Source organism: Candidatus Pristimantibacillus lignocellulolyticus, from assembly GCA_023639215.1.
GTDB classification, from domain to species: Bacteria; Bacillota; Bacilli; order Paenibacillales; family Paenibacillaceae; genus Pristimantibacillus; species Pristimantibacillus lignocellulolyticus.
Window position 1 is genome coordinate 7501 of sequence record CP097899.1, and the last position, 922746, is coordinate 930246.

Annotated in this window: 738 protein-coding genes, 5 tRNA genes, 7 pseudogenes, 4 riboswitches and 3 other annotated features (2 of these 757 cut by a window edge); of the genes and pseudogenes, 209 read left to right on the top strand and 541 right to left on the bottom strand. The window is 37.5% G+C overall.

The features are described 5' to 3' along the window. From NAG76_00025 to NAG76_00055, 7 genes are all read right to left on the bottom strand, one after another. Positions 1–320: the 5' end (the start) of an MFS transporter gene (locus tag NAG76_00025; GenBank protein URN94682.1), read on the bottom strand. Its footprint begins 925 nt before the window's first position; only the first 320 of its 1245 coding nucleotides appear in the window; the start codon lies at positions 318–320; its stop codon lies beyond the left edge, outside the window. Beyond that, entirely contained in the window at positions 313–2073 is a 1761-nt protein-coding gene (locus NAG76_00030; GenBank protein URN94683.1) for an alpha-galactosidase, read from the bottom strand. Before NAG76_00030 ends, NAG76_00025 begins: the two co-directional genes overlap by 8 nt. Positions 2074–2093: 20 nt before the next feature. Next, a complete protein-coding gene (locus tag NAG76_00035; GenBank protein ID URN94684.1) occupies positions 2094–2930 on the bottom strand; it encodes a carbohydrate ABC transporter permease in 837 nt (278 codons plus the stop codon). A 12-nt stretch (positions 2931–2942) separates the two neighbouring features. Then, positions 2943–3824: a sugar ABC transporter permease gene (locus NAG76_00040; GenBank protein ID URN94685.1), complete on the bottom strand. Its 882-nt coding sequence runs from the start codon at positions 3822–3824 to the stop codon at positions 2943–2945. A 65-nt stretch (positions 3825–3889) separates the two neighbouring features. Continuing rightward, positions 3890–5233: an extracellular solute-binding protein gene (locus NAG76_00045; protein URN94686.1), complete on the bottom strand. Its 1344-nt coding sequence runs from the start codon at positions 5231–5233 to the stop codon at positions 3890–3892. Between the two features lie 99 nt (positions 5234–5332). Next, the gene (locus tag NAG76_00050) at positions 5333–6919 is read right to left on the bottom strand and encodes a response regulator (protein ID URN94687.1); all 1587 of its coding nucleotides are present in this window, start codon (positions 6917–6919) and stop codon (positions 5333–5335) included. Next, positions 6912–8720, bottom strand: a complete 1809-nt coding sequence (locus NAG76_00055) for a sensor histidine kinase (GenBank protein URN94688.1) — start codon at positions 8718–8720, stop codon at positions 6912–6914. The genes NAG76_00050 and NAG76_00055 overlap by 8 nt, the downstream gene beginning before the upstream one ends. Positions 8721–8931: 211 nt before the next feature. Between NAG76_00055 and glsA the strand changes: the two genes are divergently transcribed. Continuing rightward, complete coding sequence (gene glsA / locus NAG76_00060) at positions 8932–9888, top strand: glutaminase A (protein ID URN94689.1); 957 nt, start codon at positions 8932–8934, stop codon at positions 9886–9888. A 49-nt stretch (positions 9889–9937) separates the two neighbouring features. Here the strand turns inward: glsA and NAG76_00065 are convergent, their stop codons facing one another. The 6 genes from NAG76_00065 to NAG76_00090 all read right to left on the bottom strand — a co-directional run bounded on the left by NAG76_00065 (position 9938) and on the right by NAG76_00090 (position 17628). Beyond that, positions 9938–11887 carry an ABC transporter ATP-binding protein/permease gene (locus NAG76_00065; protein ID URN94690.1) on the bottom strand — a complete coding sequence of 650 codons (1950 nt, stop codon included), beginning with the start codon at positions 11885–11887 and terminating at the stop codon, positions 9938–9940. Continuing rightward, a complete protein-coding gene (locus tag NAG76_00070) occupies positions 11845–13626 on the bottom strand; it encodes an ABC transporter ATP-binding protein/permease (protein URN94691.1) in 1782 nt (593 codons plus the stop codon). The genes NAG76_00065 and NAG76_00070 overlap by 43 nt, the downstream gene beginning before the upstream one ends. Before the next feature lie 286 nt (positions 13627–13912). Then, the gene (locus NAG76_00075; GenBank protein ID URN94692.1) at positions 13913–14674 is read right to left on the bottom strand and encodes an ATP-binding cassette domain-containing protein; all 762 of its coding nucleotides are present in this window, start codon (positions 14672–14674) and stop codon (positions 13913–13915) included. Between the two features lie 17 nt (positions 14675–14691). Further along, positions 14692–15474 carry an aliphatic sulfonate ABC transporter permease SsuC gene (gene ssuC / locus NAG76_00080; protein URN94693.1) on the bottom strand — a complete coding sequence of 261 codons (783 nt, stop codon included), beginning with the start codon at positions 15472–15474 and terminating at the stop codon, positions 14692–14694. A 25-nt stretch (positions 15475–15499) separates the two neighbouring features. Then, complete coding sequence (gene ssuD, locus NAG76_00085) at positions 15500–16630, bottom strand: FMNH2-dependent alkanesulfonate monooxygenase (protein ID URN94694.1); 1131 nt, start codon at positions 16628–16630, stop codon at positions 15500–15502. Between the two features lie 23 nt (positions 16631–16653). Further along, positions 16654–17628 (bottom strand): sulfonate ABC transporter substrate-binding protein, encoded by a 975-nt coding sequence (locus NAG76_00090; GenBank protein ID URN94695.1) that lies wholly within the window; start codon positions 17626–17628, stop codon positions 16654–16656. A gap of 246 nt (positions 17629–17874) precedes the next feature. Here NAG76_00090 and NAG76_00095 point away from each other — a divergent pair, with 246 nt between their 5' ends. From NAG76_00095 to NAG76_00120, 6 genes are all read left to right on the top strand, one after another. Next, positions 17875–19077: a helix-turn-helix domain-containing protein gene (locus NAG76_00095; protein ID URN94696.1), complete on the top strand. Its 1203-nt coding sequence runs from the start codon at positions 17875–17877 to the stop codon at positions 19075–19077. Between the two features lie 215 nt (positions 19078–19292). Next, a complete protein-coding gene (gene ssuD, locus NAG76_00100) occupies positions 19293–20417 on the top strand; it encodes an FMNH2-dependent alkanesulfonate monooxygenase (GenBank protein URN94697.1) in 1125 nt (374 codons plus the stop codon). A 17-nt stretch (positions 20418–20434) separates the two neighbouring features. Next, positions 20435–21211 carry an ABC transporter permease subunit gene (locus NAG76_00105; GenBank protein ID URN94698.1) on the top strand — a complete coding sequence of 259 codons (777 nt, stop codon included), beginning with the start codon at positions 20435–20437 and terminating at the stop codon, positions 21209–21211. A gap of 27 nt (positions 21212–21238) precedes the next feature. Next, positions 21239–22270, top strand: a complete 1032-nt coding sequence (locus tag NAG76_00110) for an ABC transporter substrate-binding protein (GenBank protein URN94699.1) — start codon at positions 21239–21241, stop codon at positions 22268–22270. Positions 22271–22292: 22 nt separating this feature from the next. Continuing rightward, positions 22293–23096, top strand: coding sequence for an ABC transporter ATP-binding protein (locus NAG76_00115; protein URN94700.1), 804 nt, complete (start codon positions 22293–22295; stop codon positions 23094–23096). 174 nt (positions 23097–23270) lie between these two features. Further along, positions 23271–23507, top strand: a complete 237-nt coding sequence (locus NAG76_00120; GenBank protein URN94701.1) for a hypothetical protein — start codon at positions 23271–23273, stop codon at positions 23505–23507. 97 nt (positions 23508–23604) lie between these two features. Here the strand turns inward: NAG76_00120 and NAG76_00125 are convergent, their stop codons facing one another. The 4 genes from NAG76_00125 to NAG76_00140 form a co-directional block, all read right to left on the bottom strand. Then, the gene (locus NAG76_00125; GenBank protein ID URN94702.1) at positions 23605–24924 is read right to left on the bottom strand and encodes a stalk domain-containing protein; all 1320 of its coding nucleotides are present in this window, start codon (positions 24922–24924) and stop codon (positions 23605–23607) included. A 192-nt stretch (positions 24925–25116) separates the two neighbouring features. After that, a complete protein-coding gene (locus NAG76_00130) occupies positions 25117–25563 on the bottom strand; it encodes a hypothetical protein (GenBank protein ID URN94703.1) in 447 nt (148 codons plus the stop codon). Next, the gene (locus NAG76_00135; GenBank protein URN94704.1) at positions 25564–26145 is read right to left on the bottom strand and encodes a hypothetical protein; all 582 of its coding nucleotides are present in this window, start codon (positions 26143–26145) and stop codon (positions 25564–25566) included. Positions 26146–26206: 61 nt separating this feature from the next. After that, entirely contained in the window at positions 26207–27688 is a 1482-nt protein-coding gene (locus tag NAG76_00140) for a hypothetical protein (protein URN94705.1), read from the bottom strand. Positions 27689–27979: 291 nt separating this feature from the next. Here NAG76_00140 and NAG76_00145 point away from each other — a divergent pair, with 291 nt between their 5' ends. Both NAG76_00145 and NAG76_00150 read left to right on the top strand, forming a co-directional pair. Next, positions 27980–29437 carry a SpoVR family protein gene (locus NAG76_00145; GenBank protein URN94706.1) on the top strand — a complete coding sequence of 486 codons (1458 nt, stop codon included), beginning with the start codon at positions 27980–27982 and terminating at the stop codon, positions 29435–29437. Positions 29438–29715: 278 nt separating this feature from the next. Continuing rightward, positions 29716–30483 carry a DUF817 domain-containing protein gene (locus tag NAG76_00150; GenBank protein URN94707.1) on the top strand — a complete coding sequence of 256 codons (768 nt, stop codon included), beginning with the start codon at positions 29716–29718 and terminating at the stop codon, positions 30481–30483. Between the two features lie 133 nt (positions 30484–30616). Here NAG76_00150 and NAG76_00155 read toward each other — a convergent pair whose 3' ends face one another. Then, the gene (locus NAG76_00155) at positions 30617–30883 is read right to left on the bottom strand and encodes a YfhJ family protein (protein ID URN94708.1); all 267 of its coding nucleotides are present in this window, start codon (positions 30881–30883) and stop codon (positions 30617–30619) included. Between the two features lie 376 nt (positions 30884–31259). Between NAG76_00155 and NAG76_00160 the strand changes: the two genes are divergently transcribed. After that, complete coding sequence (locus tag NAG76_00160) at positions 31260–31805, top strand: 50S ribosomal protein L25 (protein ID URN94709.1); 546 nt, start codon at positions 31260–31262, stop codon at positions 31803–31805. Between the two features lie 151 nt (positions 31806–31956). Here the strand turns inward: NAG76_00160 and NAG76_00165 are convergent, their stop codons facing one another. Continuing rightward, positions 31957–33729: a glycerophosphodiester phosphodiesterase gene (locus NAG76_00165; GenBank protein URN94710.1), complete on the bottom strand. Its 1773-nt coding sequence runs from the start codon at positions 33727–33729 to the stop codon at positions 31957–31959. A gap of 128 nt (positions 33730–33857) precedes the next feature. Continuing rightward, the gene (leuA, locus tag NAG76_00170; GenBank protein URN94711.1) at positions 33858–35516 is read right to left on the bottom strand and encodes a 2-isopropylmalate synthase; all 1659 of its coding nucleotides are present in this window, start codon (positions 35514–35516) and stop codon (positions 33858–33860) included. A 90-nt stretch (positions 35517–35606) separates the two neighbouring features. Then, positions 35607–35858: a binding site (T-box leader), on the bottom strand. Between the two features lie 238 nt (positions 35859–36096). Here leuA and NAG76_00175 point away from each other — a divergent pair. Next, complete coding sequence (locus tag NAG76_00175; protein URN94712.1) at positions 36097–36984, top strand: AraC family transcriptional regulator; 888 nt, start codon at positions 36097–36099, stop codon at positions 36982–36984. A 132-nt stretch (positions 36985–37116) separates the two neighbouring features. Continuing rightward, positions 37117–38397, top strand: a complete 1281-nt coding sequence (locus tag NAG76_00180) for a glycoside hydrolase family 27 protein (GenBank protein URN94713.1) — start codon at positions 37117–37119, stop codon at positions 38395–38397. A gap of 347 nt (positions 38398–38744) precedes the next feature. Here the strand turns inward: NAG76_00180 and NAG76_00185 are convergent, their stop codons facing one another. After that, positions 38745–40640: a PrkA family serine protein kinase gene (locus tag NAG76_00185; GenBank protein ID URN94714.1), complete on the bottom strand. Its 1896-nt coding sequence runs from the start codon at positions 40638–40640 to the stop codon at positions 38745–38747. A gap of 380 nt (positions 40641–41020) precedes the next feature. On the opposite strand from NAG76_00185, the gene NAG76_00190 reads away from it, so the two are divergent. Next, complete coding sequence (locus NAG76_00190) at positions 41021–41731, top strand: DUF2161 family putative PD-(D/E)XK-type phosphodiesterase (protein URN94715.1); 711 nt, start codon at positions 41021–41023, stop codon at positions 41729–41731. Here the strand turns inward: NAG76_00190 and NAG76_00195 are convergent. From NAG76_00195 to trmL, 3 genes are all read right to left on the bottom strand, one after another. Beyond that, complete coding sequence (locus tag NAG76_00195) at positions 41721–42365, bottom strand: hypothetical protein (GenBank protein ID URN94716.1); 645 nt, start codon at positions 42363–42365, stop codon at positions 41721–41723. The genes NAG76_00190 and NAG76_00195 overlap by 11 nt on opposite strands. A 291-nt stretch (positions 42366–42656) precedes the next feature. Then, the gene (locus NAG76_00200) at positions 42657–42905 is read right to left on the bottom strand and encodes an AbrB/MazE/SpoVT family DNA-binding domain-containing protein (protein ID URN94717.1); all 249 of its coding nucleotides are present in this window, start codon (positions 42903–42905) and stop codon (positions 42657–42659) included. A gap of 123 nt (positions 42906–43028) precedes the next feature. Then, entirely contained in the window at positions 43029–43493 is a 465-nt protein-coding gene (gene trmL / locus NAG76_00205) for a tRNA (uridine(34)/cytosine(34)/5-carboxymethylaminomethyluridine(34)-2'-O)-methyltransferase TrmL (protein ID URN94718.1), read from the bottom strand. Positions 43494–43811: 318 nt separating this feature from the next. Here trmL and NAG76_00210 point away from each other — a divergent pair, with 318 nt between their 5' ends. After that, the gene (locus tag NAG76_00210) at positions 43812–44528 is read left to right on the top strand and encodes a response regulator transcription factor (protein ID URN94719.1); all 717 of its coding nucleotides are present in this window, start codon (positions 43812–43814) and stop codon (positions 44526–44528) included. A gap of 156 nt (positions 44529–44684) precedes the next feature. On the opposite strand, the gene serC is transcribed toward NAG76_00210, so the two are convergent. The 15 genes from serC to NAG76_00285 form a co-directional block, all read right to left on the bottom strand. Next, a complete protein-coding gene (serC, locus tag NAG76_00215) occupies positions 44685–45770 on the bottom strand; it encodes a 3-phosphoserine/phosphohydroxythreonine transaminase (GenBank protein ID URN94720.1) in 1086 nt (361 codons plus the stop codon). Positions 45771–46146: 376 nt separating this feature from the next. Beyond that, positions 46147–47571 (bottom strand): type I glutamate--ammonia ligase, encoded by a 1425-nt coding sequence (gene glnA / locus NAG76_00220; GenBank protein URN94721.1) that lies wholly within the window; start codon positions 47569–47571, stop codon positions 46147–46149. 592 nt (positions 47572–48163) lie between these two features. Continuing rightward, complete coding sequence (gene aroF / locus NAG76_00225) at positions 48164–49228, bottom strand: 3-deoxy-7-phosphoheptulonate synthase (GenBank protein URN94722.1); 1065 nt, start codon at positions 49226–49228, stop codon at positions 48164–48166. Between the two features lie 334 nt (positions 49229–49562). Next, complete coding sequence (locus NAG76_00230) at positions 49563–50513, bottom strand: 4-hydroxy-3-methylbut-2-enyl diphosphate reductase (protein ID URN94723.1); 951 nt, start codon at positions 50511–50513, stop codon at positions 49563–49565. Positions 50514–50861: 348 nt separating this feature from the next. Further along, on the bottom strand, positions 50862–52331 hold the full coding sequence (locus NAG76_00235) for a HAMP domain-containing histidine kinase (GenBank protein URN94724.1): 1470 nt from the start codon (positions 52329–52331) through the stop codon (positions 50862–50864). A 4-nt stretch (positions 52332–52335) separates the two neighbouring features. Beyond that, entirely contained in the window at positions 52336–53028 is a 693-nt protein-coding gene (locus NAG76_00240; GenBank protein URN94725.1) for a response regulator transcription factor, read from the bottom strand. Positions 53029–53099: 71 nt separating this feature from the next. Next, entirely contained in the window at positions 53100–54884 is a 1785-nt protein-coding gene (locus tag NAG76_00245) for a trypsin-like peptidase domain-containing protein (GenBank protein ID URN94726.1), read from the bottom strand. 263 nt (positions 54885–55147) lie between these two features. After that, positions 55148–55570 carry a YugN-like family protein gene (locus tag NAG76_00250; protein ID URN94727.1) on the bottom strand — a complete coding sequence of 141 codons (423 nt, stop codon included), beginning with the start codon at positions 55568–55570 and terminating at the stop codon, positions 55148–55150. Between the two features lie 80 nt (positions 55571–55650). After that, positions 55651–56313, bottom strand: coding sequence for a response regulator transcription factor (locus NAG76_00255; protein URN94728.1), 663 nt, complete (start codon positions 56311–56313; stop codon positions 55651–55653). Continuing rightward, positions 56310–57347: a histidine kinase gene (locus NAG76_00260; protein URN94729.1), complete on the bottom strand. Its 1038-nt coding sequence runs from the start codon at positions 57345–57347 to the stop codon at positions 56310–56312. Before NAG76_00260 ends, NAG76_00255 begins: the two co-directional genes overlap by 4 nt. A 3-nt stretch (positions 57348–57350) precedes the next feature. After that, a complete protein-coding gene (gene liaF, locus NAG76_00265; protein ID URN94730.1) occupies positions 57351–58145 on the bottom strand; it encodes a cell wall-active antibiotics response protein LiaF in 795 nt (264 codons plus the stop codon). Positions 58146–58695: 550 nt separating this feature from the next. Continuing rightward, the gene (locus NAG76_00270) at positions 58696–58995 is read right to left on the bottom strand and encodes a cupin domain-containing protein (protein ID URN94731.1); all 300 of its coding nucleotides are present in this window, start codon (positions 58993–58995) and stop codon (positions 58696–58698) included. A 149-nt stretch (positions 58996–59144) separates the two neighbouring features. Further along, on the bottom strand, positions 59145–59597 hold the full coding sequence (locus NAG76_00275; protein ID URN94732.1) for a DUF2269 domain-containing protein: 453 nt from the start codon (positions 59595–59597) through the stop codon (positions 59145–59147). Between the two features lie 464 nt (positions 59598–60061). Further along, a complete protein-coding gene (locus tag NAG76_00280; protein ID URN94733.1) occupies positions 60062–60892 on the bottom strand; it encodes a hypothetical protein in 831 nt (276 codons plus the stop codon). 188 nt (positions 60893–61080) lie between these two features. Continuing rightward, complete coding sequence (locus NAG76_00285; protein URN94734.1) at positions 61081–61713, bottom strand: hypothetical protein; 633 nt, start codon at positions 61711–61713, stop codon at positions 61081–61083. 671 nt (positions 61714–62384) lie between these two features. Between NAG76_00285 and NAG76_00290 the strand changes: the two genes are divergently transcribed. The 6 genes from NAG76_00290 (at position 62385) to NAG76_00315 (ending at position 69595) form a co-directional block, all read left to right on the top strand. Further along, positions 62385–63833 (top strand): PTS mannitol transporter subunit IICBA, encoded by a 1449-nt coding sequence (locus NAG76_00290; protein ID URN94735.1) that lies wholly within the window; start codon positions 62385–62387, stop codon positions 63831–63833. A gap of 239 nt (positions 63834–64072) precedes the next feature. Then, positions 64073–66007 (top strand): PRD domain-containing protein, encoded by a 1935-nt coding sequence (locus tag NAG76_00295; protein ID URN94736.1) that lies wholly within the window; start codon positions 64073–64075, stop codon positions 66005–66007. Between the two features lies 1 nt (position 66008). Next, entirely contained in the window at positions 66009–66440 is a 432-nt protein-coding gene (locus NAG76_00300) for a PTS sugar transporter subunit IIA (protein URN94737.1), read from the top strand. A 1-nt stretch (position 66441) separates the two neighbouring features. Further along, positions 66442–67590: a mannitol-1-phosphate 5-dehydrogenase gene (locus tag NAG76_00305; GenBank protein URN94738.1), complete on the top strand. Its 1149-nt coding sequence runs from the start codon at positions 66442–66444 to the stop codon at positions 67588–67590. Positions 67591–67592: 2 nt separating this feature from the next. Next, positions 67593–69320, top strand: coding sequence for a phosphoenolpyruvate--protein phosphotransferase (gene ptsP, locus NAG76_00310; protein ID URN94739.1), 1728 nt, complete (start codon positions 67593–67595; stop codon positions 69318–69320). A gap of 14 nt (positions 69321–69334) precedes the next feature. After that, positions 69335–69595, top strand: a complete 261-nt coding sequence (locus NAG76_00315) for an HPr family phosphocarrier protein (GenBank protein ID URN94740.1) — start codon at positions 69335–69337, stop codon at positions 69593–69595. A gap of 121 nt (positions 69596–69716) precedes the next feature. Here the strand turns inward: NAG76_00315 and NAG76_00320 are convergent, their stop codons facing one another. The 6 genes from NAG76_00320 to NAG76_00345 form a co-directional block, all read right to left on the bottom strand. Beyond that, a complete protein-coding gene (locus NAG76_00320; GenBank protein ID URN94741.1) occupies positions 69717–71108 on the bottom strand; it encodes a methyl-accepting chemotaxis protein in 1392 nt (463 codons plus the stop codon). Positions 71109–71221: 113 nt separating this feature from the next. Further along, complete coding sequence (locus NAG76_00325; GenBank protein URN94742.1) at positions 71222–71383, bottom strand: hypothetical protein; 162 nt, start codon at positions 71381–71383, stop codon at positions 71222–71224. A gap of 108 nt (positions 71384–71491) precedes the next feature. After that, the gene (locus NAG76_00330) at positions 71492–72766 is read right to left on the bottom strand and encodes an MBL fold metallo-hydrolase (GenBank protein ID URN94743.1); all 1275 of its coding nucleotides are present in this window, start codon (positions 72764–72766) and stop codon (positions 71492–71494) included. Between the two features lie 8 nt (positions 72767–72774). Continuing rightward, a complete protein-coding gene (locus tag NAG76_00335) occupies positions 72775–74400 on the bottom strand; it encodes an iron ABC transporter permease (GenBank protein ID URN94744.1) in 1626 nt (541 codons plus the stop codon). Between the two features lie 54 nt (positions 74401–74454). Beyond that, positions 74455–75567 (bottom strand): ABC transporter substrate-binding protein, encoded by a 1113-nt coding sequence (locus NAG76_00340; GenBank protein ID URN94745.1) that lies wholly within the window; start codon positions 75565–75567, stop codon positions 74455–74457. After that, positions 75567–76595, bottom strand: a complete 1029-nt coding sequence (locus NAG76_00345; GenBank protein ID URN94746.1) for an ABC transporter ATP-binding protein — start codon at positions 76593–76595, stop codon at positions 75567–75569. Before NAG76_00345 ends, NAG76_00340 begins: the two co-directional genes overlap by 1 nt. A 172-nt stretch (positions 76596–76767) precedes the next feature. On the opposite strand from NAG76_00345, the gene NAG76_00350 reads away from it, so the two are divergent. Next, positions 76768–77757 (top strand): LysR family transcriptional regulator, encoded by a 990-nt coding sequence (locus NAG76_00350; protein ID URN94747.1) that lies wholly within the window; start codon positions 76768–76770, stop codon positions 77755–77757. Positions 77758–77789: 32 nt separating this feature from the next. Here the strand turns inward: NAG76_00350 and thrS are convergent, their stop codons facing one another. The 4 genes from thrS to metA form a co-directional block, all read right to left on the bottom strand. Next, positions 77790–79727 carry a threonine--tRNA ligase gene (gene thrS / locus NAG76_00355; GenBank protein ID URN94748.1) on the bottom strand — a complete coding sequence of 646 codons (1938 nt, stop codon included), beginning with the start codon at positions 79725–79727 and terminating at the stop codon, positions 77790–77792. A gap of 84 nt (positions 79728–79811) precedes the next feature. Continuing rightward, positions 79812–80046, bottom strand: a binding site (T-box leader). Positions 80047–80203: 157 nt separating this feature from the next. Further along, positions 80204–81160, bottom strand: coding sequence for a putative sporulation protein YtxC (locus NAG76_00360; GenBank protein URN94749.1), 957 nt, complete (start codon positions 81158–81160; stop codon positions 80204–80206). 674 nt (positions 81161–81834) lie between these two features. Beyond that, a complete protein-coding gene (locus NAG76_00365; GenBank protein ID URN94750.1) occupies positions 81835–83001 on the bottom strand; it encodes a PLP-dependent transferase in 1167 nt (388 codons plus the stop codon). A 23-nt stretch (positions 83002–83024) separates the two neighbouring features. Further along, positions 83025–83942, bottom strand: coding sequence for a homoserine O-succinyltransferase (metA, locus tag NAG76_00370; GenBank protein URN94751.1), 918 nt, complete (start codon positions 83940–83942; stop codon positions 83025–83027). 313 nt (positions 83943–84255) lie between these two features. Beyond that, positions 84256–84361: riboswitch (SAM riboswitch) on the bottom strand. A 445-nt stretch (positions 84362–84806) separates the two neighbouring features. Here metA and corA point away from each other — a divergent pair. The 5 genes from corA to NAG76_00395 all read left to right on the top strand — a co-directional run bounded on the left by corA (position 84807) and on the right by NAG76_00395 (position 89441). After that, positions 84807–85742 (top strand): magnesium/cobalt transporter CorA, encoded by a 936-nt coding sequence (corA, locus tag NAG76_00375; protein URN94752.1) that lies wholly within the window; start codon positions 84807–84809, stop codon positions 85740–85742. 236 nt (positions 85743–85978) lie between these two features. Next, positions 85979–86881 (top strand): LysR family transcriptional regulator, encoded by a 903-nt coding sequence (locus tag NAG76_00380; GenBank protein ID URN94753.1) that lies wholly within the window; start codon positions 85979–85981, stop codon positions 86879–86881. Positions 86882–87186: 305 nt separating this feature from the next. Further along, positions 87187–88023: a histidinol-phosphatase gene (locus tag NAG76_00385; GenBank protein URN94754.1), complete on the top strand. Its 837-nt coding sequence runs from the start codon at positions 87187–87189 to the stop codon at positions 88021–88023. A gap of 142 nt (positions 88024–88165) precedes the next feature. Further along, complete coding sequence (locus NAG76_00390) at positions 88166–89020, top strand: DMT family transporter (GenBank protein ID URN94755.1); 855 nt, start codon at positions 88166–88168, stop codon at positions 89018–89020. Between the two features lie 109 nt (positions 89021–89129). Further along, the gene (locus NAG76_00395) at positions 89130–89441 is read left to right on the top strand and encodes a helix-turn-helix transcriptional regulator (protein URN94756.1); all 312 of its coding nucleotides are present in this window, start codon (positions 89130–89132) and stop codon (positions 89439–89441) included. Between the two features lie 594 nt (positions 89442–90035). Here the strand turns inward: NAG76_00395 and NAG76_00400 are convergent. The 4 genes from NAG76_00400 to NAG76_00415 all read right to left on the bottom strand — a co-directional run bounded on the left by NAG76_00400 (position 90036) and on the right by NAG76_00415 (position 95569). Then, on the bottom strand, positions 90036–91904 hold the full coding sequence (locus NAG76_00400; GenBank protein URN94757.1) for an SLC13 family permease: 1869 nt from the start codon (positions 91902–91904) through the stop codon (positions 90036–90038). 445 nt (positions 91905–92349) lie between these two features. Further along, a complete protein-coding gene (gene sdhB / locus NAG76_00405) occupies positions 92350–93114 on the bottom strand; it encodes a succinate dehydrogenase iron-sulfur subunit (protein URN94758.1) in 765 nt (254 codons plus the stop codon). A 2-nt stretch (positions 93115–93116) separates the two neighbouring features. Then, entirely contained in the window at positions 93117–94874 is a 1758-nt protein-coding gene (sdhA, locus tag NAG76_00410; GenBank protein URN94759.1) for a succinate dehydrogenase flavoprotein subunit, read from the bottom strand. 23 nt (positions 94875–94897) lie between these two features. Continuing rightward, positions 94898–95569 (bottom strand): succinate dehydrogenase cytochrome b558 subunit, encoded by a 672-nt coding sequence (locus tag NAG76_00415; protein URN94760.1) that lies wholly within the window; start codon positions 95567–95569, stop codon positions 94898–94900. 274 nt (positions 95570–95843) lie between these two features. Here NAG76_00415 and NAG76_00420 point away from each other — a divergent pair, with 274 nt between their 5' ends. Together NAG76_00420 and NAG76_00425 are read left to right on the top strand one after the other, a co-directional pair. Beyond that, positions 95844–96740 (top strand): LysR family transcriptional regulator, encoded by an 897-nt coding sequence (locus NAG76_00420; protein ID URN94761.1) that lies wholly within the window; start codon positions 95844–95846, stop codon positions 96738–96740. Between the two features lie 89 nt (positions 96741–96829). After that, the gene (locus NAG76_00425) at positions 96830–98500 is read left to right on the top strand and encodes a CPBP family intramembrane metalloprotease (GenBank protein URN94762.1); all 1671 of its coding nucleotides are present in this window, start codon (positions 96830–96832) and stop codon (positions 98498–98500) included. A gap of 169 nt (positions 98501–98669) precedes the next feature. Here NAG76_00425 and uvrC read toward each other — a convergent pair whose 3' ends face one another. Continuing rightward, on the bottom strand, positions 98670–100478 hold the full coding sequence (gene uvrC, locus NAG76_00430) for an excinuclease ABC subunit UvrC (GenBank protein URN96726.1): 1809 nt from the start codon (positions 100476–100478) through the stop codon (positions 98670–98672). A gap of 373 nt (positions 100479–100851) precedes the next feature. Between uvrC and NAG76_00435 the strand changes: the two genes are divergently transcribed. Further along, complete coding sequence (locus NAG76_00435; GenBank protein URN94763.1) at positions 100852–100998, top strand: YqzM family protein; 147 nt, start codon at positions 100852–100854, stop codon at positions 100996–100998. Between the two features lie 84 nt (positions 100999–101082). On the opposite strand, the gene NAG76_00440 is transcribed toward NAG76_00435, so the two are convergent. The 9 genes from NAG76_00440 to NAG76_00480 all read right to left on the bottom strand — a co-directional run bounded on the left by NAG76_00440 (position 101083) and on the right by NAG76_00480 (position 111449). Further along, positions 101083–101325 (bottom strand): YezD family protein, encoded by a 243-nt coding sequence (locus NAG76_00440; protein URN94764.1) that lies wholly within the window; start codon positions 101323–101325, stop codon positions 101083–101085. Between the two features lie 154 nt (positions 101326–101479). Continuing rightward, positions 101480–102364 carry a sulfate ABC transporter permease subunit CysW gene (gene cysW, locus NAG76_00445; protein URN94765.1) on the bottom strand — a complete coding sequence of 295 codons (885 nt, stop codon included), beginning with the start codon at positions 102362–102364 and terminating at the stop codon, positions 101480–101482. A 300-nt stretch (positions 102365–102664) separates the two neighbouring features. Then, on the bottom strand, positions 102665–103522 hold the full coding sequence (gene cysT / locus NAG76_00450; protein URN94766.1) for a sulfate ABC transporter permease subunit CysT: 858 nt from the start codon (positions 103520–103522) through the stop codon (positions 102665–102667). Between the two features lie 41 nt (positions 103523–103563). Then, the gene (locus NAG76_00455) at positions 103564–104682 is read right to left on the bottom strand and encodes a sulfate ABC transporter substrate-binding protein (GenBank protein ID URN94767.1); all 1119 of its coding nucleotides are present in this window, start codon (positions 104680–104682) and stop codon (positions 103564–103566) included. 425 nt (positions 104683–105107) lie between these two features. Beyond that, positions 105108–106136, bottom strand: a complete 1029-nt coding sequence (locus NAG76_00460; protein URN94768.1) for an ABC transporter substrate-binding protein — start codon at positions 106134–106136, stop codon at positions 105108–105110. 116 nt (positions 106137–106252) lie between these two features. Next, a complete protein-coding gene (gene yjfF, locus NAG76_00465; protein URN94769.1) occupies positions 106253–107185 on the bottom strand; it encodes a sugar ABC transporter permease YjfF in 933 nt (310 codons plus the stop codon). Between the two features lie 46 nt (positions 107186–107231). Continuing rightward, positions 107232–108266 carry an ABC transporter permease gene (locus NAG76_00470; GenBank protein URN94770.1) on the bottom strand — a complete coding sequence of 345 codons (1035 nt, stop codon included), beginning with the start codon at positions 108264–108266 and terminating at the stop codon, positions 107232–107234. Next, complete coding sequence (locus NAG76_00475) at positions 108263–109774, bottom strand: sugar ABC transporter ATP-binding protein (GenBank protein URN94771.1); 1512 nt, start codon at positions 109772–109774, stop codon at positions 108263–108265. Before NAG76_00475 ends, NAG76_00470 begins: the two co-directional genes overlap by 4 nt. 700 nt (positions 109775–110474) lie before the next feature. Next, positions 110475–111449 carry an ABC transporter substrate-binding protein gene (locus NAG76_00480; protein ID URN94772.1) on the bottom strand — a complete coding sequence of 325 codons (975 nt, stop codon included), beginning with the start codon at positions 111447–111449 and terminating at the stop codon, positions 110475–110477. Between the two features lie 271 nt (positions 111450–111720). Here NAG76_00480 and NAG76_00485 point away from each other — a divergent pair, with 271 nt between their 5' ends. The 3 genes from NAG76_00485 to NAG76_00495 all read left to right on the top strand — a co-directional run bounded on the left by NAG76_00485 (position 111721) and on the right by NAG76_00495 (position 116317). After that, complete coding sequence (locus NAG76_00485; GenBank protein ID URN94773.1) at positions 111721–113517, top strand: sensor histidine kinase; 1797 nt, start codon at positions 111721–111723, stop codon at positions 113515–113517. A 204-nt stretch (positions 113518–113721) separates the two neighbouring features. Next, a complete protein-coding gene (locus NAG76_00490) occupies positions 113722–115317 on the top strand; it encodes a response regulator (GenBank protein URN94774.1) in 1596 nt (531 codons plus the stop codon). Further along, the gene (locus tag NAG76_00495) at positions 115310–116317 is read left to right on the top strand and encodes a substrate-binding domain-containing protein (protein URN94775.1); all 1008 of its coding nucleotides are present in this window, start codon (positions 115310–115312) and stop codon (positions 116315–116317) included. The genes NAG76_00490 and NAG76_00495 overlap by 8 nt, the downstream gene beginning before the upstream one ends. A gap of 71 nt (positions 116318–116388) precedes the next feature. Here the strand turns inward: NAG76_00495 and NAG76_00500 are convergent, their stop codons facing one another. The 3 genes from NAG76_00500 to NAG76_00510 all read right to left on the bottom strand — a co-directional run bounded on the left by NAG76_00500 (position 116389) and on the right by NAG76_00510 (position 119467). Beyond that, entirely contained in the window at positions 116389–117339 is a 951-nt protein-coding gene (locus tag NAG76_00500) for an ATP-binding protein (GenBank protein URN94776.1), read from the bottom strand. A gap of 24 nt (positions 117340–117363) precedes the next feature. Continuing rightward, a complete protein-coding gene (locus NAG76_00505) occupies positions 117364–118932 on the bottom strand; it encodes a DnaD domain protein (protein ID URN94777.1) in 1569 nt (522 codons plus the stop codon). Between the two features lie 244 nt (positions 118933–119176). After that, positions 119177–119467: a YuiB family protein gene (locus NAG76_00510; GenBank protein URN94778.1), complete on the bottom strand. Its 291-nt coding sequence runs from the start codon at positions 119465–119467 to the stop codon at positions 119177–119179. 186 nt (positions 119468–119653) lie between these two features. On the opposite strand from NAG76_00510, the gene NAG76_00515 reads away from it, so the two are divergent. Beyond that, positions 119654–120400: a heme-dependent peroxidase gene (locus NAG76_00515; protein ID URN94779.1), complete on the top strand. Its 747-nt coding sequence runs from the start codon at positions 119654–119656 to the stop codon at positions 120398–120400. Positions 120401–120780: 380 nt separating this feature from the next. Then, positions 120781–121137, top strand: coding sequence for a hypothetical protein (locus tag NAG76_00520; protein ID URN94780.1), 357 nt, complete (start codon positions 120781–120783; stop codon positions 121135–121137). A 34-nt stretch (positions 121138–121171) separates the two neighbouring features. Here NAG76_00520 and NAG76_00525 read toward each other — a convergent pair whose 3' ends face one another. Then, positions 121172–121459 (bottom strand): hypothetical protein, encoded by a 288-nt coding sequence (locus NAG76_00525; GenBank protein URN94781.1) that lies wholly within the window; start codon positions 121457–121459, stop codon positions 121172–121174. After that, positions 121459–122652, bottom strand: coding sequence for an NAD(P)/FAD-dependent oxidoreductase (locus NAG76_00530; protein ID URN94782.1), 1194 nt, complete (start codon positions 122650–122652; stop codon positions 121459–121461). The genes NAG76_00525 and NAG76_00530 overlap by 1 nt, the downstream gene beginning before the upstream one ends. Positions 122653–123095: 443 nt before the next feature. Here NAG76_00530 and NAG76_00535 point away from each other — a divergent pair, with 443 nt between their 5' ends. Next, a complete protein-coding gene (locus tag NAG76_00535) occupies positions 123096–124097 on the top strand; it encodes an NAD(P)/FAD-dependent oxidoreductase (protein ID URN94783.1) in 1002 nt (333 codons plus the stop codon). Between the two features lie 135 nt (positions 124098–124232). Here the strand turns inward: NAG76_00535 and NAG76_00540 are convergent, their stop codons facing one another. The 4 genes from NAG76_00540 to NAG76_00555 all read right to left on the bottom strand — a co-directional run bounded on the left by NAG76_00540 (position 124233) and on the right by NAG76_00555 (position 128353). Continuing rightward, on the bottom strand, positions 124233–124376 hold the full coding sequence (locus NAG76_00540) for a sporulation histidine kinase inhibitor Sda (protein URN94784.1): 144 nt from the start codon (positions 124374–124376) through the stop codon (positions 124233–124235). Between the two features lie 250 nt (positions 124377–124626). Continuing rightward, a complete protein-coding gene (locus tag NAG76_00545) occupies positions 124627–125298 on the bottom strand; it encodes a YheC/YheD family protein (protein ID URN94785.1) in 672 nt (223 codons plus the stop codon). 197 nt (positions 125299–125495) lie between these two features. Beyond that, positions 125496–127613 (bottom strand): DNA topoisomerase III, encoded by a 2118-nt coding sequence (locus NAG76_00550; GenBank protein URN94786.1) that lies wholly within the window; start codon positions 127611–127613, stop codon positions 125496–125498. Between the two features lie 227 nt (positions 127614–127840). Then, positions 127841–128353: a hypothetical protein gene (locus tag NAG76_00555; GenBank protein URN94787.1), complete on the bottom strand. Its 513-nt coding sequence runs from the start codon at positions 128351–128353 to the stop codon at positions 127841–127843. A gap of 334 nt (positions 128354–128687) precedes the next feature. Here NAG76_00555 and NAG76_00560 point away from each other — a divergent pair, with 334 nt between their 5' ends. After that, positions 128688–129395 (top strand): metallophosphoesterase, encoded by a 708-nt coding sequence (locus NAG76_00560; protein ID URN94788.1) that lies wholly within the window; start codon positions 128688–128690, stop codon positions 129393–129395. 149 nt (positions 129396–129544) lie between these two features. Here the strand turns inward: NAG76_00560 and NAG76_00565 are convergent, their stop codons facing one another. From NAG76_00565 to NAG76_00640, 16 genes are all read right to left on the bottom strand, one after another. Further along, complete coding sequence (locus tag NAG76_00565) at positions 129545–130381, bottom strand: sugar ABC transporter permease (GenBank protein ID URN94789.1); 837 nt, start codon at positions 130379–130381, stop codon at positions 129545–129547. Further along, positions 130378–131685 (bottom strand): sugar ABC transporter permease, encoded by a 1308-nt coding sequence (locus NAG76_00570; protein URN94790.1) that lies wholly within the window; start codon positions 131683–131685, stop codon positions 130378–130380. The genes NAG76_00565 and NAG76_00570 overlap by 4 nt, the downstream gene beginning before the upstream one ends. 19 nt (positions 131686–131704) lie before the next feature. Then, the gene (locus NAG76_00575) at positions 131705–133027 is read right to left on the bottom strand and encodes a maltose ABC transporter substrate-binding protein (protein URN94791.1); all 1323 of its coding nucleotides are present in this window, start codon (positions 133025–133027) and stop codon (positions 131705–131707) included. A 655-nt stretch (positions 133028–133682) separates the two neighbouring features. After that, positions 133683–135653 (bottom strand): ABC transporter permease, encoded by a 1971-nt coding sequence (locus NAG76_00580; GenBank protein ID URN94792.1) that lies wholly within the window; start codon positions 135651–135653, stop codon positions 133683–133685. Then, positions 135628–136404, bottom strand: coding sequence for an ABC transporter ATP-binding protein (locus NAG76_00585; protein ID URN94793.1), 777 nt, complete (start codon positions 136402–136404; stop codon positions 135628–135630). Before NAG76_00585 ends, NAG76_00580 begins: the two co-directional genes overlap by 26 nt. 471 nt (positions 136405–136875) lie before the next feature. After that, positions 136876–137961: a sensor histidine kinase gene (locus NAG76_00590; protein ID URN94794.1), complete on the bottom strand. Its 1086-nt coding sequence runs from the start codon at positions 137959–137961 to the stop codon at positions 136876–136878. Positions 137962–138041: 80 nt separating this feature from the next. Beyond that, entirely contained in the window at positions 138042–138776 is a 735-nt protein-coding gene (locus NAG76_00595; protein URN94795.1) for a response regulator transcription factor, read from the bottom strand. Positions 138777–138957: 181 nt separating this feature from the next. Then, positions 138958–139887: a hypothetical protein gene (locus tag NAG76_00600; GenBank protein URN96727.1), complete on the bottom strand. Its 930-nt coding sequence runs from the start codon at positions 139885–139887 to the stop codon at positions 138958–138960. 16 nt (positions 139888–139903) lie between these two features. Continuing rightward, positions 139904–141112, bottom strand: a complete 1209-nt coding sequence (locus NAG76_00605; protein ID URN94796.1) for an FtsX-like permease family protein — start codon at positions 141110–141112, stop codon at positions 139904–139906. 5 nt (positions 141113–141117) lie between these two features. Then, positions 141118–141816, bottom strand: coding sequence for an ABC transporter ATP-binding protein (locus NAG76_00610; GenBank protein URN94797.1), 699 nt, complete (start codon positions 141814–141816; stop codon positions 141118–141120). A gap of 85 nt (positions 141817–141901) precedes the next feature. Next, entirely contained in the window at positions 141902–143614 is a 1713-nt protein-coding gene (locus tag NAG76_00615) for an alkaline phosphatase (GenBank protein URN94798.1), read from the bottom strand. A gap of 200 nt (positions 143615–143814) precedes the next feature. After that, the gene (locus tag NAG76_00620; protein ID URN94799.1) at positions 143815–144123 is read right to left on the bottom strand and encodes a hypothetical protein; all 309 of its coding nucleotides are present in this window, start codon (positions 144121–144123) and stop codon (positions 143815–143817) included. A 38-nt stretch (positions 144124–144161) separates the two neighbouring features. Then, complete coding sequence (locus tag NAG76_00625; protein URN94800.1) at positions 144162–144668, bottom strand: DoxX family membrane protein; 507 nt, start codon at positions 144666–144668, stop codon at positions 144162–144164. Positions 144669–145437: 769 nt separating this feature from the next. Beyond that, positions 145438–146538, bottom strand: a complete 1101-nt coding sequence (locus NAG76_00630; GenBank protein URN96728.1) for a histidine kinase — start codon at positions 146536–146538, stop codon at positions 145438–145440. Then, positions 146528–147196 carry a response regulator transcription factor gene (locus tag NAG76_00635; protein URN94801.1) on the bottom strand — a complete coding sequence of 223 codons (669 nt, stop codon included), beginning with the start codon at positions 147194–147196 and terminating at the stop codon, positions 146528–146530. The genes NAG76_00630 and NAG76_00635 overlap by 11 nt, the downstream gene beginning before the upstream one ends. Positions 147197–147325: 129 nt before the next feature. Next, positions 147326–147766, bottom strand: a complete 441-nt coding sequence (locus tag NAG76_00640) for a GAF domain-containing protein (GenBank protein ID URN94802.1) — start codon at positions 147764–147766, stop codon at positions 147326–147328. 185 nt (positions 147767–147951) lie between these two features. On the opposite strand from NAG76_00640, the gene NAG76_00645 reads away from it, so the two are divergent. The 4 genes from NAG76_00645 to pflA all read left to right on the top strand — a co-directional run bounded on the left by NAG76_00645 (position 147952) and on the right by pflA (position 154664). After that, positions 147952–148710: a Crp/Fnr family transcriptional regulator gene (locus NAG76_00645; protein ID URN94803.1), complete on the top strand. Its 759-nt coding sequence runs from the start codon at positions 147952–147954 to the stop codon at positions 148708–148710. 280 nt (positions 148711–148990) lie between these two features. Then, entirely contained in the window at positions 148991–151585 is a 2595-nt protein-coding gene (gene adhE / locus NAG76_00650; GenBank protein ID URN94804.1) for a bifunctional acetaldehyde-CoA/alcohol dehydrogenase, read from the top strand. A gap of 38 nt (positions 151586–151623) precedes the next feature. Then, positions 151624–153885 carry a formate C-acetyltransferase gene (gene pflB, locus NAG76_00655; GenBank protein URN94805.1) on the top strand — a complete coding sequence of 754 codons (2262 nt, stop codon included), beginning with the start codon at positions 151624–151626 and terminating at the stop codon, positions 153883–153885. 38 nt (positions 153886–153923) lie between these two features. Continuing rightward, complete coding sequence (gene pflA, locus NAG76_00660) at positions 153924–154664, top strand: pyruvate formate-lyase-activating protein (protein URN96729.1); 741 nt, start codon at positions 153924–153926, stop codon at positions 154662–154664. 108 nt (positions 154665–154772) lie between these two features. On the opposite strand, the gene NAG76_00665 is transcribed toward pflA, so the two are convergent. The 9 genes from NAG76_00665 to NAG76_00705 form a co-directional block, all read right to left on the bottom strand. Beyond that, on the bottom strand, positions 154773–155972 hold the full coding sequence (locus tag NAG76_00665) for an ABC transporter permease (protein ID URN94806.1): 1200 nt from the start codon (positions 155970–155972) through the stop codon (positions 154773–154775). Beyond that, positions 155969–156655: an ABC transporter ATP-binding protein gene (locus tag NAG76_00670; GenBank protein ID URN94807.1), complete on the bottom strand. Its 687-nt coding sequence runs from the start codon at positions 156653–156655 to the stop codon at positions 155969–155971. Before NAG76_00670 ends, NAG76_00665 begins: the two co-directional genes overlap by 4 nt. After that, positions 156652–157713: an efflux RND transporter periplasmic adaptor subunit gene (locus NAG76_00675; protein URN94808.1), complete on the bottom strand. Its 1062-nt coding sequence runs from the start codon at positions 157711–157713 to the stop codon at positions 156652–156654. Before NAG76_00675 ends, NAG76_00670 begins: the two co-directional genes overlap by 4 nt. 367 nt (positions 157714–158080) lie before the next feature. Further along, the gene (locus NAG76_00680; protein URN94809.1) at positions 158081–158596 is read right to left on the bottom strand and encodes a hypothetical protein; all 516 of its coding nucleotides are present in this window, start codon (positions 158594–158596) and stop codon (positions 158081–158083) included. 12 nt (positions 158597–158608) lie between these two features. Continuing rightward, positions 158609–160768 carry an ATP-binding cassette domain-containing protein gene (locus NAG76_00685; protein URN94810.1) on the bottom strand — a complete coding sequence of 720 codons (2160 nt, stop codon included), beginning with the start codon at positions 160766–160768 and terminating at the stop codon, positions 158609–158611. Between the two features lie 109 nt (positions 160769–160877). Beyond that, the gene (locus NAG76_00690; protein ID URN94811.1) at positions 160878–161405 is read right to left on the bottom strand and encodes a hypothetical protein; all 528 of its coding nucleotides are present in this window, start codon (positions 161403–161405) and stop codon (positions 160878–160880) included. A 280-nt stretch (positions 161406–161685) separates the two neighbouring features. Next, entirely contained in the window at positions 161686–162459 is a 774-nt protein-coding gene (locus tag NAG76_00695; protein ID URN94812.1) for an ABC transporter permease, read from the bottom strand. 21 nt (positions 162460–162480) lie between these two features. Then, complete coding sequence (locus tag NAG76_00700; protein ID URN94813.1) at positions 162481–163251, bottom strand: ABC transporter ATP-binding protein; 771 nt, start codon at positions 163249–163251, stop codon at positions 162481–162483. A 123-nt stretch (positions 163252–163374) separates the two neighbouring features. Beyond that, positions 163375–164280 (bottom strand): LysR family transcriptional regulator, encoded by a 906-nt coding sequence (locus NAG76_00705; GenBank protein URN94814.1) that lies wholly within the window; start codon positions 164278–164280, stop codon positions 163375–163377. A 116-nt stretch (positions 164281–164396) separates the two neighbouring features. Here NAG76_00705 and NAG76_00710 point away from each other — a divergent pair, with 116 nt between their 5' ends. The 3 genes from NAG76_00710 to NAG76_00720 are packed head-to-tail and all read left to right on the top strand — an operon-like array spanning position 164397 to position 167130. Further along, a complete protein-coding gene (locus NAG76_00710; GenBank protein ID URN94815.1) occupies positions 164397–165392 on the top strand; it encodes an aliphatic sulfonate ABC transporter substrate-binding protein in 996 nt (331 codons plus the stop codon). Between the two features lie 58 nt (positions 165393–165450). Beyond that, a complete protein-coding gene (locus NAG76_00715; GenBank protein URN94816.1) occupies positions 165451–165927 on the top strand; it encodes a DinB family protein in 477 nt (158 codons plus the stop codon). 15 nt (positions 165928–165942) lie between these two features. Further along, positions 165943–167130 (top strand): amidohydrolase, encoded by a 1188-nt coding sequence (locus tag NAG76_00720; protein ID URN94817.1) that lies wholly within the window; start codon positions 165943–165945, stop codon positions 167128–167130. A 118-nt stretch (positions 167131–167248) separates the two neighbouring features. Here the strand turns inward: NAG76_00720 and NAG76_00725 are convergent, their stop codons facing one another. Continuing rightward, positions 167249–167608 (bottom strand): iron-sulfur cluster assembly accessory protein, encoded by a 360-nt coding sequence (locus NAG76_00725; protein URN94818.1) that lies wholly within the window; start codon positions 167606–167608, stop codon positions 167249–167251. Between the two features lie 316 nt (positions 167609–167924). On the opposite strand from NAG76_00725, the gene NAG76_00730 reads away from it, so the two are divergent. Next, on the top strand, positions 167925–168989 hold the full coding sequence (locus NAG76_00730) for an FAD-dependent oxidoreductase (GenBank protein ID URN94819.1): 1065 nt from the start codon (positions 167925–167927) through the stop codon (positions 168987–168989). Here the strand turns inward: NAG76_00730 and NAG76_00735 are convergent. Further along, a complete protein-coding gene (locus NAG76_00735; protein ID URN96730.1) occupies positions 168984–169253 on the bottom strand; it encodes a YuzB family protein in 270 nt (89 codons plus the stop codon). The genes NAG76_00730 and NAG76_00735 overlap by 6 nt on opposite strands. 96 nt (positions 169254–169349) lie before the next feature. Between NAG76_00735 and NAG76_00740 the strand changes: the two genes are divergently transcribed. Beyond that, positions 169350–169595: a NifU family protein gene (locus tag NAG76_00740; GenBank protein URN94820.1), complete on the top strand. Its 246-nt coding sequence runs from the start codon at positions 169350–169352 to the stop codon at positions 169593–169595. 64 nt (positions 169596–169659) lie between these two features. Here the strand turns inward: NAG76_00740 and NAG76_00745 are convergent, their stop codons facing one another. From NAG76_00745 to NAG76_00790, 10 genes are all read right to left on the bottom strand, one after another. Beyond that, on the bottom strand, positions 169660–170439 hold the full coding sequence (locus NAG76_00745) for an SDR family oxidoreductase (protein ID URN94821.1): 780 nt from the start codon (positions 170437–170439) through the stop codon (positions 169660–169662). 23 nt (positions 170440–170462) lie between these two features. Next, positions 170463–171170, bottom strand: coding sequence for a Cthe_2314 family HEPN domain-containing protein (locus NAG76_00750; GenBank protein ID URN94822.1), 708 nt, complete (start codon positions 171168–171170; stop codon positions 170463–170465). 867 nt (positions 171171–172037) lie between these two features. Continuing rightward, complete coding sequence (locus NAG76_00755) at positions 172038–172958, bottom strand: COX15/CtaA family protein (GenBank protein URN94823.1); 921 nt, start codon at positions 172956–172958, stop codon at positions 172038–172040. 94 nt (positions 172959–173052) lie between these two features. Then, positions 173053–173391: a thioredoxin family protein gene (locus NAG76_00760; GenBank protein ID URN94824.1), complete on the bottom strand. Its 339-nt coding sequence runs from the start codon at positions 173389–173391 to the stop codon at positions 173053–173055. A 66-nt stretch (positions 173392–173457) separates the two neighbouring features. Then, complete coding sequence (locus tag NAG76_00765; GenBank protein URN94825.1) at positions 173458–175116, bottom strand: polysaccharide biosynthesis protein; 1659 nt, start codon at positions 175114–175116, stop codon at positions 173458–173460. A gap of 34 nt (positions 175117–175150) precedes the next feature. Continuing rightward, positions 175151–175864 (bottom strand): ThuA domain-containing protein, encoded by a 714-nt coding sequence (locus NAG76_00770; GenBank protein URN94826.1) that lies wholly within the window; start codon positions 175862–175864, stop codon positions 175151–175153. A gap of 163 nt (positions 175865–176027) precedes the next feature. Next, positions 176028–176507 carry a DUF456 family protein gene (locus NAG76_00775; GenBank protein URN94827.1) on the bottom strand — a complete coding sequence of 160 codons (480 nt, stop codon included), beginning with the start codon at positions 176505–176507 and terminating at the stop codon, positions 176028–176030. A gap of 40 nt (positions 176508–176547) precedes the next feature. Further along, positions 176548–177300, bottom strand: a complete 753-nt coding sequence (locus tag NAG76_00780; protein ID URN94828.1) for a Cof-type HAD-IIB family hydrolase — start codon at positions 177298–177300, stop codon at positions 176548–176550. 444 nt (positions 177301–177744) lie between these two features. Next, a complete protein-coding gene (locus tag NAG76_00785; protein ID URN94829.1) occupies positions 177745–179868 on the bottom strand; it encodes a penicillin-binding protein 2 in 2124 nt (707 codons plus the stop codon). Between the two features lie 40 nt (positions 179869–179908). After that, positions 179909–180406, bottom strand: coding sequence for a hypothetical protein (locus NAG76_00790; protein ID URN94830.1), 498 nt, complete (start codon positions 180404–180406; stop codon positions 179909–179911). Between the two features lie 413 nt (positions 180407–180819). Here NAG76_00790 and NAG76_00795 point away from each other — a divergent pair, with 413 nt between their 5' ends. Together NAG76_00795 and NAG76_00800 are read left to right on the top strand one after the other, a co-directional pair. Then, a complete protein-coding gene (locus tag NAG76_00795) occupies positions 180820–182004 on the top strand; it encodes an MFS transporter (protein URN94831.1) in 1185 nt (394 codons plus the stop codon). A 309-nt stretch (positions 182005–182313) separates the two neighbouring features. Then, positions 182314–182682: a toprim domain-containing protein gene (locus NAG76_00800; protein URN94832.1), complete on the top strand. Its 369-nt coding sequence runs from the start codon at positions 182314–182316 to the stop codon at positions 182680–182682. Here NAG76_00800 and NAG76_00805 read toward each other — a convergent pair. Together NAG76_00805 and cyoE are read right to left on the bottom strand one after the other, a co-directional pair. Further along, the gene (locus tag NAG76_00805; GenBank protein URN94833.1) at positions 182679–183308 is read right to left on the bottom strand and encodes an SCO family protein; all 630 of its coding nucleotides are present in this window, start codon (positions 183306–183308) and stop codon (positions 182679–182681) included. The two genes, NAG76_00800 and NAG76_00805, sit on opposite strands and share 4 nt — an antisense overlap. Positions 183309–183330: 22 nt before the next feature. Further along, positions 183331–184188, bottom strand: coding sequence for a heme o synthase (cyoE, locus tag NAG76_00810; protein ID URN94834.1), 858 nt, complete (start codon positions 184186–184188; stop codon positions 183331–183333). Between the two features lie 225 nt (positions 184189–184413). Between cyoE and NAG76_00815 the strand changes: the two genes are divergently transcribed. The 3 genes from NAG76_00815 (at position 184414) to NAG76_00825 (ending at position 186531) form a co-directional block, all read left to right on the top strand. Beyond that, positions 184414–184836: a cell wall hydrolase gene (locus tag NAG76_00815; protein URN94835.1), complete on the top strand. Its 423-nt coding sequence runs from the start codon at positions 184414–184416 to the stop codon at positions 184834–184836. Positions 184837–184862: 26 nt separating this feature from the next. After that, the gene (gene gerQ, locus NAG76_00820; GenBank protein URN94836.1) at positions 184863–185285 is read left to right on the top strand and encodes a spore coat protein GerQ; all 423 of its coding nucleotides are present in this window, start codon (positions 184863–184865) and stop codon (positions 185283–185285) included. Between the two features lie 250 nt (positions 185286–185535). Further along, positions 185536–186531 (top strand): metal-dependent hydrolase, encoded by a 996-nt coding sequence (locus NAG76_00825; GenBank protein ID URN94837.1) that lies wholly within the window; start codon positions 185536–185538, stop codon positions 186529–186531. A gap of 107 nt (positions 186532–186638) precedes the next feature. On the opposite strand, the gene NAG76_00830 is transcribed toward NAG76_00825, so the two are convergent. Then, positions 186639–186851 (bottom strand): alpha/beta-type small acid-soluble spore protein, encoded by a 213-nt coding sequence (locus NAG76_00830; protein URN94838.1) that lies wholly within the window; start codon positions 186849–186851, stop codon positions 186639–186641. 122 nt (positions 186852–186973) lie between these two features. Here NAG76_00830 and NAG76_00835 point away from each other — a divergent pair, with 122 nt between their 5' ends. After that, a complete protein-coding gene (locus tag NAG76_00835) occupies positions 186974–187165 on the top strand; it encodes a DUF5325 family protein (GenBank protein URN94839.1) in 192 nt (63 codons plus the stop codon). Here NAG76_00835 and NAG76_00840 read toward each other — a convergent pair. Next, positions 187153–187554, bottom strand: coding sequence for an O-methyltransferase (locus NAG76_00840; protein URN94840.1), 402 nt, complete (start codon positions 187552–187554; stop codon positions 187153–187155). The two genes, NAG76_00835 and NAG76_00840, sit on opposite strands and share 13 nt — an antisense overlap. 254 nt (positions 187555–187808) lie before the next feature. Here NAG76_00840 and NAG76_00845 point away from each other — a divergent pair, with 254 nt between their 5' ends. Further along, a complete protein-coding gene (locus NAG76_00845) occupies positions 187809–189080 on the top strand; it encodes a methyl-accepting chemotaxis protein (protein URN94841.1) in 1272 nt (423 codons plus the stop codon). A 126-nt stretch (positions 189081–189206) separates the two neighbouring features. On the opposite strand, the gene NAG76_00850 is transcribed toward NAG76_00845, so the two are convergent. The 4 genes from NAG76_00850 to yicI (NAG76_00865) all read right to left on the bottom strand — a co-directional run bounded on the left by NAG76_00850 (position 189207) and on the right by yicI (NAG76_00865) (position 194974). Beyond that, complete coding sequence (locus NAG76_00850) at positions 189207–190094, bottom strand: CAP domain-containing protein (GenBank protein URN94842.1); 888 nt, start codon at positions 190092–190094, stop codon at positions 189207–189209. A gap of 278 nt (positions 190095–190372) precedes the next feature. Then, positions 190373–191395 carry a Gfo/Idh/MocA family oxidoreductase gene (locus NAG76_00855; GenBank protein ID URN94843.1) on the bottom strand — a complete coding sequence of 341 codons (1023 nt, stop codon included), beginning with the start codon at positions 191393–191395 and terminating at the stop codon, positions 190373–190375. A gap of 212 nt (positions 191396–191607) precedes the next feature. Further along, positions 191608–192390, bottom strand: a complete 783-nt coding sequence (locus tag NAG76_00860; GenBank protein URN96731.1) for a sugar phosphate isomerase/epimerase — start codon at positions 192388–192390, stop codon at positions 191608–191610. Positions 192391–192652: 262 nt separating this feature from the next. After that, positions 192653–194974 (bottom strand): alpha-xylosidase, encoded by a 2322-nt coding sequence (gene yicI, locus NAG76_00865; protein ID URN94844.1) that lies wholly within the window; start codon positions 194972–194974, stop codon positions 192653–192655. Between the two features lie 153 nt (positions 194975–195127). On the opposite strand from yicI (NAG76_00865), the gene NAG76_00870 reads away from it, so the two are divergent. Together NAG76_00870 and NAG76_00875 are read left to right on the top strand one after the other, a co-directional pair. Then, positions 195128–196042, top strand: a complete 915-nt coding sequence (locus tag NAG76_00870) for an AraC family transcriptional regulator (protein URN94845.1) — start codon at positions 195128–195130, stop codon at positions 196040–196042. A gap of 126 nt (positions 196043–196168) precedes the next feature. Continuing rightward, positions 196169–196396, top strand: a complete 228-nt coding sequence (locus tag NAG76_00875) for a 3-dehydroquinate dehydratase (protein URN94846.1) — start codon at positions 196169–196171, stop codon at positions 196394–196396. Positions 196397–196459: 63 nt separating this feature from the next. On the opposite strand, the gene NAG76_00880 is transcribed toward NAG76_00875, so the two are convergent. The 10 genes from NAG76_00880 to NAG76_00925 form a co-directional block, all read right to left on the bottom strand. After that, positions 196460–197329, bottom strand: coding sequence for a protease modulator HflC (locus NAG76_00880; GenBank protein ID URN94847.1), 870 nt, complete (start codon positions 197327–197329; stop codon positions 196460–196462). Positions 197330–197340: 11 nt separating this feature from the next. After that, on the bottom strand, positions 197341–198402 hold the full coding sequence (gene hflK, locus NAG76_00885; protein URN94848.1) for an FtsH protease activity modulator HflK: 1062 nt from the start codon (positions 198400–198402) through the stop codon (positions 197341–197343). 254 nt (positions 198403–198656) lie between these two features. Continuing rightward, positions 198657–199319: an HAD family hydrolase gene (locus NAG76_00890; GenBank protein URN94849.1), complete on the bottom strand. Its 663-nt coding sequence runs from the start codon at positions 199317–199319 to the stop codon at positions 198657–198659. Between the two features lie 129 nt (positions 199320–199448). Further along, positions 199449–200870 carry an aldehyde dehydrogenase family protein gene (locus NAG76_00895; protein ID URN94850.1) on the bottom strand — a complete coding sequence of 474 codons (1422 nt, stop codon included), beginning with the start codon at positions 200868–200870 and terminating at the stop codon, positions 199449–199451. 438 nt (positions 200871–201308) lie between these two features. Continuing rightward, the gene (locus NAG76_00900) at positions 201309–203930 is read right to left on the bottom strand and encodes a DUF2339 domain-containing protein (GenBank protein URN94851.1); all 2622 of its coding nucleotides are present in this window, start codon (positions 203928–203930) and stop codon (positions 201309–201311) included. 178 nt (positions 203931–204108) lie between these two features. Continuing rightward, positions 204109–204813, bottom strand: coding sequence for a hypothetical protein (locus tag NAG76_00905; GenBank protein ID URN94852.1), 705 nt, complete (start codon positions 204811–204813; stop codon positions 204109–204111). Next, positions 204810–205694 carry an ABC transporter ATP-binding protein gene (locus tag NAG76_00910; protein ID URN94853.1) on the bottom strand — a complete coding sequence of 295 codons (885 nt, stop codon included), beginning with the start codon at positions 205692–205694 and terminating at the stop codon, positions 204810–204812. Before NAG76_00910 ends, NAG76_00905 begins: the two co-directional genes overlap by 4 nt. A gap of 124 nt (positions 205695–205818) precedes the next feature. Further along, the gene (locus NAG76_00915; protein URN94854.1) at positions 205819–206502 is read right to left on the bottom strand and encodes a class I SAM-dependent methyltransferase; all 684 of its coding nucleotides are present in this window, start codon (positions 206500–206502) and stop codon (positions 205819–205821) included. A gap of 211 nt (positions 206503–206713) precedes the next feature. Next, positions 206714–207193: a hypothetical protein gene (locus NAG76_00920; protein URN94855.1), complete on the bottom strand. Its 480-nt coding sequence runs from the start codon at positions 207191–207193 to the stop codon at positions 206714–206716. A gap of 154 nt (positions 207194–207347) precedes the next feature. Next, complete coding sequence (locus NAG76_00925; GenBank protein URN94856.1) at positions 207348–208307, bottom strand: proline dehydrogenase family protein; 960 nt, start codon at positions 208305–208307, stop codon at positions 207348–207350. A 113-nt stretch (positions 208308–208420) separates the two neighbouring features. On the opposite strand from NAG76_00925, the gene NAG76_00930 reads away from it, so the two are divergent. Beyond that, on the top strand, positions 208421–209812 hold the full coding sequence (locus NAG76_00930) for a PLP-dependent aminotransferase family protein (GenBank protein URN94857.1): 1392 nt from the start codon (positions 208421–208423) through the stop codon (positions 209810–209812). Positions 209813–210586: 774 nt separating this feature from the next. Here NAG76_00930 and NAG76_00935 read toward each other — a convergent pair. The 3 genes from NAG76_00935 to NAG76_00945 are packed head-to-tail and all read right to left on the bottom strand — an operon-like array spanning position 210587 to position 212588. Next, a complete protein-coding gene (locus NAG76_00935; protein URN94858.1) occupies positions 210587–211219 on the bottom strand; it encodes a DsbA family oxidoreductase in 633 nt (210 codons plus the stop codon). Between the two features lie 47 nt (positions 211220–211266). After that, positions 211267–211911: an NAD(P)H-binding protein gene (locus NAG76_00940; protein URN94859.1), complete on the bottom strand. Its 645-nt coding sequence runs from the start codon at positions 211909–211911 to the stop codon at positions 211267–211269. 17 nt (positions 211912–211928) lie between these two features. Continuing rightward, the gene (locus NAG76_00945; GenBank protein ID URN94860.1) at positions 211929–212588 is read right to left on the bottom strand and encodes an SDR family oxidoreductase; all 660 of its coding nucleotides are present in this window, start codon (positions 212586–212588) and stop codon (positions 211929–211931) included. Between the two features lie 197 nt (positions 212589–212785). On the opposite strand from NAG76_00945, the gene NAG76_00950 reads away from it, so the two are divergent. Next, positions 212786–213379, top strand: a complete 594-nt coding sequence (locus NAG76_00950; protein ID URN94861.1) for a TetR/AcrR family transcriptional regulator — start codon at positions 212786–212788, stop codon at positions 213377–213379. A 298-nt stretch (positions 213380–213677) separates the two neighbouring features. Here NAG76_00950 and NAG76_00955 read toward each other — a convergent pair. The 6 genes from NAG76_00955 to NAG76_00980 all read right to left on the bottom strand — a co-directional run bounded on the left by NAG76_00955 (position 213678) and on the right by NAG76_00980 (position 215060). Next, positions 213678–213763 (bottom strand) — tRNA-Leu (locus NAG76_00955). Between the two features lie 266 nt (positions 213764–214029). Then, a tRNA-Lys gene (locus tag NAG76_00960) sits at positions 214030–214105 on the bottom strand. A gap of 46 nt (positions 214106–214151) precedes the next feature. Then, positions 214152–214226 (bottom strand) — tRNA-Glu (locus NAG76_00965). Between the two features lie 148 nt (positions 214227–214374). Next, positions 214375–214465, bottom strand: a tRNA-Ser gene (locus NAG76_00970). 5 nt (positions 214466–214470) lie between these two features. After that, positions 214471–214546 (bottom strand) — tRNA-Asn (locus NAG76_00975). Between the two features lie 43 nt (positions 214547–214589). Then, a complete protein-coding gene (locus tag NAG76_00980; GenBank protein ID URN94862.1) occupies positions 214590–215060 on the bottom strand; it encodes a SprT family protein in 471 nt (156 codons plus the stop codon). 228 nt (positions 215061–215288) lie between these two features. Between NAG76_00980 and NAG76_00985 the strand changes: the two genes are divergently transcribed. Together NAG76_00985 and cmpA are read left to right on the top strand one after the other, a co-directional pair. Next, positions 215289–215645, top strand: coding sequence for a hydrolase/acyltransferase (locus NAG76_00985; GenBank protein ID URN94863.1), 357 nt, complete (start codon positions 215289–215291; stop codon positions 215643–215645). A gap of 106 nt (positions 215646–215751) precedes the next feature. Next, entirely contained in the window at positions 215752–215889 is a 138-nt protein-coding gene (gene cmpA / locus NAG76_00990) for a cortex morphogenetic protein CmpA (GenBank protein URN94864.1), read from the top strand. 96 nt (positions 215890–215985) lie between these two features. Here cmpA and NAG76_00995 read toward each other — a convergent pair whose 3' ends face one another. The 4 genes from NAG76_00995 to NAG76_01010 all read right to left on the bottom strand — a co-directional run bounded on the left by NAG76_00995 (position 215986) and on the right by NAG76_01010 (position 220334). Then, positions 215986–218160, bottom strand: a complete 2175-nt coding sequence (locus tag NAG76_00995) for an RNA-binding transcriptional accessory protein (GenBank protein URN94865.1) — start codon at positions 218158–218160, stop codon at positions 215986–215988. A 290-nt stretch (positions 218161–218450) separates the two neighbouring features. Further along, positions 218451–219101, bottom strand: coding sequence for an MBL fold metallo-hydrolase (locus tag NAG76_01000; GenBank protein URN94866.1), 651 nt, complete (start codon positions 219099–219101; stop codon positions 218451–218453). Between the two features lies 1 nt (position 219102). Next, positions 219103–219669 carry a thioredoxin family protein gene (locus NAG76_01005; GenBank protein ID URN94867.1) on the bottom strand — a complete coding sequence of 189 codons (567 nt, stop codon included), beginning with the start codon at positions 219667–219669 and terminating at the stop codon, positions 219103–219105. A 56-nt stretch (positions 219670–219725) separates the two neighbouring features. Continuing rightward, entirely contained in the window at positions 219726–220334 is a 609-nt protein-coding gene (locus NAG76_01010) for a DedA family protein (protein ID URN94868.1), read from the bottom strand. A 135-nt stretch (positions 220335–220469) separates the two neighbouring features. On the opposite strand from NAG76_01010, the gene NAG76_01015 reads away from it, so the two are divergent. Continuing rightward, positions 220470–220781: a dehydrogenase gene (locus NAG76_01015; GenBank protein URN94869.1), complete on the top strand. Its 312-nt coding sequence runs from the start codon at positions 220470–220472 to the stop codon at positions 220779–220781. Positions 220782–221260: 479 nt separating this feature from the next. Here NAG76_01015 and NAG76_01020 read toward each other — a convergent pair whose 3' ends face one another. Further along, positions 221261–221473 carry a hypothetical protein gene (locus NAG76_01020; GenBank protein ID URN94870.1) on the bottom strand — a complete coding sequence of 71 codons (213 nt, stop codon included), beginning with the start codon at positions 221471–221473 and terminating at the stop codon, positions 221261–221263. A 214-nt stretch (positions 221474–221687) separates the two neighbouring features. Between NAG76_01020 and NAG76_01025 the strand changes: the two genes are divergently transcribed. Together NAG76_01025 and NAG76_01030 are read left to right on the top strand one after the other, a co-directional pair. After that, a complete protein-coding gene (locus NAG76_01025; protein URN94871.1) occupies positions 221688–222698 on the top strand; it encodes a peptidoglycan DD-metalloendopeptidase family protein in 1011 nt (336 codons plus the stop codon). Next, positions 222691–223122, top strand: a complete 432-nt coding sequence (locus tag NAG76_01030) for a polymer-forming cytoskeletal protein (GenBank protein ID URN94872.1) — start codon at positions 222691–222693, stop codon at positions 223120–223122. Before NAG76_01025 ends, NAG76_01030 begins: the two co-directional genes overlap by 8 nt. 292 nt (positions 223123–223414) lie before the next feature. Here the strand turns inward: NAG76_01030 and gltB are convergent, their stop codons facing one another. Beyond that, positions 223415–228016 carry a glutamate synthase large subunit gene (gltB, locus tag NAG76_01035; protein URN94873.1) on the bottom strand — a complete coding sequence of 1534 codons (4602 nt, stop codon included), beginning with the start codon at positions 228014–228016 and terminating at the stop codon, positions 223415–223417. Between the two features lie 297 nt (positions 228017–228313). On the opposite strand from gltB, the gene NAG76_01040 reads away from it, so the two are divergent. After that, the gene (locus NAG76_01040; protein URN94874.1) at positions 228314–229666 is read left to right on the top strand and encodes a stalk domain-containing protein; all 1353 of its coding nucleotides are present in this window, start codon (positions 228314–228316) and stop codon (positions 229664–229666) included. 288 nt (positions 229667–229954) lie between these two features. Here NAG76_01040 and NAG76_01045 read toward each other — a convergent pair whose 3' ends face one another. Then, complete coding sequence (locus tag NAG76_01045; protein ID URN94875.1) at positions 229955–230341, bottom strand: kinase-associated lipoprotein B; 387 nt, start codon at positions 230339–230341, stop codon at positions 229955–229957. Between the two features lie 261 nt (positions 230342–230602). Between NAG76_01045 and NAG76_01050 the strand changes: the two genes are divergently transcribed. Both NAG76_01050 and NAG76_01055 read left to right on the top strand, forming a co-directional pair. After that, complete coding sequence (locus NAG76_01050) at positions 230603–231715, top strand: UDP-N-acetylglucosamine--LPS N-acetylglucosamine transferase (GenBank protein URN94876.1); 1113 nt, start codon at positions 230603–230605, stop codon at positions 231713–231715. 170 nt (positions 231716–231885) lie between these two features. After that, on the top strand, positions 231886–232497 hold the full coding sequence (locus NAG76_01055) for a VTT domain-containing protein (protein URN94877.1): 612 nt from the start codon (positions 231886–231888) through the stop codon (positions 232495–232497). 176 nt (positions 232498–232673) lie between these two features. Here NAG76_01055 and NAG76_01060 read toward each other — a convergent pair whose 3' ends face one another. The 3 genes from NAG76_01060 to NAG76_01070 all read right to left on the bottom strand — a co-directional run bounded on the left by NAG76_01060 (position 232674) and on the right by NAG76_01070 (position 236652). Next, complete coding sequence (locus NAG76_01060; GenBank protein ID URN94878.1) at positions 232674–233507, bottom strand: C40 family peptidase; 834 nt, start codon at positions 233505–233507, stop codon at positions 232674–232676. Positions 233508–233889: 382 nt separating this feature from the next. Beyond that, positions 233890–234786: a cation diffusion facilitator family transporter gene (locus tag NAG76_01065; protein ID URN94879.1), complete on the bottom strand. Its 897-nt coding sequence runs from the start codon at positions 234784–234786 to the stop codon at positions 233890–233892. Positions 234787–235026: 240 nt separating this feature from the next. Then, positions 235027–236652, bottom strand: coding sequence for an ATP-binding cassette domain-containing protein (locus NAG76_01070; GenBank protein URN94880.1), 1626 nt, complete (start codon positions 236650–236652; stop codon positions 235027–235029). A 448-nt stretch (positions 236653–237100) separates the two neighbouring features. Here NAG76_01070 and NAG76_01075 point away from each other — a divergent pair, with 448 nt between their 5' ends. Continuing rightward, complete coding sequence (locus tag NAG76_01075) at positions 237101–238243, top strand: virulence factor (GenBank protein ID URN94881.1); 1143 nt, start codon at positions 237101–237103, stop codon at positions 238241–238243. 129 nt (positions 238244–238372) lie between these two features. On the opposite strand, the gene NAG76_01080 is transcribed toward NAG76_01075, so the two are convergent. The 3 genes from NAG76_01080 to mutY all read right to left on the bottom strand — a co-directional run bounded on the left by NAG76_01080 (position 238373) and on the right by mutY (position 241635). After that, entirely contained in the window at positions 238373–239599 is a 1227-nt protein-coding gene (locus NAG76_01080) for a hypothetical protein (GenBank protein ID URN94882.1), read from the bottom strand. 136 nt (positions 239600–239735) lie between these two features. Continuing rightward, positions 239736–240371 (bottom strand): bifunctional 4-hydroxy-2-oxoglutarate aldolase/2-dehydro-3-deoxy-phosphogluconate aldolase, encoded by a 636-nt coding sequence (locus NAG76_01085; protein URN94883.1) that lies wholly within the window; start codon positions 240369–240371, stop codon positions 239736–239738. Between the two features lie 4 nt (positions 240372–240375). Then, entirely contained in the window at positions 240376–241635 is a 1260-nt protein-coding gene (gene mutY, locus NAG76_01090) for an A/G-specific adenine glycosylase (protein URN94884.1), read from the bottom strand. Between the two features lie 163 nt (positions 241636–241798). Here mutY and NAG76_01095 point away from each other — a divergent pair, with 163 nt between their 5' ends. Next, a complete protein-coding gene (locus NAG76_01095; protein ID URN94885.1) occupies positions 241799–242182 on the top strand; it encodes a cytochrome c in 384 nt (127 codons plus the stop codon). Between the two features lie 60 nt (positions 242183–242242). Here NAG76_01095 and acpS read toward each other — a convergent pair whose 3' ends face one another. The 5 genes from acpS to NAG76_01120 form a co-directional block, all read right to left on the bottom strand. Beyond that, the gene (gene acpS / locus NAG76_01100) at positions 242243–242641 is read right to left on the bottom strand and encodes a holo-ACP synthase (protein ID URN94886.1); all 399 of its coding nucleotides are present in this window, start codon (positions 242639–242641) and stop codon (positions 242243–242245) included. A 1-nt stretch (position 242642) separates the two neighbouring features. After that, positions 242643–245714 (bottom strand): EAL domain-containing protein, encoded by a 3072-nt coding sequence (locus NAG76_01105; protein URN94887.1) that lies wholly within the window; start codon positions 245712–245714, stop codon positions 242643–242645. 174 nt (positions 245715–245888) lie between these two features. Continuing rightward, positions 245889–246701, bottom strand: a complete 813-nt coding sequence (nadE, locus tag NAG76_01110) for an ammonia-dependent NAD(+) synthetase (protein URN94888.1) — start codon at positions 246699–246701, stop codon at positions 245889–245891. A gap of 3 nt (positions 246702–246704) precedes the next feature. Further along, positions 246705–247139, bottom strand: coding sequence for a BrxA/BrxB family bacilliredoxin (locus NAG76_01115; GenBank protein ID URN94889.1), 435 nt, complete (start codon positions 247137–247139; stop codon positions 246705–246707). A gap of 71 nt (positions 247140–247210) precedes the next feature. Continuing rightward, positions 247211–248890: an ATP-binding protein gene (locus NAG76_01120; GenBank protein ID URN94890.1), complete on the bottom strand. Its 1680-nt coding sequence runs from the start codon at positions 248888–248890 to the stop codon at positions 247211–247213. Between the two features lie 359 nt (positions 248891–249249). Here NAG76_01120 and NAG76_01125 point away from each other — a divergent pair, with 359 nt between their 5' ends. Next, positions 249250–250518, top strand: a complete 1269-nt coding sequence (locus tag NAG76_01125; GenBank protein ID URN94891.1) for an NAD(P)/FAD-dependent oxidoreductase — start codon at positions 249250–249252, stop codon at positions 250516–250518. A 261-nt stretch (positions 250519–250779) separates the two neighbouring features. On the opposite strand, the gene NAG76_01130 is transcribed toward NAG76_01125, so the two are convergent. From NAG76_01130 to NAG76_01145, 4 genes are all read right to left on the bottom strand, one after another. Then, entirely contained in the window at positions 250780–251124 is a 345-nt protein-coding gene (locus NAG76_01130; GenBank protein URN94892.1) for a hypothetical protein, read from the bottom strand. 98 nt (positions 251125–251222) lie between these two features. Continuing rightward, positions 251223–252719: a xylulokinase gene (xylB, locus tag NAG76_01135; protein ID URN94893.1), complete on the bottom strand. Its 1497-nt coding sequence runs from the start codon at positions 252717–252719 to the stop codon at positions 251223–251225. Positions 252720–253120: 401 nt separating this feature from the next. Continuing rightward, a complete protein-coding gene (xylA, locus tag NAG76_01140; protein ID URN94894.1) occupies positions 253121–254434 on the bottom strand; it encodes a xylose isomerase in 1314 nt (437 codons plus the stop codon). A 399-nt stretch (positions 254435–254833) separates the two neighbouring features. Continuing rightward, positions 254834–255415, bottom strand: coding sequence for a DUF4352 domain-containing protein (locus NAG76_01145; protein ID URN94895.1), 582 nt, complete (start codon positions 255413–255415; stop codon positions 254834–254836). A gap of 321 nt (positions 255416–255736) precedes the next feature. Between NAG76_01145 and NAG76_01150 the strand changes: the two genes are divergently transcribed. Next, on the top strand, positions 255737–256903 hold the full coding sequence (locus NAG76_01150) for an ROK family protein (protein URN94896.1): 1167 nt from the start codon (positions 255737–255739) through the stop codon (positions 256901–256903). Positions 256904–256981: 78 nt separating this feature from the next. Here NAG76_01150 and NAG76_01155 read toward each other — a convergent pair whose 3' ends face one another. The 8 genes from NAG76_01155 to NAG76_01190 all read right to left on the bottom strand — a co-directional run bounded on the left by NAG76_01155 (position 256982) and on the right by NAG76_01190 (position 271330). Further along, positions 256982–261928, bottom strand: a complete 4947-nt coding sequence (locus tag NAG76_01155) for a fibronectin type III domain-containing protein (protein URN94897.1) — start codon at positions 261926–261928, stop codon at positions 256982–256984. Positions 261929–261939: 11 nt separating this feature from the next. Next, a complete protein-coding gene (locus tag NAG76_01160; protein URN94898.1) occupies positions 261940–264213 on the bottom strand; it encodes a hypothetical protein in 2274 nt (757 codons plus the stop codon). Next, complete coding sequence (locus NAG76_01165) at positions 264214–265161, bottom strand: copper amine oxidase N-terminal domain-containing protein (GenBank protein ID URN94899.1); 948 nt, start codon at positions 265159–265161, stop codon at positions 264214–264216. It lies immediately after the preceding gene. 213 nt (positions 265162–265374) lie between these two features. Further along, positions 265375–266259 (bottom strand): carbohydrate ABC transporter permease, encoded by an 885-nt coding sequence (locus NAG76_01170; GenBank protein ID URN94900.1) that lies wholly within the window; start codon positions 266257–266259, stop codon positions 265375–265377. Between the two features lie 140 nt (positions 266260–266399). Next, a complete protein-coding gene (locus NAG76_01175) occupies positions 266400–267281 on the bottom strand; it encodes a sugar ABC transporter permease (GenBank protein URN94901.1) in 882 nt (293 codons plus the stop codon). A gap of 99 nt (positions 267282–267380) precedes the next feature. After that, positions 267381–268700, bottom strand: a complete 1320-nt coding sequence (locus NAG76_01180) for an extracellular solute-binding protein (GenBank protein ID URN96732.1) — start codon at positions 268698–268700, stop codon at positions 267381–267383. 132 nt (positions 268701–268832) lie between these two features. Continuing rightward, positions 268833–269621, bottom strand: coding sequence for a response regulator (locus NAG76_01185; GenBank protein ID URN94902.1), 789 nt, complete (start codon positions 269619–269621; stop codon positions 268833–268835). A gap of 2 nt (positions 269622–269623) precedes the next feature. Next, the gene (locus tag NAG76_01190) at positions 269624–271330 is read right to left on the bottom strand and encodes a sensor histidine kinase (GenBank protein URN96733.1); all 1707 of its coding nucleotides are present in this window, start codon (positions 271328–271330) and stop codon (positions 269624–269626) included. A 252-nt stretch (positions 271331–271582) separates the two neighbouring features. On the opposite strand from NAG76_01190, the gene NAG76_01195 reads away from it, so the two are divergent. Together NAG76_01195 and NAG76_01200 are read left to right on the top strand one after the other, a co-directional pair. Further along, positions 271583–272251: a response regulator transcription factor gene (locus NAG76_01195; GenBank protein URN94903.1), complete on the top strand. Its 669-nt coding sequence runs from the start codon at positions 271583–271585 to the stop codon at positions 272249–272251. A gap of 29 nt (positions 272252–272280) precedes the next feature. Beyond that, a complete protein-coding gene (locus NAG76_01200; GenBank protein URN94904.1) occupies positions 272281–273096 on the top strand; it encodes a histidine kinase in 816 nt (271 codons plus the stop codon). 135 nt (positions 273097–273231) lie between these two features. Here NAG76_01200 and NAG76_01205 read toward each other — a convergent pair whose 3' ends face one another. The 8 genes from NAG76_01205 to NAG76_01240 form a co-directional block, all read right to left on the bottom strand. Further along, on the bottom strand, positions 273232–273672 hold the full coding sequence (locus tag NAG76_01205; protein URN94905.1) for a disulfide oxidoreductase: 441 nt from the start codon (positions 273670–273672) through the stop codon (positions 273232–273234). 95 nt (positions 273673–273767) lie between these two features. Beyond that, complete coding sequence (locus NAG76_01210) at positions 273768–274292, bottom strand: redoxin family protein (GenBank protein ID URN94906.1); 525 nt, start codon at positions 274290–274292, stop codon at positions 273768–273770. Further along, on the bottom strand, positions 274276–275019 hold the full coding sequence (locus tag NAG76_01215) for an ABC transporter ATP-binding protein (protein ID URN94907.1): 744 nt from the start codon (positions 275017–275019) through the stop codon (positions 274276–274278). Before NAG76_01215 ends, NAG76_01210 begins: the two co-directional genes overlap by 17 nt. Beyond that, a complete protein-coding gene (locus tag NAG76_01220; GenBank protein ID URN94908.1) occupies positions 275012–275833 on the bottom strand; it encodes an ABC transporter permease in 822 nt (273 codons plus the stop codon). The genes NAG76_01215 and NAG76_01220 overlap by 8 nt, the downstream gene beginning before the upstream one ends. Positions 275834–275844: 11 nt before the next feature. Further along, positions 275845–276411 carry a nitrous oxide reductase accessory protein NosL gene (locus tag NAG76_01225; protein URN94909.1) on the bottom strand — a complete coding sequence of 189 codons (567 nt, stop codon included), beginning with the start codon at positions 276409–276411 and terminating at the stop codon, positions 275845–275847. Between the two features lie 2 nt (positions 276412–276413). Beyond that, a complete protein-coding gene (locus tag NAG76_01230) occupies positions 276414–277766 on the bottom strand; it encodes a right-handed parallel beta-helix repeat-containing protein (protein ID URN94910.1) in 1353 nt (450 codons plus the stop codon). After that, entirely contained in the window at positions 277766–278179 is a 414-nt protein-coding gene (locus NAG76_01235; protein URN94911.1) for a hypothetical protein, read from the bottom strand. Before NAG76_01235 ends, NAG76_01230 begins: the two co-directional genes overlap by 1 nt. Positions 278180–278450: 271 nt before the next feature. Further along, positions 278451–279632 (bottom strand): MFS transporter, encoded by a 1182-nt coding sequence (locus NAG76_01240; protein ID URN96734.1) that lies wholly within the window; start codon positions 279630–279632, stop codon positions 278451–278453. Between the two features lie 218 nt (positions 279633–279850). On the opposite strand from NAG76_01240, the gene NAG76_01245 reads away from it, so the two are divergent. Both NAG76_01245 and NAG76_01250 read left to right on the top strand, forming a co-directional pair. Continuing rightward, entirely contained in the window at positions 279851–280183 is a 333-nt protein-coding gene (locus NAG76_01245) for a hypothetical protein (protein URN94912.1), read from the top strand. Between the two features lie 226 nt (positions 280184–280409). Further along, complete coding sequence (locus NAG76_01250) at positions 280410–281411, top strand: aldose 1-epimerase (GenBank protein URN94913.1); 1002 nt, start codon at positions 280410–280412, stop codon at positions 281409–281411. A 320-nt stretch (positions 281412–281731) separates the two neighbouring features. Here the strand turns inward: NAG76_01250 and NAG76_01255 are convergent, their stop codons facing one another. The 11 genes from NAG76_01255 to NAG76_01305 all read right to left on the bottom strand — a co-directional run bounded on the left by NAG76_01255 (position 281732) and on the right by NAG76_01305 (position 297058). Continuing rightward, a complete protein-coding gene (locus NAG76_01255) occupies positions 281732–283453 on the bottom strand; it encodes a methyl-accepting chemotaxis protein (GenBank protein URN94914.1) in 1722 nt (573 codons plus the stop codon). Positions 283454–283570: 117 nt separating this feature from the next. After that, positions 283571–284212: a lysoplasmalogenase gene (locus NAG76_01260; protein ID URN94915.1), complete on the bottom strand. Its 642-nt coding sequence runs from the start codon at positions 284210–284212 to the stop codon at positions 283571–283573. Between the two features lie 292 nt (positions 284213–284504). Then, positions 284505–287234 carry a discoidin domain-containing protein gene (locus NAG76_01265; protein URN94916.1) on the bottom strand — a complete coding sequence of 910 codons (2730 nt, stop codon included), beginning with the start codon at positions 287232–287234 and terminating at the stop codon, positions 284505–284507. A gap of 130 nt (positions 287235–287364) precedes the next feature. After that, positions 287365–288798, bottom strand: coding sequence for an ABC transporter substrate-binding protein (locus tag NAG76_01270; protein URN94917.1), 1434 nt, complete (start codon positions 288796–288798; stop codon positions 287365–287367). Positions 288799–288941: 143 nt separating this feature from the next. After that, positions 288942–289811, bottom strand: a complete 870-nt coding sequence (locus NAG76_01275; protein ID URN94918.1) for a carbohydrate ABC transporter permease — start codon at positions 289809–289811, stop codon at positions 288942–288944. Then, complete coding sequence (locus NAG76_01280; GenBank protein URN96735.1) at positions 289808–290656, bottom strand: sugar ABC transporter permease; 849 nt, start codon at positions 290654–290656, stop codon at positions 289808–289810. The genes NAG76_01275 and NAG76_01280 overlap by 4 nt, the downstream gene beginning before the upstream one ends. Positions 290657–290829: 173 nt before the next feature. After that, complete coding sequence (locus NAG76_01285; protein ID URN94919.1) at positions 290830–292158, bottom strand: response regulator; 1329 nt, start codon at positions 292156–292158, stop codon at positions 290830–290832. Positions 292159–292198: 40 nt separating this feature from the next. Next, positions 292199–294025, bottom strand: coding sequence for a histidine kinase (locus NAG76_01290; protein URN94920.1), 1827 nt, complete (start codon positions 294023–294025; stop codon positions 292199–292201). A gap of 170 nt (positions 294026–294195) precedes the next feature. Next, positions 294196–294819, bottom strand: a complete 624-nt coding sequence (locus tag NAG76_01295) for a hypothetical protein (GenBank protein URN94921.1) — start codon at positions 294817–294819, stop codon at positions 294196–294198. Positions 294820–295047: 228 nt separating this feature from the next. After that, complete coding sequence (locus NAG76_01300) at positions 295048–296718, bottom strand: AarF/ABC1/UbiB kinase family protein (protein ID URN94922.1); 1671 nt, start codon at positions 296716–296718, stop codon at positions 295048–295050. Positions 296719–296761: 43 nt separating this feature from the next. Continuing rightward, complete coding sequence (locus tag NAG76_01305) at positions 296762–297058, bottom strand: hypothetical protein (protein ID URN94923.1); 297 nt, start codon at positions 297056–297058, stop codon at positions 296762–296764. A gap of 335 nt (positions 297059–297393) precedes the next feature. On the opposite strand from NAG76_01305, the gene NAG76_01310 reads away from it, so the two are divergent. After that, positions 297394–298701, top strand: a complete 1308-nt coding sequence (locus NAG76_01310; protein ID URN94924.1) for a stalk domain-containing protein — start codon at positions 297394–297396, stop codon at positions 298699–298701. Between the two features lie 76 nt (positions 298702–298777). On the opposite strand, the gene NAG76_01315 is transcribed toward NAG76_01310, so the two are convergent. From NAG76_01315 to NAG76_01325, 3 genes are all read right to left on the bottom strand, one after another. Further along, on the bottom strand, positions 298778–299710 hold the full coding sequence (locus NAG76_01315; protein ID URN94925.1) for an AEC family transporter: 933 nt from the start codon (positions 299708–299710) through the stop codon (positions 298778–298780). Positions 299711–299723: 13 nt separating this feature from the next. Next, the gene (locus tag NAG76_01320) at positions 299724–300353 is read right to left on the bottom strand and encodes a nitroreductase family protein (GenBank protein ID URN94926.1); all 630 of its coding nucleotides are present in this window, start codon (positions 300351–300353) and stop codon (positions 299724–299726) included. Between the two features lie 176 nt (positions 300354–300529). Continuing rightward, positions 300530–301411, bottom strand: a complete 882-nt coding sequence (locus NAG76_01325) for an EamA family transporter (protein ID URN94927.1) — start codon at positions 301409–301411, stop codon at positions 300530–300532. A gap of 399 nt (positions 301412–301810) precedes the next feature. Here NAG76_01325 and NAG76_01330 point away from each other — a divergent pair, with 399 nt between their 5' ends. Then, positions 301811–301972: a hypothetical protein gene (locus tag NAG76_01330; GenBank protein URN94928.1), complete on the top strand. Its 162-nt coding sequence runs from the start codon at positions 301811–301813 to the stop codon at positions 301970–301972. A gap of 330 nt (positions 301973–302302) precedes the next feature. After that, positions 302303–302953: a metal-dependent hydrolase gene (locus NAG76_01335; protein URN94929.1), complete on the top strand. Its 651-nt coding sequence runs from the start codon at positions 302303–302305 to the stop codon at positions 302951–302953. Between the two features lie 126 nt (positions 302954–303079). Here the strand turns inward: NAG76_01335 and NAG76_01340 are convergent, their stop codons facing one another. Both NAG76_01340 and thrC read right to left on the bottom strand, forming a co-directional pair. After that, positions 303080–304012, bottom strand: a complete 933-nt coding sequence (locus NAG76_01340; GenBank protein URN94930.1) for a manganese-dependent inorganic pyrophosphatase — start codon at positions 304010–304012, stop codon at positions 303080–303082. Between the two features lie 372 nt (positions 304013–304384). Beyond that, entirely contained in the window at positions 304385–305779 is a 1395-nt protein-coding gene (thrC, locus tag NAG76_01345; GenBank protein ID URN94931.1) for a threonine synthase, read from the bottom strand. 414 nt (positions 305780–306193) lie between these two features. Here thrC and NAG76_01350 point away from each other — a divergent pair, with 414 nt between their 5' ends. Both NAG76_01350 and NAG76_01355 read left to right on the top strand, forming a co-directional pair. Further along, positions 306194–307597: an MBOAT family protein gene (locus tag NAG76_01350; protein URN94932.1), complete on the top strand. Its 1404-nt coding sequence runs from the start codon at positions 306194–306196 to the stop codon at positions 307595–307597. A gap of 143 nt (positions 307598–307740) precedes the next feature. After that, complete coding sequence (locus NAG76_01355) at positions 307741–308901, top strand: DHHW family protein (GenBank protein URN94933.1); 1161 nt, start codon at positions 307741–307743, stop codon at positions 308899–308901. 244 nt (positions 308902–309145) lie between these two features. On the opposite strand, the gene NAG76_01360 is transcribed toward NAG76_01355, so the two are convergent. The 3 genes from NAG76_01360 to NAG76_01370 all read right to left on the bottom strand — a co-directional run bounded on the left by NAG76_01360 (position 309146) and on the right by NAG76_01370 (position 311407). Continuing rightward, positions 309146–310024 (bottom strand): DUF72 domain-containing protein, encoded by an 879-nt coding sequence (locus NAG76_01360; GenBank protein ID URN94934.1) that lies wholly within the window; start codon positions 310022–310024, stop codon positions 309146–309148. Beyond that, positions 310024–310482 carry an MEKHLA domain-containing protein gene (locus NAG76_01365; protein URN94935.1) on the bottom strand — a complete coding sequence of 153 codons (459 nt, stop codon included), beginning with the start codon at positions 310480–310482 and terminating at the stop codon, positions 310024–310026. Before NAG76_01365 ends, NAG76_01360 begins: the two co-directional genes overlap by 1 nt. Before the next feature lie 142 nt (positions 310483–310624). Then, positions 310625–311407 (bottom strand): TerC family protein, encoded by a 783-nt coding sequence (locus tag NAG76_01370; GenBank protein ID URN94936.1) that lies wholly within the window; start codon positions 311405–311407, stop codon positions 310625–310627. A 401-nt stretch (positions 311408–311808) separates the two neighbouring features. Between NAG76_01370 and NAG76_01375 the strand changes: the two genes are divergently transcribed. After that, positions 311809–312129: a thioredoxin family protein gene (locus NAG76_01375; protein ID URN94937.1), complete on the top strand. Its 321-nt coding sequence runs from the start codon at positions 311809–311811 to the stop codon at positions 312127–312129. A gap of 15 nt (positions 312130–312144) precedes the next feature. On the opposite strand, the gene NAG76_01380 is transcribed toward NAG76_01375, so the two are convergent. The 6 genes from NAG76_01380 to NAG76_01405 all read right to left on the bottom strand — a co-directional run bounded on the left by NAG76_01380 (position 312145) and on the right by NAG76_01405 (position 318193). Beyond that, positions 312145–313440: a TraB/GumN family protein gene (locus NAG76_01380; protein ID URN94938.1), complete on the bottom strand. Its 1296-nt coding sequence runs from the start codon at positions 313438–313440 to the stop codon at positions 312145–312147. A gap of 172 nt (positions 313441–313612) precedes the next feature. Continuing rightward, positions 313613–314113 carry a VanZ family protein gene (locus tag NAG76_01385; protein ID URN94939.1) on the bottom strand — a complete coding sequence of 167 codons (501 nt, stop codon included), beginning with the start codon at positions 314111–314113 and terminating at the stop codon, positions 313613–313615. Positions 314114–314115: 2 nt separating this feature from the next. Continuing rightward, a complete protein-coding gene (locus tag NAG76_01390; GenBank protein ID URN94940.1) occupies positions 314116–314973 on the bottom strand; it encodes a M15 family metallopeptidase in 858 nt (285 codons plus the stop codon). A gap of 82 nt (positions 314974–315055) precedes the next feature. Further along, on the bottom strand, positions 315056–316156 hold the full coding sequence (locus tag NAG76_01395; protein ID URN94941.1) for a HAMP domain-containing histidine kinase: 1101 nt from the start codon (positions 316154–316156) through the stop codon (positions 315056–315058). Further along, entirely contained in the window at positions 316149–316835 is a 687-nt protein-coding gene (locus NAG76_01400; protein ID URN94942.1) for a response regulator transcription factor, read from the bottom strand. The genes NAG76_01395 and NAG76_01400 overlap by 8 nt, the downstream gene beginning before the upstream one ends. A gap of 365 nt (positions 316836–317200) precedes the next feature. Continuing rightward, the gene (locus NAG76_01405; protein URN94943.1) at positions 317201–318193 is read right to left on the bottom strand and encodes an LLM class flavin-dependent oxidoreductase; all 993 of its coding nucleotides are present in this window, start codon (positions 318191–318193) and stop codon (positions 317201–317203) included. A gap of 435 nt (positions 318194–318628) precedes the next feature. Here NAG76_01405 and NAG76_01410 point away from each other — a divergent pair, with 435 nt between their 5' ends. Further along, a complete protein-coding gene (locus NAG76_01410; GenBank protein URN94944.1) occupies positions 318629–321550 on the top strand; it encodes a DEAD/DEAH box helicase in 2922 nt (973 codons plus the stop codon). A gap of 61 nt (positions 321551–321611) precedes the next feature. Here NAG76_01410 and NAG76_01415 read toward each other — a convergent pair whose 3' ends face one another. The 11 genes from NAG76_01415 to NAG76_01465 form a co-directional block, all read right to left on the bottom strand. Further along, entirely contained in the window at positions 321612–322634 is a 1023-nt protein-coding gene (locus NAG76_01415) for an HD domain-containing protein (GenBank protein ID URN94945.1), read from the bottom strand. Between the two features lie 65 nt (positions 322635–322699). Next, on the bottom strand, positions 322700–323407 hold the full coding sequence (locus tag NAG76_01420; GenBank protein ID URN94946.1) for an HAD family hydrolase: 708 nt from the start codon (positions 323405–323407) through the stop codon (positions 322700–322702). Between the two features lie 183 nt (positions 323408–323590). Continuing rightward, positions 323591–324583, bottom strand: a complete 993-nt coding sequence (locus tag NAG76_01425) for a carbohydrate ABC transporter permease (protein ID URN94947.1) — start codon at positions 324581–324583, stop codon at positions 323591–323593. Between the two features lie 35 nt (positions 324584–324618). Next, complete coding sequence (locus tag NAG76_01430) at positions 324619–325518, bottom strand: sugar ABC transporter permease (protein URN94948.1); 900 nt, start codon at positions 325516–325518, stop codon at positions 324619–324621. Further along, positions 325515–328088, bottom strand: coding sequence for a DUF5696 domain-containing protein (locus NAG76_01435; GenBank protein URN94949.1), 2574 nt, complete (start codon positions 328086–328088; stop codon positions 325515–325517). Before NAG76_01435 ends, NAG76_01430 begins: the two co-directional genes overlap by 4 nt. Positions 328089–328102: 14 nt before the next feature. After that, positions 328103–328723 carry a YIP1 family protein gene (locus tag NAG76_01440; protein ID URN94950.1) on the bottom strand — a complete coding sequence of 207 codons (621 nt, stop codon included), beginning with the start codon at positions 328721–328723 and terminating at the stop codon, positions 328103–328105. After that, positions 328720–330204 carry a gluconolactonase gene (locus NAG76_01445; GenBank protein URN94951.1) on the bottom strand — a complete coding sequence of 495 codons (1485 nt, stop codon included), beginning with the start codon at positions 330202–330204 and terminating at the stop codon, positions 328720–328722. The genes NAG76_01440 and NAG76_01445 overlap by 4 nt, the downstream gene beginning before the upstream one ends. A gap of 10 nt (positions 330205–330214) precedes the next feature. Next, positions 330215–331087, bottom strand: coding sequence for a carbohydrate ABC transporter permease (locus NAG76_01450; GenBank protein URN94952.1), 873 nt, complete (start codon positions 331085–331087; stop codon positions 330215–330217). After that, on the bottom strand, positions 331084–331989 hold the full coding sequence (locus tag NAG76_01455) for a sugar ABC transporter permease (GenBank protein URN94953.1): 906 nt from the start codon (positions 331987–331989) through the stop codon (positions 331084–331086). Before NAG76_01455 ends, NAG76_01450 begins: the two co-directional genes overlap by 4 nt. A gap of 15 nt (positions 331990–332004) precedes the next feature. Next, positions 332005–334932 carry an extracellular solute-binding protein gene (locus NAG76_01460; GenBank protein URN94954.1) on the bottom strand — a complete coding sequence of 976 codons (2928 nt, stop codon included), beginning with the start codon at positions 334930–334932 and terminating at the stop codon, positions 332005–332007. A 96-nt stretch (positions 334933–335028) separates the two neighbouring features. Next, the gene (locus NAG76_01465) at positions 335029–336384 is read right to left on the bottom strand and encodes an extracellular solute-binding protein (protein ID URN94955.1); all 1356 of its coding nucleotides are present in this window, start codon (positions 336382–336384) and stop codon (positions 335029–335031) included. A gap of 437 nt (positions 336385–336821) precedes the next feature. Here NAG76_01465 and NAG76_01470 point away from each other — a divergent pair, with 437 nt between their 5' ends. Next, positions 336822–338534 carry a sensor histidine kinase gene (locus tag NAG76_01470; GenBank protein ID URN94956.1) on the top strand — a complete coding sequence of 571 codons (1713 nt, stop codon included), beginning with the start codon at positions 336822–336824 and terminating at the stop codon, positions 338532–338534. A gap of 61 nt (positions 338535–338595) precedes the next feature. Here NAG76_01470 and NAG76_01475 read toward each other — a convergent pair whose 3' ends face one another. Then, positions 338596–340284 carry an extracellular solute-binding protein gene (locus NAG76_01475; protein ID URN94957.1) on the bottom strand — a complete coding sequence of 563 codons (1689 nt, stop codon included), beginning with the start codon at positions 340282–340284 and terminating at the stop codon, positions 338596–338598. 125 nt (positions 340285–340409) lie between these two features. Continuing rightward, positions 340410–341657, bottom strand: a complete 1248-nt coding sequence (locus NAG76_01480; protein URN94958.1) for a glycoside hydrolase family 5 protein — start codon at positions 341655–341657, stop codon at positions 340410–340412. Positions 341658–341945: 288 nt separating this feature from the next. On the opposite strand from NAG76_01480, the gene NAG76_01485 reads away from it, so the two are divergent. Next, positions 341946–343577 (top strand): response regulator, encoded by a 1632-nt coding sequence (locus tag NAG76_01485; GenBank protein URN94959.1) that lies wholly within the window; start codon positions 341946–341948, stop codon positions 343575–343577. A 129-nt stretch (positions 343578–343706) separates the two neighbouring features. On the opposite strand, the gene NAG76_01490 is transcribed toward NAG76_01485, so the two are convergent. From NAG76_01490 to NAG76_01560, 15 genes are all read right to left on the bottom strand, one after another. Beyond that, positions 343707–348098, bottom strand: a complete 4392-nt coding sequence (locus NAG76_01490) for a carbohydrate binding domain-containing protein (GenBank protein ID URN94960.1) — start codon at positions 348096–348098, stop codon at positions 343707–343709. Between the two features lie 263 nt (positions 348099–348361). After that, positions 348362–350920 (bottom strand): glycoside hydrolase family 2 protein, encoded by a 2559-nt coding sequence (locus NAG76_01495; GenBank protein ID URN94961.1) that lies wholly within the window; start codon positions 350918–350920, stop codon positions 348362–348364. 401 nt (positions 350921–351321) lie between these two features. After that, complete coding sequence (gene htpG / locus NAG76_01500) at positions 351322–353202, bottom strand: molecular chaperone HtpG (protein URN94962.1); 1881 nt, start codon at positions 353200–353202, stop codon at positions 351322–351324. Between the two features lie 465 nt (positions 353203–353667). Continuing rightward, complete coding sequence (locus NAG76_01505; protein ID URN94963.1) at positions 353668–355998, bottom strand: FecR domain-containing protein; 2331 nt, start codon at positions 355996–355998, stop codon at positions 353668–353670. Positions 355999–356021: 23 nt separating this feature from the next. After that, on the bottom strand, positions 356022–357602 hold the full coding sequence (locus NAG76_01510; GenBank protein URN94964.1) for a stalk domain-containing protein: 1581 nt from the start codon (positions 357600–357602) through the stop codon (positions 356022–356024). 95 nt (positions 357603–357697) lie between these two features. After that, the gene (locus NAG76_01515; GenBank protein ID URN94965.1) at positions 357698–359521 is read right to left on the bottom strand and encodes an adenylate/guanylate cyclase domain-containing protein; all 1824 of its coding nucleotides are present in this window, start codon (positions 359519–359521) and stop codon (positions 357698–357700) included. 197 nt (positions 359522–359718) lie between these two features. Continuing rightward, entirely contained in the window at positions 359719–360093 is a 375-nt protein-coding gene (locus NAG76_01520) for a RidA family protein (protein URN94966.1), read from the bottom strand. Between the two features lie 95 nt (positions 360094–360188). Continuing rightward, positions 360189–361004, bottom strand: a complete 816-nt coding sequence (locus tag NAG76_01525) for a VanW family protein (protein ID URN94967.1) — start codon at positions 361002–361004, stop codon at positions 360189–360191. Between the two features lie 211 nt (positions 361005–361215). Then, a complete protein-coding gene (locus tag NAG76_01530) occupies positions 361216–362520 on the bottom strand; it encodes a DUF6080 domain-containing protein (protein URN94968.1) in 1305 nt (434 codons plus the stop codon). A gap of 34 nt (positions 362521–362554) precedes the next feature. Continuing rightward, positions 362555–362872, bottom strand: coding sequence for an EamA family transporter (locus tag NAG76_01535; protein URN94969.1), 318 nt, complete (start codon positions 362870–362872; stop codon positions 362555–362557). Further along, the gene (locus NAG76_01540) at positions 362862–363152 is read right to left on the bottom strand and encodes an EamA family transporter (GenBank protein URN96736.1); all 291 of its coding nucleotides are present in this window, start codon (positions 363150–363152) and stop codon (positions 362862–362864) included. The genes NAG76_01535 and NAG76_01540 overlap by 11 nt, the downstream gene beginning before the upstream one ends. Positions 363153–363178: 26 nt before the next feature. Beyond that, complete coding sequence (locus NAG76_01545) at positions 363179–363808, bottom strand: HAD-IB family hydrolase (GenBank protein URN94970.1); 630 nt, start codon at positions 363806–363808, stop codon at positions 363179–363181. A gap of 28 nt (positions 363809–363836) precedes the next feature. After that, entirely contained in the window at positions 363837–364754 is a 918-nt protein-coding gene (locus tag NAG76_01550) for a decaprenyl-phosphate phosphoribosyltransferase (protein URN94971.1), read from the bottom strand. Between the two features lie 212 nt (positions 364755–364966). Then, positions 364967–366226, bottom strand: a complete 1260-nt coding sequence (locus NAG76_01555; GenBank protein URN94972.1) for an MFS transporter — start codon at positions 366224–366226, stop codon at positions 364967–364969. 25 nt (positions 366227–366251) lie between these two features. Further along, positions 366252–366710 (bottom strand): GNAT family N-acetyltransferase, encoded by a 459-nt coding sequence (locus NAG76_01560; protein URN94973.1) that lies wholly within the window; start codon positions 366708–366710, stop codon positions 366252–366254. Between the two features lie 216 nt (positions 366711–366926). Here NAG76_01560 and NAG76_01565 point away from each other — a divergent pair, with 216 nt between their 5' ends. Beyond that, positions 366927–367424, top strand: coding sequence for a ribonuclease (locus NAG76_01565; protein URN94974.1), 498 nt, complete (start codon positions 366927–366929; stop codon positions 367422–367424). A 2-nt stretch (positions 367425–367426) separates the two neighbouring features. Continuing rightward, on the top strand, positions 367427–367708 hold the full coding sequence (locus tag NAG76_01570) for a barstar family protein (protein ID URN94975.1): 282 nt from the start codon (positions 367427–367429) through the stop codon (positions 367706–367708). 344 nt (positions 367709–368052) lie between these two features. Here NAG76_01570 and NAG76_01575 read toward each other — a convergent pair whose 3' ends face one another. From NAG76_01575 to NAG76_01595, 5 genes are all read right to left on the bottom strand, one after another. Next, on the bottom strand, positions 368053–369147 hold the full coding sequence (locus NAG76_01575) for a carbohydrate ABC transporter permease (GenBank protein ID URN94976.1): 1095 nt from the start codon (positions 369145–369147) through the stop codon (positions 368053–368055). Then, positions 369147–370229: a sugar ABC transporter permease gene (locus NAG76_01580; GenBank protein ID URN94977.1), complete on the bottom strand. Its 1083-nt coding sequence runs from the start codon at positions 370227–370229 to the stop codon at positions 369147–369149. Before NAG76_01580 ends, NAG76_01575 begins: the two co-directional genes overlap by 1 nt. A 216-nt stretch (positions 370230–370445) precedes the next feature. Next, positions 370446–371843, bottom strand: a complete 1398-nt coding sequence (locus NAG76_01585; GenBank protein URN94978.1) for an ABC transporter substrate-binding protein — start codon at positions 371841–371843, stop codon at positions 370446–370448. 129 nt (positions 371844–371972) lie between these two features. Continuing rightward, complete coding sequence (locus tag NAG76_01590) at positions 371973–372983, bottom strand: LacI family transcriptional regulator (GenBank protein URN94979.1); 1011 nt, start codon at positions 372981–372983, stop codon at positions 371973–371975. A 157-nt stretch (positions 372984–373140) separates the two neighbouring features. Beyond that, complete coding sequence (locus tag NAG76_01595) at positions 373141–373545, bottom strand: helix-turn-helix domain-containing protein (GenBank protein URN94980.1); 405 nt, start codon at positions 373543–373545, stop codon at positions 373141–373143. Positions 373546–373707: 162 nt separating this feature from the next. Between NAG76_01595 and NAG76_01600 the strand changes: the two genes are divergently transcribed. From NAG76_01600 to cheB, 5 genes are all read left to right on the top strand, one after another. Next, positions 373708–375786 (top strand): chemotaxis protein CheA, encoded by a 2079-nt coding sequence (locus tag NAG76_01600; GenBank protein ID URN94981.1) that lies wholly within the window; start codon positions 373708–373710, stop codon positions 375784–375786. 108 nt (positions 375787–375894) lie between these two features. Further along, positions 375895–376380: a chemotaxis protein CheW gene (locus NAG76_01605; protein ID URN94982.1), complete on the top strand. Its 486-nt coding sequence runs from the start codon at positions 375895–375897 to the stop codon at positions 376378–376380. A gap of 89 nt (positions 376381–376469) precedes the next feature. Next, positions 376470–378155: a methyl-accepting chemotaxis protein gene (locus NAG76_01610; protein URN94983.1), complete on the top strand. Its 1686-nt coding sequence runs from the start codon at positions 376470–376472 to the stop codon at positions 378153–378155. Next, a complete protein-coding gene (locus NAG76_01615; GenBank protein URN94984.1) occupies positions 378155–378973 on the top strand; it encodes a protein-glutamate O-methyltransferase CheR in 819 nt (272 codons plus the stop codon). The genes NAG76_01610 and NAG76_01615 overlap by 1 nt, the downstream gene beginning before the upstream one ends. Before the next feature lie 19 nt (positions 378974–378992). After that, a complete protein-coding gene (cheB, locus tag NAG76_01620) occupies positions 378993–379997 on the top strand; it encodes a chemotaxis-specific protein-glutamate methyltransferase CheB (protein ID URN94985.1) in 1005 nt (334 codons plus the stop codon). A gap of 90 nt (positions 379998–380087) precedes the next feature. On the opposite strand, the gene NAG76_01625 is transcribed toward cheB, so the two are convergent. Next, complete coding sequence (locus NAG76_01625) at positions 380088–381053, bottom strand: aminoglycoside phosphotransferase family protein (GenBank protein URN94986.1); 966 nt, start codon at positions 381051–381053, stop codon at positions 380088–380090. Between the two features lie 161 nt (positions 381054–381214). On the opposite strand from NAG76_01625, the gene NAG76_01630 reads away from it, so the two are divergent. Both NAG76_01630 and NAG76_01635 read left to right on the top strand, forming a co-directional pair. Further along, positions 381215–382267, top strand: coding sequence for an LLM class flavin-dependent oxidoreductase (locus NAG76_01630; GenBank protein ID URN94987.1), 1053 nt, complete (start codon positions 381215–381217; stop codon positions 382265–382267). Positions 382268–382417: 150 nt separating this feature from the next. Then, positions 382418–383179 (top strand): GNAT family N-acetyltransferase, encoded by a 762-nt coding sequence (locus tag NAG76_01635; protein ID URN94988.1) that lies wholly within the window; start codon positions 382418–382420, stop codon positions 383177–383179. A 103-nt stretch (positions 383180–383282) separates the two neighbouring features. On the opposite strand, the gene NAG76_01640 is transcribed toward NAG76_01635, so the two are convergent. After that, the gene (locus tag NAG76_01640; protein URN94989.1) at positions 383283–384155 is read right to left on the bottom strand and encodes a TetR/AcrR family transcriptional regulator; all 873 of its coding nucleotides are present in this window, start codon (positions 384153–384155) and stop codon (positions 383283–383285) included. Positions 384156–384385: 230 nt separating this feature from the next. Here NAG76_01640 and NAG76_01645 point away from each other — a divergent pair, with 230 nt between their 5' ends. The 8 genes from NAG76_01645 to NAG76_01680 all read left to right on the top strand — a co-directional run bounded on the left by NAG76_01645 (position 384386) and on the right by NAG76_01680 (position 394228). Next, positions 384386–385885 (top strand): DHA2 family efflux MFS transporter permease subunit, encoded by a 1500-nt coding sequence (locus NAG76_01645; GenBank protein URN94990.1) that lies wholly within the window; start codon positions 384386–384388, stop codon positions 385883–385885. A 255-nt stretch (positions 385886–386140) separates the two neighbouring features. Further along, entirely contained in the window at positions 386141–386818 is a 678-nt protein-coding gene (locus tag NAG76_01650; protein ID URN94991.1) for a response regulator transcription factor, read from the top strand. Next, positions 386808–388217 carry a HAMP domain-containing histidine kinase gene (locus NAG76_01655; protein URN94992.1) on the top strand — a complete coding sequence of 470 codons (1410 nt, stop codon included), beginning with the start codon at positions 386808–386810 and terminating at the stop codon, positions 388215–388217. The genes NAG76_01650 and NAG76_01655 overlap by 11 nt, the downstream gene beginning before the upstream one ends. Before the next feature lie 61 nt (positions 388218–388278). Then, on the top strand, positions 388279–389079 hold the full coding sequence (locus tag NAG76_01660) for a DUF3919 family protein (GenBank protein URN94993.1): 801 nt from the start codon (positions 388279–388281) through the stop codon (positions 389077–389079). A gap of 5 nt (positions 389080–389084) precedes the next feature. Then, on the top strand, positions 389085–390119 hold the full coding sequence (locus tag NAG76_01665) for an ABC transporter substrate-binding protein (GenBank protein URN94994.1): 1035 nt from the start codon (positions 389085–389087) through the stop codon (positions 390117–390119). Positions 390120–390193: 74 nt separating this feature from the next. Continuing rightward, positions 390194–391852 carry an iron ABC transporter permease gene (locus tag NAG76_01670; GenBank protein URN94995.1) on the top strand — a complete coding sequence of 553 codons (1659 nt, stop codon included), beginning with the start codon at positions 390194–390196 and terminating at the stop codon, positions 391850–391852. A gap of 154 nt (positions 391853–392006) precedes the next feature. Next, positions 392007–393083, top strand: a complete 1077-nt coding sequence (locus tag NAG76_01675; GenBank protein ID URN94996.1) for an ABC transporter ATP-binding protein — start codon at positions 392007–392009, stop codon at positions 393081–393083. A 107-nt stretch (positions 393084–393190) separates the two neighbouring features. Beyond that, on the top strand, positions 393191–394228 hold the full coding sequence (locus NAG76_01680; GenBank protein ID URN94997.1) for an extracellular solute-binding protein: 1038 nt from the start codon (positions 393191–393193) through the stop codon (positions 394226–394228). 69 nt (positions 394229–394297) lie between these two features. Here NAG76_01680 and NAG76_01685 read toward each other — a convergent pair whose 3' ends face one another. The 5 genes from NAG76_01685 to NAG76_01705 all read right to left on the bottom strand — a co-directional run bounded on the left by NAG76_01685 (position 394298) and on the right by NAG76_01705 (position 400113). Further along, positions 394298–396922, bottom strand: coding sequence for a sortase (locus NAG76_01685; GenBank protein URN94998.1), 2625 nt, complete (start codon positions 396920–396922; stop codon positions 394298–394300). Positions 396923–397196: 274 nt separating this feature from the next. Further along, on the bottom strand, positions 397197–397622 hold the full coding sequence (locus NAG76_01690) for a DUF1801 domain-containing protein (GenBank protein ID URN94999.1): 426 nt from the start codon (positions 397620–397622) through the stop codon (positions 397197–397199). Between the two features lie 171 nt (positions 397623–397793). Further along, a complete protein-coding gene (locus NAG76_01695; GenBank protein URN95000.1) occupies positions 397794–398765 on the bottom strand; it encodes a cation diffusion facilitator family transporter in 972 nt (323 codons plus the stop codon). A 436-nt stretch (positions 398766–399201) separates the two neighbouring features. Beyond that, positions 399202–399600 (bottom strand): DUF1801 domain-containing protein, encoded by a 399-nt coding sequence (locus tag NAG76_01700; GenBank protein URN95001.1) that lies wholly within the window; start codon positions 399598–399600, stop codon positions 399202–399204. A gap of 36 nt (positions 399601–399636) precedes the next feature. Then, entirely contained in the window at positions 399637–400113 is a 477-nt protein-coding gene (locus NAG76_01705; protein ID URN95002.1) for a GCN5 family acetyltransferase, read from the bottom strand. Positions 400114–400411: 298 nt separating this feature from the next. On the opposite strand from NAG76_01705, the gene NAG76_01710 reads away from it, so the two are divergent. Then, positions 400412–400981 carry a TetR/AcrR family transcriptional regulator gene (locus tag NAG76_01710; GenBank protein ID URN95003.1) on the top strand — a complete coding sequence of 190 codons (570 nt, stop codon included), beginning with the start codon at positions 400412–400414 and terminating at the stop codon, positions 400979–400981. A gap of 151 nt (positions 400982–401132) precedes the next feature. Beyond that, a complete protein-coding gene (locus tag NAG76_01715) occupies positions 401133–402563 on the top strand; it encodes a DHA2 family efflux MFS transporter permease subunit (protein URN95004.1) in 1431 nt (476 codons plus the stop codon). Positions 402564–402689: 126 nt separating this feature from the next. Here the strand turns inward: NAG76_01715 and NAG76_01720 are convergent, their stop codons facing one another. The 3 genes from NAG76_01720 to NAG76_01730 all read right to left on the bottom strand — a co-directional run bounded on the left by NAG76_01720 (position 402690) and on the right by NAG76_01730 (position 404484). Then, a complete protein-coding gene (locus NAG76_01720) occupies positions 402690–403166 on the bottom strand; it encodes a DinB family protein (protein URN95005.1) in 477 nt (158 codons plus the stop codon). Positions 403167–403425: 259 nt separating this feature from the next. After that, positions 403426–403590 carry a hypothetical protein gene (locus NAG76_01725; protein URN95006.1) on the bottom strand — a complete coding sequence of 55 codons (165 nt, stop codon included), beginning with the start codon at positions 403588–403590 and terminating at the stop codon, positions 403426–403428. A gap of 42 nt (positions 403591–403632) precedes the next feature. Continuing rightward, a complete protein-coding gene (locus tag NAG76_01730) occupies positions 403633–404484 on the bottom strand; it encodes an alpha/beta hydrolase (protein URN95007.1) in 852 nt (283 codons plus the stop codon). A gap of 221 nt (positions 404485–404705) precedes the next feature. Here NAG76_01730 and NAG76_01735 point away from each other — a divergent pair, with 221 nt between their 5' ends. The 6 genes from NAG76_01735 (at position 404706) to NAG76_01760 (ending at position 408044) form a co-directional block, all read left to right on the top strand. Continuing rightward, on the top strand, positions 404706–404870 hold the full coding sequence (locus tag NAG76_01735) for a DUF1328 domain-containing protein (protein URN95008.1): 165 nt from the start codon (positions 404706–404708) through the stop codon (positions 404868–404870). Positions 404871–404927: 57 nt separating this feature from the next. Then, a complete protein-coding gene (locus NAG76_01740; protein ID URN95009.1) occupies positions 404928–405329 on the top strand; it encodes a general stress protein in 402 nt (133 codons plus the stop codon). Between the two features lie 106 nt (positions 405330–405435). After that, a complete protein-coding gene (locus NAG76_01745) occupies positions 405436–406572 on the top strand; it encodes a fused response regulator/phosphatase (protein ID URN95010.1) in 1137 nt (378 codons plus the stop codon). A 103-nt stretch (positions 406573–406675) separates the two neighbouring features. Further along, complete coding sequence (locus NAG76_01750) at positions 406676–407203, top strand: hypothetical protein (GenBank protein URN95011.1); 528 nt, start codon at positions 406676–406678, stop codon at positions 407201–407203. A gap of 86 nt (positions 407204–407289) precedes the next feature. Further along, the gene (locus tag NAG76_01755) at positions 407290–407616 is read left to right on the top strand and encodes an STAS domain-containing protein (protein ID URN95012.1); all 327 of its coding nucleotides are present in this window, start codon (positions 407290–407292) and stop codon (positions 407614–407616) included. A gap of 2 nt (positions 407617–407618) precedes the next feature. Then, on the top strand, positions 407619–408044 hold the full coding sequence (locus NAG76_01760; GenBank protein ID URN95013.1) for an ATP-binding protein: 426 nt from the start codon (positions 407619–407621) through the stop codon (positions 408042–408044). Between the two features lie 78 nt (positions 408045–408122). Here the strand turns inward: NAG76_01760 and NAG76_01765 are convergent, their stop codons facing one another. The 3 genes from NAG76_01765 to NAG76_01775 form a co-directional block, all read right to left on the bottom strand. Then, positions 408123–408692: a YdeI/OmpD-associated family protein gene (locus NAG76_01765; protein URN95014.1), complete on the bottom strand. Its 570-nt coding sequence runs from the start codon at positions 408690–408692 to the stop codon at positions 408123–408125. Positions 408693–408753: 61 nt separating this feature from the next. After that, on the bottom strand, positions 408754–409605 hold the full coding sequence (locus tag NAG76_01770) for a protein-glutamate O-methyltransferase CheR (protein URN96737.1): 852 nt from the start codon (positions 409603–409605) through the stop codon (positions 408754–408756). Positions 409606–409631: 26 nt separating this feature from the next. Continuing rightward, complete coding sequence (locus NAG76_01775) at positions 409632–412388, bottom strand: ATP-binding protein (GenBank protein ID URN95015.1); 2757 nt, start codon at positions 412386–412388, stop codon at positions 409632–409634. 129 nt (positions 412389–412517) lie between these two features. On the opposite strand from NAG76_01775, the gene NAG76_01780 reads away from it, so the two are divergent. Genes NAG76_01780 through NAG76_01790 form a run of 3 tightly spaced genes read left to right on the top strand, consistent with a single transcriptional unit; the run spans position 412518 to position 414220 of the window. After that, complete coding sequence (locus NAG76_01780) at positions 412518–412970, top strand: DUF948 domain-containing protein (GenBank protein URN95016.1); 453 nt, start codon at positions 412518–412520, stop codon at positions 412968–412970. A gap of 36 nt (positions 412971–413006) precedes the next feature. Further along, complete coding sequence (rsbW, locus tag NAG76_01785; protein URN95017.1) at positions 413007–413450, top strand: anti-sigma B factor RsbW; 444 nt, start codon at positions 413007–413009, stop codon at positions 413448–413450. Then, positions 413447–414220, top strand: a complete 774-nt coding sequence (locus tag NAG76_01790) for a sigma-70 family RNA polymerase sigma factor (GenBank protein URN95018.1) — start codon at positions 413447–413449, stop codon at positions 414218–414220. Before rsbW ends, NAG76_01790 begins: the two co-directional genes overlap by 4 nt. A gap of 194 nt (positions 414221–414414) precedes the next feature. On the opposite strand, the gene NAG76_01795 is transcribed toward NAG76_01790, so the two are convergent. Then, complete coding sequence (locus tag NAG76_01795) at positions 414415–414771, bottom strand: YtxH domain-containing protein (GenBank protein ID URN95019.1); 357 nt, start codon at positions 414769–414771, stop codon at positions 414415–414417. A gap of 209 nt (positions 414772–414980) precedes the next feature. On the opposite strand from NAG76_01795, the gene NAG76_01800 reads away from it, so the two are divergent. Next, positions 414981–415277 carry a hypothetical protein gene (locus NAG76_01800; protein ID URN95020.1) on the top strand — a complete coding sequence of 99 codons (297 nt, stop codon included), beginning with the start codon at positions 414981–414983 and terminating at the stop codon, positions 415275–415277. A gap of 192 nt (positions 415278–415469) precedes the next feature. Here the strand turns inward: NAG76_01800 and NAG76_01805 are convergent, their stop codons facing one another. After that, entirely contained in the window at positions 415470–415622 is a 153-nt protein-coding gene (locus NAG76_01805) for a DUF3934 family protein (protein ID URN96738.1), read from the bottom strand. A 129-nt stretch (positions 415623–415751) separates the two neighbouring features. Next, on the bottom strand, positions 415752–416789 hold the full coding sequence (locus tag NAG76_01810) for a PocR ligand-binding domain-containing protein (GenBank protein ID URN96739.1): 1038 nt from the start codon (positions 416787–416789) through the stop codon (positions 415752–415754). Between the two features lie 212 nt (positions 416790–417001). On the opposite strand from NAG76_01810, the gene NAG76_01815 reads away from it, so the two are divergent. Next, on the top strand, positions 417002–418135 hold the full coding sequence (locus tag NAG76_01815) for a glycerol dehydrogenase (GenBank protein URN95021.1): 1134 nt from the start codon (positions 417002–417004) through the stop codon (positions 418133–418135). 4 nt (positions 418136–418139) lie between these two features. Continuing rightward, the gene (gene dhaK / locus NAG76_01820) at positions 418140–419909 is read left to right on the top strand and encodes a dihydroxyacetone kinase subunit DhaK (GenBank protein URN95022.1); all 1770 of its coding nucleotides are present in this window, start codon (positions 418140–418142) and stop codon (positions 419907–419909) included. An 87-nt stretch (positions 419910–419996) separates the two neighbouring features. Here dhaK and NAG76_01825 read toward each other — a convergent pair whose 3' ends face one another. Beyond that, positions 419997–421445, bottom strand: a complete 1449-nt coding sequence (locus tag NAG76_01825) for an S-layer homology domain-containing protein (protein ID URN95023.1) — start codon at positions 421443–421445, stop codon at positions 419997–419999. A gap of 197 nt (positions 421446–421642) precedes the next feature. Here NAG76_01825 and NAG76_01830 point away from each other — a divergent pair, with 197 nt between their 5' ends. The 4 genes from NAG76_01830 to NAG76_01845 all read left to right on the top strand — a co-directional run bounded on the left by NAG76_01830 (position 421643) and on the right by NAG76_01845 (position 425774). Further along, positions 421643–422566 (top strand): YheC/YheD family protein, encoded by a 924-nt coding sequence (locus NAG76_01830; GenBank protein URN95024.1) that lies wholly within the window; start codon positions 421643–421645, stop codon positions 422564–422566. Positions 422567–422649: 83 nt separating this feature from the next. Continuing rightward, positions 422650–423084: an aspartate 1-decarboxylase gene (locus NAG76_01835; protein URN95025.1), complete on the top strand. Its 435-nt coding sequence runs from the start codon at positions 422650–422652 to the stop codon at positions 423082–423084. A 266-nt stretch (positions 423085–423350) separates the two neighbouring features. Continuing rightward, positions 423351–424736 carry an MATE family efflux transporter gene (locus NAG76_01840; protein ID URN95026.1) on the top strand — a complete coding sequence of 462 codons (1386 nt, stop codon included), beginning with the start codon at positions 423351–423353 and terminating at the stop codon, positions 424734–424736. Between the two features lie 180 nt (positions 424737–424916). Further along, entirely contained in the window at positions 424917–425774 is an 858-nt protein-coding gene (locus NAG76_01845) for a lipoate--protein ligase family protein (protein ID URN95027.1), read from the top strand. A 54-nt stretch (positions 425775–425828) separates the two neighbouring features. Here NAG76_01845 and NAG76_01850 read toward each other — a convergent pair. The 8 genes and pseudogenes from NAG76_01850 to NAG76_01885 form a co-directional block, all read right to left on the bottom strand. Then, positions 425829–426245, bottom strand: a pseudogene (locus NAG76_01850) (M48 family metallopeptidase). Between the two features lie 89 nt (positions 426246–426334). After that, complete coding sequence (locus NAG76_01855) at positions 426335–427939, bottom strand: helix-turn-helix domain-containing protein (protein ID URN95028.1); 1605 nt, start codon at positions 427937–427939, stop codon at positions 426335–426337. Next, on the bottom strand, positions 427932–429710 hold the full coding sequence (locus NAG76_01860) for a histidine kinase (GenBank protein URN95029.1): 1779 nt from the start codon (positions 429708–429710) through the stop codon (positions 427932–427934). The genes NAG76_01855 and NAG76_01860 overlap by 8 nt, the downstream gene beginning before the upstream one ends. Before the next feature lie 224 nt (positions 429711–429934). Then, positions 429935–431293 carry an extracellular solute-binding protein gene (locus NAG76_01865; protein URN95030.1) on the bottom strand — a complete coding sequence of 453 codons (1359 nt, stop codon included), beginning with the start codon at positions 431291–431293 and terminating at the stop codon, positions 429935–429937. Positions 431294–431326: 33 nt separating this feature from the next. Next, a complete protein-coding gene (locus tag NAG76_01870) occupies positions 431327–432157 on the bottom strand; it encodes a carbohydrate ABC transporter permease (protein ID URN95031.1) in 831 nt (276 codons plus the stop codon). An 11-nt stretch (positions 432158–432168) separates the two neighbouring features. Next, positions 432169–433026 (bottom strand): sugar ABC transporter permease, encoded by an 858-nt coding sequence (locus tag NAG76_01875; GenBank protein ID URN96740.1) that lies wholly within the window; start codon positions 433024–433026, stop codon positions 432169–432171. Positions 433027–433313: 287 nt separating this feature from the next. Continuing rightward, positions 433314–433760 (bottom strand): methyl-accepting chemotaxis protein, encoded by a 447-nt coding sequence (locus NAG76_01880; GenBank protein URN96741.1) that lies wholly within the window; start codon positions 433758–433760, stop codon positions 433314–433316. A gap of 141 nt (positions 433761–433901) precedes the next feature. After that, positions 433902–434312: pseudogene (locus NAG76_01885) on the bottom strand (protoglobin domain-containing protein). A gap of 246 nt (positions 434313–434558) precedes the next feature. Between NAG76_01885 and NAG76_01890 the strand changes: the two are divergent. After that, on the top strand, positions 434559–436625 hold the full coding sequence (locus tag NAG76_01890) for a methyl-accepting chemotaxis protein (GenBank protein URN95032.1): 2067 nt from the start codon (positions 434559–434561) through the stop codon (positions 436623–436625). Between the two features lie 112 nt (positions 436626–436737). Here NAG76_01890 and NAG76_01895 read toward each other — a convergent pair whose 3' ends face one another. Further along, the gene (locus tag NAG76_01895; GenBank protein URN95033.1) at positions 436738–437766 is read right to left on the bottom strand and encodes a Gfo/Idh/MocA family oxidoreductase; all 1029 of its coding nucleotides are present in this window, start codon (positions 437764–437766) and stop codon (positions 436738–436740) included. Between the two features lie 152 nt (positions 437767–437918). After that, positions 437919–438761 carry a sugar phosphate isomerase/epimerase gene (locus tag NAG76_01900; protein ID URN95034.1) on the bottom strand — a complete coding sequence of 281 codons (843 nt, stop codon included), beginning with the start codon at positions 438759–438761 and terminating at the stop codon, positions 437919–437921. Positions 438762–439060: 299 nt separating this feature from the next. On the opposite strand from NAG76_01900, the gene NAG76_01905 reads away from it, so the two are divergent. Beyond that, positions 439061–439933: a helix-turn-helix transcriptional regulator gene (locus tag NAG76_01905; protein URN95035.1), complete on the top strand. Its 873-nt coding sequence runs from the start codon at positions 439061–439063 to the stop codon at positions 439931–439933. A 115-nt stretch (positions 439934–440048) separates the two neighbouring features. Here NAG76_01905 and NAG76_01910 read toward each other — a convergent pair whose 3' ends face one another. The 15 genes from NAG76_01910 to NAG76_01980 all read right to left on the bottom strand — a co-directional run bounded on the left by NAG76_01910 (position 440049) and on the right by NAG76_01980 (position 459216). Then, entirely contained in the window at positions 440049–440936 is an 888-nt protein-coding gene (locus NAG76_01910; protein ID URN95036.1) for an ROK family protein, read from the bottom strand. A gap of 38 nt (positions 440937–440974) precedes the next feature. Then, positions 440975–441889 carry a dihydrodipicolinate synthase family protein gene (locus tag NAG76_01915; protein URN95037.1) on the bottom strand — a complete coding sequence of 305 codons (915 nt, stop codon included), beginning with the start codon at positions 441887–441889 and terminating at the stop codon, positions 440975–440977. 60 nt (positions 441890–441949) lie between these two features. Then, complete coding sequence (locus NAG76_01920; protein ID URN95038.1) at positions 441950–442633, bottom strand: N-acetylmannosamine-6-phosphate 2-epimerase; 684 nt, start codon at positions 442631–442633, stop codon at positions 441950–441952. Between the two features lie 48 nt (positions 442634–442681). Continuing rightward, the gene (locus NAG76_01925; GenBank protein URN95039.1) at positions 442682–443578 is read right to left on the bottom strand and encodes a carbohydrate ABC transporter permease; all 897 of its coding nucleotides are present in this window, start codon (positions 443576–443578) and stop codon (positions 442682–442684) included. A gap of 12 nt (positions 443579–443590) precedes the next feature. Then, the gene (locus NAG76_01930) at positions 443591–444493 is read right to left on the bottom strand and encodes a sugar ABC transporter permease (GenBank protein ID URN95040.1); all 903 of its coding nucleotides are present in this window, start codon (positions 444491–444493) and stop codon (positions 443591–443593) included. Positions 444494–444563: 70 nt separating this feature from the next. Beyond that, entirely contained in the window at positions 444564–445970 is a 1407-nt protein-coding gene (locus NAG76_01935; GenBank protein ID URN95041.1) for an extracellular solute-binding protein, read from the bottom strand. 277 nt (positions 445971–446247) lie between these two features. Further along, complete coding sequence (locus NAG76_01940) at positions 446248–447561, bottom strand: 6-phospho-beta-glucosidase (protein ID URN95042.1); 1314 nt, start codon at positions 447559–447561, stop codon at positions 446248–446250. Continuing rightward, a complete protein-coding gene (locus NAG76_01945; GenBank protein ID URN95043.1) occupies positions 447558–448538 on the bottom strand; it encodes an ATPase in 981 nt (326 codons plus the stop codon). The genes NAG76_01940 and NAG76_01945 overlap by 4 nt, the downstream gene beginning before the upstream one ends. Before the next feature lie 49 nt (positions 448539–448587). Next, positions 448588–449775 carry a response regulator gene (locus tag NAG76_01950; protein URN95044.1) on the bottom strand — a complete coding sequence of 396 codons (1188 nt, stop codon included), beginning with the start codon at positions 449773–449775 and terminating at the stop codon, positions 448588–448590. A gap of 11 nt (positions 449776–449786) precedes the next feature. Beyond that, a complete protein-coding gene (locus NAG76_01955; GenBank protein URN95045.1) occupies positions 449787–451580 on the bottom strand; it encodes a histidine kinase in 1794 nt (597 codons plus the stop codon). Between the two features lie 68 nt (positions 451581–451648). Further along, positions 451649–452476 (bottom strand): carbohydrate ABC transporter permease, encoded by an 828-nt coding sequence (locus NAG76_01960; protein ID URN95046.1) that lies wholly within the window; start codon positions 452474–452476, stop codon positions 451649–451651. Between the two features lie 58 nt (positions 452477–452534). Further along, entirely contained in the window at positions 452535–453425 is an 891-nt protein-coding gene (locus NAG76_01965; GenBank protein URN95047.1) for a sugar ABC transporter permease, read from the bottom strand. Positions 453426–453468: 43 nt separating this feature from the next. Then, positions 453469–454821 carry an extracellular solute-binding protein gene (locus tag NAG76_01970; GenBank protein ID URN95048.1) on the bottom strand — a complete coding sequence of 451 codons (1353 nt, stop codon included), beginning with the start codon at positions 454819–454821 and terminating at the stop codon, positions 453469–453471. Positions 454822–455026: 205 nt separating this feature from the next. After that, positions 455027–457597 carry a hypothetical protein gene (locus tag NAG76_01975; GenBank protein ID URN95049.1) on the bottom strand — a complete coding sequence of 857 codons (2571 nt, stop codon included), beginning with the start codon at positions 457595–457597 and terminating at the stop codon, positions 455027–455029. Between the two features lie 17 nt (positions 457598–457614). After that, positions 457615–459216 (bottom strand): S-layer homology domain-containing protein, encoded by a 1602-nt coding sequence (locus tag NAG76_01980; GenBank protein ID URN96742.1) that lies wholly within the window; start codon positions 459214–459216, stop codon positions 457615–457617. 492 nt (positions 459217–459708) lie between these two features. Between NAG76_01980 and NAG76_01985 the strand changes: the two genes are divergently transcribed. After that, a complete protein-coding gene (locus NAG76_01985; GenBank protein ID URN95050.1) occupies positions 459709–461328 on the top strand; it encodes a response regulator in 1620 nt (539 codons plus the stop codon). 1 nt (position 461329) lies between these two features. Beyond that, positions 461330–463144, top strand: a complete 1815-nt coding sequence (locus NAG76_01990) for a histidine kinase (protein URN95051.1) — start codon at positions 461330–461332, stop codon at positions 463142–463144. 145 nt (positions 463145–463289) lie between these two features. On the opposite strand, the gene NAG76_01995 is transcribed toward NAG76_01990, so the two are convergent. After that, positions 463290–464192: an AraC family transcriptional regulator gene (locus tag NAG76_01995; protein URN95052.1), complete on the bottom strand. Its 903-nt coding sequence runs from the start codon at positions 464190–464192 to the stop codon at positions 463290–463292. Positions 464193–464319: 127 nt separating this feature from the next. On the opposite strand from NAG76_01995, the gene NAG76_02000 reads away from it, so the two are divergent. The 3 genes from NAG76_02000 to NAG76_02010 all read left to right on the top strand — a co-directional run bounded on the left by NAG76_02000 (position 464320) and on the right by NAG76_02010 (position 467713). Continuing rightward, entirely contained in the window at positions 464320–465207 is an 888-nt protein-coding gene (locus NAG76_02000) for a sugar phosphate isomerase/epimerase (GenBank protein ID URN95053.1), read from the top strand. A 16-nt stretch (positions 465208–465223) separates the two neighbouring features. Then, positions 465224–466264 carry a Gfo/Idh/MocA family oxidoreductase gene (locus NAG76_02005; GenBank protein URN95054.1) on the top strand — a complete coding sequence of 347 codons (1041 nt, stop codon included), beginning with the start codon at positions 465224–465226 and terminating at the stop codon, positions 466262–466264. 273 nt (positions 466265–466537) lie between these two features. Further along, positions 466538–467713: an acyl-CoA/acyl-ACP dehydrogenase gene (locus NAG76_02010; GenBank protein URN95055.1), complete on the top strand. Its 1176-nt coding sequence runs from the start codon at positions 466538–466540 to the stop codon at positions 467711–467713. A gap of 162 nt (positions 467714–467875) precedes the next feature. On the opposite strand, the gene NAG76_02015 is transcribed toward NAG76_02010, so the two are convergent. Next, a complete protein-coding gene (locus NAG76_02015) occupies positions 467876–468721 on the bottom strand; it encodes an AraC family transcriptional regulator (protein URN95056.1) in 846 nt (281 codons plus the stop codon). A 113-nt stretch (positions 468722–468834) separates the two neighbouring features. Between NAG76_02015 and NAG76_02020 the strand changes: the two genes are divergently transcribed. The 3 genes from NAG76_02020 (at position 468835) to NAG76_02030 (ending at position 472229) form a co-directional block, all read left to right on the top strand. Then, positions 468835–469842: a Gfo/Idh/MocA family oxidoreductase gene (locus tag NAG76_02020; GenBank protein URN95057.1), complete on the top strand. Its 1008-nt coding sequence runs from the start codon at positions 468835–468837 to the stop codon at positions 469840–469842. An 11-nt stretch (positions 469843–469853) separates the two neighbouring features. After that, positions 469854–470795, top strand: a complete 942-nt coding sequence (locus NAG76_02025) for an aldo/keto reductase (protein ID URN95058.1) — start codon at positions 469854–469856, stop codon at positions 470793–470795. Between the two features lie 228 nt (positions 470796–471023). Next, positions 471024–472229: a sugar efflux transporter gene (locus NAG76_02030; protein URN95059.1), complete on the top strand. Its 1206-nt coding sequence runs from the start codon at positions 471024–471026 to the stop codon at positions 472227–472229. Positions 472230–472350: 121 nt separating this feature from the next. Here NAG76_02030 and NAG76_02035 read toward each other — a convergent pair whose 3' ends face one another. The 17 genes from NAG76_02035 to NAG76_02115 form a co-directional block, all read right to left on the bottom strand. Beyond that, entirely contained in the window at positions 472351–472920 is a 570-nt protein-coding gene (locus tag NAG76_02035) for a GNAT family N-acetyltransferase (GenBank protein URN95060.1), read from the bottom strand. An 87-nt stretch (positions 472921–473007) separates the two neighbouring features. Beyond that, positions 473008–473958 carry a metallophosphoesterase family protein gene (locus NAG76_02040; GenBank protein ID URN95061.1) on the bottom strand — a complete coding sequence of 317 codons (951 nt, stop codon included), beginning with the start codon at positions 473956–473958 and terminating at the stop codon, positions 473008–473010. A 224-nt stretch (positions 473959–474182) separates the two neighbouring features. Next, a complete protein-coding gene (locus tag NAG76_02045; GenBank protein ID URN95062.1) occupies positions 474183–476117 on the bottom strand; it encodes a family 20 glycosylhydrolase in 1935 nt (644 codons plus the stop codon). Between the two features lie 161 nt (positions 476118–476278). Further along, positions 476279–478540 carry a glycoside hydrolase family 3 C-terminal domain-containing protein gene (locus tag NAG76_02050; protein URN95063.1) on the bottom strand — a complete coding sequence of 754 codons (2262 nt, stop codon included), beginning with the start codon at positions 478538–478540 and terminating at the stop codon, positions 476279–476281. Between the two features lie 30 nt (positions 478541–478570). Next, positions 478571–481087 carry a glycoside hydrolase family 3 C-terminal domain-containing protein gene (locus NAG76_02055; GenBank protein URN95064.1) on the bottom strand — a complete coding sequence of 839 codons (2517 nt, stop codon included), beginning with the start codon at positions 481085–481087 and terminating at the stop codon, positions 478571–478573. A gap of 25 nt (positions 481088–481112) precedes the next feature. After that, positions 481113–481997 carry a carbohydrate ABC transporter permease gene (locus NAG76_02060; GenBank protein URN95065.1) on the bottom strand — a complete coding sequence of 295 codons (885 nt, stop codon included), beginning with the start codon at positions 481995–481997 and terminating at the stop codon, positions 481113–481115. Positions 481998–482012: 15 nt separating this feature from the next. Further along, the gene (locus NAG76_02065; GenBank protein ID URN95066.1) at positions 482013–482945 is read right to left on the bottom strand and encodes an ABC transporter permease subunit; all 933 of its coding nucleotides are present in this window, start codon (positions 482943–482945) and stop codon (positions 482013–482015) included. Positions 482946–483031: 86 nt separating this feature from the next. Beyond that, a complete protein-coding gene (locus tag NAG76_02070) occupies positions 483032–484567 on the bottom strand; it encodes an ABC transporter substrate-binding protein (protein URN95067.1) in 1536 nt (511 codons plus the stop codon). 123 nt (positions 484568–484690) lie between these two features. Beyond that, positions 484691–486283, bottom strand: coding sequence for a response regulator (locus NAG76_02075; protein ID URN95068.1), 1593 nt, complete (start codon positions 486281–486283; stop codon positions 484691–484693). Further along, positions 486258–488045, bottom strand: a complete 1788-nt coding sequence (locus tag NAG76_02080; protein ID URN95069.1) for a histidine kinase — start codon at positions 488043–488045, stop codon at positions 486258–486260. The genes NAG76_02075 and NAG76_02080 overlap by 26 nt, the downstream gene beginning before the upstream one ends. Before the next feature lie 123 nt (positions 488046–488168). After that, complete coding sequence (locus NAG76_02085) at positions 488169–489068, bottom strand: alpha/beta hydrolase (protein URN95070.1); 900 nt, start codon at positions 489066–489068, stop codon at positions 488169–488171. A 254-nt stretch (positions 489069–489322) separates the two neighbouring features. Then, on the bottom strand, positions 489323–491122 hold the full coding sequence (locus tag NAG76_02090) for a hypothetical protein (protein ID URN95071.1): 1800 nt from the start codon (positions 491120–491122) through the stop codon (positions 489323–489325). An 11-nt stretch (positions 491123–491133) separates the two neighbouring features. Beyond that, the gene (locus tag NAG76_02095) at positions 491134–492027 is read right to left on the bottom strand and encodes a hypothetical protein (protein URN95072.1); all 894 of its coding nucleotides are present in this window, start codon (positions 492025–492027) and stop codon (positions 491134–491136) included. A gap of 1 nt (position 492028) precedes the next feature. Further along, complete coding sequence (locus NAG76_02100) at positions 492029–492316, bottom strand: hypothetical protein (GenBank protein ID URN95073.1); 288 nt, start codon at positions 492314–492316, stop codon at positions 492029–492031. 55 nt (positions 492317–492371) lie between these two features. After that, positions 492372–493379, bottom strand: coding sequence for a beta-lactamase family protein (locus NAG76_02105; GenBank protein URN95074.1), 1008 nt, complete (start codon positions 493377–493379; stop codon positions 492372–492374). A gap of 348 nt (positions 493380–493727) precedes the next feature. Further along, complete coding sequence (gene rarD, locus NAG76_02110) at positions 493728–494624, bottom strand: EamA family transporter RarD (GenBank protein URN95075.1); 897 nt, start codon at positions 494622–494624, stop codon at positions 493728–493730. 221 nt (positions 494625–494845) lie between these two features. Beyond that, the gene (locus NAG76_02115) at positions 494846–495292 is read right to left on the bottom strand and encodes a VOC family protein (GenBank protein ID URN95076.1); all 447 of its coding nucleotides are present in this window, start codon (positions 495290–495292) and stop codon (positions 494846–494848) included. Positions 495293–495414: 122 nt separating this feature from the next. Between NAG76_02115 and NAG76_02120 the strand changes: the two genes are divergently transcribed. Beyond that, on the top strand, positions 495415–496350 hold the full coding sequence (locus tag NAG76_02120; protein URN95077.1) for a YafY family transcriptional regulator: 936 nt from the start codon (positions 495415–495417) through the stop codon (positions 496348–496350). Between the two features lie 424 nt (positions 496351–496774). Here NAG76_02120 and NAG76_02125 read toward each other — a convergent pair whose 3' ends face one another. The 4 genes from NAG76_02125 to NAG76_02140 form a co-directional block, all read right to left on the bottom strand. Next, positions 496775–499480 (bottom strand): hypothetical protein, encoded by a 2706-nt coding sequence (locus NAG76_02125; protein ID URN95078.1) that lies wholly within the window; start codon positions 499478–499480, stop codon positions 496775–496777. Continuing rightward, positions 499480–502344, bottom strand: coding sequence for a hypothetical protein (locus tag NAG76_02130; protein URN95079.1), 2865 nt, complete (start codon positions 502342–502344; stop codon positions 499480–499482). The genes NAG76_02125 and NAG76_02130 overlap by 1 nt, the downstream gene beginning before the upstream one ends. Before the next feature lie 29 nt (positions 502345–502373). Beyond that, positions 502374–503159, bottom strand: a complete 786-nt coding sequence (locus NAG76_02135; GenBank protein URN95080.1) for a hypothetical protein — start codon at positions 503157–503159, stop codon at positions 502374–502376. 464 nt (positions 503160–503623) lie between these two features. Next, the gene (locus NAG76_02140) at positions 503624–505345 is read right to left on the bottom strand and encodes a hypothetical protein (GenBank protein URN95081.1); all 1722 of its coding nucleotides are present in this window, start codon (positions 505343–505345) and stop codon (positions 503624–503626) included. A gap of 452 nt (positions 505346–505797) precedes the next feature. Between NAG76_02140 and NAG76_02145 the strand changes: the two are divergent. Together NAG76_02145 and NAG76_02150 are read left to right on the top strand one after the other, a co-directional pair. Then, positions 505798–506574: pseudogene (locus NAG76_02145) on the top strand (recombinase family protein). 135 nt (positions 506575–506709) lie between these two features. After that, positions 506710–507231 (top strand): zinc ribbon domain-containing protein, encoded by a 522-nt coding sequence (locus tag NAG76_02150; protein ID URN96743.1) that lies wholly within the window; start codon positions 506710–506712, stop codon positions 507229–507231. A gap of 584 nt (positions 507232–507815) precedes the next feature. Here the strand turns inward: NAG76_02150 and NAG76_02155 are convergent. The 4 genes from NAG76_02155 to NAG76_02170 form a co-directional block, all read right to left on the bottom strand. After that, the gene (locus NAG76_02155; GenBank protein ID URN95082.1) at positions 507816–508127 is read right to left on the bottom strand and encodes a hypothetical protein; all 312 of its coding nucleotides are present in this window, start codon (positions 508125–508127) and stop codon (positions 507816–507818) included. Positions 508128–508690: 563 nt separating this feature from the next. Next, positions 508691–509023 (bottom strand): hypothetical protein, encoded by a 333-nt coding sequence (locus NAG76_02160; protein ID URN95083.1) that lies wholly within the window; start codon positions 509021–509023, stop codon positions 508691–508693. A 5-nt stretch (positions 509024–509028) separates the two neighbouring features. Then, complete coding sequence (locus NAG76_02165; protein ID URN95084.1) at positions 509029–515256, bottom strand: hypothetical protein; 6228 nt, start codon at positions 515254–515256, stop codon at positions 509029–509031. 50 nt (positions 515257–515306) lie between these two features. Further along, on the bottom strand, positions 515307–517370 hold the full coding sequence (locus NAG76_02170; protein ID URN95085.1) for an Ig-like domain-containing protein: 2064 nt from the start codon (positions 517368–517370) through the stop codon (positions 515307–515309). Between the two features lie 663 nt (positions 517371–518033). Beyond that, positions 518034–518233: riboswitch (cobalamin riboswitch) on the bottom strand. A gap of 527 nt (positions 518234–518760) precedes the next feature. Between NAG76_02170 and NAG76_02175 the strand changes: the two genes are divergently transcribed. Further along, the gene (locus NAG76_02175) at positions 518761–519210 is read left to right on the top strand and encodes a site-specific integrase (protein URN95086.1); all 450 of its coding nucleotides are present in this window, start codon (positions 518761–518763) and stop codon (positions 519208–519210) included. Between the two features lie 187 nt (positions 519211–519397). On the opposite strand, the gene rlmD is transcribed toward NAG76_02175, so the two are convergent. The 4 genes from rlmD to NAG76_02195 form a co-directional block, all read right to left on the bottom strand. Beyond that, complete coding sequence (gene rlmD / locus NAG76_02180; protein URN96744.1) at positions 519398–520825, bottom strand: 23S rRNA (uracil(1939)-C(5))-methyltransferase RlmD; 1428 nt, start codon at positions 520823–520825, stop codon at positions 519398–519400. 1556 nt (positions 520826–522381) lie between these two features. Next, on the bottom strand, positions 522382–523293 hold the full coding sequence (locus NAG76_02185; GenBank protein URN95087.1) for a diacylglycerol kinase: 912 nt from the start codon (positions 523291–523293) through the stop codon (positions 522382–522384). Positions 523294–523306: 13 nt separating this feature from the next. After that, complete coding sequence (locus tag NAG76_02190; GenBank protein ID URN95088.1) at positions 523307–524143, bottom strand: cobalamin biosynthesis protein CbiX; 837 nt, start codon at positions 524141–524143, stop codon at positions 523307–523309. A gap of 10 nt (positions 524144–524153) precedes the next feature. Continuing rightward, a complete protein-coding gene (locus NAG76_02195) occupies positions 524154–524444 on the bottom strand; it encodes a YerC/YecD family TrpR-related protein (GenBank protein ID URN95089.1) in 291 nt (96 codons plus the stop codon). Between the two features lie 266 nt (positions 524445–524710). Between NAG76_02195 and NAG76_02200 the strand changes: the two genes are divergently transcribed. Further along, positions 524711–525298, top strand: a complete 588-nt coding sequence (locus NAG76_02200; GenBank protein URN95090.1) for a hypothetical protein — start codon at positions 524711–524713, stop codon at positions 525296–525298. Positions 525299–525584: 286 nt separating this feature from the next. Here NAG76_02200 and NAG76_02205 read toward each other — a convergent pair whose 3' ends face one another. From NAG76_02205 to NAG76_02215, 3 genes are all read right to left on the bottom strand, one after another. After that, positions 525585–526580, bottom strand: coding sequence for an inorganic phosphate transporter (locus tag NAG76_02205; GenBank protein ID URN95091.1), 996 nt, complete (start codon positions 526578–526580; stop codon positions 525585–525587). Between the two features lie 23 nt (positions 526581–526603). Continuing rightward, positions 526604–527221 carry a DUF47 family protein gene (locus tag NAG76_02210; protein URN95092.1) on the bottom strand — a complete coding sequence of 206 codons (618 nt, stop codon included), beginning with the start codon at positions 527219–527221 and terminating at the stop codon, positions 526604–526606. A gap of 167 nt (positions 527222–527388) precedes the next feature. Next, positions 527389–528447 (bottom strand): DUF3048 domain-containing protein, encoded by a 1059-nt coding sequence (locus tag NAG76_02215; protein ID URN95093.1) that lies wholly within the window; start codon positions 528445–528447, stop codon positions 527389–527391. A gap of 163 nt (positions 528448–528610) precedes the next feature. On the opposite strand from NAG76_02215, the gene NAG76_02220 reads away from it, so the two are divergent. From NAG76_02220 to NAG76_02230, 3 genes are read left to right on the top strand one after another with little or no spacing between them, the layout of a single operon-like run. Further along, entirely contained in the window at positions 528611–529720 is a 1110-nt protein-coding gene (locus tag NAG76_02220) for an endospore germination permease (GenBank protein URN95094.1), read from the top strand. Further along, entirely contained in the window at positions 529701–531299 is a 1599-nt protein-coding gene (locus NAG76_02225) for a spore germination protein (GenBank protein ID URN95095.1), read from the top strand. The genes NAG76_02220 and NAG76_02225 overlap by 20 nt, the downstream gene beginning before the upstream one ends. Positions 531300–531301: 2 nt before the next feature. Next, a complete protein-coding gene (locus NAG76_02230) occupies positions 531302–532468 on the top strand; it encodes a Ger(x)C family spore germination protein (GenBank protein ID URN95096.1) in 1167 nt (388 codons plus the stop codon). An 86-nt stretch (positions 532469–532554) separates the two neighbouring features. On the opposite strand, the gene NAG76_02235 is transcribed toward NAG76_02230, so the two are convergent. Together NAG76_02235 and NAG76_02240 are read right to left on the bottom strand one after the other, a co-directional pair. Further along, entirely contained in the window at positions 532555–533382 is an 828-nt protein-coding gene (locus NAG76_02235) for an alpha/beta hydrolase (GenBank protein ID URN95097.1), read from the bottom strand. Between the two features lie 284 nt (positions 533383–533666). Continuing rightward, complete coding sequence (locus NAG76_02240; GenBank protein URN95098.1) at positions 533667–534506, bottom strand: polysaccharide deacetylase family protein; 840 nt, start codon at positions 534504–534506, stop codon at positions 533667–533669. A 358-nt stretch (positions 534507–534864) separates the two neighbouring features. Between NAG76_02240 and NAG76_02245 the strand changes: the two genes are divergently transcribed. Further along, complete coding sequence (locus NAG76_02245) at positions 534865–536811, top strand: acetyltransferase (protein URN95099.1); 1947 nt, start codon at positions 534865–534867, stop codon at positions 536809–536811. 156 nt (positions 536812–536967) lie between these two features. On the opposite strand, the gene purD is transcribed toward NAG76_02245, so the two are convergent. The 12 genes from purD to purE all read right to left on the bottom strand — a co-directional run bounded on the left by purD (position 536968) and on the right by purE (position 551387). Next, on the bottom strand, positions 536968–538233 hold the full coding sequence (purD, locus tag NAG76_02250) for a phosphoribosylamine--glycine ligase (protein ID URN95100.1): 1266 nt from the start codon (positions 538231–538233) through the stop codon (positions 536968–536970). A gap of 27 nt (positions 538234–538260) precedes the next feature. Further along, positions 538261–539808, bottom strand: a complete 1548-nt coding sequence (gene purH, locus NAG76_02255; protein ID URN95101.1) for a bifunctional phosphoribosylaminoimidazolecarboxamide formyltransferase/IMP cyclohydrolase — start codon at positions 539806–539808, stop codon at positions 538261–538263. A gap of 285 nt (positions 539809–540093) precedes the next feature. Next, complete coding sequence (gene purN / locus NAG76_02260; protein ID URN95102.1) at positions 540094–540714, bottom strand: phosphoribosylglycinamide formyltransferase; 621 nt, start codon at positions 540712–540714, stop codon at positions 540094–540096. Beyond that, entirely contained in the window at positions 540714–541757 is a 1044-nt protein-coding gene (gene purM, locus NAG76_02265; protein URN95103.1) for a phosphoribosylformylglycinamidine cyclo-ligase, read from the bottom strand. The genes purN and purM overlap by 1 nt, the downstream gene beginning before the upstream one ends. A 605-nt stretch (positions 541758–542362) precedes the next feature. Continuing rightward, positions 542363–543844 (bottom strand): amidophosphoribosyltransferase, encoded by a 1482-nt coding sequence (gene purF / locus NAG76_02270; protein ID URN95104.1) that lies wholly within the window; start codon positions 543842–543844, stop codon positions 542363–542365. Then, the gene (gene purL / locus NAG76_02275; protein ID URN95105.1) at positions 543829–546072 is read right to left on the bottom strand and encodes a phosphoribosylformylglycinamidine synthase subunit PurL; all 2244 of its coding nucleotides are present in this window, start codon (positions 546070–546072) and stop codon (positions 543829–543831) included. The genes purF and purL overlap by 16 nt, the downstream gene beginning before the upstream one ends. Next, positions 546050–546745: a phosphoribosylformylglycinamidine synthase subunit PurQ gene (gene purQ, locus NAG76_02280; protein ID URN95106.1), complete on the bottom strand. Its 696-nt coding sequence runs from the start codon at positions 546743–546745 to the stop codon at positions 546050–546052. Before purQ ends, purL begins: the two co-directional genes overlap by 23 nt. Before the next feature lie 4 nt (positions 546746–546749). Then, on the bottom strand, positions 546750–546992 hold the full coding sequence (purS, locus tag NAG76_02285; protein URN95107.1) for a phosphoribosylformylglycinamidine synthase subunit PurS: 243 nt from the start codon (positions 546990–546992) through the stop codon (positions 546750–546752). 101 nt (positions 546993–547093) lie between these two features. Then, positions 547094–547993 (bottom strand): phosphoribosylaminoimidazolesuccinocarboxamide synthase, encoded by a 900-nt coding sequence (locus NAG76_02290; protein URN95108.1) that lies wholly within the window; start codon positions 547991–547993, stop codon positions 547094–547096. Positions 547994–548385: 392 nt separating this feature from the next. After that, positions 548386–549681 carry an adenylosuccinate lyase gene (gene purB / locus NAG76_02295; protein URN95109.1) on the bottom strand — a complete coding sequence of 432 codons (1296 nt, stop codon included), beginning with the start codon at positions 549679–549681 and terminating at the stop codon, positions 548386–548388. 27 nt (positions 549682–549708) lie between these two features. Next, entirely contained in the window at positions 549709–550905 is a 1197-nt protein-coding gene (gene purK / locus NAG76_02300; protein ID URN95110.1) for a 5-(carboxyamino)imidazole ribonucleotide synthase, read from the bottom strand. Next, positions 550902–551387, bottom strand: coding sequence for a 5-(carboxyamino)imidazole ribonucleotide mutase (gene purE, locus NAG76_02305; GenBank protein URN95111.1), 486 nt, complete (start codon positions 551385–551387; stop codon positions 550902–550904). The genes purK and purE overlap by 4 nt, the downstream gene beginning before the upstream one ends. Before the next feature lie 294 nt (positions 551388–551681). Continuing rightward, a riboswitch (purine riboswitch) is annotated at positions 551682–551782 on the bottom strand. Positions 551783–552809: 1027 nt separating this feature from the next. Here purE and NAG76_02310 point away from each other — a divergent pair. Further along, positions 552810–554099 carry a glycosyl hydrolase family 18 protein gene (locus NAG76_02310; protein ID URN95112.1) on the top strand — a complete coding sequence of 430 codons (1290 nt, stop codon included), beginning with the start codon at positions 552810–552812 and terminating at the stop codon, positions 554097–554099. Between the two features lie 125 nt (positions 554100–554224). Here NAG76_02310 and NAG76_02315 read toward each other — a convergent pair whose 3' ends face one another. Both NAG76_02315 and msrA read right to left on the bottom strand, forming a co-directional pair. Beyond that, entirely contained in the window at positions 554225–554821 is a 597-nt protein-coding gene (locus NAG76_02315) for a nitroreductase (protein ID URN95113.1), read from the bottom strand. Between the two features lie 25 nt (positions 554822–554846). Continuing rightward, entirely contained in the window at positions 554847–555809 is a 963-nt protein-coding gene (gene msrA / locus NAG76_02320; GenBank protein URN95114.1) for a peptide-methionine (S)-S-oxide reductase MsrA, read from the bottom strand. Between the two features lie 118 nt (positions 555810–555927). On the opposite strand from msrA, the gene NAG76_02325 reads away from it, so the two are divergent. Continuing rightward, positions 555928–556359 (top strand): hypothetical protein, encoded by a 432-nt coding sequence (locus NAG76_02325; protein URN95115.1) that lies wholly within the window; start codon positions 555928–555930, stop codon positions 556357–556359. Continuing rightward, entirely contained in the window at positions 556356–557435 is a 1080-nt protein-coding gene (locus NAG76_02330; GenBank protein URN96745.1) for a phosphodiester glycosidase family protein, read from the top strand. Before NAG76_02325 ends, NAG76_02330 begins: the two co-directional genes overlap by 4 nt. 17 nt (positions 557436–557452) lie before the next feature. Here the strand turns inward: NAG76_02330 and NAG76_02335 are convergent, their stop codons facing one another. From NAG76_02335 to NAG76_02345, 3 genes are all read right to left on the bottom strand, one after another. Continuing rightward, positions 557453–558445 (bottom strand): biotin-dependent carboxyltransferase family protein, encoded by a 993-nt coding sequence (locus tag NAG76_02335; protein ID URN95116.1) that lies wholly within the window; start codon positions 558443–558445, stop codon positions 557453–557455. Positions 558446–558463: 18 nt separating this feature from the next. Then, positions 558464–559192, bottom strand: a complete 729-nt coding sequence (gene pxpB, locus NAG76_02340) for a 5-oxoprolinase subunit PxpB (protein URN95117.1) — start codon at positions 559190–559192, stop codon at positions 558464–558466. Positions 559193–559838: 646 nt separating this feature from the next. Next, positions 559839–560597, bottom strand: coding sequence for a LamB/YcsF family protein (locus NAG76_02345; GenBank protein URN95118.1), 759 nt, complete (start codon positions 560595–560597; stop codon positions 559839–559841). Between the two features lie 269 nt (positions 560598–560866). Here NAG76_02345 and NAG76_02350 point away from each other — a divergent pair, with 269 nt between their 5' ends. Then, positions 560867–561280: a VOC family protein gene (locus NAG76_02350; protein URN95119.1), complete on the top strand. Its 414-nt coding sequence runs from the start codon at positions 560867–560869 to the stop codon at positions 561278–561280. A 75-nt stretch (positions 561281–561355) separates the two neighbouring features. On the opposite strand, the gene NAG76_02355 is transcribed toward NAG76_02350, so the two are convergent. The 5 genes from NAG76_02355 to NAG76_02375 form a co-directional block, all read right to left on the bottom strand. Then, positions 561356–562741: an NCS2 family permease gene (locus tag NAG76_02355; protein ID URN95120.1), complete on the bottom strand. Its 1386-nt coding sequence runs from the start codon at positions 562739–562741 to the stop codon at positions 561356–561358. Between the two features lie 116 nt (positions 562742–562857). Beyond that, a riboswitch (purine riboswitch) is annotated at positions 562858–562958 on the bottom strand. A 147-nt stretch (positions 562959–563105) separates the two neighbouring features. After that, entirely contained in the window at positions 563106–564209 is a 1104-nt protein-coding gene (locus NAG76_02360) for a DUF5808 domain-containing protein (GenBank protein ID URN95121.1), read from the bottom strand. A 114-nt stretch (positions 564210–564323) separates the two neighbouring features. Continuing rightward, entirely contained in the window at positions 564324–564713 is a 390-nt protein-coding gene (locus tag NAG76_02365; GenBank protein ID URN95122.1) for a GntR family transcriptional regulator, read from the bottom strand. 279 nt (positions 564714–564992) lie between these two features. Further along, on the bottom strand, positions 564993–565208 hold the full coding sequence (locus NAG76_02370) for an S-layer homology domain-containing protein (protein ID URN95123.1): 216 nt from the start codon (positions 565206–565208) through the stop codon (positions 564993–564995). A gap of 505 nt (positions 565209–565713) precedes the next feature. After that, positions 565714–566052, bottom strand: coding sequence for a DUF4363 family protein (locus NAG76_02375; protein URN95124.1), 339 nt, complete (start codon positions 566050–566052; stop codon positions 565714–565716). 92 nt (positions 566053–566144) lie between these two features. Between NAG76_02375 and NAG76_02380 the strand changes: the two genes are divergently transcribed. After that, positions 566145–566837, top strand: coding sequence for a DUF421 domain-containing protein (locus NAG76_02380; protein ID URN95125.1), 693 nt, complete (start codon positions 566145–566147; stop codon positions 566835–566837). Between the two features lie 93 nt (positions 566838–566930). Here NAG76_02380 and NAG76_02385 read toward each other — a convergent pair whose 3' ends face one another. The 11 genes and pseudogenes from NAG76_02385 to NAG76_02435 form a co-directional block, all read right to left on the bottom strand. Then, positions 566931–571532: a discoidin domain-containing protein gene (locus tag NAG76_02385; GenBank protein URN95126.1), complete on the bottom strand. Its 4602-nt coding sequence runs from the start codon at positions 571530–571532 to the stop codon at positions 566931–566933. Between the two features lie 421 nt (positions 571533–571953). After that, entirely contained in the window at positions 571954–572895 is a 942-nt protein-coding gene (locus tag NAG76_02390) for a hypothetical protein (GenBank protein ID URN95127.1), read from the bottom strand. 111 nt (positions 572896–573006) lie between these two features. Continuing rightward, positions 573007–574059, bottom strand: coding sequence for a hypothetical protein (locus tag NAG76_02395; GenBank protein URN95128.1), 1053 nt, complete (start codon positions 574057–574059; stop codon positions 573007–573009). Between the two features lie 18 nt (positions 574060–574077). Further along, positions 574078–574608: a hypothetical protein gene (locus tag NAG76_02400; protein ID URN95129.1), complete on the bottom strand. Its 531-nt coding sequence runs from the start codon at positions 574606–574608 to the stop codon at positions 574078–574080. 276 nt (positions 574609–574884) lie between these two features. Further along, positions 574885–580896 (bottom strand): putative Ig domain-containing protein, encoded by a 6012-nt coding sequence (locus tag NAG76_02405; GenBank protein URN95130.1) that lies wholly within the window; start codon positions 580894–580896, stop codon positions 574885–574887. Between the two features lie 85 nt (positions 580897–580981). Further along, the gene (locus tag NAG76_02410; protein ID URN95131.1) at positions 580982–581506 is read right to left on the bottom strand and encodes a tail fiber protein; all 525 of its coding nucleotides are present in this window, start codon (positions 581504–581506) and stop codon (positions 580982–580984) included. An 11-nt stretch (positions 581507–581517) separates the two neighbouring features. Then, positions 581518–582021: a tail fiber protein gene (locus NAG76_02415; GenBank protein ID URN95132.1), complete on the bottom strand. Its 504-nt coding sequence runs from the start codon at positions 582019–582021 to the stop codon at positions 581518–581520. A 57-nt stretch (positions 582022–582078) separates the two neighbouring features. Further along, complete coding sequence (locus tag NAG76_02420) at positions 582079–582588, bottom strand: tail fiber protein (GenBank protein ID URN95133.1); 510 nt, start codon at positions 582586–582588, stop codon at positions 582079–582081. Between the two features lie 767 nt (positions 582589–583355). Further along, positions 583356–583478: pseudogene (locus NAG76_02425) on the bottom strand (NAD(P)H-dependent oxidoreductase). Between the two features lie 17 nt (positions 583479–583495). Continuing rightward, the gene (locus tag NAG76_02430) at positions 583496–583771 is read right to left on the bottom strand and encodes a DUF2277 domain-containing protein (protein URN95134.1); all 276 of its coding nucleotides are present in this window, start codon (positions 583769–583771) and stop codon (positions 583496–583498) included. A 145-nt stretch (positions 583772–583916) separates the two neighbouring features. Beyond that, positions 583917–584093, bottom strand: a pseudogene (locus tag NAG76_02435) (GMP synthase (glutamine-hydrolyzing)). Between the two features lie 272 nt (positions 584094–584365). On the opposite strand from NAG76_02435, the gene NAG76_02440 reads away from it, so the two are divergent. Next, positions 584366–584779 (top strand): hypothetical protein, encoded by a 414-nt coding sequence (locus NAG76_02440; GenBank protein ID URN95135.1) that lies wholly within the window; start codon positions 584366–584368, stop codon positions 584777–584779. Between the two features lie 147 nt (positions 584780–584926). On the opposite strand, the gene NAG76_02445 is transcribed toward NAG76_02440, so the two are convergent. Further along, positions 584927–585862, bottom strand: coding sequence for a hypothetical protein (locus NAG76_02445; GenBank protein ID URN95136.1), 936 nt, complete (start codon positions 585860–585862; stop codon positions 584927–584929). Between the two features lie 562 nt (positions 585863–586424). Between NAG76_02445 and NAG76_02450 the strand changes: the two genes are divergently transcribed. After that, positions 586425–586982 carry a recombinase family protein gene (locus NAG76_02450; GenBank protein ID URN95137.1) on the top strand — a complete coding sequence of 186 codons (558 nt, stop codon included), beginning with the start codon at positions 586425–586427 and terminating at the stop codon, positions 586980–586982. A 360-nt stretch (positions 586983–587342) separates the two neighbouring features. Here the strand turns inward: NAG76_02450 and NAG76_02455 are convergent, their stop codons facing one another. The 11 genes from NAG76_02455 to NAG76_02505 all read right to left on the bottom strand — a co-directional run bounded on the left by NAG76_02455 (position 587343) and on the right by NAG76_02505 (position 603567). After that, positions 587343–590372 (bottom strand): hypothetical protein, encoded by a 3030-nt coding sequence (locus NAG76_02455; protein ID URN95138.1) that lies wholly within the window; start codon positions 590370–590372, stop codon positions 587343–587345. Positions 590373–590643: 271 nt separating this feature from the next. Next, the gene (locus NAG76_02460) at positions 590644–591588 is read right to left on the bottom strand and encodes a tyrosine-type recombinase/integrase (GenBank protein ID URN95139.1); all 945 of its coding nucleotides are present in this window, start codon (positions 591586–591588) and stop codon (positions 590644–590646) included. A gap of 157 nt (positions 591589–591745) precedes the next feature. After that, positions 591746–593284, bottom strand: a complete 1539-nt coding sequence (gene guaA, locus NAG76_02465) for a glutamine-hydrolyzing GMP synthase (GenBank protein ID URN95140.1) — start codon at positions 593282–593284, stop codon at positions 591746–591748. A gap of 197 nt (positions 593285–593481) precedes the next feature. Continuing rightward, positions 593482–595959 (bottom strand): transglutaminase-like domain-containing protein, encoded by a 2478-nt coding sequence (locus tag NAG76_02470; protein URN95141.1) that lies wholly within the window; start codon positions 595957–595959, stop codon positions 593482–593484. Beyond that, entirely contained in the window at positions 595946–597382 is a 1437-nt protein-coding gene (locus NAG76_02475; GenBank protein ID URN95142.1) for a DUF58 domain-containing protein, read from the bottom strand. The genes NAG76_02470 and NAG76_02475 overlap by 14 nt, the downstream gene beginning before the upstream one ends. Beyond that, a complete protein-coding gene (locus NAG76_02480) occupies positions 597379–598431 on the bottom strand; it encodes a MoxR family ATPase (GenBank protein ID URN95143.1) in 1053 nt (350 codons plus the stop codon). Before NAG76_02480 ends, NAG76_02475 begins: the two co-directional genes overlap by 4 nt. Before the next feature lie 212 nt (positions 598432–598643). Next, complete coding sequence (locus NAG76_02485) at positions 598644–599669, bottom strand: polysaccharide deacetylase (protein ID URN95144.1); 1026 nt, start codon at positions 599667–599669, stop codon at positions 598644–598646. Between the two features lie 262 nt (positions 599670–599931). Then, entirely contained in the window at positions 599932–600396 is a 465-nt protein-coding gene (gene bcp, locus NAG76_02490) for a thioredoxin-dependent thiol peroxidase (protein ID URN95145.1), read from the bottom strand. Between the two features lie 553 nt (positions 600397–600949). Then, complete coding sequence (locus tag NAG76_02495; protein URN95146.1) at positions 600950–601744, bottom strand: ABC-2 family transporter protein; 795 nt, start codon at positions 601742–601744, stop codon at positions 600950–600952. Between the two features lie 3 nt (positions 601745–601747). After that, a complete protein-coding gene (locus tag NAG76_02500; protein URN95147.1) occupies positions 601748–602542 on the bottom strand; it encodes an ABC-2 family transporter protein in 795 nt (264 codons plus the stop codon). Next, the gene (locus NAG76_02505; protein ID URN95148.1) at positions 602539–603567 is read right to left on the bottom strand and encodes an ATP-binding cassette domain-containing protein; all 1029 of its coding nucleotides are present in this window, start codon (positions 603565–603567) and stop codon (positions 602539–602541) included. The genes NAG76_02500 and NAG76_02505 overlap by 4 nt, the downstream gene beginning before the upstream one ends. A 260-nt stretch (positions 603568–603827) precedes the next feature. Between NAG76_02505 and NAG76_02510 the strand changes: the two genes are divergently transcribed. The 3 genes from NAG76_02510 (at position 603828) to NAG76_02520 (ending at position 608064) form a co-directional block, all read left to right on the top strand. After that, a complete protein-coding gene (locus tag NAG76_02510) occupies positions 603828–604862 on the top strand; it encodes an LCP family protein (GenBank protein ID URN95149.1) in 1035 nt (344 codons plus the stop codon). 391 nt (positions 604863–605253) lie between these two features. Continuing rightward, positions 605254–606564, top strand: a complete 1311-nt coding sequence (locus NAG76_02515) for a glutamate-1-semialdehyde 2,1-aminomutase (protein URN95150.1) — start codon at positions 605254–605256, stop codon at positions 606562–606564. Positions 606565–606783: 219 nt separating this feature from the next. Then, positions 606784–608064 carry a class II aldolase/adducin family protein gene (locus NAG76_02520; protein URN95151.1) on the top strand — a complete coding sequence of 427 codons (1281 nt, stop codon included), beginning with the start codon at positions 606784–606786 and terminating at the stop codon, positions 608062–608064. Positions 608065–608102: 38 nt separating this feature from the next. Here NAG76_02520 and NAG76_02525 read toward each other — a convergent pair whose 3' ends face one another. Both NAG76_02525 and NAG76_02530 read right to left on the bottom strand, forming a co-directional pair. After that, a complete protein-coding gene (locus tag NAG76_02525) occupies positions 608103–608639 on the bottom strand; it encodes a methylated-DNA--[protein]-cysteine S-methyltransferase (GenBank protein ID URN96746.1) in 537 nt (178 codons plus the stop codon). Further along, entirely contained in the window at positions 608629–609219 is a 591-nt protein-coding gene (locus tag NAG76_02530) for an AraC family transcriptional regulator (GenBank protein ID URN95152.1), read from the bottom strand. The genes NAG76_02525 and NAG76_02530 overlap by 11 nt, the downstream gene beginning before the upstream one ends. Positions 609220–609333: 114 nt before the next feature. On the opposite strand from NAG76_02530, the gene NAG76_02535 reads away from it, so the two are divergent. After that, positions 609334–609990 carry a DNA alkylation repair protein gene (locus NAG76_02535; GenBank protein URN95153.1) on the top strand — a complete coding sequence of 219 codons (657 nt, stop codon included), beginning with the start codon at positions 609334–609336 and terminating at the stop codon, positions 609988–609990. Positions 609991–610210: 220 nt separating this feature from the next. Here the strand turns inward: NAG76_02535 and yicI (NAG76_02540) are convergent, their stop codons facing one another. The 7 genes from yicI (NAG76_02540) to NAG76_02570 all read right to left on the bottom strand — a co-directional run bounded on the left by yicI (NAG76_02540) (position 610211) and on the right by NAG76_02570 (position 621804). After that, a complete protein-coding gene (gene yicI, locus NAG76_02540) occupies positions 610211–612532 on the bottom strand; it encodes an alpha-xylosidase (GenBank protein URN95154.1) in 2322 nt (773 codons plus the stop codon). Between the two features lie 75 nt (positions 612533–612607). Continuing rightward, positions 612608–614989: an NdvB protein gene (locus tag NAG76_02545; protein URN95155.1), complete on the bottom strand. Its 2382-nt coding sequence runs from the start codon at positions 614987–614989 to the stop codon at positions 612608–612610. A 5-nt stretch (positions 614990–614994) separates the two neighbouring features. Continuing rightward, complete coding sequence (locus NAG76_02550; protein URN95156.1) at positions 614995–616494, bottom strand: glycoside hydrolase family 43 protein; 1500 nt, start codon at positions 616492–616494, stop codon at positions 614995–614997. 128 nt (positions 616495–616622) lie between these two features. Then, the gene (locus tag NAG76_02555; GenBank protein ID URN95157.1) at positions 616623–618632 is read right to left on the bottom strand and encodes a beta-galactosidase; all 2010 of its coding nucleotides are present in this window, start codon (positions 618630–618632) and stop codon (positions 616623–616625) included. Positions 618633–618752: 120 nt separating this feature from the next. Beyond that, the gene (locus tag NAG76_02560) at positions 618753–620045 is read right to left on the bottom strand and encodes an ABC transporter substrate-binding protein (protein URN95158.1); all 1293 of its coding nucleotides are present in this window, start codon (positions 620043–620045) and stop codon (positions 618753–618755) included. A gap of 50 nt (positions 620046–620095) precedes the next feature. After that, entirely contained in the window at positions 620096–620923 is an 828-nt protein-coding gene (locus NAG76_02565; protein ID URN95159.1) for a carbohydrate ABC transporter permease, read from the bottom strand. Positions 620924–620925: 2 nt separating this feature from the next. Next, a complete protein-coding gene (locus NAG76_02570) occupies positions 620926–621804 on the bottom strand; it encodes a sugar ABC transporter permease (protein ID URN95160.1) in 879 nt (292 codons plus the stop codon). A 102-nt stretch (positions 621805–621906) separates the two neighbouring features. On the opposite strand from NAG76_02570, the gene NAG76_02575 reads away from it, so the two are divergent. Both NAG76_02575 and NAG76_02580 read left to right on the top strand, forming a co-directional pair. Then, entirely contained in the window at positions 621907–623724 is a 1818-nt protein-coding gene (locus tag NAG76_02575) for a histidine kinase (protein ID URN95161.1), read from the top strand. A gap of 2 nt (positions 623725–623726) precedes the next feature. After that, complete coding sequence (locus NAG76_02580; GenBank protein URN95162.1) at positions 623727–625352, top strand: response regulator; 1626 nt, start codon at positions 623727–623729, stop codon at positions 625350–625352. 142 nt (positions 625353–625494) lie between these two features. On the opposite strand, the gene argS is transcribed toward NAG76_02580, so the two are convergent. Beyond that, complete coding sequence (gene argS / locus NAG76_02585) at positions 625495–627174, bottom strand: arginine--tRNA ligase (GenBank protein ID URN95163.1); 1680 nt, start codon at positions 627172–627174, stop codon at positions 625495–625497. Positions 627175–627215: 41 nt separating this feature from the next. Beyond that, positions 627216–627433, bottom strand: a binding site (T-box leader). Between the two features lie 233 nt (positions 627434–627666). Here argS and NAG76_02590 point away from each other — a divergent pair. Next, the gene (locus tag NAG76_02590; protein ID URN95164.1) at positions 627667–628452 is read left to right on the top strand and encodes an SDR family oxidoreductase; all 786 of its coding nucleotides are present in this window, start codon (positions 627667–627669) and stop codon (positions 628450–628452) included. A 535-nt stretch (positions 628453–628987) separates the two neighbouring features. On the opposite strand, the gene NAG76_02595 is transcribed toward NAG76_02590, so the two are convergent. From NAG76_02595 to NAG76_02625, 7 genes are all read right to left on the bottom strand, one after another. Continuing rightward, positions 628988–629134, bottom strand: a complete 147-nt coding sequence (locus NAG76_02595) for a hypothetical protein (GenBank protein ID URN95165.1) — start codon at positions 629132–629134, stop codon at positions 628988–628990. Positions 629135–629330: 196 nt separating this feature from the next. Further along, complete coding sequence (locus NAG76_02600) at positions 629331–630605, bottom strand: methyl-accepting chemotaxis protein (GenBank protein ID URN95166.1); 1275 nt, start codon at positions 630603–630605, stop codon at positions 629331–629333. 183 nt (positions 630606–630788) lie between these two features. Then, positions 630789–631637, bottom strand: coding sequence for an inositol monophosphatase (locus NAG76_02605; protein ID URN95167.1), 849 nt, complete (start codon positions 631635–631637; stop codon positions 630789–630791). A gap of 190 nt (positions 631638–631827) precedes the next feature. After that, positions 631828–632850 carry a UV DNA damage repair endonuclease UvsE gene (gene uvsE / locus NAG76_02610; protein URN95168.1) on the bottom strand — a complete coding sequence of 341 codons (1023 nt, stop codon included), beginning with the start codon at positions 632848–632850 and terminating at the stop codon, positions 631828–631830. 3 nt (positions 632851–632853) lie between these two features. Beyond that, on the bottom strand, positions 632854–633168 hold the full coding sequence (locus tag NAG76_02615) for a hypothetical protein (protein ID URN95169.1): 315 nt from the start codon (positions 633166–633168) through the stop codon (positions 632854–632856). A gap of 187 nt (positions 633169–633355) precedes the next feature. After that, positions 633356–634468: a D-alanine--D-alanine ligase gene (locus tag NAG76_02620; GenBank protein ID URN95170.1), complete on the bottom strand. Its 1113-nt coding sequence runs from the start codon at positions 634466–634468 to the stop codon at positions 633356–633358. Positions 634469–634576: 108 nt separating this feature from the next. Then, positions 634577–635800: an amidase domain-containing protein gene (locus tag NAG76_02625; GenBank protein URN95171.1), complete on the bottom strand. Its 1224-nt coding sequence runs from the start codon at positions 635798–635800 to the stop codon at positions 634577–634579. Positions 635801–636289: 489 nt separating this feature from the next. Here NAG76_02625 and acnA point away from each other — a divergent pair, with 489 nt between their 5' ends. Next, a complete protein-coding gene (gene acnA / locus NAG76_02630) occupies positions 636290–639004 on the top strand; it encodes an aconitate hydratase AcnA (GenBank protein URN95172.1) in 2715 nt (904 codons plus the stop codon). Between the two features lie 85 nt (positions 639005–639089). On the opposite strand, the gene NAG76_02635 is transcribed toward acnA, so the two are convergent. The 4 genes from NAG76_02635 to NAG76_02650 all read right to left on the bottom strand — a co-directional run bounded on the left by NAG76_02635 (position 639090) and on the right by NAG76_02650 (position 643346). Further along, complete coding sequence (locus NAG76_02635; GenBank protein URN95173.1) at positions 639090–639779, bottom strand: SurA N-terminal domain-containing protein; 690 nt, start codon at positions 639777–639779, stop codon at positions 639090–639092. Positions 639780–640024: 245 nt separating this feature from the next. Then, the gene (locus tag NAG76_02640) at positions 640025–641248 is read right to left on the bottom strand and encodes a peptidase (GenBank protein URN95174.1); all 1224 of its coding nucleotides are present in this window, start codon (positions 641246–641248) and stop codon (positions 640025–640027) included. A gap of 181 nt (positions 641249–641429) precedes the next feature. Beyond that, on the bottom strand, positions 641430–642653 hold the full coding sequence (locus NAG76_02645; protein ID URN95175.1) for an amidohydrolase: 1224 nt from the start codon (positions 642651–642653) through the stop codon (positions 641430–641432). A gap of 30 nt (positions 642654–642683) precedes the next feature. Beyond that, complete coding sequence (locus tag NAG76_02650; GenBank protein ID URN95176.1) at positions 642684–643346, bottom strand: ankyrin repeat domain-containing protein; 663 nt, start codon at positions 643344–643346, stop codon at positions 642684–642686. A gap of 301 nt (positions 643347–643647) precedes the next feature. On the opposite strand from NAG76_02650, the gene NAG76_02655 reads away from it, so the two are divergent. From NAG76_02655 to NAG76_02665, 3 genes are all read left to right on the top strand, one after another. Further along, positions 643648–645120, top strand: coding sequence for a HAMP domain-containing histidine kinase (locus tag NAG76_02655; protein URN95177.1), 1473 nt, complete (start codon positions 643648–643650; stop codon positions 645118–645120). Between the two features lie 6 nt (positions 645121–645126). Beyond that, positions 645127–645819: a response regulator transcription factor gene (locus NAG76_02660; protein URN95178.1), complete on the top strand. Its 693-nt coding sequence runs from the start codon at positions 645127–645129 to the stop codon at positions 645817–645819. A gap of 137 nt (positions 645820–645956) precedes the next feature. After that, positions 645957–647450 carry an S-layer homology domain-containing protein gene (locus NAG76_02665; protein URN95179.1) on the top strand — a complete coding sequence of 498 codons (1494 nt, stop codon included), beginning with the start codon at positions 645957–645959 and terminating at the stop codon, positions 647448–647450. Between the two features lie 326 nt (positions 647451–647776). Here NAG76_02665 and NAG76_02670 read toward each other — a convergent pair whose 3' ends face one another. Together NAG76_02670 and NAG76_02675 are read right to left on the bottom strand one after the other, a co-directional pair. Continuing rightward, entirely contained in the window at positions 647777–649528 is a 1752-nt protein-coding gene (locus NAG76_02670; GenBank protein ID URN95180.1) for a methyl-accepting chemotaxis protein, read from the bottom strand. A gap of 418 nt (positions 649529–649946) precedes the next feature. After that, a complete protein-coding gene (locus NAG76_02675; protein ID URN95181.1) occupies positions 649947–650699 on the bottom strand; it encodes an IclR family transcriptional regulator in 753 nt (250 codons plus the stop codon). Between the two features lie 359 nt (positions 650700–651058). Here NAG76_02675 and NAG76_02680 point away from each other — a divergent pair, with 359 nt between their 5' ends. Continuing rightward, on the top strand, positions 651059–652045 hold the full coding sequence (locus NAG76_02680) for a lysophospholipase (protein ID URN95182.1): 987 nt from the start codon (positions 651059–651061) through the stop codon (positions 652043–652045). 135 nt (positions 652046–652180) lie between these two features. Here NAG76_02680 and NAG76_02685 read toward each other — a convergent pair whose 3' ends face one another. Continuing rightward, positions 652181–653290 carry an NAD(P)-dependent alcohol dehydrogenase gene (locus tag NAG76_02685; GenBank protein URN95183.1) on the bottom strand — a complete coding sequence of 370 codons (1110 nt, stop codon included), beginning with the start codon at positions 653288–653290 and terminating at the stop codon, positions 652181–652183. 292 nt (positions 653291–653582) lie between these two features. Here NAG76_02685 and NAG76_02690 point away from each other — a divergent pair, with 292 nt between their 5' ends. Next, on the top strand, positions 653583–654287 hold the full coding sequence (locus NAG76_02690) for a class I SAM-dependent methyltransferase (GenBank protein URN95184.1): 705 nt from the start codon (positions 653583–653585) through the stop codon (positions 654285–654287). 164 nt (positions 654288–654451) lie between these two features. Here NAG76_02690 and NAG76_02695 read toward each other — a convergent pair whose 3' ends face one another. Then, positions 654452–655930: a UDP-N-acetylmuramoyl-L-alanyl-D-glutamate--2,6-diaminopimelate ligase gene (locus NAG76_02695; protein URN95185.1), complete on the bottom strand. Its 1479-nt coding sequence runs from the start codon at positions 655928–655930 to the stop codon at positions 654452–654454. A gap of 332 nt (positions 655931–656262) precedes the next feature. Here NAG76_02695 and NAG76_02700 point away from each other — a divergent pair, with 332 nt between their 5' ends. Next, positions 656263–656499 (top strand): hypothetical protein, encoded by a 237-nt coding sequence (locus NAG76_02700; protein ID URN95186.1) that lies wholly within the window; start codon positions 656263–656265, stop codon positions 656497–656499. Positions 656500–656512: 13 nt separating this feature from the next. Here NAG76_02700 and folE read toward each other — a convergent pair whose 3' ends face one another. The 6 genes from folE to NAG76_02730 form a co-directional block, all read right to left on the bottom strand. Continuing rightward, positions 656513–657106, bottom strand: coding sequence for a GTP cyclohydrolase I FolE (gene folE / locus NAG76_02705; protein ID URN95187.1), 594 nt, complete (start codon positions 657104–657106; stop codon positions 656513–656515). A 34-nt stretch (positions 657107–657140) separates the two neighbouring features. Beyond that, on the bottom strand, positions 657141–657359 hold the full coding sequence (locus tag NAG76_02710) for a YneF family protein (protein ID URN95188.1): 219 nt from the start codon (positions 657357–657359) through the stop codon (positions 657141–657143). Positions 657360–657440: 81 nt separating this feature from the next. After that, positions 657441–658589: a tRNA epoxyqueuosine(34) reductase QueG gene (queG, locus tag NAG76_02715; protein ID URN95189.1), complete on the bottom strand. Its 1149-nt coding sequence runs from the start codon at positions 658587–658589 to the stop codon at positions 657441–657443. A gap of 3 nt (positions 658590–658592) precedes the next feature. Then, the gene (gene rnhA / locus NAG76_02720; protein ID URN95190.1) at positions 658593–659027 is read right to left on the bottom strand and encodes a ribonuclease HI; all 435 of its coding nucleotides are present in this window, start codon (positions 659025–659027) and stop codon (positions 658593–658595) included. Positions 659028–659042: 15 nt separating this feature from the next. After that, positions 659043–659567 carry a signal peptidase I gene (lepB, locus tag NAG76_02725; protein URN95191.1) on the bottom strand — a complete coding sequence of 175 codons (525 nt, stop codon included), beginning with the start codon at positions 659565–659567 and terminating at the stop codon, positions 659043–659045. A gap of 189 nt (positions 659568–659756) precedes the next feature. Beyond that, on the bottom strand, positions 659757–660179 hold the full coding sequence (locus NAG76_02730; protein ID URN95192.1) for a GNAT family N-acetyltransferase: 423 nt from the start codon (positions 660177–660179) through the stop codon (positions 659757–659759). A 296-nt stretch (positions 660180–660475) separates the two neighbouring features. Between NAG76_02730 and NAG76_02735 the strand changes: the two genes are divergently transcribed. Continuing rightward, positions 660476–661087: a superoxide dismutase gene (locus NAG76_02735; protein ID URN95193.1), complete on the top strand. Its 612-nt coding sequence runs from the start codon at positions 660476–660478 to the stop codon at positions 661085–661087. Between the two features lie 226 nt (positions 661088–661313). Beyond that, positions 661314–662285 carry a hypothetical protein gene (locus NAG76_02740; GenBank protein URN95194.1) on the top strand — a complete coding sequence of 324 codons (972 nt, stop codon included), beginning with the start codon at positions 661314–661316 and terminating at the stop codon, positions 662283–662285. A gap of 147 nt (positions 662286–662432) precedes the next feature. On the opposite strand, the gene NAG76_02745 is transcribed toward NAG76_02740, so the two are convergent. Both NAG76_02745 and NAG76_02750 read right to left on the bottom strand, forming a co-directional pair. Then, positions 662433–663542 carry a S1C family serine protease gene (locus tag NAG76_02745; GenBank protein URN95195.1) on the bottom strand — a complete coding sequence of 370 codons (1110 nt, stop codon included), beginning with the start codon at positions 663540–663542 and terminating at the stop codon, positions 662433–662435. 141 nt (positions 663543–663683) lie between these two features. After that, the gene (locus NAG76_02750; protein URN95196.1) at positions 663684–664898 is read right to left on the bottom strand and encodes an FxLYD domain-containing protein; all 1215 of its coding nucleotides are present in this window, start codon (positions 664896–664898) and stop codon (positions 663684–663686) included. A gap of 666 nt (positions 664899–665564) precedes the next feature. Here NAG76_02750 and trxB point away from each other — a divergent pair. After that, positions 665565–666500, top strand: coding sequence for a thioredoxin-disulfide reductase (gene trxB, locus NAG76_02755; protein URN95197.1), 936 nt, complete (start codon positions 665565–665567; stop codon positions 666498–666500). Between the two features lie 155 nt (positions 666501–666655). Here the strand turns inward: trxB and NAG76_02760 are convergent, their stop codons facing one another. Continuing rightward, positions 666656–667657: an aldo/keto reductase gene (locus NAG76_02760; protein URN95198.1), complete on the bottom strand. Its 1002-nt coding sequence runs from the start codon at positions 667655–667657 to the stop codon at positions 666656–666658. Between the two features lie 350 nt (positions 667658–668007). Here NAG76_02760 and NAG76_02765 point away from each other — a divergent pair, with 350 nt between their 5' ends. Further along, on the top strand, positions 668008–668472 hold the full coding sequence (locus NAG76_02765) for a cupin domain-containing protein (GenBank protein URN95199.1): 465 nt from the start codon (positions 668008–668010) through the stop codon (positions 668470–668472). 103 nt (positions 668473–668575) lie between these two features. Here the strand turns inward: NAG76_02765 and NAG76_02770 are convergent, their stop codons facing one another. From NAG76_02770 to NAG76_02795, 6 genes are all read right to left on the bottom strand, one after another. Beyond that, entirely contained in the window at positions 668576–669178 is a 603-nt protein-coding gene (locus NAG76_02770) for a metalloregulator ArsR/SmtB family transcription factor (GenBank protein URN95200.1), read from the bottom strand. A gap of 236 nt (positions 669179–669414) precedes the next feature. Continuing rightward, positions 669415–671175, bottom strand: a complete 1761-nt coding sequence (gene uidA, locus NAG76_02775; GenBank protein URN95201.1) for a beta-glucuronidase — start codon at positions 671173–671175, stop codon at positions 669415–669417. Between the two features lie 224 nt (positions 671176–671399). Continuing rightward, a complete protein-coding gene (locus NAG76_02780; GenBank protein ID URN95202.1) occupies positions 671400–672215 on the bottom strand; it encodes a carbohydrate ABC transporter permease in 816 nt (271 codons plus the stop codon). A 20-nt stretch (positions 672216–672235) separates the two neighbouring features. Continuing rightward, on the bottom strand, positions 672236–673108 hold the full coding sequence (locus NAG76_02785; protein URN95203.1) for a sugar ABC transporter permease: 873 nt from the start codon (positions 673106–673108) through the stop codon (positions 672236–672238). Between the two features lie 4 nt (positions 673109–673112). Further along, positions 673113–674390, bottom strand: coding sequence for an extracellular solute-binding protein (locus tag NAG76_02790; protein URN95204.1), 1278 nt, complete (start codon positions 674388–674390; stop codon positions 673113–673115). Positions 674391–675034: 644 nt separating this feature from the next. Further along, a complete protein-coding gene (locus NAG76_02795) occupies positions 675035–676162 on the bottom strand; it encodes an LLM class flavin-dependent oxidoreductase (protein ID URN95205.1) in 1128 nt (375 codons plus the stop codon). 255 nt (positions 676163–676417) lie between these two features. On the opposite strand from NAG76_02795, the gene NAG76_02800 reads away from it, so the two are divergent. The 6 genes from NAG76_02800 (at position 676418) to NAG76_02825 (ending at position 683011) form a co-directional block, all read left to right on the top strand. Beyond that, a complete protein-coding gene (locus NAG76_02800; protein ID URN95206.1) occupies positions 676418–677263 on the top strand; it encodes an AraC family transcriptional regulator in 846 nt (281 codons plus the stop codon). 80 nt (positions 677264–677343) lie between these two features. Further along, positions 677344–677913, top strand: coding sequence for a CGNR zinc finger domain-containing protein (locus NAG76_02805; GenBank protein ID URN95207.1), 570 nt, complete (start codon positions 677344–677346; stop codon positions 677911–677913). A gap of 202 nt (positions 677914–678115) precedes the next feature. After that, a complete protein-coding gene (locus NAG76_02810) occupies positions 678116–678673 on the top strand; it encodes an HPP family protein (GenBank protein ID URN95208.1) in 558 nt (185 codons plus the stop codon). A gap of 186 nt (positions 678674–678859) precedes the next feature. Continuing rightward, entirely contained in the window at positions 678860–680605 is a 1746-nt protein-coding gene (locus NAG76_02815) for an alpha-glycosidase (protein URN95209.1), read from the top strand. Positions 680606–680688: 83 nt separating this feature from the next. Further along, positions 680689–681582 carry a LacI family transcriptional regulator gene (locus NAG76_02820; protein ID URN95210.1) on the top strand — a complete coding sequence of 298 codons (894 nt, stop codon included), beginning with the start codon at positions 680689–680691 and terminating at the stop codon, positions 681580–681582. Positions 681583–681712: 130 nt separating this feature from the next. Further along, complete coding sequence (locus NAG76_02825) at positions 681713–683011, top strand: MFS transporter (GenBank protein ID URN95211.1); 1299 nt, start codon at positions 681713–681715, stop codon at positions 683009–683011. A 140-nt stretch (positions 683012–683151) separates the two neighbouring features. Here the strand turns inward: NAG76_02825 and NAG76_02830 are convergent, their stop codons facing one another. The 4 genes from NAG76_02830 to NAG76_02845 form a co-directional block, all read right to left on the bottom strand. Then, positions 683152–684837, bottom strand: a complete 1686-nt coding sequence (locus tag NAG76_02830; GenBank protein ID URN95212.1) for an alpha-amylase family glycosyl hydrolase — start codon at positions 684835–684837, stop codon at positions 683152–683154. Positions 684838–684844: 7 nt separating this feature from the next. Further along, complete coding sequence (locus NAG76_02835) at positions 684845–685687, bottom strand: sugar ABC transporter permease (GenBank protein ID URN95213.1); 843 nt, start codon at positions 685685–685687, stop codon at positions 684845–684847. Continuing rightward, entirely contained in the window at positions 685687–687000 is a 1314-nt protein-coding gene (locus NAG76_02840; GenBank protein URN95214.1) for a sugar ABC transporter permease, read from the bottom strand. The genes NAG76_02835 and NAG76_02840 overlap by 1 nt, the downstream gene beginning before the upstream one ends. A 69-nt stretch (positions 687001–687069) precedes the next feature. Next, the gene (locus tag NAG76_02845; GenBank protein URN95215.1) at positions 687070–688389 is read right to left on the bottom strand and encodes a maltose ABC transporter substrate-binding protein; all 1320 of its coding nucleotides are present in this window, start codon (positions 688387–688389) and stop codon (positions 687070–687072) included. A 462-nt stretch (positions 688390–688851) separates the two neighbouring features. Here NAG76_02845 and NAG76_02850 point away from each other — a divergent pair, with 462 nt between their 5' ends. The 3 genes from NAG76_02850 (at position 688852) to NAG76_02860 (ending at position 692764) form a co-directional block, all read left to right on the top strand. Beyond that, positions 688852–689880 carry a LacI family transcriptional regulator gene (locus tag NAG76_02850; protein ID URN95216.1) on the top strand — a complete coding sequence of 343 codons (1029 nt, stop codon included), beginning with the start codon at positions 688852–688854 and terminating at the stop codon, positions 689878–689880. A gap of 5 nt (positions 689881–689885) precedes the next feature. Beyond that, positions 689886–691820, top strand: coding sequence for a glycoside hydrolase family 15 protein (locus NAG76_02855; protein ID URN95217.1), 1935 nt, complete (start codon positions 689886–689888; stop codon positions 691818–691820). 509 nt (positions 691821–692329) lie between these two features. Then, a complete protein-coding gene (locus NAG76_02860; protein ID URN95218.1) occupies positions 692330–692764 on the top strand; it encodes a DNA starvation/stationary phase protection protein in 435 nt (144 codons plus the stop codon). A gap of 137 nt (positions 692765–692901) precedes the next feature. Here NAG76_02860 and NAG76_02865 read toward each other — a convergent pair whose 3' ends face one another. The 5 genes from NAG76_02865 to NAG76_02885 all read right to left on the bottom strand — a co-directional run bounded on the left by NAG76_02865 (position 692902) and on the right by NAG76_02885 (position 699576). Continuing rightward, positions 692902–693528: a fumarylacetoacetate hydrolase family protein gene (locus NAG76_02865; GenBank protein URN95219.1), complete on the bottom strand. Its 627-nt coding sequence runs from the start codon at positions 693526–693528 to the stop codon at positions 692902–692904. Continuing rightward, positions 693525–695450 carry an ABC-F family ATP-binding cassette domain-containing protein gene (locus NAG76_02870; GenBank protein ID URN95220.1) on the bottom strand — a complete coding sequence of 642 codons (1926 nt, stop codon included), beginning with the start codon at positions 695448–695450 and terminating at the stop codon, positions 693525–693527. The genes NAG76_02865 and NAG76_02870 overlap by 4 nt, the downstream gene beginning before the upstream one ends. 177 nt (positions 695451–695627) lie before the next feature. Then, the gene (fumC, locus tag NAG76_02875; GenBank protein URN96747.1) at positions 695628–697013 is read right to left on the bottom strand and encodes a class II fumarate hydratase; all 1386 of its coding nucleotides are present in this window, start codon (positions 697011–697013) and stop codon (positions 695628–695630) included. A gap of 476 nt (positions 697014–697489) precedes the next feature. After that, entirely contained in the window at positions 697490–698695 is a 1206-nt protein-coding gene (locus NAG76_02880) for a multidrug effflux MFS transporter (protein URN95221.1), read from the bottom strand. A 65-nt stretch (positions 698696–698760) separates the two neighbouring features. Continuing rightward, a complete protein-coding gene (locus tag NAG76_02885) occupies positions 698761–699576 on the bottom strand; it encodes an undecaprenyl-diphosphate phosphatase (GenBank protein URN95222.1) in 816 nt (271 codons plus the stop codon). A 266-nt stretch (positions 699577–699842) separates the two neighbouring features. Here NAG76_02885 and NAG76_02890 point away from each other — a divergent pair, with 266 nt between their 5' ends. Next, positions 699843–700718 (top strand): exonuclease domain-containing protein, encoded by an 876-nt coding sequence (locus tag NAG76_02890; GenBank protein ID URN95223.1) that lies wholly within the window; start codon positions 699843–699845, stop codon positions 700716–700718. A gap of 144 nt (positions 700719–700862) precedes the next feature. Here the strand turns inward: NAG76_02890 and NAG76_02895 are convergent, their stop codons facing one another. From NAG76_02895 to NAG76_02935, 9 genes are all read right to left on the bottom strand, one after another. Then, positions 700863–701558, bottom strand: coding sequence for a hypothetical protein (locus tag NAG76_02895; protein ID URN95224.1), 696 nt, complete (start codon positions 701556–701558; stop codon positions 700863–700865). Further along, a complete protein-coding gene (locus tag NAG76_02900; protein URN95225.1) occupies positions 701555–702421 on the bottom strand; it encodes an ABC transporter ATP-binding protein in 867 nt (288 codons plus the stop codon). Before NAG76_02900 ends, NAG76_02895 begins: the two co-directional genes overlap by 4 nt. Beyond that, positions 702421–702783, bottom strand: coding sequence for a GntR family transcriptional regulator (locus NAG76_02905; GenBank protein ID URN95226.1), 363 nt, complete (start codon positions 702781–702783; stop codon positions 702421–702423). Before NAG76_02905 ends, NAG76_02900 begins: the two co-directional genes overlap by 1 nt. 266 nt (positions 702784–703049) lie before the next feature. Continuing rightward, positions 703050–703652 carry a response regulator transcription factor gene (locus NAG76_02910; GenBank protein ID URN95227.1) on the bottom strand — a complete coding sequence of 201 codons (603 nt, stop codon included), beginning with the start codon at positions 703650–703652 and terminating at the stop codon, positions 703050–703052. Then, positions 703649–704791, bottom strand: a complete 1143-nt coding sequence (locus NAG76_02915) for a sensor histidine kinase (protein ID URN95228.1) — start codon at positions 704789–704791, stop codon at positions 703649–703651. Before NAG76_02915 ends, NAG76_02910 begins: the two co-directional genes overlap by 4 nt. A gap of 100 nt (positions 704792–704891) precedes the next feature. Beyond that, entirely contained in the window at positions 704892–705920 is a 1029-nt protein-coding gene (locus NAG76_02920; protein ID URN95229.1) for a fatty acid desaturase, read from the bottom strand. Between the two features lie 452 nt (positions 705921–706372). Beyond that, positions 706373–707611 carry an aminopeptidase gene (locus tag NAG76_02925; protein URN95230.1) on the bottom strand — a complete coding sequence of 413 codons (1239 nt, stop codon included), beginning with the start codon at positions 707609–707611 and terminating at the stop codon, positions 706373–706375. A gap of 104 nt (positions 707612–707715) precedes the next feature. Next, on the bottom strand, positions 707716–709455 hold the full coding sequence (locus tag NAG76_02930; GenBank protein ID URN95231.1) for a methyl-accepting chemotaxis protein: 1740 nt from the start codon (positions 709453–709455) through the stop codon (positions 707716–707718). A 231-nt stretch (positions 709456–709686) separates the two neighbouring features. Next, positions 709687–710676 (bottom strand): lipoate--protein ligase, encoded by a 990-nt coding sequence (locus NAG76_02935; GenBank protein URN95232.1) that lies wholly within the window; start codon positions 710674–710676, stop codon positions 709687–709689. 317 nt (positions 710677–710993) lie between these two features. Here NAG76_02935 and NAG76_02940 point away from each other — a divergent pair, with 317 nt between their 5' ends. Then, positions 710994–711965, top strand: coding sequence for an aldo/keto reductase (locus NAG76_02940; protein ID URN95233.1), 972 nt, complete (start codon positions 710994–710996; stop codon positions 711963–711965). Positions 711966–712082: 117 nt separating this feature from the next. Here the strand turns inward: NAG76_02940 and NAG76_02945 are convergent, their stop codons facing one another. Together NAG76_02945 and NAG76_02950 are read right to left on the bottom strand one after the other, a co-directional pair. Continuing rightward, complete coding sequence (locus tag NAG76_02945; protein ID URN95234.1) at positions 712083–713069, bottom strand: Gfo/Idh/MocA family oxidoreductase; 987 nt, start codon at positions 713067–713069, stop codon at positions 712083–712085. A gap of 26 nt (positions 713070–713095) precedes the next feature. After that, a complete protein-coding gene (locus tag NAG76_02950; GenBank protein ID URN95235.1) occupies positions 713096–713590 on the bottom strand; it encodes a CYTH domain-containing protein in 495 nt (164 codons plus the stop codon). Between the two features lie 263 nt (positions 713591–713853). Between NAG76_02950 and NAG76_02955 the strand changes: the two genes are divergently transcribed. Further along, positions 713854–714999, top strand: coding sequence for a ParB/RepB/Spo0J family partition protein (locus NAG76_02955; GenBank protein URN95236.1), 1146 nt, complete (start codon positions 713854–713856; stop codon positions 714997–714999). 155 nt (positions 715000–715154) lie between these two features. Here the strand turns inward: NAG76_02955 and NAG76_02960 are convergent, their stop codons facing one another. Further along, positions 715155–716768, bottom strand: coding sequence for a Na/Pi cotransporter family protein (locus NAG76_02960; GenBank protein URN95237.1), 1614 nt, complete (start codon positions 716766–716768; stop codon positions 715155–715157). Positions 716769–716948: 180 nt separating this feature from the next. Further along, entirely contained in the window at positions 716949–717761 is an 813-nt protein-coding gene (gene hisJ, locus NAG76_02965) for a histidinol-phosphatase HisJ (GenBank protein ID URN95238.1), read from the bottom strand. 224 nt (positions 717762–717985) lie between these two features. Here hisJ and NAG76_02970 point away from each other — a divergent pair, with 224 nt between their 5' ends. Continuing rightward, positions 717986–718840 carry a DUF4358 domain-containing protein gene (locus NAG76_02970; GenBank protein ID URN95239.1) on the top strand — a complete coding sequence of 285 codons (855 nt, stop codon included), beginning with the start codon at positions 717986–717988 and terminating at the stop codon, positions 718838–718840. A gap of 78 nt (positions 718841–718918) precedes the next feature. On the opposite strand, the gene ade is transcribed toward NAG76_02970, so the two are convergent. After that, entirely contained in the window at positions 718919–720664 is a 1746-nt protein-coding gene (gene ade, locus NAG76_02975) for an adenine deaminase (GenBank protein ID URN95240.1), read from the bottom strand. A 158-nt stretch (positions 720665–720822) separates the two neighbouring features. Next, entirely contained in the window at positions 720823–721677 is an 855-nt protein-coding gene (locus NAG76_02980; GenBank protein URN95241.1) for a VOC family protein, read from the bottom strand. Between the two features lie 621 nt (positions 721678–722298). Here NAG76_02980 and NAG76_02985 point away from each other — a divergent pair. Then, positions 722299–723318: pseudogene (locus NAG76_02985) on the top strand (collagen-like repeat preface domain-containing protein). Positions 723319–723579: 261 nt separating this feature from the next. Beyond that, the gene (locus tag NAG76_02990; protein URN96748.1) at positions 723580–726906 is read left to right on the top strand and encodes a collagen-like protein; all 3327 of its coding nucleotides are present in this window, start codon (positions 723580–723582) and stop codon (positions 726904–726906) included. A 94-nt stretch (positions 726907–727000) separates the two neighbouring features. Here NAG76_02990 and cysI read toward each other — a convergent pair whose 3' ends face one another. The 5 genes from cysI to NAG76_03015 form a co-directional block, all read right to left on the bottom strand. Beyond that, the gene (gene cysI / locus NAG76_02995; protein ID URN95242.1) at positions 727001–728740 is read right to left on the bottom strand and encodes an assimilatory sulfite reductase (NADPH) hemoprotein subunit; all 1740 of its coding nucleotides are present in this window, start codon (positions 728738–728740) and stop codon (positions 727001–727003) included. Positions 728741–728803: 63 nt separating this feature from the next. Next, the gene (locus tag NAG76_03000) at positions 728804–730642 is read right to left on the bottom strand and encodes an assimilatory sulfite reductase (NADPH) flavoprotein subunit (GenBank protein URN95243.1); all 1839 of its coding nucleotides are present in this window, start codon (positions 730640–730642) and stop codon (positions 728804–728806) included. Between the two features lie 258 nt (positions 730643–730900). Continuing rightward, positions 730901–731572, bottom strand: coding sequence for an SOS response-associated peptidase (locus NAG76_03005; GenBank protein URN95244.1), 672 nt, complete (start codon positions 731570–731572; stop codon positions 730901–730903). Positions 731573–731929: 357 nt separating this feature from the next. Next, positions 731930–732634 (bottom strand): AraC family transcriptional regulator, encoded by a 705-nt coding sequence (locus NAG76_03010; protein ID URN95245.1) that lies wholly within the window; start codon positions 732632–732634, stop codon positions 731930–731932. Between the two features lie 290 nt (positions 732635–732924). Next, positions 732925–733467, bottom strand: a complete 543-nt coding sequence (locus tag NAG76_03015) for a hypothetical protein (protein ID URN95246.1) — start codon at positions 733465–733467, stop codon at positions 732925–732927. Between the two features lie 99 nt (positions 733468–733566). Between NAG76_03015 and ilvA the strand changes: the two genes are divergently transcribed. The 6 genes from ilvA (at position 733567) to NAG76_03045 (ending at position 738340) form a co-directional block, all read left to right on the top strand. Next, on the top strand, positions 733567–734835 hold the full coding sequence (ilvA, locus tag NAG76_03020) for a threonine ammonia-lyase IlvA (protein URN95247.1): 1269 nt from the start codon (positions 733567–733569) through the stop codon (positions 734833–734835). A 39-nt stretch (positions 734836–734874) separates the two neighbouring features. Continuing rightward, entirely contained in the window at positions 734875–735444 is a 570-nt protein-coding gene (locus tag NAG76_03025; GenBank protein ID URN95248.1) for a TVP38/TMEM64 family protein, read from the top strand. Between the two features lie 409 nt (positions 735445–735853). Further along, a complete protein-coding gene (mscL, locus tag NAG76_03030; protein URN95249.1) occupies positions 735854–736312 on the top strand; it encodes a large-conductance mechanosensitive channel protein MscL in 459 nt (152 codons plus the stop codon). Next, the gene (locus tag NAG76_03035; GenBank protein ID URN95250.1) at positions 736305–736949 is read left to right on the top strand and encodes an NUDIX domain-containing protein; all 645 of its coding nucleotides are present in this window, start codon (positions 736305–736307) and stop codon (positions 736947–736949) included. The genes mscL and NAG76_03035 overlap by 8 nt, the downstream gene beginning before the upstream one ends. Before the next feature lie 435 nt (positions 736950–737384). After that, complete coding sequence (locus NAG76_03040; GenBank protein ID URN95251.1) at positions 737385–738023, top strand: conjugal transfer protein TraX; 639 nt, start codon at positions 737385–737387, stop codon at positions 738021–738023. A gap of 98 nt (positions 738024–738121) precedes the next feature. Beyond that, entirely contained in the window at positions 738122–738340 is a 219-nt protein-coding gene (locus NAG76_03045) for a hypothetical protein (GenBank protein ID URN95252.1), read from the top strand. A gap of 73 nt (positions 738341–738413) precedes the next feature. On the opposite strand, the gene NAG76_03050 is transcribed toward NAG76_03045, so the two are convergent. The 4 genes from NAG76_03050 to NAG76_03065 form a co-directional block, all read right to left on the bottom strand. Next, positions 738414–739124 carry a response regulator transcription factor gene (locus NAG76_03050; protein ID URN95253.1) on the bottom strand — a complete coding sequence of 237 codons (711 nt, stop codon included), beginning with the start codon at positions 739122–739124 and terminating at the stop codon, positions 738414–738416. A 118-nt stretch (positions 739125–739242) separates the two neighbouring features. After that, positions 739243–743079: a response regulator gene (locus NAG76_03055; GenBank protein ID URN95254.1), complete on the bottom strand. Its 3837-nt coding sequence runs from the start codon at positions 743077–743079 to the stop codon at positions 739243–739245. 106 nt (positions 743080–743185) lie between these two features. After that, on the bottom strand, positions 743186–744622 hold the full coding sequence (locus NAG76_03060) for an HD domain-containing protein (GenBank protein ID URN95255.1): 1437 nt from the start codon (positions 744620–744622) through the stop codon (positions 743186–743188). 41 nt (positions 744623–744663) lie between these two features. Then, positions 744664–746670, bottom strand: a complete 2007-nt coding sequence (locus NAG76_03065) for an EAL domain-containing protein (GenBank protein URN95256.1) — start codon at positions 746668–746670, stop codon at positions 744664–744666. Between the two features lie 271 nt (positions 746671–746941). Between NAG76_03065 and NAG76_03070 the strand changes: the two genes are divergently transcribed. The 6 genes from NAG76_03070 to NAG76_03095 all read left to right on the top strand — a co-directional run bounded on the left by NAG76_03070 (position 746942) and on the right by NAG76_03095 (position 753451). Further along, positions 746942–747979 (top strand): peptidylprolyl isomerase, encoded by a 1038-nt coding sequence (locus NAG76_03070; GenBank protein URN95257.1) that lies wholly within the window; start codon positions 746942–746944, stop codon positions 747977–747979. Positions 747980–748226: 247 nt separating this feature from the next. Continuing rightward, the gene (locus NAG76_03075; protein URN95258.1) at positions 748227–749210 is read left to right on the top strand and encodes a ketoacyl-ACP synthase III; all 984 of its coding nucleotides are present in this window, start codon (positions 748227–748229) and stop codon (positions 749208–749210) included. Between the two features lie 40 nt (positions 749211–749250). Then, positions 749251–750279 (top strand): peptidylprolyl isomerase, encoded by a 1029-nt coding sequence (locus NAG76_03080; GenBank protein ID URN95259.1) that lies wholly within the window; start codon positions 749251–749253, stop codon positions 750277–750279. A 117-nt stretch (positions 750280–750396) separates the two neighbouring features. Next, positions 750397–750717 carry a metalloregulator ArsR/SmtB family transcription factor gene (locus NAG76_03085; GenBank protein URN95260.1) on the top strand — a complete coding sequence of 107 codons (321 nt, stop codon included), beginning with the start codon at positions 750397–750399 and terminating at the stop codon, positions 750715–750717. 85 nt (positions 750718–750802) lie between these two features. Further along, positions 750803–751894, top strand: coding sequence for a saccharopine dehydrogenase (locus tag NAG76_03090; GenBank protein ID URN95261.1), 1092 nt, complete (start codon positions 750803–750805; stop codon positions 751892–751894). 234 nt (positions 751895–752128) lie between these two features. After that, entirely contained in the window at positions 752129–753451 is a 1323-nt protein-coding gene (locus NAG76_03095) for an MATE family efflux transporter (protein ID URN95262.1), read from the top strand. Positions 753452–753558: 107 nt separating this feature from the next. Here the strand turns inward: NAG76_03095 and NAG76_03100 are convergent, their stop codons facing one another. From NAG76_03100 to NAG76_03125, 6 genes are all read right to left on the bottom strand, one after another. Beyond that, positions 753559–755298: an extracellular solute-binding protein gene (locus NAG76_03100; protein URN95263.1), complete on the bottom strand. Its 1740-nt coding sequence runs from the start codon at positions 755296–755298 to the stop codon at positions 753559–753561. 45 nt (positions 755299–755343) lie between these two features. Next, positions 755344–756234 carry a carbohydrate ABC transporter permease gene (locus tag NAG76_03105; protein ID URN95264.1) on the bottom strand — a complete coding sequence of 297 codons (891 nt, stop codon included), beginning with the start codon at positions 756232–756234 and terminating at the stop codon, positions 755344–755346. Positions 756235–756244: 10 nt separating this feature from the next. Next, on the bottom strand, positions 756245–757207 hold the full coding sequence (locus tag NAG76_03110) for an ABC transporter permease subunit (protein ID URN95265.1): 963 nt from the start codon (positions 757205–757207) through the stop codon (positions 756245–756247). Between the two features lie 128 nt (positions 757208–757335). After that, positions 757336–758880, bottom strand: a complete 1545-nt coding sequence (locus NAG76_03115) for a response regulator (protein URN95266.1) — start codon at positions 758878–758880, stop codon at positions 757336–757338. A gap of 14 nt (positions 758881–758894) precedes the next feature. After that, on the bottom strand, positions 758895–760655 hold the full coding sequence (locus tag NAG76_03120) for a histidine kinase (GenBank protein URN95267.1): 1761 nt from the start codon (positions 760653–760655) through the stop codon (positions 758895–758897). A gap of 55 nt (positions 760656–760710) precedes the next feature. Beyond that, the gene (locus NAG76_03125) at positions 760711–761565 is read right to left on the bottom strand and encodes an AraC family transcriptional regulator (GenBank protein URN95268.1); all 855 of its coding nucleotides are present in this window, start codon (positions 761563–761565) and stop codon (positions 760711–760713) included. 249 nt (positions 761566–761814) lie between these two features. Between NAG76_03125 and NAG76_03130 the strand changes: the two genes are divergently transcribed. Then, a complete protein-coding gene (locus tag NAG76_03130; protein ID URN95269.1) occupies positions 761815–764574 on the top strand; it encodes a DUF4982 domain-containing protein in 2760 nt (919 codons plus the stop codon). A gap of 69 nt (positions 764575–764643) precedes the next feature. On the opposite strand, the gene deoC is transcribed toward NAG76_03130, so the two are convergent. The 9 genes from deoC to NAG76_03175 form a co-directional block, all read right to left on the bottom strand. Continuing rightward, positions 764644–765324 carry a deoxyribose-phosphate aldolase gene (gene deoC, locus NAG76_03135; GenBank protein URN95270.1) on the bottom strand — a complete coding sequence of 227 codons (681 nt, stop codon included), beginning with the start codon at positions 765322–765324 and terminating at the stop codon, positions 764644–764646. A gap of 204 nt (positions 765325–765528) precedes the next feature. Next, positions 765529–766506 (bottom strand): diaminopimelate dehydrogenase, encoded by a 978-nt coding sequence (locus tag NAG76_03140; GenBank protein ID URN95271.1) that lies wholly within the window; start codon positions 766504–766506, stop codon positions 765529–765531. A gap of 45 nt (positions 766507–766551) precedes the next feature. Next, a complete protein-coding gene (locus NAG76_03145) occupies positions 766552–767811 on the bottom strand; it encodes a Glu/Leu/Phe/Val dehydrogenase (GenBank protein URN95272.1) in 1260 nt (419 codons plus the stop codon). Between the two features lie 953 nt (positions 767812–768764). After that, entirely contained in the window at positions 768765–769838 is a 1074-nt protein-coding gene (locus NAG76_03150) for an ABC transporter substrate-binding protein (protein ID URN95273.1), read from the bottom strand. Continuing rightward, complete coding sequence (locus NAG76_03155; GenBank protein URN95274.1) at positions 769835–770638, bottom strand: ABC transporter permease; 804 nt, start codon at positions 770636–770638, stop codon at positions 769835–769837. Before NAG76_03155 ends, NAG76_03150 begins: the two co-directional genes overlap by 4 nt. Then, positions 770625–771440 carry an ABC transporter permease gene (locus tag NAG76_03160; protein URN95275.1) on the bottom strand — a complete coding sequence of 272 codons (816 nt, stop codon included), beginning with the start codon at positions 771438–771440 and terminating at the stop codon, positions 770625–770627. The genes NAG76_03155 and NAG76_03160 overlap by 14 nt, the downstream gene beginning before the upstream one ends. After that, the gene (locus NAG76_03165) at positions 771430–772578 is read right to left on the bottom strand and encodes an ABC transporter ATP-binding protein (protein ID URN95276.1); all 1149 of its coding nucleotides are present in this window, start codon (positions 772576–772578) and stop codon (positions 771430–771432) included. Before NAG76_03165 ends, NAG76_03160 begins: the two co-directional genes overlap by 11 nt. 231 nt (positions 772579–772809) lie before the next feature. Further along, a complete protein-coding gene (locus NAG76_03170) occupies positions 772810–774810 on the bottom strand; it encodes a YhgE/Pip domain-containing protein (GenBank protein ID URN95277.1) in 2001 nt (666 codons plus the stop codon). Positions 774811–774889: 79 nt separating this feature from the next. Then, a complete protein-coding gene (locus tag NAG76_03175; GenBank protein ID URN95278.1) occupies positions 774890–775465 on the bottom strand; it encodes a TetR/AcrR family transcriptional regulator in 576 nt (191 codons plus the stop codon). 254 nt (positions 775466–775719) lie between these two features. On the opposite strand from NAG76_03175, the gene ytxJ reads away from it, so the two are divergent. Continuing rightward, positions 775720–776058, top strand: a complete 339-nt coding sequence (gene ytxJ, locus NAG76_03180) for a bacillithiol system redox-active protein YtxJ (protein URN95279.1) — start codon at positions 775720–775722, stop codon at positions 776056–776058. A gap of 379 nt (positions 776059–776437) precedes the next feature. Here ytxJ and NAG76_03185 read toward each other — a convergent pair whose 3' ends face one another. Continuing rightward, on the bottom strand, positions 776438–777232 hold the full coding sequence (locus NAG76_03185; protein ID URN95280.1) for a YheC/YheD family protein: 795 nt from the start codon (positions 777230–777232) through the stop codon (positions 776438–776440). 145 nt (positions 777233–777377) lie between these two features. Between NAG76_03185 and NAG76_03190 the strand changes: the two genes are divergently transcribed. Next, positions 777378–778064, top strand: coding sequence for a peptidylprolyl isomerase (locus NAG76_03190; protein URN95281.1), 687 nt, complete (start codon positions 777378–777380; stop codon positions 778062–778064). Between the two features lie 19 nt (positions 778065–778083). Continuing rightward, entirely contained in the window at positions 778084–778512 is a 429-nt protein-coding gene (locus tag NAG76_03195) for a DUF4395 domain-containing protein (protein URN95282.1), read from the top strand. A gap of 143 nt (positions 778513–778655) precedes the next feature. On the opposite strand, the gene NAG76_03200 is transcribed toward NAG76_03195, so the two are convergent. The 4 genes from NAG76_03200 to modA all read right to left on the bottom strand — a co-directional run bounded on the left by NAG76_03200 (position 778656) and on the right by modA (position 782170). Beyond that, the gene (locus NAG76_03200) at positions 778656–779465 is read right to left on the bottom strand and encodes a protein-glutamine gamma-glutamyltransferase (protein URN95283.1); all 810 of its coding nucleotides are present in this window, start codon (positions 779463–779465) and stop codon (positions 778656–778658) included. Between the two features lie 205 nt (positions 779466–779670). Continuing rightward, a complete protein-coding gene (locus NAG76_03205; protein URN95284.1) occupies positions 779671–780450 on the bottom strand; it encodes a Cof-type HAD-IIB family hydrolase in 780 nt (259 codons plus the stop codon). A gap of 188 nt (positions 780451–780638) precedes the next feature. Further along, complete coding sequence (modB, locus tag NAG76_03210; protein URN95285.1) at positions 780639–781310, bottom strand: molybdate ABC transporter permease subunit; 672 nt, start codon at positions 781308–781310, stop codon at positions 780639–780641. Between the two features lie 2 nt (positions 781311–781312). After that, on the bottom strand, positions 781313–782170 hold the full coding sequence (gene modA / locus NAG76_03215) for a molybdate ABC transporter substrate-binding protein (GenBank protein URN95286.1): 858 nt from the start codon (positions 782168–782170) through the stop codon (positions 781313–781315). A gap of 163 nt (positions 782171–782333) precedes the next feature. On the opposite strand from modA, the gene hflX reads away from it, so the two are divergent. Next, the gene (gene hflX, locus NAG76_03220; GenBank protein ID URN96749.1) at positions 782334–783620 is read left to right on the top strand and encodes a GTPase HflX; all 1287 of its coding nucleotides are present in this window, start codon (positions 782334–782336) and stop codon (positions 783618–783620) included. A 655-nt stretch (positions 783621–784275) separates the two neighbouring features. On the opposite strand, the gene NAG76_03225 is transcribed toward hflX, so the two are convergent. The 18 genes from NAG76_03225 to NAG76_03310 all read right to left on the bottom strand — a co-directional run bounded on the left by NAG76_03225 (position 784276) and on the right by NAG76_03310 (position 813229). Then, the gene (locus tag NAG76_03225; GenBank protein URN95287.1) at positions 784276–785262 is read right to left on the bottom strand and encodes an ABC transporter permease; all 987 of its coding nucleotides are present in this window, start codon (positions 785260–785262) and stop codon (positions 784276–784278) included. 2 nt (positions 785263–785264) lie between these two features. Next, entirely contained in the window at positions 785265–786749 is a 1485-nt protein-coding gene (locus NAG76_03230; protein URN96750.1) for a sugar ABC transporter ATP-binding protein, read from the bottom strand. Between the two features lie 352 nt (positions 786750–787101). Then, a complete protein-coding gene (locus NAG76_03235) occupies positions 787102–788214 on the bottom strand; it encodes a sugar ABC transporter substrate-binding protein (protein URN95288.1) in 1113 nt (370 codons plus the stop codon). Between the two features lie 442 nt (positions 788215–788656). Continuing rightward, positions 788657–789553, bottom strand: coding sequence for an aldo/keto reductase (locus tag NAG76_03240; protein ID URN95289.1), 897 nt, complete (start codon positions 789551–789553; stop codon positions 788657–788659). Positions 789554–790019: 466 nt separating this feature from the next. Next, entirely contained in the window at positions 790020–791642 is a 1623-nt protein-coding gene (locus NAG76_03245; GenBank protein ID URN96751.1) for a glycerol-3-phosphate dehydrogenase/oxidase, read from the bottom strand. A gap of 228 nt (positions 791643–791870) precedes the next feature. Continuing rightward, on the bottom strand, positions 791871–793361 hold the full coding sequence (gene glpK / locus NAG76_03250; protein URN95290.1) for a glycerol kinase GlpK: 1491 nt from the start codon (positions 793359–793361) through the stop codon (positions 791871–791873). Between the two features lie 47 nt (positions 793362–793408). Continuing rightward, the gene (locus NAG76_03255; GenBank protein URN96752.1) at positions 793409–793954 is read right to left on the bottom strand and encodes a glycerol-3-phosphate responsive antiterminator; all 546 of its coding nucleotides are present in this window, start codon (positions 793952–793954) and stop codon (positions 793409–793411) included. Positions 793955–794199: 245 nt separating this feature from the next. After that, on the bottom strand, positions 794200–798333 hold the full coding sequence (locus tag NAG76_03260; protein URN95291.1) for a fibronectin type III domain-containing protein: 4134 nt from the start codon (positions 798331–798333) through the stop codon (positions 794200–794202). A 679-nt stretch (positions 798334–799012) separates the two neighbouring features. Then, positions 799013–800149 carry a glycosyl hydrolase family 8 gene (locus NAG76_03265; GenBank protein ID URN95292.1) on the bottom strand — a complete coding sequence of 379 codons (1137 nt, stop codon included), beginning with the start codon at positions 800147–800149 and terminating at the stop codon, positions 799013–799015. Positions 800150–800269: 120 nt separating this feature from the next. Further along, a complete protein-coding gene (locus NAG76_03270) occupies positions 800270–801166 on the bottom strand; it encodes a carbohydrate ABC transporter permease (protein ID URN95293.1) in 897 nt (298 codons plus the stop codon). 16 nt (positions 801167–801182) lie between these two features. Beyond that, positions 801183–802100 carry an ABC transporter permease subunit gene (locus NAG76_03275; GenBank protein URN96753.1) on the bottom strand — a complete coding sequence of 306 codons (918 nt, stop codon included), beginning with the start codon at positions 802098–802100 and terminating at the stop codon, positions 801183–801185. Positions 802101–802229: 129 nt separating this feature from the next. Next, positions 802230–803948, bottom strand: coding sequence for an ABC transporter substrate-binding protein (locus NAG76_03280; GenBank protein URN95294.1), 1719 nt, complete (start codon positions 803946–803948; stop codon positions 802230–802232). Positions 803949–804051: 103 nt separating this feature from the next. Then, entirely contained in the window at positions 804052–805848 is a 1797-nt protein-coding gene (locus tag NAG76_03285) for a sensor histidine kinase (protein ID URN95295.1), read from the bottom strand. Between the two features lie 2 nt (positions 805849–805850). Beyond that, entirely contained in the window at positions 805851–807425 is a 1575-nt protein-coding gene (locus tag NAG76_03290) for a response regulator (GenBank protein URN95296.1), read from the bottom strand. A gap of 132 nt (positions 807426–807557) precedes the next feature. Beyond that, positions 807558–808643 carry a Gfo/Idh/MocA family oxidoreductase gene (locus tag NAG76_03295; GenBank protein ID URN95297.1) on the bottom strand — a complete coding sequence of 362 codons (1086 nt, stop codon included), beginning with the start codon at positions 808641–808643 and terminating at the stop codon, positions 807558–807560. 72 nt (positions 808644–808715) lie between these two features. Continuing rightward, positions 808716–809936 (bottom strand): peptidase T, encoded by a 1221-nt coding sequence (gene pepT / locus NAG76_03300; GenBank protein URN95298.1) that lies wholly within the window; start codon positions 809934–809936, stop codon positions 808716–808718. A 201-nt stretch (positions 809937–810137) separates the two neighbouring features. Further along, positions 810138–812591 (bottom strand): EAL domain-containing protein, encoded by a 2454-nt coding sequence (locus tag NAG76_03305; GenBank protein ID URN95299.1) that lies wholly within the window; start codon positions 812589–812591, stop codon positions 810138–810140. 290 nt (positions 812592–812881) lie between these two features. After that, a complete protein-coding gene (locus NAG76_03310; GenBank protein ID URN95300.1) occupies positions 812882–813229 on the bottom strand; it encodes a DUF1516 family protein in 348 nt (115 codons plus the stop codon). 215 nt (positions 813230–813444) lie between these two features. Between NAG76_03310 and NAG76_03315 the strand changes: the two genes are divergently transcribed. Next, a complete protein-coding gene (locus NAG76_03315) occupies positions 813445–813747 on the top strand; it encodes a DUF3817 domain-containing protein (GenBank protein URN95301.1) in 303 nt (100 codons plus the stop codon). 18 nt (positions 813748–813765) lie between these two features. Here NAG76_03315 and NAG76_03320 read toward each other — a convergent pair whose 3' ends face one another. From NAG76_03320 to NAG76_03340, 5 genes are all read right to left on the bottom strand, one after another. Then, positions 813766–814548: a Nif3-like dinuclear metal center hexameric protein gene (locus NAG76_03320; GenBank protein URN95302.1), complete on the bottom strand. Its 783-nt coding sequence runs from the start codon at positions 814546–814548 to the stop codon at positions 813766–813768. 48 nt (positions 814549–814596) lie between these two features. Further along, complete coding sequence (locus NAG76_03325; protein URN95303.1) at positions 814597–815922, bottom strand: glycoside-pentoside-hexuronide (GPH):cation symporter; 1326 nt, start codon at positions 815920–815922, stop codon at positions 814597–814599. 292 nt (positions 815923–816214) lie between these two features. After that, on the bottom strand, positions 816215–817390 hold the full coding sequence (locus tag NAG76_03330; protein URN95304.1) for a sugar ABC transporter permease: 1176 nt from the start codon (positions 817388–817390) through the stop codon (positions 816215–816217). A 444-nt stretch (positions 817391–817834) separates the two neighbouring features. After that, complete coding sequence (locus NAG76_03335) at positions 817835–819355, bottom strand: sugar ABC transporter ATP-binding protein (GenBank protein URN95305.1); 1521 nt, start codon at positions 819353–819355, stop codon at positions 817835–817837. Positions 819356–819455: 100 nt separating this feature from the next. Continuing rightward, the gene (locus tag NAG76_03340) at positions 819456–820553 is read right to left on the bottom strand and encodes a sugar-binding protein (protein ID URN95306.1); all 1098 of its coding nucleotides are present in this window, start codon (positions 820551–820553) and stop codon (positions 819456–819458) included. Between the two features lie 278 nt (positions 820554–820831). On the opposite strand from NAG76_03340, the gene NAG76_03345 reads away from it, so the two are divergent. Together NAG76_03345 and NAG76_03350 are read left to right on the top strand one after the other, a co-directional pair. Further along, complete coding sequence (locus NAG76_03345; protein ID URN95307.1) at positions 820832–821311, top strand: glutathione peroxidase; 480 nt, start codon at positions 820832–820834, stop codon at positions 821309–821311. A 19-nt stretch (positions 821312–821330) separates the two neighbouring features. Next, positions 821331–821756, top strand: a complete 426-nt coding sequence (locus NAG76_03350; protein ID URN95308.1) for a MarR family transcriptional regulator — start codon at positions 821331–821333, stop codon at positions 821754–821756. 62 nt (positions 821757–821818) lie between these two features. Here the strand turns inward: NAG76_03350 and NAG76_03355 are convergent, their stop codons facing one another. From NAG76_03355 to NAG76_03395, 9 genes are all read right to left on the bottom strand, one after another. Continuing rightward, positions 821819–824032, bottom strand: coding sequence for a methyl-accepting chemotaxis protein (locus NAG76_03355; GenBank protein ID URN95309.1), 2214 nt, complete (start codon positions 824030–824032; stop codon positions 821819–821821). A gap of 183 nt (positions 824033–824215) precedes the next feature. Further along, positions 824216–824686, bottom strand: coding sequence for a hypothetical protein (locus NAG76_03360; GenBank protein URN95310.1), 471 nt, complete (start codon positions 824684–824686; stop codon positions 824216–824218). Next, positions 824649–825602 carry a site-specific DNA-methyltransferase gene (locus NAG76_03365; protein ID URN95311.1) on the bottom strand — a complete coding sequence of 318 codons (954 nt, stop codon included), beginning with the start codon at positions 825600–825602 and terminating at the stop codon, positions 824649–824651. Before NAG76_03365 ends, NAG76_03360 begins: the two co-directional genes overlap by 38 nt. Positions 825603–825764: 162 nt before the next feature. Then, on the bottom strand, positions 825765–826532 hold the full coding sequence (srtB, locus tag NAG76_03370; protein ID URN95312.1) for a class B sortase: 768 nt from the start codon (positions 826530–826532) through the stop codon (positions 825765–825767). Between the two features lie 156 nt (positions 826533–826688). Beyond that, entirely contained in the window at positions 826689–832349 is a 5661-nt protein-coding gene (locus tag NAG76_03375; GenBank protein URN95313.1) for a SpaA isopeptide-forming pilin-related protein, read from the bottom strand. Positions 832350–832876: 527 nt separating this feature from the next. Continuing rightward, the gene (locus tag NAG76_03380) at positions 832877–833608 is read right to left on the bottom strand and encodes a LytTR family DNA-binding domain-containing protein (GenBank protein URN95314.1); all 732 of its coding nucleotides are present in this window, start codon (positions 833606–833608) and stop codon (positions 832877–832879) included. Beyond that, a complete protein-coding gene (locus NAG76_03385; protein URN95315.1) occupies positions 833609–834910 on the bottom strand; it encodes a GHKL domain-containing protein in 1302 nt (433 codons plus the stop codon). A gap of 18 nt (positions 834911–834928) precedes the next feature. Continuing rightward, complete coding sequence (locus tag NAG76_03390) at positions 834929–835087, bottom strand: hypothetical protein (GenBank protein ID URN95316.1); 159 nt, start codon at positions 835085–835087, stop codon at positions 834929–834931. A gap of 2 nt (positions 835088–835089) precedes the next feature. Next, on the bottom strand, positions 835090–835647 hold the full coding sequence (locus tag NAG76_03395; protein ID URN95317.1) for an accessory gene regulator B family protein: 558 nt from the start codon (positions 835645–835647) through the stop codon (positions 835090–835092). Between the two features lie 294 nt (positions 835648–835941). Between NAG76_03395 and NAG76_03400 the strand changes: the two genes are divergently transcribed. After that, positions 835942–836112: a hypothetical protein gene (locus tag NAG76_03400; protein ID URN95318.1), complete on the top strand. Its 171-nt coding sequence runs from the start codon at positions 835942–835944 to the stop codon at positions 836110–836112. A gap of 81 nt (positions 836113–836193) precedes the next feature. Here NAG76_03400 and NAG76_03405 read toward each other — a convergent pair whose 3' ends face one another. The 20 genes from NAG76_03405 to NAG76_03500 form a co-directional block, all read right to left on the bottom strand. Further along, positions 836194–837753 carry a DHA2 family efflux MFS transporter permease subunit gene (locus NAG76_03405; GenBank protein ID URN95319.1) on the bottom strand — a complete coding sequence of 520 codons (1560 nt, stop codon included), beginning with the start codon at positions 837751–837753 and terminating at the stop codon, positions 836194–836196. Between the two features lie 34 nt (positions 837754–837787). Then, on the bottom strand, positions 837788–838879 hold the full coding sequence (locus NAG76_03410) for a TetR/AcrR family transcriptional regulator (GenBank protein URN95320.1): 1092 nt from the start codon (positions 838877–838879) through the stop codon (positions 837788–837790). Positions 838880–838923: 44 nt separating this feature from the next. Next, complete coding sequence (locus tag NAG76_03415) at positions 838924–839436, bottom strand: NAD(P)H-dependent oxidoreductase (GenBank protein URN95321.1); 513 nt, start codon at positions 839434–839436, stop codon at positions 838924–838926. Next, complete coding sequence (locus NAG76_03420) at positions 839436–839930, bottom strand: flavin reductase family protein (protein ID URN95322.1); 495 nt, start codon at positions 839928–839930, stop codon at positions 839436–839438. The genes NAG76_03415 and NAG76_03420 overlap by 1 nt, the downstream gene beginning before the upstream one ends. Positions 839931–839959: 29 nt before the next feature. After that, the gene (locus NAG76_03425) at positions 839960–841264 is read right to left on the bottom strand and encodes a hypothetical protein (protein ID URN95323.1); all 1305 of its coding nucleotides are present in this window, start codon (positions 841262–841264) and stop codon (positions 839960–839962) included. A gap of 4 nt (positions 841265–841268) precedes the next feature. After that, the gene (locus NAG76_03430; GenBank protein ID URN95324.1) at positions 841269–841886 is read right to left on the bottom strand and encodes a cysteine hydrolase; all 618 of its coding nucleotides are present in this window, start codon (positions 841884–841886) and stop codon (positions 841269–841271) included. A gap of 16 nt (positions 841887–841902) precedes the next feature. Further along, the gene (locus tag NAG76_03435) at positions 841903–842979 is read right to left on the bottom strand and encodes an LLM class flavin-dependent oxidoreductase (GenBank protein URN95325.1); all 1077 of its coding nucleotides are present in this window, start codon (positions 842977–842979) and stop codon (positions 841903–841905) included. A gap of 33 nt (positions 842980–843012) precedes the next feature. Beyond that, positions 843013–844146: an ABC transporter substrate-binding protein gene (locus tag NAG76_03440; protein ID URN95326.1), complete on the bottom strand. Its 1134-nt coding sequence runs from the start codon at positions 844144–844146 to the stop codon at positions 843013–843015. 72 nt (positions 844147–844218) lie between these two features. Beyond that, positions 844219–845076, bottom strand: a complete 858-nt coding sequence (locus NAG76_03445; GenBank protein URN95327.1) for an ABC transporter permease — start codon at positions 845074–845076, stop codon at positions 844219–844221. Between the two features lie 32 nt (positions 845077–845108). After that, positions 845109–845885: an ABC transporter ATP-binding protein gene (locus tag NAG76_03450; protein ID URN95328.1), complete on the bottom strand. Its 777-nt coding sequence runs from the start codon at positions 845883–845885 to the stop codon at positions 845109–845111. Between the two features lie 372 nt (positions 845886–846257). Further along, entirely contained in the window at positions 846258–847598 is a 1341-nt protein-coding gene (locus tag NAG76_03455) for an LLM class flavin-dependent oxidoreductase (GenBank protein ID URN95329.1), read from the bottom strand. Positions 847599–847644: 46 nt separating this feature from the next. Then, positions 847645–848463, bottom strand: coding sequence for an ABC transporter permease (locus tag NAG76_03460; protein URN95330.1), 819 nt, complete (start codon positions 848461–848463; stop codon positions 847645–847647). Then, positions 848460–849311 (bottom strand): ABC transporter permease, encoded by an 852-nt coding sequence (locus NAG76_03465; protein ID URN95331.1) that lies wholly within the window; start codon positions 849309–849311, stop codon positions 848460–848462. Before NAG76_03465 ends, NAG76_03460 begins: the two co-directional genes overlap by 4 nt. Before the next feature lie 41 nt (positions 849312–849352). Further along, positions 849353–850378: an aliphatic sulfonate ABC transporter substrate-binding protein gene (locus tag NAG76_03470; protein ID URN95332.1), complete on the bottom strand. Its 1026-nt coding sequence runs from the start codon at positions 850376–850378 to the stop codon at positions 849353–849355. Positions 850379–850421: 43 nt separating this feature from the next. Continuing rightward, positions 850422–851198 carry an ABC transporter ATP-binding protein gene (locus tag NAG76_03475; protein ID URN95333.1) on the bottom strand — a complete coding sequence of 259 codons (777 nt, stop codon included), beginning with the start codon at positions 851196–851198 and terminating at the stop codon, positions 850422–850424. 230 nt (positions 851199–851428) lie between these two features. Beyond that, on the bottom strand, positions 851429–852106 hold the full coding sequence (locus NAG76_03480) for a TetR/AcrR family transcriptional regulator (protein URN95334.1): 678 nt from the start codon (positions 852104–852106) through the stop codon (positions 851429–851431). 119 nt (positions 852107–852225) lie between these two features. Further along, positions 852226–854565: an ABC transporter permease gene (locus NAG76_03485; protein ID URN95335.1), complete on the bottom strand. Its 2340-nt coding sequence runs from the start codon at positions 854563–854565 to the stop codon at positions 852226–852228. A 1-nt stretch (position 854566) separates the two neighbouring features. Next, positions 854567–855328 (bottom strand): ABC transporter ATP-binding protein, encoded by a 762-nt coding sequence (locus NAG76_03490; protein URN95336.1) that lies wholly within the window; start codon positions 855326–855328, stop codon positions 854567–854569. Between the two features lie 870 nt (positions 855329–856198). Continuing rightward, positions 856199–857464, bottom strand: coding sequence for a HAMP domain-containing histidine kinase (locus tag NAG76_03495; protein ID URN95337.1), 1266 nt, complete (start codon positions 857462–857464; stop codon positions 856199–856201). Then, positions 857464–858147, bottom strand: coding sequence for a response regulator transcription factor (locus NAG76_03500; GenBank protein ID URN95338.1), 684 nt, complete (start codon positions 858145–858147; stop codon positions 857464–857466). The genes NAG76_03495 and NAG76_03500 overlap by 1 nt, the downstream gene beginning before the upstream one ends. A 353-nt stretch (positions 858148–858500) precedes the next feature. Here NAG76_03500 and NAG76_03505 point away from each other — a divergent pair, with 353 nt between their 5' ends. Next, on the top strand, positions 858501–858887 hold the full coding sequence (locus NAG76_03505; protein ID URN95339.1) for a CHRD domain-containing protein: 387 nt from the start codon (positions 858501–858503) through the stop codon (positions 858885–858887). Between the two features lie 84 nt (positions 858888–858971). Here the strand turns inward: NAG76_03505 and NAG76_03510 are convergent, their stop codons facing one another. Together NAG76_03510 and NAG76_03515 are read right to left on the bottom strand one after the other, a co-directional pair. After that, positions 858972–860063: a Gfo/Idh/MocA family oxidoreductase gene (locus NAG76_03510; GenBank protein ID URN95340.1), complete on the bottom strand. Its 1092-nt coding sequence runs from the start codon at positions 860061–860063 to the stop codon at positions 858972–858974. A gap of 115 nt (positions 860064–860178) precedes the next feature. Next, positions 860179–860931: a histidinol-phosphatase gene (locus NAG76_03515; GenBank protein URN95341.1), complete on the bottom strand. Its 753-nt coding sequence runs from the start codon at positions 860929–860931 to the stop codon at positions 860179–860181. A gap of 213 nt (positions 860932–861144) precedes the next feature. Here NAG76_03515 and NAG76_03520 point away from each other — a divergent pair, with 213 nt between their 5' ends. From NAG76_03520 to NAG76_03540, 5 genes are all read left to right on the top strand, one after another. Continuing rightward, positions 861145–862017, top strand: a complete 873-nt coding sequence (locus tag NAG76_03520; GenBank protein ID URN95342.1) for a cell division protein FtsQ — start codon at positions 861145–861147, stop codon at positions 862015–862017. Continuing rightward, positions 862014–863783, top strand: a complete 1770-nt coding sequence (locus NAG76_03525) for an ATP-binding cassette domain-containing protein (GenBank protein URN95343.1) — start codon at positions 862014–862016, stop codon at positions 863781–863783. The genes NAG76_03520 and NAG76_03525 overlap by 4 nt, the downstream gene beginning before the upstream one ends. Next, positions 863770–864609: an energy-coupling factor transporter transmembrane protein EcfT gene (locus NAG76_03530; GenBank protein URN95344.1), complete on the top strand. Its 840-nt coding sequence runs from the start codon at positions 863770–863772 to the stop codon at positions 864607–864609. Before NAG76_03525 ends, NAG76_03530 begins: the two co-directional genes overlap by 14 nt. 16 nt (positions 864610–864625) lie before the next feature. After that, the gene (locus NAG76_03535) at positions 864626–865393 is read left to right on the top strand and encodes a PHP domain-containing protein (GenBank protein URN95345.1); all 768 of its coding nucleotides are present in this window, start codon (positions 864626–864628) and stop codon (positions 865391–865393) included. A 91-nt stretch (positions 865394–865484) separates the two neighbouring features. Continuing rightward, a complete protein-coding gene (locus NAG76_03540; protein URN95346.1) occupies positions 865485–866321 on the top strand; it encodes a MurR/RpiR family transcriptional regulator in 837 nt (278 codons plus the stop codon). Positions 866322–866411: 90 nt separating this feature from the next. Here the strand turns inward: NAG76_03540 and NAG76_03545 are convergent, their stop codons facing one another. Further along, positions 866412–866924 carry a VOC family protein gene (locus NAG76_03545; protein ID URN95347.1) on the bottom strand — a complete coding sequence of 171 codons (513 nt, stop codon included), beginning with the start codon at positions 866922–866924 and terminating at the stop codon, positions 866412–866414. 179 nt (positions 866925–867103) lie between these two features. On the opposite strand from NAG76_03545, the gene NAG76_03550 reads away from it, so the two are divergent. Continuing rightward, on the top strand, positions 867104–867922 hold the full coding sequence (locus NAG76_03550; GenBank protein ID URN95348.1) for an AraC family transcriptional regulator: 819 nt from the start codon (positions 867104–867106) through the stop codon (positions 867920–867922). A 272-nt stretch (positions 867923–868194) separates the two neighbouring features. On the opposite strand, the gene NAG76_03555 is transcribed toward NAG76_03550, so the two are convergent. Together NAG76_03555 and NAG76_03560 are read right to left on the bottom strand one after the other, a co-directional pair. After that, entirely contained in the window at positions 868195–869205 is a 1011-nt protein-coding gene (locus tag NAG76_03555; protein URN95349.1) for an alpha/beta hydrolase, read from the bottom strand. Between the two features lie 457 nt (positions 869206–869662). Then, a pseudogene (locus tag NAG76_03560) lies at positions 869663–869815 on the bottom strand (TetR/AcrR family transcriptional regulator). Positions 869816–870271: 456 nt separating this feature from the next. Here NAG76_03560 and NAG76_03565 point away from each other — a divergent pair. Further along, a complete protein-coding gene (locus NAG76_03565; GenBank protein URN95350.1) occupies positions 870272–871636 on the top strand; it encodes an FAD-dependent oxidoreductase in 1365 nt (454 codons plus the stop codon). Between the two features lie 198 nt (positions 871637–871834). On the opposite strand, the gene NAG76_03570 is transcribed toward NAG76_03565, so the two are convergent. From NAG76_03570 to NAG76_03600, 7 genes are all read right to left on the bottom strand, one after another. Next, positions 871835–873580, bottom strand: a complete 1746-nt coding sequence (locus NAG76_03570; GenBank protein URN95351.1) for a PPC domain-containing protein — start codon at positions 873578–873580, stop codon at positions 871835–871837. Between the two features lie 534 nt (positions 873581–874114). After that, entirely contained in the window at positions 874115–874543 is a 429-nt protein-coding gene (locus NAG76_03575) for a hypothetical protein (GenBank protein URN95352.1), read from the bottom strand. 823 nt (positions 874544–875366) lie between these two features. Further along, complete coding sequence (locus NAG76_03580; protein URN95353.1) at positions 875367–876266, bottom strand: ATP-binding cassette domain-containing protein; 900 nt, start codon at positions 876264–876266, stop codon at positions 875367–875369. 20 nt (positions 876267–876286) lie between these two features. Beyond that, a complete protein-coding gene (locus NAG76_03585) occupies positions 876287–877276 on the bottom strand; it encodes an ABC transporter ATP-binding protein (GenBank protein URN95354.1) in 990 nt (329 codons plus the stop codon). Positions 877277–877355: 79 nt separating this feature from the next. After that, on the bottom strand, positions 877356–878201 hold the full coding sequence (locus NAG76_03590; protein URN95355.1) for an ABC transporter permease: 846 nt from the start codon (positions 878199–878201) through the stop codon (positions 877356–877358). Positions 878202–878207: 6 nt separating this feature from the next. Beyond that, positions 878208–879158: an ABC transporter permease gene (locus tag NAG76_03595; GenBank protein ID URN95356.1), complete on the bottom strand. Its 951-nt coding sequence runs from the start codon at positions 879156–879158 to the stop codon at positions 878208–878210. Positions 879159–879244: 86 nt separating this feature from the next. Next, the gene (locus NAG76_03600) at positions 879245–880849 is read right to left on the bottom strand and encodes an ABC transporter substrate-binding protein (GenBank protein ID URN95357.1); all 1605 of its coding nucleotides are present in this window, start codon (positions 880847–880849) and stop codon (positions 879245–879247) included. A 582-nt stretch (positions 880850–881431) separates the two neighbouring features. Between NAG76_03600 and NAG76_03605 the strand changes: the two genes are divergently transcribed. Further along, positions 881432–881653 (top strand): hypothetical protein, encoded by a 222-nt coding sequence (locus NAG76_03605; protein URN95358.1) that lies wholly within the window; start codon positions 881432–881434, stop codon positions 881651–881653. Between the two features lie 13 nt (positions 881654–881666). Here the strand turns inward: NAG76_03605 and rfbG are convergent, their stop codons facing one another. The 9 genes from rfbG to NAG76_03650 all read right to left on the bottom strand — a co-directional run bounded on the left by rfbG (position 881667) and on the right by NAG76_03650 (position 890302). Continuing rightward, positions 881667–882761 carry a CDP-glucose 4,6-dehydratase gene (rfbG, locus tag NAG76_03610; protein URN95359.1) on the bottom strand — a complete coding sequence of 365 codons (1095 nt, stop codon included), beginning with the start codon at positions 882759–882761 and terminating at the stop codon, positions 881667–881669. 32 nt (positions 882762–882793) lie between these two features. Continuing rightward, complete coding sequence (locus NAG76_03615; GenBank protein URN95360.1) at positions 882794–884617, bottom strand: glycosyltransferase; 1824 nt, start codon at positions 884615–884617, stop codon at positions 882794–882796. Beyond that, a complete protein-coding gene (gene rfbC / locus NAG76_03620) occupies positions 884610–885182 on the bottom strand; it encodes a dTDP-4-dehydrorhamnose 3,5-epimerase (protein URN95361.1) in 573 nt (190 codons plus the stop codon). The genes NAG76_03615 and rfbC overlap by 8 nt, the downstream gene beginning before the upstream one ends. A 26-nt stretch (positions 885183–885208) precedes the next feature. After that, the gene (locus NAG76_03625; GenBank protein URN95362.1) at positions 885209–886300 is read right to left on the bottom strand and encodes a class I SAM-dependent methyltransferase; all 1092 of its coding nucleotides are present in this window, start codon (positions 886298–886300) and stop codon (positions 885209–885211) included. A gap of 18 nt (positions 886301–886318) precedes the next feature. Beyond that, positions 886319–887215, bottom strand: coding sequence for an NAD(P)-dependent oxidoreductase (locus tag NAG76_03630; GenBank protein ID URN95363.1), 897 nt, complete (start codon positions 887213–887215; stop codon positions 886319–886321). After that, complete coding sequence (locus NAG76_03635) at positions 887212–887907, bottom strand: hypothetical protein (protein URN95364.1); 696 nt, start codon at positions 887905–887907, stop codon at positions 887212–887214. Before NAG76_03635 ends, NAG76_03630 begins: the two co-directional genes overlap by 4 nt. Before the next feature lie 79 nt (positions 887908–887986). Continuing rightward, positions 887987–888772 carry a glucose-1-phosphate cytidylyltransferase gene (gene rfbF / locus NAG76_03640; GenBank protein ID URN95365.1) on the bottom strand — a complete coding sequence of 262 codons (786 nt, stop codon included), beginning with the start codon at positions 888770–888772 and terminating at the stop codon, positions 887987–887989. A 248-nt stretch (positions 888773–889020) separates the two neighbouring features. Next, entirely contained in the window at positions 889021–889893 is an 873-nt protein-coding gene (locus NAG76_03645; protein URN95366.1) for a hypothetical protein, read from the bottom strand. Between the two features lie 133 nt (positions 889894–890026). Next, positions 890027–890302, bottom strand: coding sequence for a hypothetical protein (locus tag NAG76_03650; protein ID URN95367.1), 276 nt, complete (start codon positions 890300–890302; stop codon positions 890027–890029). Positions 890303–890601: 299 nt separating this feature from the next. On the opposite strand from NAG76_03650, the gene NAG76_03655 reads away from it, so the two are divergent. Together NAG76_03655 and NAG76_03660 are read left to right on the top strand one after the other, a co-directional pair. After that, on the top strand, positions 890602–891912 hold the full coding sequence (locus tag NAG76_03655; GenBank protein ID URN95368.1) for a uracil/xanthine transporter: 1311 nt from the start codon (positions 890602–890604) through the stop codon (positions 891910–891912). Positions 891913–892072: 160 nt separating this feature from the next. Continuing rightward, complete coding sequence (locus tag NAG76_03660; protein URN95369.1) at positions 892073–892246, top strand: hypothetical protein; 174 nt, start codon at positions 892073–892075, stop codon at positions 892244–892246. 114 nt (positions 892247–892360) lie between these two features. Here the strand turns inward: NAG76_03660 and NAG76_03665 are convergent, their stop codons facing one another. The 5 genes from NAG76_03665 to NAG76_03685 all read right to left on the bottom strand — a co-directional run bounded on the left by NAG76_03665 (position 892361) and on the right by NAG76_03685 (position 898831). Further along, entirely contained in the window at positions 892361–892633 is a 273-nt protein-coding gene (locus NAG76_03665) for a hypothetical protein (protein ID URN95370.1), read from the bottom strand. 149 nt (positions 892634–892782) lie between these two features. After that, positions 892783–893922, bottom strand: coding sequence for a toxic anion resistance protein (locus NAG76_03670; GenBank protein URN95371.1), 1140 nt, complete (start codon positions 893920–893922; stop codon positions 892783–892785). Positions 893923–894456: 534 nt separating this feature from the next. Further along, positions 894457–896145 carry a VWA domain-containing protein gene (locus NAG76_03675; GenBank protein URN95372.1) on the bottom strand — a complete coding sequence of 563 codons (1689 nt, stop codon included), beginning with the start codon at positions 896143–896145 and terminating at the stop codon, positions 894457–894459. Between the two features lie 12 nt (positions 896146–896157). Next, complete coding sequence (locus NAG76_03680; GenBank protein ID URN95373.1) at positions 896158–896901, bottom strand: hypothetical protein; 744 nt, start codon at positions 896899–896901, stop codon at positions 896158–896160. A 487-nt stretch (positions 896902–897388) separates the two neighbouring features. After that, positions 897389–898831 (bottom strand): DEAD/DEAH box helicase, encoded by a 1443-nt coding sequence (locus tag NAG76_03685; GenBank protein URN95374.1) that lies wholly within the window; start codon positions 898829–898831, stop codon positions 897389–897391. Positions 898832–899611: 780 nt separating this feature from the next. Between NAG76_03685 and NAG76_03690 the strand changes: the two genes are divergently transcribed. Then, positions 899612–900550 (top strand): RNA methyltransferase, encoded by a 939-nt coding sequence (locus tag NAG76_03690; protein ID URN95375.1) that lies wholly within the window; start codon positions 899612–899614, stop codon positions 900548–900550. Between the two features lie 107 nt (positions 900551–900657). Here NAG76_03690 and NAG76_03695 read toward each other — a convergent pair whose 3' ends face one another. From NAG76_03695 to NAG76_03730, 8 genes are all read right to left on the bottom strand, one after another. Continuing rightward, on the bottom strand, positions 900658–900870 hold the full coding sequence (locus NAG76_03695; protein URN95376.1) for a cold-shock protein: 213 nt from the start codon (positions 900868–900870) through the stop codon (positions 900658–900660). A gap of 84 nt (positions 900871–900954) precedes the next feature. Continuing rightward, entirely contained in the window at positions 900955–901155 is a 201-nt protein-coding gene (locus NAG76_03700; protein ID URN95377.1) for a cold-shock protein, read from the bottom strand. Between the two features lie 211 nt (positions 901156–901366). After that, positions 901367–902875 (bottom strand): response regulator, encoded by a 1509-nt coding sequence (locus NAG76_03705; GenBank protein ID URN95378.1) that lies wholly within the window; start codon positions 902873–902875, stop codon positions 901367–901369. Beyond that, the gene (locus NAG76_03710) at positions 902872–904689 is read right to left on the bottom strand and encodes a histidine kinase (GenBank protein URN95379.1); all 1818 of its coding nucleotides are present in this window, start codon (positions 904687–904689) and stop codon (positions 902872–902874) included. Before NAG76_03710 ends, NAG76_03705 begins: the two co-directional genes overlap by 4 nt. Positions 904690–904712: 23 nt before the next feature. Beyond that, the gene (locus tag NAG76_03715; GenBank protein URN95380.1) at positions 904713–906638 is read right to left on the bottom strand and encodes a family 20 glycosylhydrolase; all 1926 of its coding nucleotides are present in this window, start codon (positions 906636–906638) and stop codon (positions 904713–904715) included. Position 906639: 1 nt separating this feature from the next. Further along, positions 906640–907470 (bottom strand): carbohydrate ABC transporter permease, encoded by an 831-nt coding sequence (locus NAG76_03720; GenBank protein URN95381.1) that lies wholly within the window; start codon positions 907468–907470, stop codon positions 906640–906642. Continuing rightward, positions 907470–908351, bottom strand: a complete 882-nt coding sequence (locus NAG76_03725) for a sugar ABC transporter permease (GenBank protein URN95382.1) — start codon at positions 908349–908351, stop codon at positions 907470–907472. The genes NAG76_03720 and NAG76_03725 overlap by 1 nt, the downstream gene beginning before the upstream one ends. Before the next feature lie 66 nt (positions 908352–908417). Beyond that, positions 908418–909776: an extracellular solute-binding protein gene (locus NAG76_03730; GenBank protein URN95383.1), complete on the bottom strand. Its 1359-nt coding sequence runs from the start codon at positions 909774–909776 to the stop codon at positions 908418–908420. A 189-nt stretch (positions 909777–909965) separates the two neighbouring features. Here NAG76_03730 and NAG76_03735 point away from each other — a divergent pair, with 189 nt between their 5' ends. Then, entirely contained in the window at positions 909966–910169 is a 204-nt protein-coding gene (locus tag NAG76_03735; GenBank protein ID URN95384.1) for a hypothetical protein, read from the top strand. A 164-nt stretch (positions 910170–910333) separates the two neighbouring features. Here the strand turns inward: NAG76_03735 and NAG76_03740 are convergent, their stop codons facing one another. The 7 genes from NAG76_03740 to NAG76_03770 form a co-directional block, all read right to left on the bottom strand. Further along, on the bottom strand, positions 910334–911167 hold the full coding sequence (locus NAG76_03740) for a carbohydrate ABC transporter permease (protein URN95385.1): 834 nt from the start codon (positions 911165–911167) through the stop codon (positions 910334–910336). Next, positions 911164–912045, bottom strand: a complete 882-nt coding sequence (locus tag NAG76_03745; GenBank protein URN95386.1) for a sugar ABC transporter permease — start codon at positions 912043–912045, stop codon at positions 911164–911166. The genes NAG76_03740 and NAG76_03745 overlap by 4 nt, the downstream gene beginning before the upstream one ends. 88 nt (positions 912046–912133) lie before the next feature. Then, positions 912134–913429, bottom strand: coding sequence for an extracellular solute-binding protein (locus tag NAG76_03750; protein ID URN95387.1), 1296 nt, complete (start codon positions 913427–913429; stop codon positions 912134–912136). A gap of 201 nt (positions 913430–913630) precedes the next feature. After that, complete coding sequence (locus NAG76_03755) at positions 913631–915151, bottom strand: glycoside hydrolase family 31 protein (GenBank protein ID URN95388.1); 1521 nt, start codon at positions 915149–915151, stop codon at positions 913631–913633. 86 nt (positions 915152–915237) lie between these two features. Next, entirely contained in the window at positions 915238–916803 is a 1566-nt protein-coding gene (locus NAG76_03760) for a response regulator (GenBank protein ID URN95389.1), read from the bottom strand. 11 nt (positions 916804–916814) lie between these two features. Then, positions 916815–918566: a histidine kinase gene (locus tag NAG76_03765; protein URN95390.1), complete on the bottom strand. Its 1752-nt coding sequence runs from the start codon at positions 918564–918566 to the stop codon at positions 916815–916817. 410 nt (positions 918567–918976) lie between these two features. Then, a protein-coding gene (locus NAG76_03770) for an S-layer homology domain-containing protein (GenBank protein ID URN95391.1) crosses the window boundary here: on the bottom strand, positions 918977–922746 show its 3' portion. It continues 769 nt past the right edge of the window; only the last 3770 of its 4539 coding nucleotides appear in the window; its start codon lies off the right edge, out of view; it ends in the stop codon at positions 918977–918979.

Here is a 922746-nt window from a genome sequence, read left to right on the forward strand (position 1 = left end):
ATAAATATCATCAGTACTAACGAATGCGTTACAGAAAACCAAATGTTCGATATTCCTGCTATGAATATCCCAACGAATACGAACCACTTTGTAGAAATTTTATCTGCGATAATACCATTAATTAATTTACCAATAGCATACATCCAGAAAAAAGCTGTACTAATAATACCGATTTGAGTTAGTGATACTTGAAGTTCCTCTTGAATATCAGGTAATGCAACTGACAAGTTTACTCTACCAAAATAGACTACCGCATAAACTAGCCAACTAAGCGCAAATATCGTCCATTGCCATCTAAATAATCGCTCGGCATTAGTCATATTCAATACTCAACATACCTGAAATAGGTACATTAAAACATTGAATTCCCGCTTCAAAGTTAATGGGTATATTTGATATAAGTTCACCAAAACAATTGTGTATATAACTTGTTCCTCGTACTGACTTCGTAAAGTCTATTATTATTGTTTCTTGCTTATTAGAATTAATAATTATTTCTCTCTGTGCCATACTTAGAACTTTGAGATATTGACTATTATAGAGTACGGTAATAGATTCGAACTTTGTTGTTGCATTCACAACTGGATAAAGATAATGGGGTGAATAAGCGATTAACTTCCCACTTAACAATGTTTCTTTATGCTTAATCCAGAAATTCAACCAAAACTCTATGACCTCATATTGTTCTTTACTCATTTCATGCAATTTAACTGATACTTGAGGTACCGAGAATAATGCATGAATAAATTGTAATGCAACATTTTCAGGCTTTTCATCCTTATGCCACATCATCATATCGGAATGAACAGCTGTGATACCAGCTAGCAATCTGATGTCGAGTGAACCAATTCTATTTTGACTGTAGTTGTTTGGACAATCTGCTACTCTAAACATATTTCCATACTTCCTCATCATAGGGCCAATATACTGTTGACGAAACTCAATCATGATGTCTGGTTTAATCGCTTGTAGTCTACAAATCGTATCAGATAATAGTTGGTCAACAGCTTCCGGCACCGAATCATAATCTCTACCTTCACCAATAGAGTATTTCAATTCTTCTGACATAACGAATGAATCAACAAAATCTAATTTAAAGCCATCTAGATTCCAATCGAGCAAAGCTTTTTCATAGATTGATATTAAATATTCTCTTACTTCTGGAAAACGCGGATCTAATATTGAAGTATCGACATCGTAGTCATTCAAATATTTGCCTTCGTAAGTAGACCATACTTGACTCTTCTTCCCAACGAATGGGACGGAATACCAAAGTAAAAACTTCATCCCAAGATTTTGTACGTCTTGAACAAATTGTTTCATATTAGGTATGCGCTCAGTTGAAACTTTCCAATCTCCACAGTAAGCATACCCTCGCTCAGAATTAATCGTTTGCCAGCCATCGTCAACAATAATCGCTTCACAGCCAAGTTTCTTCGCATAGTAACATTGTTGTAGTAATTCATTCGGATCTACATTTTGATGAAAACTGTACCAAGTGGAGTACATCGGCATTTTTGCTATCTCAGGAACAGCAGCAGGTTCATAGCCAGGCTGAGTTGCCCACCACTGAGCGACATCATTTATTGCTTCCTCATATCGTATTGAACGTCTATCAATACGAACATCAACAATATACTCATCAATTGGCGGAGAAGCTTCGATAAAGAATTCAGTATAAAATTCGATATTTGCCGATTCTTCTTGCACACCTGCACGTAATGCTATCGTATTCATCGCATCGGACAGAGCAAATGTTACTTTGTTGATGTCACTTTCGTTGTATAGACAGCAGACAGGTGCTAAAGAAGTTGATTTGGTTTGTATCGGTTTCTGAAAATCAATACGTAGTCCTTTGTCTCTTCCAGATCCAGCATCCCAATAACCTGCAATATCAACAGTAGGATAATACCATTTCATAATAACTGGTTTTGGAAATACATATTGCTGTCTTTTCATTGATATCCGATAAATTTGAACGCCTGAATCACTTTGTAGTAGTGTCGTAGTAAATTTGAAATTATTATCTGAATCAATAAATTCAAACTTAATCTCTTGTTGCTGTATAGTCATATGCATCTCCTCTAAATACATTAACCCTTCACTGCTGAACTAACAGTAAGTGCCTTCTCGATTTGTTCTGAAAATAATAAGTAAACTACTATTGTAGGTATCGTTGATATTACCATAACTGCCCCCATAGCTCCCCAATCAGATCCGAACTGAGTTTGGAAGTAAAGCAAGCCTAACGGCAATGTTTTTAGTGTATTATCACTAATCATAATAAGCGCAACTAAAAATTCATTCCAAGCAAATAAAAATACAAAAATACTAACTGATGCAATGGCAGGCTTCACTAATGGAAGCATTATTTTGAAGAAAATAGTATAGACACTAGCACCATCTATCGCTGCGGATTCCTCAATTTCATATGGTAATGACTTGAAGAACGCATAGAAAATAATTGTAGAAAAAGAGAGTTGGAATGCAACATACGGTAGTATAACAGCGAAATAACTGTTGGATAAATGCATATCTCTAACTAGAATCAATAAAGGAATAAGAATGATTTGCATTGGAATAAACATACCTGATGTCATAAAGATTTTAGCTATTTCTGAACCTTTCCAACGCATTCTGGCAGCAGCGTAAGAGAACATCAAAGATAATATTACCGTCAAGATTACTGTACCAATTGAAACAATCATACTATTTTTAAAGAAACCGACGAGATCGAATGTATTGAAAGCATTCGTGTAATTCTCAAATCTCCATTCCGTCGGGATACCAAAAACGTTTGTCGAAAATATTTCTTCATTGTTTTTGAAGGAGTAGAATAACAACCACACAAGCGGATAAATACTTACGATAAAAAACAACCCGAGCGGACCGTAGACTAATGTGTTTTTAGCGAATTGATTAAGCTTCATGTGATCCTCCCATTAATAAACGATTTTCTCGCGTGCAATAAAACGATTAATTAGAATCGTGAATAATAGACATTCAATGACTAATAATGTTGCAGCTGCAGATCCATATCCATATTCACCCGAACGGAAGGCTGCTTTATACATCATAAATGTTAAGGTGTATGAGATATTACCTGGACCACCGTTTGTCATAACAAACATGTTTTGGAACGCGTTTAAACCACCTGTAATTGCAATAATTAAACAGAATTTATAAGTTTCCCCTAACAACGGAATTGTAATTTTCCAATGTGATCTCCAGAATGATGCACCATCTATTGTAGCTGCTTCATATAATTGCTCTGGAATCGACTTAATAGCGGTATATATGAGTACTAAGTGAATACCGATATTTGCCCATGCGTTTGTAAATGCGATTGCCCAAATCGAACCGTTCTTATCACTTAACCATGATTGCTGATAATCAATACCCAATAAATTAAATAAGCTATTTATTAATCCGCCTTCAGCATTGTACATTGCGATCCATAGTTGAGAGACTACAACTCCTGACAGTACAACTGGAACAAAATATGATGTGCGAAGTAATTTTCGTAGTTTTAATTTCTTATTACTTAATGCAATAGCTAACAATGTTCCTAATCCCATTTGGTATACAACTAACACTAAAGCAAAGATTAATCCGTTTTTTAAAGAAACCCAAAAATCATCATCATCTAACAAACGAATATAATTATCTAGTCCACTAAATACTGCCGGCGATAATCCATCCCAAGTGAAAAAACTTTTCTGAAACGTTTGTAAAATTGGAAAGATAACCATAACAGAAAAGAATATTAATGTTGGTACTGTAAAGACAATAACAGCTAAGTTATATTTCTGTTTTGATGTCATAAAGCCTCCCTGATTATAAACAGGTTGCCTTAATCAACAAAGGCAACCTGATTAATACTTGCTAATTATTTTCTTGAGTTCTCAATTGCTTTCACCATTTTTTCAACAACTTTATCTGCCGATTCTCCAGATAATAATACTTGAGCAATATCTTCAGCTTCAGTTTTTAACTTAGCATTTTCAATTCCCCATGCGAAGCTAGTCATTGTCTTAAAGTTTTTAGAATCATCAGCATACTGTTGTTGTAATGGAGTTAATCCATTAACCGGCACAACTTCTTCTACTAGAATAGAGTTAGGGTCAGCCAACAACAATACTCTTTGTTTTGCAAATTCAAGTGCGAATAGTGCAGCATACTTACTAGCTACTTCAGGGTGTTTCGTGTTTTTTGCAACAGAGAATCCTTGATTGAATCCACCACCACTTACGTTCCATTTCACTGCTTCTTCTTGACCAGCATCAGAGAATGGAGTATATAGAATACCAACACTATCACCCATTACTTCAGCTACTGAGCCCATAGACCAAGCACCATTGACATACATTGCAGCTTTTCCAGATGTGAATTGAGCTTTGGCATCATCTGCTGTTGTATTGAAAGCATTTTTAGATAAAAGACCAGCCGCTACTAGCGTTTCTATTTTTTTAGCAGCTTGAACGTAAGCCGCATCAGAGAATGTACCTTCGCCTTTATCGATCTTTCTTAAACCACCAGGCTCATGTCCCGTCGTTGCCATATCTAGCAATAATAGACCAGGCCATTTTTCTTTAGCGAATAATGCTAATGGTGTAATTCCTGCTGCACTGAAAGTTTCTACGGCAGTTAGATACTCATCAAAATTCTCTGGAACTTTTACATTATGTTCAGCGAACAAATCTTTGTTGTAATACATTAACCCTGCCCATTGACCAACGTTAGGAATCGTGTAAGATTTTCCGTCTTCATTCCATAACATTGCTTTAGAGCTTTCATTAAGTTTTGATTCAATGTCTAGCTCAGCAACGATGTCATCAAGTACAAGTAAGTTATCTGAGTTTTTGAATGTTTGAATTAATGCACTTGAAGCAAAGAAGATATCTGGTAGATTTCCTGCTGCTGCATAAGTTTTGATTTTTTGCTCGTCATCTTGACCAGCTACTTCAAATTCAATTTCTACTTCTGGCATTACTTCTTTTAGAGCATCTCTAGCAGCATCATATACGGCAATTTCCGCACCACTATATTGAGCATAAAACTTAAGTTTAATAGTTTCTTGTTTTACAGCCCCATCTGTTGTTTCATTGCCTTTGTCGTTATTTTTCGGCTGATTTACAGTTGTATTACCATTATTCGATCCACACGCTGAAACCAATAACGTCAAAATCATTACGACAATAAGTACACTGCTTTTGTTTAATAACTTTTTCATTGTTATCCCCCTTATGTGTTGTATACGTTTTCATTTTAGTTAATCTTTAATCATTATCACAGGGATAAATCCGCACTAATTTGTACTTTTCGTAATCTATTATTTATTCTTTACTGTAAATTCACTTGGCGTAAACCCCGTATGTTTTTTGAAACTTTTGCTGAAATAAGCCAAATCATTGTAACCGACTTGCTCAGCAATATAAGAAAGTTTGAAATTGTTTTCCTCCAATAGAATCCGCTTAGCTTGATTCATTCTTGTCTCAATTAGAAAATCATTGGCACTTATACCGATTCCCTCTTTGAATATTTTCAATAAATATCGTGGTTGAATAAATAATTGTCGAGAGATATCCTCGATTTTCAACTCACTATTCGCATAATTTTGCTCGATGATTTGCATTGCTTTAGTTAACAATTGCGAGGATTTCGTATTCTTCTGTTTTTTGGTAAGATCCAATGCACTCATATACAAATCTCCAATCCACTCCATCGCTATTTTAATGGAGCGCATCTTCTTTATCTCATCAATCGGTGAATAATTTACAGAAAACAAATTTTCTAATTTGTTATTACTTTCATTCAAATAAATCATAACGACTGATACAAGGCTCAACATCATCATTTGAACATTTTCGATTGAAACATTCATTTTCACGATATCCTGATGTATTTTTTCTAGTTCTCTATTAATCTTTTCTTTATCTTGTTTACGTAAACATTTAAGTAGTTCATCATTTAGATCGCTAGAATAAAAACCATTAGCAAGCTTAGTAGTCTCAAGTTCTGAGTAGTAGATTACATCTTTATCCGAGTATAATAGCTTATATTGAATAGCCAATAATGCTTCTAAGTATGATTTTTTTATATCCACTACACTTTCGTAAATTTCTCCAATACCAATATTAATATTGAAACGAAATCTTTTTTTCACCACATCATATAATTGTTGCATAGCAATCTCACTAACATTGTTGGTAGATGCAATATAATGACCAAAAGCAATTAAGATGACTTGATTCTCAGGGCCATAGAAAAAATACCGATCTCTTTCATTCGGAAATAAATCGGATAATATGTTATGAACGATATACTTTCTTAATTTCATTTCATTATCATCAATATCATTTTCTGTATTAATTTCAATACATAAACTTTGAAATCTACTTACTGGTTGTATATGAAAGAGTTCATTAAATTTATCTTTAAACATCGCTTCTTCTTTGGAAAGGTCATGACTGACCATGTAATATAGCAAACTATCCTTATTAAATTTAAGCTCGTTCTCGCGTTTAATATTTTCAAGTCGTTCTTGATCCAATTTGGATTTTACTTTTTGAATGGTTTGCAACAATTCTTCATCATTAAATGGCTTGAGGATATAATCATCTACGCCAATTTTCATCGCTTGGTGTATATAATCAAATTCATTATGCCCTGTCACCATGACAATAAATATAGATGGGTACAAATGCTTTATATTTTGCGCAACCTCTATTCCATTCATATAGGGCATATTAATATCTAGAAATACAATACTTGGCTCACTTTCTTCTATTAATGCCATCATCTCCATGCCATTTCTTGCTTCCCCACAACATTCGATCTCATACTTGTTCCAATCGATTACATTTCTAAAGTACGTTCTAAAGTGTGTCTCATCATCTGCAAAAACCATTTTAAACATGTTGCTCACCTCTCACATGATTAGGAATAATAATTGTTATTTGTGTACCTTCATTTTGCTTACTCTTAATTTTCAAACCATAGTTTTCACCAAAGTACAATTTAATTCTTTCATTGACACTTCGCATTCCGAAATGTTGCTCATGGGATTCGCTACTCATAATTTTTTGTAATTGAGTTTCTTCCATTCCTACACCATTGTCTGCCACAACAATATGAATAAGTTGTCCATCTATATATCCAGAAATATGAATACTTCCAAAACCTCTACTTTCTTTAAGTCCATGATAAATAGCATTTTCAACTAACGGTTGAAGTGTCAGCTTAGGAATAATATACTCTTTCAACTTTTCATCAACTGATATCGTAAAGTTAAATAAATCTGAATATCTCATTTGTTGAATGTATAGATAGCTATTCAAATTGTTAATCTCTTCACCTAATGTAATCAGTTCACGTCCGTTACTTAACGCAACACGATAAAAATCTCCTAATGCTTTTGTTGCTTTACTTGCTCGTTCACCATCACCTGACTTACAAAAAATGTAGATTAGTTCCAACGTATTGTAGAAGAAATGAGGCTTAATCTGCTCTTGAATAAGTGCTAATTCATATTCACGTTTCTTCGTCTGTTCTTCCTTAATACTTGTTAGCAAATCACTAATGCGAACGAGCATCATATTCAAACCTTTGCTTAGCACGCCAATCTCATCATATGAATCTACTTCTACTAACTTGTTCAAGTTACCATCGCGAATACGACTCATATGTTTGGCAAGAACAATAATCGGACTAGCTATTGATCTAGAAAGAATAATCGCTCCTATAATTGCAAGCACTAGCGCAAAAACAGCAACAATAACGATTAACCTAGATACTTTTAATATTTCACTCGTTAATTCATCGATACGAATTTCATTAATTAATCGCCAATCATGTGTTTCAAATATTAAAGAGGATTGAATGATTTCTTTGCCATCAGTATTGGTAGTATTCATGACATAACTATCTTGATGCTTCATTATTTCCCATCGACCATTGTCAACATAACTTAATATGTCTTCGGAATTGTTAGAGGAAATAATCATACCCTCTCCATCCACGATATAATAACCAGAGGAAGCTTCAATACCAATTGTATCGTAAACATTAGAAAGCGCTTTCTCATTTATGTTAACAAAGAGATAGCCCATTAGTTCCATCGTATTCGTATCTAATATTTTCTTCCCTAAGGTTAGAACAGGCTGGTCATTATCTAACGTCCAATAGTCTCTTGTTTGCATAGAAAACCAAACAATACTACCATTACTTTGCTCTACTTGCTCGAACATTTCACTTTTAATACCTTCAACAGTTCCTTCAACTAAAAGATTATCTGTTTTGTATATATAATAATTACGATCAATATATACAGCAGATTCTACTTCTGGAAAAATCATTTGAGCGTAGGCCAACCGATTTTCAACTTGATTGCGCAGCTCATAATCATCATTAATTAGTATCTCATTAGGTTTCTCAATAACAGGGGGGAGTTCCTTAAGTTTTACCTCCTTGTTAAGATCAAGCATCGCACTGATCGAGAAACTTTCTGCCTGATTAACAATACTATCAATTCTGGTAACAATTAATTTTGATTCATCTGCAACATTTTTTTCAGCTGTTTCAATGGTGGAATTCGAGTTAATAATTAAAGAAATACCACTTACAATAAGTAAAGGAATAATAACTAGTGGGAAATATATCATAATGATTTTGTAATATATTTTTTGCCTTTTAAACCAACTTACTTTTTTATTATTCATTGATTTCTCCTAATAAGAATTTTTTTATGAATGAATACTATTTTGCATATACTATATCAACATTAATTATTAATTAGCAATCGTAATGTATTATGACTTACGATAGTCATGAGTCGCTTACCATATTTTCGTGATAAAATAATTATAGTACTACATATAATAAGATCATATATAGAGACGTTGGATACATCTAAGGAGAGGAAGAACAACCATGGATAAATTAACAAAGCTTCAAGACTTGCTTCCTAATATTAGCGGACTACTTCCAGAGTGGGTGGAGCAAAGTAAATCATTGAGCCAATTCGGCAAGGTTGCTTCCTACATTCCAGAACTAGCAAAAGGAAATAAGGATGCTCTAGCAGTCCATATGCTTGATGCTCACGGTAATGAAGTTAGCGTCGGTGATGTCAATACCGTATTCACTTTGCAAAGTATTTCAAAAGTGTTCACCTTATTGCTCGCTTTAATGGATAACGGTGAAGAGATTGTGTTTAATAAAGTTGGAATGGAGCCGACTGGCGATAGTTTCAACTCTATGTTAAAACTTGAGCTTGTTCAACCAGGCATTCCATTCAATCCATTAATAAACGCTGGAGCTATCGCTATCTCCTCGCTTATTCAAGGCGATTCACAGCAACATAAGCTTGAACGTGTACTTCATTTTTTCCGTAAATTAGCTCATAATGACTCCCTACAATATAATGAAAATGTGTATCAGTCAGAATTACAATCCGCTGATCTAAATCGATCTATGGCTTATTTTTTGAAAGATAATGGTGTGCTAGAACATAGCGTGGACGAGGTATTAGATGTATACTTCCATCATTGCTCGATTGATGTTACTTGCAAGGACCTTTCAAGAATGGCGTTAATTCTTGCTTACAATGGCACCGACCCAATTACCCGTGAAGAAATTGTACCTAAGCGTTATGTGCAAATCGCCAAATCATTTATGGTGACATGTGGAATGTACAATGCTTCAGGTCAATTCGCTATTCAAGTTGGTCTACCTGCTAAAAGTGGGGTGGCCGGTGGAATTCTTACGTTAGTTCAAGGTTCAATTGGAATTGGTGTTATCGGTCCTGCACTGAATAACAAAGGAAACAGTATTGCAGGTGTTGATCTATTAGAGAAGTTATCCTCGCATTATGATCTAAGCATGTTCTAAATAAAAAGCGTCGAGTGAATAGAATTTCTTCTACGAACTCGACGCTTTTTTACTTGGCATCCAAAACGATTTGTCCTTGTACAAGCTTTCGATATAAACCGTCTTCACGAAGTAACTGCTCATGTGAACCTTGTTGCTGCAATTGACCATCTTGTAGCACAATAATTTTGTCCGCTTGACGAATCGTATTCAATCGATGGGCGATAACAAATGAAGTTCGACCGTTCATTAATCGTTCTAGTGCTTCTTGTATTTTGATTTCTGTTACAGTATCAATACTGCTCGTAGCTTCATCAAGCACCAGAATAGAAGGATTTGCGATAAGCGCTCTAGCAATGGCTATCAATTGCTTCTGCCCTTGACTGATTCCCGCTCCACCTAATTTCAATGTAGTAGAATAGCCATCCTTCAGCCTCATAATAAAGGAATGGGCATTTGCAAGCTTAGCGGCTTCAATTACTTGATCTGAAGTGGCATCCAATCGACCATAACGAATATTTTCCATAATCGTTCCTTCGAATAGATACGGATCCTGCAAGACAAACGCCATATTAGAGCGTAAACTTTCACGCTTAATACTCGAAATTGGTCTACCATCAATAAGTATGCTGCCACTACTCGGTTCATAAAACCTTGACAATAGAGAGATCAATGTAGTCTTACCTGCTCCAGTTGGACCAACGAATGCAACGGTCTCGCCTGGTTGCACAGTAAAACTAATATTAGAAATCGTACTTCTACCCTCTTCATACTCGAAACAAACTTTATCGAATTCTACTTTACCGTCTATTGCTTCAACAGATGAAGCAGACTGCTCATCTGTATTTTCCTTCGGCTCATCAAGAATTTGAAATACACGTTCTGCACCCGCAATAGCCGATAATAATGTATTCCACTGATTGGCAAGATCATTAAGTGGTCTTGTAAATTGTCTCGCATACTCCGCGAAAATAATAATTACTCCTACAGTTATCGCATCGGTCCATAATGTCAGTAATGCACCTACACCAACAATTAATGCAAAACTTAACGAATTTAGACCATTCATTAATTTGGGGATAAATCCAGAAATCGCTTGTGCCCAGTATCCCGATAATCTTATTTTTTCATTACGTTCTTGAAATTGCGAGATCACGACATTTTCTTGTGAGAATGACTTAATAATCTTCTGCCCCGATAACGTTTCTTCGACAAATCCATTTAACGCTCCGAGATTACGTTGTTGTACTCTGAACAATCGGCTTGTTCGACCAGATATCCAGCGCATTCCAAAGAACATTAATGGAATAACGCAAAACGTAAGTAATGTAAGAATTGGGCTTAATAACAACATAACGACTATAATACCGACAAGCATTAGTGTACTCGAACAAATTTGAATAAATGAGCTATTCATCGATGAACTTATATTATCGATATCATTCGTAGCACGACTCATAAGATCTCCTTGCTGTCGTTTGGTGAAAAAAGGGATCGGCAACCGATGAAATTGACGGAATAGATCATGGCGCATACGATAAACGGTTTGTTGCGAAATCGTAATCATCCATATATTTTGTAGCCAATTGACTAATGCATGTAATCCATATACGCCCGCCATTAATAAGAGAATACCGAGTATACCTTCCTGATTACCAACAATATAATTATCAATTGTATAACCGACTAGATAAGGTCCTAATAATGAGAACCCTGTAGCCAGCACAATCATAATCAATACAGAAATTAAACCGACTCGATAAGTAGCAAGATACCCCCATATTCGGCGTAATGTCGCTGGCATTTTATCAGGTCGCTTCACCTTCATAGGCGCTCGACCTGGTGCACCACCTAATCCCAATCCTTTCAGTTTTGTATCTTTAACACTGGAATTACTTTCTTCTTCTCTGGCTAGTAAAGAGGAAGGAGACTCATATTGAAATGGAATCATGAATTGTTTCTTCCAATATACAAGCTTCATCTTCCACTTATTAACTGAGCTGAACTGATACTCGGACATGAATCATCCCTCCTATCTACCGATTGCGATTGATAGATCCTCTGGTACAAAGATGAGCGCATTAACAATTCATCATGCTGCCCTTCTGCAATGACTCTTCCATCATCAATAATAAGAATTCGATCTGCCATTGCTGTAGAACTCATTTTTTGAGTGACGAGTAATACTGTACAACTTAATTGTCGAATCGCTGCTAACAATTTATTTTCAGTTTCCACATCAAGTGCACTAGTACAATCATCTAATAGTAAGATTTGTGGCTTACGCACTAATGCTCTTGCAATACTCATCCTCTGTTTCTGGCCTCCAGAAAGATTCACACCCTTTTGTCCAATAAGCGTATCGTACCCTTGAGGTAATTTCATAATCGTCTCATGGATTTGCGCCATTCTAGCCGCATCGATAACTTCATCCATCGTTGCATCTCTTTTTCCCCATCTAATATTTTCTGTAACTGTTCCTGTGAAGAGCAGTACCTCTTGTGGTACATAGCCAATATTAGAACGAAGTTGATGGAAGGAGTAATCGGTAATAAGTTGATGATCAACGGTAATGATTCCTTCATTCACTTCATACATTCGAGGAATTAATTGTAATAAACTAGATTTACCCGACCCTGTAGACCCCATAATAGCAAGCATCTCACCTTCATCAACTTCAAAAGTAATATCCTGTAACGTCTTAAGCTCAGATTGCGGATATGAGAAATTAACGGATGAAAAGTTAATATGTCCTGCAAGTTTTTGAATTGGTTCCTTATGTTCATCATTTTCATCAGAACGAACATTATCATTCTTTGCAACTTGAAATACTTCATCAATTCGATTCATTGACGCCGCAGCACGCGATATATTCGTAACAATCATCGAGATCATCGATAGTGCACCTGATATCCGCAACGCATAATTGACTATAGCAACGATGTCACCAACAGTTACTAGCTTTCCTGCATTAATTTGTTCTCGCGCTACCCATATCACTAGTAGAATACAACCATTAACAAGGATAATTACTATCGGCATCGTAAGTTCGGCAAGTCGTAATGTCGCGATCGTACGATCTCTTAGTTGCGTATTTTGTTGCTCAAAACGATTATTTTCATGATCCATTCTTACGAATACACGAATTAAGCGAATACTCATTAAGCTTTGCTGCATCACACGGTTTACATGATCAAGTTTTTCCTGAACTAATCGGAACAATTTATTATTGCGAAGCATTACCCATGCTAGAAAAACGGCTAATATCGGAAAAGCAATGAGTAAATATATCGCAAGTGAAGGATTAATAATAAATGCCATCAACATACACCCAATAACAAGTAATGGCGCTCTTAACATAATGCGCATTCCCATAAAGACCGCATTTTGCACCTGAGTGACATCATTAGTCATTCTCGTCATTAGTGAAGCTTCTTGAAAGTGACTGAATGTATGAAAGCTCATCTTTTGTACCCGTTCATAAAGCGATTGCCTAATATCATATCCAAAGTTTTGACTGACATGGGCAGAGTAAAAAGAACCAATAATTCCGATAATAAATGCGAGTAACGTCGTACCAAGTAAGATGCCTCCCCACATTATCATAGCGTTCATATTTCCAGCGACGATGCCATCATCAATAACTTTTGACATCATGAAAGGCTGAAAAACTTCAATAAGCAATTCAATTAGCATCATACTAACTGCAATACCAACAAAAAATTTATAGGTTCGAAGAAAGCTTATTAACGTACGCATCGTAGTTACTCCTCTCTGAAGTTATTGCTATTATTGAATTTTAAAATGGATCATGATAGTAATATTATCCATCAGTACCTTTATTATAACGATTTAAACCGTAAACTTGAATAGTATTTTTATATTTCTAAATATCTTAATCTAGAGATATTAACGATTAATTTTCATTATCGCCAGATGCTTCTGGACATAATTCTATTGTAATCTTGCAAGTGTTACATATATAAGGAAGCCATTTGGTATAGGTATTGGCATAAAACACGAAAAAAACCAGTGCTGGCACTGGTTATATCGCGTATACTGCGTCTTTCTGTTCATGCTTTCCACGTAGCAGAATACGATCTAATATTAGTTTTTCAAAATGTATAAAATCATTATTGCGTTCGCGTGGTCTAGCTAACGTAATATTCACATCAAATGCTATTTGTCCTTCTTCAATTAGAATGACACGATCAGCTAATGCTACTGCCTCATCTACATCATGCGTAACAAGAACCGTTGTGAATTGTTGCTCTAACCATAGGTTTTCAATAAGATTTTGCATCTCAATTCTCGTTAATGCATCGAGTGCCCCAAGCGGTTCATCAAGAAGCAACAATCTAGGAGATGACACTAATGCTCTTGCAAGTGATACGCGTTGATTTTGCCCACCAGACAATACACTCGGCCACTCATGTGCATAATCACTCAAACCTACTTGGGCAAGAGAGGCTAATGCTTGCTCGTAATTTCGAGACTTCATACCAATTTGTACATTTTCTACTGTACGTTTCCATGGCAGCAATCTCGCTTCTTGAAATAACATTCTCGTATCCTCACGAATACTATCGATTGAAAACCCATCCAATAATGCTTCACCTTTTGATGGCGTCTCAAGTCCAGCAAGTAACCGCAACAATGTACTTTTGCCGCAACCACTTCTCCCTACAATAGCAAGAAATTTCCCTGGCTCAATCTCAAAATCAATGCCTTTCAGGACTTGCTTATCCCCAAAATTTTTGTAGACGTTATCAACTACGAGTTTTGCCCCAGTTGTTTTTCTACTCATCGTTAGCCTCTCTCCTTTCAAGATTGCTTTGAATAGCTCGGATGCCATTGTAATAGTTTCTTCTCTAATGCTTTAGCGATAGAATCAGATAATTTACCAAGAATAGCATATATAATAATTGCAAGCACAACGATATCTAATCTCATAAATTCGCGTGCGTTCATTGCCATGTACCCAATACCTGAATTCGATGATATCGTCTCTGATACAATTAACGTAAGCCACATAAATCCTAGCGCATAACGAACACCTACTAGAATTGAAGAAACTGCACCTGGAAAGATAACATGTCGATACAGTTCTTTTCCTTGCAAACGATATACTTTGGCCATCTCTATAAGACCTGGATCAATCGACCGAATACCATGTAAAGTATTCATATAGATAGGAAAGAAAACGCCCAAGACGACAAGAGAAATTTTGGCAGTCTCACCGATTCCGAACCATATAATAACAAGTGGAATGAGAGCTAGATGTGGTACATTACGTATCATCTGTATTGAGCTATCTAAGAGTCTATTGGAAGTTTGTGAAAGACCATTAAGCACACCAAGGAAAAATCCAATTGCTCCTCCTATTGCAAATCCGATAAATGCACGTATCGTACTACTCCATACATAGCCAAATAACTCACCTGAAATCGTAAGCTTAACTGCTGCCTGTGCCACCGCTAGCGGAGTCGGTAATATTCTCGTTGAGATCAATCCGAGCTGCCCAAGTAACTGCCAAACCATAACAATTAATATTGGGATAATTGCAGGTGCGATCGAACTATCTATTAATTTACGAAACCATTTCATATGATGTACCTCCACAAGCAACAGACTAGATTTTCAAAAATTTATTATAGGCGACAAATTCACCATCTGCTTTGATCTTGGATACTGCCTCGCCACCACGTTGCGAGTTAACTGGTAATAGTGGGAATAACAACTCCGCAACACGATATGATTCTTCGAGATGAGGATAACCAGACAAGATGAAAGATTCGATACCAAGATCAGCGTATTCCTGAATGCGATCTGCTACTGTTTGCGGATCTCCAACCAGTGCTGTCCCTGCACCGCCACGTACAAGACCGATTCCTGACCATAAATTTGGAGATATTTCTAAAGCTGAACGATCTCCTTTATGAAGCTCACTCATTCTACGTTGACCCACTGAATCATAACGCGCTAATATGCGCTGTGCTTCTTCAATCGTCTCATCATCGAGATATGAAATTAATTTGTTTGCAGCTTTCCAAGCTTCATCATTTGTTTCACGAACAATAATGTGTAGACGGATTCCGAACTTCACTGTTGTGCCACGTTCTTCTGCCAAGGCACGAACTGCTCCTATTTTCTTTGCAACTTCCGCTGGAGGCTCGCCCCATGTTAGATAGTAATCCACATGATCGGCAGCTATTTGTAATGCAGCTGGAGAAGAGCCGCCAAAATATAGTGGAGGATAGGGCTTTTGCAGCGCTGGGAGCAACACTTCACCTTCCGTAATCTTTAGATGCTTGCCTTCAAAATCTACTTCTTTTCCTTGTACTAAATCTCTCCATACGCTTAAAAATTCATCTGTTTGTTCATACCGTTCCGTATGATCTAGAAAGACACCATCACCTGCAAGTTCATGTGGATCACCGCCAGTTACAACATTTACAAGTAATCTTCCGTCAGACAAGCGATCAAATGTTGATGCCATACGTGCAGCAAGGGTTGGACTCATTAGACCTGGACGAATTGCCACAAGAAATTTCAAATTTTTCGTCACAGGAATTAGTGAAGATGCTGTAATCCAAGCATCTTCACATGCTTTTCCAGTAGGAAGCAATACTCCTTGAAATCCTAACGTATCAGCAGCTTGAGCAACTTGACGTACATAGTCATAATCAATCGCTCTTGCTCCTTTTGATGTGCCAAGATATTTACTATCTCCATGTAGTGGAATAAACCATAATATATCCATATTCAAATCCTCCTCCAATTAAATTACTTTTTCAATGTTGCTTCACTTACATTAATGGCTTCTGGTATTAGCTTTAGGTCAAAGAATGTATCTGCGATACTTTGCTGTGCTGCAATCGTATCATCACTAATCGGAATAACACCCCAACTACGATGTGATAATGCCTGCACCAATGATGGCTCATCGATTCCTAATGCAGGTGAAAGTAACTTCGCAACTTCAGCTTGATTATTCTGTGCCCACTGATCTACTTCATCAATTTGATCTAAAATAACTTTAATAACATCATCATGCGCCTTAGCAAAATCTCGTGATGCCAAATATATTTCATAATTCTTTACTAGCCCTTCTCCATCAACCAATACTCTCGCTTCGGTCGCAAGTTGAGCTGCAGAATAGAATGGTTCCCATATTACCCAAGCATCAACATTGCCACTTTCGAATGCAGCTCTTGCATCAGCTGGAGGTAGAAATACAACTTCAATATCCGAATAACTTACGCCTTCACTTTCCAAATACTTCACTAGTAAATAATGAACATTAGAGCCTTTATTAAGTGCAACTTTCTTACCAACTAAATCTTTTGCAGTTTGAATGGTTGACTCTTTGGGAACAAGTATACTTTCTGCTTTCGGACTTTCATTAGAATGAGCTAGATATACTAATGGTGCACCAGCTGCTTGAGCAAAAATCGGTGGAGCTTCTCCCGTATGACCAAAATCAATACTGCCTACATTTAACGCTTCTAACAATTGTGGACCGCCTGGAAACTCTATCCACTCCACTTTGTATTTCAGTTCAGCAAGCTTATCTTCTAAACCACCGCGCTCTTTCAAAATATTAACAGATGCATATTTCTGGTAACCGATACGCACAACTTTATCTCCACTTGACTTTCCTTCACTATTACCACAAGCAGCGATTACCACCATCGCCGTAATCATTAAGACACTCATTAACGCTTTCCAATTAACTATACTCGTACGTTTGCTTCTCATCTCACTCACTACCCCTCATCATTAATTCATTCATTTCCTACCTGTTTACTTGTGTATGTTACACAAAAACTACCATCCAATGAATTACACTGTCAATAGGCTGATGAACATTGAGGATGAATGAGGAGCAATGAGTAAAACGAACAACTCTATATTGATTTCTACTACTTTTTACAGTATTATGAAAGTAATTACAATTCCAACTATTCGGGTATGATTAATATAAATTAGAACGGAGTGATGGCATTGTCCAACGGACCTTTTCAATATATCTCGATTCATGAAGCGATAAATCAATTAGGGGTAAGTCGTGCTACAATCGACCGCTGGCGTAAAGAAAAGTCTTTACCTTATATTAAAATAGGAAAAGAAGTACTATTTGACCCAGAGCAAATTCAGAAGTGGATTGCCAATCATCACTCCGAGCAATCACATACTCAATCATCTAATGACCTATCTGCCCCCACGATCTTAACCATTGGTTATCAAACTACTTCCGCGCAACTATGGAGTCCACTTGTCATGAAACAACGAGCATTATTTGAAGAAGAATTAGAAATTGCATTTCCGAATCGTCACTTTGAGCTCCATTGGGTTAATGCCCCTAACGGCATGGAACTTGTCGAAGAACTAATCGCAGGTCGTGTCCATATTGCCTCTGTAGGTGATTATCCAATCTCAGCAAGCTGGAACTTAAGTCAGGTACTACCTCGTTTTAACCCCATCTTTCTCGCATTTGACGGAAAATCTACTGATAACAATGGAATTTCTCTTGTTGTACCCACTGGTTCGAAGATGAATTATTCCGATCAATTGCAAGATGAAATTTTCTCCGCTGTAAGTGGATCTAGCTCAGCCTATCGGCTTAACCAATGGAAAAACCAACATCGTATTCAATCCGAAACAATTGTACATCGCAATATGGGTGATTGTCTTAATGATATCGTTGGAAGACATATTGGAGCTAGTATGCTTTGGGAGCCTTATCTAAGCTGGGCACAGCATATAGGTGCAGGTCAACGGATTAGAGGTGATTCCAATAATTCGGACTATCTAACTGGATTAATCGCTGATCAGCAATGGGTAAGTCAGAACGAAGATATTGTCATCTGCTATCTAAAGGCTCATATTCGTGCACATCAATATATTCGAGAGCACAGTGAAGATGCTGCATTCCTCATTAAAAATGCGAGCGGATTTCCTGCAGAAGTTGTCTATCAAGCACTGTCACATATTCACTGGGATGCATCCATCTACCAACGAGATGTGCAAATATTATTGGATATGAAGCAAAGTCTCTCACCGTTTACTTCGACGCCTTATCAAGGTGAATTACAACGCATTAGTTTCAGGAGCCAATATTTACAACAAGCTGTTGAATCATTAAAACTTCCTCAATTGCCTGACTTTCCGCTACTTGGTGATTGGTCGAAAGATCTTATGTATTAACACGAATGATCGTAAACATGCCCTTAAAAAAAGTATTGACATTATTTTCATATACAGCATAAAATATGGTCAACGTATACAAGAAGATTCAACCAGTTCACTGGAGAATCACAATAACTCTACCTTTTCGTAAAGGGGATGTTGTTGTGATTTTTTTTATTATAAAATCCGAGTTTTCTCATTGGATAAGTGAATTATAAAGGAGTGGTCATTGGATGAAATTATTTTGGTTTATCCCAACTTATGGAGATGGCAGATATATTGGCTCAACAGTTGGCGCTCGTCACACATCTATTGATTACTATAAGCAAGTCGCTGTCGCAGCAGATCATCTAGGCTATGAAGGAGTACTATTACCTACCGGAAGATCTTGTGAAGATGCGTGGATTACTGCATCTTTTCTAGCAGAAGCAACACGTAACTTGAAGTTTCTTGTGGCTTTACGTCCTGGTATTATTTCTCCAACTTTTGCAGCAAGAATGGCCGCCTCATTCGACCGCCATTCCAAAGGAAGATTATTAATTAATGTGGTTGTTGGTGGTGATTTGGCAGAGTTAGAAGCTGATGGTTTATCTTTGGAACATGATCAACGATATGAATTAGCAAATGAATTCCTTACAGTATGGCGTGGTCTACTAGCTGGTGCGCAGATTAATCACGGAGGTACACATTTACACATTAAAGAAGCCTCAAATTTCTATGCCCCCCTACAATCTCCACATCCTCCACTCTATTTCGGTGGTTCTTCAGCCGCTGGCATAGAAGTAGCCGCTAACCATGCAGATGTATACCTAACTTGGGGCGAACCGATTGAGCAGATCAAAGAAAAAATAGCAACTGTTCGCGGGGCATATGCAAAGGTTGGTCGATCCGTAAGTTTCGGTATCAGGTTACATGTCATTGTGCGTACAACAGAAGAAGAAGCATGGGCGGCGGCCGATGAGTTGATCTCTCATCTTGATCAAGCAGCGATAGACAAAGCTCAAGCGATTTATGCACGAATGGATTCACATGGACAGAAGCGGATGAGTCAGTTACATCATGGCGATCGAAGCAATCTCATTATTGAACCTAATCTATGGGCCGGCATCGGATTGGTTCGTGGTGGAGCGGGAACTGCACTAGTTGGTTCAGCCCAGCAAGTTGCTACCAAGATGAAAGAGTATGAAGCTCTTGGTATTGAGACATTCATCTTGAGTGGTTATCCGCATCTAGAAGAATCATATCGAGTGGCAGAGTTATTGTTCCCTTTGCTTCAAACCAACGAGACTCAACAACCATTACAAGGCAGCGGTGAAATGATCGCCTATCATTACTCACCCTCGCCCTCAACTTCTTAAGCAATGAGGGAATCCAGATGAAACGTACACCTATTTCTACTTGGCTCATATCTACTTTTTCTGTCTTATTCGTGCTTTTGATCTGGTGGATACTATCCGCCAATCACGTATTGAATGAATTATTTATGCCTTCACCACAAAAAGTATGGGCAGCGTTAACTTCCATGTGGAGTAATGGCTATAAAGGAATCTCACTTGGTACACATCTTGTTGATAGTTTAACTCGACTAGCATTAGCCTTTACTATCGCGTTACTTACAGCAATTCCACTAGGTTTATTGAGCGGTAAAATTAGATGGATTCGAGCAATTCTGTACCCTTTCGTAGAATTCTACCGCCCTTTACCTCCATTAGCATACTACACATTACTCGTTCTTTGGTTCGGCATCGACAATACATCGAAAGTTATTCTATTATTTCTAGCATCATTTGCTCCATTATATATTGCCGTTGTTGCAGGAGTTGGACGAATACCAGAAGATCGGATTCTTGGTGCAACTTCGCTCGGAGCTAATAAGGTACAACTATTCCTATACGTCATACTTCCTTCAATCTTGCCAGAACTTTTTATCGGCTTACGTACATCGATAGGTATTATGTACACAACACTCGTTGCAGCCGAGATGGTCGCTGCAATTTCAGGCATTGGCTGGGTCGTACTTGATGCAAGTAAGTTTTTGCGAAGTGATATTGTTATTGCCGGCATTATCGTCATGGGAGTTATTGCAGTAGCGATAGATGCTTTGCTGCGCTTACTAGAAAAGCGGATTGTTCCCTGGTATGGAAAAGAATAAAACTATAAATTATTGGAGTGATATTTGATGAAAAACAAAAGATCAATTTTTAAGAGTATTACAATTACATTAATTGCATTGCTACTATTAAGTGCATGCGGTCAAGGGAAAGACAGCGAAAAAGATAACAAGAGTTATCCTAAAGAAGTAACGATTGGCTATCAAGTGATTCCGAATGCTGAATTACTTGTCAAAACATTAGGTCTAGCTGAAAAGAAATTTCCTGATGTGACGATTAGATGGGTTCAATTCGACTCAGGTCGTGATGTCAATACTGCAATAGCTTCAGGCTCAATTGATTTTGGTCTTGCTGGTTCTGTCCCTGTATCAATCGGGGTATCTAGTAAATTAGAGTATTACGTCTATTTCTTACACGATATTATCGGAGAAAATGAAGCACTTGCGATTCGTAATGACACTGGCATTGCAACAATTCAAGACTTAGTAGGGAAAAAGGTCGCTGTTCCATTTGGCTCTACTGCTCATTTCAGCGTATTATCCGCCCTGGCTAATGCAGGTATCACGCAGGATCAAGTGACGGTACTTGATCTTCAACCGCCTGATATTCTTGCTGCATGGCAACGGAAAGACATCGATGCCGCGTTCGTATGGCAGCCTACTTTAGCCAAATTAGTAGAAGATAACGGTTCGCTTCTCTTATCCGCGAAAGATCTAGCAGCGCAAGGTGCAATTACATCCGATACAGGTATAGTAAGTAAAAAATTCGCAAATAAATATCCAACATTCGTAAAAGATTATGTAGCAGTATTAGATGAAGCGATAGAAATATATCGTACAAAACCAGAGGAAGCTGCTAAAGCTTTAGCTCCATTGCTTAGTACGTCAGAAGAAGAAAGCCTTGCGCAAATGAATGAGCTAGTATGGCTAACTTCTAAAGAACAACAAGATGAACAATATCTTGGTAAAGGTGCAGGTAGTGGATTTGGTAAAGTATTAAAAGCAACTGGCGATTTCCTTGTTGAGCAAGGTACGATTGAAAGTTCACCAGAGTTATCAGATTATGAAAAAGCAATTTATGTCGCTGGCATTGAACAATAAATAAATTACAGGAGGCATATGTATGGGTGTTACCGCACAATTTATAGCTACGCAGCTTGATCAACAGCCTGTCGTTGCCATCGAGTTAGATGAAGTCGCTTTACACTATGGCACAGGAACGAAGTTACGAGAAATCATTAATCCACTAAAACTATCTATCGAAGAGGGTTCCTTCGTATGTGTACTTGGTCCATCGGGTTGTGGAAAGACATCATTATTGCGGATGCTAGCAGGCTACTTGGCACCAACAGATGGAAAGATTGAACTATTTGGTCAGACACATGTTAAGCCAGGACCTGACATTGGCGTAGTGTTCCAACATAGCAATCTATTTCCATGGCTAACCGTTCGAAACAATGTTGCATTTGGTTTGAAGATGGCAGGAATTTCGCGGTCGGAACGTAATCAGCGTACGCAACATGGATTGGAACAAGTAGGGCTAGCCCATGCAGCTGGATTATATCCGCATCAGCTTTCAGGAGGGATGAAGCAACGCGTTGCCCTTGCACGTACGCTTATTACTGAGCCTTCGATTCTGTTGATGGATGAGCCATTTGCTGCTTTAGATGCGATTACTAGAGAAACATTGCAACTTCAATTGAAGGAACTATGGCGTAATGAGAAGAGGACGATTTTCTTCATCACACATGATGTTGACGAAGCTTTGCTTCTCGGCACTCGCATAATTGTGCTTAGTCCTTCTCCAGGTCGAATCAAAGAAGATATTACTAATACTGTGCATAATCCTCTAAGTTCACTAAGCGGCAGACAGTCTACTCAGTATGCAGCATTACGTGAGCGGTTGGTTACTTCATTGAAAGTGTAATTGAAAACTGCCTCACTTCTCGTTATATCACGGGATGTAAGGCAGTTTTTATTGTTACTCAAGCAATAATAACTGCACTAGAGCATAAGTAGATGTTAGGAACTATGAATGCTTCATTCTACTTCACAATCCTGCTATACTGTTGAAGTAGCTAAATAGAATGGGGTAGACATGATGGAATCTAAAGTTCAAGAAATTGCTGAGTGGATGTTACACGAAGTTAAAGAAATAGGTACATTACACCAAGAAGTAGCCGTTGCTTATATTGTACAAAACTACGGTGAACAGTATCTATATGTTAATGATAATGGAAATCAATCAATTGATAAAGAAGTTAAGAAGCTGTTCAAGAAACTGCATGGCGGACGAGCAGCATGGGATAGAGACGGATTTTTCTGGGCTTGGACTTAACTGAATACATGCAAAAAAAGACTGAAGACAATCTAGTGTTTAATCTAGTTGTCTTCAGTCTGTATAATGAATCTAATAACATTCATTCTTATATTATTTACTCATACAAAACGAATACATTATAAGTATAATCGTCATCATCGAAACTTACCATAATTGTAATTGTATAATCTCCTGCATCATACGTACTATATAGAGATAAATCTCCTAGCCACATCGCAGTTTCATATCTTTCATAGGGATCGCTGTACATAGATTCATATAATGATTTATCAGATGCATAGGTATATCCCTCCTTATATTTCAAATCCACTCCATATATGTTTTCAACTCGTGTCATTTGATCGAGAAACTCATTAATAGCGTATACAGAATCTCCGAAATCAAATTGCATTAAGTAAGCAACACTCTTTAATTTCCCATTACTAAAGTTATACAACTGTACACCAATATCTCCACTAAGGAATGCTTTGTTGTACATTATAGAAGTCGAATCTTCAATTAATAATGTCGTACTTACTTTTGATTTTACAGTTGACTTGCTACTTCCTAGCGGTGCAACTAAATAACTATCTTTATATTTCTTTTTCTCATTTAATTTTGTACTACCATTGTTAAAGTAATTTGATAAGCGAGTTTGCGCTAATTTTAAGTCATATGTACTGGAATCAGTCACAAATTTCTCTGACGCACCATATTCTAATAATCTTGTTACCATATCATCATTTAGATGATATGCAGCCCATAATAACGGAGTCCAATTCGATGCTGATTTCACATCAGGATTTGCATCCTTCTTAAGTAATAAATTTACTGAATCCCAAGCATTCCCCATCGTTGCATACAATAATGGAGTCAATCCATTATATTTTTCATCTACAGTATAACCATGTTCTAACCAGTATTTAAGTGTTGAAGTATCATTGTAATACGCTGATTTAAACACTTTTAATTTTTCATTAAAAACAATATCAATATGTTGTTTTTTACTATCCCAATATACTTGACCACCACTTGCTTCCGCAACAAAGCGTAACGGTACCATAGTTGATCCATTTACAACTGCAGGCGCTTGAGCTAATACCACTTTCGCACCATTTACATATGCAATTTTTGAGTTCATAGTAAGCGTAACATCTAGACTTTCTGAGGTTCCTGTTGCTTGTTGTTTTTCTTTATCCCAACCAACTTTTAAATTAAGTGCTTCAAATATCGCTCTGAAAGGTACCAAGGTTGTACCTTCCTTTTGGTACGGAGGATTACTAAATACTATATTTTTATCATCAATGGCTGCAGTGATACTTTTACTTCCGGCTTCAACTAATGAATGTGAGTTATAACCTCCAAAAAGAGTCAAAACCATTGCTATAATTATTATAGCTTTGAAACTGTAACTATACATTTTTTTCTTCTTCATGTAATCTATCCCTTCAATTTTGTCATTATTATACATTACAAGTTATACCAAATATTGTCTAACCAATTTATGGTACTATTGTATCTTATTCTCTTCAACTTCCATTGATAGAAAAAGAGTCCTCAAGCTCGTTAGGCTTGAGAACTCTTTTTGCTGTTTTTCTTATATATCTTTCTATAAGATATTTCCTACTTATTTGTTTGTAATTGTTCTAAGCAAGAAATCTACTCCACCATATAAAAATGCTGCAAAGCTAAATATAACAATTGACGTACTTACATTTAATCCATAACCAGTAACGAAATAGTTATCAAAATCTCCATATAGTAATTGAAAAATCCATAGTCCACTTGCCCCACCTGCAACGGTGTATATAACTATTTTTAAGATATTTGAACGTACTTGCCAATTAAGCAGTAATGTTAACGGGAAAAATGTCATTGGATACATAATAAGAATACCGATGAATTCTAAGAAAATGATAACAAAACCCAAATTCATTAGACCATAGTATTCCGTCGTCGTTATTTTATTGCCTTCAAGCAATTCAATCCCTAAAGCTGCTAATGTGAATATTACACAAAAGACGATCCATAGCAGTATATGATGCTTTAAAAATCTCACAGTAGATTCACTCATTTACTTTACCCCATCAGAACTTACGATAAATGATATTGATGTGCTGAAACCATAAGAAGGTTCTGATTCCTGTCCATGAATATTAAAGCTCGCACTAGCAGTTATCGTATATTCTCCTTGTGGAAGCTGTTCATCTTGCAAGTCTTTAACAAAAGCAATATAGTCCGCATCATCATCTGAAGAATAACCCCCGCTAAAGGAGTACTTATATTGAATTGGCTCGTTAGGCTTTAAAAGAGTTACGATGTAAGGTTCCTCCATTACCCCTCCAATATTAAGGTCTCTTGTATGTTCCATTATACCGAATCCTACAGGGCGCATGGCATGCCCAATCTCTACTTCCTCTAATTCACCAATGTATGTAAGCTCTGCATATACATCGATGAGCTCATTGACTGCATATATTGATTTTTTTGTATAAATGGCTAGTTCAAAATCTCCTTCGATCACTTTCCTATCGAGCACTAGCTCATCCTTATTAAGGACAGACGAGGCACCTTGATGTGTTGTATTGTGCTGACCCGCTTCACCGCAAGCTGATAATAATAGCGCGAAAATAACGATAATCACTAACTTTTTCATATAAATAACCCCCCTCTCTTTTACTTTAGTTATATAGACGAGAGGAGTTCAATATAGGTTGCTACTCTATTACTTTCTTAGGAATTTTCTCAATAGAGTAGCCTAATACATTAAGATTATAATCAAAATAAATAGAGTAATCATAGTTTTTATTCCCATCTGTAAAGTTCTGCTCTGGCATATTTATTTTGAAGTTACCAAAACTTGAGATAATACTTTTCTTTAGTTTCAAGTCTGTATTATCTAGCGGTGCTCTAACATCGATTAAAACATCTGATGAGAATTTTACACGAAAAATGAATTCTCCATATTGTTTTTGATATGCTTCGAAACTTTCAGCTACATAATAGGAACTATAAATTGAAATAAGATTATTTTGTCCATGATCTAAAACAGTTACATGCTCAATTCGATATAAATTTTCAAATTTCGGAAGCTGATTTAATATTATTGGGTACTTAATTTCAGCAAATAAATCATCAACTTTATTAAATGCAATGTAATAATCAGAATAAGCATAGACCCTATTGTTCTCATCATAGTAAATCAAAAATAAATATGTATCAAAAGGGGGTGGTTGACTTATTTGTATTAATTCTTCGTTTAACATGATATCTTTTCTTATTACATTACTATAATCCACACCTGGATGTGAGTTCTTGATTTCATTAACTTTAGCATCAATCTGTGTAGCATTTTTAGGATCTTTCATAAACGATTCAAATTGAGTTGCTTGTACTTTATCGTTAAATTTCACAACTTTAAATTGATGAAATGCCTTCATACTATCACTCAGCTTCGTTTTATCTACATAAGCGGTCGCTACCATATGCGATGATACAATTACCCTTACTTCTGGCAATAGCTTAGTATCTAACTTTGTAGGACCATTAATTAAGCTAGTTTCAATTTGCTCAACAGTAATTACATTTTGTACTTTTAAGTTTTCTAATAAAGTTTGACCGGAATTCATCGTCGATAGTAATGCATAATATGAAAGTAAGACAGCATCATCACGTAGAAATTGCTTTGATTGTAACTCTGTTAATTCTGTTGCATTTATAATTGATTTCTTCATCATTGTTTCTAATGAAGTATTCCATGTAAAGTCACCCTTATTGTCTTCATACCCTAATGCTCTTAAAATAAAGGTTGCGTATTGCTGGGAACTTAGAGCATCATTACTACCAAATTTAACATTACTTACCCCATTCGCTATTCCATTCGTATATACATATCCTATGTATGAAGACGCCCATACTGGCACATCTGTGAATGGATGATGAAAGTCTTTCTCAACAACTTCCTGTTCCTTCCCTAATAAACGAACTAGCATAACCGCCCCCTCGACACGAGTCGGTGCTCTCTCAAGTTCGAATCCTAGCTCAGTTCCTTGAAATAATCCTAATGTATGTAACGTATCTGCTTTTGCAGCATGCTGTGGACTTGTTGATGTTGCAGTTACAGTATTACTAAATAAAATTACACCTATACATATTGCTATGGTTAAGATAAAACCTTTTGCGCAAGATATACTTTTCATTCCATTCCTCCTATTCTATTACAGTAAAATATTAACATACACATCATTGTATTAATAGCGTTGAATGGATCGATTCTTTTGATTTATATAGTCTACACTGTTATGAAATTCATTAATTATATTGTCGCTCTATGCTGATTGCAGTGTGGAAGGATTTTCTATATGGTAACTTCATTATCTACTCGTCCATGTTTCCCATTTCTCATAACCTTTCAATGGTGCTCATATAATAAATCATATACCATAACGACTTTTTTCTTGATTTGTATGCTACTTAAGGGAGATGAGCAAATGACGTCAGATGATATGAAGCAGCTAGAACGTGCCATTGCGGAAATTACAGAGGTAGCCAAAGGATTTGGCTTAGATTTCTATGAGATGAGGTATGAAATATGTCCTGCCGATATCATTTACACATTCGGTGCTTATGGAATGCCTACACGTTTCAATCATTGGAGCTTCGGTAAGTCCTTTCACAAGATGAAAACACAATACGATTTTGGGCTAAGTAAAATTTATGAGCTTGTCATCAATTCTAATCCTTGCTACGCCTTTCTGCTCGAAGGCAATTCATTGATTCAAAATAAATTAATTGTCGCCCATGTTCTAGCTCACTGCGACTTCTTCAAAAACAATATTCGTTTCAGTGTGACGAATCGTGAAATGGTGGAAAGCATGTCTGCAACTGCGGATCGAATTCATGAATACGAGAAGATTCACGGTGTAGACACAGTTGAGAAATTTATCGATTCTATTCTCGCCATCCAAGAGCATGTTGATCCCACCATTATTAAGCCTTATCAGTTAGATAAAAAGCGATATATAGAAATGGCGATGAAGGAGCAAGAAAAGCAAAGCGCTCTACTCACACCTTACTCTTCTCCTTATCAGGAACTATGGGATTTAGATGTAGAAGCTAAAGCAAAGGATTCATCTAAGCGTGAAGCTGCCTTACAAGAAGCAAAGCGTTTCCCACCTCGTCCTGAAAAAGATTTGATCTGGTTCATTGAAGAATATTCTCCCATTCTAGATGACTGGCAGCGGGATATATTAACGATGCTACGTGATGAAATGCTATATTTCTGGCCTCAAATCGAGACTAAGATCATGAACGAAGGCTGGGCTTCGTATTGGCATCAACGTATCATTCGCGAAATGCATCTAACAAGTGAAGAAACGATTGAATTTGCGAAGCTAAATTCATCTGTCGTTGTTCCATCGAAAAACAGTCTTAATCCATATTACTTAGGTTTGAAAATATTCGAGGACATAGAGAAACGCTGGGATAATCCGACAGTAGAAGAACAGCGTCGCTTCGGTCGTGTACCCGGCAAAGGACGCGAGAAGATTTTCGAGGTTCGTGAGCTCGACTCCGATCAATCCTTCTTGCGTAACTACTTAACGAAAAATCTCGTCGATGAACTAGACTTGTACATCTTCGAGAAAAAAGGTCCTGAGTGGAAAATTACAGATAAGTCGTGGGAGCATATTCGAGATCAGCTTGTTTTCTCTAAGGTTAACGGTGGATTCCCAAGCCTACATGTCATCGATGGAGATTATAATAGTAATGGAGAACTTTATATTGAACATCAGTACGAGGGTAATGAGCTTGATCTGAAATATGTAGAGCGTACACTCCCGCATGTACAAAGCTTATGGGGCAGAAACGTTCATCTACAAACAGTCGTCGAAAGTAAGAAGATGGTGTTTAGTTGCGTCAACGGTAAGACGACGAGAAAGTTTTTGTAACGGAATGATAACAAGCGTAACGATTAATCATTACGCTTGTTTGTTAACTACTCTAAAGTGATTGACTATGTATAAAACCTTACTCACGATAAATATTGATAATACCTTAAGAGCAAAAACCGCCATCATAGTGAGAATTTCTCACTGAGCTGGCGGTTTTGTAACATTTCCAGTCTATTTTCCGTTAATACATTTGCAAGGGATGTGAAACTATACATAATTCATTTATAATGAATCAAGCTTAACTATAATAAGAGCACAAGAAGGTGAGTAACGAATTGAGATCAATCATACAACTACTGCATTTTGGCTATCATCAGGCGATGAGCTGTATCTTTCCCGTTGCTATATTTGGAACTTTAGCTCTGTCTAGCATAATACCAATACCTATCCTGCATCGTTATGATGCTATTCTCGTTGTATTGCTACTTGTTCAATACCTAATGTACCGCAGTGGATTAGAGACGCTTGATGAGATCAAAGTAATCTGCGTATTTCACATCATTGGATTAGCACTTGAGTTATATAAAGTATGGATGGGATCTTGGTCGTACCCGGAGCCTGGATTTTCGAAAATATTTGGTGTCCCGCTCTACAGCGGATTTATGTATGCAAGTGTTGCTAGTTTTATGTGTCAAATATGGCGGAGATTGCGAATGGACATGACCGGCTGGCCAGGACTTACGCCTGCAGCGCTACTTGGTGGGGCAATTTATCTTAACTTTTTCACGCATCATTTTATTCCAGATTTTCGTTGGTGGTTAACTGCACTTGTCTTCATCGTTTTCTGGAAAACATGGATTATCTATCGGGTAAGGGAAACAACTTATAGAATGCCTTTAACTGTCGCATTTATCATTGTAGGATTCTTTATTTGGTTAGCAGAAAATATTGCTACGTTTTTAGGAGCTTGGAAATACCCTGATCAGCATCAGACTTGGCAAATCGTAAGTTTCAGTAAGATTAGCTCATGGTTCCTACTTGTAATTATTAGTGTTATTATCGTGGCCCAGCTTAAGCATGTAAAAGCTAGTCGTACCGTGTAATACGTATAGTAGAGCTTGGTATTAAGAATCTACACATAGCTAAAAGAGAGTGCCAAGGTAACCTTTGGCACTCTCTTTTATTTCTTGCCTAAAATCGAGACGAAAATATTGAAATGTACTACTACATTCTAATCTATTTACCTGTTGTTGGGTCACTTAACATATCTGCATACTTCGGATTTTTCGCGATAAATGAATGTAGCTTATCTCCGTAGCTAGTAATTAGCTGGCGAATAAGATTCTCGGTATAATCTGCTCCTTGAAATTTGTAACCAGCTTTGGCGGAGGTTGATTCGTAATCACTCCATAATAGCTCTACCCACAGCATTGCCTTTTCCTCTGATAACTCTGGATTTTTCTCCATTAATAGTTCTGTTAATCGCTTTATATTGTCCAACATAATATAATAATCTCCTTCAAATAATAATCAACTTTATGGCCATTCATGTAAAATATCATCATACTAAACTTTTCGCAAAATTCAAAGTCAAAAATTACAGGCGATAGCAGTCTTTCATTCCTGTAGTAAAGAACCGATAGAATTATATATGACAACTCACAACTCTATCAAAATTGGACATTACCTCCTAATAATGATATGGTATTGGAAACCCAATGGCATTTCACTTTTTTAAAAGTGAGGTGCCTTCGTTTATATATTGGGTTTTTTACATTAACTGGGTGGTGATGCTGTGTTTCTCTTTATAACCCCTCATTGGGGAAAGCAGTCTGTTGTTTTGGAACTGTAATCACATAATGAAGAGGAGCGGTTAGACATGGAAACAAATTGTATTCAAGCAGTGGAGCGATTATATCAGAAGCCATCAGAGCTTCGTCACTTAAGAAATAACGGACGCTTGCCAGGTATATTATTTGGCAAAAACATTTCAAATCAAATGTTTCATATTCCCGTAACTAGTTTTCAAAAATGGATAAGACAGGGAAGTGGTCCACTGCAATTGCAGTTTACAAATCAGGATCCAGTTTCTGTTGTAATTGAAGAGCTTCAGCAAAACCCTATAACTATGGAATTGCTACATGTAGATTTTCAAGTCGTCCAAAGAAACGAAATATTGCGTACCAAGCTTCCTGTGAAATTGAAGGGTGTTCCCGCTGGTACAAAACTAGGCGGAGTTCTTCAAACTCAGAATACGTTCGTTGAAGTCGAAGCACTTCCAAAATATTTACCAAAAAGTATTGAAATCGATATTAGCCACATGGAAATTGGACACTTTTTACTCATGAAGGATATTCCCCTTCCTCCTGAAGTGATAATGATTTCAGGTGAAAATGAGCAGCTTGTTTCTCTTATAAAGCCATAGCAATTATTTAATGAAATTATAAAAGCAAGAGGCTAATTCCTAGTCATTGAACATGACTAGGAATTAGCCTCTTTTAATATTTATAGACCTCATTTTTACTATCTATTCATTCCCTATATTGTAGCAGAGAGGACTAATCGCAGCTTCAACCTTAGAAATCAATCTCAACCATAGACTGAGCGAGTACTGGATAATCGGTTATAATGCCATCGACATCGAACTTCAATACTTCCTTCAAATTATGTCTGCTGTTGACCGTCCACACCCATATTTCACGTCCTGAAGCGTGTGCCTTCTTTACAAGCTGCTCTGTTAGCATCACTTGTTCAACAGTATAGAAATCAACATCAAGCATAGATAAGTCACCGAAAGCGAAAAATAAAATTTGACCGATCTTAATATCCGGTGCTTTTTCTCTAATTTGCTTTAATGTATGACTGTCAAATGATTGAATGTAGACATCTTCCTCCATATCGAAAGCTTGGACTAGCTCCACAACTTCTCTCGCTAGCTCATCACCGAGACCATCTGGCTTCAGATCTAGCAACACTTTGATTCTACCCTTGGTCATAGTTAATACTTCACTTAATTCTGGAATATATACGGGTTGATCATTTGCATCCAAGCCGATAGAGAACTTGCTAATTTCCGCATAAGTGAGATTAGACACCCGCTCCGACACTCCAGCTAATCGCTTCAACGTATAGTCATGATGTACTACGGCTACTCCATCTTTCGTCAATTGAACGTCCAGTTCAACCGATTGAATTCCTTTCTCAATAGCCATCTCAATAGATGGAAGAGAGTTTTCTGGAGCACTTTCTACATCGCCTCGATGTGCCGATATTAGTACACTCCATTTGGCATAAACAAGACTATCGTTCGCTTTGAAGCCAACAAATAAAGCTAACCCTATGTATATAACAGCTATACCCGCATACAATAGCCGTGTTCGTTCACGCTTATTCAAATAATTGGTGATACGGCGCTCCATTCCACCAAATTTACTCGGATAAACCATTAGAGTATTCCGTAAATTCATTCCTTTCATTCGACCGAAATAATAGAACAATCGAGTAAGAAAGATAATATTAATCGGCATTAGCAGCAGAGCAAACATATATGTCAATATAGTGGATAACGTCAAAGAATAATGATTTGAAAATACTTTAAGTACATTAATATCTAGCCAAGAAGGTAAATAAGACAGTGATGAAATCACAACAAAACCTGTCCCGAGCACCAAACTATTTAATAAAAATAGCCAAATGAAAAGTTGCAACCTTCTACCCCGAGTCAAAGCTAAACTATTACGAATTGCTTCAACAATCGTGTTTCCTTCAAGTACGATAAAGTGCAATACAAAAATTCCACGTAGCACCGTATACAATGCAGTAATAAGCAACAGTACATATACTAAAGTCATCGTATAAGAAACATCTAATACTTGATTTTGCAGAAAAATAGGGAAATTGAAAAGTTTATAGAACGATGCAGACAGTGGCGAATCTATAAACGGTATAAGCACAAGTAAGATGATAAACAACTGGAAAATACCATATCCAAATAATCGTGGAGTCTGGCGTAGTGTAGTTAATATTGCATCTGAGATCGCAATCTCTTTGCCAAAGAAGCGTTGCTGAACTAATATAATAAGCACGCATAATTCTATAAACAGTGCAAATGAAGCAACAAGTCCAATCATAATTAGTCCAACAACACCTTCTAAAGTGCGTCCTAGCAGATACACTTCGTCGTTAAGCAATGAGCCAGAACCGACAACCATTAATATCCGATTAAAAATAAACGCATTAACAGGAATGATGATTACACTCGTCAGTAACATAAATAAATATTCAAAAAGGAGTAGCTTGGGGTACGATGCCCGAAAATCTCGAATGCTTCTATTCAACAGCCTAAGCATACTTTTCCCCCTACCTATCAAAAGTTAGTTATAGTCCCATTATACTATTTATTTATATATTAAGACTAGCTAACTCACTAAGCAAAAAAAGGTCCGGCTACTATAGCCGAACCCTCACTTTATTCATATTAACCAATCATTTTATTGATTGCACTCACTAATGCTTTTACTGATGAAGTCATAATGTCTACATCAACTCCACAACCCCAATACATCGTTCCATCAATGGCTGTAATTCCAATATAAGAAACGGCTTGAGATTTTGATCCTACATCCAATGCATGCTCTTTGTAAGTGAGATTAGAGAAATTCACTTCTAGATTCGATTGCAATGCATTACTAATCGCATCAAGTCTGCCCTCGCCAGTACCCGTTAATTCAATTAGCTGATCATTCATCTTCACTGTAACTACCGTTTGGAAATCATCAGATTTCGTGAAATGATAATTTACAAATTCAATTGGTGCTTTTATATTTACATATTCAGTTTTGAAAATATCATAAATCTCTTCTGTCATAATTTCTTTGTTCAAACGATCGGATATATCTTTAACTTTGTAACCAAAGTTTTCACGCATTAGTTGAGGTAGATCCAAACCATAGTTCTGTTGCAATAAGTAGCCGATGCCACCTTTACCAGATTGGCTATTAATACGAATAATATCGCCCTCGTACTGTCTACCAATATCCAGTGGATCAATCGGCAAGTAAGGAACTGACCAATATTGTCGATCTTCTTCTTCACGCCATTTCATCCCTTTAGCAATTGCATCTTGGTGTGAGCCAGAAAATGCTGTAAATACAAGTTCTCCTGCATATGGATGTCTTTCATTAACTGTCATACGCGTCAATCTTTCGTAAATTGCACGAATTTCAGGAAGATTTTCAAAGTTCAATTGAGGATTAACACCATGAGAATACATATTCAAAGCAAGCGTAATGATATCGACATTACCTGTTCTTTCTCCATTACCAAATAGTGTTCCTTCAACTCTTTGGCCACCTGCAAGAATTGCAAGCTCCGTATCCGCAACCCCAGTACCACGATCATTATGTGGATGTAGTGATAGAATGACATTCTCACGATACTTCATATTTTCGCTCATATATTCAATCTGACTTGCATACACGTGAGGCATTGACATAGATACGGTAACAGGCAAGTTCATAATGACTTTATTGTCTGCTGTCGGTTGCCATACATCAAGTACCGCATTACAAATATCTAATGCAAATTCAACCTCTGTACCTGTAAAGCTTTCAGGAGAGTATTGGAACTGGAAGTTACCCTCCGTTTCCTCTGCACATGTTTTCAATAGCTCTGCACCTGCTACAGCAATATTAATGATCTCTTCTTTTGTTTTTCTGAATACTTGCTCACGTTGAGCAACAGAAGTCGAGTTATATAAATGAACAACTGCTCTTGGAGCACCTTTTAATGATTCAAACGTTTTTCTAATGATATGTTCTCTTGCTTGTGTTAATACTTGAATCGTTACATCATCAGGGATCAAGTTTTGCTCAATTAGTGTACGTAAAAATGTAAATTCAGTTTCTGATGCAGCAGGGAAACCTACTTCAATTTCTTTGAATCCGATCTTTACAAGTAATTTGAAGAATTCAAGTTTTTCTTCCAAATTCATAGGAACGATTAGAGCCTGGTTACCATCTCTTAGATCAACGCTACACCATGTAGGTGCTTCAGTAATATATTCTTTTTGCGTCCATTTCAAGCTGGACACAGGTGGCATGAAATAACCTTTAGTATACTTATCGTAATTTTTCATCCTAATAACCATCCTTTTTCTCTAATATTTTCCCTGCATTTCTTTCTTGAATTACATTATGAAAACACAAAAAAGTCTTCCGTCTCCATAAATAGAGACGAAAGACTTGTGATCTTACGCGGTACCACTCCAATTCATACCTGTTGGTATGCTCTTAGCGGATGATGACATTACGTCATGTATCCTCCTATTGATAACGGTTAGGCTCCGACTTCACCTACATAAAACCTGTTCAGTGAGTAACTCCAAGGCTAGTTCAGAAGTTCTTTACAGCTGTTTCGCACCTACCAACAGCTCTCTGAGTGTTCAGAAAATCTTACTATTCCTCTTCAACGTATTTAACTATTATTATTCATTCTAATACATATGCCCCTATATTATCAAGCTTATTCAAAAAAGAATCTTCTATATATTTCATATTAACTTGGAGGCTTGAACTTATGAGCTATTATGAAACAGCTCTTATACTTTTGTCAAATTAAACTTTGTAATATGCTATGATGAACAAGATAAACGAATTCCAACTCATACATATATCTAAAAAAACGTACTCTCAATGCAAGTTGAAAGGAATATTATCATGCCTACTCAATTACCATATGAAACTTATGGCTTTCGTTTCAATAACTATTCCAACCTTCATCTACCGCTTTGTCATCTTTTTGCCGTTGGCCATGATAATATAACGCATGATAATTATCGCTGGCATGGATTAGAGCGTCAGGATGGTCCGCTACTGCTGTTCCAATATACGCTAAATGGCAGCGGTCAACTTGATATAGGACAACAAAGGATGAAAATTCAGAAGCATCAAGCTTTTCTTACAGAAATCCCTAGCGATCATTGTTATTACTATGATCCAGAGCAGGAGGGGTGGCATTTCTATTTCATTCTAATCCGTCCACATACGATTCTTCCATTTTGGAATGAGATTGTACAGTTTCTTGGGCGTATACCTTCTTTACCACCTACTAGTAAACCAATTCAAATCCTTGAAGAGATTATCTCAGCCGCTCAAGCAGGTTTAATTACAGACGAATATATCGCTTCTACTTATGTGTATTCCTTTGTTATTGAATTAAGAAAGTATGCGGAGTCTTCACCTATACCTAAAAAATTACCAGATTCAATTACCTCTGCTGTGCAATATATTGATAAACATTATCAGAATATGATCGGTCAAGAGCAGCTTGCCAATCAACTCGGATTGTCCAAGTATCAATTCATCCGATCATTCACGAAATATATGGGCATCACACCCAACGACTATTTGAATAGAAAAAAGATTGAAAACTCACTAACCTTACTATTATCTACTAACCATTCGCTTGAATATATCGCACAAGAAGTCGGTTATTCTTCTGCAAGTTACTACATTAGAGTTTTTCGTAAATTAATCGGTCAAACTCCAGCTTCATTTCGTTCATCGAAACATCAATTGCAGTATGATAAGCTTTATTTCAATTAAATTGATATGTGCAATATTGTGCTATTCGTTACGCTATTTTATCGTATTAATCCCTTTCCAAACCGATTAAGATAAGATCAATAAAGTATTACTTATCAACTTATATTGAACAACTTATCGGAGGGATATCGAATGGATCATCGTCTTTTCTCCCCTACTCCACCTATGGGATGGAATAGCTGGGATTGTTATGGAGCAGCAGTAACTGAAGCTGAAATTCGCGGGAATGCTGAATATATGGCTGAACATTTATTATCAACTGGTTGGGACACTATTGTTGTCGATATCCAGTGGAGTGAACCTGGTGCGGTTTCATCACAATATAGACAGTTCGTCCCATTAGAAATGGATGAGTTCTCTCGTCTAATTCCAGCAGTTAATCGATTCCCATCGGCAGCTGATGGACAAGGCTTCAAGCCTTTAGCTGATTATGTACATGGACTTGGTTTGAAATTCGGTATTCATATTATGCGGGGTATTCCGCGTCAGGCTGCGCATAATAATACAGCAATTAAAGGTACAACTGCTACAGCTAGACAAATCGCATCTCCAAATTCCATTTGCCCTTGGAATACAGATATGTATGGTGTTGACGCTAACCAAGATGGTGCTCAGCAATATTACAACTCATTGTTTGAACTATATGCAAGTTGGGGCGTTGACTTTATTAAAGTCGATGATATTGCTGCCTCACGCCTGTATGATATTCATCTTCCTGAAATCGAGCTTATTCAAAATGCGATCCAACATTGTGGTAGACAGATCATTCTAAGTCTTTCTCCAGGTCCAGCACCACTAGAACATTCAGGCTTCTTATCTACTCATGCCAATATGTGGCGTATGACAGATGATTTCTGGGATCATTGGTCTTTACTGCTCGATATGTTTGATCGTTGTGAGAAATGGCAGGGTAAGTCAGGAAACGGTAACTGGCCTGACTGTGACATGCTGCCACTAGGACATATTGGCATACGTTCAGTTGATGGTGGTGGAGCAGACAGATGGACTCGCTTCACAAAAGATGAGCAAGTTACAATGATGTCGCTATGGGGTATTTTCCGTTCTCCACTTTTCTTCGGAGGTGAGCTTCGAGATAATGATGAGTGGACGTTGAATCTTATTACGAACCAACATATCATTGACATGAATCAACACTCTGCAAACGCCCGTTTATACTCCCGTACGAGTCATTGTATTGTATGGACTGCGGATGGTGAGAACGATTCTACTTATGTAGCCATTTTCAATATCGGTGAGCAAGTACTTACATCTGAACTTACTACACATGTTAACGATCTGCAAAAATACACTCTAGTCATCGATGCATGGGAGAACACTACTATTGCTTCCAATGAAGCCAATGCGTTCACTATCCCATCACATGGTGCGAAAGTGTTCCAATTGTTAAAATAATTTTTTTCATATCTGCTGATCCGTTACAAAGCAAAAAACGAGCTAGCTATTCGTCATGAGGATGACGAGTAAACTAGCTCGTTTTGCTGATAATCACATGAGGTGTTACCTTGTGAGATAGACATCATTTTTAGTGTCTGTTTCTGTTTTTAAAGCTCATTCGAATGCAGAGACACTATTTTTAGTGTTTATTTCTGATTTGAATACTATTATCTAGAACAGGGGCACTAATTTTAGTGCCTATTTCTACTTTTGTATCCCATCCCACCATATAGACATCATTTTTATTGCCTAATACCCATTTTTCCAAGCATGCAAGACTGCTACCCTGTCAAGGTAGCACTCTACTATCGATTCAGTAAACTTCCTACGTAGCGCAGTAATTCATTAGAGCATACCGGGCAATAACCGTGCTCTTCCATAAGTCGTGCAGATACTTCATTTATTCGTTTCAATTGACTCTCATCAGGTGTTTTCGTTGAAGTCGTAATTTTTACGATATCTTTCAAATCAGTAAATAATTTTTTCTCAACCGCTTCACGCAATCGTTCATGACTAGTAAAATCAAACTTCTTGCCTTTTCGTGAATATGATGAGATACGAATAAGTATTTCTTCTCGGAAAGCTTTCTTCGCATTTTCACTAATGCCTATCTGTTCTTCAATAGATCTCATTAGACGCTCATCAGGATCCATCTCTTCACCAGTAAGCGGATCTTTGATTTTCGCCCAATTGCAATAAGCTTCAATATTATCTAAGTAATTTTCAAATAATGTCCGTGCAGACTCCTCAAATGAGTAGACAAATGCCTTCTGAACTTCTTTCTTAGCAAGATCATCATACTCTTTACGTGCAACAGAAATAAAATTCAAATACCGCTCTCGTTCTTCCTTCGTAATTGATGCATGTTGATCCAATCCATCTTTCAATGCACGCAATACATCGAGTGCGTTAATACACTCCATATCGCCCTTAATAAGCGCGCTTGAAATACGGTTGATAACATAACGTGGATCGATGCCAGACATACCTTCTTCAGCATATTCATTTTGCATTTCTTTCAGATCAGCTTCCTTGAACCCTTCAACTTCTTGACCATCATACATCCGCATTTTTTTCACAAGGTCCATACCCTGTTTCTTCGTTTCTTTTAAACGAGTAAGTATAGAGAAAATGGCAGCAGCGCGAAGTGCATGTGGCGCGATATGCACATGCTTCATATCACTCTCTGAGATGAGCTTGCTATAGATTTTCTCCTCTTCTGTCACATTCAGATTATATGGTATTGGCATAACAATCATCCTAGATTGCAACGCTTCGTTCTTTTTATTACTAATAAAAGCTTTATACTCCGTTTCGTTCGTATGAGCAATAATAAGTTCATCTGCCGAGATCAACGCAAACCGACCTGCTTTAAAGTTTCCTTCTTGCGTTAAACTAAGTAAATTCCAAAGAAATTTCTCATCGCATTTCAACATTTCTTGAAATTCCATAACGCCACGATTCGCCTTATTCAGCTCACCATCAAAACGATATGCCCTTGGGTCTGACTCTGACCCGTACTCTGTAATTGTTGAAAAGTCTATACTACCCGTTAGATCAGCAATATCTTGTGACTTTGGATCAGATGGACTAAATGTACCAATCCCAATGCGATCATCTTCAGAAATAAATACTCGCTCCACCCGAACATCTTCAATATTGCCGTTATATTGATCCTTCAATCTTAATTGGCAACTAGGGCATAGATTGCCTTCAATTCTAACCCCTAAACTTGCTTCCACTTCACTTCTTAATTCCTGTGGAATGAGATGTAGCGGTTCCTCATGCATTGGGCAACCTTCGATCGCGTAAACAGTACCTTTCTCCGTACGAGAAAAGCTCTCTAGTCCTCGCTTAATCATCGTAACTAAAGTTGACTTACCTCCACTTACAGGACCCATTAATAGCAAAATACGCTTTCTTACATCCAATCGTCGTGCAGCAGAATGGAAATATTCTTCTACCAACTTTTCGACTGCTCGATCAAGTCCGAATATTTCCTCCTCAAAAAATTTATACTTTTTCTGTCCATTTTTCACTTCGACCCCATGCGATTCAATCATCTCATATACTCTAGAATGCGCAGTCATCGCAGGAGAGACATCATTTTTCAATATTTCTACATACTCTCTAAATGTACCTGACCAAGCTAATCGTTCACTCTCTGCCTGATACTCTGATATACGTTTGAAAATATCCATCCTTTGCCTCCTCCCAATCACATCTGACACCTACATCATCTATCTTCTCCGCTTTGGGAGATCGCCTAGCACTAACAAACATAACCTTTAACTTAGTTCTATTGTATGCTTGTGATAGTAGGATATTGCCCATTATTTTAACGTTAATCAATTAATACGTTATCAACATTATTATTTTTATTTAGCAATTTCGATGACACTAGTAGCGACGCCATTCCCCGCCCTTAAAGAAGTTGTTTAGAAATTAGACTTTGATAACGATGTGCTGTAAGTAGCCAATCAACAAAACATTTTACTCACTTATTCATATCATTTATATACGATTTAGCTAGCTTTGATATAATAGAAATATCATTGTTGATTTAAGGGAGTAAGATGAAATGGCCATCTCTAAAGAAGAGGAATTGTATGATCCGATTAAGAGTTATTTTGTACATAGAGGTTATGAGGTTAAGGCAGAGGTGAATCATTGCGATCTTGTCGCTATTCATCCTGAAACGGAAGAAACAATAATTGTTGAAATGAAAAAAACGTTCAATCTTGCATTACTTCTGCAAGGAGTTGAACGTCAAAGATTAGGTGCTCAAGTTTATTTGGCTATTGAGCGAAATCGCAAAAAATCAGGTGCAGTGAATCAAAGATATGGTGATCTAACCGAGCTTTGTCGTAGACTCAATATTGGACTTATGACTGTAACCTTCTATCGGACCAAAGCAGCAGTCGTTGACATCTTATGTTTGCCAGAAGATGAACCTATCCGATATAATCGCGTACGTAAAGGTAAACGTCTGCTACAAGAATTTAAAGAGCGTACTGGTGATTATAATGTCGGTGGTAGTCATGCTCGCAAACTGGTAACATCGTATCGTGAGAAAGCACTTCGCTGTGCCCTCTCACTACAACAACTGGAATTATCATCCCCGAAAAACCTAAGCACACATTCTGGCGTTGCTAATGTAGCTGTAATATTGCGCCATAATTACTACGGTTGGTTTCATAAAGTTGAACGTGGCAAATACATGTTAACTGCCGATGGTCATGCCGCATTATTGGAATATGAGAACGTCATAAATGGATGGACTAATTCCTAGCTGTAAATTGCCCTACTAATCCATCCAATTCTTTAACTAACGTTGTAAGTTGGTCTCTATTGACAGATTCAAGATGAACATCAATGGAACTTTCATCTTCTTGATCTAATTGAATAACTTGATCGTGTAAAACAGTTAAAGTTTGTTGCTCTTTTAGAAGAGCTTTCATTAATATTTTGTTAGGTAGACCATCAGGCAATTGAATCGGAATAATTTCATTGGTCGTTGAATTTCTTTTTCCGACCTTCAAAAACTTACTTTTTTCACATTTTTCCAGAAACTTTGCTGCTTTATTGTCCATGCTGCGTAAGTTGTCTTGTTCACTTTTGGATTTGTGAAGATCATTTATTAATCGTTCTGCTTGATGGTCAGACTCGTTTCGCGTGGGAAAATTAGTTGTAATCTCTTCAACTGTCTGTTGTTCCTTACTTTGCTCTAACAATTTTTCTTTATGTTGTGTATTATTAGCTTTGATTGACTTCTCAGATGATTTTGGATTTTTATTGATTTTCTTTATTGCGGTTTGTTCTGTTGCTTTTCTTTTCGCATTGCCGGCAATCGAATTTTTCACTTTAGAATTAATTCGTGCAGACTCTTTATTTTTATGTTGCTCTTTTCTCTTCAAACTATTCACCTTCCTTCCCTACTATACTCATATCCCAAATGCGCTCAATATGTTCTTAATTTTTGAAGTTTTCTTTTTGGTACGTGTTGGTTATAATAGGTATTAGTTACTGGAGGTGCTTATACCATGAATTTTTGGATTGTTATTACAGTTTTTGTTTTATTTCTAACGGCTATTATGACTAGTTCATATAACGAAGATAAAACAAACGGACTTTAGGCCTTCAACACAAAAAAGCAGCTATCTTTCTCACTAGGAGAAGATAGCTGCTTTTTTGATTAAAACTTTGACTAGAAAATACTAATTTTTAAGTAGATTCATTTCAGTCATGCATGCTTCACATACATATCTTTCTTTGAAGTCAACGACTTCGACCATAGAACCACAGAATACGCATTTAGGACGGTATCTTTCCAAGATAATATGATCTCCCTGTACAAAAATTTCAACAGGGTCACCTTCATTCATCAGATAACGCTTGCGAAGTGATTTGGGTAGGACAATACGTCCTAGCTGATCCACTTTTCTTACCACGCCTGCTGGTTTCATTATTTCACCTCTCTTGTGTCGAATAAATTTGCAAGTAATTTCGAGAGAAAACCATGCTTTATTTATTTTCGACAAAGAGTTACATATTCCTGCAAATATATTAAAATATTAATTTCCTATTTTTCACAATAGGTTTGGAAAGTCATTTTGTCTTAATGCTTCATACAAAATACAAGCAGCAGAATTGGATAAATTCAATGATCTTACTGCATCCGTCATCGGCATTTTAATACAATTTTCAATATTACTATAAATTAATTCCTCAGGTAATCCTTTTGTTTCTTTACCAAAAACAATAAAATCTCCATCTTGATATGAAACGTCAGAATACATTTTTTTTGCTTTTGTACTAGCATAATAAAAATTAGCAGCACTATTTTTCTCTTGTAATTCAGCAAAGGAATCATAATACTGTACGTTCACTGCATGCCAATAATCTAAGCCAGCACGCTTTAATTGTTTGTCATCCGTGCTGAACCCAAGAGGACGCACTAGATGTAAATGTGCCCCTGTCGCTGCGCATGTTCGAGCAATATTACCTGTATTTGCTGGGATTTCTGGTTCGACTAAAACGATATGAAAAGCCATTATTATTCTCCATTCTCTTATGAATTCATATTCTGTTAACAAACTCTCAATATTTTACATCAAATTTACAGAACGTTAATTCTGAGGTTATTGTTCTCCTGCATACTTAAAATAATAATCAAAGTGAACCTTCCGATGTACTTTTCATTTCTAAAAGTAAATCGAGAAGCTATGAAAAGTTTAAGCACAACCTTCCGATGTACTTTTCATTTCTAGAAGTAAATCGAGAAGCTATGAAAAGTTTAGCACAACCTTCCGATGTACTTTTCATTTCTAGAAGTAAATCGAGAAGCTATGAAAAGTTTAAGGAGTGTTACTATGCAAAAGAAAATATTAATTGTTGATGACGAGCCTTCAATTTCCAAATTGATTGAATTCAACTTAAAGCTTGCCGGCTTTGAAGTTTTATGCGTTGCTGATGGCGAAGCCGTCTTTCAATCTTTAAGAGTATTTCGTCCTGACTTAATTATACTTGATCTAATGCTTCCGAAAATGAACGGAATTGAAGTTTGCCGTATACTACGAAATCAAAATAATGCTGTTCCTATTATAATGCTTACTGCACTCCATGACATCGCCGACAAAATTAAAGGTCTTGATAATGGTGCCGACGATTATATGACGAAACCATTTAGTCCGCAAGAATTAATCTCACGTATTACAGCTATTTTCCGTAGAATTGATACTTTACCTGGAATAAGTAAAGATATACAATATCAAATTGGTTCATTGAACATTTGGGCTGACCAACGCCAAGTATTTCTCAATGATCAGTTAATCGAGCTTACTCCGAAAGAATTTGAATTGTTACTGTTCCTTTGTAAGCATGAAGGAAAAGTGTTAAGTCGTCAACAATTACTGCATGGAGTTTGGGATTACCACTTCTTGGGCGACACTAGAATCGTAGATGTTCATATTAGTCATCTTCGCGATAAAATTGAACGTAATGCCCGCAATCCTGAGTATATTACAACGATTCGCAATGTTGGATATAAGCTGCAACCACCGAAGATAAACAGTAGTTCATTTGCATAATAATTACTAGCAAGCAAAGACCGCTCTATCTCAGTTACGAGATAAGAGCGGTCTTTGTTATATTATTAGTGCAAGTTCACTTCATATTCGACGCCGATTTAGCTACGCTAGCATAACCGCATGATCACGGGCGAACATTTTGAACTACCTCTTAAATTAGGCGTTATTAGCTTGGAATTCTTTCATAAATGTCACCAAAGCCTCGCAGCTTTCAAGTGGAACTGCATTATATGTTGAAGCACGAAGTCCACCAACATCACGGTGACCTTTTAATCCTACAAATCCAGCAGCCTCAGACTCTTTGATGAATTTCTTCTCAAGATCTTCGTTAGCAATACGGAAAGTAATATTCATTGCGGAACGATTTTCTTTATTCGCACATCCAACATAGAATCCATTGCTCTCATCAATAACATCATAAATAAGTTTTGTTTTATTAAGGTTGAACTGTTCAAGTACTTCAAGTCCACCTTTTTCTTTAATCCATTTCAATACTAGACCAACCATGAAAACGCCAAAAGAAGGTGGTGTATTGTATAGAGAATTTGCATTAGCATGAGTATCATAACGGAACATTGCTGGAATCGTTTTTGGACTAGCAGCAATTAGATCTTCACGTACGATAACTACAGTAACACCTGATGGTCCAAGATTTTTCTGAGCTCCAGCATAGATCATACCGAATTTACTTACATCTACTGGACGACTCAAAATATCACTAGACATATCAGCAATTAGTGGTACTCCATCAATCTCAGGGAAGCTTTGGAATTGAACCCCACCAATTGTTTCGTTAGTAGTAATATGTACATATGCTGCATTTTCCGGGACAACAATCTCAGAAGCTTCAGGCATACGCATATATTTATCCTCTTTAGTAGAAGCAACAATAACCGCTTCACCTACAACAGTAGCTTCTTTGTAAGCTTTACCAGCCCAAGCACCTGTATCTACATATGCTCCAACTTTACCCTCTGAAAGGAAGTTCATCGGAATCATTGCAAATTGTGTACTTGCTCCACCTTGAAGGAATAAAATTTTGTAGTTAGATGGAATGTTCAATAACTCACGAAGTACATCTTGAGCCTCTTGATTCACTTTTTCATAAAGTGCACTACGGTGAGACATTTCCATTATTGCCATGCCTGCACCTTCATAATCAACAAATTGAGCTTGAGCCTGCTCTAATACTTCCAAAGGAATTGCCGCAGGACCAGCATTAAAATTATAAGCACGTGTCATTAAATTTCATCCTTTCTGATTACACCATCAATATCTTAAACTATATCAATTTTAGTACATTCCATCAAGTAAAATCATTTCACTATTACTAAAAAGTCGAACATATTCTAACTTTCGATAACGAACATTCGGATTTTACCTAAATATAGCTTGAAAATAGATAATTATTGAGGTGAACATTCACTCTTCTATATGGTTTAATTAGTATATCAAAATTTATCAGATTATTGTGTTAATATTTTGTGAATACTTTCACATTATTATTTTACTTACGTCACGCAGACAAAAAAAGCTAATTTACTAACGATTACTCGTCAGTAAATTAGCTTTCTAAAATTTCCCCATAAAGAGAATATCATTACTTCGTGCTAACTAATTAGCAACCGAAGTATAGGTTGAATTCATGCGGATGAATACGGATTGCTACTTGTTTCGCTTCAGAACGTTTCAAAGCGATATAGTTAGCAACGAAGTCTTCAGAGAATACGCCGTTCTCAGTCAAGAATGTAGAATCAGACTCAAGAGCATCAAGAGCTTCTTCTAGTGAACCTGGAACGCTACGGATTTCTTTTTTATCTTCTTCAGGAAGATCGTAAATGTTTTTATCGAATGGTCCATAACCAAGAGCAACTGGATCAAGACCTTTTTTGATACCATCAAGACCTGCAAGCAACATAGCTGCAAATGCAAGGTAAGGGTTAGCAGTAGTATCAGGAGTACGGAACTCGATACGACAGCCTTTAGGAGATACTGCTGCAATTGGAATACGAACAGCTGCAGAACGGTTACCTTTAGAGAATACCAAGTTAACTGGTGCTTCATAGCCAGGAACTAGACGTTTGAAGGAGTTTGTACTTGGGTTAGTAATAGCGATTAGAGCAGGAGCGTGGTAAAGAATACCAGCGATATAGCTCATAGCCATTTTGCTTAGGTTACCATAAGCACCTTTTTCATAGAACAAAGGCTCATCTCCGTTGAAGATAGAAGAGTGAACGTGCATACCGCTACCGTTATCACCAAATAGTGGTTTCGGCATGAATGTAGCTACTTTGCCCCATTGTTTTGCAACGTTTTGTACGATGTATTTATATTTAAGTAGGTTGTCACCTGTTTTTGTTAATGTATCGAAACGGAAGTTAATTTCAGCTTGACCAGCAGTTGCAACTTCATGGTGATGACGTTCAACGCGAAGTCCAGTTTCTTGCATAACACGAACCATTTCAGAACGGATATCTTGTTGTGCATCAGTAGGAGCTACTGGTACATAACCACCTTTAACGCCAACTTTGAATCCAAGATTACCGCCTTCTTCTTTACGTCCAGTGTTCCAAGCAGCTTCCTCAGAATCTACAGAATAGTAAGAAGATTTCATGTCATTGCTAAAACGAACATCATCAAAAATGAAGAATTCAGATTCAGGAGCGAAGAACGCTGTAGTTCCAACGCCTGTAGTTTGTAGATATTCTTCAGCCTTTTGAGCAATACTACGTGGGTCACGATCATAACGATCACCATTCGGAGTATGAATGTTACACATGATGTTAAGTGTTGGGTGAATTGTGAACGGATCTATGAATGCAGATTCAGTGTCTGGCACCATGACCATATCTGATTCTTCAATTCCACGGAAACCAGGGATAGATGAACCGTCGAATGCTACACCTTCTACGAAAGTATCTTCACTTACTTCAGTAGTTGGCAACGTGATGTGATGTACCCCACCATTAAGACCGATAAAACGAAAATCTACGAATAAAATGTTGTTTTCTTCAAGAGTTTTGATAATTTGTTGTGCTGACATATAAAACTTCCTCCATTTCCGAACAATCAGATGTAATAGTAGAATAATGTTCAATTTCTCGTTTAACTTTATGTTGTAATTATAATTCTCACTATAAGTATCGTCAATAGTCATGTAAGGTATTTTTTATGCATATGTTAGGTTAACTCACAAACCTAACATGAGTTGAAAAACCCTTATACATCAAGGATTTTCGGTTATTTCTGACGATGAAAGCGTTGTCTTTGCATCATTTTTGCACAAAAATTATGTAGAAAAGTACAAACAAATTACCTCTTAATTTGCAGCATTATACATTTTTATAGAAACATTTTCAATTCACATCTTCTTTCGTTCAATAGTACCATCAGATGTTTCATATATTAGTAAAGTGAATGTTACAACATGATTAGCGCATATTGCATTCATAATATGTTAAAAAAACCACTATCTTCATGTTATGTTTGTGTGTTTGAACAAAGATCCATCTCTCTTTGCATAAGAAAGAAGCCCTTGAAATCAATTCGTAAACACGAATTATTCAAAGACTTCTCAATTTACAACTAGGTATAATAGGAATAGATTCCACTCACGTTAATATTATCGTTCAAATCTATTTCTTCCACTCTTTAAAATCTTCCGCAGGAGCTTTAACTGTATTGAATGATTTACCAACAATAGGTGCTAATTTCTCAAGGTCTTTCAGAAGGTTAGCAAATTGATCTGGGAATAATGATTGTACACCATCACCTGTCATAGAATTATCAGGATCTGTGTGCATTTCAATGATTAAACCATTCGCACCAGCTGCTAAGGAAGCTTTAGACATCGGTTCTACTAGTTCACGTCTACCTGTTCCATGGCTTGGATCAGAAATTACTGGTAGATGACTTAAAGATTGTAATACAGGAATTGCAGTAAGATCTAATGTATTACGAGTATAGGTTTCAAATGTTCTAATTCCACGCTCGCATAACATTACATTAGGATTGCCACCTGCAAGAATGTATTCCGCTGCATTCAGTAGTTCATCATAAGTTGCACTGAAGCCACGTTTCAATAATACCGGAGTTTTGATTGTACCTAGTTTACGAAGTAGATCAAAGTTTTGCATATTCCGTGTACCTACTTGCAAAATATCAGCGTACTCCGCGCACACATCTACATATTCCGGTGTCATAACCTCTGTGATCGTCAGCAAGCCATGTTTCTTGCCTGCTTCTGCCATCATAACTAAACCTTCAACACCAACACCTTGGAAGCTGTAAGGTCCTGTTCTAGGCTTAAATGCGCCACCGCGTAACACTTGACCACCAGCAGCTTTCACAAGTCGGGCTATTTCATCAATTTGCTCTGGGTTTTCTACAGCACACGGGCCACCCATTACAACGACATGCTCCCCACCAATTTTGACGCCATTAATCTCAATAACAGTATCATCCGGGTGGAAGTCTCTGCTCGCTAGCTTATATGATTTTGAAATTTTGATAACGTTCTCTACATCTTTCATCGCTCTTAATTGTTCTCCTAACTGTGAATCTGCTTGACCGATAATTCCGATGACCGTACGATCATCTCCTTTGGATACATGGGCTTGCATGCCATCTTTTCGTTCAATAAATGATACGATCTCTGAAATACGCTCATCTGCTACATTATTTTTTGTTATTACGATCATAACTAATCTCTCCCTTTTCGCTTTTTAAGCTATATGATGTGTTGTTACATTAACATTTACTGTTCAACTGAAACATTTTGACTTTCATGCAAATACGCTTTCTCGCTTTTACGCTTGTTTGCTTTTAAGCTTCGACGCTGTTATGCTTTTATGCTTTTATTCGTTAAAGTAAATATACATCAGTTTTCTTCATTCGTCAACAGTTGAATTAGATTAGCTATTTTGGTTGTTCCAATCTGGAAGGTTGAACACCGCCACTGCGATGTTCCAATCATGAAATAAAAAAGCCCTTCATTACTAAAAACGAATAGTAATAAAGAGCTAAAGATATTTATTATGTGGTTTTAGTCTTAATTCTCGGTAGAATTTTACTCATGTTCACTGAACGTGTAAGTTCCCATGTTGATGGATCATTATGATCATACTTCTCAAGATATTCTATCACTTCTTTAGTTAAAGCCGTCGGTGTAGAAGCACCTGAAGTTACTGCTACACGATCAATACCTTGCAGCCATTCTTGCTTTAACTCGGAAAGATCAGCAATACGGTAAGCTTTCACACCCGCAATCTCTTCAGATACTTGAGCTAATCGATTAGAGTTATTACTACGAGGGTCACCAACTACGATACATAACTGCGCCTCACCTGCTTGACCAGCTACTGCTTCTTGACGAACTTGAGTCGCTAGACATATCTCATTATGAACTTCAGCATGAGGGAACTTCTCCTTCAACTGGTCAATGATATGTCTAATATCCCATTGCGACATCGTCGTTTGATTCGTAATTAGAAGAGGAGTCTTCTCATCAAATTGCAAGTTTGCAATCTCATGATCTTTCTCTATTAAATGCACCATGTCAGGAGCAACACCAATCGCACCTTCTGGCTCAGGATGACCCTTCTTGCCAATATAGATGGTATGGAAACCTAATTCGCTCTTCTCTCGAATAATATCATGAGTTTTCGTAACATCAGGACATGTTGCATCAACGACGGTTAAACCTTTATCACGAGCTCTTTGACGAACTTCAGGCGAAACACCATGAGCTGTGAAAATGACTGTACCCGTTTCAATTTGTTCCAGTATTTCAAGACGATTTTCACCGTCTAATGTGATCACGCCTTCTGTTTCAAATGCATCAGTAACATGTGCATTATGAACAATCATACCTAATATATAAATCGGTTTTGGCAAATTTTCATTTTTTGCAGTTTGCAATGCCAATACCATTGCGTCCACTACTCCGTAGCAATAACCTCGTGGAGATATTTTCACGATTTCCATCTCAGCGCACCTACTCTCATTATCATTACCATCAATAGATAAATTCTTATATACGGACTTCCCAAGTTCGCTTCATATTCGATGTCGAATATACGACGAAGTCAATCATCGTTATCAAATTCCGCTTTTTGAACTACCTCTTAAAATGGAAGATCTAAAAGCGGGATTTCAGAACCAAGAAGATGAAGTGCTACTTGCGGAAGGAGGAAGCGCAAGTGTACATTACTAGTACACGCGTACCGGACTTCCCAAGTTCGCTTCATATTCGATGTCGAATATACGATGAAGTCAATCATCGTTATCAAATTCCGATTTTTGAACTACTTCTATTATAGACCATACTCCTAATTAGGAAAAGTCTATCGGCAACCATACCGTAAATGTCGTTCCTTTACCTTCCAAAGTAGCTACTTCAACGCTACCTTGATGTTCATCGAGAATCCATTTAGCGATTGCTAGACCAAGCCCTGTACCAACCGTTACCCCACGAGACACGTCTGCGCGATAGAAGCGGTCAAATATATGTGGAACTTGATCAGGATTCATTCCAATTCCGTTATCTTCTATTATCCAAGCAATATGATGTTCCGTTCTTCTAACCGTGAAATTCACATCTCCGTCTGGCGTGTATTTAAACGCATTTTCAATAAAGACAAACAATAGTTGTTGAAGATAATCTTCACTACCTCGAATATAGACATCCTTCAATTCAGAGAGGTCGCCAACTTCCCAATTTGCTTCTCTAGGAAGTAACTGAGCTCGGCGAACAACAGCTTCAGTTAAACTATGAATATCTACTTTTTCTTTCTCCATTACATATCCCGCATCAGCACGAGCAAGTGCAAGAAGATCATTTACAAGCGTAGACATTCGTTTAGCTTCTGCCGAAATATCTGTAATTGCTTCATATGATAATTCAAAATGAGTACCGCTTAAATTCACGCTTTCTAATTGATCACTTATCGCTCCACTTTGTTGCTCTGTCTGCTTCCACATTTTATCTAGTAAATCGATATTACCACGAATTGTCGTAAGTGGGGTTCGAAGTTCGTGCGATGCATCAGACACAAAACGTCGCTGAGCCATATATGCTTCATCTAATTCATTGTAAGCCTTCTCCAACCTTGAGAGCATCATATTGAGCGTAGTGACAAGTGTACCAATCTCATCTTTCGCTATCGGCATAGGTATTCGTACACTTAGATCTGCACCATTCTCGATCTGTTTAGTAGCGTTGATCACATTTTCAATTGGACGTAATGCTTTTCTAGCAATAATTAAACCAACTGTAAATGCAATAAGGACAACGATAACAGAAGAAAAAAGTAATGTATTACGTAATCCAATTAAAAATTGATCTTCATTATATGGAATCGCTCCAACTTGTAGCAATCCAACTAACACGCCATTAATCTCAAGTGGTCGTTGATAAGTAATCATACGATATTTCTTATGATCAAGTTCCACCATTACCTCAACAAAACCATTTTGCAACGATGGTGAAGCATCCGGATAAGGAATAACAAAATTTTGTTCGAACAAATTTGTAGATTGTCTATACTTTCCTTCGCGATAATTGATTAACTGAACATAAATATTTTTACCTTCAATTCGTGATTGACGGTCAAGATTGAGATCGAGCTTATCTAACATTAATGTTCCTGTAATTACCAACCCTTCACTTTCTGTCTTAACCATTTCTCTAAGCTCAGCATACGTATTCCAGTTAATGAATAAATAGACGATAACACCGAATATTATTAATGCTCCAGTAAGTAAACCTGAATACCATAGTGTTAATCTTAATCGTAGTGACAAAGCTTTAACCTACCTCTCCTCTAAGCACATAACCAGTTCCACGAACTGTAATAATAATTCGACTATGACCGCCTTCCTCTAGCTTTTGGCGCAACATCGCGATATATACTTCAAGAACGTTCGATTCTCCACTGAAATCATATCCCCATATTTTCTCCATAATCGTATCTCTAGTTAAAACCCGCTTCGGATTTTGCATAAATAATAATAATAAGTCATACTCTTTCGAAGTTAATTCAATTCTTCTTCCCGCACGAATCGCTTCTCTTGCATCGATATCAAGCACAAGATCTTCGTATGTTAATACACTTTCTGATTTGTCTAGCTTGTCTACTTTTCGTCTGAACAATGCTCTAGCTCTTGCAAGTAGCTCTTCTAGTGCAAATGGCTTAACTACATAATCATCAGCACCTAAGTCAAGACCTTTTACTCGATCGTTCACTTCATCTTTGGCAGTAAGCATGAGAATTGGAACTTGACTTCCACTTTCACGAATGCGACGACATACTTCCATTCCATCGATATATGGCATCATGACATCTAGTATAACGAGATCAGGCTCTTTCATCATGAAGCTTTTTAAACCGTCAGCACCATTGTTAGCAATCGTTATTTCATATCCTTCAAAGGCAAGTGAACGCCTCAACATCGACGTAATTTTATCATCGTCATCTATGACTAATATATGTTGTCTCATATGTATAACCTCCACAGTTTATTAATAAAGACGCAGAGATCTATACCCCGCGTCTTTATTTATATTGTATCCTATTTTAATCCAAATTCGTTTTTATCGCCAATTGTAATAGAAAGGGACATCTCTTTATTGTTACGAATAATTTGAAGCTCTATCGTTTCACCGACCTCTTTCGATTGGATATATGTGATAAGCTCAGTCATCGTTTTAATCGTTTCATTATCTACACCAGTAATAACGTCAAATTGTTTTAAGTCTCCGACATAGGCAGGAGAATTATAGTAGACACTTCTTACAATTGCGCCTTCAGTAGTAGACAAACCTAATTCTTTTGCAATATCTTCCGTTAGATTTTGCAAATCAGCCCCGATAAATGGTGAAGCTGGTTTTGGTATTGCTGTATTGTTTTTCAACGATTCTAACACTTCATTAATTGTTGAAGTTGGTATCGCAAATCCTATCCCTTGCGCTGTAGAACTTACTGCGGTGTTAATACCAATAACTTCTCCATCTGTGTTAAGTAACGGACCACCAGAGTTACCTGGATTGATCGAAGCATCTGTTTGCAGAAGATTTTCATAGTTACGAGTACCTTCTGTATCAGAAATATCAATCGGACGCTCTTTGGCACTCAACACACCAACCGTTAACGTATGATCAAAACCATATGGGTTACCAATTGCTATAACCCAGTCACCGATTTTAATATCTTCTGAGCTTCCTAATGGAAGTGTAGGGAATTTCTCATCACCTTTTATTTTCAGGACAGCCAGATCTAGCTCATAGCTTGAACCAAGAAGTTCAGCAACAAATGGTTTTTCGTATCCTTCAACAACGACACGGATTTCATCAGCATCTCCAACAACATGTTGATTCGTTAGAAGATAACCTGTTTCATCGAAGAAGAACCCAGTTCCCATACCTGTTTGTTGCAAATCGCTACTAGAACCTGAACCTCCGCCATTAGATTTCGGAATATTATCACCGAAGAATTGTCTGAAAAATGGATCATCGAGTAAAGAACTTGATCCTCCGCCACCAGATGAGTAGGATGAATAGGTTTCAATCTTTACTACAGCAGGACTCGCTGATGCGAACAAAGATGCAATGTTATTAGGACGATCCGCTAACGGCGTACTTGTAGAAGCTGTACTGCCTTTTTCAGAAGTAGTTGTTTTCGATGAGTCGCTTGATCCATTATTCATAGAAGTTGTTTGCTTCGAAACGGTTACTTCTTGAGAGAACCAATTTTGTACATCTGCAGTGTACATTAATAATCCTACTGCAATGACACCAGCCATAAACGATAAGAAAATCTTACCAAACCCATTCGGATTTTTTTCCTTTTTGGAACCAAAAGGATCATTTCCACCAACTTGTGATGTGGTAAATGGGCGATAATTAGTTCCAACTTGTGCTTGCTCATTATAAACAGGAGTTGTTGTCTGATTTCCGTATGTTGCTTGTTGATATGTTGATGTTGAATTGGTTTGATTTTGCGATATAGCATTTGTTTGATCTTGAGCGGGTGGGCGCCCATTACCATAAGTATAATAGTACATCGTATCATCTTGACTTTGCACTGTAGAAGATCCGTATGAAGTTGATTCACTATTCACCGGAGTATACTCTGCATCTTGTACACTTGCAGATTGATTACGATTGGGTTCATTAGGATTAGAATATGGAGATTGACCGTATACCTCTTGTTGTGATTGTCCTCTTTGTTCATTAATCGCATTATAATCTGACTTTGTACCATTATTCGTCTCGGCTTTATTACCACTTGCTGATGCATTGGAATTTCCTTCATTCTTGAAGAAATCATCATAATTATTTTTATTGTTATTATCCATTTTGCGCTCCTCCTAAAACTATTCATATACTTTTGAAATTAAATCTACCAATCGTGGTTTTTCCAAAGCATATTCTATATCAATTTCATAACCTATTATTTTGATATCTCTATCTTGCACAATTTACCTTAAAACAAACTTAAAATAGCTATAAACGAAAATAAAAATCCTCTCTTGGCATTAGTTTACACTGCCAGAGAGGATTTTTCATTAGATATAATATGTATTTGTGGTCGTATTCGTAAGCGAATGCATTGAATTACTTATTTCAATAAATGCTTTAATGCTTCTTCCAGTCGAACAACCGCCTGCTTCCCTTTCTGTGCCCATTTATCAGATACCGGCGCATCTGGATCAATCGGCGCTTGAAATTGATTGAAAGAAGCAGAAATCACACTTACATTACCGCTAGGATCGTTACCTTCATTGTAGACATGATTCAACACAAATGGTTCACTAAGTTCAATATAGGCATCAGAATGACCTACTTCACTTGAGATCTCACCATTAATAACTTTGAATGGTACGCGTAACCATACTTTATTCTCAGTATCCAACGATTGATCAAAAAATCCCCCATCATAATCCCAATTGCCCCCAAGCATGAACCCAAGTGCGTTACTGGCTTGATTCATCTCATCAAAAGCAAGCTGCTTGCCAGCAATTTGCGAAGAAATAGTAATCATACAGATCCCCCTCATCATATCGACTCATATTGGGAATTAGTATGCATCAAAGGTAATCGTACTATACGAGTAATTAGAAACTAGCGATTAGCCCATCCTTTTCGGTGAGCAAGTACTGCTAATTGCGTCCGATCATCAAGTTCGCATTTCATAAGCAGATTACTAACATGTGTCTTCACCGTCTTAATACTAATATGAAGCTCATCTGCAATTTCTTTGTTAGACATACCGTCAGCAACGAGTAGTAGTACTTCTCTTTCTCTCTCTGTAAAACTTTCATCGCCTTGTTGAGTACGTTGTACACGTAAGCCTCTCGTCAACGACTGTGAAACTTCCGTTGTCATAACAGGCATACCTTTAAGAGCGCCTTTCAAAGCAAAGATTAATTCTTCCGAAGAAACGGTTTTCAGCACATAACTAATTGCTCCCGCTTCAATTGATTGATATACTTTCTCATCTTCAAGAAAGCTTGTTAGCATTACAATTCTCATATTAGGGTAACGCTGGATAATGCTCCTCGTTGCTTCTATACCATTCATTACAGGCATCATTAAGTCCATTAATATTAGATCAGGATGCTGAGAATCATCCATCGAATTCAGCAATGATAGTGCTTCTTGACCATGACTACATTCTGCGATAACAGAGAAACTAGGTTCCAACATCAAATATGTTTTCAAACCTAATCGAACCATATCATGGTCATCGACGATCATAATATTCACCGTCTCATCTATACTCATGACTGCAGCTCCTTTTCCTTTAGCTTAGGTATCGTTACTTTGACAATCGTACCTCTACCTTCTTTACTAATAATTTCAGTTAATCCACTTAGCTTCTGAGCTCGTTCTTGCATCGTTGAAAGACCATATGATTTTCTCGATAACGCTTCATGTTTAAAGCCGATTCCATCATCTTGCAGTGTCATAATCACTTGGCTATCTGTCTCATATAGTGTTAATTGACAGCTTTGAGACTGAGAATGTTTCACAATATTAGCCATCGCCTCTTGGATGATCAGAAAGAGTTGATGCTCTTTTGCTTCTGATAAAGGCGCCTCGATACGATACTCTAATTTACCCTGAATATTGTTTTGCCGACAGTAATCTGGATACCAGTGAGTTAATGCTCCTTGTAAGCTGCGGTTTTCTAACTCCATCGGTCTTAAATGTGCGATAAATTTCCGCATCTGTTGCTGAGCTGTACTCGACATTGTTACAAGTTGTAACGTTACTTGATCCGCTTGATCGGGATTCACTTCACGCAATTTAGTAATAGACGATGCACACATATGAATGGCAAATAATTGCTGACTTACACTATCATGCAAATCACGAGCAAGTCGTTTACGTTCTTCTAGAACAGCAGACTCAATAGAAGCAGATTCCTGAATAACTCGAGCCTCGCCCAACACTTGTAAATAGGAGAGTTTTTGCTCTGTCTGCTCAAGAAACTCATTAAATTGTTCAAACAGCTCATTAAGCGGATCGTCTTGATTATAACTAACCCTTGTTCCATAATCACCGTTTACTGCATTTTTGATCGCATATTCCAATCGTTCTAAACTATTACGTTCTTTTCTAGTAACAAAATGAGCAAGAACGGCACTAAAAAGTACCGTTACTACAACCGTTATAAGCCAAAGTGAAATCGTATGATAGTGAGGTTCTAACAAAATATAAAGTACAAGTCCGAGCAACGTAGAACTAATCGAAAGTAGCAGAACTCGATTAGCGAGCGAAAATGCTTTTACTTTATTAAGTTTAATAGAAGCCATTACCTACCCTACTCTCTTCACTTTTACATCGCCAATGAAAGTTGAAACGACTATTAATATTTTTCGCTCGCATTCATTGAAATGATTGGTTTGTTGATTGACTTGCGACATAATGCCACCTTCACGCTGATCTAGAAACTTACTATCACCGATAAAAGCATTCATTTGAACTTTTACTCCAACCGTAACATCATTCGGTACAAATACTTTTATATCACCGATAAATGCGGAAATAATAATTCGTGTTTCACCATAAGGGATTTGAGCTTTTGTAAGATCTATCGTTGTATCTCCAATAAATGCAGATAAATTCATCGGTTTAAGCTCCCAGTATTGCTTACCGAAATGGAAATCGCCGATAAAAGTAGACTTATTAATTTTATGATCACCATATTCGCCAAATGTGTGATCGTATGAATGATCATGCCCCCAATTTTTCCATTTGGGACGGGATGAAGATGGTGGTGATTCCTCATAAGTTGGTCCGTAACTTTTTTGCTCGGATGAATATTTTTCATCATCATATCCTGGATTCTTCATAGTTGGGTCTTCATGTAAAGGTGGCGGTGGTTGGATATTCGGGTTGTATTTATTCCATGTTGAATCATTGCTATCCTCTTGCTTACGATTATTAGTAATCATTTTAATACCATAATATATAATCATGACACCAATTAAGATCGTAATGATCTTACCTAGTCCAAAATCGATAATCCCAAGCTGCCTTCCTAAGAACCAGCTACCGACTACAATAATAATTAATCCAACACCGTACTTATCAAAAAATGATCGATTCATTGTACATTCATCCTCTCGTCTTTCTTATATATCTAGTATAGCTAAATTTAACAATTCCACACAGCGTCGATAGATTGAAAATGTTCTCGGTCTAGAGACTGAGAGAGTTGGTATAAACTAAGAACGCTACGTGAACAGTACATTGCTCCAATCTGGCCGCTTCGTGAACAGTACATTGCTCCAATCTGGCCGCTTCGTGAACAGTACATTGCTCCAATCGACTTTCGTTCCATGATTTATTGGAAAATAGGGTATGGTATAAATCCTGGAACAAGGCCGGACGCTACCGCTTTTCCACAACGACTGTTCTCTCCGCTATGTTTATGCTTAGAAGAGGGAAAAGTTTGCTTACAAGAAGAGATGCTGTAGATTACTATTTTTTCAAACGAATTAAGACATAAGTAAAGGATAGAGCACGTTAGTATACGAACTCTATCCTTTTGGATAACAGACAAATTCAAGTTGCTAACTTTTTTTATAATACTTAAGATTGTTATACTCGCTTTTAGCTAAAATATTGCGTTAACATCATCATTGACATTTTTCCCAACTATCTTTCGATACGTAATAGTAGTAGCTCCACATCTTCTAAAGCTAGTAAACTATGCTGTTCTTTCGGTTCCATATATAATATGCTGCTAGGAGATAACTCAACTCGTTCCCCTGCAACTTCAAACTCTACTTTACCTTTTTTAACGATAATGAGTACGTCCGCATCTACATGGTGCTCTGGAATACCAATTCCTTTTTTTAGCTGTATTTGAACCATCTTTGTCTTCTCAAAGTTGGTAAGAGGATTAATGAACTTCTCCTGATGCTGTAGACGACTTTCAAGATTAATTATTTTCAAAGTAATTCCCCCACTATTCAAATGAATTAGTTTGTTGATTCAATACTAGTATAGCCTGTGTGTGCTATGTAGCATGTGATTCAAATCACAAGTGGGAATACCAAGTTTATCATCGCTAATGTTGTCCCATAGTAACTTATTTACAACACTTAGAAAGGCTTCGTAAGCATTAATATAATTATCGTTAAAAAGATCAAATTTTCAATATGCTCAAAGACAAACAACTTTTTGGACAAGGTATAATACAGCTTAGGAATTTCTTCACCATTTTGTTCCTTCAATAATTGTTTGATCGGTCGTGACCTTGGCGATAATACAAAGGGACCAAAGGCTAAAGCCACCAAAAACAGCACTAAGCTTATAACATACCATCCCTCTGAAAACATATAAGGTCGTAAAATGCCCAGCCATAACCCGGTAATTAGTAGTAACGTTCCACCAATCATGACAATAATATGGATACGATGCCTAATAGAATACGCGTGCTTCAATTCGCTCATGTTGGTAGACTTCGTTACGATTAAAGTCAATATAAATCCTGGCCCCATACCCAAAATTGCTGAAAATATATGTACAGATACTAGTACATCATATAGTGTCATAAATACACTCCGTTCTATAAGTGAGCCTTTCAACTATTTCATCGTACTTTTTTGTTGTACGTATTAGCTACTACAATGCCTTACTGTAAAGTTTACATTGCTTTCTTTATTGCCAATTCAAGCTTACCATACACTTTGCAAAAATAACTATAGGATCAATCATAGCGCTCCGTGAACATTGCGTTGCTCCAATCGTGACCGCTCTGAGAATAGTCATTGCTCCAATCGATTTTAGTCCCAGGATTTATTGAAAGGTAGGATATGGTATAAATTCTGGAACAAGGCCGAACGCTACCGCTTTTCCACAACGACTATTCTCTCCGCTATGTTTCTTCATATGCAGAGAAAAGCGTAACTTACTCGAAGATGCTATTGATTACTATAGAAATAAACATTTAAAACATAGTTAAAAGGATCGAGTTCGTTAGTATACAAACTCCATCCTAAATAATTTCTTGATGAATTCAATTTTCACGAGAAGATTGTATATCGATCCATGCTATATTCTCAGAGAGAATATTATTTTTAAGATCACTATAACTAATTTCATATTCTACATGGTCACCGAGTACATGAGGTACATTAAAACTTATACCAAGTGATTCTTTTGTATAATACGTGAATACTCCTAATTTATTCGTAACATTTAACTCGTCAGTCTTATTTAAGTAAGAAATCAGCTCAGCATAAGAATATTCACTTAATTTCTCTCTTGCTTCTGTTTCAACATTTAAATCGGAATTATGTTGCACATACTTCGCCTGTCTTAACAAATCAATAAATTTATCATCTATTTTTACTATATCCCGTAATAATATTTTTTTACCATTCTTTATATCAAGATTCGTGGTAAAAAATATACTATTGGGATAGGGTCCACCTTTTACATAGCTTGATCCAGTAAACTGAATACTAAGAGAGGTACTCCCAATCCACTTGGAACTATAATTTACATCTAGTTCAATATCTTGCCCATTTTCCCCAAAGTAGTCTAATACTTGCATAGCTTCACTTTTTAAGATTTCATTTAACATCTTTTCTTGTTCTAAGTCATTCAAATTAATAATTGCAGGAAAAGAAATATTTACATTTTGGTTAGAATAATTTACTTTTTTTAATTCTAGTTTCTTTTCATTTAGGTCAATTGACCCTTCGTTATTATTCGTTTTTGTTTCAGTCAGTTGGTTTATCGCACTGTCTTCTCTTTCAATCTGATTTTTAGTTGAAAGATTTGTATTACTAAGACCACACGAAGATAGTAATAATAATAACACTATAAGTATAGTAGCTTTCATTAAACAAAGTCCCCTTTAATATCCTCGGCTTACATTAAAAACTTCGTAATAACTCTTTTTGATAAAAATTATGTAAGATACATTTAACATAGCTGTCCAATTCATTCGGTACTGTGTAGAGGCTGTAAACATAAAGAAAAACCCAAATGGAACTGTTAAACTCGCATGTGATACTATTGAAAATTCAATTATTCGATCTTGACTGCTATTTCATTTTTCACATCTATTTCATATGTCTCAATTGGCAAAAACAATGAGAGCTTGTCAGTTGTAGTTAAAATATAAACGTCTTCCTTAGGTGATGCAGTTAAACTAATCCAATAATTCACATCCCCCCTCGTTAAAACCGTTACTGTATTTACAGGCGTATCAAAACGTATCCGAGTTTCTTCGTCAGTTGAATTACTTATAATATAGAGACGAGCATAGCTATTTTTTTGAAACAGATTAATCCATTCCATCTGATATTCATACTTACCATCCTCTGTTGTCTGCAATGTATCAGTAATCACCTTCTCTGTTAACCAGCCACTTGTATTCACACTATTGATTAATCCTACTGATAGAGACAACATAATTAATATGCCTATGCAAACAAGAATCTTACTCCCCACCCACGATTGTGGCCAGTCTTTATAAAGCAGAAAAATAGATGCGATAATCAATAACACTGAAGGTATTCCTAAAAAAAATAGAAGAACGGTATATATTAAATCTATCTCTCGCTGAAAGTTTGCTGTTATGCCAAGAACAAACCAAATAACAGAAAATAAACTAATGACAATGGACAATATCCATGCATATTTTAATGTTTTTATCAAAATCATCTCACCTTCCATACCTAGCAGCTACATACGGCATTATTATTGATAAAAGTTTCTCTCTCTAGTCGATCAAACTCACAAACTGGACTATCATAATATCTATAATATCTAAATTTAACATCTCATTTTAGGTTTCTAACAGCATTACTCACCGATCCAAGCTTACCATACATCTAGCAAAATTAACCATAAAATCAATCAAAACCCTCTCCTCAGCGGAGTGAACAATCGTTGCGGAAAAGCGATAGCGTTCGGCCTTGTTCAAGGATTTACACCTTAATCAATCTTCCTGTAAATCCTTGAACTAAAGTCGATTGGAGCAATGTATTGTTCACGGAGCGTTGCTGATTGGAGCAACGTATTATCCATTGAGCGTTTCCAATCGAAACCGTGCCACCTACACATTCTATAAGCCTTCATTAGACTATGCAAAATGATGTCAACAGCCTTGATGACGAAACCCACTTTTCAATTGATTGATAATGTAAACGCTATAATCTAGGATAAAAGTATAACTTGACTAAAATAGCGCATTTTATTAGGAACCCACTTTTTTAGAGTTCAAGAATCAACACTAATCATCGTTAATGAAAAGTGTAGATGTCTGTCTCATAAAGAAGAACTATAAAATGCACTAAGGTCATTAATCTATATTGGAGGTTTATCACATGAGTAAAAGTGCAACCACTAAAAGTAAGTCGGGTGGTATTAAAGTTGGTGTACAGCGCTTTGGAAGATTCTTAAGTGGTATGGTTATGCCCAACATGGGAGCATTTATTGCATGGGGATTAATTACAGCTCTTTTCATTCCTACAGGTTGGTTTCCTAACGAAAAGCTAGCATTACTAGTTGGACCAATGATCACATACTTACTTCCACTTTTAATAGGATATACTGGCGGTACTATGGTACATGGCACACGAGGCGGAGTTATTGGTGCAGTCGTTACAGCTGGTGTTATCGTTGGATCTGATATCCCTATGTTTCTTGGGGCTATGATCGTTGCGCCGTTTTCAGCTTGGGTCTTGAAAAAATTTGATAAATCCATTGAAGGAAAAATCCCTTCTGGATTTGAAATGCTAATTAACAATTTTTCATCTGGTATTATTGGTGCAGTTCTAGCCATTGTTGCTTTTAAGGCAGTTGGGCCAGCCGTAGAGAGTGTAAGTAATATTCTCGCTAAGGGCGTTGACTTCCTTATTAGCACAGGTTTATTACCGTTAGCAAGTATTCTAATCGAACCTGCTAAGGTACTTTTCCTTAACAATGCCATTAACCATGGTATTCTGGGACCATTAGCCATAGAGCAAGCGTCAAAATTAGGTAGCTCCATTATTTATATGTTGGAATCTAATCCAGGCCCTGGTCTTGGTATTCTACTTGCATATTGGTTAGTCGGTAAAGGAGCTGCTAAACAATCCGCTCCGGGTGCAGCGATAATCCACTTCTTCGGTGGTATTCATGAAATTTATTTCCCTTACATTCTAATGAGACCAGCACTAATTATAGCTGCTATTGCTGGTGGTATCTCTGGTGTGTTCACATTCCAATTATTAGGTGTAGGTCTAGTAGCTGCTCCTTCTCCAGGTAGTATTTTCGCCTACTTTACAATGACTCCTAAAGGTAGTCATCTAGGTATGCTTGCTGGTGTCATCATTTCAACCGTTGTATCATTCCTTGTCGCTTCTCTTATCCTTAAAACAAGTAAACAAAAAGAGGATGAAAACTCTCTGGAGGATGCACAAAATAGGATGAGTGCAATGAAAGCTGAATCTAAGGGTACAGCTTCCGCGCAAGCAACGAATGCTACTGTCGATTCAAGTGAAGTTACAAAAAGCAAAGAAGAAGTTAGAAAAATCGTCTTCTCTTGTGATGCAGGTATGGGTTCTAGTGCGATGGGGGCTTCTGTACTTCGAAAAAAAATCAACAACGCTGGTATTCAAGTAACTGTTATTAATACTGCAATTAGTGATATTCCAAGTGATGCAGACATTGTTGTTACTCATCAAACGCTAACTGACCGTGCTAAGCTTAAAGCACCTCAAGCAGAGCATGTTTCGATTGATAATTTCATGAAGAGTCCTGCATATGAAGCGTTAGTAGAAAGACTTAAATAAATGTAAATATACTGTATAACGTTGACGTATTTGCGTCAGCGTTATATTCATTGAAATGTATGTCCTATTTAGAAAGGAGGTAAATAAATATCACTCTTTCTACTCGACAACACAAAATTATTGATCTACTTATTGAGCAAAAGAACGAAATCACCGTTGCTTATATAGCAGATCTATTAGGGACAAGTGGACGTACCATTCACCGAGAACTTATTGGTATTGAACAGTATCTTCATTCCTTGCACATTGAGCTTCTTAAGAAATCTGGTATAGGAATTCGCATTCAAGCTTCTGCTGAGCAAATGGTGCACTTAAAGCAACATTTATCTTATCAGAAACCGATTGAGCTTAACGCGGAAGAACGAAAAATTATTATTCTATGTCACTTGCTTAATGTGCATGAACCTATGAAGCTGTTTACTCTATCGCATGAGCTACATGTTACGATGCCAACAATTAGTTCGGATCTAGATGAAATTGAAAAAACACTTATTAAGCATGATCTCAAGCTCATTAGACGTAGAGGGTATGGCGTACAGATTAAGGGATCGGAATTTAATAAGAGACAATATTTAGGAATTCTTATTACTACACACGTAGATGAATCACTTTTAATTAATGAAGAACATCGTATTAACGCAAACGGAGTTATGGAAGTTCATCTACTTTCTTTTATCGATCGTTCTTTGTTTCAAATACTTGAACGGATACTATGGTCTTTACGAGATAAGTTACCTCAATCATTATCTCAGCAAAAATATACACAACTGATATTGAACATATGTCTTGGTATTTCTCGCTTCAAAAAGAATTTCCCTATTACTACTATTTCTAAAGAAATTCATGCTGAAGCCAATATTCATCAAGAAGTAACTAGACAGCAAGATGAGTATTCGTATAGTCAATTGACCAGTGAGCTACTTCAAACCATTCCGATGGAACTGCCTAGAGATGAAATAATATATTTTCAAGGAATAATTGAATTTGCCTATCAGCAACAGGATGATCCACTAAATCAGTTAGAATTAGCTTCAATTATTATCGAGCTTACTCAGTGGGTAAACAGGCATGTAGAGGAGCCTCTTGCAGAAGATCCTACATTAACAGATGGATTGCTTCGTCATATGATACCAGCTATTGAACGAATTAAGAAAAAAATTCCTATTCGTAATCCCATGCTATATCAAATAAAGAAAGAATTTGGATATCTGTTTCAGATCGTTCAAAACGGAATTGCAAAGCTACTCCCCCAGCTTATCATCCCTGATGAAGAAGTTGGCTACATTACGGTGCATTATGGTGCTGCATTGGAGAGGTTAAAGCAGCTGCCCAAGAAGGCTAGAGCTGTGCTCGTATGCACAAGCGGCATTGGCTCATCTAAGCTATTAAATGTACGGATTGCTCAGGAGTTTCCACAAATTGAGCTTCTAGGTCATTACACATGGTATGAAGCAGCGCGATTACCTCATAGTGATTATGATTTTATTATCTCTACTGTGGACTTACCTATCGACAATAAACAATATATTCGATTAAGTCCCTTGATTACAGATGATGAAATAGTAAAGCTAAATTCTTTTCTAAAGCACTTAGAAAAGAAGCAAATTTCAAGCACTAGCATTACTGAAAAGACGAATAGCATTGAACGACTTCAACAGCTACAACAGCTGACGAATGCCTCGATAGCTATTATTGAACAATTTCAAGTCATTGCTTTTGAAGGTACGTATGATCAACATGTAACCGTACTACAGTTATTACCTCAACTTCTACAAAAGCTGTATGACGAGGGCGTCATTAATGAAATCAATTCCATCGTGGAGAAATTGTATACGCGCGAGGAGCAAGGAAGCATTGTTATTCCTGATAGCCAGCTAGCACTGCTTCATACTCGATCTCGTTCTATTAATGCTCCAATAGTTGTCCTTTATCGATTTCAGCAGCCAGTATTACTTAATGAAGCTGATTCAACTACTGTAGAGCACACCTTACTTATGCTTGCTCCTCTAGAACTGGATAAGAGTAGCTTAGAAATATTAAGCGAAGTGAGTGCTATGTTGCTTATTGATGAGATGATTACTTGCTTACAAAATGGTAATCCTAATGAAATTCAAAGCTTCATCTCCTCACACCTTGAGAAATTCATTAAACAAAAATTTGAATGGAGAGATTAATATGTCAATACTATCTGTGGAGAAAATTAAAGTACACGCCCCTATAAAAACAAAGGAAGAAGCGATTAAGCTTGTAGGTCAAATGCTTGTTGATGCTGGTCATGTACCTGCTAATTATATTGATAAAATGCTTGAGCGTGAACAGCTAGTTTCTACTGATCTTGGTGGAGGTCTTGCTATGCCTCATGGTACGAATGAAGCTAAATCTTTAATTGTTTCAACAGGAATATCTATTTTAACCGTTCCTGAAGGTATAGATTTCGGTGGAGATGAGCCTGCTAGATTAATTATTGGCCTAGCTGCTATCGGAGATGATCATATGGACGTGCTTACGAATGTTGCGATGTTAGTTTCTGATGAAGAGGAATTCGAGAAAATTATTACTTCTGCTGATCCGAATGAATTGCTTGAGATCTTTAACGGAGGTCTGTAATATGCAGGCAATACATTTTGGAGCCGGAAATATTGGCCGTGGGTTTATCGGCTTGCTTCTTCAAGAAGCGCAATATAATATTACCTTTGTCGATGTGAATGAGAATCTCGTTGATCATCTGAAAGAAAAACAACATTACACTGTCCAGTATGCTAATGAAAATCGTGATCAATTCATTGTCAACAATGTTACAGCGTTATCTGGTGATGATATTTCTAAAGTTGCTGAACATATTACTTCTGCAACGATTATTACTACAGCTGTTGGGGTTCATATTCTCCCTTATATTGCTCCAGCAATTGCGGAAGGAATTACACAGCGTGCGAAGTTGAATTTGCCTCCACTAGCTATTGTCGCATGTGAAAATGCTATTCGTGCTAGCTCCATCTTGAAAGAGCATGTTGTATCTTTACTAAGCGAAGAATTAAAACAAACGTATGAGCAATTCGCTACGTTTCCAGATGCTGCAGTAGATCGTATTGTACCGATTCAGCACCATGAGGATCCTCTATTTGTTACTGTAGAACCTTTCTACGAATGGACGATAGAGAAAACCAATTGGCCAACCAATGCACCTCTTATTGGTGGTGTTCATTATGTAGATCAATTGGATGCCTATATTGAACGTAAGCTATTTACCGTAAATACAGGGCATTGTACAGCTGCTTATCATGGATATAGAAAAGGATATACAACTATTCAAGAAGCAATGAAGGATGAAGAATTGGTTCAAGAGGTTAGATCTACTCTTCAAGAATCTGGTGATGCGCTAATTGCTGAATATGGATTAGATCGTACAGCCCATAATCAATATATCGAGCAAATATTAGAACGTTTCAAAAATCCCTATCTAACCGATGAAATTCTGCGAATTGGTCGTTCCCCAATCCGCAAAATTTCATCTAATGATCGCTTGATTCGCCCTGCGTTACTAGCGTATCAATATGGTATTGCTGTCGATCATCTGACAAAGGCTGTTGCTGCTGCATTGGTCTATAAGGATAATGACGATAAGGAAGCAGTGGAGTTACAGCAGTTTCTATTAGGCCATGGCATTGATCAAACAATAACAAAATATACTGGGTTAGCTGATGATCATCCTCTCCATCAACAAATTCATGCTCAATATAACCTACTAGGGGAGGAATAACATTGAATACAACAACTTACAAAGGAATTGGCGCATCTCCTGGTATTGCTATAGCAAATGCAATCGTTATTCATGATGAGGTATTTATTCCAGAGGCTATTCAAGCAAAGGATAAAGAAGCTTCCTGGGAAAGAGTGCAACAAGCCTTTACTGCAGCTGAACAAGATATTCAAACGATCTATGAACATACAAAAGCAAAGCTAGGAGATAAAAAGGCTGAAATCTTCGAAGGACATTTAATGATTCTGGACGATCCAGATTTATTAGAAGGAATTCAAGCTAGCATTGAAGAAGATGGATACGAGGCTGAATATGCTCTTCATGCTACAGCTCAACAATTTATTTCTATTCTATCCGAGATGGATGATGAAATTCTTCGTGAGCGTGCGACAGATGTTAAAGATATTACGAATCGCATTATGAGCCATTTACGCGGAGTTAAGCATATTGATTTATCTAGCTTACAAGAAGAATGCATTATTGTTGCCCGTGATCTTACCCCTTCCGATACAGCTTTGCTTGATGTTAATTATGTTAAAGGCTTTGTAACGGCAATGGGTAGCCGTACTTCACATTCTGCAATAATGGCGCGATCATTAGAGATCCCTGCTATTGTAGGTGCTGGTGAGGCAGTCATGTCCATTGAAACAGGAGTAACGCTTATCATCAATACGGATCAGCAAGAAGTCATCGTTCAACCTGATTCCTCTGTTCTTGAGGAGATGACTTCAAAGCAACAGATGTTTATTCAACATAAAGAACAATTAGCTAAGCTTGTTAATCAACCTACAATTTCTAAGGATGGTTCACAGGTAGAGCTTGCAGCAAATATCGGAAAGCTTGAAGATATTGATCGTGCCATCTCTTTAGGAGCGGAGGGTATTGGTTTATTCCGTTCCGAGTTTCTATATATGGGAAAAACTAGTTTGCCAACTGAGGAGGAGCAATATAGCAGCTATCGCTATGCCTTGCAGAAGATGGGAACTAAGCCTGTCGTTATCCGTACATTGGATATCGGTGGAGATAAGGAGCTCCCGTACTTAAGCCTTCCGAAAGAGGATAATCCATTCCTTGGTTTACGTGCCTTGCGCTTCTGTCTTGTGAATCAAGATCTATTCCGTACACAACTACGTGCATTGCTACGTGCAAGTGTTCATGGTAACTTGAAAATTATGTTCCCGATGATTGCTGTACTTGAGGAGCTATTACAAGCCAAGCAAATTCTTGCTGAAGAGAAGCAAAAGCTTATTGATGAAGACATTGCTGTAAATGATCATATCGAGGTAGGTATGATGGTTGAAATTCCATCTGTCGCTGTCTCCGCTGATTTATTTGCACCGCATGTTGACTTCTTCAGTATTGGAACCAATGATCTTATTCAATATACAATGGCAGCAGATCGTATGAATGAGACGTTAGCTTATCTATATCAACCGCTACACCCTTCCATTCTACGACTAGTTAAGATGGTAATTGATGCAGCTAATAAAGAGGGTAAATGGGTAGGAATGTGTGGAGAAATGGCTGGTGATTCTTTAGCTGCTCCTCTATTACTAGGGATAGGATTACATGAATTCAGTATGAGCGCTAGCTCCATTCTATCGACGAAAGAACAGCTTATGAATTTAAACAAAACAGAATGGACAACACATGCTGAGCATGCCATGACATTGGCACAAAGCGAGCAAATCGTACAATACGTACAACTACATCTTACATCAAATGAATAACGGAGTGATTACTTATGATAAGTCAAACTTTCACAATTATTAACCCAACAGGATTTCATGTTCGCCCAACTAAAACATTCGTTCAACTAGCTAGCTCATTTCCTTGTAAAATTACATTGCACTGTAATGGTAAGAAAGCAAATGGAAAAAGCTCACTTAGCATGTTGACACTCGGCTTAACAACAAATAGCGAGGTCTTACTTGAAACAGATGGTGATCAAGAGCAAGAAGCATTGAAAGCACTTGGGGAAGTACTAACGTCTCTTCACGACTAAGGAACATAAAGAGTTATAACAAAAAACAATACCCATATGAGCTATGAATGACTAATGTAACGTCATTGTCTCATATGGGTATTTTATTATTGAGACTGTTACGCTGTCATTTACATAAATATTAGCTTCGAATTGCCAAATCTACGCCTAGAACGCCCACAATGATATCATTTTCCCCGAAGATCGGAACTGAGATCGTTTGACAAAGTTGCTTAGTAATTGAAGATACATAATAGCTCGAATGAAAACTTTCTCCGTGCATAGCACGCTTCCACCATTCTCTACCTTTTGCATTAAGTAGTCCTGCATCTGGAATCGATACGATAAATGACCCATCCGCATAATTCGACCAGATCGCTTCAATCTCTGGCTTACTCTTCATCAATGCTCGTAAACTTGCATCGTGTATGATTGGATCAACGGATGTTATCGTTGAATCAGTAGCAGCCTGACGAAGCCACTGTACGATTTCCTCAGCGTTCGTATTAGCTACTTTATTCATAAGTTCAAATTCAACAAGATCAATCGCTGATTTCAAATCTTTTGATGATTTACCCATGTTATGGCTTATTCGTTCTAGCTTATGAATTTGCTTGCGTTGCTGTGTATTCATCTGTAATGTATCCTCAACTGCAACTAGCGTACCATTTACAAGTTCAACTGCCTCTTGCAGGCGTTCTATCACATGATTCGTCTGTTCCGTCTGATTGATACTGGACTGTTTCATATCATGTGCTAGTTGATCAACCTCTATGATGCGATTAACAATTGAGTCCATTCGCTCCTTATTGGTACTCATCTCAGCAACTCCACGATCTACTGCAGAACGTTCCTGTTCAACTGCATTAATGACGAGCTGTACACCTTTTTCAATCTCATTTACTAACTCAGTCGATTGTTTTACTGTATCACTACTTTGCTCTGCTAATCGTCGAATTTCACTAGCAACTACCGAGAATCCTCGCCCATATTCACCTGCATGTGCAGCTTCAATCGAAGCATTTAGAGCTAACAATGAAGTTTGAGAAACAATTTCTTGAATAAGAATATTCATCTCATAAATTTTAGAGGTATGTTTAATAAGATCTTCAATGTGATTGGTCATATTAGAGTTATTGTGTTTCAAATGGCCCATAACAGTCTCAGTTTCACCAAGTGAAGTTTGCATATCTAATGCGATCTGTTTGGTACCTTTACTTTGATCGTTAAGATGATAAGAGGCATTATTAATCTGATCAGTTGCAGCAGACACTTCTTGCAACGATGAAAAAGCTTCAATAATTTTACTTGTAGCAAGCTTACTACTATGACGTAATGATTGTTCTTGTATTTGTGTTTTATCAGCAATTACACTTAATTGTTCCATTGCTTGATCGACCTCATCTACTGCTGCTACAAGCTGGTCCGAGATAACAATGGATTCGTTATACAAGCCTTTCATTTGATCCATATAACGATTACTTTCCGTCTTATCTTCACGTTTTTTCGTCGACTTGAAAAACACATTACCCATATGTAATCAATCCTCCCATCAATCTGTAACATAATTACAATTATATCTTGAATGAGGAGTAAAAAAAAGAGGGGCAGACTTGCCCCTCCTTCTTTTATGTTATATTATCTGACCTAATTTTTGTGTTTTTTGTTGGATTGCTTAGATAATGATTGTTTTTCATTGTTTGAGTTAACATTTAGCTCTTGTGAAAACTCCGTATCTGGAGTCATACTCTGTGGATTTCCTTGCGGAATGTTACTTTTTGCGAATTGTTTATTATTATTTTTAGCCATTTGTAATCACCTCCCTAGACTAGTATGAGTAATTGGCATTTTCATATGCATCAATTTTCTCGCCTTTATTTGGGAGGCAAGGCAATAATTTTATATATATTTCATTAATTACGAATTACTTTGCTGTATTAATTGATCATGTACTTTATCATATCCAAGTTTAGCTAAATGCGTAATCAATCGTTCAGTCTTATCGACATCAGCATGAACCAATAATACTTGTAACGGTTGTAGTTCAAGCACCATCTTTTGGACATCAGGTAAACCTTGATGTATTTTATAGCGGATGGAGACGAATTCACATTTCTCTTCAGTGGACATATGAGCATCTTCACTCAGATGTCCTGTAAATACAATGGCATGTTTTGAATTGTCGCTTAACCACTTTCCGTAGCTACGTGCTGGCTCTGTAAGCATCATACCGTCAGTCGATAAAATAATATGTGGTTCACCTTTAAGTATTAACCTACGATCTACTTCTCCAGTAATATGTTTCACTTTGCTAATTGCTTTATCAATTTTGCTTAATGAATCACTACGCAACCACCGGTTTGCAGTCGACCATTGAGATAACCGTTCCCATTCATGAATCAAATTTATTTCCGCTGCAATAGGTAACTTAGGATGTTGTTCATTAATTTCAACAATAAGATCTAATCCTCTTCCAATTAACGGTACAGGCAATAACACATGCCCACCTCTTTTATGTACACTATCAAGTTTGTCCAATAGCTGTGCTAAATGGAATGATTGCTTCTCCGGAGAATCACCATACGCAGCATCCACAATCGCTACATCAATTTGTCGTCCCTTCAATAGCGATAGATCTGGCATCGTTGCCTGTAATAAGGAGGATTCAGAGCTATAGTCACCTGAATAAAAAACTAAAATTCCTTCAAGTTCAATTAGCATCCAAACTGCTCCTGGTAAATGTCCACTTGGTCCAAAGCAAATTCGTAGTCCTGGAAAAATTGATACCCAGCCATCCTCTTGTGTTTCTTCATCAAGAAAACGATAATGTAATTTTTCCCAATCAGTTGCTTCGTAAGGTATTTTCATACCTTGTGACATTACGTATGATCGCCAAGCACGGGCATATGCCGGCAATTGTCGGTGAGTTTCTCTTGTTAACCAAATATCTCCCATATATCCATACTGTAATAGTAAAGGTAGAGCCGCCATATGATCTTCATGAGCATGTGAAAGAAACACCGAATTTAATGAACGAACTTGATCTGCAACGATTTGTGGATATATTCCACCATATTCCTTTTTACCTCCACAATCTAGTAAGATCGAAAGTTCTTCACCCTCTACTCGGTAACAAGATCTTCCATGCTCACCTGCTCCTCCCCATACATCTACTTTCAGATGTCTTAGCATAAATTCCCTCACTTTCTGTCCGCACCGAGATGGTTCATTACAACCAATACTAACGTTGTCAATCCTACGGAGACAACTGCCATAGCCATACCTAATGACACTTCACCCTGCTCAAACTGACTAAAGATATAGGTAGCAGTTACTTGCATAGAAGGTGGCAGTACCATTAATGATGCTACTAGTTCACGAGCTGAAATCGTAAAGGTCATCATCCAACCAGCCAAAATACCAGGAATGAGCAAAGGCAATATTATTCTCCGAAAAATGTAAAATGATTGACCCCCAAAAACTCTTCCCGCCTGTAATAAACTATGATCAATCTGCCCTGCCGATGCTTTCACATATTGTACAGAATATGGTAAAAAGAACACTATATAAGTTAGAACGACCATAGCATATGTGTTATAAATCGGAATTGGCATCCAAGGAGCATTCCATAATAAAATTAATCCAACGACGATAACAATGCCAGGAACGGTATTAGGTAGAAGACTGAACATATCAAGACTACGCTGAGACCAACGCTTTAAGTTCCCCATCTGCAATACTAAGAAAGTACCAATAAGTACAGCTACCGTTGCAGCAATTGAAGCAAGTCCCATACTATTGATTAATGCTTGCCAACCTTTTGAACCAGGACGAAGTAGCTCCACATAATGTTCCAATGATAAATTACTCCAAGCAAGACCATCACCTCTCAACTTTTGCATCGAAGTAACGATAATCGAGAAATAAGGGATCCCAATTGAAAACAGTAACAATAAACCAATATAACCCCAGCCGAATATCGATCGCCAGCCATGCAAAGGTATTAAACGAGTTCGCATACCTTTCCCACCTAGCGTTTTATATTGATACTTTTGACTAATGACATTTTGTATGTACCAAAACAATAAACAAGCCCCAAGCAAAATGGATGCTAATGACGTAGCCTTACCAAAGTCTATTGGCCAACTTGAAGTAAAACGATGAATCTCACTAGTTAATACGTAATAGCCAATTTGTCTCCCAAATGTCGCAGGTGTTCCAAATTCAGCAATTGTTTTAACAAACACAAGTAAAGCACCCATAGCATAACTTCCTAGTAATAGCGGCAATATGACTCGTCTTAATAAATAAAACATATTACCACCATGTACACTGCCTGCTTCCTCCAATGAGCCTCCTATACGCATAAGTGCATTACGCAAAATGAGATATAGAAAAGGAAACAAATGCAAACTCATAATTGCTACCATCCCTAGCAAGCTGAAAAAGTGGGGAGTTATCCATGCAACAGCTGGAAACATCTGTTCTGCGAAGCCACGTCGCTGCATGAAAAGAATCCATCCCATAGATCCAATATAGGGCGGTGTCATGAAAGGGATAATAAGAACTACGTCAAGCCAAGCATGCCGTCCAATCGAAGTTCTAGCGGACAAAAAAGCCATCGGTAGAGCTAATAATGTAGAGCCAAGAACAACCCATCCTCCAAGTGCAATAGAGTTCCAAAAAATAGTGATAAGACCTGGATCAGACAGCACTTTTAGCGGAGCGAGCGCATCAAACGTGTCATCAGGAAACAAGCTGTGCAGCAATACCATGAGTAATGGAACCACTACTAACAATGTAAGTAGTAACAATCCCAATAGCATTCTCCACGAGGAAGCGGGGAGCTTTTGCCCCCCGCGAAATAAGTTTTTCATAACTTATTTGAATAGCTCCAGAAATTGTGCGCTAATTGTCTCACCTTGTTCGCTCATCCAGTTCCAGTCATAATTCAATAGCTTAATATCTTCGGTATTCGTTCTATTCTCAGCTTTAATATCAGCTCTCCCTGGTAATAAATATGCACCAGTAACAAGTGCTTGCGCTTCATCAGATAGAAGATAATCAATAAACAAGCGGGCATTTTCAACATTTGGTGAAGTTTTCATGATCATCGCTGCACGCGGATTAATTACTGTTCCACTTTCAGGATAAACAATATCAACTGGCTCGCCTTTTGCTTTTGCACTATATGCCATGTAGTCAACACCAGCCATTACCGCACTTTTTGCTCCTGTAATTACTGGATCCAATGCTTCCTTATTAGCACCAGCCATCGCTACACCATTTGCCTTCAACTCTTCGAACAAGGTCCAATTATTGTCACCCTTATCATTCAAGTAACCTGAAATAAAATCAAGTGCAGATCCTGATAAAGATGGATCAGGTATATTAACTAGTCCATTCCATTTAGCATCTGTCAAATCAGACCAATCAGTAGGTACCTCTGTAACTAATTTAGTATTATAAGTGATACCTAGTGCTGAAGCACTGTATCCAAACAAATGATAATCTGAATCTACCCAACCAGCCTGCAATTTATCAGCATTTTCTACTTCCGCATAACCTTGTACCCAGCCATCTGCCTTCATTGACATTGCAGTTGGCCATGAAGCTACAATAACAACATCTGCTATAGGATTGCTTTTCTCCGCTTCTAATCTGCCTAATACTTTTCCTGTTGTACCGTCAAATTGTTCAACTGTAATTCCGTATTTAGCTTCAAATCCTTCCTTAATCTTTGCGGCTAACCCTTCAGGACCAGCAGTATAAACAACTACTTTTCCAGAAGGCGCTTTTGCAGATTCTTTATTATCAGATTGTTCATTGGACTGAGTGATAGCTGGCTTCTCCGTAACAATTGGATTTGTACGATTGTTGTTCCCACCATTATTACTACCACAAGCTGTAAGTACACTACTTAAAGTCAATAACATCACAAGCGACCATTGCCAAGATACAAATTTCATTACTTTATTTTTCATTGCGTTCATTAGTTTACCTCCTTTAGTTTGCCTTGCTCTTTTTCCATTGACACTTCACGTATAGCTTCATACTTTTCTCCCAGCGTATGAATATGCTGCTGAGCAACAACTAACTGAACCTTTTCACCAAGCGATATTCGTTCGTTGTGATAAGCTGTCCAAACGGTACCATCTGCCAGCTTCACAGCTACTTCATAGCGATCACCGAAATATGAAACTCTGGTAACAACACCCTCAAATGTACGATCACCAAATCTTGCTATCCAGCGAACATTTTCGGGTCTCACCATTCGAATATTTGGCTCCACCCAATTGGAACGCCCCACGAATTGGGCAACGAATGGATGTGTTGGTGTATGATAGATTTCCTCTGGCTTACCTTGCTGAAGAACCTTACCTTGCTGCATAACGATGATGGTATCTGACATTGACATAGCTTCAGTTTGATCATGAGTAACATAAATAGCAGTCACACCTAATTTACGCACCATCTGAACGAGCTCTTCGCGCATTTCATCACGTAGTAATGCATCAAGTGCACTAAGTGGTTCATCAAACAGAATCAGACCAGCACGTGAAGCAATCGAACGAGCAAAGGCAACTCGTTGTTGTTGACCACCAGATAATTGATGTGGATATCGCTTCTCGAACCCTTGCAAACGGACTGCTTCAATAGCTTCCTTAACTTGCTCCGCAACTTCCTTGCGTTTTCCTCGCGCTTTAGGTCCAAATGCAATATTTTCATATACTGTCATATGTGGCCATAAAGCAAAATCCTGAAATACCATTCCTAGTTCCCTTTGCTGTGGTGGTATATTAACACCGTTACTTGGATCGCAAACTAACTTACCTCCGATTCGAATTGTCCCACTGTCTAGGCCTTCTAACCCAGCAATCAATCGTAGTAGCGTTGTTTTACCACAGCCCGATGGACCGAGCAACGTAGTAAAGGTTCCTGAAGCTATTTTCATATTGAGCGGATGAAGCGCAACTGTGCCGTCAAATGCTTTGGTTACGCCACTTAATTCCACCTCCATGTACTTCACTCCCTTCTCGTCTTCTCTTGCTTGTCTACAGAATAATCTTTATTCATCAGCTAAATATCTTCGTAGTGTTAAGTGTTTATTAAATAAACTATTAGTATCTTTACATTCTCATAGAGATAATCTATACTCCGAGTTGAAAATCTTCTTCTGGGGGCAATCCAATATGAATTTTATTAAGCTAGATATTCTTGTATTACTTGATCAACATAAAAAAATAACCGCCGTCGCAGACGCTCTGGGCGTTAAGCAACCGACGATTACCTTTCATATGAAAAGTCTAGAAGAGCAATATGGTGTACCCCTTTTCGAGACCTATGGTGGGCGCTACAAACTTACACGTGCTGGGACTGCATTACTTCATTATGCGCGAAAAATTAGAGCACTTGGACTTGAAGCGGGACGTATTATGGCTGAGCAACGCTCGCCTGAGAAGGGAATATTTCATATTGGGGCAAGTTACGTTGCCGGAACTTATTTGCTACCTGTGTGGATTCATCAATTTAGAGAAGCGTACCCTGAAGTAGAAGTGAGACTTACTATAAGAACTGCACCTGTAATTCGTCAAATGTTAGCTGAACGACAAATCGACATAGGCTTTATTTCAGCACAAAAAGCTAGCACCGAAGATGAACTGTATTACGAAGCGATCTGTGAAGATAAACTCGTCGTCGCCTATTCTGTAAATCATCCTCTTGCAAAAAAAAATAACATCCATCAAGTTATAACAGATTGTAATGACTTAACAGATGGCTTAACTAATATAACCCCCAACTTCAGTATGCACTCTAATGCGGATAAGTCTACTATATTACCTGAAGAGCTTGCAGCTTACCCTTTTCTACTTCATGGCTCACAATCTACAACTCGTGAGATGACCAATCATTGGGCACAAATCAACAATATTAGTTTTAAAAACGGGATAGAGATGGATTCTATAGAATCCATTAAACGTACACTAGTGTATGGGAACAATATAACATTCATCTCCTATACTGCTATTCAAGAAGAAGTTGCTTTTGGAAAGCTTGCTTGTGAGGATATTCATAAAGATTTACCACAGCGTATGATCTTCGTATGCTATAATCCTGAACGCTGGATATCCCCACAAATGAATGCTTTTCTCGAGATTATTAGAGAGCAAAAGCCGATCTGATTAAATTATCAGATCGGCTCTTTTATACAATACTATTGAGCTTTATTCGCGATTTCTTGTTGTACAAGAGCAATAAACTCAGCAATTGGCATAGAGCCAATATCACCTTCGCCACGTTTACGAATCGCAACAGTACCTGCTTGCATCTCGTTCTCGCCGACTACAAGCATATATGGAGCTTTCTCCAGTTGTGCTTCACGAATCTTGTAACCAAGCTTCTCATTGCGAAGATCTTTCTCTACACGAATTCCCGCTTCAAGCAATAGATCATTCACTTTCATTGCATACTCATCGTATACAATAGATACTGGGATGATTTTCGCTTGAACTGGTGATAACCATAGAGGAAGTGCACCTGCAAAGTTCTCGATCAAGTATGCAGTCATACGTTCCATTGTACTAATAATTCCACGGTGAATAACAACTGGACGATGTTTCTTACCGTCATCACCGATATATTCAAGTTCAAAACGCTCAGGTAGTAAGAAGTCTAATTGTGCAGTAGACAATGTTTCTTCTTTACCAAGTGCAGTTTTGATCTGTACATCTAGCTTAGGACCATAGAAAGCAGCTTCACCTTCCGCTTCAAAGAATGGAAGCTCAAGTTCTTCTACTACTTCACGCAACATACGTTGAGACATTTCCCACATCTCATCGTTTTGGAAGTACTTCTCAGTATCTTTAGGGTCACGATAAGATAGACGGAAGCGATATTCTTTAATTCCGAAATCTTCGTAAACTTTACGGATTAAGTTAACAACGCGAGCAAACTCTTCTTTAATTTGATCAGGACGACAGAAGATATGTGCATCATTCAATGTCATTGCACGTACACGGTGAAGACCAGTTAGAGCGCCTGACATTTCATAACGGTGCATTGTACCCATCTCAGCAATACGAACTGGAAGATCACGATAAGAACGCATATCGCTCTTATAAACCATCATATGATGCGGACAGTTCATCGGACGTAGGACAAGTTCTTCATTATCCATCTGCATTGGAGGGAACATATCTTCACTATAATGCTCCCAGTGACCAGAAATTTTATAAAGTTCAACGTTAGCTAGTACTGGAGTATATACATGCTCATAGCCTAGTCGTTCTTCAAGATCAACGATGTAACGTTCCATTGTTCTACGAACTTTAGAACCATTCGGCAACCATAGAGGAAGACCTTGTCCAACTTCACGAGAGAATGTGAACATTTTCAACTCTTTACCAAGTTTACGGTGGTCACGTTTTTTCGCTTCTTCTAGGAAATGAAGATGCTCATCAAGTTCTGCTTTCTTAGCAAATGCAGTACCGTAAATACGTTGTAGCATTTTGTTTTTAGAATCTCCACGCCAGTAAGCACCTGCTACACTAAGAAGCTTGAATGCTTTAATACGTCCTGTGCTTGGAAGATGCGGACCACGACATAGATCGAAGAATTCGCCTTGATCATAGATTGTAATCACGGAGTCCTCAGGAAGATCGTTAATCAATTCTAATTTCAAATTATCTTTAAGCTCAGTGAAAGTAGCTAGCGCCTCTGCACGAGAAACTTCGCGACGACGAATCGGAAGATTTTCACCAGCAATTCGAGTCATTTCTTTCTCAATTTTCACAAGATCTTCTGGAGTAAGTGATTGCTCCATATCTAGATCATAGTAGAAACCATCCTCAATAACAGGACCAATTCCTAGTTTCACATCTGCGTCTTTGTAAAGGCGTTTAATCGCTTGCGCCATTAAGTGAGCAGTACTATGGCGGTATACTTCAAGACCATCTGCACTATCTACAGTGACAATTTCAACAGTTGCGTCAGCTTCAATCGGTGCATATACATCCACAACTTTACCATTTACTTTACCTGCGATTGCATTTTTTTTCAGTCCAGAGCTAATCGATGCTGCAATATCTTCAGTAGTCGTTCCTACAGGATACTCACGTACAGCGCCGTCTGGGAAAGTTACATTAATACTCATTAAATACTACCTCCTAAAATTATTAAGTTTGTCTTTAACTACTTCTTGTCCATAAAATAAAGCACAAAAAAAGCACACATCCCAAAAAGGGACGAGTGCTTGTCATCTCGTGGTTCCACCCTACTTCAACTACAACAATTGCAGTCCTCGTAAAAATCTGATAACGGAGATATCCGGTATAACTTACTTCGTTCTTAGAACGTTCTGCTATACAGCTAAGAAGTGGTACATCTATGTGCTTCATGGAAGGAAATTTCAGCCTAGTTTCCTATCTCTGAGCCTGAGCGGCATAGTTGCTTGTCTTCGTCATTGCTATTACTTATAAGTAGTAAGAACATCGTGAAATGTTCTTCGTATATTCAATATTATAGATATTACGAACCTTTTCGTCAAGATGCATACAACGATGATTATGTTTCCATTTCTATAAACTATGTCGCTGTAGCATAATAGTAAACTGTTTAGTACTACAGTATTTATTGAAACGGGATAATCTCTTCTTGGTTACTGCGGCACATTGGACATGTCGTACATACTTGGGTACGTTCTCCGAAAATCGATTTAACAGTACGAATAACCTGATATTCATGATGTTTAGCATGAATCATAATTTTTTGTGGCGAAGCTGATATTAATGAGCTGATAACGATATCTTCAATGTTAATTTCCGTTTCCAACATCTCGGCAACAATCCGATCATTTTCATGTTTAATTTCTAGTGGTAACATTGCATCATCACATAGAATAAAACTATTTCCTTCTTGTTGAACGAGATGAACAATATCTATCCGAGTTTCTTGTAATTGCACAAAGTACTTCAACAAAGTCATAAACTCTTCGTACTGCTGATCAAGTATATATTCATCCATGGCATACTCTACAACTTCCTTCAATTCTCGTTTGTAGTTATGCATTCGAAAAGCGATGTACCCATCTAGATGTAACTCCGAATTGGTCTCAAGATGTAGATTAAGTTCTTCCGATATCTTATTGGATCTCCGCTGTCGATCTTCCTCGGTAAATTTCTTACCTAGCGGTTCCCATGGATCATTGTTCAAAATATTAAAGCAATACTGTGCTACACTTGCTGGCTTAATATTGTTTTTCTCACAGCGTTTTTGAATTAATGAAAATATAATACTTTCCTCACAATGTTCAACAATATATCGCCCTAACAATTTGGATACTAATTGATAAAGCATCGGTCCATGTAGTAAGAGTTGAAACATCGGCATCTGAGGCTCAAAGGTCAGCGTTTTACTTGCCATATCAACCTCCAATTCGATCGGTAAAGCAATGACATTCTGTCGATCACGCTTCTTCCGTTTGTCATTACTATGTATATAGGTCAACAGTTGCTCATTAATTAGTTGAACTAGCGGTTGCAAATGTTGCTCTTGGTGACTAGGGAAGTAAATCGTTAGTATACTCAATGTGATCACTCCTTTCTCCCATAAAGTATATGGTCAGTGGACACTGTATATACAGGGAAGAGTTTGGCATACATACAATAAATTATATAAACCTTGTACGAATAAAAATAAAAAAGGCTGTACAGCCCGTAAACTTCACAGTTTACAAGCCATACAACCTATACATTTCATAATATTACTATTAATTTAATTTATTAATACAAGTTCGTTTCATCTTCGATGTCGATTATACGTCGTTAGCGTAGTCATCGTGATCACAAGCATTGTAACAAAACCCAGCAATGTGTACGGTACGAGTACACGAGCGGTCAAGAGCACGAAGCTTACAATAAAGGTTCAAAAAGCGAGCTTTCGCAAGCCGAGAAGATGGAGCGTTACTTGAGAAAGGCGGAAGCGCAAGTGTACATGATTACGTACACGCGAACCGTACTTTCCAATTTCGCTTCATATTCGATGCCGACTACGCTACGACAGCATAATCATCGTTATCAAAGTCCGCTTATTGAACTTCCTCTTACAATGAAGGTTCAAAACATTCACTTGTCAGCACCAAGAAGATGCCATGAAGCTAGGAAACGAGAAGCGGAGTGTACGTTATTGGTACACGAGCACTCGCAGGCTTCCGATGAATGGCAGCTTCGATGCCGACTACGCTACAACGCGTTACATCGTGATCACGAGTGGATGTTTTGAACTTCCTCTACGGCAGCGGCTAGTGCTTGGTCTAGGTCTGCTATTAAGTCATCCACATGCTCAATACCAACAGAGAAACGAAGTAAGCGATCATCGACACCAATAGCTTGGCGAATTTCTAGTGGAATATCTGCATGTGTTTGCACTGCTGGATACGTCATTAATGATTCTACCCCGCCCAGACTTTCTGCAAATGCAATCAACTTCACATTACGAAGTATCGGAGCTACATAACGTGCATCCTTCACTTTGAATGAGAAGATCCCCGTGTTACCAGATGCTTGCTTATTCTGAATATCATGTCCGGGATGCGTTACCAATGCAGGATAGAACACTTCAGCTATCGCTGGGTGAGTCAACAGATGATTGGCAATTGCTGTTGCATTCGATTGATGGCGTTCCATTCGAAGAGCTAATGTTTTCATACCTCTAGTAAGTAAGAATGAATCCTGTGGTCCAAGTACTGCACCAATAGAATTATGAAGAATAGCCATCTCTTGCGACAATGCTTCGCCCTTCGTCACAATTAGACCTGCGAGCACATCATTATGACCACCAAGATACTTCGTCGCACTATGAATGACGATATCTGCTCCTAATTCAATCGGTCGTTGGTAATATGGCGTTAGTAATGTATTGTCTACAATCGTAAGTAGACCATTAGCTTTTGCCCATGTTGTTACTTTCTCAATATCGGTAACCATCATTAACGGATTAGTAGGTGTTTCGATTAAAACTGCTTTCGTATTAGGAAGCAAACTGGATTGCAAATCATCTAAACTATTTGTATCTACATAAGTTGCTGTTACACCAAACCGAGACATAACACGCTCTAATAGACGATATGTTCCACCGTACAGATCAAGAGATACAATTAGATGATCACCTGAACTGAAGTAAGCAAAGATTGTTTGTAGGGCAGCCATGCCCGAGCTACAGGCAAAAGCTGCATCTCCAGATTCCAATTGAGCCACTGCTTCTTCTAAAACAGAACGTGTAGGACTTTTTGTTCTTGCATAATCAAAGCCAGTACTTTCGCCTAATGCTGGATGACGAAATGCTGTTGCCTGATAAATGGGAAAGCTTACAGCTCCCGTTACTGTATCTTTTTGCGAACCAATTTGTGCCAAGCGACTTTCAATTTTCATGAAATTACTCTCTCCCATTCATCCTATATCCCTGCGCCTAATTCATAAGGCGTAAGTTGATAAACATAATAATTTAACCAGTTTGAGTATAACAAATTAGCATGTGCTCTCCATGTAGAAATTGGAGTGCGATCTGGGTTATCTCCAGGGAAATAATTTTTAGGAACTTCAATCTCAAGACCTTTGGCTTTGTCTCGGTCATATTCGAATTTTAATGACGCAGCATCGTATTCAGAATGACCTGTTACGAAAATCTGCTTGCCTCCCTTGGAAGCAATAATATATAAACCTGCATCCTCGGATTCTGACCATATTTCAAGCTCATCGATTTGTTCCACATCTTCACGACGCACCTCAGTATGACGTGACTGTGGTACAAAGAACATTTCATCAAAGCCACGTAGTAGAGGAACATTTCGTGTGCTTAGACTATGTGGATAAACTCCGAACATCTTCTCGTCCAACTGATATTTCGGAACACCGAAATGATGGTAAAGTCCTGCTTGTGCTGCCCAACAAATATGGAAAGTAGAAGTAACATGTAGTTTACTCCAGTCCATAATTTGAGTTAACTCTTCCCAATAGTTTACTTCTTCAAAAGGTAGATTTTCTACAGGTGCACCAGTGATGATCATTCCATCAAAATATTGATGTTCTATCTCATCAAAAGTTTTGTAAAAGCTCGTTAGATGGTCCGATGATGTATTCTTAGATGTATGAGTCTTAGGGTGTAACAACACAGCTTCAACCTGTAGTGGTGTGTTACCAATCAAACGTAACAATTGAGTTTCAGTTGTTTCTTTCGTCGGCATTAAATTAAGAATCACAATTCGCAGTGGTCGAATATCCTGTTTGTAGGCAATGCTTTCATCCATCGTAAAGATGTTCTCACTCATAAGAACTTCCTTAGCCGGTAGAGAATCTGGAATTTTGATTGGCATAACACTCACTCCTTAGACTTTTCATAACTGCTTGAATATACTTCTCGTAAATGAAAAGTACTTCGTAAGCAAAACTAACTTTTCATAACTGCTTGAATATACTTCCTGTAAATGAAAAGCACATCGGAAGCATTACCTAAATTTTCATAACTGCCTGGATATACTTCTCGTAAATGAAAAGTACCTCGGAAACAAAACTAACTTTTACGGTCTTTTGATCCACTTTTTGTAAATAAAAGTAGATCCATACATGGAAATGTATATAAAAAAAGACCTTTCTGGATTGAGAAAAGGTCTATCTATCGTAACCTCTCTCTCATCTCTCAGAAACTTAAATTTCCGCAAGATTTAGCACCGTGCATAAAATGCCGGTTGCCGGGCTTCATAGGGCTTTTCCCTCCGCCTGCTCTTGATAAGAAAGTAGCATATTCAATTGTCACTAATATCACTACTTTATAGCATTATTTGTGCTACGTCAAGAACATGATTATCAATCATTTTTTATTATTTTCTAGAAATTTATATTGAATGATTCGGACACATCAGAGTATACTAGACAAGGATTCATGGGCTTTTTAAGTGTAATCCTATTTCATCACTAGCATATGTATGCTCTCTAAATGTTGAGGTATGCTACAGTTAAGTAGAAAACCATTATTATTAATGAAGCAAAGGAGTGTGTGGCTTAGATGGACGATGATCGACCGAGTACCTGGCAATTTCATATTTGGACGCTACCATTAAAGCTTGCTAACGATGGTTGCTCATCTCTATTCCCACAGCCATTACGCTACTATTATAGATGACAACAACGTAAGCAATATAGTTTTTAAGTAGCTCCTCCAGACGGGAAGGAGAACTATTATGAAAATTAGACATGTTAAAAGCGGAAACTTTAGTTTAATTGAAAATATTGAAGATACTGTAAGACCACCTAGCGAGGGATTTTACTGGATCGATGCTGATGTAGAAGATCTAACTGTTCTACAACCAATATTCGGTATGCATGATCTTGCGGTTGAAGACTGTTTGACTGAAGAAGAGCAACGTCCGAAAATTGAAATTTATGAAAGTCATTATTTTATCGTTGTAAATAGTATACGTTTCGATGATGAAGAATTTTTCTTACGTGCCCTTAATATTTTCTTAGGTAAACATTTTATTATTACGGTGACGAAGCAGAAAATTAACGAGTTGCGTACACTGAAACCTATTCTTTGGGAACAAGAGGTAACACGGCCTGATCAATTCCTCTATCACTTAGTGGATTTAGTTATTGATAATTATGCACTAGTCGGTGACCGGATTGAGCTTCGAATCGAAGTACTTGAAGAAGATATTTTGATGCACACCAAGAAATCTCATTTGAATGAAATTATCGGTCTTCGAAGTGAAATATTGTGGTTGAAAAAGGTGCTCGGTCCTCAACGAGAACTCATTGCAACTTTAATCAAGAAAGAACTCAAATTGATTGATGATCAACTACAGAAATATTTCAGTGACGTATACGAGAACGCATTGAAAACTGCTGAATCTTTTGATACGTATCGAGATCTAATGGGTAACTTACGCGAGGCCTACCAGTCATCACTATCCAGTCGTGCCAATGAAATTATGAGAGTGTTTACAGCTATTACTACGATTTTCATGCCACTAACTTTTATTACAGGTATTTATGGTATGAACTTCGATACGATTCCTGGTATTCACTTCAAGTATGGAGCTTATGTTGTACTTGGGATTATGATTACGCTAGGAATAAGTATGTATATTATTTTCCGCAAAAAAGAATGGCTATAAGTGCATTTTTATAAACGCTAACTTCCTTAGATGTACTGAATGTTTGACTTTCAGTACATCTAAGGAAGTTTTTTCGTTATATTTACTCAAATAATATGCTACTACCTTTGTTGCAGACGAAATTTATGAAGTAAATTGAACTAATATCCAATTATTTTTGCCCATTGTGTTTGAATTCGCTATAATAGAGGATAGCTCCATCGAGTTGAACTATTCGAGAAGGGGGATTGGCAGAATTGAATATTAGTCAGCTAGAAACCTTACTTACAATTTCGAAAACGATGAGCTTTCGAAAGGCAGGTGAGCTTTTGAATTTGACTCAGCCAGCTGTATCGGCACAAATCAAAAGCTTAGAAGAAGAATTCAATACTATTTTGATTGATCGTAATCAACCTGTCACTTTAACTGAACATGGACAAGTTTTTCTTGAACATGCTGAACGAATGCTCTCGATCGTTGATGACTTAAAGCAAAGACTTTCAGATCTTAACGATAATCCACAAGGCCACATTGTTTTAGGAACAACAGCTTCTATCGCGGTCCAAGTACTACCACGAGTCCTTTCCTATTTTCAAAATCAATATCCTTTAATCAAAACAACGATTCATACGATGCCCTCTTCTCAAGTTATGAGTAGTGTGGATAACGGAAGCGTAGATATTGGTATTACTTATTTAACTGAAAAAAATGCTAATATAAGTTCCTCCATCCTATATTATGATACATTCGAATTAATTGTAGCTCCTGAAAACCCATTAAGCTCTTATGATTATATTACAATAGATCAATTGCAACAGACGCCACTCATCATGCTTGCTCCTGATACTTTAGGCAGAAGATTTGTAGATAAAATATGTAAGACGCATAACCTCACTCCTAATATTGTGATGGAATTGTCTAGTAGTGAAGAAGTAAAAAGAATGGTAGAGATCAATCTGGGAGCTGCGATTGTATCTAAATTATCTATTGAGCAAGAGCTTAAGTTAGGCACTTTAAAAATAATTAGAGTAGAAGAGCTTGAAGCTACACATCCTGTAGGTGTTGTGTATAAATCAGGTCGATACATTAATTCAGCTATGCAACAATTTATTAGCGATTTGAAGGGGATGCCTGAGTATAAATTTATGAATGCCGAGTAATAAGTGGAAATTCATAAATCAGACTTTGATAACGAAGATTATGCTTACGTAGCGCACTCGTCGTCGAATATATAGCGAACTTGCGAAGTCCGGGCCGCGTGTACCAATTATGTACACTTGCGCTTCCTCCTTCTACAAGTAGCGCTCTATCTTCTCGGTTCTGAAAGCCTGCTTTATGAATCTTTATTGGAAGAGGTAGTTCATAAATCAGATATCCATAACCCGTTAGTTAAGCTTCCAATGTACTTTTCAATCTCAAGGAAGCTAGTCAACAAAGTAATTGAAAAGTTTTAGGAGGATTGCAAATGAGTACAATTGACAATAACAACCGTGTTAAATTTGATCTTCACACCCATCATAAACGTTGTGGGCATGCTGACGGTGTAATTGAAGATTACATTCAATCTGCAATTGCACAAGGCTTCCAAGCCATTGGTATTTCAGATCATACACCTTACTTTTCACATAACGATGACCATCCTTTCCCGGGGATCGCGATGGCCAGAAGTGAATTTTCAAATTACATCGCAGAAGTACAATCGTTGAAACAGAAATACAATGGAAAAATTGATGTGTTGCTCGGAATAGAATCTGATTTCTTCCCACAACATGTTAGTTTATACGAAACAGCCTTGAATGAAGTACCTTTCGATTATGTTATTGGTTCTGTTCATCAAGTATCAGGTGTTAGTATTTTCAACAAAAACCGCTGGAAAGGTCTAACCGATCAAGAAAAAATCGAAACCAAAGAACTCTACTATGATCTTATAGCTCAATCTGCTCGTAGTGGGCTGTTCCAAATTCTTGGTCATATCGATGCAATGAAAGGTTATTATCCTCCATTTTCTGATATCCCTACTAGCAGTAAAATCGATGAAACATTAAAAATCATTGCTGACTGTAATGTAGCAATCGAAATCAATACATCTGGTAGTACTAAAGATGTTGGTGGATGGTATCCTTCTGATGATATTTTGGCAAGAGCATTTCATTACGGTGTGAAAGTAACTTTTGGGTCTGATGCTCATACTCCAAAACGTATCGGTGATGATTTCAATGAAGTAGCCAATCGACTGAAAGAAATCGGATATACGAGTTGGGTGTATTATAAAAACCGTCAAGCCATTGAAGTTTCATTGTAACTACTGCTTGCCTAAACAGTAAATATTTATATATTATTTGTTTGTTGAATACCTTTCTAACTTAAGAAGTTGTTAAGTAAGAGAGGTTTTTTCATGCGCGTTACTTTAACAGGCTTATGATAACATCGAGGACGTGGTTAATTTGTGGCTATTTCTATCAATTCTAAGTGCAATCGTATTCGGAACTGCAGGTTGGTGGATGAAAGTCTCCCAGATGAAAAGGGGTTCAGTGAACACACTGCTCTTAGCATTGTATATCGTTGGTGCATTAGGATTTGGCGTTAATTCCATAATCGACGGTTCATACATTCAATTACTTGATCTACATATATGGATTGCTGGACTAATCATTGGTCTAGGGTCAGCTTTAGGTAATCTATACTTCATGAGAGCACTAGATACTGGACCAGCTACCCTTACTTCACCATTAACAAATATGAACATCGTTCTAGTCGTATTACTTGGTACTCTGGTATATGGAGAATTGCTTGTTCCAATACAAATTTTCAGTATTATACTATTAATATTTGCTACCATTCTAATCACCCAGAAGAAAGAATCAAAAAGCATCACGTCTTCATGGTGGTATGGGTTTATATTACTAGCTATAATTATGTTCACCATTCGTAACGGTGGTTTGAAAGTAACAGAAGAGCTTGGCTATGAAAGTGCTCCTGTTTTATTTGTCGCTTATTTCATGGCAATCTTCTTCTATTTGAAACCTGTAGTTAATGATCGAAGTTCATCCTCAAATTCTAAAGCAATTGGTTGGAGATATGGTGCTGTAACTGGTCTATTATCTTACGGTGGATTACAGTTATATGCAGTTGCATTGCAATATGGGCAGTCTAATCTAGTTGCACCAATCTTCGCAACAAACGGACTTATTGTTACTATTTTTTCCATTATTATTTACAAAGAAAGATTATCTCGTATACAATGGGTGGCATTTGCATCACTTTTGCTTGGATTAATCTGTATTCGTATTACGTTGTAAATTTATTAATTACTATTCACTCCATATTTGACCATCGACATACTTCGCTAAAGGCACTTACTTTTTTTTAGTTTGTATGCTACAATAAATGTTAAGGATGGTGATATGAATGGACTATACAATGATGTGCCCGAGGTATGAATCAGCTGCTGATTTATTAGGGAAGAAATGGACTGGTAGGATCATTCATGTTTTATTGGGCGGACCTAAACGTTTCAAAGATATAAAAGAACAAATACCAGAAATGAGCGACAAAATGCTTACAGACCGTATGAAGGAATTAGAAGCTGTTGGTGTCGTTGTAAGAAATGTATATCCTGAAATGCCCGTGCGTATAGAATATGAATTGACTGAAAAAGGACGGGATCTTGAACCTGTCATCTGCTCCATTCAAGAGTGGGCTGAGAAATGGATTGGCTAAGCAAATAGAGCTGGATTAGCGGAATGAATCGTTCCCTAATCCAGCTCTATTTGTTTTAATTAGAATCTTAATGATCCTCAAACAAGTCGTAATATTTGTTCTTTAGCATTTCCATCACTTAATCCCCCGTGATAACAAACAATTTTATCTATAAGGGCAGCTTCGACGTCGAATATGCTACGCCAGTGTTACCGCTTAATCACCCGTGGACGTTTTGAACTTCCATTCCAATAAGGTTCAAAACGTTCGAGGGTCAGTTCCAAGAAGATGCCCTTCAGCGTAAACGAGTAGCACAGCGTACGTTGTTGGTACGCGAGCACACGCAGGCTTTCGATGGAGGGCATCTTCGACGCCGAATATGCTACGTCAGTGTTACCGCGTAATCACCCGTGGACGTCTTGAACTTCCATTCCAATAAGGTTCAAAACGTTCGCGGGTCAGTTCTAAGAAGATGCCCTTCAGCGTAAACGAGTAGCACAGCGTACGTTGTTGGTACGCGAGCACACGCAGGCTTTCGATGGAGGGCATCTTCGACGCCGAATATGCTACGTCAGTGTTACCGCGTAATCACCCTCGGACGTTTTGAACTTCATCTCAGAAAGGGTAGACTAGTGGTAAAGTTAGGACCATTACAACCCCCAGTAAAATCTGTGCAGGTAATCCTACTTTGACATAATCCATAAACTTGTATTTCCCAACTCCCATCACCAGTGCGTTAGGTGGTGTTGAGAACGGTACGGCAAAGCACATACTCGCACCAATCGATACAGCTAACATAAATGGAACTGGATTAACATCCAGAGCTATTGCTGCAGATAAAGCAATAGGTGCAAATAGCACTGCACAAGCAGTATTACTTACAAATAACGTCATCAAAGAAGTTGCAAAATACACACCAGCAAGCAATACTAACGGTCCATATCCCCCTAGCCCAATAACTAGCTTCTCAGATAATAGTGCAGCTGCCCCAGTCTTCTCGATTGCTGTAGACATAGGTATCATCGCTCCAATGAGTACAATACTCTCCCAATTTACCGTTTTGTAAGCTGATTCCATATTCGGTAAACATCCTGTAACAACCATCATAATTGCGGCGACCATCACACATACGACTGCGGGTACAACATTAACAATCATCCCTACAATCATTAGTACCATAATTAATGCAGCAATAGGAGCTTTATGAAGCAATGGTATACTCGCAGCTGCCTTTGCAGGTTGTCCAACCACTACAACATCCTCATGTTCTAACGATAATCGAGCAATGTGTTTCCATTCTCCTTGAATGAGAATCGCATCTCCAGACTTAATCTTCTCTTCTTTCAATTCATTCAACACATAAGTTCCTTTACGTTGAATACCAAGAATATTAACATTGTAATTCTCACGAAAACCTGAATGCTTTACTAATTGATTAATATGACGGGAATTAGACGGAATAAGGATCTCGGCAATGCCAATTTCAGGCGTAGTTAACTCTTCAAGTGTAGCAGAATAATCTTTCTCTATAATCTCATCACTAATCATAGAGAGTTTCTGATGTTTAGCAAATTGTTCAATATCTTCATAATTACCTGTAACATATATAATATCTCTAGGATGAAGTCTTGTCTCTGGTCCAGCGATTTCTTGATTAATTGTTTTGAAAAATGGATTTTTATGAGATTGACGTCTTCTAACCTCATTAATATGTACGCGATATAAACTTGCTAAAGATAGTTCTTTCAATGTTTTCTCAAGCATTGGTGAACCTTCATTCACTTGGATCCGATATAAATTTTGCGCTAACCTATATTGCTGCGCTAGTTCATCTAATGACCGCTCTTTTTTCCTTCTAGAATTGCTCTTATTTTTCCCTTTCAGCACAATTTTACTGAAAAAGATTATAAGTACTGTTCCTGCAACTAAACAGATTAGACCTGTAGGCGCAAAGCCAAAGAAGCTAATCCCTTTAAAACCTGCTTTTTCTAACGTTTCACTTACCACCATATTTGGAGGGCTCCCAATTAAAGTTAACATCCCTCCTAGACTACCTGAAAATGCCAATGGCATAAGTAATCTTCTCGTACTCACTTGAGCTTGATTAGCTAGACTTATTACAATTGGGAGCATCACTGCAATTGTCCCTGTATTACTAATAAATGCACCTACAAAGGATGTGGATAGCATCACCGTAACAAGTAATCTCGTTTCATTCGTACCTGCCAAATTCAATAGTTTACTACTTACAATTTTGGCAAGACCCGTTTGAAAGATTGCTCCTCCTACTATAAATAAACCAATCATCATAATAACGACCGAACTTGCAAACCCAGCTAATGCTTCTCCTGTATCGAGAATATTAAGAATGACCAATAAACTTAAAGCACTGACGGCCACAAGATCTGAACGAACTTTACCACTCACGAACATTATTGATGCTAATAATAATATTATTAAAGTTAAGATCATATCTATGTTCAAACTCGTCACCCCCTATCATGCTCTCCAATTATGTTATCACTCAAACTCTCATCTTTCTGTGACTTTCATTACAGCAGTATACTCAGCCCGAAGTTTTCTTCATTCACCATCAACTATAGCGGAGAGAACAATCGCTTGTAGAAAAGCGAAAGCGGTCGTTTTTGTTCTCGAATTTACACCTCAGTCTTATGACTAAATCCGAGGACAACGGCGATTGGAGCAGCGATTAGTTCTCAGAGTGTTTACCGATCGCACCTAAGCATTGACAATGATGATAACATTCAGTAATATAAGAATATCATTATTTGATAATGATTATCAATGATAATATAGGCTGATTAAAGTAAAATCTTAGTCAATGGGCAACTAAAAAACGCCAGGACAGATTTCTATCCTGACGTTTACTATCATTATATTAAAATTGATTGGGCTGTATATATACCAATTACATACCAAGCCATTTTTTGAATAGTAACTTCGTTGTATCACGATTCATTGCTGCAATTGATGTCGTAAGTGGAATTCCTTTCGGACATGAACGAACACAGTTCTGAGAGTTACCACAGCCTTCTATTCCGCCATCTTCCATTAGTGTCTCAAGTCTCTCATCTTTATTCATTGCACCGGTAGGATGTACATTGAAGAGGCGAACTTGTGATATAGCAGATGGTCCGATAAAGCTGTTACGATCATTCACATTCGGGCATGCTTCAAGACATACGCCACAAGTCATGCACTTGGAAAGCTCATATGCCCATTGACGATCAGCTTCTGCCATGCGTGGACCAGGACCAAGATCATAGGTTCCATCGATAGGAATCCATGCCTTAACTTTTTTCAGAGCAGAGAACATTCTTTCACGATTGATAACAAGGTCACGAATAACCGGGAAAGTACGCATTGGCTCAAGCCTTACTGGCTGCTCTAATTGATCGATTAACGCACTACATGCTTGACGAGGCTTTCCGTTAATAACCATAGAACAAGCACCACATACTTCTTCAAGACAGTTAGACTCCCAAATAACTGGTGTAGTGGTTTTACCTTCCGCAGTTACTGGGTTACGTTGAATTTCCATTAACGCACTAATTACATTCATATTAGGACGATAAGGAATCTTGAACGTTTCCGTATATGCAGCTGAGTCTGGTTTATCCTGACGAGAAATAATAAAGGTAACAGTTTTCGTAGCTACTGTAGTTTCAGCCATTGTTATTCTCCTTTCTTCTTCCCTGCAGAATAATCACGAGTACGAGGTTTAATCAAGCTAACGTCAACGTCTTCATATGAAATTTTCGGACCTTCTGGAGTCCAATCTGCAATAGTCGTTTTCAAGAATTCTTCATCATTACGTTCTGTAAATTCAGGCTTGTAATGCGCACCACGAGATTCATTACGTTGCAATGCACCTAATGTCATTGCCTCAGAAAGTTCAAGCATATTCCACAATTGACGAGTAAATGCGACACCTGCATTATTCCAATTGGCTGTATCGTTAATGTTAATATTGTTATAACGTTGTTTCAGTTCTTTAATCTTTTGAATAGTTTCTGCCAACTTGTCGTTGTAACGAACAACGGTCATGTTGTTAGTCATCCATTCGCCAAGCTCTTTGTGGAGTACGTATGCATTTTCAGTACCCTTCATACCAAGAATACGATCATACTTCGCTTTTTGCTCACGAACAGCTTTATCAAACACTGTAGATGAAATATCTTCTGATGATTTCTTAAGACCTTTAATATATTCGACAGCTTTTGGCCCAGCAACCATACCACCGTAAATAGCTGATAATAGTGAATTAGCACCAAGACGATTAGCTCCATGATAATTGTAGTCACATTCGCCAGCTGCAAAAAGACCAGGAATATTCGTCATCTGATTATAATCTACCCACATTCCACCCATTGAATAGTGGACTGCTGGGAAAATTTTCATTGGTATTTTACGAGGATCATCACCCATGAATTTCTCATAGATTTCAATGATACCACCAAGTTTAACATCAAGTTCCTTAGGATCTTTATGAGACAGATCAAGGTAAACCATGTTTTCACCGTTAATACCTAATTTGTCATCAACACATACGCTGAAGATTTCACGAGTTGCGATATCACGAGGAACTAGATTACCATATGCAGGATATTTCTCCTCAAGGAAGTACCAAGGCTTACCGTCTTTGTAGGTCCAGATACGACCACCTTCACCACGAGCAGATTCACTCATTAGACGAAGCTTATCATCACCTGGAATTGCAGTTGGGTGAATTTGAATGAACTCACCATTGGCATATTTCACACCTTGTTGATATACCGCACTTGCAGCAGTACCTGTGTTAATAACGGAGTTCGTAGTTTTACCAAAGATAATACCAGGACCACCTGATGCAAGAATAACTGCATCACCGCGCATCGTATGGATTTCCATCGAACGTAAATCTTGAACAGCTACACCACGACATACGCCGTCATCATCAATAACGGAACCAAGGAATTCCCAATGCTCATATTTCGTAACTAGTCCCGCTGCTTCCCAGCGACGAACTTGCTCATCTAGTGCATATAACAGTTGTTGACCAGTCGTAGCACCTGCAAATGCAGTACGGTGATATTGTGTTCCACCGAAACGACGGAAATCTAACAAACCTTCTGATGTACGACTGAACATTACGCCCATACGGTCCATCAAATGGATAATGCCAGGTGCAGCTTCACACATTGCTTTAACTGGTGGTTGATTTGCTAAGAAGTCACCGCCATATACGGTATCATCAAAATGCTCCCAAGGAGAATCGCCTTCACCTTTTGTATTTACAGCGCCGTTAATACCACCTTGAGCACATACGGAATGTGAACGTTTAACGGGAACGATTGAGAATAGATCGACATGTGTGCCTGCCTCAGCGGCTTTAATTGTGGCCATTAGACCAGCAAGACCGCCACCAACGACAATAATTTTATTTTTAGCCATTACGATTCGCTCCTTGATCTATACTAAAGAATTGAGCGCACTGCCATATAGGCATCTGCCACTTCTTTGAATTCGTCACCTCTGAAAGCAACAAGAGATAAGATGAACAACGCCGAGATAATTACAAAAATACCGATACAGATTTTTGAAGAAATACGTTGAGCTCTTTCACCAACCGTAATTCCCCAGCTAATAAGAAATGCCCAGAAACCATTTGCAAAGTGGAACGATGCTGCAAGCACACCAACTACGTATAGTACGAACATAAGTGGACTTGATGCGATGTGATTCATTGTTGATCCAAGTTCCTCATGTGAAATTTGCCCAAGGTATACCTGGAAACGTGTTTGATACACATGCCAGAATACGAATACGAAAGTAATTACCCCAGTAATACGCTGAGCTGTAAATGCCCAATTTCGTCCGTACTTAAAACGTCCTAGATTAGAGTTTGACTGATAAGCTACGTACAAACCATATATTCCATGGAATAATAGTGGAATATAAATCAATATAAACTCAAGTACAGGTAATAATGGTAAACTGTTAATCAAATTTACCCCTTTTTGAAATCCTTCTGGTCCTCGCTCAAAAGCTTGGTAATTCGTTAAAGCATGCACGACGAAAAATCCGCCTAGTGGAATAATCCCTAGTAGTGAGTGCAGCTTACGAGAGAAATAGCTATTTCCCTTCATCTCTTTGTTTCTCCTCTCAAACTGTAAGTGCTTACTTATCCAATTAAATCAACCCACATTTTACCTTACCCATATGTGCTAGTCAATCAATCACCTATAGGTATAGCAAATTATGACACATTTTAGCCATAGTTTTATCCTACTCTTTTTTCGCTTATAATGGAATTGCATATTTATTATTAATGCTTATAACTAATTTGCATAAGCGTACCAATTCATCTATACTTTCACTATAGGAAGCTTATATTTAAGTCTATCTTTGGAGGACATTATCATGGATGAAGCTTTATATATTTTCAAACGTATCGTAGAGCACTCTAGTATGAACAAAGCTGCTCATTCACTTAATCTATCTCAACCAGCGTTATCACGTAAAATATCAAAGTTAGAGCATGAGATCGGAGCTCCTCTATTTCGTCGTATCGGAAAAAGACTTGAGCTTACACGTATTGGACAGCTTACTTTTGAATATGCTATTGAACAAGAACGGCTCTATCTCAAATATTTGAAAACAGTTGCGGAATTCAAAGAAACTGGTAGAAGCTCCATTACGATTGGTGCAAGTTTGACGACATTACAAACGACTTTACCAGATCTCATTACTTTACTACGTGAATCTCATCCTGAGATTGATATTAAAGCGATTACCGGAAAAACCCATGAAATCGTAAGCTTTGTGAAGGAACATAAAGTTGATATTGCTGTCATTGCTTCACATTTAGATGATTCCTATGTACAATGCACTCCGTTGTTCGATGATCATCTTATTCTTGTCATGCCTCGTTCATTAATGCTCCAAGAAGCAAAGCAATTGGACGTCCATGATCTGAATAATATTCCGATGATCCTATTTTCCAAAGGAACTTGGTATCGATTATTAACTGATGAATTATTCGAAGCTTATCAATTAACGCCCGAAATTAGAATGGAAATCGATTCTTTCGAAGCGATATTACGTTTGCTTCATACCTTTAGAGCAGGAGCACTGCTTCCGAAGTCATATTTGCGCCCTCAATTAATTGATGATAATGATCTTGATATTTATCCCATTCCACAATTAGAAGGAACTAAGCGGACGACATCATTAATTCATGCAGATCCTAATACATTAGATGTAGCGGTGCGAAATTGTATTCAAGACATTGCAACTTTTTATCATCGACAAGCGTAATAAGCATATGACTTTAATGGAATATATTGTATACAATATAACCAACAAACACGGTATAATTAATACACAATAATTTGAAGAGGTGAATTATGATCAACCAGATTACACCAAAAACATGGAAGTTAATGAGTATTTTAGCTACGATTTCACTCATTGTTTTCATTTTATTACAGCTACTTCCTAGTTTAAACGCATCAGCAACATCGACATCAAGTAGCAAACCTATTTCTAATGATAAAGCGATTGAAATAGCATCAGCATTTGCTGAGCAACATACTGGCTTTAATGTTGAGCAGGCAGAAGCATACCATCAAGCTAATAAAGCTTATACAGGCTACATAATGAAAGAACAATTACAAAAGATTCATGAAGAAAAATTCGAAAAGATCGTACCGTTCGATCAATACCAAGTCAATGTTCGCTTTGATTCAGGTGAAGGTAATGGATACGTAATTATGAGCCTATTTACTGGTCAAATTACCGGTTGGAATTTTTCTATTACTGGAACTGAAGCAGATGAGGCAACTACTTTAACAGCACTAAAACAAGAAATTACAGAGCAAAATTTCCCTTTGAATGACGAGACACATTTCGATATGTATGAAGCAGTTAGTCAACCAAGTTGGGCTTCGATTACAGATTCATCAAAGCACTCTATCGGTTGGTATGTATCTAATGATGAACAATTTATCGGGGATGCTATTCTACAAATAGATACTGTTGTATTGGAAACGAGTGAAGGAACTATTGTAAGTAGATACATTCCTGACTTCATTATTCCAGATGAATACACTGCCTATACTAAAAAACAAGATTTCTTTGCTGGCATATGGACTTTCGGAGTATATATGGGCTTTACATTTATCTTCGGAGTTCTGGCAATTATTTATGCAATATTATATCGCCGCCATACTTCTTTCAAATATGGTGCGTGGTTGACAGCAATCAGCACATTAATTTCTCTACTTGTTAACTTCGGATTTTTGAAAAGTCAACTCGGATTAGAGTCTAATACCATTATGGAAAATGGATTAGCTAATATCTTTATGCTTGGAGTTGTCATTGTTTCGGTTATCTTTGGTGCCGTCGGAGTATATTTCTCTTTCATTGCTGGTGATGGTCTCTGGAAAGCTCAAGGCTTCCGACTATGGCCACGATTCCGTGATCAAGGTTACGGGCATTACATTTGGGATATGATGAAAATGTCTTACTTGCTTGCGATAATATTGCTAGGCATTCAAAATGTTATCTACCTATTACTGACTACTTTACTTGGTACATGGTCAGCAAATGATGCCTCACAATCATTCTTAAACTTTGAATATACTTGGTTATATCCTGCAGTAGCATGGATGGCAGCGATAACGGAAGAAGTAATATATCGTTACTTCGGAGTTGGTATTTTCCGTCGTTGGTTCAAAAATACATGGTTAGCAGCAATAATTCCTTCCATTGTATGGGCAGCAGGACATACAATGTATCCACTTTACCCAGCAAGCACTCGAATTTTAGAGCTAATAATTGTCGGAATGCTATTCACATTTATTATGGTGAAATTCGGCTTTATCGCAGCAATGTTCACTCATGCGATATTCAATACGATACTTATGAGTATGCAACTTGTTATGTATGGAGGTACAGTTGATCTTATCTCTTCTATCGTATTCATTATTCTACCGTTCTTTATTGCTTATGTTATTAAGTTACTTCATAACAAATTTAATAAAGGTTCAAATAGCTCGCTTGTCAGTGCCAAATAGATGTCATGAAGCTAGGGAAGTGAGGAACGCAGTGTACGCTATTGGTACATGAGTACCACAACAACCGATGAATGGCAGATATGCCGTCGGATAAGCTACGTCAGCGACACATCGCAATCACAGGCGTGTTATTTAACCTTCCACTAAAAGAAGGACACTACAGGACCACCTAGTCCTGAGTATCCTCCTGTAATGCCGTAAGAATTGTAGTTGCTAACTTTTCACCAATAGATAGAGGCTTAAAGTCTTCGACTTGAGCCTCTTTTATTTTTTTCAGAGATCCAAAATGTTTCAGTAGTTGTTTGCGACGTTTCTCGCCAATGCCTGGAATTGAATCCAGCTTCGATTCTACCATTGATTTCGCTCGTTGCTGACGGTGGAAAGTGATCGCAAAGCGATGCACTTCATCTTGAATCCGTTGAAGCAAATAGAACTCCTGACTATCTCGTCCGAGTGGTATAAGTTGAGGTGGATCACCACTCATTAATTCTGCTGTTCTGTGCTTGTCATCCTTAACTAGTCCACATACTGGTATAAATAGGCTCAATTCATCCTGTAGCACCTCTATAGCAGCTGATATCTGTCCTTTACCACCATCTACTACAATGAGATCTGGAAGCTCTGTACCTTCCTTCAAAGCGCGCTCATAACGGCGACGAATTACTTCTCGCATCGTGCCATAATCATCTGAACCTTCGATCGTCTTCACATTGTATTTACGATATTCGCGTCGATCTGGCTTACCATCACGGAATACAACCATTGCAGATACTGGGTTTGTCCCTTGTATATTCGAGTTATCAAATGCTTCAATGCGATGTAAATGATCCATTCCTAGCGCATGTCCGAGATTACGTGATGCAATGATGCTCCGTTCCTCATCTCTTTCAATAAGTTTGAACTTTTCATTTAGTACATTTTGTGCATTTTGTATTGCCATCGAAACAATTTCACTCTTCTGTCCACGCTGTGGAATTAAAATTTTGACCTTTAGCCATTCATGTAACCAAGACGTTATTTCTTCAGCAACCATGCTACTTCCTTCAAGTGGCTGCGGGAGTAAGATTTGTCTAGGTAATGCAGGATTTTCACTATAATACTGAGTGACAAAACTCATAAAGTCATCGTATTCCTCGCCATAATACGGGAATGAAGTTCCGTGTCGCTCGATTAATTTACCTTTGCGCATATATAGAATCTGTACACTCATCCAACCTTTATCGACAGCGTATCCGAATATATCCCGGTCGAGTGCATCATTCATCGTAATCTTCTGCTTCTCCATAATAGCATCGATCGCTACCATTTGATCGCGATATTCCTTAGCACGTTCGAATTCAAGTTTCTCTGCTGCTTCACCCATTTTACGTTCCAATTCAAGTCTAACTGAATCTTCACCGCCATTAAGGAAGCGGGTAATTTCCGCTGTCATCTCATCATACTTACTTTGATCAATTTCAAATTCGCAAGGCGCAATACATTGCCCCATATGATAATAGAGACATACTTTGTCGGGAAGCTTTTGACATTTGCGCAGTGGATATAAACGATCTAATAATTTTTTCGTTTGTTGTGCAGCATAAGCATTAGGATAAGGTCCAAAGTATTTGGCTTTGTCCTTGTATACTTTACGTGTCACCTCAAGCCTTGGATGAGCCTCATGCGTAATTTTAATATATGGAAAAGTTTTATCGTCTTTTAATAGAACATTATATCTTGGATTATGCAGCTTAATGAGATTACACTCTAGTATTAGAGCTTCCATATTGCTACCTGTTATAATAAATTCAAAGTCAGTAATTTCACTAACCAATTTTTGCGTTTTCCCATTATGACTGCCATTGAAATACGATCGAACGCGATTTTTCAAAATCTTCGCTTTCCCAACATAAATAATGACATCTTCATTATTTTTCATAAGATAACAACCAGGCAAATCAGGAAGTAATGCTAACTTGTTACGTAGATGCTCTTTCACAATAGCTTCATCATAAGGATTCGAAGATTGCGTCACTATATTACCTCCTAAAACTTTTCATAACTTCTTGAATTATATCTGTGCAATGAAAAGTTGCTTCGTAAGCATAAACCAAACTTTTCATAACTTCTTGAAATATCCTTACAATGATAAGTTACTTCGTTTATTATTGTAGCATATTTGTTCGTATTGATCCCTTTCAATTGAATAACTTCGTTCTTAAATTATTTCGTTACTTATACAGTCACTTTCTATCCAAGTAAATTATTACACAGTTAATAAAAAGTATGGACAAACGTTTATTCTCTTTACATTTTAGCGAAATATTGGTTATACTATGTACAGCAATAGGTCTGTCAAGGAGGACTGCATGATGGAAAACGTACGCGATCCACGTCAGCATATTAACGAAGAACCACGTGACGATCTTAAAGATGTTATGGTTGGTTTCGGCGGCATGCTTGGCTTCATGGTCGTTGTGTTCGCTGCTGCAGTAATTGTGAAATTTTTGATTTCATAATACGCAGACAGAATGCAACAAAAAGACCGGTTGACTCTTATCATCGAATAAGAGTCAACCGGTCTTTTCTGTACTATACATATATTATTGCGATTTGGAATTTCTTGATTTTTTATCACTATCTTGTTTGTTAGGAAAAGTAACGGTACGATCTTCAAAGTTACTATCTTTATTAGAAGTAAGTTGATATCTAGTTCTCTCAGTACGATCAATTTGAACGATTTGACCATCATGAACAGTTACCAGTACTTGCCCAAATTGTAATCCATTTATTTGTTCGGCAATACGCGCTTGCCAAACTTCATCAACTTGTAAAGGCTTCGCCATAATAATTCCTCCTAAAACTTTTCATATCTTCTTGAGTTGCATCTTTGCAGTGAAAAGTTACTTCGTAAGCATAATCAAAACTTTTCATATCATCTTAAGTTACATCATTACACTGAAAAGTTACTTCGTAAGCATAATCTAAAACTTTTCATCTCTAGTCTATACTTTCCCGCTTCGACTGAAGTCCTTCTTTCCACTCTACGATTGCCTTCACGATTAAAGTAAATATCGCTAGTAACATTAGCAACGATGCTATGGCAAACGCTGCTGAAAATTGATATTCATTGTACAATATTTCAACATGCAGAGGTAACGTATTGGTTCTGCCGCGAATATGTCCTGATACGACAGATACAGCTCCAAACTCGCCCATCGCCCTAGCATTACATAGAATAATTCCGTATAACAAACCCCATTTAATATTTGGTAATGTTACATACCAAAATACTTTAAAACCCTTTGCACCAAGACTAATCGCAGCCTCTTCTTCACCAATCCCCTGTTGTTGCATAAGTGGAATTATTTCCCTTGCTACAAATGGAACGGTGATGAATAGCGTAGCAATGATAATACCTGGAACTGCGAAAATTATGTTAATGTCACGTTCTGCTAACCATGGTCCAAAATATCCTTGTGCTCCAAACATAAGAACGAACACAAGTCCTGCAATAACAGGCGATACGGCAAATGGTAGATCGATCAACGTTAATAATATTTGCTTACCACGAAATTTAAACTTAGAGATTGCCCAAGCTACGAGTACACCAAACACTGTATTAAGTGGTACAGCTATTAATGCCGTTATTAGCGTTAACTTCAAGGCTGCAAATGCGTCCGAATGGGTTATCGCATCAAGATAGACCGAGAATCCCTTTTGCAGTGCCTCTACGATGACGAGTGCAAGAGGTAATACGATCATAATGACGATGAACAATACTGCTATGCCAATTAAGCTCCAACGTACCCAGGTCGCTTCATTGATATGCTTCTCTCGCACAATTTTGTGGGGGGAGCTGTGGTAGTTTACTACTCCAGCCATATCATTCCCCTCCTTTTTATAGGATAGGATGTTCAATAAGAACTCTTGTGATCACGTAGAGTGTGCTAACGAAGCTTACTCGTCGGCGAATATGACATTCATTGTTCTCTCCAGTGCTCATATACCAATGACGTACATTCCGCGCTTCGCTTCTCTAGCTTCATGTCATCTTCTTGGTGCTGACAAGTGATCTTATTGAACTTTCATTGGATAGGATGCTTCATCAAAAAAATTGTGATCACGTTGTTTGGCTTCAATGACTATTCGACGTCGAATATGGCATTCATCGGAAGCCTCAACCTAAGAGTTCGAAGTCATTCTACGGTTCATTCTCCATTGCAATAGATTGATGGCGAACAATAATATGAACGAGACGACTAGCATCACAGCCGCTATTGCAGTTGCTCCTGCGTAGTCATATTGCTCAAGCTTTGTCATAATTAACAGCGGTGAAATTTCTGTTTTCAAAGGCATATTACCGCTAATAAATACGACGGAGCCATATTCACCTATTCCTCTGGCGAACGCTAATGTGAAGCCAGTTAATAAGGCAGGGAATAATGTCGGTAATATAATTCGGAAGAAGGTACGGAGGCGATATGCACCAAGCATAACCGCTGCCTCCTCCATATCTTTCTCCAAATCTTCAATAACAGGTTGCACCGTTCTAACGACAAATGGGATACCGATAAATGTTAATGCAACGATAATACCAAGAGGAGCATATGCTACCTTTATGCCTAGTGGCTCTAAGAACGAACCAATCCAGCCATTTTTCGCATAAATCGCAGTCAAGGCAATTCCTGCAACTGCAGTAGGTAATGCGAATGGAATATCAACAAGTGCATCTATAATCTTCTTACCTGGAAATTGATACCTCACCAACACCCAAGCTACGATTAATCCAAAAAAAGTATTAATTAATGCTGCGCACAGTGCTGTAACGAAACTAACACGATAAGAGGCAAGCACGCGTGCATTCGTAACAGCAGCCCAAAACTCCTCAAAAGTAAGCTCGAACGACTTTAGGAAAATAATAGCGAGTGGGATAAATACAATAATGCTCAAGTAGAACATTGAAATCCCAAGTGTTAGTCTAAAGCCTGGAATGATCGTTCTGGATGTTGAGCGTTTGCGCTTAAGGTTAGCTAATGACATACGTGCTCATACTCCTTTATAAGTCAGATTCACTTGACGTATTAGCTACCTGGTGTATAGATTTGATCGAACACTCCTCCATCAGCGAAGTGTTTCGTTTGCGCTTCTTTCCAGCCGCCAAAGTCTTTATCAATTTCTAATAATTCTAGCTCAGGGAATTGATCTTTGAACTGTGCTGCTACTTCTGGATCGGTAGGGCGGTAATAGTTATCCCCTGCAATTTTTTGTCCTTCAGGAGTGTACAAGTATTGCAAGTAAGCTTCTGTAACTTCACGTGTACCACGTTTGTCGACTACTTTATCGACAATTGCAACTGGTGGTTCAGCTAATATACTTAGTGATGGATATACAATATCGAATTTATCAGGACCTAATTCGTTGATAGATAAATACGCTTCATTTTCCCATGCTAGTAGCACATCACCAATTTCACGTTCTACAAAAGTTGTCGTTGAACCACGAGCTCCTGTATCTAATACCGGAACATGCTTGAATAGCTCTGTTACATATTGAACTGCTGCTTCCTCACTATTGTTATTCTGTTTAAGTGCATAACCCCAAGCCGCCAAATAGTTCCAACGAGCTCCACCTGAAGTTTTCGGATTCGGTGTAATAACTTCTACATCATCCTTGATTAGATCATTCCAATCCAAAATGTTTTTCGGGTTACCTTTGCGAACTAGAAACACGATTGTTGAAGTATAAGGGGAACTGTTACGTTCAAATTGTGTTTGCCAATCACTTTCAATTAGTCCTGCGTCTACAATTGCATCGATATCGTAACCAAGTGCCAATGTAACGACATCTGCTTCAAGACCATCCACAACTGCACGACCTTGCTTTCCAGAGCCACCATGTGACTGTTCAATTGTTACTTCTTGATTAGCTGTTTCTAACCAATACTTCGCGAATGCTTCATTGAAATCGACATATAGCTCACGAGTAGGGTCATATGATACGTTCAATAATTTAACAGGATCTTTTTTGACTACTGTTTCTGTAGTATCTGGTGTTGCTGTATTGTTAGCAGGTTTCTCTGTCTGTTGACCTTTTCCATTAGCTGGCTGTGAATTGTTAGTTGCTCCGCAAGCTCCTAATACACTAATTAGCAATGCTAATACGATAATTTTTGATAGATGAGTAATTGACTTAATGTTCATAACAAATCCCTCCATAATTTCGGGATAGGTAATGTTCATTCCGGTTGTTCCGGTCATTAATTATTATTCCTATCAGTTTAGTTGGTTATTAATTGAATAGTAACAACGATTACCATCTTCTGTCAACATATTTTTATTAAAGGTATTAGATTACCTTATAAAGCCAAGTTAATCAAAGTAAGCTCCGAATAAGCAACTTGATTATGTAATTATGACCTTATTCAATGCCAAAAAGGAGCAGCCCCATCGTCACGAGCATGACTTTGGAGCTGCTCCTACTTGCTTGGAAACGAGTAGCAAAGCGTACGTTATTGGTACGCGAGCACACGCAGGCTTTAGATGAAGGACATATTCGACGCCGAATTTGCTACGTCAGCGTTACCGCGTAATCACCGGCGGGCGTTTTGAACTACCATATCTTTTCGTTAATATTTCCGCTTTGAGATCTCTTCAAGCGGCATTGTTTCTGTAAACACATTTTCCGGTGGAATAATTCGCTTAGGCAGTGTTCTACCAGCCATAATTTCATTGGCAGCTTGCATAATCATTGGTCCTAGCAATGGATTACATTCCACAATCAAATTAATTTTCCCTTCACTCATGGCCTCAAGTGCCTTTTGTGTTCCGTCAACTGAAATAATGACTATATCTACACCTGGCACTAGACCCGCTTCCTCAATAGCTTGAATTGCACCAAGTGCCATATCATCATTATGTGCATATAACACATCGGGTTGTTGTTCACTTTCCAAAAAAACCTTCATAACTTCTTTACCTTTTTCAGTCGTAAAATCTGCCGTCTCGGTAACGTAAAGTTCTAAGTTCGACTCGTTTTTAATCGTATCTCTAAACCCTTTTCCACGTTCTATGGAAGGAGTAGATCCGGTCGTACCTGCCAATTCAGCAATATATATAGTTTCTTTTCTTTTACTCATTTTATCGATTAAATACTTACCTGCTTTAACACCTTCGTCATAGAAATCAGATCCAATAAACGTAACAATTAACGAAGAATCTTCAACATCTACAGCTCGATCAATTAATATAACTGGTATGCCAGCAGTATGAACTTCTTGAAGTATCGGTTCCCAACCGGTTTCCACAACAGGAGCAAACGCAATAATATCTACTTTTTGCTCGATAAAGGAGCGAATCGCCTCGAATTGTCTCTCTTGTGATTGCTCTGCATTTTCCAAAATAAGCTCAATGCCCATTTCACTTGCAGCCGCCTCAATCGATTCTGTATTTGCTAGTCTCCACTTACTTTCAGAACCTAATTGCGAGAAACCTAATACAATTGGTTTATCTATTTCAACGTCTTCTTCAATCTCATTTATAACTATAGGCATGTTATTGGTAATATTGTTCACCATTGATTGACCTGCTTGGCATCCACTTAACAGAAGTAATAACACCAAACTACATAGTAAATTTCGATGCCGTAATAGCTTCATGCTATAGCACGCCTTCCGTCTATATATTCTAACTATGCGCAACTGGAGTATTAATAGGAAGAATAGAATAGCTAGTACAACAATGATAACATGGTAAAATTAGGTTGCCAATGCCACTATTTTCTCGTTAGTAATGAATATCCCGCTTGCTTCTTCCTCTGAGTTCCAAGTATTCTTTGCAATATAATAAAAACAAATAGTAACAACCCAATAACGATTTTTGTCCACCAAGAACTTAATGTTCCTTCAAAACTAATAATCGTTTGAATGACTCCTTGAATCATTACACCGAAGAATGTACCCGCGATATAGCCAACTCCTCCTGTTAATAGTGTACCTCCTATCACTACTGCTGCAATCGTATCCAATTCTGCCCCCATCCCATGTGATCCGTAACCTGAAAGCATGTAGAATGTAAAGACAACTCCTGCTAAGGAAGAGCATAATCCACTAATGGCATAGATCATTATTTTAGTGCGGGCAACTGGAAGACCCATTAATAATGCAGATTGCTCACTTCCACCTATGGCATAGATATTTCTACCAAGCCTTGTGTAGTGGGCAACAAATATGCCTGCGATAACGATAACTATTGCTATGATCACACTTATAGAGATAAAATTACCACCTGGTAAATAAACTTTTGTTTGTGCTAAGCTCACATACATCGGGTGATCAATCGTTATCGTATTCGTACCAATAACGTAGCATAGACCCCGCGCCAAAAACATGCCCGCTAATGTAACGATAAACGGCTGCAGTTTATAATAATGAATTAATGCTCCCATAACTAGTCCCATTGACGTTCCTATCAATAACACTAGTGGAATAACTAATATTGGTGACCAGCCATGTTGTTGAACCAAAGTAGCAGAAACCATTGTAGTTAGAGCTATAACTGAGCCTACTGACAAATCAATTCCACCTGACACAATGACGAAAGTCATTCCTACTGCAGCAATTAGTAGATAAGCGTTGTCTATTAATAGATTCAATATGATTTGCATCGAGAAAAAGCCAGTATAACGAAACGAACCTGCTGCAAACATGAAGATGAACAAGCAAATCGTTATAATGATAGGAATAAATTTACGATTAAAGATAAGGCATCACCTCTTTATCAACAGAAGCTCGCGTTGTTTTACGTTTAACGAATGATTTCCGGAATGATTCTGACTGAATTAAGCATACGGCAAGTACAACACAAGCTTTCACTACTAGTGTTATCTCTGGTGATACTCCAGTCATATAGATCGTTGTTGTTAATGTTTGTATTATAAGAGCACCAATAATCGTCCCCATTAAAAAGAATCTTCCCCCGTTAAGTGAAGTTCCTCCAATAACTACTGCAAGAATAGCATCCAACTCATACCAAAGCCCTGCGTTGTTACCATCTGCACTTGCAACATTGGAACTAAGTAGTAATCCAGCAATCCCTGCACATAATCCACAGAATATATAGACAACAAAAATCACCATACTAGACTTGATTCCAGAAAGTCTACTTGCCTCAGGATTATTTCCAACAGATTCAATGAATAATCCTAACGCTGTCTTACGCGTTAATAGTGTTGCAACAAGCAATACAATAAGAACTACAAAGATCGAAAACGGTAAAGAAAATAGAGATCCTGAACCTAAAAATTGATAATTAGAACTTACGACTGTAATAATTTGTCCATCTGTTATGAGTTGTGCAATACCTCTTCCTGCAACCATTAATATTAATGTTGCAATAATCGGCTGAATTCCTGCTCCAGTGACGAGAAATCCATTCCACACCCCAAGCACAATAGATAACAATAATGCCGTTCCTATCGCCGTCAACACGAGCGAGAAAGCATTCTGATCCGTCCCCTGACTAATCGTTAGACATGCCATTGCACCAGAAATAGCAACAATTGAGCCCACCGACAAATCAATTCCTTTGGTCGCAATAACTAGCGTCATTCCAATAGAAACTAGTATTAACGGTGCCCCGAAATTCAATATATCGATGAGACTCCCATAAAGTTGACCATTTCTCATTTCAAGTGAAAAGAAATCTGGAGAATATATAAAATTGAAGAGCAATAATACGCCAAGTACAACAAGAGGATAGAATAAGTGATGCTTCATTATTCCTTTCATTTCCCTCCACCTCCTGCAATTGCCTTCATAATACTTTGCTGATTCAATTCTGTATTTGTCATCTCTTGAACAATATGTCGATCACGTAATACAGCGATACGATCACTCACTCGAATGACCTCGTCTAATTCCGAAGATACAAACAATACAGACATACCTTCTTCTGATAATGATAATACGAGCTTTTGAATTTCTGCTTTTGCACCTATATCTATCCCTCTTGTCGGTTCATCTAATATTAGCAATTTAGGCTGCGTCAAGAGCCAGCGCCCTAATAGTACTTTTTGTTGATTACCACCACTTAAATTTTTTATTAATTGCTCCGGAAGTGGCGGGTTAATATTTAACATTTTTATATACTCATCAGCTATTGCATTTTGCCTTTTTCTTGGTATTCTCTTAAACCAGCCTCTATTTGCTTGCAATGCCAAAATGATATTTTCTCTGATCGTAAGATCTTCAATGATTCCTTCAGTTTTTCTATTCTCAGAACAGAATGCTATCGAATTATCTAATGCTTGACGCGGTGAATGGATACTTTTGTTACCTTCAAATTGAAGGGTACCTTGATCAGCACGATCCGCACCAAAAAACAGTCTAGCTACTTCTGTTCTGCCCGAACCTAGTAATCCTGCTAAACCTACAACCTCACCGTATCCAATTTTCAAATTAAATGGTTCAATAACACCAGAACGGCCAAGTTCCTCTGCCACTGCAAACCAGTGATCTTGCTTCTTCTGTTTGTGAGACTTAGGCATCTCTTCAAAAGCTTGTAATGTTTTCCCGATCATTTTGGATACTAACTCTAACTGTGACAAGTCACTAGTCATATATTCGCCTACAAATTGACCATTCCGTAAAATCGTAATGCGATTAGATACCTCATATACTTGATCCAAGAAATGAGTAACAAACAAGATGGCAAGTCCTTCTTCTTTTAATTTCATCATAATGTTGAACAATTGCTTTACTTCATTCTGATCCAGACTAGAAGTAGGCTCATCCAAAATTAGTACTTTTGCTGAAATATTCAAAGCTCTAGCAATCGATACTAGTTGTTGGATAGCAACGGAATACTCATGTAATGGTAGAGTTACATCGATTTCTAGATGTAATCGTTCACTCAACAATTTCCTCGCTTTTTCATTCATCTTTTTCCATAAAATGCGTCCGAATTTACGAGGTTCTCGTCCAATAAATATATTTTCTGCAACAGTTAGATTAGGACATAAATTCACTTCTTGATACACTGTACTAATACCAACTTCTTGCGACTCTAGTGGACTTTGAACTGCAATGGATCGCCCATCTAGCTCAATGTCACCTACATCAATCGTATACACTCCAGTCAATACTTTAATCAAAGTTGATTTTCCAGCGCCGTTCTCCCCCATTAAAGCGTGAATCTCCCCTGAAAATAATCGAAGACTCACATTATCTAACGCTTTGACTCCTGGAAAACCTTTATATATGCCTGTCATTGTTAAAATCGGTTGTTGTTCATGCATGATATCGCCCTCCTTCAAGAAAAAACACTTCAAATCATGCCATCAAAATAAAATCCAAACTGCTCGCTTGTCGTCTTCGCCGTCGATTAAACAACGAAGCATCGCATCGTGATCACAGGCGGGCAGTTTGAACATCGTCTTCCAATCAAAGTTCAAAATGATCGCTTGTCTCCCGTCAAAAAGACGATATGAAGCTAGGAAACGAGGAGCGTAATGTACGTTGTTGGTACATGAGCACCGCAGGCTTCCGATGAATGTCGTCTTCGCCGTCGATTAAACAACGAAGCATCGCATCGTGATCACAGGCGGGCAGTTTGAACATCGTCTTCCAATCGAAGTTCAAACTGCTCGCTTGTCAGCATCAAGAAGACGATATGAAGCTAGGAAATGAGTAGCGTAATGTACGTTGTTGGTACATGAGCACCGCAGGCTTCCGATGAATATCGTCTTCGCCGTCGATTAAACAACGAAGCATCGCATCGTGATTACAGGCGGGCAGTTTGAACATCATCTTCCAATCAAAGTTCAAAATGATCGCTTGTCTCCCGCCAAGAAGATGGCTTGAAGTCTAGGTAGCGAGAAACACAGCGTACGTTGTTGGTACGCGAGTATCACAGTCTCCGACTTCATGCGATATTAGATGCCGAATCTACTCCGAAGTTAAAACATCGTGATCACGGGCGGTTATTTCGAACATCCTCTAGTATTGGCGAGTTGGTAGAGCTTCTTTCGCCTGCTCAGATGTAAATGTTGTTTCTTCCGTTACGATACGTGCAGGGATTTCTTCACCGGCTAAAACTTTATTTACCGCGTCCATAAGTTGTGGTCCAAGTAATGGATTACACTCAACGATATAGTTGATTTTGCCTTCACTTGCAGCTTGCATACCATCTTTTACTGCATCAACAGATATGATAATGATATCTTTACCTGGTACTAAGCCAGCAGCCTCAATCGCTTGAATTGCACCCAATGCCATATCATCATTATGAGCGTACAGTACATCGATATCTTTATGTGCTTTTAGGAAAGCTTGCATTACTTCTTTCCCTTTTGCACGAGTAAACTCTCCTGTTTGAGAAGCGATTACTTTTAATTTTGAGTTAGCGCTAATTACATCTGCAAAACCAGCCATACGATCATTAGCAGGTGCAGAACCTGTTGTCCCTTGTAACTCTACAATGTTAATATCCTCTGAAGAATCTTTGTATTGCTCAAGTAACCATTCGCCAGCCTTACGACCTTCTAGTACAAAATCAGATCCGATAAACGTTTTGTAAAGAGAAGTGTCTTTAGAATCTACTGCACGATCCGTCAAAATAACAGGAATGCCTGCGTCTTTCGCTTCTTTCAATACAGTGTCCCATCCTGATTCAACAACTGGAGAGAAAGCGATAACATCTACTTTTTGTTGAATATACGAGCGAATAGCTTTAATTTGATTTTCTTGTTTTTGTTGAGCGTCTGAGAATTTCAATTCAAATCCTGCTTCAGTAGCTGAATCTTGGATCGACTTTGTATTCGCTGAGCGCCAACCGCTTTCTGCCCCAACTTGAGCAAAGCCAAGTACTACTTTATCACCTGATGATTTTCCACCATTGTTACTACATGCTGTAACAACTAACAGGACTAGTACTAAAAGAAGTGCAAAACTCAACTTACTTGATTTTTTCATTATCTAAAACCCTCCCCTTTGTCACCATTTACTGGTGTACGCTCAGTATATAGGGGGTGCTAGCTGTAGATATACGGAGTAATTTAAGCTTTTCATTCAATTTTTTATGAAATTGAAAGGCTACTACTCAAATTCATAGATTTTTTTATTATTTAATTGTTAATTTTGGTTACGTTTACATTTTTCATCTTCTAGGTTATTTTTTTGATATACTATGAGATATTACTGTTTTTTACCATATCTTATTATAAATGGAGAGGGACTGGTTTTATTGTTCACTTTGCTTAGAATGATTACATCCAGCTTAAAAGCAAAGCTATTAACTCTCTTTGTAATATTAACCGCTGTCCCACTAGTTACAGTTGGCTTAATCTCCTATCAAAAATCTTTCGATACGATATCTGACCATAATAAAGCTTCTTCTATGTTAGTAGCAGAACAACTCGCTCGTGATATCGATGTACTATTTCAAGATACGGGTAAGTTGCTAGAGCTAGAAAATAATCCTCATGTGCTGAAGTTTTTATTTGCACCTAGTGAGACTTATGCAAATGCTAAGGAAATACTAGAAACTTTTGAGTTATATCGTGAAATTTATAAGTACGAAGATGTTAGAAATATTACGATGATTAACCTATATGGTAAAGGTATTAGTGAACGTAAAGGACTTTTTCAGCTAGATTACAACCCATTACGAAATTCTCATTTAAGCCAATTAATGAAAGAGCCTGAGTCTGTATTAATTATTCCACCAATAGATGCCTCACCGCTAGATCGACTGGATGGATTCAAATACCCGACTTCTGACACCGTTTCTATTATGGCAACTGTGAAACAAAAAGTGACGAGAGAAGTTATAGGTTTTATCGTTATCGATATGAATAATTCTGTCATTAAACAATTCACAAGTAGCGTAGCCATCGGGGATTCCGGATTTTTCTATGTTACAGATCAAAAAGGTAATCCGATTTTCTCATCTCCCGAGATGAATAAGTTTTCGAAATCATCTCAACCTGCAGATTGGATTAATAAAATTCTGCCTCTCGAGCAAGGAAGTTTTGTCGACAATACATCAGGTATACCGATTTTTGCTGTCTTTACGACATCACCAACAACCGACTGGAAAATTATCGGCACTGTCCCTCTACAAGAGATTGTTGAAGATGCTAATGAAATTAAACAACTTATTATAATAAGTGTACTTCTAAGTATTATCTTTGCGATTACGCTATATTTCTTCATCACTGCCAGATTAACTCGGCCTATTCAAATTTTGAAGAAAAAAATGCGACAAGCAGCAAATGGAGATTTAGAAGCAAAAGTTAAATCCACAGGGCAAGATGAAATAACAGATCTAGGACACAGCTTTAATCTAATGCTTGAAAAAATCAAAAATTTACTACATCAAAATTTACAAGAAAAAGAAATGATTCAAAAGGCTGAGTTACGAACGCTACAAGCACAAATCAATCCGCATTTCCTATACAACACACTAGATTCAGTCATTTGGATGGCGGAAGCGGGAAAAAATGATCAAGTTATTAAGTTAGTTCAAGCTTTCTCTCAATTTTTCCGAATAAGCTTGAATAAAGGTAGAGATTGGATCTCTATTAAGTCCGAAGTCGATCATATTCATAACTATCTCGTTATTCAACAAATGCGTTACAGTGACATTCTAGAATACGAAATAGACATTGATCCTATACTTCTACCACACGCAACGCTAAAAATGACACTTCAGCCTTTAGTAGAAAATGCAATTTATCATGGTATTAAAAACAAGCGTGGAAAAGGATTAATTCGCATTAATGGTCATATCGTAGATCAAGATATTCTTCTCATTGTTGAGGACAACGGAATAGGCATGGCATCTGAACGTTTGGAAGCAATACTGTTAGAGCTTAGAGAACCTAGATTATCGGAGCAAGAGTCCACTGATCAACCGCGTGGTTTCGGTCTATATAATGTCAATCAACGTATTAGACTGTATTTTGGAGAACGATATGGGATTGAGATTGAGAGTGAGGAGGAGATCGGTACCAAACTAACTGTACGCATTCCCACCTAGCCACTTGTGATCACGATGATTACGCTATCGTAGCGGATTCGACGGCGAAGATGGCATTCATCGTTAGCTCCAGTACTCATGTACCAACAGCGTACATTCCGTGCTTCCCGTCACTAGCTTCATGCCATCTTCTTGGTGCTGACAAGCGGCTGGCCGATTGTGTCGTTTTGCTTACTGTTCAATTAATCTCTTAGGAGTGAATATATGAAGAAGGTTATGTTTGTTGATGATGAGATTTTAATTCGTGAACATATTCGAGATTATGTTGATTGGGATAAAGAGGGTTTTATTTATTGTGGTGACGCTTCTGACGGTGAGATGGCTCTGCCGCTCATTGAAAAGTGGCGACCTGATATTTTGATAACTGACATCAAAATGCCATTTATGGATGGTATACAATTAAGTAAAATCGTTCGTCAAAGACTACCTAATACTAAGATTGTTATTCTTAGCGGGCATGATGAATTTGACTATGCTAGAACTGCTCTAAGAATTGGTGTAGAGGAATACTTACTTAAGCCCCTTGGATCAAACGATCTTATTAAGCTATTACAAAATGTCAGTCGCAAAATTGATCAAGAACGCCAGGCTAATAAAAATGTTCCTTTTGTGAAGGAAAAATTAATGAGTGATCTATGTGGTGGATTAATCTCGATTTCTGATGCAGCAGAAGCTGCCAATGCATTATCTTTATCTCTTTTCGTAAGATATTATGCGGTTATCGTTTGGGACGTACGCTATCTAGAACCGACAGCTAACCTTGATTCATCAATCATTTACCAAACAGATGATATTATGGAATCTGCCAAAACGACTTACAACAGTTGTTGGTCATTCAAGAGAAGTAAGTCAGAGTATGTATGGATTCTTTATAGTGAAAATGAAACTCAACTACAATCCAACATTGAACATATTAGAACTAATACCTACACGCAACTGAATGCTCTACTATCACCTACAGTTATGTTAGGCATTGGAACGGTACAGGATCGACTACAAGGCATCCATACTTCCTTCCTAGAGGCAGAAGAAGACCGTAACTTAAAGCGATATTCACAAAGCAATAAACATGCATTATGGAACGCCGCTAACGGTGCAACTAACCAAATGATTCTACTTGACCGAGCTAGTTTCCATAACTTTCTAAAAGTAGGACGATCTGCCGATTTACAGTCATTTCTGAAAACCTTTACATCAACAGTTCTTACACTAGAATGGCAGTCTTCGCTATATGGCTATTATTTAATTAACGATTTAACACTTGAAACACTTCAATGGTCAAAAGAAACGTTTCGTTCTGCAGCTGCTGAGGTAACAGAAATGCTTATTACATCAATGCAACAAAAAATAAGAGCAATTGAAGATATGTCGCAATGTGAAGAGTATCTTATTATTCTTATCGAGCAAATTTGGAAATGGCGATCAGAATCAACAGATCGATACGGGGACTTAATTTATAAAGTTAAGATGTTTATTGAACAAAACTATGCTAACGACATGGTCTCATTGCAAGACGCTGCCGAACACGTCAGTATAAGCCCAAGTCACCTTAGTAAAATTTTCAGTCAAGAATCAGGAAGCACCTTTATTGAATATCTAACGTTAACTCGTATTATGAAAGCAAAGGAATTACTTCATACGACATCTGATAAAAGTTATGAAATCTCATTCAAAGTTGGCTACAATGATCCACATTACTTCTCTAATTTGTTCAAAAAGATGACAGGCATGACCCCTAGAGATTTTCGTCGTCAAAGTAGTACCACTACTTCACTAAAGTCAGGTGAGTTTCATGATTAAGATCAGCGATTCTAATATGAAAACCATAAATATTATGACCACATCAGCAGCTACTATCGTTGTGATTTGTGCATTTATGTTACTTATTGGTTGTAGCAAATCAGATCCAGTTAAAGAGAAGCCACTCACTTCAGACATGATTAGTGAACAAACTAATAGTCAATACACATTTGGAATTATATATCCAATGGCACATCCTTTCTACGAGATGATTACACAAAACGCTCAGAAAACTGCTGATTCATTAGGTAGTAAGTTGATCGTCAAAGCTCCTGATGAAGCTAATCTAGAGCAACAAATACGGATGATGGAAACAATGATTAAGCAAGAAGTTGACGCAATAGCCATCGCACCGATTGACGCTGAAGCATTGGCACCAACGATAAAGAAAGCAATTTCGAAAGGTATCTCAATTATTTGTTTCGAATCCGACTGTCCCAATACTGGACGATCCACATATATTGGTAGCGATAATGAACAAGCGGGTATTGAGCTAGGACGTGTCATTACCGAGAAACTGAGCGGCAAAGGAATGATTCTAGTTCAAATCGGAATGAGTAGCATGTCAAGTATAGAACAGCGCCTAAGAGCGATGACTAACTATCTTGAACAGCAATCAGAAATTCAAATTTTAGATGTACGTGCACATGAAGGAAGCAGTGAGCTAGCTTTATCTGATTTGGAAGAGATGATTGATAACCACCCTCACTTCGATGCGTATATCGCGATGGACCCTGTATCGATTTCGGAGGCAGTATTAGTGTGGAAAGCGATGGGACTGAACAGGCACGCGATTGCATTTGGAATGACGCATGAAGTTAGGGAAGCGATGATTAATGGCCAAATTACAACAATTGTATATGGTAACGAGCAATTGTGGGGTGATCGTATCATCCAGTCATTACTTAAAGCTGTCACAACTGAACCGTTAAATAACTTAGAGATATTAGATATTGCAACTGTGACAAAAACTGAAATCGATCTACTTCCAGAATTCTAATTAAGTTTAACCAAAAAGAAGCGAAGAGGAGTATTACATTCCTCTTCGCTTCTTTTGTATCACACTTATGCTTATCCACGCTTATTGCTACCGGTAATAACCAACTCATCTACATAAGGCGCAACTCGATTCATCAATCGGCGACCTTTGTGATGTTCTTCACCATCTTTATTCGTAAAACTGAAATGACTTTCAAGATTATCTAATCGATAATTCGATGTGTAGAACGTCGGTTTACGATCCATCCGGTAGTTGAGAATAGCACCAAGTACATGATCTCGCGCCCATGGATTTAGATTCTCTGCACCTATATCATCAAAAACGAGTAGATCAGTTTCTTTCATCAAATCTACTGTTTCTTTCAGCTTAGCAGGCTCATGCATTAATACTTTCAAATCTTCAACGAAATCTGGCATATAGACAATAACACCAGAGTAGCCGGATTTGGCTAACTCTTGCAATGCATAACACATTAGATACGTTTTTCCTACACCAAAGTCACCTGCAAGAAAAAGTCCTTTATGGGAAAGACCTTCTGCTTTTGTTCGATCAATATATTTCAACAAAGAGCCTACAACTTTTGCTCTTTCTAAATCTTTGCCTAAAATTTCGTCAGCGGAATACTGACGTTTTAAAGCTTTATCATCGATATAGAAACTGCGAATTCGATTACGAACTAATTCCTCATGCTGAGATGCTCTTAGCTTCTTACATCCTACTTTTCTATCAATAAGATGAGTTTCACCGTTAATTTCTTCAGTTTGTAGTAATGTATAGTGTCCTGTAAAATCATTCGGACAAAGATCAAGCCCAGGACATTGACTACAATTACGATACTCAGTAACATACTGATGTACTCGATTCAAATTGACTTTAATGGCATAATCGGTGATATTCGGATTCTTTTCTCTCAAAGCGATCACAAGTGGATCTTGCATTAGTTCCGCTTGTTTCTGCTGAGCTAATCGAAGCATGTCTTGTCCGCTCGGCCAAGCTTTTAGTAGATCTCCTAGAGATTCCATCTGATTCACCTCTTTCTTATCGCATTAAGGTTGCTGATCGAATTTACGAGCTAATTGACGAAGTTCTTCAAGCTCTTCTGCTGAAATTTGACCATTCGCAACTTGCTCATTACTGATCGTTGGTATGACTGGTTTTTGTCTGTTCGTACTTCTACCTCGATTATTTCCGTAACTTGTTGGACGATTAGCCGTAGCTTGATTGCTTCGTCCAATACTACTGCTTGATTGATAAGAATCTTCTTTACGGCGCACAATATCTTTCTCAAGTTGATCTTGGTCCCGAACGTATTGTACAGCTTTCTCGTAACTATCGATTCCTTTCATCAACATATTCGACGCAATCGAATCTAGATATGCTTTCGTCACTCTACCGGAATCATTCATACCGATGCCATAATGTATCAATACATTAATAACTGGTGGCGCTAATTTATAATGAAGATCAATACGTTCAAATACATTCAATATCCAATCTGGAACTGAACCAGGGAAATATCTCTTCAAAAATTGAATATGTGGCTCATTGCGCATTAGTGCATTGTACTGATTAATATCACAATAATTAGCAAGCAACTTCGGAACTGGCAAGAAGAACTGCTCGTCCACATCGAATTCTGGTTCATCATGTTGTTCATTCGATTGATGTTCTTGTGTTTGTTCATCTTGATACATCGTAGTTTGAGCAAGCTTTCTATCTCGTGCTTCCTCATGCTTCTTATCTTGACGGAAAAATTGAACAGCTAAACGTTGTAACTGATCAAAATCTAGTTCTCCACTAATATCAAATACACCATCTTCATCTAAAAGACGGGATACTTGTGTTATAGCAAGTTCATACTTATAAGCTACATAATTAATTTGAGCAAGTTGCTCTGGATGAGTCCTTAATTGCTCTACAAAATAACGATTATTAGAATTTCGCGGGAAACGAATTGAAATCTCAGAATAAGAATAACCCGCTGATGCATTTTGAATGACTGGTCCAGTTGCTCTAGCAGGTGCAACCTCTAACAATGCTTGATCCAGTTCATCGTCGACAATATGAGCATTAAGCTTAAATATTTCATAGAAAGGTACTGATATATTAACCTTTGTTTCTTGACCAACACTTACTTCCTCTGGTAGTGGAGCATACATTTGCTCACGAATATCAATAACGGCATATTTGCCTAATTTATCACGTAACAACATCGTTAAATGAATATTTTCGAAAAATTCATTAGGAGGTAATGGACAAGCAAGCTCATATTCATATATATAATCATCTTGCTCTTCTTTCATAAATCTTGAACTTTGCAGCAGACCAATGGCTTCTAGCTTTGAAAGCTGTTCAAGTAAATATGTTCGGCTCTTATCATTGAGTGCAAGTCCTAAGCCTAGAAGCAATCTACGATGAGGCTCTATTGGAGAGTATCCTGTCTTTCCTTCCGGTACAATCATACATAATTGCTCATAAAGTGAAATAGCAAACGCACCGACTAAAGGTTTATAAATTAATGAAAGCATCCGATAATCTACTGTACTTAATGAGAAATCACGATAACAATAATATTGGTGATGCTCTGTAAATTCAAATAAATGCTGGATCCGCATTAAATCGACTCCATCCCTGACAATCTTCCTTCTATTCTATCATAAAACTACTTCTTTCGTATGTTCGAAAAACTGGGTTCTCTATATATATTTCTCCAAATCGTGAAAGACATACTATCACCGCAAAGACACTATTTTTATGGTCTATTGCATCTTTTTCGCTATATCTCGCTGCATTAACACTATTTTTAAGGTATATCCTCTATTAAAAACAAAACCCCCTCAAAAATGAGGGGGATAATGATTAGAACATTCTAAATCCGCTTTTGCGAAGAGCTCTCATCGTTGTGCCACTTAATAATGCACCCGCAATAGCTCCAATAACAGGAATGAAGTCGATCACTGTATAGTTACTGATGACATCAATTAGTTTCTCATCATTGCCACCCCAAGGCGCCCATATAGCTAGCACGATAATGATTGCGATAATAAAATATGTTGGAAACCATGTCGTTTTCACAAGCATATTTATTACAAAGCCAATACCAAATGCCATTACTAGAAAAAGCATAGTCGCTATTATAATTTGAAGCACAGTAAATGTCCTCCTTCAAGAGATATGTATTATATGTAATATTACTGTCATTAGTGTAAAGAATGATCACATGAAAGTCAATTAGGACAAGGTTTTTGTCACAAGTATGACATTTGCTCCTTTACCATTGATTAGGCTACAATAACAGTATAACTTAACCATAATCGAAAAGGAGTACTATATACGATGAGTGAAGTAGCACAAACGCTTGAGGGTTGGTATGCATTGCATGATTTCCGTACTATTGATTGGACAGCATGGAGATTGGCTGATGAAGGTGAACGCAGTAAAGCGATTGCAGAATTGAACGAATTTCTAGCACAATGGTCATCAGTAAGTGAAGCTCGTACCGGCAGCACTGTTGTATATTCTATTGTAGGTCAAAAAGCTGATCTTGTGTTTATGCATTTGCGTGAAACACTTGAAGATTTAAATGAAATTGAAACGGCATTCAATAAAACAAGCTTCGCTTCATTTACATATAGTGTTTATTCTTATGTAAGCGTTGTTGAGCTAAGTAACTATATGGGACATTCTACAGGCGACCCTATGGATAATCCTGAACTAGCTGCTCGCTTGAAGCCTGCGCTACCAAATGCGAAACACATTTGCTTCTATCCAATGAACAAACTCCGCAGTGGTGCAGATAATTGGTATATGCTTAGTATGGACGAGCGTAAAACTCTTATGCGTAGCCATGGTATGATTGGTCGTACTTACGCTGGTAAAGTTAAACAAATTATTACCGGTTCTGTTGGCTTTGATAATTGGGAATGGGGCGTTACATTATTTGCTGATGATCCACTACAATTCAAGAAACTTGTATATGAAATGCGTTTTGATGAAGTAAGTGCGCGCTATGGCGAGTTCGGTGACTTCTATGTTGGGAATCAACTAGACACAGACAAGTGGCAAGCTTTACTCTCCATTTAAGAGAGGTAGTTCATAAAGCGGACTTTGATAACGATGTTTGACTTCGTAGGTTATTCGACATCGAAGATGAAGCGAACTTGGGAAGTCTAGCGTAAGCTTACGATGTATGTTTCTTAAAGAAACATTGTAGGTACGCGTGTACCAATAACGTACACTTGCGTTTCCTCCTTCCTCAAGTAACGCTTCATCTTCTCGGCTCTGAAAGCCCGCTTTTTGAACCTTCATTGGAATTTGGTAGTTCATAAAGCTACACACATAATATTACACAAGCAGACCAAACAGTCGTAACGCTGTCTGGTCTGCTTTTTTGATGCAACATTTTACATATCCCTATCGTTTTAATGGTAATTACTACCTATTAAAACAATTGGGAGGAAATCATGAAGCGATTATTTCTTATTATTAGCTTACTGTTACTCTTATTACTCATCGGATGTTCGAAACAATTAAATCTTAATAATAGCGCACAAGAGTACTTAACCGACAATTCATTTTTGGCCCAGAAAATCGCTTGGGATAGTCTTACTGAAGGAGAAGTTAAATCAATTCTCCCACAGGCGATGGTGACTGTTGCAAAAGTAGAAACCTCAACGATTCCTCTACAAATCGAAAATACGAATCCAACAAATGTATATAAAGTAACGTATAGCACTATAATGGATGCGCTGTTAGGTCCGATTGGGATCTACGTAGATGTTGAAACTGCTGAGATTGTTGGATATGATGTTAGGCATTAAGTCCATAGAAACAAAAAGATGAGTAGTCTAATGACTACTCATCTTTTTCATCTTCCTCATCTAAAGCAGCAAGTTCAGCTTGTAGAGCTGCGATTCGCTTCTCTTCAAGATATTGCGCTGTCGCCGCGTCTCGAGCGCGGCCTTTATCTTTCAATCGCTCAATCGCAGGTTGAATGAGCAAATCAACTTCTTTTTGCACCGTATAGGATAGATCATGACGCATTTGCGATTCAAGATAAGATCCTACTTCCATTAATGCGTTATAACGATCTAACTCATCTCGAGTTAATAACCCTCTAACTTGCACACTACAATGTCTCATTATAGAAATTTCCCTTTTTTCAACACAAGTGGCACGCCACCGATAATAAATAAGTAACGAATATCTATCATTTTTTTCAACCAAGCAGCTTTACGTCCTCTGTACTTTTTACCGAACGCAAGGCCAATCGCTTCTCCCTTACCAAGTGAAGCAACAGTACCTTTATTGCTGAATTCGAATGTTTTCATGTTTTGATTACGAATCGAAGCTACAAGATTGTGTGCACAGACAACACCTTGTTGCATCGCAATTTGTGCTGTTGGTGGATAAGGACGACCTTCCTCATTGAACATTAATGAATTGTCGCCTAGCACGTAAATATTTTCTGTACCTGGACTACGTAAATATTCATCCACTTTCACACGGCCACGCATCGTTTCAAAACCAGCTTCTTCGATAAGACGATTCCCGCGAATACCACCAGTCCAAATAACGGTTGCAGACTTGATTTCTTCGCCTTCGCCAACGACTACACCTTCTGATGTACACTCTTTGATAGCTGTACCAATACGGAACGTAACACCTTTCTTACGAAGCACTTCCATTCCATATTCAACTAACTCCGGATCAAATCCAGGTAATGCTGTTGGAGCCGCCTCTACATTGTAGATTTTCACAAGTGTAGGGTCGACATCATAGAACTTGCAAAGTTCTGGTATGCGATCGGATAATTCACCAACAAATTCGATTCCAGTAAATCCAGCACCACCAACAACAAATGTTAAGTAATCAAGGCGATGTGGTTCACGTTTGTATCGAGCAAATTGATATTCAATATGTTCACGAATAAGGCGAACAGAGTTGATACTACGAATGTTCATAGCATTTTCTGCTAAACCAGGTATACCAAATGTTTCTGGCTCCCCACCAAGACCGATAACTAAGTAGTCATATGAAAGTGTGCCGTCCTCTAAAATAACTTTTTTATCTTGAGGTCGAATTTGCACGACAGTAGATTTAACAAAATCAATTTTGAACTCATCTATTAATCGAGAAATATTCACTCGAGCATTTTCAGGTTTATCCGTCCCTGCTGCAGGCATGTGCAGATGCGTAGTGAAATAGTGATAGTCATGTTTATTAACAAGAGTAACATCAGCTTCATTATAATTAAGTTCTTTTTGTAGACGTAACGCGGTAAGGATACCACCATATCCTGCACCGAGGATTACTATTTTCGGTATGTTACTCATCGTAGAATCCCATCCATTCCATTATCTGTATTTAGTATGCTCCACTATATGTGCATGTTCGACATTTTCTATTTGTTCTGTTGTCGACATCAATTAACTAATAGTTCTAACTTATGATTACATAAGCTTAGTCTTCCACATATGTAAAAAATAACACAGTCGTTTGTTGTGTTATGAAAAAAATCATATATAGGTAAAAGCTAACTCTAATACGTATCTATTTATTATTTTCAACGCAAGATATAAGAGTCGTTATGCTTCCATTTGTTATATACATCAGACATATTACAGAGTTTCATAACAATTTTCAAGAGCACATTATACGAAAAAGTTCGGCATAGTGCACAATTCCGTGAAGTTCATTTTCATAACCTCATTCCTTTATTCGCGAATTTTGCTTATAATAAGAAAGAATATGAAAAATAGATATATGGAGGTAAATCATGACTAATACAGCAAGTCAAACAGATGCAGTAGATATATTAATCATCGGCGGTGGTCCAGCTGGTATGTTTGCCGCTTTTTATGGCGGTATGCGTCACGCATCTGTGAAAATAATTGAAAGTATGCCTCAGTTAGGTGGTCAATTGGCTGCCCTATATCCTGAGAAATATATCTACGATATTGCAGGCTTCCCTAAAGTAACTGCTCAAGAAATCGTTGATCGTCTTAAAGAACAACTTTCTCTATTTACTCAAGAAGTATGTTTGGAAGAAAAAGTTACTAATGTGAAGAAGCTTGATGAGCGTCTTTTCGAAGTAACAACAGATCGTGGAACACATTTAGCTAAATCAGTTATTATTACTGCTGGCGTAGGTGCATTCTCTCCTCGCCGCCTTGAACTTGATAATGCTATGAAGTTCGAAAAAACGAACTTGCATTATTTCGTTGGAGATCTTCAACGATTCAAAGATCAAAATGTACTTATAAGTGGTGGCGGTGATTCTGCAGTTGACTGGTCTCTAATGCTTGAGCCAATCGCAAAAAGCGTAACGCTTGTTCACCGTCGTGATAAATTCAGAGCACATGAGCATAGTGTAGAACAATTAATGAACTCATCTGTTAAAATAATTACACCTACTGAAATCACTGCACTTACAGGTGACGAAAGTATCACTAGCGTAACGCTAACCGATGTGAAAACAAATGAAACGACTGAAATTCCTGTTGATGCAGTCATCGTTAACTTCGGTTTCATTTCTTCACTAGGTCCGATTGCTGAGTGGGGTATCGAAATCGAAAAAGGATCCATTCTAGTTGATACACGAATGGAAACTAATATTCCAGGTATTTTCGCTGCAGGAGATATTACAACTTACCCAGGGAAATTAAAACTTATTGCTGTTGGTTTTGGTGAAGCTCCTACTGCGATTAACAACGCAAAAGTATATGTTGATCCGACTGCTAAGCTTTCTCCAGGTCATAGTAGTAATATGAAATTATAAACAAAAGGTCGCAGTTTCCACTTTCGTAGAAACTGCGACCTTTTTACTACTGAATCTATAGTTATCTATTTGGCTTATCTACCAACAAGATGAAGTGCAATGTATAATTAGTACGAAGAAATGGTAATGTTGTTGCTACGCTGAATACTGTTGTTCTGGAAGAATAATCCCTCGTAGTTGTAGTTCAAATGCAAGCATTTGAATAAATTCACGGTCACATTGATAGTGTATCGCTTGAAGATACGTATCAATCAATAATTCATTTGAAAGCAATTTCACTAAAACCACCTCCCAAAATTTGGATTAGTTTTATCCTACCATTTCATACCATATCCGACAATAGTCGCTATTATCAACAATATATTGTGGATATGTTGTTGATTGTTTGTGTATATCAGTCAAATTATCCCTATTCTCGCATGGGATAATGTGGATACAGTTATCCACAGCCTATTAATCTAGTAAATTCATAAAAAACTTTAATAGCTATTAATTTTTCATTAATTTTATATATCAGTCTATTAACCTACTAATTAGGACTAGTATTCACTTCAAAGATCCAAATTTTCCCTCTTTGATCAATACCATAATCATAGCCAAGATGCGTTAAACCAGGGAATCGTTGCTCTAGTACAGACGTACACAATCGAGTAAGATGTTTCATATCACCTATTATTTGAGATACTGCGCCCGCTCCTAATGTTTGTTTTATTGCTATATTGTAGTCAAGCTTACGTCCACCTTTGCTTAGATTTGTAATAGCATAGCCTGGTCCCGCGACTCTAGCGAGAATGACTCGATAGTTCCAAACTCCATCATCTATACAGTATTTCACACGATAATCTACGGGAGATCCGTCTATTCGTAATAAGTCAATTCCTTGTTGAATGATATACGCTCGTTTTAATTTTTTACTTGCTAGACCTCGTACTAATGCCTCATAACTTGTCACCTTATACTTTTTACTGTCCACCTTATAACTATACCCACCATTTATTTTTGTTACTTGAATAACACCCTTACCTAGACTTCCTTTAATTGGTTTCACAAATACCATACGATATCTATTTAACATTTCATTTAAATTTGAAGCGTTATAGGTCTTAGTATTTGGAATATGAGGTGCAATTTGTGGATGAGCAGCTAATGCATTTTGCTTTAACAATTTGCTCGATACTTTTCGACCCGGATGCCATGTCATGGTACATCCATCTCCTTTCGAATCCATCTGACATTTGTAACGCCAGTACTTATCTATTGTATGTTAATCAAGCTATTATTCTTGTGCAGATGTACCGCAAAGAAGATAGAATTATAGTATTTAATAAAAAAACGTATGTATAGGTTTTATCTTCCCGCCCTAGCAGAATGATATAACCTATACATACGTCGCTTCTTTTATTTCTGTTGTTCGAGTGCTGCCTTCAACTTATCAGCTAGACTATTACCTATCGATGGCTGCTCTTGATTATATTGCTTCATCAAGCGCTGTGTTTCCTGTTTATTCATTTTCCCACTAGCTTTATCATCTAGTTTCTCAATAACATTACAAGGACGACATTGCGCATATTTTCCTGCCTTACCATCATGTAACTCCATTTTTTTACGGCATTGCGGACAACGCTTATTAATTTTCAGCGGTTCAGCATGACGCTTATATGAACATTCACGATTAGAACATACATAACGTTTTCCTTGCTTACCTTTTACTTCAAGTAATGGTTCGCTACAATCAGGACATTTGGAACCTGTCATATTATGCGGCTTGTACTGCTTGCTCTCAGTTTTCACCTTATTGACCCATTGCTCGGCTTGAGCTCTAATCTGCTTCATAAATTGTTTCGCATCACCTTTGCCACGCGAAATAGCTTCTAACTGTTGTTCCCACTGTGAAGTTAACTGTGGACTTTTCAGTTCATCGACGACAAGTTCAATTAATTGTTTCCCCTTCTGTGTAGGATACAAACTATGACCTCTACGTTCAATGGTCTCAGTTGAGAGTAGCTTTTCAATGATATCCGCCCGTGTAGCTGGAGTTCCTAGACCATGTTTTTCCATAATCGAAAGTAATGATGCTTCTGTATATCGTGACGGTGGCGTCGTCATACAATCCTTCAAACTAGATGATTTCAATTGTACTTGTTGCCCTTTTTGTAGTGCAGGCAATAAAGATATATCTTCTTCCTGCTCATCTCCATCTTTCGTTACGGTGTATACTGCTCGCCAACCTTTATCCTTCTCAACTCGGCCTTTGGCATAGAATGTATGTTTTCCAATCGTAAGTTCAACACTCGTCTCATCATAGCGATATGGGGCACAGAATAATGCAATAAATCGGCGGACAATGAGATCATAAAGCTTTCGTTCATCTGTACTTAAATTTTGTAATTGGACAAATTGATCCGTTGGAATGATGGCATGATGATCACTAACTTTACTATCATCTACAATTCGTTTCGTTACTTGTAATGGTTTTCGTAATAACGCCGATGCTACTTCACGATATGGACCAATCGCAACTCGCTCCAAACGATCCTTCAATGTAGATGCCATATCACTAGTTAAATGTCTGGAATCGGTACGTGGATACGTTACCAACTTATGCTGCTCATATAACTTTTGTAATACATTAGAAGTTTGCTTGGCTGAGAAGCCTAACTTTTTGTTCGCATCTCGTTGTAGTTCAGTAAGATCATAAGCAAGTGGATGCAGTTCTTGCTTCTCCGTAACTTTTATATGACTTACTTGAGCGGTCTTAGCGTCCTTAACAGCACGCAATTGCTGATCTGCTTCAGCTTTATCCCATATCTTACCGTCATGTCCTTGCCCAGCTCTCCATGTCGCGGTAAAGCCTGCCGCCGCCGTTTGCAATAACCAGTACGGTTTCGCTTGGAAACCTGTTATTTCTTGTTCTCGTTCCATTAGAATTGACAACGTAGGCGTTTGAACCCGGCCCGCTGCTAATTGCGCATTGTATTTACATGTCAAAGCACGAGTCATATTAAGACCGATAATCCAATCTGCTTCTGCTCGGCAAACGGCTGATTTATAAAGATCATTGTATTGTGATCCAGGCTTCAAATTACGGAAACCTTCTTTAATCGCTTGATCCGTTTGCGAAGAAATCCATAGACGTGTGAAGGGCTTCTTCCAATGAATAAGTTCCATAATCCAGCGAGCAACAAGCTCCCCTTCACGTCCTGCGTCAGTAGCGATTACGAGTTGCGATAGATCATTACGCTTACTTAATGCTTGAATCGCTTTGAATTGATGTGAAGTTTCTTTCATTACACGAATATTCATCTTAGCAGGTAGCAGAGGTAGATCCTCTAACTCCCATGTTTTATATTTTTTATCATATGCTTCAGGTTCAGCTAACTCAACCAGATGACCCAATGCCCAAGTTACGACATAATTAGGTCCTTCCATATAGTTCTTATGTTTCGTTGTACAACCAAGAACTCGAGCAATTTCCTTCGCTACACTTGGTTTTTCTGCTAATACTAGTGATTTCATTTCCTATTGCTCCAATCTATTAACATATGGTCACAACATAACATACATCGGAAATTCAATCAATCTGTGGAGCGAAGTAGCGGAGCATTCGTGTGCATATGCGTTGTATGACATTATGTAAGTTCAAGAAAAAACCACATGGAGTTGTTGTACTCGAATGTGGTAGGTGTTGCTCAGTTTCCCATTTATATTCACCAATCCATCGGAAAACCATTCCCTTCCCATGATTACCCACTATGAACTTCGAAACAAAAATAGCCAAATGCCAAATCTTCAATTGTTAACTCCATTATATGAATCGCCCTTTGCTGCAGTTTGGGAATCAATTCGTCCAGAAATTCCTCATAGCGTTGCAATATGGTGTGGTATGTCGCAGTATCATTATATTTGCATAATGGAGAAAGGATTGTTCCGTATCTATACTCTTCATCACTCATCTGGAATTTGCTCTTACCTACACAATCTTCAATATGTTTTAATTCGTTATCTATACCAAATTCAACTCTGCATTCCAAATACAACATGTAATCATCGAATTCAATTTGTCGATCCTTCCTCTCGTTTATATAGAAAGGATTGAATCTAATATATTGAGTAGTCGCGTTGGAATTAATGATTTGATTGATTAAATATTTCAAATCTGAAAGCGTAGGATAATGTCTACTTAAGCCATTATTATAAATAGTATGATCATGAACGATACCGTTAATGATCCCTTCTTTCTTCTCGATTATTTCCATTTTATTACTCCTATTCTTTGATAAATTAAACTCCCATGTCTTTCCATTATAACAATACTTTTTGTAGTTAATTTAAAATAATAAATAGAGAAAGTCGCTTGAAGTTTAGGTAGCGAGAAACATAGCTCAGACTTCATTTCATCTTCGCCGCCGAATACGCTACGTTAGCGTTATGGCGTAATCACAAGCCAACATTTTGAACATCATCTAGACAAGCACCTAATTTTTGTGGGGCAAATTAACTACAATCTAGGTATATATCGGAGTCAAACTAGGTGTTGAACGTATATATTACTAATAGGACTTTAACTAACTAAAGAAAGTAGTGAATGCAGTGCAACATGGATCAGCAAGACGATCATCACGACGGTTGCTGGCCATATCAGACATTCATGGACAAAGACAAGGATTTCTATCCTTACTAGAAGCTGCACAATACGATCCTCATAGGGATCAGCTTGTAATATTAGGTGATTATATTGAAGCGGGTGAGCCAATTACGTGGCGATTGATCGATCTTGTTCACCAACTTGTAGACAAAGGTGCAATTGCTTTACCAGGTAATCATGAACTGAAACTAGCTACATTAAGACGCGGTAGTACGGCACATCGCTTGCGCTATTTGAGATTTATCCGGCAACTACCTAGTTATTATATGGAGAATGGCTATTTATTCGTTCATGCTGGGGTTCGACCTGGTTTACAGCTTCAATTGCATCCGTTACGTGAGTTAACTGAAATTAGAGAGTCGTTTACTCGACATCCACTTTCGACACTCCGCAACAAGCTCGATACTGATGTTGGAGGTACTGCTGGACAACGAATTGTATTTGGTCATACTCCCACATTCAAATTAGGCGTAAACCCTGGCTCCTTGTTCGTTGATGATTGTAGGATTGGCATTGATACTGGGGCGAAGCATGGCTATAAGCTTTCCTTAGTTGATCTGACCAATGGTCTTTGCTATAGCTGTTCGACGAATGAGGAATATCGTGCGAGTGATGTTCATGTTTATCATGTACCAGGTGTTCGTAATCGCTAATCAATTCAATATAGAAATCTGCTTTGTCGTATCTGATTGGCCTCTTTCATTACAGTTCCTCCTCAAGTAGGAACCATAAGAGGGTATCTCCCTGTTAAGCGCTTCGTTGTGCTTAACAGGGAGATACCCTTATTTTTGTCATATACGATTTAGCCCTTGTTTGCACCTGAGGTCAATCCTTCGACTAAAAATCGCTGTAAAAATATAAATAGTAGTGTTACTGGTAAAGCGACTAACACTGCGCCTGCAGCAAATAAAGTAAATTCCGTAGAATTACGCTGATTCACCATACGGAATAATCCTACTGCAAGTGTTCTTTGTTCCTCTGTCCGTAAGATGAGATCTGCAAATATAAAATCGACAAAGCAACCATTAAAAATCATTAGACTCGCATAGGTTAGCATTGGCTTAGATAAAGGAATCATAATAGTTACAAACATTTTTAGATGTCCTGCCCCATCAATCCTTGCAGCATCCTCAATACTTTTTGGAATAGTATCAAAAAAACCTTTAGCGACAAACATATTAGTAATAATGGCACCACTGCTATATACAAGAACTAGCGCCCCATGTGAATTGAGCAATCCCATCGTATTAAGCAACACATATATCGCGATCATTGCCATAAAACCAGGAAACATTTGCAGTACAAGCATCGTTGTAAGTGCGATCTTTCTGCCCTTAAAGCGATATCTTGAGATCGTATATGCTGAGATAAGTAGCAATAACGTGCCAAGGAACGTAGACATTATCGCTATTTTAAAAGTATTCATAAACCAAAGAGGATAGCTTGTGTTACTGAATAAATTTCTGTAGTGCTCTAAGGTCATTTCTCGAGGAATCAATGTATCGCTAAATAAGCTGTTTCCAGTCTTTAACGAAGACATCACAATCCAAAAAGCTGGAAATAAACTAATTACACTCATTAGTATAAGCAGTATATAACTTAAACCTGCCTTTGCCCTGATCGATGCCATTGTTCTCATGATAGCATATCCTCCTCTTTATACGATTTGGTTCTTCTATAACTCCAAATTGAAAAGGAAGCAACCAGCACGAAAATAACGATACCGATAACAGATGCGAAGCTGTATTGAGATTGATTAAGAGCTAGCTTGAATAACCACGTAACGAGCAAATCAGTATGCCCTGCATACTGATAATTAACATTGACAGGATCACCATTCGTAAGTAAGAATATAACGTTAAAGCTGTTAATATTACCAGCAAATTGCATAATGAGTACAGGAGCAGTAGCAAATAGTACCATTGGTAATGTAATTAAGCGAAACTTTTGTAAGGATCCTGCTCCGTCTACTTCTGCCGCTTCATACAAATCACGAGGAATTGTAGTTAACACGCCGATAGCTAAAATCATTGTCACCGGAATTCCAAGCCACATATTACAGATAATTACGGTAACTTTAGCCCAAAATGGATCAGTTAACCACGGTAAACCCTCGAGTCCTAAGTTCTTCAAATAATTGTTTATGGGTCCAAACTGATTGTTAAACATATTACGCATAACGAGTAATGAAATCATACTTGGAATAGCAAAAGGAACAATTAATAGTGTACGCCACAGTTTTTTGAAGCGAATGACAGGTTGTTGAATTAGGACCGCTGTAAATACTCCACCTACATACGTCGTCAAAGTTGCAATTATCGCCCATATTAATGTCCAACTAAGCACGCCTCCAAATGTTTTACTCCATACGTCCAAGTTGATCATTTTAACAAAATTGTCAAACCCAACCCAATCGACTAAATTAGCAGGGGGTAAAATCGGATCTGCATAATTCGTAAAAGCAAGCAGAATTGAAAAAATAATAGGAAGAATACTTAAAAATAAAACTGAAATGGCAGGTACAAATAAAATAAAGTAAGCAAAATATTTTCGATTCACTGTTTGCAGTGAGTGTATGAAATGATTAGGAGTATGCCCCTGGTCGCGTAACAAACCGACCAGGTAAGCATCTCGAACATTAAAAACATATATTATAAGAAAAACAAGCAATGCACATAATGCAATAAGTCCATCAATCATCATGAAAATGGAGTGATCTCCTGCTACTAATTGCGTAAGTTTCCCCACCTTAGCCATACGGCTAGGCTCAGTTCCGAGTGTAATTAACCCCTTCAAGTAATCCATTAAGTGAAATAGGATGCCATAAAGAGCAGCGGTGTGCAGGCCGATTAACAATAATCCCTTTATGAACTGTCGATTGTAAATCTGTCCGACGCCCATAAATAGAATTGAAAGTATACTAGCTCCCATTTTTTTCTGCATGAAACCAACCACCTAATTTTTATTTCGAGTCAATATCAGTTTTTATCGTTGTAACGGCTTGATCAAGCAATTGCTTCACATCTTTGCTTTCATCATCCCATGCTGCAATAAATACAGCTCTCAATGGCTCCCATACAGCGTTAATTTCAGATACAGAGGGCATAGGTATTGAGTATTGGAACTGCTCAAAGAATCCACTAATAATTGGGTCATTCTTAATTGCTGGATCCTCACCCGCTTCAATATTTGCTGGAATTGCTCCTGTCATCTCATAGTTTTTCAATTGATTTTCTTTATTACTTGCAAAATTCGCAAATAGTCTAGCCGCTATAGGATAGTCAGAATATGAGTTGACATAATAGGACTTCACTCCTGAGAATGACGTAGATGGATTACCATCAGGAGTTTTAGGAAGTGGAACTACACCAATATTAACCTGATCTTTGAAAGCTGCTATTGACCATGGCCCATCTATGTTAAACGCTAACTTACCTTCTTGGAATAATTGAGCCTTAACATCGTAAGTAACATCTCCTGCATTCATTGGCAGAATTGGTTTTAGACTTTGTAAAAACTTAAATCCTTCCACTGTCCCATCATTATTTAGCCCTATATCAGTTATATCTGAATTCTCATTACCAAAGACATATCCTCCAAAGCTACCAATGAATGGATAAGAGTAATAACCTACAAACTCCCACATAATCGCATACTTATTTTGTTTTGGATCATTATAAGTATTTGCAAAAGCAATAATCTCCTCCCATGTCGTAGGAGGGTCTGTCACTAAATCCTTGTTATAGAATAGTGCATAGGTCTCAACTGACTTCGGATATCCATAAAGTACACCGTCGTAGGAAGAAGCCTTAACTGCTGCATCAACCATCGAATTACGTGTTTCTTCCTCGTACAAATCGTTAGGTAGTAGCAAACCTGCCTTAACTGCCAATCCAATTTGATCATGTGGCATTGTTAACACATCACCCGCTAGTTTGGAAGGTCCATCCGTTGCCAAACGACTACCTTGATCGCCTCCTGCTACCTCTTCAAGTGTTACAGGAATGCCATACTCTGCTTCAAATGCTTCCGCCAATTGTTTCATGTAAGGCATTTGCTCCCTCGCTTCCCATACAACTAGCTTTGCTCCTTCTTCTGGCTTAATCTCCTCATCAACATCTGAGTTTGCATTTGAATTACTTTCTACATTGTTCGGTTGACCATTGCCACCACCTTGATTTACTGGTGGATTGTTACCACTGTTGCTACAAGCAGTTACCATCATAGCTAATACTAGAAAAAGTAAAGCTGTACCCCATAATTTTTCTTTTAACTTCTTTTGCATGACCCATCTCTCCTTAAAATAAAGTTGGAAAAACTTTACCTCGTCCAAATACAAAAAGGGCACAACCCTCTTTGCACTAAGTGCCGAGGTTGTACCCGTAATAGGTAACATTGCCTTTAGATTTTATCTAGCAATTATTCTTTATTTGTCTTAGCCACATCATACTGTAACAATAAAAGCGTTTGCAAACGTCGTTTTCAACTAAATTCACACAAAAACAAACGATTTTTCTACAAAATACCATTTTTTCTTTCTGTAGCTCTCTCTTACTCCTTATTTATCGTTTTTCTATTTTTTCTATTTTGTTTATTGTTTTTTATTTCCAAGCTATGTTACAATGTAGGAAATTTAAAGGCAATGTAACTTTCGGGTTCAACCTCTGATCTTATGGGGTTGAACCCTTTATTGTTTCTTAAGTACTTACATGGATCAACAATCTATATCGGTTAGCGTCGAAAAAGCATAATTTGTCAATCGTTGAGATAATATGCGATGACAAAAAACAATTCCCCTTACATATATAGCGGAGAAAACAAATCGCTAGTGAAAAAGCGATAGCGGTCGTTTTTGTCCTCGGATTTATACCACTATTACCATTACGATAAATCCGAGGCCAACGGCGATTGGAACAGTAATTTGTTTTCGGAGCGGGCTCCTAATTAGTAACCGTAATTGAACCTTTTCGAATACTTGTTAAATAACTTCTGCTTGCAAATAAGAAGTAAATGCCTTGCATTGCGATATATATTCCAAATACAACAAATGAGTATAACCAATTTGATGATTCTAATACTCCATCTAAAGCTAACATCGCAAATAGTGCGTGGGAAATCCCTACAACACAAGGCAAGAAGAATATGATCCCAATTTGAGTAATGACCACTTTTCTCATTTCCTTATACGTAACACCTATTCTACTTAAGCTCTTGAACATAGCAATGTCTTCATCACGCTCAGTAAATAACTTAAAGTAGATCAATGATCCTGCAGCGATAAAGAACAGTAAACTAATAAACAATCCGATAAAAATAGTTAATGACATTGACTGAGAATATTCAGCATAGTAAATAATTTTATTCATGTCTAATCTCTCGTTCGTACCATTCGTATTCGCTTGAATCTGTTCGACGACGGGTAATGCTTTTTCCCAGTTAGAAATTTCAAACCCATGGAACACAATGCGATCCGTATCCTCACTTTGTTGATTCCATTTCGTATAGAGTTCATCAGGGACAACAATCGTACCCCCATATTGAATGGCCTTACTATTAAATATTGTTTCTTCAGTCATGTTCGTAATTTCATACTCAATCGTTTCACCATTGATTTGACCAACTAGTTTGGCTTTATGTTCCTTTATATAGGTTAAATAAAGATCCACCGCAGCTAGTTCATTTTCAGCAAGATCCGATATTTGATTCTCTTTAGAAGCATATTGATTATAAGTAGATAGCGGAATAAGTATCGCGTCAAGCACTCTACCTGATTCTTCATCTGATCCGTAATTTGCTCTATTATTGGTAAACGATAAAGAGTAATTTCGTAATAATAACCCTTCAATCGTTACATTTTTTTCAATACGATGCTTAGATTTCTCCAAAACATCTGTTACATATGCTTCCGTCGTAACTGGATTATTATCATTTTTCTGTTCACTCCAAGCAATTGAATAAGAAGAACTGTAAGATGCTTGTTCTTTGCCCATTAGTTGCATGATATAGATTGTACCCATTGCCGTCATTACTACTGCACTTAATATTGTTATCGTAAATAGTATTCGTGCATTATCTTTAATCTTATAGCCCAGTTGCCCAATAATAAGCATATTCGATTTATTGTAGTAGAGACTTCGATTTTTTTTCAAGAGTTGTAAAAATACAATGCTAAGTTGTGAGTACAAGAAGTAGGTTCCTGCTACTACGAGAATTAGTATCGGTAAAGCAACAACAATAAATGTCTCGATTGTCATCGTTGCAGCAAGACCATAACCCCCTACAATACACAAAAATCCTACTACGACTTGCCATATTGAATATTTCAATTCACCTTTAGGCTTTTTATGGGCATGAAGTAAGTCAATTATTTGACCTTTACCAAGGCGAAGTGTCGCGTATAACGTGATAACAAAGAAAATACCTACGAATATACCAACTGTAATTAATACCGCGCTTAGTGGAACAGCAAAGCTTATATTTTCTTTCAAGTGTAATAGTGAGCCTAGAGCAAGGAAGAACAGTTTGCTGCAAAGAATACCAACTGCAATCCCCACTCCAGTAGCAAGTACACCAATCACCATATTTTCAATAAAAACTAGCTTTCGCAACTGACGCTTTGTCATACCAAATAAGGAGAATAGACCGAATTCCTTTTTACGAGTTTTCAAAAATGATGTACTTGAATATAGAATGAAAATAAAACTGAACAACGCAATAATGTATAAGCAGAATTCCATACCTGTATTCACCTTTGAAGCCGCTACAATGTAACCACTCGTTACATCTGGATGTTGAATAAAAGCTATATATATATAGAATATAGCTACTGAGAAAACACTACTTAAAAAAAATGCACTATAGGAACGCCAATTTTCTTTTACATTTTTAAGCGCGAGGGAACGAAACGTCATCGAAATCGCCTCCTAGCAAACTTAATGTATCCAAAATTTGTTGGAAGAAAACTTGACGATTAGAACCACGATAAATTTCTGTAAATGGCTTACCATCTTTAATAAAGATGATTCGTTTGCAATAACTTGCAGAGAAAGGATCATGTGTAACCATTAAAATCGTAGCATTCATATCCGAATTCATCTGTTGCAATGTATCCATAACATCCTTCGCTGACTTAGAATCTAGATTTCCTGTAAGTTCATCAGCTAACAACAACGATGGCTCATGAATAATCGCTCTAGCAATTGCAGCTCTTTGCTTCTGACCACCTGAAATTTCATATGTGCGCTTTTCAAGTAATTCATCAATCTGTAGCATTTTTACAAGTGGACGTAGTCGCTCCTCGATAACTTTCGCCTTTAATCCTTCCATTACAAGTGGGAGAATAATATTTTCTTTCACAGTTAAAGCATCTAATAAGTTAAAATCTTGAAAGACAAAACCTAACTCACGGCGTCTGAATAAAGCTAACTGATGATCATTCAATTTCGACGGGTTAATCCCGTTAATTTCTAACTGACCACTTGTCGCCTTATCAATGGTAGCCAAAATATTCAACAATGTAGTCTTACCGCTACCAGAGGGTCCCATCACCCCGACAAATTCACCTTGTTCCACTTCAAGATCAAGTCCTTGCAGCGCAGTATATAATACATTGTTTTTCCCACCGTATACTTTACTTAGGCCATTTGTTTTCAATACGCTCATCATAATAACTCCTTTATATAAATGATATTGTTTTCGTAAATTTGTTGTTCATATTTTCATTATAATGGAGCGTTCTGATGAGAGTAATCGAAGAACCTTTCACTTCGCAAAGCAAACCTTACAGCTTTGTCACCTTCAATAGATGTTGTTCAAAATGAACAACTGTGATCACGATGGTTATGCTAATGTAGCATAATCGACATCGAATATGACCTCCATCGAAAGCCTGTGTGTGCTCGCGTACCAATAACGTACGCTGTGCTACTCGTTTCCGCTGAAGGGCATCTTCTTGGTGCTGACAGCCGATCATTTTGAACTTTCATTGAATATGTTGTTCAAAATGACCGCTCGTAACAAGTTGCGTTTGCTTTGAAAGTTATTCGAAGACGAATAAGAAGAAAAAGATTCGTAGCATAATCGACATCGAATATGACCTCCAACGAAAGCCTGTATGTACTCTCTTACCAACAACTACAGCTGATGAATGCCTGTCGATTGAATCGTTATGATGAATGTTGCTCCTTCTCCTAACTCCGATTCGACAGTAAGTTTATGTCCTAGTCGCTGACAAACCTCTTGCGCTAGATAAAGTCCCATACCGGTGGACTCACCGAACGTTCTACCGTTTTCGCCCGTGAAAAATGGCTGGAACACACGGCGAATATCGCTTACTGCAATGCCAATGCCTTGATCAATTACTTTTACCGTTGTGAGATACTTTGTCTGTTCAAACTGTATAGTTAATGTCTTATTTCCTGCAACTGGTTTGCTATATTTCAACGCATTACTAATGATCTGATGCATAACAAAACTGAACCATTTCTGATCTGTTGATGCAGTCGCTTCCCCAACAATCCGAGGATAGATATTGTATTGAATACAAATTCGTTTGTAACGATTGATAATATCTCGTGTTACTTCATGCAATGGAACTGATCGAATAGAAAGATCAAGTTCAAGCTTGTCTACTCTTGCCGAATGAAGCATCATCTCAAGTCCAGATTCCAACCTATTGGATTCCTCTTGAATGCTTGTAAATAACTCTGCTTGCTCTTGCAAGTGCATAGGCGCTTTATGTTTAACTCCATCTTGAGCTTGTTGCATTAACATATCTATGACTGACACAGGTGTTTTCATCTGATGAACCCATTGCAATGTAAAATGATATTGAATTTCTTGCTTCCTACGCAAAATATCTAATTGCTCCATGTACATCGATTGCTGATTAAGAAGTAGTTGCTTCATATGCCGTTGTTCACTTGTGCGTGCATCCTGCAACAACTGAACCGCATAGAGAGGATCTTCAGCTATTAATGCTTTAGATAATGATTCATAGTATGGCTTAATTCTGAAGTAATTAATAAATAGCCAACATAGCAATATAATTGTAGTGAATATAATAAAGTAACTCATAGTTCCGAGATCAATAGTTCCACTCGTTCTTTTCCATTCCAATATAAATAATGCTGCACCTAATACGCATGCAACATAATAAATGAATATATAATATTTTTGATCAGATATATACATGCGTAACATTGGGAATTTTCTTTTCATATCGTAATACTCCATTCCACCTTCAATTGAAGGCTTTTCGCACTATGTTTTCTTGTGTATGTACATTATACATTGTAGAGTTACACAAGCTTCAGTTTATAACCCTGTCCGCGAATCGTCTCGATAACAGAAGGTAACCCCAATTCAGCAAACTTTTTACGCAATCTCGTCATATTGACTGTTAGCGTGTTGTCATCTACGAACTGAATATCATCCCATAAGGATTCCAACAACTGGTCTCGGGTCACAACTTCACCGTAATACGTAAAAAAACATTCAGCAAGTAGCAATTCATTTTTCGTTAAATCAACTAGTTTTTGTTTATAGCTTAGTTCATTACGTGAAAGCCACAGCGTCATGCCCTCTATTTCAATTTTCCCGATCTCTCCATCATTATCCGAGAGCAAACCTTCATCCATTACGGATGAACTTATCGGATTAATCGCATATTCTCCATATGCTCTGCGCAATTGACTTCTTACTTTGGCAACTAGTAGTTCAAGTTGTACAGGCTTCGTAATATAATCATCTCCACCATTTTCTATAGCCATAACTTGATCCATTTCACCATCTCTTGCGGAGATGAATATAATCGGTATATTGTAATTTTTACGTACTTGCCTACACCAATAGAAACCATCGAAATATGGTAAATTAATATCTAATAACAGCATATGCGGTTTTATTTGCTCAAATTGTTCCATAATATTTTTCAAATCGTGTGCAATTATTGCTTCATAGCTATATTGCTCTAACTTCAACTTTAATACTTGTGCAATTTTCGGATCGTCCTCAACAATCATAATCGAGTACATCGTATAACTCCTTTTCTTATAGCAAGTTACATAATAGAAAGACACCACTCCGTTTAGCATAGTGAGAGTATTGAACCGTCACTATAATACAGAGGAGGTGTCCACTCCATAATAGATCAAACCATCTAAAAAAATCAACTTTCCAATACCATCATATCATCTATCCAATATTAAAATAATGTTACTCTTTAATTTCTTCAAACTTCGCATCGTATAGTCGGAACATTGTTTTGTAACCAGACTCATCCACTTTAACGCCTACATCTAGTCGGCCAGTAATTTGAAGTGGCTTGGATGTATAGCGTAGCTTCGCTTTGTCCTCAACATAGACGATCATTATTTTATTCCAATAGGTTTCATCCCCATTATCAAAGGGACATTCAGCACCAGGCTCTGGTATAAGCAAAAACCAGTTTTTATCTAAAGAGAGTATCTCCCCCATAAACCCTTTAATTTGAACGGTTGATTTCGCTTCAGAGAGATCCCAAAAGTCATCTGAAGGAGTATTCTGTTCTTCGTTATCAAAGAAGCCATTCCAACTAATAGATTGATACTTGCTTTTCGTTGTCTCTTTATTCGGAACACTTGTAGGTTTAACCTGCTCTATAGGGGATTTCTTTGTCGGTGTTAGTATCGACTCTTCATTGTTACTAGATTGATTAATTGTTATTGCTTGTGTTGACGTTGATTGTTGGTCTTTTTGTTCTTTTACTTTTTGCTCTTGTTTATCTTGTTTTTGTTCTTGTTGTTGTGTTGAAACTTGCTCTGTTGGTATAGTTGGGGGAATTAATGTTGGAGTTGATTGCTTAGATTTATCTTCCTTGCTCACTTGGGGTGTAGGTAAAACAGACTGGTCAGAATGAATATCAGTACTTTCGGTCTGAAGCTCCATCTGTTCATATGAGACGATATCCTTTTTACTATTGTCGTTAGAAAGTGTTGGTGCAGTTGCTAACGTAGATGTTGAGTCTACTGATTCAGCGGTAAGCGTAACTCCTTCGCTAAAAGAGCCCACTTGCTCATTTGACTTCTGCTCACCGCAACCTGCAAGCATAAATAATATAACAAGTATACATCCACTCGTTTTAATGTTTTTCATTTGATGATGCATCAATACTACCCCTCCTTTAATTGCGAAACAATGTTAATGCATCAGTGCGATAAACTTTCAACGTAGGTCCTAATGATGCGAGTATAGCAAGTGATAAAGTTACTACAACTAGAAGCCACTCGTACGTAGCGATCTGGAACGCTTGCAATTGAACGCCCGTTTGAATGAATAATGAATCACTTATGACAGCTCCTGCAATATGACCCAGTACAATTCCTGCTACTAAACCTATTACTGCTAAAGCGAGTCCTTCTGCTATAAGAGTACTTAATATATATACTTTAGACTTACCAATTAAGCGAAGCAATCCTACATCACGCTTACGCTCTTGAATGGATGCTGTTAATGCAAGGAGTAGCGCTGCCATCGCTAGTAATACGCAAATAGACATGACAATCATGAGTAATTGAGAACCTGTATCGACTACATTTAATACATCAGCCACTGCTTTACTTGAATAGACAGCTTGCACATTATCCATAGCATCGATTTGTTGTTTCATTGATTGAATACCGACTAACGATGCCGGTTTAACTATAATTGAAGTTATTTCTTTGGTGCTATCTTCATCATTATGAATGGCCCAAGCATTTTCCAACCTGGTAAATACGGTTCTATCATCAGCAGTGTTTAACTTAGGTAATATACCTACAACTTTATAATGAAAACTATTATGTGTATCTTCTACATCTTGTTCATGACTTTCATGATCAAGATCAACATGTTCGACTAATCCATGTGCACCAATGAACTGATCTCCAACTTGCACACCAAGCTCTTTCGCTACTGCATAACCAATAGTAACCTCACCTAGCGCTGCATATAAATGTCCTTCTTCCAGATGACGATTTTCATATCTAGTAGCAAAATAAGCAGGAGAAATCCCAACAATCGGATAGCCATTATAATTATCGCCAGTTGTCATTCCAAAAGCTTCATCGGTGTACTCACTTTTTTCAATAATACTAAGTAGCTCTAGTGGAATATTTCCTGTTGGCACTCCTACACGGTAAAAAGTATTAAGTATGAGCTGTGAATCACTTCCATCAGCTCCAATGACTAGCTCAAACGGACCATATCCTTTTTGCGCACCATGCTCTACACTATCCTTGCTCATGAGTAGAAGAACGAATAATGCTACTGTAATCATGACAGCAAATACAGTTAATGCAGACAAAAAAGAGCGATATCGCAAATTGTTACATATATATTTCCAACCATTCATCTGTTTCACCCTTTCCCCGAGAGTGCTTGATGCCCTATACATAAATTAATATTGTCCATTTGAAATGTTGTAGGATACAACTGCGCTAAATGTAAGTCATGCGTCACCGTCAACAGAGTCGTATTGTTCTCTTCGCATATATCTAGTAACAATTTCATAATGAGTGCTGCAGTTTCCCAGTCTAAACTTCCTGTCGGCTCATCCGCAAGAATAAGCAGAGGATCATTAATTAATGCACGGATAATAGCTATGCGTTGTTGCTGCCCACGTGATAATTGATGAGGACGCTGATTCTGCTTCCCTGTAAGCCCTACTCGTTCAAACCATTGATCAATCAGCTTAGTACGCTCACCTTTAGTTAATTTACGTTCCATTACAAGCTCAACATTCTGCTGCGCAGTGAGTGAAGGGATCAAATAAAAATCTTGAAAAACATAGCCTAACTTATTGGCACGAAATCGATCCCTTTGCGCTTCATTCATCTCGCTAATAAGTTCTCCTGCAACTTCAACAGCTCCACAATCAACAGTTAAAATACCACCAACAATATGAAGCAAGGTACTTTTCCCACTGCCACTCGGTCCAAGAAGTGCTATTCGCTCACCTTTTTTCACAGACCATGAAGAAATATTAATAATCGGAAGTGCTCGCTGATGCACCTTATATGATTTTTCTAGCCCTTTAACTACGATCATGTTTTCCATTACGATGTAACACTCCTTTCTGTTGTGAAAATGGACAGGAGAGCAATGCTCCCCTGTCCATCATTATTACTTGTGTTACAAGTCATTACTTCACAATACGCTCAGATAAAGAGTCCCAAGTCATATTTTTACCTGTAAGTTTATTAAATGAAGCTAGAGACAAGTATAGCTTACCATTGTCGAGATGACCTCGTAGTCCTGTATTAGTGCCGTTAAGATTAACCTCAAGTTTGTTAGTTTCTACTTTCATAACATTAGCACCACTTGTAATAGTAATTAAGTGAGCAGCAGCATTCCATTCAACTTTTGCACCAAGTGCCTCAGCAAGAGCTTTAGCTGGATATAAAACTTCATTATCACGTGTAATCTTGAACTTAGGATATAAATATTTCGCTTGCATCGTTGCAGATGTAGTCGTAAGATCAACCTCAATAATTTGCGCGGAAGCTTTCGCGATTTGCGTATTATCGATCTGACCACTCACTTGTTCAACGATTGGACCATATGCCCATACCCCAACATCTACTGCAGAATGACCATGACCGCTCCAACCAACTAGCAATCTTTTGCTAATTACTTGGTTATACCCACCTTCTCTTCCATAGGAAGAGCCATCTCCTGCAAGAATGATTTTCGCTTCCTCATCAGTAAGATCAGTAATCCAAGTATTTGCTTTCACAATCTTTTTGATATCATCAATAGTTACAGCAGCATTAAGTTTACTAACCATATACTCTGATGAATGAACTTGCTTATCCCATAGATCTAGATTCATCTCATAAATATTATCGCGAGATAATGATAAACCACCCGTCTCATGGTCAGCTGTAATTACTACTGAAGTATTGCCATCTTTTTTGGCATAGTCTAGTGCTACTTTTACAGCTGCATCGAAATCAAGAACTTCCTGTACAGTTGAAGGGAAGTCATTCGCATGCGACGCATGGTCAATACGACCTCCTTCAATCATTATGGTAAAACCATCTTCATCTTGCTCTAGAATGCTGAGTGCTTTTGTCGTCATTTGAGCAAGTGTTGGTATTTCAGCTGTCCGATCTAGCACATAAGGAATATGAGAGCTACTGAACAAACCTAGTGCTTTACCACTAGTTGCTGTTAATGATTGAAGTTCCGAAGCGTTATCTATATAGGAATAGCCCTTTGCTTCAAAATCAGTAATGATACTTTTGTCTGTTCGCTTACCGCCGTCAGCTTTACTTAGGAAGAATGAGCTACCACCACCGAACAACACATCTACACCACTTTCTAAATATTGTGATGCAATAGCAGACTCATTATCACGACTACGAACATGTGAAGCATATACCGCTGGTGTTGCGTGTGTAATACGAGCTGTCGTTACAAGTCCCGTAGCTTTGCCGGCTACTTCTGCTGCTTCGATAATAGAAGCGAATGGTTTTGATACATCTTCGTTAGAAACACTAATTCCAGCATTATAGGTTTTGTTACCTGTTGCAAATGCAGTTCCAGCTGAAGCAGAATCAGTTACGACACCAGATACAATTGTGCCACCATCTTCACCACGGTCTGCGTATGTAGTGGCTTGACCAACATATATGCTATCAAGCGTTAAATGATTGATATTCTTGTTGTACATCAAATAATTTCGAGCTGCTGATACTTGTGCAGGTCCCATCCCATCTCCAATTAATACGATAAGATTTTTTGACTTTGCACTTGCAGATGTTTGGTTGTCTACTGCTAGAACTGGATGAATGGATAAAGTAGAGAATACGAGGCAGCTTGCTAGCACTGCTTTAATAACTTTCTTTTTCAAATTAATCCCTCCATTTGTATGTTCCTAACCAATTCATTACTTCCTTATTATCCAAAACAAACGTTAAGAGAGTATTATGAAAATATATAAGTAATGTAAATTAAAGGGATTTAAAGTAGTTGTATGTTAAGTGCACATAGAAAAAGCGTAGTCTATTGTTCGTTAGACTACGCTTTTTATTATCCTATTGTTCGAAATTACTACCATCTGCCTCCGCGGAGATGTTCAATAATTGATTTCAGTTCTCCATCATGCTGTGGAGAATCATCTCCACCCTTAATCTCGATTTTTGTAATATCAAGTTTATAAGTTTCGTTAGCACTTGTTGGGGCAAATATAAGCTCTTGCTCATTTTCAAGCTGAACATGATACCCTAACTGAGCGAATGCTGCAATGAAATCTTTAATACTAGGGTTACGATCGTCGGGAAGGAAGATTAGTGCTCTAAGCATTTTCGTATCTTGACCTTCAATAAATTTGAAGTGAAATATACATTCTCGAAGCGCCATTATTCAAAATAACCCCTTTCATGTTGTTTTAAGCTATTTTAACCTTTTTTGAAGCGTGTTGCCAGTTTAACACCAACATTTTGTTTCAACCATGGAAGTACGAAGAAGTCACCACCGAATTTACCTGCGTTACCAGCAGCTAGCATTACGATAAATCCAAGAAGAATCATATAAGGGTTAGTACTAACTGTTCCAGCGAACATGAACATGAAGTTCATTAGTAGACCAAAGAATGCGGCTGGTAAAGTTAGAACACCAAGAACTAATCCGACACCTACAAGAAACTCGCCCCAAGGTAGAATGAAATCGATAATACCTACATTCGGTAATGCAACATGCTCGATAAATGCGTTATATACGGGATATAGCACTTCATCACCTTTTGCAACTGGATTCGTTACCACGTTTTGTAGATATCCTGCTGCAGTGAATTCTCCGCCAGATATTTTGCCCCAGCTACTTGTAATCCATTGGTATCCCAATACGATCCTTACTATTGCCACTATAGCGGCTGCGATTTTATTTTCTCTCCAAAACTTTAACATATCAATCACTCCTTGTTTCTTTATGCCCTTAGTATACGATGGTACTTTATGCGAGTATGTGATTAAAATCACAAATATAGTGAAATAATTCACATTATTTTTTGAGGGGATTTCATCGGTAAAAAAACAAGGGTGATGTTACCATTATCTAAAGTATTTGTGCTATTAATCTAACATTGGAGTTGGTCAATGGTGACGATTATAAAAAGGTTTTCGTTTTGGTTTATTATACTTTCATTTTTGATATGCTTTTTTAATTTTTCAGGAAGTGATGATTATAACCTGATCATTTTTATAACAAATCCAATAAGCTGGTTTTTTGAAAACTGGTTAACAAAAATCAATACAAATCCAGATACTACTGTTTGGTTCAGACCCATTCTTTATTTACTTCATATAGCTTTTTGGGCGATACTTGGACAGCTAATTGATTTCATTAGAGTAAGAGTACGTAACAATAGAAAAAATGATAACGTCTAATTAAAACAGGCGCATACCCCAACCGAAGGATACACGCCATAGAGAAGAAGAAAAAAAGATTATGAAAGTCGGTAGGTTATGACCTCTTTCATGATCCTATTTCGTAGTATTAACGACTTTGTGATGATTATACTCCGATTCATACCATAAATTAGTAATATTTTCTGTAGAATATTTAACGTAGATTCGTATAGTATGCGCTCGTAGATATTTGATAGGATTACACAAAAACGACCATGCTTAGGAGAATCCCTAATAATAGTCGTTTTTTCATTAATAATTGATGAAATTATTTCGGCATAGCAAGTGTTATTCGCGTCCCTTTTCCTGATTCAGAAGATACTAGAAGTGTACCTCCAACACTGTTGGCACGCTCCTCCATACTGAATAAACCTACTCCAGTACGCTCCAGCTCAGCATAATTGAAACCTACGCCTTGATCACTAATGGTAATTAAGACTTGCTCACTTTTATCTTCAAAAGAGACGACCGCCTCATCAACATCTGCGTATTTCGCAATGTTAGTTAAGCCCTCTTGAATAATTCGGTAAATAACCGTTTCCTTCATAGAAGTCATACGCTGCTTCAACCGACCAACTAATTGAACTTTAATTCCAAAATGTTCGGTGTAGTTGTCCAAATAGGTTTTAATTGCTGGTTCAACACCGAGATCATCAAGAACAGAGGGACGCAGTTGCCATGCCATACTACGAACATCTTGCATCATCGAAGCTACATTAGCTCTCAGTTGCTGAAGTTCCGTTAATTGTTCATGGTCCGCTAACATTCTATCGATTTGAATCATGAAGGAAAATAGACTCTGCCCGATACCATCATGCAATTCTCTAGAAATTCGTTTGCGCTCTTCCTCTTGAACTTCCATCACTTTTACCATCATATCTTTAAGATCTTTTTGTGCATCCTTAAGCTTAGTTACTTCATTACGAATCGCTAAGTATTGGTATGGCTGATCAAATTCATCTAGAAATGGAACAATCGTCGTATTTACCCAATAGTATGTACCGTCTTTCGCACGATTCTTAATCTCACCTGTCCATACTTCTCCTCGAGCAATCGTACTCCATAACTCTTTGAAAAAAGCTTTCGGATGATGACCAGAATTAATAATACGATGATCTCGACCGATTAGTTCTTTTTCCGAGTATTTCGATATTTCTACGAACTTATCATTAACGTATTGTATTTTGCCACGCACATCTGTAATTGCAACGATCGAAGATACACCTAATGCAAATTGCACATCAATTAATTCAGCTAATGATTTCTTTGTACGTTCAAACAATTCTTGATCTTCCATCACTTCTTCTAAGCGAGAAAGGAGTACATCTATATGTTCAAAGTATTGCCGACGGTTTCGATTATTGCTCATCTTCATCAAATTGTAGCAGCCCCTTTTGCAAAGCGAATTTAATCAACTCTGGTCTAGTTTTCAAGCTAAGCTTCTCCATAATGTTACTTTTATGAGCTTCAACCGTCTTCACACTGATAAATAAATTTTGAGCTATTTCTTTGTTCGCATACCCTTTAGCAAGCCAACTTAACACTTCCTTCTCACGTTCAGAAAGATTCATATAAGCTGTATCATCTGTTGTCCCTATACTTTGGCGATTCATAAATTCGCTCATTAACGTCTTTGTAGCTGAAGGATAAAGATAAGCTTCACCTTTCGCTACAGCTTGAATTGCACTAACTAGTTCATCATGAGGGGCATTTTTAAGTATATATCCAGAAGCCCCAACCTTAATCGCTTGGAACAAATATTGCTCATCATCATGCATCGTCAAAATAAGAATATTCACTTGCGGCAGTAGCTTTTTCAGTTCTGCAGACGCGGTCATTCCATCCTTACCATGCGGCATACTTAAATCCATAAGTATAACATTAGGTAAAAGCTCACTTGCGAGAGCAATTGCTTCATTACCCTCAGATGCTTCACCTACAACCTCTATGTCATAACGACCATGTAATAGCATCGATAGACCTGATCGAACAACTGCGTGATCATCGCATATAAGAAGCCTAATCATCTCTACAACCCTTTCATCACGGCATTATCTACATTTATTATAACTGTAAACGAGAATGTTAACAGCAAAATGTAAGAATTCCGTAGTTTTCTATAAGGGACAGTAAGCGATTAGGCTTTATAGTTACTATTATATAAAGTATTGAGCGCAGAAATTAGCAAGATCATGTACAATCTCTGTTCCCGCTTCAATCTGCTGAGTGTTATAGTTTCCTTCATTACGTTTACCTATAAATATAGTACCGTATATTTGCAGGTCGTTAAATATGATTGGCCATGCTGCTGCATGGAGAAGCTTCTCTGTCATCATAATAGATTCGCCCAAATCAAATAGTTCCTGCTTGGTAGCACGTGTTTGTAAGAACCGTCCAGTACGGAGTACTTCACCCGTTAGACCAATATTAATCTGTTGTCTAATGCGCTGCGTACGATTACTTACACTGCCATACACGGAATACCATTGGATCTTTCTAGTTGCCCGATCTAAAACTCCAATAGCGGTTAGATCACTTTGTGTGCGCATTAACAATTGTTGTAGTTGTTCTTCCACAAAAATTTGAGTTGGAGTCATAAACCTGCTCCTTTCTGACTAGTTAATCCAATAGTATTTGCTTTACCCTAATATTAACAGGCTAGTGTTCATATGTATGTTAGGGAGATACCTTAAACAGATGTAGGGGATTCCCCGATATTAAGTATGATCATAACAACGTATAGTATAGATATATAAACCGCACCAGAAAGGATGAAGCTTAGATGAGTATTTATTACGATATAGAGGCAACTAAAGTAAAAAGACCGAGCAGCAATCATAGACCTGGTTCTCTAAGCACAGTGTTTACCGAAGAGCAACTCGATATTCTTGCTTCAGTTATGCATACCAAAAAATACTCTGCCGGCACACACCTATTCTGGGAAGGTGACGAAGCGAATGCAGTGTATTGGATTTTGAAAGGTCGCATTAAACTGCGTAAGTCTACTTCTGATGGCAAAGATCTTCTACTTTCTATTCTACAACCTGATGATATGATCGCCGACATTGATGCTTGGGATACAACCCATCGTTATACTGCGGAAACGATTGATCAAGTAGAAGTAGGGATTATCCCTAGATTGCAACTTGAGATGCTTATGGTCAAATACGGTGATTTTGCTTATCGTTATGCGATGTGGATGGGTCTTATCCAACGCAAGACCGAATCCAAGTTAAGAGATTTACTAATGGGTGGAAAAACTGGTGCACTTGCATCTACACTTATCCGTCTATGCAATAGCTTTGGTGAAAAGGATGCTAATCACATTCATATTGATATTAAATTAACAAACAATGAGCTGGCAGAGTTAGTGGGAACAACTAGAGAAGGTATTAATCGCTTGTTAGCTTCTATGAAAAAAGATGGTATCGTCATTAGTGAAGGAACTGGTTACCTAAAAGTTACAGATATTGAAGCTTTGAAAGAAATGGCAGGTTGTCCGATCTGTCCAACTTGTCCGAAAGAAATATGCAGATTATAAATTATATACAAATAATCCCCTTATCGTAGATAGTGAGTTAGCGTCCAGATTTGTTGAACCTAACACTGTTGACTGTATGGGGATTTTTCGTTATATTTCCCTGTCCTATTATTGAGTTTGCACCTGTGTATAACGATAATTCTTTGCTACACAATCGTAACGATTCATCATGAACTTTGTGATTTTTAGCACATCGTTTCACTCTTATCTACTCTACAATGTAATTATTATCCTCGTTATAAGGGTTAAGAAGTACGAAAAGTTTAAGGAGTGATCAGCTATGGCAGTAAGAGAGTCGAAACTCCAACATTTCAATAAAGATGATCTGCATATTCAACTATGTATTGAGCGCGCAGGCATAGCTGCCCAGCAATTTAGTACGATGGGCCAAGAACATATCGATGAAATTGTTCAACGTATGGCACTTGCAGGAATAAATCGACATATGGAACTTGCAAAGCTTGAGCTTGACGAGACCAACCGTGGTGTATTCGAAGATAAAATTATGAAGAATATGAATGCCACGGAGAGCATTTATCATCAATTGAAATATATGAAAACGGTTGGAGAAATCGAGAACAATCAGTATGAGCAATACAAAGTAATTGCTGAGCCAATCGGTACAATTGTTTCCTTAATTACCGAAGTCTCACCTGTTGCTACTACATTGTTTCAATGTTTAGTTGCGGTGAAAACGCGTAATCCGATTATCTTTGTTTTCCAAAAAGAAGTGACTCATTGTGGCATTGAAGCTGTTCAAAGTGTTCGCGATGCAGCAATCCTCACTGGGGCTCCAGCATTTTGCATTCAATGGGTTGATCAATCCACTCATGCAGCTACACTAGAATTAATGTCCCACGAAGATGTTGCATTAGTTATTTCCAATGGGGATGATCTATTATTGAAAACGGCTAAACAACTAGGAAAATCAACATTAAGTGTCTCTTATGGAAACGTTCCTTGCTATATTGAACGTTCTGCAGATTTGAAACAGGCTATTACAGATCTAATATTATCTAAAAATTTTGACAATAGTATGATGTTCACCTCTGAGCAAGCACTATTAGTAGATCAACATATATATAATCAAGTGGTACGTATGATGAAAGTGTTAGGATGTCACTTCATTGACTTAGACGAAAGTACTAAGCTAATGAATCACATCTATAGCGAGCAAGGTAATCTCAATAATAATTATATCGGCAAATCAGCAATAGAAATTGCCCATGCCGCTGAGTTAGACATACCTGAGGATACGAAACTAATCATTGTTCCACAACAATTTGTTGGTGCATCATTCCCTTTTTCAGGAGTAAAAGCTTGTCCGATTCTAGCACTGTACATTGTAGAAGATGCTGACATGGCAATTACGTTATCTCAGCAACTTATTGCATTAGCACATGGTAAACATTCGGCTATCATTCATAGCCATAATGAGCAAATCATTCAGAAATTCAGTCAGCGTTTATCTAGTAATCGGGTCATCGTCAATGCACCATCGATTCAAGCAGCAATGAGTAATCAAGATCGTGAACAGTTGCCATTCGCATCATTTGGTTATCAATCATCAACAAATCATCAGCGAATGAATAGTGAGCTACTTCACCTTAAACATGTCTCTAATCGAAATGTAGATATGCAATGGTTCAAAATACCACCTAAGTTGTATTTCTCAGCTGGCGCTACACAGTATTTGACGAAAATGCCTGATATTCATCGGATCATCATCATCACCGATCAGCGTATGGAAGAGCTAGGGTATGTAGATAAAGTCCAATACTTCCTACGCAAACGTAGTGATCCTGTGCAGATAGAGATTTTTACCGAAGTAGAACACGAGCCTACGATAGATATCGTAATGCAAGGTACTGATCGCATGAACGCTTTTCAACCAGATTGTATTATCGCGCTTGGTGGTGGTTCTGCTATCGATGCAGCCAAAGCGATGTGGTTATTCTATGAAAGCCCTGAAACAAACTTTGACACGATCAAAATGAAATTTATGAATATTCGTAATCGAGTATACAAATATCCACATCTTGGTAAGCGAGCTAAGCTAGTCGCTATTCCGACAACATCAGGTACCGGATCTGAAGTAACATCTTTTGCTACGATTACAGATGTGAGCAAAGGTCATTCCAAATATCCGTTAGCAGATTATGAATTAACACCTGATGTAGCAATTATCGATTCAGAATATACCGCTTCTCTCTCACCAAAAGTAATTGGAGATACCGGTATGGATGTTTTGACTCATGCTATAGAAGCTTATGTTTCCATCATGGCGAATGATTTTAGCGATGGTCTAGCTATTAAGGCTATTCAATTAGTCATTGAGAATCTAGAAAAATCGCATGCTATAGCAGATCCAGTTGCACGTGAAAAAATGCATAACGCATCAACCATTGCAGGGATGGCATTTTCTAATGCATTTCTTGGTATATGTCATAGCCTATCTCATAAATTCAGTGCGGAATTTCAATTGCCGCATGGTCGAGTCAATGCGATTCTGTTGCCTCATATTATTCGTTACAATGCTTCTCGGCCAACCAAGTTTCAAAATTTCTCAAACTATAAGCATTTCCAAGCTGATGTACGTTATGCAGAAATCGCTCGGTTAGCTGGATTACCTGCACATTCTACAACAGAAGGTGTGAATAGTTTAATTCTATGTGTTAGGCAGCTTAATCGTTCACTTGGTATACCTGAAAGCTTCGAGCAATGTGGCATCTCAGCAGTTTCATTTGACTCAAAAGTTGAATATCTTGCCGAGCGAGCATTCGAGGATCAGTACACGAATTATAATCCAAGACTCCCATTAGTATCTGAGCTTTCTCAACTATACCGTCAAGCTTTCTATGGTGAATTTCTATAATTATACTTCAGCAGCAACATGACTAGGAGGAATTAATAATGAGCACATTAGACACAGTATCAGGTAATGTAGTAGCATGGCGTAACTTTGAAGAGGGACAATGGACAATTGGTATCGATGTGAGAGATTTCATCGTGCGCAATATGACATCCTATCTAGGTAATGAGCAGTTTTTAGCTCCTGCAACTGAAGCCACTAACAAGCTTTGGGATCGAATTAGTCAACTATCTCGCGAAGAAATAGCACGCGGTGGCGTTTGGGATGTGGATACAACAACAGTATCTACCATTACTTCTCATGGAGCTGGATATATCGATCAAGACCTTGAACAAATCGTTGGGGTTCAAACGGATGCTCCATTCAAACGTTCAGTCCAACCATTCGGTGGTATTAAGATGGTCGTAGATGCATGCAAAGCCTATGGATATGAAATTCCACAAGAGCTTATCGATGTGTTCACTACTATTCGTAAAACGCATAACCAAGGTGTATTTGATGCATATACTCCTGAGATGAGACTTGCTCGTAAAACAGGTATTATTACTGGACTACCAGATGCATATGGTCGTGGTCGTATCATTGGTGATTATCGTCGCGTTGCATTGTATGGTGTTGATCATCTTATTCAATGTAAATTAGCAGACAAAACATTAACAGATGCTGCACCAATGAATGAAGACACAATTCGTGAACGTGAAGAGCATTCTGAACAAATTCGTTCCCTTCAAGAGTTGAAAGAAATGGCTGCCACTTATGGCTATGACATCTCTCGTCCTGCGGAAAATGCAAAAGAAGCGATTCAATGGTTATACTTCGCTTATCTTGCTGCCATTAAAGAGCAAAATGGCGCTGCAATGAGCTTAGGTCGTGTTTCTACATTTGTCGATATCTATATAGAACGTGATCTACAAGAAGGTAAATTAACTGAGCAAGAAGCACAACAACTTGTGGATCACTTCGTTATGAAATTACGTATCGTGAAATTCCTTCGTACACCTGATTACAATGAATTATTTAGTGGTGACCCAACTTGGGTAACAGAATCTATTGGTGGAATTACTAGTGAAGGTATTCCGATGGTTACGAAATCTTCTTATCGTATACTGCATACATTGTATACGCTTGGGCCATCTCCTGAACCGAACTTAACAGTGCTTTGGTCTAATGATCTACCAGATGCATTCAAAAAATATTGTGCAAAAGTATCCATTGAAACAAGTTCCATTCAGTATGAAAATGATGATCTCATGCGACCAAAATTCGGCGATGACTATGGCATTGCCTGCTGTGTATCTGCGATGCGAATCGGCAAGCAAATGCAATTTTTCGGTGCAAGAGCTAACTTAGCTAAAGCGTTGTTATATGCTATTAACGGCGGCGTTGACGAGAAAATGAACATCGCGATCGTTTCTGCAGCACTTCCAGCTATTCAATCCGAAGTGCTTGATTATGAAGAAGTCATGCAACGCTATGATCATGTACTAGATTGGCTTGCAGGACTATACATTAATACGTTGAATGTCATTCATTATATGCATGATAAATATAGCTATGAAAGATTAGAATTCGCGCTTCATGATCGCGAAATTCTACGCACGATGGCATGCGGTATTGCTGGTCTATCCGTCGTTACAGATAGCTTAAGCGCTATTAAATTCGCTAAAGTATATCCGATTCGTAATGAGCAAGGTATTGCTGTTGATTTCCGTACGGAAGGCGAATATCCTCAATACGGTAACAATGATGATCGCGTTGACCAAATAGCTGTAGATCTTGTTCATCGCTTTATGGAGAAACTAAGAAAGCATCCAACTTATCGCAATGCAATTACGACGCAGTCTGTGCTTACGATTACTTCTAATGTTGTATATGGTAAGAAAACTGGTACAACACCAGATGGCCGTAAAGCAGGTGAACCATTCGCACCAGGTGCTAACCCAATGCATGGTCGTGATCGTAAAGGAGCACTAGCATCTCTGACAAGTGTTGCAAAACTACCCTATGACGATTCACTTGATGGTATTTCTAACACATTCTCAATTGTCGGTCGTGCACTTGGTAAAGATGAAGCTACTCAGAAAAACAACTTAACTTCACTATTAGACACTTATATGTATCAAAATGCACATCATCTTAATGTGAACGTATTTGACCGGGAGACATTGCAAGATGCAATGGAACATCCAGAACTGTATCCTCAACTAACGGTTCGTGTATCTGGTTATGCAGTTAACTTTATTAAGCTGACGAAGGAGCAACAGCTTGAGGTCATTAGTCGTACGTTCCACGGAGAAATGTAATGACTGATCTAGCAAAACAAATAGAACATGATCGTCATATGAAAGGACGTATTCACTCCTTCGAAACGTTCGGAACTGTTGATGGTCCTGGCATTAGGTTCGTACTCTTCATGCAAGGTTGTGCACTTCGTTGTCAGTTCTGTCATAATCCAGATACATGGGATATGACAACTGGAAAAGTGATGACAGTAGATGAAGTCATTGCAGAAATCGAACCTTATCTCGCTTATTATCGTTCTTCTGGCGGCGGAGTCACTTTCTCAGGTGGCGAACCATCACTACAAGCTCCTTTTCTTGCAGCACTAGGTAGAGAATTAAAACGGAGACATCAGCTTCATATTACGATGGATTCATCTGGATTTTGCGAGCCATCTCATCTCGACTCAACGAGATTATTAGATGTTCTTGATCTAATCTTGCTTGATCTAAAATTAGTGAATGAACAGAAGCATAAGATACTAACAACTCAATCTAATGAGCGTATCTTAAGAATGGCTCGTCATGTAACTGATTATGGTACAAAATTATGGATTAGACATGTTGTTCTTCCAGGCATTACAACTGATCCAGATGATGTTGATGCACTTGCACATATGGTCGCTAGTATGCCTACTGTAGAAAAGATCGAGCTATTACCATATCATGAAATGGGTAAATTCAAGTGGCAAAGTCTTGGATTAGACTATGAGCTTGACCATGTTCGTCCTCCAACTGGGGAGCAAATGGCAAGCATCAAGCAACAACTTGAATCATCTTTGAACATTCCGGTTATTATCTAAATATTATTTTCCGAAAAATAAATCCTCCTACATCACTTTCAATGTGAAGTAGGAGGATTTTATTGTTTTCTGCATATTTTCATTTCAAGATAAATAAGTTGCTGCTCATTATTCGTAGCGCAAAGCCTCAATAGGATGTAATTTCGAAGCTTTATTGGCAGGGTAGAAACCAAAAAATACACCCACACTAGATGAGAATACAAATGCAATAACAATTGCCTTGATGGAAATAACATAAGGCCATCCTGAAGCAATAGAATAGATATAAGATGCTAATAAACCAAATAATATACCAACAACTCCACCGATGAACGATAGCAGCATCGATTCAATAAGAAATTGAATACGAATGGCATTCGGTGTCGCTCCGATAGCTTTACGTATTCCAATTTCTCTTGTTCGTTCGGTAACCGATACGAGCATAATATTCATAACACCAATTCCACCAACAATTAGAGATATAGCTGCGATAGAACCTATGATGAGTTGAATAATTCCAAACGTACTTGTAATCATCTGTTCATTCTCTTGTGCAGTAACGGACTGATATATCGATAATGGAACGTGATGTCGTTCTGCCATAAGACTAGATAAATCCTTAATTGCCCTCTCTATATTAGTTGGATCAGCGGCAGTTACTTCTAAGTAGTCAAATCGACTACTGGTTCCATCATTAGCTGTAGGTAATGCCTCTAGTGGAATATACGCAAAAAATTGTTCTCCTCCGATATTTCCAAGAACGCTTTTCTTAGCATCATAAACTCCAATAACTTTGAATTGCCCTTGTTCAAAATTTATCTTTCTTTGAATCGCTTGTTCTGGTGAGCCAAATAATTTTGTTGCTGCCTCTTTATCAATAACGATAACCTTTTGCCTTGTACTGACTTCTTGTGCTTGAAGATAGCGACCTGCTATCATATTCATATTTATCATTTTCACAATATCTGCAGTAGTTGCAGTGACTGAAAATTTCACTTTATCTAATTTATTTTTACCTTCTAAATTATAAAATTGTGAAACTGCAGCATGACTAATACTACTTAATTTGTTTATTTCTTTAATATCATTTATCCGGAACATGGCATTTGGATAGTTGGAAGTATCTGTTGCATCGGGATATATTAGAAAGTAACCGGGTTTATAGCTAGACATTGTATCCATCACAGATTTTTGTCCTGCTTGACCGATTGATACAACGGTAACAACCGCTGCAACACCAAAAACAATACCAATCATTGTTAATAATGAGCGAAGCTTATTGACTCTCACATTATCGAATGCTAATCGAATCGTTTCCCATATATTCATTGAAGATCACCATTTTTCGTATCTTTCTTCAGTTGTCCATCTTCAAACCACAATACCCGCTCCGCATGATCAGCAATGTTCTTTTCATGAGTTACTAATACAATTGTTGTACCTTCTGCATGTATTTGAGCAAATAAATCCATTACATCAATAGATGACTTCGTATCAAGATTACCTGTCGGTTCATCTGCTAGAAGAACTGGAGCATTCATCGTTAACGCTCTTGCAATAGCAACTCTCTGACGTTGACCACCTGACAATTCACTTGGACGATGCTTTATACGGTTTTGTAATCCGACCTTTTCTAATAAATATAATGCGCGTTCACGTCGCTTGGCTTTATCAATTCCAGCATACATCATCGGCAGCTCTACATTATGCAAGATCGATTGTCTACCAAGTAAATTGAAACTTTGAAATACGAAGCCTATTTTTTCATTTCGTAGCTTTGCTAATTGTGATTGTGATAGGGAGTCGACCTTCTCACCATCCAATATATACTCACCAGAAGACGGTGCATCTAGACATCCAATCATATTCATTAATGTGGATTTCCCTGAGCCTGATGAACCCATAATTGCAATATATTCACCAGCTGGAACATGCAGTGAGACGTTATTGAGTGCAGTTACTTCAACTGATTCATTACGATAAACTTTATGTATATCCCGCATTACAATCATTTTACAGTCACCTTAATGCCATCTTTCAGAGAGGTCATTCCTTCAATTACAATAACATCACCTTCTTGAATTCCAGTTGTTATTTCGATATGCGTATCATTCTCTTTACCTGTTGTTACAGCAACTTGATTCGCTATACCCTCTATTACCTGATAAATATAAGCTTGGTCCAGTTGATAGAATACAGCCTCGATAGGTACCAGTAATCTCGGCTCATCGTCCAATGAGATTTCGACGGTAGCGTTATAACCTGATCGTAAGCCAAGCTGCTCGCCATCAAGTGTGATAAGCATCTCTACAGATGCATCAGTACTACTACCTTGCATCGTTGCAAACGCGGATATATATTGAATCTGTCCATCATAGATTTGAGAGAATGAATCACCAAGAATAGAAACCTCCATCCCTTCGCTCACCTTATTAGCTTCTATCTCGCTAATATAAGCCTTTACTTGATAGGAAGATACATCCTCAACTAAAAGTAGCGGACTACCTTGAACAATGTATTCTCCTTGCTGAACATGTAACTCACTCACTAGTCCTGCAGAAGTAGCAACTACCTCACGTTGTGCAATCTGTTTGTTATAGGAATCAATAAGCAGTTGACTACGTTCCACTTGCAAATCAAATTGAGCCACATCTAATGGCGCAATATACCCCTCAGGATCTATTCTTTTTTGCTCCTTGAATCGTTGCTTATATTCCTCTTCTACCTGCGTTCGCTGTGCAACAATAATTTGTTGATTAACCATCTCAAGCTTAATCTGTTCCTCATATTGCTCAATATTCATGCGCAATAATACTTGTCCGACTTCGATCATATCACCTTTACTTACTAGTAGCTCCTCCACTTGTCCACTAAGAGTAGCAAAATAGTTTTTTCGCTCAATAGGCTCTAATTTTCCATTTGCATAGAGCGTTTCAATTATTAATCCTTCCTCCGCAGAACTAACCGTTACCTCTTGATTGTTATTTATTTGCCTCGAATACAATACAACTGCTATCACTATAAGCGCTATTATTATTAATGTAGTCCAAATGATCTTTTTTCGCTTCATTATGCTACTCCTATTCAAATAACTTCGTTAAATCATCTATATTAAGTTCATTACTGAAATTAAGCATATAAATATTGCAACTAGAACTTACAAATAGAAGCAAGCTCAGGTTATGAACACCAAGCTTGCTTCTACCTTGTATTTACTTTGTTGGCATAGCACGTAACAATTCTTGTTTTTTCATCACTTCAGCTATAGGTAATAATGAAATCTTACCAAGACCGCCAATTTTCTTTTGATCTTTAGGGTTATTCAATCCTTTTGGTGGAAACATTTATATCACCTCCTTAACGTTTACTACCAATTTATGTATCTTAATTTTATACAATAAAGGTAGTTAAATCTGTAATACACGTCACAATTTATTTCATTTCAATCTGTTGAGAAAGCTCTGAAGTTGTAATAACGGCACTTCATATCTATTCTCAACACCATAAGCTCCCTCTTCCGTATTAATGAAAATTGCAAATTTCCGATATAATGTGTTCAAATACTGATTATCAACTTGTGCGCTAAACCTAATATTACGTATATGTGGTTGATGCATTGCAATATGATTAATTAGATCACGAAAACCACATATAAATACTCTTGTACTACGTGCATAGGGAATTATAATGGCTGAGCTAATATATACAGTTCTTCCATTAGCTTCATAGTTGATATCATCCTCGCCTATTATCCAGTATTGAGCACATGCAATTAATTGTTGCTTCGTATTATAGGACATTATTACGGATGAATACTCTAAATATGAGATAAGATGAATCAGTGCATCTTCAAGAATAAAGTCCTTACTAAAATGTTCACGGTATTGTATGAAAAACTTTGAAAACAGTGCATACTCTTCGTCTGTCTCACATAATTTCGAGTAGGCATACATCCCTTTCACTCCTTAATTCATCCTTTGTTGGATACCTTTTCTCACATATTCATTAATTTCTGGATGTTGTTTTAGAACATGATGCAATACTTTACGCTGAAGTGTAATCACGACGCAAGATGTTAACGCCTTGATTGAAGCAGTACGCGGTACACTTTCAAGTAATGCAATTTCTCCAAAATGATCTCCATCCTCCAAAACGGCAACGCGTACGTTTTCCCCATTATTAGACTGCATCTTCTTCAAAACTTCAACTCGTCCTCTTATTATGATATAAAATTTCTCGCCTCGATCACCTTCATGAATAATAGTGGTTCCTTCATCGAATTTCTCAGTATTGAATAGATTTGCAATACTATGAAGCACATCTATATTGATATTCCGGAAAAATAGTAGACGAGCCAAACGTTCAATATCAATATTCGCTTCGTCACCTTCCTCAGATAACGAAAGACCACTTTGCTTATCCCATAAATACTTGTAAGTACCTTCTAATGTAAGTAGTTGCTGATGATTGCCTTGCTCTACGAGATTTCCCTGTTCAAATACACAGATCTTATCCGCCTCAATAATTGTCGCTAAACGATGTGTCACAGTTATTATGGTTCGATCCTTAGCAAGCCGCTTGAATGTTGCATTAATTGATGACTCAGTGGCAGGATCAAGCGCCGAGGTTGCTTCATCTAGTATTAAGATTTGAGGATTTCTTACAAGAGCTCGTGCAATTGCTAATCTTTGTCGTTGCCCTCCGGAGAAATTACTACCTTCGTCTAGTACTTCTGTTTCATATCCTAAAGGCAACGACATAATGTATTCATGGATTTCTGCCTGCTTTGCTGCGGTAACAACGTCTTCAAAACTCGCGTCCGCATTACTCATTGATATGTTTTCAACTAGTGTTCCTTGAAACAGAAAATTATCCTGTAACACGATAGCTAGCTGATTACGATAATAACCAAGATCAATATGTGATAACGGCATCCCATTTGCCTTCACTTGACCTTGTTGTGGTTCATAAAGTCCCAACAACAACTGGACGAGTGAACTTTTTCCTGATCCGCTACTACCAACAAGAGCAATCGATGAACCCGCCTCTATATTAAGCGAAATATTGTGAAGTACATGCATCTGCTCCGTATAACCAAAGCTAACATTTTCAATCATCAGTTCTAATTGCTGTTCCGGTACTTTGTAGTCATTCTTATGGTTAACTTCTAGCTTTTCATTGTGAAGTACTTCATTAATTCGTTCCAAACTTACCTTTGTATCTGTAAGGATTGGAATGATAAACGTTAAACTATATACAGAATTCCCCATCGAAACATACATTGTATAAAATGCAACTAAAGCTCCTATAGTAATCTGCTCAGTCAATGCTAGATAAGATCCAAACGCCATAATTAAAAAATTAACGAGTACAAGACTAATCATAGGAACTCTTCCTAATTGGGCATTCATTACATTCATATTGTAGCTACTTACAAATAATTGCTTCACACGCTTACTAAAACGTGTGTACATATATTGCTGTAAATTAAAGCTTTTAATTAGCTTTTGTGCTTTTACATTCTCTTGAACTTCACTATTAAGCTTGGAGATTTGTTCTTTATACTGTGCATAACGTTGCTCAGCACGTTTGCTCAGCAATAAAGGACCAACAAAAATAAGTGATGCACCAAGTACAATAATAATTGCCATACTCCACTGGAGATAAATAAGTACACCCATACTTATCGTTACAACTACAATCGATTGAATCCCCGTTGTAAGTAAAGATGTTAATGCACTACTTATCGTTGGCAGATCATTCGAGAACAAAGAAATAGTGTCTCCTGATCGTCTCGTATAGTAATAATTAATATGTAGCTGTTGCAGCTTGGAAAATAATTGATTACGCAAATCACTTTCTACTAATGCATTGAGCTTTGATAGGAAGTAATCCCCAACGATACCGGCTATGGTACATAATATACCTGCTATTGCTAGAATAGTAATAATGTTAACAAACATACCCATACTTCTAGGTTCAACAGCATAATCAATTAGATATGTAAAACTTAATGGTGCTATTGAGATGAATATTAAGTCTAAACCAATAAAAAGAAGAAACATCCAAGTCAGCAACTTATATGGCTTCAAATAGCCAATCATCGTCCTAATAACGATTAACATCTTTATATTCTCCTTAAACTTTTCATTACTCCATGGTGTTCTTCTATGCTAATGAAAAGTACTTCGAAAGCTGTATCTTAACTTTTCATAACTACTTGATCTTGAGAGATTAATAATACTGTTCCTGTTGGAATTGAGAAGTATATTGCTGAAATTTTACAAAAGGGATACGGTATTCATGTAGCGAACCGTATATTGATTCGTGATGATTGATGGCACAATCCATACGTTTGTTCACTATACGTTCGAGGTTGCGGTCTGGCTTAGACCAAAAACGAAGCTCTTCTATTAAATCTTCTATATAAACTAGATATTGACTAATGAGTTGTAACATGAGTAATAATACCGATGATGCGCGATGAGGCTTAGATAAATAGGCAATTTGAAATTGAACAACTTCTCGATTACTATAATTTTGATCAGCAGTGCCATATATATAACTTATTGCACCAATCACTTCATTCTCATCATCTAGTGCTAGAAACACTTCACCGTTAAGCAATATAGGACTAGCTAAATAACTAAGTGATACGTTAAATGGGTAAGGCATATTCAATTCAGAATAATTGTCTAAAATAAACTCCATATACCTTTGCATATACATAAAGGCAGAACATCGCATAACTTCAAATTGCATCGACCGGCCTCATTTCATCTATTTTAAGAGAGATAGTATTTTTATTACCTTTATAATAACTTAGAAATTATTTTGTTCATAGTAATAAAATACATTTTTTTCAAAAAAACTCTCTTATGTTGCCCCATATTAACACGAGATAATTAATTCAATCCGCTCCTTAAGTAGCCTTTTTATAAGATTATCCACGCAGCAGTAATTATCATACAAAAAAGAGAATTTCCCGAAAGTCATTGTCTAATAACTTTCGGGAAATTCTCTATTCAGCTGTCTAGCACTACTATCCTTTATAACTATCCTGCCATTTCAACAGCTTCTCTTCTAGTATTCTAACAACAGAATCTGTTAGCTTTCCTACTACTGCAAAGACAAGAATACCTACAAATACAACTCCTGTACGCATATATGCACGAGCATCTTGAATTAAAAATCCAATCCCCTGATCTGCGCCCATAAGTTCTGCAACAACTAGACATAACCAAGAAGTACTAAGTGAAAGCCGCATACCTAACAAAATATTAGGCATTGCCGCAGGCAACACTACCTTCGTAATTTGGTGGAAACGACTGAATTCTAGTACTCTAGCAACATCGAATAACTTAGAATCGACATTACGAACGCCTAAAAATGCATTTACATATAACGGGAAAAACGCTCCCATAGAAATCAATAATATTTTTGAAAGTTCCCCGAATCCAAACCACAAAATAAATAGTGGTGTAATTGCTAGTAGTGGTACTGTTCTTAGCATCTGGATCGTTGGGTCTAACATCTGTTCTGTTCGTTTGAACAGACCTACTGCTATCCCAACACATAAACCTAGTATCCCACCAATTGCAAAACCTGATAATGCTCTAACAACACTAATTTGAAGATGAAAAAACAATTCGCCAGACATTATCATATTCCAAAAATCATTGAATATTGAAGTTGGGGCGGGAAATAACATTGGGTTTATTAGCACAAGTTGAACTGCAATTTGCCAAGCTATAATAACAATTACTGGAATAAAACTACCAAGTAAAAGTCGATTTAATTTCATAGATTTCAACATTTGTTTGTCTCCTCTAGCATGCTATATATGCCAATTAATCTCTTCTTCGTCATTATGATTAAGTGCACGTAGCACCTTTGCACGTAGTTCCTGGAATGATAGACTTACTCGATCTCTAGGATAAGGCAAATCAATCGGAATAATTGCTTTGATCTTACCTGGTCGTGCGTCCATCACCACTACTCGATTAGAGAGAAATATTGCTTCATCGATATCATGCGTAACAAGTAACATAGAGGTCTGATTCTCTCGCCATATATCCAACAATGATTCTTGCATATGGCTACGGGTGAAAGCATCTAATGCGCCAAATGGCTCGTCTAGTAACAACACTTCGGGATTTCTAAGTAAGGCACGGGCAATAGCAACACGTTGTGACATCCCACCAGACAATTGTTTGGGAAATGCCTTTTCAAAACCATTAAGTCTGACCAATTCAATCATCTGATCAACAGCTTTTCTTACTTCAGGTTTTTTCAAAGATTGATCAGCAGCAATATTTTTCTCGACTGTTAACCATGGGAATAATCTATGTTCTTGAAAAATAAAACCCTTCTTTTTACTCGGTCCTTGAATAGGTACACCATTGAGCTCTGCCTTACCTTCATAATCAACATCAAGTCCAGCTATAATTTTCAACAATGTACTTTTCCCACAACCACTAGGTCCAATAATAGAAACAAATTCCTCTTTTTTCAAAGTAAGATTTATCCCATTAAGCACATGTGTAGCTGATTCTGCTGTACGAAATGTCTTGTTCAACCCTTGTATTTCTAGTGCCACTGCTGTCATCTCAAACGTCCCCTCGCTCTCGTTGCATAGCCAATTTAGAATTTATGGAGAATCTTATCAGACGATTTCAAGAAATGTCAATAACATTTTTTTGATTATTTTGTAATTTGAATAGGCTGTATCTTATTTGATTTGGTTGTATTCCCTTAGGACATACTTCAAAAATTCACGTTGCGCAATAGAGAAATGTTTACTTGTAAGTCTTGCCCAGCCTAATGAAATTGTCGTTGGCTCATGGTTAACAAGGGATATCCCTACAATGTCTCCATTCAGAACTAGTGGATCATACTTCATACTTAATTCAATGAATATTCCAATGGCTACTCCCTCCGCAATTGTCCGCTTTAATATATCTACATTATTCGATGTGAAGATCATATTTACTTTACCGTACTTTTCCATAAAGTCATCCATGAACCAATTGGAGTAGTTATTTTCTGCATTAACAAACGTTTCGTTAATTAACTCTTGTGGTGTTACGCTGTACCTTGAAGCAAGCGGTGATCTCTTCCCCACATAAACAACTATTCTCGATTTTAATAAATGTGTTAGTGTTAAATCTTTCAAATCCTCTTGTTTATGACGATCAAAATATATTAATCCAAGATCAGTTTCATTTCTACGTAGATCTTGAATAATACTTTCGGAGTTTTTTGCAATAATTTCAAGTCGAACTTTAGGATGATCTTTCTTGTAAGCAACAATCGATCTCGATAAGATTGCGACAATATTAGGTCCAGCAGAGAATCGAACTTCTCCCTCAATCATAGCACTCTGTATTTGTGATTCTTCTTTGATATCTTCTATTTTGGACAATATTTCATTAACTTTGTCGATGATGATCTTTCCTCGTTCGGTCGGTTCAGTTCCTGCCCTAGAACGATTAAATATTTTCATGCCTAATTCCTCTTCAAATTTGGATAGCGCTTTACTCACACCCGCTTGGCTAATATGAAGTTGATCTGCTGCAATGGAGATAGAACCAGTCTTTGCTATTGCAGCAACATATTCAAACTGCTCAATATTCATATATAAGACCTCTTTCCATAACTTTCAGTTATATAATTATAATACAAAGTTATTTTACTTGATTACTCGGATATAATACAATACTAATATTCATTCACATAAAGGAGACTATCATAATGACATCTAAATCATTCAAAAAATCAGGTTTATTCGTACTTGCACTTATCATCACTCTAGTTGGTCTTACAGCTTGTGGCAAAAGTTCAGACAATTCTAATAAGGCCGTTGAAGTTAATATTACTGTAAACGGTGGATTAAATCTACTTTCAATAGCAAAAAGTAAAGGTTGGTTTGAAGATGAGTTTGCAACATTGAATGCAACTGTCAAATGGCATGAATTCCAAAGCAGCGTTCCTTTGCTTGAAGGTCTAGTATCAGATCGTATTGATTTTTCATTCATCGGAGACGGCACAGTAGTAACTGGTAAAGCGGCAAACACACCATTCACAGTTATTTCAGCTACAGGTGTGGAAGGTAACCAAAATAGTATTCTAGTTAAACCAGATAGCGACATTCAATCTATTCCTGATCTTAAAGGGAAACAAATTGCACTGGCTAAAGGCTCTTCCGCTCATATCTTTCTAGTAAAAGCTCTTGAGAAAAATGGTATGTCTGAATCAGACGTGAAAATTGTTCAACTTCAACCAGATGAAGCCAATGCTGCATTCCAAGCAGGTCAAGTTGATGCATGGGGAACTTGGGATCCATATGTAACGATTGAAACATCTGCTGATCGCGCTCGCATTGTAGAAAGTGTAAAAACAATGAACTTTGTTGCACCAGCAGTAATGATAGGTCGCGATAAGTTTTTGAAAGAAAACCCTGAACTAGCTGCAGCTTACTTGCGTGTATATCAAAAAGCTGTAGATTGGGTCAAAGAAAATACAGATGAAGCTGCTGAAATATTAGCAACTGAAAGAAAAATGGATAAAGCTTTAGTGAAAACATTACTAGAAAATACAAACTATATTAATGAGCCAATTACAACGGATATTGCTGCTGCAATTCAAACAACTGCTGACATTCTATTTGCAACCGGTACAGTAACTACACAATTAGATGTCAATAAAAATGTGTTTGATAACTCTTATTATGAAGCTTCTAAAAAATAATATCTCCTAGCTTCAACTAGATGTTAAGTAAACTAATCGATATGCAGGAGGTCATTACATGAATCAATCTCATCAAGATTCCATCCATAATTATTTGCAAACACCCGTTATTATTCGCGAGAGCGTAGAAAACTTGTCTCCACAATTGTTATCTTGGAAACCAACAGCTACAGCTTGGAGCATTCAAGAAATTGTTGGACATTTGATCGATTCGAATATAACCAATTCTTATCGTATTCGTAAAATCATATCTGAACCAGTATCTCCAATTGCTACGTTTGCACATGAAAGCTGGGTAGACCAGCAACAATTCAATGACTTCTCACTAACTGAATTGCTTGATATATATGATGCAATTACGAAATATAATGGTATCTTGCTTAGTAAACTTTCAGAAGAACAATGGTTGTCTGTAGGTATGAAAGGTGATGAGCAAATATCTATCGTTCATATTATTGATAAATTTATATGTAATCATGTTAGTAAGCATATCGGTCAAATCGCTAGAAATATAGGTGCATTTGAAGCTATTTAAGAAAGGAGCACTACAATGACACTCCAATCATTACTATCTGAAGTTGATAAGCTGCAACCAGAAGCTATTCAATGGAGAAGATATATGCATCAGCATCCTGAACTTAGTTTTCATGAGAATTCTACTTCTCAATATATTGAGCAACTTTTATTGTCATTCGATAATCTAATAGTTAGTAGACCAACTGCGACTAGTGTAATGGCTAGATTAATTGGATCTACTCCAGGAAAAGTACTTGCGATTCGTGCAGATATTGATGCATTACCTATTCAAGAAGATACTGGCCTAGCTTTCAGCTCATCAAATAAAGGCATTATGCATGCTTGTGGTCATGATGGTCATACGGCAATTGTGTTAGGTGTAGCAAAAATATTTACAAAGTATTTCGCTACTCATGAACTTGCTGGAGAGATTCGTTTTATCTTTCAACATGCGGAGGAATTACCACCGGGTGGCGCAGATGAGATGATTGCCGCTGGTGTTATGGATGGTGTAGATTGGGTCATTGGTGCTCATCTTCAATCACCAGTAGCTGTAGGTAAAGTAGGAGTTGTCGGTGGTGCTATGCTAGCTTCTCCTGATACTTTCCATATTACGATTAAAGGTAAAGGTGGTCATGCTGCGCAGCCTCATACAACTGTTGATAGTATAGCGATCGGAGCTCAGATCGTTACGAATTTGCAACATATTGTTGCTCGCGCAACTAACCCTGTAGAACCACTAGTCGTATCTGTCACTCAATTCATCGCTGGGCATGCTCATAATGTTATTCCTGGTAGCGTGCAGATGACAGGAACGGTTCGAGCTATGGAACCAACATTAAGAGAAGAAGTGCCTCGTCAGATGGAGCAAATAATAAAAGGATTAACATTAGCGCACGGAGCAGATTATGAGTTCAAATATAGTTACGGTTATCGACCACTAATTAATGATCCCAATGTATCTAAATTGGTAGCCGATACGATTGTTGAATTGTTTGGCGAAGAAAACCTCTACACGATAAAACCTAGCATGGCAGCTGATGACTTCTCAGCGTATTTAAATTGTGCACCAGGTACTTACTTCAATATCGGCGCAGGTAATATAGAGAATGGTATCATATACCCTCACCATCATCCGAAATTCGATATTGATGAGCGTTCATTAGCGATTGGTATGAAAGTATTTGTCGCTTCGACTTCGAAGTTACTTGAGCTCTTCTAAATTCGCTTGGTGCAACGTACTGTCCGCTCTCCTCACATCGGTGTAGCTTAAATAAAGGGCTGTCCCTTAAAGTCACAATACTTCAATGACTTTAGGGACAGCCCTTTTTGTTAGTTTCTTAACAAGGATCTGCTGCTGGATTACCCGCTGCAGTAGCTGTACGGAAGCTAGAACCACAACCACAAGTAGCTGTAGCATTTGGATTCTCGATCGTGAATCCACCACTCATCGCTGCTTCTTTATAGTCAATAACAAGTCCTCGCAAATATTTTGAGCTTTCTGCATCAACCGCAACTTTAAGACCATTAACGTCTAGTAATGTATCTCCCTCTTGCTCCTCATCATCAAAACCCATACCATAAGAGAAACCGCTACATCCACCTTCTTTAACACCTACACGAAGAAACATTTGATCATTTTCTTCTGCTGCAAGCATTTCACCTAGTTTTTCTCCTGCTAGTTCAGTAATTGTAATCATTTTATTACCTCCTAAAACTTTTCGATTTTTCCTGCTAAACTTCTCTTAGAGAAAAGCTATCTCGTAAGCATAAACAATATAATAATCTCTATCAGAGATGTTCACTTACCTTAATATAGTATAAGTATACTCCACTATGTCTTATTGCTCAATAGATGAGCTAATTGGTTTGTAACAATATAATTATTGCCCGTCCTATACAAATAGACAATAATCAGAAAATTTTACTATATTACAAGCATACTCTATAATGAATATCACAATAAGTTCTAGTGAATTTACTATTGATGAGTTATTAATAATTGGAGATGACAAAATGAGTTATAAGTTAGTCGTGCTTGGCGGTGGATACGGTGGGTTAGCCTTAATTAATGAGTTATTGGATAAAGGCTTACCTAAAGGCACAACGATTACTCTTGTGGATCGTTCACCATTTCAAGGATTAAAAACAGAATTTTATTCATTAGCTGCTGGCACGGTTTCTGATCTACAGCTACGAGTAGCTTTCCCTAATTCTCCCTCCGTAAATTTGGCATTGGGAGAAATTACCGAAATCGATCGTGAACTAAAGGTTGTACATGTAGTAGGACATGACCCTATTCAGTATGACTCACTCGTTATCGGACTAGGTTGTGTCGATCATTATCATGGTGTTGAAGGTGCGCCGCAGTACGCTAATAGCTTACAAACTTTTCAAGCTGCCCGAAAAGCTTATACGGATCTGAATAATGTAAAGCCTTATGGACAAGTTACCATTGTAGGCGGTGGACTTAGTGGAGTAGAAATGGCATCAGAACTACGTGAAAGTCGTCCAGATCTTAATATCGCACTAATTAATCGTGGTCCGAACCTATTAGGAAGTTTTCCCTCAAACGTACAAACTTATGTGGCAGAATGGTTCCAAGAACATAACGTTAATATGCTAATTAATACTGCATTACATCGTATTGAGCCCGGATTATTATATGCTGAGAGTCAATCTGATCCAATTGAGGCTAATGCTATTCTGTGGACCGCTGGAATACAACCGGTAGCATTAGTTCAGCAACTACAGGCTGCTAAAGACAAACAAGGCAGATTAATTGTAAATGATCAGTATCAATTACCAGATGATCCTAATATTTATGTTATTGGTGATTGCGTAAGTTCAGAATACTCCCCTAGTGCTCAAGTTGCAGGTTTGCAAGGTAAACGAGTAGCCAAAATCCTTCATGCAATATGGCATAATCATACGATTCATCTAGAACCATTCAAACTTAGAGGTACGCTAGGTGCACTTGGTAAGCATAATGGATTTGGCGTGATGGGAAAACTTTCAATGCGCGGAAGAATCCCTCGATTGATAAAAAGCGGTGTGTTATGGCGCTCTAAGCATTTATAGTGTATCAATAAGCTTATCTAGAGCAGCCATATCATCTTCTTCATCAATTAGGAATTGCTCGATTTTCTTTTCCAGATCTTCAACAGTATCTGCTACAACGATCGTTCCGTTTACAAGCGCAAATGGCTTCAAATAGCATTCGCCACAATTACCTAAACAGCCGTATTCTATTCCTTCAAAGTTATCGTCTGCTTCATATTTATCTAATAATTTTTCAGTGCCGTGGTGCATATTGCCAGCACAAAACTCAATCATTGGTTTCATCATGTTAGTTACACCTTACTTTTCAAGTTCTTAATTGACTTTGGTATGCATTTGTTTTACTTTGTACTATAATAGGATAGAAAGGAGATGAATGCAATGAGTGAACAAGTACAAGATACAAAATATGATGAAGTATTAGACGTTCTTGATAAACTTCGTCCATTTCTACAACGTGACGGCGGTGACGTCGAACTAGTTGATGTGGAAGAAGGTATCGTTAAACTTCGTCTAGTCGGTGCATGCGGAAGCTGCCCAAGTTCTACTATCACGCTTAAGGCAGGTATTGAGCGTGCACTTCTTGAAGAGGTAGACGGCATAATAGAGGTTGTTCAAGTATTCTAATATAGCCGCTACTATGTGGTCAAAAAGGCGATCCATCCCCTAATAGGGTATTGGATCGCCTTTCTTATTTCACGATATTAGCTCGAATTGGATCAAAACCACCCGTTACATCGATAATGTTTCCAGTTAGATAGCTTGATTTCTCATCACACAAAAATAAAATAACACGAGCTACATCTTCTCCGGTACCTGGTCTACCTATAGGCGTCTCTCCATCACAATCATTAATGACTTCATGGATTGACTTTTCTTTGTAGCTCCCTTTAATGTCTCCTGGCCCGATAAGGTTAACTGTAATACCATGAGGAGCTTCTTCTACAGCTAGCGATTTCGTAAATGAGACAAGTGCTGTTTTGGCCGCTGCATATACTGCTCGTTGTGGCCATGCACGAGCCTCATTAGCATGTCCAAAGCCAAAATGGATAATTCTTCCCCAACATTTCTCACGCATATAAGGTAATAATCTATGGTTCAATAACATAACCGATAATAAGTTGCCTTGAACTAGCGATGTAATCATTTCTTCATCATACTGTTGGAATAATTTGCGTTCTCTTACAAAAGGACCTGCATTGTTAACAAGAATGTCTACACCACCCCAAGCCTCGACACCTGCTACAAGCTTATTAATGCCTTCAGGCTTTGCGATATCTGCTTGTACAACTCTTGCATCCACACCAAGACCGAGTATCTGACTCTGTACTTCCAATGCTTCCTGTTCACTTTCCATATAATGAATCATAACACTACAACCCTTTGAAGCAAGTTCAATCGCAGTCCTTTTTCCCAGTCCTTTTGCGCTTCCAGTAATTAAAGCTTTTTTCCCCATAAGCTCCACAAACATTCTCCTTCTCCATGAAAGCTCGGTCACTTACGATGTAGTAGCTCCTGAGCGTATTCGAATGTAAGTTTAATTGATTGCATAGCTAAGTCTAATCCGACCGATAAATCATTCATCTGTTGATCTAAATTCTCAAGCATTAATTCCTGTCCGTACATCCTTGTTCGTTGAATTAAATCATCATGCATTTCAGAATTCATATAATGTGTTTCGGTATTTCTTCTTTTTCGAAGTCGATGGGTAGGTTCTTTGCTTTGTTCCTTTATTTCATTCAATGGCTTAGTTAACTTAACGTGCACTTGTCGTTCACGCATCGTTCTTAAAACAGTAAAATAAGAAAAATGCGCTTTAATTTTTTCAGTTTTCAGTTCCAACAATTCATTCAAAAAAGTACCGAGTTTATCAAGCAGCGAGAAAACTCTTATAAAGCCATTTTTGTCAAAATATACATATCTAGAGTAATCTAATTTTTGTTCCGCGTCCATCTCTTTTATCGTCGGCAACGTAATCTTAGTACGAAAATATTGGGCAGCATAATGACTTGCATATAATTCTTGGAGTGATGCTTTTAAGCCTAACGTCCAAATTTCAAATTTCGTCCACTTTTCTTTGTTCTCATCAGAATTACCACTACGAGATGCCATCTGGGAAGCAAACTTTTCTAACAATTTGTCTACCTCTGCATACATTCCTGTCGGTGGTTGTTCCGGTTGTTGAAACATAAACTGTAGCATACTTTTCACTCCGATCTGATGGGTATAGTGTAGCAACAAACGATGAACATTATGTACTTGTAGCGGAAGTTCAAAAAACGGACTTTGATAACGATGGTTATGCTTCGAAGCTTAGTCGACGGCGAATATGAAGCGAACTTGGGAAGTACGGTTCGCGTGTACCAATAACGTACACTTGCGCTTCCGCCTTCCTCAAGTAGCACTCCATCTTCTCGGTTCTGAAAGCCCACTTTTTGAACCTTTATTGAAATTTGGAAGTTCAAAAAGCGGACTCTGATAACGATGATTGACATTGTCGTATATCGACATCGAATATGGAGCGAACTTAGAAAGTCTGTACGCATGTACCAATAACGTACATTTGCGTTTCCTCCTTCCTCAAGTAGCGCTCCATCTTCTCGGTTCTGAAAGCCCACTTATTGAACCATATTTTTAAGGGGTAGTTCAAAATATCCACTAGTATTACGAACGAATATCGTTTGTCAGCACCAAGAAGATGACATGAAGATAGAGAAGCGAAGCGCGGAACGTACGTACTTGGTACGTGAGCACTGTAGCAAACGATGAATGCCATATTCGCCGTCGACTACGCTACGGAGCTTAGTCATCGTGATCATCAGTGTCATTATTAAACAACCTATTCAAATGAAGTTTAATAATGACACTTATCAGCACCAAGAAGATGACATGAAGTTAGAGAAGCGAAGCGCGGAACGTACTTACTTAGTACGTGAGCACTGTAGCGAACGATGAATGTCATATTCGCCGTCGACTACGCTACGTAGCTGGTCATCGTGATCATATGTGTTATTAGTAAACAACCTATAAAAAAAGCTGCTATACCTTTATGGTTATAGCAGCTCAACATCATTCTTCCTTGCGATATATCCAAGAGCGAATAACAAGATCCACTAATAAGCCGAACAGCGCAACAATTATTAAGTTATGAAGTAAACTTGTGAATAAAAACCAATTTTCGTTACCAATAGTATACACTAACCAAGCTCCACTGAAAATCTGAGCGATAACTAAAATTACAATAGCAGCTGAAGATTTCGTTAATGAACTGTTTCCAGTAGCTCGCTTAATGTAGAAATACATTGCGATTATAACTATTCCTAAAATTGCAGCAGCTACTCTGTGTATAAAAGCAATACCAGTAGCACCACTTAATTCCGGAACAACTTCGCCATTACATAGTGGCCAACCAAGGCAACCACCTGATGACTCAGTATGTCGGATGAAAGCTCCTAGATAGACGACAACATAGGTATAGATTGAAATAGCTAAAGCCCATGGCAAAAGAGATCGAGGATAACGAGTTGTTTCTACAATTCCCTTTTTCTCACGATGACACCATATCACGAGCAATAACGTTGCAGCAAAGGCAATTAACGATATCCCAAAATGTATCGCCATAACAGCATCAGATTGATACCATTTCACAGCTGCGGCGCCCATTAATGCTTGAATAATAGTAAATAATAGAGCATACCAAGCATATTGCATTGGCTCTTTAAAAGCTATACCTTCACGTTTGTATTTACGATAAATAGAAATAAAGACGCCAGCTACTAATATACCTTCCAATCCACTCACTAATCTGTGAGACCATTCAATTGCAGTTTCAACCGTATAAGCAGGTATAAATTTACCATGGCATAACGGCCAATCATCGCCACAACCACGACCAGAATCTGTATTAGTTACTAATGCACCTGCTAGTAGAACAAGTAGCATACCTATGCATGAAAGCAATGCAAAAAATCTAAAACCTTTTGAAACCATCACGTATTCACCTAATTCCAAATATTATGTTTCATTAATTATAGCTATACAATTAGGTAAAAGCCATGTTCAAAATGTGAAACTTACGCCATAACTAGACCGCTTCTGCTATAGCAAGCGCACGGTTCACAAACTGTTCAATTTCCTCACGTGTTTTACGTAATTTGTTGACAAAACGAACAAGCTCTTGGCCATTTTTGAATGCGATAAAGCTTGGAATTCCAAGAATGTTTAATTCAGAACAAAGATCAGGTAATTCATCACGATCGATTTCGAGGAAATCAACTTTCCCTTTATATTGTTCCTCTAACTCAGGCATGAATGGATTAATGTAATGACAGTCACCACACCATGTTGTTTTAAATACGATAACCGTTAAGTGTTCATTGGCAATTTGCTCACGGTATTGTGAATCGGTTGTAATTTTATGCATAATGATTATTCCTCCTTCAGTAATACTATTCTCAAATTATTATTGGATTATGATTGATTTTCTTTCTTAACCCGCTCTAAGAACTCGCATAACTTTCTTCATTGGTCCGCGTAATTTCCCAGGCAATGATTCGACATCCGCTGTCGTTACGATATGAAGCTTCAGTAGCAATATGCCATATAATAAACCTAATATACTACCAGAAACAATTACGGTAAGAAGATATGATACTTTGTCAGAAAGTCCAGTTGTAAGTTCTAGAACTGCATAATGCGCCAATATGCTTACTCCAGCAGAAATAACAATTGCTAAAATATAAGAAATCCATTTCTTACCGAGCACTTGTAATTGCACGTCTTTGCGTATTAAACGTAAGTTAAGCAGTGTAACTGCTAAGAAGCATGCTGTTGAACCAAGAATGAATCCGTAAACACCAAAATACAAACCGCAAATGCTACTAACAACTATTTTAGCTCCTAAACCAACAAAAGTATTAACCATAGTCTGACGCTGTTTACCCATACCATACAATATGGAGTTAGTTGTCATCATGGTGATTTGCAATATTGTACCTGCACAAAGCATAGCTACAACATCACTACCGCTTGGACTTGGAAATAATAAGCCTGTAACAGAGTATGCTGCTAAGGTTAGAAACAGTGCAATCGGCACACCAGTTATACATACGATTTTCAACACAGCAGATGTTTGTCTATTCACTTCACGTTGATCATTACGTGCAAAGGCAGCTGAAATGATTGGAATAATCGATGATCCCAATGCAATTGCTAATATTGGTGGAATGCCAGCAAGCGGTATCGCTTTATTTCCTAGAATAGCATATACCTCTTCTGATTGAGTAAATGTATAAACTTGTTCAGTGATACGTGCAAAAAACGTTGTATCGAAGAAATATACGAGATTAATGGTCATCGATGTGACAAGAGCTGGAAGAGACATTTTTAATATTTCAGCGTAAATAGTTCTGAACTTGATTTTGGATCCATGTTCATATGCATAAGGTTGATTCGGCAACAATGCTGCTCTAGCCTCGGCGTTAGATTGTTGATCAAAACGTTGATCTTGTTTCTTCAGCTTGCGAGCATAGTAGATCATTACTGCAAAAGCTCCGATACTACCAAATAGATTACCAAATGTTATTGCTGCTGCTGCATCTGTATCAGAAAAGCCTAGAACTAGTACATAGTAGCCAAGTGCAAGACCTAACACAATTCGAGATATTTGTTCAATAACTTGTGAAATTCCTCCAGCAGCCATCATCTGTCTACCTTGGAAGTAGCCACGCATCATCGCAATAATCGGGAACAGTATAAGCGTTGGAGCAATGGCACGAATAGCCAATGTAGCTGAATCTTGCTTAATTATCGTTGAATATAGAGGTGCAAAAATGACTAATATGGAAGCTAATAGTACACCCGTTACAGCACCAAATACTAGTGCAGCTTTGTATATGCGTTTCGCTTCTTGATATTTCCCTGCTGCCATCCTTTCAGAAACCATCTTACTGATTGCACTTGGGAAACCTGCAGTCGCAATAACAAGTGCAATCAGATATATTTGATTGGCAGCAATAAACGCACTTAGTCCTTCTGCATCTAGCATATACTCTAGTGGAATACGTTGGACCATTCCTAACAAGCGCGCAACTAGTGCCGCTACTGCAAGGATAAGTGTACCTTTAAGTAGTGAATCTTTTTTCAACATATTATATCTAAGTCCATTCCATCTAATTTGTGTACTATAGAATCTCGAGTGGTGCGTGATTTCCTCTTACTGGACTAGCTGTTATCGTTGGCTTAGCCCAATGAATGCCATTGCTAATAACTTTTAGAATATGCTCATTATAGTAAGTCGGGAATGTCTCATGGCCCGGTCTGAAGTAGAAAATCTTACCTTGTCCACGATAGAACGTACAACCACTGCGGAATACTTCTCCGCCTTGGAACCAACTTAGGAAAATTAATTCATCTGGAGCGGGAATATCGAAATGCTCACCATACATTTCCTCATGTTCTAGTGTGATATACTCTGGCAGGCCTGCTGCAATTGGATGACCTGGATTAACTACCCAAATACGCTCCTTCTCGTTCGCTTCACGCCATTTCAGGTCACAACCTGTCCCCATCAACTTTTTGAAAATTTTAGAGAAATGTGCTGAATGAAGTACGATAAGTCCCATACCATCCATAACACGTGCATGAACGCGATCAACGATATGATCTTCTACTTGATCATGCCCCATATGTCCCCACCATACTAAAACATCCGTTTGTTGTAATACTTCTTCCGTTAATCCATGTTCAGCTTCTTCAAGCGTCGCTGTACGAATATTCAACTCATCCGATGATAAACCCTTTTGCAGTGCTATATGTATTCCTTCAGGGTATACTCTAGTTACTTCCTCATGCTGCTTTTCATGCAAAAATTCATTCCATATCGTCACATTAATCATCAAAAAACCTCCTGAAATTTTTCATATCTTATTATATTAACTTCTCGAAATATGAAAAACCACTTCGGAAGCATAAACTAAATTTTTCAAATCCTACCTAGATTGACTTCATGAACTATAAAGAATCAATCTGATGTTTTGATAATGGCTCAAACATTTGCATTTACCACACCCAAATTATATATAGGATAATCATAATGAGTTGAAGTATGATTTTCACTATAATACTACTGAATAAGCCTACTAATGAGCCCCAACCAATAAGTAATGACTTCTTAAACTTCGTTCCCATTATTAATTCACCTACTACAGCACCTATGAATGGACCTAATATTAATCCGAAAGCTGGAATTACAAACGGACCAATAATTATTCCTATCGTCGATCCGATTATAGAAGCTTTTGACCCTCCAAACTTTTTCACTCCTATCGCACCGACAGCATAATCAGCGATAAGTAAACCAACTAGAATTATCGTTTGAATAAACCAGAACCAAAACCCAAACTTCTCGAAACTAATCAAAAATCCATGTACAAAAAATGCTGCATAGATGGCAAATACGCCTGGCAATACAGGATATACTGTACCGATCATACCAATGATAAAAAGCAAAACCACTAATACAATACCTAATATTTCCATATTCCACCTCACTTTACAACATCATGTTCATTGATTGCAACTACATATTAAAAATAAATTTCCTAATAACTTCAGCTACACCATGGTCATTATTGGATGCAGTGATATAATCTGCAGCATGTTTTACTTCCTCTTGCGCATTTCCCATAGCCACTCCTAAACCACATTGTTGAATAGCTTTAATGTCATTCAAACTATCCCCCACTGCAATAACTTGATCCATCTTAATGCCCATATGCGCACATAGTTTCACAAGAGCCGTTGCTTTGGAAGTATCGAACGGGTTGATCTCAATGTTATATGGTGATGAGTTAGATATCTCAAGCTCTCCCCACTGCTCTACTTCATGTCGCAATGCTGTAATCATCTCAATATCCTCAACGTAATAACCAAATTTCAACCATTCATACTGATCATACTGTTCAGTGATATGTTGCCAGTTTTCTTTATTATATATTTCATCTGTTGTATATGCCCAAAACCAAGCATCAGAATAACGTTGAGCAAGCTCATAGCACTTATTAATCCACCGATGATCTAATAATGTACGATCTAGTAACTGATAAGGTTTCTCCCAAATTTCACTTCCATTTACCGTTATGATAGGTGAATCTAACTGCAGTTGTTCAGCATAATCAATCGCTTTTTTGAAGCCTCGACCGGTCGAGAACATTACAGTAACTCCTGCTTCACGAGCTTTATTTATCCAATGAACATTTTCTTCACTAATTTCACTTTGATCATTAAGTACCGTGCCATCCATATCTAAAGCAATTAGTTTATATTGACTCATTTTCAGTCCTCCTACAACTTTTTCTATTTATCTGAAGTACATCATATTTATTAAGAGCTATTTTTATCGAATTGTATCGTATCTTAATATTACCATACTTAGAACAAAAAAAGCTCCTTCTCAAGTTGGAGAAGAAGCTAGACGGTTGTTACGTTATCCATTATAAATGACCACCAATGCTAAATAGAAATATGAAGCTTACTAACTTCATCATTAATTCGAATCTGCGGACTGCCGAATTACGAGGTATATTTTTCATCAATAACCCTCCCTCACCACTAATACTCTAGCATATGCAGCTTCAATTAAGTTGGTTAAAGGAAACATTCTTGAGCGAGAGAAATTATTAGATAAGCATAAAAAAGGTGCAATTGAAGTCCTCGTTACGAGAGCGAGTCGACAATTACACCTTCAAAATTATTCACTTATAAAATACTTAATAACTTACTCGGCTGCATTATTCGTTGGTGTATTTTCACTATCTACAGTAGCTTCATCTGTAGTATTACCATCTGCAGATTGCGTACCTTCTCTAGGTTTTCCGAACAATGTCTCATATAACGCATCATTAGGTTTGTCTCCTAGTCCGTAGACTGCATCATACGCATCAAAAATTTGACGAGCAATTGGCGCAGCACCCCAACCACCAAAACCACCCTCTGGAACAACAACTGCTACTGCTAGCTTAGGATTGTCAGCAGGAGCATATGCGATAAATACCGCATTTTCTACACGTTTACCAGCTACATCTTGCTCTGACGTACCTGTTTTTCTATTAAATGAATGTTGGAACCCTTCAAATCCTTGAACATTTACTAGCCCCATGCCTTTTTCAATCATGGCCCAATATGAATCTGGCATATCAACTTTGTTCAATATTTCCGGTTCATAACTTTGCAGTAGTTCACCGTCTGCTGAACGAATTTCGTTCACAAATTGCGGCTTCAAACGTACACCACGACTAGCTAGTTGTGCTGTATACTGAGCTAATTGTAGAACCGTGTAACGACCTTGTTGACCAAACGATGCTTGCACTAAAGCAGATTGCGTACTACCTCGCTCTGCTTCGCTATAGTAGTCGATAACTCCAGCGCTTTCTCCGTACAAGCCACTACCCGTCGTTACTCCAAGTCCAAAATCTTTCATGTAAGAATCCCATATATCTACGCTCGACTTACCATTAACCGAACCACGCATATAAAGCCTGTTCCCAACCCAGTCTGCCATAAATGTATTAGATGATTTCTGAATAGCTTTTGCCCCATCTGTTGCTCCGTAGGCATGTTTACCAGAGTTACTAATATAGGTTTCATACCCTTTACGACCATATGAAAATCTTCCAGTATCATTGTATTTCTGATTAGTTGTAAACAATCCTTCATTTAACCCTATTAAGACAGATAAAGGCTTGATTACTGAACCTAATGGTACAATGGATGATGGATGTTGATTACGTTCTTCATCTGTATATGGACCATATACTGGTCGAATCGTTCCATTATTTAGTACATGCAAGTAATTCTTATAATTTTCAGGAGTTATACTACCACCTGACCATATAACATTTGGATCATAATCCGGCATACTTGCCATTGATATTACTTTTCCTGTATCTACTTCCATTGCTACGGCATAACCTGTTACCGCATAAGGTGCCTTTTCATAGGAGTAAGGTGAGGTACGAATCTTCTCTAGATGATTCATTATCGATTGCTCCGTATGAAGCTGTATATCTTTATCAATGGTTAAATAAAGATCGGCACCCTTCTCAGAATTCGTTATCGTTATATCCCCGGTTATTGCGCCTTGATTATTAACTGGATAAGTTTTAACACCATTCGTTCCGCGAAGAACATCCTGATACATATATTCAATACCATCAAGGCCAACTTCTTCTTCTTCAAGATATTTATGGAAAGGATCAGTTATTTCCAGTTTTCCCTTATAGAAATCATATGTGGTTCTAACACCCTTATACTTTTTCAAATAGCCTACTAATTGCACCGCTATCGTACTCTCATCATAATTCCGCACACTTTCTTCCAGAAGACTAACGCCAACAAAATCGGATTGATTCTCCATAATGTAAGCTAACTCTTCATTCGTTAAGTCTGTTTTAATTCGACGCGGTGTAGACTTAATATTTTGACTAAAAACAAGATCCATGCGACGAATAATATCTTCCTTCGTCATCATATTTTCCGGACTACCATATTTCTCAAATACTGCTGCTAACTTCTCTGCCATTTCTTCCGCTTGTTCATTACTAGATTTACCGCCTCTAACTGCAGATTGAATGTTGTAATAGAGTGATTGTGTCGAAGTAGAGTAGGCTATCTGATAACCGTTCGCATCATAAATATTACCACGAATTGGAGCAATCGCTTCTGCGCGTTCCCACTTTTTGTTAATTGCGCTAGTAAACGTAGGTCCTTCTACGAATTGTAATACAGCCAATTTTACAATTAGTACACTAAATACGACAAAAACAATAAAGAAAAACACATTAAGACGGAATGAAAATTGTTTTCTCCTCAATATTTCTTGTTGCTTTGGATCATCTTGCACTTACAACACCCTCTCTACTACACTGACCATGTACTTATAATTACTTGCTATTTGCTTCAGCTTGCTTAATAAAATCAGTTACGATTGCACTACTTTTCACTTTGAATGCTGGAGCACCTTTAACAGATATCGATACTTCGTCACTACCTGGTTGACCCGTCAAAGTTATAGACGTAGTTTTCACTGTAAAAGTTCCATCATCATTAGTTGTATATGTTGCGCTAGCTGCTTCTCCGACCATAGCATTGATAGCTTCTTCCTTCGCACTATCAGCTACCTTTGAACCAATTTCTTTCAATTCCTCAATACCACTGCTTACTAAGCTAGTACTTAAGTTTTTCACATCATCCAGAGTATATCCGCTGTATACAATTACTCCTATAGCCACTACTAGAATTATAGCCCATTTCACCATTGTTTTCATCACGCGGATAATTAACATGATGACAATTAAAGCAATCAAAATAACGTACCAATTTTCTTGTAAAAATGCTAACCACGTATCCGTATCATAATTTGAGAAATCCAAAAAATTCAATCCTTTTTCCCCCTAAATTTTATTGTTACACTTGTTCATTGAGCTACTTAACACTACTAAACAGTTGAAAAGTTCTATCGAAAGCTTATGCTGTATTTTTACTATAATGTATGTTCAAACTACCTTTTAACAACATGTTTAAAAGCTGTACTTTCAAAAATCTGAATAACGGATCCTCACCTACAACATTATATCCTACTATAACTACTAGAGTAAACTTAACCCAATAAATATAGACATAAGTTGTCCAGTTGATGCGTACAAGTAGTTATAACCACACTTTACAAGGTAGTTCAAAGAGCAGACTTTGATAACGATGATTAGCTTCATCGTATATTCAACATCTTCCGATACGAATTCTCGTCTTTCGAATAGAACATCCTGTGGTAATAATGTTTGTAGGAGGCTGCATAGTGAAAACCGCCATTTGGCTCTACTTATTTTTGTTCGTTGCTTTTTTCGACTTGCATGCACAATATCCGATATTAACGCCATTTGCTATCTCGCTCGGTGCTGCTCCATCATTTATAGGTCTAATAATGGGGATCTATTCTATTACGCATCTACCAGGTAATCTATTAGCAAGCGTATATGTTGATAAACTAGGAAGTCGCTTATTCATTGTAGGTAGCTTACTGCTCGCTGGCGCAATATTACTTGTACAATCGGTTGTTACTGATCCATGGCAACTACTTATTTTACGTTCAATCGCAGGCTTCGTTTTAGCGTTTCTATCACCTGCTTGTCTATCATTATTAGCAAGACTTAGCTCAGATATAAGTCAACAAGGAAAATTAATGGCTGGTAACGGACTTGTTCATACGTTAGCATCTGTTCTTTCACCTGCTGCTGGTGCAATTCTAGTAGCAAAACTAGGTTTTACTAAAACATTTCTTGTACTTGGATGGATCCTCATTGTTACTGCAATATTAGCTTTCTTCTTCATCAAGGAAAAGAAGTTTGCTAGGGTCGATTTGTCCACTCCTATACCTAATCATCATGTAAATGTAAATATGAAAGCAATGCCTGTTAATGATAATACAGTTAAAAAATTGCGTTGGAATATTTTCCTAATTCCCATTGGATTAAGTTGCTCACTAGGTATACTTACATTTGAACTTCCACTAATGGTTGACAATATCGGGTCTATTATGACTACTGGACTACTCTTTACCGTTATAAGTATAGGTTCACTCATTACATTATGTATGTTATTCGTAAATAAATACAATCCTGCGTTGAGGACAATACTAGGAACATTAGCACTCTCATTTTTATATTTCGCGCTCGCAGCAGATTTACCTATTCCATTTATGTTGCTTCTATTATTAATAGGTATGAGTAAAGGGGTTGTGTTCCCTGCTCTTTCCCATTGGCTCATTCATCTCAGTGATGGGACCAGATATGGTAGGACATTTTCGATTTTATCAATCGCGACATCTATCGGTTCATTCCTTGGACCTTTTCTCGCAGGACAAATACGAGATATGATTTCTCCATATTTTATAGCTTTCGTTGTGCTATTCATTGCACTTGCTTTCAATGCTATTCCACCAAGAGATAATAAATCTGTATCAACAAATATTACTAAAATCTAGGTGGGTGGATGCCCGCTGCAATACATTATCGCTTTTCCACTATCGATAATGCATCACAGCTAATACTTGGGCGAGTATATGGAAATAATAAGGGCTGCTCATGCAAAACTTAGGAGCAGTCCTTATTTATGTTTGATTACGATAACATGTTACAATAATAGAAATTTCATCTTCGCTTTCGATGCTACTTTTCATTGCTATGACGATCATCAAGAAGATTATGAAAAGTTTTAGCTCACGCTTTCGATGCTACTTTTCATTGCTAAGACGAATATCAACAAGATTATGAAAAGTTTTAGGAGGTCATGTATGGATATTTCAATAATAGTTGAAGGTAAAAACGATCGCAGAAAATTGCAAAAATTGCTTAATGATCAGATTCGCATTCATTGTACATATGGAACCCCTGGCTCGAATCAATTACAACGTTTGGGCTTAGAACTTCGCCATGACGAGGTGTATTTATTTACCGATAATGATTCTTCTGGCAAGAAAATTCGCGCCTTACTTAGCGATCTATTTCCTGACGCCACACATATGTATACACGACGTGGATACAATGGAGTAGAAGGAACCCCAGATGAATACTTGATTTTGCAAATAGAAAAAGCAGGATTAGCAGAATATCTAAGAGATATTGCTAACCCTGCCACATTGTGGTTGAAAGATGAGTTCTAATATAATCTTTTCAAAGCTTTGTATACATCTTCAGCAAGTAACTCTTTATCGCCAGCTTCAAGATTAGGTGAAGCATTAATCCATTCACGAATGTTACCCTCTTGATCGACAAGAATTAGTGGGTTGTTATGATAGAACGTTTTTTCTTTTTCATCATACACAACCGCAACACTGAAGTCTCTCGCCAATTCAACCATTTCCTCGGAAGTTTCGCCCCTCAAAAATGTCCAATGGTCAAAGTCTACCCCAACTTTGTTAGCAAAGTTCGTAATCACTTCAGGTGTATCAGTAACTGGGTCAAAAGTAATGGAGACTATTTCAACCTCGGTTCCCAGTTCACCTTTTTCCTTCAGTATTTCCTGAACTTGGCTAATTAAGAATGTTGTCGGTGGACATACATCAGGACAACTTGCAAAGTAGAAATATACTAATCGAACTTTCCCTTCAGTTGAATCAAGCGTAACTGGATTATTATCCAAATCATTTAGTGTAAAATTTGGTGCTGGATCTTTTACACTAGGAACTGCTTCTGGCTTTAAGACATAGGTGTAAAGTAAATAGACCCCCATTAATACGACCAAACAAGAAATTGCTATTTGAAATGCGTATTTCTTCAAAAATGCCAACGCTGCTTTCCCCTTTCGCAAGTTACATTCTCGACGTATCGATGATCATTACAATAAACACAATCATTAAATAATTTACTGAAATTAAGAAATTGAATTTCGCCCACTTTTCTGTATCTTTTGCAGACAACCCCATAATGGTGTGTACAAGCCAAAAAACAGTCAAAATCGTAGATACAATCAAAAAGAATATACCAGTTAGATCATAAACGTAGAATAATATAACTGTAACTAACATTAACACTAAGTAAGGAATCATTTGAATTTTCGTACGCTTAATTCCTTTTACAACTGGCAGTAATGGAAATCCAGCTGCTCGATACTCCTCTACGCGACGAATAGCTAATGACCAGAAATGTGCAGGTTGCCATAAGAATAGGAATGCGAACAATAAAATAGCTCCCATATCAAATGTTTCTGTAACTGCACAGTAACCAATAACTGGAGGCATCGCTCCTGATATACCACCAACAGATGTACTCCAAGTTGATGTCCGCTTAAGCCACATTGTATAGATAACAATATAGGCAAACCAACCAACAAGTCCTAAAATACCGCATAACACATTAACTAATGTGAATAAAACTGTAACTCCAACTACCCCAAGAATAATACCATAAATTAATACAGATGTTGGCTTCATTCTTCCAGATGGAAGCGTACGATTACGCGTTCGTTCCATTTTCAGGTCAAGCTCACGATCATAAAAATTATTAATAACTGTTCCAGACGCCATTGTTAATGTACAGCCTATTATCATCCATAATAATAACCAGAAATCAAATGACCATTTAGATGCTACCCAGAAACCTCCTATGGAAGCAAATACATTAAGACGTAGCAAGCCAGGCTTAGTTAGTCCAATCAAATCTTTAAACACTTGTTGATCCTCCCGCTTCACGTAAAACGCTTTTCACGTTTGTCCTTCTATGTTGAATCGCTTCTAATCATACCGAAAAAATGCCAGTGTGACAATGTTCACTTCTGTTGTTCATCAATTCGTCATTCAAATGTGACAGAATTACTGTCACATTTAGGCAGTGTACTCCATACAATGTCATATGGATTTTTGCCTAGTTAAAGTGAAAGGAGTTGCATGGACAGTATGGCTGTTATTAAAACAAATTCTGAGCAAACAAAAATGCTTGCTCGATTAATGCGTGCTGAAGCTGAAGGTGAAGGCGAGCTAGGAATGCTAATGGTTGGTAACGTTGGCGTTAACCGCGTGCTTGGTGATTGCTTAGACTTTAGAAATATTCGCTCTATTCCCGATATGGTGTATCAAAATCCTGGTGGATTTGAAGCAACCCAAAAAGGCTATTTCTACCAAGCTGCTAGAGAAAAAGATATTCGCCTTGCAGAACGCGTTATTCGTGGAGAACGACAACATCCAGCTTCGAATGCACTTTGGTTTTTCCGACCTGCCGGCAATTGTCCTAGTACGTGGTATAACCAACAAAACAGTGGTCGATACAAAGCTCATTGTTTCTTCAAGCCTACTTGGGATGATTGTAAAACAGTTTATTAATTTGTTAATACGAAAGGAAGTTGTTCATGAATTACTTTAATGCTTCTCCCTATTATTATCCTTATTCTTATCCTACATTCTATCGTGATATGGAAACTATGCCTCCACAAGTACCTAGCGGAGCAGTTGTGACTCCGTCGGGCGGTAACATTGTTACAGCTACACCTACTTATGAAGAATCATATGTGGAAAATATTTTGCGTCTCAATCGTGGAAAAGTGGGTACATTCTATATGACTTATGAAAATAACTCTGAATGGAATGCGAAAATATTTCAAGGAGTTATTGAAGCAGCAGGACGTGATCACATCGTTGTGAGCAATCCTATAAATGGTGAGCGTTATTTGCTTCTTATGCTTAATCTTGATTATGTTACTTTCGATGAGCCAATTGCATACGAGTACCCATTCCATGGTGAAATGGTAACTCCTGAATCACCAGTAGAGTAATTAAAGTTTATTCCGCGCAGTGAATGAACAGTAATTTACATTGTTCATTCACTGCATCTTTGTGGCAAGAGTAATATTTTTTCATTATCTATTTTTAATAAACGTAATATTTCCCAACATTTCGTACATAATGGATGTAGACTCAAAGTAAGACTAGACGATTAGAAAAGTTTTAGCTTACGCTTCCGATGTAACTTTTCACCACAGGAAGTATGACTAGACGATAAGAAAAGTTTTAGGAGGTTTTATTTTGGATACAGCATCACATTTCGTCGTAGGAGTTGGACTAGCAGGTTTATCACAACTTGATCCAGTTGTCGTTAGTCAACCAGCTATGCAAACTGCAGTAATATTAGCAACGATTATTGGGTCGCAGGCACCAGATTTTGATACGATAACTCGATTGCGAAGTAATGCCGTCTATATTAGGCAACATCGAGGCATGTCTCACTCTATACCTGCAGTATTATTATGGACACTTCTCATTTCAGCCTCATTATATATGTTCTTTCCTATTAATGATGGATATGTGCATTTACTGAGTTGGACGTTACTTGCGGTTAGTTTACATGTCGGAATGGATCTGTTCAATACATATGGAACACAGGCTCTCCGTCCATTCTCGAAAGTATGGATATCTTGGAATATTATCCATATATTCGACCCTTTTATATTTATCACGCATATCATTGCTAGTGTTCTTTGGATATCTCATCTTGCTGATCCTACATTAATATTTCCTGTATTGTATATCATTATTGCTATCTACTATGTAGTAAGGGTTAGTTATCATTACTATTTGAAAAAGCATTTACAAAAAAGTATTCCAATTCAGAAAGATGATGTACTGACCATTATTCCCACAGTGAGATATCGGATATGGCATCTTATGATTAAAAAGGGAGATGGCAGTTATAAGCTAGGTACCTTGAACAGAGGTAATATTCGGTGGGTTGAGCAAATCTCTTCAGATCATCATCCACTAATTAATAAATCAAGTCATCATCCTACAGTGTCTGCTCTTCAAAGCTTTACGAAACATACTGTAGCTCATATTATTGAACATCATTGGGGAACCGAGGTTCGCTGGTGTGATGCTCGTTATCGACATCGAAGACAATATCCATTTGTCGCCATTGTTTTCTATGATCACGATGAGCAACCATTAGCATCTTATGTTGGTTGGTTAAATGATCAGAAACTTTACAAAAGATTATATAATGAAGCTAAACTTTCATCTCAATAATTACAAAAATGAATTGTTTGTACTGGTTTAATAAAAACCATATAATAAAAGAAGCTCAAGGTTCCCCTTGAGCTTCTTTCTTGAATATATTGAATGAAATATCAAGTTTAACGTTGTCCGCCAGACAAGTGCTGTTCAGCAATTTGTACTAGCTTACGAGTGATGTAACCACCAATGGAACCTGCTTCACGAGTAGTTAGGTTTCCGTTATATCCTTCTGGTGAAAGTTGAACACCTAGCTCCTGTGCTGCTTCCATTTTCATTTGGTTTAATGCTTGAGTCGCTTGTGGAACGATTAATTGATTGCTTTTATTTGCCATGATGTAAATCTCCCTTCGTCCTCATAGGTAAAATTCATATTGCAAGCTTGCAAACATATTATGTGCACGAATAAGATTACTATACAGATTTTCTAAAACTTTTTTTTCAAAGGAGAATGAACTTGTCTAAATCACTATCTTTATTGTTCTCTTGTCTAGGGATTTTCTGCTTAGCTGGAATGTCTATTGCAATGGCTCATAGTCTCAAGTGGGTAATTTTTTGGGGTGTTTTATCGCTTTTTTCTATTGGAACGGGGTTTATGGTGAAGGTAAAAATGCGGAATAGAAAAGGTCAATCACCTCAAGAGGAATAGTCAATTAAGCCGTTTCGCTTAGAATAGGGCACATAATTCCAAGTTGACATATTGTAATTGGATTCATATAGAACACTAGCGGACCAACCTTTACGATTAGATCTTACTGAAAAATCGTATAGAATTTCGCCATGAGTCCAATTGCGCTTCATCTTCAAAGCATCGACTGCCAAAACTCTAAATCGATCTACTTGCTCCTTTGTTAACCCTGAACCTTCTGCTTGAACCTCATCTTCTTGAATGTGAATAGGATGATGTTTAATACCAAATTTTCCGATCGTATCATTTCTCACAATAATTAAAACTGTACCTGCTAGTGCCCCTGTTAATTCATGTTCTAGTTGACGAAATACAAAGTCAACTTGTCTTGCCAAAGAAACTTCACTCATATTATTACTCCCTTCAAATATTTTTTGTGTAAACTCAGTTCTAATATAACGCGTATTTTGTCTTCTTGCACCGAAAGATAGCACTGTATTTTCCGAAACATTTTGCGGTATTTCCCTAATCAATGATAAAATCTGCGCAACTATTGCACTAACTTTTGCACAGTTATCTAAGAAATATTGACTATTAATGTCGTAGACCTAATAGGAAAGTGGTGCTATAATATGGATATTATTGAAAAAGGAGCGCTTACAATATGGAAAAGTTCACTAATTGGTTCAATTCGTTATCCGTTAGAAGTAAACTTGTTTTCGTTACATATTCTAATCTTTCCATTTTAACCCTGCTAGCGCTAATTACCACAATTATTATGGGCGACAATTTCACTGTCTTATTAATCGTTGCCGCAGTATCATTTGGGATTGCGTATCCTATTATTGCTTTTGTTGATGGTGCGATTACATCTTCATTTGATGAGATTCAGAGTGCAGCAAATCGAATTTCAAAAGGTGATTTTTCTCAAACCATAGATGTAACTGCAACTAATGCTGGTGAATTAGGACACACATTTAACAGAATGGTTATTAAACTTAGAGATATATTATCAGAATCAATGAACATTACGAAACATGTCGCGGAAACAAGTCGCAGTATCTTCGAAAAAAATAACAGCATTCAATCCACAATGGAACAAGTAGCAGTATCTGCAACGGAACTTGCAACTGGAGCTAATGCAATCTCTGAAGATGTATCTGATATGACAGAATCCATCAATGAGATTGAAGTGCGAGTTACAAACTACGCTAATTCTACAAAAGAAATGAATGTTCGTTCTGAAGAAACAATTCAACTTGTACATAAAGGTCGTGTCGCTCTTGAAAATCAAAGCGTCGGTATGAATCGTAATATTGAGGCTACTGAACAGGTTGCGGTAACGATTAAAGAATTGGCTGAGAAAGCTAAAGGAATTTCCGCAATGACGAAAGCAATTTCTGAAATTGCAGAGCAAACGAATCTACTTTCCTTAAATGCTTCTATAGAGGCAGCTCGCGCAGGAGAACACGGTCGTGGATTCGCAGTTGTTGCACAAGAAGTTCGTAAACTTGCTGAAGAATCAACAGCTTCTACAAAAGAAGTATTCAACTTAGTAAAAAGCATTGATAAAGGTATACAAGATACAATGCACAATATGAAAGTAAATGAGGAAGTTGTTAGTTTGCAAGCAGCACATATTCGTCAAACCGAAGAAATCTTCAATCAAATTGTTGAAAGCATTCAATTCATTAGTGAACAAATATTCAACTTCTCTAAAGAAAGCGATAGTATGCTTGATAGTGCTCAGAAAATTTCTTCTGCGATTCAAAGTATTTCTGCTATTACAGAAGAGTCTGCTGCAGGTACAGAGGAAGTTTCAGCTTCGATGAATGAACAGATTCCATCCGTACAAGTCGTTGTTTCTGAAACAGAGCAAATGCTTAACATGGCAACTCAGCTTCAACGTACGATCCAAATATTCAAATTAAAATAATTAGGCATCCATTATCTAATATTCGATAATGATCATCCTCGTTATCAAAATCTAATAATAATGAAAAGCCTTCCTTGAGAATTCAAGGAAGGCTTTTTTCACCATATTGGTACATATATGATTGCATTAACCAATGAAGATTTGAACCCATTCACCGTTAACATATCCAACGCCAATTTTTGTAAAGTTAGCACTTAAAATATTGGCTCTATGTCCTGAACTGTTCATCCAATCATTCATAACTTGAGCAGCAGAGGTTTGACCAGTAGCAATATTTTCACCTGCATATGAATAAGAGACACCATAAGTTTTCAACATATCGAATGGAGATCCATAAGTTGGAGAATTATGACTAAAGTAGTTATTAACATCCATATCTCTTGCTTTTTCCATTGCTACAGTATTAAGGCTAGCATCTAAAGATAGTGCAGATAGACCAGCTGAAGCACGTTGTGCATTAACCAATTTCAAAATTTCATTCTGAGTTGCTGATACAGAAGAATTTCCACCGCCAGGTGCTGGTGTTGCTGTTGGTTTCACTGTTGGTGTAGGAGTTGCACTTGGTTTTACTGTCGCTGTAGGCTTAATTGTTGGTGCTGGTGTTGCACTTGGTTTTACTGTCGCTGTAGGCTTAATTGTTGGTGCTGGTGTTGCTGTAGGCTTAACTGTTGGCGCTGGTGTTGCACTTGGTTTTACCGTCGCTGTAGGTGTCACTGTCGCTGTTGGAACAGGAGTCACTTCAGGTTTGAGATTAGGTACATATATGCAGAAACCAGTTTGAAGATTAAATTTCCAATTACCAATTGTAATTGTTGTTTGATTTGAATCAGATATCTTATTAAGTAGACTATTCATAAGATTAGATTGCCAATTCGATGTATAAGATTGCTTATTCATGTCAACCTTAGTAATAGTAGAAGCAGCATCTACACTAGCACCTGTTAAAGTAGAAGTACTAATAAGTGCGGTTGCCACAAATGTTGCGACACCCAATTTCCATTTTTGATTTGCCATAATAAATTCCTCCTATAACTTTTATTGACTTCTAAAATTCAGAAGTAAAATCCAAAATTTGTGCGTACCAACATGTCAATTTCCACTTTATCGTATCAGAGCTTTTTTTAGGTTTCATGTCGCAAAAATTACCAATCTTTTTATGTAAGCGATTACAACACTAAGTTTACTGCATTATTAAAATCCATTCACTTTGGTAATTGTAACTAACTCTTGGAAATTTACACAAAAAAAGAGCATTTCGGTGTTTACCGAAATGCTCTTTTCCGTAAAATATATTAGTTCACTTTAATAATGCGACCAGTTGCTTGAGACTCAAATGCATCAAGAATAACTTTAAGAGATGCTCTACCTTCTTCGCCTGTTACAGCTGGAACAGTATCATTGACAATGGATTCGATGAATTTCTCAATTACGCCACTTGCTACTTGTTTTTCATTCGTAGACATTTCACCTGTTTGATATTTTGTTATCGTTCCATCGCGTAGCTCGACAATAACATCATCGATTGGATCTGTACATACACGCATTACACCATTTTCACACCATAAAACAGTGCTATTATCTTCACCCTTGTAATATGTCCAACTTGCTACTAGAGTACCAATAGCACCAGATTTCATACGAAGGATACAAGAAGAGTTATCGTCACTCTCTGTATCTTTTTTATCTAGAGTTCCCACGAAAGCAGCAATTTCAGATACTTCATCGTCAAGCATCCAGCGGATTAGATCTGATTTGTGAACACCTAGATCGCCCATTGCACCCATAATTGCTTCTTCTTTACGGAAGAACCAGCTATCAGCACCGTCAATGCTCCAAGAATCAGGACCAGGATGACCAAAAGAAGTACGGAAAGTCAGCACTTTTCCAAGTATTCCTGATTTTAAAATTTCTTTTGCTTTTTCATGTGCCGGCACAAAACGTTGGTTATGTCCAACCATAAGCTTCACATTATTCGCTGTAGTTGCTTCGATCATTGCTGCCGCTTCAGCATCAGTAACAGCCATTGGCTTTTCTACAAGAACATGAGCACCAGCTTTCGCGGCCTCAATTGTCATTTCAGCATGCAAGAAGTTAGGCGTACACACGCTTACTGCGTCAGGTTTAACTGCTGCAAGCATTTCTTTATAGTCTGTGAATGCCTGTGCACCATGCTCATTAGCGTAAAGCTCTGCACGTTCAATAATCGGATCTACAAATGCAACTAGCTCAACATTAGCGTTACTTGCATATTCAGGGATATGACGATATTTCGAGATGGAACCGCAACCAATTACTGCTACTTTAACTTTAGACATGAATTAATACTCTCCTTTGGGGTAGTTTAATAAGCGAACTTTGATAACGATGATAAGCTTCGTAGTGTATTCGACATCGAATATGAAGCGAACTTGGAAGGTCCGGTACGCATGTACCAATAACGTACATTTGCGTTTCCTCCCTCCGCAAGTAGCGCTCCATCTTCTCGATTGTTAAAGTCCGCTTTTTAAACCTTCATTTTTAATAATACCTATTTGAACTGATTAAGATAATTCTGTTGTACCCAATTAAAACTTGTAGCAATTGATTCAAATGGTGGATTGGTACATGAATCCTGCTCTACAATAATCCATTCAACACCAGCATCAGAAGCTGCCTTCACAATATCTAATAATGGAAGAACCCCTTCACCTAGTTCAACAGTATCGATCTGTTTTTCAGGATCACGACTTTCTTTCAAGAAATCTTTCAAATGTAGCAATGGTAAGCGACCAGCATATTTGTTAATGTAACCTACTGGTTCAATTCCAGAGTATTTCACCCATCCAATATCCATTTCTACTTTAAGATCAGTAGCCGGAATACGTTCGAATAGTGCTTCGAACACCATTTGACCATCAATTAGTGTGCTGAATTCAAAATCATGATTGTGATATAAGAATTCAATCCCTTGCTCAGTACAAGCATGACCAATTTGAGCAAGATCAACAAGATGTTGACTCCAAGCATCTACATCACGAAGTTCTGGAGCTAACCAAGGGCAGATCGCATATTTTGCACCAATTGTTTTCAAATATGCAATTTCATTGTCCAAGTTCTCTTTCAAATTTGAAAGCTGAATATGACTACCAATCGCTTTCATGCCTAGCTCATCTAATAATTCACGCATTTTATTTGCTGGAATATCTCCATAATGGTAAAATTCTACACCTTCGTATCCCAATCCTGCAACATGACGTAAAGTACCTTCAAAATCAGCTTCTAATTGTTCACGAAGCGTAAAAAGCTGTAATCCGATTGACATTCTATTCATCATATTCAAGCTCCTTTATATTGTTATCGATTTATGTCTTATTTTGTCCATCTGAAATTAGTATAGCGCATACATTATTATAAAAACATTAATTGAATTAGCAAAAACTTATGTTATTTTGGCTTTTCCTATTATACCCCTTTGGTTATTTCTTCATTGTTTGATTATACCAATTAAGCGCAGGTATAACTAACATTCCAAAATGAACAACAGGACTTAGGTTACGTGCACCTAAATCCTGTTATTATTCATTAATATGTTATTACGCTAATTCAATTGTAAATTTTTCATTACCTTTCGGCTTAAGAATAATACGTCCTGCTTCAACTGCTGCTTCTATTCCTGCAACCGCTGTAATCTCACCTTCACCTTTAACAACAATTGAAAGAGGATAATTTACACCGTTTAATGTTACTGCAATAGAATTTCCATTGCGAGTTGCTTCTACAGTCAATGAGATATTCCCTTTACTATCACGTACAGCTGTTGACGCTGTTACACCATCTTGCAAGTTGTAAAATTGTAATTCAACACCATCAGCGTATTCATAATCAGGCCGATCATCAACTGCGCCTATAGCAAGGACTGTATTTTGTCTAACAAACAATGGCAAGCTCATGAAACCATGAGTTTCTGATTTCCAAGCACCTCCTGTTACCACTTCACCAGTTAAAAGATGTGTCCATTGACCAGCAGGAAGATAATAACTCACTTCTCCTTCTTCATTGAAGATTGGAGCGACAAGTAGGCTCTCTCCTAACATATATTGACGATCAAGTTGTTCTACAGCAGGGTCTCCATGGAACTCAAGTACCATTGAACGCATTGCAGGAATACCTAATTCATGAGCCTCCACAGCCGTATTGAATAGATATGGCATTAGTGAACATTTTAACTTCGTAAAGTATCGAGTAACGTCAACTGCCTCTTGATCATACTCCCAAGGTACTCGGTATGATCTCGAACCATGCAGACGGCTATGACTAGATAATAAACCAAATTGCAACCAACGCTTAAATACATGACTAGGAGCAGTGTTCTCGAAACCACCAATATCATGACTCCAGAAACCAAAGCCAGACATACCTAAAGATAATCCACCACGCAGACTTTCTGCCATTGATTCATAATCCGCATAACAGTCACCACCCCAGTGTACAGGGAATTTCTGTCCTCCAGTAGTTGCTGAACGAGCAAATACTGCTGCTTCATTTTTACCAAGCTTTTCTTCAAGCACTTCAAATACGACTTTATTATAAAGTTGAGTATAGTAGTTATGCATTTTGTACGGATTAGATCCATCAAAGTATACAACATCAGTTGGAATACGCTCACCGAAATCTGTTTTGAAGCTATCTACGCCCATATCTACAAGTTCACGTAAATATGATGCATACCATTCACATGCAGCAGGGTTAGTAAAATCTACAAGTCCCATACCTGGTTGCCATAGATCCCATTGCCACACATCTCCGTTAGCTTTCTTTACAAGATAACCATTTTCTTTTCCTTCTTCAAATAATCGAGAACGTTGAGCGATATAAGGGTTAATCCATACACATATTTTCAAACCACGCTCTTTCAGGCGGGTAAGCATACCTTCTGGATCTGGGAATACTGATTCATCCCATTTGAAATCTGTCCAATGGAATTCTTTCATCCAGAAACAGTCGAAGTGGAAGACGTGAAGCGGAAGATCACGTTCAACCATACCATCTACAAATGAGTTAACCGTTTCTTCATCGTAGTTCGTTGTGAAAGAAGTACTTAACCATAGACCAAATGTCCATGCTGGTGGTAATGCAGGGCGACCTGTAAGTTGTGTGTATCGATCAAGTACACCTTTCAGATCAGGACCATCAATAATAAAATATTCTAGTGATTCTCCTTCAACGCTAAATTGAACTTTTTTCACTTTTTCAGAGGCTATTTCAAAAGATACAAGTTCAGGTTGATTGACGAATACACCGTAGCCTTTATTCGTCATATAGAAAGGAATATTTTTGTATGCTTGTTCAGAGCTTGTACCAGCATCTTGATTCCAAATATCAACCGTCTGACCATTTTTCACAAATGGAGTAAAACGTTCGCCAAGTCCGTAAACTAGCTCACCAACACCTAGATCAAGTTCTTCACGCACATATGCACGTTCTTTACCTTCTGTAATATAAGCCATAGAACGTTGTCCGCTTCCCGTTAGACGTTTTCCACCACGGAAGAAATCAACTTTCCATTCTGGACCTTTAGCAATATGAACACTTAAGTCTCCACTAGTAAGCACTGCTTCATGCTCATTTTCTTCAATAACTGCATTGCTTTGGGCAGATTTCGAAAGTTCGAAGTTAGGACCAAGATTGCGTACCCCTGAATGATGAATAATTTTCACTCCAATAACCCCTGGTAATGGAGAATGGAATTGAATCGTTAATAACATCGTATCTAGCATACTAGCTCTATTTAGAAGTAGACGCGGTGCAACATAAGTCGTTAATACACCTTCCTTCTCATAGAATTCATGTGCTTGAACTGCAGCTTGAACATTAAATTGCTCATGAATTAACCAGTTTCCATTTGAAAATTTCATCTTAAAGGCACAACCTTTCTATTGTTAAATGATCTTAATTGGACATTAAATTAAATTGATATAATTGCATTATACTGATAATATTGGTAAAATTCTAACAGTATAATGCTGAAATATAGCACTATTTTGATCCTTATATAAGAGGGTGACACAATGGACTTAAGTATTAAAACATCGCTGAAAGAAAATAGACTTCATGGGAATGAGCAATTTCCTCTCGCGGCTTATTGGATCGATCAAAATATTGCAGGTGTACCCATATTAGATTGTCATTGGCATAACGAAATGGAATTTTTCTATTGTGTGCAAGGAGAAGTATTATTTCAAGTAGATACTGATTACTATGTAGTCAAAGCAGGCGAAGCAATATTTATTGATAGCGGAGAAATCCATACTGGTCATTCGCATCATAACGCAACCTGTATGTATAGAGCGCTCGTGTTCGATCCTCAGTTTTTAGCAAGTGCTAGCTATGATGTTATACAAGCTCAATATGTTGCACCTTTATTTGATAGCACTCGCACTTTCCCTCGTCATATTAAGCCACAATCACATTGGGAGAAACAATTGCTAGATGCCCTTATAAATATTTTATCGCACTGTGATCAGCAAGATTTGGGATATGAGCTTAGTGTTAAGCTGCTATTGCTGCAAATGTTACATACCATTCTCTCTGAAGGTAGACATGAAAACCGCAGTAAACGTGAATTACATGATCATACGAAAACGATTCGCTTGAAAAAAGTTATTAGCTACATTCAAACCCATTTCAATCATCCACTTAAAATATCGCAAATAGCGGAACAAATCCCGATGAGTGATGGTCAGTTCTGTCGTTTCTTCAAAAGCATGACTAGGCAAACTCCAATTGAATATATTAATTCCTATCGCATACGTCGTGCTGGTGAGTTACTACTAGACCCATCCAACAAAATCTCAACCGTCGCATTAGATGTTGGCTTTGATCATATAAGCTATTTCGTAAAAGTATTTCGTCAACAGATGAACTGTACCCCCTCTGAATATCGCAAAAAAATGTTAGTTCATTCCATTGAGTTCATTTCCTAAGAAAATTCTAATCTTATTTCGCATATTTCTAGCAATATTGTCATAGTTAAACATCGATTTTTAAGGTAATCTTAAGGTTACTTCGCTACAATACATTCATACTTTGTTGTGTTGGAGGAATTAATCATGACAACTACAGTTGTATTCCAGGAAAAACAGATACCTGTATATATGCAAGAACTCAATAAGAAGGCTATGCGCAAACTAGAAGCGATCTTGAATCAAAAATGGGAAACAGGTAAGCAAGCCCTAAAACTTTGCTTGGCTACGCTCATTAGTATCGAAGTTATTGGTTCAGAAGCAACGTTACATGCGTTAACAGAACATCATACCTTAACGATATCTCTTTATTAAATACATAAAGGGACGAAACTACTATTCCAAGTAGCTTCGTCCCTTTTGTTGTTCATGTATATACTATTCGCCTAACAATATTTGAGCGTATGGAGATTCAATCGGCATCATAATGACTGGTTCATTGCGCATCGTTACAACATAACTCTCTAACGTTCGATACAGATTGTAGAACTCAGGGTCTTTGCCGTAAGCTTCATTATAAATTTTCGCTGCCTCTTGTTCACCTTCAGCTACGATCTTTTTCGAATCAGCCTCTGCTTGAGCCATTAATTCTAGAGCAGTACGATCTGCTTTTGAGGTGATTTTCTTAGATTCTTCATCACCTTCTGAAAGATAACGAGCAGCAATGGACTGACGATCGGAAATCATTCGATTATAAACACTCTCCTTATTGCTTTCAGGAAGATCCGTTCGCTTAATACGTACATCGACGATTTCAATACCATAATTATCACGTTGAAGTGACAGTGCTACATCTTTAGTGATCTCATCATTCAAATCACCTCTTGCTGTATTTTCACTAATGATTTCATCATAATTCACTTCAGAAAGTTTACGTCTTACTGAGTTATAAACTGCTTCGTTAATCCGTTGTGCCCCATCACTTACAGTATGACTTGTTTTATTAAATTTCACTGGATCATCAATTCTCCATACCGTGTAATTATCGACTAGAATTATTTTCTTGTCCTTCGTCATAATTTGAGTCGGCACATTTTCATAAGTCATCTGGTACTTAGGCAGCTCCTTAATATTGTCGATAAAAGGAACTTTAAAATATAGTCCTGGCTCTGTCTTAGAATCGATCGCTTCACCAAATCGTAATACGATTTTATACTCGCCTTCTTTAACAATAAATAACGAGCCAAACAAGCAAATAACGATTACTATACCCACGATAATAAATCCAGTAAGCTTAAATTTTTTCATATATTCTCCCCCTACTGTGTACCAGCAGAGCTGGAATTCGAACTGCTAGATGATGAATTATTCGTTGTTGAACTATTTGAAGAAGAACTATTCTTTTTATTCAAAAGTTCATTAAGTGGTAAATAGTTCACCGTATCACTACCGGTATTTGTAATAATAATTTGAGCGTTAGGCAATATTTTTTCTAATGTCTCCAATATTAGGCGACTCTCCGTAATCTCTTTGTTATTCGCGTACTCAGCGTAGATCGCATTGAACTTAGCTACATCACCTTGCGCATTCAAAATACGCGACGCCTTTTCTGCTTCTGCTAATTCAATTAAAGCTTGAGCTTCACCACGAGCTTTTGGAATGCGATCATTCTCATACTTTGTTGCATTATTAATTTTCGTATTTTTCTCTTCTCGTGCATTAGTAACTGCTCGGAAAGCATCTGCTACTTGACCATCCGGTGGTTCAATATCTTGAAACTTCAAATCAATAATAATAATGCCCGTATTGTACTTATCTTGTAATTTCATTAATTGTTCTCTTGCTAATTCTTGAATAACTGTTTTACCGTCAGTAATTGCATAATCTAATTTCTGTGCCCCCATCACCGAGCGGATAGATGCTATGGCAGAGTTACGGAGAAAAGTTTCATGATTATCAATGTTCGTTAAGTAATTTTTGATATTTCCTATTTTCCATGTAATTACAGCATCCGCAGACACTATGTTTTCATCTCCTGTAATCATCATCGCTTCGGACTCATCAACAATATCACCGCCTGCCGATTCACGGTAGCCAATAGTAATATACTGCGTCATCTCCGCTGGAACGATCTTTACATCTTGAATAGGATATGGAAGTTTGAAATGTAAACCTGAAGTTTCTTCACCTGTTATCTTACCAAATGTTAATATTACTGCTCGTTCACGTTCCTCTACGGTGTAGAACGAAGTAAACCCGACATACAATAAAATAATAGCAATACAAACACCAATTACTGATTTTCCAATAACTTTCGGATTCCAAGGAACATCTTTCCTTTGTTGATTGCTCTCTTCACTGTTTCTAGTTTCAAAATTCAAATCCAACTCCCCTTTCGATTTCAATACATCATATGACTTTATACGGATATTTTACCATTTGGTCACAGAATTTTAAGCTTCTTTTAAGGTTTACTATTATCGTGGTCTCATTATCCCCCTAAAATGCCTTCAAAACCTTCCTAACACTATAGCTGGACATCATTACGAAAAATAAAAAAGAACGATCTATTATACGCAAATAGATCGTTCTTTTATGTTATAACAACTAACCAACCACAATTAAGAATTCCTTACTACTTTTCCCCGATACGATCAATCACTTCAGATAAAGTGAACTGTGCCATCGAAGTTAGAATTAACGAGCAATGTTCAAATGTAAAATGTTGCGTGACCGGATTAGGAACTGCAACGCAATGTATCCCCGCTGCTACCGCGGCTAATGAACCATTATGTGAATCTTCAAAAGCAATCGCTTCATGACCTTCAACACCTAGCAACGATAACGCTCGCAAGTAAAGTTCTGGATTAGGTTTGACATTCGTGACATCATCGGATGTACAGATGTAATCAAAATATTGATGCAAATCATATCTTGTAAAAAATTCATCAATCCACTTACGGTTAGAGCTTGTTGCTAAAGCTATTTTCATATTCATCTGTTTTGCCTGATGGATATAATCCATTACACCCTCTCGCAACACAAGACTAGGTAACACTAAGTGTAATCTTTCTCGATGTAGCGTTTTTATGAATTGAGCATCTAAATCTTGTTTCGATAAATCCGCAAGATTTGTGTATGGATTAAATTCACCCATATTCGTACCTATGTTTTGCGCATATGTCTCGATTAGCAATTCAACTTCATATTCCTTGTATATTTGTTGAAGCACCTCATACTCTAATGTTTCTGTATCAATAATTAATCCATCAAAATCAAATACAATAGCGCGTATCATTTAATTCCCCCTAAATAAATATTGTTTACACTACCAATTATACTAGATGACGACAATGCTACGTACAATCTCTTCATAATCACAAGCACCATTTTTCTCATGTACTTTATATGTATGAAGAGAACATAGCTACACCTTCACGATTACAAGCTTACTCGTTGTCATATCTTCCATAGCATAAGGTACACCTTCTTTGCCAGTTCCACTGAGCTTAACCCCACCATAAGGCATATGATCTACACGATATGTTGGAATATCATTAATTAGCACTCCGCCTACTTGTAAATTAGCTGCTGCTTTCCAAGCTGTTTCAAGAGTTTTACAATAGACTCCAGCTTGTAAGCCATACTCTGAGTGATTGACCATTTCTATGGCTTCCTCTATAGAAGCGACCTTATTTACAATAACGATTGGTGCAAATACTTCTTGGCAACTTATTGCTGAATGTTGCGGCACGTCTAGCAAAATTGTCGGTTCAAGGATTACATCATCTTTAGTTCTTCCTCCCAAAGCAAGAACAGCACTATCATCCATCGCTTCTTGAATCCATTGTAAAGAGCGAGCAATTGATGTCTTAGATATTAGTGCAGAAACATCAGTTTCAATAGACAATGGGTCTCCAAGTTGTAGTCGTGATGTAGCTTCAACAAGTTTCTGTACAAAACTCTCATACTGATCTCCAACTACATAGATACGTTGCAATGAAATGCATACTTGACCATTATTGCTAAATGCGCCAGTGACGCAACGCTCTATAATTTGTTCTGTCATCATCTCATCGTCAATAATAACTGCTGAATTAGATCCAAGTTCAAGTGTACGTTTCTTAATTCCTGCAAGCTGAGATATTCTCATCCCTACCGCCGGACTACCTGTAAATGTAATCATATTGACACGCCGATCGCTAGCGAGATACTCTCCAAGCAGAACGCCATCTCCTGTCACGATATTCAAGACCCCGTCTGGTAGACCAGCCTCTTTGAATAACTCTCCGATAAAGTAAGCAGATAATGGAGTTTGAGGTGCAGGTTTTAACACAACCGTGTTTCCAGCCGCAATAGCTGGGCCAATCTTATGGGCAACTAGATTCATCGGGAAATTGAAAGGTGTAATTGCTCCAACAACTCCGATCGGCTCACGAATCGTAAAAGCTAATCGACCTTCACCGCCTGGCATAGCTGCCATAGGAACCATCTCACCTGTCAATCGCTTCGCTTCTTCCGCTGCATACTGATACGTTTGAATGGTACGTTCTACTTCTATATAAGATTGCTTTATTGGTTTAGCTGCTTCAAGACTAATACAACGAGCCGCTTCGTCTTTGCGCTCGGCTAGCAATTGAGCTACTTTACTTAAAATATGTGCTCGTTCATGAGCAGCAAGCTTTCGTTGCAATGAACAAGCAGCTTCTGCTGAAACAATCGCATCATCCAGTTGACCTATCGTTGCTTGTGCAATTGTTGCAATAACCTCTCCTGAATAAGGAGAACGTAATGGCTCATAATGTTCAGCAAAAACTTCTTGCCCGCCAATGAGTAAATGCTTCTTCATCTTGTAAACTCCTTTTTATGTGTTAACACCGCTGTGTGGCAGTACGCCGATCTCATCTGGACCGCTTCGCGAACAGTACGTTGCTCCAATCGACACCGCTTCGCGAACAGTACGTTGCTCCAATCGACACCGCTTCGCGAACAGTGCGTTGCTCCAATCGACTTTAGTTCAACGATTTATTGGAAGTTGTTAAAGGTATAAATCGTTGAACAAGGCCGAACGCTCCACTTTTCCACAACAACTGTTCGCTCCGCTACGAAGTGGTTTACTACTTACAATATCCTCATTTTCACATATTCATTATAAAATCACAAAAGAAATCGTTTCTCAGTTCAATGGGGCTATCCCCATCTATTACTAAAAAACGATTTCTTTTAACCTTCAATGTAAAACGATAGTTCGTTGTTCTTATTCATTCCAATAATTATTACTCGTCAGCTAGCTGTTAATATTATTATTCTGTTTGTCTTCTCTTTGCGCGTTGTACATTAACCGAGAAATGAGTATGCCAACACCGCCTAAGACGATAAAGATAACTGCTTTTATACCAAGATGTACATGCGAGATATCAATAAAAATGACTTTCATCAATACAACAAATAATAGTAGCATTCCCGTTATTCTTGGCTTAGTCCATGTCTTCAGTAACCCAAGGACTATAGCACCGATAGCATAGATCGTCCAGAAGGCTGACATAAAGTAATGCTGCATTTCTAGCTCGAGCTCTCTACTAAGCACAAGCGATAACATCGATACAAATATAAATCCAACTAATGCTGAAAGCCAACGAATAATCGGTAATGTAACATCCTCATCACTATTGCTATCATTAACAATATTACTATTATATTGATTATGAATGAATAACAAGGATACTAAAATTATTATCCAATTTAACATTTCACCAGAGAATACATGTGGCACTTTTTGTAGCATAACGACAATAGAGATAGTAACGAAAACAAGACTAGAAAGAATTCCATATACTACATATTTCATTCTTATCGCTACAATTAACGATAACGATACAATCAATTGCACCATTGTTGAGTTAAAACTACCCGCTACAAGATCGACAAAGAGTATAAGTGCAATGAAACTAGTTATCATTAAACTCAGCTCATGACGGTATCGATAAGTACTTTTCTCTTCAGCTACAGCTTCGTTAATCTTATTATTGAAGAAAAACGATCCTCCTAAATAACATAGAAGTATAAGCCCTAATCCAATCCAGTAAGAATTCTTATAGTTGTCACCTAGTAAGGTATAAGACCAAAGTAATGCACTAGGTACTGCCACAATTTGCATGGCCATGTAGTTTATCGTATGTTTCTTATCTATTAGGAAATGAGCAAATAAACAAAGGAGTTGAATAATTACAGCTATAACATATAAACTCTCTTGAACAACAAAGAATTCATCATATGCAATAAGTAATGAGAAATGAAGCAGAACAAATGCAAACCAGTAAGCTACTTGATACATGAGTTTGTAGCTTAGAATTAACATTAATATCGAAAATGCTAATTGTGAAATAATGAATAGTGATCCATTAATTTCAGTTAGATCTACGAGCAACGCACAGAGAAAACCTGAGATAACCGAGATTGTAATTAATGTTTGTGATTTCCAACGTAAAGAAGAATATATAATTTGTGAAAAAGCTATGAAATAACAAACAATTGCTAACGGTATAGGAAGTATTTCATAAGCTAGATGAGCTACGGATATCGTAATTATTAGTAATCCATGCGACCCGCCTAGTAATACTTTTCCTAATGCAGCTCTTTTATGACGATATTGACTTAAGCCCAGTACATAAAGCACAACCGCAATAAAAACTCCTAACAAACAACGAACTGGTTCAGATAAGTATCCTTCTTTCACTACTGCAACAAAGCCCCATAACATACCAACTAACATAACAATAATAAATACAATTGGTAACCAAATCCGAGCTAAAACATTTTCAAAGTTACGAGTTGATTTTTCTTTTTCTTCTTTAGTATACGGTTGGTAGTAGACATGTTGCTGCTGTGGATTCGCTCCTTGCCGCGCGGCTTGGTTCCACTGCTGTGGATTTCCTCCTTGCGGCGCGGTTGGTCTATGCTGCTGTGGATTCGCTCCTTGCGGCGCGGCTTGGTTCCACTGCTGTGGATTTCCTCCTTGCGGCGCAGCTTGGTTCCACTGCTGTGGATTCGCTCCTGGTGGCGCAGCTTGGTTCCACTGCTGTGGATTTGCTCCTTGTGGCGCGGCTTGGTTCCACTGCTGTGGATTCGCTCCTTGCGGTGCGGCTTGGTTCCACTGCTGTGGATTTCCTCCTTGCGGCGCATCTTGGTTCCACTGCTGTGGATTTCCTCCTTGCGGCGCAGCAGGTTTATGCTGCTGTGGATTCGCTCCTTGCGGTGCAACTTGGTTCCACTGCTGTGGATTCGCTCCTTGCGGTGCAGCTTGGTTCCACTGCTGTGGATTCGCTCCTTGCGGCGCGGCTTGGTTCCACTGCTGTGGATTCGCTCCTTGCCGCGCGGCTTGGTTCCACTGCTGTGGATTCGCTCCTTGCGGCGCAGCTTGGTTCCACTGCTGTGGATTCGCTCCTTGCGGCGCGGCTTGGTTCCACTGCTGTGGATTCGCTCCTTGCCGCGCGGCTTGGTTCCACTGCTGTGGATTTGCTCCTTGCGGCGCGGCTTGGTTCCACTGCTGTGGATTCGCTCCTTGCGGCGCGGCTTGGTTCCACTGCTGTGGATTCGCTCCTTGCGGCGCAGCTTGGTTCCACTGCTGTGGATTCGCTCCTTGCGGCGCAGCAGGTCTATGCTGCTGTGGATTCGCTCCTTGCGAGGCAACTGGTCTATGCTGCTGTGGATTCGCTCCTTGCGGCGCGGCTTGGTTCCACTGCTGTAAATTCGCTCCTTGCGGCGCGGCTTGGTTCCACTGCTGTAAATTCGCTCCTTGCGGCGCGGCTTGGTTCCACTGCTGTGGATTCGCTCCTTGTGGCGGAGCAGGTATATGCTGCTGTGGATTCGCTCCTTGCGGCGCGGCTTGTTGGTCCGCTTCGTTTTGCATAGCTTTCAGCTCTTCGGCTAGCTTAGCAATCTGCTTTTCAATTTCTTCTTTTTTATTTTGCGAATCGATTATAAACTCCTCCTCAGATGTATTCTTGTTATCAAATACTCGGAAACTTTAGTAAAATGTTCCATTCCTGAAGTATTATATCACATCAGTTTTATTCCTAGACTGTTATCTACATTCTTTTTTGTTGTAGTTTCAAATAAATCAAAACACACACCATGAAGTACAATATCGGAAAAAATAGTGACGCAAAAATTGATAACGAAGAATAATTGTCGAAGGCAGAGAACATATTAATCATCTGAAATGCTGGTGGCATTAACCAAAATAGGTATATAAGCCAAGATCCATAAGTTTCTATAATCCCATTCTTAGCCAAAGTAATAACAAGGATAATTAGTATACATGAAATAGAAAAACTACCACTTTTAATAAATGAACTATTAAAAAATAACGGAATAATAATTCCTAGAAGCGATATTTCAAAATGTATTGCTAGTGCTAATAACCACATTTTCAAAGTTAGAGGCTCATCGAACATATTAGTTGCTAGTGGATAGAGTACAGCTAATATACATAAACCAAAACATAACATACATACCATCACAATTTTACCTATTAAATATGTACGAATACTCCCAGCATGTAGAGAAATAATTTGACCATGGATTCTGTTAGTAGAGTTTAAAAAACTATAGCAAATCCAAGCAGAAATAATATATAAGAAGACCGCTGACAAAGCGTAAGTTTCCACAACAGGATTCGGTTTATAGGAGTAAAGAATCATTATACATAATAAAAAGAATACGATAGCTGGAAAATAGCGATGAGAACGAATATAGCTCTTTAATAAATAGTTTACCAAGTGAAAGGTCAACTAGATTCCTCCTCTCGATCATTGCTCGTTAGTTCTAAAACACTCCTTCGTCTTATTTCCTTCATTACAGAAATAATAGAATAGTTATGTTGCAATAATTGTAACAAGACAGAATCTCGGTGTTCCTCTTTTAGAATAAGTTCATTTTCATTATTGTGAGTTAGAATAAATTCCGAATTAATACAATTAGAGATAGGAATAACTTCTAACATTTGATCATTAGAGTAAATAATTTTGAAAAGCGATTCATTTAATTGCGTATTTGGATTGTCCGTATGAACTTTACCGTCCTTTATTACAATGACACGATCAGCAATTTCATCTAATAGTGAATTTTCATGACAAGACATAATAATTGTAATTCCTTGATCCTTAAACGTTTGGAGCATAGCTATCAATTCTTTGCGAGAGTTTGCATCTAAACCTGACAAGGGCTCATCAAGAATAAGTATGCTAGGATTTCCAAGTACAGCTTGTAACAAATTAAGCTTTTGAAGCATTCCTTTTGAAAAGTAAGTGATTTGGTAGCTCACATTCAAATTAAACTTATTCAGTAAATCTATAATATTTCGCTTTAATTCGTACTTAGGTAACTTTTGAATTCGTCCCATTGTAAATAGGTATTCTTCAGCAGTAAATTTCAACTTAGGAAATTGTTCAGGTGCATAGCCAATTTTAGAATGGTTAGCATATATAATCTCACCTGTAGAGCAAGGAATAAGGCCAGCAATCATTTTTAAAACCGTAGATTTACCGGAGCCATTCCTACCTACAATTGCAACACATTGATTCTTGTGTAATTTGATAGAGATTTGATCTAGAACGGTATGTTCTCTTGAAAAAGACTTACTCACTTTTCTAAGTTCAATTAATGACTCCATCATTCACCTCAGATTGTTAGATCTATACTTACTTATACAAAATAATTAATAGTTACACGTTCACCTTCATGAATATACCATGAATTAAAAACATTGTATATTTATGGTCCTTCTCTTAATACTTCTAAGATTTCCTTCCATATAATACTGCAAAATTATAATACTTATATATGCAATCTACATCTGAAAACCCAATACTTTTCAGACTCTTTAATTGATCTTCTAAATTAGACATCTTATCGAGTTTTGTTCTTTCATACGCAGAAGCTATTTCCTCCACGCATAAACCACTTGCTTCTACTTTGTTTTTCCAATCTGATTTATAGAGTCCGTCAAGATAAGTTGTTGCTCCAAGAACTTGATCAGCATTAATAAATACACCGCTATCCTTCAAATTAACATAGCTATTTTGATACAACTCATATTTTTGATCATCTGATAGATGATGTATCGAAAGCGCTGAGACAATGATGTCATACTGCTCTTGTGCTTTATGGTATGTATAATCATCTACAATATAGTTAACATTGGGATACGATTGAAGTCTTAACTTAGCTACATCAAGCATTTTCTCTGAGAGATCTATTAAGGTAATAGAAGCCTCAGGATATTTACGCAACAGCAATGAGGACAATAAACCTGTACCAGCGCTCAAATCCAAAATAGCTGGCATTTTTTTGTTACTATTCGCAAGTGCAGTTGCAATACCATAAAAATCATCAAAACAAGGAATTAACTTTTTGCGTTGCTCATCATATTTCTGTGCAACCTCATTAAATGTACTCATGATCTCTTGATGGTTATTCATTGAACCAACCTCCACTGTAATAGTTTTCACTATCATATAAGAAAGAGGTTTATTACAGAAATATATAATGTTTATAACTATAAAAGGTTTTAACTATAACTTGATGCATAGTAAGGATTCTTTCTTAATTGAAAAATCAGTTATTTATATAATAATTAGCGCACTATCAACTTAATTAACAATTGCTGTTTCACCTTATACTATTTACTCCTTACAGCTTATCGATCATAGCTAGTACATGTTCTCTAACTAGTGTTTTTTCTTCGGAAGTCATATCGTTTGAGTTAAAATTCTTGGCATTTTGAACGGTTATAAGGATTGTGGAAGGTTCTTGAAGTTCTTCTTTGAGGTTTTTTCCTTCTTCAGTGAGTAGCATTTTAGATTTTTTTGCATTGGAATGGCTAATTTCTGTTCGCAGATAATTTCCATCTACATCATAAAAGTCCTCAATAGATTTAACATCTGAATTTATATTGCTTTTCCCTTCCTTTACAATTGTTATTGAATTTCCTATCACATAACCAGTCGTCTCAAATATACCTTCATCATTTTGATTATCATCAAATGTCTCTATCATATAAACTTCATCGGTTTCATATTTCTCAAATTGACCGCATGCACTTATGAGCAAACAAGTGAGCATAAGTAGACACGTCTTCACTATAATCAAAATCTTTTTGTTATATTTCATTACATCACTCCTAACTTGGATTAGTTCTGAATGTTATACCACTATCATACCACACACTGTAAATTATTTACTTTAACAAAAAAACGTTCACAGAGGTGAACGCTTCATATCATTTTCATCTTATCTTATGTGAAGTTAGTACAAATTCATCTATTCAATCAACTATACTTCTTTCTCTAATGGATTCATTAATAATATCAGTTACTGCTAAATATAAGTTTTCAGGTTGTTCTGCAATTCGATGGCAAAGATATAAATACCACTCACTTCCATACGTTAAATAGACTCTACAACGATATTCCTTCTTTCTTAATTCATTGAGTAACTCTGGACGTACACCATAAAGCATCTCTACTTCAACATTTGATTTATCAAAATATTGACGTCGCACTATCTCTTGAATAAGCATTTCATCATGTGTAGCAATTGATATCGGATGGTTCGCTTTCACTAACTGTTCAACATACTCAAGATACCGGCTATTCAGTTCTTCTGATCTGATCATGGCTATATCAATAGGCTCTTGAAAAGCCCCTTTTACAAGTCTTATTTTTCCTGGATATTGAATAAGTTCTTGTAAATCTACCTTTGTACGATAAAGATAAACTTGTATACTTATTCCAACATTTGCATAGTTTGTAGCTATTTTTTTGTAGAGAGAGAGAATATCACTAGTCTTTGATGATTCTTCCATACCTATCATCAAAGTTATTCCATACCGCTGAGCTTTTTGTGCAAGCTCTTCAAGGTACTTATAAGTAATCTCAGCATTAATAGAAAGGCCTATATGAGATAAATCAAATGATACAGTTTGCTTTAAAGATAATATTCCCATTTCCTCAATTACTTGTAAAAGCTCATTCTTTGCCCTTTCACATTCCCCTAAGTCAGTTATATTTTCCCCAATATATTCAATAGAGATATTATAATTATTATCGAGATATTCACGTGCAACCGTAATGACATCCTCTCTCTTTTCTCCTGTTACATATCTTTTTGCTGCTTTCCATAATAACGGATAGAGCTCTGTTGACTGTTGCACAGCATATTTCAATCTATCATCTCGTGCTGCGCTTTTTAATGCTTGAATCACTAATTCTTCTGCTTTTTTCATATTTATTCCTCCTATTAGTTATTGGTAAATACTGTATCATGATATAATTGGTAACTGTAGAACCACTTGAAAGAGATTTTAAAGGTACCACTTTCAAATCGGAGGAATGAAAAATGTTATGGATACCTATTAATAGAGCTTTAGATATTCCTTTAAATCGTCAAATCTATCAGCAAATACGCAAAAAAATTTTACATGGACACCTACTTGCTGGGGAAAAACTAGCATCCTCACGCGAGCTTTCAGTAGAATTAAAAGTATCAAGGAATGTCATTTTAGAAGCCTACGATCAGTTACTAGCCGAAGGGTTTTTAATTGCACGAAGAGGAGCTGGTACTTTTGTTGCAGAGGGGGCTTTGTTAATACAACAAACAAAGCCCATTGTTACAAATAAAGGAGGAAATTCAATAGTAGCGAAAGAAACTATAAATTTTCGCTCGGGCATCCCTGCACTCAACTTGTTTCCTCGTAAAACATGGGCAAAGATTAGTTATCAACTTTGGCAAGATAGTGAATCCTCCATTTTGGGATATGGAGTTCCAGAGGGGCGTATAGAATTAAGGCAAACTCTTGCATACTACTTATTAAAAACAAGAGGCGTTGAATGTCATCCAGAGCAAATTATCATTACATCTGGTGCGACACAAGCAATTATGCTTGTATCGAGATTGCTGTTATCACCTAATGATATAGCGATTATGGAAGACCCCATTACGAATGATATTCAAACCATCTTTAAGGATTCTGGTGCCAAAATCTATCCAATACCAGTAGATGAGTTGGGAATAAAAACAGCCCTATTACCAGACAATATGAACCCTAAATTTGTCTTTCTAACTCCCTCACACCAATTTCCTTTAGGAAGTACATTACCAATTCAACGTAGAATTGAATTAATTGAATATGCTAGAAATCATCATTGCTTTTTAATTGAAGATGATTATGATAGTGAGTTTCGCTACGAAGGGCCACCTGTTAGCTCTTTGCAGGGCCTAGATCCAGAGCTTGTACTCTACATCGGCTCTTTTAGTAAAATTCTCTCTCCTGCACTACGGATAGGATACATTGTCCTTCCAACACAGCTTATCGAAAAGTGTCGCCAATTGAAATGGTTAACAGACTTACACACACCTTCCTTGGACCAGCTTACCCTTTCTCGTTTTATACAGGAGGGCTACATGGAAAGACATATCACAAAAATGAAAAAGTTTTATAAAAGTCAACGTGATTTTCTTATCCAACGTTTACAATTAACTTTTTCACATAACGTAAAAATATTTGGCTACTCTACAGGTATGCATTTAATTGCAGAGTTTGAGAAGATAGAATTTACGCAAAATTTATTACTGAAAATCGAACAATTTGGTGTAAAGGTTTACCCAGTAGAAGATCATACAATCAAGAAGGAAAATCATAATAACAGATTGATTATTGGCTACGGTCATTTACAAAAAAACGAAATTGAACAAGGCATCAATAGACTATTTCAAGCAATCTATAATTAAGGAAATATCTATGTTAGCTTCAATTGGAAAACCATCCTATCGCCATATCTTATCTACTTTCACATTCAGTGGATGTATTAGATTATTCTCCCATGCCGCTTTAAATTATTTTCATTTCAAAATAAAAAACCTAGGCTGGAATATCAACTTAAGCTACAACCTTACTTACTTGTGATAAGGTTCTCCGCTCCCTTTGCTCTGGTAAAGCAGATTGTGTTAGTCCATCGTCTTCTGTAAACCAGAAGACGATGTTCTTAATGCTCTTGCGGTCGCTCTCCATAGTTTATTCATGGGAAAGCGCTGAATGGAGTTTACCAAGATCATGAGCATGACTACCGCTGCGTAAGCTGGAAGATTTTATTAAGCGTGTATTCCAACCAGCATTCTATGTTGATCCGACACAGGAACATTTATACCGCAACGTGGGGCAGTATTATGCATCGTTAAAGCCAACGAAGCACTTCTGCAATGTGGATACGATGAAAGAAATGAAAGAACAGCTAAAAGACCAAGCGAGAAAAGCAATGACGATTAAGGGAAAGTTATCCGTCTCCATTTGATAATTTGGAGCTTGCTTTCGTTGAGTTATGACGAAAAGAATAAAACGCCCAAAGTCCACTAAGGATTTTGGGCGTTTTATTCTTCTGCCTATTTCGCTTGAACTGCCTGACTGTTCACGGTCTGCCTGTCTATACGCTGTTCTAAAATACTTTGTAATTGTTCTCGACAATGCTTTCATAATATCTCTTTCTTACAAATACTTATTGGCTTTACTTATTGAGATGCTTGGTTAAGAGCATTTATAAATACCTCTGTTGGTTGTGCCCCGGATATCGCGAATTTTCTATCAATGACAAAGAAAGGTGCTCCCGTTATCCCTAATCGCTTTGCTGTGGCTTCATCTGAACGCACTTCGTTAGCATATTTGGATGAATCATGGAGAACTGCCATTGACTCGTCCCTATTCATTCCAACTGATTCTGCAATATCTGCTAATGTATCATGATCGCTAATTAGCTTGGCGTCCGTGTAATAAGAATAGAACAGCTTCTCTGCTAATTCCTTATCTTTACCAACAGATTTGGCATATTGGGTTAAACGATGAGCATCAAACGTATTGGTGGGCTTCACCTGGTCGATATTATACACGAGACCAATCAATGCCGCTTGTTGTTCAAGTTTAGCATGTGCCTTTTTCGCTTGCTCGATACTCATACCATGTTTCTCAGAGAGCAATTGATGCATATTTTTACCTGAGTAGAATGATTCTTGCGGATTAAGTTCAAAGCTTTTATATTCAATAACCACTTCATTGTGATGAGCGAATTGCTCCAGTGCAGACTCTAAACGTCGTTTACCAATATAACAAAATGGACAAACATAATCCGACCATATCTCGATTTTCATTCTGCATACTCCTTCACTAAAAATTGTAAAAAACCTGGGAAGTGAGCTTATTCGTTGTAAATAATAGGCATTTTTAAAATCAATTGGTTGTCACGAGCGGCAGAGTACATGAATTTAGCAACATTTTCTCTAGAAACAGATAATTTAGCCGATTTATCTCCGAATGAATAGTCATAAGATTGCCCTTTGTGTTTAACATTTGGGTTAATAATTCGAACGACTGTCCAATCAAGGTTCGATTGTTTAATAATTCCTTCCATTTTCTTCATTTCTGCATGACCGTTTGGAAGGAACACTTTGGCTAATATACCTGGAAGTATCGTTGAAATGTTTTTCTTATCGTCATCCGATTGCAACGCTGGCGTCGCAAGTGTAATTAACCTCTTTTTGTCAAGCTTTCTCATCGCTCTAACAATCAGTTCGTGTCCATCGGCAATCGGCGTGCCTTTAAGCTTTCGTGACATGTCAGATGCTGGTCCCAGTGTGCTGATTACGACATCCGCTTCAGCGACTGCCCTCTCGATGGTTGAAGTATTTGAAAGTTCCCCTTGTACAAGGGTCAAATTGGGATGTTTGAGGCTATATTTTTTTGGGTTTCTAATATATGCCGTTACGAAATCTCCGTTTTCTAAAGCTAATTGTGTTACAAGTTGTCCAATTGCACCACTTGCACCAAAAATAGTGATATTCACATTTTTACCTCGATTAATTATATTTTGTCTTCTGTTATAAACTCTTCAACGCGATCTCTCTTGGAATACATGTCGTACCAAATATCAGCGATTTTATCCTGAACTCCTGAATTAGGTTGCATCCAAATTCCAATCGATAGATGACCTGCATAAATCCCTTTATCCGCTAATTCGCTGTTCAAATTAAAGATATAATTACGAAGTCCTGAAATTGCAATTCCGACATTACCCATCCTTGGAACTGGGTGGACTGATGCACCTCCAGTTGTAAATAACAGGGCACCGCTTTGCTTATCCAACATTTCCGGCAGCACTTGCCCGACACTCGATAGAGCACCTAAAACATTGAATTGAAATTGGTATAAGGCATTTTCTTCGGTTACATCTAATGCTGGTGCTACTGTATTGATGCTCGGCGTTGGACTGTATTCAAGAACATCAATAAATCCGTATTTCTCTTTAATAGCGGTAAATGCCATCTCAATTTGTTCTTTATTTAATATGTCTGCTTGAAATGAAGCAGCTTCGATTCCCAATTGTTCTAATCCACTAACCAGCTGGTTCAGCTTTTCTTCATTTCGGGCAATAAGAGCTACGCGAAAGCCATTTTGTCCGAATTTCTTTGCAATGGACATTCCTAATCCTTCTCCTGCTCCAACGATCGCTATAGTTTTCATTTAAAATCTCTCCTTTAGTTACAGTTAATTATCAATAAGATAAATAATGATCAATGTGTTGTATATTTATCTTGTGTTTATTATGATTAATAAAAGGTCAGCATTCAATATTTAATATTTCTGATTTTGAGAGATAAAATGCAGTTTCAGCTCAAATGTCGTATATCTAACAAAAAAAATTAAGGGAATGAGTCATAATGAAGAAAAAAACCGATTTGCGTATCATTCGCTCCAAACATTCGATAAAAAAAGCGTTTATAGAGCTTCTTACTGAAAAGGGATACGAAGGGATTACGATCCAAGATATTGCCGATAAGGCGATGATTAACCGGAATACATTTTACCTTCATTATCAGAACAAGCCCGATTTGTTAAATGCGTCTATGGATGAATTATTAGAAGAACTAAATAGTACACTCAATCTTTGTTCGAGCAGTAAATCTCCAGTTAGTGGCTCTAAGCTTGAGCAATTAATGCAAACCATACTGGAAAAAATTCAGGACAATATTCCCTTTTACAAAGCATTGTTACTTGATGAGAATAGAATTTATGGTTTTCAATCAAAAATGGAGGAAATAATAAAAAATACAGTGGAAGATGGCTTGGATAATGCTCCCCTGAAGATTTCAAAGGAATTATTACTCCAATATATCGCATCTACTTTTATGGGTATTGTAATATGGTGGGTTAAAAATGATTTTTCTTATACTCCCAAGGAACTCGCTTCTCAATTCGGAAAAATTCTAACTCATGGACACTTAAAAGCCGCAGGTATTTCAATTGATGATTAAAGTGATAAATGATTACGAACAGTAGCTGGGAAGATAGAAAGAAAATGAGCTTTCTCGAATGACTCGAATAATGGCTCCTTTTCTGTTACTACACTTTAAAAAAATAATATTGCACTCTTGAAGACTAACCGAAACCTCCGCTCTTCGCTTTACCACTATTGGTGATACGGTTCTCCGTGGTGTATCTAAAACTATCATTTCCGCTCGTATTATAGCTCAATGAAATGTCAAATCTCTATAAACATCAAAAAATCCCATCAACACGTTGATAGGATTGAACTTTACTTATGAAATTGTATGGTGCGGTAAAGAGGACTCGAACCTCCACGGGTATACACCCACTACCCCCTCAAGATAGCGCGTCTGCCGTTCCGCCACTACCGCACATTGAAGAAAGCTTTCGTACTAAAATATAATACAGGATATTTGATAAGTTGTAAAGGGATTTGATAAATAAATCAAAAAGATCGGTTACAGTATTAACTTGACTCTAATCACAAATGATGGTGTTACTTTCATCCCAATAGACATGGCCCCATACAACAAAAAATCCAAGTATACGAGTATACTTGGATTTACTATGTGATGGCTTTCGCCATTATGTACAACATAACTCCATTCATCCAGCTGACTTGACATAAGAAGAAAACTGGTGAGCCATGAAGGACTCGAACCTTCGACACCCTGATTAAAAGTCAGGTGCTCTACCAACTGAGCTAATGGCTCGCATGATAATCATTACTCATGTGAGTTGCTCTCATAAGAATGGTTGTGGTGACCCGTAGGGGACTCGAACCCCTGTTACCTCCGTGAAAGGGAGGTGTCTTAACCACTTGACCAACGGGCCATCTTATACTGTCTTGAAAAGCGACAAGATGTATCTTATCACGTTTCATTTCACAATGCAACACTTTTTTTCGCGATTTTTCCGAGTATTTTTTCATTAAAAAAGACCGCTTGACGGTCCTCTAAAAGAAAGCCTACAAGAAAAAATATGGCGGAGAAGGTGGGATTCGAACCCACGCACCACTTACGCAGTCTAACCCCTTAGCAGAGGGTCCCCTTGAGCCACTTGGGTACTTCTCCATAAATGGCTCCCCGAACAGGACTCGAACCTGTGACAACTCGATTAACAGTCGAGTGCTCTACCAACTGAGCTATCAGGGAACAACAATAGTTAAAGCGAACAATTAATAATTTACCATGTAGGTTATATCTTGTCAAGCACCTTTATTAATAATTTTCCACCGCATTTTCCACAACGATATTTGTTCACATCCATCCGTCTTTTACGATAATATTTCTGCTCACACTCTGTGCATAGTAACATATATTTATAAGCTGCTCCCGTTCGCACACTCCGTTCAGGCAATGTATTACAAAATCGTGATCCCCCAACTTGTGCAAGCAGTTGCTTGAAGTCCGCATCACGATGTTTATATCCCCGCTTCAAAATATGAAGATGATAGTGACATAGTTCATGCTTAATTATCTTCTCAGTTTCTTCTTGCCCAAATGCCTCTAATTGATGAGGACTAATCTCTATATGATGACTATTCGTGAAGTAGCGTCCTCCTGTCGCCTTCAAGCGACCATTGAACGAGGCAACATGCAGGAAAGGTCTTCCAAAATATTGTAGCGACACTTGCTCCACCCATTGTTGCAATTGCTTATCATCCATTATTTTTCACCTCTTAATACTTTTTGTTCACTTCTTGATGCACTACTTTGCAAACAAAAAGTAGCTTCGAAAGCATAATTAATACTTTTTGTTCACTTCTTGATGCACCGCTTTGCAAACAAAAATTCACTTCAAAAGCATCTTATAACTACTTGAATTGTAAGCTAACAATAGGCTACACTGTCAAGTAGGACATGCTTTTATTTGAGGGGAGAGTTCCAATTTATTATGGCTACTATGCGCTACGTATTAATGCAACAAGAATCTAAGCTAACATTCATAGAAATGCCCGCAACTCACGCTTATCAGTTAAGCGCATTGAATTTGCGCCTTCGTAAAGAAATCGACAAGTTAACTGCAGAAGAAGTTCCAAACTTACCATATGCAGTGGCTGAATGTGATGCAGTAGAATTACATACTGATATCGTTCATATTCAATCAGGTCTTGATTATATTAATGATCTAGAAGCAGATTTTGCAGGTGTCAAAGAAAAATCTTACCCACTAATTTCTTTACTAACTGAGATTCGTGCACTTCAGGCTCAACTTGAACAATGGTATGAAGAGTTAGAAGAACAGGAATAGCATCAACTATTACAAGTCAAATTTGTTAGGCAGACAGACACCTATAATCTCCAAAAGCCATATGGTAATGAATCATCATCGCCTAGGCTGGAGGGAGGAACTGATCATGCCTCATTGGCTTCGTAATCAATTGATGAAAGCCTTCTTGACTCGTGATAGTCGGCAAATTCGTCTACTTAATGATTGTTGGTATTTCTATCGCACCCATAACTTTCATGTAAACTCGGAAGTTGATTCTAACTAGATCACTAATTTTAAAAACAAACAAAATTAAAGCCCAAAGCTGTAAAAGCTTTGGGCTTACTTCATGATCACAAGCGATCAATTTGAACTACCTTTTTTAGCGAGGTTTTTTCATTGTTAATCCTACACGATTCCTCTTCATATCTACTTCCAGCACCCATACCGTAACGGTATCTCCTACTGAAACCACATCCATCGGATGTTTTACAAAGCGATCACTAAGTTGAGAGATATGGACAAGCCCATCATTTTTCAAGCCAATATCGACAAATGCTCCAAAGTCTATAACGTTACGTACAGTACCATGTAATTCCATATCTTTCGTCAAATCTTCAATGTTCAACACATCTGTATGGAAGATTGGAGCTGGCAATTCCTCACGCGGATCACGACCTGGTCGCAATAAACTATCAACTATATCGTTCAAAGTCGGAACACCAACTTCTAACTTAGCAGCTGTCTCTTCTACATTCAGCGCTTTAAGTTCAGATACCAATTGTTCACTACCTACATCTCGCTCCTTCATTCCCAGTTCTTTCAATAGTGCCTTCACTACATGATAAGATTCTGGGTGAATCGGAGTATTATCTAGCAGTTGCTCACCTTCAGCTATGCGTAAGAAACCGACACATTGCTCGAATGATTTTGCACCCAAGCGTGGAACTTTTTGCAATTGAGCACGCTTAACAAAGCGTCCATTTTCATCACGATACTTCACAATATTTTTAGCAATAGTGCCATTAATACCTGCAACATAGGAAAGAAGTGAAGCAGATGCAGTATTAACATCTACACCAACATGGTTAACTGCTGATTCTACAACGCCAGTTAGCGTTTCATCCAACTTTTTCTGACTAACATCATGTTGATACTGTCCAACACCAATAGCTTTCGGCTCTATCTTTACTAACTCAGCTAATGGATCTTGGAGACGTCTAGCAATTGACACTGCACTGCGTTCCGCAACATCAAGTTCTGGGAACTCTTCAGCTGCTAATTTGGAAGCTGAGTACACACTTGCTCCCGCTTCATTCACGATAATATATTTGAGTTGTGCTGCTTTTGAATGATTTTTAATCAATGTTGCGATAAATTGCTCCGTCTCACGTGAAGCTGTACCATTACCAATGACAATCAGTTCAATATCGTACGTATCAATTAATTTGCTTATTTGCTTTTCAGCTTCAGCCGTTTTATGATGCGGTGCTGTAGGGTAGCACACGCCAACCTCTAACATTTTCCCAATATCATCAATAACAGCAAGCTTACAGCCTGTACGGAAGGCAGGATCGACCCCTAGTACTCGTTTGCCACGAACAGGAGGTTGTAATAACAGATTACGAAGATTTTCCGAGAATATATCGATCGCATGAACCTCTGCTTTTTCAGTCAGCTCCGTTCTTACTTCTCGTTCAATAGATGGAGCTAATAGTCGCTTGTACGCATCTACAATTACCTCTTGAAGCACTTGAATAATTCCTGAACTTGAAGGAGCATCCCGCTTCACAGTCTGTCTATGCATATATTGTTCAATTTTCTCGTTATCTAATTCAAAACTAACTTTCAAGATCTCTTCCCGTTCCCCACGATTAATCGCCAAAATACGATGTGAAGGTAGCTTACTAATAGGTTCTTGATAGTTGTAATACATCTCGTATACGGATTCCGCCTCTGCGTCTTTCGCTATCGTTTTCAATATACCATTGCTAAATGTGAACGTACGCACCCATGTACGAATCTTTGCATCATCTGCTAATTGTTCAGCTATAATGTCTTTGGCACCTGCCAATGCATCATCTGCGCTCTCCACGCCCTTCTCAGCGTCGATATAACGAGCCGCTTCAACTAAAGGCGCTGTATGGCTATTCTGAGCTAACAACCACTCAGCGAGCGGTTCAAGCCCTTTCTCTTTGGCCACACTTGCTCTCGTCTTACGTTTCTGGCGGTAAGGACGATATAAGTCTTCAACTTCTTGCAATTTCACACTCTTATTAATTGCAACTGCAAGTTCTTCAGTCAGTTTCCCTTGTTCTTCAATCAGTCTAAGAACTTCTAGTTTACGAGACTCAAGATTACGCATATATTGCAATTTCTCTTCAATATCACGCAGTTGATTCTCATCCAGCTCACCTGTCATCTCTTTACGATAACGCGCGATAAATGGAATCGTATTTCCTTCGTCAAGCAAACTTACAGCTGACTTCACTTTACTTTGCGGGATATTTAATTGTTTAGCAATCTCGCTGATCATTTGGTGGGTATTGGTCTCCATGTATGTACCTCTTCCTTTTTCTCATTGTAGATGTTCTTCAAACTATTGGATTGTGATTGTGATGTATCTCGAAGTAGATTACTCGGCGGCGAATTTGTCATTCATCGCTTACTCCAGTGCTCATGTACCAATGACGACGTACATTCCGCGCTTCGCTTCTCTAGCTTCATGTCATCTTCTTGACACTGATAATCCAATAATTTGAACTTATATTGAAATTGTTGTTCATCGTTCTCTTTATGCGAACAGAAGCATCCCTATGTTACTGTTAGGAATGCTTCTCATGTTTGTTATTTTACGTATGGATTGTTAGCTTTCTCGTAACCGATCGTAGTTTTGGGACCATGTCCTGAATAAACGATCGTTGCATCGTCAAGCTTGTACAATTTATTTTGAATTGAGTTATATAGATCAACTTCTTTACCACCTGGAAGATCAGTACGACCAACAGATGAGCGGAACAAAACATCTCCTGAGAAAATATGTTCGCCACATAAGAAGCTAACACTACCCGGTGAATGACCTGGTGTATGAAGTACTTTGAATGAATGCCCGATTAATTCCAATACTTGACCTTCGTCTAGTGCAAATTCTGCTGGATCAGTCGATAGCGGCTCTGTTACGTCTTGCCAACGCATCGAACCATTTTTACGAGGATCAGTTAACCAGTCAGCTTCAAGATCATGAATGTATACTGGACAGTTAGCAAGCTTACGAACTTCATCAACACCGCCCATATGATCAAAATGAGCATGAGTTAACAAGATAGCTTCGATATGAACACCTTGAATATTCTCGATTAATCGCTTCGGATTCATACCAGGATCAATAATAATTCCGCTCTTTTCTCCAGTAGCTTCATCTTGCACCGTTAGTAAATAGCAATTCGTTTGAAGTGGACCTAATGAAAAGCTTTTAATTTGAAATGTTGGTGTAGTCATATTAGACGCTCTCCAATACTTCACGTAATTCAGTAACGATATGAGCTTGGTAACCAGTACCTTCGCCATATTGTGCCATAATATCTGCGCGCACTACTGCCATACGATCTGCATAATCAGCAGCTTCACGGTCAGGATTAGTCGCTTTGAATTGTGCCATAACTTCTTGCACATGTTTCGGACGTGGACCCCATTGTCCTAGCACAGCTCCACCAGTATCAGCAATAATAACGATCGGAATAGAGCGACCACCGTATGTTAGAAATTGATCAATCGTATCAAGATGGTCTTCCATAATTAGGACATCAATTGGAATCCCACTATTTTCAAGTACATTGAACACAACTGGAATATTGCGAACAGCATCGCCACACCAATCTGCCATTACGATTAAGCAACGAAGATCGTCTCTGTTATTCAAGGATTCATAAAATGCTTTATCGTCCTCAGAAGGCCATTGGAATTGTTCTTTCCATGAAATAAATTGCTCTTTATTTTTCGTCATCCCTGCAATAAATTGTTCTGGGCTAATACCATTGCCAATCTTACTAGCTACATTTTTGCTCATTATATATACCTCTTTCCGTATGTATCATTTATGAAAATCATTCCACTTAATTATAGCTAATTTTTGCGGAATCTGCGAATGTAGAAAATAATAAATGCAATACCACATAATGCAATTAATCCGTAAGCAATGTTGGAGTACACATCCATAAATGCAACGATATCTTCCCAACGATCACCAAGCATCGCTCCAAGTGTGACTAGAATTGTATTCCATATTAATGTCCCTAGTGTCGTAAATAGTAGAAACGGTACCAGCTTCATACCCGACATACCAGCGGGAATAGAAATCAAGCTGCGAATTAGTGGAACCATACGGCATAAGAATACAGCCCAATTACCATGTTTATCAAACCACGCATCTGCACGCCTGATATCTTCCTTCTTTACTCGTAAATATTTTCCCCATCGATCAATTATTTTTTCTAATCTCTCAACATCAAGTATTCGACCGATATAATATAAAATAATTGCACCAATAAGTGAACCAAGTGTTGCGATCACGATTACACCAACTGGCGTCATCTCTGTTTTCGTTGTCATAAATCCACCAAAAGTCAATATTAATTCAGAAGGTATCGGTGGAAAAATATTTTCAAGTGCGATCAAAAACAAAATACCTAAGTAACCAAATTGCTCCATAAACTCCGTTATCCAATGTTCCATTTTCATCCCCCATCAGTTTTATTACTAAACGATATTCTAACACAATTGCGGACATGCATCCAATTTCATTGTGTGACCAGCCTAAATACATTTGCATATTATGAGTTATGTATTATAGAAGGAGCTGAACTCATAATGAAACACCAAGTTACTAATCACAGCCCTCAATTACCTACTGCTAGGAAAATACGTAGATCATGCCAAGCAGAGTTATATCGAGCGATTAAACGACTTAAAGTATACATTTCTCCAGAAAAAGTGGAGCAAGCAGAAACAATCTATTTCAAAAAAGTTGCAAGCAATGCGGTTTGGCTTCATGAACATCGTAGCAATCGAAAGAAACAAATGGAGTGGTGGGAAGAGAACGTATGTGACGAACTAGTTGCAGTATTAGAAGTAGATCGTACAGCGTTCGCAAATGCATTTCGTGAAGCTTATGGTAGCTAATCCAAAGAAATATTTGTCTGTGAACACTTCTTACTTAAAATGAGTAAGTAATATTTCATTCTGTATGACTAGTCAAATCACTGTATATCTCTAGGTAATTTGTTAGAAATAAAAATGAGCGCAGCAACCATAAGGTACTGGGCTCATTTTTTATTACCTGCATCGCTGAAATTAAGTAAGTCTTATCTCTGTTTCATTGCTATATGCTACGCTAGAAATTCCCCGATTAAAGATAATGATTTTCTTTTCCCACCCTCCCCACTTATCAAAGCGGAAAGAAATAATCTCTAGTGGAAAAGCGATAGCGGTCGTTTTTGTCCTCGGATTTATACCGCTAAACAATTACAATAAATCCGAGGCCAACGGCGATTGGAACAGAGATTGGTTCTTGAAGCGGACTCCGATTGGAACAGAGATTGGTTCTTGGAGCGGTCTCTGATTGGTACAGAGATTGGTTCTTGGAGCGGACAATAAGTGCTTCACTCCAGATCCTGCTCCACAATAATCCCCATCGAATCGGTAGTCGTCTCATCCACTAGACCATTATGCTCGGTAACATACCCTCCACCAAGTCCTTCGTTGACCATCCTGTCAACATCCATATCATAACTTTCTCGTCCTTCGTGCTCACCTGTAATTAGATCCACTTCTTGTTTCCTACGTTCTCCATCGTTTGAATAGTTGTCATTCATGCATACATCCTCCTCTAAATTCTTCCAATTTAATTTGAAATCAAAGTGAATTTCTATCGCTAATTTCTCCAAATTCTAGCTACTTCATGCAGCTGATAAATAGAATCTTTCAAACAACTTTGTAGCTTAATGGCATGTTTTATAGTTTCTCAGAATAAATAGTGATAGAACGTTCTAATTTTTAAGTAAGTTTGAAGACGGAAGGAGTATTTGTGTGAGGCATAAGCAGAACTCAAATTGGTCGTTTCTATTGATGCGCGGACCTGATCAGTCTGTGAAACAATTTAACGTGACAAAGCGATCTCTTATTGCTACACCAGTCGCTCTCATAGCTGTAGTGACCAGTTGTGTAGTCGGTCTACAACTGCAAGCCGCTTCCGAACTAAAAAGGATCGAGCAACAGCAATCTTTACTGCAGCAGCGATACGATACTATGCTTTCCGAGCATAGCTCGGATATAAATAATAAGGACAGCTATATCAACACATTGCAAACCGAACTTGTTAGCCTTCAACAGAATCAAGCAAAAATTGATGCAAAACTTATTGAATTGCAAGAGCTTGAAGATCAGCTCCAACAATTTATCCAAACCTATGGGGAAGAAGTTCCTATAAGTTTAGATAGAAGTATTACCGAAGACGAAGATAACTTACAAGGGCAACAGCAATCTTCCTATCAGATAGCTACGATGGCATATCAAGCCAATGCTCCACTACAAGAAATGAGTGACTATATCGAGGCGATGGGTATCTCTATGCAACAAACACTACGTCAAGCGAGCAAGGTTCGCGAAGAGGTTGATGCATATCCTAATCTTTGGCCAACTTCAGCTACGCAAATCACTTCAGGTTTTGGTTATCGAAGTGACCCATTTTCAGGTCAATCACGTTTTCATGCAGGTATTGATATTGCAGGTAAGAAAGGCGATACCATTTTTAGCGCTGCAGATGGTGAGGTCATTGAGACGGGATACGACAATCAATATGGCCGCTATATTATCATTTCACACTTACATGATCTGCAAACGATATATATGCATCTAGAAACAATCATAGCAAGCGAAGGTGATACCGTCGTTAGGGGTGAAAAAATTGGCTTAATGGGAAATACAGGAAAAAGTACAGGTACGCATTTACACTTTCAAATTGTTCAAAAGAATGTACCAGTCTCACCCCTACCCTTTCTCAACAATCAAAAGCATATTAAGGAGGAAAGCAATGTTTAAAGAAACTAAGCGTCTAACGGCAACCGATACTTTAATCGGGCAAGGAACGATCTTTGAAGGAAGTATTCAGACAGAGGCTAATCTTCGGATTGAAGGTGAATTTCACGGGGATATTACGTCGCAAAGTGAAATCATTATTGGAGAATACGGAGTAGCTAAGGCGGAAATTAAATGCTTGAATCTAACGATTGCAGGTCAATTACAAGGAGATGTAACGGTTACTGGCAGACTCATTATTACACCATCTGGCCAGCTAGTCGGCAATGCGATCGTGCAATCTATTATCGTACAAGAAGGTGCTAACTTTAACGGAGAATGTAAGATGATTGGCGCTACAAACAAAGTTAGTACTGCAGATGTGGAATCAATTAATAAAAATCTTGACAACAAAGCCGAAAATCGTAAAGCGAAGCAAGCAGGTTAATTCCATCAATGACACCATGATGTCTACATACATCGTCAACAATAAACAAGGTATTGAGAGCTATTAGATTGGCTCCCAATACCTTGTTTTGATTTGGTACGATTATATTATTAATCGATTTATTCCACACACATGATCCTGCAAGCGTAAGGATTTAGGGATTCCCATTATAATTATAAAAAAATAAGCTGTAGTCAAACTAATTTTACTAGTTTGGCTACAGCTCCGAAATTACCACGATATTACTGAGATGATTTATCCCTTAAGCATCGCAATTCCACAGTTAGCAATTTTACTTCACAGCTAGTAGTAATTCTTTTTTACTTGATTCAAAAGCAACTAGCAATGCATCCTCACCAGCATGACCCTCTTGCTGTGCAGATTTAATATGTTGTAGCATTTTTTTGTAATCTTTCGGAATGACTTTAACAAAGTTTTTCAACTCTGCATTAAGATCACCTAGAATACGAGAAGCTACTTCACTTTCCGTGTAGATGACATGCTTCTGTAACATTGAACGAAGTTCTTCAACATCTTCATGCTCTTCGATATGCTCAAGAAGAATCATTTCTAGATTGCTGCGACCCAGTAATAGTCGGTCTGGATCGTATACGTAAGCTACGCCACCAGACATACCAGCACCAAAGTTACGTCCTGTTTCACCGAGAACAACTACACGTCCACCAGTCATATACTCACAACCATGGTCACCCACGCCTTCAACGACAACATTAGCGCCTGAGTTTCTAACTGCGAATCGTTCGCCAGCTATACCGCGAATATATGCTTCTCCACCAGTTGCACCGTATAACACAGTATTACCAGTAATAACATTTTCTTCAGCAACAAATGTAGAACGTTTTGATGGAGATACGATAATTTTACCACCTGATAGTCCTTTACCGAAGTAATCATTCGTATCACCCTCAACGGAAAGTGTAATTCCTTTCGGAACAAATGCACCGAATGATTGGCCAGCTGTACCGACAAATTGATACCAGATTGTATCTTCAGGAAGTCCTTTTGCACCATAGCGACTTGTAACCTCATAACCAAGCGTTGTTCCAACAACACGGTCAGTGTTCAAGATCGGGAACGTCCCACGAACTTGTTCACCATTCTCAAGTGCCGCTGTTGCATTGGGAATAAGTTCTCTAGCATCAAGTGAAAGCTCCAGTCCATGATTTTGCTGCTTAGAATTGTAACGAGTAGAACCTTCAGCAGGCTCTTGCTCATGTAGAATCGCAGATAGATCAAGACCTTTAGTTTTCAAATGATCAGCAAGTACTTTTGTTTGAAGACGGTCTACACGACCAACCATATCTTGAACGTTACGGAAACCAAGCTCAGCCATAATTTCACGTAATTCCTCAGCAATAAAACGCAGGTAGTTTACGATATGAGATGGATCGCCCGTGAACTTTTTACGAAGCTCAGGGTTTTGTGTAGCTACACCAACTGGACAAGTATCTAATTGACATACGCGCATCATAACGCAACCTAGAACAACTAGTGGTGCTGTTGAAAAGCCAAATTCTTCTGCGCCAAGTAATGCAGCAATAGCAACATCACGACCATTCATCATTTTACCATCGGACTCAAGTACAATACGATCACGCAAATTATTCAGCATCAACGTTTGATGTGTTTCTGCAAGACCGAGCTCCCATGGAAGACCAGCATGACGAATAGATCCGATAGGTGAAGCACCCGTACCACCATCATAACCACTGATCATAATTAGATCAGCGCGACCTTTTGCTACACCCGCTGCTATCGTTCCAACACCTGCACCAGATACTAGCTTCACACTAATTCGAGCACGAGGGTTAGCATTTTTTAAGTCATGAATTAATTCAGCCAAATCCTCAATCGAATAAATATCATGATGTGGTGGAGGTGAGATTAGACCAACACCTGGAGTAGAACCACGAACTTCTGCAACCCAAGGATATACTTTCTGACCTGGTAGTTGACCGCCTTCACCTGGCTTAGCACCTTGTGCCATCTTAATTTGAATCTCATCTGCGTTAACGAGGTAATGACTCGTTACACCGAATCGACCAGATGCTACTTGTTTAATTGCACTACGACGTAGATCACCGTTTTCGTCAGCAACGAAACGTGATGGATGCTCTCCGCCTTCACCAGTATTAGATTTACCACCTAGACGGTTCATTGCAATTGCTAAGCTTTCATGAGCTTCTTGGCTAATAGAACCGTATGACATTGCACCTGTTTTGAAACGTTTCACGATAGAATCAACAGATTCAACTTCTTCAATTGGAATTGATTGGCCATCTGTTTTGAAGTCGATTAGAGAACGTAACATTAGATGTTTTTTGTTCTCACCTTGAACTAGGGTAGAGAACTTTTTATATAATTTATAGTCGTTGTTACGAGCTGATGTTTGCAGTGTATGAATCGTTTGTGGAGTAAGTAGATGATCTTCACCATCACGTCTCCATTGATATTCACCACCAGAGTCAAGTTCACTTTCAGCACCTTCTTGTGCTGCGAATCCACGATCATGTGAATTTTGCGCATCTTTAGCGATTTGCTCAAGATCAATACCGCCAATTCTAGATGGTGTCCAGGTGAAATATTTCTCGATCAAACTTTCTTGTAATCCAACTGCTTCAAAAATTTGTGCACCACGATAAGACTGAATAGTAGAGATACCCATTTTGGATAAAACTTTAACTACACCTTTAGTCGCTGCCTTAATGTAGTTCTTAACTGCTTTATCATAAGTTACGCCGCGCATCGTGCCATTGGCAACCATATCTTCAAATGTTTCATATACAAGATAAGGGTTAATGACGTTAACACCGTATCCAAGTAATAATGCAAAATGATGCACTTCTCTTGGTTCACCTGATTCAAGTAAGATCGACACTTTGGTACGAGTACCTGTACGAATAAGATGATGGTGCAAAGAAGAAACAGCAAGTAATGCTGGAATTGCAGCATTTTCTTGGTTGACACCACGGTCAGAAAGGATGATCAAGTTATGACCTTTCTCAATTACACGATCTGCCGCTGCGAACATTTCATCCAAAGCGGTCTCAATACCAGTAGCACCGCTACCAGCTGGGAAGAACATCGGAATAGTTATTGCTTTGAATCCTTCACGTCGAATATGACGAAGCTTTGCAAATTGCTCATTAGACAAGAATGGCGTATCTAACTTTACATGTCGGCAGCTTTCTGGTTCTGGATTCAATAAATTACGCTCTGGTCCAATTGTCGTAATAGTCGAAGTAACGAGTTCCTCACGAATCGCATCGATTGGCGGGTTAGTTACTTGTGCAAACAATTGCTTGAAGTAGTTATAAAGCATCTGTGGACGCTCTGACAACACTGCTAGTGGTGCATCATAACCCATGGAGCTCAAAGGTTCTTGACCTCCAAGTGCCATCGGCTCCATCACTTTACGAATTTCTTCGTAAGTATAGCCAAAAGCTTGTTGACGTTGTTGCAAGCTTTCTTTACGAACTTCTGGCAACGTTGGTGCATCTGGCAAATCAGTTAAAGCAACAAGATGCTCATCAAGCCACTGCTGATAAGGCTGTTCAGCTGCAATCATCGCTTTAATCTCTTCATCCGGTACTATGCAACCTTTCGCTGTATCAACGAGAAGCATACGCCCTGGACGCAAACGGTCTTTATATACAATATCCTCTGGGGCAACTGGTACTGCTCCTGCCTCAGATCCTAAAATGATATGATCATCTTTTGTTACATAGTAACGAGCTGGACGTAGTCCATTACGGTCAAGCATTGCACCGATCTGAACGCCATCTGTAAAGCCCATTGCTGCTGGCCCATCCCAAGGCTCCATCAATGAACTATGATATTCGTAGAACGCTTTACGATCTTTATCCATACTTTCATGATTAGACCACGGTTCTGGAACCATCATCATAGCCACATGTGGAAGAGAACGACCTGCAAGAGATAAAAATTCAAATGTATTATCAAACATCGCAGTATCAGAGCCATCTGGAGCAATAATTGGTTTTATCTTTTCTAGATCATCACCAAACAACTCGCTAGCGAACAATGTTTGACGAGCATGCATCCAGTTCACATTACCTCTTAGTGTATTAATTTCACCATTATGAATCATATAGTGGAATGGATGTGCTCTTTCCCAGCTTGGGAATGTATTGGTACTGAAGCGAGAGTGAACAAGTGCCATTGCAGATTGTACTGCATCATTGTTCAATTCGATATAGAAGGAGCCAACTTGCTCCGTTGTAAGCATACCTTTATAGACTATTTTGCGGGAAGACATACTAGAGAAGTAGAACATTTCTCCACCTGCTTGATCTCCGTAACGAATCGCAAGCTCAGCACGTTTACGAATGACGTACAATTTTCGTTCAAATGATAGAGTGTCCACAAGAGCTGCATTACGTCTAATAAAAACTTGAGCCACATATGGCTTTACAGACAATGCAGATTTTCCTAGCTTCTCATCGTTTGTTGGAACTTCACGGAAGCCGATCAATTGTTGACCTTCTTCAGCAATAATTGAAGCTAATTTGTTCTCTATATCAGAACGTTGCTCTGCATCTTGAGGCATAAACATCATACCAACTGCATAGTTTTCCGGCTCAGGTAGAACAATACCTTCCTTATTAAGTTCACTTGCGAAAAATGTATGAGGGATTTGAATTAATATCCCTGCGCCATCTCCTGTATTCGGTTCACTACCTTGACCACCACGATGTTCCATGTTTTCAAGCAATTGTAGCGCTTTACTTATGACATCATGAGACTTTACGCCTTTAATACTAGCAACAAAGCCCATTCCGCAAGCATCTTTTTCGAATTGCGGGTCATATAGTCCTTGTCTAGGAGGTAAACTAACTGTTTGGTTTTTCATCGTATATTTCCCCTCTATATTAAAAATAAAGAATATTGATTAACTGCTTCTTCTTTATGGGAAGTTATTATAAAATAGTAGAGAGTGTAATATTCCCTACATCCTCCCAATATTAATTGTTCATCTTGTCTAAATTACATTATGATTTTTTGTGATTTTCACACAATCAACTCATATAGCAATCTAACAACGATTAGGAATAATATAATATTAGCACTATTTGAATAATAAATATAGAGGGAATATACCACAAAACCTTGATATACAAGGGAATTCAATAGAAGGGATTTGTACTTTATGTATACAAATTTACAGTTTAAAAATTTTAGAGGAAGCGTCATTATCGCTGGATTAACCGCGCTATTACTTGTATTTTCTGTCTTTTCACCTATTTCAGCATACGCTGAACAACCAATGATCAGTAACGGAAAAATACAAACGAAAAAAAATAATTTTAATGTTGTAGTTTTAGGTGATTCTTTGGCTGCAGGTTACCAAAAAGGGTTCGATTCGACTTCTGTACCTTATGGATTCGGAGAAATCGTCTATGAACAAGCCATGTTTCAAGGTAATCGTGCAACATATACAAATTATGGAGTACTGGGATTACGTTCAAGCGGATTACTGAACTGGTTAACTGCTATGGAAAAACAACAACATATTACTGCAAATGAAGTGCAACAAGGATTGAAAGATCCAAGAGTGGATACGATAATTGGAGATACTAAAGCATTACATGAATCCATTACTGGTGCTGATCTTATCGTACTTTCTATTGGCGGAAATGACTTTTTAAATATTCTTGCAGGGTTAGACCTAACGAAAAGCGTCTCTTCTATGAGTGCTGATGAAAAAAATGCACTTGTAACACAACTACAAGCATCTACTGATAATTACAAAAAGAATTTGACTAATATTCTAACAATTATTCAAAGTCTCAATTCTGACGTAGTTATCGCTAGCCAAAATCAATATCTACCTCTACCTAAAATGAAATTTAACGGTGTAGAATCCTATCTTCAAGTATCACCCGATTTGGCAGAATTACTTGTTGGTGCACAAACTAACTTGAATAAAGAATTTGATTCTATTATAGAAGCTTTCAAGAAATCAGGGTTACACATTGACTATATTGATGCAGCAGCAGTAATCGATGGTAATGCTCTTGGGCTTACTGATATCGCAACATTAGATGTACATCCAAATGCAACAGGCTATCAAAAATTAGGGGAAGCTTATAGTAACTTGCTATGGGGAGAATACAAAACTGCAGCTCCACGAAAAGCTGGAGATCCACTATCTGTCATCGTTAATGGTAAAGACGTGGTCAGTACGTATCCGACGAAAGTTATTAATGGTCGTACTTATCTAGTATTGCGCGATATTACAACTGCAGTTGGAGCAGAACTATCTTGGAGCAATAAAACAGAAACAGCAACTGTTAAATTAAACGATCGTGTAGTAGAATTGAAAGTTGGTTCTAATAGTTATCTTGTAAATGGTAAATCATATCCATTAGATGCTCCAGTCTTTTTATCGAAAATTGGTAAAGAAAATAAAACTTATGTACCAATTGCCGCTTTATCTTCAGGATTAGACTTATTCGTGCAATATTGGGGCAAACAAAAACTAGTGTTTGTAAATAATTAAATAAGCTTCGTAGCTTATTCAATGTCGAGTAAGCTACGAAGCTAGTCAGCGTTATCAAGGGGTGCTTTGGAAGTACTTCTCTTCATGGAGGTTTGGAACTGCCAAATTAAATAGAGGTTCAAATCATTCGCTTGTCAGCACCAAGAAGATGACCCACAGCGGAAACGAGTAGCACAGCGTACGTTGTTGGTACGTGAGCACACGCAGGCTTTCGATGGGTGTCATATTCGCCGCCGACTAATCTACAGCGCATAACCGCGTGATCACGAGTGGATGTTTTGAACTACCTTACCTCTCGTAATCTTGTAGTAGCTCTTTAAGGATGACCATACTCTTCCCCGTCCATTGATTGAGTTTGTGTAGTTGATTCAACTGTTGATTGGCAGCTATAAGTAACGATTCTTTATAATCCGGAATCGAACCACTATATGGCTGAACATCTCTTGGTAAGACTGTTGTTTTCTCTGTGTAGCTCAGTGCTCTACGTTCATGAAACATAGCTACATCAGGCTCATTAGGATTATGTAGATCACCTTGGTCTGGATGTTTGATAACCGCAAGTATTTTTACAACAAGACGTGGAGAATAAATCTCATATACTTCACCAATATAAATACCTGTACGTACCTTTGCTTGTACAAGCTGACCAATTTCAAATGCTGTTTGCTGTTCCATTCTGGACCTCCTACCACTTTTCATTAGATTGTTGATACACTTCATTGCAAATGAAAAGTTACATCGGAAGCATATACTTCTACTTTTCATGTAATTATTAATATTACATTTGCTTGTGAAAAGTCGCTTCGGACGGAAAATATTCAACTTTTCATTTAAAATTACTGTAAATGAAGAAGATATGAATAGCAAGCAGAATAAACTGGACTTGTATAACATTGTGCAGGCAAGTAATATGATAGATATAAAGAAGGTGAATTTATGAGTAAGAAAAGAGTATTGCTGCTATCCGAAGGCTTTGGTTCTGGCCATACCCAAGCAGCCCATGCTCTTAGTGAAGGCTTAAAACAACTTAATCCTGATCTTTCAACTAAAGTATTTGAGTTAGGTAGCTTTCTCAATCCAACCGTAGCTCCGCTCATCATTAGCGCCTACCGAAAGACGGTTAGTTCGCAACCGAAAGTTGTAGGGATGATGTATCGAAGTAACTATCGTAAACCAACGAACGGAATTGCAAAGTTAGCACTCCATAGATTATTTTATACACAAGCACTAAGAATCGTACGACAGTTAAAGCCAGATCTTATTATATGTACACATCCTATTCCGAATATGATCATTTCTCGTCTGAAAAAAGATCGAATCAACACACCTTTAATTACAGTGATTACTGATTATGATGCTCATGGTTCTTGGGTCAATCCAGAGGTTAACCAATATCTAGTCTCAACTACAATTGTAAAACAACGACTACTTGATAAAGGTGTAAGTGAAAATCAAGTATCTGTAACTGGCATACCTATACATCCCAAATTTTGGAAAACTATTGACCGTGATCATATCCGTTCTCGTTTTCATCTCCAAAACCTACCTACTGTATTAATAATGGGTGGTGGTTGGGGATTACTTCATGAAGATAGTGCTTTATCTTATATGACCAAATGGCGAGAAACAACGCAACTGATCATTTGTGTAGGTTCCAATGACGACATGAGAAAAAAACTGTTGGATGATCCACTATTCCAACATCACAACATACATATTATTGGCTTTACTGCTTATATTAACGAATTAATGGATGTCTGTGATTTATTAGTAACAAAACCAGGTGGGATGACTTGCACAGAAGGATTTAACAAAGCATTACCGATGTTGTTCTATGAACCAATTCCAGGTCAAGAAGAAGAAAATTGTGATCACTTTATAAATATGGGGTTTGGGGAAATGCTTACTTCAAATGATACCGTTGATCGCTGGTTCAAATTACTGCATGAGGAACAATCTTTATTGGAATATCGACAAAAACTTAAAAATACGCGTGACAATACTTATAGTCCGCAAGCTTGTCCGAAGGCTGTACTGCAATTCATGTAGTACAGTTTTTTTTGAAACCAATAATTGTGTAAATCGTATTGTTTATTATTCGATTATTAGTCCCAAATTTATGTTACACTAAATATACTTTACTAATAAAGGATTGTTACTTTCCAAACAATATAAATATTAGTTGAGAGTTAGATACACAATAAAAGGAGCACGCTTAGATGGATGCATTTCTTAAATTTTTGGAAAGTTTTGGACCTTTAGGATTAGCTATACATTCCTTCCTAGACGCCGTAATTTTTCCTATTCCCGCATTTTTTACCCAGGTATCTTTAAGTATGGCTCATCCTCAATCAGCATTATGGCTCGCAACGATAGGTTTTATTGCTTGTTTGCTTGGTACTCCAGTAGGATACTTAATAGGTCGATTTTTTGGTGCCGCTATTTTACAACGTCTTTTAAAACCTGAATGGATTGAAAAAGCTACTCATTATTTTACGACACGAGGTTCAAGCGCAATATTAATCGGTGCTTTTACTCCCATTCCATTCAAAGTATTTACGATATTATCTGGTGTAATGAAATATCCGTTATGGCAGTTAATGGCTTATGCAGTAGTAGGTAGAGCTGTTAAATTCTACGTAGTAGGTGTTCTATTCTATATGTATGGTAAAGCTGCAGAATCTATGGTCTCTAACGTATCTCTATATATTTTCCTTATAGCTGTACCGATCATTGTTATCTTTATTCTTATTCGTAAACAACTTCAGAAGAAAAAAGCACTTAAAGCGTCTGCCTTACAAGAAAATAGCAATCAAACTATTGAATCTTAATACTATATTTATTAATAAAAAATCAGCATCTACACTGGGATTTCCCCTCACTGTAGATGCTGATTTTTTATTTTTCAATTATTCTTTCATTAAAAAAGATGCATGGCTAATTCGGCAGTTGACCTGCGTCATAACCATGCATCTCTCCGGAGAACTATTTGAGTATGAAATGTTTACTATTTCAAGGCACTACCGCCATATAAGAAGCGATACTCCCAACTATTCCCTGTAACTTTACTTGTTGTTACGCCGCCTCCAGCATTAGAGTACGTATGAAGTATTTGTCCGTCACCCAAGTAAATACCAACATGAGTAATTCTTTGAGTGGATTTATTAATACCAGCATAACTAGAAGCACTTGATCCTTTAGATGACATGAAGAACATTAAGTCTCCACGTTTCAAATCACTAATTTTAGTTACTGTTTTACCAAGGTTTTTCACATATGTCCCTTGTTGTCTAGAGTCAGCTGGTAAAGTAATGCCTAATGCTTCCTTAAAGGCTTGTCTAACAAAATCTGAACAATCAAAAGTTGTTGTCGTGTTACGATTAGAACCATATTCATATGGAGTTCCTAAATATTTCATACCAGCAGCAATTACTTTTTCTACAGATGAGCTAGTAGCCGTATTAGAGCCGTTAGAGCTTGACCCACTGTTAGATCCACTATTAGAACCTGAATTGTTAGATGAACTTCCTACAACTTCAGTATATTTACTAGCATTGGATATATATCCTTTTTTACCGTTTTTATCTTGAACTTGTAACCATCCGTTAGATGCAAATCCAATAACAGTAACAGTCTCCCCTTTTGATAACATTCTTATAACTGAGCTACTAGAGTTAGAACTAGTTCTCATGTTAACTCCCCATGTTACTTCTGCCTGTTGATTAACCGCGCTTACTTCTGCTGCATATGCGCTAGGAGTCGCAGTAATAGACAGACCTCCTACGAATAAACTCACTGCAAGTGCTGCAGTTGTTACTTTGTATTTGATTGAATAACTCATTCTGCTATTCTTCCTTCCTCTTGCTGTATTCGCCTCGTTAAGCGTTGATGTCATTATAGGATTAAAAGGAAGGACTAGGCATCTGACTACTTGCCTAAAAATGTAGACCTGCAAATGAGCAAAAAATAGGTCGTTAAACGGTGAGAGAATATTAATAAAGGGCGCATCTCAAAAGAGATACGCCCTTACTTATTCTCATTATTATAGTTACCCCGAAGCATATAAACATTAGTAAAGTGAGAACCTTCTCATTACTCTCTACTTTTTCAAAGTTATAGAACTAGGACTTTTGAACCGATTTTATAGGACCCTCAAAATATTACCTGCATTTACCATTACTTTTGAATCATAAATTATATCCATTAAATCTTATTTCCTGTATTTATATGTTATATTCATCATTATTATTCTTTTCTTCTAATGGTTCTACATGCACATTTACATTGAGAATATTATGTTTTTTGAATAGTCTACGTTCGATTTCGTCGCATATCGTATGACTCTCAATAAGTGATAATTCTGGATCAACCTGAACGCTAACTTCTACAAGCACATTATTACCATGAACTCGTGCCTTCAGATCAGTAATCTCACATACACCTTTCGTATTTGATACCGTAGTATGAAGTTTTTTCAGTACTTTCTCATCGATACCATCGGTTAGGGCATGTGTAGATGTTGTGAAAATTTCCCACGCTGTTTTACAGATAATAATACCTACGATTAGAGCTGCCACTGGATCTAACCAAGGCATATTCAGTTGCGCCCCAAAAATACCGACCGCAGCGCCAATACTTACTAAAGCATCGGATAAATTATCTTTCGCTGCAGCTCTTAACGCTTGATTGTTAATCTTTTGAGCCAGTCGATTATTGTACATATATACTGCTACCATAACAATTGCTGCTCCTATGGCAACCCAAGCAGTTAATATATTGGGTGTATGATATTCACCTTTAACCATGGTACGAATTGCATCGATAAGTACTTGAATCCCTACAGTTGCCATAATGAATGAAGCAACTAGAGCTGCTATCGTCTCTGCACGAAAATGTCCATAAGGATGATCTTCGTCCGGTGGTTTCTGCGATATTTTCAATCCAATCAATACCGCAATTGAAGCAATGATATCTGTTAGATTATTATATCCGTCCGCAACTAGTGCACCTGACAAGAAAGTATAACCTATCATAAGTTTAATCGACGAAAGAACTAGGTACGACGCAATGCTAATCCATGCACCTTTTTCGCCTTCTTTTATTTCCTCATACTGCGTCAACGCGTGATACCTCCTGATCTGTTCTTCAATCCACTAACGTATCATACACGATACAACTAATGTGGGTCTACAGAAACAGTGTTGACCTAATGCGGAACTTTATGCCCCAGTGCAACAAGTTATGATGAATCCAACATTGTGAGTCCCACTAAAAACCTCAACATCTATATAAATAAGCATAAAAAAAGCCTCTGACAACCTAGATATAGAATAACTAGGTCATTAGAGGCTTATTTATTATTAAAGAGTACCACCGTACATTTTTTCACGAAGTTCTTTAACCTCAGCATTTTCAAGATACTCATCGTAAGACATTAAACGATCGATTACACCGTTAGGGGTAAATTCGATAATACGATTCGCTACCGTTTGAACGAACTGATGGTCATGTGATGTAAATAGAATTGTACAATCCGTATCCATCAAACCATTATTTAAAGCTGTGATGGATTCAAGGTCTAAATGGTTCGTTGGCTCATCCATAATGAATACGTTAGCACCTTCAAGCATCATTTTAGAAAGCATACAACGAACTTTTTCTCCCCCTGAAAGCACACTTGCTTTCTTCATAGCTTCATCGCCGGAGAATAACATACGACCTAAGAAACCACGAAGGAATGTTTCGTCTGGATCTTTGGAATACTGACGTAACCACTCAACTAGGTTCATATCAACATTATCGAAGTATTCGGAGTTATCTTTCGGGAAGTAGCTACGAGTTGTCGTAACTCCCCAAGAGAATGTACCAGCATCTGGCTCGCGCTCACCAGAAATCGTTTGGAAAAATGCTGTTTTCGGAAGGCCGTTAGGACCTACGAAAGCAATTTTATCGCCTTTGTTAATAGCGATCGTCAAGTTATCAATAACTTGTTCACCATCAGCTGAGATCGTAAGACCTTCAGTCATTAACAAATGCTTCCCAGCTTCACGTTCACCTTTGAATTGGATAAACGGATATTTACGATTGGAAGGACGAATATCATCAAGTGTAATCTTTTCAAGCGCCTTTTTACGAGACGTTGCTTGTTTAGATTTCGACTTATTCGCACTGAAACGTAAAACAAACGCTTGAAGCTCTTTAATCTTATCTTCTTTTTTCTTATTCTCGTTACGCATAAGAGCAAGAGCCAATTGACTAGACTCATACCAGAAATCATAGTTACCAACATACATTTGAATTTTACCAAAGTCGATATCAGCAATATGCGAACACACTTCATTCAGGAAGTGACGGTCATGGCTGACTACAATTACAGTTCCTTCATAGTCTCCTAGGAAGTTTTCTAACCAACGAATAGATTCAATGTCAAGGTGGTTGGTAGGCTCATCCAGCAACAGAATATTAGGTGAACCAAATAGTGCTTGTGCAAGCAATACGCGAACTTTTTCACTACCATCAAGTTCAGCCATTTGCTTGTAGTGACTATCTGGACCAATACCTAGACCATTCAACATTTCAGCAGCTTCAGATTCAGCTTCCCAGCCGTTCATATCAGCAAATTCTGCTTCTAATTCTCCAGCACGCATGCCATCTTCATCAGTAAAATCAGCCTTAGCATACAATGTATCTTTTTCTTTCATTACATCGTAAAGCTTTTTATGACCCATAATAACTGTTTCAAGCACTTGGAATTCATCATATGCATAATGGTTCTGACTCAATACTGCAAGGCGTTCACCTGGTGTAATGTGAACATCACCTGATGTCTGTTCTACTTCACCAGAAAGTATTTTAAGGAAAGTTGATTTACCTGCACCGTTAGCGCCGATAAGACCATAACAGTTACCAGGAGTGAATTTAATACTAACATCTTCAAAGAGCGCACGCTTACCAAATCGTAGCGTGATGCCACTTGTACTAATCATTACGTAATCCCGTCCTTCATTATCATTCTCGTTATCTCAGACTATTATAGCATAGTCTCAACTGTAAAAACGCCGTTTTCCATGAATTTTCTTATTCATTGTTCATAATTTACGGAAATCGCTTTATTAATACGTCTATATTTTGATATTGTATAAATAACTGATACTCTTAAAGTGGAGATGCGGGTGTCGCTACAATAACCAATTGCTGTTCCAATCGGAGTCCGCTCCGAAAACTAATTGCTGTTCCAATCGCAAGTTGTCCTCGGATTTATTGGAATTAGCAATAGTGGTATAAATCCGAGGACAAAAACGACCGCTATCGCTTTTCCACTAGCAATTAGTTTTCTCCGCTTCAGTATATATGAGTAAGTTTTAAAATAATTTAACTTTTCATTCTGGTGAAGTTACACTCGGAAGTTAATGAAAAGTTTTAGGAGGAATAATTATGAAGTTGTTGTCCATTGAACCTACACCTAGTCCGAATTCTATGAAGTTGAACTTGGATGAATCACTACCTAGAGGTCGCAGACTTACTTATTCGACCAAAGAAGCAAATGAACTGTCTGAACCATATCGTAGTCTTCTAATGATTAAAGGAGTAAGAAGCTTATTTCATACAGTTGACTTTATTGCACTTGATCGCAAACCTGGAGCTGATTGGGCCGCTATCCTTGCTGAAGCTAGAAATATTCTACAAGCTGAGCAAGATCTAGGTGCAGCCATCGCTCAAGGTTCAACAGGTTTTGGAGAAGCACAAGTGCTTGTACAAATGTTCCGTGGGATCCCTATTCAAGTACGAGTTCGTACTGTCGATGGAGAAGTTCGTTCTGCTGTACCACAAAAATTCATGGATGCTGTTACGGAAGCTGCTGGATCGTCAATGATTCGTGAGCGGAAACTTGAAGAATTTGGTGTTCGTTATGGTGCACCTGAAGATATCGCTACTGAAATTGTTCAGGAACTTGAAGCTAGCTACACAAGTGAACGACTTCAAAGCCTTATAGAAGCTTCTCTTGCTATTGGTAGTGGCGATGACACTCCAATAGAGGTTGTAAGACCTTTACCACTCACTGGAGTAGAAGTATTAGAACAGTTACTTGAAGAAGAGTGGCAAGTACGCTATGCCGCCTTTGAACGTTATGTAATAGATGAAGATGCAGTCGAAGTGTTACAAAAAGCATTAGCAGATAGTAATGCTTCGATAAGAAGACATGCTGTTATATTACTTGGTGATCTAAAAACAGAAGAAGCGATGTCCTTGTTATACAAAGCACTGGCTGACAGTTCTCCATCTGTTCGTAGAACTGCTGGAGATACATTGTCTGACCTAGGTGATGTTGGTGCGATAGAGCCGATGATCGTCGCTTTAGCTGACAAAAACAAACTTGTTCGTTGGCGCGCAGCCCGCTTCTTATACGAAGTTGGAGATGAACGAGCATTGGATGCATTACAAGTAGCGGCCAATGATCCAGAATTTGAAATTCAATTGCAAGCTAAGATCGCAATTGAACGTATAGAGCGCGGAGAAGAAGCAGCTGGATCAGTATGGCAGCAAATGACTGCTGCAAGACAAAAAGAACAACAGTAAAAACTATAAGGATTTTGCCCATATATATATAAAGATCGACTACGTATAAATCGTTAGTCGATCTTTTTCGTTAACTTTAACTGATATCGTTTGAGGCGAATTACAGATTCACATACTATCGTCGATCAATTATTTATATTCAATCGTAATAGTGACAAGTAAATCTCCAACTTTGTTCCATTCTTGATAACTTATCCGGTAAGAAAGACTCTTGTTCAATGATTTAAAAGCTTTATTGGTGTCATCGACCAATTGATCTCCACCCGTATAGCGAAATTGTAACTCCGTCTCATTTTTCCCTACAGCATTCTTGACCATAGCTTTCAGCTGATCATAGCTCTCTATCGTATTACTTGAATCTTCCATGTGGTATCCTAATTGCTCTCTTGATTGTTGAATTGCAGTATAAGCTTCCGAAGAAGGATCCGCTTTAGCAAGTTGCTCATTCAGTAATTGTTGGTAGCTCATCGTCGCGATTGGATAATTAGCTTCCCATACATGGTCTTGTGCTAACTGTGTATCACTAACCAAAAAATATTTATAGGATACTTCATCTGCTGCTTGACCAATTGGATCATCCCATGTGAGATCAATTTGATACCATTGCCCATCGATTTTCACTAAGTTCCAAGCATGCTCTCCAGTATTAACACTACCTTCAACAATTCTAACGTCAAAACCAGCCTCACTAAAGAAACGATAACCTAATAAAGCATAACCTTGGCATACTGTTGTACCCTCAGTAATCGCTTCATACGCAGTATACTTCGTTAAACTCTGATCGTATTGGACATGTGTCACAATCCAATCATGGATTAATTTTACTTGCTCAAATTCAGAATGTTGATCTAACTCTAGTACATCAATAACCTGTTTTACATAACTAGTAACTTCCGCACTCATCTCATGACTTTCTCTGTAATCTACCCTTATGGTTACCTCGGATCGTGCCAAGCCACTACTCATAGTATAACCGTATGATGCCATCGTATATTTGACGTAATCATCTACATCCATAGCTTGCTGAAGCCAACTAGCAAATTGATTCTGAATGTCATCACCATTACCTCGAATGGTAATAGCAATTTCCGTACGACCTTTTGCAAGTTCATTCGCTATATATTGCACGATTCTTTCATTATCATCAGATGAGAGTTTCTCTTGACCTTCGCTACTAGAAGATGAAGATGTATCTACTTTAAGACCATCCTTAATAAGTAATGCTGTGTCATCGACTGTCGCTTGGATCGTAGTTGTAACTTGCTGTTTCCAGTCTTTATCGGCATTTTGCTCAAACCATTGGTAGCAGCCAATCGCAATTGCGATAATTACGACTACTCCGAATAGTTTTCTCATAAGCATCTCCCTCCTCAATCTTGAGTTGAATACTCGCTGTATGAGCACGATCAACAATACTCTCTTGATCCTATGACTTAATAATATGCTATGCTAAAGTTGGTAGCATGAACACTTTGCTTACAATATCTTGAAGTTATAATGTGGCAGCAAGCGAAGAAAAGGATTTTACCTGCTTCGTAATATCATCAAACTTACCCAATTTAGCATTTTCCAAATTAACTAGTTTCGTTCCCATGCCAACGGCATTAGCACCTGCTTCAAAGTATTGCCTAAAATTATTGTAATTAACACCACCAGTAGCAATAATAGGCACATCATTAATTGGGCCACGAATCTCGCTTAGATAATTCAAACCTAGCGAAGCCATCGGAAATAATTTAATTGCTTCCACGCCTGCCTTCATTGCTTGAATAATCTCAGTTGGTGTCATTACCCCTGGCCAAATCGGTATATTGTGCTGCTGTGCATATTGAACAACTTCAAGATCTAGATTAGGTGAAATAAGAAATTGAGCACCAGCAGCAACGGCTCGCTTCGCATGATCAACATCAATAACAGTTCCTGCACCAACATAGGCAACACCATCAAACATTGTACGCCATTGATGAATCATTTGTGTCGCACCTTCTGTATTCATCGTAATCTCCATAAATTTAACGCCACCATCGACAATTGCCTGACCTGTAGACATTGCATAGGAATCTTCGATACCTCTTAATATTGCAATTATTTTATGATCTAATAGTTCGTTAAGCAATTCTGATCTCATATTATCATTCACCTTTCTGTACCCAATATTGCTGAATGACTTTCAAAAATAAATTGGGAAACGGAAGAGTTTTCATATCTGCTTCACTAATAAATCGATATTCACGCTCTAAAACCGCGTTGCTCGTGTACTGTTCACTTTGTTCTGCTACCTGATGTTCAGGATTCCACTGTGCTGAATTGATCTGATCTGAATGCATCTGTGCTGCTTCTGAATTCCCCTCTATCTGTGATACTAAAGAACTCTCATCCATATCTGCCTTGTAGAAACGCATCTTCCAACGAATATGACTAAAAATATGCTCTTCGTCACTGTACCATTCATATGGTCGTACAAGCAGCTTCTGGTCCGTATAAATTGCTGACGAGATAGCTTCACCTAGTACAGGCTGTTCTTTCGGTTCGGATATAAATAATGGCGAGGCACTACTCTCATCAATAAGTACATGTGGTAATTCCCACATCCCAGCAAGTAATCCTTCAGCAGGACGTTGACGAATAAGAATCTTGCCCTCATTCTCTCCAGTTCCTTCAACTATTGCAGCAACTCTATGCTCAACTCTAGCTTTTTTAGCTTTTGTCTTAATCGGTATTTCTAGTTCTCTACCTTGTATTCTTGCTTCGCAATGCTCCATAACTGGACAAATTAGACAACTAGGCGATTTTGGGGAACAGATTAGAGCTCCAAGCTCCATTAGTGCTTGATTGAAATAACGTGCTTTGCCCTCTGGAATCATCGTTACAACTAATTTTTCTATATTAGTTCTTGTAGATGCTTTTGCAATATCATCTTCAAGCAAGAAAAATCGTGATAAGACACGCATAACATTGCCATCTACTGCAGGTATAGGTTCATTGTAAGCTATACTCATTATAGCGCCACAAGTGTAAGGCCCTACACCTTTCAACTTAGCTACTTCCTCCACATTTGTTGGCACTTGACCATTATATTGTTCCATGACCATACGTGCCCCCGCTTGTAAATTTCGAGCGCGAGAATAGTATCCTAATCCTTCCCAGCATTTTAACACTTCATCTTCCGGTGCCTCTGCTAACGCTCGGACAGTAGGAAACTTCTCCATAAATGTATTATAATAAGGGATTACTGTATCTACTCTAGTCTGTTGTAACATAATCTCTGATACCCAAATGCGATACGGATCATGATTTTTCCGCCAAGGTAAATCGCGCTGTATATGAAAATACCACTCTAGTAAGTCTATTCCGTATTTTTCTTTTTTCTGTTCAACAGTTAATATTGTCATGTAATGTACTACCTTCCCTTGTCTTATTGCACTAGTATTCAACTATAATCTATATAAGGTAGCTCAAAAAGCAGACTTTCATTTTATTTATTATATCATTTCTAGTAAAGCTATGCTTCCCAGGTACTTCTAAGAGGACATGAAAAATTTAAGGAGGTTAGTAATGAAACCAGCAATTACTATTATTTCTGTAGTTTGTGCCATAATTGGCATTAGTTATTTTCTAACTGCATGTGGAGGGTCACAATCTTCAAATCCGAGTTCTACTCCTTCAAATGGGGAGCAACAAACTTCCGATCCTATTTCACTTTCATCTGCTTCAAGTGATGTACAATCGATTTATAAAGCTCGATGTATTAACTGTCATGCTACTGATCTTTCTGGAAAAATGGGAGAGCGAACTAATTTACAACATATCTATGTATCAAGTAGCAATGAAGATATTGTTGCAACGATTACGAATGGTGGAAGTATCATGCCAGCGTTTAAAGATGTTCTATCTGAACAAGAAATCAATTCATTAGCAACTTGGTTATCTAATCAATAACGTCTTAACAATTTGTAAGGGGTACACTAGAAGATCGTCTTCTAATGTACCCCTTATATATTACAGTCTATGTTCAACAACGACAAACGCTGAAGCAAGTTCTCGCTCATGTGTTATGGATACATGAATTTCTAGATTCATGTTTAAGTAGCCTAACGCTTCAATTGCTGTTGATGAAACTGTGCAAGTTGGCTTTCCATTACTACTACGCATCACTTGAATATCATGGAATGATAGCTTGGATCCAATTCCACAGCCAAAAGCTTTACTTACTGCTTCTTTCACAGCAAAACGACCTGCAACATATTCAACTTTACGTAACTCACCTACTGTATTACCTAGCTCCTCGAATTCAAGTTCGGTAAAAATACGACGTAAAAACTTCTCACTGAGCTCTCCTGTTAGTATCTTTCTTAAACGCGAAAGTTCCGTCATATCATGACCTATGCCAATTATCATTCTAGCTTGCTCCATCCTTCTGCTCTTGGTTGTACAACATATTTAATAATACGGATTTATTAGGTAGAAAATGAACAATCTCCTCTTTGCTGATTGGTCTACTAATATAATACCCTTGAATGTAATGACAACCTAATTCGTCTAATAACTCTAATTGTGTGCTGTCTTCTACACCCTCAGCAACGATACGTAAATCAAGGCTTTTTGCAATATTTATTATTGCATTTACAATTTTATATCCCTTATCATCAGTTACCATTTCCCGTACAAAACTTTTATCAATCTTCAAAATTTCAATCGGGAAGTTTTTCAATACAGATAATGATGAATAACTAATACCAAAATCATCTATTGCTACGGATATACCAATTTTTCTAATCTCTTTAATTACATTCAATACAATATGAGATTGATCTATAATCGTAGTTTCTGTAATTTCAAATGTCAGATGAGCAGGATTCATCCCTGTTTCCTCTAATATAGCTCTTACTGAGGACAAAAATTGAATAGACTTCAACTGTAGCCCCGAAATATTAATCGATATTTTGATCGGGTCATAACCTTGTCTAATCCATTCCATCCCTTGTACACAAGCTGCACGAATGACCCACGCTCCAATAGGAACAATTAACCCAACAGATTCTGCAATAGGAATGAATTTGTCTGGAGATAGAATGACACCACTTTCAGTCCGCAAGCGAAGTAGTACCTCTATCCCATATATACGTTTTGAGCGTGCATACACTTGTGGTTGATATACTAGCATAAACTGATCATTAGCAAGTGCTTCACGTAATATTTTTTCCATCTTACGCTTATCTTGTTGGAAATTAATCATATATGGCTCATATCTCATAAAATTATTTTTACCGTTATGTTTCACTTGATATAATGCAATATCCGCTTTCTTCAACAAATCATCGTATTCTTGTCCGTCACTAGGATATAAACTAATCCCCACACTAACTGATAGGTTGATATCACGATTCATACCTACAATTCGCTCTGTAATAGACTCAGATATTTCTGCGGCAAATACATCAATCTCGTCAACATGCTCATATTGGAATAGGATTACGAATTCATCTCCACCAAAACGAGCTATATGATCGCCTGGTCTAATACAACGTGTCAGCACATCAGAAAGTGTTTCTATTATATCATCGCCAACATGATGACCATATAAATCATTAATTAGCTTAAAATTATCAATGTCCAACACACATAATGCAAATTCACGACTGCCGTCATGTATGACTTGCTTTATTTCCTCGTAGAACCTTCTTCTATTAACTAGACCATTTGATAGTTCCTCTATATCATTATTATTTCTTAATTTAGATATATCTCGGATTGAACCAATTAATTTCTGGATATTTCCAATATGATCTCGTGTACTTTCAGCGCTAATAATAGCATAGTAATATTGTCCATTATTAATTTGAATTCTTAATTCTGTATAGAATGGTTTATTATCACGAAAATGCTCATAGAAATGTTTCTTGAGATGACTTACATCATCGGGATGGACGAATTCTTCTAAGCCTAGTAATGTTGTTGGCTTCACTTGAAAACTAAGATTTCGATTCAGCCATACTTTCTTCTTATCAAAGTTCACTTCAAATAAGATATCATCACTTAATCGGGTAATGACATCTTGCCGTTCAGACAGCTCTTGATGTTGTTTCCTAAGTGTTGCGGATTCATCTAGTAATGCAAGTCTATCAAATGTGTTAGCTACTATATCAAAAAGATGTACTATTCTCATATATTCAGAAAAACGCTGCTCTGTCTTACTATGAGATGTACCAAACGAAAGTAAGCTCCAATTATTTTGTGTTAGTCGATAAGGAAGTACATAGACAACCTCATTATCTGATTTCAGTTGTTGTGATGAAAATATTGGAGGGTTAGCGGGAAGTGTATCATATTCCTTCAGATTAATATGTTTTAATTCATTTTTCCGAGTGGTAAAATTAAAATATTCTTTCATTACAAGATGAGGTTGGCCCTGAGTGTTATAACCTTGTTGCCCTGTAATTGAACCCCAATTAAAATAATTTTCTAGTAAATCAGCAATATCTCGAATCCTCTTAAATTGGTAACTTAAAATATATCTGTTAAATTCATAGTTTACATTATTTTCATTGCGAAGAGCGTTAATGTGATTCACATATTCGAATTGTACTGTAGTACTCTCTTTACTATTTTTATTCTCTTTGATCTCTTTAACTTCACTAACATCCCCGTCGTCACAACCACATGATTTACGTGTAATAAGTGTACAATCAATAACATCTAGTTTAAATGGTTGAGGTTGATCTATACGATTCACTAAATTTTCCACTGCTCTCATCAATACAAGATCTAAATTTTGTTGGATGCTTGTAATAGGTACTTCAGAGTAACGCGCAGTAGTAGAATTATCAAAACCGATTAAAGCAATATCTTCTGGTACACGATATCCTTTTTCAAGTAATCTATCTATCATGCCAAACACGCACATACCCGTACTTACTAAGGCAGCTGTTATCGGGAATTTTTCTTTAATAATCTTCTCGGCCATTTGTTTACCACCGATTACGCTCATATTATCAGAATCAAATATATAATTAGAACGAACTTCTAAGCCTAGTTCGTTCATAGCTGACAAATAACCTTCATATCGATATTTCATATCGTCCATGTTCATACTTCCTAAGTAACCGATTTTCGTATGACCATGTTTATGTAAATGGAAAATCGCTTCTTTAGCAGCCTGCTTATTATTTACAACGACCATCCCACTATTCATATTCAACTTTCGAATATCTTTGGCAACCGTTACAACAGGTTTTTTATATACTTCTTCTAACTGCTTCAAAAAATGATCTTCAACTGCGAAATTAACAACTAACCAACCATCTACTCTTTCCATTCCAATTGGAACATCAAAGTACTTACCGCCTGTTCGAATTACAATTAAATTCACATCAAGTTTCCTAGCAGCAACTTGAATGCCTTCGATTACATCTGTATAATAATTTCCACCTAGAAAAGGAGTTAAGACGCCGATTGTTCGTTGACGTTGCATTTATTTTCCTCCTTTTACCCCCATAATATTTCTAATATTAGTAAGAAGTATAACATATTATGTAAGGCTAATATATACATTTCATGAATTGAGAGAAAATAATGAAAGCGTTTCAATAACTTTTTGATATGAAATAAAAAAGCCTATCGCTAATTATGCGATAGGCTCTGTCATCTAAATCCCTGGGATAAGGGATCTTTTATGTTCTGTTTTTAAGTATTGTTTCTCAAGTTTTTCACGTACATCATCTGGAATTTGTTTACCTTCCAAATAATCACTATTATGTTCGTACGTAATACCAAGCTCATCCTCATCAGTTTGACCATGCCATAATCCAGCAGTTGGTGCTTTAATAAGTACAGCTTCTGGTACACCAATAAATGCACCTACTTGGTTGACTTGACGCTTATTCAAGCTACTAAGTGGCGTAATGTCTACCGCTCCATCACCCCACTTGGTATAGAAACCAGTGACAGCTTCTGATGCGTGATCAGTACCTACAACAAGTAAGTTCATGTCAAATGCTAGTGCATATTGAACGACCATACGAGTACGAGCCTTTACATTACCTTTGCCACCGCGGCTAATATGTTGATGTTTTCCGATAGATTTGAACGCATGTTCAACTTCTAATGAAATTTCATCAACCGCTTCTTCAATATTTGTTTCAACTTTATGTGTAAGCTTGAATGCTTCTGCTACAGCATAGCTATCTGCAATATCAACTTGTTCACCATATGGTTGGAATACACCAAGTGTGATGTACTCTTTCCCAGTTTCGCTGCTAAGTTCGTCCGTAGCTTGTTTGCATAGTCCTACTGCAACTGCACTATCAAGACCTCCACTTATTGCGATTAACAAGCCAGTAGTCCCCGTATTACGTACATATTCTTTTAAGAAGTCGACGCGCTTTCGCACTTCTTCAGCAGCATTAATAGTTGGTTTTACACCAAGTCTCTCAATGATTTGATTTTGTAATGTACTCATTTATTAACCGCAAAATTTATCAAACGCTGCAGTCAAATCAGCAGAGATGTCAGCTGCAGAACGATTTTCAATACTGTGTCGTTCGATAAAGTATACCAATTCGCCATCCTTCATTAGCGCGATGGAAGGTGAAGACGGTGGATATGGAGAGAAATACTCACGAGCTTTTGCTGTTGCTTCTTTGTCTTGACCAGCAAATACTGTAAATAAATGATCAGGTGTAATCTCATGTTGAAGTGCATCAGCTACTCCAGGGCGACATTGACCTGCTGCACAACCACATACTGAGTTAATGACAACAAGTGCTGTTCCTTTTGCTGTAGGAAGATTAGCTTCAACCTCTTCTGGTGTACGCAATTCTGTAATACCAACGCTAGTAAGATCATCACGCATTGGTTGAATCATATCTAACATATATCTTTCAAATGACATGGACATCCATAACACTCCCTTTGTTTTTGTATCTGATTTCTATTATACCTTTGGAGCATGAATCAGCGCAACTCGAATCATGAGCTTAGTAGTCGCTTCTCTACCTGCTTCTCAAAAGGAAATAAAATTTGGAAGATCGATCCTCGATCTATATTATTGAGCACTTCTATATGAGTGTTATGACGTTTCGCTATATCAGCGCATAACGGAAGACCTAAGCCAGTTCCAGTACTCTTTGTTGAAACAAATGGCTCAAATATTTTAATTTTCATATCATCAGATAAGCCTGGACCCTGATCAGATACAGAGAGAAGTATTCCTTCATTACATATCTTCGTACTAATGTGCAAATGACCGTCTTGATCCATGGCTTCCATTGCATTACGAGAAAGATTTAACATAAGTTGCTTAATCTCACGTTCATTAATCGATATAGCAGGAAGTTGATCAGCTAATGTAAATTCCATCGTTTGACCTCTTAAGTTAGCATCAGCAAGTAATAAAGGATATAAATCATCAATAACTTTATTGATTTGTTGCAACTCCTTCTTCACTTCACGCTGTTGGGCTAAGGCAAGAAAATCTGAAATAATCGCATTCGCTCTATCCAGCTCTTCTATAATAATCCGATAATATTCATGTCCCTTTGTACTACTTTTTTCTTCAAGCAACTGTACAAATCCACGAATTACTGCCATGGGATTGCGTATTTCATGCGTAATACTAGCAGCCATCTGGCCAACTAAACTTAATCTATCCATATGATCAATTTCATGACGAAGTACATGTAGTTCCGTTATATCTTGAATAAATAAAGATACAGCTACAATCTGCTCATTGTCTTGTGAAAAGATAGGTAAAGCAGAATACATAAAGCAATTCTCACCATCAAATTGTGTAGTACTTGCAGCAATTCGGTTCATAAATACTTGGTTTACTAGTTGTGTTATCGAGAGAATTACTGATGTGGACAGTACTTCATCTAAATTCTGAATAGACCCCACCTGATTACTTACAGGACGAAGATTAGTATGTATCTCATAAGCTTTATTATTAGCATACATAATCTCCCCGCTAACATTTACATTAATTATTGAAATCGGGGAGTTTCTAATTACTTGAATCCATGTGTTAGACTCGTAATTAGCGGTGTAGTTCATTGATTGATAATAATTTAATAAACGATCTTGCCGCTCTTGTCTAATGAGTACCATAAATGAAAAAAGTATTGTGCAATAATATACAATTCCATATTTGATTTGATCCTGCCATAAGAAATTACTATGATATCTAATTTGAGCATCTAGACTTTGTACAGAAAGGAAAACGCATACCGTAGTTGCAACAGTAATACTACACAATACTAAAATAATTTTCCCTCTACTGTGTAAGGTCTGATACTTTGAGTGTACAGTGAAATTTACAATTGAAACTATAAATACATACGATGTAAAAAGTAAGAACTCTGATCCTGAAGTAAAATACAGTATGTGAAACAATACTCCGCAAACAGCTACCATTGCCAGAGAAAACCTACCTGCGTAAAGTCCAACAAAAAATAATGGGATAAGAGCAAAAGAATATTGATAATTATTAATATCTGGCATGAAGTGAGTTTCTAAGATGAAAGAGAATAGCGCAATTGCACTAACCGTTAATTTGCGTAAAGATTCGGAGTTAACATTCGTAGGATAGAAATACATATATGCAGCGGGTAATGCAGAAATAATAGCGTATAATACAACAGGATAGAACATATAAGAATCTCCCCTCAGCAAAATAACATCATTTATAGCTTTAGTAGATTTCTGCGGGCAATCATAGCATAGTACTTCTTCTATCTTGATCGGATATATTAATTTACATTTACATAGTGCGTAATAAGTTTATTCAGATTCAGATAATTCAAGAGGAATGGTTATATTATAGGGTATGTAAAAAAATACGTTCACATGCTGTCAATGCTTCGCCTATCTTCTCGATTTATGTTAATATCTAGTATACACAATTACAAGCATCTTTTGTGGATTTTTTTTACATATTTAGCCAGTATAATTATGTGCAATTTATTAGCTTTTTCGACAAGTCATAAATATAAATGAAAATGAGGATTAATATGTATTACGATATTATTATCATTGGTGCCGGTTCTTCTGGACTAATGGCAGCTGTAGCTGCAGGAAAAAATAGTACTAACGTCTTGCTATTAGATAAAGGAGACAAGCTTGGAAGGAAATTGGGCATCTCTGGTGGCGGAAGGTGTAATGTAACTAATGCAAAAGATATTGATGAATTAATCAAAAATATCCCAGGAAATGGAAGATTCTTGTATAGTTCATTAGCTACTTTTAGTAACTATGATATTATGAATTTTTTCGAATCTCTTGGTATAGCATTAAAAGAAGAAGATAATGGTCGAATGTTCCCGGTCTCGAACAAAGCAAAGTCGGTCGTTGATGCTTTAGTTGGAGAAGTTCGTAAGTTAGGAGTTCAGATTAAAGTAAATAGTCCTGTTGCTAAAGTCATTTACAAGGAAGGTAAAGTGGCTGGAGTGGAATTAATTACGGGAGAAATATATCATTGTCAGAAAGTAATTGTCGCTGTAGGTGGGAAATCAGTACCACACACTGGTTCGACAGGTGATGGATATGCATGGGCTGAGGAAGCCGGACATTCGATTTCCGAATTATTTCCTACAGAAGTTCCACTTGTGTCAAGAGAACACTTTATTGCAGGCAAAGAACTTCAAGGATTGTCCTTACGGGATGTCACTCTTTCTGCTTGGAGTTTAAAGGGAAAGAAACTGATTACACATCAAGGAGATATGATCTTTACTCACTTTGGAATTTCTGGCCCAATAGTCCTTCGTTGTAGTCAATTTGTTGTTAAGGAATTAATGAAGAGTACAGGCACACCCGTCCGAGTAACCGTCGATCTTAAACCAGAGTTAACCGTGCAAGAAGTTCATGATGAATCCTATTTACTGTGTCAAAGTGATGCTAAGAAGATGGTGAAAAACGTACTCAAATCATTCGTGCCCGAAAGAATGATTCCACTTTTGATGCGACGAGCGAATCTACATGAAGAACTCACTTTCGATCATATTCCAAAACAAGAATGGATTGAGTTAGCCAATCTTATTAAAGCCTTGCCTATCCGAATACATGATTCCTTATCCATTGAGGAAGCTTTCGTAACAGGCGGGGGCGTTACTTTGAAAGAGATTAATCCTAGCACATTGGAATCTAAATTCATGAGCGGATTGTACTTCTGTGGTGAAATTCTCGATATTCACGGATACACTGGTGGTTACAATATTACAGCTGCATTCACTACAGGCTATAATGCTGGACGTGATGCTGCCGAGAGTTTGATTTTACAATAGTAATAAAATAAACAGGCTATAGCACTTAGGATTGAAAAATCCTTCGATACTATAGCCTGTTTCTAATCTTTCACTTACAATGAAGGTTCAAAAAGCGTGCTTTCAGAATCGAGAAGATGACCCACAGCGAAAACGAGTAGCACAGCGTACGTTTTGTGTACGTGAGCACACGCAGGCTTTCGATGGGGGGCATATTCGATGCCGATTAAGCTTCCTACTTTACTTCGTTATCAAAGTTTGCTTTTTGAACTACCTCTATTGCTAATCGTACGCTGAAAAGGATGAAAGACCTTCAATAGTTGGTAGCTCTTCTTCTTGTGCAATTAAATCTTCATTAACTAGATATGCAGGAATTGAGATCGCATCTAGTCCATAGGCTGTTGAAGCAATTAACTCATCTTGAATATGAGACTGTTCAACTAAAGTGCCTCCATTAGCTTGCGTAATCTCAAGTGCCGAAGTGAGATCTTCATTAATTACATGAATATGTAACCTTGTTGCATCATGTAAAGAAGGATCGTAGCCAAGCTCTTGTAATAATGAAAAAGCATTTAACGTACTTTGTTCATCAGGAAAATCAAATACAATCGCAGTCGGCGATGACATACAAACAGCTCCTTCTATTGGACAAGTTCATTCCTAAGCTAAAGGCTTAAGGATATAACTTAGTTATCCAACAAGAAGGAGCTTTTTATACATATGAATTATCCACGGAATGGAAGTAATTGTTCATTAATTGAAACTGTTTGTACATAAATTTGCTGATAAATACGGAATAAATCAGCATATTGCTCCACAGCTTCAGCATTAGGTTCATAACTATCCGCATGCTTAACAAATTGATTCGCACATTCCTCTAAACTAGCGAACCATTCACAACCGTATGCTGCAAGCATTGCTGCACCTAGACCTGGACCTTGTTCATTCTCAAGTGAAACAACAGTAGCATTAAAAATATCAGCTTGCATTTGAAGCCAAACTGGATTTTGTGCTCCACCGCCGATAGATACAACTTTATCAACAACTTTACCTGCTTGACGGAACATATCTACCGATTCATTCAAGCTAAAAGTAATCCCTTCCATTACAGCCCGTGCAAAGTGAACACGTTCATGAGAACCATCAACACCAATAAAGCTTGCACGAATGTTAGCATCTGGATGTGGTGTACGTTCACCAACTAAATATGGTGTAAACAGCAATCCATTAGAACCAGGCTGAACTTCTTCAATTCCAGCTAGCATTTCGTTAAATGATTCATTAGCAGCAAATGTTTTCTTGAACCAGCTCAAACTGTAGCCAGCTGCAAGCGTAACGCCCATTGCGTAGAATGAATTTTCTTTACCATGATTGAAGAAATGAACTTTCCCTGCGAAATCTTTGTCTTTGTCGTTCTCATAAGAAAGAATAACACCTGAAGTGCCAATACTGCTTAGCGTTAACCCCTCAGATAAAATACCAGCTCCGATCGCGCCACATGCATTATCTGCTCCACCTGCAAATACTTTAGTCGATGCAGATAATCCAGATGCAGTAGCAACTTCAGGGAGAAGTGTACCAACAAGACCATGTGATTCTACAAGTGGAGGGCAGAAACTAGCAGGTAGATCGAATGCTTTCAACACTTCTTCGCTCCAAACTTTTCCAGCCACGTCCAATAGTAATGTACCAGCTGCATCGGAATAATCCATATGCAACTCTCCAGTTAAACGGTAACGTACATAGTCTTTAGGTAATAAGAAGATTGAAGCTTGATCAAATAATTCTTTCTCATGCTTACGAACCCATAAAATTTTCGGCAATGTAAATCCTTCAAGTGCAGGATTACGAGTTACACTAAGTAGAGTTTCTCCAAGAGTAGCTTCGATCTCACGGCACTCCGCAGTTGTACGAGTATCGTTCCAAAGAATTGCGTTACGTACAACTTCGCCAGATTCATTTAATAGAACTAAACCATGCATTTGACCCGAGAAGCTAATACCTTCGATAGTTGATGCATCAACACCATTTGCAGAAGCCACTTCATTCATAGCTTCAATTGTTGCAGTAACCCAATCTTCTGGACGTTGTTCACTGTATCCTGGACGGTCATGGAAAAGTGGATAGCTACGTGTAGCTTCCGCTGCAATATTACCTTTACGATCTATGAGCAAAGTTTTAACCGCACTCGTACCTAAATCAACACCAATAACATAGCTCATTGAATGTATCCTCCTAAAACTTTTTGTATCTTCTTGAAATGGCTTCCTAGCAGACGAAAAGTTACTTCTGAAGCATTGAGTTTGTCCGTAATTTCAGATAATGCTTCCTGAAACGAATTCTCGCTTCGGAAGCATTATCTGAACTATATATGTTACTCGGTTATCTTCTCATGAAGAGAAGTTAACTGAGCATTATAATTTATTTGGAATTTTGAATTTCCCTATTCCAATGAGGGTTTAAAAAGCGGGCTTTCAGCACCAAGAAGATGGAGCGCTACTTGAGGAAGGAGGAAACGCAAGTTTGGTACACGCGTACCGGACTTCCCAAGTTCGCTTCATCTTCGATGTCGAATATACTACGAAGTCAATCATCGTTATCAAAGTCTGCTTTTTTGAACTACCTATACGCTGTAGATCGCTTCGCTAAGTTGCAGACGCAGTCTCTCAATACGACCAGATCTGTTATCAACAACTGGGTTTGTTAAAGCGTGTGCTTCAAGAGCTTTAAGTGAAGACTTACCTGCAACAACATCTGCACCGATACCAGTTGTGAATGTTGCATAACGATCATCAATTAGGCTATCGAAAGTTTTTTCTTCGATAAGTTTCGCAGCAGCTTTTAGGCCCCATGCGAAGCTATCCATACCAGCGATATGACCTAGAGCAAGATCATCCATTTCGAATGAAGTACGACGAACTTTAGCGTCGAAGTTAACACCACCGCGACCAATACCGCCAGCTTTAAGAACTTCGTACATAGTTAGAGTTGTAGAATATAGATCCGTTGGGAATTCATCCGTATCCCAACCAAGTAGCATGTTACCTTGGTTAGCATCTAGAGATCCAAGCATACCGTTTGTTGCAGCTACACGGATTTCGTGTTCGAAAGTATGACCAGCTAATGTAGCATGGTTAGCTTCAAGGTTAAGTTTGAATTTATCTTGTAAACCATATTTTTGTAGGAATGCAATTGTAGTAGCTGCATCGAAATCATATTGATGAGTTGTTGGCTCTTTTGGTTTAGGCTCGATTAGGAATTGAGCATCAAAACCGATTTCATTAGCATAATCAATTGACATTTGGTATAGACGAGCAAGGTTATCAAGCTCAAGAGCCATATTCGTATTAAGAAGAGATTCGTAACCTTCACGACCGCCCCAGAATACATAGTTTTCAGCGCCTAGTTCTTTACCAACTTCTAGACCTTTTTTAATTTGAGCTGCTGCAAAAGCGTAAGCATTAGCATTAACAGCTGTACCAGCACCGTGAACATAACGAGGGTTTGTAAAGTTGTTAGCTGTGTTCCAAAGTAGTTTTTTACCTGTTTGTTTTTGGTAGTCTTTCAACATCGCAACGATTACATCGATGTTTTTGTTTGTTTCTTGTAGTGTTGCACCTTCAGGAGCGATATCTGCATCATGGAAGCAGTAGTAAGGAATGTTCAATTTGTCCATGAATTCAAAGTTAGCTTCAACGCGAGCTTTAGAGCGATCTAGACCATCAAATTTATCCCAAGAACGAATCATTGTAGCAGAACCGAAAGGATCTGTACCGTTAGCGTTAAATGTATGCCAATATGCAACTGCGAAACGAAGATGTTCCTCCATCGTTTTACCGAAAACTACTTCGCTTGGGTTGTATTGTTTGAATGCAAATGGGTTTTTAGAAGTTTTACCTTCGAATTGAATTTTATCAAAGCTAGTAAAATAAGTCATATAATGAATCCTCCTAAATTTTTTGTAACTTCTCGATAATCTTCTTAGTAAACAAAAGTAGCATCGGAAGCTTAAACCTAAAATAAATTAGTCTAATGATGAATGAATTTCTTACGAGATAATGACCTCAAAACATATAATTGAAATCGCTTTATCTTGTAACCTTGGTATTACAATAACACAGAAATACTTAGTTTGTCTATTAAATAAACTAAGTATTTCTAAATAAATTAATCTTCTAATTCAATCTCCTGAAATACATCCTTTACAGTTTCCAGACTTTCGATAAGTTGTTATATATGTTTACTACAGAATGATCTAAAAATGAAATAGGCTGGATTCTAGTAACACCGAATCCAGCCTATACATCAAACTTCATTTACAACTACTCATACATTATCATCTTAATTTAATTTGAGCTTTTTCTCCGTTATTATCAATTGATAACACAAGACTATCTTCTGTATCTGCCACAACATCTGGAACTTCAATGACTACAAATCCTGTTTTTGAAGATAACGGCTTCACAGTACTCTTACTCAAATCGCCATCTATCATCGTAGTAGTACTACCATACTCATACTCATCCTTATAAAGAGCTTTCATCTTTATACTACCGAGCATACCTGTAAACGTAGAAGATTCTTTTCCGTTATTCAGTACAGTGTAGTTCAAAACTATGAATTTATTTCCTTCTTCAGCACTAGAAGTAAATATATCATCGCTAACTTCTTTATTAAACTCGAATGAATCCAATGTTATATCCCATTCGCCTAATGTAAATTTATCTCCTTGAGCGTAAGAAGCTTCACTTTCATTTGGTTCCTCAGTTGGCTCAGGTGTTGGAGTAGTTTCCTCACTAGCATCAGGTGTAGGCGTTGGAGTTGCATTGGTACTATTATTATTTGGTTTAGTTCCTGCGCACCCTGATATAATAATAAGTGCGACTAATGTAATAATCATCAAATAAGTCTTTTTCATAAAATATGTATCCCCTCTCTTTTTATATATTTCTACATTTTACCACGTTTTGTGATATTTAGGGGGTGTTTTTGATTATTTCACCAATTTAACATAATTTAATTCAATTTATTAGTTTATGTATAAATTAATAAATAAAGAAAATTTCTTAAAGTTTATAGCGAATTTCTTAAGATCACACTGACAAGAAATGATAGAGTAATGCAAATAAATGCTCTACTCTCATGTAAACAAAACGTCAACACTTAGTTTGTCCATTAAATAAACTAAGTTTTATGCTATAATATTTTTAGAATCAAATCTACGGACGGAGGTTTCTCTTTGAACGCCAAATCTACAGGTGATCTTGCTCTAGTGAAGAAATTGAATTCTTATATTGTTTTGAGTTGCATTCGAAAATATGCTCCACTCTCCCGTGCTCAAGTATCTGAGCAAACTGGGTTAAATAAAGCTACTGTTTCTAATTTAGTAACGGAATTGATTGATCATAATTTAGTAATTGAGATCGGTCCCGGAGAATCGAGCGGTGGTCGTAAGCCAGTCCTTCTACTATTTAATGATAAAGCAGGATATGCAATTGGGGTCGACCTTGGAGTCAATTATATTCGCGGGGTGCTTGTTGAACTTAACGGGAATATTGTAAAGGAATACTACCAAAAACTTTCCAACCAGAAAAGAGAGCTAGCATTTGATTCGTTAGTTCAATGTATAGATACATTTATTAAGCAAGCTCCTGAGAGTCCTTATGGCATTGTCGGGATCGGTGTTGGTGTGCCTGGTATTGTGGATCAAAATGGAACGATTCTATTTGCGCCCAATATGAAATGGCGTGAAGTCCCACTAAAGCAAATGTTAGAAGAACGATTTGATTACCCTGTTATTATTGATAATGAGGCAAATGCTGGAGCTCAAGGTGAGCAGAAATATGGTGCTGGTAAAGGTATTCGCAATCAAATTTATTTAAGCGTTGGCTATGGCATTGGTTCAGGAATCATACTAGATAAAGAACTTTACAAAGGCACATCTGGTTTTTCTGGTGAGCTAGGGCATTTGTCCATCGATTTCAATGGAAAAGAATGTACTTGTGGCAATCTAGGATGCTGGGAACTGTATGCTTCTGAAAAAGCACTTTTAGAAGATGCTGCAGCATTTGGATTTGAAAATCTTGATGAATTGATACAAGCAGCCGAAAATGGCGATGATCGTGTCCTACAGTTATTTGAGAGGATTGGCTATTATCTTGGTATTGGAATCGCTAATATCATTAATACTTTGAATCCAGATAGCGTCATGATTGGTAATCGGATGAGTCGAGCTGCCGAGTGGATAATGCCATCTATTCAAAAAACCGTACAACAGCGTGCCCTTTCGTTCCAAACGGAACAGTTACAGTTTTTGTTCGCTGAATTACAAGAACAATCTGCAGTTAGAGGCGCTGCATACTATGCAATTGACCGCTTCTTCGAACAATTCAAAGCAATGCATTAATAGTCGTATGCAGAAAGGGGATGCCAACTTGTCATTGAAATATGACTAGTGAGCCATCCCCTTTTCATTTCTAAAAATCTACTTCCAGCGATGTAAACTTACAAATGATGAAGCTTTCCCGATAATTTCTAAAGTAACAGCATATTGTTTGACAATACCATTAGAATAAGTCGCCTCAAAGATTACATCATACTTCCCTTTTTTCATATTTGTAAATTCGGTATGCCACAGCTCACCTATCCAATTCGTAACATTTTGACGAAGCAGAGTCGTATCGTATTTATTCAGCAGTGATACCTTTACCTCTTTGGCATAAGTATTACCGTTCAAATTTGAACTTGAATCCATAACGCCCGTATTTGTAGTCTTTGCCTTTAATATGAATTTTTCTCCTGCATAAAATTGATTACTATGCCAAAGGGACTGACCATTCTCCGTTGCTGATTGATTAAAGCGAAGTCTATATTGCTCCCATTGATCGGTATGGACGACTTCACCGATGACATCTAACTCATTGACATTTAATCGCTGGGTTAGAGTCACTACATCGCTCTTTCCATCGGATACCGTTTGCTCAATGACATATCTCCCAACTAAAGCTGGGTTGATCACAAATGCATCGCTATAATATTTAGCTTTTGTTAGCGAATAACTAGTATTCGAATTAGGATACACCGTAACTGTTCCATCTGGCGCTGTTACTTTATATTGAACAAGCAACGTATCCTCATCACTGTCTTTCACTTGATGTTTAATCTGAATAGCATCCCCTTCCCATATTGCTGAGGGTGACCATGTAAAACCCGCTTCGGGTAGTTGATTAGTAATAATATTAAAGTATTTATCCGATGCATATTGACTCCAATCATAGCCATCAAACGATCTAACAGTAACTCGATATATCGTATTTTCAAGAAGGTTCCAATTGCTTGGAATGACGAAAGATTGGCCAGAACCTGTAGTAACCTTGGAAGTTTGCAATACTGTTCCAATAGCAGATTTTAAGACAACTTCATATTTCTCTTGTTGGTCATTATCTTCATCTGTCATTTTCCAGTAAATTGTTGGCGTTAATGAAGTAAAGGTAGTAGCAGTAGAGGGGGTTGTTCCTGAAGGGGTAGTAACTTTAACGACTGGGGGACGATTAACAATCATAACTTTCTTCGTCGTAACTGCTGTAGCACCGTCATTATCGGTTACAGTTTGTCTAATATTCAAATCGCCGATTGTACTAAATGATTTTTCGAAATCTGTACTTGCACTTAGTGTGAATATTGTCCCTTCATCTGTTACATATTCGTATTTATGCTTATCAATATATCCATCCATATCAGTAGCTGTACTTACGAACTTAATCGATTCTCCACGGTAGGTGATCGATGGATTAGTCGTAAATCCAGGGATTGGTGCTTGATTCAAAATTGTAATAGCTATATTCTGTACCTCGCTTTTCGCATCTAATTGATCAACTACCCAATTTTCTAATACATAAGATCCTTTTTCAACATACGTAATGGATATGTTCTGTGTATACCATTCTTTCACTTTACCCGATGGTGATGTTAACCGCCAAAATGACTGTAAGCTTGCTACATCTTCTGTATCTGCATCGGATCTGCTAGATGTATAAGCATATGGTTCATTAATATAACCAGTAGAACGACCACTTGTAATTGTCGTAGTCGGTGTTTGATTCAACACATTAAATGAACGTGTCATATAGCTACTAGCCCCTAATGGATCACTAGCTTTTAATTCTAGCTGCCATGTTCCTACTGCTAATTTGCCTAACCCTAAGACTTTCACTTTGAAGCTTGGATGTTGAGCTGTTCCTAGACTATACGTTTTACCTCTATAAGATAACATCCATTGATAGGCAACATTGTCACCGTCTTGATCGGGATTAACCGTCGTATTGACCACTTTATTCACGCTATCTCTAAACGTGTCTGCTAATGGTTCAAACTCTGCAATTGGTGGGAAGTTAATTATTTCTACGTAATCGGTATATGTTTCTGACCAATACTCTGAATCTTTCACTCGTAACGATAATTTATAATTGCCTAAAGCGTTAAATCCTGCAGATACAGCAGCAGCTTTGATTTGATTCAATGTTGGTGTTGTACCGCTACTTAGAATTACTTGATAGTCTCGATACACTTTCCATTCTCTTGATGTAATGCTGTCACCATCGGGATCATAAGAGCGATCCGTTATTATCGCTTGCTTGTTCCACGATACCGATTTGGGATCAATTGTAAATAGAGCAACTGGTGGTTGATTGTAAGGCTTTGTCGTTACATACTTTACAACTTCACTTGACCAAGCTCCATCAATATCCTTTACTTTCAAAGAAACAAAATAATCGGTATTGGCTAGTATTTGGCTCGATGGCTTACCTACTGTCCATTCTGCATCGTCTACCTTCTTCCACTTCCAAACCCATGTCGTTACCCCTTTGTTACGCTGTGAGTAACGATCTAGGTCATAAGAGTAATCTGTTAGTGTTAACATTCTACTCGCATTAACGATAGCGGAGAACTCGGCTACTGGTGCACGATGCACATATAGAACTAAGCGAGATAATGAATCTTGACTCCATAGATTGTAATTACTAAAATTAGCATTTGCTGTAGGATCATCTTGCACTTGAACCACCATTTCATAAAGTCCAACTTTTGTGAATTTAGTTGTTGGTGATTCCTGGTACTTCCCTATCCCTTCCATTACACCTGTGTTGTTTTCATATACACTAGGATCATGAGTAGTACGGAAACGTTCATTAATCTTCCGGTCACTCTCAAAATCTTCATAGTACGTATTAATCAATACATCAGAACTGTAATCGCCTGTTGTACTATCATAATTTAGTACTAATGTGTCAGAGACACGTTTTGGATTTTTAACAGCAGTTTGTATCATATATTCTTGTAGCCTTGTAGACATATGAGAAATATTTGTTCCGGCAAAGAAATAACCATTTCCATTATTAGAAGCAATTAAACTTTCATTAGCACTCTTATTACTAGTACTTCCCATAGCGGTAAAGAAAGCATAATTACCTTTCAACAGTAAGGAAATCTCTTCTTCAACGAGTGGATCACTAAATTCTGTCATCATGCTTTGATGAAGGAATAAAACATAATTATTGCGATCATCACGCCAATTGACTTGATTTAATAGTTCATATAACGTTGAATTGTCTGTACCTTTCACATAATGCGGTGTAACGATAATATTATCTTTCAATAGATTAGTAGTCATACTCTTTATAGTTAATTTTATGGTAGCTTCTGTTACGCCTGGTTTACCCATTAAGATATGAAGATCTACTTCTTTTCTGTCTGTAATATAGCTGCCAACCTTATTAAATGCGGTTTGTATCTCACTAATACTATAACGTTGAGTTGTTCCTAAAGCCGATTGAATTTTATTTGTTACGGCTTCGTTATTACTGTTTCCGATACTCATATAATTGATTTGATTTTTAGATAGTATCGTAATGGTATTACCTAATGTTGATTCTCGATCCAAATGTGGGATAGATAAATCATCGATACGGACATAATATTTTTCTGCATCTGTACGATAAGGAACTTCTTCGATTATATCTGTTATTTTACGTTGTTTGGATGTGTACCACTTGGGGTATTGAATAAAGTTTACTGTTCTATCCCATGCAAATTGCAGTACTTCACCAGTATCTACATTCATTACTTTAGAAGCATAACGGGTTTGCCAATCGACTAAGAAATTATTGTGAAAGAATATATAACTACTGATATGACTTGATGGCATACTAGTTCCTACATATGTTGATGTTCCTTCTAGCCCTTTAAGCAACTTTTTAGTAGAGGTATCTCTGTAGTCCTCGTAGATATAAGGTTGTCCATCGTTTATTCCAATGTATATTAGTCTATTATCATCCATAACGTAAAAACGCGGTTGAGTAGGGTATTGATTATTATTTACTATTTCGAATTCAGTATAAGTATTTGTAATCGGATGATATATAACAGTACTAGGAGCACTTACCCTATCGTAAGCGTCTACACTAGCTGATACATACATAATATCTCCAGTAGATTTAAATATACCTACATCGCTATAAGTCATAATGTTTCGTTTTAATAAAGTAGCTTTTTGATTCCAATTATTAAATTGGATCTTATGAAATGGCAAATAATCCTTAACGTAGTATACACTGGCGGGTTTATTACTGTAATGAATACCTGTCCATATCATACTATCGTTAAGACCAGCTACCATTCGATATTCATTTGTTACACTCGATATTATATTTTCACTATCAACCACAGCCTTTGCTACCCCATATGTACCATTAGTAAGTAGTTTAATAGGATAAGCTGTTATTCCATTTCCATACCCTCCCCCATAATCTGCTAATGCGTAGCCATCGCTAGTAATGCTGAAGTCTATATTTTGATTACTGTTAAAGTAAGTAGTTACACTTGTAAAAGGATAGTTGGGTACTTTATCATTTACTCCTGTATATGATACTTTAATTAATGAATAACTTCCCCAGGGATCAATCGTTGACATGAATATTAATCCAGTATCAGGGTCTATATAAGCATTACGGATATTATCAAGCCCTATATCCTTTACGAAAACATGCTCTTTAGTTACGATATCGTAATACCATAACCCCTTATTTCCCCAAGTTGTACCAGGAAGTCCCGAGAAGTAATACTGCCTAGTAGTACCCTCACTACTCTTCTCAATATGAATCTTGTAGTCTACACCATTCTCTTGTAATTTTGGTCTTAGCTGCTCATTGACCATACTATTGATTTGTTCAGTGGTGTAACTGGTGTTACCAACATCAACGATAACATCTACTTTACGTTTTTCTTTAACTTCAAAATCCACAAAAGGAGGAAGATTAAGAATCTCTCCCTTTTCATCCTTCTTTTCAACTGCAAAAGTAGTTATGGATAATGAAGAAAAAATAACGAGCAGCATTAGCATAATGAGTATGAATTTTTTCGCTACCTTCTTCATCTATGTCTCCTTTATTCCCACGTATTAGATTTTCTTCGGTCATTTGCTGTTACAAAGGCATCAATCGTTGGTTGTCCAAATTCTTCTTGTACTTCGAGGAAGAATCTATATTTTCCGACATGTGTACTCTCGTAAATAACATTCGTTTCATTACCACTGTTGAACAACACTTTCGGTTCGTTGAATATGCCATCGTTATTCGCATCAAAAATTACATACCACTTACGACTAGCAATCTGATCCCCATCGGTGGAATAAGAACGATCGGTAAATTCAAATGTTGCAATATTACCTTTCACTGAATCTCGATAGATTTTCTCTTGGAAAGTAAAGTTAGTATATGGCACTTCATCCGGAAGAATCGTATAAATCCTTGTAATTTCATCGTTATAACCTAACGTATTTTCCATATACAATGTAACTTTGTAATCGCCTGGTTTCTTGAATAGAACATCAATATTGGATTTTCCTTTGAGGGGGCTACTTGTTTTAATTTGAGATGGGGGAATGTCACCATATGCCGATTCTATCTTCCATGAGGTCTTACTATCTAAGATCGGATAACGAGAGGAGGTTTTGGCATTTGCGGTCAATGTTACTTTTCTATTTTCTTTCAACGTTCCTGTTTGCGTTATATTTGCTTTTACTATCGGCTCGGTGACAATAAGAGAATGTTTCGTGCAATCTTGTAAATAATCGTTATCAACTACACACAAATCAATCGATTTTGCACCTAATGTGTCGTACCAAATTGTACCGTCAATTTCATTTTTAGTAATGGGATTTTTAGCACCATTCATTGTCCATCGATAGGTTTCGATCGTTCCATCACTATCAAAAGAATCATAGCCATGAACAAAAAGATCATCTCCTAGCAGCACTTCTGAGATTGAGCCAATGACTGCTGTAGGTGCGTGTCTCTGTGGCGGGGGTGGAGGGGGTGGTGTGCTTTCTTTGTATACTATTGAGGTTGCTCTTAACTGTCCCGAACTCATAAATTTTCCGTTCACTGGATCTACAAAGTATGAACTTGATTTATAATAAGCTCTCACTTGACCAACATAAATTTCTGTGTACTCTGTCTTTCCTGTCATCTTGCTTTTTGGAATTGTAAAATCTATTGAACCACTTACTTTTAATTGTCCTATTCCCTCTATTCGTATACCAGGTGGATTAATCGAACTATCTTCGGTACGAATATAGATCATGTAATAATCTATCGCACCAGGATCACTTAAATTCTTTACTTCACCATCAAGTGTTAATTTTACTTTTACATCTTTATCATTAAATTTAGTGCTTGTTGGATTAGCAGTTAATGTTCCTACGATATATGCTTTGGTTGGTTTAGTGTATTGGAATGAGATCGTACCGCTATAGTCGAAGGATTGACTAGGTAATGTTGTAGCTGTGACGTAGTATGACATTGGACTAGCATACATATAGCAAGCTGCATGACCAGTTAGAAAAGCAGGGTTATTGGTCTTAATGACTCCTAAAGATTTTAATGGTCTTTCTTCTGTTGCATTATATTGCACTCCGATTGTAGGATTTTTTGCATCATACCCATTCTTAAAAATAGGGCTTCCCATTGTTGAACTTACTGCACTTGTTGGTAGCTCAATAGTGCTTGTCTCAACTTGATTTGTAGGCACACTCACCATAATATCTTTACCGTTTTTATCCTGCATAACTTTACCGTTTTCATCTAATAAAACTGTAAACCAATATATTCCTGTTGTTGGCAATTTAATATCTACAAAGGTAGCTATCTTTTGTTTTTTTAGAGACTCATAAGGAACATCGCTTGGCATACCTTTCATATTAGAAAACCTAAACATAGTTTGTGTGAAATCTGTTGTTTTCACCGATGCTATTTGCCAATCTATACCGTCACTGTAACGACACATGGCATTACCTGGATTGGAGGGGAACTCCATTTTAGAAGCGGTAGCATATCCTATTACTTTCTTTGAACTGACTAACTTTTCCTTTCCCTTTAAAGTTACTGTTATTTCTCTTGTTTTTGGATCTACTTTAGGTTCTCCAACAATCTCACCTTTCCCCGAAAATTGAAATGAACCTTTCACTATATTTTCTGCTTCCTTTGGAAAAGAGAAAGTAAATGTTTTTGTTGTATTAGGAGAATCGAATATTTCTTCTTTAAGGTCTTTCAAAGTTCTCTTTTCTAAAACTGTATTCGTTTCAGCTTTAACTTTAACACCACTAGAAACTAGTGGTGTAAATAATGCTAAAGCTAAGAATATAGCTACAATCTTTTTCATCTATTTATCTCCTTTTTCAGCGATTAATGCTTCTTTTATAGAACTACCGTTTAAAACACTGATAGCAACAAACTCTAACTCTTTATTGACTAAATCTACAAATGGAATATTACTTGTCAGTTTTTCACCAGGGTTAAGCTCCCAGTTCGCAAGAAGTTCTATATTGTTGAATCCATCATATTTATCTAACCATGAAAACGAATAAGTTAACTCATTTCCTGCTCCGTTCATAACGGCAACCTTTCTCAACATATCACTATAGTCCGTAGCAATACGCTTCTTAGAAACATTCTCAAGCGTTACATTCACCCACACAAGGTAATAGGCATCTTCAAATTTCCATATATCATACTTGCTATCCAGTGCCTTTGCTTCTGTTGAACTTGTTGGGTAGACATAAGCTTCGTTAACCGTCATTTTCAATCCATTAGCTGTTAATTCAAGTGGTAACTCCACTAGCGGAGTCAAACCATAGTCCTCAAAGTTATGTTTAGCAACTTCTCCTGTATTAAACGATACTGTACCAGTAGCAGCATCATATCCGATCTTTACACCTAAACCTTGTGCAATGAAACGAGCAGGAATGAACACACGACCTTTTTTCATTTCAGCAATCGTGTCCATAACCACTTTCTTTCCATTCACCGTAATTTCTTTTTTACCGACAACAACCGAAACCGTATTTGTACCACGTACTAGAGTCGCTGTATTTGTTGCTGACGACCATTTAATATTTTTACTTTCAACGCCTAATGCACTAGCTATTAAACGTAGCGAACCCATTGTTCTATTATCTTTGTTGACATATGGTGCTGGTTCACCCTCCGGGGTCACGAATAATTTTCCATTTACTTTGAACATAGGAATATCACTTCCAGCTGCACTTATAGCACCTGTTCCCCCTACAACTAAACAACAGATCATTACGACAAGTATTAATCTTTTCATATTCATTCTCCTTCTCTCAATATTTTTTGGACTTTATTTTGTGAGGTTTAGCCTCAATTTCATCTGCAACAAAAAAAGAAGCACCTCTGAGACATCTCAGGAAGTGCTTCTTCGCTATTCATAATATATCATATTATATTATTTATTTCTATATATTCCCTTTATTCCCACTAAAAAATTCATAGCGCTCTTTTATGAACATGGATAGCATCCTTATCCTTTAACAGAACCTGCAGCAATACCTTCTACAATTTTATCAGATAGGAACAAGAACGCGATAAGAATAGGTAATATACTAATCATTAGTGTCGCACCAATCGCACCCCAGTCAGTCGTATACTGACCAATAAAATTCTGAATGCCGACAGTAAGCGTTTTGTAATTATCCGAACTAATAAATGTATTTACAAATATAAACTCATTCCAGTTATAAATGATGTTAATGATACCTGTAGTTGCAAGTACAGAACTTGTCATTGGAAATACAATTCTAAAGAAAATCTTGTGTACAGAGCATCCATCGATGACTGCCGCTTCTTCAACTTCTTTCGGAAGCGTATAATAGAATCCTAATAAAATCATAATTGTGATGGGCATATTGAATGCTACATAACTGGCAATTAATGATAATGGATGGTCGATAAGATGTGCTTTACTAAACATATTGAACAATGGGATTAATGTGGAGTGAACAGGAATCATCATTGCCACCATAAATAATCCTAACACGAACGAACTGCCTTTCCATTTCATGCGTGTTATTGCAAATGTAACTAAGCTCGCTACTAGAATTGTTATCGCTGTAGCTGCAATCGTAATCCACACACTATTTAAGAAATAAACATCGATATTTCCTGAATTCCATACTTTTGCGTAGTTTTCCCATTTAGGATTAGTAGGCAAAGCTAATGGGGACATATTAAATATTTCTTGATTGTTTTTTAGTGAGAAGAACATTAACCAGACTAAAGGAAATATTTGAAATACCGCTACGCCGGCAAGAACTACATACAACAAGCCATAGCCGAACTTATTAACTACGCCTTTACCATATTGGTTAGATTTTTTATGTTCAATCGGAATTGTTCCTTGCATCATTCATTACCTCCTAAAACTTTTCATTCACTTCCTGATATAATTTCTTGAATATGAAAAGTAACATCGGAAGCATAAGTAAAACTTTCATTCACTTTCGATGTACTTTCTAGTTATATAAAAAGTTACTTCGGAAGCAAACTCTATGAATATTGAATTTGTTCTTTTGTTGCGGTTAATTTACGAACAATCCAAGTTACTACTAGACAGATTACTAATAGGAAGAATCCTATTGCACTAGCGTAACCAAAGTCATAAGATTTGAAGGCAATGCGATACATATAAGAAGCCATTACTTCACTAGCTCCATTAGGACCACCATTAGTCATAACATAAATCAAATCAAAATATTTCAATGACCCTACAAGAGCCAGAACAATCGTAACTTTAATGACTTCCATCGCTAGAGGTAATTTGATTTTATATGCAATTTGGAAGGCATTTGCCCCATCAATCGTTGCTGCCTCTTCAAGTGATGATGGTATATTTTTCAATGCAGCATAGTAGATCAAAATGTAAAATCCAGCATATTGCCAAATAATCGGAATAATTAAGGCATATAACACAATGGAGGGATTCGCTAACCATTCTGGTGTATTAGTAAATCCTAATGCTTCTAAAAGTGTATTAATAATTCCATTCGTCGGGTGATAAATTTTCATCCATAATTGCGCGATAGCTACTGATGATAACAACATAGGTATTAGATAAATTTTACGTAATAAATTAGAACCTTTAATTTTGGAAGATAGCACTAATGCCACAGCCAAATAGATTACTAAACTCAATGTAGAGAATACTGCTAATAACAATGAGTGACCTGCACTACTCCAGAAATCTTTATCTTGTAGTACGGCACTATAGTTATCTAATCCAATAAATTTCATTGCACCGATACCATTCCATTCATGTAGCCCATAATATCCTGTTAATACGATAGGCACATATACAATTGCAAGAATGAACAGTAATGCTGGTAATACGTATAATGCAATAATCTTTTTGTTTGACATAACTTTATCCATTAGTAATAACTCCTTTCATGGGTCAATAATTGAAAGAAATGGCTTATCTGAATAAGGTACAGATAAGCCATTTCTAGATATAGGTTATTGCGCTACATCTTATTGCCCCGCAGAAATTGCTGTATCATGTTCTTGTGCGAATTGCTCTGGAGTATTTGCTTTACCGAATAAAGCTTGGATTTGATTAAGATGTACTTCAGCATCATCTGCTTCCATCTGCACATCAGCAAATAGTGTAATACTGCTAGCTTTGTTCATTTCATTGAACAAATCAATATATAGTGCAGGAAGATCAAGTGTAGAAGTATCTACTTTCGTTGCTGGAATAACACCTGCACCTGTTACAGCACGCTCGCCCCATTTCTGAACAAAGTACTCTACAAATGCTTTAGACTCTTCTTTTACTTTAGAATTTTCTGCTACGAATAGTCCAACACCTGGGCCACCAACCCAGCCATCGATATTACCTTTTCCACCATCAACGACAGGGAATTTGAAGAAACCTACTTTATCTCTGAACTCTTGTGTGTAATCTTCATTTGTTGTGAAGTTTGGTAATTCCCAAGTTCCCATCAAGTACATAGCTGCTTTCTCGTTAACAAATTCTGATTTACCTTCATCGTTAGATAGTCCATTGAAACCTTTGTTGAATGCATTAGCATCAACAAGATTTTGAACCTCTGTTGCTGCTTGAACTAATCCTGCATCAGCGAAAGATCCTGATCCTGCAATAGCTCCTGCCAATGTTTCTTGACCAGCAATACGATCAGCCAAGTACATATACCATAGTGAACCTGTCCAACGATCCTTGTTACCAAGGGCAATCGGAGTAACACCATTGTCTACAAGCACTTTCACAACATTTTGGAACTCTTCATATGTTGCTGGTACTTCTAATTTGTACTGTTCAAAAATAGCTTTGTTATAGTAAATTGGTGCGATATTAAACTCTAACGGTAGAGCATAAGTGTGATCATTCATAGAATACGCTTCAGTAGTACCTGCAACGAATTGATCTTTAAGTGAACCATCTAATAGTTCCTCGATCGGTGCAAATAAGTTACCTTCTACATATGGTTGCATGAATCCAGCTGCCCAAGTTACACCAACATCGGGTAGCTTGTTAGAAGCTGATAATACTTTTAATTTATTTTTATATTGCTCATTCTCAAGTACTTCTGTCTTGATCGTTACGTTTGTATGTTCTGCTTGATATTCGTTAATAATTTCATTAACAATTTTGTTTTGTCCTGCTGAAATACCTTCAGGCCATAAATGCATAAAATTGATTGTTACTTTTTCTGTTCCAGCATCACTACCACCGTTACCACCATTAGCTGAAGAGTTTCCTTCTTTAGATGAGTTATTACCACATCCAGCGACCAATAATGTGAAACACAACGTTAATAGGACTAGCATTTTTTTGTTTTTGTACACGATTACACAACCCCTTTTGTTTTGTAAGCTTTCGTGGACTTATTAGCTTCTTAATCATTCTAACAAGTACACAACCATGATGTAAGGGCATACATTTTGGGGAAAATACCACTATTATTGGATTGTAGTATCATTATGAATGCTTTTTTCTTTGCGATATTGCGCTGGAGTAATACCTGCTACTGAACGAAATACTTTTCCAAAGTATTTATCTGTTTGATACCCAACTTTCTCTGCTATATCTGCCATAGAATCATTGGTCGTAAGTAATAGCTCTTTCGCTAACTGCATTCTTCCTCTGGTTACATAATCTGAAAATGTTAATCCTACATGTTCTTTGAACAATACACTGAAATAACTTGCATTCATGTGTAAATAATCGGAAATCTCTTTCATCGTGATTTGCTCGGATAAATGTTCATGGATATAGGTTAATGCAGTATTAATATGTGGATTTTGACTAGAATGTTGAGAAGCTTCTAATCGTTTCGTATCGACGACTTCGGTCATTACCTTAAATCGCTCTTGCTCCTCAACTCGCAGTATAGCCTTTTCAATTGCTTGAATTAAACTAGCTTTATCAATCGGTTTCAACAAATAATCTACCACACCAAAACGTAGTGCCTGCTGTGCATAAGAAAAGTCTGAATAACCCGATACTAGAATTACATTCGGTCTCTTTTCATACTTATCTAATCTCTCTACTAATTCTAAACCTGTTAATTCTGGCATCCTAATATCACTAATTAGTAAATGAGCTTCGTTATGATTTAACCACTCTAATGCTACGATGCCATTCGGTGCTGTCTCTATTCGATATTTTCCTGCAGACCATATATCAAGAACTTTTTGTATGCCATCTCTTGTACGAGGTTCGTCATCAACGATTAAAATTGTTTTCAATACTATTCCCCCTTAAATGCGATCGGTATATCGAACGAGACAATTGTCCCTTTTCCTTTTTCGCTTTCAATCATTAGTCCATCGCTTTCCGCTCCAAAGTATAATTTAATACGTTGCTCGGTAATACTAAGACCTACTCCTGTCGATTTCCCTTCATAATTGTTGCGATTTCTCAGTTTGATTCGTTCCAATACATGATCAATTTGTTGCTGGCTCATCCCTGGTCCATTATCACTAACTTTTATTCGAATATGTTGCTCAGACACATTTTCAACTACGCTTAGTTTAACAACTCCTGATCCAATCTGTTGTTCTACACCATGATGGATAGCATTTTCAATCAATGGTTGTATTAGCAGCTTAGGCATCACAACTACTCTGCAATCTGCATCAACTTCGATACTCCAATCTAGACGCTCAACCATTCTCATCTTCATAATCTTTAAATAGCGCTCTGCATGATCTAACTCATCGCCTAAAGTTACCCATTCATCCTGTTCGTCGCGATTAATAACATATCTAAAAATCCCTGACATCGCTACAATCGCTTCAGCAAGCTGATCTTCTCCGCGAGTCTCCATCTCCCAATATAATGCTTCTAATGTATTGAATAGGAAATGGGGGTTAATCTGAGCTTGCAATGCTTTCAATTCTGTCTGACTCTGTAATATTTCTTTCTCATAGACCATTTTAATTAATCCATTCAGCGATTCAACCATTTGGTTATAGGTGTTATTCAATTCATTAATTTCTATCGTTCCAGATTCGATAGGTATTACTTTTAACGTACCAAGTCGCGCCACTCGCATCGCTCGTATTAATCGAAGAATAGGCTTACTTATCATTCCTGATAAAAAATAGGTTACGATTAGAAATAGAATTATCCCAATTAGCAAAGAAATAATTATTCCGGTTCTAAGCACTGAAATTCCTTCTGTGGCTTCATCCACCGGTGTTAATATACTAATTTGCCAATTCACATCCTCAATTGTACGCTGTACACCATAATAATATCTCCCATCAATATTAATCGAATGCTGTGCGCTAATTGCTAACGGCAAGACTATATTTTTCGGACTATTCGTATTAAGAACTGTCCCAATATCATCCGTCAGCCACATATATTCATTACTTGCTACAGAATTCGCGCCGCCTACCGAAAGATCAGTTAGCTCAAAATAATTTACATCCATATAAATAAGTAGATAACCAGCTTGTGCGAATGATTGATTCATTAAGCGGACATGTCGCATTGCAATCACTATATCTGAATTATTTTCATCTGTACCTAACCAAACTAATTCACCTTTTGCCTGATCTGCCTTGGCAATCCATTCTGCTGGTAGCCGATCATTCAATTTATTTTCCGTAAGTGGTAACAATGTCGAATAGTCTGTTGTATAAAGTTCAATCGAACGTACACCTCTCATGTAGGCTTCATGCTTTCTTACTTCTTGTTGTAGTTGTTGACGCGAATCGAACGATAGATGATTTCCATTCAATTCCTTCTGCATCATAGATTGTACTACTGCATTTGTAGCGATCTGTGCTGTGAAGTTTTCCATTTGATTCAATAAAAGCGTTATGTTTCCTGTAGCTTGTACTGCTGTATTCTCCATATGACGTTCTGTATTAACTTGTAGTAATTTCGATACTTGATCGTTCAAATAAAATCCTACTGACGATAAAATGGCAATCATAATGACCATATAGCTCAGAAATATTTGATTTCTCAATGTTTTAAAATTGATTATATTTTTTAAAATTTTAACCACCTCATATGATAACGTTTACAAATTTAACTTTAATATAATCTTAGAGAAATATTTAGATTTTGTCTAATGAAAGTATAATTGTAGAATACTTCAATGTGTCTATAGCCCTTTATAGTCATTAACTCTTATTTGACACATGCTATAATAATCTAGTTGCTTCTTCACTTCGAAAGGGGAATTGTTACTATGGTACAAGCTTGTTGTCGTATATTAGTTATCGATGATCATGAGCATGCGCGAGAAGGTATCCGAACGATCGTCGAAATGGATCCTCATTTCATTATTATCGCTGAAGGCGCTTCAGGCGAAGAAGCGATCCAGCTTACTTCGCAATATATGCCCGATCTTATTCTTATGGATATTCAAATGCCAGGCATTGGTGGACTTGAGGCAACGAAGCGTCTGAAGAATAGTTATCCTTATATTAAAATTATTATGGTTACAGTCTCCGATGATATAACGTATTTGTTCGAAGCAATTAAGTATGGGGCGCAAGGATATCTTTTGAAAAACCTACATCCAAGCACTTGGCATGATTATCTTCATGCCGTTGCATTAGATGAAGCTCCGGTTACAAAGGAACTCGCATTCCGCATGCTAAAAGAATTCAGTATGAGTTCAACCACTTCACAAGATAATCATCCACTTACTACACGAGAACAGGAACTTTTACAGCTAGTTGCTAGAGGAAATTCCAATCGAGATATCGCTATTGAACTAAATATCTCTGAGCACACGGTCAAAAACCATCTTAAAAACATTCTACAGAAATTACATCTTAGTAATCGTGTACAGCTAACGAGGTATGCCTATGAGCAGGGATGGATCAACATGCAACATGAGGATCGCTTGTAATAAGAAATTTGTGGAGGAAACCGTTAACTATGTCTTATAAAATGATTAAATGGCTTATTCTTATTATCCCTACATTAACGATTGGACTATGGGAGTACGTTCGCCATGAATTTCTGCTCTCTTACATTTCGATGGAATTAGGAAATATACTATCGCCAATCATTGTATTTATTATTACCATCGTGTTCCTCACCAAACTATTTTCCATAATGGAGAAAAATCAGAATGAACTCAATGAGGCTAAAGCGATTCAAGGTATCTTACTTGAACGTGAGAAGATTGCTGCAGAGCTTCATGATGGGATCGCTCAATCGTTATTTCTTCTAAATGTACAAATCGAACAAGGGCAACAAGAGCTTGATCACGATAAGTATATAAAATTAAAAACTAATATTCATAAGACGGATGCCTATGTTCGAGAAGCGATTACGAGCTTACGATCTCCGATTCATCTACATGGCTTTAGTTGGAATGATAGCTTAGTTCAATTTATTACGGAACTACATGAAGACATGGAAATTGAGGTTATTATCAATTGGAAGCTGGGAGAAGATGCTCTCCCTTTGAAAGAGAAAATTGATCTACTCCTGTCAATTCGCGAAGCCCTCTACAATGTTAAGAAACATTCTCAAGCAACTTGTGCATGGATTGATGCTTTCCCTACCGTGGATGGTTGGTATTGCTGTGTAAAAGATAATGGCATTGGCACGCAACATGAACCACGTACACTTTCGCAGAAGTTTGGAATTCGTATGATTCAGGAGCGCGCTAGTATATGGAATTGGTCTTTCGATATGGAACGAAAAAAAGAAATTACTTATTTCCGTATCCAAAAACACAAATAACAACCTAAATACTCCTTAGTACTCAAAAAGACGTATTCAAATTTTCTCAGAATACGTCTTTTTATTATGTTTAAACAGCTATATTTTTCGTAACTGTGCCTTCATACGTTACGGTCATATTACCATTGATAATATCTACTTTGTACTATCTATTTTACGTAAACGAAGCAAAGAGACTACTATAATTAAAAATGCAACTAATGCTAGCATTGGGATTGTAACAAATCCAAACCAATTCAAATAATCCTCTCGGCAAGAAGTGGGACCACATGCCGCAATCGTTGAATCTGGAGGGATCTTCTGAATGATTGTATGGTAAATGGAAAATCCACCTCCAATTATAGCTATAGGTAATGTATACTTAACTATTCCTGTATCTTCCTTAACAAATGCTATACCTAACACTATTGAGAGAGGATACATAAAAATACGTTGGAACCAACATAAACTACAAGGTGTAAAGTGCATAACTTCACTCATATACAAGCTTCCTGCTGTTGCTAGTGTAGCCACTGCCCAAGCAAGAAATAACCAAAATGATCTCGCCTTTTCTCTACTTTCCTCTGTTACTTCCACCTTCGCATCTTCCTCTCCAAAGCTAACTTACATTATGAGTAGTAACCACTATCTTTTTTTTCAAGCAAATGCTAATCACAGTATTTTCGAGAAACTCAACTTTCACTTAATTTATTTAGGTCTTCTAGCAACTTATTGAAATCAGTTATTTCACCGTAAATAATAGATTGTATCGTACCACTATCTGTAACCATAATTGAAACAGGATAACCTGAAACATTGAAAAGCTGCTTCATCTGTAATTGCGGATCGAGTAAGATCGGCATTGTAAGGTCATATCGAGATTGAAATGGTTCAATCTTTAATGCGGTCTCCCCCATATTGATTGCTATGATCTCTACTCCAGAAGAAAATTGCTGAGCCTCATTCAATAAAGGAAGTTCATTAATACAAGGTGTACACCAACTAACCCATAAATTGATTAGCATTGGTTTTCCTGTTGATTTTGCTAAAGTAATCTTTTCATTATTCAAATTCGAAAGCTCTATCGCAGGTAATGTATCGCCTACTTTCAGAATAGGCACATCGTAATGTCTTGAGTCTATTATTAGAGATATTACGACCAAGATTCCAACGACGATAATCGACCATTGCATAGCTTTTCTATAATTTCTCTTCACGTTGCAACGGCCCTTCCTCACCCCAAAATAACGAAGCATATGCCTGCTGAATTCCTTCTCTACCATATCGTGTATTAATCTCATTGTAGCTACCACTCAATTCAACTTTACCATTATTAAGGAATATAATATGATCTGCTATCGCTTCTACAACTTGCAGTTGGTGTGTTGAAAATATAATTAAACAACTATTTTTCGCAGCTTGAATCATCATCGTTGCAAATCGTTTCATCCAATACGGATCGAGTCCATTTGTTGGTTCATCTAATAATAGAATGGAAGGATTAGAAAGCATAGCTTGTGCTAGTAACAATCGTTGTCTCATCCCTTTTGAGAAAGACTGAACCTTTTTCTTTCCTGTGTCTTGCAAGCCAACCTCAATAAGTAGCTCCTTAACTCGATTTCTCGATACCCCCTTTAAATCGCCCCAGAAAGATAATATTTCGTAGGCTGTAAATCCACCTGTAAATTGAAAATCATCTGGCATATATCCGATATGCTCTAAATATTGCTGCCTTGAAGTTTGGACATTCAATCCATCTATCGTTATATGTCCACTACTAGGTGTAGTCAATCCAGCAATCATGCGAATAATTGTACTCTTTCCTGCTCCATTGCCACCACAAAGGGCAACAATATTTCCTGAAGAAAAAGTAAGATCGAGAGGCTCTACGAGCTGCTGTTCCCCTACGCATTTGGAAATATGATGAAGATCAAGCTTAGCCATGACGCTTCCCCCTTTCCCGTAACCAGCTTGCACATCCCACATATAAGATGACATGGAATATTAGTAATAGTCCAAATGCGAAGCTGCCTGAATCATCTCTTATCCAAGTAACCCAGTTGTAGTACTCTGGACCAATAATAGAGCCGCCACCTAATGTTACAATTGTATAAATACGAATCCATTCAGCAGGATTCAATAATGTTGCAATAGTAAGAACAGGCTTAATCCACAAATATGGGAGTTGTCCTAATGCTGCAATAAGAATTGGTACCCAACCAATGATAGTAAAAAACCAGACAGCAATGACATAAGTTAATGCTTGCCAACGATTTTTCGTAATAGCTCCTATGAGAAATGCGATGCTAAGATAAGCGATAATGATACAACTAGCAAATATAAATAGTAATAAATAGGTAGACACCGCAAATCCTTCTGTAAATAACGTACTTACAATTCCAGTGACCGAAAATGCTACCGTTACAATAGTTAATAGCACAATTAATACACCTACATATTTACCAATAAGAAGTGAACTTGAAGATAGTTGATAGGTATAGAGTAATTGTGCACTTCCATCCTCTTTTTCGCCGGTTAGTGAGAATGATCCAAGCATTAATGTGATCAGCGGAAGGAGGTACAAGGTCAAATTAATTAACATTCCTGTCATGCCAGAATAACCAGAAGTATATCCTTGTCCATTGATAAGGAGTAAGCTGAGCATGAAGATTATAAATAATACTAGAAAGGTATAAGACCACGGATTGCGAAATCCTAGACGTACCTCCCGCTTCATCACTGTTATGATTTCATTCATAGCGATCCCCTCTAATGACTAGCAGCGGCTTCATCATCCGTAGCTACATCCTCGTGGTCACTTCCATGACTATGACTAGTCTCGTGATCATGATCATCACCATGAGATTGCATCATCTCATGATTAACTTCCCAACTATGCGATTGTAGATCAGTCGCCGTCAAAAGCGTTCCTACAGCATGTTCAGCTATATATTGCTCCGCACTTGCTTGCTCTTCGAACGAGATAATACCATAAGCCATTGGAGTCTGTATGGAAGTGTCATACACATAATATGCTTTTTCATACTTAATCCATTGCATACTATTAAAGTCACGTACATATGTAGCTCCAACTGTTTCAGTACCGTTCTGTTCCTGCCACGTATGTAAACATCCTAAATCATCGAATTTCAAAGATTGTCCTTCCGTAGTAATGATTTGCGTTGCAAATTGATCATCTTTAATTGCCATATTACATATTACACATCGATCTGTATCCTCATTAATAGCAACCGGTTTGTAAGCTTTATCAGAGCAAGCTGCCATAATCATTGCACTAACTATCATGAATAGAGTTACCTGTATTATTTTCTTCATTATCATCTTCTCCTCGATTTATATATGATTATCATTGAACCAATAAGTAGCGGTAACCAGATAAAAAGCATTAGCCAACCTGATCGTTTAATAGGATTGCTATCAACTATATTTATTGACTGCAAGCGTGGGGCTTGATCTTGTAACCACTGCTCTTTATTGTCTTGATACAATTGTTCGACGAATTGAATACCATTGCTACCGAAAAACAGTTGGAAGCCAGGTTTTCGCTCAACTAATTCCATAAAAAATGGTGAGCTTGCATAAGTTAAATTACTTAATTGATCTCCATCTAAATCGAGACCTTGGAAAGTATCCCAATAATTATGAATGACATTTGGACTTGACGAGCTATCATTCCATATATTCGTTACATTGCCGATAAAATTATTGTTTTGAATATTTTGCTCGGATGAATCAATGAGCTGTAGTGCTACAAAATTATGATATATATGGTTATTACTTATTACTACCTCACTTGATTGCTCTACATATATTCCAACACGACTTTCTGCAACTGTATTATTATTAATCATAATATCTGTCGCATCATAAAGCAGTATTCCTTGAGAATTAACATTGCCAGCTTGCTTTTCAAGTACATTGTTTTGCAAAAAAATGTTGCTGCTAGTCATGATCATCATGCCAGTTATATTAGAAATACTATTGTTCTCTTGTAACCGAATGTTAGAACCATACATCACATGATAGGCATATCGTGAGTTTTGCACCGTATTGTTCTCTATTATTAAATTAAGACTATTTTCATTATAAATGCCATCGTACATGCCATTAATTTCATTACTAGAAATCATCATATGTTCAGAGTTATATAGTTGTATGCCATTACCTCGAACACTTAACTTCTCCGTGGATTTTCCGCTCCAAATGATTACGTTATTGGAAATCTCACTTTCACTTGTATTATCAATTGCTATTGCTGTAGCTCTCGTATTGATCTTAAGTTGTTCTAGTTGTAGCTCTTTCCCTGTAGCTGTAATCACTGCAGTTTGCGGTTGCTTACGTTTATCGTTAATCTCAACGGTTGACAACGTTACTCTATCACTTTCGATTACTATAGCTTCCTGCCCATCTTCGATAAATAGATTCACATCTGGTTCACCAATAATGGTCATTGGCTTTTGAATAATAATAGAACCGTTGTATTGTCCAGCTTCCAGACGTATGATTGCACCTGAATCCGCTTCATTAATAAGTTGCTGTAAATCTTGCGTTATTATGTCATTGTTACTACGTACGGTTGATATAGCAGAAGTATGAGGTACATTAAAACTACATAGTACATACCCCATGAATATAATGAAAAATATTCGACTTGGGGAGACTTTCATCATTATGGCAACACCTCGATCGTCTTCTTCTGCATCATATGTGTATCGTCGACATTGAAATGAAGATATATCTCATTTTCTCCCTTTTGTTCAAACTGTACATTTACTTCGTACATCATACCTTCCTCTACTTCTATTTCAGTTGCATTAAATATTTTTGTTGTTAAGCTATTATTACGTAGTTCAATTCTCATACCTCCGCGAACATTTACATCTTCCAATAGGTGAATCGTAAGTATGCTGTCTTCATTAATTTTCGGTGAAGCAGGTTGACTTGTTAGCTCAGTAGTAACTTTAGGAATAACCAACTCCGTCAGTGGTCTTGTCGAACTAGATTGTGCGCTACTACAGCCGCTTAAGTACAACATTCCGATAAGCGTTAATATGCATAATATAAATAGCGTTGTTTTCTTCATAATACTCACCACTTTTCACCCTACATTTTGCATAATGTGACTGTTCAAAAAAACAACTTTTTGAACTACCACTTAAAGTCACGATAACCACTATTTAGTATAGCTAGTACTGTAATTCTTCAAATGACTATATAGAGCTATATTCCCTTCATATTTGTGGATGATTTTTGACAATTTCGATCCATCTCAATCTAGACAACAAAAAAAGGTGATATCCCAAAAGTCATTAATAATGACAAAGAGACATCACCTTCTAAATATTTCACATACCTTATCTTAAGCGATCCTTCGGTAGTAGTAATGAAAGGAAACCAAAAAGTGGCAATATACTTGCACCTATCATCACAAATTCCATCGTCTTCACATCGGCAAGATTACCTAGTACGACTGCACCAACTGCTCCCATACCGAAAGCAAAGCCAGTAATTAGACCTGATGCTGTTCCAACTTTACCTGGCATTAACTCTTGAGCGTAGACGACACTTACCGAGAAGCCTGATTGTAGAATTAATCCTAGTAATGCGATAACAGGATATACCCACATTAGCGGTAAATGGGGCAAGATTAACGCTAGAGGAATTGATCCTAATAGTGAAGTAATCATCATTGTTCTTCTACCAATTCGATCCGCGAACATCCCACCGAAAAATGTTCCAACCACACCAAATATCATAAAGAGATAAAGCGGGATTTGAGCCTGTTGGACCGTTAATGAATATTGCTCTTGCGCATAAAATTGATAATAGTTTCCAATTGCAGCACTATACCATGAACGCGCAAACACGATCGTCATCAAAATCCCCATACCGAAATATACAACTTTTGATGGTATTAAATTTTCAAGAGATACAACGGATTTCTTCTTTATGGATATAGCACCATTAATCGCCAACTGCTTGCGATACCACGGTACAACATATAATAAAATAATAATGGCTGAGCCAGCCAATAAAGTTCCCCATATCGCTCCACGTTGCCCTAGAGGTACAAAAATAAAGATTGTCATAAGTGGAGCTAATGATGAACCAAAGTTACCACCAACTTGATAGATAGACTGTGCAAGACCTCGCTTCTGTCCTGCTGCTAAGTATACGACACGCGAACCTTCAGGATGAAAGACGGCGGAACCAAGACCGATGCAGATTACTGCTAGCACAACAAACCAAAAGGTAGGAGCAAAAGATAATGCTGCTATCCCGAGTAGACTACTACCCATCCCAGCTAAAAGTAACCAAGGTGTTGGACGTTTATCTGACCACAATCCTACAATTGGTTGCATAACGGACGAGGTCATATTTAATGTAAATGCAATCCAACCAATTTGCGCATACGTTAATTGTAGCGACTCTCTAAAAATAGGGAATAAAGCTGAAACTACAACTTGCATAGAATCATTTAGCATATGTACTGCACTTACTGCAAATAAAATAGAATAGACTGTTAATGATTGCATTGTTGTATTTGATGTAGAAGTTCTAGCTGAAGTAGACACACTAAGGACCTGCCTCTCAATTCACTCATATACTTTAGTAGTAAAACATTTCTTATTTGACATTACCATATGGTGCTTATACTATACAATATTTTTCTCAACTCTACCCAAAATTTTCATTTCGTGTTATAATGTAAACGCTAACATTTCAGTTATTAGATTATCTAGGGGGTATTCGAATGTTGAGTGTTGCGTTAAATGAACGGACAATGTGCGAAGATTTTGATCTGGAGCAAGAAATCCTATTTTACAAAATAGGAACTGAAGGACTGGTCAGTTTTCATGGAAACAATTTCAGTCGAAAAGTTCAACTTTCGCAATCTGAACTGAAACAGTTGACTAGAACAAAAGGATACTTTGCAATTAGTTCTAATTGCTACATTAATGTATCTCGAATTAGGTCAATTGGCTCCGGAGCAATTTCCTTTGGTGGCGATTTAACAAGTTCCAAGATTCTTGCTGTAAGCAGACGAAATGAACTGAAGTTGAAGCAATTACATCAGATAAGCTAAAGAAATATAAAAAGCAAACAACCGCTAATGTAGTTAAGCGGTTGTTTGTTTTCTATATTACTGATATGCTGAAATTGTACATGCATAGGCTTACGCTTCCGGTGCTACTTTCATCACTGTGATGATATTCTGGAAGCAATGAAAAGTTTGGTTTATGCTTCCGGCGCTACTTTTCATCACTATGATGATAATCTGGAAGCAATGAAAAGTTTTAGGAGGAATTATATTGACTACACAAAGCAAAGCATTCGAGGGATTATTTCATGATGAATCTGCAATTTGGCTTCAATGGGGACAGTATGAAAGCGCTGTTCTGCCTAAAGTAGGAGCAAATCTAATTGCATTTCGTGATCTTGAGCGTAATCTTACTATTTTGAGAGAACCAACCGCTGCTGAAATGAATGATTTCCGTGCAAATCCAGGAGTTCATGGTATCCCTGTTTTGTTCCCGCCGAATCGTTATGAAGATGGTACATTTACATTTAACGGGCATAAGTATGTATTCCCTGTCAATGAAGAAGCTACTGGCAATCATCTACATGGATTTTTCCATACTGCACAGTGGAATGTTGATGATTTCAATACAACGTCTACCGAAAGTTATGTTGTATTGTCTATCTCTATAGATGAAAACCATGAAATCTATCAGTATTTACCTCATCAATTTACATTAAAACTTCGTTACTCTCTAAGTGATCAAGGATTGCTACAACATATATCTGTACATAACCATGGTACTACAGCTTTGCCTTGTATGATTGCATTCCATACAGCAATCAATGCACCATTTGCAGCAGACAGTACAGAAGAAGATTATTCATTCACAATGACGGTAGATAACCGTTGGGAATTGAGCGAAAGAATGCTTCCAACAGGAAAATACCAAGCTTTAACGAGTGAAGAACAAAACATGAATGGTGCTGGCCTTAATCCATTCTGGGAGTCCATGGATAACCACTATACAAGTACAACGAAAAATGGTCGTAACATGATGGAGCTTACTGATAATCGTCTAGGATTGAAACTTATCTATGATGTTGGTACTTCATATAAACAATGGATGATTTGGAATAATGGTGCTGGAGGCAAATTCTTCTGTCCAGAGCCACAGCTTAATCTTGTAAATGCACCAAATTCTTCACTTCCAGCAGAACAAATTGGGCTTGTTACACTTGAACCAGGTCATATCTGGGAAGAAACAAGTCGTATCTACATCGTGAACGCTTAATACACTATTACACAAGCTATAACAAATAAACGGGGATGTCCTTCGGTCATTATTACAATGACTTGTGGAACATCCCCGTTCTATGTTTTGCACTATCACTTCGTTACCAACGCCCGCTTTTTTGAACTACCTCTTCCAATAAAGGTTCAAAAAGCGGGCTTTAAGAACCGAGAAGATGATTCACAGCGAAAACGAGTAGCACAGCTTACGAATTGTGTACGTGAGCACAGGCAGGCTTTCGATGGGGGACATATTCGATGCCGACTATGCTACTTTAGCATACTCATCGTTATCAAATTCTGCTTTTTGAACTACTTCGATTAATTAATTTTGAAACGCTGTGATTCTTGTTGCAACTCAACCGCAACCTTTGTCAAATCTTGAACATTATCTTTCACTTCATTCATAACTTGTTCTTGTTCATTCGTAATTTCAGATACTTTTCTAGCTTGCTGTGAGGCAGCATCTGATAACTGTGTCATCTCCATTAATGCCGCTGTAACTTGCTCCGAGCTTGCAGACATCTCTTCAGATGATGCTGTTACTTCTTGTAGTTGGAAGTTCAATACACCAATAGATTCAACAATTTGATCGAATGCTGCATATGTTAATTGAACTTCTTTCATTCCTTGAGTAACTTCAGTTTGCTCGCGCTCTACCACTTCAACTGCAGCCTTTGATTGTGTTTGAATCTTAGTTACTAACCCAGATATATCTTTTGCTGCCGTTTTGGAAGAGTCTGCTAGATTTCTAACTTCACTTGCTACCACTGCAAATCCTTTACCATGTTCACCTGCTCTTGCCGCTTCAATGGATGCGTTCAATGCTAGTAAGTTGACTTGCTCTGCAATTTCTTGAATATATATAACAGACCTACCAATAGCATTGGATTGCTCTGAAAATTGCTGAATTACTTCTGACGTTAGCATTGAGCCTTTAAGAATTGAATCCATCTGATTCTGAACAGCTTGCATACGTTCCTGTCCAATAAGAGCTTGTTCATTTGCTGCATAAGCTAATTCGGAAACATTGGCTGCTGATTCAGAGATTCGTTGTATACCAATTGCTACTTCTTCCATAGATCGAGTAGATTCCTCGGCATGCATGAACTGAGATTTTGCTTGCGTTGCAATATTATTTACATCAGCTGCAATTTGCGAAGTGTGAGTAGTAGACTGCTCCGCAGCCGCAAGTAATTGCTCTGAGCTTGATGCAACTGCTTCTGAATTACTAGACATTTTATTAACAATACCATGTAATCCTCTGACCATGTTATTGAAACTTGTAGCAAGATCACCGAATTCATTATTCCATTCATATCGGTTTCTTATCATCAGATTACCTTGTTCAACCTGCTTCATATCTTCAATAAGTTTTCTTATTGGCTGTTTAATTGTTACGTAAACAAAGTAACCTACTAGTCCTGCAATAATAAGTACAATGACTAAAGAGGTTGTAGTAAATATTCTACTCCGATTGGCATCGGCTTTGTTCGATAAATTAGTATTGGATGATTCATCCAAATTAATTTGTTTCATTTCTTTCAATGTTGACAAAATAGTATCCCGTACGCCGCTTAAACGATTATTAAAATACATAAATGCTTCTAAACTTTTTCCCGCTTCAATCCGCGATTCTACTTTCAAAAATTCTTCACGGACAAGAATAACCTGTTCTTTATAAAGTGCAAATAATTCAGCTGATTTCTCATCCATCGGAATTTTATCTACTTTAATCTGTAATGCCGCTTCCTCGGCTTCTAGCTCCGCAATGGTTGCATTAAGAGCGGCAACATCCACATTAACTTGACCTAACACTAGCTCCAGTTCAGCGGACTCAATTTGCACATTCGTTGTAATTAGCTGACTTAAATACTCATTGGCCATCATCTTTTCTTCATACATCTCTTTAGCATTATTATTAATTTTGTTAATCGAGGTAATTCCAATAACGCCCATTAAGATCATAAAAACAATTAACGAAATAATGAGAATCATCAACTTTACTGATACCTTTTGGTTCATTACAAGCTGTTTTAACATGGTGTGCTCCTTCGTATGTAAGTAAATTATGTAAATATATTTTATTCAATTAATAACATTATAATAAATTGTAAGATAATGCACTAGTTTTTTCAGTATATATTTTCCAAAGTCAATTTATTTATTAGATAACGAACTTAACATTGGTACACGTAAACTTCTAGCAAAACAGAATTGCGCCCCGTAATACGTACTCATAATTAGAAGAGAAGAAGCATCAATAGATGTTACAAACATATTCCAAGCTAAGATCGAATCTGAGAGCATGAAACACAGACTCCCTATCATGATCCATATATTTTTCGTTAACCATGCCATCCATCCCATTAATGATATGACAACAATATACAATATAACTGGAAGTATTAGACCGCCCTTTTGATCATCAATTAATGACATTACCAAAATAATTGCCATAATAATAGCATACGTACTAATGATAAGCCCTATTAATTTACTAGATTCACCTTTATTTCTCCTTAAATTAAAGGCAAATATGTAGAAAATATGTCCAATTAAGAAGCTAAATAAACCAATAATAAACCACTGTAAGGAATAATCACCTAGCATGCAAAATAGTAAACCAATAACAACTAGATAATGATGAAGTTCCTTTTTCTTCGGTAATTGTAGGATACCATACACAATAATCAGAACCATTGGAATAAGCTTAAAGATCATCGCATCCCATACAAATATGTACAAACTACCCATGATGATAATTACAATTGTAAACAACCAATCACGAATGTTCTTCATGATAACAACCTCCCAAAACTTTTTATTATCATCCTGTAAAGCATCATTGCAAATAAAAAGTAACTTCGAAAGCACGAGCAACTTTTTATTAACTTCCTGTTTAGCATCATTGCAAATAAAAAGTAACTTCGAAAGCATGAGCAACTTTTTATTAACTTCCTGTAAAGCTTCATCCTTACATTATATTGGTTTTATTTCAATAAATCACTAGTTTAATCAACAACAATAAGGATTGAGCACTGCAACCTGCAGATAACTCAATCCTTATTGTTTCTTTATGGAGGTAGATCTCTTAATATATTTCTAATTCGGATACTTGCGCTGCCGGCCAAGCGCTGTTAGAAGTGATCGTTATACGAATATACTTTATCATTACTGCTTCATCCAATACAATCTCCACACTATTTCCACTCTTTGGATCGTAAGTGTATGATTTAGGTGGAACTAGTGTTGAAAAGGTCGTTCCGTCTGAGCTGCCTTGCACTTCAATTTCCTGAATACGTTGTTCCCATGCATCCTGAGGTGGCAGCCTCAACTTGATTTTAGATACCGTTTTCGCTTCACCAAGATTCACATTTAGCCATTGTGGGAATTTCTTAGCTACACTTTCCCAATAAGTGAACGGATCTCCATCTACTGCAAATTTAGGGTCGAATGCATCATTTGTAAATGAACTCGCATTCGTCTTCATGCCAATGGCAATGTTAACCTCTACTTTCACTTTTGGGAATGACTCGACAGCCTGACTTGGTTGCTTGGCATTAGTCAACTCTACGTAACCAACTTTCTGCCCCTTGATTAGAGAAATATAATCGAATATAACATCATTATCTGACTCAGTAACTTTCAGATCAGCGATTTTAGTTCCATCTGCATGATAGGCAACAACATTTGTATGTTCCCATTTGTCGCCCTTCTTGATTTGTAATGTTGTATCAGACCCTATTGGCTGATAGATTCTTATAGTATCTGTCTCACGAATCTCTACCAAGTTATGATCTCCAGGATCGAGATCAAATCCATTGTATCTTGCATAATTTCCTGCTCTGACTCTACCATCCTGTGCAGCAACATCATAACCACCAAAATTCAAAGTAATATTATTATCAAGCTGGTATATTTCATTGATGTCCCAATTACTTGTAACCTTATGTTTTCCAAAGTCAGTAATCGTCACTGTAGAAGTAACTTGTTCAAAATTTGTAACGCGTTGATCCACATATGGTGCCAAGACATACTTTTGAATTACTCCTATTGCATCTACCCATGGACTAGTCACACCATTATAGAAATCTGTGCTTAAGTTATATCCCATCGCTAAATTCCAGCGTAGCATATCTTGATCATCCGTCATCGTCTCTCCTGCAAGATTATGATGATAGAACATAACTTTATCACGCAAAAGCATCCCCGCTAGAGGATAATATTCTGTATAAGATGCGGTGTTTTTACGATAACCAAGAATATCCCATAGATAAGTAGAACCCATAAACCCAACGGAATTGTCAGCTAACACATCAGTACCATCTTCTATATATACATTGTGTTTCAGAGTTTTAAAATAATTGCGAACACCTGTGAAATATGCTGTAGAAGGATCTGTTCCTTCTGGAATAGCCTCGTTAAATACATAAGGAGAATTCCTTATTCCCCACTGGTCTTCGAATATCCCATCAAATCCTCCAAACTCGATTAACTTCCGATGCTCCTCTGCTACACGCTGTTGGAAGAATGGATGTCCAGTATTAACAACAAAGCCACTATGTGCTCCATAATCTTCTTGCATTATCGTACCATTTTCCTTTTGAACAATAATGTTTGCAAGTGATGTGCCTGTAGGCAACTGATTCAATGTCGGAGAATTAATTCCCCACCAACTCATATTCGTGTAAGGAACAACGATATTTCCTTTATCCTTACTATCCTTAACGAACTTTTGGAATGCTACATCTCCGCCCCATTGAGAATCCGGAGGCATAAAATTTGGATAATTTTCGTCATGTCCTCCTTTTTGGAAGCCGACGAGGTGAATCATGCCATTGTAATTCATCTTATCGATAAAGGTAGAAGATAAGTTATTCCAACTCGCTTCCTTAATAGCGGAGATATCTGTCTTATATAGTGGGAGCGCGAAATACTTATCCGTCTCGTCACCTAGCTTATCCTTCAATGAACGATATTGATCAATTTCATTCAATTCACGATAGCTAACGATAGATGTGTTATAGTCACTACCTACTTCCAGTACAATTGTTGGACTACTCCACTTTTGATCAGATTCAATCCATGTTTTATAATTGTGAACAAATGAGGTTTTTCCCGGATCATTAATCAGATGTTTGTATCCAATCTCTGTGAGCAAAGTTGTCTGATCTCCTAAGTCATACATTGATAGATTTCCCATATTAGTACGCATCGCTAGGTAGGAGGCAAACATAACACCTGGATATTGATCAGAGTAAGAATTGCTTTCTTGGAAAAACGTCCCCTTTAGCTTTGCTCCTGGTAACATTGGAAGAATTGCATCCTGTACACCGTTTTGATCAATTTTCAGCTCATATGGGAAACGAAATGACTTAATCGTCTCTGCTGTTCCGTTTTCTATCGAAGCCGTCATATAGATACGATCATCATCACCAAAGCGAACATTTACATCTACTGCGAGTGTTCCGCTATATTGTAGCTTAAGTTCACTTTCTCCCTTTTTCCAATCATAGGTGAAGTTTTCTGCATTCAAGCTTTGGATGGAGCTATCATCATTAAGAATTGCCCACCATAAAGTCTGATTTCCCAATGATAGATTTTCCTCTAATCCTTGTTGCTTCATATACATGATACCGCCGTTATCTGTACTAAATGCTATTTCATAATGGTTGTTATTAACAACGATAAGTCCTTCTTCTTTATTTATAAGCATTTGTACCTTTCCGCTGTTACCTAACCAGCCTGAGAAGATGATTATGTAGCTTAGTGCTACGATAATAACTAGACCTATCGATAACCACAACCATTTGATTTTCATTATTATCCTCACATTAAAACACCACCCGACTCATATGCTAACTTCCGGAAATTACTCCCCATAATAAAGATCAGGGTTGCCCCTGTAGATGAATCATCTACATTCGGACAACCCCGTGATGTCTTTATTATTATTGGATACTGTCGTAGAATTGCTCTTGGATAAACTTAGCTGCCACATCAAGCTTAGCTTGCTTATCTACACCTTTTTTAGAGAATACTTCTTGGATAATATTTGTCATTTCAGCATAGAAATCTTGCGTATTATATGGTGATTCTGCTTTTCCATCCATCAAGCCCAACGACTCTACACTATATTGGTATACATTATCGTATTTATTGAATAGTGCAGTTACCTTTTCTCCATATGGAGCGTCAGATTTGTAGTATTGAAGTACAGCAGGTACATAGTATTTATTATCCGCAGCACGTTCTTTAATGTTTTCTTCTAGTGAAGCTAGACCTGTATCAGAGAAGTAATCAAAAGTAGCATAGTAGAAAGCAATTTCTTGCTCATCAGGTGTTGCATTTGGATTGATTACTAAGAAGTCTCCACCAAGAACTCCATAATGTTTGTCGCCTTTTTGATAAGCAGGAATTGGGTATACAATAATATCATCAGGAGACATACCACCTTGGTTCAATGCTTGATCAACTGGACCATCTGGACCTGCAATTACCATTGCCGTTCTACCTTCTGCGAATGCACCAACTGCATCTCCCCAATTAAGTGCCCAGTCTTCTGGAATAGCGTTAGCTTCCCATTTCAATCTTTCATAGTAGTCTAGCGCTTTTACTCCTGCTTCTGAATTGAATATTGCCGTTACTTTCCCATCAGTTACAGATTGAATATCTCCACCAGCAGTAAATAGGAAGTTAGTCCAGTTCCAACCAGATGCGTTTTCTTTACCCATAGGTGCGATACCAGAGATTCCAGCAGCAGGATTAGCTACTCCCTTAGCAGCATTTAGCATATCATCCCAAGTCCAGTCTAATGAAGGAATCGTCACACCGTTGTCTTCAAGCATTTTTTTATTAACGGTTACACCAGTTGGGTAACCACGTTGAGCAATACCATATACTTTTCCATTTAATGTGAATAAATCTTGTAATTGTGGATTCATTTGATCTTTGAATTCATAATTATTGAATAGCTCCGTAATATCAGCTGCCCAGCCTTTCTCAGCTAGCATCTTACCTTCTGATGCGTACGTATTGAATAGCGTTGGAGCCTCATTTGCACCCATCTTCATTCCGATTTCATTCGGGTTATACTGCCAATCACTCTTAATTACTTCTACGTTTGGATATACTTCATTGAATCGTCTAATTTTGTCGTCCTCGAGCGCGCGATCCTCAACACGGTCTGGTGTAGGATAGTAAACACTGATAGCTACTTTTCTCTGTTTAATATCATCTTCAGGAGGAGCCGTGTTGTTTTCAGTTGGTTTGACAGTAGGACTAGTGGCTGGCGGATTAGTGTTTCCTCCATTGTTTTTACCACATGCCACAAGCATGAGGCTGAATACAAGAACTGTTGCAATGACTACTGAAAATTTACGCATTTGAAAATCCCCTTTTCATTTCAAATTTGTCTTACACGCTCATCATAATGTAGGTACATTCGTTAAGGCGATGTGTATTCCTATGGTGATCATGTGTATAATTATGTTTCAGGAAATTAATCCCACAGTATAAATTCACTTAGTTATCCTTTGACTCCACCTAAATATAAACCTCTTAAAATATATTTTTGGAACAGTAAGAATATAAAGATTGGTGGAATCATGACTAAGGTTAATATTGCAAATTTAATATTCAAATCCAATCTACGAGCATTCAAGACGAAATCACGGATCGCAGATGAAAGTGGTTTATTATCTTGATTTAGAATAAAACTTGGCCAGAACCAATCATTCCAAGCAGTCGAAAATACAAATATTGCTAGTGTTGCAAAGATTGGTATTGATAATGGGAATGCGATTTGGAAGAAACCTCGCAGTTCAGAAGCTCCATCAATACGCGCGGATTCAAATATTTCTGTGTGAATACCGTCCATAAATGTCTTAAGTAAGAGCAAGAAAAATGCATTCGCTCCAGCTGGCAGCCAAATCGCTGCGAATGATCCCATTAAGCCAAGATCCTTCAAGTTAATAAAGTTCGGAATCATATAGGTTGTTGCTGGTATAAACAAAGTTGCCAAGAAATAATAATAGATAGCATTTTTGAAGGGAACCATCAGCTTCGATAACGAATACGCTGCAAATCCTAGTATACTTACAGTTACTGCCATATTACCTAAGAAAATAAACATCGTATTTTTGAAATACATTGGTAAATCGATATAATTCCATGCTTTAATATAATTCTCGAAATGCCACTCTGTTGGAAAAAAGGTTGGCGGGAACGAGTTCACTTCTGTATTTAACTTTAAGCCATTCAACATGGAGATAACAATTGGATATGCCATGCAGCACATCATAATTACAACGAACAAGTTCATCAAATAATATAGAAACCTAGTAGATGGTTTTTTCAGATCGTAATCGGATAATATACTTCGTTCATGTGCCTTCATGATTTCACTCCCCCTCTATTGTTGATCCGATATTGAATGATCGCTAATATGCTCAGTGCAAGGAACATAAGTACACCAAGAGCGGAAGCTACACCATAATCCTGTCTAACAAATGCATACCTAACAATAAGTAAAGCATAGGTCAAAGTAGCATTGTTGGGACCACCATCAAGCATCGCATATTGTGTTTGGAAGCCCTGTGAAGTTGCTATAAGCTGCAACATAAGCAATAGTAAAATTTGGTTACGAATGGCAGGCAATGTAATATAACGAACGCGTTGCCATATACCTGCTCCATCAATCTCTGCTGCTTCATACCAATCACGTGGTACTGCTAGAATAGCCGCCAAATAGATGAGCATAGCGGAACCGAAGCTCTGCCACGTTTCCATAATGACAATGGATGCCATGGACCATTTTGGATCTACTCTAAAGTTGATCTGACCAATGCCAACCGCTTTTAATACATCATTAATAGGTCCTACTGGATCGTACAACCATGTCCAAACACCATAAAGGACTACAAACGGAACGACATAGGGCAAATAAGCTGCAACACGAGCAAACCCCTGAAATTTTCGCATCTCAGAAATTAAGAGAGCGAATAAAATGGGAACCCAAAATCCAATAACAAGTGCGAGCCCCATATAAAAGAGGGTGTTTTTTACGGATGTCATTACGTAAGGATCGGCGAAGATGGTCTTGAAGTTGTCAAAACCGACAAAGGTATTACCTTTAACAAAATCGACGATGTAGAAGCTACTAAAAACCCCTTTAATAATAGGAAGCCATAGAAAAAGTGCGAAAGTAACAATGGCAGGTAATAGAAAAATAACTCCCCACATATACCTTTTGTACGCTGTTGATCTCTGCTTCTTCGGCTTCGACTTGTTGCTAATTGGAACAGCCGTTGTTTGTTCCATACTGTAATCCCTCATTCCATAAGTTTATCTACTATTATTGTAGATAAAGAGAGGTTACCTGAACATGTGTATATCTATGCGGATGATATGCGATCTTACTTCTTCATCTCGCTTGGACTAATACCATAGTACTTTTTGAAAATTTTACTAAAATGCTCTGGTGACTCATACCCCACTTGTTCGGCAATTTCATAGCGCCGTAAATCCGTCGTCAGAATAAGTCGCTTGCTTTCTTCCATTCGAAGCTTAATTACGTACTCCCAAAGGTTATATCCTGTTTTTTTCTTAAATAAGTAGCTTAAATAATTGGGACTAACATGATTTTTTTGAGCAACCTCATTCAATGTTAGGCCCTTCTGAGCATAATTTTGAAGGATATAGTTGCTTGTTCGTTCAACAATCATATTATTCTGAGCAGCAATTTCATCGTTAGTTGGTTCTTCTTCTGTATAGATCCCCCACTTGAAGTCACCGTAATAGAAGACATAATGGTCTTTGAACTCTCGGCTCCATTGTATCGCTTTGCTTGCCTGTCTATGGACCTCCCCAAGAAAATCAGAGCCCTTCAAAATCTGACTGATGCCGATTACGCATTGGAACCCAAGATATTTATTGATATTAAAATGAAGGCTGCGAGCAATCATCTCTAGCTGATTGACTTTATCAATACTGGAATCACCATATCGTTCTTCATTCCATTGCATCACAATACATATTTCATGTTCAGGCGAGTAGAAAGACTGATAATCCCATTCCATATCTAGCAATTCATTCACTATGTTCAGAACAGCATATTTCAGCAATAAACCATCCTTCTCAGAGATATCTCGTCCACCTAACTCAAGATTGAGCTTAATTTTTAAGACAGCATAATAAGGTCCATTAACATCAATACCATGTAGCTGACTAAGCTCAGAAATAATCTTACTGCGATCTTCAGTATCCTTTAGAAGAAGTCGATTGAGCAGCATCGTACTTCCAGGTAGCTGCTCTTGCATATGAAATTTCTCCTTCAATTCTGATATCATTTCCTCCGTATCACGAACGGACTTATCGATGTGTAACAATACATGGCGAACCGAGCTTAGAAATTGCTCATTATTTAATGGCTTTATCAAATAATCTTTAGCCCCTAATCTAATGGCAAGCTGAGCATATTGGAATGTTTCATATGCAGATATTACGATGACTTGCACCCAGGGCTTAATAATCCTTGCTTGTTGCATAAGTTCGATGCCGCTCATAGAACCCATCTGGATATCCGTTACGAGCAAATCTATGTTTTCTGTACGCAAGTAATCAAGTGCCTCATAACCACTGTGCGCAATATAAATGTTTTTGATACTAATGCCCGTTGAAGCAAGTAATCCTGATAAACCTTCACAAATAAGCGGTTCATCATCGACAATTAAAATGTTATACATATTCCTCAACCTTTCTTACTTTTGTCTAGCATCTATTAAACTATCGCTCTTCATAGGTTGCAGGTAATACAAGAATAGCAGTCGTACCATCTTTTTCTCTTCTATGATAGCTAAGTCCGAATTTATTGCCGAAATGAAGCTGAAATCTTTGATGAATATTTCGAATACCATAGCCTAGCTTATGATCAACATTCTCATCATTTAATATGTGATCCATAGCCGCAATATTGACTGGCTTATATCCGTTGTCCTCTACCTTAATCGTTACACGCTCACCCACTAGGGCAGCAGAAATCTGAATTTCTCCGTCTTCTCCCATCTGTTTCACGCCATGAATAATAGCATTTTCTATAAGCGGCTGTAATGATATTTTTGGAATACGTATGAGTTTAACTGCATCTGGTATGTCCCAGATCACATTGAATTTGTATGAGTATCTTTTCAATTGTAAATTGACGTATGCGCTCGCATGTTCCAACTCTTCCTCAAATCGAATGAGCTCACGCCCTTGACTGAGACCGATCTTCATCAGCTTAGATAGCTCTTTAATCATCTCTGAGGATTCCGAATTGCCTTCAAGCGTACTCTTCCAATAAATACTTTCTAACGTGTTGTATAATAAATGCGGATTGATCTGCTGATGTAGTAGTCGTAGCTGAGATTCTTTGGCCTTCAAGTCCATATGATACTTATAATGAATAAGCGAGTTAATTCTTCGTGCCATATCATACAATGCAGACATTAGTACCCCTACTTCATCGTGCCTGCGTTTTACAGGCGTCTCTGGAACAAGTTTACCTGGCTCATAGGATCGAACGAAACGCGCTAATCTCTGTAGCGGTGTCATGAGTGAGCTCCAGAAGTAAACTAGAACGATACAACCCAATACAATATAAGCAATGGTAATCAATTGAATGATTCTCTTAAGTTCGTTCTGTTGCTTAAGTAGCGATTGTACAGGAATTTGATAGATGAGCTTGTGCCCAACGCTCTCATTCTGACTCATAATATAGATAAAGTCCGATGTCATTACATCATTAGTACGATACGGATTATCAAGTAGGGACTCTTTATAAGGTGTTGGTCTGTTCGCTGCTTGAAGCTCGAGAGGTAATTCAAGCGTCTCTCCGTTTCTAATGGGTATTGTGGAGCTTAATATTCTATTAGAGGAATCTACATATGATATTACTCCTTCTGGAAGTGAGACCGAACGCAGTGATTCTGCGATCTTCATATCCATTTTGTTGGCCACAAGCACTCCTAAAAAACCATTTCCGTTTTTCACGTTGCCGACAGCCCTTATATAAGCTAACGTATCTATTTGATTTAACCCCAAAGTATATTTGATAATATCTATATAGCCATTACCTCGCTTGTTAATGGCATCATCGAACCAAACAGGTTTGTCGTTGTCAGAGAAAAAGTACACACCAGCTTGCTGTATTTGACGTTTAGGTGCGAAATAATAGTAATTATTCGGATCATATATGTATAATGAATAATAAACCGCCTCTCCCCCGTTCAATGAAATAGAGTAGCTTGTAAGCAATTTAGAAACATCATCATATTTCTTCAGCCGTTCCATGACTGTATCCTGCTCGCTTGGTATAAGTTTTTGCGTAATAGGATTTTGAATGATGGTCGCTGTAATTTTACTAACAGTATCAATATCTCTACTAATTAACGTATGATTTTGTTTAATTAGCTCTACATATGCATTCGTAACATGATTTTTAAGAAGTTTCTCCGCCTGATAATTTCCATACCAATGAAGTAAAAAGACCGGACTAACCATTAAAATAAACAATAACACCAGTTGTTGCTTCATATTAAGCTTAGTAAGTGGATTAAGCGGATTTCCGCGCATGACGGCTCCTCCTATTGATCGAGATTAATCGAATCATCTTGTTGAAAATAGATTTATAATAGTACTATAGCAAAAAAATAGCGCTTACAGTATAATCGTTTCTACGATATTTTAAGTTATCTATAGTATATTTCGTAGATATACACACATACATGTCTCAACAAGATAATCTACTTAGCGTACTGTAAAATCGCAATTGCAGCACGCTCACGTCGTTCAAAATCATCGGAATGCATTGCGTTTTTCAGGATAGTTAATGCTTGCTCTATCGTTTGGTAGTCTACTAAGTTTGCCTTTGCATAACCATTGTCCTTCTTATCATCTAACCAACTTTCCAGTAACTCTGGAGATACTAGTCTGTCCAATATAGAGATATTCGATTGTTGACTTACGAACGTTTGAAGCTCTTCAGATATTAGTTCTATTGGAACGCTCTTTAGCCACGTCACACCTCTACGGTGAGCGGTGTTTACTTCTTTATTCGATATGCCGTCCACATAGAAATAGTCTCCCAAATCTCCAATATGAACGAAGCCATCACTTTCCATTATTATATAATCCCCATCTTGTATCCTATAGACGAAGGTATGAATCTCCTCTATTTGTTGTATCCATTCTTCCTTCATCCCATCAATATCGTTCAATAAAAGTAGAGCTTTGCTTCTAAATTCTGCTTCACTAATGTTGCTTAAGCTCTTGAATTCTTTCCAACCAAAACTTACATAGTTTTCTTCCAAATAAATCTCCATAAGTCTAGTTCCATTAGAATCGTCCTTCATCTGAAATAATTGCATACACCACACCATCCCATCTAATTAATCAAAAAGGCGACTAAACATCAATTACATGAATGTATAGTCGCCTCGTGCTTCATTGCTACTGAGAAAATCATATGAAGTTTTCATTAACTTCAACTTTCAATTTTACAAATTAGATTATGTTAAGTCTACCTTTTTCAATAAATGTTTGTAAATAATATTTACTTTTAGTTACACGAATCGCTAACCAGCCTAGATGATTTATTAAAAACGTCCAGATCGAAAAATAGAATAGATAAGCACCACGAACATAAAAATCGTAACAGCAAAACCGATCTCGATAACTGGCATGCGCCACAATATAGATTTCGAGTGCATAATAGATGTTCCGACTATTAATCCACACATTACTATGCTTAATGCAAGCATTACAATACTGAAAGCTAGTCGATTACTTATTTGATCGAGTTTTTCTAGGAGCATAGTCACTTGAGGTGATTCCAAATCGATTTTAAATTTCCCATTGCTTAACATACGAGAAAGTTGCTTCAGATGAAGTGGAACCTCCTTAACTATATCAATATATTCCGGTATTTCCTCTGAAATATTTTTCAATATCCGCTTTGGATTTAACCTTTCCAACAACAGTTTTTTTCCAAATGGTTCAGCAATATCAAATATACTTATATCCGGATCAAGTGCAGTAACAACACCTTCCATCGTAAGTAAACATTTTCCAAGTAATGTTAGCTCCACCGGTATTTTAATTCGATGCTTATAGGCTACATTGAACAAGTCGCTAACAGCGGTTCCAATGCTAATACCATTAAGTGGTACATTGTAATACTTCTCCCTTAATTCATCGACATCACTATAGAGTAAGTTGTAATCTACTTCCTCTGGTACAACTCCCATTTGATTTATTGCTCTAATTACCCCTCTAGTACTTTGTTTTCTAAGAGCAATGACAAAAGTAGCAAAATGATGTTTCATGCTAGGTGAAAGTCGTCCGATCATACCGAAATCAATCATCGCTAATCTCCCATCAGGTAACGCCATTACATTTCCCGGATGAGGATCTCCATGAAAAATTCCTTCCACTAATATTTGATGGAAAATCGCATTCGTCATTCGCTTTGCAAGTAACTTTAAGTCTATTCCTTGCCGCTTAAGTTCCTCATCGTCTGATAAATTAACTCCATCTATATAAGCAGTTGTTAACAGTCGTTTTGTACTGTATTCCCGAAATACATTTGGTACATATAAAAAATCTAGGTTAGCGCTAAGTTCTACGAATTTTTCTGTATTACGCGCTTCCAACGTATAATCTAATTCTAGTAATAAAGCTACACTTAACTCTTCAACAATTTCTCTTAGTCGGTAATGTTTCGCCCACTCTACTGCTCCTTCCGTTAGTCTTGCCCAATCAATTAATATTTCAAGATCAGTTTCAATTAATCGCTCAATGTCTGGCCGTTGGATTTTGACTACGACTTCATTGCCATCTTTTAAAGTAGCTCTATGTACCTGTCCAATGGAAGCAGCTGCTAGCGGAGTTATCGAAAAATGCCTGAACAGACTTTCTATCGGAGCACCAAGTTCTTTCTCAATAATAGAAGCAGCTTCATTGTACGGAAATGGTTGTACATGATCTTGCAACGTTTCTAGCTCTTTTAATATTTCAGCGGGAATAAGATCAGGACGAGTACTCGCAATTTGGCCTAATTTTACAAAGGTAGGTCCTAGCTCCTCCAACAAGAGGCAGATTCTTTCACCGAGACTTTTCATATGCCATTCGTTCGTACTTTTGTTACGCGAGAAAATATTGCGACGCCTAGAACCTATTTCATCCGTTACTAATCCGAAACCATAACGTGCTATTGTCGAGGCTATAACCCGATATCGCATGACATGCCTAATCCTTTTTCCCTTCAAGCTCTCACCTCCATTGCTTCTTTTTATTTTAAAATGTTAAGTTTTACGATCGAGAATTCTCTAAATCTTCAATCCGCTTTTCCAATCTTTCAATATCGTCAAGCATAGCCACACGTTGTTCTTTTAATAACGATTGCACTCGATCCTGAACCATAGTTTCAATGCTTAATTTTGTTTCTTCACCCTTTTTGAGAAGTGTTTGAGCTAAATTTGCAGATTCTTCCTTACTGACTTGTCCTTTCTGTACAAGTTCATCAATCGTACTGTCGATTTTATCTTTACTAACAACTGCTAATCCTAACATTAATGATATTGCTTTATCTACTGAATCCTTTACCATAATAGCAACCCCTTTATCGTTAATAATAGTTAATTTACTTCATCATTACTCTAATTCAAATGCAACATAAATATTGGAACAACTTAGTTCTTATTCATTGTTTGTTATTTTGAAAAAACTATGCAAAAAAATACAATTTAGTGAAATAAAAAAACGATTATAATCCTATCAACCTATTGCGAATATCATGAACATAAAAGTCTTTTGGGATACTATTAAAACTTGGAATGTTTTGGTATATTTATATGAAGTATTTATATGAAGTATTTATATCATTGGGGGATATTGGTGTAGGAAGAGATTTAACGTCTGACACTAATATACAGGAGGACAAAATGAAGAGAATCAATCATTTCAAAAAATTGGTAATGGCATTATTAGTTGTTGTATTGGCAATATCTTTTCCGGTAACAAAAGACGCTTCCGCAGCAACCAATGCAATTACTGCTGTTATCGATGGAACCAAAGTGAACTTTTCAAATGATCCAATTATGAAAGATGGTACGACTTTAGTGCCATTCCGTGCAATTTTTGAAGCTTTACAATTAAAAGTAGGTTGGAATCAAGCAACACAAACAGCTACAGGATCAAATGATACTTTGAAAGTGGAGTTAGTGATGGGTTCTAAATCTGCTAAAGTTAACGGTAAGACAGTAAGTTTGGCTCAAGCGCCTTCAGTCATTAATGGATCAACTATGGTTCCACTTCGCTTTGTGGCAGAAGCTAGTGGGGCAGTCGTTTATTGGGATAATAAGAAACGTCATATTGATATTTTGTTCAATGAAGATATCAAATTCAACAAAGCTGCTTATTATAACGATACAGCATCATTAAGTGCTTGGCTGAAAAAAGGGAAAACGATCGAGCAAACGTACAACGGCCAAACGCCGTTAATCGCTGCAGCAAGCGGTAACTCATTAGATGCAGTCAAACTTTTGTTGTCAAACGGTGCAAACGTTGATGCAAGAACAGCAACCAACTGGACACCTCTATTATGGGCAGCATATCATGAGAATGATGCGATGATTAAAGAACTTCTCGATTATAACGCAGATAGCTCGTATACTGTCGGTTCTACCCAAGACCAGATCAAAGCCCAAAACAACTTGACTAACTATTTGAAATTCGGAAGTACATATTCTCCGCTTAATGGGGATATATATTTGCCTGTAGCGTGGGGAACAGAAGCAGATGTCGTAAAATCAAGACTTAAAGATTCCTACAATTATGGAGATACTGTCAATGGATCTTACAGACAGTATTACGAAACTTATCTGGAAAACGGATCATATGCTGATGCAATGTATACTTATAAAAATATGAAACTAACTAAAATTACTTATTTATCAACATATGAATACGGCGAATTTGATACTGCAATTGACGATTACCTCTACGAATTGAAAAGATACAAATCATTACACCGTTCTAATCTTAAATTTAACGAGATCTGGGGAGTTCCTTCAGATGAACAAGTCTATTCTAATGTGTATGGTGTAGATAGCTATGAAAAATACGAGACTGCACTTTGGTTAGATGATGTAGCTTTTACTGCATCTGAACTAAAGAATGGTATGAAATATACTATTAATTTATTTGCATATAATAACGGAGTCGCTCTTACCATTGAATATTCGAAATAACACGTTTGAGTAAAACAGAACTAGCCAGCGTTAGCCGATTAATATCGACTGACGCTGGCTATTCGAACTTCCTCTTCTATGCATTAATATTAAGCATAAAAATAACTGCTGTAACGGTAAATATACTAATTAATGTAGAAATAAATACTGCTTGTGACGCAAATTCCTTCTCATTATCGAATTCAACTGCGAGTAATACACTGCTTAACGAAGTAGGCACTGCAGAAGAAACGATTAAAGCTGCAGATGTTAATGGATCAAGATTCATTACACTTACAACTAACCATGCTAATACTGGGCCACCTATTAAGCGAAGTATACCAGCGATCGATACATCTATTGCAAGTGATTTGGAAATTTTCCATTCCATTTGTCCAAGTTGAACACCAAGCGTTAATAATGCCGTACCGATAAAGGCATCAGTAATATAATCGATCGGTGTTTGGATGGGAGCTGGAATAGGAATTTCAAACCCTCTCATTATAAATGCCAGCGGTATAACATAGATGACAGGCATAGAAAGAATCGTCTTCCATACTTCCTTCATACTAGTCTTGTGCGCATTTACACTGTATACGCCATAGGTATTCGGAATTAACGACTGCATCATCATAATAATAACTTGAATCCCTAACGTTTCTTTATTACCGGCAAACGCTAGTTGATTCAATGGTATGCCATAATTTGCACTGTTATAAAATAACACACTATTTTTCATCGCACTTTTCATCGTTGGACTGTAACCACGAAGACGCATAACAATCTCAACAACGATATATTGTAATATCATAAAAATGACAAAAAATAGTAATACTTTTCCGATAATGCTAACCGAGATGGCGGTTTCGTATACTAATGCAAAAATAATAGCTGGTGAGAACAAATAAAAGTTAAGTTTGGAAAGCGTCTTAATATCTAGATGAAAGATTTTCTCAAGCGTAATGCCTATGGCAATCATTATTGACATAGGCATTACGTTTTCTAATAAAATATGAAGAAAAATACTCATTACTATAGTATTCCTATTCTACATTATACGAAATAACCAATTCGTCTAATGATTTTCTCGGAGTTGGACCATTCACTTTATGGAATGATTCATCTAGTTGATCAATAGAACCAGGCTTACCGATTGCAATAACAACATGAGGGACGAAATTCTCAGGCATCGCTAACAATTGCTTCGCTTGTTCGCGATCATATCCACCCATCGCTCTTGTAGAAAGTCCTAGCATCTTCGCTTGAAACGCAATAGATGCCCATGCAGCACCAGAATCAAATGCATGATTATTGTTTGTTTTACCTTCAGGTAAAGAAGTATCCCCTGCAAGTAAAATATAAGCAGACGCTTTATGTGACCACACTGCATTACGAGGCAAAATAAATTGCTCGAATAAAGCTTTTTGTTCTGCAGTTGTAGCTACAAAGAAACGCCACGGTTGAAAATTATTAGCTGAAGGTGCATAGCTAGCTGCTTCAAGAATCGTATTCATTTCTTCCTCAGAAATCTCATATGGTTCAAAAGCTCGTGTGGACCAACGATTAATGAATAATGGACTTACCTCATGCTTTGGTTGACGGATAGCCAATGCTTCCTCATTGTAAGATGTAACGTTCTGTACTTCTATCTCTTTAATATGGTTCAAACTCATGTCTGTCTCCTCCTAAAACTTTTTGTTTACTTCTTGATGAACTACTTTGCTAACGAAAAGTTACTTCGCAAGCATAAGCTAACTTTTTGTTTACTTCTTGATGAACTACTTTGCTAACGAAAAATTACTTCGGAAGCTAATTAATTTAGTACTAAAACACTTTCCTTTTCATTATATCACCGGAATAAATGAATCAGCAATATGCCACAAACAGCAAGTATCATCCCAACGACTTCAAACTTAGTGAATGGTTCCCGTACAACAAACCTTGTATAGAGAAGAATGATGACAACATTTAACGCGATTACTGCTGATACGAGTCCAGTCTTACCTAATTGGAATGCTTGAAGGATAAGCATCATGCCAACCACATTTGTTATCCCGACCGCTAGACCTATGCCGAAAGTTGATTTATTGCTGAATACTTTTATCGTCGGATCCGGTTGAACCGTACTAACCGAATTCTTTTTCCCACGTTGTTCGATAAGCCACCAAATGCCAAAACAGACTGTACCAGTAGTAAACATCATCAACAATGTAGGATATCTCTCTGATTGGAGCATTGTTGACCATTTGCCTGAAAGATCATTTCCTGCAAAAAATAACATCGCCAATAAACCCCATTGTGCTCCTTGCAAATTCGATAGAGAAATATCAGAAGAATACCGAATTGTTAATATTCCGATGAGCAATACAAGAAATGCTAATAATTGCATCGTATGTAAAGTCTCATCCCAAAGTAGGTAAGCAGCTATTACAACGACTACGGATGGTAATGCGGTAAGTATGGCAACAATAGAAGCTTTACCTACTGCAAATCCTTTATACATACATGCACTAGCAGCAAATGAGAATAATCCCATCTGTATCCCAACTAAGCTCGACATTGACCATGTTGCACCCGTCGCCAAAATAATTGTACCGTTAATAATCATACCCGAAGCAAAGACACCACATAACATTAAATTTCTATCAAGTAGCATTGTGCTTGTCTTATGATATAATATGCCACGTAATCCAAAAGCTAGCGCTGCAAACAATGCATACATTAACCACATACTCTAGTTGCCCCTCTACTACTAACATTCTACTAATTCTATAACTAGTATCATGAAACGGCAAATGAAAACTTGTATTAAATAGTTTAGCTAGCTAAAATCATACTAAATAAATTAATATTACGATCTTTTTCATCATATCCATTCCATAACAAAGGCTAATTGATCACCTAATGGATAAGTCGAAATTTATTCTGCTCACTAATAACGAGTTGTGGCAATATCGAGTTTCAAGGGTATGATATGTTACTATTAGTGAAGGAAGTTCAAAACGCAGACTATGATGACGTTCACAGGCTTTGTAGTGCTTTCGGCATCGAAAATGAAGCGAACTTGGGAAAGCCTGCTTTCTGAATATTGATTTTATGAGGAAAAGTGCGTCATGAAAGGAGTACTACCATGTTTACACTTCAAGAAAAGCAATTTCTACTGCAATTATTGAAGAGCAAGACACGCTTTGGTTGGTTCAATCGCAAGAAAAAGCAAGCAATGCAACAAGAGTTGATCGAAAAGTTGGAGCAGATGGTGCGGAATGAACAAGTCAACAAGTCTCACTTGTAGGCTCGCTTGTGATCACGATGAGTTGCTTCGTAGTGGACTCGACAGCGAAGATGGCATTCATCGCTTGCTCCAGTGCTCATGTACCCACTACGTACATTCCGCGCTTCGCTTCACTAGCTTCATGCCATCTTCTTGGTGCTGACAAGCGAGCATGCTTACTTAAGACAGCTTGCTTGTGTTACTTCGTTGCATTTCTTGGTGATGACAAGTGAGCACGCTCACTTGGTTCATCTTTGTGACGCTTCGTTGCACTTCTTGGTTCATCTTTGTGACGCTTCGTTGCACTTCTCACCCACACAACTACAACTAGATTCTACTTCAGGAGGTTTTATGAACGGAAAAACACATTTGGCGATTGGAGCTACCATTGGAGCGGCTTGTACATTGTACTTTTCACCGGCTCAGCAACTAGAATCCATCGTGGCATATATTGGGGTAGCAAGTTTTTCAGCACTAGCAGCTGATCTTGATGGTCCTAGTATCCTCACAAGAAAATTAACAAAGGTTAGTCGTAATCTTCATCAGTTCACTCTTATTGGTGGTATTGCTGGATTAGCTTTCTCTCTTTATTTATGGCTAACTACGTCTTCCTTCTCACCCTTATGGATTGGAGCATCAGTTGCTGCTATCCTTATTGGTCTTATCGTTAATCGCAGTGCTATGCGTAATGCATTAGTAAGCATTATCGGTGTTGGACTTGGAGTATATGGATTTTCAGAAAGTTGGTATTGGCTTATCGGTCTTGGCGTATTTATTGTAATTGCTCCTTGGCTCAAACATCGTGGACTCACTCATACGATTTGGATTGTACCTTTATGGGGACTAATTGGCTATGGATTAGAGCAACAACTAGCCATTGAGGGTCTTGGCTTAACGTCAATACTTGGCTATCTATCGCATATTATCGCCGACATGTTAACACCTGCTGGTGTACGTTGGCTGTATCCATTAACTAAGAAAAAATTTAAGCTGAAATTATAATATAATTCAACCTATTGGTTTCATCTCTTTACTATTACGAAAAAGGAGCACCTTCTCTATGATTGAGAAATGCTCCTTTTATAAAAACTACATACTTAAAAATATACAGTTCAACATTCGTTTATCTTAAAGTGCACTCAATGTCTCAGTTAATACTGGAACGATTTGAGATTTACGAGATACAACACCTTTTAACAATGCAGTGTTGTTATCAAGTGTTACGTTATAAGCTTTTTCTACTGCAGAAGCTTGATTTCCTAAAGCTAGTGCAACTGAATCGTTGTTAAGAATATCAGTTGTAACTAGTAAGAACAGATCAAGTCCTTTTGCATCGATAATCGCTTGTAGAGCTGGCTCAAGTTCAGCTTGGCGAGATAGAACATCATTCGTATCTACAGCATTTACTTGTGCAATTTCTACTTTATAGTTACCCATAGAGAACTCTTTAGCATCTAGGGAAATTAATTGTTCAATTGTTTTGTCACTTAGGTCTGCACCTGCTTTAAGCATCTCAAGTCCATAAACTTGTGGGTCAACACCAGCTATAGCTGCAAGCTCATTAGCTGCTGCAACATCTTGCTCTGTGCAAGTTGGAGATTTGAATAGTAGAGAATCAGAAATAATAGCTGATAACATAAGACCAGCAACTTCTTTCGTTACTTCTACACCGTTTTCTTTGTGAAGCTTATTAAGAATTGTAGCAGTACAGCCAACTGGCTCAGCACGGAAATATAGAGGAGCACTAGTCTCAAAGTTTGCAATACGGTGATGATCGATAACTTCTACAACACGTACTTGATCGATATCATCAGCACTTTGTTGACGCTCATTGTGGTCAACAAGAATAACGTCACTTACTTCATTAGCAACAGTTGCTACATAACGAGGAGCTTCTACTCCAAAATAGTTCAATGCATATTGCGTTTCACCATTAACGTCGCCTAGACGAACAGCTTCAACATCTGCACCTAGTTTAGTTTTTAAGTCAGCATATACTAATGCTGAAGTAATTGTATCCGTATCAGGATTTTTGTGACCGAAAATTAAAGTTTTAGACATGTTTTTTAACTCCTTAAATTTTATTTTCTTCTCGATACCCTTCACCTTTATAAAAGATAATGAAATACCGGAAGTATATTTGTTATACAAATAATATGATTACATTCTGACTGACAAGCATCTAACAAATATTATACTCTGTTTCCCACATTATTCCTAGTCTTTTACTATGAATATTTTCCCTGTTTTTGTATAATTACAGATTTTTTCCTCATCCAATTAGCAACGGAGAGGACTAATCACTGTGGAAAAGCGATAAAACAACGATTGGTCATCGCAGCGGTCAAACCCTCCCACCAGAAAACAGTAAAAAAGCTACAGTCTTGCATCGTTACAACATGCAAGACAATAGCTCATACCTATTCATAATGATTATGCACGATAGAATTGTTCAATCGCAGTAGCAATCGCCGCTTTATCACCGGCAATGCGTGTTTGACGTTGCGATTTATTGAATAGCGCTTGAATTTGTTCTGGATATTGTTGTTCAATTCCACATAATTCAATAGCTTCATTAAATTTACCAGGATGTGCAGTAGCAAGAGAAATTGTAATCTCACCTTCACCAGCACATTGATTCGCAGCTGCAACACCACATGCACTATGCGGATCTAACAAGTAGTTTGTCTCTTCCTTATAATTAGATATAGTAGCTAGACATTCCGCACCTAGCACACCGTGAGCGGCAAATTCAGCTTGTACCTTAGCAAGTGCTTCCGCAGAAATTGAAATTTCACCTTCAATTTTGAATTGCTCCATAATTGAAGTAATAAGCTCAGCATCTTCTCCAAGTACATAATACAAGTAACGCTCAAAGTTGCTTGCCACTTGAATATCCATAGAAGGACTATGTGTCATACGGAAATCACCAGGCATATACACACCTTCATTAATAAAGCGTTCTAAAATATTGTTCTCATTTGTAGCTAAGATCAATTTATTAATAGGTAGCCCCATACGCTTAGCTAAATAACCGGCAAATATATCTCCAAAGTTACCAGTTGGTACACTGAAGTTTACTTTTACAGAACCTGTATCTTTGGAAACTTGGAAGTAAGCGTAGAAATAATACACAGTTTGAGCAAGAATACGTACAAAGTTAATAGAATTAATCGCAGCAAGTTGATTTTCAGCTTTGAAATCAAGATCGGCAAATAGCTCTTTAATGATTCGTTGGCAATCATCAAAATTACCATCAACGGAAAGATTCAATACATTATCTTCTTGCACCGTTGTCATTTGCAATTCTTGTACTTTACTTACTTTTCCATGTGGATGTAGAATACAAATTTTAATGCCTTCTTTACCACGTACACCTTCAATTGCTGATGCACCTGTATCACCTGATGTCGCGCCAAGAATATGAATTTTATCACCTTTCTTTTTGGCAACATAGGAATAGAATTGACCCATAAATTGTAACGCAATATCTTTAAACGCAAATGTAGGTCCGTGGAATAACTCCAATAAATATAGCTCATCAGTTAGCTTTTTCACTGGTGTTACTTCTGGATGACGGAATGTGCTGTAACTTGCAGTTACTAGTTCCTTCAAATCATCTGCAGGAATTTCATCATTCGTGAAATGAGAGAAAATTTCAAGCACTAGCTCTGTATAGCTAAGCTTGCTCCAAGCCTGTAATGTATCTTCAGAGAAAGTTGGAATTTCCTTCGGGATTAGTAAGCCACCATCATTAGCAAGACCCATCATGAATGCATCGACAAAACCAATACTACCAACTTTTCCTCTTGTACTAATGTACTCCATTATTCTTCCTCCTAAAACTTTTTAGCTTCGTGATGTGCTTCTCGTGTATAAAAAGTTGCATCGGAAGCATACCCTAAAACTTCTCATTAGCTTCACAACATAACTTCAGAATGAATAGTTACTCTGGAAGCGTAAGCTAGAAATATTCTTTTAGCTCTCGATTTGACTTCATTAAAAAGATAAGTAGCATCGAGAGCATAAGTACTCTATTGCACTTTCGTACATAACTATTAATTGCATTTTACCATCGTTTGCCCGAAAAATGAATGTTCAATTTGTACAATAACTTATAATTCAAATACTGGCAATCGAATCAGGTATAAATTACAAGATGATATTATTGCAACATTATGCTTGTTCCTATCGTTTAATTCATATAACTCTACACTATTCTAACATAACAGGGGACTACTTATGGTTTTTAGCAGCTTATTATTTATTGTTTTCTTTCTTCCAACCGTTCTATTACTGTATTATATTAGCCCACCGAAGTTTCGAAATTGGATTCTTCTTATCAGCTCTTTCATTTTCTACGCATGGGGCGAACCGATCTATATCGTCCTACTGCTAGTATCTACGACAACTGATTTTTGGTTAGGTAAATGGATTGGAAATACGCAGCGTGGTGAGCGATCGCGTAAAACCATGCTCATTATTTCTATAGCCATTAACTTAGCTGTCTTATTTTTCTTCAAATATGCTGGTTTTCTAATCGATAATTTGAATAATGTACTAGGAACAAATATTGCTGATTTAGACTTACCATTACCAATCGGTATTTCGTTCTACACGTTCCAATCGATTTCATACATCGTTGATGTATATCGACGTAAAGTTGAACCACAACAACATTGGGTGCCATTTGCAACCTATATTGCGCTGTTCCCACAATTAGTCGCTGGCCCTATTGTTCAATATAGTACCATTGCAGCGCAACTGAACCATCGTAAATTTAAGGAATCGGAATTTGCAGAAGGCATTCAACGCTTTATACGTGGACTTGCCAAAAAAGTACTTCTAGCCAATAATATTGGTTTGCTTTGGGATCATATTCAGTCTCAGCCAATGGACACCATGTCAATCTGGCTAGCTTGGCTCGGTATTATTGCATTTGCATTCCAGATCTACTTCGATTTCAGTGGTTACTCGGATATGGCAATTGGGCTTGGACTTATGTTTGGTTTCCGATTCAACGAAAACTTTAATCTGCCTTATCTTGCTAGAAGTATTACAGACTTTTGGAGAAGATGGCATATTTCACTTAGTAGCTGGTTCAGAGATTACGTATATATTCCACTCGGTGGAAATCGACAAGGGCTTTGGAAGCAATTAAGAAATATTATGATTGTCTGGGCACTCACAGGAATTTGGCATGGAGCCAGCTGGAACTTCGCATTATGGGGTATCTATTTCGGAATCATACTTATATGTGAGAAGTTATTCCTCCTGAAATGGTTAACTCGTTCTCCGAGATGGTTACAACATAGTTACGCCATTATTTTAATACTGTGTGGATGGGTATTATTCGTATTTGAAGATATGACCGTCATGGGTCAATATATCATGTCAATGCTTGGCTTACATGAAGGTTCAATATGGATTAGTGATGAACTATTATTCCAACTTAGAAATTACTTTGTGTTGCTAGCCATACTCGTAATCGTATCCATTTCACCAAAATTTAAATGGTGGAATCGATTCACTAAATCAACTAGTGGCCTAATTATTGTCTGGGCGATTCATATGTTATTGATGTTCGTATCGATAGCGTATTTGGTGGATGCGAGTTTTAATCCATTCCTATACTTCCGTTTCTAAGAGAATGTTCAAAAAGCGGACTTTGATAACGATGACTATGCTTACGTAGCTTAACGACACAACAAGTTTGCCTATTCTTTCGAATTACTTTTCTTCGCACTGACATTTTACTTCAAGTAAGAAAAGTTTAAGGAGTTACAACGATGACTAACAAATGGAATGCCAAATTGTATATTATTGGATTTATGGTGATGCTAGGTGGATTATTACTTCTGTTCATCGTCTCACCTAAAGGTACTTTCTCACAGTTTGAGAATCGTACTCTGCAAAGCAAAGTTGAGTTCAGTTGGGAAGCACTTGTAGATAAATCATTCGCAGAAGATACGGAAACGTATCTATCTGATCAATTCCCTTTTCGCCAACAATGGTTTATGGTCAAATCAATTGCTGAACAAGCTCGCCTGATGACCGTTAACAATGGCATTATTCATGGGGATAATGGTTACTTATTTGAACCAATGGAAGAACCTATTTGGGGAGATGTGGAAAAATATGTGGATAGCATCAACAAATTCCAAGGTGCTTTTACAAATACACATATGTCTCTGCTATTAGCACCAACTTCCGTGGAAATGTATCCACAATATTTACCGAAATGGAGCAGTTCATTCTCTCAGAAACTGACTAATGAGACCATCAAATCTTATTTATCCACAGATATTAATTTCATCGATGGAATTGATGCCCTTCAACCGCATACAACTGATGATAATAATCTGTATTTCCGCAATGATCACCACTGGACGAGCTATGGAGCGTACTACGCTTATACAGAGTATATGAAAAGTCTTGGCATCGAGCCCATTACTTTAGAGGAACTGCAACCTACTACAGTATCAACTAACTTCCTTGGTAGCTATGACACTAAGGGACAATTTTGGGGAGCACAACCTGATGAGATTGTAGCTTTTACTAATCCATGGTTTAGCTCACAGCTGTTTATTGTTGATGATGGTTCGACTAGCGATTCTTTGTACTACGATAAATTCTTAGAAGTAAAAGATCAGTACAGTTATTATCTAGGTGGGGTTCATGCACTAATGACGATTACGAACGCACCGATTAATGAGCAGACAGAAAAGCAGCCTGAAATTGACAAGTTACTTGTCATTAAAGATTCTTATTCGCATAATCTTATTCCATTACTAGTTAACCATGCTCGTGAAATTCATGTTGTTGATCCTCGTTATTATAACGGTTCAATAAAAGCATACATGGAGCAAGAACAATTTGATGAAGTATTACTACTTTACAATACACCAACATTTATTACCGAGCGTAGTTTGCTAAATTTGAAAAGATAATTAGAAAGATCTATTATTGCGTGTTCAAAAAGCAGGCTTTCAGAGCCAAGAAGATGGAGCGCTACTTGATAAAGGCGGAAGCGCAAGTGTACGTTATTGGTACACGCGAACCTTAAATGTTTCTGCAAGAAACATACCTCGGAAGCTTATGCTAAACTTTCCAAGTTCGCTTCATATTCGATGTCGAGCAGGCTACGTTAGCATACTCAACGCTATCAAAGTCTGCTTTTTGAACTTCCTCGACTTAGAATAGTTCCAACTGCTCGACGCTCTGAGGTAATGCATCCATAGGTTGCTTACCGTCAGGGCGTTTTTGCCCTAAAAGCATCATAAGCATCTTAGCATTACGGGCAGCATGTCCACCCGAGTTATTATTGAATATAACAAATACGTCTTGACTACCTTGAGATAATTGCTCTAGCCTCGGTAACCATTCTGCTAATTGTTGCTCACTATAATCGTACAAATACCTTACTTCCCGCCACTTATCGTCGCCTGTATCGTTCCAACCACTCTCATTGCGACCATGCAATCTAACCATTGTTAATATTTTATCCGTAGACTCAATAATCATCGGAATACTTCCATCCCCAGCTTGAGGTTCATCACATACACTATGAATCCATTGCTCATCTTTCATAAATTGAATTGTCTTTGCTCTCATCTCACTCTTAAACCAGCTCTGATGACGAAATTCGAGTGAACAAGGAATATCTCCCATTAGTTTCTTCGTTGAACGAAGAACCATTACATGCTTCGTCATACAATCAAACCAAGGCGGATATTGAAATAAAACACATAATAGCCGATCCAACTCAATGAGAGGCTGAATCATCGTAAGAAATGCAGCAAACATTTCCTCTTTCTTTGAAGCAATTCCAGTACTCCCACGTTGATGACCCGTCATACCTTGATAGGCCTTCACAATAAATTTGAAATGAGGTGGAGTTTGAGCGATCCATTGACGTATCCTTTCGGGCGACTGTATCGCATAAAAAGTACTATCAATTTCAACAATTTCAAAATGCTTCGCATATGCCGATAACTTATCTGTACTTCTTACACCTTTAGAGTAGAGTGAATCATGATCACCCCATCCACCAAGCCCAATGTAAATGCTCATTATTTCATCTCATCTCCATTGTCGATGTACTCGTAGTCAGAAAATGTAGCCGCTTGACCACAGTATTTCCCACTTTCATCAATCAAATTCCACACGGTTGCTTGCTTAATATAAAATCGTCTCCCAGAACTAGAAATGCGAACGCCCGTATAATCTGCTACATATCCATTAGTCGTAACTTCCGACATAAATCTTGCTCTTTCTGATCTTTCCAATGGCTCTGCAGTCAACCTAGATGGTGTTGAGATAAATTGTTCCTCCGTCATTTCCCATAACTGCATCGCTCGTTTATTGCCATAATTTAAGATTGGATCATCCTCAGTACCGTGCGACAAAATAATGCATTTAGCCTTATTCAATTGATCCAATAATGGTGTATCTGGGGTATCATTAATTAACTTTTTACCCGTCCATTGAGTGTAGCTATGTATTAATAATTGTGCATGTTTCTCCAACATAAAAAAACACTCCTCACTAGCTTGCATAAGTTCACTTTAGCAAGAGTGGGGAGTGTTGACAATGGCATTCTTTAAGAACGCTATATACAAAATGCTTAATCGAATTCGAATAGGTTGCCAACTTACAACTTTTCAATAAAATCTAAGCAGACTGTTTAGTACCTTCATCTGATACTTTACCTTTGTTTGATAATAACCAACCAACCACAGCGATAGCAATAAGTACAAAGTAGAACGTTAGCTTCCAGCCTGTTGATTCTGCAAAATCATGAGAGATTACTCCTACAGATTCATGAGCTAATGTATGAACAGCAAGCTTAACACCTACCCAACCTACAATAACGAATGCGGCAATTTCAAGACCTGGACGACTTTCAAGTAATTTAACAAACATATTTGCTGCAAATCGCATAATAATTACTCCAATAAGTCCTCCAAGGAATATGACGATGAAATGACCACCATCCATACCACCTATTTTCGGTAAAGTAGTAGCTGGTAACGATACAGCAAGTGCAATAGCTGCTAATATTGAGTCGATCGCAAAAGCGATATCCGCTAATTCAACTTTTAATACAGTAACCCAGAAGCCACTGCCTTTTTTCTCTTTCTTTTCATTCGATGTATCTTTAGAATGGAACCATAATTTTCTTATAATATGGTTGAGCGCGATAAAGAGTAGATACAATGCTCCGATCGCTTGAACCTGCCATATATCGACCAAGAAAGAAATAATAAACAATGATAAAAATCTAAATACTAATGCTCCAAATAACCCGTAAAACAATGCCTTTTTTCGTTCTTCTTCTGGTAAATGTTTTACCATGATTGCAAGTACGAGTGCATTATCAGCAGCTAATAAACCTTCTAATGCAACAAGAATTAGTAAAACTGAACCATACTCGAAAAAAATTGACCAATCCATCGTATTCCTCCTAAAATTTTCTAAAACCTCTAAATTCCCTTTGTTCTCTTTAACATTCCCTTTCACTCGTCGAAAAGTACTTACATAATTATTTCCAATAATTTTCTCGAGAATAGAGTGTTTAAGAGCAACCCCTTTGAGCAAGCGTCAATATCATCTCATCACACAAAAAAGACCTTTGCCTAAATAGGCAAAGGTCTTGCAAACAACGGTAATTTCACTCGTTGCCAATAAAACCGGAGATTTCTCTCGTAATGACGACTTTATTGTATTAGCTACTCCCCTTTGGAGGTATGTGCATATGAAATTTTATGACTCATGACAGTCTATACGGCGCTTGTTCTTAAGGGTTTCATTTTTTCTCAAAAAATATTATGCTTATTTGTATGGAGGGAATATTAATGAATTCAATAATTACAGAACTAACAGAAGATCAGCTTCACCACATGGCTTCCATAGAAATTGGAAGAGTCGCCATACTATTTGCATCGCCTTTTTGCGGGACATGTAAAGTTGCATTAACAATGCTACAAATTGTACAAGAAGTAGGTGTTCCATATTCGCTTTATCAAGCGAATATTAATTACACACCATATTTCCGTGAAATATGGCAGCTTAGAAGTATACCCGCACTTGTACTAATTCATAATGGTAAAGTAATCGACATAGTCTATGCCATTCAATCCGTAGACTCACTCTATACAAAATTGCAAATAAATTAAATTATAATTTAAATTCTATAATCTATCAACCTTGTATCCTTGTGCTTCTAGCATTTTAATTATACTATCAGGTCCAGCCATATGAAGTGCACCTGCAATTACAAAATAAGTTTTTGTCTCTGTTCCATTCAAATATCCGATTACTTTCTCCGTCATCCCTTTATTACGATTTGTTAGCATGCCGTTATAGTAATCCAGTTCTTCTTTTTTTATAGATTCTGCCATACTATCTAATGTGGCTAGATCTCCTGCTTTCCAAATATCAAGAAGATAATCAGAACCACTATTTACATCGTATCCTTGATCAGCATATTCAATCATCTGAAGCGTAGTTGCCAATGATGATTCTTGATATTCGTCAGAGAAACTACTTAACATATTATATTGTAAATAAGCAGTTTCAAGTTCTAGATTCGGCATTTTCTGTTCTGCAGCTGCCTCTAGGAAGTGAATATCGATACCATACTCCGAACTGATCTTCTCATCTTCTGGAAGTAGCTCTTGAAGAATCAAATTAAGGAACCAAACTTTGGTCTTGTCGATCACTTGCATATTCAATCCTTTTTTCTTAGCTAGATCTACCAATTTCGCATATATTTCTGGAGATACATGGTCTCTAAGTGTTTTTCCGTCTTCATAATACATTAACTTTTGAATAGCTTCTTCTTCTTTTTTCGTTAGTGGTTTTGTTACATCAACTTCAGTGACAACAACATCAGATGCATCAAATGCCTCTGTTATTTCAGTTCTCAATGGATATAATGCTTCATCTCCTACATGAATCGAACCTAGTAAGTAAACAACATTTCCGTTATTCTCAACTTTCCATAAAAAACCTTGAGATGCTAATTCCGGATCGGTTGTTTCTTCTTCAGGAATTGTATACATATCTGTTAAATAGATAGAATTAGTTGCTTTATTAAAGTCAATATTCAATAATGTAACAGGCTGTAATTCTCTTAATGGAGCATAAGTCGTATTGTTACGCTTAATAATATCTAACTTGTCGACGACCACTTCGCCATATTCAGAAACTTTATTAGTGTTCAAATCAATAATAGATTCGAATCCATCATATGAAACTGTAATCGACTTTGCTTTACCCGAATAGGTTACAGTATAGCCTAGTTCTTCGAAATAACTGCGTAATGGTATGTATGTTTTACCTTTTTCAATGAATGGAGCCTCGGTTAAGGCTAGCTTTTCTCCATTGTAATATACCGTTGCTTTTGTAGAACTTGCTGCATGAGCAGGTAAAGCGATTGTGAAGATTAGTAAAAATGCAAATAAAATAGATAAACTCTTTTTCACTAGTTTCTCATCTCCAATTCATATAGTCATAGAAACTATCATATCATGAATTGGTAATATTTTACTAGTGTGTAGTGATAATGAATCACATAGCCAAACACAAAAATCTCAAGTCTTATGAATAGACTTGAGATTTTTGGTACTCCCTCACTAGTTTATCCTATAGCTTTCATTAGGCTACTTTTTGAGCTTTCCCGAAGCGAAATACTCTCCTTACTATATAGCTACCAATAACTACAATTCCCGCTCCAATTACCCCACCAGAGGTATTCAGAATAAGATCATCTACATCGAAAGAACCCATCGATAGAAATAATTGCATACATTCTAGTGATAAACTAATTCCAAAAGAAATGATGAGCGACAGCAACCACTTCTTTTTTACCAATAAACTAATGATAATACCAGTCGGGATAAATATAGCAATATTGCCGTATAAATTCATAAATTGCGATAAGCTTTGTTGACTTCCTATACTTGCTGATATCGTATCGAAAGGCACTAGATTAGCCCACTCTAATCTATTAGTAATGATTTCTGGTCGCACCAATGATCTTTTGGCCTGCTCAATTAATGTCATCATTGAGACTGGACCGAACTTGAATAGAATGATTTTTAATAGAAAGAACAAATTCACAATAAAAAGTGGTATTAATAAACTTTTGCGTAGCATACTTATTCTCCTCCTACAACCGATGTTACGATAATTCCGCCCTTATTATCTCCTGATATAGTGTAGGAATGGTTTGAAGGAACTTTAATTTTCAGACCATGTTCAAAGGAATAATAATTAATATTATATTTTTCCCCATTAATTGTTGTTGTAAATGCAGGGTTCTCACTTATGTAATCTAAGTACTCTTCTAAAACCCATTGATGCTCTTTCATAATGATACTATGTGGAAGTCCGACGTAGCGAAAATGCCAAGGCTCATATTGTATCCCCGTAACATCGATTTTATTTTCCGGGTAGCGCAATATAAATCCAAAGTCCGACGCATTTTCCCTCAACCATTTTCCCTCAGGTGCATCTTCCATCTTACCTACTGATGAACCTATATCCAATGATAGTCCCACATTATGTTCACTATACCCTGCCGGCAGGGCATATGCAGGCCCCATTTCATTATATAACGAAGCTTGCTTCGCATTATTTCTATATCCACTACTTAATATAAAATTTGTTATCCCATCTTGCTTGGCTTGGTCGACCATTCGTTGAAAACGAACCACGACTGATTTTGATAGTTTTACATCATCACTACCAACTTGAAATCCACTCTTTTCATGGATTTCTTCTACAACTAACACAATATCATCCGCTAATCCTTCATTGATCATCTTATGGTCTCGGTTAACTAAAATTAGATCACCTGCATATTTCATATTTTCATCTATCTGTAAGACATCATATCCACCTTGGCGAAACTCATTATTCTCAATTTCTATTAGTTGGACTTCACGTTCCTTAAAACCAACAAATAGATAGATAAGTACAGCAGCTATACATGACGCAACAATTGCTTTCTTCATCTTTATCTTCCCTTCATTACGACGTACATATATCATAATGAAAAGATTTTAATAAAAAAGATCGGAAATTCTTAAGTATTTCTTAAGTTTCCGATCCTATTGGCAGTTTTACTGTAAATTGTGTAGCAGTTATATCACTTTGCACGACAATTGTACCGCCATGCTGTTCAATAATATTTTTTGCAATGTAAAGGCCCAACCCAGTACTTCCTGCTTTCTCAGTACGAGCACGATCACCACTATAAAACATATCGAACAGAAACGGTAGCTCTTCCTGTGGAATAAAATCACCATAGTTTCGAACTATAATTTGGATATGATCATCTAAAATATTTCCAACGATATCAACATATTGTCCATCATTTCCATAGCGTGCTGCATTAGCAAGCAAATTCTCAAATACACGAGCAAGTAGTTCTCCATCACCATGAATTAGAACGGTTGTCGGAAGATCTAATCTAGCTTCCAACTGCTGTGATTCGAAAATAGGATATAATTCTTCTGTCAATTGAACGAGCAATTGGATTAGATCAATCGGTTTCTTCTTCAAAGAAAGATTACCATAGTTCATTCTAGTAATCTCAAATAATTGTTCAATTAACGTTTCTAAACGCTTAGATTTTGTGTAAGCAATCGTTGTATAATGTGTAGACGTTTCTTGGGACAACTCTTCATGCTGTAAAATATATTCTAAGTACCCAATAACCGAGGTAAGCGGCGTACGTAAATCATGTGCTAAATTCAGTACCAGCTGATCTTTACTACTCTCAGCAAAGTCGCCTCTAGTTACAGCTTCTTGTAGCTTCATTCCTGCACGATTGATATCTTCAGCAATGCTCTGAAATTCGTCTCTTGTTTCAATGACGACCTGCTCTGAAAATTCCCCATTAGCTAGATGATGAATCCCTTTAGAAATCGATTTGAAATAACCCGAGTATGGTATCGTTAATAAATAGAATATGAGAATCGCAAGTGGAATAAATAGGATTAGAAAAAAATTAACATCACCAACTTTTAATATCCACTTTCTCCACAATGCTATTTGGTCCTCATAATATACATAGTTATGATAATAGTATTGTAACCCTCGATATACGCCATAAGTAACAAGGGCTGAAGTAGCTATACTGAGCATAAATAATACGAGCATTTTAGTTCGAAAACTTTTTATCGCTCTACCCATTAAACGTATACCCCACTCCCCAAATTGTTTTAATCCACTGATCTTTATCTTTACCAAGCTTTTTGCGAAGTGTACGAATATGCACCATGACAGTGTTAGCAGAATCCTGATATGATTCTCCCCATACTTGTACAAAGATATTTTCAGTACTAAATACCTTTTTCGGTGTTTGTGCTAGTAAATACAATATTTCAAACTCTTTCGGAGTGAGCTCTATCACTTGATCATACAAAGTAACGATATGAGAAGATGGATCGATCTGCAACCCACCTTGAATAATAAGTTGTGATTCCTTTACCGATAAGCTCTGATTAAGTAGTGTATATCTCCTAAGTTGTGCTTTCACTCTAGCTACTAATTCCATTGGATTAAATGGTTTGGTCATATAATCATCAGCCCCCATAATGAGCCCTGTAATTTTATCCATATCGGAAGTTTTGGCGCTTAGAAAAATAATAGGCATACTATATTTCTCTCTAATTTTCCGTGTCGCTTCAAGTCCATCCAATCGCGGCATCATAATATCTAGAATAATAAGATCAATTTGTTGTGACATCACAATATCCAAAGCTGCTTGTCCATCATATGCAAAAATCGTCTTATATCCCTCATGTTGAAGATGAATCGCTACTAATTGAGCAATGTCTTGATCATCTTCGGCAATAAGTATCATCGGCATTTTTTCACCTCTTCAAAAGCTTTCTACTAACGATAGATAACTACGTACACGCGAACCTACAATGTTTATGCAAGAAACATACATCGGAAGATTACGCTATACTTTCCAAGTTCGCTTCATATTCGATGTCGAATATACTACGAAGTCAATCATCGTTATCAAAGCCCATTTTTTGAACTACCCCATTACAATGAAAGTTCAAAAAATGGACTTTCAGAATCGAGAAGATGAAGCGTTACTTGAGAAAGGCGGAAGCGCAAGTGTACGTTATTGGTACACGCGAACCGTACTTTCCAAGTTCGCTTCATATTCGATGTCGAATATACTACGAAGTCAATCATCGTTATCAAAGCCCATTTTTTGAACTACCCCATTAATGAGGCTACGATTTCAAATGAACGGAGTCTAGCCGCATGGTCATAAATATATGCAGTTACCATCACTTCGTCTACTTCTGTAGCAGCAATTAATTGTTCTAGCTTTTTTTGTACGGTTTCTTTACTTCCGATAATGGATGAACCAACTTGCTGTTCTACCATAAATTTCTCTTGCTGCGTCCAGATTTGAGCCATATCACTAACTGGAGGGGCAAGCGGCGCAGACCTACTACGAACAAAACTAAGGAACAACTGATACATCGAAGTTGCTAAGTACTGTGCTTCTTCATCCGTCTCTGCTGCAATAACATTTACCGCAACCATACTATGTGGCTTTAGATAAGTGGTGGATGGTTGAAATTGTGTTTTGTAAAGGTTCAACGCTGGTACGATATATGTTGGTGAGAAATGTCCGGCAAAAGCAAACGGAAGTCCTTGCTCTGCTGCCAGCGCTGCACTAAAATCACTGGAGCCTAACAACCAAATCGGAACATTACTTCCTTCTCCAGGAATTGCTCGAATCGATGGACGAGAAGTACCGTATGTTGGGTCTATATATTTTCTCAATTCATCAAGTTGATCAGGGAAATTTTGTCCATGTGTCCCCCGCTCACCACGCAATGCCTTCGCAGTTAATGGATCAGTACCAGGTGCTCTCCCAAGTCCAAGATCAATACGTCCTGGAAATAATGCTTCTAGTGTACCGAATTGTTCTGCAATGGCTAATGGCGCATGATTAGGCAACATCACACCACCTGACCCTACACGTATGGATTGTGTTTGTGAAGCAACATGTCCAATAACAACGGCTGTAGCTGAACTAGCAATGCTCGGTGAGTTATGATGTTCCGCAAGCCAATAACGTGTATAGCCCCATTGCTCCGCATGTTGTGCCAAATCAACCGTACGCTTTAAAGCATCACCTACAGTACCACCTTGTATAATTGGTGAAACATCTAAAATTGATAATTTATTAATCATAAGAGTAACTCCTTTTTTTGTCTGATCATTATAGTATCGTATTTATTTTGTAATCATTTCCCCCTATGCAATAACAGAGAGAACTTATCACCATTGTAATGGCGGATAGAACTTATCCCATTGAATAAGCGAAGAGAATCATTTGCTACTTGAATAGCGGAGAGAACTAATTACTAGTGGAAAAGCGATAGCGGTCGTTTTTGTCCTCGGATTTATACCACTAAACAATTACAATAAATCCGAGGCCAACGGCGATCAGAGATTAGTTCTTGGAGCGGTCTCTGATTGGAACAGTTATTAGTTCTCGTAGCGAACTGCGATAAGTTCTCGTAGCGCCCTATCCTCTAATAGTATCAAGTTATTTCACGTTAAGCAAAACTTCTTAATAATGGTATACTACCTATATAAATAATCGATTCGTGAGGGAAATTGTTCATGCGTAATGAAAACCATTCAAAAGCGGAGCAAATGCTCCAATTGTTTCAATCATCCGATCATACTAGAGCCCCACAGCGACTTACACTGTTTCCAGTTCATCTACGCTGTGTCATTATGGAGCAGCACGATCAATATATGATGTACATCGAAATACTTGCTGGAATTAAGAAGCGATATCAAGTCGCACAACCGAAAGCATTTCTCGAAGCTATTGTTAACCGGGAATATTTTCCTATTTCCAAAACTAGCTATTATGATCCTGATCAACATTATGTATCACAATCTATGAAACAAATAACGATTGCTCTACTACAAATATTGGAGTTAGATCGAACTTCGACTCGCACAAAGAACATTCCATTACCTGCAGCTTGGTATCATCGAATTGCACCAATTCTGCTATCATATGAACACGTCAGTGTTGAATACTATTTACTTTCAGGTCCACTGGATGAACAACTCCAAAGATATAATGCGATCGAGGTAGCAGAAGGTAAACTTCCACTTCCTTTAACCATTTCCGAAGAGAATGAACAATACTGGTTACGTTGTAATACTATTCATCACTTAGTAGTGATGCCATCTTATGAACTCGCTATAATGTATGGTCAATGGTTTAAATTAAGTTTTGAACACGCTAAGCAACTTCAAGGCATTCAACAACTACTTATGGAAGATGACAATTATGAAATACTTATTGACCCCCATATGCTATCTTCTCTATTAGATGTTGCCCTGCCGAAGCTTCATCGTATTGCGCATGTCGTTATTTCAGATGACATTTCATCCAAAGTGATGCAACAGCCACTTTCAGCTCAACTATTTCTTGATCGAGTTCGTGATCGTCTGCTCATTGGACTAGAGTTTCACTATGGTGGTCTCATTATTAATCCACTATTACCTGAAGCTGATCAAGTACAATCAGATTATATAATGCTTAGAGAACGCGAGAAGGAAAAATATATTCTCGATATCATTGATCAAATACCTAGCTTACAAACAGAGGGCGGCTGGATAATTGAAGGTGATGAAGATGAATATAGCTTCTTTCACGATGCTTTACCCAAACTCAAATCTTGCACGACTGTGCTAGCCACGAGCGCTGTTCGCATAAGATATGTTTCTGAAGATGTATATCCTGAGCTAACACTTAGCTGGGATGAAAAAAGCAATTGGTTACAGTATTCTTTCTCAATGACAGGCATTAGTAACGAAGAACTTCGACATGTCATTCAATCGTTGCAGATGAAACGTCGCTTCTATCGACTTTCACAAGGTACTTTATTATCGCTTGAACATGAGAAATACGAACAACTAATCAAAGTGATGAATGAGCTTGGGCTAGAACACCCTACTCTCTTTGATGATCAAATTCCGATTAGAAGGAGTATTGGCTATATTCAAAGTTTACCAATGGATAGTCCAATTAAATTATCTCGATCATTAAAGAAATTCATCGATCATATCCAACATCCAGAGCTATATGAGGTACCTTTACCAGAAGAACTAACCGCTACTTTACGTGATTATCAAGTCGATGGTTATCAATGGATGAGGATGCTTGCGGATTATAATCTAGGTGGATTACTAGCAGATGAAATGGGGCTAGGTAAGACGATTCAAGTTATTGCATTTATTACTTCAGTATTGGATGATATCCGTCAAGGGCAGCACAAAGTACTAATTGTAACTCCTGCTTCATTGCTCTATAACTGGCAAGCAGAATTTCAACGTTTTGCTCCAACCGTTCGAACTTGTGTCATTGAAGCGTCGGATATTAAAGCTGGCATTATCGCATCTCAAGACCAACAACAAGCCGACGTTTGGATTGTATCGTATCAAGCATTACGACAACATATTACTATATTTATGGGCATGAGATATCATACGCTTATTTGTGATGAAGCCCAAGCCTTCAAAAATGATTATACACAAACGGCCAAAGCTGTTAAAGCAATTGATGCAACCTATCGATTTGCTTTAACAGGAACACCTATTGAAAATCGCTTAGACGAATTATGGTCCATTATGAATCTAGTTAACCCGAACACATTTACAGAGAAACATCATTTTATGGAGTGGCCAAGAGAGGTTTTACTTGCTCGAATCTCACCTTTTCTATTACGAAGAAAGAAAAGTGATGTTATTGAAGAACTTCCAGATAAGATAGAAACGACACTAGTTGCTCCATTGCTACCAGAGCAGAAAAAGATATATCTCGCTTTTCTTGCTAAGTTACAAGAGGATACACTGAAACATCTTGATCCTAAGCAACGTGGCAAAACAAGAATCAAGTTACTTGCTGGAATTACAAGATTGCGTCAAATCTGTTGCCACCCATCACTCTTTATGGATAATTATGATGGTGGATCAGCCAAATTAAATCAATTACTAGAGCTTGTAGAGGATAGCTTTAGAGAAGGAAAACGATTACTCATCTTCTCTCAGTTCACTTCTATGCTGCGCATCATTTCTCAGCAACTCGCTTTACGTGGCTATCAGTATTTCTATATTGACGGTCAGACACCTCCACTTGAACGAGTGCAAAACTGTGATCGTTTCAACAATGGTCAACGAGATATGTTCCTCTTATCGTTGAAAGCTGGAGGAACTGGACTTAACTTAACCGGAGCAGATACTGTAGTCTTGTATGATCTCTGGTGGAATCCAGCTGTCGAACAACAAGCAGCGGATCGTGTCCATCGGATTGGACAACGTAATGTCGTCAATATTATTAAATTAGTTGCCGAAGGTACATTGGAAGATAAAATGCTGCAATTGCAACAAAGGAAGCAACAGCTTATTGATGATATATTAGAAGCTGATGAGGATAAGGAAACGGTATGGGATCCTGAGCAGGTCTTAGAGTTGCTCTCACCTTCGCATGACTTTATATCGGCAGAAGCAGAAGAGGAATAATAATTACGATCTACAAAAAATCGCTCAAGGACATTGACCTTGAGCGATTTTCATTATACTGCTATTCATCCGCATCTAGCGAGCCATCTTCATAAAGTGATATAAACGATGCTACAATTTCGGGATCAAAATGTTTCCCACTTTGCTCAATGATTAATTCGATAGCAGCTTTTTGCGTCCACTTTTCTTTGTATGGTCGTTTTGTTGTTAATGCGTCATACACATCAACAACACTTACAATTCTCGCTTCAAACGGAATATCTTCACCTTTCAACTTGAAAGGATAACCTTCACCATTCCACTTCTCGTGATGATGCAGTATGACGTTTTTAGCTACTGAAAATTCATTTTCAAATAATTCATCATCTAGTTCACCATAAATCTTTGTCAAAATATCAACGCCGATTTGCGTATGCATTTCGATAATGGTTCGTTCATACGGAGCAAGTGAACCAGGCTTATAAAGAATACCTTCAGGTATTGCCGATTTGCCGATATCATGCATAATACTTGCGTTAACCATTTGCGAAGTGTAGTGATGGCTCATCTGAAGATTCATTCTTTCATTATGTCGTACAACGAGTAGTTCAGTTAAATCTTGAACACGTATAAGATGATTCTCAATCCCTGGATCACGAATCTCACAAGATATCGCTAACACTTTCAATAGAGAACCTTGTAATTGACGAACTCTATTCTCATCTAGATAATACCCACGTTCGAGATCCTCTAATACACGAAAAACACCGACAAAATAAACTTCATCGTCAATTAAATACGGAGTAATTGTAATAGATGAATGCCATAGCTCTCCGCATATTTTCCTGTTTGTGAAAACCCCAGACCATGGTTGGTGCATGTTCAGAGATGATTTCATCTGTAAGTAAGTATCAGCAGGAGTAAGTTTAGTTTTCAATATGCCAGCTTTTTTCCCAATAATATCTTGTTCCTTATAACCTGTTATCTGCTCATAAGCGTCATTGACAAGACAAATTCTATGGTTAACATCTGTAACGATAACTGCATCCGCTAGAGTTAGTAGCTGATTGAAATGGCTCATTAAACTCTCTTGAGTATTGTTCATTAATATCACTCTCGCTGTTGTAATTTATATGTATTTTGGAGATCTGACTATTACATAATATGAACTCAAAGGATAGAGTATCTTAACTTTTCAAAGCTATCTACTTCACCATGTAAAGTAATATTACTTTCACGCTCTACTTTTCGATGGTTGAACCATATCATATTCCACCCTGCACTTGTTGCACCAATGACATCATTGCGCCAAGAATCCCCTACATACGTGCATTGCTCTGGTAATGTTCCTGTCTGTTCATTAATATAATGGAAAATTTTTGTATCTGGCTTGTCCCATCCATAGCTTCCTGACACAAAAATTCGCTCTATTGGAATTAGTTGATCAATTTTTAATGCTTTGATCTTACGCCATTGATGTGCTTCTGCCCCATTCGTTAACACTCCTACAATAAATCCGGACTGTTGTAACTCTATAATTAACTCACATGCATCTGGGAATAGCTCAATATCAAATTGACATTCGAAATAAGTTTGCTGAATTCGCTGTGCTTGAATCGCATCAATCGCAATATCAAAATCATTTAACGCAAATTGAAATCTATCCCTTTTCATCGCTTCTGTAGCTGATCCTTGCTCCATCTGCCCCGCTCCACCAAGCTCTGCTGAAATTTTGTCGCTGTAATATCTCATACGATGATAGGCTTCTTCATATGGAAATGACTCGATATGGCTAACATAAGGCTTTACTGCTTTTTGGAAAGGAATTAGATGATCATAAAGTGTGTCGTCTACATCAAAAAATATCGCTTTTGTCATAAAAATCTCCTAGTATCTATTTCTTACTTTATTGTAGCAGATAATTAGAAGATTAACGACTGCAATACAAGTATAGTTAAAGTGTGCTATTAAGAAGTTCTTAAATGAATAACAGCCCGTAACCGCCCACAAATCATGGGATTACGGACTGTTAATTTCTAAATAATTTCATGTGAAGCTTGATTAACCTACAATACCGCTTCTTTCAATACTTTCAACAAAGTAACGTTGAACGACTAGATATAAGGCTAGTAAAGGTAAGATAGCTAGTAATATCCCTGTATCCACAACCATAGCTACATGATTCGGATCAGCCTTGAATCCAGAACTATGCGAGTAGCCCATAAGCACTGGAATGAATTGATCAGCCTGTGACGGTAATGTCGCTACTTTCAGAGACATTAATTCCATTCCGCTCATAAATAAAGTCGTATAGAATGTATCATTATACTGCCAGACGAAGCAGAACAACACAACTGTGATCATTGGTGGAATAGCATTAGGTAGCATAATCCGGAAGAAGGTTTGAATGCCACCTGCTCCATCGATGAAGGCCGCTTCCTCGATTTCCTTAGGTAAACCCTTGAAAAACTGTCGGAAAATATAGATGAATAAACCAGCCTTCAAACCTATCGCTGTTGCCGAGGTAATAATTGATGGCCAATAGGTGTTAATCAGATTCACCCCTGATTTCCCATTAAATAAACCGATAATTCCAAGAAAATCAAAATTTTTAAAGTGCAAGTAATACGGAAGCATTAAGGTTGTCGTTGGCACCAGTATCGTAATAATAACTACACCAAACAAGATCCTATTACCTGGAAAATTAAATCTAGCAAATCCATATCCGGCTAATGCACAGCTTGCGGCCGTAAATAGTGTCGTTACGACAACAAATACTAGTGTTTTCCCAAGCATCGGGAAGTAATCCAAAATACTCATCGCCATCGTGAGATTTTCCCAGGTGAAGTTTACCGGGATCATGTAAATTGTTGGATTATAAATATCCGCTTTATCTTTAAAAGCTACTGCTATTTTTTGGATAATGGGATAAATGATGATGAAGGATATCCCTATAATGAGTAAGCTTCGAAAGATGACATACAATAGATCAAATAGTTTCTGTTGTTCGCGTTTTTTACGATAATAACGTGCCTCTGCGATTTCTTTGCCCATTACGATCACGCTCCTTTCATTGCGTCATTGAAATATCAGTTGTAGTGAATTCGCTTGGCTAGGACTACACCGATTATAGCTAGGAATCCGGCTACAACTATAGTGTATATCCAAGACATCGCTGCGCTCAGGCCGAAGTTTTGTGACGTAAACGCTGTGGAGTATATAAGTGTCGTAATCGGACTTCCACTGAATGAATCGATTACTGTATAGATAATATTTGTCAAAATTAACGGGCTAATCATGGGAAAAGTGATCTTCCAGAACGATTCATATGCTGTGGCACCTTCCATTTTCGCAACCTCGTACATCGTATTTGGTACCGACTGTAGTGCAGCTAGGAAGATTAAGATTTGCACGCCAGAGCTTGTAATAATCGAATAGATCGATAGAATAGCCGTGACAATATAATCTGCAAAAGTTAACGGAATACCGATATCGAGCAAAGTATACACGATAGAGGTTACGTTATACGAAGAAGTCGCACCTTGCATTTCTTCTAGATAGCTCGCACTACCGATTAGATTAATTAATCCACTTTTTTCCGCTGCTTCAATTGCATTGGAGGCCAATATAACAGGCAAGAAAAAGATTGCACGAGTTAAGGTACGACCACGAAACTTTTGATTCAGTAACGTTGCTGAGAACAAACTGAAAAATAGAATCATCGGTACCGATAATATCATTTCCCAGACTGAACTCGTAAGAATACGATTGAAATTCGCGTCTACAAACACTGCATTTCGAAAGTTTTCCCAACCAACTGATAGTAAGGAATAACCTTCTGGTTGAATTTCTAACTTCGTAAAACTGAATTTTACCGATTGAATGAGTGGCGTTAGATATAAGAATAGAAATCCAATCAGCCATGGTCCTATGAAGAAAAAGCCTAGCATGGAGCGCTTACGATATAGAGATATTCCTTTTAGCTTCATGAGCGCCCACCACCTACACTGTAATTTCTCGATGCAACCTGTACACCATTCACTGCAACCTCTTGATCCGAATAATTGACAAAGATGCGTATCCCATTATCATAATGAACTTCAACTACACCTGGCTCATGAACAATGCGTTCAATAATCGTAGCATTGCTAACTTCTGCTAATACTTGATTAACTTCCTTATACATCGCTACGGCCTCTTCTAACCAAATTTCATATTGTGTAGAGAAATACTGATCATAATTTGTAAATTTCAATTCAGAGGAATCGTCATAACTCCATACGAAATGCGGATATGCCCCTTGCTCGATCGCAACTAATAGCTGTTCCTGTACATCTTGTTCATCAGCCAAGTTAATGGCTTTACTAGCATATGGAATATATCCATGAAGAACCATTTGATAGAAGGGAACCGTCTCATCCGCAATGTTGAATTGACTAGATGAAGCTGGTGCATCCACAATATGATCTGCGTATGCCCAAGCATAAGCATGACCACCAGTAATTAACGTTTCCTTCTCATCAGCTATTTTCTGTAAAGAACTCTGAGTAATTTGCTTTGCCGTTTCACGATGTACAACACGAGATACGCGATAATCGCCGCCAACTACATCTCCAAGATCTCGTAATGATATACCTGTAAGCTGATAGCGTTTATAGCTATCAAGAAACTCATCTACGAAATAAGGAAGCTTTGAAGCTGACAACAAATAATAGCTTCCTAGATCCGGACTCATCCGATTAAGCGCGAGATTGATCGGATGCAGCTTTACAACCTCTCTCGTTACAAAACGAGCTGCATCAGAAGATGGTGTAAAGTTAATGTCGTTATCGTAAATGTACTGGAAGGCAACGTCTGGGAACAGGTTTCCACCACTTGTTTGCAACTGAGTAGCTAGCTGCTCCATTTCTTTTTTATTCCCTAACTTAGAATCCAACCTGATGCTTGTCGGTGTGCTATGTCGCATCCCTTTATTAAACCAACCCATATAGCGCATATTCACTCTTTGAACACCCTGTTGATTCAAATGCTCAGCAATTTGACCAGCTTCTTCAAAGGTTGTTAAGGACTGAATATCAGAATATGGAACACCAAGCACAGTTTCACGCTTGTCATAGGATCCCAATATGTCCAGATAGAATGGTACGTTTGACTGTTTCTCAAGTTGTTGTAATGTCCCTGCCTCAACCAAATGTTCTCGATAGCGTCCTGCCATACCACTATAATTCGCAGCATCTCCACTTAAGAAGCTATAGCGAACCTCAAGCTCACCGTTATAGCGTTCTTCATTCAAAATTTGAATTTCTTGGTAGTTGCTGCCCGTGTACATTTCAAGCCAATCTTCACCGCGTAAACTGAAAGAGGCATAAGCATTATTATAAGCATTTTTCATCCCACTGATTGAACTGGTAATACTGCCAATCCCTTCACCAGCAGTCATCTCCGCTAACCATGCCTTGTTATTTACTTTCATACCGAATATGGGCATTCTTGCACTTTCACTTACCATACCGCGTAACCAACGCGTATTATTCGGATCATTACCATATACACGTTGTACATATTGTTCTTCTTTCACTTTACCGTTGTTCAAATATATCAAACTACCTGAACCATCTGGGGTTAAAATATACCCCTCATCTTCTTTACCAGCAGCACCGAAGAATGGTAGCACATCAATACTTCGAATAAGATAGCCTGTTGCTTCTTGCACAGAAGCGACAGGAATCGTAGCTACGAGTTGATCCCCTGCAAGTGTATACTCAATGGCTACGGTGAAGGTTGGTTTTTTCGTCCCATTCCCTTCTACTGCCCCATGTTCTGCTTCATCAATAGCCAAATCTTCCTCGGTATACCCTGCTTCTGTAAAGGCTTTGACCATTTTATTCAGAACTAGTTGCTTCCCTACCTGAGCATCCAAACGCTCCATTACTTTAGGATTGTCCTTCATCTCCATATAACGGGACTTTACGTAATTCGCTGTAACTTCTGGTAAATTAGCAACGATTTTTGTTTCGAATCTTTCTTTGCTTATATATTTAGGAAGTGCATCAATTCCTTTAGAAATATCTCCCAATGTATAAGTCACACGAAGCCCATCTGTTATCGCCTCTGCCGTAAATTGTCCAATTTCAATACTCTGTTCAAAATTAGTAAACGTGAACAAGTTACCGACCAGATCACGAAATTGCACGATAAGCTGTGAAGCTAGCAATGTCTTTTCATAAGCAGAAGCTATACTATCCTCTTCAATATTTTGTGGATTGCTATACCAGGTCTCCCCAGAAGCAAGATTCACAACTGCGATTTCAGTAGATTCCGTATTGTAGAATAATGCTAATTCACCATTATCCGCAATAAGCTTCATGCCTTCAACCTGTGCAGAGCTTTGAGCTGTTATTGTGCCTAATTCTTGCCCTGATTGTCGTGACTCGTCCTGAGAAAAAGCCGTCAGATCTATCACAGGAGCTCCTTTATTTAGGAAGAATAATGTGCCGATGATCAATCCTGTGACGAAGAGAGCACCTAGCACCATAGGTAATACTTTTTTATTTTTCATGGTCGTCTCCTCTTTTATGTACGGAACAGGATTTCTCGATAAATGTTATAGATAAACTCATAAATTTGTTGAATCATACTTAGCACAAGAGCACCTAGAAAGACGATTATCCCCATGACTACAATTGTTAATCCAATTGTGACAATCGTCTTTAGCACGGTATATTGATGCACGGTCATAATTCCAATAAAGAGTAGCCATACAAACCACAATGACGCAATCGAAATAAGTAAATAGTAGAAAGCAATCTCCTCTTCTGCCATAAACCGACTTATAAAGGTCATTGGTAAGTATATAAGGACAATTGGGGTTAGCGAGTACCCTGTCGCCTTTACAATCTCGATAAATTTCCCTTCACCACCCATTAACGTTGTAATGGACCAGTTGGCGATACACCATAATAAAAATGGAAAAACGACTGTAACAATGTCCGTCACACTATTAAGATATCTCGGATCAGAATAATTCACGAGGAATCCTGCATATTTTTTCTGTAAAATAATTGCCATAATGGTTAGAATGACTAGAAGATAGACAACGATCAGCTTACCTTTATTGTCATACTTCAAATCCCAGAAGCTATCGAAAGGCTTGAAGATAACTTGTAGTGGGAAGTTTATGAAATCCTGTTTCATAACGCTTGATCCCTCCCTACGGTATGACTGTTTCTGAACTTCATGTTTTTCCTGCGTAACTTGCGCCACATGAGTAAGCCTATCGTTGCAATTGCACCGATTACAATAATTGTCATTACCGCACTGAAATGTTCTTTCATCTCTTCACGACGGAAACGCTTAAAGGCTACGGAATATTGTTCACGCTCCATTCCTTGTTTGAAATAGAAGATTGCTTCTTCATTTTGTTTTGCCATAACTAGTGAGCGCCCAATCCCGATATAAGCAACATCGTAATTACTATTTAGGGTAAGTACTTCTTCCCAAATAGGCACCGCCTCTTTGCTAAAGCCGTTATAATGTAATCGTGAAGCTTCATTTACCAGTTTGCCAAATTTCGTAGGTTTGAATATCGAAATATTCGCTTTGGCACGATCCAGCACATAGTGACGTGCCCCATCGAATTCTAGTGCTACCGGTGTTTTGAATGTCCCTTCCTGATTCCCAATTGCACCGAAGATGTAGAGTAAATTCCCTTCCGCATCATAAGTGAATATTTTCCCTTGGTTGCTATCTAATCCACTATATAAGCCATCATTCAAATATTTGATATCCACGAATCGCGATGGACCTATGGAGCCACGGAAGAATATATCCCCCTTCACGTCAAAGTATCCATATCTCTTTAGTACATCTACTCCTGATGGATTCAGACGTTTAATTGGCGTTTGTGTGCTTATATCAATATTAGTGGCATACAAAAATCCCTTTTGATCCAAATCCAAGTTTGAAAATTCTGTTGGAATAAAAAGCACTGACTTACTAAGTTGCTCCTTCGTTGAAAACATCCGCCACATAATCTCGTAGTAATCACGCTTTACTTCATTCGTCCCGATATATCCTAAAAATGATCCATCGGTGTCAAACTGCATAATTCCCTCGAACACACCACTCGCTACGACATAGATACGTTTTGCTTCGTCTACAGCGATTTTTAGTGGCACGAATTTGAATCCTGCTGCAATAATATCTGATTGCGGATTGTCAATGACTAGCGTTACTTTATATTGCTCATCAAACGCAATGACTTGACCAAGAACAGAATCGGCTACATAAAGTAAATTATCATGATCTACGAACAAACCCGTAGGATTCTCAAAGTTTGTCATTACTCCTGCTGATGACATATAGCCTTCAATGATTTGTTCGACTTTCCAATCTTGACTCACCACAATAATTCGCTTGTTGCCTGTATCCGAGATATACTTGCGCCCATCACTACCGAGTGCAAAATCGTTCGGTTCAAGCAATGATCCTATCCCCAAATCTAACCCTGTAATTACTTTATCGGGTATATAGGCGGCAGGTGAGGCTACTGCTTCTTCCCAGTAATTATAGTTATAAGCTTCATATGGCGTGCTCGCCTTCACAGTATCGATCAGACTACTTGAGAAGAGAAGGGACGCCATTACGATGGCCGATATGGATTTCTTAATGAACATAGTTTCCCTCCTACTCTTTCATACCCGAAGATGCCATCGTCTCTATTATTTTACTTTGTGAGAATACGAATAACGTAATCGGCACACTCATAAGGATTAGTGCCACAGCTGCTGCTGCGCCTGCTCTTGCAATACCACCGTAAATAATCTGATTCGCTGCAAAGTGAAGACTTTTCAGTTGTTCACTGTAAATGAAGCCGTTACCGTCACTGCCCCAAAGAATTTGGAACTGTAATATAATTAGGGTTAGCCACGCGGGCTTTACATTCGGCATGACTATCGTCCAAAAAATCCGATATTCACTTGCCCCATCAATTTTTGCTGCTTCTAGTAGGGCATCTGGCATTTGCTCCATAAATTGCTTCATTAAATAGAGTCCTAATGAATAAGCAAATGCAGGAATGATAACTGCCCAATAGGAATCAATGAGTCCAAGCCAGCTCATTACCATATAGTTCGGAATGGCTGTAACTGCCGGTGTAAACATTAATGATAAAACAACAATTTGGAACAAAATCTTCTTGCCTGGGAAGCGATGTTTTGCTAGTGGATATGCTGCCGCCGAAGCAAAAATAACATGACCTACAACACCCATTAATGTAATAAATACCGTGTTGAAGATGTAACGACTGAACGGAACCCATGATTCTCCCAATAAATTAAGTAAATCACTAAAGTTGTTGAAAGTCGGATTACGTACGAACAACGTCGGTGGGAACAGGAATATTTCATCTAATGGCTTAAATGCATTATTAACCGCATACACCAAAGGCAAAATCATAAATGCTCCAAAGCAAGCCAGTAGTGTAAACAAACTAAAGCTTCCCCAGAACGAGCGATTCACCCTTTTTGTGCGTAATTTGAAAGAGAAGGGCATGCTCATTCACCTACCTTACGTAATAATTTTTGCACGATTAGGTTTGTACATAGCATAATGATAAATAGTACGGTAGCTATTGACGAAGCATAGCCCATCTCAAATCGCGTTGTACCATAATCAATTAGATGGGTAACGATCGTTTCTGCTGCATAGTTCACACTCGGGAACCCAGCTAATGCTATCGATACTTCGGCGACCGCAAGCGAACTCGTTAATTGGATAACCGCACCAAACATTAATTGTGGACGCATCGAAGGCAGTGTAATATACCATAATTCTTGCCAACGATTACGAACTCCATCAACTGCACCTGCTTCGTAAAGTGTACGATCTACCGTTTGTAGACCGGCAATAAATGCTAAGAAGCCTGTTCCCAGTGATAACCATAACTGAACGATAATTATTATAGGTAGAATATATTCTTCCTTCTTCAACCATTGAATAGGCTCGAGCAGTATGCCTACTTTAATGAGAAAACCGTTAGCAATACCGTAGCGATCTCCTGAGAAAATCATTAGCCATATGAAAAACACATTTCCTGAAATCGATGGTGCATAGAATACTAGCGTCATCAACGCTCGCATTTTAGGTGTAAGCTCATTAATAATCCAAGCGAATACAAAGCAAGCGATGTAACTTATTGGACCAGTAATCACTGCAAATAATATTGTATTTTTAATTGCTACTAAGAAAATATCATCCTCTAAAAATAGTCTGGAGTAGTTATTCCACCCAATAAATTTAGGGAATTCTAGCATATTGAAATACGTAAAGCTTAGTATCATCGAGATCATGACAGGTAATATCGTAAATACTGCGAATAAGATCATATAAGGCGCAAGCAGTACATAAGATTGTTTATTGTTTTTCATTTCTTGCACTTTTAAGCTCCACCAGTTGGACATGCTGTTCTCCCCTCCTTATTGTGGCAATCCAAACTCTTCTCGTTTATTATCAATTTCGTCTTGAATATATTCTGTGTAGTCCATCAATGCTTCTCTAGCTTCTACTTGCCCAATCACAGTCTTATAGAATGCATTGAATAGATGACGACCTGTGAAATAACCACCAGGTACTTCTGGAATACCTACCACGTATTGGAATTGCTCTTTTAATTGCTTGTAATCTTCAACCGGCCAAGGTAAACTATCAAGCGCATTAATGTTAGCTGTTGGATAACGAGCAGCCGCTCCCATTAATCCTTCCATTTCACGACCAAATTTCGCTTGCGTATCATCACTAGTCCACCATTTCATAAATTGCCACGCTGCATCTTTGTCCTCTGCTTTTTCTAGCATCATTACGGATGAGCCACCACTTGGTACCTGGCGATTAATTGAACCATCCTCTTGCACTGTACCTGGCATTGGAGCAAATCCCCAAAGTCCGCGAATTTCTGGTGCAAAGACAGTGAGCTGATTATAAAGCGTGTAATCTGCAATTCCGATTGGCATTTGACCTGTGCGGAAACGGTTAGCAAAATCATATTCACGCTCTAATTTATAGTCGGTATAATACTCCGTCCATATCTTGAATGTTTCAATCGCTAGACGTGAATCAAGATCTGTTTCTTTGCCATCGTTTCGATAGAATTGACCTCCATTTTGGAACAGTAACGCTGCAAAGATAGAGTTTGGAGGAATATTTTGCCCTTGAATTGCTGCTTGTTGAACTTGAGGCAACCCAAACTCCATATGATTTTTACTTAATACAGCTAATAAAGTAGAAACCTCATCCCATGTCGTTGGAACCTTTAAACCTAACTCTTCAAGCACATCCTTGCGATAAAACATCATATTAAAGGTCTGTTGTTCAGGAAGAGCATATACGCCGTCCGAATATTGATATGGAACAACTGCACTAGTACGGAATCGAGTCGCTACCTCATCAAAATCTGTAAATTGAGTCAAATCAACTGAAGCATTACGCATGGCGAAGTTTACGGGAATATCATTTTCAATTTGCATTGCTACATCAGGACCTTGACCTGCCAATGTTGCAGGTAGGAGAGTATGCATCTGTACAAGTTTCAAGTTAACGTTAATCCCCGTCTCTTCTGTAAAGGTTTCATCGATCATTGCTTTCATCGTATTGGCTTGGTCACGACCGCTACCAATCCAAACCGTAATGGTCCGTTGATCTTTATCCTCTGAGACGTTACCGATACTGTTGTAATCAATAAAGAAGGAGTTCGTAAATGTCTTCACTTCATGAACCGAATTGGCCCAGAAACCTAAGCCTTTTGCTTTTACATCCTTATCAGGTGATGATAAGATAATCGCGTCAATCTCGAGTGGATGTTCTCTAGCTTGTTGAACCCATGTACCTAGACCACCCGTATTGGTTTTATATTCGGTTAACTTACGGTGAATATTTTCAGGTTTTTTAATCATTTCATCAAGTTGAAGCGTCATCGATTTTAAGAGTGCTTCTTGGTCACTAGAACCGTCTGCAAGTAGTTTTAATTGTGCTGCGACAGCAGAAAGCCGCTCTCTCTCAAAGGTAAACGTCTCTATTAAATTAGGAATTTTTTTTGTAAGCTGATAGTCTCGATACTCATCAGGTTTTGTCCCTGTAATCATAAGAATATTTCGATACATCGAGTTAAGCTCATATAGAGAGTCTTCTACTTGGGATATTAGTTCGGCAAATGGTCCAAGCGTAACTTCCATACGAATCGTATGTTTACCTTCGGTAAAGTGATATAAGTACGCTTCATTATCCTTTGCAAGTGTTTCTAATCGATAGCCACTCTTATATTTGAACCCAACTGCGTTCATTTCTTGGAACGGTACCACGCCATCAATAGATAATTTTCTAGTAGAATAAATGCCCCTAACCCAGTTTTGCTGGGTAATAAATGATAGATTGTACAAACCATCGGCAGGCACCTCTACTTCCCATTCCACCCATTGACCTGGGATACGCCAATTGAATCCACCAACCGTATTTATCTTAATTAGAGAAGCGCTATATGGTGATACCGCTGCACTAGTACGTTCACTCACTGGATAAAGCGTTGGTGAAGATTTTACAACAGCGGATTCCCCTTCAAAACGAAGCTCCAAGCCTGTTGTCTCAGTAATGCCTTCTTCCTCATACTGTTGTACTAATGTTTCATAGGTCGGTACCGGCTGTTGCTGCTTTAATCGAAGTTCTTTCAGGATCATCGGCTCACGCGTGGCCTCGAAGGAAAGTTTATGAGTACCTTTACTAAAGTAAAATTGGAATGGCTCTGTTATGTAACCATTAGAATCTTGCACGAGCTTTGTCGTCCATTTTGGAACCTCAATCTGTCTTGGGCGCAGTTCATTGCCTTGATTATCTACTTTAATTTCTGATAATTCATTGTCCCATAATCGATCAAATTGTATAAATTGTGCTTCTTCAAATGGCACCACACCATCTATTGCTACAATTCTTTCGATAGCAGAACTTTTACCTGCTACAGGATAATACAATGCTTCTAACTGATACAATCCTTCTTGCTCTACATGAAATTTCCACTCGACTGTTCCTGTCTCGCCAGTGTACAACGATGAACCTTCCATGCCTTCATACTGCTCTAACACTTTAAATCCTGTTCCTGCGACATGATCATATTGTGAAGCATCAATCACGATGGTTGCATCAGACTTCGATGTCGTCTCATAGCGAGACAGGTAGGAGGCGTAGCTATTAGCCCCACCCAAAGAAGTACTCAGAATATCTTTGCCATTCATTAGTTGTTGATCATCTTGCTTTGAGAACGTATTTACAATAAGGATGATTGCCACAAGTAGTAGCACACATGCTCCTAATGTAACGGTCGCTGTAGCCTTATATGGCTTCCGATGCTGATGGCTCACCAAGTTTCCTCCTCATTCCTGCTATTACTATGTACATTTAGTGGTATAAGAAAAGGGAAGGCATAAATGACTCCCCTTTTCTTATAGTTATTCCATTTACTTATTAAGCATTTGCATTGAAGCCTCTGCCTGTGCTTTGTATGTCTCAGCTGCTGCCGCAGGAGAAACTTTATTAACAATAATATCGTTAACAAATGGCCATAAAGGGAAGTCAGGGAATGCTTTATCAAGTATAATCAATCCAGTACCAGAAATATGTTCACGAAGCATTTCGACATCATCTTCAAAACCATAGATACTTTCTAAATATTCTTGACCTGAAAATTCTTCGAGCATTGGGATATCTAATGTTTCTTCATAGATTTTGTATACTAGAGCCGCATCCTTTACACCTTTACCGATAAATTTCGCATTTCTTAGATAATCAGCATATGTGTAGTTTGGTAATTGATTAGGACCTTTAGGAATTGGTACAATACCAAAATCGAAACTTAGATCTTTCAGATTCCATTCAGCTGTCGTGAACATAGCTACATCACCATCTTTGAATGTATTATATTCATTCCATTCCATTGGATCACCAGTGCCAATTTTCACAACTTTGTCAACGTTATACAATTTATTCAAGAACTCGCCTGTTTCGATAGAACCGGCACTAGAAAGTTCTTCGACTAAATTCTCCTCGTCAGCAATACGTACTCCGTTAGAAGCTGCGAACTGTCTGTACGCGTCAAGCCCCCAAGTTGAGAAGCCATACACATCAGTTTTACCGTCATTATCCGTATCTCTTGTAGCTAGTTTGGCAATTTCCAAAAATTTATCCCATGTCCATTCGCCATTTGCATACAATTCCTTTGGATCTGGAAGACCAAGTTGTTTGAATAAATCACGGTTATAGTGAACGCCTGCACCTAAAGAGTTTGGACTTTCAAACGCATAGTATTCACCCGCGATCGGTGGATATTTTTCAACCAAATTACCCTCATTGTTAATATTGTTAGTAGAATCCGTAAATTCACTAATAGGAAGAATTAGACCTTGCTTAATAAGTGGTAATGCTGCATCGTACTCCAGTTGCACAATGTCGGCAAATGGCTCTCCACTAAGAGTACTATTTGTAAAGTTAGGAATCATTTCATCATACGGTACATTTACAAATTCAATCTTCACATTGTATTTTTTCTCTACCTCTGCAATTTTCTCTAACCTGTTAATTTCTGATTGCGTTTCTCCTTGTGGAGTTAGATCCCACCAAGCTGCAATTTTAATAACACGGCCATTAAGATTAGGAATTTCCTCTAGTTCTTCGGTTGGACTCGCTGTTGTTTCTGCAACATTAGCAGGTGTTGGAGTTGGTGACGTATTAGTTGAACCACCATTTCCTCCGCCACAAGCTGTAAGTACCATGACTAGACATAACAGTAAAAATGAGAACCCTTTCATTTTACGCATTACTATACCCCCATTTTTTGTTTGCACCAGTAAAATAGACAAATGATGTTGTGTGCATGACGTATACTCTCATAACAAGTAACTTTTCGTTATGCTTTGCTAGATCATTAGTGCCTTTTGATATTTCATTATTAACATGATTAATCGTACACTAACGAATAGTAGCCCTACTATAACAACTATTTAAACTCCATAACAATATATGAACATTTACTAAATCAAGGTTTTGAGTCACTATAATACAAAAGGATTGAACCCTATAAGTACTGGATTCAATCCTTCATGTTCTTCTATTAATTATTGAAATCTAGCTTCACTTCATCTACCATTATAAAGTATCATTGTATCTAACCATACGGTGGTTCTATAATAAAGGGAATGGAATTCGTTACCAAACAAGAGATAATCACACTAGATTTTCTGGAGGAGTTATAGAAATGAACACTGCAATATCAATTTTCAGGAAGTTGCTACTAGGTGTATTACTCATGTTTTTCTTAATTATACTTATTTTTTGGATTATCTTTAAGCTTAATGTAAATGACATCCAGGATGAACTTAAAAAAAATAAAATGTCTGAAATTGAGTTCATGACATTTCAACTTTCAACTCAATTCGAGCAAGTACTTATGAATACGATTACAATGTCTGAGGATCAGTCGGTTAGAAAGTATCCTTATTCTCTGCAGTTCGGCGACCAATATTCCAAATATGAGATGAAGCTAGCTATTATTGATAAACTGACTTTGAATAGTGCTTCTACTTATTGGAATAATATAATTACTTTATACTACCCAGATTTTCTAGAAACGATTTCATCTGATTCTGCTTATAGCGATACGCAATATAACCCTCCAGATCAGCCATTCAATAAGTGGATTCTCAATATGAACGAGGATGGCACAGGTTATTATTCAAATTTAACACAAAGTCATATTGCCCCATTATTTATCGAAACAAGAGTGTCCATAGATAATCTACAAAAAATGATGAAGCAATATACATCTGGAACACCGATACTCTATGATTCTTACAGTAATGTGATCATCCAAAACGAAACTCGTGCATCACTGGATGATTCTATTAACCGAATCATTCCTTTAATAAAAGACGAGAGTGGTTTTTTGACTGTAAGCGAAAACGGTACAGAGTATATGCTTAGTTATATGAAATCCGAGTTGCTAGATTTGTATTTTATTGATTATTATCCTAAACGCAAATTTATTGAAACGCTTTCTCGTAATAACACTATTTTCATTGTTTCAATTATTGTTTTATTAATGATTTCACTTATTTATAGTCTTATCCTAAGAAAACAAGTCAAAACACCAATTGTTACATTAAGAAAAGCTATTGGTCGATTTGAGCGCGGCGACTTTTCAAGTCGCGTAAGTGATTCTAATACTGAAGAATTCAGAATGCTGGGTAATTCATTTAACCGAATGGCAGAAAATACGCAAAAACTCATTGAACAAGTTCTTTTTGGTGAGTTAGAAGTCAAGGAAGCTCGATTAAAGCAATATCAAGCTCAAATTAACCCTCATTTCTTATATAACAGTTTGCACTATATACAAAGTAAAGCTGCCATTGAGGATTATGAATCCATATCTGCTATGACACTCCATCTTGGAGCTTATTATCACTATAATCATAAAATAGATAGTATTGATTCAACGATTAAGGAAGAGCTCAATTTCGTGGAGCATTACTTATCTGTCATAAAACTACGTAAGCGTGCTTTGTCCTTTACTATCGATTTCTCAACAGATATTAGTAACTTTCCGCTTCCTAAGATGATTGTTCAGCCACTCGTTGAAAATTGTATTCAACATGGAATTGAGACATCTATAAATCCCGGACACATCCAGATAAAAGCCGAAATACACGAACAGACCATTCGTATTATGATCAGTGATAATGGTATCGGTATGACTGATGAAAAACTATCTTTAGTTAAGCAACGCATGGCAGAGTCCGTCATCTCAGAAAGCGTATCTGGAGTAGGCATTCGAAATGTCCATCAACGCCTTAAACTCTATTTCGATGCGAATGCTGGACTAACTATTACGTCTGAATTACGAGTAGGTACATGTTATACGATTACCATCCAAAAGCAGGGAGACCCTCCTGCTTCTAATCTTATTAGTTGATGATTGTTTTTAAGCAGCAAAAAGAGCACCGTAATTGGTGCTCTTTTTGCTGCTAATTATATCACTTAATAGTGTCATACCATTCGTTTACTTCTTTCTTAATCTGCTCTCCTCCCGACGAATTATAATTTTCAACAAAAGTATCAAATTCATCGATTGATGCTTTCCCGTAAATAATTCTGATTATTACTTCCTTCTCTAACTTATTAAGTATATCTCCTTTTGAAATCTGTGTTGGGGTTGGAGAACCGGTAAACATATTCATTATGACGGAATCCTGCTGATCAAATACAATCTTTGCCGCATGCATTTGTTTAGGTAAGGTATAGACTAATGTTCTTTCATAATGGGTTGACGGCTCCTCACCATTAGCTAGTTTTGCAAGTCCATTAATACGCAACAAAGGAACTATTGCCCCATTATAGGTTAGCGTGTACCGAATGACGTCGACCCATCCTCCAGGAATTAAATCCGATTCTTTTTCACCTAAAACTTGTCCGTTTATATCAAGATCGTAGTCATATCCTCTTGCAAATCCCAATGAGAATGGTCCTTCACCATCTTGGTTCGCCCAATACTCATACAGATAATTTTGATAAACGAAAAATGCATCTTTATTTTTCATATTTTTATTGATGAGGACAGCACCACCATTGATTGATGTGCCGTGATGTCCAACCTTACCATCAGGACCAGCTGGTAGCGGGTAAGCGTTATACTCTGAATTAGGAACATTTAAATTAAGATTAGATAACGGCCAGCCAGTCATCCAATATGGACCGACTATGATTCCTGCAGTCCCTGTTGTGAATAACTCTGTTGCCTTTATTTCATCGTACAAACCAGCTTCTTCGGATATATACCCCTTTGTCATCCATTCTTGCAGTTTTTTAAGTGCAGGCTTCATCTCTGGTTGAACAGAACCATACTCTAAACTGCCTTCTTTTCCTACATTCCATTGGTTAGGCATTGCACCGAACATTCCAAACAACCAACTGGTATCTGACATCCATGTATTTAAATTATTTTTGAAGCCCAAGGAGAGTCCTATCGTATCCTTCTTATTGTTTCCATCAGGATCGCCATTAGTAAAAGCCTCTAAAACGATTTCAAGCTCTTCAAGTGTTTCCGGAGCTTTTAGATTCATATTATTGAGCCAATCCTCTCGGATATACATAACAGGATCATTGTTAAATGCATTCTCTAAAATAGGAATTGCCATTCTTACGCCATCACGAATATATCCATTCCACACCGTACTATCCTCTGCCATTGCTGCCTTATAACTATCCGATGCGTATTTATCGAACAATGCTCCAGCATCGCTAAACTGACCACTATCGATTAAATCATTGATTAGTTTAGTATCTCCCCGTAAAGCAATGATATCTGGCATCTCCTGCCCTGAGGTTAGCATCAGACGAATTTTTGTTGAAAATGAATTATTCTGTTCATTTACCGTCCATAGATAATTAATATCAATTCCAAGTGTTTCTTTTGCCCATTTCGTATGAATATTATTTTCAAGATTCTCACCATTTTTAAATTTCACATTGTTTGAAACTGGAAAAACAGTCGAAATCGAAACAGGCTCAACATATTTCCCATCCTCAAACTGGGCTGAATAAAAAGAACCGTCAGTACTACTTATCTCATTTTTAGCACTTTCTCCTTCACAGGCTGCAAGCGATGCGATAAACAATGTAGCTGTCAAAACAATAGCTAACCGTTTTCTCAATATCATAATCATTTGTTTTTCCTCCATTGCATTATTGAATCACTATTGTTTTAGTTTTAGCATACTTATCATTGCTCGCATCATCATTTTTGTGGAAGAAACATGATATTCCTTGACTACCTTCGGAAAAATCTATCTTATTGAGATGAGAAAAGTGCCTCTATTAATTCCTCTTTCCACTTAGCTGCTGAGCGGTCATATACTCCATATCCAGCTCCAAATTCCCAATAAGCCCATGAAATTCCAAGGCGTTCTGCTTCTAAACGTACCGTTTTTGTCCAAGCCACTCGGGAAGCAAGATCCGCTGTGCGATAAGCACCAAATTCGCCCAAAAACAATGGACGATCATTTGTTTTCCCCCACTCTGCTGCACGCTCCAAATCTCGAATTATTGCTTCTTTACTCGCTGGATTATCGCTTGAAGTTTTTGTATTATAATCATTAAAGAAATTGCGAACCCAATCGATCTGCTTAGCAGCTTCATTTGGTTCAACAGCAGTTTCCGGAGGTCCTGGCCATACTAGACCAGTAGTACCATATTCAGCCGTCATCCATTCAGCTCCTTGATGGGTGAATAGCATCGGACCATAATAATGGAATGTAGCTATAATATTTCGATCTTCTTCTGGAAGCTTAAGTTTATAGAGTCCATCAATACCATTCCAATCCACACCACCGATAATTAAAGTGCGATGAGGATCGTACTCACGAATTACCTCTACCGCCTCTAACAAATATTCATTCCATAAATACGCAGTTATTAACCCATTTGGCTCATTAAGGATCTCATAATAAACATTTTCCGGTTGACTACTATATCGACTTGCAATCTGCTGCCAAATGGAAAGAAAACGATCCTTATTAGCGGAAGGGTCCGATAACATTTCGTCAAAGTGATGTAAATCTATAATGACATTTAGGCCTTGGTTTAAGCTTTGTTCTACAACCCAGTCTACACGTTTCATAAAGGTATCCTCTACTGTGTAGGGAGAATCCTGTGTCGTTTTATTTGAGAAACGTATAGGAACTCGAACAGAATCAAAACCTTTCTCCTTAATCAACTGAAAATATTCTTCCTCAATCACGACATCCCATGCACCTTCATAAGGAGCTTCTAGTGCATTGCCGAGGTTGACTGCTTTACCAATCATTTTTGCCTTTTCATAAACATTCACATTCATATTTGCATTTACATTTACATTAGATTCCATTTCATTATCCTCCTTAAAATTTGAATCCGCTTCCATATTTAATGAATTCAATTCACTACCGCTTTTATTCCCGACATTACTATTTTTTTCAGAGATAGAGCTGCAAGCCATTAATGCAAATACAAAAATCATAACTATTAGAATTATTACTTGAAATAACCACTGCCTAGCCATATATTCATCCTCCTATAATTAACTACTTCTTCAATAGAAAAAAAGTTGCTAGTTAAATTATAGCCTTTTAAAATTCGCTCCTAAATAACAAAAGTATTCACCCTATAACAATTTATTAACTTTCCAATTAGACCATATAAATTATAATTTGACAAATAAGTGCACCCGTTATAATGTTCAAAGTATTAACAATATTTCACTTTGACTCTACCAATATATCTTTCCACCCAAACATCCGATCTAGGAGACGTATTTATAACGCTCCGAATTGATAGAAAGAGGTAAAGTATGTTACAAATATTGCTCGTAGATGACGAATCATATGTTGTGGACGATCTGTCTATTACGATTCCTTGGCAAGAACTCGGCGTCGATCAAGTACATATCGCATATTCTGGAATGGCAGCGCTCGAAATTCTCCAACAGCATCCGATCGACATTGTCATCACCGACATTAATATGCCGCAAATGTCCGGTATACAATTAATCGAACAGATTCGCAATAGCTGGAAGCATATTAAGTGCGTTCTATTAACGGGCTATGCAGATTTTGATTACGCTAAACAGGCGATCGAACGTCAGGCAAGTGGTTATCTGCTAAAACCAGTCACAACTGAACAACTTATTAATTCAATACTCAACTTACGACAGGAAATACAACAGGAGTGGGAGAATTTAGCTTCTTATCAACGATCTATGCAAACACTACGCGAGCAATTACCGCTATTACGGGACAAATTTTTGAATGATTTGTTGCAAGGCAGAAAGATATCAGATTCCCAATTTACGGAGAATGCAAATAAATTCGATCTTCCTTTTTCGGTTGGAGATACATCAGCTTTGCTGATCGTTCGGCTCGAGGATTTCTTCCAAAGACAGGATATGAATAGTCTTTTGTTATTTGAATACGCTATCGTAAATATTGCAGATGAATTACTTCAGGAACACTTCCATTTTTGGTCTTGTAAGGATAGTCACAATTATCTTGTATTTTTAATTTCTCCGAAATCTTCTATTATTGCAGGTAACGAGGATAATCTTCTAAAAAATGTTGCATTTCAATTGCAGAGAAACGTAAGTAATATTATTGGTGGAGAGATTTCAGTCGTTACGACTGGCTGGGGACCAATTCCGTTAAAAACACGTACACTTTATCAGTCGGCAGTTACCACGGTCCATCAGCGCATTGGACCAGAGACAGGTGTTTATCTGTCTAGCATTGCGGAAGAAGTACGCCTTCCCGATATACCAACATTGCAATCTTTGTACGAACCACCTACGCTATTTCATTTATTTGAAACTAATAACTGGGATGCACTTGAAGAAAAAATAGCAGCCATTGTCTTTGAATTAGGAAGTCGAGAAGAACTCTCACACGAGCATGTTCAAGAGTCAAAATATTTACTAGAAGCTGCTTTCTTTTATTTCGCTCACCGTAATAACAAGCTACTTGGAGAGATAATAGGACTATCTAATCTTGAGCATCGAAATATACATACACCAGAGCAGATTAAGGACTGGGCTTTATTGGTATTAGCACAGCTGAAAAAACATTTCGACTCAGACCGTAAGGATCGACGTTCATTAATCATATCCGAGGTAAAAGGCTTTGTAGATGATAACCTCCACTATGTATCACTTCATTCGATAGCAGATCATGTAGGGCTACATCCCGTATATTTATCAAAAATCTTCAAAACTGAAACAGGTAATCGTATCAGCGATTACATCTTTTCATCGAAAATGGAGAGGGCTACCTACCTTCTTACTAACACTTCGTTCAAAATTTATGAAATATCTGATCAGTTAGGATACTCTAATGCACATTACTTTATTAAACTATTCAAAGAATATAGTGGACTGACCCCTCAGGAATTCAAAGACGTTAGGAAGCCTCGAGGTAATTTGTCTGACGCCTAATGATATTTTTCGTGAACCTCCATTATTCTATTTTAAAAATGACTGCCAGTTACCCACTGGCAGTCATTCTTCTTTCTAATCCTTCCTAAGACATCTCTAAAAAATAAATTTCTCAGTAATTCTACTAGTTTAACTCCCTGATGTAGGTCCTTCATTCACTAAGCTAATGTTATCGATGTATATCGATGCTGCCCCATCATCAGAATCGATTTGTCCCAACTCAAAAGTAAGTCTTCCGATAATGGTACTATCTGGCTCTACATTAAAATAGAAAGTGTACAACTCATACTGAGTACCCAGATTAATAATCTGACTGCCATATCCATTCCAAGTGTAGTTATTCACTTCGTCCAGCCAACCAACACTAATATTCATTTTGCGGTCAACTGTAGACTTAGCTTCAAATGTAAGCTTGTACCTATCCCCATTATTATATGGCAATCCCTCGTAGTAAACTTGGCGATCCCAGCTATTGGAACCCACCGTGCCTACATCAATTCGCAGTGCACCATTTTCGTGCTGGATAGATAATTCTTCATTTTCCGTCGAATAGCTATTCCAGCCTTTTATTCCCGTCGTAAAATCACCGTTTGGCATTAAATCGCCATCATCCACTATACCTACGTTTACCGGATTAACTTGAATCAGAGAGATATTATCCAGAGTAACTGTATGTTCACCCTCAATGCTACCTATCTTACCCATACTGAATTGTAGTACAGCGGAAAACTCGTCGGCAGGCATAACAAAATAGTATTCAAATTCAGTCATTTCTGGAGTCAGTTCCATCTGGTTTTCCAGATACGTCGCCCAATTTCCATCATGTGTACCATCATGCTGCACTAGGGCAACAATATCTCGTGATACATCAGATGCTGCTTCAAAATACAGTCTGTATACCTTTCCTGACTGCATCGGAATACCAGGTTGCTTCAACTGAACATGCCACGGTTCTGTTCCTGGACCTCCTAGATTAACCTTTAATTGTCCGTCTTCAACTTCCATAACTGAGTTTTTAACAGGATCTGTCTGTACCCAATCCATCTTAAACAATTCCCAGTCATTAGAATTTTCTTGGAAACTGCCGTTAACAATTAAGTCCTCTGACAGCTCAAGCCATGCAAGGTCAAAGTCAGTTCCTTCTATCTTGAAGATAAGTTCGCCATCGGGTAAATCAATCTTAGAAAATAATATTGTTTTATATGCTTCATCTTGATCATCATCGCTTATGCTTGCGTTAACAACAGCTATTCTCTTTTCTTCATTCCAAATACTCAATGTGATTTCTGAACCAACAGTATTTCCTTTCACTCGAGCCATCGGTATATAAATACCACTGTTTACTTTTTGTTTGTATTTCACATAAGCACCTGCAGCGAAATCGGTTATATTCATACCCCCTTCACTGCCAGCTTGAAGTGTTACACCATCTATAGCCCAATATGAATGGGCTGCCATATGCAAATAGCTTTTGACTTCATTCTCGGAAGGAGAATATCGTAGAATTAGTCTAACATTATCAATGGCTACAGTACCTACATGTTCTCCTAGCAGTAACTCAAGATTAGATGAAGATGCATTAGTTCCCTCCAAAATTTTCATATCGATCGTATAAGATTGCATTTCCGTTGTTAGATTGATCTCTGAACCATTCTTAAACTCTACTCCTTCAGTCGTACCTGTATCTAATGCAATGCCAATCGGTCGATTGGTATCCGCTTGAGCGTCAAAAGTAAGTGTATATGACGCACCTTCCTTAAGCGGAAGGTCATTATGAATAAGCTTCACATCACTAAGCGATGATCCACCTTTTGCAATATTCACCTTCAAAATCCGTTGCATATATGGTAAGTCCAAATCATTTGTTACAGATACTAAGGATTCAGCTTCATTCGATGATAAATATTGCCAAAATGCTAATCGATCTTTTCCTAAATCAAAGTTACCATTATAGATCAAGTTACCATCTTTAAGAGCTTTACGCGGTTCTTTAACTCCGTCTATTTCTGTCACCTTTACGTTCGTAAAGTAAGACGCAATAGTGCTTAACCCAAGATTGAACTCAAATCGGGAGTTATTGTCAGTCATGTCCTCCATTTTAAATGTATATTCATAACTCTGCCATTGATCAGATAGCTCGAATGTACGTTCCTCCGAATAAGCTTTCCATTCGCCTCCAAACTCAGTTAGCTTAGTCATTATGGAACGATTCGTATCCGCCTTGGCGTCGAATGTCGCCTTATATGTCTTACCTTTCTTCAAGTACATCGGTTGCTGCGTCAATTGTATCGAATAGATTTGATTTCCTTCGTTCGTTACTTCGACTTTTGCAGCCTTACCTTTGACCTGATCATCTACAATTGAGACACTTCCGTCACCGTTTTCATTTAATATAAACTCCCAATCCTTAGGGGCATAATTATTCGTGCCCCCATTGAACATTCCGTTATAAATCTGATTGCCATCAGCAAGCGGCTCGCGCTGTGGTGTAATACCATTTGATGGATCTGGTCTGTTACCTGTCACATCGGGCCATGAATCAAGATTTTTATACTCATAGACACGAACATAATCGATATACATCTTATCACTCTCAAAGTCATCCCTTGGATCTCCTGGCCAATCTCCTCCTACAGCAAGATTCATAATCATGTAAAAAGGACGATCAAACGGTGCTGGGTACGTATAATACTCTGGCTGTCCTTCCCTTTTAGTTCCCCAATCACTACTTTCAAAAAACAAGTGTCCATCCACATAATATCGAATCAGCCCTGGTAGCCATTCCATTGTGAATTCATGATAATCGTCATTAAATGTCTGCCCATCAGGCAGTACATATTGTTTTGTTTGCATAGTATGAGGGCTATCATAATGAATAGAACCATGGACAGTACGAGGGTACTTATCTGCATGATCAGGATCAGCTGCAACTGGTCCCGTTAACTCCATTATATCCATCTCACCACTTCCAGGCCAAGGTCCATACTGTTCGAACTCGTCTGTGGGCATCATCCAAATTGCTGGCCACATGCCTTGTTGCACTGGTAGTTTTGCTCTAACTACAAATTTCCCGTAAGTCCAATCGCCTTTCATCTTTGAAGTAACCTTACCAGAAGTGTAGTTACTTCCACCAAAATCCTGTTTAAGTGCTGTTAGCTGCAACACGCCTTTATCTCCATCCTTTGCTATACTTACATTATCAGGATGATAGTATTCAAGTTCATTGTTGTATACAGTTCCAGTATCCTCAACATTCCACTTTGTTGTATCGATAGCATTGTCATTAAACTCGTCGCTCCATACCAAATTCCAATCACTCGAACTATTACCCGGACCGGTAACAGGAGGTACACCAATAGGATTATTCAGGTTTGGCTCGTTCGGTTGAAAATCTGAACCTTTCTCTAGCACTTTACCATTCAATGTTGCACTTTCGGAATTGACACGAAGGCGACCAATAACCCCATTGTTATAAATTTCCGAACCATGGGCTTCACTATTAATCTGTACATTGTCAACTTTGGAGCCCAGTGATACCTCGAGTACAGATTTTCTCTTCATCACGATCCATTTCACGGTAGAGCCCGCATCTAGCACTAGTCGAACTCCACCCCCTTTTTTGCTCAACACGGCACCCTCTAGATGCGATTCACTGAAATGAATGGAATTGGAACCGCCTCCCTCAATAAATGTCGTTCCTTTAACCGTAACTCTATCGAAGAAGACATTTCCTTCACCAACGCCTTCTGTGATGTAAAGATTACCATGGATAACTGTATCACTAAGTCTGATATCCGCTTTCTGAATAACTGCATTACCTTGAATCTCTGTGACATAATTGTTGCCTGATTTGTAACCGAACCAACGAAATGCTCTATCCAATAGGACAACAGCCTCTCCCCTTGTTAACGCAGTTAAAGGATTAAGCATACCGTTGATATCTCCATGCAAATACCTTTCAGATACTACTTTTTCGACAGCAACTTTTGCATATTCCCCTATGTCATTAGCGTCCGAGAACCCTCCAAGATCTACATTATTGGAATACTCGTCCAGATGCATGGCACGTACCATCATAATTGCCGCATCCTGCCGCATAATGTTATCCTTTGGTCGAAAGTTTCCATCCAAATATCCGGTTATAATCCCGGCTTCATGTACTTTCGCTACTTCATCAGCATACCAATCCGTAGAGTTGACATCTTTAAATGACTGAAAGCTTTCTTCAACATAACCAAATATGCGGAACAGCATCACCGCGAATTCAGCTCGACTGATCGGTTGATCTGGATTAAACTTTCCATTTGGTAAGCCTTTAATTATGCCGACCTCTCCGAGATTATATGCAGCCTCAGACGCCCAATGATCCGACATATCTGCATACCAAACTTTTGCAGTTGCCAAATTCTCTTCGTTATGAAGTAACTTTGACATATTTACCTCGTTATTTGCGTATGTTCCAGCTGAAAATAATGAGACACCCATACATACCATTAAAATAATAGACATTATACGATACAAGCTGATCCCCCCCATTTAGTGCGACGACTTATGCCGGCGCTTATATATTAGTATAAAATTGCTGAACAAGAGTCTATATACCAATTGATTAGTATCGATACCAAAGTTCAAACTCAGACTAACAGTTGGGTCGATGCTCAATTTATCCATAAGAAAAAGGCTACTGCCGGTTTCCCGTATCAGTAGCCATTGTTTCATAGATATTTAGTGAAATTATAGTAATAAGATATTACTAATATAACTATTTCTTTCTAATTGTCACCCTAAACTTGCGATGGAGATACTTGCAGTTTAATATAATCTACCATTGATTTCACTTCTACTTTACCAGCATAATGACTGTCACGATTAAGCGTTGTAAATGTCACTGTATATGGCTGCCCTGGTATGAGATCAAAATAATTATCTGACCATATACCGTCAACTTCCGAAGTTAAGACAACTTGTTTGGCTAATGCCTTTGATTGTAATGTAACAATCGTTGCACCGCTTTCTACCGTCTCGATAACTTCAATGTATGGTTGCTGTAGTAAGAGATTTTTATTTTTCACAAAATAGTATATCGTTTGTGCTGTCTCTCCGCTGTTCGCTGTCCAACTTCCGGTAACAAACACTTCGCCTTCCTCGTATCCATGAAGTAATTGCGAGATTGTTAGACGCTTTACAACTTCTGACGTATTGACTGGAAGGGCTACTTCAGTCAGTTCTTCATACAATACCTTACCTGACATATGGCGCAATTGAACTTGTAATATTCCACCTTCTGATTGGAGCTTGTCAGATACAAGATAGATTGCTAATTCCTCACCCTCCACTTGTGCAGATAATAATATATTCTCAAAACTACGTCGTGCATAATAGTTGAGTGCTTTCCAGCGACCATAATAGTCAATTCCTGCCCATGAAGCAACAGGCCAACAATCATTCATTTGCCAGTATAGTGAACCCATGCAGTATGGCATTTTTCTGCGATGTGCTTCAATAGCCATTTGCATGGCATCTGCCTGTAGAACTTGACTTAGATATAGAAACCCTTTGAAATCAGTAGGTGGTGACATATAAATATCCATATATTCTTTAATAAGACGATTTCCATCACCATTTTTCTGATGAGCCTTCATCACTGTTGAATTGATTGTCAGATCTGCTTCTTCTGCAAAACTTCGTATGGTACGGTACTCTGGGAAGGATTGGAATCCATATTCACTCATAAAGCGCCCTAGCTTTATTTGATAGTTTTCAAATGGTTCTACATTATGCCACACACCCCAGTAATGAATATCTCCTTCATTCGTTAATGGATGTGCATGCTGTAATTTATTATTACTTACCGATACAATTGGAGATGATGGCCAATAATCAATTGTTGCATGATATTCACCTACAACATCAGGTAATATCTCATGAAAAATTTTCTCGTAGTCTGCCCATATCTTTTCACGAATGGCAGGTTCATATTGTTGCTTCCAGCCCCAACCTCCTGACTCATCGTAATGAGCCCATGCAGAGTCAATTTCATTATTCCCACACCATAGTACGATAGATGGATGATTACGAAGTCGCTTTACATTATCTATTGCTTCTGCACGAACACTTTGTAAAAATGATTCATCACCTGGATACATACTGCATGCAAACATAAAGTCTTGCCAAACCATAATGCCATACTCATCACATAGATCATAGAATACATCTGCCTCGTAAACTCCACCACCCCAAACACGCAACATGTTCATATTGGCTTCTACAGCAGAACATATCTCTGCACGATAACGATCCTCCGTAACTTGCGAGATAAAGCTATCGTTAGGAATATGATTAGCTCCTTTAGCAAACACGGCAACTCCATTAAGTTCAAAGTGGAATGTTGCCCCTGAGCCGTCAGCATCTCGATCACGCACTAATTTGACAGTGCGTAATCCAGTAGTAATCATAGCATCCGATGAATAAGATAAATCCTCGTTAAGCATAGTAACCCGTGCATTAAACTGATATCTATTCGGTTCACCGAGCCCATTACTCCACCATAACTTAGGTTGATCTATTACGATTGGTAAAGATAGTACATGTTCTCCCATCTCGACATCTGTTGCTACATCCCAGCTCATATTATCTGATTCAATTTGTAGTTGTAACGAGCCCCTTTTCTCTACAGTTACTGAAACTCTCGCAACAAGCTGAGCGGATTGCTCCGTAACCGATAATTGATCAATAAATAAATCTCTCACAATAACCCCTGACCAACTGATCAATTCAACTTCACGCCAAATTCCACTTGTAACAAAACGTGGACCCCAGTCCCAACCATAATGGTAAGGTGCTTTACGTGCAAAAATACTAAGTTTCTGTTCACCTAATCCACCTAATTCAGATTGATCATTCGAAGCTGGCAGGGCATAGCCTAAAGCGTCTAATTTCGGTAAATCTTCTTGAATAGGAGAACGGAATAATATTCGAATATGATTCTCTTCTTCATGTAATAAACCAGTGACATCAATATTCCAAGATCGAAACATATTATCCGCCGAAAGAACTAGCTTTTCATTGACATATACATCTGCATACGTATCTAATCCTTTGAAGTGAAGTTCCTGACGTTCTTCTTGTAAAAAACCAGCGGATGGTGTGAAATATGTCTCATATTCCCAATCTTGTTTGTCAATCCATTGTAGATCATGCTCATTCGTACCATAGAAGGGATTAGGTATACGATCATTGTTTAATAGATCAGTATGCACACAGCCCGGTACAGTAGCAGGTAACCAAGCATTATCGATCACAGATTTAAAATGCCACGAACTTAATAACATCGTTTGGTTCATGATTCATCCTCCAGTAATTATCTAGTTTACCGTCCATTAAAAAAACACATTTTTAAGTAATAAACAATCCTCAGTTGGCTCAGTATTGTACCATTGCACTCTTATATAACGTACAATATTAAGTTTTCTTTTGTTATTATGTTCTCATTTATTTCCATAACAAATATTAACATCTAAATAACGGTTTAATCAATGTTAGTAAATGAAAAAGAGGAAGCAGAGGCCGGCCCACTAAAGGCCAGCTCTGCTTCCTCTTTCTATTTATGTTCGTTATGGCAATACGACTTCTTGTGCAACGCACGCCAGAGTCCTGACTACTTCAAAGTATTAGTCGAGAAGACGCTCCGTTAGCCAGCTCAATTGTCAGCATCAAGAAGATACTCATCGTGATTACAATCGAGTTATACCATAACGCGACAAATATTGTTACTTAGCTCAACCGGATCCTCAATTGATAATCCTTCAATCAATAGAGCTTGGCTATACAATAGTTGTGTGTACAATCCGAACTTCTCTTGATCATTACTGTAAGCTTGTTGTAGTGCACGGAATACATCATGGTTGATGTTGATTTCCAATACTTTATCCGCTTGAACGCCATTTGCATCTGGCATTCCTTTCAAAATTTTCTCCATCTCGATGGACAATTCGCCTTCAGAAGATAGACATACTGGATGACTCTTCAGACGTTTTGAAGCTTTAACGGACTTCACTTTGCCATCAAGTAAACTTTGCATACCAGCAAACAATTCTTTTGTTTCCTCAGTCTCAGCTTGCTCATGATCTTCGCTGTTATTCACATCGAAACCTAGATCGCCACTAGAGATAGAACGGAATTCTTTTTCATTGTAGCTTTGGATTACTTTAAGAGCGAACTCGTCAATATCATCTGTTAGGTACAATACTTCGTAGCCTTTATCAAGTACTACTTCAAGTTGTGGTGATTTCTCAATTCTCGCTACCGATTCACCAGTTGCATAATAAATATATTTTTGATCTTCAGACATACGTTCAACATATTCTGCAAGAGTAACTAGTTGTTTGTCTTTGGAAGATGTGAAAAGTAGTAGATCTTGAAGATCGCCTTTGTTCATACCATAATCGTTGTATACGCCAAATTTCAATTGACGACCGAATGATGCATAGAATTTCTCATATGATTCACGCTCATCTTTCAACAAGCTTTGAAGCATAGATTTAATTTTGTTTTTAATATTTTTCGCAATTAATTTCAATTGACGATCATGTTGTAATAATTCACGAGAAATATTAAGAGATAGATCCTCTGAATCAACCATACCTTTTACAAATCCGAAATAGTCTGGTAGTAGATCAGAACATTTCTCCATAATTAGTACGCCGTTAGAGTATAGTTCCAACCCTTTTTCATATTCCTTCGTATAGAAGTCATACGGTGGATTTTCAGGTAAGAATAGGATGGCATTATATACAACAGCACCATCAGCACTAATATGAACATGTTTCAATGGCTTATCAAATCCGTAGCGCTTGTCCATATAGAAAAGATTATAGTCATCGTCTGTTAGCTCATTTTTGTTACGACGCCATAGAGGAACCATACTGTTAAGTACTTGCTCTTCTACAACTTCTTCAAATTCGCCTTCGCTATCCGCTTTTGGTTGTTGTGAAGCAATATCCATCTTAATAGGATAACGAATAAAATCAGAATACTTTTTAACAATAGCTTTCAAGCGATATTGTTCAAGATATTCGTCATACTGCTCATCTTCAGTGTTTTCCTTAATATGCATTACAATCTCAGTACCAACTGTTGCTTTCTCGGCTGATTCGATAACATAACCATCTGCACCATCAGAAATCCAACGATACGCTTCATCACTACCAAGTGCACGTGATGTTACAACTAACTTATCTGCAACCATGAATGCAGAATAGAAACCAACACCGAATTGACCAATAATGTTATGTCCATCTTGAGCTTCATTCTCTGATTTGAATGCAAGCGAACCACTCTTAGCAATTACGCCTAAATTATTATCTAGCTCTTCTTTAGTCATACCAATACCAGTATCAGTAATCGTTACTGTGCGAGCATTTTTATCGATTGAAATTTTGATGAAGTAGTCCTCTTTATTGAACACTAACTGATCATCAGATAACGCCTTATAATAAATTTTATCCATAGCATCACTTGCGTTAGAAAGTAATTCTCTAAGGAAAATTTCCTTTTGTGTATAGATGGAGTTAATCATCATCTCCAACAGTCGTTTGGATTCTGCTTTAAATTGCTTTTTAGCCATTGTGATTCCAATCTCCTTTCAACTACAATCCATATTATTTATTAGCACTCTATCACCTAGAGTGCTAACCCTACTTGTTTATATACCATATTTTAAATTCTAATGTCAATATTTTAAGCTGTTTTCTCAGTGAAAAATTGAATGGTACCACTTACTGATGATGCCATACGACGCATTCCTGCCGAATGAAAAGACATTTTACCTTGCAATCTGGGAATACAACTCATTCAACACGATTATGTTGTGCTTACTTTAACCTTAAATTTCAAACATCCAGTTAATATCTTGCACTAAATTCGTCATAATCTCTCACAACTCAACTGTAATGTAAGTAAGGAGACAATCCCCTTGCTCTATAATAGAGTAGGGAATTGTCTCCTTTCATGATTACTACTTCTTGTTTATACGTCATATCAATTGTTAGATGAAAACTCTCTTAATCATTTCGTAATAATCCTTAGTCAACTAATTATTCCATAGAATAGACGGGATATTAATGAGATAAGTCTCTGTAATTCCATCCCTTGTATACTCTAATTCGAACTGGATAGAATTAGTCCCCGGAGATAGATTGTATATATATTCTACACTATCATTGGGGTTCATTTCCAGAGGTCGCCACTCATCCCCTTCTTTCACACGTAGCCACATCTGATCGGCGTCATTTTTCCTATTAAATCCCATAAAATTAAGATATTGCTCAGTAAAATTAAGATTATCTATTGTAATGACGTAATCATAGTAAGAAAATCCCTCGCTAATTCTATAGGGGGCTGTTTGACGAAGTAAATCATTTCCATCCAGAGCGCCCCACATTTCGTAAATATTGAATGGTTGAACAACAGTATCCACACCCAACTTGAATACTTTGGTGCCTAAAGTACTATGTTCCACTGTTATTGTGAAAATCATCTCAGCTCTCTGTTGTTCCAACTGCGTTATAAACCTACCAGCATTCGGATTTTCAATAGTTAGTCCATTTTGATTAACTTCTACTATTGTTATGTCTGAATCAACTGATGTAAATTCCAAATATACATCATCTCCGTTCACCGGTATTGATCCTTCAATTAATTTGTAGGTGAAATCTTCGTCAATTCCACCCTCACCCTTATAATAATTTAAAGACTTCTGCTTTCCGCCTGTCTTAAATTTAAGATCGAACGGTTTCTCTATATCTGACCATGTAAGTGGAGGTATAGATACTGTAGTTGCCGCATTCAAATTAAACTCTCTCTCTCCTAAACTGCTATGTTTCACCTTTATTGTGAAACCCATCTCAGCATGTTGTGGATACAAGTATGTTGTAAAAACTCCATCACCATTACCGTCATTGTCATCATCTAACTCATAAATGGGCTCACCGTCACGCGTAACTTCTAATAGCTCTATTGATGGATCTGTTGAACTAAAAATAAGTTGTGAATCATCACTGTTAACTACTATTGGTTCTTCAATTAATAGATTAGTGATATTTTCTTCATTGTCCTCGCCATTTTTAATATAATTTACAGCTGTCGAACTATTACCTGACTGGAGCTGAAGATCGAACGGTTTAGTTATCGTTGACCATGAAAGTGGAGGTGTAGTATTCCCACTATTAGAGCCCCCATTGCCTTGTTTCTCTTCATCTAATCTATTTTGCTTCTCACGCTCATATTTCTCTCTCTCTGCTTGGCTAAGACTATCAAGATATTTTTTTTCTAACGCATCAAGACGATCCTGCTTCAATTTATCAGCTTTAGCTTTTTGCTCGTTAGCATTGAAGCTATTAGTCAATGCATCTTTTTTCGCTTGCTCAGCGCGTAATTTCTCCAGACGTTGTTGCTCCGTTAGTTGCGCTTGTTCAAAATTCCAGTCTACATTACCTGTATTTTGATGTAATTCATTATTAGCTAATTGTTGTTCTTTAATTTGTTTTTGTAGTTCTAACAAAGTATTTCCATCTATTTTATTAAGTTTGGAAGCCTCTTGTGCTAATGCAAGTAATAAATTATATACGTTATCGGTATATTGGTTTTGTGATAATGGCAACTGATTAATTTCCGTTGGAAAAGCTGAATTTGTAAATTGATTCATTAAATTTTGATTTTCACTAATAATTTTTTGAGCACTTTCCAATATTGCTTTCATAACTTCGGCACTTGTTGAATTCAGCATTTGTGCTAAAACTTGATTATCAATTGGGATAATCGGGGTCGTCTGATCTTGGTTCTGATCACCTACTGTTATTGCTGAAGCTGGATATACATTAAACTGATTCGTATTATTGCCACTACCTGTAACATTAACATTTCCAGATAATACTGCTATTGATGGTAATCCAGTATTAGGATCTACACCTACAAAGAAATTCGTACCGCGTACGCCCATTATAGCAGTAGGAGTTTCCAATACAAACTCATCATCTTTATTTTTGATCGATTTAACATCAACCCAAACTTTGCCTTTTAACATACTTACTTTCGTTGTTGTACCACTCTTGTTTGACAACTTACTAAACGTTACTGTTGTACTGCTCTCCAATACGAAAGTATCATCTTCTGATGTTCCATTAGAGAATTTCAATACAACTGAACTTTTCTTACCCGTCGTTACGACATCGCCTTGATTCAAACTCATTCCTTTGAATCCTTTTAATGTCTTTTTGCCACCAGACTTTTGAACTTCTACGGTACCTTCAATCTTTGATATTATCGCTACTCTTGAAGTCGCCGCTTCTGCTGATCCGACATGACTAAATATCGATACGACCAAGAAAATAGCAACAAATGTAACTAGACTCCATCTTTTCAATGTATTCCCTCCCTCACTCATTATTAGTTGAAGATTAATTGTCGAATGACAACATTATTGTTAGCTTGATCCCACTCCACGTTATATCCAAGTTGCTCTGCAAAGAAACGTACAGGCATTAACACTCGATTTTCCTTAACGATGGCCGGACTATCCATTAGTAATTCACTGCTTACTCCATGATCGATGATTTTCATAATGTTACTAGTAGCAGAGAATGTATATGAAAGATTTTCATTAACGATAACTTCATATTGATCCGTCGCAGACAAATAATTCACTTGTAAACCTAACTTAGTAACAATTGCTCTTAACGGGACATACGTGCGATTTTGTTGCATAATAGGTGCTACATCAGTTTCTAACAACTCATCGTTAACGATAATATGAATCTCACCATCTTGCTCTACTGATTCAGGTATTACATACGATTGAACAACTCGAATTCTATTGTTGGATGAATCTGCTATGGCGATATCTCCATTATCTAATTCTATGACATCGGTAGGCTCATTCAATGCTGCGGAGGATAGTACGCCATCAGCAAATCCATATTCGCCGCCAATACCCGCTACTGTCGTAACGTTACCATTATGAATTGCACGAATGACATGATTAAGCGTATCCGCAACAAGGATTACTCCTGATTGCGTTATAGTTATACCTGATGGAGAAGAAAGTCGCGCAACCGAAACTGCTCCATCGACATAATCACCTTCCACATACAGCTCGTTGCTACCATACGTTCCATTTCCCGCTACAGTGGATACTGTATTGTTAGAAAAATCGATATAGCGGATACGTTGATTGCCTTTATCACTTACATATAAATTATCTTTCGCATCTATCGCTAGACCAGTAGGTTCATTGAACATAGACTTAGACAAAGGACCATCAGCAAAGCTTCCACTAAACTCCAATACCCCTGGGACATACTCTACAACTCTCTCTGATGCTTTATTTAAAGTTGTGACTTTACCATCCTTATCAATTTTACGAATAAGGTGATTAAGTGTATCTGCTACATAGATATTACCTTTACTATCGACCGCAACATCTGATGGATAGTAGAATCCTGCTTCCGAACCTACACCATCTTGATCTCCAGGCGCCCACGAACCCGCAATCGTTGTAACAACACCTTCGTTACTAATGCGTCGAATACTATGATTATTTGTATCTGCAATATAGATTTGACCTTGTGCATCTAGCGCAAGACCACCAGGTGACTGGTACAAAGCTACATCAACAGCCCCATCTCCGAAGCTTCCAATTGGAAGGGATGATTCATCAAAATCAACAATATGACCACTTAGTGTCGTTAAGTAATCGTTAGCTAATACTCTAATTTTATGATTTTTGGTGTCACTAATTAATAAGCTACCATCATGCTGCTGTAATAGTGAAGTAGGATAGAAAAGTGACGCTTCTGATCTAGAACCATCATTAAAATCAGACTTTGATTGTCCTACCATTGTTCGTACTTCAAGTAATCCTTTTTTACTATTAAGCACGCTACTAGCTTGCACAATAAATGGTGCAGCTACAGCCATAGCGCATACCGACGTAATAATAATATATTTTTTCAGCGACTGACGTTTCAATTTGTTCACCAACCTTTTATTATTTTACTTACTCTAACAGCAACTATATATGTTTATGTATGCCAATTCAGTAATCTAGCTCTCATTTTTCAAAATTATTTAATACTTAACAACTCATAGATAGCAATCACCTGAGATTTACCTTTGAACATCTTCTCTTCGGCATCTCCATATTCAAACAGATCACTTGTCGCCTTATAAACCTCCTCTGACACCATAATTTGACCAGCTGCAGTACCAGATTCAATCCGAGATGCAATATTAACGCTATCACCGATCGCTGTATAATCCATGCGTAAGTAAGATCCAATGTTACCTATAACTACATTTCCTGTATGAATCCCTATACCAATATTAACTTCAACGCCATATTTTTCTAATAATTGATCGTGAATTGGCTTCATATTTTGTTGGATCTGATAAGCCGTTAAGACAGCCATCTTTTCATGTTCTCTTACATCAAGCGGTGCATTAAATAGAATCATTGCGGCATCGCCAATAAACTTATCAATTGTACCATTGTTTTCTAACGCGATCTTCGTAATCATTGTGAATTTCGTATTCAACACATCAACAACTTCGGCAGGAGTTAATTTCTCAGCGAGTGAAGTAAAGCCACGAATATCGAGAAACAGAATAGTAATCCGTTTTGATATTCCACCGATTTGAATATCCATTCCTTGCTTTACAATATCCTTTACAAGATCAGGTGAGATGTATCTACCAAACTGCCTCGTAACAAAGTTTTTCTGGGATTGTTCCATATAAGATTTCAAAGAAACATTGAACACATAAGCAAGTAACATCCCTAATAATACATAGACAATACTTATATGATAGTTAAATTGTTCGTAACTATATTGCTGAGCAAAATAAATAACAACTATGCTCACAATAACAATGCTAAATGTATATAAATTTTTCAATCGCCAAGGTAATAACATGAAAAGTACATAAGCAATAATAATTAAAGATAGTTCAAGTAAGTTAGGTGCATACTGAATGTAACTTCCTTGTAATAATTGATTAGCAATATTTGCATGAACATAGACTAGCTTTGCATCACGCTCAAGTGGTGTCGGCCCTGAATCTTGTCCACTATCACCTGAAATCCCCGTTGCCGTTGCACCTACAAACACGATAGCATTTTGGAAAGTTTCTGGAGGAATCTCACCATAGAGCACATTAACAAATGGAACGGTTAAGAAATCATCCGTAACCAGTTCATAATCAATGGTCATCGTATTTTTCGCAAGTGGATCACTTGTTTTCTGACGATCAGTAAATTCATCGTAGAAAGAGATATCCACACCTGCCATTTTTACTGCCTTGTAGGCTAACGAAGGAATAACTGTTCCATCAGGCGCTTGAATGTTCAACCATGCTTGCCTAATAACGCCATCATGGCTTACAACACGATTGATATGAGCAAATTGTGCATGTCGTGCAAGCAAATCATATGGATAGAAAACATGATTTGTTTGTAAATATTGATCTTCACGGACAACTGATGTTTGGAATACATCTCCTGACGTAACACCTACAACAGGTAATATGACATTATCATATGCCGATAGTGCTTCCGAAAAGATAAGATCACTTTCTTCATTGCTTGCATCGCTAAATGTAAGGTCAAATGCAATAGATGCTGGTTCATACCCCACTTGATTCACCATTTCGAGAAATGAGGCATATACCGCACGATCCCAAGGAAATTGCCCTAACGCTTCTATCGAATCATTGTCAATCGCAACAACGACAATATGAGGATCAGGATCATGACTCGCAGATTGTTTCATATTCATATCTAGCATAATCGTTTCTAACTTTTGAAAGCCATGTAGTTGATAGCTAAAAATAACGATAAAAAGAAGTAAAATGTTGACAATAATAAATGTTTTTCTAATGGTTGATTTCAAACCATCCCCACTTTCCATAAAAAGGTCCTATATCTATATTAAACTAACGATAATTAACGTCAATAGTTTTGATAGATTTATATACATTTAATGCAAAATAAAAATCCTTATATACCAATGAAATTATCTAGGATAATCCATTGATTTATAAGGATTTATAGGAATCTGCAGAAAATTGAATTGTTTGTTTACGATAATTATAATTGAACGATAACTTCGATTTCTACAAGCGCATCTTTCGGTAATCTTGCAACTTCTACAGCACTACGAGCTGGATAAGGTTGTTCGAAGAAACTTGAATATACTTCATTAACAGAAGCAAAATCGTTCATATCTTTCAAAAATACTGTAGTCTTAACAATATCGCCCATTGTACCTCCAGCAGTTTCAACAATAGCCTTCACATTTTCAAGAGATTGCTTCGCTTGTTCTGCTGCAGTAGCAGGGAAGATATTATTTACAGGGTCCATTCCTAATTGACCAGAAGTGAAAAGTAGGTTGCCTACTTGCACAGCTTGAGAATATGGTCCAATTGCTTGTGGTGCTTGCTCCGTATGTATTGCTTTCTTCATCTAACATCTTCCTTCCTAGTTCTGTTACAATCTACATATATTTGATCATTTTATTTTATCTATTCTTATCTTATATAGCAAGTTATTGGTTACGATTATGCGCGATTCTTTTTCGGTGACAATAAGGGACGATACATCATACGCGCATTGTTTTCTGTAATGAATTCATCGCTTAATGTGAAGCCCTCTTCATCAAACATTTTTCTGAATATTACATTATGTCTAATATAGAATCCTTTAGAAGTTTGCTTAATTAGATGTTCCCTCTCGTATATCTCATATCGATAAGGAAGTTGTTCATCTGAGCGGATTTGTCCTAGAAGCTCCTTCTCAGTTAATTGTAGATGTATTTGAAAACGATAGGGGGTATCGTTCTTTAATTGTAAATCTTCAGTATTATATATACAGGTTGCTCCAATGCCAAACGGACGTGATCTTGCTTTGTCTGGAAATAAATCATAAGGGTGACGATGTCTCTCTATAATCGAAAGTGGGGTATGTAATGCCATCCAATATATAAAACTAGAAACTTGATTCAATCCTCCACCTATCGTATGCGTCATTTTATCATCCTGTAATCCATAACTTTTCTTATAACCTCTTCCACGACTAGGTGCACCTATAAGTTTCCAAAATGAAAATATTTGTCCTGGTTCTATTATTATTCCATTAATACTCTTCAGTGCTAACTCAAGATTGTGTTCTGTATTGAGATCATGTTGAAAAATATTAGGCAAAAAACTCTTCTTTAATAATGTGCGGTGTTCAAATAAACTCACATCTAGTAATGACTCATTATATAGTTTTGCATAATTTCCACTATTCATGTACCACTGGAAATAACGTTTTATTTTAGGTAAAGGTCTTAATATCAGTAACGTTTTCTTCTTCTCCATAGATATATGTTTCATTTATTCCACCCTAACTTAATACATTATCTTACATTTTTATACATTAGTATCATTGTAGTGTTTTTACAGGATATGTCAACTCATTTATAATGATATTACCCGTATACCTCTATGTTTGAATCAGTTTTTATTAGGACTAGATCGCAAAGAAGACCATTCAAAAAATGAATGGTCTTCAAATACATATTTATAGATTTACACATGCATCTTATTACTGATCTACATCATTATCATTATTTAACTCTATATAAGCTTGCTCAGTAGTATGAAGTGCTTCCGCATGTTTCAAAATGTTATTTGTCAATGTCGTAATAGCAAACAAGATCACAACAGCAATTAATACTTTTTTCAATACGCTATGTTTGACTTCAATCATGAACCGTCCACCAAGCAAGAAAAATGCAAAGATGAAATGCCCCGCGTACAAATACATATCATACTTAAACACAGCAAGACCGAATCCAACAATAATATGAAGAACAATTGCAAATAAAATGTAAGATACTAATATCCAAGACTCTTTAGATTTAATACCTTTAACAAACCCTGCAATAGAAAGCAGAATAATACCAAAGCCAATAATATGAACATAGATAGGATAAGGACGTGTAAGATCAGTTACGAGAGCGACAATTCCTGGATCAAGCATTGTAATGTCTGGTGTTAATATCGGACTAATTACAAGCATATATACTGCCTTCCAATGTTCACTGAACAAGAAATCTCCCGTATAACTGAAACCTCCACTGCTTAAACTTTGTATCCAGTTATTAATCCACGAATTTCCCTTGAATAAGAGAAACTGAATTAGTGTAACTCCTGTAACCATTAACAAAAAAGCTAAACCAATCATTATTAATTGTTTGAATGTTTTTTTATTGCTTCTATCAAACATATTGAAAAATAATGAGCTGAAAAAAGGAACGATATTGGTCGAAGTTAAACCAAAGTTGATCAGTGCCAATGAAGCATTCGGCAATATTGCGGTTTTCTCAACTGTTCTAGAGTATTGCAAGTACAACACTGAAAAAATGATTACAAATTGAGCATATGGATAAGAATCCGGTATAAATGCTGTGAAAATACTGTATGAGCTAATTCCGAAAAATACTGCAAATAATAACGGAATGATACTGTTCGTATCACTTCTACGTAAATAATAATAGATCATAACTACGCTAAGCGCGTTGATGCACGATTGAATTACCAAGAAAAACAAGTTATCAAATAAATATTTAGAAATGTAGGTAAATGATCCCGTCATAAAGTTTATAAAAGGATGTACTACCGAAGTATTGCTGAATCCATAATACATGGATGGGTCAAAGTTAAATAGATTCAGCATAAAAGGTGCACCGTAAAAAGGACTATGTGCGGCAAGATTAGCAGCATTTTCCTTTATAAAATTAATGAACGGGTAATTCATAATTAAGTAAAAAATAAAGAAACTGATAAACAACATAAGAGCTTTCTTATTATCCCTCTTATACTGTAAAATGTAGCTCAAAAACCCCATATTAATCCACCAATCCATTAGAATTTTCTATTTATTATGAGATTAAAACAATTAATCCAGAAATAATAAAAGCAACTCCAGCAATTTTATATATTCCTATCGTTTCATTAAAAAACCATTTGGCAAAAACTAAAGTCCAGATGAACGTTAGTGCATTAGCAGGTAGTACAACGGTATATGGTAATTCTTTTAACAAGTAAATATTAAGTAGCGCTCCTGTACCGTAAAAAGCGAAGCCAATTAATAGATAGATCAATTTCTTCTTGTTCGTGTAGAACTTAAAATACACACTGCCTAATGAACCAGTTAATGTCATAATTAGAAGCATAAGAATAAGCCACTCATTTTTCATAGGATGTCAATGTCACTCCTATTCCTAATAGTGCAACGGCTATCGCTTTTTTCAATGTGATATCTTCTCCAAGAAAAAAATCTCCGTAAAAGAGCGCGAAGATATAACTCATACACATTAAAGGGTACGCTACAGAAAGCTTTTCTAATGAAAATGCTTTTAACATAAACACCGCGCCTAACCCGTAGCATAAAAATCCGATCATCATATATAGTAGATTAGTATGCCCCCATTTCCAAAAAAGCTGTCCAGTAGCTGTAAGGAAAGCGGAAAAGATCATCAACACTTTACCAAGGTGACGGCTTGTTACATTTGCCAATTTAATTCCTCCAACCCATCGCTACGTTTGTTAATTAGATATCTAGTCTTAACTAACTGAAACATAGGCATATCTGTTAAGGAGTCTGAATACGCAGAAGACTGTTCATAATCAATTTGTATATCTTTATCAGCTAAATACTGTCTAATGCGTACTACTTTCTCTTCACCCTTACAATTATAACCTTCAATAACATTAATATAGCGTCCGTTTTGTTGAACTAATTCAGTTCCAATAACAGCATCCACATAGGGTAAGTTATTAAAGTATTTCACATAAGCATGAGGTGAAGCAGAGACAAGAAGCACATGATAATCTTGTTCCTTTTTGTTCTGTAATTCTTGCAAAGCTTCTTGATATATATTGGGTACTAACACATCGTTGTAGAACTTTTCTAGTTCAGATTGTTCAAAGAAACGAATCGCGTAAAAAAATGATCCTTTCACTTTTTCTACTTTCATTAACTTCAGCTTGTATAATGCCGTAACTACTACAATTGTAAATAAGTTAAATAAAGTCCACGGCTTCTTTTTGAGTCCATATAAGACAAATAGAAACATCGAATCTTTTTTAATGATTGTTTCATCGATATCAAATATTGCAATTTTCTTTTTCATAATCATTCCCTCTATAACGTTCTGTCGTTCACTCAAAAATTGCTAAAATACATACTACACTAATAACATACAATATTACGGTAACTAATATATGCTTATCCTCAAATAAAACTCTGTCAGGAGAACCACCTTTTTTCTCGATATGAATCAGATAGAGATATCTAAAAATCCCATAAATAACAAATGGTATTGTCCACATCAAATGAATTGTACGTCCAGAAGTAAATGTGAATAAGGAATAACTAATAATAGTTGCTGAAGTTACAATGCTATTAAGCTGATCTAGTAAAGTAAATGAGTACTTTTCTAATACTTTACGGTGGGTTCCCATCTCATTTTCTAATAGAAATAGTTCATGCCTTCTTTTACCGATTGCCAAAAATAAAGATAAAAGCATCGTACAAATTAAGAACCAAGGTGTAAATGGAACATGAATAACAAGTCCCCCTGCAATCGCACGCAGTACAAATCCCGTAGCAATGACCATAATATCAATAATAACGACATGCTTTAGGAAAAATGAATAACACACGTTCAAAGCAAAGTACGCTATGAGAAGAAGTGTGAACAGTGGATTCAAAAAATAGGAAACTATTAAAGATGCTATTAAGAGAAAACTACCGAAAGTTAATGCCAATATAGGATTGAGCGCACCTGAAGCCATTGGTCTAAATTTTTTAACTGGATGATTCTTATCAGCCTCTCGATCTACATAATCATTAATGATATAGACACATCCAGAAATAAAACTAAAAAGAAAAAATCCTAATAATGTATTAATTATCGTTGTAACATTGATCATTTCAAAAGAAAAAAGTAGAGCAGCAAATACTAATAGGTTTTTAGTCCATTGCTTTGGTCTAAGTTGCTGAAACAAAAGTTTGAACACATTACTATGCGCTGCTCGAATTTCTTCATTCGTAATATTAATATTAGTTGAAGTCATTTGTTAATCTCCTGCCTGATAGTTTGTTATAAATTCCGCCTTAAAATCCGATTCAAAAGAAGCGTACTAAGTCTACCATATTTACAAATACTGTACAATCACATAGGAGTTATTTACCTAGGCCATTCATAACAAAAAGAGACCCGCTCATCAGAGTGGTATCTCTTAGGTTCATTAGAATTAATTTCAGATACGCTTATAAATAATTCTGTCTACTTCTTCCTACGAAAAGCTAATGGAGCAATAACTACCCCTAGTACCAGTAAAACTATTCCGAGTAGTAGAAAGAATCCATACTGTTGAGTCCAGAGCGGTAATTGTTTCAATTGTTCAAAGATGGCTCCACCAATTGTAGGTCCTAGAAAACCAGCCAAACCAGTAATTGCTGAAAATACAGCAATATATATAGGTCGCTCTGCTTTCGGAGATGAACCAATCATAAATATAAAAATTTGTTGGTTATAGCTACCTAGACCTATTCCAAGACAAATAAAAATTAATACTAGAACAAGCAGTTGCGGTAAAAACGATAACGTTCCCCATAATAGTGCCGAGACTGCAAGAAAAGGTAATGAAGCTAATAGTAATGTTCGTTCACTGTACTTGCGAGAAAGTTGCCCACAAATATAGAAACCCAACATCGATGATACCGTTTGCAAAATAACTAGATTTGCTACGGTTTGATATCTTACGTTTAATACATCAAGCATGACATAAGAGAAAAATGGATGAGTCATCGACAATATTAATGTCCATATCGTTAAAAATAGTAGCCCCTTAAAGAAGATATGATCCTTAAACGGTTTTAGTACAAATGTTCCAACTTTCATTTCCTGTGTTTTTTCAAATGCTGGATTCGGGTATCTAGCAAAATAAATGATGTTCATGATTACAGTAACGGCTGCAAGTATGAACATAATATTGAATCCGAGTGCTCCATCATACCTATCGATAATAACCCCAGTAATATATAATCCAATACTATTTACCGCACTAGTTATGACATTACGAATACCGAAGTACTTCCCTCGTAATTGATCAGGTACCATATCAGAGATTAATGAAGTCCAGATAACCCCTGCAAAAGCGTTTATTGATGAGTAAAGTAAAAAGATAACGATAAAGACAGCTAACCAAATCTCTTTTGGAAATATAAATGGAATAATACCTGTCATCAATCCTATTAGGCGATGAGCTGAAGCGAGAAGTACGAAATTGAGTTTTCGATTTTTCAGTTTTTGCATGTACATGGCAGCTAATATTTGTAGAAGATTTGCGATAGCTGGCACTGCGAGTACTATACCAATTTGTTGAGAATTCGCCCCTAAGTAAAGTAAGTACGCTGTTAAAAACGGACCTGAAAGCATAGTTAGCAATAACATTGCCCATATGCCTTCCATTACTGCCATCTCCATACCATGTCGATATGGAGACTTCATTCTGTCGACTTGCGACTTAGCTGAAAAACGCATGCACATGCCCTCCTGAGTAGGTCAACTATGATTGGTCATTAAGTTCCAAGCGCATTTGTATATGATAAATACCATCTTCAATATAAGGTTCTGACACTACAACGAAGCCTACTCTTTCATAAAAGCTCGTTAATTGTTGCTGCGCAGAAATTGTAATGGCATCTCCTTGCCAATGAGAACCAACAAACGCGATGGCGCGCTGTAACATCTGTTCTCCGAAACCAGTCCGTCTTAACGAAGGAGTAATGATCACGCGACCAATAGAATAAGTTTCATAACTTACTCCTTGATTCAATAATCTCAAATATCCTAATAACTGCCCGGCTTCATCTCTTAATTGCAAATGATAAGCTTCAAGATCTTTATTGTCACAATCCGCATATATACTTTGCTGTTCAACTACGAATATATCGGTACGTAACTTTATGATTTCATATACTTCTACATTAGATAATTGCGAAAAATGCTTTATACTCCACTCCATATGAACTAACTCCTTCAGTAAATACTTTCTCGTTGAATTGTCCTACACTTTACTTAATTGAATTACTACTATTACATTGTATTGCTAACATCATACTATGGAATTCAATAAAAAAATATGGCATTTTAATTGTATTTTATATTCAATTTTGCCTTGATAGCACTGATCACTTATACTTAACTTGATACGAATAGATTAATAGGAGTGAGTAACAACATGTTATTAAAATCTTTACAAGGAATTAGAAATACACTGAAACTTTCGCTCTTTCTTCTCCTGACTACATTAAGTTTGCTATTAGGCGGTTGTAGTGAACTTATTACTGATCAAAATGTAGCATACGATGCTAACTCTTCTATACCTAATGCTTCATCAGCATTGACTAGCTTTGAAGATGTTGCTTCATATATTCGCGATAATGGAAAATTACCTGATAACTTTATTAAGAAAAAAGATGCTGAAAATCTAGGTTGGGTCCCTTCAAAAGGTAATCTTCATGAGGTAGCCCCCAATATGAGCATAGGTGGTGATAAGTTCGGCAATCGTGAAGGACTATTACCAAAAGCCGATGGACGAACATGGTATGAAGCAGATATCAATTATACAGGTGGTCGTCGTAATGCCGATCGTATCGTATTCTCTAATGATGGTCTTATCTACATGACCACGGATCATTATAAAAGCTTTACAGATATTACGAAAGAGGTGCGGTAAAAATGAGCGATATTATTGAATTACGATTGTCTGAAGCTGAAACCTATGATGATGTTCACGAATGGTTAGCAGCTAAATTAGATTTACCTGCTACCTATGGTCGTAATCTCGATGCACTATGGGATTGCTTAACTGGCTACATTAATCTTCCAGTATCCTTATTGTGGATTAATGACAATGAAAGTACGAAAGATTATACCGCTATTATTGAATTGTTTGAAGAAGCATCTAGTGAATGCGATCAATTAAGTTTTGAATATCTCGTAAACGATAAAGACGAATAATATCACCATTGAAATAACAAAGGGAACTGTTCACTCATCTCCATAATTATGGATTGAGCTTACAGTTCCCTTTTTAGCATAACTTCGTGATCACAAGTGATTGGATTTAAACATCATTCCAATAAAGTTCAAAGAGATTGCTTGTCAACACCAAGAAGATGACATGAAGCTAGGAAAGTGAGTAGCGCAACGTACGTTATTGGTACGTGAGCATCGGAGCAACCGATGAATGCCATGTTCGACGTCGACTATGCTTCAGCGCATAACTTCGTGATCACAAGTGATTGGTTTTGAACATCCTTTTCAATAAGGTTCAAAAAAATCGCTTTTCAACACCAAGAAGATTACCCCTTAACTGACCCTCCTAGTAACCCCCTAACAAAAAACTTCTGAAGGCTGAAAAATACAGTCAATGGCATAAGCATGGAAATAAACGCTGCAGCCGTTAGTAAATGCCAATCTGAGCCACGAGAACCTGCCATATCGGCAATTCTCATAGACATCACTTGCACATCAGCCTGAGTTCCAATAAAGATTAAGGATATGAGATAGTCATTCCATACCCAGAGAAATTGAAATATACCAATTGAAGCAATCGCAGGTATTGATAATGGCAATACTAGTTTCGTAAATATTGTGAAATTAGATGCACCATCCATAAAGGCTGATTCGAACAAATCTTTCGGTAGCTGACTAATATACGAATACATAAAGTAGATTGTGAGCGGTAACCCAAAGCCAGTATGCACAATCCAGATACCGAGGTAAGTACCATTTAAGCCAAGTAAAGTGTAATCCTTCATAATGGGAATAAGTGCAACCTGTAGCGGTACAACCAATAACATAATTACTGCAATAAACATCGTTTTTCGCATGGGGAAACGAAGCCAAGCAAATGCATATGAAGCAAAGGTTGCAATGAGAACAGGAATAACGGTAGCAGGTATTGATACAATTAATGTATTCATAAATGCTTTGGACATTCCTTGACCCTTTTCGGTCTTAACCGTTCCATCTGCTTGTTGAATTTTATATAATTTACCTGTCAATACACTTTCGTAGTTAGAAGTAGTAAATTCCGTATCCATCTTTAAGCTTTTGTCCTGCACATTGACAGTACGAGCACGTCTATTTTCCCAAATTAATCGATTACCATCCTTTGTAATAGCGCCTTCGCGAAGCTGATCATCACTGAAAGTTTCACCATTTATCGTAATCGGTTCACGAAGATCTGTATCCTTTGGCAAAGTAATCGTGTCTTGTGTAGCATAATCCTTGTGAGGAAAGACCTCCCACCAACCGCTTTGCAAAATATTTACCGCAGGACGGAATGACGAAACCAAAAGTCCAAAAGTTGGTATAATCCATATCAAACAAATAAAAGCTAGAATTAGATTCACTATCCACTTTTTACTTTTACGTCGTTTACGCTTTGCCATTAGAATCCCCCCTGCTTTTTGAACTGGCGTAAATTAATCCAGATCACTGGAATAACGCAGATTAGGAGAACAATGGCTAACGTCGAGCCAAATCCTGCATTACGATACATAAAAAATTGACGATAGAACTGTGTCGCTACAACTTCAGTATCATATTGACCACCTGTCATTACCATAACAACATCGAATATTTTCAAAGTAAATACGACAATGGTAGTCGATACAGATAAAATCGTTCCTGATATAAAAGGAACAATAATTTTGAAGAAGATACGAGTTTCCCCAGCACCATCTACGCGAGCAGCTTCAAGGAGTTCCTCTGGAACCCCTTTCAGTGCTGCTGAGAACAATACCATCGCAAATCCTGTCTGCATCCATATTAAGATAACTATGAGAAATAGATTATTCCACGGCTGGAACATACTTGTAAAAGCTTGAGGTTCAAAACCTAATGAAACCAATAACGCATTTAGCAATCCAATCTGTTCTGTACCTGGTTTATAGAAATAGATAAACTTCCAGATTACACCCGCAGCAACAAATGAGATCGCCATCGGCATAAAGATTATACTTTTGGCAAGCTTCTCAAAGCTACTACGATCAGCTAACACTGCGATTAACAAACCAAGGACGATACAAGCAGTAGCTCCGAACACAACCCACAATAAGTTGTTGCGAAGTGCACCTAATAATATTCGATTGGTGAAAACCTCAACGTAGTTTGCAAAACCTACAAAATTAGTAGTCGTAGAATCAAAGAAGCTCATATACAGTGTACGGATCGTTGGCACAAGAAGTAGCCATGCCAGTAAGGCAACTGCTGGTCCTACGAAAAGTATAGGTATCATCTTTTGCTTCCAGCGATCTGGATATTGCTCTATCGCCAAGTTAAAGGACCAGTATATGAAATATACTCCGAAAATCCCCCATAGTATGGCTACCACTGCGTTAATCACACCAGGAAGATTACCGTCCCTTAACACAATATAGAACATGGAGTGTATCATTGCATTGCTGATGATCACCAGTAAAGTGCTTAATATGATACGCAACGGTTTAACTCCTGGTACTGATGTACGCATAGTAAGCCCTCCTAAAACTTTTCATTGGCTCCATGAAGTGACTTCTTGCAAATGAAAAGTCACTTCGAAAGCATAATCTAAAACTTTTCATTGGCTCCACGAAGTGACTTCTCGTGAATGAAAAGTCACTTCGAAAGCATAATCTAAAACTTTTCATTGGCTCCATGAAGTGACTTCTCGCAAATGAAAAGTTACTTCGAAAGCATAATCTTTTATCTAGTTGTTGTAGCCTGCTGAAATCTCAGTTAGTGCTTGATCTAATGTAACTGTCCCACTTATATAGTCAGTCGCACCTTTCCAAAATGTACCCGCACCAACTGCACCCGGCATAAGATCAGAACCATCGAAACGAAGCGTAGAAGCATTTTGTACTAGCTCGCCCATACGTCTTTCCGCTTCTGAAGGATACCAGTCAAGACTTACATCGTTCATTGGAGCAATTACGCCACCCGATTGAACCCATTTTTTGATTGATTCTCCTGTTGTGAAAAACTCCATAACGGCACGAACTTCTGGGCGGTCATTGTGCATTGCATAAATATCTCCTGCTACAAGAACAGGGCTACCGTATTGTGGATCAATTGGTGGCAAGTAGAACCAATCATAGTCCTCACCAGCAGTTACGCCTTCTGGAAAGAAGCTAGTAATAAAGCTTGCTTGACGGTGTAACCAAGCATCTGCAGGAGTTTTGAACATTGGTAATACAGAGTCACCGAATGATGTTGTTACAATCGATTTTGTTCCACCATATACGTAATCAGGATTCAACCAAATTTCAGACATTTTTTCGAATGCATTTTTCACAATTGGATCAGTGAATTTAAGCTCACCAGTAACCCATTTATCATAGTTTTCAGCAGATGTTGTACGTAGCATAATATCTTCGATCCAATCAGTAGCTGGCCAGCCAGTTGCTGCCCCACTTTCAATTCCGATTGCCCAAGCTGTATCCCCATCAGCTGCGATTTGTTCAGTTAGTGCAAGCAGTTCATCCCAAGTTGTTGGAACTGTATATCCTGCTTCATCAAATTGCTTTTTCGGATACCAAACTAAGCTTTTTACACTACTTCTGTTCCATACTCCTGCCATAATATCGCCATTAGGACCTTTCATAGAAGCCATATCAAGCCAAGATTGATTGTAATTCCCTTTTAATTTTTCTACATCAAGGAAAGTCGAGACATCGATCACTTTTCCTTGACTAACAAATGTTGATAAAAGACCTGGCTGAGGAAAGTCAGAAATATCTGGTGCATTTCCACCTTCAATACGAACACCAATGGTTGCTTCAAACTCTTTTGATCCTTCATATTGAATATCAATGCCTGTCGTTTCTTCAAACTCAGCAATTGCATCTAGAAATTTCACTTCGTCCTCATCAACAAAAGGTCCAAACATAGATACTGATGTACCTTTATATGCACCTTCATAAGCTAGCTCAAGTGGAGTCCCTTCTTTCTCTTCTGGCTCCGTTATCGGTTCTTCTTTATTTGTATCTACATTGTTGGTAGGAGTATTCGTGGTTTTGGGTTCATTTTCATCCTTGTTACCGCCACATGCTGAAAGTACTAACACCAATACAAGGAGCAATGTCATCATTTTGTATCTGACCATTTCAAATCATCCCCTTCATAGTATTGAAACCAAGCAAGCAAAAAATTTCGCTAGTCTACCAGACTATGTCTTGGTCAAGCATCACCACCTTACTAGAGGTTGTTCAAAAAGCGAACTTTGATAACGAAGTCAAGTTAACTCTCTTGTAGAATCTCTAATCACGAGCTCATGCGGTAATAATATTTGAGAGGGGGAGTTAAACTCATTCATAAGTTGATTGTGAAGCAGTAAAACCGCTTTAAAACCAATATCATACATTGGTTGAGCAATTGTCGTTAGTCTTGGAGTGACCATCCATGACATCCTTACATTGTCAAAGCCTATCACTGATATATCTTTTGGTACATGTAGGTTGTTATCGTGAAGATAAGCCATCGCTGCCATTGCAAATTCATCTGAGCAGGCAAATATTGCGGTTATTTGTGGGTGTTTATGCATGAGTTGCGCGACTGAAAGATATGCTTCTTCAAACCAATTGTTTGCAAATGCAGTATAGTTTTTGCACTGATCGTACAAATTAGCAGCTCTCAATGCTTGCTTAAATCCTCGATATCTTTTGTCACCTGTAATTGGATCTGGCAAAGTGAATCCTAGAAAAGCGATATTTTTATGGCCTAATCCAATTAAGTATGACACAGCATCGTATGCTCCCTTCTCATCGTCTATCATGATCGATGAAAGAGGATACTCCTTAGATTCCGTCGATACTAAAACTACTGGCATATGATATTGATCAATTTCCTTGTAATAGCTTGGTCGCATAAAATCACTCGTGTACAATATGCCATCAATATGCTTATTCCTAAAGTTTTGCAAATAAGACAATGTTCTTTGCTCATCTCGATCTGTATTACAAATTATTAGCACGTAATCTATGCTCTTAGCTGCATCCTCCATTCCACGAATTACTCCACTATAGTAAGGATTAAGAATGTCCGGGATAAAAACACCAATGGTCTGAGATCGATTGTTTATTAAACCTCTTGCAAAAGAACTTGGCTCAAAATTCAACTCCTCAATAGCAGCCTGAACTCTTAGTCGCTTATCTTCTTGTACCGCAATCGGATTATTCATTACCCTCGATACAGTACTTATGGATACATTAGCCAATTTGGCAACATCTTTGATCGTGATTCTCAAGTCCACCATCCTTTTTTGAAAAGGTTTTCAAGAATTATTAATACGATATGAATGTTCTTGTAAAGTTAGAATATTATTGCTAATTTTATTCAAAAAAAAGACTCGTAGTAGCTTTTAATCTTAAAAGCTACTACGAGTCTAAATTAGATTAAATAGATTATGATTCACTAGCACTAGCAAGTGGAATTTCGGTGCGCTGAATGGCTTCAGCAAACTTAAGTAGATCTGTCAAGTCCTGCTCATTCATACGAAACGAAATCTCCATTAACTTAGCAAATAACTCTGGATTTTCCGCATACTTCGCCTTAATATGCTCGCTATATGACTTTTCATCTAGCGAATTTTCTCTATTCGATATTTCCCCTAGTAATAACCAATCAATAGAAACATCGTATGTATTGGCGATAGAGATTAGCGCTTGTGCTCCTGGCACAGAGGTGCGAGATTCTGATTCCCAATCACCAACATTTCCGGCAGATACTCCTATTTCTTTAGCGAATTCCGCCATTGTTAATCCCATATCTTTTCTGAATTGTCTAATTCTATTCTTAATTTCTTTCATAAATCCTCCTCATTTTAACTCTCTTGTTAATAAAGAATAACGATTTACATATTGTGTATAATCGTATTTACGATTATAATCATTTGGAGTTTAGATTTAGTAATTATACTATCGTTTACCATTTATTGATACTTATACGTGAAAGGATGTAACGTTAGCAACATGAGCGAAGCAGATCCGATTTTTGAAATGTATATCCATGAATCAACACAGATGATTGAACTTACTGAGTCTATCGTTCTTGACTATGAACAACAAAACGCTTTAACGGATGATGCAATAAATGAAATTTTTCGCAATATGCATACGCTAAAAGGCTCGTCTGCTATGATGGGTTTTACCGGAATTACGGAAATTGCACATGCACTTGAAGACTTATTTCAGATGCTACGGGAGGATCGTGACTTCGAATATAGTTTCACAGCCCTTTCTAATATCATCTTGCAATGTGTAGATTACTTCAAGGAGGAAATTTTAGCTATTGCTAATCACTCCCCCTCAGATGAACTACCTAATTCTGCTGCTTCAACGATTACTTTAATTCAGCAATTTATTCATCAACTGCAACAGCAATCGGCCAGCACGTTAATAGCTCAAGTCAACACGTTAGAAGACAATAGCCTATTAACAACTTACCGCGCATCTTTAAGATTTACCGATGACTGTCAAATGGAAAATATTCGTGCTTACCAGACCGTACATCAACTTGAAGATCATATGATTGATTACTCGCATTTTCCCGAAAATTTAATAGAAGATGACACTAGTCAGCACTATATACGGGAACATGGATTTCAATTAACTTTTCGTTCCAAACTTCCTCTCAGTGAGCTTGAACAACTTATACAACAAACAGCATATCTCGCTAGTGCAGAATTAAACATCTTTGATGTAGAAGATGTAGCCATTGTAAGTAGCACGCTAGCATTAGCTAGTACAGATAGTACAGATAGTACAAATACCTTGGATTTATCGATTCCAGTGAATGATTCAGTTCGTGAACAAGCGGTAAATTCAACGACCGGCCCACAAGTAACCGTGAAATCTTCTGTCATCAGCGTTAATGTGCAAAAGCTTGATCGACTGATGGATTTGGTAGGTGAGCTAGTTATTTCCGAAGCAATGCTTAACTCTGAGTTAGAACGTGAAGATGGCCCCTTAGAGGCAAGACAATCATCACAAGTAGCTCAACGTAATCAACTTCGTAAAATCATAGGCGAATTGCAAGATACAATAATGGCGATTCGTATGATTCCTCTTTCACCAAGCTTTCATCGCATGCGACGCTTAACACGTGATATGTCGCAAAAGCTAAACAAAGAAGTACATATCGAACTGATTGGAGAAGAAACAGAAATTGATAAATCTGTAATCGATCAAATCGTTGATCCACTTATGCATATTGTGCGTAATGCGATGGATCATGGTATTGAACAACAACATATTAGAGAGGCCAATGGCAAGCATCCTATCGGTAGAATTACGCTTGAAGCTCGTAACATTGGAAGTGATGTATTACTAATCATTACGGATGATGGTCAAGGAATCGATCGTGATCGACTTATTCAAAAAGCATATACTGCAGGATTGCTTGCGCCACATCAAGTTGAACTAAGTGATCGAGAAGCATATCATCTGATTTTCCATCCTGGTTTATCAACTAAAGAAGTTATAACTGAATTCAGTGGACGTGGCGTCGGAATGGATGTCGTTGCCAAAAATATTGAGCAGATCGGCGGTACGATCTACATCGATAGTGAACTTGGGAAGGGGACAAGCATTACAATCAAAATCCCATTAACACTTGCTATTATTGATGGAATGACCGTTCGTGTAGGGAACTCACACTATACATTGCCAACATCGTCTATTAAAGAATCGTTTAGACCAGCAGAAAGAGATCTGCTATCTGATCCTGATGGAAATCTAATGGTCATGGTACGCGGTGAATGTTATTCGATCATTAATTTAGCTCATTATTTGAAACAGCAAAGTCAATATCATCATCCTACAGAAGGTATTTTAGTAATGATTGAAAATGAATCTAGAACGATATGTCTACTTGTCGATGAGCTTGTCGGTCAACAACAAGTGGTTATTAAACCTCTGCCACCTTATTTCAAACAATTTAAGCGACTCAACGCTTTTTCAGGTTGCACACTGCTTGGCAATGGCAAAATTAGCATCATTATGAATATGACTGAACTTGTTACAAGCAATCATGCGACTAACACGTTATAACCATCTCATTATCATAAAAATGCATCTAAGTTTATAATGTCGAAGCTACTTTTTATTATAAAGTGGTTTTGTGAAGTAAATAAAAAGCTATAGGAGGTTCCATCTCAAATGTCACAACTACATACACAACATGAGGAAGAAGATGAACAAAAAGACAAATATCTCACCTTTAATCTAGGTGAAGAAAGTTATGGGATTGAAATCCGCTATGTTATTGAAATTGTCGGAATTCAGGATATTACTGTTGTTCCTGAGGTTCCTCAATATATTAAAGGCATTATTAATTTGCGCGGTCAAATTATTCCGGTCATGGATGTACGTTTACGCTTCAAAAAGTTATTTCAACAATACAATGATCGAACCTGTATCATCGTTGTTCAAATTCAACATATTGTTATCGGACTTATTGTAGATAAAGTAGCAGAAGTCGTCTCTATCCCTCTTTCAAATATAGTTCCACCGCCTGAATATACACAAATCAGTAATCAATATATTCAAGGCATCGGTAAACTTAATGATGAAGTAATGTTGCTTTTGGATTGTAATAAACTCATTCATGATCAAGATGCTACCTTGATAGAACAAATCTTATAAGGTCGAAGTCGAGGTTAAACTCAGAATATGCTCACGCACACATAAGTCGGATTACAAATAATAATTACACATCAATGGAGGTATTACTTATGAATTGGTTCAACAATATGAAAATCGGAAACAAATTAATTACATCATTCGTATTAGTCGCGATGATTGCAGGCGTTATTGGCACGATATCCGCATTGAATTTGAACAAAATTAACCAAGGTTATATTGAGATGTACAAAACTGACGCATATCCAGTCGGTGAATATGGCACAATCGGCATTAATTTCCAAAGTACCCGTTCACTCATTCGAAGCATTATGATGACTACTGATCCGAATGAACAACAAAAATATATTGATCAAATAGAATTAAATGATCTGGAAAATGAAGATGCTGTTAAGTCTATTGCAGCAACAATAAATTCTACCGATGATCAAGCTAGCTTTGATGTGTTAAAAAACACTTCAGCTGAATATCGATTAGTACGTAATGAGGTAATTGCAGAAGCAAAAGCCGGAAACATAGAAAAGGCAACATTGATTATGAGTGAAGCTAGTGATTTATCTACTAAAATGGATGAGATTATTACAGGTTCGTTCAAAGACAAACAGGCATCTGCGTTAGTAACAATGACAGAACTAACTGAGCAAGCTAAAGTAACAATCATTACATTAATCGTCATTGTCATTATCGCTATGCTACTTGCTATTCTACTTGGTGTATTCATTTCTCGTAATATTAGTCGCCCAGTTAATCGACTTGTTGAAACTGCTAATGAAATTGCGGATGGCAATCTAAACGTTGAAGTCAACATGAATTCTAAAGATGAAATCGGTCAACTAGCTGTCGCTTTCCAAAAAATGATTAATAATTTGAACGATGTCATGAACAATATCCGTTCTGCTTCCGATCAAGTAGCAACAGGTGCAAAACAGATGTCTGAATCTAGCGTGTTACTATCTCAAGGCGCTACAGAACAAGCCAGTTCCGTAGAACAACTTACTGTTTCTTTAGAAGAAGTATCTAGTAAAATCAACTCCAATGCTACTAATGCACTTGAAGCAAATCAATTAACACAGCAATCCAAGAAGAACGCATTACAAGGTAACGATCGTATGAAAGAAATGCTCGTCGCTATGGAAGATATTAATGCTTCTTCCTCTAATATTTCAAAGATTATTAAAGTAATAGATGAGATTGCATTCCAGACGAATATTCTTGCGCTTAATGCTGCAGTTGAAGCTGCTCGAGCGGGTCAACATGGTAAAGGGTTTGCGGTCGTGGCCGAAGAGGTTCGTAATCTAGCAGCACGTTCTGCCAATGCTGCCAAAGAAACAACAGAGATGATTGAAGGATCTATCCAAAAAGTAACGAATGGTACGAAAATAGCTAATGATACTGCTAGTGCTTTGAATCATATTGTAGAAGATATTACGAGAGTTGCTGTGCTAGTAGAAAATATTACAGATGCATCTAGTGATCAAGCTTCTGGCATTTCGCAAATTAACCAAGGATTATTCCAAGTCTCTCAAGTTATTCAGACGAATTCTGCTACATCCGAAGAAAGTGCAGCAGCAAGTGAAGAGCTTAGTGGACAAGCTAATATGATGAAGGAACAAATAAGCCGATTCAAGACTCGTGATATGAATAACTATAGTTACAACTCATCGTATCAAAACTATAGTTTTCAACCTAACCCTTCTCAATTAGATCAAGCATTCGCCAATACAACAGCAACAATAGCACCGATTAGTATTAGTGATAAGGAGTTTGGGAAATATTGATGGCTCTCAATATAAGCGAACAAGAATTTCAACAACTTGCTCAATATATCCATTCCCATTATGGCATTCACCTGAAAGATGAGAAGAAAACATTACTGGTAGGAAGATTGCAGCAAGTCCTATTTAAGCTTGGGATGACAAGTTTTTCAGAATATTATTATTATCTTGTAACCGATCGTACAGGTGACGCTGCAAGATCGCTTATCAATCATATTTCAACGAACCATACTTTTTATATGCGAGAAGCTGATCATTTCTTTTTCCTGCGAGATCATTGTCTTCCACAAATCAAACCGCAGCATAGTAATCGAGATGTTCGCATATGGTGCGCAGGATGCTCTTCTGGTGAAGAGGCTTATACGCTAGCCATGATCCTTGAAGATTTCTATGGCGCTCAAACACCAAGTTGGGATAAAAAACTTCTGGCTACAGATATTTCAACTCAGGCGCTTGAAAAAGCAGTAACAGGTATATATAGCGCCGATGCTATTGAATCTTTACCTGCATCATGGCGCTCCAAATATTTCCGCAAATTGGTTGATCAGCAATATGAGATGATACCACGAATTAAGGAAGAAATCCTTTTTCGCAGATTCAATCTTATGGCACCAAGCCTTCCGTTTAAGAAGAAGTTTCATATCATTTTTTGTCGTAATGTTATGATCTACTTTGATAGTCCAACTAAAGATAGACTCATCCAACAGTTTTATGAAGCTACCGAGCCTGGAGGTTATTTATTTCTTGGGCATTCGGAATCGATAGATCGCAAGCTGTTCGGCTATAAATACGTTCAACCATCAATATACCGTAAAGTATAATAATAGAAAGGGTAATAGCATGACTACACCAATCCGTTTACTAATCGTGGACGATTCTATCGTTTTTCGAGAAGCTTTGGCAAGAGGTTTATCACATGAACCACTCATTCATATATTACCAACTGCATCAGATCCATTTGATGCCATCGGGAAGATTAAGCAGTATAAACCTAACGTTATTGTAAGCGATATAGAGATGCCTGGTATGAACGGTATTGAATTTATTAAAAATCATGTAAGACCTTTGAAAATTCCAACGATCACATTATCTGCTTTACATGATCTCAAAGATCTATCGTTACGTGCAGGTGCATCGGCTTTTCTAACAAAACCCAGATCAAATACTGATAGCGAAGTAACGAAGTTTATTAAAGACCTTCTAATGCTAGTTATTAATCTTGGTAGAGTACAACATCCTTATAATATCGTTCACAATCAAGGTTCATCTGCCGGAGATACGAAGCGGAAACTGATTGTTATTGGTGCTTCTACAGGAGGAACTGAGGCTATTCATCATGTTCTTAGTAATCTTCCGAGTAATTGTCCACCAATTCTGATCGTACAGCATATCCCTCAGGGCTTCTCTCGTATGTTTGCTGAACGACTAAATGATGCTTCACCGATGCAAGTTAAAGAAGCTGTTCATGGCGATCTACTACGACCAGGATTAGCACTCGTTGCACCTGGTGATAAACATATGCGACTTAAAGAGCATCATCAGCAGTTTTTTGTAGATTGTCGTCTTGGAGAAAAAGTCAATGGTCACGCCCCCTCAGTGGACGTATTATTTCATTCTGTTGCGATAACTATGGGCTCTCATGCAATAGGAATAATATTAACCGGAATGGGTCGCGACGGAGCGGAAGGTTTACTAGAAATGCGCATAGCAGGAGCAAAAACTTTGGCACAAGATGAGGCAAGTTCAATTGTATATGGTATGCCAAAAGCGGCATTTGAGATTGGAGCAGCTGAGAAACAAGTGCCCTTAAGTCGTATTGCTCAAGAAATATTACTCTCACTATAATGAAAATGACGAAAGGACGTTGCTCTTAACAACATCTTTTCGTCATTTTGTTCTATATATTCATAAAACTCAATATTGTTACATTCATACTTATTGGCTTTGTTCAATAAACGTTGCAATACCCACTTCTACATTCCGCTTCGCCCACTCCACATGATCATTGTTCGCATAGCCACGAAATGCACATTCTATATACATAATTAGATCAAGATATAAATTATAATAAGCAAGTCGTTGGCGTTCATTATGTGTCAATTGCTCATACTTGCCATAACCCTCTACAAACGACTTAGAATTCGCTTTATTACTAAAGTAATGCTCAATCAATGGATCGCCCCAAAGTGTTCGCTCAAAATCTATAATCCCTGTAATCTTCCCATGTTCAACAAAGAAATTTCCATCCCAAAGATCCCAATGAACAAGTGATGGTACAGTTACTTCACTTAAACAATAGCTTCTCTTATTCAGAAGTTGACGCAGTTCATCGTATGGCATAGGTAGTGGCAATTCAGTATCCTCTCCATCATCTAATACGCCATTAATCATAAGTAGAAATGCTTCACGCCATGAACTTTGCTCATTCTTTCTTGCATTGAAATATCCGAATGAAGTACCTGTCACTTCATTAATTGCTGAGTTAAATTGTCCAAGCTCAATCTCTATAGTATGTCTTTCTTCTGTCGTTAATTGATCTTTCACTTTATTGTACGGTTGACCTGGTAATTTTTCCATAATGAAAAATTCACCTTCGAGTAATTGTCTTGATCGATCGTAAGCGATCACTTTTGGGATAGGAATGCTATTTACTTGCTGTAGTAAATTAAGCACTTCCACTTCTGTCTTCATCATCTCATATTCATATCGCATAAGCTTCGTCGATTGTGCAGGTGAGACTTTCACAATATAAGATTTCCCATCTTGCATTAGCACCTCGTATGCTGAGTTTGCCCATCCATCTGTTAACTCAGTAATAACTACTGCATCACATCCATACACTTGACGCAATGCATGATTCAATTGCTGCTCTGTAACTTTCAGCTTAACGGTGCCTTCCATGAATAACTCAGCTCCTTATATGAGATATTCTTATTGTATCGGTATATTCTTAATAAAAACTGAACATTTATCTCACAATATACTTTATTATATAAATTTGCTTCTTACGCTCACTTATGTTTTCATAATTAAAGGAATGAAAGTTAAGACGGAGGTACATAATGACACATCAACCATTTCAATTTGGTATTTATACATTAGCTGATTTAGGACAAAACCCGCATACCGGTGAGCTAATTAGTGCTAGAGAAAGAGTTACGGAGATTATTAAGTTAGCAAAATTAGCGGACGAACTTGGATTAGATATTTTTGGTGTTGGTGAGCATCATCGACTTGATTATGCAATTTCTTCAACTGCGGTTACACTTGGAGCAATTGCCCAAGCAACTAAGCAAATTCGTTTAACGAGTGCGACAACGGTCATTAGTACTATCGACCCTGTTCGATTATATGAGGATTATGCCACTCTTGACTTGATCTCTAATGGAAGAGCAGAGATCATAGCTGGTCGAGGCGCTTTTTTTGAATCATTTCCTTTGTTCGGTTATGATGCTAATGATTATAATGATTTATTTGAAGAAAATACGAAACTTTTTCTTCTCCTTAATAAAAATGAACGTTTAAATTGGGAGGGTCAGTTCCGCTCTTCTTTACATAATGCTGAAATTGCTCCACGACCCATACAAACGGAAATACCTTTATGGATTGGTGTTGGCGGTAGCATTTCAAGTGCGGAGCGCGCTGCAAAGTATGGTTATGGTATGACACTAGCTATTCTTGGAGGCGAGGTTACTTCATTCCAACCACTAGTCGATGCATATCGTCAGACTTCTTTACAACTAGGAAAACCTGTAGATGAAATGAGAATTGCTGTAACGGGGCATACGTTTATCGCTGAAAATGGAGAGCAAGCGAAAGAACAGTATTTCCCATACTACGCGAATTACAAAAATTATGTTAATGCTCAGCTTGGTAAAAATAAGTCGTATACACGCGAGCAATATGAAGAAATGACTTCACCACAAGCTTCACTCTTTGTTGGTAGCCCAGAACAAATTGCAGACAAAATATTATATCAGCATAAATTGTTTGGTCATACAAGATTTATGGCTCAATTAGATATCGGTGGGTTACCTTTCGATCTTATTGCAACTAGTCTTGAACTACTAGCAACCAAAGTAATTCCTATCGTTCGGAAACAAATTAATCAATAATATGCTTCTTAGAAATGTAGATCTAACCTTAAGTTCATACAATAATAAATATACATCCTAATTTTTCTAGGATGTATATTTATTATACCTATTGAATATTTATACGTAATATTGTATGATTATTCATGTTGAGAAGGAGAGTGACATTTAATGATTTCACAGTTAGAACATATCGAAGCCTTGAGCCTTAATCATTGGCCAGCATTGCAGACGGAAGATATAGATGGTTGGAAACTACGTACAGCTAATGGATATACGAAACGAGCAAACTGTGTTAGTACGTTAATTGGCTCCAAAGAAAACATTAGTGAAAAAATAGCACGTTGTGAACAATATTATAGCGCAATAAATCAACCGACCATATTCAAGCTCACTCCTTTTTCAGCGCCTAGTCTCGATGAAAAATTGGATCAGCTTAACTATATAAAACAAGACTCATCATTCGTAATGACTATGCCATTACAGAATTTTCAATCTATTGCAGATTCATCTCTTCAACAAACGGAGGAATTACAATTCACTTTGCTCCACCACATCTCTATAAAATGGATTGAGCAGTACTGTCAACTTAGCGGAGTATCTGAAAAGTTTATTCCTACCATTATAGATATGATGGCAGCAATACAAGGTGAGATTATTTGCGGTAGTTACAGCTTGAATAATGAGGTCGTAGCGGTTGGTTTAGCTGTTGTTGATAAGCAATATATAAGCTTATATAACATCATCACTGCCGAGCAACATCGTAGTAAAGGCATTGCTGGGGCGCTTATAACAAAGCTATTGAACGTTGGTTCGCAAAAGGGTGCACATACGAGCTATTTACAAGTATTATCCGATAACTCTCCCGCACGTCATCTATACAAGAAATTAGGTTATATTGATCAATATCCTTACTGGTATCGAGTTAAATAAGAACTGAACATACAATAAAAGCATTCTTCTTATCGTCACGCAATTGTACGACGATAAGAAGAATGCTTTTTATATTCAACCTATATTAGATTTCATAATATCTTTATTGTTTTTGAAAATGCCAAGTTTCACTCATTATTTCCCTTGCTTGATTATATAAGACACTTCCTTTGAATGAATCAAGAAACGGTTGTAACAATGCACTAATTACAGCATCTCGTAATGGATCTTGTTCAATTTCATATCGTAAAGAAGTAGCTAAGTCCATTTGCGCTTTAGTTAATTTGAAATTTTCAATTAAATCATCAAACAGCAATAGTACATCTTCTCTCCTAATTTTATCTTGTGCCAACGAAACTTTTAGCAAAAATAATTTTTCAGCATCTAGCACCGCTGTATTTTCATTTATTAAGCTATTAATAATAACTTTCATATATTGGTATACTGATACAGCAACTGTTTTAACATTTAATCCGCGTTGATTAATAAATTTACCAGTAAATAACAAATGTTGCTGCATACCGTTCCAAATAACAGCTGCTTCGAGTGCATGGGGTCTTAATTCTTCGCCAAATATTTCTATGAGCCGATTAGCAAACCATTCAAATTCAACCATTTTGTAATTAAGGACAAGCTTTTTCAAATCACGATCTCCAGAATGAAGAAGTTCTTCAAACATTGCACTTAAACCACGTTTTTCATTAATTCGAATAATTACGGAAGTCTGTTCGATAAGTAAATTAATATCCTTGGGATCTTTACCAAGTTGTAGTTCACTTTGAAGTAAACTCGCTTCGCTTCTGATCTGCTGTAAAATGGCACCTACACAATCATATTTAGAAGAAAAATAATTATAGAACGTTCCTTTAGAAATACCTGCACGCTCTATAATATCTTGGATGGACGTCATTTGAATGCCTTTTTCTAAAAAAAGCGCCTGAGCATGCTCGACTACCATTTTCTTTCGCTTATTCATGTAGTGCCTCCTAATTTTTAATCACCTGCTATGTTGCTACCATCGAATAAAAAGCAGCTTCGCAAGCTAATGCTAGCCAATCTTAGATAAAGTAAGTATACCCTTATATTCGTTCGTTGTACACGCTATTTAAACTGCAAGTATAAAAAACTTGAACTTTTTGTACTCATGATATAAAATCGTTAAGTAACTAAAACTTTTAGATGTAAAAGATAGGAGAAAAAAACAAGATGAGTGAACCTTTACAACAGTTAAAGAAACCCCCGTATTTTATGCTAGCTATATTGTTTTTTGGAGCATTTGTTTCTTTTCTGAATAACTCATTAATGAACGTAGCGCTACCAACAATAATGGGCGATTTTGGAATGACAGATTATTCTACAGTACAATGGCTTACAACCGGTTATATGCTAGTGAGTGGTGTACTAATTCCAGTATCTGCTTTCTTACTTACAAGATTTACTAACCGAGCTTTATTCATTACCGCAATGACTTTATTTACACTAGGTACAGGAATTGCTGCTATTGCTCCTAACTTTGGTGTGCTATTAACAGGTCGAATGATTCAAGCTGCTGGATCGTCTGTTATGTCACCATTACTAATGAACGTAATGTTAATTAGTTTCCCGCGTGAGAAGCGTGGTGCGGCAATGGGCGTATTCGGCCTTGTAATGATCACTGCACCTGCTCTTGGACCAACGTTATCAGGATACATCGTTGAATATTACGATTGGCGTGTTCTTTTTGAAATGATTTTGCCATTCTCTATTATTGCTCTTGTTCTTGCCATCTTCAAACTACAAAATGTTATGCCGACCAAAAAAGCTACTCTCGATTACTTATCCGTTGTGCTTTCTACGCTAGGCTTTGGTAGCTTACTTTATGGTTTCAGTTCTGTAAGTACAAGTGCTGATGGATGGAAAGATTCAATCGTTATTACAACGATTGCCGCTGGCGTTGTGTTGATTGTATTATTCGTACTACGACAATTGCGATCTGGGCAACCGCTATTGAATTTGTCAGTATACAAATATCCAATGTTCGCACTAGGTAATGTTATATCAGTCGTGAACTCTGCTGCTTTATTCGCTGGAATGATCCTTACTCCAGCATATATGCAAACAGTTAAAGGAATCTCGCCACTTGATTCTGGATTAATGATGTTACCAGGTGCACTTGTTATGGGCGTTATGTCTCCGATTACTGGAAAATTATTCGATAAATTCGGACCACGAGTTCTTGGAATAATCGGTATCGGTATAACTACTATCGCAACATATCAAATGACGTTCTTTGAGCTTGATACATCAAATCTACACATTGTTTTAGTTTACTCTGTGCGTATGTTTGGTATTTCAATGGTAATGATGCCAATTATGACTAATGGTTTGAATCAATTACCTACACGTCTAAACCCACATGGTACAGCAGTTAATAATACGATTCAACAAGTAGCTGGTGCAATTGGAACAGCTATCTTCGTAAGTATTATGAATTCACATACAGCGCAAAGTATAACGGAACAACTAGATGGAATTGATCCAACTACACTTGCTGCAGATCAAATGGCTCTTATTAAAAGAACGGGAATGCTTGAAGGTATTCAATATACTTTCTTGATCGCGACATTCACTACACTTGTTGCCTTTATTCTTACTTTCTTTGTAAAACGTGTTGATGTTAGTAAAGACGCTCTCGCTAAAATTGAAGGCGATAATGCAACTTCGTAGATATTATATGTAATTGTCTGGAATAATTATTAGTGTTGAAACATACAATATTAATGGACACGGAAGTAAAATATAAGAGGACCCCATACATTTCTAATGAAATGTATGGGGTCCTCTTTGCGTATTTAAGAAGTTTACTTTACAGATTAGAGTAGTTGATCAATAATGGATGCAAACGATTGTCTCATAATACAATAGTAGCTGATTGTATTATTGATAATTAAAAACTCATGTCATACGTAAGGGTGAACATATATGAACGTACTTATTATTGAAGATGATGCTAGCATTCAAATGTTGTTAAAACTTAGTTTACAGGTAGAAGGCTATACTCCAACTGTAGTAGGAACAGTAAAAGATGGTTTTATTGCTTTAGATAACGATCAGATTGACTTAATACTACTTGATATTACATTACCAGATGAATCAGGATTTCAATTCTTGCAAACGCTTCACCAACAAAAACGACTAATACCGGTAATTGTGCTAACCGCAAAAAATGCAATGAATGACAAAATATTAGGTTTTCAACTTGGTGCTGATGATTATATGACTAAACCATTTGAGACAAGGGAACTCATTGAACGAATTAAAGCAGTAATGCGACGTATGAAGGTTACTTTACCAGCTCAAACAGTTAAGCTGGGGCAGATCGAAATTGATCATGCTGAACGTACATTAAAGATTTCAGAAAAATATATTAAAACAACGACAAAGGAATTTGATTTTATGTGGTTACTTTGTAGCAATCCAAAAAAAGTATTTACTCGTGAACAATTATTAGATATGGTTTGGGGTTTTGATTATTATGGTCCTACCCGTTCTGTTGATATGATGGTTAATAGATTAAGAGAAAAATTAAAACCACATGAGCACATTGTCGTCACTGTTCATGGAACGGGGTATAAGTTGGAGGTAGAACATGAAGCTTAGAAATAAGATGTTCATTCAGCATACTCTAACGATCGTAATGCTACTTATAGCAATGTATATCATCGTGAATTATACATTAAGTAAAAGTATGCTCGAACGTGAAACTCAAACCCTTAATCAATATTATACTTTACATCGAATTGAAACTTTGAAGTTGCTAAATGATCAGAAGATTAGTGTAGAGCAATTGTTTACTGGCACCTATGCGCCGTTTATTGCCTCACACCTATCCTCTAATAGCAATTTTCAAGTACAACTCTTCTCCATCGATGAAACTATTGTAGGCAGTAGCGATAAAGAATTGCTGTTAAAGCGTTCTGATATTGCGACTGCCTTATCTGGTCAGACAGCAACAATTATTGCTGAAGAAAATGGTATTCGTCATTTCATCTACTCTGCACCATTTTCATATCAAGGTAAAATTGTAGGTGGAATCCGTTATGTATTAGACTTACAACAACATGATACAACCATATCTGAGATGAGATTATGGTTTATCGGTGTTGCCTGTGCTTGTCTCATCATTACAGTGTTAGCAGGATATTCGTTCTCTTCTGCTCTACTCAAACCACTCCATGCTTTACAGCGTGCCTTAAAGCAAGTTGCGGTTGGAGATTTTAGTATGAAAATCAAACAAAGTAGCAAGGATGAAATTGGCGAACTTACGAATGATTTCAATCATATGTCAGATGCTCTAATACATCATATCGCTTTACTAGAATATGAACAGGATAAACAAAAAAACTTTTTCGATAATATGACCCATGAATTGAAAACACCATTAACCTCAATCATTGGTTTCTCTAATCTATTAGATAAAGTAAATTCACTGGATGATGTTCGTGATTGCAACTTATATATTCGTAAAGAAAGTACTCGTTTATTACAAATGGTTGAACATTTATTGCATACTTCGTTAATGGGCAATGATGTTTGGAACATTCAACGAAAATATGTTGATCTCGGAGTATTCACGAATGAATGTTTACAAATCTTAATGCCAACCTTAGAAAAGTCAGCAATCAGTTTACATGTAAATAATCAATCCTCGATTGTCTATATCGATCCAATACGAACTCAGCAAGTGCTTTTTAATATTATTGATAATGCAATCAAGCATAGTGATTGCACAGATATTATGGTTGAACTAAAAGAAGATGCGATTCATGGAGTCATTATTATTAAAGATAACGGAAATGGTATGAGTGCCGAGCAATATAGTCGTCTCTTCAAGCTATCAACAAAAGATAATCGTACCATTACGGCTAACTCTCATGGTCTTGGACTACCTATTGTGAAACAGCTAATGGAATTACAAGATGGATCTATTGTTGTCGAAAGTCAAGAACTAGTTGGTACAACTGTTACGCTTTATTTCAAGAAATCTTCAGAAATGTAAGCGCTGTTACAAAATTGATACAAAACATATATTTTTCTAATATATTAGGAGGTTAAAGTTAATGCCAGGAGATAAGAAAGGGCTTTCATGGTTCCGTCTCATAGCGTTGCAGTTGCTAATAGGATGCATGCTTATCGGTATATGTGCATACGCATTTCGAATTCCTGTTGAAGAGGTACGTATCGTTTCAATTGGGCAAAGCTCACTTGATCAGATGTCTGGTATGCCAATGCGAGTAGAGATCACTTATCCTGGACTCGGTCAAATCACGATTGATGATCCGAAAGAGCTACTCAAATTAAAACTTACCTTTCATGAATTACTTTACTCTGGTACGAAGGAACGTGTTACAAAGCGTTCAAGCTTTGCACTTTCAGGAGTGATGCATTATCTAGATCAAGATCCACTACTCTTCCAGATCGAAGCGAACACATTCCGGTTCAGCGATGATTACGTTAGCTCTTTAAATGTAAGTGCAACGATTCGCAAACTGCAAAGCATGCTCATAGACAAAATATTAACGGAGAACATGATTGGTGATGCTGTGAATGATAGCACTAACGACGTATTTTCACTCGTTAGTGGTCAACTTACGATGCTTACTCTAAAAGAGCGACAAGAACTATCAGATTATATTCATCTTGCCGCTAGGGTCATTGATTTTAGTCCAATAACGAATCTCGATCATCAACCTGTAGATCACTTCGTTATTCAACTCAATGAAAATGAGGACAGCTACAAGCATTGGATTCACATTGACCGCTACAGTAGTGAATATTTCGTTGTCTATGATTTGCTAGATGAAACAAATCACCGCGCCTATTTCAAAGTCGATTCCTCAAATTTGAATGAAGGTGGGTAATGAAAATGGCAAGAAAAAAAAGCAACAGTTCTATCATCATTATCTCAATAATCGCAGTTGTCTTGATTGCAGCATTTTTCATGTACAAAAGCGGAGTATTTGGTGGTAAAGAGACAAAGAAAATAACTGTTTATTCCATTTTCCAAGAAGAAGAAGCTCGCAAAATCTTAGATGAATTCAAAGCTGAAACTGGTATTGATTACGATATTTTACGTCTTCCAAGCGGAGAAGCTGTTTCAAGAGTACAGAATGAGGCCGCAAATCCTCAAGCAGACTTTCTAATGGGTGGTCCTGCTGATTCTCACGAAGTATTAAAACAAGCCAATGTACTTGAATCTTATATTTCTTCAAATGCATCTGATATCGCGGATAATCATAAAGATAAAGATGGTTTCTGGACGGGTTTCTACTTGAACCCAATCGCTATTGGTATTAACGAAGAGCGTTGGAAAGAAAAATATGGTGATGATCCATATCCACAAAGTTTTGAAGATTTACTAGATCCAAAATATAAAGGTGAAATTGGAATGTCAGACCCAGCAACATCTGGTACAGCTTATACAGCAGTAGCTTCCCTTGCGCAAGTATGGGGCAAAGATCAGATGTTAAGTTACATCGAGAGCCTACTACCTAACTTGAAAGAAAGACCTAAGTCAGGTATCGAGCCAATTCAAAAAGCAGCAAATGGTGAATACACAATTGGAGTAACTTTCCTTGGTGACCAATTGAAAATCAAAAAACAAGGAAACCCAATTGTGAGCGTAGTTCCTGAAAATGCTGGTTATGAAGTCGGTGCTTTATCTATCGTTAAAGGCGGCCCTAATACAGATGCTGCAAAAAAACTAATGGATTTCATGCTTACTGAAAAACCAGCTGTAATCTATACTTCATCTGCTTACTCTGTATCAGTAAAACCAACTGTTCCAGTACCAGATGGTGGTATCGATATTAAGGAAACGAATTACAACGTAAACTACGATCTTTGGACTGCAGCAAGTCAACGTAAAGAACTTCAAGATGCCCTAAAAGATTTGAAATAATTAACTTTGCGGGGCATGAAGTGTACTACACTTCATAGCCCCATTTATGAAAGCGAAAGGTGGTAGCGCCTCCTATGTTGAAAGAAAAAAAAGGAATGGGAGAGTCCATCAAAAGACTACTCAAAGATCCCTCATCACTTGTTCTCGTTGTAACAAGCTTTATATTTCTTATTCTATTTGTCATCTATCCCTTAATTGTTGTTGTATTCTCATCTGGAGCAGATAATTGGGTTACTTTCTTCACTAAGCCTCGTTATGGTAAAGCTCTAATGAATACTATTGTTAGCTCATCATTATCAGCTTTGACGGCTACAGTGTTTGGTTTCATCTACGCGTATGCAATCAACTATAGCAATATTAAAGGTAAAAAGTTTTTCCGGTTCATCGCCTTCCTACCGTTACTTGCACCATCTGTTATGAGTGGTCTTGCATTTTTACTTTTATTCGGTCGTGGAGGATTTATCTCTCAATGGTTAAGAGCTAATTTTGGAGTTGAGCTTGATCTATACGGCTTACCTGGTCTATGGATTGTTCAGACCATTTCTTATTTCCCATTAGCTTATATGACAATTACTGGAGTACTTCGTTCAATCTCTCCTAACCTAGAAGTTGCAGCACAAAATCTTGGTGCGAGAGGTTTCAAACTCTTTAGAACAATTACTTTGAAACTTGCATTACCTGGAGTCGTGAATGCATTCCTACTGGTAGCAATTAACTGCTTCGCTGACTTTGGTAATCCAAAACTAATTGGCGGAAATTATTCCTTGTTAGCGGTAGAAATCTACGGGGAAATTATTAATAACGAAGCAGGGCTAGCTTCAGTAATGGGTATCATTCTCGTGATACCTGCGCTACTCGTATTCTGGCTTCAAAACAAAGTGCTCTCTAAAGGTTCCTATTCAACAATTACGGGAAAACCTATCTCTGGATTAACTCGTACAACTACTTCTAAAAAAACAGATATCGGTTTATTCATATTCAATGCATTTATTTCACTAATGATTATTTCCATGTTCCTAATTACGATTTTATACGCATTCACACGTAATTTTGGTCGGGATAATAGCTTTACCTTAGATCATTTACAAAAAGTTGTATTCAGTTCATCAAGTCCAGCAGTTCTTAACAGTTTAGTATTATCACTTATAAGTGCTCTGCTTGCTGTTGCTTTTGCTCTTGTATTAGCTTTTATCATTACACGCAAACCATTCCCAGGTAAAAAGATACTTGATTTCACGGCTGTACTTCCTATTGCACTTCCTGGTACATTCGTTGGTCTTGCATTAATCGTCGCATTCAGCAATGGACCAATTGTGCTACAAGGATCCGCAATACTTATCGTCATTGCAATGCTATTGAAGCAAATGCCAGTCAGTTATCGAGGTATAACTGCTTCTTTCAAACAAGTAGATAAGTCTATTGAAGAAGCTGCGACAAACCTAGGAGCTAACAGTAGCAAAACTTTATCTTCTATTGTATTCCCAATGTTGCAAAAAACAATTGTTGCTAACTTTGTATATGCGTTCATGAAAAATATGAACACTTTAAGTACTATTATTTTCTTAATTACTCCGAAATGGGTAGTGGCTGCCGTATCGATCTTCAACTACGCAGAGACAGGAACATATTATTGGGCAGCTGCAGTTGCTGTAGGTCTAATGGGAGCTACCCTAGGTACATTAGGCATCATCAAATTAATATTCCGTGATAAAGTAAAAATCTTTGATTTCTAATGAAAAGTTTGTTTATGCTTTCGAGGTACTTTTCATTTACTGAGAGGTATGTTCGAGAAGTTTAATGAAAAGTTTGTTTATGCTTTCGAGGTACTTTTCATTTACTGAGAGGTATGTTCGAGAAGTTTAATGAAAAGTTTAAGGAGTGGATGATATGGCGTCACAGCTGTTGTTGGATATGAAAAACGTGAATAAGGTGTTCGGCCAAAACCACGTCTTGAAAGATGTAAATCTACAAATTGAAAAAGGAAAATTCATTACTTTTCTTGGTCCAAGTGGTTGTGGTAAAACAACCTTACTTCGTTCTATTGCAGGCTTCTACACAATAGATAGTGGCGAAATCATTATGGATGGTAAATTAGTTAATGATCTTCCTCCATATAAACGCGGAACTCCAATGGTTTTCCAAGAATATGCTCTATTCCCGCATATGACTGTCTTTAATAATGTCGCATACGGTCTTGATGTACAGAAGCGCCCTGAAAAAGAAATTCAAGATAGAGTAGCCTCAGCACTAGCACAAGTTAAGTTAACAGGACTTGAAGAGCGTTATCCTCATGAAATGTCTGGTGGTCAACAACAACGTGTTGCTATGGCTCGTGCGTTGGTTATGAATTCTCCAATTATTTTGCTAGATGAACCATTAAGTAATCTGGATGCAAAATTAAGAGAAGAAGTGCGAGTAGAGCTTCGCACGATTCAACAAGAACTTGGACTAACTGTTATCTATGTAACACATGACCAGTTAGAAGCATTGTCTATGTCAGATGAGATTGTAGTATTCAATAAAGGCGCAATTGATCAACATGGCACCCCTCATGAAATTTACTATAAGCCACGCACTCAATATGTAGCTGATTTTATCGGTACAACAAACTTCTTGCCCGTAGAAGTTATATCTACTGAAGATGGTGCTGCTACCATAAAATATGGTAAGGGAGGACGCAAAATAAAAGTGTCTACAGATCTAGATGTACAAGTTGGAGATCAAGTTTTATTAAGTGTTCGACCTGAATCGTTGAAGATTGATTTAGAACCTTCGGAATCAGATTTCCAGCTTTCAGCTAATGTTCGTTACTCCACTTTCCTCGGGGAGAAAGAACGTTATTTCGTTGGCATTGAAGAAAACCGTGAATGGATCGTTGATGCTTATGACGTAGGATCTACAAGATATAATGGTTTTATTACAATTTCAGCATCGCCAAGTAAATTACATCTCATTAACAAATAATTAATACTACATGTATAATAAGACACAAGATAAGGTAGTTCTATAACTACACTTATCTTGTGTTTAGCTGTTTCTATACTTTATATTTTGTTGTTAGGAGAGAGTCCATGCAGATGCGCAAGAGAGGCGTTATCGTTGGTATACTAGTCATCATCGTTTGTTTTGTCATTGCTTATATCATGCTATCTAATAAGAAAAGTACAAATGTCCCTATAAAAGTGCTTGTTATTTTCCAAGAAGATGAAGCTCGTATACTTCTAGAGAAATTCAAACAAAAAACAGGTCAATCTTACGAGATGATTAGAATGTCTAGCGGTGAAGCTAACTATCAGTTACTCGTCTTAAATCAGTCTAATATCGATGTTGTACTTGGTGGTCCTGCTGATCTTCATGAACAACTGAAAAACAGTAGTAAACTGCTCAAATATGCTCCGAAAAATAGTGATCTTATTCCAGATTCTTATAAGGATGAACAAAAGTTTTGGACAGGTATGTACATGGGTCCCCTCTCCATTGGAATTAATACCGAGAAGTGGGCTCAAGATGAAGAACTGAAAGATATACCTTATCCTTTGAAATATGAAGATTTACTCATTCCTCAATTGAAAGGGAAAATTGATATGCCTAACCCTGAAACATCAGGAACTGGGTATACGTTACTTGCTTCCCTCCAGCAAGAAAGAGGTAGTGATGAAGCAATAAGTTTACTATATAAATTGCAACAACAAAGTGCTGCCACAAATTTTTCAGGTATTACATCTGCTCAACGATTAGCTATGGGAGAAGTAACAACGGCGATATCATTCCTTGGCGATCAATTAAGATTTACTAATTCTGGTTACAGCATACTATCCACTATACCACCACAAGCAGGTTGGGAAATTGGAGCAGTATCCATATTACGATCTAGTACCAATCGTTCATCTGCTAAGCAACTTGTTGACTTTGTTCTTTCGAGTGATGCACAAACCTATTATATGAATACCGCTTTCTCTATCCCAGTTGAACCTAATATTGAAGTTAATCAATTATTAAAAGCTGTAGATAAAGATAATTTGCTTGTTAACTATCGTTTTGATTTAGCAGCAGAGCGGCGAGATTCTCTGCTTACGAAATGGAAAGCTATTGTTAGAGACAACGGCTAAATTTAGACTCCCTAACGATTTATATGATAAAAGCCCAACATCTAATTAATAGATATTGGGCTTTTATCTCTATGTCATAACCGATTTATCATTAGCCATTGATTCTGCATAGATGATATAGCGATTGGTAGTATCATGAGCTTCTGACATTATAATCACTAACACTTCTTTCCCTAAAAGTCGGGATAGTCGCAACTGAGGATGATGAAGCATTTCAATTTTATTAATCCGATAATGATATGAACCATAGGGTAATTCAATGGTAATTGTATTTCCAATATTTAACTCACGAATGCGATAAGTTGTACCTTCATAATAACCAGCAAATATAATTTGTTCCTGATCCATAGGAAATGCAGAATAAACGTAGTGTCCTAACCCTTGTTGAAGATGGGATTGTTCCGTACCTTCGATTAATTGCATTGTAGCCTGATGCCTTGGAATTGTTAATGTTCCAAAATGTTGTCCGACTAATGGTATGAAAGTTTCACGAGTCGATAAGTTAGAAGATCGCTCTTTCTTATTAGTTTCTGTATTTTTTCCAGATGATTTTGTATCAGAACGTTCCCCTTTATCTCCCTTACCTGAACTTTTATTGTTGGAATTCTCCTTGTTATTGGAATCGCTTCGTACTGTTTTTGAGTTATCTTCGCTTTTTGTATGCTCCTCCGCAAGATCCTCTTTACGACCACTTGGACTCGATGGATTTTCACTAGATCGTGCAGAACCTGTACCCGTATTAGATGGTACACCTCCGCCCATATTGCCTGATCCAGAAGATTGTCCTCTCAATTTGTTATATACATACATAACTATATTTAATAAACCTATTGAAGCTCCTACTGTACCAATAGTTTTTCCTGTTGCTAAACTGTTCTCAGCCTGTTCTAATGCTTCATTAACTGATGTATTTAACTCCTCTATTTGCTCATCTGATATCGTCGTTGATGGCAGTTGTCCAGTTGGCTGAATATTTAAAGCTTCCAAAATTTCAGTTAAGACATCTTTGATCTCGCTTAATTCAGAATTTGAATTCTGATCTTGTCTGTTAGGGATACTCACCGTTTCCTCATTATCACTCACCACTTGGTTACCTCCATTCGTTTCTTGAGATTGTAGTTGGGATGGCAAAACAGTTGTAATCGGAATTGAAGATGGGGCTGAGGTAGGTGTTGCTGTCGGTGTCGGTGTTGCTGTTGGGCTTGGGGTTGGGGTTGCTGTGGGTATTGCTGTTGCTGTTGCTGTGGGTGTTGGTGTCGATGTCCGTGTCGGTGTTGGTGTTGGTGTTGGTGTTGGTGTTGGTGTTGGTGTTGCTGTGGGTGTTGCTGTGGGTGTTGGTGTTGGTATTGGTGTCGGTGTTGATGTTGGTGTTGGTGTTGGTGTCGGTGTCGGTGTTGGTGTTGGTGTCGGTGTTGGTGTTGGTGTTGGCGTTGGTGTTGGTGTTGGTGTTGGTGTTGGTGTTGGTGTTGGTGTTGCTGTGGCTGTGGGTGTGGGTGTTGGTGTTGGTGTTGGTGTTGGTGTTGGTGTTGGTGTCGGTGTCGGTGTCGGTGTTGGTGTTGGTGTCGGTGTTGGTGTCGGTGTCGGTGTTGGTGTTGGTGTCGGTGTCGGTGTCGGTGTCGGTGTTGGTGTTGGTGTTGGTGTTGGTGTTGGTGTTGGTGTTGGTGTTGGTGTTGGTGTCGGTGTCGGTGTCGGTGTCGGTGTCGGTGTCGGTGTCGGTGTGGGTGTCGGTGTCGGTGTTGGAATTGGTGTCGGTGTGGGTGTTGGTGTTGGTGTTGGTGTTGGTGTTGGTGTTGGTGTTGGTGTTGGTGTTGGTGTTGGTGTTGGTGTTGGTGTTGGTGTTGGTGTTGGTGTTGGTGTCGGTGTTGGTGTTGGTGTCGGTGTCGGTGTCGGTGTCGGTGTTGGTGTTGGTGTTGGTGTTGGTGTTGGTGTTGGTGTTGGTGTTGGTGTTGGTGTTGGTGTTGGTGTCGGTGTTGGGGCAGTCATCTCAGCGGTTGCAGGAGCATTACTTAATAAATCTAGCTGAACAATCTGATCTGTAGCTGATGCTTTGAATACATATTTCCCACTTCCTGCAACAGGCAGCTCATCCAGCATTATTTTCAGATTGAAGTGATAATCACTACTATTAAGTAAATTAATCGAAATAATCGAATATATATTAATACTAATTCGATGATTAGCTGCATCAAGCAATATGTTATCCGCAGCAACATTTCCTTTTGCTCTAGAAAGAAGTAGTCCTGGCACATCATAATCAGCACTTACTCTAGAGGCAAACCCAACCCCTTCAGTAGCCATAATTGTAGATATTTCTGGTGGAATCTCAAAAATAACCCACGCAGAACTCAGTAGCGATAATTTCGCAGTGCCTGTCCCAGTGTAGTTTAACTTTATTTGCTCTTTCCCCCCGGAAACTTGGTGAATGGCAATTAAGCTACCATTAGACAGTATTGATACATCAAGTACTCCTGCAGCATTCGCTACCCTGTTTGTATCTCCATCAATTTTAGTTATTTGCATAATTTGAGACTGGATCGTTCCATATAATGAAGTTGGCAGCATTAATGCAGATGTAAGTACTATTAAACTAATCATTTTGAATTTTGATGCATTCGCTTGTTCTTGACGGAGATGCCATATTCTCATAATATTTTTCTTGCAATTAGTACGGCTTCTATTCCTTTTTACCCTCAATAATATGACCTCCTATCTCTGTAACTTAATAATCACATTAGATTATTAAGTTACAACCAAAGATAGCATCGAGTGAAACAATTCCCCTTGCTATAATAATGATATATGCAAGCTTGTATTAAACGTGTCGACCATTGCGGAACGTTGTAACAATTAGTCTCCTCTCCTACAGAGCGAATAAAGAGTTCTCTATTTACTTTTCGAGAATTGCAGAAAGGGATGTCAAAGATATATCGGTAACGTTGTTCGATATATCTTTGACATCCCTAATTGGTTAAGACTGTGGATACGTTTTTTGCACAAAATCAACCGTTTCTTTTATTAATTGTTGTAGTACTTCTAACTGAATATCTGCCACCTTATTAATATAAACACAGCTTTTTCCTGAGCTATGCTTTCCTAACTTTGGTAGAAGTTCATTTCTTACCGTTTCTTCCGTTGTTAAGTAAAGACTAATTTTTGCTTTGCGTGGAGAAAACCCAACTAGTGGAGCTGTGCCAGAATGTCCCGTCGGATAAGTATACTGATAAACACCAAAACCTATAATGGAAGGTCCCCATAATTTCGCTTCATAACCTGTGACTTCACTAAATATATCAAGTAAGCGATAAGCATCTTCTTTCTTTGATATACTTTCAATATTCTCAATAAATTCAATAACACTATGATCAGTCTGTTTCATCTTCTGCTCATAAGCCATACTTATCCCTCCCACCTCACAATAAAAATTAAATTATTCTATCTCACATTATAGTGTTATCTTCTCATTAATACAAAGTTCCAGTTACTGTATATTTATTAAAACAGACAAGAGTAAAGGCGTAATCACTAGATCCAGTGATTACGCCTTTAGATATTTTATCTCTGAGAGTTATTTAGCAGGCACAGGATGTACCCATGACACAACACCATCGTCCTCTTCAAACTCAATAATAACGTCAGTCACACCATTCATTGCATGTATTTTGTCTTCAATACGCTTCTTAATCGCAATAGCCTCTGCTACAGAAATCGAAGTATCTATTTCGAGTTTCATCTCAATATGATATTCTTCCCCTTCTTTCATAGCAAATAAAGCACGTATATCTTTAATTTCAGCATTTGTGTAGATGTATTCAGCGATAACATTTTCCATCTCATCATCTGCTTCACTAAGTACACCTTTTGCATTATCTAAGAACACTTTACCTACGACATAGAACATCATAATACCGATAACCATAGAAGCTACACCTTCGGCAGCATGCCATCCAGCAAAGTAGGACAACAATATACTGATAATAGCAATGACACCACCTGCAGTCGCAACTAAATCTTCCATAAATACAAGCTTAGTTGCAGGCTTTGAACGATTTAAATTTGCAAAGCTTTTTGTGAATATTGAAAATCCTTTCGCTTTAACGTTCACTTCATGTAAAACTTCTTTCATTGCCTTATACAATACAAATGACTCTAAGCCTACTGCTATTGCTAACACAACCAGATTAATAATAATTGATTTACCAGTCGAAGCTACAGGATGCAGAATATGATGATAACCTTCTTTGATTGTTTCATAACTCATAATTCCAACTATAAGAACTGCTCCGAGTAATACTAAGTTAACTAAACGTCCGAAACCATTTGGATACCGATCAGTCGGCAGTTTCTTACTTAATGCACTACCAAGGTATACAAAAAATTGATTCGCAGCATCTCCAAGTGAATGCATTGTTTCCGCGAACATTGCTACATTGCCTGTTAGCATGAATGCGATACCTTTAAGAATTGAGATAATTGTGTTCACAATTGCTGCTATCAATGCCGATTTGTTACCTTGTCGTAATAATCCCTTTTTTTTCATAAACCCTCCCACAATAACTGTTGCAGCCTCACTGAATAAGATTAGCATTTGCATCTCTTCATAAATTTATGAGAACAATATACAGGTCATCTTTTCGAAATTCAGCATGCGTAAATGTTTTTCTTATTATACATATTTTTTCCACTTTATAACTTTTAATATATACTTATTTTTTCTATTTGACTACGATAATTTTCAATGAAAAACAGTGATAGTTTCACTATGTATAAATACAATAATTGAAACCTAAAGTAGTAGCGTACCAAACGGCGTTGTTTGCTTACTCTTCAATAATTTCAATGTATTCAGTGCCAATTATTGTTCCTACTATGCATGCAATCACTATCGCGATTATAAAGTCTTATATCACAAAAAAATGCAGTTCACCTCAATAGAGGATAGGCTGCATTTTTCGAAAGTTGTACTATAAATAGTATTATTTATTTTGGCTCTTTTTTTGTGATTTTTCTTGGTGGCGAGCAATATTATCAGCAACTCTATACTTCACGATTTCACTTATTAAGTCAAATGGAAGTGGTTCATTAATCGGGAACTGAACAGAACCTTTTGCTGATTTATATGAAGATAATGCATGTTCAAATGCTTTAATCCCACTAGCACCTGGGTAGAATCCGATATGATTTTTATATGCTGCGAAATGTACGAGATTACCATGCAATGCAAATGTCGGCATTTGATAACTAATTTTCTCTGTAGCTTCTGGTGTTAATTGCTTTATCTTTTTTCGTAATGATTGTAAAATTTCTTGTGTTTTCGCCGGAAACTCCGCAATATATTGATCCACAGATTGGTAAACCACTTTTTTCTCGTTCATATCTTCTCCCCCTACTACTCATTTATAATATGGGAACTAATTATAAGTCATCCAAACAGTACTGCCAATCGTTTCAAATCCTTGTTTGTACCAGAAGTTTCTTGTTTTATCTAAGGAGTACACATATAGTTTCTTCTTAGGATAATTCTCTTTCAACCAGTTAATGAAAAAAGCTGCATATCCATTTCCTTCATAATCTTTCATAACGTCTAACGCTTCAATAAAGATGAAATCTGATTGATCACTTATATCGACATAGAAATCTCTCTCCAAATACTTCTCATCGTCATTGAAATAATCTTTTTCCGCTTTATGAATCAGTTGATTACCCTTTTTATATTCCCAAAAAACAGCATAACCAACCATCTCGTCGTCTACCTCGATAATATGAATATCTTTCGGTAATTCTGATGGATCTTTCCTACTTAATTCACCTGCGTGGTACGTGTCTAACATTTCAGTCATCATACTTTGTATTTCTTGGTCGAATGGTTTTACTACTATTTTAGTCAACTTAATACTCCTCTTGATTGCATTATTTGATATTGCATCATGAATCTCATATCGATACTTCTATTATCTCACAATTTCTAGCATTCGAAACAATACTTTACCATGACCTTCAACACGAATTCAACATTGCTTCGAATACTATTCATTAAGTAAAGTTTAACCTAAATATCCTTACCTATATATACTTTTTATTCAAAATCTCTACTTAGTATGGATAATTATTTATTTGACAACTAAAGTAATTCCACATATCATTAGTAGACCGGTTTATATAATTTTTAGAAAGGACTTTACCAATATGACTGAAAAGCGTAATTCTCGTGAACTTCTAATAGAAACTGCGTCCAAACTTTTTCGAATTCGTGGATATTATGGCGTTGGTCTAAAAGATATTCTTAGTGAGAGTGGTGTGCCGAAAGGTTCGCTATATCATTATTTCCCTAACGGTAAAGAAGAATTAGCAATTGAGGCAATCAATCATACAAGATGTATGGTAGTTAACGAGATTCAAGCTAAATTTAAAGAAGTTGATGATCCAATTGAGGCTATTCAATCTCATATTTTACAATTGTCTGAGATTTTCTCAGAAACTGATAATTTGCTTGGAGTGCCAATTGGAACTATTGCCGCTGAAACTTATTCAACTTGTGAGCCTATACGAATTGTTTGCCAATCAACATTTGAAAACTGGCAAGCATTATTTACAAAAAAACTATTGGAATCAGGCTATAGTGAGCAACAATCTAAGGAATTAAGTATTGTTATTAATGCTTTAATTGAGGGTGGCATTATATATTCTCAAACTTCAAACAGTGGAGAGCCTCTTCGTATTATAGCTGATAAAATTCCACATTTATTAATGAAATGATTAAAAGTTAAGTTTATGCTTTCGAAGATACTTTTCATTACAGAGAAGTAGTTCAAGAGGCTATGAAAAGTTTAGTTTATGCTTTCGAAGATACTTTTCATTACAGAGAAGTAGTTCAAGAGGCTATGAAAAGTATTAGGAGGAAATATTAATGACAGCAAGTGCGATTCAACAGCAACAAAATATTAGAACAACCCCTATTTTGATTTCATTTCTGATTGCTGGATTTATTGGATTATTCAGTGAGACAGCACTGAACATGGCATTAGGTGATTTAACGGCTTTATTTGGAATTAGTTATTCTTCAGTACAATGGCTTACAACAGGCTATCTGTTAACGTTAGGTATACTTGTTCCCGTATCAGGACTGTTATTACAGTGGTTCACGACTCGTCAATTATTTGTTAGTTCATTGTTGTTCTCGATTCTGGGAACACTAGTCGCAGCGTTAGCACCAAGCTTTGCGGTACTTATGGTTGCTCGTGTTATTCAAGCAATCGGAACAGCGTTATTACTGCCTCTTATGTTCAATACGATTTTGGTAATATATCCAATTAACAAACGTGGTGCGACAATGGGCTTAATGGGGCTCGTTATTATGTTTGCCCCAGCAATTGGTCCGTCTATGTCTGGCTTAATCATCGAGAATCTAAGCTGGAATTGGATCTTTTGGATCTCACTTCCGTTTTTCGTTCTAGCATTGCTGTCTGGTTTGAAATATATGCAAAATGTTTCAACGATTACTAAACCGAAAATTGACATTCTGTCCATTGTACTTTCAACAATTGGTTTTGGTGGATTTGTGTATGGTTTTAGTAGTGCTGGTGAAAATGGCTGGGGAAGTATGACCGTAATTACTACCATTATTATTGGTCTTGTAGCCTTATCATTATTCTCAATTAGACAACTCAAAATGAAAAAACCAATGATTGATTTACGAGTATTTAAATACCCTATGTTTACTCTAGGATTGTTAGCTGTTTTCTTAACTTTTATGGTTATTATGTCGTCAGCAATTTTATTACCAATGTATTTGCAAACCGGCCTACTACTAGCTGCTTTCTCTGCTGGTCTTGTCCTTCTGCCTGGTGGAGTATTCAACGGTTTGATGTCACCAATTACAGGTCGTATATTTGATAAATATGGTCCACGAGGACTAGTAATTCCTGGATTTATCATTATGATTGTGATGTTATTCTGTCTAGCTAATCTTTCTACAGAAACATCCGTCATTATGGTTATTGTTATGCATGTATTGCTTATGATCGGTATATCTATGGTAATGATGCCTGCCCAAACAAATGGTCTTAATCAGTTACCGAAAAATTTATATCCTGACGGAACAGCAATTATGAATACATTGCAGCAAGTGTCTGGAGCTATTGGTACTGCGATTGCTATGACGATTATGTCAGCATCAAAAGATAATTATATGAAGGATGTCGCTGATCCTACAGACCAATTAGCTAACGCCGCTGGTTTAACCGCTGGCGTTCAAGATGCCTTTATTTTCGGATTAATTCTTGCTTGTATCGGTTTACTCTTATCATTATTTATTAAAAAATCTAACAATGAAAAATAAATAGTGTTAATGATGTATGAATATCATTAAACAATAACTAAATTTATTTCGCAATATAACAACAGCCCCTCACAAAATTAATATCCTTGTGAGGGGCTGTTGTCTATATTACATATAATAAGTGAATTATGCTTTAGCCATTTCCTTCGTAGGACCCATAACTGCAGGAACAGTAAGACCTGCTTGACGTAACAATACTGTCATCTGACCACGATGATGATTTTGGTGATCGATAAATGCTCTAAGTAACTTACCTCTAGTGGAAGGACCTGAGAAACTTTGAATTTCTTCTACTAATTGTGCTTCTGATAATTGACTAACTTGCTCACGTACTGCTTGAGCAACTTGCTCGTATCTAGCAACAATATCTGCTACATTAGAAGGTGCTGATTCGCCATGACCTGGAGCTGGAATGTTCAATCCCACTACGCCACCAAAAAATCCCGTTGAACCTACTAAGTGCCATGCTAACCAACCAAGAGAATTATGTCCATCGACAATAGATTGACCGATTTTTTCATCAGTAATTGCTTTAATCACTTGTAATGTGCCATTAGATGACGCGTTCCAATCCTCAATAAAATCCTCAATATTTCGATACAAAATAAACACCTCTTATACATTTATGTGTAACCCATCTAGCTTGTTTGAACATCCATGACTACTTCATACTTTATTATGAAGACTAATGCATCACTTCTGTCATCACTTCTGTTCGTTATATTAAGTCTACTAGCCAACATGTAATTTGTCCAATTATCGTGCAATTAATTCCGTTGTATCTGCCCCGACTCATTTCCATTCCTATTTAAACCAACGAATAGAGCAGCCTTTGCTTTACTCAAAGACCGCTCTATTCTAGTTATCTACTTCGCACAGTTACTTCTTGTTGATCATTCAACAAGAAACAAAAAGCAAGTAAATCATTCGTAGTAAGAAAGAACATTATTTTTTTACCATGATTCATTTGAATTTTTTTCTTTTCCCGCTTCTTCTTATTATTTCTTTTTTCAGTAATCTTGTTCACTTTCTTAAACCTCCTATTTCACTCTCCAGCACTATCAGTTTACTATTCTCGTTCTTCCTTCTTCTCGTAAAGAATTTTCAAATAATTTGCTATTACTCGGGATAATTGGTTAGGAACTTCCACTAAACTCATATGTGCTACCCCTTCAAACGTGTTCTCCAAAATATGAGGATAACCAAACGTCGAATCTGTAATACCTTTACCAGTAATTGAGAATGTATCTAGTGGAGATACAATATTATCTTCTGCTCCTGCAACTAATAGAATAGGATAAGTTGCATTTGCCAGCACATGGCTACGATCAGGACGTTGCATCATTCCTTCGAGTGTACGAATAGCTCCTGTGGCTGTCATTTCTAATCCTACTGTTATAATGTCGTACACTTCACCTTGCATTTTTCCAAGCTTAGCGTCCATAAATAACTTTGGAATAAGTTTCTTAACGTAAAGATTAATACCATTATCAGAAATATCATCAATATCTTGACGTCGCTTATCTTTCACTTCTTCTGAATCTGGCAGTGCAGTAGAATGGATTAATCCGAGACCCAATAGCTTGTCCCCATATTTATCTGCAAAAGCAAGCGTTACATACCCACCTAAGGAGTGACCAAACATCACAACTTTATCAATCTCTAATTGCTCTATTAATTTATATATATCATCAGCCATTGCTTCCATTGAATAAACGCCATTAGGAGTAGACGAGCCACCATGACCACGTAATTGTGGCATGATAATACGATACTTTTCACTTAACAGTGGGCAAACTTTATGCCAGTATTGAGAAGATCCGCAGAAGCCATGTAGGAGTATTACCGCTATCCCGCTACTATCTCCGCATTCCTCATAGACCATATCGATACCGTTGACGCTTACCTTGTGCTTATTCATCGTAGAACACCTACCTTTACAAATTTAGTTTCAGCTCTATATTCTATTAAACTAATTCAGCTCTTTTTGAAACATTAGCTAGTTTAAATAATTATTACTTCATTAAATATACGAAAATAGTTAAATATATTGGGTTGTTAATTTCGATAATATGTTTCATTATCCGGAAAATTGGTTATTACATATCAAGCTACAAAAGCCAAGAAAGAAAGGTGATTCTCATGTTAGGATGGACTTTAGTATTTTTCTTTTTAGCAATTGTCGCCGCAATTTTTGGATTCCTTGGAATTGCATCAACATTGGCAAGTATAGCTAAAATACTTTTTGTCATTTTCCTCGTACTATTTATTGCTTCACTTATTTTAGGTAGAAGACGAACAATGTAACTCGACTTATCAGTTACAACAAAATCTAATTTTCACCACATTTAAGGAGGATTTACAATGGAAAATTTAATGAATCTTGAAACTACAAAGGTACGTATCGTGAACAGTATTACTGAAGTACAGGACCAAGTTAACCTATTTCAACGTGAAGGATACTTAAATGATAATATATTTGTACTCACACACGATAAAGACAGAACTTCACGTATAGTTGAAAAAACAGACGCAACAACAATTGGCATGGCTGAAGAAGGTTTTGGTACTACCATCGCCAATATGTTCCGCTCTACTGGAGATGAGCTGCGTGCCAAAATGAGATCGCTTGGTATTTCTAAAGCAGATTCTGAACGCTTAGAAACTGAGATGGATCGTGATAAGGTTCTAGTTATTGCGTGGAGCGGAAAAGAATATGTAGGGGAAGATTATGACCCTGCTGTATACTATTACACTTATTATTAATTATCATATTGACCTTTTTCTGAATGACTCGAAAGACCTACTCATAAGAGTAGGTCTTTCGAGTATGGTATAGTGAGATAGATATCTTACATAAGGAGGCTTACCTATGAGCATCATAATTGTTGATGACAATGTTACCAATCAGCTCATTATAAAGACAATATTGAATAAAGCTGGTTATACCGATTTGAAAATCGCCTCCTCAGCGACGGAGTTATTTCATATATTAGGCGTCAATTCTACCATTGTGAAAGAAAGAGATGCTGAACTGATTCTGCTAGATTTGATGATGCCTGATATCGATGGGATAGAAGCATGCAAGACGCTACAGCAAGATGAACGCTTCAGAGATATACCTATCATCTTCGTAACTGCAGTTGGCGATTCTAACAAAATGGCCGAAGCACTAGATGCTGGGGCAAGTGACTATGTCATGAAGCCTATAAATAAGATGGAGTTATTAGCTCGGATTCGTTCCGCCTTACGACTAAAAAAAGAAATAGATTGGCATAAAGAACGAGATCAACGTATGAAGAATAAGCTTGATCTCGCTAAACAAGTGCAACTAAGCGTATTAAGTAAAGCAATAAACGATGAAAATATTGAAATTAGCGCAGTCTATCAGCCATCTTCCGAACTAGCAGGAGATTTCTATGGATGGTATCGAATTGATAAGCATCGCTATGGTGTTATTTTGTTAGATATGATGGGTCATGGTATTTCCGCTTCTTTAGTATGTATGTACATCTCATCGATATTAAAAGATACCATTACTCGTATCTCTGATATGGAGCAAGTTATCCATGAGCTTAACCGCTATATGAATCAGTTACATATGAAAGATGAATTAATAAATTACTATTTTACAGCGATATATATGGTCGTAGATACTAAGGAAAAAACTGTAGAATACGTCAATGCAGGTCATCCTACAGGTGTTGTATTTGTAGATGATAGAGTTGAACTACTTGAACATTGCTGCGGAGCAATTGGACTATTCGATTCTTTGAATGTTAACAAAGGATTATTACATTATGAAAATACTATGGAGATCATACTATATACAGATGGATTAACCGACTCTATTGCGGACGGTGCAGAAATTCCTATGGACAAACTTATACAATTAATGAGTAAAGAAAAAGATTTAGACCCTGCAGCACTTGTCGGGCAAATCATCCCTGAATGTAATGAGCGAAATCAAAAAGATGATATTTGTTTAGTAAAACTTATTGTTAAGTGAGTTTGAAGCTTTCTTATACTCAATTATTAATTAAATGTTTCAAGACCATCAATTTGGTTTATACATTATTAATTAATTGATTTTGTATTAGGAGGATGATGATATGAAGGTTATTCTATTAATCAGTTACCTAATAGTTAGTATTGTTAGCCCTATTCAATTGAACAATGTGACGCCTATAGCTGAAGCGGCTACAGTAGACTTAGCAGAACAGAGTAATATCTTAGTTAATAAGCAGCCTCAAGAGATCATTACGCTACATTCTGTTAATGGTATTTCCTTATATGATGATACTTCTACAGTCATCGAAAAATTAGGTGCTCCAAAACAGATAAGTATCGATCCATATTTTGTTGAATATGAGATGTACGAGTATGCAAATATGACCATTAGCTTTATAGATGATATTGTCGATAGCGTAGAAGTAAAGAATGGCGCTTCTTCCGTGATGCTGGATCAAGTTGAATTACCGATTACGATTGCAGAGCTAAAGTTAGCTCTTGGAGAGCCAGACTATGTAGCAGATGATGGCCTAGTTTTCCAAAGAGATGAAGCCATTCTAAAACTTTTTATTGATCAAGAAAATGATCAGCTACAATCGATAGCTTTTTATCATATTGCATCAACCTAACTTCTCAGTGTTAAAAATATATACACTTGATTCGATTGCGCTTTGTTGGTATTATTTACTAAATTATAAAGACCGGAGTGAAAGCAATGTCAGTTAAACAATTTCTTATTGAACAAGTAGAAAATAATGAAGCGTACATTTTACATGTAAGCGGAGATTTAGATCTTGCAGTTGTTCAGCAGTTTCGAGCTGTGCTTGGTCCTATCGTGAATCAATCTGAAAAAGCATTAATTCTTGATTTGAAAAATCTAAACTATATTGATAGTACTGGAATTGGAATAATCGTTTCTATACTTAAAATCCGTGATGGGTTGCATGCACCTTTTATTGTTCAAAACATCCCACCACCTATTAAGCGATTATTTGATTTGACAGGTATCTCTGGATATTTAACAGAAGGGACCGAAGTGTAAGCATGAAAGAGATCCGTTTGCAAATTCCTGCCCATGCCGATTTCATTGATATTGTAAGAGTATGTCTGTTTGGTATTGCTACAAAATTAAGCTTTTCTTATGAAGACATTGAAGACATGAAAGTTGCCGTCTCAGAAGCTTGTAATAATGCTGTACTTTATGGATCTGGAACAACAGAGCATAATACTATTGATATATGTTTTGAAAGTCGAGATCATAGTCTGACTATCAGAATTAGTAATAAAGGCCAATCATTCGAACATGTAGATGCATTAGAAAAAGCTTCCCCTCTTCCAGAAACGGATATTAGTGAATTACCTGTCGGCGGATTAGGAATCTATCTCATGCAAGCACTTATGGATGAAGTTACAGTTGAAACCAACGATAATATTACTCAAGTTACACTAGTGAAATTCCTTACAGCGTAAGTGTAAGTACTTTATGATAAAACAGATCAAGACAGGGATGCTTTCACCCCGACCTTGATCTGTTTTTCTTGACGTATGTTAATAATTTAGAAGGCGACCATTATCGTGCCATTGACCGTACATTTTATTTTCTTTAGTGTTTATTATAAATTTGTCTAATCTAGTATTAAATATTTCCGGATCTTTTTTATTGCTTTGTATCGTATCGATCCGAATTCTTTGATAAAGAGCTGGAAATGCCAAAAAGTTCTCATATACTTGCTTTTGCTCTTTGAGTCGTTTCTCTATAACGCTATCTATCTTAAAAGAATCATCGTCCATATTAGGAAGTACTTTTCGACCTTCATCATCCATCAACCCTAACTTTTCGAGGCGGCGAACACGTTCCTTATTTAATTCAGTCCATGAACTTTTTTTACTTCTAGGAGACAGTCTCTGCGCTAGCTCAGTTTCAGATATTTTCTTTTTAACTCCGTCTATCCATCCAAAACATAAAGATTGTTCAACGGCGTCCAAGTATAGCAAAGTATCTGGGTTTGGCGTCATACTAACTATGACCCAACAACATTTTTCAGTCTTACTATTTTGCTGTAACCAAACCCTCAAATCTTCTCCTGATGTTACTTTAATTAGATTTTCAATCTCCATAGATAAACCTCCTTTCAGTCGATCAGTTATCACAGCGTCTCCATGGCTCACAAAAGTGCTGTTACTTCACCTTGCGAAAAATCCGCTCACACGGGACAATTTCCTCATATTGAGCTTTGTTAGCCGCAATGATCGACTCCATATTACCTAGTAATAGAAATCCATTCGCTGTTAAACTTTCATGAAATAAGTTATGAACACGGTGCTGTAGTTTTATATCGAAATAGATCATTACATTTCTACATAAAATAATATGAAATTCATTGAATGTACTATCCGTTGCTAGATTATGCTGTGCAAACACGACGTTATTCATAATCTCTGGATGAAAAATGGCATATTGATCATCTGTAATATAATAGCCCGAAAATTCTTTCATTCCTCCAGCAAGCATATAATTTTTCGTAAAGGTTTGCATTTTTTTTAATGAAAACTTACCTAATTTTGCTTGTTCTATTACTTGCTCATTCATATCTGTCGCATATATCTTAGTTTTGTGTAGCAAGTCTTCTTCCTGCAACAAAATAGCCATAGAATACACTTCTTCTCCAGTTGAACAACCTGCATGCCAAATTCTAATCTCCGAATAATCTCTTATCATTGGGATGATTTTCTGCCGAAAAGCTAAAAAAAATGAAGGATCACGATACATTTCCGTTACCCGAATAGAGAGATCATTAACTAATGTTTTCATAAATTCAGGTTCATACAATACCTTCTCTAGCAAAGAAATTATAGTAGGCAATTTTTCAACTTGCATCCGGTTAATGATTCTTCTTCGAATTGATGATTGCAAGTAATTACGAAAGTCAAAGCCGTACGCCTCATATATCGCTTCTAACAGTAGTTTTATTTCAATACGTTCAAGTTCATTAGATCTGCTCGAATCAGATTTTAGCCCAGTATTACTTATGTTACGATCATCAGAATACTGCTTACTCAATGTCTCACCTGCTTCGTTAGCCAAACTGTCATTAATGAGAATAATTGATCCATATTAATTGGCTTACTAATATAGTCTGAAGCCCCTGCCTCAAGACAACGATCTCGATCACTCTTCATCGCTTTTGCAGTGAGAGCAATAATTGGAACATCTTGTAGTAAAGTATCTTTACGAATTGCTCTCATCGTCTCAAATCCATCCATTAGCGGCATCATAATATCCATTAGAATAAGATCGTAGTTACTACCTTTTTGTAATATTTCCATACAGCGAATGCCATTACCAGCTACAGTGACATGTACCCCTTTTCTTTCAAGTGCTTTTACTAATGCATATACATTACGTGCATCGTCTTCTACAACAAGAACCCTCTTATCAGCAAACAATGAGTTCTCTTGATGAGTGACAATGTGATCTTCAACAGTTATATTTGGTTCATCTGCTGAAATAATAACAACCTGTGAATCGGTTGAAGCAGCCACTTCTTCATTACTATTGGTTATCTGTTCGATTTTTGACTGACTTAAGTTAGGTAAGTACAAAGTGAAAGTACTACCTATTCCTGGAGTACTGTCTAGTGTAATTTTACCACCTAATAATCTTGAAAATTCGTTACAAATTGATAATCCAAGCCCGGTTCCACCATATTGACGATTCGTCTCTCCATCCACTTGCTGGAATGCTTCAAAGATCAATTGTTGCTTATCAAGTGGAATTCCTATACCTGTATCACTAACTGAAATAGCTAATACTTGTTCATTACTATACATTGGTAATAATTGCTCCACTAATGTTTGCTCGGCACGTCCAAGTGTCAACTTCACAGAACCTTCATTCGTAAATTTGAAAGCATTAGACAATAGATTTTTCAAAATTTGTTGTAATCTTTGACCGTCTGTATGCCATGTGTCTGGTATATTATTCTGTGTATGAATATTAAACTGAATACCTTTCTTATCTGCAATCGGTTCAAAGTTAAGCTGTATCAACTCTGGAATTTCCGTTACATTCACTTCATCAATCGTTAAGATCACTTTACCCGCTTCAATTTTTGATAAATCAAGAATATCATCAATTAACTTAAGCAAATCATTTCCGGAAGAATGAATCACTTTAGCGTAGCCCTCTTCGTCTATACTTAATGAGCTATTTTCATTATCAGCTAGTAGCTGAGACAAGATTAGAATACTGTTCAATGGAGTTCTTAGCTCATGTGACATATTAGCTAGAAAATTCGTTTTATACTGCGAACTTTGCTTTAGTTTAGCTGAATATTCTTCTAGTTCTATCTTCGCTTTTTCTAATTCTTTTGTTTTTTGTTCTGCAAATAAATTCTGTTCTTCCAAATGTTCTGTTGTCATACGCATCTCTTCTTGTTGCATTTGCAGTTCTTCTGATTGCGATTGTAATTCCTCTGTATGCGCTTGAAGCTCTTCCGTTAATACTTGAGATTCGCTTAGTAACCGTTCGACTTCCATTCGCCCTGATACATTGTTAACCGCAATTCCAAAATCTACTTCGATTTCCTCAAGTAGTTTAAGATGCTGAGAACTGAAAGGTTCTAAAGAGGCAAACTCCACAACTGCTTCCACCTTGTCCTCATATTCTATTGGAACGATTAGAATGCTTTGCGGTACAAACTGTCCAAAAGCTGTAGTTATCATTGCTGGATGGTCTTGAGCACCATTCAATAGAAAGATACGTTTCTCAACTGCACATTGCCCTACTAACCCTTCACCCATCTTAAATTCATATTTTCCGACATTTTCATCAAGCCCAGCATAAGAAGCAATATTAACTAACGTCTGATGTTTATCATTACCTTTGCGTATATAGAATACTCCATATGTAGCATTCACCATTGGAGCAACTTTAGATAAGAAAGATTCCCCTAAAGTCGTAAGGTCATTAATTCCTTGACTCATTGTGGCAACCTCTGCTACTTTTGTCTGAATCCAGTGTTTCATTTCCAAACTCGTTAACAACTCATTTGTTGCATCTCCCAGATCTCGTAATTCGTCTCGTGTATTTACTTTTATTCTTGTCGTTAAGTCGCCACCAGCAGAAGCCATTTCTGACATCGTTTTAACGACTTGCTTAATCGTATTGACAATTGACCCAGACACAAATGCAACTATCATAAGTGCGATAACAGTAACGATAAGCAGCATGACATAAATTCCTATCGTTAATAATTGATTTCGATTTTCTAATTCACTTACATATGCTCTCGTAGATTGGATTTCCTGCGTATGCAGTGAATCAAACTTATTTCGCAAGTCATCAATATTTTGTTTACCTATATCATTACGAAAAAACTCGGTTAATTCTGTTGTTTTATTTTGTTGTTTCAATAGAATAGTAGGTTCACCCACTGTATCTATCCAAGCTTGAATAGATAGTTTAATTTCTTCAAGCTCACTTTGGGTACTCAGATTATCAGCTAGATGGGTATATAAACTGTTGTATTGCGCTCTCCACTGTGATTTCCCATTTTTATATGGTTCAAGATATGCTTCATCACCCGTTAGTAAATACCCTCGCTGTCCAGTTTCCATATTTAATGTAGAATTTCTAATCGAAGCGATCAAGTTATGAATTTCAATATCACGAGTAGTAATACTTTCTACTTCATCCTGCAAGGCTGAAATTCTATCGGTTACGATAACAATGGATACGCTTAGACAACATATTACGAGAATATATCCTATCGCAATTTTCATTCGTATATTTAATCTCAATCCCTTTAGCATCATTATCTCCTTTTCATTCTTTATCGATTTAATAGAATACAACAATTATAACATGACTAGGTTTTTCTATTTTTCTGATTCAAACTCGACAACCTTGGGTAAATATTAAAAAAAGAGGATGTGATAAATATGGATCTTTTTATTCAAATTGGCATGATCATTATTACGATTGCATTTATTATTCTGATGTATTCCATTGTACAAACGTTGAAAGTATTGAAAGCAGCTATTGAAGAAATGCGATTAATGATTGGACAAGTTCGAACGGATGTCTCACACATTTCAGAGGATATGAAAGAAGCCATCCATAACACGAATGAAATGACACTCGATGTACGTAAAAAGTTAAGCTCCCTCAATATACTTTTTGCAACCGTCAATGATATTGGACAAGCTGTTCACTCCTTCACAGGTATAGCCAAGGAATCTGCCGCTAGTCTCGCCACAACATTGAAGAAGGATCAGCGTCAAACTGTACAAAGTGATCATAATAAAGCAAAATCTAATGATGGGATTTCTACCGCAATAATAGATACTATTATTTCTTCATTACGAATATGGAAAAGAGTCAAACGATATTAGACTATAATAAAGTAACCATAGAGAGGAACATGACTAATGACAAACCCTCGTATTCAATTAACTATACCTGCCCAAGCAGAATATATCGATATTGTAAGACTGACCTTATACGGAGTAGCTAACAAAGCTGGATTCTCCTATGAAGATATTGAAGATATGAAAGTAGCTGTATCAGAAGCATGTACAAATGCTGTACTTCACGCTTATGACTTTCAGCATTTTGGCTTAATTAATGTTACTTTTGATTTAGAAAGAGACTATATTTGTATTACTGTCAAAGATTCAGGTAGCAGTTTTCAATATGAACAAACGATTGGTAAATCTGGCGCTCTTCATAATCAACCATTAGATAATATTGTTCCTGGAGGACTAGGGATATATATGATGCATGCCTTAATGGATAGCGTCGAATTCCGTACCGACCTCGGTACGGAGGTGATTCTAACAAAAAGATTAAGCAGAAAAGAGGAACTTGCATGAATAACAAATCCTCCTGTCTTAATCCAGAACAAACGATAGAATTGATGGCGATCTATAAAGTAAGTGAATGTAATGACATTGCCACTGAATTACTCCGTCATTATAAACCACTTATTCGAATGGCGGCCGTCAAAATGTCTCGTAGTCGACCAGATTTGTTTGAAGATCTATTTCAGGTTGCTCAATTATCCATGCTACGATTATTTAAACAATATGACCATGAACGTGCTATCCCATTTGAAGGATATGCAATGAAAAGTTTAATTGGCCATCTTAAAAATTATTTGCGTGATAAATCATGGTATATACAAGTACCTCGAAGAATTAAAGAAAAAGGCTTACTTATTCAGAAATCGATTGACCATCTTACTATTACGCTTCAACGTTCTCCTAATGTAGATGAAATTGCAGCTCACATGGAACTAACCGTTGAGGAAACGATTGAAATTCTATCTTCTCGTGAATCTTATCAATATATTTCGCTAGATACACCGCTCTCTACAGATAATGATAGTGCAACCATTGGTGATCTCATAAATTCTCAAGTTGATGAATATAAGGCCGTTGAGCATCGGATTGATCTAGAAGATGCTTTAAAGCATTTGAAAGAAGAAGAACGTAATGTGCTTAATCATATCTATCATAATGATCTATCACAGCGTAGTATTGCAGAGCAACTGGGTATCTCGCAGATGAGTGTCTCACGTATACAGAAGCGTGCCATCCTAAAGCTACAAAGAATATTAGCTCAGAATAAGTTAGATGAATAATTGCTTTTCTTCATACAATTCATATCTTCCTACCTCATTTTGCTTCTAATACCTTATCCTGATTGAGAGTTAACAATCAGGATAAGGTATATTTGTGTAATAAGTAACATTTATTATGACACAACTAAGCAGAATTGCTCTTTTCGCAATTCTGCTTAGTAACCTTTTAATACTCCTTTATGTGACTGTGAGCTTTATTTGTCTGTAGCTGATAGCTTATCTTTGAGCTCATCTGTTGTGGAAGCAAAAGAATCTTTAATATTCTGTTTAGATTCTTTTGCTTGATCAGCAAGACTAGATGCTTCTTCCTTAACACTTTCAACAATGTCTTTCGTTGTACCACCAACAGTGGACGCAATCTCTTTCGTTTTTTCACCAACAGTAGACGCGATTTCTTTCGTTCTATCACATAATGAATGATATTTATCTGATAGTTCCTCTCGCATCTTGGCACCTGACTTAGGAGCTAGTAATAGTGTAGCGATGATACCCATCGTGCCTCCTATTACAGTCCCTAGCAATATTCCACTACTTCTCGTTTCATTTGGCATTTGATATCTCTCCTTTTTGTTTCATATTGATAATAACGTGTAACTGATGTATCAACTTCTTATTATGTAGTAACCACTCTAGCAATCTTTGAAACATATTTATTGAATAACAAATAACTGTTTCATAGTAAATAGTAGTGGGTATTAATGAACATGTGACATTACAACCTAGTAGTTCACTAATCTATCATTGAAAGGATTGACTGAACATGAAAACAGCTACTGATTTACATCACACAAGCGAAGAGGTAATGGAGACAGGGCAATATGTATGTGCTGCAGGAGAAAAGCGAGAACTTAACAAGGGCGATGCATTTCCTGCTTGTCCACAATCGGGAAAGGACACAACATGGCGCCACACTAATCATCAACATAAAACCGGTGATCGCGTAACAGAAGCCGGTCAATATATCGATGCAGATGGTGAACGAATGAACTTAAATGTAGACGATAAATTTCCTAGTTGCCCAAAAACCGGTAATAATACCGTGTGGATTCATGCTTAGTTCAAAGTTTTTAATTCATATTTCATAAACAAAAAAAGTATACCAAGTAGTGGTCTAGACCACTACTTGGTATACTTTTTCTCATTGCATTATCGAGTAACTTCTATTAAATAGTAACAAACAATTCATTTAATTTTCGTATATCAACATAAAAATCTCCCAATCAGATGATTGGGAGATAACTACACTCCATTATGGATTAGAAGTAGGTTTTGGTTTTTTCGTACCTTTACTCTTATATGGTTTTGGTGTGTTTGCAGCTTTTCTTTCTGCTGTTTGCCAACGATTCCATCCTTTTTTTCCCGTTCCTTGACCTGTACCGCCTTTTCCTTTAGCCAAACTTATCACTCCGTTGTGAGATCTACCAAAATAACTAATTGTTATGTTAGTGTCTACTTTTGCTGTCTTTATTGTAACAGATTCTTTGCCATTCACCAATAATAGCTTTTATACCACGTTATTACTTCGAAAGGGTTATCTCTTCTTATGAGGCAATCTTTTTTGCGTAATGATTTCCCGATATATAGCAGGGGTTACAGTCTCAAATTTCTTGAATGTCTTTATAAAATATCCTGCATCATAAAACCCAAGCTGTTCACCTATTTGTGTAATCGATAAATTAGTAGTAATTATAAGTTCTTTTGCCCATTCTATTTTAAGCTTTGCTACAAACATCGAGAAATTTTCGCCCATTTCCCTAGTAAATAGTCTACTGAAGTAGCTAGAGCTAATATGACATATTGAAGCCATCTCTTGTAATGTGTAATTTTCGTTTTTGTGGGTATATATATAATCTAATGCTGGTTGTAGTACCGATTGGGGAGAGGTCATTGCCAGAGACTGTTTTCCTTCTTTCTCACGTAATGCACTAGATAACCCTTCTTGAAATGCTTGAAGACTGCGATCCTTCAACGTTTCCAAGGTCGATTGATCAATTTCACCAGAAAGTGCATTTTTGTACATATCAATTGCTACATTTTTGTGAATCATCTCACCAACGATATAAGTCGACATATGAAATAACATATCGGCAATTGATTCGACTTCTTCATACGTTAAGAGGGGTAAGTTATTATAATGCTCTTTATTAATGGGCAGAATATCTAGATCATTCAAGTGCGCCGGACGAGTTATGATCTGTTCTAGCGGTGCTGTAGCCTCATCTCGCAATTTAATTTGTCCCGCCATTATAGCTCCGATATATTGATTGTTAAATATGATTGGTATCGCAATATCTACAATATTGAAATGACATAAATATATATAAGGTTTATTAAGACGAGCTGCTTCTAAGCCTGCATGGGAATCGCATTTCTGGCAATATTTAGAAAGATTCTGATCTTGTCTCACACTTTGACAAAATGATTGGCAATGACTATGCTTCGTGACAGGTACTCCTTTATAGTCCACTAATATAATCGCCATTTTAGTCACCAGAGAAAGTGAATCTTGGAGCTTATGCCATTTATTCAAGTCAATCGAATGTTCTGAATCAAATAGTGATTGTGACATCATACATTACACTCCATTAGATTATTTGATCATTCCTGACTCTTATTATACTAAAACTTTCGCTAACAGGACAAGATATTACGATATTATCGTATAAAAACAAAAATTTACGACATAATACTACTTTAAATAGAGATGAACGTGTCATGACTAATAAGTTATAGACATCTATAATTAGTGTTAATTCATTGTTACTATGGGAGGAAATTAATATGAGAAGAGCATTTATTAGTCCAACAAAATATGTACAAGGTGAAAACGAATTACTTAACTTAGGTTATTTTGTTCAAACTTTCGGAGATTCAGCATTGTTAATTGCACACCCGTCAGATGTAGCACGTGTGAAAGAGCAATTAGAGGCAACAAGTAATCAATTCAAAATCACACTTGTTGAAAGCGGTTTCCAAGGGGAATGTTCAAGACAGGAAGTAGCAAGACTACAAGCGTTAGCTAAAGAACATAATTGTTCTTGTACGATTGGATTAGGCGGAGGTAAAGCTATCGATACTGCTAAATGTGTAGCTGAAGGCGATGCTCTTATTATTGTACCTACAATCGCTGCAACAGATGCTCCAACAAGTCACTCTGCTGTGTTATATACACCAGATGGTGCATTTGATGATTATGCATACTTCAAGCAAAGCCCAAGCGTCGTTATGATTGATACTACAATTATTGCAAATGCACCAACAAGATTTTTAGTATCGGGTATGGGTGACGCACTTTCCACATATTTTGAAGCAAGAGCAACAGCAAATTCTTATTCTAATGTCAATGCGGGTTTACCTTGCGGTGTTCGTGAAGGAATCTGTGGCCCAGCTAAAGGTACAAAAGCAGCATCAGCATTAGCGAAATTATGTTATGAGACACTGTTAGAAGACGGACTTAAAGCTAAAATCGCTTGTGATATGAATGTGGTTACTCCTGCTTTAGAAAATATTATTGAGACAAATATTTTATTATCAGGTCTTGGATTTGAAAGTGGTGGCTTAGCAGCAATTCATGCGATTCATAATGGATTAACTGAACTTGAAGGTACGCATCATTATTTCCATGGTGAAAAAGTTGCTTTCAGTACAATTGCACAATTAGTTCTTGAAAATGCAGATAGAGCTGAAATTGACGAAGTGCTTACATTCTGTGATTCCGTCGGCCTACCTATTTGTCTTGCTGATATCGGTGTAGCTTCCGTAACTCACGAGGAGTTAATGAATGTTGCTCGTAAAGCGTGTATTCCAGAAGAGTCGATTCACTCCATGCCATTCCCAATTACAGTCGAAGCAGTTGCAGCTGCAATTATGGTTGCTGATCAACTTGGTCGTGAATTCAAGTTAGGAAAGGAATAATACTATGAAAAAAATTATGAATCAACCTGAAACACTTGTACGTGAGATGTGTAACGGAATCGTCTTAGCACACCCTAATCTAGCGTTTAACAGTAAATATAAAATCATTTCAAAAAAACAAATTAACACGAATAAAGTAACGCTTATAAGTGGCGGCGGCAGTGGTCATGAACCCGCTCATGCGGGATTTGTAGGTAAAGGGATGCTCGATGTCGCTGTATGTGGTGACGTATTCGCTTCACCTTCGCAAATTCAGCTTTATCAAGCAATTCGCAACTCTGCAAGTGATAAAGGAACGCTTCTTATCATTAAAAACTATAGTGGCGACATCATGAATTTCAAAAATGCCGCTCACCTTGCTAGTGAAGATGGTATTGAAGTGGATTATGTCATTGTTGATGACGATATCGCTGTTGAAGATAGTCTGTATACTGTCGGAAAACGTGGTGTTGCTGGTACAGTTCTCGTTCACAAAATAGCTGGAGCTGCTGCTGAGGCAGGCTTACCACTAGCAGAAGTGAAAGAAATTGCGCAACATGCGATTGCTAATATTAGAAGTATCGGATTCGCATTTACTTCTTGTACCGTTCCTGCGAAAGGTACACCTACCTTCCAAATCGCCGACAATGAGATGGAATATGGTGTAGGTATTCACGGTGAGCCTGGAATTAAGCGAGAAGCTGTCATTTCAGCTGATCAATTAGCAGAGCGTACCGTTAATGCACTATTAAGTAATCTTGCAATAGACAATGATTCTAATGAAGAAGTTGTCGTTATGATAAATGGATTTGGTGGTACACCTTTGCAAGAACTTTACTTACTGAACAACTCTGTCAGTCGTGAACTAGCAAGTAAAAACAAAATCATTGCTAAAGCATTCGTTGGAAATTATATGACAAGCATTGATATGACTGGTGCGTCAGTTACGATTATGAAGCTTGATGATACACTTAAGAAATGGCTGGCTGAACCATGTAATACACCAGCACTTGTTATTCAAGATCAATTTGAACCCGTTCCTTTCACAGAAGTTGTTCACGGTGGAACAACTAACCATGTTGTTTCTTTCAAAAATGAAACGGATACTGCATATGCTGTAATTCATAATAACGAACTATCGCTGCACAATATGATGTATTTGGTAGATCAGATGAGCGAAGTGATCATTGAGAACGAAGTACCATTTTGCGAGTTAGATGCACATGCAGGTGATGGAGACTTTGGTATGAGTGTTGCCAAGGGATTCAAACAATTGAAATCCGAATGGAAAGAGATCATAAACAATCATTCTACTAATATTGGTGAGTTCTTAGACGCATGTTCCATGATTATAATGGAGCATTGTGGGGGGGCATCAGGCCCAATCTGGGGCTCTGCGTTCCGTGCGGCAAGCAAATACGCTGGCGATAAGCAATCGTTAACCATTTATGAAGTTGCAGGCTTAATGCAAGCAGCTGTAAAAGGAATCCAAGATACAGGTGAACGTTCATTCGGCAGAGGCGCTGTTGTAGGCGATAAAACATTGATCGATGCATTAGTTCCTTATGCTGATACATGGGAACAATGTGCAAACAATGGTGAAAATATTAAGGCTGCCTCACTAAAAGCAGCTGAAGCGGCTGTACAAGGTGCTAAGCAAACGGAAGCTATCGTTGCTCGAATGGGTCGAGCGGGTACAGTTGGTGAACGTAGTATTGGCTATCCAGATGCAGGTGCTCATGGACTTGGTGTTATTTTCACGAATCTCGCTCATGCAATGAATGAAGCACAATAAATTAACAACACAAAAAGGATTGAGCTCTGATCAACTCAGAGTTCAATCCTTTTATTTTTCGAAATTTGGCTGCTTATTTCTGTGTAGTTAGATTAGGTCTGACTTTTGTAGTAGACGCTCTATAATTGTTGCCGCTTCTGCTCGCGTCATGTTTCCTTTTGGAACAAGCTTCGTGCTAGTTCTTCCTGAAACAATGCCAACTTGTATGGTATCCTCTATACTACTCACTGCCCAAGAAGAGACTTCATCTGTATCTGTAAACTGCCCAATTTGCGCAGCTGATGGTTGTTCAGTAAGTTTTTCATTCAGTTTCGTAATCGTCATTGCTCTTGCAATAATGACCATAGCTTCTTCACGGGTAATGTTGTCGTTCGGCCGGAAACTTGCATCATTAAATCCAGTAGTCAAATTATGAATAAATGCTGTTTGAATAGCATTATTATACCAGTCCGACTCCGTTACATCCGAAAAGGCTCTGATGCTATCATCTAATTTCAATCCTAAACCCCGAACAATGACGGCTGCAAATTCAGCTCGAGTAATGTCTTGGTCAGGATTGAACATACTGTTGTCCACTTCGTCAATGACTAAGCGAGATCCTAGATTATTAACTGCATTTTTCGCCCAATGGTTGCTCATATCTTCAAATTCCAGTTGATTGCTTATTATAGCGTACATGCTGTTTGTTGCACTATTGATAACTGCGTAATTGTTACCGTTGATTAATTCTACCTTTGTCGGTACGTGATAAACTTTTCCACTTGGGTCAATAACAACTGCTGTCGTAACGTTGTTGGCACTCACTCTAGCAGGAAGTGCAATCGCCCGTTCTACATAATTGTTAAATGATATGATATCAATCGCCCTATCTCCATGCGTAGCTCTAACTGTGAAATCGATTGGTGCTATAACTAGCTTAAATCCAACTTGCGCAGCTGCTAATTCAGCATTTTTCAACTCATCTTCTGTCAGTGTTGCGATCTCGATTTGTAGCTTGATATTTGACAATATGATCGCTTTACCAATCTGTTGAGCAATAGCATCAATGTCGATTTCTTCAAGTGGAAGTTTGTAGATTCCATCTTTTGTGTTGAACTCAAGTACGATCCGCTTATTTTTCAAATCTTTCACAATCTGACCATTCAGTTCAACAATGTAAACATCTGACTCGTTAGCTGTAGAAACAGTCATAATAGAGTCATTTTCTATTGCTGTATAGTACTCTTCTATGTTTAGCTGATCAAACGTTATCGTTATTACAGATTGCCCGTTAACATTCGTATTCGAGGTCGTCAAAACATCGTTCATAGCAATGTCACGATTGTTAACTTCAACTCCATTAATTACTATTCCTGGTGTAGTTGGTGTCCATAGTATTGGAGGTACAACAGAAACAGTTACTGTTGACAAAGAATTACTTCCCGCTTCATTGCTCGCTTTCACGGTAATCGTATATCTTGTTCCATTCGTTGATCCAGTTACAATGATGAACACTAGCATTAAAGCAAATATTCTCTTGAGCATCCTCTTATCCATTCCATCAGCCTCCACCTTTAACGTCGCTATAAATGAAACAATATTAGATTTTCAAATCAATGACTATATTAACTTCTTTCGTCCACACGATTAATGATAGACTTTCATATTATATATCAACTCTATATGAGACTAGATTTATGTGAGCATATTTCAATTCTACAAATTATTTTTTTGTATGTATAGGAGGAGTTAATATGAAAAACTTAAAACTTAAAATTTCCCGAAAAGAAGATGAAAATATAAATAAGAAAGATCATAAAGAAAAAGATAAAGATAAAGATAAAGATAAAAAGAAAGATAAAAAGAAAGAGAACGAGAAAGGAAAAGATAAAGAGAAGGGAAAAGGAAAAACTACCTATAATATTTACAATTACCAGCATAACAAGTGGTTGCAATATGAACTTTTTTCAGAACATCCTGCCATGCTTACTTATTTACCCGAAACACTAGAGATGTCAGAAGAAAACTTTCAATATTTCATAGATAAATATGGTGAGTGTGTGGCTAAGCAGCAAATCGGTCAACAAGGCATTGGTTTTTACTCTATATCAAAGCCAAATAGACATATAGAGTCATATCGAGTAAAGTTTCTCAATCAAACACGTTTATTCTATTCAGCGAAAGATGTATGTAAATTTTTCGCATCGAAAAAAACTCCATATATCGTCCAACAAAAAATTAACCTTGTCCGAGTAAACAACGGAATTACAGATATACGAGTAATTTTACAAGAGCTTGATAATAATAAATGGGTAGTTACAGGAAAATGTGTGAAAATTGCTCCACCAAAATTCGTTGTTACTTATACTGGCCAACCTGGAAGAGAAGTAAAAACAATAAATTGTTTAAATAGGGCTCATGGAAAAACAATTTATTCAACAGAAGAATTAGACGATTTACTAAATTTGCTTGCATATACTGCTATAGATATTTTGAAACCTCATCTTGAAACTCATATTTTAGGATTAGATGTTGGTATTGATACTGATGGGCGGTTGTGGCTTATTGAGGCAGCAAATACTCATCCACAACTTAAAATGTTTACCCAATTAAAAAATAAAGAAATGTATAGAAATATACTAAAACATAAATCAAAATATTTAAATAAAAATAGATGAAGACCCACACTCTAAAAGCCCCTCCGCATATAGTAATGTAAGTTTTGTACTATATTAGCTCTTAGGAAGGGAACTGTAAATAAATGAGACGTTTAATGTGTAAAGGTAAAATTCATCGTGCAACGGTTACCGAAGCTGAGCTGCATTATGTAGGCAGTATTACAATAGATATAGATTTATTAAAAGCCTCTAATATCCTCCCTTACGAAATGGTACAGGTAACTAGTTTAACTAATGCTACTCGATGGAAAACTTATGCTATACCTGCTAGAGCTGGTTCTGGGAAAATATGCTTAAATGGACCTCCTGCCCACTTATTTGCTCCAGGAGATCTAGTTGTAATTTTTAGTATGGGAGAAATGGAAGAAGATGAATGGAAGAAATTAGCTCCCCGTGTAGTATTTGTTGACGATAAAAATAAAATAACACATTGCGTCGATCATCCATTATTTAACCACGATGGAGAAGTTAATTGGGAGCAATTAATTCCGCATAATAATGTAACCAATAGTGTTTAATTTGTAGCAGTTTTCAAATCTCCAAATTAAAGGGCATCTCAACCGTCATGACCTATGACAATCTGAGATGCCCTTTTCCACGTTTCGTTCTAAACACAATAACAGCTTATTTTTATTGTAATTTGCTTCATTTATGTACTCATTAGCTGTTATTAATTTAAACAATATTTTTTTTCTATTAATCTATCATTTATTAATGAAATAGATACTTAAATATGCTACGATACCTCTTGGCTTATTGATTGCAGAAGGAAACGAGGTTAACTATGACAACAGACACCACCAAGCCAGTAAATGTAAAAAAAGAAAAGAAGGATAAAGAATTCAATCTATTTTACTTAACATGGCCAATTTTTCTAGAACTTTTCTTATTTATGCTGATGGGTATCGTAGATACACTTATGCTCAGTCAAATATCAGATAACGCAGTATCTGGAGTAGGAGCAGCGAACCAATTTCTTCATATTGCCATTCTAATTCTCGAAGTTATTGGTAACGGAGCATCCATTGTTATTGCTCAATATATTGGGTCACGTAGATTTGTAGAAGCTTCAAGAATATCCGCTATTGCCGTTACGCTTAATCTGATCGTCGGTCTAATAATTAGTATCGGATTTATAACAATGGGGCAACATTTGCTTACAACCCTGAACTTGCAAGGAGAAATACTTGACAATGCTCAGAAGTATCTCAATATTGTCGGTGGCGGTATATTCCTGCAAGCTATTATTAACTCGCTTGCCGCTATTATTCGTGTACATGGATTTACGAAGCAAGCGATGTACGTATCTCTAGGAATGAATATCGTTCATATTATTGCCAACTACGCTTTAATATTCGGACATTTCGGTATGCCTGCATTAGGGGTAGAAGGTGCTGCTATTTCCTCCGTATTAAGTCGTGGATTAGCTATTATCGTATTCTTCTGGTTACTGTATCGTATTATGGAAGTACGTATTGAATTTAAACATTATTTCTCATTATCAAAAGCCTATATTGCCAAAATATTAAGTGTTGGGATACCTGCTGCTTTAGAACAGGTTATGTATCAATCTTGTCAAATTGTGTTCCTTTTTTATGTTACTCATTTAGGAGACGCATCGATGGCAGCAAAACAGTATGCAGGAAATATTTCTATGTTTATCTACTTATTTGCCTTAGCCATTGGTATCGGAACTTCCATTATTGTCGGACGTTTCATTGGTGCAGGACGTCAAGATGAAGCTTATCGAAGAGTATGGAAAAGTGTCGTCTATGCAAGCATCGCAACATTAATTATGGTTATCGTCGTTATCGTATTCCGCGTCCCGTTAATATCTATGTTTACAGATAATCCAGAAATCATAAAACTAGGTGCTAATGTATTAATTCTAAGTATCGTGCTAGAAACAGGTAGAACGATCAATATTATATTAATCAATACATTACGTGCATCTGGTGATGCCAAGTACCCACTTTGGATTGGTATGTTTACGATGGTAGGGATGAGCTTACCGCTCGGTTATTGGTTTGTGTTCCATCTCGATCTAGGTCTTGCAGGTATTTGGCTAGCTATAGCTGCCGATGAATGGGCGAGGGCTGTCATTATGTCGATAAGATGGAAAAGCAGAAAATGGGAGAAACATGCGCTTGTTACACCATCTGGCCATTAGAAGGTAGAGTATCGAAAGTGAAGGGTCAGACTCAAGTTGAATCTGACCCTTCTTTTAGTTTATTTTTTTATCTATTGGATTTACACCCCATTAATTTCGTATGACTATTGTTCTTATAACATTTATACTAATGGAAAGACAATACGAATTACTCGTAGACCTAATAAAGGAGTTTTTGAAATGTTCAATGATGCAACTCTAGCTTGGGCCAACTCCATACAAATCATCGATCGTAGTGAAGAATTAACTGAAGCAGATCCGCTATATGCTTTTGCACTAGATGAACTTCTATGTAAACAAGCTCATGTTAGTGGAACAAGCTTTTGTCATCTATGGAGACACCCCAATGCTTTTATACTAGGACAGCGTGACAGTCGCTTGCCTGGTGTTACTGAAGCGCTTCAATGGCTCGAGACACAAGGAGTCGTTCCAATCGTTCGTAATTCTGGAGGGGCAGCTGTACCGCTAGATCTCGGCACTGTTAATATTTCTCTTATTTTTCCAAAAGCTACATCCTCTAATGTTCATTTTCACCAAGATTTCGAAAAGATGTATGAGCTTATTCAAGAAGCTCTTGCCTTTACCGGTCTTTCCGTAGATAAAGGGGAAATTCATGGAGCATTTTGCCCAGGTGATTATGATCTAAGTATTAACGGGCGTAAGTTTTGTGGCATAGCACAAAGACGTCAATTACACGCTTACAGCGTTCAGGCATTTGTAATAGCTAGTGGAAGTGGAGCAGAACGAACACAATTTGTTAGAAGTTTTTACAATCAGGCTGCTATCGACACTCCATTAGATCATTATCCTCAAGTAACCAATGAGAGTACCGCTAGTCTTGAAGAACTTACTAAATTAGGTCCAGACGCTGCTCGAATTTTTATCGATGCCATTAAACATACACTTACCGAAGCTCAAACTATTTCAACATCTGGCTGGAGTAATGACAAGCATGTACCATCCCCAATGTCGCTTCCGAGTCCCGAGACGATTCGAGAAGTAGCTAATAAACTACGTAAAAGATATAGTATAGGCTAAACTCATATGTTTACATATTGGGTAATGAACGGCGCAGTAATTGAACATAATAGACTAAAAAGTCATATGATGACCGTACTGCGCCAAAAATTGCTCTTTCTCTTTGTAATCACGCATAACGCTTCCTACTCGTCGCCAAAATGAGCGATCATGATTCATATGGGTAAGATGGCAAAGTTCATGAATAATAACATAATCGATCACTTCAATTGGAGCCATTGCCAATCGATAATTAAACGTTAGTTTTTTGTCTGAGCTGCAACTACCCCATTTGGTTTTCGATTCTACGATTTGAACGCTTTTAGCTTTTACTTTCAACTGCTGCTCATAAATTTTTATTCGCTCAGCAACAATCTGCTTACAGCTTGCAAAATAGAATTTTTTAAGACTAATGTTAAGTTGCTCCTCATTCATATCTGTCGTCTCAATTAATTCATGCAGGGAGTAATATTTCCCCAAATGCAGAAATTTCATTTTTATCATTCCAATCCTACTATATCTGCTGAACAAATGTCTTGATTACTCATTATTATTTCAAATTAGAAATTAGTTACTTTTAATCAAATTCTTTTCCGATATTCATTAGCGGACATGCCCGAATAGGCTCGGAATAATTTATTGAAATAGCTAGTGTTGTCATAAGCTAACTCTTGCGCGATTTGATCTATACTTTGACTAGAACGATCTAGTAGCTCTTTTGCTTTTTCCATCTTCTTCTTGTTTACAAATTCTACAAACGTTTCGCCTGTTTCTTTTTTGAATATCCGACTGAAATGTGTTGCATTAAGATGAAGACGCCTTGCCATTTCATCCATACTTATCTTTTCACTTAAATGATTCATAATGTAATGTTGTGCCTCGGCGATCTCTTTACGGATAACTAAATGCTTACTTTGATGATAATTTTCCATCTTATCTACTAAGTGACGATAAAGCCAAGTAAATAAGTATTCCATAGTATCAATTGCATATATTTTTTTCTGAATTCGTTCCACACTAAAACTCGTTAAAAAGTGCTGCATGACGGAGTATTTCAACTCTACATCTGTTACAATTTTCAATACCCAACCACGTATCATATCGATTGGATATTTTTGCTGATGAAGATGCGAACTCCACTTACGTAATGTTTGATCAAGTAACTCTAATTCATTAGATTGAATAGCACTTCTTATATCATCCACTGCTTCAGCATATTTCGTAAATAGTTCAGCATGAGTGATATCTGGTACCTTATATTTCTCAATACTCATTTCTCCACAATAAAAATGTTGATTGTGGATATTAATCATTTCACATGCTTGTTTTTTGAAACCTATAATCGAATCAAAGGAATTTCCTACAAAGTAAGATGTCTTCATCTTCATATGGTTAAGCAGTGACTGTTGAACATGAATAATATCTTGTAAGATTAACTCCTTCGTATTCATTTTAATCGAAGTAGAATAAGCATATAAAAGTAGATATGTTTTTTCGTTTAGTGAAATAACGATATGATGCTCAAGCTGAATTGCCTCATGAAGTGCATTCTCAACTACAAATTGCAATTGTCTAGCACCACCAAAGCGTAATTCTAGTTCTTCGAAACGATCTAACACACAAAGAACTGGTAAATAACTTTGCCTTGTTCGTAACTGTATTCCAAAATTCTCTGCACGATTCATCCATTCATCTTCATTCCATATTGGCAAATCAATGAGTGATTTTAGGTAGATTGTTTTTAAGGTTGAGTGACCTTCTGTTATTACATTTTGGATTAATTGTTGATGGCTTTTCTGATCTCTTTCTTTCTTCAGTTGCGTTACCATGCTCTGTAATATTTCAGAGAGTTGTTCACTTCTCATCGTTTCTTTCAATATATAATCATTAACATTTAACTTAACTGCCTGTTGTGCAAAATGAAACTCTTCATGACATGATAGAATAATCGTTTTTAATGAAGGATTCAATTCCTTTGCTTTCTCAATCAGCTCTAAACCATTCATAATAGGCATACCAATATCAGTAATCAAAATATCAGGTTTTCCTTCCTTACACGCTTCTAAAGCTTCTTCTCCGTCTGTACATATTGAATATAGCTCTATTTCCAATTGTCCCCAAGGTAACTTCGCTTGCAAATAATCTAGAACTGGCATTTGATCGTCAGCAATAATTGCTTTAAACATGATGCATCTCCTCCAATTCATCAGCTGGAAAGACTAAAGTGACTTTCGTACCTTCTTGTTCAATACTACTAAGTTTCATTTGAAAGTTTTCGCCATAAATTAACTTTAATCGATTAAATACATTAACGAGACCAATTCCAGTTGTATTAACTTCTTCCGTACTTTGATTATTCGTAATTTGATAACGATTTTGTTTTAAAGAACTGTTAACATTTTCGACAATGTCTTGTTTCATCCCCCTACCATTATCTTCGATTGTAATAGTGAGATTATTATTTGCCTTTTTTACTATAATAACTATGTTTCCACCTTTTCGTACAAAGCCATACTTATAACAATTTTCAACAATGGGCTGCAAAATAAATCGTGGAACAATTAGACCATATAGCTCATTGGATATATCAACGATAGTCTCGATTGGATAGCGCGTAGAGAATCCCATTAGTTCCATATATTGAACGGTTACATCTATCTCTGTTCGTAAGGTTACGTACTCTTGCTGACTTGTTAAAGTAGCCCGTAGTAACTTCGATAATGAGCCAACTAATTCTGCTTCATCATTGTTTTCTTTGAGCAGCAGCTTCATTCGTATTGAATTTAATACGTTTAATAAGAAATGGGGATTGATTTGAACTTGTAGCATTGCCAATTCTGCTTGTCTCTTAAGTTTTTGTTCACCTTTCACTTGTTCAATCATCTCAGTAATCCGATCTAGCATATTGTCAAATGCTCTTCCTAACCGTCCCACTTCATCCCCTGATCGCACGTTAGAACGTATATGTAAATCTCCCGCTTCTACTCTAAGTGCCACTACACTCAAGGCTTTTATAGGCTTAGTAAATTTATTGAGGAAGTAAGTAAGGATCGCCAAAAATAAAGCAACAAAAATTACTTGCAACATAATTCCTGACTTATATATAGATCCTAGTCGATTTGTAAATTGTTCATAAGGAACTAAACTAACTAATTTCCAGTTAGCAAGTTTTAATGGCATCGATACATAGATTTGATTCTGACCATCTACATAGGCAACTCCTGAAGATTCTGAAGTTTGCTCGGTTATTAATCGATCAAAAGACTTTCCTATTAATTCATCATCAGCTTGTACGATAATCTTTTGTTCATCATCTAGCAGATAAATTGATTCAGAAAGCTGATCCATAAATGAACTAAATGTGTTCTCCGTTCGACTCACAATTAAATACGCAAAAGGTTTCCCGTTATAATCCGTAAGCGCCCTTACCGTCATAATGACATAGGGATCGCTTTTAATTTTTGATGTAATATAATTCGGTCTTACACCTAGATACAATGTTTCATACGGGCGTAATTGTGTAGCATCATCAAACCATTCTTCCTCTCGAAACTGATCTGGACTTGCCTCATAGAAGGAATAATTCGAGAAAGATCTGCCATCCTTCATTAATAAGGTTAGATATATATCAGATCGAATACTTGCAACTCGCTCAAGCTGAGTCGTTACATCCCTCATAATAATTGTACTGGATGGTTGATGAAGTAAGCTCTGCATGTCTTCATTAAATTGAATTTGATTTGTTACTTGGATCATTTCTTCCATTAAATTATGAAGTTGATTCTGAACTATTCTAAGTGATTGATTAGCTCTATCTAGTGCTTGTTCTTGGATGATCTTCTGTGAGAAGTAACTCGTATTATAAAGCATAATAATTGTAGGGACCATCATACACAAGATTGAAGTTAAAATGAGTTTATTTCTTAATGACATTCTTTTGAATGCATCCCATATCATATATGATCCCCCTTCAAATCATTACCAAACAAACCATATTTCCGAGTAATTTAGTATCATCTTATCATGTATATATCATTCAGTTATATTAATTTAATTGTTGTCATCATAATTTTATTAGTTATTCATATGTTTTTATTACTTTATTAATAATTACAGAAAAAGACAAAGTAAAAGAGATCATGGAGCTCTATCTCTTTTACTTTGCCTACTATGGATTGCTTCTACTGATAACTATCTACAATCTTTTGAATTTTTTGCTGAGCATTCTTAATCGTATCATCAATACTTTGACCCTGTAACATCATTAAGTCAAATTCATCTTGTAAAACAGCTTCTACTTCCGCTGTATAAGAAGGAGGATTTGGTCTAGCGATCATTTGACTTTCATTGAAGAAATACAAGGCAGATTCTTTATCTACCATTTCAGGATTATTTGTAGCGTCAATGATCGTATCAAGTACTTCTTCCATATTCGCTTTTTTCCAAGATGGAATATTACGACCTTGAACAATAAGCCCTTCCGTTGTAAACCAACGAACAAAAGTATACGCAGCATCTTTATTTTTCGATTTACTATATACAGTTACTAAGTCAGAAGTTATATCTGATGTAATGTGATCTTCTTTATTCGTTTTTGGTAAAGGTGCAAACACTGTTTTAAATGTTGCAGGTACTTTATCTGTACCCCCTACCTCTGGAATCATAAATGTACCAGTAAGAATCATAGAGGCTTCTTCGTTAAAATATTGTGGGCGATAATTCAACTTTTGACTAATAACTTCAGCGTATGGTGTAGCAATTTTGTCTTGATCCGCTTGCAATCGTATTTCTAATGATTTGCGCATTGAAGCAGTATCAATATTAGCAGACTTACGATCATCAGTTACCAAGTAGCTATTATTAGGTTCATTCGAATTAGCCAACATTAGATAAGGATTAACCCATGTGTGGAAATATGTTCCATAGCGTTTTTTCTCACCATCTAGCTTAGTCATTTTTGCTGCGTATTCTAAAAATTCATCCCAAGTCCAATCGGTTGGTAATGGAAGATTAGCTTCCTTAAGATGATTTTCATTAATTGCCACGAAGAAATTAACTGATTTACCTGGCAATGCATAGTATTTGCCGTCTACTTTAGTGTCGACAGAATATTCATCATCAAAATTTAATGCATCTTTTGCCAAATAATCATCTAATGGCTCAAGCATTCCTAATGCCAAACGTTGTGCATAATGAGCTGGAGATGAGAACATAATTACGTCCATATCTTCATTAGATGCAGCTGCTAAGTCTACTTTTTTAACATGTTCATTCGAGTTATTATCTCCAGCCGAAACATACTCAATTTTAATGTCTGGGTGTGCTTTTTCAAATTCCGCTTTTATTACATCGAACTTTTCATTCTCTAAATTATACCAAGTGTACACTTTAAGCGTGGTCTGTCCACTCTTTGTAGTAGTCTTTGGTGCATTCGTCTCTGCATTCGTTCCTGAATTTTTCCCAGCATTAGAACCACAACCTACCAATAAAACAATAACCATCGCTGCAAGTAATGAACTCGATAACCATTTCTTAATCATAACCATTCCCCCTGAATTGTTATTTGTGTTCATCTATCCTTTAACACTGCCAGAAGCTACACCTTCAATAACTTGCTTTTGGCCGATGATAAAGATAAGTAAGAGTGGTAAAATGGCCGATACTGCACCTGCCATCATTAAGGAATAAAATTCACCATTCACGTCTGAAAATTTGGTCATACCAAGCTGCAACGTGAATAAATGATCAGAACGAAGGAAAATTAGTGGGTTCTGATAATCATTCCATGTCCAAATAAATCGAAGAATCATAACAGTTGCTAGCACTGGTTTCACTAAAGGTAATGTAATTCGAGTATAAATTGTCCAATGATTGGCACCATCAATTCTAGCGGATTCAATAATTTCATTATTAACACTCATGTAAAATTGTCTGAGCAAAAACGTTAATAATACTGAAGACGCTCCTAACAATATTAATCCAGTATGACTGTCAAACAATCCTAACCAGCGATATAAAATAAATTGAGGTACAAGGATTGCCTGACTTGGAATCATAAATGTTGATAGAATAATTAGAAAGAGTATATCTCTTCCTCTAAATTGAATTTTCGTGAATCCATAAGCTGCCATTGATGAGATAATGACTGAAAACAACGTAGTAAGCAGAGTAATTTTAATTGTATTCCAATAATACATAGTAAACGGCAGTGTTCCAAACCATACTTCATTATAATTGGTCCCTGCATTCCAGCGTTTTGGAATCCATTGGATCGGATAACTTAGTACATCCAACTCAGGTTTCATAGAAGCAGAAATCATCCAAAGGAAAGGCATAATGAATATAATTCCAGCAAAACTCATTAATATCGTAATGATTACTCGATTAAGTCTCAAAGCATGCATAGTCCTTCCTCCTAGTAGTTAACCCATTTTTTCTGACCAATCCATTGAATGACCGTAATAGCGAGTATGATTATAAGCAACATAATGCCAATAGCAGATGCATAACCAGATTTCAATTGAATGAATGCTACTTCATATAAGTAGAACACGATTACTGAAGTAGATCCTGCTGGACCTCCATTTGTTAGGATCATAATAAGATCGAATACTTTGAAGGAGCCCACTATCCCGGTAATTAACAAGAAAAATGTTGTTGGAGAAAGTAAAGGAATCGTAATTTTGAAAAATTGTCTTATTTTAGAAGCACCATCAATATCAGCCGCTTCATATAAATCTTTAGATATGTTTTGAAGTCCGGCCATAAAGATAATCATTTCAAAACCTACACCTGCCCAAATCATAATAATCATTACTGAGATTAATGAAAAGCTTGGATCAGCTAACCATGCAGGTGGATTACTTATACCAATTGACATTAAGAAGTTATTAATAGGACCACTTGATGGGTGAAACAATACTCGCCATAGAACTGCAACTGCAACGAAACTAGATATAAAAGGCATAAAGTAAATTACTTTGAAAAAACTTTTGAAGTAGGTCGAATTATTTATTAACACTGCAAGAATTAATGAAATAAACAAGGAAACTGGAATAACTAATATCAATAATAAATTATTATTTAATGATTTAGTAAAGTCATCATCTGAGAACATCTTTGTGTAGTTATCCAATCCAATGAACTTAATAGAATCTAATCCCGCAATGAAATTCCAATCAGTGAAACTAATAACTCCTGATAAGATAATAGGAATAATTGTAAGAACAGTAGCTAATAGAACCATCGGACTAATGAATAAATAACCTGCCATAGTTTCTCTTGCAACCAAAAGGTTACGCTTATTTCGAGCAAGCTTTGGTTTAACTATAACTTCATTCACAGTTTTCACTTTTGATCACCTCTCTTAGTTCGTCTATAGGTTTCATTATAGGGAGTGATGATTTCAATTACATGAAACTATTTTTTCTATTCCGAAATTTTTTTGCGTATTTTTCTATTAGCTTTACTTCCAAAAGAATAAAGAATACAAAATAACCTCCAATGAAATTAATCATTAGAGGTTATTAAATAGAACGGTTACTGTATATCAGACTATTGTCACTTCAAGTTATCTAACTCTACTGTTACTTTTTCAATCAAATCCACATAGGTAGCCAATTGTTGAGAGCTTGCTACTTGGTTTTTGGAATAAAGAGAGTTATGTTCAGAGTCTTTTTTAACTGTAGTAAGTGTTGAATTAATATTATTTAGTTTCTCTTCAATCGTCCCTAATGAACCTTTAGAACGATGAGCTAATTTACGAACTTCGTTCGCAACGACTTCAAAACCTCGGCCGTATTCACCTGCTCTTGCTGCTTCAATAGCAGCATTTAAGCCTAGTAGATGCGTTTGATCCGCTACTTCCTTCATCATCTCACCAACCTGATGAATTGACTCAACCTCTTTGTCCAAATAAAGCACGTTCTGGTGTGTTTTCTCTTGATAATCCGCATTTTTATGTACAGAATCTTCAATAGACTCACTACTATCTTTAAGTTGTACCATTAAAGATACCAATTCTTGAACTGCCGAACTAACGCCTGTAAGTAAATGATTTTGTTTCTCCAGTAGGTACTCTATTTTTGCTTTTTCATCTGCTTCGTAAGCTTCAAGAACTAATTGTGAATCTAAATTAAACATTTTAGTTAATGCATGAATGACGCTTTTCCATTCATTAGGAAGAATTTTTTCAAAAAGAGCAATTGCAATATCCAAATAGATAACGTAAGTTCCTAAATACCAATTCGTTGTTAATCCAATTTTGGAGTGTATCTTTCCTATGAACAACCGTCTTTCAATGAATTCTTCATCAATAACACCGGAAGCCAAAGATAGAAAATACCATCGTTGCGTTTCTTTCAATCGATCCAACGTACTATGTTGTTCAATAATAGTGCGTAATTCAGGTTCAGCCGCCACTTGTTTATATAATTCATCAACAACTTGGTCTACTATAAGTTCAAATTCTTTTGCTTTGCTTTTTAATAAACTCAAATCATTCTCTGTAATACCAATATAACTAATTTGTTGATGTCGTTTCGACCCAAGATTAATCATAAATGGCCGCCCTCTTCTCATATGTAAATTAATATATATCAATCCTATCAATTACTCTATTGTGTGACTGCAATCTATTTGTAAATTAAAGCAATTAATAATAATTATAGCTTACAAATTTGCATAAGAATATGATGATTAAATATATATTTATATATCCTAAATTTTACCTTGTATATTTATACTATAAATTAGTTTAATTATATCTATATAAGTATCATACAGGAAAAATTAGGAGTGTGCATCATGAACAAGTCAACAAGTTGGATGTATCGAATCAATAATGTATCGTTAAAAGTTAAACTTTCATTATCCATCTGCGCATTAATTGTCATTGTTTTGCTTGGAACGAGTGTTACATTGTATTATTCTGTATCTAAAATCATTTTCGAAAAAGCAAAAGACGAAATGATTGCGAACGGTGATCGAATAGGGGAAGGATTATGGACAGCTGCTCAATTAGAAGCACAATCCATCTACTTAGCATCTGCTCACAACACCTACATAGACTTACTAGAATATCGTGAACAGGAAATGGCTAGTGATAGTAAGTTTTTCTCCTCAGCTAACCCTCATTGGGAAAAAGCTAATAATACACTTAAAACTAGCATTCAGGGCAGCAAAAACAATGAGTCTTTCGCTATTCTTGATTCAAAAGGAATTATAGTAGCAAGTACAGACGATAACTTGATGCAAGTAGATATGTCTGACCGTGAATATTATCAAAACGCCATTCAAGGGAACAATTATATTAGCGATGCTCTTCTTTCACGAAGTACTAATCATCTAGTTGTATTTTTTGCACAACCGATTACAAATAAAGACGGTAACGTACTAGGTGTTTTTGTTGCCTCAGTAAACAGTACGTTTTTCACCGAGAAATTAGATAATGTAAGTATTAATCAAGACGGTTACATATCGATTATGAGTCGATCTGGTATTACTCTATATCATTCGAAAGAACCAGATGCAATCGGTAATAAAGTTGAGGCTGAAGGCATTGACGCCTTTCTAGCTCAACGGGCGACTGATAATATCATCCGTGGCGATTTCGATGGAAATGATAGCTATACTCGATATACAAAAATTCCAAATGCGGATTGGATTGTCTTAGTTTCCGATACCTATACGGATATTAACCAACCCATTAACAGCATGCTTAAAAGAGTCATTATAATTACAATTGCCGCATTATTAATTGCTATAATAGTAGGGCAAGTAATTGCCAATTATATTTGCAAGCCAATTATTCAGCTAACGAAGGCATCCAGACAACTTGCCCTCGGTGATTTGACAGTAAAGGCGAACGGAAAATATACCAGTGAATTTAAAGAGTTAGCAGATAGCTTTAATACTATGGTTGATCAACAGAATATGCTCATTTCAAATATGAATAAATCTATCCATGTCTTAACTAGAAGCACTAATGAACTCGATGCATCTGCGAAGCAGACTGCGACTTCTATTGCTGAAACAACAACAACTAGTACGGAAATTGCTAATGCCATGGAATCACAATCCTATGACACGGAGCAAATTTCGGATAAATTCTACGGTTTCGGTCAGAAATTCGAATTAATTACGCAACAAGTTCAGTCCATTCAAGATAGATCAGAGGATATTGTTGAAGTCTTTCATTCCAGTGAAAAAGTCATTGAAAATCTTATCAACATAAAAGATGTTCATGAGAAAGAAGTTCAAAAAATATATGAGATTACAAGTAACCTTGAAGAAAGTTCTAGTCATATTAGTAAAATTACAGAAACAATTGCTCATATTTCCGGACAAACTAACTTGCTTGCCTTAAATGCTTCAATCGAAGCAGCACGAGCAGGTGAACATGGACGTGGCTTTGCTGTTGTCGCTTCCGAGATTCGTAAATTAGCTGAACAAAGTTCTATCCAATCTCAAGAAATCAATGAAATTATTCAAAAAAACTTACTATATGTCACTCAAAACAATGCAAGTGTTAACGAAATCCGTGAGGTTACACATTTACAAGATCGATATGTCCAGCAAACTAGTGAAGCCTTCACTACAATATTCCACAATATTTCTCAAATAAAGGCTCAAATTATGGCTATGGTTAGCGATGTATCTACAATGGAAAAAGACAAGGATGACATGCTAGTAGCAACTCAAAACCTATCTGCTACAGGAGAAGAAGTGTCTGCTTCCGTTGAAGAAGTCTCTGCTACGATGCAAGAACAATCGGCAATGGTACAACAACTCTCAGGTATGGTGGATACGATTGATTCATTGACTAAGGAACTTGCAATAGCGGCATCTAAATTCAAAACAGAACAACAATAATAGTAGGAGTAATTCACCACTTCTCTTTTGAGAAAAAATAAGCGATTCATCTCTTTCTACACTACTAAGGTAGGTAAAGGATGAATCGCTTTATTTTTCTAACACTTTGCTGCTATAAAGATACCAACTTGTTAGTATCGACCCAAGCTCCAGCTTGGTCGGCAGATTGAATTTCTGCTTCAATAATTTCCATAGTTGCCGCAGCACTTTCAGGCGAGCAAGTATCAAGAGAAGTCTCATTTACAATAGCATTCGTAAAATAAAGTAGTTCTCTATAATAGCCAGCATCTGGTGAAAGTTCGGCAACATAGCCAGCTTCATTTTTCGGATTGATATTAACTGTTCCGTTTTTGAACACCATATTTCCTTTTTCAAAATTAACTCGATATGTCATTTCAAATCCATGATCGCCTTCTAGCGTCCAATCCGCTTGAGCATTAATGACCTTCCCATCGGGATATACATAATTCGTAGAAACGATATCATATCCATTTGTAGAAACGACTGAGCGACCCAATGTAGATACTTTATCGGGCTTTCCAAACAACCAATGAATCATATCCGTGTCGTGAATATGCATATCTAGCAAGCATCCACCACTTAATTCTCCGTTCATAAACCATCCTTTAGGAGCCTCTGAACCTCTGAAGAAATATCCACCTGTAACTTGTCCTAGATTGCCACTCTCTACAGTTTCTTTCAATACTTCATAAGCAGGCCAAAAACGTAAACATTGTCCAATCATAAGCTTCTTACCATGTTTGCTTGCTGTCTCTGCCATTATTCTAGCATCTGCAGCATTTCTTGCTGCTGGTTTCTCGCAAAACACATGATAACCACGTTCTAATAAATTACAAGTAAGTTCAGCATGTAAATAGGTAGGTAACGTAATATCTATCATATCTAACTGTTCATTTGCCAACATATCTTCAATATTTTCATACAATCGATATGGTGATAAATCGTAGATTTCCTTTTCAGTAGCCATATTGCCTTCTGCTTTAGATGATTTAAGTTGCTCGATTTGAATATCACAAATCGCACTCAATTGAATCGGATGACCTTCATTCATCAAACGCTCATAATTATCAAAATGCATTCTTCCCATAAATCCAAATCCAATTAATCCTATCTTCAACATTCCTATTCCTCCTAAAAACTTTTTGTAGCTCCATAAGTATCTTCTTCGTAACAAAAAGTTACCTCGGAAGCATAAACCAACTTGTTGTTAACTATCGTATTAGCTGCCTAGCAACAACAAGTTGCCTTGAAAGCATAAGCAACTTGTTGTTGCTACCTTCTGCCCAAAATGGCATCCATCGCAGCCGATGTATTATATATAATTTGATTTGCATGATGAGTATAAGGAGGAATCATTTCCGCTGTAACATAATTATTATAGCCAATATCTTGAAGCGCCTTCATAACAGCCGGATAGTTTACATCACCAGCAAGCAGATCAACGAAGCCATGTAACCCACCAGCTTGACGGCGATAATCTTTGAAGTGTACTTTCTTAATGCGATGGCCTAATATTTTAATCCAATGCTCTGGATAACCATTGTGCACAGTATTTCCGACATCAAAGTATGAACCTACATACTCTGATCCAATATCATCAATAAACGTCTTCATTTCTAGTGGAGACAATAGAAATTTATTCCATACATTTTCAATACCGATATTAACACCATTATTTTTGGCATCAATAGCAAGTTTACTAATCGTCTCTAATGCGCGATCATAAGCACGATCGTACTCGACAACTTCACTACCAGGTATAAAATCAACACCTACTGCTCCAGGAATTACTAATATCGTATCAACACCGAATGCTGCAGCAAGCTCTAGTTGCTTCTTGCATACGTCCATAGCTTTTTCACGTTTATCACTCGACTCACTCGTCATTGAATAATCCCAATACAATCCTGTTGCTAAGCCACATATTTCAAGATCAACTGCTTCTAGTTGTGTTTGAATCTCACGAACCTCTTTTTCAGTAGTTTGCAGTCCTAGTTCACCTGATTCATTAAGTGATAACTCAATACCTTCAAACCCTGCATCTTTGGCTAATGATATACAATCAGCAATAGATGTCCCATCTTGAAACGACCAAATATTAATCCCTTTTTTCATCATATTACATCCTCTCTTATCACTTGCTTACCTATGAGTATAAAGAAAAAAGTTAATGAAATATTTAGAAGAAAGAGGTATTTTGTGGATTATTCCGAGATGTTTTTATTATATTACTATTAGTAATTATTGTTGGATAATCAAGAGTTAAATACTATTCGACGGTTAAATTAGTTAAGCATAATTCTAACTAACTTGCATTATTCCGTTTAACTTATGATTTTCATCTTTCAACTTTACGACATTCATAGATCAGCCGTATAATATAGGGATAATAGGTACTAGGAGGGCTAATTGTAATGGAAACGCCGTTTAGAGAATGGTCACCCAGTATTCACTATGCTCAAAAGCAAACTCTGCCCTACGGCAAGCTACCTAGAAGAAGGTTATATGATTTTGAGTTACTTTACGTTAGTCATGGAGAAGCTGCTACTGAGATGAATGACCAACGATATCTATTAAAAGAGGGGCAGTTAATCTTTTTATCAGCTGGAATCTATCATCAGAATGAGATAGTTTCACGGAATAATGCTCAATTTATTGGTATTCATTTTGACTTTTTTGATGAGCTTGATATTCAAACAGAAGAGGATATGGTCGTTAATGAAGATAAGGTACAGTTAGATAAATTTTGTATCGAAGCAGTCGCTTCATCATTCTCCCCCTTATCAGAGGACCCTGTTTATACACCGTCTTTAGAATGTGTGCAACTAATGGAACAACTTGTATATGAATTTACAAATCGATCACTGGGCTATGAGTTAGTATGTAAAGCTTTAATGTTGCAAATATTAGTCTATCTATTGCGTACGCAAATAACACGCCAATTAGAGGACAAGTCGATACACAATATCGCTATCAAGAAATTGATGGATGCAATCAAGCTTGAGCCTTCTGGCGCTTGGAGTAATAAATCTTTAGCAGAGATAATGTGCTTGAACGAGGATCATATGGCTAAGCTATTCAAAAAGGTAGCGAGAATGACTCCTGGAGAATACGTCAGTTCCATTAGACACCATCATGCTCGGCGCCTATTAAGAGAAACTAATCTTTCTATTGAGGCAGTGGGGGTAGAAGTAGGTTACTCAGATCCTCATTATTTCAGCAGAATCTTCCGAAAGCATGAAACTATTTCTCCGAAAGAATATCGTAAACTATCACGAATTTTATAAAGTGATTAAAAATAATAATTAGCAGTGACTTTATTACGAAAAGTACCCATAGACTAAACACTTTTTCTAAGTGTTTAGTCTATGGGTACCACTGTAATGTGAACTAATGTTGAATCTACTTAGATAAATACATTGATGAAGCTCCTAGCAATCCTGCTCTATTTCCAAGCATTGCAGGGACAATTTGCACTTGAGAAAAACTACTCATTACTAATCTCTTTGTTTTTCTCACAATTATCTCAATGATTGCTTTTCTCTCCATAATTCCTCCACCTAGCACGATTAAGGAAGGGTTAAAAATATGTACCAACGACGCTAAACCACTAGCAACCTCATCTGTCCATCTTTCAACAATAGGACCTATTTCTTCTTCCCCTTGTTCCCATAGCTCATAGATGATTTTACCACTGTTCCAATTAGGATTTACTTGCTGAGCGAATGAGACGAGAGCACTTGTCGATGCATAACTTTCATAATAAGGCATGCTATTTCCTTGCTGAACTTCCTCAAGTGGATGAGTCAATATATGTCCAAATTCTGCTGCACTACCACTTGCGCCACGATAGATTTCCCTATCAATAACGATTGCTCCACCAATTCCCGTCCCATAGGTCAAACATATAAAGTGCTCCGTTCCTTTTCCAGCACCATAGTTAGCTTCCCCTAGCGCTGCTGCATTAACGTCATTTTCTACACGTACGGGTACGTGAAAAGCCTCTTCAAGTATATCTCTTAGCCTCATCCCCGTATATTGTGGAATGTTTTCATTAGCATATATAATGTAACCTTCATCTACATTAACTTGTCCTGCAGTACTAATTGCAATCGCATCATATCCCTCATACTCTGATAAATGTGCGATTAGTTTCTTAATAACAGCAGGACCACCAAGTTGACTATCTGTATCATAATCTCGATATGCTTCAATAGAACCATCTAACATACAACATATCGCTATTTTTGTTTTCGTTCCACCTATATCAGCAGCCAAAATTCTGTTCATGAGCATAACCTCATTTCAAAGATTATCGCCATTCTCAATTAACTATTAGCATACTTTTCAATGGTTCGGTCAATTAAATTAACGATCTCTATAATCATTTCAACATCTTCTAATGTTGTCGATGCCAGAGGTTTTCTCACTCCACCTACAACAACACCTCTTATTGCTAGTACATCCTTAATGACTGCATACATATGTCCTTGACAAGAACAAAGCTTAACAATAATTTCATTTATATCACTTTGAAGTGATGTCGCAGTTGCCATATCACCTTGTTTTACTAACTCTATTGCCTTAAGGAATAATTCAGGCATTGCCGCATAAGTTCCACCAATTCCACCATTTGCCCCCATCATTAAACCCGATACAAATTGTTCATCTGGGCCATTAAATACTAATGTGTTTGGTCCACCTACACGTTTGAAACGCTCAATGTCCATTGTTGGCATCGATGAGTTTTTAACACCAATTACTTTTTTGTTGGCGATTAACTTTGAAAAGACGCTAGGTGTTAACGTATATCCTGTTGTTTGCGGTATATTGTAAGCAATAAATGGTAGCGAACAATGCTCCATAATATCATTCCAGTATTGCAGTACAGAATCATCAGGTAATTTAAAGTAAATAGGAGGTATTGCTGATATTGCATCATAACCCAAACTTTCCGCATGCTTCGCAAGAGCAATACTATCGCGAGTTGAGGGCGCACCTACATGAGCAATTAATGTTAATTTTCCACGCATAATGTTAGCCACATAAGTTAGAACTGCCTTACGCTCTTCTAAATTTTGATAAATACATTCACCTGAACTTCCACCTACATATAGTCCTTGAACATTTTTTTCATATAAATAGGTCGCTAAATCTTCCGTGCGTGCAGGTGAAATTTCGCCATCATCATCATAGCAAGCATAAAAAGCTGGAATAACTCCAAATAATTGATCAGTTCTCATGATTCGTTCTCCTTCTTATCTATCCTTAGAGTGAAAGAACAGGCAATAAATAATGTTCTATTATTGTGAATCAATCATCGCTACAAAACGTTTCGTAATCTCCATAGGTCTTGTTATTGCACCGCCGACAACAGCAGCATATGCACCCAATTGTAGACACCGTTTAAACATCTCAGGTGTAATGACATTTCCTTCAGCAATAACAGGAATATGTACACGACTTAATACTTCTTTAAGAAATTCAAAATCATTTTCATATAATTTCGAGCCTGCCGTTTTCGCGGTATAACCATACAATGTTGTGGAAACACAATCGAATCCAAGTGATTCTGCTAATATTGCTTCTTCCACAGAAGAAATATCAGCCATTAATTGGGTCGTAGGACTAACTGTTCTCACATGAGCAATCAATTGTTCTATCGTAACCCCTTTAGGACGAGATCGTATTGTACTGTCTAGAGCAATCATTTCACAGCCACTTGCGAGTAATTCATTTATTTCTTGTTGAGTAGCTGTTATAAAAACATCACTATCATCATAATCTCGTTTAACGATACCAATGACCGGGAGTTTTAACTCTTCTTTAATGGTTTCAATATCTATTTTAGAGTTAGCACGTATGCCAACTGCTCCTCCCAAATAAGCCGCATAGGCCATTCTGCTCATAATATATGGATTATGCAATGGCTCATTTTCTAAAGCTTGGCATGAAACAATTAAACCGCCCTTGATGGATGATAACAATATAATCAACCCCCTACTATAGGTAATTACATGTACTTATTATGACGTTTACTTCACTGCTCCTAGAGTTATTCCTTGTGTAAATGATTTTTGGAATAAAATAAAGATCGTCAACATTGGTAATGAAGCAAGTGCTGCACCAGCCATCATCACACCATAATCTGTACGATACTCGCCTTGCATTGTAGCGATACCTAAAGGTAAAGTCATCATGTCAGTAGAGCGTGTAATTATCAATTGACTAAAGTAGTCATTCCAGCTTGTCATAAATGTAAAGATCGCTAATGCTCCAATAGCTGGCTTAAGTAGAGGCAATGCAATCGTTACAAAAGAACGAACTTCTGAACAACCGTCTATTTTTGCTGCCTCTAGTATTTCAGTCGGTATCGTTTGCGAGAATTGCTTCATTAGAAACACACCGAACGGCCAACCTACTGCTGGTAATATTAATCCTTTGAATGTATTAATCCAACCTAATTTCGCTAGTAATGTAAATAAAGGAACTAGAATAACTTGCTTAGGTAATGCCATAGCTGCTATTAGAGCAGTGAAAATAATTCTTCTACCAGGAAATTGTTTCTTCGCTAGTACAAAACCTGCCGTAGTTGACACTAAACAAATAAGTACCATTTCTGTAACGGCAATAAAGAAGCTATTGAATGTCCAGCGAGTAACTGGATTTTTGAATAGAGTAACCCAGTTATCCCATACGATATCTAATGGAAACCATTGTGGTGGTATTTGCGTTGCAACAACTTGAATTTTGAAAGCTCCAGTAACTATCCAGTAAAACGGAAAAATAAATATGATCGATAACATGCTTAGAAGGATCATAGAAATAACATTACCTGGAGTCAAATTTTTCAAGAAGGACTTTTTTTTCACTTTATTATTTTTGGAATTGTTGTACTTAGTGCCTAATTTTGCTTCAATGTGAGCTTTCAATGTGATCGCCTCCTAGTATTCCACATCGCTACCTAAGAACTTGAACTGAATGATTGATATGATACCAATGATAATGGCTAGAAAAACGCCCATTGCTGAAGCAAGACCAAAATTACCAAATGAGAATGCTTGTTCATATACGCTATACATAACTGTTGATGTTTTATATATAGGGCCGCCTGAAGTTAATAACTGAATAAGACTGAAACATTGGAACGTATTAATCGTCGTAATAACGATAACGTATAGATTTGTCGGCATTAACATGGGCCAAATAATCTTCGTGAAAATTTGTCTTGAACTCGCACGATCTAGCTGTGCTGCTTCAATGTATGAAATAGGAATGTTTCCTAGTGCTGCCACATACAAAATGATAGGTTGACCCACAGAAGTCGTAATCAAGATTGCAGTTATGGCCATTAGAGCGGTGTTGGGGTCACCTAACCAAAAAATAGGCTTCATGCCAACAAGTCCAGTTAGATAATTCAAAATACCAAAGTTAGGATGATAGATCCAGTTCCATACAACGGTTACAGATACAACCGAAGTAACTGCAGGTAAATAGAAAATTCCTCTAAATAAAGATCGAAGTAATTCATGTTTTTTGTAAATTGTCATTGCCGCAAACACTGAGAATCCAATAACGATAGGTACAGCTACTAGAACTAAAACTACTGTATTAATGACAGATTGATGAAAATTTTTATCTTTAAATAATGTGACATAGTTATCAAAACCTATAAACTTGAAATTTGTTAAGTTGTAATCAAAAAAACTGATGTAAACACCATGCACCATTGGATAAGCAACAAACATAATAAAAAATGATAAAGCTGGTAATAAGAACAAATAACTTGTTAGCCATTCACGTTTAAACTTTCGACGGGATTTCGATTTGAGCGCTGCAGTCGACATATCATTCTCTCCAATCTGCTCTTTGAATCGGAAGGAGTAGCATTACGCTACCCCTTTCCTAATCTTCTACTTAATTACTAGTACGAGCGGCTTTTCCTTTTGCAATAGCTTCATTACCAAGTGTTTCAAACTCGGCAAGCGCATCAGCTGCTGAAGAAGTGTTTAATAACACTTTTTGTAGTGCTGGGAACCAATACGTACGAATTTCAGCATATCCATCAGCAATCGTTGGAGGCGTTGTAATGAATTTACGAGCTAGTTCTGAATATGCGTATTCAGATCCTTCATAGATACCAGTGATAGAGTTACGTGCTGAAAGTCCACCTGTTTGCTTAAGCGCTGTAACACTCCACTCAGGGTCATTAACGATGAAATCAATAAATTTCTTAGAAGCTTCTACTTTTGCAGCATCCTCATTATTGAAAATAGCTAGACCGCCTAAGAAAGGCTCAAGTTTTGGAGCAGAACCATCAACAGTAGGATATGGTAATAAAATATCTTCGAAATCAGAAGCTTTGTTTGGTGCAAATTGAGTTTTCAACACTGCTGAGTAGTTAATCGCAAATGCCATTTTACCTTGTAGGAACAAGTCATTATGATCAGAAGCAGCCATAGATGCAGCACCTGGAGCTAGCAATCCGTCTTTAGAGGCTTTCATAATCCACTCAAGTGCAGCAACGCCACCTTCATTGTTAAGCGCGATGCTATCATTCGTATCGTTAAGGAATGTTGAACCTGCTAAGTTAGTTAGGAATCCACGTGTACCTTGATCGCCTGCTTGAGATTTTGCATAGAATCCTACAGGAATGACATCAGGAGCTTTTTCCTTAACTGCTTTTAGCGCAGCTTCGAACTCTGCTACAGTCCAAGTACGATCCTCAGAATCAAGTGGCAATAAGTCTAATGCACCGATTTCTTCAAATAAAGTTTTGTTCACTGCCATTGTAAATGGACCAGTATTGAACGGGAACATATACATCATTCCATCTACAGATGATTGTTCTATAATTGCAGGAGTGATATCTGCTTTCACCTCATTGGTGAACATATCATCAATAGAAGCTAGCAAATCTTTTTTAGCCCAATCTATAATACGACCGGGAGCATCGTAGATAACATCAGGAGCCGTTTTTGTTGCTATAGCAACGTTTAATTTTTCAGGGCCACCATCAAACGTTAACATTTCTAGATTTACAGTAATTTCAGGATGTTTTTCATTGAAAGCAGCAATAATTTGTTTCTCGAATTTACCTACTTCACCATCTAAAGCTGTAAAGTTAGGGAAGTTCCACCATGTGATTTCTACTGGTTCTGCAGTATCTGCAGTAGCTTCTACTGTTGGTGTAGGTGTAGCTGATGCGCCTGTATTGCCCGCATTACTCTTTCCACCATTGTTATTTCCAGAACACGCGGAAACCAATGACACAAGTAAAACCACTACCATTAACAATAAAGATTTTCGCTTCAACATTTTCATTACTGTTCCCCCTGATTTTGTATTGAATGGATGCGATATTTACTATCGCTCAATTCGTAGTTTAATCGTATTATTTTTTTGTAAAAGAGAAAATCCCCCTATTTTTACATTTAGGGTGTTATTGTTACATCAATGTAATAAAATATAACATTATTATTATAGATAGAGTTAATACTATTAATTTTCAAATATACAGTTATAAAATTTGCTTTTGTTGCTCAAAATTAATATAGCCCTGATCGAATGTATTCGACCAGGGGCTATATTTCCAATTTTCTTATGAAAGTATAGGTAAGTATGACTTATTCGCCTCAAGTATGCGATCTAACACTGCTTTTGCCTTAGCAGCTGATCCAATTAAAGGGTGAATACATAACGCTTGCAATGCTATATTATAACTACGATGAACAATAGCCTCTACCGTTAACTCTTCGTAAGCTTTTACTGCCTGTAGTAAGCCTCGAATTTGCGGACCTGGCTGATCTGTTAATCCAAGAGGATGAGCACCATTTGCATCAATTACAGCATTGACTTCTATGGAAGCATCATCTGGTAGACATGAAATAATCCCATTATTACGCACATTAACGATTTGAATATTTTTCTTGTTATTATATATAGCAGTCATTAAATTGACGGCTACTTCTGAATAATATGCTCCACCTCTTTGCTCTAACTGTGGTGGTTTAATATCTAACGCCTCATCTTTATACAACTCAAATAGCTCGGCTTCTAGTTGCATCACGGTCTCTGCTCGAGTTTTTCCCTTTTTATAATCTTCAATTTGCTTCTCTAGTACTTCATCTCTCATGTAGTAATAGCGATGATAGGGACATGGTAAAGCCTTTAACGACTGCAAAAATTGCGAATCCCAATCTAAGTCAGGAATATTTTTCATATTAAGACCTGGCCCACTAGCAGATTCTGATAGAAATTGCTCTGTAATATCTTCTCCACTAACAATAATGCGCGTAGTCCAATTCAAATGATTGATCCCTACCATTTCAAGTTGAACCTCATCTACATCAACGTTGCATAACTCAGCAATTTGCATTTGCAAACCAATAGGTAGATTACATAAGCCGATTGATTTTACACCACCATATTTAATGACTGCTTCTGTCACTAATCCTGCTGGATTGGTGAAGTTCAACATAAAGGCCTCGGGCGCCAGTTCACGAATGTCTTTACATATATCTAGAATAACTGGAATTGTGCGTAAAGCCTTTGCAAAGCCACCAGCACCCGTTGTCTCTTGCCCTATTAATCCAAGTTCTACAGGAATTCGCTCATCGAGTGCTCTCGCTTCTAATTGACCTACTCTAATTTGAGTAGAAACAAAAGTCGCATCCTTAATGGCTTCACGACGATCTAACGTTGTCTGAATAATAATATCAATCTTAGCCTTTGCAAACATACGTTTTGCCATTGCACCAATTATATTTAATTTATCTATGCCCTTTGCTACATCGACAAGATATAATTCTTTAATCGGAAATTCATCATAATGCTTAATAAAACCTTCTATCAGTTCTGGAGTATAGGATGATCCACCACCAATAACAGCTACTTTTAATGGCTTCTTCTTCATTTATTGTAACCTCCATATTGAATAAATTTATTAGTCAATTCTGTTGCTATTGGAATTGACAATCGATCCATTGCCAGCATGACTGCTCCATACACGGGGATAATTTCAGGTATGATTAACTGTGCTTCCTTATATTTATTGTGAATTGTTTCTTTTAATTGCATTAAAAGAGAAGGATTTTTTCCTTTTTGCAACACACTTCCAATTAAAACTATTGGAATCACCTCATCTTTTGCACTTCCCAATTTACTCAATACTGCTAAAGCTGCCAAACCAAGCTCTTTACCCGTTTGTTCTAAAAGCAATCTCGATAGCTCATCTCCATCGCTCGCCGCTTCATGTAAGACCACTGTTATCCCTTCAGGAATATATTCAAGTTCAGTATCTAGAATATGATCTCTTACCTCAAGCATCGTTTGTAACCCGAAAAATTCTGGGATTTTGGCGGTCAAGGAAGTATCTATTCCTCTACCCTCCCAAGCACGAAACGCTAGTGAAAATGCTGTAGCAGCGAGATATTTCCCTCCTGCTCTATCACCAAACATCTCCCCTAATCCACCGATCTGAACAATCTCCCCTACTGCATTACGGCCGATTGCATTTGTTCCACTCCCACAAATTAAAACTACCCCTGTATAATCCGTGCTTCCAATCCGTAAACCCTCCATTGCGTCATTCACTAGATCCCATGCTAAATATGAAAATTTAGCGAGTTCTCGTCTGAGCATTACAAAATCTTGAGCTCGATCTGCACCTGCAAGTCCATACTGAACAAAATCTATATTAGCTTCTGTCAAATTTGCTTCCTTTAAAGCTAAGTCCATGGATGCTTTTATATTAATCATTGCTTGAGAAAGACCTACGATTTCATAGTTACCACTCGCAGCCAAACCTTTTCCAAGTAGATCTCCAACTTCATTTACTATGACGGTGTAGGTTTTACTGCCACCGCCATCAACTCCCATCACTATTCTCATCTTCCTCTATCCTCTCTCCTCTTTAGATGAATCAGCATAGAATTTTATGTTAACAATGTATAATTCGATTTTTTGAACGATATTCACTCGGGGTTAATTGCACGACTTTTCTGAAAATTTGTGTGAAATGTCGAAGATCACTATATCCAACCTGCTCAGCTACTTCTACTACTTTTAATTGAGAGGTAATTAATAACTTTTTAGCTTGCTCTAGACGTAGTTGAATAACAAAATCCTTATACCCCTTACCTGTAATTTTCTTAAATAGTTGACTGAAGTAGACGGGATGTAGATATACAATCGCTGCTACCTTCTCAAGTGAAAGATTATCTTGATAATGATCTTCAATATATTGAATTGCCGTAGTAATCACTTCTTCACTTGATAAATAGCTTTCTTTAGAATGAGGAATGCTCTTCATATCTAACATCTGATTAATCCGCTCTGGTAAATGATAAAAGGATTCTATAACATTAGTAATATGAATGTCACATTTTCCAAGTACCTGTATTTGTTGCTCTATCTTAAGATACAAATTCTCATCAATATTCTTTGTTTGCTTTAAGTAGTCCGAAGTAAATAATGTAATAAAAGTCTGCTTCTCCAAATGAACTGTCCATGCTTCACCGTATTCATTCAATTGTTCCGTAATATGTACAGTAAGCGTTTTTACATTTGCTGTTGTTAGTGGGGGATTTAATATATGAACAAGCACTGCAATACACGGTTCGAACTGTATCCTAAACACATCCAAGTTAAAGTATTCATGATGTGGATTCTTGCTAGAAATCCATTCCTTGAAAGCCATTTCTTTAGCTTGTAATAGTAAATTGTGAAGTGATAAATTATATTGTTTAGCCAAATTCTCTTCATTAATCTCAGTTTCAAGCTTCTGTAAGAGTTCAAGCAGCTTGGGTTTACCTATAGGCTTCAGTATATAGTCTCTTGCTCCGTATCGAATTGCCTGCTGAGCATATTGAAAATCAGAATGAGCAGAAATGACGATCCAGCGAATATTTTTGTTGAGAGAAGATCCTTCTTGAAGCAAATCTAAGCCACTCATACCAGGCATCATAATATCCATAATAACAATATGAAAATCTATAATATCTAAATATTTCAAGGCTGCTTCGCCAGACTCCGCTGTATGAATATTCCAGTTTGGATTCACGGTCTGAATCGTCCGTGCCACCCCATCTCGTATCGTATGTTCATCATCAACTACCAGGATATTCATAGCAATTCCCCCTATTCTAACCTCATCATTGTATGTTGTGTACTTTGATACGGTAAAGCGAAATTAACAGTTGAACCACGGTTAAGACCTGAAGATGCAATAGACAAACCGTATTTCAATCCATAGCGGTATACGATACGCTTATGAACATTAACCAAGCCGATTCCTACTTTCAAGGATGAATTATCCGATAAATCATCCTTCACTTCTGCTTGAGTGAAAAGCGTATTTAATCTGTCCAGCGTAACTTGATCCATTCCTTTTCCATGATCGGTAATCGAAATACGCACAACAGAATCTAGCAAATATGCAGCAATTTCTATTTTCCCTCCGCCTTCACTAACACCATGAATGACAGCATTTTCAACAATTGGCTGTAGTGACATTTTGGGAATACACACATCAAGTACATCGGGATCTATCTTCCAATCAAATACTAACTTCTTTCCAAATCTCATTTGAGTAATTAAAGCATAAGCTTTAATTTGTTCTAATTCCTCGCGTAAGGTCACATCTGAATGATATTTCCAATTGCTACTGTATCGGAACATGCTAGATAAAGCTAAAACGATATCTCCTAGTTTTTCATTCTCATGTTCATCTAGCATCCAATAAATCATATCTAATGTATTGTATAAGAAATGAGGATTAATTTGAGATTGTAGCGCTTGAATTTGTGCAATCCGTTCACTTTCCGTCATTTCTCGCATTTGAACAAATAATTCATCCAGTTTACGTACCATCTGATTGTAGGCACCCGTCAATGATTCTAATTCTACATAAGATTTCATAATTGGTATTTCTTCAAAGTTTCCTAATGTCACTTTACGCATATATATACGAAGTTTTTTAAAGGGAGACGTTACATGAACTGAAATTAATATCGCAAGAATCATAGATAAAATGACTAAAGCGATCGTAATAATCATGAAATATTGTCTAAATTGCACTATTTCTACCTTTATTATTGATGATTCGGTTAAGCTTACTAATTCCCAATCATTAATTTTTTGAGGATATCTAACAATAAAATGATCGTCCACTCTTTTCATTTTCCCCGCACTTGATAATGGTTCTAATTCTACTGCAACCTGCTGAAATAATTGTGAGTCTCTACCGCCTTTAATAATGCCCTGCTCCACTAGATAAGTTTCGGTGTATTCCGTTATATTAGAGTTCTGCAATATATTTTGTAAAATATCTGTCCTCATCTCAATAATTACGACGCCTACAGATTCGGTACGAGTTAAATTATATAGTTTTCTGCCGAATGCAAACACTTCTCCGTCGCGACTCGTATCGATTAAGGAATCTGTCTCCATTCCAAACCAAACGGTTTCTCCTTCAGAGTGTTGCAGTTGCTTATACCAATCTAAAGTCATATAATCCGGATTAACCACTTGAGTTAGAGCTCCGTAGCTATAAGCTGCTCCATCATTACTTAAGACATGTATGCTTATCACATCATCCCAAGCATAATAAATAGCTCCAATGGCATTGGTTATCGTTCGATCATTAATGGCCTTAACTGCCGAATTCTTACTATGCTTTCCTACTAAATTTTGAATATCTGTATTCGTAATAATTGATTTACTCAAACTTTCATATCCCTGCAGCAATAAATCAATATGTTCACTTGCTTGCTTCACATTTTTCATTCCAGCATCACTTATCGTATCTTCTAATTGCTTCGATGTGACTTGATAATAAATAAAAGATAATATAATAGAAATACCAATGAAACTGAATAAAAAAATTAGAAATATACGTGAGCCAAATGTACGAAACGGTATTTTTCTCAACATAGTAGGTACCTCTATCGGTTATTTATACCTAATATAGTTTATTTGTACATAATAAACCATGAATTATTTTATCCTTTAATTGCACCAGCTACCATTCCTTGTGTAATTTTTTGTGACAAGAAGAAGTACACACACATAACAGGTAGCATTCCAAGTATTAAATAAGCTCCTATGATTCCATAATTGGTCGAATGTTGACTAAAGAAGCTATAAATACCAAATGGTAATGTTTTCAAATCAATAGATGATATAAAAGTAGAGGCAAGAACATATTCATTCCAAACATCAATAAAGGTTAAAATAGTTACCGTAGTAAGCGGAGGAATGATGACTGGTAATATTATTCTAAAGAAAGTTAGATAGATAGATGCACCGTCAATTGATGCGGATTCCTCTAATTCTCTTGGTAATGTCTTAAAAAACCCACTTAATATAAAAATTGCTACAGGTATCGCAAAGGCTACATAAGGTAAAATTAAAGATAAATGCGTATCCAAAATGTTGATATTCTTAAACATAATCATTAACGGTAAAAGAGTCGATTGCATGGGAATCATAATACCAATCATAAATACCAGCATCACTATCTTGCTAAATTTCCAGTTGAATCTAGTGATAACGTAGGCTACCATAGCACTTAATATTAAGGTGATTACTATCGTTATTAGCGCAATCATTAAGCTATTCATTAGATAACGTACATAATGACCTGCCTCGAGTGCATTACTATAGTTGCTCCACATAAATTTTTTAGGTAATGATAAAAATTTCCCAGTCAATATTTCATCCTTTGTTTTGAATGAATACAATACTAGCCAAATAAGTGGATACACTTGCGTGATAAACAACATACCGAACACTATTTTTACAACAATAGCTGACAATTTACTCCACATGATCTCACTCCTCTCTATTCTTTTCTACATAGACTTTAATCGAAGTGTTAGATTTCATTTATTGAATTGCATCCTCCGATTTTTTAAATAGTCCATTTAGTAAAAGAGTAGACAATAAGCAAGCTACAATTAAAAATACAGCGATAGTACTACCATAGCCATACTCCATCGATAAGAACGTAATTTTATACATATGACTTGAGACAACTTGAGTAGCATTGCCGGGACCGCCTCCGGTCATAACAAGTACCATATCTAATGTCTTTAATGATCCAATGATTGCTAATACAAGGGATATTTTGAATACAGGTACTACCAGTGGAAATGTAATATATTTATCAGATTTCCAACCTTCAGCCCCATCAATTCTAGCTGCCTCATAAATTTCAGTAGGAATATTTTGAATACCTGTAAATTGAATCAGTAAATGATATCCTAGGTACTGCCATAATGAAACGAAAATCACAGCATATATCGCAACATCTGGATCAGATAGCCAAGCTCTAGACCAACCCTCAAGTCCGACATTAATCAAAATATTATTCAATAATCCTCCCATTGAAGCAGGATTATAAATACTTTTCCATAACTGACCAATGACAACAACTGATAATATAACTGGTAAGAAGTAGCTAGAGACTAAAAAGTTAGGTTTTTTCACATATCGTCTTAACCATACAGCAAGTAACAATGCAACTGGAATTTGAAGCATAGAAAACACAGCATACCAAATCGTTCGCATAAAGGAGGGCCAGAATACTTTGTCTTTCGTCAGCATTTCAATATAGTTCGAAATGCCGACGAATTGTGCCTCTCCAATTCCATTCCAATCATAAAAAGAATAATAAATTGAAATTAGAATTGGAACGAATACAATACAAAAATAGAGTATCAAACAAGGTAAGACAAAGATTGCTAGCGCTCTCCAAGATATTTTCATTAAGTTCAATTTATATTCCTCCATCTTGAGAGCAGAATACTAGCTCAACCGTTTAATTATTTTCTTCAAATGCAGCTTGATGCTCTGCAGCCACATCCTCTGAAATAATTTCAGAAACAAATACGTTTTGGATACTATTCAAATGTATTTGTGTTGTACTAGCATCCAACGTACTATCAAATGCAATATCTCCGCCTGTTACACTTTTGAATAAATCTAGAACTTCAATTGCAAGCTGTGAGTATCCTGCAGATGCGAAGTCACCTTCAACATCTTGTGCTAATCCAACTGCATTTTTCATTTCAAACGCAACGATTGGATAATTCTTCATATAATAATGTAAAAACAGTTTAGCTGCTTCTAGATTAGGAGAATTAGCTGAAAGTGCAAAGGCTGTACCCGGTCCTAACATATATTCATTAACATCTCCCTGCCCATCTACTGTTGGGAAAGAAAATACTCCTACTTCATCTGCAATGCCTGCATCTTCAATTTCAGCTGTAGCCCATGTTCCCATAAAGTACATAGCTGCTTGACCTGTCGTAAATAAGCTACTAGCCATATCGTAGTCATACGATGTTGCTCCTTCTTGGAAAGCACCTGATTGTACTAATTGCTCCATTTTCGAAATAGATTCAACGAATGCTGGATCATTAAATGTTTTCGTTCCATTCATAACATCCGCCAAATAACCAGGACCTGCTAGTCTAAGAACAATATTCATAAATAGATACGATCCGGTCCATGTTTCCTTCTCACCAATAGCCATTGGAATAATACCTTTCGAACTAAAGGTTTCAACAGCTATTAATAATTCATCAAAGGTAGTCGGAATAGATACACCCGCTTGTTCAAACAATGTTTTGTTATAATAGACAACTGCAACATTATTTCCATCAGGTAAAGCATACACTTGATCGTCAAAAGTAAAATAATCTAAAATCCCTTGTTGAAAACTATCCCCTAAACCATCGATTGCCAAAATGTCATTGAGAGGCGCTAGTTTATTAGCTGTTACGAATGGCTCCATTTGAGCACTTGCATTCACTACTGTAATATCCGGCATACTGTCGGAAGCTGCTTGTGTTTTCAGTTTTATTTTTTGTTGATCTCCATTTAATGAATCCAATACAATCGTGACATTTGGATTTTCATTCATGTAATTTTCAACGATTTGCTTCATGACACGATGCTGAATATTTGTCTCATCTGGATAAGCATTTTGGAAAGTTAATTTAATCTTTTCACTGCTACTATCGTTACTTGTTACTGGTGTGCTTGTTTCTTCCGTGTTAACAGTTCCTGCATTAGGGCTGCTATTCCCGTTAGAGCAAGCAGCTAGCATCATAAGCACAGTCACCAGAAGAATGAGCGAAACGATGGACTTTAATGATCCCAATTTCATAATTAAATACCCTCCCTTTAATGATCCATCTCTATCTCCATAAACCTATCAGTTACTTCTCTTTTAGTATAAAAAGAACTAAAGTTGCTAGCTATGTTGTAACTTTAGCTATCATGTTTGATTTCTTAAGATTTATTTAGTACAAATGGCTGATCATTCACAAAAATTAATATGAATGATCAGCCACCACTGGAGATATCGAGATTTATTCTTTAATTATTTCAAAATAGCGACCTAACCAATATGGAATAGTAAAAGTAAAACCTACTTCCATACCACCATAATTGTAATTATAATTGGGATCTGCGCTCTGCATTTGTCCATCAGCTTCAAATGGATTAGTGTTGTTTTTCATTGCTTTTCTTTCATCTGGAGCTAATACATAATTAGTTTGAACATAATCATCACGATAACCGGGTTCAATGTACAGTACATCTTGACGATTCCACTCTACTGGGAATGTAATCAGATATTGTGGTAAGCGATATAAATAACGAACGGCAGCTTCAAGCTCTACATCAGTCTTTTCTGGATGTACAATTTGATAAAGGAAAGTGTAGAAAGGATTCTCTTCACGAATCTCATTTTCATACCATTGATCAAATGCAGCGGCGATCAGAGCATGCTTTGCTGGATCTGTTTCTGCAGTTGTTAGAACAAATATAGGGAACCAACCTAATTCTTCATCAGAATAGTTAATATACTGTGTCCAATCATTATGAAGCGTTCCATTAATATTGGAGTCATCTTCCATTTCACCAGTATAATTATTGATATCCCAAGTACCAGGACTTACTACTTGATTTCCATTAATAGAGTAAGCACTCGTTGCTTGACGGATGATGCGACGCTCAATATATTCCTGAGCAATATTAATATAACCTTTACCATTCACATATGGAGCTTCTGTGCTATACCCTCCATTGAACGCAAGTTCATAGGCAACTTTATATTTTTCTGTATCATGTGAATACATGTCGCTATTTTCGGTGATCACAATTGCCGCTTTGAGGAATGACATAATTTGTAGTACATTCAACGGACCATCCTCATAACCATAGGAAAGTGCATCATCGCCGTTTTCATCTACACCAACACTATATTTCCATAGCTCTTTTTGTTTCATATTGCCAATACCATCGTTGAAATATTGAGCAATCCATCTAGACCATTGTGTAGCTTTTCCAGTTGCATCTTCAACGTAATAATGATCATCGTTAAGGATTAATTCCATCAGGTGATGTGTACTCTTTTCAACAAAGGATTTCAGTTCCAGCAACTCTACATCATTAGTATCACCGATTAGATACTTGTATGCTGTGTACAATAATGCAAAATGACCATCTACTTCATCTGAAGAAGTATCCGCTTTATACACGATTTGGTTCATATCAATGTTACCTTCGCCATTAATGGCACTACTAGGGAACAAATCATTAAAGTATGTTGGAATTTGCTCATAGACAGGAGCTGTTAATTGGAATATTGGCTTATTGGTTGCATTCGTTGTTTTATCTTCTTTGGCTGAGGCTTTATTGGTCACTGTAGTAATAACTGGGAGAACTTGATGAACTTCTTCCCCATCTACCGTTTCAACAATAGTATAAATATCGGTTCCTAGTTTCTCCCCGTCTGCACGTGTTTCATTTAATGCATTGATTGCCTCATTGCTAAGTGCAATACCATTGTAGTTCATTACATCTGTCCCACCAGATGGAAACAGACGTGATCCTTTTTTAGTCATTGCATCTTTGGTTACACGGACAATGGAGTAACCAATTGGTGTTTGACCTTCAATTTCCATACTTGGAATAATACCATTTGGATTAACCGCATCTTCACCAACTACATGTTGGAACCAGAAGCCGTTTTGCGATTGTTGGCCATAAATCGTACCATCTGTCGTTGCTGCAGAAGCTTCACTTGTTAGCATGAACGAACGGGCTGGAAAACCATTTCCACGACCAGAAACATAACTAAGTAGTAAAACGGCTTTAGTTGCACGAATTGCAGCTGTCTTTGCTTCGTTAATTTCAGCTTGCTGCTCAATAGTAGGACTAGTTCCATATTGCTCAGTTAATGCTGCAAAACGAAAGATTTCTCCCATCCCATACATCGATGTCCACAATCCATCATTATCTGACGTACTTGGAGTTGCATCTAATATACCAGTATCCGAGCTATAATTGATTCCATTGAAATTCCCATCAGTTTCAGTAAAATTAAAGTTTGCATACGAAGTTAAGCCATATCGATCATGAACATCACGAACAACTCGTTCATATGCTTCATTTTTCTCAGCCATAGTTTTTTCTGGCATTGCAATATGTGTTACACCGCTAGCGTTTCTTACCCAAATCCCGCCCTCATTGTCGCTAGCTAAGCCTGTAACTAATCCGTCTCCACCATATAAATAACGTGGACCTGCAAAATACTGCACAATATCATTTGCGTTTTTCTCACTAAAATTGACACGCTGCAGCCCATTTTCAGTTCCAATCCAATAGACACCTTCGTCCAGAACGACGCTAGTCACATCTCCTATTACAGATAGTGGGAGAAACTCTAAAGCGCTAGAATCTGTTATCCATTTCAGATCCGCAGGAATAGATGAGGAACCGTTCTTATAATATGTCATTTCCTTTGTTGGCACAGCTTCTAACTGTACCGTAGAATATTGAGCGCCTGGAAGCTTTGCTGCAAATGTTGGCATAGCAAATGCACTCATAAGTAGAGACGTTGACATTACACCGATCATTATTTTTTTGAACTTCATGTAATTTATCCCCTTTCTTATTGATAGATATGTGAAACCCCATTTTCGGTAATGGCAAATATTCCTGTATTTCCGTCTGAAATAATTAATAAAACGCGATTATCAGTCAACTGTTTATTCTCTACGTTGTAGCTTTTCATGGCATTGTCGGATAATTTAATTTGTGTTACTCCTGCATCTGTGCCAATCCATAATATTGTCCGATCCTTATTCAGTATTGAAGTATTAATACCACGTAAAGAAGCAAAGATTGATGGCTTTACATCAAAATCAGCATTTACAAATGTAAGCGCATTCGTAAAGTCTGGTACTTCAGTAGCAGAATTCGCTATAGACGGTGTATACGATGGATCTTGCAGGAAACGAATATATTGTTGCACTAATGCTTCTGAATCAGTAGGCTTAGCGACACTTAATAATTGTTCGTAAGTGAAAAGCTCCGTTACTTTAGGAGATGGAGTAGATGTTCCTGGTCCTGTGGATGTATTGTTATCTGATGGGTCTTTCTCTAGTTCTTCCTTAGTTAATACCTTTCCAGCAATGGTGACTTTTTTTACAGTTAGAGTTATTTTTTTAGGAGATTGACTAAAGCTCACATTATCAGCATTAATAAGCGCTTTGTTGATCGTTCCAGTTCCTGTTACAGAAGAGGCTGCATTTACCGTTAACGTAACTACAGATGATTGTGGAGCTACAACTAACTGACTTGCTGTTTGTAGCGTAAGGTTAGCAATCGTTGTGTTACCCTCTAACTCAATCGTAGTTGAAACATCAGCATGATTTACAATAAGCTGTTCTACACGACTGTTACGTATAATTACCTTTGCACTACCGTTAATATAAATAGTACCGGCTACATTGACATTATCTAATACGATTGTTCCCTCTTCAGCACCAACAGTAATGTATAAGTTACCTGCTAAACTAATGTTGGATAGTGTGCTACCAGCCGTATTAACTACTAAATTAGTACCAGTAATATTACTATGTACTTTATCATCAGCAATTAATTGACCCATCACATTATTGATCATTTTGATTGCTTCCGCTCTTGTAATCGACTTTTTAGGTTCAAATTTACCTGCAGAATTACCTACTACAAAACCTGCATGTTTCAACGTGTATACTGCATCCTTCGCCCACGCTGAAATGGTATCATGATCTTGGAATGATTGAATTTCCTCCGTAGGTTTAATCAATTGGAATATACGTGTAAGAATTAAAGCTGCTTCTTCTCTAGTTAATGATTGAGTAGGATTCATATTTCCTTTCTCATCTCCCTGTATAATGCCAGCAGCTATTGCCTTTTTCATTTCCGATGCGTACCACGCATTTTCAGGAACATCATTGATCAACTTATCACTTTCAACTTGATGATTCATAATACGATTAATAAATGTAATGAACTCTACTCGACTAACCTCATTTTGAAGCAATAGATTACCTTGCGAGTCACCCCGTAATAAATCAAGATCCTTCCATGTTTCAACCTCATTTGAAACCCACGATGGAGTAGGTTGCGTTGAAATCTCTGATTTCTCTGCACTTGCAATTAACCCCATGGATACACTTAAAATACAAACTAATAAATAACTAACTAACCGTTTCTTTCGCTTCATTCCCACTTCATTTCCTCCTCAATTAACGAATATTTACCACGTAAATCTAATTCTTGAAGAAAACAATGAAAACTTTATTTATCTTGTTACAAAAATAACAAAAATTAATCGTAACAATTAATACAATTCTATTTTCAATTACTTCATATGATAAGGGGGGGAATTTAGGATATATGTTATGTTTCTTAAGATTGTGTAGCGATGTATATAAAGATCAATCATTTTTCCTAGTAAAAATACAAAATAGCTTTTATTAACGAAAGAAACGCGCAACAATTAAACATAGTTGCGCGCTAGTTGCGAAGTTTTTAAAATAATTACATACCCCTATTTTTACATTTAGGGTAGTATTATTACATCAGTGAAATAGCATATAACATTATGTTCATACATGGAGTTACTACTATTAATTTTCATATATACTGTAATAGAATTAGCGTGTGTACATGATCGTCGCTCTTACAACAAGTTATTGAAGGGAGAAATGACCATATGTTCAAACTGATGCTAGTGGAAGATGAACCAATTATTCGAGAAGGACTTAAATATTATTTCGATTGGGAGAACCTACACTTCACTACTATTATTGAAGCGGAAAATGGTCAGGAAGGTATAGAATTAGCATTAAAGGAACGTCCTGATCTTATCATTACTGATATTAGAATGCCTGTTTTAAATGGACTTGATATGATTGAACAACTTAGATCGCAGTTACCTAATAGTTTATTTGTCATTTTAACTGGTTATAGTGATTTCGAATACGCAAAACGTGCGATTCAGCTTGGTGGAATTACTGAATATTTACTAAAGCCGTTACAATACGACATTAGTTTAGCAACGATCGAAAAATGTTCAACGCTGTTACTTGAGCAACAACAACTACATTTACATAAATTAAGCATCGAAAAAGATCTTATCCTTCATGAACAATTTAAGGCTAGTGATTTTATCCGCTCCATATTGACTGAGGAAAACGATTGGTCAACATCCCAATTTATCGGAACTATGAACATTGATCAATATTGTTTCTCACCTTTCATCTTTTCGTATATTCCATCTACTAATGGGCATCGAGTTACCAATAAATATTGGCATGCTGCCATTGAACAATTAATACAAGAATCTACTAGTCAATTAGTTGGGAATACTAGTGAATTGAAAGTTATTACTTATTATTGGAAGAATAAAGTTTATGGTCTAATTCTCTGTCCCATCAACACTGAAGTGAAAATAGTAGCCGAGCGAAACTCTATTAACGATAAGCTACAAAAGATATATAAAGATACGGGTATGTTTCTCTTCTTATCACAGAGCGAAACAACGCATCATTTATCCGAATTACAACAACGATATAAATTACTAGAGATTAACCTCTATCAACGCTATTTTAGAACAGAACATTATTACGCATTGATAACAACGCCATCCACAGCTAAGAAAAAGCCTATTCAATTAGATGACAATGAGAAGCAACTTATCCTTCAATGTCTGCAACTAGATGCTAGTAAATCTATTGAAACGCTTAAATTACAATTCACAAAACAATTAGCACATGCTTCTCCAGAATCTTTACTCGCATATATGCAGGAACTAATTAGTATCACCGTTCGTTTTGCCCAAAAAAACAATATTCAAATCGAAGGTATATATAACGATCGCCTATTCAATCTATCTTTTCTTGACGATTTTATATCACTAGAACATCTTATCAATCGAATAGGGGAATGGATTGTTCAGCTCAATCGAGATTACTCTAACGCTCATCAAGAATCAGATTTGTTGCGAGATGATCAACTATTTCCAAAAATCGAAAAATTTATTATTGATAACATCGATCAAGATATTACGTTGCAAATGGTTGCTGTTCGCTTTTTTTACAATCCATCTTATCTAAGTAGATTGTTCAAACAGAAATTGAACAAAAATTACTCTCTATTCCAAGCAGAAGTTCGTATTAAATATGCACAAAAATGTCTAGCCGATCCACAGCATTCCGTAGTAGATATATGTAATATGAGTGGTTATCGGAGCTACAAACATTTTGTTAAGACATTTAAATTAGTTACGAATATGACACCTACCGTATATCGTAAACAACTGGGGTTAATGTAATATGCTAAAAAAATGGAGGTACTTTCAGCTATCTAAAGTAGGACATCTCAATGGACAAATATTTTTTATTATTATTGGTACGATAACTGTTCCTTTACTAATCATTTCAGTTGTTCTTTACATTACTGCCGTTAATGTTGTGAAAACCGAACATGGGAGTAGTTCCCATCTCATCCTTACCAATTTGTCATCAAATATAGATCAATACTTACAGAATATCGAAAAAGGAACAATTACTTCGTTGATGGATAGTAATCTACAGCTAGCACTAGAGCAATGGCCAAATACACAGCTTGATAACTCAGAAGATCTGCGAATTCAATATGAAAATGTAATTGAGAAATTTGTTGGTACAATCGAAATGTCTATTAAAAATGTAGATAGTGTTCAGATCTATACGGGAAACCGAGTGTTTTATTCCGCTAATTTCAATCGCGCTGACTATAATATTGGTAATTTTACGGAAGAAGAATGGTACAGGCGAACGATCGACGCGAAAGGACAAATCGTATTATTTGGAACTCATAAACCTTTTCATCGTGTCGATGCTTTAGATTCGGTCATTTCCATTTCCAGAGTAATTAACAAGAGTGGTACGACAAAAGCGTTAAGTGTCATCCTAGTAGATATTCGATTAGATTCACTACGTGAAATATTAATTAAATCAGAAATAACAAATCGAAAGTTTTTAATTCTAGATGAAAACAACCATTTAATCTATGCAACTGATCCTACTATGGTTGATAATAATTTACTTACGATTACAGAAAAGCTAGAACAAGTAGATTACACCAATTCAGATGCTGGTTATTTCTATGCAAATATTCAAAATGTTAAGTCATATGTCAATTATGTAGATTCCTCTTATTCTGGATGGAAGGTCGTACAATATATCTCTGAATATGAAATGATTAAGTATGCAAAAAACATTCAAAATATTATTTTTGCACTTGCTTTATTATCTTTAGCTACCGCGTTACTATTTTTATTCATACTATACAAACGCGTGACGCAACCAATTATTCGATTGAGTAGACAAGTCAAACTAGTTGGAACAGGTAATTTTAATCTCAAACTTGATAGTAATCGAAACGATGAATTCGGTGTGCTATACAGCGGAATAAGTAAGATGGTCGCTGACTTAAATTTATATATTGAGCGACTTTCAGATGCAAAGGTTCAGCAAAAAATGACGCAATATGGCGCATTAAAAAGTCAAATAAATCCTCATTTCTTGGCCAATACATTAGAAACAATTCAGATGAAAGTAGTTATGAATGGAGATCGTGAAACGGCAGAGATGATTGGGATTGTAGGACATTTGTTCCGAAGCTTTATTCCCACTGGTAAAGAAACATTAACCCTGCAAGAAGAATTACAACAAATAAGATTGTATATTAAAGTACAACAATTACGATTCGGAGACAAAATTGAGTATGAAGAGAATCTAGTAACGGGCAGTGAGCAAGCTGTTATTTTGCATTTCATATTACAACCGCTTGTTGAAAATGCTATTGTTCACGGGCTAGAAAGAAAAGTTGGGAAAGGTAAAGTCGAAATAAGTTCCTCTATTACATCCAAACATCTTCTTATTCATATTAAAGATAATGGTGTTGGAATGACTGCAAAGCAAATAACAGAACTTCAATCCAAACTTGATGCCACTGTTGATATGGTCGATGAAGAACATATAGGAGTGAAAAATGTGCATGATCGTATCCGTTATTATTATGGTGATCCTTATGGTATTACGATTGAGAGTCAAGAAGATAAAGGTACGACGATTACATTGTATTTCCCGCTGAAAAATGAATAGATCTGTAAGTTTCAATAAACAAATTAATAATGTACCAACAGTAAAAGCAGTCTGCTTTTACTGTTGGTACATTTTTTCTTAGCGATAGTTACGCTACTATTTTGACCTAAATATATGACATTGCTATGTAGCTATTATGAGTAATTTAGTTATCTCCTAGATGATGTCTGCGTACATCAGAAGGTGTAATCCCCTTGTACTGTTTATAGAGCTTTGTAAAATAGTTGGCATTCTCACAACCAACTTGAGTAGCAATTTCACCAATTGTCGCTTGACTACTAAGTAATAGACGTTCCGCTTCACTTACCCGGCAGACATTAACATATTCGATAAAGGTTCTACCGGTTAGCTTTTTGAATTGTTTGCAGAAATAAAATTGATCAAGACCTACCCTCATGGCTGCCTGCTTAACGGATAATTTCTCGGTATAATGCTCTTTCACCCAATCAATCAATTGTTTAAAATGATCTCGATTTGCGAAATACGGCTCTCTCTCTATGGCAACAGGTTGAAGTTTACTGTAGTATCGAGCAAGCTTCACTAACCAAGCATAAAGCTTCGCTTTTACAATGAGCTGATATCCTATTTCTTTATTAAGAAACTCCTTTGTTATTTCATCCAGTTCAATCTTATATTGACTATCCCACTCTTCGAATTGTGAGATTAATAGTGGAAACTGTGCTTTTCCTTCTAGATACATTGATAATAGTTGAACATGAGTAGGATCATTCATCCACTCGTTAAACAGAGCTGGGTTGAATACAATACAATCCATTTCTAAATCTTCATCAGATTGTGAATAGCCTACATGCAAACTTCCTCCAGGTACAAGTAATACATCACCTGCTGTAACTTCGATGGGACGACTATCGATATGAATAACTGCCTGACCTTTCCGTACAATAATTAATTCTAGATGTACATGCCAGTGCAAATAAAGGATACAATCTCCCTCTTTAATGTTACGAGCTCTATTCGGAAATATTTGAATAGGATATGCTTTTTGCGTAAGTTGTGTATCTTCCCATAATTCCTTCGGATAACTCATCTGCGCCTGAACACCTCCACAATATAAGACTAATTCCCACCAATATCGGATAACGCAACCTTATAAAAACTAATCTATAATAGGGATACTAACAATAATATATGACAATATTGGAGTGATAACAAGTATGGAACAGTCAATTCGTATTGGAACGCTCGTTAATGGTGGCAATGCTGATCATGTCATTCCGCAAATTGTGGGTCATGGTTTTGAGTCTTTTAATCCTACATTTTGGCAGACAACAGGAAGAACAGATCTGAAAGAGCTTGCTAAGCGGCTTCGCGCCCTTTCTGATGAGCACGGCTTTGTTATCTCAGCAGTAAGCGTATTCGGTAATCCGCTTACTGGAGAAGGCGACAACTCGGATACTTTAGCAAGTTGGGAAAGATTAATTGATCATGCTCACTTGTTCGGAGCAACTATTGTTTCTGGGTTTACAGGCCGACTAACCGATCTTCCCATTGAGGAATCTATACCTAAATTCAAAGAAATCTTTGGCGAACTTACTAAACGTGCAGCTGATAAAGGAGTTCGTATCGCATTTGAAAACTGTGATATGGGTGGAACTTGGGAGCGTGGAGACTGGAACATCGCTCATAATCCTACAGCATGGGAGCTTATGTTCAATGCAGTACCTGAAGACAATATCGGACTAGAGTGGGAACCATGCCATCAAATGGTTAGCTTAATCGACCCGATTCCGCAATTACGAAAATGGGTAAATAAAGTTTTCCATGTGCACGGTAAAGATGCTAGCATTGCATGGGATATTGTGAAAGAGTATGGGGTTCACGGTCCAAAACCTTTTGTATGGCACCGCACTCCTGGTTTTGGTGATAGCAACTGGTCAGATATTATTACGATTTTACGCCAACATGGATATAAAGGTTCAATTGATATCGAAGGCTGGCATGACCCTGTCTATAAAGATGAATTAGAAATGACCGGGCAAGTCTATGCTCTTAATTATTTGAAATCTTGTCGTGGCGGACAATATGTACCTAATCCAATCTAGAAGAGGAGACATCAACATGTCAATCTATAAAGTGATTATTGCAGGTTGTGGCAATATGGCTAACGTCTGGGCTGATTATGCTCTCACTCGTGAAGATACAACGATAGTTGGTCTTGTCGATATTTTTCCTGAAGCAGCTAAAAGTTTTGCAGAGCGTAAAGACCTCCAATGTCCGATATTTTCTGATATTAGTGAAGCGATTCAAGCTACCGGTGCTAATCTAGTTCTCGATATTACAGTTCCTGCTAGTCATTATTCCATCGCTTCTACTGCTATGAAGCTTGGTTGTAATGTACTTGCTGAGAAGCCACTTGCTGAAACGATTGACCAATGTAATGAACTAGTCTCAATGGCAGCGGAATATGGAAAAACACATGCTATCATGCAAAACAGAAGATTCGATCCAAGAATTCGTGCTCTTCGTAAATTAATTACAGACAATACGATTGGTAAAGTCGGTTTTGTAAGCGCTGACTTTTTTATAGGTGCACATTTTGGAGGATTCCGAGATGCTATGGAAAGCCCTCTTCTACTAGATATGGCGATCCATACATTCGATCAAGCACGTATGATCTTGGGAGCAGATCCAGTATCCGTTTACTGTCATGAATTTAACCCCCAAGGCTCTTGGTATAAGGGAAATGCTATGGCTCTTTGTATATTTGAAATGTCTGATGGTTCAGTATTCGATTATCGCGGCTCATGGTGTGCAGAAGGCGCTCCAACGTCTTGGGAAGCATCATGGCGAATTATTGGCGACAAAGGGACAGCAATATGGGATGGACATGGTCTGCCTTATGCAGATATCATGAAGCCTGAGCCACAAGAAGGAAAATTTATGAATGAGTATGATCGATTGAACGGAGAAGAGATCGTAATGCCACTGACTTTCCATCAAGGCTGTCTTGAGGACATGTTCACAGCCTTATCCGAACATCGTAAGCCTGAAACAGATAGTAGCGACAACATTTATAGTATGGCAATGGTGATGGCAGCTGTTGAAAGTTCTCGTCTTGGACAGAAAGTTAATATAAACCAGTTTCTGAATAAAGGATAGATATCGTTACTCTTAATCGTAAAATAAATAGAAGCCCTCCTTAATGGTAGTTTGAAACTTCCATCTAATAAGAGTGGCTTCTATTTTTTGTAATGCTTTCGTGTAAACAATCACTAATTCAAACAACATTAATAATATAATTAATTAGTTAGTTCAATACATAACAGTATCCTATCAATTCCCGATATCTTACTATAAAATAGATTGTATTGTTAACTTCGTCTATAATATTCTAACTACATTCGTTATTCTCTAAAAAAGGAATGATACGATATGCTTACGCAACAATCGATGTTTGTTCGTACTGATGAGCAGGAACAAAAAATGAAGATAATAGGTGAGCTAGCTGATTCCTTTATTGAGGAAGCACATGCGGCTGATTTGGAAAATCGTTTCTCATATGCTCATATTGAGGCATTACGTAAAATTGGCTATCCAGCTTACACCGTACCAAAAGCATCAGGGGGCCAAGGGATATCGATATATGAACTTGTTCTCTATCAAGAACGATTAGCTCAAGGAGATGCCGCGATTGCCTTAGGCATTGGATGGCATTTAAGTGTGATGTATGACCTGAATCAGAGGCAACTATGGTCTGAGGATCAAGTGGAGAAAATAAATAAAAATGTTGTAGAGCAACAGGCGATTGTTAATCGCGCTGCAACAGAAAGATCAACAGGAAGTCCTCAGCGTGGAGGAAAACCACAAACCACAGCTATTGCGTTACCCGATAATAAATTTCTACTCAATGGTCGTAAAACTTTTACTTCATTATCACCAGTATTAGATTACTATATTGTCACGGCTGTGTATGAGGAGCGAACAGTAGAATTTATTATAAATCGACATACCGAAGGTATAACGATTGATCCTACTTGGAATGTCGTTGGAATGAAAGGAACGGCTAGTCATGATCTCGTATTAGAAAATGTCATCGTGCCGAAAGAAGATTTAGTCTACTACTATCCAAGCGAAAGATTTTCTACCGCGGCTCCTTCTCTACTGCATATTCCTGCCTGCTACCTAGGCATTGCTCTTGCAGCACGAAGCGAAGCGTTACGATTTGCAAAGGATTATCAACCAAGTACGTTAGCTCAGCCAATTCTTTATACGCCTTCAGTAACTCAACAACTAGGTCAAATGGAGCTCGAGCTTCATACAGCTCGACATTTTCTGTATAGTGTAGCGCAGCGTTGGGATAATAGAGATCACACTCAGGACGACACTAGCTTTATACCAGAGCTTACAGCTACAAAAGTATTTGCTCAAAAAGTCGCGATGTCTGTTGTTGATATCGCAATGAAAATAGTCGGTGCGCATAGTCTAGCAGTCAGCCATCCATTACAGCGCTTATATCGTGATGTTCGATTCGGACTACATAACCCACCTATGGAAGATATCGTTATTACGAATTTAGGAAAGCAGGCTATCCAAGAAGCAGAGCTCTAACATGAGTTGAGCCTAATATATGTACATAGTAGCAAGATAATAGTATGTCAACCTCATAGAGTAATTAACTGCAAGTATATACACACTTGCAGTTATAGTCTTCGCTCGTAGTTAAGCAAAGACTACCTTCACGTTACTTCTTATTTTCCCTCATAATATATTTTACTCTATCGTCATCGCATACAATTCTCTGTAGGTTGTAGGGGTTATTTTCTCATATTCCATAAATCGTTTATTGAAATAGCTAACACTTGGGTATCCCGCTTCATTAGCGATTTGACCAATAGAGCAATCACCGCGCTCCAGCAGCCATTGCTTAGCGATTTGCAGCCTACATCTTGTAATGAACTCCATTGGTGTAATTGACATCGTCTGTTTGAAGAGCTTGCAGAAATAGTGCGGGCTTACCTCCACTTTGCTTGACCAATATTCGAGTTCAAAAGGTTCAGTAGCAGAAGATTGCATTTCAGGAAGTAAATCTAATATTTTTTTATTAGTTCCTCCTTGTTTCCGTTCCGTTAAAGGAATGGCTTGCTCAATAAAATTAACGACTAATGCGTACGTCCTAGCAGATAATTGCGTCGGATTAAGCATAAGATTGGTTTCTGCCTCTAGCATCAATTCATCGTGTAGTTTGATCCAAAGTTCAGTCTGCTTTAAGGTCCACAGTTGACCTGGTTTAATGTTATTGCTTAGTAAATAATCTTTTAGCTTATCTCCATAAAAGTGAATCCAACGAATATTCCAAGGCTGATCTTTACTGGAATAGTAATTTTGCTCCTGTTGCGGATAGTAAAATACAGCATCTCCAGGTCCTAGAACATGCTCAATACCATCTAATTCAACAAAGCCATAGCCCGATTCAACAACATGAATATTATAACTAATCATTTGTTTAGGCTTACGATTTACGATATGATCAGGCTCAGAGATATAATGACCAACAGACTCAGGATAGATGAAATAAATATTCTCAGATAATGTAACCATATGGTATTGACGTCTCAAATAAATTCACCTCGATGACAATATTGTTTTATTCACCAACAAAATACTATTATTTTAATTTCATATTGTTAGAAGTATAATCACAATATACTACTAATTAAGGAGTGAATCAATTGTCTGATCGCAAGCTTAAATGGGGAGTTTTAGGGAGTGCTCAAATTGCAGTTAATTCAGTTATCCCAGGCATCCTTCAATCAAATTTCAATGAAGTAGTAGCTATTGCAAGTAGAAATTTAGATAAAGCAGAAGAAACTGCTGTTAAATTTCAAATTCCGAAAACATACGGTTCATATGAACAATTACTACAGGATACAGACATCGATGTAGTTTATATACCACTTCCAAATCATTTACATTATGAATGGACAATTAAGGCAATCGAAGCAGGAAAGCATGTCTTATGCGAAAAGCCATTAGCATTAACTGCAGAAGAAGCAGAGAGAATGGTACAGGCTGCCAAAGAAGCCGGAGTAATATTAGCCGAAGCTTTCATGTATCGTTATCATCCGAGATACACCCAGCTTAAGGAGATTATTGATCGTGGAGAGATTGGTGAGGTAAGAGGAATTCGCAGTAGCTTTACTTTCAATAACGCTAATGATATTAACAATGTCCGTTATCGAAAGGAATGGGGCGGAGGAGCAATTTACGATGTTGGCTGCTATCCGATCACTGCTGCGAGAATGTTACTAGGTAAAGAACCAGAGGCTGTCACAGTACAAGCACAATTTTCGAGTCTTCATGGTGATGTAGATATGATGGCAGCAGGCTTGATTGAATTTGAAGGCGATGTCTCACTTCAATTTGACTGTGCAATGTGGTCAGCATTCCGTAACCCACTTGAAGTACTAGGTTCTGAGGGAATCATCGAAGTTCCTTCAGCCTTCGTCACGCCAACCGAAGAAAGTGGTCATTTCTATGTCACTAAATCTGGCGAAAAAAATAAAGTATCGGTTCCGTTTCTTAATGCATATTCATTGCAAGCTGATGCCCTAGCTCAGGCAGTTCTTCAAGGGAAACCACTTCCATTTGATGCAACAGATGCCGTACACAATATGAAGATTATAGATGCATGTATAGCTTCAGCACGGGGAAAAACGAGAGTAGAACTAAGCGAATAGAGGTGTAGACAATGGAATATATACAAATCGCAGGATGCGATAAGCCCGTTTCAAGATTAATGAAGGGTACTGATTATTTCTTCCATGACAGTTATGAGCTTGTTCAAAAAAATATGGATGCTTTTATTGCAATCGGCGGAAATTCTTTAGATACTGCACATATATATTGTGGTGGTCAAAGTGAAGAAGTAATTGGCAGATATATCGAGGACAGAGGGAATCGGGATCAATTAGTCATTTTGACAAAAGGTGCGCATCATGATCAGAATGGTCCGAGATTGTCTAAAAAGGACATTGCATACGATCTTTCGCTTAGCTTAGAGAGATTACGAACCAATTACATTGATCTATACGCTCTGCACCGTGATGATCCAAGTACACCTGTAGAACATATTATTGAAACATTAAATGAATATATAGAGGCTGGTACAGTACAGGCTATTGGCACTTCCAATTGGACTTGGCAGCGCATACAAGAAGCTAATAACTATGCAACACGTGCGGGATTGACAGGCTTTACATTCAACAGTCCTAATTTAAGTCTTGCTAAAACTAATGAGCCATTCTGGAAAGATTGTATTTCGGCAGATGAAGAAACTTGTCATTGGCATGAGGAAGTTCAAATGCCTTTACTTTCATGGTCTTCGCAAGCTAGAGGCTTCTTTACAGGTCTGTTCACACCAGAAAATCGAGAAAATGCCGATTTGGTCCGTGTATTTTATAATGATGCGAATTGGGAGCGTCTGAGTAGAGCAAAGCAGCTTGGGGAACAAAAAAGGCTGACTGCTATACAAATTGCACTTGCCTATGTCATGAATCAGCCTTTTCCGACTTGTGCATTGATTGGAGCTCGCAGTGAAGCTGAGCTCTCATCTTGCAACGAAGGAGCAGTCGTTAAATTAACTAAGGCAGAAATAGACTGGCTTGATCTAACAGCGGATCATATACGATAATTGATGGAATAATACTCAAAAAAATGGCGATAAAGGGAAATTTCCCTTTGTCGCCATTTTTACATACTTCATAATGCCTATAATCTCATTATAATAAATAAGTCATACATAGAGCCAAATCGTTGATGTTTCTGGTCAAATAGCGTATATATTAGGACTGTTCATTTCAAGTATACTTTTAAGAGATCATTAACAATCTAAACAAATACAGAGGAGTAACTTTACATCATGTTCAAACGACTCACTGCACTATTTTCTATCCCCTCATATACCTTACTCTTTTTGTGTATGTTACTGCAGGGAATGGCTATTTCACTCAGCGCACCCTTTTTATCAATTTATTTCACGGAACAACTTGGTGTATCTGTCGGAATGTTTGGTATTTTTCTAGCTGCCACGTTGATTGCCGGGATATGGATCAGTACACTAATTGGGAGACGCTCTGACCTCGGCTTGAATCGCAAAAGCATTTATCTTGTCGCCACGCTCTTTAATGCTCTGGCATTTAGTGGATACTTGTTAATTAAGGACTTTACAATCTTATTCATCTACATGACCGTGTTCACTGCTCTTGGTTCACCAGGAATGCCTCAATTGTTCGCAATTTCTAGAGAAGCAGTAAATAATAGCAATTCTACTGACCATGCGTTTGCTAATTCTACTTTGCGGGCTGCTTTTTCCCTTGGCTTTATTACAGGTCCATTAATTGGTACACTGCTAATTGCTGCTGTTGGATTTAACGGGATATTCTCAGGTACGATCAGTGTTTTCCTACTTATTGCCTTACTTGTTTTCCTATTTCTTAAATCAAATACAAAACTTAAAATCAGTAATGAAGAAGTAAAAAGGTTCCGGCTCAGTCAAAATATTAATATACTACTTCCTTTTCTAGTACTAATATTCATATATATCGCTCACTGGACAAGCACCCTCAATACTGCCCTCTTTATTACTAACAATCTTGGGGGAACGACCAACGATGTCGGTCTAGTCAGCAGTATTTGTGCAGCTTTAGAAATTCCTTTTATGATTATGCTCGGTTTACTTAGTGCAAAGTACAGTAACCGAATTTTGATGATGTTCGGGACAATTTTAGGAGCAGCTTATTATCTCGTTGTCCTTATTTCTGGTGAGATGTGGCAGTTATTTGCAGCACAAATTCTACTGGCTGTTTTCGTTGCCGTTTTTTCAGCGATTGGCATAAGCTACATCCAAGATCTGCTTCCCAACATGCCTGGATATGCATCAACACTCTACTCTAATTCATCCACAATCGACAGACTGATTGGTAGTCTTGTTGGCGGAGGATTAGCCACTATTGTAGGTTACCGTTACTCATTTGTATTCTGTTTTATACTTATCATTATTTCTATATTTTTACTTGTGGCAAGCGGACGGCACTCTGTCAAAGAAACTCGTAAATTAACAGTTTAATCTGCACTTTACTCATCTTTATTCTTCTAGCCTTCAATTCTAATGTGAAGATAATACGCAAAAGCCCATTCGCTTATATACTAAGAGAATGGGCTTTTGTATATTATCTATAACTTCATCATCATTTTACATAGTCTTCTTTTAAAATACTGTATATTTCTAAATCGACTATTCCTTTTCCTGCCCATAGGGTAGCTTGTCTCAATGTTCCTTCTTTCATGAAGCCATTCTTCAATAGTACCTTCTTTGAAGTCTCATTTCGAGGCATTACTTCAGCTTGAATTCTGTTGACATTGACATCCATAAACAAAAAATCGATTAATATTTTTACAGCTTCAGTAGCGATACCCTTTCCCCAATGTGATTCCGACAAATAGTAGCCAATCGTCACAACATTTACCTTTTGATTAAAGTCGACAGCTTCAATTATTCCAAGCAAAATATCTGGTTCAGTATTGGCGAATATCCCCCACTTAATCCTTGATCTTTTATTATAATCTCTCTCAAAATGCCCAATCATATTTTTCACAGTATCTTTATTATGTTTTGGTATAATGCCACAGTATTCAAATACTTTATCATTGTTATAGATTTCGAAAACTTCCTCAAGATGATGATCTTCAATCTTCTTCAATATGCAACGATCTGACTTTAAGTTAGGAAACTGCTCAAAAACTGCTTCTATGTTCATTCCATCACCGCTCCCAGTTTTCTATTTCATAATTGACCTCGATACCATTACCGTAGAAAAATTTCCATCTATATTGAATGTGATCAATCACTCTGGCTGATGTACAATCTGGCTCGTAATCATCGATCCATCCTCAAGACGAAGCCAAGACTCTATAGTGCGTTCTCCCTCTGTTAAGCGAATGACACGAGCTCCACGAGGAAAACCTTCTTTCCCATATGTGTTCACTCCCGTCGCTCGTCCATAATGTAAAGAAACTCCGTAAAGATTTCCCCAGTAATCGTTAATGTGGTCATGTCCACAAAATGTCGCTACGACATCTCCTTGCTCCAATATTGCCGAGAAAAATCCTGATTGGACTTGTGAAGCACACACATTCTCATTTTTACTGCCGTAACAAACTTCTTGATCCCACACGGTTTGATATTCCGGAAGTGGAATATGAAAAAATGCAAGCGATGGTAATATCGTACCGTTTAGTCTTTCTTTCCATTGGTTTGACTCATTAATATACCATTGAATTTGATCGTGCTTAATCCAATCATATCCTGCAATATGCGGATTAGCCGGATAATCTCCAGAGTCTAGGCAGTATAATATTGCAGCAGCTTGATCGCTACTTGAACTAAGAATTGGTAGATTATAATTACCTGTACCATGAATTTGTTCTGGTCCTTTTTGAGCTAATGTATAATGATGTGCTAATACTTCATTCATGAGTTCATCTCTTGTGATATTATTCTCCGTATCATGATTTCCAAAGACAACTCCCCAATGGACTTTTGCATCCTCAACAACAGAAACCGCTTCACGAAACGCTTGAATTGGATTTTCACAAAGACTTGCTCCATCTGGTGACTTTCCAGTATAAATAACATCTCCAGTAAACATAACAAAATCTGGTTGTTCTTTGTCTATCGTCAGTTGCATTAGTGCACGAGTTTGTAGATCTAATTCAGCGCCATCTTTCCAATGAAGATCAGTAAATTGAACGATTTTGAATGTACCATCATGATGAAAACGAAGTTCTTTTGACATTTCAATCCTTCTTCCTCTATCAAAAATTGATTGTTATCATTACTATAAAAAACTCACAACAATACAATACAACGTATGGAATTTCAAGTAAATACTACAACACACAAAAAAGCGTTTCTTGCAGTTATGCAAGAAACGCTTCTATACGATATGTCTAAAAGTAGAATCTACATTTACATCAACGTCAATGAGTAACATTAATGAAACTAAGTGTTTGATAAGCTTTATTCACTTAGCCCCTTCAGTTTTTCATCATATTGAGCCAGTAAATTAGTGAACGGTTTTGTACTTTCACTTAGTCCACCTTCCCTATTACGCTCGAGCCAAAGTCTCTTAAACTCGTTCATCGCTATCTCCAACTGCGAACGAAGTTGCGCAACTTGAATAGTCTCATTTTGCTCATCAGGCAAATGAATGCAATGGATAAGTTGATGGAGTCCGATTCCGTGCTCAATAAGTCTGATCGCATTTTCCAATTCGTCTCTGACGATTGGTGCGTCGGATGTGTCAAGACGGAGCTGACTTAGCTGATTCTTACGTTGCTCAAGCCATACTTGCATCGTATCGAATTGATAATCCAGTTGAAACGGACCACCTGGTGATCCGAATGCCTGTTGAATTTTCATCGCTAATTGCGATTCGAATTCTAACTTTTCGTGCGAAGTAACTCCACGGGTCAACAGAAAATTGGTATAGGTCCTATTTTCGAGACTACTATTTTCCAAAAGATAATACTGACCTAATTCCAATAGCAAATTACCGATTAAGCCGCTTCCGTCTTGAAAAATGACCTCATTTAAAAAATTCTCAAGTTGCTCAACACAATCTACATTCGTATCAGTCTGCCAACTTGTACCCGCTGCATATGCAATCCCTGGATAACTAAAAGGCATTGTCTGCCAATGCCCATTATCGCCCCAATCAGTGACAATCAGACCATTAGCTCCGTATGCCTTCCCGTTTCGTGCTGCATCGGCAATATTTTGCAACATATTGTTTGTTCTACCGGTTATCGATGACCACGCGCTAGTACCAGGACAAACATAGTACGGGATGTTGCTTGCCTGAAGAAGCTCGCAATGCTCCTTAAAGGAAACTCGACTCTCGTAATTCCAGTCCAGCACCGTAACATCCTTCGGCAGCATCGGAATCAACTCAGGATGTTTGAATATAATATCGCCCCACATCAACGTCTTTTTCCCATGAGTACGAACGATCTCCGACATTTTTTCTGCGTACTCCAAATACAGTCTTCCAATTCCGACTTCGTCTGCGCGAGGTTTACTTTGACCAGTACCAAGACCAAATGGTTCATCCAAATTAATATTCGCATATTCGGACGAGAAATTCGGTAACAGTTCATCAAATAAGCTCTTTGCGAATTGCACTGATCTCTCATCAATTGGATTGAGCGTCGTTGGTGGAATTGTGAAGCCGATTGGTGTTGGCATCCCGTTTGGATGCTCAGCAAGTTCACGAAACTCCGGGTTGGCTAGCCAGTTTGCCATATGACCAAGACAATTCTGGTTCGGCACGAGATCGATATAACGACTCCGTGCATAAGCATCGATTTGTTTATATTCGGTTGCAGTAATTGGCGTTGCATCCGGGAATGAATCTTTATATTTTTCATATTCGAAGCAGAAACCCTCCATATACAGCTGTAAGTGGTTGAGCTTCAACTCAGACATTCGGTCGATTAACGAATAGATCGTCTCCATTTTCGGAATTTTGTTACGACCGATGTCCAGCATGACGCCTCTCACCGGGAAGTCTGGTTCATCTTCAATGCAACAATGAGCCCACGCAAGTCCCTGACGCTTCATCAATTGTTCGAACGTTACAAGTGCATAATGCATGCCAATCTCGGCACTTGCGCTAATTGTAAGTCCATTGCTACTCCATGAGAGCTTATACCCTTGCGGATGCACACTGTCTAGGTAAATGATCTCTATCATTGTTTCAGCAGATGAAGTATTCTCTATGGTGGAATGACCATTTACGGCATATTGACAGCGATGCTCGACATTGGCACTTGCCGCTAACCACTGTGCTTGCTCATCACCTGCGCGAAACTTCAAATTTGGAGAGAAAACAGACGAACCCTCTTGCAGATGAAAAGAGCGTGGAAGCGGATATAAATTGATAGATTGTGACATTAAAGGATTACCTCCTTCTACCTTCTATATGAATGTATTTGATTAGAAAAATACGAGCATTGCTCTAATAGATTCAATGCTCGTATTTTAATTTAGTTATTCATTTTCACATAAAGAGACTACTCTCAAAGCTGAGCTTCAGTAAATGATATTTCACTCGATCAACTATTCAGATGCTCAAGTAACTCTTCCAAATTCTTCTCCGTAAATTTACCGCTACTGAATCCTGCCAGTGAGCGAAGTGGGAAACTCTCTCTAAAGCCTGCAAGCAAGGCCTTGCTCTCTTCGTCAACAACATTACCAAACGGAAGTAATTCGCTTAGCTTATGTGAGAATGCAATACCTTTCTCTGACATCATCAAATCAGCTAGAGTCGAGTTGCGGTCAAACATATATTTGCGCGCTGATGTCGACTGAACAGTTACCGTTTCTGAAAGTACGATATCCTGCGAGGATTGACCGATCAAGATCTCGAATTGTCCGGATTCAACTACCCAATCCTTCTCACTCACGTCGTAGTATGCAAAGCTACGCTTGTTCAACTCAAAGGAAACTGTCTTTTCCTCACCTGGTGCCAGGGATACTTTATTGAAGCCTTTCAATTCTTTAAGCGGGCGTATTACACTGCTTTCCGTATCATGGATATATAACTGAACAATCTCTTTTCCGGCAAACTCACCTGAATTTCTAACTTGGACAGTAACTGTTAGCGTATCCGTGTCCTTCATTTCTTTCTTGTCTACCGATAAATTTGAATAGGCGAAAGTTGTATAACTAAGACCATGACCAAATGGGAACAAAGGTCGAAGTTGTTTCTTATCATAGTAACGATATCCTACAAACAGCCCTTCTTTGTATTCCACATTGTCGCCTTTGTTCGGGTAGTCTATGAAAGTCGGATTGTCGCTTAGTTGTACTGGGAACGTTTCAGCTAGTTTGCCGGAAGGATTCGCATCACCGAATAGAAGATCAGCAATTGCACCACCTAGCGCTTGCCCTCCTAAGTAAGCTTCAAGCACACCCTTCGCTTTATCTAGCCACGGCATTTCGATCGGCGATCCATTGCAAAGCACCACCACGAGATTGGGCTGTACGGAGGAAATCTTCTCAATTAACGCAATTTGGTTTGCAGGCATGCGCATATGCTTGCGGTCGAAACCTTCCGATTCGTATCGCTTTGGCAATCCTGCGAACAATACTGCTACAGATGCTTCTTTCGCAGCAAGAAGCGCTTCTTCCGTCAGCACCTCGTTTATATCGTCAGTCTTCAGATCATAACCTTGTGTATAAACAATTTGAACGCCTTCTCCTGCAGACGTAGTCATCTCCTCAACGATATCGTCAAGCTTGCTGGCATTAATATGTGAGCTACCGCTTCCTTGGTAACGTGGCGTTTTCGCCAACTCGCCGATAATAGCAATCTTACCATTACGTTTAAGCGGCAATACATTTTCTTCGTTCTTCAGTAATACCATGCTTTCAGCAGCAATTTCGCGAGCAAGTCGGTGATGAGCATCACGATCATAAGTCGCATCAGGCTTTTTAAGATCTACCGCTCTAAATACAATAGTGAGTAATCGTTCTACAGTTGCATCCAACTTCTCTTCTGCCAGTTGCCCGCTTTGAACAGCATCAATAATTTGCTTGATACCTTGCGCGGCATGCGGCATTTCAAGGTCCATACCAGCAACAATACCTTGCACACGGTCATTAACCGCACCCCAGTCTGAAACGACAAAACCTTCATGTCCCCATTCTTTCTTTAGAACATCTGTCAGTAGCCATTCATTTTCTGCCGCATACTCGCCGTTAACTTTGTTGTATGCACACATTACCGTCCAAGGCTGCGCTTTCTTCACCGCACCTTCGAAGCTTGCCAAATAAATTTCACGAAGAGTCCGTTCGTCTATAACAGAATCCGCACTCATTCGGCGAAATTCTTGATTGTTCGCTGCAAAATGTTTAAGTGAAGTTCCTACACCCTGACTTTGTACCCCCATAATATGGTGAGTCGCCATTTCGGAGGAAAGATAAGGATCTTCAGAGAAATATTCGAAATTGCGCCCGCAAAGAGGGGATCTCTTAATGTTAGCACCTGGACCGAGCAGAACAGCTACATTCTCTGCCTGACACTCCTTGCCGAGTGCTTCTCCCATCTGTTCAATTAACTCAAGGTTCCAAGAACTTGCTATACCAACCGCAGATGGGAAACATGTAGACGGAATACTGTTGAACATTCCTAAATGATCAGCATCCTCAATTTGCTTGCGCAGTCCATGCGGTCCGTCAGTAACCATTACTGAAGGGATATCTAATCTCTCAATCGCTTTCGTATTCCAGACGTCACGTCCCGTACAAAGACTAGCCTTCTCTTCCAATGTCATTTGCGCAATTAAGCCCTTAATATCTCTTTTTTCGTTCATTCTCAATTTCTCCCCTCGTTGTGCTCCTATTTAAACAAATGTGAATTCGGTTGCTAACCATTTGGCGCTGCTAGTACCGACGAATGCAATAAACTTCCCTGGTTCTACCGTATAGCCGGCACTTGGTGTCCAGAAAGTCAAATCCGACTCATTGATCGAAAACTCGACGATTTCAGTTTCTCCCTTTGCTATAGACACCTTGTGGAATCCCTTTAATTCTTTAACAGGACGGACAATACTACCGCAACAATCTTGAATATATAGCTGTACGATTTCTTCGCCGTCATATACTCCGAGATTGCTAACTTTTACAGATAAGCGAATACTTTCTCCTGCTGAAATCTGGCTGCGGTCCAGTTCCATATCGCTATATTCAAACTGGGTATAGCTTAGACCAAAACCGAATGGATACAACGGATCATTAGAACCGTCCAAGTATTTAGAGATATACTTCTGATGCTGATTCTCTTTCGTCAGCGGTCTTCCTGTACGGAAATGGTTATAATACACCGGAATTTGTCCAGTATGTATTGGGAAACTCATCGTAAGCTTGCCAGAAGGATTGAAATCACCCATTAACATATCAGCAATCGCATGTCCTGCTTGCGAACCAAGGAACCACGTTTCCACTATCGCGTTCATCTTCTGATCAAACCAATCAAGCGCAAGCGGACGGCCATTGGTCAGAACAAGTACAATCGGCTTGCCAATCGCTTGCAATGCTTCTGCAAGTTTCTTCTGTGCATCAGGCAGTTCTATGCTCATACGCGAGGCAGCTTCACCCGACATATCGCTGTTCTCACCAAGCGCAAGAATAACGACATCTGCCTGCTCTGCCATCAACAGCGCTTCTTCAATTCCACCTTCAATCGGCTCAATGACACCGCTTCCTTTGGCATACAGCAGTTGTTCTTCAGCGATCCCCTTGCTCTGCAATCCTTCATATACAGTCACGGTTTCATGTCCAAATCTTGAGAACTGCCACGGACCGAGCAAATCACGGCTATCTGCGAATGGTCCGATCAGTGCGATTTTACTCTCCTTATTCTTCAATGGAAGCACACCGTCGTTTTTCAATAGAACAATTGACTTACGCGCAAGCTCCAGACTCGCCTTCAAATGATCCTCGTGAAAATGGTACTCCGCTTCCTTCTCGGGGCGGATATATCGGAACGGATCATCCATCAAACCTAATTTATATTTGAGTGTAAGTATACGGCGCGCCGCATCTTCAATCTGCTTTTCCGAAAGTTTGCCTTCTTGCACAAGCTGAGGTAAATGCTCAAACGATCGCGTTGCCATCTCGATATCCATTGTGGCATCAACTGCCAACTTAGCGGCTTCCTTCACATCCTCCGCATGACCATGAACGACAATTTCATCCACCGCGCCATAATCTGAGATTAGAACACCGTCGAAACCAAGCTCATCGCGCAGCAAATCTTTCATCACCTTCTTACTTGCCGCAACAGGAACACCTTCATAAATGTTAAACGCATTCATCACTGATCCCGCTCCAGCTTGCAATCCTGCTTGAAACGGTGACAAATAACTATTACGCATTGTTGCTTCTGACATATCCACTGTATTGTAGTCGCGACCACCTTCTGCGGCTCCATAACCGATAAAGTGCTTCAAACAAGCAACTATCGTTTCCTGATCAAATAGCGTATCTCCCTGGAAACCTTCTACCTGTGCCTTCGCAATAAGTGAACCCAGATATGGGTCTTCTCCTGCACCTTCGGACACACGACCCCAGCGCGGATCACGCCCAATATCAATCATTGGACCATGATTGTATACCGTACCTGAAGCGCTCGCTTCCTTCGCAGAAATTTGACATGCACCTTTAATCATATCGGGGTCCCAGCTACAAGACCAAGCTAGAGGAATTGGGAAGATCGTCTGCGAACCGTGAATAACATCTGCGTTGAACAACAACGGAATACGATGTGGTGACTGCTCCACCGCAATCTTCTGTAGCTCGAAAACGCGATTCACGTCAAATGCTCCAAGAACTGAGCCCGCTCTTCCTTCTGCTATAAGCTTCTCTGGTGGCTCTGTTTCTACTGCGCCTCCGAACGAGAAGTTCGAAGAAGTTACTTGAAACATCTGTCCGATTTTATCTTCCAACGACATACGGACAAGCATTTCATCTACCGCTACACGTATTTCTTCCTCTGTCCGCTCCTTAACAGCGTCCTTTCGGTAAGGCTTCACTTGCTCAATCAGCGCGTCCGAAAGCGAAGGTCCACGTCCTCTTTCACCTTCCAGTGGAATCGTACCAAGCCCAGGCAATTGAATACTTCCTGTAAAACGATCCTCACCAAATTCCAGCTCAACGATAATCTGCTCACCCGGTCTCCAGAACGCTTTTGCAGTTCCGTGAAGACGATTGTCTTCCTTAATCAACGTTTCAATCTGAATCGGGATCGCTAGTGGTTCTGTTACAATATCAAGCGTATAATCCGCTTTCTTAGTAACCTTAAACTGCATCTTCATCTTCATTAACGGTGTCGCCACAACTGTATGCCACAAGCCTAGCATTGCTGTCACCCCAATCAACTTTTTGTTAGCCTTTCACAGCACCGATCGTCAAGCCTTTAACGAAATATTTTTGGAAAAATGGGTATGCAATCAAGATCGGTACGATACCCACAACAGCAACCGCCATACGGAAAGTATCTCTTGGAAGGTTTGCCAGTGCTTCAGTGGAACCCATGCTGCTATTCATAGATAAGAACTCGATGTTGCTCATAATACGATTCAATACGTTTTGCAGGTTAAGCAAATTGGGATCGTTGATAAAGATAAGCCCGTTGTTCCAATCATTCCAGAATGCTAGTGCTTGGAACAAACCGATCGTCGCCATAATCGGCAAAGAAAGTGGCAGAACGATGCGAGAATAAACTTTAAATTCACCTGCTCCATCAATGTTTGCAGATTCGATCACCGCTGTCGGAACTGTATTAATGAAAAATGCTCTCATTAACAACACATTAAATCCATTCATAAGCAGCCACGGTATCATTTGCGCCCAAATTGTATTTTGTAATTCAAACATTTTTGTATAAATCATGTAAGTTGGCACCAGACCGCCATTAAACAGCAGTGTGAAAAAAACAATGAACGCCAGCACCTTGCCACCTGGCAAATCGATACGAGATAAAGGATAAGCCAGCATTGATGTCATAATAAGGCTCGCAATCGTCCCGACTACGGTAATTAATATGGTAACGCCGTAGGCTTGCACAATCATTTCCGAGTTTTCCCACAAATATGTGTATGCGCTAAAGCTAATTTCTGACGGAAAGAATGAATAACCATCTCTCACAATTGCTTTATCATCCGTAATAGAGGATGTAAGCAGTAGGACAAACGGAAGGATGCAGGCAAGCGAGAATAATGCTAGCACAAGATGTGACGCGATCTGCCATCCGCGGTGTTGATTCGTCATGTAATTCTCCTCCTATTAGAACAATGCATTTTCTCTATCAATCTTCCGAACGACGTAGTTCGCTACAATAACAAGTACAAAACCAACTATAGATTGGTAGAACCCAGCGGCTGAAGACATACCGACATCACCAAGCTGCATTAGACCACGGAATACATAGGTATCGATAACGTTAGTTGTATCGTAGATTGCTCCTGAGTTCATTGGCACTTGATAGAACAATCCAAAGTCGGAATAGAATATGCGGCCAATCGCCAGCAAAGTGAGCATTGTAATAATCGGAGAAATCATCGGCAACGTAATTTTAGTGATTTGTTGCCATTTGGATGCACCGTCAAGCTCTGCCGCCTCATAATATTCTCGATCAATACCAATAATTGCGGCCAGAAATACGATACATGAATATCCTGCGCCTTTCCAAATGTGTACAATCGTTAAAATATATGGCCAATACTTAGATTCCAAATACCATGAGATCGGTTCAATTCCAAGCATCGGAAGAATTGTCTTGTTTACAAAACCCGTTCCTGGAGCAAGCAGTGCATACACGAGATAGCTCACAAGAATGATAGATATCAAATGAGGTAAAATAATTACGCTTTGATAAAATCGTTGCGTAAATTTATGCCTGATCTCATTTAGCAAAATCGCGAGCATAATTGCAAAGCTAAGACCAAGAACGATAAACACCGCATTGTACAAAATCGTATTTCTCGTAATGATAAAGGCGTCACTCGTTGCAAATAGATAAGTAAAATTTTTCAATCCGACCCAGTCGCTGTTCCAAATTCCTTGCGTATAATTAATATCCTTGAAAGCAATGGAGAGGCCTGCCATCGGCAAATAATTGTTAATTAACAAATACATAAGACCTGGAAGAGCCATGATGTAAAGAGGGAGATATCTCCGGAAATTAATCTTTCTTCTATAATTCACTTTCGTATTCATCTCATTCCCCTCCTGCTAGATGACGTTATGGAATAATACGCCCGACCAATCTTCGACTGATCGGGCATTTTCATTGTAATATATTACTAATTCACACCGTTGGCCTTCGCCCATTCATCCAATTGCTTTTGTTTCTCAGCAACGATTTTATCGATACCAGCTGCTTTCAGCTTCTCGATGAATTGAGGTAGTATTTTGGCCGGGTCAACGCTTCCTGTCTCTAGAGGTAACTTATACTCGGTAATAACATTCGAAACTGCTGCGTATTCTGTTTTTACATTCGTACCATCAAAGATGAATCCAAGTGCCTTTGAAGGAGTTGCAGTCTCGTTGAATTCTGCAGTTTTTGTCCAAATGTCAGGATCGTTGTTTTCCAACACATAAGCCTTAAACTGATTACCAAACATCCATTGCAAACTGTTAAAACCAACTGAACTAGCATCTTGACCCTCTGGATATTTGATAATATGATCTTGTACCTTCTCATAGTGCTTACCTTCAACACCCCAAGTGAAAAGGTTTACAATGTTTTCATCTTCATACATAAGATTTAGGAACTTCATCGCCTTTTCGGGAAGTTTAGTATGAACGGGAATACCCCACATGGACACAGTTATATTGGATGTTGTGCTGTATGCAGGACTCAACTCCGTTGAAACAACTTCTACTCCATTACTTTTCGATTCCTGAGCATCGAATCCAGGCTTTTGCATCCCTATATAAGAAGCAACTTTCCCCGAACGAATAAGCTCAACCAAGCTTAATTTGTTAGTAGCCGCATCACTCAAGATATACCCAGACTGATACCAATCACGAATTCTGTTAACAAACTCCTCATACTCCTTCGTTTCGAACAAGTTCACAACTTTTAAATCGTTGTCATAGTTCGGTAGAACACCCATATTGTCCCCAAGCTCGTCATAGAATTTGTACACATCGCGGAACGACTGCGTACCACCTGTCGAAATAGGCACCATATCCGGTTCTTTTTCTTTAAGTAATTGCAGTACAGTTGCTACATCATCTAACGTTTTGATCGCACTCATATCAATGTTGTGCTTCTCGACCAGATCTTTACGAATGGTGTAACCATAGCTTCCCGCTAAGTCACGCACGGAAGGTACGCTGTAGATCTTGCCGCCAAGCTTTGATGCGTTTAAGTATTTGGGTTCAAGTGAAGCAGTGATCCCATTGCCATATTCGCTAATAAGATCATCAAGCGGGACAAGCATGCCTTTAGCTACCATATTGCTGTACATCGTACCGTGTACATAGGTCAAGTCCAACTTCTCAGACGAGCTGAAAATCAAGTTCGTCCGTTGCAGCCATTCACCCGCATTAATCGGCATGAACTTTACACGAACCTTGATCTTCGATTCTGTAATTTTGTTCATTTCATCTTCAGCAAGCTGCAATCCTGATAGATCTGAGGATACAATTGGGAAAGCTACGATTAATTCTTCAACTGGGCCATCATCCTCTGTCCCAGCAGATACATTACCTTCGTTGTTACTACCATTGTTATTTACACCGTTTTGGCTTTTGGTATTGCTTCCACATGCAGATAAAATAAGCATGAATGAAAGTAGTAATAACATTGTTCCATACGATAATTTCCTCATTTTTTGCTTCCCCGCCTTTTTTATGTTTTATGTTGCTGAATTAAGTGTACGACGGCAGGGTCGTCTCTCTCTGCTCGTATTCCGACTTCTCACACTCACTTTTCCGACTTTCGCTTATACGATTCAAGTTTGATGTTGATTCCGATATTCACCGGGATTAAGTAGCCTATGTTTCTTAAAAATTCGAGAAAAATGCGAAAAGTTAGCATAGCCAATTTTGCTAGCAATCGCGCTAACTGACATATCTGTATTCACGAGCAATGCGGCAGCTATCTCTAATCGTTCATGCAGCAAATAATCAGAAATCGACATCCCCGTTTCTTTTTTGAATATTCGAGTTAAATAATCCGGATTCAAGTAGACATTACTTGCAATATCCTCGCATGAGATTGCTTCATCAATATGTTCGCGAATATAAACCTTTGTTTTATCTACTACACTTTGCGATTGCTCAATAGAAGCGATGACTTCTAACGAGCAATTGAGAATATGCCTGATCCAATTCAACGAATCAACCGCAGAACGCATCGACATGGATAGCAATTCTGTGGAAAGACGATCCGCAAACAATTGATGCGCCTGAATTCCTTTCACTTTGAGCACATGATAAACCATCTGTTGAAAGTCCTGGACAAACTGATTGAGTGTATCCAGATTCAATAACCCGGAAGTCTTCTGAGACTTAAGATACATTTCAATGGAGCTTAACAGCTGAGTTTTCTTACTCTCAATCAACATAACCGCCCACATATTCATGTCAGGAGGCAATAGTTTGGCTACAGTTAATTTCAAATCTTTGAGCGAGAATACCCCTTGATCATATGCCACATTATATGAATCAAGCTTTCGCAGTCTTTCATACATAGGGGCGATATGATGTCCCTGTGTAATATCACCGATATAACAGACGACAGATCCATAGAAGTATGATTGACAAGCTTGAATAAATCTTTCGCATACAGCGTGAATATTAACCTCAGAAGAATCCTTCGCTTCGCCATTCTTCATAACGAGCATGCAGCCATTGCCAAGTGAAAGGAGCAAGCCACTTTCCAGATCATCGAGTAGTAGCTCCTCGGCAGATTTGCGTATTGCATACTCCAATATTTTCTCATCTCGCGGCGAAATCTCTCTATTGTAAAACCTAATCTGAATTAATATTGGTAAAAAGGTCATCTCATGTGAGTATGGAATATTCCGCTCTTCTGCCGCTTTCTTGACCGACTTCATATCCCCCCGTATCGATTGATTCAAAATATCCATCCAAAATCGTTCAATAATTAGCGGTTGATGCCTCACCCAATACTTTCCATACTGGCTAAATTCGTTCAATTGATTGGCTTGATCAAGCTTTTTTATAGCCTTCATTACGACTTCCTGCAAATCGACATACGGAATAGGCTTTAACAAATAATCAAGACAACCTAGTTGTATCGCTTGTTTGGCATACTGAAAATCAGCGTGGCATGTCAAAAAAATTGTCTCTGTTAATGGATAATGCTCGCGTACCCACTCAAGCAGCTCCAAGCCAGTTCCTTGCGGCATCTCAATATCGCATAATAAAATATCGATATACTCTTTCTGAAAAATTTCTTTTGCCTGGTCAGGACTATAAGCAGTAAATACGTTAGTAATTCCGATCTCTTGCCAATCCACTCCTGATTTTAGACCCTCCGCCGCAATCCATTCATCATCCACGATTAATAGATGTCGCATCTCTTGTCCCCTCCTTGTTATCCAAATATGCCTTTAATGGAATGACAAGCTCAACGATAGCCCCTTGAGGGTCGTCATTATATAATTCCATCCATGCTCGATCGCCGAATTGCAATCTCAGTCGTTCGCGGGCATTCCATAAACCGATATGAGCACCCTTTTCATCAACAAGCTGCTTGCCCGAATGAATCGTCTCAAGCACTCGTTCAGGGAAACCTTTGCCGGTATCTCGAGTCAGAATGCGTACCATTGGTTCTTCTTCCAGCATATCCAGTGTTGCTTCTACTGTCATTGCTGTCATGCCGTCCATCGTAATAGCATGCTTGATTGTATTCTCTACAAAAGTTTGCAGTATAAGCGGTGGGATCAGTGTCTCCTCCAAGTAGTTAGGTACATGTATTTCACATGTAAATCGGTTAGGCATACGCATCTGCTGTATGCGTAAATAATTTTGAATATGACGCAATTCATCCCTTAGCAGCACGAGTGAATGGTTACTTTGAAACATATATCGGAAATATTGCACCAGACACATCGTCATTTCCTGAATGAGATCATGCTGCTTAACTTGTGCCAGATTGTATATGATGTTAAGTGAATTCATGAAAAAGTGCGGATTAATCTGCAGCTGTAGATGCTTAAGCTCAGCCCGATGCTTACTCAATTGTTCTTCATAAACTGAAATCTTTAAATCCTCGATTTGTTTAATCATCTGATTAAAGGTGCGGTTAACTAGTTGAAATTCGTCTGGAACAGCTGATGAATCCTCAATTTGCGGATATAGATCACCCTTCCCGACCGCACGCATCGCTACCATCATCCTATGAAGCGGTAGCATAAGCACTTTGCGCAGAAACCATGTACTTAAAAGTAGCATTAAAATCGCCATAGCAATGACAAACTTAGCTGCATTTGCGAGATAGGGAAGATTTTCGAGAATCTGCTTGTCAGGGAAAACTACCGCCATGCTGAAATCCCCTTTTCGAGATGTTTCACCGACGATTAGATAATCGTTATCCTTTCCAGATAGATAATAATTTTGGAATCCTCTTGTGAAATCAAGTCCTTTTTCCGCTAATAATGTCGTACCGCTAAGTATCTCCCCTTCGCTATTCACGATAAGAACTCCCCCTGCTTCATTAGTGTGCATTACGCGCAGAGGAGCAAGTATCGTATCGGCTTTCACCCACGCACCGATGTAAATATCACCATTTCTAAACCATCGTGAGATATAATTGATACCATTGATATTAATTACACTCCATTCCATATTCGCGCCTTGGGATTGCTCGTTCATCTCTATGATCCGATTCTTCATCACTTCCTGGAAATTCGTCAATTGACTGTAACCCATTGAACGATTATAGGCGTTCACCATCTCATTTCTTGAAAGCGAATACACAAAAAAGCCTTCAATATAAGGATATATGATTAAATCTGAATCTAATCTACGCGAGATACCACTCTTAGCCATCACATAGTCGTCTTCTGTCTCATATACCTCCATATTGTGTAAATTGGAATCGAGCATCGCCAATCCCACCATATGGCGTTCCACTTCTGACAACTGATCATCTATTTGTTTCATATGAATAGAGATCAAGTTTTTATTCGACATGGCTACTTGGTTATGGATCACTTTCACACTGTAATTATTGTTGTAAAGCAATAGAGCAATCAACGGTATTGTGATGCTCAAAAGGCCAAGCACCAGCTTGACCCTTATTGAGCGCCATGGAATATCCATCATATGTCTAAACATGCTGTTCCCCCCTCAATGGATATGCTTCATGTATTCTATTATTAATATCTTAATCGCTTAACCACTCTTAATCTATCATTTTCCTAAATAATCGATATATGTTCATCGTAATTTTCGTCACTTTTAATATTTCCCTTTCAACCATGTGATGGCCATGTTAAACCATTGTCCTACTTCAGGGTGAATTTGACTTGGTTCCGTTGCTGTTGTCTCGTCACACATCGATAAGCCGTGACCGCCCTTTTCAAAAATATGCAGTTCATAAGGAATCTGATTTGCAGCTAGCGCCGTCGCCAAATGAAGAGAATGTGCGGAAGCAATCAACTCATCCTCGGCTGTATGCCATATAAACGTGGGTGGCATCTTCTCCGACACGTGGTTAATCGGATTGCGTTCGTTCAATTGTTCATTAGTCGGTTCCGCCGTACCGAATACCGCTCGGTTCATCAGACCCAAAAACCCACGTTGACGTACATCTGTTACTTGCGCAAATTGCTTCTTCATATATATGAAATCTAGCATCGGATAACCGAGAATAAGTGCATTAGGCTTCAAATACTCACTATCGGTTGCAAGCTTCTCTTGAAGATACGCTTCATGCCAATGCGCACCAAGCGAAGCTGCCAAATGTCCCCCAGCCGAGAAACCCGCTACTGCAATCTGATTCGGATCAACAAACCATTCCGCTGCATGATCTCTAATTGTCTTGATCGCTTGAGCAACATCCAATAGTGGTTGCGGAAATTGAGTGGCTGATGGGTCAGGTAGGTTGAAAGGATTGATAGGTTCCTTAATCGGATAAACAGAGTAATGTAAGACAAAGGCCTGATAACCTTTGCTAGCAAAACGAAGTGCAACCGGCTCTGCCTCGCGATCTGAAGTAAATAAATACCCACCGCCAGGACAGATAAGAACTGCAGGTCTTATCTTATTTGTATGGAACTCATTGGAATTATGAAGTATATAGCTTGTGAGCGTAACTTGCGAGTGGTCTTCCCATAATTGGGTTATAAACGTTTGCATTAGCAGACACTCCCTTATTATCAAATATAATTAAGCTCATCTTAGCCAATGTAAAATTGTTCTGCTACTCTTCATCCGACTTGAGACAAACATTTTTCCGACATGTTCGTTATCTTGAGCCGTGATAGTGTATATATAAGTAAAATAGCAAAAAATCAAGACACTCTACGGGATTTGAAGGTAGAGTGTCTTGATTTTTTTTCCGATTAATCATTTCATTCAATAACTAATTTCACGCTATCTACCCTTACGTATTACAGTACTCGCATTGAGAATTTACGCCATTCTTGATAGAAGTCTATATTTAGCTTGTACATACGATTTAGTCGCTCTAACTCTGGTAATACATCCTCATTGTATAGATCCAAGGTCGTTAGACGTAACTTAATTTCTTCAATCTCAGATTGGATAACCTGTATTTTCTGTTCTGTATTTGTCTTAAATTGTTCTGTAAGCTGTAAAGCTGCTGCATTTAAGTTAGATCGCTCTTGTTCAAACATATTACGAATATTTTGAACTAATAAACCATGCTTCACATGGAATAGGTCTGCTTTTTGCAAAATGAGCATAACCACATTAGTAGCTACAATCGTAAGGATTAACTGAAGTGGCTCCATTAACCAATTGGGCAAGCCAAATTGCTTTTCTGCATATTCCATAATCACTTCAATAATAATCGTTGTAAACGTAGCAGATAATATTTTCGTAATTGCATCTGCTTTTTGAGCTTTAGAAGCTGTTTTATCTCTAAGTGTCTTTACGCAAGTTACTAACGACATAACTACACTTTTGACCATTTTCATAATTCTTTGCACAGTAGCTTTCACAAGACTAATTAATATATCAAAAAAGGATTTCAAAAATTTCTTGATTACATTATCTTTAATATTATCAAACATAGAACGAAGATTTTTAATAACATAAGCTGAAATACGTCCTGTTGCCGCTTTAAGCTTCTGCATAAAACGATCCAAGGTCATTTGTTTCTCGCTTACCATTTGTTTTACTTCATAAATTACTGGAGGCATTGCATAATAAATTAACTGCCCTGCTAGCATTTTAGGAATCGATTTAGCTGTTGTTTTCGCAGCATCTGTAGCTACTTGTCCATATTTAGTATTCTTTAATTGCACCATGCTTTCCTTATTCTGAGAATGACGAATATTACCTTCTAATTCTTTGCGCACACTCTCCTTCACATTCCCGCTTTCATCTAAATATCCTTTATCATACAAGATAGCTTTCTTATCTCCAGCAGCTGTATCCTTCTCCCACTGCTGAACAATCGCATCTGTTAGTTGCTCAGACGTAGCTCTATATGTAATATCTTGACCTTTCTCATCATATACACGAATATCACCTTTTGAAGTATTTGCTGAGGCATGTAGCATTTGAAAATTATCATCTGAATTATAAAACTGACGAAGTCGATCTATGCCCTGTTCTGATACGTAGCGTTCGTTATAACTGGCAGCTTCCCTTGACTGGATATGATCTACATGCAGATCACTAACTTGAATCTCTTTTTCATTTCGAACTACTGTTTTTGCTTCGCCTTCACGACCTGTTAGTTCATCCTGAATATTGCCATCATTCATCTTTTTAGATTGACGATACTGATCCTTACCCTTTTTGTCCAAGGAGTCCTTCTCCCTATTTATAGTAAAAAGCTTAGATTGATTCTCTTTATTGAAATTCTTTAACTCTTGCAAAGTCTCACTGCGAACTTCAGAATCATTGACATTATATAAATCTTTGCGTATACCTTCATTAGTTTTTAACACATCTGGATCATTATTATAGTCAAAATGAATAATTCGATGATACATCTGATCAACTGTAATATAGTAATCACTAGTATCAAAATAATGACGCACAATTTCACCAGCTGCATCTTTCGCAATAGATTTCCCTAACGATACACCTAAATCCTGGGTTAATAAGTCATGATGCTTCATATTTATCTGCTTAACAGAATCTATAATTAATGAATCATATGCCTTTATATATTGTTCACGCTGTTGGACTAACTCTAACAAGCTAGGTTGCTCCATATTCTTTCACCTCAACTTGATTTTATAAAAATATCTTTTTCTAGTTGCTGAGCCTGAGTTTCGATCATCAATTTATATTGGTCTAACTCGATAATATCTTCACTATGTGCGCTATGTGTTAATAATTTTGTTAATACAGGCGTATTATAAAATTTGCATGAAATTACGTAGAAGAAGAAGGCATTCCGTATAAACTGATAATGCTTTTGATATATGGTGTCTTGCAGTAAATGAATATTGTAATCAAATGCTACTTTCTCAACTTGTTGATTAGACATGATCATATCCTTTAATGCTTCTGCTTGGAAGAAGGAAAGAATAAACTGCAGTTCGGGTACAATACGTTCACTAATAAAAGTAATTATAAATCTAACTGTTTCAATGTATAACTGACATATTTTAGTTTCAAGCTCACTAACTTCTTTTTTTAATGATAGTTCATGGATGACTTGCTCAAATTGTGTTGCTAATGTTGTAATATTGAGTTCTATTTTATCGTTTGCCTTTTTATTTCTCCAAGATACGTAAAGGGGCGATTTCAAGATTGATTCAAAGAACATACTTTTATCGCTGAAATCATTATCGACGATATACTGATCTAGCTTTTCAAATTCAGACTGTGGTCTTTTTACCATAACTTTTATTTCTTCTGGGACATAATCGCTAGTTAATTGAGCATCTCCAAAATAACTTAAAAATTTCTGGATAGGCTCTATATTCTGTTCCCACGAAGCAATTCTAATGTCATTCACTTCTTCTATATGTAAATTAAATTGAGTATAAATACTATTAATGATATGAACTAGTGATGAGACTTCTCTATTATAGCTTTCACTTAATTGTTCTAATTCGGATATTAGTTCCCTATTTCGGCTACGACCCATAAACCTATCAAAAATCCCCATACTATTCTCCTTTGTAATAGATAAATTGTTGTGATTTACTTCTATTTCTACTTGCTACTATACGACCATTTTCCACTAGAAACTCATGATCCTCATTTTTAGAAATAATAAATGAATCTTTTTTTCCATTAATATGAAACCAGTCTTGATCAGGAGATTGGTAAGTTTCACTAATGGTTCTCTGTTCATCCGAATTATCATTCGAAGCAGTCTGCTTTCTTTTTAACCAATACCATGCAGAAACGATACAAACGATCAAAATAACTAGACTCATTAACAATACTTTCAATCCTATTTACTCCTTCCTCTACCGAATTTTTTTATTAAAAGTGCTTATCTGTAACCTAATATTCTTTCTTAATCGTTTCGTAAATGGATTCATGTAGTACTTTTCTTAACTCCATGATGACTGAATTTCTACCATAATGAACAGCATTTGTTAGAAATACAACCGATAGATTTAAAGTAGGCTCAATCCATAGACTTGATCCAGTAAATCCTGTATGCCCAAAACTTCCTTTTGGCCACATTAAGCCGCATGATAATGGCGATGATGTAAAGTCTTGTACTTGCCAACCTAACCCTCTACTTGATATTGGTGAAGAAATACATTGTTTAATAGATTGAGGAGTAAGCATTGGATATCTGTCCGGATAAAGCCATGCTTGAGCATAGATACTTAAGTCTGATGCTGTAGAAAATAAGCCTGCACTTCCTGAGACACCACCTAGTCGGAAGCTAATCTCATCGTGAACTTCTCCTTGCAGGTACCGCTGTTTCACTTCATCCCATTCTGTAGGTGCAATCGATGAATAGTGTTTCTTATCAGGTAGAAATTGTGTATGTTTCATCCCTAGTGGTTGAAATATATTTCTTTTCGCAAAGGTTGATAACGATTCGTTAGACACTCTTTCAGCTACTAGTCCTGCTAGAATCATCCCAATATCACTATAGCGTATCTCCTCACCTGGCTTTGATAGTAGTGGCTGAGCAAATATTTCTTGCCAAACATCCTTCGTAGAATAGCGATTTTGAGGATAGGGAAGAGATCCTGGCAATCCAGTAGTATGCTGTAGACATTGTAAAATAGTAACCTCTGGATGAGCAAACTCTGGGATATATGTAACGAGCTTATCGTTAAAAGATAACTTGGATCTTTGTTCAAGCAACAGAAGAGATGGAAGAGTTGCCGTAACTTTTGTTAATGATGCCACATCAAACAACGTATCAATTGAAGCATTTCCAAATGCCCTTTGACCTATGATACTATCACCTAATTGAACCTGAATAACTGCATCTGGTATAAACTTACTATCAACCCAATGCTGTATAAGAGAATATATTTTATTCAATTCTTTTCCCCCGTCTTCTAATAGAGTCGTCAACATATCTGATTCATCACATACTAATTGAACACTTAACAATAATCATCAGACTAGCATCTTAATGCCACTTTATGAGATGCTTTATCATATCTGTTAATTGTTTACTCTTATAGCGTATACCATGAATACCAACAATTTCAATTAGTTCTATTACAATAATATTTAGTTTACTAATTCAAGTTTACACTGTTTCATATTTTCATAGATGTATTTATATCAACAACAAAAAAAGCCCTTGCTATGCAAGGACTTCTAGTTACAAACTACACTCTATTTCAATATTCAGTTGAATATTCAATAAGATCTCATTGCTATCTATGCTACTTTAGCCTCTTTAAGCTGATGTGTTGACTTACTAGTTCTAAATGTGGAAATAGAATACAATATTAATGCTCCCCAAATAAGTATAAAACTGCTCAATTGCCCACTTGTAAAAGGCTCGTTAAATACAAATATAGCGAGCAGCAAGCTTGTTGTCGGTGCAATATATTGAATAAATCCTACCGTAGACAAAGGTAGTAGTTCTGTTGCTTTTGCAAACCAGAAAAGAGGCATAGCCGTAGCCACTCCTGCTAAGAGCAACAATATGAGAGACGAGCTCGATAGTGTAGATAGAGTTGCTGTACCTTGAGCATGAATAAAAACTAAATAGAATAGCGAAATAGGAAATACAATTAATGTTTCCCAAGTGAGTCCCATAAGGACATCTAGTTTAGCCACTTTTTTAGCGAGACCGTATAGTGCAAAGGAAATAGCTAGTGATATTGAAATCCACGGAATATGTCCGTATTGAATCGCTAACATTAAGACTCCAACTCCTGCGAGAATAATAGCTAGCCACTGACCTAGATGAAGTCTTTCCTTCAAGAAAACGACAGCGAATAATACACTGATTAACGGATTCATATAATATCCTAAACTTGTTTCGACGACATGGTGAGCGTTGACAGCCCAAATAAATATGAGCCAATTACAAGTAATGAATAGTGAACATAAAATAACTGCTACCTTACTTTTCCGATCTACAACAGCCGCTTTCATATGCTTCCATCGCTTGGCTACAGTAACGATTATGGCAACAAAGACGAATGACCATAGTATACGATGCGATAGTACTTCCAATGCAGGCATTGTATCGAATATGCGCCAATATAAGGGTAAAAGTCCCCAACATAAATAGGTTAATACTGCATAAATTATACCTTTCCTCATAAAAAAACTCCTTCTGCTGTTATGCTTACTCTGTGCTGGGATGATTAGAAGATCATCCCGATATTATATATCAGCCCAATCAACTTGTACAATTCTAAAAAAGCCCAGCTAATTGCTTATCATAAGCAATTAGCTGGGTTTAATCATTTGATACGAATTGTTAGAGTAACTGATAATATTATTTTTGACCAACGTATTGATCTGTTTAGTAATGGATTATTTTATAATCTATTATCAAACATTAATTGTATTTGAATACCAAACGGGTCTTCAATAATACCGTATGCTTTGCTAAAAACATTATTAGATAAAGGAATAATGATTTTCACTCTATCATCTGTAATTAAGCTATTATAAAAATGTTCAATTTCTTCTAAGTCAGCACTTTGAATACATACTGAAGTGTTATTACCAACTGTGTATTCTTCACAGCTATTCATCGTATCTTCTGCTATCATTACTTTTGTTCTTCCTATTGATAAGACAGAGTGAGAAATATAATTCTTATTTTCATCAGTAAGCAGTATTGAACTGTCATGTTTAGCCATGTCTTGATAGGTAACAAGTAACAATTCCTCTGCGTTAAAATGGTTTTTGTAAAAATTTATTGCTTCTTTTGCTTGTCCGTTCATCGATAAGAAAATAGCTATTTCTAGTGTTGTACTCATGGTATATATCTCCTTTTATCTTATGATTCTAAGCATTTATCTTATACATTTGCTAAATGCCCTTGAACACATCATAATATATAAAGGTATCAAAATATGACACCTTTATAAGGGGATTTATTATGAAGAAATCAGAACGGTTAAATGACATGATAAGATACTTAAACGGTCGAGAGTTCTTTAATCTAAAAGACCTAATGAATAAATACAATATTTCCAAAAGTACAGTTCTACGTGATATTAACTCATTAGAACATTTAGGTATGCCTATTTATTCGGAGCATGGCAGACATGGACGATATGGTATATTAAAAAATAGATTGTTATCCCCCATTATTTTTACGATTGATGAAGTGTATGCTCTGTACTTTGCAATGTTGACGTTAGAATCTTATCAATCAACACCTTTTCATTTAAGTGTTAATCAACTAAATGAAAAGTTTGAAAACTGTCTTTCCAAAAAACAAACAGAGCAAATTAACCAAATGAAAAAAGTCCTACAATTTGAAATGCATTATCATCATAATATTAGTCGATTTTTAGATAAAATCCTAAAAAGCATTCTTAATGAGACCATCTGTAAGATTCAATACTTGAAAAACAATCAAAAAAAATACCATGTTCAATTTTTCAAAATTTCCGCTAAGTTTGGTCAATGGTATGCTACTGGATTAGACTTAAATGCGAATAAATATAGAATTTTTAGATGCGATAGAATAACCTTTATAGAAGAAGAGGAAATCAAATCTCACTTTTCTATAGATGAACTCGTTAGTCGTTCATTAGAAATTTATCAATCTGAGAAGAGTATTGACTTTGAAGTAGAGATTTTTGAACAAGCTAAGGATATTTTTTATAAAGAACATTATCCTTCTATGAGATTAGAAATTGGTAATAAAACAGTAATTAAAGGATTCTATACTCTTGAAGAGAAGGAGTTTATAGCTAACTATCTGATGAGATATGGTCATTCTGTTGTATCAGTAAAGCCTGAATCATTAAAACAAATTATCCAAGATAAAGTAGAGAATCTCCTAAATCACTATCAAAAATTATAAATCAGCATGCAGATCACAACACTGTAGGGTATCCCGATAGACAAAAGCCGTTGTAGAAGGTCGAAATAATCCGATGAAAGCTTTCCAACTGAATAGGTAATTCCTCTAGTATCAAGATAAATAGGTACTGCTAAAAAAGCGTGATTCTCTTTAACTTTTCTATCACAACTTTATTAATAATCTGAATAATGCCTTGATAAAAAATAGGGGAAAGGCTTATCGGATAAGGGTTTCCCCTATTTTCCTCATGCCTTTCCCCTTGTTTATCACGGGTTTATTCGTTGATTACAACACTCTCTCCAACCACGTAACTACTTCAACATGTGTCGTCTGCTGGTCGCAGTACTTTTGTGTTGCTGTTTGAGTGAGGATTCGGAGATGCTTGTGGTATATTTACAGTAAAATCTAATAAAGAGCACATTCACTATGAATAATAAGGATTTTCGAGTGAAGCTATAACTTGCTCCAATTGATATAAGTATTCAGAATTACTAGTTCTACCTTGTATAAAAGAAGTATTCATACCGGTTTCTCTAATCTTATCAATCCATTCTAATGCCTTCTCTTTTCCAACACCTTTATAGAGCATACCATAATATAAATAAGCAATTTCATTACTAATATTAGTATTAAATACAATAGGATCATCTGAATTAATATTTACCATAATATTTTTAAGAATATCATCTTTTACTTTGTTTAAACTAAAAAATTGATTTTCAAAGATAGAATCATTTTCACCAATAACCAAATTAGAGGATGGATTTATCTCTATAATAATACCCTCATTAGCAACTTTTAGCTTCACATACTGCTGCATTTCTTCTATTATTTCAGCTTCAACACTAGATATTTGAATATTTATCGGTTCAGCTAAACGAGATAAAAAATATTCTTCGTGGAACTTCTTAAAAAACTGCCATATTCTTTTTTCACTCTCTTGCATATCACCGTTATTGTCTCTTTCAAGATTTTTATTAAATAATTCTTTTATATTTGAAAACCTCATAATGTAGACCTCATACATCACTTCTATTGTTAACTCATGAAACTCTTCTAAAAAAACCATTTTAAAAAGCTCTTTAATTTTATTTTGTAAATAAGAAAATGCGTTAAACTGATAATCATTACCTTTTTTATATACTCCCCAAACCCAGAGTAAATTGTCTAAATATTCACCTGTTGGAAGTACTGTAACCTTGTTTTTTTCCACCCATTTTTCAACATCTATACCGAGGGCAATACCGTGTCCTATACGATCTCCAGAATGAAACTTGCAACTATCAATAACCTCATCAATTCTCCGAATACCGGAAAGTAGATGCCTAAAATCTTCACCCGCATGAAATGTGAAAAACAATGTTTGCATCTCAGCTATCTTACCTTCCGCATCGAGTATTTTAAGTGGCTCCCTATCACTATTTCGGGCAATACTGAATACAGGTGAAAAAACATTAACGGGGGTGTTATTTTCCAAACTAGCTGCATCTAACCCTACTATGAAATTGGAAATGTAGGGTATCTTATTCCTCAAATCAACAATATAATTCGTTTCATCAATATATTTATTTTGAATAGCACCATAATGTAAATACGTTAATTTGTCATTATTTTCGCTAAATAGTCTCCACGATTTATTAATATTATCTCTTTGCTTTATTAGATGAAACACAATTCCGATTTTAGGGAAATTAACATCTTTAACATCTTTAACCTTGTAATCCTCTTCAAGAATCTTCTTATAGCTCTTAAATATTCTAAGCAATGCCAAACGATTATCTTGTTCCTTTGGTAAGATAGAAAACCTTAACTCTATTTGTTTTAAATATTGGTTTTGAAAAACATTTCTTAACATATCAATAAAATAACTGTCATTTTTAGCACTAAATGCACGAGTTCCTCTTGCAAAATAGGTCCTAAAATAATCTAATCCTGGAGTGAATTTTGTTTGACACACTTGTTGATAAAATTCATTTTTGATACGTAAATATTTAAATATTAACGATAAAAAAAGATTTTTATCTGATATATTACTAAAAATATGGTTCTTTTTAAATTGAAATAACTGATACATAAAAATATTTTCACTATATGTTTTAATATTAATTAAATCTAAATTAAAAATATAAAACCAGTCTTTAAATCTTTCATTATAATTTATTCCCCAATGTTTCTTTAATAGTTCAAGATTACTTAATAAATTATCTAACGAAGATATACTATGTCCAAAACAAATATCAATAGGATTAACGTTTGCTCCGCGGAATTCTGTTTTAATCCATTTTAAAATATTAGATTCACTAGAAGAGACATTTCCCATATACTTCGCTAATATTATTCTTATTACTTGAGCTGTTAAAAGCAGTTCCTTAATTTGTAAAGAACTAGAATTAATCGATATTTGTAAATTATTAATATATTTTCCAATGCTAGAACTGTTAAAATCACCATTAAAATTCATTATCTCTTGCCATAATAATGAGAAGGTAAAAGTTGCACTAGCGTGTACATGATTTTCTGACACTCCCTTTTTAAGAATATCGTGCAGTGGGGCATCAACTAAATTTATATGCTGGTACACATCAGTAAGTTGGAAAGTATCGTTTATTTTATTTTCAACTAAATAGTCAACAATAAAGATATCCATTGGCAAAAAACGACTTATGTGACTAAATACATGAACCTTTTCTAAGCCACTGTAAGCCTTCCATACATCTATAAATCTATCTTTACCTTCCTTTATATTATGATTCCAATACTTATAAACTAACTCACCATCACGATGTGAAATCAATGCTCTTGTAAATTCTGAAATTAAAGTAAAAAAATGTTTATGTAGAAAATACCTAAATTCAACATCAGATGAAAGATGTTGGGGAATGTCTCTCCCAAATAAATAGGGATGATACTTTTCTAAATATAAATCAATTTCGTCTAAACTCACTTTATTGTTACGACTCAAAATGAATTGATATACTTTAGTCCGAATTGCACGATTAATGTTATCAATATTTTCATGATTGTTTTTTATTTTTTTTACTGTCTCAATCAATATAGTATCATCATAAAATGTTACATCTTTTAGTGGAAAAAATGCTATTTGAATCATCATAATAATTTTATTATTCATTAAATCGAGCCCTCTTCATCTTCATCTTCAGAAAGTTCTATGCCTATCAATTCTAAATCTTGTCTTGTATTTTCCATTGCATTATCAAACGCTATTTGCATATTTTCCTCTAATGCCAATCGGGCTTTTTCAAATCCATCATCTTTGTGTATTGCATCTGTAGTTTGTTCTAAATACTCTTTGATAACAGATATACCTTCTAAATGCACATCCAGAAAATTATCAAAGTCTAAATAACAGTTATGATCGAGCACTTTTAATAATCTCTTTGCTTGGTTCCTACCATACCATACAAAAATATTATTCGCTAACTTGCTTAGTATTTCTCTCATTACTATATAATCAAGAAAAGGAATTGTTGAATCAATATCTACTTTATTAATTATTTTCGAGATATTTGCTTTTGTCTTCTTGTAGTTGGTGTTTGTAATACCTGCAGATCCGTTTTCGAATAATCTTAATTCACTTTGAAACTTTGAATTTTCTCCTAAATTGACTTTGAGATCTAATATATTTAAATCATCAAACAAATAAGATTCTAAACTATCCTTAAAAATCTCAATCTGTCTATTTAGTGCATTTTTTTGATTTATATTCAAATTTTTAAATGACTTACCTTCATTTAACTTTCTAAAGGTTTTAACTAATTTCTCAGTTTTTTTATCGTTTTCACTTTTATCATCTTCAATCAGTTGATTACCAGTTAATATTCCCCTGATATTATCTTTGTGACGATTAATATGGATTATCGTCTTAACTAGTAACGCTAATAATAGTTCTTCTTGCTTACTTTTAGTTATTTTATCAGCCATATCCTTTAGATCAATTATATTTTTATAATCAGTAATTAGTTCGTCTATCTCAAATTTTCCTATCTTAATTTTCTTGAATCCATTAATAAAATATAAAGTTCTGTAATATGTTTCCTCAGGTTCCTTTTTAATTGCATCATTAATAAATTGTAGTACACTAGTAAGCTCTAAAACAGATTTATAATTCAGTTTAGCTTTACTATATTGCTCTAAATATAATTTTTTAAGCAATACATATTCATCTCTACTTAGAAACTCATTTAGAGCTATAATAAGTTGCCGTTCATGAATTTCAAATTCATATAATGTCATTTGACCTTCTTGTTGTAACAACCATGACTTATAAGGATCTAATTCGTTTATTAAAATCAGTGTGTTTATCTCTTCCATGTAATTAAAAAGAATTCTAATTAATTGACTAAAGTAATGTCGATTATTCTTCTCCATTTTATCTAAAGGATATGTCAAAGAATCAAAATTATCTGATTTAAATAATATATTAACTACATTTTTCCACCAAATCTTACGTTCATCTAGGTTGAATTTAATCTTAGGTAATAACTCACTTATAATACTACCAATAATATAAAGAGCTCTTATCATACAATTTGTTTCATATTTTTCTATCTCATTTTTTGAGTTATCTAACTTGGTTTTTAAGTTCAGTAATGCTCCATATCCAATATAACTACTCTCTTCATCACTTCCCCATTTAATAAATTCACTGAAAATAAAAGACTGATTTTTTGTTAATATTGTGGACGAATGTATTATTGTATCAATAAGAGATTTAACATAAAGAAATTTGGAATCATCATTTTCGTGTCTATTTAATAGTTGTGATAAATGATAATAGACATTAATAATACCTCGAGGTGTATGATCAAAAATCACATAACTTGATTCTATTGGGATTGGATATAGAATTTCTAGTTTTTGATAACTAAATAAACTACTTTTTCCGAAAATATCTTGAAGTAAAGAGGAAAGTTTATAGTCATTCATTGAGAAGTTAGGAATTGTCTTTTCATTCCATTGAACTAGTTGAAATCTTCTTGCTGGAGGTATGATTTTTTTTAGGTACTCATGTGCAAGATATTCTTTCCTACTTTTAATCGTGTTTTTTTCATTTTCAGTAGTTAGCGAATTAAAAGAAAACTCTACATTTAAATTGCTACTAGGTAAATTTTCTTCCTGAATTAATGCTAACATCATTGATTCTTGTAATATAGCATAATCTCCTGAAAGGATTGTTACTACATTGGGATGATTAATATATTGTAATAATGACTCTATAAGTTCCTTCGTTCTTGTCATTTTAAGATCAATATCATCAATAAATATAAATATTAATGGTTCTCTATTTTTTCCTTCATTTTTTTTCTGTTGACTTAATAAACGTCTTTGATTAATAATTAGTAACGATATTAAATCGTTTAATTTTTCTTTAAACTCGACATCAGAGATTAGTAAATGTGAAGATTTTTTTATATGTGTTGATAAATCGTCGTAATTATGAACTAATAGCTTTCTATATTCATTTGCAGTATACATATGATACTCTATAACTTCATCTATTTTTAACTTTAATGGATTATTAATTTTATAATTACCTTGTTCATAGTATTCATCAAATTTTTTTTCTTCACCCTGGTAACTATTATAAGCTTTCTTTATAGCTTCAAGCTGATTATTAGCTGCTTTTTTTAAGAAACCAACAATAGAGCCCATAATTTTAGTATTTTCACCAAAATGATCTGGTTCAATTATCGGTAATAATATATTTTCTGAAATTTCTCCATTTTTATTCTTAAATTTATTAATTAAGGTGTATAAAACTGATGACTTACCTGTACCACGTTCCCCAAAAATAGCTATAGTATTATTAATACTTTTTTCATATTCGCTTTTCTTTAGTATCTTAGGTTGTTCGGGACGTAAAAGCTCAATTTGTTTAACAAGCATATCGAAACCTGGTAAAACTTTATACACTTCTTCTTTTAGATCTCTTGCTCCAATAAATATACCGATAAATTTGTTTTCTTGATTCATTTTAATTTCCTCCAAATAATTAAGTTTTACTAGTTCGAATCCTTACTTATCTTGTAAAGTACTAAAATTGCTTCGTTACTTAATATTTTTCTTTTGATTAAGAAATCATGAATTAAATGTAGAATTAATATAATAACTAATACACAATATAAAAAGACTACTATAAACATATAGAGAGAAAACCCATTAAATATTTGTTCTATAGTAAAAATAATGATTGTAAATAACAAATGAAAAAAACATACTAGAGAGAGAGAACGTATTAATGTGATCTTAGACAGTAAAACTTGAAGCTTTGAGTAATCTTCTTTATTTGCGTACAGATTCGCCCATCTATAAAGCGTTAACCATAAATTTTTAGGGTTTATATTTCCCCAATCTATTAACTGTTGATTATTTAAATACTGCTTTACATATTTCAATAGTTTAACATTTTCACTGAATATCATTTTCTTTTGATAGAAATCCTCTGAGGATAGAGCAATACTTTTCTTCTTACTCTTTTTTTCTGCTCTTCTAAAGTTTATTTTCTCTATACAACTGATACATGTACTTGAAATAGAATTAAATAAATTTCCTGAAATGTAACTGAGAACAATGATTACCGCTAGAGTAAATAAATTATTATCTATGACTAAACGATTGATAAAATAATCTTTTTGAAATATTATTTTTGTACTAAACAGGTCTACTAAACCTTCCACTATATCACTACTAACAATTAGAACAACCGAAACCCACGTTGAAAACAAAAAAATGAAACCTGGAATAAAGATTCCTATAAAGTCGTATAGATAATCCTCCAATTTTTCCATATATACCTCCACAATTGTACTGATAGTTTACTCTCTAATTTTTTATACACAGCAACTAAGTATTTATTAGACATTGTTTTAATAAGTTCATTAAAATAAACAATTAAATTTCCTAATTTTACATCTAATTCATTATTAACTTATTTTCGTTTTTGTACAATAAATATCTTACAGTTCTAATAATAAATTAATATATAAATACTAATCTAAAAATGTACATGTATATCCTTACATTTACAATTTAAATGTTTGTAATGCATATCTATCGACTAAAACTCCCTCTGCAATCCTTTGTATCAAATCTATATTTTCAATATCTACCGCTTGGTGCCTTTTACTCATATATTCTAGAAATTAATTGATATATTGGTACTGACCACATTTATTATCTCACCCCTTCTAAAATTTCTAATGGAATGTTTTCTCTATTTTAATTTTCCACTTCAAAACTTAATTTTAGTTAGTTAATAACTCTTAATTTTTTTGAAATACTTCAAAAAATTTTCAAATGACATAATATTCACTTCATGTTCGGTATCATATGTCCCATCTAAAAAATGAGGATACTTATGAGTGATATATATATTTATATCATCAAACTCACTATTAAAAACATCTTCCATTATCCGCTTACTCTCAAATATAACTTTCTTTAATCTACTTAATTTCTGTAAATCCTTCTTGGCTTTATCAATAGATTTAGAAACTTCAAATAAACTCCTTTGTAAATCTCTATTCTTCAATTCAATAATGTACAGTTGATTCTTAACGATAAAATAACAATCAACTTCTTGCGGCAAGTCTTTCTGGTTTTGAAAAATGTGCTTGCATTTATTATTGTTATTTAATGAAAAATTAATCTCACCTATTAAATTACGCTCAACTATTATATCCTTCAAATAATGTAAACCTATTTCATTGAAGTTCTCTTTTACTAAATTATTAAGGCTCCTATTCAAGTTAGTATCTAACTCATTCTTAAGGATTCTATATCTAAAATAATTTGACGCTTCTAGTAACATTTGGTACGAAACTAAATAAAAACTAGAAATCTTTATTATTGGTGTTCTGAATATTCTATTATTACTAAAAACTTCTTTAATTAGAGTCTCCCTTTGCATAGACTTTAGAGTTAAATCATTTAGCAATTGTTGAACGACTTCTTTTTGTTGTTTAGATTTGTATTGAATATCTCTAATAAGTGCCTCCTCTTCAATAAAAGCAGCCATTGTTCGTGTTTCTAAAAACTTTTCATCATAATTAAATAAATAATCTTCTAATAAGAAAGGTGAATATCCTCTCCTCTTTTCAAACTCTTTGAATATATAATTTACTTCCGCACTACTAATATTTATCTTTTCTTCACTAGCATTTTTCATATAGTCTCTAAAGCGTATAGCAAAAGGTTCCGAAACTATAAGATGATTATCAATAATACGAATAGAGCTGCCTGATTTATATATAAGTGAATGATTACTTTTTAGTTGTTCAATGTATAATAGCAATCTTACATAAACTAATATCTCCATCAAATTCTCCGTAGAATTAATATTTTGGGCATTGAACTCTGCATCGCTATTCAATAATAAGTGAACTAAAAACTCCATAGTTTTCTTTTCAGTACCTATAAAATTAGTAGCTTCATCCTTGTAATTATCCATAACTATACTTAATGCTTCTGCGATGAGATTCATTTGGTTAATATCAACACCCCCTGACCCCCAATTATTAGAATGTATGGACAAATAACTCAGAATACTAGCGTTTGTATAAAAAATTTTTAGTAATTGTTCTTTTGAATATATTTGTAAATTACTAATAATTTTCTTAATTAATTTATCGGATAACATTTTCAATACAACTAGATTATTTTCTTTTATCGAAATATCAATATGGTCCGGTAAGAACAAAGCCTCTATTTCTTGTCTCTCTAAATCATCAAACTCATCCTCGACACTAGCAATTTCCAGATTTTTGTAGCATCCAAAATATTTTACTAATAAGTTCTTTGCTTCATCATGAATTTGATTTTTAACTAATAAATAGAGGGTATTCTCAAATAAATAAGTTAAATACTCATCTGCTCTACGTTCTGCTTCAATAATAGGATCATAGTTATTATCATCAGATTTACTTAGAATAGTAGATTTAAACCTATCTAAATCTATATACCTCGAAAAGTCCATACCAATTTAATCTCCTTAATTACATAACTTATTATTTTGTATCAAAATCACTATTGATAATATATTCAACATAAATCACCAATAACCTCCAATTTATTACATTTTTTATTTTATCACACCTTCTCCTTCCTTTATATACCTATAGTTTATCTCCACTCAATAACCATGTATAATTAGCAACAACTAGAAGAATTTTTAATTTCCTGTAAGAAATCCTAGTTGTTTGATAAATTTCACAAAATTTTTTTCTATGAATTTAGAAGGCAATAATCGATTTATTTGAGAAAATGATGAATATATCTATACATTTCTTTTTTCCTACAAGAGTTCCTAGCTTAAATTAATTATTTTTAAAATTAATAGTTTTGAAGTATGGTTAATAAAAATAAGCAAATAATAGATAGCACCACAACATCTCCGATAAAAAGGAGATAAATTGAATGAAATGAGCAGTGTATATTCGTGTATCCACGGATAAAGAGGAACAAAAAACATCACTTGAAAACCAACAACGCTTCTTTTATGACGTCATTGCTGAAAAAGGGTGGGAGCTGTATCAATTCTATGTAGATGTAGAGAGCGGAACATCATCGAAAAAGCGAACCCAATTGCTTCAATTAATTGAGGATGCGAAACAAAAAAAGTTTGATGTGATTCTATCGTAGGAGCTTTCGAGGTTAGCGAGGAATGGAAAACTTTCGTATGAGATTAAAGAAATTGCCGAAAATAATCGAATTCACATTATTACGTTCGACAATGCGATAAATTCTATGGACAATAACAGCCATATGTTTGGGCTATATGCATGGATTTATGAACAAGTATCTCAACGAACCTCGGAACGTATTAAGATTGCTCTCACCACTAAAGCCAAGCGTGGAGAATATAAGGGTTCAATTCCTCCATACGGATATCGTCTAGAGAATAAGGCATTATATCTTGCAGATGATGGATCACCAGAAATTGTGAGATATATCTATTCGGAATATATCAATGGCGTCGGCTTTGATAAAATCGCACGTTCACTATCTAAAAGGGGAATACCTACTCCCTCTACAGTTGCTCAAAAATCAAATGCTTCAAAGTATTGGCATGGCTCAACTGTTAAAAAGATACTAAGTAATCTGCATTATGTAGGGGATCTCGTTCAAGGCAGAGAAGAGACGATTAGTGTAACGTCTAATATTCGAAGAAAATTGGATAAAGAAGCGTACATTGTTATTCCTGATACACATGAGGCGATTATTAAACGAGAGGTATTTGAACTCACTCAACAGTTAATGCTTGAGCGTCAAAGGAAGCGTCCTAAATCAAGTCCGCATCTCTTTACTAACTTTGTGTTCTGTTCAGATTGCGGATCAGGCATGTGGTATCGCTCTAATCGTAAAGGCTACTTATGTGGTTCGTATTCGAAGCATGGACGGATTGCTTGCTCTCATCACTTTGTCCGTGAAGTGCATCTCGAAGAAGTAATTTTAACTAGGCTAAATAAAGCAGCCGAACGTCTCAAGAATGTTGACCATAATAGTGAACGAAGCGTGCTGACAACGGAAACCTTAAAGCAATTGCATAAGAGCATAAAAGAGGTTGAACAATCCCTGCTCGAAATAACAACAAAAAAGAGAAAGTACTTGACATTACTTTCTGAAGATGTACTGACGCATCCTGAGTATCGAGAAGCGATGGATAGCTTACATGAAGCGACATTACATTTAAACATAAAAAGGAGTGAGCTAAATCGCTCACTCCAACTGATTAAATCTAATGTAAATTCTCATGTTCATGCTTTTCTAGAGCAGGCACCTTTTAAGAAAGTAACCAAAAAGCAGTTAGCTACTTTTGTAAAGCGGATTGAAGTAAATGAAACAGGTGAGTTTATTACATAGTTTCACTCACCATTCATTTAGTTATTTTTAGGTTCACCTGTATAAACTAACAGCGAACAGCACTCCACATGCCCCGTATGCGGGTGAGTTAGCATGTTGGATTAAGTATGGTTAAGTAGGAAAAAGCCTGATGCATCAGGCTTTTTCGGGTTCGTAATAGGTTACAGTATGAGGTAATATGTTGGTTAGTGTTAAAGTTTAACACCAACTTCGCACCAATAATCTAAATTTTTTATTAATTGAAAAGTAAAAAAAACATTTATTATGAACAATCTAATTTGTTCTGTAACCTCGGTAACATCCAATCTGAATAACCTCAATTACGGTTAGTATTTAAAATAAAGAGCCTCGCAAACTATATCAAGAATTATTTCATCAAACTCTTTCTTCGAGATATTCATTGACGATAAGAACTTCTTGTTCTTTTTATAGGAATTCCACAAAAGTTTTTTATCCGTATCATCTAATTTAATTTTATATAAAAGATTTAATAATGCGATTATTAAATCTTTATGTGAGGAACATAAAACTGCATTAGCTTTTCCGTTACCTTCAGAAATAAATTTGATAAAATCTTCTTCATTTTACTTTGGTTGCAAACCTAATATCGGATTTACAAGCAATTTTGTTGATGCTGACATCAAATTCACATAAGCTCCTAATTCATACTGCTGAGCTTCGGGCATTTGATTATAATCTAATCCAAATGATTCTATCTTTTCAATCATTACTGAGATCGGTAAGTGTTTTTGTTCTACTTCGTCTTTTAAAATGACTTTGTAGCCTGGTTCCGACCAGAAAACTTCTCTTATTAATCTACCAAAAAAATTCCGACTATCATCCTTATATTTCGAAAGTCCATTCTCAATAAAACCCTCCATTTGATTATCGAGCAAAGGATCACTTAGTCGTACTAGTGTCCTTGTAAAACATCATAACGTTACTACATGTTATGGTATTATATCAAACATACGTTTTCGCCATCAAACAAAAAAAGACACCTTTAGGTACCCAAGCCCAGCTTTGCTAATGCTTTTACGTCTCTTTCCAAGGATTAATATAAACAATAGACCGATTACGTTTGTCTCACATATGGGCAATTTCAAATTATAGAATTGCGATAAACTTTTGGTCAGGTTGCCTTCTCAGTGTCTATATCGAGATAGAGTATTGTACAGTTGCGATGGATTTTGAAGAAAGCCGCAGAAAACGAAGCTAACAAAAAACAGGTCAATCATGGTAGTACCTGACCATAATCGACCTGCTTGATGTATCGGCATAGCAATATTTAAGTTACAAATTCAAGCGTTAATGTACGCACAACAAATTCGATAAATCTTTATACGGATACTACATGGGTTAGATGTGTTATTGGTTGAATGATGAGTTCATTCGGCACTGGGTAGCCCCCGTCAAAAAAAAGCCCTAAAGAAATGAACTTTAGGGCATGGCACCTTAGTTATAACGATTTGGGAAACAACTCCAAATATGTTCTGTACCACTCATGGCGATGTGCTTTAATTAGGGAAATCACCTCATTGAAGGCAATTCCTTTTAGTTGAGATAACTTTTCATAGTTTATCTGTTGTGTCGCTAGCCAAATTTGACCGACCGACTCTCCGCAGCTTCCTGCAATCATCTCATCACAGTTGCTTTCATTTGAGACATTGATTAAGAAATCCACTGTCTCATCATCTTGGAAGTTTTCTCCCAATGCAATCACTGCATCATCTTTTTCAGCATCTGATGCCGTTGGGTCAACTACTATTTGAAATAGTTTTTCCTTGTTCATACCTATCACTTCCCTAATGGAATATGCGTTCCAACACTCTTCCCACCCGTTTGCCCTGTAAACGGATTAATGTAAGTTCCTTTATCATCTAACCGGGCATCGAAACGTGGTTGATTGCTTCCTGCCTCCAATCCTTCCCTTGTACTAGCTTCGGGTTTTATCTTCAGTCTCCAACTAAACGTTCCATCGGCGTTTTTTATTCCCCATTGCTCGACACCACCTGCAGTATCTTGTCTTACCCAACCTTTTCCTTCTGCCCAAGACCTTAAGTTAGCAATGTTATCTGCTAATTTGCCAGTGTCTTTGACTATAGCTTTTCCCGCACCCTTAGTTTTTCCCCCATTTATTATATCTAATTGTTCTTGCCTTAAAACATCACTTGAATTTGCAGCATTCTTATTTGTATTAATGCCTGGCCTTGCATTAGAATTATTTTTCCCGGTTGCTGGAGTAGTGTTTCTAAAATTAAAACTTACTGCTCCACCTCCACCACCGCCTCCTCCTGCACCTTGGATAAATTTATGTCCACTAGGATCGATGTAACGCAATGGGTTATTCGCAACATACGAATAAAGATTCAAACTTAACGGATTATTCAGTTCCCCTTCATACGTATCTTTATTAATAAAACGTCCAATACTTGGATCATACCAGCGTGCACGTAAATACTGTAATTGAGCATCTTCATCCCAGTATTCTCCAGAATACTTGAACAGGTTGTCTATCGTTTCACTTGAGCTAATAACGTCTCCCCACGTATCATACTCGTATTCGTTTTGAAGAGCACCGTTCTCATCTCTTATTTCTACTACATCTCCATGTCCATTAAATGTGTAGTAACTCCTTAATCCTCCTTGATCCTCTCTCAATACAATTTGATCATGAACCAGATAACTAGATTTTTCTGTAACTTCTCCATTACTGCCTACAATACCTTCAGCTACAATTTGATTGCCATCATAATAATACCTAGCCTTGACTCCACCTTCTTTTCTTTCGACCAGCAAGTTATCTCCATTATAAGTATATTCAATTATGTTCCCATCACGTATAACTTTAATTAATCGATCCCACTCATCATATTCATATTCTGCATTAACCAAATCTAATGGTACTGTGCTAGATAATGTACTTCGATTATGTTGTTTATCATAAGTGTATACTTCTTCAAATTCAGATGATGTATCAATGCGATTTAACTCATCATACGTATAAGAATTATTCTTTACCGGATTAGAAACAACATTCACAATATCAGTTATGTTTTTATTATCATCATATGTGTACTGATATTGATTCGCAACGTTTTGGTTAATGGTATGCTTTAACGATGACATTACTCCATCAGAATTGTAATAACTTGTTTCCATTCCATTAGCTTGACTACGTGTTGAAAGTCTTCCGAATGCGTCATACGTATATCTCTCTGCTTGAGCTTGATTCCAGTCAAGACTAGTAACTCTTCCTATTGAGTCATACGTATACTTAATCTGATCACCGAATGGCAAAGTAACATTCAATCGTTGCATCGCTTTATCATACGTATAGCTTATCACTTTTTCATCTGGAGATGTTACAGATATTAACTCCCCGGTATAAGTTTGATATTCATATTTTGTTACACCAGTTTGATCGGTCATGGATAAACGTTGTCCATTAGAATTATACGAAAAGGAAATCTCTTCAGTAGGTCCGTTCTTCTTCAGTAATCGATTTAAACTATCATATTTATAGCTAAACACTTGCCCGTTGTTATCAGTTTGTTCTAACAAGTTACCAAGGTTATCATATTGGAACGTCCTAATAAGTCCGCCTTTGTCTGTATTAGAAATCATACGACCTAATGAATCATATTCTTTTTCTGTGAAAGCCCCATCTGCATAGGTAACCTTAGTTAAGAGATTGTTTCCATTATATTGATATGTCACACTCTCTCCTAACGCATTAACAACTTCTATTAAATTACCTAATACATCATAATTATATTGTGATAGATTCTGCTCCGCATCAGTTGTTTGAACAACAGCATCACTTACAGGATGATAGCTATTAGTCTGAACTATCTTGGATGTATTATCTAAATACTTATGCTCCCTAACTTCTATAACTCTCCCATATCTATCGTATCTTTCAGTTTTCCCATTTTCAATTATATTTTGTGCTGAACGTGCCGTTGTTGTCAATTCACGATTTGCATCGTCATAATCAAATATATGCGCCACTCCATTTGGAAAAACAGTCAGGTCTTTTCTATTCCATTCATCATAATGATGGATAGTTTGAGCATCCCTAGTGTCACGTATGCTCTTCACTTGACCATTCGCAGTGTATTCGTAACTAACTAACTTACGATATCCCTCTTCTGCTATTACCCCTTGTTCGACTTCCCATCCCAAACCATTCCAACGTGTAATAGAATGCTGATTAAGTGCGTCGGTAACTGTAACTTCATTTGCTATATCATCATAGTTAGCACGAACTGAGCTTGCATCTGGCGAATTGATTTGTATGATTCGATCTAATTCATCATATTGATAAGAATACTTATTTCCTCCACCATCTATATAGTCTAACAAATTCCCAGTTACTGAATCATACACATATGACGTAAGAATTGTTGGTATGTCTTGGGAATCAGTTTTAATTTGAGATAAGAAGCCATTTATATACCCTAAATTGTGCGTTACGATATGATCTGAATCGCTAACTATAACTTTTCCTATATTACCATTTGAGTCAATATTAAGTGAGTCAATTTGTTTTATGACTTCGCCAGTGGAGTCATTATGCTTCATTACCTCTTGAATAACAGTGCTTTGATCATTATACGTGTATTCACTGTATAATTTTTCATTTGTATTTGCAGGTACGGTTACAGACTTTAATAGTCTGTTAGTAGGATAGTACGTATAATCAGTTGTAAATCCTTTAAAATTGATATGTTTTGTTTTATTTCCATAGTCATCGTACTCAACATTTTCTACTAAAGGGTCGTTCGTTAAGTTATCACTGCTTGTAATAGTGGTCGGTATTGTAACAGCATAGGTATTACTCCCAACCTTCTTATTGTACTGATAGGTTGTACGCTTCTCTTGAGTTCCAACATTATTTTTCTGTTCATTGAGATAGTATTTGTTCCCAGTAGTAGAGTCCACATAATCCTTAAAATAAGTATGAGTAGATATGATATCGTCATTAGCGACTTCAGTTGTAATTGTTAAATCACTATTATAAGACTGACCAATATCTGTAGTTCCATAGGAATAATTATATTTATTATAAATATCAAAATTACTGTTCTCATACTCAATTCGATCTTGTCTAGCAGTTATTTGATAATACTGATTCAAGGAGTCAGAACCTATATATCTATTGATTGGTGTTGTTTCATACTGATAATCTGTTATTGCACCAGTAGGATGCACAACAGCTGTCAATAGTGTATAGGGATTCTTAACAGCTCTATCTGGTCTATTAGCAATTAAATTAAAAGATGCATCTTTTAATTCATATTGGTATGACGTATTTCTTCCAGCTACATCAGTTACTGATGTTAGAACTTCAATTCCCTCTTCCACTGTTTTATGATATACCGTACTTTGATTATTGTAGGTAACACTCACTTTGTTATCAGCATAAGAGATTCTAATGACGTTTCCTATGTTATTGGATATTTCAGAAATTAGTTTTCTTTTATATACACTATGCTGGTCATATTTGAAATCAACATAATTATTATATGCGTCTGTCATTCTAAGCAATCTACCGTCACTATCAAAATATTGGGCCCATGTCCCTTGCACATTGGTTAAACGATAGGCTGATTTTTCATTATTTACAGTAATCGTAGTATCGGTATGTATGGACAAATCATTCCATTCATAGTCTTTTAATGTTGTACCCGAAACTTCATATGATCCTCCACCTTGAAGATGAATAAAATTCTTACCGCCATCATTAGTCATATAAGGTAAATCCCAAGACCATCCTTTACCAATTGGATATAACCTCTCATTATTCGACATTTTTGTATCATTATAATATGTGTAATAATAAGAACCTGGTATTGATTCAAAACTATAATAAGCATTTGGAGTGTTAGTCAAAAACAAAGCATATTGTTGTCCGTTTTCTTCTATACTACCAACGGGTGCACCAGGGCTACTGTTTATTAAATCACGCATACTTTTCGCATCAGCTTCAGAATTATGTAGTGTGGATCTAACTCCGTTAATCCCTGTACTAGCTATTACATCTATAGAGTCTATCCATTTCGTATCTATTGCATCTACTACTCGGACATAAGAATTTCCTTCAGTTGTCCACTCACCTGGTCTAAAATCACCGATTTTCGGAATAACCACTGTTCCACTGTAGTTTTGTTGATATTTCCTTGTGTCTACAGCAGGTTTTGTTACTGTTCCAGAATAATTTGCAGAATATTGTTTGGTACATGTCCATCCTGCTGTTCCTGGGGATGTGCAAGCTTTAATTGTTTCTGTTGTCGTTCTATTTAGAGTCCCTGTAAAGCCCCCACTACTGTATGGCATAGTCGTGTAACAAGTATTGGTTGCTGATCCTGTTGCTACCCATTGCCCATCAGCTCCATACTTACCAGGAATTGAATTAGGACATGTGCCTGTCGCTGTTTTACTTTCTGCTGCTGTATAGGAACCAGAAGAAACATAGGACGACCCTGATTTTGTTAATGTTCCAGAGTAACCTTTTGAATCAGAATAAGATTTTGATATTGGAAAAGAATTAGTTTTACTCTCTTCAGATGTTCCAGTCGCTTGTCTAGTAAATGCCGTTAAAGTAGTGCTACTTAATGCAGTTTGAGCAGCTGAAAGAGTACTATATCCACCTACAATTGTATTAAAATTACTTGGAAATGTGATAGAATTATAATCCCCTATACCGTCCTTGTTTCTATCATATTCAAAGTAGTAATAGGTTTTATACTTAGCTTCATATCTTTTGGTAATTAGTTTCTTGATTACATTAAAATATACATTATAGCCATAGTTTTGATTCAGTTGTGATTTTGTAGTTAGATCGTATTGCTGAGATTCATTTGAATCATAAGTTCGAGTTAATGCAAAGTTCAGTCCATTTAATCCAGGCATGATCACATCTGTACTGGAAAGGCTTAATGAGCCTGATAAAGGAGAAATAGCTTCGTTAGTTGATGTAGCCATATATGGAGCTTTCTGAAAAGAATTAATATTGTATTCTGGCTCCGGCATGTCGAATTCTAAAGTAGAACTCTTCAAAAGTTCAGTAATCTCTTGATCTTGCCCAGTTATTTCTTCTTTTAGCTCTTCACCTTCATTATTATTTGAATCTTCTATATTTTCTTCATTATTGGTTATTTCCTTCTTAGAATCCTGATTAATTAAATCTTTATTTTGTACAAGTATTGATGGCTCGACAATTACTGATGCCCCTTGTAATTCGTCTTCATGTTCTTCTTTTTCTCCTACTTGTTCTTGTCCCTCTTGCCCTTCTTGTCCTTCTTGTGCTCCTTGTCCCTCTTGTCCTTCTTGTCCTGCTTGTCCCTCTTGTCCCTCTTGTCCCTCTTGTCCTTCTTGTCCTTCTTGTCCTTCTTGTCCTTCTTGTCCTTCTTGTCCTTCTTGTCCTCCTTGTCCTTCTTGTCCTTCTTGTCCTTCTTGTCCTTCTTGTCCTTCTTGTCCTTCTTGTCCTTCTTGTCCTTCTTGTCCTTCTTGTCCTTCTTGTCCTTCTTGTCCTTCTTGTCCTTCTTGTCCTTCTTGTCCTTCTTGTCCTTCTTGTCCTTCTTGTATAGAGTGTAAGTCTAGCATTTCAGACGTCATATGCGGTGCATCTACTATGATCACATCTCTAAGCTTCTCGTCCAGTAAAGAGTTATTGATACTTACCTCGGAATTTTGAGATAATTTTTTTTCCTTCGTGAAAAGATATTCCTTTACTTCAAAGTAGGATAGGTTCTCTTTCTTCCCAAATTTGAAAATATCAAAGATTTCATTTAATGAAAGATTATCACCAAGTTCACTTTCTATAAAAGAAGTCGAAGCATTATATTCATTTATTAAAATATCAAGTAATAATCGTTCTTGCTCGTTATAATTCTGCTCCGAGCTTACATCAGAGTTTGACAGTTCTTGTGCCTGAACACCGGTTAACGAAACATATTCTAAACAGAATGATATTACAAGAAGTAAACATATTAATTTACTTAATATGGTCTTTTTCATTTCTATTTCTCCTTCTGTATTAAGTTTTTTTTATTACAATCCAACCAGCTTTACTCGATTTGAGTTAGTTTCTTAGAAAGCATATTTCCATTGGGATCATAGCTGTAAGATACTTCGTACTTTTTGCCACGAATACTAATAATCTCCTTCATTAACAAGCCCGCTGGTGAGTACTCATAATTCCGGATATCTTTATAAGAACCAATTTTACGTATATCAAATGAGTCAGAAGTTCTGTTATACTCCCATGCAATGAGTGAACCATCCGGTTTAAAACTCATTCCCCCAAGATGTGAGTTCCCTATTGATGTAAACTTACCGTCTGTCACTAGGCGTGGAACCCCCAACCCTCCACCCCAGCTATAGAGAGAACCTCCCGTATCAATTGCGGATATATATATTGCGTAGTCACTGAACCGTCGACCTACTGCAACATCAAAAGATTTAATATTTTCCAATACTTTTCCAGTCTCGTAATCTGCATAGATATATTCAAGAACTACTAAATAACCTTCCCCATTTCCTAATTCACCAGAACCATTTACACCTTTGGCAATCATTCTACCATCTTCTAAAAGTATAATTGTATTAAGTGCGGTTGCCTGAATATCTTTAACATTTATTATCGGATTATTATACATATCCGTTTCAATTAATCTCGGTATAAAAGTTGGCAGATCAATTTGCATACCAAAAATTTTCCACTGATTACCCCAAAAATAAGCTGTTCCGTCTGCCTTTAATGCAACTGAATGATACGCACCTGCATCTGCATAGATTACATCTTCGAGATAAGTTTCACCTTCATTTTCGGCTGCCAACACAAGTACAGGAACGGGACTATCTACCCAATTATTACCACCATCACCCAATTGACCGTCCTCATTTAATCCCCATGCAAAAACGTTTCCATCTGAGGTAACAGCTAAATTATGATCCCAACCTGCACTTATGGAAACAATGTTATTCAAAAATCCCTCTCCATTTTCTCCAACTACTTGAACTGGTGTATTTCGAGATTCGTATGTGCCATTACCTAACTGACCCTGAGTATTGTCTCCCCAAGCCCATACAGTACCATCTGATGCTAATGCAAGTGAATGACTTTCTCCTGCACTTACTGAAATGATTTCCTTATTCGCCAATGGTTCAATTAATGTTGGAAGTTCATCATACAATGAATTATTATTCTTCCATTCCAACACTTGCTTATTGGCATTAATAATTAAAGAATGATTAGTTCCAGCCGAAATCTTTTTATGATAATAACTACGATCTATTTCATCTATAGTTGAAATTGTATTTACATTGCTTCGTGCAATTGATAGATTCGAGTTTAGTACATACTGAAGGTCAATTTTTTCGTTGAAATCTTCTCCTATTAGACCTTGAATTGCTCCTTCAGGAATCTCAATTCTCAACTCACCTTCTTGTTGTTCTTTGGCCTTAATCTTAATCTCCATACTCATCCCGTGTACTGTTGATTCAACTTCAACAATCTCATCATTTATGGTTCCTCGGATGTCACTAAAATGTTTCCCGATAACAACGTTCTTGTTAAATAACACTTGTATAGGCTCAGAATCATTTGACATGGTGCCTGGAGACTCTGGCAGTACTCTTACCGCTGTTAAATTCAGGTCACGAAGTAACTCCGTTGTAAAGAAATTCTCATAATCCTGTTCCAAATATTCATTGGCTTTAGAACTAACACTCTCTCTTTTAACTGTAACTTTATAAGAAGCCGATGAGCCTAAGCTTGTTGTTGGATCAATCAATAACTTATTCCCTTCTACTGCTTTCATGGTTTCTATTACAGTTCCGTTACTTGTAACAGATATTAGTTCAGAGTCTTTCAGCAATAATTCTTTATTAAAAATAATAACAATAAAACTTTTAGCTCTCATATTTACTTCATCATCTTGTGGCATCATTCCTAAGACTTTTAGAGAGTTATCATTATTACTTACAACTTTTTCCGATAATGTTTCATTTTTCGTAGGACTAGTAAACTTTGTACTTTGTTTCTCAGTTAGTAATGGCTTTGCACAAGCTACTGTAATTATTGACAACATGACAGCTAATGAAAGCAAATAAATAAATTTATTTTTCATACATTCTTCACCCTATTTTAATTTTTTTCTTTTAATAATGATTGTTTCTTGGGATCTTAAATTTTCTTTCCTTATTTTAGATAATTTTTAAGTGTCTAATAAAATAATAAAAAACCGATAAAATACTTTCTGAGAATTGAAATCAATATCTTGAAGAGAGTAAGCTGGAACAAAATTTTATAAAAACATCCTTGGTATAGAAACTCTAATGGTGTAACAATCAATTGATCTCCAATTATGGAAATGGAAATCTCATTTCTTAAATTAACTAATTCTTTTTTGATAATTGTAATTAAGTTAAGATCATACCTTCTTTAATCTCCCTATAGAAGCTCACATTAAATGAGGTATCAATGGGAACGAATTGAATACTATCTTCATTAGTATTAATCATTTTTTAACTATACTGCTTGCACTTACTATAGTATCTGAAATCAATGAAATAATACCGTTCAGGAATAATACCTTTATTTTATGCTTCAATTCTCTGCCCTTTCATTCTCATTCTTAATCACTGTTTAATCTTCTGTATGTTTTCAAAACATGAATAATCAGAAACACATAAAAAGGCCATCTTTCAAAATTGAAAGATGGCCACTAATGTGAATGCTGAATTAATCAGCAGACATAGAAAATATGCACCCTCCTCCCATCCTCGTGGGGAAAAATAAAATCATTACTGGCAGGTCTCCTGGCTTGCATCATCGCAACTTATTTCCTTCCCGTATTAGTCAAAAAGTACAGTGGATATATAATAAGTTACTCCGCTTTACAGTGGCGGGACCGCATCGGAATTTAACCGAACTTCCCTTTTAAGTTACTGTAACAGACTATACAGTAACACCATTAATGAAAAATATTATGTTTTTAATTAAATCCTAACTAAGGTACCATATTATAGTTATAATAACAATATTATTATTTGATTAATAGTTAATATCCATAGATAATGTATTTATATTTCTATTATTTATGTTTTTATTATATTTTTTGAATTGACACAATCTAAAAAGAAATTCGACAATTATAATTCATTTAGCTTAATCTCCAACTGGATCGAGTCCTATCTTAAGATTATCAATTGGAGTAGAGTCAGTACGCTATAATTCTAATTCACACACATATCCATTAGAAACATGTAAATTTACAAGTATAGGTACACTTTCTTCATAAATAATCATCTCTAAGGGAACTAGAATATTGGTAAAATACGATTCTACTCTTTGGGAAACCTCTATATCAATTGTCTTACACCCAATCCAAAAATAAAAATCCTTTCTACTATTTCATTAAATCAGATCCATAATAAAAATTAAATACACTTCCTCTGTAAGTTGAATTTTTTGAACCTAGTGGCGTCATTGAAATCTCGCAAAGTATGATATACGCCGTGAAAGGAGTAGTAATCGTTAAGCATCCAAAAACAAGAAATTCCATCCGAAAAGTTGCTTTACCGAATTCAATGCTTGTGGAAATGAAAGAGTACTACGCTTTTCGATTAAATGAGCGCAAAGAAATGATTGACGAATGGCAAGGCGGAAATTGGTTCTTCATGTTCTCCCATTCCAATGGACATCCTTTCCATCATGAGCGACCTTATCTTTGGTTTAGACAATTCATTAAGAAAAATGATTTCAGATATATCCGATTTCATGACCTGCGGCACACCTCGGCTACAATCTTGATTAATCAGGGAGTTCACGCTAAGATCATCTCTGAGCGCTTAGGTCATGGAGATATTTCCACAACGATGAACATATACGGTCATGCATTGAGATCAGCTGATCAAGCTGCTGCTGATAAATTTGAATCGTTATTTAAAAACAAACCTTCTGAATGACAAAGATGACGCTCAGGATAAACAGTTCCTAAGCGTCATCTTTATGTTCTTATAGGTTGATCTCCGGTCAATTTTTACATCAATTTTACATCAACGCTAGTTTGTTGAGGCAACAGTATTACCAATGTTAATGACGCTGCACACCATCAGTAAACCCAATGTACATAAGGGATTACAGACATCTGTACTACACTCTCTCCAACCACGTAACTACTTCAACATGCCCCGTATGCGGGAACATGTCTACTGGTGTTACTTCCATCGTTCTATAGCCACCATCTTCGAGCAATCTCAAATCCCTCGCCAACGTTGATGGATTACAACTTACATACACTACACGCTCAGGACGAATTGCAAGAATCGTATCTAGTAGCTCTGCATCACAGCCTTTACGAGGTGGATCGACTACGATAACATCTGCTTTCATCCCTTTTTTCTTCCATCTTGGAATGACGATCTCTGCAGGTCCCGCTTCAAACGTAGTATTTTCTAGTCCATTCAACTTCGCATTACGCTTAGCATCTTCAATCGCTTCAGGCACGATTTCTACACCGTACACATGACCAGCATTACGAGCTAGGAACAACGAGATGGTACCAATTCCACAATATGCATCGATCACTTGCTCTTTACCTGTTAATCCCGCATATTCAACTGCTTTACGATATAGAGAAATCGTCTGTTCAGGATTCACTTGATAGAATGATCTAGCTGAGATTGCAAAGCGAATACCATCTAACTCATCATAAATGACTTCGCTACCCCAGATCACTTTCGTCGTTTCACCGAAGATCGCATTCGTAACTTTATCATTCACATTGTGGACGATACTCTTCACATTCGGAATACGTTTACGAATATGTTCAATCCATTCAGGTTGACGTGCAATACGAGAAGTATTCGTAATAAGTACAACCATTACCTCACCAGTAACTACGCCGATACGTGTTACAACATGACGCAATATACCTGTTCCCGTCTCTTCATCATATGGCAACACTCGCAATTCTCGAGCAATTTCCTTCACTTGATGTATGACTTCATCATTACGTTCCTTCTGAATCATACAATCTTTCATATCGACAATACGATGACTACCCTTAGCATAGAAACCACCGACTAGCTCTTCACTACTCTCGCCTCTACCAATTGGCACAGCAGCCTTATTACGATAACGCCAAGGATTATCCATACCTACCGTTGGATGTACAATCACTTGATGTTCTGTAGACGTTGCATCGCCTTCCGCGCCAACTTGTTGTTCTCCCGTTACTTGTAGCTTACCAATACGAGTTAAACTATCGATAACATGCTGACGTTTCCACACTAACTGACCTTCATAATCAAAATGCTGTAGCTGACAACCACCGCATTCTTTATAGATTGGACAAGGTGGTTCTACACGTTGCTCACTTACATTTTTGAAAGCTGTCACTTTAGCATAGCCGTACTGCTTTTTGGACTTCAATATCTTCGCTTCAACTTGCTCACCTGGCAATGTGTTAGGAATGAACAATGTATATCCCGCACTTGTACGTCCAACACCTTCTCCATCATGAGTTATTCCAATGATATCTGCTTGCACCGTTTCATTCTTCTCATGTAACGTTGACAAGTTCTTTTTATTAGGTCCACGACGTGTATGACTATTTTTCGCACTTTCTGCTACTTTAGTTGCCGGTGCAGAAGCAATTTTCACAGTACCTTTAGCTGCTACAGGACGCTTCGGCTTACCATTTTGAGCAGATATATTACGCTCAGTATAGTTACTGCCTTGCGCTTTTCCACGAGAGCCTGTACTTTTCGCCGACTTACCACCTTTAGCATTATTAGATGGCTTCGAACTATTGGAATACTCACCGTCTCGCTCACTAGAACGCTCGCCATATTTACTTCCGCGTCCACTTGTGCCATTCACTCCGCCACGCTCAGCATATTTACTACCTTGTTCAGCCATTCTGCTCTTACGCGCAGCACTACCGTTAACACCAGCACGCTCGGCATATCTACTACCTCTTACAGCGGATTGCTCTCCAGATTTACTTTCACGCGTACTCTGACTAGTACGTGATCCAGGACGATCAGAAGATTTATCTGCCTTATTAAATTGTGGTTTTCTATTGCTAAACTTGTTCCCCATAGTCTTTTTTGATTTCATCATTACGCTCCGCTCTAATTATGACTACCTTTTTTGCACCTTGTATCAGTTCAATCACAGTCCGCTTTTTGAACTTCTTCTATTACATTGAGAGTTCAAATCAGTTGCTTGTCAGCACCAAGAAGATGCCATGAAGCTAGTGACGTGAGGAGCGCAACGTACGTTATTGGTACGTGAGCACCACAGCAAACGATGAATGGCATATTCGCAGCCGAATATACTACGTCAGCTTAACATCGTGATCACAAGTAGCTGATTTGAACATCCTCTTCAACTATAAGTTCAAATCAGTTACTTGTCAGCACCAAGAAGATGGCTTGAAGCTAGGAAACGAGAAGCACAATGTACGTTATTTGTACATGCGCATCGCAGGCTTCCGATGAAAGCCATATTCGCAGCCGAGTATGCTACGTCAGCTTCACATCGTGATCACAAGTAACTGATTTGAACATCCTCTTCCAATCTAAGTTCAAATCAGTTGCTTGTCAGAAGATGCCATGAAGCTAGTGACGTGAGGAGCGCAACGTACGTTATTGGTACGTGAGCACCACAGCAAACGATGAATGGCATATTCGCAGCCGAATATACTACGCCAGCTTAACATCGTGATCACAAGTAGCTGATTTGAACATCCTCTTCCAATATAAGTTCAAATCAGTTGCTTGTCAGCACCAAGAAGATGGCTTGAAGCTAGTGACGTGAGGAGCGCAACGTACGTTATTGGTACGTGAGCACCACAGCAAACGATGAATGGCATATTCGCAGCCGAATATACTACGCCAGCTTAACATCGTGATCACAAGTAGCTGATTTGAACATCCTCTTCCAATATAAGTTCAAATCAGTTGCTTGTCAGCACCAAGAAGATGGCTTGAAGCTAGGAAACGAGAAGCACAGTGTACGTTATTTGTACACGCGCATCGCAGGCTTCCGATGAAAGCCATATTCGCAGCCGAGTATGCTACGTCAGCTTCACATCGTGATCACAAGTAACTGATTTGAACATCCTCTACTTAGCTGTATGTTGATATGCCTGTCTCGTCTTTATATATCTCAATATGAGACGGCAGTATTTCAAATGTTCCTGGCAATGTTCCGCCGTATTCTCCATCCAAATTCAATTGTACCTTATCTGGTGATTCTACTGTTAGGCGGTTTGTCCTAAAATGCTCAACATGATTATCACCAAAATGCTCACCACGCAAAGCCAATGATACTAAACGGATAAATTCTGCCAGATTACATTTACGAATGAGTAATACATCAAACAAACCATCATCAAGCTTGGAATCAGGTGCTAATCGCTCAAACCCACCTACTGAATTACTGTTGCATATTAAGAACAACATGAACTCGCCAGTAAATGTACCTACACCTTCCGCTTCAAAAGTTAACTCTGTCGGACGTAGATGTACCATCTTCTCCATGCCCTTCAAGTAATACGCTAACTGTCCGATCATCGTTTTCAACTTTATCGGCACATCATAGGAGAGTTCCGTTAAGAAACCTCCACCTGCGATATTAATAAAGTAGCGTTCATTGGCTTTTCCTACATCAATTGGCACAGAATATTGATTAATAATAAGTTCACATGCATATTCCCAATGCTTCGGAATCCCCATTGCACGGGCGAAGTCATTCGTTGTACCTACTGGCACAATGCCAAGCGGTAACCTATTTTCCTTGCCTGCTAACCCATTAATCACTTCATAAAGCGTACCATCGCCACCTGCTGCAATAATTAGATCGTAGCCACCACGTTCTAATAACCGTTCCACTTCTAAAGTTGCATCACCTTCACCAGTCGTTGCATGACAAGTAACCTCGATGCCGCCTTCATCAAGTTTTTGCAATATATCTGGTAATCTGCGTCGCATTTCTTCTCTACCCGACGTAGGATTATAGATTAATCTAGCTCTCTTCATCGCAATTCACTCCTCACACGTTACACATACTAATAAACCTTCTATATAATAACTTTGCCATCTCAGGATGTGGCAATAATGTTTCACCTGTATATACATAGTCTAGCCCAGATAGACGTGAAGGAATCAAAGTTCGTGTGAAATAACCAGGGCTAATAAAAATCGGTAATACAATAACTGATTTCACTTGGTCCAGTGCTTGCATTTGTTCTAAATGTGCTTTGGACTGCTCTGGTAATAATGGCGCATAATCCATTGCCGCAAAGGAAACACCGATACTTAGTTTATCCATTAGCTGCTTCATACCCTTATCCCATAGCTGATAGAAGTAATCATAGCTACTACCATGACCTAGTAGTAATACGCCCTCATGACTTGGATTATGACTCAACCTTTGCAGTTGTTGCTGCAAAATAACAATAACCTCAGGATCATCGACAATCGGTTCATGAAAATCCACATGTGCTTGTACGTCAAATGGCTCCAAATCCCCAATAAAATCAGACACGGGTTCAAATCCGAATGCTTGCTTAATTTCATCTATATGTGAACTACCATATGAAACAAATAAAGGCATTACATGAATATGTGTAACACCTTCTTGTTCCAATGCAGTTATGCCGTCTTGTATAAGTTTTCCTTCTACCAATTCCAAATAAGATGCATATATTGGAATAGACGGACTCTCTTTGCTTGCATCTACATGTTGTTGCATACTTGTCTCGCTACGTTCTTCACCTAACAAATACTGCTTGAATAGTACTGTTGCCTCACTAACGAGTTCCTCAACTTGCTTTACCCAAGAGACTTCACGCGAACCATGACTAATAACTAATATGCCTGGCTTCATAGGTAATCACCTATTTCTCAAGACGATCTAATGCTAATTTATAACCATCGTTACCATAATTCAGGCAACGTTTAACTCGAGAAATGGTAGCTGTACTCGCACCAGTCTCAGACTCAATCTGATTATATGTATTTCCATTACCAAGCATACGAGCTACTTCTAGTCGTTGTGATAACGATTGAATTTCATTTACTGTACACAAATCCTCGAAGAAAATATAACATTCTTCAACATCCTTCAATGTTAGAATAGCTTCGAATAATTGATCTATTGATTTATCGTTCAATTTTTTTAATTGCAAAGGGATCTCTCCTTAAATTTCAATACTACTCGATATATTACCATGAAAATAAACATACATCGAAAGTATAGATTTACAGTCTATTTCTACTATTGTAGCTTGTTTGTTCTAATAGTTCAAACAGTACCGTATTCACGCGTTAAAGAATAGAAGCTTATCCTGCCATATACCCAAATATTCAACAAAACTCTAGGCATATATCCAATCCATATAAATGCCTATTTCATATAATGTACGAATCATAATAAAAAAGGTTGTGATTCAAAGTGAACGCTTCTCCACATGGACAGAATTATGCATATCGAAGAAATCCAACTCGAACGATTCATGCATCAACCTTTCAACCTCAACAATTCGGTCATTCACATGGCTATACTGTGATTCCGAGTCAACATAGTGGATATTCAACAACTTCGAATATTCAAAATGCTACTTCAACTTCGCAAGTTACTCTACCAGTTGCAACTACAACAGATGTAGCTGCAGCTCCTCCAAAACCTAATAGTAGTGGATTTAGCTTAGCGAGCTTGACGAAATATGCCAATGTTGATGAATTGAAAGGTTTAGTAGATCGTTTTGGTGGACTTGATGGTATTCTTTCAACCGTTACTACCGTACAAAAGGTTGTCAGTACCGTCGGTCAAATCGCACCAATGGTTAAAGTATTTGCAGGTACGATGGGAAAAGGAAACAAAAGTGCTGCTGCAGAAACAACCACCACCCCTGCACGTCGTCGTTCGACAACTAATCGAACAAGACGAACTAGAACGACCAATAGTAACAGAAGAACGACCTCAGCACCATCAAGTAGAAAATCCACTCCGTTAATGAAGAGACAAGGTGGTAATCGTTAATCTTTCAAAGTACCCCCAACAAAAAAGTATCACTTTAATCAGATTTTTTCTGATTGAAGTGATACTTTTTATCGTACAACCTATAATTGAAATACCTCTTATAACGAAGGTTCAATAAGCGGGATTCTAGAACCGAGAAGATGGAGCGCTACTTGTGGAAGGAGGAAACGCAAGTGTACATGGTTGGTACACGCGTACCGGACTTCCCAAGTTCGCTTCATATTCGATGTCGAATATGCTACGAAACCCATTCATCGTTATCAAAGTCTGCTTTTTGAACTACCTCTTACAGGAATAACAAATCATAGATCCAGAAGATAACCATCGACAACAACGCCGTAATCGGAATGGTAATAAACCAAGCAATAACGATTTTACCCGCTACGCCCCACTTCACTCCTGAAACACGCTTAGCACTACCAACACCAAGAAGTGATGAAGTAATAACATGAGTTGTACTTACAGGAAGATGTAAGAATGTTGCTGTAAGAATAACCATTGCAGAACCCATATCCGCAGCAAAGCCGTTAATAGGTTCGATTTTGAAAATTTTTGTACCCATTGTTTTAATAATTTTCCAACCACCTACGGAAGTCCCTAATGCCATTGCCGTTGCAGCAGAGATTTTAACCCATAGTGGCACGTCTGTAGTATCTTGAACACCTGCTGCAACTAGAGCAAATACGATAATCCCCATTGCTTTTTGTGCATCATTCGTACCATGTGCGAATGATTGGAACATTGCTGTAACGACTTGCGCCGAGCGAAAACCCTTGTTAATATTATGCGGGTTAGATCTTGCAAATATTCTCTTAAGTAGAAACATTATGATGAAACCTATAGTAAAAGCAATAAGTGGAGACAGAATTAATGCTTTCAAAATATCTAAAAATCCTGCCATATTTAAACTATTGAAACCTGCACCTGCGATTACTGCGCCTGCTAGTGCCCCAATTAGCGCATGAGAAGATGAGGAAGGAATTCCAAACCACCATGTTACTAAGTTCCAAATAATTGCACCTATTAGCGCACAGATAACGATTTCAACACCAAATTCTAGTTTTGTTGGATCAGCAACACTACCGCCGATTGTTTTTGCTACTCCTGTAAACGTCATAGCACCTATGAAGTTCATACTTGCTGCCATTAGAATGGCAACACGCGGCTTAATAGCACGAGTAGAGATTGAAGTTGCAATGGCATTCGCTGTATCGTGGAATCCATTTATAAAATCAAATGCTAAAGCCAAAAATACAACACTCACTAATACGTATATTTCCATCTATCTGACCTCTGCTCTCTCGCTTAGCTGTTACGCATCACGATAGTTTCAAGTGTATTTGCTACATCTTCACAGCAGTCAGTTGTTTGCTCAAGACGCTCATAGACTTCCTTACGCTTAATTAGCTCGATCGGATCCTTAACATTTGCAAATAATTGAGTTACACTTACGCGAAGCAAATCGTCACCTTCATTTTCAAGACCATGAATCGCAATGTTATGTTCACGGATTGGAAGAAGTTTCTTAACAGAAAGTAAATTAATAGCGCTCTTGATTTGATGTGCAGAGCGAACAAGAATATCAGCAAATGCTGTTATATGATCATCTTTTTCAGTGATATGATACATTAAGAAACGTGTGCTTGTTGCTTCAAGACCGTCCATCACATCATCCAGGGAAGTTGTCAAAGCCATAATATCTTCGCGCTCAATTGGTGTCATAAACACTTTATTAAGTTCACTTAGAATCGTATGTGTATATTGATCACATTGGCCTTCATAATCTTTCATACGCTTTACAAATGTCTCTACGTCAGAAAGATCAGTAACACCTTTCGCGAAATATTCCGCTGCTTCAACTATAGTATCAGCCATTTCTTCGAAAGTACTAAAGAAAATATCTTTTTTCGGTTTCTTAAACATGTCAATCCCCTTATCGGCTTTAAGATAGTAGCATACAACAAATACATTTGCCTGCCATGAAATAGTGTAACCTAGAATTGTTAACGGAATGTAAACATTCATGAAATATTAATATTTTTTTTCATATTTTTTATCGAAATTTGTCGATAGTGTCAACATTACCCCTACTATTCCCATTTGACGTGTTCAGTAATTGCTTTCCCTGTTGGTATTATATGGATAACACTCTTCCCTTGAGCTAGAGTGATCTCTGCTCCGTTTTGAAGAAAACGAATCATACCATCCTCTGCTCTAATCCAATTTCCTTCTATTTTATTACCATGATTAATAATAAGAGCATCACCACCACTTTGTAGATCAACAGAAAGTCTACCTTCATTATCGAGTACTTTATGCTCAGCCTGAATAAAAATTAGATTTGTTGTAGATAATTGTTCGTCATTATTTTTATCGATGTGAGGCTCGTCATTAATGCTACGTAAATATGTACCTTTGGCATCATCATATTGATACCCTAAACGATATCCTTTTAATTGGAAATTCACTTCTAATTGCTTAATAGTTCCCACTTGGGGTTTTGTATTCTGTTGATCGAATGTATAACCAGCTACGAGAAGTTCCGTTTGATATGATTTTTTGTTTGCGCCTTCTCTAAGTTTTCCAAGATTCGTATATAAATTATGCGGAGCTTTACGCTCTTTGCTTCTCCAGAAATAAGATCCAGCATTCGAAATTTCATCTAAGTAAGACTTTTTTTGTCCTTGAAAAATGGCATAAGCATCATTGCTTGCACCAGCATGGGCAATAATTGCACCATAACTGCCCGCTAGATCAATAAAATATGGACGATTACTTCTTACAGGACCAATATCAAATTCATTTTCTGTTGTACTTTGGAATAGTGCTACTAGTCTTGTAATTCCACCTTCAGCTAGCACTTCCCAGATGACATCTGCTTGACTTAAGCCACTTTGTGGTCTAGCTGGAGCAAGATTGTTAATGAGTACGACAATTGGAGCATCCTTTGCATCCACTTCTAACCCCATACCCGTAAATGGCGCGTTAAAAGCAGGCTCTAGTATTTCTGGTGTTGGGGTAACTTCAGTTGGACTCGTAACAGCAGGGGGAACATTTATTACTGATCCTTCAGAACCATTACCACAACCGACAACACTAATTGCTAGCAATACTAATACGCTTAACTTCCATGAGCGGAACTTCCTCATTACAAAAACCTCCTAATGGTCGCAAAAAATTTACATGGTTGATCAATATTTCTATTTAATCACAGTTTTTTCGTGATGTCTCCACAATTTAATTCAGCACATGACTAAAAATGTACTTAAGTTGACAAAATAATGGAATCATTGGTTATTGGAGGCATGGAAATTGGATCATCAAAGGGGAAACATTACAATATGGCTATCTATTTCTATCATCATCTTGAGTGCTGGTATTGTTGCTCATGTTATGTCAATACCTGTAGTTCTCAATGTAGCTGGTCGTGATTCTTGGGTTTCAGTCATTATTGCTGCTCCATTTTTTATTATCTGGTTTTTGATCTATAACTATCTTATCAAACAATTAAATGGTCAATCCTATATTGAGTGGACCAAACAACATTGGGGTAACTTAGCTAGCTGGATCGTTAAATTAATATTAGCTTTTATATTGTTTTTTTCAGCGTTTTATAGCCTACTAGATACCATGATGTGGGCAGTAACTACATATATGGTACAGACCCCTTTCATTGTTGTTTCTTTGTTTGCAACTGTTATTTGCGTATTAATTGCCTACTGTGGCCTACAATCGATTGCCATTGTTGCGTCATTATTACTACCTGTCGTTATGTTCCTTGGATATTTTGTTGCTTCAGCTAATATGAAACATAAAGATTGGGATTTGCTTTTCCCGATCTTTGACAAGGGGTATGTTCCAGCTATTAGTGGAAGCTTGTACGTCATCTCGGCGTTAATGGAAATTTGGGTTATTATGCTTTACTCTCACCATATTAAGCAGAAGATGAAATGGTGGCAAACAGTAATACTGGCGCTCTTTTTGTTAATGATGGTCATGGGACCAACAACAGGTGGCATAACCGAATTTGGTCCTGATGAAGCTTCTAAACAAAGACACACAGCCTTTGATCAATGGAAAATATTATCTTTAGGTGAATTTCTACAACATGTTGATTTTCTATCTATTTATCAATGGCTTTCAGGTTCGATTGTACGCATATCGATCTCCATGTATCTGATGGTTGACTTGTTTCAAATCAGAAAAAATAACTATAGATTATTATTTCTGAGCTTAGCTGGAGTAGTTATGATTGCTCTCATGTATTTACCTTGGAGAGAAGATACAATGCTGAGTCTGTTACAACATATTTACTTTCCAGGCATACTAATATTCGTTGTGCTATTTACCCTTCTTATTGGAGTTTCTATATATATTATTCATGCAAAGGAGCGACGTAACAATGAAGGATCAACAAGTTGAATTAACAGAAGAAGCGTTAAAAGATTATTTTAAGCTTTGTAAAGATGTCATCATATTGAACAAAACTTATGGCAATACTCAATCAGCAAGTAACAATGACAATTATGCCAAAGGAATCACTCAACCGCTTAATCACAATGTTACATCTTTTCATAATAGCATGTCTCACTTACCAAATTATGGGTACGCTAATTCTTCTCAAAAAAAGGAGAATAGTAAGCAAGTATTTATCGTTTATTCCGACGTCGTTATCAATAATAATTCGCTCAGTGAAACCGTCTTTCCTGAGTTAAATCTCATCTATGAAAAATCAAAATTCGAAAGTATATCTGATATTCAAAATGTAACTTTATTGAATTGGTCAACAATTAGTTACCCAGATGAACCTATTACTCTAAGTCAATTTTCTGCTTTACTATTTGAAGGGAACTTTATGTTTATCGTCCCTGATCTACAAGCGATTTGGACGATTAACATATCAAATTTTCCGACTCGTTCAACAGAGGATTCTGCATCGGAACCATCAATTCGAGGACCTCGCGATGGTCTAATAGAAGATATTAGTTCTAATGTCGCGCTAATTCGTCGTAGAATTCGTAGTCAACATCTTGCCTGCGAAACATTTACTTTAGGAACAAGGACTTCAACGAAACTCGCATTAATGTATATGGATGATATCGCCAATATGGAGACGATCAACAATATTCGAAATACATTGGAAGCGATTCATGTCGATCAAGTTGTTACAACAGGTAATTTGGAGGAGCTTATTTCTAGCCAATCATTTGCTCTATTTCCGACAATGGACTACTCAGGTAGACCGGACTTTGTGGCAGATAGTTTGCTTAATGGAAGATTTGCTCTTCTATTAGACAACAATCCAACAGCTATTATAGCTCCTGCCAATTTTCTACTGTTATTAAAGTCACCTGAGGATAGCTTTTTCCCACTTCTATCTTCGAACATTGGTCGGTTATTACGGTTGTTCGCATTATTATTAACTATTTTCCTTCCATCGTTCTATGTGGCAATTACTACATTCCATCCTGACCAAATACCGTTCGCATTGCTTGCTACCATTTCAACTTCAAGACATGGCTTACCTTTGGATGCTGGTCTAGAGATGATCATCATTATGTCTTTAATGGAATTATTTCGTGAGGCAGGAATACGTCTTCCAAGTTCAATTGGTCAAACATTAACTGTAGTTGGTGGACTAATTATTGGGGATGCTGCAATACGAGCTGGTCTTGTATCACCTATTATTATCGTTGTTACAGCTATTACTGTTGTAGCTAGTGCCACTCTTGTCAATCAGTCCATAAGTAGTACGGTTGTTTTGATTAGATTCTTCGCATTTCTATTCGGAACATTTCTCGGAATTTACGGGTTTATTTTATCAATAATTTTGTTTTGCTTGTATTTATCGACGATTCGATCTTTCGGAGTACCTTACTTAGCTCCGTTATCACCATTGGATCTACGTGGATTGATGCCAACTCTGTTTGAGGTACCATTACGATGGATGAAGAGAAGACCTAACTTCTTGCATACGCAAAAACCTAAAAAGGATGAATAACGATGTATGTAAAGAAATGTATATTACTAATAAAACGAATACTGATCTGCACTTTATTTCTACCAATGACTGGTTGCTGGAGTGCGATCAGTATTCAAGATCAATTATATATTTCTGCAATGGGAATTGAATACGAGGATGAGAAATTCACTATATATGCCCAAATGTTTGATTTCAATAGTCTCTCCCGAAGTGAAGGTGGAGCAAGGAATTCTCCTGAAGAATCTACTTTTATTGGAAAAGGACAAGGCAAAACAATGAATCAAGCGGTCTTTAATTTATATCAAACATCTCAAGAACATGTAGAATGGGGACATATGGGAGTTGTCGTTGTAAGTGCCAAAGCAATGGAGCAGTTAGGATCAACCATAGTTGAACGATTATATCGTTCGCCAAGCACTCGATATAATACTTGGCTGTATGTAACTGAAGAACCAATCGAGAAAATATTAGCGACTTCATCATTTTTCAACATGACATCTTTGTTCACGATTCTTCATAATCCTACCGGAAATTATGAACAAAACTCTATCTTTCCACCTACATTGATGTTCAAATATATAGTTAATAGTAACGAAAGTGATCGTATTATCTATGTTCCTTGTATCGGAATTAATAATTCCGCATGGCTTCAGTCAGATAAGCCAGTGGGAGCCCTTACAATTAAAGGTGCTTACTTTGAGTCTTCTGCTAAGGAAACTGGATTATTTAAGCGTGAGCAATTGCAAGGCATACAATGGCTAGACGATAAATTCAATCGTGTAACTTTAACTGTTCAGGATGAAGAAACTGCTTACGCCAATCTCACAATTTTCGAGCCTAAAATTAAAGTGAAACCTTCAATAAAAAATGGGGAAGTAAAATTCCATATAAAAGCTAAATATCAAGCAATTATGCAGGAGTATATTGAAGAAATTTCTTATGAGGAACTGGTGAAGCTTGCTGAAGATATAATAAAGAAAGAAATAATGAATGTCTATACTCTCGGAGTAGAAAACAAATTAGATCTTTATAGCCTCATGCACCCATTCAGAATGAAATACCCGAAACAGTGGATAACTATGACTGATAGAGGAGACAAGTTTATTCTGAATGAGAACTCTATTGAAAGCTTAGATGTTAAAGTATCTATTCCAAGTAATGGGAAGTATAAGCGAAGAATTCAATAACTTTTTGCTGATCTAAATTAATATTCACGCCAATTAAAAGGACGATAACGTAAATGTTATCGTCCTTTTGGATTTAAATCTAGATGCTATATCGACCAGTTCAACCACTGTTTTTTCTGCTCTTCTAATTTCTTAAGCCAATTCGCCGTTACTTCTATAACTTCTTGTTGATGTTGGTGGCTTGAGTACGTATGGTTCGCTTGGAAGATAATTTCCTTATCACAAGTTCCATCACCACGTGTCCAAAATACTTTCTGATATAAAAAGGCATAATCTGCAGGAATCGTATCATCACTTGTACCATGAACGACTAGGACATCTCCTCCAAATCTTGTCGCAGCCTGAAACGGTTGATGTTCCATTAATGAATCAAAAAATACAGGTGTTAAAGAGTAACCAAGATGATCTGTAGTACCTGTTGTATGTGCTTCGTCAAAACTCTTTCTACCAACAATGCGTACTATATCATTGAATGGATAACCTACTGCCGACCATAATATAAGACGTTTTACACGTTTGTCTTTCACTGAAGTCATGATTGCCACTGCGCCACCTAAACTATGTCCTAGTAATGTGATTCGAGCAGGGTCAATACAATCTAAACTAGTAACATAATCTAGAATGGTTCTAGTCTGATTAATCATGGAGTCGAATCCTAACTGACCATAGTTTCCATCACTTTCACCACAGCCAGCATAATCAAAGCGCATTACATAATTACCTTGTTTTGATAATTCTCTTGCTGTCTTTACAAAAAGTCTATCTACACCGATTCGACTACCTACAAAACCATGGCATATGACAATGACTTGCTTCTTTCCTTGATCTGCAATTACATCGGATTGATGAACAGGATAATGTAAAGTTGCTGTAAGGCTAAGTTCTCCATGATGAATCGTTAATTGTTTTTCCACTGTTTTCTCCTCCTAAAAATTCTGGTGACTTTCCTATCGAACAAAAATAGCTATGAACGCATCATTCTAACTTTTTTTGAGTTAATCTATATTATTCCGACCTGTATACTATGAATTATAATATAATTAGAATATCATCAAGTGATCTGTCTGTCAATATTTATGAAACCCAGATGGTAAACGGTTATCTTGAACAACAAAAAGCTAGAAAACGGAATGAACATTCTTTGCACAAGAAAATTCATTCTGTTTCTAGCTTTGTAATTATTTTATGACAAACTTTATTATTGCAATTCATCGATCGTAACAAATATGTATCCTAACTCTTCTAGTTTATCGATAACTTTTGGTAATAGACTTACTGTATTGGCTACATGCTTACTACCAAAGGAATGAAGTAATATATTACCGCCATCTCTAGCATTAGACAAAATATTATCTAGCATATCGTTAACGGAAGTACCATCCCAATCGCGCGGATCAATATTCCAAATAATAACTTGCTTACCATAAGACTCAAGATTCGCTCTAACCTCATCATTAATTGCCCCATAAGGTGGTCTAACGATTTCAGGTGTGTAACCAACGACTCCTTCTATCTTTTTATCCGTACTATCAATCTCTTTCTTCAATTGTTCAGGAGTTAATTTTGTAAAACTCGAATGGGTATAGGAATGATTCCCTATCATATGTCCTTCGTCTTCCATTCGTTGAACAACTTCTGGATACTTATTCACTTGAATCCCAACAACAAAAAAAGTAGCCTTCACATTTTTCTCTTTCAAAATATCTAATATTTGCGGTGTGTATTTCAAGTCTGGCCCGTCATCAAACGTGAGTGCTATTCGCAACGTTTTTTGATCTTCTTTATTCGGCTTTTCTTCCTCAGGAGGTGTAGCATGCTCCGTTACAATTTTTTCTTCTTCAAAATCTACAATAAGGCCTGGAGTTGATGTTGATACCGGAGAACCTTCTACTTGAGCAGGAGGTGGTCCCTCACTGTTGATTTGATTCTTATCAAGCGGAGCTATCGCTGGAAAATACGAACAAGCAGAAATAACGATTAGCAATACAAATAAGATCGCGAATTGAAATGACTTGAAATAGAAGTTAAATCGCCTCATATTGCTCATCCTCTATTCCCTAGTATTTCATTCAAATTCAAGTTACATGTAGTCCCTATCATTAACCAATAATAATAGATTTCAAACATAACAATAATCTATTATACTTTGTAATTTTCGATAGACACTATTAATAGTATAACATAGATTTATGAGAAAAAATTAATTTAATTTAATTTTTTAGAGTTAGAAGAAGAGTTATCCAGTAATTTACAATGCTAGTTTATTCATATTAATAAATGATGTCTTTTTCATTAAATTATTCTTTTTATAGATCTCTTACATTGGACTAAACTTTATTATTGCCTCACCCGTTTTAACTATGAATAACATAACAATGATAGGGATGAATGCAGTAATGAATGACATCAAGAAGCATAACCGTGGTAAAAACTCAAATTTTTCACTAGCACAGAAAGGGGAAAGCAAACGATACATGCCAGGATTAGATGGCTTAAGAGCATTATCTGTCTTAGCCGTTATTGCGTATCATCTTAATCTCAAGTGGGCACAAGGCGGGCTAATCGGCGTTGGTATCTTTTTCGTTATCTCTGGTTATCTCATCACTGATCAAATCATTCAAGAATGGAAGAAAAATGATCAATTTGACCTTATTAATTTTTGGGTGCGTAGAATGCGCAGATTAATGCCTGCAATGATCGCCATGCTGATTTTCATATCCGTGTGGTTAATTATGACCGACCCATCAAGATTAAAAGTACTTAGCGGAGATATTGTATCTTCTTTGTTTTACGCAAACAATTGGTGGCTGATTTTCCATGAAGTATCGTATTTTGAAAGCTTTGGACCAGTATCTCCAATCGGTCACCTCTGGTCGCTATCTATCGAGGAACAATTTTATTTGATATGGCCTATCGTGCTTTTACTAGCATTGAAGTTTTTACGTCATCGCGGGAAATTATTTCTGTTCATTATAGCTTGTGCCGCAGTATCGGCAGTGCTCATGGGAGTGCTGTATGAGCCAGGCATGGATCCGAGCAGAGTTTATTATGGTACAGACACCCGAATGTTCGCACTATTGATTGGTGCTGCACTCGCAATTGTATGGCCAAGTAAGAAATTGAGCAGAAACGTATCAGCTCCAGCTCGAATTGTAATGGATACGGTCGGTTGTCTAGGCTTAGGGGTACTTATTCTGTTGATGTATCAAATGAATGAGTACGATGAAATGCTATATTACGGTGGTTTTGCAATCATCGCACTCATTACCGCAGTTGTTATCGCCGTTCTCGCTCACCCTAACAGCATACTAGGTAAGTTGATGGGGTCGAAACCTTTAACATTTCTTGGAGTTCGTTCCTATAGTCTTTATGTTTGGCATTTTCCTGTTATTATTTTAACTACTCCCAAAGTAATTACAGAAGGCGTCAGCGTTTCACATACTGTTTTACAGCTCGCTGCTAGCTTCATCCTTGCTTTATTATCATATAAATATATTGAAGAACCTTTCCGCCGTGGTAGATCCAAAAAGATGCAGCTGATTCAATATGCAATCCCTCAGCGCAAGTTCCAACCAGCGGTATTGACCGCCTTATTAGTTGTAATTCTTTTTTCGCTTACTTATAATACAACGTCTTCTCACTCAGAACCACCTCCATCACATATAGGTAAGATTGACGATGCAATGAGTGATATTAATGAGCAAAAGAATGATAAATATGAAGAGAAAACACCTTCGAAGCCGTTATTGGATAAAGATAAGCAACAATCAGAGACGCCATCAAAGCCTATTGTAGATTCTAACCCAACTGATGATTCTCCTCCTGTTCAAAGTGAAGGTAAGAACAAAGAACATCATGAAGTAAAGTCCGGTAAAGATATTACTGTAATTGGAGATTCTATCATAGTTGATGTTGCACCATTTCTTAATAAGAAACTTCCCGGAATAGTCGTTGATGGTAAGGTTGGTCGTCAGATGCATCATGTCGGTGAAGTAATTGAGGGACTCAAAAAAGATGGGAAGCTTGGAAAGACCATTATTATTGAGCTAGGAAACAATGGTGCATTTAATAAAAAACAATTACGTAACGTATTGGACTCACTTGACGAGTCTACGCAAGTTCTTTTTGTTAATATTCGATCACCTAAGAACTGGCAAGATACCGTCAACGAGGATCTTGAAAAAATATCCAACCAATATGATTTCGTAACTGTAGTAGATTGGTACTCAGCAAGCAAAGATATAGCAGAAGATTTTTACGAGGATGGCGTGCACTTAAAGCGTAATGGCGCCGAGTTTTTCGCAGAGATGCTTGTGAAAGCATTGGATGGCTTAAAACAATAAACAGTTAATCGTCGATAAATGCATTTCGTATATCCTTTAACCAATTGTGCTTTGAGTTCATTATCAGCCACTTTTCGATTATGGTACATATAACAAAAAACTGCTGCTTTCAAGACGAAAGCAGCAGCCACCATAATTTATTCAGAAAACAATCGATTATACTAATGCTTTCATAGCAATATCTGTACGACTTTGCATACCCTCAAACTGAATGCTAGCTACTGCATCGTACGCATGTGCACGAGCAGCTTCAATATTTTCTCCAAGACCTACAACACCTAGAACACGACCGCCATTCGTTACGAATTGACCATCCTGCATCGCTGTTCCAGCATGGAATACTAGAGCACCCTTCGCTTCAGCTGCTTCAAGACCAGTAATAACTTTTCCTTTCGGATAGCTTGCTGGATAACCTTCAGAAGCAATAACTACGCATACTGCTGCATCGTCATTCCACTCGATCTCAAGTTCTGCTAACGTTCCGTTCATTGCAGCTAGCACAATCTCTAATAGATCAGTTTTTAGACGAGGTAATACAACTTGTGTTTCCGGATCACCCATACGAGCGTTAAACTCGATCGTTTTCGGGCCATCTTTCGTAATCATCAATCCTGCGAATAATACACCACGGAAAGGACGACCTTCGCTTACCATTGCTTTTGCCGTTGGAATAATAATATTCTCAATCGCATCATCAATGATACTTTGCTCAATATGTGGAAGTGGCGTATACGTACCCATACCACCAGTATTCGGACCTTTATCACCATCAAAGATCGGCTTATGATCTTGGGCAGGAACCATGGACTTAACTGTCTCGCCATCCACGAATGCTAGAATAGACATTTCTTGACCTGCTAGAAATTCTTCGATAACAACCTGATTACCAGCATCACCGAATACTTTCTCTACCATAATCGAACGAAGTGCTTCTTCCGCTTCTTCATATGAAGTTGCTACTGTAACCCCTTTACCAGCTGCAAGACCATCTGCTTTAATAACGATTGGAACTTCTTGTGCTTTCAAATATGTTAATGCAGACTCAAAGTCTGTAAATGTCTCATACTTAGCTGTTGGGATATTATATTTTTTCAGCAAATCTTTCATAAAGATTTTACTTCCTTCAATTTCAGCTGCTGCTTTATTAGGACCAAATGCAGGAATACCAGCAGCTTCAAATGCGTCAACAATACCTTGTGCTAACGGATCATCTGGACCAACAAACACTAGATCGATACTTGCTTCTTTAGCAAATGCAACAAGCTCATCAAATTGGAAAACACCGGTAGGTACACATTCTGCAATTTGAGCAATACCAGCATTACCTGGAGCACAATATAACTTGCTAACTTTTTCACTTTTATTCAATGACCATACGATCGTATGTTCACGACCACCACTACCAATAACTAGAATATTCATTACAAAGAGTCTCCCTTCATTTTCAAATTAGTGTTTGAAATGACGAACGCTTGTGAATACCATAGCAATGTTATTCGCATTTGCTACTGCAATAGATTCTTCGTCTTTAATTGATCCACCTGGTTGAATAATCGCTGTAATACCAGCTTTTGCTGCAAGTTCAACAGTGTCACCCATTGGGAAGAATGCATCAGAAGCAAGAATTGCCCCTTGAACATTTTCAGCAGCTTGCTCAATAGCAATGCGAGCAGCACCAACACGGTTCATTTGACCAGCGCCAACACCGATAGTCATATCATCTTTTGCAAGTAGAATAGCATTAGATTTCACATGTTTAACAACTTTCCATCCGAATAGAAGTTGTTTCAATTCTTCTTCAGTAGGTTGACGATCTGTTACAACTTGAAGATCGCTTGCTTTAATATTATGAACATCGTTCTCTTGAACTAGCATACCGCCATCAACAGATGTTACTACCCAATCTGCTTGACGATCTCCTGCTGCTTGGAATTCACCTAGCTTCATAAGACGAATGTTTTTCTTCTTAGTCAATATTTCAAGTGCTTCAGCAGTAAAGTCTGGAGCTATAATAATTTCAAGGAAGATGCTTCCTAGAAGTTCAGCAGTATCCGCACCGATTGTACGGTTAGCGGCAACAATACCACCAAAAATAGAAGTTGGATCTGCTGCATATGCTTTTTGGTAAGCTTGGTGAATATCGCTGCCAATACCTACGCCACAAGGATTCATATGTTTTACAGCAACAACAGCTGGCTCTTCGAATTCTTTCAAAATAGCAAGTGCTGCGTTAGCATCATTAATATTATTGTAAGATAGCTCTTTACCGTGAAGTTGTTCAGCTGTAGTAATGTTTCCACTAGCGGCAAGTGGCTTTTTGTAGAATGCTGCTTTTTGATGAGGATTTTCACCGTAGCGCAAATCTTGAACTTTCTCATAAGTAACAGTGTATGTTTCAGGAAGAGGATCACCTTGAAGTTTAGACAAATAATCAGAAATAAGAGAATCATAAGCTGCAGTATGACGGAATACTTTAGCTGCTAGACGTTTACGAGTTACTAGTGTAGTATCGCCTTCCGCTTTAAGTTCTTCAACGATCCCAGCATAGTCACCAGCATCAACAACAACTGTAACGAATGCATGGTTTTTCGCAGCAGAACGAAGCATCGTTGGTCCACCGATATCGATGTTTTCAATCGCATCTTCATATGATACATCTGGTTTTGCAATCGTCTCTTTGAATGGATATAGATTTACAACAACTAGATCGATATAATCAAGTCCAAGCTCTTCCATCGCTTTTTGATGTTCTTCGCTATCACGAACTGCTAATAAACCACTGTGTACGGCTGGGTGCAAAGTTTTTACACGTCCATCCAAAATTTCAGGGAAACCAGTAACATCAGAAATACCGATAACAGGTACGCCTTCTTTTTGCAAAAGATTGAAAGTACCACCTGTAGAAATAATTTCAACACCTTGCTCAGTCAAAGCTCTTGAGAATTCAACGATTCCTGTTTTGTCAGATACACTAATTAACGCTCTACGAATTGCCACTATTTATTCCTCCTAAAATTTTTATAGCTTCACAACATACATACTATATATGAAAAAATACTTCACTATTAAAAGCAATGAAACAAAACCCAGCAACGTTTACGTCACGAGTACACCAGAGGTCAAATGCCCGAAGCTGCAATAAAGATCAAAAAAGTTGCTTGTCAGCACCAAGAAGCTAGGGAAGTGAGTATCGCAGCGTACGTACTTGGTACGTGAGAAACGGAGTGACCGATGAATGGCAGCTTTGCCGCCGACTAAGCTACGTTAGCATAATCAAAGTGATCACAAGTGACTGTTTTGAACTACCTTTACGTGCCTACCATCGATGCTTACTTTACCTTGCGCAATCCACCCAATAACTTGCGGATACAACTGTTGCTCGATGATATGAATACGAGCTGCAAGACTTTCTTCTGTATCGCCATCTTCAATAGTTACTGCTTCTTGCGCAACAATTGGACCACTGTCTAAGCCACCATCTACGAAATGAACTGTAACTCCTGTTACCTTCACTCCGTAATCAAGCGCTTGTCCTATTGCATTAACACCTGGAAAGCTTGGTAGCATTGACGGGTGTACATTAAGCATACGCCCATAATAAGGCTCCACTAATACGGATGTAATAATTCGCATATAACCTGCAAGAACAACAAGATCAACTTGCTTTTGTTGCATCATTGCAAGTATTTCTTCCTCATAAGCCTCACGAGAAGCATAATCCTTGGGCTTGAATACAAATGCTTCTACTCCTGCTTGCTGTGCGCGTGCAACAACAGGAGCTAGTGGCTTATCACAAACAAGAAGCTCGATGGATACATCGAGCTTCTTCTCCTGCATGGCATCAACAATAGCTTGAAAGTTCGAACCTTGACCCGATGCAAATACAGCGATACGTAATGTCATTATACTTCTGCTCCAGTAAACGTTACGATACGGTTACCTTCCGTTACCGTTCCGATAGCGTAAGCTTGCTCACCTAACTCATTAGCAATACGAATTGCTTCTTCGGCTTGCTCAGCTGGAACAACCACAACAAGTCCAATGCCCATATTAAATGTTGTGAACATATCACGATTCGTAATATTACCTTTTTGTTGCATCAATTCGAAAATTGGTAGAATAGGCCATGAGCCATAATTCACATCTACGTTAACGCCTTCTGGTAATACACGAGGAATATTTTCAATAAATCCACCGCCAGTAATGTGAGCCATACCTTTCACATTTACTTGCTCGATTAATTTCAATGCTGATTTAACATAAATTTTCGTTGGCTCTAATAGAACGTCTCCAAGCTTAGCTCCGCCTAGCTCAGCAACCTCATCTTGTAGAGAATATCCTACTTCTTCAAGAAGAAGACGACGTACAAGAGAGAAACCGTTACTATGAATACCACTTGAAGCAAAACCAAGAACCGCATCACCAGGAGCAATAGTTGAACCATCTATCATTTTAGGACGGTCAACGATACCAACAGTGAACCCAGCAATATCATATTCTTCTTCAGTATACATACCAGGCATCTCAGCAGTTTCACCACCGATTAACGCACAACCGGATTGTACACAACCTTCAGAAATACCAGCAACAATCGCTTCGATTTTCTCAGGTACTACTTTGCCACAAGCAAGATAGTCAAGGAAGAATAAAGGCTCAGCACCTTGTACAATAATATCATTTACGCACATAGCTACTGCATCAATACCGATCGTATCATGCTTATCCATTGCAAATGCAAGCTTCAGCTTTGTTCCAACGCCATCAGTACCAGAAACCAATACAGGCTCATCATACTTCTCCTTATTCAAGCTGAACAAGCCACCGAATCCACCAAGATCAGCCATGACTTCTGGACGGAAAGTACGTTTTACATGCTTCTTCATACGTTCTACTGCTTCATTACCCGCCGCAATATCGACGCCAGCTTTTTTGTACGCTTCTGACATTTATGTCAACTCCTAAAATTTTTCATTATCTTCTCAAAGTATCTTCTCGCAAAACGAAAAATTACTTCGGAAGCATAAACCACTTTTCATTATCTTCTCGAAGTATCTTTTCGCTAATGAAAAGTCACTTCGGAAGCATAAACCTTTTACCCAAAATCATTTTAAGCTCTAAATCAAAATCAGCACTTGATTTTCGAGCAAAATCTATTTTGAATACTTCACTCGATGAACAGCGGACACCAGAGACCTTATTTCCTGTATATGCACTATTTTCGACTTTTGTCGGACACAGATGCACTTATTCCAGACCAATTGATACATTTGGGTTCCTTTTAGTACAAATAAAGGATTGTGTGTCCTTTAGAATGCTATTTGACACTAAATTTCACAAATAACGGATTCTGTGTCCGTTCGGATAACTCTTTATTACATCAAGATCAACCCTCAATTAGCTTAGCTTTCAGCTCCGAGAAGATTGGACGCTAGTAGAAATTGAGGAGCGCAGCGTAGGTACTGACTACGTGAGCACCGGAAATTTCGCTAGCGTTCAATATTCGATATCGATTACGCTACAACGCGGTTCATCGAGATCAAAGCTAAGCCCTCTAGCAGCTGCAGCTTTTATCAGATGTTTCATCAACAACAGTTGGATAGTCATTATCAAAACATCCCATGCACATGCCGTGCTTATACTTCCCATCATGACCGCCAACAGCTTCCATCAAACCTTCATCCGATAAGAAGGTGAGTGAATCTGCATTGATCTGTTGACGAATTTCCTCAACGGTACGATATGATGCGATTAACTCATCGCGACTTGGCGTATCAATACCGTAGTAACAAGGATTTTTGAATGGAGGTGAAGTAATTCTAACATGTACTTCAGTAGCACCTGCTTCACGAAGCAAATTAACGATACGCAACGACGTTGTACCACGAACGATAGAATCATCAATCATAACAACACGTTTGCCTTCTACTACTTTACGAACAGCCGATAGCTTCATTTTAACCCCTTTTTCACGAAGTTCCTGTGAAGGTTGAATGAACGTACGACCTGTATATTTATTTTTGATCAAGCCAAGCTCATAAGGAATACCTGTTTGCTCTGCGTAACCAATCGCTGCTGAAATACTTGAGTCAGGAACACCTGTTACAATATCCGCATCCACGAAAGATTCTAGTGCAAGACGTTTACCCATACGTTTACGAGCTGCATGAATGTTTATTTCGTTAATATCACTATCTGGTCTTGCAAAGTAAATATACTCCATAGCACAAGTTGCACGACGAGATTCACCAGCATCATAACGATCGTAGTTAATACCGTTCTCATCAATGACGATCATTTCACCTGGTTGCACATCACGTACATACTCAGCTCCAACCGCTTCAAAACCACATGTCTCAGACGAGAACGCGTAGCCATCACCAAGGGTCGCCATAGATAATGGACGCAAACCATGTGGATCTGATGCAACAATTAATTTATCGTTTGTCATGATCAAAAACGCGAAACCGCCTACTAGACGACGTAATGCATCACGTGCTGCTTCTACGAAATCTTTCGATGAACGAGCAATTAAATGAGCGATAACTTCTGTATCACTTGATGTTTGAAATATTGAACCACTCATCTCTAGCTCTTTACGAATTTCAGGAGCATTAACAATATTACCGTTCGTAGCAACCGCAAGGTCACCATCACGATATTTGAAAATTAGCGGCTGTGCATTAGCTAGCCTACTTTCTCCTGCTGTAGAGTAACGTACATGACCAATCGCACGTTCTCCTTTTAATCTTGTAAGAATCTCCTGTGTAAATACTTCTTTCACAAGCCCCATCTCACGGTGGTAATTAAATTGATTATTGTTGCTGCCATCAACCGTACAAATCCCTGCACTTTCTTCACCACGATGTTGAAGAGCATGCAAACCATAGTACGATACGCCAGCAGCGTCAGGGTGTCCGAAAACTCCGAACACACCGCACTCTTCTCTTAACTTATCGAAGATATCGTCACGACCGATACCTTCGTTATAATGATCACCCGTCCATAATTGTAAGTCTTTTACTTCATTAGACATGGGATCGCATCCTTCCACGCTCTCTCAAATTTAGCTACTGGAGCGTTAATAGCTGCTTTATCATTAACAGTAATATCTAGATCGTTGCCTCCAACCGTACCAATTACAGCATGAGCAACACCTTTTGCTGATAAATGAGCAAGTAATTCATCAACTTTTGCTGGAGTAGCAGACAATAGAATACGAGACTGAGACTCACTGAATAAATAATGATCTGTGCGTAGGCTAGTCGTTGTAGATACTTTTGCACCGATTTTACCGCTAATACAGCTTTCTGCAAGTGCAGTTGCAATACCACCTTCAGACAAATCATGTGCAGAAGCAACAAAACCAGCTTGAATTGCAGTTAATACTGCTTGTTGTACATTTTTCTCAACAGCTAGGTCAAGTACTGGAGGGCGTCCAGATGGAGCACCATTCTTCACATATTGAAGTTCAGAACCACCAAACTCAGCCTTTGTTTCGCCTAGAAGGACAATGATATCACCTTCTGATTTGAAACCTTGCGTAGTAATATGATCTATGTCGTGTACAAGTCCAACCATACCGATTACTGGTGTTGGGTTGATTGCACCTTTATTATTTTCATTGTATAAACTTACGTTACCACCGATTACTGGAGTTTCAAGTGCCACACAAGCTTCACTTATTCCATCAGCAGATTTCTCGATTTGCCAGAATACTTCTGGTTTCTCTGGAGATCCGAAGTTTAAGTTATCTGTAATTGCAAGCGGCTCAGCACCTGAACATACGATATTACGCGCTGCTTCAGATACTGCAATACGTCCGCCCATTTCTGGATCAAGATATACATAACGGCTATTACAGTCAGTAGTCATAGCAAGTGCTTTACGAGTACCGTCAACTAATACGACAGCCGCATCTGAACCTGGTTGAACTGCAGTCGCTGTACGAACCATGTAATCATATTGGTTATAAACCCACTCTTTGCTCGCTACAGTTGGGGAAGCAAGAATCTCTTCTAGCGTTCCGTTCAAATCTGTAATTTCTGCAAAGTCACTTGTGTTAACATCTGCAAAGTCGCGATAATAAGCTGGCTCAGAAGATGGCTTATTGTAAACAGGGCACTCATCAACAAGCGCTTGTACTGGCATATCTGCCACTTGCTCACCTTTATGAATAAGGCGAAGACGTCCGTCATCCGTTACTTTACCAACTTTGGCACAAATAATACCCCAACGATCGAAAATTTCTCTCGCTTGTGCTTCATGCTGTGGTTCAACAACGAATAGCATACGCTCTTGAGACTCAGAAAGCATCATTTCATAAGGTGTCATACCTGTTTCACGTTGTGGAACTTCATCAAGGTACAATTCAAGACCATTACCTGCTTTAGATGCCATCTCAGCACTTGAACATGTAAGACCAGCAGCACCCATATCTTGAATACCAAGAACGATACCGGAATTGATTAATTCAAGAGTAGCTTCCATTACAAGCTTCTCCATGAATGGATCACCAACTTGAACGGCAGTTTTCTTCTCTTCTGATTCTTCAGAAAGTTCAATCGATGCGAATGTTGCACCATGAATACCATCACGGCCAGTAGCAGGACCAACATAGAATACTGGGTTACCTACTCCTTTTGCAACACCACGTTGAATTTTATCATGATCGATTAGACCAACACACATCGCATTAACAAGTGGGTTACCTTCATAACTCTCATCAAAGTTAACTTCTCCACCAACCGTTGGAATACCGATACAGTTACCATAACCAGCAATACCACTTACAACATTCTCGAACAAATATTTCACACGTTCATTTTTCAGGCTACCAAAGCGAAGGCTATTAAGCACCGCTACTGGACGAGCACCCATAGAGAAGATGTCACGAATGATACCACCAACACCAGTTGCTGCACCTTGGTAAGGTTCAACAGCAGACGGATGGTTATGTGATTCAATTTTGAATACTACCGCTTGGTTGTCACCGATATCAACGATACCAGCTCCTTCACCAGGACCCATTAGAACTTTTGGTCCAGTGATCGGGAATTTCTTCAAAATTGGCTTAGAGTTTTTGTAAGCACAATGCTCAGACCACATTACACTGAATACACCAATTTCTGTATAGTTGGGCTTGCGTCCAAGGAAGCCACAGATTAGATCAAATTCTGAATCTGATACGCCGAATTGTTGATAAATTTTTTGCTCCGCGATTTGTTCTGCGGTTGGTTCCTTAGCCGTTAATTGCTGTGCCATGTTGTTCCCTCCATGCATTCAAAATCGATGTAAACATACGTTTGCCGTCCGCAGAACCTAAGATTTCGCTAACCGCGCGCTCAGGGTGAGGCATCATACCTACGACATTACCTGCTTTATTACTAATACCTGCAATATTTTCAACAGAACCGTTCGGGTTAGTGTCATCTGCATAACGGAATACAACTTGATTATTCGCGTTCAATTGTGCCAATGTCTCTTCATCACAGAAGTAGTTACCTTCACCATGCGCAATAGGAATATTAATGATTTCACCTTGTGCGTAATCTGATGTAAATGGTGTGTTGTTATTCACTACTTCAAGCGGTGTTTGGTGACAACGGAATTTCAATCCATTGTTACGAATTAATGCACCTGGTAGCAAATTAGCTTCCGTAAGAATTTGGAAACCATTACAAATTCCTAAAATATATTTACCTGCATCAGCAGCTTTTTGAACTTCATTCATAACATTAGCGAAGCGTGCAATTGCTCCGCAACGAAGATAGTCTCCATAAGAGAATCCACCTGGTACTAGAATACAGTCATATGCGGACAAGTCCGTAGCTGTATGCCATACATAATCTACTTCTTGACCAATGGCTTGCTCTACAGCCTTGTAGCAATCGATATCACAGTTAGAGCCTGGAAATACAAGTACAGCAAACTTCATAACATTAGTCCTCCAGTTCAAATCGGTAGTCTTCAACGACAGTGTTAGCTAACAACTTTTCACACATAACTTTAAGGCGAGCTTCAGCTTCTGCGCGATCAGTTGTATCAAGATTAACTTCAAGATATTTACCAATACGAACTTTCTCAACTTCATTGAATCCCATTGAATGAAGCGCGCCTTGCACAGCAGTTCCTTGTGGATCTAGTACATTCTCTTTAATCGTTACATAAACAGTTGCCTTCATAATATCCTCCTGGGGGACTTTAAGTTTACTACTGACCAGACTGCATACAAGCAATAGGTATGTGTGGCAGTAGAGTCCATAATGTTATTATTTAGATTAGATTAGCCTAATTGTTTACCAGTAATAGAAGTATAAATATTGCGATATCGTGCCGTTGTTTCTTCAACAACATGATCTGGAAGTGGAGCAGGTTTACTATCTCTATCCCAATCAGAGCTTAATAGATAAGCACGAACGGGTTCTTTGTCCATACTATCGATTTCAATATCATATGCAAATTTGTCTTGTGCCCAGAAACGCGAAGAGTCTGGTGTAAAGATTTCATCGATTAAAATAATTTCACCATCAATGATACCAAATTCAAACTTACAATCTGCAAGGATGATACCTTTTTCCAAGCAATAAGCTTGGGCGAAGTTATATAGTGCAATACTACGCTCACGCAGTGCCTCAGCAAGTTCCTTGCCAATACGTTTACCCATTTCAGTAAAAGAGATATCCTCATCATGACCGATATCATTTTTAGCTGATGGTGTGAAGATCGGCTCTGCAAGCTTTTCATTCTTACGTAAACCCGCTGGTAGCGGTTCTCCGTTAATACCGCCTGATTCTTGGTACTGTCTCCAACCACCGCCCGTAATATTGCCACGAACGATACATTCCATATCGATACGTTCAGCTTTACGAGACACCATAATGCGATGTTTAAGCAGTTCAGGCTCAGTAATAATATCACCAAGCTTATACACATCGGTATGAACAACATGATTAGCGATGATATCTTCAGTAATAGCAAACCAATACGCAGATAATGAGTTCAATACATTTCCTTTGTCTGGAACTGCAGGATCTAGAACATAGTCAAATGCAGAGATGCGGTCTGTAACAACAATCAAGAAATGCTCACCTAGATCATACAATTCGCGAACTTTACCCTTATAGATAAGGGGAGCACGAACATAGTCAACTGCTGAAGATATAGCTTGCACTTGCGTAGTCATGAACTAATTCCTCCTAATTTGTACGTGATCACGATGATTATGCTGACGTAACTTATTCGACAGCGAATATGCCATTCATCGCTTGTTTACGATGCGCGTGTACCAATAACGTACACTTACGCTTCGCACTTCACTAGCTTCATGTCATATTCTTGGTGCTGACGCACAAATACTCGATGAAGCTTTATTGTACGTGATCACGATGATTATGCTGACGTAGCTTATACGACATCGAATATGCCATTCATCGCTTGTTTACGATGCGCGTGTACCAATAACGTACACTTACGCTTCGCACTTCACTAGCTTCATGTCATATTCTTGGTGCTGACGCACAAATACTCGATGAAGCTTTATTGTACGTGATCACGATGATAATGCTGACTTACGAGCTAAATCAAAGCTAATCTTTTAAAAATAGTATCCACATGCTTCAAATGCCATTGCGGATTAAACGCATCTTCAATCTCTTCTGGAGAAAGAACCGCTGTAATTTCTGGTGTTTCTTCTATAATTGTACGGAATTGAACTTTAGTTTCCCAAGCTTGCATCGCACGCGGTTGAACCGTATCGTACGCTTCCTCACGGCTGAAACCTTTATCAATCAGTTTCGTTAATACACGACCAGAGAATGGAACACCATAAGTTGCACCCATATTGCGTTTCATGTTTTCAGGGAACACAGTTAGGTTTTTGATAATGTTACCTAGACGGTTAAGCATGTAGTTCAGAAGCATCGTTGCATCTGGAAGAATGACACGCTCTGCTGATGAATGAGAAATATCTCTTTCATGCCACAGAGTTACGTTTTCGTATGCAGTAAGCATATGTCCACGAATTACACGAGATAGACCAGAGATGTTCTCACAACCAATTGGATTACGTTTGTGAGGCATTGCAGAAGATCCTTTTTGACCTTTTGCAAAAGCTTCTTCTACTTCACGGAACTCACTCTTTTGCAACGCACGAATTTCTGTTGCGAATTTATCAAGAGAAGTTGCAACTAACGCAAGGGTAGCCATATATTCAGCATGACGATCACGTTGCAACGTTTGTGTTGAGATTGGAGCAGCTTTTGTACCTAACTTATTACATACGAATTCTTCAACGAAAGGATCAATGTTAGCATACGTTCCAACAGCACCTGAAATTTTTCCGTATTGAACGTTATCAGCAGCATGCTCAAAGCGCTCAAGATTACGTTTCATTTCTTCATGCCATAGTGCTAATTTCAATCCGAAAGTCGTAGGTTCAGCGTGTACACCATGTGTACGACCCATCATTGGTGTATCTTTATATTGAATCGCTTTGTCGCGAACAATCGCAATAAAGTTCTCGATATCTTTTTTAAGTATTGCATTGGCTTGAAGTAACAAATATCCAGTAGCAGTGTCAACAACGTCAGTTGAAGTTAGACCATAGTGAACCCATTTACGTTCTGGACCGACTGTTTCAGATACGGCACGTGTGAAAGCAATAACATCGTGACGAGTTTCTTGTTCAATCTCATAAATACGCTCTACATCAAAAGTAGCTTTTGCACGAAGTGCTTCAACATCTTCAGCTGGAATTACTCCTAGCTCTACCCATGCCTCACAAGCACAAAGTTCTACTTCTAACCAAGCTTGGAATTTATTTTGTTCTGTCCAAATGGCTCTCATTTCAGGTCTGCTATAACGCTCTAACATTCAAGTAACACCCTTCCAATATCTAATTTATTTATTCCAACTTTTCCATTCTTCTGTCCAAATGCAAGTAGCTTCAATCCATTGCATTGCGTCTTCAACGGTACGAGCTAATACATTGACATGACCCATTTTACGGTTATGAACAGCATCTGCTTTACCGTACAAGTGAAGCTTTGTTGTCACAACTAACTGATCAGCAAGTTCATCATGAGTTGCAAATCTTTCTAGCAAAGGTGCGACATGTTGACCAAGTACATTAACCATCACAACAGGAGTTGTTAGGCTAGTATCGCCAAGCGGTAAATTACATACAGCGCGAACATGTTGCTCAAATTGCGATGTGCGACATGCCTCCATTGTATAATGACCGCTATTATGTGGACGAGGTGCAAGCTCATTTACGAAAAGCTCACCTTCCTCCGTTACAAACATTTCTACTGCAATTAATCCTACAGCATCAAGACCTTTTGCAATTTGCAAGGCAAGTTGCTCAGCTTGTTGTTGTAATGCTGGCTCGATGCGTGCCGGCACAATAGACAAATGAAGAATATTGCTAACATGAATGTTTTCTGATGCAGGAAAAACTTTCACTTCACCTTGCGGACTACGTGCTGCAATAACAGAAATTTCTTTAGAGAATTTAATGAACTTCTCTAACACGAGTTCCGTTTTCGCCTTAGCTAACGTCTGGTAGGCTTCAGCAATTTCTTGCTCGCTACGAATTACCCATTGTCCCTTACCATCATATCCACCTGTAGCTGTCTTCAACACGCAAGGCATACCGAACTCGGCAACTGCAGCTTCCAAATCAGCTTGTGAAGTAATTTCACGATAAGGAGCAACTTGAACCCCAGCAGCTTCGATCGCATGTTTTTCACGTAATCGATGTTGAGTCGTATACAGTAAGTGACTTCCTTGAGGGACATATGCTTCTTCCATTAACATCGAAGCTACATTTGCATCCACATTTTCAAATTCGTACGTTATGACATCAGCGCGCTTTGCAAGCTCACGAGCAGCATTAGCATCGTCGTATTTCGCAACAATTTGTTCACTCACTTGCCCCATAGGTCCGCCATCTGTTGGATCAAGAGTTACAAAGCGATATCCAAGTTCACTACCAGCGTTCGCAATCATTCGTCCAAGTTGACCGCCACCAAGAACACCAATTGTAGAACCAGGTAGTATAGTCTTTATACTTGCATTTAGTTGACCATTACTCATATTTCTTCACTACTTGCTAGCACTTCTTGCTTCACACGTTCTCTACGAGCTTCAACGCGCATTTGTAATTCGGAATCGGAAGTCGCTAGCATTTGTGCAGCTAACAGACCCGCATTTGTCGCTCCTGCATTACCAATCGCCACCGTTGCCACTGGTATACCACCTGGCATTTGTACGATGGAAAGCAGGGAATCTAGTCCACTTAAATTAGAGGATTTCACTGGAACACCAATAACCGGCAATATTGTCTTTGCTGCAACCATACCTGGTAAATGCGCAGCACCACCTGCACCGGCAATTATTACTTTGATTCCTCTTTGTAGTGCAGTTTCCGCATATTCAAACATCAGATCTGGAGTACGATGTGCAGAAACTACTTTTTTCTCATAGGGAATTTCAAGTTCTTCCAGAATATCGCAAGCTAATTTCATTGTTGCCCAATCTGATTTACTTCCCATGATTACGCCAACCTTTGCAGACATTACGAATTACCTACTTTCTTATATGAAGTTAATGATGATCTCTATTTAGCAAATAAGATAAAAAAGCACAAAAAGTCCACTAGCAAACCATCTCAGACTTGCTACCGGACTTCGATGAAACATGCCTGTTGTAACAGCAAAAAAATTATGCTAAAACGGCTGTTTCTACTTATGAATTGATCGAAGTTAAGAGCAACCCTCATCGAGGTAAGAATATCTACTAGAAATAACTTAGAAACTCAACTGTTTCAAGTTCCCCCGATTAGCAGCATTACATGTCTTCACTGTCTCATTCAATCGCATCATTAAGCCCGTAGTCCAGAAAGTGTTGGTTCTGGGTAGAGACGTTTGAGCCATTCCCTCAAACATATACGAGATATTTACATATTTTTCAATAATTATTTATAACACCTATTAAGTTAACTAACGCCTTCTATCCTACTTTCAAATCATCTTCGCGATGTTGAAAATCTGGATTTTTGAACATGCACTTATAGTTTATCTAACTCTATGAGTACTGTCAACAAAATACGAACATTAATCATTTTTCATTTCCTATAGTTCGCTTTTCTAACATAAACTCAAATGCTAACACCTAAATATCGACTATTTTCACTCAAGTTCACTAATAACTAACATGAAATGTAATCTATAAAACGAATGAACATACATAGACTACAAATATTTCGATTTCTTATAATATAGACAATTTTATATGAATATATATGAGTATAATATGCTAACCCCCAGAGAACTTGTAACGTGATAGCCAATGCTTCGAGAACTGATCGGTGGTGTGATTTTCAACGCTGCCTGAACTGATCGCTGTTACAATCACCTTTGGTATAGCAACGCTCCGTGAGCTACTCGCTGTTACAATCGCCGTTGGCCTCGGATTTAATGTAACAAATCATCGGAGTATAAATCCGATGACACAAACGACCGCTATCGCTTCTCCACTAGCGATTTGTTCTTTCCGCTGTAGCATATGTGAGAGTGAATATTAGTTCTCTCCGCTGTAGCATATTTAGAGGAATAAAAAGGGATCCAACCATTATCAAGGATTGAATATCAATCCGGGTTGATTTTGATTTCTTCACTCGATTGATCGCGGACATCAGGAGCCTTATTTGCCGCATATAACTCTATGATCGATCTTTATGGACTCAGATGCACTTATTTCATATTATTTGATGCGTTAGGGTTCCATCACGGACGAATAACGACTTCTGTGTCCGCTAGAATGCTATTCAACCCTTAATTTCGTAAATAACGACTTCTGTGTCCGTTTGGGTAAGCTTTGATCTCGTCAAGCACGGATTAATGCGTTGATCCTTTCAAAATTAAGCCATCGCTTTCGAAGTCACTTTTTATCGCAAGAAGTATATCTAGAGATTAATAAAAAGTTTTAGGAGGGAAGACATGCAAATACATACTGTTGCGCGGAATGATTCATTGTGGAATTTGGCACGGACTTATGGCGTACCGCTTGAGCATATTGTTGAAGTTAATAATATAGGAGAAAGTGATGCTCTTGTAGTTGGTCAAGCTTTAATTATCCCTACCCCTTCAAGTAGTAAAACACATAAAGTTGCGCGAGGGGAATCGTTATGGGCTATTGCTAGGCAATATGGATTAAGTTTGCAAGAAATTGCCGCAGCGAATAATATTAGTAACCCCGCCCTTATAAAACCTGGACAAATCATTATTATTCCTGCCCCACAATTAATGACGATAGAAGTGAATGGATATATTGAACGTTACGATGATGTCGCACAAAAAGAAGTTAGGGAACGCGCTAACGAGTTAACCTATCTTTCAATATTTAGTTACCATATTAAAGAAGACGGAACTCTCGTTTCAATTGATGATGAGGCACTTAGAGAAACAGCCATTGCAAACGGTGTTACCCCCATGATGGTAATTTCCAACATTTCAGAACAAGGATTTAGCGGTGAACTTATTTCCCATGTGCTCAATACACAACAATCGTACACTCATTTAATTACAACGGTGGCCAATACAATGGCGGAGCGTGGCTTCAAAGCACTTAATATTGATTTCGAATATATTCCTCCCGAAGATCGAGAACTATATAATCAATTTCTGCGTGATATAACTAGACATCTACATCAATTTAACTATTTAGTATCTTCAGCAGTTGCCCCAAAGACTAGTAGCGATCAGGTAGGAAGATTATATGAAGCTCATGATTATAAAGTTCATGGTGAGGTGCTTGATTTTGTAATTATTATGACATACGAATGGGGTTGGACTGGGGGACCTCCTCGAGCTGTCGCCCCACTCAACGAAGTATCGAAAGTTATTAATTATGCTTTAACCGAAATTCCAGCTAATAAGATTATGCTCGGAATTCCACTGTATGGATATGAATGGACGTTACCATACGAGTCAGGAGTCTCACGAGCTAGAGCATTAAGTACGGAAGCCGCTACCTCACTTGCACGCGAGAAAAAAGCTGCCATCGAATATGACTCTACAGCACAATCACCTCATTTTTCATTCTACGATGAAAACAAAAAGGAACATGTCGTCTGGTTCGAAGATGCTCGTAGCCTACAAGCCAAATTCAATCTTGTGAAACAACATGACCTAAGAGGCGTTAGTTATTGGAAGCTAGGAATTATTGCGGATACAAATTGGTATCTTCTAAGCGAAAATTTCAATGTAGCTAAACTTGAACTGGAGTAAATATATTCCCTACTTTATTATAAAAGGCTGTTCATGAACGACGTCACTTGGACGTCTTCCACGAACAGCCTTATTTTGTATTTATAATGTAGTTATCAAAGTTAACTTTTTGAACTACCTCTATTTTATTCTAGCCACTGCGAGACTTCATTTACTGGCCTCCGCGAAGCCAACGGCGGTACCATTTCTGCATAACCGATATAAATAAATGCTACTATTGATTCATCTTCACGTAGAGCGAAATGTTTATGCATAACCTCATGATACATCGGTGCACCCGAGCGCCAAATGGCACCTAAGCCATACGCATGTGCAGCAAGCAATAAGTTTTGTACTGCTGCTTGAGTAGCTGCTAATTCTTCTTCTAATACCGCACGAGGATCATCTGAAGGAGAACAGATAGCTGCAATAACTACTGGAGAACGAAAAGCTTTCTTAATTTCCTTAGATCTTTTCTCTTCATCCGTCTCACCTGTTACTGCAGTAAATACTTCTGCATAGCCCTCGCCAAGTTTTGCTCGACCTTCTCCAGTCATAACGACGAATTTCCATGGCTGAGTGTTATGATGACTTGGCGCCCATGTAGCGGCTTCAATTAGTTTCTCAATAATAGCTTTCGGAACAATATCCTTCTTCACTCTACCGATTGTTCTTCGATCATGCAAAGCCTGAATTATTTCCTCATAATGATCAATTGGACGATTCTCACATTGGTCTGTCATACGATTACACCCTTTCTCTTAATCCTTATTGAAATAATCTCAAATATTGTCCAAAGCCATTTTCCTCTAATTGATCTTTCGGAATAAATCTAAGTGACGCCGAATTGATACAATAGCGCATTCCAGTAGGTTCAGGTCCATCTTCAAATACATGACCTAAGTGAGAATCTCCTTCTTTCGAACGAACCTCTGTGCGAACCATACCATGAGTGACATCAAGTTCTTCTAGTACATTATGATTTTCAAGTGGCTTCGTAAAACTCGGCCAACCACAATGTGCATCGAATTTATCTAGAGAGCTAAACAATGGCTCGCCGGAAACGATATCTACATAAATACCATCATCCCGGTGATCCCAAAACTCATTACGGAACGGAGCTTCCGTGGCATTATTTTGCGTTACTTCATATTGAATTGGCGTTAGACGTGCTCTAAGTTCGCCTTCATTCTTTTTTATTGTCCAATGCTGTTTAATAAAACTCTCTCTACCAGATCCTTTAGCATACATTTTGTAGCGGAATGGATTTTTCTTGTAATAATCTTGGTGATATTCTTCGGCTTCGTAGAAATCATCAGCCTCAACAATTTCTGTCACAATAGGTTTCGCAAATCGACCACTAGCTGCTAGCTCTGCTTTGGAAGCTTCCGCTAATTTTTGTTGCTCTTCAGAGTGATAGAAAATAAATGTACGATAAGAATGGCCTTTATCGTTAAATTGCCCTTCAATATCTGTTGGATCGATTTGTTGCCAATACATCTCTAACAATTTCTCGTAGCTTAAAAGTGTTGGATCGTATTCTATCTGAACTGCTTCAACATGACCTGTCGTATCCGAACACACTTCTTCATACGTAGGATTTTCAGTATGACCACCTGTATAGCCGGATGTTACTTTTATTACACCAGGAATTTGATCGAATGGTGTAACCATGCACCAGAAACAGCCTCCTGCAAATGTAGCTAATTGATTCATAACTTTAACCTCCATTATATGCCTCTTACTTTTTTCATTATACACCACCATCAATCAATTCAAAATGTTACAATATATAACGTTGCAACAATTATTAATGTTGTTAACGTCTAATTACAGAGGTGAAAAAGAAATGGCAGAATTACAAACAGAAGATTTGACAGTAGTACGAAGAAAGGAAAGTAGTAAAAAACGTAGGCTTCGACTCGCATTTATTAATTTTTTCATGTTATGGCTACTATTAATTGCAGGTGGTTTTTACGCCACTCATTCCTATATGGAACATTTTAAAAAGACTGTCACTGGACAAATCGAAGAACAAACATCAGCACAAATTAAAACTCTTCAAACGAGCTACGATGAACAGATAGAAAAACTTGAAACGAGCTATATTACACAATTATCCGATCTACAGATCAAAATCGAGCAACTAAATGAACTATTAACCTTTACAAAAGACAATGCGAATTCTAGTACAGATAATAGTAATATGTTGTATACCCAATTGAATGCGATGAAAACTCAACTTAATGAATTACAAAAAAGTTTGGAGTTAATGAAATAATGAATACCGTACAATGGATGAATCGAACTTTTGTATTTTTAGCCGCACCAATAATGGGTTTGTTTATATGGATGATTGTTACTACTGTTCAATTTGATTTGCAAGATGACCTTACTCCTAAACATATGACTTCAGAGTCTACTAAGCAACGGGAAGAACTATATATTTTAGCTAATGAACAATTAGGTGCAAATGTTGATCTTGCGAATGAAACTATTAAGTATGTCGAAGAGCATTATGAACTTTATGAGAAGACAAATAAGGAAATTAGTGCAGTAAGTAAATTAATTACTGCAAGTAAACAGATACCACTAACTATTTATGACAACAAAATAACAGCTCGTCTAGGTAAACCTTCCGCTACCATCGATACGAAGAAACTACGCGCTCAACTATTCTATATTAATCAGGAAAATTTCAACTCCTATGTAGTTAAGGTGAAATTAAAAAGTTCGGATGCTATGAAGATGGTATTAGGTGGAGATGAATTGGGTGATACGATGACAACTCTTACCGCAGCAAAAACTTATGGTGCAGCAGTAGCAATTAATGCAGGAGGTTTTGCTGATGCTGGGGGCAAACGTTATCCACTTGGAACAACGGTTATGGATGGAGAATATATTCAAGGGTTTCAACCGAGTCAGTCGGATTTATTCTTTGTTGGAATGGACACTAAGAATAAACTAATCGGCGGTAAATTCACCAAAAAAGAGCAATTGGACAAGTTAAAGCCATCATTCGGAGCAACCTTCGTACCCGTATTATTGAAAAACGGTTCTTCACAAACTATACCTAATAAATGGAAGACTAATCCCGCTAGGGCGCCACGAACGATTATCGCCAACTACAAAGATGATCAACTATTAATTATGGTGACCGATGGATATAACACAAATGGCAGCAAAGGTGCGACTCTTACTGAACTTCAAACCATTCTCAAAGGATATGGTTTAGTAGATGCCTATAATTTAGATGGTGGCGGTTCTTCTTCCCTAATCTTTAATGGGAGCATCATTAACAAGCCTTCAGATGGCTCCTTAAGACAATTACCAACACATTTCTTATTTTTCAAATAAGTGCGATTGCTATTCAATTACTGCTTACTCTTTAATTGAATGGCAATCTTTAATCGCTTCATATCTTGCTCCGAATCAAACAGAAGTTGTTCTGCCTCTTCAATTGTTACCTCTACAAATGTAATTGCACTGCCTGGTTTCAACTGACCAAACATTGGAATATCAACTGACGCCACAACGGCGACACGAGGATAACCCCCTGTTGTTTGACGATCTGCTAGTAGTACAATCGGTTGTCCATTAGCAGGCAATTGAACCGTTCCATGAACGACACCCTCGGATATTAATTCTTGTTTTTGTATCATGTTCAATGAGGGGCCTTGCAATCGATATCCCATTCGGTCAGATTGAGAATCAATTACCCATTTTGACTCCGTAAATTTCCGCTTATTTTCTTCATCTAACAAATTATACTCAGGCCCTGCAATAAACCGTATTGGAACATTTTCTTCATGTGCGATTCCAAAGTGCTGAGCGTTAAATGCTTTAGAGTCGATCTGTCGCAACTTCTGCCACAGCCCGACTGAACATGATTGATTACTCATATCACATACTTCAATGATATCTCCATTACGCAAAGCTCTACCTTCATAACCACCAATACTAGCTCGCATATTCGTACTATAACTATGAAGGACCGCTTGAATTTTTATTCCACCAGCGATAGCTATATATACTCTACATCCACTTTTATATTGACTAAAATTTATAACGGAATCTTTGTTTACAATGAAAGGTTGCCACATCGGTACTAATTGACCATTCATTGTTGCAGACATATCCCCACCGCATATGGCGATGAGATGATCAGCAGTCATCTTTAATGACGTGCCTGCCAACGTAAGTTCTAATACGGCTTTATGTTCGTCATTACCAACTAAAATATTGGCAACTCGTGCTGCACCTTCATCCATCGCTCCATTATTATTGAGTCCAAACTTCTGATAACCATATCTACCTAAATCTTGAATCGTAGTAAGCATGCCTGCTCTAATGACTTCAATACCCACGCACCGCACCCCCTTCAATTATGTCCATTGCGATGTACTAATTTCTAGAAATTGTTCTTCCGTAATTGGAATAAATTTGATCCAATCTCCCGCTTGCACTAATGTCGGCACATTATCGAGCGGATTGAACATTCTTAATGGCGTACGACCGATAATTCGCCATCCACCAGGTGTAGAAACTGGATAAATCCCCGTCTGTTCCCCCGCAATTCCAACACTGCCTGCTATTATTCGGGTTCTAGGAATTGCTTTGCGAGGTGTCGCAATACGTTTGTCCATCCCACCTAAATACGGAAAACCTGGTGCAAAACCCAGCATATGTACAAGGTATGATTTACCACAATGTATGTGAACAACATCTTCCGTCGTCATATCGTTAAATCTTGCTACGTCAAATAAGTCAGGGCCATAGGCACCGCCATAACAAACAGGAATCTCAATAACTCTATGTTCCGAATAATCAACTTCACTCTCTCTTTTCTCAAATCGTTCAATACATTGTTCTAATTGCCTTTGCATCGCTCGTGAGGCAGATTCAATGTTTCTGCTAGTTGCTTTCATAATGAGTGGATTATAGTGAACAGTTATCGAGCAATAAGCAGGTACGTATTCGATGACAGCATCTAACGGCTCACTTTCCAAATATTTTAATAAATTCATAACTATATAGTGTGTCTGTTCGTTTATTTCATGCCCGAGTCGAATAATAACTGCCTTCTCCCCTAAAGGCAAAAGTGAATATTCCATATATAAGCCTCCTTCCCAACGATAATACAGCACCCAGCAACGTGTACAGTGAGTACACGAGCGGTCAATGCCCGTGCCCTAAGATTCCTCTTCAAATTTAGGTTCAAAATGTGGGCGTTCAGAATCGAGAAGATGCACCACGGCGAAAACGAGTAGCACAGCGTACGTTTTGGGTACGTGAGCACACGCAGGCTTTCGATGGGTAGCATATTCGATGTCGAATATGCTACCTCAGCTTAATCATCGTTATCAACGTCCACTATTTTGAACTTCCTCTTCAAATGTAGGTTCAAAATGTGGGCGTTTAGAATCGAGAAGATGCACCACGGCGAAAACGAGTAGCACAGCGTACGTTTTGGGTACGTGAGCACACGCAGGCTTTCGATGGGTAGCATATTCGATGTCGAATATGCTACCTCAGCTTAATCATCGTTATCAACGTCCACTATTTTGAACTTCCTCTTCAAATGTAGGTTCAAAATGTGAGCGTTTAGAATCGAGAAGATGCTCCACGGCGAAAACGAGTAGCACAGCGTACGTTTTGGGTACGTGAGCACACGCAGGCTTTCGATGGGGAGCATCTTCGATGTCGAATATGCTACCTCAGCTTAATCATCGTTATCAACGTCCACTATTTTGAACTTCCTTACACTGGATGAACGACTTCAATTCCTGCCTCGGACAACGCTTGCGATAGTTGAATCACATGCTCTAGAGCATCTGGTGAATCACCATGTACACATATCGTATCTGCACGCATGTTCATTTCTTCGCCTGTTCTACTTTCAACTTTATGTTCAAGCACCATACGAATGACACGCTCTGCAGCGTATTTAGACTGTACAATTAGTGCTTGTTCATGTGATCTTGGCGTTAAGGAACCGTCCTTCTCATAATTACGATCAGCGAAAACTTCATTCAACGTACGAAGACCTGCTCTTGCACCAGCTTTAACAAGCTTGCTGCTTGATTGACCAACCAAATACACATCTCCATCAATACGGTATACCGCTTCAGCGATAGCCTCGGCAATAGCAGTATTCTGATTCGCCATTTGATATAATGCCCCATGAGGCTTTACATGAGTAATCGAGGTTCCTTCCGCTTTCGCAAATGCCTGCAAAGCACCAATCTGATATAATACCAGTCCGTATATTTCTTCAGCACTTATATCCATTATACGTCGACCAAAGCCAGCCATATCTGGTAATCCTGGATGTGCTCCGATAGCAACACCATACTGAAGCGCTAGCTTTACCGTTTTGCGCATTGTCATTGGATCTCCAGCATGATACCCACATGCGATATTCGTCGACGTAATATATTTCATTAATTCTTCGTCTTGTCCTAAATTATATATGCCAAAGTTTTCACCCATATCACAGTTTAAATCTACCTTATACATATTTTCACCTTACCTTAATGTTAATTTTCCACTCTGAAATAAATACATACTATAGTTCTAATTTTGCTACTGAATAATAACGCTTTCAACTAATTCTATCAGATTTTAAACCATTAGTTCACTATTATGTTCATGTCATCTACCTTCAAGTAACTTTATATGTAACTTAATAGGTATAGAATTCATATTAATTGTCATGATAAAATAACAATACGTATCGTTAGTCATTTATTGTGCTAGCATACATTACAATTAAAGGAGCAATCAAAATGTCAGTAGATGTATATCTTAATTTCAATGGAAATTGCCGTCAAGCTGTTGAATTTTATGCCAAAGTATTCAATCAAGAGATTACACAGTTAATGACTTTTGGGGAGATTCCTCAAGCTCCAGAAGAAGCAAAACGCGAAGATATAAAAGATCTAATTATGCATGCTAGGTTACAAATTAGTGGAAGTAATGTCATGTTCTCTGATGTTTTCCCAAGTATGCCCTTCATCCAAGGGAATAACATCACACTTGCTATTGTGAGTACTGATCGTCAAGAAATCGAATCTGCCTATGAACAATTACAAGAAGGTGGATCTATCGGTATGGAGCTCCAAGAAACTTTTTGGAGTAAATGTTATGGCATGGTCACTGATAAATTCGGTATCCAATGGCAGTTAAGTCTAGGAGAATAATACGATAAACATAACTTCATTTAAAATAAAAAAGAAGCAGCGCCGGCCAAGCGCTGCTTCTTTTTGTTACATTATTTATTCGCCGCCCATAAATACGTAGCGATAGATAATTAATAATGCAAGTACCCACATTAACCAGTGAACTTTATACTGACCTTTTTTCGCAAGGTTAGCAATTGTAGCAAGTACTACGTAGAACACGATACCGAAAGAGATACCGTTAGCAATACTGTAAGAGAAAGGCATGAACACGATAATGAAGAATGCAGGAATTGCATACACCATATCAGAGAAATCAATTTCTTTCACAGATTGCATCATAAGTACGCCAACAATAATTAGTGCTGCAGAAGTTGCAGAACCTGGAACTAACATAACTACCGGTAAAATGAAAATTGAAAGCAAGAAGCAGATACCTGTCGTAACAGCTGTAAGTCCAGTACGGCCACCTTGCGCAATACCAGATGAGCTCTCAACGAAAGCTGTTACTGTACTTGTACCAAGAACAGCACCACCACTTACGCCGATCGCGTCAACGAACATCGCTTTACCAACACGTTTTTTACCAGTTTCTTTATCTTTCATAATACCAGCACGAGTAGCTGTTCCAACTAATGTACCGAATGTATCAAACATTTCTACGAATGTGAATGTAAGAATTACTGTTACTAAACCTACTTCAATGACACCAGCGAAGTCGAAGTCAGCAAAATGCATTTTGCTGAAGTCTGGCATCCAACTATTCGTTGATAAGATTGTATTAGCATCTACATTTCCTGTAATGATCGCAATGATTGTTGTAGCAACCATTCCCCATAGAATAGCACCAGGAACTTTAATTACCATCATAATTCCTGTAATTAGTAATGCAATGATCGTAAAGACCATCGTTTCATTAGAGAAGCTACCAAGACCGATAACCGTCTCGTTACCTGTAACTGGTGTAAAACTACCAGCCGTAATATCAGTAAAGCTTTCCACATTGATGGTCATCAAGCCGCTGCCCTTCATACCGATAATCGTAATGAATAGACCGATACCAACAGTAATCGCATGCTTCAAACTATCAGGTACAGCATCAATTAACATTTGACGAATTTGCGTAATTGTTAAGATGATAAAGATAATACCTGAGATAAATACTGCCGTTAACCCCATTGCTGGTGTAATCGGCGTATCCGTGGCAGCCGAGGCAAGAATTACTGATGCGAAATAAGCATTTAAACCCATACCTGGAGCAAGTGCAACTGGGAAGTTAATGAAAATCCCCATTGCAATAGTGAAAATACCTGCTGACAATGCAGTTGCTAGAAATACTCCTTGAACGTCCATACCAGCACTACCCAAAATCATTGGGTTAACTGCTAGAATATAAGCCATAGTCATGAAAGTCGTTAGACCTGCCATAATTTCAGTTCTTACATTTGTTCCTAGTTCCTTTAATCGAAAGAAACGCTCCATTTTGAATATAACCTCCCAAAATTGTGATGGAACAAGCAAAAAAGCCCATGAAGAAAATGCGTAAATCGCATTTCTCTAGGCTCTGCAAAAAGGAAAGAAATATACCACTGGCCTAGTGGCTTTCTTTCACCCCTCGTAGCCTGATCATTTACGGTGATCTAGTAGAGACTCTCAAGCCAATTCTTGAGATTATACGAAAGTATATGCTTTTGTTGTATTCCGTCTTTAATTTTATCGAGGTAGGCACATTTTTGTCAATCATTTTACGAATGTTTTTCGATAAAAAGATAAAAACATTCGTTTTCCCTATCAAATTGAATAGATTCCCTCCCAAATGTGCCCAATTAATTATTTTCAACAGAAACTAAGATAAGAAAATGCTCGGAATTAAGGCAATCGCAAGAATACCGATAATTAATAACCAACTTAAAGGTCTTGCAAAATTCATAGTCCAACCTACACCAAAGCGCTTCTCCACGAAGATTGCAGGATCTTTACTATTCCAATAGATAATTCCTGCTTTCCAGTATTGATCTTGGTCAGCAACTGATACATTACTTTTTCCATGCGAGTCGTTAAGCTTAATCCGTGATCCACCTTGACCAGTCTTTATACTTAGTACGATTGCTCCAAGCACAATAACTCCAACTACCGCAAATACGATTAGCATATTAGTATTGTTAGAAATATTAAGCAAGAAAGATAATTGGCCAAAGCACATCATCAATACAATTAAAAAACCAGTGATCGCTGTAAAGATCGACCAAGAATAACGGAAACGAGGATTGCGTTCAACTGATCCTTCTGGATCTTTACTTTCAACTACTTGTTTGGCTTTAGCAATGGAAATGTGAGAGAAGATAAACACGACAATCATCGTTAGAGAAATACCAGATAGTCCTAGCACCGCTGATAAACTTTTCTCGACACTCCTTGTGACTTCACCATCAAAATTAAACTGCATAGGAATGATCTCAGGAAATTTATCATAGTTCAATAAACTGTAAATTACTGTACCTACCACAAGTAGTAAATGTGGGATATACCATGCTAATGAGATCGTCATTCGCTTATTATGGAAGCCCGTTTGTACAACAATCTTTTGAGTAGCAAGCTGCTCATCGTACCAACTTTGAGTTTGTTTCCACTTTTTAATCTGAACATGACTAACATAATAGAAAATGAAGCTAACAAGCATATATCCGAAAATGAAGCAAGAATAAGCTATAGCATAAAAAGATTCCTCTTGATTACTTTGTAAAAGCAATAGCAATGCCACAATTAATACTAAGCCAAGTGTAGTACATAGCGTAATATATGTTTTGATCTGCTTTTTAACGAACGGATCCTGCTTGATGCCTTCTGGTACAGTTACACCAAATGCCTCAACCTTCCTTGTAATTAGTGGGGTAATTGCCACAATTGCAATGATCGGTACAAACAGCGCTATTAATATCCAAAGTTCCATTCCATTCATCTCCTTCAACTTTTTATTACTTACTTGATACTCTTCTTGCATATAAAAAGTACGTCGGAAGCTTAAACTTCAACTTTTTATTACTTACTCGATATTCTTCAATAACTAGCTACCATTAGGGAGCATCTCTTTGAACGTTATACCAACCAACTGCTCGAACTGATCAATCTCCATCCCTCTAGCAACTGCTTCTGCAACAAGAGGTCTCAATCGCTCCAGTAAGTTTTTCTTAAACTGTTCGTCAGCAATTGGCAGTGCATCAGGTTCAATGATGACACCTTGCTTGCGATTAATTTGAACATATCCATCTTGTTTCAATAAATGATACGCTTTGTTGACAGTATGCAAATTCACGCCCAAATCTACTGCTAAGGCTCGCACAGACGGTAAGCCTTCCCCTGGAATTAGTTCACCTTTCGCTATCCCTTCGATAATTTGCTGTGCAATCTGTGTATATATAGGTGTTTCAGATTGCATATCTATGGCTAACAGCATGTTAATCACCCCCTACAACTTTTTGCAATCTCCGATATGCCACTACCTTGATAACGATATGTTATTCAAATGCAATATACTTTCACTTCAATGTCATTTAATTGATATAGAAATTTGAATTACTTCGTTTAACAGTGTTCTATCTGTTATATATATAGTATAACACATAGAACACTTAGTCAATATCATCCAAAACATTTGGTCATTAGCCCAACAAATAATAAAAAGAGCTTCTCAATGATTGATCATCATCGAAAAGCTTTTCCTTGAAATCAGTACTTATTTATTATTTAACATATTCAAAATAAGCGTAATTGCTTCTGCTCTTGTTGACGCAGCACTCGGATCATATTTATTGCCTGTTTTTCCTGAGACCAATCCTTTTTCTTGTAAAGATGCAATCGCATTTTTGGCCCATGATGGATTTGTAGCATCATCAGCAAATGATGTATAAGACGTGCTACCAGTTAATTCGAGAACTTTTGCAACAATCACTCCTCCTTCTTAAATTAAACTAGTAACTGACTATTTTCGCATATAAAATAGCCATCCGTAAGAATAATACTCTCGGATGGCCAATTAACAGCGTATAACAATTCTATAACTTCTAGCTAACGCTTACTATTCTATATATTCAGTTTTCTTCTTTTACCTCTCCACAATTTAAACCAAATGTGATTCTCTTCATCCTTAAAAAAGCTAATTCCAATCAGTTTAAGTGGTGTCCATATTTCTTTAAAATAATAGTACGGCATTTGATGGCTTCACACTCCACATAAGACTAAAGTCACTTATCAACAATATTATTTAGGTATATCATACTATTCATCTATATAAAGCGCTACTATAGATTCACAACTATGTTCATAACTTAACTACAACTTTCATTCGTAATTTCTAATAGTTACTGCTGTCATCATCTTGTCACGTGACAATTAGCACAAAACACCCCTTCAATAACATCATGAAGGAGTGTTTTTTGAATGAAATGCTATATAGATCACAATGAATAAATATCTTGCAAAATTGTTTTAGTCGTACTAAGCTCTATCTTTGCTTCAGTGTAATCTTCTTCTTCGATCGCCACAATGATTCGTTGTATGCTTTCATGAAGCCGTTCATATTCCCCTTCATCACCTAATAATTGTAATTTCCACTCATTATGTTTATACAATTGTAATAACTCATCTACTTGTACCTTTAATGAAGCAGTATCTTTATTACTTAATGATTGTTCAAGTAGATTTATTTTCTCTTTGAATTCATTTTTACCATTTTGAGCAGAACATCCTGATACGATAAGTAACATCATTATACAAAGCATAGCTTTCTGAAACATCTACGTTTATCCCCCTAATTGTTGCATATTAATAGTTAGATTACCCAATAATAAAGAAAACTTATTCAGACTTTTCAATTGGGGGAATAATAGTGCCAGAGTATGTATTAATATTAATCCGTTCCATTGTTTCATTTCTCGTCTTGCTCTTCTTGGCACGAATTATGGGAAAGAAACAGCTTTCTCAGCTTACCTTCTTCGATTATGTTGTTGGTATAACGATTGGTTCCATTGCATCAACAATGTCCGTTGATCAAAACATAAAAATTTCAAACGGATTAGTTTCTCTAATTATATGGGGAGTACTTCCAATTATTTTAAGTCTTATCGGACTCAAATCAAGAAGATTTCTACAGTTAACAGATGGTAAGCCCTCGATCATTATTAAAGATGGTGAAGTATTGGAAGAAACCATGAAAAAAAATCAGATGGCGATTGATGAGTTAATGATGCTTTTACGAGAGAAGAATGTCTTTAAGTTAGATGATGTACAAATGGCTGTTTTTGAAGCTAATGGACAACTAAGTGTTATGAAGAAACCTGATATGGAGCCCATTACTCCTAATTTTCTAGGTATAAAGTTAAAACATGAAAATGCACCTACGTTATTAATTATGGATGGTCATATATTGCATGAAAATTTGGCAAGACTCGGGTATTCTAAAAAGTGGTTAATACATGAAATTACGCAACAAGGAGCATCGACTGAGAAAGATGTTTTCATCGCTCAAGTAGATGGTAACAAGAAGGTGTATGTAGATTTGTACGAGGATAAGTGTGAATAGAAAACCTAATAACATCAATTAATGCAATACACAAGAACACACAAAAATGACCGAGCAACTTTTGTTACTCGGTCATTTTCTCATTTCTACTCTCTAATCTACTTCAAGTGCATTCAACAAATTGAAAATCACCTGTGCCGTTTCTGCTCTAGTCGCACTCGCTTGTGGTGCAAATATTGAAGTAGATTTCCCTTTCATCAATCCTAGTTCAATCGCAGAATTAACTTCAGCACTTGCCCATGAAGATATTTGACCGTGGTCATGCAGTACTGTCAAATGATTTTCAATTGATGTTTGTTTCCCTTTGACATATTCATATGCACGAACCATCAATATCGCTATTTCTTCTCTAGTAATTGTAGAATCAGGTGCGAATGTCGTATCTGTTACGCCTCGGATCAGCCCAGCATCATAAGCTGCTGCAACATCCTTTGCAAACCAATCCGATGAATTCACATCTGTGAATTGTTCATTCACTTTGGATGCTTGTAATCCAAGTGCATTCGTCAGCATTGCTACAAATTCAGCGCGAGTCGTAATGCCGCTCGGATTAAACTCGGTTGCTGATACACCGCTGACAATATGTTTAGCAGAAAGAACCTTTAATGCATGATATGCCCAGTGAGTCGTAGGTACGTCAGTGAAAACTTTGTCAAACTCCCTCACACCATACTTACTAAAATGTGTAACATCTGCTGAAATGTTATGTTTGCTCTTATCTATCTTACCACCAATATATTCCCATTCTTTGAGAGCTTCATTATAGTAATATACACCGATCAGATCGCTATCCAGTTTAGTATCGTCATAATGTATTACTAAAGTTATCGGTTCTGGGAATGTACTTAACTTCGTTTCCTTCCCATCCTTGTCACGTAAGATAAGATCGAGCGTATAAACAAAGTCTCCTTTCGGATCTGCAGAAACCCTTACAATAACATTAGAACCATTAGTATCACCTTGCAATTTACCTGTTAGATCTTTGACTACTGCTGTAGGAATAATAACTGATATTCCATTGCTTTTCACTTCGACAGGTTTACTTACTTGTTGTGCCAAATTAACTGGAATAACCGCCTCTGTCTTACCTTCGCCTAGCGTAACGACCGAATTGCCCCCCTGAACATTATTCAAATCTGCAGCTGAAATTGTTTTTTGATGATTATTCGTTGGTGTCGGAGAAGGTGTAATTGTGCCTCCACAATTTGTTTGACATCCACTACTTATTTGTCCTGTAATTGAAATAATTAGTTCACCTGTAATGCCAGTTCCATCATTAGCCGTTGCAATGACCTTCACATTACCATCCTTCACTGCAGTTAGCACCCCGTCAGCACTAATGGTTGCTTTATCTGTCACAGTTCCATCTTCATTCACAACAGACCAAGTAATTGATGAATTATCAGCATCATCTGGTAATACTTCCGCAGACATATTAAGCGTACCTGATTTCGTTGAGATTGAAGTTAGCCCTTCCAATCCACTGACTTCAATACTCGTCACTAGATTTTGACCGCTAATAGTAATCTCTTTCACTCCTTGTACGTTAGAACCATCTATTGATGTTGCAATTACTTTGACTTTTCCATTTTCCACTGCAGTTAAAAGACCATCTTGATTAATTGTTGCTTTATCTGTTGTTGAATCATCTACATTATAAACAGACCAACTTACTGAAGTTTCATCCGCATATGCAGGTAGGACATGTGATTGCATTTGGAGTGTTCCACCTTTAGTAGTAATCACATCTGCTCCACCGGTTCCATTTACACTTATAGTTGATACGTCTACAGGATTCGTAGCATCCCTGAACACACTAATTTCATAAATCGACCACCAACCAGAATTGGTTCCCATCTGTACGATTTTAATGAAACGAGCATTTTGATCTGCAAAGTCGGAGAGAATCACAGGACCCGTTGCTGTATTATTCACAATTGGAGTACCCCAGTTTTCTCCGTCATTTGATACGTAGATTTCATAGCTTCTAGCATAGTCGTTGTTACTGCCTGTGGAATCCATTAGAATCTTATTGAAGTTTTGTTCATTTTTCATATCGATAACGATCGATTGACCAGGAATCATCGGTGTACCAGCAGACCAGCGAGTAGCCATATTCCCATCTATTAATTTATTAGCATCTGCACTCCCTAGTTCGGTGATTGCCTCCCAACCATCTCTATTCAATGGCTTTTCTTTGTCTGTGTAGACACTAAATTCATTAATTTTCCACCAATTAGATGTAAATGGTACTGTTAGTTCAACTTTCACATATCTAGCGGTCACCGGGTTTAAATCTACTGTAAATGTTGCACCACTACCTGCATTAATCACCGCATTAGCATCTGTTCCTGTAGCTACTGGAGTCCCCCAGTTCGTTCCATCGTCTGAAACAGATACAGCATATCCTCGGGCATAATCAGTTCCTGCTGATTGGAAGACAACTCTTCCAAAACTTCTAGGCTCATTCATATCTACTATGAAATTCATGCCTTCAATCATCCCTGTGCCGCTTTCCCAAATATTACTTGAGTTACCGTCAATAATTTTTGCAGAATTCACGTTGTTCTCACCATTATTATGGGAAGCCAGCACTGACCAACCGTATTTACTAATCTCAGTCCATAATTTAGTTGTCGTTGCACTAACAGGGTTGCTACTTGTAGATTGATTACCAAATGAATCTCTTGCAATGATCGTATAAGTGTATTGCTTCTCGGCACTAAGACCTGAATCGCTATATTGAGTTAGACTCGTAGAACCGATCTTTTTCCCGTTGCGATAAATATCATAGGCATCAACTCCCGAATTATCAGTAGATGCATCCCAAGTTAGATCAATCTGACTACCTGAAATGGCAGTAGCGATAACATTCTCAGGTGTGGTAGGCGCTTGTGTATCTCCACTAGTATAAGTTGTCATTGTTCGCGTCATAGGCGAATGCGAATACAGGCTTTCTCCTGTATCGTTCACAATATGAGTAATTCCACTACCAGGTATTCCACTTAGAAAAACTGTAGTTAAAGAATGAAGAATTACCCCTTCTACTTTCGGTACTTCAATTGCATTATGCAGCTTCACTGGACCATCCGTGAAGTTAGCATAAACACCTAACCCCCATGCTTCATGTGTCGTTACGTGATCAGCAACCTTATAAGCAGCATATCCATTTACTGTTCCATCATGACTCATATATCTATCTTGCGAAGGTGGATCGTACGGAATTTCGGACTGATAGAAATATACACGTCCGCCATTTCCATTCCATAACGTTTGATACTCCTCATGATGCTCGTTGAACAAACCATATATGGTAACATCATCTCCGTTAACAACTAGACCATTTTTGCTAATATTACTATCCCATCCTGCTCCCTCACCATGATCCGCGCGCCATATCCAGAAATGATCACCAATTACGTTATTACTGTTAATTGTAAGACAAACATCTGTTGTTCCCGCATCAGTTCCACCAACCCTGAAAAATAAATCAGATAATAGGATTGGATTAGCTGAATGATCTACCGTATTCTTCTGGGATCCAACCTCTAGCAATGTAGTAGATTTGATTAATGAAGCTTCGAACATCAATCCCGAGATAACTACACCCTCTACATCCGCTACCTTCATAGCGACCTTGCCTGTATCTTCCTCGATTGTTGCTAATCCTAGACCCAATACAACCGTATTCGGTTTGGTTACATTGATGGTATCATCGAAATGATAGATCCCTGGAGTGAAGATTAAGCTTTTTCCATTATTCAACTGCGCATTAATCGTTGACGCAGTTACACCTGGCTGAGCAATGTAAAAATCTGATGCTACATCTCTCGATGTACCTGGTGTAGATCCGTTCTCCCAGCTTACCCCTTTACGATCTTTCTGCAACGATGGAACAAATACTTTATAATCCGTGCCATCCGTGTAGAGGTAAGGCTTTTCCTTTATAACTGGTGCTTTTTCAATTGTAGTAATAGCTGGAGATGGGAATGTGTTAGGCTGGGGGTTTTTATCGCCTACTAATACCATGTTCCACAATGATCCATCCCATTTACGATAATCATTATTCCGCGAGAAAAATTGCTGTTGAGATCCTGGAACAATATTTCCATCAATCTTTGAATCTGCTATGTATCCTCCACTTGCCCATCCAGCATTCCACCATGGGTCAAAATCAAAGAGTAGCAAAGCCTTTGATTTCGCATGTACACGGCGCATTGGTGCCGCTTGAGAAACTGCAAAAAATGCGTCATCTGTTGGTTTTCCATAGGATAAATTCTCCACCCCACGCCAAAAATTTCTAGTCGCATTACCATTATCCCATTTCGCATCTGTATTGAGCGTATTGACATGAACATCATCGGGGTTTTGCCCCAAACCTGCCACCTGTGTATAGAACCCTACCTTTACATTCACGTCGTTATAAGTTCCAGGCTTGAACAATAGCGCATACCTCTCATTACCAAATTCATTACTTTCCTGTTGATTAAATACTGCAGTAACATCTTCTTGAATTTTAGTATTATTCATAGTTGGGTCAAACACATACACATTGGGTCCAAAAACAGTGTCGTTGGCACCGCTTACAGAAATTGGAGTAACTGCCGCTTGAGTAACATCTGGTTGTATTGTGAATAAACTTGTCGTTACAGCTAGCGCTGTAACGATCGACAATATTTTTCGTCTTCTTGTCATTCATTTACCTCCATATTGGCTATCCCAAATTTATTGTACTCAGGTAACCTGAATACAATCATAGTATATAGAGGATATGTAGTAGAAAATACGTTGCTTTTTTTCGATAACATGTATCATTTTTATAATATTAAGCAATATTTCATTAGATGTAGAGTAAACCGAACTGATCTAACGTTGAACATATAACCTTAACCGATATGAGTAGATTGACTGGTTAAATATAATAGGAATTAGGTTTTTGTCGATATATGTGGAATGAAAGTGGATATAAGAATAGACTACGTTGCCAGAAGCAATGCCTTTTCAAAACAAAAACTCCCATTTATTTGCGTTATTGACGCATATAAATGGGAGTTTAGTTACGAGATATAGTAATTTAGATTCCACCTATAAGATTATTTACAATATTACAACTACTTCAGTTAGTTTTTTCTATCCAAGCAATACGCTTAGCTTTTGAGTCAGATAACTCTCTGTCCGCAGCACGATGATCAGCTTCAAGTGTATTTACTACCATTCTAATCTTATGAATCGCTTCTAATACTTGATCTTGAGCACCTTTAATTTTCCCCTGAACGAGCCAGTCTGTAATTAAGCCATCAAACCAATAATCAGCCATTTTAAGAGTCCCACTTATATCGATATGTATGTCTGTAGACCTTTGCAGATCTGCTAGTTCTTTATGAAACACTTGCAACTGGCGGTTGGCATTATGAATAGAGACCCGTGCATCATCTATATGGCCGTGCTTAATATGCGTGCTGATTAAACCTCCGTTAGCCCACATATCCCAATTTCCCCAGTTCTCTGCTTTTTCCAACTGCTCCGAGGCATAAGATAACGAGGAAATAACACCTTTGCCTGCAGACAATGCTTCTCCAATTTCCTTAAGCAGCAAGCTTTTAGAAGTAATGTGCTCCTCCATCTCTTCCAGCTCATGAGCAGCATGCGCAGAATTACGTAGTGCCGCTTCCTTCCTTAACATCAGCCTATTGTAATCGGAGTGTGCAGTAGAAAGACTAGCAAGCTGGTGACCAACCTCAAGCAGATCCTCCTTAAGCTCCTTAAGACTTTGTTTCGCTTCTTGAAGTTTAAGCGTTGCTACTAGTTCCTGCTGACGTTCCAACTCAAGCTGTTCCTCTTTGCTCCGCAAAATTGTATGAAATAAATTCGTTAGAGACATCTTAGTCAGCTTTTCAACGTCCTCTTGTTCCATTACCAGCTCCACTTCGAGCTTAACAATGAGCGATTCGTGCTCTCTAATTCGCTTTAGTAAATCTTCCCGATTCCGCTCCACTTTCGCTAGTTCATGCATACGCTCTTTTAATATCGTGAATTGATCAAAAGATAACTCAGACATTTTAACGCCTCCTTCATTTAGCAAAATCGTTATATTCAAACGCTTATCATTGCGAGATCGTTTAATCTACTACGACTCTATCACCCTTATGCATTTATCTATCATTGTAAGTTACCATTCCATTTTAATCGTATTCAATAATGAATTCTGTGACACATTGATATATTCTAGTTGCTTCATATTTTTTAGAAAATCAGGTCTCTGATTAATCATACCCATTTCTAAGTTCAAGATTCGCAGATGCTTCAACTTTTCTAGCTCGATCGGTAGCTCATGGATAGAGGTATATTGAATCGTAAGCTGCTCCAGTTGTTCCAACTCTCCAATCTCTGGTGGGATGTGATCTAGACTAATCTCTTCCTTTGACTTGACCCGAAATCCAGGGGCGGGCCGATCAGAGCTTGCACATTGAATGAAAAGCTCTCTCAAGTTCTTCAGTTTGGCTATCGTTGCTGGAATACTCTCCAAATCTGCCGTCATGATTTTCAAACATTCAAGCTTGCTTAACTCAAACAACCCTTCAGGCAAACGATAAAGATCCTGCTCAAAAATTTCTAGAATACGAAGCTCAGTAACATCCCTAATATTCTCAGGCAGTTCTGTCAACCGATGTCCACTTATATACAGCTTATCGGTTCGATGCTTAATAGCATCATCTAGCAGACGATCTAGGTCCTGATGAGACTCTAATTCTAGAAAAAGCCCTGTAATTCGATTCATCAGTTCTTTTGCTTCTTCCTCTGTTATATCCATACCATACATATGTTCATGCACAATCGAGTAAAGGTAGTCTCCCCCTCCTTCTTTCAAGAAACATAAGTCTTCGGGCATTGTAGGATATATCCAATCCGACAAACGGTTGGCCATTTGCTTCAATATGTTCCCGCTCTCATTGCTGCATCTATAAAAATTATAGGATTCCGCGGTGTAAAAGGCATTACTGCGATAGGTATTACTTAATAATTTAACTTCTGCTATATTATCGTCTTGAATTACGATTGACTTCACCAAGTAAGGTTTCAATGCTTCTAATACCTTTGTGTAATTGCATTTAACTACTTCATCCGGAATTTTCACTTTTAGTACAAAATATTCCGAGTTGCTTATTGCCAAATCTATCACTTGCTTGTAGGCTTCTCCCCTAGGGTCAGTATACATTCTCATTCAATAAGTCCTCATTCCTTATCCGAAATTAGCTACCCTATATCCTTTTACTCCATTATGAGAAAACTCTTTTAGATTGCTGTTCAAATTAAGTATATTGGGAAGAACTAACTGTATCTCACGTTCAAGGAAGACATACATCATAAAATGCTTTAGCAAAAAATGATTAAGCAATAAGCAAAAAGCCTCAACTTCAGCTTCCGTCGTTTCTTTCCCCCGATTGAAATCAATACCAAATAGCTCTACGACTCCAAACGGAGGAATAGTATCCCAATAGTCAAAATTTTCATCATTTATATCATAAACAACGCTTTGATTGATCGATGTTAGCATCAACGATTTCTCCTGCCACAAATCACGCAGACTAAACTTCAACGTTAGTTCTATATTTTCGCACTTAATTTCAATATCAGCGTGGTTAGAATTATGTCCTGGATAAACCGTTAACTGGTGGTTATCTACGCAACGCTTAATTTCCAGATTCGCATTCTCCCATGCCTCTAGTACAAATTCTTTCTCCTCCAAAAACAAATACACTCTTGGTGCCATGTTTACCTCCACTTAAATGGATATAATGTTACTTACATCTTACTACCATTAGTACATAATCCTTCATAAGAAACACGTATAATAACAAACGAAAGAAATAGGAGATTGTTGCACTATACTGCCTCATAGTTGAAAAAATGACATTCTCTATAGGATACTACGTATTGACGATACTAATAAGTTGTTGCAAAAACGCATAAAAAACTCTCTGCAGTTGTGAAATAGCACAATACAGAGAGTTTTTTATTTATTTCAATATGTCTTATGTTGTTGACTTTACCTGTTAATCAGATCGGAAGTTTGAAGTAGCCTTTGTATAACCATTGCTACCTCTGCTCTAGTAATGTTAGCTTTTGGTGCTAACAGATTATTATTTCTGCCTGAAATGATACCTGAGCCTACACTGTCCGCAACGCCTTCTAGCGCCCATTCAGATACAATGCTAGCATCAGTAAATTCACGAATTACATCGACATTAGATTGACTTGCTGCACTTTCTTTTAGCCCTGTAATTAGCATCGCTTTAGACACCATTAACATAGCTTGCTCACGCGTAATTTTATCATTCGGACGGAAAGTTCCATCTTCAAATCCATTAATTAGACCATATTCATATGCAGTTTGAACTGCACTGCGGTACCAAGCTGTTGTACCTATGTCCGTGAACAAACTATTTTCTTGTGATAACCTCAGTCCTAGACCACGAACAATAATAGCAGCAAACTCTGCTCGAGTAATATCCTGATCAGGATGATACATCCCATTTCCTATTCCGTTGATAACCATCTTAGATCCCATATTATTGACTGCTGCCTTTGCCCAATGATTCTCGACATCAATAAATTGTAACGGATTCCAGACAACAGAGTAAGTACTATTAGTCAAGCTGTAAATGACCGCATAATATCTGTCACCGACTTTAGTAATTTGAGTCGGTACATGACTAACTGAGCCATCTGGTTCTACAACAACACCCGTTGTAATTTGGTTCGGATTGGTTCCTTCTGGAATAGCTATCGTACGCTTCACATAGGAGTTGAATTTCGATATCTCTACTGTACGCCCGTCATACTCAACGCTAACTTTGAAATTAAGCGTTGGGGCAACTTGTGTTAACCCTTCACGATTAAATGCAGCTTCGACAATTTGCAACATGTTCTTGAGCGGTTCAGCAATTTCGATTTTCAACTTTACATCCTCTAATGCCACATTTACTCCAAGCTGAGAAGCAATTGCTGTTATATCAATTTGGTCAACTGGTATTGTGTATGAAGCATTATTTGTTTGTAGAACAATAGTCGCTTGCTGCTTTGCCAGATTTTTAATTGTACGCCCATTAATCTCAGCAATAACAACATTACTATCTGTTGTAACAGGAATTGTAATGACTACTTGCTTACCTTCTCCTTCAAAATGTTGCATCAACTTTTGTTCGTCTACTGCAACTGTAATCACTTTTTGTCCGTTTTTTCCTGAAATCGTTGCAGTACCTGCGTCCACAGCCTTCCCGTTAACTAATACATGAATTGCATTTCCTGAAGGCTCAGATGTATACACTGCGTTTACCGTAACTGTAATTGTTTCCTCGTCAGTCAACAGACCATCACTCACTTTTACCGTGAATGTATAACTTTTTGAACCTTGCATTGCTGAAGGTTGCCATGTAAATTCACCTGTTTGACTGTCTATTACAGCACCTTCTGGAGCATCGACTAAACTGTAGGTTAACGTGTTCGCTGGGTTATCCTCATCCGTTGCTTTTGCGGTAAAACTTAAATGACTTCCTGAATACACACTCTTGTTCCCTATCGCTTGCAGTACGGGCGCCACATTCACTTCGTTAACCGTAACCGTAATTTCCTCGCTATCACTAAGCACTCCATCACTAACAACGATTTCAAAGGTATAGCTACCTGCACCTTGCGTTTCCGTTGGTGTCCATGTGAATACACCTGTTGTCGCGTTGATGCTTGCCCCTGTCGGTGCATCAACTAGGCTGTAAGTCAGCGTATTCGCTGGCAGATCTGCATCTGTTCCAACTGCCGTAAATTTGAGTTGCGTTTCTTCATCTACTGTTTTGTCTCCGATCACTGTAAGTACGGGTGCTGTGTTCACCTCGTTCACCGTAACTGTAATTTCTTCTTCGTCTGTTGATACTCCATCACTTACACGAACCGTAAACGTATAGCTAGACGGACCTTGCACTTCCGTTGGCGTCCATGTGAATACTCCGGTCGTAGCGTTAATACTTGCCCCTGTCGGTGCATCAGTTAAGCTGTACGTCAGTATATTTGCTGGCAGGTCTACATCCGTTGCCGTTGCTGTAAACGTTAATTCGCTTCCTTCATCTACCGTTTTGTCACCGATTGCTGCAAGCACTGGTGCTGTGTTTACTTCGTTCACTGTAACTGTAATTTCTTCTTCATCTGTTAATACTCCATCACTTACATGGACTGTAAATGTATAGCTAGACGGACCTTGCGCTTCCGTTGGTGTCCATGTGAATACGCCTGTCGTAGAGTTAATGCTTGCTCCCGTCGGTGCGTCTATTAAGCTATAAGTCAGAATCGCCGAGTCCGGGTCTGCCGCCGTCGCTGTAAACGTCAATTCGCTTTCTTCATCTACCGTTTTGTCACCAATTGCTACAAGCACTGGAGCTGTGTTAACTTCATTGACCGTAACTGTAATTTCCTCTTCATCTGTTAATACTCCATCACTTACAATTACTTTAAACGTGAAGCTTCCAGGACCTTGCGCTTCTGTTGGTGTCCAAATAAATACACCTGTTGTCGCGTTGATACTTGCTCCTGTTGGTGCATCAACTAAACTGAACGTCAGTGTATTTGCTGGCAGATCTACATCCGTTGCCATTGCTGTAAATGTAAATAGCGTTTCTTCATCTACTGTTTTGTCTCCGATCGCTGCAAGTACGGGTGCTGTATTCACCTCGTTCACTGTAACTGTAATTTCCTCATCGTCTGTTATTGCTCCATCACTTACGACAACTTTAAATGTAAAACTACCGGGACCTTGCGCTTCCGTTGGTGTCCATGTAAATACACCTGTTGAAGTGTTAATACTTGTCCCTGTTGGCGCATCAACTAGGCTATACGTCAGCGTATTCGCTGGCAGGTCTGCATCTGTTGCAGACGCTGTAAACGTTAATTCGCTTCCTTCATCTACCGTTTTGTCACCGATTGTTGCAAGCACTGGCGCTACATTCACTTCATTCACCGTAACTGTAATTTCTTCTTCATCTGTTAATTCCCCATCACTTACGTGAACCGTAAACGTATAGCTAGACGGTCCTTGGATTTCCGTTGGCGTCCATGTGAATACTCCCGTCGTAGCATTGATGCTAGCTCCTGTTGGTGCGTCTATTAAGCTATAAGTCAAAATCGCCGAATCCGAGTCTGCCGCAGTAGCCGTAAAGGTTAGCTGACTTTCTTCATCTATCGTTTTGTCTCCAATTGCTACAAGCACTGGCGCTGTGTTCACTTCGTTAACCGTAACCGTAATTTCTTCTTCATCTGTTAACAAACCATCACTTACGGAAATCGTAAACGTATAGTTACCAGGACCCTGCGCTTCAGTTGGTGTCCATGTGAACACACCTGTTATAGCGTTAATGTTGGCTCCTGTTGGTGCATCGACTAAACTGTACGTCAGTGTATTTGCTGGCAGATCTGCATCTGTTCCTACTGCCGTAAACGTGAGCAGCGTTTCTTCATCTACCGTTTTGTCTCCAATCGCAGCAAGTATTGGTGCAGTGTTGATCTCGTTGACCGTAACCGTGATTTCCTCTTCATCAGTTAATGCCCCATCACTTACGACAACTTTAAATGTAAAGCTTCCTGGACCTTGCGCTTCTATTGGTGTCCATGTGAATACACCCGTTGTAGCATTGATGCTGGCTCCTGTTGGCGCATCAACTAGGCTATACGTTAGCGTATTCGCTGGCAGGTCTACATCTGTTGCCGTTGCTGTGAACGTTAATTGGCTTCCTTCATTTATCGCTTTGTCGCTAATTGTTGCAAGCACTGGCGCTATATTCACTTCATTCACCGTAACTGTAATTTCTTCTTCATCAGTTAATACTCCATCACTTACGTGAACTGTAAACGTATAGCTAAACGGTCCTTGAACTTCACTTGGCGTCCATGTGAATACTCCGGTCGTAGCGTTGATGCTAGCTCCTGTTGGAGCTCCAACTAAGCTGTACGTCAAGATAGCCGAATCTGAATCTGTCGCTGTTGCCTTAAAGGTTAGCTGACTTCCTTCATCTATCGTTTTGTCACCGATAGCAGAAAGCACTGGCGCCGCATTTACTTCGTTAACCGTAACGGTGATTTGCTCTTCATCAGTTAACAAACCATCACTTACGCGGAACGTAAACGGATAGCTTCCCGGACCCTGTGCCTCGGTTGGCGTCCATGTGAACACCCCCGTCGTAGGGTTGATGCTGGCTCCTGCCGGTGCATTAACTAAACTGTACGTTAGTGTATTTGCTGGCAGGTCTGTATCTGTACCCACTGCCGTAAACGTGAGCAGTGTTTCTTCATCTACTGTTTTGTCTCCAATTGCTGCAAGTACGGGTGCTGTGTTCACCTCGTTCACTGTAATTGTAATTTCCTCTTCATCAGTTAATACCCCATCACTTACACGAACGCTAAGCATATAGCTTCCTGGACCTTGCGCTTCAGTTGGCGTCCATGTAAACACACCCGTCGTAGCGTTAATGCTGGCTCCTGTTGGCGCACCAACTAAGCTATACGTCAACGTATTCGCTGGCAGATCTGTATCTGTTGCAGACGCTGTAAACGTTAATTGGCTTCCTTCATTTACCGTTTTGTCACCGATTGTTGCAAGCACTGGTGCAACATTCACTTCGTTCACAGTAACCGTAATAGATTCATCATCCGTCAACGTTCCGTCGCTTACTCGTACTATAAACGGATAAGTACCCGGACCTTGCGCTTCACTTGGCATCCATGTGAATACACCCGTCGTGGCATTGATGCTAGCTCCTGTTGGAGCTCCCACTAAGCTGTACGTCAAGATAGCTGAATCTGAATCAGTCGCTGTTGCCGTAAAGGTTAACTGACTCCCCTCGTCCACTGTCTTATTACCAATGGCACCAAGAATTGGGGCTGCATTAATCTCGTTAACCGTAATGGTAATTTGCTCGCTGTCAATTTGTGTTCCATCACTTACGCGGACTATAAACGCATAGCTTCCTGGACCCTGAGCTTCCGTTGGTGTCCATGTAAACACACCTGTTATTGGATTAATGCTTGCTCCTAACGGCGCTCCTACTAGGCTGAACGTCAACGTATTCGCTGGCAGATCTGCATCTGTTGCTGTTGCTGTAAAGGTAATTAGCGTATCTTCATTTACTGTTTTGTTTCCAATTGCACCAAGTACTGGTGCCTCATTTATCTCATTGACCGTAACTATGATATCCTCTTCATCTGTTAATGCTCCATCACTTACGATTACTTTAATTGTAAAGTAATCTGGACCCTGCGCTTCCGTTGGCGTCCATGTGAATACGCCCGTCGTAGAGTTAATACTTGCTCCTGTCGGAGCGTTACCCAAACTGTACGTTAATGTATCTCCCTCAGCATCTGATGCTGTTGCAGTAAAAGTTAGCAAGTTTTTCTCGTTTACCCACTTAATGCCAATTCCACTCAAAACAGGCGCTGTGTTCACTGGCGCTGCAGCATAATTAATTTCAAGTCTAGGATCAAGAATTTCTGCATCGTATATTGAAGTTGTAGACATTAATAACGAAATAATGCCATCAGCACCAATATTGCTGGATGTCATCAAGCTGCTCACGTCTATCCTATATGTATTAATTTGTAAAGCCGGATTATACGGATTAATACTGGAGAAAATACCCGGAACACTAGAATTAATCGATTTTTCTGGCGTAACTAGCGTTGGCATAACCGTTGCCGTACCTGGCCAATTATCACTTGTAATGGCAATTTTTAAATTTGAAATTGTAGTCCAATACCCCTCGAAGCTTTCAAAGGCAATGTATGATGAATCTATTGAACGAGTGCTATCAATTCCATTAAACTTAAAAGTTGATTCTGAGTAATTATTAATAGTGTCTCCTGCAATATAGCCAAAATCCAAAATTGTCCCATCAAAAGTAGTTCTTCCATCTATTGGACTTATCACTTGAGGAGCAGCAGCTATACGCGGTGGATATACTGGAAATAAAGAAAAAATTAGAACAAGAGTTAAAAAAATATTAATACTAACTTTCTTTCTCATAAAATTCACGACACCCCCAACTACTATAATTAAAATACAGCACAAAACTGCCTTGAAGGTCAACCTTCAGGGCAGTTCTCATAAACTACTGCTTCGGAGGATATACGCCTTCCAATGCAATAATAAGGCATAATGTCGTATATGGTTGCATATTGTTATGAGCAGTATTTCCTCCAATAACATTGAGAGCAAGTGCATTCATCGGAACATTAGGAGTGGCTGCATAGGGCTTATTTGTAGCAGCATCACTCTCACTCCCCCAAACTTTATTACTCGGATCTGCTTGAGCTGCTGTAGTTGCACTCGATCCGTTTGGAACATGCGTATGATTCGGGATCTGATCAATTGTCAACGTCTGTGTATTAGTTCCTACTGAAGCTGCAATCCCCCTAGGTGTAAGCCCTGGTCCAACTCCTTGTCCCATTGCAGCCATCCCTTGTAAATCGGGTAAAGCAAATGTTGTTTTTCCATCTCCACCATAAATGTTTCCAATAATGCTGTATAGAGCTGAATTATGTTGAATATTCATTATCTGTCCATTACACAGTGCCCAGCCGACTGGTGCATAGTTTCCTGAAAATAATCTTATTTCACCTACATATGGATCCATGACCACACCTCCTAAGATCTTGACGGATAAATGCCTTGCAACGCAATACAAAATGAAACCGTTGTATAAGGCTGCATATTATTGTGCGCTTGACTCGCCCCTGTTGTTCCAATTGCTGCCTCGTTCAACGTTGTATTAGCGCTAGCTGCATATATTGGACGTGTCGTTGCTGTAACTGCCCATGTATTACCTTCTGCTTTAGAATTATCTGCATTCACCGAGCTTCCTTGAGCCTGATGTGTATGCTGAGGCATTTCATTAATCGTTAATGTATGAGCCGCTTCTCCCCCAGCTGTCGCAATTGGATAAGAGCTTGACATGTGAATAGGAGTACGTCCCTGTAAATTAGGCAAAGCAAAATTTACTCTGCCATCTCCACCATATCTGTTACCTAAAATAGAATACAGCGCTTGATTAGTATTAATTTGCAATAGCTGCCCATTGCATAACGCCCATCCTCGTGGAACAATACCGAAAGCAAACGTTCTAATCTCACCAACAAACGGTTCTGCCATATAAAATCCTCCTCTATAGAAACAATCCTTATAGCGATACGAAACGCTAAGATTCTCTTACCCCTGTGAAGGGAAGATACCTACTAGCGCAATAATAAAACTAATGACTTTGCTTGGCATGATATTATCGTGCGGCTGATTGCCCCCGACACTCGAAACTGTTGCTGGTGACATCGTAACGTTAGGTACTGTATTCTGATAATTAGTTATCCCTGTACTAACTCCCCAGAAATTCCCTACGGGTGAGTTGCTTGTTGAATTGGCAGCAACGTTGTTCGCATTGGCAGTGTGAGTATGTGCTGGCATATTTGACTGCAGCAACGTAACTCTTTCAGTTCCTGCCATTTGACCAAGTGGATAGTTAGATGACGTATGAAGCGGAATGCGACCTCTCATATCTGGAAGTGCAAACGTAGTTCTTCCGTCACCTCCATACGTTGTTCCTAGGAGTGTATACAATACTTCATTCTCACTGATGCTTAGTATCGATCCATCGCAAAAATGCCAGCCTTGTGGTGCATAATTACCTGAGAACATCCGAATTTCTCCAACATACTGATCACTCATCTAATTTCCCCTTTTCGTATAAACTGTACCTATAACATTACTAAATAAAATACAAAAGACATCGTAGACGCTAATTAATAAAATTCAATCAATTAACAATAAAAACTCTTTGCAATTTCCTTCAGGTTGTGGAAAAAGAAAAAGAGCGCTAAACATCAATTCTGTTCAGGTCACTAAGGAAATCAATATTGGCTGGAAATTATTCGTTAATAGGTTTTGGGACAAGTGGTAGCGCTAACTAGGCAACATAATGTTGATTTAATTTTTCTGTCTATAGTTGCAAGTTATTAATAACAAAGGATAAATATGAAAACTTTTGGGAGGGTAACTTAAAGGTTTAATTATAGATTACGAATTAATTGGAAACCTCATAAATATAGGAGTAGGGAGTATGGCAATCATTCGACGAACAGTTGCTAATTTCACTCTATGACAATTATTCTAGCACTAGATTGACATGTCGTTGATTAGTAACATTGCTCCTTGAAATAAAACCATATATTACTATTATATGTAACTTTTTTTTTTTTTCAATCTCAATTTTTCTATGTTAAAACTTATATAATGGAAATATCAAAAATATCTTCTTATATTTCCTTTGAATACCTTAATCGCTCTCTACTTAATTATGCATTTTTCTTAAATTTAAATTTTTAGTAAACTAACTTTTCCATTTCATCAAATGCGTTTTCATGTACAAAATATAAAACGTCCTCGCGCAGTTGAGAGGACGTTTATCTACCTATTTTTAATACATTTATCAATAATTACACCCATAAAACGATTTCGTTTAGTTTTTTTCTAGTCTTAGCTCGATTAGGTTCTTCCTTACGATATCCGAAAGCTACCATTACAGATGGCTCATATTAGCCATTATTCAATAAATTCTCACTTTCAACTTCACATCTTATTCATTGCTCCCAAACCTTTTCGTTGTTTTGATCCGAGCGCGTTCAATTTCAACCATGCGATCTCGAGGCTCTGCTTTCGTCTCTAAGTTATCCAATAAATTTTTAGATATCAGTTGAATTTCATAAACGGCACGATTGAAAGCCTCCTCATTGGCCTTTGACGGCTTGTTGAAACCCGATATTTTTCTCACGTATTGGAGAGCTGCTGCTTCAATTTCTACATCAGTAGCAGATGGTTCAAAGTTGAATAGCGTCTTAATATTTCGGCACATAACTGTCTCCTTTTAACTTTTTATTTAGGGTCTGATGCCTCACTCGAATTTGTATCCATTATATCAGAACTGGTAACAAATCAAAAAAGCTTGAAGAAATCCTGCATAAAAGCAGGCTCTCCAAGCTTTTTAACGTTATATAATACTATTCCCACTCAATCGTAGCTGGCGGTTTAGAAGTTACGTCATAGACGATACGGTTAACGTTGTCTACTTCATTAACGATACGAACAGAAATCTTCTCTAAGATATCCCAAGGGATACGAGCCCAGTCAGCTGTCATACCATCGATAGATGTTACTGCACGAATACCTACCGTGTACTTCAATAGAGTCAATTACTATTCAATTATTGCGTTATTCTTGTATATCAATTGTAGCGGGTACACCCAGCGATTTCAACAAAAATAGGTTACAACCAGAGACATAACTATTATTCACGCTATCCTAATTCAACAGGTAAAAAAGGTGAGGTGTTATACGTGAAAACAATAGTCACCCTCACCGTTTTATATATTTATAGAGCATGGGTGACTGAGTAATTTTGTTGGTAATTGTAGATGAACAAGGAAACAATATCATTGAGGTGATTTTTATGAGAAGGAAAACGACTAAACTTGTTTTAATTGTATTTGTATTTATGACCATTAGTGGCTTTGCTAATGCGAATACACCACAGCCACCTTTAATGAGCATAGAAACGATTCCTGCTCCTGAAGGTAATTGGGTCTACTTACCTGAAGGTAATGGAGAGATGGTGATTCATGTTTCTACCGCTTATACAAATACATTAAATGTGTGGAGAGTTCCAACTGGAACACAACAATGGGAGAATCGTACTCTGATTTGTAATGAAAAAGGCAACAAAGATGACAGGACTTGTATCTGGAGATATACCAAGGACGATACTATTCATGACCATTTTGTTGTTGAAGCTTCTGGAGAAGGTGGGAGTATCAAGGATAGTATTAATGTCTCACGTAGGCACGACGAAGATCATCCTCAATAAGTTTGGTTCACACCACCTTCCCAGATGCTCTCAAGATCATACAAAAAGCACAACCGCATATGATTGTGCTTTCATGAAACTTCTCTTTTATTACACTATCGTTCCCCTTTAGCTTAATGAATCTGACGATAGTGCGTTAGGAAATCTTTACAATACCTTTTCAAGAGATGATGCAAACTTATATAGTTCCTTAAATTCATAACGATTTTCGACTAATTTAGAAAAAAGTGTTTCAATCTGTGTCTTATCCTTGTTTTGTTCCCAAATTGATAAAAGATACATAGCCACACCGTATTTAGTTATATTAACCCCGTTATCAATTGCGGTACTGAATACTTCAACACTTTCTTGATAATAAGTTGTCTCACTGAAAGTACAGCCTAAATTATGGAGTAATACAAGCATCGCCCTTCTTGATTGCCGACTTTCGTTCAATTCTTCCCAACTACCCAACAAAGATTCCTTTCGCTCCCCATTCTTCAGTTCCAATGATACATCGTTCATTAACGACTGTATATTATCTTTAGCATCCTTCAAGACAACGTAATCATTTAATTTATAGCCTTTTTCCAGTAATAAGGAGTAGTAAGTAATTTTCGAGAAAATAATATTTTCCCAATTCCCATCTTCCTCAATTAGTTCTTTCATTCGATTTAACGGGTTTCCGATGGAGGAGAGCATGTTTAATTTGATAAATGTAGCTGCCATCGCTCTATGACTTTCGAATCTGACACCCCTATTGTCTTTGTTTTTACTGGAATACTTACAGGCATATTCATACCATTCTATCCAATCATCTAATTTATTTCCTAACGACAATGTTAATGCCTGTGTGCCATCCGAAACAAACCAATGTAATTTATCGGGATGTAAAGTGTCTTTTCCCCATTCGACGAAGTTGATGTGGTTTTGGTGTTCTAAGAGGGGTTCACGCATTATTGCATAGCTGTCTGAAATATTCCAAAGTGCCCATCCTTTTTCAAGTATAGAGAGATTATTGTTGTCCATGAATTGATTCAATAGATTCACAATTTCCCGATGCTTCCCCTGCTGGAATAGATTATTAAACAACTGATAAACCAAATGTATCGTCCCCCTCACTGGTATTTTTTGTACAAGCGATTATACATGCGAATAGAATACATTTATAGTCTGATAATTCTCTTATATCTATGTTATAATTAATTCAAGGAAATACAGCAAAACCCTCCACTCGGAGGGTTTTTGTGTATTCAAAGGGGTGCCCGTTAGCTTGATTCACCCTCATACAAAAATTTGCATTTCTCGTAACGGCTCAAATCTTGCTCATAGTCGAGCGACGGATGTGCATCCCTTATTCCCAACCGCATGATTAACGAGAATGATGTAAACCACCCCCCTCCACCTCCTCTTCCACTTCATCAGACTGCCCAGAATCCATTTTAACGCTCCCTAGCCTTGTGTCATCACCCTTAACACTAACAGGTAACAGAAGCCAACTCAGTCCCGCTTCCGCCCCGATGTGCCATGTCAAAAAGTATACCTTTTGAAAGATACAAATAAGCATTCAATCCACTATGTCAAAACATTGTTTTTTAATATTGATATATGTCAATAATGGATATATACTTTTTGACATAGATATGTACGAAGGGAATGACGCATAATGAAGGTTGCATATGTCAGAGTATCAACGGCGGAGCAAAACGAAGAAAGGCAAGTAAAAGCATTAGAAGCATACAACATGGAGAAGTGGTTCAATGAGAAGGTAAGCGGTAAAGATCGCAACAGACCACAATTAAATGCCCTTATAGACTTTGTAAGGGAAGGCGATACGATATACATCGAATCCATTTCAAGGCTTGCACGAAGTACATACGATTTTCTAAGCATCGTAAAAGAATGTGAAGCAAAAGGCGTCCAACTTGTCAGCCTTAAAGAAAGCATCGACACAAGCACACCACAGGGTAAATTCATGCTAACGGTCTTTGGTGCATTGTACGAATTGGAACGAGAGAACATCAAACAACGACAGGCAGAAGGCATAGAAGTCGCTTTGAACAATGGGGTGAAGTTTGGTAGACCAAAGCAAGAGATCACATCCGATTTCACTAAGGCGTACAAAGAATGGAAGACAGGACAAGTTACAGCAACAGAAGCCATGAGAAGACTAGATATGAAGCCTAATACTTTCTACCGTCGTGTCAAAGAATATGAACAGTAGTCTGATTCTATCGCAATCTATCGGGAAAATATCATCCATGCTCGTTTATGCTCACGATTTCGAATGATTACTTCCAAACGCTCGTTTTCAGCTAGGAACTTCCTTTAACGAATATATTCCTTGTATTAGTTAGCTTTCTGCTACATATCTTTAACGTATCGTAAAAAATAACATCAGTCGGTCGAAGGATGTGTCATTTCCAATATCTTTGAAGATGACTCGCCTGCTAGAGACTCGCTCACGCAGTTCCAGTTCAACAGGTAAAAAAGGGGACTCGCTCAACCGCCACTACCACAGCGCAAAAAGATAGTCACCCTCACCATACTATATATTTATAGTGGCAGGGTGACTAATGGAAAGCTAGGATTTAACTAGCTTTTTTCTTTTTCCATCCTTAATTTCAACGTATCCTTTGGACTTTATGAAATCTTGGATAGTGTCATTGTTAATCAACTTAGAGAAGCCTTTTGTTGGCATATCTAAATATTCACGAATCTCGTCGAACCATATTTCATGCTTTTCACATTCGTTAATGTAATCAATGAACGCCATTTGCTTTGGGTTATTACCCTTAGTCACAATAGCTGTTTCAATCATATTTTGCGGATACCACTCACTAATCGTGCAGTTTGGAAACTTCAATCCGATCTGCTCCAATAAAAGTTTATCGTTGTGAAAAACGTAAACCTTTCCTGCAACATTTTCAGCGTTATTGCGTTGGTTACTTCGTTTGATCTCCTGTGAGTATTCGGCAAGCATATCAAGTAACTTGACTGCTTCGATGCGGTTATCGTTAAACCTTCTGACATTATCATATTTTGTACAGTCAATGTCATCTAATAATTCGCCGCATTGCTCATAAATAGCTTTAGCTTTGGCAATGTAATGATTCTCATTCTTGTGGAGGATACCGCAAATCGCTACAATGTCACATTCTTTAAACTTGTTTGTCCCCTTCGTTGCTCCGTAATGCGCAAGAAGTACCTGTCCTCTTTGAATATAATCCTTTAGATAATCTGCGATTTCATCCTCATTACTCATGAACGTAGGAATGTACACCTTACTGGTTGGATGTTGTTCACAAATCGTAATCACATCGTCACAGAACGCTTTCACTTTGTCGGAATCACTCAAACTTGTCCTAGATGCGCTGATTGTATCGCAGATATTGATTTCAAGCCCCTCATAAGTACGTATTGGCTCAAAGTTAATCAATCTGTACTTGTCATGGTTATATTCTAAATCCATGTCGGCAGTTCCATCAAAGATAAAGGTTTTAAAGCCAGAAATGTCGGCGTAGTCTTGATAGACGTTAGTGATTAGCTTAACGCCCTTTGATGTAACATCCTTGTGACCGCCATTTCTAATGATGTTTTGAAGTGTATTAGGGTATTCGAATATTTCCCTTGTATAGTCAGGAAATTGTTTACGGAACTCTGTTTGAAACGCATCAGAAAAGTAAAAATCTTTGTCAATGGCTTCAAACAACTCACGCTTCTCCGCATCATAAAAATGCGATTCGACGTATTCAACAGCTTTATTAAACTCCTTTAATGCTTCTGGCGTTTCAGACTTCTCCATTTTGCTTTGAATGAGGTCGTTGTATCTATCGAACTGCTTGTGATTAAGTTCTCTTATAGATACGATAGATGGCTTCTCATCGAACAAAAGCAATTTTCTTTGTTTTTCATCGTGTTCACCAAAAAACTTATATTTCCCAATCTTACCAAAATCCAAGCTAATTCGCTTCTTTGTGACTATGAGTACAGGATATTGCTTTTGAATTTCGCCTTGCTGAAAATATCTGCATCTCTGTATATGATTGCACTTATACTTGAAATTTGTTGCGAACACAGGGCAAGAATTGTTTTTGGCATTTTCGTATAGGTTATCTAAGCAATCATCTTCATCAAACCCATATAATGCCAATGCGTGTTGATCTGAACCAAAGTAATCATTGATTTCTTCTGCAAGTTTCTTCGCATCTTCAATGCGGTCAACAACGACAACAGCACCATAGTCATTACTATCCCTTAACATTTGTTGCAAGAAAACCTTGATAATCGTTGATTTTCCGCCACCCATTTCAAGTGGTATCAACGTAGGCTTTTCCTGCTCTGATGCTTTGACCAAAAGCGTTACAATGTCAAAAATGTATTGAACATGCCTGTCATTGATGTTCTGGTTGTAGGCGTTCTTAAAATCACCAATCACAGATTCAGCAATATTTTCAATTTGTTGCTGTTCCTGCTCACTAACGTCTTTGATTAATTCTTTAACGCTTCTCGCATTGGATTTGACCTTGTTTAATTCTTGGTCTAAATCAATGTCGTACCTGTTGATTTCATCCAAAACATCATGCCAATTCAGTTCTCTTGCCAGTTCCTCCAACGGTAGATGCGTTCCACAGCCTTGGCAATGATAAAACATGTAGTTCTTATCAATCCATGCACTAGGCTTTTTGTCGTTATGGTCAGGCATACAGCATTGGGTAATAATTTTGTCTTCGTTTCCACCTACAGGATTGATTCTTTCGAAAACAAGTTCTAACACAGCATCTTTACGTGTCGAACTCATATTTGTTTGCTGACTGGATTCCGATTTCTTTATCAACTTCTCTAATGTTTCATCCGTAAGTTCTGACAAATTATCTTTCAAGTACTTCTGCGAATAGCTAACCTCAGGTTGCCAAACTTTGATTGTCACTGGAAATGGCTCTTTGGGGTCTTTTACGTGCATAAAGTAAGGCAATCTAAGCAATCTTGATTCATTGATACAGTTCTTGTCACCACCAAGTTCCTGCACCAATTGCATTTGAACATGTCTGAACAATTCAGGCTTACCATCACTGACGAACCAGTACACGTGATAACCATTTTTCGTTTCAATAACGCCACTAGGTTGGACAGAAAACGACTTTATACTTTGGGCTACTTGCTTTTTGAATTGTCTTAGCGATTCCTTGTCCTTACGTATTTGTTTTGGAGCATCAATGTCAATAAATTGAGCGTTGATACTACCACCATCTTTAATGTGTTCATCTGAGGTAACACACGTATTCATTATGTCAAAGTTAGGGGAATTAACCGTAAAGAGAACGTTACATCCCACACCGTAATCTGAAACGTTCATAAATTCATCTATGATTGCCCGACCAAATTCCTCCGCATTAAACCTGCACCACTGAGCCTTCTTATCAACGCCCTCCCCTTTAATAAGCTTGGCTCTGTAAATGTAGTCACCGTAACGCAATATACTGGTTGAACCGAATCCCCGATGATTGGAGTTAGGCACAAACCGAATTTCGAATGGTTTGTCACCATGAATGGAAGTTAATAAGTTAATGTAATACTTACCGTCTTCAACAACATCTACTGGTCTTGATTTCATACTGATTTCCCCCTACAACCTATGTAAACTCCCATGTTGGACTTAATTTTAACCGTTTATGAAAAGAAAAGGGTATAATAACCCATTATACCCTTTCCCCAACTTTTTTCATCCTCTGACTTCAATAGTCATCCCTACCTACCCTAACCGCTTAATTTCGTCTTTATGGCTTCAAGACCTTCAGGATACAGAAACGATCATCTTATGTTCCAACACGGCTCACAATGGCTCTGTGTGACCTGTATGGGGCAATCCTCTTATCCCAACACCACTACAGTGAACTTTGTTTTATTTTGATACCATTCAGCGGGCTATGCAATCGTCCAATCTGTAAAATGTCATCTTGCTCTAATCCCCTTAGATACTTGGAGGTTATTTGTGTATCAAAATGTCCCATTAACCTACTCAAACTGTAAATATCAATTCCATTTCGTAACTGCTTCTGTGCGAAATAATGACGACAATCGTGTGGTGAACATCTAACTTCTTTTCTTACTCCAGCATTGTTACAATGTTCTTTCAGTATCTTATTGATGCGGGAGCGAGACAATTTTATAGCGGATTGATCTAGGAAGTAGTAGTCCTCAACTTCATCCAGCAACCTCTTTCTGAATCGTTCCTGCTTAAATGCTTCGTACCTTCTCATGTACTTTCGCATGATATTGCTAATGTACACCAGACGCTGTTTAGAACCTTTCCCATGAATCAGAATGTGTCTCCTTGCTACGTCAATGTTTTTGATATTACACAGTTCAGAAACCCTTATTCCTGTATCAAAGAGCATAATAAGAATTAGTTTGTCACGAACATTAGAATATGTTTCTTCTTTCAGGTCATTGATTATCCTTGATACTTCATTATCATTAAACGTAACAATGACTTTCTTCTCTTCCTTGAGATTTCTAATCCTCCGCATGGGGTTTTCCTGTTCATCAATAAATTCTTCGTTCACTAAATACTGAAAAAACACTTTCAATGTAGCGATATTGTTATTTAACGTTGTGTTTACTTCACTGCCCTCACGCTGTCGCTCCTGAATATACTTCTTGATATGAAGCTGTGTCACTTCCTCTGTCTCGGTAACCCTCAACACATTAACCGTAAACTTTTCCCACCTGTACAACCTAAACAAGCAAAGATCAACGTATTTCTTTTCCCTGCCCAAAATTTCTTGGTTTAGTTTGAAATCCTCAATAAGTTCTTTAATTTTGGTCATAAAAAAACTCCCTTCTATTCGCTAAACAACGCAAATAAAAGAGAGTAATTTAAGCACTCTATTGTCGCAGGTGTACGAAGAATCCCAATACCTACAATACTAAAAACCCTTACGTATCACGGCTTCCGAGCAACTGAACGCATCATTTCGAATCAACCTATTCCCACTCAATCGTAGCTGGCGGTTTAGAAGTTACGTCATAGACGATACGGTTAACGTTGTCTACTTCATTAACGATACGAACAGAAATCTTCTCTAAGATATCCCAAGGGATACGAGCCCAGTCAGCTGTCATACCATCGATAGATGTTACTGCACGAATACCAACTGTGTAAGAGTACGTACGAGCATCGCCCATAACGCCTACAGATTTCATGTTAGGTAGTGCAGTAAAGTATTGCCAAATTTCACGATCAAGACCAGCTTTGATGATTTCTTCACGAAGAATAGCATCGGAGTCACGAACGATTTTCAGCTTGTCCTCTGTTACTTCGCCAAGTACACGAATCGCTAGACCTGGACCTGGGAATGGTTGACGCCATACGATTTCACTTGGAAGACCACATTCTTCCCCAACTTTACGAACTTCGTCTTTGAACAACGCTTTAAGCGGCTCAACTAATTCGAATTTAATGTCTTCAGGAAGTCCACCAACGTTATGGTGAGATTTAATAGTTTGTGCAGTTGCAGTACCACTTTCTACGATATCTGTGTAAAGCGTACCTTGTGCAAGATATTTGAAATCATCGAATTTATCTGATTCTTCTTGGAATACATAGATAAATTCATTACCGATGATTTTACGTTTTTGTTCGGGATCGTCTACGCCTTTTAACTTACCTAGGAAGCGTTCTTGAGCATCGATTTTAAGAACTTTCATGTCGAATTTGCCAACGAATGTTTCCATTACGCCTTCAGCTTCATCTTTACGAAGTAGACCATGATCGATAAACATACAAGTCAATTGATCACCAATTGCTTTGTGCAATAGAATAGCTACAACAGATGAATCTACACCGCCAGAAAGTGCGCATAGTACTTTCTCTTTACCCACTTGCTTACGAATGTCAGCAATAGTATCTTCGATGAATGATTCCATCGTCCAGTTACCCTCAACTTTACATACGTTGTACAAGAAGTTATGAATCATTTCATTACCTTGAATCGAATGACGAACTTCTGGGTGGAATTGAACCGCAAAAATTTTACGATCATCATTGCTCATTGCAGCGATTGGTGCATGTTCCGTACTCGCATCAACTTTAAAGCCTGTTGGAGGTTCAATAACTAGGTCACTGTGACTCATCCATACCGTTTGATTGCTCTCAAGTCCAGCAGCAATTGTGCTACCTTCGATAAATTGTACGTCTGCTTTACCATATTCACGTTTGCCAGCACGTTCAACTTTACCGTTCAATTGATGAGAAATCATTTGCATACCGTAGCAAATACCGAAAATAGGAATATTCAAATCGTATACCGCTGGATCAACTAGTGGTGAATTTTCTTCGTAAACACTTGCCGGACCACCAGAGAATACGATACCTTTTGGATTAATTTCACGAATACGTTCCGCAGAAGTATTATAAGGTAGTAATTCACTGTAAACGCCTAAATCACGAATACGTCTTGCAATTAATTGATTGTATTGTCCACCGAAGTCGAGAACAACGATGATTTCGTTCTGTTTAGTCATGACCGAGCCTCCCAATATTAATGTGATAATTATAGCTATACCACTTCCGCATAGTCAAGGTGGCTACCCACTTCTACGTAAAAAACCTTACTTATTTCGCGATAAGTTCACGAAATATTGCAAGGTTTTCTCTATTTACCAATTGTTTCTGATTTTATTTACAATAATTAACTTTTATCTGTAATAAACGCAGATCCTCATGGAGTCGTTGATCGATCGATATGATTACGATTCAACAGATGACGTCTAGCATTCCGAGATTTCAACCGATGGTTTGGCAGCAAAGTTAGTAAAACCTGTCGTAATTCCTTCGGTTCAGGTAATGTTTGTTGAGACGGGTTATTGTAGTTACCTTGCTCAAGCCATTGCAACAACAAAACTAGTGATTGATCAAACTTCGAATCTGATGATGTAAGGAATGCACCAATTCGAGTGCGCCAAGTATTTACTTGTAATAGATGACCATCTCGCAACCCTATTCGTAATTCTAATTTGCCGATTACATAATTGGCCGCTTGAAACAAATTACGATGCACATTAGCAATGCTCATCTGTTGATTCTCTCTAGCCCTTTGTAGTTCATTCAGCTTTGCACCATTTCTTGATGGCAGTTCACCTTCATGCGAATGTGATTGCATTACTAATTGACTACTAGACTTCAATAAATCATACGCTTTCGCATATTGACGCAGAATAGTATTTAGTTTGATTCTATTGCGATTCATCCACAGCATCACAAATGTAACGATAACGATCAAGCTACCTACTAAACCAATTAACATCCCCGTACTATTCATTGATTTAAGGAAAACGATGGAATTAGTTAGTGTCTCATCCCATAGCTGACTAATTCGGGATAATGAAGTTACATGTTCATCCGAATCAGCAGCAGGTGTTGGATCGAACGGAACCCAACCAATCGTTGGGAAATAGACTTCAACCCAAGCATGAGCATCACTTTCTCTAACCTCATACAACGTCTCAACGACTCCCGCTTCCGAAGTTCGTTCATCGATTGCCTCCCCCATTCCATATCCTTTTACCCATCTTGCAGGAATATCTTGAGATCTAAGCATAATAACCATAGCAGTAGAGAAATGAACGCAATAACCTTCTTGCTGTTCAAATAGAAAATGATCAACAAAATCGTCGCTCTCTCCAGGTATAGTACTGTTTAACGTGTACTTATAATTGTTCTTCAAATACTGCTCGATAGCTTTCACTTGGTCATAGCGACTCGTTAACCCTCCACCAGAAACTTCAGCGGCTAGCGCTGCTACACGCGTAGGAAGAGTCTCCGGTAATTGCAAATATCGATCAAGCGTATCTGCTTGCCATAACTTCTCCGCAGTTTCTGATTCTACTGGTTCGATAGATCGTAATTCAGACTCATCAGTAATCGGCACCTCTGTTATAATGCTATAGCTTTTTATCTTCGATTCAGTTGTTGGTGCATAGATCGAACTAGTCTCGACTCCTACAATATAATTTTGCAGATCTCTATCCGGATTAACGGCATTTAGATTAATAACTACACCATTAATACCTGACTGCATAATCGGCATACCAACTAACGGTTTAACGTACTCTATATCTTGCCTAATTGTTGAGCCTACCCAACCTTGTCTATTCTGCCAACTTTGAAGTGCTGCATCACTTTTCGAAGGTATACTTTTCAGTGTTAATACTTGTGATTGATCCACCCAGCCATGTCCATCATACTCCGTCTTAGATTCGGCTCTCCAATAGCTCTCAACGGGAGACCATCCATGTAATACGATCTCTTTGGATGACTTTAAGGTTTGTCCTAACATATCATCGTTAAAGCTGTAACCAGATACTCCCATACTTTTAGAGCTGTAAGCAGCACTATCGGTTTCTTTCAAAGGAACCCCTGATATCTCACTACTTAATGCAGACATATCTTGTACTAACGACTCCGAAAAGACATTTGCCCATGCGACAGGTCCCAAGTCTCGTTCCTTGGATTGACTCCATAAAAAACTTCCACCAATCATTATCACGGTAAGCATAATTACACCAATCCACTGATGCATAGCCATTCCATGCCACGCATGATTAATGGTCAATTTCCTTCTTAGCTTTGGTATTGTCGTTAATGCCATTAACAATATACCTTCCGCTAGTACCCTTAGCAGTGCATAGAACAGATCAATACCTAGTGATGTATAAAGTATTAATAAGTAGATTACCGTCGTCGCTAGCAATGAAAAAGCAATTTGATGATACCAAATAAGTGATTGTAATGCAGGGGCTAACAATATCCAACCTGCAAACAATAACAATATTCGAATTTCATCGGACATATAGAAAATACCATAACTAAACATTTGTGAAATGTCTTTTCCAAGCTCTGGTATTAAATGTATGAGCCAATTCCAGCTCGTTTGCTGATCGCCTTTAAACAACAACATCAAAGCAATGATACAGCTTAATATTGCAACGGTAACATGAATTACTATTCGAGGTCGAAATAAACCAACTATGAGCATCGTACCTATTACCACCACCAAAGCCTGTGGCTGTAACAATTCCGTCCACTCACCAGCATGTAGCCATGGGATTAACCATTCCACTAATAAACCGAATAATAATATTGAAGTGAATAAGCGATATAAGAAATATGTTTCCGCTTCTCCTCTAGCTTGATGCATAACGTTCACTTCCTTCTACGACATGACTAATTGGAATATGTACTGGTTGACTGTAACGCCATACTAATTTGACACCAGCTTGCTCTAATGATCGCTGTTGTTCTCTCATAGCATAGGTCATTACTCTATTATTCGTTGCAAAATGAATCTCTAACGTACAACCTTTGCTTCTAGCTATATCCGCTAATGCATACCAACTTTCTGTTTCACGCCAGTCTCCTGAATACAGTGTAATATGACTCTTCAGAGGTATAAGGACTGCAAGCTGCGGTAATCGGTCTCCAATATGCTGTTGTACATCTGCTTTCGCAAGTGCAAATAAACATCGCAATTCATAGCTATGTTGTGATGTTACGTACTCAAAGCTCCAATCATCTGTAATGACAAATACAGGCTGCTCCTGTCCGTATTCATGGACATCAACTAATGACCATTGCACCATGGATTCAAATATTTGATTGCGTAAATCATCCTGGTAGGGTAGTGCATATTGATCTAATATTATGCAATGCTTCGGTGTCTGTAGCTCCGCATCTTGCAATTTCGTATGCCATCCACGACCTCTTGCTGCAGCACGAATATCTATTCGACGATAACTATCTCCATCAATATAAGGTCTTGTACCATTACCGGTTCCGCTAGTGACATTATGTTGCTGTGAAGTATAATAAGTTCCTTGATCTTGAACTGTTATAGATTGTAATTCAGACTCTGACTGCTCAGACATGTTCAGCGGGTTAGAGTTCTCTTCACTTTCAACATTCCAATCTCCGATCCAACGATTGCTACTATTGTTCATTACAAAACTATCTAATTGAGGCTTAATAATTGGTGGTAATACAGTAAATTGCTGTTGTAGAGTTTTTTTCACCGTAATAGAAGTTAAACCTAACCAATCTCCAACAATAATTTCCGTTGTTAATGCCTCATAATTCCCCCTTGTGACTTGCTGTAGACGATAGTTCAAGATCATTTCATCATGGAATAATGGAGCGAAGTTAGCTCGATATTGTAGCCATTGATTATTTAATTGACTTTGATTGTGATAACGTTCATGGATGACATACCATATCCCAGGAATACGAAAAACTCTATGTAATCTCGTTTCAATCTGTAAATTGCCATCATGACTATATTGTTCAGAAATGATACGGTTATACGATAGCTTGGATGCAGCAATTTTCGGCGTAATCCCGCTATATATAATAACTACACTAGTTACGGTCAATAACAACCATTCAACTGCTCCATTACGCCATATTACTGCTGCCAGTGCGGCAACAAACAAAATAAAAATACCGCACCATGCCCCATACCTCGTCTTAAATTGAGACTTGAGCCGAATCTCAATTGGGGCTGAAGCATTAATATTAGTGTTTGAATGTTTATCTTGAAGCTGAGAGGGTTGATGATTTCCTTTCATCTTTGCCCCCTCCCTTTTCCCACATTGTCCATTTTAGATAACGGAATATCTAACAATAGTTTACTTATGAATTGTTCCTTGCTATAGCTGTTATTAGCTCTACCTTGTAATTCAATACGATGTGATAATGTTGCAACTGCTTGTGCTAGTAAATCATCAGGCAGTATAAAACTACGACCTTCAAAATAAGCAAATGCTTGTCCAGCTCGTAACCAGTCCCTTAATGCTCTTGGGCTTAGTCCAAGCTTACAGTCGACATTTGTTCGGGTTGCATGGGCAACGTCTGCCATATACTCAATTAGCGATGGATGAACATAAATATATTGAATTTCCTTTTGCATTTGCATCCATTCTACATCTGACATTACAGGTCTAAGTTTGTTGGTCTGATACCTTGTACCTTCAGCATATTGAACTAACAAACTCATCTCATCCTGCTTGCTCGGATACCCAAGTGATAATTGCATCATAAAACGATCCCGTTGTGCTTCTGGTAATCCATGTGTACCTTCATATTGGAGTGGATTCTGTGTGGCGATAAACACGAAAGGCTGTGGCAACGCGTAACTATGTCCTTCAATACTTACACTGCGATCCTCCAATGCCTCAAGTAATGCTGACTGTGTCCGAGGTGAAGACCGATTAAGTTCATCTCCTAATACGACATTAGCCATAATCGGACCAGGCCGAAATACTAGGCCTCGATCTTGTCGATCTAGAACCATACCTCCTACGATATCCGCTGGAAGAAGATCGGAAGTAAACTGAATACGATGAAATTGACCACCTAACAATCTAGCAATTGAAGTTGCCAGCATCGTCTTACCTACACCAGGCACATCCTCAAGCAGTAAATGCCCTCCAGCTAGCATACATACGAGTACTTGCTTAACTTCCGCTTGCTTGCCTAACAATATATCTTCTAACTTTACTTGCATCCGTTGTAATAATTGTTGGGGTTTAACTGCCCATTGAAAACTAGACAAATTCATACCCATATCTACGCTATGTTGCTCTGTTCTTGATTGAGGAAATGATGAAGATACCATTAATTAAAACCTCCAATTAATTTTCTACATGCTTGAACATGATCTCTCAGAAATCAAATAGAACTAGCTCTAAGACTAGTAACTATTATCGCCACTCTCTTAATCTTTTAATCATCTATAAATGCGCATAGCAAAAAGAGTAATACCGTTAGGAATTACTCTTTAGATCATCATATTTTGAAGGTTGAAGGATACTATCTTTTCTACTAGATTTACTGACTCATCCACTCATTAACCTGTTCAATAAATGAGGCCTTTTGTTCCGCTGTAGCTGGGTCACGATCCCAACGAATGTGATCTGTAATTCGTGAAAGCATTGGCTGCGTTGTCTCAGTAATAACGTCAAAGCGATAATTTTGTTCACGATAGTAGGCAATAATTTCTGGTAATGCTTCTATCGTCGTTTTATGTGAATTACTATCATGCATTAACACGATGACTCGCTCCTTTAAGTCGGAGCCCTGAATGTTATTAATTATCGTTTCTTTCGTAACATTACGACCAGCAGAATCACCACTATCGACGTTCCAATCGAACATAATATAGCCCGCTTCATTCATCGCGTCAAAGTAACTTGTATCAACATTGTTGTATGTTCCTCCTGGTGCACGAAGTAATGGTGACTTAACACCTGTAACATCATATATTGCTTGCGAGGTTAGTAATACTTGCTCTGAAAAATTATTAAAGTCATTATATAGTTCATCGTACACATGATTATAAGAATGATTACCGATGCTATGTCCTTCAAAGGCAATTCGCTCTAATAGTTCAGGGTATTGTTCCACTTGTTGACCAAGCACAAAAAAAGTAGCAGTAATGTCATTCTCAGCTAAAATATCTAATACTTCACCCGTTAATTTACCTGGACCATCATCAAATGTAAGATAAGCTACTCCAGCATACTGTTCTACATTCACGTCAATCGTAGGCTCTGGTATTGGAGTTGTTGATGGTTTTGGTGCAGTTGCTTGCACACATTGATTATGTAGAAAAACTTGAAATGCACAATTTTGCTGCGCATCTTTTGCCCATTCGAACTCAACAGTGCCGATCACTTTGCTTTTAAAACTATCATATTCTAAACTGCTAATCTGCTGATACATATAAATCTTACAAAAGCTTCTCTTCTCTGTAGTTAAAAGATCATTCTGTCGCTCTGCCTGATTGCTACAGCATGCAAGTACAGTAAGCGATAATAGAAGCAGTCCCAACAATAACAGTAATCGCTGTTTCATATTTCGCCTCATTTCTAGTGCAATATGAAAGCAATACGATTCATTATATGAATAGACTAAGCTACTCATGACCTTAATTGTTGTAAACGTGTAAGTTGCTTGTTAATCGGGGGCTGCGACAAAGACACTGGTCCCTTTAATCAGCTGGACATTATCCAGCTAGATGTTAATTACCTTTTGTTGCACAAAATAGAAAAAGCGTTACTGCTGTCTGGTCATGTGTTGACCTGACAGCAGTAACGCTTAATGTCATTAAGTATATTCAGCTACTACGAACTGCTTCAAGAACAGCATCAGCATGACCTTTAACTTTAACTTTTGGCCATATATGTGAGATCATTCCTTGTTCATCAATCAATATAGTTGTACGGACAATTCCCATATACTCTCTACCATATAGTTTCTTAAGTTGCCATACATCATATCGCTCACATATTTTATGATCTTCATCTGATAATAATAGATATGGCAATTCTTTCTTGCTTGTAAAATTCTGATGGGACTTAACCGTATCCATACTTATTCCAACCACTACAGTATTGTGTTCACGCAGCTCGGCATATCGGTCACGCAGATCACAAGCCTCTTGCGTACATGCTGGGGTCATATTCTTCGGATAGAAGAATATAACTACCTTCTGACCACGACACGCTTCTAATGACCACTGAGTACCATCAGATGCTGGTAGTGTGAAGGGGGGAGCTATGGAACCTACTAATATACTCATAATCACCTCTCCTTTAGAGGATGTTCAAAAAGATCACCTATGATCACGTTGTATTGCTACGTACTTTATTCGACGGCGAATATGGCATTCATCGTTCGTTCCAGTGCTCATGTACTCAGTACGTACATTCTGCTCTTCACTTCTCTAGCTTCATACCATCTTCTTGGTGCTGATATGTGATCTTTTTGAGCTTTCATTAAAATTAGGATACTCAATAAGATCACCTATAATCAAGCAGTATTACGCTTTAGCTTAATCGGCTTCGAGTATGACATTTATCGGCTCACTGTGATGCTCGTGTACTAACTAATGTACACTCCGCTTCTCGAAAACCTAGCTTCATGTCATCTTCTTGGTACTGACAAGTAAATCTTTGAACTTTCTTCAATGCACTATTATCATTTCCCCTCCCAATAGCGAAAGAGAACTAATCACTAGTGGAGAAGCGATAGCGGTCGTTTTTGTCCTCGGATTTATACAGCGATGACTATTTCAATAAATCCGAGGAAAACTTCAATCGGAACAGTGATTCGTTCTCGTAGCGTTTGCCCCACTACGATCCAGCACCTCTATATCGCTTAACACCAATATTCCATACAGTTAACCCTATCCCAAATACGATCGCACCCATAACTGGAGTTAGCATTGCTAATTGTGCGATGTTATCGTCTTTCGGCGCTAAGAAATATGATGCTGGAATAACACCAACGAAAGCGAATGGAAGCATCCAAGTCAATACAAAACGAATCATTTTATTATAAATATTAACGGGGTAACGCCCGTAATTTTGGATATTGTACATTAACGGAACGATACCTGTTGGCGAATCTGAAAAGAAAGATATCGCACTTAAACCTGTATATATACCGCCATAGATAAATACTGCACCTAGCACAAATATAATGAGTACAAATAGATCCGTCCAATGCATCACAAGTCCAAGATCATTCCAGCATACTGCCATAATAATCGCACCTACGAATGAACCTACTAGAGCAGGAGGATCAATGTTTTCAAGTAGCACTTGGAATAAACTATGAGCTGGCCTTGTCAACACACGATCAAACTCACCTTTTACAATATAGCGCTCACTGAAATTCCAAATACTGAAGAAAGAACTGAAAATCCCGAACGGTACCATAAAGAATCCGTAGACAAAAATAACTTCCGACTGACTCCAACCACCAAGTAATGGCGTATGTTGAAATACGACAAGTATAAATACAAGATTCATCCCTTGTCCTAGCAAATCCGAAAATACTTCAACCCAAAAATCTGCACGATAAGTTAGACGTGTTTTAATATAGTTTTTCAAATATTCTAGCATTAATGACATGTAGCGCAACATGTTCTAACCCCCTTGCACGAATAGCCGTTGCCTTGCAGCACGCCACATGATCACGATTGGTATCATAAGTACAGTAAGCCATGCGAATTGAATTAGAAAGACATGACCAGCTTCTGATAGCGGTGTTCGACCGGTAAATATAGCACTTGGTAAATACGTAATTGCTTGGAATGGTAACCACGTCATAATACTGCCTAACCAACCTGGGAAAAAGGCGATTGGAATAATTACGCCTGAGAACAAATCAACCATCACTCGTTTCATTCGCATTAACCCTTCGTTATTCTCCACAAAAAATGCGAACAGCCCAGTCATAATGTTAAGTTGTGAATTAATTAGGAAACTAAAAACAAGCATTCCCAGATAAGTTGCCCAAACCGTCAGATCAGTAGGTAATTTCACAGGGAATATAAGACAGACGATAGCTAGTCCAGGAATCATAAACAACATGAACCGGAATAACCCTTCACCGAACCCTTGCATTAACTTTACGATAAGATAGTTGTAAGGACGTATCATCTGTATTGCCACACTACCATCACGAATTTCATTAGCAATATCTCGGTCAAGATTATTAAAGTAAAAGGCTCTAGCCATCCAAGAGATAGCTAGGTAAGTTGTCATCTGCTCAAGCGAGAATCCAGCTAATGTTTCTTGTGCGCCGTAGATTGCTTTCCACAAGAAATAATAAGCACCGATATTAATCGCATATATTACGATACCACTATAATAATTTACTCGATATGCGAGCATCATCAAGAAACGCATTCGAATAAAGTCGATATACACTCTCGTCATGACAAAACTTGCTCCTTCGTTGAAACTTCGGCTGAACCTGTCTGATAGATACCTCTTACAATATCATCAGTATTTGTCTCGAAAATTTTAATATCACGAATATTTGCTCCACCAACTACAAGTCCCATGGCATCAGAGAAACTTACTTCATTAGGCACAAATAATTTGGCAGAATACTCATTCTCTCTAGTCCACGATACTGCAATACTTTTCGTCAAATCCTTTAACTGAGAAATACTCATCGTTTCAGCGAATTGGAATTGAATTTCTCTACCTTTACTCCATGTTGTCTTCAATTGCTCAAGGCCACCATCATAAATAATAGCTCCATCATCAAGCATAATAACTCTGGAACATAATGCTTCAATATCTTGAAGATCATGTGTTGTAAGTAAGATTGTTGTACCTTCTTCGCGATTCATCTCTAATAGGAAATCACGAATTTCAGTTTTTACAACGATATCTAACCCAATCGTAGGCTCGTCTAGAAATACGATTGAAGGATTATGAAGTAAAGATGCTACGATCTCGCAACGCATACGTTGACCTAGACTGAGCTTGCGTACAGGTCGGTTTAATAGATCACCGAGCTGAAGTCTTTCAACAAGATTGTTCAATCGTTTATTGAAATCTGCTTGAGGTACACCATATACTTTCCTTAGTAGTTGAAATGATTCAATTACACCGATATCCCACCATAATTGAGATCGTTGACCGAATACTACTCCGATTCCATTCACAAATTTTTCACGGTCACGATGTGGAACGTAGCCATTTACAAGCAAATCACCAGAGGTAGGTACAAGAATACCTGTTAACATTTTGATGGTTGTCGATTTACCTGCGCCGTTCTCTCCGATATAACCACAGATTTCACCTTGTGGTATTTGGAATGTAATGTCTTTGACCGCGGTTACCTCTTGATATTGACGCTTGAACAAATCTTTCATTGCTCCAGATAGTCCCTCACGGTTTTTTTGCACTTTAAATTGTTTACGTAAATCTTTAACATCTATCGCTAGCATATGACACTGATGACTCCTCTCTTATCGTCATTTCCTGGGAAATAGGGGCGATTTTACGAAAAACTTGCAACAACTTGTATACAAGCTTTATAATTTGATGATATGTAATCATACAAAACTTCTGACAGCTCGTAAATGTATTATTGCATGAACATTATGTATTTACGCGTATAAAAACATATGTACTTAGCATAACACGAAGTTCTATTTGATGCATGAACACTACATTACGTTCTAACTGAAAGGAGACCAAACACGCGATGCGTACAAGGTCAAAGCCAAAACAGAAAAAGTCAAAATGGTTATTAACATCGGTCATCATTATTCTAGTGCTAATTATTGGAGCAGCAGTAGTTTGGGGTGCTGGAGTATTAGGTGAAATTGGAAGTTTCAAAAAAAATCCAGGAGACTCTATTATTAATAAAGAAAATCCTGATATTGTCGTCGATATTCCTACTTGGGAAGGTAAAGAACGCGTTAATATTTTATTGCTCGGCGGAGATGCGCGTGAAGCTGAAGGCGCTGAACATGCTCGTTCAGACTCGATGATGGTAGCGTCCATAGATCCTGTAACGAAACAAGCTAATCTATTCAGTATTCTGCGTGATACGTATACAGATATTGAGGGTTATGGTAAAGGGCGTATTAACACAGCCATTACACTAGGTGGTGCACCACTTGCGATGCAGACAATTGGTGATCTACTTGGTCTGGAAATACAATATTTTGTGTACACAGATTTTGAAGGATTCAAAGCTTTAGTAGATGCTATCGGCGGTGTGAATTATACAGTTGAAAAAGATATGAAATATACCGATAATGCTGATAAAAATCGCTATGACATTAACCTTAAAGCAGGTTACCAATTATTGGATGGTGACAAAGCATTACAATATGTTCGCTTCCGACATGATGCGATGAGTGATTATACACGTACAGAACGTCAACGTGCTTTTATAACAACAGTTGCCAAAGAAACACTATCTACTTGGAACATAATCAATATGAAGAAAATTTTAGAAAGTGTCTCCCCATATGTTGAAACCAATATGAGTATTACTCATATGTTAAAACTCGGTCAAACAGGTATAGGCATTAAAATGGGAGATAGCGCTCAAATCCCTCCATTTGATTATTTACGCGAAGAAAATAAAGGTGGCGCTTCGATACTAACTTACACGAGTAAAGAAGATATTCAAAATTATGTACAAGAAGTTGTTACTCCTAAGCCAGACGCAACAATTAATCCAACTGGCGGTACAGAAGCAACTAATTCTTCAACTAGTGCAGAATAATTTAATTCTTTACTGGGATGATCATTAAGGTGAGAGTAAATCACTCATATAGCACGTACAATACATGGGAACGCAATTTGCGCTCCCATGTATTGTTATGTAGATAACATTTATACTATAGAACATAGATTGTAAACCACAATGAATTTCCCACTGCTGAGCAGTAAATTGAGAAGTAATAAAAAAGTGAAGATTATGCTTTCGATGTATTTTTCATTACATAGAAGTACATCGAGACGTTATGAAAAATTGGAGATCATGCTTCCGATGTATTTTTCATTACTTAGAAGTACATCGAGACGCTATGAAAAATTGGAGATCATGCTTCCGATGTATTTTTCATTACTTAGAAGTACATCGAGACGCTATGAAAAATTGGAGGATTACTTATATGTCGCGACAAAGAAAAACTTCAGAAGCGCTTTATGAACAAGCACTGCAACATATCGTTGGTGGAGTAAATTCCCCTTCCCGCTCTTATAAAGCAGTAGGAGGCGGCGCTCCTGTATTTATGAAAAAAGCCGAAGGTGCTTATTTCTGGGATGTTGATAATAATAAATACTTAGACTACTTAGCTGCATATGGACCTATTATTACAGGACATGCGCATCCTCATATTACTGAGGCTATTGTTACAGCAGCTCAAAACGGTACATTGTACGGCACACCAACAGAATTAGAAATTACGTTAGCGAAAATGCTTAAAGAAGCTATTCCATCAATGGACAAAGTTCGTTTCGTGAACTCAGGTACTGAAGCTGTAATGTCAACCATCCGTGTTGCTCGTGCATACACAAATCGCAATAAAATTATTAAATTCGCAGGTTGCTACCACGGACATTCTGATCTAGTATTAGTAGCAGCTGGCTCTGGCCCGTCTACTTTAGGAATACCAGATAGTGCTGGTATTCCTATAAGTATCGCTCAAGAGGTCATTACAGTTCCCTACAATGACGTAGAAGCGCTTCAAGAAGCACTTAATCGTTGGGGTCCTGAAACTGCAGCCGTTATGATTGAGCCCATTGTTGGTAACTTCGGTATGGTTATGCCTAAAGCAGGTTACCTTGAGGCCGTTTGTAAGCTATCTAGAGATGCTGGAGCTCTTGTAATCTATGATGAAGTAATTAGTGCTTTCCGCTTCCACTATGGCTCTACGCAGACTTACGCCGCTTTCCCAGATCATCAAGCGATTGAACCTGACCTTACCGCATTAGGTAAAATTATAGGTGGTGGTCTACCTATCGGTGCATACGGTGGTCGTCGTGAAATTATGGAGAAAGTTGCCCCACTCGGCCCTGCTTATCAAGCGGGTACCATGGCAGGAAATCCTGCTTCGATATCTTCTGGTATCGCATGTCTTGAAGTTTTACAAGAAGCAGGAATCTATGATCGTATGGATGCACTAGCTCGTAGATTAAAGAATGGATTACTTGATGCTGCTCAAGCAAACGGAATTCCTTTAACTGTTAACCAAATCGTTGGTTCACTATCTACCCACTTCTGTAATCATGAAGTTACTAATTATGATCAAGCTTTAGATACAGATGGTGAAGTGTTCGGTCGTTTCTTCAAAGGGATGCTTGAAGAAGGTATTAATCTTGCTCCATCAAAATATGAAGCATGGTTTATGACGATTGCTCATACAGAAGCAGATATTGATTTTACGATTGAAGCTGCAAATAAAGTAATGAAAACCTTATAAAGCCCGCTTTTTGAACCTTTATTAGAAGCTTCGTGCGGAACATTACCATGATGATTACGGTAACGTAGGTTTCTCAGCATCGAATATGAAGCGAACTTGCACTTATAGGATATTTGTTACAGCTTAACAAAGTTAATTTCAGTACAATGAAACGTACTTATTTCAATACAACATCTAAGAACAAAATATAACTAACATAATTGAGAAGGAGCACATTGTATGAATATTAATTTTCTTCACCCATCCGATCAGATCGTATTGATGATGGAACGTATTTATGGTTACGGAATGACAACAACCTCAGGAGGAAATCTATCTGTTGTCGATGAAAATGGTGATATGTGGATTACACCAGCTAGTATTGATAAAGGAGAATTAACAAGACAGGATATCGTTTGTGTGAAAGCTGATGGTACGATTGTCGGTAAGCATCGTCCGTCTAGTGAATATCCATTTCATAAATTAATTTACACGAAACGCCCTGATCTAAAAGCAGTTGTTCATGCTCATCCACCTGCATTAATTGCCTTTAGTATCGTTCGCCAAATACCGAATGTAGCATTACTTCCTCATGACTATCGTGTATGTGGAACGGTTGGAATGGCTGAATACGGACTACCGGGAAGTATGGATCTCGGCAACAAAATAGCCGATGTATTTGCAAGTGGTATTAATACTGTAATGCTTGAAAACCATGGGGTTGTCGTTGCTGGAGATGATCTATTCCAAGCTTTCCAACGTTTTGAAACATTAGAGTATTGCGCGAGATTAGAAATTAATGCGCGTCGTATTGGTACACCTTCTGAGCTTGTCTCAACAGTCGACATTGTCGCTCATGAGTCAGAACTTGAGGAATTTACACCAACAATGATTACTAGCGAGGAACGTGAAGCTCGTCGTGAAATGTGTAAACTAGTTCATCGTTCATACGAGCAACAACTCTTCACTAGTACGCAAGGCACGTTCTCACAACGTCTATCTGATGGTTCAATCATTACGACACCATTCAATATGGATCGCAAATATCTTGAACCTGCTGATCTTGTTCGTATTAAAGATGGTAAGCGCGAGGCTGGTAAAAAGCCAAGCCGTTCTATTAAACTACAACAAGCGATTTATGATGCACAGCCTCATGTCAAATCTATCATTTTGGCACATCCGCCGAATATTATGGCGTTTGCCATAACAGATGAAATATTCGATTCACGTATGATTCCTGAAAGCTATATTTTACTACGTGATATCCCGAAAGTTCCCCACGATGATTTATACACTCGTGAGGATGATACAGCTAAACTATTCACACCGCAGACACCGATCGTTATCGGTCAAAACTGTTGCGCAGTCGTAACGGGATCCAGTTTGTTAAGTGCATTTGACCGACTAGAAGTAGCAGAATATAGCGCAATGGCTGTTATCGCAGCTAAAGCATTAGGTACAATTATTAATATGGAACCAGCTCGTATCGACGAGATTGATGTAGCCTTCAAATTGAAATAATAGTTAATCACATAAATAAAGGGCTAATCCGTTTCGGATTAGCCCTTTTTCATGTCTTCGCAACTTTTATAAGCCCGCTCCAACTCTAATAGCTCCTGCTTCATCTTGAGTCCTCCACGGAAACCTGTTAATTTTCCATTTGAACCGATCACGCGATGACAAGGCACTGCAATTAGCACTGGATTTTTTCCAATCGCTGTACCTACAGCTCTTGCTGCTGTTGGTTTACCCAATTGATTGGCAATATGCTGATAAGTAACCGTCTCACCGTACGGAATACGTTGTAGTTCATTCCATACTAGTTGCTGAAAACCTGTTCCCCTCATATCAAGTGATAGCGAAAATTGTCTAATTTCACCTTTCCAATAACTTTGTAACTGCGCTATATAAGGAGCTAATAACACATCACTCTCAATAAGTTCATATTGCTTTCCATATTTATTACTCCAATCAATCAAATCATCCCATTCTCCATTAGGTGAGCCAATATAACTAAGTCCTTGCTTTGTTGCTGCGATAATATAATTGTTGTCGTTTTGATGTATTTTTGACCAATAAATTTGTTCAGTCATCATAATCCCCTTCATCATTTTGTATATTTCCACACTTACTTTTACGATATTGTAATGGGCTTAACCCCATAATTTTAGTGAATAATGTATTGAAATAAGTAGCATTGTTCATACCAATACATTCGCCTATTGTAGCTACTGACAGCTTGGTTGTAACTAATAGTTGGGCCGCCTCTTTCATTCTTTGTTGTTGAATGTAGCGATTAGGACTAATGCCTAATTGTTGTTTGAAGACACGTTGTAAATGATACGGGCTACTATGATTATGCTTAGCGATCATAGTAAGTGTTAATTGTTCATGCAAATGTTCATCGATCCATAATTGAACACTTTCAATCCACTGTTGTTGTGGAATAGAGATCGCCTCTGGCTTGCATCGCTTACAAGGTCGATAACCTTGCGTGAATGCCAATTGAATACTATCATATATTGATATCCCATTACGCCCGGGATTTCTTGAACGACAGGAAGGTCTGCACACGATTTTAGTGGAATGTACACCGTACCAAAACTGTGTGTCATAAGATAAATCGTTAGTTATAATAGCTTGCCATTGTTCATCCGATGCAATTGTCCCTACCATCACGCTCACCTCGTTTTCATTATAACTTAATTTATCCTAAGTGAACCGTTTTAGCTTTGTAATCGCAACAATTCGAAACTATTCAAAACACATATATTTAAGGAGAGCTTAACGATGGATTTCACAAATTTATTAAAGAAAATAGAAAATAGTGCTAATGCTGAGCAAGCAGTGAAAATGAGTGCATATATGCGAGATCAATTCGCTTTTCTTGGTATACCAACTCCACTGCGAAAAGCATTACATAAAGAGTACTTCCAACTAGCTAAGAAAGAAAAACAGATCGATTGGAACTTTATTAATAATTGTTGGAATCTTCCATTTAGAGAGTACCAATATGTAGCACTAGATTATTTAATGCTTATGAAGAAATATCTTACCGCTTCAGACATACCTAATCTCAAGCAATTAGCAATATCAAAGTCATGGTGGGATACTGTCGATGGAATTGACGGATTAATCGGAGATATTGCACTTACAGACCCTGAGGTAGAACAGCTAATGATGACATGGAGTACAGACGACAACATTTGGCTCAGAAGAATTGCTATCGATCACCAGCTTTCTCGGAAAGGAAAGACCAACACCGACTTACTAGAAATAATTATTGCAAATAATCTTGGTCAAACTGAATTTTTCATTAATAAAGCAATCGGCTGGAGCTTACGTGACTATAGTAAAACTAACCCACAATGGGTTAGGGAGTTCATTGAGAAGTATCAAGAACGTCTTGCTCCGTTAAGTATAAGGGAATCTAGTAAGTATCTGTAGCACATGTAGTAGCTCTTGATTCTAATAGAGGTTGTTCAAAACATTCGCTTGTGATCACGAAGACTATGCTGACGAAGCTTTGTCGGTGACGAATATGCCCGATCAAAAACCTGCGTGTGCTCACGTATACATATAGAAAACACCTCAGCTCTAATCAAACGAGCTGAGGTATCTAATCTAACTACTTCTATGGTGTACCATCTACTTGAAAAGGAATACTTTATAAGTGTAACGTAATCGTTATTTGTTCCTTGCCAGCTGGAACTTTAACGACACCATCAGCAATTACTCCCGCTTCTCCATCGATTGCTGTTACTTGCTTATCATCATAAACTTTAATAGAAAACGGCTTACCACTGCCAGCAACCTCTATCGTGATTTTATCCTGTTCTCTCACTGCTTTCACTTCCACTTCTACTTCTCCATTCACATTATGAATGGTTGCTGCCGTGCGCTTTCCATCCTCTAATTGATAGATCGCTATTGTTGCATCTTGAGCATAGTCATAATCTGGACGAGCTTCATTTGCTCCATGCACAACAATTGCATTTTGACGGACAAATAGAGGTAAGCTGAAGAAATCATACTCTCCTTTAAACCATTTTCCGCCCTCTACTACTTCACCAGTAGTCAAATGAGTCCACTTTCCTTCTGGCAAATAATATTTCACAACATTATCTGCACTTAAGACTGGAGCTACTAGCAAATTGTCTCCTAACATATATTGGCGATCAATATATTCCACTGCAGGATCATTAGGGAATTCTAGCACCATCGCACGCATCATTGGAATACCTTGACCATGCGCCTGTGTTGCAGTTTGATATAGATAAGGCATTAGTTGACATTTCAAATTCGTAAAATAACGTGTAACATCTACTGCTTCCTCATCATATACCCATGGCACTCGGTACGATTTACTACCGTGAAGACGACTATGACTAGAAAGTAAGCCAAACGCCAACCAACGTTTAAATACATCCTCTTGCGGCTTATTTTCAAAACCACCGATATCATGGCTCCAGTAGGCAAATCCAGATAATCCTAATGACAAACCACCGCGCAAGCTTTCTGCCATCGATTCATAATCAGAGTTACAATCGCCACCCCAATGAACAGGGAACTGTTGGCCACCTGCTGTTGCAGAACGAGCGAATACTACAGCTTGACCTTTGCCTAGCTTTTCTTCCAACACTTCGAAAACAACTTTATTGTACAAGTACGCATAATAGTTATGCATTTTTTGTGGATCAGATCCATCGTAGTACACAACCTCAGTCGGGATTCTTTCACCGAAATCCGTTTTAAAAGTGTCTACGCCTTGATCAATCAAATCACGTAAATATTGGGCAAACCATTCACAAGCGGCTGGATTTGTAAAATCGACAATTCCCATTCCTGCTTGCCACATATCTGTCTGCCACACATTACCGTCTGGTTTTTTCAGCAAATAACCATTTTTCTTACCTTCAGCAAATAGCTTGGAGCGCTGAGCAATATAAGGATTAATCCATACGCTAATTTTTACCCCTTTTGCTTTCAGGCGTTGCAGCATTCCTACTGGATCAGGGAACGTTTGCTTGTCCCAAGTAAAATCTGTCCAATGAAAACCGCTCATCCAGAAGCAGTCAAAGTGAAACACACTCAATGGCAAATTTCTTTCAGCCATTCCATCAATAAATGAATTAACCGTTTCTTCATCATAGCTAGTTGTAAACGAGGTTGTTAGCCATAAGCCAAAAGACCACGCTGGAGGCAATGCTGGTTTGCCAGTTAAGTCTGTATATTTCACTAGAACATCCTTCATATCTGGACCATCAATAACAAAGTATTCTAGCGTCTCCCCTTCTACAGCAAACTGCACTTTTTTCACTTTTTCTGAAGCGACTTCAAAAGAAACGAGTTCTGGATGGTTAACGAAAACGCCATAGCCTTCATTACTAATATAGAACGGAACATTTTTGTATGCTTGCTCAGAGCTTGTACCACCGTCTTTGTTCCACATATCAACCACTTGACCATTTTTCACAAAAGAAGTAAAACGCTCACCTAATCCGTAAACTAGCTCACCTACTCCTAAGTCTAATTCTTCGCGCATATAAGTCTTTGCATTACCTTCTTTAATGTAAGCCATTGATCTCACGCGGCTACCCGTTAGTCTCTTCGCTCCTCGATAGAAGGAAATATTCCACTCTTCACCTTTGAGTACATGAGCACGTAACGAACCACTAGTAAATGTAATTTCCTTGTCTGTTTCTTCGATATTCACAAAATCGCCAGTTTCAGGTGTTAACACATAGTGCGGACCACGTGGTTCTATTCCGTCAAAATGAACTAGCTTTACACCGATAATGCCAGGTCTTGGCGAATGAAATTGCACAGTTAGCAACGGTGTATTTAATATATTAGATCGAATGAGTATCGGACGTGGAGATGCATGTACAGTAAGCTCATTATTCTCTACAAAGTGATCGTATGGTTCTACTGCACTAATCACCTCATACTGATCACGAATCATCCAATTTCCATCAGTAAACTTCATTGTTTCTCCACCTTTATCTACGTTGTTATAGCTATAAATAAATGAAGTCTTATGCTAGCTATTTAAACTGATCTATTATTTTTGCGGTAACTTTACAAGGACATTATATTTTTCACCAGCTTTGATATTTCTAATAACATAGCCCTCAATGATCTGTTCGTCCACATAAATAGCCATCTCTTGTACATCTGCATGGCGCTCAATTACAATATCAAACTCTGCACCTCTAAATTGGCGTTGAATCGATGCCGTTTGCCAGTCAGACGGAAGCTGAGGAGCAATCAATAATCCATCTTTACTTCCTTTAACGCCAAATAATCCATCAATAATACAGCGATACACCCAAGCTGCTGTCCCTGTATTGAACAAGTGACTTGATCTTCCCGCAGTACGAGGGATTTGACGATAAGCTCCACGATAATAATTTGGAATAAAGGCTGGTATTTGACCACGATGAATAATATCAGCTAGATCTGGACCAGGAATCATTTTTCTTAATAAGCGATACGCATTATCCTGTTGATCCACTTGATATAATGCAAAAATATAAAAAGCTGCCGCATGATTATAGACCGCACCATTTTCCGCACTACCTGGATGCTTTTGAGTGACACGTCCCACATCTTCACGCATTTTTGTAAATGAAGGTGCTAATTTTTCCACACCATAAGGCGTTTCTAATAGCTCTTCTACTGCTTTTAAAATTTTCGGTTGTTTTTCTTCATCTGCTGCTCCACTCATTAGTGACCAGCCTTGAGGGTTGATAAATATTTTACCTTCCTCATCGGTATGAATACCGAACAACACATTGTCATCCGTTATTCCTCTTGCGTACCAATTTCCATCCCACAAATATTTATTCACGATTTCATTCGTTTGCTTTGCTTCTGCTCTGAACTGCTCTGCAACTTCTGGTTGTCCAGCATCTTCGCAAATATCTGCCCATACTTTAAACGCATAAGCGGAAGCAATTGTTAGCCACCCAGAAACACCTTTACCTTTGTAGCCAACCATATTCATCGGATCGCACCAATCGCCTTGCTCGATATAGTTAAGTCCGCGCTCATCCCTTGTTTGGATCAGCCAATTCATCGCGCGCACAATATGTTCAAACACGCTAACTGGTTGTGGATCATCCTTAAATGGAATAAGTTCCTCTAATATAGAATAGTCATTTGTTTCATCCAAATAAGTTACTAAGCTAAGCGGTAACCAAATACAGTGATCTGTATGCGGCACTTGATTAATATATTTCAGCTCTGCATCCTTATGCAAAACAATTCCATCTGGCATTGCGCCGCTCGCAGCTTGCTGCTTCATTGCAGTAAGAAAAGCTTCACGCGCGGTTGATGGATCAATATAGCTCATTCCCATATTATCCTGTAAATAGTTTCGAGTTTGCGGATCAGTAGTTAAACGATTCGTCTGACCATGATAATAGATTTGTCTTGGCAACCAATGATTAACGAATTGATCAAAGGAAGCATCTGGCGTCTGAATCGTTATATTACCTGCACCACGCTCGATATACTGCTTGTACACTTGCTGTGCTACCGCAAAACCGTCTTCTCCCGCAGCATTCGTTTGTACAAAATATTTTTCTCTTATCGCTGCAATGTCTTGTTTATTGTGAGCAGGTCCGAATAAGAAGCGAAGTTGTTCTTCTTCTCCTGCCTCTAGAACTAAGCGATATTGCATAACAGCAGCAGGTGTTTCATAGCGAGCATCACTATTACTTAAAGTTTCATCCGCAATTGCTGATGGAGCCGTGATGCCTCCCTCTCCTTCGAACACTTCCCAATTCGCTTCCCAGCTAAGCGGCGCTTTATCAGCTAATAGGAAAGTCATATCTTTTAGCTTTTTAATTTTTTCATAATCCGTGTACTTTTGATACGGAGTAATTGCTGTACAAACGATTCCCTGTAGATCAGCTTCATATTGTCCTGCTTGATTCATCCATGACATATATCCAATTGTAAACGACGGATAAATACTAATTTTACGCGGTCTATTCGAGTTGTTTTTAACCGTTACTTTCCACATTTCAATTGGTTCATCAGGTGATAAGGAAAGCGACATATTTAGCTCGATATCGTTAAATACTACCTTCCACGCGATATCGTGTTTCCCAACAATAAATTGATATTGGTCTGGCTTAGCACGTACAGGTTCATACGGAGCCGAATATAACTCCTTGCTTTCCTCATCCTTGATATAGACAAAGCGTCCTGGATGATGAGCATAATAAGGCTGCTCAGGCTGCATAAATGTTTTCATTTCTAAATTCGGTGCAAATGAATATTTGGCTGGTTCAGGTTGCATAAATTGTGCAACGGTATAACCTCTGCAATTAACATCCATCATCATATGGTCATTCCATAAGAAGCCTGATGCCTTCGGCATAACGGTCGGACTGTTCAAAATAATATATTGCTCATCTTTTGTTGTTTCAATCATGTGATCTACTCCTTACTATCATATTCATACCAATCAAAATATGCTTTTGTTTTATTTAGTGAATAGTTATACATTCCGATAAACACTCCTGCAAATCCACCAGCAACTTCTGTAGATAGTAAACGAGTTTCCCCTTCGCCTATCTTGTTCCACTGCTCATTACCTGCTCGATAATAGAAGAAATAGTCTGTCGGTGTAGCTTCTATCCTAATTTCAACCTCAGTACAATCTATTGGTTTGGAATACTTTTCATCTATTAAACTACCAATTTGCCGGCGCAATACAAATTGCATTTGACCATTAACCTTCGTCAATGCTAGATCATAATGATGTCGATCATCCATAAATACAGTTAAACCCGCTTCATCTTCATTATGCGGATTATATTCCATGCTCACTGTAACCTCGCATGTATGGTGCTGTTGACGGCGTCCAATAAATGCAGGATACCCTTTACTATTCAAGTGATCAGAAGAACCGGTAATCGATAGAAAGCTTTCTCTCTCTGACAACGACCATGCTGTGTGTACTCCACTACGGATAAATGTCCAGCAATCATTGAGATACGCATTAGAAAATTCATCTCGATTAGAGCTATTCTCCCACTCAACAAAGGGTAAGTTTGGAGCTTCTTCCTCTAATTCAACCGTACCTTGATCTCCTATAATCGGCCAACCATCCGCTGTCCAGTGAACAGGAGCTAGAAATGTTTCTCTACCAATATGGTGTCGATACGGATAAGCAACTGGACGAACTCCTAGAAATACAGCCCACCAGCTTCCATCTACAGCTTGCAGCAGATCAGCATGACCGGTAGATTGAATTTTACGGCCTGAACTTCGATGAGTTAGAATTGGATTATACGGACATGACTCAAATGGTCCAAACGGTGATTTACTACGAGCAACTACCTCTGTATGTCCGTACTCCGTTCCGCCTTCAGCACACATCAAATAATAGTAATTGTTTATTTTATATAAATGAGGAGCTTCTGTAAATTTCCCCCCAGTACCTTTCCAAATGAAGTGAGTATCCGTTAATTTCTTACCCGTCTCAATATCAATTTCGCATTGATAAATACCAATTCCTTCTTCTGTACCTGTACTTGTAAAATAAACTTTGCCATCATCGAAAAAGAGTGATGGATCAATACCCGACTGATCTATATAAATTGGATCTGACCATTCGCCAGCAGGATCATCTGTCCATACGTAAAAATGACCACATTTCTTTTCATTCGTTGTAACCATATAAAAGCGACCTTCATGATAACGAATCGTTGGTGCCCAAACGCCTTCAGAAATTTTCGTTCCTTCTAGCTGCAACTGACTTTCTCTTGTTAGACAATGACCGATTTGCTTCCAATGCACGAGATCTTTACTATGCCAGATTGGAATTCCTGGAAAATATCCAAAAGAGCTAGTTACAATATAGTAGTCTTCACCGGCACGACAGATGCTAGGATCAGGATAAAAGCCAGGAATAATCGGATTTTGAAATTTCATTATTCACACCTCCTAAAAACTTTTGAGTTTACTACACACTCTACTTCCTTGAGAACGAAAAAGTTAACATCGGAAGCATAATCCAAACTTTTTAATAAAAAAGTAACTTCGCAAGCGCCAGCCTTACTTTAAGTGCATGAGCTACAACTTAAAGATATTTCTATAATATCCAATTCATAAGGCGCGAGTTGGATCTTCTTCTCTATCGTTTCTTCATTAAGCAGACTATAACCAGTACGATCAAGTGGTAATGTAACATCCACTCTACTTAGATTGATAATAAAGAGGTACTTATTGTTTTCGTTAAATCGTTCTATTATTTGCACTCCCGCTGGTAAGTTCGCCTCATATTTTATGTGCTGTTCGTTAGCTATTCGGGTTATTAACTTACGAAGATAAGCTTCCTCTGGATGTGTAGCTACATAATACACTTTTCCTTTGCCTACTTGATTGCAGCTTACCGCTGGTGTGCCACTGTAAAATTCATCTTGGTACCAAGCAATAGCTTCTGCTCCTTGTAAACTGACAATATCGCACCAGACAGAACCAGTATAGGTCTCTCCATCTTCATCACGAATAATTTGGGTACTTTCTCCAATCGCATCATACTCTTCCACATAAATACCTGAGCATTTCTGCAAATATCCTGGCAGCATCGCTTCGATATGATGATTATTATTCATTTTCACTCCGGAACGGAATGTTAGTAACACTGTACCTCCAGCTTGCGCAAACTGTTCCAGTTTATTAGCCGTTTCGGCATGTGTGACATATAAACTAGGTACGATTACTAGTTTATATTGATCTAGTTGAGATCCCACTTCTATGACATCACAGCTAATTCCCAATTTGGTCAATGTACGGTGATAATCTTTTATCATTTCATAATAATCAAAGCCGCTCGATTGATGCTGTATCCGTAATGCTTCCATATTTTCATGTGACATTAATATAGCTACTTGATGCTGAAATGTCGTATCTATTAATTTCGGCGACAAGCGATTCACTTCTTGTGCAAATTGCGAAAATTCTAAAAATCTTCGTCCTGGTACATTACTCGGATCAATTAACCCTTGCCAAAATTGCTCCGCTCCAATCGTTGCCGAGCGCCAGCGAAAATGTAATACTTTATCCGCACCTTTTGCAATAGCTTGCCAAGCAAAAGCTCGAATAAATCCTGGATATGGAGCTCGCCATGATGGAAACCAACAACCTGGTGCACCACTAAGCTGTTCCATAATATAAAAGTTTTTTCTTTTGATCCCTCGAGTAACATCCAGCGCCAATGCTCCGCTATAAGGTCCAGTTGTTTGTTTTTGAGGATCGGTATTCGGATAATAATCAAAAGAAGCAACATCCAAATCACACCCAAGCTGGTGTAGATTTACCCGTTGTGGGTAAGTATGAAAATTATGGGTTATAAACTGATGTTTACTGTATTGACGAATATGATTGATTTGTTCCTTCTGAAACATCTCCATCATATCCCATTGATACCTAGCAAAGTCTAATAAATAAGATGGGTTTTGAAAGCGAGAACCACCATAAGGAACAGTAACTTGTTGCCAATCACTGTATTCTCCACTCCAGACAATCGTCCCCCACTCTTCGTTTAATTTGCTAACTGTTTCGTATTTTTCAAGTAACCATTGCCTGAATGACGTATTACAGCTAGGACAGTGACAATCCAGCATCCAATATTCATTATCGATTTGCCAACCGATAACGGCAGGATGCTCACCATAACGCATAGCCATCTGCTTATTAATAGATGAAGCATAATGTTTTAATGAAGCACTATTGAAGCAACGATGACCTCTGACACCAGCATGTGTAGTCATCCCATTTGCTTGAATTGGGAGCACATCCGGATGTTTCTCTGTCAGCCAACGAGGCGGAGTATTGGTAGGTGTGCAGAGAATAACAGCAATGTCATTTTGAGCAAACAAGTCGATGACTTCATCCAACCATTCGAAAGTAAACTGACCTGGTGCAGGCTCCATCCGACACCAAGCAAACTCTGCCAATCTAACAACGGTCACACCGGCTTCCCTCATTTGCTTAATGTCTTCTTCCCATCTAGCTGAATCCCATTGCTCCGGATAGTAAACTACGCCTACTTGCATCTGATTGTTCATTACTTAAGCCCTCCATTTCTAACTGTTCACGAATGGCTATCATTACTTACATAAAGGCTGTTCCTTAGAATCAAATGATTTCGTTGGAACAGCCTAATGCTACATAAATATATATTTTATTTATTTAAGTTTATCCCAAGCAGCTTGCATTTCTTCTGTCCATTGTTGTGCATCCACTTCTCCTGCCAAGAACTTCTGAATGACACTACCAAATTCTTGTGTCACACCATCTGGGTATTTACCAGAAATATTAGGGAATGCTTCACCACGATCTACATATTCAACTAAGCTAGTAGCAAGCTCTCCTATATCTTCTGGAGACGCTTCAATTGTAGACAATGTTGGCATAAATTTGAATTTTTTTGTAATATACTCTTTCCCCATATCAGATGTCACAAGCCAATTCAAGAACATTTTTGCTTCTTCTTTTACTTTTGAATCTTTATTAACGACTAAGTTGACAGGAACACCCACTGTTACTTTGCTCGTTACTGCTGCATCATCACTAATAGGCATTGGTAATATGCCAACATTCATATCAGGATTAATACTATCAATCATATTTTGCGTCCAGTTTCCTTGTTGCATCATAGCCACTTCACCATTAGCAAACATCGTTACTCCTGTATTATGGTCAGTAGTCAATGGATTTTTATTTCCGTAGTCTAATGTTAATTGCATCAATTTCGCCCAATTTAAGAAATGCTCATTACCAGCAATAGTAGCCGTCCCATTATTCAATCCATCAATAAATGCATTAGTATCTGGTTGATTATTAAATGCTACACTGACGCCTTGACTACCAACTAACCACCATTCGTAATATGCATTTCCAAATGGAGTTATGCCAGCTTCAGAAATTGTTTTTGCTGCTGCTTCTAGCTCTGAAAATGTTTTTGGCAGCGGATCAATTCCTAGGTCTGCAAAAATGTCTTTATTATAGATGTATCCGAATCCTTCCATACTAAGAGGCAATCCATATACTTTCCCATCCAGAGTAACCGGAGCTGTTGCTGCTGATGCAATATCTTTCACCCATGGTTGATCTGATAAATCTTCGATTCGTTCTTCCCACAACTGTAGTTTAGAATAACCACCATTGGAGAAAATATCTGGTCCTTCACCTGAAGCAAACTTTGTTTTCAATCCAGCTTCGTAGTCACCACTACCGCCTACTGTTTGTACATCTATTTTAATATTTGGATGTTCGGCTTCAAACGCTCTTGCCAATTCATGTAATCCTTCTACAATTTCAGTCTTAAATTGGAACACGGTTACTGTCTTTTTCTCTTGTGATCCACCTGCTTGTTTGTTTCCATTACCACCATTCGAATTACCACCACCACAAGCCGCTAATACTAGTATCATAGCTAATAAAATTGGTACTAATTTGAAAACTTTACTCTTTTGCATTGAAAAAATCCCCCTTTTAATTTTTTTCATTTATAATAACATTTCAGTTATTACCCTTTGACTGAGCCAGCTGCAATTCCTTCTACAATGTAACGTTGTAAAAACAGGAAGAAGATAACAACTGGTGTAACACCTAGCACTAGTGCTGGTAGCGCAAGATCCCATTGTTTCGTATATTCTGAGAAAAACGAGAATGTTGCTAATGGAATCGTTCTAAGTTCTGGTTTTTGTAATATTAACGATGGTAACAAGTAATCATTCCAGATCGCTAATGTATTTAATACAATGACAGTCATTAGCATCGGCTTCAACATTGGTAATACAATTCGGAAAAAGACACCAACGCGAGAAGTTCCATCTACGGTAGCCGCTTCTTCAATTTCTAAAGGGATCGATTTAACAAATCCATGGAAGAGAAAGACAGCCATTGGTGTACTTAACCCTAAATAACTAATAATTAACCCTGCTTTTGAATTCATTAAACCTAATTCACTAATAACACGAATCAGTGGCATCATAATCGTTTGAAAAGGTACGACCATTGCCGCAACTAATACGAGTAGAAAAATCCGATTAAACATGGTATCAGAACGAACCATTCGATAAGCAGCCATACAGCTAATTAGTCCAATCAACGATACACCGACTACTGTAATAACAAAAGAATTGAGAAAGGCTTCTGGAAAACGAGTTAATTCCCAAGCTCTTGAATAGTTTTCCCACTGAAATACTTTTGGCCAACTTGCAGCATCCGACATAATCTCCCCAAAGGGTTTGACGGAGTTTACAAAAAGGAAGTAAAACGGTGCGAGAAAAAGGAGTGAAATTAGCACCATCACGATTTCTAGAATGAATGTTTTACCATTATAGGGTTTCATTGTTACGCCTCTACCTCCTTACTCTTCGTTACACGAACTTGGATTAATGTAATTATAGCTACCGTCACGAAGAACAGTAATGCTTTTGCAGTACCAAGACCATAGCGGTTATTTTGGAATGCTTCATTGTAAATGTTCATAGCTACAGATTCCGTTGATTTGTACGGTCCGCCTGCTGTTAAGGACAAGTTAATATCAAAGATTTTAAATGACCATGAAATAGCTAAAAATAAACAAATGGTAACGGCTGGCATAACTAAAGGAATCGTAATGCTACGCAACATTTGCCAGCGATTAGCTCCATCAATCTCTGCCGCTTCAACAACTTCTTTCGGCACATTCGTTAATGACGATATATAAATAACCATCAAGTAACCAGCTGAGTGCCATACAAACACAGTGACGATACCCCAAAATCCAGTAGTTGGATCACCTAACCACGCAAGTCCAAAAAATGACCAATCAGTTAGTTTATATACGGTATCAAACCCTTTAACAAAAATAAACTGCCATATAAATCCTAGTAGTAAACCACCGATAACGTTCGGCATAAAGAAAACCGTCCGCATAACGTTTTTTAGTTTTAATGCATTTGTTAACAAATACGCAAAAGCGAAGCCTACTATATTAACTAATACGACACCAACAACGGTAAACTTAGCGGTAAATATAAACGACTTCCAAAAGTTGGTATCATTTGTGAAAAGCGTTTTAAAATTACTTAGTCCTACCCAGTTGACTGTTTTTGCGATACCATTCCAATCGGTTAACGAATAGTACATCCCTAATAAAAATGGTACTATGAGAATAAGAACGAAGAATATCAACACGGGTCCTACAAAGAACGTTTGCAGTCCCCATTCTGTCTTTCTTTTTTTCATGAGCTTTCTCCCTTCCACAATCTTTTGTGCTATAGTAATGTCATTATAAGGTCATGACGAACAAACAAATACCTACTAGCGTGAACTAAAAGGGGTAAAATATTGATTGGAAGTGTTAGATTGAAGCTCAAAACGATTCGAAGTAAATTAATTGTTTTTTTATTGCTTGCTACTATTATTCCCATTTCAGCTACGATGTTTGTCAGTTATTATTATACGAACGAGTCTTTAAAACAAAGGGTTGCTTCGGAAAATATGAACTTACTATTTCAAGGGGCGAATAATTTATCTACCTTATTAGATAATTTAAATCGTGCAAGCTCTAATATTTATACGATTCAAACGCTTATTCAAGGAGGCTACAATGATAGGTTTAGTGAATCGCGAGTTTATGATTCATTGCGCTACATGACAACTGTCGTTCCCGATGTGTATCAAGTGTACTTATATGAAAATAAAAATAGCAAAGCAACACTTGTTACATTAAACACGCCTAGTCGTAACCATAATATCGATGTATATCCGACCACGGATAGTAGCGAACAATTATTGTCTACCCATTTAAGCCATACGTATGGGTTAACATCTTTAACAACTAACAACTATACGGCTCGTCATGTATTCACATTGCAAAAAGAAATACAAAAAATACCGTCCACAGAGGTGATCGGTCACCTCGCAATTGATGTTGATATTAAAGCGATTACAAACATTGTTCATAATTTATATGATTCGGGCAATGAAAAGTTCTATATTATTGATCATAACAACCAATTCATATACAGTGATGATGCTTCGCAGTACGAACAGCCTTTTTCTGCTAACTGGTACGACGAAGGTGTACTGGCTAATGAACATCAGCAAGCTTATTTTGAAGCAGAGAACAGTTTGTTTGTGTATCAAAAAATAAAAAACAATTTAACTGATTGGACGCTAGTGAAGGAAATACCTATCGCTTATTTAACGAAAGAAACCAAAAAAGCTGCTGCGATTAACCTCATGTTGTTAACGATTTCATTAATTGTTATTGTTATTGCAACCGTCATCATTTCGATTCGCATTACGATGCCAATCCGTCAGCTTTCAAGGTATATGAGCTTAATTCAAACCGGACAATTAGACGTCGCTATTCCATCTGTAAAGCATCAAGATGAAATAAGCCATATTATTAATCGTTTTCGACAAATGATGGATACGATTAATAATTTAGTATTGCGAGAGTACAAATTAGAATTATCCAGTAAAACTAACCAACTAAAAGCAATGCAAGCACAAATAAACCCGCATTTTCTCAATAACACCTTACAAATTATCGGGACGTTAGCTTTAGAACAAAACAATGCACAGATATACAAACTACTTTCTTCGCTGGCTAAAATGATGCAGTATAGTATGCATAATAACAATAAAGTAGTTAAGCTAAACGATGAACTTGATCATGTTAAAGCTTATATTGAATTGCAAAAAGAACGATATGAAAATCAATTTTCAGTACAATATCATATTGATGAAACGTTACTATCTCTCCCTGTACCAAAGTTGATATTACAACCGATCGTGGAAAATTATTTCAAACATGGCTTCGAGCGTAATAAAGAAAATCAACAATTAATCATTCAAGCACAAGCCCTGCATGCTAATACGATATGTATCAAAATAAGCAATAATGGATTACCTATTGCCCCTGAGAAGTTGTATGAATTAAATCAAAAGTTGGAGCATACTGTAATCAATTTATTAAACCACATTGACCATGATAGCAATGAAGATACGACACATACCTCCATTGGCCTAAGTAATGTTCTAACAAGATTAAAACTACTTTACGATAACAAAGCAACTTTAGAGATTAGTAATAATGCTGAAATTATTTCTGTCATGATTACTTTCCCTGCACAAGTAACATTGGAGCGTGAATAAAATTGAAAGCTTTAATAGTAGATGATGAATCTCGCGTACGAAAAGCGATTCGATTATTAGTTAATTGGGAAGAACACGGTATTACTGAAATTAAAGAAGCAGATGGCGCTAATAAAGCAATTGAAATGATGAGTGAATATAAACCTCAGCTTGTTATTACAGATATGATGATGGATGCTGGTGACGGCATAGAGTTAATGAGGTGGATCGAAAAGCACTCGAAGGCTTGTAAATTCATTGTTATAAGTGGACATGACGATTTTGAATATATGCGTCATACTGTACAATCCGGTGGAATCGACTATCTATTAAAGCCAATCGATGCTGATAATATCAATGCTGCAGTAGCTACAGCAATAAAGACATGGTTAGCTGAAGAGCATGCGCGCCAAATTCAATTCAAACAATCAATAATGCTTAATGAACTTAAGCCAGTACATGATGAGAAACTTCTGTCTGGGCTTTTTAATGATACTGCAAATATTAACTACACTGTACAACGTTTGAAAAAAGATCGTGTTATTCCAAACCAGATTACTAATGTACAACTTTTTATATTACAAATTAACAATGCAGATAAACTTTTATTAGATAGGTTCGGTAACGATGTCGAACTTTTACTATACACTATTGAAAATATTTGTAATGAATGCATCGGTAGGGACTTTAATGGCGTTGCGTTTAAATACTGGGGTTCATTCGAACAAATCATCTTATTACTATGGGATAATAAAGTGAATGCAGCTTTCATTACAAACCAAATTAATAATGTCATATATAAACTTTTTTCTCGCAAGTTCCACTTCGGTACAACGACACTAGACAAGTTTCCAACAAGTCTAGCTAAACAATATGACGAGGCGATTTCAGCATTAGATCATCGTAATCTGCTCGATTTCGCTTCATATTTGCATAATGCTAGTGAGTTCCGACAATTTCAAAATAATGAAAGCTATTCTTTTGCTAACGTAAAAGATGAATGGAGAGTCGCCTTACTAAGTGGCAATCAACATTTAATCGAAAAATATTCCAAATCATGGATAGATTTTTTTGTGAATAATAGTTACATTAGCCCTCACTTATTACAGTTATGGTTAGAAGATATGTTTAGCTTTCGCAGCTCATTATTACAAGAAATTTCGCACAACCAAAAAAATGAGTTACTAACTATGCTAGAACAGCAAGATACATTAACTATTCCACCGAATATCCATGATTACAGCATTAAACTACATGATTGGCGACAATGGGTATTGCAGTTTAACTTGAACCTGTCGAAAGCAATTACTGGCATTCAACAAAACAAATCACGTTCATTTTCTGATGTTGTATCGTATATAGAGATTCATTATAATGAAGAGCTTACTTTACAAGAAATTGCTGATACTTTTCTAATTAGTCGTGAATATATTTCAAGAAAATTTAAGCAAGAATATGCTATTAGTTTCACGGAGTATGTAACAAGTTTTCGTTTAAATAAAGCAAAAGCGTTATTACTAAATCGTAATCTGAAACTAAATAAAATAGCAGAAATGGTTGGCATACCTGATGTAAAATACTTCAGCAAAGTATTCAAAAAACATGAAGGATTAACGCCAAATGAATATCGAAAAACGTTATCACAATAAATAATTAGGACTAACATATGTAATGAATGTAATAATATCAAAGAGGCCTATACGCATGCGTATAGGCCTCTCTTCGAACATGCGGGTAAACTCGTTCAACCGCCATATCAAATAATAACTTCTGAATTTATTTATATTGGTATTACATCTTACTAGGCGCTGAAATTCCGAGCATTCGTAATGATTCTTTCAATATTACAGCTACACAATGAATGAACGCTAACTTCATTTGCTGATATTCATCATCACTTAGCACTTTTGTATGGGCGTAATATTTATTGAATGCTCTTGCTAAACTTAAACTATATTTTGCGATTTGTGAAGGATCTGCGTATAGGAAAGCCTTTTGTACTGTTATTGGAAATTGTTCCAACATAACAACAATTGGCCATGCGTAATCTCCTAAAGCTTTAAAGTTTAACGATTGTTCTTCATAATTTCCCTTTTCAAGAATTGATGAAATGCGGGCATAGGTGTATTGAACGTATGGACCAGTCTCTCCTTCAAAATTCATCATTTGTTCAAGAGAGAAATCAATATCGTTCATCCGATCATTTTTCAAATCGTTAAAAATAACGGCTCCGACTCCAACTTGCTTAGCAACTTCTTCCTTCTTCTCTAAATTCGGATTTTTCGCTTCGATGTTTTGCATTGCTGTTTCAACCGCTTCTGCTAATACATCAGCTAGCAAAACAACCTTACCTTTCCGAGTAGACATTTTCTTTCCATCTTTCAGCATCATACCAAACGGAACATGCTGCAACTCATTCGCCCACTCATATCCCATTTTATTAAGGACATTAAACAATTGCTTGAAATGGAGCGACTGCTCATTACCCACTACATAAAAAGTTTTCACAGCGTCATATTCATTGTGACGATATATTGCTGCTGCTAAATCACGCGTAGCATACAGTGTCGCTCCATCTGTCTTCGTAATTAAACATGGGGGCATCTGATCATCCATTTCCACTACGTAAGCACCGTCTGATAATGTAAGAAGATTTTTGTCCTGAAGCTCTTGGACAATCGGTTTCATTTTATCATTGTAGAAAGCTTCACCAACATAGGAATCAAACGTTATTCCCAATATTTGATAAATGGTCTCGAACTCAGTTAGTGAAGCATCACGGAACCATTTCCACAAGGTGAGCGCTTCATTTTCACCGTCTTCTAATGACTTAAAAGCAGCACGTGCTTGTTCATTCAACGATTCATCAGTTTCCGCCATATCATGAAATTTCACATAAATCTTTAATAGCTCTTGAATTGGAGCAGATTCTATCGCCTCTTTATCTCCCCATAGTCGATAAGCAACAATCAATTTACCGAATTGTGTACCCCAATCTCCTAAATGATTTATTTTCACTGCTTTATAACCATTTTTCTCAGAGATATTAGCGAGTGCATTCCCAATTACTGTTGATCTTAAGTGTCCCATGGAGAAAGGCTTCGCAATATTAGGAGAAGAGTAGTCAATAACTACATTTTCATGTCTAGATGAAATTGAACCGTATTGTTCTTTTTGCGACATGATTATCTGTAATACATCTTTAGTAAGCTTTTCTTGATTGAGAAAGATATTTACATAACCGCCCACTACTTTTACTTCTTGAATCAAATTAGCTTGTATGTTCTCCGCTAATTCTGATGCGATCTGTTGAGGCGCTTTTCTTAACTTTTTAGCTAATGTAAAACACGGAAATGCTATATCCCCCATCTCCGAATTTTTCGGTTTTTCAAGTAATGCTGCAACCTCTTCGTTTGATAATTCATAGTTTAACGCTTGGGCAATAATGGATGCCAACTGTTCATAGATCATCTATTTTTCTCCTCTCAAATTAAAAAAGCTCCCGTCTCTAAATAAGAGACGAGAGCATATCTTCCCGTGGTACCACTCTAGTTGCCACTAAAAAGTGACCGCTTTCCATTGTTAACGAGGTGTCTCCCCGATTTTCCCTACTCATTGTTCAAGAAATATCTCAAAAGTGCGGTTCATTCATTAGTCGTGTATTAGGCTTTCACCCTCCCTAATTCGCTATCCATTTCCAATGAATTACTCTCTTTATCACTGATTTTATTTATTCGATTTTAATGTATATTACCTATTCAAATTATAAATGTCAACTTTTTAGTATGGTATGTGAAAGCTCGTTCTTTTGTCATCAATATTAATTTAATGTTTGAACTAAAACTATATGTGGGTATTTCTCTAGTAATTGGTCATCTTAATAGTAATGTTTGCAAAGCAACACTTCTTAATCGCAAATAATTTTGTCTATTAGAAACCATAAATAATCAGGAGGTATACACAATGAGTCAGAAACAACTGCAAGGAAAAGTTGCTTTAATTACAGGTGCTGCTTCAGGTATTGGTCATGCAACTGCACTATTGATGGCGCAGGAAGGAGCAAAGATTGTATTAGTCGATTTGAATAATGAGCGTTCAGAGAAAACGGTCAATCATATAGAACAATCCGGTGGTACATGCTTGTTTATCGATACCGATGTTGCTAATCCAGAACGTGTTGAAAAAGCATTCCAACAAGCGATACAGACATTCGGTCAGTTAGATATTATATTTGCAAACGCTGGAATTAACGGTACTGTAGCACCTATTGAAGATATTACTGCAGATCAATGGGATGAAACATTAACAACCAATCTTAAAAGTACTTTTCTAACTGTAAAATATGCGATCCCTCATATGAAAACTAATGGTGGTAGCATCATCATTACGAGTTCTATTAATGGTAGTCGCAAATTTTCCAGCTTCGGTATGTCCGCATATAGTAGCTCCAAAGCTGGTCAAGTCGCCTTTGCCAAGATGGCAGCACTCGAACTTGCTCGCTACAAAATTAGAGTAAATGTTATATGCCCAGGAGCAATTGCAACGAATATTAGTGAAAACACGTTCCGTCAACCTGAAGTTAGTAAAATCGAGATTCCTGTTACATACCCTGAAGGAAAACAGCCACTAGAACACGCTCCAGGTCAACCTGAGCAAGTTGCTGATCTAGTACTATTTCTAGCGTCATCTCGGTCAAGTCATGTGACGGGGAGTGAGGTCTACATTGATGGAGCAGAAACACTCCTTTGAGAAGTAGTTCAAAAAGCGGACTTTGATAACGATGTCTACGCTAACGTAGCTTAGTCGGCGGCGAATATGAAGCGAACTTGGGACGTCCGGTACGCATGTACCAATAACGTACATTTACGTTTCCTCCTTCCGCAAGTAGCGCTCCATCTTCTTGGTTCTGAAAGCCCGCTTCTTGAACCTTCATTGTAAGCTGTAGTTCAAAAAGCGGACTTTGATAACGATGTCTACGCTAATGTAGCTTAGTCGGCGGCGAATATGAAGCGAACTTGGGACGTCCGGTACGCATGTACCAATAACGTACATTTACGTTTCCTCCTTCCGCAAGTAGCGCTCCATCTTCTTGGTTCTGAAAGCCCGCTTCTTGAACCTTCATTGTAAGCTGTAGTTCAAAAAGCGGATTTTGATATCGATGTCTACGCTAATGTAGCTTAGTCGGCGGCGAATATGAAGCGAACTTGGGACGTCCGGTACGCATGTACCAATAACGTACATTTACGTTTCCTCCTTCCGCAAGTAGCGCTTCATCTTCTTGGTTCTAAAAGCCCGCTTTTCGAACATCGATTGGAAGAAGTAGTTCGAAAAAGTGGACTTTAATAACGATGTCTACGCTAACGTAGCTTAGTCGGCGGCGAATATGAAGCGAACTTGGGAAGTCCGGTACGCATGTACCAATAACGTACATTTACGTTTCCTCCTTCCGCAAGTAGCGCTTCATCTTCTTGGTTCTAAAAGCCCGCTTTTCGAACATCGATTGGAAGAAGTAGTTCGAAAAAGTGGACTTTAATAACGATGTGATTCAGGTAGGTAACAGACAAAGCACAAAAAACCGATAGTGGAGTATATCCGCTATCGGTTCTTGTCATTTATGATTGAATAATTTAAGTTCTAAAGTAAGCTGCTTTTTGCAGTAGATCAGTTGATTTCACGCGTAACTCATCAGTTGAAGCTGCGATTTCTTCCATCACTGCTGCTTGTTGTTGAGACGTATCATGAACTCGTTCTGCGCCTTCTCTAATATTCTCTGCCACTTGAGCGACACGACTTGTTTGTTCACGTGATTCATCTACTTGAACGGCTTGTTTTGCAAGCAATTCTGCCATTTTCTCCACCGTAACTGCAACAGAAACAGCATCTGTTTTCACTTCATGGAAAGCTTGTGCAAACTTCTCACCATTCTCCGCCTCTTGGCTAGAGAGCTTATATTGCTCTGTAATATATTGTACCGCACGAGCAACGCCTTGCTGAACCTGTTCTATTAATGTACGGATTTCACCAACTGCTTGTCCACTACTATCTGCTAACGACTTAACTTCTTGAGCAACGACAACAAACCCTCTACCTTCATCTCCAGCTCTTGCTGCTTCAATTGCTGCATTCAGAGCTAGTAAATGGGTCTGATCTGCTATTCCGCCAACTACACTTGAAATATTTCCAATCTCTTCTGCTAGCTGACTTAGTTGTTCAATCGTTTCTAAAGAGCCTTTGTTCAACGTTTCTAGCTTGTGCATACCGTCTACAAGTGAGCGGAATACTTCTTCACTTTGAGTGGCTGCACGATTCATGTCCTCCGTACGTTGTTTCGCAACATTAGCTTCAGATTGCATATGAAGTGCTGAATGATAAAGTTCATCTGCTGACGAATATAGTAAATTAGTAGAACTAGCTTGCATACTCGTACCAGAAGTAATCTGTTCAGATTGAACTGTCAATCCTTCAAGTTGAACTGCAGACTGATTTACTGCACCTTGTAGTTCCTGTACATGCTTATCCGTTTGTGCCGAATTCTCTTTAATACTTTCTACTATAGTTCTAAATTGACGTAACATTGTGTCTACTGCCACACTAAGTTGATACATTTCATCGCGACTCTTTATTTCTACTGATGCTACATTCAAATTACCTGTAGCCGCTTCAGTAACATTATTAGTCAACGCAAGTAAAGGACGAAGTAACCATTTAGCAGCAAAATAACCGAATAATCCTGTCCAAAACACCCCGAAAGCAAGGGTTCCTACTACAAATAACCAGGTTGGTATCGTGTCAAACAATCCATCCATAACAAGTAAGATAAAAGCGCTCGTTGCATATGTAATTGAAGAGGCAACCGTTATACCTAGCACGAATTTCCGAACTATGCTTTGTCGAATTTTCATATTTTTGCTCCTTTACCCTAATATATTTTAATCTTAGTGGAGTTTTACGATGTACACCGTGAGAAATATCACTATTTGGTAACATACACAACAACTATTATTCACTGTTTTGTCAAATCTATCAACTCTAAATTAACTAATAACAACTAATTTTCATAATTTTATCAATTTAATTATTGATCATTATTGTAATGACTTTTGTAATTCATCGACAAACTCGGAATGAATAAGCCCATTAGACGATACAACATTACGCACTTCTAAGTTATAAGGTTTACCATCTATATCTGTTACCGTACCTCCCGCTTCTTGAATAAGAAGTGAGCCAGCTGCAAGATCCCAACTGTTCAAATTCATTTCCCAAAAACCTGAAAGACGTCCCGCTGCCACATACGCCATATGTAGCGCTGCTGAGCCGGACACACGAACATTACGTACTTTCGGTGCAATATGTTGTAAACTCTTCATATTAAGTGGTAGTGCGTGTGTAGGGTCTGCTGGGAAACCTGTAGCAATAAGACTTTGTTGCAATATATTATCCTTGGACACAGTCAATACTTTACCGTGTACATAAGCACCCTTACCTCTTTCAGCTACGAAAAGCTCATCTTTCATCGGATCATAGATGACTCCGACAATAACTTCTCCCTTATAAGCTAATGCAATCGATACACAGAAAAATGGAAACCCATGCACGAAATTAGTCGTCCCATCGATTGGGTCAACAATCCATAAATATTCAGCATCCTTCACATCTGCGATAGCTTTTGATGATGCTTCAGCACCAGGTTCAACACCTTCTTCACCTAGAAAAGCATGATCAGGAAAGTGTGTACCAATTAATTTTCTAATCAATCGCTCTGAGCCTTTGTCGATTTCCGTAACTAGATCTGCAGTAGAATATTTTAATTCTAGATTTTCAAAACTACCTAGTTTTATTTTAATCCATTCTCCAGCTTTTGCTGCACTATTAATGGCGACAGCTGTGAAACTCTTAACCCCTACAACTGGAGGCAATTTTTCTTCATTCACGATCTATCACTCTTCTCTCTTTACTTAATCTTGATTGTTCTCTATCATTAATTCAACATTCTCATTCATATTATTATAAATTTGTGGTCGCTTCAAATATAGTTTACGAAAACGTTTACATCTTGTATGTGAAAATCTCCTATTGCAGTAGAAACTTAGAAAAATTCGCAACTACAATAGGGAACGTTATTTACCTTATCGTTATTTCAATGCTAGCATCATCGAGAATCGAAATATCATCTGATGTAAGAGCAAGTTGCTTCAACTCGTCCATTAATTGAAATACAGCTTGATCCTTTGATTTCGCCTCTAACATACAATCAACATGACTAGCTTTTGGAGCAATCGCTCTAAGAAATTTAAGAACCGGAGCTACTTCAACTAGGTCAGCATGCCCTCTAGGATCCGAGATACTTTTTGGACTGGAAACGTGAATCTTCACCGGGAGTTGCTCTAAACTCGATAATTCTAGTCTTTGCATTTCTTTTTCCCAAGTCCCTTGGATACGTGGCCAAAATTGTTCTGTAACCATTTCGTCAGTAATATGACCTGGATTAACCGCATGATGATGGATATCTAGCACCATCGGCACCGAAACCGCTTCTGCTGCTATTAAAGTTTCTTCTACATTGAATGTTTTATCATCATTTTCAAGCGTAATTCTATGCTTCAAACGATCTGGAAGGCTGCTAAACTGTTCTATAAAACGAGCACTGGAAGTGACCTTATCTCCATAAGCACCACCCATATGTATGTTACATTTAGAACGTTCATCTAATCCCATTGCTTCCAGCATATCGACATGATATTCAAGATCTTTAATAGAATTAACAAGCACTTCTGGTCGAGGTGTACTTAATACGCAGAAATGATCGGGATGAAGTGATACTCTGATCCCTTTTTCTAAAGCGTAGTCTCCGATCGCTTTGAAATCATTAGCTAAAATCGGATATGGGTCCCATCCAGCCAATCCATCATGTGTAGCAAGTGGAATTAGTTTAGATGTGAGCCGATAAAGTTTCACATCATTACCATGAGCATGTTTCAACAAACGTAACGTATTATGTAAATTTTGTTGCGCGATCTGTTCAAGTCGCCCAATCGCAGCTTGACGATCATTAAGCTTAGAAAAGCTAGCATAAGTCATCGTCTTTGATGGTGATGCATTTTCAAGGATGACACTCATTGCGACAAACCCAAATCTTACTTTCATATATTACCGCTCTCCGAAGAACATTTCATACGCTAATGCCGTTTGCACGCGTGCTTCTTCTTCTGTTAATTTACGAATAAGTTCCATCTCAACTTGTGTCACTTCTTCACCTTGGAAATTGATCTCAGCAATAGAAGCCAATATGCGCACAATCGCAACCGCATCATTGTTAGGTGTGTAGGCAATAACCTTTTGACCAGTAGGATAAACTCTGAATCCTTTCTTCACCATTTTACCCTTACCGTACTCTAACAATTCATAAAGCTCCTGCTCAGATTTGAATTTACATACAGAGTTGAATTCAGTTTGAAATCCCATATTTTTTTCCTCACCTTCATAAAATTGAATTGTTTATTTATGATCATTTAAATCTTGTCTGTACACTTTGATAGCTAGTTTAACTTCCTATTCGAAACCTATAAAATTACAATACCATACTCAGTTACCCTTATGGAAATACCCGTCTCCCACCGTAGTAGGGACGGGCATTATATAAGGTGATAATTTACATATTATCGCCAACAAAATCAATTTGTTGCTTAGCCGCATGGCGTTCGAAAGCTAGATTCAACAACTCATCAAGCAATTGTTGATAACTAAGTCCGCTTTCTCTCCACAACAATGGGTACATACTAAATGGCGTAAAGCCAGGCAATGTATTCAGCTCATTAATATAAATGTTACCACTTTTTCTCTCCAAGAAAAAGTCTGCACGAGATAATCCAGTTCCATCGATAGCTTTGAATGCCGTAACTGCCATTTCTCTTAGTTCAGTCATTTTGGCTTCATCTATATTAGCTGGAATTGCCATTGTTGATTTACCATCGATATATTTCGCTTTGTAGTCATAGAAGTCATTTGAAGAAATAATCTCACCAACGATAGATGCTTTGGGTTCATCATTACCTAATACACTAACTTCCACTTCACGTGCATCGATAAATTCCTCAATGATAACTTTACGGTCAAAACGGAATGCATAATCAATAGCTTTTATAAGTTCTTCACGATTATTGGCTTTAGATACTCCAACACTAGAACCTAGATTAGCGGGCTTTACAAAGCAAGGATAACCAAGGGCAATTTCACATTCCATTAAGAAAAATGATTGATCCTTCAGCCATTGTGCTTTTGTAAAGTAACGGAATACGCATTGCGGAAGATTTGCATCAGCAAATGCTTTTTTCATGAACACTTTATCCATACCTACTGAAGAAGCAAGCACTCCTGTACCTACGTAAGGGATATTGGCCATTTCAAATAGACCTTGAATCGTCCCATCTTCACCGAATGTCCCATGTAACAACGGGAACATGATATCAACTTGTTGTTCATGCGTCACGCCGTCTAATGCGCTAAAAATAGAAAATAATGCCGAATGTGTTGTTCCCTTACTTGATTCCTCGTTAGCTTCAAAGCGTAATTGTTCTCCAGATGCAGGTGCCTCTGTCATCGATGGACCAGTGATCCATTGACCTTGCTTTGTAATATAGAAAGGTTTAATCTCATATTTGTTATAGTCGAATTCTTTCATTACTGCAAATGCGGTGGACAATGATACTTCATGTTCTCCAGATTTACCACCGTATACAAGGCCTACCTTAACTTTGCTTCCCATTACTTTGCCTCCACTACTATCATTATAATGATATGTTTGATTAAAATTTCTACGATTAATGAATGAATGATCTAAAAATAAGATATGGAATATTAGAGATGTTATCTACTATACATAGTCAGTTATATGAAAGAAGCGGTAATGAGTATTAGGTGTCCAAGCATAAGAATCTTGATAATCCCAATAACGATGTCTGCCTGCTGCTGTATTTGCATTAACGAGCGGCTGACCTTTCGCATCAAATGCCGTCACAATAGTCGTATGCTGATATCGAGTATTTCCATTCCAGTCATATACGATAATGTCTCCGAGTTCTAGCTCGTCAGCGTATTCCTTCTCAACAGCACGTAAACCTTGCTTACGTGGTTTCATTAGAAAAGATGCCAATGCCTTAGAAACTGCCCAACTGTAACTCCACCATTCTTTACCTTGCTGCCTTCCTTTGTACCACCATCCACTATCTCTTCTACTAGTATAGATCATTGGTACGTCACCTGCAAAGATACATTGAGAAACATAATTCGTACAATTCGAATCGAATTCTTCGTAAGTAGGATTTCCTTTATTCCACCATTGATCCGCGTATGCAACGACTAAATCACGCCGATAACGCTTCCCTTGCATCGTTCTACGGAAATTAGGAATAACATCTGTATTTAAGTATGGTACTGCAATAACAGGAGGTTCTTCTTCCGCTTCATGTTCAGAACTCCAATCCATAACTGCCCCACCAAATCGAGGCTTACGCTCTAACATAATTGGCTCGATTTTAGTTATTAACCATTTTCCTTGATCGTACATTAACCATACTCGTTCATGATCATAACGTTCCTCTATATATTGTTGACCATCTTGTTGTAATCTTCTTTTCACATGTAGACGGAGATTTACAACAATCTCACGATCCAGTTCATTCACTTGTACAATTTCTGCTTTCGTTTCACTGCCTTCCGCATGAACGCCCCGTAAAAGGTCACGTTCACGAATACGATCTAGCCTAACTTCTACTCGATCATGATGTATTTCGTCGCTATACAAGTCATTTAAGCGTGGTGCAAATTGATCGGTTTCAGCTTGATTGTATCTTGTTATATATTGCTGTAATGCTGGCTTCCAATCTAATTTACGTTCTTTAAGATTAGCAGAGCTCAATGGGGGCAGTGAGGCTTTAATTACTGGAGTATTGGATTGCTGCAATGTATGAGAAATATAATTGTTGGATTGTCGCTGTGACTGTACTCTTGTACCTTGTGTTGCATGTAATACAGCCTGCTTATTTACTCTCGGGGTCTTTTTCGGTTTGCGCTTTGGATTAGCTGGTGACCTACTCATGTTTTCCCTCCCAACATATATAATCATTCCGTCCAAGCTCAACGTATGAATAACTGGTTCATTATATGCGAGTACTAGCAAATACATGTAGAAATTGTTACTGCTAGCTCGTCCTACTGCGCGTTTTGGAATGTTTTTAAGTTAATGAGATAAAATGCGCAGTATTGGTGCGGTAGATTATTTTTATGGTCTATGATGCTCGTATGCGCAAATTTGAAGTTATAGACACTAAATTTCATGCCTGTGGAAATGGTGTAAGAGGAATTAATACTATAGAGCTAGCGATACAAATAAGTCGCTACATCTCCATTTATATGAGTAACTAGCAATATTTCTTTCCCTAAAAGGGATGCTTAACTATATTTATGAGAAAGCTTACAAAATAACTTTACGTCCATGTAGTTTTACCGCTATACTATACATATACGGTTTTTGAAATTTAGTTTCACTCTATGAAACTAAATCGAATTAATAACAAAAAGGAGACTCATGATGGCTACTCAAAATGAATATTCTGTTCGTTCCACATTAACCTCTGGCGGTAAAGAATTCACTTATTATCATCTTGGTGGATTAGAGAAACAAGGTTTCAATGATATTTCTAGACTTCCTTTCTCAATTAAAGTGCTTCTAGAAGCAGCAGTACGTCAATTCGACGGTCGCGCAATTACTTCTGAGCATGTAAAACAATTGGCTAACTGGGCTAACGGTCGCGAAGATAAAGAAATTCCATTTATCCCTGCTCGTATCGTATTGCAAGATTTTACAGGTGTTCCCGTTGTTGTTGATTTAGCAGCAATGCGTGACACAGTGAAAAAAGCTGGTGGAGATCCTAAGAAAATCAACCCACTCGTTCCTGTAGATCTAGTTATTGACCACTCTATCATGGTAGATGCTTTCGGTACTCCTGAAGCTCTTGAATATAATACTAAAGTTGAATTTGAGCGTAATGAAGAGCGTTACCGTTTCCTTCGTTGGGCACAAACAGCATTTGATAATTTCCGTGCCGTTCCTCCAGGAACTGGTATCGTTCACCAAGTTAACCTTGAGTATCTAGCATCTGTTGCTGCTACTAAAACAATCGATGGCGAAACAGTTGTATTCCCTGACTCTCTTGTTGGTACTGACTCTCACACAACAATGATCAACGGTCTTGGTGTTGTTGGTTGGGGCGTTGGTGGTATCGAGGCTGAAGCAGGTATGCTTGGTCAACCACTATACTTCGTTATGCCTGAAGTTATCGGTTTCAAATTAACAGGTAGCCTTGCTGAAGGTGCTACTGCGACTGACCTGGCTCTAACTGTTACTGAAATGCTTCGTAAAAAAGGCGTTGTTGGTAAATTCGTTGAGTTCTTCGGTCCTGGTCTATCTAATATCTCTCTTCCTGACCGTGCAACAGTAGCTAATATGGCTCCTGAGTATGGTGCTACTGTTGGTTTCTTCCCAGTTGATAGCGAGACGCTTTCATTCATGCGTCAAACAGGTCGTAAAGAGGATCAAATCGAGCTTGTTGAAGCTTACTATAAAGCACAAGATATGTATCGTACTGATGCTACTCCAGATCCTGTTTTCTCTGATATTATCGAGCTTGATCTTTCAACTATCGTGCCGTCTCTTGCAGGTCCAAAACGTCCGCAAGACCGTGTTGAACTTACAAATATGAAGCAAGCATTCAATGATATTATCCGTAAGCCAGTTGATAAAGGTGGCTATGGTCTATCTGAAGAAAAAATTGCTCAAAGCGTTCCAGTTAAGCATCCTAACGGTGCTGAAACAGAACTGAAAACCGGTGCAGTTGTAATCGCAGCTATTACAAGCTGTACGAATACTTCTAACCCAAGCGTAATGCTTGCTGCTGGTCTAGTAGCTAAAAAAGCTGTAGAACGTGGTCTTACTAAGCCTGCATACGTGAAGAGCTCTCTAACTCCTGGTTCTCTAGTTGTTACAGAATACTTGAACAAAGCTAACCTAATCGCACCACTAGAAGCTCTTGGTTTCCATGTTGCTGGTTATGGTTGTGCTACATGTATCGGTAACTCTGGTCCACTTCCAGAAGAAGTTAGCCAAGCTATTTCTGACAATGATATGACTGTTGGAGCTGTTATCTCTGGTAACCGTAACTTCGAAGGTCGTGTTCATGCTCAAGTTAAAGCAAACTATCTTGCATCGCCTCCACTTGTAGTCGCTTATGCGCTTGCTGGAACGGTTAACATTGACCTTTCAACTGAAGCAATTGGCTATGACGCACAAGGTGAAGCGGTATACTTGAAAGATATTTGGCCAACAAATGAAGAGATTAAGCAAGCCGTTGCTTCATCACTTAATCCTGAAATGTTCAATAGCAAATACGAGAACGTATTTACGCAAAATGAGCGTTGGAATGCTATTAATGTTCCAGAAGGCGAAAGCTATGAGTGGGATGAGAAATCAACATATATTCAAAACCCTCCATTCTTCTCTAACCTTGGTACAGAGTTGAATCCGATCGCTGATATTAAAGGTTCTAACGTACTTGCATTAATGGGCGATTCTGTAACAACGGATCATATCTCTCCTGCAGGTAACATTACAGTGAACAGCCCTGGTGGCCAATACTTGATCGATAATGGCGTAGAGCGCAAAGACTTTAACTCATATGGTTCTCGTCGTGGTAACCATGAAGTTATGATGCGTGGTACTTTCGCTAATATCCGTATCCGTAATGCTGTTGCTCCAGGAACTGAAGGTGGCGTAACAACTTACCTACCTACTGAAGAAGTAATGTCTATCTATGATGCTTCCATGAAGTATCAAGCAGAAGGTAAAAACCTTGTTGTTATCGCTGGTAAAGAGTATGGTACTGGTTCTTCTCGTGACTGGGCTGCTAAAGGTACTTACCTTCTAGGAGTTAAAGCAGTTATTGCTGAAAGCTTTGAGCGTATTCACCGTTCTAACCTTGTAGGTATGGGTGTGCTTCCGCTTCAATTCAAAGCCGGAGAAAGCTGGAAAACTCTAGGTATTACTGGACGTGAAGTATTCGATATTACTGGTCTTTCTAACGATGTTCAACCTAGCCAAGAAGTTAAGGTTACAGCGACTCGTGAAGATGGTACTGTGTTTGAATTCGACGCTATCGTTCGTCTTGACTCACTAGTGGATGTTGATTACTACCATAATGGTGGTATTCTTCAAACAGTACTACGTCAAATGATTGCTAATATGTAATTATTGGAATAAAATATAAGACAAGAGGTAAGCGATCCGATAACGGAAGCTTACCTCTTTTTTGTATGCTATTTGCTTTTCTTTGTTAGATGTTTTTGTAAGTAATGTCGACATTATTTCTCTGCTGCTTAAACAGATCATCCTGATAGTCTTCAAAATCCTCAAAAGAGGTCACGATTTTCTCAGTCAGGAGATATTCATACAATTTCGAAAAATACACCCCTTCTTCATATTGATCACGAAAAAACTCGCTATCCAAAAATTGTTCTAATGTTAGATTCGCACTTTGCGACCATGCCTTATATAAAATTATTATGTCATTTTGCTGTAGACCATCTTGTTCGTTATTCAAGAGTTGATCTTTTATCGTTTCAGTAAAATCGTCTACTTCATCAACTTGAACGGTAATCCCTTTACTCTTGGCATCTACGATCATAAGCTGCCTTGCAACTAGATTATTAATAATTTTCTTATCATTCGTCTTTTTCGTATTCGCCCCTAACTCTCTAAACATTTCTGTAGTATATTTACTATATAAAAAATCAAATTTCGTCACTTGAAATTCAGAAGATTTCGCTATCACTTTATCTTTGTCAGCTATAGATTCATCATATATTTTATTATAGTAGCTTTGAATAATCTCTTCTTTACCAACGATGTTTATGGCAGAATTTGATGAACTAGCTTGTTCATTTTGATATATGAAATAGGAAATTAATGCAGCTGCTGTAATAATGATAAAAATGCCTATCTTTACAAACGTACTTTGTTTCAAATATTATCCCCCTCCTAAATTGACTTTTTCATTAATACTTAACAAAACTCATTTGATATTTGTACGTGTAATAATACAATTAAGTTTCCATATATTTCAAATTTATATCAATTTCCTACACAATTAAAATTATTATTAGTACTGCTAATCATCAAATGCTAAATAACCATAAAAAAACCGCACCTCTAACTGTTAGATTAATGTCTAACCATTAGGTGCGGTTCTATTAGCTGAGCTATATGTTATTATTGAGGATTTTCTGTATTGAAGTCGGAATTCACGATTACAATTTCAGCATTAGTTATACCAGGTAAAGAAAACGTCATCGCTGACTCATGATACGCTGTAATTTTCATTCCTACTTTCAAATCAGCACCATTATTATACATGGAGATCACTTTCGTCTTATCTGAGATATTTAGAATAATATCGTTACTCGTAGATTTGTCAGTGTTGATATCGATATAAACTTGACCTTCTGATGTAAGACTCGATGCTACAATTGTGCCTTCGACTTTGTTTGTTTCCATTGCTTTTACAACAATTTTATCCGCATGAGTTTGTGCAGGATAGATCATTGTCATGACTCCATCATAGTAAGCATCGACGCGAATATCATTTTTCAAATCTGATTTTGTTAATATTTTCCCATCTTCGTCCACAATTTTAGTCTTCTCATCCACAGATAAGATAACATAATCGGTACCACCTTTTTCCATTGGATTACCAATTACCGTAATACGATCATCTGTTACATTCGTGATAATACCATCTGTACCAATAGCATTTTCTTCGATTACTGTGTTCACCAAAATATAGTTAGATGTCGATTGTGGTGGAATACTCTTCGTAGTCGCAGGACCATAGAATGCTTTAACACTCATTCCTGGCTCTATCTTGTTCGCTTTAATTACTTTGCCATTTTGATCTATGATTTGAGCTTTGTTAGCAAATCGTAGAATAACCGTCTCTTCATTTGATGAGTAGAGGTCTGTCCCATTTACTACAATACTGTCTTCATTCACTTCGGATACTACACCATTTATTCCAAGAAAAGTGTAATCTTGAACAACAAGCGTTAGTGCAGTCCCTTGTGCGGGAAGGCTACGCGTAATGTTGCCTCCGTAAAAAGCTTTAACGACTCTTTTCTCATCCATAATCGTTTTTAATGCCACTTTATTACCTTTAGAATCAATAATCTTTGTATCTTTCGTAATCGATAGTACCATCTCGCTTTGATCATTTACAGCAAGACCTCGACCTAATACGGTAATGAATTTCCCAGACTTATCGTTAACGAAATTAGTTATTAATCCCATTGTAGCTGGAACAACTTTCGCTTGATATTGAATTAACCCTTGTCCATTATGAATCGTTGGGGGTGGAACTTGCTGTGCATTTGCAGTAAGCGGAATAATTGTCATGGCTAGAATAGACGTTGTAGCTATCATCTTGTACATTTTGTTCATCTGATTTTCCTCCAATTGAGTGCCTGAATTTTTGTAGTTGGCTTACTTGCTTACTCATATAAAAACGGGAAAATTTTCTTGAAAGTTGCACAAATAGATAAACAGCTTGTTATAAGCCTCTATAAGTGATCGTTCTGTGAACAAAATGTACGATTCTTAAATATCTAACCAATATGAAAATTTACAATGTACCATTCACCAGTCGCCCTTCATACCATACTGCTTTTCGCTCTGCTCTTCGTGCTATTGCTTCTGCAGAACAGCTTGCCTGTAGTAATACAAAACTTGCTATATCTCCAGTCTTAGGCCACACCTGATCGCCTTTTTGATCGAGCGGCGTTATTCCACCTGTAATGAATCCAAGCGTTTGCGAAAGTGACAATTCATCACTACGACCATACAATTTGGCAAAGAGTCCTGCCGTCTCTAATAAATCCCCATTTCCAAAAGGAGACCAGTGATCCGTTAGACTATCCGTTGCGAGCTTCACATTTACTCCGTTATTATAGAGCATCGGAAGTGGCATCATCATTCTACCAATCGGAACGGTTGATGTAATAGACATACCAAGTGTTGCCATCCTTTTTGCTACTTCCAGTGCTTCTATGGGGTCGGCACCTGCAAACCAGAACGCATGACTAACCGTTACCTTGCCATGTAATCCTGCTTCTTCGGTCAGATCAGCTAGACGCATCAGCGTTTGCTTACCTTCATCGTTGCCATCATGTAAGTGAATATCAATACCAGCATTATTCGAAACTGCTAACTCTACCGTCGTCTGAAGTGACCTTTCAATATCTCCATCGACAGAGAATGGATCTACTCCACCTACCAGAGTTGCGCCCTCTGCCAATGATTGTTTTACGAGTTGAACCGAATCTGAACGAAGAAGCCCATGCTGAGGGAAAGCTACAATTTCAGAAGATATTTTACTTGAGAATGTGTCAAGAGCTCGCTTAGTTGCTTCTAAACGCTGCAGCCCGCTAACAGGCTCGATATTACTATGACAGCGAACATGAGTAGCACCAAATCCCTGAATAAGCGTCAAGATGCTCTCCGCTTGTTGTTGGGCCGTTGGAAGGAGCTTCGGTAATAATACTTTCTCCTCTTCGATTCTTTCGAAGATGTTTGATACTTTTTTTACTGCTTTCCACGGTCCATCATAATACGTTTTATCCAAATGAATATGTGCCTCCTCGAAAGGAGGGAGCATCAATAATTCTTTACAATCGTATTTGGGAAGATTACTTTGTAGATCTTGTTCTGCTCCAATAATTTCAGCAATGATATTACCTTCAATTCGAATATGGCAACGCTTCGTACTCGTACCCGCCACCTGTTCATTTTCATAAATATAACCCTGCTCCAACATTACATTCGTTAACCAATATGAATTATTCAACATGTGTTCTCTTTCCCTTCGCATAATTCAGATTCATTGAGCGTTTACTAATAAATTCTCAATGGCAGTAAACTTATTGTTTCTTGCATGTTCCAGAGGTGTAACCCCTTTGTTATCTGGAATCGTGACATCAGCTCCATGCTCGATAAGAAGCTGAATAACTTGTTGTTGTTGTTCCCCGCCATTATTTAATATGATTGCTTCCATCAACGCTGTCCACCCAAGATCATTAATGTGATTAACATTAACTTTAGAACGCGTAAGCAACTCTTTAACAACCTCAACATATCCGTGTTCCGAGGCGGGAATAAGTGCTGTTCCACCAAAACGATTCGTGATCGTTGGATCAGCGCCAGCATCGATTAATACCTTTAATATCTCCAATAACCCCTCCGCACCCGCATATAAAAATGGATTATCTAAGTTGTTCGCTTGGAGATTAATATCTGCCCCGGCTTGGATTAACGCTTTTACTGTATCTACTTGATTCCCATGTGTAGCTGCTAGAATTGCTGTGCGCCCTTGATCATCTGTTGCGTTAATGTTTACTCCGTCTTCGATCCATTGTAATACTTTATCCGTTTCTCCGCTTTCCGCAGCTTGTATGTATGATCGTTCCATCAAAGTCACATCCTCTTTCATTAGACTTTCATTCGTTTGACATCCTGTCAACAGCCCTATAATAACAAATATCATGAAGTATCGTATAATAAGCGACCTCTCTCTTTAGCATCAATTTCTATTTTAAACGTGGTGTTTCTTTCATAAATTCATTATAAACGACCACTTTAAATCTGCTCTTAAGAAAGTATAAACAATTTATAAACAAAATGATAAATCTCATTAAAGGTTTATAGAACTGCTAGATCGTGTATAATAATCGAGCTCTTTCTTTAGACTATAATTCTATGGTACCATAGCCACTATCAAACTAAAATTATTCAAGTGACTCATTATTCATACTTTTCGATTCGGCTTCAATAGGAGGAATAAACCGTTGTCTATTCGATTTAGGCTACTGCTTTCATTCACATCTGTGGTAGTTGTTTCTGTCATTTTATTCGTTCTGACAGCGTATTTGCTTTCAGTTGCAGTAACAGGCGATTTCCGCAGTATTAACAGCTTCTACAATATTCATTATTCCCTTCATCCGTTATCAGAAGAAGAGGAAAACATATTTATTGAAATGAAATATTTGGCCAAGCATGACCCTGAAAAATTAAAGGATCAGCTACTGTTAGAGAAATATGATTATCAATTAAAGATGGTGCAAGCTGGACTTGTTGTCCGCAGAAACAATGAAATTATATATGCAGCTCCAACTATTAATGATACGGAGCTCATATCTAGCCTGCCATCATATGATATGGACAATAATTCGATTCGCAATACAATGAATGTGGGAAGTAGATTTTACTCCTATGCTAAATTTGATTTCTTCTTCTCATCCGAGACAGGTGAACAAGGTAGCGTCTTTGTCATTCGTGAGAGAAGCCCGTTCGCAGAGGTCGTTCGTACATTACTTCCTATTCTCATATGCATATTCGTTGCTATTTTATTATTAACTGGATTTTTGCTTTATAGATATGTGACTCGTAAAATCATTCATCCCATTGATAGACTTAGACAATCTGCAGAACATATTAAAAATGGCGATCTGACGTTTGAGTTGCAAACCACATCTCGTGATGAGTTGGGCCAACTTGTTCTAACCTTCGATCAGATGCGTCAGCAATTGTTTAATTCCATTCAGCTTCAGCTTCATTATGAGGAAAATCGAAAACAACTACTGTCGAATATTTCGCATGATTTAAGAACTCCGATTACGACGATAAAAGGCTATGCCGAAGGCATACGAGATGGAGTGACGAATACACCTGAGAAACTCGACAAATACGTGGGTGCGATTCATACCAGAGCGACAGACATGGAGCGACTTGTCGATGAACTGCTATTCTACTCAAAACTTGATTTGAAGAAGGAACCTTTTTCGTTCAGGCAAGTGGAGCTAAGTCCATTTCTTCATCGTATCGTAGATGAATTAGCAATCGAATTTGACAACCAAGAAGTTAATGTAACATGGGTAGAAAACATTCATAGCCCAATCTTTGTACTTGCAGATCAAGAGAAGCTGAAACGCGTAATTATGAATTTACTCGACAACTGTCTTAAGTATATGAACCAGTCCCCTAAACAATTGACCATTGGGATTGAGCGGCAAGAGGAATATGCAATTATTAAAATCGAGGATAACGGTCCTGGCATTGATGGGGATTCCTTACCTCATATTTTTGAACGTTTTTATCGAGTGGAGCCTTCACGCAGTCAAATTGCTGAGGGAAGTGGACTTGGACTTGCGATCGCCCAGCAAATCATCGAAGGCCATGGTGGTACAATTTGGGCAATTAGTGAACCAGGTCAAGGTACAAGCATCTTTTTCACATTAAAAATTTTTATAGATCGACGGTGATCGTACATGAAACGAATACTAATTATTGAAGATGACCCTTACATTGCTGAGTTACAAAGAGATTATTTCATGCTGCATGACTATGAGGTCCAGTTAAGCCATGATGGACAAGATGGACTTATGAAAGGTCTAAGCGGAAAATATGATCTTATTATTCTTGATCTACAACTGCCCGGAATAGACGGTTTCGAGATATGCAAGCAGATACGTGAGAAAATGGACATCCCTGTCTTAATTGTTTCGGCAAAAAAAGAAGAAATCGATAAAATTCGCGGCTTCGGTCTTGGTGCCGATGACTTCGTTACAAAGCCATTTAGCCCTAATGAACTGGTAGCAAGAGCGAAAGCTCATCTAGCAAGATATGAACGTTTCACAGGAAGAAATAAGGTGAACGGATCGGACAGCTTACATATTCGTGAACTATCAATCAATAAATCTTCACATCGAGTATTCGTACACAGCAAAGAAGTGATGCTCACTGCAAAAGAATTCGAGGTGCTTGTTTTCTTGGCTGAAAATCCGAATAGAGTATTTAATAAAGACGAACTGTTTGAAAGAATTTGGGGGTTGGAATCAAATGGTGAGATCGCAACAGTGACCGTTCATATTTCACGTATTCGCGAAAAGATCGAAGCAGATCCTTCCTATCCACAGTTTATTGAGACCGTTTGGGGTGCAGGTTATCGGTTCACGATCTAGCAGTTTTATACATCTTAGAAGAGATTTATCATTTTGTTTATAAATTGTTTATACTTTCTTATGAGCCGTTTTAGAGTGGTCGTTTAAGATGAATTTATGACAGAAATGCCACTTATAAAACGAGAGGAAGATAAATAATGAACAAAGTAAATCAAAAAGTAGCTATCGTAGCACTAACATCACTAATCGGCGGTGGCGCATTGCTGCCCTTTCAAGCACATGCTGCATCATTGGCACCAGTAGCTAATATTCAACAAGCTGCTGTGACGAATTTCAATCAACAGGCTGAACAAGCCATTCAACACTTAATTAATAAAGGTGTTCTTAAAGGCTATACTGATGGAAATATAAGAGCAGAAAAACATGTGACAAATGCTGAGCTTATTAAAATGATAGTATTAGCACTTAACCTCGATCCAAGCGGTGAAGTACAGAATAATGAAGGCAAAAAAGATAAGTGGTATACATCTTATGTTGACACGGCAATCGATAAAGGTCTTATTGATAGTGCAGATAAATTCCAACCGAATAAACCAGTATTGGGTACAGATGTTGCTGCAATGCTTGCGAAAGCTTTACAGCGTGATACTAAATCCGTTCAATATTGGATGGAAGATTTCCAGATTGCTAATGATAAAATAACTCGTGGTCAAACGGCCCAGCTACTAGTGCTATCAGAGAAAGCTATTCGTTCCTCATCTGCTGAGATCGTATCAATTAAAGCATTAAATAAAATTACGTTCGAGGTGACGTTCACTGCTCCACTTACGTTGGAAGATGAGACAACAGCAGCAGCGAATGCTAATTTCGCTTTTGACCATGACTTAAAACTCGTTAATCAGCCTCGTCTTAAAACAGGAGCTATCGCTACTTATATCGTACCGGTACAAACGATGACGCCGGGAACAACATATACAACAAATTATAAAGGGAATAAAACTCATACCGTAACTTCAAGCGATGAGTTGATTCGTTTTAACGAAGTCCGTCAAGTTACATCTGACACTTTCGAAGTAGACGCCTTACTTGCTGACGGTGTAGTAGATTATGGTTATCTAATCTCTGCTTATGCAGGCGGTCGTGGATCAAATGCAATCGTATTAGATGAAAATAATAAGTATAATGGACAAACGATGCAGGTGATTTCATCCCTTGCTACGAGACAAGCAACTCTCACACCAGAAAGTGGAGAACCTATTACTGTTGGGTATGTTGGATACACACAATCAACAGATGGCAAGCAAGAACCGAAATTCCGTCTTCCAGCTGGTACATCTCTACAGCCAGGTGTGAAGTATACAGTAACCTCGAACTGGTTCGAGCTAGACAATAACACATTCACTGCTAGGACCATTTCTCCGCTTACTATTGCATCTGTAGAGAAAGTAGATGCAGCTACCATCAATGTTACACTTAGTGAGGATCCAACGGATGAGTTGTTTGCTTATCGTTCCATTGAGCTAAAAGGCTCGGACGGTACGACGCTTACAGCACAATATAAAGTACAAACTCGAAAAGGTGCAGTTGGTGTGTTTGAATTGCAAAACAACGGTAAGCTTGTAGAGGGCGTTAATTATGAGATTACACCAGTAGGAAGCTGGGCAGTTGCCAATCAAGTGACGCTGAAATAATCTCTATAGAAAAAGCTCCCGGAATCTTAAAGGTTCCGGGAGCTTTTTCATCTTTGTTATACAATCTTAATCTTATATCTGTACCGATCATCATTATCTATTACATCGTTATCATAGCCCGCTTTTTGAACTACTTGTTTCAATAAAGGTTCAAATCGTTCGGTTGTCAGTACCAAGAAGATGCACTTCAGCGGAAACGAGTAGCACAGCGTACGTTTTGTGTACGTGAGCACACGCAAGCTTTCGATGAAGGGCATATTCGATGCCGACTACGCTACGCTAGAGCATAATCATCGTAATCACAAGCGAGCGATTTGAACTACTACTTACTCAACCTTGAACTTCCCTACAGCTTTTCTAAGTTCACTAGCCAACGATCTAAGCTGCTCAGATGAGCTAGCTACTTCCTCTACAGAGGCTAATTGTTCTTCGGAAGCAGCTGCAACCTCTTGAGAATTAGATGCTGAATGATGTGCCATACGTTCTAACTCTACTAATGAAGCAGCAATTTCTTCACTGCCCGCAGACATTTGCTGAGATGCAGCTGAAACTTCTTGCACTTGTTCAGATACTTCCTTCACTGAGCGAAGAATCGAGCGGAATGATTCACCAGACGCATTCACAAGTTCGGAACCAATTCTAGTCTCATTCGCTGAACTTGATAGTGACGCTGTCACCTGCCCCGAGCGACTTCCAATCTCATTAAGAATTTCAGAAATTTCATTGGATGACTCTTTCGAGCGTTCTGCAAGATTACGGATTTCATGCGCTACAACAGCAAATCCTTTACCATATTCACCAGCTCGAGCTGCCTCAATCGATGCATTTAATGCGAGTAGGTTCGTTTGATTAGCTACATCAGCGATATGGGATAGAATGTCACCGATGCGATTGCTTGAATCATTCAATTCTTGCATAACCTCTGCTGCGTTAAATACTCTTTGCTCAATCGTATTCATTTGCTCTACTGTTTTATTAATAACGGTTTCGCCTTGCATCGCCAGATCAGACGTATCAGCAGCCAGCTCAGATACAACAGATGATGACTCCGCAATTTTTTGTATTCCAATAGTCATCTCCATCATGGCACGTTGACACTCTTTTGAACTCGCAAGTTGAGTCTCAGCACCCGATGCCACACTTTGAATCGCTGTAGCAATTTCGTTAGTAGCAGCTTCTGTCTGCCCCGCTGTCTCCTTCAAGCTTGTCGAGGAATCAGAAACTTCTCGAGAAGTTCGTTCAATTTGAATCGTTAGTTCACGTAAACTTATGATCATCTCATTAAATGCTTGCGATGCCTGTCCAATCTCATTGTCAGATGTAACTGGTACTTGAACTGTCAAATCTCCCAGTGCTGCTTTCTTAGAACTTACTGCTAATACACGCAATGGTCTAATCGCCACTCGAACGAGTATTACAATTAGAAATATTGCCAATAATGAACATACCAATCCAATTAAACTACTTTTTATTAACAACTTATTGATACGTGTTTCGACTTTATCATAGTCAAAATCCAGACCAAAAACAGCAATTACTTTTCCATTTCCGTCCATAATCGGACTCATATACGCAATCCATGTACCAAGTTCATCTTCGTAAGTTTGCGAAAGTCCAGCATACTTCTGCTGTGTTTTCTTATATGCTTCAGTATATATATCGTTTGAGATATAGGCTGAACCAGAATCAAAACCTGATTGCGCTAGATTCTCACTACTTTGCAAAAACTGTAGCTGCGTTTTTCCATCTTTATCAATCGTGTCTACAGAAAAATAATAAGCATTTGTAAGTACATCATCATCAACCATAGCGTTCAATAATTTTCTTATTATGGTTAACTCGTTCTCCGGTCCTTCCTGACCAGCCTTTAAAGATGATGCTACTGTTTCAATAAGATTAGCATTAGCTTGTGCCTGACCTGCCAGCTTGCTACCCACCTCATTAAATTCATTATATACTTCATCTTTTTGAGCGAAGTAAGAAATTTGAGTCGTTATAGCATTTAATGCAATTAATATTATTGCCAATACAATGGAACAAGTAACTACAAGACTTCTGCTTTTTATCCATCTTATCAAAATTAGCACACTCCCTATTATCTGTATGTATTCACTAACTGAACGTAGGTTATTTTACATGATAATTGTTAGCTCCATACCTTTATACATATTAGAAATATATTAGGAGTTTTATCAGCATGCATCTCTTCCGTCTTTGTTAAGTGCTAATTAATATATCGGTTAAAAATATATTATTGTGTAGATTAATTGACTACATGATAATAATTACCGATATTTATCAATGATATTTATCACTAAATAGGACTATTAATTTATTTTTACTTATTAAGTATTTAATTTCCACTTAAAATTAAATACAATGAGAACCTCATAACACTTAACTTCGATAAATAGCTTTTTACTACTTATGTAAAAAAAACAGACCACCTTTAATAGATTTTAAGGTGGTCTATGCTATATAACTTCAATTAGACAACTACAATCTCGCCATCATACTCATTCGCTTTGCTGATCCTTGTAGAATCGGCGCAAAGTTCTTCATCGACTCCATTGTCAATCTACTCGACGGTCCAGACACAGCTAGTGCGGCGATCACTCCACCATCACGATCAAAAATCGGCACAGATATTGCGGCTACTCCACTTTCACGTTCCTCAAAACTTACCGCATAGCCTTGCTCCATTACATCTAACAACTCAGATTCATACGTCTCCATATTATTGCCTTCACGTAATTGCCATGATGGATGTGACCATATTTCATGCTGATCTAATTGCGAAGCAAAGGCAATAAGCACTTTACTCGATGCTCCTGCATATAGCGGGAAGCGCGCTCCAACGGGAGCAACACGACGAACAGGCTCATGACTTTGTATAGACTGAATTCGAATTCTTTCCACACCAGATCGAACATAGATACTTACTGTTTCACCTAGTTGATCGCGCAGACGCTCCATTTCTTTCTGCCACATCGTTGATTGGTCACTTTCAGGTGCCAAATTCGCTGATAACTCCCACACCTTTAATCCAAGCTGATATCGTTCTGTTATTTGATCACGCTCGATAAATCCTTTTTCTACAAGAGTCGCAAGCATACGATGAACTGTGCTTTTATGTAAGCCAACATGCGCAGCAAGCTCCGTCATCGCCCAAGAAGGTTTTAACGTGAAACATAATAATAGATCCAGTGCTCGCTCGACCGATCTAACAGTAGATTTACCTTGCTCCATCCTTCTCATCTCCTAAAACTTTTCATCTACTTCTTGATATACTACTTAGCTAATGAAAAGTTACTTCGTAAATATTAGCTATAACTCTTCGTATACTTCTTAAAATTATTCTATTTATATTATGACATGCTCATGCAGTCTTATGTTTCATTGTATAAAACTTATTTTCAAATTCATTGATATTCGTTCTCATTAAGTATACTTCATCATTCTTATTTCTGTAAATTAATATTTCTTTCGCTTAACGAAGTTATATTACAGTTACTTTACAAAAGCTCATAGTAGGTTGACAGTAATTCCATTGGGGTCTAGCATTATTAACAACGACATCAATGCTTAATGAAACGGATGTGAAATTAATGGACAGTGGCATCGAAACAGTACAGGGTCGTACTACGCAACTTATCGTACCCGAGCATAAAAAAAACATTCGCTTCAGACATTTTCTACTAGCCATTGTTGTTGCAATCTTTTCATTTCTAGCGATTATTATACTTGTAAGTCATGCCATTATTGCTTGGAATCTAGCGTATCCTTACGTTCCATCTTTAGAATCAAATCCATATGATGAAAAAGAACTATCCTATGAAGTTGCTGTTTATCCTAGTAGAAGTGGCGAAACGACCGTAGATAGTTGGTATATTCCCGCTTCTATCGCTGAAAGCAGAACCGCATCCAAACAAACGATTATTCTTAGTCATGGGTATGGTGCGAACCGAGAAGAAACTTGGGTACCTATGTACGATTTGGCTGAACTTATGAATGAGCTCGACTATAATGTTATTATGTTTGATTATGGTTATGCTTCTAAGGCATATAGCGCTCCCGCTACATGGGGGAGTGAGGAAAAGAATCAATTACTCGCGGTAGTAGATTATGCCCAGCAGCGAGGCGCAGAGAAGATTATTGTATGGGGTTTCTCTATGGGGGCTGGCACAGCATTACAAGCTGCTCTAGAATCTGACCAGATTGATGCTCTTATATTAGACAGTTTATTTTTACCGAGCCCAGATACGCTTTATACGAATCTACAACAATATGTAGATTTACCTAAGTATCCGACTACAACGATTATTAGTGAATTGTTACCATTATGGACGAATCATGTCTTTTCGAATACACCTGCCCAATCGATCCTTGCTAAGCATTATGACATCCCACTATTTATTGTTCATGGTACAGCCGACAATAAAGCTGATTATCATATCGCAGAGCAAATTGCTGGTAATCAGCACAATGTACATTCAAGTCTTTGGGTTATCGAAAACGGTCAGCATGAATTATTATTCCGCAAAGATCCTAATCGCTATATGAAAAATATATCGGAATTTCTAAGTAACATATGATTATACGCTGATTCAAAACTTGCTTTCAGAAACAAAGCTTCCATCAATTCCAAAAAGAAGTCCCGCTAGAATAATTTTTAGCGGGACTTCTTCAAGTTTCGTTCGGTTTCAAGAGTATTCCTTTTTTAAATAATATTAAGCTTTGTAAGTTTTGTCTAATACTACAATTGGTTTTATCGTCGAACCGTTTTTAGAATCTGCAAAGGCTTGTTCAATCTGATCGAACTCGTAGAATTTGATAAGTTTATCTACTGGAAACTGACCATTTTTGAAGAATTGAACTAATTTAGGAATGATTAATTGTGGTACCGCATCACCTTCGATAACGCCTTTAATTGTTTTTGCTGGTCCAACAATTTCAGTGAACACGTTTAATGTTAGATCCCTTTTACCTACAGCAACTGTGGCGATTTCACCTTTCACACGCAAGCAACGAATACCTGCCAATATTACTTCTGGTACTCCAGTCGTTTCAAGTGCATAGTGTGCACCTTTACCTGTGATTTCGCTGATTTTCGTTGCTACATCTTCCTGCTTGCTGTTAATTGTATGAGTTGCTCCTAGTTCTTTTGCTAATTCAAGACGGCTATCATGAATATCTACAGCGATAATTGGATAGCAGCCTGCAATTTTCGCTGCCATCATTCCAGATAAACCAACTGCCCCTGTCCCAAATACTACGAAGCTTGTACCTGGCTCTGGAGCTAATGAGTTAAGTACTGTACCACTTCCCGTCATAATACCGCAGCCGAATGGTCCTAAGTAACGAAGGTCTATTTCTTTGTCTACTTTAACAACGTTTGTTTCTCCAACAGTGGCATACGTTGCAAATGATGATTGACCAAAAAATAGAGATATGTCTTGACCTTCTTCCGTGTGAAGTGGTGTAACACCATGTTTGTTTTTACCACCAAAGTTTAAGGGTAGCATGTTTTCGCAGCCACCTGCGTTACCTTCTAAACAGTTGTCACAATGTCCACAATAAGAGAAACCAAGTACGACGTGATCTCCTGGTTGAATAGTCGTTATATTCGCACCAACTTTTTCTACAATCCCAGCACCTTCATGACCTAAAACGACTGGATATGGAACAGCTATAGATTTGTCTAATATTGTTGCATCCGTGTGGCAAATCCCCGTAGCAACAACTCTTACTAATACTTCATCAGCTTTTGGCTCGTCTAATTCAATTGTTTGATGTTCGAAATCAATAGCATCTGTTGTTATCATTGCTTGAATTTTCATCAGTTTACCTCCAAAAGTTGAATACGAAAAAGATTTCTCGACATGATAGTAGTTCCCCCTCTGCTCATAAATTTATTCGATTTATGAGAAAAAGTTAGTGTAATCAAAACGTTTAACAATAAAATTAGATATTGTCAGAATAAGAACAACGCGAGAAAATATTTCTTACCACCCTTGATTTTTAGAAAATTATGGATATAATATTTTTAAGCAATATGCTTCAGAAGAGCTATTGCTAGAAGAGATGAGATAATTTTAGATGAGATTAGTGAAGACGAGGAGAGATGAGATTATGAATAACAAAGAGTTATATGCTCAACAAGGGGTTGCGATGACATGTCGCTCCTTCGAGGAATATCAATCGATGTTCATGTTAGATGAGGTTATGTTGGCAACAGGAAAAATACTTGATATTGCAGCTGGAGCTTCATCCTTTACAGCTGAGTGTATCCATAGAGGATACGAAGCAACTGCTTTCGACCCGCTTTACACATTATCTAGCGAACAAATATATGAGTTCGGGAAGCAACAGCATCACATCGCTTCTGAAAAACTCAGTTCCAAAAAGGATGCCTTTGTTTGGAATTATTACAAGGATCTACAAGAGCATGATAACATCAGAGAGCTTTCACTAGAAAAATTTATTGAAAGTTACAAAAATGATACTAGCAAAGAAACTTATGTGAATGGAAGGTTACCTACTTTGCCATTTCAAGATGATATGTTTTCTTGTGTAGTTTGTAATCATTTTTTATTCCTATATCAAGAACAATTTGATTACTCATTTCATGTGGCAGCGATCAAAGAGATGATTAGAGTGACCAAAAAGGGTGGTATTATTCTTTTATATCCTTTAGTGGGCTTTAAGGATGAGCTTTATCCCCATCTCGATCATTTACAGCAAGAGCTAAGACATATGGGTGTCGATGTTAGCATACGGAGTACTCCATTCCGCTTTCTTCCATCAGCTGATGGTATGTTAGCTATTCATAAGTAAATTCATGAAATTATGAAACAGACAATTAGTTAATCAATAACAGAAAGACCCCTGAACATTGGATTACTCGCTCATCATTAGCTATGAGCAATACAGTCCATCAATTTTTCAGGGGTCTTTTTCACTTCATATAGGTTATTGCAAAATAATATTGTTCACTTTCATTACGATTGTGTGTAGCCACGTGCTATAAGTTGATCTCTCGCTATCTCTTTATCATCGAAATGAGATTTTACCGTACCGATAATTTGATAATTTTCATGACCTTTTCCTGCAATTACAATAATATCTCCCGCTTGCGCTTCATTAATTGCATCTTCAATCGCTAGTTTACGATCAACATTCGTTGTGTAATGTTCTGCTGTCAGATGATTTGTCATATCCGCTAAAATCGCAATGGGATCTTCTGTACGTGGGTTATCAGAAGTGAAGTAGACATGGTCTGCCATTTCAATAGCGATATTTGCCATTAAAGGACGCTTTGTCCGATCACGATCTCCACCACAACCAACTACACAGATTAACTTCCGCGGCTCAAGTTGTTGTGCGGTACGTAGCACATTTTCTAAGCTATCCGGTGTATGTGCATAGTCTACAACGACGGCAAATGGTTGCCCTTGCTGTACAGCTTCAAAGCGTCCTGGAACTCCTTCGACTCCTTCAATTGCCTCTTTAATTTGATCCAGAGAAAGTCCTTCGGGAATAACTGCACTAATAGCTGCTAACAAATTATATACATTGAATTTACCAATTAATTTCGTTGATAGCTCCAATTCACCTAATGGCGTTGTTAACGTGAAACTTGTACCAGCAGCAGTAATATTGATGTTCGTCGCTCTTACTAGTGCATCCTCTCCAAGACCGTACGTTATAATTTGCGCTGAAGTCTTTCTAGCATAACGCTCACTCCAAGGATCATCACTATTCAATACTGCATAACTTGCTTGCTCGTAATCATTCCCTAATTGAGCAAACAAAAGCCCTTTTGCCTCACCGTAGGCTTCCATCGTTACATGATAATCAAGATGGTCTTGCGTTAAGTTAGTAAATACAGCTGTTTTAAAGCGACATCCATGTACCCTACCTAGATCAAGGGAATGAGATGATACTTCCATTACAGCGTAATCTACATCTGCTTGCTTCATATTATAGAAATAACGTTGCAGTTCATAACATAATGGCGTTGTTAGCTTGGCTTCTTCTTGGTATCCTGGATAACGAATTTCAATTGTACCGATTACGCCCGTCTTATGCTGATGATATGTTAAAATATGCTCTATGAGATTCGTAGTTGTAGTTTTACCGTTCGTACCAGTTACACCAATTAGCTTAAGTTGATGAGTTGGTGAGCCATAGAATTCATCTACCATTATAGAAGCTGCTTTACCAGTATCAGGAACTAGAATATAAGTAATGCCTTCTACATATTGTTCTTGTTTATCTTGAATAACGATGATCTTCGCACCATTCGCGATAGCTTGAGGAATGTAGTCATGACCATTTTCCTTAGCACCTTTAGTACATACAAACATGTCATTATCCTTGATTGCTCTAGAATCATTGTGTATTCCCGCTACTTCAACATCGACGTCTCCGATGATGTGAGTAAATAATAACTTATTAATAAGCTGTTCTAACTTCATTACAGAACACTCCTTTATATGAATCACTTATATATTATATGATTAAGATAGCTAAACTAATTCTTGACTTTAAGCTTAAGAATTTCATTTGTTTAACTCCATAAGAATAACGCAAATTATCAAAAAAAGAAACTTCCGAATCGTTCAATATCGAACGATTTGGAAGTTTCTTTCTTTAAGTGCAAGCCCGCTTTTTGAATTACCCTATTACAATGAAAGTTCAAAAAGAGGGCTTTCGCAAGTCGAGAAGATGCACTCCAGCGAAAACGAGTAGCACAGCGTACGTTTTGTGTACGTGAGCACACGCAGGCTTTCGATGGAGGGCATATTCGATGTCGAATAAACTACGTCAGCGTTCTCATCATTATCAAAGTCCGCTTTTTGAACTACCACTTCAAATGAAGGTTCAAAAAGTGGGATTTCAGAATCAAGAAGATGCACTCCAGCGAAAACGAGTAGCACAGCGTACGTTTTGTGTACGTGAGCACACGCAGGCTTTCGATGGAGGGCATATTCGATGTCGACTAAGCTTACGAAGCCAATCATCGTTATCAAAGTCCACTTTTTGAACTACCCTATAAATTATTGCTTAAGTAAGGACATAAACTCCGCCCTTAACGCAGGCTCTTGCTTGTACTCTCCACGTAAAGCAGTCGTAATCGTCTTACTACCAGGCTTTTTAACACCTCTTGCACACATACATAGATGTTCACCCTCTACTACGACAATAACACCACGAGGAGATAATTCTTCTACTAATACGTCCGCAATTTGAGTAGTAATACGCTCTTGTACTTGTAATCTACGTGATACTGCTTCAACTAGACGAGCCAATTTGCTCAATCCGACGATCTTTCCACTAGGTAAATATCCTATATGAACCTTACCGAAAAATGGAGCCATATGATGTTCGCATTGACTATAATATACGATATCTTTTACGATTACGAGTTCTTCATGATCTTCGTCGAACATTGCTCCTAAAACTTCACGTGGCTCAACTTCATAGCCAGCAAAAATCTCCTCATACATACGAGTCACTCGTGCTGGAGTCTCAAGCAAACCTTCACGTTCTACATCTTCACCTATTAATTTTAAGATTTCTGTTATATGCCCTTCAATCTTATCTCGGTTGCTAGAAACCTGCGAATTGACGTAATCTTTCTTCCCCGCCATTCAGTAGTTCGCTCCCTCCTGCCCTCGTTACTAACTAGCGAGGGAACTTCTGATTTTTCATCATATTTTGAGCTTTTTGCATCTGTTTATTGTTCAGATTATAGCCCATTTGCTTAGCCATCTTCTGTAGCATCTCAGGATTATTCTGCATATTTTCAAGCTGCTTACGCAAGTAGTATACTCCAATAAGGAAGCCAACTACTGCACCAATAAGAAGCGTTACAATCGGAATCACATAATTATACCATTCCATAATTTCACCTAGACCTTTCAATGTTATGTTAGCATTGCATCACTGTATAATATCATGATACAAAACTTTAGGCAATAATTCTCACTTACTTTTACCACTATTAATGTTATTTATTGACAAATTAATTTGGTTAATTGTTTCTTTATCTTTCTCTCTTACCATTGCCGATTGTAATACAGCTAATGATTCGTCCCCACCTATTCTGCCGAGTGACCATGCAGCAGTTGCTCGCAAGACCTCTCTAGGATCATCCGTTAGCACTTTCGTAAGCGCAGGGACTGCTGTCGAATCTTTAAAATTCCCTAATGCAATAACTGCATTCCGTTGAATTGGTTTTTTACCACGCCATGCTGCAGAAGTATAGCCATATTTTTCTTTGAACTCCTTATTTCCTATTGTTAATAGTGGAATAAGAAGCGGCTTTGCGACTTCAACATCTGGAATCAAATCTTCATGATGTGTCCAGTTTTTCCCACGATTGATCGGGCAGACTATTTGACAGGTATCACAACCATACAATCGGTTTCCTATTTTACGCATATGCTCATCCGAGATCATCCCTTTAGTCTGAGTTAGGAATGATACACATTTCTGAGAATCTAATTGTCCGGCTCCGACTAATGCTCCAGTAGGACAAGCATCAATACATTTCGTACATGTACCACATTGTTCCGTCACCTCATCATCTGGGGGCAACGGTAAATTAGTTATGATCTCCCCCAGATAGATCCAAGAACCTAGCTCAGGTGAAATAATCGAACAATTTTTTGCACTAAATCCGATGCCTGCGCGCTCGGCTACAGCACGATCAGACAACTCCCCAGTATCAACCATACTCTCACTACGCAACTCTGGCTCACGCTCTCTTAACCATGCTTCAAGCTTGTCCATTCGATCTCGCAGTACATAATGATAATCATTGCCCCAGGCAGAGCGTGCCATAATACCACGTCTGGCACCCTCTTCTGATTTGGGAGCATTCTCTAACTTGGAAGAATATGCAACAGCAATGGCGATAATACTTTTAGGTCGATCAAATATAAGGGAAGGATCGGTTCTACGATCCAAATCTTTTGCCTCAAAGCCTGACTCTCTACCTAATTCACGATGTCGTATCAACCGCTCTTTTAATACAACGAAAGGATCAGGTGATGCAATGCCAATCGCATCTATCCCCAAATCCCTAGCTGCTTGCTTTAATTCATTTTTTAATTTTTGCCATTTGTCCATCACTTACAAGCTCCTAATTGCCGCTCTGGCCAATTCATCACAACGATTATTAAATTCATTATCGCTATGTCCTTTCACCTTCACGTATTCCACACGATGTTGCTGCATCAGTTGCCATAGTTGTTTCCATAGATCTTGATTCTCAACGGGTTGCTTCTTACTATTCATCCATCCATTACGCATCCATCCAAAAATCCAACCTTTTTGAAAACAATTCACAACGTATGCAGAATCACTATATACTGTCACTTGGCATTTCTCATTCAATACTTCTAACGCTTTAATAACTGCTAGTATTTCCATTCTATTGTTCGTCGAGTCCCGCTGACCGCCACTTATTTCTTTACGATGTTCTCCGAAGAATAATATGGCTCCGTACCCACCAGGCCCTGGATTGCCAGAACAAGCACCATCTGTATAAATCTTTACTTCCTTCAAGTTATATTCACCAACCTAGTACCATTCGAATTTGTTAAATGGGAATATAATACCGTCTATTCTACCAACAATCGTTGCTTCTGCTACCGGACCAAAAGATCGACTGTCATTGCTCATCATAAGTTTGCGGTTATCACCCATAACATAGTACATACCTTCTGGTACAACAATATCTATCTCTTGTTGCCCTTCAATTTCTGAATCGGTGTATGCTTCTTCAACAACTTCACCATTTCGAACAAGTTGACCGTTAACAATCTCTATATGGTCTCCTGGTCCACCTACGACGCGCTTCACAAAATATTTATCATCAGGATTATCTGCTATTCTCGGATTTTTTAATACAACGATATCATTCAATTTCGGAGATGAAATATGATATACTATTTTATTAGAAAATAACCATTCTTTATGAAGCAATGTTGGTTCCATCGATTTCCCACTGACTATAGCAAGAGAAAATAAAAACATCTGTACAAGAAATACGATAATAAATGCAATAACAATCGTTTTAATCCAATCCCATATTTCAGTTATCATAATCTAATATCCCCTCCTCGCAACATTCTGCCCATTGCGAATAGTAATGCTTAATGTTTTTTTAACAATATTACAATAATACCTTACTCTACTACCTTCTATCAATGTTATTAAACTTTTCACTATAAAACAAAAAAAGCATATCTGTGTACACAAGAGATGTACATAGAATATGCTCAGATAATGTTGTTAACCTGCTACAATACTTAACTTTTGGAAAGATCGGATAAAATCTGATGCTACAAAGCCTATCGACTCAAATAACGGTAGTATTGGCTCATTATGTTCATCAGCTGTAACGTAAATTTTCGTTACTTTCTTTTCTTCGAAGCGTTGTTTCAAGGCATTGGCAAGTTGTTTGCCTACTCCTTGTCTTTGATATGATGCTGACACAGCAATTCTATAATAATAACCTTTATTATTATCGATTGTGCCAATAATTACGCCTACAATTTTCTCATCAGCCTCAGCGACAAGTACAAGATCACTATCCCAACTTAACTGTCGACCAAATGCCTCAATAGTTTGCTCATAACATTCTTCTGATAAGACCTCTTCGAATAACTCAGTAATTTTTCGAGTATCCGATAACTTAATTGAACGCAACTTCATGATTTACACCTACTTATCAAAGTTCAGTACTTGTACATATTACGACAATTATACATAAAAACCTTCTTAAATTGTCTCTTTTTTTATTTAAAATTTATAATTTTTATATGAAAACGCTTTACTTTTTATGAATTTTGCAATTTTTTGTCGATTGTTGCATAAAAACTCTCCACCAAACTTATACTTCTATGTAGTAGTTTTTTAACGTTCAGACTTTTTCAACATCAATGTTGATTTATTAGTTCAAATGGGCGATAATAAGTTAAGTAACTATATATACATTGGAGGTTTTATTAATGGCTCATCAATTACCAGCTCTACCTTATGCTAACAATGCACTTGAACCACATATTGATGCACTTACTATGGAAATTCACCATGATCGTCACCACAATACTTATGTAACTAACCTTAATGCTGCTTTGGAATCTGCTCCTGAGCTTCAATCTAAATCAGTTGAAGAACTTATCGCTAATCTTGATAGCGTTCCTGAAGCTATTCGTACTGCTGTTCGTAACAACGGTGGCGGACATGCTAACCATAGCTTATTCTGGGAAACAATCGCTCCTAACGCTGGTGGCGCACCAACTGGTGCTCTTGCAGCAGCAATTGATAGCAAATTTGGTAGCTTCGATAATTTCAAAGCAGAATTTGCTAAAGCAGCAACAACTCGTTTCGGTAGCGGTTGGGCTTTCCTAGCTGTTTCTAACGGCGAAATTGAAGTTTATAGCTTACCAAATCAAGATAGCCCAATTATGGATGGTAAAACTCCAGTTCTTGGTCTTGATGTTTGGGAGCATGCTTACTACTTGAACTACCAAAACAAACGCCCTGACTACATTGCAGCTTTCTGGAATGTTGTTAATTGGGATGAAGTTGGTAAACGTTACGAAGCAGCAGTTAAATAATAACTGACTTCATTATAAAGGCAGCTTAGTCATCATTTTGATGATTAAGCTGCCTTTTATTGTATGTATACAAATCCGCAGACATGTCTCTTTCTCTATTCTTTTTATCATCTTGCTTTCGAAACAGAACTTATTTATACGGATTAGACACCTACTGCCCACTAGGCGCATAAGCTATCGCAGGTCTAATGCCTAATATGTTTCGTAAAGGAGCTTGAATACTTATATGAATAATTTCTATCCTCAACCAAATTTTCAATTCAATCAGCCTTGTGATTGTGGCTCAATAAATCATCGTTTTGCGATGCCTGCACCTCATATGCCTATGGGTCCACAATCTGGACAGTTAATCTGGTGGTCGCCGGGTCCAGGGCAACCTGGTCAATGGATACCTGCGCCATGGGGACTACCTTTGTTCCCTTGGCTTCCGCAAGGAGATGGCCATCATCATGACCATGATGGGCACGATCATGATCATGACGACCATGATCACGATGATGACGATCATCATCATGATCATCATCAACATGGTGGTACTCAACATTTATTTCATCAAATGGCAACTCCCGCTACGCCTCGTGAACAGGATGATTGGCTTGCACTAGGCTATATTAACGATGGTGAAGAACGTCCTCCTGGACCTGGGCATGGACCTGGACACGGACCTGGGCATGGACCTGGACATGGACCTGGACATGGACCTGGGCATGGACCTGGGCATGGACCTGGGCATGGACCTGGGCATGGACCTGGGCATGGACCTGGGCATGGACCTGGGCATGGACCTGGGCATGGACCTGGGCACTTTGGACCTTTTGGACCATTTGGTCCGTTCGTACCGTGGGGAGGAGGCGTACTTCCAATTCCAATTCCTATCCCTATCGGTGGTGGTGGAGGTATTGCTCCTGCTCCTTCGCAAGCAGTATTTGTATCTATTAATGGAGGTAGCGCTTATCCTAATGCTACTGGCACTTACCAAATTATGTACCAGCCTGGATTAACGATCTTCGATGCACTAGCAAGTACAGGTGTCATTCAACTTTCCCCATCAGGACAAATATTACTTGTAAGTGGAGTAGGCATAGGCGGAAATATAAATTATGTTATTCGATTAAATGGTAGAAATATTTCAAATAACATGTTGAATTATAATTTGCAACCGAATGACCAAGTTAGCGTTGAGCTAATCTACTCATAATATTTAACTCAATCGATGGGCCTTCATGTTACTTCGAGAAACATTTTCCAGTTTTTATCGGACCTTAGCTTGATTGCCCATATTACAATAAAAGCGGACTAATTTCCTCTAGTTGAGAACATTGGTCCGCTTATTACATACATAAATCTATTGAAGTAACTTACTTTTGCTATTTAATAATTTTAACTGATCATCATCATAACCTACACTAAAACTTATCTGTTGTTTCGTTAATTTGAATGAACCTTCCACGCGCTCATCAGCTGAGATAACAACAGTAATTGTTGCCTCATCATCACCCATCGTAATATGTTGATCATCAATTGAAATATTCCGCGTAGAAATATAGTTTTCTCTGAATTTCACGTAACTTGTACCTTCTTGCCAACTGCTACCAAGAAGCGTATATGCATATACGTAATCTCCAATATTAATAGCATCATAGAAATGAGATACCAGATAACTAGCTAATTGGTCAAGCCGCTGTGTCTCTTCGACAATTTCAGATTCTTCATTCAATGCAATGCCTGGTAACATTGTCATCGGCTCTTTCGACCAACCTTCAATTAGAGGAAGTACATTAACTATTGGGATACTAAAACCTATGGAACTATTCTCTAAACCAGCAGAATTAATACCTAGCACATAGCCTGTAGACGTATCTACGAGCGGACCACCGCTATTTCCATGGGATATCGGTGTAGATATCTGATACAAATCACTGTAAGTATAAGGAGAGATTTGTAGACTTCGTCCTACACCACTAATCATACCTGTAGTTACCGTATTTTGCAGACCAAGCGGGCTACCGATTGAAAGAACTTCATCACCAACACTAGCTTTTTCATATTTAACAAGAGATAAATTACCCGAATTAGCAAGCTCCGGAACTCTAACTACAGCAACATCTACTTCTGTACTTATACCTATCACTTCACCGATTAATTCACGTGCATCTGCAGTCTTCACACGAACTTGTCTAACACCAGATACTACATGAGCATTCGTAATGAGATCACCTTGTTCATTGTATAAAAAGCCCGATCCTTGAACACCTGTATCGGTTTCAATCATTACGACATATTTCTGTGTTTCAAAAATAATATCTTTTAGTGATTTTGGCTTCTCGCCTACTGCTATTAGAGGAGAGCCATTCAACTGTCTCGGAATTTTTTCTTTCAACTCAATATATGTAAGAAAACCCCCACCGAGCAGAAGGAGTATACCGAGACTGATCAACATCGCTTTCCAGTTCATGTCTCTTCCTCCTAAAACTTTTCATTAGCTTCCTTATTCGCTTCTCATAAATGAAAAGTAACATCGGAAGCATGTACTAAAACTTTTCATTCGCTTCCTGATGCACTCTCATAAATGAAAAATTGCATCAGGAGGCATGTATTATTCTAGACTCCATGATCCATCTGATATCGTTACATTAATTTCTTCTTCGTAATCTATCCCTTCTGGTAACGTTACTGAGAAACTCATTCCTTCACCTGAAGCAATATAACTTGGTGTCACTCCAGTAGTACCATCATTAATTACTGTTCCAGCGGAATCAACAATTTTATAGCCAATCGTGACATCGTATATTGAGCGAGTAGCTACGTTTTTCAAATAAGCAACGACAACAATATTACCAAGTTCATTCATTACTTTCTCATATTCAATTAGATCAATTGCTGCTGTCTGATTAATATAATCTTCAGCTGCGGCTTCCTCCATTGCCTGCTGTATCCTTTGCTCTTCAGCCAACTCATAGGCGGCTTGCTCTTGCTTAACCTTTTGTTTAAGTTCAAGCAGTGTCTCATCTGTGCGAGCCCAAGCCAGTGCGCTTTCTGTCGTATTTAGAGCAGCTGTAAATTTTTTCTTAGTTAATAAATCATTTACTTCTGCCGTAGCGGTCGTACGGATACGATCAATAATTTGATCTCTTAAAGTTTCAGCTTCCTCACCAATTAATCCATTAACAACATTTAGTAAGTTACCAAGTTCCGAGATTGAACCAAGCGTAGTAAGCTCGTTCGTTAAACTGAGTATCGTATACTTCATATTTAACTCTTCTAGCTTTTCTCGCTGTTTATCAAAAATAGGTTCCTTATATCCATTCAATTCTTGTCTAAGCTCTTCGAGTTTTTTCTCTGCCTCAGACTCATCTCCACGATCAATAATTTCTTCTAATTCTGTAGCAATACGTTCTATTTTAACAGCTACATAGACTAAATTCTGATCCTGTTGAAGTGCATTAAAATGTGGTCTAATCGAAATTGCTTCATCCAAGTATGCGATTGCCTCTTGATAATTGCCCGCAATCGCAGAAAGCTTAGCATCCGATTGTAGTTCTAATACTTTCTCATTATAATCTAATTCAATTTTATAATAACGGAACAATGCTCCTGAAATTCCGACTACTAGTAATATAAATACTATCGTAACCTTAATTGCAAAAGAACCTTTTGTAGATTTAACCTTACTAATAACAGCTTCATTAGATTGATTACTTAATTGATCTATAGAATCATCTTGGTCATCATCAACTAAATGAACATGGTCAATTGTTTCATCAGGCCAAATTCCAACCTTCTGCTCTCCAGTAATGTTATGCTGAAGCAACTTCTTCCCACATTGGCTACAATAAATAGCATCTTCAGCAAACCCCCGTTGACAATGGTGACAATACACGTATGTTCAGCTCCCACCTTATTCAACTTCTTGCTATTCTCTCTCTAATTGGACAGTCTTAGTTCTATTCTATACTATATGGTAACTGTTCTCCATTTCAAAATAGTGGGATATTAGATCTATTTTATGAAAATGGTTCTTATTTCCTATACTGTATACAACATATATACGATATAACAAATTCATTGTTTCACTTATACTAAATAAAGTTAATGCTGAAGTCACAATCATTAATTGTATCGTAATTGCTTAACTATTTCTACTAAATAAATTTTAATTCCACCTGCTCATGCATTTACTTCAAACGCTACATTACCTCATTTTCTTCAAGACTGTGAGAATAATGACCGCTTTCGCTTTTTCAGTAATGATTAGAAAAATCGAGCGAAACAGTCCCATTCTATCTAGACAAAACAACTTAGGTTTTCAAAAAATTTGTGAAAGATGTATAGCTTCTGAAAAAAATCGAACCCTATAAGATGAAAGTTGTATGAACTTCGTTGACATCCCTTCCAGTTTGTAATAACTTAGAAAGACAACAACTGTGATTATTTTCATTACAGTTATAGACTAAGTCAATTTTCGGAGGAAACTATTATGCATAAAACAGTTATTATCGGTACGGGTCCTGCTGGACTTACAGCTGCAATTTATCTTGCACGCGCAAATATGGAGCCAGTAGTCATTGAAGGCTGGCAACCAGGCGGTCAATTAACAACAACTACTGAAATTGAGAACTTCCCAGGTTTCCCCGAAGGAATTCTTGGTTCAGAGCTTATGTCTAATATGCGTAAGCAAGCAGAACGTTTCGGTGCAACTTTCAAAACAGGTTCTGTAAAGAGCGTTGATCTTAGCAAACGTCCTTTCGTACTTGATGTAGAAGGCATGGGAGAAGTTGTAGCGGAATCCGTTATCATTTCTACTGGTGCATCTGCTAAATATCTTGGAATTCCTGGAGAACAAGATAATATCGGTCGTGGCGTAAGTACTTGTGCTACTTGTGACGGATTCTTCTTCCGTGGCAAAAAAATCGTAATGATCGGTGGCGGTGACTCTGCTATGGAAGAAGCTGGTTTCCTAACTCGCTTCGCATCTTCTGTAACGCTAGTTAACCGTCGTACTGAGCTTCGTGCATCGAAAATCATGCAAGATCGTGCACGCGATAACGAAAAAATCGAGTGGGCACTTAATCGTACACCTGTTGAAGTTCTAGCTAATGGCATGGGTGTTACAGGACTTAAAGTTCTTAATAATGAGACAGGTGAAGAGGAAATTATCGAGACAGATGGCGTATTTGTAGCTATCGGTCATACTCCTAACACTGGTTTCCTTAATGGTCAAATTACGACTGATGAGAATGGTTATATTGTTGTTAACCCTGGAACAACAACTACGAATATCCCTGGCGTGTTCGCTTGTGGTGACGTACAAGATACAACTTACCGCCAAGCCATTACAGCAGCTGGTACTGGATGTATGGCAGCACTTGAAGCAGAGCGCTTCTTAGAAGGTCTTACACACATTTCTAAATAATTATATTCACTCATATTCCATATCGAATATGTATCCTAGCTTTACATCGTGAACATAATTGATTTTTTTAACTTTATAAATAAAGGGATGACAGATATGCTACGTAATGAAATACGTAACATGTCCGTCATCCCTTTTTATATGGCTTGAATTATTTATCTTTTCGGTGGAATAATAATGCCAGCTTGGCGTGACACCTGATCGATAAGTAGTAACTCATCTGCTGATAATGTAATATTAAGCGTTTCGACAGCAGTATCAATCTGGGCAAGCTTTGAAACACCTAAAATCGCTGAAGATAACTGAGGCTGCTTCAATACCCAAGCCAATGCTAGCTGTGCTAATGTTATGCCTCTCTCTTCTGCTATTGGTGCTAATGCATCTGCAAGTTCGATAGCAGGACGTTCATCAAGTAATTGTTCCAGTCTTTTCTCCCCAGCAGCTAGACGTGAATCAGCAGGAGGAGTTTCACCTTTGCGATATTTCCCTGTTAGTACTCCACGTCCAAGCGGACTATAGGAAATAATTCCAACTTGGTCTGCTTCAGCATATGGTATCAATTCACGTTCAGCTTCACGTGCAATCAAACTATATTCGGGTTGTACACTCTCGAAACGATTCAAGTGATGCAATGCACTAATTCCATTAGCTTTCGCTAACTGCCATGCTGCAAAATTAGAACAACCAAGATAACGTACTTTCCCTTGCTTCACTAGATCATCTAGTGCACTCATAGTTTCTTCTAGCGGAGTATGTGGGTCAAAGAAATGTATTTGATACAAATCTATATAATCCGTTTGAAGTCTCTTCAAACTCGCCTCAATCGCTTGATAAATATGATAACGACTTGAACCCCCATCATTAACTCCAGTACCAACGGTCATCTGCGCTTTCGTAGCCAACACAACATCATTCCGTCTACCCTTTAGTGCTTTTCCCAGTATCAGTTCTGATTCTCCAAATAGTCCCGTCTCTGCTCCTAGATCCATTCCTCTACCATATACGTTAGCCGTATCAATTAAATTAATTCCTTGTCCTAGTGCATGATCGACAATATTCAGTGAAGACTGTTCATCAATCCATCTGCCAAACGCCATCGTTCCCAAACTTATTTCAGATACTTTTACTCCTGCACGACCTAATCTTCTATACTTCATTTCTCCATCTCCTTCATGGGCTAGTTCGACTGAGCTTAGCCATATATGATGTTGTTCAACAAACTTTTTAAACTTGAACGATATGTAACTGTAATACACTTTAAAGTATCTCCATTATACTACTCAATCAATATAATGATTAGCCAATATCTTCCGAAAGTGGCTTCTTATATTTTCTTATCTCACAACCTCTATATAATGATCTAGAATAACAAGGGTAACGCATAAGCATCATTTTTATGTTCTATTATGGGGTTCGGTGTAATTTTACTATACCCATTTCGTCCATTTTACGTTATAAAGAACTAAAGAGAAAAAATACTAGATGAATTGGATGAGGAGAAATAGCGATGCAAGCAACTACGAAAAAGCTATCACCATACGTTGAATTACTTGATTTGAAGCCACATATTGAAGGTGGCTGGTACAAAGAAATTTGGAAAGCTAGCTTCACTATTCCACAAGAAGTATTGGGAGCACCTTACTCAGGTCCAAGACCATCTGCATCCTCTATCTACTTCCTATTACACCCCGATGAATTTTCTGATTGGCATAAGGTATATTCCGATGAACTATGGATGTGGCATGCTGGTAGCCCGATTATGCTTACATTAGGCGGAACTGATGCTGATCCATCAGTTAGGAAGGAAATTATCGTCGGCCCTGACATTGCCGCTGGACACTTGCCACAAGCATTAGTGCCTGCGAATGAATGGCAGATGACGAAGCCACTTGGTGATGAACCAGTATTAGTATCCTGTGTCGTTGCACCTGGCTTCCACTATGATGACTTCAAATTAATCGATCGAAAATAAAAAGAGTTTTACTATGTAACCGTAATATATAAAATTAATTAATTTCATACGAGATACTCAAAAGGGATTGCTAATTAATTTCAGCAATCCCTTTACCTATTTGTTATAAAGTTTCCCACCGCGTCCACAACTCCTGCGGATTTAATTCGTAAACATCATTTTTTCTGTACATGAATTGATGCATAATAAATTCTCTTCGAATAGTTGCAAAATCTTCATGGAAACCTTTAATAAATGTATTAATTTCTTTTTCGCTATACATTCTTCCAATCTCGAGCTGAGACACTAGATGTTCTAATACTATAAGCTTTTTCTTTAGCTGCACCGGTATGCTTTTTAACTTCTGATCGGTTGTAAAGAAATTTCTAATCGTGGACTCCTTTAACCGTTTATTTTCATCCTTGAGCATTTCATCATCCCCCCTAGCTCTATCATTACGATAAATGAATCGTTCTGTAGCATTCGCACTATTTTTAATAAAATAATCATTTAGCGAAAAATAGATAGTATTTTTATCTCTTCGTTCATTAATCAAGCTTGCTTCTCGTAGTTTTTTGGCATGGTGAGTAATTGTAGCAGGTGTGACAAATAGCTTCTCAGCCAAAATCTGACCATTAAGTTCACCATCTGCAAGCAAAATTAACATCTTAATACGGGTCTCATCAGCAAGTGCTTTATGATAACGGACCAATTTATCTAATTGCATTAGAATCGTTTCTCCTTCCAATTCTAATTTAACATATATCTAATTAGATATATGTTAAATTAGATGTTAATACAAAAGTAATTAAATGTAAAGTGTATATGGTACTCCGTACTTCTGGTTTAGTTTTATAACTAGGCAGAATGAATATATATATCTTCTAAGATGATAGAATTTCAAAGTGACATACAAAAAAGCTGTCAAAAAGAACATTAATACGTTCTCATTGACAGCTTTTGTTAAGTTTTTTTCTCTCCCTTTTCTTTCAACCATATCTCACGCAATTTATGTGCAGCGAGTTTTGGTTGTCGTTCACGGGTGAACAATCCTTTACGATTCACAACGACTCGTGATGGGGTCTGACTTGTCTTAAAATCAGCAAATGACCACACATGAGCTCCAATTGTATATGGCTTATTTGCAATAATTTGATACTGCCTAGTTACCATCTCGGATTGATACTCTTCTGAAAATAGCTCTGGAGGATCTGTATGAACACCAGCAACCGCATCCGCACCAAACTCCGTAACGATAATTGGCTTACGAAGTAATTCATAGCATCGGTCTAACTTTTGATCAAGCATAGCACAACCTTCATCCAAGCGTGCAGCTTGCTCATACCAACCGTAATAACGATTGAGGCTGACAAAATCGAAATGTTTAAGTGCATAATCATCCTCTACATCTAAGCAATTCACAATCGTAATTGGGCGAGTGCTATCTAGCAAGCGCGCATGGTCATATAACGCCTTATAGAATGGATCCGCCTCTGGAACGAAGGTATGTCCTTCATTAGCAAGGCTCCATGCGATAATAGATGGATGATTATAATCTCGATCTATCATTTCACTAATGACTCTCATTGCCTTTTCTCTTATGACATCATCAGTATAATGACTAGGTACAAAACCAACAAATGGCGTTTCTCCAATAACAAGTAACCCTGTACGATCAGCATATTGTAAAAACTCATCACTATATGGATAATGGCTCGTACGAATGGAGTTGGCTCCCATCCATTTTAGCAAATTGAAATCCTTTGCAATGACTGCATGATTCATACCTTTCCCTAGTACAGGGAAGTCTTCATGCATACCGAAACCATTTAGAAACACTGGCTCTCCATTCAGTAACAATTTTGTATCTTCAATTTTCACGCTACGAATTCCAAATGACTGTATATATTCATCAATGACTTTCCCATTAGCATCTAGAAGACTTACTTTCATATTATAAAGATATGGGTCTGCTGGACACCATGGACGTACATCCGAGACATCAAAATCCCCGACGATAGTTAACTCTTCCTCCTGCATAGAATAATTCACTGAAATCGATGTATGCTCGACTTGGAGCAAGCACGATGCTACTGATTGCCCTGATATCCCAACTTTGAAGCTCACTTTACCTATCCCATCAATAAGATCAGTCGAAAGTTGAATAGATTCAACATAGGATGACGGAGTAGAGAATATATTTACTGGACGATTAATTCCTCCATATGGAAAGAAATCAAAGTAATTATTAGGGAATTGCCCCTTAAATCCTATAATCATTTCTGACTCAACATCACCTGGTGGCAGACGATCGGCTGCAATGGTTGCATCTACTCGAATAGATATGTGATTAGCTCTACCTAAAATAATTTGTTTCGATATATCAAACTCAAAAGGAAGATGTCCTCCTTCATGTTCACCAACGAGCTCACCATTGACCCAAATAGTTGTCAAATAGTTAGCGGCTCCAATCCGTAGCCAAATTCTTTCGTCCTTTAAAGAATTCGGAATCATAACATCACGCTCATACCAACCTACCCCAAAATATTGCATTAAGTCTTGATATTGCTCATTCCAACTAGCTTGTACTGATATTTCACGATCTGCCTCTAATTGTTTATGCCAATCATTCGACACTCCATCATTAAGATGATCAGGTGCGAATCTCCAAAACCCATCTAAAGAATATAATTGTCTAGTTGCAGTTAACTGTGGATATAACATACCGAAACCTCCAGTTCATCTAAAGCTTACCAATCACTATAGTTGATTTTTCAAGACAATACAGTAAACTATTTTTACTGATTTGAGTACATTCTTTACTTTTTTCGTTTGTATTTAGTTAAGAAAAAACTCGTTATTTGAAAAGAAAAACAACAAAAAGGACTGCATAGTTCACAGTACTTTTTGTTGTTTTTCTATTTTTTCATATGTTCTTCTAGATCCTCTTATCCCTTCAATGACCCAGCAAGCGAACCAGAGATGAAATAGCGTTGTAAAAATACAAACAATATGATCATTGGGAATGCAGTAACAAGTACGCCCGTCATTAATAGAGGGTAATCGGTCATAAATTCACCCTTGAATTGCAGAAGCGCTAACGGCAGTGTTAACTTATCTTTGCCTGATAGCAATAGCATTGGGAATAATAAATCGTTCCAGACGATAACGAATAAAAATGCTGCCGTTGTAGCTACATAGGGTGCACTTAGCGGAAACACAATACGTAACAATAGTCTCCATTCGCCGGCACCATCAATTTCTCCCGCTTCTAATATCTCCTTCGGTAATGTTTTCATAAATCCATTTAGCATGAAAACAGATAGTGGCAACAGCACTGACGTCGATACAAGAATTAAGCCAAGATGACTATTACTCCAGCCAAGCTTCTGTAGTAAGGAATAGATGGGAATCATATTAACTTGTGAAGGAACCATCAATCCGATAGCAAACAGCGAGAAAATAACACCACCAATTGCTTGCTTACCGTAGCGCATAATTGCATAGGATATCGAGCCCGCCAACAATAATACTAATAAAACAGTAGACAAGGTGACAACGACACTGTTGCGGAAATATGTCAACATTGGTTGCTTATCAAATAGTGCTGTTATATTAAGCCATGATAATTGAGTAGGCAAGCCGATTGGATCACTATAGAACTGCGGTGTTGTTTTGAACATCGTGAATACGACGATCAGCAAGGGACCAATAATAATGATTGCAAATGATATAAGTAATAGTCTTCCAAGCCATTTGAGCATCTATTTTCACCTCATCACCGCTAGTAGGATACGCGATCAGTTTTAAGTAACTTAAATTGAACAATTGTAATAATAGAGATTAATACTAAGAAATAAACGGATGCAGTTGCCGCTTTACCAAACGTATAGTTCATAAAAGCTGCATTATAAATATAGGTCGAAACAATTTCTGTTGAATAGGCAGGACCACCGCCTGTCATCGTAAATACAAGATCGAATGCTTTAAATGATTGAATCGTCGTATAGGATACTACGATCGCTGCAGCTGGTGCTAGCAATGGCCATGTTATACGAAAGAACAACCCTACTTTACTTGCGCCATCTAACTTCGCTGCTTCTACTAACTCTGGCGGAATTGCTTGCAAACCAGCCACGAATAGGACAGTCATCTGTCCTATATGCGCCCATGCTTGAACGGCAGCAATTGAGAAGATTGCTATTGCCGTATTACCAATCCAGTTCTGAGTCCAACTCTCTAGGCCAATAAGCGTTAGAAGACCATTCAAAGCACCAGAAGTAGGATCGTAGATGAATGACCAGATAAAGCCAACAGAAACGGAAGATAGAATCGTTGGCATAAAATATAAGGCTCGTAGCACTACGTTTACCTTAGATTTTTTATGAATTTGTAAGGCAAGCATTAACGATACAACCGTCTGAATAACGACGACAGCCAACATAAACTTCATATTGTTAACGAGCGACTTTTGAAAAATGATATCTTTACTCACATTCGCATAATTATCAAATCCAACATACTGATAGGACGGCGACATGCCGTCCCAATTGGTAAATGAATAATAAAGTGCCGTTACTGTTGGATAAAGAAACAAGACAGCATATAACAATAATCCAGGTACTACAAACGGTAGTAGTCTAAGATGTTTTTTCATAGGACTAGTTTCCAATCTGTTGGTCTACAATCGCCTGCGCATCTTGAGCAGCTTTTTGTGGGTCAGTACCGCCAATTACTGCTTGGATTGAACTTGTTATTGCTTTTTGTACTTCTGCGTTACTAATTGTGAAACGTGGTTGGAAACGAGTTTTTTTCGTTGTCCATTCACTTACTGCTTTCAATTCATCAGATGTATATTGTACACCCTCAACCGTTACATTCTGACCAGTACCATTTGCATACTCAGCAGCGACGTCAGCGCGGCTCAAGTACTCAAGGAATAACTTAGCTTCTTCAGGATGTTTTGATTTGCTATTTACTGCAAGCATAAATGTAGTCGTATGAATACCTTCAAATACAACCTTATCCTCTGATACCGTAATCGGTGCTAATAACCCTTGTACTAGTTCAGGATTTCCCGCTTTATTACCCGCTAATTGGAATGAACCCGTACCAAGTATAGCTGCTTTTTCTTGAATAAATAGTGCATTTGCTGCATCAGTTTTCGTTCCTACTGCATCTTTTTGCAAATATCCTTTATCATTAAGCTCTTTGAATTGGGATAATGTTTTTACCCACCACTCATCCGTAAGCTTAGCTTCACCCGCTTCTAATTTCACGAAAATATCTTCGTCAGTTGCGTTGTTCATTACCATCGTATTCATCATCTGACCAGGACCAATATCAGCACCTGGGAAGGCAATCGGTGTAATGCCTGCTTGCTTGAATGTATCCATAGCTGCTAAGAAGCTATCCCAGTCTGTTGGTACTTCTACATTGTATTGCTCAAATAATTTCACATTATAAATGGGCATGTTATATACCAATTGATATGGCAAAGCGTATTGCACGCCGTCTTTCTGACCTGCCTCGATTAGTCCTGGAGTGAAGTTACTTACAAATTCCTCACTCGTTAGATCAGTAAACAATCCAGCTTTCGCAATCGCCTCGAACTGTGCACCTGGGAATGAAGTGAACACATCACCTACAGAGCCATCAACTAACTTTGCTTGAGCTGTTGCTTGATATTGGTCTGAAGGAAATACTTGCGTTTCGACTTTAATATTAGGATATTCTGACTCGAACTTAGCAACAATTCCATCAAGTACTGCCACATCTTCACCGCGCCAGTGAATGAAGCTAATCTTAACTTCTTCACCACTTTGCTTTGATCCATCATTATTTGATGAATTGACTTTATTGCCGCTGTTGCTTGCTCCGCACGCAGATAATACCAAAGCAAACACAATAATTAACGATAGCAAATATGATTTTTTCATATCATTTCCTCCTAAAACTTATTATTTGACTTTCTTCGTTCAGCATTCTATCGAGACTCCGTGATCACAAGCGATCTTTTTGAACTACCTCTTCTAATAAAGTTCAAAATGATCGGTTGTCAGCACCAAGAAAATGACATGAAGCTAGAGACGCGAGTAGCGCAACGTACGTTATTGGTACGTGAGCAACGGAGCAAACGATGAATGGCATTTTCGATGTCGAATATACTTCGTAGCGTATCATCGTGATCACAAGCGGTCTTTTTGAACTACATTTCCAATAAAAGTTCATAATGACCGCTTGTCAGCACCAAGAAAATGACATGAAGCTAGAGACGCGAGTAGCGCAACGTACGTTATTGGTACGTGAGCAACGGAGCAACCGATAAATGTCATTTTCGATGTCGAATATGCCTCGTAGCGTATCACCGTGATCACAAGCGGTCTTTTTGAACTACCTCTTCCAATCAAAGTTCAAAATGATCGGTTGTCAGCACCAAGAAAATGACATGAAGCTAGAGACGCGAGTAGCGCAACGTACGTTATTGGTACGTGAGCAACGGAGCAACCGATGAATGTCATTTTCGACGTCGAATATGCTTCATAGCGTAACATCGTGATCACAAGCGGTCTTTTTGAACTACCTATAAGCCGCGCTTAGCTAGTTCCGCTCTCAGTACCGGCATAAGTATCTCCCCCGTAATCTCCGCTTCTTCCAAATGCGGATAACCAGATAAAATAAATGATGTTACACCAATATCAACAAACTCAAGAATCCGTTCTGTTACTTGCTGAGGAGTTCCTACAAAAGCAACTGCCCCTCCACCACGAATTGCAGAAAGTCCCGACCACATATTTGGTGCAATGACAAATTTATTTTCTTCTGATTGACGGAACAATTCCATTTGACGATTTTGACCTACAGCATCCGTCTTCGCATGTAGTTTTTCCTTTGATTGTACTTGCTCTGGATCAGCTTTACTTAAAATCCTCCATGCTGCATCCCATGCTTCCTCTTCCGTTTCACGAACAACCAACTGAGCGCGCATACCATAACGTAGAGTCCGATCAATTCCTTCTTGCTCTCGTTGTACTTGCAAGTAGCCTTCCATCTCAGCAATTTGTTCCTTAATCCATGCCACTGGTTCCGCCCACATCAGATAGACATCAGCTGTTTTCGCAGCTGTTTTCTTCCCCGCAACAGAACTTCCTCCAAAGTATATTGGAGGATGAGGTTGTTGATAAGCCGCTGGCTGGCAAGTACCTCCTTCTACAAAGTAATGCTTCCCTTCATAATTAAATCCGCCTGAGTCATGTCCGCCATGTCCCCAGACACCTTTTACAACTTCAAGAAACTCTAGTGTACGTTCATATCTTTGATCATGCTGATCATATAGAGGGTCACCACATGCTTTCAGATCTTGTGGATAATGCCCTGTGACTACATTCATCATCACTCGTCCCTCAGACATCTGATCAAGAGTAGCAGCTGTCCTCGCAGCTAGTACAGGAGTAATTAATCCTGGACGTAAAGCGACTAATGATTTCAATTTCGTTGTTTGCGCAGCAATCCAAGAACCTACGATAAAGCCATCCCAACAATCTCCACCCGCAGGAATTAATGCAAATTCATAGCCAGCAGCCTCGGCTGCTTTCGCAACATCTGTCAAATATTGCGGCGAAGCAGGTCTCTCTGGTGCAATACCGATAAATTCACCATCACCTGTCGTAGGAATAAACCAGCCTAGCTCGACTTTTTGTTTGTTAGACATTTCAATAGCCCTCCTGATATACATGCTTAATTGATATATGTTCACTAACGGTTTGCGTGTTATTATTACATTCCCTATAGAATTACTTGGTTTAATATGATATAAGTAGATTACAACGCGAAGGAGCATTTCGTCTATGTCAATTTGTTGGTTTCTATATTTGTCATTTTGTGGTTATTAACAATCGTATTTATATTACCATCAAGTATTTGTAACTATTTTCAATAAATAATATTGGTAAAATGAGGTATTTCAATGTTTGATACAATGAAGGAAGAATATCAAGAATGGCTTAATATTAATTACTTCACACCATCAACAATGGAGAAAAGCAGTTCAATATGGCCTATTCGATTGGGCGCTAACCTTGCCAAACCACATTATCATATTGGCCCGCGAATTACCCCTTACTATTATTTGCTTTGCATCATAGATGGTGAAGGACATTTTTTTCAGAATGGTCAACAGTTTCATTTACAAAAAAATGATATCTTTTGTCTCTTCCCGCAAGTCACACATGAGTATTACACAGATCCGTTAAAACCGTTAACAAAAGTATTTTTAGCTTTTGATGGGAAGTATGCTTTATCGATGCTTGAGCGAATAGGTCTAAGTCCGCAGCATCCTCATCGCACTAACCGAATGACGAATTCTACTCAATTAGCATTTCAGAAAATGTATGAACAACAACATAGTGATCTTGCAAGAATGAGTCTCATGTACACCATTTTCAATGAGTTAGTTTACTCAGACCAACCTTCCAGGAGAAACAATAGCGGATCTTCATGGCTTGAAAAAGGTAGAGAATATCTTGATATTCATTATGCCGATATGATTTCTATTGAAAGTGTTGCCCATCATGTTGGAATTGAGCGGACACATTTCACGAAAAAATTCCAGAAGGAATATGGTCAATCTCCAATGAATTATTTACAAACCTTACGGATGAAAGAAGCTGAGCTACTTCTTACACAAACAGACTATACAATGAGCGAGATCGCCAATTCGGTAGGATTCAATGATCTGCCAACCTTCTCCAAAGCATTCAAAAAGCGAATGGGACAATCTCCCGCTCAATTCAGGCAACAATTCAAACGATAGATGATATTCTTTTGTAATTAATTTATATATAATGAACTTAATCTATTTCACTACTATTCGTTATGTATAGGAGAACTTATATGGGTATATCTACGAAATTTCCTTTGCAAATGGGTCACCCTTCCCTTGACCTTGTAAATACAGAAGTAATACGACGTAATAAGAGAATTGATCTGTTCACAACTATCGATGATGTTTACGAATGGTTATCACAGCTGGCGCAATGGGATCACATTGCCCCCATAATAAATGCTCTCGATGAACAAGTTTTGTTTGATGGATTGTGTAACATTAGGGCAACGTTACGGCTGCAATACGAACAAAGCGCAGAAGGACAACTAGTATCGGATCAATTTATTGGATTAATGGAAGCTTATATCGCTAAAGCACCCTTTACTTATGTGTGGAGAGGACAACTCGTTGCTTTACCGATTGGGGAGCCAATTGCAATGTTATATTCCTATATCGCATTTGATGCCCTTACTCTATTTGCCGAAGGTAAGCTACAACAATTAACTCACTGTTCAAATCCTGATTGTATTCTCCTCTATATCGATGATAGTGGCAGAAGAAAATGGTGTTCGATGCAAATATGCGGAAATCGTCAAAAAGTAGCCAAACATCAAAAAAATAAGCCTACTAAGAAGTGATTACACTACTTTGTAGGCTTATTTTGGTGCGTGCTTCTATTACGTTTTACTAGTATAATATATTGCCGTGAGATCTTTTATTAGAACGATAGAAAATCTATTTTATTCGTTATCACAACCCTAAACTAACCTTTAAAATATAATTTGACAGGTTAGTTTGTTTCATCATATATTACATAAGTAAAGAACGGAGGAATAATTTATGAAAGAAATTTATGAAGAGGCTCAATCACAAGCGCCTACACCTGCCTTTATTAACTATTTAAGTAAAATGAAAGGCCAAGGACAGAGCCCTTTGAAAGTAAATACGAAAGATATTCTTACCTCGTTAATCGGTGGATTTATTACAATTATCTCCTTATTATTGTTAACTTCAATAACGAGTTCTACTTGGCTTATGGCTTCATTTGGCGCTACATGTGTCCTTGCATATTCAGCTTGGAATGCCCCTCTTTCTCAACCACGTAACATCATCGGTGGACACTTTATCACATCATTAATCGGTATGTGTATGCTTCATTGGTTCGGTAATTCTCCATGGATCATCGGTTTAGCTGTCGGGTTAGCTATAGCTACTATGATGCTTACCAAGACTACACATCCGCCTGCAGGAGCCAATCCGATTATCATTATTACTGGAAATTATGGCTGGGATTTTCTATGGTCACCTGTTCTAATCGGAGCACTTATTATCGTGTTAATCGCACTGATCATTAACAACCTTCGGCATAATCGAGCTTATCCCACATTTTGGTACTAGATACTATTCATTATCTCTTATCAAAATAATATCTGGTAATTCAGTAAAATAATGATTGAAAATTCGTTAAACACTTGATACAATGATGTCAAACAAAAAGGCAATGAATCAATGGATTCAACCTCGTGCTGTGCGAGGTTGGGTCCTTTTTTTGTATCTAATTTCCGATAAAGGAGAATGTTGTAAATGAATTTAGAAGCTATTTATCACAGAAGTCAACTCAACTGGGCTTACGCATATGATCATGAAACATTGCATATCCGGATCCGTGCTAAGAAGGATGATCTTACTGAGGTCAACCTTCATTCTGGGGACAAATATGGCTGGGAACAGACAAAAATTATTACACCTATGAAGAAGTTCGCTACTGATCAACTATTCGATTACTGGGAAGCAGCTATACATCCTAAATTCAAAAGAGCTGTTTATTATTTCGAATTGAATGATGATTTAGAGAAAATATACCTTTTGGAAAAAGGTTTTGTAGATCAACAACCTGATCGCATCTATGAAGGATTATTCGACTTCCCTTACTTGAACCGTATTGATATTAATTCTCCACCAGAATGGGTGAAAGAATCTATTTTCTATCAGATATTCCCTGAACGCTTTGCTAACGGTGATCCCTCAAATGATCCTGAAGATGTGCAACCATGGGGAGGAACACCTACTCCAACAAACTTCTTCGGTGGTGATCTACAAGGCGTTATTAACCATCTTGATTATTTGTCCGAACTTGGTATTAATGCGATTTATTTCAACCCTTTATTCGAAGCAACGACGAATCATAAATACGATACTGAAGATTACTTCAACGTCGATCCTCACTTCGGTACTAATGAAACATTAAAACAACTCGTTGATGCTTGCCATGATAGAGGTATTCGAGTACTACTAGATGCGGTATTCAATCATTGCGGAAAAACGTTCCCACCATTTATTGACTTATTAGAGAACGGCGAAGCATCTATTTATAAAGATTGGTTCTACGTCCGTGAGTGGCCACTTACTGTAGTTGACGGTGTTCCCACTTACGAAACTTTTGCATTTGAACCAATAATGCCGAAATTAAACACAGAAAACGAGTCAGTGAAAGAGTACTTACTAGGTGTCGCGAAATATTGGATTGATGAGATTGGGATTGATGGATGGCGACTTGATGTAGCAAATGAAGTAGATCATCAATTTTGGCGTGAATTCCGTACAGTTGTAAAAACGGCTAATCCTGAAGCGTATATACTTGGTGAAATTATGCATGATTCTATGCCTTGGTTACAAGGAGATCAATTCGACGCAGTAATGAATTATCCATTTACCAACGCATTACTCAATTTCTTTGCTAAAGCAACAATTGATGCCGATGGTTTTGCTCATGCGATACAAACACAATTAGTTAGTTACCCGCAGCAAATAACGGAAGCATCCTTTAATTTAATGGGAAGTCATGATACTACAAGATTGCTCACATTGTGCGAAGGTAACAAAGAACGTCTGAAGCTAGCTTATCTATTCGAGCTAACATTCTACGGTGCACCTTGTATTTATTATGGTGATGAAATAGGTATGGATGGCGAACATGATCCACTTAATCGTAAATGTATGGAGTGGGACCCAGAACAACAAGATCAACATTTGTTCGCATTCTTCCAAAGTTCGATTAAACTACGCAAGCAATATCCAGCTCTTCGTACAGGTGATCTACGATTTGTACCACAAGTGAACAAGCAACTACTTGTGTATGAACGTTTTGATGCAAATGATCACTTTATCATCGTTATGAATAATGCTGAAGCAGCAACTACTTGCCAGTTGGATACAACATACGGGCAATGGATTGATGTGAATTCTAGCGAATCAATCACTACAATTGCGAATGAACTTCATCTAGAGCTTCCTGCTTTTGGTTATCGGATTATGAAATCTGTTAAGTAATTGAGTTGCAAATGTAAACAGCCTTCTTTCGTGGAATACTACTTTAGGAGGCTGTTACTTAAGTTCACCACAAGGAGAAAACAATGAAAAAAGCTACTTTGAAAGATATTGCACGCTTAGCACAAGTCTCCATTGCTACTGTAAGTTATGTCCTTAACAAGGTAAGCACGCAAACAATTCCCTATGAAACTCGATGCAAGGTATTAGAAGCGGCAAAAGAACTACATTATGTCCCCAATCTGGTAGCACGTTCACTCGTTATGCAAAAGTCAGGACTTATTGGTATCCTCATTAATCGCTCTACGCCAGAAGGCTATTGGAGAAAATTACGATACTCTGCCTTAATTGACTATCTAGAACGCCAACTAACAGAACAAGGTTACCATGTTGTACTTTCAAGTCTAGACGCCACATCTCCGAAACTCGATATTATTTCCGAGCGGAAGTTAGATGGTGTGTTTCTCGTGGATGTCAAATCAGATATATTCCATCATATTTCTACGTTGTTCTCAACTGGTGTACCATTAATCGTAATTGACAGCCTAATTGAAGACCCACTCTTCTTTAAAGTAGTAGATAATTACCAGCAAATTTTTTCGGAAATACTAAATACCTCAAATCAAACTAATTATTATCTCGTTATTGATAACTTTAACAATGTTGAACAATTAGCTTCCATCAAACAATACTCCAATCTATGTGAAGAAGATATTCACATTATGACCAATGAAACAGAACTTCAACGTTTTCTTCTTAAGCAAGAAGGAAAGCAAGGCATAATTATAAACGAATATATTAGTATCCTCGTAGCCAAGTATAAAAAAGCTTCTACTTTAACCGTGATATGTAATGCAGGTTGTCCAGAAATTGTCCCTGCTCAAGCACATTATATTTCACTAGGAGACCAAAAGTTAGAAACTGCCCTGAACTTAATGGTCCAACTATTGGCAGATCCAATCTCAGGTAACGTTGGATAATATAAAGGTGTTCAAGATAATAATTCACGCTGTTCATATTTCTTCACTTAAACGATTAAGTGATTATGTATAAACACTCTTCATGACATAAATAGTTTATAGCTAAATTGTTTTTGAAGGAGAATGAATGATGATTGAGATAGCTCACAACACTCATAATGATGTAAACCGCCCTGACACTGAAGTACTCATTCAAAGTACTGAATCTACTGAAAATTTATCTATTTGGCGAAATCGTGCTTTCTTATTTGTTTTCGCTAGCACTAGTCTCTCTGTTCTTGGGAGTACTTTTCATAGTATTGCTCTAAATTTATGGATTTTGCAAACATCAGGAAGCGCTCGATTGATGTCGGCGGTTGTTATTATTCATCTTGTTATTAATATGCTCTTTGGCTCCTTTGCTGGGACAATCGCAGATAGAGTCAATCGACGCAATCTAATGCTAGCAACAGATATCATTCGATTTGTCATCATATCCCTCATTGCACTACTCATTTATTTGCCGAATACATCTTATATTTACATTATGATTTTAACTGGTATAGTCGCCTTCGTTGGTACATTCCGCTCTCCTGCTTTTCAAGCCGCACTAGTAGAGATCGTAGGTAAAAACCAACTAACGCAAGCTGTAGGGGCAATTAGTATATCTGATAATATCGTTAGAATATCAGGATTTGCACTTGGGGGCGTCGCCGTTGCCCTGTTTGGTGGTGCATTTGCAATAGCCATTGATGCCGTGACATTTCTATTATCAGCAATCTCGCTTTTACTAGCTGGACAGTTTCTCTTTCAGCAACCTCAAAACTCTGATAAACCTACAACTTCATTCAAGGAGGATCTAATTGAAGGAATTCACTATGTTTGGCGTGATCCTTTCGCTAGAGCTTCCATATTTCTACTGCCAGTAGTCATGCTTTTTTTTCTGTCTACGTTCATGCTTATTCAAGTAATGGCAATTCAAGTATGGAAGGCGGAATCGATCGTCTTCGGATTAATAGAAGCATGTATACCTCTAGGATTCGTAATTGGTTCTATTATAATTATGAGATTAGATAAACGTCTTAAGCGACGAGGCTGGTGGATCCTCGGAAGTATGATACTCATGGGACCGCTGTTTATTATTATCTCTCAAGTTACAAATGCATTAGTCGCACTTCCGTTCATATTACTTGTAGGGTTTCTCTTCTCATTCAGCACGACGATTATATATATTATGTTGAGAGTAGCCATTGAACCAGATATACAAGGTCGAGTATTCGGTTTACTTGGCGCCTTAACTAGTGTCGCTCCACCAGTCGGTCTTGCTTTATTCTCAACATTATCTGACTATTATGGTCCATCACCAATCATACTAATTAGCGGTATTTTTATGATTATCATTACTGCTGTAGCTAGCTATCGTATGCGAATCTTTCGTAGTTTTAACTAGTTTTTCATTAACCGTATCACTTGCAACTTAATCTAACGTTGCATCATTCCCTTATCTTGCTTCTACTATAATGAAACAACCAAAAACAATGCAGCTCGCTTAATGATCAAGCGGACTGCATTGTTAATTTGTAAATACAATTACTTCATAATGACAGTGCTATACGGAGGGATAGTCAAGGTCGCACCTTGCAAAAGTGCTTCATTGTTTGTTGTTTTCATAATTTCTGTAAACTCACCAAACTGAGTCGATTGATCCAATTCTGCTAACTGCACAGCATCACTCAAGTTATGAATAACGAGAACTCTTTCATCTGCAGTAGCACGTACATATTGCGTTAAACTGAAGTTACGAGTAGTTAACGTGAATTCGAATATATCACCGTTTTGTAAGGCAGGCAGTTCTTTACGCCAGCTTATGAGTTGCTTATAGTGATTCAGAATGGATGTCTTATCAGCTAATTGCTGTTCTACCGATACATGTGCATCACCTGTATTATACTTAGCAACTTTCCAAGTTGATTGTCCAACTCCCCCTGCTTTATCCTTATACCAGATCATCGGTTCGCGTATATCCTCATCAGGTTTAATACCTTGCATACCGATCTCCTCACCATAATACAAATACGGTGTACCAGGTAAAGTTAGTAATATGCTTGCTGCAACTTTAGCACGTTCAACTTTTCCATGAACAGCCGACATAACGCGGGTCTGATCATGATTCGTTAAGAATGGTGCATCTAGAAATTGACCATTCGAGGATTTATTGAACAATTTATAAGCTTTAACGAGCGAATACGCAAGATCACTGTCTCGCTCATCCTTTGCTGCCCCAACAATACGCTCTGCAATATCGAAGTTGAATGCAGAATCAAGTGCATTATTAAAAAATGGAGCTACTAATGTTGAAGAATCCCAAACTTCTCCGATTAGATATACATTAGGATTAACTGCCACCATACCTGCACGGAACTCTTGCCACCACTTGACATTTTTTTCGATTGTTTCTTGCTCGTATAATGTGGATTTATAATCTCCGAAAATATGCTTAGCTGCATCTAGGCGATAACCATCAAGTCCAACCTCAAGCCAATATTGACCTATCTTAATGAACTCCTCGCGAACCTCAGGTTCATCAAAATTAAGATCAGGCATATTATCTACGAAAATCCCCAAGTACTTTTCAGTTCCGTCAGGCGTAGTGTGCCATGCTACTGAACCAGCTGCACTGTCTGAACGAACTTTCTCATCCACCTTAGCGAATTGATACCAATTTCGATACTTGCTATCCTTATTATGTAGTGCTTCTTGGAACCATGGATTGTCAGAACTAGAATGGTTAACTACGAGATCCATAACAACTTTAATATTTCGAGCATGAGCTTCTTTAATTAAATTTTTCAAATCCTCTTCAGTACCATACTCAGGTAATATATGGTAGTAATCCGTTGTATCATAACCATGATACGTATTGTTTTGTAAAATCGGCATAAGCCATATACCACCGATACCAAGATCCTGTAAGTAATCTAGCTTAGCTGTAACACCGTTCAAATCTCCGATACCATCACCATTGCTGTCATAAAATGCTCTTACAAAAATCTCATAAAATACAGTACCATCTTGCTCATCTACCTCATAAGAGGTAACTAGCGGATTAGCTTCATCGGTTTCATCAACCTCAGTTGTAGGACTAACTAGCTCTATATTATTGTTAGTAGAGTTCACTTTATCGCTGTTAGTACAGGCAGAAAGTAAAACTGCTATTAATAAAAAGAGAAGGACAGCAATTACTCTCTGTCCTTTTAATAGATACTTAATATTCATCACACCATTATCCTTTTGATGCGCCCGCAGTTAATCCTTGAACCAAGAACTTTTGTAAGAATATGAAAAGTAATGTTATTGGAACTGCGATTAATACAGCACCTGCAGCAAACATCGTGAAATTTGAATTTTGATAAGAGTTTACTAAATCATACATACCTACTGCTAATGTCCATTTATCGCGTGAAGTTAATACTAATCGCGCAAAGATAAAGTCTACCCATGCTCCTGTAAATGTCGTTAAAGCTACGTAAATTAAGATTGGCTTACCTAGAGGAATCATAATGTTCGTAAATACTTGCAAATGTGTTGCTCCGTCAATACGAGCCGATTCATCTAGACTTCTTGGAACGGTATCGAAGAATCCTTTAATAACGAATCCATTCATTAATACTGAACCAAATGAGTACACGATAATTAAAGCCAGGTGCGTATTCAATAGTTCAAATTGCATTAGAAGGATATATAACGGAATTAAACTCATGAATCCAGGAAACATACCTAACACAAGAATCATTGATAACAGATTTTGACGACCTTTGAACCGGAATCTAGACAATGCATACATACTGATCGTTGAAAGTAATGTAGAGAAGATCATCGTTATTGTAGCAATTTTCAGTGTATTCCAATACCATACGGCATAAGTAAATGTTGAATCACTAAACAATGATCGATAGTGATCTAATGTCCACACTTTAGGAATAAAATCTACGCTGAACAATGAACTACCAGGTCGGAATGAGGAAAAGACTACCCAAAGTGCCGGATAGATACAACAGATTGCAATAATAATGAGGATAAGATAGCTAAAAAACAGTCTTAGGATATTCTTTTGTTTTTGTCCCATTATTGAATCATATCCTCCTCTTTAAACGATTTCGTACGTCTGTAGTTCACGATAGATAATGTTGCGATAATGATGAAGATGATAATACCAATTGCAGAAGCCATATTATATTGGCTTTGATTTAATGTTAATTTGTACAGCCATGTTACGAGTAAATCTGTACTTCCCGCAAATTGATAACTGCCGTTTTTCGGCTCACCAGCAGTTAATAAGAAGATTAAGTTAAAGTTATTAATGTTACCTGCGAATTGTGTAATAAGAATTGGTGCTGTAGCAAATAGAACGAATGGTAACGTCACAATTTTAAACTTTTGATAAGCGTTAGCACCGTCTACTTCAGCAGCCTCATACATATCTTTTGGTATCGCAGTAAGAACACCTAATATGAGAACCATTGAAACGGGAATACCTACCCACATATTAACAAAAATAGCTGTTGCTTTTGCAAGTGTTGGATCCGTTAACCATGGTAATTTTCCAAGTCCAAACATTGCTAGATATTCATTAATCGGACCAAATTGACCATTGAATAAATTACGCATAATTAACAATGAAATCAATTGTGGAATTGCATATGGCAGAATGAAAATCGTTCTCCATAGCTTTTTGAATCGAATACCTTTTTGTTCAATTAGCAATGCTACTAACAATCCTCCAAAGTAACAAGTAACTGTAGCGAGAATAGCCCAAATAACTGTCCAAGTTAATACACCAAAAAATGTTTTAGACCAGCTAGATAATGATAATAAGTCTAAGAAAGTTTGGAAACCAACCCAATCTACCAAACTTTTTGGTGGAATATGATTCGGCATCGAGTAATTTGTAAATGCAATCATAACCATAAATATAATTGGCAAAATTGTTAAGAACAAAACCCCAAGCATCGGGATAAAAAGTAATATGTAAGGGAAACTTTTTCCATTCATATTTTTAATCGTTTTTTTGAATGTGAAAATTTTTTGCCCAGATTCAATCATTGCTGCGGTGCGATAAGCATCACGAATATTTATTATATAAATGACTAATACAATAAAAATCAAAAATAGAGTAATTAATCCATCAATCATAAGATAAATTGAGTGATCCCCTGCAACTGTAACGGTCATCCCATTAACTTTCTCAAAGTGAGTACCTTGTTCACCTAAAGTAATTAATCCCGATAAATCCTTCACCAAATTCGGTATGAAATAAATAAGCGAGGCCGCTTCTATAACGAGCAAAATAATTCCCTTCATAAACTGCTTATTGAATAACTGTCCAAGCCCCATGAAAAGAACAGATAAAATGGTTGCGGTCACTTTTTGACCTTTCATACCACATGGCTCCCTTCTATTATTGTTGCCCGCCCAAAAAGAATAGGCGGGCAACATAGTTCTAGTTATCTAGTTTGTTGCGCCATTAATAGCATCCGTGATTTGTTTAACTGCATTATCTATTGCATCTTTTGGAGTAATATCTGTGTTCCAAATATCAGCTAGAGCAGCTGCACTTGGATCCCACACTTTACCCATTTCAGGGATAGATGGCATTGCATTAGAGTTAATGAATTGAGCAGCGATACCACTAGAGATTTCATCTGCAACGAATGTTGGATCTTCCATAGCTTCTTTATTAGCTGGAATAGCACCAGTAGCTGCAAAGTCTTTCAATTGGCTTTCTTTAGAACCAAGGAAGTTAGCAAGTAGGCGAGCAGCGATTGGATATTCAGAATAAGAGTTAACATACCAAGCTTTAACACCAGAAAGTGAAATTGCTGCTTCACCATTCAATGTAGGGATTGGAACTACTCCGAAGTTAATACCAAGCTTACGGAAATCTCCAACTTTCCAAGGACCAGTAATGGTCATCGCAATGTCGCCAGAAGCAAATTTACTTTCAATGATGTCAGCTGTAATATCACCAGCAGCAATTGGAAGAATAGATTTTAAAGATTTGAATGTTTCAAGACTTTTCACAGCGCCTTCGTTGTTCAAACCGATATCAGCAGCATCTTCACCATTACTACCGAAGATATAACCACCGTTAGTAGCTATGAACGGGTAGTTAAAGTAGAAGTTTTGCACTTCCCACATCAACGCATATTTTCCAGCAGCAGTGTCATTGAAACCTTCTGCAAATTTTACGATATCATCAAAAGTTTTTGGAGCTTCAGTTACAAGATCTTTGTTGTAGAACAATCCATAAGTTTCAACAGAACGTGGGTAACCATATAGCTCACCAGCGTATGTTACTGCATTAACTGCAGATTCAGCATTATTGTTTTTCGTATCATCAGCGAATACATCATTAGGAAGGATTAGGCCGGCAGAAACAGCAGCGCCAAGACTATCATGTGGGAAAGTAACTACGTCAGCACCATTTTTATTTGGTCCATCAATCGTAAGCTTACCAACTTGGTCTGGGGATTCAACCTCTTCAATTTTTACAGGAACATTGTATTGAGCAGTAAATTCAGCTACTAACTCTTCTAGTACAGCTCTTTGGTTTTTAGAATCCCAAACAACTAGTTCAGCACCTTCTTCAGGAGTCAATGCTGGAGCTTCCACACCAGCATTAGTTGCTGGCTCTTCAGCAGGTGCATTGTTAGTTGTAGCAGGTGTGTTTGTTGGAGCATTTTTTGGAGTATTACCTCCGTTGTTACCACCACAAGCAGTCAGTAGTAACATTAAGCTAAGTAGGCAAAGCGCAAGAGATTTCTTCATTTTTCTAGATCCCCTTCCATTTTTTGAGCATAATGACAAATAAAACGCCTACCCCAGACACTGCACCTTAATATTAAGCTATAAAAGTCATTAACTTTTATAAAAACCTAATTTGTGCAAACGGTTGTACAACCTTTAGAAAAAAATGTGAAAAAACAGAAAGTCTCCTCACAAATATCGATTGTACACTCGCTTAGTCTTGTTGTAAGCGTTTTATAATGTAAATTCAATATACTATACAATAATAATTTGTTAAAACGATTGCACAGATTATTTTTGCCTGTTTTTTCCTTGTTATCTCGATATTACTACCATTTACTCTATAATTCTTACTATTTCATTAGTTGTGTAAATTTTTCAAACAATGTACAGTGATTAAAAGCCATCTAATGATTGCATTAGTTTGCACTTACAGCTATAGTTAAGTAATATGATAGCGCTTATTTAGGAAGGATCTGGATCATGGTCACAATAAAAGATATCGCAAAAGTAGCAGGAGTTTCACCTTCTACTGTTTCACGCGTCATTTCCAATCATTCTAGAATTAGTAAAGCAACGACAGCTAAAGTGAAAAGAATAATGGAAGAGATGGGTTATCATCCAAATGTTATGGCGAAAAGCCTAGTTTCAAAAACAACCCGGACATTAGCCATTGTATTGCCTCGACCAGCTGAAGAATTATTTCAAGATTTCTTCTTTGGTGAGTTACTAAGAGGAATATTAGCACATTCGACTAGAGCTGGTTATGATATGTTACTGGCTGCCGCTACTTCCCCTGCAGATGAGAACGATACGATTGCAAGACTTGTTCTAGGCGGGCGTGTAGATGGTGTTATTTTGCTATCATCCAGACAAAATGACCCACTCGTTTCTATATTATCTAAACATGACTTTCCTACTGTATTAATTGGTCGGACTGATGGACATGATAACATTATTACTGTTGATACAGATAATGTATTAGCTTCATTTGATGCAACAACTCATCTAATCAATCAAGGTCACACAAAAATAGGATTTATCCTTGGAGTACCTAATCTTACCGTATCTGTAGATCGACTAGCTGGCTACCATAAAGCAATGGAAGAAGCAGGTTTACCAGTAAAACCAGAATGGATCGTTGATGCAGAGTTTCTCCAACAAAGTGGATTCCGTGCGATGTCATTCGTAATGGATATTGCTGATCGCCCTACTGCACTAGTCGTTATAGATGATGTAACTGCACTAGGTGTATTGCGCGGTCTAAATGAATTAGGCTACAACGTTCCCAATGAAATTAGCCTTGTAAGCTTTAACAATATTGCAGTTTCAGAGCTGGCATCACCTGCCATTAGCTCTGTTGACATCGGCACTTACCAGCTTGGATATACATCTTCACATTTGTTGGTTCGCCGTATACAAGAAAATCTTAATACTGGAGCACGCAATATTATTCCGCATCGCTTAGTAGTAAGAGAATCTTCAATCAAAGACTTTCATAAGAGGGGTTAATAAAGATGAATAATAAAAAACCGTATTTAGTTGATGCTGTAATTGGTAATTCACGTATGCTCGCTACACTTGGACGCACTGGTAAAATGTATCGTCTATGGTGGCCCAATATTGATACGCCTCAACATGTCGATGCTATGCGTGTTGGTATTCAAGTGGATGGCTCAAATGTTAATTGGTTTGATGAAGAAGGTAATGGTTGGAATCATGACATTAACTATGCTAATCGTAGTAATGTGTTGCATATTAATGCCTCTAATGAATCACAAGCCCTTACTGTAAACAGCCGTCATTTCGCTGTTCCTAGTACAGATTTATTAGTTCGTGAATACGCATTTGTTAACTCAAGCAATGAATCTAAACAATTCTCTTTCGTCGTTCATTCTTCTTTCGTCATTAGTGAGAATGGATTATATAATACAACGATGTTTAATAATTTGGCTGATTCGTTAATCCATTTCCGTCATCAGTATTTCTTTGGAGTTTCGAGTGCAATCGTATGCACAAAATACCAAGCAGGTATATCATGGGAAGATGCTCAATCTGGGCAGTTTAATGGTGGAAATATAGATATGCGTCCTGACGGTGCTTTATCTTATGAATTAACTGTAGAAGCTGGTGAAACAGTTATCGTACCAATCTATGTCGCTGCGGGTAATAATGAGCAACAAGTTATTGAGCTATTAGAACAAGCTCGTAAAAAAACTAGTGCGCAATGGGCTGATGAAACAAATGCCTATTGGAATCAATATTTAAATAATGCTGTTCCTTGCCCAGTAGAAGACGAAGAAATTAAAGATTTGTATGAGCGTTCAATTCTAATGTTCAAACTAATGTCAGACGAAAAAACAGGTACAATCATTGCTGCGCCTGAATTCGACGAAACTTATAGCCGTTGTGGTGGATACTCTTATTGCTGGGGTCGTGATGCAGCTTTCATCACTACAGCGCTTGATAAAGTAGGCTTAAAAGATCTTACTAACGCTTTCTATGACTGGACACTATCAGCGCAATCACCCGATGGTTCATGGCAACAACGTCACTATCATGATGGTCAATTAGCTCCATCTTGGGGATTACAAATCGATGAAGGTGCATCAATCATTTGGGGAATGTGGCAACATTATTTAGTTAATGAAGATCGTGATTTTGCTGCTCGTGTATGGCCAGCAGTATCCAAAGGTGCTCAATTCCTAGAATCATTTATCGATCCGGCTACTGGACTTCCAAAACCAAGTATTGATCTTTGGGAAGAACGTGAAGCTTCTCATACGTACTCCTCTGCTGCGGTATATGGTGGTCTAACTGCTGCTGCTGGTTTTGCAGAGCTTGCTGGTGAGACTGCTCTAAGAGATCAGTGGAATACAATAGCTACAGGCATTCAAGCAGGAATCGAAACTTACTGCTTTAACAATGAACTTCGTAGTTTCTACCGTGGTATTGATCTGAAAGTATCTGCTCATAAGTTTAATACAGATACAGCTAATGGTTCAGAAGGTTATGTTGTTGACCTTGACAAAGGCTATCAAAAACATGTGATGAAATACGATCCGATTGTAGATATTAGTTTGTTAGGCATTAGTGTTCCGTTCAATGCTGTAGCTGCAGAATCCAATCGTATGCGCTCAACTGCTGATGCGATTGAAAAACTTCTAACGGTTGAAGGTGTTGGCGGAATTAAGCGTTACGAAGATGATAACTACATTGGTGGCAACCCATGGATCTTAACAACTCTTTGGTTAGCTCACTACCGTTTCGCGAATGGCGAAGTATCCTCTGCACGTCAACTTATGCAATGGACACTTGATCATCGTACGGAAACTGGTCTTCTACCAGAGCAAGTTGATAAAAACACAGGCGAAACAGCATGGGTAGTACCTCTTACATGGTCACATGCTATGTTCATACTTGCAGTATTTATGCTTGCTGAAAGCAAGTAAATTCAATCGTAATAAAAAGCAGATAACAAGTTGTTTATACGACTTGTTATCTGCTCTTTTTATTTTTACCCCATAGTATTGTTTCAAATCTAAAATTTTTGGTTATGTATATAAAGTGGTTTTACAGAGAAAATTACTAAGTGTGACTTTTAACAATGACAGTAACGATATTCCATATTATTGTTAAAGTGCAAGACTACCAATCAGGACTTGTTTATCGGTACGTATGAATGGGATGTTTTACGGTGAAAGGTTGACTTTTACGAATTAATTTGTAATAATTATAAACAAGGAATTGATCTAAGTTTATATCACTTAAACTCAGTATGGAATTGTTACTATTCGTTTACAATGCTAAGAGACTAGAAACGTCGATGCTTCCGAAGTATTTTTCTGTACGAGGAAGTTATACTACGATTCTCAGAAAAATTAGTTTATGCTTCCGGTGCTACTTTTCATTTACGAGTAGCTTATCGAGAAGACTATGAAAAGTTTTAGGAGGAATTATTATGAACACTATTCAATCACAATTAAACCGTCAAATTGCTAACTGGAGCGTATTATATGTTAAGTTACACAACTATCACTGGTATGTAAAAGGAACTCAGTTTTTCACATTACATGCCAAGTTCCAAGAACTATATGAAGAAGCAACACTTCATCTAGATGAAATTGCTGAACGTTTGTTAGCTGTTAAAGGTCAGCCACTCGCAAAGATGGTAGACTATCTTGAGTACTCTAGTATTAAAGAGGCTAAAGGCCATGAAACAGCTACAGAAATGGTTGATGAAGTAATTCAAGACTTTACGACTATTATTCAAGAGTTGAAAGAAGCTATGGCTATAGCTCAAGAAGCAGGCGATGAAACTAGCGCAGATATGTTACTTGCTATTCATACTTCACTTGAGAAACATGTGTGGATGCTATCTGCATTTAACGGCTAATAGTATAGCTTAATATTGTGCTTATTTGTCAGCCAATATGTTAGCATAGACGAAATAATCATAAGAAATAATTACGCCCCTAATTACTAGCGCGAATCCGCGCGGTAACTAGGGGCGTTTTGCAATCTTATATTCATTTATCTGATGATGCATGATCCAATCAAGTCGCCATTCCAGCGTACTTCTAGTTGATCACCTTCATCAAGCTTAGCTACACCTGCTGGAGTACCTGTATAGATTAGATCACCAGATCCTAATCCATATTCAGCATCAATAAATGCTATCAGTTGTTCGATTGAGAAAATCATATCACTTGGATGACCGAGTTGAGCAATTTCACCATTGCGTATCAACGTAAATTCGCTACAATTGATCTGCTCTAGGCTAACGAATGGTAACCAATCTCCTAACGTTGCAGATTGCTTGAATCCTTTAGCAGGAAGCCAAGGGTAACCTTTCGCTTTCAGCCTACTTTGAACATCACGCAATGTTAAGTCTAGCCCGAGTGTAAAAGCATCTATTGCCTCTTCGGCTTTCATACCTGATGTATATTGATTACTAATACGCAACACGATCTCTAATTCAAAATGAACTTCGCCTTTTTCCTTCGGAATAACGATATCTCCGCCATTCATCGCAACGCGCGAATGAGTTGGCTTAGTAAAAATCATAGGAGATGTGGGTACGTCATTTCCTAACTCTAATGCATGTAAACGATAATTACGACCAACACAATAGATGTTACGAGTATCCACTAGGCTCATCCCTTCTTCTGCGCTTCGATTTTGTCAGCTAGCTCATTTAATTCAGCCCAACGATCCATTAACTGCTCGAGCTTTTGTTCTGCTAGTTGTTGTTTTTCTGAAAGTTCAATCAGCATTCCTGCTGAACTTGCATTAACTTCCATTTCTTTAGCAATATTCTCAAGCTCGGATTCAGCTTCCATTATCCAATCCTCTATATTCTCATAATCGCGTTGATCTTTGTATGACATTTTCAACTGGCGCTCTTGTTGACGAGGTTTTTCAACCACTTGCTCTTCAACTTTCTGTTTACTTATGGCTACATTCGTAGTATTAACCTTCTGGAGTTGTTGAACATACTCTTGATAATCGGAATAATTACCCGTATGAATAACCTGTTGTCCATTATCTTCAAAGCCAATAATTTTATCTACGGTACGATCTAAGAAGTAACGATCGTGCGAGACAACAAAGACAACGCCTGGGAAATCATCCAAATAATCTTCAAGTATCGTTAACGTCGAAATATCAAGATCATTCGTAGGCTCATCAAGTAATAATACGTTCGGAGCTTCCATCAATACACGTAATAATTGTAAACGACGTTTTTCTCCGCCTGAAAGCTTAGATATTGGAGTCCATTGCATCGTCGGACTGAATAGGAAACGCTCAAGCATTTGACTAGAAGAGATCATACTACCGTCAGCAGTTTTCACTTGCTCAGCAGCTTCACGAATATATTCTTGAACACGTAATGACTCATTCATTTCTTCACGTTCCTGTGAAAACCAACCGAGTTTCACGGTCATTCCAAGATCGATATTACCTGTATCTGGCTCTAGTCTACCGCCGATCATTTTCAATAATGTCGATTTCCCCGCTCCATTACGACCAACGATACCAACTCGATCACCTGGCACTGCAATATAGCTGAAATCTTGAATAAGTTGACGATCACCAAAGCTTTTACTCACATTTTCTACTTCGATAATTTTACGCCCTAGTCGACTTGATGCAACGGATAGTTCTACTTTACCATTGCCTTCTTTAGGTGTTGAAGCTTGTAATTGTTCAAAACGATCTATTCTAGCTTTTTGCTTTGTAGTTCTTGCTTTTGCACCACGACGCATCCAAGCAAGTTCATTACGAAGTAAATTTTTGCGTTTAGCTTCTGAAGCAGCTTCACTCTCTTCACGCTCTAACTTAAGTTCCAAAAAGCGACTGTAATTCGCTTGGTAGAAGAAAGCTCTACCTTGATCAAGCTCGACAATACGGTTACTTACACGATCTAAGAAATAACGATCATGCGTAATCATAAGTAATGCGCCGCGACGTTTTTGTAGCATACCTTCAAGCCATGCCACTGACTCGTTATCAATATGGTTCGTAGGCTCATCGAGTATCAGAATATCCGAAGGTAGCACTAGTGCTGCTGCCATCGCAACACGTTTACGCTGACCACCAGACATATGCTCGACTAACATATCGAATTGGTTAATACCGAGCTTATTCAACGCCTGCTTCGCTTCGCTTTCCAACTGCCAAGCACCTAACTCATCCATCTGAGCATTTGCTTTTACAAGTTGATTTTGTGCATCGCTACTTGAAGGGTTAAGTTCAACTGCTTCTAATGCCTTTACATACTGTTTGTGAGCTTGCAGTTCGGGTGAATCGCCACCTAACACATGCTCAAGTGCTGTTTCATTTGGTTCAAAATGTGGATCTTGCAATAGCATACGAATAACTGCATGATTGGCAATACTCACTTTACCTGAATCGGCTTGTTCCATCCCAGCTATTACTTTCAGAAAAGTAGATTTTCCAGTACCGTTAACACCAATGATCCCGATTTTGTCTCCCGCTTCTAAGCCGAAATTAACGTCCTCGAATAGTACTTTCTCGCCATAGCTTTTCGATATATGTTCAATTGATAGTAAATGCATTATAGTACCTACTTTGTCGTTATTTTCACTGCCTCTAACCTATAACACTATCATAGCATAGCGTCAGTGGTTCGTACATTTCTAGCGGTATCATTTATTGCGCCCGATGGGTTCAAAAAATACAAAAAATCCTATTCGTATCTTAAGACACGAATAGGATTCATTCACTTCAATATATTATTTTCTACCGATCATTTTCTCAGGACGAACATATTCATCGAACTGCTCAGAAGTTAACAAGCCACTTTCAATCGCAGATTCTTTCAATGTGATTCCTTTTTTATGCGCGTTCTTTGCAATTTTCGCCGCATTTTCATATCCGATATACGGGTTAAGAGCAGTAACTAACATCAATGATTGCTCAAGATTACGCGTAATTACCGCTTCGTTGGGTTCAATACCAACTGCACAGTTATCATTGAAGGAAATCATCGTATCCGCAAGCAATGCTAATGATTGCTGGAAGTTATAGAAAATGACTGGTTTGAATACGTTAAGTTCAAAGTTTCCTTGGCTTGCTGCCATACCAATAGCAGTATCGTTACCAATAATTTGACATACAGCCATCGTCAAAGCTTCGCTTTGCGTTGGGTTAACTTTACCTGGCATAATAGAGCTACCAGGCTCATTTTCAGGAATAGTAATCTCGCCAATACCGCTACGAGGACCACTAGCTAACCATCTTACATCGTTGGCAATTTTCATTAGATCAGCAGCTAATGCTTTCATCGCACCATGCGTAAAGACCATTTGATCATGGCTTGTTAGCGAATGGAACTTATTACTTGCTGTAATAAATGCTTTACCAGTTAGCTTCGTTACTTCTTCAGCAACAGTAACTGCATAGTCTGGATGTGCATTTAAGCCTGTTCCAACTGCTGTACCACCAAGTGCTAGCTCACGCATACTATTTACACTATATTCGATCATCTCACGAGATTTCTCAAGCATAGCTGACCAACCACTAATTTCTTGACCCAATGTAATTGGTGTTGCATCTTGTAAGTGCGTACGACCAATTTTCACTAGATTATCGAATTTTTTCATCTTCTCGACTAACGTTGCATTAAGTACATCGATAGCTGGCAATAGACGATCTTCAACGGCAATAACGCCAGCGATATGCATAGCTGCAGGGAATGTATCGTTTGAACTTTGAGAACGGTTAACATCATCGTTAGGATGAATACGAAGCTCACTACCTCTCTCAGCAAGAATTTGATTCGCACGATAAGCTACAACTTCATTCACATTCATGTTAGTTTGCGTACCACTACCTGTTTGCCATACGACAAGCGGGAATTGCTCGTCCCATTTCCCTGCCAAAATCTCATCGACCGCTTCACCTATAACAGTAGCTTTTTCTTTATCTATTACACCTAAACGTTCATTCGCTAATGCAGAAGCTTTTTTCACAATTGCCATTGCATAGACAACCTCAAGTGGCATTTTTTCACCACTAATTTTGAAGTTCTGCAAGCTTCTTTGTGTTTGAGCACCCCATAACTTATCAGCAGGTACTTGAATCTCACCCATAGTGTCCTTCTCAATACGGTATTCCATCACAATGACAACTCCTCAAACTTTTTATTGGGTTCTTGAGTTACTTCTTCATAATAAAAAGTACTTCGAAAGCATAATCGCCAACTTTTCGTTAGCTTCCTAATATATACTTCTCCGTATACGAAAAGTACTTCGAAAGCATTTGCATAGACTTTTTATTGGGTTCTTGAGTTACTTCTTCATAATAAAAAGTACATCGAAAGCATTTGAATAAACTTTTTATTGGGTTCTTGAGTTACTTCTTCATAATAAAAAGTACTTCGAAAGCATAATCGCCAACTTTTCGTTAGCTACTAAAACTTTTCATTAACTCCTTAATATACATCTTGCAAATGAAAAGCACACCGAAAGCCTATCCTTATACTTCTCGTATACGAAAAGTACTTCAGAAGCGCAATCTATGAAAATTATAAACGTTTTCATAGTCATCAGCAATGCCTATATCTTATACTATCGATTCTTAAAAAGCATGAAAGCTATGCATATTTTTGAGAAAATTTATAAAATACCCATGCACAAGAAACCATAATAGCTATCGTTACTACCATAGGTACAGCAGTTCCTTCTCCACCAAGACCTACAATCGGTGCAACAATTCCTCCGAATAAAAATGAAGTAGTTCCTAGCATCGCAGAAGCACTTCCTGCCCGTTCTCCCTGCTTCTCTAGCGCTAATGATGTTGCAGTCGTATTAATTAGTCCGACACTGGAAACAACGAAGAACAAGCCCACAACAACGAAAGCAAGTGGTAGGTTGGCAAACACAGCAAGTAGTAATAATATTGAACCAAATCCACTCATCGATAGTCCTGTTACAATCATACTTTTTGGTGCAAACTTATGAGCAAGTCTCCCTGCACATTGTCCTGCAATAACGATTCCTAGACCATTAATCCCAAACATAATACTATATTCCCGAACAGACATTTCATATATCCCCTGAAGCACGAATGAAGATCCTGATATATAAGCAAACATTGATGCCATAACAAACCCTTGCATCAGTACATAGCCGATAAAACTTTTATCTTTCAGCAATGACCCAAACGTTCGTAATGTATTTAGGAGACCGCCACGTGAACGACGATCTTCTGGTAATGTCTCACCTAATGAATAATAGATCCCAATTAACATAATAATTCCGAAGACAGATAATAATCCAAAAACACCTTTCCAAGAGGTATAATTCAGAACCTCTCCACCAATAATTGGTGCTAAGATCGGTGCGACTCCATTAATAATCATCAACGTCGCCATGAATCGGATTAATTCAGGGCCAGAATATAGATCACGTACACTTGCTCGAGATATTACTAAACCTGCTGCTCCAGCCAGTCCTTGTACAAATCTTAAACCAATAAATGCCCAAATCGATGTTGAAAACATGCAAATAATAGACACAATAGCGTACAATAGCATTCCAATTAACAATGGCTTGCGTCTGCCTTTTACATCACTTATTGGGCCAATAACGAGCTGTCCAACAGCCAATCCAATAAGACAAGCAGTTAAACTTACTTGAGTTAAAGAAGCGGAAGTATTAAACTCTTCAGCTATTTGCGGAAATGCAGGTAAATACATATCAATAGATAGCGGGCCGAGCGCTGATAAGGAACCTAAAATTGTTGCAATTCCCAGTCGCTTCGACTTCGAAAGCGATTGAGCTTCTGTTATGCTTGCCATCATTTAGCCACCTTATTTATTAAATAACATAAAATCGTATAGAGTTTTGTTTTACACAAATTAATTTACATGAAAATTAGAATCAATGTACCCACGATGAAACAATAATAAGAGAAGTATCTCAAATTACCTTTTTCCATAATCCCCATAAACCACTTCATAGAGAAATACGTTACGAACAATGTTGTAATAAATGCAAGTAAATATGGGAACCAAAGTGCTTGTAATTCTGGATCAGATATAATATCTGAAACCCCTAAAATTAGTCCACCTAAACTAACTGGGATATAAAGCATAAATGAAAAACGAAGTGCAGTGTCCTGCTTCATACCTACCGCAATGGATGCAATTACCGTAGAACCCGAACGACTAATACCTGGTATTAACGCTACAGCTTGTGCAAGACCAACAAGTAGTGCATCTTTTACTGACAAATCACCATCTCGCTTTACTCCACGTAAATTGCGAATTAGCCATAAAGCAACTCCAGTTACTAACAATGCAATTGCTACAGTATAAATAGAGGAAGAGAATATTTCTTCTATTTTATCTTTGAATAGAACGCCGATAACGCCTGCTGGTATCGAACCAATAATAATGTACATAATAAAGTTAAAATCTGGTTTGTACGCAGCGTCTTTCGTCTTGATGTAACCAAACCCATTTGTAACTAATCTTGCTAACATTTCACGATAAATGAATATAATAGCTATGAGCGATGCAGTATTAGTCATAATCTCAAACGATAACCCATGTTGCTCCATACCCATCAATTGTTGTGCTATCATAAGATGTCCACTCGATGAGACTGGAATTGGTTCTGTAAACCCTTGAATCATACCTAATAATACATACTTTAACCATTCAAACCAATCTGACATAACTTTCTAATACCTCCTAAAACTTTTTGTAGCTATCTGATTTACTACTTTGAAACAAAAAGTAACATCGAAAGCATACACTTAAACTTTTTGTAGCTATCTGATTTACTACTTTGTAAACAAAAAGTAACATCGAAAGCATACTCCACTACGCTCAAATAACAACTTAATTAGTATAAACCATTCTCTTGGCAAAGTGAATGATAACCCATTGTGCTCACTTTCTGTTAGAATAGAATAGCAATCATAAAACGGAGGGTAACAACTTGGATTATATAGTACTTGATATTGAATTCAATGGACGTAAATTTGCCAGCGATCTTCCAATGGAAGTTATTGAGATCGGTGCTGTTCGCTTAAATGAGCAATTAGAAGTGGTTGATAATTTCTCTGCATTTATTAAACCTATCTATTTCTCCAAACTTAATAACTTCATCCAGAAGAAAACAGGTATCCCCCAAGAATCTATCGACACTGCAAGCCGATTCCCACATGTCATAGGTCAGTTTCTTTCTTGGTTATCTAGCTCCTCTGAAGTTATGTTTATTACTTGGGGCGGCGAGGATATGAAGCGAATCATACTTGATACACGTATGCATAAGCTTGATGATCAATACTGGATGACTACACCATACTTTGATCTATTAAAGGGATATACTAGGTTAAAAGGACTAACGAACGATGTTAGTGTAGAAGGTGCTCTAGAACAACTAGCTATCGAAGGTTCAGGTCAAGCGCATCGTGCATTAGACGACGCAATTATGACCTCACATATATTCAAAGCTATCTATCACGATTTAGACTTTGAGCGTAAGCAGTTGTTTGTAGATACGTATACTAATGCCAAGGAACGTCGTGGCATTAAAAATTCAATTCGATTGTTACGTATGCAAAAACTAGAGCCTACTTGGGATAACTATGTCGCTAAGTTTATTAGAGAGCGTATGGAAAGTGAAGATCCACGGAAAATAGCTGAAATTAAGCATTACTTTGAGATTGAAGCAGTAAAACCGGTTAAACCAAAGGTTGAACAAAATAGTAATGAAAGTAATGCTGCTAGTAATACTGAGGAACATCGCACCGAGGAGTCATCTCATTCTACTACTGATATTAGTGAAGCTGCTGTTGAACCAAAGCTATAACACTTAGATTAAAACACCAATACATTTACACTAAGTAATAAGCCATGCATCACAACCTATTTAAGGTTGTAATGCATGGCTTATTGTCATTGAGAATATTTATTAAGGTTGCTACTTGATCTCGATACATCTTATTATATCTAATTACACACTAGCTGAGATCGTTGATATCTTATTCGTGAGCAAGCCGATAAGTCCGTATACAAGTCCAGCAAGTAGTATCAATAGACCTATAAATTGTGCAAGATTTAGACTCATTACAGCTTCAGCAAGCGGAATATACCATTGGAACGGCACACCTATAAAGAGAATAATTGCTACTAAACCAACAAATCCATAACCACCAATTAGACCAAAACGATAGAATAGAATATTCACCAAGATGCCAATGACAGATAATAAGCTAATTACACAAGCATCAATCAGTAAATTAATAAATAGCGATACATTATCACTGAACAACATAGATAGCTGCGGAACTATCATATTACTTAACCCAAATATATCTGCACTCCAAAGTAATATAGTATTCATTAGAAACATCATAATTGCATGAGAGAAAGACCAGATAACAATAAATATTGCAGTTGATCCCAAAAAGCGTTTGCGATTCAGTCCATATCGAAGTGAAATAGACAAAGTCTTATTTAACAACTTCGTAGATAATATAAGAGTGAATATATAAGCTCCTATTATACCTACTGTAATTAATGTAATATCAGGAAACATGTAGCATATAGCAATATTCAATAAAAATGAAGAATTAATTAACCAAAAAATTAGAAATTCTCTTTTATAACTTAATGCCATTAAATATAGACTACCTTTCCACTGATTCATTGAATTTGCTCCCTCCGTTGGTTTTTACTTAATAGAATTAGTAGTTCTTGTAACTTAACTGCTTCCCGCTTCAACCCTGAATGTAGCTGTTCATTACCATCACTCATAATTACTGCGATATGTTCTTTCATAAATTGACTACGATGGATCACTGGTTGTCCAGCAATATATTGCTCAACATCCTCTAACTTTCCTTTGACCTTGAATACACGAGATTGAAGTTCCTCATAAGACTGCTGTAATATCAGCTTACCTTCATGCATAATGTAGACATCCTCGAATAAATCACTTGCTTCATCTACTAGATGTGTTGATAAAATAATTAAGCGAGGATTATTAGAAAACTCCTCAATTAACAAATTATAAAATAATTGGCGACCTGCCGCATCCATACCAATATAAGGTTCATCAAAAATGGTAATTGGAGCTTCACTTGCAATGCCTGTAATTATTCCTAGCGCTGATACCATTCCTTTAGACATCGTTTTCACTTTCATTTTCTTCTTCAATGAAAACTGTACAAGCAAATCTTCAGCAAGCTCATTATTCCAATTTGGATAGAAGTATTGATTCAATTTCATCACTTGAGCTACAGTAACATGCGGTGGAAAGTTCCCTGTTTCACCAATAATACATATGTTTTTCATTAGCTCTCCATGGTCAAACACAGACTGTCCATCAACGCTAATACTTCCTTCACTTGGTGCTACTAATCCTGACAAAATATTAAGAAAACTTGTCTTACCTGCTCCATTATGACCAAGAAGTCCAACGATTGCAGGTCCCTTCATCTCAAAACTCAACCCATCAAGTACATTATGATTTCGATACCGTTTTGTTAGATTAGCAACCTTTATATTCATTAATTGTTCCTCCCAATCATTGTCATTAATTGCTCTATAGTAATTCCAAGTCGCTCAGCTTCATTAATTAAAGGCTGAATAAAGCTCACCTCAAAATTTTCTTTTCTCTCTTCAATAAGGAGTTGCTTTGCATTCGAACTCACAAACATTCCTACACCTCTCTTTTTATAAATGATCCCGCGATCTACTAGTTCGTTAACCCCTTTATTAGCTGTAGCAGGGTTGATCTGATATTCTTTAGCAAATTCATTAATGGACGGTATTCGTTCTTCTGGTCCCATATGTCCATCGAGTATAGCGTCCTCAATTTGTTCCTTAATCTGTTGAAATATTGGCTTTTCTCCATCTAAATAATTGTTCACATAAAACTCCTTTCTATAACATTTACCATCATTATTTTGTTAATATATACATTCAAGTTAATTGGTTAGTTACTTATGTAATTAACTATATAACATCAATACCATCATGTCAACAACGAATACATTTTTTTCTAATAAATTAGCAAAAACCACTTTCATACGCACAACAAAAAAAGCTTTGAGTTCCACATATTATGGAACTCAAAGCTTTTTTATATATTTTCTTCTCGTAGAAAAAGGTATATCGTATTATGATTACAAAATCATTACTTGAACCAGCCCTTGTCTTTGAAGCGAGTAATAGCTTCAATACGATTGCTCACACCCAGCTTATCAAGAATGGTCGAGATATAATTACGGACTGTTCCCGTTGATAGAAAAAGCTCGCTTGCAATTTCTTTTGTATTTTTTCCATCGGCAACTAATCCTAACACTTCTTGCTCACGTTCCGTCAATGGGTTGTCTACACCACTATAAGCTTCATCCATTAATTCAGCATCATAAATTCGTTTACCATCCATTACACTACGAATCGATGTTGCTAATTCCTCTGATGGACTATCTTTCAACAAATAACCACATACCCCTGCCTTAATTGCTCGTTCAAAATAGCCAGCTCTAGCAAAAGTGGTAAGAATAATAACTTTTGTATTACTACCTTTTAACTCTTCTGCCGCTTCAAGACCACTCTTGATCGGCATTTCTATATCCATAATACATATATCAGGTTGGAGCTCTTTAACATAATCCAGAGCTTCTTGACCATTAGCAGCTTTGCCTACAACAGACATATCGTCTTCCAAATCAATTAACGAAGCCAAAGCTCCGAGCAGCATACGCTGATCTTCAGCAATTACAATATTTATCATGATATCGACTCCTTCATAGGTTGACGAACGGCATGTGGAACTGACAATTTCAATGTCGTACCTACTTGATCTGTCGTGTCAATATTTAGTGAACCATTCACGAATTCTAGTCGTTCTTTCATACCTCTTAACCCATTACCCCGATTATCTGACTGTCCAAATGTCATACCTATACCATCGTCATGTACGGTAAGAATAACTTCATCCGCAGTAGTATCAATAGAAATGTAACAATGAGTTGCCTGACTATGTTTAACTACATTTGTGACAGCTTCCTTCATGCACATACAGAGAACATTTTCAGCAAGCAAGGCAGTCGATTGAAGCTTGGGGTCACCACGTAATTCATAACCAATTTCCGCTGCCGCTAGAATTTGACTTACGTTGTAAACTTCATCTTCTAGTCTAGTCCCTCGCATCTTCGTCACAAGCTCTCGTACTTCCTTCAATGCAATTCTTGCTGTAGATCGAATATCTTGAATCTCACTCTCCGCTCGAGATACATCCTTATGCAACAATTTACCCGCTAGATCACTTTTTAATCCAATGAGTGAAAGCTTCTGTCCGACAGTATCATGCAAATCTCTTGCAATACGCTGTCTCTCCTCTAGCTTAACTAATTCCGATATTCGCTTATTGGCATGTTCCAATTCGCCTTCTAATTGATCCTGCTTTTTCTGGTTGTACGTATTGAATGGTAATAAAATTACGATTACAAGCGAGATAAGAATAAATGGGAATTGTGTGAAAAATATCGTTTTCTGCACAGCCAGACCATAGTTAACTGTCACGAATGTTGATATCAAATGAATGATATACAACGTATAAAAACCCGCTTTACTTTTAATATTTCCAATAAAAAAAGCAAGAAAAATTGAAAAATACACGTAACTGAAATTGACTGTCATAATCATCGAGATGACAATTTGAAAACTTGTCCATACATATATTGGCCAACCCTTAGATAGAAACGCTATAACATAACAAACAAAGAATGCAATAATAAGTACGGTTCCAGATATCATTTCAATAGAATCCGAGTTACTAAATATAAAGTAGAACGGTAGAATGCAGAATACTAGCCAAATATATGGCGATAAACCCGTTCCTCTACTAAACGTTTGATACCATTTATTCATGTAATACACTACCTATCTACATAATCTTAAGTTAAGTTTAACATATCTACCAACATGAAAGCCCTAACGATGAGCTTACACTCATCGTTAGGGCGAATAGTTAACTTGCTTGTTTAGTCGGACGATGATTATTGATCATTATTTTCTTTGCTTCGCGGAAACCAACAAAGCGATGATTTTCTTCATCCCATAAACTAACCTTTAATGATAATAAACTTTCGCGTATGCCGATCGTTGTTGCTTGATGCAATGGAGGTGTTTCGTTATGAGCTTTTTCTAAGAAATAATTCGGAACTTTCGGGCTAAGATGATGCACATGGTGGAAACCAATATTTCCTGTTAACCACTGTAACAACTTAGGAAGACGGTAGTAAGAGCTACCCTCAACTGCAGCTTTGACATAACTCCATTCATCATTATGTTCAAAGTAAGAATCTTCAAATTGATGTTGCACATAGAATAACCAAATACCTAACGCACCTGAAACGTAGAATACAGGAATTTGTACAAGTAATAGTGCTTGCCAACCAACTGCCCACGTTAATAATGCATACATACCAACGATCAAGAAGTTCATCAAATACGTATTCATTCTTTCTTTCCGACGTGCACCTTTACGATTGAAGCGATATTGAAGCAGAAAGACTACAAATGGTCCTAGCACAAACATAACTAGCGGATTACGATATATTCTATAATATAATTTTTGGAAAGTAGATGATTGTTCGTACTCTGTTACTGTCATGATCCACAGATCGCCTACACCACGTTTGTCAAGATTACTACTTGTTGCATGGTGAATAGCATGTGAGTTCTTCCATTGTTGATAAGGCACATGAGTAATCACACCCGTAATAATCCCTACAATGTCATTAGCGCGCTTATTTTTGAAGAATGAGCCATGCGTGCAATCATGAAAAATAATAAATGTCCGAACAACGAACATACCAGTAGCGATACTTAGAGGTAACGTAAGCCAATAGGATACACTTAAACTTAGGTACGTTAAGTACCATAGAGCAATGACGGGAATTAATGTGTTGCATAGCTGTCTGATACTAATAGACAACTTCGTTTTCTCATATGGTGACATGCTTTTCTTCAGTTGAAGCTGCTTTGGATCATTCATATACAACATCTCCCTCGTATCCGCTTGTAGCTTTAATAGCTATTGAATACATTTTATATAACTATTGTATACAATTTCCGTCATGTTCATAAGTCATAAACGTAAGGAAAACCACATGACATTTGTCATATGGTTTTCAAAATATTACTATTATTAAAACGAAAGTCCTCTAAAATGCCCATTCATCATTTTCAAAGACAATGTAACTATACCTAGCAACGTGTACCGTAAGTTTACACAAGCGGTCAATGTTCTGCACGAAGCTTCTAATAAAGGTTCAAAAAGTGGGCTTTCAGAATCGAGCAGGTGAAGCGTTACTTGAGAAAGACGGAAGCGCAAGTGTACATGATTACGTACACTCGAACCGTACTTTCCAAGTTCGCTTCTGATGCGATGTCGAATAACCTACGTTAGCGTACCATCGTTATCAAAGTCCACTTTTTGAAGTACCTCTAGAATGCCCATTCACCTTTACGGAATACTGGGATCACAGTTCCATCTTTTTGAATACCGTCAATATCCATATCTCCGGATCCAATCATAAAGTCATTATGTGTAATACTTGCGTTAACGCCATTAGCTGCAAGTTCTTCTTGCGTCATTGTTTTACCACCATCGATATTGAAAGCATAACCGCTACCGATCGCAAGATGATTTGAAGCATTTTCATCGAATAGTGTATTAAAGAATAATACACCTGATTGCGAAATCGGTGAACGATGTGGCACGAGTGCAACTTCACCTAGATAATGTGAACCTTCATCAATTTCCACTAATTTCGCTAAATATTCGGCACCTTGCTCTGCTTCATATTTTACAATACGTCCTTCTTCAAATGTAATCTTGAAGTTATCGATGACGTTACCGCCATAGCTAAGAGGTTTTGTACTAGAAACATATCCATTCGTACCATTTCTGAGTGGAACAGTAAACACTTCCTCTGTTGGCATGTTAGCCATGAAAGTATGCCCTTGCTCGTTCTCACTACCAGCAGATACCCAGAGATGTTTATCAGATAGCTCAATCGTAAGATCAGTTCCAGGTGCTCTATAATGTAATTTCTTGAAGTGATAATTGTTAAGTGCTATTGCCTTGGCATGCAACGTATCGTTATGCTCCTGCCAAGCTTGAACTGGATCAGCTGCATCTAGACGTACTGCTGCAAAGATCGCTTTCCATAGTAGATCAATTGCCTCTTGCTCAGAAGTTGCTTTAGGGAATACTTTTTTCGCCCATTCGCTACCTGCAGCTGCAACGACTGTCCAACTAAATTTATCAGCTTGCATCGCACGTCTGAATTCCATAAGTCCAGTACCTGAAGCTTTTTGGTACGCTGAAATACGATTGGAATCTACACCAGATAGGTTATCTGGGCTATCTGATACGATAGAAATGAATGCTCCTCTTTTTTCTGCGAATTGCATCCGTTTATCTGTTTCCCACTGTGGGTAATTACTGAATACATCTTCAGCAGCCTTAGTATATTTCAAACGTGAAAGTTTGTCGTCTGTCCACTCCACATGGACATTAGATGCACCTGCTTCATAAGCTTGATTAGCTACTGAACGAACCAAGTTTGCCTGTTCTACAGCGCCTGTAATGAATACGGGTTGACCCGGTTGTACATTAACTCCAATCTGTACAATTAATTTCGCATATTTTTCTAGTTGTTCATTTCTATTGATTGACATATGTACATCTCCTTTAATTGTGTTGACTCTAATTTTCATAGTATGGTTCATTACATTACAGTATATTATACCACTTGCCTGTTTACGATTCACTTTTTTAAACGTTATGTGTTATGTTGCTGATGTTCCATCTTAAATTTATTCAACACAGCTTGAAGTTCTACTGATTGTTGAACCAATTGATTAATTGTCTGTCTGCTTTGATCAACAGAATGAATTTGTGTAGTAATCGTTTCCTTCATTTCTTGTGTTACAAGCAAGGTTTGTTCCGTTAAACTCGCTGCATGACTAGCCAAATCATCTAGCATTCCCATTGTTGCACTAATTTGTGCAGAGGTGCTTGAAACATGTTGAGCTTGCCCTTCTACATCACTTACCTCTTGCGAAATATGCTTGAAGGCAACACCTGCTAATTGAACTGCAGAGACACCCGATTCAATATCTTTCATACTAATTGAGGATGCCGTATTTACCTTTCCAGTAAGAGATAACATATCACTTATAAGCTGTTCTACTTCTGTAGCAGCTTGGTCACTCTGGTCAGCCAACTTACGTACCTCTAAGGCAACGACATGAAATCCTTTACCATGCTCTCCAGCTCTAGCAGCCTCAATAGAGGCATTTAATGCTAATAGTGCAGTTTGTGATGCAATACGTTTAATGATGAGAACCATTTCCTGTATATCTTGTGAGTGAGTATTTAAGTAGGAAATATCAGCTGTCACTTGAGCAGAGGACTGGTAGATATGATCCATCTGCAATTCTAATTGCTCCATCGACTCATTGCCTGTAGAAGATATATGACTAGCTCGATGTGCCATACTTAACATGGACTCCGAAGTGGCTGCAACGGAGAGCATCCCTTTTCCGACTTCAGACATTACTTTTTTCGTTTCAATTGTTGCTTGGTGCTGAGCACTAGATTGTTGATCAGCGACCTGCAAATGATTATCTACACGTTCGTTTAGTACATCGGATATAGCCATATTTTTATTCAAAATTTGCACACTATCATTGATGACCTTCAAGCTACTAGCTATACGCTGTAACATTGCTTGTAGATCACTACTCATATCATTAAACACTTGTGATAGTTGGGCAATTTCACCACTACCTTTTACCTCTATTTTATCAGTTAGCACACCATTACTTACCTTCTTCATACTACTTACAAGTGAGCTTATAGGCTTAGTCATTATTCTTGCCACTAACCATACGAGTAAGATCGAGATTAACACAATGACGACTGACATCATGAACATGTCCTGCTTATTCTGCTTCAATAATGCATAAACATTAGTGGCATCAAAATCTGCTCCAATTATTCCGATAATTTGACCATCTGATGCGATAATTGGTAAATAAGCAGATAACGTAGCACCAAAGGCTTCTGTATAATCTAAAGTACCTATTTTCACTTCACCAGTCTTTAACGTATTATGCATTGCTTCATCGGTTTCAAGTTCTTCATCACCTAGAGCCGAAAAATAATCACTTTGCGGATCGGTTCCATCGACAATGTAGTAGTAACTAGCATTTCCGTTAAGCTCTTTAGATATCATCGTATATAAATATTTTAGACCATTCGTTTCTCTAATTTGCTGTAGTTGGGCTTGTAAAGTATCGTAATATGTATTTCTCTCCATAGATGACGATAACTCCTGAAATTGCTCCACATCGATAATTTTACTTGCAGAAATAGCAATTGATCTAGCTTGCTCACCTATCGTTTGTAATATTAATTTTTCAGAAGATTGATATAGACTATAGCTTAATATGAATCCACTAACACATAATATCGTTGAAAAAAACAATATCATACGAGATTGCAAACTTTTGAACACACTTACTCCTCCTATAACTTTTCGTAACCATCCAAGGACTATTCCTTACAAAACGAAAAACAGCTTCCGCAGCATCGTCCTAAAGTCCTATACTACAATGTAAAATTATAACATGATATCATAAAGCTGCATATTATATTAAGACGATTCCAATGTTTCTTACGCAAACAAAAAACGTGATTTAATCTCAAAAGATTAAATCACGTTTTTATTATAAGAAATTAATATTTGCTACAGTAACAAACTCATCCAGTCTTCTTTCGTAATTGGACCAAAATAGAATGCCAAATCTATGTTATCAGAAAGTTTACTTAACTCTTCTTCTGTATAACGTATGCCAATAAGCTGCTCAGCAACTTCATTACGATCTCCACGACCGAAAAAGTCACCAAAGATCGCTGCATCTTGAATAACACCATCTTGCACATTCAGACGCACATCGAATGTTCCGGCACCTTCAACACGTTTACGCTGTTGCATATTGAACTGCGGAGAACGCCCGTAAGTCCACTCCCAGCTACGATAACGTTCATCAGCAAGCTGACGCACCTTTTTCCAATCTTCTTCAGTTAGTTCATAAGATTGAACTTCACCTTCGCCTGCAAAAATAGAGTGTAAAATTTTCACGCGAAACTGTTCAATCGTCATTGGCTCCTGTAAAAACTCCGTAATGTTAGCGACGCGACTTCTAACAGATTTCGTTGATTTAGAAGCATACTTTTCTGCATTTACTTTCAAAGCACTCGCAACATTTTGCATTTCAGAATTGAATAACAATGTACCGTGACTAATGATTTTCCCTCTAGAATGGAACTGTGCATTTCCCGATATTTTCTTCTCACCAATCTGAATATCATTACGCCCTGTTAACTCGGCTTCAATACCCATAGTACGTAACGCCTCTACGACTGGCTCGGTAAACTTTTTGAAATTATGGAATGAGGATCCATCATCTTTCATAATAAAACTAAAATTCAAGTTACCTAGATCGTGATATACTGCACCACCACCACTCATACGACGCACAATATGAATATGGTTTTCTTTCACATATTCAGCATTGATTTCTTCAACTGTATTTTGATTTTTTCCAATAATAATTGAAGGTTCATTAATATAAAATAAAAGATAATTGTTTTCAGGAAGTTGTCTGAAAATGTATTCCTCTAGGGCTAAGTTTATTGCTGGATCATGATTGCCTTCGTTACTTACAAATAACATTATATATTCCCTCCTAAAACTTTTTTGATCTTCCTAATATAACTTCATTGTACAAAAAAGTTGCTTCGGAAGCATAAGCTAAATCTTTTTTGAGCTTCTTAGCGTGCTTCCTGTTACAGAAAAGTTACTTCGGAAACGTAATTTCTTGAACACGTTATCATCGAATTATACTCTTAGTGAGTATCGCTTTTCAACTTTGCCTCTTAATGACATAATAAAAATATATCAAATGGACATGAAAAGTTTTTAGTGCATGCTTTCGATGCTACTTTTCATCTACGACGATGAAATCTAAGAGAAAGTTTTAGGAGGATATTATGAGATACAAACAACTTGGAAATAGTGGTTTAACGGTGTCGGCAATTGGGCTTGGAACAAATGCATTTGGCAAACGTGCAGATGCACAAACTTCTACATTAATTATTGAACAAGCTATTCATCATGGTGTTACGTTTATAGATACAGCCAATATTTATGCTGCTACTCAATCGGAAACTATTATTGGTAATGCGATTCTCGGCAAGCGTAATGATATTGTACTTACTACAAAGGCTGGACTACCTAATGGAAAAAGTCCTAATCATAAAGGCTCTTCACGCCATCACCTTATGCAAGAACTAGAAGCAAGTTTAACTCGGCTTCAAACGGATTATGTTGATTTATATCAAATTCATACATTCGACCCGAACACTCCACTGGAGGAAACATTGCGTTGCCTTGAAGATATGATTACATCAGGTAAAGTTCGTTATATTGGTTGCTCTAACTATCATGCTTGGGAGCTAATGAAGGCATTAGGAATTAGTGAACGACTAGGCTTATCGAAGTATATTTCTCAGCAAGTCAGTTATTCATTAGCCGATCGAACACCAGAACGTGAACTGATACCACTTTGTATCGATCAAGGTATTGGCATTATTCCGTACTTCCCACTTGCTGGTGGTATACTAACTGGTAAGTATGAATCCTCCCTCCAAACTCCTGAAGGATCACGAGCACAAACTGATCCAAGCTTTAATCGTTTTCTAACAGAACCTACATTGAAGCTTAGTCAAGATTTACAACAAATCGCTAATCAGTATGAGACAACACCTTCAAACCTTGCCATTGCGTGGTTACTCCATCAGCCAGTGGTAAGCACAGTTATCGTAGGCGCGACAAAGACAACACAGTTAGTAACTAATTTGGAGGCACTAGACTTTTCTATTAATGTTCAACTTATGGAACAGTTAAATAACATTAGTGAAGACTTCCGTCATGGTGAACCATTTGCGTCATATCGAATCTGAGCATGAATTAGAAAAAACTATACTAAATACTAATAAAAAGACATAGCTACTGCACACGCATGCTGAATTACTCTGCATGCGTGTGTAGCGCTATGTCTTTTGTTATCGTTGATAATATTACTTAAGATCGGCTGGGAACACTAGACCAATCTGCTTACGTGCTTCATCCATAATTTCCATCGTAATAAGAGAGTTCTCGAAAGAGTTAATAGGTGATTGTTTCTTATTCTCTTCTAGTAATTGAATAAAATGTTCGATTTCATAATACATATCTTGCTCAATCGTCGGTAAACTCAAATCGACTTGCTCACCACCACGTGGATTTAATGTGATGCGACTAGGTTCACTTACGCGATCAAGCACTATGTTACCTTCTTCCCCTTGAATCTCAACAGGAAGTGATGAATTAGAGATTTTCGAATACATTACTACTGCATCCATATCAGCGTACTCCAATATAATGCTACCTTCACCGTCTACTCCTGAATCAAGCATAAATGCTGAAGCTTTTACTGACTTCGGCTTACCAAATAACATGACAGCTGGATAGATACAATAGACACCGATATCCATTAATGCACCGTTAGAATATTCTGGCTTGAATGCATTGAGTACATTACCTGCTTTATACGCATCGTAACGGGATGAGTACTGACAAAAGCTTGCGAAATAACGTCTTACTTGCCCAATCTCACTAAGATGTTCCGCTGCCTGACGAAAAGCTGGCATTGTCGTTGATTTCATTGCTTCCATAAATAGTACTTGCTTGCGTGTTGCAGTTTCAATTAATTGTTTCAATTCTTTGCTATTCGAAGTAACAGGCTTCTCACAAAGTACATGAATGCCTTTCTCTAATGCTATTTGTGCATAATGAGCATGTAAATTCGTTGGTGAAGCAATATATAACGCTTGAATATTCCCGCTCTCAAGCATCTCTACTACATCTGTATAGCAATGAACGATATTATGTTTATCTGCAAAATTTTGAGCTGTATCTAATGAACGAGAACATACTGCTCCTACTGAGAAATTCGTCAGCATGGAGCCTGCTGCTATAAATCGATCACTAATAAAGTTAGTTCCAATGATACCGAATGAAATCATAAGATCCCTCTTTCTCAGTAATATAATTATTTGTTTTGAAGTTGCTTCCAAACTGCTTTGTTACTATATTTTTTGTTGAAGCTAATTTCTTCTCCAAACCATGTTGGTGGAACAAATTCATTAGCTGCATCCATAGATTCAAATTCAACCTCAACAACAACAAAATCGACTTGATCATAAATATCAATTTCTACGATGATATCATTCCACTTCGCAGTAATCCGGTCTTTCGTTAACGGAACAAAACCGAATGCTGTCATCACTTGATCATAAATGACTTGGGTAATTTCATATTCAACTTCTTCACGTGCAAGTCCAACACCATTTTTAAATGTATGTGTGTAGCTATAGTTTCCTGTAGCGGTATCCTTAATTCGTCTAACACGAAGTTCTTGATCAACATCCATTGCAATATAGGTTTGCTCAATGCGATGTTGTGATTGCTGTTGAATAATACCTTGCTCTATTAACTGTTGCGCAGAAATTTCCAACAGATATTTACGTTCAATTTCTAATGCCATCTTAGATTGCCTCCTAAACTTTTTATAGCTACTCGAGTTACTTCTTCAAGACAAAAAGTGACTTCGAAAGCATATACTAAAACTTTTATTGACCACTTGTTTTGCTTCCTGCAAATAAAAATCACATAGGAAGCATGACCTTTTCTTATCCCTACAAGCTATCAGAATATAACGACTGATGCAAGTACTTAAAATGCAAGTTCATATATTGTGCACTCATGATACAATAGAACATAAGAGATTATTACATAAGGAGCTAGATAATGGATATTACACTTATTCCGATATCACTCATCGATGAAGATAAAGATCAACCGAGATATCAATTTAGTCAAGAAGCACTTGCAGAATTAGCTAATAGCATATCAGAAATTGGTTTGCTTTCTCCAATAAAAGTACGCACTGTAGAAAATGGTCGTTACATGATCATTTATGGTAACCGCCGTTATAAAGCTTCACTAATGGTCGGACTTGAGAAAATACCTTGCATCGTATCAACAGCAACAGATGAGATGGATATTTATTTCGAACAAATTGCCGAAAACTTAACCCGTGAAGACTTCTCCCCAATTGAAGAAGCCGAAGCCTTCCATAAATTAATGAATGACGCTCGCTTCCATAGTTCCATGAAGCTATTATCCAGTAAGCTAGGTAAGCCAGAAAGTTACATTAAAAACAAATGTGAATTATTGAAATTTGGCAATGCGGTTAAAAAACTTATTGTCGGTGGTACACAAATACGTAAAGATTGTTTGACAGAAGATCAATTAATGCCGTTAAAAGACTTGCCATTTGAATATCGTGATACACTAGCACTTACGGCTGCAAGAGATGAATTGCCTGTTAGCGATGTTAAAAAAATTGCTAAATTGTTCAAGGATCAGAACATCTCAGATGCAACGAAAGAAAAGCTATTACTGAAAAATGGTGGCGGATTAATAGAAACCTGGTCAGTATTCGAGCAGAATCGCAAAGAAAAACTAGCTCGTGAAAAAGAACGTCAAGCAAAAGCGGAACAAGAAGAGTTACGTAAAGTTGAACAAGAAGAACTTCTTAAAGTTGAAATGGCCCAGCAACAGTTGTCCACCTATGAAGAGGGTACGCGGGAAGTATCCACAACAACTGTGCCTAACACATATGATGTAGATGAAACTAGCCAACATAGTCATAGCGCTCAATATGCTACTTCTACTCTTGTAGCTCCAAGCGTTGTAGTACAACTAGAACAGACGAGTTATACGGACTCACTAGATGGATTATTACTGCAAGCGGAGCATCTACTTACTCAGATTACTTCTGGTGATATGAAGCAGTTAGAAGCCACTTCACAGCTTTCTAACGTCATGCTAACGAAACTCCAGCTGCTAACCCAGCAATGGAAGCTAATTCAAAAAAGCAGCAATGAGTAGCGAAGTAGCTTCAAAAAGCGTGCTCCACCTGCTCGACTTCGAAAGCCCATTTTTTGAACCGTCATCGTAAACGGTAAACGAACATATATAACAAAAGAAATGCCTTGTTTTGTGATTCGACAGTCTCTTTGTCGTAACCTTAGCGGGCATTTCTTCTATTTCAATACGTATTCAGCTATATTTTTACTATGATCCCCAATACGCTCCAAGTTGCTCAAAACATCAAGAAAAATCGCACCTGCATTACCCCGGCAACGATTATCATGAAGCCGCTTGAAATGACCAGTTCGGAACTCAAGTTCCATTCGATCTAGATCTGCTTCTCTTCCTAATACATCAGCGGCTGCTGAACGATCATTTTGCTCAAGTGCATATATGACACGAGAAATAATCCACTCGGCTGCATCAAACATCGTATGCAATTGTTCTAATGCTTCCTTAGAAAATTGTAGTCGATTGCGAATGCAATAATCAGCTAATTCCACTACATTATCTGCATGATCACCAATACGTTCAATATCATTAACGATATGAAGTAATCCAGTTGCTTTCTCAGATTCTTGTGCCGTAAGTCCATGTTGATGGATTCGTACCATATAATCGGTAATTTGATGATCCAATTCATTAACAAGTGTTTCTTTCTTCAGTGCCAGATTCGCAGAACGAGAATCTTGCTCAAAAAAATAATGAGACGCATGTAGCAATGTTTCGCGGGCAATTGTGCCCATACGGATGACCTCATATTGTGCTTGTCCTAGTGCAACACTCGGTGTAGCTAGTAATCGCTTGTCTAAATATTGTGCACCAAAAATAACTTCCGCTGTAGTGTGTTGCGTCTGAATAACGCTATTTGCTAATTTAAGAAGTAATGGTGTAAATATAATAAAGATTATTCCTGTGATAAGTTGGAATATTCCATGTGCCGTAGCAAGTTGCATTTTGATTTGTAGCACTTTACCTAGCCATTCTATAATTGAATAGATCGGTTGTTGTAATAGTAGAAAAATAGTCGTGCCACATACGTAGTATATGACATGTAGAAATACTACCCGCTTTGCTTTGATAGTAGCACCAATAACTGCAATACATGCTATAACTGCCGAACCTATATTACTTCCTAATAAGATTAGAATCGCACCATCCAACTGAACTAGCCCTTCATTAGCAATCGTTTGTAATACACCTATTGCAGCATTAGAACTTGTAAAGAGTAACGTCAAAACTATCCCCATAATAATGCCAAACAAAGGGATATCGGATAAATTCAGCATAAATTCATTCGTATAATGGGAAAGCGAAAGAAATTGCAAACCATTTCTTGTTATTGATAATCCTAGAAATAATGCGCCAAAACCAAACACAACTTGCCCGATATACTGTAGTCGTTTGTAATGAACGAATAATAATAAAATAACCCCAACTGTAATGATAGGTAATGCATAATTTTCTATATCAATACCAACCATGAAAATTGTTACCGTCGTACCAATATTAGCACCGATAAGCACACTAATCGCTTGTCTTAAACTCAGTATATTGGCATTCATCAGTCCGATTATTAAAATAATTGCCCCTGTGGAACTTTGGAATAATATAGTTATTAGAATTCCGACAAGTACACCGAGTAACGGATGAAATGTATAGGTAGCAAGCCAATGACGAATATTATCACCTGCGGTTTTTTGCAAACCATCGGATAAGTACTTAATTCCGAATAAGAAAATTGCAATACCACCTACAATGTGAAAGATCGTATCTTGTATACTCACAATAGCTCCTCCAAAATAAATATCATTTACAATTTAAAAATGATCTAGCATTAATTTGTAACATGAATGAAATATTTCATTCATCTTGCCTTAATATTAATTGGCTATACTTCTAAGTGACCCCCTTTTTAATAATATAAACTTTCGACCCACAGCCCGTTGCTGTGGGTCCCTTTTTTGTTAAGACATATTTTGCTCGTACCAATCCCAGAATAATCCCACTTGTTCAGGCTTATGGGCATCAGATCCATACACACATTCAATGCCTAATTCTGTCGCTTGCTTAATAAACCAACTAGGAACATAAGCTTGTTCACATGTTGCTACTCTGAATCCAGCAACATTAATATCTACTCCTACGCCACTCTCTTGTAACAGCGGTAGTAATTGTTCCAAACGTGACCTCATTAGTGATTCAGATATAGGAGGTAACTTATGAGCAAATTTGGTAATAAGATTCAAGTGACCAATTCGTTTCCGCATATTAAGCCCACTAGCATGCTCGATAGCAAGTTCCACATGATCGAAATAAATATCAATCAATGTTTCCATTGAACCATAATATTGTAAAAGATTATGTGTGAAATCTTCGGCTGTGAAGTCAACACAATACATTGCATCTTGTCCAGGTAAGTAATGTACGGAATAGACAACATCCTCAAGTAAGTGTCCCCATTTACTAATAAGTTCATCAGTATAATCTGTCCGACCGTGTAAATAGTCCAATTCTAATCCAATTGTTACTTCTATTCTGTCTGCATACTTTTCCTTTACTTGCTGTACGTAGGTAAAATATTGTTCTAATTCCTCTTCTGGCATCGCTAATTCTTGAAACAATGACTCGTTATTAATCCACCCTGCTGGAATTGGAGGATGTTCAGTTACAGAATAACGAGTGAAACCTAATTCTATCGCCTGCTCTACATATTTCTCTAATGGAGCATCATTACCATGATAGCAAAATTGTGTATGTGTATGGCCGTCCCATTTCATCATAACTAGCACCTCGAAATATCTTTATTTTTATATTTTTGTCGTAAGTCCATTCTACCCTATATAACTATTGAAAGTGAATAATTTAAGGTTATTATATTTAGTTTCACTTTTATTATATGAAACGCTTAATGAAATCAGTGAAATTATTATTAAGTGCAACCTTTATATAGTCGTATGCGTCTCTAGTTGTGACATATATGTAAAAAGGAGCCTAACTAAACATGAAACAGAAGAAACATATTTGGAAATCGACAGCTACATTACTTATCGCTCTAACTATTGTACTTAGTGGATGTGGGAGCAATACTAATAACAGCGTGCCTGTTCCTACACCTACCCCAGAAAACATGACTGCTGAAAATGATACAGTAGATGAAGGTTCAGATACTGGACAAGTCGAAGAAGACATCACAACAGACGAGGAAACTCAACCATCTTCCGAACCAACTACGACACCTGATGCTACAGCGACAGCTACACCAACACTAGCTCCGACTGAAAAGCCTAGTACATCTATTAAACCTGAAGCATCAGCCAAACCAACTGCAACTGTAAAACCAACAGCTAAACCGACTGCTAAGCCAACGGCTAAGCCGACTGCTAAACCTACAGCTAAACCGACTGCTAAACCATCTGCAACACCTAAACCAACGGCTAAACCGACTGCTAAGCCTGAGGTTCCTGCTAGTGTTGATGTAAGTGCAATTAGTGCTCAAATCATTAAAGATTTACAATTTTCTGCCATGATGGAAATGACTGGAGAGTCAATCTCTGATGTATTCTATATTGATAGTGGTAAATATGTTGAAGAAGGTATATTCCAAGTAGCAATGATGAATGTTAAAGCAGCTGACCTTGCTATTATTAAGCTTAAAAATGAATCTGACTACGACACAGTGAAAGCGGCATTAACGAAGCGTGCTGAAGATGTTCAGGCTTCATTCGAAAAGTATTTACAAGATCAATATGAATACGCAAAAAATTATCAAATCGTTCGTCAAGGAAAATATGTGCTTTACTCCATCTCACATGACCAAGAGAAAGTACTTGAAGTTTTCAATAGCTATGTAAAATAGGATATTCCTATTCATTACACTCTAATATTATAATAGCCATCGCCAATGTCATTCATTGCGATGGCTATTATTGTTTTATTACATGTCTACGTTAATATGCGTAAAGTCACTTACTTTGAACAACCCTTGATCCGTAAGCTTCAGCTCCGGAATAACTGGCAATGCAAGAAATGATAACGTAAGGAATGGATTGAAATTTTGCTTGAAACCAATATCACTTAGTGCTTTGTTCAGGTTATCTAGCTGCTCATATACATATTCGAATTTTTGATTAGACATTAACCCTGCAATTGGCAAGGAGACTGAAGCGAGTACTTTTCCATCATCTACGATGACAATACCACCCTTTAATTGCTCTATAACATCTATGCCCAGCAAAATATCTTCATCATTTACTCCTACCGCTACGATATTATGAGAATCATGTGCGATCGTTGCAATGATTGCTCCCGAAGTAATTCCTAAACCTTTCAATATCGCTACGCCAACCGTTCCTAATGCCTTATGTCGTTCAGCTACGACCATTTTCAGTTGATCTTTCTCTATAGATGGTTGGAAGAGTAACGAATCATCCAGATCAACTTGTTCAATAAGATGTTTCGTTTCGATACTATTAGGAATAATACCAATAATATTGGCTTGTTTTGTGGCATTAATAATGGAGAGCTCCAAGCTTTTTTTCGTGATTGGTTTAATATTAATACTAGACATCATCTTCTTTATTGGGTCTGTTGCATGCACAACAGGTCCAACATATTTGCTATCATGAGCTACTAATAGACCTGATTTATAAACATGTGAAATAGATATTTCTTTGATACTATCCAGTAGCAAGATATCCGCAATATAACCAGGAGCAATGGCACCACGATCTTTAAGTCCAAAACATTCCGCAGCATTCAATGTCGCCATCTGAATAGCTAGTATCGGATCGACTCCTTCTTCTATAGCAAGACGCACATTATAATCAATGCTACCTTCATTTACTAAATCATCTAAATGTTTATCGTCCGTTACAAACAAACATCTTCTAGCGTTTTTAGCGTTCACTGCTTTAATAATTTCGCGTAAATTTCTAGCAGCTGATCCTTCACGTAACATGACATACATTCCGCGTTGTAGTCTGTCTCGTACTTCTTGTGGAGTTGTACACTCATGATCTGTACGAATTCCTGCTGTCATATAGACATTTATAGCTTCTTTATTAAGCCCTGCAGCATGTCCATCAATATGTTTATTGTGAGCAGAAGCTGATTGTAATTTATCCATTACAGCTGGGTCACCAGAAATAACTCCTGGTGCATTCATCACTTCGCCCAAACCAATAACTCTTTGGTGCTTATAATAGGGTTCAAGTTGCTCAGCAGTCAATGTAGCACCAGCATTCTCGAATGAAACCGCTGGAACACATGATGGCAACATATAATATACATCTAACGCTATATCTTCAGAAGATGAAATCATATAATCTAGTCCATCTTCTCCACTTACATTAGCAATTTCATGTGGATCTGCAATAACTGTTGTAACACCATGAGGTAGAACAACATGAGAATATTCCACTGGAGTAAGCATTGATGATTCTATATGAACATGCCCATCAATAAACCCTGGAGCTATATACTTATTGCGAGCATCTATTACAATTTTACCTTCATAATCCCCAATTCCAACAATCATTCCTGCAGTAATGGCAACATCGCCCTCTAATAATTCCTGATTAAAAACATCAACAATTTTACCGTTTTTAATAACAATATCGGCTAACTCTCTTTTCGCAGAAGAGGCTATATTTCTTAACAGATTACTATTATCTCTACTCAAAACATTACTTCCTTCCTTATGATTATCATGTTAGTAATTTTGTACATTATAACTCATCTTATGTAGAATGCGAACCATTCGAATAAAGGTTAAAAAACTACAAAGGGTTGCTTCATTGTAGTTATGTCTACAACAAAGCAACCCTTCTCTAATGTTTCTTATTCCAATCTAATGCCTATTCCGAATGGATCAACAACATACATAAAGCCTTCATTTCTAAGAACGGTATAACCAGCTTCGTCTAAACGACCAGCGATTAGTTCACGATCTCCATCACTAGGAAGCTTGATTGTGAAATATTCCAATCCAGTCGCATTATGTGGTAATGGTCTTGCTCCACGGCCATTCCATACATTAAGTCCTATATGATGATGGTAACCGCCAGCACCTACAAATAATGCTCCATTAGCTGACCAATCTGATTCAAGAGTAAAACCTAGAATACCATTGTAGAACTCATCGGCTTTCTTCAAATCTGCGACATGTAAGTGTATATGACCCATGACCGTTTCCGTATCAATTCCATAAAAAACTTCATTTTCACTTTCTTTTAATAAACCTTCCCAATCAATGGGGTCTGAAGCCATCTTCACCATGTTATTACTATCATATTTCCATTCAGAGCGCGGTCGATCTCGATAAATCTCAATACCGTTATTATCTGGATCTGATAAATACAATGCTTCACTTACCAAATGGTCTGCTTGTCCGAGTTGAACTCCATGTTCAATTAGATGACGTAAAATGCTACCTAATGCCTTACGATTGGGCAATAACAATGCATAGTGATATAAACCACTATGTCCTCGATGTGACCCCTTATATACATCATCAATTTCGGTAAGCTCAATTAAAATCGTCGATCCATTTGCCGTTAGTTGTGCTGATTTATCGGTTACATTTATCGATTTTAGTCCTATTATGCTTTCATAAAACGTAATTGATCGTGCTAAATTTTCTACCTTTAACTTCACAAGACCAAGAGACGTATTTTCATTTATTATAAATGTCATAAGAACAACCTCCATTTACTATAGTTACTTACTTTTTATAAGTTAATTATATTATTATCACCGTTGTGTGTCAATCTTACAATTCAACTATTGCATTGATTGTTTATTTTGCATAACAGATTATAAGCTGAATGCATTGCTACAGTGTTTTTATTTTTCATTATACTCTTATTATTTACGATATCTGACTATTTATGTGGCGAGCGATTAGATAATCCATCTACTTCCTTATTATATCTACAAAGAGTTAAGAGAACGTAGAATATTTACTCATAAAAATTCGACATCCCTTTCGTATAGTACATAGTTGTAACTTTACTATTCGTAAATCTATTAGTAAGTAGTTAAAAGTACGATGGCATCTACTATATAAATCTATAAAAATATTAAATTTGAAAAGGTAGGATATACACACATACGCATGTACCACCTTCTTCATATGATAAAGGAGTACTAAGGGAGGTGGTTTTTTTGGATACATTGTCCAATAATAAACAAATTGATAAGCTTCAACCAATGAAATACAAATCTAAAGAAGTAACGATTAGTGGTATTCATCCTACACCTGGTCGCCGTGGACCAACAGGTCCTCCTGGTCCTCGAGGTCCTCGAGGTTATCCAGGGTGTCCGGGTCCACAAGGACCTACAGGTGCAACTGGACCATTTGGTGTTGGACCTACCGGTCCTACTGGCGCTACTGGTGTAACTGGACCTACTGGTCCTTCTGGTGGTCCTCCTGGCGCTACTGGCGCTACTGGCGCTGCTGGCGCTACTGGCGCTGCTGGCGCTACTGGCGCTGCTGGCGCTACTGGCGCTGCTGGCGCTACTGGCGCTACTGGCGCTGCTGGCGCTACTGGCGCTGCTGGCGCTACTGGCGCTGCTGGCGCTACTGGCGCTGCTGGCGCTACTGGCGCTACTGGCGCTACTGGCGCTACTGGCGCTGCTGGCGCTACTGGCGCTGCTGGCGCTACTGGCGCTGCTGGCGCTACTGGCGCTACTGGCGCTACTGGCGCTACTGGCGCTACTGGCGCTACTGGCGCTACTGGCGCTACTGGCGCTACTGGCGCTACTGGCGCTACTGGCTTGGCAGGAGCTACTGGCGCTACTGGCTTGGCAGGAGCAAGTGCCATAATTCCTTACGCTTCAGGGTTACCGGTTACACTTACGACAGTTTTAGGCGGTGTCCTTAATAGTAAATCACTTATTGGATTTGGCAATTCCGCTGTAGGCGTAACACTCGTAGGTGCTAATATCGATCTGACTGGAGCCACAGGATTGTTGTTAAACATGGCATTCTCAGTTCCGAGAGATGGTACTATTACAAGTATGTCCGCATATTTCAGCACAACAGCTGCAATTTCACTTATCGGTTCAACACTTACTTTAACTGCTCAAGTATTTAGTTCAACTACACCTAATAATATCTTCAGCCCTATTCCTGGTGCTGTTGTAACATTATCTCCTTCACTAAATGGAATCATTGCAATAGGTGCTACTAGCAGTGGAAACACGACCGGCTTAAACATCCCCGTCACTCAAGGTACTCGTCTATTATTAGTGTTCTCTTCGAACGTTACTAGCGGATTAGATGTAGCTACAGTAGTTGCAGGATACGGAAGCGCAGGTTTATCTATTAACTAATATGATATAAATATAAGGACTGCCACGCTGTATAAACTACAGCATGGCAGTCCTTTTCAATTAATAAACTATCTATAAATTTCATAGTCTACTATACTATTAGGCTATTATTTTGTGAAAAGGTAGGATATTCACACATACGCATCTACTGCCTTCCGCGTATGATACAGAAGTTCTTAGGGAGGTGTTTTTTTGGATACAAAGTTCAATAACAAACGAAGTGATAAGTTTCAACCAAAGAAATACAAGTCTAAAGATGTAATGATTAGTGGAATTCATCCCACGCCTGGTCGCCGTGGACCAACAGGTCCTCCTGGACCTCCAGGACCTCCTGGGCCTCCAGGACGCCCAGGACCAGAAGGTCCTCCGGGAATTGGACTTACTGACATCGTACCATTTGATCCGAGATTTGCTCCTTTTTACCAAGTGGGGCAAGTTGTTTCTTACGACGGCGTACTCTATGTGGTAACAAATGCTCCTCCTCAAGGTATTCCAGGTGAAGGTTCACCTGACTACCAAATCATCTCTGTTGCTGGGCCTGCTGGACCTACTGGGGTTACTGGCGCTACTGGTGCGGATGGAGCTACTGGCGCTGTTGGGGCTACTGGTGCTACTGGTATTGCTGGACCTACTGGCGCTACTGGAGCTACTGGTGCGGATGGAGCAACCGGACCTTCGGGTGGACCTCCAGGACCTACTGGGCCTACTGGGCCTACTGGAGAATTTGACACTAGTCAAATATTATTTACAGTTGAAGGTCCTACTGGAGATACAGCAACAGTGCTATTAGGACAGACTTTGTCATTTGAGTCTACAACATTAGATATTAATGTTACTCAAGGCTCGGCTATTGTAAGTATCGAGTTGCCTACAATTCCAGTAGGTCCTACTGGTGCGACCGGTGCTACTGGGGCGGCTGGCGCGACTGGCGCTGATGGCGCGACTGGGGCTACTGGGGCGGCTGGCGCTGATGGAGCTACTGGAGCTACTGGCGCTACTGGCGCTGATGGAGCGACTGGCGCTACTGGGGCTGATGGCGCTACTGGCGCTACTGGGGCTACTGGTGCAGCTGGCGCTGATGGCGCTACTGGCGCTGATGGAGCTACTGGCGCTACTGGCGCTACTGGCGCTACTGGTGCTACTGGGGCGGCTGGCGCTGATGGCGCTACTGGCGCTACTGGGGCTACTGGTGCAGCTGGCGCTACTGGAGCGACTGGTTCTACTGGCGCTGATGGAGCTACTGGCGCTACTGGTTCTACTGGCGCTGATGGCGCTACTGGGGCTACTGGTGCAGCTGGCGCTACTGGCGCTACTGGCGCTACTGGCGTTACTGGCGTTACTGGTGCAGCTGGCGCTGATGGAGCTACTGGAGCGACTGGGGCTACTGGCGCTGATGGCGCTACTGGGGCTACTGGTGCAGCTGGCGCTACTGGCGCTACTGGTGCAGCTGGCGCTGATGGAGCTACTGGAGCGACTGGGGCTACTGGCGCTGATGGCGCTACTGGGGCTACTGGTGCAGCTGGCGCTACTGGCGCTACTGGTGCAGCTGGCGCTGATGGAGCTACTGGGGCTACTGGCGCTACTGGCGCTGATGGTGCTGATGGAGCTACTGGCGCTACTGGCGCTGATGGCGCTACTGGGGCGACTGGGGCTACCGGTGCTGATGGTGCTGATGGTGCTACTGGTGCAACCGGTGCTACTGGGGCTGCTGGCTCCGATGGAGTAACTGGGGCGACTGGGGCTACCGGAGCTGATGGGGCTACTGGTGCTACTGGTGCTACTGGTGCGGCTGGCACTGATGGAGCTACTGGTGCGACTGGCGCTGCTGGCGCTACTGGTGCTACCGGAGCTACTGGGGCTACTGGCGCTACTGGGGCTGATGGGGCTACTGGGGCTACCGGAGCTGATGGTGCGACTGGCGCTGATGGGGCTACTGGCGCTGATGGGGCTACTGGCGCTGATGGGGCTACTGGTGCTACTGGCGCTGATGGGGCTACTGGGGCTACCGGAGCTACTGGCGCTGATGGGGCTACTGGTGCTACCGGAGCTACTGGGGCTACTGGGGCTACTGGGGCTACTGGCGCTGATGGGGCTACTGGGGCTACCGGAGCTACTGGCGCTGATGGGGCTGATGGGGCTACTGGTGCGACTGGCACTGATGGTGCTACCGGAGCTACTGGCGCTGATGGGGCTACTGGTGCTACCGGAGCTACTGGGGCTACTGGTGCTACCGGAGCTACTGGGGCTACTGGGGCTACTGGCGCTACCGGTGCTGATGGGGCTACTGGTGCGACTGGCACTGATGGTGCTACCGGAGCTACTGGTGCTGATGGGGCTACTGGTGCTACCGGAGCTACTGGGGCTACTGGCGCTACTGGGGCTGATGGGGCTACTGGGGCTACCGGAGCTGATGGTGCGACTGGCGCTGATGGGGCTACTGGCGCTGATGGGGCTACTGGTGCTACTGGCGCTGATGGGGCTACTGGGGCTACCGGAGCTACTGGCGCTGATGGGGCTACTGGGGCTACCGGAGCTACTGGGGCTACTGGGGCTACTGGGGCTACTGGGGCTACTGGGGCGACTGGGGCTACTGGCGCTGATGGGGCTACTGGGGCTACCGGAGCTACTGGCGCTGATGGGGCTACTGGGGCTACCGGAGCTACTGGGGCTACTGGGGCTACCGGAGCTGATGGGGCTACTGGCGCTAATGGGGCTACTGGGGCTACCGGAGCTGATGGTGCTACTGGCGCTGATGGGGCTACTGGCGCTACTGGCGCTGATGGGGCTACCGGAGCTACTGGCGCTAATGGGGCTACTGGTGCTACTGGCGCTGATGGGGCTACTGGGGCTACTGGCGCTGATGGGGCTACTGGGGCTACTGGGGCTACTGGGACTACTGGCGCTACTGGCGCTACTGGCGAAGAAGGCGAAGAAGGTGCTACTGGCGCTACCGGCGCTACTGGGGCTACTGGCGCTACTGGCGCTACCGGCGCTACTGGCGCTACTGGCGCTACTGGCGCTACTGGCGCTACTGGCGCTACTGGCGCTACTGGCGCTACTGGGGCTACTGGCGCTACTGGGGCTACTGGCGCTACTGGGGCTACTGGGGCTACTGGCGCTACTGGGGCTACTGGAGCTACTGGGGCGACTGGAGCTACTGGGGCGACTGGGGCGACTGGCACTACAGTGACAACTACAAATGCGTTTGCAGACAACCAAGCCGGATCAGTTATAGCAGTTGTTTTAGGTGGAACAGATATACCACTACCAAACTCACAAGTTCTAAATAGTGTAACCGTCAATGGAGCTAATACTGTATTTACGATTACTCAAACAGGCACTTATTTCTTAAGTTATGACATTAATATTACAGCAGCTTTATTAGTATCATCTAGACTATTGCTTAACGGTTCACCTTTACTACCATCTGTCATTAGCCCAGTTGCAAATCTAAGTAAGTTCTCAGCTTCTTTAATTACTACACTTACAGCTGGTGATACTTTGGAACTTCAGTTGTTCGGTTTACTAGGAGCTGCAACACTTCAAGCTGGTGTAGGTGCTTCACTTACAATTATTCGCATAGTGTAACGATTACAGTTTGATTAATTTTCTTTAAAATAAATCAGCCTTCTTACGGAGTGTTTTACTACTCTGTAAGAAGGCTTTTTATTATGTCTTTCAATTATGCGCTATGGAAGTTAGTTCCGTCCGTTGTAGCGTTAATGTATCCTGTACGAATTACAAAATCACCGAAGTTTTCGTTTGTTTGACGATCTTTAGCATAATGCTCAATAATTGGCGTCAATGTCGAGATAATCTCTTCTTCGCCTATATTCTCTTTATACATTTTATTCAAACGCTCACCAGCAAATGAAGCACCCATATACATATTGTATTTCCCCGCTGCCTTACCGATAAAGGAAATTTCTCCAAGTGCAGGGCGTGCGCATCCATTCGGGCAACCCGTCATACGAATATTTACCTCTTGATCTCTCAAACCATTTTTTTCAAAAATCGGATCAAGTTTATCAAGTAGAGATGGTAGATAACGTTCTGCTTCAGCCATAGCTAATCCACATGTAGGTAAAGATACGCATGACAATGCATTACGACGAATGCCAGTCAGCTCCTCACCAATAGATATACGATATTGCTTCAACAGTTTCGTAATAGCTGCCTTTTGCTTGGCGGGCACATTACCGATCATAATATTCTGGTTAGCCGTTAATCTGAAATCACCCTTTAATACTTTGGCAATTTCACGAAGACCAGTCATTAGATCAGAATCTTCCGTGTCCGCAATACGACCGCTACGAACAAAAAGTGTTACATTCCATGTCCCATTATAGTTTTTCGCCCAACCATATCGGTCTCCACTGTTATCGAAATGGAATTCACGTGCTGGCTCAAGAGTCCAACCAAGACGCTCTTGTAATTCTTCAACAAACCAATCCAAACCATGACGATCAATTGTATATTTGAAACGAGCATTTTTACGAACTGAACGATTACCGTAATCACGCTGGATCGTTACAACCTTCTCAGCGATATCAAGCACTTGTTCACGCTTAACAAAGCCAATAACTTTACCTAGTTGTGGATACGTATTGCTATCCCCATGAGTCATACCCATACCGCCGCCCACAGTTACATTAAAACCAATAAGTTTTCCTTTTTCTACGATAGCAATGTAACCCAAATCTTGAGAGTATACATCAATATCGTTAGATGGAGGAACGGCAATACCTATTTTGAACTTACGCGGTAAATACACATGTCCATAGATTGGTTCTACAGGATCTACTGGCTCACTATAAGGCTTATAAGGATTTTCAAGTTTTTCACCATCTAACCAGATCTCATGATAAGCGGGTGTACGGGGCGCAAGATGTTTTGTCAATTCTTCTGACATTGTAAAAATTTCCTCATGTACTTCTGATTGATGAGGATTAGGATTACACATCACGTTACGACTTACATCACCGCATGCCGCTAATGTTGTAAGTAGCGCATCATTAATCTCTTTAATGGTAGATTTTAAATTCCATTTCAATACACCATGCATTTGGAATGCTTGACGAGTCGTAACTCGCATCGTATGATTGCCATATTTTTGTGCAAGTTCATCCATGACTAGCCATTGTTCCGGAGTAGCTACACCGCCCGGTGTAACAACGCGGAGCATGAACTGAAAAGCAGGTTCTAACTTTTGCTTTTCACGCTCATTGCGTAGATCACGATCATCTTGCATATAACTTCCGTGGAATTTCAAAAGACGATTATCTAACTCTGTTAAACCACCTGTTACACGATTTTGTAATTGTTCTGATAATGAACCACGCAAATATTTACTCTCTACTTTTAAGTCCTCTACATCACTCGGTTTACCGCCAATTGGTTCTACCTTTTTTTTACTTGTCATTGCGAGAGTCCTCCCCCATAGCTTATGCCGATCATACTTAATCACTTAAATCATTTATTTACATTAATATACATCACGAAGATAACGTCCGTCTTCCTGTAATTGTGCAATATATGCTTTAGCAGCTTCTTCACTAACATTACGCTGTTGTTTAACGATATTAACTAAAGCGGTATGCACATCATGCGCCATATATTTTTCATCCCCGCAAATATATACGTAAGCTCCCTCTTCTAGCCATGTATATAGTTCTGCAGCATGTTCTAGTAGTCGATGCTGTACATATACTTTCTCTTTCGTATCACGAGAGAATGCAACTTCTAGCTTTGTAAGTACACCATCAGCTAGCATCCGTTGCCAATCTGTCTGATATAGGAAATCTGTAACATAATGACGGTCACCATAGAACAACCATGTTTTACCGCCAATTCCAGTCTCTTCTCTTTCTTCTAAGAAAGAACGGAATGGCGCAACCCCTGTACCTGGTCCAATCATAATGACCGGTGCTTCAACATTAGTTGGTAGCTTGAAGTTTGGATTAGATTGCACGAATACCGAAACTTTATCTCCTACTTCTAATCGTTCAGATACATAGACAGAACAAACCCCATCACGAGCGCGGCCATGAGCTTCATATTGTACTTTACGAATCGTTAGATGTACTTCTTCAGGATGAGATTTAAGACTACTTGCGATTGAGTATAGTCTTGCAGGTATTTTACGTAATACCGCGGGCACATCACTTGGTTGCAATGATAATGGACCATAATCACGTACCAGATCGAGTAGATCACGACCTTTAACGTATTCTTTCACCGCTTTTGTATCTGCTAATAAACTAGTAAATTCACTAGTTGTCGCAAAAGGAGCAAGCTTCTCAAGTAATGTTTTGGAAAGCACTGTAATCTCAAATTGCGTAGTTAGCGCTTCTTCTATCGTTGATGTAATACCGTCTTTATTTGTAATGGAATCATTACTAGACCAACTTAATGCTGCAATTAGATCTTGCACAAGTGTTGGATTATTATGAGGTACTATGCCAACAGCATCGCCTGGTTCATACGTAATTCCAGATCCTTCTAATGATATTTCAAGATGGCGTGTTTCTCGATCAGAACCACGACCATTCAAATTAATACTTTCTAGTAGTTCTGCTTGGAATGGACGATTACGAGTGTATTCAGATTGTTCTGAAGCAGAAGAAGCTACAGAACCTGTATTTGCAGTATTTGCTGTCACCGCTGATACAGCTTGAATATTGTTAACTACAGCATCAATCCAACTACTAGCAGATTCTTCAAAATCAACATCACAATCGACACGGTCAGCAAGTCTCTCTGCACCTAATTCTTGTAATTTGGTATCGAAATCTTGACCTGTTTTACAGAAAAATTCATAGGATGTATCGCCGAGTGAAAGAACCGAATATTTCAAACCATCAAGTTTTGGAGCTCGCTTGCTATTTAAGAAATCATAGAACGAGATGGCGTTATCGGGTGGATCGCCTTCTCCATGAGTACTAACTAGTACAAACAAATTAGTAGCCTTTTTCAAATCATTGGGCTTAAACTTATTCATCGCGGACAACGTCACTTCAAAGCCAATACTTTTCAACTTCTCAGAAAGTCTGCCTGCTAGACGTTGTGAATTACCAGTTTGAGAACCAAAAACAATAGTCGCTTCTTTCAAGGCAACAATTGCTGGTTGGACAGTAGGTAACTCTTGAATTGAAGTTACAGCAGTTGAATTAAGATTAATTGGAGCTTCACTATTTCCCATACGATAAAATGCTAAATAACCACTTAACCATTGAATTTGCGCTTCACTTAAAGTTGGAAGTACTGCATTCAATTGCTGAAGCTGGGCCTCTGAAAACGGACTGTTCGTTACTAATAGTTGCAATCTATACACCTCGCATCGATACTATGAATTAATTCCTATCATATTACTATGAATTATTCTCTCATTAAAAAGTACCACAGAGTGAAACTAGGGTCAATGAATACAGCCACATTCATCTTATAAGAAATATTGAACCTATTTCTACAGTTTCCTTATAGATCATTAATGACACTAATTTATAATATGAATGCAAAAAAAAAAGACCTTCATGTCCGCTGATAAATGAACAGCACACATAAAGGTCTAATTTTATATTTTTTAACCAAAATCAATACCAAGTTCAAGTATGCAGTCTGGAGATTCATATTGGTCGTCATACACAGCATTCGTAACAGGATAAGATCTTAACATATAACTTTCCAAATGCGGCAAATGCATCTGCAATAGATCATAGTTACGTGCTTTTGGATTGAGCCATGCTTCAACTCCCTCTTCATCTAATACAATTGGCAAACTAGGTTGCCACTCCGCCATTTTCCCTGTAGTTTCAGAAGTTAAAATCGTGAAGACTCGTGTCTCTTCTCCTTGAGCATTACGAAAGCGATCAAAAATTCCCGCTACACCGAATAAAGGTTTTCCTGGGAGTACAATATGCATTGCTCTAGGATCTCTTTCTGCTCCAACTTGCTTCGCACCATAAAAACCTGTGCAAGGCACAACACAACGATTACGCGTCACTAGTTCATTTAGAAAAGACTTTCCGCGGACAGCTTGTTTCGTTGTATTTACTGCATCACTTGCCCAATATGGGAATAGCCCCCATCTTGCATCTTGAAGAACACGCTGCTCATGACGATCATTCATAACAATCGTCACATGTTGAGTAGGCGTTACATTGTAACGTTGTGCATGAGTTTGCATGACTTTCGTCGCTTTAAATTGTTCCAATACATCATATATTTCTGCTTGTAGTGAAAATCTTTGAACCATAAAAAAACCTCCTAAACTTTGCACACTTCGCTACACCATTCGAATAAACCGAATAGTCTCAGAAGTGTAAAAGTTGTACAATTCTGGTGATGTAGAGAGTATCTGTAGTAAGGAGGTAAATTATTCATTTTTTATAGGTAGTTCAAAACATCCACTCGTGATCACGATGATTATGCTTACGTAGCATATTCGACATCGAATATGCTACGTAAGCCTGCGTGTGCTCGTGTACCAATAACGTACACTGTGCTACTCGTTTACACTGTGGGGTATCTTCTTGGTGCTGACAAGCGAATGTTTTGAACCTTCATTTTTAGAGGATAGTTCAAAAAGTGGGCTTTGATAACTATGAATACACTAATGCGTAAACTTCTTACGATATCTCAACGGTGACAAACCCACTTGATTAGCAAATAATCTTGAGAAATGAGCAGTTTGCTTAAATCCTGATTCGATTGCTATTTGCGCAATTGACCAGTCCGTCTTAATAAGTAGTAACTTGGCTTGGTCGATTCGATAATATAGTAAATATTGCTGTGGCGTACAATCGAATACATCGCTCATACTACGAGTGATATAGTTAATATGTAACGCTAACGCTTCACTTAATGTTTGATTACTAATCGATTGACGATAATGTCGCTTCAAATATGCAGCTGCTTTTTCCGCCACAACAACGGATGCTTTAGCGGTATCACTTCTCCAACCTTCATCAAGCATCTGCAATAAATGCAAGAAGCGTTGTTGACGATCCCAAAATGCAGCATGAGAACTATTTCTAGCAGCTTCATGCAAAGCCTCTAACATCGTGCGCATCTCTGTCGTAGCTTGTAGCTTAACATGTTTAGGTACGCGTAGTGCATACGTATAGTAATCTCCGCGCAAGGTACCTTGCTCGTAGTTTTCTACTTCTTCCCAAGGTCCAGCTGTTTGGAAGTGCAGCCAATCAAATGTTGTACGAGATGTACATGGTTGATAAGAATAATGCCAGGCATCTGGCCGAAGAATTAATACTTCTCCAGCATGTAATTCCCATTTATGATCGCCCTCTGCAATATACATGCAACCCTCTCGAACGTATAACATATCAAATATACCAATATTTGTACGATTAGGATGTTCTTCTCCTACCTCGTAAGTATGAGAATTAGATTCAATAAAATATGGAAATGGTGGTGACTTAAATGTGAGTAATAACGATGATTCCAGACTAATCTCTCCTCTTGCATGTGCCTTACATAATGGTTTGCTTTACAAATGTTACTGCATGACTAGTTATTTGTCTACTGACTTTGATCCCTATATAATTACTTCATTAATAACAACTCATAATCTACTTTTCAATCTTTTTTTCACCATGAAAACAGACTTAATTTAAGCTTAATAACAATTTCTCTTCCAACATTAGTGAGACTTGAGATAGTTACTAGGGAATCAGCTTTATCATAGATCGGTATGGAAATTGTTTCTAGCCATGAAGTAGGCAATGAGATATCCTTAATAGATAGCGATTGTGGTGACAATTTCAACTTAGATCCATCCCAATCCACCTTATATGTTGCAAGAATTTCAGCGTCTACTTTATTATATAGTGTCACATTTAATATGGCATAAAGAATATCATTCTCAACATAAAACTTAGCACCATTAATATAAGTAAATGAATTAAGTTGTCTATCCATATTTTGTTTGATCAATGAATCAATATCTTGCTCAGTTAATATCACTTCACTTTTGAGATTAGTAACCATATTCATTACCTTTTCTTCAATATCAATTGCTGTATAATCCATAGTAAGCTGTTGACTTGGACTAATATATTGCTTCAAAGCAAAAGCAGCACCTACAATAATTACAATGAAACAAATAAACGTTACTAAAATTTTCTTTTTCAACTTTTCCACTCCTCTGTACTGTGGTATGCATAATGCTATAATAATATAATCATATACATTCGAATAAATTAATTTAACATAAAAGGTAGGTTTTCATAGATGAACACATGGGATGATTCCAACGTAAAAATACAACTAGAAGAAATCGTTCAAGCTCATATGCACTTGAAAGATGTTATCACTCACACGCCACTTCAATATAACCGTGTATTATCACAGCGCTATAACTGCGAGGTTTACTTAAAACGTGAAGATTTACAAATTATTCGTTCATTCAAAATCCGTGGAGCCTATCATCTTATTCGTTCCTTATCAGAACAAGAAGGGCTAGTTGGAGTGATCTGTGCTAGCGCTGGTAATCATGCGCAAGGTGTTGCTTATTCTTGTCATACGCTAGGAATTAAAGGGAAAATCTATATGCCTAGCACTACTCCTAATCAAAAAGTAAAACAAGTACAATTTTTTGGCGGTAATAATGTAGAAATTATACTAAAAGGTGACACATTTGACGATGCTTATAATGAAGCAATGATTGAATGTGAACGTAGTGGATACGCCTTTGTTCATCCTTTCGATGATCGTATGATTATTGCAGGTAATGGTACCGTTGGTCAAGAAATACTGAATGACATCGAGCATAGCCCCGATTTTGTTTTCGTAACAGTCGGTGGTGGCGGTCTTGCAGCAGGGGTGAGCTCATATGTGAAGAGCATCTCCCCTTCTACGAAAATGATCGGTGTTGAACCCGAAGGTGCAGCATCCTTGCAACTAGCATTATCTCAGAATGAAGTCGTGACCTTACCACAAGTTGATAAATTCGTCGATGGCGCTGCTGTAAAACGTGTAGGTGATCATACTTTTGCAATCTGTAGGGAACTACTCGATGATGTTATTTCAGTTAATGAAGGTAAAGTGTGTACAACCATTATAGATCTATACAACGAAAATGCGATTGTTGCAGAACCTGCAGGTGCGCTTACGATTGCTTCTTTAGAGCAATATAGTGAGCATATTAAAGGTAAAACCGTTGTTTGTGTCGTCAGTGGTGGAAATAATGATATAGATCGAATGCAAGAAATTAAAGAACGATCCCTTATATATGAAGGCTATAAACACTATTTCATGCTCAACTTCCCACAACGAGCAGGAGCGCTTAGAGAATTTTTAGATCAAGTACTTGGACCTAATGATGATATTACAAGATTTGAATATACGAAAAAATCTAATAAAGATAACGGCCCTGCACTTGTTGGTATAGAATTGAAATACCGTGAAGATTATATTTCATTAATCGAGCGAATGCAGACTAAGGGCTATCATTTTGTTGAACTCAACAAAGATCCTGGCTTATTCAATATACTTATTTGACTTTAATTCTAATTGTATGTGAGAACGGAGAAACTCATCATGACCTTAGAGCAAATCGAACAATTTTTAGAAAGTCTTTCTAACCTAGGTCCTTTACCAGGAATTCTAGTTCCTTTCTTTGAAGCATTTTTGCCTTTTCTGCCGTTAATCGTAATTATTGCAGCTAATGTCAATATCTATGGCTTTGGTTTCGGAATGTTGTTCTCTTGGCTCGGTATTATGGGAGGCGCAATTTCAATTTTTCTAATTTGTCGTAAGTATGGCAATAAACTCGGCGATCGTTTGAAGCGTCGATATCCTTCTTCACGGAAAATTTTCGGATGGGTAGAACATAAAGGTTTCACACCGTTATTTCTATTGTCATGTTTTCCATTTACGCCATCAGTTTTAATAACGATCGTTGCAGGGCTTAGTAAATTACCTTTCCATACGTTTCTCGTCTCATTTGCATTAGGCAAAGCTATGATGATATTATTTATCGGATTAATCAGCTTTGATATCTCTAATCTCTTCGAAGCACCTTGGCGTATCGTTGCCTCTGTTATTGGAATAATCGTTCTTTGGTTTGGTGGTAAAAAACTAGAAAAACGCTATAACTCAAAAACGTAATAGCAATGTATTTCATCCGTAAACGATAACAGTCAGTAGCAGACTGTTATCGTTTACGGATTTTTGCTCGAAATTAACTTCTAGATAGCCAATGTATCTAGGTATTCTTATGATCTCTCACTCTTTCATTTGAAAGCGCATTACAACGTAAATCTAGTTAAAATTTATTAATAAGCCGTTATATTGCTATAAAAATATTGAAAAATAAGAGTATCAATGCTAGATTGAGGACATACTAATAAAATATTTTGTTACTGTGAGAAAGCACTTTATGTCCCGTCCTGTGGATGCAATATCAATAGACTTAAATATATTGAAGTACATAAAAGTTAGATTCTTGCTTTCGATGTAACTTTTTATTTGCAAGAAGCATCATTACTAGATATAAAAAGTTTTAGGAGGATTTATTATGAAGATTTTACAAGAGTTCAGGGAATTTGCGGTAAAGGGGAATGTTATTGATCTAGCAGTCGGTGTTATTATTGGTGGAGCGTTCGGTAAAATTGTTACGTCACTCGTTAATGATATTATTATGCCTCCAGTAGGTGCTCTTCTAGGCAATATGGATTTCAAGGAGTTAAAGCTTCCTATCGGTAAAGCGGTTGATGGGGAAACAGGTACACAAGTATATATGAATTATGGATCTTTTATTAATACTTTAATTGACTTTATAATCGTTGCACTTTGTATATTCTTTATGGTTAAAGGTATTAATCATTTGCGTAAAATAACAGAAAAAGAAAAAGTAGCAGAAGTAGCTACTCCAACAGAAAAAGAATGTCCACATTGCCTATCACAAGTTCCAATTAAAGCGACTCGTTGCAAACACTGCACATCTCACCTTGTAAATTCTACGATTAATGAGTAGTACGGAATGGTTTGATATTTATGATGAACAGTTGAGATCGCTGGGACGTGCTACACGAAGCGAGACGCATACCAATGGTTATTGGCATCGAACGTTTCATTGTTGGATCTATGAGCAACGTGATAATGAAATCTATATTGCATTTCAACAACGCCAAGTAGGAAAAGATACGAATCCTCTATGCTACGACATTACTGTAGCAGGACATTTAACAGCAGGGGAACAACTTCAAGATGCTGTTCGTGAAATAGCAGAAGAAGTTGGACTTCTCGTCAAGTTTAAAGATCTACATCATATGATGCAAGTTAGAGAAGAAGCAGCTGGTGAGGTTCACGGTAAACAGTATATCGATCGAGAAATTAGTGATGTATTTGCTCTACAATCTCCAAGACCTCTGTCAACTTGGAAGTTTCAAGTTGAAGAAGTACTAGCCGTTTACGAAGCTCCGCTTACAGGGTTACGCCGATTATTTCTTGGACAAATTGAGCAGTTAGAAGTATCAGGCTACATACAGTCACAAACGTCGGTGCTTCCATCATTACAAGCACATACAACTGTAATTATGAAAGATCAATTTGTTCCACGTCCACACCAATATTATTTGCAAGTGTTCGATACGATTGAAGCAATCAAATAAACCGAAATAGCTGGAGGTCAAGCACTTCCAGCTGTTTCTCGTATAGTGAAGGTTTAAAAGGTGGGATTTCGCAAATCGAGAAGATGCACTCCAGCGGAAACGAGTAGCACAGCGTACGTTTTATGTACGTGAGCACACGCAGGCTTTCGATGGAGGGCATATTCGACGCCGATTAAGCTACGTTAGCACACTCATCGTTATCAAAGCCCGCTTTTTGAACTACCTATTCCAATGAAGGTTCAAAAGGCGGGATTTCAGAACCAAGAAGATGGAGCGCTACTTGCGGAAGGAGGAAACGCAAGTGTACGTAGTTGGTACACGCGTACCGGACTTCCCAAGTTCGCTTCATATTCGACGCCGAATAAGCTACGTTAGCATACTCATCGTTATCAAAGCCCACTTTTTGAACTACATCTCAAGGAAGGAGGAGAAATCATGCAATGGATCGCCATGCTCACCATGCTCATCGACCATATCGGAGCAGTCTTTTTCCCTAATGAGCTAATGCTTAGAATAATAGGTCGTCTTTCTTTTCCTATTTACACTTACCTCATGGTTGTCGGCTATCACCGAACGAGTAACTTTTCAAAGTATGTATTACGATTAGGCTTACTCGCGATTATTTCTCAACTTCCATATACACTTACATTTGATGTATTACGTTTTAATGTAATCGCTACTTTATTAGTCTGTCTCCTTACGTTGAAAATACTAGATATGAAGAAAATTCATCTAGCTATTAGAGTTTTCTTAGCAGTCGGTAGTCTCGTTCTACTAGAAATTGTTTCTTTTGATTATGGTGCCTATGCATTAGTTCTAATGTTAATCTATCGTTATTTCACATCTTCGGTAATGTTCATTGTTCAATTTATCGCTGAGATCATATTTATGGTATATCATTCATGGTTAATACAATTTATCAGTATGATCGTCACCTATACAATAGCTTTCCATCCTAATATAATTCAAAAATTAAGCCATTGGCGTGCTCCAAATTGGATATGGAGAAGCTTTTATCCTCTTCATCTCACCATTATCGCAATGATAAATTTGTACATTACTTTGTTAGATTAGTATTAGAATAATAAACAAATTTTAAACGCTATATTCATGTCCTCTTAAATCTATTTACATATACTATAAACATAAAGATCTAGGAGGCTTTTCGTAATATGGTAAAAATCATCACTTATAAAAATCGTTCCGTGCCTGTTTTCTGTACTGTTGAAAAATCTCATAATTACCAGAAACTTAACAATAAATTACATGAACTTGAATTTGATTTTGCTTTCCGCAAAAAGTGGAAATCGATTCAATCAGTAGAAATGGTACGTGATGTAGCTATTCTACAATATAATGATGGTACTAAGCTTTATTTAGAAGTTTCATAGATTAATAAAAAAGATCCGTCAGAAGTGAACAAAACCTTCTTACGGATCTTTTTTATGAGAGTAGTTTTATTCATTAAGATGTAGGGGAATACTTGTAACCAAATCCCCATACTGTTTTGATAAGCTTTGGTTCTCTTGGATTTTGTTCTATCTTCTTTCGTAAATTAACAATATGTACATCGATAGAACGATCCGTTACAAATGAATCAAAACCCCTTAACGTACTTATTAATTCTTCTCTACTAAACACTTTATTAGGTGTAGACAAAAACAGTCTCATAATTTCATATTCAGAGAATGTTGTTTCGACAGGCTCTTCACGCACAATAAGGAGACGACGCTCATGATCAAGTCGGATAGCATTGGTATCTCCATCGACAGCTACTTCCATTCGACTACTATTAACTAGTTGATCGATTGTTTGAATCGAGCGACGGATAAGTGCTTCCACTCGTGCTGTTAATTCGTGCATACTGAACGGCTTACATAAATAATCATCTGCCCCAGCTTTTAAAGCTAGAACTCGTTCAGAAACTTCACTTTTCATGGATAGTATCATAATCGGCACGTTAGAAGTCAATCGTATTTCTGAACAGATTGCAATACCATTAATATCCGGCAAAATAAGGTCTAATAAAATAATATGTGGACTAAAGTGAGATGCCGTATGCAAACCTGTTGTCCCATTGAAAGCTTGTTGTACTTCATAACCTTCTTCGGTTAAGTACATAGACAACATGTTATTCATCATAACGTCATCTTCAATAATAAGAACCTTATACATTGACGTCACCCTCACAATTTGTTGCACAATATAAAACATTAATTAGGCTAATTAATTATAATAATACAACATCCTTTGCTAGTCCTCAATGATTTGTTAGAATTTTGTGAGTAAATTGTTAAATATTATTAAGAATACTTAACACTTTTCTCACTTGTTTCTCGAAAAGTAACATTTCATAGTCTATCATTTCAATGCAACCTGGTAGTTTACTATAAGCTTTCTCTTTTAATAATGTTTCACCTACTACAGCAAGCTTATTTATTTCTTGTGCTTCCAAATAACTAGATGAACCTTTTAATGTATGCAGTGCTCTACTTATTTCTTCATATTGTTCTAACTCTAGGAAGTTTCTCATACGCAAAGCAAAGTCTAAATAATCTTCAATAAATTGTTCTAACATATGAATATATATATTCACTTTACCATTCAATCGCTCTATGGCTATATCAGCTTTTACCACAGTGAGTAACAGTAATTGTTGCATGATATGATTCTGTTCAAAAGACGCCTGTTCAGTTTCACTAGTTACGGCTACTAGAGAAGAGGATGGAGTATAGCTATAAATAATTTGTTTTAGTTGCTCCATTGAAATCGGTTTGGTAACAACCGCATTCATTCCCATCTGCAAATACTGTTCATGATCAGAAACTAAAACATTAGCAGTAAGTGCAATAATAGGTAGTTCGTTATATTTAGCGTTATTTCTTATTTGTCTTACAGCCTCCATACCATCCATTTCAGGCATATGAATATCCATAAGTACAAGATCAAAATCTTCTTCTAGCAAGCTTGCAATCGCCTCTATCCCGTTATTCGCAACTGTCACATTACAATGACAATATTTCAGCATTTCTACTGCAACTAATTGATTCACTTTATTATCTTCTGCAAGTAAAACTTTAATTGTCTCGTCAATTGTATGTGATTCTTCATCTGTGACAACTCTTGTTTTGGTTAATTGCAGCTCTACTTTCTCATCCATATTTGAATGGATCGCCTCAATAAAACGCATTGCCGTTACTGGCTTCGTTAGTATGCGTTCAGGCTGTTGGTCGCTTCCTAACAATAGTAATTCTTCCCGACCATATGCTGTTGTAATGGCGATAATAGAAATCCCTTTACTTGACGCCTCATTATAAAAATCTATCCATGTTTCCATGCCGTACATATCATTCATTTCCATATCAAGCAAAATAATTGTTGGATAAGCCCCTTTACCTAATCGTCGCAATCTATAATAGGCTTGTTTCCATGTTCTCATTCTCATCGATGAATATTGTTGCGATACTAGCAGTTGATTCCAATACTCAGCCATAGTATCACTATCTTCAACAATCCATACTAACCCATCTGATAAATGATCATTCGCTAACTCTTTATCCGCGTGTTGCTGATCTACTCTCATAAATGGCAGTTCGAAAGTAAAGCTACTTCCAACTCCAAATTCACTTTCAACTAATAATTGTCCTCCTAACAACTGAACTAGGTCACGAGATATAACTAAACCTAATCCAGTACCACCATATTTCCTTGTCGTAGAGGAATCTGCTTGCGTAAATGGTGTGAACAAGTATTCTAATTGATCTTTACTCATTCCAATACCAGTATCTTTCACAGAAAATTTCAGCAAGAAATGCTCCGTTGTTTCCTCTACCATTTCAATATTTAACTCAACGATTCCATGCTTTGTAAATTTAATAGCATTGACGCAAAGATTAGATAGAATCTGTTCTAATCGTAATGAATCACCTAACATATGAACTGGAATTTGTGGTGCAACATCTATTTTGAATTCAAATTGATCTTTCCCACCTAGAAATACACTTAATTGATCAGCCAGATGATTTATAACAACTTGTAATTGGAATTCAGTTAGGTCAGGTTCAATCATATTCACTTCTAACTTAGAAAAATCTAAAATTCCAGTAACGATATTTAATAACATATCAGATGAGTCTTTCATTCGATTAGCATATTCACGTTGCAAGGCATCTAATTCTGTTTTTTGTAGCAACTGTGACAAGCCGATAATACCGTTCAACGGCGTTCTAATCTCATGACTCATTAGCGCTAGGAAGTTACTTTTAGCTCTACTAGCTTCTTCGGCAGACTCTGTTGCTTGTACAAGTTTTTGTTGAATTTCCACTTGCTCTGTAATGTCACGAGAAATACAGGAATACATGAGGTCTCCATTCAATGAATCTCGATGCGCCACTATGCCGATCGAAACATTAATACGTCTACCATTACTGTTATAGAATTGAGCATCTGTTTCAAAATATCCCTGTTTTCTTGCCCTTATGCAACCTTTTACTAATATTCGATATAGATGACTAGGCAAATATTTCGAGATAGATTGCATTTCCCATTCGTTATGATCGATTCCTAATATTTTTTTACCTGCTTCATTAATATAGATTAGATGTCCAAGTCGATCGACAGAAGCGATCAGATCCATTGCGGATTCTACAATAAGTTGCAGGCGATTTCTCACATTTTCAACTGCTCTTTGTTCTGAAAGATCAGTTAATATGGCAATAATCCCTGTTAATTTACCATTTCTATCGGTCAAACTACTGGAACGATTGTATACTGGAATTTTCTTTCCATCTCTTCTAAATATAGATAATTCAAAATCGTAGCTAGGATAGTTTTTACGCAACTCAATAAAAAGTTCCACTCCAGGTTGTATAGTTCTACCTAGTTGCTCAGAAAGTTTCTCTGCTCTAACTTTCACTTCTTCCAAATCCATAAAAAATAGTGGTGTAACTTTCCCCACAACTTCTTCACTCGTATAACCTATTAGATCTTCCGTAGCCTTATTAATGTAAGTAATATAATATCTTTCATCCATTACGACTACTGGACTTTTATTCTGATTGATAACTGCATCTAGCCGATTAAACATGACATGTAATCGACCCATCATACCATTTACAGAATTAGCCAAGTTTCCAATCTCATCTCTACTATATGCATCAAGATGTTCGCCATCGAATGATCCTTCGGCAGCTAGTTTTGTCACACGCAATATATCTTGTAGACGAGTAATTATAGACTCAAAATAAATATAAAATAAGAGGGCAATAATAATAACTGCTAAACTAATCGTAACAAGTATTCTCCATAATGTTGGTGCAGCGATCTCCTGTAATCTCTCAGTATCCATCACTTCAATAATGATCCAATTGGTATCTTTAATATATTGATAGAATAATATAAAAGAATGTCCATTAACCTTATAATGCATATTTCCTGAAGTATTTGCATTTTGACTTACTGTTATAATCTGAAGTTTGAATTTTAATTTTTCCATTGTTGCTGCATCAATTGACCCTGAATCATTTTCAAATAGTAGATGACCTTTATTATTGTATAAATACGTATCACCGTCATCCACTAGTAATGATTCTACATAATTAGCGTTACGGAATTTATAGGAAGCATACATCGCTCCAATAATTTTGTTGTCATAATCATACACAGGTGCAGCAATATAGCTTTGCAAATCGTGTGTTATTATAGACAGATACGGATCAGTAGTTACAACTTGCCCATCAAGCACGGGATAAAAAACGGATAAATCTTTAAATTTTTTCGGTGCTTCTTTCAAAGCAGTAACGTTTCCATTTACGTCAAAAAAACCAATCTCATCATAATAAAATTGGTTTTTCCGTTGTTCATTATATAAGTATTTTTTTATCTCATCGACTTGCCCTGATTGCATTGCGACATTACGACTCATCACCATTACTTCTGCAATACGAGTATTAATCCAAGCATTCGTTACAAACGAGCGACTTTCTTGTTTCATCATTACTTTATCAATTTCCGTCTGGATCATATCCTGCTTAACAGTATAATAATTATAAAGGCCTGCAATCAATAGCGGTACTAGTGAAATGATAACGATAATGATAATACCTTTTGTTCTTAGGGATAATCCATTCATTTCCTAGCCCTCCTAAAACTTTTCTATAATTGAATAGACAACTCAATATTTTACTTCTATAAAAGCGGCATCGAAAGCATATACTCTAACTTTTTATAATTACTATTTAAGTTAAAACTTCTTTCATTCCCATATTATTAGATAACATCTGTCCAAAAAATTCTTTTTCTTCTTCAACAATCTTCTTCCAAGCTTCAATACATTTTGGATCGAAATGAATCCCGCTCTCTTCAATTATAATATGCATAGCCTGTTCATGAGACATTGCTTTTCGGTAGGAACGAGAAGATGTTAACGCATCATATACATCTGCGACTGCAGTTACTCTAGCAAGAAGTGGAATATCTTCACCAACTAGTCGATCAGGATATCCACTTCCATTCCATTTCTCATGATGAGACCTAATAATAGCTAATTCTTCAATCATGAATCCTAATCGCTTACACATATTATATCCATCTACTGGATGTTTTTCGATAAGTTGTCTTTCTATATCCGTTAATTTTCCTGGCTTATTCAATACATAGTCAGGGATATGTAATTTTCCTACGTCGTGGACAAGCCCACCTTGTGCAATAGATCTCAACTGCGCAGAAGAAAGTCCTAACTCTTCCCCTAGTTTTAATGCATATACAGTAACTCGATAATTATGACCTGCTGTATAAGCATCTTTAGATTCTGTTTTCAGAACTAAATCTTTCACGCTTGCTGTCAAATATGTCTGAATCCAACTATCAGGATCTGCTCGATATAAGCGTTTTACTGATACTGATAATGACTCAGCATGCTTCAATTCTCCAATTATCATTAGTGTTACTGCAATAACGGAAAGGAATAATAAGATATGATACACCCACCACCCCAAATTACTCGGTGATGTTGTTATTAGTACAATTTGAGCAGTATTCATCCAACCAGTGCTATACATAATTGCTAACTGAATTGAAAATCTAGAAGCCATATATGTTATGAGATGGCGATATACTGTCCAAGTATTGAACAATAGAATCCCTATTGTAATGAGGCGTTTACCAAATTCACTATACATAAAGTTTAGATAATGATGATCTGGGAAAATCCAGATTAATATTCCTACCGCAACTAATATTGCACACCAGGTTGGCAATAAAAATGACTTTTTCGTTGTTAGCCATCGAACTAAACGATGATCAGCTGACAATGAACTTAGCCATAACCACGCCGATGAGAGAACTAAACTTAACTGAGCATAAATATAACTATTTTGTAAATTCTCATTAAGCAATTCTGGTAGTGCAAGTCCGTGCAATAATACCATTGCTGCCAATGATGCATACGCTAGCGACACAAATATTAATTTTATATTTCTTACTTTTTGAGCTACTATCCCTATAGCTACAGATATAACGATAGCCAATATAGCAACTATCGCTATAACTACAATTAATGAAGAGATAGTCGATGATGGATTTGAGAGTCCAAGTGAACTTATCCAAATATAAAATAGTATAGGAATAACCATTGACATTCCTAAGAGAAACAACACTAACCTTCTTGAATGCACTGCATTTCCTCCCAAACGCTAGTTATGTCTTTCTCTATTTTTTATAGTTCTCTAAGCCAAGGATCTACCTCGCCAAACGGCATTGGTTTTTTAATATAGTAACCTTGCACGAGATGACAACCTGCCTCTTTCAAAAAATCTAATTGTGTTTGAGTTTCTACGCCTTCGGCTATTAGCTGGATGTTTAATGAATTAGCTAGTCCTATCATCGTATTTACAATAGCTCGTTTGACTGGCACTTCAAATTGCTCAATATACTCCTTATCTATCTTAATCGTTCGGAATGATAATTGATCTATTGAACCAAGGAAAGAATAGCCTGAACCGAAATTATCCATTGATAAATTAATACCTAATTGCTGCAGAGGTGCTATCTGTTGGTTTACATTTTCTCCACCATTCATAATCATTTGTTCTGTGATTTCAAGTTCTAATAAAGCAGGATTAAGACCTGATAATTCAAGAGCACGCTTTGTAATACCATATAGCATATTGGACTCAATTAATTTGAGGGAGAGATTAACTGAAACAACGTACTCAGCTTGGTGCTCCTCATTCCACTCCACACAATCTAGACATGCGCGTTCTAGTACCCACTCACTCATCGCCACAATAATCCCTGTTTCCTCGGCAATTGGAATAAATTCATTCGGTGTTATTACTCCTAATCGAGGATGAGTATACCGTAACAAAGCTTCAAATCCGATCGGACGATTCGTTGCTACATTCCATTTAGGTTGATAATACAATTCAAAATTTTTCTGAATGATTGCTTCACGCATTCCCTTTTCAATTTCCAATCTTCGACTAATTTGTTGCGCCATAGCATCGTTAAATTCTCTAAATTGGTTTTTACCCGAATTTTTTGCATAATACATCGCTGTATCTGCTGCTTTTAATAAACTATCTTTCGTATCACCATGCTCATTGGCATAACTTATACCGATACTTCCCGTTACTTCTAACCGATGATTATTAATTAGGAATGGCTTTCGAATGTCCGCTAATAATTCTTCTACAGATTTAATCACTTCATTCTTATCCGCATAAAAAATGACGAGCATAAATTCGTCACCTCCTATACGGAACACAACGTTTTTATCAATACGGTTTCTACGTAATCGTTCACCCATACTTTGAATTAGAGAATCTCCAACATCATGGCCAAACGTATCATTTATGTACTTAAATTGATCTAAATCAACAAAAAGAATTGCCATCTGGCGATGTTGAAGAGGTGTATTTCTGAAGAACTCATTCATCGCATGACGGTTACTTAATCCCGTTAATGAATCTGTATACGCCATTTTTCGAAACATAGTCTGTTCCCAAAATTGAGCTAGCCATGTTAACAGAACTAGTAAAACAATAACAACTGAAACAATAATTAATAAGTCAGTAGGTGCATTTTCAATAGATGTAGACGTAATAAATTGTGGGTCTATACACCAAAACGAACTTGCTTCCATTCCTACGTAATGCATTCCCGTTACAGCTACTGCCATCATAGTAGCTGACAAGCTCTTGATTAATATATTGTTGTAACTCCTCTTCATTTCAACGAACAATCGAAGAGCTACGTAAGATGCAACTGCTGCTATAAGTGCTGAAATTGTCCAAAGTGTTGGATTATATGTAATGGTCATAATCTCTGTTTTCATTGAAGACATGCCAACATAATGCATCGTTACAATACCCGATGCCATTAACAAACTAGATAATATCAACTTTAAATGAGACACTTTACTACTCGTAACATAAAAAGCTAATAACGATGCCAATATACTTGCAAGAACAGAAATCGATGATTTGAAGAAATTATATTCAACTTTGATAGGCAAATGAAATGCAATCATGCCTACAAAGTGCATCGTCCAAATTCCACACCCCATAACTACACCTGAAACAAGTAACCATCCCCAATTTATAATGCCGGAAGTCCTTGTAACTTTCCTAGATAAGCCTAATGCCTGATAAGATGTGAACAATGCAATAGCAAAAGATAGCGTAACAATCCAACCGTTATAAATCCCTAATAAACCAACCACGATGAACCTCCACATATAAATCTTTAAATAACCTATAGTACCTTTTGATTTGTGGCTCAAAATTATTAATGCATTATTTTTAGCTATAAAAGAAAACGTTGCACAGTAGGCGACTTACCACAATTATACATCATATTAATCGTAAGCAATATATCTATCTAAATCCACTTAACTTAGATTAAGATATAATTAATGTTATATTAATGTTTTTCATTGGAAAATTTGTTATAGTAATATCATATCTTTTATATATTGAGAGGGGCTTTAAGTAATGGATAATAAAGAAACGCAATCTCAAGGAGTAAATAGTAACCAAGAGGTTGTGGAAAATGGAGCTGTATCTTTGGCTTCACCAGTAAAAAGTCGTAACAACCCTATGTGGATGATTGCATCAATTATACTTGCAATTGTATTAGTAGCGGTTGTCATCTTCCCAGTTAACGCAAAAAGCAAAACTCTTGCTACCGTAAATGGAACCGATATTACAGAATCTAACTTATTTACTACTATGCAAGAATACTATGGTGATAGCGTTGTAAACATTCTTGATCGTATGATCTCTGAAGAAGTCGTTAATCAAGAAGCTAAAGCTAAAAATGTTTCCGTTACAGATAAAGATCGTGCAGATGAAATTGCTGCTATGAAACTAGATTATGGTTCTGAAGAAAACTTCCAAGGCTTCCTTGCTCAATATGGTATGACAGAAGATGACTTGAAAAAAGAATTGGAACTTTCTGTTCTTGTACGTTTGTTACTTCAATCAGATGTAGCAGTTACGGATGAGCAAGTACAAGCTTACTTTGATGAAAACAAAGCTACTTTGGGTGGTTCTGCAGAACAAGTTCGTGCATCTCACATCCTAGTAACTGATAAAGCGGTTGCTGATGATATTCTAGCTCAATTAAAAGGCGGAGCTGATTTTGCTAAACTTGCAGCAGAAAACAATCCTGACTCTACTGCTCAAACTGGCGGAGACTTAGGATTCTTCACTCGTGATGCAATGATCCCTGCATTCTCCGAAGCAGCATTCGCTCTTGAAGTGGACGAGCTAAGTGAACCTGTTCAAACTGATTATGGTTACCATATCATTAAGAAAACAGGCTATACTCCAGCTACTGAAGTTGAATTTGATACAGTAAAAGATGCAATCAAAGTTAAACTAATCAATGAAAGCATCTATACAAACAACAGCACTTATGTTGAAGATCTAAAAGCTAAAGCTAAAATTAAAAACTCTTTAGCTCCTGAAGCTACACCAGCTCCAGAAACTACTACTGATACAGAAACTACACCTCCAGTAGCTGAATAGTAACCTTTCGTTGTACACAAAAAGGCTTGAGTCGGATAATCTTATCCCATCTCAAGCCTTTTTGATGTACCTTTATTTTTATCTTGCTCTTACTATATACAACTGTAAAATTATGTTATAGTTTGCGCATATTTCAATTTAGTTTTTGGGTATTCTATAGTATTCTCACAAATCATTAGAACTTGATACTAGTACTTGGTACTAATTTTGTGCTACAATATACTTAACAATTAACGGAGGTGTACTTATGCATCAATCTAAAGCTAAAATTACTGCAATTGGTTCTTATGTCCCCGAGCATATCATGACCAATCAACATTTAGAAAAACTTGTAGATACGAACGATGAATGGATCGTTAGTCGTACTGGTATTCGTGAAAGAAGAATTGCTACCGCGCAGGAATATACAAGCGATATCGGGTATAACGCCGTGTTAGATCTAATGCAACGATATAACAAAACAGTAGATGATGTAGATATGATCATAACATGTACATTCACTCCAGATTTTAAGACTCCTAGTTCTGCTAATCTTATTCAAGCCAAACTCGGGATAAAACAAACTGGTGCAATTGATCTTAATGCTGCATGTGCAGGATTTACTTATGGGTTGCATATGGCGAACGCTTTAATTTCATCGGGCCTACACAAAAAAGTTCTTGTTATTGGAGCAGAAACATTATCTAAAGTGACAGATTATACTGACCGTTCCACATGTATTCTATTCGGTGATGGTGGCGGAGCAATGCTTGTTGAATATGATGAGCTTAATCCAAGTTTCATTGCGTCTCATCTAGATTCAGATGGCGCGAAAAGTCATAACTTATATTGTTCTGGACTCTCTACATCCATGAACGAAGAGCAATTACAAGCTTCTGAAAAAATTGTGCAAAATGGACGTGAAGTTTATAAGTGGGCGGTATCGACTGTCCCTATAGGAATATCAACTTTACTCAATAATGCCAATATGACACTTAATCAAATGAATTGGTTCGTTCCGCATAGTGCCAATCTTAGAATGATAGAATCAATCTGCGAGCGTATTGATTTCCCGATTGATCAAACATTATATAGCCTCGTTTATTATGGAAATACATCTTCAGCGACAATTCCTTTAGCTATTGATCTTGCAGTAAAGGAAAACAAAATCAATAAAGATGATCATTTACTATTGTATGGCTTTGGCGGAGGGCTTACTCAAGCTGGAATTATCATTAAATGGGCGATATAATAAATTAACTCAGTATATGCTTTGAAAGGAGCACCGTTCGATGAACAATTATGAACCATTCTATTCTAATGGTCCACCCATTTATCCACCTCCTCCTAAAACACAATCTAATGGTTGGATGATTTCTACAATTATTTTAGGTTGTCTTCTAATTATGGCGTTTCTTACAATTATATTTTTGTTAATTGGTTTAGGCATAGCTTCTGAATCGGATCAATCGCCGGTAGCAATTGTGAATAAAGTTGAGATTTCTGAAAGTAAATTATTGGACTCATTGATTGATTCTTCTCCAGATCTATTAATTGATGAGATCGATTACCTAATTGAAAGTGAAATTATTAAGCAAGAAGCAGCTAAACAAGGAATTAAACTCACCGATCAAGACTTGCATGATCAACTGGCAGCCTCAAAAGTGGATTATGGTTCAGAAGAAGAATTCCAAGATTATCTTAATTATTATGAAATGACTACTGACGATTATAAAAACACACTAGTACTGCCTACACTGACACGCTTATTATTAGAACATGAAATATCAGTAACAGATGAAGAGATTTCTGCTTACTTCGAACAAAATAAAAATAAAATCGGTCAATCACCTGAACGTGTTCGAGCTTCGTTAATTACTGTGGATGATCTTGACTCGGCAAATCAGATTTTAACAGAACTGAATAACGGTGCAAGCTTTCTTAAGCTAGCTAATCAGTATAGTACCGATTACAGTGCCGAAGATGGTGGAGATTTAGGATATTTCACTTACGATGAAATGGATGTGGAAATATCTGAAGTAGCTTTCGCATTAGACATTAATGAATTAAGTGATGTTGTGCCAACTTATTACGGGTATTCGATAATTCTAAAGACAGAATATATTAGTGCTATTCCAGCTCAATTCACTGATGTACAACGAGGAATAGAAATTAAGCTAATTAATGATAAAATTTATTCAGACTACAGTACTTATATCGATGATCTGATCTTCCAATCTGATGTATGGAGTATTGTTGATTATGGTGAAGATGATTATGATTATGAAGAACCTTTTAGTAATCCAGTGATTAATTTATAATCAATAATTTATAGTTTTATCATAAGAATACTGAGTTCCCATAGAGTATTGTACTTTATGGGAACTCAGTATATAATATGTTCAAGAGATTAAACATATTAACCTAAGGAGAATGCTATGAATGAATATAGTGGCAATCAAAAGGCGATACATATTTTCACAGAATTAAGCCCTTACTTTCAAGCGCTGGGTGATCCTGTGCGCCAACAAATCATTTCATTACTTATCGATAAAGAGACGATGAATGTTACAGATATCTCTGGGCATATTCCAATGTCACGTCCTACAGTATCACATCATTTGAAACTTTTACGCCAAGCAGGACTACTTAACGTTCAGAAAAAAGGCACTGAAATGTACTATAGTCTTGAAATTAACGAAGCGATTTCTCTAATGAAACAACTTGTTCATTTTGTGGAAGAAGAATGTCAGTACTAATGAAGTATATTCATTACTGCTGTCATTTTTTTCGGTAAAATGTCGAAAAAGTTAAACGTTTAAACATTATAACGGAGGGGTATATATGAATAATCAATCAGTACTTATTGTTGGAGGTTATGGAGCAGTTGGAAGACAAATCGCTCAAATTCTACATGACCGACACCCAGATTTACATATTTTATTAGGTGGTAGAACACCAAACATGATATCACCTTTCAAATCTCCTAGAATAAAAACAATCATCATTAACAGTAACTGGGAAGACCCATTGCAAAATGTTAACGAGAATGTTTCTCTTGTTATTAATTCTGTTAATGATATTCATGATCGCATACTGCTTGCTGCAGTTAGTAGAAAAATTCCTTTCATAGATATTACACGCTGGACAGAACTATTTGAACAGGCTATTCGTTCATTGAAACACTCAAAGCTCTACGCTCCTGTCGTGTTATCCTCTGGTTGGATGGCAGGCACTTCAGCGTTAATCGCAACACTTTTTTCTAGCTCACTAACACATGTCTCTATTAATATTCAAGCGCTCTACTCACTTCAAGACAAAGCTGGACCAGACTCTGCAGATTACATGGATCGCATGTCAATTCCATTCATTATTACAGAGCCTTCAGGTAGGCGCCAAGTATATCCGATGTCTGAGCCTAATAAGGTCACCTTTCCCAACGGATATACGACTAAATGCTATCGATTAGATACCCCAGATCATGTAACATTACCCTCTAATGATCATATCGATGCCTCTAGCTTCCGTATCTCATTTGATAGTAAAGTATCAACATTATCTTTAGTTGCTATGGTCAATAGCGGAATATGGCGACTAATTAGTGGTCAGCGATTTCGCTCTCTTAGAAGAAGTTTGCTTTACAAACCAGGCTCAGGTAGTGCACATCAAATTATGATCGAAATAAACGGTCGTAATCAAAAAAAACAAACCATAAAAAGATCAATAGCTATTATAGATCCACTTGGGCAAACTCATCTAACTGCTCTTGGCGCTGTCATACAGGCAGAAAAGATACTAAGAGCTCAATCTAAAAATTATCAACTACCTCCTGGCATCTACTATCCAGAACAACTTCCGGATAAGCATTTTGAACCATCACTAATAATAGACTTCTATAAACAATATGGCGTGACCATTATAGCGACTGAAAGCTAGCTCATTCATCACACTGTAATATGTTTATAGCCATAATGATACCAAATAAGTATCGTTACTCTTACAAATATAGCTGTTTAGGTTACCTTACAGTGCTATAATTGATAACAGATCACTTATCTGATCGTAAAAAACTCAGCACGACTGAAACGAGATGATAATTTGTATAAGCTAAATTCATATGTACAAAAAAATGTCCTATTCTTATTGAATAAATATTTCACAGGAAATTCCATGAACTACAAGCAGATCTTTAGCATCACTCTTCCTATATTCGTAGATTCTGCCTTCATCGTATTAATTAGCATATTGAATACGGCGATGATTAGTTCTTCTGGTGTTGCTGCTGTTAGTGCTGTTAGCGTAGTAGATTCATTGAATATGTTTATTATTAGTGTATTTATCGCTATAGCTACAGGTGGTACTGTAATTGTTGCGCAATATAAGGGTAAGCGAGATCTGAAGCAAGCTTCTAGTGCAGCTACCCAGGCGATATCGTCAGTAATCGTTATCGCTATTGTAATCAGTCTATTTGCTATTATTTTTCATTCGCCTATTCTAACTTCACTTTTCGGTAGTGCAGATGTAGACGTATTAGCAAATGCTAAAATATTTTTCATTGGTAGCTGTATCTCTTATCCTTTTATCGGTATTTACCAAGCTATAGTCGGCGTCTTAAGAGGTGTTGGTGAGACAAAAGCTTCCTTAGCTCTATCATTAATTCTAAATCTTTCTTACTTTATTCTGAATATCATTCTTATTACATTACTTGATATGGGTGTACTTGGTCTTGCAATTTCATTAATTGCCGCTCGTGTATTAGGGGCTGGGGCATCATTAATCTATTTAATTCGATATAACCACACACTACGCTTTAAGTTGCGAAGTATGCTTAAAGTACATATTTCATTATTGAAAAGTATAATGTATATTGGATTACCCTTTGCTGCTGAACAGTTATTCTTTAATGGTGGCAAGTTACTCACACAAACCTTTATTGTCCAGTTTGGTACATTAGCAATAACGGTTAATGCTATTAGTAACTCACTATCGATGCTACTTCAAATAGGTGGTACAGCATTAAGTGTAGCTGTCGTCACGGTTGTTGGACAATGTATAGGAAGAAAAGAAATTGAGGATGCGAGGAAATTTATTAAATCTTTTCTCGGCTTATCTAGTATCTTCTTCGTGTTTATTACGATCATTATTTTATTGCTGTTCCCGGTGCTCGTAAACATTTACTCACCACCAGCATCTATCATTCCGGATATTTTCCATCTGATTCTACTATTATCTATTGCACAGCCATTAGTTTGGTCAGTAAGCTTCATTCTACCTTCTGCTTTACGAGCTGCTGGAGATTCTAAATATACTTCGATTACATCACTACTTACGATGTGGCTATTCCGTGTCATACTCGGATACGTATTAGGGGTTACACTTCAATATGGTCTAATGGGCGTCTGGATCGCAATGGTTGCTGAGTGGGCGGTACGTGGTGTCATATTTGGGTGGAGGTTCAGAGGCGATAAATGGTATAAGCATAAACTCATTTAAGTATTTCGGAAATAACTTTTATGTATATACGAATGCGTTACTAATTGATAAATTAAAAACGGCACCATGATCATAACGATCATGGTGCCATTGTCATTCTATAAGTATTAATATTGACCTGTGTATTTAGGAGAGATCAAAGTTGCACCTGTTGCTTGCTTAAACTCTTGTACACGGACATTTCTAGCAGCTTCAATAGACTCTAGACCTAACTTATCTATTGTATCCATCGCTTCTTTGTAATGTTTCTCGAATTCATCATCTGTTTTGGAGAACATCATTTTTGGTACAATTTGTGCCCAAAATACATTTATTTTAGACTCAGCATTTGCTTCTTTGGATCCTGGTTCATAAGCATCGAATAAATTACCAGAATCTAATTCGGCATTGCTAAACATATATTTAGAAGATCCGTAATGTAGTGAGTCTACATATTCAGTCAATTCTGTTAGATTTTCATCTTTTACATGTTTCAACCAAACATCATTTGTAAACCACCAGATAGAGTCAAGACCCCATTTTTTGCCTGCAGCATTCCAATCTGCATTCATTTCCGCTTGAATGTCTTCATTAATCATATATTTGCCATCTGCCGTAATTGTGAATGTTTCGCCTTCTTTACCGAATTGATTCACGGTTTGACCATGTTCACTATACATATAATCAATAAACTCAATTGCACGTTCCTTATTCTTTGAATTTTTGTTAATGAATGTTAATGTCCAACCTTTATTTAGTGCTCGTCCGTATTGAGGAAGTGATCCATCATTGGACTTGATTGCATCAATCGTAATGTACTTAGCATTTTCATCTGCTATAGCTAATTGAGTAACAGGACCAGAATAATCAGCAATACTTCCAATTTTCATGAATACTGCGCCTTGCGTTAGCTTTTCTTCTATTTGATTGCGTGCACTCGTAAAATTCTCAAGCGATAGCAAATTCTCTCTTGATAAACGATTTACAAACTGTAGCATATGTTTATATTCTGAAGTAGTTCGAGAATCGACATATGAACCATCCTCAGCTTCTGATACTGCACCAAACGAACCTGCAAGTACACCTAAAGAATCTGCAATATACTTATCTTTATCAGCGAAGTAGATCGGCGCTACTGTCATACCATTATATTGAATATTAGCAGTTTTTACTTTTTTCAACGCTTCAATGATTGTATCTTCTTGCTGTAGGTCTTCAACTGTAATGCCAAGTTGATCCATAATATCTGCTCTTACTAAAATTTGACCGTTTGAACGATCATTGAAATCAGGCTTAACATCTGGATATTGCTCTAACATTTCAGGAGATACATAGAAGTTCGGAATCGAATAGAAATTACCGTCACTTTGCGTGTACCAATCAATCATCGATTGAGGCAATATTGTAGAGAAGTACGGATCATATTGTTCGATCAATTCATTCATAGGAGCAACCATGTCACTATTGATTAACGTTTGAACTAGAGAAGTACTATTCCAACGATCAAGTGTAATAACATCAGGTAGATTTCCTGTTGCCATCATAACGTTAAATTCAGCATTTACATCATTACCTGCATGAATAAAATCAACAGAGACACCTGTCTCTTCAGTAATTATTTTATCAACAAAGTTATTTTTGGCATCCCATTTTTTAGAGTAGCCCGATACCCCTGTATACCAAGATAAGCTAACTGGTGATGTATCACTTTTCCAAGCTGGCTCAGTATTATCTGTTTCGCTAGTTGCACTTGCACCTTCATTCTGTTGCGCGTTACCATTTGTCGATCCATTATTACTGGAACAGCCTGAGATAACTAATGCCAGCAAAACAAACATAATCGTTAAGTTAAAAGATAGTTTTTTCATATTGATCCCCCTGTAATATAATGTTTTGTATCAATAAAATTGTTTTTATCCTTTTACTGACCCGATAAGCATCCCTTTAATGAAGAACTTTTGTACGAATGGATACACAGCAACAATTGGTAATGAAGCTGCTACCATTGCAGCAAGCTGCAAAGTCGTCGTTGTTACAGAACTTTGAGCTGCACCCAAATTACCTGACATATTTGCTAGTAATAAAGCTGCTTCAGTACTTTGAATTAGTTTCAAAATGTAAAGTTGTACCGTTTGCAAGTCACTACCCATCGTATAAATCATCGAGTCATAATAAGCATTCCAATGACCTACAGCAGTGAATAAAGATACTGCTGCTATAACTGGTTTTGATAACGGTAAAATGATTTGTAAAAATATACGATACTCACCTGCACCGTCTATTTTCGCAGATTCAATTAAAGCATCAGGTAACTCTGCAAAATAAGAACGGAAGAGAATAACATTCCAAAAGCTAAATATCGTTGGAATAATGTACACTAAGAAGTTGTTATACAATCCTAACGAATTTAAGAGAATAAAATAAGGAATTAATCCTCCACTTAAGTACATACTCATTAATCCTAAAGTAGCATACACATTTTTATATCTTAATGTCTTTCTAGAAAATGCATAAGCAAATAGCGATGTAAAAAGAATATGAGTAATCGTTCCTATTATTGTTCTTGCTAACGTCACTCCAAATGCTTGAATTAGAGCATTATCACTAAATAGTGCCTTATAGTTATCGAACGTAAAGGATCGGGTCCATAAATATACACCTCCCTTAGCATAATCTAGTCCAGTATTAAAGGATCCTATAACGGAATACCAAAAAGGGTATAGCGTAATAATGATTAAACAAGTCATGAAAAGAACATTAAACACGTTAAATATTCTGTCTGGTAATGAATTGTCTTTTACCATGATAAACCTCCTAGAAGATACCTTTTCCTGAAATTTTCTTTGCAATAAAATTGGCTAGGTACAATAAGAAGACGGCGATGACTGTTTTCATTAAACCAACTGCTGTCGCATATTCCATTCTGAACTCTCTTAAGCCAACCTTATATACATAAGTATCTATAACTTCACTAGCATCAATGTTTAATGGGTTTTGTAGAACAAAGAACTGATCGAAGCCACTATTCAAAATATTACTAATAGCAAATACGAGTAAAATAACAATCGTACCTGTTATAGAAGGTAGTGTAATGTACCAAATTCTTTGGAAACGTGAAGCTCCGTCCATATAAGCAGCCTCATACATTTCTTGATCTATACCTGCGATTGCGGCTAGATATAAGATTGCACCCCAACCAAGCTCTTTAAATAAATTAGTTAGTACTGCTAATAACCAAAAATAATCTTTCTCACCAAGAAAATGGATCGGACTATCAATTACACCAAGTGATGTTAATACATGATTCACTACACCTGTACTTGGCGATAAAATACTAATGACTAAACCACCGAAAATACTCCATGAAATAAAGTGGGGTAGGTAAGTTACTGTTTGTGTTAGTTTTTTGAAGCGAGATGAAGTAATTTCATTCAACATCACTGCAAAAATAATCGTTACTGGAAATGTAATCAATAACCCTAGAAGATTTATCCCTAGTGTATTGCGAAGCATATTCCAAAAATTCATGTCAGTCACGAACTCTTTAAAATTCGCAAGACCAACCCACTCCGCTTCAAATATACCCTTAATTCCTGTTACAATATTGTAGTCCTTAAATGCTACTAAAACTCCGTAAAGAGGGATAAAAGTAAATATTAAAATAAAAAGAATACCTGGAACAATCATAGATTGTAATGAAAGCTGATCTCGATCTCCTAGTAAACTTTTCAATTTCCCTTGACCAGTAACTACTGGCACATCTGTTTCCTTCATCATCTAGGCTCCCCTCTTGTATGCTACTATTAAATTGTAAACGCTCTTAATTTATTTCAACAGGATGCTAGTTTGTGAAAAGGTATCATTTTTTATAAAAAAAGCTAAGTATCCAAAACATGGACACTTAGCTACTCTTTGTTCATTTTTTTATTTGACTTTGAGATTGTTGTCTGATAACTTTTCGGACCTATACCATAATAATTTTTAAATACTCGTGTAAAGTTTTTCGGATTACTATAGCCTAAAGCTTCTGCCACCTCATTAATTTTAACATTGACGCCACTAAGTGCATTTTTGGCATATTCCATTCTTTTCTTCGTTACATAATCTTGAAACGTAGTTCCAGTGTTGTCCTTAAACATTTTACTGAAATAATGATAGCTCACATTACAATAGTTAGCGACAATTGCCATATTAATTTCATCTAGTAAATGCTCCTGTACATATCGCTTTGCAATCTCGATAACGTTATAACTTTTGAATAAATGCTCTCTGGCATCGATCGTTTGAAACATACATGTTTTTAAGTATATCCGAAGCTTTTCACCTTGTGAAAACAAATAAAAATCTCTTGTTTCATTCGGATGCCAGCTAATGATTCGCAATATGCTATCATAAATTTTCTTCAAGCTATCCATACTGTATTGTTTGAGTTGTTCATCACCAAAATAGCGCTGGATGAATGAAATGACATTATTTTTATTAGACATATCAATCATCTCAATTAGTTTTTTCACATCATCAGCTTCAATGATTGCTTCTTTTTTCCCTTGAAGGACTCGCTCATCAATCATAGTATGTGGTCGAACTGTTAGTTTATATTTCCAGCATTCATAGGCACTCGAATAAGCGTTCTTGAGCAACGAAGTTGATGAAATCAGTTCCCCACGCGATATAATCATAGGGATATCAGCAAAAATAGTTAATGCTTCTTCCAATAGTTTATCAATTTTGCTAGATGTGAATGACTGATCAGCATTAATCCAAAGTGCAAGATCATTTTGCCAATTGTAGAAAGGATAGATATTGATTTTCTCATTCTCTCCGTAATGGGCTAGATAATATTGTGCGAGCATCGAAGTCCAAGAAGAAATCGTTGATTGCCCCTCCGTTGACGTAATAATTGCTACACAAGTCTGGCTATGCGGTAGAGGAATTTGTAATCTTACAAACACTTCTTCATATGTTGTTGCTGACGCCTCCACATTTCCTATTACACCATTTATTTCACGACTTATTTTATCGATCCAAGAAAGATTTTTCTCTGTCGATCCTTGATTTTGCTGTTCTCTCTCACTCTCAAGGTTAACTATCATTTTACAAAGTGCCTCTCGTAGTTCATCCGTATGCACTGGCTTTAATAAATAATCGGTAACTCCTAACTTAAAGCTTTCTTTTACAAGATGAAACTCATCGTATCCGCTAATGACTACCAATTTACAGCCTAGTTCTAACGACATTAACTTTTCAATAAATGATATCCCACCCAAATGCGGCATATTGAGATCAGTTAAAATAATATGTGGCACATAGCTTTCTAACTTTGCAATTGCATCTAACCCGTCATTTGCAGTTTCAATTTCACTAATTTGCTCCAAATTAAGATATACTACAATATCTTTAAGCCCTTCTCTAACTACTTCCTCATCATCTACGATTAATAGTTTATACATCGGTGTAATTCCTTTCACTCGTAGGGTATTTTTATTAATATTTTCGTATACTCACCTAGTCTACTCAGTACTGTCAAATAGTAGACATCCCCATAGTAAAGACGAAGTCTACTATTAACATTATGTAGCCCGATAGAACTACTTTTCTTATCACCCTCTGGAATAAGATGCAATTGGAATTGCTTATTAAGCTCTTCCAACCTTTGCTCTGACATCCCATTTCCATTATCCTCAACATGAATCCACAACTCATGATTTTGAATCTCTACAATAATATTAACTTCCAATTGTTCTTGAGTCTTAAGTTTGCCGTACTTAATACTATTCTCTACAATTGGCTGCAATAGAAACTTGATAACCGGATAGGTCTTCAACGTTTCATCCATCGTTACCTGCAAAGAAATACGTTGGCTTGTACTAATTCTTTGCAAGCTCATATACTTTTTAATAAGCTCTATTTCTTCTCCTAATGTAGATTGATGCGTTTGCTCACTTAAGTTGTATCGCAATATTTTCCCGAAATCTGCAAGTGAATCAGCAATATCAAACATTTTCTCTTTAATAAAGCGCATCCGAAAAATATCAAGTGTATTATAAATAAAATGAGGATTGATTTGATATTGCAATGCTTGGATTTGCGCCTCTTTCCTTAGACGTTCTTTCATAACCACATTATGTATAAGTTCGTTATTCATATCTATTAAGTTATTAAAATCTTGTGCGATCTGACCAAATTCATCTCGATTTTTATCTGGAATACGTCTATTAAGATCTCCTGACATTACCTTTCGCATAACTGAAATCATTCGATGAAGTCTGAGAAAAATCATCTTTACCATGACTAAGCAAGTTACAATTAACAATATTAAGCTTGCGATCATAATGAGTACTTGGTTGACAACACTATTTTGAATAGAAGTATTCAGTTGCTCAAGTGACACTTTAAATACAAAATATTGATTAAGCTCCTTCAATTGCTTATAAAAATATAAATGCTGCTCCTCAATAAAATGTCCCTGATCATCTTTCAGATGCGGGGCTATAATTGAAAATTGCTCCGCATTATCCAGACTTGTCGTTGCATAGACTATACCTTCATCGTTTAATAATAACTGAATGTTTTCACTCTCGGTCACATGATCAGTAGATTGAAGCAAATAATCTTCCGCTATCATAATCGTTACTATCCCTAACATGTTTCTTGTAGATGAATATAACTTGCTAACAAGCGTATAAACATCACGATTCGTATTCAATTGATTCGGAAAATTAGGCGCTTCATCCGGAGTTAACCATATGTAAGATTTCGTTTCATCATTCACAAAATTTTGAATATTAGGATGTTGCTGTTGATGCCGCAGATTTAGAAAATACGGCCATGATTCAGGAATATTATCATTTTGCATAAACACTCTTATCGTGTAGTCATCAGATTCAGTAAAAGCTGTAGCATATTTTACGATTGGCACGATTCCATCCAAGTAATAGCTAAGAAATTCTGATTCATCCTCAAGGTAAGGATCATCCATAAATTCCAATAACTTAATGTTTTTTATGACTACATCATTCAAATCATAAGAAACTGCTAGTTTCCTCACTAATTCATCACTAGTCTGATTAAAGGTAAACTCCATTTGTGTAATGAATTCATTTTGTATGCGTTCTGTCGAATTATGATTCAGTCTAATTAATACTAATGAAAATAGAATAAAAGGAATTGAATAAATAACAATCATCTTAACGATGATACTATTCAGACCAAACTTTTGCTTCATCCTGCTGCTCCCTCACCTAAATTATTAGCATCGTATCATAAAAGATAACAATCATCTAGCTATATTGACGATATTGATGTCTATATTGAGCTGGTGTAATGCCATGTTCCTTCTTAAATAATCTTATAAAGTAGTTGGTGTCCATTCCTACTAAATTCGATATTTCTTGAATTGTTAAATGAATATTCTCCTTCGATTCAAGCAATAATATCGCCTGTTCCAATCGTAATCGTTGCAAATAAGTTAGTGGATTTACACCATATGTTTCTTTAAATAAACGTTGAAAATGCTGAACTGAATACCCAACAGCATATGCAATATTTGCAATTCTTATATTTTCATTGTAATGCTGCTGCAGAAGGTGAACAGCCCGTTGTAAGGCATGTGTTGAAGGTGTTGAATGAACGACTGCAGAAGGTTTTTCTTTCAATGCAACGATTTGAGACAGAACAATTAACCAATCATATAACTGCACAGATATATTTCTATCCACATGCTGTTCTTCATCATAATGACTATTCCACATTTGGTGGATCCGTTCACTTGTCTGTTGTAATTGATCATAATTCAATGAGATTGGTGTTAGCATTGGAATCGCACTCGCACTAATGAGCGACTCAGCCAAATATCCACTAATACCCATATAACCTAAAATCCACATTTGATCTTGCTCAGGGTAGTACTCATGAGCAAGCTTCCCCGGAACAAGCAATACTTGTCCAACTTCCAGTATAATCTTTTGTTGCCCAGCAAAATGAAATACACCTTCTCCTTCAAAATTAATAAAGCATTGCAGCGTCGGGTAACCAATAGGACGATTTTGAGAGGTTTGCTCATGCAACCCACAACTGTACAATGACAAGGGGTAACTTTGATTGGAATAATTCTGAAACAAACGGAATGGAAGCATTAGCGTTCTCCTTAAATATTCATTTTATATTATTCTACTTATTTTTATTTATAGCATATATATCAAATCATCTATTGCATAGACTAATATTTATGGACTTTAATAATATCGCTGTTCTTATAATGATCCAACACGACCAATCCCAACTCATAATATTCATTTTGTACTATTTTATATCCGTTTTTGTGCTAACGATTGAACCTCATTTTTCCTTACAATGAAACTATATTTTTTGAGAGGATGATGGTGATGCGTGAACGATTAAGTATGGATAAGGATTGGCTTTTTCACTTAGGAGAACTACAACGTAATGATGAATCATCTCATGATGCGATATATGGAAATGCAAAAGCAGGTGGATTAAAAGGTGCTGCTAGCATCGAATGGAATGATAATGAATGGGATACTGTCCAATTACCTCACGATTGGTCTTATCAATTGCCATTTGACCGTGAGCACGGTATTGCCGACTTCGGTTATAAGCAAAGAGGTACAGGATGGTATCGTAAAAAATTCAAACTTTCAACTGAAGATGAAGGAAAACAGCTATTACTTGAATTTGATGGAATTGCTACACATGCTACGATTTACTTGAATGGTAGCATATTAGAAAGAAACTTCTGTGGATATACAAGCTTCGCAGTAGATATTACGGATCGGGCATTCTATGGTGATCGTCCTAACCTACTAGTTGTCAAAGTCGATGCTTCTATTTCCGAGGGCTGGTGGTATGAGGGTGCAGGTATCTATCGTCATGTGTGGCTGACGAAAACAGCTCCAATACATATTGATCATCGTGGTGTGTGGGTTCGTCCAGAGAAACAAGAAGACAAGCAGTGGCATACTCATATAGAAACAAAACTTAGCAACGATGCCCCTGAGCGTGCAGAGTACAAGCTCATTTCTCGAATCTATAATGATAAAAAGCTGTTAGTTGCTGAGGATATTTATTCTGATGTACTAGAATCTGGAGTAGCAAAGTCGATTAATACACAAATTCCTATGCAAGATCCTGAACTTTGGGATATAGATGCACCACATTTATACGAACTACACTCAATTATCGAATGTAATGGTCAGATGATCGATCGAGTAACTACGACTTTTGGTTATCGTACGATTCGTATTTGTCCAGATAAGGGCTTCTATCTCAATGAACGCCAGCTAAAGCTAAAGGGAACTTGTAATCATCAGGATCATGCAGGGGTGGGAGTTGCTTTACCAGATTCCTTGCAAGAATATCGTATTAAGCGCTTAAAAGATATGGGTAGTAATGCATATCGTTGTGCACATCACAATCCTACACCCGAATTATTAGAGGCTTGTGACCGCTTAGGAATGCTCGTTATGGATGAGAATAGAAATTTTGATAGCTCACGAGAAGGAATACTTCAAGTCGAGAATATGGTTACTAGAGATCGTAACCATCCATCAGTTATTTTTTATAGTTTGTTTAACGAAGAACCACTTCAAGGAACACCTATCGGTAGAAAGATGTTCCAGCGCATGAAGAAAGCAGTACAACAATTAGATCCTACTCGCCCGATATTAGGAGCTATGCATGGCGGTGTAATGGAGGATCATGGTATCGCAGATATTTCAGATATTACTGGTTTTAACTATATGAATGGCGCTTACGATAAATTTAAAGAGAAGCATCCTCAGCAACCAATGATCGGCTCAGAAACAGTTAGTGCCTTTTCGACTCGTAACTGCTATGAAAGTAACACTACCACACAAGTGTTTGACAGCTATGATCGTGAACGTGCCAACTGGGGTAACACCGTTCGTGAATCTTGGAAAACAATCAATACTCGAGATTACGTTATGGGTACTTTCGTCTGGACTGGCTTCGATTACCGTGGAGAACCCACTCCTTATGAATGGCCAAGTGTTAGTACACACTTTGGTATTATGGATACTTGTGGCTTCCCTAAGGATGCCTATTACTTGTATCAAGCATTTTGGCTAGACGATCCAATTTTGCATATTCTCCCACATTGGAACTGGCAAGGTAAAGAAGGACATTCGATCGACGTCATGGCTCATACGAATTGCGATGAGGTTGCTCTTTATATCAATGGTAAATTAGTAAGCCGTCAATCCGTAGATATTTACGAACAATTAACGTGGAAAGTTCCTTATGAACCAGGTGTTCTGAAGGCTGAGGGATACCGTAATCAACAGCTTGTTAAAGTAACGGAAGTGAAAACTACGGGAGAAGCTGTTGCTCTTAAGGCTGAACTACAAAAGTCAGAGCTACTTAGTAATGGTAAAGATGCGACAGTCGTTAATATTTATGCGATTGATAAAGACAACAATTTTGTTCCAACTGACAATCGTCTTCTAACCTTCTCTATTCAAGGTGATGGCAAAATATTAGGCTCCGGTAATGGTAATCCTAACAGTCACGAATCTGATATTAGTAACGAACGTCATTTATTTAACGGCTGTATGCAGTTAATTATTCAAAGTACTGCTGGTACTACACCAATTACACTGCAATTTGAAGGCACTGGTTTAGAGACGTTACAGATTCCTATCCCCGTCATTACTACTGATGAATATCTTCATATACCATCCGTAAGTGAGCGCTATATTAACGAATGGATCGTTTCTCAAACACCATATGAGGAGCGCCCTGACGCTAATATGGAAATTGCGACTACGGATATGAATAGCTGGGAAAAAGTAGATGTAAGCTTCGGGGCAAGAGAAACATTAAAAGGAATCGACGGCTATGTTATTTATCGTAATCGTATCCCAATGTCGTTTGTTCAAAATGAACAAGCCCCATATCTATGGTTCCATTCTATCTGTGGAAACGCTGAAATCTATATCAATGAAAAGCTTGTCCTTAAGCAAGATTTCCCGTGGTCAATGGATTTGGAAGTTCCACTTAGTTTACCTTTTGACAATGAAATGATTACCATTACAGTATTACTAGCTATTAACAAAGAAATGTACAGTCCAGGTGTAAACGGAGCTGTATCGATTAGAACCAAGTAAACGTAAACGAAAAAAAGCTAATCCCTTAGTTATCGTAAGATAATTAGAGGATTAGCTTTTTCATTTACACTAGTAATCACTAGCAACTGATTCTGCTTTGTTCACAATAGCTATACCTGCACTAGCACCAATACGAGATGCACCTGCTTTAATCATTGCAACTGTTGTATCGTAATCACGAATGCCTCCTGATGCTTTCACACCAACCTCAGCACCTACAGTGTGTCTCATTAGAGCAATATGCTCTACGCTAGCACCGCCCGAGCTGAATCCAGTAGATGTTTTCACAAACTGTGCACCTGCTTCTACAGCTAGCTGACAAGCTATCACAATCTCTTCATTCGTAAGCAAACTTGTTTCTAGAATCACCTTCACAGTTGCATTAGCACCCGAGGCATTTACAACCGCTTCAATATCCGATTTGACTGCACTTAAAAACCTACTTTTTAAGTAACCGACATTGAGTACCATATCAATTTCAGTTGCGCCATCCGCTACAGCCTGCTGAGCTTCTAACGCCTTAATTGATGTTGTATTTGCTCCTAACGGGAATCCTATGACCGTTGTAATACCTACTTCACGATCGTCTTGTAATTGCTCTGACGCAAGCTTTACCCAGCATGGTTGAATACATACCGTTGCAAATCGATATTGTTTAGCTTCTGTGCATAATTGAATAATGTTTTGCTCCGTAGCATCAGCTTTGAGCAAGGTATGATCAATATAAGAAGCTAGTTGATTTCCGTTCATTATTAGACACTCCTGTCATCGATATTTCATTGACATTATTGTAACGTTAATGAAATGAAATAGCTATTCCAGAAGTACTATTTATATTACTTCAGAAGATTAATTTTCAATAAGACATAAGCGAATGCAAATAACTATACAGATAGTACAAACCCTCTGTAAAAACATGGTCATGATTACCCTGCAGTATCATGACCAGTCTCATTACAATAATTCTTTACGAAGTTCAGCAGCTGATTTTGGAGACAAGTAACCGAAAGGAATATCGAATACTGTCTTAGCACCTTTTTGTCCTTCATTTGCAAGCTTGTAAGCCGCACGTGCATAAGCAACTAGAACGCTTGAAGTGAATTCTGGATTACTTTCCAAGTTCAAACCAAACTCCATAATTTGCGTAGTATTTTCACCAGTGGTACCACTTCTTAGTACAAGTCCACCATGAGGCATAGCAGAGTGATTAGCTTCTAATTCTTCTTCAGAGATAAAGTTAACGATTGTATCGTAATCTGCGAAGTAGTTAGGCATAGAAACGATTTCTTCTCTAATGCGCTCAAGATCCGCACCTTCTTCAGCTACTACATAGCATTCACGAAGATGTTTTTCACGAGTAGAAAACTCAGGGTTTTCACCGTTACGTACACGTTGTACCGCATCTTCAACTGGAATAGTGTATTGTTTACCGTTTTTCACGCCTGCAACACGACGAATCGCATCAGAGTGACCTTGACTTACACCTTTACCCCAGAAAGTATATCCATTACCTACAGGTAAGATGGATTCAAACAACAATCTGTTCAAAGAGAATAGACCTGGGTCCCAGCCTGTTGAAATAACGGCTACTTTACCACTTTCATTAGCAGCAGCATTAACTTCATCGAAGTAATCTGGAATTTTAGCATGAGTGTCAAAGCTGTCAACTACGTTGAACATTTTCGCAAATTGCGGTCCTTGTTCAGGAAGATCTGTAGCAGAACCTCCACATAGAATCATGACATCAATGTCATTTACAAAGTTTGTTGCATCCTCGATCGAATATGCTTTTGTGTCAGAAGAAATAGTTGCAGGATCTCTTCGAGTGAAAATTGCATCCACTTGCATATCCGGATTTTGTGCGATGGATAATTCAACGCCACGGCCAAGATTGCCGTATCCTACGATTCCAACGCGAATCCGCTTAGTCATAATTGAAAACTCACCTTTCTTTAATAAAAGTTTGATTCTAGAAGCTTAAACCCAGCCTCTTGCTTCCATTGCAGCAGAGATGCGTTTAATTGCGATCATGTATGCAGCTTTACGAAGGTTTACATTGTATTCTTTCGCAAGATCACGAACTTCCTTATATGAGTTAATCATAATTACTTCTAGTTTTTCAAGTACTTCTTCTTCGCTCCAGTAATAATTCATCAAGTTTTGTACCCACTCGAAGTAAGAAACCGTTACGCCACCTGCATTTGCAAGTACGTCAGGAATAACGATAATTCCTTTTTCAGTAAGAACGCGATCAGCTTCAGGAGTAGTAGGTCCATTAGCTGCTTCAGCTACGATTGTTGCTTTAATAGCTGCTGCATTTGAAGAAGTAATTACATTTTCAAGAGCTGCAGGGATAAGAACAGTTACATCAAGTTCAAGTAAAGCTTCGTTTGAAATATGGAATTCTTTGCCATAGTCAAGAATAGAAGCATTATCTTTAAGCTCTCCAACTTTAGCAAGATCTAGTCCGTTAGGATCGTAGATACCACCTTTAGAGTCACTTACTGCTACTACTTTACAACCAGCTTCATCAAGAAGACGAGCTGCGATACGACCAGCATTACCGAAACCTTGAATAGCAACTGTAGCTTCACTAGCAGTTTTACCCATATCTTCAAGTGATGCAAGAATTGTATATACACAACCTTGAGCAGTTGCTTCATTACGACCTTTAGAACCACCAAGAATAAGCGGTTTACCAGTAATTACACCAGGAGAGTTTACACCAGCAAGTTTGCTGTAAGTATCCATCATCCAACCCATAGTTTGAGCATTAGTGTATACGTCTGGAGCAGGAATATCTTTTTGAGGACCAACGAAAGCAGCAATTGCTTCCATGAAACCACGGCTAATTCTTTCTAGTTCACCTTTACTATGCTCACGTGGGTTACAAATAACTCCACCTTTACCACCACCGTAAGGAAGGCCAACTACACCACACTTAAAGCTCATCCACATGGATAGTGCTTTTACTTCGTCCAATGTCACATCTGGATGGAAGCGAATTCCACCTTTAGTAGGACCAATTGCATCATTATGTTGTGAACGGTATCCTTCAAACACACGTACAGAACCATCATCCATTTTAATTGGGAAGTTAACTGTAAGAACACGCATAGGACGTTTCAATACATCCGAAATATGCTCCGGCAAATTAAGTAGTGCTGCTGCTGCATCAACTTGTTGTTGTGCAATCTCATATGGATTTAGAGTTTCTTGAATAACTGATACTGTCATAATAGATCTGCCCCTTATAAGTGAATTCGACCACCTGTTTGTGTCGTTTGTTACATCATACTCCTATATTTATATTTTGGGAAGAATAATGTGTGCATATAGTGCAAACTTTTTTGGTAATATTACATTGTAAACTAATATAACATTATGGTGTAATATAAGTTTATGATTAAGAATAGATTATGTAACATTTTGAATGTATTTACCATTATTTAATAGCATATTACATTAAAACCACTTACATCACCTAATCTGTGACAGGTATTTATAAGTTTAATTATCAACTATCGTTAGTTTTTTCATTAACGGACTAGCATTTCCGATAAACCTATCGATACTTTATATGTAATAGTACTGTTTACATCTCGACTTACGATCATATCGTTCACAATTCGTTCATATTTAATAGCTTAGAAAAAGCACTGTACAAAAAGTGCAAACTTCTAAATTTTATTATTTTCCCATTAAAAAAGAGTGCTTCCCTTATTAGCGGTTAACTAATGTTGGAAAAGCACTCTTTTCAAATTTGCATTTTTCTACATTATAAAGATATTCAAAACAGTTGCTTGTCAGCGCTAAGAAGATGCCATGAAGCTAGGAAAGTGAAGCGCGTAACGTACGTTATTGGTACTTGAGCACTTACAATGTTTCTATAAGAAACATACTTCGAAAGCTTTTGCTTAACGACCGATGAATGGCAGCTTCGACGTCGAATCCACTACGAAGTCAATCATCGCGATCACAAGTGAGTGTTTTGAACTACCTTTTCCAATAAAGGTTCAAAACAGTTGCTTGTCAGCGCCGAGAAGATGCCATGAAGCTAGGAAAGTGAAGCGCGCAACGTACGTTATTGGTACGTGAGCACTGGATCGACCGATGAATGGCAGCTTCGACGTCGAGTCCACTACGAAGTCAATCATCGCGATCACAAGTGACTGTTTTGAACTACCTCTCTACTTGCGATGCATTTTGAACTCCAGGAACAGCTCATTATAATGGCTCAACATTCTCGGTCCAAGATTCTCATACACTTCCAAGCGGGAAGTCAGTTCTTCATCGGGATAGAAGCGCTCATCACTTGAAATCTCCTCGTCTAGTAACTCCAGTGCAGCATCATTTGGCGTAGAGTATCCTACATAATCTGTATTTTGCGCCGCTACTTCTGGATCAAGCATGAAGTTGATGAATTGATGTGCACCTTCAATATTACGGGCAGTTGAAGGAATAACGATGTTATCAAACCAAAGGTTAGAACCCTCACTAGGAACGATATAATCGAGTTTTTCATTTTCATCCATAATCTCCCTGGCATCACCAGACCATACTAATGCAGCAGCAGCTTCTTCATTAGCCATTAGCATCTTGATCTCATCACCAACAATCGCTTTTACATTAGGCGTAAGTTGAGATAGCTTCTTAAGCGCTTCTTGTAAATGTTCTTCATTCGTGTCATTCAAAGAATAACCTAACGAATTCAACCCCATGCCAATAACTTCACGTGCGCCATCAAGCAGAAATACTTTATTGTCTAACTGCTCGTTCCACAAGTCATCCCAACTTTCGAACGTTAGATCACCTACAAGTTCTGGATTATAGACGACACCTACAGTTCCCCAGAAGTAAGGAATGGAATATTCATTGTTAGGATCAAAGGAAAGATCAAGAAAATTAGGGTCTATATTTTTCAAATTAGGTAGCTGATTATGATCAATTGGCAGTAATAATCCTTCTGCCTTCATCTTATCTAGCGCATATTCCGACGGGATACTTATATCAAACGTTGTACCACCTTGCTTAATCTTCGTCATCATCGCTTCATTCGAATCAAACGTTTGGTAGATGACTTTAATACCTGTTTCAGATTCAAAACGTTCAATCAACTCAGGATCAATGTAATCTCCCCAATTATAAATCGTTAACGTGTTATTTCCAGAGTAACCTTCACTCCTATTCATGTAATTAACGAGATAGATTAAGGCGAAGCAGACAACAAACACGAGAATGAACATTCTTGATATTTGTTTCATTGTTTAGCCCCCTTATCTTCTAAACGGTTATTACGTTGGTTAATGAAGTAATATCCAATAACCAGTAATATCGTGAATAAGAATATAAGCGTTGACAGGGCATTAATTGATAGTGAAACCCCTTGTCTAGCGCGGGAATAGATTTCCACTGCTAATGTAGAGTATCCATTACCTGTTACAAAGAATGTAACCGCAAAATCATCTAAGGAATAAGTTAATGCCATAAAGAATCCTGCAAAAATACCCGATTTAATAAATGGCATAATAACACGAGCAATAACATGCCATGTACTCGCTCCTAGATCACGTGCAGCGTCAATTAAGGAATCGTTCATTTCCTGTAGCTTTGGTAGCACCATAATAACTACAATCGGAATACTAAATGCAATATGAGAAAGCAATACCGATACAAACCCAAGCTTCACACCTACGATTGTAAACAAAATTAGGAACGAGGCTCCAATAATAACATCTGGACTAACGATCAAAACATTGTTAAGCGTAAGCAATGTTTGTTTGGACTTACTACGCATAAAGTGAATCGCAATTGCACCAAACACGCCAATAATCGTGGAAATGGCTGCTGATAATAGCGCAATAACGAATGTATTCAACACGATTATTAATAGACGCGTATCTTGCATCACTTCTTTGTAATGATCTAATGTGAACCCTTCAAAGCCTGTCATTGTTCCACCGCTGTTAAAGGAATACACCATTAGATAGACAATTGGAGCATACAGCACGATGAATACTGCAATGAGATATATACGAGAGAACTTTAATTTATCGTTTAACAAGAACTATCCCTCGCTTCCTAAGACCCATGAGCAACATAACAACGACCATGATAATAATTAAGAAAACGGCAATTGTTGCCCCCATTCCCCAGTCTTGTGTCACTAGGAAATGCTGTTCAATAGCAGTACCAAGCGTAATTACTCTATTCCCAGCTATTAAACGAGTAAGCATGAACAGTGACAGCGCAGGAATAAATACGGCAATACAACCTGCCTTAACACCATCTAAAGTTAGAGGGAAAATAACTTTGCGAAATGTCCCCATTGAGGACGCACCGAGATCTCTTGCTGCATAGATAAGAGATGGATTCATTTTCTCTAATGCATTGTAGATCGGTAAGATCATAAACGGAATAAAGATATATACCGATACAAAAATAAAACTGAAATCGGTAAATAAGATTTGACGATTTCCAATACCAATCGTTTCAAGCACTGCATTGACCACACCATACGTACCAAATATACCGATAAATGCGTATGCTTTTAACAACAGGTTAATCCAGCTAGGTAATATGATCAGTAATAGCCATAATGACTTATGCTTCGTTTTTGTCAATAAATAGGCCGTAGGATACGCAATTGCCAGTGAGAATATTGTTATGAGCAATGCATACCAAAATGAGCTCAATGTCATCTTCATATAGACTGGTGTGAAGAACTTTTGATAATTTTCAAATGTGAATGCTCCTTCAACATTAAAGAAAGAGTAATACACGATTAGAATAATCGGAGCTATTACGAATAAAACAATCCATAAAAAATAAGGAACCAAATATATATTGCGAGTTCTAGCTTCCATGATTCATCTCCTTAGTTGGAGACGCTAACTCCTTATGATCAACTTCACTATCTTCATATGATTCCAGTCGTTTATCAAATTCTTCTTCTGTCTCACCTAGTCTCATAACGTGAATGGCTTCTGGCTCAAAATATAGACCAATACGTTCTCCAACAGTTGCTTTCCGAGTACTATGTACTAGCCATTCATTGTTATTATCATCATAACAACAAATTTCATAATGTACGCCACGGAACAACTGTGAATCTACACGAGCATGAAGTTGACTACGATCCAAGCCAACGATTTCAATATCTTCAGGACGAATAACAATATCAACCGTTTCATTGACATTTAATCCTTGGTCCACGCATGGAACAACTGTGTCAGATATCTCTACCTCAAAGTCTTTAATCATCTTACCCTTTACAATATTTGATTCTCCGATAAAATCAGCGACAAATCGGTTAATCGGCTCATCATAAATATCGATTGGTGTACCAGACTGTTGAATAATACCACCATTTAATACGAAGATTTCATCAGACATCGCCAATGCCTCTTCTTGGTCATGTGTAACAAATATGAAAGTAATACCTAATCTACGTTGTAGTTCACGTAATTCATATTGCATCTCAGTTCTTAACTTGAGATCTAATGCAGATAACGGTTCATCCAACAACAATATCTGAGGCTCATTCACTATAGCTCGTGCAATCGCAACACGTTGACGTTGACCGCCTGACATTTCTGTAATTTCACGATTTTCATAACCAGCTAAGTTAACAAACTTTAAGGCTTCTGCCACTTTTTCTTTAATAACGACTTCCTTCATCTTTTTGATACGTAAACCAAATGCAACATTTTCAAATACATTAAGATGGGGAAAAAGAGCATAATCTTGAAACACCGTATTCACTTGACGCTCATTAGCAGGCAAGTTATTAATTACTTTTCCGTTAAAATAAATATTCCCTTGGCTTGGTGCTGTGAATCCCGCAATTAAGCGAAGAATCGTCGTTTTACCACAGCCCGAAGGACCTAGCAACGTATAAAATTTACCACGCTCTATCTCAAAGCTGACATTTTTTAGAACGGCAGGGTCACGCTCATCATATTGTTTTGAAACACCTTCAAAACGAATAATCGTTTCTTCCATTTCTTTGACTCCTTTAACTTTGCAATTAAGGTGATTATACATGATTATCATCTTTTTGTGTTCATTATTAGACATCTACCATCTATATTTACTTAATTTCTACATAAATCATTAAAACCATGTATCACATCTACAAAATGCTATCCATATATTTATATTACTAGTATCTTCCGTCAAAAAAGAGCCTCAGCTTGAACAGTAAGTACTGTCAAACTAAGGCTCTTCCATTATCTATTCAGTGATTGATTGAAACTTCTTTTTGAAGCTTACATTCATATAAATGTAGCTTAATACTGAACATACAACCATTAATGCTAACAACGGCCATACACTACTCCAGAACATGTCCATATCGCCACTAGAAATAGCTTGTTTGAATCCTGTCACCGTATATGTCATCGGTAAGAAAGGATTAATTGCTTGTAACCAATCCGGTACAAGTTCAATCGGGAATGTTCCAGCTGAACTAGTGAGTTGCAGAATTAGCAAGACGATTGCAATAAATCTTCCCACATTGTCCATCGTCACACATAACAATTGAATTAACATCATGTATGTCAAACTCGTAATAATTGCGAATAAGAAGAATGCTCCAACATTTACTACTTCCAAATCAAGAATTGGTAAAATAGATGCACCTAGAATTAATGCTTGTAGAACCGCAATTAACCCAACCACTGCTGTTTTACCAGCATACCAACTTCTTCCGTTTTGTGGTTTCAATGATGGTTCTCTCATAGAATATACGACAGTTAGCAACATACAACCAACATATAATCCAAGGGAGATAAAGTAAGGAGCAAATCCTGTACCGTAGTTAGGTACACTAGAGTAAGAACTTGTCGTTAACACGACTGGCTCAACGAATTGATCCTTCATCTGCTCAGTTAATGTAAGATTTAGTGATTCTCCATTCGCATCGCCTAACTTGGATGCAAGTTCATTCGCTCCTTCATCAAGCGTTGTTAAACCTTCAACTAATTCCTTATTACCGGCAACTAATTCTTTACTACCTGAGACGAATTTATCACTAGAGCCTTTAAGTGATTGTAAACCTGTAGCTAACTGGGATGACCCTTCTTTTGCAGAAGTGATTCCTGTAGCTAATTGACTTGCTCCTTGCTTAGCTTCAGTTAGTTTCGTAGCTAATTGATTTGATCCAGTTGATAAGCTACTCAATCCATTAACAACTTGCGTGGAACCAGCTATTAATTGATTCTCACCTTGTTCTTGCGCCAACAAACCATTAACCAATTGTTCACTTCCAGCTAATAATTGTTGGAAAGAGGCATTAGCTGCTAAGTCACTGTTCTGACTAGCTAATTGTTGTAAGCCTGCTTGTAATTGCATCGCACCTTGTTTCAAGGATGTTGTACCTTCACTTATATCATTAAGACCAGTATCTAAAGTTGCATATTGTTTGGCTAATTGCGAAATACCACCGTTTAACGTTGTAGCACCTTCAGTTAATTGCGATATCCCACTACTTAAATTGTTACCACCAGTTTGCAAAGTACCAAGACCGCTAGATAATTGCGTTCCAGCAGTATTTAACTTCGTAGCACCAGACTGTAATTCAATCAAACCATCAGCTAGCGTTTGTTGACCTGCAAGTAGCTTCGTTGCACCTTCCTTAGCTGAATCCGTACCATCTGCTATCTGATGTGCTCCGTCACTTGCAGCTTCAATGCCTTCAAGTGCTTCACCAATCTGTTCGTAAATAGCAGTTACATACGTTTTAGATATTTGTTGATTAAGCAATGTTGTCATCTGAGCTGCGGCTGTACCGCCAATTTGACCTGCTAGGAAGTTATACCCCTCATTCGGTGTATAGATCAACTCAGCTTGTTGGGGATTATCTCCCACTAGTGAAATAGCTTGCTCTGAAAATTTTTCAGGAATTTCAATCGTTATATAGTAATAATTATCTTTAAGTCCTGCTTCTGCTTCTTGCTTGCTTACAAACTCATAATTAAAGTCTCCCGACTCTTTCAACTGATCGACGAACTCGTTACCAATTGTCATTTGCTCCCCGTTATACTCCGCTCCAACATCTTCATTCACAATGGCTACTGGGATTTTATCAAGCTTAGCATATGGGTCCCAAAATGCTCCTAGAAATAATGCTGAATATAGCAGAGGAATTAACATTACTGCTATAACTGGTATTACAATTTTTTTGTTCCGAACAATGCTATTTAGTTCCGAACCAATTTGACTACTTCTTGACATTCTTCATCCACCTCTAGATATTTTGTCTGACTGACCATTTTCCTCAATTGGTCATTTTATTTGAAAAGAAAAGGCCTCTCTATGAGATAGCCAAGCCCTTCTCCAAGTAAAACCGTAATCGTTGTGCGATTTCTTGCTTTTGTAGTGTTTCGTGCTTTGCACTCCACTCTACAGCAAGCGCAGTATATAATCGAAGCATAACAAATGCGGTCATTTGGGTATCGCAGGCTTTAATCTCATTACGATTAATAGCATGCTCTATTTTACCAGCAATATGCTCAATGATTACCTGCTCCATCTGAACTAATGCCTCATTTGCCATTGGCGTACCAATTTCTCTTACTTCTTGAGTTAATTTCAGCGCCAATTCATGTTCCTTACGGAATTCAAGAAGTTCGTTTAATGCTTCAGTTAAATTATCGAAGAATGATCGATCATCGCTAATAACTTTTTCAGCAACATACTTCATCTCTAACAATAATTTGTTCATTACTTCTTGAAACAATTCTTCTTTGTTCGCAAAAAATGTATATATCGTACCTTTACCAACATTAGCGATTTTCGCAACTTGTTCCATTGTTGTTCCTTTATAGCCAAATAAAGAAAATGACTTTGAAGCAGCATCTAGAATTAAAGATCGTCTATCAATGGACATGTCATCACCTCCAAATTACTGAAATATGATACCAAGAGTTTTGTTGTATTGTTTGAACTCTTATGACCTAGTGACTACTTGACTATATGACCAAAAATCATTATCGGTCAACTGGTATTATTATAGTGCTATCGTTTCTTTTTTGCAATACTTTTTCTAAAATATTTTAAGTTCACCCTCACATTGGCACTTCGTTATGAATAGAGCTATAATGTAGATATACTATTTACACACCACCAAAGGAGAGAATATTAATGACATATAATGAAATCACCTCACAACAACAATGGGAAGAAGCATTTGAACGTTCTAATGATCACCCTATCGTTATTCTAAAACATAGTACAACTTGCCCTGTAAGTGCTAATGCACATGATGAATTCACCAAATATTTGTCCGACAAGCCTCGTGAGGACGTTGAATATCTAATGGTTAAAGTTATAGAATCTCGCCCAATTTCTTTACAAATCGCAGAAGATACAGGTATCAAGCATGAATCACCTCAAGTTATGATGCTTGATAAAAAAGAAAAAGTATGGAGTGCTACTCATTGGTCAGTAACGAAAGCACATATCTCTGCTGTATTAGACTAATATTAATCAACATATGCTCAAAGTGACCATATTTATAGAAGTTTTATCAACAAAACAATAAAACATACAATACGCCAACTATTAAAGAGGAATTCTTCCTTAATAATAGTTGGCGTATTTATGTTACTCCTCGTTCTTGAATCATCTACATTAGCAAAATCATCTTGATCACGATGAGATGTTTTGAACTACCTTACAATGAAAGTTCAAAACATTCGCTTGTCAGCACCAAGAAGATGACCCACAGCGAAAACGAGTAGCACAGCGTACGTATTGTGTACGTAAGCACACACAGGCTTTCGATGGGAGGCATATTCGCCGCCGACTATGCTACGTTAGCATAGTCATCGTGATCACGAGTGGATGTTTTGAACTACTACTAATAGTAGAGATTAAGCTTATATTTCTTTCCATATTTAGCCCCATAATGAATAATCCTCGCTAACATAACTCGATCACGCATAATAACGAACATCCGATGATCTGGATAAGTGTTAAACTCTACAATCCAAGGACGAAGTTGATGGTCAATGGCAATATCTATTCCAATCTCATTTTGATCTTTGAAATGTTTACGCACTTGATGCATAACGGCTAGACTCAACTTTTCCATTTTCGGAATGACAATGCTCTGTTGTCTTGGAGTCAATAAGCTATCGATTGTACCAATCGCTCCACCGCCACCCCCATTACTTACGACACGTCCACGTTGAGAGATACGCCCTGCTATTCCGGTTACTTCAAAGCCACCTCTTGGACTTTTCTGAACAACTACACGAAAATCGAATAATCTGCCTTGATGACGAAGAGAATGTATCCCTTTCTGGACAACATAAACTTCACCCTTCATTTTACGTGACAAGAACTTAGTCAAATCCTCAAAATTCGCATATGAAGATATCGTCATACCCGAATGGCTAATAAATCTACCATCTTTTAAGGTAACTCGAATAACCCCTCTGCCAAGTGAACCATTTTTGGGCTTTATATATACCATCCCATATTTTAATAGCATTAATTTTAATGTTGACCTAGAGTAAGTTTTCGTAACTGGAATATGACTCTTAATATAGCTATTGCCTAACAAGATATTAGTTTTGATCATTTTATCTGCTTTCCGACCTCGCCTCTTAGCAGCTATTCGCACATTCCTTCTCCAAATAAAATTAAACATAGGCGATTCGCCTCCCTTCTCAATAGCTTCATAATAAGGTATGAGAATAAAACAAGTTTCGCCATGGTCATATAACTGCATTAGGAACGGAATACTAATATGTGTTAAAATACTAGTTAAACATATACATAAAGGAGAATACTCAATGAATTTCAAATCATTAACCGTATTACTAGTAATGTTACTTGTTCTTAGTGCTTGCGGAGAACCAATTACGAACAATAGTACTAGCCAAGGCAGTACAGGAAATGCCACTGCTACACCAACGCCAACACCTACTCCTGAACCTGAACTTGAACTACTGGATTCAAGTCAACATCCTGAAGTTACGATTGAGATGAGTAATGGCGGGATCATTAAGCTTGAACTATATCCTGAAATAGCTCCAAATACGGTGAGCAACTTCGTCTCATTAGCTCAACAAGGTTTTTACGATGGTCTTATATTCCACCGTGTTATGCCTGACTTTATGATTCAGGGCGGTGATCCAGAGGGTACTGGAATGGGTGGCCCAGGCTACAATATTAAAGGTGAATTTACGGCAAATGGTTTTGAAAATCGATTGAAGCATACACGCGGTGTAATTTCTATGGCACGTAGCCAAAGTATGGACAGCGCTGGCTCACAGTTTTATATTGTACAAGCAAAAGAAACGCCTCATTTAGATGGTCTATATGCTTCTTTCGGTATGGTGACAGAGGGCTTAGATGTAGTTGATGAAATTGTATCTCAGAAACGCGATACCCAAGATAAACCACTTGAACCATTAGTAATGACTAAAGTAACCGTTGATACGAAAGGCTTGGAATTAGCTGAACTAGAAAAAATGTAGATGAGAGGAGAATACCGGTATGAATGAAGTGCCTATTGCTAAAGTAAGAAGCAATCAAATCGGAATTGTCATCACATTATTAATCGCTATTATTGCACAAATGCCTTGGCTCATCGCGATTGTATGGCTTATTCAAGTTATGACGAGGTTACTCGGTTCGGGAGCAAATACTTTTGTTATCATTTTAGAACCGATTGCCCAAAAGATTTATGGGAAGAAAGAAACAGAAGCGGCTGAGCTACAGAAATTCAATCTTTCTTTAGGAATTACTTTTCTATCGATTTCACTAGTATGCCTCTCGCTTAATTGGATAACAGCAGCTTACATTGTCGCAGGCGCGATGGGGTTAGCAGCACTTGCTGCATTACTAGGCTATTGTATTGGCTGCACAATTTACTATCAGTACAAGAAATATAAAGCAATGCGTAAAAACACCAAATCACAATAATATGAACATATGGAATCAGACGCTTATATAAGCCTCCTATAATTTTGTATGTGAAATACAATTAAATATGAATATTTAACAAAACGAGTCATCCCATTCAGGATGACTCGTTTTGTTGTTGTTAACACTGTTATTTTCATTTGTTACTGAGCAGTTTGCAGTTCCCTATCATCAACAAGTATTAATTGACCAGTTGCTATTGCGATACGTTGCTCATGAATAATGAGATCACGTAACATTTCAAAATCAGGTCGAACAATAAGATTCTCTTGATAAGCTGAACGGCGTGCAAATGGTCGACGTGCACGATTCAAGTTTTCAATAATACCTTGCCCCGTTTGAATTCCTACTCCATGACCAAAGTATAGATTTTTGTCTAACATTACAGCATTCTCACCTTGCCATTCTGGATGACGAGGATGAAAATCTGGATTGCGGAAATAACAAACATCTCCTGGATAAACATCATTAAGATCATAACTTGATACTAACCGAAGATCATAATCCTTCTGCCATTCTCGTAAAAACAAGTCTTGGAAGTAGTAATTGAAAGTAGGATCACCGATTGTTTCAAGCACAGCCTTATAATACAAGATGATAATCGCTCCTGAGCATTCGAAAGCATAATATTCCCCATTAATAAATATATCTCGAATGGCATCAGCAGGAGTTACATCACTTCGTAATAAAAAACCACCATTAGGTGTTCTATTCCAATAGCGCGGATTACATCTAGAATTCGAAAACACAGCAAATTGAGCGCCACTCTCATACATTGCATGTGATGCTTCAACTGTATGTCTTCTCATTCTCAACTCGAATAACAAAGCATCTAATGATGAGTATTCGTAAATCACTCTACTCGCAATCTTCCATCGAACAATATTTTGCTCAACTAAAGGCAAATTCTCAATATCCAGCTCATCCATCGAGCCGTTTGTAAGTACGATCACATTCATAACCTCCTACGTCTATGCATCGTTAGGTTATTGTACGCCCGCACTCACTAATTGGTGAACGTTTGCCTATTTTTTGTTTATATTGTAGTTCAAAAAGCAGACTTTGATAACGATGATTGAATTCGTAGGTAATTCGGCATCGAATATGAAAGCCCGCTTTTTGAACCTCTATTGGAAGGCACGTTCATAACGACTAAATCTATTTATCTAAAATCCCCGCTTTAATAAGTCCGTTGCGGATTCCCTTTTCATCTACATGCGTTGTTACAAAGTTAGCATATGGAATAACATCAGGATGCGAATTGCCCATTGCAATACCGAACCCCACATATTCAAGCATTTCTTTATCGTTCAAATTATCACCAAATGCGATTGCATCTTCTTTAGTTAAGTTAAGCTGATTCAACAAAGCTTCAATTCCTTTAGCTTTAGAACCTCCGATCGGTAGTACATCCAATGCTTTCTCATGCCATCTAATGAATGTAACGGAATCTTCAAAAGATGTATACAAATGCTCATCTTCTGCAAGAGTATGCAAAAACATTTGATAGATTGGTTCTTCTTTCCAGAAATCAGCATTAACTTTAGGAAATTCTACTTTTAATGAACCGACTGATTCTAGCATATATTCATGCCCATCATGATCTGTGTAGTATTGAGACTCCCCTTCAAAACATAGAGCATGTCCATGGATCTTAGATTGTTCAACTAATGTTGCTAATGTTGATGGTGCAATTGGATTACGATAAATAACTTCTCCTTTATATACAGCAAGAGCTCCATTCAAGCAAACATAAGATTCAATACCAACTTCCTTTAGCAGAGATTGTAAGAAGTATGGTGCACGTCCTGTTGCAATAACAGGCTCAATCCCTTTTTCTTTCATCTCAGCAATAGCATCAATTGTATCTTGTGGAATAACTTTTTCCTCATTAACTAACGTTCCATCAATATCAAAGAAAGCAATTTTGTAGCTCATTTCGTCTCCCCATTTCTCTTGAATGATCTCTCAGCTTCCGACGAATGACATATTCGCACCGAATCTACTATGAAATAATTCATCGTAATCTCGAGCGTACTTTTTGAACATCCTCTGTGAAGTTAATAGTTAAGTATAATATGGTATATCTATTGAAGCAATAACAACTATTACCGTATTACCTGATTCTATGACCTAACTGGTTGACGCACAAGATACATCATCAGGAACGAGATAATAATCATAAAGACAACCCAAGCTATAGCCAAAATCGTCCGATCAGCGTCCATAGCGACGTAGATTGCAGTTGCAACCGTCTGTGTTCGTCCAGGAATATTACCCGCAAGCATTAGTGTTGCGCCAAATTCTCCTAACGATCTTGCAAAACCTAAAATAAAGGCTACGACTAGCATACGGTGATTCAGCGGTAGTGCAATGTAACGAAATACTTGCCATTCCGTAGCACCTTGTGAACGTGCAACATCCTCCAAAGCAGAATCAATCGAATCAAAGCCAGCCTTCATCGTCTGATACACAAGTGGAAAAGCAACAACTATAGCAGCGACCACTCCTGCCCACCACGTAAATACAAGCGATTGGCCGAATACAACTTCGGACAACTGACCAAGAAAACCTTTCTTGCCAAATGCAAATAGCAAAATGAATCCTATTACCGTGGGAGGCAATACTAATGGAATCATAAATATTGTATCTACAATTACTTTCCCGCGAAATTTCGCTCTACTCATATAACGTGACACTATAATCGCTAATATAAAAACAATAATACTAGCGACCATTGTTATTTTAATGGAAATTAAGATCGGTTCAATAAATGCTCCCCAATCAAATTCATTCATAATTATTCAGCTCGCTTAAAGCCATTTTGTTCGTAAAGAGCAGTTAATTCTTCACTTAACAAATAATCAAAAAATAGTTGCGCTGCTTCAATTTGTTTACTATTTTTCAATATGGCTATAGGATAAGTTATTGGATCATGTGTTATAGAATCAATATGGTGAATGATATCGACTTTATTTGAAGAAATGGCATCTGACAAATAGACAAAACCAAGTTCGGCATTACCTTGCTCAACATAATTCAACACTTGTCTAACATCTTTAGCATACACATATTGTTCTTTCCATGCATCCCATAATTTTTCATGTTGCAACACTTGTCGTGCATATTGTCCTGCTGGAACAGTATCTGGTTCGCCTATTGCAATATATGTTGGGTTTATCTCGTTTAACAATTTCGCTACAGATACATCGTTGGCAAGTGCTATATTCACGAATTGTTTATTCGCAACAATGACCATTTCATTTTTCAAAAGTGGAGTAGACTTTTCTAGTAGCGCCTGTTCTTCTAAAGCATCCATCTGCTTCATTCCTGCAGATACGAATAGATCAGCGGGCGCTCCTTGCTCGATTTGCTTTTGTAACGCTCCTGAAGATCCATAATTCACTTCAACAACAATATCAGAATGCTCAGCCTTGAATTGTGTAATAATATCATCCATCACTACACTCAAGCTGGCAGCAGCGGATATAAGAATTTTTTGCGTTTTACCCTTTGTTTGTACTGGTGTAACACCTTCAACAGTAGTATTAACATTTTCTTGTTGATTACCATTTGTTGAACAGCCTACTATTAACATAATGATGAGTACCATAGTGCATACTACAGTTAACTTACTGTTACGTAATGTTTTATTCATGCTGTTCTCCTAGCTCTAATCATTTCTAATTGTATTATCTTTTAGGATAGCATGAGATTTTTCTTTTTCATAGTATTTATAGCATTGGTTAAAGGTAATTTCTTGAAAGACAACGTGCCTTATGCTACACTGTTCCCAACTCAGTTGGAGGTTAATAATTATGATGGAAAAACCTTTGGAACGTGCAATCATTGTTGGATTGCACCTTAATCAACGCCTACAGGCAGACTTTGATTATTCTATGCAAGAACTTGCCTCTCTTGCAGATGCTTGTCATATTACAGTAGTAGATCAACTAACGCAGAAGGCACAACGCGTCACATCTTCACATTACCTTGGAACGGGTAAAGTAGAAGAGCTACGTCTACTAGCAGAAGCTCATGAAGCAGAAACCGTTATTTTCAACGATGAACTATCTCCTTCTCAGATTCGTAATCTTGAAGCTGAACTTGATCGTAAAGTTATTGATCGTACCATTCTAATTCTCGATATTTTCGCGGAACGTGCTCAAACTAGAGAAGCACAACTTCAAGTTGAAGTTGCTCGTCTGCAATATATGCTTCCGAGATTAGTCGGTTTACGCGCATCACTAGGCCGTCAAGGAGGCGGCGGTGGCGCAGGTTTACGTAACAAAGGTACGGGAGAAACGAAGCTTGAGCTCGATCGTCGTCGTATAGAGGAACGTATCTCAATGTTACAGCAAGAGCTTGAGAAGCTAGTTGCTACTCGTCAGACACAACGTATGAAGCGTAAGAAAAATGAAGTTCCTGTAGTCTGTCTCGTCGGTTATACGAATACAGGAAAATCAAGTCTTATGAATGCTTTGCTTCGTCATACTGATCCTGAAACAAGCAAAGAAGTTTTCGTTAAAGATATGCTATTTGCGACACTTGAAACATCAGTTCGACAAATTGAACTTAGCGACAATAAGAGCTTCCTGTTAACAGATACGGTCGGCTTCGTAAGCCAGCTTCCCCATCATCTGGTCAAAGCATTCCGTTCTACATTAGAAGAGGTTGCAGAAGCTGATCTTCTTATTCATGTCGTTGATTACGCGCACGAAGATTATCAAAAGTTAATTGATGTAACGAATGCAACGCTTGAAGATTTAGGTACTAAAGGAATAGAGATGGTCTATGCCTATAATAAATGTGATCTTACTGATCATCCATATCCTGAAGTTCAAGGAAAAAGTATTTATATGTCTGTTCGCGAAGCAAAAGGTATTGATGAACTAATCGGAAGCATTCGTCAGCAACTATTCAGTCATTATGTGAAATGCTCAGTACTTATTCCATATGATCAAGGACGTATCGTATCTTATTTCAATGAACATGCGCAAATCTTTGCAACAGAATACGAAGAACAAGGTACACGAATTGAGATGGAATGCAGTAGCGCTGATTATGAGCGCTACAAAGAATTCTACTTAGAAGAAGCTCAGTTATAACCAAAAAGTCATCCCCAGTAGCAGCCTACTGAGGATGACTTTTTGTTATGGTACCAAGCGAGTGTACGTCACTAGTACACAAGCATTTTTAGCCTTACCTCTTCTAATCAAGGGCAAAAAGTTCGGTTGTCAGCACCAAGAAGATGCCCTTCAGCGCAAACGAGTAGCACAGCGTACGTTTTGTGTACGTGAGCACACGCAGGCTTTCGATGGAGGGCATATTCGCCGTCGACTATGCTACGTTAGCAATACATCGTGATCACAAGCGAACTTTTTGCCCCACCTCTTTAATCAAGGGCAAAAATTTCGGTTGTCAGCACCAAGAAGATGCCCTTCAGCGAAAACGAGTAGCACAGTGTACGTTATTGGTACACGAGCACACGCAGGCTTTCGATGGAGGGCATATTCGCCGTCGACTATGCTACGTTAGCAATACATCGTGATCACAAGCGAACTTTTTGCCCCACCTCTTTAATCAAGGGCAAAAATTTCGGTTGTCAGCACCAAGAAGATGCCCTTCAGCGAAAACGAGTAGCACAGTGTACGTTATTGGTACACGAGCACACGCAGGCTTTCGATGGAGGGCATATTCGCCGTCGACTATGCTACGTTAGCAATACATCGTGATCACAAGCGAACTTTTTGCCCCACCTCTCTAGTGCTTGCGTTTGTAGTAAGTGATTCCTAGGGCTAGCGCCAACACAGAACCCTTCACAATATCCATCGCATAATATGGAACAGAGAGCATAATTAATCCACTAGATAGTATACCGATTAATACTGCACCGATAAATGTACCGAAAGCATTCGGCTTTCCTGAACCTAAAACTGAGTAGCCAATAAACGCAGCTGCAACTGCATCCATTAAGTATGGTGCACCAGCGTTAACTTCTGCTGTCATAACACGAGCTCCTAGAATAATACCACCAATACCTGCAAAGATAGCGGCTAATCCGTATGCTAGATAACGATATTTACGTACAGGGATTCCTGATAGCTTAGCCGCTTCTGGATTACCTCCAATCATATACATATAACGTCCATGCTTTGTATAGGTTAGGAAAATGTGTACAAGTATTACAACGACAAACATAATAATAATGATCCAAGGTACTTTCCCTAGTTGTCCAAAAACTTTCGGAATAGAACCCGGTGCATAATCACCACTTGGCATAATCATATTTTTGGATATTGTAGCACCACGTGTATAAGTTAATGCAATACCTTGAATAACGAACATCGTCGCTAACGTCATTAGCATATCTTGTATTTTAAAGCTAGTAACGAGAAAGGCGTTTAGTAGTCCAATAATAATACAAACTACAAGCGCAACAATAATGCTGACGCCAATATTTTGACTATGCCATACGAACATTGAAATAACAACGGCATTAGCTAATGAAGCAGTCGAGCCCACGGATAGATCGAATCCCCCTACGGATAACGATACCGTCAATCCAACCGCAATAATTGTTACAATAGAAATCGATCGTAATATGTTAGTAATGTTTGTAGATGTGAAGAAATTGTCAGTAGCTAGACCGAAAAATATAATTAATACGGCGATTGTAATTAATGTTCCATATTTATATAGAAAATCGAACCACTGAAAGCTTTTCTTTTTTACCCCAACTGTACTCATTGCTATTGCCCTCCTGTACTATAAAACATAATCTCTTCTTCTGAAGTATCCTTTGTATTAAGCTCTTTGGCGACTTCTCCGTCATACATTACGTACATCCGATCTGTTATTCCGATCATTTCGTTCATTTCACTTGAGGCAAAAATAACACTTTTCCCTTGTGCAGAAAGCTCGGCTATAAGATAGTAAATATCTCGTTTTGCTCCAACATCTACACCTTTAGTAGGTTCGTCAAAAATATATACATCCGCATCTGCTAGCAACCATTTACCTATTGCAATTTTTTGTTGATTACCACCTGATAAATTACCAACAAGCGCACTCTCATTCGGCGTTTTAATCGCTAGCTTCTCGATCATTTTATTAGCTGCTATCTTTTCTTTCGCCTTACTTAACCACGTATTCATAGTAGTATGAGGTTTCAGATGAGAAATCGTTAAATTGACAGCGACATTATCCTCAACAAAAATACCTTCACGACGTCTTTCCTCTGGTATCATCGCCAAGCCCATTTTCACCGCTTCATATGGTGATTGAGCCCTCAAAACTTTACCATTAACTCTAATGACACCACGTTTTTTCGGAGCTGCACCAAACAATATTCGACATAGCTCCGTTTTTCCTGCTCCAACTAACCCCGCTAAGCCAACGATTTCTCCTTTTCGTACAGTTAGCGATACACCATGCACTTTATCGTCATCCGCAACATCTTCTACTTCAAAAGCAATTTCACCTAGTTTACTAACTCGTTCAGGAAATTGACCACCAAGTTGAGAGCCTAACATATGTTGAGCAACACCAGCTTGATCCAATGTCTGGATCGGAGCAGATAATACAAATTGACCATCTCTTAATATCGTAATATCATCGCAAATTTGGAATAATTCAGGTAGACGATGAGAAATGAATATAATGCCGACCCCTTCTTGTTTTAAGCGATTGACCAACTCAAATAATCGAGATGTTTCACTATCACTTAGCGGCGCAGTAGGCTCATCTAGAATTAGAAAATTACATTCCATCGTAATAGCTCTAGCAATAAGAACAAGCTGCTTTTCTGCTAGAGTTAGTTCCTGGACAAGCTTTTTAGTGGATATATCTAGCTGAAGTCGTTTCATAATGATAGAGGCATCTTTGTGCAGTTGTTTCCAATTCACAAATTGCTTGCCTTTGGAATCATGTACTAGCTTCTCTAGCATAATATTTTCGCCAACGCTCAAATTAGGAATTAATAACGTATCAACTTCTTGATATACGATTTGAATTCCGTTATCTTTAGCGTCTATTGGGTTACGAATATTAACTTCTTCTCCAGCTAACTTAATTGAGCCACTGTAGTGACTATAAGCTCCTGCTAATACTTTCATTAGAGTTGATTTACCCGCACCATTCGCACCTATTAGAGCATGCGAAGTCCCTGAGTTCATTGCAAAGTTTACAGATGATAGGGCTTGTACACCAGGGAAGGCAATCGATATTTCATTCATTTCTAGCTTTACTTGAGGGTCTGACGCCAACTTATTCCACCTACCTTAATAATAGGATATAGAGCGCCACTCTCTATGCATGATAGAGTGCGGCGCTCTTAGTTTATTTTATAAGATTACATCATAAACACGAGTGGATGATTTGAACATCCTTATTTGAATAAAAGTTCAAATCGTTCGCTTGTCAGCACCAAGAAGATGACCACCAGCGAAAACGAGTAGCACAGCGTACGTTTTATGTACGTGAGCACACGCAGGCTTTTGTTGGAGGACATATTCGCCGTCGAATCAACTACGAAGCGGATCATCGTGATCACGAGTGGATGATTTGAACATCCATATTTGAATATCCTTACTTTTTGTTTGCTTCTTTCAGATTAGTCATCCAATCCTCAAGGAAAGCGTCACTAGTACCCCAGCCAGAAATTACATCACCTAGAGTATCCATTTTTACAGGTTCAGCGGCTGCTTTTAGATCAGACTGTTTTATGATATTCGCATCTAGATTATACGTAGCTGGAGTTTCTTCTCCTGCTAGCTTTTTAGCTGCAAGACGAACAGTAATGGCTCCAATTAACTTAGGATCTACAGCTGCAGTTGAAACCCATGGGCTGTTCTCTTCTTGAATAGCTTCTAAATCAGGATTAGAAACATCAATACCGAAGATTTTCACTTCTGTACGATCAGCTTCTACTAATGCACGGTGTGCACCAATTGCGAACGCATCCCAAGTTGCAAAGATCGCATCAAGTTCACCTTTAGGGTATTTGGAAAGTAGTGTAGCTACTGCATTTTGAGTGTCGACAGAAGTATTATCGTTAGCAACACCAAAGCGATCTAACTCAACAATACCAGGGTTAGCAGCAAGAACTTCTTGATAAACTTTATTACGACGAACCATTGGTGGAAAACCATCTACCCATAAATATAAGATCTTTGCTTCGCCACCAGTTTCGGCTACTAGATGCTCAAGTGCAAATGTTGCTAATGATTCATCATTTTGTGAAGTAGAAGTTACACCTTCGATAGTTGTTAGTCCTTCAATAGAATCAAATGCAACTACTTCAATTCCTTTATCACGTAATGCTTGTACTTCTTCAACCGTTGCTTCATCATCACCATGTGAAATAATAACTGCATCAATATCTTCATTAGCAGCTTGCTCAAGTGCTTCGTGGAATTTTAATGTATCTCCTTGCGCTGAGAATACATCTACTTTAAATCCAAGAGATTCTCCTTCTTGCTTAGCACCCGCTAAAAATTGAGCAGTATGATCGTCACCGCCGATTTTACGGATAACTTTAATCTTAATATCTCCCTTGTCTACCAAAGCAGCAGGAAGGTTTTCAACTTGTTGCTTACCAGTACCAGTAGTAGCGCTGTTATTTCCTTCGCCACATGCGGTAACCACCAATGCAACAACCAATAATAATACGATTGATGAATAGAATTTTTTAAGTTTCATGTATATTTCCCCTTTGTATGTAATGAAAATCACCTAATACTTAGTAATCCTATCGGATTTGTTTAATTAAGTCAATACTATTTATGCAATTATATGACAAATTTTTCATTTACAGATTAGAAGACGTATATTTTTCGTTATTATTCGACAAAAAGAATGTGTGTTCTATCCATCTAGTATTTATTAAACCGTACATACTAGACTTTGATGGTCAGTTTATAAAATTTTCTGTTTCTATTCCTACTTCATATAAAAACACTTACATTTCTTAATATCCTTTATTATTCTAATACTTATGACTATTGTATTATAATCTAACTCCGTACATTTTTGTAGTTTAAAATAAAAAACAAGCGAAAAACATATAGTTTCTCGCTTGTTTTATTAATTCGTTTGAATATCGTTCGGTTTTTACTGTTAAATTTACATTATTTATTAACTTCTATTCATTCAATAATGCTACGGCTTGCGCGTTGGAGATCACTTGCTCTTTATTTTTACAACCTGGAATTACAGCAGTAACAGCTTCATTTTTCAAACACCATGCTAATGCCCAGCTCGCCATATCGACGCCAGCTGGTACTTCTTCTTGAGCTATTTTTTCCACTTCCAACAAGCGAAGTGCTGTTTGCTCAGGATCATGACGATGACGAACATCATTACTACTAAAACTTGCACCTGGCTTGTACTTACCACTTAGATAACCACTTGCTAGAGGTACTCGAGCTAACATACCAAGATCTTGTGATTTACAAGAAGGAAACACCTCAAGTTCTGGTGCACGATCAAGACGATTATATACTGCTTGAATCGTTTTTGCACCTACCTTGGTCGCATTTTCAACTTGATGCATATTATTATTTTTACCGATCGACAATCCAAGATGACGAATTTTCCCTGCTTGGATCTGTTTATCAAGTGTCGTCCATAATTGATCATTATCAAAAGCGCTATCTGGTCCAGAATGGAATTGATACAGATCAATATAATCCACTTGCAATGCTTTTAATGAAGCATCTAATTGCTTAAGTACACTTTGCTCATCATATCGGTCTGTACGTGAGAAGATGGAATGGAACTCATGTCCGAATTTGGTAGCAATAATCCAATCTTCACGATTACGACGACTTATATAGTTACCGATAAATTGCTCAGACAGATGATCACCGTAACATTCCGCAGTATCAATGAGATTGATACCTAGATCATGTGCTTGATCAAGAATCTGATCTACCTCAGGTTGCGTATAATCAATTCCCCATTCTCCACCGAATTGCCAAGTTCCAAGTCCAATGACAGAAACATTCAAGTCAGTACTACCTAATCTTCTATACTTCATAATCTTTACCTCCTAAAACTTTTCATAGGTTCTTGAGTTACTACTTCGCAATGAAAAGTTACATCGGAAGCATTCCCTAAAACTTTTCATAGGTTCTTGAGTTGCTACTTCGCAATGAAAAGTTACATCGGAAGCATTTAGGTTGAACTTTACCCCTAGTTTACTTTAAATTTGATACACTTTTCACTCCGTGGACCTCATTTTTGAGGTCTATGACCGTACTTGATGCACTTTTTCACTCCGTGGACCTCATTTTCGAGGTCTATAACCGTACTTGATGCACTTTTCACTCCGTGAACCTCATTTTTGAGGTCTATGATCGTGCTTGAAGCGCTTTTCACTCCATGAACCTCATTTTTGAGGTCTATGGCTCGAACGAATTTAAGCTCGATTTAATGTAACTTTGCCACGTTAGCATATGTTCTATTACAGTATAACCTTTTGGTATATCGAGAGATACTACCTTCTATTCCTGATGCGAGTTTTTAGCCTCATCAATCTTGCGATCCAGTTCAGCTGTATACTGGTTAAATTGCTCTTCTGTCCAGCCAAGTTCACTTTTCATTGCTTGTAATACGGGTTCACGCCATGTAAGAACACTATCAATTTGAAAGAACATATCACCCGTTCTACGGATAAAGTAATCTACTGGTTTGGCTGCCATTTCATATCTCATCGCATATTGCAACATAATGGCAGGAAGTTCTGTAAGTCCAAACAATTTCCCCCAGCCTACTGCTTCCTTAGCCAAATCATACACTATTGGCACGTTAGTACCAAAGCGTCTAGCGAGTAATGTTGCGTTTTCCTGCGATAACCCTTGTTTCACTCCAATAGCAGCTTGAGCTTGAATATAAGCTTCCATTTTAGATGAACCACCAAAATCTCCACCGGATATCGGAATATGGCGAGTAGAAGGAGCATCCGATAATTTCATTATTCCCTCTTGTTTCATTAGTTCTACTGTCTTATTCACAACATCTTCTGCCATTTTACGATAACCCGTTAATTTACCGCCTGCAATGGAGATTAAGCCTGAATCTGATACGAATATTTCATCACGACGTGAAATTTCAGATGGGGACTTACCTTCTTGCTGAATTAATGGTCTTAATCCTGCCCAGCTAGACTCTACATCTTGATTCGTTAACTTCAATGTTGGAAAAATTTCATTAGCTATCGCTAACAAATAGTTTCGATCGTTATCCGTTGTTATAGGGTTCGATGTATCACTCGTATAATTCGTGTCTGTTGTACCAAGATAAGTTTTGCCTTCACGCGGAATTGCGAATGCCATACGACCATCCGCAGTATCAAAATATACTGCCTGTCTTAGCGGAAATCTCAATCCATCAAATACGAGATGGACACCTTTAGTTAATCGTAAAGTTTTTCCTTGCTTCGAACCATCAAGTTCACGCAGCTCATCCACCCAAGGACCTGTTGCATTAATGACTTTACTAGCATATATCTCATAGATTTTATCTGATAGCAAGTCTCGAACCGAAACACCAATTACTTTTTTCTGATCATCATATATTAGACTTTCTGCTCTTGTATAGTTAACTGCTATCGCTCCAAGCTCTCTTGCTTTTTTCATAACTTCAATCGTTAGACGCGCATCATCGGTACGGTATTCAACATAATAACCGCCACCCTTCATGCCTGCGCTTTTCAAAAGAGGTTCTTTTGCTAATGTTTGCTCGACATTAAGCATTTTACGACGCTCCGTTTTCTTCACACCTGCTAGAAAATCATACAATCTTAAACCTATCGATGTCGTGAATTTCCCCATTGATCCACCAACATATAAAGGTAATAACATCCATTCCGGCGTTGTTACATGAGGTCCATTCTCATATACGATCTCACGCTCTTTACCTACTTCCGCGACAACCGCAATTTCAAAATTTTTCAAATAACGTAAACCGCCATGAACTAACTTCGTAGAACGACTCGATGTCCCTCCTGCAAAGTCCTGCATCTCGATCAGACCTAAGCTTAACCCACGATTTGCAGCATCCAGTGCAATTCCCGCTCCTGTAATGCCGCCACCTATAACAAGCATATCTAGCTTTTGAGCTGCCATTTGTTCTAAACTTTGTGCTCGATTAAATACACTAAATAATTCATTCTTTGTCTGTCTGTTCATTAGCTCATCTCCTCTAGGGTAAAGCAATCGTTATTCTCATAAGTCCAACAAAAAAAGAGAAACCTCAGAAGCCGTTCATAAAGGGCATTAAAGCCCATTTAAGAACAGCATTCGTGGTTTCTCCATATCTCCAACCATTATTAACTTGTCGATAGTATATCATCATTATTCACAAAATGCCATTGCAGCCTTTACCGCACGTAACCAGCCAGCGAATAATTTCTCTCGCTCCGCCTCATCCATATGTGGGAAAAATACTCTTTCTACTTTATGAATAGCGGCTATCTCTTCTTTACCACTCCAGAAACCAACAGCTAAGCCAGCAAGGAACGCTGCGCCAAGTGCAGTCGATTCACTAATAAGTGGACGTTCTATAGCAACACCTAGAATATCACTTTGGAATTGCATCAGGAAGTTATTATGAATAGACCCACCATCAACAGCCATACTAGTTATTTTGTATCCAGAATCTTTCTCCATGACAGCAAGTAGTTCGCGTGATTGATATGCTAAAGATTCAAGTACTGCTCTTACAATATGCTCTTTACTTGTACCACGTGTTAACCCAAATATCGAGCCGCGCACATCACTATTCCAGTATGGTGTTCCAAGCCCAACAAATGCAGGAACGACATATACCCCTTCGGAAGAAGTGACGCTTAAAGCCATTTCCTCTGTCTGCGAGGCATGTTCTATAATTTGTAATCCATCACGTAACCATTGAATAGCTGCTCCCGCTATAAACACACTGCCTTCCAGTGCATACTCTAACTTACCATCTACTTCCCAAGCTATCGTCGTTAGCAAGCCATGTTCCGATGAGATCGGCGTTTCTCCCGTATTCATCAACATGAAGCATCCGGTACCATATGTATTTTTCGTATTTCCAATACTAAATGCGCTCTGTCCAAATAGAGCAGCTTGTTGATCTCCTGCTACACCTGCGATAGGAATAGAATGTCCAAGCAGATGTTCATCCAGATATCCATACACTTCTGAAGATGCCTTAACTTCCGGAAGCATACTTGCAGGCACATTCAATAAGTGAAGTAGATGTTCGTCCCAAGAACGGCTGTGAATATTGAACATTAACGTCCGTGAAGCATTCGACACATCCGAAATATGCACTTTGCCATTGGTCATATTCCAAATTAACCATGAATCGATTGTACCAAATAGTAATCTCCCTTGCTCCGCAAGTTCACGAGCACTATTAACATGATCGAGTATCCATTTAACTTTTGTACCTGAGAAGTAAGGGTCAATAACAAGACCTGTTTTCTGACGGAAATCATTCTCGTACCCGTCTGCTTTAAGTTGCTCACATATATTAGCTGTTTGACGAGACTGCCATACTAATCCGTTATAAATCGGCTTACCTGTTACTTTATCCCAAATTACCGTTGTTTCCCGTTGATTAGTAATCCCAATCGCTTCAATCTGCTCCGCAGTAATATTCGATTTTTCTACTACTTTTCGCATTACATTAAGGGTTGATTCCCATATAAACGTGGCATTTACTTCGACATGACCTGGATGTGGATAGATAAGTGGAAGTGCTTCCTGCTCTATAGCAACAATTGTACCTTGCTTATCAATCAGTAATGCACGAGTACTTGTTGTCCCTTGATCAATTGACATGATATATTTCGTCATGCTTATCCCTCCATCAAAGTATCGTTATATATAAAAGATTGCAAACTTCATCTCATCCAAAGCTCTTTTCTTGACGTCGTTATCGCAGTTGCACCTGCTTGTATAGCTTCATTAACATGTTCTGTTGTGCGGATAAGACCGCCCGCTATAACCGATATTCCTGTATGTTGCTTCACTTCACTAATAATTTCAGGCATAATACCTGGAAGTACTTCGATAAAGTCTGGTTTTGTTTTCTCAAGCAGCCTATACCCTCTTTCTAGCGCATCCGAATCAAGTAGAAACATCCGTTGAATTGCGATTAAGCCCCTTTGCTTCACTCTCATTACTACGTTTGCTCTTGTAGAAATAATACCAGTCGGCCGGATACTTTGGCATAAAAAATCAGCAGCGTACTCATCATTTTTTAATCCATCAATGAGATCAGCATGAAGAAATATTTCTTTACCATGATGCTTGATTAGTTCTACTGTACTTTGTAGTTGACCAATATGCCCACCTAATAGCACCATATATGTATTGGAGGATGTAAGAACCTCTTCTACGTCTTTCAGTTTGTGGACGGCCGGTAATACAGATTGATTGAGTTCCAGTGACAAGTTGCTACCTCCTCTTACATCATCTGTTTTCCTACTTAGCAACATTATATATTGCTCTACATCTATTCGTATAGTCTACAGTAATAATCTAACGTGACTTACTACAAAACTAATATTTCACCGCCCCTATATGCTGCTCGACCTAGCTTCGATGCTACTAAAAATAGTAGCACAAACCTTAACCTTGGTCTGTGCTACTATTTTTTGTATGCTTCTCTTTGTGATTGATTTATTACAATTTATTTATCCTTCCACTTCTGTACAGTCAGATCCAATGTTTGAGAAATTCCACTCATCGTATACGTACGATTGGAAAGATCCGAGCCTGAACCATTTACTTCCACGTTGTTCCATGTACCTCTCGTAAACTTAAAATCAAGCTTCGTTCCCGCAGATATAGGCAACGTGATACTGTACTTTCCATCTTCGTTGCGAGTTAATTTAAGTGTCGCATCACCAGGATTCCAACCTGAAATATTACTTGTGAGATAAATTGATTCATTGACAGGCGTATTACTCGGAACGGTTACTCGAATCGTTAATCCTTCCTGAACAGCAACTGTTGGCGCTCCTGACGTAATCACACCGTTATTGAAAGTGGAAACACCTTTTGAGAAGGTATAGTTGCGTCCACCATTGTTATCCCATGTACCACTGCCATTGTTGAATACTGCTTGCATGCTCGTTGCTGTACCTAGGTTAACTGTAATTTTGCTATAGCCTGCAATTTCAGAGACTTCCATTTTCAAACCTGGAGCAGTAGTCCATGTTCCATTGCTCGGAGCATAGTGCAAGTACGGTAGTGCATATCCTTGTTTGTAATAGATAGTCGCTTCATTCGTTTGTGCAACTGGATTCGTTGTCACTTGCAATGTATTACTCGGATTCGATACATTTTGCTTGGCATCATATGCTTTAACGATATACGTATACTCTGTGTTAGCTGCCAAATTTGTATCGCTATACGTTGTTTGGCTCGCATTGCCCACCTTCGTATTATTACGCCAAATCTCATAGCCCGCTACGCCGACGTTATCTGATGAAGCTCCCCATGACAGTGTAACCGTGCTGCTTGTTTTCGCTGTCGACTGCAAGTTTGCAGGGGCAGTTGGAGCAATCGTATCTTCATTAGATACAGGCGCGCCAGTCTTAATTATGCCATTTTCGTAAGTAGAAATTCCTGCCGGGAAGATATAGTTTTTGCCCCCATTATTATCCCAAGTACCACTTCCATTATTAAATACCGCTTCGATCCCACTAGCTGCCCCGATATTAAGCGTAATACTGTTGTATCCACTTATGTTCGAAGAAGGGATGACCACTCCTGGAGCGGTAGTCCATGTTCCTCCAATCACTCTATAATGAAGATAAGGGGTCGTATATCCTTGCTTATAATACAGTGTTACAACATTACCACTATCTGTATTCACCTTAAGTGCGATACTTGCTACTGATAAATTTGCAGCTGCATCAAAGGCTTTTACCGTATACGTATATTCTGTGCTTGGTTCAAGATTACGATCCTCAAATGAAGTCGTATTTGATGTGCCTACCTTTACGCCATTACGATAAATTTCATATCCTGCAACTCCGTAATTATCCGTGGCTACATCCCAAGTCAGCGTAATGCTAGAGGATGTTTTGCTGCTTGAAATTACATTAGCAGGCGCCGTTGGCGGCACTGAGTCAGATTCCAAAGTAGCAACGATTAAGCTCTCGCTTGCTGACGACAGATGATTTGCTGCATCCTTAGCTTTAATTGTATATTCGTAAGAAGTTTGTGGAGTTAAATTACTGTCTACATAGCTGGTCGTTGTTGATGTACCTATCTTCGTGCCATCTCTAAATATTTCGTAGCCGGTTACGCCTACATTGTCGGTAGAAGCAGTCCAGGATAGCGTAATTGAACGGTCCGTTATATTATTAGTTGTCAATCCAGTTGGTGCTGTTGGTGACTCGTTATCGACAACTAGGAACGGGTGTGTACCTGTAATCGTACCGTTAACATCCTCAACAATTTTACCACTTGCATCTTTTGAATATTTACCTGCACCTACATAAACCGACTGAATTTCTGTTTTCGTTACATTGCCAGAAGCATCAACAGCTTCGATGTAGTAGTCAACTAATTGGTCACGATAATCACTCAAATAGGTGTAATATAAATCACCAATTTCTTGAGCTGGAACCTTCTCCATAATTTGCTTGCTAGAAGCTTGCCATGCTACACCGTTAATATCTGGCTTCAGTTCACGCTTGAGCATCGGATATTCGATCCAATCACTCACTTTTGATGGATCAATGTTAGCGATGCCTTGTGCCGCCAAAACTTCTGGATCGTAGACACGGAACGTATTGTCCGTAACGTCAGCAGACTTGTCACGATGCGTTCTAATTTTCACCTTAATATCTTGAATGTCATTCACATCATATGCGTACGTATAGATACCGAAAGTGTTATCAAAATGATGTAACGTCCAACCTTCAGACTTATCAACATTGGCACTACCTGGATTGTAAGGCCAACGCTGCGGCCACCAAACAGATGGGCCAACTTTGTCTTTTGAAATGTTTTGCTCTACATATGGTTTAGTGAAATATAGCGAATTGTTAAATGCTAATGTTGGTTTTACACTGTCATCCACATTTTCATCATAATATCCAAACCCTGAATCCATAGCTGGCAATAAGAAATACCAACCAAGCTCTGCAGGATTTGCACCGCCTTTATAATCATTACTTGCATTCCCTTTAACTGGATAAGAAATCATCCATGGGTTTAATTGATTACCTTGATAAGTAATTTGACGATCTAATTGCGTAGTAGGTGACCAATAATTAAGGTGATCGCCCAGCCATATTTGCTCTGCCGTTTTCGCATAGTTTTCAGCGGCTTGCAGCAATGCAAAGTTTCTTTCTAAATAGTGGTAGCCATATTCGAAAGAGACCGTCATTCCATCTTCAACGCCACTCAAATTTTTCTTTGGAGCTAAATTTAAGCCTGTTACTCTATTAAAATCGGCAAATTGTCCCTTCCAAATGCCAAACGGCAGTTTCCAGTGATGCCACTGTGGATCGGACGAAGAATCACGAGTATCAATCCATGAACCGTCTTGAACATGAACAACATCGTTGGCTGCAGGCGTATTATTTTTCAAATACTCATTAATACCTTCGCCTTTTACACCTTGATCGGAATACGTTACATTGCCAGCATTACGCCATGTATCTTCAGATCCTGCACGACCTGACGAATTATCTCCATCGTGAGCAATGACAAAAAATTGTTTCTGCGAAGTCAAGCCTTCAAATGGTTTAAGTGCAGTAGCTTTCACTGAGCCTTGATATCCTTCCTCCCATGATTCTGCTTGTGCGACAGGAATGCCGACTATGCGATCCTCAACTCCCGTTTTCGGGTCTACATACTTCACCCAGTGTGGTGTTGAAGCAAAAGGATATTTATTGTATACGACTTGTTTTTCGTTAAACATCGGTTGAGCAACCCAGTCTCCGACATTGCTCGTATTTTGCAAATCTGCTCGGTTAGGCGGCGATACCATCGTATCTTTCCCTGGATCATTTAACAGCGGGTAATCTTTCAATGTTCTTGAGAAGTGGTTGTTTCCGATAACTGACCATTCAATTCCCAATTTAGCCAATACAGGAATAATTCTTTCTGAAAACCCTAGCTCAGTAGGAAAGTAACCTTTGGAAGAAGTAAAAGAGTTACCTAAAAAATATGGCTGTGCTAGTGTTGCATTTTGATAAATTAAATCCTTTAATAAATACTCGTTGCCTACTAGTGGTCCCATCGTATGATGTCCACTGAAATGTACTAAATCCAATGTACGATTTCCATTTGGCGTCCTTAACGTGTCGTAAGCATTTTTCCAAGGCTGCCCCCAGTTAGGATCATTGTACCCAGGAACATTATTAGTCGACATAAAGCTGTTAACATTATTAATAAGTGAGCCTGACATCGTCACCTGCATTTGTGCGGATGGATGATCGTTCTTTAAGGTGCTCGCTACTTGCCATGGCCAATATAAATAAGCACCGGTTTTAGCATGATGTGAATAATAAGAAACCAAGTCATCGTGTGGCATAGGAGAGCCATTCGGCAAATAATACGTGTAGTTAGAAGGTGGATTTTTTTTTAAGTCAATAACTTGACCATCGTACGTATAGCGAATTGGGCTACCAACTGCTGTTGAGGAGTAACTTTCCAAATTATAATAAGGCCAAAAATTAGGCATATGATTATGGTACACATGTGTTGCTGAAATTTCGGCGAAAATTGTGTTTGTACCCATTGTAAGAATTGATATAATCGTTATTAATAAGAACACGGATTTTCGATATAAACGTTTCATCCTCTATCCCTCCTTGGATGGAATTGAACTCTCACATCTTTTCAATTCAGATGCGTCGATTCCTTTCATAGTGTTCCTAGGCAATTGCGCAAACGTTTTCACAATTGACCCTACACTGACCACTGAAAGATTATCCTAAGCATCGTAAGCTGTTATAGAATAATATATGTACGTAGTATCTGCTGTTAATCCCGTATCTAAGAATGATGCCAGTATGCAGTTTCCTACCTTGCTGTTATTGTAATAAATTTCATAGCTTGTGCAACAAGAAAATCAGCTAACTGTGCCCCTGAAAAATTTTCTATTTTCCATAAGCAATCCATTCAAGTTGTCTCAACAATTGTTAAATACATTTACAAAGGTTGTGCAAACGTTTTCACATTTTGGTTGCATATACCACACCCTTTCAAAAAAATGTAGTTCTAGCTAATGAAAGCGCATTATATGGTAATATATGTTACTTTATTTAGATTACTTCGATTCTAGGTAAATTGTCAAACAAAAATTATAGCCTTCGATAACTATCCGTAATCGATTGCGTTGCCAAACGCACAAAAAAGCATGCTAGCCCACGAAATTTGTGAGCCTTGCATGCTTCCACTACAAGTAATTATCGTGCCACTCTAGTGGCTACTTCTAACCTAAAAGTAACATATCTATCTACTGCATATATCTGTGCCTACTTCTTCCATATGCGATAATTTCCACTTAAAGCAAGTATCGCAAAAATGTAAATACAGTTGTCATAGTAGCGACGATCACCCGTACGTACTGGTGTATTCCAAAGTAGTTCCACTGCTGACTTCGCATGTTCACCACTCGCTGCAATTGAAGCAACAGCATTCGTTGCTAACAGACCAACTGGATGTAATGATTTTTCTTCAAATGCTTCACCATCAATCGAATATCTACGATAATCATCTGGCGATTTATCAGCAAAAAATGCTTGAATTCGATTAGCGATATCAACTTGACGTTCATCTACACCATACCACAAATAATCTAAACCGATATTTGCCGCTACTCGGTACGAATCACTAAAGAAATGTCCGAATCCACGGATATGATTTGGCGTTCCATCATAGAAAGCATATTCCGCTGCTAATCCTGTAACAGGATGAGAGCTAATATGAATGTAGTCGCGACTAGCCTGAGCCGCTTCTTTCCAGAATACACGATCCTCTTCATTGGCCCATAGTGCAAATAACTCATAGAAATGCGGTAAGTGATAAGAAGGATCAGAGAACTCAACTTCTGGTACAAACTTAATAAGTTTGTTTTCCAAATTCCACATCGTATAACCTGGTTGTTGTTGGTGTAAACATGTGTGCAATATATTTCGTGCTTGCTGACTATAGTTATATGGCGCTTCTCGATCACCCCATCGATGTGAAGCGAAAAATAATGCCATAGCAAAAAATTCTTCACCGTCAGGAGCAGGTCCTTGTGCATTACGATGGCCATCTGGTTGACAGGACCATGCAAAATATCCTTGATGCAATCCTTCAGTCATGTACATAAAACTATACGTCCAATTCCATAGACGATCAAATATGTCTTGTCGATCATATTGAACCGCCATCATCATCCCATAGGACATTCCTTCTGAACGAACATCATTGTTTCCAGTATCCAATAAATATCCTTTGTCATGACCTAATTCATAATATATTTTCGTAGCTTCGTCTTCACCGAACAAAGCATCCCAAGTTGATTGCACTCGCTCATTAATTGCTTCTTCACTATAGCCGTATTCGGCAAAAACATTGCGATACTGATTACTTTCAAATGCCGCTTGCTTATTTACAGTTGTCATCAGCCATCATCCATTTCTACATTAAAAGTTGTTTCACTTATTATATAAAACGTTCTCACATAACATAACGGAGTAAATCTTATAATCTACAGTGAAAACCTTATGTCTTACTAGAAAGAGTTAACCTTTTACACCGCCAACCATCATACCTTTAACAAAATACTTTTGTAGGAATGGATATACCATAATAATAGGTACCGATGCAACGATTGTCATGGTAGCACGAATAGAGGTTGGTGTTACTTTCCCTGTGTTATGACCAGCTGAAGTAAAATCTACTGATGTTGATGTCATAGATGCATTTGAGTTTTGTAATATTTTTTGTAATTCATACTGTAATGTACTTAATTCCACTGTTGAAGAATTATATAAAAACACATCAAACCATGAGTTCCATTGATAAACACCACTGAACAGAGCCACTGTAGCTAGAACCGGAACACATAAAGGTAATACGATACTGAAAAAGTTACGGTATTCACCTGCTCCATCTATTTTTGCTGACTCTAGAATGCTCTCAGGCAAACCTTCGATAAACGATCTAATAATGATGAGATTAAAAACCCCTATAATTCCTGGGAAAATATATACCCAGAACGAATCTAGTAAATTCAAATCTCTAATAAGCAAGAAGTTAGGGATAAGACCACCATTAATATACATCGTTAAAATAAATGCTATCGTTACGAATTTGCGTAATACAAATTCTTGTCTACTAATTGCATACGCAACAATTGCTGAGCAAAACACCGTTGTTACCGTACCAATAATGGTACGTAACGCTGATATTAACGTAGCGTTAAAGATGGTATCTTCGGATAAAATATAACGATAATTTTCTAGCGTAAACATACGTGGCAACAAGTAAATTCCTCCACGTATCGAATCTTTAGGATCATTAAATGAAATTGCCAATGTATTAATGAACGGATATAACGTTACAATCATTAGCAAAGTTAATAATGTATAATTGACATAATCAAAAATTTTATCACTTTTAGAATAATTTGTCCGCATGATATCTACCTACCTTCTAGTAAAGTCTTGCTTCTCCCAATCTCTTAGAGATATTGTTGGCTATAAACAACAATATGAAGCTTACAATTGTCTTAAACATTCCCGCTGCGATAGATAGAGAGAAATTACCTTGCGAAATACCATATTTTAAGACGAATATGTCTATATTTTCAGAATAATCGACGTTCATACCGTTTCCTAGTAAATATTGCGGTTCAAAACCTGACTCCATTAAGTAACCAATATTCATAATTAGTAGGACAACGATGACCGACTTAATACCAGGTAGCGTAATATGCCACATCCTTTGAAATCTTCCCGCACCATCAATTTCAGCAGCTTCATATTGTGATGGATCGACCATAGTCATTGCTGCCAAATAAACAATTGTATTCCACCCTACATCTTTCCATACGGTGGCAGATCCGAATATTCCCCAGAAATATTCCCCTATACCGAGAAATAGTATATCCTCTTTAATTAGTCCAAATCGCATTAAGAGATCATTAATAATTCCATCAGGTGATAATGTTGTCTGAACAATTCCCGCCGCAACTACCCATGATATAAAGTGAGGTAAATAACTGACAGTTTGTACAAGACGTTTGAAGAAAACGACTCTTATCTCATTAAGCAATAACGCTAGTATAATAGCAGTTACAAATCCTAATATTAAGTTAATTCCACTCATTGCTAATGTGTTACGTAATACTCTTAGGAAACGATCATCCTCAAATAGAAATTTAAAATGTTGAAAACCTACCCACTCTTGTTCTCCGAAACTATTGGCAGGTCTGAAATTTTGAAATGCTATCGTCCAGCCCCAAATAGGTAAATACTTAAATATAAATAACCATATTAGAAATGGTATCGTCATCACCAATAAAGCATGCTGCTGTATACAGCGTTTAAAAAAGAGTTGAACACTTCCCATTGGCTTTTGACGGCTCTCTATTATGTCTAGTTTACTCATTCCCGTCACTCCTCACTATGATTACTCAGGTTGAAAGAAGGGACCTTTGCGATGAAATCAACCTCATCGCATGGTCCCGCAAATCATTTACTACTTTGCACCATCAATAATCTTTTTAATTTCACTAGTTACAAAAGTTTCATATCCTGCAGTATCAAGCTTATTGAACTCTGCAGTGAATTCTTCCCAGTTACTATCGAATTTGCTAGGAGGATCAAGCACTAATTTAGGGAAATATTTACGAGTTAATTCTGTTTTCTTCGTTTCATAGATTTGCTCAGCAGATCCTTGTTCTTTCGCAATACCCCAAGCAGGATACCAAGGACGATCATCAGGAGCAGCAAACATTTCTGCATAAGTTTGAACACCATAAGCAGCTAGAATTGTTTTATCCGCTTCTGTCATATCCATTTGGAATACTTCTGGTTGGTATCCAGGTGCATAAGCATTACCATTTTCAAGTGTAGAGTTCGTTCCATATTGTGGCCAGTTCCAATCAAAGTATTTGAAACCAAAACTTTCACGGAATGGTTCATCTATTTTCTTAACTTGTTCTGCTGTACGGTAGAAGCGGCCCTCTTCGTTGATTTCATATGTTTCGCCTTGAATACCCCAGCTCTTCATTATCTGATTTTCTTCTGTTAATAAGTTATCAATAAATTGAATAATACGTTCAGGATTTTGTGCACTCACTGTAATACCCATACCACGGTTTTTAACGAAACCAGGAGGATCAAGATATTGATCTTTTTGTCCGTCAAATGTAATAGGTAGTGGGAAGTATACTAGATCATCTTGAGTAGGATCGGCTTTTGCCGCATCTTTCAATACGTTTTGGGCATTAGCGATTTGCCAACCGTAATCAAAGAAACCAAGTACTTTACCAGATGTTAATTTAGCTAAATATTGATCATAGTTATCAATGAATGAAGCTTTATCGAATAAACCTTCTGCATTCAATTCATTCAATAATTTCATATAACGTTTTGTATCATCATTATTTGAATAAACTTTCGCTTCAAATGTACTCATATCTACAGTTACTTCACCATCATTTGGATATCCTGCAAGATGCATTGGAGCGTTAGTCGTTGCAAAGAATCTCCAATCATGCGTTAGTGAAATAAATCCAGTTAAATTATCGCCTTCATGTTTTTTCTCATAGTCACGGATTAATTGGAAATACTGATCAATTGTTTTAATTTCCGGATATCCAGCTTCTTTCAATACACCACGTTGTACCCAGAAAGCACCTTGGTTAATGTTAGGATCTGGTACGAATTCACCAACAACGTTAGAGAATGGTAAGAACATTATCTTTCCATCTTTATCTTTCATTTGTTCCATGTAAGGTCCATATACACGTTTAATATTAGGTCCATACTCGTCAATTAGTTTCGTTAAGTCAATAAAACCACCTGCAGCTAACACTTCGTCAATTGCAGCATCAGGAATTAGAACATCTGGATATTTTCTAGAAGCATTCATCGTACCAATTTTTGTGTTCAAATCTCCTACTAAATTTTCAATTTTAAAGTTAACTCCTGTTTGATCTTCTAGTATTTTACCAATCGTTGTTTCATTTGTATTAATATCTTTAGCTGCACCTGCACCATTGAAGTATGTAAACGTTACTTTATCTAGAGGTTTTTCTGCTGGGTCTTTTCCTTCTGCATCTTTCGATCCATTAGTTGGAGTATTGGTACTATTTACTTTGTCTCCACCACTTTTACTTCCACATCCTGTTACCACTAGCATAATTGCTAATAGCAAACATATTGCAATGCGTACTGATGATCTCTTTTTCATATTACTTCAGCCCCTTTAATCAATTTGTAAGCACTTTCATTATATCTTGCTGAGGTCGCTGAAATCAGTGTACTAACTATAGATATTATTATAGAAATTTAAGTTATTTAAATTCTGCTGGTAGAATAATATGAATAGATGTTCCAATACCATTGGTACTATTAATTTCGAAATGAAATTGTTTACCGTAAATTAGCTTCAAGCGGTAAATTACATTTTGCACTCCAATTCGTTCACCTAAATCAGCATTTTCCGTTAAATAGGAGTAAATTTTCATTCGCTGCTCGTCGGACATACCAGCTCCATTGTCATTAATATTGAAATGCAATTCATCATTGAGCACTTCAATTGAGATATTTACTTTTCCACCATTTTTCACTTTTTCAATACCATGAATACAAGCATTTTCTACAAAAGGCAGGTATATTAATTTTGGAACAACACATTTTTCAGCAGCAGAATCGACGTTAATATTGTATTCCAATCGATCAGCGAAGCGATAATGCTGAATTTCAAGGAAACAGGAAATAAATTCAACTTCTTCTTTCAAAGAAACTTTATCTCTTCTCCAAGTTAATGAGCTACGGAATAGTTTCGCCATATTAAGGATGATTTTAGCTGTTTCATTCTCCTTTTTCATAATACTTCTCATTCGAATCGTTTCCAGAGCATTAAACAGGAAATGAGGATTAATTTGACTTTGGAGAGCATTAAGCTGAGCATACCTTTGTTCCAGTTCCATATCCTTTTCCTTAATATCAGCTACATATACATCGTTAATTAAGCTACCTATTTGTAAGGTCATTCGATTAAACTCACTCGTCAATTGCCCGATTTCATCTCTTGATTCACGCTTTGTAATGACATCAAAATGTTGGTTTTTTACACGTTTCATATATTTAAGAATAAAACCAAGTCGAGTAGTAATTGAACGTGAAATTATAATAATAATACTACTTGCCACCATAATATTAACTACTGCTATCCATAGTACAAAATGCCGTGAAGTTTGAACTTCATGTAAGATTTCACTTTTCGGTACTAAAGCAACCAAACGCCAACCTAACAATGGATCTGCATCGAAACTATCATTTTCGAACATATACATATCATTATTATTTGATAGCTTGTCTATTGAGATGCTTTCAGATATCCAGTTAATTTCTGTATCGTTCGTGAATTGTATAATCCCTTCTGGGTCAACAAGATAAGTAAATCCAGGTACATTTAGACTTGATAATGTAGTTGCAATCGAATCCGTTTTCAATTCAATTTTTAACACTTTATCCCAGGTACTGTAAGAATCATAATAGTCCATGACACGAAGAATACTAAAGCTATCACTTTTTTCTTCCATTCTTCCAGAATGAATACTATCTTCCCTCGGTGAACGTATAAAGAAAGGTTCACTCGAAGTACGTTGATCTAATGCTCGAAACCAAAGTTTTTCTCTTATATTATCAGACAAGTAAGCAATACCCCCTGAATGAATCACCATTGGGTTATTAACGTAGATTTTAATGTTTTGCACTGAAGTATATACTGGTGTATAGCTATTTATCATTCGGCGCATGTAATTATCATATGCTTCTACAAAATCAGCAGGATTATTGTGCTGTTCATCTAATAATGTATACAAGTTAATATCTGTATAGAAAATATAGGAGACACTTACTGCAGCTTCAATTTGCATCCAAAACTGATTTTGCACTTGTTGCAAACTAATATCAATATCATCCATTCGTTGTTCACGAACATTATTACTTATCACATTGTAGAAAATAACATTAGTTAAAATAATAGGAATAAATACGCAACAGATATAAAGCATCAGAAACTTATTACGCAACCTCATGTCGTCTAATCGAGGAAAAAATTTTACTTTTTTAAGTAATCGCATTATTATTCACCTACAGTACTATGAAAGGTTTGGCGATATGCCTTCGGAGATAACTTCTCTGTTTTTTCAAATTGCGCGACAAAATACTCTGGATGGTTGAAGCCAACTTTTTCAGCAATTTCATATATCCGTAAATCTGTCTGACGTAATAACTTCTTAGCCTCATTAATTCTTATTTGCAATAAATAATCATTAAAATAACTATCGTATGTTTTTTTGAATAATTGTCCTAAATAAACAGGATTAATATAAAACTGCGATGCTATTGTTTTCAAACTTATTTGCTCTGCATAATGTTGATCAATATATTTCTTAATACGCTGTATACCACCTTTAGACATTTCTTTTCGTTCTTCCGCAATAGCTGAACCGCATTCTAATAAAAAAGTTAACATTAAGTTTCTTAAGCTTAACCATTCAATATTGTAGTGATCCCAAGTCAATACAGTATTAAGCTTGGATAATCTATTCTTGTCTATTTCCATCTCATGTAAAATTTGTAAACAATCTGCCACTAACTTGTGCAGACTTGCTTTTATTGCCTCAATGGAGCAATACTCTGCACTAAAAGATGAAAATAATAAATCTAACTCAGTAGAAATACGTTGCTCATCATTTTCTTCCATCTCCTGAAGTAACTGCTTATAACGCTCTGCTGGCAGCATGATATGTCTAAGGGTATAACTTTTAAAATCGTTGTAATCAAATAATTGTCTGTTATCGTAATACTTGAATTGCTGCACATATTCAGCTGCTTCATACGCTTCTTTCAGAAAATTAATCCCTTCACAAATAGGACTATAGTACAGATGAATAGTACCTTCCTCAAGTAGAGATAACTTTCGATGCAACTGTTTCATTAATGAAGTGATCGAAGAATACTCTCTAAGCCAAGATTTTTTAATAATGAGACCTAATTTTCCTTGCTGTGGATATAAATATTGTGACTCAAACTGAGGTAGTAGTTCATTTAACAATTCTAGGTAGTTCTGGAGCTGATCAATTTGATGTAAGTCTCTACTTTTGATTACGGGATAGTAGTTATTTTCTATAAATACGAAATAATATTGCTCTGTTACTTGTAATTTCATATTAGAATAATAATTTATTAACTGTGCGTTCGTTGGTTGTTCTTGTAAGATGATATTGATTAAATCTTCGTGATGATGCATAAGTGAATGTCTCGATTGTTTCTTTTCACTTTGCAATTTCGCTGCTATATCTATTAGACTATTCTCAAGAATTTGTTCATCAATTGGCTTCAATAAAAAGTCACATACGCCATATTTAACTGCTTGCTGAGCGTATTTAAATTCATCGTAACCGCTTACAATGATGAACTTAGTTTTTAACTTCGCTTCGTGTACAACTTTATGAATTAATTGTAAACCATCACATTCAGGCATTCTAATATCAGTAATGACGACCTCTGGTTGGTGCTTTATTATAAAATGAAATGCATCCTCACCATTATCTTCTTCGCCAATTACTTCATACCCGCATGACTCCCAATCGATTATCGCTCGTAAACCTTGTCGGAAAAATAATTCATCATCTACTAATAAAATACGATACAAGCGCATCACCCCCACAATTAGACTACTATAATATGTTATTTATGCCAAGAATAAAGAAAGAGTCGATACGAAAATTAAGGCCTTCCTTAACTTAAATATCGACTCTAACAGAATTATTATATATTAATGATATTAATTATTGCTTAACATCGCAGTAGGTCTTTCGCAGTTACATGCTACTTTATAATGACGACCTTCAGCAGAAGCGATATGGAAACCATGCATAATTTCCAATACTTGCAATGCTAGTTCCCCGCTTGCGCGATGAGGACGATTCTCTTGAATTGCTTTTGCCATATCTAGTAACCCAATACCACGATCATTTTCGCTATATGGGTGTGTCAACATAACTTCTTCGAATTGATCACTACCTGCCTTGCGCAACTTAACTGGTCCACCGAAAGTATTGGGATCAGGAACTATGATCGATCCTTCACTTCCATAGATTTCGATATTAGGTAACGAGCTTCCACCCTTAACATCAAAACTCGTAACAAGTGTTGCCGTAGCCCCACTTTCAAAATCTATCACACCATTGATATGTGTTGGCGTTTCTACTTGAATCATTTCACCATATTGTGGCTCACTAGTAATTTTACGCTGTGGGTAAGAGATTACTGCTGATCCAGTTACACGTGTAATTGGGCCAAGTAACGTTATAAATGCTGATAAGTAATATGGTCCCATATCGAACATTGGACCTGCTCCTTTTGCATATAAAAACGAAGGATTAGGATGCCAGCTCTCTGGTCCGCCCGATAACATAAAAGCATTAGCTGCAATAGGTTGTCCAATTGCACCTTCATCAATAAGTTTTCGACAAGTTTGAATACCAGCACCTAATACCGTATCAGGTGCTACACCAACACGAAGCCCAAGTTGCCTAGCTTTATCAACAATAGCTTGTCCATCTTCAACCGTAACAGCCAAAGGTTTCTCGGAATACACATGTTTTCCTGCATCAAGTGCAGCAAGACTAACGCTTGCATGCACTTGCGGAATCGTTAAATTCAATACAATATCAATATCGGGATCAGCTAATAGTTGCTCTGTTGATAACACTTTTTCAACATTATATTTATCAGCTTTTGTTTGTGCCAATTCCCCATTCAAATCTGCTAATGCTACGATTTCAAGTTCTTCATAATGAACACAATTTACTAGATAGGCATCACTTATATTACCGCAACCAATAATCCCAACTCTTACCTTTTGCACGTTATGCTCCCCCGCTACACTAGAATAAATACAATAGGAATTTTTCTATTAACTCCTTATAATAACTATACTCTACTCGCATTTAGCAATTTCAACAATAACTTCTACTGCTTTTTGCATCGTATCAATGGATACAAATTCATACTTACCATGGAAATTCTCTCCACCGGCAAATATATTCGGAGTAGGTAAACCCATGTAAGATAAGCGTGAACCGTCCGTTCCACCACGAATGGGTTCAACGATTGGTGTAATGCCAACTTTAGTCATAGCTTCAAAAGCGCGATCCACAATTTCCATACGTGGTTCAATCTGATTGCGCATATTGAAATAACTATCGGTAATTTCAATTTTCACAGTACCCTCGCCAAATTTCTGTTCAATTTGTTTGGCAACATCAGCTATAAATTGCTTGCGTTCCTCAAATGTATCTTGATCGAATTCTCTAATAATATATTCGAGGGTCGTCTTTTCGACGCCACCTTCAATATGACTTAAATGATAGAAACCTTCATATCCATCCGTATGTTCTGGCGTTTCGTACTCAGGCATTGCAGATTGAAATGCATGTGCAATACGAGTAGCATTGATCATCTTCCCTTTAGCAGTACCAGGATGAACACTACGTCCAATACAAGTTACTGTAGCACTTGCAGCATTAAAGTTCTCATATTGTAATTCTCCAAGCGGACCGCCATCCATCGTATAAGCATATTCTGCACCAAAAGCTTCCACATCGAATAAATCTGCTCCGCGGCCGATTTCTTCATCGGGTGTAAAGCCTACTTTTATCGTCCCATGCTTGATTTCTGGATGCTCTAGCAAATAAGCCATTGCAGTAACAATCTCGGCAATACCCGCTTTATCATCTGCACCAAGCAATGTATTACCATCAGTCGTAATTAATGTTTGTCCACTATATTTCAGTAGTTCTGGAAATTGTTTAGGTGATAATACAATTTGTTGTGAGTCATTCAACACAATATCAGTGCAATCATAATTTTCGACAATTTGAGGGTTTACATTGAAGCCCGTTAGTTCAGTTGCCGTATCCATATGCGCAATAAAACCAATAGTCGGTGTAGGGACATCTGTATTGGCCGGTAATGTTGCCATAACATATCCATTGTCATCTAAAGTAACATCTGATAGCCCAAGCTCCTGTAATTCCTCGGCAAGTTGTTTGGCTAGCATTAATTGCCCACCAGTAGATGGACATGTTGCAACATTAGGATCCGCTTGTGTTCCTACTTTTACATATGAGATGAATCGTCTCAATAATTGTTCTTTCATAGTCAGTACTCCTCAAAGCTTTATTTTTTCTCGATGTTTTGTTTACTAACATTGCACCAGAAGTATGTAATAGCAACACTTATGTCGTTCACTATTATTACTAATTGTACAACTTCTATATCCAATAGTGAAATATAACGATAGCTTCTGCTAATTGGTTATATTTTACTACCAATCATCAGAAGCTATGCGTCATTTCAATTAAGAAATCATTATTTTCTTATATGTGCTAATAAACTGATTGGCATTAATTATTGCAAGCGGTTTGCTATAATAATACCCTTGAGCTTCTTGGCAGTTCAATTGCTTCAAAAACTCTACTTGATCAATCGTTTCTACTCCTTCAGCAATAACCGAAATGCCCATGTGATTGGCTATATCTAAAATCGTACGAATAATAACTTTATTATTGTCATTTAAGTTTCTAACAAATGATTGATCAATTTTTAAACGATCAATGGGAAACTGACTGAGATAGCTAAGTGAACTATAACCCGTTCCAAAATCATCGATACTAATACTTACTCCCAGTTGTTTAATTTTGTCCAATACTTTAATTGAATATTGTGCATTTTGGGCTACACTTTCTGTTATTTCAAGTTCTAAATATCGTGGAGGAAGCTTAATGTCTAATAAAATTTCAGATATTAATGCAGGGAAATCATCATGCATGAATTGTTTCAAACTAATATTAACAGCTACATTAATATCAGTAATACCTTGATCATACCAACTCTTCATCTGACGACAGGCTTCTCGTAATACCCATTCTCCAATTGGTACTATGAGATTAGTTTCTTCAGCAATATGAATGAAATGGTTAGGAGCAATCATTCCTTGAGTAGGATGATTCCACCGTAATAAAGCTTCCATTCCTATTATTTTATTACTACTCAAATTAACCTTAGGCTGATACCATAATTCCAATTCTTCTTTTTCAATCGCACGACGTAAATCCCGCTCAAGCTCAAGTCTTGTAGTGATTGCATGATGTAATTCCAAGGTGAAAAATTGATAATTGTTTTTCCCCTTATCCTTTGCAGTATACATTGCAGCATCTGCATTTCGTAATAGTTGATCAATCGTTTTCCCATCTTGTGGAAACATACTGATTCCAATACTTGGAGAAATATATACTTCAGTTCCATTTATAATAAATGGATGAGCCATATCTGCGAGGATATGTTCTGCCACCCACTCCACTTGTGCATGATTAGCGTTTTCGAGATACATCGTGAATTCATCTCCACCTTGCCTCGAAACATAACCTAGTCCCTTTAACTTACCCAATAATCTCAAAGCAACACTTTGGAGTAACTTATCTCCGGAGGAATGTCCCATTGTATCATTAACCGTTTTGAATCGATCCAAATCCATAAACAATACAGCAATCTTACTACCTTTTTCTTGCGCAGTATGAATAGCATCAGTAAGTGCTCTGTTGAATGAAGTTCGATTCGGAAGATTCGTTAATGAATCAAAATGAGCCATCACATGAATTGTTTCCTCTGCTTCTTTACGCTCGGTTATATCAATCATTGATCCGACTACTTCGATAACGTTCCCTTGCTCAATTACTGGCGATAACGAAATATAGTAATATTTATTACCATATCGCATCTCGAATTGATGACTTTCCCCTTGAAAAGCCTCTTCAAAATAATGTTCAACATGATGGAACTGTTCTTTCCAAACCTCTTTAATCCATATATTTTCTACTTGTTCTGTTGTAATATCGAGTAATTCAGCTATTCTGCCTTCACTTAATGTGAATACAATTTTCTGTTTATGATCACGAGTTAATTTAAAGATACAATTTTGTAAATTTTTTATCGTACGACGAAAATCATGTTGCAATACTTTAGCTAACTTAGTTTCGGCAATCACTCGATCTGAAATGTCCGAACGTATAGAGACATACTGATATGGTTTCCCTTGATCGTCTAGAAAAGGAACAATTGTAGTATTCATCCAATAGTAGCTTCCATCCTTCGCGCGATTTTCCACTTCTCCACGCCATACTTTACCTTGCATTATTGTATTCCACATCTCTGCAAAAAATTGCTTAGGGTGATGTTTGGAATTGATTACTCTATGTGTTTTCCCTATTAATTCATGTCTACTATATTTGGAAATATGACAGAACATATCATTAACATAGGTAATAACACCACTTGCATCTGTCACAGCAATAATAGATGCCGCATCAAACGCGTCTTTCATATCTATTAGATTTCTTAATTGTTCATCGTAATTCAAATCTTCATTAATTAGTTCAGTTCGATCTTGTGCCATGATCACATAGGCTGAGGCTGATTGTATATCCTCTTCTTGATTTACAGTAGAAATCGTCACTTCAACTTTTGCAAGTAACTTTTTGGATTGGAAATACATAAGATGTCCATTCCAGTGACCGAATTCATTCACTGATTTCCATACATCTTTCCAATCTTTTTTTCGTTTGAGTCGAATATCAAACGGTGTGAACATTTTTTCTATATGTTGATCTATTTCATTAATACCATATATCGCAATAAACTGTTGAAACAACTCATTAATGCCTGTAATCTCGCAATCAGCATTTATTTGAGCAATCATAAAGTTTTTATTCCAAATATGTGAGGATATTTGTATTTGTGATGTAGCAATCCCCATACTCAACAACTCCATTCTAGCTATATAAGAATAATTTCTATATAGCTAATAATTATAGATGATTGTAATGAAATATAACTGAAATAGTTTCTATTAATAGAATAAAAATTATTCATATAGGTCAAAAGTTCCTTATTTACCAATAAAACTATATCAGTAAATATTAACATTTTGTAATTCGTTTCACAAATACAATACATGCCAATATTAATTTCCATTACAAAAAGAGCTGTCCGTAAATTGCATTCGTAGCAATTTATGGACAGCTCTTTTATAGAATAATATTGGTATCATCCGAATGTGATAACACCGTATCCGATCAGAACAATGACTACTAATAGCACTCCGAAAATAATCCAAAACGGTAATGTGTTTTTACCTTTTCTCTGACGAACTAAGATCATTTCCATCATACCAATAAGTATAATCGCTAATACGATTTTCAAGTCGAATACATGAGGATATCCACCTTGGAAGAACATATAGCCACCAGAAAATAGCTGAATTAGATAGAATAAACGTAAAATCATATGTGTTACTTTTTTCACTTTTTGTTTTGGTACAAAGTAACTTACTAAGAACAAAATAATCATAATTATCCAAGCTGCAGAATGTGTATGTAGCATTCCAGTAAACATGTAATTACCTCCTTCATTTATTTCATTATGTAGGGTCGTATTTCTTCTACATTAGAATTATACCAGTTTCGTAATAGGAAGCAAATCATAGTTGTTATAATCTATGACTTTTATCATTTCCTTACCGAAAAATAATAAAATTGTCACAGCTTGCTCATCTTCTCTATGCCATCTATCGCTATACTCAGTATATACAACATATTAAAGGAGATATTATGCTGAAAACACCTATAGGTAAATTAAGACTAGCTGGGCTGTTAGACGGTTTATCACTTATCATTCTAATTTGTATTGGTATGCCTCTGAAATATTGGATGGATATTCCGGAAGTTGTTAGCATTGTCGGTAGAATTCATGGTGGTATCGTTATCGTCTATGGTGCAAGTATTATTTATGCCGCATATAAGACACGTTGGAATTTAATTTGGACAGCACTTTGCTTCGTAGTAGCATTTATACCATTTGGAAACTTCTTCTTAGATCGCAAACTTGAAAAGTTAGATAAACAATATCAATAATTGAACTTTGTATAGTCGCTACACATATTGAATAGCCGCTCGCTGTTCAATATGTGTAATCGGCAATTGTGGCAACTGTTGTTGTAATTGTCGTGCCAAAATCTTCATCCCCGCATCTTCACTCTTCTGATGACCTATAACGAGCAATGAAATTGCTTTTCCTTGTGCATTCGCATCTCTTACATATTCAGGTGTTTCCCACTCATATCCTTCACCAGCGATAATTAATTGTATATTCCCTTTTTCATATGCGGGGATACAGTGGGCACCAGTACCACGGAATCCAAGACGCAGCCAGACGTTCGAACATAATTGGTCCTGTTGTCCGACAAGCTGAATATAATCAATCCCAAGGCGCTGTTTCAACTGCTGTATAATTTGTCCTACCGATTGTGTTGGTAGATTTAATAAATCTTCATGAGCTCGATCTGAATATGAGGACCATTCCATGACGTCAAGAAAACCTTCCGAAATAATATCTGGAGAATAACGATGGGCATAATCATGAAAACGAATTACATTTATACGATGCTTATTCAATAACTCTAGCTTGCGCTCTATTACTTCACTTACACCGAAATTATAAGGATCGCTATGATGGTTATAACAAGTCGGCTCATGTGAAATTATAACGTTAATGCCTCGTTCAATAGCTTGTTCAATCATTTCATAGCTACATATAAATGTTGTCGCAATCCCCTTAACTTCTTCATCGCCATCTCCTACGATAATTCCATCTACGGTTTCGGCTAATTCACCTACTGGTGCTATTAATAGTTCCATTAACTCTTTCACTAACATTCTGTCTTACCTCCCAGGTTGATTATTTTGTGTTCTATTCACAATAGACTATAATTCAATTCCAGACTGATTTTTAATCATGTAAGTGGAAACAGTTTTTTCATCAAGACGGTAGAAATACATCGCAATTATCATTCCGATATACCCTATAATCGGAACTAAGGTAAAAATCACCCATATTCCATGTAGTGCTTCCGCGCTTTGCGTAGTGCTTTGGTTTACATAACCATAATAAGAGAGTAAAGCTAGGCATAATGTAGATGACAATGCTCCAGCGATTTTTGTAAACATCGTCTGGACTGAAAATGCTACACCCGCTGTACGCTGCCCTGTAATCGCGTTACCGTATTCAATACAATCTGCCGTAAACATTCCGTACAGTAATAGCGGAATTTGCATACAAAGTACTCGAACAGCCGCGATGACAAGGAACAATGTAAAGTTATTATAACCTACTGCATACTGGATAAGTGAAAGAATTATGACGAGACATGAACAATAGATGGTGAGACGTTTTTTTCCAAATGTCGTAATTAGCTTGGGTAAAAGTGGTGACACAATAACGATTGGCAACACTAATACCGCTAATAATATAGTAAGCAAATTTGCGTCACCTAGATTAGATTCTGCAAAATAGATTGCGATCGTTTGTAAAGTATTGGTTGTACTCATAAGCAAATAACCAATATAGAAAATAAAGAAATATTTATTACGAAGCAGGTGCTTAAATATTTGCACAAACGATATGTTCTGCTCTTTATATACTACTCGCTCTTTCGCAACAAAAGGTAAAGGAATCATCGTTATTAATGAGGCAGCGCAATAGATGGCCATCGCACCAACCCATCCTAATGAATCGACGAACAGCATAAATCCAGCTGTTAATATCGCTGCAATGGCACCAGTCATACGTGCTATAGCAATTAATTGATCACGCTCATATACATGTCTGGTCATCACTGTTGATAATGAAAACATCGGCGAATCAGAGACAGTGTATGCCATCCCCCACATAATATAAGTAACGTAAGCAAACACGAGTTTCATAGAATAGCCAGCATCTATATTTACAAATGTAAATAACATGGTGAGCGGAATAATAATACTTGTGTATTTCAGCCAAGGTATGTACTTTCCTGATTTGAAGTTTAGCTTATCTACGATTGCCCCCATAATCGGATCATTAAATGCATCCCATAATTTAGCGATCAATAGCAATGTAGCTGTGGCACCTAAAGATAATCCTACTTCTTCTGTGTAGAAGAACGTAAGAAATTGAAGCTGAAGCATGTACATTAAATTTTGCCCGAACGAAAAGCCACCGTAACTCATTTTTTCAAGTCTAGTTGTCATATTTCCTTTTATAGTTGTCATCTTCATTCCCCCTCCTTCTCATTCATAGTATGCACTTTCTTACTGCAATAATTGTATTATTTCACGAATCATCATACAACTGTAAAATAACACAAAAATTTACTTATTCATTTTGAGCACTCACTTATATGAATAAGTAATTACTAGTGAGGAGGATAAATATATACATAAAAATGCACTCCCTCAATGTTCATTGGATAAACAAGGTGTTTATTCCACTGTTCATTTTTAGGAGTGCACTTCATTTACCAAACTTGTCGTTTCAACTTAAAGGTGTTTTGTTTCACTAGAGTTACGCACGCTTTCTACGAGTCATAACATCAAATATTACAGCAACAGCGAGCACACCGCCGCGAATAATATATTGATATGAAATTCCTACACCTAACAGATTCATACCACTAATAAGAGATGCCATAACGATAGCACCAATAATTGAACCCGTTACTTTACCAACGCCACCTGCAGCAGAGACACCGCCTACATAGGCCGCTGCAATAGCATCTAGTTCAAACAATGTTCCAGCAGTTGTTGTTGCCGATTGTAGGCGAGCAGTAAATAATATACCTGATAGAGCGGATAATAAGCCCATTGAACCAAAGACGATATACGTAATTTTCTTGACGTTAATTCCGCTTAAATGTGCTGCTTCAGGATTACTTCCGACAGCATATATATGTCTACCTATTACCGTCGAAGATGTTAGAAAATGATAAATAACGGCTACGATCAACATAATAATAACAGTCCATGAGAAGCCCTTGTAACCTGCGAGAATATAAGTAATATAAGCAATAATTGCAGAAATAAATACTAGTTTAATAGCAAACATACCTTTAGACATGACTTCAAAATTGTACTTTTGTTTATTTTTACGTTTTGAAAACTCACTAACAATATACAAAACAATAATAATAGCTCCGATAATTAATGATAATAAATTCAAATGCATAACTTTCATTATAGCGGGTACATATCCATTTCCAATTGCGTTAAACGTTTCGTCTTTAACCATAATAGTACCTGACTTCTCAGTAACACGAAGTAGTGCACCACGGAATATTAACATTGCTGCTAGAGAAGCAACGAACGAAGGAATTCCAATTGACGCAACGAGAAATCCGTTGAAGAAACCTACAACAATTCCTAGCAAAAGAATAACTGGAATAGTAATAATGACCGGGACGCCTAATTGAGTTAACATTGTTGCTGCAATCGCTCCCATAAATCCCGCAGCAAATCCTACAGACAGGTCGATATGTCTAATAACAATAACTAATGTCATTCCCACTGCCAGTACAGCTATATACCCCGTAGCATCTAATAAGTTACTAATATTACGTGAGGATAAAAACAATCCATCCGTTAATATAGTGAACGTTAGCATGATAATAAATAATGCAATATACATTCCGTATTCACGTATATTTGTTTTTAGCATATTTTTGGCTTCATGCATTAATTTCATAATTATTAACCCCCTAAAACTTTTCGACTGATTCTATGTGATCACCAGTGGATGATTTGAACATCCCTTCTACTAATCAAGTTCAAATCGTTCACTTGTCAGCACCAAGAAGATGACATGAAGTTAGGAAATGAGGAGCGGAGTGTACGTTATTGGTACACGAGCACCACAGGCTTTGGATGAATGGCAGCTTCGCCGCCGAATACACTACATAGCCAATCTTCGTGATCACCAGTGGATGAGTTGAACATCCCTACTACTAATCAACGTTCAAATCGTTCACTTGTCAGCACCAAGAAGATGCCATGAAGTTAGGAAATGAGGAGCGGAGTGTACGTTATTGGTACACGAGCACCACAGGCTTCCGATGAATGGCAGCTTCGCCGCCGAATACACTACATAGCCAATCTTCGTGATCACCAGTGGATGATTTGAACATCCCTACTACTGAGTAGCTAACTCCATAACCTTTTCTTGGCTAGCATCTTCAATGGATAATTCACCCTTTATTTTTCCTTCAGCCATAACATAGATGCGATCACTCATCCCTAACACTTCGTTCAATTCGGATGAGATCATAATAATACTCATACCATCTTGAATTAATTGATTCATAATGGTATATATTTCAAACTTTGCTCCCACATCTATTCCGCGTGTAGGTTCATCCAGAATTAGAACGTCAGGTTTTACATACAACCATTTACCTAAACTAACTTTTTGTTGATTGCCACCACTTAGATTACCTACTAACTGTTCTACTGATGGTGCTTTAATATTTAGTGACTGTTTGTACTGTTCGGAAATTTTCACTTCTTCATTCGTATTAATAACACCTCGAGCAGAAATACTTACTAGATTAGCTGCTGAAATATTTTGCTTAATATCTTGTAGAAGAAATAATCCATTTCCTTTGCGATCTTCCGTTACATAGGCGATGCCAGCTTTAATGGCATCTTGCGGATGCTTGAATTGTCTAGTTTCACCATTAAACTTCAGTTCACCCTGTAGCTTATACGACTTTGGATTCCCAAAAATACTTTGTGCTAATTCTGTACGACCAGACCCCATTAATCCAGCAATGCCTACAATCTCACCTTTACGGACATGAATGTTCGCGTCTTTTACAACGTTTCTACCTAGTTTGGGATCATATGCCGACCAATTTTTCACTTCTAATATAGTTTCACCAATGTTTTTATGCTCACGCTTAGGAAAGATATCGTCGATCTCTCGTCCAACCATATTTTTGATGATGACATCTTCAGTTATTTCATTCTTTTTCGCATCTAACGTACAAATCGTTTGCCCGTCCCGAAGGATCGTTGCTTTATCAGCAATCGCGATAACTTCTTTTAACTTATGAGAAATCATAATACACGATATTCCCTGAAGTTTCAGTTCCTTCAATAATTGCAATAAATTTTCACTATCATCTTCATTAAGTGCAGCCGTAGGTTCATCAAGAATAAGAAGTTTCACTTCTTTACTTAATGTCTTTGCAATTTCTACTAATTGTTGTTTTCCAACGCCAAGATCTTTCACAAGCATTGCAGGATTAACAGTTAATTTCACCTTGTTAAGCATTTGATTCGCTTGCACAATCGTTTTATTCCAATCGACTCCGAATCTTCCCGTTACTTCATTACCTGCATATATATTTTCATATACCGTCAGATCAGGGAACAACGCTAATTCTTGATAGATGATGGAAATTCCAATTTTGACACTATCCGTGATTTTCTGAAATTGTTGTACTCGGCCTTGATATACAATATCTCCAGAGTAGGATCCATGTGGATATACCCCACTAAGTACTTTCATAAGTGTAGATTTACCTGCTCCATTCTCACCTATTACGCAATGTATTTCTCCTTCTTCTACTTTAAAGTTCACATTACTTAAAGCTTTAACACCAGTAAAATGTTTTGAAATATTGTTCATCTCTAATATATATTTACTCATAACTATCCAGCACTCCTTAACGTTACTGCACGCTAGAATAGAGGAATAGTGATAGACTTCTCTATCACTATTCCGATGTAGCTATATGTCATTCACGTTATTATAGACCTGTAAATTCTTTCGCTTCATAGTATCCTGAATCAACTATAGCTTTTTTAACATTATCTTTATCAACTGTAACAACATCTGTTTGTTTCGCTTTAACATCAATTGCACCGTTAGGGTAAACACCAGTTGTAGCTGGTGTGTTACCATCAAGAATACCAACAGCCATATCTATTGCATCTTTTACAAGGACACGTACATCTTTTAATACAGTCATCGATTGTTTACCCTCAATAATGTACTGAATCGAAATTTTTTCAGCATCTTGACCAGAGATGACATATTTAGTTATGTCTCCATCAGATGCAAAAACATCAGCAATAGCACGTGAAGTACCGTCGTTTGGAGCAAGAATAGCTACTTCACCTTTTGCATCAGCTGCTGCAGCTGTTAGATGTGTTTGTGCTTTGTTTTTTGCTTCGGCTGGTTCCCAGTTCGTCGTTACTTGACCAATAATTTTACTCATCTGTTCGCGATCAAGTGTAGCAGCGTCTTGAAGTGCAATTGCTTCGCTTGAGTTAGCAATTTTGAATGTACCATCAGCAATTTTAGGTTGTAGCACTTCCCATGCACCTTGGAAGAACAAGAATGCATTATTGTCAGTAGCAGCGCCTGCATATAAGTATAGAGGTTGACCGTTGCCTGTTGATTTGTCTACTAGATATTGCGCTTGAGCTTTACCTACGCTGATGCTATCAAATGTTACATAGTAATCAACTTTATCTGTGTTTGTAATTAGACGATCGTATGAAATAACTGTAATACCAGCATCTTTAGCTGCTTTCACTGCACCCGCTGCTGCATCACCATCAAAAGGACAAATAATTAGTACTTCAATACCTTTTGCAATGAGTGCGTCTACATTTTCTTTTTCTTTAGCAGATGAACCTTGGCTAAATAAGATCTCCGTATTGTACTTAGAATCTTTCAGTGCTGCCTTAAAGCGCTCTTCATCTTGTATCCATCTTTCTTCATCTTTTGTCGGCAATACAATACCGATTTCAACCTTTTTACTATTACCACATGCTGCAAGAATCGATGTAAGCATCATAACTACAAGAAATAATGTGACCGCCTTAAAATTTTTCTTCATTACTTAACCCTCTTCCTAATTGGTAATGTTTCGTGCAAGCTAAGTGTAGCATTATGGAAATATCATCCACACTAGAGAATACTCATCATTTTCTTGAATATTCTAATGTTGTTCATGGTCATATTGAATGTAGATATTGTTTCAATCGGTTGGTGAGACTACTATTGAACGATTACGAATTGTATGATATATTAATCGTACACGATTAAATCGCAAGCGATTAATATGATATCAATTTTATTGTTAGAAATTGATATTAATTACCGAGGAGGATTACAATGACAACTATTTATGATTTCAATGTAAAAAAACCAAACGGAGATATCATTTCTTTGAAAGATTATGAAGGAAAAGTTGTACTTATCGTTAATACTGCAAGCAAATGTGGATTAACACCGCAATTCCAAGGGTTACAAGAGCTGTATACAAACCATCAAGAAAAAGGATTTGTCGTTCTTGGATTCCCTTGTGATCAATTCAACAATCAAGAATTCGATAATATAGAAGAGACAACAGAATTTTGCCAGCTTAATTATGGCGTAAGTTTCCCGATGTTTGCAAAGATTAAAGTTAATGGGGATGACGCGGATCCATTATTCAAATATCTAAAAGAAGAAAAACGCGGACTATTAATGAGAAAAATCGAATGGAATTTTGCGAAGTTCTTGATTGATGCACAGGGTAAAGTCGTGAAACGCTATGCAGCTACAACTGACCCTAGCAAATTAGAAGGAGATATCGTCGCTTTATTGAAATAAGCGCGACTTTTGAGAAGCAATGAATTCATTTTTAGCACTTAATAAGCAACTTTGCTTTGCCCTATATGAAGTTTCTAGTCAGATGACTAAGTTATACAGTAGTGTGCTTCAACCATTCCAACTTACTTATCCGCAATATCTTGTATTACTTGCGTTGTGGGAAGAGGACGGAGTTACTGTTAAGCAACTTGGCGATACTCTTGGTATTGGTACTGGTACATTAACTCCAATGCTTAATCGAATGGAAACTCAGCAATGGATACGGAAAGAACGAAGCAAACAAGATGAACGACGTGTTCACATTCATCTTGAACATAAAGCATACGAACAACAGCAACAAATTTCTGATGCTGTAATAAGTAAAGTGTCTAGTTGTCATATTGATCAAGAACAATATGAACAACTTCTACATCAGCTTCATCTGCTTAAAGAAAAGCTACAATAGTTTACAAAAAAAAGTAGCATGCGCTTAAGAAAAATTGATTAGCGCATGCTACTTTTATTAATTTAACGAAGTCGTTCCTCGGTAAGCTTGAATTGACCTACAAGTTGTTGCAATTGGTTCGTAATAATATCCACTTGCTTGCTCGTATCTTGTACCCCTAACATTTCGTCAGCTAACGTATTTACACGCTTCCCAACACTTGTCGATACTTTACGGTTTTTATTACTAACTTGAGCTATTTGTTCTAGTAAACCAACTACCCCGTCAACAACTTCACTCTTACGTATATCTTGCATATTTGCTTCACTTAAAGCTTCAGCAACCGTTTGGACGAGTACATTTCCTTCTTCTACTACACCATTGCCTTCGTCAATAGTGTGATAAGCTTTCTGTGCTTCCTTATAAATACGATCTGTTATGGCATGTACTTCAGCAGTTGATTTCTTTGTATTATTAGCAAGCTTGCGAATTTCACCTGCAACGACTGCAAATCCAGCTCCTTGTTCACCAACATGGGCTGCTTCTATAGAAGCATTAAGCGCTAGTAGTTGAGTTTGAGCTGATATCTCTTCGATAACACCAATTACATTTCTTATATCTTGCACTGTATCTACAAAGCTATGTATCGAATGATTCGTATCTTTTACTTTGGATGATATTTCAAACATTTTATCACCGATTCGATCAATTTCAGATTGGGCTACACTAATTTGCGATGCAGCTTGTCCTTCAATGACCTTCAATGTCTCTTTCATCGTATCTGCCATCTCTCGAACTTGTTCAATATCTGCTAATTGTAGATGAATACTATCAATCATCTCTGTTACTTGATGACTTACTTTTCTCGTAGAGGATGTCGTTACCGTTGCTGTCTCATTCATTGCGAGTTGACTTTCTGACACTTGATATGCAGCGGTACGAACTCTTAACATAATGCCCTCTAAGGAGTCCATCATATTATTTAACCATTTTGCAATATCTTTTATTTCATTATTATTGAAATGTGAAAGATCAAGTCTCTTAGTAAGATCACCTTTACCTTCCGCATTTTTCTGAATGAACTTTTTCACTCTACGAATTTGACTAATTTCTTGTTGATCCGTTCTGCTCTGTACAGTTCTGAGGACAAACCACCCTGCTATAAGTTGAAGAGCGCCTACAATAATACCCGTTATCCATGGAGACATGACATTACCTAGTAAGCCAACGATCACTATAGAACATGCGGCAATAACTGCAACACTTATAGCCTCTAGCTGTCTACGCTTCGTTCCAATGCTTCGAACACGATACACCTCTTCAAAGTCTCCTTCACACATCATTCCCCATATATCTGGGCAATAAGGCAGTTGGAACGTACACCCTTTACCGATAACAGGGATATATCGATAATCTGGATAAGCAGGAAACTGCACGTATAGATTATTACCATTCTTTATCGTATTTGCTACACCCGGATGGAGTTCCTTCGTCGCTGGACTTATAAATTTCAATTCCAGTTCCGTATGTTCTTTAACTGTAACTGTGCCCCAATCCGTTGTTACACCGTCCTTCAAATTTTCACCCATCGTAAAGGTTTTATCTTCAAAACGACTACGGGATAACGCAATACCAGGCTCGATATGTGTAAGCAAGTTAGGTTTTGCCATAAATAAATAGTTATCTCCAGAATCGGGATAGACATGACCTGCTTCACGTTGAATCAGATCTCCTATGACATCGTTCGGTACTCGTCCACATAGTATTGCATTTAGTTCTCCATTGTAGATGATTGGTTTCATAAATAATAAAGTAACCGCATCATGGAATGAAGAAGAACGTGCGCCAATTGTAATGGTAATAGGATCAACATATGGGCCAAATAATAACGGACTTTCCCACTTTGCTCGACGAAGATAGTCAATTCCCTGCTCTAATATACTATTGTGAGCATAAGAACTATTTCTATGTTGTTCATTTGTTGATGCTACAACTTGCAGTGCATCATTCAGTACAAATAACTCTGTAAAATCAATAGATTTCATATATGTTTTCTGTAACAGAGGCACTAACCAACCCTCCGCCTGGTCTGATGGATTAGAATTTAACTTCTCGATGCACTGCTCCGAAAGTCGATCCATAGCATGCCAAGTATCACTCGTCCAGTCAATTAATAATTGCTTTCGGGTATCTGATATTCCATCAAATTCACGCTCAATATCTTTTTGTAGATGTTTATTATGTTTCCACGACTTCGCTAATGGTGCACCAACTTTATAGCCTAGCCAACCGTACATATCAGTTTCCCCCCTGCTGAACTATGTTAATTTATATTACATCAATATTGTGACAACCATATCGTAGCATATACACCGTTCATTTTCTTTGCACTTACGACTTATTATTTATACTAATTTTACATATTTTGCGAATTAAAAAGGCTGTTGTAAGAATAGCAAAGCTACTCTTACAACAGCCTTTTATATGATACTTAGTCTAACATTAACTAGTTTGATGTCGAATAACCCACGAAGCCAGTCATCGTTATCAAAGCCCGCTTTTTGAGCTTCCCCTTTCAATGAGGGTTCAACAAGCGGGCTTTCAGAACCAAGAAGATGCACTCCAGCGGAAACGAGTAGCACAGCGTACGTTTTGTGTACGTGAGCACACGCAGGCTTTCGATGGGGGGCATATTCGATGTCGAATAACCCACGAAGCCGATCATCGTTATCAAAGCCCGCTTTTTGAACTTCCCCTTTCAATGAGGGTTCAACAAGCGGGCTTTCAGAACCAAGAAGATGCACTCCAGCGGAAACGAGTAGCACAGCGTACGTTTTGTGTACGTGAGCACACGCAGGCTTTCGATGGGGGGCATATTCGATGTCGAATAACCCACGAAGCCGATCATCGTTATCAAAGCCCGCTTTTTGAGCTTCCTTTCTGAGTGGCAAACGTATTGCGTTCCCAAAACACCCCATCCACATACCCCTGGATGGATCCATCTTCTTCTGCCATTTCCAAGCGCTTCTCTGCCCATGTACAATAGACATCATTCTGCTCAATGCCAACATAATGACGTCCTAACTTTTTCGCAGTAACGGATGTGGTACCTGAACCCATAAATGGATCAAAAACAATATCGCCCTTATTCGAGCTAGCTAATATTAGTTTCGCTAATAATTTCTCCGGTTTTTGCGTTGGATGGGCTGTATTCTCAGCCATAGACCAATACGGAATTGAAATGTCATCCCAGAAATTTGATGGAGACGTATTACGAAAATTACCCTCTTTCGTCTCTTCCCAATCTTTCGGCTTACCATCTACTCGATAAGGAGCAATGACTTTTTTACGTATCTTCACAGCCTCTAGATTAAACGTGTAATCTTTGGACATCGTAGCAAACCATACATCTTCCATGCCATTTTTCCAATTCCTACTGGCACCACGACCTTTCTCGCGTTGCCATGTAATACGATTCAAGACATTTAATTTCTCCATAAGAACACTACCAATAATTAAGCTAGATTTCCAATCACAACATACATAAATACTTGCATTCGGCTTAAGCAATGGCAATACTTTATCAACCCAATCTATCGTATATTCACGATAGTTTTCTTCACTCTGCTTTGTAAATTTTGCGCCATGATAATTTTTCTCAAGATTATAGGGTGGATCTACGATTAATAAATCTACAAATTGATGCGGTAATAATGGTAGAACTTCTAATGAGTTACCGTGAATACTTTTATCTATAATTTCATCGATCATAACTTCTGATTGTACTTGAATACATCTTTCATAATACTGTGAACCTTCTTCAACAGAAATATCAATCGTCTTATTTCTAGCTGATTTTTCTTTCATCGTTCACCTCGTTACGATACCTATCGAGTTTACTCTTAGCTATCTATTTTGTGTTGTAGTTTATCATACTTACTATACGAAAACAACGAATTAACCTACAGTATAATACATATGCTCAAGACTAACTCATACTGTAATTTGGAATATGCGACTATTAATTAGTTACTGTACTCTTTTGGCATGAATAATAAATCTAGCATCCGTTACCTCGTACGTACAAGTTACTAATGTAATTAGTTGGTCTTCTGAAGTCACTTCAACACCAGTATCATAGCGTGATTTTTTTATTATTTTGTCTAAATAAGTACTGTACTGCTGCTCGTCTGCAAACTCATATTCAAAAAACTGATCCTCAGGAGAATAAATATATACAGAAAAGATTTGCCAATTCGTTGAGCCATCTAGACCCTCAAATGTGATCGTATTATGCTCTTTATAGTAAGCAGCATCTTTATATTTGGATAGCTCTCCAAACATACTTCCATCCTTCATATGATGACCATAAATGACAGTATGGATATCTTCATTGACATCCTTATTACGATAATCCATAAATATTGAGCCGCGTGTAGATGATTGTTTTTCAACATTATGATTAAGGTAATAATCATTATCGCTAGATTGTACTACAGGATAATTAATCCCCGTATTTTCAATGCTAATCCAGCCAACAATATCAGAATTAATTTCTAATAATTGATCAAACCGCTCCCTATACTGCTGCTTCAATTGCTGCTCGGTTAACTCGCCTTGTGCTACATTGTTCAAATCTTGCTGAACTTTCTGTACATTCTCATATTGCTGCTTCATACGCTCATTCAGCTTGTTGCTTACATAACCATCATATAGGTATTGCGCTAAGTGGTAACCGCTGTACAGAAAAATGGTGATAACAATACATAGCGCGACACGCTTAATAATTTTCCCCATCGTATCCCTCAATCTCTCAATCTATTTCATCGTTTTGCCTGCATCATTCAAATTATACCTTATTGTGCAATTAATAAAGGCTGCTTTCTGAAGAACCTCTTAAACAAGGAATGCGTACATTCCTACTGGAACGTACGCATTCTGTAATTTAGTGAATTATTGTTTATAAGTTCTTCTTCTACCAACTAACAGTAAAGCCACAATAGCCAATCCACTACCTACAAACAACCATATCATAGTCGAAATAGAATCTCCAGTTTTTGGTAGTTGGTTACTTTGGTTTGCTCCACCTGTGTTATTACCGCCATTAACTCCTGGCTTATTACTGTCTATATCCGTTTCTGTAGAACCAGTTCCAGGAGTACCACCTGGCCCATTTGAATCTGTATCTGGTTTTTCAGGTTTAACACCTGATACGTTGACTTTTTTATTTACAAAAGTAAATGCTTGAGTCACACCATCAATTGTAATATTAATTGCTATTACTCCATCAGATTTCTCATAAAGATCAGGTGCAACTAACTCTTTCAAACTATAAGAACCGTATGGAATATTTTTGAAGTCTGCAATACCTTCGCTGTCACTTACTGCTACTTCAACTAATTTACCATCTTTATCATATAAGCCAAATTTCGCACCATTTAGCGGTTCGTCATTCTCGTTCACCTTATTTACAACAATGTCGTTACGAATAAGACGATTTTCGACTGTTCCAGCATCATGTGTTTTCGCATCATCAGTTACCGTCACAGGTAATATTACAGTAGAAAGTATATAGCCCTCTAGAGCTTCAACTTCTTTTACAACATATTTACCAGGAAGAATATTCGTAAATGTTGCAATACCGCTAGCATTTGTCGTGCTATTGGCAATTGCTGATGTAAATGCTGTATCTGTTGCTTTATACAATGCGAATTTCACGCCTGCAAGTGGTGCACCTGCTTCATCTACTTTTTGCACACTCACGTTTGGCCAAGGTGCGTCACTGCTACGTTCGTTGACAAATGTCAACTTCACATAATAGTTTTCGCTTGAAATTGTAACATTTTCGATCTGATCTGATTTCACATAGTTTTTAGGTGCTTCAAGCTCCTTAACTGTGTAAACTCCTCCAATCACCTCTGTGAAACGAACAATACCAGAACTATTTGTTACTCCTTCAGCAACAAGAGTGCCCATTACATTGTAAAGTCCGAATTTTGCACCAGTAAGTGGATCACTTAGTTCATTAACTTTTTTAACTTCAATAGTACCTTCGATTAACTCTACCGGTCTCAATTGATTTTCGAAGTTTCCAAGATTATAAGTATGTCCCTCTATTCTAATAGAAACAGACAGTTCCTCATCTGAATGATAATAACCACCAGGAGGAGCAACTTCAATAATCGTATAATCTCCGTACTCTACATCTTCAAAAAGAACGATACCATTATCATCGGAGACCGCAGTTGCGATTTCATTATCGAACTTTGTATCATCTGATGCATATAACGCAAAGGTTGCATTCTTTAACGGTTTGCCAGTCGACTTATCAACTTTCTCGAATTTAACATCGCCTGTTATAATCTCATTTGTTACATTTGGAAGTGTTACCGTAGTATTGTGCTTGATCCCATTAATATCTACAGTCCCAACATCGCTTGTTAATGGATTGTAGCCAACAGGTGCTGTTTTCTCACGAATAACATACTTTCCTTCACCAACATCAACAAATGTCACTTTACCGTCAGTACCACTTGTTTTCGTTTGAACAAGCTGATTGTTGTTGTTTACATCTAATAACTCAAATACTGCACCTGCTAGCGGTTGGTTCTTTTCACTTACTTTTAAGAACTCAATACTCGCTTTAATAAGTGTATTGGCTACTGGAGCAAGCTGTTTTGTTTTATTATGATCCGCATTGGAGATCGTTACGGTATCAATAATACCTTCAATTAGCTTATAGCCATACGGAGGAGAAATCTCTTTTATAGTGTAAGTACCTTCGCCTACATTGGTAAATGTTACTTTACCATCAGTGCCGGATGTTACTCTATTAATTTCTACATTTTGAGTATTGTACAGACCGAATGTAGCTCCGGCCAACGGTTGACTGTTTTCATTGTTTTTAACAAATTCAATAGAAGCTTGGATCAATACGTTTGTTACGTTACCAAGATCAATTGTTGAACCATGATTTGCTTCAGTAATCGTAGTTGTGAATACATCTCCAGTAAGCGGCATATAACCAAATGGAGTTTTCGTTTCACGAATCGTATATGATCCTGCTAAAACGTTTTTGAATTCTACAAGTCCATCTTCATCAGATTCTGATGTTGCTACTGCAACATTACCGCTGTTATACAACTTAAACTCTGCACCTTCGAGTTCGTCTCCTGAATCGTCTAGCTTAACGAATTCAATGTTTGCTCGAATCAATGAATTTGAAACATCTGCTAGTGCTATCGTTGTTCCATGGTCTGCTTCGGTAACCTCAACAGCATGAACAACTCCTGTTAGGGTACGGTAACCAGCTGGAGCTAAAATTTCACGAATATCGTATTCTCCATAATTAACATTTTCAAATGATACAACGCCTAAGCTGTTACTTGTAGCTGTAGCTAAAGGAGTCGAGCTAGCAGCCGCTCCACGAGGGAATAAACCAAACTCTGCGCCTGCTAAAGGATTTCCAGCTTCATTTTTCTTGATAAACTGTACAGTCGCTTTAATCTCTTCATTAGCAAAAACTAATTCCAAATACTTAGGAGTGTGTGAAGCTGTTAATGTTATTGGAATTGCATCCTCTACAACAGCTCCTGTTGTCGTAGCAGTTACTGGAGTGCCGTTCACACTTACATCTCCACTTAATAGATAACCTGTTGGGGCCTGCACCTCTTTAATATAGTAAGGCAGGTCAAACTTAATTCGATTGAATTCCAGTTCTCCATCTACTGTTACTTTCTCTTGAACCTTATTGCCATATTGATCATATAAGGCAAAGGTTGCTCCAGATAATTTAACATTGTTATCATCTAGATCTACCTTATTAACGATAAATTTACCAAGATTACCGTACCCCAAGCTTCCAGCTTGTAAGAAGGTTACTTGGCGTGAATCGTTAGACTGGTAAGCACCATCAATTGGAACGGCAACATTATCTTTAGAACCGAACAGATTAATACTATTAGAGAAGCTAGATCCCGATGTTACCGATTCAGTTACATACGTACGGAACGAAAGCTTATACGCCTTATCAATCGTATCATTTGGGAAATTGAATCTAAATTCTCTAGTCGTAGCATCATATACAATATGCGAGCCATTAAGTGTAATTGGCGTACCTGCACCTAAACCATCAATTCCGCTTGTCGGAATATTGTTAGGCACGTTAATTGCTCCACTATATGCAATTAACTCCACACTTGTTGTGTCTAGCTCAAGACCTGCTTGCAAATTATCAATTAACCAGAATCTATCAACATCTAGCAACTGATTAAGATTAACTGCATTGGAATTCAAATAAACAACCCAATCAATATACTTGTTACCATTAGCGGTTGGAATACCCTTTTTACTTACAATATGGTTGCTAATGGTTTGCGTTGCAGGATCAGTATTAGATCTTGATGTTTCATTATGTGTTAATGTTGCTTCATTCGTAACATCAAAATTACCATTATTCAACGTATTGTTTTGTGAAATAAACTGGGACAGATCCGTAATGGTAGTATCGAAATAAATGGTGTATTGCTCTGTAATAGGCGAATTAAAAGCAAATGTTACAACATCTGTTCCACTAACCGTTACTAGACCCGTGACAGGATTACCACTAAGATTAACTACTCTTACACTGCTAGGTACAAATGTAAGGCCGTCAGGAATATCGTCTACAATGCTGATATTTGAAAGTGAAATCGCATCGTACAAGCTAGGATTAGTTCCTGCTTTCGCTGTACTTGGAGTTGTTGCCCCGTTTTCATTGACAGTCAGTCTCCATGTAATCGTACGCTCAGCTACATCTAGATCGTAGCCTTCTGAATCCTTTTTCAACACATTACTTGTAAAGCCCTGCGTTCCTGTACTACTACGGTTAATTACCCCACTAGTAAAGGTAGCAGTGTTGGAAAAGCGAGTCGTATTATTACTAATAAAGTTAGCTGTAATGTTTTCTGTAGTAGCAGGCTTTGTGTCAAAGGTAATCGTGTATCTGGAATTAATATCAGAATTAAACTCATAGGTAAGTGTTCTAGTTCCAGGAATAAAGTTAAAATCGCCACCAGTATAAGCATTACCTTGATGGTCCACAATTCGAGCAGACCCCTGAATATACTGTTGAGTGGTAGGGATAACATCTGTAATCATTGGTGCAACCAAATTAATATTTTCGCTATTAATATTAATTGACCATGAAATGACACCATTTGCTCGGTTATAACCCGCACCTGACTTGGTGAATAGATTACTGCCTACTCCTACTGAAGCATTTTTTACTACCCCAGTTCCAGTAAGACCATCCCAAGTAAGCACCGCTGCATTTGTAAAGTTGTAACTTCCATTTTCTAGGAAACGAGCTGGCGCAATTTCAGTTTCGTACGTAATCGTAACCTCATTCGTAATATTACCTAGGTTAAAAGTAAGTTCTGAGCCACTTGTTACTGGAGTAACACTACCACCATTTACAGTTGCAGTTCCAGCAATGTAAGTTAGTCCAGCAGGAAGCGTATCCTTAATAATGGCATTGTTGAATGCTAGCTCATCTTCATTCACGACAATCGTCCAAGTAATATTTTTGGTATTATTCGCTGTTGTTGTAGCATTATAACTTCCTGATTTACTTAAAATATTAAGTGGAATAGTTACAGTTTTCGGGCTATCCGCATTCGTTGTTTCGTTATCATCATGCTGAAGTGTAGCGTTATTCGTTACAGCAATGGACGTATCCCCTGCTTCTAGCGCTGCAAGCAACGATGCTTCTCTTAAAGAAGTAACAAAAGTAATTTCCTGCTGCGTTGTAATATCACCTAAAGCAATTGACAAGTTATTTCCAGTAACGGTTACAGCACCTGTAGCAGGTACAGCCCCATTAATTTTTATAGATAAGTCATCGAGGGACTGACTCGCCGGAATAGCATCAACGATTACTGCATTATTAACAGCGACATTCTCTTTGTTTACAGTAATTTTCCATGCAATGTCAGTTCCGTTAGTGATAGCTCCGTCCTTTTGCACGGTAACAGGATCTGGCTCAGGTATTGGATCCTTTTTAAAGGTTAGCGTCACCTTTTGGTTTGGTATACCGAACGAAATATCCGTAGCTGTACCATCTGCATTAATTTGAGTTTCATCAAAATTACCAGCTAAGAAAAAGGCGCCACCTACGTTAGATAGCGTTTGTACACTATCTGAAAAAACAAGCTTGATTTTGTTGCCAGCAATTAAATACGCTGTAGCAACTACTGTTCCATCATCTTCATTTATTAGAGTAGTCGCATATATCTCTTGACCTGCTGCAGGTACAATTGGAAATTTAATAGCTGCAGGAACATCCAAAATAATGAAGTCATCCTCAACGATTGAGTGCACATTAGGCACGGTGAACTCATACAAAAGCATAAAGTCAGTATCTTTCTCTAGATCAGGTGTTCCAATAAGCGTATTACCAGGCATTGTGCCTACCTTTTGTCTAATATCTACACCAGTAATAAATTGAGAAGCTACTTGCCCCGTCACATCATTACCTGAACCTGCTGCATACGAGACTAATACTTTCGAAATAGAACTAGCTTGCAATGCAATAACTAGTAAACAAATCCATATAATCTTTGCATATTTACGCATTATGTACTCTACTTCCTTCCACTTGTATTTATTTCAAATCTATTATCTTAATGCTAGTTGACGGTCAATTTTTGCACAGAACAAAAAGAGAACATGTTTCAATGTCCTATTCCATTCACTAGCTCAAGATTACGGCAAAACTCACTCCTCATCCCTTTCTCTGCAATCTATTGTCATTGATCAATACATGTTTGCTCTCTAATTCAAAAATCTCCACAAATAATGCCTTTTAACATTATAGCTTCTATATCTGAAAAATAACTGATCTCGATTTGCATCACGAGACTATACCACATAATACTGATCAAAATTTGAACTTAAATTAATAGACAAACTGCTATACATTTTAATTAGTTAAAGTAAATACGTCAAGCAAATACTACTCCTCTACTCTTTTAATCCTTACATTTATCTCCATATTTAATATCGGTATGTGCTAAAAAAAAATAAAGTATATCTTCGTATTAAGATATACTTTATTTTTAATTTTTAATTGTACACGTTCAATAATGTCGTCTTTTAGCTTCTTAAAGCTCAACCTTCTCTAGCAACTCTTTCATTAAGCGGAATGATACTGGACAAAGTGCCCCATTGCTCATCGTTAATAGCTTCGACCGCTTATCTACTTCTTTTATATGATTGATATTAACAATATAACTTTTATGACAACGAAAGAATGGTCCATTAATTTCTTCAATCTCTTTAATTCTACCGTAAAATTCGTATCTTCCATTCTTTTCATGAAGCTCTATCTTATGTTGTTGTACGGAGGTTTCGAAATAGTAAATATTATTGTATGGAATGTTTTTTATCTTTTCCCCAATTTTAATTTGGAAGAAATCTGTATCTACTACTTGACCAATTTGTACATATTTATTAAAGGCTACCTGTAACGATTCTTTAACTTGTTCCGTAAACTTCGCATATTGATCCTTAACAATAAAATCTAAAGCCGCTAATTTATACGTAAATGTCAGTTTTAATTTCTCTGCGTGTGTCGTCACAAATATAATATTAGCCAATGGGTCTTTTTTTCTAATCTCCGCAGCTAGATCAATGCCTGTAAGTGCGGAATTTAATTCTATATCAAGAAAGAAACAATCTGCTTGATAATCCTTTAGATAGGTTAATACTTCATTGGGTCCTGATGCACTTAATACAACTTCAATAGAAGGTTCACTGAACATCGCATAATTAATAATCGTTGCATGTATTTGTTGGCGTTGTTCCAATTCATCTTCACATATGATAACCTTCATCTAACTTACCCTCCTTGTCTCTACAACTACCTCTTGAATAAACCATTCATTATCAATAGAGGTATTTATGACAGTATTCGGGTAGTTACTAATTATACTTCGTACCGTTGATAATCCTAGCCCCCGCTGACTGCCTTTTGTCGATACATTTTCATCAAATAATCTCGATACATTAACGTCAATAAGATTGGTTCGATTCTCAATAACAATAACAACATTACCTTCTATTGTAAGCAATATAGCCACATTAATTTTTGCGAATTGGATATCTTCACTGCCTTCAATTGCATTATCCAATAATATTCCAATGATGCGGGCTAAATCGATAATATCCATATCAATTTTTGTAATTTCATCCGGCACCTCTACATTAACAAGTACTTTAGACTTCTCTGCTGCAATGAGTTTGGTAGCAATCAAACCTTTTAATTCAGATATTTTAATATTTTTTAGTTGAATAAACATTAAGTTATGATGCAATGTTTGTTGCTCTACTTTAATAATGTGATCGTGAAAGTAACTTTTTAGCCCAGTCATATTATTATCATCAAGAAATCCACGCATCGTAAGTAATATATTGACGTAATCATGTCTGAATTTGTGCATATCTTGATTCACCTGCTCAAGTTCTTTCATATAATAAAGAAATTGTTCAAACTCTATTTCTTTTTGTCGTATACTATTCCGCTTCTTAAAGTAGTTAAGAAGTAGAGTAAATAAAATGATCATGGAAACGAAATAACTTAATTGTACAAGTAGATTGATCTTAACTAGTTGAAATTCATCGTTGCTTGTTTGTAAAAACATCGTTAAATATACAACGAACAACGTGACAATCATAATTATTAATAAAGAATATTGAACAAACCAAGGAAACTCCAACGATTTATTATCTTTTTGAATGGTCACTTTGTAGATATGTATAAGCACGGCATAAATAAAACAAAACAACACTAGTTCAATAACTATAGAAGTCTCCCCAACACTATCAATGAGATAGTTTTTTAACAACATCGAAAAGTGGTCGGCGACTATTCCACCGACCACTATGACGCAAAAATTCATTGCACTAAGTATGGTCTTTGTAATGAAGCAAAAAATAACAACAGTAGAAATAAGAAGATAGGTAATGAACAACCATTGTGGAAACCATATTAATAACAATATGGTCGGAACAACGGATATTAATATGTATAAAGCAATCATCTTCAGTGTCGGTTTTATATTCACTGTGTAAAAAAAACCACCAAATATAAAACTCAACTCCAACACGCCATGTGCTAGCATTTCTAACTGTCTCATTTTTTGCCCCTCATTGACCTATTTAAATTGAGAAAGATTAGCTTGAATATCTTGTGGAACTTCTTCTTCATAGAAGAACAAAGTACAAGTTACAATTGATGCGATACCAGCAATAAAAATAATTCCCAAAGCGAACTTTTCCTGCATTTTTCCAATTGCATTGTTAACTAGACTCATAACTAACATCTCCCTACTATAATTTTTTGAACGATTAGTACAGCTGCTTCAAGTACTAATCCTAAAGCAATAAAAGGTTTGAGAACGGTTGGAACAAGTATTACTGCTAATAACAGCACACCTAAGCGTATCCAAATTCTCTTACGTAAATATAATCGATGTTTCTCATTATAGACAGCTTGTTTTACTGTCCCGATAGGCGCAATTATAGCAACCATTATAGCTGTTAGAGCAAATACGGTGTAAACAATCCAATCTGCCACAGTTACATATGTGATTAACTTACTGACAAGTGGAAATCCGATAATACTGTAGCCAATACACTCGAACAGCGTCTTAAAGTGATACCCTAAGGCAACCTGTCTGATGATAAAAAAAGCTACATTAGCAATCATCGTTTCTAGCAAACATCCTAGCAAAATAGCAATCACGTAGACGGATACTATAGTGGTAAGGTTTGTAAGCATAATACGAATTCCATAATTCAACTTGGATCGTTCTAATGATGTGTGGTTCTCTCGAACTAATCGATCGAACAAATAATTAGCAACACTTTCCATTGTTCTCCTCCTTTCTATCAATATTCTACCAAATTTTTCATATTTTTTGAGAGTTTGCTCGTAAACGCTCTATATTTAAGCCTAAACGTAATATTTTGTATTTCTTTATTCCATTTTCACATTTATGTATTAAATTGTAAAGTATTAAACCAGTACATTCCCCTTATTTCTACAATTTATTTCTTTATTAAAAACTAACTTGATTAGACTTTATAGATTGAATTAGTGTATCCATACATAATTCGAGCCAATTAGTGGAAAAATAAAAACATCTTGTATAAAGGAGGGAATAACATGTCATTTAAAGACTTTTCTAAAAACATGAATAACAATAATACAAAGCAAAACAACAAGACGAATACACAATCACCTGAGCAAAACAAACATGATGTAGAATTTGCTGAAGAAGCGGCTAGAGAAGCCGGATTGAGTCTAGAAGAGTACCAAAAAAACAAACCTCAATAATCTAGAGAAAACAAATAAGCCGCTGTATACGTACATATAGCACGTATACAGCGACTTATTGCATGTTACTTAATCTGCTTATTAATGAATCGAAGCAGGATCGATTAAAGAACCAGCCTTTTCTGGCTCGTCTATACTTTGCCTAGCCGAACCAGCCCAAAAGGCTGCAATAAATCCTATCATTGCGGAAACGAGTAAAAACCAGAAACCATATTGGACAGCATCACCCAATAACTGGCGTAATAATTCTAGTTGATCGGCAGGTAAGTTACTATTTGATTGCAATACTGCAAGCGGATCAGTCACGACACCTAGATCATTCGATAAATGTGATAATTCGTTAGTGTGCTGGCTCATTAATGATGATATTTTGGAGTTAATTAGTGCAGTTATTATCGCTGTACCAAGCACTCCACCGATAGACCGGAAAAAACTTACAGAAGAGGTTGCGGCGCCTCGAATCGATTCGTCCACACTCATACTAACTGCTGATTGACCAACCATCATCATCATTCCGATCCCAAGACCTAATAGCACCATGATGAAGCATACGACGAGGAAATGAACATTACTTGGTAACATAATAATGATCAATAGTCCTACCGCACATAATAACATTGCTAGTGCCATATTAAAGCGCCAAGTAAAACGTTGAATCAACATACCACATAACGTTGCTCCAAACATAACACATAACATAAGCGGCGTAAGTGTACCACCTGTATAGGCTACATTTCCACCCAAGCTACCTTGAACAAACAACGGAATATATACTAGTGCACCAAACATTATTATACCTTGAACAAATGTCGTAATATAAGTGCTAGCAATTACTTTATCCCGAAATAGCTGGAACGGAATAACAGGTTCTTTTGCTTTGAGTTGATTGACCACAAACCATGTTGCAGCACCTATTCCTACAATAAACATACCTATCATTTCAATAGAAACCCAGCGATATTGTACTCCACCAAGTTTAAGAGCTAATAATAGAGAGAGTGTCCCAACAATTAATAGCATAGGACCAATAAAACCTATCGATGCATCTGACTTTTTATTGAGTGATTCTTTCGGCAATAACATCATAAAAGCGATGAGGATAATGACTCCAATTGGGAGATTAATAAAGAAAATGTATCTCCAATCAAATACTGAAGTGATAATCGCACCAATTGTAGGACCTACAACTGATGAAAGCGCAAATATACTCATATATAGTGTCTGATAAATACTATTTTTATTTTTCGGCATTAGTGTAAATACGATGGTAAAAGTTATCGGCATTAAAAATCCTGCACCTAACCCTTTGATACCACGAAAAATAATGAGTTGTAGCATAGAATCTGCAAAACCACATAATACTGATCCCATTACAAAAACCACTAATCCCATGATTAATAACTTTTTACGACCATATAGATCAGACAATTTCCCTGCAATCGGCATCATTGCTGTAGAAGTTAACATGTAAATCGTGAACACCCATGACATTCCAGAGAATCCTTCTAATTGCGTAGCAATCGTTGGTAATGCAGTAGATACAATCGTTTGATCTAGTTGTGTTAAGAATATGCTCAACAGTAATGCTCCAAATAACCAATTAAACTGTTTTATTGTTAACCCCTTGAACTTCGTTTCCATACGGTCATCACCTGCTCCATAGCACTTGTTCGATCTATATTCCCGACATTTTGGCGCAACGATTCAAATATCCATGTATCGTGTGATTAGTTACTCTTGAAATAACAAATCCTCCTAATCGATTAACGCCATCTTCAAGATTCCTCTGCAATGCATCTGATACTAATCTTTCTTTGCTAGTCCAAATCGCTACGTAACGATCAGCAATTAACGAGGAATAATATTGGATATAATCTAACCACTTCATCAACTCATTAGATATCTCACCATATTTAGTAGAAGTAACAACAAATAACAAATCATTACTTTGTTGATGCTGCTGCCATTGTTCAAAACTTCGGTACAATTGAACCGAGCATGAACGCCAATTGTTAATCGCATCGAGAATCAAGGTTAAATCATCATCACTTTCACTACTTTCATCATGATGTGAAGGAGCATATAACACTTGTATTTGGCGTACTCTTTCAGCGTTTGTCGTTCCCTTTGTTTGTCCACTGACGAGTAAACCATGCTGAGCTAATTTAACCATTTGATCGACAATCTCCTCTTGTAACTGCTCTTTCGAACCCGAGTGACCAGTAATCATCGTTAATGATTCATCATCTCGATAATAGAACTGGTTCATCATTCCCCATAAACAAAACAGTATGACTTGCTCGTTGGCATGTGGATTAATGATGCCAGCTTGTTTCCAGCCTCTGAACATTTCACTCTTATCATGAAAATCTTGCACCCATTGCGAAGATGCATACTGATCGAATAACTTCCCACCATCTAACGTTTCCTTATGAAATATTTTGTATAAATTCGGAACTTTACATTTAATCTCAAAATGGGTTTGGATATATTGTCTAAGTACTAATTCTGGATCAATATTTTCCCATGATTGCTTTTCTAGTAAGGTTTCCCATTGACGAAACAATCTTTCAAGAACAGCTTCATATAGCTTTTCTTTTGTACTGAAATAGTAATGAACAAGCGCCTGATTCACACCAGCCTTTATAGCAATATCACTTATGCGAGTAGCAGAATAACTGCTGTTAGCAAAAAGATCTTCTGCTGAGTTCAGAATTTTTTCCTGCATATTGATTTTCTGTTCATCTGCCTTTGTCGTTTGTGTCATATGGCATCCCCACCTTCCAACATCAGAGCGTATAATCTTGAGAATTACAGTAATGATTTCACGACAAAGCTATTTTGTTCTACCCAATCAACCATAATAGGTTGGCATTCATCTAATTGTGAATCTAACATATACAATCCGCGACTAGTTGTTATCGCACCTAGTTCTGCAAGTACTGGCTTCATATGAAGTTCAACTGCTAAATGATGTTGATAACCCGCACCTACCATAAGCGGAAACACAAGTTTACCTTGCAATGCATTCATAGGTAATAAATCCAGCATCAGCTTTAGTAGACCTGTATAAGTAGCCTTATAAGTAGGGCTAGCAATAACAATGTATGTCGAAGCATTTATTTGCTCAATTAGCGTGTTAATAACTTCTTGATCCCACTGTACTAAACCAACACCATAATCAGCTAAGTCAATGACATGATGAGTAATTTCTTCATCTGTTAATTGTTCCACGTATTGTGTAATCGCTTGCGATGCTTCGAAAGCAAAAGTATACGTTTTGGAGCGTGCCTTGGGATTACCAACAATTGTAGTCATATGCATTATGCTTGCACCTCTAATTTCTCAAGCTTATTATATTTGCCCCTATAGAAAATAAGCGGCTCAGTTTCTCCCACGGCTTGGTGTATCTTAACACCTTTTCCAAGAAGAATTTTATGATCTCCACCATCAACGATCGCGGTCACTTCACATTCAACACTTGTTAACGTTCCTTCAAGCACTGGCACTCCAATATCTCCACTGTAATATGCAATACCTTCAAATTTCTCAGAACTGCCTTTTTTTGCAAATTGACGAGATACTTGTTCTTGAGATGCAGCTAAAATATTGACACAATATTTCCCTGATTCAGTAAGATGCGTCAAAGTCGTACTATTATTATCTACACAAATAAGTACCATTGGCGGATCAAGCGATAATGATGTAAAGGCATTTGCAGTCATTCCTAATGGATTACCCTCATTGTCAATTGTAGTAATAATGGTTACACCAGATGCAAATTGCCCCATAGTATTTCGCCATACGATTGGATCCATATATCCCCCTACTTTCATCATTTTCATCGTTATGAATTGCATATTTTCCAAGCGGTAAATGCATAGATTGCTGCAGCATCAACCATATCTTCTATCGTCGGTTGAAATCTTGCTGGACCAAATGTAGCTGAGGGAATTCTGAACATATTGAATACATTATGATCACGCCACATACTGGAATACGCATAGTGAGCTAACTCCAATTCTCCGCGCTCCCCCGCCAAACTGCCTACAGCAATGGCATCTACAAGAGGAGCGATAGCTTCATCGTCGGCCTCATGACCTTGACGATAAACAAGCGGCAACACTTGGCCCTGCATATTAGCTGTATGAAGTAAAGCCTCTAATTGTCGATGAATCGGTGCAATAGATTGCTTGGCCGTAATATTTACTTCGATGTAGACAGAGCATACTTCACTACCCGCTCCCATAATATGTGGATCTCCACCACGTATTGCAGAGATTTGTACTTTCGGAATAGATTCGCCGCCTTTTGCTTTATACGTGTTTTCTTGCTCATATTGAACTGCCCATTGTTGAATTTTCTCGATTAGAACAGCCACTTGCACAAGTGGACTAGGATGATGCTGTAGCTCCTGAGGATGATTAATCATCGGTGTAAATATCTCCTCACCGTACAAATCAATCCGATAGAGTGCATGCCCACATGACATCCATGTTATTCCGAAATCAGTTCCTTCAGCAGCAATGGCATAATCCGGTGCCACTCCTCCATGCGATAATAAATAATGAGCACCTACTTCTTTGCCCATAAATTCAGCACCACGAAACTCTTCAACTTGCTCTGGACCAATCTCACCAGGACTAGCTGTAATATATAAGTGACCCTTTAATGGAAGACCTGCATTTCTCAATGCTTTTGCAGCTATTAATGTACAAGTCATCGGACCACGATCATTCTCTACTGGGCGACCAGAAAACACACCATTCTCAAATTTTGCTTCAAGCCATTCTGGTCGTATTACCGTTTCCGGACGATAACGCCAATTATCGCGTTCATTATATTGAGGTGACTCTGTATCAAGGTGGCTAGTGAAAAGTAGATTTTTCCCTTCTCCTGGTTGATCTCCACCCATCGTACCAATAACATTGAATCTATCCTCAACCATTCCAACCTTTCTTGTTGAAAAACCTTCCTTCTTCAACCAATCATATACGTACTCACCAGCTTCTCGTTCAAAGCCTGCTATACTTCGAATATTACCTAGTTCTAATAACAAATCTATTACTTCTTGTGGATTAATATTGTCGCGAATCGTTTGCATCACTGCATAATCGTCTTCTGTATACGCTGTTACATTCGAGATTCCCATACGCTCATTCTCCCTCCCAATAAGAGAGTAATTGTTCCGTTGATAATATCGTCGCAAAATTCATATCTAATATGTTAATTGACATTAGATGCACATCTTGCTCATACGCTGCACAAGCATCGGCTACTACATAAACTTCATAATCTTTCATAAATGCATCTCTTACCGTTGAATCCACACAACATTCTGTTGTAACGCCAGTAACGATAAGATGTTCTACATTCAATTGTTGTAACAATAGTTCAATGTTAGTACCTACAAATGCACTATACTTCTGTTTTTCTACAATGTAATCTGCTGACGATGGAGCTATACGATAGTCTTCTGCTCCGAAGGTTCCCCGTCTACAGATCGCAACTGAATCTTCAGGATCAAGTCCCTTTTTCGCGTACCATGATTTCATGGCACGCGAGTCTGTTACCGGATCAGTGATAAGGCGAATGAATAAGATTGGAACCTCTTGCTCATGAGCAACTTTAATTAGTCGCTCAATCTGATCAACGGCTGGATCAATAGTAGATAAATCAATCCCATATTGCGCCATCTTCCCTTCTGGTCCACAAAAATCTTGTTGAACATCTACAATTAACAACGCCGATTGATCCTTTAGCTTCCAACTCATATTGATCATTCCTTCCTTATTGTGTAACCATCGTTCCTCTTAGTTGTGGCAAAATATCTGATCCAAATGTTTTCAAATCCTCTACATAATCAGGGAATGTAAGCATCATTCCATCTATATTTGTTGCTTCAATAATTTCTTCAATACGATTTGTAATCGTTTCTACACTACCAGAGATAGTTTCTGTCATAAATGCGCTCTTAGCACGTGCAACCATTGAGTTTTCACGACCATCTGGATCAAGACCATAACTACGAAGCATTCCTTTAATCGCGCCTTCATCTGCGCCTTCTTGATAAAGCTTCATTCGTTCTTCAGCATGAGCATCCGTTTCACCAGGAATAATGGTAAACATCGCATACGTTTTAATTGTTTTGTTACGTTCTGCTGCCATTTCTTTGGCGCGTTTACTTACTGATGCTAGTTCCTCTAGATCACGTCCGCCGATAAAGCAAGCGTCACCTTCATCAATAGTGAAGCCCATACCTTTCTCAGATTGACCTGCACAGATGATTTCTGGTCTTGGTCTTTGAATCGGCTTAGGTAATGACTCACATTCCTCGATATTAAAGTATTGTCCGTGATGAGTGACACTATCTTCATTCCAAAGACGTTTGACTACTTGCATCCATTCCTTGGCAAGATCATAGCGCTCACTATGACCTAGATGTTCTGGCCACATTCCCATTTGCTGAAATTCACCTGCAAATGAACCAGACACTACATTCATCCCAACACGACCACCACTAATCTGATCAAGCGTAGCGTACATTTTTGCCGCTACTGCAGGGTTATATAATAATGTATGAACAGTCGCGTAAATTTTTACACGCGATGTCGCTTCCGCAAGACCAGCCATCATCGTCATAGACTCTAATGAAGTTCCCCAATGATTCGTCGAACCACCATATCCTTTCCATTTCGCCATCGACATTATGAAATCTAGTCCAAGTTCCTCAGCGATTAATGCTGCTTTTTTATTAATTTCATAACCACCATCTAGCTTGGGAGTATTCTCTGAAATAATCCATCCTCCATTTGTAATTGGTAGAAACACACCAAAATCCACTTTGTTATAATCGATTGTCGTCATACTTTCTCTCTCCCTTATGTTTTATATGATTCATTATTCCGGCCAAATTAGTTTTTCACCTTCATAAATTGCATCGATATATGCGTTGTTCATAACTTTATCTACTGCTATTTTTTCACGAATAACACTTGCCCCAAACAGAATGTCAATCTCACGTTCCCATTGTTCGTTAGTTTGCCATGCTACACCATGCCCTGCAATGCGAGAACTATTAACGATATCAAGTTCAACAGACCAACGATTTGTTTCAGTCGCAACATCGTAAACAGAACCAGAGAGATTTGACAATGCCTCTACTGACGCATCCGGATTTTCTGCTGCATAGTCATGCGCTTTGGATACTGCTCTTAAAAAATCTTCTATCACAGTAGGATTATCAGTTGCAAACGTATTGTTCACAGCAAGTACACCAAACGATGTTTCAGCTCCAAATTGACCTGGATCAATTAACGATACTTCAACGCCCATTTGTTCCATTAAAAAAGGTTCATTGGATTTGTAAACTGTTAAAGCATCTACTTTCCCCGTACTTAGAACAGTTGGATCGTATCCTACCGATACTCCTTTAACCGACGTTACATCGACATTAGATTGATTGAACATCGCTACAATATTTGCCGGCAACGCCCCGTGATATCCGATTGTTTTGCCTACAAGATCCTTCGGCTCCGTAATGCCTGAATCTTTCATAACCATAATCGCACTTGTGCCAGATGCGCCAAAAGTTGCAATACCTTTAATGTCTGCACCATTCACCGCTGACTGAATAACAAGACTAGGCGTACCTGCTGAGGCAATCTGTGCTTGTCCTGCGGCTAGAAATTTCATTCCTTCTGCATCTAATCCTGGAATAATCTTCACGTTAAGTCCCATTTCTTCAAAGTACCCTAGTTCAGAAGCCATTACGACTTGGATATCTGGGGGCGATGCTGCATAGTAGTATCCTGTAATATAAGTAATTTCACCAACTGCTTCATTCACTGCTTTTCTAGCCGCCCAATCCATAGCGCCTTCTTCCACTTCGCTTCCTTCGACGACTGCTGTTGGTTCAGGTGTCGTTGTCGTTATCGGTGCTTCATTTGCCTTTCCACATGCTGACAGTACCAACAACACGCTACAAACCATCATTACCATTAACATCTTAAAAAGCTTTGTCTTTCTCTCCATCTCCAAAACCTCCACTTTTTCTGTATTTTGATAATAATATGAAGTCCAACAACCTATTGCTCACATCTCTCTCTAAGAACGATTTTCACTTGATACATGCCAAGATAGTGCTTTTCGTTCAATAAAGCGAACAATATTCGTAAGACAAATACCCATAATAGCTAACATGCAGATCGCCGCAAACATTCGCTCTGTTTGCATATAGTTACTAGACATCATAATAATGTTACCTAATCCTTCAGTAGAACCACTCCATTCGCCTACTACTGCACCCATTACACTCAAACTTACACAAGTTCTTGCTGCTGAGAATAGATAAGGAAGACTATTAGGTAACCTTAGTTTAAAGAAGATTTCGCGTTTATTGGCATGTAGCGATTTCATATACTCTAGATGATTTTCGTCTATTGATCTGAATCCTACAATGGAGTTCAATAACATTGGGAAAAACGTAATAATTGATGCAATTAATATTTTAGGTAAGGCATCAAAACCAAACCAAAGTATAAATAGTGGAGCGATCGCCATAATCGGTGTTACATTAGCTAATACCGCTATTGGTAATAACATTCTTTCTAGTAGCGGAGAATGAGCCATAAAAATTCCGGCTATAATCGCTACCGTTAAACCTAGAAAGAAACCAGCTAATGCTTCATATAAAGTTACCCATGCATGTGGTAAATAAAATGAGATAGAAGAGAAAAATTCGATGATAACTGCTGATGGTGCAGGTAAAGTTACAGGATTAATGTTGAATAACCTTACTGCAAGTTCCCACAATAAAAATAATGTTACGAATGCAAAAGTTGGTGGTAAGTAGGTGGACTCCGAAAACTTTAACTTTGCTTTTGTAAGCAATGAAAACTCTTTACTTTTATGTTCAATATTCGGTCTTACCATAATCGTTGCTTCTCTAACTGCGCTTCTCACAGTCATCACTCCCCTTCATGAATAACCTCAACTTATTTCCATCTATCACGTAAATAGCCTCTAATTTCTGTTACATATTGATGAAACTCTTCGGTATCTTCAATCGATGCTTGTCGTGGTCTAGGTAAATTAATATCAATTACTTTCGATACTTGACCAGGTCTAGCAGACATGACTACCACTTTGTCTGAAAGTAATACTGCTTCTCGTAAACTATGCGTAACAAATAGCACCGTCTTCTGATGAGCTTCCCAAATATGTAGCAACTGGTAGCTGATCATTTCTCTAGTAATTTCATCTAAGGCTGAGAATGGTTCATCCATTAGTAGAATTGGCGCTCCTGAGCCGAATGCTCTAGCAATTCCTACGCGTTGTTGCATACCACCTGATAATTCTTTCGCATAAGAATTAACGAAATCACCTAATCCTACTGATTGTAGTAGTTTAATAGGATCTTCTCTATCTTCTACTTGAATGCCAACTCCTTTTATATTTACTTCAAAGGGAACATTCATATTTTCTAATACAGTACGCCATGGGAATAATGCTGGAGATTGCGGTACAAAACCAAATTGTTTCTGACTTTGGGCACCTAGTGTTGTCATCCCTCCGATAGTTACTTCTCCTTGATCTACATCCGCTAATCCTCCAACGATTCGCAACAATGTAGATTTACCACAGCCACTTGGACCAATCAGACTTACAAATGTACCTTGTTCAAATTCAAGATTAATATCACGCAATGCTTCAGTTACTTGACCTCTTCGTTCGAAAAATTTACTAACGTTTTTAACCTTGATGTAAGTCAAATTAGATCACCACACTATTATTAAATATTTAGTTAAATAAAATTAACTATTTGATTAATTCGATAACCAAATACTATCATCGCACTTCTTTAGTGTCAACTAATATGACATGTAATAATTTATATTTGTATTTCCATATAAAAACCGTAGTCTTACGTCATACTTACTAACTTATTTATGTAACATACAACAAATATAACACATACATAACATAATTAAGTTAGATTATTTAACACAATTTTTAGATTCTATAATTCGAAACTATTTCTCAGTACATACTATAATTTCTTATCACCATTCAAATAACTTACAACAACAAAAGCTAGTATCAACTTGTTTAAAGTCGATACTAGCTTCATATTTAATCGTAAATTACACATATTGTTTAGCATGGAAATGACCTATCGCCGGACGCTCTAACCCTAAGTGCTCCCGCAATGTGTTACCTGTATATTCCCTGCGGAATATTCCTCTGTCTTGCAAGATTGGTATAACATGATCTACAAACTCATCTAAATTACCTGGCAATACTGGCGGCATAATATTGAATCCATCGCATCCGTATTCCTCAAACCATAACTGGATAAGATCAGCTAATCCTTCATACGTGCCAACATATTGTAAATGTCCTCGCGCACCAATTAGACGACGACCTAACTCTAGAATGGATAGATTATCTCTACGTGCCGTATCCATAATTAGCTGTACACGACTCTTCATCCCATTAGAAGCTTCTACTGGATCAGGAATATCAGGTAATTGGCCATCTAATGGATAACTAGATAGATCGAAGTTAAGCATTCCCGATAACATCGTGACAACAGTTGCTGGTGGAATATAGGACTGCAGCTGTTCATACTTCGCCTTAGCCTCTTCTTCCGTTGCTCCAATTATAGGTGAAATACCAGGCATAATTTTCAAACTTCCCGGCTTACGCCCATGTTCTTCTAGTTTCGAATTAACACTTTGATAAAAAGCTTGCGCAACTTCTAGAGATTGCTGAGCAGTAAAGATAACTTCACCAAAGCTCGCTGCAAATTCTTTTCCCGGTTCAGATGATCCTGCTTGGATTAGAACAGGGTAGCCTTGTGGAGGTCTTGGTACATTCAATGTTCCTTTTGTAGAGTACCATTGCCCTTTATATTCAACCTCTTTTATTTTAGTTGGATCTGCAAATCGGGCTTGCTCACGATCCACAATTAAGGAATCGTCTTCCCAGCTATCCCATAGTCTAGTTACCACTTCAGTAAATTCTCTAGCCATTTCATAACGAGTTTCATGAGGAGGATGTTTCTCACGACCATAATTGTATGCTTCCGTATCAAGCTGAGAAGTAACAATATTCCACCCTGCTCGGCCATTACTAATATGGTCAAGTGTAGCGAATTTACGTGCTGTATTATACGGTTCATTGTAAGTTGTTGATACAGTAGCTGTTAAGCCTAACTTCGTTGTTTCTACAGCTAGAGCAGACATAACCGTCATCGGATCGAGCATACCAGCAGCCGCTTGGTCGGCTCCCATCACATATAACAAATCAGCTAGAAATATCATATCGAATTTACCGCGTTCAGCAGTTTTTGCAACATTGCGGTAGAACGAGTAATCAAATATTTTCTCAGCACCCGATTCTGGATGTCTCCAACCATAGTGATGATGACCTGTATAATATATAAACGCACCTAAGTGAAGCTCATCTTTTCTTTTGCTCATGTTCATGACTTCCTCTCTGTTGGTCGTAATTATCCTTTGAACGTATTTATCCTTTGAACGTATCTCTCCAGCGTAGCCATCTCTTCTCAAGTAAGCGTGTTGCTGAATCTGAGAGTTTACCGATAACTGCAAAAATCGTTATTCCTACAAATACTTTATCCGTCTGAGAATAGGCTCTTGCATCTTGAATCATATAGCCGATTCCTGCACTTGTACCCATCATCTCAGCTACAACAAGCACTAGCCACGCCGTTCCTAGCGACAATCTCACGCCTAGCAATATATTAGGCAATGCAGCAGGAATAATTAACTTCGTTAACAACTGTAATCTAGAATATTGCAATATTTTTGATACTTCATACAATTTCAATTCGACATTACGAATACCAAGAAACGTATTCACGTATAAAGGAAAGAATGAACCCAATGAAATCATTAATATTTTGGAAAATTCACCTACGCCAAACCACAAAATAAATAAGGGAATTAATGCTAATAAAGGAATCGTACGTAACATCTGAATCGACGGATCAATCGTTTTCTCTGACAACTTTCCTAGTCCAGTAAATAACCCTAGAAGCAAACCCGCTACAGAACCAAGCAAAAAACCCAAACCTGCGCGATATGTGCTTATCGCTAGATGTTCAAAAACTTCACCACTTTGTACAAGATTCCAAAATTGGGCTACGATAACGGATGGTGCAGGTAATAATTGAGGAGAGATTAAGTGTAGGACAGCGGCAATTTCCCATATAGCAAGAAGCAATAAAGGAAAGATCCATCCTTGTAATGGTCTAGGAATTATCGCTAACCAATCTCTTCTAGCAGATCCTTTATTAGTAGTCTTTGTTAATCCACTACTCATGATTTCCCCTCCCTGCCATAGCTATCTTGCCATTTCAAGCAACGCTTCTCTATCCATTTCACAAGCGAATCAGTCACTTTTCCAGCAACAGCGAATACGATAATCCCGACAAAGACAACCTCTGTCCAAGAGAACGATCGCGCATCATTAATGAGATACCCAATACCCGAACTTGCACCCATAAGTTCAGCAACGACTAACCCTAGCCAAGCAACTCCGATTGATAATCTAGTCCCTAGTAGTATATTAGGTAATGCTGCTGGAATAATTAACTTCGTTATCAATTGCCATTTACTAAATTGTAAGACACGACCAACATCGAATAACTTGGAATCTACAGATCGGATACCTAGAAACGTATTTACATAGAGTGGAAAAAACGCACCTTTAGCAATTAATAGTAGCTTAGATGTTTCCCCGAAACCAAACCATAATATAAATAGCGGTGCAATAGCCAAATGCGGTAATGTACGAAGCATTTGTAAGGATGGATCTAGTAATCGTTCCGTTTTATAAGAGAAACCAACCCACGTTCCCATAACTAACCCTAAGCCGCCACCAATAACAAACCCCAAAAACGCTCGCCATACAGATATACCAAGATGTTTTACAAGTTCGCCTGAAGCTGTCAAATTAACGAACTCCGTAATAATTTGACTTGGTCTGGGCAATAGAATCGGATTCAATTTGCCTAGCATTCCTGCAATCTCCCATATCACAATGACGAGGACGGGCAATAGTAGACCAAGCAATACATTCGTAGTTGCAATAGATAGACTTATTTTATTTCGTTTCTTTTTAGTCTGTCTGTTCGGACTTGCAACTACCTCTCTTACCCCTGTCTCCATAAGTTCCATCCTCCTCTCTTGAATCGCAATAACTTCTATTCTTATTCCAGCGGATCTTGCAATGCCGCATCAATGAATTGATTATTTACAATATCAGCAACTTTAATTTCTTTACGAATATTTTTAATCTCATATTGGAAATCCGCTGTCTTCTGCAATTCCGCTATAACATCATCACTCACTGCGATATTGATCATTCTTGCACGATCAAACGTTCCAGCTATTATTTCTACAGGAATATCACGTTCTGCAGCATAGCGTTCTAGTGCTTCATCTTCGTTAGCTAATTCCCAAGCCAATGTTTTATTAATTACCTTTTGATATAACGTAATAAGTTCAGGATAGTCATCTGCGTATGACGTTCTAGCAATTGTGAATGAAGGAGAAAATACACCTAGTGATTCACCATCTTCTAACACTTTTGCTTTTCCACTTGCACTATTAAGCGTAATATAAGGATCCCATGTAGCCCAAGCATCAACTCCGCCAGATTCAAATGCTGGTTGCGCCTCATCCGGTTGCAATTGAATAACCTCTACATCACTATCTGACAAGTTCGCTTCTTTCAATCCACGATATAGGAAATTGTAAGCATTACTACCTTTAGTCACTGCAATCTTCTTACCTTTTAAATCAGCTAACGAAGTTGCCGTACTATCATTTGCAACAAGAATAGCTACATTGTTCGTTCCTTCTAACGTTTGCGAAATAATTGTGAATGGAATACCTGCGGATTGACCAGCAACTACAGGCATATTACCTAATGTAGCAATATCTAACTTATTAGAAGCAATTGCTTCCGTCATCGGCGGACCACTTTGGAATTCTGTCCATTCTACACTGACACCAAGCTTTTCAAATTCTTGCTCAAACCATTTCTCATCTCTTGCTTTGCCGAATAGACCGCCGCTACCTTGCACACCAATTTTGATCGTTACGCCATCATAACTTTTTGCAACATTACCCGTTTTTTCGTTAGGAGCTTTTCCTGTATTATTTCCACTGCAAGCTGTCAGTGCCACCATCATTACTAGTAATACCGTCACAATAACGTTAAATTTTTTCATCACAATCTCTCCCCTATTTTCCTATTAGATGTAACTTTATTCCTTATATCCCTGCCCCAATATCAAGCGTAGGTTCTTCCACCTTTTCAAACTCTCTTAACACTTTGGCACGTAGCTCTTGAAAACTGTTCTGTGATCTCTTACGAGGAAATGGCAGATCTATCGGCAATACTGAACGAATATGTCCCGGTCTTGGATTCATAATGACGACCCGTTCTCCTAGAAATACCGCTTCATCTAGATCATGAGTAACAAACAGCATCGTTGTTTTATTTTTCTGCCATATATCAAGCAGTACCTCTTGTAAATGTGCCCGTGTAAATGCGTCAAGTGCACCAAAAGGTTCATCTAGCAATAACACATCTGGTGTTCGTAATAAAGCTCTTGCTATGGCTACCCTCTGTGCCATACCACCAGATAACTCTCTTGGATAAGACTTTTCGAATCCTTTCAACCGAACCAACTCGATAAGCTCATCTACTTTCTTTCTGACCTTTGGATCTCTGAGTGATAAATTCGCTGCAATATTTTTCTCTACTGTTAACCAAGGGAATAATCTTGGCTCTTGAAAAATAAATCCTTTTTCAATACTAGGACCATCAATCGGTTTTCCATTCAGCAACACATCTCCGCTATATTCGGTATCAAGCCCTGCTACAATTTTTAACAATGTGCTCTTACCACAGCCACTAGGCCCAATAATCGTTATAAATTCACCTTTAGCAATTGACAATTGAATATTGTGAAGAGCGATAACATCACCCGATGGCGATGAAAATCGTTTATTCAATTGATTCATGACAAGAATTTCTGCTGACATTATTAATCGCCCCCCGCTATTCCTTATAATACTTACCCGTTTACTTGGTTATTAAGATAAAAAAAAGGAGATTATTCAACGCGAACGATCACTTCACATACCCTAATAGATATGCTTGATCTGTTCCATTGCAATAATCTCCAGTTTTCTGGTCGATTTATGGATATTCATTTTCAGTTACATAATGAATATTAATTCAATTTGTTATGACGTTATTCTATCAGCAGACTTTATAAATTGTCAAACATTTTTTTATACATATTCCCATTTGAGCTAAATCGTTCAAATAAGTGAATTGCTTCTCGATCAGAAACTGGAGACATAAATAATTTAATAATATCGGAAATTTCAATTTTAACTGGAACAACGTAATTAGGTGCAAGTTGCAATGTTAAACCTTGAATTAAACTTACAAAGTAATAGGCAAGCTGATGTGGATCTCCAGCTTTAATAACATCTTGAAGTTGTCCCTGCATCATAATGTTAGCCATAGGCTTTAAGTTTTCTGTAAATCTACGAGTAGCTATTACTTTAAGATCATTACTTACTCCATCATTCATACGAATACTGTGAAGCATTAGCGTAAATGCCCAGTTATGTTTACTTTCAATCCAGCTGTAGCATATCGCATATAATTTTTCACGTGGGTCTAAGTTTGCTTGAGCAAATCGCTCCACCATTGCCCCATAATTATGTTGACCACGTTGTAATAATTCACTAAAGATTATGTCCTTTGACTCAAAATAATGATATATATTACCTACACTCAATTCAGCCATTTTGGCAATTTCTTTAATACTCGCAGAATCAAGACCTCGTCTTGCTATCGTGTTCAAGGCTGCTTCCAAAATATGCTCTCTTCTTAATTCACGTTGCTCAATATCTCGCTTTATATTTCTAGGTGACACCTATTCTCCTCCTAACTTATGTAATATGCTCCATATTGTAAATTAGTTATCCCAAAATAGCTACAGCTTAAAATATAATAGCCCACAACCAGTTTCTATTGGCAGTGGGCTATTATATACTACTCCGTTATCAATTCATACGCCGATATATGCTTAATTTTTCTCGCAATCAGCATGGATACAACATATGCTAACAGTGTAATTATGATACAGAAAGTAATAATGACCGGATAATTGACAATAAAATTCACACTACGTATGCCCACACTAGAGAGAAGCAGTGCTAACAATTTGTTTGTGTACAAACTACCAAGTAATCCACCAATTACTACGCCAACAATAACAATAGGAACAAAACTCCAAGCAATTTGATTCATAAGTTGCCATGTAGTATAACCGATTCCCTTTAATATCCCAAATTCTTTCTTGCGCTTTGTAATAATGGTCTTAATGACAAGATACAAAATGAGGATAACGACCAACATCGTAGTTATAAGAATAATGAACATAATGAAAAACATGGCTGTTGCATACATCCCCGATTGACTTTCTATCGTCTCATCCACATCAATAATGTCTTCTAAAGTATCGCCATAGGTTTGTTGTATTGCTGTAATAATTGCCGAATTCTCGACACCATTCGAGTAAACATGGAAGGTAGAAGGTTCATATACAGGAATATGATTCTTTATACCTGTTAATGTAATGGCAGCAAATTGCCCCATATAATTAATTGATTGACTTAGACCAGTAATGAGATAAGAGCTGGACTGTTGACCGACCTCTACAGTAACCATATCTCCAATACCCTTTCCAAGCAAATTAGATACCGACCATGAGATAGAAATTTCATTATTATATTGTGGTGCTCGGCCTTTATATACGGTGTTATTATTGAGCCTGCTATAATCATTGCTTATGTGAGTGTAGAAACTTTGACCATCAATATCAGTTAATATAACATCTAGAATATTTACTTTCTCTACACCATCTAATTGCTCTAATTTTTGAGCCAGCTCATTATCATTATGATTACTCAAGACAATAACATTTGAAGTTTCTGATCCAACCAGGTGGAAAAAAGTCTGTTTTTCCTTTGCAATATTATAGTATAGAACAATGGAAAATACTGAGGCAAACGTGATTGCTGTAACAATGATAACTAACATAATATTTTGCTTTATATTAGCCAGCAAAGTTTTGCATGCTAATAATAGGTGAATGGAACCTTTTAATTTATCAAGCGGGATAAAGTTTTTTCTAAAGTTATGAGTATGAATGCCTCCACGTAACGATGCTACAACCGTCAATTTTCTTATCCTACTCGTTGAGAATAAAACGACGATTAGCACCAATATAGCTATTAATACAATACTCAATATATTAATTAAACCATTAAAACTTGCATGCCATACTAATCCTGTTAATGAAGAAATTACTTCACCCAATAAAGGATCTACTAGATAAGAACTTGATACGCCTACAATACTAGCAATACAGGTTATCGATAGAAATTGAACCATAATAGAAGCGATAATCTGATTATTTGTATATCCAAGCGCTTGCAAAATTCCAATATTAACCATACCATCTTCTATACTCGTACTTACACGGAATTTGATGACAATTAAGGAGACTACCACGATAATAGCAGCAAATGCCACGAGAATCATAGCAATAATATTAACTGTCATTGAATTGGACGTTTTCACCATATTAATCTCATTATCCCAATAATATCCGTTAAATTCTCCCGTTTGTAATTGTGGGAAACTTCTCTTGAAGTCTGCAAGGAGTGTGGCTGCTTCTGATTGATCAACTAACAAAACGGACAGTACAACAGCAGCTTCTTTCTCTTCTAACTGTTGAGATAACATATTGTAAGTGCCATCTGGTAAATACACCTTCATTAATCCCATATTATTACTGCCAAGCATAGTCGCTTCAAAAAACGCTGCAATTCGATACGTATAATTATGATCTCGATACTTAATTGATATGATATCGCCTAGTCGATATCCGCCACTAGTACTAAAAATATAAGGCAAATAAATATCATTATCTTGTACAGTATCTAGTTGTTCAACTATTGCTAATGGTGCAATCTTTTTTTCTGTTTTTGCATTAAGGAAGGCTAAGCCGTGACTCATTTCACTTCCTCCAAATTTAAAGAGAGAGGAATTCATTAAGATTGATTGTTCGACTTCAATCTCACTAACTCCATCGTGTGAAGCAAAGTATTGATTGTAACTTTCATCATAATTAGCTTTATCAATAACAACTGCTGCATGAGCATCACGAAGATTAGTTACTTTATCGTCATAGAACGTATTCATCTGTGTAATAATTGTAATTCCCATATTAAGTAGCATAGATGCTAGAAATATTAATACGAATAATGATGTCGTTGCGCTTTTATTATGTTTTATATTCGCGATAGCAAGGTTAGTAATTTTCATGCTACCACCCCATTTCGGTTAGAAATGTCTTTAACTTTTCACTTCGCCCCTGATTATCCTTCGCATCGTATGCATCTAATCGCAAATCACCACAAATGGTTCCATCACGTAAATAAATGATGCGATTTCCACGTAAAGCAGTTTTCAGATCATGGGTTACCATCACAATACTTTGGCCAGAGCCATTTACCATTGTCATAATATCAAGAACCGAATCACTAGATGCTGAATTGAGTGCACCTGTCGGCTCATCTGCAAACACGATTTTAGGTTTATTAATTAATGCCCGTACTATTCCAACCCTTTGTGCTTCACCGCCAGATAATTGTGAAGGATATTTGTTCCATGAAACTTCAGATAAACCGACGCGATGCAATAGTTCTTTCGCTAGCTGCACGATCTTCTTTTTGTCTTGTTTCACTAACAATCCACTCGTTAATATATTGTCTAACACACTCATATTGTCTAATAAATGCATCTGCTGAAATACAAATCCACAATGATTTCTTCTAAATATAGCAAGCTGATCATGACTGAACTTTGAAATTTCTTTCTCTTCGAATTGAATTTCTCCCAAAGTAGGTTTATCCATACCACTCAGTGCGTACAGCAGCGTAGATTTCCCTGAACCTGAACTACCCATTATGATCGTAAAATCTCCTTCATAGAGATCCATATTCAAATTTTTTAATACATGCTGCTGTAGGCCTTGATTCGAAAATGTTTTACATAACATTTTAGTGCTCAATACTACACTTTGCATTGCATAGTTCTCCTTTTTATACGTAATTGTCCCTTTCAGTTAATCTGCTTTGATAAGCAAACAAAAAGGACTGTATCGTTGTTACAGTCCTATCATACGAAATCAAACCTTAGTTAGTCTTTGCTCAATTCTTAACGGTTTCTTAATTATTTTAATGAAAGTTCGTTACTTTCTAGCGCCATAGACACTAATTTTGCGGTCTATTCTGCTATATAGTTACTTTCTCGCAGCGTAGACTCTAATTTTGCGGTCTATTCCGGCTATATAGTTACTTTCTCGCATCATAGACACTAATTTTGCGGTCTATTCTGCTATACAGTTACTTTCTCGCATCATAGACACTAATTTTGCGGTCTATTCCGCTATACAGTTACTTTCTCGCATCATAGACACTAATTTTGCGGTCTATTCCGCTATATAGTTACTTTTTCGCAGCATAGACACTAATTTTGCGGTCTATTCTGCTATATAGTTACTTTCTCGCATCATAGACACTAATTTTGCGGTCTATTCCCGCTATATAGTTACTTTCTCGCATCATAGACACTAATTTTGCGGTCTATTCTGCTATATAGTTACTTTCTAGCGCCATAGACACTAATTTTGCGGTCTATTCCGGCTATATAGTTACTTTCTCGCAAATGTTCATCGTCATCAAAGCCCATTTTTTGAACTACACCTTTAAATGAAAGTTCAAAACTTTCACTTGTCAGCACCAAGAAGATGACCCACAGTGAAAACGAGTAGCACAGCGTACGTTTTGTGTACGTGAGCACACGCAGGCTTTCGATGGGGAGCATAGTCGCCGCCGACTAATCTACAGCGCGATACCGCGTGATCACAAGTGGATGTTTTGAACTACCTCTCCTCTTAGGCGAGTTTAATGTGAACCATTACAGTGAAGCCATCCCCCCGATTACAACACTCAATATCACCTTGCATATGTTGCATGAAATATTGTGATAGGTATAATCCTAGACCTGCACCATTGTTTCCATCAGAATTATGACCTCTATAATATTTATTAAACAGAAAAGGTAGCTCATCTTCATTAATACCTTGTCCAAAGTCTCTAAACTCAAGAACAAGATGAGTAGCATTAATATAGTTTGTAATATGTACTGCGGTAGCTGCGTATTTGTAAGCATTACTCAATATGTTATCGAATACTTGTTGAAGTCTTAGCTCATCCGTTAGAATAATGCATGCCGGCAATGGATCACATATAATCTCATTATCGTACGTTGCCTTACTGATCATCTCAAACAGAATGTTGCTAGATTGCTCCGCTACCTCTACCTTCAACTGCTGTAATTCTTCTAATGTTGCATGAAACATATCCGTCACAAGAAGATCAATCTGTTCTGCTTTAGAATAAATCATATGTAATTGTTTCTGTTGCTTATCGTCATCAACCTTTAACATCATTAATTCACTTATCGCTTTAATAGAAGCTACCGGTGTCTTAATATCATGACTTAAACTTGCAACCAACTCTTTTTTACTCTGATTCGCGTTATATTCATTGCTACGCGCAATCGCAAGTTCTTCTCGCATAATATCAAAACTTTCTGTGAAAGCTCCAAATGGATTATTTGATTCAATTTCTAACGGCGTGTCAAGATGACCTCTTGCAATGTTCGTAGCAAATTGTTGTAGTTTGTTAAATGGGGTGAAAATAGTAGCTTTCAATATTAAGATGTAACCTATACTAATGATTAACAATCCAATGAATATAATGATTAACGAAATTAATAATTGCTGCTTCATCTGCTGGAGAATACTAGCTTCCTGATGGTAGACAATAACTTTCCCAATCATTTCATCTTGGTGATAGAGATCCATAATACTCTCTCGATCTTTAATCGCATTATAGACTGTATTAAACATTACGTCCGAGGATTGAAATATCACTTGCTCATTAAGATCTATAATTGCAATATTGGATTTATGCTCAATACTCTCAAATTTTCCTTGCTTGATATCTACCCAATTCAGATCAATCTGCTGAACAAGTTCATTAATCGCTACAATATCAATGGAAACAGTTTTCTTCTGCCCGATGATTAGTACTGTAGTGATTATTGCTACAATATAGACAATGACCAGTACACCAATGATTCGTCTAATCTTCATCAGCTTCGATCCTCAAGGACATACCCTGTTCCCCACACCGTACAAATATATTTTGGATCATTAGCATTTTCTTCGATCTTTTCTCGTAAATGGCGAATATGAACATTTAATGTGCCATCACTAGTAATAGAATCACCCCAAACTTCTTGAAACAATTCATTCTTCGAAATGACTCTATTTTTATTTTTCGCCAAATAACAGAGTAAGCGATATTCCAATGTCTTCAACTTAATTTCTATATCGTTAACACGTACACGGCAAAGATTACAATCAATAACAACATTGCCGAACTGAATAATTTCTGTAGAAGCTACTTGATTACCGTACCTTTTCAGTACAGCTTTCACTTTTGCAAGCAACACACTTAGCGTATACGGCTTCTGAATATAATCGTCTCCACCAATATTAAGTGCAATTAATACATCATCATCACTAGAACGCGCACTTATAAATAGAATTGGAATTTGTGTTGTTAACCGCAATTTCTTGCACAAATCAAAACCAGATGTCTGTCCCAAATTAATATCTAATAAAATAATTGCAACTTCATGTTGCTGTAAAAACTGTTCACATTCTACAGCACTAGTTACATAAGCAGACTTTATGTCAAACATATTGAAATACTCACTTGTTGTTTCAGCTAATGCCAGCTCGTCGTCGACAATGAGACAATCGTATTGCATGAGTTCCTCCCACAGCTTATTGTGACTTGATTATTATTAAAGCTATCATTTATTAACATTCTAAATCATTTATACTATTGATAATTAATGCGTTATATTATTACTTGCATTAATACTGTTACATTTCAGATATTCACAATTAATTGGAATATTATCTTATCCCTATTGTAGTATGCTCTCTTCTGTTTGTCACAATATTAATCTATCTGTTATTAAACTATTAAAATACCCAATTAAGTTTTCATAGACTATAAAACATACGCTTCACTTCACCTTGAATAATATATCTTATTCAAAGTGAAGGAGTGATTTATATCAGTTTCTTTAAGGCTAAACTACGAGGTATTAATGAGGTGCCAAGTGTAAACACTTATGCACGTGGTATCGCTTTTTTCTTATTCAAACGTTGGAATCATCATTTGAAGTTAAAATTTTTCGTTAAAGTAGAAGACACCCGAAATGTTACGAAAATCGATCTTCATCTAGGTCAAAGAGGTCATAATGGTCCTGTAATAGCTACTCTTTTCAGAGCATCTGGAACGGGAATATCTGTAGATCGTGGATTTGTTAAGGGAGTAATGAAAAAAGGCGATCTTCAAGGCCCTATAAGAGGACTATCACTTCGCTTCTTACTTCGTGAAATTAAAAACCATAATGTTTACGTAAATGTTCACACAACCGAGCATCCTAAAGGTGAAATTCGTGGTCAAATTAAAAAGTTCAAGCGTCATCACTCTTAGTAAGTGGCGATAAATCTAATAACAATAGTAATTAAAACAGAGATTTCTTCTCGGACAGGTCTCTGTTTCAATTCAATTAAGGTTTCACGCTTTCTCTTCTATTGCCCAAGGTTGTCTAGTAGAAACAACTGTTTCTCCAGTTTCAATAGCCTCTAACATAAGAATTGACAAATATTGATCCTGAGCTGCATCCGCTAGACTATAAAACGATTCCGATGCGCCAGATACATAATCATCCATTTTCAGAAGTGAGGTAGCAATTGCAATTTCCTCATCACTTAGCCGCGCTGGAGCCGTTGGATTCAGGTAAAGCCATTGTTCTCCTGCAATAATTCCTTTGTGGTAATAGCCCTCTAAATTCCCACCATGCCCTTTATCCACTCTTCGTAAATCGATATGAACTGGTGTAGCAAAATCAAGCAAATAACTTGCATCCTCATTCACAATTTCACCTAATGAACCTCTAATTAGAATTCGGCTACGACGGATCCATGAAAAATATTGATCCCGCGTAAAATCATACACCGCCAATTTATCACCAAATCGGAGCGTAGCAAGCTGCTGACTAGTCTCTACTAATTCTCCCGTTTCCGGTTCACCATCCCTTGACGGCCCCCTTACTATAAGAGACTTTATTTGCTCTCCGCGGATGGTCACCTCTTCAAAGCCAACATTAAGCAGTTGACGAATGAGACTAATACCGTGGTATTCATGTGCGACAGACATGTGTACATGTGAAATATTGCCTAACTTACCCGAACGAACCAAATTAATTCGAGCTGCGTGTAATGGCTGATATAAATATTGTTCTGCAATTTGGATTTGCGCTTTGTTAGGTAGCGAGTCATACAAAGCGATTAGCCCCGCGAGGTCAGTAGAAGGTGGTGTTTCTACTAGAACCGGAACTTTATGCATTGCTAGTTTGCTGATTACCTCTTGTGCCACTCCTTTTGCCACTGCTACTACTACAAAATTATAATACTCAGCTTGAGTAATTAATTCTTCCATCGTGCGAACTGTGACAATTCCCCATTGTTTCTCAATCGCTTTACCTTTCTCTTCATTACGTACCAGCATCGTATGAATACGAAAACGATCTGGCATTGCTTTTGCTATTCGCATATAAAACTCAGCACGCCAACCACCACCTACTATTGCAAAACTTGTTATTGCCACTTATATCATCCTCTTTATATGTAAATTTTTTTTGTAATTTGTATACCCACAGTCTTCCTTGTTCATCGTTACATATTCATTCTTACTATACCATCTAACATTTGTGCAAGTTTAACTAACTAACCTTCCACGCTTCCTTATACTTCTTCTGCTCGACTTCAGCACTCATAACTTTCGCATGTAAATCGTTAGCGATTGTGAATTGATGCTTACGCTGGATAATAACTTCTTTAATTTGCTCTACACTGTCACATGAATACGGTAGTTCATTGTACACACATCCAAACTGCAATGGTTGATGCGTGTCACTTCCAGCAATGGAAGGTAAGTTATACATATCTGCGAATTGTTGTACCTTCTGTTCCATTGATAGACCGTATTTATGCAAATCACGCCCATTAATATCGATCGCATCTAATCTCGCAATAAGCGAAGGATGAACATGAGCCAGTGGATTTTCCTCACGATAAGGATGTGCACCGATTGTTAAACATTGATAGTATTCACTTATTTCAATTAATCGTTCTAAAGGAATAAAGTTGTTAGCAGACCGATAACTATCTAGCTGTCTACTAATTGTAATAATTGCTTCTCTACTACCAATAACAAGAATATGACTTTGTTCAGCAACATCTACCTCAATACCAGGGAAGACTTTAACCCCTTCAACGAGATAGTAACCATTATGATAAACCGCCATATCATCAAGCACTTCATATATATTCAGAAAATCCTTCGTATTAAAATGTTCTGTAAGTGCGACAGCATCTACATATTTCGAAGCCTCTCGCATCATTGTTTCATAATAATCATATGAAAAATCAATATCTTTCGACCACTTTCCATGTGTATGTAGGTCTATTTTCAAGCTCATCGTCTCCTCAACATCTATTCATTCTCTCAATGAAATCATTATAAACGAAATATAATTATCATTTATATACATTTGATAAAAATTAACGCAAACTCAACATTACGATAACAATCCAATAACAAAACCCACCTATGCTATATAGAGACAGGAAGAACATACAACAACATTTGTTACTAATTTAGCAATACCAATTTGGGAGGAATCGTAATGAGCACAGCAACAATAGGAAACCGCTTTGAACTAACATCTCAACAAAAATTAATGATCTTTATTCTATCGATGTCTTTGTACGGTATCTCGAACATGATTACAGAATTATTACCTGAGTTTCGTGTAGGACCTGTTGAATTGAAAGTAGAGTATTTTATTTTCATCCCGCTACTGTTTGCTATTCTGTTCAATCCATTATATGCAGCGCTAGGTGCTTGCGTAGGTGAAATTGTTTTCGGTGAATTATTACTTGGTCAATTTGGCGGAGTGAGTGAATTAGAGAAATTTATTGAGTTTTCACTAGCGATTTTTGTTGCAGGAATGTTAGTTACTGATCCACGCAATAAACGTCAACTTGCGATTGCAGCTTACGTAGCGATCGGTATTGATCAATTGCTCGGTACAATCGTTGATATTGCCAAAGTTTACATAGGTGTTGAAGATTTGGAAGCTGTTCCTGGCCTACCTGAAAGTATTCTTGCCATCGAAGGATTCTCATTCCTTAATGCGATGATTGTATCAGGTACATTATTCTCACTATTGCCGATTATTTATTTGGTACCCCGTTTGTACGGCAAGGTCGAACCACTGCTTGGTATGAAACCTCGTGATGGTCGCGCTAAAGTTTCCGTTGCTGGTTTTGTAACTCCACGCTTTATTATTCTTGCCATCGTACTATTCGTTGTTGCAGGAGCAGCTGAATTTTTATCAGAATCCGATTTGGAATTGTTCTCATGGGAATGGGAAATGGATCTAGGCAATATAGGTATGTGGCTTAGTCTTGCTGTCGCTGTAGTCATCTTTATTGGAACACTGTTAATTATTAGAAAGAAACGCAAAACGAATCATAAAGGAGAAACCATTGCATGACCCACTCTATGATGGAGAAACAACCAATTATTGAAATCAAAGATATATCTTTTCGCTATCCAGGTGCAGAATATGAATCTCTTCAACACGTTAATCTGACCATACATAAGGGGGACTTCATCGCTATTATCGGAAGTAATGGGAGCGGAAAGTCTACGTTATGCAAATGCTTCAACGGATTGATCCCAACCTACTATGCTGGAGATCTAGAAGGAAGCGTAATGATTAATGGGCTTTCTACCCAATCTACTAGCATTGCAGAGCTCTCGAAACATGTTGCTTACGTATTTCAAGACTTTGAGAATCAATTGGTTCGACCAACCGTCTATGATGAAGTATGCTTTGCACCATTGAACTTTGGTTATGAGGATTATAAAGAGCGTGGCATAAATGCACTACGAATGTTAGAAATTGAAGATATTCAGCATAAATGGATTTGGCAGTTAAGTGGTGGCCAGAAGCATATGACCGCCCTTGCTGCTGCATTATCACTTGATCCAGACATTATTATTGTCGATGAACCGGTAGCACAACTCGACCCAGCACATGCAAGACTCATTTATGAGAAACTGAAATTATTAAATGAGAAATATAACAAAACGATTATCGTTATCGAGCATCATACTGAATACATTGCTGACTATTGTACAAATGTAATGCTGATGGAATCTGGTGGAAAAGTACGTTGGGTTAAGCCTGTGCAAGAAGGTCTCTCATCTGTTGACGAGCTTGCTTCACTACATATTCAACCACCTCAAGTTACACAAGCGTTTCACAGTTTACGCAAGCAAATCGTTCAGCCAACACAATCTTTGTACCCTATTACAATTAAGGAAGCTACTCTTGCTTTGCAAAAATCAACCCTTCCTTATACAAGACCGCGTCATGTAGCAATTGAAGAACAGAAAAATGATTGTTCTGATCGACCTGTACTCTTGAAATTCGAAAATGTCGTTAGTGGTTATCAAAGTATGGACCGCAATCAAAAACCAACTCTGCAAAACATCAATCTTCAAATGCACGAAGGAGAACGGATTGCGTTAATTGGAAATAATGGGGCAGGAAAATCTACACTATTACGATTAATAGCTGGTATTCGTAAACCTTGGGAAGGTTCTGTTACTGTTTGCGGCAAAAACACAAGTCAGTCTTCACCTGAACAATTATCAGATCTCGTTTCTTTCATCTTTCAAAATCCAGAAGAAATGTTTATCTCTGATAACATTAGAGCCGATATCGAGTTTTTCTTGAAAGCAAGAAAACAATCAAATATAGAGCCTTTTATCGATCATATTATGGATACGTTCAATCTAACAGAATTACAGAACCGTGATGGTCGATTACTTAGTGGTGGGCAACAGCGTCGTGCGACACTCGCTATAGGCATGGCAATGAAACCTACGATCATGCTCCTTGATGAACCTACTGCAAGTCTTGATATTGCTAGTCGTCGTGAAATGACCCGCCTTTTCGATGAATTGCGTGATCATGTAAAAGCGATTGTTGTTGCAACGCATGATATGCAATTAGTAGCAGATTGGGCAACTAGAGTCATTGTTATGCATGAAGGTCAAATCATTATGGATACGAATAGCCGCGACGTTTTCCAGCATGAGCATATTCTAAAGCTAGCTGCCCTTATTCCGCCACAAATTGTGGAATTAAGTCATTATGCCAATATTACACCACCATGCTTATCTGTTCCTGAATTTATTACACATATAGAATCTATCATTCCGCAGGAGGTATACAGTGGAGTTAACTAAAACTACTTACAAAACTTCATTTCTTGAGAAACTAAGTGTGGAAAGAATTAAGGTTGAGTTATTAAGAACTGCTTATGGCCACTCTCTTACCTTTCTTTCCAAATTCGATCCGCGAATTCTAATTGGATGGTACTCTTTCTTCGCTATTGTACCGTGGTTTGTTCATAATAAAGTCGTATTGCTTGGTATGCTCATAGCAATTGCTATTTTAACGTATACATCAAAGCCTAGTATTCTAGTCCTGCTTATATTAGCGCTTGGACTCGTATCAGATGCTGCCTATATGCTCGTTGTCTCCCTATTATTCGGTGGTGGTCTTTCTGCGGCATGGGCACTCAGTACGCTCACCTTAAAGCTACTCGTTATTGCATTAGCGAGTATAGCCGTTTTCTCAAGTATGGATCCAGAAAAATTAAGTGATGGCTTACTCAGTCTTGGTTTTCCTGCTCAATTCAGCTTCGGCGTAGCATATGGCTATCGTATGTTACCAATTCTAATCGAAGAGTATAACAATATATTGTACTCGTATCGTCTACGTGGTAGAGGACCTGAACGAAAAGGATTTCTGGGCTGGAGAGTCATCTTATACACAGGTAAATTATCAGTTGTGGCTTTCTATCCCCTTATTCTTAATACAGCAAAAAGAACGAGAACTACTGTCGAAGCATTAGAAGTTAAAGGGTTCACTTATGCGATGAAAGATCCAAAAGTGAAAAAGATCAAGTTATCTTATCTTAAAATTTTACCTAGAGATTATGTGTTTCTTGCCATTACAGTCGTTTACGTAAGCTTACTCTTCTATCTTGGGAGTCATTATCATTTATAAAAAGGGAGAAAAACTAATGTATATAGATTTGCATACACACATCAAACTGTCCAAAAAAACAACTTTTTCTATGGAGTACTTCAATCAAGCTATCATTGAGGCTACACAAGTAGGTCTCGATGCGATCGCGATGACGGAGCATTTCAACACTGAAAATTTCTACGACGTTTACGAGCAACTAGATGCTCATTATCCATATCGCGAACATTACTATGATGTTAATGGATTTAAAGTGTTCCCTGGCATGGAAATTGACGTTGATCAAAAAGGTCATATTCTAGTCGTAGGTACGCGTACAACGATCCTTGAATTACGTCATCGCCTTGAACCATTTACTGAAAAAGAATCATTTGTTTCATTTGAGCAACTGCTAGATTGGTGCGATGAGTTACAATTATTGCGAATTGGAGCACATCCACATCGTGAGAGCAACCCATTATTACAGCATCCGCTTACTCTTTTACAACGATTAGATGCATTTGATATTAACGGCAAAGACTTAGCTACGTATGGAGCCTCCATGGAGCAACAGGTTCAACAATTGGCTGCTCAGGTTGGTATTCCTGTCATTGTTGGAAGTGATACACATCATCCATTACAATTTGGCTGTGTCCGCAATAAGCTTGATCGTGAATATAACAATTACGCCGATATTCGTACATGTATCCAAGAAGGTCGTTATCATTACGAAATATCTGATGCTTTGCCGCTACATGTTAAGTCAGCTTCACTTGTTAAGAAGCTCTTAAAAGAACGTGGCGATGTTCTTGTCTCAATTAGCTAGTTGTTGCTTCTTATATACTTGGACAGTTACAATGAACAGTAACAAAAGTGAAGTATAAGATTGGTTAGATCTAGATTAATGGAGAGATTCTATGACTACATTTCAATTCATTATACCGATTGAGCAAATGTCTAAAGGACAGAAAAAAATTGCTGACTTTATTCTGAAATCTACGGAGCGTATACCATTCTATAACGAGAATGATATCGCCAAAAAAGCAGGAGTAAGTATCTCAACTGTGTCGAGATTTTGGGAGATTATTGGTTTTGATAACTTGAAGGCATTCAAAAAACATTTACAAGAAGTCCAATATTCAACACCAGCAATTAAGATGCAACAAGTATTGGAGCAAACAGAGCAGCATATCGTTGGACAAATGATCGAATCTGCTCAAGCTAATCTTGCTGAAACTTATCAGCGTGTAGATCTTCAAGCACTAGATCAAGCGGTTATTAGCCTAGATCAAGCTCAGCGTATTTATGTACATGGTCATGGCTCAGCGACTGCACTAACGGAATTATTTCGATTTCGATTGAATCGTATTGGCTTGCCCGTTCACATTATGGCTGAAAGTGGTCACGCTCTACTCGAAAGCTTAGTTCATGTCAATGATCACGATGTTGTGTTATTTTTTGGATTTGTGAGAAAATCTCCTGAAGCTACTGTTATTTTGGAGCAAGCACAAGTTGCGAATTATCGTACCATTCTAATTACTGATTTGCTACTATCTGAAATGATTAATGATAGTGATATCGTCATTCAAGTGGATCGTGGCGAGCGTGATGCCTTCCATTCGCTCGTCGCTCCTATGGCTATTATTGATAGTATATCGATAGCTTTAGCTGGTTTACGAGGCAAAGATGCGATGAATAAGTTGCAACAATTACATGATATTCGTAAGCAATACGCGACATTGTTGCCTAAATAATGCTACTAGAAATCACGAAGAAAAAGAGCGTGTCCAGAAAATCATTGAAAACTGACTTTCTAGACACGCCTACTTTGCGGCACAACTAGTTTATAGGTTATTGCTCCAATCAGCTACTCTACGGAAGCTTTCTTCCTCAGAAATATCGTCCACTCTTGTCATAATTGACCATCTCACACCATAAGGGTCCACAATACTGCCATAACGGTCTCCAGAAACAAAATGAGAAACAGGTTCTCTGGCCGTCGCACCATTCTCTATCGCCAAGCCAAAGGTATGATCTACGTCCGGCACATAGATGCCAATTGAATAACATGCTTGTCCATCTCCTGGTGGAGATACTAAGCCAAAGGCAGTAGTAGCCGCTCCAAGCTGCAAATACCCATTTCCAAAATCGATATCTGCATGAACAATTACTTTATTGCCTTCATCTCCGAATTCTGTCACGCTCTTCGTTTTGACTCCAAATACCTTCTCGTAAAATGCGATTGCTTCAGTTGGATTACTCACCACGATAAATGGTGTAAGCATTGTATAGCCGTTCGGTTTTCCGTTAGTTATGTAAGTTCCGCTTTTTCCCGAAATTTTCTCTTGTTCAGTCATTTTTTACTCCTCCTGTAACGATGATTTTAGCAGCTGCAGATTGAAAGTAGAAATTCATCAACTTAGATATTGCACTTAAGATTTGCATCTGCTATTCTCCATTATAGATATGAGGCAATGCACCGTATTGTAAAAAAGCGACTGTGTTGTGATCGTTATAATAACCGGAGGTGACCTATATGAAGCCCAAAGAAAGCTTATCTGACCGCGGCATTGTACATGCGAAGACGGGCCGTAATAAATTCAAACTATCCCGTTATGAGCCTTGTCCAGAGTTGCAGCCATTTGTTGAGCATTATTGGTCTATCACTTACGATCTACCTGCGGGAGAAACCTTCGCACAAACTGTACTATCCTATCCCAATCTAAATCTAGCTTTCGAGAGGGATGAAGAGGGGAGTCGCAGTCTGCTATATGGTGTACCAAGCCGTCCCTTCGTACGACAGCTAAGAGGTAAGGGTCTGGTGCTTGGCATCAAGTTTCGTGCGGGAGGTCAATACCCTTTCTATTCGCTCGATGCCGTCAAGCTGACAGGGAAAACCATTGATGTTACGGAAGCGTTCGGCAATGAGGCCCATGAATGGATGAATACCGTGCTTGACGCTAGCGATGACTCAGAGATGGCGAGGATTGCAGAAAACATCCTGCTGTCGCGTTTGCCAGAACGTGACAAACTTGCCGAGCTGACGGATGCCATCGTACAGAACGTCAAAAACGACAGAGATTTAACTAGAGTTGAGCAAATAAGTGAGCGAAACAACTTATCTATTCGCCAGCTTCAGCGCTTATTCCGCAAATACGTAGGCGTCACCCCGAAATGGATCATCAAGCGCTTCCGATTACAAGAAGCGGCAGAGCGGGCAGAACGCGAGGAAGTGATACAATGGACCGAGCTAGCCGAACAGTTAGGTTACTTCGACCAGGCTCATTTTATAAAGGATTTCAAATCAGTTGTTGGCCAGTCGCCATCCGATTACCGAAAGCAATTGCTGCGATAGGCAAATAATAGGAACGATACCAGGTACCGTTATTGATGAGAGCATACCTATAGAACTAGATATTGATGTACGAAGAGTATTCTTTTCTTACAAAATTAGTGGCGTAATCCGTATTGATAACGTGAATCATAAAATAACAAGGTTTAGACAATCTGATCTTGTCAATATAATGTATGGTTCTAATTAGGTAGCAATATGAAAGCCAATAAAGTTTTAAGAGTTTATCTCATTAAGCACATAATGAGATAAACTCTTTCTTAATGTTATTAACTTTATGTCATATAACTCAGCTGAGCAATTAAATAACGCTCATTAGCTATCGTATCTTCCGGATGAAACGAATGTCCTGAATTATGCGCCCAGATTAGCTGTTTGTTGTTAGCTATAAGTTGCTTATTGAAACTTTCCACTAAACTGCCATGCACATGATAATCGTACTTACCATGTATGAACGTAACGGGAATATCGATTGATAGCACAGATTCTTCAAAGCAATAATGTTCTAATTCTCTTATAAATGATAGGGTATACACTAAGCGGAAACCAGCTATGAAGCTATTGTATATATCTCGTAAAGTGTACGTTTCTGATCTCAGAAGAGCTTTCATTATGCTCCACATACCCGGATGCTTAATAAATTCATCGGTATAGATTAATGTGTTGAAGTTCCGTTGCCACTTCCGTAATGTCGCCCACTGTGCAAAACTTTGATTAAGTGGTGCATGACCGAGAGCAGTAAGTTGTTTTAATGCTCTATGATTGCCTCTCCTCAAAGCTTCTTGCTTCATCCAACTTAAAGATAACTCGTCATTTTTTGTCCAATTCACTATTTGCGAAAATCCAGTATAGGAGTAATACTTATGTGAATTCCGCTGTGCTAACGTAAGGCCAATGATGGTTCCCCAAGAGTGACCAACTAGAAAAATTTTCTCATGATGAAATCTTGCGATCAAATAATCCGTTAATTCATTAGCATCCTCAATAAATTGAGCAATGGTCATCGATTCAGGAGCGATATGACGCGAATAAGACTTACCTGTTCCACGTTGATCCCAAAATACAACGACAAAATTTTCTATAAGCTTAGTAGTATTTGTTACAATTGTATAGTCTTGCCCCTTAGCCGATACACCTGGCAGAGGCATAGATGGACCACCGTGCAATAGTAATAACACTGGCTTTGTTATATCTGCTGCTTGAATTAGTAAGTACTGATCTACCCCACCTAGATTTACTTTCTCTACTGCACTTACCGCTTGTCGATCACTCTCATATGGTCTCAAGCCTTCACATCCCTGCTACTGAATTAAAATATTCAATATGCTGCAAAACTTGATATTCAATCTGTTCTGTGCTGCTATCCATAGACTTTAATGAGATATATTCCATAACCATGGTGAATATAGGATATTGATACTCACGCGCTAATAATGCGGGATCACCAGACTTAAGTTTTCCATGCGCGATCATCTGCTCGAATACGATAGTCAAGCAAGATACCGTTCTTTCCACTATATCTTTACGGTAAATTTCCATAGCAAGGGCATGTCTAAACTGTTCAAGATAAATGATCCGCCAAATATGTTGATTGATAGGATCATCAATATGACTCTGAAAATTTCTCCATCCTTGCTGCAAGAAGGTTTTGACGCTCATCTTTGTCACGATATCATTAATTTGACCTGCAGGTGGTAATATTGCATGACAATTCAGACGGAAATTATGAAAGATGGTCTCGATTAGTTCTTCTTTACTTTTGAAGTGTTTGTAGAGTGAACTTTCTTTAATGCCAACTGCTTTCGTAATGTCACGAATCGAAACACCGCTATAGCCTTTTTCTGAAAAGAGTGAAATAGCTACGATAATAATTTTATTTTTAGTAGTATTTCGAATAGGGATTTCATTAACATCATCAAATACTTTCTCAAGTTCATACTCCAACATGATTTTGTCTCCTCCAAAAAAGCTAACGACTGTTATCCGAATTTTAGGATAACAGTCGTTAGCTGTCAATAGAGAAAGTAAAAAATTGTATCGTAATTGTAAATAGAATAGGATATACAACCGTATAACGAAAAGAAAGATTACGACGCTATAATGAATATTTGTCAGCTTTGTGATTTATTTCACTTTATACTTGCAAATTAGATTCATCTGTCATATGATAACAGCAACAGGATATTGTGATATAAATCACAAAGATATAATATTTGAGTCACACTTCAAACACCAAATATTTTTTTAATCGTTTTTGTGAATTATTTCACATCATTAACCTGTTATCACAATTTAATTACTATTTTATTTCATACTATTTTAAGAACATCTATCTCAAGGAGGCTAACTACTATGAAAGTAATCGTAATTGGTTGTACACATGCCGGAACAGCTGCTGTTACTCAAATGGCTACACTGTATCCTCAAGCTGAAATCACTGTATATGAGAAAAACGATAATATTTCGTTTCTATCTTGCGGTATTGCACTAAATGTTGGAGGTATTGTGAAGGACGCAGAGTCGCTCTTCTACTCATCTCCGGAACAGTTGAAAGAGCTGGGTGTTCAGACGAACATGCTTCATGAAGTGCTTGCAATAGACACACAGGCAAAGACAGTTAAAGTGCGCGATATTTTGAAGGATGAAATTAAGATTGACAACTATGACAAGTTGGTAGTTACAACTGGGTCTTGGCCGATTATTCCTAAACTAGGCGGCATGGATCTGGACAACATTATGCTTTGCAAAAACTATGCACATGCTAAGGCCATTATTGAACGGGCAAAGCAGGCACAGCGAATAGTCGTAGTAGGAGCAGGCTATATTGGGATCGAACTAGTTGAGGCATTCGAGCAACTTGGTAAGCAGGTGACGGTTATCGATAATACGCCGCGTGTCTTGTTCAAGTATCTGGACAGTCAGTACACAGAGATCGTTGAGGAAGAGATGAAACAACGCAATATAGAGCTTGCGCTTAACCAGACCGTAACAGGTTTTCAAGGCAATAACGGCAAAGTGAACCGCGTAATCACGACAGGTGGTGAATATGAAGCTGATCTTGTTATTATGTGCATTGGCTTCCGTCCTAATACAGAACTGCTCGCAGGTCAGGTTGACCAATTGAGCAACGGTGCAATCATCGTCGATGATTATATGCGCACCAGCTGTCCGAACGTGTTCGCTGCAGGAGATAGTTGTGCAATCCGGTATAACCCAACCAATCAGCATGCTTATATTCCTCTGGCAACGAATGCAGTTCGGATGGGGACACTTGTCGCACGAAATCTGATCGAGTCGATGGTGAGATATATGGGAACCCAAGGGACTTCAGGTATTAAAATATTTGACCTGAACATTGCTTCTACCGGTATGACCGAGCAGGCGGCTATTGATGCGGGTATGATTGTGAAATCAATCACAATCAATGATCATTACAGACCAGAGTTTATGCCTACCTATGAGAAGGCGCTACTGAAGGTCGTGTACCAAGAGGCAAGTGGTCGTATCGTAGGAGCTCAAGTGCTGTCAAAAGCAGACCTAACGCAATCAATTAATACTCTATCGGTCTGCATCCAAAATCATATGACGATGGATGAGCTTGCTTTTGTAGACTTTTTCTTCCAGCCGCACTACAACAAGCCATGGAATCTGTTAAACCAAGCAGGATTGCAAGCATATAACCCGCAACATCGTGATTCAGAGGCAACAATGGCTTGAAGTTGCTCATAACAAAATTGACGTAAGAGCTTCTCTTTCAATAAAGAGAGCTCTTTTCTTTTTGCAAAAAAGGTTATCGCATCATATTTATGATGAAATAACCTCATTTTTTATTGGCATGAAAGAAGACCGCCAAGACTAAGTGTCCTAGCGGTCATTAGAAGTGATGGAAGCCTTTAGCCGGTGGTGAAGTACTTTCTACTCCTTACCGTATTTCACAGTAAGCTTACCACTTTCTTGCAGACCGACACTCGTGACCGACACTGACAGTGATCCTCCGCTTGCACTAAGTTGCGTCAGTTTCAAGGTGATCTTCGTGCCTGATGCAGTTGACTGTGTGAGCAGCTTGCCTTGGCTATTATAGACTTTTACGATGTCGCCCTTCTTCAGGCTCGTCACAGTGAGCGAGTCGTTTGTTTTGCCTTTCTTATTCGCTACCGTTACCTGCTTTGCCCCGACCGTAAGTGTCGCTGCATTGATCTTCAACTTGTAGCCGGTCGCGCCGCCGCTCATCCGCACGTAGTATGTACCCGCTGAGAGCTTCACTTTACCGCTACCAATGTCATAGCTATTACCGTTGTTGTCAGTAACGTAGCTGTATAAATACGTGTCTTTGTTATTCTTGATGGTACCGAGGTTTACGATGGCACTTGAAGAAAGTGTAAAACGATAATAGTCAGTATCATCACGCGTAATAAGTTCTGCTTCGTATAGCTTGTTTATAGAGATCGGTGTTGCTGCAGACAGCGTGTCGTTGTTCTCTTTTTCATATGTTTCGCCCGCGGTGAATTTAAATTGCATAGTGTATGGCACGTTGCTGACATCCCCCGTATATCGGCTGACGCGGACGTAATAGTCTCCTGCAGGAAGGCCAATGTTCGTAACGGAGTTGCCCTTCGCAAGTTCATCATAGGACGTATAGTTATACCATGGAAATTCCTTACCATTGCTGTCGTACAAGCGGTACATCCAACTCTTTCCGCTTACATTCGGCATGATGATGGATAGTTTACCGCTTTTCGGCAGATTGAATTTATAGAAGTCGATGTCGTCATTATATTGAAGACCAGTATCATAGGTCTTGTTCACCGCCACAGGAGTGGCAGTCGACAGCGTATCGTTCTTCTCTCGTTCAAATGTATCGCCAATTACATATTTTAACTGAAGTGTATAAGGCACTCCAACGACAGCGCCTGTATAACGGCTCACACGAAGGAAGTAGTCACCTGCTGGAAGACCGATACTTGTAATGGAGTTACCTTTCGCGAGTTCGTTGTAATCCGTGTAACCATACCAAGGATATTCGTTGCCTTGACTGTCAAACAGGCGATACATCCAACTCTTGCTACTAACATTCGGAAGAATGATAGAAAGCTTTCCGTTTTTCGACAGGGTGAATTTATAGAAGTCGATATCGTCATTGTATTGTAAATGCGATTGATAGTTTTCGTTCAGCGCAATGGGGCTAGCGGTAGACAACGTGTTGTTATATTCTTGTTCAAAAGTGCTGCCTGCCGTAAAACCTAACTGAATTGTATATGGGGTATTTTCTACATTACCTGTATAACGGCTGACTTTCAAATAATAATCGCCTGCTGGGAGCCCGATACTGGACATGCTGTTACCAGTTGCAAGTTCGCTGTAATCGGTGTAGCCGTACCAGTCAAATGCCTTGCCGTTGCTGTCGTATAGCTGATAACTCCAACTCTTGTTGCTGACGTTTGATATCATAATGTCTAACTTACCAGCAGCAGAGAGGGAGAATCCATAGTACTCCACGTCATTGTAATCCGACAAGTAGCCGGAGTAGGTTTGGTTAACATTCAAACTCGTAGCTTGACTTACTGTATCGTTGCCTCCATTAGCGAGTGCAAGGGGGGCAGTCTGTAGCAGACCGACAATGGCTAGCACGGAAATTGATGTTTTTAAAAAATTCCTTTTCAAGAAGAAGCACCTCCATACATGATATCGTGAATAAATAGATGAAATCGGGATATTAACCATGAAAAAACGGTTATTTAGTCCTGTAAGAGAAGGGAATTAAGGACTTACGAACCAATTTTCCAATTATATCATAATATGCTAGATTGTAAACCTGTGGAATTGTATCCAAATGAGAACAAGAGTAAGTTATCCATTAGAAGAGAAAAAGAGGGCAATAGAAATGTGGCTGCTACTCTCTCTTAATAAATAGATGATGAATGAACTGAATATCTGAAATCTTCCACATGCCGGAACAGCTGCTGTTACTCAGATGGCTACTCTGTATCCTCAAGCTGAAATCACCGTATATGAGAAAAACGATAATACTTCGTTTCTATCTTCCGGGATCGCAAAGACAACAATGGCTTGAGTTGCTCATAGTAAAATTGACACAAGAGTTCTCTTTCAATAAGAGAGCTCTTGTGTCAATTTACAAAAAAGGTTATCGCATCATATTTATGATGAAATAACCTCATTAACATTTAACTACGTTTATTAACCAATAGGCTTAATAACAATTTCGCCAGTTTCTTCATTTAGCACTGACAACTGCCAACCATGCGATAATACTTGCTGCAATTGTTGCTGCTGTGTTTTATTCAGCGTTGCATAAACAGCCTCTTTACCAGCATCGAATACCAACACTGGATCTTGCTCAAATACAATAAGAATCCAGCAACGAATGCCACGGATCGTATTATACTTAATCTGGTATCCATCACGAAGTGCAGATTGAAGCGTACTTAACTCTTGCTCCACAAAATTACTTAATTCATTATAGTCAAATTCAAACATACTATCATCAACAGGAAGCGTTCGAGCGATTGCATCATTAACAATTTGCTCATCAGATAAACCTTTTTGACGAAGTTGCTCCACCATTAAAGCATTATTTTGTGATAATTTCACGATAGTTTCACTCATTGTTAATCCTCCTCACAGTATTAATTCTCCGCAGAAAAAAGTTAGCATACAATCAGAAACAAAGTTTCGATATTGTAACCTACCGCATCACCGAGAGTTCTTTTCACCTACATACAATCAGAAACAAAGTTTCGATATTGTAACCTAACGCATCACCCGAGAGTTCCATTCACCCACATACAATCAGAAACAGAGTTTCGATATTGTACCCTTTCGCATCACCGAGAGTTCCATTCACCTACATACAATCAGAAACAAAGTTTCGATATTGTAACCTACCGCATCACCGAGAGTTCTTTTCACCTACATACAATCAGAAACAAAGTTTCGATATTGTAACCTTCCACATCACCGAGAGTTCCATTCACCTACATACAATCAGAAACAAAGTTTCGATATTGTAACCTACCGCATCACCGAGAGTTCTTTTCACCTACATACAATCAGAAACAAAGTTTCGATATTGTAACCTTCCACATCACCGAGAGTTCCATTCACCTACATACAATCAGAAACAGAGTTTCGATATTGTACCCTTCCGCATCACCGAGAGTTCCATTCACCTACATACAATCAGAAACAGAGTTTCGATATTGTACCCTTCCGCATCACCGAGAGTTCCATTCACCTACATACAATCAGAAACAAAGTTTCGATATTGTAACCTACCGCATCACCGAGAGTTCGCTCGTCAGCACCAAGAAGATGCCATGAAGCTAGAGACGCGAGGAACGGAGTGTACGTAATTGGTACACGAGTACCACAGCAAGCGATGAATGGCAGCTTCGCCGCCGAATCCACTACGTCAGCATAAACATCGTGATCACGAGTGAACAGCTACGAAGTGGCCTGGAGATACTTCTACTAGATTATGCTCCCCCCCACTCCACTCCTCCGGATCAGGACTCCAACGAATCCGCTCACGAGTAGCACTTGGATCTGGAATTGGAATTGCGGATAGCAATGCTTGTGTATATGGATGTAGTGGATTTTCATATAGCTCATCACTACTAGCAATTTCAACGATTCTACCACCATACATAACACCAATACGATCAGAAATATGACGAACCATTGATAAGTCATGTGCAATAAAAAGGTATGTCAAGCCGAATTCTTCTTGTAAGTCTTCCAACATATTAACGACCTGTGCCTGCACAGATACATCTAGTGCAGAGATCGGTTCATCGCAAATAATGAATTCTGGTTTCGTCGCCAAAGCTCTTGCTATTGAAATACGTTGTCGTTGACCACCGCTAAATTCATGTGGATAACGATACAAGTGTTCAGCCTTTAAACCTACTCGTTCAAGAAGTGCTATTATTTGTTCTTTTCTTTCATTACCTTTAACCATCCCATGTATATCCATAGGCTCACTAATTAACTCATATACGTTCAGACCTGGATTCAATGAAGAATAAGGGTCTTGGAAAATTGATTGAATATTTTTACGAAATGGTTTCAGTTTCTGATCGTTAAGATTAGAAATATCTTGTCCATTATATATGATAGATCCATCTGTATAGTCATATAGGCGTAACATACAGCGCCCTACAGTAGATTTTCCACTACCTGACTCCCCAACTAATCCAAAGGTTTCACCTTTGTAAATTTGAAAGCTAACTCCGTTCACTGCTTTCAATACTTCTTTCGGCTTACCCCAAAAATCTGTTGTTTTCACAAAATGTTTCTGCAAATCTTTAACTTCTACTAATGGTTTCACCGTCGTTCCTCCTCTCGCTCTTATTGATCCTTGTTAGATGGATCTGATAACCAACAAGCAGAGCGATGTTGGTCCCCTACTTCAAACAATGGCGGTCGCTCTACGCAACGTTCGAATGCATGTATACAACGCTCACGGAAGGGACAGCCTGAAGGCGGATCAATTAAAGACGGTGGTGTGCCTTCAATTGGTATAAGACGTTCACTTGAAGCCCCTGCTCTAGCTGGTACAGATTGTAATAAACCTTGCGTATAGGGATGTGCTGGATGGCGATATAAATCTTCTACTTTCGCCTCTTCCATTACCATCCCACCATACATAACAAGTACTCGTGTACAAACTTGCGCCACTACGCCAAGATCATGTGTAATTAGGATGACTGAAGTATTTGTTTCTGCTTTAATATCATCAATAAGGTCAAGAATTTGTGCTTGAATTGTAACATCAAGCGCAGTTGTTGGTTCATCTGCTATTAATAATTCAGGTTGACAAGACAATGCCATCGCGATCATAACGCGCTGTCTCATTCCTCCACTAAATTCATGTGGATATTGGTTAAGTCTGCGCTCAGGATCCGATATACCTACTTTTTTAAGCATATTAGCACTTTCTTTTCTTGCCTCTTGCTTAGATAATTTACGATGTCTTTGAATGACTTCAGACAATTGATACCCGATCGTTTTGACAGGATTCAATGATGTCATCGGATCTTGAAATACCATCGCGATTTGATTACCACGAATATGTTTCCATTCCTTCTCAGACAGTAGAAGTAACGATTGATCCTTGTAACGAATGTCTCCAGACTTAATTTTACCGGGAGGCTGTATTAAGGAGAGAATGGATTTGGCAGTTACACTTTTACCACTACCTGACTCACCAACAATGCCCAACGTTTCGCCTTCATCGAGATAAAAACTTACGTTACGTACTGCTTGATTCTCACCATGATTCGTGAAGAAGGATACTTCTAACCCTTCTACTGTTAGCAGTCTCTTGGAATCTGTCATATCATGTCTCCTAAACTTTTTGTGGCTTCCTTGAATAACTTCTTTGCGAACTATAAGTCACTTCGAAAGCATAAACTTCTTATTTTTTAATGAGTTTGGGTTCAAAACCTACTCGCAATATATCACCTAAAATGTTAAAGCTAAGTACTGTTAAAAAGATAAGTAAACCTGGGAATATAGCTAAGTAAGGAGCCCCCGCAATATAACCTTGAGCATTATTAAGCATACTTCCCCAAGTAGCTGATGGAGCCTGTACACCGAAACCTAAGAAACTAAGTGATGATTCCATCAAAATAGCGGAAGCGATCGTATTCGTCGCACCAACAATAATTGTTGGAATAAGGTTAGGTAGTATGTGTTTAACAATGATTCCGTAAGAGTTTTGTCCTGATGCTTTGGCATACAGTACATATTCACGTTCCTTTAACGTCATCGTTTCTGCACGAATAATACGGGATACATTCATCCACATAAGGAACCCTATAATAATTATAAGGTTTCCGATATTCGGTTTAAGATAAATACTTAATAACAATAAGATTAGAAATGACGGAATTGACATAATAACTTCAACAAGACGCATTAAAATATTATCGAGTTTCCCTCCAAAGTAACCTGACATTACGCCAATCGTTACACCAATAACCGTAGCTACGATCATCGCGAAAAATCCAACTAATAACGATACTCTTCCACCTTGTAATGCCCGAGCAAAGTAATCTCGTCCGTAATCATCTGTTCCAAAAAAATGATCACCACTTGGTGGTTGTAAACGAATCAATGCATTCAATTTATTTGGGTCATGAGGTGCAAGAAACGCAAAGATTGCGCCCAACGTGAAAATGAATAGAATGCCTATAGCTACAAGACCTATTTTATTATGATATAGCTCATGTAACACATTGCTCCATTTAGTTCGGTTCATCTATTCTCACCTCATCTTCTTAATTCTTGGATCAGCAAAACTATATAATATATCCGCAATTAAATTTCCTAGTATTAGCATGACAGAAGAAAGTAATGTAATACCCATTATTAAAGGATAATCTAGTCCTTTTACAGCAGTCATACCAAGCGATCCTAGTCCTGGCCATGAAAATACCGTTTCTGTCACAATAGCTCCAGCTACGATATCCCCTACTGACATACCTAGCAACGTAATAATTGGTAACAATACATGCTTTAGTACATGTCGTTTTAACACTTGTTTTTTAGAGGAACCAAAGGCATATTGAATTTGCACATAGTCTTCCTTCAGTTGTCCAATCGTACTAGAACGAATATATCGAACATAGACCGATAGAAATCCAATAGCTAGCACACTACAAGGTAATATTGCGTGCTTGATAACATCCCAAGTAGACGTGACACCAATTGTCCTCATCCCCATACTAGGCAACCATCCTAATTTCACAGCAAAGAAATAGATAAATAATATCCCTAACCAGAAGCCGGGTATTGATATCCCAATGTATGAAAACATATTAATGCATTTATCCACAAAACGATTACGATTGGATCCTGCGATCAATCCTAAAGGAATAGCTAATAAAACAGCTATAATAATTGCTCCACTCATAAGTCCTACAGTTGCTGGAATACGTTCAACAATTTGATCCAAGACAGGTTGGTGATTAATGAGTGAATAACCTAGATCACCTTGCAAAACTCCCTTTAACCATATGAAGTATTGTACGTATGCCGGTTTGTCCAGTCCTAAGTTATGTCTAATTCTCTCAATATCTTCCGCATGCATATTAGGTGTGACGAAGTTAAGCACAGGATCACCAGGTGCAGCCTTGATCATCACAAAGCTAACAATTGAGACAAAGAACAGCAATGGAATTGTCTGCAGTAATCGCTTCGCTATGAGTTGTTTCATAACATATTCTCCCTCTACTTAGTAGCAAAAAAATAAGCTGACTACTCAGCTTATTTTTTTGCATACTTGTTCATTTGATCTTACGATTATTTCTTGTAAATTTTTGAAAGATCTTCAAAGATATATACTGGTTTCAACTTAGCTTCTTCAACACCACCAAATTGATTGCTTACTGCTACAATCGTTTTCGTGTATGCAATTGGATATTGAATCGCTTCTGCTGCAATAAGTTCTTGAACTTGTTTGTAAATTTCTTCACGCTTAGCAACATCGCCTTCACCTGCACCTGCTTGGAATAACGCATCGATTTCGGCATTTGATACATGGCTATAATTAGATGATGAATCAGTTGTGAATAAAATACGGTATGCATCTGGATCGTAACCCATAATATATCCACCTAGAAATACTTCATAATCCGATGTACTAGGAGTATTTAGCTTTTGACCATATGCTGATGCATCCATAGATTGAAGTTCAACTTGTACACCGATCTCACCAAGTTTTTGTTGTACATATATCGCTACTGCTTCTTGTGCTTTATTACCACTTGATACAATAAATCTTAGTTTCAAGTTACTTACACCTGCATCAGCTAACAATTGTTTTGCTTTCTCAGGATCATAATTATATGCTGTTACATCGTTTGTATGGAACAAACCATCCGGTGTTAAGAATGAATATGCCGCATTAGCATAGTCGCTAGATGTGTACGCTACTTGAATTAATTCCTCACGATCAAGTGCATAAGATAATGCTTTACGAACCTCAACGTTATTCAATACACCGATATCACTAATCTGGTTAAAGTTCAAGTATGCAAGACGACCCTCTTCATAAGGATAGATTGCAAAATTATTTGTTGCCTCAATTGTTGATACATCTTGAGGATCTACATATTTCACATTGATTTCACCATTTTGAAGTGCTAGATTAGCTGTGTTTGTATCTTTAGCAATACGGTATGTTACTCCGTCAAGATAAGGTTTTCCACCATAATAATCATCGAAACGTTCTAGTGATACATACTCACCTGTTTTGTATTCTTTGAATTTGAATGGACCAGATCCAATTGGAGCTTTGTTTTTATCGCTTTTCTCTAAATTTGTTTCATTCTCATATACATGTTTAGGAATCGGGAATACTTGTACTAAAGTTGCTTCAAAAGCTGGATTAACTTGCGGTAAATTGAATTTCACCGTGTAGTCATCAACTTTTTCTACCTCAATTAGTTTGCCACCAACGATGAAGTTTTCACGAAGTAGACTATTCTGATTTTCATCAACAATCTTTTCGATTGTATATACTACATCATCTGCTGTAACAGCTTCGCCATCATGCCATTTGGCATCATCACGTAATGTCATTGTATAAGTCAGACCATCTTCAGAAAGCTCAAGGCTTTTAGCAAGATAGAATGTTTTTTCACCATCAGAAACTTGGAATAATGGAGAATATAGTGATTGGTTAATCGTTAAGCTGACACGATCACCAGCATAGTTAGGATTAAGAATAACTGGGTCACTTGCTACAGCAATAATAAGATTACCACCTTGTTTCGGCTCACCGCTAACTTCATTACCAGTGTTAGTTGTGTTATTAGGTGCTGTATTTCCATTATTGCTTGAGCAAGCTGCTACAACCGCAATAATTAGTATTAGCGATATCATAGTAGAAAAAATCTTTTTCATAGTAGTTCCCCCATCTGTTTTTTTATCATTTCCTCTATACTACATCGGATTAATCGGAATTACAATATTTTTATTAATTTTATCATTATTTTTTTGATATTTTCTGTAAAAATCAACATGTAAACGTTTTATTATTATTGAAATATTAGAATTGTGCTTATGTATAATACTTATTAAACCGATTATTTATTATTATAAATGAAACTTTTTCGTTTGTATAATCCCTTCTTCCTTTTCTTTAAACTTTATTTGGAACAGCGATTTGTTCTAGCAGCGTGCGGTGAGAACTAAACGCTAGTAGAGAAGCGATAGCGGTCGTTTTTGTCCTCGGATTTATACCACTATTACCATTACAATAAATCCGAGGAAAACTTCGATCGGAGCAGCGATTAGTTCTCGTAGCGTGTACCCACGTAAGATTGTCATCGAAGCAGGCAAAGGAGCGTCCCCGATAGTATGAGCAGTTCTCATATGTTGTATTCTAGTTGATCTTCCAACATTTATTTTTTCTGAAAAATGATCATTCACAATAAAGTATTGTATAATAAAGATGTATTAATTTTAATATTGGAGATGATTCATGTGGCTAAAAGTACAGCACGTAAATTTCGTGAGAAACAAGCGAAGCAAAAAGGATATGATCTAATAAGTTCACAACGAGGTGGACAACATATTGCGATTCAAACCGGAACGAAAATGACGAAAACTAAGCAAAGCAAGCTCCTACAAAACAAACACAAAAAGCGCAATGCCTCTGAGTTGGAACAGAGTTATTGCGCTTTTTTAATTCCTATATGCTCATAGCTCTTTCTACCCGCTACGAATTCCCACTAACTGCTGCACTTTCATATTGTGTAATCTGCTTCTGACACAATTGCAACAAATTTTCTCCCCGATTATAAGCTTGAAACCATTCTAAGGTCATATCTAGCGCTTGCTTTAACCCCCACTGAGGTTTCCATTCAAGTTCACTAATTGCTTTTGAGCAATCGAGCATTAATAACTTCGCTTCATGCTTCTTTTCTTGTCGCTCTACTTCATATCCTGGATGCTCACCTTGCCATTGTGATAATAATTGTTCAACAATATATTGAACGGTTTGAACATCTTCCGTTCTAGGACCAAAATTCCATCCCTGAGCAAAATATGCACCATCTTCATATAATCGCTTTGCTAACATTAAGTAGCCTGATAATGGTTCGAGAACATGTTGCCACGGTCTTACAGCTTCAGGATTTCGTAAAATAATAGCTTGCTTTGACAAAAGTGAGCGCATCAAATCGGGTATTAATCGATCTTCTGACCAATCTCCGCCTCCTATGACATTTCCTGCTCGAACAGTAGCCACATGAATAGAAGAATGACTTAAAAATGATTGTCGATATGCTGATGTAACAAGTTCTGCACATGCTTTACTATTCGAATATGGATCATACCCACCTAACCGGTCATTCTCTCGATATCCCCAATACCACTCTTGATTCTCATAGCATTTATCTGTCGTTACATTTACAATCGCCCTAACACTCTCGCATGAACGTGCTGCCTCTAATAGATGAACAGTACCCATTACATTCGTTTGATACGTTGCTATAGGATCATCATAGGATTTTCTCACTAAGGGCTGCGCTGCCATATGAAAAACAATGTCAGGCTTTGCTTGCTGCATAGCTTCACATAAATCATCATACTTCGTTATATCACCTAGGATCGATTGATCTATTAATTCACCGATTTTTCCAAGTTCATAAAGTGAGGGCGTCGTCGATGGAGGCAATGAAAATCCTGTTACTTTAGCACCTAGTCGATGCAGCCATATCGATAACCAGCTTCCTTTAAAGCCATTATGACCAGTAACAAATACTCGTTTGCCAGACCAGAAAGATGCGTCAATGTTCGAATCATTTATCATTTTTGACACTCCTAACTGTCAATATCATATTTCTAAATATTTTCTTTAACTACATGAGTCATCTGTAGCAAGCTATAATGTGAATTCATTTGTGATTCTAGATGTATAGCAAAATTATTGTTAATTCCCGCAATAAATTGAGTTAGAGCACTAATTGCTTGAGATCGTTTCTCGTCTGCTAGTGGTAAAAAATCTTGTTGAAAAGTTAGCTCTAATTGATGAGTATTCGCTATCCACTTGATTTCGGGTATAGAAAACTGACAAAAATTACTTTGCCTTGCCACTTGAACGAAGTTTTCTTTCATCATTTCTACACTTAAGCGATTATGACAGCAAAAAATTAGCTGACCATTTGGACGTAATAACTCTATTAATGATTGAAAAATATCATCAATATTACCTTCATACCAATCGATTCCTTGTTCAATATAGATGAGATCAATTGACTGCTTCAGCTCATGAGGCAATTGAATCAACCCTTCAATAGAGAATACTTGCTTTGAAATGGATTGAAGATCTGTTACATACTTCGATTCACTTGTACACGTATAAACTTCCGTTTTAACGCCATGATTCGACCAAATTTTATTTTTTAAATCGATTAGCGATGATCCGCACCTCACATCAATGCCGAGAATGGTTGTGACTTCACCAAAGCGACTATAATCGATAAATTGACAAGCTTGGTTTTTCCGAGCATCTAACCAGGCATCAATATTGTAACGATCAATAAATATTTTACGTCCTTCTTGTAATGAATTCGTTGCATGATCCGTCGCTGTTGTTAAGCTACCGTAATGATGGGTTACCGTATCCCCACAATAAATTAGTTTGTAACCAGCTCGGCGTATACGGAAACTAATATCATCATCTAGAAATTCTCCACGATAGTAACGAGTATCATAATAACCAATAGCATCAAGCAATGCTGCCGGACAACATAATACATTAGGAAGTAAGACAACACGCTCTTCCCATTTACTAGGATCACTTATGTTATAATCTTTGGCACGTTGTTGGAAATCTTCAATAGAATGGAATGGAATATTAATGGATTGATAATTTGAGATATATGTGGCACCTGGGGATACAAAGCCGATACTTTCATCAGACTTTAGACAAATGAGTAGATTACTTATCCAATTCGGAGTAAATATAAAATCATTACATACAGCAGCAATATATTTACCTTCAGCTGCCATCATCCCGATATTGAAACCTTTAACGAGATGAATATTACTGTTTAGATGAATGACTTTCGCATTTGGCAACGACTCAAAGTAAGTCTTCGTACCATCTGTCGATCCATTATCTACAACAATTAGCTCATAATTGATATCATCCATATTCTGTACAATACTATCAACGCATTGACTAGTATATTGCAAGTTATTATAAGCGAGTAACACGACACTAACCTCGTATTTCGTTTGATTTCCTTGTTCAATAATTTGTTGATGATTAATAGCTGTTAGATCAGGATACAGTTTAGGATAACGCGTAATATCTACATCCTGCTCCACAAGATAAGCAATTTCATAGCATAACAGACGTACAAGATTACAATAATGGTAACGAAAATCAAAGCTTAATTTATTTCTGTCCTTTTGCCCAATATGAAGGAGTATCTGCTCCTCATAATAGAAAATATTCGAAATAAGTTGTGGTACCCGATGTGATCTATTATAATGATTCGCTTCAGTCTCAATGGTTTGTAGCACTTGATGTTTGTTCTGTAGTACAGATACAAGTGCATGATTATCTTCAGTTAGTTCCATATTTTCTAGCATTCGCACAAGCTCATCATATAAATCCTCACAAGATTGAAGTAATTGGTCTGAATTCAAATTAACCACTAGTCCCCTCCTTCAACAGAATGCCCCCTTGCTCCATATCAAACCATTCCCATTGTTGATCCTTACTGGATATCGATAAATTTTGTCGTTGAGGCCATTCAATGTTGATGGCAGGATCATTCCAGCGAATTCCAGATTCATGCGAGGGAGTATAAAATTCACTAACCATATAGTGAATAGCCGTACGGGCTTGCAAGGTAACATAGCCATGAGCAAATCCCTTTGGAACATAAAGCGATAACTGATTTTCTGCTGATAATGTAACGCCATACCATTGACCAAAGGTAGAACTGTTTTTATTGAGATCTATAATAACGTCATATAATGCTCCTTGATAACAAGTAACTATTTTTTCTTCACAATATGGTGGACGTTGAAAATGCATCCCTCTTAACGTTAACATATGCTCATTAAATGCGATATTAGCTTGTTTTAGCTTAAAATCAATGCCATGCTCAGCTAATATATTGTTGCAATAAGTTCTTGCAAAATATCCTCTTTGATCTTTAATTGGTTCTATTTCTAGCAGTTTCGCTCCATTAAGTGGTGTGGAATGTATAATCATAACGATCCTCCTCAACCATTCACTAGCTACTCACTACGTTCGAGTGATCCAAGTTGAAATGTTAATAATTGCCCGTTGTAACCTAACTCTAATAATTGTGCAGCTATCTGCTTATAATGAGCATTAGCAAACAATATAATATAGTCAAAATCGTTAATTCGATCTCTTGTTGCTTGGACAATGGGGATATTCGCTAGTGTATGCCCATGTTTTGCGAGATCACTATCAAAGATACATTGCAATGGGATGCGATTTTGCAACATCGCAATAAAACAGATCGATTCCGCCCCCGCTCCCCATGCTGCGATTCTCTCATCAGAATGAATCTGACCTAATAGCCCCGTTAGTGCTTGCTCCCTTTTCGCAGTGAAATTCAACAGCTGTTTTTTTGATTTTCTAACATATAGCTCTAATAAATTAGGATCTGCCGACTCTTGTACAGCGATAATCGTCAAGCCAGCTTTTCGTGCTAATTCTGCTAAACTAGTTACGGAAAAATACTGAATATGATCAGTACACAAATTATAAAATAATCGTTGTTCCATAATCCGTTGTCCGTTAGGAACCTCCACAAGCAATATTCCATCCTCGTTTAATAACTTAGCAACTTGCTGTAGAAAATCAGTAGGCTGCTCCAAATGCTCAAGCACTTCTATTATCGTAATAACGTCAAACCCTTCATCGAAACTTATCCCTTCATGAAAGTAATCATGAATGACCTCAAAGCCCTTCTCCCTTGATGCCTGCACCCCAGTTAATGAAGGTTCTACACCATATAATTGACTGAAATGTGATTGCGCTAATGATAAATAATGACCTACACCACAGCCAATATCTAGAAATCGTTCCTGCTTTGGTGCAAGCTGAACTAATCTTTCAATCTGCTTCGCTCTTAACGCACGAAAACTTGCCCCCCAATACGATCCCATTGAATACTCTTCATAATAATCATCATTCACATGAGCTGGAATATGCGAATGACCACAATGCTCGCAATGATATATTTCCAAGTCTCGCAACTGGAGTTGCGGGGCATCATACTGCCCCATAATGCAGTGTGGCGCATCAACGTAACGTTCGCCTAATGCACTTGATTGACCACAAATACAACAGTTCATTGCTCTACTCAACTCCTTTCATTGCCGGGCTAATAACTTACTTAACATATCTTCTACAAAAACTGCTAACGTATGTTGGGGTTCATGCTCATGTATACTTGAAAAATCAAAGGTTATAACTTGCTCCTCCCCTTCGGCGTATGTTACATCAATCTCATGATTAAACTTCTCCTTAGCGATCTTTTGCACAAGCTGGGCATATTGCAACACACTTAATGTCTCACAACCATAAACATGATGAATTCTCTCCACAGGTTGTTGCTCTATTATCTGCTCAACGGTACAGCATACATCTTGTACTGCAACAAAATTGCGCAATTGTTGCCCCGTTGATAGTAACGTTATACTGCGATGCTCCACAGCTTGCTTACAGAAATTGAATGGGATCAAATACCATCGTGCAAATAAATCGCAATCTACTGGAACTCCATACAAATTAGACGGTCTAATTATCCATGTATTAACCTTCTGTTGACGGTCATACATTGCAACCGTTTGTTCAGCAACAGAATGTGCAAGCCCATAATCATTGATCGGTGCTATAGGTGTATGTTCCGTGATTAAGCCACTAGTTTTACCGAAAACATGAAAGCTTGAGAAATAGATAAAACGTGAAATATGATTACGAACACAAAAGTCTAATGCTGCATGAATGCCTGTTGCATTTTCAGAAAGTCCTCGATAAGGGTCCGTTCTATATAGTTCTTCCTTCGGGGATACGGTGTGAATCATTACATCTATATTTGCTATATCTAAATTAGCAATATGATTCGCTTGAGAAAAGTCCATGTAGTGGTCGCTATCACTACCTCTTGAAGTAGTAATCACCTGATATTGAAGGGCTCTTAACATTACAATAAGATGCTGTGCAATGTAACCGTTTGAACCACTAATTAATACGGTAGTTTGTTTCATGCTTTTTTAGAATCACTCCTTATTGGAACATTAAAAAATTGTTGCGCCCAAGATGATGTAGAGGTTTGTTTACGGTGAGCTCCCGTCTTAATATCGCATAAATATAAACTGTTTGAAGGCAAGTTAGTATTCCGAAGCAAAGCTTGATTGCCGATCGTTACTCGATTCCCAACATAACATTGCCCAATGATGCTAGAATGCGGAGCCATTGCTACACCTTTTCCTAATACAGGATATTCTCCTTCAATTGCACCTACTGTACAGCCTTGATAGCATACAAAAAAATCATCGTATTGTGCCTTTCCAAGAACTACCCCGCCTCCGTGAACAATAAGAAATATGTTAGGCATGCCAGCATCGTACATACAGAGCACACCATTCAATATTTTGTTCAAATAAAACAACTTAGAAGCAAGTTCTGTATCTTCATAACCTTTCCATACCTCATTCGATAGAAACCACAGAAATAACGTATATTGATCGCTATGCAAATGAGAAAACTTAGTAATTCCATCTTGATGAAATGCTGGTAAAGCAATATGTTGGAAGCAGTATTCCGTTCGTTCAAGCGCTCTTTGCAAAGCCAGTTCAAACAATTGATCTTCTGAGTACGATTTATCATCGGGGAAAAAATGGTTCAATTGCTGTGAAACATATTGTTTAAGTTGTACATTCGTAAGTGACACCTTCATATTAGTTCACTCCCACTCCAACTTCTTTCATTAGTAGCTATTACTACAATTCACATTCAACTTATTCATCCTAACTAATTTAGCTATCACGCCAAACCTTCCATGGCGCTTTATTATTTTTCCAAAGTTCATCAAGCACGATTTTTTCACGGAGCGTATCCATGGGTTGCCAAAACTTATTATGACGATACACTTGAAGTTGTCCATCGGCTGCTAATTGTTGTAATGGTCCCTGCTCTAAAATTGAATCATCAAGGCTATGAATATACGAAAACATTTCTGGTTCACACACCATATATCCGCCATTAATCCAAGCACCATCACCTTTTACCTTTTCATTGAAGCCAATCACTTGATTTCCATCGAGCTCTAATCTGCCAAATCTCCCTTCTGGCTGAACGGCTGTCATTGTTGTTATACAACTGCCTTGTTGATGATGCTTCACAAGATCATTAATATTAATATCTGCAAGACCATCCCCATACGTCAGCATAAAGGTTTCATTACCTATAAATGATTCCACTCGTTTCACGCGGCTTCCCGTCAACGTATCAATTCCTGTATCCACTAAAGTAACTTTCCACGGCTCTACTGTATTATTGTGAACTTCAACAGTGTCTCCTGATGAAAAGTCATAAGTAACTGCTTTAGACATATGTCTATAGTAGTTGGCGAAATATTCTTTAATGACATAACCTTTATAGCCAAGACAAATAATAAACTCATTGTATCCATAGAAAGAGTATGTTTTCATAATGTGCAGCAGTATGGGTATATCGCCGATCTCAATCATTGGCTTAGGCTTAAGATGAGATTCCTCGCTAATACGAGTCCCTCTTCCTCCTGCAAGGATTACTACCTTCATCATTCTCCTCCTTTAAACTTTTTGTATAACTTCTTAACATACTTCTTAGAAACAAAAAGTAGCTTCGAAAGCATACGCTTAATGAATCATCATTACTATCTATCTTATGGAAGAATCTTGTCTCAATATGACTATCATTATCAGATTTGTTTATAGGGAACTCAAAAAGGCTCTGTCACAATTGATGTGACAGAGCTTTTTTTGAGTTTTTACAGAAAGAAAGCTAGACCTCTAATTTAATTTTCGTTTTATTTATTTTCAAACTCTTCAAATTCAAACTGACTCATTGTGAATTCGCCATCTTGGTAACTAATTGTTGTTTTCAGTTCCCCGATGTAAATTGGAGAAACAATCTTTTCTGCACCAACTGCGACTCCAAATGTTCCAATTAGTTGTTGCCCCTCTACAGAAAACTCAACAATGTTTCCCCATAATAATGTGTTATTAATCGTTCCATATTCAGAGATTTGAATATCTTGAAGATCAACCTCATATCGATTTTCCACAAACGTTAATTCTCCTCTCAAATGAGAGTTTTGCTCGTATAGTTTCATACTAGCGATTTCTTGAAGCTGGCTAATATATTGCTCCGGTTGATATGTGTATTCATAAATCTGTTGCACATCTCCAACTTGATTAATTTCAAGCATATGCAACTCAGAAACTGATATTCCAGTCCCTGAGCCAACGTATAGTATGACAGCTAATTCAGCTTGTCCGTCTCCATCAAAGTCTTGTAGTATCATGCTCGGAACAATCCCTCTTGGTGTCATCCCTGTCCAACTATACGTATAGCTCTCATCATTAATCTGTATCATGTACTCTCCAGTTTCAGTAATATACATATATATATTTTCGCCATCTATTTTAGCTACTGGGTTTGTAAATTCTAGTCCTATGTATTCTATAGGTTGATCAATATTAGAAGTTTCTTCGTACGAATTTGAATTTGTACTAGTTTGTAAATTGCTCAATTCAGCAGATTTCCAGTTACTCTGATCTATACTTTGTTCAATATCTAGTTCTTTGCTTTGCACACTACATGATGCGGATAGAAGTACATTTGTTACCATCATTAATGCTACAAATACTATCTTCCATTGAAAAGATAATGATTTCATCTCACCCCTCCTACAACATTTTAGACCATCCTAGCTATGCGATGACTTTTCGTTATTTCAATCGCTAGACAAAAACTATCGCTATCACTTTTTACCGAACGATTAATCCTCCCCGCTATGTTATTATCTTAAATTATTCTTCTTGAAATGACATTTCTGAACCAGTTATATGATAACCATCCTCATTATGCTTAATCACCCTTATGTAGTTACTATTGGGATCAACAACCCATACCGTGTCTTTATCCATTTGGACTACCGAAATTTGCTGCGGGGTATAATTTTGAGGTACACCTGTAACATGAACTGATTTTTGGTCACCATTCGTTAATGAATTTACTGCCCATACAGTTAAAATACTAATCCATATCATAATTACTACCACAAATGCTTTATTAGTTTGTAACATTAAAGCCCTCCTATTATCATATTATTGCGATTTCTTATTGTCCTCATATTGCTATCACTATAAATAACGGTATCATATCACTTAATGTTGCTAATTATTTACAATTTATATTAATGAATTTTATTATACTTATACAGAGAATACTCCTTATAAATAATCTCTACTAACTAATTTACGCAGTCATGCTATACTTGTTGTTGTGTCATATGAATCTGTTAGTTTTTTATTACCTTGCATCGCTTCACTAAAATTCAGTACAATGATCAAAGTTATTTAGCATGATAAAGGATAGGGTGAATATGAAAGAACATTCTTCAAAGGTTACATTTTTCGCTTCGCTTCAATGGGTATTTTTTATATTTGCAAACATTGTTGTCGTTCCGATTTCTATCGGATTGGCATTTGATCTACCTACATATGAAGTAGTAACGATTTTACGAAGCTCGCTTATAATAACGGGTATTGCTTGTATACTGCAGGCATTGATTGGTCATAAGTATCCGCTGCTAGAAGGACACTCAGGCGTTATATGGGCTTTAATGTTGAATTTAGCTGCCTCAGCACCTACGCTGGGACTTAGCTTGATAGAAATTGGTGGTGGCGTAGCAACTGGTATGTTGTTGGCAGGTGCAGTCACGATTTTACTTGTTGTTTGTGGTGCAACCCCAATCATTAGGAAAGTATTTAGCCCTATGGTTATGAATGTATTTCTAATGCTATTAACATTCCAACTTGCATTTATTTTCTTCAAAGGAATGTTGAAAATTAATGATAATGGAACTCTTGATGTTGCTATTACAGTATTTTCAGTCATCGTTGCAATTTTTGTAGCAGTTCTTAAAATTAAAGGAAATGCGTTAATCGGCAATTTCTCACTATTAATTGGTATTATTGTTGGATGGATAGTGTATGCATTTATTTTCCCGACAGAGAGTATGATGGCAACAGGTGATGGAGCCCAACCGGCATTTAGCCTATTTCCATTAGGTAAGCCAAATCTACAATATGGCATTATCTTTATTACTTTCCTTGGTTGTATGATTAATATGAGTAATACTTATGCATCAATAACTGCCGCTTCGAAATTGGATAATAGTTCACCTAAGCCAAAGCAATTTCGAAATTCGCTATTTTTAACTGGAATATATAGCGTTGTCGCTTCATTATTCGGTCTAGTATCGTATGCTCCATTCGCTTCATCTGTAGGGTTCTTGGAAAGCACGCAAATATATGACAAGAAGCCATTTCTAATTGGTGGCGGTATTATAACTGTTCTTGGGATTATTCCGTCTCTTGGTCTAATGCTAGCAACCATTCCAATTACCGTTGGAAATGCGGTATTATTCATTGCTTATTTACAATTACTTGGAACAGCATTAAAGGGAGTACAAGGATATTCCTTCAACTCTATTTCTATTCATCGCATTGCTATTCCGATATTAGTCGGAGTTAGCTTGTTAGCAACCGATCCAAAAATATTCTCTAACTTCCCTTCACTTATTCAACCATTATTAAGTAATGGCTTTATCGTTGGTGTGTTACTGTCCATACTATTGGAGACAACAGTGAAGTGGGATAAGCCCAAGAAGGAAAAGGTAATCTCATCATAAAACATACAAAAGGAGCTGTATCCTAACGTCATTCTTGTGACAATTTGGATGCGGCTCCATATTTTTTTCTAGTTTTATGAATTATGTGAAAAAAATCACATTATAATACTGAGTTATGTTCTATACTTAACTTATCAAACAAAGAGATGGAGTGATTACAATGACTGACCATACAACGAGAAAATTATTACAGTTCTGCTACACTTGCGCTGATGCTCCAAACTGTGAAACAGAAGAAAAATGCAGAGCATGCTGGGCTGAAAATGAAATGCAAGATGAGAAATTAGAAGCAAATTTAACAACTGAGGAGTTACTGAGGCAGTATGCATTCTAATATTATGAATTCCCAAAAACAATATGAACGAAAAAGGTCGAGTAGTGGGTAGTTAATCCCGTACACTCGACCTTTACTTTCATTGTTAGAGGATGTCCAAAATGCGAACTTTGATTACGATGATTGGCTCCGCTGTTTATTCGACATCGAATATGAAGCGAACTTGGAAAGTCCGGTACGCGTGTACCAATAACGTACACTTGCGTTTCCTCCTTCCGCAAGTAGCGCTCCATCTTCTCGGTTCTGAATGCCCGAATTTTGAACTTTCATTGTAAGAGGTAGTTCAAAATGCGAACTTTGATATCGATGATTGGCTCCGCCGTTTATTCGACATCGAAGATGAAGCGAACTTGGAAAGTCCGGTACGCGTGTACCAATAACGTACACTTGCGTTTCCTCCTTCCGCAAGTAGCGCTCCATCTTCTCGGTTCTGAATGCCCGCTTTTTGAACTTTCATTGAAATAGGAAGTTCAAAATGCGAACTTTGATTACGATGATTGACTTGGTAGTTTATTCGGCATCGAATATGAAGCGAACTACAACCCTACCTTGTTGCCTCGTTCTAAGCGTGAAATTTGTTGTTCTCCTTGATCAGCTAGCTCTCTAAATTGAAGGATCGTATCTCTCATTCTCGGTAGAGCCTCTTGCTTGTATGCACTAATCGAATCTAATGCGGATAGAACATCGGAGAATGCCTGCTTCAACGTGTCAACAGAAACACTTGCTTCCAGTGATTGCTTATGAATTTCTGCACCTTGTTGTTTTAACATTTTCGAAGTACCACTAATTAAATTATTCGTTGTTTCGTTAAGCAATTCTATTTTTTTCAAAACGATTTTCTGATTATAAAGTGCACTTGCTACAGTAACGGCAATTTTTAGGGCAGATATCGTAACATTTCTCGCTCTGTCTACCCCTCTAATTAACTCTTTGTTATTACGAATAACGACTTCCATAGCCATTATCCCCTGTTGATTAACAACTTGCATTTGTTGCAAATCCATCACACGTTGGCGTAGAGGGAATAATACTTCCTCCGTTATAAATCTAACTTTATTCTCATCTTCATTACGTTGTTTTGCAGCTTCAATCTGAGTCTCAATCTCAGTATCCATAAGAACACCTAGTTGAATTTCTTTCTGCAACCTTTTCGTTAACTCTCTAAGCGTTTGTTGCTCTAATTCTAATGTTGTATTATCGTTTTTTAATACCGTTTTCCCTTTATCCAATGATACAACAATATCAGAAATCATCGAATCTGCTTTCTGATACTTCGCAAAGTAAACACGTAAAGGATTGAACAACTTACCTAACAAGCCACTTTTCGTAAAATCGATAAGACTAGGATCAAGATCTTTTAATTGTAGATGGAGCTCAGTAAGTCCTTTGGCAACTTGACCGCCTTCGTCTCCAGTCTTAGATAAATTCCCTACCGAAACTTGCAATAATGAATTTTTTTCTGATGAAGATTTCATTGTGCCCATACCGAAACTATCAATAGATTGCAGTACTGCTGTTCTTTTCTCAAATGATTCAATATCTAACTCTAGAATTGCATTAACATTGTTAGCAGCTAATTCTTTTAACTGTGTAACCTCAGCAGGTTCCGGCTTTACTTCCTCTTCAATTACAGCCTTCAATTTTTCTGGTGTTACGACTTCCATAGAAAATGTCATAGCATAACCTCCTAGAATTTTATTGTATAAGACCTTGCGGCGTGTACTATACAGTACACAAGCGAATGCAGGCTTCCGATGAATGGCATATTCGCCGCCGAATATGCTACGTTAGCATAACCATCGTGATCACAACCCGAATGTTTTGAGTTACATCTTCCAATGAAGGGTCAAAACATTCGGCTGTCAGCACCAAGAAGATGCCATGAAGCTAGGAAACGAGGAGCGGAGTGTACGTTATTGGTACACGAGCACCGCAGGCTTCCGATGAATGGCATATTCGCCGCTGAATATGCTACGTTAGCAAAACCATCGTGATCACAACCCGAATGTTTTGAGTTACATCTTCCAATGAAGGGTCAAAACATTCGGCTGTCAGCACCAAGAAGATGCCATGAAGCTAGGAAACGAGGAGCGGAGTGTACGTTATTGGTACACGAGCACCGCAGGCTTCCGATGAATGGCATATTCGCCGCCGAATATGCTACGTTAGCAAAACCATCGTGATCACAACCCGAATGTTTTGAGTTACATCTACATTTGGACGTTTAATAGGTTGCTTATTTTATATACCACATCATCCGTATCAGCATTAATACTTGCTGCTTCGTTAATACTAGAGATGCTCTTTAATGCCTCAATATTAGCATTGTAGCCTATTGTATAGATTGGAATTTTGTAAGTCTCAATCAAGCCTTTAATATCTTTTAATGAATGTCCTTCATTCGTATCTCCATCACTAAGCACGAAAATAATTGGCTTTACATTCGGGTCAAGCTTCAATTGCTCTTGCAGTAACTTCAGCGCTACAACAATGCCATCAAATGTAGCTGTCCCTCCACCTGCTTGCAAACTCTCAACTGCGCCTACAAACATAGATTGTTGATTTGTATCGTATTTACCAATAGGAAGATTGATTGTCACATCACTAGAATACGATACAAGACCAATACTATTGTCTCTGCCCAAATACTTTTGCCCTTTCATCAACGATTCTTTCAATTGATTAAGTCGCTCACCATCCATACTTCCTGATATATCTGCGACAAATATAGCTGCAACTGGTTTGTCTCCATTTTTCTTTTCTTTCCAAAGCTTCTGAGCAGCTGTTAATAATGTACCTTCTACCGGTTCTAACTCGGATTGATATTCTTCTAATCCATTAAAACCTTTATCACTAGCCAAACTTTGATACTTATCTTGTGCGACAAAATCAGCAAATTGTTTAATAATATCTCTTTTTAATTGTGGTAGATCACCAATGGCATATAATGGACTATCATGCCTTACACCAAACGGAGTAAATACATAACCCGATTTCAAGTCTGCGGTATTCACAAACGTCTGATATTCTAGTACAAATGCGTCTAACATTCCTGTCTTCGCTGCCTCACGCATTTGAATCGTTGTAGAAGCAATGAATGGAACATTGGCTTGGAATCTCTCAAACCCTTGAACGGCCTTATCACTCAATAAATCTTTATTATCAAATGTCTGTAAGGAGGTTACTAGAAAATTCAATCCTGTAGAGCTTGCAAAAGGATCAGTGTAACCCATAGCTAATTCATTATCTGCGATCGCATCGGTTACCGTCTTCACATTGAGCGCACCATACTTCTCTACTAACTCATCGTATTTTGCTTTAGTGGACACGATACCTGGAACATTACCTACTAATCGCTTCGTTACTAGCTCTGTCTTGATACCTTCTGCTTTCACCATCTCTCCCCACAATTCATTAGATGGAGTGAACGCATCTGGAATATATTTACCTGATCTAATAAAATCTGCTGCTGTACCGGAAGCAATATTTCGAATCTTCACCGAAACTGTCTTCCCATCAACTTGAATCGCTGCATCATTGAATGCTTCAGCAACTTCATTCAACCAACCATCAATACCTGCACCTGATTTCTCAGTAGATGAAAAAATTTCTATGTAACTATCTGTTGTATTTTCTACAGATACACCAAACTTAGAGATATCGGGCAAAGAATCTCCAATGACAACTGGATCTAGATCAACTTGACCTTTAATCTGTTCTGCACTTGTTACATTAATGTTTTTGTATAATTTATCTAACCTTTTATCTGCATCTTCCTCAGTAACTTCTGTACTCGTTTTTCCTAAATTAGATGTTAACGTTATCCCTAAATATACAAGTCCAAATACAATGATCGTAATAACTATTAATATAGTAAATACTTTTCCTCTATTCGCCATTTCTACTCCCCCTTATTGCTTATAAAACTTTGTTTGCTTAATCAATTCATCTATTTCTTTCATACAAGGCATTTCCTCAACATCTCTATAATCTGAGCTGCCTAATAGTGAAATTTCCAATAACAATTTATCTAGTTTCAGCAAAATCTCTTCATTAGCCCCGACATATCCTTTTACATAATTGACATACTCATTGTGAAGTTCGAACTTTTGTTGCATTACTTTATTAGAAAATGAAGATGATCTTGGATGAGCAATGAATTCTGATAGTTCAGAAGCATCAAATACATTTAGCTTATTAATAATTCCTTTTATATTGGATAGAAATAGTTGTTCCACTGCTATAATTACTGCTGCAAACTTTTTGTAACTTAGTTCAGTTATTTCAAATCTAGCGTTAAGAATCTCGTGTAATGTTAACTTCTTCTTTTCCATTCGTTCTAATTGATCAATAGCCAGATCAATTTCCTGCTTAAGCACTTTATTGTTTCTATATTGCAGCAAACCTTCCTTATAGTCTTCTTGAGACTTAATGTCTTTGACCGCTAACACTACAGGGGACTTGAATAGTAATGTGTAGCTTCCGTATAACAGCACTAGCGCACTAATAATTAATATCGTGATACTAGAAGCCGATTCAATAGCATTGCTTCCACCTATTGTTAAACCAACCAATCCAGGAGACAGCATGATGATATTAAATAATACAATGGCTACAATTAGTCCAAATAACTTTACTACCTTGATGCTACTCAACATACGAACCTCCTAAAACCTTTCATGTACTTCTCGAATAACTACTTTGAAATGAAAAGTAGCTACGAAAGCTAGTACTCAAAGGATATTCTTACTGAGATTTGATCAATTGCCTAAGCGAATATCTACTAAAGGAATTCTGTAATTCCCTCACTATTTTATCATATAAATTTTGGATAAATGTTATTTATTTTCTATAAATGGCAACTTACCACTATGATACGTCTTTTGTAGTGAATCGTTTCAAATTTAATACACGAGCGCACGATCCTTAGTAAAGAGTATGTATAATCATAAATAACCCACAACTACAATCATTGAGGGTTAATTTTTCGTTATGCATCTAACGACAGTATGCTCACATGCGTCAATACTGAGTTATTTCACTACTATAATAACTATGTTAGACAAACCAAAAAAAGCACCATCAACAATAAACGTTAACAACGTTAATTATTGATAGTGCTTCTATAATATAACTACAATATTATTTTGCTCTGCGTACTTTTAATTGCTTACCTTTAACGGTAGTCTCTCTCATTACATCAAGTACAAGCTGACCTTTACCATTCAGGATCTCTACATCAGTCACATTGTCAAGAATCGTAATAATGCCAATATCATCGGCAGTTACGCCTTCGATTTTAGCTATCGTCCCAACAAAATCTACTGCTCTAAACTTCTTCTTCTTGCCACCATTGAAATTAAGCTTCATAATCTGCTTATTCAATTGCTCACGCTTATCTTTCTTCAACTCAGGACCAGCACTCAACTTATTATTGAATGCCTCTCTACGAAGATCAACAGCATCTTCTGAAGGTGCTGTTACTCGAGTGATAGCAAAACCAATATAATCTTCTATATCATTCAAACGTCTACCATCCGATGGCGCAACGAAAGTAATTGCTTTACCTTGCTTACCCGCACGACCAGTTCTTCCTGTACGGTGAACATAGCTTTCTTTATCTAGTGGAATATCATAGTTGATAACATGCGTAATATTCGTAATATCAATCCCTCTTGCAGCAACATCCGTCGCAACTAAATAACGGAACTGTCCTGTTCTAAAGGCATTCATAACTTCAAATCGCTCTACTTGCTCCATACCACCATGTATGCGATCAACCGGGTAATCACATTCAACCATTTCTTTATACAATTTGTCTACATGTTCCTGTGTACGACAGAAAATAATACAACTATCTGGACTTTCTACAATTAATAAATTTTGTAGTAATGCTAGCTTATCTGCTGGCTTTACTTCAATAAGTGAATGCTCAATCGTTGATGTTGTTAGGCCACTTGCTTTAATCTCAATTTCAGTTGGGTTGTCCATATATTGACGAGATAGCTTAGCTACGTCCTCGGGGAATGTAGCGGAGAATAGCATCGTTACTCGATCATTAGGAATAGCTTGAATAATCGCTTGAACTTGTTCAATAAAACCCATATTCAACATTTCATCTGCTTCATCGATAACAAGGTACGAAATACGCTCCAGTGAAAGTGTGCCTCGTTCAATATGATCATTCACTCGGCCTGGTGTACCAACGACCATATGTGTACGTTGTCTTAGTTCTGCTTTTTGCACATGGAAAGGAGATTTACCATACAAAGCCGTAGACTTAATACGTTTGAAGCGTCCAATATTCGTAATATCTTCATTGACCTGCACCGCTAGCTCACGTGTCGGAGTTAGAATTAATGCTTGTGGCTTGTTCTCGTTCCAATCAACAAGCTCACATAACGGAATACCGTATGCTGCTGTTTTTCCGCTTCCTGTCTGTGACTTCACGACAAGATCCTGATTTTGTAGCGCTACTGGAATAACTTTAGATTGCACTTCTGTCGCTTCTTCATAACCTAAGCTGTGTAGCGCCCTTACTATCTCTTCACTTAATTGATAATCTGTAAATTTCTTTTCGCTCATTATAAACCTCTTCTACGGTATATTAGTTAACCTATTATATAGGATAAATTCGTTATTAAATGTTACTCTACTCTATTATACTCTGAAAACTACTTTATTATAGTGGCTGTTTTGAGCTACCTCTTCAAATAAAAGAACTACCTCTTCAAATAAAAGTTCTAACAGCGGGCTTTCAGAACCGAGAAGATGAAGCGCTACTTGTGAAAGGAGGAAACGCAAGTGTACGTAGTTGGTACACGCGTACCGGACTTTCCAAGTTCGTTTCATATTCGATGCCGACTATGCTACGTGAGCATAATCATCGTTATTAAAGTCCGCTTTTGAACTACCTCTTCAAATAAAAGTTCTAACAGCGGGCTTTCAGAACCAAGAAGATGAAGCGCTACTTGTGAAAGGAGGAAACGCAAGTGTACGTAGTTGGTACACGCGTACCGGACTTTACAAGTTCGTTTCATATTCGATGCCGACTATGCTACGTGAGCATAATCATCGTTATCAAAGTCCGCTTTTTGAACTACCTCTTCAAATAAAAGTTCAAAACAGTTGCTTGTCAGCACCAAGAAGATACCATGAATCTAGGAAACGAGAAACGGAGCGTACGTAGTTGGTACGTGAGTATCACAGGCTTCCGATGAATGGTAGCTTCGATGCCGATTAAGCTACAGTGCGTTACTTCGTGATCCCAAGCGACTGTTTTGAACTACCTCTTATATATATGCGCTTTATAGCGTATAATAAAGTCTTATGCACGTCATGGAAAAGGATGCGACGATTTTCATTATGAGTACAAACTATATATACACTTATGGATACAGAGTAGAAGAAGTGGAATTATGTCAACTTGAAATGCGCGCTTTATTTGGCGCACAATCCGAAACTGGCGTTTTGATGAGTGATATTTGCGTCAACCCAGACCGTAGTCCATTTATGCGAGAACGACTTGAAGTTCTCTATGAAGGAAGTACACTTGAGGATATTTATGAGCAAGTTACACAAATCGTGCTGGGCGATCAAACCTTCAAAGTCATATTCATGAAAATGAATGATTTATCGGCAGCGGATAAAATCGAATATGACGACCAACGCAACATTGAGCGTCAATTAGGATTGATCATTGAAGGAGATGCTGATGTACGTCAGCCTGACCAAACATTTGGCATATTAACTTTGGGCGGTCGTTGGTATTTCGGAAACTATATTAAAAGTAAAGCGATCTGGCTTTCCCATATGAAAAAACCAAAGAGTTACTCGATCGCACTAAGTACTCGAGTTGCCAGAGCTATCGTTAATATTGCCATTCCTGATCCTACTGGAGTTAAAGCCATTGACCCTTGTTGCGGTATTGGTACTGTACTCGTTGAAGCATTATCAATGAATATTGATATGATTGGCCGAGATATCAATCACTTTGTCGTACAAGGAACTCGTGAAAATTTGATTCATTTCAATTATGAATCTTCTGTAGTATGTGGAGATATCGCTGAGGTAACTGAACATTATGATGTAGCTATTATTGATTTGCCTTATAACCATTTTTCCCATACAACACCTGAAGCGCAAGTATCTCTTATTCAACATGCTCGTCGTATTGCAGATAAAGCAGTCATTGTAACTGTAGGCAATATCGATGACCTACTTACTGATGTTGGCTTTACAATACTTGATCGCTGTACAACGAGAAAAAGTAACTTCATTAGACAAATCCTTGTTTGTCAGTAGCTATTCTTCTGAATCGCAACCTAAAATCAAATATGTCTACAAAGCAAAAGACACCTGATAAGGTGTCTTTTTACATAATATCATTAAACCAAATGGTTCAAATTAATCTATTCTTTTGATTGGCTAGGGCTAGTATTTTCAACAACTGGTAACAGTTTTTCGCCTTTTACCATTGCAGAATTACATTGTGGACACACTGGAGTTGTTGAGAAAGCAAAATTATCCCGCATCCATCCCATACAATTCTCATTTGAACAAGCCCAAATCACTGTCAATTCAGTTACTACGTCTTCAAGCGGCTTCTTACGAGAGTTATACATATGCATCCTACCTTCTATTCTGAATTTATTGGTACAAAATAATAATTGCCCCGATTAATTAAAATCGGGACAACATCGTTTGTATTAAAGTTTTACAACGTTTTCAGCTTGAGGACCACGGTTACCTTGAGTAATGTTGAACTCAACACGTTGACCTTCGTCTAGTGATTTGTAGCCATCTCCAACGATTGCGCTGAAATGTACGAATACGTCACTTCCGCCTTCAACCTCGATAAAGCCAAATCCTTTTTCACCATTAAACCATTTTACTGTTCCTGTTTCCATATTCAATACCATCCTTTTCTCAAAACCACCTAAATATCATTAAGTAATTCATTTCCAGCTTAGTTTTCTAAGTAAGATTACTGTGCTATGAAGATGAACCCATTAGGTCGCTCTTAATCAAATTTTATTATAACACACTTTTCAAATAATAACAGCTATTCAAAAAATTATTTTTTCAAATATTTCAAAAAGCTTAAAACTTGCGATTTTATTATTTCTCAGATAGTGCATACAATCGATATTCTGATGGATATACCCCAACATTTTTCTTAAAGGTCTTAGAGAAGTATAACGAATCATTGTAGCCGATAATCTCAGAAATATCTTTTGATAATAAACTTGGATTTTCAACTAGCATCTTTTTAGCTAAATCAATTCTAATATTCTGAATGTACTGCGCAGGTGATTCACCTTTATATTCTTTAAATAATTTACTAAGATAGGGGGCAACCAACCCAAATCTTTGTGATAAAATTTTTGAAGATAAGTTTAGATGTATATTAGAATTGATATATTGCTCCACCTTCCTCATCAAATCTTCTTTATCTCTAGTATCAAACTCGTTATTATTTAACATATTTTTACATATCACTAAAAAGTCGTCGAACAAACTATCGTAGTCAAAGCAATTAGTTAACAGTTCATTTACATGATATTCAGTTAAATCTTGCTTATACACTTCAGAATTCCTCTTTATAATAATCATGATATGATCAAGTATATATTTCAATTTCTTTTGTGATGGCTGGAATTGACTAAGCTTATCTTTTAATTGGACGACCTCATCTCTTAATAAGAGATAATTTCCTTTTCTTACTGCATATACAATTCGATCATCCACAGTTTTCTCGAGTACGAAATCATCGCTATGACTTTTACTTCCCCTAATCACTGAAGATTTTCCAAACGGCGCATATTCATACATCTGCCTGCGAAGCTGGTTATAAACATGATACATTTTACTTGTTTGAGTAACCTCCTCACTGATAATAACCGTTACAGGAAGCTCGTCATTTGTAGTTGTATGAATTAGAACTTGCTCAGCAATAAACTGAATTTGCTCTGGTTCCTTTAACTGAAGTACCACTGCATATTCGGATACAGAATATGCATGATAAACCCAAGTAACTCCGGAATCTCCGAGCATACGATCAAAGAAGTTTAATAATTTTATTTCACCAAATGGAAGTTCTCTAAACATAGCTTCCTCACTTACTTCCATAGGAAAAGAGCCTATACAGACATACATAACGAATGTATGAGGACTAAGGCATTCTTCTTTACTTACCTGTTTCGGGAAAAATAAAGCATCAAAAAAGAGTTGTTTTTTCTGCTCATGATCTGATTTCATAATTTTCTGCTCTAGCATTGCCAACAATTCCATTAATTCCTTCTCATCTACTGGCTTTAGAATGTAATTTTTGGCACCATATTTAATCGCTTCTTTAACATAATTAAATTCATTATAGCCACTAATGACGACAGAATGCATATGGGCATGATTTTCTGAAATATAGCGCATCACTGCAATTCCGTCACATACCGGCATATTAATGTCTGTAAACACGACATCAACAGGATGCTCTTCCATATATCGTATTGCTTCTTGCCCATTCTTCGCCAAGCACACTACATCAAATTGAGGATTAAGCTTTTCCACCATTCGTTTGATACCACGTAATATTGGTAATTCATCTTCTGCAATAAGTACTCTAATCATGTAATTACACCCCCAATAATAACTGTGGCGCCATAGATATCATTGCGTAATTCAAATATCATTCCGTCCCCGTAAACCAATTTTAGTCGCATATAAATATTAGGTAAACTCAAACCACCAATCTCTATTTTCTCCAACGCTGCCTTAGCGTTCTCAAGTCCTACGTTTTTATATATCCCATTGAATGTATTAATAAATTCCTCATCAAAACCATTTCCATTATCCTTTATCTCTATATACCATTGATTATGTTGAGTATACGCCTTAATATTCAATTCCCAAATAGGTTCTACCATTCTAAATGCATGATTAAAGCTATTTTCACAAATGGGTTGAATGATAAGTTTAGGAATTGTGACTTCATGAATAGATTCGTCAATTTCAATCGTATAGTTGAATAACTCTTCGTAACGTTCTTTCATTAATGACAAGTAGTTGGCCGCATGTTTTAGCTCATCCGAAGCAGAGCAGAACCCATCTCCCATAGATGAAGAGAAATGAAGCATTCTAGACAATTTTGAGCATATATTCATAATTTTCTTATGATCAAATTCTTGTGCCTCCATGGAGATAATCGCTAATATATTATGAATAAAATGTGGGTTCATTTGAGACTGCAAGGCAAATAAATGAGATTGAAGCTCGTTTGTTTTTGCTTCTACCATATTTTGAATCGAACTATTTAAACGTTGTAACATTCGATCGAATGCAATATTGATTTGCTGAATTTCATCGTTCTTTTCGTATGTTAAAGTATCTAATTCAAGGTTATGAATGGATACTTTTTTTATCGATTTATATAAATCCTTTAATGGTCTGGTCAAATATCTAACAATCGCTGTTTCTGCAATAATGACTACTAATAGAAGGATTACGCTTACAATAATTAATAGGGTGCGAAATTGCATTAGAGGTTTCAAGATGGTTGACTGATTTTTCAGGAATAAGACTCGACCGTTCGTCTCCTGTAGTTCCACATTCGTCAAGAACTTACCAGCGATCGATGTGGTTGCGCTATCCCATCCCTCTTGTTTTGCAAGATCAATATATTGTTGTAGTGCAGCAATATCAGAAGGATCAGCTAAGTTCGAACTTTTGTAGATTATATTATAATCCTTATCGATTACAACACCGAAGCTATCTTGTCCCAAATCACCAAAAACTTCATTGATCCGTTCAACTGATTGCTGTACTTCTACATATCCATTTTTAAGACTGTTAGAAGTATAGTCTTTAATTTCTCGAATAATAGAAAACATATCCGGACTCTGTAAAGTTTTTGAATCATTTAAAAAGTCCTTTTGTGGTGGACGTTGCATCGAATATACGTCATCTTGATTAAAATAGTCTTTTACTGATTTATAATGATCGCTACTGAAAAAGCTCTCCATAGCCGTAAATGTCGTATTCACTGACGAGGTGTAAATAAAATCATTGTAGTTATTGTACAAATTAATTCTGGCATTCGAGTCTTTCTTGAAATTGTAGGAATTTAATAACTGAACGATTTGCGATGCAATAACGGGTTCTTCTATAAAATAATTCGTCGTCATATCTTTATTAACAATGGAGAAATAGCGGACAATCTGGGGATTGGCCGCTATTTGAAGAGCTGTTTTGTCCATATTATAAATGAAAGTATCATATTGAGATGCCGTTTTGGATGCAATGGCATTAAAGCTATCCATCTCACGTTCATTAATTATTTTTACGACATAACTATAAAAGTAACCAACTACACATGCCATAATAACAATAACCAACAGTATATTCCAGATCATAATTTTGTTTTGGAACTTAATGTTTTTAAACACGCTCTCACCTTCTTAATTAGGTCCTATATCATACCTGATAATACCGATGGGGTTGCAATGCGATGCCAAACATTTGCAGTAATCGCTACTGTTTGTCTATCTTCAGTTCTTCCATCATAATAAAGTCGCTCATGTTCAAGCTCTTCTAACTGAGAAATTCGGCCGCTAATATAACCTAGAATCCGATAAATTGCTGTATCCATCCTTTGCAGCAAACCACCCATACGAATATCGAAGACATCAAGACCAAAAATCTTATTTTCTTGTTCCCACTGTTCACGGTAAGTAGACATAAACCGCTGAGTTCTTCTCTTCAATTCTGGTAGTATTACTTTAGCATACTCTTGTAATAGCGTAAGGTTATTGTTCATATAAGCTTCCCGAATGTTATTACCTATATCACATTTTAGCTCTAGCAACTTGCATAAAGCATATTGAGTTTCAAAGAGTGATTTCCATTTCGAATTTCGCTCCATACATTGCTCTAAAATTTTCGCACTGCTTTCATAATGCTCCGCATAGACCTTCGGTATAATATGTTTATCGAACAGTCCCATTAATATATCCTGATATAATATATATTTCGGGGGGTTAATAGAGCTTGCGCCCGGTGCGACATTATCTGGCACCAAGTTAGGTAGGTCTAACTTCATGAAATCGTTATAACTGCCCCCTGTACAAGTCATAAATCGTTGCTCCAAGGTTGAAAGATTTGAGTTGTTCTTATAACAAAGTTCTGCCCAAAGTTGCAAAGTAGGAAGAATAGAGAACAGCGAAGATTCAGCCCCATTATCGCCCCATGCTGTCATCAGTATCTCCTTAACTCCTCCAGCAAGGCAACTTTCATGAGCCATGACCCCTACATGCTTGCTAAATTCATTGTTCGGTGTGAAGCCCATCCACTTCCAGGCACCGCCAGCGAACACGATCTTATCGCTAAGCTGCTTATGTTTTTTGATCATACGATTGTATAACTCAGTATTCTCTGAATAATAATCCCAATAAACAAGCGTAACATCTTCTGGAATCATTGCAATGACATCTTCACGTATTTGTGAATCGGCTTCATAATACTCCCCTCCACTTGCTAGGCGGAAGAACATATCACTCCACATCATCGGCTTGTAACCATACTTTCTAGCTATTGCTACTACCTTCTCAAAGTGCTGCAGCATAACTGTCACTCTGTCTTGATAGCCATGTTTATCTAAATATTTGCCTAAACCCATCATATGAGCTTCATCCATACCAATATTAATCGTTCTGCTAGACAAATTTTCAGATAGCGTACGGAACATCGTATCAATAAGCTGATACGTTTTCTCTTCACCAACTAGTAAAATATCATTACAGTCGACTATATCAGAGAAGGCTGCCCACTTTAACGGCTGTTCCAAGTGAGCCAGCGTTTGAATACAAGGGATAAGCTCTATACCAAATTGCATAGCATAGGTATCCATATGCTTTAGTTGCTCACCCGAGAATCTACCGCGCATATGACCAAAATACGGATACTCCTTCATTTCAAAGGTATCTTCTGTATACAGCTGAACGGTAGAGTACCCCATTAAAGCTAGGTGTTGAATAAGTTTTCGATAGCCTTCAAAGTGAATAACAGCATTTCTAGAGCAATCAATCATAAAACCAAGGCTCTCATAAACTGGAAGCTCAGTTAATTCAACTAGCAATTCTTGTTTCATTTTCTCTATCATTAAGCCAAGAGCTCTTATATATTGATGATCGTGTTCATAAGTAATTGTACCTGAATGACCATCATATTTAATACTAATTCCTTTATCTGATTGCTTAAAATGTATAGGGATACCCGTTTCAGAACATTCAATATCAAGTATATTAGAAATCTCGGCCACCGCAGCACATTGACTTGCATTTAATCCGATTAACTTTAAGTTCATAATAATGCCCTCGATTCGTTCATTTTTCTGCATATTATCCCTTTACAGCTCCCGCTGTCATTCCTTCAACAATATAACGCTGCATGCACAAATACAGTACCACGACAGGTAATATCGTTATCGTCAATGCGGCAAAAACAAATTGCCAATCACGTGCATACAAACCATAAAAGTTAAATACAGTCAGAGGAATTGTCATTTTAGCTGAACTATTCATTAAATATAATGGCACCATAAAGTTGTTCCATACTCCGATGGCTGCAATAATTAAATTCGTTACTAAGACAGGTTTTAATATCGGCATCAATATTCTAAAAATAAGAGTAAATGGGCCACTCCCATCTACAATTGCGGCTTCATCTATTTCTCTAGGTACACCTTTCACAAAGCTAGAAAAGGTCAGTACTGCAAAAGAAAGATTTATAGCAGTGAACACCATAATTACACCAAAGTAGGTACCATATAGATTTAATTTTAGCATTAGAGCATAGGTCGTAACCGTATTGAATGTTGCCGTCAATCCAAAAATAAAGTAATAATATAATGCACTTGAAGTGCGATCACTTCTACGCGATATAATAATGCCCGCAGTTGAACCACAGAACAAAATAAGTATAACCGAGGACACCGTCGTTATTAGACTATTCATGTAGCCTCTCATAATAGAGCCAGTTTCTAGTACATGAATATAATTTTCTATTCGAAAGGCAGATGGCAAGCTCAAATCAAGTAAAAGCACTTCTCCTTGCGTCTTAAGTGAGCCAAGAAGCATCATCAAAATCGGAATAATAAACACAGTGGATACTGCAACAACGATCACTAATAATAATACCTTATTCATTTTCATTTTTAGGGAATAGCTCATTATGCATCAACCTCCCTTGACTTCAGCATTTTATTCAGAGCAAAGGTAATCAATACTACGACAAACGAAAGAATAAGCACACTGGCACTAGATTTACCGAGTAAACCCATGCCGAACGCTCGATACGTGTAAGTATTTAAAACTTGGGTATCGAAACCAGGTCCGCCTCCTGTTAAAGAATATACTAGATCAAACACTTTCAAGCCCCCGGTAATATTCAAGGTTGTCACAACTGTAAATGACGGAGCTAATAAAGGTAGTGTAATGGAGCGGAATTTCAACCACGCACTTGCACCTTCCATGTCTGCGGCTTCATAGTAATCTTTTGAAATAGCTTGTAGTCCAGAAATGAAAATAAACATACTGAATCCTGCCCACATCCATATCTCAATAGCAATAATCCAAAACATTGCCGTTCCATAGTTACCAAGCCAATCTCTAGCTAATTGTCCTAGCCCGATGGAATTCAATATATTGTTCATTAATCCTTCCTGCTTCAATATAGCAGTAAACAATAAACCGACAATCATTGGACTTAATACTGATGGCATATAAAATAACGTTCTAAAGAAGCTATTACCAATAAACTTCTGCACAACTATTACCGCCAGCGAAAGACCTACAACCGTTTTCAATATGGTAGTTGTAAATGCAAAAAGTAATGTATTTGACAGTGATCTGAAGAAAACACCATCACTGAATAGATTTCTGAAGTTATCAAGCCCATTAAATACGGGTGAATTTATAGAATTCATATTCCAATTCGTAAAGGAATAAATAAAAGAAGCAAAGATTGGTACAATGAAAAACAAAGTGTAAATAATAATTGCAGGTGATGTCATCCAGAAAGGATATGACCTGTTCAATTTGCGCGTATTCATCGCTATCCCTCCTTAATTGTTAATGGCTTATGCATTGCAGCATAAGCCATTAAATTCAAATCATAATTAGAACCCAGGTGCACCTATATCTTTATTATATTGCTCGAATTCTTTTTGGAATTTCTCCATAATACCTTTACCATCCAAATCATTTTTTGCAGGAGTAGAAGTGTAATAAATATATAAGCTGTTTTCGAATAGTGGATTATATTGCATTACGTATGCATTGAACTCCGAAATTGCTTTACCTTGCTGAATATATTTCTCGTTAATTTCTTTAAGATAATCAGGAACTTCCCCACCGTTTACATCTTTAAATGCAGGGAAGGAAGGACGACCCTCGAAATATAGATCTGCATATTCTGGTGTTGACCATAATTCAAACACCTTTTTAACCGTATCCAGATTTTTCGAGTTTTTGTAAGCTACAAATCCAGCTGATGATGTGTTAGCAGTTACAACATCTACATTTTCCGTCATTGAAATTTGGAAAATACCGATGTTGGCTTCAGGATTAGAATCCATAACTGATGATGCAAAGAAATCTCCGTTGAAATGCATCGCTGCTTTACCAGTAGCAACTGCTGCGATAGCATCATCATATACTGCTGATGTAAAGTTTTCATTCACATAGCCTTTTTTATAAAGATCCAAATATTTGTCGATAACCGTTTGAAACTCAGGGACGTCTGTCCATTTCATTTCGTTCTTCGCTACTTTATCAGCGAATTCTGCGATCTTTTCTGAATCTAGCGCTTTTGCGAAGTTATCTGTCATCATAATTTGCGGAACCCAAGAATCTTTAGGCATAAAGATCGGCGTAATTCCATTACCTTTTATTTTAATAATCTCAGCAGCAGCTAGAAGTTCATCCCATGTTGTCGGAACCTCTATCCCTAGATCTGCAAAAACATCTTTGTTATAGATCATGCCATGTATACCTGGCACTGATAGGAATGGGAATCCATAGATTTTTCCATCATCATATTTGATGTTATCTGGCATAATTAGATTTCCAACCCATGATTCATTACTCAAGTCAGCAAAATTAGCAACAGGGTCAATCATGTCATACACAGCTGGAATGTTATAATCAATCATATCGACGCTTTCACCGGAGTTAAGCTTCATTTTGATTAAATTTAATGCTTCTGCATCCGGTACAACTTGTGCATCAATAATTATGTTTTCTTCTGTTTCCAATTTTTTAATCATGTTTTGCAAACCTTCAAAATTTCTAGACTGTTGAATAAGAGCTGTAATTTTAACTGGATTCTTTTTCTCTGTATCCGTATCGTTTGCAGTATTAGCAGCATCAGAATTATTACCGTTAGTACTCGCAGCATTTCCGCCACATGCTGCCATAGTAGCAATGATGATAAAGATTGCAACGAATAACGATAATGTACTTCTCAATTTGTTCATTACATGACCCCCTAGATTTTATGGTTACATATAGATTGTACTTTCACTAATAAATTCAGTACATGTAATAAGTTAAAAAGTTACATGTACAATAATGTAATTCGTACATATAATTTTGATTCAATACTCAATTAATAGTCATCTATTACTCGCGTAATATATCATTTTATATAGAAAGGTTATGAACATATGAAATGGAAGGTTATACAGCATAATGATCGTTATTTAGTGTATCGAAAAACTTGGCATTCATCGGAGTGGATGGGAATAGAGAAGAAGGATATTCGGATGATTTTAATACGTGATCTTATTTGGGCAATAGAAGTATTTGCTGATTGTTCGACCATTGAGTTAGCCCATAAACTGCTTGCACTTAAACAAAAGATAATGTAGTCACGCTACACATAAAAAGACACTCGGTCAAAAGGTTTTTAGCTAACGAAAAACCCGAACTATTATACGAAATACTTTTTTAAGAATTTCGTTATAGATCGGGTTTCTATTTTAAAATCTTATGATATCTAGCTCATTGATCGAATCCGATAATTAATTTCACATTAACCCTTAACTGAACCTGCTACAACACCTTCAATAATACTTCTTTGCATGATTAGATAGAATATGATCAACGGCAAAGTAGCTAGCACTAGCATAGGGAAGAACGAAGTCCAATTCGTGGAGAAAGGACCCACATTTTTATACACTTCTTGTAGTAGAACTGCCTTATTCGGATCTTGCAGGAATAGCAATGGTGTCATAAAGTCATTCCAGATCGCAAGTGCATCCAAAATCGTGACCGTAGCAACTATCGGTTTAAGTAACGGAAAGATAATATTCCAGAACGTACGGAATGTACCGCAACCATCAATACCTGCCGCTTCCTCTAGCTCTATTGGTACCGTACCGATAAACCCTTTGAACAAATAGATCGAGAGCGGAAGATTAATGCAAAATACTGATATTAATATTACACCTGGCAAAGTATTCATTAAATGTAACGCAGCAATAATTTTGTATAATGGGATAATCGCAATTTGAAATGGAATGATAAGACCTACCATAAAGATCATGAACATCCACTTAAATATTCTTTTTTTACTTCTAGCAATGACATAAGCAGCCATAGAAGAAATAATAACTAGTATGGATACTGCACATACTGCGATAATTAAGTTGTTAGATATCGCTTGTGGATAATGCATTGCCTTAAATGCAGTAATGTAGTTATCAAACATAAGCTGCTTCGGCAATCCAAGTGGGCTTGCAGCAGCCTCATTGGGAGTCTTAAAAGTTGTTACTACCAAATAATAAATGGGCAGCAACATGATAGCGCCAATTATGGCATACAGTAGGTTAATCGTGATATTAGCAAATTGACGTTTAGCCATCATGATATCTTTTCCTCCCATTTATTCAATCCGTAAGTAACAACTCTAGTTAATATAAATACGATAATAAAGAAGACTACAGCAATTGCAGATGCATACGCTGTGCGACCGTTATTGAAACCTTCTCGAATCATAGTCGTAATTATAGTTTCGGTCGCATATCCTGGACCGCCCTTAGTCATTGCAAAGATAACATCAAATACTTTCAAGCCGCCAATTAGACACATTAAAATGTTAAAGGAGGCCGCAGGATAAAGTAGCGGAAGTGTAATACGACGCAACGTTTGCATTTTACTTGCTCCATCGATACTCGCCGCTTCATATATGGATGAATCAATACTTTTCAAATTCGCAATATAGATAACCATACTCCAACCTGTCCATTGCCATACTTGTGTGAATAACACTGAATATAAAGCAATCTTGCTATTACCTAACCAGTTAACCGGGCTTCCGCCGAAAAATGTAATAATATTGTTTAACAATCCAAAATCAGACGAAGTCATAATGTATTGGAATAAAAAACCTACAACTAGAACACTTAATACTGCAGGGAAAAAGAATATGGATTTGACGATATTAGACATGAATCGCTTCTGATTCAATAACACAGCAAATACAATGGCAAATAGATTTTGAAAAATAGTAATTACAATTGCATACTTAATAGAGTTTTTGATGGCTGTCGTATTTTTAGTGTCGCTTAGCAACTGAGTATAATTGTCTAATCCATTAAACTGAAAATCAGGTTTATACACTGACCAATTCGTTACACTATAGCCAAAACTCATTATTGTAGGAACGATGAAAAGGATCATGAAACCTATAAACGCAGGAAGGATCATGAATAAATATGTGCGGTCTCTCTTTTTCGTATTCACTTTAGGCACTTCACCTTCTCAGTTAAGTTTAGAAACATTCCTGAATAGCCATGACAGGCTTTCAGGAATGTTTCATTAGCATAATTTTCTATTCAAGTGTTTTACGCATCATATCGTTAACATCATCAGCATCAACCAAAGCTTGCTGAACAGTCTTAGTTCCTGCAAGCACTTCTTGAAGCGCTTTACCATAACCTTCTACGATTGGGTTACCTGAGATCCAAGCAGCAGTCCAAGGAGCATATACATTGCCCGCCTTAAACGCTTCTTCAGCATCTGCATAAATTTCACCTAGATCAACTTCTACACCAGTCAAGAATGAACTACCTGCATTATCTGCAATTAAAGCTTGTTGCGCTTCAGGAGTTGCAGTAAATTCAAGAACTTGTAAAGCTTCTGCTTTATGCTTCGTCTTATCATTAATTGCAAGAGCAGAACCAGGACCACCGATTAAGAATCCTGGACCTTCAGTAATACCAGGAATAGGGAACATGCCAAGCTCAATCTCTGGGTTTTTCTCTAAAATCGTTCCTACAGCCCACGGGCCACTTTCCCACATTGCGGCTTTTCCTGTAGCAAACTCATCAAGTGCTTGGTCATAGCTAAGTCCAAGCATATCTTCTGTTAGAATGCCTTCCGTAATAAGGCGAGACCATTCTTCTACATATGGCAACCATGCTTCAGCCAATTTAGCTTCACCAGCATTGAACTTCTCATCAAAATCTTTGTTAGCTGGGTTTGAGTAGAACTCGTTGTTAACAAGTCCAATACTTTGTTTCATCATTGGTTCCCATGATTGTGCACCCATAGTTTGAGCTTTAATACCGTTAGCAGCTAGAGCTTTATGAATTTGAATAAATTCATCAAATGTTTTTGGTACTGCGATATTATTATCACGGAATATTGCTTTATTGTAGAAAATACCTTCATACCAACTTTGTAGTGGTGTTGCATACACTTTGCTGTCTACAGAATAAGGAGCAAGACCGACATTAGCGTATTTCGAAGTGAAACTTTCATTTGTAAGATCCATCAGATGACCTGCGTTTGCAAGTAGTCTAGTTTCTCCACCAACTTCAATAATATCTGGACCTTGTCCAGCATTAAGCTGAGAATTCAATACGTTATTGAAACTGTCCAAAGCAACGAATTCAAATGTTACTTTAATGTTAGGCAATTTTTCTTCCAGCAACTTTAGGTAGCTGGCACGAGATGATTCCGCATTGTAACCCATAATGCGAATTTCTACTTGCTCTCCTGACTTATTAGGCTCGGTAGAGTTCGATGATTGATCATCATTTCCCCCATTATTACTACCACATGCTGAAAGAATAGAGCTAACCAATACTAAGCTAGTCAATAATAATGACCATTTTTTCTTCATTCTTTTTTCCCCCAATTTCAAGTTTGTAATAACTTCACTGACATCATAACAATTAGGATATTTCAAAAGAAGCAACTCCATTATTCATTATTAGAAGGACATTAATATGTTGATTAGTAAATTAATGTGATTCGCACAGAATTATGTAATCGGTTGCATTTTATTACGTTTTTCTTTAATTTCTAATCCTTTATTACTTTCTTAGCGAATATCATCTTGCCACTGGAGTACGATTGGTATATCTGCAGGTGGTGTAAATGTATGCAATTCACCTTTGCTCACAATAATTTCTTGACCAAACTTCCATATACCCTTAGGTACTGCAACCACCCGATTTATAGAACCCTTTTCATATAATGGAGCTACTAGCAATGTGTTTCCAAGCATAAACTGATCCGTTACTGTCTCTAATCCCTCGCCTGGGAACTGATATTCCATGTAGCGAATCACTGGTTCACCCTGCTTAACAGCCTCGTTCAAAGCAAGCTTCAATTGGGGTAAATAATGTGTACGAAGACGCAATTGATCATGAATTTTCTCTAAATATTGTGCTGATAATACTCTCCAAGGTGCTGCAGAAAATTGAATTGATGGCATTAAACAAGCAATTTCACTATGACGACTAAAGAGTTCCTGATCAAGACCATTTTCTTCTAGTTCAGCGAAATTCAAATACTCTCCTCCGCCAACCATATCCGGACAACTAAATGGATGACCTGTTATACCTTGTAACAAACTATCTGGGATCAGAGCTTTAATACCTTTCTCACCCCACGAATGCTCTTTGTCACATAGTCGTTGAAATAGCGAGAAACCTCCTGATTTAAACGTAACGCGATATTCATTAAGTTCATATTTCGTTCCATAAGAAGCCCATAGAGAAGAATGAATATCTGGAGTTACATTCCCGTGAGTTACGTTATCTTCGCGATAATAACAGCTATCGCCTGCATCAAATTTGAATCCATCAATACCAAGATTCTGAAGTTGTTGCATCTGACGATCAAACCACTCTACAGCTTCAGGATTGGAAAAGTCTAACACAGCGGAATGTCCATTCCACCATTCACATATATATGGAGTCCCATTAGGTGTTTTTACTAACAAGTCAAGTTTTTTTGTCTCCCTATAAGCAACTGTATCCGGAGTAATAAATGGGCATACCCATAACATAACCTCAAAACCCATCCCTTTAAGCTCTTGAATAAATGCTTTCTCATTTGGGAACTTTCCAGAGTGAAATGACCAATTACCATAGTACTCGCTCCAACCATCATCTATCATTAACACACCTGGCTTAAACCCATTAGCTACAATATTTTTAGCGTATTGCAGCAAGTCTTTCTCATTCTGATTAAAAGTTAGTTCAATCCAACTATTGAATATAGGTTCGACAAATAGCTTCTCTGATAATTTAATATCCTTAAAAGGAAAATGAGCTTTCATCGCAGCCTGATAGGCACCACGTAGTGATTCATACCCACTTGCCAATAATAGATCATCAGGACATGAAATAATCCCCTCATTAAAATCAATTGTAAATCCTGTTTCTCTCCACAAATAACGACCTTTTGAAGATATAAATAGTGGCATTGTTTGGTTTGGCGTAGGATTTTGATCGAATACGAATTGAATTTTATCCTCTACTCCTACAGGCATACGATTCCCTTGACTTACACAGCCACCATACCAATATTCTTCATCCAACATTTGAATAATCATAAAGGCTTACCCCTCCATTCTACAATTAGAATACGGAAGAATAAGCCTAGCGACAATACACTCTATTCTGTTTTTATATTCATTTATTACTTATTTGCTATGCGATAGTCACTAGGTGTTTGTCCCGTATATTTTTTGAACAACTTAGAAAAGTAGCTAGGATTATCATAACCAACCTTATAAGCAATTTCGTAGCTTTTCAGTTCACTTGTACATAACAATTCCTTAGATTTGTTGAGACGAATATCGGTTAAATATGCCCATAGATTTTGTCCCGTCTCTCTTTTGAACAAATAACAGAAGTAGTTTTTGCTAACTGCAAGTTCATTGCATATATCATGCAACGAGAAATTTTGATCGTACTTTTCATGTAAATATTGCACTCCTTTATAGACTAGAGTGCTATATTCGAGTGTGGCAGACTTGGAGTCCGAGACAAATAACAATAAGTGCCTCATAAACTGATTTATTTCATCAATCTTGGATATTTGCGCAATATCTTTGTAACTAAGATTCAAAATATGCCTATTTTCGTCCGTTATCTTATTATTCGTAATGAGCTGGTCTCTTATCGCACAAGTTACATTATAGAAAAACTCAAAGAATAGATGAAGCGATTGAGGATCTGCCTTACATGACAATAACAACACCTCATCCAATATTTGTACGGCAAGTGGAATATCTTTATTCCGAAGCGCCTCTGTTATGTTATGTGTATATGGCAGCAGTTCTAATTGTTTAAAGCTAGTTTCCTCACAATTATATCCATAACCTAGTATCTGTTCATCTCCGACATAGAAGCTATAACGACTAAGATTGCATAGTCTTTCATACATATGAGGCAATTCATTCATTGTACTACCTTGCTGGCTAAAGCAAACATAAATATCAATCTTAAATTGTGTTTCTAAAAAACTAATCAAATGTTGCGAGCATTTTAAAAATTGCTGAGAATCACTCTCTGTTAAAATAGCAGTCCAACCATTATCCTCGTAATCAAATAATATTCCCTTGCCATATTGATTCAACGCTGTAAGGATCTGCTCCATAATATAATCCATCTGAGCATCTAATTGCAGACTGTTCTCTATATAATTGTTCATCGAACTCTCTTTAAGTACGAAGCGAAATAATCCATAAGAAGAAAAATTTAGATTCAAGTTAGCTGCACTTTTTACAGCTTGTAATTGATTACTCCCTGTATTCATAAAGCGATATAAACCTTGTAATTCACGTTGCTTCCAATTTTTAACTAAATATTTTTCTGTCGTTTGCTTATCCTTAATCTTAGTCGTAATAATCTTTACTGTCCTCACTAGTTCAAACTCATCAACTGGTTTAAGTATATAATTGGAACAGCCCAGTTCAATTGCTTTTTTGACATAATCAAAATCAGCGTACGCACTAATTAGAATAAATTCAGTATTTATATTAATCTCTTTTATTTTCTTTACAAACTCTAGACCGTTAAGTTTCGGCATCTTTATATCTGATATAATGACATCGTGTTTATGCTTATAATATAGGTCTAAAGCTTCAAGACCATTTTGAGCAGTGCTAACAATGTCTATTCCAAGACTGCTCCAATCCACTATACTCTCCATCATTTTCACTGATAATATTTCATCATCAACGATCATTGCTGTAAGCATATCGTTCCCCCTCACTTTGGAATCGTAATTACTACACTCGTTTTCATGCCTTCTCTGGAAAATATCTTTAAGCCTGCTTGAGCACCAAAGCTACTTTTGAGGCGTTGATTCAAATTCAATAGCCCTATACTTTGCTTCTGTTTATAAGTATCCTCACTACTAAGCATCGCATTAAGACGGTCAACCTCTTCCTTATCTAGAGTAACGCCGTTGTTCGTGACCGCAATATAAAACTCATTGTCTATCTCCTCGGTAAATATGGATATATGTCCTTCCTGGCGATTAACAAATCCATGCTCGATAGCGTTCTCAATTAGCGGCTGAATCATCATCTTCGGAACATTCATCGATAAAAGTTGCTCTTCACAATCTATCGCATAAGTAATTAATTGATTGAAGCGTATATTCTGTATAGCAATATAATTTTCTGTATAGTCGAGCTCATCTTTCAACATAACTTGCTCATAAGGATTATAGACCGTATATGATAGTGTTTTACCAAGCAATGTTGTTACTCTGGAAATCGAATTCGTGTCTCCTGATACTGCCATAGCTTTAATAGACTGAAGTACATTGTTCAAAAAATGAGGATTGATTTGATTTTGCAGAACCTTTAGTTGCTCCATTGATAACTTCCTCTGTTCCTCCAGCACATCACTTGTCAACTGATTGATGTTCTTGAGCATATGCTCAGCCGTTGCGGAAATAGAGTTAATCTCAATACTTTTCGTTTCTTTAAAAATGACTTGATGATTGCCCGAAGCAATATTTTTGAAATTAGCTATTAAACCTTTCATCGGTGTAAGGATCGATCTTGATATGAGATCAGATGAAATTAATACAAGGATACAGGCAATGATAATCATAATAATTACAAAAGATATATTTGTTTTTCTCATTTGTTCGATTTCAGTAAGAGGCATAATACCAAGCATTGACCAGCCTGACTTCTCTGAAATCTCATTAACAACAAGATAGGATACTGGATCGTCTTTTGTCTTAGGCAATATAAAGTACTTTTTCTTCTCTCCTAATGCTTCTACGACTTTGTGTTGATTACTCTCCGACAAATTTTCAAAAGATTTTACTTTGGTATTACCATCATAAATAGCAATTTGCACTCTTCCTTGATCGTCTTTATGAGAAATGACTGGCCTTAAATTAAAATCAGTCATCAAATAAGAAGATTTAGGTTCACCATACGGATTCAAACTTAATATAGGTGTAATGATTGATACCGTCTCCTGTTTCTTAGCAGTGAGTAAATAATCAGTAGGATGAAAATTTGTAAATCGAATATAATTACTATTATCTTTAATACTATTAACAAACCATAACTGCTGGGCAAAATTATATCCTTTAACAGGTGAGCTACCGTAATAATACAAATACTCATTATTCGCACCGATAATAATAGCATTAGATATATCACCAAGAACATTCAGTTGCTTTATCTTAGCATCAACCTCTCTCTGATTATATAATTCAACAGAGTAGTCTACTTCATTTACGCTGTTGCGGTAATTAACTGCACGAATTATTGCCTGATCATTAGCTATTATTTTTGATATATTGGTCAATTGCTCAAAATAATTGTCAGCCATTTGAATATTCACTTTTACGATTTTATAAATATAGTCATAGCTTTGTTTCTGATAATTTGTAATATTATTATTTAAGATCAAGCCACCTAATAGGATCATTAGAAGAATACAAATAACCGAAAAACTAATTACCATTTGTGACCGCAATGATAACTTCAACTTACTCTCCCCCTCATCTATTCTCGATTGAAAATCAAATAGAGCCTCATCTAAGAAGCTCTATTTGATTCTTTTAATAGATGGCGTAATTAATAATCAAACTGATAATCCAGAAAACTCTTTTTTGGTTACGCTTACATTAATGATTGCAAACAAGAAAATTCATTCTGTTCGTTACATAATATTACATTACAAGAGAATAAGCTTAGAAACAATACACTGTGTATCTATTATATATCACTATATTACTGTCAATATCTTCAGTTAATAGATATATAGAAACAGGAAATACATTCTATTGTAGCACATTCAATGTTATTTAAAATTAATTAGAGCCTCATGAATGAGGCTCTATCCAGTTCTATTAATAAAACTTATTATTTCGTAGTTTCAGTTTCATAATGGAATCATTATATCCCAAGCTGCTTTAGTAAATTGTAGATAACAACTGCAGCTTCAGCTCGTGTAGTCAATCCCTTCGGTACAAATTTTCCAGGTTGACTTCCTTGAACCAATTGAAGATCATATGCTTGAGCAACATAATCTTTCGCCCATGGAGCGATGTCATTTGCATCTGAAATGGCATGGTTACTGCTTGGAGCAATATCTTTGCCCACTGCTTGATATGCTCTAATTAACATTGCAACCATTTCTTCCCGCGTAATATGTGCCTGTGGACGGAAGCTGGAATTCGTATAACCTTGAACGATACCCGCTTCAACTGCTGATTTAACAGAATCCTCATACCATATACCAGATGTAACATCATCAAAGCTCAGTTTACCAGTATTGTTGAACTGAATTGCTCTAATTAACATAGTTACAAATTCTGCTCTCGTTACATTTCCTGATGGGTTGAACGTATTGCCACTAGTTCCATTCATGACAAGTCTCTTCGTCAATTCCTCAATAGCTTCTGTTGCCCAATGTTCGCTAGATATATCATTATATTGCTTAGTTACTTTTAGCAAAGCATACGTCCCGTTTTGATGAAGTTGAACAACCAATTGTCCATCAACTACTTTTCCGCCTAAATATTCCAGCTTACCATCTTCAAGAATACGATACAGGGCTGTATGCTGGTCTTGAACAATGTCATTGAGTGGAATACTTACGATTATTGGAGCAACTTGAATGGAAGTTCCATCTTGTCTTCTAATAGTCAAATCCAGATCCATAATAGAAACAAGAAGCTTAGCATCCGCTTTGTTACTGTCTGTAACTGAATCCAACGTTCTGTGCTCTTCTGTTGGATTCTGTTTGTTAATTGACAAGTTAAATTTGCTAGTAAGCAGTTCTTCATTAGAGAGCAACTGAGACAACTGCTTCATTGTTTCCTGTGTCACTTCTAGTCCCATTTGCTCTGTTTGAATAATAACTCGTTCAGCATTAAGCACTTCGCTCATAGTACGACTAGTTGTAAATCCGTTAACATCTTCTACTTTAATAATTAAATCGCCATTATTGTTGGTGTTACCTTCATTATTTCCGTTGTTACTACCATTTCCCGAACCACTATCAGGAGCTTTATTGACGGAATTTTTGAATTCCGATAATTTAGTGCTCAGCGTCTCAAACGCTATATTAATGATCTCTTGAGTTGCGCTATTATCATTAACAACAACAGCTGCCGCTACAATTGCTTCACTTAGAGCTTCCATCGCAGTAGCAGGATATTGCCCTGGTTGATTTCCTTCTACTGCTGAATCATAAGCAAGCTGAGCTTTTGTAATTTCTTCAATAAGTGCTGTTTTATCCGTTTGAGCATTAGGGTCTACACGATTAATCGTTAATGTATGATATTTGTAATCTCCATTACCTGCAGTTACCATCACCTTAACTTTATTCACACCCATAGCAAGAGGAATCGCTTGTGATTCAGTTCCACTTTCTACAGTCTCTCCATTGACAGCTATTGTCTGAAGATCCGTATTACCTGTCGGCGTAACTGTAATCGATTCAGTCGTCTCAGATACATCCATAGCGTACGTAATAGTACCGTTCTTATAATCTATATCTCCTTCACTTGTAGAAAGCGCAGCTAGATTCAAATCTGAAGCAGGCTCATCTTTCTTGTATACTCGGAAATAATCAATAAACCAATCTTTCGGATAAACACCATTATCTTTTCCTGTCCAGTAGCCCTCAGCTCCTGCATACATACTAAAGAAAGTCATCATGCGGTAACTAGGAGAAGTATTACCCTCAGCTACCAACTTATTATCATAATAGAAATTCAATGATGTAGGAGTCCAGTCCATAGCAAACGTATGGTATTCACTATCACTGTTGGGAGACAACCCATAGGAGTTGAACCAAACCTTAGGAGCATCTGGGTCATTCCACTTATGAATAATTGGATACGTTGAAGGGTTAGCTTTCAATATTTCCCCGTAAGGAATTTCCATAATATCAATCTCTGCATTTTGCTTAGTCGATTCGCCCATTATATCGTCAGCAGGGGCATCATCCTGTGTACCAACCATCCACCATGCAAGGTGCCCACCAAATCCAGTGCCTGGAAGCTTAGTCCGAATTTCATAATAACCATATTTGGTAGCGTATCCGTCGAAGTCTTCTACATCCTGCCTTGGAATCACATGTGATCCCCACTTATGCAAGCCATTCTTCTCGAATGACTGCATGCCCGTTGCCTTATTTCCGTTATCCTCTACGGACCATTCCACGTTAGTCTCATCGATAAACAATATGAATTTACCATCTTTAAGCATATAATTCGTTGCACTTGATTCCGTTGTATTTGCCCAATGAGTTAGGTAGCCATCGTACCATACATCTTTATTAAGCTTAGGCTCATCGAATTCATCGTGGAAGTCAAGTATCCATCCATCCTTTTCAAGCGGATTGGCAGGGAAGTCTCGTACGTCTTCTTTTTTATTAATGGTTACTGTTACTGAAGCGCTTAAAGTTTCATCTGAAAGTGAAGTAGCTGTAATTGTTAGCTGATTAGATTGTGCCGTAGAATCAACGACTAACATTCCGCTATTATCAAGGGATACGCCCTCCGGCTTGGAAGAAATACTCCATTCGACTTTTTCTGACGGAATTATTATCCCTGCACTACTCATCACTTCAGCAATAAATTTTCTTCTTACGAAGTCAGATGCAGGCACAGTAACGGTCTGATTGCCTGGTTTAATTATTAAATGACTTAATGTAAGTTGCTTAACTGTTACATTTGCTTCAACTGTTAAGGACTTGTTATGATCATTATTCACTCCATATGGAAGAACTACTTCTCCTGCAAACGTATATTGACCAGCAGTGTAAGCATCATACGTGGGAATTGAATTCGCCGCCCATGTAATAGCTGCATCAACAATCTTGCCATTATTAAGTGTCAGCTCAGCAGTCTGAGGAAGCTGTGCTAACACCAGTGCTGCTGCTGTTCCATTCTCAACTTCGATATTAGTAACAGTTTCTACAGTTTCTACACTTGCAGCAGCAGGAACTGTTACTTGAATCGTTTTTTCTGCAGTTTCAGCGGTATTTTGATCTAATACTTCAATTGTAATATCGATTACCTGCTCCGCCGCAGGGAATGTTACATTACCATCAGTAGTAATAACATTGGTATCAGAACTGTTTTTTATTGAAATGTTATAGCCATCAGGTACACTTGGTAAGCTTAATTCAGATTGCCCATACGGAAGTGTCATAGAATTAATTACATTCAATAGCATATCTAAACTAAAACTAACACCGTATACTTCCATTTCAGCAATACCACTAAAGCCTGTTGCTTTCGTAGAAGAAAACATAACATAACGAGCTGTAGTAGGCGATATTACATACGTTTTGTCCTCGCCCTGTGTATTTCCATCCATCACAACAGTTGTCCATGTCGTACCATCAACAGACGTTTTAATTGAATAATCATATGGATATTGTCCCTTGAATGGATAATAATCGAATCGATCAACGATGAAACTTCCTTGCAAATCGATTTTCACTTGCCATGGTGTGTCCTTACCTAGATTGGGTTGTGCAAAATCACCTTTATTACCATTGTTCACATTCCTTAATGCATTCCAGAAACTAGTTAGATTTGAATTATCAGCTTTTAGAGCAGTTACATTCTTGTTAAGTGCAATATTAGTATACTGCTCACCGTTGAAGTTGTAGTTCTTTCTATGCACATTAACTGTGTAAACCATAC

Bases quoted from the DNA above. Each gene is read 5' to 3' on its own strand.
- NAG76_00030 (URN94683.1), bottom strand. From the start codon at position 2,073: ATGACTATACAGCAACAAGAGATTAAGTTTGAATTTATTGATTCAGAT.
- NAG76_00035 (URN94684.1), bottom strand. From the start codon at position 2,930: ATGAAGCTTAATCAATTCGCTAAAAACACATTAGTCTACGGTCCGCTC.
- NAG76_00040 (URN94685.1), bottom strand. From the start codon at position 3,824: ATGACATCAAAACAGAAATATAACTTAGCTGTTATTGTCTTTACAGTA.
- NAG76_00045 (URN94686.1), bottom strand. From the start codon at position 5,233: ATGAAAAAGTTATTAAACAAAAGCAGTGTACTTATTGTCGTAATGATT.
- NAG76_00050 (URN94687.1), bottom strand. From the start codon at position 6,919: ATGTTTAAAATGGTTTTTGCAGATGATGAGACACACTTTAGAACGTAC.
- NAG76_00055 (URN94688.1), bottom strand. From the start codon at position 8,720: ATGAATAATAAAAAAGTAAGTTGGTTTAAAAGGCAAAAAATATATTAC.
- glsA (URN94689.1), top strand. From the start codon at position 8,932: ATGGATAAATTAACAAAGCTTCAAGACTTGCTTCCTAATATTAGCGGA.
- NAG76_00065 (URN94690.1), bottom strand. From the start codon at position 11,887: ATGTCCGAGTATCAGTTCAGCTCAGTTAATAAGTGGAAGATGAAGCTT.
- NAG76_00070 (URN94691.1), bottom strand. From the start codon at position 13,626: ATGCGTACGTTAATAAGCTTTCTTCGAACCTATAAATTTTTTGTTGGT.
- NAG76_00075 (URN94692.1), bottom strand. From the start codon at position 14,674: ATGAGTAGAAAAACAACTGGGGCAAAACTCGTAGTTGATAACGTCTAC.
- ssuC (URN94693.1), bottom strand. From the start codon at position 15,474: ATGAAATGGTTTCGTAAATTAATAGATAGTTCGATCGCACCTGCAATT.
- ssuD (URN94694.1), bottom strand. From the start codon at position 16,630: ATGGATATATTATGGTTTATTCCACTACATGGAGATAGTAAATATCTT.
- NAG76_00090 (URN94695.1), bottom strand. From the start codon at position 17,628: ATGAGAAGCAAACGTACGAGTATAGTTAATTGGAAAGCGTTAATGAGT.
- ssuD (URN94697.1), top strand. From the start codon at position 19,293: ATGAAATTATTTTGGTTTATCCCAACTTATGGAGATGGCAGATATATT.
- NAG76_00105 (URN94698.1), top strand. From the start codon at position 20,435: ATGAAACGTACACCTATTTCTACTTGGCTCATATCTACTTTTTCTGTC.
- NAG76_00110 (URN94699.1), top strand. From the start codon at position 21,239: ATGAAAAACAAAAGATCAATTTTTAAGAGTATTACAATTACATTAATT.
- NAG76_00115 (URN94700.1), top strand. From the start codon at position 22,293: ATGGGTGTTACCGCACAATTTATAGCTACGCAGCTTGATCAACAGCCT.
- NAG76_00120 (URN94701.1), top strand. From the start codon at position 23,271: ATGGAATCTAAAGTTCAAGAAATTGCTGAGTGGATGTTACACGAAGTT.
- NAG76_00125 (URN94702.1), bottom strand. From the start codon at position 24,924: ATGAAGAAGAAAAAAATGTATAGTTACAGTTTCAAAGCTATAATAATT.
- NAG76_00130 (URN94703.1), bottom strand. From the start codon at position 25,563: ATGAGTGAATCTACTGTGAGATTTTTAAAGCATCATATACTGCTATGG.
- NAG76_00135 (URN94704.1), bottom strand. From the start codon at position 26,145: ATGAAAAAGTTAGTGATTATCGTTATTTTCGCGCTATTATTATCAGCT.
- NAG76_00140 (URN94705.1), bottom strand. From the start codon at position 27,688: ATGAAAAGTATATCTTGCGCAAAAGGTTTTATCTTAACCATAGCAATA.
- NAG76_00145 (URN94706.1), top strand. From the start codon at position 27,980: ATGACGTCAGATGATATGAAGCAGCTAGAACGTGCCATTGCGGAAATT.
- NAG76_00155 (URN94708.1), bottom strand. From the start codon at position 30,883: ATGTTGGACAATATAAAGCGATTAACAGAACTATTAATGGAGAAAAAT.
- NAG76_00160 (URN94709.1), top strand. From the start codon at position 31,260: ATGGAAACAAATTGTATTCAAGCAGTGGAGCGATTATATCAGAAGCCA.
- NAG76_00165 (URN94710.1), bottom strand. From the start codon at position 33,729: ATGCTTAGGCTGTTGAATAGAAGCATTCGAGATTTTCGGGCATCGTAC.
- leuA (URN94711.1), bottom strand. From the start codon at position 35,516: ATGAAAAATTACGATAAGTATACTAAAGGTTATTTCATGCCACCTGTG.
- NAG76_00175 (URN94712.1), top strand. From the start codon at position 36,097: ATGCCTACTCAATTACCATATGAAACTTATGGCTTTCGTTTCAATAAC.
- NAG76_00180 (URN94713.1), top strand. From the start codon at position 37,117: ATGGATCATCGTCTTTTCTCCCCTACTCCACCTATGGGATGGAATAGC.
- NAG76_00185 (URN94714.1), bottom strand. From the start codon at position 40,640: ATGGATATTTTCAAACGTATATCAGAGTATCAGGCAGAGAGTGAACGA.
- NAG76_00190 (URN94715.1), top strand. From the start codon at position 41,021: ATGGCCATCTCTAAAGAAGAGGAATTGTATGATCCGATTAAGAGTTAT.
- NAG76_00200 (URN94717.1), bottom strand. From the start codon at position 42,905: ATGAAACCAGCAGGCGTGGTAAGAAAAGTGGATCAGCTAGGACGTATT.
- trmL (URN94718.1), bottom strand. From the start codon at position 43,493: ATGGCTTTTCATATCGTTTTAGTCGAACCAGAAATCCCAGCAAATACA.
- NAG76_00210 (URN94719.1), top strand. From the start codon at position 43,812: ATGCAAAAGAAAATATTAATTGTTGATGACGAGCCTTCAATTTCCAAA.
- serC (URN94720.1), bottom strand. From the start codon at position 45,770: ATGACACGTGCTTATAATTTTAATGCTGGTCCTGCGGCAATTCCTTTG.
- glnA (URN94721.1), bottom strand. From the start codon at position 47,571: ATGTCAGCACAACAAATTATCAAAACTCTTGAAGAAAACAACATTTTA.
- aroF (URN94722.1), bottom strand. From the start codon at position 49,228: ATGATCGTAATAACAAAAAATAATGTAGCAGATGAGCGTATTTCAGAG.
- NAG76_00230 (URN94723.1), bottom strand. From the start codon at position 50,513: ATGGAAATCGTGAAAATATCTCCACGAGGTTATTGCTACGGAGTAGTG.
- NAG76_00240 (URN94725.1), bottom strand. From the start codon at position 53,028: ATGAGACAACATATATTAGTCATAGATGACGATGATAAAATTACGTCG.
- NAG76_00245 (URN94726.1), bottom strand. From the start codon at position 54,884: ATGGATAATAACAATAAAAATAATTATGATGATTTCTTCAAGAATGAA.
- NAG76_00250 (URN94727.1), bottom strand. From the start codon at position 55,570: ATGATTACTATTTCTTCGCAAATTGCTGGCAAGCAGCTTGCTTTTGAT.
- NAG76_00255 (URN94728.1), bottom strand. From the start codon at position 56,313: ATGAGTATAGATGAGACGGTGAATATTATGATCGTCGATGACCATGAT.
- NAG76_00260 (URN94729.1), bottom strand. From the start codon at position 57,347: ATGGCTTCTATTAAACTTAATAAAGTAAAAGCATTTTCGCTCGCTAAT.
- liaF (URN94730.1), bottom strand. From the start codon at position 58,145: ATGAATCGATCATTTTTTGATAAGTACGGTGTTGGATTAATTATTATT.
- NAG76_00275 (URN94732.1), bottom strand. From the start codon at position 59,597: ATGACACTATATGATGTACTAGTATCTGTACATATATTTTCAGCAATT.
- NAG76_00280 (URN94733.1), bottom strand. From the start codon at position 60,892: ATGAAAGCTACTATACTTATAGTGTTATTATTATTACTATCTTCGTGT.
- NAG76_00290 (URN94735.1), top strand. From the start codon at position 62,385: ATGAGTAAAAGTGCAACCACTAAAAGTAAGTCGGGTGGTATTAAAGTT.
- NAG76_00300 (URN94737.1), top strand. From the start codon at position 66,009: ATGTCAATACTATCTGTGGAGAAAATTAAAGTACACGCCCCTATAAAA.
- NAG76_00305 (URN94738.1), top strand. From the start codon at position 66,442: ATGCAGGCAATACATTTTGGAGCCGGAAATATTGGCCGTGGGTTTATC.
- NAG76_00315 (URN94740.1), top strand. From the start codon at position 69,335: ATGATAAGTCAAACTTTCACAATTATTAACCCAACAGGATTTCATGTT.
- NAG76_00320 (URN94741.1), bottom strand. From the start codon at position 71,108: ATGGGTAATGTGTTTTTCAAGTCGACGAAAAAACGTGAAGATAAGACG.
- NAG76_00325 (URN94742.1), bottom strand. From the start codon at position 71,383: ATGGCTAAAAATAATAATAAACAATTCGCAAAAAGTAACATTCCGCAA.
- NAG76_00330 (URN94743.1), bottom strand. From the start codon at position 72,766: ATGCTAAGACATCTGAAAGTAGATGTATGGGGAGGAGCAGGTGAGCAT.
- NAG76_00335 (URN94744.1), bottom strand. From the start codon at position 74,400: ATGCTATTGGGATTGTTACTACTTACATTGTTAGTAGTGGTTCCATTA.
- NAG76_00340 (URN94745.1), bottom strand. From the start codon at position 75,567: ATGAACGCAATGAAAAATAAAGTAATGAAATTTGTATCTTGGCAATGG.
- NAG76_00345 (URN94746.1), bottom strand. From the start codon at position 76,595: ATGGAGGTGGAATTAAGTGGCGTAACCAAAGCATTTGACGGCACAGTT.
- NAG76_00350 (URN94747.1), top strand. From the start codon at position 76,768: ATGAATTTTATTAAGCTAGATATTCTTGTATTACTTGATCAACATAAA.
- thrS (URN94748.1), bottom strand. From the start codon at position 79,727: ATGAGTATTAATGTAACTTTCCCAGACGGCGCTGTACGTGAGTATCCT.
- NAG76_00365 (URN94750.1), bottom strand. From the start codon at position 83,001: ATGAAAATTGAAAGTCGCTTGGCACAAATTGGTTCGCAAAAAGATACA.
- metA (URN94751.1), bottom strand. From the start codon at position 83,942: ATGCCAATCAAAATTCCAGATTCTCTACCGGCTAAGGAAGTTCTTATG.
- corA (URN94752.1), top strand. From the start codon at position 84,807: ATGAAAATTAGACATGTTAAAAGCGGAAACTTTAGTTTAATTGAAAAT.
- NAG76_00385 (URN94754.1), top strand. From the start codon at position 87,187: ATGAGTACAATTGACAATAACAACCGTGTTAAATTTGATCTTCACACC.
- NAG76_00395 (URN94756.1), top strand. From the start codon at position 89,130: ATGGACTATACAATGATGTGCCCGAGGTATGAATCAGCTGCTGATTTA.
- sdhB (URN94758.1), bottom strand. From the start codon at position 93,114: ATGGCTGAAACTACAGTAGCTACGAAAACTGTTACCTTTATTATTTCT.
- sdhA (URN94759.1), bottom strand. From the start codon at position 94,874: ATGGCTAAAAATAAAATTATTGTCGTTGGTGGCGGTCTTGCTGGTCTA.
- NAG76_00415 (URN94760.1), bottom strand. From the start codon at position 95,569: ATGAAGGGAAATAGCTATTTCTCTCGTAAGCTGCACTCACTACTAGGG.
- NAG76_00420 (URN94761.1), top strand. From the start codon at position 95,844: ATGGATGAAGCTTTATATATTTTCAAACGTATCGTAGAGCACTCTAGT.
- NAG76_00425 (URN94762.1), top strand. From the start codon at position 96,830: ATGATCAACCAGATTACACCAAAAACATGGAAGTTAATGAGTATTTTA.
- NAG76_00435 (URN94763.1), top strand. From the start codon at position 100,852: ATGGAAAACGTACGCGATCCACGTCAGCATATTAACGAAGAACCACGT.
- NAG76_00440 (URN94764.1), bottom strand. From the start codon at position 101,325: ATGGCGAAGCCTTTACAAGTTGATGAAGTTTGGCAAGCGCGTATTGCC.
- cysW (URN94765.1), bottom strand. From the start codon at position 102,364: ATGGCTGGAGTAGTAAACTACCACAGCTCCCCCCACAAAATTGTGCGA.
- cysT (URN94766.1), bottom strand. From the start codon at position 103,522: ATGTCATTAGCTAACCTTAAGCGCAAACGCTCAACATCCAGAACGATC.
- NAG76_00455 (URN94767.1), bottom strand. From the start codon at position 104,682: ATGAACATTAAGTCAATTACTCATCTATCAAAAATTATCGTATTAGCA.
- NAG76_00460 (URN94768.1), bottom strand. From the start codon at position 106,136: ATGAAGCTATTACGGCATCGAAATTTACTATGTAGTTTGGTGTTATTA.
- yjfF (URN94769.1), bottom strand. From the start codon at position 107,185: ATGTTTGCAGCAGGTTCGTTTCGTTATACTGGCTTTTTCTCGATGCAA.
- NAG76_00470 (URN94770.1), bottom strand. From the start codon at position 108,266: ATGAAAGGAATAATGAAGCATCACTTATTCTATCCTCTTGTTGTACTT.
- NAG76_00475 (URN94771.1), bottom strand. From the start codon at position 109,774: ATGCATGAACAACAACCGATTTTAACAATGACAGGCATATATAAAGGT.
- NAG76_00480 (URN94772.1), bottom strand. From the start codon at position 111,449: ATGAAAAAATCAAGTAAGTTGAGTTTTGCACTTCTTTTAGTACTAGTC.
- NAG76_00490 (URN94774.1), top strand. From the start codon at position 113,722: ATGAAGAAGGTTATGTTTGTTGATGATGAGATTTTAATTCGTGAACAT.
- NAG76_00495 (URN94775.1), top strand. From the start codon at position 115,310: ATGATTAAGATCAGCGATTCTAATATGAAAACCATAAATATTATGACC.
- NAG76_00500 (URN94776.1), bottom strand. From the start codon at position 117,339: ATGGAATCTCTAGGAGATCTACTAAAAGCTTGGCCGAGCGGACAAGAC.
- NAG76_00505 (URN94777.1), bottom strand. From the start codon at position 118,932: ATGCGGATCCAGCATTTATTTGAATTTACAGAGCATCACCAATATTAT.
- NAG76_00515 (URN94779.1), top strand. From the start codon at position 119,654: ATGAGTGAAGTAGCACAAACGCTTGAGGGTTGGTATGCATTGCATGAT.
- NAG76_00520 (URN94780.1), top strand. From the start codon at position 120,781: ATGAAGCGATTATTTCTTATTATTAGCTTACTGTTACTCTTATTACTC.
- NAG76_00525 (URN94781.1), bottom strand. From the start codon at position 121,459: ATGAGACATTGTAGTGTGCAAGTTAGAGGGTTATTAACTCGAGATGAG.
- NAG76_00530 (URN94782.1), bottom strand. From the start codon at position 122,652: ATGAGTAACATACCGAAAATAGTAATCCTCGGTGCAGGATATGGTGGT.
- NAG76_00535 (URN94783.1), top strand. From the start codon at position 123,096: ATGACTAATACAGCAAGTCAAACAGATGCAGTAGATATATTAATCATC.
- NAG76_00545 (URN94785.1), bottom strand. From the start codon at position 125,298: ATGACATGGCATCCGGGTCGAAAAGTATCGAGCAAATTGTTAAAGCAA.
- NAG76_00550 (URN94786.1), bottom strand. From the start codon at position 127,613: ATGAAATCACTAGTATTAGCAGAAAAACCAAGTGTAGCGAAGGAAATT.
- NAG76_00555 (URN94787.1), bottom strand. From the start codon at position 128,353: ATGGAAATAATCGAGAAGAAAGAAGGGATCATTAACGGTATCGTTCAT.
- NAG76_00565 (URN94789.1), bottom strand. From the start codon at position 130,381: ATGAGAACAATGGCATCGATCAGGGCAAAGGCAGGTTTAAGTTATATA.
- NAG76_00570 (URN94790.1), bottom strand. From the start codon at position 131,685: ATGCAGAAAAAAATGGGAGCTAGTATACTTTCAATTCTATTTATGGGC.
- NAG76_00575 (URN94791.1), bottom strand. From the start codon at position 133,027: ATGCAAAAGAAGTTAAAAGAAAAATTATGGGGTACAGCTTTACTTTTT.
- NAG76_00580 (URN94792.1), bottom strand. From the start codon at position 135,653: ATGACGTTTCGTTCCCTCGCGCTTAAAAATGTAAAAGAAAATTGGCGT.
- NAG76_00585 (URN94793.1), bottom strand. From the start codon at position 136,404: ATGAGCGTATTGAAAACAAATGGCCTAAGTAAAGTATACGGTGGGAAA.
- NAG76_00590 (URN94794.1), bottom strand. From the start codon at position 137,961: ATGAAAAGAAAATTCCCAATGTTACGCATGTATATATCTGATCAAAAA.
- NAG76_00595 (URN94795.1), bottom strand. From the start codon at position 138,776: ATGTACTCGATTATGATTGTTGAGGACGATCCGAAAATTGCACAAGTA.
- NAG76_00600 (URN96727.1), bottom strand. From the start codon at position 139,887: ATGCATCATCAAATGAAAAACATTAAAACGAGTGGATGTATACTTGTT.
- NAG76_00605 (URN94796.1), bottom strand. From the start codon at position 141,112: ATGAATGGTTGGAAATATATATGTAACAATTTGCGATATCGCTCTTTT.
- NAG76_00610 (URN94797.1), bottom strand. From the start codon at position 141,816: ATGGAAAACATGATCGTAGTTAAAGGGCTAGAAAAATCATATAAGGTG.
- NAG76_00620 (URN94799.1), bottom strand. From the start codon at position 144,123: ATGGCGCTTCGAGAATGTATATTTCACTTCAAATTTATTGAAGGTCAA.
- NAG76_00625 (URN94800.1), bottom strand. From the start codon at position 144,668: ATGTTAAAGTTTTGGAGAGAAAATAAAATCGCAGCCGCTATAGTGGCA.
- NAG76_00630 (URN96728.1), bottom strand. From the start codon at position 146,538: ATGAGCAATAATCGAAACCGTCGGCAATACTTTGAACATATAGATGTA.
- NAG76_00635 (URN94801.1), bottom strand. From the start codon at position 147,196: ATGATTAGGCTTCTTATATGCGATGATCACGCAGTTGTTCGATCAGGT.
- NAG76_00640 (URN94802.1), bottom strand. From the start codon at position 147,766: ATGACTCCAACTCAAATTTTTGTGGAAGAACAACTACAACAATTGTTA.
- NAG76_00645 (URN94803.1), top strand. From the start codon at position 147,952: ATGAGTATTTATTACGATATAGAGGCAACTAAAGTAAAAAGACCGAGC.
- adhE (URN94804.1), top strand. From the start codon at position 148,991: ATGGCAGTAAGAGAGTCGAAACTCCAACATTTCAATAAAGATGATCTG.
- pflB (URN94805.1), top strand. From the start codon at position 151,624: ATGAGCACATTAGACACAGTATCAGGTAATGTAGTAGCATGGCGTAAC.
- pflA (URN96729.1), top strand. From the start codon at position 153,924: ATGAAAGGACGTATTCACTCCTTCGAAACGTTCGGAACTGTTGATGGT.
- NAG76_00665 (URN94806.1), bottom strand. From the start codon at position 155,972: ATGAATATATGGGAAACGATTCGATTAGCATTCGATAATGTGAGAGTC.
- NAG76_00670 (URN94807.1), bottom strand. From the start codon at position 156,655: ATGATTGTAATGCGGGATATACATAAAGTTTATCGTAATGAATCAGTT.
- NAG76_00675 (URN94808.1), bottom strand. From the start codon at position 157,713: ATGAAGCGAAAAAAGATCATTTGGACTACATTAATAATAATAGCGCTT.
- NAG76_00680 (URN94809.1), bottom strand. From the start codon at position 158,596: ATGTATGCCTACTCGAAATTATGTGAGACAGACGAAGAGTATGCACTG.
- NAG76_00685 (URN94810.1), bottom strand. From the start codon at position 160,768: ATGTTAATCGTTATTAGGACGATGATTGGCTATTTGAAGCCATATAAG.
- NAG76_00690 (URN94811.1), bottom strand. From the start codon at position 161,405: ATGCAATTTGAAGTTATGCGATGTTCTGCCTTTATGTATATGCAAAGG.
- NAG76_00695 (URN94812.1), bottom strand. From the start codon at position 162,459: ATGTTGAAATCTATGAAATTAAATCGACTTTTACTTGGTAGTTTTATT.
- NAG76_00700 (URN94813.1), bottom strand. From the start codon at position 163,251: ATGACAGCAGTGGCACTAGAAATACAAGGGTTGAACAAGACATTTCGT.
- NAG76_00705 (URN94814.1), bottom strand. From the start codon at position 164,280: ATGAATATTGAGCAGTTTGAATATGTTGCTGCAATAGCAAAGACTGGT.
- NAG76_00710 (URN94815.1), top strand. From the start codon at position 164,397: ATGACATCTAAATCATTCAAAAAATCAGGTTTATTCGTACTTGCACTT.
- NAG76_00715 (URN94816.1), top strand. From the start codon at position 165,451: ATGAATCAATCTCATCAAGATTCCATCCATAATTATTTGCAAACACCC.
- NAG76_00720 (URN94817.1), top strand. From the start codon at position 165,943: ATGACACTCCAATCATTACTATCTGAAGTTGATAAGCTGCAACCAGAA.
- NAG76_00725 (URN94818.1), bottom strand. From the start codon at position 167,608: ATGATTACAATTACTGAACTAGCAGGAGAAAAACTAGGTGAAATGCTT.
- NAG76_00730 (URN94819.1), top strand. From the start codon at position 167,925: ATGAGTTATAAGTTAGTCGTGCTTGGCGGTGGATACGGTGGGTTAGCC.
- NAG76_00735 (URN96730.1), bottom strand. From the start codon at position 169,253: ATGAAACCAATGATTGAGTTTTGTGCTGGCAATATGCACCACGGCACT.
- NAG76_00740 (URN94820.1), top strand. From the start codon at position 169,350: ATGAGTGAACAAGTACAAGATACAAAATATGATGAAGTATTAGACGTT.
- NAG76_00745 (URN94821.1), bottom strand. From the start codon at position 170,439: ATGTTTGTGGAGCTTATGGGGAAAAAAGCTTTAATTACTGGAAGCGCA.
- NAG76_00750 (URN94822.1), bottom strand. From the start codon at position 171,170: ATGCTACAGTTTATGTTTCAACAACCGGAACAACCACCGACAGGAATG.
- NAG76_00755 (URN94823.1), bottom strand. From the start codon at position 172,958: ATGGTTTCAAAAGGTTTTAGATTTTTTGCATTGCTTTCATGCATAGGT.
- NAG76_00760 (URN94824.1), bottom strand. From the start codon at position 173,391: ATGCATAAAATTACAACCGATTCACAATACCGTGAGCAAATTGCCAAT.
- NAG76_00765 (URN94825.1), bottom strand. From the start codon at position 175,116: ATGTTGAAAAAAGATTCACTACTTAAAGGTACACTTATCCTTGCAGTA.
- NAG76_00770 (URN94826.1), bottom strand. From the start codon at position 175,864: ATGATTAATGTGACGATATGGAATGAATTTTTGCATGAAAAGCAGCAT.
- NAG76_00775 (URN94827.1), bottom strand. From the start codon at position 176,507: ATGGAAATATTAGGTATTGTATTAGTGGTTTTGCTTTTTATCATTGGT.
- NAG76_00780 (URN94828.1), bottom strand. From the start codon at position 177,300: ATGAGTCAATATAAACTAATTGCTTTAGATATGGATGGCACGGTACTT.
- NAG76_00800 (URN94832.1), top strand. From the start codon at position 182,314: ATGGATATTTCAATAATAGTTGAAGGTAAAAACGATCGCAGAAAATTG.
- NAG76_00815 (URN94835.1), top strand. From the start codon at position 184,414: ATGGCTGTTATTAAAACAAATTCTGAGCAAACAAAAATGCTTGCTCGA.
- gerQ (URN94836.1), top strand. From the start codon at position 184,863: ATGAATTACTTTAATGCTTCTCCCTATTATTATCCTTATTCTTATCCT.
- NAG76_00830 (URN94838.1), bottom strand. From the start codon at position 186,851: ATGGCAAATAAAAGCAATCAATTAATCGTTCCACAAGCGACTCAAGCA.
- NAG76_00840 (URN94840.1), bottom strand. From the start codon at position 187,554: ATGAGTGAAGTTTCTTTGGCAAGACAAGTTGACTTTGTATTTCGTCAA.
- NAG76_00845 (URN94841.1), top strand. From the start codon at position 187,809: ATGGAAAAGTTCACTAATTGGTTCAATTCGTTATCCGTTAGAAGTAAA.
- NAG76_00850 (URN94842.1), bottom strand. From the start codon at position 190,094: ATGGCAAATCAAAAATGGAAATTGGGTGTCGCAACATTTGTGGCAACC.
- NAG76_00855 (URN94843.1), bottom strand. From the start codon at position 191,395: ATGTCTAAAGTTAAAGTAGCAGTAATTGGTTGCGGTTCCATCTCGAAA.
- NAG76_00860 (URN96731.1), bottom strand. From the start codon at position 192,390: ATGAATAGAATGTCAATCGGATTACAGCTTTTTACGCTTCGTGAACAA.
- yicI (URN94844.1), bottom strand. From the start codon at position 194,974: ATGAAATTTTCAAATGGAAACTGGTTAATTCATGAGCAATTTAATGTT.
- NAG76_00870 (URN94845.1), top strand. From the start codon at position 195,128: ATGGACTTAAGTATTAAAACATCGCTGAAAGAAAATAGACTTCATGGG.
- NAG76_00875 (URN94846.1), top strand. From the start codon at position 196,169: ATGACAACTACAGTTGTATTCCAGGAAAAACAGATACCTGTATATATG.
- NAG76_00880 (URN94847.1), bottom strand. From the start codon at position 197,329: ATGAAAAAATTTAAGCTTACTGGATTTATTATCGTGGGTATAGTAATC.
- NAG76_00890 (URN94849.1), bottom strand. From the start codon at position 199,319: ATGATACGCGCTATTGTATTTGATTTTGATGGATTAATTATTGATACA.
- NAG76_00895 (URN94850.1), bottom strand. From the start codon at position 200,870: ATGAAGAAGCATTTACTCATTGGCGGGCAAGAAGTTTTTGCTGAACAT.
- NAG76_00900 (URN94851.1), bottom strand. From the start codon at position 203,930: ATGCAAAACGAAGCGGACCAACAAGCCGCGCCGCAAGGAGCGAATCCA.
- NAG76_00910 (URN94853.1), bottom strand. From the start codon at position 205,694: ATGGAGTCATTAATTGAACTTAGAAAAGTGAGTAAGTCTTTTTCAAGA.
- NAG76_00915 (URN94854.1), bottom strand. From the start codon at position 206,502: ATGAATAACCATCAAGAGATCATGAGTACATTTAATGAGGTTGCACAG.
- NAG76_00920 (URN94855.1), bottom strand. From the start codon at position 207,193: ATGAAATATAACAAAAAGATTTTGATTATAGTGAAGACGTGTCTACTT.
- NAG76_00925 (URN94856.1), bottom strand. From the start codon at position 208,307: ATGAAAAAAGCAGAAGAATTAGTGATTCAAGCATTAAAAAGCGCAGCA.
- NAG76_00930 (URN94857.1), top strand. From the start codon at position 208,421: ATGTTATGGATACCTATTAATAGAGCTTTAGATATTCCTTTAAATCGT.
- NAG76_00935 (URN94858.1), bottom strand. From the start codon at position 211,219: ATGAAAATCGAGATATGGTCGGATTATGTTTGTCCATTTTGTTATATT.
- NAG76_00945 (URN94860.1), bottom strand. From the start codon at position 212,588: ATGAAAACTATAGCGATCGTTGGAGCAGGAGAAGGATTAGGAATGTCC.
- NAG76_00950 (URN94861.1), top strand. From the start codon at position 212,786: ATGAAGAAAAAAACCGATTTGCGTATCATTCGCTCCAAACATTCGATA.
- NAG76_00980 (URN94862.1), bottom strand. From the start codon at position 215,060: ATGGATGATAAGCAATTGCAACAATGGGTGGAGCAAGTGTCGCTACAA.
- NAG76_00985 (URN94863.1), top strand. From the start codon at position 215,289: ATGGCTACTATGCGCTACGTATTAATGCAACAAGAATCTAAGCTAACA.
- cmpA (URN94864.1), top strand. From the start codon at position 215,752: ATGCCTCATTGGCTTCGTAATCAATTGATGAAAGCCTTCTTGACTCGT.
- NAG76_00995 (URN94865.1), bottom strand. From the start codon at position 218,160: ATGGAGACCAATACCCACCAAATGATCAGCGAGATTGCTAAACAATTA.
- NAG76_01000 (URN94866.1), bottom strand. From the start codon at position 219,101: ATGACTACACCAACATTTCAAATTAAAAGCTTTTCATTAGGTCCACTT.
- NAG76_01005 (URN94867.1), bottom strand. From the start codon at position 219,669: ATGAGCAAAAATGTAGCTAGTAAGATTGGCAATGGTATTAGCCCAGAA.
- NAG76_01010 (URN94868.1), bottom strand. From the start codon at position 220,334: ATGGAACATTGGATAACGGAGTTTATGGAGCAATTTGGTTACTTAGGT.
- NAG76_01015 (URN94869.1), top strand. From the start codon at position 220,470: ATGAAACACCAAGTTACTAATCACAGCCCTCAATTACCTACTGCTAGG.
- NAG76_01020 (URN94870.1), bottom strand. From the start codon at position 221,473: ATGAATGACAACTATTCAAACGATGGAGAACGTAGGAAACAAGAAGTG.
- NAG76_01030 (URN94872.1), top strand. From the start codon at position 222,691: ATGTTTAAAGAAACTAAGCGTCTAACGGCAACCGATACTTTAATCGGG.
- gltB (URN94873.1), bottom strand. From the start codon at position 228,016: ATGAAAAACCAAACAGTTAGTTTACCTCCTAGACAAGGACTATATGAC.
- NAG76_01040 (URN94874.1), top strand. From the start codon at position 228,314: ATGTATACAAATTTACAGTTTAAAAATTTTAGAGGAAGCGTCATTATC.
- NAG76_01045 (URN94875.1), bottom strand. From the start codon at position 230,341: ATGGAACAGCAAACAGCATTTGAAATTGGTCAGCTTGTACAAGCAAAG.
- NAG76_01050 (URN94876.1), top strand. From the start codon at position 230,603: ATGAGTAAGAAAAGAGTATTGCTGCTATCCGAAGGCTTTGGTTCTGGC.
- NAG76_01055 (URN94877.1), top strand. From the start codon at position 231,886: ATGGATGCATTTCTTAAATTTTTGGAAAGTTTTGGACCTTTAGGATTA.
- NAG76_01060 (URN94878.1), bottom strand. From the start codon at position 233,507: ATGAGTTATTCAATCAAATACAAAGTAACAACTGCAGCACTTGCAGTG.
- NAG76_01070 (URN94880.1), bottom strand. From the start codon at position 236,652: ATGATTAGTACAAGTGGCATCACGCTACGATTTGGTAAGCGTGCGCTC.
- NAG76_01075 (URN94881.1), top strand. From the start codon at position 237,101: ATGAAGTTGTTGTCCATTGAACCTACACCTAGTCCGAATTCTATGAAG.
- NAG76_01080 (URN94882.1), bottom strand. From the start codon at position 239,599: ATGAGAAAACTATTCGGAGTAGTCGTAATTATCGCAATTGCGATTGGC.
- NAG76_01085 (URN94883.1), bottom strand. From the start codon at position 240,371: ATGAGATCAGAATTGCTTAACGAACTATTAGATCATAAAATAATTGCA.
- mutY (URN94884.1), bottom strand. From the start codon at position 241,635: ATGACAATATTAACTGTTGAACAGAAAAAAGAAAAATACGGAATAGAC.
- NAG76_01095 (URN94885.1), top strand. From the start codon at position 241,799: ATGAAACCAGCAATTACTATTATTTCTGTAGTTTGTGCCATAATTGGC.
- acpS (URN94886.1), bottom strand. From the start codon at position 242,641: ATGATAATTGGCATAGGTCATGATATGACGGAACTTTCGCGTTTAAGA.
- NAG76_01105 (URN94887.1), bottom strand. From the start codon at position 245,714: ATGCAACGTCAACGAACAATCGGCGTCTTAACTCCTTTTCTAGGTGGA.
- nadE (URN94888.1), bottom strand. From the start codon at position 246,701: ATGAGTACATTACAAAATCAAATCATTGAGAGACTTGGTGTAAAACCA.
- NAG76_01115 (URN94889.1), bottom strand. From the start codon at position 247,139: ATGTCCATGTCATTTGAAAGATATATGTTAGATATGATTCAACCAATG.
- NAG76_01120 (URN94890.1), bottom strand. From the start codon at position 248,890: ATGTTCTATCCTGTTGTATTATACGCTATTATTTCTGCATTACCCGCT.
- NAG76_01125 (URN94891.1), top strand. From the start codon at position 249,250: ATGTATTACGATATTATTATCATTGGTGCCGGTTCTTCTGGACTAATG.
- NAG76_01130 (URN94892.1), bottom strand. From the start codon at position 251,124: ATGTCATCGCCGACTGCGATTGTATTTGATTTTCCTGATGAACAAAGT.
- xylB (URN94893.1), bottom strand. From the start codon at position 252,719: ATGAGCTATGTTATTGGTGTTGATTTAGGTACGAGTGCGGTTAAAACT.
- xylA (URN94894.1), bottom strand. From the start codon at position 254,434: ATGACTTATTTTACTAGCTTTGATAAAATTCAATTCGAAGGTAAAACT.
- NAG76_01145 (URN94895.1), bottom strand. From the start codon at position 255,415: ATGAAAAAGACTTATTTGATGATTATTACATTAGTCGCACTTATTATT.
- NAG76_01155 (URN94897.1), bottom strand. From the start codon at position 261,928: ATGAAGAAGGTAGCGAAAAAATTCATACTCATTATGCTAATGCTGCTC.
- NAG76_01160 (URN94898.1), bottom strand. From the start codon at position 264,213: ATGAAAAAGATTGTAGCTATATTCTTAGCTTTAGCATTATTTACACCA.
- NAG76_01165 (URN94899.1), bottom strand. From the start codon at position 265,161: ATGAAAAGATTAATACTTGTCGTAATGATCTGTTGTTTAGTTGTAGGG.
- NAG76_01170 (URN94900.1), bottom strand. From the start codon at position 266,259: ATGATGCAAGGAACAATTCCGATTGAACATAAAAAATCTAACCAATAT.
- NAG76_01175 (URN94901.1), bottom strand. From the start codon at position 267,281: ATGGATAAAGTTATGTCAAACAAAAAGATTATTGCATTATACGTATTA.
- NAG76_01180 (URN96732.1), bottom strand. From the start codon at position 268,700: ATGCTAGTCCTATTAACGTTGTGTTTCACATTATTGGTCGCTGGATGT.
- NAG76_01190 (URN96733.1), bottom strand. From the start codon at position 271,330: ATGGTCATTATGATTGCCATTTTATCGTCAGTAGGATTTTATTTGAAC.
- NAG76_01195 (URN94903.1), top strand. From the start codon at position 271,583: ATGGTACAAGCTTGTTGTCGTATATTAGTTATCGATGATCATGAGCAT.
- NAG76_01200 (URN94904.1), top strand. From the start codon at position 272,281: ATGTCTTATAAAATGATTAAATGGCTTATTCTTATTATCCCTACATTA.
- NAG76_01215 (URN94907.1), bottom strand. From the start codon at position 275,019: ATGGCTAAGCTTGATCTTCATCATATTTCCAAATGCGTAGGGGAACAG.
- NAG76_01220 (URN94908.1), bottom strand. From the start codon at position 275,833: ATGAATGAAATCATAACAGTGATGAAGCGGGAGGTACGTCTAGGATTT.
- NAG76_01225 (URN94909.1), bottom strand. From the start codon at position 276,411: ATGAAGAAAATAATACAGGTAACTCTATTCATGATAGTTAGTGCAATG.
- NAG76_01230 (URN94910.1), bottom strand. From the start codon at position 277,766: ATGATGAAAGTCTCCCCAAGTCGAATATTTTTCATTATATTCATGGGG.
- NAG76_01235 (URN94911.1), bottom strand. From the start codon at position 278,179: ATGAAGAAAACAACGCTATTTATATTATGCATATTAACGCTTATCGGA.
- NAG76_01240 (URN96734.1), bottom strand. From the start codon at position 279,632: ATGCAATCATTAACAGTCTATTCTATTTTATTTGCAGTAAGTGCAGTA.
- NAG76_01245 (URN94912.1), top strand. From the start codon at position 279,851: ATGTTGAGTGTTGCGTTAAATGAACGGACAATGTGCGAAGATTTTGAT.
- NAG76_01255 (URN94914.1), bottom strand. From the start codon at position 283,453: ATGTTAAAACAGCTTGTAATGAACCAAAAGGTATCAGTAAAGTTGATG.
- NAG76_01260 (URN94915.1), bottom strand. From the start codon at position 284,212: ATGAAGAACATTCGTGATTGGTTGTTTACAATTGTAATTATCATCATG.
- NAG76_01265 (URN94916.1), bottom strand. From the start codon at position 287,234: ATGAAAATCAAATGGTTGTGGTTATCGATAGGTCTAGTTATTATCGTA.
- NAG76_01270 (URN94917.1), bottom strand. From the start codon at position 288,798: ATGCGTAAATTTTCAGTAGTCATTGCAACAGTTCTTGTATTCAGCCTC.
- NAG76_01275 (URN94918.1), bottom strand. From the start codon at position 289,811: ATGAAGGCACATGAACGAAGTATATTATCCGATTACGATCTGAAAAAA.
- NAG76_01280 (URN96735.1), bottom strand. From the start codon at position 290,656: ATGTGGGGAGTTATTTTTCTATTACCTGCCATTGTTACTTTCGCACTT.
- NAG76_01285 (URN94919.1), bottom strand. From the start codon at position 292,158: ATGTATAACATTTTAATTGTCGATGATGAACCGCTTATTTGTGAAGGT.
- NAG76_01290 (URN94920.1), bottom strand. From the start codon at position 294,025: ATGCGCGGAAATCCGCTTAATCCACTTACTAAGCTTAATATGAAGCAA.
- NAG76_01295 (URN94921.1), bottom strand. From the start codon at position 294,819: ATGCAATTATTTCAGATGAAGGACGATTCTAATGGAACTAGACTTATG.
- NAG76_01305 (URN94923.1), bottom strand. From the start codon at position 297,058: ATGGTAAAGGATTCAGTAGATAAAGCAATATCATTAATGTTAGGATTA.
- NAG76_01310 (URN94924.1), top strand. From the start codon at position 297,394: ATGAAGAGAATCAATCATTTCAAAAAATTGGTAATGGCATTATTAGTT.
- NAG76_01315 (URN94925.1), bottom strand. From the start codon at position 299,710: ATGAGTATTTTTCTTCATATTTTATTAGAAAACGTAATGCCTATGTCA.
- NAG76_01320 (URN94926.1), bottom strand. From the start codon at position 300,353: ATGAGTTTGAACCATATTAAAGAGATAGAAGTACAGAACGTTACATCT.
- NAG76_01325 (URN94927.1), bottom strand. From the start codon at position 301,411: ATGTGGTTAATGTATGCATTGTTTGCAGCGCTAGCTTTTGGATTACGT.
- NAG76_01330 (URN94928.1), top strand. From the start codon at position 301,811: ATGTTTACACTTCAAGAAAAGCAATTTCTACTGCAATTATTGAAGAGC.
- NAG76_01335 (URN94929.1), top strand. From the start codon at position 302,303: ATGAACGGAAAAACACATTTGGCGATTGGAGCTACCATTGGAGCGGCT.
- NAG76_01340 (URN94930.1), bottom strand. From the start codon at position 304,012: ATGTCTAAAACTTTAATTTTCGGTCACAAAAATCCTGATACGGATACA.
- thrC (URN94931.1), bottom strand. From the start codon at position 305,779: ATGGAGTACATTAGTACAAGAGGAAAAGTTGGTAGTATTGGTTTTGTC.
- NAG76_01350 (URN94932.1), top strand. From the start codon at position 306,194: ATGGTTTTTAGCAGCTTATTATTTATTGTTTTCTTTCTTCCAACCGTT.
- NAG76_01355 (URN94933.1), top strand. From the start codon at position 307,741: ATGACTAACAAATGGAATGCCAAATTGTATATTATTGGATTTATGGTG.
- NAG76_01360 (URN94934.1), bottom strand. From the start codon at position 310,024: ATGAGCATTTACATTGGGCTTGGTGGATGGGGTGATCATGATTCACTC.
- NAG76_01365 (URN94935.1), bottom strand. From the start codon at position 310,482: ATGTTGGAGAAACATGCACAATTATTAATACATAGCTACACTCAATGG.
- NAG76_01370 (URN94936.1), bottom strand. From the start codon at position 311,407: ATGGATTGGTCAATTTTTTTCGAGTATGGTTCAGTTTTACTAATTCTT.
- NAG76_01375 (URN94937.1), top strand. From the start codon at position 311,809: ATGAATTCAATAATTACAGAACTAACAGAAGATCAGCTTCACCACATG.
- NAG76_01385 (URN94939.1), bottom strand. From the start codon at position 314,113: ATGCTACGCAAAAGTTTATTAATACCACTTTTTATTGTGAATTTGTTC.
- NAG76_01390 (URN94940.1), bottom strand. From the start codon at position 314,973: ATGAAGAAAGCAATTGTTGCGTCATGTATAGCTGCTGTACTTATCTAT.
- NAG76_01395 (URN94941.1), bottom strand. From the start codon at position 316,156: ATGGGTAGAGCGATAAAAAGTTTTCGAACTAAAATGCTCGTATTATTT.
- NAG76_01400 (URN94942.1), bottom strand. From the start codon at position 316,835: ATGCCGATGATACTTATTGCCGAAGATGATCAAGACATTGCTCAATTA.
- NAG76_01405 (URN94943.1), bottom strand. From the start codon at position 318,193: ATGATTAATAAATTATCAATTTTAGATGTTTCACCAATTATACAAGGT.
- NAG76_01410 (URN94944.1), top strand. From the start codon at position 318,629: ATGCGTAATGAAAACCATTCAAAAGCGGAGCAAATGCTCCAATTGTTT.
- NAG76_01415 (URN94945.1), bottom strand. From the start codon at position 322,634: ATGAACAATACTCAAGAGAGTTTAATGAGCCATTTCAATCAGCTACTA.
- NAG76_01420 (URN94946.1), bottom strand. From the start codon at position 323,407: ATGACAAAAGCGATATTTTTTGATGTAGACGACACACTTTATGATCAT.
- NAG76_01425 (URN94947.1), bottom strand. From the start codon at position 324,583: ATGGGCAAAGAAATCGCAGAGGCACGTTATTATCGTAAAAAACGCGAA.
- NAG76_01430 (URN94948.1), bottom strand. From the start codon at position 325,518: ATGAAGCTAAAAGGAATATCTCTATATCGTAAGCGCTCCATGCTAGGC.
- NAG76_01435 (URN94949.1), bottom strand. From the start codon at position 328,088: ATGAAAAATAAAAAAGTATTACCTATGGTGCTAGGTGCTCTCTTCGTC.
- NAG76_01440 (URN94950.1), bottom strand. From the start codon at position 328,723: ATGAAACAGGATTTCATAAACTTCCCACTACAAGTTATCTTCAAGCCT.
- NAG76_01445 (URN94951.1), bottom strand. From the start codon at position 330,204: ATGTTCATTAAGAAATCCATATCGGCCATCGTAATGGCGTCCCTTCTC.
- NAG76_01450 (URN94952.1), bottom strand. From the start codon at position 331,087: ATGAGCATGCCCTTCTCTTTCAAATTACGCACAAAAAGGGTGAATCGC.
- NAG76_01455 (URN94953.1), bottom strand. From the start codon at position 331,989: ATGTCCAACTGGTGGAGCTTAAAAGTGCAAGAAATGAAAAACAATAAA.
- NAG76_01465 (URN94955.1), bottom strand. From the start codon at position 336,384: ATGCGTAAAATGAAAGGGTTCTCATTTTTACTGTTATGTCTAGTCATG.
- NAG76_01470 (URN94956.1), top strand. From the start codon at position 336,822: ATGAACACTGCAATATCAATTTTCAGGAAGTTGCTACTAGGTGTATTA.
- NAG76_01475 (URN94957.1), bottom strand. From the start codon at position 340,284: ATGATTATGATATTGAGAAAACGGTTAGCTATTGTTTTGACAGCTACA.
- NAG76_01480 (URN94958.1), bottom strand. From the start codon at position 341,657: ATGGCTAGGCAGTGGTTATTTCAAGTAATAATTCTAATAGTTATGATT.
- NAG76_01485 (URN94959.1), top strand. From the start codon at position 341,946: ATGTTACAAATATTGCTCGTAGATGACGAATCATATGTTGTGGACGAT.
- NAG76_01495 (URN94961.1), bottom strand. From the start codon at position 350,920: ATGAACCAAACGATGTTATTAAGTTCGTGGCATTTTAAATCTGTGATC.
- htpG (URN94962.1), bottom strand. From the start codon at position 353,202: ATGGCTAAAAAGCAATTTAAAGCAGAATCCAAACGACTGTTGGAGATG.
- NAG76_01520 (URN94966.1), bottom strand. From the start codon at position 360,093: ATGAAGAAAGCAATACATACGGAGCAAGCACCACAAGCAATTGGACCA.
- NAG76_01525 (URN94967.1), bottom strand. From the start codon at position 361,004: ATGAAACATATATCTATGGAGAAGAAGAAAACGTTACTGATATTAAGA.
- NAG76_01530 (URN94968.1), bottom strand. From the start codon at position 362,520: ATGGGGTTTTTGAGCTACATTTTACAGTATAAGAGGGATAATAAGAAA.
- NAG76_01535 (URN94969.1), bottom strand. From the start codon at position 362,872: ATGAAAAATGAGTGGCTTATTCTTATGCTTCTAATTATGACATTAACT.
- NAG76_01540 (URN96736.1), bottom strand. From the start codon at position 363,152: ATGATCTTTTCCGCTTTCCTTACAGCTACTGGACAGCTTTTTTGGAAA.
- NAG76_01545 (URN94970.1), bottom strand. From the start codon at position 363,808: ATGAAAAAGAAAATTGCAATATTTGATATCGATGAAACAATCATTAAA.
- NAG76_01550 (URN94971.1), bottom strand. From the start codon at position 364,754: ATGACTTCAACTAATATTAATATTACGAATGAAGAAATTCGAGCAGCG.
- NAG76_01555 (URN94972.1), bottom strand. From the start codon at position 366,226: ATGCGTTTTTCAGCTAAGTCGCAAGTCGACAGAATGAAGTCTCCATAT.
- NAG76_01560 (URN94973.1), bottom strand. From the start codon at position 366,710: ATGGAGTGGAGTATAAAGCATTTTTCGCAATTATCTAATGTAGAAGTA.
- NAG76_01565 (URN94974.1), top strand. From the start codon at position 366,927: ATGTTATTAAAATCTTTACAAGGAATTAGAAATACACTGAAACTTTCG.
- NAG76_01570 (URN94975.1), top strand. From the start codon at position 367,427: ATGAGCGATATTATTGAATTACGATTGTCTGAAGCTGAAACCTATGAT.
- NAG76_01575 (URN94976.1), bottom strand. From the start codon at position 369,147: ATGGCAAAGCGTAAACGACGTAAAAGTAAAAAGTGGATAGTGAATCTA.
- NAG76_01580 (URN94977.1), bottom strand. From the start codon at position 370,229: ATGCGTACATCAGTACCAGGAGTTAAACCGTTGCGTATCATATTAAGC.
- NAG76_01585 (URN94978.1), bottom strand. From the start codon at position 371,843: ATGGTCAGATACAAAATGATGACATTGCTCCTTGTATTGGTGTTAGTA.
- NAG76_01595 (URN94980.1), bottom strand. From the start codon at position 373,545: ATGAAAGAAATTAAGAATAGAATTAGACAATTCAGAAAAGATATGGGA.
- NAG76_01600 (URN94981.1), top strand. From the start codon at position 373,708: ATGAGCGAAGCAGATCCGATTTTTGAAATGTATATCCATGAATCAACA.
- NAG76_01605 (URN94982.1), top strand. From the start codon at position 375,895: ATGTCACAACTACATACACAACATGAGGAAGAAGATGAACAAAAAGAC.
- NAG76_01610 (URN94983.1), top strand. From the start codon at position 376,470: ATGAATTGGTTCAACAATATGAAAATCGGAAACAAATTAATTACATCA.
- NAG76_01615 (URN94984.1), top strand. From the start codon at position 378,155: ATGGCTCTCAATATAAGCGAACAAGAATTTCAACAACTTGCTCAATAT.
- cheB (URN94985.1), top strand. From the start codon at position 378,993: ATGACTACACCAATCCGTTTACTAATCGTGGACGATTCTATCGTTTTT.
- NAG76_01625 (URN94986.1), bottom strand. From the start codon at position 381,053: ATGGAAGGCACCGTTAAGCTGAAAGTTACAGAGCAGCAATTGAATCAT.
- NAG76_01630 (URN94987.1), top strand. From the start codon at position 381,215: ATGACACATCAACCATTTCAATTTGGTATTTATACATTAGCTGATTTA.
- NAG76_01635 (URN94988.1), top strand. From the start codon at position 382,418: ATGATTTCACAGTTAGAACATATCGAAGCCTTGAGCCTTAATCATTGG.
- NAG76_01640 (URN94989.1), bottom strand. From the start codon at position 384,155: ATGAATAAGCGAAAGAAAATGGTAGTCGAGCATGCTCAGGCGCTTTTT.
- NAG76_01645 (URN94990.1), top strand. From the start codon at position 384,386: ATGAGTGAACCTTTACAACAGTTAAAGAAACCCCCGTATTTTATGCTA.
- NAG76_01650 (URN94991.1), top strand. From the start codon at position 386,141: ATGAACGTACTTATTATTGAAGATGATGCTAGCATTCAAATGTTGTTA.
- NAG76_01655 (URN94992.1), top strand. From the start codon at position 386,808: ATGAAGCTTAGAAATAAGATGTTCATTCAGCATACTCTAACGATCGTA.
- NAG76_01660 (URN94993.1), top strand. From the start codon at position 388,279: ATGCCAGGAGATAAGAAAGGGCTTTCATGGTTCCGTCTCATAGCGTTG.
- NAG76_01665 (URN94994.1), top strand. From the start codon at position 389,085: ATGGCAAGAAAAAAAAGCAACAGTTCTATCATCATTATCTCAATAATC.
- NAG76_01670 (URN94995.1), top strand. From the start codon at position 390,194: ATGTTGAAAGAAAAAAAAGGAATGGGAGAGTCCATCAAAAGACTACTC.
- NAG76_01675 (URN94996.1), top strand. From the start codon at position 392,007: ATGGCGTCACAGCTGTTGTTGGATATGAAAAACGTGAATAAGGTGTTC.
- NAG76_01680 (URN94997.1), top strand. From the start codon at position 393,191: ATGCAGATGCGCAAGAGAGGCGTTATCGTTGGTATACTAGTCATCATC.
- NAG76_01690 (URN94999.1), bottom strand. From the start codon at position 397,622: ATGGCTTATGAGCAGAAGATGAAACAGACTGATCATAGTGTTATTGAA.
- NAG76_01695 (URN95000.1), bottom strand. From the start codon at position 398,765: ATGAAAAAAAAGGGATTATTACGACAAGGTAACAAATCGGCATTGATA.
- NAG76_01700 (URN95001.1), bottom strand. From the start codon at position 399,600: ATGAACGAGAAAAAAGTGGTTTACCAATCTGTGGATCAATATATTGCG.
- NAG76_01710 (URN95003.1), top strand. From the start codon at position 400,412: ATGACTGAAAAGCGTAATTCTCGTGAACTTCTAATAGAAACTGCGTCC.
- NAG76_01715 (URN95004.1), top strand. From the start codon at position 401,133: ATGACAGCAAGTGCGATTCAACAGCAACAAAATATTAGAACAACCCCT.
- NAG76_01730 (URN95007.1), bottom strand. From the start codon at position 404,484: ATGAATAAGCACAAGGTAAGCGTCAACGGTATCGATATGGTCTATGAG.
- NAG76_01735 (URN95008.1), top strand. From the start codon at position 404,706: ATGTTAGGATGGACTTTAGTATTTTTCTTTTTAGCAATTGTCGCCGCA.
- NAG76_01740 (URN95009.1), top strand. From the start codon at position 404,928: ATGGAAAATTTAATGAATCTTGAAACTACAAAGGTACGTATCGTGAAC.
- NAG76_01745 (URN95010.1), top strand. From the start codon at position 405,436: ATGAGCATCATAATTGTTGATGACAATGTTACCAATCAGCTCATTATA.
- NAG76_01750 (URN95011.1), top strand. From the start codon at position 406,676: ATGAAGGTTATTCTATTAATCAGTTACCTAATAGTTAGTATTGTTAGC.
- NAG76_01755 (URN95012.1), top strand. From the start codon at position 407,290: ATGTCAGTTAAACAATTTCTTATTGAACAAGTAGAAAATAATGAAGCG.
- NAG76_01760 (URN95013.1), top strand. From the start codon at position 407,619: ATGAAAGAGATCCGTTTGCAAATTCCTGCCCATGCCGATTTCATTGAT.
- NAG76_01765 (URN95014.1), bottom strand. From the start codon at position 408,692: ATGGAGATTGAAAATCTAATTAAAGTAACATCAGGAGAAGATTTGAGG.
- NAG76_01775 (URN95015.1), bottom strand. From the start codon at position 412,388: ATGCTAAAGGGATTGAGATTAAATATACGAATGAAAATTGCGATAGGA.
- NAG76_01780 (URN95016.1), top strand. From the start codon at position 412,518: ATGGATCTTTTTATTCAAATTGGCATGATCATTATTACGATTGCATTT.
- rsbW (URN95017.1), top strand. From the start codon at position 413,007: ATGACAAACCCTCGTATTCAATTAACTATACCTGCCCAAGCAGAATAT.
- NAG76_01790 (URN95018.1), top strand. From the start codon at position 413,447: ATGAATAACAAATCCTCCTGTCTTAATCCAGAACAAACGATAGAATTG.
- NAG76_01795 (URN95019.1), bottom strand. From the start codon at position 414,771: ATGCCAAATGAAACGAGAAGTAGTGGAATATTGCTAGGGACTGTAATA.
- NAG76_01800 (URN95020.1), top strand. From the start codon at position 414,981: ATGAAAACAGCTACTGATTTACATCACACAAGCGAAGAGGTAATGGAG.
- NAG76_01810 (URN96739.1), bottom strand. From the start codon at position 416,789: ATGTCACAATCACTATTTGATTCAGAACATTCGATTGACTTGAATAAA.
- NAG76_01815 (URN95021.1), top strand. From the start codon at position 417,002: ATGAGAAGAGCATTTATTAGTCCAACAAAATATGTACAAGGTGAAAAC.
- dhaK (URN95022.1), top strand. From the start codon at position 418,140: ATGAAAAAAATTATGAATCAACCTGAAACACTTGTACGTGAGATGTGT.
- NAG76_01825 (URN95023.1), bottom strand. From the start codon at position 421,445: ATGGATAAGAGGATGCTCAAGAGAATATTTGCTTTAATGCTAGTGTTC.
- NAG76_01830 (URN95024.1), top strand. From the start codon at position 421,643: ATGAAAAACTTAAAACTTAAAATTTCCCGAAAAGAAGATGAAAATATA.
- NAG76_01835 (URN95025.1), top strand. From the start codon at position 422,650: ATGAGACGTTTAATGTGTAAAGGTAAAATTCATCGTGCAACGGTTACC.
- NAG76_01840 (URN95026.1), top strand. From the start codon at position 423,351: ATGACAACAGACACCACCAAGCCAGTAAATGTAAAAAAAGAAAAGAAG.
- NAG76_01845 (URN95027.1), top strand. From the start codon at position 424,917: ATGTTCAATGATGCAACTCTAGCTTGGGCCAACTCCATACAAATCATC.
- NAG76_01855 (URN95028.1), bottom strand. From the start codon at position 427,939: ATGTTTAAAGCAATTATTGCTGACGATCAAATGCCAGTTCTAGATTAT.
- NAG76_01860 (URN95029.1), bottom strand. From the start codon at position 429,710: ATGATATGGGATGCATTCAAAAGAATGTCATTAAGAAATAAACTCATT.
- NAG76_01865 (URN95030.1), bottom strand. From the start codon at position 431,293: ATGATTAAGAAATGGTTATCGAGTTCATTACTTGCAGCGATGGTTATT.
- NAG76_01870 (URN95031.1), bottom strand. From the start codon at position 432,157: ATGCATGCTTTGAGACTTAATCGAGTAATCATTACGATATTAATGAGT.
- NAG76_01875 (URN96740.1), bottom strand. From the start codon at position 433,026: ATGGCAGGTTATTTATTCATTAGTCCGATGGTTCTATTAGCTACTGTT.
- NAG76_01880 (URN96741.1), bottom strand. From the start codon at position 433,760: ATGGTACAACTTAAAGATAGTAGTGAGTCTATTGAAGATTCTGTACAT.
- NAG76_01890 (URN95032.1), top strand. From the start codon at position 434,559: ATGAACAAGTCAACAAGTTGGATGTATCGAATCAATAATGTATCGTTA.
- NAG76_01895 (URN95033.1), bottom strand. From the start codon at position 437,766: ATGTTGAAGATAGGATTAATTGGATTTGGATTTATGGGAAGAATGCAT.
- NAG76_01900 (URN95034.1), bottom strand. From the start codon at position 438,761: ATGAAAAAAGGGATTAATATTTGGTCGTTTCAAGATGGGACATCTATT.
- NAG76_01905 (URN95035.1), top strand. From the start codon at position 439,061: ATGGAAACGCCGTTTAGAGAATGGTCACCCAGTATTCACTATGCTCAA.
- NAG76_01910 (URN95036.1), bottom strand. From the start codon at position 440,936: ATGAACAGAATTTTGGCTGCTGATATAGGTGGAACGAAAACAAAAATA.
- NAG76_01915 (URN95037.1), bottom strand. From the start codon at position 441,889: ATGAGAACTGATCAATTATTTGGAGTTATTCCAGCTTTTTATGCTTGC.
- NAG76_01930 (URN95040.1), bottom strand. From the start codon at position 444,493: ATGTCGACTGCAGCGCTCAAATCGAAATCCCGTCGAAAGTTTAAACGT.
- NAG76_01935 (URN95041.1), bottom strand. From the start codon at position 445,970: ATGAAAATGTTGAAGCGAAAATCTTTATTGTTAATGGTAGTGGTTTTA.
- NAG76_01940 (URN95042.1), bottom strand. From the start codon at position 447,561: ATGAAGAAGAAGCCATTAAAAGTAGCTGTTATTGGTGGTGGATCATCC.
- NAG76_01945 (URN95043.1), bottom strand. From the start codon at position 448,538: ATGAGAATAGTGATGGGAGTTGATGGCGGTGGCAGTAAAACCTACACC.
- NAG76_01950 (URN95044.1), bottom strand. From the start codon at position 449,775: ATGAATATCCTGGTAGTTGATGATGAACATACGATACGAGATGGGGTG.
- NAG76_01955 (URN95045.1), bottom strand. From the start codon at position 451,580: ATGTTGAGAAAAATACCGTTTCGTACATTTGGCTCACGTATATTTCTA.
- NAG76_01960 (URN95046.1), bottom strand. From the start codon at position 452,476: ATGTGGAGTAAATTGTCAGCTATTGTTGTAAAAATAGTGTTCGGTATG.
- NAG76_01970 (URN95048.1), bottom strand. From the start codon at position 454,821: ATGAAATTGGGATCATTAAAGTCCATCGTTTCGCTCATTCTTCTGGTG.
- NAG76_01975 (URN95049.1), bottom strand. From the start codon at position 457,597: ATGAAGTTCAAAAAAATAATGATCGGTGTAATGTCAACGTCTCTACTT.
- NAG76_01980 (URN96742.1), bottom strand. From the start codon at position 459,216: ATGAAGCGAAAGAAACGGTTAGTTAGTTATTTATTAGTTTGTATTTTA.
- NAG76_01985 (URN95050.1), top strand. From the start codon at position 459,709: ATGTTCAAACTGATGCTAGTGGAAGATGAACCAATTATTCGAGAAGGA.
- NAG76_01990 (URN95051.1), top strand. From the start codon at position 461,330: ATGCTAAAAAAATGGAGGTACTTTCAGCTATCTAAAGTAGGACATCTC.
- NAG76_01995 (URN95052.1), bottom strand. From the start codon at position 464,192: ATGAGTTATCCGAAGGAATTATGGGAAGATACACAACTTACGCAAAAA.
- NAG76_02000 (URN95053.1), top strand. From the start codon at position 464,320: ATGGAACAGTCAATTCGTATTGGAACGCTCGTTAATGGTGGCAATGCT.
- NAG76_02005 (URN95054.1), top strand. From the start codon at position 465,224: ATGTCAATCTATAAAGTGATTATTGCAGGTTGTGGCAATATGGCTAAC.
- NAG76_02010 (URN95055.1), top strand. From the start codon at position 466,538: ATGCTTACGCAACAATCGATGTTTGTTCGTACTGATGAGCAGGAACAA.
- NAG76_02025 (URN95058.1), top strand. From the start codon at position 469,854: ATGGAATATATACAAATCGCAGGATGCGATAAGCCCGTTTCAAGATTA.
- NAG76_02030 (URN95059.1), top strand. From the start codon at position 471,024: ATGTTCAAACGACTCACTGCACTATTTTCTATCCCCTCATATACCTTA.
- NAG76_02035 (URN95060.1), bottom strand. From the start codon at position 472,920: ATGAACATAGAAGCAGTTTTTGAGCAGTTTCCTAACTTAAAGTCAGAT.
- NAG76_02040 (URN95061.1), bottom strand. From the start codon at position 473,958: ATGTCAAAAGAACTTCGTTTTCATCATGATGGTACATTCAAAATCGTT.
- NAG76_02045 (URN95062.1), bottom strand. From the start codon at position 476,117: ATGTCACAATCTATCAATTTATATCCGCTTCCACGCTCTTTTCATCTG.
- NAG76_02050 (URN95063.1), bottom strand. From the start codon at position 478,540: ATGAACGAAAAAAGAGATATTAAGGGCTTAATTGCGCAAATGACATTG.
- NAG76_02055 (URN95064.1), bottom strand. From the start codon at position 481,087: ATGCTAGGCTTGTGGCATACAGTTGTGGCGACACCGTTAATGAAGATG.
- NAG76_02060 (URN95065.1), bottom strand. From the start codon at position 481,997: ATGACGAATCAACACCGCGGATGGCAGATCGCGTCACATCTTGTGCTA.
- NAG76_02065 (URN95066.1), bottom strand. From the start codon at position 482,945: ATGAATACGAAAGTGAATTATAGAAGAAAGATTAATTTCCGGAGATAT.
- NAG76_02070 (URN95067.1), bottom strand. From the start codon at position 484,567: ATGAGGAAATTATCGTATGGAACAATGTTATTACTACTTTCATTCATG.
- NAG76_02075 (URN95068.1), bottom strand. From the start codon at position 486,283: ATGCGACATCTATTAATCGTGGATGATGAATGGATTGCGGCGGAGGGT.
- NAG76_02080 (URN95069.1), bottom strand. From the start codon at position 488,045: ATGTTTAGACATATGATGGATATTCCATGGCGCTCAATAAGGGTCAAG.
- NAG76_02085 (URN95070.1), bottom strand. From the start codon at position 489,068: ATGCAAACGTTTATAACCCAATTATGGGAAGACCACTCGCAAGTTACG.
- NAG76_02090 (URN95071.1), bottom strand. From the start codon at position 491,122: ATGGAGCAACCTAGCTTGTTAGAGTTAGTCCAACAGCGTGAACAATAT.
- NAG76_02095 (URN95072.1), bottom strand. From the start codon at position 492,027: ATGGGGATTTTTGATAGGTTTATGGGTCGTAGCCGAAATAGGGAACTA.
- rarD (URN95075.1), bottom strand. From the start codon at position 494,624: ATGAGGAAAGGTATAATTTATGCAGTATTAACCTATTTATGTTGGGGA.
- NAG76_02115 (URN95076.1), bottom strand. From the start codon at position 495,292: ATGAGTACAACACTAGAAATAGCTATTTTCTTATCGATGAACGGACAA.
- NAG76_02120 (URN95077.1), top strand. From the start codon at position 495,415: ATGAAGAAATCAGAACGGTTAAATGACATGATAAGATACTTAAACGGT.
- NAG76_02125 (URN95078.1), bottom strand. From the start codon at position 499,480: ATGAATAATAAAATTATTATGATGATTCAAATAGCATTTTTTCCACTA.
- NAG76_02130 (URN95079.1), bottom strand. From the start codon at position 502,344: ATGAATCAAGAAAACAAATTTATCGGTATATTTATTGGAGCAAGAGAT.
- NAG76_02135 (URN95080.1), bottom strand. From the start codon at position 503,159: ATGGAAAAATTGGAGGATTATCTATACGACTTTATAGGAATCTTTATT.
- NAG76_02140 (URN95081.1), bottom strand. From the start codon at position 505,345: ATGGACTTTTCGAGGTATATAGATTTAGATAGGTTTAAATCTACTATT.
- NAG76_02150 (URN96743.1), top strand. From the start codon at position 506,710: ATGTGGTATCGCTCTAATCGTAAAGGCTACTTATGTGGTTCGTATTCG.
- NAG76_02160 (URN95083.1), bottom strand. From the start codon at position 509,023: ATGAACAAGGAAAAACTATTTCAAATAGTAGTTGACCCAACGGCATCA.
- NAG76_02165 (URN95084.1), bottom strand. From the start codon at position 515,256: ATGAAAAAGACCATATTAAGTAAATTAATATGTTTACTTCTTGTAATA.
- NAG76_02170 (URN95085.1), bottom strand. From the start codon at position 517,370: ATGAAAAATAAATTTATTTATTTGCTTTCATTAGCTGTCATGTTGTCA.
- NAG76_02185 (URN95087.1), bottom strand. From the start codon at position 523,293: ATGAAGAGAGCTAGATTAATCTATAATCCTACGTCGGGTAGAGAAGAA.
- NAG76_02190 (URN95088.1), bottom strand. From the start codon at position 524,143: ATGAAGCCAGGCATATTAGTTATTAGTCATGGTTCGCGTGAAGTCTCT.
- NAG76_02205 (URN95091.1), bottom strand. From the start codon at position 526,580: ATGGAAATATACGTATTAGTGAGTGTTGTATTTTTGGCTTTAGCATTT.
- NAG76_02210 (URN95092.1), bottom strand. From the start codon at position 527,221: ATGTTTAAGAAACCGAAAAAAGATATTTTCTTTAGTACTTTCGAAGAA.
- NAG76_02215 (URN95093.1), bottom strand. From the start codon at position 528,447: ATGAGGAAGTTCCGCTCATGGAAGTTAAGCGTATTAGTATTGCTAGCA.
- NAG76_02225 (URN95095.1), top strand. From the start codon at position 529,701: ATGAAGGATCAACAAGTTGAATTAACAGAAGAAGCGTTAAAAGATTAT.
- NAG76_02230 (URN95096.1), top strand. From the start codon at position 531,302: ATGTATGTAAAGAAATGTATATTACTAATAAAACGAATACTGATCTGC.
- NAG76_02240 (URN95098.1), bottom strand. From the start codon at position 534,506: ATGAGGCGATTTAACTTCTATTTCAAGTCATTTCAATTCGCGATCTTA.
- NAG76_02245 (URN95099.1), top strand. From the start codon at position 534,865: ATGAATGACATCAAGAAGCATAACCGTGGTAAAAACTCAAATTTTTCA.
- purD (URN95100.1), bottom strand. From the start codon at position 538,233: ATGAATATTCTAGTTATTGGTAGTGGTGGTCGTGAACATACGATCGTA.
- purN (URN95102.1), bottom strand. From the start codon at position 540,714: ATGACATTACGTATCGCTGTATTTGCATCGGGTCAAGGTTCGAACTTT.
- purM (URN95103.1), bottom strand. From the start codon at position 541,757: ATGTCAGAAGCGTACAAAAAAGCTGGCGTCGATATTGCGGCGGGTAAT.
- purF (URN95104.1), bottom strand. From the start codon at position 543,844: ATGTCTAATGAAGTAAAAGACTTACAATTATGGACGGGTGATCATTAT.
- purL (URN95105.1), bottom strand. From the start codon at position 546,072: ATGGCACAGCAATTAACGGCTAAGGAACCAACCGCAGAACAAATCGCG.
- purQ (URN95106.1), bottom strand. From the start codon at position 546,745: ATGAAGTTTGCTGTACTTGTATTTCCAGGCTCTAACTGTGATATCGAT.
- purS (URN95107.1), bottom strand. From the start codon at position 546,992: ATGAAGGCAACTGTTTATGTAACGATTAAAGAGAATGTACTAGATCCA.
- NAG76_02290 (URN95108.1), bottom strand. From the start codon at position 547,993: ATGACTACGCAAGTGCAAGCTATATCTTCAGCAGTTGACTATGTTCGT.
- purB (URN95109.1), bottom strand. From the start codon at position 549,681: ATGTTAGAGCGTTATAGCAGACCTGAAATGAGAGCCATTTGGACAGAA.
- purK (URN95110.1), bottom strand. From the start codon at position 550,905: ATGAGTAATGGTCAACTAAATGCAAGTATAAAGACTATACTACCTGGT.
- purE (URN95111.1), bottom strand. From the start codon at position 551,387: ATGTCTGCAAAGGTTGGCGTAATCATGGGAAGTAAATCAGATTGGGCA.
- NAG76_02310 (URN95112.1), top strand. From the start codon at position 552,810: ATGCAAATACATACTGTTGCGCGGAATGATTCATTGTGGAATTTGGCA.
- NAG76_02315 (URN95113.1), bottom strand. From the start codon at position 554,821: ATGACAGACCAATGTGAGAATCGTCCAATTGATCATTATGAGGAAATA.
- msrA (URN95114.1), bottom strand. From the start codon at position 555,809: ATGGAGGTTAAAGTTATGAATCAATTAGCTACATTTGCAGGAGGCTGT.
- NAG76_02325 (URN95115.1), top strand. From the start codon at position 555,928: ATGGCAGAATTACAAACAGAAGATTTGACAGTAGTACGAAGAAAGGAA.
- pxpB (URN95117.1), bottom strand. From the start codon at position 559,192: ATGGAATATTCACTTTTGCCTTTAGGGGAGAAGGCAGTTATTATTCGA.
- NAG76_02345 (URN95118.1), bottom strand. From the start codon at position 560,597: ATGTATAAGGTAGATTTAAACTGTGATATGGGTGAAAACTTTGGCATA.
- NAG76_02350 (URN95119.1), top strand. From the start codon at position 560,867: ATGTCAGTAGATGTATATCTTAATTTCAATGGAAATTGCCGTCAAGCT.
- NAG76_02355 (URN95120.1), bottom strand. From the start codon at position 562,741: ATGGAGCGTTTCTTTCGATTAAAGGAACTAGGAACAAATGTAAGAACT.
- NAG76_02360 (URN95121.1), bottom strand. From the start codon at position 564,209: ATGGAACTTTGGATATTAATAGCGCTGTTTGTACCGATCATTGCAATT.
- NAG76_02365 (URN95122.1), bottom strand. From the start codon at position 564,713: ATGCTGTTAGCCATAGATATGCAATCTGAAACACCTATATATACACAG.
- NAG76_02375 (URN95124.1), bottom strand. From the start codon at position 566,052: ATGTTTCAGAAAGCTATGCTTTGTATAATGATGTTACTTATCGTATCA.
- NAG76_02385 (URN95126.1), bottom strand. From the start codon at position 571,532: ATGACAAGAAGACGAAAAATATTGTCGATCGTTACAGCGCTAGCTGTA.
- NAG76_02390 (URN95127.1), bottom strand. From the start codon at position 572,895: ATGTCTGAGTTATCTTTTGATCAATTCACGATATTAAAAGAGCGTATG.
- NAG76_02395 (URN95128.1), bottom strand. From the start codon at position 574,059: ATGAGAATGTATACTGACCCTAGGGGAGAAGCCTACAAGCAAGTGATA.
- NAG76_02400 (URN95129.1), bottom strand. From the start codon at position 574,608: ATGGCACCAAGAGTGTATTTGTTTTTGGAGGAGAAAGAATTTGTACTA.
- NAG76_02405 (URN95130.1), bottom strand. From the start codon at position 580,896: ATGAGAAAGAAAGTTAGTATTAATATTTTTTTAACTCTTGTTCTAATT.
- NAG76_02410 (URN95131.1), bottom strand. From the start codon at position 581,506: ATGGATCCATATGTAGGTGAAATAAGATTATTTTCAGGAAACTATGCA.
- NAG76_02415 (URN95132.1), bottom strand. From the start codon at position 582,021: ATGGCAGAACCGTTTGTTGGTGAGATTAGAACGTTTGCTTTCGGTATT.
- NAG76_02420 (URN95133.1), bottom strand. From the start codon at position 582,588: ATGAGTGATCAGTATGTTGGAGAAATTCGGATGTTCTCAGGTAATTAT.
- NAG76_02430 (URN95134.1), bottom strand. From the start codon at position 583,771: ATGTGCCGAAATATTAAGACGCTATTCAACTTTGAACCATCTGCTACT.
- NAG76_02440 (URN95135.1), top strand. From the start codon at position 584,366: ATGAGAAGGAAAACGACTAAACTTGTTTTAATTGTATTTGTATTTATG.
- NAG76_02450 (URN95137.1), top strand. From the start codon at position 586,425: ATGAAGGTTGCATATGTCAGAGTATCAACGGCGGAGCAAAACGAAGAA.
- NAG76_02455 (URN95138.1), bottom strand. From the start codon at position 590,372: ATGAAATCAAGACCAGTAGATGTTGTTGAAGACGGTAAGTATTACATT.
- NAG76_02460 (URN95139.1), bottom strand. From the start codon at position 591,588: ATGACCAAAATTAAAGAACTTATTGAGGATTTCAAACTAAACCAAGAA.
- guaA (URN95140.1), bottom strand. From the start codon at position 593,284: ATGACTAAACAGAACGAAATCATCGTTGTTCTCGACTTCGGTGGACAA.
- NAG76_02470 (URN95141.1), bottom strand. From the start codon at position 595,959: ATGCATCAAGCTAGAGGAGAAGCGGAAACATATTTCTTATATCGCTTA.
- NAG76_02475 (URN95142.1), bottom strand. From the start codon at position 597,382: ATGAAAGGAAATCATCAACCCTCTCAGCTTCAAGATAAACATTCAAAC.
- NAG76_02480 (URN95143.1), bottom strand. From the start codon at position 598,431: ATGGTATCTTCATCATTTCCTCAATCAAGAACAGAGCAACATAGCGTA.
- NAG76_02485 (URN95144.1), bottom strand. From the start codon at position 599,669: ATGAAACAGCGATTACTGTTATTGTTGGGACTGCTTCTATTATCGCTT.
- bcp (URN95145.1), bottom strand. From the start codon at position 600,396: ATGAGTATATTAGTAGGTTCCATAGCTCCCCCCTTCACACTACCAGCA.
- NAG76_02495 (URN95146.1), bottom strand. From the start codon at position 601,744: ATGTTGCGCTACATGTCATTAATGCTAGAATATTTGAAAAACTATATT.
- NAG76_02500 (URN95147.1), bottom strand. From the start codon at position 602,542: ATGACGAGAGTGTATATCGACTTTATTCGAATGCGTTTCTTGATGATG.
- NAG76_02505 (URN95148.1), bottom strand. From the start codon at position 603,567: ATGCTAGCGATAGATGTTAAAGATTTACGTAAACAATTTAAAGTGCAA.
- NAG76_02510 (URN95149.1), top strand. From the start codon at position 603,828: ATGCGTACAAGGTCAAAGCCAAAACAGAAAAAGTCAAAATGGTTATTA.
- NAG76_02515 (URN95150.1), top strand. From the start codon at position 605,254: ATGTCGCGACAAAGAAAAACTTCAGAAGCGCTTTATGAACAAGCACTG.
- NAG76_02520 (URN95151.1), top strand. From the start codon at position 606,784: ATGAATATTAATTTTCTTCACCCATCCGATCAGATCGTATTGATGATG.
- NAG76_02525 (URN96746.1), bottom strand. From the start codon at position 608,639: ATGATGACTGAACAAATTTATTGGTCAAAAATACATCAAAACGACAAC.
- NAG76_02530 (URN95152.1), bottom strand. From the start codon at position 609,219: ATGGTAGGGACAATTGCATCGGATGAACAATGGCAAGCTATTATAACT.
- NAG76_02535 (URN95153.1), top strand. From the start codon at position 609,334: ATGGATTTCACAAATTTATTAAAGAAAATAGAAAATAGTGCTAATGCT.
- yicI (URN95154.1), bottom strand. From the start codon at position 612,532: ATGAAGTTTACTGATGGAAATTGGATGATTCGTGATCAGTATGAGGTG.
- NAG76_02545 (URN95155.1), bottom strand. From the start codon at position 614,989: ATGATTGAAACAACAAAAGATGAGCAATATATTATTTTGAACAGTCCG.
- NAG76_02550 (URN95156.1), bottom strand. From the start codon at position 616,494: ATGAAATTTCAAAATCCGATTATTCCTGGCTTTTATCCTGATCCTAGC.
- NAG76_02555 (URN95157.1), bottom strand. From the start codon at position 618,632: ATGAACAATCAGATGCAAGTAGGCGTAGTTTACTATCCGGAGCAATGG.
- NAG76_02560 (URN95158.1), bottom strand. From the start codon at position 620,045: ATGCAAAAGAGTAAAGTTTTCAAATTAGTACCAATTTTATTAGCTATG.
- NAG76_02565 (URN95159.1), bottom strand. From the start codon at position 620,923: ATGAAACCCTATAATGGTAAAACATTCATTCTAGAAATCGTGATGGTG.
- NAG76_02570 (URN95160.1), bottom strand. From the start codon at position 621,804: ATGAAAAAAAGAAAGACAGAATGGGGACTGCAAACGTTCTTTGTAGGA.
- argS (URN95163.1), bottom strand. From the start codon at position 627,174: ATGATCTATGAACAGTTGGCATCCATTATTGCCCAAGCGTTAAACTAT.
- NAG76_02590 (URN95164.1), top strand. From the start codon at position 627,667: ATGAGTCAGAAACAACTGCAAGGAAAAGTTGCTTTAATTACAGGTGCT.
- NAG76_02595 (URN95165.1), bottom strand. From the start codon at position 629,134: ATGTACGTTATTGGTACATGCGTACCGGACTTCCCAAGTTCGCTTCAT.
- NAG76_02600 (URN95166.1), bottom strand. From the start codon at position 630,605: ATGAAAATTCGACAAAGCATAGTTCGGAAATTCGTGCTAGGTATAACG.
- uvsE (URN95168.1), bottom strand. From the start codon at position 632,850: ATGAAAGTAAGATTTGGGTTTGTCGCAATGAGTGTCATCCTTGAAAAT.
- NAG76_02615 (URN95169.1), bottom strand. From the start codon at position 633,168: ATGGGATTTCAAACTGAATTCAACTCTGTATGTAAATTCAAATCTGAG.
- NAG76_02620 (URN95170.1), bottom strand. From the start codon at position 634,468: ATGGGAAGCAAAGTTAAGGTAGGCCTTGTATACGGTGGTAAATCTGGA.
- NAG76_02625 (URN95171.1), bottom strand. From the start codon at position 635,800: ATGAGTAGGTCACCAGCTAATCCAAAGCGCAAACCGAAAAAGACCCCG.
- acnA (URN95172.1), top strand. From the start codon at position 636,290: ATGATGGCTACTCAAAATGAATATTCTGTTCGTTCCACATTAACCTCT.
- NAG76_02640 (URN95174.1), bottom strand. From the start codon at position 641,248: ATGAACAAAATGTACAAGATGATAGCTACAACGTCTATTCTAGCCATG.
- NAG76_02645 (URN95175.1), bottom strand. From the start codon at position 642,653: ATGTTGAATAATTCATATTGGTTAACGAATGTAATGTTGGAGCAGGGT.
- NAG76_02650 (URN95176.1), bottom strand. From the start codon at position 643,346: ATGATATTTGTTATTATAGGGCTGTTGACAGGATGTCAAACGAATGAA.
- NAG76_02660 (URN95178.1), top strand. From the start codon at position 645,127: ATGAAACGAATACTAATTATTGAAGATGACCCTTACATTGCTGAGTTA.
- NAG76_02665 (URN95179.1), top strand. From the start codon at position 645,957: ATGAACAAAGTAAATCAAAAAGTAGCTATCGTAGCACTAACATCACTA.
- NAG76_02675 (URN95181.1), bottom strand. From the start codon at position 650,699: ATGGAGCAAGGTAAATCTACTGTTAGATCGGTCGAGCGAGCACTGGAT.
- NAG76_02680 (URN95182.1), top strand. From the start codon at position 651,059: ATGGACAGTGGCATCGAAACAGTACAGGGTCGTACTACGCAACTTATC.
- NAG76_02685 (URN95183.1), bottom strand. From the start codon at position 653,290: ATGAAAATTCAAGCAATGATAACAACAGATGCTATTGATTTCGAACAT.
- NAG76_02690 (URN95184.1), top strand. From the start codon at position 653,583: ATGAATAACAAAGAGTTATATGCTCAACAAGGGGTTGCGATGACATGT.
- NAG76_02695 (URN95185.1), bottom strand. From the start codon at position 655,930: ATGAAGTTAGAACAGCTTATTAATAAGTTATTATTTACTCACATCATC.
- NAG76_02700 (URN95186.1), top strand. From the start codon at position 656,263: ATGTCGAATAAACTACGTCAGCGTTCTCATCATTATCAAAGTCCGCTT.
- folE (URN95187.1), bottom strand. From the start codon at position 657,106: ATGGCGGGGAAGAAAGATTACGTCAATTCGCAGGTTTCTAGCAACCGA.
- NAG76_02710 (URN95188.1), bottom strand. From the start codon at position 657,359: ATGGAATGGTATAATTATGTGATTCCGATTGTAACGCTTCTTATTGGT.
- queG (URN95189.1), bottom strand. From the start codon at position 658,589: ATGGACAAATGGCAAAAATTAAAAAATGAATTAAAGCAAGCAGCTAGG.
- lepB (URN95191.1), bottom strand. From the start codon at position 659,567: ATGATAACTGAAATATGGGATTGGATTAAAACGATTGTTATTGCATTT.
- NAG76_02730 (URN95192.1), bottom strand. From the start codon at position 660,179: ATGAAGTTGCGTTCAATTAAGTTATCGGATACTCGAAAAATTACTGAG.
- NAG76_02735 (URN95193.1), top strand. From the start codon at position 660,476: ATGGCTCATCAATTACCAGCTCTACCTTATGCTAACAATGCACTTGAA.
- NAG76_02740 (URN95194.1), top strand. From the start codon at position 661,314: ATGAATAATTTCTATCCTCAACCAAATTTTCAATTCAATCAGCCTTGT.
- NAG76_02745 (URN95195.1), bottom strand. From the start codon at position 663,542: ATGAACTGGAAAGCGATGTTGATCAGTCTCGGTATACTCCTTCTGCTC.
- trxB (URN95197.1), top strand. From the start codon at position 665,565: ATGCATAAAACAGTTATTATCGGTACGGGTCCTGCTGGACTTACAGCT.
- NAG76_02760 (URN95198.1), bottom strand. From the start codon at position 667,657: ATGAAGTATAGAAGATTAGGTCGTGCAGGAGTAAAAGTATCTGAAATA.
- NAG76_02765 (URN95199.1), top strand. From the start codon at position 668,008: ATGCAAGCAACTACGAAAAAGCTATCACCATACGTTGAATTACTTGAT.
- NAG76_02770 (URN95200.1), bottom strand. From the start codon at position 669,178: ATGCAATTAGATAAATTGGTCCGTTATCATAAAGCACTTGCTGATGAG.
- uidA (URN95201.1), bottom strand. From the start codon at position 671,175: ATGTTATATCCACAGTTAACTGCAACTAGACAATTATATTCTTTAGAT.
- NAG76_02780 (URN95202.1), bottom strand. From the start codon at position 672,215: ATGCTCAAATGGCTTGGAAGACTATTACTTATATCATTTGCAATCATT.
- NAG76_02785 (URN95203.1), bottom strand. From the start codon at position 673,108: ATGAAAAAACATCTTAGACTACTACCGTTTGTAGTACCTGGATTATTG.
- NAG76_02790 (URN95204.1), bottom strand. From the start codon at position 674,390: ATGAAAAAATCATATTTGCTATCGTTAATTATTGTGTTTGCTTTGGTA.
- NAG76_02795 (URN95205.1), bottom strand. From the start codon at position 676,162: ATGTCTAACAAACAAAAAGTCGAGCTAGGCTGGTTTATTCCTACGACA.
- NAG76_02800 (URN95206.1), top strand. From the start codon at position 676,418: ATGTTTGATACAATGAAGGAAGAATATCAAGAATGGCTTAATATTAAT.
- NAG76_02805 (URN95207.1), top strand. From the start codon at position 677,344: ATGGGTATATCTACGAAATTTCCTTTGCAAATGGGTCACCCTTCCCTT.
- NAG76_02810 (URN95208.1), top strand. From the start codon at position 678,116: ATGAAAGAAATTTATGAAGAGGCTCAATCACAAGCGCCTACACCTGCC.
- NAG76_02815 (URN95209.1), top strand. From the start codon at position 678,860: ATGAATTTAGAAGCTATTTATCACAGAAGTCAACTCAACTGGGCTTAC.
- NAG76_02820 (URN95210.1), top strand. From the start codon at position 680,689: ATGAAAAAAGCTACTTTGAAAGATATTGCACGCTTAGCACAAGTCTCC.
- NAG76_02825 (URN95211.1), top strand. From the start codon at position 681,713: ATGATTGAGATAGCTCACAACACTCATAATGATGTAAACCGCCCTGAC.
- NAG76_02830 (URN95212.1), bottom strand. From the start codon at position 684,837: ATGAATATTAAGTATCTATTAAAAGGACAGAGAGTAATTGCTGTCCTT.
- NAG76_02835 (URN95213.1), bottom strand. From the start codon at position 685,687: ATGGGACAAAAACAAAAGAATATCCTAAGACTGTTTTTTAGCTATCTT.
- NAG76_02840 (URN95214.1), bottom strand. From the start codon at position 687,000: ATGAAAGGTCAAAAAGTGACCGCAACCATTTTATCTGTTCTTTTCATG.
- NAG76_02845 (URN95215.1), bottom strand. From the start codon at position 688,389: ATGAAGAAATCTCTTGCGCTTTGCCTACTTAGCTTAATGTTACTACTG.
- NAG76_02850 (URN95216.1), top strand. From the start codon at position 688,852: ATGGTCACAATAAAAGATATCGCAAAAGTAGCAGGAGTTTCACCTTCT.
- NAG76_02855 (URN95217.1), top strand. From the start codon at position 689,886: ATGAATAATAAAAAACCGTATTTAGTTGATGCTGTAATTGGTAATTCA.
- NAG76_02860 (URN95218.1), top strand. From the start codon at position 692,330: ATGAACACTATTCAATCACAATTAAACCGTCAAATTGCTAACTGGAGC.
- NAG76_02865 (URN95219.1), bottom strand. From the start codon at position 693,528: ATGAGCCTAGTGGATACTCGTAACATCTATTGTGTTGGTCGTAATTAT.
- NAG76_02870 (URN95220.1), bottom strand. From the start codon at position 695,450: ATGCATTTACTATCAATTGAACATATATCGAAAAGCTATGGCGAGAAA.
- fumC (URN96747.1), bottom strand. From the start codon at position 697,013: ATGGAATACCGTATTGAGAAGGACACTATGGGTGAGATTCAAGTACCT.
- NAG76_02880 (URN95221.1), bottom strand. From the start codon at position 698,695: ATGGCAAGCATAACAGAAGCTCAATCGCTTTCGAAGTCGAAGCGACTG.
- NAG76_02885 (URN95222.1), bottom strand. From the start codon at position 699,576: ATGTCAGATTGGTTTGAATGGTTAAAGTATGTATTATTAGGTATGATT.
- NAG76_02895 (URN95224.1), bottom strand. From the start codon at position 701,558: ATGAATCAGTGGAAAGGTAGTCTATATTTAATGGCATTAAGTTATAAA.
- NAG76_02900 (URN95225.1), bottom strand. From the start codon at position 702,421: ATGAATATAAAGGTTGCTAATCTAACAAAACGGTATCGAAATCATAAT.
- NAG76_02910 (URN95227.1), bottom strand. From the start codon at position 703,652: ATGATAAATATTGTAATTGCTGAAGATCAGCGTATGCTGCTCGGAGCT.
- NAG76_02915 (URN95228.1), bottom strand. From the start codon at position 704,791: ATGAATAAATGGTATCAAACGTTTAGTAGAGGAACGGGTTTATCGCCA.
- NAG76_02920 (URN95229.1), bottom strand. From the start codon at position 705,920: ATGAATGATCCAAAGCAGCTTCAACTGAAGAAAAGCATGTCACCATAT.
- NAG76_02925 (URN95230.1), bottom strand. From the start codon at position 707,611: ATGTCAATCAATAGAAATGAACAACTAGAAAAATATGCGAAATTAATT.
- NAG76_02935 (URN95232.1), bottom strand. From the start codon at position 710,676: ATGTTATTTGTAAGTAACGAAGGCAATCATGATCCAGCAATAAACTTA.
- NAG76_02940 (URN95233.1), top strand. From the start codon at position 710,994: ATGAGATACAAACAACTTGGAAATAGTGGTTTAACGGTGTCGGCAATT.
- NAG76_02945 (URN95234.1), bottom strand. From the start codon at position 713,069: ATGATTTCATTCGGTATCATTGGAACTAACTTTATTAGTGATCGATTT.
- NAG76_02950 (URN95235.1), bottom strand. From the start codon at position 713,590: ATGGCATTAGAAATTGAACGTAAATATCTGTTGGAAATTTCTGCGCAA.
- NAG76_02955 (URN95236.1), top strand. From the start codon at position 713,854: ATGGATATTACACTTATTCCGATATCACTCATCGATGAAGATAAAGAT.
- hisJ (URN95238.1), bottom strand. From the start codon at position 717,761: ATGAAATGGGACGGCCATACACATACACAATTTTGCTATCATGGTAAT.
- NAG76_02970 (URN95239.1), top strand. From the start codon at position 717,986: ATGAAACAGAAGAAACATATTTGGAAATCGACAGCTACATTACTTATC.
- NAG76_02980 (URN95241.1), bottom strand. From the start codon at position 721,677: ATGACATTTATAATAAATGAAAATACGTCTCTTGGTCTTGTGAAGTTA.
- NAG76_02990 (URN96748.1), top strand. From the start codon at position 723,580: ATGATTAGTGGAATTCATCCCACGCCTGGTCGCCGTGGACCAACAGGT.
- cysI (URN95242.1), bottom strand. From the start codon at position 728,740: ATGACAAGTAAAAAAAAGGTAGAACCAATTGGCGGTAAACCGAGTGAT.
- NAG76_03005 (URN95244.1), bottom strand. From the start codon at position 731,572: ATGGTTCAAAGATTTTCACTACAAGCAGAAATATATGATGTATTGGAA.
- NAG76_03010 (URN95245.1), bottom strand. From the start codon at position 732,634: ATGTATATTGCAGAGGGCGATCATAAATGGGAATTACATGCTGGAGAA.
- ilvA (URN95247.1), top strand. From the start codon at position 733,567: ATGAACACATGGGATGATTCCAACGTAAAAATACAACTAGAAGAAATC.
- NAG76_03025 (URN95248.1), top strand. From the start codon at position 734,875: ATGACCTTAGAGCAAATCGAACAATTTTTAGAAAGTCTTTCTAACCTA.
- mscL (URN95249.1), top strand. From the start codon at position 735,854: ATGAAGATTTTACAAGAGTTCAGGGAATTTGCGGTAAAGGGGAATGTT.
- NAG76_03035 (URN95250.1), top strand. From the start codon at position 736,305: ATGAGTAGTACGGAATGGTTTGATATTTATGATGAACAGTTGAGATCG.
- NAG76_03040 (URN95251.1), top strand. From the start codon at position 737,385: ATGCAATGGATCGCCATGCTCACCATGCTCATCGACCATATCGGAGCA.
- NAG76_03045 (URN95252.1), top strand. From the start codon at position 738,122: ATGGTAAAAATCATCACTTATAAAAATCGTTCCGTGCCTGTTTTCTGT.
- NAG76_03050 (URN95253.1), bottom strand. From the start codon at position 739,124: ATGTATAAGGTTCTTATTATTGAAGATGACGTTATGATGAATAACATG.
- NAG76_03055 (URN95254.1), bottom strand. From the start codon at position 743,079: ATGAATGGATTATCCCTAAGAACAAAAGGTATTATCATTATCGTTATC.
- NAG76_03070 (URN95257.1), top strand. From the start codon at position 746,942: ATGGATAATAAAGAAACGCAATCTCAAGGAGTAAATAGTAACCAAGAG.
- NAG76_03075 (URN95258.1), top strand. From the start codon at position 748,227: ATGCATCAATCTAAAGCTAAAATTACTGCAATTGGTTCTTATGTCCCC.
- NAG76_03080 (URN95259.1), top strand. From the start codon at position 749,251: ATGAACAATTATGAACCATTCTATTCTAATGGTCCACCCATTTATCCA.
- NAG76_03085 (URN95260.1), top strand. From the start codon at position 750,397: ATGAATGAATATAGTGGCAATCAAAAGGCGATACATATTTTCACAGAA.
- NAG76_03090 (URN95261.1), top strand. From the start codon at position 750,803: ATGAATAATCAATCAGTACTTATTGTTGGAGGTTATGGAGCAGTTGGA.
- NAG76_03095 (URN95262.1), top strand. From the start codon at position 752,129: ATGAACTACAAGCAGATCTTTAGCATCACTCTTCCTATATTCGTAGAT.
- NAG76_03100 (URN95263.1), bottom strand. From the start codon at position 755,298: ATGAAAAAACTATCTTTTAACTTAACGATTATGTTTGTTTTGCTGGCA.
- NAG76_03105 (URN95264.1), bottom strand. From the start codon at position 756,234: ATGGTAAAAGACAATTCATTACCAGACAGAATATTTAACGTGTTTAAT.
- NAG76_03110 (URN95265.1), bottom strand. From the start codon at position 757,207: ATGATGAAGGAAACAGATGTGCCAGTAGTTACTGGTCAAGGGAAATTG.
- NAG76_03115 (URN95266.1), bottom strand. From the start codon at position 758,880: ATGTATAAACTATTAATCGTAGATGATGAGGAAGTAGTTAGAGAAGGG.
- NAG76_03120 (URN95267.1), bottom strand. From the start codon at position 760,655: ATGAAGCAAAAGTTTGGTCTGAATAGTATCATCGTTAAGATGATTGTT.
- NAG76_03125 (URN95268.1), bottom strand. From the start codon at position 761,565: ATGCTTCCATTCCGTTTGTTTCAGAATTATTCCAATCAAAGTTACCCC.
- NAG76_03130 (URN95269.1), top strand. From the start codon at position 761,815: ATGCGTGAACGATTAAGTATGGATAAGGATTGGCTTTTTCACTTAGGA.
- deoC (URN95270.1), bottom strand. From the start codon at position 765,324: ATGAACGGAAATCAACTAGCTTCTTATATTGATCATACCTTGCTCAAA.
- NAG76_03140 (URN95271.1), bottom strand. From the start codon at position 766,506: ATGACTAAGCGGATTCGCGTTGGAATCGTAGGATACGGCAATCTTGGC.
- NAG76_03145 (URN95272.1), bottom strand. From the start codon at position 767,811: ATGACAGTATCAGTTATTCAAGAAACTCTAAATCCATATGAGATTGCA.
- NAG76_03150 (URN95273.1), bottom strand. From the start codon at position 769,838: ATGAAACAAATATCAAGAATGTTCATTCTCGTGTTTGTTGTCTGCTTC.
- NAG76_03160 (URN95275.1), bottom strand. From the start codon at position 771,440: ATGGAAGCTAGAACTCGCAATATATATTTGGTTCCTTATTTTTTATGG.
- NAG76_03165 (URN95276.1), bottom strand. From the start codon at position 772,578: ATGGAAGAAACGATTATTCGTTTTGAAGGTGTTTCAAAACAATATGAT.
- NAG76_03170 (URN95277.1), bottom strand. From the start codon at position 774,810: ATGTCAAGAAGTAGTCAAATTGGTTCGGAACTAAATAGCATTGTTCGG.
- NAG76_03175 (URN95278.1), bottom strand. From the start codon at position 775,465: ATGTCCATTGATAGACGATCTTTAATTCTAGATGCTGCTTCAAAGTCA.
- ytxJ (URN95279.1), top strand. From the start codon at position 775,720: ATGACATATAATGAAATCACCTCACAACAACAATGGGAAGAAGCATTT.
- NAG76_03185 (URN95280.1), bottom strand. From the start codon at position 777,232: ATGTTTAATTTTATTTGGAGAAGGAATGTGCGAATAGCTGCTAAGAGG.
- NAG76_03190 (URN95281.1), top strand. From the start codon at position 777,378: ATGAATTTCAAATCATTAACCGTATTACTAGTAATGTTACTTGTTCTT.
- NAG76_03195 (URN95282.1), top strand. From the start codon at position 778,084: ATGAATGAAGTGCCTATTGCTAAAGTAAGAAGCAATCAAATCGGAATT.
- NAG76_03205 (URN95284.1), bottom strand. From the start codon at position 780,450: ATGAGCTACAAAATTGCTTTCTTTGATATTGATGGAACGTTAGTTAAT.
- modB (URN95285.1), bottom strand. From the start codon at position 781,310: ATGAATGAATTTGATTGGGGAGCATTTATTGAACCGATCTTAATTTCC.
- modA (URN95286.1), bottom strand. From the start codon at position 782,170: ATGAATAAAACATTACGTAACAGTAAGTTAACTGTAGTATGCACTATG.
- hflX (URN96749.1), top strand. From the start codon at position 782,334: ATGGAAAAACCTTTGGAACGTGCAATCATTGTTGGATTGCACCTTAAT.
- NAG76_03225 (URN95287.1), bottom strand. From the start codon at position 785,262: ATGAGTACAGTTGGGGTAAAAAAGAAAAGCTTTCAGTGGTTCGATTTT.
- NAG76_03230 (URN96750.1), bottom strand. From the start codon at position 786,749: ATGAATGAAATATCGATTGCCTTCCCTGGTGTACAAGCCCTATCATCT.
- NAG76_03235 (URN95288.1), bottom strand. From the start codon at position 788,214: ATGAAACTTAAAAAATTCTATTCATCAATCGTATTATTATTGGTTGTT.
- NAG76_03240 (URN95289.1), bottom strand. From the start codon at position 789,553: ATGAAGTATAGAAGATTAGGTAGTACTGACTTGAATGTTTCTGTCATT.
- NAG76_03245 (URN96751.1), bottom strand. From the start codon at position 791,642: ATGGCAGCTCAAAAGCTAGATATGCTTGTTATAGGTGGCGGCATTACA.
- glpK (URN95290.1), bottom strand. From the start codon at position 793,361: ATGACGAAATATATCATGTCAATTGATCAAGGGACAACAAGTACTCGT.
- NAG76_03260 (URN95291.1), bottom strand. From the start codon at position 798,333: ATGAAACGTTTATATCGAAAATCCGTGTTCTTATTAATAACGATTATA.
- NAG76_03265 (URN95292.1), bottom strand. From the start codon at position 800,149: ATGACAACTGTAAATAAGCAAGCGGCATTTGAAAGTAATCAGTATCGC.
- NAG76_03270 (URN95293.1), bottom strand. From the start codon at position 801,166: ATGCGGACAAATTATTCTAAAAGTGATAAAATTTTTGATTATGTCAAT.
- NAG76_03275 (URN96753.1), bottom strand. From the start codon at position 802,100: ATGGGAAGTGTTCAACTCTTTTTTAAACGCTGTATACAGCAGCATGCT.
- NAG76_03280 (URN95294.1), bottom strand. From the start codon at position 803,948: ATGAAAAAGAGATCATCAGTACGCATTGCAATATGTTTGCTATTAGCA.
- NAG76_03285 (URN95295.1), bottom strand. From the start codon at position 805,848: ATGCGATTACTTAAAAAAGTAAAATTTTTTCCTCGATTAGACGACATG.
- pepT (URN95298.1), bottom strand. From the start codon at position 809,936: ATGAAAGAACAATTATTGAGACGATTCATCTCATATGTAAAAGTAGGA.
- NAG76_03305 (URN95299.1), bottom strand. From the start codon at position 812,591: ATGGGGATTGCTACATCACAAATACAAATATCCTCACATATTTGGAAT.
- NAG76_03310 (URN95300.1), bottom strand. From the start codon at position 813,229: ATGTTTACTGGAATGCTACATACACATTCTGCAGCTTGGATAATTATG.
- NAG76_03315 (URN95301.1), top strand. From the start codon at position 813,445: ATGCTGAAAACACCTATAGGTAAATTAAGACTAGCTGGGCTGTTAGAC.
- NAG76_03320 (URN95302.1), bottom strand. From the start codon at position 814,548: ATGTTAGTGAAAGAGTTAATGGAACTATTAATAGCACCAGTAGGTGAA.
- NAG76_03325 (URN95303.1), bottom strand. From the start codon at position 815,922: ATGACAACTATAAAAGGAAATATGACAACTAGACTTGAAAAAATGAGT.
- NAG76_03330 (URN95304.1), bottom strand. From the start codon at position 817,390: ATGAAATTAATGCATGAAGCCAAAAATATGCTAAAAACAAATATACGT.
- NAG76_03335 (URN95305.1), bottom strand. From the start codon at position 819,355: ATGAGTAAATATATATTAGAGATGAACAATATTTCAAAACATTTTACT.
- NAG76_03340 (URN95306.1), bottom strand. From the start codon at position 820,553: ATGAAGAAAAATTTTAAGGCGGTCACATTATTTCTTGTAGTTATGATG.
- NAG76_03345 (URN95307.1), top strand. From the start codon at position 820,832: ATGACAACTATTTATGATTTCAATGTAAAAAAACCAAACGGAGATATC.
- NAG76_03350 (URN95308.1), top strand. From the start codon at position 821,331: ATGAATTCATTTTTAGCACTTAATAAGCAACTTTGCTTTGCCCTATAT.
- NAG76_03355 (URN95309.1), bottom strand. From the start codon at position 824,032: ATGTACGGTTGGCTAGGCTATAAAGTTGGTGCACCATTAGCGAAGTCG.
- NAG76_03365 (URN95311.1), bottom strand. From the start codon at position 825,602: ATGAAAGAAAAATCAGCTAGAAATAAGACGATTGATATTTCTGTTGAA.
- srtB (URN95312.1), bottom strand. From the start codon at position 826,532: ATGGGGAAAATTATTAAGCGTGTCGCGCTATGTATTGTTATCACCATT.
- NAG76_03375 (URN95313.1), bottom strand. From the start codon at position 832,349: ATGCGTAAATATGCAAAGATTATATGGATTTGTTTACTAGTTATTGCA.
- NAG76_03380 (URN95314.1), bottom strand. From the start codon at position 833,608: ATGAAGGTTATCATATGTGAAGATGAATTGGAACAACGCCAACAAATA.
- NAG76_03385 (URN95315.1), bottom strand. From the start codon at position 834,910: ATGAGACAGTTAGAAATGCTAGCACATGGCGTGTTGGAGTTGAGTTTT.
- NAG76_03390 (URN95316.1), bottom strand. From the start codon at position 835,087: ATGAGTCTAGTTAACAATGCAATTGGAAAAATGCAGGAAAAGTTCGCT.
- NAG76_03395 (URN95317.1), bottom strand. From the start codon at position 835,647: ATGGAAAGTGTTGCTAATTATTTGTTCGATCGATTAGTTCGAGAGAAC.
- NAG76_03400 (URN95318.1), top strand. From the start codon at position 835,942: ATGTCATTTAAAGACTTTTCTAAAAACATGAATAACAATAATACAAAG.
- NAG76_03405 (URN95319.1), bottom strand. From the start codon at position 837,753: ATGGAAACGAAGTTCAAGGGGTTAACAATAAAACAGTTTAATTGGTTA.
- NAG76_03410 (URN95320.1), bottom strand. From the start codon at position 838,879: ATGACACAAACGACAAAGGCAGATGAACAGAAAATCAATATGCAGGAA.
- NAG76_03415 (URN95321.1), bottom strand. From the start codon at position 839,436: ATGCATATGACTACAATTGTTGGTAATCCCAAGGCACGCTCCAAAACG.
- NAG76_03420 (URN95322.1), bottom strand. From the start codon at position 839,930: ATGGATCCAATCGTATGGCGAAATACTATGGGGCAATTTGCATCTGGT.
- NAG76_03425 (URN95323.1), bottom strand. From the start codon at position 841,264: ATGGGAATCTCGAATGTAACAGCGTATACAGAAGACGATTATGCAGTG.
- NAG76_03430 (URN95324.1), bottom strand. From the start codon at position 841,886: ATGAGTTGGAAGCTAAAGGATCAATCGGCGTTGTTAATTGTAGATGTT.
- NAG76_03435 (URN95325.1), bottom strand. From the start codon at position 842,979: ATGACGACAATCGATTATAACAAAGTGGATTTTGGTGTGTTTCTACCA.
- NAG76_03440 (URN95326.1), bottom strand. From the start codon at position 844,146: ATGGAGAGAAAGACAAAGCTTTTTAAGATGTTAATGGTAATGATGGTT.
- NAG76_03455 (URN95329.1), bottom strand. From the start codon at position 847,598: ATGAGCAAAAGAAAAGATGAGCTTCACTTAGGTGCGTTTATATATTAT.
- NAG76_03460 (URN95330.1), bottom strand. From the start codon at position 848,463: ATGAGTAGTGGATTAACAAAGACTACTAATAAAGGATCTGCTAGAAGA.
- NAG76_03465 (URN95331.1), bottom strand. From the start codon at position 849,311: ATGGAGACAGGGGTAAGAGAGGTAGTTGCAAGTCCGAACAGACAGACT.
- NAG76_03470 (URN95332.1), bottom strand. From the start codon at position 850,378: ATGAAAAAATTTAACGTTATTGTGACGGTATTACTAGTAATGATGGTG.
- NAG76_03475 (URN95333.1), bottom strand. From the start codon at position 851,198: ATGTCAGCAGAAATTCTTGTCATGAATCAATTGAATAAACGATTTTCA.
- NAG76_03485 (URN95335.1), bottom strand. From the start codon at position 854,565: ATGAAAATTACTAACCTTGCTATCGCGAATATAAAACATAATAAAAGC.
- NAG76_03490 (URN95336.1), bottom strand. From the start codon at position 855,328: ATGCAAAGTGTAGTATTGAGCACTAAAATGTTATGTAAAACATTTTCG.
- NAG76_03495 (URN95337.1), bottom strand. From the start codon at position 857,464: ATGAAGATTAGACGAATCATTGGTGTACTGGTCATTGTCTATATTGTA.
- NAG76_03500 (URN95338.1), bottom strand. From the start codon at position 858,147: ATGCAATACGATTGTCTCATTGTCGACGACGAGCTGGCATTAGCTGAA.
- NAG76_03520 (URN95342.1), top strand. From the start codon at position 861,145: ATGAGCACAGCAACAATAGGAAACCGCTTTGAACTAACATCTCAACAA.
- NAG76_03525 (URN95343.1), top strand. From the start codon at position 862,014: ATGACCCACTCTATGATGGAGAAACAACCAATTATTGAAATCAAAGAT.
- NAG76_03535 (URN95345.1), top strand. From the start codon at position 864,626: ATGTATATAGATTTGCATACACACATCAAACTGTCCAAAAAAACAACT.
- NAG76_03540 (URN95346.1), top strand. From the start codon at position 865,485: ATGACTACATTTCAATTCATTATACCGATTGAGCAAATGTCTAAAGGA.
- NAG76_03545 (URN95347.1), bottom strand. From the start codon at position 866,924: ATGACTGAACAAGAGAAAATTTCGGGAAAAAGCGGAACTTACATAACT.
- NAG76_03550 (URN95348.1), top strand. From the start codon at position 867,104: ATGAAGCCCAAAGAAAGCTTATCTGACCGCGGCATTGTACATGCGAAG.
- NAG76_03565 (URN95350.1), top strand. From the start codon at position 870,272: ATGAAAGTAATCGTAATTGGTTGTACACATGCCGGAACAGCTGCTGTT.
- NAG76_03575 (URN95352.1), bottom strand. From the start codon at position 874,543: ATGAGTGAAACTATCGTGAAATTATCACAAAATAATGCTTTAATGGTG.
- NAG76_03585 (URN95354.1), bottom strand. From the start codon at position 877,276: ATGACAGATTCCAAGAGACTGCTAACAGTAGAAGGGTTAGAAGTATCC.
- NAG76_03590 (URN95355.1), bottom strand. From the start codon at position 878,201: ATGAACCGAACTAAATGGAGCAATGTGTTACATGAGCTATATCATAAT.
- NAG76_03595 (URN95356.1), bottom strand. From the start codon at position 879,158: ATGAAACAACTCATAGCGAAGCGATTACTGCAGACAATTCCATTGCTG.
- NAG76_03600 (URN95357.1), bottom strand. From the start codon at position 880,849: ATGAAAAAGATTTTTTCTACTATGATATCGCTAATACTAATTATTGCG.
- rfbG (URN95359.1), bottom strand. From the start codon at position 882,761: ATGATAAATGATTCGAACATTGACGCATCTTTCTGGTCTGGCAAACGA.
- rfbC (URN95361.1), bottom strand. From the start codon at position 885,182: ATGATTATACATTCCACACCACTTAATGGAGCGAAACTGCTAGAAATA.
- NAG76_03625 (URN95362.1), bottom strand. From the start codon at position 886,300: ATGAACTGTTGTATTTGTGGTCAATCAAGTGCATTAGGCGAACGTTAC.
- NAG76_03630 (URN95363.1), bottom strand. From the start codon at position 887,215: ATGAAACAAACTACCGTATTAATTAGTGGTTCAAACGGTTACATTGCA.
- NAG76_03635 (URN95364.1), bottom strand. From the start codon at position 887,907: ATGAAGGTGTCACTTACGAATGTACAACTTAAACAATATGTTTCACAG.
- rfbF (URN95365.1), bottom strand. From the start codon at position 888,772: ATGAAGGTAGTAATCCTTGCAGGAGGAAGAGGGACTCGTATTAGCGAG.
- NAG76_03645 (URN95366.1), bottom strand. From the start codon at position 889,893: ATGAAATCATTATCTTTTCAATGGAAGATAGTATTTGTAGCATTAATG.
- NAG76_03650 (URN95367.1), bottom strand. From the start codon at position 890,302: ATGTTACAAACTAATAAAGCATTTGTGGTAGTAATTATGATATGGATT.
- NAG76_03655 (URN95368.1), top strand. From the start codon at position 890,602: ATGAAAGAACATTCTTCAAAGGTTACATTTTTCGCTTCGCTTCAATGG.
- NAG76_03660 (URN95369.1), top strand. From the start codon at position 892,073: ATGACTGACCATACAACGAGAAAATTATTACAGTTCTGCTACACTTGC.
- NAG76_03670 (URN95371.1), bottom strand. From the start codon at position 893,922: ATGACATTTTCTATGGAAGTCGTAACACCAGAAAAATTGAAGGCTGTA.
- NAG76_03675 (URN95372.1), bottom strand. From the start codon at position 896,145: ATGGCGAATAGAGGAAAAGTATTTACTATATTAATAGTTATTACGATC.
- NAG76_03685 (URN95374.1), bottom strand. From the start codon at position 898,831: ATGAGCGAAAAGAAATTTACAGATTATCAATTAAGTGAAGAGATAGTA.
- NAG76_03690 (URN95375.1), top strand. From the start codon at position 899,612: ATGAGTACAAACTATATATACACTTATGGATACAGAGTAGAAGAAGTG.
- NAG76_03695 (URN95376.1), bottom strand. From the start codon at position 900,870: ATGTATAACTCTCGTAAGAAGCCGCTTGAAGACGTAGTAACTGAATTG.
- NAG76_03700 (URN95377.1), bottom strand. From the start codon at position 901,155: ATGGAAACAGGAACAGTAAAATGGTTTAATGGTGAAAAAGGATTTGGC.
- NAG76_03705 (URN95378.1), bottom strand. From the start codon at position 902,875: ATGATTAGAGTACTTATTGCAGAAGATGAATTACCAATATTACGTGGT.
- NAG76_03715 (URN95380.1), bottom strand. From the start codon at position 906,638: ATGCAGAAAAATGAACGAATCGAGGGCATTATTATGAACTTAAAGTTA.
- NAG76_03720 (URN95381.1), bottom strand. From the start codon at position 907,470: ATGAGCTATTCCCTAAAAATGAAAATGAATAAGGTATTATTATTAGTG.
- NAG76_03725 (URN95382.1), bottom strand. From the start codon at position 908,351: ATGAATACGCGCAAATTGAACAGGTCATATCCTTTCTGGATGACATCA.
- NAG76_03730 (URN95383.1), bottom strand. From the start codon at position 909,776: ATGAACAAATTGAGAAGTACATTATCGTTATTCGTTGCAATCTTTATC.
- NAG76_03735 (URN95384.1), top strand. From the start codon at position 909,966: ATGAAATGGAAGGTTATACAGCATAATGATCGTTATTTAGTGTATCGA.
- NAG76_03740 (URN95385.1), bottom strand. From the start codon at position 911,167: ATGATGGCTAAACGTCAATTTGCTAATATCACGATTAACCTACTGTAT.
- NAG76_03750 (URN95387.1), bottom strand. From the start codon at position 913,429: ATGAAGAAAAAATGGTCATTATTATTGACTAGCTTAGTATTGGTTAGC.
- NAG76_03755 (URN95388.1), bottom strand. From the start codon at position 915,151: ATGATTATTCAAATGTTGGATGAAGAATATTGGTATGGTGGCTGTGTA.
- NAG76_03760 (URN95389.1), bottom strand. From the start codon at position 916,803: ATGCTTACAGCAATGATCGTTGATGATGAAATATTATCAGTGAAAATG.